The sequence below is a fragment of the Sphingomonas sp. genome (assembly GCF_019635515.1).
Classification (GTDB): Bacteria; Pseudomonadota; Alphaproteobacteria; order Sphingomonadales; family Sphingomonadaceae; genus Sphingomonas.
Window position 1 is genome coordinate 1,125,473 of record NZ_JAHBZI010000001.1, and the last position, 907,529, is coordinate 2,033,001.

Annotated in this window: 879 protein-coding genes, 17 tRNA genes, 2 pseudogenes and 1 riboswitch (2 of these 899 running past the window's edge); of the genes and pseudogenes, 464 read left to right on the top strand and 434 right to left on the bottom strand. The window is 65.3% G+C overall.

The features are described from left to right. The 3 genes in view from KF730_RS05735 to KF730_RS05745 are tightly spaced (at most 3 nt apart) and all read left to right on the top strand, a layout consistent with a single transcriptional unit that may run on beyond the window. Positions 1-748 carry the 3' portion of a tryptophan halogenase family protein gene (locus KF730_RS05735; RefSeq protein ID WP_294092835.1) on the top strand. Its footprint begins 755 nt before the window's first position, so only the last 748 of its 1,503 coding nucleotides appear in the window; its start codon lies off the left edge, out of view; the stop codon is at positions 746-748. Then, positions 745-2,436, top strand: a complete 1,692-nt coding sequence (locus KF730_RS05740) for a glycoside hydrolase family 43 protein (RefSeq protein ID WP_294092838.1) — start codon at positions 745-747, stop codon at positions 2,434-2,436. Before KF730_RS05735 ends, KF730_RS05740 begins: the two co-directional genes overlap by 4 nt. A 3-nt stretch (positions 2,437-2,439) precedes the next feature. Beyond that, positions 2,440-4,254, top strand: coding sequence for a glycoside hydrolase family 9 protein (locus tag KF730_RS05745; RefSeq protein ID WP_294092841.1), 1,815 nt, complete (start codon positions 2,440-2,442; stop codon positions 4,252-4,254). Between the two features lie 157 nt (positions 4,255-4,411). Here KF730_RS05745 and KF730_RS05750 read toward each other — a convergent pair whose 3' ends face one another. Further along, complete coding sequence (locus KF730_RS05750) at positions 4,412-6,808, bottom strand: glycoside hydrolase family 3 N-terminal domain-containing protein (RefSeq protein ID WP_294092844.1); 2,397 nt, start codon at positions 6,806-6,808, stop codon at positions 4,412-4,414. A gap of 145 nt (positions 6,809-6,953) precedes the next feature. On the opposite strand from KF730_RS05750, the gene KF730_RS05755 reads away from it, so the two are divergent. The 3 genes from KF730_RS05755 to KF730_RS05765 all read left to right on the top strand — a co-directional run bounded on the left by KF730_RS05755 (position 6,954) and on the right by KF730_RS05765 (position 11,476). After that, on the top strand, positions 6,954-8,054 hold the full coding sequence (locus KF730_RS05755; RefSeq protein ID WP_294092847.1) for a LacI family DNA-binding transcriptional regulator: 1,101 nt from the start codon (positions 6,954-6,956) through the stop codon (positions 8,052-8,054). 83 nt (positions 8,055-8,137) lie between these two features. Beyond that, positions 8,138-9,553, top strand: a complete 1,416-nt coding sequence (locus KF730_RS05760; protein WP_294092849.1) for a sugar porter family MFS transporter — start codon at positions 8,138-8,140, stop codon at positions 9,551-9,553. Positions 9,554-9,700: 147 nt separating this feature from the next. Beyond that, positions 9,701-11,476, top strand: coding sequence for an IlvD/Edd family dehydratase (locus KF730_RS05765; RefSeq protein ID WP_294092850.1), 1,776 nt, complete (start codon positions 9,701-9,703; stop codon positions 11,474-11,476). A 2-nt stretch (positions 11,477-11,478) separates the two neighbouring features. On the opposite strand, the gene KF730_RS05770 is transcribed toward KF730_RS05765, so the two are convergent. The 6 genes from KF730_RS05770 to KF730_RS05795 all read right to left on the bottom strand — a co-directional run bounded on the left by KF730_RS05770 (position 11,479) and on the right by KF730_RS05795 (position 16,755). After that, positions 11,479-12,309 carry a hypothetical protein gene (locus tag KF730_RS05770; RefSeq protein ID WP_294092853.1) on the bottom strand — a complete coding sequence of 277 codons (831 nt, stop codon included), beginning with the start codon at positions 12,307-12,309 and terminating at the stop codon, positions 11,479-11,481. Between the two features lie 287 nt (positions 12,310-12,596). Next, complete coding sequence (locus tag KF730_RS05775; protein ID WP_294092855.1) at positions 12,597-13,046, bottom strand: MarR family transcriptional regulator; 450 nt, start codon at positions 13,044-13,046, stop codon at positions 12,597-12,599. 122 nt (positions 13,047-13,168) lie between these two features. Then, positions 13,169-14,056 (bottom strand): SMP-30/gluconolactonase/LRE family protein, encoded by an 888-nt coding sequence (locus KF730_RS05780; protein WP_294092856.1) that lies wholly within the window; start codon positions 14,054-14,056, stop codon positions 13,169-13,171. Then, positions 14,056-14,841: an SDR family oxidoreductase gene (locus KF730_RS05785; protein WP_294092858.1), complete on the bottom strand. Its 786-nt coding sequence runs from the start codon at positions 14,839-14,841 to the stop codon at positions 14,056-14,058. Before KF730_RS05785 ends, KF730_RS05780 begins: the two co-directional genes overlap by 1 nt. A 39-nt stretch (positions 14,842-14,880) precedes the next feature. Beyond that, positions 14,881-16,002, bottom strand: coding sequence for a fumarylacetoacetate hydrolase family protein (locus tag KF730_RS05790; protein WP_294092860.1), 1,122 nt, complete (start codon positions 16,000-16,002; stop codon positions 14,881-14,883). 84 nt (positions 16,003-16,086) lie between these two features. Further along, positions 16,087-16,755 carry a thymidylate kinase gene (locus KF730_RS05795; protein ID WP_294092861.1) on the bottom strand — a complete coding sequence of 223 codons (669 nt, stop codon included), beginning with the start codon at positions 16,753-16,755 and terminating at the stop codon, positions 16,087-16,089. A 160-nt stretch (positions 16,756-16,915) separates the two neighbouring features. On the opposite strand from KF730_RS05795, the gene KF730_RS05800 reads away from it, so the two are divergent. Next, a complete protein-coding gene (locus KF730_RS05800; RefSeq protein ID WP_294092863.1) occupies positions 16,916-17,251 on the top strand; it encodes a hypothetical protein in 336 nt (111 codons plus the stop codon). On the opposite strand, the gene KF730_RS05805 is transcribed toward KF730_RS05800, so the two are convergent. Both KF730_RS05805 and KF730_RS05810 read right to left on the bottom strand, forming a co-directional pair. Then, positions 17,248-17,862 carry a response regulator gene (locus KF730_RS05805; protein ID WP_294092865.1) on the bottom strand — a complete coding sequence of 205 codons (615 nt, stop codon included), beginning with the start codon at positions 17,860-17,862 and terminating at the stop codon, positions 17,248-17,250. The two genes, KF730_RS05800 and KF730_RS05805, sit on opposite strands and share 4 nt — an antisense overlap. Beyond that, positions 17,859-20,240, bottom strand: a complete 2,382-nt coding sequence (locus KF730_RS05810; RefSeq protein ID WP_294092866.1) for a PAS domain S-box protein — start codon at positions 20,238-20,240, stop codon at positions 17,859-17,861. The genes KF730_RS05805 and KF730_RS05810 overlap by 4 nt, the downstream gene beginning before the upstream one ends. Positions 20,241-20,413: 173 nt before the next feature. Here KF730_RS05810 and KF730_RS05815 point away from each other — a divergent pair, with 173 nt between their 5' ends. The 6 genes from KF730_RS05815 to KF730_RS05840 all read left to right on the top strand — a co-directional run bounded on the left by KF730_RS05815 (position 20,414) and on the right by KF730_RS05840 (position 25,183). Beyond that, entirely contained in the window at positions 20,414-21,832 is a 1,419-nt protein-coding gene (locus tag KF730_RS05815) for an amidohydrolase (RefSeq protein ID WP_294095766.1), read from the top strand. After that, a complete protein-coding gene (locus KF730_RS05820) occupies positions 21,832-23,136 on the top strand; it encodes an amidohydrolase family protein (protein ID WP_294095769.1) in 1,305 nt (434 codons plus the stop codon). The genes KF730_RS05815 and KF730_RS05820 overlap by 1 nt, the downstream gene beginning before the upstream one ends. Before the next feature lie 47 nt (positions 23,137-23,183). Then, positions 23,184-23,576, top strand: coding sequence for a hypothetical protein (locus KF730_RS05825; protein ID WP_294092868.1), 393 nt, complete (start codon positions 23,184-23,186; stop codon positions 23,574-23,576). Between the two features lie 238 nt (positions 23,577-23,814). Next, the gene (locus tag KF730_RS05830; protein ID WP_294092870.1) at positions 23,815-24,312 is read left to right on the top strand and encodes a hypothetical protein; all 498 of its coding nucleotides are present in this window, start codon (positions 23,815-23,817) and stop codon (positions 24,310-24,312) included. Then, a complete protein-coding gene (locus KF730_RS05835) occupies positions 24,309-24,773 on the top strand; it encodes a hypothetical protein (RefSeq protein WP_294092874.1) in 465 nt (154 codons plus the stop codon). Before KF730_RS05830 ends, KF730_RS05835 begins: the two co-directional genes overlap by 4 nt. Next, on the top strand, positions 24,764-25,183 hold the full coding sequence (locus KF730_RS05840) for a hypothetical protein (RefSeq protein WP_294092876.1): 420 nt from the start codon (positions 24,764-24,766) through the stop codon (positions 25,181-25,183). The genes KF730_RS05835 and KF730_RS05840 overlap by 10 nt, the downstream gene beginning before the upstream one ends. A gap of 7 nt (positions 25,184-25,190) precedes the next feature. Here the strand turns inward: KF730_RS05840 and KF730_RS05845 are convergent, their stop codons facing one another. The 6 genes from KF730_RS05845 to gspG form a co-directional block, all read right to left on the bottom strand. Then, the gene (locus tag KF730_RS05845; protein ID WP_294092878.1) at positions 25,191-25,385 is read right to left on the bottom strand and encodes a hypothetical protein; all 195 of its coding nucleotides are present in this window, start codon (positions 25,383-25,385) and stop codon (positions 25,191-25,193) included. Between the two features lie 145 nt (positions 25,386-25,530). Beyond that, entirely contained in the window at positions 25,531-27,567 is a 2,037-nt protein-coding gene (gene gspD / locus KF730_RS05850) for a type II secretion system secretin GspD (protein WP_294092879.1), read from the bottom strand. Positions 27,568-27,577: 10 nt separating this feature from the next. After that, positions 27,578-28,381 (bottom strand): type II secretion system protein N, encoded by an 804-nt coding sequence (locus KF730_RS05855; RefSeq protein ID WP_294092881.1) that lies wholly within the window; start codon positions 28,379-28,381, stop codon positions 27,578-27,580. Further along, entirely contained in the window at positions 28,378-28,830 is a 453-nt protein-coding gene (gene gspI / locus KF730_RS05860; RefSeq protein WP_294092883.1) for a type II secretion system minor pseudopilin GspI, read from the bottom strand. Before gspI ends, KF730_RS05855 begins: the two co-directional genes overlap by 4 nt. Continuing rightward, a complete protein-coding gene (locus KF730_RS05865) occupies positions 28,827-29,366 on the bottom strand; it encodes a GspH/FimT family pseudopilin (RefSeq protein ID WP_294092885.1) in 540 nt (179 codons plus the stop codon). Before KF730_RS05865 ends, gspI begins: the two co-directional genes overlap by 4 nt. Before the next feature lie 3 nt (positions 29,367-29,369). After that, complete coding sequence (gspG, locus tag KF730_RS05870; RefSeq protein ID WP_294092887.1) at positions 29,370-29,828, bottom strand: type II secretion system major pseudopilin GspG; 459 nt, start codon at positions 29,826-29,828, stop codon at positions 29,370-29,372. A gap of 21 nt (positions 29,829-29,849) precedes the next feature. Between gspG and gspL the strand changes: the two genes are divergently transcribed. The 4 genes from gspL (at position 29,850) to KF730_RS05890 (ending at position 34,309) form a co-directional block, all read left to right on the top strand. Beyond that, complete coding sequence (gspL, locus tag KF730_RS05875) at positions 29,850-30,980, top strand: type II secretion system protein GspL (RefSeq protein WP_294092889.1); 1,131 nt, start codon at positions 29,850-29,852, stop codon at positions 30,978-30,980. Continuing rightward, complete coding sequence (locus tag KF730_RS05880; RefSeq protein WP_294092890.1) at positions 30,977-31,474, top strand: type II secretion system protein M; 498 nt, start codon at positions 30,977-30,979, stop codon at positions 31,472-31,474. Before gspL ends, KF730_RS05880 begins: the two co-directional genes overlap by 4 nt. Further along, positions 31,471-32,958: a type II secretion system ATPase GspE gene (gspE, locus tag KF730_RS05885; RefSeq protein ID WP_294092892.1), complete on the top strand. Its 1,488-nt coding sequence runs from the start codon at positions 31,471-31,473 to the stop codon at positions 32,956-32,958. The genes KF730_RS05880 and gspE overlap by 4 nt, the downstream gene beginning before the upstream one ends. Positions 32,959-33,091: 133 nt before the next feature. Next, entirely contained in the window at positions 33,092-34,309 is a 1,218-nt protein-coding gene (locus tag KF730_RS05890; RefSeq protein ID WP_294092894.1) for a type II secretion system F family protein, read from the top strand. 4 nt (positions 34,310-34,313) lie between these two features. Here KF730_RS05890 and KF730_RS05895 read toward each other — a convergent pair whose 3' ends face one another. Further along, positions 34,314-35,006 carry a hypothetical protein gene (locus tag KF730_RS05895; RefSeq protein WP_294092896.1) on the bottom strand — a complete coding sequence of 231 codons (693 nt, stop codon included), beginning with the start codon at positions 35,004-35,006 and terminating at the stop codon, positions 34,314-34,316. On the opposite strand from KF730_RS05895, the gene KF730_RS05900 reads away from it, so the two are divergent. From KF730_RS05900 to KF730_RS05910, 3 genes are read left to right on the top strand one after another with little or no spacing between them, the layout of a single operon-like run. After that, positions 35,000-36,043, top strand: coding sequence for a penicillin-binding protein activator (locus KF730_RS05900; RefSeq protein WP_294092898.1), 1,044 nt, complete (start codon positions 35,000-35,002; stop codon positions 36,041-36,043). The two genes, KF730_RS05895 and KF730_RS05900, sit on opposite strands and share 7 nt — an antisense overlap. Then, on the top strand, positions 36,040-36,582 hold the full coding sequence (locus KF730_RS05905; RefSeq protein WP_294092900.1) for a type II secretion system protein GspJ: 543 nt from the start codon (positions 36,040-36,042) through the stop codon (positions 36,580-36,582). Before KF730_RS05900 ends, KF730_RS05905 begins: the two co-directional genes overlap by 4 nt. Then, a complete protein-coding gene (locus KF730_RS05910) occupies positions 36,579-37,445 on the top strand; it encodes a type II secretion system protein GspK (protein ID WP_294092902.1) in 867 nt (288 codons plus the stop codon). Before KF730_RS05905 ends, KF730_RS05910 begins: the two co-directional genes overlap by 4 nt. Here the strand turns inward: KF730_RS05910 and KF730_RS05915 are convergent. Together KF730_RS05915 and KF730_RS05920 are read right to left on the bottom strand one after the other, a co-directional pair. Then, positions 37,442-38,764, bottom strand: a complete 1,323-nt coding sequence (locus KF730_RS05915) for a HAMP domain-containing sensor histidine kinase (protein ID WP_294092904.1) — start codon at positions 38,762-38,764, stop codon at positions 37,442-37,444. The genes KF730_RS05910 and KF730_RS05915 overlap by 4 nt on opposite strands. After that, on the bottom strand, positions 38,754-40,136 hold the full coding sequence (locus KF730_RS05920) for a sigma-54 dependent transcriptional regulator (RefSeq protein WP_294092905.1): 1,383 nt from the start codon (positions 40,134-40,136) through the stop codon (positions 38,754-38,756). Before KF730_RS05920 ends, KF730_RS05915 begins: the two co-directional genes overlap by 11 nt. A gap of 169 nt (positions 40,137-40,305) precedes the next feature. Between KF730_RS05920 and KF730_RS05925 the strand changes: the two genes are divergently transcribed. From KF730_RS05925 to KF730_RS05960, 8 genes are all read left to right on the top strand, one after another. After that, complete coding sequence (locus KF730_RS05925; protein ID WP_294092906.1) at positions 40,306-40,515, top strand: hypothetical protein; 210 nt, start codon at positions 40,306-40,308, stop codon at positions 40,513-40,515. Between the two features lie 117 nt (positions 40,516-40,632). After that, positions 40,633-41,883: an efflux RND transporter periplasmic adaptor subunit gene (locus KF730_RS05930; protein ID WP_294092908.1), complete on the top strand. Its 1,251-nt coding sequence runs from the start codon at positions 40,633-40,635 to the stop codon at positions 41,881-41,883. Positions 41,884-41,903: 20 nt separating this feature from the next. After that, entirely contained in the window at positions 41,904-42,584 is a 681-nt protein-coding gene (locus tag KF730_RS05935) for an ABC transporter ATP-binding protein (protein ID WP_294095773.1), read from the top strand. 27 nt (positions 42,585-42,611) lie between these two features. Then, the gene (locus KF730_RS05940) at positions 42,612-43,313 is read left to right on the top strand and encodes a head GIN domain-containing protein (RefSeq protein WP_294092909.1); all 702 of its coding nucleotides are present in this window, start codon (positions 42,612-42,614) and stop codon (positions 43,311-43,313) included. A gap of 49 nt (positions 43,314-43,362) precedes the next feature. Next, complete coding sequence (locus tag KF730_RS05945) at positions 43,363-45,825, top strand: ABC transporter permease (RefSeq protein WP_294092910.1); 2,463 nt, start codon at positions 43,363-43,365, stop codon at positions 45,823-45,825. 10 nt (positions 45,826-45,835) lie between these two features. Further along, a complete protein-coding gene (locus KF730_RS05950; RefSeq protein WP_294092912.1) occupies positions 45,836-48,334 on the top strand; it encodes an ABC transporter permease in 2,499 nt (832 codons plus the stop codon). Between the two features lie 12 nt (positions 48,335-48,346). Further along, complete coding sequence (locus tag KF730_RS05955; protein ID WP_294092914.1) at positions 48,347-50,854, top strand: ABC transporter permease; 2,508 nt, start codon at positions 48,347-48,349, stop codon at positions 50,852-50,854. A gap of 240 nt (positions 50,855-51,094) precedes the next feature. Next, a complete protein-coding gene (locus KF730_RS05960; RefSeq protein ID WP_294092916.1) occupies positions 51,095-52,030 on the top strand; it encodes a hypothetical protein in 936 nt (311 codons plus the stop codon). Positions 52,031-52,052: 22 nt separating this feature from the next. Here KF730_RS05960 and KF730_RS05965 read toward each other — a convergent pair. The 3 genes from KF730_RS05965 to KF730_RS05975 all read right to left on the bottom strand — a co-directional run bounded on the left by KF730_RS05965 (position 52,053) and on the right by KF730_RS05975 (position 54,502). Then, positions 52,053-52,129, bottom strand: a tRNA-Pro gene (locus tag KF730_RS05965). 89 nt (positions 52,130-52,218) lie between these two features. Continuing rightward, positions 52,219-53,514, bottom strand: a complete 1,296-nt coding sequence (locus KF730_RS05970) for an FAD-dependent oxidoreductase (protein ID WP_294092924.1) — start codon at positions 53,512-53,514, stop codon at positions 52,219-52,221. A 10-nt stretch (positions 53,515-53,524) separates the two neighbouring features. Further along, positions 53,525-54,502, bottom strand: a complete 978-nt coding sequence (locus KF730_RS05975; RefSeq protein WP_294092926.1) for a beta-propeller fold lactonase family protein — start codon at positions 54,500-54,502, stop codon at positions 53,525-53,527. A 93-nt stretch (positions 54,503-54,595) separates the two neighbouring features. On the opposite strand from KF730_RS05975, the gene pnuC reads away from it, so the two are divergent. Continuing rightward, positions 54,596-55,168: a nicotinamide riboside transporter PnuC gene (gene pnuC / locus KF730_RS05980; RefSeq protein WP_294092928.1), complete on the top strand. Its 573-nt coding sequence runs from the start codon at positions 54,596-54,598 to the stop codon at positions 55,166-55,168. A 253-nt stretch (positions 55,169-55,421) separates the two neighbouring features. Next, positions 55,422-55,943, top strand: a complete 522-nt coding sequence (locus KF730_RS05985; RefSeq protein ID WP_294092930.1) for an AAA family ATPase — start codon at positions 55,422-55,424, stop codon at positions 55,941-55,943. Here the strand turns inward: KF730_RS05985 and KF730_RS05990 are convergent. Beyond that, entirely contained in the window at positions 55,928-56,635 is a 708-nt protein-coding gene (locus tag KF730_RS05990) for a DUF72 domain-containing protein (RefSeq protein WP_294092932.1), read from the bottom strand. The two genes, KF730_RS05985 and KF730_RS05990, sit on opposite strands and share 16 nt — an antisense overlap. Positions 56,636-56,724: 89 nt before the next feature. Continuing rightward, the gene (locus KF730_RS05995) at positions 56,725-57,519 is read right to left on the bottom strand and encodes a CsgG/HfaB family protein (protein ID WP_294092935.1); all 795 of its coding nucleotides are present in this window, start codon (positions 57,517-57,519) and stop codon (positions 56,725-56,727) included. Positions 57,520-57,757: 238 nt separating this feature from the next. Between KF730_RS05995 and lepA the strand changes: the two genes are divergently transcribed. From lepA to KF730_RS06010, 3 genes are all read left to right on the top strand, one after another. Continuing rightward, positions 57,758-59,551, top strand: a complete 1,794-nt coding sequence (gene lepA, locus KF730_RS06000; protein ID WP_294092937.1) for a translation elongation factor 4 — start codon at positions 57,758-57,760, stop codon at positions 59,549-59,551. A 119-nt stretch (positions 59,552-59,670) separates the two neighbouring features. Further along, positions 59,671-60,207 carry a biliverdin-producing heme oxygenase gene (locus tag KF730_RS06005; protein WP_294092938.1) on the top strand — a complete coding sequence of 179 codons (537 nt, stop codon included), beginning with the start codon at positions 59,671-59,673 and terminating at the stop codon, positions 60,205-60,207. After that, positions 60,208-62,790 carry an HWE histidine kinase domain-containing protein gene (locus KF730_RS06010; protein ID WP_294092940.1) on the top strand — a complete coding sequence of 861 codons (2,583 nt, stop codon included), beginning with the start codon at positions 60,208-60,210 and terminating at the stop codon, positions 62,788-62,790. It begins immediately after the preceding gene. On the opposite strand, the gene KF730_RS06015 is transcribed toward KF730_RS06010, so the two are convergent. Next, positions 62,787-64,214, bottom strand: coding sequence for a hypothetical protein (locus tag KF730_RS06015; protein ID WP_294092942.1), 1,428 nt, complete (start codon positions 64,212-64,214; stop codon positions 62,787-62,789). The genes KF730_RS06010 and KF730_RS06015 overlap by 4 nt on opposite strands. 272 nt (positions 64,215-64,486) lie before the next feature. Between KF730_RS06015 and KF730_RS06020 the strand changes: the two genes are divergently transcribed. Genes KF730_RS06020 through KF730_RS06045 form a run of 6 tightly spaced genes read left to right on the top strand, consistent with a single transcriptional unit; the run spans position 64,487 to position 69,741 of the window. Then, positions 64,487-65,161, top strand: coding sequence for a VWA domain-containing protein (locus tag KF730_RS06020; protein ID WP_294092943.1), 675 nt, complete (start codon positions 64,487-64,489; stop codon positions 65,159-65,161). Between the two features lie 4 nt (positions 65,162-65,165). Continuing rightward, positions 65,166-65,924, top strand: a complete 759-nt coding sequence (locus tag KF730_RS06025; RefSeq protein WP_294092945.1) for a PP2C family serine/threonine-protein phosphatase — start codon at positions 65,166-65,168, stop codon at positions 65,922-65,924. Further along, the gene (locus KF730_RS06030) at positions 65,921-67,696 is read left to right on the top strand and encodes a hypothetical protein (RefSeq protein WP_294092947.1); all 1,776 of its coding nucleotides are present in this window, start codon (positions 65,921-65,923) and stop codon (positions 67,694-67,696) included. Before KF730_RS06025 ends, KF730_RS06030 begins: the two co-directional genes overlap by 4 nt. Further along, positions 67,693-68,457 (top strand): molybdate ABC transporter substrate-binding protein, encoded by a 765-nt coding sequence (gene modA / locus KF730_RS06035; protein ID WP_294092948.1) that lies wholly within the window; start codon positions 67,693-67,695, stop codon positions 68,455-68,457. Before KF730_RS06030 ends, modA begins: the two co-directional genes overlap by 4 nt. Next, positions 68,454-69,146, top strand: coding sequence for a molybdate ABC transporter permease subunit (gene modB, locus KF730_RS06040; protein ID WP_294092950.1), 693 nt, complete (start codon positions 68,454-68,456; stop codon positions 69,144-69,146). The genes modA and modB overlap by 4 nt, the downstream gene beginning before the upstream one ends. Next, positions 69,136-69,741 carry an ATP-binding cassette domain-containing protein gene (locus KF730_RS06045; protein ID WP_294092952.1) on the top strand — a complete coding sequence of 202 codons (606 nt, stop codon included), beginning with the start codon at positions 69,136-69,138 and terminating at the stop codon, positions 69,739-69,741. Before modB ends, KF730_RS06045 begins: the two co-directional genes overlap by 11 nt. On the opposite strand, the gene KF730_RS06050 is transcribed toward KF730_RS06045, so the two are convergent. Further along, positions 69,738-70,595 carry a 2-dehydropantoate 2-reductase gene (locus KF730_RS06050; RefSeq protein ID WP_294092954.1) on the bottom strand — a complete coding sequence of 286 codons (858 nt, stop codon included), beginning with the start codon at positions 70,593-70,595 and terminating at the stop codon, positions 69,738-69,740. The genes KF730_RS06045 and KF730_RS06050 overlap by 4 nt on opposite strands. Further along, positions 70,595-71,101: a DUF1993 domain-containing protein gene (locus KF730_RS06055; protein ID WP_294092956.1), complete on the bottom strand. Its 507-nt coding sequence runs from the start codon at positions 71,099-71,101 to the stop codon at positions 70,595-70,597. Before KF730_RS06055 ends, KF730_RS06050 begins: the two co-directional genes overlap by 1 nt. Positions 71,102-71,175: 74 nt before the next feature. Here KF730_RS06055 and KF730_RS06060 point away from each other — a divergent pair, with 74 nt between their 5' ends. Beyond that, the gene (locus KF730_RS06060; RefSeq protein ID WP_294092957.1) at positions 71,176-71,439 is read left to right on the top strand and encodes a hypothetical protein; all 264 of its coding nucleotides are present in this window, start codon (positions 71,176-71,178) and stop codon (positions 71,437-71,439) included. A 1-nt stretch (position 71,440) separates the two neighbouring features. Here the strand turns inward: KF730_RS06060 and KF730_RS06065 are convergent, their stop codons facing one another. From KF730_RS06065 to rpoB, 3 genes are all read right to left on the bottom strand, one after another. Next, positions 71,441-72,565: a hypothetical protein gene (locus KF730_RS06065; RefSeq protein WP_294092958.1), complete on the bottom strand. Its 1,125-nt coding sequence runs from the start codon at positions 72,563-72,565 to the stop codon at positions 71,441-71,443. Between the two features lie 147 nt (positions 72,566-72,712). Next, complete coding sequence (rpoC, locus tag KF730_RS06070; protein ID WP_294092959.1) at positions 72,713-77,002, bottom strand: DNA-directed RNA polymerase subunit beta'; 4,290 nt, start codon at positions 77,000-77,002, stop codon at positions 72,713-72,715. 77 nt (positions 77,003-77,079) lie between these two features. After that, the gene (rpoB, locus tag KF730_RS06075) at positions 77,080-81,234 is read right to left on the bottom strand and encodes a DNA-directed RNA polymerase subunit beta (RefSeq protein ID WP_294092961.1); all 4,155 of its coding nucleotides are present in this window, start codon (positions 81,232-81,234) and stop codon (positions 77,080-77,082) included. Between the two features lie 396 nt (positions 81,235-81,630). Between rpoB and KF730_RS06080 the strand changes: the two genes are divergently transcribed. From KF730_RS06080 to KF730_RS06100, 5 genes are all read left to right on the top strand, one after another. Continuing rightward, complete coding sequence (locus KF730_RS06080; RefSeq protein WP_294092963.1) at positions 81,631-82,932, top strand: hypothetical protein; 1,302 nt, start codon at positions 81,631-81,633, stop codon at positions 82,930-82,932. A 163-nt stretch (positions 82,933-83,095) separates the two neighbouring features. Continuing rightward, a complete protein-coding gene (locus KF730_RS06085; protein ID WP_294092965.1) occupies positions 83,096-85,033 on the top strand; it encodes a CocE/NonD family hydrolase in 1,938 nt (645 codons plus the stop codon). Positions 85,034-85,132: 99 nt separating this feature from the next. Further along, complete coding sequence (locus tag KF730_RS06090; protein WP_294092967.1) at positions 85,133-85,993, top strand: hypothetical protein; 861 nt, start codon at positions 85,133-85,135, stop codon at positions 85,991-85,993. Between the two features lie 66 nt (positions 85,994-86,059). Then, a complete protein-coding gene (locus tag KF730_RS06095; RefSeq protein ID WP_294092968.1) occupies positions 86,060-87,451 on the top strand; it encodes a pitrilysin family protein in 1,392 nt (463 codons plus the stop codon). Beyond that, positions 87,451-88,860: a pitrilysin family protein gene (locus tag KF730_RS06100; RefSeq protein WP_294092971.1), complete on the top strand. Its 1,410-nt coding sequence runs from the start codon at positions 87,451-87,453 to the stop codon at positions 88,858-88,860. Before KF730_RS06095 ends, KF730_RS06100 begins: the two co-directional genes overlap by 1 nt. A 74-nt stretch (positions 88,861-88,934) precedes the next feature. On the opposite strand, the gene KF730_RS06105 is transcribed toward KF730_RS06100, so the two are convergent. Then, positions 88,935-90,953 (bottom strand): acyltransferase family protein, encoded by a 2,019-nt coding sequence (locus tag KF730_RS06105; protein WP_294092973.1) that lies wholly within the window; start codon positions 90,951-90,953, stop codon positions 88,935-88,937. Positions 90,954-91,110: 157 nt separating this feature from the next. Between KF730_RS06105 and KF730_RS06110 the strand changes: the two genes are divergently transcribed. Then, positions 91,111-92,214 (top strand): hypothetical protein, encoded by a 1,104-nt coding sequence (locus KF730_RS06110; protein ID WP_294092975.1) that lies wholly within the window; start codon positions 91,111-91,113, stop codon positions 92,212-92,214. A gap of 65 nt (positions 92,215-92,279) precedes the next feature. Here the strand turns inward: KF730_RS06110 and rplL are convergent, their stop codons facing one another. The 12 genes from rplL to KF730_RS06170 all read right to left on the bottom strand — a co-directional run bounded on the left by rplL (position 92,280) and on the right by KF730_RS06170 (position 101,464). Next, positions 92,280-92,660 carry a 50S ribosomal protein L7/L12 gene (gene rplL / locus KF730_RS06115; RefSeq protein ID WP_294092977.1) on the bottom strand — a complete coding sequence of 127 codons (381 nt, stop codon included), beginning with the start codon at positions 92,658-92,660 and terminating at the stop codon, positions 92,280-92,282. A gap of 51 nt (positions 92,661-92,711) precedes the next feature. After that, the gene (gene rplJ, locus KF730_RS06120; protein WP_294092979.1) at positions 92,712-93,227 is read right to left on the bottom strand and encodes a 50S ribosomal protein L10; all 516 of its coding nucleotides are present in this window, start codon (positions 93,225-93,227) and stop codon (positions 92,712-92,714) included. 256 nt (positions 93,228-93,483) lie between these two features. Then, on the bottom strand, positions 93,484-95,556 hold the full coding sequence (locus KF730_RS06125; RefSeq protein WP_294092981.1) for a TonB-dependent receptor plug domain-containing protein: 2,073 nt from the start codon (positions 95,554-95,556) through the stop codon (positions 93,484-93,486). 153 nt (positions 95,557-95,709) lie between these two features. Beyond that, positions 95,710-97,491 carry a hypothetical protein gene (locus KF730_RS06130; protein ID WP_294092983.1) on the bottom strand — a complete coding sequence of 594 codons (1,782 nt, stop codon included), beginning with the start codon at positions 97,489-97,491 and terminating at the stop codon, positions 95,710-95,712. 98 nt (positions 97,492-97,589) lie between these two features. Then, a complete protein-coding gene (locus KF730_RS06135; RefSeq protein ID WP_294092985.1) occupies positions 97,590-97,967 on the bottom strand; it encodes a DUF1801 domain-containing protein in 378 nt (125 codons plus the stop codon). After that, positions 97,964-98,167, bottom strand: a complete 204-nt coding sequence (locus KF730_RS06140) for a hypothetical protein (RefSeq protein WP_294092987.1) — start codon at positions 98,165-98,167, stop codon at positions 97,964-97,966. Before KF730_RS06140 ends, KF730_RS06135 begins: the two co-directional genes overlap by 4 nt. Continuing rightward, positions 98,164-98,589 (bottom strand): SRPBCC domain-containing protein, encoded by a 426-nt coding sequence (locus KF730_RS06145; protein WP_294092990.1) that lies wholly within the window; start codon positions 98,587-98,589, stop codon positions 98,164-98,166. The genes KF730_RS06140 and KF730_RS06145 overlap by 4 nt, the downstream gene beginning before the upstream one ends. Next, the gene (locus tag KF730_RS06150) at positions 98,586-98,906 is read right to left on the bottom strand and encodes a metalloregulator ArsR/SmtB family transcription factor (RefSeq protein ID WP_294092992.1); all 321 of its coding nucleotides are present in this window, start codon (positions 98,904-98,906) and stop codon (positions 98,586-98,588) included. The genes KF730_RS06145 and KF730_RS06150 overlap by 4 nt, the downstream gene beginning before the upstream one ends. Before the next feature lie 101 nt (positions 98,907-99,007). Then, positions 99,008-99,700, bottom strand: coding sequence for a 50S ribosomal protein L1 (rplA, locus tag KF730_RS06155; protein WP_294092994.1), 693 nt, complete (start codon positions 99,698-99,700; stop codon positions 99,008-99,010). A gap of 4 nt (positions 99,701-99,704) precedes the next feature. Next, positions 99,705-100,136: a 50S ribosomal protein L11 gene (gene rplK, locus KF730_RS06160; protein WP_294092996.1), complete on the bottom strand. Its 432-nt coding sequence runs from the start codon at positions 100,134-100,136 to the stop codon at positions 99,705-99,707. A 171-nt stretch (positions 100,137-100,307) separates the two neighbouring features. After that, positions 100,308-100,976, bottom strand: coding sequence for an anti-sigma factor (locus KF730_RS06165; protein WP_294092998.1), 669 nt, complete (start codon positions 100,974-100,976; stop codon positions 100,308-100,310). Next, positions 100,973-101,464: an RNA polymerase sigma factor gene (locus KF730_RS06170; RefSeq protein ID WP_294092999.1), complete on the bottom strand. Its 492-nt coding sequence runs from the start codon at positions 101,462-101,464 to the stop codon at positions 100,973-100,975. Before KF730_RS06170 ends, KF730_RS06165 begins: the two co-directional genes overlap by 4 nt. Positions 101,465-101,538: 74 nt before the next feature. Here KF730_RS06170 and KF730_RS06175 point away from each other — a divergent pair, with 74 nt between their 5' ends. Both KF730_RS06175 and KF730_RS06180 read left to right on the top strand, forming a co-directional pair. Further along, a complete protein-coding gene (locus tag KF730_RS06175; protein ID WP_294093001.1) occupies positions 101,539-102,762 on the top strand; it encodes a S8 family serine peptidase in 1,224 nt (407 codons plus the stop codon). A 73-nt stretch (positions 102,763-102,835) separates the two neighbouring features. After that, entirely contained in the window at positions 102,836-103,831 is a 996-nt protein-coding gene (locus KF730_RS06180; RefSeq protein ID WP_294093002.1) for an OmpA family protein, read from the top strand. A gap of 70 nt (positions 103,832-103,901) precedes the next feature. Here KF730_RS06180 and nusG read toward each other — a convergent pair whose 3' ends face one another. The 5 genes from nusG to KF730_RS06205 all read right to left on the bottom strand — a co-directional run bounded on the left by nusG (position 103,902) and on the right by KF730_RS06205 (position 107,049). Further along, positions 103,902-104,438: a transcription termination/antitermination protein NusG gene (gene nusG / locus KF730_RS06185; protein WP_294093004.1), complete on the bottom strand. Its 537-nt coding sequence runs from the start codon at positions 104,436-104,438 to the stop codon at positions 103,902-103,904. A gap of 17 nt (positions 104,439-104,455) precedes the next feature. Further along, entirely contained in the window at positions 104,456-104,653 is a 198-nt protein-coding gene (gene secE, locus KF730_RS06190; RefSeq protein WP_294093005.1) for a preprotein translocase subunit SecE, read from the bottom strand. A gap of 227 nt (positions 104,654-104,880) precedes the next feature. Beyond that, entirely contained in the window at positions 104,881-105,123 is a 243-nt protein-coding gene (locus KF730_RS06195) for a hypothetical protein (RefSeq protein WP_294093006.1), read from the bottom strand. Positions 105,124-105,225: 102 nt separating this feature from the next. Continuing rightward, positions 105,226-105,798, bottom strand: coding sequence for a YqaA family protein (locus KF730_RS06200; RefSeq protein WP_294093009.1), 573 nt, complete (start codon positions 105,796-105,798; stop codon positions 105,226-105,228). A gap of 222 nt (positions 105,799-106,020) precedes the next feature. Next, the gene (locus KF730_RS06205; protein WP_294093010.1) at positions 106,021-107,049 is read right to left on the bottom strand and encodes an alpha/beta fold hydrolase; all 1,029 of its coding nucleotides are present in this window, start codon (positions 107,047-107,049) and stop codon (positions 106,021-106,023) included. 341 nt (positions 107,050-107,390) lie between these two features. Here KF730_RS06205 and KF730_RS06210 point away from each other — a divergent pair, with 341 nt between their 5' ends. The 7 genes from KF730_RS06210 (at position 107,391) to KF730_RS06240 (ending at position 112,481) form a co-directional block, all read left to right on the top strand. Beyond that, positions 107,391-107,873 carry a nuclear transport factor 2 family protein gene (locus KF730_RS06210; protein ID WP_294093013.1) on the top strand — a complete coding sequence of 161 codons (483 nt, stop codon included), beginning with the start codon at positions 107,391-107,393 and terminating at the stop codon, positions 107,871-107,873. A 35-nt stretch (positions 107,874-107,908) separates the two neighbouring features. Then, complete coding sequence (locus KF730_RS06215) at positions 107,909-109,789, top strand: NAD(P)/FAD-dependent oxidoreductase (RefSeq protein WP_294093015.1); 1,881 nt, start codon at positions 107,909-107,911, stop codon at positions 109,787-109,789. A gap of 60 nt (positions 109,790-109,849) precedes the next feature. Then, entirely contained in the window at positions 109,850-110,275 is a 426-nt protein-coding gene (locus KF730_RS06220; protein ID WP_294093016.1) for a lipocalin-like domain-containing protein, read from the top strand. Positions 110,276-110,301: 26 nt separating this feature from the next. Next, positions 110,302-110,688 (top strand): carboxymuconolactone decarboxylase family protein, encoded by a 387-nt coding sequence (locus tag KF730_RS06225; RefSeq protein ID WP_365973522.1) that lies wholly within the window; start codon positions 110,302-110,304, stop codon positions 110,686-110,688. A 126-nt stretch (positions 110,689-110,814) separates the two neighbouring features. After that, on the top strand, positions 110,815-111,738 hold the full coding sequence (locus tag KF730_RS06230; RefSeq protein ID WP_294093020.1) for a LysR family transcriptional regulator: 924 nt from the start codon (positions 110,815-110,817) through the stop codon (positions 111,736-111,738). A 57-nt stretch (positions 111,739-111,795) separates the two neighbouring features. Then, complete coding sequence (locus tag KF730_RS06235; RefSeq protein ID WP_294093021.1) at positions 111,796-112,146, top strand: carboxymuconolactone decarboxylase family protein; 351 nt, start codon at positions 111,796-111,798, stop codon at positions 112,144-112,146. Beyond that, positions 112,143-112,481, top strand: coding sequence for a carboxymuconolactone decarboxylase family protein (locus KF730_RS06240; RefSeq protein ID WP_294093023.1), 339 nt, complete (start codon positions 112,143-112,145; stop codon positions 112,479-112,481). The genes KF730_RS06235 and KF730_RS06240 overlap by 4 nt, the downstream gene beginning before the upstream one ends. A 27-nt stretch (positions 112,482-112,508) precedes the next feature. Here KF730_RS06240 and KF730_RS06245 read toward each other — a convergent pair whose 3' ends face one another. Continuing rightward, a complete protein-coding gene (locus KF730_RS06245) occupies positions 112,509-112,985 on the bottom strand; it encodes a nuclear transport factor 2 family protein (RefSeq protein WP_294093025.1) in 477 nt (158 codons plus the stop codon). A gap of 49 nt (positions 112,986-113,034) precedes the next feature. Further along, positions 113,035-113,802, bottom strand: coding sequence for an SDR family oxidoreductase (locus KF730_RS06250; protein ID WP_294093027.1), 768 nt, complete (start codon positions 113,800-113,802; stop codon positions 113,035-113,037). Positions 113,803-114,495: 693 nt separating this feature from the next. Here KF730_RS06250 and KF730_RS06255 point away from each other — a divergent pair. From KF730_RS06255 to KF730_RS06300, 10 genes are all read left to right on the top strand, one after another. Continuing rightward, entirely contained in the window at positions 114,496-116,169 is a 1,674-nt protein-coding gene (locus KF730_RS06255) for an NAD(P)/FAD-dependent oxidoreductase (RefSeq protein WP_294093029.1), read from the top strand. Between the two features lie 5 nt (positions 116,170-116,174). Beyond that, positions 116,175-117,092, top strand: coding sequence for an amidohydrolase family protein (locus KF730_RS06260; protein ID WP_294095779.1), 918 nt, complete (start codon positions 116,175-116,177; stop codon positions 117,090-117,092). 48 nt (positions 117,093-117,140) lie between these two features. Beyond that, positions 117,141-118,511, top strand: a complete 1,371-nt coding sequence (locus KF730_RS06265; protein WP_294093030.1) for an MFS transporter — start codon at positions 117,141-117,143, stop codon at positions 118,509-118,511. A 386-nt stretch (positions 118,512-118,897) separates the two neighbouring features. Beyond that, positions 118,898-120,403, top strand: a complete 1,506-nt coding sequence (locus KF730_RS06270; protein WP_294093033.1) for an MFS transporter — start codon at positions 118,898-118,900, stop codon at positions 120,401-120,403. A gap of 202 nt (positions 120,404-120,605) precedes the next feature. After that, the gene (locus KF730_RS06275; protein WP_294093035.1) at positions 120,606-123,590 is read left to right on the top strand and encodes a TonB-dependent receptor; all 2,985 of its coding nucleotides are present in this window, start codon (positions 120,606-120,608) and stop codon (positions 123,588-123,590) included. A 280-nt stretch (positions 123,591-123,870) separates the two neighbouring features. Further along, positions 123,871-124,776: an alpha/beta hydrolase gene (locus KF730_RS06280; protein ID WP_365973524.1), complete on the top strand. Its 906-nt coding sequence runs from the start codon at positions 123,871-123,873 to the stop codon at positions 124,774-124,776. A gap of 16 nt (positions 124,777-124,792) precedes the next feature. Beyond that, the gene (locus KF730_RS06285; protein WP_294093039.1) at positions 124,793-125,671 is read left to right on the top strand and encodes a hypothetical protein; all 879 of its coding nucleotides are present in this window, start codon (positions 124,793-124,795) and stop codon (positions 125,669-125,671) included. Between the two features lie 56 nt (positions 125,672-125,727). After that, positions 125,728-126,618 (top strand): NAD(P)-dependent oxidoreductase, encoded by an 891-nt coding sequence (locus tag KF730_RS06290; RefSeq protein ID WP_294093042.1) that lies wholly within the window; start codon positions 125,728-125,730, stop codon positions 126,616-126,618. A gap of 24 nt (positions 126,619-126,642) precedes the next feature. After that, positions 126,643-127,449: an N-acyl homoserine lactonase family protein gene (locus KF730_RS06295; protein ID WP_294093045.1), complete on the top strand. Its 807-nt coding sequence runs from the start codon at positions 126,643-126,645 to the stop codon at positions 127,447-127,449. A gap of 17 nt (positions 127,450-127,466) precedes the next feature. Next, on the top strand, positions 127,467-128,198 hold the full coding sequence (locus tag KF730_RS06300; RefSeq protein ID WP_294093048.1) for a glucose 1-dehydrogenase: 732 nt from the start codon (positions 127,467-127,469) through the stop codon (positions 128,196-128,198). A 12-nt stretch (positions 128,199-128,210) separates the two neighbouring features. On the opposite strand, the gene KF730_RS06305 is transcribed toward KF730_RS06300, so the two are convergent. The 9 genes from KF730_RS06305 to KF730_RS06345 form a co-directional block, all read right to left on the bottom strand. Continuing rightward, complete coding sequence (locus KF730_RS06305) at positions 128,211-129,644, bottom strand: NAD-dependent succinate-semialdehyde dehydrogenase (protein ID WP_294093050.1); 1,434 nt, start codon at positions 129,642-129,644, stop codon at positions 128,211-128,213. After that, the gene (locus KF730_RS06310) at positions 129,641-130,432 is read right to left on the bottom strand and encodes an aldolase/citrate lyase family protein (RefSeq protein WP_294093052.1); all 792 of its coding nucleotides are present in this window, start codon (positions 130,430-130,432) and stop codon (positions 129,641-129,643) included. Before KF730_RS06310 ends, KF730_RS06305 begins: the two co-directional genes overlap by 4 nt. 23 nt (positions 130,433-130,455) lie before the next feature. Beyond that, positions 130,456-131,436: a DUF6282 family protein gene (locus tag KF730_RS06315; protein WP_294093054.1), complete on the bottom strand. Its 981-nt coding sequence runs from the start codon at positions 131,434-131,436 to the stop codon at positions 130,456-130,458. Between the two features lie 344 nt (positions 131,437-131,780). Beyond that, a complete protein-coding gene (locus KF730_RS06320; RefSeq protein WP_294093058.1) occupies positions 131,781-133,151 on the bottom strand; it encodes an MFS transporter in 1,371 nt (456 codons plus the stop codon). 85 nt (positions 133,152-133,236) lie between these two features. Continuing rightward, entirely contained in the window at positions 133,237-134,151 is a 915-nt protein-coding gene (locus KF730_RS06325; RefSeq protein ID WP_294093061.1) for a polysaccharide deacetylase family protein, read from the bottom strand. Further along, positions 134,148-135,023, bottom strand: a complete 876-nt coding sequence (locus KF730_RS06330) for a polysaccharide deacetylase family protein (protein WP_294093063.1) — start codon at positions 135,021-135,023, stop codon at positions 134,148-134,150. Before KF730_RS06330 ends, KF730_RS06325 begins: the two co-directional genes overlap by 4 nt. Further along, complete coding sequence (locus KF730_RS06335) at positions 135,016-135,708, bottom strand: isochorismatase family protein (protein WP_294093065.1); 693 nt, start codon at positions 135,706-135,708, stop codon at positions 135,016-135,018. The genes KF730_RS06330 and KF730_RS06335 overlap by 8 nt, the downstream gene beginning before the upstream one ends. Then, the gene (locus KF730_RS06340; RefSeq protein ID WP_294093068.1) at positions 135,708-136,655 is read right to left on the bottom strand and encodes a hydroxymethylglutaryl-CoA lyase; all 948 of its coding nucleotides are present in this window, start codon (positions 136,653-136,655) and stop codon (positions 135,708-135,710) included. The genes KF730_RS06335 and KF730_RS06340 overlap by 1 nt, the downstream gene beginning before the upstream one ends. Positions 136,656-136,747: 92 nt before the next feature. Then, complete coding sequence (locus KF730_RS06345; RefSeq protein ID WP_294093070.1) at positions 136,748-137,521, bottom strand: GntR family transcriptional regulator; 774 nt, start codon at positions 137,519-137,521, stop codon at positions 136,748-136,750. 196 nt (positions 137,522-137,717) lie between these two features. Between KF730_RS06345 and KF730_RS06350 the strand changes: the two genes are divergently transcribed. The 5 genes from KF730_RS06350 (at position 137,718) to KF730_RS06370 (ending at position 144,740) form a co-directional block, all read left to right on the top strand. Further along, complete coding sequence (locus KF730_RS06350) at positions 137,718-139,061, top strand: MFS transporter (protein WP_294093073.1); 1,344 nt, start codon at positions 137,718-137,720, stop codon at positions 139,059-139,061. A gap of 239 nt (positions 139,062-139,300) precedes the next feature. Continuing rightward, a complete protein-coding gene (locus KF730_RS06355) occupies positions 139,301-141,523 on the top strand; it encodes a TonB-dependent receptor (protein WP_294093075.1) in 2,223 nt (740 codons plus the stop codon). Continuing rightward, positions 141,523-142,617 carry a DUF4437 domain-containing protein gene (locus tag KF730_RS06360; RefSeq protein ID WP_294093077.1) on the top strand — a complete coding sequence of 365 codons (1,095 nt, stop codon included), beginning with the start codon at positions 141,523-141,525 and terminating at the stop codon, positions 142,615-142,617. The genes KF730_RS06355 and KF730_RS06360 overlap by 1 nt, the downstream gene beginning before the upstream one ends. A 48-nt stretch (positions 142,618-142,665) precedes the next feature. Beyond that, the gene (locus KF730_RS06365) at positions 142,666-143,598 is read left to right on the top strand and encodes a DUF4437 domain-containing protein (RefSeq protein ID WP_294093079.1); all 933 of its coding nucleotides are present in this window, start codon (positions 142,666-142,668) and stop codon (positions 143,596-143,598) included. Positions 143,599-143,612: 14 nt separating this feature from the next. Beyond that, entirely contained in the window at positions 143,613-144,740 is a 1,128-nt protein-coding gene (locus KF730_RS06370) for a DUF4437 domain-containing protein (RefSeq protein WP_294093081.1), read from the top strand. Positions 144,741-144,826: 86 nt separating this feature from the next. On the opposite strand, the gene leuD is transcribed toward KF730_RS06370, so the two are convergent. The 6 genes from leuD to KF730_RS06400 all read right to left on the bottom strand — a co-directional run bounded on the left by leuD (position 144,827) and on the right by KF730_RS06400 (position 152,761). Further along, positions 144,827-145,417: a 3-isopropylmalate dehydratase small subunit gene (leuD, locus tag KF730_RS06375; protein WP_294093083.1), complete on the bottom strand. Its 591-nt coding sequence runs from the start codon at positions 145,415-145,417 to the stop codon at positions 144,827-144,829. Further along, a complete protein-coding gene (locus KF730_RS06380; protein WP_294093085.1) occupies positions 145,414-146,826 on the bottom strand; it encodes a 3-isopropylmalate dehydratase large subunit in 1,413 nt (470 codons plus the stop codon). The genes leuD and KF730_RS06380 overlap by 4 nt, the downstream gene beginning before the upstream one ends. After that, positions 146,823-148,007, bottom strand: coding sequence for a CoA transferase (locus KF730_RS06385; RefSeq protein WP_294093086.1), 1,185 nt, complete (start codon positions 148,005-148,007; stop codon positions 146,823-146,825). The genes KF730_RS06380 and KF730_RS06385 overlap by 4 nt, the downstream gene beginning before the upstream one ends. A 322-nt stretch (positions 148,008-148,329) precedes the next feature. Beyond that, positions 148,330-148,406 (bottom strand) — tRNA-Trp (locus KF730_RS06390). Between the two features lie 117 nt (positions 148,407-148,523). Beyond that, entirely contained in the window at positions 148,524-150,884 is a 2,361-nt protein-coding gene (locus KF730_RS06395) for a GGDEF and EAL domain-containing protein (RefSeq protein ID WP_294093088.1), read from the bottom strand. A gap of 107 nt (positions 150,885-150,991) precedes the next feature. Further along, complete coding sequence (locus KF730_RS06400; RefSeq protein WP_294093089.1) at positions 150,992-152,761, bottom strand: fatty acyl-AMP ligase; 1,770 nt, start codon at positions 152,759-152,761, stop codon at positions 150,992-150,994. Positions 152,762-152,880: 119 nt separating this feature from the next. Here KF730_RS06400 and KF730_RS06405 point away from each other — a divergent pair, with 119 nt between their 5' ends. From KF730_RS06405 to KF730_RS17785, 5 genes and pseudogenes are all read left to right on the top strand, one after another. Beyond that, positions 152,881-153,417 carry a RecX family transcriptional regulator gene (locus KF730_RS06405; RefSeq protein WP_294093091.1) on the top strand — a complete coding sequence of 179 codons (537 nt, stop codon included), beginning with the start codon at positions 152,881-152,883 and terminating at the stop codon, positions 153,415-153,417. 111 nt (positions 153,418-153,528) lie between these two features. Further along, on the top strand, positions 153,529-154,074 hold the full coding sequence (locus KF730_RS06410; protein ID WP_294093093.1) for a cold shock protein: 546 nt from the start codon (positions 153,529-153,531) through the stop codon (positions 154,072-154,074). A gap of 5 nt (positions 154,075-154,079) precedes the next feature. Further along, positions 154,080-154,580, top strand: a complete 501-nt coding sequence (locus KF730_RS06415) for a DUF192 domain-containing protein (RefSeq protein ID WP_294093095.1) — start codon at positions 154,080-154,082, stop codon at positions 154,578-154,580. Positions 154,581-154,772: 192 nt separating this feature from the next. Further along, the gene (locus KF730_RS06420) at positions 154,773-155,165 is read left to right on the top strand and encodes an NADH:ubiquinone oxidoreductase subunit NDUFA12 (RefSeq protein WP_294093098.1); all 393 of its coding nucleotides are present in this window, start codon (positions 154,773-154,775) and stop codon (positions 155,163-155,165) included. Between the two features lie 182 nt (positions 155,166-155,347). After that, positions 155,348-155,581, top strand: a pseudogene (locus KF730_RS17785) (DUF2155 domain-containing protein); the annotation flags it as partial. Positions 155,582-155,616: 35 nt separating this feature from the next. Here the strand turns inward: KF730_RS17785 and aat are convergent. Further along, on the bottom strand, positions 155,617-156,366 hold the full coding sequence (gene aat / locus KF730_RS06430) for a leucyl/phenylalanyl-tRNA--protein transferase (protein ID WP_294093102.1): 750 nt from the start codon (positions 156,364-156,366) through the stop codon (positions 155,617-155,619). Between the two features lie 88 nt (positions 156,367-156,454). Continuing rightward, a complete protein-coding gene (locus tag KF730_RS06435; protein ID WP_294093109.1) occupies positions 156,455-156,838 on the bottom strand; it encodes a hypothetical protein in 384 nt (127 codons plus the stop codon). Between the two features lie 361 nt (positions 156,839-157,199). Here KF730_RS06435 and KF730_RS06440 point away from each other — a divergent pair, with 361 nt between their 5' ends. Continuing rightward, positions 157,200-157,721 (top strand): hypothetical protein, encoded by a 522-nt coding sequence (locus tag KF730_RS06440; protein ID WP_294093114.1) that lies wholly within the window; start codon positions 157,200-157,202, stop codon positions 157,719-157,721. Here KF730_RS06440 and KF730_RS06445 read toward each other — a convergent pair. Further along, positions 157,718-158,236: a DNA-deoxyinosine glycosylase gene (locus KF730_RS06445; protein ID WP_294093116.1), complete on the bottom strand. Its 519-nt coding sequence runs from the start codon at positions 158,234-158,236 to the stop codon at positions 157,718-157,720. The two genes, KF730_RS06440 and KF730_RS06445, sit on opposite strands and share 4 nt — an antisense overlap. Here KF730_RS06445 and KF730_RS06450 point away from each other — a divergent pair. Then, a complete protein-coding gene (locus KF730_RS06450; RefSeq protein ID WP_294093119.1) occupies positions 158,235-158,564 on the top strand; it encodes a DUF962 domain-containing protein in 330 nt (109 codons plus the stop codon). The two genes, KF730_RS06445 and KF730_RS06450, sit on opposite strands and share 2 nt — an antisense overlap. On the opposite strand, the gene KF730_RS06455 is transcribed toward KF730_RS06450, so the two are convergent. Then, positions 158,554-158,997, bottom strand: coding sequence for a hypothetical protein (locus KF730_RS06455; RefSeq protein ID WP_294093121.1), 444 nt, complete (start codon positions 158,995-158,997; stop codon positions 158,554-158,556). The genes KF730_RS06450 and KF730_RS06455 overlap by 11 nt on opposite strands. Positions 158,998-159,133: 136 nt before the next feature. Here KF730_RS06455 and KF730_RS06460 point away from each other — a divergent pair, with 136 nt between their 5' ends. The 22 genes from KF730_RS06460 to KF730_RS06565 all read left to right on the top strand — a co-directional run bounded on the left by KF730_RS06460 (position 159,134) and on the right by KF730_RS06565 (position 185,059). Further along, positions 159,134-160,126, top strand: coding sequence for a cysteine synthase A (locus KF730_RS06460; protein WP_294093123.1), 993 nt, complete (start codon positions 159,134-159,136; stop codon positions 160,124-160,126). Continuing rightward, the gene (locus KF730_RS06465) at positions 160,108-160,506 is read left to right on the top strand and encodes a hypothetical protein (RefSeq protein ID WP_294093124.1); all 399 of its coding nucleotides are present in this window, start codon (positions 160,108-160,110) and stop codon (positions 160,504-160,506) included. Before KF730_RS06460 ends, KF730_RS06465 begins: the two co-directional genes overlap by 19 nt. Before the next feature lie 444 nt (positions 160,507-160,950). Next, complete coding sequence (locus tag KF730_RS06470) at positions 160,951-161,436, top strand: division/cell wall cluster transcriptional repressor MraZ (protein ID WP_294093125.1); 486 nt, start codon at positions 160,951-160,953, stop codon at positions 161,434-161,436. Then, entirely contained in the window at positions 161,433-162,386 is a 954-nt protein-coding gene (gene rsmH, locus KF730_RS06475; protein ID WP_294093127.1) for a 16S rRNA (cytosine(1402)-N(4))-methyltransferase RsmH, read from the top strand. Before KF730_RS06470 ends, rsmH begins: the two co-directional genes overlap by 4 nt. Next, positions 162,386-162,940, top strand: a complete 555-nt coding sequence (locus KF730_RS06480; RefSeq protein ID WP_294093129.1) for a hypothetical protein — start codon at positions 162,386-162,388, stop codon at positions 162,938-162,940. Before rsmH ends, KF730_RS06480 begins: the two co-directional genes overlap by 1 nt. Continuing rightward, complete coding sequence (locus tag KF730_RS06485) at positions 162,937-164,643, top strand: penicillin-binding protein 2 (RefSeq protein WP_294093131.1); 1,707 nt, start codon at positions 162,937-162,939, stop codon at positions 164,641-164,643. The genes KF730_RS06480 and KF730_RS06485 overlap by 4 nt, the downstream gene beginning before the upstream one ends. After that, positions 164,640-166,055, top strand: coding sequence for a UDP-N-acetylmuramoyl-L-alanyl-D-glutamate--2,6-diaminopimelate ligase (locus tag KF730_RS06490; protein ID WP_294093133.1), 1,416 nt, complete (start codon positions 164,640-164,642; stop codon positions 166,053-166,055). Before KF730_RS06485 ends, KF730_RS06490 begins: the two co-directional genes overlap by 4 nt. Continuing rightward, on the top strand, positions 166,052-167,428 hold the full coding sequence (gene murF / locus KF730_RS06495; RefSeq protein WP_294093135.1) for a UDP-N-acetylmuramoyl-tripeptide--D-alanyl-D-alanine ligase: 1,377 nt from the start codon (positions 166,052-166,054) through the stop codon (positions 167,426-167,428). The genes KF730_RS06490 and murF overlap by 4 nt, the downstream gene beginning before the upstream one ends. Next, complete coding sequence (gene mraY / locus KF730_RS06500; RefSeq protein ID WP_294093137.1) at positions 167,428-168,498, top strand: phospho-N-acetylmuramoyl-pentapeptide-transferase; 1,071 nt, start codon at positions 167,428-167,430, stop codon at positions 168,496-168,498. Before murF ends, mraY begins: the two co-directional genes overlap by 1 nt. Continuing rightward, the gene (gene murD, locus KF730_RS06505; protein WP_294093139.1) at positions 168,495-169,775 is read left to right on the top strand and encodes a UDP-N-acetylmuramoyl-L-alanine--D-glutamate ligase; all 1,281 of its coding nucleotides are present in this window, start codon (positions 168,495-168,497) and stop codon (positions 169,773-169,775) included. The genes mraY and murD overlap by 4 nt, the downstream gene beginning before the upstream one ends. A gap of 80 nt (positions 169,776-169,855) precedes the next feature. Continuing rightward, positions 169,856-170,992: a putative lipid II flippase FtsW gene (ftsW, locus tag KF730_RS06510; protein WP_294095782.1), complete on the top strand. Its 1,137-nt coding sequence runs from the start codon at positions 169,856-169,858 to the stop codon at positions 170,990-170,992. Continuing rightward, positions 170,989-172,146 carry an undecaprenyldiphospho-muramoylpentapeptide beta-N-acetylglucosaminyltransferase gene (murG, locus tag KF730_RS06515; protein WP_294093141.1) on the top strand — a complete coding sequence of 386 codons (1,158 nt, stop codon included), beginning with the start codon at positions 170,989-170,991 and terminating at the stop codon, positions 172,144-172,146. Before ftsW ends, murG begins: the two co-directional genes overlap by 4 nt. Then, positions 172,143-173,549, top strand: coding sequence for a UDP-N-acetylmuramate--L-alanine ligase (murC, locus tag KF730_RS06520; RefSeq protein WP_294093143.1), 1,407 nt, complete (start codon positions 172,143-172,145; stop codon positions 173,547-173,549). The genes murG and murC overlap by 4 nt, the downstream gene beginning before the upstream one ends. Then, a complete protein-coding gene (gene murB / locus KF730_RS06525; protein WP_294093145.1) occupies positions 173,546-174,442 on the top strand; it encodes a UDP-N-acetylmuramate dehydrogenase in 897 nt (298 codons plus the stop codon). Before murC ends, murB begins: the two co-directional genes overlap by 4 nt. Beyond that, entirely contained in the window at positions 174,439-175,359 is a 921-nt protein-coding gene (locus KF730_RS06530; RefSeq protein ID WP_294093146.1) for a D-alanine--D-alanine ligase, read from the top strand. The genes murB and KF730_RS06530 overlap by 4 nt, the downstream gene beginning before the upstream one ends. Continuing rightward, positions 175,356-176,252, top strand: a complete 897-nt coding sequence (locus KF730_RS06535) for an FtsQ-type POTRA domain-containing protein (RefSeq protein ID WP_294093148.1) — start codon at positions 175,356-175,358, stop codon at positions 176,250-176,252. The genes KF730_RS06530 and KF730_RS06535 overlap by 4 nt, the downstream gene beginning before the upstream one ends. A 20-nt stretch (positions 176,253-176,272) precedes the next feature. Then, positions 176,273-177,529: a cell division protein FtsA gene (gene ftsA, locus KF730_RS06540; protein WP_294093150.1), complete on the top strand. Its 1,257-nt coding sequence runs from the start codon at positions 176,273-176,275 to the stop codon at positions 177,527-177,529. Between the two features lie 114 nt (positions 177,530-177,643). Then, positions 177,644-179,206, top strand: a complete 1,563-nt coding sequence (gene ftsZ / locus KF730_RS06545; RefSeq protein ID WP_294093152.1) for a cell division protein FtsZ — start codon at positions 177,644-177,646, stop codon at positions 179,204-179,206. 87 nt (positions 179,207-179,293) lie between these two features. Further along, positions 179,294-181,063 carry an SPOR domain-containing protein gene (locus tag KF730_RS06550; protein ID WP_294093154.1) on the top strand — a complete coding sequence of 590 codons (1,770 nt, stop codon included), beginning with the start codon at positions 179,294-179,296 and terminating at the stop codon, positions 181,061-181,063. Between the two features lie 43 nt (positions 181,064-181,106). Further along, positions 181,107-182,270: a deoxyguanosinetriphosphate triphosphohydrolase gene (locus KF730_RS06555; protein WP_294093156.1), complete on the top strand. Its 1,164-nt coding sequence runs from the start codon at positions 181,107-181,109 to the stop codon at positions 182,268-182,270. 98 nt (positions 182,271-182,368) lie between these two features. Next, on the top strand, positions 182,369-183,904 hold the full coding sequence (locus tag KF730_RS06560) for a DUF1800 domain-containing protein (protein ID WP_294093158.1): 1,536 nt from the start codon (positions 182,369-182,371) through the stop codon (positions 183,902-183,904). 3 nt (positions 183,905-183,907) lie between these two features. Further along, complete coding sequence (locus KF730_RS06565; protein WP_294093160.1) at positions 183,908-185,059, top strand: DUF1501 domain-containing protein; 1,152 nt, start codon at positions 183,908-183,910, stop codon at positions 185,057-185,059. 194 nt (positions 185,060-185,253) lie between these two features. On the opposite strand, the gene KF730_RS06570 is transcribed toward KF730_RS06565, so the two are convergent. Further along, entirely contained in the window at positions 185,254-185,973 is a 720-nt protein-coding gene (locus KF730_RS06570; protein WP_294093162.1) for a hypothetical protein, read from the bottom strand. 199 nt (positions 185,974-186,172) lie between these two features. Here KF730_RS06570 and argS point away from each other — a divergent pair, with 199 nt between their 5' ends. The 8 genes from argS (at position 186,173) to tatC (ending at position 192,577) form a co-directional block, all read left to right on the top strand. Beyond that, the gene (gene argS / locus KF730_RS06575; protein ID WP_294093164.1) at positions 186,173-187,900 is read left to right on the top strand and encodes an arginine--tRNA ligase; all 1,728 of its coding nucleotides are present in this window, start codon (positions 186,173-186,175) and stop codon (positions 187,898-187,900) included. After that, positions 187,900-188,598, top strand: a complete 699-nt coding sequence (locus tag KF730_RS06580; protein WP_365973149.1) for an SPOR domain-containing protein — start codon at positions 187,900-187,902, stop codon at positions 188,596-188,598. Before argS ends, KF730_RS06580 begins: the two co-directional genes overlap by 1 nt. A 94-nt stretch (positions 188,599-188,692) precedes the next feature. After that, entirely contained in the window at positions 188,693-189,700 is a 1,008-nt protein-coding gene (nagZ, locus tag KF730_RS06585; protein WP_294093166.1) for a beta-N-acetylhexosaminidase, read from the top strand. A 23-nt stretch (positions 189,701-189,723) separates the two neighbouring features. After that, complete coding sequence (locus tag KF730_RS06590) at positions 189,724-190,473, top strand: ScpA family protein (protein WP_294093168.1); 750 nt, start codon at positions 189,724-189,726, stop codon at positions 190,471-190,473. Continuing rightward, positions 190,470-191,075 carry an SMC-Scp complex subunit ScpB gene (gene scpB, locus KF730_RS06595; RefSeq protein ID WP_294093170.1) on the top strand — a complete coding sequence of 202 codons (606 nt, stop codon included), beginning with the start codon at positions 190,470-190,472 and terminating at the stop codon, positions 191,073-191,075. The genes KF730_RS06590 and scpB overlap by 4 nt, the downstream gene beginning before the upstream one ends. A gap of 27 nt (positions 191,076-191,102) precedes the next feature. Then, the gene (locus KF730_RS06600) at positions 191,103-191,333 is read left to right on the top strand and encodes a twin-arginine translocase TatA/TatE family subunit (protein WP_294093172.1); all 231 of its coding nucleotides are present in this window, start codon (positions 191,103-191,105) and stop codon (positions 191,331-191,333) included. Between the two features lie 48 nt (positions 191,334-191,381). Beyond that, positions 191,382-191,798: a Sec-independent protein translocase protein TatB gene (tatB, locus tag KF730_RS06605; protein ID WP_294093173.1), complete on the top strand. Its 417-nt coding sequence runs from the start codon at positions 191,382-191,384 to the stop codon at positions 191,796-191,798. Further along, entirely contained in the window at positions 191,795-192,577 is a 783-nt protein-coding gene (tatC, locus tag KF730_RS06610) for a twin-arginine translocase subunit TatC (RefSeq protein ID WP_294093175.1), read from the top strand. The genes tatB and tatC overlap by 4 nt, the downstream gene beginning before the upstream one ends. A 37-nt stretch (positions 192,578-192,614) precedes the next feature. Here the strand turns inward: tatC and KF730_RS06615 are convergent, their stop codons facing one another. The 3 genes from KF730_RS06615 to KF730_RS06625 form a co-directional block, all read right to left on the bottom strand. Further along, on the bottom strand, positions 192,615-192,755 hold the full coding sequence (locus tag KF730_RS06615) for an entericidin EcnA/B family protein (protein WP_294093177.1): 141 nt from the start codon (positions 192,753-192,755) through the stop codon (positions 192,615-192,617). Between the two features lie 272 nt (positions 192,756-193,027). Beyond that, entirely contained in the window at positions 193,028-194,608 is a 1,581-nt protein-coding gene (locus KF730_RS06620) for a sensor histidine kinase (RefSeq protein ID WP_294093179.1), read from the bottom strand. 8 nt (positions 194,609-194,616) lie between these two features. Then, positions 194,617-194,763: a NepR family anti-sigma factor gene (locus tag KF730_RS06625; RefSeq protein ID WP_294093182.1), complete on the bottom strand. Its 147-nt coding sequence runs from the start codon at positions 194,761-194,763 to the stop codon at positions 194,617-194,619. 266 nt (positions 194,764-195,029) lie between these two features. On the opposite strand from KF730_RS06625, the gene KF730_RS06630 reads away from it, so the two are divergent. The 3 genes from KF730_RS06630 (at position 195,030) to KF730_RS06640 (ending at position 196,778) form a co-directional block, all read left to right on the top strand. Further along, positions 195,030-195,827: a response regulator gene (locus KF730_RS06630; RefSeq protein ID WP_294093184.1), complete on the top strand. Its 798-nt coding sequence runs from the start codon at positions 195,030-195,032 to the stop codon at positions 195,825-195,827. Positions 195,828-195,901: 74 nt separating this feature from the next. Beyond that, a complete protein-coding gene (locus KF730_RS06635; RefSeq protein ID WP_294093188.1) occupies positions 195,902-196,042 on the top strand; it encodes a hypothetical protein in 141 nt (46 codons plus the stop codon). A gap of 88 nt (positions 196,043-196,130) precedes the next feature. Then, a complete protein-coding gene (locus KF730_RS06640; protein WP_294093190.1) occupies positions 196,131-196,778 on the top strand; it encodes a sigma-70 family RNA polymerase sigma factor in 648 nt (215 codons plus the stop codon). A gap of 14 nt (positions 196,779-196,792) precedes the next feature. Here the strand turns inward: KF730_RS06640 and KF730_RS06645 are convergent, their stop codons facing one another. Beyond that, positions 196,793-196,981, bottom strand: coding sequence for a hypothetical protein (locus KF730_RS06645; protein WP_294093192.1), 189 nt, complete (start codon positions 196,979-196,981; stop codon positions 196,793-196,795). Between the two features lie 79 nt (positions 196,982-197,060). On the opposite strand from KF730_RS06645, the gene KF730_RS06650 reads away from it, so the two are divergent. From KF730_RS06650 to KF730_RS06680, 7 genes are all read left to right on the top strand, one after another. Further along, complete coding sequence (locus tag KF730_RS06650) at positions 197,061-199,739, top strand: bifunctional [glutamine synthetase] adenylyltransferase/[glutamine synthetase]-adenylyl-L-tyrosine phosphorylase (RefSeq protein WP_294093194.1); 2,679 nt, start codon at positions 197,061-197,063, stop codon at positions 199,737-199,739. Next, complete coding sequence (locus KF730_RS06655) at positions 199,712-200,224, top strand: peroxiredoxin (RefSeq protein WP_294093196.1); 513 nt, start codon at positions 199,712-199,714, stop codon at positions 200,222-200,224. The genes KF730_RS06650 and KF730_RS06655 overlap by 28 nt, the downstream gene beginning before the upstream one ends. After that, positions 200,221-201,012, top strand: a complete 792-nt coding sequence (locus tag KF730_RS06660) for a ferritin-like domain-containing protein (protein WP_294093198.1) — start codon at positions 200,221-200,223, stop codon at positions 201,010-201,012. Before KF730_RS06655 ends, KF730_RS06660 begins: the two co-directional genes overlap by 4 nt. Before the next feature lie 120 nt (positions 201,013-201,132). Beyond that, positions 201,133-202,311: a M23 family metallopeptidase gene (locus tag KF730_RS06665; RefSeq protein WP_294093200.1), complete on the top strand. Its 1,179-nt coding sequence runs from the start codon at positions 201,133-201,135 to the stop codon at positions 202,309-202,311. Positions 202,312-202,413: 102 nt separating this feature from the next. Beyond that, a complete protein-coding gene (gene erpA, locus KF730_RS06670) occupies positions 202,414-202,755 on the top strand; it encodes an iron-sulfur cluster insertion protein ErpA (RefSeq protein WP_294093202.1) in 342 nt (113 codons plus the stop codon). 8 nt (positions 202,756-202,763) lie between these two features. Continuing rightward, positions 202,764-203,534: an exodeoxyribonuclease III gene (gene xth, locus KF730_RS06675; RefSeq protein ID WP_294093204.1), complete on the top strand. Its 771-nt coding sequence runs from the start codon at positions 202,764-202,766 to the stop codon at positions 203,532-203,534. A gap of 224 nt (positions 203,535-203,758) precedes the next feature. Beyond that, on the top strand, positions 203,759-203,974 hold the full coding sequence (locus tag KF730_RS06680) for a hypothetical protein (protein ID WP_294093206.1): 216 nt from the start codon (positions 203,759-203,761) through the stop codon (positions 203,972-203,974). Between the two features lie 120 nt (positions 203,975-204,094). Here the strand turns inward: KF730_RS06680 and KF730_RS06685 are convergent, their stop codons facing one another. Next, complete coding sequence (locus tag KF730_RS06685) at positions 204,095-205,246, bottom strand: N-acetyltransferase (protein ID WP_294093207.1); 1,152 nt, start codon at positions 205,244-205,246, stop codon at positions 204,095-204,097. Positions 205,247-205,366: 120 nt separating this feature from the next. Between KF730_RS06685 and KF730_RS06690 the strand changes: the two genes are divergently transcribed. Next, a complete protein-coding gene (locus tag KF730_RS06690; RefSeq protein WP_294093208.1) occupies positions 205,367-206,464 on the top strand; it encodes a fatty acid desaturase in 1,098 nt (365 codons plus the stop codon). A 113-nt stretch (positions 206,465-206,577) separates the two neighbouring features. On the opposite strand, the gene lptG is transcribed toward KF730_RS06690, so the two are convergent. Further along, positions 206,578-207,678 carry an LPS export ABC transporter permease LptG gene (lptG, locus tag KF730_RS06695; RefSeq protein ID WP_294093210.1) on the bottom strand — a complete coding sequence of 367 codons (1,101 nt, stop codon included), beginning with the start codon at positions 207,676-207,678 and terminating at the stop codon, positions 206,578-206,580. Further along, positions 207,675-208,871 carry an LPS export ABC transporter permease LptF gene (gene lptF, locus KF730_RS06700; protein ID WP_294093212.1) on the bottom strand — a complete coding sequence of 399 codons (1,197 nt, stop codon included), beginning with the start codon at positions 208,869-208,871 and terminating at the stop codon, positions 207,675-207,677. The genes lptG and lptF overlap by 4 nt, the downstream gene beginning before the upstream one ends. Positions 208,872-209,020: 149 nt before the next feature. On the opposite strand from lptF, the gene obgE reads away from it, so the two are divergent. Next, positions 209,021-210,070, top strand: a complete 1,050-nt coding sequence (obgE, locus tag KF730_RS06705; RefSeq protein ID WP_294093213.1) for a GTPase ObgE — start codon at positions 209,021-209,023, stop codon at positions 210,068-210,070. A gap of 99 nt (positions 210,071-210,169) precedes the next feature. Further along, positions 210,170-210,598: a hypothetical protein gene (locus tag KF730_RS06710; RefSeq protein ID WP_294093215.1), complete on the top strand. Its 429-nt coding sequence runs from the start codon at positions 210,170-210,172 to the stop codon at positions 210,596-210,598. A gap of 29 nt (positions 210,599-210,627) precedes the next feature. Here KF730_RS06710 and KF730_RS06715 read toward each other — a convergent pair whose 3' ends face one another. Further along, positions 210,628-211,377, bottom strand: coding sequence for a hypothetical protein (locus KF730_RS06715; protein ID WP_294093217.1), 750 nt, complete (start codon positions 211,375-211,377; stop codon positions 210,628-210,630). Between the two features lie 77 nt (positions 211,378-211,454). Between KF730_RS06715 and proB the strand changes: the two genes are divergently transcribed. Together proB and KF730_RS06725 are read left to right on the top strand one after the other, a co-directional pair. Further along, complete coding sequence (proB, locus tag KF730_RS06720; protein WP_294093219.1) at positions 211,455-212,573, top strand: glutamate 5-kinase; 1,119 nt, start codon at positions 211,455-211,457, stop codon at positions 212,571-212,573. Next, complete coding sequence (locus tag KF730_RS06725; RefSeq protein ID WP_294093220.1) at positions 212,570-213,475, top strand: NAD(P)H-binding protein; 906 nt, start codon at positions 212,570-212,572, stop codon at positions 213,473-213,475. The genes proB and KF730_RS06725 overlap by 4 nt, the downstream gene beginning before the upstream one ends. On the opposite strand, the gene KF730_RS06730 is transcribed toward KF730_RS06725, so the two are convergent. After that, positions 213,472-213,918, bottom strand: coding sequence for a hypothetical protein (locus tag KF730_RS06730; protein WP_294093222.1), 447 nt, complete (start codon positions 213,916-213,918; stop codon positions 213,472-213,474). The genes KF730_RS06725 and KF730_RS06730 overlap by 4 nt on opposite strands. A gap of 282 nt (positions 213,919-214,200) precedes the next feature. Between KF730_RS06730 and KF730_RS06735 the strand changes: the two genes are divergently transcribed. Genes KF730_RS06735 through KF730_RS06745 form a run of 3 tightly spaced genes read left to right on the top strand, consistent with a single transcriptional unit; the run spans position 214,201 to position 217,671 of the window. Continuing rightward, positions 214,201-214,443 carry an acyl carrier protein gene (locus KF730_RS06735; RefSeq protein ID WP_294093224.1) on the top strand — a complete coding sequence of 81 codons (243 nt, stop codon included), beginning with the start codon at positions 214,201-214,203 and terminating at the stop codon, positions 214,441-214,443. A 5-nt stretch (positions 214,444-214,448) separates the two neighbouring features. After that, positions 214,449-215,702 (top strand): aminotransferase class I/II-fold pyridoxal phosphate-dependent enzyme, encoded by a 1,254-nt coding sequence (locus KF730_RS06740; RefSeq protein WP_294093226.1) that lies wholly within the window; start codon positions 214,449-214,451, stop codon positions 215,700-215,702. A gap of 22 nt (positions 215,703-215,724) precedes the next feature. Further along, complete coding sequence (locus tag KF730_RS06745; RefSeq protein ID WP_294093228.1) at positions 215,725-217,671, top strand: ATP-binding protein; 1,947 nt, start codon at positions 215,725-215,727, stop codon at positions 217,669-217,671. A gap of 3 nt (positions 217,672-217,674) precedes the next feature. Here KF730_RS06745 and KF730_RS06750 read toward each other — a convergent pair whose 3' ends face one another. Then, positions 217,675-218,259 (bottom strand): TetR family transcriptional regulator, encoded by a 585-nt coding sequence (locus KF730_RS06750; RefSeq protein ID WP_294093230.1) that lies wholly within the window; start codon positions 218,257-218,259, stop codon positions 217,675-217,677. A 57-nt stretch (positions 218,260-218,316) separates the two neighbouring features. Here KF730_RS06750 and KF730_RS06755 point away from each other — a divergent pair, with 57 nt between their 5' ends. Beyond that, on the top strand, positions 218,317-219,150 hold the full coding sequence (locus tag KF730_RS06755; RefSeq protein ID WP_294093232.1) for a metal-dependent hydrolase: 834 nt from the start codon (positions 218,317-218,319) through the stop codon (positions 219,148-219,150). Between the two features lie 113 nt (positions 219,151-219,263). Here the strand turns inward: KF730_RS06755 and KF730_RS06760 are convergent, their stop codons facing one another. The 4 genes from KF730_RS06760 to rplU all read right to left on the bottom strand — a co-directional run bounded on the left by KF730_RS06760 (position 219,264) and on the right by rplU (position 221,906). Then, positions 219,264-220,313, bottom strand: a complete 1,050-nt coding sequence (locus KF730_RS06760) for a transcriptional regulator (protein ID WP_294093233.1) — start codon at positions 220,311-220,313, stop codon at positions 219,264-219,266. Between the two features lie 192 nt (positions 220,314-220,505). Continuing rightward, entirely contained in the window at positions 220,506-221,066 is a 561-nt protein-coding gene (locus KF730_RS06765; RefSeq protein ID WP_294093234.1) for a GNAT family N-acetyltransferase, read from the bottom strand. 175 nt (positions 221,067-221,241) lie between these two features. After that, a complete protein-coding gene (rpmA, locus tag KF730_RS06770; RefSeq protein WP_294093236.1) occupies positions 221,242-221,511 on the bottom strand; it encodes a 50S ribosomal protein L27 in 270 nt (89 codons plus the stop codon). Between the two features lie 17 nt (positions 221,512-221,528). Then, positions 221,529-221,906: a 50S ribosomal protein L21 gene (rplU, locus tag KF730_RS06775; RefSeq protein ID WP_294093238.1), complete on the bottom strand. Its 378-nt coding sequence runs from the start codon at positions 221,904-221,906 to the stop codon at positions 221,529-221,531. Between the two features lie 298 nt (positions 221,907-222,204). Here rplU and KF730_RS06780 point away from each other — a divergent pair, with 298 nt between their 5' ends. After that, positions 222,205-224,979 carry a TonB-dependent receptor gene (locus KF730_RS06780; RefSeq protein WP_294093240.1) on the top strand — a complete coding sequence of 925 codons (2,775 nt, stop codon included), beginning with the start codon at positions 222,205-222,207 and terminating at the stop codon, positions 224,977-224,979. 68 nt (positions 224,980-225,047) lie between these two features. Here KF730_RS06780 and hspQ read toward each other — a convergent pair whose 3' ends face one another. Continuing rightward, positions 225,048-225,428, bottom strand: coding sequence for a heat shock protein HspQ (gene hspQ / locus KF730_RS06785; protein ID WP_294093242.1), 381 nt, complete (start codon positions 225,426-225,428; stop codon positions 225,048-225,050). 123 nt (positions 225,429-225,551) lie between these two features. On the opposite strand from hspQ, the gene KF730_RS06790 reads away from it, so the two are divergent. Next, positions 225,552-225,641, top strand: a tRNA-Ser gene (locus tag KF730_RS06790). Between the two features lie 536 nt (positions 225,642-226,177). Further along, the gene (locus KF730_RS06795) at positions 226,178-226,744 is read left to right on the top strand and encodes a GNAT family protein (protein WP_294093243.1); all 567 of its coding nucleotides are present in this window, start codon (positions 226,178-226,180) and stop codon (positions 226,742-226,744) included. Between the two features lie 152 nt (positions 226,745-226,896). Here the strand turns inward: KF730_RS06795 and KF730_RS06800 are convergent, their stop codons facing one another. Continuing rightward, positions 226,897-227,394, bottom strand: a complete 498-nt coding sequence (locus KF730_RS06800; protein WP_294093245.1) for a PIN domain-containing protein — start codon at positions 227,392-227,394, stop codon at positions 226,897-226,899. After that, positions 227,394-227,645, bottom strand: a complete 252-nt coding sequence (locus KF730_RS06805; protein WP_294093247.1) for a type II toxin-antitoxin system Phd/YefM family antitoxin — start codon at positions 227,643-227,645, stop codon at positions 227,394-227,396. Before KF730_RS06805 ends, KF730_RS06800 begins: the two co-directional genes overlap by 1 nt. Before the next feature lie 209 nt (positions 227,646-227,854). On the opposite strand from KF730_RS06805, the gene KF730_RS06810 reads away from it, so the two are divergent. Both KF730_RS06810 and KF730_RS06815 read left to right on the top strand, forming a co-directional pair. After that, positions 227,855-229,237: a cation:proton antiporter gene (locus KF730_RS06810; protein ID WP_294093249.1), complete on the top strand. Its 1,383-nt coding sequence runs from the start codon at positions 227,855-227,857 to the stop codon at positions 229,235-229,237. Between the two features lie 65 nt (positions 229,238-229,302). Then, positions 229,303-230,511: an alginate export family protein gene (locus tag KF730_RS06815; RefSeq protein ID WP_294093251.1), complete on the top strand. Its 1,209-nt coding sequence runs from the start codon at positions 229,303-229,305 to the stop codon at positions 230,509-230,511. 1 nt (position 230,512) lies between these two features. Here the strand turns inward: KF730_RS06815 and KF730_RS06820 are convergent, their stop codons facing one another. The 3 genes from KF730_RS06820 to KF730_RS06830 are packed head-to-tail and all read right to left on the bottom strand — an operon-like array spanning position 230,513 to position 233,880. Then, complete coding sequence (locus KF730_RS06820) at positions 230,513-232,045, bottom strand: tryptophan halogenase family protein (protein WP_294093253.1); 1,533 nt, start codon at positions 232,043-232,045, stop codon at positions 230,513-230,515. Positions 232,046-232,073: 28 nt separating this feature from the next. After that, complete coding sequence (locus tag KF730_RS06825) at positions 232,074-232,382, bottom strand: hypothetical protein (protein ID WP_294093255.1); 309 nt, start codon at positions 232,380-232,382, stop codon at positions 232,074-232,076. Between the two features lie 16 nt (positions 232,383-232,398). Beyond that, positions 232,399-233,880 carry a L,D-transpeptidase family protein gene (locus KF730_RS06830; protein ID WP_294093258.1) on the bottom strand — a complete coding sequence of 494 codons (1,482 nt, stop codon included), beginning with the start codon at positions 233,878-233,880 and terminating at the stop codon, positions 232,399-232,401. A 197-nt stretch (positions 233,881-234,077) separates the two neighbouring features. Here KF730_RS06830 and KF730_RS06835 point away from each other — a divergent pair, with 197 nt between their 5' ends. Beyond that, positions 234,078-235,430 carry an MFS transporter gene (locus tag KF730_RS06835; RefSeq protein WP_294093260.1) on the top strand — a complete coding sequence of 451 codons (1,353 nt, stop codon included), beginning with the start codon at positions 234,078-234,080 and terminating at the stop codon, positions 235,428-235,430. Between the two features lie 201 nt (positions 235,431-235,631). Beyond that, positions 235,632-236,669 carry an oxidoreductase gene (locus KF730_RS06840; RefSeq protein ID WP_294093261.1) on the top strand — a complete coding sequence of 346 codons (1,038 nt, stop codon included), beginning with the start codon at positions 235,632-235,634 and terminating at the stop codon, positions 236,667-236,669. A 59-nt stretch (positions 236,670-236,728) separates the two neighbouring features. Here the strand turns inward: KF730_RS06840 and KF730_RS06845 are convergent, their stop codons facing one another. The 3 genes from KF730_RS06845 to KF730_RS06855 all read right to left on the bottom strand — a co-directional run bounded on the left by KF730_RS06845 (position 236,729) and on the right by KF730_RS06855 (position 240,068). Further along, positions 236,729-238,774 carry an NAD(+) synthase gene (locus KF730_RS06845; protein ID WP_294093262.1) on the bottom strand — a complete coding sequence of 682 codons (2,046 nt, stop codon included), beginning with the start codon at positions 238,772-238,774 and terminating at the stop codon, positions 236,729-236,731. Continuing rightward, on the bottom strand, positions 238,771-239,274 hold the full coding sequence (locus KF730_RS06850) for a CinA family protein (RefSeq protein ID WP_294093264.1): 504 nt from the start codon (positions 239,272-239,274) through the stop codon (positions 238,771-238,773). Before KF730_RS06850 ends, KF730_RS06845 begins: the two co-directional genes overlap by 4 nt. 89 nt (positions 239,275-239,363) lie before the next feature. Further along, positions 239,364-240,068 (bottom strand): murein L,D-transpeptidase catalytic domain-containing protein, encoded by a 705-nt coding sequence (locus KF730_RS06855; RefSeq protein ID WP_294093266.1) that lies wholly within the window; start codon positions 240,066-240,068, stop codon positions 239,364-239,366. A 266-nt stretch (positions 240,069-240,334) separates the two neighbouring features. On the opposite strand from KF730_RS06855, the gene KF730_RS06860 reads away from it, so the two are divergent. Then, positions 240,335-241,036, top strand: coding sequence for a L,D-transpeptidase family protein (locus KF730_RS06860; RefSeq protein ID WP_294093268.1), 702 nt, complete (start codon positions 240,335-240,337; stop codon positions 241,034-241,036). Between the two features lie 65 nt (positions 241,037-241,101). Here the strand turns inward: KF730_RS06860 and KF730_RS06865 are convergent, their stop codons facing one another. Beyond that, on the bottom strand, positions 241,102-242,259 hold the full coding sequence (locus tag KF730_RS06865) for an aminotransferase (protein WP_294093270.1): 1,158 nt from the start codon (positions 242,257-242,259) through the stop codon (positions 241,102-241,104). A gap of 83 nt (positions 242,260-242,342) precedes the next feature. Here KF730_RS06865 and KF730_RS06870 point away from each other — a divergent pair, with 83 nt between their 5' ends. Both KF730_RS06870 and KF730_RS06875 read left to right on the top strand, forming a co-directional pair. Further along, positions 242,343-242,573 carry a hypothetical protein gene (locus tag KF730_RS06870; protein WP_294093272.1) on the top strand — a complete coding sequence of 77 codons (231 nt, stop codon included), beginning with the start codon at positions 242,343-242,345 and terminating at the stop codon, positions 242,571-242,573. Between the two features lie 9 nt (positions 242,574-242,582). Then, a complete protein-coding gene (locus KF730_RS06875) occupies positions 242,583-244,019 on the top strand; it encodes a S41 family peptidase (RefSeq protein ID WP_294093274.1) in 1,437 nt (478 codons plus the stop codon). A gap of 78 nt (positions 244,020-244,097) precedes the next feature. On the opposite strand, the gene KF730_RS06880 is transcribed toward KF730_RS06875, so the two are convergent. Next, a tRNA-Arg gene (locus tag KF730_RS06880) sits at positions 244,098-244,174 on the bottom strand. A gap of 75 nt (positions 244,175-244,249) precedes the next feature. On the opposite strand from KF730_RS06880, the gene KF730_RS06885 reads away from it, so the two are divergent. Then, complete coding sequence (locus KF730_RS06885; protein WP_294093276.1) at positions 244,250-244,981, top strand: queuosine precursor transporter; 732 nt, start codon at positions 244,250-244,252, stop codon at positions 244,979-244,981. Next, a complete protein-coding gene (locus KF730_RS06890) occupies positions 244,981-245,319 on the top strand; it encodes a hypothetical protein (RefSeq protein ID WP_294093278.1) in 339 nt (112 codons plus the stop codon). Before KF730_RS06885 ends, KF730_RS06890 begins: the two co-directional genes overlap by 1 nt. Positions 245,320-245,348: 29 nt before the next feature. Here the strand turns inward: KF730_RS06890 and KF730_RS06895 are convergent. From KF730_RS06895 to KF730_RS06955, 13 genes are all read right to left on the bottom strand, one after another. After that, positions 245,349-245,423: transfer RNA gene (locus KF730_RS06895), tRNA-Cys, on the bottom strand. Between the two features lie 13 nt (positions 245,424-245,436). Next, positions 245,437-245,513: transfer RNA gene (locus KF730_RS06900), tRNA-His, on the bottom strand. 39 nt (positions 245,514-245,552) lie between these two features. Then, positions 245,553-245,630 (bottom strand) — tRNA-Pro (locus KF730_RS06905). Between the two features lie 119 nt (positions 245,631-245,749). Further along, positions 245,750-246,256 (bottom strand): hypothetical protein, encoded by a 507-nt coding sequence (locus tag KF730_RS06910; protein ID WP_294093279.1) that lies wholly within the window; start codon positions 246,254-246,256, stop codon positions 245,750-245,752. A 30-nt stretch (positions 246,257-246,286) separates the two neighbouring features. After that, positions 246,287-246,952 carry a phosphoribosylformylglycinamidine synthase subunit PurQ gene (purQ, locus tag KF730_RS06915; RefSeq protein WP_294093281.1) on the bottom strand — a complete coding sequence of 222 codons (666 nt, stop codon included), beginning with the start codon at positions 246,950-246,952 and terminating at the stop codon, positions 246,287-246,289. Then, entirely contained in the window at positions 246,949-247,179 is a 231-nt protein-coding gene (gene purS, locus KF730_RS06920) for a phosphoribosylformylglycinamidine synthase subunit PurS (protein WP_294093283.1), read from the bottom strand. Before purS ends, purQ begins: the two co-directional genes overlap by 4 nt. A gap of 139 nt (positions 247,180-247,318) precedes the next feature. Then, positions 247,319-248,677 (bottom strand): surface lipoprotein assembly modifier, encoded by a 1,359-nt coding sequence (locus KF730_RS06925; RefSeq protein WP_294093285.1) that lies wholly within the window; start codon positions 248,675-248,677, stop codon positions 247,319-247,321. A gap of 1 nt (position 248,678) precedes the next feature. After that, positions 248,679-249,905, bottom strand: coding sequence for a transferrin-binding protein-like solute binding protein (locus KF730_RS06930; protein WP_294093287.1), 1,227 nt, complete (start codon positions 249,903-249,905; stop codon positions 248,679-248,681). A gap of 227 nt (positions 249,906-250,132) precedes the next feature. Further along, positions 250,133-250,957, bottom strand: a complete 825-nt coding sequence (map, locus tag KF730_RS06935; RefSeq protein ID WP_294093289.1) for a type I methionyl aminopeptidase — start codon at positions 250,955-250,957, stop codon at positions 250,133-250,135. Positions 250,958-251,293: 336 nt separating this feature from the next. Beyond that, entirely contained in the window at positions 251,294-252,073 is a 780-nt protein-coding gene (gene purC, locus KF730_RS06940; protein ID WP_294093291.1) for a phosphoribosylaminoimidazolesuccinocarboxamide synthase, read from the bottom strand. Positions 252,074-252,181: 108 nt separating this feature from the next. Further along, positions 252,182-253,051, bottom strand: a complete 870-nt coding sequence (locus KF730_RS06945) for a DUF4349 domain-containing protein (RefSeq protein ID WP_294093293.1) — start codon at positions 253,049-253,051, stop codon at positions 252,182-252,184. A gap of 109 nt (positions 253,052-253,160) precedes the next feature. Continuing rightward, a complete protein-coding gene (locus KF730_RS06950; protein WP_294093295.1) occupies positions 253,161-254,063 on the bottom strand; it encodes a hypothetical protein in 903 nt (300 codons plus the stop codon). Positions 254,064-254,157: 94 nt separating this feature from the next. After that, the gene (locus KF730_RS06955; protein WP_294093297.1) at positions 254,158-254,307 is read right to left on the bottom strand and encodes a hypothetical protein; all 150 of its coding nucleotides are present in this window, start codon (positions 254,305-254,307) and stop codon (positions 254,158-254,160) included. Between the two features lie 104 nt (positions 254,308-254,411). Here KF730_RS06955 and gcvA point away from each other — a divergent pair, with 104 nt between their 5' ends. The 4 genes from gcvA to KF730_RS06975 all read left to right on the top strand — a co-directional run bounded on the left by gcvA (position 254,412) and on the right by KF730_RS06975 (position 260,240). Continuing rightward, positions 254,412-255,314: a transcriptional regulator GcvA gene (gene gcvA / locus KF730_RS06960; RefSeq protein WP_294093299.1), complete on the top strand. Its 903-nt coding sequence runs from the start codon at positions 254,412-254,414 to the stop codon at positions 255,312-255,314. Positions 255,315-255,381: 67 nt separating this feature from the next. Beyond that, positions 255,382-255,912 (top strand): hypothetical protein, encoded by a 531-nt coding sequence (locus KF730_RS06965; protein ID WP_294093301.1) that lies wholly within the window; start codon positions 255,382-255,384, stop codon positions 255,910-255,912. 293 nt (positions 255,913-256,205) lie between these two features. Further along, entirely contained in the window at positions 256,206-258,446 is a 2,241-nt protein-coding gene (gene parC / locus KF730_RS06970) for a DNA topoisomerase IV subunit A (RefSeq protein ID WP_294093303.1), read from the top strand. Positions 258,447-258,605: 159 nt separating this feature from the next. Next, positions 258,606-260,240 (top strand): EAL domain-containing protein, encoded by a 1,635-nt coding sequence (locus tag KF730_RS06975; RefSeq protein ID WP_294095789.1) that lies wholly within the window; start codon positions 258,606-258,608, stop codon positions 260,238-260,240. Here KF730_RS06975 and KF730_RS06980 read toward each other — a convergent pair. From KF730_RS06980 to KF730_RS06995, 4 genes are read right to left on the bottom strand one after another with little or no spacing between them, the layout of a single operon-like run. After that, positions 260,195-261,367, bottom strand: coding sequence for a CCA tRNA nucleotidyltransferase (locus tag KF730_RS06980; protein ID WP_294093304.1), 1,173 nt, complete (start codon positions 261,365-261,367; stop codon positions 260,195-260,197). The genes KF730_RS06975 and KF730_RS06980 overlap by 46 nt on opposite strands. Next, positions 261,355-261,945 carry a CoA pyrophosphatase gene (locus tag KF730_RS06985; protein ID WP_294093306.1) on the bottom strand — a complete coding sequence of 197 codons (591 nt, stop codon included), beginning with the start codon at positions 261,943-261,945 and terminating at the stop codon, positions 261,355-261,357. Before KF730_RS06985 ends, KF730_RS06980 begins: the two co-directional genes overlap by 13 nt. Then, positions 261,942-262,523 (bottom strand): DUF1285 domain-containing protein, encoded by a 582-nt coding sequence (locus KF730_RS06990; protein WP_294093308.1) that lies wholly within the window; start codon positions 262,521-262,523, stop codon positions 261,942-261,944. Before KF730_RS06990 ends, KF730_RS06985 begins: the two co-directional genes overlap by 4 nt. Before the next feature lie 19 nt (positions 262,524-262,542). After that, positions 262,543-263,064 carry an N-acetyltransferase gene (locus KF730_RS06995; RefSeq protein ID WP_294093310.1) on the bottom strand — a complete coding sequence of 174 codons (522 nt, stop codon included), beginning with the start codon at positions 263,062-263,064 and terminating at the stop codon, positions 262,543-262,545. A gap of 132 nt (positions 263,065-263,196) precedes the next feature. Between KF730_RS06995 and KF730_RS07000 the strand changes: the two genes are divergently transcribed. Then, on the top strand, positions 263,197-263,565 hold the full coding sequence (locus tag KF730_RS07000) for a dihydroneopterin aldolase (RefSeq protein ID WP_294093312.1): 369 nt from the start codon (positions 263,197-263,199) through the stop codon (positions 263,563-263,565). Positions 263,566-263,611: 46 nt separating this feature from the next. On the opposite strand, the gene KF730_RS07005 is transcribed toward KF730_RS07000, so the two are convergent. Then, positions 263,612-264,448: a hypothetical protein gene (locus KF730_RS07005; RefSeq protein ID WP_294093314.1), complete on the bottom strand. Its 837-nt coding sequence runs from the start codon at positions 264,446-264,448 to the stop codon at positions 263,612-263,614. 219 nt (positions 264,449-264,667) lie between these two features. Between KF730_RS07005 and KF730_RS07010 the strand changes: the two genes are divergently transcribed. From KF730_RS07010 to KF730_RS07025, 4 genes are all read left to right on the top strand, one after another. Continuing rightward, complete coding sequence (locus tag KF730_RS07010; protein WP_294093317.1) at positions 264,668-265,339, top strand: energy transducer TonB; 672 nt, start codon at positions 264,668-264,670, stop codon at positions 265,337-265,339. Positions 265,340-265,408: 69 nt separating this feature from the next. Continuing rightward, positions 265,409-266,170: a MotA/TolQ/ExbB proton channel family protein gene (locus KF730_RS07015; protein ID WP_294093319.1), complete on the top strand. Its 762-nt coding sequence runs from the start codon at positions 265,409-265,411 to the stop codon at positions 266,168-266,170. 91 nt (positions 266,171-266,261) lie between these two features. Next, positions 266,262-266,753: a biopolymer transporter ExbD gene (locus KF730_RS07020; protein ID WP_294093321.1), complete on the top strand. Its 492-nt coding sequence runs from the start codon at positions 266,262-266,264 to the stop codon at positions 266,751-266,753. Between the two features lie 24 nt (positions 266,754-266,777). Further along, complete coding sequence (locus KF730_RS07025) at positions 266,778-267,206, top strand: biopolymer transporter ExbD (RefSeq protein ID WP_294093323.1); 429 nt, start codon at positions 266,778-266,780, stop codon at positions 267,204-267,206. A 286-nt stretch (positions 267,207-267,492) separates the two neighbouring features. On the opposite strand, the gene dcd is transcribed toward KF730_RS07025, so the two are convergent. From dcd to KF730_RS07050, 5 genes are read right to left on the bottom strand one after another with little or no spacing between them, the layout of a single operon-like run. Next, complete coding sequence (gene dcd / locus KF730_RS07030) at positions 267,493-268,047, bottom strand: dCTP deaminase (RefSeq protein ID WP_294093325.1); 555 nt, start codon at positions 268,045-268,047, stop codon at positions 267,493-267,495. A 20-nt stretch (positions 268,048-268,067) separates the two neighbouring features. Further along, the gene (locus KF730_RS07035) at positions 268,068-270,017 is read right to left on the bottom strand and encodes a sialate O-acetylesterase (RefSeq protein WP_294093327.1); all 1,950 of its coding nucleotides are present in this window, start codon (positions 270,015-270,017) and stop codon (positions 268,068-268,070) included. A gap of 54 nt (positions 270,018-270,071) precedes the next feature. After that, positions 270,072-270,512: a cytidine deaminase gene (locus tag KF730_RS07040; protein ID WP_294093329.1), complete on the bottom strand. Its 441-nt coding sequence runs from the start codon at positions 270,510-270,512 to the stop codon at positions 270,072-270,074. Then, positions 270,509-271,201, bottom strand: coding sequence for a GH25 family lysozyme (locus KF730_RS07045; RefSeq protein ID WP_294093330.1), 693 nt, complete (start codon positions 271,199-271,201; stop codon positions 270,509-270,511). Before KF730_RS07045 ends, KF730_RS07040 begins: the two co-directional genes overlap by 4 nt. Before the next feature lies 1 nt (position 271,202). Then, the gene (locus KF730_RS07050; RefSeq protein WP_294093332.1) at positions 271,203-271,685 is read right to left on the bottom strand and encodes a UPF0262 family protein; all 483 of its coding nucleotides are present in this window, start codon (positions 271,683-271,685) and stop codon (positions 271,203-271,205) included. Positions 271,686-271,766: 81 nt separating this feature from the next. On the opposite strand from KF730_RS07050, the gene KF730_RS07055 reads away from it, so the two are divergent. Beyond that, on the top strand, positions 271,767-273,260 hold the full coding sequence (locus KF730_RS07055; protein ID WP_294093333.1) for a replicative DNA helicase: 1,494 nt from the start codon (positions 271,767-271,769) through the stop codon (positions 273,258-273,260). A gap of 210 nt (positions 273,261-273,470) precedes the next feature. On the opposite strand, the gene KF730_RS07060 is transcribed toward KF730_RS07055, so the two are convergent. The 7 genes from KF730_RS07060 to KF730_RS07090 form a co-directional block, all read right to left on the bottom strand. After that, positions 273,471-274,244, bottom strand: a complete 774-nt coding sequence (locus tag KF730_RS07060; RefSeq protein WP_294093335.1) for a phosphoadenylyl-sulfate reductase — start codon at positions 274,242-274,244, stop codon at positions 273,471-273,473. Then, positions 274,237-274,692 (bottom strand): DUF934 domain-containing protein, encoded by a 456-nt coding sequence (locus KF730_RS07065; RefSeq protein ID WP_294093337.1) that lies wholly within the window; start codon positions 274,690-274,692, stop codon positions 274,237-274,239. The genes KF730_RS07060 and KF730_RS07065 overlap by 8 nt, the downstream gene beginning before the upstream one ends. Continuing rightward, on the bottom strand, positions 274,685-276,319 hold the full coding sequence (locus KF730_RS07070; protein ID WP_294093339.1) for a nitrite/sulfite reductase: 1,635 nt from the start codon (positions 276,317-276,319) through the stop codon (positions 274,685-274,687). Before KF730_RS07070 ends, KF730_RS07065 begins: the two co-directional genes overlap by 8 nt. Then, the gene (locus tag KF730_RS07075) at positions 276,320-276,616 is read right to left on the bottom strand and encodes a DUF2849 domain-containing protein (protein ID WP_294093341.1); all 297 of its coding nucleotides are present in this window, start codon (positions 276,614-276,616) and stop codon (positions 276,320-276,322) included. Beyond that, positions 276,613-277,398 (bottom strand): uroporphyrinogen-III C-methyltransferase, encoded by a 786-nt coding sequence (gene cobA / locus KF730_RS07080; protein WP_294093343.1) that lies wholly within the window; start codon positions 277,396-277,398, stop codon positions 276,613-276,615. The genes KF730_RS07075 and cobA overlap by 4 nt, the downstream gene beginning before the upstream one ends. Before the next feature lie 182 nt (positions 277,399-277,580). Beyond that, positions 277,581-278,858 (bottom strand): cellulase family glycosylhydrolase, encoded by a 1,278-nt coding sequence (locus KF730_RS07085; RefSeq protein WP_294093345.1) that lies wholly within the window; start codon positions 278,856-278,858, stop codon positions 277,581-277,583. Between the two features lie 276 nt (positions 278,859-279,134). After that, on the bottom strand, positions 279,135-279,485 hold the full coding sequence (locus KF730_RS07090) for a hypothetical protein (protein WP_294093347.1): 351 nt from the start codon (positions 279,483-279,485) through the stop codon (positions 279,135-279,137). Between the two features lie 74 nt (positions 279,486-279,559). On the opposite strand from KF730_RS07090, the gene KF730_RS07095 reads away from it, so the two are divergent. From KF730_RS07095 to KF730_RS07105, 3 genes are read left to right on the top strand one after another with little or no spacing between them, the layout of a single operon-like run. Beyond that, the gene (locus tag KF730_RS07095) at positions 279,560-281,131 is read left to right on the top strand and encodes a recombinase family protein (protein WP_294093349.1); all 1,572 of its coding nucleotides are present in this window, start codon (positions 279,560-279,562) and stop codon (positions 281,129-281,131) included. Further along, a complete protein-coding gene (locus tag KF730_RS07100; protein WP_294093351.1) occupies positions 281,128-282,027 on the top strand; it encodes a plasmid partitioning protein RepB C-terminal domain-containing protein in 900 nt (299 codons plus the stop codon). Before KF730_RS07095 ends, KF730_RS07100 begins: the two co-directional genes overlap by 4 nt. Then, positions 282,024-282,917, top strand: coding sequence for a plasmid partitioning protein RepB C-terminal domain-containing protein (locus KF730_RS07105; protein ID WP_294093352.1), 894 nt, complete (start codon positions 282,024-282,026; stop codon positions 282,915-282,917). Before KF730_RS07100 ends, KF730_RS07105 begins: the two co-directional genes overlap by 4 nt. 55 nt (positions 282,918-282,972) lie before the next feature. Here the strand turns inward: KF730_RS07105 and KF730_RS07110 are convergent, their stop codons facing one another. From KF730_RS07110 to KF730_RS07125, 4 genes are all read right to left on the bottom strand, one after another. Next, a complete protein-coding gene (locus KF730_RS07110; RefSeq protein WP_294093354.1) occupies positions 282,973-286,122 on the bottom strand; it encodes a hypothetical protein in 3,150 nt (1,049 codons plus the stop codon). Beyond that, entirely contained in the window at positions 286,119-286,508 is a 390-nt protein-coding gene (locus KF730_RS07115) for a hypothetical protein (RefSeq protein WP_294093355.1), read from the bottom strand. The genes KF730_RS07110 and KF730_RS07115 overlap by 4 nt, the downstream gene beginning before the upstream one ends. Continuing rightward, positions 286,505-286,927 (bottom strand): hypothetical protein, encoded by a 423-nt coding sequence (locus tag KF730_RS07120; RefSeq protein WP_294093357.1) that lies wholly within the window; start codon positions 286,925-286,927, stop codon positions 286,505-286,507. Before KF730_RS07120 ends, KF730_RS07115 begins: the two co-directional genes overlap by 4 nt. A 235-nt stretch (positions 286,928-287,162) precedes the next feature. Further along, a complete protein-coding gene (locus KF730_RS07125) occupies positions 287,163-287,834 on the bottom strand; it encodes a hypothetical protein (RefSeq protein WP_294093359.1) in 672 nt (223 codons plus the stop codon). Between the two features lie 95 nt (positions 287,835-287,929). On the opposite strand from KF730_RS07125, the gene cas1 reads away from it, so the two are divergent. After that, complete coding sequence (gene cas1, locus KF730_RS07130) at positions 287,930-289,003, top strand: CRISPR-associated endonuclease Cas1 (protein ID WP_294093361.1); 1,074 nt, start codon at positions 287,930-287,932, stop codon at positions 289,001-289,003. Positions 289,004-289,007: 4 nt separating this feature from the next. Here the strand turns inward: cas1 and KF730_RS07135 are convergent, their stop codons facing one another. Next, entirely contained in the window at positions 289,008-289,268 is a 261-nt protein-coding gene (locus tag KF730_RS07135; RefSeq protein WP_294093362.1) for a helix-turn-helix transcriptional regulator, read from the bottom strand. 102 nt (positions 289,269-289,370) lie between these two features. Here KF730_RS07135 and KF730_RS07140 point away from each other — a divergent pair, with 102 nt between their 5' ends. The 4 genes from KF730_RS07140 (at position 289,371) to nhaA (ending at position 292,210) form a co-directional block, all read left to right on the top strand. Next, the gene (locus KF730_RS07140; protein ID WP_294093363.1) at positions 289,371-289,907 is read left to right on the top strand and encodes a DUF2939 domain-containing protein; all 537 of its coding nucleotides are present in this window, start codon (positions 289,371-289,373) and stop codon (positions 289,905-289,907) included. 117 nt (positions 289,908-290,024) lie between these two features. After that, positions 290,025-290,597, top strand: a complete 573-nt coding sequence (locus tag KF730_RS07145; RefSeq protein ID WP_294093366.1) for an RNA polymerase sigma factor — start codon at positions 290,025-290,027, stop codon at positions 290,595-290,597. Then, entirely contained in the window at positions 290,590-290,949 is a 360-nt protein-coding gene (locus KF730_RS07150; protein ID WP_294093367.1) for a DUF6768 family protein, read from the top strand. Before KF730_RS07145 ends, KF730_RS07150 begins: the two co-directional genes overlap by 8 nt. Before the next feature lie 118 nt (positions 290,950-291,067). Continuing rightward, a complete protein-coding gene (nhaA, locus tag KF730_RS07155) occupies positions 291,068-292,210 on the top strand; it encodes a Na+/H+ antiporter NhaA (protein WP_294095791.1) in 1,143 nt (380 codons plus the stop codon). Between the two features lie 91 nt (positions 292,211-292,301). Here the strand turns inward: nhaA and KF730_RS07160 are convergent, their stop codons facing one another. From KF730_RS07160 to KF730_RS07185, 6 genes are all read right to left on the bottom strand, one after another. Continuing rightward, on the bottom strand, positions 292,302-292,547 hold the full coding sequence (locus KF730_RS07160; RefSeq protein WP_294093368.1) for a zf-TFIIB domain-containing protein: 246 nt from the start codon (positions 292,545-292,547) through the stop codon (positions 292,302-292,304). A gap of 5 nt (positions 292,548-292,552) precedes the next feature. Next, on the bottom strand, positions 292,553-293,266 hold the full coding sequence (locus KF730_RS07165; RefSeq protein WP_294093369.1) for a Bax inhibitor-1/YccA family protein: 714 nt from the start codon (positions 293,264-293,266) through the stop codon (positions 292,553-292,555). A 10-nt stretch (positions 293,267-293,276) separates the two neighbouring features. Beyond that, positions 293,277-293,492: a YdcH family protein gene (locus tag KF730_RS07170; RefSeq protein ID WP_294093370.1), complete on the bottom strand. Its 216-nt coding sequence runs from the start codon at positions 293,490-293,492 to the stop codon at positions 293,277-293,279. Between the two features lie 217 nt (positions 293,493-293,709). After that, on the bottom strand, positions 293,710-294,765 hold the full coding sequence (locus KF730_RS07175) for a hypothetical protein (RefSeq protein ID WP_294093372.1): 1,056 nt from the start codon (positions 294,763-294,765) through the stop codon (positions 293,710-293,712). Positions 294,766-295,045: 280 nt separating this feature from the next. After that, complete coding sequence (astD, locus tag KF730_RS07180) at positions 295,046-296,461, bottom strand: succinylglutamate-semialdehyde dehydrogenase (protein ID WP_294095793.1); 1,416 nt, start codon at positions 296,459-296,461, stop codon at positions 295,046-295,048. Between the two features lie 60 nt (positions 296,462-296,521). Beyond that, complete coding sequence (locus KF730_RS07185) at positions 296,522-297,928, bottom strand: protein adenylyltransferase SelO family protein (RefSeq protein WP_294093374.1); 1,407 nt, start codon at positions 297,926-297,928, stop codon at positions 296,522-296,524. Positions 297,929-297,946: 18 nt separating this feature from the next. Between KF730_RS07185 and KF730_RS07190 the strand changes: the two genes are divergently transcribed. From KF730_RS07190 to KF730_RS07210, 5 genes are all read left to right on the top strand, one after another. Further along, positions 297,947-298,816: an alpha/beta hydrolase gene (locus KF730_RS07190; RefSeq protein WP_294093376.1), complete on the top strand. Its 870-nt coding sequence runs from the start codon at positions 297,947-297,949 to the stop codon at positions 298,814-298,816. A 143-nt stretch (positions 298,817-298,959) separates the two neighbouring features. Next, on the top strand, positions 298,960-300,093 hold the full coding sequence (locus KF730_RS07195) for a glycosyltransferase (protein ID WP_294093378.1): 1,134 nt from the start codon (positions 298,960-298,962) through the stop codon (positions 300,091-300,093). A gap of 64 nt (positions 300,094-300,157) precedes the next feature. Continuing rightward, entirely contained in the window at positions 300,158-301,561 is a 1,404-nt protein-coding gene (locus KF730_RS07200) for a nitronate monooxygenase (RefSeq protein WP_294095796.1), read from the top strand. A gap of 3 nt (positions 301,562-301,564) precedes the next feature. Then, the gene (locus KF730_RS07205; protein ID WP_294093380.1) at positions 301,565-301,858 is read left to right on the top strand and encodes a hypothetical protein; all 294 of its coding nucleotides are present in this window, start codon (positions 301,565-301,567) and stop codon (positions 301,856-301,858) included. Between the two features lie 69 nt (positions 301,859-301,927). Beyond that, positions 301,928-302,614, top strand: a complete 687-nt coding sequence (locus KF730_RS07210; RefSeq protein WP_294093382.1) for a glutamine amidotransferase — start codon at positions 301,928-301,930, stop codon at positions 302,612-302,614. On the opposite strand, the gene KF730_RS07215 is transcribed toward KF730_RS07210, so the two are convergent. Further along, the gene (locus tag KF730_RS07215) at positions 302,611-303,609 is read right to left on the bottom strand and encodes a D-glycerate dehydrogenase (protein WP_294093384.1); all 999 of its coding nucleotides are present in this window, start codon (positions 303,607-303,609) and stop codon (positions 302,611-302,613) included. The two genes, KF730_RS07210 and KF730_RS07215, sit on opposite strands and share 4 nt — an antisense overlap. A 72-nt stretch (positions 303,610-303,681) precedes the next feature. On the opposite strand from KF730_RS07215, the gene KF730_RS07220 reads away from it, so the two are divergent. After that, positions 303,682-304,179 carry an SH3 domain-containing protein gene (locus tag KF730_RS07220; protein ID WP_294093386.1) on the top strand — a complete coding sequence of 166 codons (498 nt, stop codon included), beginning with the start codon at positions 303,682-303,684 and terminating at the stop codon, positions 304,177-304,179. Between the two features lie 189 nt (positions 304,180-304,368). Here KF730_RS07220 and KF730_RS07225 read toward each other — a convergent pair whose 3' ends face one another. Further along, complete coding sequence (locus KF730_RS07225) at positions 304,369-305,031, bottom strand: LuxR C-terminal-related transcriptional regulator (RefSeq protein WP_294093387.1); 663 nt, start codon at positions 305,029-305,031, stop codon at positions 304,369-304,371. A 150-nt stretch (positions 305,032-305,181) separates the two neighbouring features. Beyond that, positions 305,182-306,369, bottom strand: a complete 1,188-nt coding sequence (locus KF730_RS07230) for an acetyl-CoA C-acyltransferase (protein ID WP_294093389.1) — start codon at positions 306,367-306,369, stop codon at positions 305,182-305,184. A gap of 86 nt (positions 306,370-306,455) precedes the next feature. Here KF730_RS07230 and KF730_RS07235 point away from each other — a divergent pair, with 86 nt between their 5' ends. From KF730_RS07235 to KF730_RS07270, 8 genes are all read left to right on the top strand, one after another. Beyond that, positions 306,456-306,716: a hypothetical protein gene (locus KF730_RS07235; protein ID WP_294093391.1), complete on the top strand. Its 261-nt coding sequence runs from the start codon at positions 306,456-306,458 to the stop codon at positions 306,714-306,716. Continuing rightward, complete coding sequence (locus KF730_RS07240) at positions 306,709-307,500, top strand: A24 family peptidase (RefSeq protein WP_294093393.1); 792 nt, start codon at positions 306,709-306,711, stop codon at positions 307,498-307,500. The genes KF730_RS07235 and KF730_RS07240 overlap by 8 nt, the downstream gene beginning before the upstream one ends. A gap of 10 nt (positions 307,501-307,510) precedes the next feature. Then, positions 307,511-308,917, top strand: a complete 1,407-nt coding sequence (locus KF730_RS07245; protein WP_294093395.1) for a coniferyl aldehyde dehydrogenase — start codon at positions 307,511-307,513, stop codon at positions 308,915-308,917. 419 nt (positions 308,918-309,336) lie between these two features. Continuing rightward, positions 309,337-309,786: a MarR family transcriptional regulator gene (locus KF730_RS07250; protein ID WP_294093397.1), complete on the top strand. Its 450-nt coding sequence runs from the start codon at positions 309,337-309,339 to the stop codon at positions 309,784-309,786. A gap of 76 nt (positions 309,787-309,862) precedes the next feature. Next, a complete protein-coding gene (locus KF730_RS07255) occupies positions 309,863-311,914 on the top strand; it encodes a malate synthase G (RefSeq protein WP_294093399.1) in 2,052 nt (683 codons plus the stop codon). Positions 311,915-311,966: 52 nt separating this feature from the next. Next, positions 311,967-314,114: a BamA/TamA family outer membrane protein gene (locus KF730_RS07260; RefSeq protein WP_294093401.1), complete on the top strand. Its 2,148-nt coding sequence runs from the start codon at positions 311,967-311,969 to the stop codon at positions 314,112-314,114. Next, positions 314,114-318,319 (top strand): translocation/assembly module TamB domain-containing protein, encoded by a 4,206-nt coding sequence (locus tag KF730_RS07265; RefSeq protein WP_294093403.1) that lies wholly within the window; start codon positions 314,114-314,116, stop codon positions 318,317-318,319. The genes KF730_RS07260 and KF730_RS07265 overlap by 1 nt, the downstream gene beginning before the upstream one ends. 55 nt (positions 318,320-318,374) lie before the next feature. Continuing rightward, the gene (locus tag KF730_RS07270; protein ID WP_294093405.1) at positions 318,375-319,841 is read left to right on the top strand and encodes an NAD(P)/FAD-dependent oxidoreductase; all 1,467 of its coding nucleotides are present in this window, start codon (positions 318,375-318,377) and stop codon (positions 319,839-319,841) included. Here KF730_RS07270 and KF730_RS07275 read toward each other — a convergent pair. The 8 genes from KF730_RS07275 to KF730_RS07310 are packed head-to-tail and all read right to left on the bottom strand — an operon-like array spanning position 319,838 to position 326,852. Continuing rightward, on the bottom strand, positions 319,838-321,043 hold the full coding sequence (locus tag KF730_RS07275; protein WP_294093407.1) for an NAD(P)/FAD-dependent oxidoreductase: 1,206 nt from the start codon (positions 321,041-321,043) through the stop codon (positions 319,838-319,840). The two genes, KF730_RS07270 and KF730_RS07275, sit on opposite strands and share 4 nt — an antisense overlap. 16 nt (positions 321,044-321,059) lie before the next feature. Continuing rightward, the gene (locus KF730_RS07280; RefSeq protein ID WP_294093409.1) at positions 321,060-321,512 is read right to left on the bottom strand and encodes a MaoC family dehydratase; all 453 of its coding nucleotides are present in this window, start codon (positions 321,510-321,512) and stop codon (positions 321,060-321,062) included. 2 nt (positions 321,513-321,514) lie between these two features. Next, positions 321,515-321,976, bottom strand: a complete 462-nt coding sequence (locus tag KF730_RS07285; RefSeq protein ID WP_294093411.1) for a GNAT family N-acetyltransferase — start codon at positions 321,974-321,976, stop codon at positions 321,515-321,517. After that, positions 321,973-323,829, bottom strand: coding sequence for a biotin carboxylase N-terminal domain-containing protein (locus KF730_RS07290; RefSeq protein WP_294093413.1), 1,857 nt, complete (start codon positions 323,827-323,829; stop codon positions 321,973-321,975). Before KF730_RS07290 ends, KF730_RS07285 begins: the two co-directional genes overlap by 4 nt. Then, a complete protein-coding gene (locus KF730_RS07295) occupies positions 323,826-324,137 on the bottom strand; it encodes a DUF3088 family protein (protein ID WP_294093415.1) in 312 nt (103 codons plus the stop codon). The genes KF730_RS07290 and KF730_RS07295 overlap by 4 nt, the downstream gene beginning before the upstream one ends. Then, entirely contained in the window at positions 324,134-324,622 is a 489-nt protein-coding gene (locus KF730_RS07300; RefSeq protein ID WP_294093417.1) for a nuclear transport factor 2 family protein, read from the bottom strand. The genes KF730_RS07295 and KF730_RS07300 overlap by 4 nt, the downstream gene beginning before the upstream one ends. Positions 324,623-324,642: 20 nt before the next feature. Further along, positions 324,643-325,251 carry a lysophospholipid acyltransferase family protein gene (locus KF730_RS07305; RefSeq protein ID WP_294093419.1) on the bottom strand — a complete coding sequence of 203 codons (609 nt, stop codon included), beginning with the start codon at positions 325,249-325,251 and terminating at the stop codon, positions 324,643-324,645. Beyond that, the gene (locus KF730_RS07310; protein WP_294093421.1) at positions 325,251-326,852 is read right to left on the bottom strand and encodes a carboxyl transferase domain-containing protein; all 1,602 of its coding nucleotides are present in this window, start codon (positions 326,850-326,852) and stop codon (positions 325,251-325,253) included. Before KF730_RS07310 ends, KF730_RS07305 begins: the two co-directional genes overlap by 1 nt. A 126-nt stretch (positions 326,853-326,978) precedes the next feature. Between KF730_RS07310 and KF730_RS07315 the strand changes: the two genes are divergently transcribed. Beyond that, the gene (locus tag KF730_RS07315; protein WP_294093423.1) at positions 326,979-329,057 is read left to right on the top strand and encodes a M13 family metallopeptidase; all 2,079 of its coding nucleotides are present in this window, start codon (positions 326,979-326,981) and stop codon (positions 329,055-329,057) included. A gap of 144 nt (positions 329,058-329,201) precedes the next feature. On the opposite strand, the gene KF730_RS07320 is transcribed toward KF730_RS07315, so the two are convergent. From KF730_RS07320 to KF730_RS07345, 6 genes are all read right to left on the bottom strand, one after another. After that, the gene (locus KF730_RS07320; protein ID WP_294093425.1) at positions 329,202-330,350 is read right to left on the bottom strand and encodes an isovaleryl-CoA dehydrogenase; all 1,149 of its coding nucleotides are present in this window, start codon (positions 330,348-330,350) and stop codon (positions 329,202-329,204) included. Positions 330,351-330,397: 47 nt separating this feature from the next. After that, on the bottom strand, positions 330,398-330,748 hold the full coding sequence (locus KF730_RS07325; RefSeq protein ID WP_294093427.1) for a Rieske (2Fe-2S) protein: 351 nt from the start codon (positions 330,746-330,748) through the stop codon (positions 330,398-330,400). Further along, positions 330,745-332,022, bottom strand: a complete 1,278-nt coding sequence (hmgA, locus tag KF730_RS07330) for a homogentisate 1,2-dioxygenase (protein WP_294093428.1) — start codon at positions 332,020-332,022, stop codon at positions 330,745-330,747. The genes KF730_RS07325 and hmgA overlap by 4 nt, the downstream gene beginning before the upstream one ends. A 217-nt stretch (positions 332,023-332,239) precedes the next feature. Further along, a complete protein-coding gene (hppD, locus tag KF730_RS07335; protein ID WP_294093431.1) occupies positions 332,240-333,277 on the bottom strand; it encodes a 4-hydroxyphenylpyruvate dioxygenase in 1,038 nt (345 codons plus the stop codon). Between the two features lie 58 nt (positions 333,278-333,335). Beyond that, positions 333,336-334,682 (bottom strand): FAD/NAD(P)-binding protein, encoded by a 1,347-nt coding sequence (locus tag KF730_RS07340; protein ID WP_294093433.1) that lies wholly within the window; start codon positions 334,680-334,682, stop codon positions 333,336-333,338. 4 nt (positions 334,683-334,686) lie between these two features. Next, entirely contained in the window at positions 334,687-334,953 is a 267-nt protein-coding gene (locus KF730_RS07345) for a DUF6356 family protein (RefSeq protein WP_294093434.1), read from the bottom strand. Positions 334,954-335,055: 102 nt separating this feature from the next. On the opposite strand from KF730_RS07345, the gene KF730_RS07350 reads away from it, so the two are divergent. The 6 genes from KF730_RS07350 (at position 335,056) to KF730_RS07375 (ending at position 341,253) form a co-directional block, all read left to right on the top strand. Next, positions 335,056-336,714 carry an MFS transporter gene (locus KF730_RS07350; RefSeq protein WP_294093436.1) on the top strand — a complete coding sequence of 553 codons (1,659 nt, stop codon included), beginning with the start codon at positions 335,056-335,058 and terminating at the stop codon, positions 336,712-336,714. Then, a complete protein-coding gene (locus KF730_RS07355; RefSeq protein ID WP_294093438.1) occupies positions 336,715-337,182 on the top strand; it encodes a YbaK/EbsC family protein in 468 nt (155 codons plus the stop codon). It begins immediately after the preceding gene. A gap of 237 nt (positions 337,183-337,419) precedes the next feature. Further along, complete coding sequence (locus KF730_RS07360) at positions 337,420-338,442, top strand: S8 family peptidase (protein WP_294093440.1); 1,023 nt, start codon at positions 337,420-337,422, stop codon at positions 338,440-338,442. Between the two features lie 61 nt (positions 338,443-338,503). Beyond that, positions 338,504-338,578 (top strand) — tRNA-Glu (locus tag KF730_RS07365). Positions 338,579-338,676: 98 nt separating this feature from the next. Next, positions 338,677-340,683 carry a DUF6538 domain-containing protein gene (locus KF730_RS07370; RefSeq protein ID WP_294093442.1) on the top strand — a complete coding sequence of 669 codons (2,007 nt, stop codon included), beginning with the start codon at positions 338,677-338,679 and terminating at the stop codon, positions 340,681-340,683. 12 nt (positions 340,684-340,695) lie between these two features. Next, a complete protein-coding gene (locus tag KF730_RS07375; protein ID WP_294093444.1) occupies positions 340,696-341,253 on the top strand; it encodes a hypothetical protein in 558 nt (185 codons plus the stop codon). Between the two features lie 323 nt (positions 341,254-341,576). Here KF730_RS07375 and KF730_RS07380 read toward each other — a convergent pair whose 3' ends face one another. Genes KF730_RS07380 through KF730_RS07390 form a run of 3 tightly spaced genes read right to left on the bottom strand, consistent with a single transcriptional unit; the run spans position 341,577 to position 345,014 of the window. After that, positions 341,577-343,445, bottom strand: a complete 1,869-nt coding sequence (locus KF730_RS07380; protein ID WP_294093446.1) for an AAA family ATPase — start codon at positions 343,443-343,445, stop codon at positions 341,577-341,579. Next, positions 343,442-343,939, bottom strand: a complete 498-nt coding sequence (locus KF730_RS07385) for an ABC-three component system middle component 2 (RefSeq protein ID WP_294093448.1) — start codon at positions 343,937-343,939, stop codon at positions 343,442-343,444. Before KF730_RS07385 ends, KF730_RS07380 begins: the two co-directional genes overlap by 4 nt. Beyond that, positions 343,932-345,014 carry an ABC-three component system protein gene (locus KF730_RS07390; protein WP_294093450.1) on the bottom strand — a complete coding sequence of 361 codons (1,083 nt, stop codon included), beginning with the start codon at positions 345,012-345,014 and terminating at the stop codon, positions 343,932-343,934. Before KF730_RS07390 ends, KF730_RS07385 begins: the two co-directional genes overlap by 8 nt. Positions 345,015-345,272: 258 nt before the next feature. Between KF730_RS07390 and KF730_RS07395 the strand changes: the two genes are divergently transcribed. Continuing rightward, a protein-coding gene (locus KF730_RS07395) for an IS5 family transposase (protein ID WP_294093451.1) occupies positions 345,273-346,030 on the top strand; the annotation gives its coding sequence in 2 pieces (ribosomal slippage) (positions 345,273-345,597 and positions 345,597-346,030; 759 coding nt in all). Positions 346,031-346,157: 127 nt separating this feature from the next. Here the strand turns inward: KF730_RS07395 and KF730_RS07400 are convergent. The 14 genes from KF730_RS07400 to KF730_RS07465 all read right to left on the bottom strand — a co-directional run bounded on the left by KF730_RS07400 (position 346,158) and on the right by KF730_RS07465 (position 362,559). Continuing rightward, entirely contained in the window at positions 346,158-346,655 is a 498-nt protein-coding gene (locus KF730_RS07400) for a hypothetical protein (RefSeq protein ID WP_294093452.1), read from the bottom strand. A gap of 97 nt (positions 346,656-346,752) precedes the next feature. After that, positions 346,753-347,406: a hypothetical protein gene (locus KF730_RS07405; protein WP_294093454.1), complete on the bottom strand. Its 654-nt coding sequence runs from the start codon at positions 347,404-347,406 to the stop codon at positions 346,753-346,755. Then, positions 347,406-347,930: a hypothetical protein gene (locus KF730_RS07410; RefSeq protein ID WP_294093456.1), complete on the bottom strand. Its 525-nt coding sequence runs from the start codon at positions 347,928-347,930 to the stop codon at positions 347,406-347,408. Before KF730_RS07410 ends, KF730_RS07405 begins: the two co-directional genes overlap by 1 nt. 154 nt (positions 347,931-348,084) lie before the next feature. After that, positions 348,085-350,382 (bottom strand): MobA/MobL family protein, encoded by a 2,298-nt coding sequence (locus KF730_RS07415; protein WP_294093458.1) that lies wholly within the window; start codon positions 350,380-350,382, stop codon positions 348,085-348,087. A 545-nt stretch (positions 350,383-350,927) separates the two neighbouring features. Then, positions 350,928-351,596, bottom strand: a complete 669-nt coding sequence (locus tag KF730_RS07420) for a response regulator transcription factor (protein WP_294093460.1) — start codon at positions 351,594-351,596, stop codon at positions 350,928-350,930. Beyond that, positions 351,593-354,238 carry a sensor histidine kinase KdpD gene (locus KF730_RS07425; protein WP_294093463.1) on the bottom strand — a complete coding sequence of 882 codons (2,646 nt, stop codon included), beginning with the start codon at positions 354,236-354,238 and terminating at the stop codon, positions 351,593-351,595. The genes KF730_RS07420 and KF730_RS07425 overlap by 4 nt, the downstream gene beginning before the upstream one ends. Positions 354,239-354,280: 42 nt before the next feature. Next, a complete protein-coding gene (locus KF730_RS07430) occupies positions 354,281-354,835 on the bottom strand; it encodes a potassium-transporting ATPase subunit C (RefSeq protein ID WP_294093465.1) in 555 nt (184 codons plus the stop codon). A gap of 12 nt (positions 354,836-354,847) precedes the next feature. After that, positions 354,848-356,509, bottom strand: a complete 1,662-nt coding sequence (gene kdpA, locus KF730_RS07435) for a potassium-transporting ATPase subunit KdpA (protein WP_294093467.1) — start codon at positions 356,507-356,509, stop codon at positions 354,848-354,850. Between the two features lie 111 nt (positions 356,510-356,620). After that, a complete protein-coding gene (gene kdpB / locus KF730_RS07440; RefSeq protein WP_294095798.1) occupies positions 356,621-358,642 on the bottom strand; it encodes a potassium-transporting ATPase subunit KdpB in 2,022 nt (673 codons plus the stop codon). An 11-nt stretch (positions 358,643-358,653) separates the two neighbouring features. Next, a complete protein-coding gene (gene kdpF / locus KF730_RS07445) occupies positions 358,654-358,743 on the bottom strand; it encodes a K(+)-transporting ATPase subunit F (protein WP_294093469.1) in 90 nt (29 codons plus the stop codon). Positions 358,744-358,757: 14 nt separating this feature from the next. Further along, positions 358,758-359,606 carry a TorF family putative porin gene (locus KF730_RS07450; protein ID WP_294093471.1) on the bottom strand — a complete coding sequence of 283 codons (849 nt, stop codon included), beginning with the start codon at positions 359,604-359,606 and terminating at the stop codon, positions 358,758-358,760. Positions 359,607-359,738: 132 nt separating this feature from the next. Next, positions 359,739-360,101, bottom strand: coding sequence for a DUF6768 family protein (locus tag KF730_RS07455; protein WP_294093473.1), 363 nt, complete (start codon positions 360,099-360,101; stop codon positions 359,739-359,741). Next, positions 360,094-360,666, bottom strand: coding sequence for an RNA polymerase sigma factor (locus KF730_RS07460; protein WP_294093475.1), 573 nt, complete (start codon positions 360,664-360,666; stop codon positions 360,094-360,096). The genes KF730_RS07455 and KF730_RS07460 overlap by 8 nt, the downstream gene beginning before the upstream one ends. Positions 360,667-360,753: 87 nt before the next feature. Further along, complete coding sequence (locus tag KF730_RS07465) at positions 360,754-362,559, bottom strand: SLC13 family permease (protein WP_294093476.1); 1,806 nt, start codon at positions 362,557-362,559, stop codon at positions 360,754-360,756. A gap of 213 nt (positions 362,560-362,772) precedes the next feature. On the opposite strand from KF730_RS07465, the gene trkA reads away from it, so the two are divergent. Beyond that, on the top strand, positions 362,773-364,149 hold the full coding sequence (gene trkA / locus KF730_RS07470) for a Trk system potassium transporter TrkA (protein ID WP_294093478.1): 1,377 nt from the start codon (positions 362,773-362,775) through the stop codon (positions 364,147-364,149). Further along, on the top strand, positions 364,146-365,645 hold the full coding sequence (locus KF730_RS07475) for a TrkH family potassium uptake protein (RefSeq protein WP_294093479.1): 1,500 nt from the start codon (positions 364,146-364,148) through the stop codon (positions 365,643-365,645). Before trkA ends, KF730_RS07475 begins: the two co-directional genes overlap by 4 nt. Before the next feature lie 5 nt (positions 365,646-365,650). On the opposite strand, the gene KF730_RS07480 is transcribed toward KF730_RS07475, so the two are convergent. The 11 genes from KF730_RS07480 to KF730_RS07530 all read right to left on the bottom strand — a co-directional run bounded on the left by KF730_RS07480 (position 365,651) and on the right by KF730_RS07530 (position 376,814). Next, positions 365,651-366,061 (bottom strand): Na+/H+ antiporter subunit G, encoded by a 411-nt coding sequence (locus KF730_RS07480; RefSeq protein WP_294093481.1) that lies wholly within the window; start codon positions 366,059-366,061, stop codon positions 365,651-365,653. Continuing rightward, a complete protein-coding gene (locus KF730_RS07485) occupies positions 366,058-366,327 on the bottom strand; it encodes a K+/H+ antiporter subunit F (RefSeq protein WP_294093482.1) in 270 nt (89 codons plus the stop codon). The genes KF730_RS07480 and KF730_RS07485 overlap by 4 nt, the downstream gene beginning before the upstream one ends. Further along, positions 366,324-366,815 (bottom strand): Na+/H+ antiporter subunit E, encoded by a 492-nt coding sequence (locus KF730_RS07490; protein WP_294093484.1) that lies wholly within the window; start codon positions 366,813-366,815, stop codon positions 366,324-366,326. The genes KF730_RS07485 and KF730_RS07490 overlap by 4 nt, the downstream gene beginning before the upstream one ends. Further along, positions 366,812-368,326, bottom strand: coding sequence for a monovalent cation/H+ antiporter subunit D (locus KF730_RS07495; protein WP_294093486.1), 1,515 nt, complete (start codon positions 368,324-368,326; stop codon positions 366,812-366,814). The genes KF730_RS07490 and KF730_RS07495 overlap by 4 nt, the downstream gene beginning before the upstream one ends. Beyond that, on the bottom strand, positions 368,323-368,664 hold the full coding sequence (locus KF730_RS07500; protein WP_365973528.1) for a Na+/H+ antiporter subunit C: 342 nt from the start codon (positions 368,662-368,664) through the stop codon (positions 368,323-368,325). Before KF730_RS07500 ends, KF730_RS07495 begins: the two co-directional genes overlap by 4 nt. 2 nt (positions 368,665-368,666) lie before the next feature. After that, a complete protein-coding gene (locus tag KF730_RS07505) occupies positions 368,667-371,471 on the bottom strand; it encodes a monovalent cation/H+ antiporter subunit A (protein WP_294093490.1) in 2,805 nt (934 codons plus the stop codon). Positions 371,472-371,855: 384 nt separating this feature from the next. Then, positions 371,856-372,602: a hypothetical protein gene (locus KF730_RS07510; protein ID WP_294093492.1), complete on the bottom strand. Its 747-nt coding sequence runs from the start codon at positions 372,600-372,602 to the stop codon at positions 371,856-371,858. A 33-nt stretch (positions 372,603-372,635) separates the two neighbouring features. After that, a complete protein-coding gene (recJ, locus tag KF730_RS07515; protein ID WP_294093494.1) occupies positions 372,636-374,399 on the bottom strand; it encodes a single-stranded-DNA-specific exonuclease RecJ in 1,764 nt (587 codons plus the stop codon). A 40-nt stretch (positions 374,400-374,439) separates the two neighbouring features. Next, complete coding sequence (locus KF730_RS07520) at positions 374,440-375,156, bottom strand: 2OG-Fe(II) oxygenase (protein WP_294093496.1); 717 nt, start codon at positions 375,154-375,156, stop codon at positions 374,440-374,442. Positions 375,157-375,255: 99 nt separating this feature from the next. After that, positions 375,256-376,173, bottom strand: coding sequence for an RcnB family protein (locus KF730_RS07525; protein WP_294093498.1), 918 nt, complete (start codon positions 376,171-376,173; stop codon positions 375,256-375,258). Between the two features lie 146 nt (positions 376,174-376,319). Continuing rightward, complete coding sequence (locus KF730_RS07530; RefSeq protein ID WP_294095801.1) at positions 376,320-376,814, bottom strand: (2Fe-2S)-binding protein; 495 nt, start codon at positions 376,812-376,814, stop codon at positions 376,320-376,322. A 230-nt stretch (positions 376,815-377,044) separates the two neighbouring features. Between KF730_RS07530 and KF730_RS07535 the strand changes: the two genes are divergently transcribed. Then, positions 377,045-377,845 carry a class III extradiol ring-cleavage dioxygenase gene (locus tag KF730_RS07535; RefSeq protein ID WP_294093500.1) on the top strand — a complete coding sequence of 267 codons (801 nt, stop codon included), beginning with the start codon at positions 377,045-377,047 and terminating at the stop codon, positions 377,843-377,845. A gap of 66 nt (positions 377,846-377,911) precedes the next feature. Beyond that, the gene (locus KF730_RS07540) at positions 377,912-378,223 is read left to right on the top strand and encodes a GIY-YIG nuclease family protein (protein ID WP_294093502.1); all 312 of its coding nucleotides are present in this window, start codon (positions 377,912-377,914) and stop codon (positions 378,221-378,223) included. Positions 378,224-378,287: 64 nt separating this feature from the next. Here KF730_RS07540 and KF730_RS07545 read toward each other — a convergent pair whose 3' ends face one another. Together KF730_RS07545 and KF730_RS07550 are read right to left on the bottom strand one after the other, a co-directional pair. Beyond that, the gene (locus tag KF730_RS07545) at positions 378,288-379,046 is read right to left on the bottom strand and encodes a class II aldolase/adducin family protein (protein ID WP_294093504.1); all 759 of its coding nucleotides are present in this window, start codon (positions 379,044-379,046) and stop codon (positions 378,288-378,290) included. 120 nt (positions 379,047-379,166) lie between these two features. Continuing rightward, a complete protein-coding gene (locus KF730_RS07550) occupies positions 379,167-380,561 on the bottom strand; it encodes a short-chain fatty acyl-CoA regulator family protein (protein WP_294093505.1) in 1,395 nt (464 codons plus the stop codon). 101 nt (positions 380,562-380,662) lie between these two features. On the opposite strand from KF730_RS07550, the gene KF730_RS07555 reads away from it, so the two are divergent. The 8 genes from KF730_RS07555 to KF730_RS07590 all read left to right on the top strand — a co-directional run bounded on the left by KF730_RS07555 (position 380,663) and on the right by KF730_RS07590 (position 389,379). Beyond that, positions 380,663-382,189, top strand: a complete 1,527-nt coding sequence (locus KF730_RS07555) for an acyl-CoA carboxylase subunit beta (RefSeq protein WP_294093507.1) — start codon at positions 380,663-380,665, stop codon at positions 382,187-382,189. Continuing rightward, positions 382,186-382,434, top strand: a complete 249-nt coding sequence (locus KF730_RS07560) for a hypothetical protein (protein WP_294093509.1) — start codon at positions 382,186-382,188, stop codon at positions 382,432-382,434. Before KF730_RS07555 ends, KF730_RS07560 begins: the two co-directional genes overlap by 4 nt. After that, positions 382,431-382,850: a methylmalonyl-CoA epimerase gene (mce, locus tag KF730_RS07565; protein ID WP_294093511.1), complete on the top strand. Its 420-nt coding sequence runs from the start codon at positions 382,431-382,433 to the stop codon at positions 382,848-382,850. Before KF730_RS07560 ends, mce begins: the two co-directional genes overlap by 4 nt. Before the next feature lie 87 nt (positions 382,851-382,937). Then, entirely contained in the window at positions 382,938-383,714 is a 777-nt protein-coding gene (locus KF730_RS07570) for an enoyl-CoA hydratase-related protein (protein ID WP_294093514.1), read from the top strand. Positions 383,715-383,814: 100 nt separating this feature from the next. Beyond that, positions 383,815-385,956, top strand: coding sequence for a methylmalonyl-CoA mutase (scpA, locus tag KF730_RS07575; RefSeq protein ID WP_294093516.1), 2,142 nt, complete (start codon positions 383,815-383,817; stop codon positions 385,954-385,956). Between the two features lie 71 nt (positions 385,957-386,027). Beyond that, on the top strand, positions 386,028-387,035 hold the full coding sequence (gene bioB / locus KF730_RS07580) for a biotin synthase BioB (protein ID WP_294095805.1): 1,008 nt from the start codon (positions 386,028-386,030) through the stop codon (positions 387,033-387,035). Further along, positions 387,035-387,394 (top strand): lysozyme inhibitor LprI family protein, encoded by a 360-nt coding sequence (locus KF730_RS07585; protein ID WP_294093517.1) that lies wholly within the window; start codon positions 387,035-387,037, stop codon positions 387,392-387,394. The genes bioB and KF730_RS07585 overlap by 1 nt, the downstream gene beginning before the upstream one ends. A 2-nt stretch (positions 387,395-387,396) precedes the next feature. Continuing rightward, positions 387,397-389,379 carry an acetyl/propionyl/methylcrotonyl-CoA carboxylase subunit alpha gene (locus KF730_RS07590; RefSeq protein ID WP_294093519.1) on the top strand — a complete coding sequence of 661 codons (1,983 nt, stop codon included), beginning with the start codon at positions 387,397-387,399 and terminating at the stop codon, positions 389,377-389,379. Positions 389,380-389,387: 8 nt separating this feature from the next. On the opposite strand, the gene KF730_RS07595 is transcribed toward KF730_RS07590, so the two are convergent. The 5 genes from KF730_RS07595 to KF730_RS07615 all read right to left on the bottom strand — a co-directional run bounded on the left by KF730_RS07595 (position 389,388) and on the right by KF730_RS07615 (position 393,046). Next, positions 389,388-389,726, bottom strand: coding sequence for a hypothetical protein (locus KF730_RS07595; RefSeq protein WP_294093521.1), 339 nt, complete (start codon positions 389,724-389,726; stop codon positions 389,388-389,390). A gap of 87 nt (positions 389,727-389,813) precedes the next feature. Next, positions 389,814-389,888, bottom strand: a tRNA-Glu gene (locus KF730_RS07600). A 53-nt stretch (positions 389,889-389,941) separates the two neighbouring features. After that, positions 389,942-392,116 (bottom strand): TonB-dependent receptor, encoded by a 2,175-nt coding sequence (locus tag KF730_RS07605; protein ID WP_294093523.1) that lies wholly within the window; start codon positions 392,114-392,116, stop codon positions 389,942-389,944. Between the two features lie 84 nt (positions 392,117-392,200). Next, positions 392,201-392,563 carry a hypothetical protein gene (locus KF730_RS07610; protein ID WP_294093524.1) on the bottom strand — a complete coding sequence of 121 codons (363 nt, stop codon included), beginning with the start codon at positions 392,561-392,563 and terminating at the stop codon, positions 392,201-392,203. 138 nt (positions 392,564-392,701) lie between these two features. After that, the gene (locus KF730_RS07615) at positions 392,702-393,046 is read right to left on the bottom strand and encodes a DUF952 domain-containing protein (RefSeq protein ID WP_294093525.1); all 345 of its coding nucleotides are present in this window, start codon (positions 393,044-393,046) and stop codon (positions 392,702-392,704) included. A 158-nt stretch (positions 393,047-393,204) separates the two neighbouring features. Here KF730_RS07615 and KF730_RS07620 point away from each other — a divergent pair, with 158 nt between their 5' ends. Continuing rightward, entirely contained in the window at positions 393,205-394,005 is an 801-nt protein-coding gene (locus tag KF730_RS07620) for a dienelactone hydrolase family protein (protein ID WP_294093527.1), read from the top strand. Here the strand turns inward: KF730_RS07620 and KF730_RS07625 are convergent, their stop codons facing one another. Beyond that, the gene (locus KF730_RS07625) at positions 394,006-395,133 is read right to left on the bottom strand and encodes a helix-turn-helix transcriptional regulator (protein WP_294093529.1); all 1,128 of its coding nucleotides are present in this window, start codon (positions 395,131-395,133) and stop codon (positions 394,006-394,008) included. A 211-nt stretch (positions 395,134-395,344) separates the two neighbouring features. Between KF730_RS07625 and KF730_RS07630 the strand changes: the two genes are divergently transcribed. After that, positions 395,345-396,967, top strand: coding sequence for a hypothetical protein (locus KF730_RS07630; protein WP_294093531.1), 1,623 nt, complete (start codon positions 395,345-395,347; stop codon positions 396,965-396,967). Between the two features lie 149 nt (positions 396,968-397,116). Here KF730_RS07630 and gyrA read toward each other — a convergent pair whose 3' ends face one another. After that, positions 397,117-399,855 carry a DNA gyrase subunit A gene (gene gyrA, locus KF730_RS07635; protein WP_294093533.1) on the bottom strand — a complete coding sequence of 913 codons (2,739 nt, stop codon included), beginning with the start codon at positions 399,853-399,855 and terminating at the stop codon, positions 397,117-397,119. 242 nt (positions 399,856-400,097) lie between these two features. On the opposite strand from gyrA, the gene KF730_RS07640 reads away from it, so the two are divergent. Next, complete coding sequence (locus tag KF730_RS07640) at positions 400,098-401,381, top strand: hypothetical protein (RefSeq protein ID WP_294093534.1); 1,284 nt, start codon at positions 400,098-400,100, stop codon at positions 401,379-401,381. A gap of 54 nt (positions 401,382-401,435) precedes the next feature. On the opposite strand, the gene KF730_RS07645 is transcribed toward KF730_RS07640, so the two are convergent. After that, positions 401,436-401,897, bottom strand: coding sequence for an Lrp/AsnC family transcriptional regulator (locus KF730_RS07645; protein ID WP_294093536.1), 462 nt, complete (start codon positions 401,895-401,897; stop codon positions 401,436-401,438). Between the two features lie 179 nt (positions 401,898-402,076). On the opposite strand from KF730_RS07645, the gene KF730_RS07650 reads away from it, so the two are divergent. Further along, positions 402,077-404,326 (top strand): histidine kinase dimerization/phospho-acceptor domain-containing protein, encoded by a 2,250-nt coding sequence (locus KF730_RS07650; protein WP_294093538.1) that lies wholly within the window; start codon positions 402,077-402,079, stop codon positions 404,324-404,326. A 100-nt stretch (positions 404,327-404,426) separates the two neighbouring features. After that, positions 404,427-405,338, top strand: coding sequence for a polysaccharide deacetylase family protein (locus tag KF730_RS07655; RefSeq protein ID WP_294093539.1), 912 nt, complete (start codon positions 404,427-404,429; stop codon positions 405,336-405,338). Positions 405,339-405,341: 3 nt separating this feature from the next. Here the strand turns inward: KF730_RS07655 and KF730_RS07660 are convergent. Beyond that, positions 405,342-405,418 (bottom strand) — tRNA-Ile (locus KF730_RS07660). 182 nt (positions 405,419-405,600) lie between these two features. Here KF730_RS07660 and KF730_RS07665 point away from each other — a divergent pair. Both KF730_RS07665 and KF730_RS07670 read left to right on the top strand, forming a co-directional pair. Next, positions 405,601-405,677: transfer RNA gene (locus KF730_RS07665), tRNA-Pro, on the top strand. A 101-nt stretch (positions 405,678-405,778) separates the two neighbouring features. Beyond that, entirely contained in the window at positions 405,779-406,237 is a 459-nt protein-coding gene (locus KF730_RS07670) for a hypothetical protein (RefSeq protein ID WP_294093540.1), read from the top strand. Here the strand turns inward: KF730_RS07670 and KF730_RS07675 are convergent. The 4 genes from KF730_RS07675 to KF730_RS07690 form a co-directional block, all read right to left on the bottom strand. Beyond that, positions 406,234-407,571 carry a dicarboxylate/amino acid:cation symporter gene (locus tag KF730_RS07675; RefSeq protein ID WP_294093542.1) on the bottom strand — a complete coding sequence of 446 codons (1,338 nt, stop codon included), beginning with the start codon at positions 407,569-407,571 and terminating at the stop codon, positions 406,234-406,236. The genes KF730_RS07670 and KF730_RS07675 overlap by 4 nt on opposite strands. A 123-nt stretch (positions 407,572-407,694) precedes the next feature. After that, positions 407,695-407,931 carry a hypothetical protein gene (locus KF730_RS07680; protein WP_294093544.1) on the bottom strand — a complete coding sequence of 79 codons (237 nt, stop codon included), beginning with the start codon at positions 407,929-407,931 and terminating at the stop codon, positions 407,695-407,697. Positions 407,932-408,101: 170 nt separating this feature from the next. Continuing rightward, positions 408,102-409,484, bottom strand: a complete 1,383-nt coding sequence (locus KF730_RS07685) for a M20/M25/M40 family metallo-hydrolase (protein ID WP_294093546.1) — start codon at positions 409,482-409,484, stop codon at positions 408,102-408,104. A gap of 65 nt (positions 409,485-409,549) precedes the next feature. Continuing rightward, positions 409,550-410,032 carry a hypothetical protein gene (locus tag KF730_RS07690; protein ID WP_294093548.1) on the bottom strand — a complete coding sequence of 161 codons (483 nt, stop codon included), beginning with the start codon at positions 410,030-410,032 and terminating at the stop codon, positions 409,550-409,552. A gap of 129 nt (positions 410,033-410,161) precedes the next feature. On the opposite strand from KF730_RS07690, the gene ettA reads away from it, so the two are divergent. Together ettA and KF730_RS07700 are read left to right on the top strand one after the other, a co-directional pair. Next, the gene (gene ettA, locus KF730_RS07695; RefSeq protein WP_294093550.1) at positions 410,162-411,841 is read left to right on the top strand and encodes an energy-dependent translational throttle protein EttA; all 1,680 of its coding nucleotides are present in this window, start codon (positions 410,162-410,164) and stop codon (positions 411,839-411,841) included. 25 nt (positions 411,842-411,866) lie between these two features. After that, positions 411,867-412,310, top strand: a complete 444-nt coding sequence (locus tag KF730_RS07700; RefSeq protein ID WP_294093552.1) for a ribose-phosphate pyrophosphokinase — start codon at positions 411,867-411,869, stop codon at positions 412,308-412,310. On the opposite strand, the gene KF730_RS07705 is transcribed toward KF730_RS07700, so the two are convergent. Beyond that, entirely contained in the window at positions 412,307-412,663 is a 357-nt protein-coding gene (locus tag KF730_RS07705; protein ID WP_294093554.1) for a hypothetical protein, read from the bottom strand. The two genes, KF730_RS07700 and KF730_RS07705, sit on opposite strands and share 4 nt — an antisense overlap. Before the next feature lie 130 nt (positions 412,664-412,793). Between KF730_RS07705 and KF730_RS07710 the strand changes: the two genes are divergently transcribed. From KF730_RS07710 to KF730_RS07725, 4 genes are all read left to right on the top strand, one after another. Then, positions 412,794-413,246: a nucleoside deaminase gene (locus KF730_RS07710; RefSeq protein WP_294093556.1), complete on the top strand. Its 453-nt coding sequence runs from the start codon at positions 412,794-412,796 to the stop codon at positions 413,244-413,246. 12 nt (positions 413,247-413,258) lie between these two features. Then, complete coding sequence (locus tag KF730_RS07715; protein ID WP_294093558.1) at positions 413,259-413,762, top strand: hypothetical protein; 504 nt, start codon at positions 413,259-413,261, stop codon at positions 413,760-413,762. A 70-nt stretch (positions 413,763-413,832) separates the two neighbouring features. Further along, entirely contained in the window at positions 413,833-414,483 is a 651-nt protein-coding gene (locus tag KF730_RS07720; RefSeq protein ID WP_294093560.1) for a hypothetical protein, read from the top strand. Beyond that, complete coding sequence (locus KF730_RS07725; protein ID WP_294093562.1) at positions 414,480-415,403, top strand: hypothetical protein; 924 nt, start codon at positions 414,480-414,482, stop codon at positions 415,401-415,403. The genes KF730_RS07720 and KF730_RS07725 overlap by 4 nt, the downstream gene beginning before the upstream one ends. Positions 415,404-415,406: 3 nt before the next feature. On the opposite strand, the gene KF730_RS07730 is transcribed toward KF730_RS07725, so the two are convergent. The 4 genes from KF730_RS07730 to KF730_RS07745 form a co-directional block, all read right to left on the bottom strand. After that, positions 415,407-415,799, bottom strand: coding sequence for a DoxX family protein (locus KF730_RS07730; RefSeq protein WP_294093564.1), 393 nt, complete (start codon positions 415,797-415,799; stop codon positions 415,407-415,409). A gap of 90 nt (positions 415,800-415,889) precedes the next feature. Further along, on the bottom strand, positions 415,890-416,168 hold the full coding sequence (locus tag KF730_RS07735) for an acylphosphatase (RefSeq protein WP_294093566.1): 279 nt from the start codon (positions 416,166-416,168) through the stop codon (positions 415,890-415,892). A gap of 83 nt (positions 416,169-416,251) precedes the next feature. Beyond that, on the bottom strand, positions 416,252-416,728 hold the full coding sequence (gene greB / locus KF730_RS07740; protein ID WP_294093567.1) for a transcription elongation factor GreB: 477 nt from the start codon (positions 416,726-416,728) through the stop codon (positions 416,252-416,254). Between the two features lie 72 nt (positions 416,729-416,800). Then, a complete protein-coding gene (locus KF730_RS07745; RefSeq protein WP_294095807.1) occupies positions 416,801-418,807 on the bottom strand; it encodes a lytic transglycosylase domain-containing protein in 2,007 nt (668 codons plus the stop codon). Positions 418,808-418,879: 72 nt separating this feature from the next. On the opposite strand from KF730_RS07745, the gene dapA reads away from it, so the two are divergent. The 7 genes from dapA (at position 418,880) to KF730_RS07780 (ending at position 426,492) form a co-directional block, all read left to right on the top strand. Beyond that, the gene (gene dapA, locus KF730_RS07750) at positions 418,880-419,761 is read left to right on the top strand and encodes a 4-hydroxy-tetrahydrodipicolinate synthase (protein WP_294093569.1); all 882 of its coding nucleotides are present in this window, start codon (positions 418,880-418,882) and stop codon (positions 419,759-419,761) included. 133 nt (positions 419,762-419,894) lie between these two features. Then, positions 419,895-420,212, top strand: a complete 318-nt coding sequence (locus tag KF730_RS07755; RefSeq protein WP_294093571.1) for a GIY-YIG nuclease family protein — start codon at positions 419,895-419,897, stop codon at positions 420,210-420,212. Positions 420,213-420,300: 88 nt separating this feature from the next. Beyond that, entirely contained in the window at positions 420,301-420,783 is a 483-nt protein-coding gene (gene smpB, locus KF730_RS07760; RefSeq protein WP_294093573.1) for an SsrA-binding protein SmpB, read from the top strand. Next, positions 420,776-421,366 carry a DUF2062 domain-containing protein gene (locus tag KF730_RS07765; protein WP_294093575.1) on the top strand — a complete coding sequence of 197 codons (591 nt, stop codon included), beginning with the start codon at positions 420,776-420,778 and terminating at the stop codon, positions 421,364-421,366. Before smpB ends, KF730_RS07765 begins: the two co-directional genes overlap by 8 nt. Positions 421,367-421,567: 201 nt before the next feature. Further along, the gene (locus KF730_RS07770) at positions 421,568-423,640 is read left to right on the top strand and encodes a M13 family metallopeptidase (RefSeq protein WP_294093576.1); all 2,073 of its coding nucleotides are present in this window, start codon (positions 421,568-421,570) and stop codon (positions 423,638-423,640) included. 76 nt (positions 423,641-423,716) lie between these two features. Further along, complete coding sequence (locus KF730_RS07775; protein ID WP_294093578.1) at positions 423,717-426,107, top strand: response regulator; 2,391 nt, start codon at positions 423,717-423,719, stop codon at positions 426,105-426,107. 40 nt (positions 426,108-426,147) lie between these two features. Continuing rightward, positions 426,148-426,492, top strand: a complete 345-nt coding sequence (locus KF730_RS07780) for a response regulator (protein ID WP_294093580.1) — start codon at positions 426,148-426,150, stop codon at positions 426,490-426,492. A 4-nt stretch (positions 426,493-426,496) separates the two neighbouring features. Here KF730_RS07780 and KF730_RS07785 read toward each other — a convergent pair whose 3' ends face one another. Further along, positions 426,497-427,210, bottom strand: coding sequence for a hypothetical protein (locus KF730_RS07785; RefSeq protein WP_294093582.1), 714 nt, complete (start codon positions 427,208-427,210; stop codon positions 426,497-426,499). A gap of 6 nt (positions 427,211-427,216) precedes the next feature. Continuing rightward, positions 427,217-427,927, bottom strand: a complete 711-nt coding sequence (locus tag KF730_RS07790) for an MOSC N-terminal beta barrel domain-containing protein (RefSeq protein ID WP_294093583.1) — start codon at positions 427,925-427,927, stop codon at positions 427,217-427,219. Positions 427,928-428,061: 134 nt separating this feature from the next. Between KF730_RS07790 and recA the strand changes: the two genes are divergently transcribed. Further along, on the top strand, positions 428,062-429,165 hold the full coding sequence (recA, locus tag KF730_RS07795) for a recombinase RecA (RefSeq protein WP_294093585.1): 1,104 nt from the start codon (positions 428,062-428,064) through the stop codon (positions 429,163-429,165). Between the two features lie 251 nt (positions 429,166-429,416). On the opposite strand, the gene KF730_RS07800 is transcribed toward recA, so the two are convergent. After that, positions 429,417-430,301, bottom strand: a complete 885-nt coding sequence (locus tag KF730_RS07800) for an alpha/beta hydrolase-fold protein (RefSeq protein ID WP_294093587.1) — start codon at positions 430,299-430,301, stop codon at positions 429,417-429,419. Between the two features lie 103 nt (positions 430,302-430,404). Here KF730_RS07800 and KF730_RS07805 point away from each other — a divergent pair, with 103 nt between their 5' ends. Next, a complete protein-coding gene (locus tag KF730_RS07805) occupies positions 430,405-431,028 on the top strand; it encodes a glutathione S-transferase (protein WP_294093589.1) in 624 nt (207 codons plus the stop codon). A gap of 140 nt (positions 431,029-431,168) precedes the next feature. On the opposite strand, the gene KF730_RS07810 is transcribed toward KF730_RS07805, so the two are convergent. Continuing rightward, on the bottom strand, positions 431,169-432,494 hold the full coding sequence (locus KF730_RS07810) for a dicarboxylate/amino acid:cation symporter (protein ID WP_294093591.1): 1,326 nt from the start codon (positions 432,492-432,494) through the stop codon (positions 431,169-431,171). Positions 432,495-432,559: 65 nt separating this feature from the next. Next, on the bottom strand, positions 432,560-434,185 hold the full coding sequence (locus KF730_RS07815) for a hypothetical protein (protein ID WP_294093592.1): 1,626 nt from the start codon (positions 434,183-434,185) through the stop codon (positions 432,560-432,562). 101 nt (positions 434,186-434,286) lie between these two features. Here KF730_RS07815 and KF730_RS07820 point away from each other — a divergent pair, with 101 nt between their 5' ends. From KF730_RS07820 to KF730_RS07840, 5 genes are all read left to right on the top strand, one after another. Further along, a complete protein-coding gene (locus tag KF730_RS07820) occupies positions 434,287-435,555 on the top strand; it encodes a Xaa-Pro peptidase family protein (protein ID WP_294093595.1) in 1,269 nt (422 codons plus the stop codon). A 39-nt stretch (positions 435,556-435,594) separates the two neighbouring features. Continuing rightward, on the top strand, positions 435,595-436,332 hold the full coding sequence (locus tag KF730_RS07825; protein ID WP_294093597.1) for a hypothetical protein: 738 nt from the start codon (positions 435,595-435,597) through the stop codon (positions 436,330-436,332). Positions 436,333-436,364: 32 nt separating this feature from the next. Continuing rightward, on the top strand, positions 436,365-436,913 hold the full coding sequence (locus tag KF730_RS07830) for a site-2 protease family protein (protein ID WP_294093599.1): 549 nt from the start codon (positions 436,365-436,367) through the stop codon (positions 436,911-436,913). Positions 436,914-436,982: 69 nt separating this feature from the next. Continuing rightward, positions 436,983-439,625 (top strand): alanine--tRNA ligase, encoded by a 2,643-nt coding sequence (gene alaS / locus KF730_RS07835; protein WP_294093601.1) that lies wholly within the window; start codon positions 436,983-436,985, stop codon positions 439,623-439,625. Then, positions 439,622-439,930, top strand: coding sequence for a hypothetical protein (locus tag KF730_RS07840; protein ID WP_294093603.1), 309 nt, complete (start codon positions 439,622-439,624; stop codon positions 439,928-439,930). Before alaS ends, KF730_RS07840 begins: the two co-directional genes overlap by 4 nt. A 4-nt stretch (positions 439,931-439,934) precedes the next feature. Here the strand turns inward: KF730_RS07840 and KF730_RS07845 are convergent, their stop codons facing one another. Together KF730_RS07845 and KF730_RS07850 are read right to left on the bottom strand one after the other, a co-directional pair. Then, positions 439,935-440,435, bottom strand: coding sequence for a hypothetical protein (locus KF730_RS07845; RefSeq protein ID WP_294093607.1), 501 nt, complete (start codon positions 440,433-440,435; stop codon positions 439,935-439,937). 63 nt (positions 440,436-440,498) lie between these two features. Continuing rightward, positions 440,499-442,280, bottom strand: a complete 1,782-nt coding sequence (locus KF730_RS07850; RefSeq protein WP_294093609.1) for a cation:proton antiporter — start codon at positions 442,278-442,280, stop codon at positions 440,499-440,501. A gap of 43 nt (positions 442,281-442,323) precedes the next feature. Here KF730_RS07850 and KF730_RS07855 point away from each other — a divergent pair, with 43 nt between their 5' ends. Beyond that, positions 442,324-443,526, top strand: a complete 1,203-nt coding sequence (locus KF730_RS07855) for an FAD-dependent oxidoreductase (RefSeq protein ID WP_294093611.1) — start codon at positions 442,324-442,326, stop codon at positions 443,524-443,526. Between the two features lie 273 nt (positions 443,527-443,799). Here KF730_RS07855 and KF730_RS07860 read toward each other — a convergent pair whose 3' ends face one another. From KF730_RS07860 to KF730_RS07870, 3 genes are all read right to left on the bottom strand, one after another. Next, complete coding sequence (locus KF730_RS07860; protein WP_294093613.1) at positions 443,800-445,503, bottom strand: M20/M25/M40 family metallo-hydrolase; 1,704 nt, start codon at positions 445,501-445,503, stop codon at positions 443,800-443,802. A gap of 219 nt (positions 445,504-445,722) precedes the next feature. After that, a complete protein-coding gene (locus KF730_RS07865; RefSeq protein WP_294093615.1) occupies positions 445,723-446,943 on the bottom strand; it encodes an NADP-dependent isocitrate dehydrogenase in 1,221 nt (406 codons plus the stop codon). A gap of 79 nt (positions 446,944-447,022) precedes the next feature. Further along, on the bottom strand, positions 447,023-447,637 hold the full coding sequence (locus KF730_RS07870) for a methyltransferase (RefSeq protein WP_294093617.1): 615 nt from the start codon (positions 447,635-447,637) through the stop codon (positions 447,023-447,025). Between the two features lie 210 nt (positions 447,638-447,847). Between KF730_RS07870 and KF730_RS07875 the strand changes: the two genes are divergently transcribed. The 4 genes from KF730_RS07875 (at position 447,848) to tsf (ending at position 451,747) form a co-directional block, all read left to right on the top strand. Beyond that, positions 447,848-448,576 carry a phosphatidylserine decarboxylase gene (locus tag KF730_RS07875; RefSeq protein WP_294093619.1) on the top strand — a complete coding sequence of 243 codons (729 nt, stop codon included), beginning with the start codon at positions 447,848-447,850 and terminating at the stop codon, positions 448,574-448,576. A gap of 20 nt (positions 448,577-448,596) precedes the next feature. After that, a complete protein-coding gene (locus tag KF730_RS07880; protein WP_294093621.1) occupies positions 448,597-449,385 on the top strand; it encodes a phosphatidylcholine/phosphatidylserine synthase in 789 nt (262 codons plus the stop codon). 425 nt (positions 449,386-449,810) lie between these two features. Continuing rightward, entirely contained in the window at positions 449,811-450,725 is a 915-nt protein-coding gene (rpsB, locus tag KF730_RS07885; protein ID WP_294093623.1) for a 30S ribosomal protein S2, read from the top strand. An 86-nt stretch (positions 450,726-450,811) separates the two neighbouring features. After that, positions 450,812-451,747, top strand: coding sequence for a translation elongation factor Ts (tsf, locus tag KF730_RS07890; RefSeq protein WP_294093624.1), 936 nt, complete (start codon positions 450,812-450,814; stop codon positions 451,745-451,747). Between the two features lie 81 nt (positions 451,748-451,828). On the opposite strand, the gene KF730_RS07895 is transcribed toward tsf, so the two are convergent. Then, a complete protein-coding gene (locus KF730_RS07895) occupies positions 451,829-452,626 on the bottom strand; it encodes a DUF4198 domain-containing protein (RefSeq protein ID WP_294093626.1) in 798 nt (265 codons plus the stop codon). A 200-nt stretch (positions 452,627-452,826) separates the two neighbouring features. Here KF730_RS07895 and pyrH point away from each other — a divergent pair, with 200 nt between their 5' ends. From pyrH to KF730_RS07960, 13 genes are all read left to right on the top strand, one after another. Beyond that, positions 452,827-453,546, top strand: a complete 720-nt coding sequence (pyrH, locus tag KF730_RS07900) for a UMP kinase (protein WP_294093628.1) — start codon at positions 452,827-452,829, stop codon at positions 453,544-453,546. A gap of 22 nt (positions 453,547-453,568) precedes the next feature. After that, positions 453,569-454,126: a ribosome recycling factor gene (gene frr / locus KF730_RS07905; RefSeq protein ID WP_294093629.1), complete on the top strand. Its 558-nt coding sequence runs from the start codon at positions 453,569-453,571 to the stop codon at positions 454,124-454,126. 133 nt (positions 454,127-454,259) lie between these two features. Further along, on the top strand, positions 454,260-454,988 hold the full coding sequence (locus KF730_RS07910) for an isoprenyl transferase (protein WP_294093630.1): 729 nt from the start codon (positions 454,260-454,262) through the stop codon (positions 454,986-454,988). Next, positions 454,985-455,752 carry a phosphatidate cytidylyltransferase gene (locus KF730_RS07915; RefSeq protein ID WP_294093632.1) on the top strand — a complete coding sequence of 256 codons (768 nt, stop codon included), beginning with the start codon at positions 454,985-454,987 and terminating at the stop codon, positions 455,750-455,752. The genes KF730_RS07910 and KF730_RS07915 overlap by 4 nt, the downstream gene beginning before the upstream one ends. Continuing rightward, positions 455,752-456,909: a 1-deoxy-D-xylulose-5-phosphate reductoisomerase gene (locus tag KF730_RS07920; RefSeq protein WP_294093635.1), complete on the top strand. Its 1,158-nt coding sequence runs from the start codon at positions 455,752-455,754 to the stop codon at positions 456,907-456,909. The genes KF730_RS07915 and KF730_RS07920 overlap by 1 nt, the downstream gene beginning before the upstream one ends. Further along, positions 456,906-458,039, top strand: coding sequence for a M50 family metallopeptidase (locus KF730_RS07925; protein ID WP_294093636.1), 1,134 nt, complete (start codon positions 456,906-456,908; stop codon positions 458,037-458,039). The genes KF730_RS07920 and KF730_RS07925 overlap by 4 nt, the downstream gene beginning before the upstream one ends. A 94-nt stretch (positions 458,040-458,133) precedes the next feature. Further along, positions 458,134-460,887 (top strand): outer membrane protein assembly factor BamA, encoded by a 2,754-nt coding sequence (gene bamA, locus KF730_RS07930; RefSeq protein ID WP_294093638.1) that lies wholly within the window; start codon positions 458,134-458,136, stop codon positions 460,885-460,887. Further along, on the top strand, positions 460,887-461,666 hold the full coding sequence (locus KF730_RS07935) for an OmpH family outer membrane protein (protein ID WP_294093640.1): 780 nt from the start codon (positions 460,887-460,889) through the stop codon (positions 461,664-461,666). The genes bamA and KF730_RS07935 overlap by 1 nt, the downstream gene beginning before the upstream one ends. Then, positions 461,663-462,142 carry a 3-hydroxyacyl-ACP dehydratase FabZ gene (gene fabZ, locus KF730_RS07940; RefSeq protein WP_294093642.1) on the top strand — a complete coding sequence of 160 codons (480 nt, stop codon included), beginning with the start codon at positions 461,663-461,665 and terminating at the stop codon, positions 462,140-462,142. Before KF730_RS07935 ends, fabZ begins: the two co-directional genes overlap by 4 nt. A gap of 96 nt (positions 462,143-462,238) precedes the next feature. Further along, positions 462,239-462,469, top strand: a complete 231-nt coding sequence (gene rpmE / locus KF730_RS07945) for a 50S ribosomal protein L31 (RefSeq protein WP_294093643.1) — start codon at positions 462,239-462,241, stop codon at positions 462,467-462,469. Between the two features lie 130 nt (positions 462,470-462,599). Next, a complete protein-coding gene (locus KF730_RS07950) occupies positions 462,600-462,932 on the top strand; it encodes a PilZ domain-containing protein (RefSeq protein ID WP_294093644.1) in 333 nt (110 codons plus the stop codon). Positions 462,933-463,051: 119 nt separating this feature from the next. Then, complete coding sequence (locus tag KF730_RS07955) at positions 463,052-463,567, top strand: hypothetical protein (protein ID WP_294093645.1); 516 nt, start codon at positions 463,052-463,054, stop codon at positions 463,565-463,567. A gap of 269 nt (positions 463,568-463,836) precedes the next feature. Further along, positions 463,837-465,240: an FAD-linked oxidase C-terminal domain-containing protein gene (locus tag KF730_RS07960; protein WP_294093646.1), complete on the top strand. Its 1,404-nt coding sequence runs from the start codon at positions 463,837-463,839 to the stop codon at positions 465,238-465,240. 6 nt (positions 465,241-465,246) lie between these two features. Here KF730_RS07960 and KF730_RS07965 read toward each other — a convergent pair. Beyond that, positions 465,247-465,336 (bottom strand) — tRNA-Ser (locus KF730_RS07965). 105 nt (positions 465,337-465,441) lie between these two features. Here KF730_RS07965 and KF730_RS07970 point away from each other — a divergent pair. From KF730_RS07970 to mazG, 11 genes are all read left to right on the top strand, one after another. Further along, entirely contained in the window at positions 465,442-466,488 is a 1,047-nt protein-coding gene (locus KF730_RS07970) for a lytic murein transglycosylase (RefSeq protein ID WP_294093649.1), read from the top strand. A gap of 37 nt (positions 466,489-466,525) precedes the next feature. Then, entirely contained in the window at positions 466,526-467,599 is a 1,074-nt protein-coding gene (locus tag KF730_RS07975; RefSeq protein ID WP_294093651.1) for an SPOR domain-containing protein, read from the top strand. Positions 467,600-467,613: 14 nt separating this feature from the next. Next, positions 467,614-468,780: a D-alanyl-D-alanine carboxypeptidase family protein gene (locus KF730_RS07980; protein ID WP_294093653.1), complete on the top strand. Its 1,167-nt coding sequence runs from the start codon at positions 467,614-467,616 to the stop codon at positions 468,778-468,780. Positions 468,781-468,784: 4 nt separating this feature from the next. Then, the gene (locus KF730_RS07985) at positions 468,785-469,759 is read left to right on the top strand and encodes an AAA family ATPase (RefSeq protein ID WP_294093655.1); all 975 of its coding nucleotides are present in this window, start codon (positions 468,785-468,787) and stop codon (positions 469,757-469,759) included. A 76-nt stretch (positions 469,760-469,835) separates the two neighbouring features. Further along, the gene (locus KF730_RS07990; RefSeq protein ID WP_294093657.1) at positions 469,836-470,183 is read left to right on the top strand and encodes a cystatin domain-containing protein; all 348 of its coding nucleotides are present in this window, start codon (positions 469,836-469,838) and stop codon (positions 470,181-470,183) included. A 69-nt stretch (positions 470,184-470,252) separates the two neighbouring features. Next, positions 470,253-470,570, top strand: coding sequence for a hypothetical protein (locus tag KF730_RS07995; protein ID WP_294093659.1), 318 nt, complete (start codon positions 470,253-470,255; stop codon positions 470,568-470,570). Positions 470,571-470,608: 38 nt separating this feature from the next. After that, the gene (gene metG, locus KF730_RS08000; protein ID WP_294093661.1) at positions 470,609-472,111 is read left to right on the top strand and encodes a methionine--tRNA ligase; all 1,503 of its coding nucleotides are present in this window, start codon (positions 470,609-470,611) and stop codon (positions 472,109-472,111) included. Next, on the top strand, positions 472,108-472,887 hold the full coding sequence (locus KF730_RS08005) for a TatD family hydrolase (RefSeq protein ID WP_294093663.1): 780 nt from the start codon (positions 472,108-472,110) through the stop codon (positions 472,885-472,887). Before metG ends, KF730_RS08005 begins: the two co-directional genes overlap by 4 nt. Next, on the top strand, positions 472,884-473,645 hold the full coding sequence (locus tag KF730_RS08010; RefSeq protein ID WP_294093665.1) for an MBL fold metallo-hydrolase: 762 nt from the start codon (positions 472,884-472,886) through the stop codon (positions 473,643-473,645). Before KF730_RS08005 ends, KF730_RS08010 begins: the two co-directional genes overlap by 4 nt. Further along, positions 473,642-474,346 carry a TIGR02281 family clan AA aspartic protease gene (locus tag KF730_RS08015; protein ID WP_294093667.1) on the top strand — a complete coding sequence of 235 codons (705 nt, stop codon included), beginning with the start codon at positions 473,642-473,644 and terminating at the stop codon, positions 474,344-474,346. The genes KF730_RS08010 and KF730_RS08015 overlap by 4 nt, the downstream gene beginning before the upstream one ends. Before the next feature lie 57 nt (positions 474,347-474,403). Next, a complete protein-coding gene (gene mazG, locus KF730_RS08020; protein WP_294093668.1) occupies positions 474,404-475,174 on the top strand; it encodes a nucleoside triphosphate pyrophosphohydrolase in 771 nt (256 codons plus the stop codon). Between the two features lie 4 nt (positions 475,175-475,178). Here the strand turns inward: mazG and KF730_RS08025 are convergent, their stop codons facing one another. The 9 genes from KF730_RS08025 to dusB form a co-directional block, all read right to left on the bottom strand. Next, entirely contained in the window at positions 475,179-475,697 is a 519-nt protein-coding gene (locus tag KF730_RS08025; RefSeq protein ID WP_294093670.1) for a DUF1254 domain-containing protein, read from the bottom strand. Continuing rightward, the gene (locus KF730_RS08030) at positions 475,694-476,272 is read right to left on the bottom strand and encodes a DUF1214 domain-containing protein (RefSeq protein ID WP_294093672.1); all 579 of its coding nucleotides are present in this window, start codon (positions 476,270-476,272) and stop codon (positions 475,694-475,696) included. The genes KF730_RS08025 and KF730_RS08030 overlap by 4 nt, the downstream gene beginning before the upstream one ends. After that, the gene (gene hflX, locus KF730_RS08035; RefSeq protein ID WP_294093674.1) at positions 476,269-477,558 is read right to left on the bottom strand and encodes a GTPase HflX; all 1,290 of its coding nucleotides are present in this window, start codon (positions 477,556-477,558) and stop codon (positions 476,269-476,271) included. Before hflX ends, KF730_RS08030 begins: the two co-directional genes overlap by 4 nt. A gap of 6 nt (positions 477,559-477,564) precedes the next feature. Further along, positions 477,565-478,056, bottom strand: a complete 492-nt coding sequence (hfq, locus tag KF730_RS08040; RefSeq protein ID WP_294093676.1) for an RNA chaperone Hfq — start codon at positions 478,054-478,056, stop codon at positions 477,565-477,567. Between the two features lie 134 nt (positions 478,057-478,190). After that, a complete protein-coding gene (locus KF730_RS08045; RefSeq protein WP_294093678.1) occupies positions 478,191-479,570 on the bottom strand; it encodes a sigma-54 dependent transcriptional regulator in 1,380 nt (459 codons plus the stop codon). Then, positions 479,567-481,819 (bottom strand): ATP-binding protein, encoded by a 2,253-nt coding sequence (locus KF730_RS08050; RefSeq protein WP_294093680.1) that lies wholly within the window; start codon positions 481,817-481,819, stop codon positions 479,567-479,569. Before KF730_RS08050 ends, KF730_RS08045 begins: the two co-directional genes overlap by 4 nt. Before the next feature lie 59 nt (positions 481,820-481,878). Then, entirely contained in the window at positions 481,879-483,324 is a 1,446-nt protein-coding gene (gene ntrC, locus KF730_RS08055) for a nitrogen regulation protein NR(I) (RefSeq protein ID WP_294093683.1), read from the bottom strand. Further along, positions 483,321-484,415, bottom strand: a complete 1,095-nt coding sequence (locus KF730_RS08060; RefSeq protein WP_294093685.1) for an ATP-binding protein — start codon at positions 484,413-484,415, stop codon at positions 483,321-483,323. Before KF730_RS08060 ends, ntrC begins: the two co-directional genes overlap by 4 nt. Next, positions 484,391-485,389 (bottom strand): tRNA dihydrouridine synthase DusB, encoded by a 999-nt coding sequence (gene dusB, locus KF730_RS08065; protein WP_294093687.1) that lies wholly within the window; start codon positions 485,387-485,389, stop codon positions 484,391-484,393. The genes KF730_RS08060 and dusB overlap by 25 nt, the downstream gene beginning before the upstream one ends. 83 nt (positions 485,390-485,472) lie before the next feature. Between dusB and KF730_RS08070 the strand changes: the two genes are divergently transcribed. Together KF730_RS08070 and KF730_RS08075 are read left to right on the top strand one after the other, a co-directional pair. After that, the gene (locus KF730_RS08070; RefSeq protein ID WP_294093688.1) at positions 485,473-486,600 is read left to right on the top strand and encodes a bifunctional 2-C-methyl-D-erythritol 4-phosphate cytidylyltransferase/2-C-methyl-D-erythritol 2,4-cyclodiphosphate synthase; all 1,128 of its coding nucleotides are present in this window, start codon (positions 485,473-485,475) and stop codon (positions 486,598-486,600) included. Between the two features lie 40 nt (positions 486,601-486,640). After that, positions 486,641-487,171, top strand: a complete 531-nt coding sequence (locus tag KF730_RS08075) for a CinA family protein (RefSeq protein ID WP_294093690.1) — start codon at positions 486,641-486,643, stop codon at positions 487,169-487,171. Here the strand turns inward: KF730_RS08075 and KF730_RS08080 are convergent. Continuing rightward, a complete protein-coding gene (locus tag KF730_RS08080) occupies positions 487,102-487,593 on the bottom strand; it encodes a type II toxin-antitoxin system RatA family toxin (RefSeq protein ID WP_294093691.1) in 492 nt (163 codons plus the stop codon). The genes KF730_RS08075 and KF730_RS08080 overlap by 70 nt on opposite strands. Further along, positions 487,594-488,520 (bottom strand): lipoyl synthase, encoded by a 927-nt coding sequence (gene lipA / locus KF730_RS08085; protein ID WP_294093693.1) that lies wholly within the window; start codon positions 488,518-488,520, stop codon positions 487,594-487,596. It lies immediately after the preceding gene. Between the two features lie 58 nt (positions 488,521-488,578). Here lipA and KF730_RS08090 point away from each other — a divergent pair, with 58 nt between their 5' ends. After that, positions 488,579-489,208, top strand: coding sequence for a carbonic anhydrase (locus KF730_RS08090; RefSeq protein ID WP_294093695.1), 630 nt, complete (start codon positions 488,579-488,581; stop codon positions 489,206-489,208). A 127-nt stretch (positions 489,209-489,335) separates the two neighbouring features. Then, positions 489,336-489,653: a hypothetical protein gene (locus tag KF730_RS08095; protein WP_294093697.1), complete on the top strand. Its 318-nt coding sequence runs from the start codon at positions 489,336-489,338 to the stop codon at positions 489,651-489,653. A gap of 18 nt (positions 489,654-489,671) precedes the next feature. Here the strand turns inward: KF730_RS08095 and KF730_RS08100 are convergent, their stop codons facing one another. Then, positions 489,672-490,445, bottom strand: a complete 774-nt coding sequence (locus KF730_RS08100) for a polyphosphate kinase (RefSeq protein ID WP_294093699.1) — start codon at positions 490,443-490,445, stop codon at positions 489,672-489,674. 147 nt (positions 490,446-490,592) lie between these two features. Continuing rightward, positions 490,593-492,389 carry an aspartate--tRNA ligase gene (gene aspS / locus KF730_RS08105; protein ID WP_294093701.1) on the bottom strand — a complete coding sequence of 599 codons (1,797 nt, stop codon included), beginning with the start codon at positions 492,387-492,389 and terminating at the stop codon, positions 490,593-490,595. Between the two features lie 176 nt (positions 492,390-492,565). On the opposite strand from aspS, the gene rnd reads away from it, so the two are divergent. Both rnd and KF730_RS08115 read left to right on the top strand, forming a co-directional pair. Continuing rightward, a complete protein-coding gene (rnd, locus tag KF730_RS08110; RefSeq protein WP_294093703.1) occupies positions 492,566-493,741 on the top strand; it encodes a ribonuclease D in 1,176 nt (391 codons plus the stop codon). Next, positions 493,738-494,034 carry an I78 family peptidase inhibitor gene (locus tag KF730_RS08115; RefSeq protein ID WP_294093705.1) on the top strand — a complete coding sequence of 99 codons (297 nt, stop codon included), beginning with the start codon at positions 493,738-493,740 and terminating at the stop codon, positions 494,032-494,034. Before rnd ends, KF730_RS08115 begins: the two co-directional genes overlap by 4 nt. Here the strand turns inward: KF730_RS08115 and KF730_RS08120 are convergent. The 4 genes from KF730_RS08120 to KF730_RS08135 are packed head-to-tail and all read right to left on the bottom strand — an operon-like array spanning position 494,031 to position 499,513. Next, positions 494,031-495,482 carry a Ppx/GppA family phosphatase gene (locus KF730_RS08120; RefSeq protein ID WP_294093707.1) on the bottom strand — a complete coding sequence of 484 codons (1,452 nt, stop codon included), beginning with the start codon at positions 495,480-495,482 and terminating at the stop codon, positions 494,031-494,033. The genes KF730_RS08115 and KF730_RS08120 overlap by 4 nt on opposite strands. Further along, positions 495,479-497,647: an RNA degradosome polyphosphate kinase gene (locus KF730_RS08125; protein ID WP_294093709.1), complete on the bottom strand. Its 2,169-nt coding sequence runs from the start codon at positions 497,645-497,647 to the stop codon at positions 495,479-495,481. Before KF730_RS08125 ends, KF730_RS08120 begins: the two co-directional genes overlap by 4 nt. 4 nt (positions 497,648-497,651) lie before the next feature. Continuing rightward, positions 497,652-498,257, bottom strand: a complete 606-nt coding sequence (locus KF730_RS08130) for a chromosomal replication initiator DnaA (RefSeq protein ID WP_294093713.1) — start codon at positions 498,255-498,257, stop codon at positions 497,652-497,654. After that, positions 498,254-499,513, bottom strand: a complete 1,260-nt coding sequence (locus KF730_RS08135; RefSeq protein WP_294093715.1) for a heavy-metal-associated domain-containing protein — start codon at positions 499,511-499,513, stop codon at positions 498,254-498,256. The genes KF730_RS08130 and KF730_RS08135 overlap by 4 nt, the downstream gene beginning before the upstream one ends. Before the next feature lie 64 nt (positions 499,514-499,577). Between KF730_RS08135 and purM the strand changes: the two genes are divergently transcribed. From purM to KF730_RS08180, 9 genes are all read left to right on the top strand, one after another. Then, positions 499,578-500,672 carry a phosphoribosylformylglycinamidine cyclo-ligase gene (purM, locus tag KF730_RS08140; protein WP_294093717.1) on the top strand — a complete coding sequence of 365 codons (1,095 nt, stop codon included), beginning with the start codon at positions 499,578-499,580 and terminating at the stop codon, positions 500,670-500,672. Next, positions 500,665-501,243 carry a phosphoribosylglycinamide formyltransferase gene (gene purN / locus KF730_RS08145; RefSeq protein ID WP_294093719.1) on the top strand — a complete coding sequence of 193 codons (579 nt, stop codon included), beginning with the start codon at positions 500,665-500,667 and terminating at the stop codon, positions 501,241-501,243. Before purM ends, purN begins: the two co-directional genes overlap by 8 nt. After that, the gene (locus tag KF730_RS08150; protein ID WP_294093721.1) at positions 501,219-501,581 is read left to right on the top strand and encodes an MmcQ/YjbR family DNA-binding protein; all 363 of its coding nucleotides are present in this window, start codon (positions 501,219-501,221) and stop codon (positions 501,579-501,581) included. Before purN ends, KF730_RS08150 begins: the two co-directional genes overlap by 25 nt. A gap of 145 nt (positions 501,582-501,726) precedes the next feature. After that, a complete protein-coding gene (locus KF730_RS08155) occupies positions 501,727-501,909 on the top strand; it encodes a hypothetical protein (RefSeq protein ID WP_294093723.1) in 183 nt (60 codons plus the stop codon). Positions 501,910-501,952: 43 nt separating this feature from the next. Then, positions 501,953-502,651, top strand: coding sequence for an endonuclease/exonuclease/phosphatase family protein (locus KF730_RS08160; RefSeq protein WP_294093726.1), 699 nt, complete (start codon positions 501,953-501,955; stop codon positions 502,649-502,651). Beyond that, complete coding sequence (locus tag KF730_RS08165) at positions 502,651-504,939, top strand: patatin-like protein (RefSeq protein WP_294093728.1); 2,289 nt, start codon at positions 502,651-502,653, stop codon at positions 504,937-504,939. The genes KF730_RS08160 and KF730_RS08165 overlap by 1 nt, the downstream gene beginning before the upstream one ends. A gap of 55 nt (positions 504,940-504,994) precedes the next feature. Next, positions 504,995-505,303: a lipopolysaccharide assembly protein LapA domain-containing protein gene (locus tag KF730_RS08170; protein ID WP_294093730.1), complete on the top strand. Its 309-nt coding sequence runs from the start codon at positions 504,995-504,997 to the stop codon at positions 505,301-505,303. Continuing rightward, complete coding sequence (pyrF, locus tag KF730_RS08175) at positions 505,300-505,971, top strand: orotidine-5'-phosphate decarboxylase (protein ID WP_294093732.1); 672 nt, start codon at positions 505,300-505,302, stop codon at positions 505,969-505,971. The genes KF730_RS08170 and pyrF overlap by 4 nt, the downstream gene beginning before the upstream one ends. Before the next feature lie 2 nt (positions 505,972-505,973). Further along, on the top strand, positions 505,974-506,480 hold the full coding sequence (locus KF730_RS08180; protein WP_294093734.1) for a GNAT family N-acetyltransferase: 507 nt from the start codon (positions 505,974-505,976) through the stop codon (positions 506,478-506,480). Between the two features lie 3 nt (positions 506,481-506,483). Here KF730_RS08180 and KF730_RS08185 read toward each other — a convergent pair whose 3' ends face one another. From KF730_RS08185 to KF730_RS08195, 3 genes are read right to left on the bottom strand one after another with little or no spacing between them, the layout of a single operon-like run. After that, complete coding sequence (locus tag KF730_RS08185) at positions 506,484-506,945, bottom strand: surface-adhesin E family protein (protein WP_294093736.1); 462 nt, start codon at positions 506,943-506,945, stop codon at positions 506,484-506,486. A gap of 44 nt (positions 506,946-506,989) precedes the next feature. Next, positions 506,990-507,490 carry an AAA family ATPase gene (locus KF730_RS08190; protein ID WP_294093738.1) on the bottom strand — a complete coding sequence of 167 codons (501 nt, stop codon included), beginning with the start codon at positions 507,488-507,490 and terminating at the stop codon, positions 506,990-506,992. A 12-nt stretch (positions 507,491-507,502) separates the two neighbouring features. Next, positions 507,503-507,946 (bottom strand): hypothetical protein, encoded by a 444-nt coding sequence (locus KF730_RS08195; protein ID WP_294093740.1) that lies wholly within the window; start codon positions 507,944-507,946, stop codon positions 507,503-507,505. Positions 507,947-508,010: 64 nt separating this feature from the next. Between KF730_RS08195 and KF730_RS08200 the strand changes: the two genes are divergently transcribed. From KF730_RS08200 to KF730_RS08230, 7 genes are all read left to right on the top strand, one after another. Beyond that, entirely contained in the window at positions 508,011-508,649 is a 639-nt protein-coding gene (locus tag KF730_RS08200) for a phosphoribosylanthranilate isomerase (protein WP_294093742.1), read from the top strand. Continuing rightward, positions 508,646-509,878, top strand: coding sequence for a tryptophan synthase subunit beta (trpB, locus tag KF730_RS08205; protein ID WP_294093744.1), 1,233 nt, complete (start codon positions 508,646-508,648; stop codon positions 509,876-509,878). The genes KF730_RS08200 and trpB overlap by 4 nt, the downstream gene beginning before the upstream one ends. 222 nt (positions 509,879-510,100) lie before the next feature. Further along, positions 510,101-510,415, top strand: coding sequence for a hypothetical protein (locus tag KF730_RS08210; protein ID WP_294093746.1), 315 nt, complete (start codon positions 510,101-510,103; stop codon positions 510,413-510,415). Then, positions 510,408-511,193, top strand: a complete 786-nt coding sequence (trpA, locus tag KF730_RS08215; RefSeq protein WP_294093748.1) for a tryptophan synthase subunit alpha — start codon at positions 510,408-510,410, stop codon at positions 511,191-511,193. The genes KF730_RS08210 and trpA overlap by 8 nt, the downstream gene beginning before the upstream one ends. Further along, positions 511,190-512,047, top strand: a complete 858-nt coding sequence (gene accD, locus KF730_RS08220) for an acetyl-CoA carboxylase, carboxyltransferase subunit beta (RefSeq protein WP_294093750.1) — start codon at positions 511,190-511,192, stop codon at positions 512,045-512,047. The genes trpA and accD overlap by 4 nt, the downstream gene beginning before the upstream one ends. A gap of 45 nt (positions 512,048-512,092) precedes the next feature. Then, positions 512,093-512,479, top strand: a complete 387-nt coding sequence (locus KF730_RS08225) for a DUF559 domain-containing protein (protein WP_294093752.1) — start codon at positions 512,093-512,095, stop codon at positions 512,477-512,479. After that, positions 512,480-513,799 (top strand): bifunctional folylpolyglutamate synthase/dihydrofolate synthase, encoded by a 1,320-nt coding sequence (locus tag KF730_RS08230; protein WP_294093754.1) that lies wholly within the window; start codon positions 512,480-512,482, stop codon positions 513,797-513,799. A gap of 28 nt (positions 513,800-513,827) precedes the next feature. Here the strand turns inward: KF730_RS08230 and KF730_RS08235 are convergent, their stop codons facing one another. Continuing rightward, complete coding sequence (locus KF730_RS08235) at positions 513,828-515,057, bottom strand: alpha/beta hydrolase (RefSeq protein ID WP_294093755.1); 1,230 nt, start codon at positions 515,055-515,057, stop codon at positions 513,828-513,830. A 163-nt stretch (positions 515,058-515,220) separates the two neighbouring features. Between KF730_RS08235 and KF730_RS08240 the strand changes: the two genes are divergently transcribed. Then, entirely contained in the window at positions 515,221-515,649 is a 429-nt protein-coding gene (locus KF730_RS08240; RefSeq protein WP_294093757.1) for a DUF6628 family protein, read from the top strand. On the opposite strand, the gene KF730_RS08245 is transcribed toward KF730_RS08240, so the two are convergent. From KF730_RS08245 to KF730_RS08255, 3 genes are read right to left on the bottom strand one after another with little or no spacing between them, the layout of a single operon-like run. Beyond that, positions 515,646-516,143 carry a DUF2939 domain-containing protein gene (locus KF730_RS08245; protein ID WP_294093759.1) on the bottom strand — a complete coding sequence of 166 codons (498 nt, stop codon included), beginning with the start codon at positions 516,141-516,143 and terminating at the stop codon, positions 515,646-515,648. The genes KF730_RS08240 and KF730_RS08245 overlap by 4 nt on opposite strands. Then, positions 516,140-516,892: a tetratricopeptide repeat protein gene (locus KF730_RS08250; protein WP_294093761.1), complete on the bottom strand. Its 753-nt coding sequence runs from the start codon at positions 516,890-516,892 to the stop codon at positions 516,140-516,142. Before KF730_RS08250 ends, KF730_RS08245 begins: the two co-directional genes overlap by 4 nt. Then, complete coding sequence (locus tag KF730_RS08255; protein ID WP_294093763.1) at positions 516,892-518,544, bottom strand: MFS transporter; 1,653 nt, start codon at positions 518,542-518,544, stop codon at positions 516,892-516,894. Before KF730_RS08255 ends, KF730_RS08250 begins: the two co-directional genes overlap by 1 nt. A 57-nt stretch (positions 518,545-518,601) precedes the next feature. On the opposite strand from KF730_RS08255, the gene KF730_RS08260 reads away from it, so the two are divergent. Beyond that, on the top strand, positions 518,602-519,717 hold the full coding sequence (locus tag KF730_RS08260) for an aromatic ring-hydroxylating dioxygenase subunit alpha (RefSeq protein WP_294093764.1): 1,116 nt from the start codon (positions 518,602-518,604) through the stop codon (positions 519,715-519,717). An 80-nt stretch (positions 519,718-519,797) separates the two neighbouring features. On the opposite strand, the gene KF730_RS08265 is transcribed toward KF730_RS08260, so the two are convergent. Beyond that, the gene (locus KF730_RS08265) at positions 519,798-520,235 is read right to left on the bottom strand and encodes a response regulator (protein WP_294093766.1); all 438 of its coding nucleotides are present in this window, start codon (positions 520,233-520,235) and stop codon (positions 519,798-519,800) included. A 100-nt stretch (positions 520,236-520,335) separates the two neighbouring features. Between KF730_RS08265 and KF730_RS08270 the strand changes: the two genes are divergently transcribed. Beyond that, a complete protein-coding gene (locus KF730_RS08270; protein WP_294093768.1) occupies positions 520,336-521,619 on the top strand; it encodes a pseudouridine synthase in 1,284 nt (427 codons plus the stop codon). After that, a complete protein-coding gene (gene rsmD, locus KF730_RS08275) occupies positions 521,616-522,155 on the top strand; it encodes a 16S rRNA (guanine(966)-N(2))-methyltransferase RsmD (RefSeq protein ID WP_294093770.1) in 540 nt (179 codons plus the stop codon). The genes KF730_RS08270 and rsmD overlap by 4 nt, the downstream gene beginning before the upstream one ends. Here rsmD and KF730_RS08280 read toward each other — a convergent pair. The 3 genes from KF730_RS08280 to KF730_RS08290 are packed head-to-tail and all read right to left on the bottom strand — an operon-like array spanning position 522,133 to position 524,074. After that, positions 522,133-523,392: an MFS transporter gene (locus tag KF730_RS08280; protein ID WP_294093772.1), complete on the bottom strand. Its 1,260-nt coding sequence runs from the start codon at positions 523,390-523,392 to the stop codon at positions 522,133-522,135. The two genes, rsmD and KF730_RS08280, sit on opposite strands and share 23 nt — an antisense overlap. Continuing rightward, positions 523,389-523,580: a hypothetical protein gene (locus KF730_RS08285; protein ID WP_294093774.1), complete on the bottom strand. Its 192-nt coding sequence runs from the start codon at positions 523,578-523,580 to the stop codon at positions 523,389-523,391. The genes KF730_RS08280 and KF730_RS08285 overlap by 4 nt, the downstream gene beginning before the upstream one ends. 41 nt (positions 523,581-523,621) lie before the next feature. Further along, complete coding sequence (locus KF730_RS08290; protein WP_294093776.1) at positions 523,622-524,074, bottom strand: hypothetical protein; 453 nt, start codon at positions 524,072-524,074, stop codon at positions 523,622-523,624. 115 nt (positions 524,075-524,189) lie between these two features. Here KF730_RS08290 and KF730_RS08295 point away from each other — a divergent pair, with 115 nt between their 5' ends. From KF730_RS08295 to KF730_RS08310, 4 genes are all read left to right on the top strand, one after another. Beyond that, positions 524,190-526,511 carry a UvrD-helicase domain-containing protein gene (locus KF730_RS08295; protein ID WP_294093779.1) on the top strand — a complete coding sequence of 774 codons (2,322 nt, stop codon included), beginning with the start codon at positions 524,190-524,192 and terminating at the stop codon, positions 526,509-526,511. A 25-nt stretch (positions 526,512-526,536) separates the two neighbouring features. After that, entirely contained in the window at positions 526,537-527,094 is a 558-nt protein-coding gene (locus tag KF730_RS08300) for a hypothetical protein (RefSeq protein WP_294093781.1), read from the top strand. Positions 527,095-527,524: 430 nt separating this feature from the next. Continuing rightward, the gene (locus KF730_RS08305) at positions 527,525-528,064 is read left to right on the top strand and encodes a glycine zipper 2TM domain-containing protein (RefSeq protein ID WP_294093783.1); all 540 of its coding nucleotides are present in this window, start codon (positions 527,525-527,527) and stop codon (positions 528,062-528,064) included. A gap of 90 nt (positions 528,065-528,154) precedes the next feature. Next, positions 528,155-528,469, top strand: a complete 315-nt coding sequence (locus KF730_RS08310; RefSeq protein WP_294093785.1) for a hypothetical protein — start codon at positions 528,155-528,157, stop codon at positions 528,467-528,469. Positions 528,470-528,471: 2 nt separating this feature from the next. Here KF730_RS08310 and KF730_RS08315 read toward each other — a convergent pair whose 3' ends face one another. Next, positions 528,472-528,816 carry a WYL domain-containing protein gene (locus tag KF730_RS08315; RefSeq protein WP_294093787.1) on the bottom strand — a complete coding sequence of 115 codons (345 nt, stop codon included), beginning with the start codon at positions 528,814-528,816 and terminating at the stop codon, positions 528,472-528,474. A gap of 279 nt (positions 528,817-529,095) precedes the next feature. Here KF730_RS08315 and KF730_RS08320 point away from each other — a divergent pair, with 279 nt between their 5' ends. Continuing rightward, positions 529,096-529,962 carry an alpha/beta hydrolase gene (locus tag KF730_RS08320; RefSeq protein ID WP_294093788.1) on the top strand — a complete coding sequence of 289 codons (867 nt, stop codon included), beginning with the start codon at positions 529,096-529,098 and terminating at the stop codon, positions 529,960-529,962. Here KF730_RS08320 and KF730_RS08325 read toward each other — a convergent pair. Next, a pseudogene (locus KF730_RS08325) lies at positions 529,959-530,141 on the bottom strand (DUF885 family protein); the annotation flags it as partial. The gene KF730_RS08320 and the pseudogene KF730_RS08325 overlap by 4 nt on opposite strands. A gap of 257 nt (positions 530,142-530,398) precedes the next feature. Here KF730_RS08325 and KF730_RS08330 point away from each other — a divergent pair. The 4 genes from KF730_RS08330 to KF730_RS08345 all read left to right on the top strand — a co-directional run bounded on the left by KF730_RS08330 (position 530,399) and on the right by KF730_RS08345 (position 534,580). Further along, positions 530,399-531,721: an MFS transporter gene (locus KF730_RS08330; protein ID WP_294093790.1), complete on the top strand. Its 1,323-nt coding sequence runs from the start codon at positions 530,399-530,401 to the stop codon at positions 531,719-531,721. Beyond that, positions 531,718-532,638, top strand: coding sequence for a cysteine synthase A (gene cysK / locus KF730_RS08335; RefSeq protein WP_294093792.1), 921 nt, complete (start codon positions 531,718-531,720; stop codon positions 532,636-532,638). Before KF730_RS08330 ends, cysK begins: the two co-directional genes overlap by 4 nt. 77 nt (positions 532,639-532,715) lie before the next feature. Next, the gene (locus KF730_RS08340; protein ID WP_294093795.1) at positions 532,716-533,045 is read left to right on the top strand and encodes a hypothetical protein; all 330 of its coding nucleotides are present in this window, start codon (positions 532,716-532,718) and stop codon (positions 533,043-533,045) included. A 167-nt stretch (positions 533,046-533,212) separates the two neighbouring features. Further along, a complete protein-coding gene (locus tag KF730_RS08345; RefSeq protein ID WP_294093797.1) occupies positions 533,213-534,580 on the top strand; it encodes a cell wall hydrolase in 1,368 nt (455 codons plus the stop codon). A gap of 41 nt (positions 534,581-534,621) precedes the next feature. On the opposite strand, the gene KF730_RS08350 is transcribed toward KF730_RS08345, so the two are convergent. The 6 genes from KF730_RS08350 to KF730_RS08375 are packed head-to-tail and all read right to left on the bottom strand — an operon-like array spanning position 534,622 to position 538,712. Further along, the gene (locus tag KF730_RS08350) at positions 534,622-536,424 is read right to left on the bottom strand and encodes an acyl-CoA dehydrogenase C-terminal domain-containing protein (protein WP_294093799.1); all 1,803 of its coding nucleotides are present in this window, start codon (positions 536,422-536,424) and stop codon (positions 534,622-534,624) included. Positions 536,425-536,435: 11 nt separating this feature from the next. Beyond that, positions 536,436-536,852, bottom strand: coding sequence for a MerR family DNA-binding transcriptional regulator (locus KF730_RS08355; protein WP_294093801.1), 417 nt, complete (start codon positions 536,850-536,852; stop codon positions 536,436-536,438). A gap of 31 nt (positions 536,853-536,883) precedes the next feature. Beyond that, complete coding sequence (locus tag KF730_RS08360; RefSeq protein WP_294093803.1) at positions 536,884-537,375, bottom strand: hypothetical protein; 492 nt, start codon at positions 537,373-537,375, stop codon at positions 536,884-536,886. Next, entirely contained in the window at positions 537,372-537,731 is a 360-nt protein-coding gene (gene hisI / locus KF730_RS08365) for a phosphoribosyl-AMP cyclohydrolase (RefSeq protein WP_294093805.1), read from the bottom strand. Before hisI ends, KF730_RS08360 begins: the two co-directional genes overlap by 4 nt. A gap of 51 nt (positions 537,732-537,782) precedes the next feature. Further along, positions 537,783-538,415 carry a hypothetical protein gene (locus KF730_RS08370; protein ID WP_294093807.1) on the bottom strand — a complete coding sequence of 211 codons (633 nt, stop codon included), beginning with the start codon at positions 538,413-538,415 and terminating at the stop codon, positions 537,783-537,785. 48 nt (positions 538,416-538,463) lie between these two features. Then, positions 538,464-538,712, bottom strand: a complete 249-nt coding sequence (locus tag KF730_RS08375; protein WP_294093809.1) for a Rho termination factor N-terminal domain-containing protein — start codon at positions 538,710-538,712, stop codon at positions 538,464-538,466. Between the two features lie 127 nt (positions 538,713-538,839). On the opposite strand from KF730_RS08375, the gene purF reads away from it, so the two are divergent. Beyond that, on the top strand, positions 538,840-540,300 hold the full coding sequence (gene purF, locus KF730_RS08380) for an amidophosphoribosyltransferase (protein ID WP_294093810.1): 1,461 nt from the start codon (positions 538,840-538,842) through the stop codon (positions 540,298-540,300). A 19-nt stretch (positions 540,301-540,319) separates the two neighbouring features. Beyond that, positions 540,320-541,027 carry an SDR family NAD(P)-dependent oxidoreductase gene (locus tag KF730_RS08385; protein WP_294093812.1) on the top strand — a complete coding sequence of 236 codons (708 nt, stop codon included), beginning with the start codon at positions 540,320-540,322 and terminating at the stop codon, positions 541,025-541,027. Between the two features lie 84 nt (positions 541,028-541,111). Here KF730_RS08385 and KF730_RS08390 read toward each other — a convergent pair whose 3' ends face one another. Genes KF730_RS08390 through KF730_RS08405 form a run of 4 tightly spaced genes read right to left on the bottom strand, consistent with a single transcriptional unit; the run spans position 541,112 to position 546,450 of the window. Then, positions 541,112-542,281, bottom strand: coding sequence for a serine hydrolase domain-containing protein (locus KF730_RS08390; protein ID WP_294093815.1), 1,170 nt, complete (start codon positions 542,279-542,281; stop codon positions 541,112-541,114). After that, a complete protein-coding gene (locus tag KF730_RS08395) occupies positions 542,281-543,477 on the bottom strand; it encodes a cyclopropane-fatty-acyl-phospholipid synthase family protein (RefSeq protein WP_294093817.1) in 1,197 nt (398 codons plus the stop codon). Before KF730_RS08395 ends, KF730_RS08390 begins: the two co-directional genes overlap by 1 nt. A 4-nt stretch (positions 543,478-543,481) precedes the next feature. Further along, a complete protein-coding gene (locus KF730_RS08400) occupies positions 543,482-544,510 on the bottom strand; it encodes a 2-oxoacid:ferredoxin oxidoreductase subunit beta (RefSeq protein WP_294093818.1) in 1,029 nt (342 codons plus the stop codon). Next, on the bottom strand, positions 544,507-546,450 hold the full coding sequence (locus KF730_RS08405) for a 2-oxoacid:acceptor oxidoreductase subunit alpha (RefSeq protein WP_294093820.1): 1,944 nt from the start codon (positions 546,448-546,450) through the stop codon (positions 544,507-544,509). The genes KF730_RS08400 and KF730_RS08405 overlap by 4 nt, the downstream gene beginning before the upstream one ends. 137 nt (positions 546,451-546,587) lie before the next feature. Between KF730_RS08405 and KF730_RS08410 the strand changes: the two genes are divergently transcribed. From KF730_RS08410 to KF730_RS08425, 4 genes are all read left to right on the top strand, one after another. Next, on the top strand, positions 546,588-547,067 hold the full coding sequence (locus KF730_RS08410) for an RNA pyrophosphohydrolase (RefSeq protein WP_294093821.1): 480 nt from the start codon (positions 546,588-546,590) through the stop codon (positions 547,065-547,067). Positions 547,068-547,110: 43 nt separating this feature from the next. Then, on the top strand, positions 547,111-548,019 hold the full coding sequence (locus KF730_RS08415) for a DUF481 domain-containing protein (RefSeq protein ID WP_294093822.1): 909 nt from the start codon (positions 547,111-547,113) through the stop codon (positions 548,017-548,019). Between the two features lie 82 nt (positions 548,020-548,101). Further along, positions 548,102-549,310 (top strand): hydrolase, encoded by a 1,209-nt coding sequence (locus tag KF730_RS08420; RefSeq protein WP_294093824.1) that lies wholly within the window; start codon positions 548,102-548,104, stop codon positions 549,308-549,310. Then, a complete protein-coding gene (locus tag KF730_RS08425; protein WP_294093825.1) occupies positions 549,307-550,320 on the top strand; it encodes an arginine N-succinyltransferase in 1,014 nt (337 codons plus the stop codon). The genes KF730_RS08420 and KF730_RS08425 overlap by 4 nt, the downstream gene beginning before the upstream one ends. Before the next feature lie 120 nt (positions 550,321-550,440). Here KF730_RS08425 and KF730_RS08430 read toward each other — a convergent pair whose 3' ends face one another. Next, positions 550,441-550,758: an SMR family transporter gene (locus KF730_RS08430; protein ID WP_294093827.1), complete on the bottom strand. Its 318-nt coding sequence runs from the start codon at positions 550,756-550,758 to the stop codon at positions 550,441-550,443. A 122-nt stretch (positions 550,759-550,880) separates the two neighbouring features. Here KF730_RS08430 and KF730_RS08435 point away from each other — a divergent pair, with 122 nt between their 5' ends. From KF730_RS08435 to KF730_RS08450, 4 genes are all read left to right on the top strand, one after another. After that, a complete protein-coding gene (locus KF730_RS08435; RefSeq protein ID WP_294093829.1) occupies positions 550,881-552,128 on the top strand; it encodes an N-succinylarginine dihydrolase in 1,248 nt (415 codons plus the stop codon). 65 nt (positions 552,129-552,193) lie between these two features. Beyond that, positions 552,194-552,406 (top strand): hypothetical protein, encoded by a 213-nt coding sequence (locus KF730_RS08440; RefSeq protein WP_294093832.1) that lies wholly within the window; start codon positions 552,194-552,196, stop codon positions 552,404-552,406. A gap of 72 nt (positions 552,407-552,478) precedes the next feature. After that, positions 552,479-553,783 (top strand): ATP-binding protein, encoded by a 1,305-nt coding sequence (locus KF730_RS08445; protein ID WP_294093834.1) that lies wholly within the window; start codon positions 552,479-552,481, stop codon positions 553,781-553,783. A 186-nt stretch (positions 553,784-553,969) separates the two neighbouring features. After that, complete coding sequence (locus KF730_RS08450; protein ID WP_294093836.1) at positions 553,970-554,344, top strand: hypothetical protein; 375 nt, start codon at positions 553,970-553,972, stop codon at positions 554,342-554,344. A 102-nt stretch (positions 554,345-554,446) separates the two neighbouring features. Here KF730_RS08450 and KF730_RS08455 read toward each other — a convergent pair whose 3' ends face one another. Continuing rightward, positions 554,447-555,025 carry a TetR/AcrR family transcriptional regulator gene (locus tag KF730_RS08455; protein ID WP_294093838.1) on the bottom strand — a complete coding sequence of 193 codons (579 nt, stop codon included), beginning with the start codon at positions 555,023-555,025 and terminating at the stop codon, positions 554,447-554,449. A gap of 110 nt (positions 555,026-555,135) precedes the next feature. Between KF730_RS08455 and KF730_RS08460 the strand changes: the two genes are divergently transcribed. Continuing rightward, a complete protein-coding gene (locus tag KF730_RS08460) occupies positions 555,136-555,501 on the top strand; it encodes a nuclear transport factor 2 family protein (protein ID WP_294093839.1) in 366 nt (121 codons plus the stop codon). Positions 555,502-555,598: 97 nt separating this feature from the next. After that, the gene (locus tag KF730_RS08465; RefSeq protein ID WP_294093841.1) at positions 555,599-555,883 is read left to right on the top strand and encodes an antibiotic biosynthesis monooxygenase; all 285 of its coding nucleotides are present in this window, start codon (positions 555,599-555,601) and stop codon (positions 555,881-555,883) included. A gap of 102 nt (positions 555,884-555,985) precedes the next feature. Here KF730_RS08465 and KF730_RS08470 read toward each other — a convergent pair. Continuing rightward, a tRNA-Arg gene (locus KF730_RS08470) sits at positions 555,986-556,062 on the bottom strand. Positions 556,063-556,146: 84 nt separating this feature from the next. Between KF730_RS08470 and KF730_RS08475 the strand changes: the two genes are divergently transcribed. Beyond that, the gene (locus KF730_RS08475; RefSeq protein ID WP_294093843.1) at positions 556,147-556,638 is read left to right on the top strand and encodes a hypothetical protein; all 492 of its coding nucleotides are present in this window, start codon (positions 556,147-556,149) and stop codon (positions 556,636-556,638) included. On the opposite strand, the gene KF730_RS08480 is transcribed toward KF730_RS08475, so the two are convergent. The 10 genes from KF730_RS08480 to KF730_RS08525 all read right to left on the bottom strand — a co-directional run bounded on the left by KF730_RS08480 (position 556,635) and on the right by KF730_RS08525 (position 570,173). Further along, the gene (locus KF730_RS08480) at positions 556,635-558,914 is read right to left on the bottom strand and encodes a fused MFS/spermidine synthase (protein WP_294093845.1); all 2,280 of its coding nucleotides are present in this window, start codon (positions 558,912-558,914) and stop codon (positions 556,635-556,637) included. The two genes, KF730_RS08475 and KF730_RS08480, sit on opposite strands and share 4 nt — an antisense overlap. Positions 558,915-558,973: 59 nt before the next feature. Further along, entirely contained in the window at positions 558,974-559,495 is a 522-nt protein-coding gene (locus KF730_RS08485) for a GNAT family N-acetyltransferase (RefSeq protein WP_294093847.1), read from the bottom strand. Then, complete coding sequence (locus KF730_RS08490) at positions 559,492-560,025, bottom strand: GNAT family N-acetyltransferase (protein ID WP_294093850.1); 534 nt, start codon at positions 560,023-560,025, stop codon at positions 559,492-559,494. Before KF730_RS08490 ends, KF730_RS08485 begins: the two co-directional genes overlap by 4 nt. Before the next feature lie 12 nt (positions 560,026-560,037). Beyond that, complete coding sequence (gene hemB, locus KF730_RS08495; RefSeq protein WP_294093852.1) at positions 560,038-561,024, bottom strand: porphobilinogen synthase; 987 nt, start codon at positions 561,022-561,024, stop codon at positions 560,038-560,040. 53 nt (positions 561,025-561,077) lie between these two features. Then, complete coding sequence (locus KF730_RS08500) at positions 561,078-562,124, bottom strand: choice-of-anchor A family protein (protein ID WP_294093853.1); 1,047 nt, start codon at positions 562,122-562,124, stop codon at positions 561,078-561,080. A 110-nt stretch (positions 562,125-562,234) separates the two neighbouring features. Further along, positions 562,235-565,060, bottom strand: a complete 2,826-nt coding sequence (locus KF730_RS08505; RefSeq protein WP_294093855.1) for a valine--tRNA ligase — start codon at positions 565,058-565,060, stop codon at positions 562,235-562,237. Between the two features lie 124 nt (positions 565,061-565,184). Continuing rightward, positions 565,185-567,221 carry a S9 family peptidase gene (locus tag KF730_RS08510; protein WP_294093857.1) on the bottom strand — a complete coding sequence of 679 codons (2,037 nt, stop codon included), beginning with the start codon at positions 567,219-567,221 and terminating at the stop codon, positions 565,185-565,187. A gap of 156 nt (positions 567,222-567,377) precedes the next feature. Next, positions 567,378-567,857: a DUF2497 domain-containing protein gene (locus tag KF730_RS08515; protein WP_294093859.1), complete on the bottom strand. Its 480-nt coding sequence runs from the start codon at positions 567,855-567,857 to the stop codon at positions 567,378-567,380. A gap of 52 nt (positions 567,858-567,909) precedes the next feature. Then, on the bottom strand, positions 567,910-569,475 hold the full coding sequence (locus KF730_RS08520; RefSeq protein ID WP_294093861.1) for a TolC family outer membrane protein: 1,566 nt from the start codon (positions 569,473-569,475) through the stop codon (positions 567,910-567,912). A 17-nt stretch (positions 569,476-569,492) separates the two neighbouring features. Then, positions 569,493-570,173 carry a protein-L-isoaspartate O-methyltransferase gene (locus KF730_RS08525; protein WP_294095808.1) on the bottom strand — a complete coding sequence of 227 codons (681 nt, stop codon included), beginning with the start codon at positions 570,171-570,173 and terminating at the stop codon, positions 569,493-569,495. A 168-nt stretch (positions 570,174-570,341) separates the two neighbouring features. On the opposite strand from KF730_RS08525, the gene KF730_RS08530 reads away from it, so the two are divergent. Next, positions 570,342-570,415: transfer RNA gene (locus KF730_RS08530), tRNA-Cys, on the top strand. A gap of 69 nt (positions 570,416-570,484) precedes the next feature. Here KF730_RS08530 and KF730_RS08535 read toward each other — a convergent pair. Further along, entirely contained in the window at positions 570,485-570,916 is a 432-nt protein-coding gene (locus KF730_RS08535) for a DUF456 domain-containing protein (protein ID WP_294093862.1), read from the bottom strand. A gap of 229 nt (positions 570,917-571,145) precedes the next feature. On the opposite strand from KF730_RS08535, the gene KF730_RS08540 reads away from it, so the two are divergent. The 7 genes from KF730_RS08540 to KF730_RS08570 all read left to right on the top strand — a co-directional run bounded on the left by KF730_RS08540 (position 571,146) and on the right by KF730_RS08570 (position 576,607). Further along, positions 571,146-571,367 carry a hypothetical protein gene (locus KF730_RS08540; RefSeq protein WP_294093863.1) on the top strand — a complete coding sequence of 74 codons (222 nt, stop codon included), beginning with the start codon at positions 571,146-571,148 and terminating at the stop codon, positions 571,365-571,367. 40 nt (positions 571,368-571,407) lie between these two features. Beyond that, complete coding sequence (cysS, locus tag KF730_RS08545) at positions 571,408-572,856, top strand: cysteine--tRNA ligase (RefSeq protein ID WP_294093865.1); 1,449 nt, start codon at positions 571,408-571,410, stop codon at positions 572,854-572,856. A 206-nt stretch (positions 572,857-573,062) separates the two neighbouring features. Continuing rightward, positions 573,063-573,794, top strand: a complete 732-nt coding sequence (locus tag KF730_RS08550) for a hypothetical protein (RefSeq protein ID WP_294093867.1) — start codon at positions 573,063-573,065, stop codon at positions 573,792-573,794. Between the two features lie 120 nt (positions 573,795-573,914). Next, a complete protein-coding gene (locus tag KF730_RS08555) occupies positions 573,915-574,850 on the top strand; it encodes an NAD(P)-dependent oxidoreductase (protein WP_294093869.1) in 936 nt (311 codons plus the stop codon). A 9-nt stretch (positions 574,851-574,859) separates the two neighbouring features. Next, positions 574,860-575,426 (top strand): hypothetical protein, encoded by a 567-nt coding sequence (locus KF730_RS08560; RefSeq protein WP_294093870.1) that lies wholly within the window; start codon positions 574,860-574,862, stop codon positions 575,424-575,426. Then, positions 575,417-576,019, top strand: a complete 603-nt coding sequence (locus tag KF730_RS08565) for a hypothetical protein (protein ID WP_294093871.1) — start codon at positions 575,417-575,419, stop codon at positions 576,017-576,019. Before KF730_RS08560 ends, KF730_RS08565 begins: the two co-directional genes overlap by 10 nt. Before the next feature lie 24 nt (positions 576,020-576,043). After that, positions 576,044-576,607: a hypothetical protein gene (locus tag KF730_RS08570; protein WP_294093872.1), complete on the top strand. Its 564-nt coding sequence runs from the start codon at positions 576,044-576,046 to the stop codon at positions 576,605-576,607. Positions 576,608-576,656: 49 nt separating this feature from the next. Here KF730_RS08570 and rnk read toward each other — a convergent pair whose 3' ends face one another. Continuing rightward, positions 576,657-577,073, bottom strand: coding sequence for a nucleoside diphosphate kinase regulator (rnk, locus tag KF730_RS08575; protein ID WP_294093874.1), 417 nt, complete (start codon positions 577,071-577,073; stop codon positions 576,657-576,659). A gap of 487 nt (positions 577,074-577,560) precedes the next feature. Here rnk and KF730_RS08580 point away from each other — a divergent pair, with 487 nt between their 5' ends. Next, positions 577,561-578,931, top strand: coding sequence for a class II 3-deoxy-7-phosphoheptulonate synthase (locus KF730_RS08580; RefSeq protein WP_294095810.1), 1,371 nt, complete (start codon positions 577,561-577,563; stop codon positions 578,929-578,931). Positions 578,932-579,013: 82 nt separating this feature from the next. Here the strand turns inward: KF730_RS08580 and KF730_RS08585 are convergent, their stop codons facing one another. From KF730_RS08585 to KF730_RS08600, 4 genes are read right to left on the bottom strand one after another with little or no spacing between them, the layout of a single operon-like run. Further along, a complete protein-coding gene (locus KF730_RS08585) occupies positions 579,014-579,478 on the bottom strand; it encodes a hypothetical protein (protein ID WP_294093876.1) in 465 nt (154 codons plus the stop codon). After that, positions 579,475-580,227: a hypothetical protein gene (locus KF730_RS08590; RefSeq protein ID WP_294093878.1), complete on the bottom strand. Its 753-nt coding sequence runs from the start codon at positions 580,225-580,227 to the stop codon at positions 579,475-579,477. Before KF730_RS08590 ends, KF730_RS08585 begins: the two co-directional genes overlap by 4 nt. Before the next feature lie 8 nt (positions 580,228-580,235). Next, a complete protein-coding gene (locus KF730_RS08595) occupies positions 580,236-580,766 on the bottom strand; it encodes a hypothetical protein (RefSeq protein WP_294093880.1) in 531 nt (176 codons plus the stop codon). A gap of 9 nt (positions 580,767-580,775) precedes the next feature. Next, complete coding sequence (locus KF730_RS08600; protein WP_294093881.1) at positions 580,776-581,630, bottom strand: hypothetical protein; 855 nt, start codon at positions 581,628-581,630, stop codon at positions 580,776-580,778. Between the two features lie 569 nt (positions 581,631-582,199). Here KF730_RS08600 and KF730_RS08605 point away from each other — a divergent pair. The 3 genes from KF730_RS08605 to KF730_RS08615 are packed head-to-tail and all read left to right on the top strand — an operon-like array spanning position 582,200 to position 584,917. After that, positions 582,200-582,721 carry a hypothetical protein gene (locus KF730_RS08605; protein ID WP_294093882.1) on the top strand — a complete coding sequence of 174 codons (522 nt, stop codon included), beginning with the start codon at positions 582,200-582,202 and terminating at the stop codon, positions 582,719-582,721. Between the two features lie 46 nt (positions 582,722-582,767). Then, a complete protein-coding gene (locus KF730_RS08610) occupies positions 582,768-584,390 on the top strand; it encodes an NAD(P)/FAD-dependent oxidoreductase (RefSeq protein ID WP_294093884.1) in 1,623 nt (540 codons plus the stop codon). Then, complete coding sequence (locus KF730_RS08615) at positions 584,378-584,917, top strand: pseudouridine synthase (protein WP_294093886.1); 540 nt, start codon at positions 584,378-584,380, stop codon at positions 584,915-584,917. The genes KF730_RS08610 and KF730_RS08615 overlap by 13 nt, the downstream gene beginning before the upstream one ends. On the opposite strand, the gene KF730_RS08620 is transcribed toward KF730_RS08615, so the two are convergent. Both KF730_RS08620 and KF730_RS08625 read right to left on the bottom strand, forming a co-directional pair. Continuing rightward, positions 584,908-585,339, bottom strand: a complete 432-nt coding sequence (locus KF730_RS08620; protein WP_294093888.1) for a DUF488 domain-containing protein — start codon at positions 585,337-585,339, stop codon at positions 584,908-584,910. The genes KF730_RS08615 and KF730_RS08620 overlap by 10 nt on opposite strands. Beyond that, positions 585,314-585,937 carry a lysoplasmalogenase family protein gene (locus tag KF730_RS08625; RefSeq protein WP_294093889.1) on the bottom strand — a complete coding sequence of 208 codons (624 nt, stop codon included), beginning with the start codon at positions 585,935-585,937 and terminating at the stop codon, positions 585,314-585,316. Before KF730_RS08625 ends, KF730_RS08620 begins: the two co-directional genes overlap by 26 nt. A gap of 66 nt (positions 585,938-586,003) precedes the next feature. Here KF730_RS08625 and trmFO point away from each other — a divergent pair, with 66 nt between their 5' ends. Further along, positions 586,004-587,329, top strand: a complete 1,326-nt coding sequence (gene trmFO / locus KF730_RS08630; RefSeq protein ID WP_294093891.1) for a methylenetetrahydrofolate--tRNA-(uracil(54)-C(5))-methyltransferase (FADH(2)-oxidizing) TrmFO — start codon at positions 586,004-586,006, stop codon at positions 587,327-587,329. Positions 587,330-587,479: 150 nt separating this feature from the next. Next, positions 587,480-587,686 carry a hypothetical protein gene (locus tag KF730_RS08635; protein ID WP_294093893.1) on the top strand — a complete coding sequence of 69 codons (207 nt, stop codon included), beginning with the start codon at positions 587,480-587,482 and terminating at the stop codon, positions 587,684-587,686. Between the two features lie 15 nt (positions 587,687-587,701). Here the strand turns inward: KF730_RS08635 and KF730_RS08640 are convergent, their stop codons facing one another. Genes KF730_RS08640 through KF730_RS08650 form a run of 3 tightly spaced genes read right to left on the bottom strand, consistent with a single transcriptional unit; the run spans position 587,702 to position 589,775 of the window. Beyond that, positions 587,702-588,760, bottom strand: coding sequence for a hypothetical protein (locus KF730_RS08640; protein WP_294093895.1), 1,059 nt, complete (start codon positions 588,758-588,760; stop codon positions 587,702-587,704). Then, positions 588,732-589,439, bottom strand: a complete 708-nt coding sequence (locus KF730_RS08645) for a hypothetical protein (RefSeq protein WP_294093897.1) — start codon at positions 589,437-589,439, stop codon at positions 588,732-588,734. Before KF730_RS08645 ends, KF730_RS08640 begins: the two co-directional genes overlap by 29 nt. An 18-nt stretch (positions 589,440-589,457) precedes the next feature. Next, positions 589,458-589,775: a hypothetical protein gene (locus tag KF730_RS08650; RefSeq protein WP_294093898.1), complete on the bottom strand. Its 318-nt coding sequence runs from the start codon at positions 589,773-589,775 to the stop codon at positions 589,458-589,460. A 112-nt stretch (positions 589,776-589,887) separates the two neighbouring features. Here KF730_RS08650 and KF730_RS08655 point away from each other — a divergent pair, with 112 nt between their 5' ends. After that, positions 589,888-592,605, top strand: a complete 2,718-nt coding sequence (locus KF730_RS08655; RefSeq protein WP_294093899.1) for a winged helix-turn-helix domain-containing protein — start codon at positions 589,888-589,890, stop codon at positions 592,603-592,605. A gap of 217 nt (positions 592,606-592,822) precedes the next feature. Here KF730_RS08655 and KF730_RS08660 read toward each other — a convergent pair whose 3' ends face one another. Both KF730_RS08660 and KF730_RS08665 read right to left on the bottom strand, forming a co-directional pair. Further along, complete coding sequence (locus tag KF730_RS08660; protein ID WP_294093901.1) at positions 592,823-593,311, bottom strand: EF-hand domain-containing protein; 489 nt, start codon at positions 593,309-593,311, stop codon at positions 592,823-592,825. Between the two features lie 47 nt (positions 593,312-593,358). Then, positions 593,359-594,039, bottom strand: a complete 681-nt coding sequence (locus tag KF730_RS08665) for a squalene/phytoene synthase family protein (protein WP_294093903.1) — start codon at positions 594,037-594,039, stop codon at positions 593,359-593,361. 78 nt (positions 594,040-594,117) lie between these two features. On the opposite strand from KF730_RS08665, the gene KF730_RS08670 reads away from it, so the two are divergent. Genes KF730_RS08670 through KF730_RS08680 form a run of 3 tightly spaced genes read left to right on the top strand, consistent with a single transcriptional unit; the run spans position 594,118 to position 597,229 of the window. Further along, positions 594,118-595,959: a TadE/TadG family type IV pilus assembly protein gene (locus KF730_RS08670; protein ID WP_294093905.1), complete on the top strand. Its 1,842-nt coding sequence runs from the start codon at positions 594,118-594,120 to the stop codon at positions 595,957-595,959. Then, a complete protein-coding gene (locus tag KF730_RS08675) occupies positions 595,956-596,543 on the top strand; it encodes a TadE/TadG family type IV pilus assembly protein (RefSeq protein WP_294093907.1) in 588 nt (195 codons plus the stop codon). The genes KF730_RS08670 and KF730_RS08675 overlap by 4 nt, the downstream gene beginning before the upstream one ends. After that, positions 596,540-597,229, top strand: coding sequence for a TadE family protein (locus tag KF730_RS08680; protein WP_294093909.1), 690 nt, complete (start codon positions 596,540-596,542; stop codon positions 597,227-597,229). The genes KF730_RS08675 and KF730_RS08680 overlap by 4 nt, the downstream gene beginning before the upstream one ends. Before the next feature lie 39 nt (positions 597,230-597,268). On the opposite strand, the gene KF730_RS08685 is transcribed toward KF730_RS08680, so the two are convergent. The 5 genes from KF730_RS08685 to eno form a co-directional block, all read right to left on the bottom strand. Then, positions 597,269-597,454 (bottom strand): hypothetical protein, encoded by a 186-nt coding sequence (locus KF730_RS08685; RefSeq protein WP_294093911.1) that lies wholly within the window; start codon positions 597,452-597,454, stop codon positions 597,269-597,271. A gap of 62 nt (positions 597,455-597,516) precedes the next feature. Then, positions 597,517-598,917, bottom strand: a complete 1,401-nt coding sequence (locus KF730_RS08690; protein ID WP_294093913.1) for a pyruvate dehydrogenase complex E1 component subunit beta — start codon at positions 598,915-598,917, stop codon at positions 597,517-597,519. Between the two features lies 1 nt (position 598,918). Further along, positions 598,919-599,968: a pyruvate dehydrogenase (acetyl-transferring) E1 component subunit alpha gene (gene pdhA / locus KF730_RS08695; protein ID WP_294093915.1), complete on the bottom strand. Its 1,050-nt coding sequence runs from the start codon at positions 599,966-599,968 to the stop codon at positions 598,919-598,921. 112 nt (positions 599,969-600,080) lie between these two features. Beyond that, the gene (locus KF730_RS08700) at positions 600,081-600,401 is read right to left on the bottom strand and encodes a septum formation initiator family protein (RefSeq protein ID WP_294093917.1); all 321 of its coding nucleotides are present in this window, start codon (positions 600,399-600,401) and stop codon (positions 600,081-600,083) included. Between the two features lie 253 nt (positions 600,402-600,654). Next, positions 600,655-601,929 (bottom strand): phosphopyruvate hydratase, encoded by a 1,275-nt coding sequence (gene eno, locus KF730_RS08705; protein ID WP_294093918.1) that lies wholly within the window; start codon positions 601,927-601,929, stop codon positions 600,655-600,657. 130 nt (positions 601,930-602,059) lie between these two features. Here eno and KF730_RS08710 point away from each other — a divergent pair, with 130 nt between their 5' ends. The 5 genes from KF730_RS08710 (at position 602,060) to KF730_RS08730 (ending at position 604,261) form a co-directional block, all read left to right on the top strand. Beyond that, positions 602,060-602,542, top strand: a complete 483-nt coding sequence (locus KF730_RS08710) for a hypothetical protein (RefSeq protein WP_294093920.1) — start codon at positions 602,060-602,062, stop codon at positions 602,540-602,542. 15 nt (positions 602,543-602,557) lie between these two features. After that, entirely contained in the window at positions 602,558-602,914 is a 357-nt protein-coding gene (locus KF730_RS08715) for a phage holin family protein (protein ID WP_294093922.1), read from the top strand. Beyond that, positions 602,911-603,258 carry a DUF3618 domain-containing protein gene (locus tag KF730_RS08720; protein ID WP_294093924.1) on the top strand — a complete coding sequence of 116 codons (348 nt, stop codon included), beginning with the start codon at positions 602,911-602,913 and terminating at the stop codon, positions 603,256-603,258. The genes KF730_RS08715 and KF730_RS08720 overlap by 4 nt, the downstream gene beginning before the upstream one ends. Then, complete coding sequence (locus KF730_RS08725) at positions 603,255-603,563, top strand: hypothetical protein (protein ID WP_294093925.1); 309 nt, start codon at positions 603,255-603,257, stop codon at positions 603,561-603,563. Before KF730_RS08720 ends, KF730_RS08725 begins: the two co-directional genes overlap by 4 nt. Positions 603,564-604,036: 473 nt before the next feature. Beyond that, positions 604,037-604,261, top strand: a complete 225-nt coding sequence (locus KF730_RS08730; protein ID WP_294093927.1) for a DUF4170 domain-containing protein — start codon at positions 604,037-604,039, stop codon at positions 604,259-604,261. On the opposite strand, the gene KF730_RS08735 is transcribed toward KF730_RS08730, so the two are convergent. The 6 genes from KF730_RS08735 to carA all read right to left on the bottom strand — a co-directional run bounded on the left by KF730_RS08735 (position 604,258) and on the right by carA (position 610,865). Beyond that, the gene (locus tag KF730_RS08735; RefSeq protein ID WP_294093929.1) at positions 604,258-604,887 is read right to left on the bottom strand and encodes a rhomboid family intramembrane serine protease; all 630 of its coding nucleotides are present in this window, start codon (positions 604,885-604,887) and stop codon (positions 604,258-604,260) included. The two genes, KF730_RS08730 and KF730_RS08735, sit on opposite strands and share 4 nt — an antisense overlap. A 4-nt stretch (positions 604,888-604,891) precedes the next feature. Beyond that, positions 604,892-605,368 (bottom strand): transcription elongation factor GreA, encoded by a 477-nt coding sequence (gene greA / locus KF730_RS08740; RefSeq protein WP_294093932.1) that lies wholly within the window; start codon positions 605,366-605,368, stop codon positions 604,892-604,894. Positions 605,369-605,446: 78 nt separating this feature from the next. Then, the gene (gene carB, locus KF730_RS08745) at positions 605,447-608,779 is read right to left on the bottom strand and encodes a carbamoyl-phosphate synthase large subunit (RefSeq protein WP_294093933.1); all 3,333 of its coding nucleotides are present in this window, start codon (positions 608,777-608,779) and stop codon (positions 605,447-605,449) included. Then, positions 608,779-609,159, bottom strand: a complete 381-nt coding sequence (locus tag KF730_RS08750) for a hypothetical protein (protein WP_294093934.1) — start codon at positions 609,157-609,159, stop codon at positions 608,779-608,781. Before KF730_RS08750 ends, carB begins: the two co-directional genes overlap by 1 nt. An 88-nt stretch (positions 609,160-609,247) precedes the next feature. Continuing rightward, complete coding sequence (locus KF730_RS08755) at positions 609,248-609,664, bottom strand: hypothetical protein (protein WP_294093935.1); 417 nt, start codon at positions 609,662-609,664, stop codon at positions 609,248-609,250. Between the two features lies 1 nt (position 609,665). Next, positions 609,666-610,865, bottom strand: coding sequence for a glutamine-hydrolyzing carbamoyl-phosphate synthase small subunit (gene carA / locus KF730_RS08760; protein WP_294095813.1), 1,200 nt, complete (start codon positions 610,863-610,865; stop codon positions 609,666-609,668). Positions 610,866-610,991: 126 nt separating this feature from the next. Between carA and KF730_RS08765 the strand changes: the two genes are divergently transcribed. From KF730_RS08765 to KF730_RS08810, 10 genes are all read left to right on the top strand, one after another. Continuing rightward, complete coding sequence (locus KF730_RS08765) at positions 610,992-611,444, top strand: GatB/YqeY domain-containing protein (protein WP_294093936.1); 453 nt, start codon at positions 610,992-610,994, stop codon at positions 611,442-611,444. Next, positions 611,444-611,926 (top strand): endonuclease domain-containing protein, encoded by a 483-nt coding sequence (locus KF730_RS08770; RefSeq protein ID WP_294093938.1) that lies wholly within the window; start codon positions 611,444-611,446, stop codon positions 611,924-611,926. The genes KF730_RS08765 and KF730_RS08770 overlap by 1 nt, the downstream gene beginning before the upstream one ends. A gap of 1 nt (position 611,927) precedes the next feature. After that, on the top strand, positions 611,928-613,808 hold the full coding sequence (dnaG, locus tag KF730_RS08775) for a DNA primase (RefSeq protein ID WP_294093940.1): 1,881 nt from the start codon (positions 611,928-611,930) through the stop codon (positions 613,806-613,808). Positions 613,809-613,851: 43 nt separating this feature from the next. Next, complete coding sequence (gene rpoD, locus KF730_RS08780; protein ID WP_294093942.1) at positions 613,852-615,876, top strand: RNA polymerase sigma factor RpoD; 2,025 nt, start codon at positions 613,852-613,854, stop codon at positions 615,874-615,876. 342 nt (positions 615,877-616,218) lie between these two features. Further along, positions 616,219-616,833 carry a hypothetical protein gene (locus tag KF730_RS08785; protein ID WP_294093944.1) on the top strand — a complete coding sequence of 205 codons (615 nt, stop codon included), beginning with the start codon at positions 616,219-616,221 and terminating at the stop codon, positions 616,831-616,833. A 67-nt stretch (positions 616,834-616,900) separates the two neighbouring features. Beyond that, the gene (locus KF730_RS08790) at positions 616,901-618,193 is read left to right on the top strand and encodes a hypothetical protein (RefSeq protein ID WP_294093946.1); all 1,293 of its coding nucleotides are present in this window, start codon (positions 616,901-616,903) and stop codon (positions 618,191-618,193) included. Positions 618,194-618,240: 47 nt separating this feature from the next. Then, positions 618,241-619,089 (top strand): MoxR family ATPase, encoded by an 849-nt coding sequence (locus KF730_RS08795; protein WP_294093948.1) that lies wholly within the window; start codon positions 618,241-618,243, stop codon positions 619,087-619,089. A 143-nt stretch (positions 619,090-619,232) separates the two neighbouring features. Next, on the top strand, positions 619,233-619,835 hold the full coding sequence (locus KF730_RS08800) for a hypothetical protein (protein ID WP_294093950.1): 603 nt from the start codon (positions 619,233-619,235) through the stop codon (positions 619,833-619,835). Then, positions 619,832-620,671, top strand: a complete 840-nt coding sequence (locus KF730_RS08805) for a DUF817 domain-containing protein (RefSeq protein ID WP_294093952.1) — start codon at positions 619,832-619,834, stop codon at positions 620,669-620,671. Before KF730_RS08800 ends, KF730_RS08805 begins: the two co-directional genes overlap by 4 nt. Positions 620,672-620,677: 6 nt before the next feature. After that, positions 620,678-621,856, top strand: a complete 1,179-nt coding sequence (locus KF730_RS08810; protein ID WP_294093955.1) for a VWA domain-containing protein — start codon at positions 620,678-620,680, stop codon at positions 621,854-621,856. Between the two features lie 84 nt (positions 621,857-621,940). Here the strand turns inward: KF730_RS08810 and KF730_RS08815 are convergent, their stop codons facing one another. The 3 genes from KF730_RS08815 to KF730_RS08825 form a co-directional block, all read right to left on the bottom strand. Next, complete coding sequence (locus KF730_RS08815; protein ID WP_294093957.1) at positions 621,941-622,783, bottom strand: hypothetical protein; 843 nt, start codon at positions 622,781-622,783, stop codon at positions 621,941-621,943. Between the two features lie 54 nt (positions 622,784-622,837). Beyond that, on the bottom strand, positions 622,838-623,737 hold the full coding sequence (locus tag KF730_RS08820; RefSeq protein WP_294093959.1) for a hypothetical protein: 900 nt from the start codon (positions 623,735-623,737) through the stop codon (positions 622,838-622,840). Positions 623,738-623,819: 82 nt separating this feature from the next. Beyond that, entirely contained in the window at positions 623,820-624,113 is a 294-nt protein-coding gene (locus tag KF730_RS08825) for an Hpt domain-containing protein (RefSeq protein WP_294093961.1), read from the bottom strand. 73 nt (positions 624,114-624,186) lie between these two features. On the opposite strand from KF730_RS08825, the gene KF730_RS08830 reads away from it, so the two are divergent. Further along, positions 624,187-626,490: a hypothetical protein gene (locus KF730_RS08830; RefSeq protein ID WP_294093963.1), complete on the top strand. Its 2,304-nt coding sequence runs from the start codon at positions 624,187-624,189 to the stop codon at positions 626,488-626,490. A gap of 148 nt (positions 626,491-626,638) precedes the next feature. Here the strand turns inward: KF730_RS08830 and KF730_RS08835 are convergent, their stop codons facing one another. The 35 genes from KF730_RS08835 to tkt all read right to left on the bottom strand — a co-directional run bounded on the left by KF730_RS08835 (position 626,639) and on the right by tkt (position 659,376). Next, on the bottom strand, positions 626,639-626,899 hold the full coding sequence (locus KF730_RS08835; RefSeq protein ID WP_294093965.1) for a DUF1467 family protein: 261 nt from the start codon (positions 626,897-626,899) through the stop codon (positions 626,639-626,641). 4 nt (positions 626,900-626,903) lie between these two features. Further along, positions 626,904-628,541, bottom strand: a complete 1,638-nt coding sequence (locus KF730_RS08840) for a ribonuclease J (protein ID WP_294093967.1) — start codon at positions 628,539-628,541, stop codon at positions 626,904-626,906. A gap of 132 nt (positions 628,542-628,673) precedes the next feature. Next, the gene (locus KF730_RS08845) at positions 628,674-629,453 is read right to left on the bottom strand and encodes a type III pantothenate kinase (RefSeq protein WP_294093968.1); all 780 of its coding nucleotides are present in this window, start codon (positions 629,451-629,453) and stop codon (positions 628,674-628,676) included. A gap of 14 nt (positions 629,454-629,467) precedes the next feature. Then, positions 629,468-630,157 (bottom strand): biotin--[acetyl-CoA-carboxylase] ligase, encoded by a 690-nt coding sequence (locus KF730_RS08850; protein ID WP_294095817.1) that lies wholly within the window; start codon positions 630,155-630,157, stop codon positions 629,468-629,470. An 8-nt stretch (positions 630,158-630,165) separates the two neighbouring features. Next, on the bottom strand, positions 630,166-631,611 hold the full coding sequence (nuoN, locus tag KF730_RS08855) for an NADH-quinone oxidoreductase subunit NuoN (protein WP_294093970.1): 1,446 nt from the start codon (positions 631,609-631,611) through the stop codon (positions 630,166-630,168). Beyond that, positions 631,611-633,197 (bottom strand): NADH-quinone oxidoreductase subunit M, encoded by a 1,587-nt coding sequence (locus tag KF730_RS08860; RefSeq protein WP_294093972.1) that lies wholly within the window; start codon positions 633,195-633,197, stop codon positions 631,611-631,613. The genes nuoN and KF730_RS08860 overlap by 1 nt, the downstream gene beginning before the upstream one ends. Beyond that, positions 633,194-635,269: an NADH-quinone oxidoreductase subunit L gene (nuoL, locus tag KF730_RS08865; protein ID WP_294093974.1), complete on the bottom strand. Its 2,076-nt coding sequence runs from the start codon at positions 635,267-635,269 to the stop codon at positions 633,194-633,196. The genes KF730_RS08860 and nuoL overlap by 4 nt, the downstream gene beginning before the upstream one ends. A gap of 109 nt (positions 635,270-635,378) precedes the next feature. Continuing rightward, entirely contained in the window at positions 635,379-635,684 is a 306-nt protein-coding gene (gene nuoK, locus KF730_RS08870; RefSeq protein ID WP_184083463.1) for an NADH-quinone oxidoreductase subunit NuoK, read from the bottom strand. After that, on the bottom strand, positions 635,681-636,292 hold the full coding sequence (locus KF730_RS08875; RefSeq protein ID WP_294093977.1) for an NADH-quinone oxidoreductase subunit J: 612 nt from the start codon (positions 636,290-636,292) through the stop codon (positions 635,681-635,683). Before KF730_RS08875 ends, nuoK begins: the two co-directional genes overlap by 4 nt. Before the next feature lie 33 nt (positions 636,293-636,325). Continuing rightward, positions 636,326-636,811, bottom strand: a complete 486-nt coding sequence (gene nuoI / locus KF730_RS08880; RefSeq protein ID WP_294093978.1) for an NADH-quinone oxidoreductase subunit NuoI — start codon at positions 636,809-636,811, stop codon at positions 636,326-636,328. Then, complete coding sequence (nuoH, locus tag KF730_RS08885) at positions 636,808-637,860, bottom strand: NADH-quinone oxidoreductase subunit NuoH (RefSeq protein WP_294093979.1); 1,053 nt, start codon at positions 637,858-637,860, stop codon at positions 636,808-636,810. Before nuoH ends, nuoI begins: the two co-directional genes overlap by 4 nt. Then, positions 637,857-638,123 (bottom strand): hypothetical protein, encoded by a 267-nt coding sequence (locus tag KF730_RS08890; RefSeq protein WP_294093980.1) that lies wholly within the window; start codon positions 638,121-638,123, stop codon positions 637,857-637,859. Before KF730_RS08890 ends, nuoH begins: the two co-directional genes overlap by 4 nt. Then, complete coding sequence (nuoG, locus tag KF730_RS08895; protein WP_294093981.1) at positions 638,120-640,120, bottom strand: NADH-quinone oxidoreductase subunit NuoG; 2,001 nt, start codon at positions 640,118-640,120, stop codon at positions 638,120-638,122. The genes KF730_RS08890 and nuoG overlap by 4 nt, the downstream gene beginning before the upstream one ends. Further along, entirely contained in the window at positions 640,120-640,791 is a 672-nt protein-coding gene (locus KF730_RS08900; RefSeq protein WP_294093982.1) for a hypothetical protein, read from the bottom strand. Before KF730_RS08900 ends, nuoG begins: the two co-directional genes overlap by 1 nt. Then, positions 640,788-642,092, bottom strand: coding sequence for an NADH-quinone oxidoreductase subunit NuoF (nuoF, locus tag KF730_RS08905; protein ID WP_294093983.1), 1,305 nt, complete (start codon positions 642,090-642,092; stop codon positions 640,788-640,790). The genes KF730_RS08900 and nuoF overlap by 4 nt, the downstream gene beginning before the upstream one ends. Continuing rightward, on the bottom strand, positions 642,092-642,259 hold the full coding sequence (locus KF730_RS08910) for a hypothetical protein (RefSeq protein WP_294093984.1): 168 nt from the start codon (positions 642,257-642,259) through the stop codon (positions 642,092-642,094). The genes nuoF and KF730_RS08910 overlap by 1 nt, the downstream gene beginning before the upstream one ends. Further along, positions 642,259-642,927: an NAD(P)H-dependent oxidoreductase subunit E gene (locus tag KF730_RS08915; RefSeq protein WP_294093985.1), complete on the bottom strand. Its 669-nt coding sequence runs from the start codon at positions 642,925-642,927 to the stop codon at positions 642,259-642,261. The genes KF730_RS08910 and KF730_RS08915 overlap by 1 nt, the downstream gene beginning before the upstream one ends. Further along, the gene (locus KF730_RS08920) at positions 642,920-643,150 is read right to left on the bottom strand and encodes a hypothetical protein (protein ID WP_294093986.1); all 231 of its coding nucleotides are present in this window, start codon (positions 643,148-643,150) and stop codon (positions 642,920-642,922) included. Before KF730_RS08920 ends, KF730_RS08915 begins: the two co-directional genes overlap by 8 nt. Further along, complete coding sequence (locus KF730_RS08925; protein ID WP_294093987.1) at positions 643,147-644,382, bottom strand: NADH-quinone oxidoreductase subunit D; 1,236 nt, start codon at positions 644,380-644,382, stop codon at positions 643,147-643,149. Before KF730_RS08925 ends, KF730_RS08920 begins: the two co-directional genes overlap by 4 nt. Continuing rightward, the gene (locus KF730_RS08930; protein WP_294093988.1) at positions 644,382-645,221 is read right to left on the bottom strand and encodes an NADH-quinone oxidoreductase subunit C; all 840 of its coding nucleotides are present in this window, start codon (positions 645,219-645,221) and stop codon (positions 644,382-644,384) included. Before KF730_RS08930 ends, KF730_RS08925 begins: the two co-directional genes overlap by 1 nt. After that, entirely contained in the window at positions 645,218-645,748 is a 531-nt protein-coding gene (locus tag KF730_RS08935) for an NADH-quinone oxidoreductase subunit B (RefSeq protein WP_294095820.1), read from the bottom strand. The genes KF730_RS08930 and KF730_RS08935 overlap by 4 nt, the downstream gene beginning before the upstream one ends. Positions 645,749-645,780: 32 nt before the next feature. Beyond that, positions 645,781-646,155 (bottom strand): NADH-quinone oxidoreductase subunit A, encoded by a 375-nt coding sequence (locus KF730_RS08940; protein WP_294093990.1) that lies wholly within the window; start codon positions 646,153-646,155, stop codon positions 645,781-645,783. Between the two features lie 128 nt (positions 646,156-646,283). Next, positions 646,284-646,754, bottom strand: coding sequence for a hypothetical protein (locus tag KF730_RS08945; RefSeq protein ID WP_294093992.1), 471 nt, complete (start codon positions 646,752-646,754; stop codon positions 646,284-646,286). 59 nt (positions 646,755-646,813) lie between these two features. Then, on the bottom strand, positions 646,814-647,635 hold the full coding sequence (locus KF730_RS08950) for an inositol monophosphatase family protein (RefSeq protein ID WP_294093994.1): 822 nt from the start codon (positions 647,633-647,635) through the stop codon (positions 646,814-646,816). 8 nt (positions 647,636-647,643) lie between these two features. Then, positions 647,644-648,609, bottom strand: coding sequence for a hypothetical protein (locus tag KF730_RS08955; protein ID WP_294093996.1), 966 nt, complete (start codon positions 648,607-648,609; stop codon positions 647,644-647,646). Beyond that, positions 648,609-649,172 (bottom strand): elongation factor P, encoded by a 564-nt coding sequence (gene efp / locus KF730_RS08960; RefSeq protein ID WP_294093998.1) that lies wholly within the window; start codon positions 649,170-649,172, stop codon positions 648,609-648,611. Before efp ends, KF730_RS08955 begins: the two co-directional genes overlap by 1 nt. A 116-nt stretch (positions 649,173-649,288) precedes the next feature. Then, positions 649,289-649,894, bottom strand: coding sequence for a M23 family metallopeptidase (locus KF730_RS08965; RefSeq protein WP_294095823.1), 606 nt, complete (start codon positions 649,892-649,894; stop codon positions 649,289-649,291). A 13-nt stretch (positions 649,895-649,907) separates the two neighbouring features. Next, positions 649,908-650,819, bottom strand: a complete 912-nt coding sequence (locus KF730_RS08970) for a L,D-transpeptidase (protein ID WP_294095825.1) — start codon at positions 650,817-650,819, stop codon at positions 649,908-649,910. Positions 650,820-651,069: 250 nt separating this feature from the next. Next, positions 651,070-651,756: a thiamine phosphate synthase gene (gene thiE, locus KF730_RS08975; protein WP_294094000.1), complete on the bottom strand. Its 687-nt coding sequence runs from the start codon at positions 651,754-651,756 to the stop codon at positions 651,070-651,072. Between the two features lie 66 nt (positions 651,757-651,822). Next, complete coding sequence (locus KF730_RS08980; protein ID WP_294094002.1) at positions 651,823-652,221, bottom strand: putative quinol monooxygenase; 399 nt, start codon at positions 652,219-652,221, stop codon at positions 651,823-651,825. Beyond that, positions 652,218-653,123 carry a fructose bisphosphate aldolase gene (locus KF730_RS08985; protein WP_294094005.1) on the bottom strand — a complete coding sequence of 302 codons (906 nt, stop codon included), beginning with the start codon at positions 653,121-653,123 and terminating at the stop codon, positions 652,218-652,220. Before KF730_RS08985 ends, KF730_RS08980 begins: the two co-directional genes overlap by 4 nt. A gap of 128 nt (positions 653,124-653,251) precedes the next feature. Next, positions 653,252-654,394, bottom strand: coding sequence for an SPFH domain-containing protein (locus tag KF730_RS08990; RefSeq protein WP_294094006.1), 1,143 nt, complete (start codon positions 654,392-654,394; stop codon positions 653,252-653,254). Positions 654,395-655,119: 725 nt separating this feature from the next. Then, positions 655,120-656,319, bottom strand: coding sequence for a phosphoglycerate kinase (locus KF730_RS08995; RefSeq protein ID WP_294094008.1), 1,200 nt, complete (start codon positions 656,317-656,319; stop codon positions 655,120-655,122). Between the two features lie 92 nt (positions 656,320-656,411). Continuing rightward, complete coding sequence (gene gap / locus KF730_RS09000) at positions 656,412-657,416, bottom strand: type I glyceraldehyde-3-phosphate dehydrogenase (RefSeq protein ID WP_294094010.1); 1,005 nt, start codon at positions 657,414-657,416, stop codon at positions 656,412-656,414. A 4-nt stretch (positions 657,417-657,420) separates the two neighbouring features. Then, the gene (gene tkt / locus KF730_RS09005; RefSeq protein WP_294094012.1) at positions 657,421-659,376 is read right to left on the bottom strand and encodes a transketolase; all 1,956 of its coding nucleotides are present in this window, start codon (positions 659,374-659,376) and stop codon (positions 657,421-657,423) included. A gap of 123 nt (positions 659,377-659,499) precedes the next feature. On the opposite strand from tkt, the gene KF730_RS09010 reads away from it, so the two are divergent. From KF730_RS09010 to KF730_RS09025, 4 genes are all read left to right on the top strand, one after another. Next, positions 659,500-659,682 (top strand): hypothetical protein, encoded by a 183-nt coding sequence (locus tag KF730_RS09010; RefSeq protein WP_294094014.1) that lies wholly within the window; start codon positions 659,500-659,502, stop codon positions 659,680-659,682. Continuing rightward, positions 659,682-659,981 (top strand): cell division protein ZapA, encoded by a 300-nt coding sequence (locus tag KF730_RS09015; RefSeq protein WP_294094016.1) that lies wholly within the window; start codon positions 659,682-659,684, stop codon positions 659,979-659,981. The genes KF730_RS09010 and KF730_RS09015 overlap by 1 nt, the downstream gene beginning before the upstream one ends. 274 nt (positions 659,982-660,255) lie before the next feature. Beyond that, a complete protein-coding gene (locus tag KF730_RS09020) occupies positions 660,256-660,822 on the top strand; it encodes a 5-formyltetrahydrofolate cyclo-ligase (protein WP_294094017.1) in 567 nt (188 codons plus the stop codon). Further along, the gene (locus KF730_RS09025) at positions 660,807-661,028 is read left to right on the top strand and encodes a DUF2842 domain-containing protein (protein ID WP_294094029.1); all 222 of its coding nucleotides are present in this window, start codon (positions 660,807-660,809) and stop codon (positions 661,026-661,028) included. The genes KF730_RS09020 and KF730_RS09025 overlap by 16 nt, the downstream gene beginning before the upstream one ends. Before the next feature lie 282 nt (positions 661,029-661,310). On the opposite strand, the gene KF730_RS09030 is transcribed toward KF730_RS09025, so the two are convergent. Both KF730_RS09030 and KF730_RS09035 read right to left on the bottom strand, forming a co-directional pair. Beyond that, positions 661,311-661,387, bottom strand: a tRNA-Asp gene (locus KF730_RS09030). Between the two features lie 46 nt (positions 661,388-661,433). Then, positions 661,434-662,543 carry an AI-2E family transporter gene (locus tag KF730_RS09035; protein ID WP_294095829.1) on the bottom strand — a complete coding sequence of 370 codons (1,110 nt, stop codon included), beginning with the start codon at positions 662,541-662,543 and terminating at the stop codon, positions 661,434-661,436. 204 nt (positions 662,544-662,747) lie between these two features. Here KF730_RS09035 and KF730_RS09040 point away from each other — a divergent pair, with 204 nt between their 5' ends. Both KF730_RS09040 and KF730_RS09045 read left to right on the top strand, forming a co-directional pair. Then, positions 662,748-664,208: a glycerol kinase gene (locus tag KF730_RS09040; protein WP_294094032.1), complete on the top strand. Its 1,461-nt coding sequence runs from the start codon at positions 662,748-662,750 to the stop codon at positions 664,206-664,208. Beyond that, positions 664,208-664,576 carry a DUF2809 domain-containing protein gene (locus KF730_RS09045; RefSeq protein WP_294094048.1) on the top strand — a complete coding sequence of 123 codons (369 nt, stop codon included), beginning with the start codon at positions 664,208-664,210 and terminating at the stop codon, positions 664,574-664,576. Before KF730_RS09040 ends, KF730_RS09045 begins: the two co-directional genes overlap by 1 nt. Here KF730_RS09045 and KF730_RS09050 read toward each other — a convergent pair. Further along, positions 664,566-666,329 carry a class I adenylate-forming enzyme family protein gene (locus KF730_RS09050; RefSeq protein WP_294094051.1) on the bottom strand — a complete coding sequence of 588 codons (1,764 nt, stop codon included), beginning with the start codon at positions 666,327-666,329 and terminating at the stop codon, positions 664,566-664,568. The two genes, KF730_RS09045 and KF730_RS09050, sit on opposite strands and share 11 nt — an antisense overlap. A gap of 147 nt (positions 666,330-666,476) precedes the next feature. Between KF730_RS09050 and KF730_RS09055 the strand changes: the two genes are divergently transcribed. The 5 genes from KF730_RS09055 (at position 666,477) to KF730_RS09075 (ending at position 673,197) form a co-directional block, all read left to right on the top strand. Further along, positions 666,477-667,694, top strand: coding sequence for a serine hydrolase domain-containing protein (locus KF730_RS09055; RefSeq protein WP_294094054.1), 1,218 nt, complete (start codon positions 666,477-666,479; stop codon positions 667,692-667,694). A gap of 88 nt (positions 667,695-667,782) precedes the next feature. After that, positions 667,783-669,819, top strand: coding sequence for a 3-hydroxyacyl-CoA dehydrogenase NAD-binding domain-containing protein (locus KF730_RS09060; protein ID WP_294094056.1), 2,037 nt, complete (start codon positions 667,783-667,785; stop codon positions 669,817-669,819). 145 nt (positions 669,820-669,964) lie between these two features. After that, positions 669,965-671,122, top strand: coding sequence for an acyl-CoA dehydrogenase family protein (locus tag KF730_RS09065; protein ID WP_294094060.1), 1,158 nt, complete (start codon positions 669,965-669,967; stop codon positions 671,120-671,122). Positions 671,123-671,209: 87 nt separating this feature from the next. After that, positions 671,210-672,316, top strand: coding sequence for an acyl-CoA dehydrogenase family protein (locus KF730_RS09070; protein WP_294094064.1), 1,107 nt, complete (start codon positions 671,210-671,212; stop codon positions 672,314-672,316). After that, the gene (locus KF730_RS09075) at positions 672,316-673,197 is read left to right on the top strand and encodes an acyl-CoA thioesterase II (RefSeq protein WP_294094066.1); all 882 of its coding nucleotides are present in this window, start codon (positions 672,316-672,318) and stop codon (positions 673,195-673,197) included. The genes KF730_RS09070 and KF730_RS09075 overlap by 1 nt, the downstream gene beginning before the upstream one ends. Here KF730_RS09075 and KF730_RS09080 read toward each other — a convergent pair. The 5 genes from KF730_RS09080 to KF730_RS09100 form a co-directional block, all read right to left on the bottom strand. Beyond that, the gene (locus KF730_RS09080) at positions 673,194-673,895 is read right to left on the bottom strand and encodes a TonB-dependent receptor (RefSeq protein ID WP_294094068.1); all 702 of its coding nucleotides are present in this window, start codon (positions 673,893-673,895) and stop codon (positions 673,194-673,196) included. The two genes, KF730_RS09075 and KF730_RS09080, sit on opposite strands and share 4 nt — an antisense overlap. A 17-nt stretch (positions 673,896-673,912) precedes the next feature. After that, positions 673,913-674,704, bottom strand: coding sequence for an SDR family oxidoreductase (locus KF730_RS09085; protein WP_294094071.1), 792 nt, complete (start codon positions 674,702-674,704; stop codon positions 673,913-673,915). A gap of 95 nt (positions 674,705-674,799) precedes the next feature. Next, on the bottom strand, positions 674,800-675,813 hold the full coding sequence (locus tag KF730_RS09090; protein WP_294094073.1) for a phosphotransferase family protein: 1,014 nt from the start codon (positions 675,811-675,813) through the stop codon (positions 674,800-674,802). After that, complete coding sequence (locus KF730_RS09095; protein WP_294094076.1) at positions 675,810-676,895, bottom strand: Zn-dependent alcohol dehydrogenase; 1,086 nt, start codon at positions 676,893-676,895, stop codon at positions 675,810-675,812. The genes KF730_RS09090 and KF730_RS09095 overlap by 4 nt, the downstream gene beginning before the upstream one ends. A gap of 139 nt (positions 676,896-677,034) precedes the next feature. Continuing rightward, positions 677,035-678,294, bottom strand: a complete 1,260-nt coding sequence (locus KF730_RS09100; RefSeq protein WP_294094078.1) for an acyl-CoA dehydrogenase family protein — start codon at positions 678,292-678,294, stop codon at positions 677,035-677,037. A 142-nt stretch (positions 678,295-678,436) separates the two neighbouring features. Here KF730_RS09100 and KF730_RS09105 point away from each other — a divergent pair, with 142 nt between their 5' ends. Then, positions 678,437-679,672 carry a TetR/AcrR family transcriptional regulator gene (locus KF730_RS09105; RefSeq protein ID WP_294094081.1) on the top strand — a complete coding sequence of 412 codons (1,236 nt, stop codon included), beginning with the start codon at positions 678,437-678,439 and terminating at the stop codon, positions 679,670-679,672. On the opposite strand, the gene KF730_RS09110 is transcribed toward KF730_RS09105, so the two are convergent. From KF730_RS09110 to KF730_RS09125, 4 genes are all read right to left on the bottom strand, one after another. Continuing rightward, complete coding sequence (locus tag KF730_RS09110) at positions 679,669-680,037, bottom strand: hypothetical protein (RefSeq protein WP_294094083.1); 369 nt, start codon at positions 680,035-680,037, stop codon at positions 679,669-679,671. The two genes, KF730_RS09105 and KF730_RS09110, sit on opposite strands and share 4 nt — an antisense overlap. A 115-nt stretch (positions 680,038-680,152) precedes the next feature. Then, entirely contained in the window at positions 680,153-682,885 is a 2,733-nt protein-coding gene (locus tag KF730_RS09115; protein WP_294094086.1) for a TonB-dependent receptor, read from the bottom strand. Between the two features lie 199 nt (positions 682,886-683,084). After that, entirely contained in the window at positions 683,085-684,152 is a 1,068-nt protein-coding gene (locus KF730_RS09120; RefSeq protein ID WP_294094088.1) for an acyl-CoA dehydrogenase family protein, read from the bottom strand. Between the two features lie 21 nt (positions 684,153-684,173). After that, positions 684,174-685,394 (bottom strand): acyl-CoA dehydrogenase family protein, encoded by a 1,221-nt coding sequence (locus KF730_RS09125; RefSeq protein ID WP_294094092.1) that lies wholly within the window; start codon positions 685,392-685,394, stop codon positions 684,174-684,176. A gap of 86 nt (positions 685,395-685,480) precedes the next feature. On the opposite strand from KF730_RS09125, the gene KF730_RS09130 reads away from it, so the two are divergent. Beyond that, positions 685,481-686,698, top strand: coding sequence for an MFS transporter (locus tag KF730_RS09130; protein ID WP_294094094.1), 1,218 nt, complete (start codon positions 685,481-685,483; stop codon positions 686,696-686,698). Positions 686,699-686,738: 40 nt separating this feature from the next. After that, positions 686,739-687,443, top strand: coding sequence for a glutathione binding-like protein (locus KF730_RS09135; RefSeq protein WP_294094096.1), 705 nt, complete (start codon positions 686,739-686,741; stop codon positions 687,441-687,443). A 103-nt stretch (positions 687,444-687,546) separates the two neighbouring features. Here KF730_RS09135 and KF730_RS09140 read toward each other — a convergent pair whose 3' ends face one another. Next, a complete protein-coding gene (locus tag KF730_RS09140) occupies positions 687,547-688,335 on the bottom strand; it encodes an SDR family oxidoreductase (protein ID WP_294094100.1) in 789 nt (262 codons plus the stop codon). A gap of 74 nt (positions 688,336-688,409) precedes the next feature. Here KF730_RS09140 and KF730_RS09145 point away from each other — a divergent pair, with 74 nt between their 5' ends. The 5 genes from KF730_RS09145 (at position 688,410) to KF730_RS09165 (ending at position 693,529) form a co-directional block, all read left to right on the top strand. Further along, on the top strand, positions 688,410-689,900 hold the full coding sequence (locus KF730_RS09145) for a class I adenylate-forming enzyme family protein (RefSeq protein ID WP_294095831.1): 1,491 nt from the start codon (positions 688,410-688,412) through the stop codon (positions 689,898-689,900). Next, positions 689,897-690,670: a thioesterase family protein gene (locus KF730_RS09150; RefSeq protein WP_294094102.1), complete on the top strand. Its 774-nt coding sequence runs from the start codon at positions 689,897-689,899 to the stop codon at positions 690,668-690,670. Before KF730_RS09145 ends, KF730_RS09150 begins: the two co-directional genes overlap by 4 nt. Positions 690,671-690,782: 112 nt before the next feature. Beyond that, positions 690,783-691,355, top strand: coding sequence for a ca2+ sensor protein (locus KF730_RS09155; protein ID WP_294094106.1), 573 nt, complete (start codon positions 690,783-690,785; stop codon positions 691,353-691,355). A gap of 84 nt (positions 691,356-691,439) precedes the next feature. Then, a complete protein-coding gene (locus KF730_RS09160) occupies positions 691,440-692,159 on the top strand; it encodes a response regulator (protein ID WP_294094109.1) in 720 nt (239 codons plus the stop codon). Continuing rightward, entirely contained in the window at positions 692,156-693,529 is a 1,374-nt protein-coding gene (locus KF730_RS09165) for a HAMP domain-containing sensor histidine kinase (protein WP_294094110.1), read from the top strand. The genes KF730_RS09160 and KF730_RS09165 overlap by 4 nt, the downstream gene beginning before the upstream one ends. Positions 693,530-693,640: 111 nt before the next feature. Here the strand turns inward: KF730_RS09165 and ndk are convergent, their stop codons facing one another. Together ndk and KF730_RS09175 are read right to left on the bottom strand one after the other, a co-directional pair. Beyond that, positions 693,641-694,063 (bottom strand): nucleoside-diphosphate kinase, encoded by a 423-nt coding sequence (gene ndk / locus KF730_RS09170; protein WP_066794654.1) that lies wholly within the window; start codon positions 694,061-694,063, stop codon positions 693,641-693,643. 212 nt (positions 694,064-694,275) lie between these two features. Further along, positions 694,276-694,716, bottom strand: coding sequence for a DNA polymerase III subunit chi (locus KF730_RS09175; RefSeq protein ID WP_294094115.1), 441 nt, complete (start codon positions 694,714-694,716; stop codon positions 694,276-694,278). A 281-nt stretch (positions 694,717-694,997) separates the two neighbouring features. On the opposite strand from KF730_RS09175, the gene lptD reads away from it, so the two are divergent. The 4 genes from lptD (at position 694,998) to rsmA (ending at position 700,414) form a co-directional block, all read left to right on the top strand. After that, positions 694,998-697,142 (top strand): LPS assembly protein LptD, encoded by a 2,145-nt coding sequence (lptD, locus tag KF730_RS09180; protein ID WP_294095836.1) that lies wholly within the window; start codon positions 694,998-695,000, stop codon positions 697,140-697,142. 80 nt (positions 697,143-697,222) lie between these two features. Continuing rightward, positions 697,223-698,581 carry a peptidylprolyl isomerase gene (locus KF730_RS09185; protein ID WP_294094116.1) on the top strand — a complete coding sequence of 453 codons (1,359 nt, stop codon included), beginning with the start codon at positions 697,223-697,225 and terminating at the stop codon, positions 698,579-698,581. Then, the gene (pdxA, locus tag KF730_RS09190; protein WP_294094117.1) at positions 698,559-699,593 is read left to right on the top strand and encodes a 4-hydroxythreonine-4-phosphate dehydrogenase PdxA; all 1,035 of its coding nucleotides are present in this window, start codon (positions 698,559-698,561) and stop codon (positions 699,591-699,593) included. The genes KF730_RS09185 and pdxA overlap by 23 nt, the downstream gene beginning before the upstream one ends. Further along, entirely contained in the window at positions 699,590-700,414 is an 825-nt protein-coding gene (rsmA, locus tag KF730_RS09195; RefSeq protein WP_294094118.1) for a 16S rRNA (adenine(1518)-N(6)/adenine(1519)-N(6))-dimethyltransferase RsmA, read from the top strand. The genes pdxA and rsmA overlap by 4 nt, the downstream gene beginning before the upstream one ends. A 185-nt stretch (positions 700,415-700,599) precedes the next feature. On the opposite strand, the gene KF730_RS09200 is transcribed toward rsmA, so the two are convergent. From KF730_RS09200 to guaB, 6 genes are all read right to left on the bottom strand, one after another. After that, a complete protein-coding gene (locus KF730_RS09200; RefSeq protein ID WP_294095838.1) occupies positions 700,600-701,103 on the bottom strand; it encodes a hypothetical protein in 504 nt (167 codons plus the stop codon). 32 nt (positions 701,104-701,135) lie between these two features. Then, complete coding sequence (locus KF730_RS09205) at positions 701,136-702,320, bottom strand: RsmB/NOP family class I SAM-dependent RNA methyltransferase (RefSeq protein ID WP_294094119.1); 1,185 nt, start codon at positions 702,318-702,320, stop codon at positions 701,136-701,138. 64 nt (positions 702,321-702,384) lie between these two features. Then, positions 702,385-702,789 carry a DUF1801 domain-containing protein gene (locus KF730_RS09210; protein ID WP_294094120.1) on the bottom strand — a complete coding sequence of 135 codons (405 nt, stop codon included), beginning with the start codon at positions 702,787-702,789 and terminating at the stop codon, positions 702,385-702,387. 11 nt (positions 702,790-702,800) lie between these two features. Next, complete coding sequence (locus KF730_RS09215; RefSeq protein WP_294094121.1) at positions 702,801-703,184, bottom strand: VOC family protein; 384 nt, start codon at positions 703,182-703,184, stop codon at positions 702,801-702,803. Then, entirely contained in the window at positions 703,181-704,191 is a 1,011-nt protein-coding gene (locus KF730_RS09220; RefSeq protein WP_294094122.1) for an NADP-dependent oxidoreductase, read from the bottom strand. Before KF730_RS09220 ends, KF730_RS09215 begins: the two co-directional genes overlap by 4 nt. Before the next feature lie 37 nt (positions 704,192-704,228). Continuing rightward, positions 704,229-705,686 carry an IMP dehydrogenase gene (gene guaB, locus KF730_RS09225; protein ID WP_294094124.1) on the bottom strand — a complete coding sequence of 486 codons (1,458 nt, stop codon included), beginning with the start codon at positions 705,684-705,686 and terminating at the stop codon, positions 704,229-704,231. A gap of 182 nt (positions 705,687-705,868) precedes the next feature. On the opposite strand from guaB, the gene KF730_RS09230 reads away from it, so the two are divergent. Beyond that, on the top strand, positions 705,869-707,101 hold the full coding sequence (locus tag KF730_RS09230) for a cysteine dioxygenase family protein (RefSeq protein ID WP_294094126.1): 1,233 nt from the start codon (positions 705,869-705,871) through the stop codon (positions 707,099-707,101). Between the two features lie 53 nt (positions 707,102-707,154). Here the strand turns inward: KF730_RS09230 and KF730_RS09235 are convergent, their stop codons facing one another. After that, positions 707,155-707,970: a CoA ester lyase gene (locus tag KF730_RS09235; RefSeq protein WP_294094128.1), complete on the bottom strand. Its 816-nt coding sequence runs from the start codon at positions 707,968-707,970 to the stop codon at positions 707,155-707,157. Positions 707,971-708,019: 49 nt separating this feature from the next. Here KF730_RS09235 and KF730_RS09240 point away from each other — a divergent pair, with 49 nt between their 5' ends. Genes KF730_RS09240 through KF730_RS09250 form a run of 3 tightly spaced genes read left to right on the top strand, consistent with a single transcriptional unit; the run spans position 708,020 to position 711,323 of the window. After that, on the top strand, positions 708,020-709,015 hold the full coding sequence (locus KF730_RS09240; RefSeq protein WP_294094130.1) for an SPFH domain-containing protein: 996 nt from the start codon (positions 708,020-708,022) through the stop codon (positions 709,013-709,015). A gap of 3 nt (positions 709,016-709,018) precedes the next feature. Further along, complete coding sequence (locus KF730_RS09245; RefSeq protein WP_294094133.1) at positions 709,019-709,486, top strand: NfeD family protein; 468 nt, start codon at positions 709,019-709,021, stop codon at positions 709,484-709,486. 19 nt (positions 709,487-709,505) lie between these two features. After that, a complete protein-coding gene (locus KF730_RS09250) occupies positions 709,506-711,323 on the top strand; it encodes a DUF885 domain-containing protein (RefSeq protein ID WP_294094135.1) in 1,818 nt (605 codons plus the stop codon). Between the two features lie 120 nt (positions 711,324-711,443). Here the strand turns inward: KF730_RS09250 and KF730_RS09255 are convergent, their stop codons facing one another. The 3 genes from KF730_RS09255 to KF730_RS09265 form a co-directional block, all read right to left on the bottom strand. After that, positions 711,444-711,737, bottom strand: coding sequence for an antitoxin Xre/MbcA/ParS toxin-binding domain-containing protein (locus KF730_RS09255; protein WP_294094137.1), 294 nt, complete (start codon positions 711,735-711,737; stop codon positions 711,444-711,446). Positions 711,738-711,866: 129 nt separating this feature from the next. Next, positions 711,867-712,220, bottom strand: coding sequence for a hypothetical protein (locus KF730_RS09260; protein WP_294094139.1), 354 nt, complete (start codon positions 712,218-712,220; stop codon positions 711,867-711,869). Between the two features lie 152 nt (positions 712,221-712,372). After that, entirely contained in the window at positions 712,373-713,995 is a 1,623-nt protein-coding gene (locus tag KF730_RS09265) for a phosphoenolpyruvate carboxykinase (protein WP_294094142.1), read from the bottom strand. Between the two features lie 174 nt (positions 713,996-714,169). Here KF730_RS09265 and KF730_RS09270 point away from each other — a divergent pair, with 174 nt between their 5' ends. The 6 genes from KF730_RS09270 to KF730_RS09295 are packed head-to-tail and all read left to right on the top strand — an operon-like array spanning position 714,170 to position 718,457. Beyond that, positions 714,170-714,877: a response regulator transcription factor gene (locus tag KF730_RS09270; RefSeq protein ID WP_294094144.1), complete on the top strand. Its 708-nt coding sequence runs from the start codon at positions 714,170-714,172 to the stop codon at positions 714,875-714,877. Further along, complete coding sequence (locus KF730_RS09275) at positions 714,846-716,426, top strand: stimulus-sensing domain-containing protein (protein ID WP_294094146.1); 1,581 nt, start codon at positions 714,846-714,848, stop codon at positions 716,424-716,426. The genes KF730_RS09270 and KF730_RS09275 overlap by 32 nt, the downstream gene beginning before the upstream one ends. Further along, on the top strand, positions 716,426-716,848 hold the full coding sequence (locus KF730_RS09280; protein WP_294094149.1) for an aldolase: 423 nt from the start codon (positions 716,426-716,428) through the stop codon (positions 716,846-716,848). Before KF730_RS09275 ends, KF730_RS09280 begins: the two co-directional genes overlap by 1 nt. Then, a complete protein-coding gene (gene rapZ / locus KF730_RS09285) occupies positions 716,845-717,765 on the top strand; it encodes an RNase adapter RapZ (protein WP_294095842.1) in 921 nt (306 codons plus the stop codon). Before KF730_RS09280 ends, rapZ begins: the two co-directional genes overlap by 4 nt. A 15-nt stretch (positions 717,766-717,780) precedes the next feature. Next, positions 717,781-718,188, top strand: coding sequence for a PTS sugar transporter subunit IIA (locus KF730_RS09290; RefSeq protein WP_294094152.1), 408 nt, complete (start codon positions 717,781-717,783; stop codon positions 718,186-718,188). Next, positions 718,185-718,457 (top strand): HPr family phosphocarrier protein, encoded by a 273-nt coding sequence (locus KF730_RS09295; protein WP_294094155.1) that lies wholly within the window; start codon positions 718,185-718,187, stop codon positions 718,455-718,457. The genes KF730_RS09290 and KF730_RS09295 overlap by 4 nt, the downstream gene beginning before the upstream one ends. A 34-nt stretch (positions 718,458-718,491) precedes the next feature. On the opposite strand, the gene KF730_RS09300 is transcribed toward KF730_RS09295, so the two are convergent. Continuing rightward, positions 718,492-719,253, bottom strand: a complete 762-nt coding sequence (locus KF730_RS09300) for a hypothetical protein (protein ID WP_294094156.1) — start codon at positions 719,251-719,253, stop codon at positions 718,492-718,494. A 69-nt stretch (positions 719,254-719,322) separates the two neighbouring features. Between KF730_RS09300 and KF730_RS09305 the strand changes: the two genes are divergently transcribed. Further along, positions 719,323-720,126 (top strand): RNA methyltransferase, encoded by an 804-nt coding sequence (locus KF730_RS09305; protein WP_294094157.1) that lies wholly within the window; start codon positions 719,323-719,325, stop codon positions 720,124-720,126. A gap of 256 nt (positions 720,127-720,382) precedes the next feature. Then, positions 720,383-721,099 carry an META domain-containing protein gene (locus KF730_RS09310; RefSeq protein ID WP_294094159.1) on the top strand — a complete coding sequence of 239 codons (717 nt, stop codon included), beginning with the start codon at positions 720,383-720,385 and terminating at the stop codon, positions 721,097-721,099. Between the two features lie 18 nt (positions 721,100-721,117). On the opposite strand, the gene KF730_RS09315 is transcribed toward KF730_RS09310, so the two are convergent. From KF730_RS09315 to recR, 5 genes are all read right to left on the bottom strand, one after another. After that, a complete protein-coding gene (locus KF730_RS09315) occupies positions 721,118-721,819 on the bottom strand; it encodes a tetratricopeptide repeat protein (protein ID WP_294094160.1) in 702 nt (233 codons plus the stop codon). Positions 721,820-721,898: 79 nt separating this feature from the next. Further along, positions 721,899-722,648 (bottom strand): AAA family ATPase, encoded by a 750-nt coding sequence (locus KF730_RS09320; protein ID WP_294094162.1) that lies wholly within the window; start codon positions 722,646-722,648, stop codon positions 721,899-721,901. A 3-nt stretch (positions 722,649-722,651) separates the two neighbouring features. Then, on the bottom strand, positions 722,652-723,935 hold the full coding sequence (locus KF730_RS09325) for a DNA recombination protein RmuC (protein WP_294094164.1): 1,284 nt from the start codon (positions 723,933-723,935) through the stop codon (positions 722,652-722,654). Between the two features lie 139 nt (positions 723,936-724,074). Further along, entirely contained in the window at positions 724,075-724,602 is a 528-nt protein-coding gene (def, locus tag KF730_RS09330) for a peptide deformylase (protein WP_294094167.1), read from the bottom strand. A gap of 31 nt (positions 724,603-724,633) precedes the next feature. Beyond that, positions 724,634-725,230, bottom strand: coding sequence for a recombination mediator RecR (gene recR, locus KF730_RS09335; protein ID WP_294094170.1), 597 nt, complete (start codon positions 725,228-725,230; stop codon positions 724,634-724,636). A 53-nt stretch (positions 725,231-725,283) separates the two neighbouring features. Between recR and fmt the strand changes: the two genes are divergently transcribed. Both fmt and truA read left to right on the top strand, forming a co-directional pair. After that, the gene (fmt, locus tag KF730_RS09340; RefSeq protein WP_294094173.1) at positions 725,284-726,183 is read left to right on the top strand and encodes a methionyl-tRNA formyltransferase; all 900 of its coding nucleotides are present in this window, start codon (positions 725,284-725,286) and stop codon (positions 726,181-726,183) included. Then, a complete protein-coding gene (gene truA, locus KF730_RS09345) occupies positions 726,180-726,926 on the top strand; it encodes a tRNA pseudouridine(38-40) synthase TruA (protein WP_294094177.1) in 747 nt (248 codons plus the stop codon). The genes fmt and truA overlap by 4 nt, the downstream gene beginning before the upstream one ends. Here truA and KF730_RS09350 read toward each other — a convergent pair. From KF730_RS09350 to KF730_RS09390, 9 genes are all read right to left on the bottom strand, one after another. After that, positions 726,916-728,112, bottom strand: coding sequence for a class I SAM-dependent RNA methyltransferase (locus tag KF730_RS09350; RefSeq protein WP_294094180.1), 1,197 nt, complete (start codon positions 728,110-728,112; stop codon positions 726,916-726,918). The genes truA and KF730_RS09350 overlap by 11 nt on opposite strands. After that, entirely contained in the window at positions 728,103-729,491 is a 1,389-nt protein-coding gene (locus KF730_RS09355) for an NAD(P)H-hydrate dehydratase (protein WP_294094182.1), read from the bottom strand. The genes KF730_RS09350 and KF730_RS09355 overlap by 10 nt, the downstream gene beginning before the upstream one ends. After that, complete coding sequence (locus KF730_RS09360) at positions 729,488-729,829, bottom strand: hypothetical protein (protein WP_294094185.1); 342 nt, start codon at positions 729,827-729,829, stop codon at positions 729,488-729,490. Before KF730_RS09360 ends, KF730_RS09355 begins: the two co-directional genes overlap by 4 nt. A gap of 49 nt (positions 729,830-729,878) precedes the next feature. Then, positions 729,879-731,600 carry a dihydroxy-acid dehydratase gene (gene ilvD, locus KF730_RS09365; protein WP_294094186.1) on the bottom strand — a complete coding sequence of 574 codons (1,722 nt, stop codon included), beginning with the start codon at positions 731,598-731,600 and terminating at the stop codon, positions 729,879-729,881. An 11-nt stretch (positions 731,601-731,611) separates the two neighbouring features. Continuing rightward, on the bottom strand, positions 731,612-732,337 hold the full coding sequence (locus KF730_RS09370; protein WP_294094187.1) for an N-formylglutamate amidohydrolase: 726 nt from the start codon (positions 732,335-732,337) through the stop codon (positions 731,612-731,614). Then, a complete protein-coding gene (locus tag KF730_RS09375; protein WP_294094189.1) occupies positions 732,334-733,071 on the bottom strand; it encodes an enoyl-CoA hydratase/isomerase family protein in 738 nt (245 codons plus the stop codon). Before KF730_RS09375 ends, KF730_RS09370 begins: the two co-directional genes overlap by 4 nt. 152 nt (positions 733,072-733,223) lie before the next feature. Beyond that, positions 733,224-734,039: a 4-(cytidine 5'-diphospho)-2-C-methyl-D-erythritol kinase gene (locus KF730_RS09380; RefSeq protein ID WP_294094191.1), complete on the bottom strand. Its 816-nt coding sequence runs from the start codon at positions 734,037-734,039 to the stop codon at positions 733,224-733,226. Then, positions 734,036-735,604 (bottom strand): tetratricopeptide repeat protein, encoded by a 1,569-nt coding sequence (locus KF730_RS09385; protein WP_294094193.1) that lies wholly within the window; start codon positions 735,602-735,604, stop codon positions 734,036-734,038. Before KF730_RS09385 ends, KF730_RS09380 begins: the two co-directional genes overlap by 4 nt. A 19-nt stretch (positions 735,605-735,623) precedes the next feature. Next, complete coding sequence (locus tag KF730_RS09390; RefSeq protein WP_294094195.1) at positions 735,624-737,279, bottom strand: electron transfer flavoprotein-ubiquinone oxidoreductase; 1,656 nt, start codon at positions 737,277-737,279, stop codon at positions 735,624-735,626. 128 nt (positions 737,280-737,407) lie between these two features. Here KF730_RS09390 and KF730_RS09395 point away from each other — a divergent pair, with 128 nt between their 5' ends. The 3 genes from KF730_RS09395 to moaB are packed head-to-tail and all read left to right on the top strand — an operon-like array spanning position 737,408 to position 740,431. Beyond that, positions 737,408-738,112, top strand: a complete 705-nt coding sequence (locus KF730_RS09395; RefSeq protein WP_294094198.1) for a uracil-DNA glycosylase family protein — start codon at positions 737,408-737,410, stop codon at positions 738,110-738,112. A 2-nt stretch (positions 738,113-738,114) separates the two neighbouring features. Then, entirely contained in the window at positions 738,115-739,914 is a 1,800-nt protein-coding gene (locus KF730_RS09400) for a lytic transglycosylase domain-containing protein (protein WP_294094200.1), read from the top strand. After that, on the top strand, positions 739,904-740,431 hold the full coding sequence (gene moaB, locus KF730_RS09405) for a molybdenum cofactor biosynthesis protein B (protein ID WP_294094202.1): 528 nt from the start codon (positions 739,904-739,906) through the stop codon (positions 740,429-740,431). The genes KF730_RS09400 and moaB overlap by 11 nt, the downstream gene beginning before the upstream one ends. A 158-nt stretch (positions 740,432-740,589) precedes the next feature. Here the strand turns inward: moaB and KF730_RS09410 are convergent, their stop codons facing one another. Beyond that, positions 740,590-741,093 (bottom strand): YbjN domain-containing protein, encoded by a 504-nt coding sequence (locus KF730_RS09410; protein ID WP_294094204.1) that lies wholly within the window; start codon positions 741,091-741,093, stop codon positions 740,590-740,592. 50 nt (positions 741,094-741,143) lie between these two features. After that, entirely contained in the window at positions 741,144-741,491 is a 348-nt protein-coding gene (locus tag KF730_RS09415) for a VOC family protein (protein WP_294094206.1), read from the bottom strand. Positions 741,492-741,547: 56 nt separating this feature from the next. On the opposite strand from KF730_RS09415, the gene KF730_RS09420 reads away from it, so the two are divergent. After that, a complete protein-coding gene (locus KF730_RS09420; RefSeq protein ID WP_294094209.1) occupies positions 741,548-742,618 on the top strand; it encodes a PA0069 family radical SAM protein in 1,071 nt (356 codons plus the stop codon). On the opposite strand, the gene KF730_RS09425 is transcribed toward KF730_RS09420, so the two are convergent. From KF730_RS09425 to rutB, 7 genes are all read right to left on the bottom strand, one after another. Further along, positions 742,615-743,322: a hypothetical protein gene (locus KF730_RS09425; RefSeq protein ID WP_294094210.1), complete on the bottom strand. Its 708-nt coding sequence runs from the start codon at positions 743,320-743,322 to the stop codon at positions 742,615-742,617. The genes KF730_RS09420 and KF730_RS09425 overlap by 4 nt on opposite strands. Before the next feature lie 53 nt (positions 743,323-743,375). After that, entirely contained in the window at positions 743,376-745,475 is a 2,100-nt protein-coding gene (locus KF730_RS17790) for a GDSL-type esterase/lipase family protein (protein ID WP_365973327.1), read from the bottom strand. A 69-nt stretch (positions 745,476-745,544) separates the two neighbouring features. After that, positions 745,545-747,542 (bottom strand): AAA family ATPase, encoded by a 1,998-nt coding sequence (locus KF730_RS09440; RefSeq protein WP_294094211.1) that lies wholly within the window; start codon positions 747,540-747,542, stop codon positions 745,545-745,547. A 219-nt stretch (positions 747,543-747,761) separates the two neighbouring features. Beyond that, positions 747,762-748,826, bottom strand: coding sequence for a pyrimidine utilization protein A (gene rutA, locus KF730_RS09445; protein ID WP_294094214.1), 1,065 nt, complete (start codon positions 748,824-748,826; stop codon positions 747,762-747,764). Positions 748,827-748,830: 4 nt separating this feature from the next. Continuing rightward, positions 748,831-749,607: a pyrimidine utilization protein D gene (rutD, locus tag KF730_RS09450; RefSeq protein WP_294094216.1), complete on the bottom strand. Its 777-nt coding sequence runs from the start codon at positions 749,605-749,607 to the stop codon at positions 748,831-748,833. 99 nt (positions 749,608-749,706) lie between these two features. After that, on the bottom strand, positions 749,707-750,090 hold the full coding sequence (gene rutC, locus KF730_RS09455) for a pyrimidine utilization protein C (protein WP_294094218.1): 384 nt from the start codon (positions 750,088-750,090) through the stop codon (positions 749,707-749,709). A 4-nt stretch (positions 750,091-750,094) separates the two neighbouring features. Beyond that, positions 750,095-750,826: a pyrimidine utilization protein B gene (gene rutB, locus KF730_RS09460; protein WP_294094220.1), complete on the bottom strand. Its 732-nt coding sequence runs from the start codon at positions 750,824-750,826 to the stop codon at positions 750,095-750,097. 117 nt (positions 750,827-750,943) lie between these two features. On the opposite strand from rutB, the gene KF730_RS09465 reads away from it, so the two are divergent. Further along, the gene (locus tag KF730_RS09465; protein WP_294094222.1) at positions 750,944-752,143 is read left to right on the top strand and encodes a diguanylate cyclase; all 1,200 of its coding nucleotides are present in this window, start codon (positions 750,944-750,946) and stop codon (positions 752,141-752,143) included. A 62-nt stretch (positions 752,144-752,205) separates the two neighbouring features. Then, complete coding sequence (locus tag KF730_RS09470) at positions 752,206-754,809, top strand: M1 family metallopeptidase (RefSeq protein WP_294094225.1); 2,604 nt, start codon at positions 752,206-752,208, stop codon at positions 754,807-754,809. Positions 754,810-754,813: 4 nt separating this feature from the next. Here KF730_RS09470 and KF730_RS09475 read toward each other — a convergent pair whose 3' ends face one another. Together KF730_RS09475 and dnaE are read right to left on the bottom strand one after the other, a co-directional pair. Then, positions 754,814-756,406, bottom strand: a complete 1,593-nt coding sequence (locus tag KF730_RS09475; RefSeq protein ID WP_294094227.1) for a long-chain fatty acid--CoA ligase — start codon at positions 756,404-756,406, stop codon at positions 754,814-754,816. Positions 756,407-756,914: 508 nt separating this feature from the next. Then, a complete protein-coding gene (gene dnaE, locus KF730_RS09480; RefSeq protein ID WP_294094246.1) occupies positions 756,915-760,457 on the bottom strand; it encodes a DNA polymerase III subunit alpha in 3,543 nt (1,180 codons plus the stop codon). Positions 760,458-760,766: 309 nt separating this feature from the next. On the opposite strand from dnaE, the gene KF730_RS09485 reads away from it, so the two are divergent. Both KF730_RS09485 and KF730_RS09490 read left to right on the top strand, forming a co-directional pair. After that, on the top strand, positions 760,767-761,243 hold the full coding sequence (locus KF730_RS09485) for a hypothetical protein (RefSeq protein ID WP_294094248.1): 477 nt from the start codon (positions 760,767-760,769) through the stop codon (positions 761,241-761,243). 1 nt (position 761,244) lies between these two features. After that, positions 761,245-761,667, top strand: a complete 423-nt coding sequence (locus KF730_RS09490) for a hypothetical protein (RefSeq protein ID WP_294094251.1) — start codon at positions 761,245-761,247, stop codon at positions 761,665-761,667. A 220-nt stretch (positions 761,668-761,887) separates the two neighbouring features. Here the strand turns inward: KF730_RS09490 and KF730_RS09495 are convergent, their stop codons facing one another. The 5 genes from KF730_RS09495 to KF730_RS09515 form a co-directional block, all read right to left on the bottom strand. Then, on the bottom strand, positions 761,888-762,364 hold the full coding sequence (locus KF730_RS09495) for a glutathione peroxidase (RefSeq protein WP_294094253.1): 477 nt from the start codon (positions 762,362-762,364) through the stop codon (positions 761,888-761,890). Between the two features lie 87 nt (positions 762,365-762,451). Beyond that, positions 762,452-763,348: a signal peptidase I gene (lepB, locus tag KF730_RS09500; protein ID WP_294094256.1), complete on the bottom strand. Its 897-nt coding sequence runs from the start codon at positions 763,346-763,348 to the stop codon at positions 762,452-762,454. Continuing rightward, positions 763,345-764,049 carry an ABC transporter ATP-binding protein gene (locus tag KF730_RS09505; RefSeq protein WP_294094258.1) on the bottom strand — a complete coding sequence of 235 codons (705 nt, stop codon included), beginning with the start codon at positions 764,047-764,049 and terminating at the stop codon, positions 763,345-763,347. Before KF730_RS09505 ends, lepB begins: the two co-directional genes overlap by 4 nt. Beyond that, positions 764,042-765,292: a lipoprotein-releasing ABC transporter permease subunit gene (locus tag KF730_RS09510; protein WP_294094261.1), complete on the bottom strand. Its 1,251-nt coding sequence runs from the start codon at positions 765,290-765,292 to the stop codon at positions 764,042-764,044. Before KF730_RS09510 ends, KF730_RS09505 begins: the two co-directional genes overlap by 8 nt. A 549-nt stretch (positions 765,293-765,841) precedes the next feature. After that, complete coding sequence (locus tag KF730_RS09515) at positions 765,842-768,304, bottom strand: TonB-dependent receptor (RefSeq protein ID WP_294094264.1); 2,463 nt, start codon at positions 768,302-768,304, stop codon at positions 765,842-765,844. Positions 768,305-768,554: 250 nt separating this feature from the next. Between KF730_RS09515 and KF730_RS09520 the strand changes: the two genes are divergently transcribed. After that, a complete protein-coding gene (locus tag KF730_RS09520; protein ID WP_294094266.1) occupies positions 768,555-769,022 on the top strand; it encodes an Hsp20 family protein in 468 nt (155 codons plus the stop codon). A gap of 165 nt (positions 769,023-769,187) precedes the next feature. Then, positions 769,188-769,385 carry a hypothetical protein gene (locus KF730_RS09525; RefSeq protein ID WP_294094268.1) on the top strand — a complete coding sequence of 66 codons (198 nt, stop codon included), beginning with the start codon at positions 769,188-769,190 and terminating at the stop codon, positions 769,383-769,385. 133 nt (positions 769,386-769,518) lie between these two features. On the opposite strand, the gene KF730_RS09530 is transcribed toward KF730_RS09525, so the two are convergent. Both KF730_RS09530 and secG read right to left on the bottom strand, forming a co-directional pair. Further along, a complete protein-coding gene (locus KF730_RS09530; protein WP_294094270.1) occupies positions 769,519-771,153 on the bottom strand; it encodes a CTP synthase in 1,635 nt (544 codons plus the stop codon). Between the two features lie 106 nt (positions 771,154-771,259). Next, entirely contained in the window at positions 771,260-771,658 is a 399-nt protein-coding gene (gene secG / locus KF730_RS09535) for a preprotein translocase subunit SecG (RefSeq protein ID WP_294094272.1), read from the bottom strand. Positions 771,659-771,877: 219 nt separating this feature from the next. Here secG and KF730_RS09540 point away from each other — a divergent pair, with 219 nt between their 5' ends. The 9 genes from KF730_RS09540 to KF730_RS09580 all read left to right on the top strand — a co-directional run bounded on the left by KF730_RS09540 (position 771,878) and on the right by KF730_RS09580 (position 780,197). Continuing rightward, a complete protein-coding gene (locus KF730_RS09540) occupies positions 771,878-772,231 on the top strand; it encodes a MarR family transcriptional regulator (protein ID WP_294095850.1) in 354 nt (117 codons plus the stop codon). A 52-nt stretch (positions 772,232-772,283) separates the two neighbouring features. Next, positions 772,284-772,544 (top strand): SH3 domain-containing protein, encoded by a 261-nt coding sequence (locus KF730_RS09545; protein ID WP_294094276.1) that lies wholly within the window; start codon positions 772,284-772,286, stop codon positions 772,542-772,544. Next, positions 772,541-773,467 (top strand): N-acetyl-gamma-glutamyl-phosphate reductase, encoded by a 927-nt coding sequence (gene argC, locus KF730_RS09550; protein WP_294094278.1) that lies wholly within the window; start codon positions 772,541-772,543, stop codon positions 773,465-773,467. The genes KF730_RS09545 and argC overlap by 4 nt, the downstream gene beginning before the upstream one ends. 114 nt (positions 773,468-773,581) lie before the next feature. Further along, positions 773,582-775,039 carry a glucose-6-phosphate dehydrogenase gene (zwf, locus tag KF730_RS09555; protein ID WP_294094280.1) on the top strand — a complete coding sequence of 486 codons (1,458 nt, stop codon included), beginning with the start codon at positions 773,582-773,584 and terminating at the stop codon, positions 775,037-775,039. 58 nt (positions 775,040-775,097) lie between these two features. Then, complete coding sequence (gene pgl / locus KF730_RS09560) at positions 775,098-775,805, top strand: 6-phosphogluconolactonase (protein ID WP_294094282.1); 708 nt, start codon at positions 775,098-775,100, stop codon at positions 775,803-775,805. Positions 775,806-775,948: 143 nt separating this feature from the next. Beyond that, on the top strand, positions 775,949-777,772 hold the full coding sequence (gene edd / locus KF730_RS09565) for a phosphogluconate dehydratase (RefSeq protein WP_294094285.1): 1,824 nt from the start codon (positions 775,949-775,951) through the stop codon (positions 777,770-777,772). 107 nt (positions 777,773-777,879) lie between these two features. Beyond that, positions 777,880-778,848, top strand: a complete 969-nt coding sequence (locus tag KF730_RS09570) for a glucokinase (RefSeq protein ID WP_294094287.1) — start codon at positions 777,880-777,882, stop codon at positions 778,846-778,848. Between the two features lie 14 nt (positions 778,849-778,862). Continuing rightward, entirely contained in the window at positions 778,863-779,453 is a 591-nt protein-coding gene (gene eda, locus KF730_RS09575; RefSeq protein WP_294095853.1) for a bifunctional 4-hydroxy-2-oxoglutarate aldolase/2-dehydro-3-deoxy-phosphogluconate aldolase, read from the top strand. Between the two features lie 276 nt (positions 779,454-779,729). Beyond that, positions 779,730-780,197: a group III truncated hemoglobin gene (locus tag KF730_RS09580; protein ID WP_294094290.1), complete on the top strand. Its 468-nt coding sequence runs from the start codon at positions 779,730-779,732 to the stop codon at positions 780,195-780,197. A 3-nt stretch (positions 780,198-780,200) separates the two neighbouring features. Here the strand turns inward: KF730_RS09580 and mltG are convergent, their stop codons facing one another. The 7 genes from mltG to fabD all read right to left on the bottom strand — a co-directional run bounded on the left by mltG (position 780,201) and on the right by fabD (position 785,926). Then, positions 780,201-781,133, bottom strand: coding sequence for an endolytic transglycosylase MltG (mltG, locus tag KF730_RS09585; protein WP_294095855.1), 933 nt, complete (start codon positions 781,131-781,133; stop codon positions 780,201-780,203). A gap of 67 nt (positions 781,134-781,200) precedes the next feature. Continuing rightward, positions 781,201-782,460 (bottom strand): beta-ketoacyl-ACP synthase II, encoded by a 1,260-nt coding sequence (gene fabF / locus KF730_RS09590; protein ID WP_294094292.1) that lies wholly within the window; start codon positions 782,458-782,460, stop codon positions 781,201-781,203. 170 nt (positions 782,461-782,630) lie between these two features. After that, positions 782,631-782,879: an acyl carrier protein gene (locus KF730_RS09595; protein WP_294094294.1), complete on the bottom strand. Its 249-nt coding sequence runs from the start codon at positions 782,877-782,879 to the stop codon at positions 782,631-782,633. A 112-nt stretch (positions 782,880-782,991) separates the two neighbouring features. Beyond that, positions 782,992-783,525, bottom strand: coding sequence for a hypothetical protein (locus tag KF730_RS09600; RefSeq protein WP_294094296.1), 534 nt, complete (start codon positions 783,523-783,525; stop codon positions 782,992-782,994). Positions 783,526-783,628: 103 nt separating this feature from the next. Beyond that, complete coding sequence (locus KF730_RS09605; protein WP_294094298.1) at positions 783,629-784,126, bottom strand: hypothetical protein; 498 nt, start codon at positions 784,124-784,126, stop codon at positions 783,629-783,631. A gap of 2 nt (positions 784,127-784,128) precedes the next feature. Next, positions 784,129-784,869 carry a 3-oxoacyl-[acyl-carrier-protein] reductase gene (gene fabG, locus KF730_RS09610; RefSeq protein WP_294094300.1) on the bottom strand — a complete coding sequence of 247 codons (741 nt, stop codon included), beginning with the start codon at positions 784,867-784,869 and terminating at the stop codon, positions 784,129-784,131. 121 nt (positions 784,870-784,990) lie between these two features. Further along, a complete protein-coding gene (gene fabD / locus KF730_RS09615; protein ID WP_294094301.1) occupies positions 784,991-785,926 on the bottom strand; it encodes an ACP S-malonyltransferase in 936 nt (311 codons plus the stop codon). A 213-nt stretch (positions 785,927-786,139) separates the two neighbouring features. Between fabD and KF730_RS09620 the strand changes: the two genes are divergently transcribed. The 9 genes from KF730_RS09620 to KF730_RS09660 all read left to right on the top strand — a co-directional run bounded on the left by KF730_RS09620 (position 786,140) and on the right by KF730_RS09660 (position 791,477). After that, the gene (locus KF730_RS09620; RefSeq protein ID WP_294094303.1) at positions 786,140-786,472 is read left to right on the top strand and encodes an RcnB family protein; all 333 of its coding nucleotides are present in this window, start codon (positions 786,140-786,142) and stop codon (positions 786,470-786,472) included. 122 nt (positions 786,473-786,594) lie between these two features. Then, positions 786,595-787,533 carry a hypothetical protein gene (locus KF730_RS09625; protein WP_294094305.1) on the top strand — a complete coding sequence of 313 codons (939 nt, stop codon included), beginning with the start codon at positions 786,595-786,597 and terminating at the stop codon, positions 787,531-787,533. A 281-nt stretch (positions 787,534-787,814) separates the two neighbouring features. Then, the gene (rpsF, locus tag KF730_RS09630; RefSeq protein WP_294094307.1) at positions 787,815-788,189 is read left to right on the top strand and encodes a 30S ribosomal protein S6; all 375 of its coding nucleotides are present in this window, start codon (positions 787,815-787,817) and stop codon (positions 788,187-788,189) included. Positions 788,190-788,201: 12 nt separating this feature from the next. After that, complete coding sequence (gene rpsR / locus KF730_RS09635) at positions 788,202-788,426, top strand: 30S ribosomal protein S18 (RefSeq protein ID WP_010543816.1); 225 nt, start codon at positions 788,202-788,204, stop codon at positions 788,424-788,426. An 11-nt stretch (positions 788,427-788,437) separates the two neighbouring features. Further along, positions 788,438-789,055, top strand: a complete 618-nt coding sequence (gene rplI, locus KF730_RS09640; RefSeq protein WP_294094308.1) for a 50S ribosomal protein L9 — start codon at positions 788,438-788,440, stop codon at positions 789,053-789,055. A gap of 113 nt (positions 789,056-789,168) precedes the next feature. Next, positions 789,169-789,633, top strand: coding sequence for a hypothetical protein (locus KF730_RS09645; protein ID WP_294094309.1), 465 nt, complete (start codon positions 789,169-789,171; stop codon positions 789,631-789,633). Between the two features lies 1 nt (position 789,634). Beyond that, complete coding sequence (locus KF730_RS09650; RefSeq protein WP_294094311.1) at positions 789,635-790,105, top strand: hypothetical protein; 471 nt, start codon at positions 789,635-789,637, stop codon at positions 790,103-790,105. A gap of 207 nt (positions 790,106-790,312) precedes the next feature. Then, entirely contained in the window at positions 790,313-790,903 is a 591-nt protein-coding gene (locus tag KF730_RS09655; RefSeq protein WP_294094314.1) for a CAP domain-containing protein, read from the top strand. 169 nt (positions 790,904-791,072) lie between these two features. Further along, complete coding sequence (locus KF730_RS09660) at positions 791,073-791,477, top strand: biopolymer transporter ExbD (protein ID WP_294094316.1); 405 nt, start codon at positions 791,073-791,075, stop codon at positions 791,475-791,477. Here the strand turns inward: KF730_RS09660 and mutL are convergent, their stop codons facing one another. Next, complete coding sequence (gene mutL / locus KF730_RS09665) at positions 791,478-793,307, bottom strand: DNA mismatch repair endonuclease MutL (RefSeq protein ID WP_294094318.1); 1,830 nt, start codon at positions 793,305-793,307, stop codon at positions 791,478-791,480. It lies immediately after the preceding gene. A 150-nt stretch (positions 793,308-793,457) separates the two neighbouring features. Between mutL and KF730_RS09670 the strand changes: the two genes are divergently transcribed. The 5 genes from KF730_RS09670 (at position 793,458) to rodA (ending at position 799,082) form a co-directional block, all read left to right on the top strand. Next, the gene (locus KF730_RS09670; RefSeq protein WP_294094320.1) at positions 793,458-794,498 is read left to right on the top strand and encodes a rod shape-determining protein; all 1,041 of its coding nucleotides are present in this window, start codon (positions 793,458-793,460) and stop codon (positions 794,496-794,498) included. Positions 794,499-794,585: 87 nt separating this feature from the next. Beyond that, positions 794,586-795,419, top strand: a complete 834-nt coding sequence (mreC, locus tag KF730_RS09675) for a rod shape-determining protein MreC (RefSeq protein WP_365973344.1) — start codon at positions 794,586-794,588, stop codon at positions 795,417-795,419. After that, positions 795,416-795,931: a rod shape-determining protein MreD gene (mreD, locus tag KF730_RS09680; RefSeq protein WP_294094325.1), complete on the top strand. Its 516-nt coding sequence runs from the start codon at positions 795,416-795,418 to the stop codon at positions 795,929-795,931. The genes mreC and mreD overlap by 4 nt, the downstream gene beginning before the upstream one ends. Further along, complete coding sequence (mrdA, locus tag KF730_RS09685; protein WP_294094328.1) at positions 795,931-797,967, top strand: penicillin-binding protein 2; 2,037 nt, start codon at positions 795,931-795,933, stop codon at positions 797,965-797,967. Before mreD ends, mrdA begins: the two co-directional genes overlap by 1 nt. Beyond that, complete coding sequence (rodA, locus tag KF730_RS09690) at positions 797,964-799,082, top strand: rod shape-determining protein RodA (RefSeq protein ID WP_294094330.1); 1,119 nt, start codon at positions 797,964-797,966, stop codon at positions 799,080-799,082. The genes mrdA and rodA overlap by 4 nt, the downstream gene beginning before the upstream one ends. Before the next feature lie 4 nt (positions 799,083-799,086). On the opposite strand, the gene KF730_RS09695 is transcribed toward rodA, so the two are convergent. Beyond that, positions 799,087-800,079, bottom strand: coding sequence for an aldo/keto reductase (locus KF730_RS09695; protein WP_294094332.1), 993 nt, complete (start codon positions 800,077-800,079; stop codon positions 799,087-799,089). Between the two features lie 206 nt (positions 800,080-800,285). Here KF730_RS09695 and KF730_RS09700 point away from each other — a divergent pair, with 206 nt between their 5' ends. The 6 genes from KF730_RS09700 to KF730_RS09725 all read left to right on the top strand — a co-directional run bounded on the left by KF730_RS09700 (position 800,286) and on the right by KF730_RS09725 (position 806,918). Next, on the top strand, positions 800,286-800,987 hold the full coding sequence (locus KF730_RS09700) for a cytochrome b/b6 domain-containing protein (RefSeq protein WP_294094336.1): 702 nt from the start codon (positions 800,286-800,288) through the stop codon (positions 800,985-800,987). Between the two features lie 481 nt (positions 800,988-801,468). Beyond that, the gene (locus KF730_RS09705; RefSeq protein WP_294094338.1) at positions 801,469-802,575 is read left to right on the top strand and encodes a Fic family protein; all 1,107 of its coding nucleotides are present in this window, start codon (positions 801,469-801,471) and stop codon (positions 802,573-802,575) included. A 247-nt stretch (positions 802,576-802,822) separates the two neighbouring features. Next, positions 802,823-803,989 (top strand): site-specific integrase, encoded by a 1,167-nt coding sequence (locus tag KF730_RS09710; protein ID WP_294094340.1) that lies wholly within the window; start codon positions 802,823-802,825, stop codon positions 803,987-803,989. A 119-nt stretch (positions 803,990-804,108) separates the two neighbouring features. Next, a complete protein-coding gene (locus KF730_RS09715; RefSeq protein ID WP_294094342.1) occupies positions 804,109-804,765 on the top strand; it encodes a hypothetical protein in 657 nt (218 codons plus the stop codon). Between the two features lie 50 nt (positions 804,766-804,815). Next, complete coding sequence (locus tag KF730_RS09720; protein WP_294094345.1) at positions 804,816-805,010, top strand: AlpA family phage regulatory protein; 195 nt, start codon at positions 804,816-804,818, stop codon at positions 805,008-805,010. Between the two features lie 213 nt (positions 805,011-805,223). Further along, positions 805,224-806,918 carry an AAA family ATPase gene (locus KF730_RS09725; protein WP_294094347.1) on the top strand — a complete coding sequence of 565 codons (1,695 nt, stop codon included), beginning with the start codon at positions 805,224-805,226 and terminating at the stop codon, positions 806,916-806,918. A 44-nt stretch (positions 806,919-806,962) separates the two neighbouring features. On the opposite strand, the gene KF730_RS09730 is transcribed toward KF730_RS09725, so the two are convergent. The 3 genes from KF730_RS09730 to KF730_RS09740 all read right to left on the bottom strand — a co-directional run bounded on the left by KF730_RS09730 (position 806,963) and on the right by KF730_RS09740 (position 808,378). Then, complete coding sequence (locus tag KF730_RS09730) at positions 806,963-807,253, bottom strand: hypothetical protein (protein WP_294094349.1); 291 nt, start codon at positions 807,251-807,253, stop codon at positions 806,963-806,965. A 50-nt stretch (positions 807,254-807,303) separates the two neighbouring features. Further along, positions 807,304-807,537 (bottom strand): hypothetical protein, encoded by a 234-nt coding sequence (locus KF730_RS09735; RefSeq protein WP_294094352.1) that lies wholly within the window; start codon positions 807,535-807,537, stop codon positions 807,304-807,306. Positions 807,538-807,730: 193 nt separating this feature from the next. Then, a complete protein-coding gene (locus tag KF730_RS09740; protein ID WP_294094353.1) occupies positions 807,731-808,378 on the bottom strand; it encodes a hypothetical protein in 648 nt (215 codons plus the stop codon). A 415-nt stretch (positions 808,379-808,793) separates the two neighbouring features. On the opposite strand from KF730_RS09740, the gene KF730_RS09745 reads away from it, so the two are divergent. Beyond that, positions 808,794-809,126, top strand: a complete 333-nt coding sequence (locus tag KF730_RS09745) for a hypothetical protein (protein WP_294094355.1) — start codon at positions 808,794-808,796, stop codon at positions 809,124-809,126. A 371-nt stretch (positions 809,127-809,497) separates the two neighbouring features. On the opposite strand, the gene KF730_RS09750 is transcribed toward KF730_RS09745, so the two are convergent. The 4 genes from KF730_RS09750 to KF730_RS09765 all read right to left on the bottom strand — a co-directional run bounded on the left by KF730_RS09750 (position 809,498) and on the right by KF730_RS09765 (position 811,777). Further along, a complete protein-coding gene (locus tag KF730_RS09750) occupies positions 809,498-810,217 on the bottom strand; it encodes a hypothetical protein (protein WP_294094357.1) in 720 nt (239 codons plus the stop codon). Then, positions 810,214-810,954 (bottom strand): hypothetical protein, encoded by a 741-nt coding sequence (locus tag KF730_RS09755; RefSeq protein ID WP_294094360.1) that lies wholly within the window; start codon positions 810,952-810,954, stop codon positions 810,214-810,216. Before KF730_RS09755 ends, KF730_RS09750 begins: the two co-directional genes overlap by 4 nt. Then, positions 810,947-811,285, bottom strand: a complete 339-nt coding sequence (locus KF730_RS09760) for a hypothetical protein (protein WP_294094364.1) — start codon at positions 811,283-811,285, stop codon at positions 810,947-810,949. Before KF730_RS09760 ends, KF730_RS09755 begins: the two co-directional genes overlap by 8 nt. A 416-nt stretch (positions 811,286-811,701) precedes the next feature. Next, positions 811,702-811,777, bottom strand: a tRNA-Lys gene (locus tag KF730_RS09765). A 392-nt stretch (positions 811,778-812,169) separates the two neighbouring features. Here KF730_RS09765 and KF730_RS09770 point away from each other — a divergent pair. The 4 genes from KF730_RS09770 to KF730_RS09785 all read left to right on the top strand — a co-directional run bounded on the left by KF730_RS09770 (position 812,170) and on the right by KF730_RS09785 (position 815,218). Beyond that, complete coding sequence (locus KF730_RS09770; protein WP_294094367.1) at positions 812,170-813,627, top strand: altronate dehydratase family protein; 1,458 nt, start codon at positions 812,170-812,172, stop codon at positions 813,625-813,627. A gap of 103 nt (positions 813,628-813,730) precedes the next feature. Further along, entirely contained in the window at positions 813,731-814,378 is a 648-nt protein-coding gene (locus KF730_RS09775) for a hypothetical protein (RefSeq protein WP_294094369.1), read from the top strand. Positions 814,379-814,457: 79 nt separating this feature from the next. Next, complete coding sequence (locus tag KF730_RS09780; protein ID WP_294094371.1) at positions 814,458-814,688, top strand: hypothetical protein; 231 nt, start codon at positions 814,458-814,460, stop codon at positions 814,686-814,688. Positions 814,689-814,693: 5 nt separating this feature from the next. Further along, the gene (locus KF730_RS09785) at positions 814,694-815,218 is read left to right on the top strand and encodes a gamma carbonic anhydrase family protein (RefSeq protein ID WP_294094373.1); all 525 of its coding nucleotides are present in this window, start codon (positions 814,694-814,696) and stop codon (positions 815,216-815,218) included. A 103-nt stretch (positions 815,219-815,321) separates the two neighbouring features. On the opposite strand, the gene KF730_RS09790 is transcribed toward KF730_RS09785, so the two are convergent. Beyond that, on the bottom strand, positions 815,322-815,462 hold the full coding sequence (locus tag KF730_RS09790) for a hypothetical protein (RefSeq protein ID WP_294094377.1): 141 nt from the start codon (positions 815,460-815,462) through the stop codon (positions 815,322-815,324). 213 nt (positions 815,463-815,675) lie between these two features. On the opposite strand from KF730_RS09790, the gene KF730_RS09795 reads away from it, so the two are divergent. Beyond that, complete coding sequence (locus tag KF730_RS09795) at positions 815,676-816,617, top strand: nitronate monooxygenase family protein (RefSeq protein WP_294094378.1); 942 nt, start codon at positions 815,676-815,678, stop codon at positions 816,615-816,617. Positions 816,618-816,722: 105 nt separating this feature from the next. On the opposite strand, the gene KF730_RS09800 is transcribed toward KF730_RS09795, so the two are convergent. Both KF730_RS09800 and KF730_RS09805 read right to left on the bottom strand, forming a co-directional pair. Further along, a complete protein-coding gene (locus tag KF730_RS09800; protein WP_294094379.1) occupies positions 816,723-817,181 on the bottom strand; it encodes a DUF1465 family protein in 459 nt (152 codons plus the stop codon). Positions 817,182-817,302: 121 nt separating this feature from the next. Then, complete coding sequence (locus KF730_RS09805; RefSeq protein ID WP_294094380.1) at positions 817,303-817,500, bottom strand: DUF465 domain-containing protein; 198 nt, start codon at positions 817,498-817,500, stop codon at positions 817,303-817,305. 144 nt (positions 817,501-817,644) lie between these two features. Between KF730_RS09805 and KF730_RS09810 the strand changes: the two genes are divergently transcribed. Then, a complete protein-coding gene (locus KF730_RS09810; protein ID WP_294095858.1) occupies positions 817,645-817,797 on the top strand; it encodes a YdcH family protein in 153 nt (50 codons plus the stop codon). An 89-nt stretch (positions 817,798-817,886) separates the two neighbouring features. On the opposite strand, the gene KF730_RS09815 is transcribed toward KF730_RS09810, so the two are convergent. From KF730_RS09815 to KF730_RS09830, 4 genes are all read right to left on the bottom strand, one after another. Then, entirely contained in the window at positions 817,887-818,261 is a 375-nt protein-coding gene (locus tag KF730_RS09815) for a PilZ domain-containing protein (RefSeq protein ID WP_294094382.1), read from the bottom strand. Between the two features lie 117 nt (positions 818,262-818,378). After that, positions 818,379-818,744 (bottom strand): RNA polymerase-binding protein DksA, encoded by a 366-nt coding sequence (dksA, locus tag KF730_RS09820; RefSeq protein WP_294095861.1) that lies wholly within the window; start codon positions 818,742-818,744, stop codon positions 818,379-818,381. Between the two features lie 807 nt (positions 818,745-819,551). After that, positions 819,552-820,214, bottom strand: coding sequence for a hypothetical protein (locus tag KF730_RS09825; protein WP_294094384.1), 663 nt, complete (start codon positions 820,212-820,214; stop codon positions 819,552-819,554). A 336-nt stretch (positions 820,215-820,550) separates the two neighbouring features. Continuing rightward, positions 820,551-821,003 carry a host attachment family protein gene (locus tag KF730_RS09830; protein WP_294094386.1) on the bottom strand — a complete coding sequence of 151 codons (453 nt, stop codon included), beginning with the start codon at positions 821,001-821,003 and terminating at the stop codon, positions 820,551-820,553. 88 nt (positions 821,004-821,091) lie between these two features. Between KF730_RS09830 and serS the strand changes: the two genes are divergently transcribed. The 5 genes from serS to rimO all read left to right on the top strand — a co-directional run bounded on the left by serS (position 821,092) and on the right by rimO (position 826,357). Then, the gene (serS, locus tag KF730_RS09835) at positions 821,092-822,369 is read left to right on the top strand and encodes a serine--tRNA ligase (protein ID WP_294094388.1); all 1,278 of its coding nucleotides are present in this window, start codon (positions 821,092-821,094) and stop codon (positions 822,367-822,369) included. Positions 822,370-822,415: 46 nt separating this feature from the next. Beyond that, positions 822,416-823,483 carry a peptidoglycan DD-metalloendopeptidase family protein gene (locus tag KF730_RS09840; RefSeq protein WP_294094390.1) on the top strand — a complete coding sequence of 356 codons (1,068 nt, stop codon included), beginning with the start codon at positions 822,416-822,418 and terminating at the stop codon, positions 823,481-823,483. Beyond that, entirely contained in the window at positions 823,483-824,493 is a 1,011-nt protein-coding gene (locus KF730_RS09845) for a potassium channel family protein (protein ID WP_294094393.1), read from the top strand. The genes KF730_RS09840 and KF730_RS09845 overlap by 1 nt, the downstream gene beginning before the upstream one ends. A gap of 143 nt (positions 824,494-824,636) precedes the next feature. Further along, positions 824,637-824,987, top strand: a complete 351-nt coding sequence (locus KF730_RS09850; protein ID WP_294094396.1) for a DMT family protein — start codon at positions 824,637-824,639, stop codon at positions 824,985-824,987. A 41-nt stretch (positions 824,988-825,028) separates the two neighbouring features. Beyond that, the gene (rimO, locus tag KF730_RS09855; protein ID WP_294094399.1) at positions 825,029-826,357 is read left to right on the top strand and encodes a 30S ribosomal protein S12 methylthiotransferase RimO; all 1,329 of its coding nucleotides are present in this window, start codon (positions 825,029-825,031) and stop codon (positions 826,355-826,357) included. Here rimO and KF730_RS09860 read toward each other — a convergent pair. After that, positions 826,354-827,448 (bottom strand): hypothetical protein, encoded by a 1,095-nt coding sequence (locus tag KF730_RS09860; protein ID WP_294094401.1) that lies wholly within the window; start codon positions 827,446-827,448, stop codon positions 826,354-826,356. The two genes, rimO and KF730_RS09860, sit on opposite strands and share 4 nt — an antisense overlap. Beyond that, a complete protein-coding gene (locus KF730_RS09865; RefSeq protein ID WP_294094403.1) occupies positions 827,445-827,873 on the bottom strand; it encodes a hypothetical protein in 429 nt (142 codons plus the stop codon). Before KF730_RS09865 ends, KF730_RS09860 begins: the two co-directional genes overlap by 4 nt. A gap of 73 nt (positions 827,874-827,946) precedes the next feature. Between KF730_RS09865 and KF730_RS09870 the strand changes: the two genes are divergently transcribed. Continuing rightward, positions 827,947-829,359, top strand: a complete 1,413-nt coding sequence (locus KF730_RS09870; protein ID WP_294094405.1) for a serine hydrolase domain-containing protein — start codon at positions 827,947-827,949, stop codon at positions 829,357-829,359. 7 nt (positions 829,360-829,366) lie between these two features. Here KF730_RS09870 and KF730_RS09875 read toward each other — a convergent pair whose 3' ends face one another. Further along, positions 829,367-830,149, bottom strand: coding sequence for a hypothetical protein (locus tag KF730_RS09875; RefSeq protein WP_294094408.1), 783 nt, complete (start codon positions 830,147-830,149; stop codon positions 829,367-829,369). A gap of 65 nt (positions 830,150-830,214) precedes the next feature. Between KF730_RS09875 and KF730_RS09880 the strand changes: the two genes are divergently transcribed. Further along, positions 830,215-831,156 (top strand): hypothetical protein, encoded by a 942-nt coding sequence (locus KF730_RS09880; protein ID WP_294094412.1) that lies wholly within the window; start codon positions 830,215-830,217, stop codon positions 831,154-831,156. Here the strand turns inward: KF730_RS09880 and KF730_RS09885 are convergent. Next, positions 831,134-833,575: a membrane-bound PQQ-dependent dehydrogenase, glucose/quinate/shikimate family gene (locus tag KF730_RS09885; protein ID WP_294094414.1), complete on the bottom strand. Its 2,442-nt coding sequence runs from the start codon at positions 833,573-833,575 to the stop codon at positions 831,134-831,136. The two genes, KF730_RS09880 and KF730_RS09885, sit on opposite strands and share 23 nt — an antisense overlap. Before the next feature lie 145 nt (positions 833,576-833,720). Here KF730_RS09885 and KF730_RS09890 point away from each other — a divergent pair, with 145 nt between their 5' ends. After that, entirely contained in the window at positions 833,721-835,115 is a 1,395-nt protein-coding gene (locus tag KF730_RS09890) for a leucyl aminopeptidase family protein (protein WP_294094416.1), read from the top strand. 136 nt (positions 835,116-835,251) lie between these two features. Here KF730_RS09890 and KF730_RS09895 read toward each other — a convergent pair whose 3' ends face one another. Beyond that, positions 835,252-835,644: a GFA family protein gene (locus tag KF730_RS09895; RefSeq protein WP_294094418.1), complete on the bottom strand. Its 393-nt coding sequence runs from the start codon at positions 835,642-835,644 to the stop codon at positions 835,252-835,254. A 47-nt stretch (positions 835,645-835,691) separates the two neighbouring features. Here KF730_RS09895 and KF730_RS09900 point away from each other — a divergent pair, with 47 nt between their 5' ends. Next, a complete protein-coding gene (locus KF730_RS09900; protein WP_294094420.1) occupies positions 835,692-837,050 on the top strand; it encodes an MFS transporter in 1,359 nt (452 codons plus the stop codon). On the opposite strand, the gene tpiA is transcribed toward KF730_RS09900, so the two are convergent. Next, positions 837,022-837,765: a triose-phosphate isomerase gene (gene tpiA, locus KF730_RS09905; RefSeq protein WP_294094422.1), complete on the bottom strand. Its 744-nt coding sequence runs from the start codon at positions 837,763-837,765 to the stop codon at positions 837,022-837,024. The genes KF730_RS09900 and tpiA overlap by 29 nt on opposite strands. Positions 837,766-837,894: 129 nt before the next feature. On the opposite strand from tpiA, the gene KF730_RS09910 reads away from it, so the two are divergent. Then, positions 837,895-839,817 (top strand): peptidylprolyl isomerase, encoded by a 1,923-nt coding sequence (locus KF730_RS09910; RefSeq protein WP_294094425.1) that lies wholly within the window; start codon positions 837,895-837,897, stop codon positions 839,815-839,817. A gap of 142 nt (positions 839,818-839,959) precedes the next feature. Further along, positions 839,960-841,447 (top strand): chorismate-binding protein, encoded by a 1,488-nt coding sequence (locus tag KF730_RS09915; RefSeq protein WP_294095866.1) that lies wholly within the window; start codon positions 839,960-839,962, stop codon positions 841,445-841,447. A gap of 29 nt (positions 841,448-841,476) precedes the next feature. On the opposite strand, the gene KF730_RS09920 is transcribed toward KF730_RS09915, so the two are convergent. Continuing rightward, entirely contained in the window at positions 841,477-841,887 is a 411-nt protein-coding gene (locus KF730_RS09920; protein ID WP_294094427.1) for a hypothetical protein, read from the bottom strand. Between the two features lie 103 nt (positions 841,888-841,990). Between KF730_RS09920 and KF730_RS09925 the strand changes: the two genes are divergently transcribed. Together KF730_RS09925 and KF730_RS09930 are read left to right on the top strand one after the other, a co-directional pair. Continuing rightward, positions 841,991-842,767, top strand: coding sequence for a phosphodiester glycosidase family protein (locus KF730_RS09925; RefSeq protein WP_294094429.1), 777 nt, complete (start codon positions 841,991-841,993; stop codon positions 842,765-842,767). 9 nt (positions 842,768-842,776) lie between these two features. After that, positions 842,777-843,361 carry an aminodeoxychorismate/anthranilate synthase component II gene (locus KF730_RS09930; protein WP_294094431.1) on the top strand — a complete coding sequence of 195 codons (585 nt, stop codon included), beginning with the start codon at positions 842,777-842,779 and terminating at the stop codon, positions 843,359-843,361. Here the strand turns inward: KF730_RS09930 and KF730_RS09935 are convergent. Continuing rightward, positions 843,358-845,073 (bottom strand): hypothetical protein, encoded by a 1,716-nt coding sequence (locus KF730_RS09935; protein WP_294094434.1) that lies wholly within the window; start codon positions 845,071-845,073, stop codon positions 843,358-843,360. The two genes, KF730_RS09930 and KF730_RS09935, sit on opposite strands and share 4 nt — an antisense overlap. A 174-nt stretch (positions 845,074-845,247) precedes the next feature. Between KF730_RS09935 and KF730_RS09940 the strand changes: the two genes are divergently transcribed. From KF730_RS09940 to moaC, 5 genes are all read left to right on the top strand, one after another. Further along, positions 845,248-845,649: a hypothetical protein gene (locus KF730_RS09940; RefSeq protein ID WP_294094436.1), complete on the top strand. Its 402-nt coding sequence runs from the start codon at positions 845,248-845,250 to the stop codon at positions 845,647-845,649. Between the two features lie 166 nt (positions 845,650-845,815). Further along, a complete protein-coding gene (locus KF730_RS09945) occupies positions 845,816-846,214 on the top strand; it encodes a hypothetical protein (protein WP_294094438.1) in 399 nt (132 codons plus the stop codon). 45 nt (positions 846,215-846,259) lie between these two features. Next, positions 846,260-847,252, top strand: coding sequence for an anthranilate phosphoribosyltransferase (gene trpD / locus KF730_RS09950; protein WP_294094440.1), 993 nt, complete (start codon positions 846,260-846,262; stop codon positions 847,250-847,252). Further along, positions 847,253-848,023 carry an indole-3-glycerol phosphate synthase TrpC gene (gene trpC / locus KF730_RS09955; RefSeq protein ID WP_294094443.1) on the top strand — a complete coding sequence of 257 codons (771 nt, stop codon included), beginning with the start codon at positions 847,253-847,255 and terminating at the stop codon, positions 848,021-848,023. A gap of 50 nt (positions 848,024-848,073) precedes the next feature. After that, positions 848,074-848,589, top strand: a complete 516-nt coding sequence (gene moaC / locus KF730_RS09960; protein WP_294094446.1) for a cyclic pyranopterin monophosphate synthase MoaC — start codon at positions 848,074-848,076, stop codon at positions 848,587-848,589. A 25-nt stretch (positions 848,590-848,614) separates the two neighbouring features. Here moaC and KF730_RS09965 read toward each other — a convergent pair whose 3' ends face one another. Then, the gene (locus KF730_RS09965; RefSeq protein WP_294094450.1) at positions 848,615-849,163 is read right to left on the bottom strand and encodes a DNA-3-methyladenine glycosylase I; all 549 of its coding nucleotides are present in this window, start codon (positions 849,161-849,163) and stop codon (positions 848,615-848,617) included. A 50-nt stretch (positions 849,164-849,213) separates the two neighbouring features. On the opposite strand from KF730_RS09965, the gene KF730_RS09970 reads away from it, so the two are divergent. The 9 genes from KF730_RS09970 to lexA all read left to right on the top strand — a co-directional run bounded on the left by KF730_RS09970 (position 849,214) and on the right by lexA (position 859,966). Continuing rightward, the gene (locus KF730_RS09970; protein ID WP_294094453.1) at positions 849,214-849,882 is read left to right on the top strand and encodes a glutathione S-transferase family protein; all 669 of its coding nucleotides are present in this window, start codon (positions 849,214-849,216) and stop codon (positions 849,880-849,882) included. 71 nt (positions 849,883-849,953) lie between these two features. Next, entirely contained in the window at positions 849,954-850,892 is a 939-nt protein-coding gene (locus KF730_RS09975; protein ID WP_294094456.1) for a PilZ domain-containing protein, read from the top strand. Between the two features lie 65 nt (positions 850,893-850,957). Then, positions 850,958-851,761 carry a ceramidase domain-containing protein gene (locus tag KF730_RS09980; protein WP_294094459.1) on the top strand — a complete coding sequence of 268 codons (804 nt, stop codon included), beginning with the start codon at positions 850,958-850,960 and terminating at the stop codon, positions 851,759-851,761. 92 nt (positions 851,762-851,853) lie between these two features. Further along, positions 851,854-852,948: a GSCFA domain-containing protein gene (locus tag KF730_RS09985; protein WP_294094462.1), complete on the top strand. Its 1,095-nt coding sequence runs from the start codon at positions 851,854-851,856 to the stop codon at positions 852,946-852,948. Then, positions 852,945-854,471: a hypothetical protein gene (locus KF730_RS09990; RefSeq protein ID WP_294094465.1), complete on the top strand. Its 1,527-nt coding sequence runs from the start codon at positions 852,945-852,947 to the stop codon at positions 854,469-854,471. The genes KF730_RS09985 and KF730_RS09990 overlap by 4 nt, the downstream gene beginning before the upstream one ends. 91 nt (positions 854,472-854,562) lie before the next feature. Beyond that, positions 854,563-854,776: riboswitch (cobalamin riboswitch) on the top strand. 109 nt (positions 854,777-854,885) lie between these two features. Continuing rightward, positions 854,886-857,195 carry a 5-methyltetrahydropteroyltriglutamate--homocysteine S-methyltransferase gene (gene metE / locus KF730_RS09995; protein ID WP_294094468.1) on the top strand — a complete coding sequence of 770 codons (2,310 nt, stop codon included), beginning with the start codon at positions 854,886-854,888 and terminating at the stop codon, positions 857,193-857,195. 5 nt (positions 857,196-857,200) lie between these two features. After that, positions 857,201-857,977, top strand: a complete 777-nt coding sequence (locus tag KF730_RS10000; RefSeq protein ID WP_294094471.1) for a hotdog domain-containing protein — start codon at positions 857,201-857,203, stop codon at positions 857,975-857,977. Positions 857,978-858,037: 60 nt separating this feature from the next. Continuing rightward, on the top strand, positions 858,038-859,225 hold the full coding sequence (gene glp / locus KF730_RS10005; RefSeq protein ID WP_294094475.1) for a gephyrin-like molybdotransferase Glp: 1,188 nt from the start codon (positions 858,038-858,040) through the stop codon (positions 859,223-859,225). Between the two features lie 57 nt (positions 859,226-859,282). Continuing rightward, the gene (lexA, locus tag KF730_RS10010; protein ID WP_294094477.1) at positions 859,283-859,966 is read left to right on the top strand and encodes a transcriptional repressor LexA; all 684 of its coding nucleotides are present in this window, start codon (positions 859,283-859,285) and stop codon (positions 859,964-859,966) included. A 28-nt stretch (positions 859,967-859,994) separates the two neighbouring features. Here the strand turns inward: lexA and KF730_RS10015 are convergent, their stop codons facing one another. The 3 genes from KF730_RS10015 to KF730_RS10025 are packed head-to-tail and all read right to left on the bottom strand — an operon-like array spanning position 859,995 to position 863,667. Then, positions 859,995-860,633 carry an EF-hand domain-containing protein gene (locus KF730_RS10015; protein ID WP_294094480.1) on the bottom strand — a complete coding sequence of 213 codons (639 nt, stop codon included), beginning with the start codon at positions 860,631-860,633 and terminating at the stop codon, positions 859,995-859,997. Positions 860,634-860,693: 60 nt separating this feature from the next. Next, a complete protein-coding gene (bla, locus tag KF730_RS10020; RefSeq protein ID WP_294094482.1) occupies positions 860,694-861,536 on the bottom strand; it encodes a subclass B3 metallo-beta-lactamase in 843 nt (280 codons plus the stop codon). Continuing rightward, positions 861,469-863,667 carry a ComEC/Rec2 family competence protein gene (locus KF730_RS10025; protein WP_294094485.1) on the bottom strand — a complete coding sequence of 733 codons (2,199 nt, stop codon included), beginning with the start codon at positions 863,665-863,667 and terminating at the stop codon, positions 861,469-861,471. Before KF730_RS10025 ends, bla begins: the two co-directional genes overlap by 68 nt. A gap of 61 nt (positions 863,668-863,728) precedes the next feature. Between KF730_RS10025 and gltX the strand changes: the two genes are divergently transcribed. The 5 genes from gltX to KF730_RS10050 are packed head-to-tail and all read left to right on the top strand — an operon-like array spanning position 863,729 to position 867,945. Next, positions 863,729-865,135 (top strand): glutamate--tRNA ligase, encoded by a 1,407-nt coding sequence (gene gltX / locus KF730_RS10030; protein WP_294094487.1) that lies wholly within the window; start codon positions 863,729-863,731, stop codon positions 865,133-865,135. A 35-nt stretch (positions 865,136-865,170) separates the two neighbouring features. Beyond that, a complete protein-coding gene (locus tag KF730_RS10035) occupies positions 865,171-866,454 on the top strand; it encodes a citrate synthase (protein ID WP_294094491.1) in 1,284 nt (427 codons plus the stop codon). Positions 866,455-866,495: 41 nt separating this feature from the next. Then, positions 866,496-866,999 (top strand): hypothetical protein, encoded by a 504-nt coding sequence (locus tag KF730_RS10040; protein ID WP_294094493.1) that lies wholly within the window; start codon positions 866,496-866,498, stop codon positions 866,997-866,999. Positions 867,000-867,029: 30 nt separating this feature from the next. Beyond that, a complete protein-coding gene (locus KF730_RS10045; protein ID WP_294094496.1) occupies positions 867,030-867,272 on the top strand; it encodes a hypothetical protein in 243 nt (80 codons plus the stop codon). Next, positions 867,259-867,945 carry a rhomboid family intramembrane serine protease gene (locus KF730_RS10050; RefSeq protein WP_294094499.1) on the top strand — a complete coding sequence of 229 codons (687 nt, stop codon included), beginning with the start codon at positions 867,259-867,261 and terminating at the stop codon, positions 867,943-867,945. The genes KF730_RS10045 and KF730_RS10050 overlap by 14 nt, the downstream gene beginning before the upstream one ends. Here the strand turns inward: KF730_RS10050 and KF730_RS10055 are convergent. Next, the gene (locus KF730_RS10055; RefSeq protein WP_294094501.1) at positions 867,929-869,434 is read right to left on the bottom strand and encodes a serine hydrolase domain-containing protein; all 1,506 of its coding nucleotides are present in this window, start codon (positions 869,432-869,434) and stop codon (positions 867,929-867,931) included. The genes KF730_RS10050 and KF730_RS10055 overlap by 17 nt on opposite strands. Positions 869,435-869,555: 121 nt before the next feature. Here KF730_RS10055 and KF730_RS10060 point away from each other — a divergent pair, with 121 nt between their 5' ends. Further along, entirely contained in the window at positions 869,556-869,843 is a 288-nt protein-coding gene (locus KF730_RS10060) for a hypothetical protein (RefSeq protein ID WP_294094502.1), read from the top strand. Positions 869,844-870,106: 263 nt separating this feature from the next. Continuing rightward, entirely contained in the window at positions 870,107-870,757 is a 651-nt protein-coding gene (locus KF730_RS10065) for a hypothetical protein (RefSeq protein ID WP_294094504.1), read from the top strand. 255 nt (positions 870,758-871,012) lie between these two features. Here the strand turns inward: KF730_RS10065 and KF730_RS10070 are convergent, their stop codons facing one another. From KF730_RS10070 to KF730_RS10090, 5 genes are all read right to left on the bottom strand, one after another. Beyond that, positions 871,013-872,407, bottom strand: coding sequence for an ATP-binding protein (locus KF730_RS10070; RefSeq protein WP_294094506.1), 1,395 nt, complete (start codon positions 872,405-872,407; stop codon positions 871,013-871,015). Next, complete coding sequence (locus KF730_RS10075) at positions 872,404-873,507, bottom strand: DUF2336 domain-containing protein (RefSeq protein ID WP_294094509.1); 1,104 nt, start codon at positions 873,505-873,507, stop codon at positions 872,404-872,406. Before KF730_RS10075 ends, KF730_RS10070 begins: the two co-directional genes overlap by 4 nt. Positions 873,508-873,618: 111 nt before the next feature. After that, positions 873,619-873,861, bottom strand: a complete 243-nt coding sequence (locus KF730_RS10080) for a hypothetical protein (RefSeq protein ID WP_294094513.1) — start codon at positions 873,859-873,861, stop codon at positions 873,619-873,621. A gap of 67 nt (positions 873,862-873,928) precedes the next feature. Next, positions 873,929-875,107, bottom strand: a complete 1,179-nt coding sequence (locus KF730_RS10085; protein ID WP_294094514.1) for a hypothetical protein — start codon at positions 875,105-875,107, stop codon at positions 873,929-873,931. A 1-nt stretch (position 875,108) separates the two neighbouring features. Continuing rightward, on the bottom strand, positions 875,109-876,305 hold the full coding sequence (locus tag KF730_RS10090) for a DUF1343 domain-containing protein (protein WP_294094516.1): 1,197 nt from the start codon (positions 876,303-876,305) through the stop codon (positions 875,109-875,111). Between the two features lie 66 nt (positions 876,306-876,371). Between KF730_RS10090 and KF730_RS10095 the strand changes: the two genes are divergently transcribed. Continuing rightward, on the top strand, positions 876,372-876,857 hold the full coding sequence (locus tag KF730_RS10095) for a DUF4126 family protein (protein WP_294094517.1): 486 nt from the start codon (positions 876,372-876,374) through the stop codon (positions 876,855-876,857). 9 nt (positions 876,858-876,866) lie between these two features. Here KF730_RS10095 and KF730_RS10100 read toward each other — a convergent pair whose 3' ends face one another. Both KF730_RS10100 and KF730_RS10105 read right to left on the bottom strand, forming a co-directional pair. After that, positions 876,867-877,397 carry a DOMON-like domain-containing protein gene (locus tag KF730_RS10100; RefSeq protein ID WP_294094519.1) on the bottom strand — a complete coding sequence of 177 codons (531 nt, stop codon included), beginning with the start codon at positions 877,395-877,397 and terminating at the stop codon, positions 876,867-876,869. Between the two features lie 166 nt (positions 877,398-877,563). Beyond that, complete coding sequence (locus tag KF730_RS10105; RefSeq protein ID WP_294094520.1) at positions 877,564-878,124, bottom strand: nuclear transport factor 2 family protein; 561 nt, start codon at positions 878,122-878,124, stop codon at positions 877,564-877,566. Positions 878,125-878,389: 265 nt separating this feature from the next. On the opposite strand from KF730_RS10105, the gene tyrS reads away from it, so the two are divergent. From tyrS to KF730_RS10120, 3 genes are all read left to right on the top strand, one after another. After that, positions 878,390-879,607, top strand: coding sequence for a tyrosine--tRNA ligase (gene tyrS, locus KF730_RS10110; RefSeq protein WP_294094522.1), 1,218 nt, complete (start codon positions 878,390-878,392; stop codon positions 879,605-879,607). Then, positions 879,604-880,884, top strand: a complete 1,281-nt coding sequence (locus KF730_RS10115) for a hypothetical protein (protein WP_294094524.1) — start codon at positions 879,604-879,606, stop codon at positions 880,882-880,884. The genes tyrS and KF730_RS10115 overlap by 4 nt, the downstream gene beginning before the upstream one ends. Positions 880,885-881,005: 121 nt before the next feature. Beyond that, positions 881,006-881,317, top strand: a complete 312-nt coding sequence (locus KF730_RS10120) for a PilZ domain-containing protein (RefSeq protein ID WP_294094528.1) — start codon at positions 881,006-881,008, stop codon at positions 881,315-881,317. Position 881,318: 1 nt separating this feature from the next. Here the strand turns inward: KF730_RS10120 and recG are convergent, their stop codons facing one another. Beyond that, positions 881,319-883,370, bottom strand: a complete 2,052-nt coding sequence (gene recG, locus KF730_RS10125; protein ID WP_294094530.1) for an ATP-dependent DNA helicase RecG — start codon at positions 883,368-883,370, stop codon at positions 881,319-881,321. A 68-nt stretch (positions 883,371-883,438) separates the two neighbouring features. On the opposite strand from recG, the gene KF730_RS10130 reads away from it, so the two are divergent. The 3 genes from KF730_RS10130 (at position 883,439) to KF730_RS10140 (ending at position 887,756) form a co-directional block, all read left to right on the top strand. Then, entirely contained in the window at positions 883,439-883,705 is a 267-nt protein-coding gene (locus KF730_RS10130) for a succinate dehydrogenase assembly factor 2 (protein WP_294094532.1), read from the top strand. Then, positions 883,705-887,163 (top strand): transcription-repair coupling factor, encoded by a 3,459-nt coding sequence (gene mfd / locus KF730_RS10135; protein ID WP_294094535.1) that lies wholly within the window; start codon positions 883,705-883,707, stop codon positions 887,161-887,163. Before KF730_RS10130 ends, mfd begins: the two co-directional genes overlap by 1 nt. Positions 887,164-887,240: 77 nt before the next feature. Next, entirely contained in the window at positions 887,241-887,756 is a 516-nt protein-coding gene (locus KF730_RS10140) for a GAF domain-containing protein (RefSeq protein ID WP_294094537.1), read from the top strand. Here KF730_RS10140 and KF730_RS10145 read toward each other — a convergent pair. Continuing rightward, on the bottom strand, positions 887,753-887,971 hold the full coding sequence (locus KF730_RS10145; protein WP_294094540.1) for a helix-turn-helix domain-containing protein: 219 nt from the start codon (positions 887,969-887,971) through the stop codon (positions 887,753-887,755). The two genes, KF730_RS10140 and KF730_RS10145, sit on opposite strands and share 4 nt — an antisense overlap. Next, complete coding sequence (locus tag KF730_RS10150; protein WP_294094543.1) at positions 887,968-888,414, bottom strand: hypothetical protein; 447 nt, start codon at positions 888,412-888,414, stop codon at positions 887,968-887,970. The genes KF730_RS10145 and KF730_RS10150 overlap by 4 nt, the downstream gene beginning before the upstream one ends. Before the next feature lie 100 nt (positions 888,415-888,514). Here KF730_RS10150 and KF730_RS10155 point away from each other — a divergent pair, with 100 nt between their 5' ends. After that, a complete protein-coding gene (locus KF730_RS10155; protein ID WP_294094547.1) occupies positions 888,515-889,051 on the top strand; it encodes a CPBP family intramembrane glutamic endopeptidase in 537 nt (178 codons plus the stop codon). Here KF730_RS10155 and KF730_RS10160 read toward each other — a convergent pair. Beyond that, the gene (locus tag KF730_RS10160; protein ID WP_294094549.1) at positions 889,048-889,449 is read right to left on the bottom strand and encodes a hypothetical protein; all 402 of its coding nucleotides are present in this window, start codon (positions 889,447-889,449) and stop codon (positions 889,048-889,050) included. The two genes, KF730_RS10155 and KF730_RS10160, sit on opposite strands and share 4 nt — an antisense overlap. Then, positions 889,446-891,440 carry a bifunctional diguanylate cyclase/phosphodiesterase gene (locus tag KF730_RS10165; RefSeq protein WP_294094554.1) on the bottom strand — a complete coding sequence of 665 codons (1,995 nt, stop codon included), beginning with the start codon at positions 891,438-891,440 and terminating at the stop codon, positions 889,446-889,448. The genes KF730_RS10160 and KF730_RS10165 overlap by 4 nt, the downstream gene beginning before the upstream one ends. Before the next feature lie 82 nt (positions 891,441-891,522). Between KF730_RS10165 and moaA the strand changes: the two genes are divergently transcribed. The 11 genes from moaA (at position 891,523) to KF730_RS10220 (ending at position 906,779) form a co-directional block, all read left to right on the top strand. Then, positions 891,523-892,521, top strand: coding sequence for a GTP 3',8-cyclase MoaA (moaA, locus tag KF730_RS10170; protein WP_294094557.1), 999 nt, complete (start codon positions 891,523-891,525; stop codon positions 892,519-892,521). Beyond that, positions 892,521-893,285, top strand: coding sequence for an NAD kinase (locus KF730_RS10175; RefSeq protein ID WP_294094560.1), 765 nt, complete (start codon positions 892,521-892,523; stop codon positions 893,283-893,285). The genes moaA and KF730_RS10175 overlap by 1 nt, the downstream gene beginning before the upstream one ends. A 106-nt stretch (positions 893,286-893,391) precedes the next feature. Next, a tRNA-Asn gene (locus tag KF730_RS10180) sits at positions 893,392-893,466 on the top strand. A gap of 806 nt (positions 893,467-894,272) precedes the next feature. Then, positions 894,273-895,472 carry a hypothetical protein gene (locus KF730_RS10185; RefSeq protein WP_294094563.1) on the top strand — a complete coding sequence of 400 codons (1,200 nt, stop codon included), beginning with the start codon at positions 894,273-894,275 and terminating at the stop codon, positions 895,470-895,472. Then, the gene (locus KF730_RS10190; RefSeq protein WP_294094565.1) at positions 895,472-898,069 is read left to right on the top strand and encodes a tetratricopeptide repeat protein; all 2,598 of its coding nucleotides are present in this window, start codon (positions 895,472-895,474) and stop codon (positions 898,067-898,069) included. The genes KF730_RS10185 and KF730_RS10190 overlap by 1 nt, the downstream gene beginning before the upstream one ends. A 12-nt stretch (positions 898,070-898,081) precedes the next feature. Beyond that, entirely contained in the window at positions 898,082-900,883 is a 2,802-nt protein-coding gene (locus KF730_RS10195; RefSeq protein ID WP_294094567.1) for a TrlF family AAA-like ATPase, read from the top strand. Then, positions 900,873-902,684, top strand: coding sequence for a hypothetical protein (locus KF730_RS10200; RefSeq protein WP_294094570.1), 1,812 nt, complete (start codon positions 900,873-900,875; stop codon positions 902,682-902,684). The genes KF730_RS10195 and KF730_RS10200 overlap by 11 nt, the downstream gene beginning before the upstream one ends. A 65-nt stretch (positions 902,685-902,749) precedes the next feature. After that, a complete protein-coding gene (locus KF730_RS10205) occupies positions 902,750-903,595 on the top strand; it encodes a hypothetical protein (protein ID WP_294094573.1) in 846 nt (281 codons plus the stop codon). A gap of 27 nt (positions 903,596-903,622) precedes the next feature. Continuing rightward, positions 903,623-904,723 carry a hypothetical protein gene (locus KF730_RS10210; RefSeq protein ID WP_294094574.1) on the top strand — a complete coding sequence of 367 codons (1,101 nt, stop codon included), beginning with the start codon at positions 903,623-903,625 and terminating at the stop codon, positions 904,721-904,723. Then, a complete protein-coding gene (locus KF730_RS10215) occupies positions 904,720-905,286 on the top strand; it encodes a gamma-glutamylcyclotransferase family protein (RefSeq protein ID WP_294094576.1) in 567 nt (188 codons plus the stop codon). The genes KF730_RS10210 and KF730_RS10215 overlap by 4 nt, the downstream gene beginning before the upstream one ends. Next, positions 905,283-906,779 carry a hypothetical protein gene (locus KF730_RS10220; RefSeq protein ID WP_294094578.1) on the top strand — a complete coding sequence of 499 codons (1,497 nt, stop codon included), beginning with the start codon at positions 905,283-905,285 and terminating at the stop codon, positions 906,777-906,779. Before KF730_RS10215 ends, KF730_RS10220 begins: the two co-directional genes overlap by 4 nt. Before the next feature lie 468 nt (positions 906,780-907,247). Here KF730_RS10220 and KF730_RS10225 read toward each other — a convergent pair whose 3' ends face one another. Further along, on the bottom strand, positions 907,248-907,529 hold the final stretch of the coding sequence (locus KF730_RS10225; RefSeq protein WP_294094580.1) for a recombinase family protein. 1,278 nt of this gene lie beyond the right edge of the window; only the last 282 of its 1,560 coding nucleotides appear in the window; the start codon falls outside the window, past its right edge — the gene reads right to left on this strand; its stop codon occupies positions 907,248-907,250.

Genomic DNA, 907,529 nt, shown 5'->3' on the forward strand with positions numbered 1-907,529 from the left:
AAGCATCGACGAATGGACGCCCTATACCCAATCGACCGCGCACAGCGCCGGCTGGCAATGGCGCATCCCGCTCCAGCACCGCATCGGCAACGGCCACGTCTTCTGCTCCGAATTCATGAGCGATGACGAGGCGACCAGCATCCTGCTCGCCAATCTCGACGGCAAGCCGCTCGCCGATCCGCGCACCGTCCCGTTCATGACCGGCCACCGCAATAAATTATGGGTCAAGAACTGCGTCGCGCTCGGCCTGTCGGGCGGGTTCATCGAGCCGCTCGAATCCACCGCGATCTGGCTGGTCCAGTCTGGCCTGTCGCGCTTCCTGACGATGTTCCCGGATCGCAATTTCAATCAGGCCGACATCGATCGCTACAACCGGATCATGACCACTGATTATGAGGAAATCCGCGACTTCCTCGTCCTTCACTACAACGCCACCGAGCGCGACGATTCGCCATTCTGGGACTATTGCCGCAATATGGAGATTCCGGAGCGTTTGGCGGAAAAGATGCGGGTGTTCCGCACGCATGGCCGCTGTTTTCGCGAGAATGAGGAATTGTTCAATGATACCAGTTGGTTCGCGGTCATGCACGGCCAGCTGATGACCTCGCAATCCTATGATCCCGTCGCCGACATCATGAGCCTGGAGGAGACCCGCTCGCGCCTCGACCACATCCGCGAAGCGATCGCCAATTCGGCCGATTACATGCCCAAGCACAAGGACTTTGTCCGCGAGCATTGCGCGGCATGAAGGCGCTCCTCGCCTCGCTGGCGCTTTTGCTCGCCACGCCCGCCACGGCGCAGCCGGTCGCGCGCTTCGACTGGTTCCATTATCAGGGTGCCGACGCGATCGACGCGCTGCCGCTCGCGCCGAACGAATACCGCAACCCGATCCTGCGCGGCTTCTATCCCGATCCCTCGGTCACGCGTGTCGGGGACGATTTCTACCTCGTCACCTCCACCTTCAGCTATTTCCCCGGCATCCCGGTCTTCCATTCGAAGAACCTCGTGGACTGGACCCAGATCGGCAACGCCATCGACCGGACGGACATGCTCGATTTCAAGCAGCTCGGCCTGTCGCGCGGCGTGTTCGCGCCGACCATCCAAGCCAAGGATGGTGTCTTCTACATCCTCAACACCTGCGTCGATTGCGGCGACAATTTCGTGATCACCGCCAAGAACCCCGCCGGCCCCTGGTCCGATCCGATATGGCTGCCCGCGCTCAATGGCGGGATCGATCCGTCGCTGTTCTTCGACGAGGATGGCCGCACCTGGATTCTCAACAACGGCCCGCCCGAGGGCACGCCCGAATATCAGGGTCACCGCGCGATCTGGATCCAGGAGTTCGATCTCAAGACGCTCAAGTCGTTCGGCCCGCGCACCGTGCTGGTCAATGGCGGTGTCGATTTCTCGAAGAAGCCGATCTGGATCGAAGGCCCGCATATCTTCCGCAAGGACGGCTGGTATTATCTCAGCTGCGCCGAGGGCGGCACCGCCGAGGGGCATAGCCAGGTCATCCTGCGCTCGAAAAACGTCACCGGCCCGTTCCTGCCCAATCCGAACAATCCGGTGCTGACCCAGCGCGACCTGCCGATGGACCGCGATCACCGCATCACCTCCGCCGGCCACGCCCAGCTCGTCACCACGCCCGACGGCAAATGGTGGGCGACCTTCCTGGCGGTGCGTCCTTACGCCGGCGATTTCTACACCACCGGCCGCGAGACATTCCTGCTGCCGGTCGAATGGGAGAACGGCTGGCCGGTCATCACCCGCCCGGGCCAGGCGATCCCGCTCACCCATGCGCGTCCGGCGCTGCCGGCCGCCGCGGAGCCACCCGTGCCGCTGAACGGCGCCTTCACCTATACCGAGCGCTTCGGCGGCAAGCCGCTCGGCCCCGAATGGATGATGCTACGCAATCCGCGCGCGCCCTGGTACGAGGTCGACAAATACGGCCTGAACCTCACCGCGCGGCCGGTCGGTCTCGGCGACAATGGCAACCCGTCATTCCTTGTCCGCCGCCAGCAGCACACCAGCGCCAGCGCCACCACCGCGCTGCGTTTCACCCCGCAAAAAGACGGCGACCGCGCTGGTCTCGCGATATTCCAGAACGACGATTATTGGATGTCCGTCGGTTTGAAGCGGGCTGGTGGGCAGTTGCTTCTCACCGTCGATCGCCGCGACGGTCCGAACGATCCGAAGCTTGGCAAGACGGTCTTTCAGGTCGTCAATCCGCGCATCGGCGAGAATGCGCTGGAACTGAGGATCGCGGTCGAAAAGAACGTCTATCATTTCAGCTACAGCGTCGATCACGGTGCCGCCAACTATACCCCGAGGGTCTGGCGTCCGCTCGGCGCGATCGAGACCGACAGCCTTACCACCAGGACCGCTGGCGGGTTCGTCGGCTCGGTCTTCGGCCTCTTCGCTGCCACCGGAGAATAGACGATGCGCCTGCTACTCCTCGCAGCCCCCTTGCTTGCCGGCGCGATGATTCCGCCGCCGCTGCCTATCCATCTCAACCGGCTCGGCTTCGAGCCCGGCGATGCCAAGATCGCGATCGTCCATGGCTGGGACGTGCCGTATGACTGGAAGCTGGTCGATGCTGCGGGCAAGACGCTGCTGAGCGGCAAGGCTGTGTTGTACGGCAAGGATGAAGCCTCCGGCGCGTCCAACCTCCAGCGCGTCGATTTCAGCGCCTATCGCGGTGAGGGCGAGGGCTATCGGCTGATCGTCGCGGGCGCGCCCAGCGAGCCGTTCGCGATCCGCCGCAATCTCTACGCTCCGCTCGCCAGGGACGCGCTCGCCTTCTTCTATCATCAGCGCGCCGGCGTGCCGATCGAAGCGCGCTTCGTCGGCCAGAAATGGGCGCGCCCCGCCGGGCATGCGCGCGAACTCGCCAAATGCTTCACCGGAAAGGATGAGCGTGGCACCGAATGGCCCGCCTGCGGCTACGCGCGGGATGTGCGCGGCGGCTGGTACGACGCCGGCGACCACGGCAAATATGTCGTCAATGGCGGCATCTCGCTGTGGACGCTGCTCAACGCCTATGAGCGCCGCCCGAACGCCTTTCCGGACAAGTCGTTGAAGATTCCCGAAGCGGGCAATGGCGCCAGCGATCTGCTCGACGAAGCGCGCTACGAGATGGAATGGATGCTGCGGATGCAATTGCCCGAGGGGCAGCATGTCCGTGTCCCCGTCGGCCCGTTCAAGCCGCTCGCGCCCGGCCAGAATCCCTGGACCGCCGCGCCCGCGGATTTCGTCGAAATCGATGCCGGCGGCATGGCGCTCCAGAAGGTCGCAGACCGCAACTGGACCAAGCTGCCGATGCCGCCGCAGGACGACCCCGAGGAACGCCTGCTATACCCGCCCACCACTGCCGCGACGCTCAACCTCGCCGCCGTCGCCGCCCAATGCGCGCGGTTATGGAAGAATGTGGACGATGCTTTTGCTGCGCGCTGCCTGGGTGCAGCAAAAAGCGCCTGGGGTGCAGCAAAGCGCAATCCGGAGGTGCTGGCGACCAACAGCTTCACCGGCAGCGGCGGCTATGGCGACCGCGATGTCTCAGACGAATTCTACTGGGCTGCGGCGGAGCTTCTCGTCACCACCGGTGCGGATGAATTTGCGCAAGTGGTGCAGCATTCTCGGCATTTCCACGAGGATGTACGAGAGCCGTCATGGCCCGGCACTGCCGCGCTCGGCACGATGCTGCTGGCGACCCGCCCAGCCTCGCTTCCCGCAGCCGAGGTCAAGCGCCTCCAGTCCGCGGTTATCGCCGCCGCCGATCGCTTCCTCAACGACGCTGGCGGCAACGGTTATGCGATTCCCTACATCGCCAGGGACTATCCCTGGGGTTCCAATTCCAGCCTGCTCAACCGCGCGATGATCCTCGCCACCGCGCATGATCTGAGCGGCGACGCCAAATATCGTGCCGGCGTGATCGCGGCGCTCGATTACGTCCTGGGCCGCAACCCGATGAACGTGTCCTATGTCAGCGGCTACGGCGCCCGCTCGATGCAGAACCCGCACCACCGCTTCTGGGCGCATTCGCTCGACAAGAAACTGCCCGGGCCTCCCCCCGGTGTGCTCTCCGGCGGCCCCAACTCGACCAACATGTCGGACGATATCGCGAAGGCGATGAAGGGCCGATGCGCGCCGCAGATGTGCTGGGCAGACGACATCCACGCCTTCGCGCTGAACGAGGTGGCGATCAACTGGAACGCGCCGCTGTTCTGGGTCGCGGCTTGGGCCGATAGCGACTGAGCGGTACGAGCCAGCCTACTCTAGCCCGTCACCCCGGACTTGTTCCGGGGGCCACCGTGCCGAATGCGATGGTCTCTATGATCCAGCGCCGCGAAAGCCGCTTAGTGGACCCCGGAACAAGTCCGGGGTGACGGGGAGGGGATAGCTCCCAATCGTCTCACTTCACCGTAAGCGTCACGCTCTTCAGCTTCACCGAATCCGGCCCGGACGAGATCGTGAACGTCCCCGGCTCCACCACCCGCTTCATATCGACATTCCACAGCGACAGGTCGCGCGGGGTCAGCTCGAACTGGACGGTCTTCTTCTCGCCCGGCGCCAGCGTCACCCGCTCGAAGCGCTTCAGTTCCTTCACCGGCCGGGTCACGCTGGCCAGATCGTCACGCACATAGAGCTGAACCACTTCGTCGCCCGCGCGCGTGCCGGTGTTGGTCACCTCGACACTCACCTTGACGTTGTTCAGCCGCCCGATCACCGGCGTCGCCAGCACGGGCGCGCCGATGTCGAAAGTCGTGTAGGAAAGCCCGTAGCCGAACGGATAGAGCGGGCTGGTCTCGGCGAAGAGATAGCCGCGCCGCGCGCTCGGCTTGTGGTTGTAGAACATCGGCAACTGGCCAACATCGCGGGCGATCGTCACCGGCAGCTTGCCGCCAGGATTGGCGCGGCCGAACACCACGTCCGCCACCGCGTTCCCGGTCTCCTGTCCGAGATACCAGCCCTCGATCAGTGCCGGCGCGTTCTCCGCCAGATATTTCACCGCCAGCGGCCGGCCGTTGAGGAGCAGCACCACCACCGGCTTGCCGAGCGCGAGCAGCTCCTTGGCGAGCTGATTCTGCGGCCCGATCAGCTCGAGCGAATTGCGGTCGCCCAGATGGTTGTCGGCCCATGCCTCGCGGCTCAATTGCTCGTTGTCGCCCAGCACCAGGAAGATCACATCGGCGTTCTTCGCCACGTCCACCGCCTCGGCGCGCAGCTTGTCGTTGGTGGCGTCATCGACCAGCTCGACCGCGTCCTCGGCCCAGACGCGGCTCTTGGTCAGCTTCACCCCCTCGGCGAAATCGACCTCGAACTTGCCCTTGCCCTCGGCCTTCAGCCCTTCGAGCACGCTGACCACATGGCGGGGAATGTCCGAATAGCCGCCGATTGGCGTGTCGTTGGCATGCGTGCCGATCACCGCCATCCGCTTGATCTTGCTTGCGTCGAGCGGGAGCAGCCCGCCGTCATTCTTGAGCAGCACCATCGCCTCGCGCGCGGCTTCGCGGGCGAGCGCGATCGCGTCGGGCGTCTCGGTCTTCTTCGCCGCCGCCTTGGCATCGACATAGGGATTTTCGAACAGCCCCGCGTTGAACTTGAGCTTGAGGATGCGGCGCACCGATTCATCGATCTGCGCCTCGCTCACCCGGCCTTCGCGGACGAGCTTGGGCAGCAGCGCATAGGCCTCGCCGTCCGGGGTCTCGAAATCGACCGTCGCGTCGAGCGCGCGCACGGCCGCGTCCTCGAGATTGTCGAACATCTTGTGGCGGGTCATCAGCTCGCGGATCGCGAAATAGTCGCTGAGCAGCACGCCCTTGAAGCCCCATTCCTGGCGCAGCACGTCGTGCAGCAGCCAGCGATTGGCGTGGCTGGGGATGCCGTCGATCTCGTTGTACGAGGGCATCACCGACATCACCGGCAATTCGGTCACCGCGCGTTCGAACGGCGGGAAGAAATTCTCGCGCAGGGTCCGCTCGGAGACGGTCGCCGGGCCGATGTTGGTGCCGCTCTCGGGCGCGCCGTGGCCGGTCATGTGCTTGAGCGTGACATAGACCTTGTCGGGCGCCAGCGGCAGCGTCGTGCCCTGGAAACCGCGGATCGCGGCCAGGCCCATCTCGCCGACCAGATACGGATCCTCGCCATAGGTCTCCTCGATCCGGCCCCAGCGCGGATCGCGGGCGATATCGACCACCGGCGCCAGCGCCAGATTGGCGCCGCGCGCGCGCATCTCGCGCGCTGCGACCGAGAAGATCTTCTCCTGCAGCTTGGGGTTCCAGGTAGAGGCGAGGGCGATCGCCTGCGGGAAGCTCGTCGCCCCCGGCGCGACATAGCCGTGCAGCGCTTCCTCATGCATGATCAGCGGAATGCCGAGCCGCGTCTTCTCCACCGCCCATTTCTGCGCGGCGTTGATGTAGCGCGCGGTATCTTCCGGCCCGCGATTGACCGTGCCCGCCGCGGCGCCCGCGGCCGGCCCCTGGGTGATCGCGCGGCGGTCATAGGGGCGCGAGATCTGGCCGAGGCCGTTGGGGAAGTTCACGCTCGCCTTGGCCGCGTCGAATTCGCCCTCGGGGGTCTGGATCTTGTCCTTGGCCAGCCAGACCGCGACCATCTGCTGAACCTTTTCCTCCAGCGTCATCCGCTTGAGCAGATCCTCGACACGCGCATCGATCGGCTGCGAGGCATCCTTGTACAGCGGCTTCTCGGCCTTGCTCTGCGCGAAAGCGGGCGCCGCCGCGATGGGCGTGAGCGCGGTCGCGGCCAAAGCGGCGAGGGCGGTCACGGACAAGCGGTTGAAAAGACGCATTTCTCTCTCCTGATGCGCAGCGCTGCGGCGCTGTCTTGCAATATTGGTAGCGCTATCAACTATAGATGCGGACTCGTTACGGTCAACTGTGGACGGAGATTGTTACGGGATTGCATCCGTAACATCGCGGGCCTATCCCTCCGCCATGAGCAGACCCAGCCGCAGAAGCAGAGGCACGGTAACCGTGCAGGACGTCGCCCGGGCAGCAGGCGTATCGGCGATGACGGTCTCCCGCGTCGTGAACGGCGGCGCCAATGTCCGCGAGACCACCCGCGTCGCAGTGCTCGAAGCGATCTCGAAGCTCAATTATTCGCCCAACAGCGCCGCGCGCAGCCTGGCCGCCGGTGAGGCGACCCAGATCGGGTTGCTCTATTCGAACCCGTCGGCCGCCTATCTTTCGCAATTCCTGATCGGTGCGCTCGCCGCCGCGCGCAAGGCCGGCTGCCACCTGGTCCTCGAATCCTGCGAAGGCGAACGTGCCGACGAACAGGCCGAAGCGACGCGCCAGTTCGTCGCCACCTCGGTCGAGGGCGTGATCCTGCCGCCGCCGCTGTCGGAGGCCGCGCCGGTTCGCGCCGAACTCGAAGCTGCCGGTATCCCCTGGGTGTCGGTGGCGATGGGACTCCCGCCCGCGCGCAGCCTCAACGTCCGCATCGACGATTTCGCCGCCGCCGCCGCGATGACCCGGCATCTCATCGATCTCGGCCACACCCGGATCGGCTTCATCCGTGGCAACCCCAACCAGACCTCGTCGGCCGAGCGCTATCGCGGCTTCGTCTCGGCGCTCGAAGACGCCGGGCTCGACGTTAAGGCGATGCCGGTCGAGCAGGGCTATTTCACCTTCCGCTCGGGCATCGTCGCTACCGAGCGGCTGCTTGACCGCGCCGATCCGCCGAGCGCGATCTTCGCCTCGAACGACGATATGGCCGCGGCTGCGGTAGGGGTCGCGCATCGGCGCGGGCTGCATGTGCCGCAGGATCTCAGCATCGTTGGCTTTGACGATACTTCGCTCGCCACCACCATCTGGCCCGAACTCACCACCGTGTCGCAGCCGATCGCGGCGATGGCCGAGTCCGCGCTCAATCTGTTGCTCGCCCGTCTGCGCGAACGGCGCGGCGCCGATAGCGGCAAGCTGGAAGAGCAGGTGCTCGATCACGAACTGATCGTCCGCGAATCTTCCGGCCCGCCGCGCGCCGTGGGAGGGTCGGCCAGGCCCGCCGCGAGCAAGGCGGCCAAGCGACGCTGACAACGCTTGCTTTTCCTCCGCGTCCGGGCCACCGTTACCGCTAACACGCCGCAAGAATCGCGGCGGCAAGGAGGGGAAGTTTGATGAATCAATCGGCGGAGAGGACCAATCTGGGCCTCGTCTTCGCCATCGTCGCGGTGGCGACGATCGGCGGCTTGCTGTTCGGCTATGACAGCGGCGCGGTGAACGGCACCCAGCCGGGCCTCACCGCCGCGTTCGGCCTCGACGATGCCAGTCTCGGCTTCACCGTCGGCTCGCTGCTGATCGGCTGCGTAATCGGCGCCTCGCTCGCTGGCGTCCTCGCCGACGCGATCGGCCGCCGCGCGGTGATGCGCCTCGCCGCCTTGCTGTTCCTCGGCGGCGCGCTGGTTCAGGGTTTCGCGCACGATCACACCCTCTTCGTCATCGCCCGCATCATCGGCGGCATGGCGGTCGGCGCGGCATCGGTGCTGTCTCCGGCGTACATCTCCGAAGTCGCTCCCGCCAATATCCGCGGGCGAATGACGACGGTGCAGCAGGTGATGATCATCACCGGCCTCACCGCCGCGTTCCTCGCCAATTACTATGTCACTTCGATCGCTGGGGTTTCGACCAACAAGATCTGGGCCGATATCGAGGCATGGCGCTGGATGTACCTGCTGCAGGCGGTACCGGCGGCGGTGTTCCTGATCGCGCTGTTCTTCATTCCGGAAAGCCCGCGCTACCTGGTGTCGAAGGGCCGCAACGAGGAAGCCAACGCCGTCCTTACCAACCTGTTCGGAGCTGGCGCTGCCGCCGCCAAGGTCGCCGAGATCCAGGCGACCTTCGCCAACGATCACCGTCCGCGCCTCAGCGATGTGCTGACTCCCAAGGGCGGCGCCGGCTTCCTCGGCGTCCGCAAGATCGTCTGGGTCGGCATCATGCTGGCGGTGTTCCAGCAGCTCGTCGGCATCAATGTTATTTTCTATTATGGCGCCACGCTGTGGCAGGCTGCCGGCTTCAGCGAGCAGGATTCGCTGATGATCAACATCGTATCGGGCGCGGTCTCGATCGCCGCCTGCTTCGTGACGATCGCGGTGATCGATAGGATCGGCCGCAAACCGCTGCTGCTGATCGGTTCGGTCGGCATGGCCGCGTCGCTCTTCGCGATGGTCTATGCCTTCAGCCAGGGTGGCATCGTCGACGGCAAGCTCATGCTTCCGGACGACGCTGGCAAGATCGCGGTATGGGCCGCCAACATCTATGTGATCTTCTTCAACGTCAGCTGGGGCCCGGTGATGTGGGTGATGCTCGGCGAGATGTTCCCGAACCAGATCCGCGGCTCCTCGCTGGCGGTCGCTGGCTTCTTCCAATGGGCCGCCAACTACGCGATCGCCCAGGCCTTCCCGATCATGCTCGCCAAGATCGGCTTGGCGTACAGCTACAGCTTCTACGCGGTGTGCGCGGTGATCAGCTTCTTCCTGGTCGCCAAGTTCGTTCACGAGACCAAGGGCAAGGAACTGGAGGCGATGGAGGGGTGACAATTCGATCCTCCCCGGCACGGGGAGGGGGACCGCCCGCGCAGCGGGTGGTGGAGGGGGTTCTCCCAATCGAGTCGCTTGTGGCTGGCCCCCCTCCACCAGCCTGCGGCTGGTCACCCTCCCCGTGCCGGGGAGGATTGAGGTTCAATGACCCGCACGCCCGCACGCCCGTTTCGCTCGCGCGAATGGTTCGCCGCTCCCGGCCGCAGCGACATGGCGGCGCTCTATCTCGAGCGCTTCATGAATTACGGCATCACCCCGGACGAGCTGCAATCGGGCAAGCCGATCATCGGCATCGCGCAGTCGGGCAGCGACATCGCGCCGTGCAACCGTATCCACCTCGAAACCGTCAAGCGCGCCCGCGAGGGCATCCTCGCGGCAGGCGGCGTACCGATGGAATTCCCGCTCCATCCGATCTTCGAGAATTGCAGGCGTCCGACCGCCGCGCTCGACCGCAACCTCGCCTATCTCGGCCTGGTCGAGATCCTCAACGGCTATCCGATCGACGCGGTGATCCTCACCACCGGCTGCGATAAGACCACGCCTTCGTCGCTGATGGCGGCGTCCACCGTCGATATCCCGGCCATCGTCCTGTCGGGCGGACCGATGCTCGACGGCTGGCACGAAGGCGAGCTGGTCGGCTCGGGCACCGTGATCTGGCGGTCGCGCCGCAAGATGGCGGCGGGCGAGATCGACGAAGCCGAATTCCTCCGCCGCGCCACCGATAGCGCGCCCTCGGCCGGCCATTGCAACACGATGGGCACCGCCTCGACGATGAACAGCTTGGCCGAGGGCCTCGGCATGTCGCTGCCCGGCTGCGCGATGATCCCCGCGCCGTACCGCGAGCGCGGCCAGATGGCCTATGAGACCGGCAAGCGCATCGTCGACATGGCCTATGAGGATCTCCGCCCCTCGAAGATCCTGACCCGCCAGTCCTTCCTAAACGCGATCAACCTGCTGACCGCGATCGGCGGCTCGACCAACGCCCAGCCGCACCTCATCGCCATGGCCGCGCATGCCGGCATCGAGATCACCCCCGCCGACTGGATGCAGGGCTATGACCTGCCGCTGGTGGTCAACATGCAGCCCGCCGGCAAATATCTCTCCGAGCGCTTCCACCGCGCGGGCGGCATCCCCGCCGTCCTTACCGAGATGATCGCCGCCGGCCATATCGACGGCAGCGTGATGACCTGCACTGGCAAGACCCTTGCCGAGAACGTCGCCGGCCGCACCGCTACCGACCGCGAGGTCATCTATCCGTACGACGCGCCTTTGATGGAAAAGGCCGGCTTCCTCGTCCTCTCGGGCAACCTGTTCGATCAGGCGATCATGAAGACCAGCGTGATCTCCCCCGATTTCCGCGCCCGCTATCTCTCTCGTCCCGGCCAGGAAAATGTCTTCGAAGGCCGCGCCATCGTCTTCGACGGCTCCGATGATTACCACCACCGCATCAACGATCCCGCGCTGGCGATCGACGCCAATTGCATCCTCGTCATCCGCGGTTCGGGTCCGCTCGGCTGGCCCGGCTCGGCCGAAGTCGTCAACATGCAGCCGCCCGATCACCTGATCCAGGCAGGCATCCTGTCGCTCCCAACGCTCGGTGACGGCCGCCAGTCGGGCACGTCGGACAGCCCCTCGATCCTCAATGCCTCGCCCGAAAGCGCGGCGGGCGGTGGATTGGCCTGGTTGCGCACCGGTGACATCATTCGCATCGATCTCAACGCGGGCACCTGCAACGCGCTGGTCGAGCCCGACGAGATTCAGCGCCGCAGGGGCGAACCCGCCCCGCCGATCCCCGACAGCCAGACGCCGTGGGAAGAGCTGTTCCGCGAAAAGACCAACCAGCTCGGTGAGGGCGGGGTGCTGGAATTCGCGCTCAAATACCGCAAGACCAGCGAGAAAGTCGCCCGCCACAATCACTGAGCTCAATGCATCGGGCGCACCTCGCCGACATATTCCCAGTCCGGATTGTCGCGCAGCCCGACATAGAGTTCCTCGGGCGTGACCGTATTCTGTTCGGCGTCGAAATAGCGCCGGCATTTTACGGCGTCGCAGGCGCTGTTGAGGCTGAACGCGACGAATTCCGAGCAGAACATCGCCGCGCGCTCTTTGTTGGCGAGGGCGTTACGGTCCTTCGCGGTCGGATCCTTGCGGGTGATGCGGTTGATCATGCCGTTGATGCCGTCGCCGCCCAGCGCGCCGCCCCATAGCGCGCCACCCAGCGAATAATCGACCTTGCCGACCGTGGCGAGCGCCGTCTCCACCGCATGCTGGGCGATATCGGCACGCTTCGGCCGGATCACATACCAGGCGTAGCGCCGGTTGTGCGCGCCGCCGATCTCGGTCAGTTCGACGCCGTTGGAGATCGATTCCGCCATGTCGCCCTCGACGGTCTTGCCATCGGCCGGCGTCACTCTGCGCTTGCCGGTGAAGATCGCCGCATGACCCAGTAGATAGGCAAAGGCGTAACGGTGGCGGTGCCCGCCGAACACCGCCTGGCCGGCCATGATCCCATAGCTTTTGAGATCGTCCCATTCGCGCCATGCGCCCTGCTTCACCATCACGTCGCCGGGGCGCAGCATCGATGGTGCCAGCGTCTTGCCGACCCGCGAGATGTCATAGTTCATCTCGCCGGTGACGAGGTGCTTGATGTCGTAGCCGCGCGAAATCGTGAAGCGCCATCCCGCCGTCGCCGCGGTGGCGCCGATCTTGATCGCGCCAACCGCACTTTCCTTCAAACCGCTCCAAAAGCCCATAATGCCCTCCCGAAATCCGATGATCGATGGACGCGACACGGAGGAGCACGCATGCGCGCTGCCGGGCGATGCTTTCACGAACGCCTACGGGAATGGAAAGCCAGCCATGGCCGAGATCGTGCCCCGGGCCCGATTCGTCCCCATGCGGAGGCTAACAAAGGCGAATCGGACACAGCAATAGATGCGCACGGACGCAAGTATCTGAGATTTAAGGGTGCATCCACATCGGTTGATTCCGTGGTGGCCGCGGTCGGGCGGGGCAGGGCGGCGCGCTTCCTCGCGCCGGCCTAGCCTTCGGCGTCGCGGCGCATGTCGATCAACGCCGCCAGCGCTTCGCGGGCATGCTGCACCTTGTCGGCGCCGATCCGCGCGGTCAGTTCCGCGTCGATCGCTTCGCGCGCCGCGGCCTGCGTTTCGGCTGCGGCGCGGCCCCGCTCGGTGAGCGTCACGGTCAGCCGGCGGCGGTCCTCGGGATCGACCTCGCGTACCAGATAGCCGCGCAGCACCAGCGCATCGACCAATTGCCCCGCCGCCTGCTTGGTCACCCGCAGCTCGCGGACGATCTGCGAAAGCGGCGTCTCGCCCCAGGCAAGCGCGCCGATCACGTACAGCCCGTTGCCGGGGATGTCGTCATAACCACCCTCCGCCAGCGCCTTGCGCATCGCCACGCCATAGGTGGTGCGGGCGTGGCGCAGCAGCGCGGGCAGGGCGACTTCGTCAAGGCGGGTATCGGTCATGCGGGTAAATTAGCGTTACGAAATTGACTGTCAAGTAAGTTGACTATTGATGGGCATGAACCAGCGGCCGCTTCCATCGGCGTCTAGCTAAACGGAGAAGGGGATTGAAACCGCGTCCGTGCCTAGAGGCCTTCGCGCACCAGCACGCCCGCTTGGCCGGGAACGCTTACCTCGAAGCGGAACAGATCGCCCGCGCCCGGCATCGCGGCACGTTCCTCCGCCGACAGATGCTTCGCCGCCGTGGTCGCATACACCGTCTTCAGCTCAGGCCCGCCAAACGCGATCTTGGTGATCGCGTCGACGGGGAAGTGGACGGTTTCGAGCAGCTCGCCGCCTGGCGAATAGCGCCGCACCGCCGAGCCCTTGTAGAGTCCCACCCACACACAGCCTTCGCTGTCCACGGTCGGGCCGTCGGGATAACCCTCGCGGTTCGGAATGCGCGCGAACTCGCGGCGGTTGGTCAGGTTGCCTTCGGCGTCGAGATCGCAGGCGAAGATCACGCCGCCCAGCGTATTGATATGGTAGAGCGTGCACCCGTCAGGACTTACCGCCGGGCCGTTGGTGATCGATACCAGAGGACTGGAGGCGACGCAGCTCCCATCCGCCGCCAGCCGGTAGATCGCGCCGCTATCCGCCACCTCGGCATCGTCCATCGTCCCGAACCATAGCCGCCCGGACGGATCCACGGTCGCATCGTTCAAGCGATTGCCCGGCAATTGCGGCTCGGGATCGATCATCGGCGTGAAGCTGCCATCCGCAGGATCGAACCGCGCCAGCCCGGTCTTCAGGCCCGCGACAAACCCGCCGCCCGCGATCGGCGCGACGAACCCGACCTGATCGGGCGCATCCCAGCTGCGCTTCGCGCCGCTGGCGGGATCGTAGCGATGGACCTTGCGCCCCTTGATATCGACGAACCACAACGCCGCGTCGCGCTCGACCCAGACCGGCCCTTCGAGCAATGGCGCCCCGAGCTGCCAGACGCTGACCGGCTCGCCAAGCGCGACGGTCATCAGCGCCAGCCCGCGTCCACGAAGAACTCATGACCGGTGATCAGCCGCGCATCGTCGCTGGCCAGGAACAGCGCCATCGCCGCGATATCGTCCGGCACCAGCCGCCCCTTCAGGCATTGCGCCTTGACGATCTCGGCCTCACCCTCGGGCGTGTACCATTGGAGCTGGCGTGGGGTGCGGACATTGCCCGGCACGATGCACACCGAACGGATGCCATCCGGCCCCAGCTCGCGCGCGAAGCTGCGCGTCAGCCCTTCGATTGCCGCCTTGCTCGTCTGATAGAGCGTCAACCCCTCGAGGGCGAGATGCCAACTGATCGAGCCGAGATTGACGATCACGCCCGCGCCCCTGGCCTTCATCCCCGGGATCACCGCCTGCGCCACGAAGAACAGATGCTTGAGGTTGGTATTGATCCTATTGTCCCAATATTCCTCGGTCACCTGCTCGATGGTGTGGCGATCGTCGTTCGCGGCGTTGTTGATCAGCACGTCGAATGCGCCATTTTCGTCGATCAGCTTCGCGATCTGCGCCTGCACCGTCTTGATGTCGGTCAGGTCACAATGCTTGAAGGTCACAGCCCCGCCGCTCAGGTTGGAGACCAGCGCCTCCGAATCCTCCCGGGCGATGTCGAAGAAGGTGACGTCGGCGCCTTGGCGCACAAATCCCTCGACCATCCCGGCGCCGATCCCGGAACCGCCTCCGGTGATCAGCACGCGCTTGCCCTTCAGGCTCGGATAGATCGCCCTCTGGTCGCGGGTCTTGGTCGTGGGGTCGGCTTCAGACATGGAAAGGAGTTACCTTGGAAAAAGGGAGCACCGGCGCGGTCACAGCAGGCCGCGCCCGGAAAGGTTGCGCATCAGATCGCGGATGCCGAACTCCCAGGGGGGAGCGGCCTTGGAGGTCGTTACACGGTTGGTCAGGCTGCCGAGCTTCGGCGTGGAGATGGTGACGCGGTCACCCTCCTTATGCGTGAAGCCGCGGCCGGGATGGTCGCGGTCCTGGATCGGCGCGAACAGCGTGCCGCAGAACAGCGCGAAACCGTCGGGATATTGATGCTCGCTCATCGTCTGGCGCACGAGATCGGCGGGATCGCGGCTGATCTCGCTCATCTTGTTGGTGCCTTCGAGGCGATAATTGTCCGTGCCCTCGATCACCAGGTCGATGGTCGCGGCGCGGACATCGTCGAGCGTGAAATGCTCGTCGAACAGCCGGATGAACGGCCCCAGCGCGGTCGATGCGTTATTGTCCTTGGCCTTGCCGAGCAGCAGCGCCGAGCGGCCCTCGATATCGCGCAGATTGACGTCGTTGCCGAGCGTCGCGCCGACGATCTCGCCGGCCCGCGTCACGATCAGCACCACTTCGGGTTCGGGATTGTTCCAGTCGCTGTTGGTGCGAACGCCGACATCGGCGCCCCAGCCGACCGCGGACAGCACCGGACCCTTGGTGAACACTTCGGCATCCGGACCGATCGCCACTTCCAGATATTGCGACCACATGCCGGCATCGATCAGCGCCGCCTTGAGCGTCGCCGCCTCTTCGCTGCCGGGCACGACCGAGCGGATCGAGCCGACCTTGGCCTCCAGTTCGCCGCGAATTTCGTTGGCCCGCGCGGAATCGCCACGCGCGCGCTCCTCGATCACGCGCTCGATCGCCGAGACCGCGAAAGTGACTCCGCACGCCTTGATACACTGGAGATCGACCGGCGCGAGCAGCCTCGGGCCGTCCTCGCCACCGATCGCCTCCACGCCGCAGATGCGCTCACCGGCGATCGTCGCCGCGTCGCCGCGCTCGAGCAGGTCGGCAACCGTTGGGGCGGAGCGCGAGACATCGAACAGATCGCCGCCGCGCAGCACGACGGGGCTGGGCCCGGCATCCGTCTGGATGCGGCCTATCAGAATTGCCTGCGAATGATCCGCAGGCAGAATATCCGCCGGAGACGCCTTCAACTTCCTCTGCCCACCCGTTCTTTGATAGCGCTACCATGTGCTTTGGCACCGCGCTTCTGTCAAGCGTCGTGAGGGCTCGCAGACTTAGCGAATTGCGCCGATATGCGCGATGATTTCGCCGACGATCGCGTCGCGGGGGCGCATCGCGCCGTCCTCGCTGGCGCGGATGATCTGCCAGGGGCCTAGCAGATCGGCGGCGACGATCGCTTCGTAATTGCCGCGCACGCGCTGCTGGAGCGCGACATCGGCCTCATATTCGTCATAGCTTTTGGCGGTGTAGCTGCGCTCGGCCTTTTGCAGGATCATCGCCTTGGCGAGATCCCATGGCGTATCGAGATAGATAGACAGCGCCGGCCGGGGCAGGGCGAACTGTCCGGTCTCTAGCGCCAGGATCCATTCCATCAGCGCCCGCGATTCTTCGGGCGGCACGCGCGCGCCCTGATAGGCCATGTTCGACGCGACATAGCGGTCGAAGATCACCACGTCGTTCGCCGCCACCGCGTCCAGGATCGCGCCGCGCCATTCGAACCGGTCGAGCGCGTAAAGCGTCGCGGCGGCGTGCGGCGTCACCGGCACGCTCATGTCCCCGGCCATGTAGCGGCCGATCGTCACTCCCGCGACGGTCTCGCCATAGCGGGGAAAGCCGATCACCTCCGCCCTGCGCCCCGCCGCGTTGAGCGCTTCGCGCAAGCCGTTGGCAGCGGTGTTCTTGCCGACGCCGTCGGCGCCTTCGATCGCGACGATTATCCCCATGCCGCGAGCCTTAGCAGACCCGCTTCACAAGTCACGGGAGTCCCTCGCCGAGACGTCTGTTCCGGAGAACCCCGTAGAGGCATTTCCGCCCGGTTCGGTCTATTTATTGCGCATACCCGCAGAAATCGGATGCCTCGTGGTCTCGGAAACACTCCTTCTGGTGCTGATTCTTCGGGAGGCCGGCCTGCGAAGCACGCTGGTCGCGCGCGTGTCGATGGCGGGTGCCGATGTGTTGACCGCTGACGATTTCAACGATCCGCGCCTCGCGCGTCACAAGAAGCGGCCGCTCGTGTTGATCGCCGACGAGGCGGCGATCGACGCGCATGCCGGGGGGTATGAGGGATTGTTGGCCGATCCGCGCTGGCGTCGCGTGGTGGTGGTGTCGCCCGGTATGTGCCCGGAGAGCGACGATCCGCGCCTGATCCGCATCGAGCGCGCGCACGCCGCCAGGAAGATCGCACACCTGCTTCCCGAATGGCAGGCGCCGCAAGCCTAGGCGTGCGGCACCATGCCTGCGGCAAAGGCAATGCGGAGTGCTTCCGAAAGGCTGCGCACCTCCAGCTTCTCCATCAAATTCGCGCGATAGATCTCCACGGTGCGCGGGCTGATATCGAGCTCATAGGCGATGATCTTGTTCGATCGCCCTTCGATCAGCCCCTTTAGCGTGTCGGTTTCGCGCGGTGAGAGCAGGCCGATCTTGGCCTTGGCGTTCTGCACCCGCGCTTCCGCCTCGCCGCCTTGTTCAAGCTGCGCGAAGGCATGGGCGATCACGTCCATCAACGTGCGCGCGTCATAGGGCTTTTCGATGAAATCGAGCGCGCCGGCCTTCATCGCCTGCACCGCCAGGCCGACATTGCCCTGGCCGGTCAGGATGATCGGCACGAACCTGACGTTACGGTTCAGCGTGCCGAGCACGTCCAGCCCGCTCGATCCGGGCATGTGGAAATCGAGCAGCACCACGCCTGGGTCGAGCTCGCCGACCTCTTCGAGAAAGGCGTCGCCGGATCGATAGCCGCGCACGATCAGATCGGGTTGCACGGAAAGAAGGCTATGCAGCGAGGCCCGGACGGCGTCGTCGTCATCGACGATATAGATGGTCTTGGTCATGCCTCCATCTCCTCCGCTGCCGCGACCGTGAACCGGAATGACGCGCCGCCTTCCGCACGATTCCCCGCTGTCAATTCGCCGCCATGGGCTTCGATGATACGCTTGCTTATCGAAAGTCCAATACCCATTCCGCCTCTTTCCCCCTTGGTCGTCGTAAATCGAGAAAAGAGCTGCTCGAGAACAGAGTCCGGAAGACCCGGCCCAGTGTCCGCGATTTCTATCTCTATCATGTTTTCAACGAATTTTCGAGATCGTAGAGTTATCTGGCGGGAAGCTGTTTGTGCATTACGCAGCGCATCTACAGAATTGCGCAAAAGATTGACGAGTACTTGCTGGATCTGGATTCTGTCCGCCAGCATGCACTCCGCTGCGGGATCGAAATCATAATCGACGCGGATGTGGAACTGGCCGGTGCCCACCAACACCAGCTCGACGGCGTCGCGTACCGTCTGCTCCACCGATTCCGGGCGGATTTCGACTTCCCCGCGTGCCATGAACGCGCGCAGCCGGCGGATGATCTCGCCCGCGCGCAGCGTCTGGTCATTGGCCATGCCGATCAATTCGCCGATCCGGTCGATGTCTTCGCCGCGTTCGATCAGCATGTCGGCGGCGGCGAGGAAATTGGCGGCGGCGCTCAGCGGCTGGTTGAGTTCATGGGCGAGGTCGGCGGCCAGTTCGCTCATCGCGCTCAGGCGAGAGACATGGGCCAGTTCCGAGCTCAGCCCGCTCAGCCGCTCCTCGTCCGCGAGCCGCTCGGTCATGTCGCGCGCGAACATCGTCAGCAGCAATTTGCCATCGACTCGCGCCAGTCCGACGCGCAGTTCCAGGGGAAAGCGCCGACCATCCTTGGCTTCGCCCATGGCGGGGATCGTCTCGCCGGCGAGACCGCGTTCATTCTCGATATATTCGGCTAGCCTGGCGGTATTCTGCTCGAACTGGTCCCTGGGCGAGAGGAGGCGGTAATCCTGCCCGATCATCTCCTCCGGCGGGTAGCCCCATAGCGCCTCGGCGGCCGCGCTGAACTGGAGGATCACGCCTTCTTCGTCGATCACCACCATCGCATCGGGCACGGTGTCGAGGATCGAGCGCAATTGCGCCTCGCGCCCGCGCAGCGCTGCCTCGCGCTCCTCCTGTTCGGTGACGTTGATCAGCACGCCCACCGTGCGCTGCAAATCGCCAGCGTCATTGTAGAAAGCGCGCGACGATCCCTCGACAACGCGGACCTGGCCGTTGGGCCGGCGGAAGCGATAGCGATAGCTGAAGCGCTCGTCCTGCCGGCTCACGCATCGCTCGACATGCTGCATCGTCGCGGCAAGGTCGGCGGGCTCGATCAGCCCGGCCCAGGCGTCGAAGTCGGGCATCGATCCCGGCTCCAGTCCCATCCGCGCCTCGGTTCCCTCGGACCAGGCGAACTTGCCGGTCGCGACATCCCATTCGAACACGCCCAGTTCGGCGGCTGCGGTCGCGGTCGAGAGCCGCGTCTCGCTCGCGCGTAGCGCCTCGATCGATTCGAGCAGCGCCGCCTGATCGAGCGCGACGCGGTGCACGGCCCAATAGGCGATCAGGCCGACCAGCGCGATATTGGCGATCAGCACCACCAGCTTGACGCCCAGCGGCGACAGCACGCCTCCGGCCTCGAACGCCAGTCCCAGCAGCGACGGCGCCAGCGGCAACAGCAAGGCCGCCGGAATCACCGTCTGCATCAGCCGCGATTCCGGCCGGCTCGATCCCAGCAGCTTCACCCAGCCAAAGCCGCTCTGCCAGAGCGTGAACGATGCGACCAGCGACAATGCCATCACCGCGGTCGGCACCGACACGCGGTATAGCTGCGAAAGCGGATCGTCGGGTGACGAGAACAGCACCAGGATCGCCGACGCCGATGCCAGCCCGATCACGCCGCTGGAGATCAGGCTCGCGGCATCGTCTCGTCGCGAGCGGCTGCTCACCGAGAAATAGGCGGCGCCCGCCAGCAGCAGGAAAATGGTGATGGGCGTCGCGCCCGGCCGGCCGGGATGCGGGAAGCCATATTCCCCGATCGCATCGCCGAACAGCAACGTGTCGATGCCGAAATCGGCATGCAGGATGTTTTGCGTCAGCGCGAGCAGCGCCACGACGATCGGCACGGCCCATAATATCCGCGCGCGTCTGGTATTCCCGCCGATCGCCGCGACAAAGCCCAGCGAGAGGGCGAAATAGCCGAGCGACGTGATCGGCCAGATCGGCAGGCTCTCGATCCCGAACCCGCGCAGCGTTGGTGACCGGAAAACCCAACCCGAAAAAGCGATCAGGCTGCACACGCATGCCAGCGCGGCGAAACCCACCGCCGCCTTCCGGTTCACCGGCCACTCAGGCGCATTCGTCCCGACCAACAGTTTCACCTACTCCATCGGGTTCAAGCTAATACTCAGAATGAGAAAGTCTACATATACGACCGATGCGGGTGAAATGGCTTGTGCCGATACGCTCGCATCTTGCCAAAGCGCTTCGCGGGGCCGATCAATCCGTTGCGGCGCCGGTACGAGCGCCGATGCCAGGGAAGGAGCCCCGCGTGATTCGAACGACCTTTCTGTTAGGAGCCGCGCTCGGGCTCTCCGCCTGCGCCACCACCGGCGGCAAGGCGCAGACCGCATCTTCCGATCCGGCGCCCGCCGCCGGTCCTGGCAAGGGGAAGGGCTATAGCCACGATCCATATCCGTCCACCTATCACGCCTATCCCGGCGCCCCGACTCTGGTCACGCATGTCACCATTTTCGACGGCGAGGGCGGCCGGATCGATGACGGCGCGGTATTGTTTCGCGACGGCAAGATCGTCGCGCTCGGGCAGAACCTTGCCGCGGAAGCCGGCGTCACCGTGATCGACGGCACCGGCAAATATCTCACCCCCGGCGTGATCGACATCCACAGCCATCTCGGCGACTATCCTTCACCCGGCGTGCAGGCCAATTCGGACGGCAACGAAGCCACCGGCCCGGTCACCGCCGAAGTCTGGGCCGAGCATAGCGTCTGGCCCCAGGATCCCGGCTTTGGCCGTGCGCTTGCTAATGGCGGTGTCACCACGCTCCAGATCCTGCCCGGCTCGGCGAACCTGTTCGGCGGGCGCTCCGTGGTGGTGAAGAACGTCTACGCCCGCACCATGCAGGGGATGAAGTTCCCCGGCGCGCCCTATGGCCTCAAGATGGCCTGCGGCGAGAATCCCAAGCGCGTCTATGGCAGCAAGGGCCGCATGCCCTCCACCCGGATGGGCAATATCGCCGTCGATCGCCAGACCTGGGCGCGGGCGCAGGAATATAAGCGCCGCTGGGACAAATATGAGGAGAAGGGCGGCGAGCCTCCGTCGCGCGACCTCGCCATGGACACGCTGCGCGGCGTGCTCGACGGCGAGATTCGCGTTCAGAATCATTGCTACCGCGCCGACGAAATGGCCATCGTCATGGATATGGCCAAGGAGTTCGGCTACAAGGTCACGGCCTTCCACCACGCGGTCGAGGCCTACAAGATCGCCGATCTGCTCAAGGCCAACAACACCTGTGCCGCGGTCTGGGCCGATTGGTACGGCTTCAAGATGGAAGCCTATGACGCGGTCCCCGAAAACCTCGCCATCCTCGAAAAGGAGGGCGCCTGCGCGATGATCCATTCGGACGACGAGAACGGCATCCAGCGTCTCAACCAGGAAGTGGCCAAGGCCCGCGCCTCGGGGATCAAGGCCGGCTTCACCGTCTCCGAGGAAGCCGCATGGAAGTGGCTGGCGATCAACCCGGCCAAGGCGCTCGGCATCGACGACAAGACCGGCAGCCTCAAGGCGGGCAAGATGGCGGACGTGGTGCTGTGGAACGGCAATCCGTTCAGCGTCTACACCCGCCCGCAAATGGTCTGGGTCGACGGCGCCTTGCTCTACGACGCCAACGATCCGAAACGCAGGCCCGTATCCGATTTCGAGCTCGGCCAACCCGGCGAAGGAGACACGAAGTGATCCGGCATCTCCTCCTCGCCAGCGCAGCGCTCGCGTTCGCGGCACCCGCGGCCGCGCAGACCGTGGCGATCACCAACGCCAAGCTCGTCATTGGTGATGGCTCGCAGCCCGTGGACGGCGGCACCGTCGTCATCCGCGACGGACGGGTGATCGCGGCTGGACCCGGCGTCGCGGTGCCTGCGGGCATGCGCGTGGTCGATGCCGGCGGCAAATGGGTCTCGCCCGGCATCTTCGCCGGTTTCACCCGCATGGGCATCGTCGAAGTCGATGCGGTCAACACCACCAACGATGCGTCGGCGGGCAGTTCACCCTTCCACGCCGCGCTCGACGTAGCCCCCGCGGTCAATCCGCGCAGTTCGCCGATCGCGATCAACCGCGCCGAGGGCGTCACCCGCGCCGTCGTCGCGCCGGAGACCAGCACCGGCTCGATCTTCGCGGGGCAGGGGGCGATCATCGATCTCGGCACCGGCGGCAACGGCGTCTCGCGCCCGCGCGCCTTCCAGTATATGGAATATGGCGAGGATGGCGGCCAGGCTGCGGGCGGCAGCCGCCCGGCGGCGATCGCGACGTTCCGCAACGCCCTGTTCGAGGTCGCCGCCTATCAGCGTGCGCCCGCCAGCTTCCTCGATCGCGGCAAGGACGCGCTGCTCACCCGCGCCGATGCCGAGGCGCTGGTGCCGGTCCTGCGCGGTACCGTCCCGCTCCTCGTCCATGTCGAGCGCGCGTCGGACATCCTCGTCGTGCTCGGGCTCAAGCGCGAATTCCCGACGCTCAGGCTGGTGCTGGTCGGCGCGGCCGAAGGCTGGATGGTCGCGAGCGATATCGCCGCCGCCGGCGTGCCGGTGATGGCCAACGCGCTCAGCGACTTGCCCGCATCCTTCGAGAAGCTCGCCGCCACCCAGTCGAACATCGGCCGGATGAAGGCGGCCGGCGTGCTCGTCGGCATCGGCACGCTGGGGCAGGATGAGGCGCGTCAGGCGCGCTGGGTCAAGCAATATGCCGGCAATCTCGTCGCGCTCGGCCGTATCCCCGGCGCGGCCGGCCTGGATTGGGGCGCGGCCTTCGCGACGATCAGCTCGAAGCCCGCCGAGGTGATGGGGATGGGGGCCGATTATGGCTCGCTCCGTGCCGGCCGCCGCGGCGATGTGGTGATCTGGGATGGCGATCCGCTTGAGATCGGCAGCAGCGCGCTCAACGTCTTCATCGATGGCGTGGAGCAGCCGCTCGCCAGCCGCCAGTCGCGCCTCAAGGAGCGCTATTGGGAGCCGAAGGAAGGCGCGTTGCCCAAGGCGTATCAGCACTAAGGAACCAATCGTTCCGCAACCGCATTGAGCCGGTAGAGGAGAGACGCATGCGTGCATTGATGATCGCCCCCGCATTGGCGCTGCTGCTTGCCGGCTGCGGCGGCCGTGCCCCCGAAGCCGAACGGAATGTCACCACCGTCAACAGCGATGAACCGGCCAATGCTGGCGAGGTCGAGGCCAATGCGGTCGGCAACCAGCTCGAGTCCGAAAATGCGCTCGCCACGGTGCTCGGCATGAACGATCGCCAGCGCAACGTCGTCTTCGTCCGCGCGCTGATGGACGCCGGCATCGATTGCGACGGCGTCGCCAGTTCGGATCGCCTCGACGATGTCGATGGCAAGCCGATGTGGCGTGCCAATTGCCGTCCCCCCGGCGGCAGCCACATGATCACCATCACGCCAGACGGCACCGCCCAGATCGTCAGCCGGTCCGATCGCTGACCACTTTCGTTCGGCGCTTATCCCGATCGAACATGTGCGGTTCCCCGGCGAAGGCCGAAGCCCAGTTGGTGGACGGATATTGACGGGCGCAGCGCTTCGTTACGGCGACCTCTCCACCTGGGCCCCGGCCTTCGCCGGGGAATCACAGGGAGACACATGCTCGAATGGGATAAGTACGGAACAGGTCCGGGATGACAGATGGGTTTTCGCCGAAACAATCAACGCGTAAGCCCGGCACATGCAGCCCGGCCCGCCCGATCGCGAACCGCTCGCCACGCGCTTCACCGCCGCGCTTCGCGGCCCCGCGCAAGCTTGGGAAGCCGCCGCCGCGATCGCGGTGCTTATCGCCCTCGCGCCGCTCCTCACCATCGCCGGTGCCAAGCTTCTCATCCGCCACGAACGCAGCGCGATCGTCCGCCTGAACGATGATCTCGCCCCGCGCCTCGCCGTCGAGCAGGCCGCCCAAACCGCCCGCACCGAAATCGCCGCGGTGGTAAACCGCCCGCCGATGGGCGCCACTCTCGAAACGCTGGCCCGCGCGCTTCCCGCCGACACCATGCTGGCCCGCGCCGAGCGCACCGCGCAGGGCGGGCTCGATCTCGAAGTCACGACCGTCGATCCCGACAAGCTCCGCGCCGCGATCCGCCGCGCACCCGAACTCGCCGGCCTGCGCGACAGCGGCCAGCGCCAGGGCGACGGGCTGATGCTCGTCTCGCTGCATCAGGACGCGCAGTGAAGCCGCCGCCGCTCGCCATCGGGACCGGTGCCGGGTTGCTCGTCGCCCTTCTGCTCGCGCCCGCCACCGGCGACGTGCTCGGCAAGCTCGCCACCGTCCGCGCCGAGCATGCCCGCCTCGCCGCGCTCGCCGCCAGCCCCGCCGCCACCCAGCCGGTGCTGGCCCCCGGCCTCGAAATCCACGCGCCAGACATCGCCGCCGCGCGCGGCGCGATGATGAACCGCGTCCAGACGCTCGCCAAAGCCGGCGGCGTCCTCGTCGAGGAGACCAGCGCCGCCACCGCCGCGCCCGGCCTCGCCGCGCTGCGCATCCGTGTCTCGGGCGCGGAAAAGGCCGTGGTCGCGCTCGCCGATGCGCTCGAACGCGCCGGGCCGCTGACGCGCCTGCGCCGCTGGCGTCTCGACCCCGTTCCCGGTGGCGGCGTGCGTCTCACCGCCGATATGGTCGCGGCATGGCGATGACCGCGCGCTCGGCCAGCATCGCGCTTGCGCTAGCCGGTGCGGCGGCGGTCGCGACTCCGCTCGCGCTGCTGCTGCCGGGCAGGGCCGTGAAGCCGCCCGCACCGGCGCCCGCTCCGCTTCCGATCGCGGCCGCCGCCCCAGCGCCGCTGGCCGCTGTCTATGCGCGTAACCTGTTCGGTGCCGTCGCCCAGACCGGTAACGACGCTCCCGCCGACGCGCCCGCGCTGATCGGCATCGTCGGCCGCCTCGGCGAAGATGCGGTCGCTCTGGTCAGGACCGCCGACGGTACCACCCGCGCGCTCAAGATCGGCGACAGCGTCGATGGCTGGAACCTCGCCAGCCTCGCCATCGACGCGGCTTTCTTCACCCGTGGCAGCGAGCGGGTAAGGGTGCCGCTGCCTGCGGGTTAGGGTCCGATCACGAAAAATTCGGCAGAGCGCCCGAAAAGCACCAAATCGCTGCGGCGATGTGCAAAGCGCCGACCAGCGCGATCACACCATATTTCTTTCGCGCTACGCTCCAGCCAGATAATGCGCCGTAAAGCGGGAACTGCAACAGCGCCGTACAGATCGCGAAGGCGCCGATCGAACCTTCAAGGGGCGTCAGCAGCATGGGCCCGGGAAATAGCATCCGCGCGGCGGCGTAATTGCCATGTCCCGCGCCGCCGGAAACAATCGCGGCGATAAGGGCCGGCAACGCGGTTAGCGCACCAAAGGCACCTCCGGCGAGTGCCCCTCGACGGTTATGCGTAAGCGTCTCAATAAATCCCGTCGATCTCGACCGTCAGCCGCGGTGTCGGCGGGGCCAGCAACAGGCTCTTGCGCTTGTTGTTGGCGATCTCGTCCGCGCGCAGCCGGGCATATCTGTCCTTCGCCGCCGCCGCCGCGTCCTTGCCGTCGCGGAGGATCGTCGGCTTGAGGAAGATGAACAGCGTCCGCTTCTGCCGGCTCTCGCGGCGGCTCTTGAACAATTCGCCGACGATCGGGATGTCGCCAAGGATCGGCACCTGGCGGCGCACGTCCATATAGTCGTCGCTGATCAGCCCGCCGAGCACGATCGTCTCGCCATTGTCGGCCAGCACCGTGGTGTTGATCGCGCGGCGGTTGGTGATCAGGTCGGCGGCCCCGCTCACATTGGCGGTGGCGATCGACGACGCCTCCTGATTGACCTGCAGCCGGATCGTGTCGCCGGCATTGACGCGCGGCAGGATGCGCAGCGTGATGCCGACATCCTTGCGCTCGATGGTAGTGTAGGGCGTCGCGGTGCCGGTGTTGGTCAGGATCGATCCGGTGACGAACGGCACGTTCTGTCCGACGACGATCTCGCCGACGACATTGTCGAGCGTGGTGATCTGCGGCGTCGAAAGCAGGTTGGCCTTGCTCGATACGCCCAGCGCCTGGACCAGGATCGAGAAATCGTCGCCGATCGCGACATTGCCGGTAAAGCCTTCGCCAAGGATCGCCGCCGCCGGCACGCCCAGCGCGCCGAGGATCGTGCCGAGCGAGGGCACGCCGGTCTGGGTAGTGAACGATGTGCCCGCGCCCTCGACCTGGTTCAGCACCGCGCCGCTGGTGCCGAGCTGCACCGCCAGCGCCTCGGCATCGTCGCCGGTGATCTCGGCGATCGCCGCCTCGATCAGCACCTGCGGGCGGCGCACGTCGAGATCGGTGATGAGCTGCTCGATCGACTGGATCGCCTGCGGCTTGCCGCGCACCACCACGGCGTTGAGCTCGGGAGCGGCCTGCACGGTCAGCTCCGGCGTCGTGAAGCCCTGCGGCATCTCGCTGCTGCCAGACATCGTCGCCATCGCCGGATTGGCGTTGCCGGCCGTGGTGCCGGTCGCGCCGCTGGTCAGCCCGGATAGCGCCTGCGAAGCGCTGGTGCGGCCAGGCGAACCGGCGGTGCCGGTCGAGGACAGGCTGCGCGCGATCGGATTATCGGCGCTTTCGCCCTGACCCAGAATGCCGCGCAATATGTTGGTCACCGATTCGGCATCGGCGTAGTTCAATCGGAACATCCGCGTGATCGGCGTCGCCCCGCCCGGCGCATCGAGCGACAGCGCCATCTTGCGCGCCTCGTTCACCGCGGCGGGTGTACCGCGCACGATGATCGTGTTGCTCCGTGCGTCCGCCGCCACCTTGGCGCCGCCATCGCCAAGCACGCCGCGCAGCGATTCCGCCACCGCCGCCGCGTCGCCATTCCTGAGCGCGATCGTCGCGAAGGTCGCACCGCTGCCGCCGTCGAGCTGGCGGGCGATGCCCTCGACCCGCCTGACATTGTCGGCATAGTCGGTGATCACCACCGCGTTGGGGCTGCTGAGCGGCTCGACGCTGCCGAAGGTCGCGACCAGCGGCCGCACCACCCGCGCGACATCGGCGGCGGGCACGTTCTGCAGCCGCACCATCCGCGTCACCAGCGCCTGTCCGCCCACGCCGCGCCCGGGGACGCCGCCGTCGCGCACGGCATTGGCCGCCGGCACGATCCGCCACGCCCGGCCCGAGCGCACCGATGCGAAGCCATTGGCGCGCAGCACCGACTGGAACAGCTCCCACACGCCGGCGGGCGACAGCGGCGTCGCGGAAGTGACCGTCACCACCCCCTTCACCGCCGGATCGAGGATCAGCGTCCGTCCGGTGATCCGCGAGATCTGGTCGGCGACGTCCGAAATCTCGACGCCGCGCATATTGACGACGACATCGGCGGGTGCGGCGTCCTGCGCGGTCTGGGCCATCGCCATGCTGTCGAGCAGGGTTAAGGCGAGCGCGAGAGCGGCGAGGGCGGTGCGAATCTTCACGAAGGGCCTTTTAGCGCAGCGGAACGGTAAGCGTGAGCGGCTTGCCGTTGCGGAGGATCTGGATCTGGGCGGAGCCGCTCGCCTGCGCCGCGGCGAAGGCACCCTGGGCGGCGCTCGGATCGCTGAGCGCGGTGCCGTTGACCGACTGGATGACGTCGCCCGATTGCATCCCTGGCGGGCCATTGGCGCCGACGCGGTAGCCGCCGCTGACCGGCGTCGCGTCGAGGCGCTGGAGCACATCGACCGGGTTCGGCGCGGCCGCGACCGGCGGCGCGATGCCTTGCGCGGGGGCGACACCCGGCACCAGCGGCGGTTGCGCCGGTCCCTTGGCGGCGGCAGCGGAGCGCTGCTCGGGCGAGAGCGTCGGATCGGGGAAGGCGAGGAACTCGCTGCGCCCGCCGTTCGACAGGATCACCCGGTCGCGCAGGATCGCGGTGACGGTCCCTCCGCCGGCCTTCTCTCCGACGCGGAAGGCGGTCGCGGGCGCGCCGCTCACCGAGATATACGCGACCGACAATTCCGCCGGCCGGGCCGCGAATACGCCTTTCAGTTCCAGCGGCAGCGCCGTCGCCATCCCGGCATCGCTCGCCACGGCCTTGCCGAAGGGGGCTAGCGCCAGGGCAGGGGCGATGTCGGGCGTGACAGCGGGCCCGCTGGCGCCGGAGGGCACGGTCACCGCGCCGGTTCCGGCATGCCCGGCGATTCGCCAGGTCAGTCCGGCCAGCGCCACCGCGACCGAGACCACGACCAGTCCGGTCACCAGGTCGAGCCCGGTGCGTGCCTGCCGCGGCGTAAGTGTGAAGCCCCCGATCATCGTTTCCGTCCGTCCACGAAGCCGTCGAGCGATGCAAGCGCCGCGTTATCCCGCAACGCGGTGACCGCGATGCGAACGCGAGTGATTTCGGGGTCGCTGGTGTTCTGGCGGTCCACCGCGATGCGCCATGGCTCGCCCAGCATCTCCTGCCTGTCCGCGCCCGGAATGCCCGCCTCGAGCTCCGCCAGCCGGTTCTCCGCCACCCACATCGCCGCCGCCCGCCGCTCCAGCCCGCGCGTCGAATCGATATGCGATTCCACCGCGCGCATCAGCCCGACGGTGGCGATCGCCAACACCGCCAGCGCGACCAGCGCCTCGATCAGCGAGAAGCCGCTATCGCCTCGCCCGGCGATGGTGCTCCTGCGAAAGCACGAGCCCGGGGCTGCCAGCGTGTCGCCAGTAACCCTGGGCTCCCGCTTTCGCAGGAGAACGAGACGAAAAATCCTCATGCCGCCGGTGCTGGTGCCGGTGCCGGTGCCGGTGCCGGTGCCGGCAGCGCATGCGCGGTCAGCCCGTCAAAGGTCACCACCCAGCGCTGGTTGCCGCTCTCCACCGTCGCCGCCATCGGCTGGCTGGCGCCATCGATGCCGAGCACCACCGGCGGCCGCACGCTCAGCGTCACGACGATCCCGGAGGGCAGCTGATGAAAACCCAGCGCATCGTCGGTGCGCGGGACCAGCTTCCCGTCCGCGGCGAAGGTCGCGAAGCCATAGCCATGTTCTTCGGTGGTGAAGGCGATCAGCCGGTCGCCGAGCATCGCGTCGTCGGATGCGGCCTGCAGCCGCGTCGCCAGCCGCCGCGCTTCGGTCTCGACGCTCGGGGCACGGGTGACACTGCCGATGCCGAGCGTCACCGCGCCCGCGGCGATGCCGATAATGACGAGGACGATCAGCACCTCGATCAGCGTGAAACCACCTTCGGCCGAAGCGCCAAAGATGTCCTCGCGCCGACAGGGTCTCCGCGACCGAGGGGTGCCCCCGCGCATCGTTCAGCCCTTGCCGTCGATGTCCGCGTCGATTCCTTCGCCGCCGATCTTGGCATCCTTGCCCAGCGAGCGGATCGTGAAGCTGTTGCCGTCGGACACATATTCATACGGCTTGCCCCAGCCGTCGGTGGCCGGTGCGGAGAGGTAGCCGCCCGGCGCGAAGGTGGCCGGAAGCGGCGGCGTCGTCGTCTTCTCGACCAAAGCCTTCAGCCCCTGTTCGGTGGTCGGGTAGCTGCCATTGTCGAGGCGATACAGCTTGAGCGCGCCGGCGATCGTCGAGATGTTGGTCCTGGTCGCGGTGGCCTTGGCCTCGTCGGGCCGGCCCATCACGTTGACCGCGACCAGCCCCGCCAGGATCGCGACGATGATCAGCACGATCATCACTTCCAGAAGGGTGAAGCCCGCTTCCCCGTTCGGAACATTGCGGCGGCGGCGCGCCACGCGGTCATTGATTTGTTTCAAAACTATGCGCATCCCCGCCTCATGCGTCCTGCCCATGAAACCTCTGTGACTGCCGGATCGAGCGCGATGGGTGCGCCGGACCTCGAAGCGCCGCGCGCCGCGGGTGTATGGACGCTGGCGGGCGACCGCCTGATCATAGTCGACGCCAGCGGCCCTGCAACCATTCTCGTCCCGACCGAGCAGGTGCGGTTGTTCGAAGTCGATCTGCCTTTGCCGAGCCGGGCGAAGCGCATGGCCGCGCTGCCGTTCGCGATCGAGGACCGGATCGCCGAGCCGGTGGAGAGCGTCCATATCGCACTGGGTGCGGAGGTCGGGCCGAAGCGCTACATGGTCGGGGTGGCCGGCCACGATGCGATGGCGCGGTGGGTCGCGATCGCCGATTCGGCGGGTCTCGGCCATGCCGCCATCGTTCCCGACGCGCTGACGCTGCCGGCGGTCGTCGAGGAATGGTGGGTCGATATCCGCGGCGACCGGGCGCTGGTGCGGGGCGACGATGGCGCCTTCGCCTGTCCCGTCGCCATGCTGCCCGCCGCCTGGCAGGCGGCCGGCAAGCCGGACTTCGTCCATTCGGGGGATACGCCGCCCGTCGGCATGGCCAGCGCCGCGAAAGGAGATCTGGCCCCGGAAGGAGTCGCCGAGCGGCTCGCCAGGCCGGTCCTCGATCTCCGCCAGGGCCTCTATGCGCGCCGTTACGCGGCTTATTCGAGCATCTGGCGCCGTCTCGGCTGGATCGTCGCCTTGGGCGCCGCCGCGCATATCGTCATCGCCACGGCCGATACGCTGATGCTGCGCTCGATCGCCAACCGCCGCGCCGCCGATACCCGCGCGCTGGTCGCGACCGCCGCGCCGGGAATCACCATTGGCGAGGATCTGGTCGGCGATGTCACCAACCTGCTGCCCACCGCCACCAGCGGCCGCCCCGACAGCTTCATCCCGCTGGTAACGCGCGTGTCGGGCGCCCTGGCGCCGCTGGCGGGCTCGCTCACCATGCGCGCGATGACCTTCCAGGCGAATACGCTGACCATGGATGTCGAAAGCGGCGATCCCGGTCTCGCCGCGCGGATCGACGCCGCGCTCAAGGCCGCCCGCGTCACCGCCACCGTCACCGCCGCCAGCGACGGCAGTGTCCGCGTCACGGCGAGCGGCGCATGAAAGTGATCCTCGCCCGCATGCCCGCGCTGGACGCGGCCCTGATCCGCTTCGATACGTGGTGGAGCGGTCTGTCGCGCCGCGAACGCATCCTCGTCGGTTCGCTCGGCACCCTGCTCGCGGTGCTGGTCCTGACCTACGGCGTGATCAAACCCCTCCAGTCCGCCCGCGCCGATGCCCTCGCCGATATCCGAACCTATGAGACGCTCAACGCCCGTACCCTTGCCGCCGGCACGTTGAGCCGCGCCCCCACGCCGCGCCGCCAGGGCGCGCCGCTCGAGATCGCCAGCACCTCCGCCGCCGCGCTCGGACTCGCCGCCACCCCCGAAGCGACCTCGGGCGGCGTCCGCGTCACCGTGGCCGACGCCAATTACGATAATCTGATGGCCTGGCTCGCCGATCTCGTCGCGACCAGCGATCTGCGCGCCACCCGCGTCGCGATCCAGCGCGGCAAGGCGCCGGGCCGCGTCTCGGCGGTGGTGGATCTGGCGCCATGAACGAGACGCTGGCTCTCATCCCCGATACGCCTCCGGTTTTGCCATATAGCTTCGCGCGCCGAAACGGCGTGCTGCTCCGCGTCGGCGCCCATGGTCTCGAATGCGTCCACCGCGAAGCCGCCGCGCTCGATGCCTTGCTCGAAGTCCAGCGGATCGCTCCCGCGGCGGCGTTCGTCGCCGTCGCCGATCCCGCCTTCGATGCGGCGCTCGGCGCGGCCTACGGCGGCGCCGGCACGGCGGCCGACATCGACATCGGCGACATCGATCTCGCCGCGTTGGCAGACAGCGCCGCCGCGGTCGATGACTTGCTCGACACGCGCGACGACGCCCCCGTCATCCGCCTGATCAACGCGCTTTTGCTGGAGGCGGTGAAAGAGGGCGCGTCCGACGTTCATATCGAGACGCAGGAAAAGCGCCTCGTCGTGCGCTTCCGCATCGATGGCGTGCTGCGTGACCGCATCGAGCCGCCGCGCGCTTTGGCGCCGTTGCTGGTCAGCCGCATCAAGGTGATGGCCAAGCTCGACATCGCCGAGCGCCGCGTGCCACAGGATGGCCGCGTCACGCTGCGCATCGGCGGCCATGACGTCGATGCCCGCGTCTCGACGATTCCGACCCAGCATGGCGAGCGGGTGGTGATGCGCCTGCTCGAAAAAGGCTCGCTCCGCCTCGATCTCGAAGCGCTCGGCATGAGCGCCCGCGACCGCGACGTGTTCAACAAATTGCTCGAGCGCCCGCACGGGATGCTGCTGGTGACCGGCCCGACCGGATCGGGCAAGACGACCACGCTATATGCGGCGCTCAACACGCTGAATGACCGTAAACGCAATATCATGACGGTCGAAGATCCCATCGAATATGAACTTGCCGGGATCGGCCAGACCCAGGTCAATCCGCGTACCGACCTGACCTTCGCGCGTGGCCTGCGCGCGATCCTGCGCCAGGATCCGGACGTGATCATGGTCGGCGAGATCCGCGATCAGGAGACCGCGCAGGTCGCGGTCCGCTCGTCGATGACCGGCCATTTCGTGCTCTCGACCCTGCACACCAACAGCGCCGTCGGCTCGGTAACCCGGCTGATCGACATGGGCGTCGAGCGCTATCTGCTCGCGCCGATGGTGGTCGGCCTCGCCGCCCAGCGTCTCGTCCGCAAGCTGTGTCCCAATTGCCGCCGCGAGGATGCCGCGACCGATGCCGATGCGCTGCTGCTCGGCGGCGCGATCCGGGCCGGCGAAAAGGTCTGGCGCGCCGAGGGCTGCGGCGAATGCCACCAGGACGGCTATCGCGGCCGCGCCGGGCTCTATGAGGTTGTCGCGGTCGACGAGAAGTTCCAGAAACTGGTCCATGACGGCGCCAGCGAGGCCGAGCTTGAAAAGCGCGCGCGCAAGAGCAGCCCCAGCCTGCTCGATGACGGCATCGACAAGATCCGCGCTGGTCTCACCACGGTCGAGGAAGTCGCGCGCGTCGTGCGGGACGAGGCACTATGATCCTCCCCGGCACGGGGAGGGGGACCGCCGCGAAGCGGTGGTGGAGGGGGAGCGCCACGAAGCGCACCGCCTGCTGCACGCCCCCTCCACCAGTCTGCGGCTGGTCCCCCTCCCCGTGCCGGGGAGGATCATAATGCCAGCCTTTGCATACAGGGCAGCCGATCGCGCCGGTGTCGCCCGCAAGGGCGTGATCGAAGCCGCTACGCCGGCCGCCGCCCGCGCAATGCTGCGCGAGCAGGCGCTGCTGCCGCTGTCGGTGGAAGTCGCGGGCGAGCGCCGTAAGGGTCTATCGCTTCCCGATTTCCGCCGCGGCGCGCTCTCGCCCAAGGCACTCGCCACGATCACCCGCCAGATCGCCACGCTGGTCGGCTCGGATATCGCGATCGAGGAATCGCTTCGCCTCGTCGCCTCGCAGTCCGAGCAGCCAAAGGTCAGCGCATTGCTGCTCGAAGTGCGCGCGAGCATCCTTGATGGCCGCAGCTTCGCCGCCGCGCTGGCCGCCCGGCCCAAGGTGTTCCCGGAATTCTATCGCGCCTCGGTCGCCGCCGGCGAAGCGTCGGGCAGGCTGCCCGATGTCCTCAACCATCTCGCCGAATTCGTCGAGAACCGGCAGGCGAACGGCCAGAAGCTCCAGCTCGCTCTGCTCTATCCGGCGCTGCTCGCAATCGTTTCGTTCGGAATGATGGCGATGCTGATGGTCTATGTCGTCCCTGACATCGTCCGTGTCTTCATCTCGCGCGGCGCCGATCTGCCGCTGCTCACCCGGATGCTGATCGCGATCAGCTGGTTCGTCCAGAAATTCGGGCTCTATGCGTTGCTCCTGCTGGCTGTTCTCGCATTGTGGTTCGCGCGTTGGGCACGGGTGCCTGCCAACCGGTTGCGGATGGACCGTTTCTTCTCCGAACGCCGCCCGTTCCGCCGCTTCAGCCGCCAGCTCAGCGCCGCCCGCTTCGCCGGCAGCCTCGCCACGCTCGTCGGCAGCGCCGTGCCCCTGGTCGAGGCGCTGCATGCCGCCGCTGCGGTCACCCCCAATCGCTGGGTCCGCGAGAAGGCGCTCGGGGTCGCCGCCCGCGTCCGCGAAGGCATCAGCCTGCGCGCGGCGATGCAGGAGGCGGGGGTGTTCCCGACGATGCTCGTTGCCATCGTCGCCTCGGGCGAATCGTCGGGCAAGCTCGCCCCGGCGCTCAGCCGCGCCTCGACCGAGCTCGAGCGCGAGCTCGATGCCCTGGTTTCCGCCTTGGTCGCGCTCGCCGAGCCGCTGGTGCTGCTGGTGATGGGCGGGCTGGTGCTGATGATGGTGCTGGCGATCCTGCTGCCGATCATCAACCTCAACAATCTGGTGACGCTCTAAAGTGTCACATCTGCGCCTTGACGCGCAGCCCGGCGGGCAGGCCGATGAACGGCAGCAGCGCCGCGCCGTCGGGTGTCAGTCCGATATCCAGCGTGCCGTCCTCGGCCAGCGTCGCATCGAGCAGCACCTTGCGCCGCTGGCTCATCGGCGCCAGCCGGATCCGCGTCGTCGTGCCGATATGCTCGGCGGTCAGGATCAGCTCCGGCACCGCACTCGCCACGCCGCCACTGCTGGCGCGGCAAGTGCCGGGATCGGTGGTCAGCGTCCCGTCCATCATCCGGTTGCCGCCATTGATCGCGATGCGCTTCATCTCGATCTGCATCGGCATATCGCAGGTGAAGGGCAGATTGGGCTGGAGCGCCTGAAGCAGGCTGGAATGCGCGGCGCCGCTGACATTGTCGAGCACGGTTCGTCCGCCGGGATGCATCAGCATCCGTCCGCCGAGATCGGTGTCCGGTCCGGTCGCCTTGAAATCGGCGGCGAAGGCGAGACTGGTCAGCGAGCGCAGCGGCGCCATCTGCCATTCGAGCTTGGATCCGCCCGCCACGCCGACTTCGCCATGCCAAACCGTGCCGGCCACGCCGGTTCGCCACGGCTGGTTCTTGACGATGATGCTCGCCGGGATCGTCGCCAGCATCGCCAGCGCGTAAGCCGCTATGCCGAGCACCACGAAGAGGATAATACGGCGCCGTGCCACATACTCCGCTGAACTCGCTGGATCGCCGGGAATTGCTGCGCTGGCTGCAATCGGGGCTGGCTGCATCGGTTGCGCTTCCTTCGTTCGCGTTCGCCGCAGAGAGGAAGGACAAGCGTCCGATCGCCCTGCTGGTGCCGCTCAGCGGACCGCGAGCGCGGCTTGGCTCTAGCATGCGCCAGGCCGCGTTGCTCGCGGAAAACGGTCAGTTCGTGCAGAGCTTCGATACCGGCGGCACCGCTGCCGGCGCGGCTGCGGCGGCGGCGAAGGCGCTCAAGATCAAGCCGGCTTTGATCCTCGGGCCGCTTACCGCCGAGGAAGTGCCCGCTGTCTCCTCGACGATCGCTGGCCGTGTGCCGGTCATCGCCTTCAGCAACGATTCGGTGCTGCGCGCGCCCGGCACCTGGATTTTCGGGATCACAGCCGGGCAGGTGACTTCCGCGATCCTGCGCTACGCCCGTACCCGCGGTGTCAAATCGGTCGCGGTGATCGATGACGGCACGCCGTGGAGCGCCGCCGCCACGCTCGCTGCCGGGCGGATGGAGGGCGAGCTTGGCCTCACCGTGTCGCTGCTCAAGGTCGATCAACCCCTGCCCGAAGCTGCGCCCGATGCCGTGCTGTTCCCCGGCAATGGCGAGGCGATGCTCGCCGCCGCGCGGCGATTCAAGGACAGCGGCGTGCAGATGCTGGGCACGCTACAGGGCCTCGATCATCGCCCACAGGCGCTGGAGGCGCTCGACGGCGCCTGGATCGCCAGCCCGGACCCGGTCGCCTTTGGAACCTTCGCCGCCGAGTTCGAGGCGCGCAATGGCGGCGGGGCGGGTACGATCACCGCCCTTGCCTATGACGCCGCCGGCATCGCCAACGCGCTGCGCAAGGCCGGGACACTGGGCGGCGAGGGACTGCTCGACAGCAAGGGCTTCAACTGCGTCACCGGCCCGGTCCGCTTCCGCACCGACGGTTCGGTGGCGCGCGATTTCGCGATCCTGGTGGCGCGCGCGCAAGGTTACGAGCCGGTGGCGGTGAGCTCGGGATCGTGAACGATCGCCAAGGGGAAGCGGGCTTCACGCTTCTCGAACTGATGATCTCGCTGGGCCTGTTCGCGCTGATCGCGGTCGCCGGTCTCGCGCTCGTCGATGGCATCATCAAGGTCCAGGACCGGACCGAAGGCCGCTCGGACCGTCTCGCCGATCTCCAGCGCGCGATGTTCGTCGTCTCCAGCGACCTCGACCAGATCGCGCGCGGCACCATCGATGGCGGCGCGGCCAACCTCTCGTTCAGCCGTGCGGCCCCCGCGGTCGGCGGGGCGGCGGTGCCGGTGCGCTACTCGATCGCCAATGGCAATCTCGTCCGCCAGATCGGGCCGATGCCGCAGGAACTGCTGCGCGGGATCGCCAGCCTGCGCTGGCGCTTTTGGAATGGCGCCTGGGTCAACAAGTGGCCCATCGACGACAAGAACCGCGAACGCTGGCCGAGGGCCGTCGAGGTCGAGATGCAGGTCGCCGGCCCTGGCGGCGTGCCCGGCACGCTGCGCCGCGTCGTCACCTTGCCCGACCGTGCCAGGGAGGACGCCAAGTGACGTGGCGCGCGGGCGAGGAGGGGATGATCCTCGTCAATGTGCTGATGTTCGTCGCGATCGCCAGCGGGCTGGTGCTGCTGATGATCAACCGTGAGGAACTGGCGCTCAATCAGGGGCTTCGCGCTCGCGAGGCGGCGCGGGCGCTGGCGGTGGTGCGTGGTGGCGAGCTTTCGGCGCTGGTCGCGCTGCGCCGCGATGCCGAGACCGCCGCCGATGCCGATCATGCCGCGGAGCCATGGGGCAAGCTGTCCGAGCGTGCCGCGCCGATCGACGGCGGCAGCTTCACGCTGGCGATTGCCGATGCCGAGGGGCGCTTCAACGTCAATTCGCTGCGGTCGGGCGAAGCGGCGGCGGTGGTGCTGTTCCAGCGCATCGCCGAACAGGTCGGCCTGCCCCCCGAACAGGCGCTCGCCGCCGCCGAATATATTCGCCGCGAGGGGCCGATCACCGATCTGCGCCCGCTGCGGCTGGCCGGGATCGATCCCAAGGTCGCCGACCGGCTCGAGCGGCTGGTGACAGCCCTGCCGGGCACCACCGCGCTCAACCTCAACGCCGCCGATCCGGAGATGCTGGGTATCCTGTTCAACGATCCGGTGGTCGCCGCCCGCCTGGCCGAAGTGCGTGGCCGGCAGGGCTTCCTGACGCTCAAGGATTTGTCCGATCAGCACGTGACGATGCCGTGGGGAACCTCGTTCCGCTCGAACACCTTCTGGGTGCGGACCCGCGCGACGATTGGCGGCACCAGCCAGCAGGGCGCGACCCTGATCCAGCGTCGCCGCGACGCGGACGGAAAGCTCAAAGTGGTGCCGGTCGAGCGCTGGCGCGGCGCGGCGGTGCCGCCCGGGGCGCCGCCATTGCCCTAGAGCACGATCCGGAACAGTGCCCCGCCGCCGGGCGCGTCGGTCACGTTGATCGCCCCGCCATGCGCAACGACGATCTGGCGGGCGAGATTGAGACCCACGCCGGTACCGGTGGCGCGGGTGGTGAAGAAGGGAAGGAACACATCCTGGCGCAGCTGTTCGGGCACGCCCGGTCCATTGTCCTCGACTTCGATCGCGATGCCCTCGGGTGTGGTCAGCAATCGCAGGGCAAGGCGAGGACCATCGATCGCGGCCATCGCCTGCGCGGCATTGTGCATCAGGTTGATCAGCACCTGCGCGAGCAGATCGGGATCGGCATCAAGCGCCAGCCCGGCAGGCCGCACCTCCAGCGCGAGCGGGATCTGAGGGGCTTCCGCGGCGAAGATGCGAGCAAGTTCATCAGCCCAGGGCCCAGCCGCGAAGCGCTGACGCTTGATCTCGGGCGTGCGCGCCACTTCGCGGTACGCTTCGATGAAATTGCCCAGCCCCTGCGCGCGCCGCGCCAGCGTCGTTACCGCCGCCCGGGCGTCGCCGATGCGCGGATCGGCGACGAGATCGGGATCGGCGAGAAGATCGGCGGCGGTCGCCGCCAGCGAGGTGACCGGGGTCAGCGAATTGAGGATTTCGTGCGTCAGCACGCGGACCAGATCGGTTTGCGCCGCCATCTCCGCGGCGTCGAGCGTGCCCTGGATCGGCTGGAGCCCCAATGCGCGGGTACGCTGGCCGAGCCGGTCGAGCGTCGCGGTGCTGACGAGTACGCGCTGCGAACGTCCACCGAGATTGAGCAGCAACAATTCCTCGCCTGGCGCGCTATCCGCCAGCCGCCGCGCGAACGTCGCGCCATAATGCGCGAAATCGCCGGGGCGGGTGCCCTGTTCGCCCTTGAACAGGCGACGGGCAGCCTTGTTCGCGAAAGCGACCTGATCGTCGGCGCTCACCGTCAGCACAGCGACCGGGATGTCGTCGACGAGTGCGTCGAGATAGCGAAGCTCGCCGGCGGCACGGTCCTGATCGGCGCGGAACCGGCCCAGCACCTCGTTGAGCGATTCGGCGAGATCGCCGAACCCGGCGCCGCCATGTCCGTCGAAGCGCACCGCCGTATCGCCGAACTTCACTGCCTCCAGGAAACGAGCGAGGGTGCGGTTGGTGCGGGTGACGTGCCGCCACAGCCCGGCGAACATGCCAGCGGCAAAAGCGAGCGCGACCAGCCGCGCCGCGCCCAACCCCGGCGTGGCGAATGACTCAAAGCACGCCAGCATCGCCACGCCCAGCAATGCGATCCAGGCGAGCAGCCCGATCGTGAAGCGCTGGTCAAAGCCCATGCTTCTCCATTCGGCGATAAAGCGCCGCGCGCGACAGCCCCAGCTCGTTCGCGGCCAGCGAGATATTATAGCCGTGCTTCTTGAGCGCCTCTTCGACAAGACGCCGCTCGACGCGCTCGAGGTTGAGGTCGTCGTCGGGGCGGGGCGCCACGACTGCGGAAGGCGCTATCCGCTGCGCACCTGAAACCAGCGCGAAGTCTTCCGGCTGGAGTGCTCCATCGCGTGCGAGGATCACCGCACGCTCCAGCGCGTGGCGCAGCGCGCGGACATTGCCGGCCCAATCATGACGGAGCAGCGCGGTGCGCGCGGCGACGCTCAGCTCGGGCAGTTCGCGGCCATAGCGGCGCGAATAATGGCCAAGATAATGGTCGATCAGCTCAGGCAGGTCTTCGGGGCGCTCGCGCAGGGGCGGCAAGTCGATCTCAACGGTGTTGAGGCGAAACAACAGATCCTGGCGGAAGTGGTTTTCGTCGCGGAGCTTCTCGTGCGGGAGGTTGGTGGCGGCGATCACCCGGATATTGATCGGTATCGGCTTGTTCGCGCCGACCGGAGTGACCTGCCGTTGCTCCAGCGCGGTCAGCAATTTGGGTTGCAAGCGCAGGGGAAGATTGCCGATTTCGTCGAGAAACAGCGTTCCGCCATCGGCTGCCTGCAGCCGCCCGACGCGATCGCTGCGGGCATCGGTGAAAGCGCCCTTCACATGACCGAACAACTCGCTGTCGATCAGATCCTCGGACACGGCGCCGAGATCGACGGTGAGCATCACTTCATTTGCGCGCAGCGATTTGCGGTGCAGCTCGCGCGCGACCAGCTCCTTGCCCGTACCGTTCTCGCCGAGGACGAGCACGTTCGCGTCGGTAGGCCCGGCCCGCGAGATCAGCGAATGCACGCGCGCCATCGCCGGCGACTGGCCGAGCAGGGGCGATCCGTCAGCGGCAGCCGCGCTGGGTGCGGGGGCGATCATCGCCCGGCGCGAACGACGCAGCGAGGCGGCGGTGCGAACCGTGGCGAGCAGCCGGTCGTTCGACCATGGCTTGGAGACGAAATCCGTCGCGCCGCGCTTCATCGCCGCGACCGCGATTTGAACGCCGGCGTGCGCGGTGATCATCACCACCACCATCTCGGGATCGATCGCGAGGAGCTTGTCGAGCCACGCCAGACCTTCCGATGCATCGGTGGCGCCGCGGGCGAAATTGGCGTCGAGCAGGACGACATCGGGCTGCCGCGCCGAGATCGCCGGCAATGCTTCCTCGGGCGTGTTGGCAATGGCGACGTCCTTGAACAGGCGGCGCAGCAACAGCCGCGACGCCATCAGAATGTCGTCGTCGTCATCGATGATGACGCAAAAATCGAACTCGGGCCCGCTACCCATATCCCCATCCCGTACAGCGACTGTGCGAAACCGGACAATCAATTTGCGTGCCAATGTGAAGGGTAGCTGAATTATTCCTGCGTAGCGCTGGCGGAGAGCCGAGAGGCAATTGGCACGGCTCCTGCTTTTGTCTCGGCAGGTGTCTCGGCAGGGAGATTCGCTGGTGCCTATGCCAAAGAACAAAATGCCTGTGTTGGTGCCGCTCGCCGTGGCGTTTGCCTTGGCGGCGGCCGCGCCGCGGCCGCAGTTCGATATGGCGTTCGTCAGGGGGCAGGGCGGCCACGCGGTGATCAGCCTGGGCTTCGCATCGATAAAACTGGCGTTCGATTCCGGACACAAGTGTTCGAATTCGAACGGTTGTGAAGCTGTGATGTCGTGATCGGTCTGGTGGGGGCACTGCCGCGCCATGCTTGGCACGGCGGTTGCTAGGTCAATGAACATGGGTGTCGTTCGGATGCAGAAAAATATGGGGGACCGTCCGGTTACCGGGAGCGGAATGGATCAGGTCGTCGAAACGCGGAAGCTCTCGATGCGGACCAAGGCGATCCTCGGCGGCGTGGCGGTGCTGATCGCGGCATTGGCCTTCTGGTGGTTCGCGCCATCGGGATCGAGCCAGACGGTCGAGACCGACCACGTCACGGTATCCAATGTGACGAGAGGCACGTTCGACGATTTCATTCCGCTGCGTGCGCGTGTCACGCCGTTGCTGACCGTCTATATCGACGCGGTCGAAGGCGGGCGCGTCGAGAAGATGCTGGTCGAGGACGGCGCCAATGTCGCCGCCGGCCAGCCGATAGCCGTGCTGTCGAACGCCGAACTCCAGCTCTCGACGCTGGCGCGCCAGACCGAGGTCGAGCAGCAGATCAACAATATGCGCAGCCAGGAGCTGGCGCTGGCGCAGACCCGCTTGGCCAATGAGCGCGCGGTGCTCGAAGCGGGACTGGCGGTCGATAAGGCCCGCCGCCAGTACGAGCGCGAGCGGCCACTGGCCGAGAAGGGCTTCGTACCCGCCAAGCAGTTCGCCGATACCCGCGATCAATACGACTATGAGCGCAAGCGCTACGAGGTGCTCAAGCGCAGCCAGGCGACGGATGCGCGGCTCCAGGGCAGCCAGCTTTCGCAGACCCAGGCTGCGGCCAAGTCGATGCAATCCGGCCTGGGTATCGCCCGCGCCAATCTCGACGCGCTGCAGCTGCGTGCGCCGGTCGCGGGACAGCTTTCGGGCTTTTCGGTGCAGGTCGGCCAGTCGCTCCAGCGCGGCGAGCGCGTGGGCCAGATCGACAGCCCCGGCCGCAACAAGCTGATCGCCGGGGTCGACGAATTCTATCTCGGCCGCGTCCAGCTCCAGCAAAAGGCCAGCCTCGATTTCGGCGGCAAGCGCTATGAGGCGAAGGTCACCAAAATCTATCCGCAGGTCCAGAACGGCCAGTTTCAGGTCGATCTCCAGTTCGTCGGCGAGGAGCCCAAGAACATCCAGCGCGGCCAGACGATGCAGGCGCGCCTGACGCTGGGCGACCCGACCCCGGCACTGCTGATTCCCAATGGTGCCTTCTACAACGAGACCGGCGGCAACTGGATCTTCGTGGTCACCCCGGACGGCCGCAGCGCGGTCAAGCGCAGCGTTCGCCTGGGCCGCCGCAATGCCGAGTTCGTCGAAGTGCTCGAAGGGCTGGAGCCCGGCGAGAAGGTGCTCACCTCACCCTATACCGGATTTACCGACAAAGACCGTCTGGATTTGACCAAATGACCGAAAAGAAAGGGAATTCCATGCTGACCATGCGCGAGCTTTCCAAGGTCTACCGCACCGACACGGTGCAGACGACCGCGCTGGACGCGATCGACCTCGACATCGCCGATGGCGAGTTCGTCGCGATCATGGGGCCTTCGGGCTGCGGCAAATCGACGCTGCTGAACATGATCGGTATGCTCGATAGCCCGTCGAGCGGCTCCTATGTGTTCAACGGCCAGGAAGTCGCCGGGCTGAGCGAGAGCAAGCTCGCCGACGTTCGTAAGGAGAATATCGGCTTCATCTTCCAGAGCTTCAATCTGGTCGACGAGCTGAGCGTCCGCGACAATGTCGAGCTCGCCTTGCTCTATCACAATGTCCCGGCCGCCGAGCGCAAGCGCCGCACCGATGAGGTGATGGACAAGGTCGGCATCGCCCACCGCGCCAAGCATCGCCCCAGCCAGCTCTCGGGCGGTCAGCAGCAGCGCGTCGCCGTCGCCCGCGCGCTCGTCGCCAGCCCCAAGCTGATCCTCGCCGACGAACCGACCGGCAACCTCGACACGCATCATGGCGAGGAAGTGATGAAGATGCTCCAGCAGCTCAACGCCGAGGGCTCGACCATCGTGATGGTCACCCACTCGCCGGCGCACGCCGATTATGCCGGCCGGATCGTCAACATGCTCGACGGCCGCATCCTGCAGGAACGCCGCCGCGCCGCTTGATCTGACGTTATTGGGAGGAACCACGCCATGAGGCCGCTCTTTCTGCTTGCCGCGATGCCGATGCTTGTCGCGCCCGCTTCCGCGCAGTCCGATTCATCGCGGCGCGATCACGGCGTTACCGTCCAGATCGACGGCCAGCCGATCAAGCAAGGGTCCGGGCGACATGTCCGGCAATCCCGGCCGGCGGGCGCCTTTCATACGATCGAATTGAAGGGGGCCGCCAATCTGGAGGTCGTGACGGGAGATCCGTCGATCGAAATCGAAGCCGACGACAATCTTCTCGATAATATCACTACGCGGATCGAAGGCGGCACCCTGATCGTGGCGACCACGGGATCCTACAGCACGAAGCGCGCACCGGTGGTGCGCGTGTCGCTCGACGAATTGCGTGCGATCGAAGCGAGCGGAAGCGGCGATGTCCAGATCCATGCGCTGCGCGGTGGCGATCTCAGCCTGACCGGCATGGGATCGGGCGATTTCCGCGCGGACGGCACCGTTGCTTCGCTGCGGCTCAAGCTCCAGGGATCGGGCAATGCGGAATTTTCCCGCCTGAAAGCGGAAAATGCCGTCGTTACCGTAAACGGCTCGGGCTACGCGAGAATCCACGCCGAGCATTCGCTCGACGCGAGCGCCAACGGTTCCGGCGACATCGTCTATGACGGCCCCGCCGAAAAGATACGCCTGTCCGTCAACGGCTCAGCCCAGATCAGAAAATTCGATACGCCCTGATACCCGGAGCATCCTTGCGTTCCACGCCATGTCGAAAGGGGATCGTATGTTGCGTCACTATCTCAAAGTCAGCTTTCGCGTCTTCGCACGCAACAAGCTGTTCACGGCGGTGAACGTAGCCGGTCTGTCGATCGGGCTGGCGGGCTGCATCCTGATCCTTCTGTTCGTTCGCCACCAGCTTTCCTACGACAAGTGGCTGCCGGGCGCCGAGCGCATCTACGCGGTGCAATCCACCATGGCCGGCGTCGGCGAGGCGCCGCTGCGTTCGGCCCGCAGTCCGCGCGTCACGTCGCAGATGCTTGCGCGTCAGATTCCGCAGCTCGAGGAAACCCTGGCGCTGACTCCCGAGCGGTCGGTGGTCAATGTGAACGGCCAGCCCCGCTTCGTCGACCTCACCTTCGCCGATTCTAATTTCTTCCGCGTTTTCGACCTGCCGTTCGCGCGCGGTGATGCCAAGAGCGCGCTCGCCAGACCGGGCAATCTCGTGCTCACCGAAACGGAGGCGCACAAGCTGTTCGGTTCGGCCGATCCCATGGGAAAGACGGTGACATTGTCGTATCGCGGCGATCCGTACGACTTGGTCGTGAGCGGCGTGATCCGCGATTTGCCGGACAACAGCCATCTCAAGGTCGGCCTCGTCACGCCCTATGCCAACTCGCTTTTCGGAGTGAGCGAAGGAGAGGCGGAAAGCTGGTCCCAGTTCGAAAGCTTCGTCTATGTGAAGCTGCGGCCGGGCCAGTCGGTGCAACCGATTGCGACGGCGATGCCCGACATCGTCCGCCGCAACATTCCGAACGATGCGGAGGCGCATCCCGCCGAGCTTCGGCTGGCGGCCGTGCCCGACATCCATCTCGATCACTCCCACGAAGGAAGCATGAAGCCCGGCGGCGATCGAGTCGCGATCCTGGCCTTCTCGCTCATCGCGCTGCTGATCCTCACCATTGCCTGCATCAATTTCGCCAACCTGGCCACGGCGCAGGCGAGTATGCGGGCGCGCGAGGTTGCGCTGCGCAAGGTTCTCGGCGCGCATCGCGGACAACTCATCGTCCAGTTCCTGGGCGAGGCGATGCTCCTGACGACGATCAGCGCGGTGCTGGCGCTGGCGGTCGTCGAGATGATTCTGCCCACCTTCTCGTGGCTGGTCGGTGCGGACCTGCGGCTGGACTATTTCGGCAGCGACGGGCTTGCGGTTCCGCTCTGCCTGCTCGTCGGCACGGTGGGCCTGATCTGCGGCTTCTATCCGGCATTCGTCCTTTCCCGTTGCTATCCGGGCGCGATGCTGCGGTCCTACCATGCGGGTACCGAAGGATCGGTTCGCCTGCGCAACCTTCTCGTCGTCAGCCAGTTCGCGATCTCGATCGGCCTTATCATCTGTACTGCGGTCATCTACGCCCAGACCCGCTACGCGCAACGCGCCGACCCCGGCTATCGCGCCGAAGGGCTGCTGGTGGTGGAAAATATCGAGCGTGCCGATGTCGATACCCGGCGAAGCTTTCACGAGCAGGTCCAAAAGTTGCCCGGGATCCTGTCCGTCACGCGCGCGAATGTCGCGCCGGCCGACGACGAGGAGAATAGTGGGCGCTTCCAGCTTCCCGGGCGGCCGCAGCCGGTCTCGCTGAACTACAACAGCGTCGACTGGGATTTCCAGAATACGCTGAAGCTGCCGCTGATCGCCGGCCGCTTCCTCGACGAACGGCACCCCGGCGACGATGCGTCCGTCGGTTACAGTCCCTATGCCGCGGATGCCGAGGCGCTGCTTCAGCATGGCACCAACGTGGTCCTGAGCGCCAGCGCGGCGCGGCGGCTCGGCTTCGGCTCGGCGCAGCAGGCGATCGGCCGGCAAATCCGTTCGCCGTTCCTGTTCCGCCCGGAACTCGTGCCCTCCACCATCGTTGGTGTCGTCGGCGATGCGCATTATCGCTCGGTTCGCGATCAGGTTCGCCCCACGGTCTACCATCTCAACGCGCGGCGCTACACCTATCTGATCGCGCGCTACGATCCCGACGAATCCCCCGCGGCCGTGCGCGCGCGAGTCGAGACCTTGTGGCGCCGATATTATCCGGAAGTTCCCTTCGTGGCCGACTTTGCGAGCGCCAGGGTGGCCCGGCTCTATTCCGGGGAGGCGATGCGCGGGCAGGTTTTCGCCAGCGCGGCTCTGCTCGCCCTGATCGTCGCTTGTCTCGGACTATTCGGCCTGACGACCTTCGCGGTCGCACGGCGACGGAAGGAAATCGGCCTGCGCAAGCTTTTCGGCGCGAGCTACGGTCAGATCACCCGCCTGCTGATCTGGCAATTGTGCCAGCCGGTGCTGCTTGCCAATCTGATTGCCTGGTCGGCCGCATGGTGGGTGATGCGCGACTGGCTCAACGGCTTCGACACGCGGATCGCTCTGACGCCGGTGCCGTTCCTGGTCGCGGGGCTGCTCGCGGTGGCCATCGCGGTCGCCACGGTCGCCAGCCAGTCGCTGCGGGTCGCCCGCACCAATCCCATCCACGCACTGCGCTACGAATAGGATCACGCCGATGTTGCGGAACTATCTGATTGTCGGCCTCCGGGCGCTGGCCAAAAACCGCGTCTACGCCTTCATCAACATCTTCGGGCTCGCGCTGGGGATCGCCGCGTGCCTGCTGATCCTCAGCTATGTGCGCTACGAGTTCAGCTACGATGCGTGGCGGACCGATGCCGATCGCACCTATCAGTTCCAGACCAACTTCTTGGGCAATGCCGCGGGCCAGCCTTCGATGCTGTCGCAGACCACCGCCTATGTCGCGGTGGCGGCGCTCAAGAAGGACTTCCCGCAGATCGAGAAGGTCGTTTACGCCAGTAACCAGAACCTGATCTATCTGAAGGACGGCCAGCCGATCAACGCGACGCGCGGCATGATCACGGATGGCGCGCTGTTCGACGTGGTGCAGGTGCCGTTCTTGCTGGGCGACCGCGTCCATGCGCTCGACGATCCGGCATCGGTGGTGCTGAGTCAGGAGGAAGCGACCAAGCTCTACGGCGCGGCGAATCCAATCGGCAAGACGCTGACCGTGGTGAGTGGCGACAGCAATGTCGACTACCGCGTCACCGGCGTGTTCCAGGACATTCCCAGGAACAGCACGCTACGCCCGACGATGGTGATCCGCATCGACGCCCCGGTCTATTTCCGCAATACGCCCGGCGCCTATAATTCGTGGCGCTGGCAGAACGGGCAGGTCTACGCGAAGCTCAAGCCCGGCGCCGATGTCGCTGCGATCAATGCGCAGATGCCGCAATGGGAAAAGCGCAACATTCCGGACGATCTGGGCAGCGGGCCCAAGTCCAATCCCGGTGATGACGAAGACTTTGTCCTCACCAACATTCAGGACATTCATATCGGCAAGAGCCGGGGCCCGGCGGTCACGACCGAGCGCGGCACGGTGCTGACCTTTGCGGTGGTCGCGCTTTTGATCCTCGCCATGGCCTGCATGAACTTCACCAATCTCGCCACCGCGCGCGCTTCGCAGCGCGCCCGCGAAGTGGCGCTGCGCAAGGTGCTTGGGGCGACGCGCAAGCAATTGATCGCGCAGTTCATCGGGGAATCGGTGCTGGTGGCGGCGATCGCCACGCTGATCGCGCTGGCGATCACCGAAGTGACGCTGCCGCTGCTCAACGCCTTCCTCGACGCCGAGATCGCGGTTCACTATCTGGGCAGCGACGGCATCCTGCTGCCGGTGATCGTGCTGGCGCTGGCGGTTGGTCTGGCTGGCGGACTCTACCCGGCCTTCTACCTGTCACGCTTCGAGCCGGCGCGGATTCTCAAGGCCAACAAGTCAGCCGCCGATGCCGAGGGCACCGGCCGCCTGCGCAGCCTGCTCGTGATCACCCAGTTTGCGGTGTCGATCGGGCTGATCATCTGCACTGCCATCGTCTACGGCCAGACCGCCTATTCGCGGAATGTTGCCGCAGGCTATCAGCGCGACGGGCTGCTCCAGATCAACGGCGTTGCCCGCCCGCAGGTCGAGACCGTATCCAAATCCCTGCTCGAGGAAATCCGCAAGGTTCCCGGCGTGGTCGATGCCGCGCGCACCAATATCGGTATCGCCACCGGCAACAACTCCTCGACCATGGTGCATCTGCCGGGTCAACAGACCGGGCCGGAACTGGGTATCTACGCGATCGACGATCGCCTGATCGCCACGCTCGACATGAAGCTGATCGCCGGGCGCAATTTCTCACAGGCGATCGCCACCGACGATTCGACCACGCCGAGCGTGCCCGATCTCGAGATCGAGAAAGCGCTGCTGGCGCGCGGGGTCAATGCGATCCTGTCCGAAAGCGCGACCGAGCGGCTCGGTTTCACATCGCCGCAAGCGGCGATCGGCAAGCATGTTCAGGTCGGCATCGTCAGCCCCGAATTGGGCGAGGCGACGGTAACGATCGTCGGGGTCGTCGCCGATGTGCGCTATCGCACCGCGCGAGATCCGGTGCAGCCGATCATCTATTTCTATCAGACCGGTGGCTTCGGCAGCCTGCTGGTCCGCGTCTCGGGCGATCGCGCCGCGATTTCCGAGCGGATCGGCGCGGTTTGGAAGCGGCTCGTGCCGGATATTCCCTATACCGCCCGCTACGTCACCGACATCGTCAACGACCTCTACAAGGCCGACGAGAAGCGCGCGCAGTTGTTCGGGATATTCGCGATCCTCGCGGTGGTGATCGGCTGTCTCGGGCTGTTCGGGCTCGCCGCCTTCACCGCCGAACAGCGGACCAAGGAGATCGGCATCCGCAAGGTGCTCGGCGCGCGGACGCTGGATATCGCCCGGCTGCTGGTGTGGCAGTTCAGCCGGCCGGTGCTGATCGCCAATCTGATCGCCTGGCCAATCGCCTGGTGGGTGATGCGTGGCTGGCTGAATCAGTTCGATGTGCGCATGTCGCTGACGCCGGTCCCGTTCGTCGAGGCGGGGGCCGTGGCGCTGCTGATCGCGGTGCTGACGATCGGCGCGCATGCGATGCGGGTCGCGCGCACCAAGCCTATTCACGCCCTTCGCTACGAATAGGAGGCGGTCCCCATGTGGCGCAACTATCTGACGGTCGGACTGCGGTCGCTGGCGAAGAATCGCGTCTATGCGTTCATCAACATTTTCGGGCTGTCGCTCGGCATCGCCGCGTGCCTTCTGATCCTGCTCTACGTCCAATATGAGCGCAGCTACGACGCGTGGATGGCGGATGCCGATCGTGTGTATCAGCTGCAGGTCACCTATCAGAGCAAGACGACCTCGGACCATTTCGAGAATCAGGGCGCGCAATACGTCACCAAGCCCGCACTGCTGAAGGACTTCCCGCAGATCGAGAGTGCGACTTATTTCGGCGGCGGCACGCGGATCACGGTGCTGCGGGAGGGTCGCGCTTATACGCCCGACAATGCGGCGCTGACCGACAGCAGCTTCTTCGAAACGGTGCCGCTGCCGCTGGTTGCCGGCGATGCCAAGGCGCTGGCGCAGCCGGGCACCGCGGTGCTCAGCGAACGCCAGGCGAAGAGCCTGTTCGGCAGCACCGATATCGTCGGCCAGACACTGACCGTGCTGACGATGGGGGTGAAGGCCGATTACCGGATCACCGGGGTGATGAAGGACACGCCCAAGAATTCGCACATGGACATCGACCTGCTGGTCCGCGCCGATTTCCCCAGCCTCTATGCTCAGGGCCATCTCGAACAGTTCCTCACCGCCTGGGGTTGGACCGGCGGCTGGGTCTATGTGAAGCTGAAGCCGGGCGTGGACGTGGCGACGATCAATTCGCAATTCGCGGCCTGGGAAAAGCGCAATATCCCCAACGAAACCGATAACGGCCGCACGACCAATGCGGGCGACGAGCGGGATTTTCGCCTGGTCAATGTCCGCGACGTGCATCTGGGCAAGGCGCAGGGATCGGCGATGACGGCGGGCAATGACGCCACATCGATCGCGACCTTCGCCATCGTCGCGCTGCTGATCCTCGGCATGGCGTGCGTGAACTTCACCAATCTGGCGACGGCGCGTGCCAGCCAGCGGGCGCGCGAAGTGGCGCTGCGCAAGGTGCTGGGCGCGACGCGCAAGCAGCTGATCGTGCAGTTCCTGGGCGAATCGCTGTTGCTGGCGGCGATATCGACCTTGGTGGCGCTGGCTTTGACCGAAATCGCCCTGCCATGGTTCAGCCAGTTCCTCGATGCCGATCTCGATCTGGATTATTTCGGAGCGCATGGCGTGATCCTGCCGGTGCTGGCGCTGGTCGTGCTGGTGGGGGCAGCGGGGGGCGTCTATCCGGCGCTCTACCTCTCCCGCTTTGAGCCGGCCCGCGTGCTGAAAGCCAATAAATCGGCTGCGGATGCGGAAGGCAGCGGCCGGCTGCGCAGCGGGCTGGTGGTGATCCAGTTCGCGGTTTCGATCGGGCTGATGGCATGCACCGCGATCGTCTATGGCCAGACGATCTACGCGCGCACGCTCGATCCCGGCTATCAGCGTGACGGCCTGATCCAGGTAAGCGGTGTCGGCTCGGCATCCTTTTACGGCCGCGAAGACGCACTGCTGCGCCAGCTGCTACAGGTGCCAGGCGTCGAGAGCGTCGGCCGCACCGGCATCGGCGTCAATACCGGCAACAACTCTTCCACGACGGTTACCGTGTCCGGGCGCAGCGAGCCGACCGATATCGGCTATTATGCCGTGGATCCCGGCTATTTCCCGACCATGGGTATCCGCACCGTTGCGGGCCGCGTGTTCGACCGCAACCGCCCCGGCGACGATACGACGACGCCGCAGCCGGAAAATGCCGCCGCGGAGGCGGCGCTGGCACAGCGCGGCGCCAATGTCGTGATCAACGAAGCAGGCGTGAAGCGGCTGGGCTTCGCCAGCGCGCAGGACGCGATCGGCAAGACGATGCGCTTTGGCATCGACGAGAAATATGGGGGCGCAATGACGCTTACCGTCATCGGCGTGGTCGCGGATTCGCGGTTCCGCACTGTCAATACGCCGATCGAGCCGATCATCTTCGCCTGGAACGGCAATGGCGTGTATTGGCTGATGGCGCGGTTCAAGGGCGATGGCGCGGCGGTTCGCTCCGGCATCGAGAATGTGTGGCGCAGCTTCGCACCCGATGTCGCGTTCGACGGGCAGTTCAGCGACGCGATCATGGAGCGGAGCTATCGCCGGATGGATGCGCGGGCCCAGATGTTCGGCCTGTTCGCGATCCTTGCGGTCGTGGTCGGTTGCCTCGGGTTGTTCGGCCTTGCGGCATTTACCGCCGAGCGGCGGACCAAGGAGATTGGCATCCGCAAGGTGCTCGGCGCCCGCACGCGCGACATCGTGCGGTTGCTGATCTGGCAGTTCGCGCGGCCGGTGGTGATCGCCAATGTCATCGCCTGGCCGGTCGCGTGGTGGGTGATGCGCGACTGGCTCAACCAATATGATGCGCGGATGACGCTGACGCCGATACCGTTCGCGCTTGCCGGGCTACTGGCGCTGGTGATCGCCGTCGTCACTATCGGCGCCCACGCCTTCCGCGTGGCGCGCACCAATCCGGTATATGCCTTGCGCTACGAGTAGGCGCGTCGCGTGCGGGCATAGCCGGGCGGGCGGGGAGGCGACTCCCCGTCCGCTTTTCCGTGATTCCAGCATGATTATTCAAAATGGGTAGGGTTCGGCTTGGCTGCATGGAATCGTAAATGCAGACTGGCTGACAATGCCGGTTGTAATAAAAATTCTTGAATCGCAAGCCGATACGAAATTTTCTTGCCGAACCGCTGATCGTCGGGGGTATGTTCCCGCGGTGTGGGCGATCGCCTAATGGGCCAGAGCTCGTCCCGCCCGCCGATCCGTATCCTCACCCGGCTTCTCGCCGAGATGCAGACGACGATCGCGGCCGCAGGCATCCGGGCGTTCGACGGCAATCTCGACCGCTTCACGATCTATACGCTGATTGTCCGCCAAGGCGCGCTGCGCCAGCTCGACGCGGGCGTAGAGGCCATAGGAAGCGACGAAGGCGGCGCAATCTCCGTCTCCTCGCTGTCGGATTCACTGTCCAAGCCGTTCGAAACCGTACGCCGCCACGTCAATGCGATGATCGCCGCTGGCGTCTGCGCGCGCAGCCCCAAGGGTGTCTACGCCTCACCTGAAGCGTTGCGTGGTCCGGTGCTCGCGAACGTGATGCAGACCGCCCATGACGGCTTTGTTCGGCTGGTCGAGGATCTCGCTGCATTCGGCTTCGAGATGCCCTTGCCGCGCCGCGAACCCGCCTATCATCCCAGTGTTGGCGTGCGCGCTGCCGCAGACATGATGCTGACGGTGCTGGACGCCAATATGGGCCTGCACCGCGAATGGGTGAATCTGGTGCTGTTCTCCACCGTGCTCTGCGCCAATGCCCGGCGCTACACGCACGATCCGGAACTCGCGCGACGCTATGCCGACCAGAACGATGTGGTGCCCGAGCGGCTGCGCGAGCCAATCCGCCCGGCGGTGATCGCGCGGACTCTGGGCCTCGCGCCGGCCACGGTGCAGCGCCGGCTGCAACCGCTGATCCAGGATGGGCGCCTGATCCGCGCGCAGCGCGGCCTGCTGGTTTCCGAGGCCTGGCTCAATACGCCGCTTGCGGTCGCGACCAGCACGGCCAGCTATCACAATGTCCGCCGGATTCTAGGCTGGGTCGCGGCGGCGGGCTTCCCGTTCGACGATCCGGCAAGCGTCTACCTGCACGCGCGCCCCGCGCCGGCGGCGTTCGAATAGACTTTTCGCGAATTTGAAGAAATGGTCGGGAAGAGAGGATTCGAACCTCCGGCCCCTGCCTCCCGAAGACAGTGCTCTACCAGGCTGAGCTACTCCCCGACGGAGTATCGGCAGCGCCTTCAGGGCGTCTGGCCGATGCTGGAGGCGGCCCTATAGCCAGCCCAAATGCGTCGCGCAAGCCGCTGCGATCACGGAATCCGCGCGCCGAGCATCGCATCGACATGCACGAACTTTTCGCGAGGGCTACCGGCACGCGCGGCGGCGATCTCGGCGGTGTCGATCTGCTGCCAGTCGCGGAAGGTCACCACCTCCACGCCGCGCGATGCCAGCAAGGTGTCGAGGCCGGGGCGCCCGGCCTTGCCGCTACCCGCGCCGATATCCTCGGCAATCTTCTCGGCGATGGCGAAGCCGTCAGGGCGGTTGGTACCGATCGTGCCGGTGGGACCGCGCCGCGCCCAGCCGACCGCGTAGAGCCCGGGCATGATGCGGCCCTCTTCATTGGCAAAACGTCCGGCCTTGTCATCGTAGGGGATGCCGGGGATGGGCGGCGTGCGATAGCCGATACAGCTCACCACCAGGCTGGCGGGGATCGCATAGGTCTCGCCGGTGCCGTGTGCCGAACCATCGGGCCCGAGCGCGGTGCGCTCGACGACGACGCGCTCGACCTTGCCGTCCCCTTCGATTCTGACCGGCATGGCGAAGAAGTCGAAGACGATGCGGATCGGCTTGTCACCGGGGTTGGCGGCGAAATTGCGGAGATGCGTGACCGATTTACGCTGGCCGGGGTCGAGTGTGGCGTCGTCGTCGACCGAGGGCAGGTCTGCGGCGTCCACCACCGGCGTCGCCCGTTCAAGTTCGCCCAACTCGCCCAGTTCCTTGGGGGTCATCGCGATCTGGTGCGGTCCGCGGCGGCCGAGAATGGTGATCGCGGGCACCGTCGCTCCGCGCAACGCGTCGAGCGCGTGGTTGACGATGTCCGAGCCCTGGAATTCCGCCTCGGTCTTGGCGAGCACGCGCGCCACATCGAGCGCGACGTTGCCGTTGCCGATGACGACCGCTCCGCCGGTCAGCGCCGGGGCGAGCGCGGCGTGATCGGGATGGCCGTTATACCAGCCGACGAACGCGGCCGAGCCGGTGACGCCGGGCAGGTCCGCGCCGGGGATTTCCAGCGGGCGATCGTTGGGGGCGCCGGTCGCCAGCACCACCGCGTCGTACAGGCCGAGCAGTTCCTCGATCGAGGCGTCCTTGCCGAGCGTGACATTGCCGACGAAGCGGACATTGTCGGTGAGCGCGGTCGTCTCATAGCGGCGCGAAACGCCCTTGATCGACTGGTGATCGGGCGCGACGCCGGTGCGGATCAGCCCGAAGGGGACGGGGAGGCGATCGATGATGTCGATCCGCACCTCGTCGCCGAACTGCTTCTGGCATGCCTCGGCGGTGTAATAGCCCGCCGGCCCCGAGCCGATGATCGCGATATGGCGCATGCTAGTCCCTTCAGCGTGCGAGAGCGGGCGCGAGCGCCAGCCCGTCGCCATTCTTGCCCGCGTCGAGCCGGCGCAGCACCGTGCCCGAAGCGACATCGATCTCGGCGACCTTGTCGTGGCCGGTCTCGGCCGCATAAAGCCGCTTGCCGTCCGCCGAGAAGAGCAGGGTAACCTGTCCCGCCTCGCCGGTGCCCGAGACGCTGATCGTACGGCTCAGCTTGCGCGTCGCGACATCGATGAAACTGATCGTGCCCGAGCCGACATTGGAGGTGGCCACCGTCTTGCCATCGGGGCTGGTCGCGACGCGGATCGCGACCGGATCGATCGCGATCTCGGTGAGCTTGGCGCCGGTGGCGGTGTCATAGGCCTGGAGCCGGGGCGCGGACAGATCGCCGACCCACAATTCCTCGCCGTCGCGCGCGAGCGCGATCCCCTCGGGCTTGCCGCCCACCGCAATGTCACGCAGCCGCGTGCCGGTGTGGAGATCGAGCACGCCGACGGTGCCCGACAGGATATTGGCGACGAAGGCGGTGCGCTGATCGGGAGCGATGGCGATCATGTGCGATCCCATCGCCTCGGTCGGGATCGCGCGGATGCCGCCGTCGGGGGCGATCACCACCACGGTCTTGCTGGCCTCGGCGGTGGCGACCAGCCGTCCGTCGCTGAGCCAGACCAATCCGTGCGGGCGCATGTTGGGGGCGAGTTCGATCGTCTTCAGCTTGGTGCGGGTGGCGAGATCGAACACGTCGATCGTGGAACCTCCATAGGCGACCGCCGCCGCCTGCTTGCCATCGGGCGAGACGGCGATCTCGTGCGGCATTTGGCCCGTGGGCAGCCGGGCGATCTCCGCTCCGCTCTTGAGGTCGATCAGGCTGAGCGTGTTTTCGCCCTTGTTGCCCACCAGCAGCGTGCCCGCCGGCGGATCGGCCAGCGCAGGGGAGGAGCATGCAGCGGCAAGCGCCGCGGCGAGAGTCAGAATTGCGCGCATGGGCCTCTCCTCGCTGAATATGCGGATGGTAGCGTGCACGTTTTGCCGCGCAAGGCTTTGACGAGGGCTGGGGCGCGCGTTAGCGATTGGGGAGTGAGCCCGATCGAAGTGACCGCCGCTGTTCTTGGGCTCGTGAACGTCATCCTCGTCGTGCGCCGGAGCCTTTGGAACTATCCGTTCGCGCTGGCGATGGTGTCGCTCTATTGCTGGGTGTTCTTCGGCGAGAAGCTCTACAGCGATGCGCTGCTCCAGATATTCTTCTTCGTGGTCAATCTCTATGGCTGGGTGAATTGGGCGCGCTCCAAGTCCGCGACCGGGCAGGTCCGGGTCGAGGTGCTGAGCGATCGCGCGCGGCTGGGCTGGGTTGCCGCCTGCGCCGTGCTGATCATCGGCTGGGGGGCGGCGATGCACCACTACACCGACGCGCAATTCCCCTATTGGGACGGCGCGATCGCGATGCTGAGCGTGGTCGCGCAATATCTCCAGTCGCGGCGCTATCTGGAAAGCTGGGTATTGTGGATCCTGGTCGATCTGCTCGCGGTGCCGCTGTTCGCGGTCAAGGGGCTGATGCCGACCACGATCCTCTACACGATCTTCCTTTCGCTTTGCGTCTGGGGCCTCAGCGACTGGGCTAGGGCCCGTACTCGATACCGGCAACGGCCGTGATCGTCCGGAGAGGCGCACTGGCAAGAAAGGTCGCGCGGTCGCGTGGCGGCGCCACGCGCAAGCGGCCTGACGCCGCCAGTGCGCCTCTCCGGACGACCGCGAAGCGGCGGGCACCCTTTGGCGCACGGCGGCGTCTCTCCTCGGTCACGATGGAAAACCATCGCTCCCTCCTCGATCCTTGCTGTGCGCCAAAATGCGCTCCGTCACGGCCATTGCCGGTATCGAGTACGGACCCTAAGGCGCGCAAGACCGCATGATTCCCCGCACCATCTGTCTCCATGGTCCCGAGAGCACGGGAAAGTCCACGCTCGCGCCGCGCCTCGCCGCGCACTTCGGTGGGCAGGTGCTCGACGAATATGGTCGCGACTACGCTGAATGCCGGGGCATTGATTTCACGATGGACGACCTGCTGCGTATCGCGAAGACGCACGATGCATGGACGCAGGTGATGATCGGGCAGGGCGCCGATCCGCTGATCCTCGATACCGATCCGCTGATGACCGCGGTGTGGGCCGATATGCTGTTCGGCATGCGCGACCCGTGGTTCGACGCGTGGACGGGCGCCGCCGATCTTTATCTGCTGTTCGACATCGACCTGCCCTGGATCGAGGACGGCACGCGCATGTTCGGTACGCCCGAGCTGCGGCAGAAATTCTTCGACCTGTCCAAGGCGGAGCTGGAGCGGCGCGGAGTGCCATGGGTGTTGATTAGCGGGGCGGGCGAGTCGCGGTTCGACAACGCGGTTGCGGCGATCGAGACCTATCGCAAAGCCTGAAGCGCCATCGCGTCGCGGGTTGCGGCACCGCTGGCGGTGTTGTCGAAGATTACCCAGCTTTCGGGGTGGGATTTCGCCTTCTGCGCCCAATTCGCGCGCGCCGCTTCGTCGTAGCTCGACCAGTAGATACGCGGCGAACCGTGGAGCCGGAAATAAGCGAGCCCGCTCCATCCACCCGGGCGCGCTGCGGCCGGGACGGGCGCGGGGTCGGCCGCGACGCGGGCGATCTGATACCCAGCGAGCAATGCATCGGCCTCCGCCGCGAACCAGCTTGGATGACGCGGTTCGCAGGCGATCGGGCGACCGAGACGCTTCCGCAATTGTGATAGAAATGTCGCGGCAATCGCGCCATCGAACACAAGCTTGGGCGGAAGCTGCATCAGGATCGGGCCGCGCTTGCCGCCGAGACCGGCGATCTCGTCAGCGAAACGGGCGAGCAAATCCTCGCAGCCGATCAGCTTCGCCTCATGCGTGATTGCCCTGGGCAGCTTGATCGAAAAGCGGAAGTCATCGGGCACGCTTTCGGCCCAACGTGCGTAGGTCGCCGGCCGGTGCGGGCGATAGAAGCTCGAATTGATCTCGGTGCAATCGAAGCGCGCGGCGTAGCGTTCGAGATTGCTGGCGCCTGGCGGAAAGGTGTCGCGCACCTCGCGGGGAAGCGCCCAGGCAGCGGTGCCGATGCGGATGGTCATATGGACGCAATCCCCGCACGAGCGCCCTGGTTCCGCCAAAAGAAAAGCGGCGGTCGCCGAAGCAACCGCCGCCTTCAGAGCAGCAGGTCTTAATAGTCGCCGGGAGGCAGGCCGCCCAGCTGCTGGACCATCTTGATGTACGCGTCGAGGTAAGCGAGCACGATCACCTGGCCGATCTCGGTGTTCTGATAGCCGCCGCCACCGGCACCGGCGAGGCCACCCCACCAGCCCGCGCCGCCGCCTGCGCCGAAGCCGACATCGGTCTTGCGCGAATAGCCCTCGCTGACGATCTCCTCGCTGCTGCGCGTATCGACCATCGACAAGGTGACATTGGCTTCCTTCTTCTTGATGCTGATCGCGCCGCCGATCGCCGCGCCGACGCGCCCGCCGAGCATGCCGCCAACGAAGCCGCCGATGCCGCCGCCGCCCGAATTGCTGTTCGAGCTGACGATGTCGGGCTCAAGCAGATAATCTGCCGCGCGGACCTGGCCAGCGCCCATATTCGAGTTCGAGCGCAGCTCGCCATTATCGGCCATCGCCCGCTCCATCGCGCGGCTCTGCATGGCGCGGCCGCGATTGACGAGCGTGAAGCAGCCTGACTGCTGGACGAAGACCTTGAGGATCGCTTCGGGGCTGCCCAGGTTGAGCTCGCGCCACCACTGGTTTTCCGGCGGGACCATGCCGATCGTGCCGAGCGGCTTGACGCATTTCGGGATATCGCGGGTGGCGCGCTCCTGCGCCTTGCGGCCCGACGAGGCGCCCTTGGTGTCCCCCTTCTTGTCCTTCTTCCCCGACGACATCGAGGTTTGCGCCTGCGCGACATCGGCAACTCCGAGCGAAAGCCCGGCTGTCGCCAGCGCGGTGGCGAGAATCAGTTTGCGCATTTCATACTCCCCATCTGTTCAGCGTCACGCACGGCGGGTCTGGCGCGCCGTGTATCGCCCTCACATTACAACGTGATCTGGACCCCATCCGCCATGATCGAGACGAAGGCTAGCAATGCCCGGGATGCATAACAACGGGAACATGCAGGTTTTGTCGCTGTTTGGTCGCAAGCCTTTGCGCGTGCGCCCGGCGTGACCCTTCGCTTTTGCCGCATCCCCTGCTAAGCGCGCGGCCGATATGGCCACCGACCTTTCCCGAATCCGCAACTTTTCGATCATCGCGCACATCGATCATGGCAAGTCGACGCTTGCCGACCGGCTGATCCAGACTACCGGCGGCCTCCAGGCCCGTGAAATGAGCGCGCAGCTTCTCGACAATATGGACATCGAGAAGGAGCGCGGCATCACCATCAAGGCGCAGACCGTGCGCCTCGACTGGAAGGGGCATGTCCTCAATCTGATGGACACGCCGGGGCATGTCGACTTCGCCTATGAAGTCTCGCGCTCGCTGGCGGCGTGCGAAGGCGCGCTGCTCGTCGTCGATGCGGCGCAGGGCGTCGAGGCGCAGACGCTGGCCAATGTCTATCAGTCGATCGAGCATGACCACGAGATCATCCCGGTCATCAACAAGATCGACTTGCCCAGCGCCGAGCCCGAAAAGGTCAAGGCCGAGATCGAGGAGATCATCGGCCTCGACGCGTCGAACGCCGTGCTGGCCAGCGCCAAATCGGGGATCGGTATCGAGGAGATCCTCGACGCGATCGTCGATCGGATTCCGGCACCCAAGGGCGACCCGGACGCGCCCTTGAAGGCGATGCTGGTCGACAGCTGGTACGATCCGTATCTCGGCGTAGTCATCCTCGTCCGCGTCATCGACGGGGTGATCCGCAAGGGCCAGCAGGTCAAGTTCATGGCCGCGGGCACGACCCACCTGGTCGACCGGGTCGGCGCTTTCCGGCCCAAGATCGAGCAACTGCCCGATCTCGGCCCGGGCGAGATCGGTTTCATCACCGCGCAGATCAAGGAGGTCGCCCAGGCCCGCGTCGGCGACACGCTGACCGACGCCAAGCGTCCCGCCGCCGAAGCGCTGCCGGGGTTCAAGGAAGTCCAGCCGGTGGTGTTCTGCGGCCTGTTCCCGGTCGATGCGGCGGACTTCGAGAAACTGCGCGAGAGCATCTCCAAGCTGCGGCTGAACGACGCCAGCTTCTCGTTCGAAATGGAAACTTCGGCAGCCCTTGGCTTCGGTTTCCGCTGCGGCTTCCTCGGCCTTCTACATCTCGAGATCATCCAGGAGCGCCTGACCCGCGAGTACGACCTCGACCTGATCACGACAGCGCCCAGCGTGGTCTATCAGATCGAACTGACGCATGGCGGCGGGCATATCGAACTGCACAACCCGGCCGACATGCCCGATCCGAGCAAGATCGAGACGATCAGCGAGCCGTGGATCCAGGCGGTGATCTATGTGCCCGACGAATATCTCGGCTCGATCCTCAAGCTCTGCCAGGATCGCCGCGGCATCCAGAAGAACCTGACCTATGTCGGCGGACGCGCCCAGGTGACGTATGAATTGCCGCTCAACGAAGTGGTGTTCGACTTTTACGACCGGCTGAAATCGCTGTCGAAGGGCTATGCCAGCTTCGATTACGAACAGATCGGCCATCGCGAGGGCGATCTCGTCAAGATGGGCATCCTCGTCAATGAGGAGCCGGTGGACGCGCTGAGCATGATCGTCCACCGCGCCACCGCCGAGGTGCGCGGACGCGGCATGGTCGAGCGGCTGAAGGAGTTGATCCCGCGCCACCTGTTCAAGATTCCGATCCAGGCGGCGATCGGGGGCAAGGTGATCGCGCGCGAGACGATCAGCGCGATGCGCAAGGACGTGACCGCGAAATGCTATGGCGGCGACGCCACCCGCAAGAAGAAGCTGCTGGAGAAGCAGCGCAAGGGCAAGGCGAAGATGCGCGAGTACGGGAGCGTGAGCATCCCGCAAGAGGCATTCATCGCGGCGCTGCGGATGGGCGAGGAGTAACCATTTGCGGTAAAGCGCATGATGCAAATCAAGCCGCAGCGTATTGGCATTGCAGCCAATATTTTTCCGGCTAAGCATCCTCGCGTGGATCGTCGAGCGCCCAGTTCCGGAGCAGCCGCTTGAGCGCACGCGCTGCGCTTCGTGCGGCGACACGTCCGGAGCATGACCGCGTCGATGTGGCATTCTCCCAATATGATCTGACCAGCCGCGATGGCTATCGCCGCTTCCTGCTGCGCCAGGCTTCGGCGCACCTGCCGGTGGAGCGGGCGCTGGACGCGGTGGGGGTGGAGGCCAGTGTGACCGATTGGCCCGGGCGCCGCCGCAGCGATGCCATCCGCGCCGATCTTGCCGATCTCGGCTGCGATGCGGTGCCGGAGATGCCGTTCGCCGGCTTCGCCACCCTCGCCGAGGCGCTAGGCGGGGCCTATGTGCTCGAAGGCTCGCGGCTGGGCGGGCAGGTGTTGCGCCGCCAGGTAAGCGACGGACTTCCCACGCGATTCCTTGCGCAGGGATCGTCCTTGGCGTGGCGCGCGTTACTGACCGTTCTGGAGACGAAACTAAGGTCGCTGGAGGAGATCGGCGAGGCTGTGACAGGTGCCCGCGCGGTCTTCGCGTGTTTCGAGGCGGCGGCAGGCTGCGAAGTGGAGAAGAACTGAGTGGCCACGGTTACCGAGCCTGTCGACCTGACCAATTGCGATCGCGAACCGATTCATCTGCTGGGAGCGATCCAGCCGATCGGTTTCCTACTGACGGTATCGGAGCAGTGGGTGGTGGAACGCGCTTCCGCCAATCTCTCCAGCTTTCTGGGGGTGACGCCCGAGGAGGCGATCGGCCAGCCGCTGGGCGCGCTGATTGGCGCGCAGGCGGTGCATCATTTCCGCAACCGCATCGCGATGCTGCGCGGCGACGACGCGGTCGAGCGTATCTTCGGCTGTGCGCTGCGCGAGGACCTGATGGCGTTTGATATCGCGCTCCATGTCTCGGATGGGCAGATCGTGATCGAGGCGGAACCGGCATCGGACGAGCATGGCGACGCGACCAATACCGTCCGCTCGATGATCGCGCGGCTCGACATGACCGAGCGCCTCGACAGCTTCCTCAACGAAGGCGCGCGGATGATCCGCGGGCTCACCGGGTTCGATAGGGTGATGGTTTATCGTTTCGATCAGGACGGATCGGGCGAAGTCGCCGCGGAAGCGTGCCGCTCGGGGATCGGCAAGTTCAAGGGGCTGCACTACCCGGCGACCGATATCCCGGCGCAGGCGCGGGTGCTCTACAAGCGTAATCTGCTGCGGGTGATCGCCGATCTGGAGGCGGAGCCGGTGCCGATCGTCTCGGCGGAGCATCGCCGGGGCGAGACGCTCGATCTGTCGCTGTCGATCCTGCGCTCTGTATCGCGTATCCATATCGAATATCTCAAGAATATGGGCGTCGGCGCGTCGATGTCGATCTCGATCGTTGTCGATGACGAGCTATGGGGCCTGTTCGCCTGCCACCATTATGGTCCGCTCAACCCCAGCTTCGAGCGGCGATCGGTATGCGAGCTGTTCGCGCAGATGTTCGCGATGCGGCTGGAGAGCCGGCTGCGCAAGGAGCTGATGGATTTCGAGCGGCGCGCGCGCGACATTTCGGACCAGCTGCTCGGCGCAGTCGCGTCCGACGAGACCTTGCTCAACGATCCCGACTGGCTGGGCGACATTCTGATCACCGCGATCCCCGCCGATGGCGTCGGCGTGTGGATCAACGGTAGCCTGGCGCTGTCGGGCCGGACGCCGCCGGCGAATGGCTTCCGCGAGATCATCGCGCGGCTGCACGAGACTGACACTGGACAGGTCTTCGCGACCGACCAGATCTCGAAGGTCGTGCCCTCCGCCGAGCGTTACGCCTCGACCGCGGCGGGGATGCTGGCGATCCCGCTGTCGCGGACCGCGCGCGATTACGTGGTGCTGTTCCGCTCCGAGGTGATCCATTCGGTGCGCTGGGGCGGGGATCCGCACAAGCCGGTGGAGTATGGCCCTAACGGTCCGCGCCTGACCCCACGCGAGAGCTTCGCCGAATGGAAGGAACTGGTCGAGGGAAAGGCCAAGCCGTTCACCCAATCCGAGTTGCGCGTCGCCGAGACGCTGCGCGCGACGCTGATCGAGGTGGTGCTGCGGCTGGCCGAGGAAGCTACGGTCCAGCGTCAGCAGGCGCATGCGCGCCAGGAATTGCTGATCGCCGAACTCAACCACCGCGTCCGCAACATCCTTGGAGTAATCCGTGGGCTGATCCGCCAGTCCAAGCCGCATGACGGCAGCCTGGAAGGGTTCGTGAAGCTGGTCGATGGCCGCATCCACGCGCTGGCCCGCGCCCATAACCAGATCACCGACGATCATTGGGGCCCGGCGCCGATCCAGACGCTGATCGACGCCGAGGCGGCCGCATTTCTCGCCGATGGTGGCGGTGACCGCATCCATACCAGCGGCGATTTCGTGCTGCTCAATCCGCAGGCCTATTCGACCATGGCGCTGGTGATCCACGAGCTGGTCACCAATTCGGCCAAATATGGCGGCCTTTCCGCCAGCGGCGGTTCGGTGATGATCGACTGGTCGCGCAATGCCGCCGGCGATCTGATCGTCGAATGGCGCGAGCAGGGTGGGCCCAAGGTCAGCACGCCAACGCGCAAGGGCTTCGGCACCACGATCATCGGCCGTTCCGTCCCCTATGATCTGGGTGGCTCGGCCGAGATCATTTTTCCGCCCGAGGGCGTCCACGCGCGTTTCCGGATCCCGGCGCGCCACGTCAGCGAAGCGACGCAGGACCGCACCCCGGTGATCAAATATCCGCGCCCGGCGATCGGCCATCCGACCACGGCGCCCGATCAGGTGCTTGCCGGGCATCGGGCGTTGCTGGTCGAAGACAGCCTGATCATCGCGCTCGACGCCGAGGATGTGCTGTCACGGCTCGGCGCGGACGACATCGCCACGGCGGCGACACTCGATGGCGGGCTCGATGCGGTCGAGAGCTTTCGTCCCAGCGTGGCGATGCTCGACATCAATCTCGGCGACCGCACCAGCTACGCCATTGCCGATCGGCTGGATGAGCTGGGCATCCCGTTCCTGTTCGCATCGGGCTATGGCGAGCAGGCGCAATTACCCGAAAAACATGCCGGCCGCACGATCGTTCAGAAGCCATATACGCTGGAGAATGTCGCGCGGGCGCTGGACGGACTGCTGCGTGACACCGCCCCCGGCGACTAAAGCTGTCGGAGCAGCGCCGCACCTTCGGCGGGCGGCAAAGCCAGCAATGTTTCCCACAGGGCTATGGTGGCCGCACATTGTGCATCGAGGCTGCCCCTGCCGGCCAGCGCTTGGTTGAACACAGGGAGCGCGAGCGAGGCACGGGCGGCTGCCGCCTGCTGGAGCGCCGGTGACATGCTTGCCGGCTTGAGCTCGACCCGGGTCGGATCAAGCAGTACCTTTGCGGCTAGCTGCTGCGTGCGCGACGGGATTTCAGGCGGAAGCAAGCTCCGGTCATAGTCGCCGCCACTGAGGAAGCCGACGCAGGCCGCGCCGCTGTGTTCGCGCAGCGCCTGAGCGCCATCGAGATTGATCCGGAAATATTCGATCAGCGATGGGTCGGGCGCAGTGCGCAATGCCAGACGATAATAGCCATCGACCACGCCCGAAACCGCGATCACAAATGTGCGGGGATCGTCGCCGCGATCATAGGCTTCGTTCCATGTCTTGTGGAGCAACTGGCTGAGTTGCGGATTGCGATCTTCGATGTCGGCGATGCTGAGCCGGTCGCCGAACAGCATTTCCAGCGCCCGATCGATATCGACGCGCTGGTTGGTGAGAGAGCCGGAGGGCGCCTCCAAGCCCGGCGTTGAACTTTTGGGAAGTTGCTGGGCCATCTCCCGCGTCCGGCTTGCGGCGACATAGATCGAGACCGCCGCGGCGATGGTCAGCACGAAGCCGAGCCCGCCTGCGATCCACAGCGGCCGTCGCAGGCGTGCTTCCCAGCGGCGCACTGTTTCCTCCTCGAACAGCCCTTCAAGTTCGGGATAGCGGCGGCGAATCAGGCGCAGGACGTAGCGGACATCGTCCGGGCGGGCTTTCTTGCCGGTGGAGATTTCGCCGGACAGCGCCTGCCACGCCGGATTGAGGGCATGGCCGGGCTGGCGGACCATATCCGCGAAAAGCTGCGACGAATTGGCTGGCGCGGGTCTGGCCATCTCGCGGCGCAGTTCGGCCATCCGCGCGTCGATGGGAGCGAGCCGCGCCCGGTCTTCTTCGGAAAAGAGCGGCAGAACCTCGACGCCGGGATACCAGTAAGTATCGGTGATGTCGGCTCGCTGGCGGACCAGATCGATATATTCGGCGGCGAGCGGATTGCCGGCCTCGGGCGCCATCACGTTGCGGCGATAGCGCTCGGGATCGAAGACCTTTTGGGGGTCGGGGAGGAACAGGATGCGCCGGGGATCGCCGAGCTGGGGCGTGACGTCCAGCAGGCTGCCGTCGGGTCGACGCCACACCGCATGATGCTCGGCCTCGAACCAGCGGCCCGGCCAGCGCCAGATCGCCCAGCCATAGGCCGCTTCGCCGCCGTGCATTTCCGCCTGTCGCACCGAATTGTCGAAGCAATAGGCGACGCGGCCGTGCGGCTGCGGATCGACTGGCACGTAGACTGGAGTGTGCGAAGAAATGGTGGCGCAGAAAGCGAGCGTCGCGGCGTCGATCTCTTCAGGTGGGCCGAGGACCACCGGTGGCGGGTTTTGCTGAGTCGGGCCTTCCATGATTGTGGTGGTGATAGAGGGCCTTGGGGGCTGGGGATAGCGCGTCCATGAATGGGGCGAGCCGCGTGCCCGCTTGCCTTGCCCTTGCCGGCAAAACTGCGTCATATCGGGGAACGGGGCGCGTTCGATTCCGGGTGTGGGTGGAAGGGTAGCCTGACGTGAATTTGATTCCAGACGTGGCGCTCGCCGAGAATACCAGCCAGCGGCTGCCCTGCGTGGTCGTCCTCGATGGCTCGACCTCGATGCAGGGAAACGCGATTCAGGCGCTGAACGACGGCCTCAAACTGCTCGAGAGCGATCTCAAGGCCGACGATGTCGCGCGCCAGCGGGTTCGAATTCTCGTGCTGCGCATCGGCGCACCGCACGATGTCGAGGTCGTCACCGACTGGGTGGATGCCATCGAATTCGAAGCGCCCGAGATCGACGCCAACGGTACCACGCCGCTCGGCGCAGGCGTGCGCCGGGCGCTCGACGAGATCGAAGCCGAAAAGGCGCGGTACCGCGACCATGGCATTCCCTATAATCGCCCCTGGCTGTTCGTGCTCACCGATGGCGAGCCGACCGATCCCGGTTGGGAAGGCGCCGCCGACGAATGCCGTGCGGCGGAAGAGAATGGGCGGGTTTCGGTATTCTGCGTCGGCGTCGGTGAGGCCAATATCGCCAAGCTCGCCCGCTTCAGTCCGCGCCAGCCGCTGGCGCTCAAGGGGCTGGCGTTCCGTGAGTTCTTCCTGTGGCTGAGTCGCAGCGCCCGCGCCGGATCGCAATCGGCGCCGAGTGAGAATATCCAGATGGCCGCGCCCAGCGACTGGGCCGTGATCCCCGGCGGGAGCTGATCGCGTGGCGGCTCCGGCATGGCGGATCGCCGGGGCTTCGGTCACGGGCGCGGTGCACGCGTTTAGCGGTGATGCTTGCCAGGATCGCCACCGCACGCAGGTGACGCCGGGTGGGGCGTTGATCGCCATAGTGTCCGATGGCGCCGGTTCGGCGGTGCATGGCGGCGAAGGCGCGGCGATCCTGTGCGAGCGGGTAACCGCCGCGCTCGCCCGCACGCTGGGACGGGGCAAGCCGAAGGCGTCGCGGGCATTGCTGCGGCGGGGGGTGCGGGCGGTATGCGCCGGGGTTGAGGCGGCGCGGGCGCAGATCTCGGGCGATCTTTCCGATTATCACGCGACTCTGGTCGGCGCGGTGGTGCTGCCAGGCACAGGGGGGCTGTTCTTCCATATCGGCGACGGTGCGGCGCTGGCGGTCGAATTGGAAAGCGGCCGCTGGACGCTTTCGGCTCCGCGTAACGGCGAATATTCCTGCGAGACCTATTTCTTCACCGAGTCCGATTGGCGCAGGCGGCTGCGCTTCAAGCTGATCGAGCCGGGATTCGACACGATATTCGTGATGACAGACGGCGTCACCGATATCGGGCTCAAGAACAGGGGCTCGGGGCCCGAACCGTTCATGCCCTTCTTCGAGCCGATCGGCCGCTTTCTCGCGCAGGCCGGGCGCGCCGAGGGTGAACGGGCGTTGATTGGCACGCTCGACACGCCGGCAGTGCGCGAGCGCTCGAACGACGACAAGACGCTCGTCTGGGCGCAGGCGGTATGAACGAAGCCTATCTCGGGCGCGGCGAGAGCCGGAGGATGTTGCGGCTCGGCAAGCTGCTCGGCGAAGGAGCGTCGGGCAGGGTCTATGCGGCCGGGCAGGGCATGGCGGCTAAGCTCTATCATGACCCAGAAGAAGCGCGGCGCTACGAAGCCAAGATCGAGGCGATGCTCGCCCGCCCGCCCGAGCTGCCGCCGGGGACGCGCAGTGGCTTGACCTATCCGCAGATCGCCTGGCCGGTCGCCAAGCTCCATGATCGCGCCGGCAATTTCATCGGCTTCCTGATGCCCGAGATCGATTTCGGGCGATCGACGAGTCTGGTGAACCTGCTCCAGAAGAACAGCCGTAAGCTGGAGGGGATCAGCGACTATTATGGCTATCGCGTGCTGGTCGCGCGCAATCTGGCGTCGGTGTTCGCCGAACTGCATCGCGCCGGCCACCACATGATCGACATGAAGCCGGCGAATTTGCGTTTCTATCCCGCTGTAAGCTGGATGGCGGTGGTCGATGCCGATGGCTTCAGCATCGCGGGCGTAAATGGCCGCCTGGGCGCGTTCCAACTCAGCGACGAGTATATCGCGCCCGAGAGCTGGAAGCGGAAACCTGCGGAGCTTGGGCTGGAGCAGGATCTGTTCGCGCTGGCGGCGATCATCTTTCAGCTGCTGAACAACGGCGTGCATCCGTTTGCGGGCACGGTGACAGGCAGCGCCGCCACCGATCTCCAGGCGCGGATCGTCGAAGGGCTCTACCCCTATGCCATTGCCCCACGCGCAGGTCTCCGCCCGAGCACCGCGAGCATCCATCGTATGTTTCGCCGCGGTACCCGCGAGATGTTCGATGCGGCCTTCCTGACCACGCGGCGCCCGAGCGCGGGCGAGTGGCGCGACCATCTCGATACGCTGGTGGCACAGCTTACTCCCTGCGCCGCGCATCCGGACGAACATGTGCACTTCGGAGCGGGTTGCGGTTTTTGCGGACATCAGGCCCGGATCGATGCGGTGCGGATAACGCCGCGGCGCGCTGTGCGGGCACGGCCGGCGCCACCGCCGCGCTATGTGCCGCCGGTGCAATATGCGGTTCCGCGGTCTTTCGCGATGCCGTTGCCGCGCAAGCGCCGGTCTTCGGTGGGGTTCGTCGTGCGCAGCTCGTTGCTGGCGGCGGCGGTCGCGGGGCTTGTGGTGGCGTCGGACTGGCTATGGCGGGAGAATCTGGTGCGCCAGGCCAGCGCCGCGACGTTAGCGGCTCCGGCGCCCGGCTTCACCGAACCGCTAGTGCCGATGGCCGAGTGGAGAGACTATCTAACCCTGCCGGCCGGCGAAGCGGCACAGATCGATATGCGAGCCGGGCCGGGCGAACAATATGCGGTGCTGGGCACGATCGGCGCCGCTGATATTCTGACCGGAATCGGCACGGCGGTAGCGAATGATGGGCAGCAATGGCGGCAAGTGACGCGCAACGACGGCACATCGGGCTTCGTGCCCGCCGACATGCTGATCGCCAAGGAGGATGTAATCGCCCAGCTCGAATGCCCGGCAGGCAAGACCTGTGACGATGGGACCATACCTGTCAGCGACTATATGATCGGTATGCGGTACCGCGAATTGTTCGGGCGCGGCGATGCCGGGCGGCGATCGATATTGGAGCGGGGCCAACGCGCATGGGAGGCTGAGCGCGCCGCCTGCAATGCGATGGCGCGGCCGGCACCGTGCCGGATAGCGGCCAATGCGCGGCGACTAGGGGCGCTCGACAATTTGGCGATTGGAGGCCAGCCATGATCGCGCGGCGCGGATTTCTGGCCGGGATTGGCGCGACCGCGTTTGCCGCACGGGCGAGCGCCGCGCCGGCTGCGCCTTTGGTGCTGGCCGCAGCGAGCCTGCAAGAGTCATTAAACGCCGCGGCCGATGCCTGGGCCGCCAAGGGGCATGCCCGGCCGGTCTGCTCGTTCGCGGCGTCGTCGGCGCTGGCGCGGCAGATCGCGGTAGGCGCGGCGGCAGACCTTTTCATCTCGGCGGACGAGCCGTGGATGGACGATGTCGAAAGGCGAGGGCGGATCGTGCCCGGCAGCCGCGCGGCTTTCCTGGGCAACCGGCTGGTGATCGTCGAGACCAAGGGGCTGCGGGGCCGCTACGCCTTCCCGCCCAATGCCGACCTTGCCGAGATGCTTTCGCAAGGCCGTATCGCCGTCGCCGATCCGGATTCGGTGCCGGCGGGGCGTTATGCCAAGGCAGCGATCGAGAAAGCGGGGGCGTGGAAGTCGGTCGAGTCCCGGCTGGTACGCGGCGAAAGCGTGCGCGCGGCGCTGGCGCTGGTCGAGCGCGGCGCGGCGCATCACGGGATCGTCTATGCGACGGACGCCCGTGCATCGAGCAAGGTACAGGTGATCGGAACGATCCCCGCCAATGCCCACCCGCCGATCCGCTATCCGATCGCGCGGCTCAAGGCTTCGACCAGCCCCGATGCCGAGCCGTTGCGGCGGTTTCTCCTCAGCCGTGAGGGCAAGGCGATTTTTCAGCGTTTCGGGTTCATCGCGCTTTGACCCTTACGCCCGAGGAATGGGGAATCGTCGCGCTCTCGCTCAAGGTGGGCGGGGTGGCGGTGCTGGCGTGCCTGCCGGTGGCATTCGCGCTGGCTTACCTGCTTGCGCGGGTGCGGTTCCCGGGGAAGACACTGATCGACGGACTGGTCCATTTACCGCTGGTGGTGCCGCCGGTGGTGACCGGGTGGCTGCTGCTGCTGGCGTTCGCTCCGGAAGGGCCGGTGGGGAGTTGGCTGGAGAGCTGGTTCGGGGTGAGCGTGCTGTTTCGCTGGACCGGCGCGGCGATCGCGGCTGCGGTGATGGCCTTGCCGCTGATGGTCCGCGCGATGCGGCTGTCGATCGAGGCGGTCGACCAGCGGCTCGAACAGGCGGGCCGCACCTTGGGTGCGGGCAAATGGCGGGTGTTTCGCACGATCACTTTGCCGCTGAGCCTGCCGGGCGTGATCGCTGGCGCGGTGCTCGGCTTCGCGCGCGGGTTGGGCGAGTTCGGCGCGACGATCACCTTCGTATCGAATGTGCCCGGTGAGACCGAGACACTGCCGCTCGCCATCTACGCCGCGCTCCAGACTCCGGACGGGGAAGCGATGGTGTTGCGGCTCGCGGCGATCTCCGTGCTGCTTTCGCTTGCCGCGCTGATCGCCTCCGAGTTGATCGCCCGGCGCGTGGGCAGGGGGCTGCATGTCCTTTGACATCGACATCACCAAGCGGATCGGCGATGCCGAGATCGCTTGCCGGATCGAGCCGGGTGAGGGGCTGACCGTGTTGTTCGGCCCATCGGGTGCGGGCAAGACGAGCGTGCTCAACATGGTCGCCGGGCTGATCGTGCCCGAGAGCGGACACGTCCGTGTTGGCGCCCGGACCTTGTTCGACGCTGCTTCCGGCATCGACATGGCGGTGCCGGATCGCCGCGCTGGCTATGTATTTCAGGAAGCGCGGCTTTTCCCGCACCTGCGCGTCCGCGCCAATTTGTTGTACGGACGAAGTGGGGAAGCTTTCGAGTATGACGAAACCGTAGCGCTGCTCGGCATCGGGCATTTGCTCGACCGTTGGCCGCGCACGCTTTCGGGCGGCGAGGCGCGGCGCGTGGCGATCGGGCGAGCATTGCTCTCCGATCCCGCCTTCCTGTTGCTTGACGAGCCGCTCTCCTCGCTCGACCGTGCGCGTCGCGAGGAGATCATGGCGTTGCTCGAGCGGCTGCGCGATGCGTTGCGTCTACCGATCCTGATGGTAACCCACGACCGCGACGAAGCGGCGCGGCTGGGATCGCGGATCGTCGAAATCTAGGCGGAGGCCGCCAAAACCGCGGCCAGCGCCCTGTTGAGCGGGGTCGCTACGCCGTGCTTCTCGCCAAGGCGGACGATCACAAGGTTCCGCGCATCGACTTCGGTGCGCCGGCCGGCCATGCGATCGGCCTGAATCGAATTGACCGATTGCGGATGCGCCAGCGTCGTCCATTTCACCACCTGATCGGCGAGCTTGTCGGGTAGGTCCGCGCCCTCCAGCCGGCCCACGGTGATGCATTCGCGGACCAGCCCGCGCATGACTTCGGCGATGCCTTCGTCATTGGCGACTTCGGCGGGGCGCAGGGTCAGCGCGCTGACGATCCCCGAACAGTTGATCGCCAGCTTGCGCCATGCGGCGGTAACGAAGTCGGGGGTGGTCTGGGCATCGATCACCGTGCCGGCGAACAACGCCGCGAACGCCACCCCATTGGCATCGTCGGGCACATGGATAGTGCCGTTGCGGCGCTGAACGAGGCGGCCCTGCGCGGTGCGTTCGGCGGGGAGATCAATGATCACCGGAACGGTGAGGTCCCGCGACACCTGCGGGAAGCGCTCGCGCTGCTCGACGCCGTTCTGGATTACCGCCAGCCGCGCCTCCGGCCCCATCAGCCCGGGCAGCCAAGCGGCGGCGGATTCGCAATCATAGGTTTTGGTGGTGCACAAAACCCAATCGACCGGCGTCGCGGCGGCGGGATCGGTCAGCACCAGAGGCGTAGCGCGGATCACGCCTTCCTCACGCATCACTTCCAGATCGGTCAACGGGGATCGGGCGCAGACGGTCACATCATGGGTTTGCGCCAGCCACGCCGCCAGCGTCCCGCCGATCGCCCCGGCGCCGATCACCGCGATCCGCATCAGATGCCGCCCAGGTAATCCCGCTTGCCGACCGGCACGCCCCGCATGCGCAACAGCGCATAAGCGGTGGTGATATGAAAATAGAAATTGGGCAGCGCGAAGTCGCGAACATAGCCGCGGCCGGTGAAGCGCAGTTCGTTGTTCGGCAGCTTGACCACGATCTCGGCATTCTCGCGCCCGTCGATTTTTTCGCGCGGCACCGATTTGATGAAATCGACTGTCGCCGCGATCCGCGCCTGAAGTTCGTCGAAGCTCGCTTCGGTATCGGGCATTACGGGAGCTTCGATTCTGGCCAGCCGCGCGATCGCCAGTTTGGCGCCGTCACTGACGCGCTGGATCTGGCTGGTCAGCGGCGCCATATCCTCGAAGATGCGGGCATCCAGCAACGCCTCGCGCGGCACGTCATTTTCGTCCGCCCAGTTTCGGCCCTTCTCCAGGAAAGCGGCCATTGCCGCGAAGCCCCGCAGGAAGGCAGGAACGGTGATGTCATAGAGTTCGGTAGCCATGCGGCGGAGATAGGTTCGCCACCGTCACAAGTCGAGCCTTCCGCAAATGCTCCCGCCGCGCCATGATGCCGGCCATGGATTTCGACGCTTTGCTCCAGCATTATTTCGACACCGACGATCCCGAAGCGATCGAGGCCACACGCTTCGATGACGGCAAGCACAAGCTGGAGATCGATTTCCGCACCGAGCGCGATCCCGGCCGCAAGTTCGCGCTGTGGACGCTGATGGACGCTTTGGGTTTCGCCCCGCCGCCGGCGGAAGCGTTCGAGAAGGATGCGGCGCTGCGGCGGGCGGCTGAGGATTATCTGAGTGCGATATGGAAGCTGGAACGAGGCTGATCTAGTCGCCCGAGGATGATGCCTTTACTTCGGGCAGCGTCGCAAGAAATGCACCGAACGCGGCATTGCCGCCGCCGCCCGGGAAATAGGCGCGGGCGAAGGCGTCGAGCATGCCGGCGTAGACCTGCATCGATCGTTCGGGCGACATCAATGTGCCGCCGAACCGCGAGAGCGTATCGGGCATTTCATATGGCGCGTCGGAAAAGCTCATATGACTGCCGCCACGCACCGCTATCCCCCAGTTCGAGGTGCCGCCGCCCTTACGCAGGAAGTCCCACGGCGCCTTGCCGAGATCGGGCGAGACGTGTGGGCGATCGGGCTTCGCGGAGCGGCTGCCGGTAAGCATGGTCGGTCTGAGGGGGCCGTCGGTGAACGCGGTGGTCGGCTCGACTGCACCCTCGAAATCGGCGCAGGCCGAGACGCGGCGATCCTGTGAGCAGACCTGAACGGCGATGGTGCCGCCCAGCGAATGGCCCGAAGCGAGGATCCGGCCGGCATCAATGCGCAGTCCCCTGGGCAGTTTGCCCCCGCTTGCAAGAAGGCGGTCAATCGTGACGGAGACGTCCTTTGCCCAGGCAGTGACTGCTGGCGACCAGGTCGTGGGGTCTTCATTGTCGAGGGCATGATCCTCACTGGCGAGCAGGAAGCGCCCGTCCGGAAGGCGCGAGACGCCGACATAGGGATGATCGATCACGGCGACGACATAGCCGTGTCCGGCGAGGCCGCTGGCCAGCCGCGCGTAGTTGAACGCGGCTACGCCGGAGCCGGGGGATAGCGTGATCAGGGGAAAGCGTCCGCGCCTGGGCGTGGCCGACGAGAGAGCTGGGCCGTCGCGTGCACCCCATTCGCGCAGGGTTGCGGCTGGCGTGTCGTAATAGCCATCGGCGATCATCCGCGCCAGCAGCACGGCATCAGGGGCGTACTTGCGGGCAATGGCCTTTCCACCGCGAGCGGGTGCCGCGGGATAATAGACATCGACCATCCATTCGCGCTTGAATTCGGGATGGACCGCGTCCTGCCGGGTCGCATCGACCATGTGCAACGAAACCACTCCGACCGGTTCGGCGAGCGCGGGTAGCGCGATCCAGCACAGGATTATCGTCAGAAATCGCGTGATGACCGGCATCAGCCCCTCTTTCGCTGCGTCGAGCGTATCATAGGCCGTACCTGAACCAATGTGAGCGAAATGCCGCCAACGGCCAAGAAAAAGCCGCCGCCCGGCATTCCGGACGGCGGCTCTTCTGTTTCAGCGCCGAGGCATTGAACTAGCGGATCACTCCGCTTCGTTCAGATACTCGCCGGCATCGGCATCGGTGCCGTGGCCGCTCGGGACCACCGCCGCCAGCGCGTCGTCGCCGGTGCCGCCAGCGTCGCGGGCCGAACGGGCCAGTTCGGCTTCATGCTCCTGCGCCGCCGATTCCGGCGTGATCAGCGCAGCCTGCATCGCGCGCTGCGCGACCCGAAGCGCCGCGTCGCGCGAGTTGGCGGTGACGCGCAGACGGTTCATGCCCGCGCCGGTGCCGGCGGGGATAAGACGGCCGACGATCACGTTCTCCTTGAGACCGATCAGCGTATCCTGCTTGCCCTGAACCGCCGCCTCGGTGAGGACGCGGGTGGTCTCCTGGAACGAGGCCGCCGAGATGAAGCTGCGGGTCTGCAGCGACGCCTTGGTGATGCCGAGCAGGATCGGCTTGCCCTGTGCGGGAGCCTGCTTCTTGTCCAGCTTCTCGTTGACCTCGTCCATCTCCTTGCGGTCGAGCTGCTCGCCGACGAGGAGAGTGGTGTCGCCGGACTCAGTGATCTCGACCTTCTGCAGCATCTGGCGAACAATCACCTCGATGTGCTTGTCGTTGATCTTCACGCCCTGGAGTCGATAGACTTCCTGGATTTCCGAGACGAGATATTCCGCGAGCGGCTCGATGCCGAGCACCTCGAGAATGTCGTGCGGATCGGGCGAACCGCCGATCAGGTTGTCGCCACGCTTGACGTAGTCGCCTTCCTGAACGTCAATCACCTTCGACTTCGGGATCAGATACTCCACGACCTCGCCGCCGTCCTCGGGCTGGATGCCGATCTTGCGCTTGGCCTTGTAGTCCTTGCCGAAGATGACGCGGCCCGAGACCTTCGCGATGATCGCGTTTTCCTTGGGCTTGCGCGCTTCAAACAGCTCGGCGACGCGCGGCAGACCGCCGGTGATGTCGCGGGTCTTGGCGGACTCGCGAGCGACACGGGCGAGAACGTCACCGGCCTGGACCTGCGCGCCGTCTTCGACCGAGAGCACCGCGCCCGGCGAGAGCATGTAGCGGCCAGCCTCCTCGGCGCTTTCGCCGGTGAGGGTCAGGCGCGGACGGAGATCCTCCTTCTTGGCCGAGACGCCACGGTTTTCGGTGACGACGCGCTGGGTGATACCCGTCGCTTCGTCGGCCTGTTCCGTCATCGTCTTGCCTTCGATGAGGTCGACATACTTCACGGTGCCGGGGTTCTCGGTGATCACCGGCATGGTGAACGGATCCCATTCGGCCATGCGATCGCCCTGCGAGACGACGTGGCCATCGTCGAACAGCACGTACGAGCCATACGGAATGCGGTGCACCGCCAGCTCGCGGCCGTCCATATCGACGATCGCCAGCTCGGCCGAACGCGAGGTCACCACGCGGCGGCCACGCTGATCGACGATCATGCGGACATCGCGGAATTCGACGGTGCCGTCCGACGTCGCCTCGAGGTTCGAGGTTTCGTTGAGCTGCGCCGCGCCGCCGATGTGGAAGGTACGCATGGTCAGCTGCGTGCCCGGTTCGCCGATCGACTGCGCCGCGATGACGCCGACGGCCTCGCCGATGTTCACCGGGGTACCGCGGGCGAGATCGCGCCCATAGCACTTGCCGCACACGCCGATCTTAGCTTCGCAGACGAGCGGACTGCGAATCTTCATGCCCTGAGTGCCCAGCGCCTCAATCTGCGTGATCATCGCCTCGTCGAGCAGGGTGCCCGTCGGGATGACGACCTTGCCGTCCTTGTCGAGCACGTCCTCGGCCGTGGTGCGGCCCAGGATACGCTCGCCGAGCGAGGCGATGGTCGAACCGCCCTGCACGATCGCCTTCATCTCCAGCGCGCGCTCGGTACCGCAATCATCTTCCATGATGACGCAGTCCTGCGACACGTCGACGAGGCGGCGGGTCAGGTAGCCCGAGTTCGCCGTCTTGAGCGCCGTATCGGCCAGGCCCTTGCGGGCGCCGTGGGTCGAGTTGAAATATTCGAGGACGGTAAGACCTTCCTTGAAGTTCGAGATGATCGGCGTCTCGATGATCTCGCCCGAAGGCTTGGCCATCAGGCCGCGCATGCCGGCGAGCTGCTTGATCTGCGCCTGCGAACCGCGGGCACCCGAGTGGGCCATCATGTAGATCGCGTTGATCGGCTTCTCGCGGCCGGCATTAGCGCCGTCCTCGTAGCGGCGAACCGCCTTGATCTCGTCCATCATCGCGGAGGCAACGCGGTCACCGCAGCCCGACCAGGCGTCGATCACCTTGTTGTACTTCTCCTGATGCGTGATCAGGCCGTCCTGATACTGCTGCTCGAAGTCCTTCACCAGGGCGCGGGTCTCGTCGACCAGTGCTTCCTTGGCGTCCGGAATGATCATGTCGTCCTTGCCGAACGAGATACCGGCGCGGAACGCGTGGCGGAAGCCCAGCGCCATGATCGCGTCGGCGAACAGCACGGTCTCCTTCTGGCCGGTATGGCGATAGACCTCGTCGATCACATCGCCCACATCCTTCTTGGTGAGGAGGCGGTTGACGGTCTCGAACGGAACGCGGTGCGACTTGGGCAGGGTTTCGCCCAGCAGCATGCGGCCCGGGGTCGTCTCGTAGCGCTTGAGGTAGGTCTTGCCATCCTCATCGGTCTGCGGGACGCGCGAGGTGATCTTGGTGTGCAGCGTCACGGCACCGGCGTCGAGCGCCTGATGCACTTCGGCCATGTCGCCCAGGATCATGCCTTCGCCCGGCTCGCCGGTCTTTTCCATCGACAGATAATAGAGACCCAGCACCATGTCCTGCGAAGGCACGATGATCGGCTTGCCGTTGGCGGGCGAGAGGATGTTGTTGGTCGACATCATCAGCACGCGCGCTTCGAGCTGGGCCTCCAGGCTCAGCGGAACGTGGACGGCCATCTGGTCACCATCGAAGTCGGCGTTGAACGCCGAGCAGACCAGCGGATGAAGCTGGATTGCCTTGCCTTCGATCAGCACCGGCTCGAACGCCTGAATGCCGAGGCGGTGGAGCGTCGGCGCGCGGTTCAGCAGGACCGGGTGCTCGCGAATGACTTCGTCGAGGATGTCCCAGACCTCCTTGCGTTCCTTTTCGACCCACTTCTTCGCCTGCTTGAGGGTCATCGACAGACCCTTGGCGTCGAGGCGCGCGTAGATGAAGGGCTTGAACAGTTCGAGCGCCATCTTCTTCGGCAGGCCGCACTGGTGCAGCTTGAGTTCCGGCCCGGTCACGATGACCGAACGGCCCGAATAGTCGACGCGCTTGCCGAGCAGGTTCTGGCGGAAGCGGCCCTGCTTGCCCTTGAGCATGTCGGATAGCGACTTGAGCGGACGCTTGTTGGCGCCGGTGATCGTGCGGCCGCGGCGACCGTTGTCGAACAGCGCGTCAACAGCTTCCTGCAGCATGCGCTTTTCGTTGCGGACGATGATGTCCGGCGCGCGCAGTTCCATCAGCCGCTTCAGGCGGTTGTTGCGGTTGATGACGCGGCGATAGAGATCGTTGAGATCCGAGGTCGCGAAACGGCCGCCGTCCAGCGGCACCAGCGGGCGCAGTTCGGGCGGAATGACCGGCACGACGTCCAGGATCATCCATTCCGGGCGGTTGCCGGATTCGAGGAAGCTCTCGACGACCTTCAGCCGCTTGATGATCTTCTTGGGCTTGAGCTCCGACTTGGTGGTCGCGAGTTCTTCCAGAAGGTCACGCTTCTCGCCTTCGAGGTCGAGATCCATGAGCATGATCTTGACCGCCTCAGCGCCGATGCCGGCCGAGAAGGCATCTTCGCCATATTGGTCCTGCGCGTCGAGCAGTTCGTCCTCGGTGAGGAGCTGGAACTTCTCGAGCGGTGTCAGGCCCGGCTCGGTGACGATGTAGCTCTCGAAATACAGCACACGCTCAAGCTGCTTGAGCTGCATGTCGAGCAGCAGGCCGATGCGGCTCGGCAGCGACTTGAGGAACCAGATGTGCGCGACCGGGGCGGCGAGCTCGATATGGCCCATGCGCTCACGGCGGACCTTCGAGACGGTAACCTCGACGCCGCACTTTTCGCAGACGATGCCCTTGTACTTCATGCGCTTGTACTTGCCGCACAGGCACTCGTAATCCTTGATCGGACCGAAGATGCGCGCGCAGAACAGGCCGTCACGCTCGGGCTTGAACGTGCGATAGTTGATGGTTTCCGGCTTCTTGATCTCGCCGAACGACCACGAACGGATGCGATCCGGCGAGGCGATACCGATCTGGATCTGGTCGAAGGTCTCCGGTTTGGCCACCGGGTTCGCGAAGTTGGTCAGTTCGTTCATTTCTTTTTCCTCTTGGGAGGACAAATCTCTGGGGAAAGGGGAACAAGCAAGCGCCTAGATCGGCGTCCGCCCGAACCTTATTCCGCCGCGATCGCGATGCCGTCCGAATCCTCGCCGGGTTCGTCGTTCTTCAGTTCGACGTTGAGACCCAGCGAGCGCATTTCCTTGACGAGCACGTTGAAGCTCTCCGGGATGCCGGCCTCGAAGGTGTCGTCGCCCTTGACGATCGCCTCATAGACCTTGGTGCGGCCGACCACGTCGTCCGACTTCACCGTCAGCATCTCCTGCAGGGTGTAGGCGGCGCCATAGGCCTGAAGCGCCCAGACCTCCATTTCGCCGAAGCGCTGGCCACCGAACTGCGCCTTGCCGCCCAGCGGCTGCTGGGTGACGAGGCTGTAGGGGCCGATCGAACGCGCGTGGATCTTGTCGTCGACCAGGTGATGGAGCTTCAGCATGTAGATGATGCCCACGGTCACCTTGCGATCGAACTGATCGCCGGTGCGGCCATCGAACAGGTCCGACTGGCCCGACGTGTCGAGACCCGCCAGCGACAGCATGTCGGAAACGTCGGCCTCACGCGCGCCGTCGAACACCGGGGTGGCCATCGGCACACCGGGCTTCAGGTTCTGCGCGAGCTCGACGATCTGATCGGCGTTCCGCGCCTCGATCTCGGCGACGTAATGATCGCCATAGACTTCCTTGAGGCGCGACTTGACCGCATCCGGCATCTCGCCGCCCTTCGCATCGGGGTTGGCGAGGCGCCAATCCTCGAGCGCGGTGCCGATCTGCTGGCCGAGCTGACGCGCGGCCCAGCCGAGATGGGTCTCGAAGATCTGCCCGACGTTCATGCGCGACGGCACGCCCAGCGGATTGAGCACGAGATCGACCGGCGTCCCGTCGGCGAGGAATGGCATGTCCTCGGCCGGCAGGATGCGTGAGATGACACCCTTGTTGCCGTGACGGCCGGCCATCTTGTCGCCGGGCTGCAGCTTGCGCTTCACCGCGACGAAGACCTTGACCATCTTGAGCACGCCTGGCGGCAGCTCGTCACCACGCTCCAGCTTCTCGCGGCGGTCGTGGAACTTCTCGGTGATGCGCTTCACGGCCTCGTCATACTGGCCCTTCACCGCTTCGAGGTTCGACTGCATCGCATCGTCAGCGACCGCGAACTTCCACCACTCGTGACGATCGACGCTGTCGAGCAGGTCCGCATCGATCACGGCGCCCTTCTTCAGGCCCTTGGGCGTGGCGGTCGCGGTCTGGCCGATCAGCATCTCCTTCAGACGCGACCAGGTGGCGCGGTTGAGGATGTTGCGCTCGTCGTCCGAGTCCTTCTTGAGGCGCTCGATCTCTTCGCGCTCGATCGCCATCGCGCGCTCGTCCTTGTCGATGCCGTGGCGGTTGAAGACGCGAACGTCGACAACGGTGCCCGACACGCCGGGGGGCAGGCGAAGCGAAGTGTCGCGAACGTCCGAAGCCTTTTCACCGAAGATGGCGCGGAGGAGCTTTTCTTCCGGCGTCATCGGGCTTTCGCCCTTCGGTGTGATCTTGCCGGCGAGAATGTCGCCCGGCTCGACCTCGGCGCCGATATAGACGATGCCGGCCTCGTCGAGGTTGCGGAGCGCTTCCTCGCCGACGTTGGGGATATCGCGGGTGATGTCCTCGGGCCCGAGCTTGGTGTCACGGGCCATGACCTCGAACTCGTCGATATGGATCGACGTGAAGACGTCGTCCTTGACGATGCGCTCGGAGATCAGGATCGAGTCTTCGTAGTTGTAGCCGTTCCAGGGCATAAACGCGACGAGCGCGTTGCGGCCCAGCGCCAGCTCGCCGAACTCCGTCGAGGGACCATCGGCCAGTACGTCGCCGGCATTCACGAATTCGCCGACCTTCACCAGCGGACGCTGGTTGATGCAGGTCGACTGGTTCGAGCGCTGGAACTTCATCAGCGTATAGATATCGACGCCCGATTCACCGGCCGCGACCTCACCGGTCGCGCGGATGACGATGCGTGCGGCATCGACCTGATCGACCACGCCCGAGCGGCGCGCCGAGATGGCGGCCCCGGAATCGCGGGCGACGGTTTCTTCCATGCCGGTGCCGACGAACGGCGCTTCGGCACGGACCAGCGGCACGGCCTGGCGCTGCATGTTCGAACCCATCAGCGCGCGGTTGGCGTCGTCGTTTTCCAGGAACGGAATAAGCGATGCCGCGACCGAGACGAGCTGCTTCGGCGACACGTCCATCAGGGTGATGTTGTCGGGGATCGCCATCAGGAATTCGCCCGCCTGACGCGACGAGACCAGATCCTCGACAAAGCGGCCGTCGGCATCGAGCTCAGCGTTGGCCTGCGCGATGGTGTGCTTGGCCTCTTCCATCGCCGACAGATAGACGACTTCGTCGGTGACCTTATGGTCGATAACGCGGCGGTACGGCGTCTCGATGAAGCCGTACTTGTTGACGCGGCTGAACGAGGCAAGGCTGTTGATCAGGCCGATGTTCGGGCCTTCCGGCGTCTCGATCGGGCAGATGCGGCCATAATGGGTCGGGTGAACGTCGCGGACTTCGAAGCCGGCGCGCTCACGCGTGAGACCGCCCGGTCCGAGCGCCGACACGCGGCGCTTGTGGGTGACTTCCGAGAGCGGATTGGTCTGGTCCATGAACTGCGAAAGCTGCGACGAGCCGAAGAACTCGCGGACGGCCGCAACCGCCGGCTTGGCGTTGATCAGGTCGTTCGGCATCACCGTCGAGACGTCGACCGACGACATGCGCTCCTTCACGGCGCGCTCCATGCGGAGCAGGCCGACGCGGTACTGGTTCTCGAGCAGCTCGCCGACCGAACGGACGCGGCGGTTGCCGAGATTATCGATGTCGTCGACTTCGCCCTTGCCGTCCTTGAGATCGACGAGGGTCTTGACCACGGCGAGGATATCCTCGGTGCGCAGCGTCGTGACGGTGTCCTCAACGTCGAGGTCGAGGCGCATGTTGAGCTTGACGCGGCCAACAGCCGACAGATCGTAGCGCTCCGGGTCGAAGAACAGGCCGCCGAACAGCGCTTCCGCGGTCTCAAGCGTCGGCGGTTCGCCAGGGCGCATGACGCGGTAGATGTCGGACAGAGCCTGCTCGCGCTCCTCGGCCTTGTCGACGGCGAGGGTATTGCGGATCCAAGGACCGGTCGAGATGTGATCGATGTCGAGCAGCTCAAGCCGCTCGATGCCGGCGGCGTCGAGCTTTTCGAGGTTCTCGGCCGACACTTCGTCACCGGCCTCGATATAAATCTCGCCGGTCGACTCGTTGATCAGGTCATAGGCGCTGTAGCGGCCGAAGATTTCCTCGGTCGGGATCAGCAGCGTCTCGAGACCGTCCTTCTGCGCCTTGTTGGCGGCGCGGGGGCTGATCTTGGTGCCGGCGGCGAAGATCACTTCACCCGACTTGGCGTCGACGATGTCGAACATCGGCTTGGCGCCGCGCCAGTTCTCGGCGGCGAACGGAATCTGCCAGCCGTTCGGGCCGCGGACATAGGTCACGCGGTTGTAGAAATAATTGAGGATGTCCTCGCCGTTCAGGCCCAGCGCATAGAGGAGCGTGGTCACCGGCAGCTTGCGCTTGCGGTCGATACGGACGTTGACGATGTCCTTGGCGTCGAACTCGAAATCGAGCCACGAGCCGCGATACGGGATCACGCGCGCCGCGAAGAGATATTTGCCCGAAGCGTGGGTCTTGCCGCGATCGTGATCGAACAGCACGCCCGGCGAACGGTGCATCTGGCTGACGATGACGCGCTCGGTGCCGTTGATGAAGAAGGTACCGTTGCCCGTCATCAGGGGCATGTCGCCCATGTAAACGTCCTGCTCCTTGATATCGAGGACCGAGCGGGCTTCCGTATCGGGATCCACCTCGAACACGATCAGGCGCAGGGTAACGCGCATCGGGGCCGCGTAGGTGATGCCGCGCTGACGGCATTCCTCGACGTCGAACTTGGGATCTTCGAGCTCATAGGTGACGAAGTCGAGCTCGGCGGTGCCGGCGAAGTCACGGATCGGGAACACCGAGCGCAGCGTCTTTTCCAGGCCCGAGACATAGCCGATCGAGGGATCGCTCCGCAGGAACTGTTCGTAGGATTCGCGCTGAACCTCGATCAGGTTCGGCATCTGCACCACTTCGTGGATGTTGCCGAACACCTTGCGGATGCGGCGCTTCATCGTGCCGCTTTCGATCGCCTTGGTAGCCATGTGTGTTTGTGCCTCGTCAGCCGTAGTGTTGCCCATGCCGGAGCGGGGCGTAATTTCGGTGCCCCTTCATCGGGGCCGGGACGTGCGAAAGGACGCGAAAAAGCCGCGCGACTTCCTGTTCGGAATTCGGCAGCTCCAGCGTCCTTATAGATCCCCAGCACCAATACGATCGACCCGCTGCGCGACGGCAAGTCATTTCCCGGTGCTGTGGTGTGGGTGCGCATATAGGGGCGCTGTAGGAAAGTGTCAAACCGGGCGGGGAACTATTTGACGGTTGGATCGTGGTTCCCGGACGGCGCTGAACCGCGGATTAATGCGGGCTTTTCGTCGCTTTGCGCCAACGGTTCGGCGCAGATGGCGGTGCCGAAACCGGGTTCCACTCATTGAACCTGCGATATGACGAAGAAGCTCACAATCCGCCCCCGCGCCGCACTGTTTATCGGTGCCGCGTTCCTTGCAACCCCTGCTTTCGCGCAAGATGCGCCGGCTGCACAGACGGTGACGCCGCCGCCTATCATGGTGACCCCGGCGCCGGCACCCCAAGCCCCCGCCCAGCGTGTGATCGTGATCCAGCCGGCCTCGCCGGTGGTGCAGGCCGTGCCGGAGACTCCGGCGACTGCGCCAGCCGCAGCGCCGGCGCGCACGACCACTACCGCAACGACGACGCATACCACCCGCGCAGCTGCCACACAGACTCGGGCTCCGGCTGCGGCCGCGCAGGCTCCGGCCGCCGCACCGGCAACGGCTCCGGCGTCTGAAACGCCAGCCGCGCCGGTTGCCGCCGCGCCTGAGGCGACGACTCCGCCGCCGCTGATCGAGACTCAACCCGAAGCCGCTACCGCGCCGGAGGTCGTCACTACCACCGAGACCAGCCGTAGCGGCGTCGCCTGGCCGTGGCTGCTCGGCGGTATCGCGCTGGTGATCGCCGGCATCGCCGCCGCGCTGCTGATGCGCCGCCGCGATCCCGAATATGTCGAGCAGGTTCATAGCGAACCGGCGGTGGTGCCGGTCGCGGCTCCCGCGGAGCACTATGCTGCACCGGCGCCCGAAGCGCGCATTGCCGAGCCTGAGCCGGCCTTTGCCGGCCTGCCGCCGGCGATCCCGCTGGCCGAACCCGAGGTGCGCGAGGCACAGGCCGCTGCGGTGGCGACCGCCGAGGACGTCTCGGTCAGCGAGCCGGCCAGGGATGACCTTGCCGGTGTCATCGACGGCGCCGCCCCGGTCTCGCGCCGGCCATGGATCGAACTCGGCATGCGCCCGGTTCGCGCCGGCACCAACCAGGAAGACGCAGTCGTCGATTTCGAGCTGACCGTCGGCAATTCCGGCGACACCGCCGCCAAGGATGTTCGCATCTCGACCTTCATGCTCGCCGATGCAGGCAGCGAGAGCGAGATGGAGGCGTTGCTCACCGGGCATCGCGACGACAGCGCCGTACCGCCGGTGACGATCGAGCCGGGCGAGGGCACGCGGATCGACGCCCACCTTGCCGCTTCGAAGGAAGAGCTTGGCCGCACCTTCAACCCGGTGATCGTTGCCGAAGCGCGCTACACGCTTCCCGATGGCAGCCAGGGCCGCACCTCGGCCGCGTTCAAGGTCGGCGCCGCATCGGAAACCGGCGTGCGTCCGCTCTCGGCGAGCCGCCCGTTCGTGACCGAGACGGTCGAGGCCGAATTGTTCGGCGTTCCCGAGCACGCCTGATCCTCGCACAAGGGGGCGACGGGCCCGCTCTTTCCAATCAGGAAGGGCGGGCTTGTCCTATACTGCGCGGACAAAGCGCAGCAAAACAGCGCGGCTACGCGGGCTTTCCAGAAGCCCGGTTTTGGGCCTATCCAATGCCATCCCTCGCTGGAGACTGCACTCAATGCACAAGATGCTCGTCGCGCTTCTCGCCGGTTCCGCTTTCGCCGCCACCGCCGCTCATGCGCAGGATCAGGCGCCGCTCTATCCGACCCCGTTCAACGACATTCCCGCCAAGTTCACGATTCCCGAGCAGGAAACCGATTATATCCGCCGCGAAGTGATGGTGCCGATGCGCGACGGGGTGAAATTGTTCACCGTCATCATGATCCCCAAAGGCGCCAAGAACGCGCCGATCCTGTTTACCCGCACGCCCTACAATGCCGCCAACCGCGCGCGGCGGATGGAGGGTCCGCGTATCCGCGACATGTTGCCCGAGGGCGACGAGGTGTTCGTCGACGCGGGCTATATCCGCGTCTTCCAGGACGTTCGCGGCAAATATGGTTCCGAGGGCGACTACGTCATCACCCGCCCGCCGGTCGGCCCGCTCAACCCGACCAAGACCGATCACACCACCGATGCCTGGGATACGATCGACTGGCTGGTCAAGAATGTGCCCGAGAGCAACGGCAAGGTCGGCATGCGCGGATCGTCCTATGAGGGCTTCACCGCGGTGATGGCGCTGCTTGATCCGCATCCGGCATTGAAGGTCGTCTCGGCCGAGAGCCCGATGATCGACGGCTGGATGGGCGACGACTGGTTCCATTACGGGGCCTTCCGTCTCGCCAACATCGCCTGGATCGCCGGGCAGACGGGATACAAATCGGGAGGCAAGGTGCCGTCGCTCGGGGCGTATGACGATTACGACACCTTCCGCCGCGTCGGCTCGGCCGGCGACTGGGCGAAGAAATACGGTTACGATCAGCTGCCGGTGTGGAACCGGATGGCCGGGCATCCGGCCTATGACGAATTCTGGCAGGGTCAGGCGCTCGACAAGCTTCTGGTCAAGAACCCTTCCAAGGTGCCGACGATGTGGGAGCAGGGCATCTTCGATCAGGAAGACATGTATGGCGCGGTCCATACCTGGGAAGCGCTGCAGAAGACCCCCGAGGCCGGCAACAACTACCTGTTGATGGGGCCGTGGCGGCATTCGGGCTTCAACTATGATGGGCGCGAGTTGGGCCAGCTCAAGTTCGAGGGCGACACCGCGCTCCAGGCACGCCGCGACGTGCTGCTGCCCTTCTTCAATTCATACCTCAAGGACGGCGCCCCGGCGTTCAAGCCGCCGGCGGCGACCTTCTACAATACCGGCGAGAATCGCTGGGACCGCCTGAGCACCTGGCCGCTCGCCTGCGACGATGGCTGCGGCACCAAGCTGACGCCGATCTACCTCAAGCCCGCGCAGGCCCTAGGTTTCGACAAGCCCGGCGCGGGCTCGGACAGCTATGTCTCCGATCCCGCCAAGCCGGTGCCGCACCTGCCGCGCCCGATCAGCTTCAAGGACGGCCGCTGGACGACCTATCTGATCACCGATCAGCGCTTTGCCGATGGCCGCCCCGACGTGATGACCTACATGACCGATGTGCTGAAGGAACCGGTGCGCGTTTCGGGAGCGCCGCTCGCGGATATCTTCGCCAAGACGACCGGCACCGATGGCGATTTCGTCGTCAAGGTGATCGACGTCTATCCGGATGAGATACCGGGCAAGGAAGCGATGGGCGGGTTCCAGCTACCGATCAGCCTCGACATCTTCCGTGGCCGTTACCGCAATTCCTTCTCGAACCCGACACCGATCCCGGCGAACAAGGTGCAGGAATACAAGTTCCGCATGCCGAGCGTGAACCATGTGTTCAAGCCCGGCCACCGGATCATGGTGCAGATCCAGTCGAGCCTGTTCCCGGTCTATGACCGCAACCCGCAGAAATATGTGCCCAACATCTTCTTCGCGAAGCCCGAGGATTATCAGAAGGCGACGGTGACCCTGATGTATGGCGGCGCGCAGTCGAGTTCGGTGCTGCTGCCGGTCGTGCCGCTCGATCAGGACGCGGCCAAGGTGAAGTAACCGATACGGACGGATCGGCGGGCGCGGGGGCGTCCGCCGGTTGTCGCAGCCGATTGCAAGTGCTTAGCTGCGGCCCTGCGTGCAGGGGGGGATCGCACCATGCTCAGGGTTATCGGATGCGTGGCGGCAATCGGTGTGATTTCCGGCACTGGCCTTGCCGCAGACAAGGAGCCGGAGACGCTTCCATTCACGGGGCAATGGGTTGTGAATTACGACCAGGATGCCTGCCACCTGCTCGCGCAGTTCGGCCAAGGGGATGATCAGGTCATCCTGCGTTTCACGCGCTATCAGCCGGGAGCGGATACGTTCAATCTCGCGCTGATGGCGAAACGGTTGCGATCCGACGCACCGACCGCCGCAGTGAAGCTGGACTTCGGCTTGTCGGGGCAGCCTTCACGGTACAGCGGGATGCGGGGCAATGTCGGTGAAAGGCCGGCGGTGTTCATCCGCTCTGTCCGGCTCGACGGATGGCAGGGCGAGGGCAAGGCTCCGGTGATCTCGCCAGAGCAGGAGGAAAGGATAAATGGCCTCACCATCGCCGTTGGTACCAAGCAGCCATTTCGGCTGACTTTCAAATCGCTTGGTAAGCCAATGATCGCGATGCGGGCCTGCCTGACCAATCTGGAGAAGGGCTGGGGTTATGATCCGGATGCGCTGGCGCACTTAAGCCGCTGGTCGTCACCGTTAACGTCGCCCCAAAGCTGGTTTTCCGACAACGATTATCCAAAGAAGGCGCTGGAGAGTTATCATAATGGCTTTGTTCAGTTCCGGCTCGATGTCGACGTCGAAGGCAAGGTCGCTGGTTGCTACATTCTGGACCGCACAAACCCGGACGAATTCGCGGATAGTGTTTGCCGACTCTTGACGCGGCGCGCGAAACTACTGCCCGCGCTCGATGCTGAGCGCCGGCTGGCGCGATCCTATTTCATCAGCAGTATCTGGTTCAAAGTCGCGGAGTGATTTGGCTTCACGCGACATGGGCGTGATGATACGTCAACCTAGGCATAGAATCCCCCGGAGAACATCATGAAGCCATGGAGCCTAGCGCTCGCGCTTGCCGCCACCGCGCTGTCCACGCCCGCTTTTGCGCAGGCGGCCAAGCCGGCGGCCGCCAAGTTGAATGTCGATCACCGCTATTTCACGCTGCCCAACGGCTTGCGCGTCGTCCTCGCCAAGGACAATATCGCGCCGACGGTCACGGTCGCGGTCTATTATGGCATCGGCTTCCGCGTCGAGCCCAAGGAGCGCACCGGCTTCGCGCATCTGTTCGAGCATCTGATGTTTCAGGGATCGAAGCATGCGCCCAAGGGCGTGTTCGACAAGACGATCACCAATTCGGGCGGGATCAACAACGGCTCGACCCGCTTCGATTTCACCAATTATTACGAGATCGTCCCCTCGGGCGCGCTCGAGCGGATGCTGTGGCTCGAGGCCGATCGCATGGCCAATCCGGTGATCGACGATGTCGTGCTCAAGAACCAGCAGGGTGTGGTCGGCAACGAGGTCAAGGTCAACGTCCTCAACCAGCCGTACAGCACCTGGCCGTGGATCGACCTGCCGATGCTGGCCAACACCAATTGGTATAACAGCCACAATTTCTACGGCGATCTCAAGGAGATCGAAGCGGCGACGGTGCCCGACGCCAAGACCTTCTCCGAGCAATTCTACCGCCCGTCGAACGCGGTGCTGCTGATCGCCGGCGATATCGATTACGACGCCACCAAGGCGATGATCGAGAAGTATTTCGGACCGATCGCCAAGAAGCCCGCGGTGGTCCAGCCCGACATTTCCGAGCCGCGCCAGACCGCGGAGAAGTTCAAGAGCCGCATCGATGCGCTCGCGCCCAAGCCGGGCTATGCGGCCGGCTATCACGTGCCGGCGCGCGGCACGCCCGAATGGTATGCGATGGGCCTGATCGACCAGATGCTGCTGCAGGGCGATGACAGCCGGCTCTTCACCAAGCTCGTCCAGGAAACCGGCATCACCGGCGAAGTCAGCGGGGGGATCAACGGCGATCTCGGCGACATGTTCGACTATAAGGGGCCGATGCTGTGGAGCTTCAGCTTCACCCATGACCCGACGCACACAACCGCCCAGATCACCAAGGCGGTCGATGAAGTGATCGAGAAGCTGCGCACCACCCGCGTCTCGCAGGAGGAGCTCAACCGCGCACGCACCAAGATGCGATCGGACCTGTACGGCACGATCGACGGGGGCGGGCGGATCGGCCTGGTCAACCTGCTCGCCGCCTATGCGTTGTTCGATAATGATCCCGGCGCGGTCAACCGCATCGAGGACGGATTCGCTAAGGTCACCCCGGAGCTGATCCAGAAGACCGCGCAGGAATATCTGCGCCCCACCAATCGCTCGGTCTATGTGATCGAACCCGGCGCCGCGGCGTCGAAGGGAGGCAAATGATGAAGCGCGCGCTTCTGCTCACCGCGGCGCTGTTCGCCGTCACGCCGGCGCTCGCGCAGGACAATTTCCCGCCGGCGCCGCCGATCTCCGACCCCAAGCCGTTCAAGCTGCCGGCGACCGAGACTTATACGCTGCCAAACGGCATGATGGTCACGCTGGTGCCCTATGGCATCGCTCCCAAGGTTGTCGTCTCGCTGCGCATCCGCGCCGGCAACGCCACCGAGGGCGACGATACCTGGCTTGGCGACCTGACCGGCGCGATGATGAAGGAAGGGGCGGGCGGCAAGTCCGCCGGCCAGCTCGCGACCGCCGCCGCCAGCATGGGCGGCGATCTCAATGTTGGTGTCGGCCAGCAGACCACCCAGATCACGATGAACGTGCTGTCCGAATATGCGCCCGATGCGATCGCGCTGATCGGCGATGTCGCGATCCGGCCCGATCTGCCCGCCGCTGAACTGGGCCGGGTCAAGGCCAATCTCGGACGCCAGCTCTCGCAGGCGCTCGCCCAGCCGGGCACGCTTGCGGACATCGCGCTGGCCCGCACCATCTACGGCCCCGATCATGTCTATGGCCGGATCGTGCCGAGCCAGGCCCAGCTGGCCGGTTACACGATCGATCAGGTCAAGGCGTTCCATGCGGGCCAGTTCGGCGCCAGACGCGCGCATATCTATATCGCCGGCAAGTTCGATCCCGTCACGGTCAAGGCGGCGCTGGATAAAGCCTTTGCCGGCTGGGCGGCCGGTCCCGAGCCGCTCAAGATCGCCGCACCGCATCAGACCGGCCCGAAGGTAGTGCTGGTCGATCGGCCCGATGCGCCGCAAACGACGCTGCGCCTGTCGTTCGACGCGCAGCTGGCCGGCAGCGAGCTCGACATCCCGCAGCGTGTCACCAACTCGCTGCTCGGCGGTGCCTTCTCGTCGCGCATCACCACCAATATCCGCGAGGACAAGGGCTATACCTATTCGCCGAGATCGGGCGTTTCGCTGACTCCGGACGACGCGCTGTGGACCTTCCAGGCCGATGTCACCACCGCCCAGACCGGTGCGGCGCTGACCGAGGTGTTCAAGGAAATCCGGCGGATGCAGAACGAGCCGGTGCCCGAAGTCGAATCCAAGGGCATCCGCACCTATATGGCCGGGCTGTTCTCGATCCAGAACTCGACCTCGGGCGCGGTAGTCGGCACGCTGGCGACGCGCGATCTGCTCGGCCTGCCTGCCGACTGGACCGACCGTTATGTGCCGGCGGTGCTGGCGGTCGAGCCGGACCAGATGATGGCGTTCGCCAAGTCGGGTTATCCGCTCGATAAGATGACGCTGGTGGTGGTGGGCGACCTCAAGACGGTTGTACCGCAATTGAAGGCGCTGCCGGAGCTCGCGAACCTGCCGACGACGACGGTGACGGTTCCCTAAATTCCGTTACCCCCGCGCAAGTGGGGACCCAGGGTAACGAGCGAAACGGGTCCCCGCGTGCGCGGGGATGACGACTATTTCTTCGGCGCCACGCTGAGCAGGGTTTGTTTGAGCTGCGGATAGAGCCGGTCATTGCCGAGGCCGGAGATATGATCGCCGTCGAAGAACAAAGGCCGTCCCCCGGGCAGTGCTTCGCAGCGGTCGTCCGGGCACAACGCCGGTAGCGGATCCCATAACGTGAGCCCCGGCACCTGCGCCGCCAGACCGCTCATCGCCCGCATCACCTTGCGGCGCTGTTCGAGCATGTCGATGCGCGTGACGCTGAGGCCGTGACAGATCGGGTTGGTGCGGTTGAACCAGTCGGCGCAGCGGAAGGTCGGGCTGGGGAATAACGGCTTGGGCGCCTCCAGCACCAGCCTGATCCCGCCGGCGCCGAGCTGGCTCAGCAATTGCCGCGCTTCCTCGATCGCGGCTTCGGTCACGACATCGCCGACCGCTCCGACCGCGTCGCGGTCGCCCTCGAACTGGTTGGTGCGCCGGGTCAGGCGCAGGCCGGGCAGGAACACGATATCGCCGGGCTTCGCCTTGCTGCGGATATCGGCGAGCACGCCGTCATAGAAAGCCGCACAGCGCGGGCGCGAGGCGTGGCTTTCGATCAGCTTGAGATAGGGGCAACCCGGCTTGAAATAGAGCCGCACGGGTACGCCGAGATCGGCGGCAAGCTGGCGGAGCGCCGGGGTGTAGGCGACGCCGTGTGAGTCCGCCGGCACGAACAGGGTGAAGCCGGCGGCTGGCGTGGTGCAGCCGCTCGGTGTCCACACATCGGTCTGGCCGCCGCCGACCTTCTCGCGCGTGGCGGTCACCGTGCAGTGGCGCAGCGCGGGATCGAGCGGCCGGTCTGGATCGGCGTACCAGGCATGGCGGTCGCCGGTCACGCTGAGGGTGATGCGGTCGTGCGCCGCGAACAGAGCATGTCCGCCCAGCGCCGCGACGACCACCGCCGCCGACACGCTCGCGACCACGTGGCCGCGTGGCGCCGCCTTGATCCGCCGGGCGTTGCGCAGCGGTTTCTCGACGAGGAAATAGGACAGCACCGCCAGCACGACGGCGATGGCCAGCGCCGTGAGCTGGAGGTTCAGCGTGTGCAGGCCGCTGGTCCAGCGGAACAGTACGAACACCGGCCAGTGCCACAGATAAAGCGAGTAGGAGAGCAGCCCGACTGCGACCATCGGCCGGCTGCCGAGCGCGCGCGAGGCGCGGCCGGCGCAGATCGTGGCGATCAGCCCGGCGGTACCCAGCACCGGCAACAGCGCGAACGGGAAGGGGAAAAGCGGCCCCTCCGAGATCGCCAGGCCGGCGGCGATCAGCAGCGCCGATACCGGTCCCAACCACTTCTGCCGCTGTGCCCAGCCCAGCCAGCGAGTGCGTGTCAGGCACAACAGCATGCCGACGCCCAGCTCCCAGAAGCGCGAGAAGATCAGGTAGAAGGCGAATTTGGGCGCAGTGAATGCAAGTATCGCGCAGATCAGTAGCGAGATCGCGGTGAGGGTCGCCACCCAACGCACCGCCTTCGCGCCCGAATGCAGCTTCTGGTGCCAGTAGAGCAGCAGCGGGAAGAGCAGATAGAATTGCTCCTCGACTCCCAGCGACCAGGTGTGGGTGAACGGGTTGTACGCCGCCTGCGGCCCGAAGTAGGTCTCCGTGTCGGTCGCCAGTACGACGTTGCTGAGGCCGAAAAAGGCGAAGCGTCCGACCTGGGCCAGCGAATTGCTCAGCCATGCCTGCGGAATAAAGAGCTGTGCCGCGAGGATCGCGGCGAGCAGCATCGCCACCAGCGCCGGCATGATCCGCATCAGCCGCCGCGCATAGAACCATTTGGCGAGCTGGCCGAGGCTGTCGAATTGCCGCCCGAGCAGCGAGGCGGTGACGACGAAACCGGAGATCACGAAGAAGATATCGACCCCGGTGAATCCGCCCGGCAGCAGTTTGGGCCAGAGGTGGAAGAGGATCACCGAGACCACCGCCACCGCGCGCAGTCCGTCGATCGCGGGGATATAGCCGATCCGTTCGGAGGGGTGCGCGCCGTCTGCCATCGCCATGCTCTAGGGTAGCGGTCCCGGCCCGACAATCCGCCCCACAGGCGCGGCGAGCCGAACGGAGAAGCCGGAAATGTGCAGTTTCAATTCATTTTCGCCGCGCTAGGCCGGTCGGGTGCATGCGGGGGAATATCTGCCGGGTCTGATCGCCTCCATGGCGGCGCTGCCGGCGCTCGCCCAGCAAACGGCGCCGACGCCGGCCCCTACGCCGCGCGTGCAGATCCCGCCGCCGACGATCACGACCATTCCCGGTGTGATCCCCGAACGATTCAGCATCGCCCCACCCAGCGCGACGCCGACTCCGACGCCTGCGCCGTCTCCCACGCCTGCGCCGTCTCCCACGCCGACACCCGCTCCGGCCACCGTCGCGACATCGGCACCGCGCACGGCTGCGCCGGCGCAGACCCGCCCCACGCCCGCGCCGGAAATCGCACAACCGCAGCCGGCGCCGATGGCTTCCCCCACCGCCGCGCCGATCGCACCGCAGCCGGCACCGGTGCAACCGCCAGCCGCTGCTTCGCCAATGCCCGTGCAGATAACCCCGCCCGCGCCCACGCCGGCATCACCGCCATGGCTATGGGCGTTGCTTGGCGCGGGCGGGACCGCCGCGATCGGATTGGCGGGCTGGCTGTTCCTGCGGCGCAGACGCCCGGCGGAAGAGAAATTCGTCGCCGCACCCGAGCCGATCGCTGCCGCCCCGCCGCCGCCCGTTCGCGGTCCGAGCCCCGCTCCGCTCGCGCCGCCGCCAGCGCCGGTCGCGTCCGATCCGTTCGAGATCGCGCTTCAGCCGATGCGGATCGAGATCGACGAGCGCGAGGTGGTGATCGAGTTCGAGATGACGATCGCCAACAAAACAATGACCAGCGCCGATGCGGTGCGGCTGGCGCTGGTCGCGCTCAGCGCCAGCCCGCAGCAGGATGCCCAGCTCGCCGCGTTTCAGGGCGGTTCGCAGCTGATGCCATCGGGGGAGCCCTTCGATCTCGCGGCGGGCGGGGGCGCGCGGATGCCGATCCAGCTCGTCATGCCGCGTGAGGTGGTCCATGTCGTCGATGTCGGCGGCCGCCCGATGTTCGTGCCGATCGTCGCGATCGATGTGCGCTGGCGCGGCGGGCTGAGCATCAAGCGGTTCGCCGCCAGCTTCATGATCGGCGGGGCGGGGCAGGGCGGCAAGCTTGCCCCGATCTGGCTGGACCGGGGCCAGCCGCGCGGGCCCTTCGCGGCCAGCCGTTACGTGCCCGCGGCCGCAGTGGCTGCCTGACAAAGAAAAAAGGGCGGCCCCGAAGGACCGCCCTTTCCCTGTTTCTGTCGCCGAAGCGAAGAAGCTTACTTGAGTTCGACGGTCGCGCCGGCTTCCTCGAGCTGCTTCTTGATCTTCTCGGCTTCGTCCTTGTTGACGCCTTCCTTGACGGCCTTGGGAGCCGACTCGACCAGGGTCTTGGCTTCGGTCAGGCCCAGGCCGGTGATGGCGCGGACTTCCTTGATGACGTTGATCTTCTTGCCACCGTCGCCGGTGAGGATCACGTCGAATTCGTCCTTGGCTTCTTCGGCCGGAGCCGCGCCGCCGGCGCCGCCAGCAGCCGGAGCAGCGGCAACAGCCGCGGCAGCCGAAACGCCCCACTTCTCTTCGAGAAGCTTCGAAAGCTCAGCGGCCTCGAGGACGGTGAGAGCCGAAAGGTCGTCAACGATCTTGTTCAGGTCAGCCATGATAAACTCCATTTAATTCAATTTGTTGAAAACGAAATCTCGAAACAAAACTTACGCGGCTTCCTTCTCGGCATGGGCCGAGAGGACGCGGGCGATCTGCGCGGCCGGAGCCTGCGTGATCGTGGCGAGCTTGGTCGCCGGGGCAACCAGCAGGCCAACGAGCTTGGCACGCAGCTCGTCGAGCGAGGGCAGCGAGGCCAGAGCCTTCACGCCGTTCGCGTCGAGCGCCTGGGCACCCATCGCACCGCCGACGATCTCGAACTTGTCGGTCGTCTTGGCGAAATCGATCGCAACCTTGGCAGCGGCGACCGGATCGATCGACGACGCAAGGCCGACCGGACCAACCAGTAGCTCGCCGAGCGAGCCATAGTCGGTGCCGTCCAGGGCGATCTTGGCAAGCTTGTTCTTCGAGACCTTGTAGGTCGCGCCGGCTTCACGCATCTTGTTGCGCAGGACGGTCGACTGGGCGACGGTCATGCCGAGATTGCGGGTGACAACCACCACGCCGACCTCGTTGAAGGTTGCGTTCAGTTCGGCGACGGCTTCGGCCTTTTGAGCACGATCCATGCCATTCTCCTCATATGAGCCTCCCTTGCGGGAAACCCGGTTCACATCTGTCCGAGGGAGCATGATCGTCGCGGCCGGGAATGGACCCGGGCATGACCCGAACGCGCTGACACGGCAGCGGGATCGGTGAAAAATCTGTCCCCGTCTTGGCTGGAAATTAAGACCGGCAAATCCCGGTCACCAACTGTCTCGGACGGTTTCCTCCCGAAGGAGGAGGCGCGCACATAGCCGATTTCGCAGCCAAGTCAACGCCGCCTCAGAGCCGGCCCTTCACCGACAGCGTGAAGATCGGGCCGATCGTGGTGTTCTGGCTCTCGTTGAATGCCACCGGGCTGCGGTCGCGATAACCGGTATAGACGGTCCGGTCGAATTTGTGGCGCCCGCCGAGCACATTGCCTGCGGTCGCGCGGACCGTCAGCCCGAGCAGGTTCTTGTGCTCGAGATAGACGCTGGCGAACACCGGTCCTTCCCAACCGCGCCCGACCTCGGTGAGGAAATAGGTCTTGCTGACATGGTTGAGGCTGGCGGCGGCGCCCCAGGCGATCGGACTGTTCGGGATATCGTGGCGAAGCGCGACACTGCCGAAATAGTCGTTCTCGCCGCTGATCGGGCGGTTCACGCCGGTCAGCGGATCGCGGACGCTGGTCTTGATGACGGCGACACGGGCATCGAGCTTGGCGCCTTTCCAGCCGATCGGGTCGAACTGGATGGTGCTGGTCGATTCAATCCCGAAGCGGGTCGCGCGCGGCAGATTGCCGATCGCCTCGCCATTGGTGCCGACCGGGATGATGTCGACAATGTCGTCGATGCGATGGGCGTAGAGCTTGAGCCGGGTCTTGCCCCATGCACCGAGCGCGCGGCCGATTTCGCCCTCGATCTGCCAGCTTTGCGGCGGCACCAGATCGGGGTTGCCGGAATTGGTGCGCTCCTGCGTCAGATTGGGTTGGGCGAGGAAGTCGTAGAAGCTGATCTGCCCCACGCTGCGGCTGATCTTGAGGCTGGTGTCCCAGCCCGCCGCGGGGCGCCAGGCGAGCGAGGCGCTGCCCTTGGGGCGGAAGAAATTGCGCGCCGGCAGATTGCCGTCGATCCGCTCCAGCTTCGAGATCTCGGCGCCACCCGCCAATTGCAGATCGAGCGAAGAGGAGAGGGGACGGCTAAGGCTGGCGATCGCCTCGTAGCGATGCTCGACGACCGCGCCGCTGCCTTCGGGATAGGGCACTTCGGCAAAGGCGCCGGCGGGCGACAGCAGATAGAGCCGCCCGATCTGCGAGAGCCGGTTGACCGCCTGCTCGACCGAGACCTGCCAATTGTTCGATCCGCCCTTCCAGCCATATTCGCCGCGCAGCACCGTTTCGCCGATCCGCGCGTCGCGGAAGAACAGCGTTCCGTCATCGGCTGCGCCGCTGGCATAGGCGGTGCGCTGGGTGCTGTAGGTCGGCTCATGTTCGTAATGCCTGACGCCGATCAGCTTGAGCCGTCCTGGCCCCAGCGAGAACTCATAGTCGCCATTGAGGTCGAACATATAGCCTTGCTGCGTCTGGGTCGTCCCGCGGATGCGGTCGTCGCCGTTCGGGCGGGTGCGGTATTCCTTGTTCCCGAACGCATACCAATAGGGTCCATAGCGCACCGAGAGGTTGGCGACCGAATCGTCGGGCCCGTCGATCTTGAAGCGCGCGGTCAGCCACGGCTGGTCGAAATCCGAATAGAGGTTGAAGTCGCGACGCTCGATCAGCGCGCCCGCGGCATCGGTGATCGTCACATAGGGCCCGCCATGCGCGCCGCGATTGCCCTGGTTCTCGATCGAGAGGGTGTAGTCCACCGGCCCGGTCTTGCCGTTGTAGCTGATCGATCCGCGGAAGAGATTGGGGTGCGCATAGAGTGGGCGAAATTCGGGCCGCCATTCGAACTGGCCGCTCGACGCGCCGCCTTGCCGCAGCACGACGTTGGCGACTTGGCCCGAAAGCCCCGAAATCCCTACTTGCGCCGCATCGACCAGCTCGATCCGCTCGACCTGCGCCGCAGGGGTACGCTGCAGCCGTCCAGCGGCGCCGCCCGATTTGTCGGCGACGCGCTGGCCGTCGATCAGGATGTTCTCCGATGCCTGGCCCAGTCCGCGATCGCCACTGGCGGTGCGGATCGTGAAGCCGGGCAACTGGGTCAGCATGTCATAGCCGGTCTTGGGCGCGAAGCGGGCGAAGTCGGCGGGGACGAACACGCGCCGGGTGGCATCGGGCGTTGCTTCGGGTGGAGGAGGAGTTGTCGGCGCCTCCTGCGCGGCCAGCGGCGCCGCAACGCAAGCAAGCACACATCCCGCAACCACTACCCGCATGATCCCTCCCTGGCCGACTGTGTTAAGGTTTTATATCGGCAAGGCACTCGTGACGCGCGCGGTATGAACGTCAGATTAAGCGGCGGCGCTGAAAATACGCCGGCCGCAGATTGCATATACATGCGCTATACAGGCCCGTGAGCGCGCGGCGCCTCAGCCGGACAGGGTCGCCAGCAGCGCCCGCGCCTCGGCGGCTTCGGGCGATTCATAGGCACCATGGGCCACGGGGATCAGCATCCGCCGCGCCGCCTCGGTCGCGCCGCGCTTCGCCAAAGCTTCGCCCAGCAACAGGCGCGGGCCCGGTGCTGCCGGAACCGCGTCGGCTGCCTTCATCAGCCCCTCGATCGCGACATCGGGCGGCGTCTCGCCGGCATCGGCGAAGCTGCGATAATAGAGGATCAACGGCAGCGGGCTTTCGGGATTGTTGCGATTGGCGCGGGCGATCGTCGCGCGGGCGTTCTTGAGCCGCGCGGCGCGGTTCGATGCGACCAGCGCCAGCCCGACTTGCCCGGCGCCCTTCCACGCCAGCGCGTCGCCGCTCTTCGGATCGATCGCCAGCGCGCGGTCGGCCGCCGCCACGCATTCCAGAGCATGGCCGCTGCGGCATTCGGCCTCGGCGAGGAGGATCTGCGCGTCGCGATTGTTCTTGTAGCGCCGGGCATCGCCCCGTAGCCGCTCCAGCCAGTCATCGCGTTCGCGCAACGCGGCAATGCGCAGCGCCGCAAGGTCTGCCTTGCCGGCGGGCGGCACCGTTACCCGCGGGCCCAGTTCCAGTTGTCCTTTGACGAATGCCGCCTGGCCCTCGGTCAGCCGCCGCACGATCGGCGTCTCGGCCAGCGCCGCCGGGAAGGTGACCCTCACATAGGGCACCTTCCTGTTATCATAGGCCGCCAGTTCTTTCTGAAGCTGGCCGAGATCGCCGAACGCCTCCGCTGCTTCCGCCATCGGATAGCCCGACGCGATCTTGGCGAGATAGGCGCGCAATTGCTGGCGCCGGGTGTCGTTGAAGAACAGCATGTGGGTCAGCACCCAGGCATGATAGGGCGTCCAGCGCTCGCCGGCCTTCTTGTCGACGAGATAGGCGCCGGTCAGCACCTTGGGCGCGGGGTAGCTCAGGTGATTGTCGAGCACCCGCATATAGTCGCGCGGCGGGCGGCCGAACTCGATCTCGCCATCATCCTTCATCGCGACAGTGCCGAACAATTCACCGAAGCCATCGACATACCAGCGCGGATAGGCGTGGGGAAAATAGGTCAGCAGATAATGTTGGGCATACGCGGCGTAGATACGGTTCTCGGCGGGGATCGTCACCGAAAGCTCGTTGATCTTGATCGAAATGTCTCCGGGCCCGGTGAACTGGACCGCCTGCCCGGTATAGGGGATCGGATCGAAGGCGCCGACGCCCTGGCCCTGCGGCGCCATTCCCGGCGGGATCACCGGATCGGGCACGAGTTGCGTCGACCGCAGGAAGCCGTTGAGATCGCTGCCGCGCTGCAGTTCGATGTTCTGGTCGTAGCGCGAGCTCGCCAGCACCGCGCCGTCCTCGCGCGGATCGTAGTAGCGGGCGTTGCGGAATGCCTGCGCATAGGGCCCGGGTGACGAGCGGGTATTTTTGAGGCGCATCGCCGCGAACTCGACATCGTCGCCAACCAGCGTGACACGCAGCTTGATCGTGGCGTCGGCCTGTTCGGTGCGGTTGAGCAACGCCGAGAGCAGATAATGCAGCCGTTCGAGATTGCCCGCGATCCGTACCAGCTCGCTTTCCTTGCCGTCGCTCAGCACGACGACATGATCGGTCTCGGCCACGCGCCAGTTGCTCGGCGCCTCGCGGGTGCCGGTGACAGTGATGCTGTCATCGCGCGCGGGTGCCTGGGCGAGGGCGGGAAGGGGGGCGAGCGCAAGGCACGCGGGCACGATCGTCGCCAGAGTGCGCATATTTATCCCCTCCCTCTCTTTTGGTAGCGCTATCAGAACATCACTTCGCGGGAAGTGCAAGAGGGAGCGCAGCGGGCACTTTTCAATGGCGGTCCAGGCTACTTCTTCCCCTTTCGGTTTGCCGCTACGGCCTCCTGAAACAGCGCCTTCAGCGCGGCCTCGTCGATCGCCTCACCTTCACGGAAATCGATCGCGCGGCGGACATTGCCGCCGAGGCTCGCATTGAACAGGCCGTTGGGATCGGCCAGCGCCGCGCCCTTGGCGAAGGTCATCTTGACCACCGCCTTATAGGTTTCGCCGGTGAACAGCATGCCATCGGCATACCAGGTCGGCACGCCGCGCCATTTCCACTCCTCGGTCACGTCGGGGATCGCTTCATGGATCAGCGCGCGCAGCCGGGCGAGCGTCTCCCCGCGCCAGTCGCCGAGATCGGCGATGCGCTGATCGATCAGCTGCGACGGCGTCGAATCGCTCATGCCCTGGCCTTTTTGCGCGCATAGGGCAGCACGAACAGATAGAGGCCGCTGAACAGCAGCAGGAACAAGGGCAGCAACGGCGCATAGGTGATCCAGGCGGGCGGGGGCCCGACCATCGCCATCGCCACGAAATTGGCGATCACCGTCGCGGTGAAGATGATGCCGAGCCAGCGATGGCACTGTCGAACGATTCTGCTCATATCCCCTCCCGATCCGCCAGCGCGGCTTCGAGCTTGTCGAAATTCTGCGCCCAGCCGAATTTGGCGCCGCCCGACGCGCGCGGCTGATCGGGGCGGAAGCCGGCCTGTTCCATCCGCAACAATGTGCCGCGGGGCGTCGGGGTCAGCGTGAAGGTGACGATGCTGCGCAGGTCGAATTGCGGGTCCGGATTGGGATAATCCCAGCGATAGGCGAGTATGCGTTCGGATTCGACCTCCAGCACCTCGCAATCGAGCATCCCGCCCCATTCGCCGCTCAGGTTGAACTTGTGCCCGACTACCGCCGCGAAATCATTCTTCATCAGCCATTCGGCGATCAGATGCGGCTGGGTCAGCGCGCGCCACAGTTTCGCGGGCGGATGCGCGAACTCGCGCTCGACGATCACGGTCAGCGTTTCGGTCATTGGTCCATCCGGTTCAGCAGATCCTCGAGACCGTCGAACTTGCGATCCCAGAATTCGCTCATGTGGCTCGCCCAATCGGTGAGCGGGGCGAGCGCGCCTGGCAGGGCTCTGTAGTGCGTCTGACGCCCGGCGTGACGATCCTGAACCAGCCCCGCCAGCTTGAGCGCGCCGAGATGCTTGGAAACCGCTGGCTGCGACACTCCGGCCCGCGCGGTCAGCGCGCCGACGGTCTGCTCACCATGCATGCACAGCCCCTCGAAGATCGCGCGGCGCGTAGGGTCGGCAAGAGCCTTAAAGAGGAGGTCGGGCGACGTCATGCGCAATTCATAACCATAGAGTTATTAATTGATCAAGCGCCCAAAGCAAAAGGGCCGAAGCTTGCGCCCCGGCCCTTTCATCGGTTCGATTGGTGCGACGCTCAGGCGCCGGCAACCGTGGCCGTGTCGACCTTGACGCCCGGGCCCATCGACGAGCTCATCGCGACCTTGCGGACATATTTGCCCTTGGCGCCGGCGGGCTTCGCCTTGACCACAGCATCGACCAGCGCATCGAAATTCTCGCGCAGGTCGGCCGCCGAGAACGACGCCTTGCCGATGCCCGAGTGGATGATGCCGGCCTTTTCGACGCGGTATTCGATCTGGCCGCCCTTGGCAGCCTTGACCGCGCCGGCGACGTCCATGGTGACGGTGCCGAGCTTGGGGTTCGGCATCATGCCCTTCGGACCCAGGATCTTGCCGAGACGGCCGACCAGGCCCATCATGTCCGGGGTGGCGATGCAGCGATCGAAATCGATCTTGCCGCCCTGGATGGCTTCCATCAGGTCTTCGGCGCCGACGACATCGGCGCCAGCGGCGGTCGCCTCGTCAGCCTTGGCACCCTTGGCGAACACGCCGACGCGCACGGTCTTGCCGGTGCCCTTGGGCAGCGTGACGACACCGCGGACCATCTGGTCAGCGTGACGTGGATCGACGCCCAGGTTAAGCGCGACTTCTACGGTTTCGTCGAACTTCGAAGTGGCGTTCGCCTTCACGATCGCGATCGCTTCGTCCACGGCGTGGAGCTTGTTGGCATCGACCGACCAGGTCTTCTGCTTCTTGGTGAGCTTCGCCATGGTCTTAACCCTCCACCACGGTGAGGCCCATCGCGCGGGCGGAGCCTTCGATAATCTTGGTTGCGGCTTCGATGTCGTTAGCGTTGAGGTCCTTCATCTTGACCTGCGCGATCTCGGCCAGCTTCGAACGGGTGATCTTGCCCGCCGAGACCTTGCCCGGCTCCTTCGAGCCCGACTTGAGGTTCGCGGCCTTCTTGATGAGGAACGACGCTGGCGGCGTCTTGGTCTCGAACGAGAAGCTCTTGTCCGCATAGACGGTGATCACGGTCGGGATCGGAACGGTCTTTTCGAGATCCGCAGTCGCGGCGTTGAACGCCTTGCAGAACTCCATGATGTTCACGCCGCGCTGACCCAGTGCCGGGCCGATCGGGGGGGACGGGTTCGCGGTGCCGGCCGGCACCTGCAGCTTGATATAGCCGGTAATCTTTTTTGCCATGTCACTCTCTTTCTGCCGGCGCGCGGAGCATCGCCCCAAGCGCCGGGATCAAGTTTAGCGGTCCAGACGGATGCCTTTTTAGGGGCACCCTCCCGCAGGGTTTCCATCGCCATGCTTTGGAAGCGGCGGCCCCTAGCGCAAAGCAGGGCCAAACGCAAATGGCGAGCGCCGCTAGTCGCGCCATCCCCGCGCTTGCGCCGCGCGCTCGGCGGCGGGGTCTAGCGGATCTCCCGCCATCATGCCCTGCGCGGCGGCGAACAGGTCCGCATCCGCCGAGCCGGCCTGGCGATATTCGCCGGTTCCGCCGGGCGCGTGTGCGCTGGTCTGCCGGAGCGCCCAGCCTTGCTTCTCGCGGCAGGCTATGCCGCTCATTTCGGGGGCCTGGAAGAACCGGCAATAGCTGCCCTGGCGGTCGCGGAAACTGACGAGCATCCGCGTCGCGCCTTGTCCGCCGGCGAGCTGCGTGTCGAGCGAGCGGGCGAGCGGGGCCGACGCCATTTGCGGGCTTCCGCCGGTCGGCGCGGATTGCCGGAACAGGCCGATGGCCACAACCGCGACCAAGCACGCGGCAAGCGCTATCGCGGCGCGCCAGAAGCTGCCAGACCGCGCCCTGGGGCGCATCTCCACGACGTTCGAACCGAGCAACGCGGTTAGGCGATCGGGAAGTGGGGCCTCGGCGATCGGGGCGAAGCCGTCCCGTAGGCGCTCGCGGAGCGCGCGATGCGCCTCAACCGCAGCCGCCAACGCCGGCGCCTCGGCCATGCGCTTCTCGAACCGCCGGGCTGAGATCGCGTCCATCTCACCATCGGTATAGGCCATTGCGAGTTCGTCGTCGGTCATGCCGCTTCCCCCAGCCGGGCGGCCAGCGCCTGGCGTCCGCGTACCAGCCGCGAGGTGAGGGTGCCCATCGGTATCTCGAGGATCTCGGCGGCTTCCTTGTAGGCGAGCCCCTCGATCAGGACCAAGGCCACCGCCTCGCGCTGCTCGCCGGGAAGCTCGGCCATCGCCGCCTCGACTTCGCCGAATTCCACATGCGCCTCGATCGTGTCCGCGCCGCCATTGGCGACATGCGCACCGGCCTCTTCAGGCGCGAAGGTCTCCGCGGCCCGGGTCCGGGCTCGCGCCGTGTCTATCCAGGCATTGCGCATGATGCGGTACATCCAGCTATCCATCCTTGTTCCGGGCTGCCATTGCTGGCGCGCCTTCAGCGCCTTTTCGACCGTGACCTGGGCGAGATCGTCCGCATCGGCAGCGTGATGCGTCAGCGCCCGCGCGAAACGGCGCAAGCGGGGCAACACGGCCAGCAACTCGTCTTCGAAAGCACCCAAGCCAGAATTTCCTCTTGCCGGATGAAACGGATGTGGTTGGCCGTTTCATCCCTATGCTGCCATATTATTCTCCGATGCGAACCCTGGCTCTACTGTTTGCGCTCGCGCTGGCCGGCCTTGCCGCGCCCGCCCAGGCGCAATTGGTGCCCGGCGTGCCGGTGGGCGATGCGCTCCGGCCGGTGGCGCCGGTTCTCGATCGGGTCGCCGAGCTTCCGCGGCAGGCGGTCAGCCAGCTCGAAACGGCGCGTCTCGACCGGATCGCGAAGCTTGTGCGCGATCACCCGCAAGCGATCGGACTCGATCCCAACGGCTTTCCGGCGCGCGCGCACGAAGTAGTGGTCAGCGATCCGAGCGATGCGATGGTGAAGGCGGCGGCGGGCAGGGGCTTTCGGCTGATCGAGCGCGATACGGCGCTGGACGTAGGCTTCGCGCGCTTCGAGACGCCGCGGGGAATGCCGCTCAAGCGTGCGATCCGGGCGCTGCGCGAGATGGGCGCGCGCGAGGTGGATGCCGATCAGTTGCATTTTCAGAGCGGTGCGGCGGCAAGCACCGGAACGATTCATGCGCTGCCGTTCCAGCAGGGCGGCGGGCCTTTCATCGGAATGATCGATGGCGGAGTAGGCGGCGGGGGCATGATCCAGCGCGGCTTTGCCAGCGGCGGCGCGCGCGCCAGCGACCATGGCACGGCGATCGCCTCGCTGATCCTGGGGCGCGGTCCGGTGCGCGGAGCGGCGCCGGGCGCGAGGCTGATCGTGGCGGATGTCTATGGCAGTGACCCGGCAGGCGGCAGCGCGACAGCGATCGCCAAGGCGCTGGGCTGGCTGGTCGAGCAGGGCGCGCCGGTGGCGGCGATCAGTCTGGTCGGGCCGCAAAACGCCTTGCTTGCGCGCGTGATCGCCGCCGCGCAGGCGCGGGGCATGATCGTCGTGGCGGCGGTGGGCAATGACGGGCCCGCAGCACCCTATGCCTATCCCGCTTCCTATCCCGGCGTGATCGCGGTGACCGGGGTCGATGCGAGGAACCGCCTGCTCATCGAAGCGGGGCGCTCCACGCATCTCGATTACGCGGCGCCCGGCGCGGACATGCTCGCGATCAACGCCGCTGGGGCACCCGCGAGCGTGCGGGGCACGTCTTTCGCCGTGCCGCTGGTTGCCGCGCGGATCGCGCTCGCTTATCCGCGCCTCGCCCCCGCCGTCCGCCCCGCTGCGCTGCGAGTGGTGGACGGGCAGGCACAGCCGCTCGGCAAGCGCTATGGCCGTGGTGTCGTCTGCGGCACGTGCAGGACCCCGCCGCGCTGATTTTTTCCGGTGTTCGGGATTAAACCGCGCGCCGCACCCGTTCTCCCCATGCAAGCTTCACGGGAGAATGATCATGAACAGGTTTCTATTCAGTGCCGCCGCGGCCGCGTTGACGATTGCCGCGCCCGCATCCGCGCAGATCCTGGGCGGTGGCGGAGTCGGTGGGCTCGGCGGCGGCGGGCTGGGCGGTTCCGTCAGCGGCACGCTTGGCACCACGATCGAGCGCGGGCGCACCACGGTCGATAGCACGACACGCGTTCGCGGATCGGCGCGGGTCGATCGCGAGCTGCGTGATCGGCGGAGGACGCGTGGCGTCACCGGCATCGTCGCGGGCGACGCTGCGATCGAGAACACCACCCGTCTCGGCGAGCGCCGTATCTATACCAATCAGTCGGCATCGGCCTTCGATCGTCTTTCGCTCGAGCAGCGCATGCTGCGCACGCGTGGTGTTGCCGCGGCAACGCGTCGTGGATTGAAGCGCGTCTCGCCGACGGCATCGGGCGTGGAGGTGTTCGTGCCGCAGGTCGCGGTTGCCGGGCCGGCGCTGCCGCGCCCGCTGATCGACGCCTATCCGGTCTACAGCGACCGTTATTATTACGGACCGAACGCGGTATTCGTCGATTACGGCTATGTCGGCGCCTATATGGACCGTCAGTACCAGGATCTCGAAGCGAGCCTGCATGGCACCGGAGCCACGGTTTCGCGGCGCGGTGACGATCTCGTCGTCCTGTTGCCGGCCGATGTGACCTTCGCGTTCGACAAGTCCGATATCCAATCGCGCTTCTATGGAGTGCTCGCGGCATTCGCGCAGACGATGCGCAACTATCCGGGCACCGATGTGGAAGTCATCGGGCATACCGATTCGGTCGGCTCCGACGCCTATAATCTCAAGCTTTCCGAACGCCGCGGGCGCAGTGTCGCCGATTTCCTCGTCGCGCATCAGGCCGAGCCCGCGCGCCTCGTCGTGCAAGGGATGGGCGAGGCGTATCCCATCGCCTCCAACACCAGCGTCGAGGGACGGGCTGCGAACCGCAGAGTCGAGCTGGTCGTCCATCCGCGCGCGGGATGATCCGCCATCATCCTGGCAAAAGGGCCGGAGCTTTCGCTCCGGCCCTCGTGTTTTGCAGTCTCAAGCGCGCCTATTTCACCCGCTCGACATCCTCGAAGCCCAGTTCCAGCGGCGTCGCGCGGCCGAAGATCGAGATCGAGACCTTGACGCGGCTCTTGTCGAAATCGAGCTCCTCGACCACGCCCGAGAAGGTCGCGAAATTGCCGCTGGTGACCTTGACGGTGTCGCCAATGTCGTAGTCGACGCTGACGCGCGCCTTGGGGGCGGCAGCGGCCTCCTCCTTGGTGTTGAGGATGCGCGCGGCCTCGGCCTCGCTGATCGCCTGGGGCTTGCCCATGCTGCCGAGGAAGCCGGTCACCTTGGGCGTGTTCTTCACCAAGTGATAGACGTCGTCGTTCATGTCGAGCTTGGCCAGCACATAGCCGGGGAAGAATTTGCGCTCGGACTGGATCTTCTTGCCGCGGCGCACTTCGGTGACGGTCTCGGTCGGCACTTCCACCGATTCGACGAAACGGTCGAGCCCCATGCGGGTGGCGTCGGCCATGATCTGGTCGCGGACCTTGCCCTCGAAGCCCGAATAAGCGTGGATGATGTACCAGCGCGACATGTGAATTCCCTTGCGGCTTACTGGGCGAGGCTGAGCAGGAAGCGGACGATCACGTCGAAGATCGAATCGATCGCCATGAAGAATAGGCCGAGCAGGGTGGTCATGATGATCACCATCACGCCGGTCATGATCGTCTCGCGGCGGGTGGGCCACACGACCTTCTTGGTCTCGGTCTGGACCTGCTTGACGAATTCGATGGGACTGGTTCGCGCCACTGTTCGGTCTCACTTCACAAAATCGGGTCCGCCGCGAGGCATGGGTCCGCCGCCGCTTCCTCTCTGGAGGAACCGGCGCATACCCATCACGCTATCGGATTGGGGCGGATATCTAGCGATGCTTCGTCGACGGCGCAACCCGTGACTGGAAGCGAAGCGGGCAAATAAAAAGGCGCCCCGGCCGAAGCAGGGACGCCCAGTCATTGGCTAAACTTGCCGAACGCCGACTACGGGCTGTCGGGCTTGTCGTCGAAGATGTTGATCGCGCCGGTCACTTCGAGCACGGCGACAACGCCGAGGATACCGAGGACAATGAACAGCGGCGAGGCAACGATGTCGTTGCTCTTCTTCGCGGCCGTGGTGGCGCGAGCCTTGCTCAGGCTGAGCGACGAAGCCGCACCGGCCTGGGCCGCAGTGGCCGAGAAGACCAGCGCAGTCGCAGCGGCAGCCGCTGCAAATTTCTTGAACACGATAAACCTCCCTATCGATAAGTGGCGACCGACCGAAACCGGCTGCTCACAGCGAGTGTTAACAGGATTCGCCCGTTGGCTCAACCCGGTACGGAAATAAAGTTAAATCAAAGCTACGGCGGCAAAACCTCCGACAAGCAAAATAAGAAACGCCCATGCGAACAAGTTGAGGCGTTCCTCGATGAATTTCTGCACGGGCGCGCCGAAACGCTTCAGCAGCGCCGCAATGATGAAGAAGCGGGCGCCCCGCGTGATCGTCGCGAGAATCACGAACCAGGCGAACGGAAAATGCGACAGCCCGCTGGCGATGGTCACCAGCTTGAACGGGATCGGGGTGAGGCCCTTCACGAGGATCAGCGCGGTTCCATATTTATTATAGGCGGCGGTGAAGTCCGCGAACGCGTTATGGCGGAAGAATTCGAGGATCTGTTGCGCCACCTCGGTGAGAAAATAGCCGATCGCATAGCCGAACATGCCGCCGATCACCGACGCCGCGGTGCAGATCGCCGCGATCCGATATGCCTGATCGCGGCGCGCGAGGATCATCGGCACCATCATCACGTCGGGCGGGACGGGAAAGAAGCTGCTCTCCGCGAACGACACCGCCGCCAGCGCGCGATTGGCGTGGCGATGGTGCGCCATGCGCAACACCCAGTCATACATTGCGCGGAACATATGGCGGGGGTCCGTATCCTCGGGAGATGACAGGCCATCGTGTATGACATTCGAACCTCCTTCTGGGAAGAAGCGAAGACATCGCGGGCCGGTTGCTGAGCTCAAGGCTCGTCGGGGCACTGCCTTCTGTCCGCGCGGATGTCGAGCGCTGAAATGCTGAACAGGCAAAATTTCGTCACGTTCGGCGCCACGCTGCCTGTGCTACGGAATCGGGTTGCCCCGTCAGCGCGAACCCTTCGCGCGCGCCCTTCCGTCGAGGTGATTCCTGCGGAGGAACTCGCTGAGCAGATCGGCGACCGCCGCATTGTTCATATCTGCAAAGGGAATGTGCGTGTTTCCCCGGAGTCCTCGCTCCGGCAGGTGCAGGATCTCCGCCTTGCCGCCATGTGCGTTGACAATGTCCACCCATTGCCGCGCTAGCGCATAAGCGCTTTTCCAGAACGGCGATTGATCGATATTGTCGCCCCACACGAGCTGGATCGGAATTCGGGTCAACTTGCGGAATTCCTCTGCGGAGACATAGACGGGCCCGAATCTTCCAGGTGCGATCTGCGGCCCTTCGCCTTCGGGAAAGACGAAGCCAGGTGTTTCATACGCGACGATCGCAGCGACATTAGGACTGCGTAGCGCCGTCAGCATCGCGCGCAGGCCGCCCGCTGAATTGGTGACGAGCACCGCATTGCCGACCCGCTTTAGCGCCGCCGCGGCAGCCTCGGCTTCGAGCTGAGCATTGGCGACGGTGTCAAACTCGTCATAGCGGGCGCGGGCTGCCTGGTTCCATGCCTCGGCGTCCGTCGTGGGGAATTGCACACCTGGAAACCAGGTTTGGAAGCTTGGCCCCAGGCGCCAGCCGACAAAGCTCTGCGCATCGCGTCCGGGCAGCGGCGTATAGGTATAGCTTTCGCAGCCATAATTGGCGCGCCCGACTCGCGGGCCATCCCAGATATAGATTGGAAAGCCGCGGCGCAGGAATATGCTCTGAAAGCCCTCGCCGCCATCCCATCGCCGTTGCCACACCGCAGCCGTGGAACTGTGCCACAGGAAAAGCGCCGTGGCGCGCGGGCCCGCCGGAATCTGATATTCCACATGGCCGTGATCGCACGAGGTGGAATCTGGGCCTTTTCCGAGCATGTTGCCACCGGCCTCGAACGCACCCTGCCGAATGATCGACAGCGGAGGATCGGCCCGGCTCTCCTGCGCGTGGGCGCTCCCGGGCAGCGAAACCGAAGAAATCAGGGCCAGAAGCGCCATCAGCGAGACGCTGCCCAATCCAGGCCACACGCGTTTTAGGCTACCCATATGCCCTCTAGCTTTATCGAGTTTACATTCTATATCGAGGCTGCAGTCGTGATGTTTTACTTATCAAGTATCCATAATTATATTGTAATATTGATAATAAAATTGCCATAAAATATGGAAATATTTATTGAAAATAATGCGCATATTTAATTATAAGATATTGCGGCAATCTGGCAAAAATTAGTAGTATACGGTGCGCGAATTTTAGATTGCTGATACACGAATTGACAATTCTATTGCCGGATTCCTAATTGCTCTCGATCCGTGGAAACGGAACGACGAGAGGAGCCAGTGTGTCCCCTGCCGAGAAGCGCGACGTGATCGCCGACCTGCATCACAAGCTCGTGGCATATTGGCATGATGTCGATTTCAACTGGGGCCGCAACGCCGCGGAATATTACACCGAGGACGCGATCTTCGAGATCAGGAACGGCAGCAATCCCTACCACGGCCGGGCTGAAATCAGGGCGTTCTATACGTATCGTCATGACCGTGGCCCGCGTGTCGTGGTCCACGCGATCAGCAATTTCCTGTGCGACTTTGAAGACGATGCGCGCGTGCGATCGTCGTGGATCTGCATGATCTACGCCCATGACGGCGAACCGCCCCAGGTCAGCGCGCCACCGATCGCGATATCGCGGGTGGATGATATCCTGGTTCTTCAGGACGACGATTGGCTGATAGAGCGCCGCACGTGGAACCCGCTGTTCCGCGGGGGTGTGAAAAGCACGCACGCGTCCGCCGAGGACATCGCCAAGCGGCTCGGTACTGCCTGATGTCGCTTCAGCTTTCGAAGGCCGTCGCTAGCAAATTGTCCCCCGATTTCATCCGGCGCGCGGTTGAGGACTGCAACCTGAATGCGCTGCGGCTCGCGCTGTTTCAAGTGACGGATGATCCGACCTTCGCGGCGTTCGGAGTCGATCAGGCGCCGATGAACGGTGGCGCCTCTTTAGCGACAGTCGTTCGCGCGAGCGATCGCCAAACGCTCATCGATCTTGCCGTCGAGTATCTCGGCCAGCCACTCGTGACGCCGACGGCGCCCCGGCCCGAAGCGGTCAGGCCGCTCATCGAGCAGTTTGTCGGCAGACCGGTGAACGACGACGAGTTCGCGCTCAGTTCGGAGCAGCTCGCCTTCGGCAGCGCCATCGAAGATTTCGCGCGCCGCGCCCCAGCCGTCCGCGCGGCGATGCCCGACGACTTTCATGTCCTGGTCGTCGGCGCGGGCTTCGGAGGCATAGCGAGCGCGATCTATCTGAAGCAGCTCGGTATTCCGTTCACCATCGTCGATCGTCAGCAACGGATTGGGGGAACCTGGCAAGCCAATCAATATCCGGATGTCCGCGTGGATATCCCCAACCGCTTCTACCAATACACGTTCGAGCAGACCTATCCCTGGACTCACCGCTTCGCGCCGGGAGCGGAGGTGCGCGACTATATCGAGCACGTGGCGAGCAAGTTCGGCGTTGCCGATCGCCTGCGCACCGGCGTCGAGGTCCGTCGTGCCGCGTGGGATGAGATGGCCAACCGTTGGGACGTTGAATTCATCGAGAACGGCACGCCTCGCACGATGCGGGTGAATGCCATCATCAGTGCGGCGGGCCTGTTCAACAAGCCGCTGATCCCCGACATTCCGGGACGGGACGATTTCCGGGGCCCGGCATTCCACACGACCGCCTGGCCCGCCGATCTGGACGTGGCCGGCAAGCGCGTCGCCGTGATCGGCACGGGCTCTACCGGATGCCAGCTTGTACCCAGGATCGCCGAGACCGCCGGAAAGGTGGTGGTATTCCAGCGCTCCCCGAACTGGGTCCAGCCGGCGGTCGGATATCACGACCAGGTTCCGCAAGGCGAGCAATGGCTGCTCGAGACCGTCCCATATTACGCGAACTGGGTATGCTTCGGCTTCCATTGGCATTCGACTCAGGATCTGCCCGGCTTGCAGGAACTGGATCAGGAATGGGTCGCGCGGGGCGGCATCAATGAACGCAACGCGAAGCTGCGGGAATATCTGGTGGACACCATCCGGGAGCGGCTGGGCGGGGACGAGGCGTTGCTCGCCAAGTGCATCCCGGATCACGCACCCTGGACCCGCCGTATGGTCAAGGATAACGGCTGGTACGAAGCGTTGCTGCGACCCAATGTCGAGCTGGTGGCGTCTCGGGTGGCGCGGGTCGATCCAGACGCGGTCGTCGCGGACGACGGCACGCGACATCCGGCCGATATTCTGGTTCTGTCGACGGGCTTCGTTACCGAGGACTATCTCTGGCCGGTCGACTATGTCGGTCGCGGCGGGACCGCGATCTCCGCGGCGTGGGAGAAAGACGGCGCCCGGGCCTATCTGGGTCTCACCATGCCCGGTTTCCCCAATCTGTTCATGCTGTACGGGCCCAACAGCCAGCCCCGTTCGGGTTCGATGCCCAAATGGCTTGAAATCTGGGGCAGATACGCCGCGGATGGCATCGCAACGATGCTGGAGCGGGACGCCAGAAGCGTCGAGGTGCGGCGAGAGACGTTCGATGACTATAATCGGGATATCGACGCGGCGACCAAGACGTTGATCTGGACCAGCGCGGGCAAAAGTTCCTATTATGTGAACCGGTTCGGTCGGACGAGCGTCAATATGCCATGGCGCGCGGAGCGATATTATCGCCATGTCGGATCGTTCGCTCCCAACGACTATATTTTCGGCTGAAGCATGTCTGCATGCGCGCCTCCCCAACGATGGTCAGCCAGCTCGGGGGCCCCGCTGTGCGTGGCCGACATCCTGGGTTGTTGGAGGCTGGTCTGTGCGTTCGAGGATCGTGCGGGGGTGATACGGCCCAACCCGCTCTACGGCGAGAATCCGAACGGCTTTCTGCATTATCTGGCCGGTGGCCGCGTGGCGGTAACGATTCCGCTTGGTGAGCGGCGCCTCATGTCGAGTGGAGATCGCCGTAGCGCGACTTTGCACGAACTCGCCGAATCAGCGCGCACCTTCGATGCCTATGCCGGCCGGTTCACGCTTACTGGCCCGGATCGCATCGTCCATCACGTGGAGGTTTCGACCTATCAGAATCACGTCGGCACCGACCTGGTGCGCAACATAGAATGCCGGGGCGAAATGCTCAGGCTGAGGGTGCCGCCCGTCGATGAAGGCGGTGTCGCGATTGCGCGCTGGCTCGATTGGGAGCGCGTTTAGTCCAACAATCACATGGGATGAACATCATGAAGGGTGAAAAATTCGATCGCGGCTTGGCCTTGCGCAAGCAGGTTCTTGGAGCGGATTTCGTCGAAAGGTCCATGGCGGGCGCCGACGATTTCTCGATGCCGATGCAGGAGTTGTCGACCGAATATTGCTGGGGACATGTCTGGACGCGAGAGGGGCTCACCCTTCAACAACGCAGCCTGCTGAACCTCGGGATGATCAGCGCGCTGAACCGCCCGCACGAACTGAAGCTTCACGTCAAGGCGGCGCTCAACAACGGGCTGACGCGCGCCGAGATCCGTGAGGCATTGCTGCAGGTGGCGATCTATTGCGGCGTGCCGGCTGGAATCGATTCCACGCGCATCGCCCGGGAAGCCTTTGCCGAGCTGGATGCGGCCAAGGGGTAAGGTTCCGCCGCAGCGTTTGTACCCCGGCGGGGCCGCCGGGGTACAAACGCTGCCGTTGATGTGCGATGCTTCTGCGCAGCGATAATAACGATTTGGGTACGTAGCGTGGAACTCGTTCAACTCCGCATGGTCAAGCTCATTCTGGAGACCGGAAGCCTCTATCAGACCGCACTGCGTCTGAATTGTGCGCAGTCGGTCGTCAGCCGGCAACTCGCCTCGCTGGAATATGAATGCGGCGGACGGCTGTTCCATCGCAATGCGCGCGGGGTTCGGCTTACGGAGCTTGGCGAGCAACTGATGCCGCATGTCGAGACCATTATCGAGGCTGCGCAGGAGATGATCGGCAGCGGAAAGCGGCAGGTCATCGAGCCCGACGAGGAGGTCAAGATCGCGGTTGGGCCGCAGATTGCGAGCTATCTGTCGGGTCCGCTCGTGAGCGAGATGAAGCGGATCCACCCGAATATCCGCCTGACCATCGGGGATGCGGTCAGCGACAATATACGCACCGACCTAAAGGAAGGGCGGACGGACCTCGCCATCTTCATGCGCAGCGGCCGGGCGCTGGGCCATGACGACCGCGAGATCGGTTCGGGGGACACCTATCTGGTAGGCTTGCCGACCAGCGAGGCGACGGCGCGCGACACGATACCCTTTTCCAGCCTCGCCGGACTGCCGCTGCTCCTGCCGTCGCAACATACCGAATGGCGGCGCTCGCTCGACGCGACCGCGGCGCGCAAGCGCGTCAATCTAACTGTCGTGGCCGAGGCGAATACGCCGGGCAGCAGGGCGGCGATGGTGCAGGACGGTGTCGGCTATCTGATCCTTCCGATGCTGGCCGGAAATGCCGCCGCCCGGCTCGGCTGGATCGCGGGCGACGTGCATGCAGAGCGCTTGCGGGCCTCGAGGATCGTAGAACCGGCTATCCCGATCAAGCTGGTTGTGAGCATCGGCAGCAACCGCCGCCGCGCGGTGGATCTGGTCGCGGACGTGGTCGACCGGATGCTGCGGGAACTTATCAAGGATCCGGCGGTGGCCGATCAGGGGCAGTAAACCCCCGTCGAGATCGAGCGGGTCGCCGGAACGCGAATGTGAACGAAGGAGCGGGACTTGCAGAGACCGGTTGATCCGAACGACGAGGCGTTGCGCGCGGTAACGCCCGCTTTTTGCGACTATACCCAGCAATTGCTGTTCGAGGAGATTTGGGAACGGCCGGGGTTGTCGAAGCGCGATCGCAGCCTGATCACGATCGCCGCGCTCGTCGCCATGTACCGGCCGGACGAACTGGGCGCACAGCTTGAGCGGGGACTGGATAATGGTCTGCGCCGTGAGGAAATCGCGGAGGCGATGACGCACCTCGCCTTCTATGCAGCCTGGCCCTCCGCCAATTCAGCTGTCTCGAAGCTGATGGAGGTGCTCGATGCGCGTGACCGTGCGAGCAGAGAGGGCTGGCCGGCATGAAGCGTCCCTATGGGGGAAAGGGCGCGGAGCTCGCCAGGGTGGCGCCCGACTTCAACGCATATACCCAATCGATACTCTATGAAGATTTGTGGGAGCGTGGGGGGCTTTCCAGGCGCGACCGTTCGATGATCACGATCGCGGCGTTGATCGCCATGCACCGGCCTGATCAGATGATCGGACACATGCAGACCGGGCTGGAGAACGGCGTGACGCGGGAGGAGCTGGGCGAGATGATCGCGCATCTCGCTTTTTACACCTCATGGCCCAACGCCGGGGTCGCGGCGCGCAAGCTGCTCCGCCTCACGGAACAACTCGATGCCGGCGGCGGCGATTGAAGCATGCCGCCGCCGGTGTTCTGACGGTCAGGGCAAGGCGGGTCCATCGTTCAGCGCCGCCGGCGCATTGAGCTGCGAACCTCCCCGGAAGAGGTTCTCGACGTAGCGGCGCGCGCACAGCCAGCGGTCCTCGCCAGCGTCCCAGCGGTAATTCTCGGTCACCCGACTGATGCGCGTCGGAGGCTCGGAAGGGTGGGGGGGCGTGCCGTCGGCCGCGTACAGCAACATGTACCAGGTCGCGACGGCATGATGTTCGTCCTCGAAATCCGCGCGGAAGTTTAGCACGCCATGCACGGCGGTCCGATCCCCGCGGTCCTCGCGCCAACTGTAGAAGCGCTGAATCGCCTCGCGCCCCACCAGCTTCAGCGGCTCCGCCTCATAAACGGCATCCTCGGCATAGAATTGTGCCGCTTTCCGCCCCCAGTCCGTATCGACGTCGTGCCAGAAATCGGCGATTCCCCGCTCAAGCTCGGCGATCGCAAGCAGTTGCGCTACACGGTCCATGGTCCTGGATTCCCTGGTTCAAGTTTAGGATTTGAGACGATCCGTCCGCTCAGCGGAGCCCACCGAGATATGCGTTCCACAATGCGCCCGTGGCCCAGCCGCAATCGACCACGATGTCAGTCCCGGTGATCCCGGAAGCGCGAGACGAGGCCAGAAACTCGGTTGTCTCGGCGACCTCGCGCGGCTCGACGCAACGGCGTAGCGCCATCTGTTCGTCGAGGTTCGCGGGATAGCGATCGCCTTTGGCCTTCAATCCCCGTATCCGCGGGACCAGCACGATGCCCGGCGAGACGCTGTTGACCCGTACGCCACGGCCGCCCCACTCACCGGCAAAGCACTTTGTCATGTTGACGATCGCGGCCTTGCCGGGTCCGTAAATATTGTTGGGGGTCGAGGCATGGGCGGTAGCCGAGGCCATGTTGACGATCGCTCCGCGGCCGCGCGCGGCCATGCGCATCCCGAAGCTTCGGTTGGCGTGATAGGTGCCTCGCAGGTTCACCGCATGGATGGTGTCGAACAGCTCCGTCGGCGTCAGTTCGACTGGCACGTTGGGCTGGAAGATGCCGGACGATACGACCAGCGCCGCCGGCCCGCCGATGTCGCGATCGATTCTTTCCGCCAGCGCATCGATCGCGGCAATATCCGTCACGTCGAGAGCAAATGCCTGTCCATCCAGCCGTTCGGCGATTTCGTTGGCGGCGGCCTCGTCCTTGTCAGCGACGAGGATTGACCAGCCGTGCGCCTTCATCACTTCGCAACAGGCCGCACCGATCCCATTGGCGCCGCCGATCACCAGGACAGTATCGTTTTCGCGCATGCGCACTCCATGGGGCCGCCGGGACACAGCCGGTGGAGCCGGCCGGCGCAGACCATGAGGGGCCGCGTGGCAGCTTGATAGCACAAGGCGATCAGGGCGATGTTGCTAAATCACGAACAGGTGCTTGCGCAGGAAGCAATTTACACATCTGTACTTTACTGAAACGCGGTATCTTCGATACAATCCTGATATTTTAGAAATAAGTGCAAGACCGTTAATTATACTTTCGACGTTATTTTGGAATAACGTTTGGCGACGTTGGCTGCGGTTCGCCGAATATTGCTTGTATCGACCCAACTATATTTACGACCTGCGAATTCCAGATTACCGCCGAGCTCTGTATTCCGGGTTTTGTATTTTGAGTTGGATGATGCGTTCATGATCATTTTTCATCTGCCCGTGGTCCCCGGCGCATGGATGGGACGGCTGGTTCCCCGGCTCGCGGTGTCGCCCGGCCGCTGTCTGGGACAGGAAGCGGCGCGGCGGGCGGGTTCGGTCATTTCCGCCACTCTGCTTCCACGATTCGCGCGATGCTCGGGCGCGCTGCGTGCTGCCACGCGTCGATGCGGGCCGCACCCGGCGGTGCCGGGCTGGGTTTCATGAACCGCGCGGATATCCCCGGGGGCGGAGATTGAATTGCACAAGGGGCGTAACGACCGGGTGGCCCCGGGCCAATCATGACGGAGAGAAAAAGTGGCGGATTTCGAGGTCGATAGCGTGGGCGGGGAAGAGGCGGGCGACTATGATGTCGTGATCGTCGGTGCCGGCTTTGCTGGTGTCTACGCGCTGTACAGGCTGCGCGCGCTCGGCTTGCGGGTGCGCGTATTCGAGGCGGGAAGCGATGTCGGCGGGACCTGGTTCTGGAACCGCTATCCAGGGGCGCGCTGCGATGTCGACAGCGTCGAATACTCCTATTCCTTCTCGGAAGAGCTTCAGCAGGAATGGGACTGGCCGGAGCGCTACTCCGCGCAAGCCGACATTCTGCGCTACATTCAGCACGTCGCCGATCGTTTCGACCTGCGGCGTGACATCCAGACGAACACGCGGGTGCTGTCGGCGATTCTCGACGAGGAAGCGGGGCTCTGGGCAGTCGGGACGAGCGACGGCAATTGGTGCACCGCCCGCTTCTGCATCATGGCGACCGGCAATCTGTCGCTGCCGCGCCTGCCGGAATTCGCGGGGCTGCAGGACTTTGAAGGGCGATGGTACCATACCGGGCTGTGGCCGGAAGAAGCGGTCGACTTCACGGGCTTGCGCGTCGGCGTGATCGGCACGGGATCTTCGGGTATCCAGATCATTCCGCTGATCGCGCGACAGGCGCGCGAGCTTTTCGTGTTCCAGCGAACGGCGAACTTCTCCGTCCCCGCGCGGAACCGGCCGCTGGCTTCCGAGGAACTCGAGACGCACAAGGGCCGCTATGGCTATTGGCGTGCGCAGGCACAGGACACGCCGTTCGGTATCGCGGGACATGCGGCGCCGACGAAGAACGCGCTCGACGATACCGAGGAGGCGCGCAACGCGCTCTATGAGGCGAAGTGGAACAGGGGCGGGAGCGTCAGCTTCCTCTACTCGTACAAGGATTTGCTGACCGACAAGGCCGCGAACGACACGGCCGCCGATTTTGTCCGCAGGAAGATTCGCGAGACTGTCCAGGATCCCGCGACCGCCGAATTGCTGACTCCACGTGATTATCCGATCGGCGCGCGCCGCCTGTGTCTCGATACCGGGTATTACGAAACCTATAACCGGGCGAATGTGAAGCTCGTGGACGTGAAGTCGGACCCCATCGAGACGCTGACGCCGAATGGTTTACGTACCAGGGACGCGGAATACCCGCTCGACGCGATCGTCTTCGCCACTGGCTTCGACGCGATCACCGGCGCGCTTATGGACATCGACATTCGGGGACGCGAGGCGCTTCCCCTCAAGGAGAAATGGGCCAACGGACCTCGTACCTATCTAGGCCTCATGACGTCCGGTTTTCCGAATTTCTTCATCGTGACCGGGCCCGGAAGCCCTTCGGTCAAGGCGAACATGGTCTGTGCGATCGAGCAGCATGTGAACTGGATCGTAGACTGTATCGAGATGCTGGACGGCGAGCGGCTTGGGTTGATCGAACCTGAGCTCGGCGCGGAGGACGATTGGGTGGAGCATGTCAACGAAACCGCGGACGCCACGCTCTATCCGCTGGCGGAGTCCTGGTACACGGGCTCGAACGTGCCCGGGAAGGCGCGGGTCTTCATGCCTTATGTCGGCGGCTTCAGCCAGTACAAGGCGATCTGCGACGATGTCACGCGCGATGGTTATCGAGGCTTTGTGGTGTGTGGTGCCGAGCCTGTTGTCCCGGCCCAGGCGCTGACCCGGTGATCCCGATGCAGGCCAACGCCGCCGGGGAGGCCATGTCGGTCGCGGACGAGCAGCTTTTCGACGCACATGCGCATGTCTATACGGACGATACGGCGCGATATCCGATCAACACGCGCAATTCCTTTCATTCGGAGGAAGAGCTGCAGCGGCGCCTGTCCCGCAACCCGATCACACCCGAGCGCCTGCTCGCGGCATGGGACGAACAAGGTATCACTGCCGGAGCGGGGGTTCAGTATAGCAGCATCTACAAGACCGATAACAGCTTCCTGCTCGATTCCTCCGATCGCTTTCCGGACAGGTTGTCGGCGGTCGTGATCCTCGACGCGACGGATCCGGCAACCCCGGAAGCGCTCAAACGCTGCATTCTGGAGCGCAACATCGTCGGGCTGCGTCTGACGGGCGGGGCAGGGCCGGGGGGCGATTATCCCTGGCTCTGTTCCGAAGCCGCGCTCGACACCTGGCAGGTGGCGGCGGAGCATCGGCTTCCCGTCGCGTTGATGTACACGCCGCAGGGTCCGGCACCTGCGGCGATCGAGCGCATCGCCGCGCTCGCCCGGCGTTTTCCGGATGTGATCCTCGCGCTCGACCATTTGGGCTGGCCTGGCCGCGATCAGCGGGGCGAAGGGCCATCGGAGGCGTTGCTCCCCGTTTTCGGCGCACCCAATATCTTCTTCAAGGCAACGTCGATCAACTACCGCCTCTTTGAAGCGCAAGGGGTGGATTCGGCGCGGTTCATCCGGCGGTTCGTCGATCTGGTGGGCGCGGATCGGATGATGTGGGGCTCGGATTTCGGCAATACATTGCAGCCCTATTCCGAGATGACGCAAGCGGCGCGAGCATCTGCCGCGTTGCTGTCTCCTTCCGAGCGGCGGCAGTTTCTACACGACACCGCATCTCGTCTCTACGCGCGCACCGGTCGCTAGGCGAAGGCCGGCACGAAACACAAAAGGCCGAAAGGCCGGGAGGACAGGATGAGCGAAGGTTCGAAGAGTGAGTGGCAGAGCCTGCCCGAAGCCGTCACGGAGCGGCTCGACTCCACTACGAGCTGGAAGGTGCGCTACTGGATTCCCATCGCGCTTGGCCTGATGATGATGGGCGATAGCTGGGATCTGACGGTCGCGGGTTTCGTCATGCCCTCCTTGCGGGCGGAATGGGGCATGTCCGCGGGACAGGTGGGAATGATCTTCTCGGCTGGTTTCGCAGGCCAGATGATCGGCGCGATTCTGTTCGGGCCGCTGGCGGAGCGCTTCGGCCGGATGCCGGTATTCAATATCGCGATCGTCGTGATGAGCTTGCTGTCGATCGCGTGCGGGCTGGTACATGATCCGTTGTTGTTCGCCACCCTGCGCTTCTTGCAGGGGGTGGGCTTCGGCGGCGCGGCGCCTGTTATTGCTTCCTACATCAACGAAATGGCGCCAACCGCCTCACGCGGGCGCTATTTCTCGACGTTTCAGTTTCTGATGATCTCGGGATTCTCGCTCTGCGCGATCGCCAGCGCGCTTGTCATCCCGACATTGGGCTGGCGCATGATGTTCTTCATCGGGGCGTTCCCAGTGTTGCTGACGCCGTTCGTCCTCTGGACATTGCCCGAATCGCCGCGTTGGCTCGCCAGGATGGGCCGGCTGGAGGAAACCAACCGGGCGCTCGTCAAGCTGGGCGCGCCGCCGATCGAGGCGGGCACGGTCGATCTGCGTCCCACCGCGCAGCCCCCTCGGGCGCCGCTGCGGGCGCTGTTCGCCCCCGGCATCCGCATGCTCACCTTGTGCACCTGCGTGTTGTGGTTCTGCACCGCGCTGGTGTCGAAGTCGTTCGCGACCTGGACGCCGACGCTTTACGTTGACGTATTCGGCCTCACCGTGCCGCAATCGCTCAACATCGCGGCATGGATAGGAGTGGTCTACGGGTGCACACCGATCGTGTTCGCTTTCATCCTGGATCGGGTCGGACGGCGGCCGACGGGGATCGCTATCGCATCGGCCACATTGATCACCACGCTCTTGCTGAGCTTCCTGGGCAACAATGGCGCGATGCTCTCGATCTTCCTGATCGGGATGTGCTGGGTGACGTCGGGATCGAGTTTCACCCTGCTGTGGCCGTACACCGCCGAGGTGTTCCCGACGCATGTTCGTTCCACGGCGCTTGGCATGGCGAGCGCGGTCGCTCGGGCGGCGTCGTCGCTCACCCCGCTGGCGGTGGCGGGGATGCTGTCGTTCACCGGATCCGTGAGCGGCGTGTTCCTCGCGCTGGCGCTTTCGACGCTCGTCGTCCTGCTTCTGTGGCTCTTCACTACGAAGGAAATGGCCCGGCGCAGCCTGGACCAGCTCGATACGGCCACGGCTTGATCTTCTCCAGGCAAGCCCGCCGGTGGGCAGCACGGGTCGGGTGCGCGATGGCTCGGCCGACCCGATCCGAAATTGCTAAATTGCAAAACATAGAATTTGCCCGGCGCATGAAACTCTGGCGGAGTGCGCTTGCAATTTGGCAGGTATGTAAGTCAAAATTCTTGAAACTATGTGATATAAATTAAAAATGCATAGTTATTTCCGAAAATCGTACTACTTTTCTAGTAAACAATATTAATTACTCAAAAATTATTTTTTCTATCGAGCAAATTTAAATTAATATTGTTCATATAGTTTTAGTAACTGTATTACGAAATTTATGAATGTTCTTTGAGTGAATCCGAGTTGGTTTATCGCTCGCGCCGCAATACTCCAGCCGGTCACGATTGCCCGATCGCGCATGTGCCGCCACGCACTGGTACCGGTGCTTCGCCCGCGTTTTCATTTGCCGCGTCCGCATGATTAGACCCGCGCGAAAGACAAGCGGGAGAGAGAGCATGAGTTCGAAAGGCGGCGCGGGCCCACATCATGGCGCTCCGCTGGAAACACCCAGCAACGACTCCGCGAACGAAGCGGCAATCACCCGGACCTTCGACGATCTTCGGACATTCCGCCATAACTGGTGGGCGCCGATTCTGCTCGGCGTCATCACGCTGTTCAATTCATGGGACAGCATCGCGATGGCCTATGTGATGCCGACGCTCTCCATCGAATGGAAGCTGAATCCCTTTGTGATGGGGGTGCTGATCTCGGCCTGCTACGCGGGCCAGTTCCTTGGCGCCGTCACGCTGGGCAGTATCGCCGAGAGGGTCGGCCGGCTGCCGGTTTTCATATGCGCCGCAGTATCGATGACCGTCCTTGCGCTCGCCTGTTCCCAGGCGCAGGACTATATGACGCTGCTCACATTGCGGTTGATTCAGGGGATCATGATCGGCGGCGCGCTGCCGGTCGCGGTGAGCTATATCAACGAGATCGCCCCGACCAAGACGCGGGGCAGGTATTTCGGGCTTTTCCAGACGCTCGCGCTCTCGGGATATGGCGTGGCGTCCATCTCCAGCCCATTCGTCATCGGTCATCTCGGATGGCGCTGGATGCTCGGCCTCGGTGCGTTGCCCCTGGTCTTGGTCCCGCTGGTCTGGCTGACCTTGCCGGAATCGCCGCGCTGGCTGGTCCGGCGGGGAAAGATGGACGCGGCCAACAAGGCGCTCCGCAAGCTCGGTGCGGAGCCGGTCGACTTTGTCGAGGAGGCGCCCGGCAGCGGCGCGCAAAAGCGCCGCGCCGCGAACCTGTTCACCTTGTTCTCGGGGCAATACCGCACCAAGACCGTCACGATCACCCTGTTGTGGTTCCTGACGATGGCGACAAGCTTCGGAATGACGACCTGGGTGCCTTCCATTTACGTCAAGGTCTTCCACATCCCGGTCAAACAGGCGCTGACCTTCACGGCGATCACAAGCGTATTCCACTGGATCGCACTGGTCCTAGCCGGTGTTCTGATCGACCGGTTCGGCCGCCGGCCGATGGCAATGGGCGGGCTGTTGTTGGCCGCAACGCCATTGCTGATCATGGCCGTCTTCAACCCGTCACAGCCCTTCCACGTGTTCCCGTTGTTCTTCATCGCGCAGGTGTCGATGTTTTACGGCACGTTCGCATTATGGCCTTACACGGCGGAGAGTTACCCAACCAATGTCCGCGCGCTTGCGCTCGGCTATGGCAGCTCGATCGGGCGCTCGGCATCCATGCTGATGCCGCTCTTCGTAGGGTTCATTCTGAATGAGGGCGCGCCCATCGGCATCGTGCTCACCGCGTTCGGATTCAGCGCGCTGGGATCGCTGCTGGTTTGGAGAACCCGCACACAGGAAACCGCGGGCAAGCCCTTGCAACTGACCTGAGCAGCAGCCGGGCGTGGGGAACCATGCCCGGCGGATCGCGCCACCCGGCGAAGGCTGCGCGAGGCAACCTTCGCGTAACAGCAACAACGAATTCGCAAAATCCCGGCTACGGGAGCGAACCCCGGGCTGTTACCAAATAGGAGCAAATGAGGACCGGTCCAAAAGATTGGAGGGTCGCACCCTAACTGGGAGGAGGGGATCAATGAACAAGTTCAACCTGTATCTGGCACGGGGCGGCTCGACGATCGCATTCGCCCTGGCCGCGCTCGCCAGTCCGGCCGCGGCACAGACCGCCCCCACGTCGCCGGCCGCCGAAGCGCAGGATGCGGAACCGGATACCGCCGGCACCGGTCAAGGTGAGATCATCGTGACTGGATCGCGTCTTGGACGCAACAGCTTCAATTCGCCGACCCCGGTGAACCAGATCACCAGTGAACGCATGGAGAATCTTGCGCTGCCGTCCGTTTCGGAGGCGCTCAACCAGATTCCGTCGTTCCGGGCGTCGACAACGCCGACCTCAAACCTGTTTCGTGTCAGCGGCGCGATCGGCGCGAACTCGGTTGATCTTCGCGGTCTGGGCGGCACGCGCACCCTGACGCTGCTCGATGGCCGCCGTTTCGTGCCGAGCACCGATAACGGCGCGGTGGATCTCAACGGCATTCCGTCGGCGCTGGTCCAGCGCAGCGAGGTGGTCACGGGCGGCGCCTCGGCGGCCTATGGCGCGGACGCCGTTGCCGGCGTCGTCAACCTGATCCTCGACGTCAAGATGACCGGGGTCAAAATGAACTTCAGCGCCGGCATCAGCGAGCATGGCGACAACAAGAATTTTTCCGCGTCGGTGGCTGTCGGCAGGCCGTTTGCTGACGGTCGCGGGCACTTCATCATCGGTGCGGAATACCAGCGGAACTACGGTATCGGCGGGTGCCAAGAGCGCGCTTTCTGCCAGCGCGCGGTCAACTACATTCCCAATCCCGGCTATATTGGCGGTGTCAGCACCAACGGCCTACCTGCAACGCTCGTCCTCCCGGACATTTATTTCGTGATGAACCAGAGCGGCGTTCTGGCCAGTGTGGTGCAGACCGTGGGCGGTGTCAGGACGACGCTCGGCCAGCAGGTCAACAACACCGGGGCCACCGCGCTTCCGACGGCGCTTCGCAATCTCCAGTTCAATACGGACGGCACGGCGCTCGTTCCGTTTCAGTTCGGAAATCTGCTCAGCGGCACTTTCATGCAGGGCGGCGATCCGAGTGTGCGCCCCAATTACGGTTTCAACGGCGCCCCTCTGGTCGCTCCGACGTGGCATGCCTCGGGGCTGGCGCATGTCGATTACGAGCTGACCGATGACCTGACGGTATCGGGCGAACTCCTGTTCAGCAGGGTCCATGGCGGCCCCGTTCAGGCCTCCGGCCTGGTCCAGACCCCGGTGGGCGGCTCGGCTGGCATCTCCATCAACAATCCGTTCATCACCCCCGCGGTTCGCGCCCAGATTCTCGCGGTCAACCCGAATATCACCGCGATCAACGTGTTCGCCGTTAAGGAAGAAGCGGGCAAGCAGCTGACTGCGGTGAGCCGCAACGACGTTTTCCGTGCGGTGATGGCAGTGAAGGGCAGCTTGGCCGCCGACTGGAACTGGGACGCCTCCTATATCCACGGCGAAACCCATAGCCGCGTCGATGTGCGTAATGTGCGTCTCAAGGCTGTCGACGGGCAGGCGGCTGCCGCCATCACGCCACCTGCCGGGTACACCGGAACGATCTACCGGACTCCGGCGGGCGCGCCCGTCATTTGCTCCTCATCGGTCGCAAACCCGAGTGATGGCTGCATTCCGATCAACTTCCTCGGCATGAACAGCTTCACTTCCGATGTGTTGTCGAAATACTTCCTCACCGAATTCCAGACGCGGACGATCAAGCAGGACGCCATCGCGGTCAACGTTCGCGGTTCGCTGTTCGACCTTGGCGCGGGCCCGGCGCAGGTCGCCGTGGGTGCCGAGTGGCGGCGCGATACCGCTATCGGCACCACCGACGCGCTGACCGCGGCGAATGCGTTCGTCACGCCGCAGGTCAACGCGCTTCCGCTGGTCGATCGCAAGGTCGTCGAGGGGTATGTCGAGATGAGCTTGCCGCTTCTTGCCGACAAGCCGCTGGCCAAATCGCTTACCATCGACGGGGCGGCGCGTCTCACCCATTACAACACAGCCGGCAATGCGACGACGTGGAAGCTGGGCGGCGTATATGAACCCAGCGACGCGATCATGTTTCGCGTAACGCGGTCGCACGATATTCGCGCACCAACGGCCGCGGAATCCAATCCGAACACAGTGACGTTGCTGTCGCCTCTCGCCGATCCGTTCGGCGGCGGTTCGCATCCGGTCAACATCGTATCGGGCGGCAATCCCAACCTAGCGCTCGAGACGGCCGATACGATGACCGCGGGTGTCGTGCTGCGCCCCGGTTTCATACCGCGGCTCCGCATCTCGGCGGATTATTACAGGATCGACGTGGACGGGGCGATCGATGCGCTGACGGCTCCAAACATTCTCACGGCCTGTTTCGCCCAGAACCTGGCGTGCAACCTGATCCAGTTCAGCGGCGCGGCGAAGGCGAGTCCGGTGACGACGGTGTTCACCAATTTCCAGAACCTGAACCGGCTTGAGGCGCGGGGGCTTGAGATCGTCAGCGACTATCGCGTGCCGGACGTGTTCGGCGGCAATCTCGATTTCCAGTTCAACGCCAATTACGTCTTCCGCCTGGTTTCGATCAGCGCGACCGGCGTGGAGACCAAGTTCGATGGCGTGACCGGCAACGCCGGTGCGCTTGGCAACGTGCTGGGCGTGCCGAGGTACAAGCTGGACGGCGTGATCACCTATTCCAGACCGAGTTGGTCGCTCACCGCCAATGCGCGCTTTATCCCGGAGGCGATCCTCGATCCGACCAAGGTCGGGCCGGAACAGGCCGGGTACAATGTCAACGCGGCGAATAGCGTTAATGTCAACACGGTGGATTCACGCTTCTATCTGAACCTCTCGGCGACGGTTCGGCCAGGCATCGAAGGCGTCGAGTTCTACGGCAGCGTCAGCAACGTGTTCGACAAGTATCCGCCGGGGCAGCTTCGGCTGTTCGGAAACCCGCTTCACTATGATGTGGTGGGACGCGCTTACCGCCTGGGCGTTCGCGCGAAGTTCTAAGGCCGTCTCGATGGTCGCTGCCTGTGCAATCCCGGAATGCGGAAGCGTTTCGGGTTTGCACGGCTCCCGGAGCGCATGGGGTGCTCCCGCGAGATCGCCGAAAGGAAACAAGAGGTGAAGCGTTGCGAGGATCGCCCCCTATGACGCGGCCCGCGTGCCCGAATCTGTCTCGGGGGTATTGAGAGTGCGGCCCGCTGTACCACTCGATCCTGTTCTGAAGGCGCTGCTCTCGGCGGCGGCCAGGGCCGGGCTCCCGGCCATCGCCGATTGCACGCCCGCCATGCTCCGCGAGCAGGCGGCAGCCCGCCGCGCCACAAGCGCACCCACGCCCGGGCCGGAAATAGAATCGGTTGAAGACCTTTCTATCCAGGGACCGCGAGGCGCGATCGGGGCACGGTTATATACGCCGCGAGACCGGCCGGCCGGCATCATCGTGTATCTCCACGGCGGCGGTTGGGTGATCGGCGATCTCAATAGCGCCGATGCGGTGGCGCGGGTGCTGGCGGACGCATCGGGCTGGGCGGTTCTGAACGTCGATTACCGGCTGGCGCCGGAGCATTCCTTTCCCGCGCCGCTCGACGATGCCTGGGCGGCGCTGGGCTGGGCGGCGGAGCGTTTCGCGTTGCCCGTGATGGTTGCCGGCGACAGCGCCGGGGCCAATCTCGCCACCGCATGTGCGTTGCGCGCGTGCGAGGCGGGAGCACCTGAGCTTTGCGGCCAGATTCTCTTCTATCCCGTGACCGATCACGATTTCGACACCGCCTCTTATCGGCGAAGCGAGACGGAGGGCTATTCGCTGACCAGGCGCGACATGCGCTGGTTCTGGGACCATTACGCTACACCGGAGCAGCGCCTGCATCCGCAGGCATCGCCGCTGCGCGCGCGCGATCTGGCGGGCATGCCCCCGACCTTTCTCGTCATTGCGGGATATGACCCGCTGCATGATGAGGGCCTTGCCTATGCCGAGCGGCTGCGGGGCGCCGGTGTGCCGGTTGAACTGCGCCGGTACGAATCGATGAGCCACGGTTTCGCTTCGATGATCGGTGTGATCCCGCAGGCGGAGCAGGTCCTGCGCGAGGCCGGTGCCTGGACCGCGGCTTCGTCCGGCGCCAGCGACGCGATCCATCGGCCGGCATTGTCGCCGGCGGGTGCAACAGGTGAGGAATGCCATGTACGATCCGAGTGATCCCCGCTCAGCGCTGATGTCGGCATCCAAGCGCACGGCACCGCCCGCGCTTCCCGCCGCAGCTGCGGAATATGGCCTCTTCTACAGCGTCCCCCCGACCGAGGAGGATGCGAACGGGAAGACCTGGTTCGCACGCGGGCAGAACTTCATCGTCGCCTATAGCGAGCTCGAACCGGGAGCCATGTTCGACCGCGCGGATCAGATCGACGAGTTCATGCTGCTGTTGCCCTATCCTGAAACGCCGGTCATCGCGACGGCCGGTGTTCAGGAAGAACGCAGCGACGGCTATGCGCTGTTCATCATGCCGCCCGGGACCAGCCGGCTGGTCTTTCCCCTAGGCGGCCGGATCGTCCGCCTTTTCTCGGCGCGCTCCGACGACCTCGCGGCGAAGTGCGCCAATGCGGCATCCTATGCCGAGCCTCATCCGAACATCCCGCCGTTCTCGCCTTGGCCCGATCCGGTCGGCGGGTTCAGAATTCGTAGCTATTCGCTCGATGTGCCGAAGCAGGAAGGGCGTGCCGGTAAGATCTGGCGCTGTACGACGATGATGGTCAACATGCCCGGCATGCGTTTCGGCGCGCGCGATCTCACGCGGCTTTCGCCGCATTCGCATGACGATTTCGAGCAGGGCTCGCTGGCGCTGTCGGGGACGTGGACCCATCACATGCGCTGGCCCTGGACCATCGATTATCACGACTGGCGAGAGGACGAGCATGCCGTGGTCGGATCCCCGTCGCTCACGGTGATCCCCCCGCCGGTGCTTCACACATCGGCATATGGCGAAGGCGAGAGCCAGCTCGTCGATATCTTCTCCCCACCGCGCCTCGATTTCTCGGGCAAGCCCGGCTGGGTGCTCAATGCCGACGAATATCCGATGCCGCCCTCCCAGGATTGAGCGGGCGAGCGAACTATCGACGAGCGGTGCGCTCGTGACCAGGAAAGTGAATGTAAATGTCGCGACGGGAGACGATCGGCTTCATCGGGCTTGGCAGCATGGGAAGCGCCATGGCTCCCCGGCTGTCCGCGGCCGGGCATCGCGTGCTCGGCTTCGATCGCGCGGACGGCGCGGGAGCTTCCCTGATCGAGGCCGGTGGCCGCATGGCGGGATCGGTCGAGGAGATCGGCCGGGAGTGCGGAATCGTCTTTCTGAGCCTCCCCACGCCGCAGATCATGCGCGAGGTGGTGCTGGGAGCGGCAGGTCTCGTCCACGGCGGCCCCCGGATGATCGTCGATCTATCGACATCGGGACCTCGCGCGTCCGCCGAAGTGGCCGAACAGCTGGAACGAGCGGGCATCGCGTTCGTCGATGCGCCGGTCAGCGGCGGGCGGGCAGGGGCGCTTGCCGGCCGCCTGTCGCTGATGGCGGCCTGCAAAGAGATTGATTGGCGCGAGGTGGAGCCCCTTCTGCTGACGTTCGGAAGGGTATTCCATGTCGGCGAGGCGGCGGGGCAGGGGCAGATGATGAAGCTCGTCAACAACATGCTGTCCGCCGCCGCGCTCGTCGTGACGTCGGAAGGCGTCGCGCTTGGCGTCAAGGCCGGGCTCGACCCGAAGGCGATGATCGAGGTGCTCAACGCATCGAGCGGTGCGAACAGCGCCACCGCGGACAAGTTTCCTCGCGCCGTGCTGCCGCGCACGTTCGATTTCGGCTTCGCGACCGGCTTGGCGCTCAAGGATGTGCGCATGTGCCTGGAAGAGGCGCAGGCAAACGACGTGCCGATGCTGGTGGGCGGGGTGGTGCGCGACATGCTGACGATCACCCAATCGCGGCACGGACCGCAATCGGATTTCACCCGGCTGGCCCAGATCGTCGAGCAATGGGCGGGGACCGAGATCGCGTAGAGTCTGGCCGTTGGGAGCGTGCGCATGAGCGACGAGTATGAGATCCACGCGGTCCGCTACGGTCATTTCGACCGCAATGCCGCGGCCAACTTCATCGGCGGCGACGAGCATGACGGGCCTATGCCGCTCGACTATTTCGTCTGGGCGATCGTCGGATCGGAGCGGACTTATCTGCTCGATACCGGCTTCGATGCGGCGACGGGGCGCAAGCGCAACCGCGCGCTGTTGCGTCCGGTGGACCAGGGGCTGCGCGCGATCGGCATCGATCCGCAGTCTGTCACAGACGTGATCATCTCGCACATGCATTTCGATCATGCCGGCAATTCGGACATGTTCCGCCACGCCAGATATCACGTGCAGGACAGTGAAATGGCCTTCTGCACCGGCCGGTGCATGTGCCACCCCTTCCTGCGGCATGCCTTCGATGTGGACGACGTGACGGCCATGGTTCGGCGCGTGTTCGAGGGGCGCGTGGCTTTCCACGACGGCGACAGCGAGATCGCGCCCGGCCTGTCGGTACACCGGGTGGGTGGGCACACCGGAGGGCTGCAGGTGACGCGCGTGAAAACCCGGCGGGGCTGGGTGGTGCTTGGATCGGACGCAGCGCATTTCTACGCCAATTTCGAGCAGTCGCGGCCGTTTCCCATCGTCCAGAACGTTGTCGAGATGCTCGAGGGATATGACCGGATGCGCGCGCTCGCGAGCTCGGCGGCACATATCATCCCGGGTCATGATCCGCTGGTGCTTCGCTGCTACCCGGCGTCGCGGCCGGGCCTGGACGGCATCGTCCGGCTGGACGCCGATCCGCTCACCGAAGAGGCAACGATATGAAACTGTTGGAAGGCCGGGTGGCGCTGATCACCGGCGCAGCGCGCGGTATCGGCCGGGCGATCGCGCAGGACCTGGCCGATGCCGGCGCCGTCTCGATTCTCACCGATATCCAGGCGCAGGAATGCGCCGATGCCGCCGCCGCGATCATGCGCACGGGCGCGCGGGCGCATGCGTTTGGCCTCGATGTTTCCGATCACGACGCCTGCCATGCGTTGGCGGAAAGGGTGCGGACGGAGGTGGGCGCGGTTTCGATCCTCGTCAACAGCGCGGGCATCCTGCTGCAGGGCAGGATCGACGCCGAAGGTGCGCTTGCCACGTGGCGCCGCACGCTCGCGATCAATATCGACGGACCCTTCAACCTTTGCCACGCCTTCCATGCCCAGCTCAAGGAGACGCGCGGCACGGTGATAAACCTCGCATCCATCCGGTCCTTCGTCGCCCCCGCTAACGCCGCCGCCTATGCCACGTCGAAGGGGGCGGTGATGCAATTGACCAAGGCGCTGGCGGTGGAGTGGGCGGAGGAGGGTATCCGTGTGAACGCGATCGCTCCGGGCTTTGTCGAGACGACCCTGCTGGCGGCGGGCGAGAAGACGCCGGAGCGGGAGGCCGCCATCCTGGCGCGCACGCCGATGAAAAGGCAGGGACGGCCCGAGGACATCGGCGGGCTGACGGTCTATCTCGCTTCCGATTCCGCCCGCTTCGTCACCGGTGCCGTCATTCCCGTGGACGGCGGCTATCTCGCAGGCTGATCGCCGCGCCGGTCATACCGACAGGCAGACATATTTCAGCTCCTGATAATCTTCGAGCCCGTACCGCGATCCCTCGCGTCCGAGGCCTGAAGACTTCACGCCGCCGAACGGGGCAACTTCAGTCGAGATGACGCCGGTATTGACGCCGATGATGCCCGCCTCGATCGCCTCGGCGGTGCGCCACACCCGGCTCAGATCGCGCGCGTAGAAATAGGCGGCTAGGCCGAACTCGCTGGCATTGGCGAGTTCGATCGCTTCCGCGTCGCGCTCGAAGCGCATGATGGGCGCGAGTGGGCCAAAGGTCTCTTCGCGTTGGACCAGCATCTCGGCGGTAACGTCGCGCAGCACGGTCGGCGCGAAGAAGCGCGGCCCCCTGGCGTGGCGGCCGCCGCCGGTGACGATGCGCGCGCCGCGCGCCACCGCATCGGCGACATGGCGCTCGACCTTCTCGACCGCGCCGGTGTTGATCAGCGGTCCGATCGATACGCCCTCCTCGTTGCCGGCGCCGACCGTCAGCCGCGAAACCTCCGCCGCCAGCTGATCGACGAAGCGATCATAAACCGCCGACTGGACGTAGATGCGGTTTGCGCACACGCAGGTCTGGCCCGCATTGCGGAACTTGGACTGGATCGCGCCTGCCACCGCGGCGTCCACATCGGCGTCGTCGAACACGATGAACGGGGCATTCCCGCCCAGTTCGAGGCTCATTTTCTTCACCGTGGGCGCCGCGCCTTCCATCAGGCGGATGCCCACCGCGGTCGATCCGGTGAAGCTGATTTTGCGCACGACCGGGCTGGCGAGCAGCGCCGCGCCGATTTCCTGAGCGTCGCCGGTAACGATGTTGAGCACGCCCGCCGGCAAGCCCGCCATCTCGGCCAGTGCGCCGATCGCAAGCGCGCTGAACGGCGTGAGTTCGGAAGGTTTGACGACGACGCAGCAGCCTGCGGCGAGGGCGGGCGCCACCTTGCGCGCGATCATGGCGCTGGGAAAATTCCACGGCGTGATCGCCGCGACGACGCCCACCGGCTGCTTGAGGACGAGCAGGCGCTTGTCCGCCATGTGGCCGGGGATGACGTCGCCATAAGCGCGTTTGGCCTCCTCACCGAACCATTCGAAAAAGGATGCGGCGTAGGCGATTTCCCCCCGTGCTTCGGCGAGCGGCTTGCCTTGCTCCTCGGTCAGCAGGCGAGCGAGCGGTTCGGAATGCCGCGCCATGAGATCGGCGATACGCCGCAGGATTCCGGCGCGCTCGCGCGCGGGACGTGCCGTCCATGCCGGCATCGCCTGGGCAGCCGCGGTGATGGCGCGTTCGGTTTCGGCCGCGCCTAGCGACGGCACACGGCCGATCATCTTGCAGGTGGCTGGATTGTCGACCTCGATCCAGCGGTCGCCGACATGCCAGGTGCCATCGATAAAGCATGCTTCGCGCTGCAGGTCCGCACTCATTCGCTGGGCTTCATCAGTGTGTTGAACGCGTGCAGCGCGTTGCGGGCAGCCTGGCGGAGCAGGCCGATATCCGATGCCACCATCATGGCGGTTATCCCCAGCCCCCGAAGCCACCGCGCCTCGTCGCTCTGCATCGACTGCACGACCGCGGAAACCGGCTTGCCGGCCCGGTTGGCTGCCGCGACGATCCGCTCGACCGCGTCCTCGATGCTTGGCACCGGCCCCACGGTGTTCCGTAGGGACAGGGCCAGATCCGCCCGGCCCAGGAAGATCGCGTCCAGCCCGTCGACGGCCGCGATCTCGTCGATTTCATCCAGTGCGCGCCGGTCCTCGATCATGCAGATGACGGTCGCGGCCGCATCGGAGAGGCGGTAATTGTCAGCTCCGCGGGTGCCATATTCGCCGCCACGGCTTGCGCCGGAGCCGCGCGTGCCGCCCAGGTAGCGAGCCCAGGAAACCACTTCCCGCGCCTTTTGGGCGGTATCTACGTGCGGCACCATGATCCCCGCCGCGCCATCGTCGAGTACGGAAAGGATGCTGTTCGCATCGGGCCGGGCGATGCGAACGATGCCGGCGGTGCCATAGGCCCGCGCCGCCAGCAGCGCGGAGTCCAGCGTGCCGCGCGTCCAGGGAGCGTGTTCCTCGTCCAGAACGACGAAATCGAACCCTTCAAGCCCCAGTATCTCGGTATTCTGCGTTGCCGGCACCTTCATGAAGGTGCCGATCATCGGCTCGCGCGCCAACAGGCGCTCTCGAAAGGCGCGGCTGCCCGGTCCGGTGCTGCTCATGGTGGTTTCCTTGTCTGGACACGTCACGGCCTCAGCCCCAGCAGCCGCGCGGGATTCTTGCGGAACATCAGGTCGAGATCACCCTCGCCGAATCCGGCTTCGCGAAGGACCCGAACCGAAAGCGCCAGTGCATCGGGGTGACTCGGCAGGCCGACGAGCCCGCTGTCGGATGCGACAAAGCAATGTGCCGGGCCAATCGTCCGGATCGTCGCGATGAACTCATCCTTTCGCTTGCCGAGCAACTGGCTGGCGACGAACTCGACATAACCGCCGAGCGCCACGGCCTCCTGCAGTTCGCCGAGCGTCGGGTCGGTGAATTTCGGGCCCATGTTCGGATGGGTGATGATGATCGGGCCCAGGCCGCGCTTCCTCGCCTCCGTCATGATCGCGAGCATTTCGAAAGGCGTGACGTGCCCGGTGGCGAGCGTCAGACCCTTTTCCTTGATGACGTCCAGCACTTGGAAGACTTCGGGCAGCAGCTTGCCGTCCTTGGAGACGGCGACCGACGGATAGCTGGCCTTTTCATAGCCGACCTCATGCTCGGACTCGTGCGTCGGCAACCACACGATCTTGGCGTGGCTTCCCGCCACCGCGGCGAAATAGCGCACCGCCTCTGGATTAATTCCGCCGACCTCGGAATTGAGCGCCAGCCCGCCGAACACCTCCAGATCGGGTACGCCCGCATATTTGCGCACCAGAGCGGCCGTGCTGGCGGATTCGGTGAAATGATTCTTGAGCACCATGCCGCGCATTCCGCGCGCCGCCATCATCCGCGCGATCTCGAAAGCATCCCATTGGCGCGGATAGGCGTCGGGGCCGAAATGCGCATGAAGATCGATGGCGCCCCGCAGGATCGGATCGTCGATTTGCCTGTCCTGCGATGGAGCCAGTGCGGGATATCGCGAATTGAAGAGGTCCCATGGCGTGACAGGCACAGTTTGCGCGATGGCGACGCCTGTGGCTGAAGCGATGACGATCGCAGCAATGCGTATTGCCCAAGTCATTCTCTATCCCCTCGCGAATGCTGGTTCGGGGATGCATTGATGTCGCGGGGCTTACAATGAGCCGATTGGCAACCTTAACTTGCTGCAATGAGCAGCATGGTGCGTCGATTTCGTATCGGGGACGGCTGCATCAGCCGCGATCTGCGAAAATACGCATCGCGGCGAAAGATGGCAGGCCATCGTGGATGAAATTCGAACTTCCTTACGGGAAGAAGCGGATGACATCGCCGAACGGTTGCTCGGCTTGAGGCTGGTAGGAGCGCTGGCTCCTCGCAGTCAAAATGAATGAGCGATGCCCGCCCCTCGACGCGGTATTGCACGGGCTCTGGAGCGAGAAACGGTCGTCAACGCACTATCGCTCGATCTGGTGATCGTGTGGCAACGTCGTGCCTGTCCGCGATCACATTGCCGGCATCTCCGGGCAGCCGGAGGATCCATGCCAGCGACAGGAGCGAGGTGATCGCGAGCAAAACGAAGGCCGGGCGGATGGCATCGGCGCCCAACACGGTGCCGCCGTGCCACCATAAAAGCGCCTGCACCGCCGCCGCCGACAGGGCGATGCCGCAAGCGAGCGCGAGCTGCTGGACAAGGCTGGACAAGGTGCTGGCGGCGCCGATGTCGCGTTCGGCAAGATCGGCATAGACCAAGGTCGATATCGCCGTGATCTGCAGGGATCGCAGCAGGCCCTGCACGAACAACAGGGCGAACAGCAACGCATAGGGCGTGGCGGGGGTAAACAGTGCCGAGGCCGAGAGTGTCGCGGCGATGGCCAGCGCGTTAGCGGTCAGCATCCGGCGAAATCCCCAGCGGCGCAGCATCCAGCCCAGCGGCCAGCGTGCGCAGACCGATCCCAGCGCCGATCCGAAGATCAGGCTTCCCGCCGCAAGCGGCGAAAGGCCCAAGCCGAGCTGGAACAGCAATGCGAGCAGAAACGGCGCGGCACTCGTCAGCATCCGCTGAAAGATGCCGCCGATCGTGGCGATCGCCACGGTCGGGATGCGCAGCACTGCCGGATCGAGGATGGGTCGCGGATGGCGGCTGGCGTGGCGAAGATAGAAAAGGCCGCTCGCCAGCCCGATCAATGGGATCGCGACGATCGCGACCGGCGATGCCCCCCGCATCGGCAAAGTGAGCCCATAGCTGATCGCCACCAACGCCGTAGACAATAGCGCGAGGCCCAGCCAGTCGAGCGGCTTCTTGCGGTCTGCGGGCATGGCGGGGAGGAAGCGGATCACCAGCACGAGCCCGATCAGCGCGATGGGCAGGTTGACAAGGAACAGCCATCGCCACGAAACCAGAGTCACGATCGCGCCGCCCAAGGGCGGGCCCACTAGCGGCCCGACCATTACCGGCGTGGTCAGCACCGCCATGGCGCGGACGAAATCCTGCCTGGGGGTGGCGCTGAGCACGATGATCCGGCCCACCGGCAACAGCAGCGCGCCGGCGCCGCCTTGGACGACGCGAGCGAGGATCAGGCCGGGGAGATCGGCCGCCAGCCCGCACATCAGCGAACTCGCCCCGAACATGGCGATGGCGAGCAGGAACATCACCCGCGCCCCGAAGCGCTCCGCCGCCCAGTTGCAAAGGGGCAGAAAACCCGCCGCCCCGATCAGATAGGCGCTGATCACCATGTCGAGCGCCAGCGGCTGTACCCGGAATGCCCGGGCCATAGCGGGCAAAGCCACCGTCACCGCATTGGTATCGAACGCCTGCATGAAGCCCGCGCCGCCGACGATCAACGGCTGGACCAGCGCGATCCCCCGGCGGTTCGTGGCGGCGACCGCCGGATTGGGTGCCGCGCTAATCGAGCGCGTCCGCGATCTCGCCGAGGCTGTGGAAGGCCGCGCCGGGCTGCGCCGCCAGCCAGGCCAGCAGGGCTTCGAGCGCGCCGATCCGATAGGGCAGGCCCATCACATAGGGCGTGAGGTTGAGCGGCAGCATCCGGCCGCCGAACCGATCCGCTTCGCCGGCGAGCAGGCGATAGGCATCCTGCATCTGCTCGACATAGCTCTCGGCCGATTGCTGCTGGACGGTGATGATCTGGCGGTCGGAGAGTTCGTGGTTGACGGGCACGTTGACGATCGGCCCCGCTGTGGTGTCGAAGCGATAGGGCAGTTCGTCGTTCACCCAGTCCGCCATATAGGCCAGCCCGGCCTCGGCCAGCAGCCGGGGCGTGTTGAACGATTGCGACCGCGCGATCGACATCCAGCCGCGCGGACGTGCGCCCGAAACCTTTTCCAGCGCGTCGAGCGAGGCGGCGATCAACGCGCGCTCCTCGTCCTCGGGCAGGCCCGAGGCGATGGTGCCATTCATGTCGGTCGAATGTGCGACGATCTCGTGCCCGCCGGAAAGGATATCGGCGATCACCTGCGGATAGCGTTCGCCAATCGCGCCATTGGTCGCGACCGACAATCGCGCCCCCACCTTCGCGAAGGCATCGAGCATCCGGTAGAGTCCCACCCGCGTGCCATATTCGCGCGAGGTGTAATGCCGGTAGTCGGGATAGGGCGTGACCATGTGCCCCGGCGCGCGGAACGGCTTGTCTTCGGGCAGGATCGGAAACCATTCGAGGTTCACGACTACCACCACCGCGACAGCCTTTCCCGAGGGCCAGGCGATCGGCGGGCGTTCGAACAGGTTCGAATAGGGGTAGGACTCATGGTCCATACCCCGCTTGCGCAGGGGATATTGCAGATAGCCCGGATCGAGGGTCATGCCGCCACCTGTGCGCGATAATGATCGGCGATATCGCCGCTGCGGGTGATCCAGGCGCGGCCATCGGCGGCAATGTGCTTCAGCACTTCCTCGAATGGGCCGATGCGGTGCTGCTGCCCGATCAGATAGGCGTGTAGCGGGATACACATCACCGTGCCGCCCTCATCCGCCAGCCGCTGGTACTGGCGGATCAGCGTGTCGGCGTATTCGCGTGGACTCATGTTGTAGACGAAGAAGCCGTAATGGTCGTTGACCTCGAGGCTGTAGGGCATCGAGATCAGCCGCCCGGACTTCACATGCACTTCGCCCGGCTGGTCGTCATGATAGAGATCACAGGTGTAGCTAAGGCCATATTCGGCGATCAGATCGAACGTACGCGACGTGTGGGTGAGGGCGGGGGCCAGCCAGCCCTTGATCTTCTGGCCCGTCGCCTCGCGCACCGTGCGGATCGAATCCTCGATCAGCGCGCGTTCCTGCGCCTCGTCCATACCATAGCTGTAGCGGGTGTTGTAGATGCCGTGGCTGAAAAACTCCCAGCCGCGCTGGCTGGCGTCCTCCACAACTTCGGGCAGATGCTGGCACATCGCCACCGACAGGCTGACCGACCCCGGAAAGCCGTGGCGGCTCATCGCCTCCGCCAGCCGCCAATGGCCGACGCGATTGCCATAATCGCGATGGCCATAGCCGACCACATCCGGATGCGGCCTGGGCCAGCTCTTGCGGTGCGGATTGGCGGGCGGATCGAGCTCGTAGAATTCGATATTGGGTGAGACCCAGACCGCGACCTGCTTGCCGTCGGGCCATGCGAGCTTCGGACGGCCACGATACGGGCGGAAATCGTAGAGACCGGGATCTTTCTCGCCCTCACGCATCGGCCTGTGCCTCCAGCCAGTCGATCACGGTCTGCACCGGCTCGACATCGGCATATTTGAGCTGAAGATCGGTCAGATTGGCGAAATGATAGCTTTCGTGCTTGTCCGCGCAGGTCTCGATCGGGACGATCGTGCGGTAGCCGCGGCTGAGGCTGTCGACCGCAGCGGCGCGGACGCAGCCCGAAGTCGATCCGCCGGTGATCACCACAGTATCGACCTTGTGCCACACCAGCAGGCTTTGCAAAGGCGTCTCGAAAAAGGGCGACGGCATCCGCTTGGTGTAGGTCGCGTCGCCCGGAGCGATGTCGCAGCGTTCGTCGAAAGCGTGGCGGTCGCTGTCATATTTGATGTTCTGAAGGCTGTCGGGCGTGTTCGTGCGCGTGCCCCAAACCCCGGCGTCGCTGGCATCCCCGGCATAGGCGACATGGGTCCAGATGACCGGCATGCCCTTGGCGCGGGCCAAAGCGGAGATCGTGTTCACAAGCTCGATCTGGCGCGGATCGGTTTCGTACGCAGTCTTGTACCGGTCGATCCGCGTATAGGCGTTCTGGAAATCGACATTGACGATTGCCAGCTTGCTGCCGAAGCCGAATTTGGCGCGGGCCGGATTGGCCATCACTTCCTCGAAGATCTGGCGCGCGGTCTTGCCGTCGGATACCATCCGCGTTCCGATAATCTCGGCCATCACACATACTCCAGATTCTTGGCGTGAACGAAGCCGAGTGGAAGCTTCGCATCCGGCAGGAAGCCGTACAGTTCCTCACCGGGCAGGGCCGCGGCCACGATCTTGCGGACCGACAGCAGGCGCTCGATATCGATGCCGGTGCGCAGGCCCATCGCCTCGAGCATGAACACCAGATCCTCGGTGACGATATTGCCGCTGGCGCCCGGCGCGAACGGACAGCCGCCGAGCCCGCCCAGCGAGGCGTCGAGCGTGGTCAGTCCGCATTCGAGCGCGGCGAGCGCGTTCGCTAGGCCCAGACCACGCGTATTGTGAAGATGGATTCCGGTCAGCGCCTCGTCGCCCACGACGTCGCGGACCAGCGCGATGATCCGCCGCACCGTCGCCGGATTGGCATAGCCCGTGGTGTCCGAAAGCCCGACCTCGTCGCACCCGGCGTCCATCAGCAACGCCGCCAGCCGCGCGATCTGGGCATCTGGGATCGTGCCCTCCAGGGTGCAGCCGAATACGGTTGACAGGCTTCCCTCGAAATGCGGGCGCTCGGCCGGGGGCAGCGCCTGGATCAGCCTGGCGATCGTCACCGCCTCATCGATAACTTGGTCGTGGGTGCGGCGCAGATTGGCGAGGCTATGCGTTTCGGAAACCGAAAGCGGCAGGGTCAGCTTGTGGGCACCGGCGCGGATCGCGGCTTCAGCGCCCTTAGCGTTGGGTACCAGCACCGCGACGGTGAGGCCCGGGATGGTGCGGGCATGAGCAACCAGTTCGGTGGTGTCGGCAAGCTGCGGCAGGAGCTTTGCGGGAACAAAGCTGCCGACCTCGATCTCGCGAACGCCCGCCGCCGCCTCGGCATCGATCCAGGCTTTTTTGGCTTCGAGCGGCATGACGGTGCCGATGCTCTGTAAGCCATCGCGCGGGCCTACCTCGCTCACCAATATATCGACATCGCCCATCTTCGGCGCCCTATATTTGTCCTACGTCTATAACAAATACTCAAAGCCGGAGGAATGGCAAGCGTTGGGGTCGAATTTGTGTGAGAGATCTTTCAAATCTCGGCGTGGAGCGTGCTCGACTGGAGGTCGAATCGCATCTGGTAGCGGTCGGCGCGATAATAGGCCTGGGTCAGCAGCATCGGCTCGCCATCCTTGTCGCGAAAGGCGCGGGTGATGCGCAGCAGCGGCGCCATCGCGTCGATCTTGAGCGCCGCGGCCATCGCCGGATCGGCTGAAACCGCGGCGATGGTTTGCGCCGCGCCACCGAACTCGCGACCGGTTTGTTGGACGAGGTTCAGGATCGGCGTCGCCTTCAGGCTCTTTTCGGTGATCATGAAGCCAAGCGGCTCGGGAACATGAGCGATGGTGAAGCCCAAAGGCTCGCCGTCGAGCCAGCGCAGGCGGACCGCGCGAACCACGCGCGTGCCGGGCGCGACACCCAACTGCGACGCGATCGGATCATGCACTTCCTCACGCGTCACCTCGAGCACGGTGACCTTGGTCTTGCGGCCGAAGGTCACCAGCGAATCGACCGCCTTGCCGATATCAGCCTCGATCGGGCGCACGGGCAGATTGTAGATGACGCGCGTGCCCACGCGGCGCTTGCGCTCGACGAAATGCTGCAACGCCAGCTCGTCCAGCGCGCGGCGCGCCGTGATGCGGGAAACCCCGAAACTGTCCGATAAATCCTGTTCGGTAGGGACGAGCGAGCCATGCGGGCGCGTGCCCGAAACTATTTCGTCGCGCAGCTGCACGAAAATCTGGTGATAGAGCGGGACGGCTGTCTTTCGATCGACGCTGGATACATCCCTGTTGCCGCCGATCATTCAATTTCCTTCCGCCCGAAACCGTTGGGTCGCGATACATGCTTGGCCGGGCAATGTCCGATCCCGCGGCCGTCCTTATAATTTGACAATGGCTCCTGTGGGAAGCCGCCAACTAGGCAAGACAGAAATTTGCTATAAAGATATAACTCTATAACAAATTGCTTGCCGCCCTTTCATCCCCGCGTAATATCCATACGTGGCAGCAAGGGAAGCGAAGATGGCGGCGGGCGGCACGACAGGCGAATTTCACGCGGCGGCCTCATCCGGCATGGCCGGCTGGACCCGGCTCCAGATCATGGTGGTTGCGCTCTGTACCTTGATCAACATGCTTGATGGCATGGATGTGCTGATCATCTCCTATGTGGCGCCGGCGATGGCGAAGGATTGGGGCGTCAGCTTCGAGATGCTGGGCGTAGTGTTCAGTGCCGGCCTGGTCGGCATGATGTTGGGTTCGATCGTGCTAGCGCCGCTGGCGGACGGAACCGGCCGGCGGCCGGTCGTGCTTGGCGCGCTGGTGGTGATCACGATCGGTGCGTTCGGTACCGGGCTCGTCCGCGAGCTCCCAGCCTTGGTGGTCTTCCGCCTGCTGACCGGGCTCGGTATCGGAACCTTGCTGGCTAGCGTCGCCGCGCTCGCGAGCGAATATGCGCCGCCGGGAAAGCGCAGCATCGCGATCGGCTGGTTCCAGGCGGGCTATCCGATCGGCGCGGTACTCACCGGCTTCGCCTCGATCTGGGCGATTCCTCAGTTCGGGTGGCAATCGACTTTGCTGGGCACCGCAGTGGTGAGCGCCGCGGTGCTGCCCTTCGCCTTCTTCCTGCTGCCGGAATCGCAGGACTTCCTCCAGAATCGCCAGCCCGCCGGTGCGCTGGCGAAGATCAACGCGTTGCGCGTCCAGCTGAATATGCCGCAACTCGATAGCTTGCCGCCGCCGCGCAGCCGCGGGGCGCTGCCGAAGCTTGGCCATCTGTTTTCCGGAGGACTTTGGAAATCGACGCTGACGCTCTGGCTCTCGATCTTCCTCGGCTATCTGGTGCTGTATTTCGTAACCAGCTGGATCCCGCGCCTCGCGACCGAGGCGGGGCTGAGCGCCGCCAATTCGCTGTGGGCGGGGTCGGTCTTCAATCTCGGTGGCATTGTCGGCACCACCAGCATCGGCTGGCTGGCGACGCGGCGCGACATCGGCTGGCTGATCCGCTGCTACATGCTGGTTGGCGCAGTGCTGCTGGTGGTGTTCAGCCAGTCCATGCCGCTCGCACTGGTGCTTGCGGTCGCGGTCGGCATGGGACTGGCGGTGCAGGGCGGCTTCAGCGGCTTCTATTCGCTGGCGGCGCAGATCTATCTGACCGAAGTGCGCAGTTCGGGTATCGGCTGGGCGATCGGTATCGGCCGGGGCGGATCGGTGATCGGGCCGCTGCTTGGCGGTTTCCTGCTCGGCCAGCAATTGCCGCTTTGGATCGTTTTCCTGTGCTTTGCGATCCCGCTCGCTTTGTCGGGCACGCTCGCCGCGCTGATCCGGGGGCGGTCGGACCTCGCCTGATGCGCCAGGACAGCGCGAAGATTGCGGCCGGCGTTGCGCAAAAGACACTTTCAGCCACTAATTCATCATAAATCTATAACAATTCGCTTGCCGACCCGCGCAACTCGTGATTTGATATGAATGCATAACAAATGAGGCCAGGTTCGCTCCCCGCGAGTCGATGTTTGGATCTCTAGGTGAAAGTCGCAGAGGCACAAACGAACCGGCCGATCGTGCCGCACAAAAACAGGGGGTTGATCATGACGCAACTGACCAAGCCAACGTCACGCGCGCTGCTTATCGCGGCGCTTCTGGGATCCGCCGCGCTGGCCGAGCCCGCCTGGTCTCAGGAGGCGTCGGATAACCAGGCGGCGAAAACGGCCACGGCCGAGGAATCGCAGGACGACGCTTCCGAAGGCGAGATCGTCGTCACTGCCGAGCGTTATGGTGGCACGGTTCGCACCACCCCGATTTCGGTGACCGCACTGAGCGAGGGGATGCTGGAGGAACGCCAAGTCCGCGACGTTCGCGATATCGCCAACCAGGTTCCAGGTATCACGCTGGCGCAGGCGACGGCTGGTTCGTCCCAGATGAAGATCGTGGTTCGCGGTGCGGGCACCGAGACCGGTGGCATTCGCGCGAACGGCACCGTCGGCGTCTATATCGACAATGTCATCCAGCCCCGGCCCAACGGTGCGTTCTTCGATTTCTTCGATATCGACCGCGTCGAGTTCCTGCGCGGACCGCAGGGTACGCTCTACGGCCGCAACACATCGGGTGGCGCGATCAAGCTGGTGACCAAGCGGCCCTCTTATGAATGGACCGGCGCGGCGCAGGTCGCGGTCGGCAATTATGAGGCGGTCGAGGGTAAGGGCTATGTCAGCGGGCCGATCATCGATGGCGTGCTCGCCTTTTCGGCCAGCGGCATCTACCGCAAGCGCGATGGCTTTGTGTATGGCATCCAGCATGGCGAGCGGATCGGCGATCTCGATCGGTCGGCGCAGCGCATCAAGTTCCTGCTCGAACCAGCGGCGGGGCTGACCTTCGAGCTTTCGGGTTATGCGATGCAGGACCGTTCGGACACCACCGTGCCCATCCCGCTAATCGCGCCGCTGGGAGTCACCGATCCCTATGCGGTTCCGGGTCGCGATCTGTCGGTCAACGAAGTCTACGCCAATCTGTATCAGCGCGTGTACCAGCGCGGCGCCAGCCTCAACGCGACCTATCAGGTCACCAACAACCTCGAGATCGGTTCGATCACCGGCTATGGCCGGCTGAACCAGGACAGCCTGGGCAATGACGGCTTCCTCACGCCCTCGCGTATCGCCGCCAATGGCGGCCGTCTGGTCGTCGCCAACCCCAATCGGGTGAAGTTCGACAGCGAGTGGTGGACCCAGGAAGTCAACCTCATCTACACCAGCGACCGTTTCAAGGCAGTCGCAGGCGTCTATTATTTCACGGAAACCGGGACGCAGCAGGGTGCTGCAGGCACCGCGCAGACTGACGACGCATCCAACAAAGTTGAGGCGCCGGCGATCTTTGCGCAGGCGACCTACACGATCGGCGGTGGTGTCAGCATCCTGGGCGGCCTGCGCTATACCAGTGAAACGACGGATTATTACGCGCTGACCATCGGTTCCGCAGCGGGGTCGCAGGTGGGGCACTCCACTTTCTCCTCACTCACGCCAAAGCTGGGTGTGAACTGGGAGATCAGCAGCAATCTGTTCACTTATGTCTCTTGGACCAAGGGCACGCGCAGCGGCGGTTTCAACTCGCGCGATCCGATCACCGCGGCGCTGACGCCGACGCCGTTCGGCGCGGAGTTCGTCGACAGCTATGAGCTCGGCGCCAAGATGAACTTCCCGAGCATAGGCTTCCGGCTCAACGCGACGGGCTATATGGCCGACTATAGCGATCTGCAGTTGAGCACGATCGTCCCGAACACCTCGTTCATCGTGACGCTGAACGCCGGTGCGGCGCGGGTATGGGGTCTCGAGCTTGAACCAAGCTGGCAGGCGACCACCGAACTCGAACTCTATGGCAATATGGCGTTCAACGACGGTAAATACACCAAGAGCTTCAACTGCACGAACCAATTTGGCGTCTGGGTCGATTGCACCAACAATGAGATCAAGGGCCTGCCCAAGGCCAAGATCAGCCTCGGTTTCCGTTATGCGCCGACGCTAGGCGATGGTTGGGGCAAGGTGACGATCGCCGGCAATTGGGATCACACCTCAAAGGTGTACAACAATATCTCCAACCAGCCCGCATTGGTGCAGACGGCGCCGCTCGATCTGTTCAACGGCTCGATCGGGTGGCGCAGCGAGGATCGCGTCTGGAGCGTCTCGCTCGAGGGACGCAATCTTGCCGACAAGCGCTACGTCTTGGCCGGCCTGCTGAGCGCGAACGCGACGCGGCCCGCAGTGACCGGCTATGTCGGTGAACCGCGCCAGGTGATGTTGCGCGTCGGGGTCTCCTTCTGATGCGAGTGGCAGGATCGTCGCACGGCGCGGGGTCACTTCGTGCGGCGGCCTTCCCGGCCTGTCTGGCATTGATGGGCATGCCCGCCGCCGCGCAGACGCAGACCGTGGGGCCGCCTTCCACCGACCAGGCGCCGCCCTTTGCGGTGCCTAAGGACGGATATGCGGTCGAGGGGCGGCCCGGGCCTCCGGGTTCCGGCTTCGTCCTTCATTACGATACCACCAAGGTGGGTTGGCAGCCGTTCGTGGCTCCGGGCTTTCCAGAAGGGTTGCGGCGGCGGCTGCTCAGCAAGTCGCCCAGCATGGGCGCGGTGGCGCAGATCACCTATGTGCCCGCCGGGTGGCGCCAGCCCGCAGGCTATGACGAAGTCGATAACGAGATCATGGTGCTCGATGGCGATCTGAGCATCGGCGACGAGAAGCTCGGCAAATATTCCTACAGCTATGTGCCCGCGGGCGTGTTGCGCGGGCCAGTCACGTCGCGCCAGGGCGCGGTGCTGATGCAATGGTTCAAGGGGGCGCCGCGGTTCGTGGCCTCGGCCAAAAGCAAGCGCGGCGCGCGCGAGAACAACCGGGTGCGCGACTGGAACAACTATGCGTCGGCCTGGTATATCGACAAGCCGTTTCCCGATTACCGGGTCGGCGGCAATTTCCCCGGCGCGCTTCACAAATTGTTGCGTCGCGATCCCGATACCGGCGAGATGACCTGGCTCAGCTTCGCGGCTAGCATTCCGGCCCCGTCCAGCGGCAAGCCGGGCAATTTCGGCGGGGGCTATGAAGTGCATCCCAGCTTCGAGGAGTATTATTTCCTCGAAAAGACCGATGACACCGTGATCGGCGAGTGCTTGGAACAGGGCGAAACCCCGGTCACCTATGGCAACGGCACCTATTGGTGGCGGCCGGGCGGCGTCGCGCATGGCGGGTCGCATGGCACGCCGCCCAATGCGCCGGGCTATTCGATCTCGATGGTGCGGACGGGCACCTCGCTCTGGGCCACCTACGTCACCGATTGCACCTACAAAACCGGCCTCGAGTATACCGGCAAGGGCTGGAAAAAGTACGATTACGATGTGCCGCGATACCGGGTGAAGCCATAGGCCCGATCGACCCACCATCTGACCAAGTTCAACTCTGGGGAGCTAACAATGCCGATAAGCAAGAGACTGCGAACGGGCCTCTCACTGTGCGGCGCGCTGCTGTTCGGAACGGAGGCGCTGGCCCAGGACATCCGCATCCCGCAGTCGCGGGACCGCTCGACCGAGTTTGTCGGCTTCGTCGCGCCCCGCAACCTGCACCTGCGTCCGCTGGTATTCGCCGGCCTCCCGCCGGTCGAGTATAAGCAGCTGAGCTTCGATGAGAAGACCGGTGCGCGGACGATGCTCGTCACCTTGCCGGCAGGCTGGACGCAGCCCTCGGGCTATCACAGCGCCGATCTTGAGATGTTCGTCGTTGAGGGCGGGATTAGTATCGGGGATAAGCCGATGGGCCGCTATGCCTATGCCTATTATCCGGCCGGCACCGCCCACAGCTTCGGCTCCAAGGGGGGCGCGACCGTCCTGTTCTTCTGGAGCGGCGCACCAGATTATGTGGCGAGCGCGACCTCTCGCGCGGGCGCCAAGCCGGGTGCGGTCGATGGCGCCGCCTATAACGACGTGCCGACGACCACCCCCGCCGTGCTGCCGAAGTTCCGCGACGAGCCGGTGATGAAGAACTCGCCGGTGCGGGTGAAGCTGCTCCGCGCCGATCCGGCCACCGGGGAGGCGACCTGGATCTCGACCGCGCCGGGCGGCTATCCGGTGATGAGCGGGGAGGGGCAATTGCCGCTCTGGGCGACCAGCAAGGGCTGGGAAGAGGGCTTCATGCTTGCCGGCGATTTGACGATCGCCGAATGCCTGCCCCAGGGGCAAGTGGCGGGCACCTATGCCCCCAACGGCTATTTCTTCCGCCCCGCCGGCATCGCCCATGGCGGCCTCAGCCATTTTTCCGACAGCTATTCGGTGTGGCTGTACCGCAGTGGTCCGGGAACCTGGAAGAGCTACGCCAACACCTGCGCCGAACCCGCCGGCGATGCCAAGTGAGGAGGGGAACCATCATGACGCGTAAATCGCACCTGACCCTGGCCCTGCCGGCCGGCTTGACCCTGCTCGCAGGCCCCGCGCTTGCCCAATCCTATGGCCCGCCCACGGTCAGCCAAGCGCCGCCTTTCCTCGTGCCCGCCAAGGGCTATGAGGTGGAAGGCCGCCCGGGACTGATGCACAACATCCCCAATATCGAGTTCGTGACGTGGGAGCCGTTCGCCGCCCCCGGCTTCACCACGGGCCTTTATCGCCGGCTGCTGAGCCAGTCGCCAAGCATGGAAGCGGTGGCGCAGATCACCTATGTGCCCGCAGGCTGGGCGCTGCCGGCGGGCTATGACGAAGTCGATAACGAGATCGTCGTGCTCGACGGTGACCTGGCCATTGGCGACGAGAAGCTCAGCAAATATTCCTACAGCTATATCCCGGCGGGCGTGTTTCGCGGGCCGGTGGCTTCGCGTCAGGGCGCGGTGCTGCTGCAATGGTTCAAGGGGACGCCGCGCTTCGTCGCCGCGAGCAAGGGAAAGAAGGGCGCGCGCGCTTACGCCCGGGTTCGCGACTGGAACCGCTATAACGAGGCCTGGTATATCGACGAGCCGTTCCCCGCGTACCGCACCGGCGGAAACTTCCCCGGATATCTGCATAACCTGATGCGCAAGGATCCGGATACGGGCGAGATGACCTGGATGACCTTCGTCTCCAGCATTCCCGCGCCGCCCAGTTCCAATCCCGGCAATTTCGGCGGCGGTGCCGAAGTACATCCCAGCTTCGAGGAATATTATATCCCCGAGGGCACCCGCGTCGCCACCATTGACGAACGGGGACCGACCCGCGCGGTCTATGGCGGCGAGTGCGTCGAGCAGGGCATATCCAGCTACAAAAGGGGCACGCGCGGTTATTTCTGGCGCGCCGCCGGCGTCGGCCACGGCACCGTTGCCCAGTCGCCTCCCGGCGAACGCGACGGCGACGGCAATCTGAAAAAGGGCAATGGCGAAGCGAACTGGGGCTGGACCCTGGTGCGCACCGGAACGCGGCTCTGGGCAACCTATGTCACCGATTGCAGCTACAAGACCGGGATCGAATATCTCAACGGCGAGTGGCGGAAATACGATTACAACGTGCCGCGCTACGAACCTCACGAATAAGTCCGCCGGGCGGAATTTCCTGCAAGCCTTCCGGGCCGCTTCGACGGCCCTTTTTTGCCTAAGCTGGATCGACCCGGTCGGCTCGATCAGAAATAGACCCAGGGGCGCCGGGCGCGGTCCTGTTCGCGAAAACGGGCGATCTCGTCCGCGCGGGTCAGCGTCAGGTCGATCGCGTCGAGCCCGCCGATCAGCATCGCCTTGGCCTCGGCGTCGATCGCGAAGGGCATCTCGCGTCCCGATGTGGTCGTCAGTATCTGGCGGGGCAGGTCGATCGTGATCGGGCCGTCCGCCTCGATTCCGTTCGCGTCGATCTCGACCGGGACGATGCCGTTGCGGACGCAATTGCCGCGAAAGATCGGGTTGAACGATACGGCGACGATCGCCCGAAACCCATATTCGGCCAGCGCCCAGGCGGCGTGTTCGCGGCTCGATCCGCAGCCGACATTGGCGCCCGCGAGCAGAATCCGGGCCTTTGCATAATGCGGATCGTTGAGCACGAACCCCGGATCGGGGTCGCGCGACCCCATCGCGGTGTAGCGCCATCCGGCGAACAGGCCGTCGGCCAGGCCGGTCTTGCCGACCGATTTCATCTCGCGCGACGGAATGATCGCATCGGTATCGATATTGTCGCGGATCAGCGGTGCTGCGATCGCGGTCAGGGTCGTGAACGGTGTCATGCGCCGGCCATCCCGCGCGGATCGGCGATATGGCCGGCGATGGCTGAGGCAGCGACGGTTTCGGGCGAGGCCAGGTGGGTGCGCGTGCCCGGCCCCTGGCGGCTCTCGAAATTGCGGTTGGTCGAGCTGATCACCCGTTCTTGCGGCCCGAAGCTCTCACCGCCAGCGAAGAAGCACATCGAACAGCCGGACTCGCGCCATTCGAACCCCGCGTCGCGGAAGACGCGGTCGAGCCCTTCCGCTTCGGCGGCGGCCTTCACGGCAGTCGACCCGGGAACGCAGATCGCACGGACGCCATCGGCGACCCGCTGCCCTTGCAGGATGGCGGCCGCCCTGCGCAGGTCGGACAGACGGCTGTTGGTGCACGATCCGATAAAGGCGGCGTCGATCGCCAGTCCCTCGATCGCCTGGCCGGGCGTGAGCCCCATATAGCCGAGCGCGCGGTCATAGGCTTCGCGCGCGTCGCGCGCCGCGACTGCGGCATGATCGGGCACCGGCCTGCCGAGCGGCACCGCCTGTTGCGGGCTGGTGCCCCAGCTGACCATCGGCGCGACGTCGGCGGCGTGGATGGCGAGTTCGGCATCGAACACCGCGCCTTCGTCGGTGGTGAGCCCGCGCCAGTCGGCGACCGCGCGATCCCATTCCACCCCGGCCGGGGCATAGGTGCGGCCCTGCAGATAGTCGAACACAATTTGGTCGGCGGCGATGAACGCGCTGAAGGCGGAGAATTCGGTGGCCATGTTGCACAGGGTCAGCCGCGCCTCCACGTCGAGCGCGCGCACTGCTTCCCCGGCATATTCGACGACATGCCCCTTTGCGCCGACCGAGCCGAAACGCTCGAGCAGGTGCAGCGCCAGATCCTTGGCGGTAACGCCCAGGCCCAGCCTGCCATTGACGGTGATGCGCATCGTCTTCGGCTTGCGGACGCGGATCGTGTTTGTAGCCAGCGCGTGCTCCGCCTCGCTGGATCCGATTCCCCAGGCCAGCGCGCCGAGCGCGCCCTGGCTGCAGGTATGGCTGTCGGGACAAACGAGGGTCAGGCCCGGCAGGACGATCGCCAGTTCGGGCGAGATGACATGAACGATACCCTGGCGCGGATCGCCGAGATCGAACAAAGTCAGCCCGGCGGCGCGCGCGGCGGCGCGGGTCGCGGCGATGAACTGGGTACCCGTGGGCATCAGGGTGGCGTCGGTGCGGCCGGGTCTCGTATCGACGACATGGTCCATCGTCGCGAAAACCTGCGCCGGCGCGACGACTTTGCGGCCCGCCTCGGCCAGGCTGTTCAGGGCGACTCCGCCGGTGCGTTCGTGCAGCAGCACCCGATCGACCAGCAGCAGGCCGGTGCCATCGCCCAGGTCCGCCACCAGATGATCGGACCAGATCTTCTCGAATGCGGTGCGAGGGGTCATTCGGCGAGGGCAGCCCGGGTCAGTTCGGCGATATCCGCTTCCGCGAGCCCGATCTCGCGCAGGATGTCCGCGCCGTCCTGATCGATGGCGGGGATATCGTGACGCAGCGCGGGCCGCTTGTCGTCGAAGGCGATCGGCAGGGCTGGCAGGCGGGTCTGCTCACCGCCGGGAATGGTGACATCGACCAGCCCGGCGCCGGCTACCAGGTGCGGATCATCGAACAGCTCGTCGGGCCGCACGATCGCCGCGAAAGGCAGGCCGATCGTTTCGAGCCTTGCGATAAGCTCGGCCCGGGTCAGCGTCCTGAACAGTTCGCGGACCCGGGGCAATAGCGTATCGCGCGCCAGCACCCGCTGATTATTGGTCGCATGGGCCGGGTCGGCCGCCAGCGTCTCGAGCCCGAACGCCTGGCAAAAGGCCTGCCATTGGCCGTCGCTGACCACCCCGACGAACAATTGCTCATCGGTATTGGCGGTTTCGAACACGTCATAGATCGCCCAGGCAGAAACCCGCACCGGCATCGGCGCGGCGGCTTCGCCGGTCACTGCCTTCTGCGCCATGTGCTGGCCGACCAGGAATGCCGTCGTCTCGAACAGCGAGCATTTCACTTCGCCGCCCTGGCCCGTGCGGTGGCGCCGTTCGAGCGCGGCGAGAATCCCGATCACGCCGAACATCCCGCCGGTGATATCGATTACCGATGAGCCGGCGCGCAAGGGGCGTCCCGGCGGCCCGGTCATATAAGCGAGGCCGCCCATCATCTGCGTGACTTCGTCCAGCGCGGTCCGGTTTTCATAGGGGCCCGCCAGGAAGCCCTTGGCCGAGCAATAGATCAGCCGCTCGTTGCGCGCGCGCAGCGCCTCATAGCCCAAGCCCAGCCGATCGAGCGTGCCGGGCCGGAAATTCTCGATTACGATATCGGCGCGCTCCGCCAGCCGCCGCGCCGCATCCAGGCCCTTCGCGCTCTTCAGGTCCAGGCAGATGCTGCGCTTGTTGCGGTTGAACATCGGGAAATAGCCTGCGCCCGATCCCAGCAGCCGCCGCGTTTGGTCGCCACCGACCGGCTCGACCTTGATCACGTCCGCGCCCAGATCGGCGAGGATCACGCCGACTGCGGGACCCATCACCATATGCGAGAATTCAACAATCCTGATGCCGGCAAGCGGCAGCGTCTGTTCGCCCATATATCCTCGAATCCGCCTCTTTCCCCGACGTTAGACTCGCATTTGATATAAATATATAACAAAAAGATGCCAATATGGTTTCTAGCTTCGACCCGCAACGGTCGGAAGCTTGGGGCGGAAAATGGGGAACAAGCGGCTGCGCCTTGAGGCGGTAACGGGTTCGATCAGGACGGGGCTCTGGCCGCCAATAGCGATTTGCGGGAGGTGACGCGGTGTAAGGTGGCTTCACCGGATCGAGCATCGTGCATGACGAAACGCGTCCATCGCGCCGACGCGCTTCGGCGGCGCCGATTGCACGAAAGATCTGACTGTGAACGCAAAATGGCAGGGGAGCTCGGATTCGAACCGAGGGCCTTCGGTTTTGGAGACCGACGCTCTAACCAGCTGAGCTACACCCCTGTGCGGTCCGCGCCTTTAGCGGACGGTGGGGCGGGGGGCAAGGGCTAGTCTTGCGGCATCTATGTCGTCTCGCCAGGCTCTGTGCTTGATCGATATCGAGGCGGCCGCCCGATCGCCCTAGGCGGCGACGCTGCCGCCCATCGGACGCATCGCCAGCGCCCGCGCTTCGTGGACGGGCAAGGGCCGGCCGAAATAATAGCCCTGGACCTTGGTGCAGCCCAGCGCCTGGACCATATGGTGCTCTTCCTCGGTCTCGACGCCCTCGGCGGTGGTCGCCATGCCGAGGCTGTCGGCCAGCGCCACGACGGCGCGGATGATCGCGATCGCTTCCTTGGTGCCCTGCGACGCGCCCTGGACGAAACTGCGGTCGATCTTGATCGAGCTGAAACGCGTGCGAGCGAGATAGCCGAGCGAGGAATAGCCGGTGCCGAAATCGTCGAGGCTCAGCCGGATGCCGAGATCGAGGATCTTCTCCAGCACCTGGATCGCCATCGTGCCCTCATGCATGAAAACGCCCTCGGTGACTTCCAGCTCGAGCCGTTCGGGCGGCAGGCCCGACTGCGCCAGCGCCTGCGCGACGATGCCGACGAAGGCCGGGTTGTGGAGCTGCTCGGGGCTGACATTGACCGCGACGCGGACCGGCAGATCCCAGCGCGCGGCTTCATCGCAGGCGGTCCGCAACACCCATTCGCCGATGGGCGCGATCAGGCGCGCCTCCTCGGCCAAAGGCACGAACTTGGCGGGTGAGACATTGCCGAATTCGGGATGCGTCCAGCGCAGCAGCGCCTCGAACCCGGTCAGCTGACCCGAGTCCGCATTGACGACCGGCTGGTAGTTGAGGTGCATCTCGCCATTCTCGACCGCCTGGCGCAGCGCGATTTCGAGAACGCGGCGCTCCTCGGCGGCCATGTGGAGCTGGGGCTCATAGGCATGGAAGACGCCGCCGCCGGCATCTTTCGAACGATAGAGCGCGAGATCGGCCGAGCGGATCAGCATCTCGGCGGTGCGACCGTCGCGCGGGCCGGTGGCGAGGCCGATCGAGCAGCCGATATAGAGCGTGTGCTGATCGACTTCATACGGGTCGGAGAGGGTATCGACGATCGCCTGCGCCAGCCGTTCGGTGCGCGCGGTATCGGTCGAATCGCGGACGACCACGGCAAACTCGTCGCCGCCGAGGCGCCCGATCATCTCGTTCTCGGTCATCAATTTCTTGAGCCGCTCGGAGACCCGGCCGAGCAGACGGTCGCCCATCGGATGGCCAAGCGTATCGTTGACCGCCTTGAAACGATCGAGATCGATCATCATGAAGGCGCAGCGCGAGCTCCATTTCTCGGCATCGGCCATCGCCGCCGCGAGCGTCTCGTTGATCAGCAGGCGATTGGGCAGGCCGGTCAGCGTATCGTAGCGCGCCATACGGTTGATCTTGTCGGCGGACTTGCGCGCCTCGGTGACGTCCGAGCCGACGCCGCGAAAGCCGCAAAAGCCGCCGCCATCATCATAGCGGGGCGAGGCGGACATTTCCCACCAGCGCTCCTCGCCTTGTACCTGCACCGGCAAGAGGAGGCCGTGGAATGATTCACGTGCCTTCAATTTGCCGGCGAGCTCGCGCAGGCCGGCGGCGAAATTGCCGGCTTCCCAGGTCGGCCCCGCCAGCACCTGGAGGAACGGCGTGCCGTTGATCGTCTTGGGATCGGCGCCCAGCGACACCGCGAAGCGCGGGTTGGCGCGGATGACGCGGCGCTGCGCATCGATTTCCCACAGCCAGTCGGCGTCGGTATCTTCGGTGGTTTCGCGCAGCAACAGGCTGAGCGTCTGATCGCGTTCGGATATGCCGATCTCGCCGGCGCGGATGACGACCAGCGCCTTGCCGCGTCCGAAGGTGGCCATGATCAGCAGCACGGTGAACAAGGCGGCGGCGGCGGCGAGCACCGGCGACGCGATGAAGGCGAGCGCGGTTACGATCGACGCGCCGACGATCGAGACGAAGGCGATCGTCGCCAGCGGCAGGGCAGCCATCGCCACCGCCGACGCGGTCATCAGCAGCGACAGGATGATCCATAGGCCGAGCGCGGCGCTGGCATCGACCGAATGCCCGAAGGCGAGCGGCGGGATCGACCAGACCGCGCCCAGTGCGATCCCGTCCAGTACCGTGTCGCGGACGTCGCGTAGCGTCGCGGTGACGGCGGTGCGATGGCGCTTGCTGAGGCGGCGGAACGCGACCGCGACGCCGACGGCGGCGGCCAGCGCGCTCCAACTGGCAAGCTGCCATAGCGGCACCAGCGGGGCGAGGATCAGCGTGATCAGCGCGGCGCCGATCAGATTGGCGGCGAGCATGAACAGGGCGAGTTGACTGCCGGCGTGCATCTGCGCGGCCCGGATCGGCCCCCAATCGGTGGTATCGGCCGGGTCGTAAAGGCCAAGCAGCGCACGCGCATCGATGCGCGGCCTGGCGAATTGGGAAGTCGTCTGGCGTGTCACGCTACGGAATGTACCGGAGCGGAGGTTAGCGAGTGGTTAGGTTCAGGTGGTGGGTGTGAGATTTTTGTGGGGGCTTCAGTCCGTCCCCCCTTGGTGGAGGATTTTCCTCAAGCCGCCAGCGGGTAGGGCTTGATCTCGCCGTTGAGGTACTGGTTGCGCGCCTTGGCGCGCGAGAGCTTGCCCGAGCTGGTACGAGGCAAGGTGCGCGGGGGAACCAGTTCGATCACGCAGTTCATGCCGGTGACGGTGCGGACGCGCTCGCGGATCTCGTCGCGGAGGCGAACGCGTTCCTCTTCGTCCGAGGTGCGGCACTGGACGAGCACTGCCGGTGTCTCTTCGCCGCCGGGGGTGGTGATCGCGAAGGCCGCGACGTCGCCCTGCTTGAACGCCGGCAGCTGCTCCACGGCCCATTCGATATCCTGGGGCCAGTGGTTCTTGCCGTTGATGATGATCATGTCCTTCGCCCGGCCGACGATGTAGATATAGCCGTCCGAGAGATAGCCCATGTCGCCGGTATCGAGCCAGCCATCGACCAGGCACGCATCGGTCGCTTCCTGATCGCGGAAATAGCCGACCATCACGCTGGGGCCACGGCACCAGACCTTGCCGATCGCCTTGTCGGGAAGCGGCGTGCCGTCTTCCTCGCGGACCTGTATCTCCATGTCGCGTGCGGCCTTGCCGCAATTGACGATGGCGCGGTAGCGCTGCGGCCGGTCGGCGCGCGAGACGCCGCCGGAGAGCTGGGTTTCCTCGACGAGCTCGACCTGGATGCCTTCGCCCGGGGGCATGATCGACACCGCCAGCGTTGCTTCGGCGAGGCCGTAGCTGGGCACGAACGAGCTGGCCTTGAATCCGGCATCGGCGAAGGCATCGACAAACGCCTGCATCACGTCCGGGCGGATCATGTCGGCGCCATTGCCGGCGACGCGCCAGCGGCTGAGATCGAAACGATCGCTCGCCTTGGTCTGGCTCGACATGCGGCGCGCGCAGATATCGTAGCCGAACGTCGGTGAATAGCTCATCGAGGTGCCGGGATTGCGGCTGATCAGATCGAGCCACGCCAGCGGACGGCGAGCGAAATCCTCGGTCTTGAGATAGTCGCACGAGACCTGGTTTGCGATCAGGCCGAGCAGGCAGCCGACCAGCCCCATGTCATGATACCAGGGTAGCCACGAGACGACACGGTCACCCTCTTGCAGATGCATGCCGTGCGAGTGCGACGACAAATTGTGGAGCAGGGCGTTGTGGGTGATCGCCACGCCGTGCGGGAAGCGAGTCGAACCGCTCGAATATTGCAGATAGGCGATGTCGAACGTGTCGGCCTTGGGCAACTCGGCCTCGGGCGCCTCGCGAGCCGTGAACGCGTCCCACGCGATCCCTTCGACACCGCAAAGACGCGAAGCCTCGGCGCACATCGCGCCGATCTCGGGCGGATAGATCAGCATCAGCGGATCGCTGCTCTTCAGCTGCACCGACAGCTGATCGATATAGCTTTGCGCGCCGCCAAAGCTGGTCGGCAGCGGCAGCGGCACTGGCCAGGCGCCGGCATAGACCGCGCCGAAGAACAGGGACGCGAAGTCCGGGCCGGTCTCGGCGATCAGCGCGATGCGATCCTGCGGCTTGACGCCGGCGGCGATCAACCGGTGCGCCTGGGCCAGCGCGTCAATGCGCAGCTCGGAGAAGGGGTAAGGGCGCACGAGCGTGCCGCGCGCATCGTGGAAATTGAGCCCACGCACGCCTTGTGCGGCATAGTCCAGCGCTTCGCCCAGTGTGGGGAAGTCGGCCAGAATACGCGGCAGTGTGTCGTCAGTCGGCGTCGGGACCGGCTTTGCCTGGTCCGCGCTGGTCTCGTGCGATCCCGAAACTTGCAAATTCATTCTTTTGTCCGTGCCCCTGTCTAAAGGCTTGTCGTGCCCCCACGACGCAAAAACTCGTTTCAGCCTCTGCAATGCACTATCGTTCAAAATCCGTTGCCACTGTGGCACAATCATGGCGCATGCGCCGCAGCAAACGTCCTCTCGAGCCCCTCAAGGCTTCCGATCTCGAATGGTTCGCCCTTCGCTATGTCGAGCGCTACGCCACCACGCGGGGCAAGCTAAGCGACTATCTTCGCAGAAAGATCCGTGAACGCGGATGGGGCGGCGAGGCGCAGCCCGATCCGGAAGCGCTCGCTCAGCGCATGGCCGATCTCGGCTATGTCAACGATCGCGCCTATGCCGAGAGCAAGGCGGGGGCGATGGGGCGGCGCGGCATGGGTGCCCGGCGCGTGAACCAGGCGCTGCATTTCGACGGGATCCGGAGTGAGGACGCCGAGGCGGTGGCGCCGATCATTCAGGAGAATACCGCCGCCAGCGCGATCGCCTTCGCCCGGCGCAAGCGGATCGGGCCCTATGCCCGCGAGGCGGCGGACCGGCCTTCGCGGGAAAAGCAACTGGCGGCGATGATTCGTGCCGGGCACGCCCCCGATCTCGCGCGCAAGCTGGTGCGCATGATGCCGGGCGACGACCCCGAAGCATTGCTCCAATCCGATTAGGATCGAATCGCACAAAGACATTCCATTTATGGAAAATCTCATGTTAAAGTTGTTCGTTGGGGGACAATGAAAATGGGTGCTGACCCGCAGCTTGTGTCGAGAGACATCGCCGTGGAGACGCCGGTAAATGATGCGTTCGATGCCGACCAGGCGTCAGAGGGGCTAGTTTATTCGGGCGTCGTCAAATGGTTCGATGTCACCAGGGGCTTTGGTTTTGTCGTCGCGGACGATGACAGCGTCGGCGATATCCTGATCCATTTCACCGTGCTGCAGGAGCATGGCCGCCGCAGCCTGCCCGAAGGCGCGCGGGTGGAATGCACTGCCGTGCAGCGCAACCGGGGCTTGCAGGCGAAGGAGATCAAGTCGATCGATCTGAGCCATGCGGTCGAGGCGCCCAGGCGCCCGGCCGATCGCGCCGACCGGCTCGAAATGATCGCCGCGGCGGGTCCGTTTGAGCCGGTCGAGGTGAAATGGTTCAATCGGCTGAAGGGCTATGGATTCCTGGTGCGCGCAAGCGACTCGGCGGATATATTCGTCCATATGGAGACGTTGCGGCGCGCCGAGATCGAAGAGATCGAGCCGGGCCAGCCCCTGCGGGCGCGCATCGTCGATGGCGATAAGGGACCGCTCGCGGTAGCGGTCGAAAGGACCGGCTGAACATCATGGTTTCGAAGCGTGGAATTACGGCAGCGCTTGCCGCGCTGATCTTGCTCGGCAATGCGGCGTGCAAGAATGACGCGGGCGCCAGTACCAGCGCCGAGCAGGCCGCGCCCAAGGTTCAGGTGACGATCCAGTCGAGCGGCGGCGCTCGGGTATTCAATGTCGATGTCGCGCGCAGTCCAGCGGAGCAGGAGCGCGGGCTGATGTTTCGCACCAACATCCCGGCCGATGGCGGCATGATCTTCACACCCTACCCGGCCGAGGGCGGCGGCCCGCGTGAGGCGAGCTTCTGGATGAAGAACACGCCGAGCCCGCTCGACATCATCTTCATTCGCCCCGACGGCACGATCGCGCATATCGCGGAGAACACCGTGCCCTATTCGGAGGAGCCGGTGAAATCGGGCGAGCCGGTCAACGCGGTGCTGGAGATCAACGGCGGCAAGGCGGCCGAACTGGGGATCGCGCCGGGCGATAAGGTCAGCTGGCCGGGGCAGGGGCGGTAGGGCTGTCGGTCTTGCAATGCGGGATTTCGCCTGCTTGGCTCGGAGCCCGGCGTCGTCTTGACGGCCGCGACGCCGTTCTTTGACATCGCTGGCTGGGACACCCATGGTCAGTGCGAACATTGGGAACATTCGCGAGCGCAACGGCAAGCCAATTTGATTGCCTCCGTTTGTGCCCCGCGCTAATCGCCCGGCATGGGTATCTTCAAGAATATCTTCACCTGGTGGGAAGGCGCCACGTTCGGCACCTGGGTTGGCCTGCGCGGCAAGGAGCGGGTGGGCGAGGACGCGTTCGGCAATGTCTATTGGCAAGGCGGCAGTGACATGCACGGAATGCCGCGCCGCTGGGTGATGTATGCCGGCTCCAACGACGCCAGCCGGGTGCCGCCGGAATGGTTCAGCTGGCTGCACCATCAGATCGACGAAGCCCCCGATGCCGCGCTGCCCGCGCCGCGCGCCTGGGAAAAGCCCCCCGAGCCCAATCTGACCGGTACGGAGCTGGCCTATCGTCCGCCCGGCGCGCTGGAAAAGGGCGCGCGCCGTGCCGCCGCGACCGGCGATTACGAGGCATGGACCCCCGGCGCATGAAGTTGCGCGGCCCGCACGCCGCGGCCCTGCTGGCGCTGGCGCTCGGGGCTTGTACCGGCGGCGGCGGAGGCAACAATGCCGCGGCCGACGAGGTCGTGACGACCGGCAATGCCAGCGCGGAGGGCCCCGAAGTGATCGCGGTGCGCCCCGATGGCAGCACCGAAGACGCTTCCGCGACACCGATGGCCGAGCGCGAGGCGGTGCTCGGCATCCTCAACAAGCGCAACGGCGTGACCCGCGAGTTCAAGCTCAAGCCGGGTCAGGCGGCGCGGATCGATAATGTGATCGTCCATCTGCGCGCCTGCGAGAAGACAGCACCGTGGGAGAATGAGCAGCTTACCGGCGCGTTCGTCCAGGTCGATATCGAACAGCTCGACAAGAAATGGCTGCGCGTCTTCTCGGGCTGGCTGTTCAAGGAGCGCCCGGCGCTCAACGTCGTCCAGCACGCAATCTACGATGTCTGGCCCAAGAGCTGTGCGATGACCTTCAAGGATAGCGGGCCGGATACCGTCGCGGCGCCTTCCGGCGCTGGCGCGGCGTCGCGATCGAGCGCGAAAAAATCGCCGGCCACGGATGGCGCCCCTTCGGCAAGCCCGGCCGAGCCGGCGCCTAGCGCGCCGTCCAGCAACGCGACATAGTCGTCGCGCAGTATCTCGACCGCGCCTAGCGTGGCGAGGTGATCGGTCTGGAACTGGCAATCGAGCAAGGTGAAGCCGCCGGCCTTCAACCGGGCGACGAGGTGCGCGAAGGCGACCTTGGATGCGTCACGGACCCGCGTGACCATCGACTCGCCGAAAAAGGCGCGGCCAAGCGCGAGGCCGTATAGTCCGCCCGCCAGCCGGTTGCCGTCCCAGCATTCGATCGAATGGGCGAAACCGCGGCGGTGCAACTCGACGAAGACGCGCTCGATCGGGCCGTTGATCCAGGTGTCCGGACGATCCCGCGCGGACTCCGCGCAAAGCTGCATGATTCGCTGGAATTCGGTGTCGACGGTTACCCGGAACCGGTTCGACAGGATCGTCTTTCTGAGTGAGCGTGAAAGATGGAAATGGTCGAGCGGCAGCACCCCGCGCAATTTGGGCTCGACCCAATAGACGCTCGCCGCAAGCCGGTGATCGGCCATCGGAAACACACCCATCGCATAGGCGCGGAGCACGAGATCGGGATCGAGCTCCAGATGCGGGGGTAGGGGGTGGCTCATCGTTTCATCCGTGAAACGCAGGCTGGCATGAAAAGGGGCCGGCGAGAATGCCCGCCGGCCCCGAAAATTATCCGGATGGCTGAACCGATCAGGCGTGGCAGGTGCGCGTGCCCTGGTTCGGCGTGACGACCGTCGCGCTCTTCGAGGTGCCGGTGATCTTGTAGCCGCCGTCCGCGACATAGGGCTCGCCGGCGTTCGCGGCCTTGAGCGTGGTCGCGGCGCCGCCCTTGACGGTACGCAGCAGGGCCATCTTGTCGCCCTGGAAGAAATCGACATAGACGAGGCTGTTGTCGCCGCAGCGCATCGCCACCGATGCCGCGATCGCGGGCGGAAGCTCGACCTTGGGTGCGTTTTTCAGCGCTTCCGCCTGGGGATCCGGAGCGATGGCGCTGACTTCCTCGGGCTTGTTTTCATTACAGGCCGCAAGCGACAGGAGCGCGGCGGCGGCGGCGAAAATTGGGCTTTTGTTCATAGCGAAACCGGTTTCTCCGACAGGACAGGAATCGTCAAGCGATTCGGGATATAAAGTCACATTCTTTTTGTGCGACGCGGTATAGCTTTGCTAATGTTTCGTCAGCGTGAATCGCCTGCGTCTATTCGTGGAATTCGCGCATTTCCGGGATGCGTCCAAAGGCGATTGTTGTGCCGGCGTGGTCGATTCTGCCGCCGTGCAGCGGGCCGATCATGCGCTGGGCGGCCGGTTTCAGCGAGGCGGCGGACGGCCGTCGAGGGGAGGATGATGAAGCCGCCTTGGACGCGGGAACCTCTGACCCGGACACCGCTTGACCGCCAGCGGGGTGGCGCCCACGTTTCGGTGAAATGAGGGAAAACCAATGCGCGCGATATCGATTGCCATGGTGCCGATGCTGTTGCTTGGAGGTTGCGGCGGATCGGATGAGGCGGCCAGGCAGGGCGAGAATGTAACGCTCGATCCGGCGGTGCTGCTGCCCAAGCCGACTGCGACCAGCCTGGCGGGCGTCGATTTCGGCAAGCGCGTCGAGGCGTTCGGGACCGAGCCCTATTGGTTGCTCGGCATCGAGCCCGGCAAGATCGAGTTCGAGGATTATGGCGCCAGGGACGGCGCCAAGATCATATGGTCTGTCCAAGCGCCGAAGATCGCCGGTACCGTCGCGGTGATCGAAACGCGGACCGCCAAGGGCGAGGCGGTGACGATTACGCTTTCGGGCGAGAGTTGCCTTGAGGTTGGCGGGGAGAAGCAGACGCTGCCGCTCAGGGCGGTAGTGAAGATCGGCGCAAGGACGCTGACGGGATGCGCGGGGCAAAAGCTCGACGGGGCGAGGGCCGAAGAGGCCGACAATGCCGTGTCGGCGACCGCGGACAATGCCGGTATCTAGAGGAAGGCCCTGAGCGCCTGCCATGCGGGCAGCTTGGCTGCGAGTCCGACCGTATGGAGCGGGCTGCTCGAGGGCAGGGCGACGATCTCGTAGCGTGCCGCCGTGGCGCTGAGCTGCTTCATGCCGTGTTTGAGTGCGGTCCCGCCATTGAAGGCGATCGCGCGGAGATCGGGAAGCGTGATGGCCAAGGCGGCAATGTCATGGCCTTTCACATCGCGGATCGCGGCGTCGGTGCTGCCGGGGCGGGTGGCGCTGGCGACAACGTCCCACAAACCGATATGCGTTTTGAGCAGTGCCGCCAGCCGGGTTTCATAGGGAAGGGCGGCGAGGTCGCAGCCGGCGGCGGCCGAGATCAGCTGCCAGAACTGGTTTTGCGGATGCGCGTAATAGCGTCGTTCGGCCAGCGAGCGCTCGCCGGGAAGCGAGCCGAGCACGAGCAGGCGGACACGGGCATCGACGATAGGTGGAAAGCTGTGCTTGCGCGATTCCATGCTGCTGCGATAGCCTTGGCGCATGGCCCGCACCATCACCACCTATCGCGAATTCTGGCCCTTTTATCTGCGCGAGCATTCGAAGCCGCAGACCCGGGCGCTGCATTATATCGGCACCGTGCTCAGTCTGTGGTTCCTGCTGATCGCGGCGGGTACCGGCGGCTGGTGGTGGCTGCTGGTGCCGCTTGCGGGATATGGCTTCGCCTGGGCGGCGCATTTCGGCGTCGAGAAGAACCGTCCGGCGACCTTCACCTATCCGCTCTGGTCACTGCTTTCAGACTACAGGATGTTCTTCCTCTGGCTGTTCGACCGGCTGGGCCCGCACCTGAAGCGGGCCGGGGTTACTCGATAACGACCTTTATCCGATCGAGCTTGGCGCGCACCTTCTCCAGCGCCGCCCTGGTCTCGCGCTCGATCGTGCCGTCCATCGCCCGCTTGACGGCGGGGTCGCTCATGATGCCTTCGACATATTTGTCGGCGCGCGCCGAGATGGCCTTGGACATGGCGCGGACCTCGGGATCGTCGATCTTCCTGCCATCGGCGCATTTCAGCACGCCATCGTTGATCGAGATATTGTGGCCGTCCCAATCGGCGGCGTAGCCGCACTTCGCGGCGATCAGGGCCTTGTCGGCCTTGGTGACGATTGGATCCTGGCGTTCGCCTGCCGCCCTGATCGCGGCGCCAAGGCCGTCTTCATGATGGAACGGGGCGGTGGCCGGCGCTGTCGCAAGCATGGTCGCGCCGAGCGCTGCGAGCGCCGCTGCGGCATAGGTGAAAGTGGGCATGTCCTCTCCTCGAACTAATTGACTACAAATGTAGTCGTGAGTCGCGGGCGGGTCAAGACGCTGCCGGATTCCGGGTTGGCGGGCGACAAGCATCGCTTGCTTGCCGAGCGTGGCACTGCGCCCCTATCTAGTCGCCATGCACACGACACCCGATACGCTGGCGCTGATTGGCAATACTCCGCTGGTTCGGCTGAAAGGGCCAAGCGAAGCGACCGGCTGCGAGATCTACGGCAAATGCGAGTTCGCCAATCCCGGTGCTTCGGTAAAGGATCGTGCCGCGCTCTACATCGTCGAGGATGCCGAGGCGCGCGGTGCGATCGAACCGGGCGGGACGATCGTTGAAGGGACCGCGGGCAATACCGGAATCGGATTGGCGCTGGTCGCCAACGCCAAAGGCTACAAGACGATCATCGTCATGCCCGAGACGCAATCGCGCGAGAAGATGGACACGCTGCGGGCATTGGGTGCGGAACTCGTGCTGGTGCCGGCCGCGCCTTACTCCAATCCCGGCCATTTCGTGCACACCTCGCGGCGGATCGCCGAGGAGACGCCCAATGCGGTGTGGGCCAACCAGTTCGATAACATCGCCAATCGCCGCGCCCATATCCAGGGTACGGCCGAGGAGATCTGGGAGCAGATGGAGGCTCGCATCGATGGCTTCACCTGTTCGGCCGGCACCGGCGGCACGATCGCGGGCGTCGGACTGGGGCTCAAGGCCAAGGACGAGAAAGTCTGTATCGCGCTGACCGACCCGCATGGTGCCGCGCTTTACGAATATTATGCCTGTGGCGAGCTGCGCGCCGAAGGATCGTCGGTTGCCGAGGGGATCGGGCAGGGGCGGATCACCGCCAATCTCGAGGGCGCGCCGATCGATATGCAATTCCGGGTCTCGGATGCCGAGGGAATGGAGTGGGTCAGCCGGCTGTTGAGTGAAGAAGGGCTGTGCCTTGGGCTATCCTCGGGAATCAACGTTGCCGGCGCGGTTCGGCTGGCGCGGCAATTGGGCTCGGGAAAACGCATCGTCACTATCTTGTGCGACACCGGATTCCGTTATCTTTCAACGCTCTATAATGGCGAGTGGCTGAAGGCCAAGGGGCTTCCCGTCCCGGAATGGCTCGCGGCGAGCTGAGGCTTATCCTCGACAAGCTGCCGTTAACGCGTTACTTTTATGCCACAGGTATGAAGTCGGGATCGCATCAGGACTCTGCCCAGGCGATGCAGCGTGTTCGGGTCGGAATGACCGGATTGCTGATCGTGCTGGTATTGATCGGGCTGGCCAGCGCGATCTTTTCTTCGGCAAACCGGGATGTGCCGGTGGCCGCCATTGGCGCGCCCAACGCATCCGTCGTCGCCAACATGATCGACGGCAGCCAGAACAGCACCACCGAAAAGGGCAAGGACGAGCCGCTCGCCGAAATGGGCGTGACCCCGAGCACGGGCGCGACCGAAGCCGTCGATGCCGCCAAGATCGCGCGCCAGCAACAGGCTGCGCGGCAGGGACAGCATTAACCAGATCCATCCATTTTAGCGGCGACTCGCAGGGTTTCTGCGGTTTTCCGAATGCTTGCCGCGATGCATGGATGCACGTGTGCTGTTATGATGCCGGCACGATAAATCGGGGATTTGCCGCCACTTGCGCCGGATTTGTGGGCGGAAGCGGGATTTTGCCCCGCTATTCGGCAATTGCACCTGGCACAGGCTATTCAGACGAGAAGCGAGGAAAACTAACCAAGAACAAATGCTGACTCTATTGAAAACATCACGTTTTTTTGGCAAAAAGTGGGGGATTTTCCCGTGAAATCCCCGTTTCACCCATTGTGTCCCCGAGCAGCTGTGGTAAACCACAATGCTTAAGAGGGGGCACACCCTTTCGCCGTCGGGGATCGCGCCGGAAGACAGCTGAAAAAGCTGATTCCGGAGACGGAAGAGTTGTGCCCGCACTGGGGTGGTGGCGTGGCGACAAGGGAGCTCTTCGAGGGATTTGCGCTTCAGGCGGTCGATCAGAAGGGTCGCGTCGCCATTCCCGCAGACCTGCGCGCAGCCGCTGAGCGCAATTCCGATATTCGCCAGATCGTTGTCGGCGCCCATCCGTTCGACCCTTGCCTTTCGGCGCACGACCTCAGCTGGTCCAAGGAAAAATACGATCGCATCGACATGCGTCCGCAGGTCGATGGCGCGCTTGGCGAGCAGGCTGACGTCCGCGCCAAGCGCAAGGCGTTCGGTCTGGTCGAAAAGGCGCCGTTCGATGACAGTGGCCGCTTCGTCATTCCTCCCTTCTTCCGCGCCAAGGCCGGCATCGACAAATGGGCGCTGTTTTATGGCAGCGGCGAAACGTTCGACATCTGGTCGCCCGAGCGACTGATGAACGCGAAGGACGTCGATCCCGCTCTGCGCGAGATCTGCGAATATCTCTGCCAGACGAAGGGGGTGAAGCTGTGAGCTCCGCCTCTCAATCCCATATTCCGGTGCTGCTCGACGAGGTCGTCGACGCGCTCGCCATTGTGCCCGGCGAGCTGCATGTCGACGCGACCTTCGGTGCGGGCGGCTATACCAACCTGATCCTCGAGCGGGGTGCCGAGGTGGCCGCTTTCGATCGTGACCCCCGAGCGATCGAGAGCGGCCAAAAAATTGTGTCCGCCGCGGGTGGGCGCCTGACGCTGATCGAGGCGCCGTTCAGCCAGATGGAGGGCGAACTTGTCGAGCGTGACATGGTGCCGGTCGACGGCGTGACGATGGATATCGGCGTCTCGTCGATGCAGCTCGACCAGGCCGAGCGCGGCTTCTCGTTCCAGCAGGACGGCCCGCTCGACATGCGGATGTCGGCCGAGGGTATGACCGCCGCCGAGTGGCTGAACGAGGCCGATGAGGGCGAAATCGCCGATGTGCTCTACAATTTCGGGGACGAGCCCCGCTCGCGCCGGGTGGCTCGCGCCATCGTCTCCGCGAGACCCCTTACGCGGACTTCCGAGCTCGCAAACGTGGTTAGGAAGGCGTTAGGACATAAGGCGCACGACAAGAAGGACCCGGCGACGAGGACCTTTCAGGCGGTGCGCATTTTTATCAACCGTGAGCTGGACGAACTGGCCGAAGGGCTGGCGGCGGCGGAGCGCGTGTTGAAGCCGGGCGGGCGGCTGGCGGTGGTGACGTTCCACAGCCTTGAAGACCGTCTGGTCAAGCGCTTCCTCCGGGAGCGCAGCGGCAGTGAGCCGGCCGGCTCGCGCCATCTTCCGGCAAAGGCCGCCAAGGCCGAGCCCAGTTTTGAAACTCCCGCCAAGGCGATCCGCCCGGGCGAGGAGGAAGTCGCGCGTAATCCCCGCGCCCGTTCGGCGACTCTCCGCGTGGCGCGGCGGACGTCGGCTGCGGCGTGGGCGAGTGAAGGAGTAAACTGATGGCGGTTCAGGGGTTCAAGGGGCTGGGCTGGTTCCTCTGCGGCGTGATCGTTGCGCCCGCCTGCTACATGGTGAACTCGCACGGCGCCGCCGAGCGCGGCAAGCTCGACGCGATGAAGGCGGCGATCGTCCAGGCGCAGAAGGACATTCGCGGGCTAGAGACCGAATTCGACACCCGCGCCAACCTCGCCCAGCTCCAGCGCTGGAACGGCGACGTGCTGGCGATGGCCGCGCCGGCGCCGCAGCAATATCTGGCGAGCGAGGAAGCGCTTGCCGATCTCGACCGTCCCGCCGAAGTGCAGATGGCGTCGCTGGTGGTCCCGGCTGGCACGCGTGTTGAACCGGCGCCCGCAGTGGTGATGACGGCGGCAGCCGAGCCGGTGCATAGCCCGGGCAATGACAAGAGCGCGGCGCAGCAGGACAAGGAGTTGCGCAGCCTGATGAAAAAGGCCGACAGGAGCGCGGTGGCGATGGTCGACAGGAGCATCCTGAGTGCGTCGACGATGAACGACCTTCAGCAGCTGGCGGCGCGCGAGAAGAAGTCGCTGCGTTGATCGTCGTCGTCGCCCCGCCCGCGCGTGCACGCGGCTCGGGCGGCGCCCGGCAGGCGCTTGTCGCCGTGGCTCAGGTGCGGCTGATGATCCTGTCGCTGCTGTTCGGCTTCGGATCTCTGCTGGTGATCGGCAAGCTGGCATTGCTGGCGTTGTGGGCGGAGCCCGCGACCGCGCGCGATCTGGCGGCGACGCTGGTACCGCCGCGTGGCGACATCGTCGATCGCAACGGTGCGCCTCTGGCGCGCTCGATCGACGCCTGGGCGATCGCCGTGCATCCCAATCAGGTGATCGGCGACAAGGGCGCGCTGGCGCAGAAACTCGCCGAGATGTTCCCGGAAAAGACGGCCGGCTCCTATTACGCACTGCTCAATTCGGGCGGCAACTTCGCCTGGCTCAAGCGCCGCGCGCTTCCCGAAGAGGTCAACGCGGTCAACGCGTTGGGCGAGCCGGCGATCGAATTCCAGCGCGAGCCCGAGCGGCTCTATCCGCAATCCGAAATGGCCGCGCATGTCCTCGGCTATCTCGACGATCAGGGACGCGGCATCTCCGGCATGGAGAAGGTGCTCGAGGCGCAGCTGACGGACCCGACGCGGCGCGGCAAGCCGGCGGTGCTTTCGGTCGATGCCCGCGTCCAGGCTGCGCTTGAGAACGAGCTCGGCAACGCGATGACGGTGTTCCAGGCGCGCGGCGCCGCGGGCGTGATCCTCGATGTTTCCACCGGCGAAGTGATGGCTATGGTCTCGCTGCCAAGCTTCAATCCCAACAAGCTCCAGGGTCCGCCGCCGCGCAACAACGTCACGCAGAGCGTCTATGAGCTCGGCTCGACCTTCAAGCCGATCGCGGTGGCCGCGGCGATCGAGTCCGGCGTCATCACTTCGATGTCGCGCCGCTTCGACGCCACCCAGCCAATCCAGGTCGGGCGCTTCAAGATTCGCGACGATCCCGGCGACGAGCAGTTCCGCTGGCTCAACATCCCCGAGACCCTGATCTATTCGTCCAACATCGCCACGGCGCGCATCGCCGACGAGATCGGCGCCGAGCGGCTGCAGAATATCTTCAGGCAACTGGGCTTTGGCGACCGGCCGGCGATCGAGCTGATGGACAAGGCGCGGCCGCTCTGGCCGAGCTTCTGGGCGCGGACCACGGTGATGACCACGGCCTATGGGCATGGCATCGCGGTGACCCCGCTGCATCTCGCCAACGCCTACGCGACCATGGTGAATGGCGGCATCGCCCGCCCCGCGACCTTGTTCAAGGTCGAGCCGGGCAAGGCGGTGGCTGGCACGCGGGTGCTGAGCGAGGACACCAGCTACCGGATGCGCCAGCTGCTGCGGCTGATCGTGCTGAAGGGCACCGGGCGCAATGGCGAGGCCAAGGGCTATCGGATCGGCGGCAAGACCGGCACCGCCGAGGCGGCCTCGGGTGGTGGTTACGACAAGAGCAGGAATGTTTCGACGTTCGCGGTGGCTTTCCCCATCGATGCGCCGCGCTATGTGATGGTCGCCATGCTCGATTCTCCCAAGGCCAATGCCCAGACGCCGCGCACTACCGCTGCATGGACCGCCGCGCCGGTCGTCGCCCGCGTCGTCAGCCGCACCGGAACGATCCTCGGCGTCGCTCCTGATGAAAGGCGCGACATCGATGAGAGCGAACTGCTCCCGCTGATCTGGAGCGGGCCCCAGCCCAAGAAGGGTGCCGAATGAAACTGGGGGCGCTGACGGGGAACAGCGAAACCGCCATCGTCACGGGTTTCGCGATTGATCATCGCAAGGTCGCGCCGGGAACGGTCTTCGGTGCGTTTCAGGGCATGCAGGTCAATGGCGAAGACTTTATTCCCGCCGCGATCAAGGCCGGGGCGGTGGCGATCGTGGCGCGGCCCGAAGTGATCGTCGACGGCGCGCTGCATATTGCTTCGGACAATCCGCGCGAGATGTTCGCGGCGCTCGCCGCCAAATTCTTCGCGCCGTTCCCCGAGACCGCGGTCGCGGTGACCGGTACCAACGGCAAGACCTCGACCGTCGAGATGACCCGTCAGCTGTGGCGAATGGCGGGCAATCATGCCGCCTCGATCGGTACGTTGGGAGTCACGACCTCGGACGAGAGCATCACGACCGGACTGACTACACCCGACATTGTGACCTTCCTCTCCAATGTCGCCGGACTGGCGCGGGAAGGCGTGACGCACGTCGCGTTCGAGGCTTCGTCGCATGGCCTGTCGCAATATCGCACCGAAGGTCTGCCGGTGAAAGCCGCCGCCTTTACCAATCTCAGCCGCGACCACCTCGACTACCATGGCGACATGGCCGCCTATTTCCACGCCAAGCTGCGGCTGTTCGCCGATGTGCTGGCGGTAGACGGCACGGCGGTGGTTTGGGCGGACGATCCCAATTCCCCGCGCGTCGAGGAACTGGCGCGGGCGCGGGGCAATAAGCTGATCACCGTCGGCGAACATGGCGAGACGTTGCGGCTGGTCGGGCGCGACCCGAGCCTGCTCGGCCAGAAGCTGACCATCGAAGCCGATGGATCGACCTATGAAGTGATGCTGCCGTTGATCGGCGCATATCAGGCCGCGAACGCGCTGACCGCGGCGGGGCTGGTGATCGCGACGGGCGGCGATACGGCCACGACCATCGCCAATCTCGCCCGACTCCAGCCGGTGCGCGGGCGGCTCGAACGCGCGGTAATCACCCAGAGCGGCGCGCCGGTTTATGTCGATTACGCCCACACCCCCGATGCGCTGGAGGCGGCGATTGCCGCGCTCAAGCCGCATACGTCGGGCCGGTTGATCCTGATGTTCGGTGCCGGCGGCGACCGCGATACCGGCAAGCGCGAGCCGATGGGGCAGGCGGCCGCCGCAGGCGCCGATGTGGTGATCGTCAGCGATGACAATCCGCGTTCCGAAGACCCAGCCGCGATCCGTGCCGAAATATTGAAGGGCGCGCCGGATGCGATCGAGATCGGCGGGCGCCGCGAGGCGATTGCCGCGGCGATTGCGATGGCCGAGACGGGCGACATCGTCCTGCTCGCCGGCAAGGGGCATGAGCAGGGCCAGATCGTCGGTGACCGCGTGTTGCCGTTCGACGATGTCAGCGTGGCGCGGGAGTGCGCGGCATGAGGCTCTGGACCTCAGACGAGATCGCTACCGCCACCGGCGGCACAGCGAGCGAGGATTTTGAAGTTTCGGGGGTCACGTTCGACTCTCGCGAGGTCGGCCCTGGCGACCTGTTCCTGGCTCTGAAGGGGGAGACCAGCGATGGTCACCGCTATCTGGACCAGGCATTCGGCCAAGGGGCTGCGGGTGCGGTGGTTCACTCCCATCAACCATCGCACCCGCACGTATTGGTGGCGGACACCAGCGCCGCGCTCGATGCGCTGGGCAAGTCCGCCCGGGCGCGGATGGGTGGCAAGGTGATCGGGGTTACCGGATCGGCGGGGAAGACCGGCACCAAGGAGGCGCTGTTCGCCGCGCTCGACCGGATCGAGCCGGGTTACGCGCACCGCTCGGTCAAGAGCTACAACAACCATGTCGGCGTGCCGCTGAGCCTGGCGCGGATGCCCCGCACGGCGCTATTCGGCGTGTTCGAGATGGGGATGAACCATGCCGGCGAGCTGGCGGCGCTGACCCAATTGGTCCGCCCCCATGTCGCGGTCGTCACCACGATCGCTCCGGCGCATATGGGCTTCTTCAAGGACGAAAGCGCCATCGCCGACGCCAAGGGCGAGATTTTCGCGGGCCTTGAGCCGGATGGAACGGCGATCATTCCCTATGACAACCCGCACCGAGATCGGCTGATCGCCGCCGCCAGGCCCCATGCCGCGCAGATTGTCACCTTCGGGACCAGCAAGGACGCCGATGTCCATGTGCTGGAATCGATGCGCGCGCGGGCAGGAGGCACGTTCATCACCGCCAAGGTCCGCGATCGCGAGCTGAGCTTCACGCTGTCGCAGCCGGGCGAGCATTGGGTTTCCAACGCCATGGCGATCCTCGCCGCGGTGCAGGCGGTGGATGGCGATCTCGAGCTGGCCGGTCTCGCGCTGGCGGAGTTGGGCGGGCTCACCGGCCGCGGCGCGCGCATCCATATCGCTGCCGGCGTCGGCGAAGCGCTGCTGATCGACGAGAGCTACAACGCCAATCCCGCCTCGATGCGCGCGACGCTGCAGGTGCTGGCGCACGAGCCGGGCCGCAAGATCGCGGTGCTCGGCGAAATGCGCGAACTGGGCGAGCATTCTGAGGCGTTCCATGCCGAATTATCGGGCCCGATCGAAGCGGCTGCGGTGGATTATGCGATCCTGGTGGGCGAGGCGATGGCCCCGCTCGCCGAAGCGCTTGAGGGTCGTATGGATTTCGTCCATGTGGCCGACGCGGCGACAGCCCGCGAACGGCTGGAAGCGGTGCTCGCCCCGGGAGACGCGGTTCTCGTCAAGGGTTCGAACGGCGTGCGGCTGTCGGGGATCGTCGCGGCGCTGACGGAAAGGGCACCTGCCTGATGCTGTATATCATTGCAGAATGGCTGGGCTTTCCGGGCATCTTCAATCTCTTCCGCTATCTCTCGTTCCGCTCCGGCGGAGCGGTGGCGACGGCGCTGCTGATCGGGCTGATCATTGGCCCGAAGTTCATCGGCTGGCTGCGCGTCCGCCAGGGCAAGGGCCAGCCGATCCGCGACGACGGCCCGCAGAGCCACCTCGCCAAGCGCGGCACGCCGACGATGGGCGGCCTGATGATCCTGACCAGTCTGATGCTGTCGGTCCTCCTGTGGATGGACCTCAAGAACCCCTATGTCTGGGCCTGCATGTTCGTGACCTTCGGGTTCGGGATGATTGGCTTCCTCGACGATTACGACAAGGTGCGGAAGGCCAGCACCGCCGGGGTTTCGGGTAAGATGCGGCTGCTCGGGGAGTTCGTCATTGCCGGCATCGCCAGCTGGATCATCGTGTCGCAGAGCAACACCGAGCTCTATGTTCCGTTCTTCAGCTGGATCCACCCGGATATCGGTTATTTCTACATCCCCTTCGCCGCTTTCGTGATCGTGGCCTTCGGCAATGCCGTGAACCTGACCGATGGGCTCGACGGGCTGGCGACGATGCCGGTGGTGATCGCCAGCATGGCGTTCATGCTGATCGTCTATCTGGCCGGCAACAAAATCTACGCGACCTATCTCGGCATCCCGCATGTGCCGGGCGCCGGCGACCTCGCGATCTTCTGCGGGGCGATGATCGGCGGAGGCCTCGCCTTTCTGTGGTTCAATGCGCCGCCGGCGGCGGTGTTCATGGGCGATACCGGTAGTCTTGCACTAGGCGGCGCGCTCGGCGCGATCGCCGTAACCGCACACCACGAACTGGTCCTCGGCATCATCGGCGGGCTGTTCGTGATGGAAGCGCTCAGCGTCATCATCCAGGTGTTCTTCTTCAAGCGCACCGGCAAGCGCGTCTTCAAGATGGCGCCGATCCACCATCATTTCGAGCAGCTCGGCTGGTCCGAGCCCACCGTCGTGATCCGCTTCTGGATCATCGCGTTCGTGCTGGCGCTGGCGGGGCTCGCGACGCTGAAGCTTCGGTGATCTCCACCCGGGCCTGGAGCGGCAAACGCTATGCAGTGCTCGGGCTCGCCCGTTCGGGCTTGGCGACCGTCAATGCGCTGGTCGCGGGGGGAGCGAGCGTGGTCGCCTGGGATTCGAACGAAGTGGCGCGAGCACAGGTCAGGGGCGCCGAACTTGCCGATTCGCTGACGATGGACCTGACCGGGTTCGACGGTGTGGTCGTGTCGCCGGGCGTGCCGCTCAACAGCCATCCGATCCGCGCGCATGCCGCCACCGCACACGTGCCGATCATCGGCGATATCGAGCTGTTTGCCGAAGCGCGCGCCGATCTGCCGGCGCACAAGGTGGTGGGCATCACCGGAACCAACGGTAAATCGACCACTACCGCGCTGATCCATCATATCTGCAACACTGCGGGGTTGCCGACGCTGATGGGCGGCAATATCGGCCTGCCGATCCTCGGCCGTGATCCGTTGGCAGCCGGTGGCGTTTATGTGCTGGAGCTTTCGAGCTACCAGATCGATCTCACCGCCACGCTCGATTGCGACGTCGCGGTGCTGCTCAACATCACGCCGGATCATCTCGATCGCTATGATGGTTTCCAAGCCTATGCCGATTCCAAGGCTCGGCTGTTCGCGATGCAATCGTCCGAGCATGACGCAGTGATCGGCATCGGCGACGCGCCCAGCGCCGCGATTGCGCGGAGCCTGTCGAAGCGTGGCGCGCACCTCACCAAGGTCGCGCCGGGCCTGTGTATGGACCAGTCGCGCTGGCCCGCGCTTCAGGGCCCGCACAACGCCCAGAACGCGCTTGCCGCCATTTCCGCTTGCGAAGCACTTGGGATCGACAAGGCCAGCATCGACAAGGGGCTGGAGACATTCCCCGGCCTGCCGCACCGCATGGAGCGGGTCGCGACCGTGAATGGCGTGCTGTTCGTCAATGACAGCAAGGCGACCAACGCCGACTCCACCGCGCCCGCGCTGTCGGCCTATCCGCGCATCCACTGGATCCTTGGTGGCAAGGCCAAGACCAATGATCTCGACGCCTGCCGTCCGGGATTTCCCCATGTTGTCCGCGCCTATACGATCGGCGAGGCGGGGAGCATGTTCGTGAAGCTGCTCGCCCCCGAAATGTCCGTCGAGGAAAGCGGTACGCTGGAAGCGGCGGTGAAGGCTGCGGCGGCGAATGCCCAGCCGGGCGAGGTGGTGTTACTGTCGCCGGCCTGCGCCTCGTTCGACCAGTTCAAGGATTATGAGGCGCGCGGCGCTGCGTTTCGCGACGCGGTGGCGGCGCTGTGAGCGAGGACGAAGAAGGCAAGGCGCTGGTGCGCAGCCGCGTCAGCAAGCAGCTCGGCCGCGCCAGCCAGAGCCGGGCCGGCATGTGGTTCTGGGAAGTCGATCGCGTGCTGATGCTGCTCGCCTTCCTGCTGATCGCGATCGGGCTGGTCGCCGTCGCCGCCGCATCGCCCGCAACCGCGCGGCGCTATTCGGATGCGACGCACATCATGCCGGCGATGTATTATTTCTGGCGGCAGCTGATGTGGGTCTGCGTGTCGGTGCCGGTGCTGATCGTCGTATCGATGCTGCCGATCACGCTGGCGCGGCGGCTGTCGCTGCTGGGAGCGGGGATCTGCATCCTGATGCTGGTGGCGGTGCCCTTCGTCGGCGCCGAAGTGAACGGCGCGCGGCGCTGGATCAATCTCGGCTTCTCCGATCTCCAGCCCTCCGAGTTCCTCAAACCGCTGTTCATCGTCTCGACCGCCTGGATCCTGTCGTTCCGCGCCAAGGACCCGCAATTGCCGGTGATGGTGATCACCGGCGGCGTGGTCGCGCTGATCGCGGTGCTGCTGATGATGCAGCCCGATTTCGGACAGACCATCGTATTCGCCAGCGTCTGGCTGATCCTGCTGATGATCGCCGGTATCTCGCCGATGACGATGGGGGTGCTGGGGGGGACCGCGATCGGCGGCGTGGTCATGGCCTATCTGTTCTATGGCAACGCCCGCAACCGCATCGACAACTTCCTGTTCCCCACCAAGGAAGCGGCGTTGGCCGACCGCTATCAGGTCGAGATGGCGCACAATACGCTGACCGCTGGCGGACTGACCGGCACGGGGCCGGGCAGTGGCACGGTCAAGTTCCGGCTGCCCGAGGCGCACACCGATTATATCTTCTCGGTGATCGGCGAGGAATTCGGGCTGATCGCCTGCGCGGTGATCGCGATCCTCTATCTCGCCATCGTCATTCGCGTGTTCATGAAGCTGCTCGACGAGGAGGACGCCTTCCGCCTGCTCGCCGCAGCCGGCCTCGCCGCGCAATTCGGGGTGCAGGCGCTGATCAACATGGCGGTCAATACCGGTATCGCGCCCAGCAAGGGCATGACCTTGCCCTTCATTTCCTATGGCGGATCGTCGATGGTGGCGCTGTCGATCGGCTTCGGCTTGCTGCTCGCCTTCACGCGGCGAAACCCCTATCTGAAGCGGTCCCCCTATACGGGCCGCTGGAGCAAATCATGACTCAACCCCGCAGCTATGTCCTCGCCGCCGGCGGCACGGGCGGGCATATGGTGCCCGCCGCCGCATTGGCGGCCGAGCTGATCGGGCGCGGGCATCATGTCGCCTTGATCAGCGACGATCGCGGCGTGCGTTTCCCGGGACTGTTCGAGGATATCGAGACGCATGTTCTCCCCGCTGGCCGGATGGGCGGCGGGCCGCTCGGCTATCTCAAGGCGGGCGTCAAGATCATGGCCGGGCGTTCGATGGCGAGGCGGCTGTATAAGGATTTGCGGCCCTCGGCGGTGATCGGGTTCGGCGGTTATCCGGCGCTGCCCTCGATCCTGGCGGCGTTCCGCAATGGCATCCCGACTGTGATCCATGAGCAGAATGCGGTGCTGGGGCGGGTCAACCGCTTCGTTGCGGGCAAGGTCGATGCGATCGCCACCTCGTATGAAGACGTTCAGCGGATGAAGCCGGGATGGGCGGCCAAGACGCATCTGGTCGGCAATCCGGTGCGCGAGGCGATCCTCGATCTGCGCAACCGCCCTTATCCGATGCTCGACGAGGATGGCATTTTCCGGGTGCTGGTCACCGGCGGCAGTCAGGGGGCGTCGATCCTGTCGCAGGTCGTGCCCGATGGCCTCGCGCTGCTGCCGGTGCATTTCCGCCGTCGCCTGCAGGTCACCCATCAGGCCCGGGTCGAGGATATCGAGCTGGTCCGCGCCAAATACCGCGCCCACGATATTCCAGCCGACATCGCCACCTATCTGCCCGACATGCCCGAGCATCTCGCCTGGGCGCATATCGTCATCGCGCGGGCGGGGGCCTCGACCATCGCCGAGCTGACCGCCGCGGGACGCCCGGCGATCCTCGTGCCGCTGCCGACATCGACCGACGATCACCAGACCTTCAATACCCGTGAGATCACTGCGGCGGGCGGCGCGAGGATGATCCCGCAACGCAGCTTCACCGCCACCGAACTGGCCAAGCAGATCCAGAAGCTCGGCCTTGATACGCAGGGGCTGGAGAACGCTGCCGCCCGCGCCCGCAGCTGCGGACGCCCGCATGCGGCACGGGACCTTGCCGATCTGGTCGAATCGATTCATGCGCCTACTGCACCCATCGGGGTGCGCCGGGCGGCGAAACAGGGACAGACGAGGGCAGCGTACGCATGAAGGGTGTCGCAACCGACATTGGCACGATCCATTTCGTCGGGATCGGCGGCATCGGCATGTCGGGCATTGCCGAGGTGATGCACAATCTCGGCTATTCGGTGCAGGGATCGGACGTGGCCGAGGGCTATGTCGTGCAAGGTCTGCGCGATCGCGGCATCAAGGTTACGATCGGCCACAACGCCGAAAACCTCGGCGATGCGGCGGTGGTCGTGACCTCCACCGCCATCGTGCGTACCAATCCCGAAGTCGAAGCAGCCTATGAGCGCCGCATCCCCGTGGTCCGCCGCGCCGAGATGCTGGCCGAGCTGATGCGGCTCAAGTCCACCGTCGCGGTGGCCGGCACGCATGGCAAGACGACGACGACTTCGATGGTCGCGGCGTTGCTCGATGCCGGCGGCGTCGATCCGACCGTCATCAATGGCGGGATCATCAACCAGTACGGCTCGAACGCGCGCCTCGGCGCCTCCGAATGGATGGTGATCGAGGCCGATGAGAGCGACGGCAGCTTCCTGCGCCTCGACGGCACGATCGCGGTGGTCACTAATATCGATCCCGAGCATCTCGATCATTACGGCTCGTTCGAGAACGCCAAGGACGCCTATGTCGAGTTCGTTGAGAATGTGCCTTTCTACGGCGCCGCGCTTCTCTGCCTCGATCATCCTGAAGTGCAGGCGATCATCCCGCGCGTTCGCGACCGCCGGATCGTGACCTATGGTTTCGCGGCCTCGGCGGATGTGCGCGGCGTCAACGTCACGCCGCATGCGGGGGGCAACCGTTTCGAGGCGATCATCCGCCAGCGCGACGGTAGCGTCCGCTCGATCGAGAATATCGAGCTGCCGATGCCCGGCCGCCACAATGTCCAGAACGCGCTCGCCGCGATCGGCGTGGCGCTGGAACTCGGCATTCCCGATGTGACGATCCAGAAGGGCTTTGGCCGCTTCGGCGGGGTCAAGCGCCGTTTCACCAAGGTCGGAGAAACGCAGGGCGTCACGATCATCGACGATTACGGCCACCATCCGGTCGAGATCCGCGCTGTGCTGGCAGCGGCGCGAGAGAGCGCCGAGGGCCGCGTGATCGCCGTGATGCAACCGCATCGCTTCACCCGTCTCGGCAATCTGATGGAGGACTTCGCCCAGGCGTTCAACGACGCCGACATGGTCTATGTGACCCCCGTCTATGCTGCGGGCGAGTTGCCGCTGGAAGGCGTCTCGTCGGAAGTGCTGGTCGAAGGCATCAAGCGGCGCGGGCATCGTGCCGCGCAAAATATCGACAGCGCCGACGCGCTGGCCAAGGCGCTCGCCGAGGTGATCGTACCGGGCGACATGGTGGTATGCCTGGGTGCGGGTGACATCACCAAATGGGCGGCGGGCCTCGCGGAAGGCATCGAGGACGCGCGCGGATGAGCGTTTGCTACGCCATGCCGCCGGTGCGTGGAAAGCTGACGCACGGCGCGGCTTTGGCGCCGCTGGTATGGTTCAAGAGCGGCGGCGCGGCGGAATGGCTGTTCGAGCCGGCCGATGCGAAAGACCTCGCCGACTTTCTATACGCGCTCGATCCGTCGGTCCCGGTGATGGGGCTGGGGCTCGGTTCGAACATGATCGTTCGCGACGGCGGCGTGCTCGGGGTGGTGGTGCGGCTCGGCAAGGCGTTCGCGCAGGTCGAGGCCGATGGGCTGACGCTCAAATGCGGCGGTGGCGCCTCGGGTATCCTCGTATCTTCGAAGGCGCGCGATGCGGGCATTGCGGGCGTCGAGTTCCTTCGTTCGATCCCCGGCACGGTCGGTGGCTTCGTGCGGATGAATGGCGGCGCCTATGGCCGCGAGACCAAGGACATCCTTGTCGAGTGTGAGGTCGTGCTGCGCTCGGGCGATATCCGCACGCTGGCGCTGGCGGATCTCGGCTACACCTACCGCCACAGCGAATTGCCGCGCGGCGCGATCGTCGTCAGCGCGACCTTTCGCGGCATGCCCGGCGAGCCGGCGGCCATCCAGACCGAGATGGACCGCATCGCCACCGCGCGCGAGGAATCGCAGCCGCTGCGCTCCAGGACCGGTGGCTCGACCTTCAAGAATCCTGACGGCCACAAGGCATGGGCGTTGATCGACGAAGCCGGCTGCCGCGGTTTGCGGCGGGGTGATGCGCAGGTCAGCGAAAAACACTGCAATTTCCTGCTCAATCTCGGCAATGCATCAAGCGCCGATATCGAGGCGCTGGGCGAGGATGTCCGCGCGCGGGTGAAAGAGCAATCAGGAGTCGAGCTGGAATGGGAAATCCAGCGCGTGGGGGTGAGTAGGTGAGCAAGTTGCACGTTGCGGTGTTGATGGGCGGCTGGTCGGCCGAGCGCGAAGTTTCGCTGATGTCGGGCGCTGGCATCGCCGAGGCGCTGGAGAGCCTCGGCCACAAGGTTACCCGCATCGATATGGACCGTGACGTTGCCGCCAAGCTCGCCGCCGCCAAGCCCGATGTCGTGTTCAACGCGCTCCATGGCACCCCCGGCGAGGACGGCACCGTGCAGGGCATGCTCGATCTGATGGGGCTGAAATACACCCATTCGGGCCTCGTCACTTCCGTTATCGCCATCAACAAGCAACTGACAAAGCAGGCGCTGGTGCCGCACGGCATCCCGATGCCCGGCGGACGGATGGTGCGGACCGCCGATCTCTACGAGGCGGACCCGCTCCCGCGCCCCTATGTGCTCAAGCCCGTCAACGAGGGCTCGTCGGTCGGCGTCGCCATCGTCACGACTGAGGGCAATTACGGCAACCCGATCGCCGCCGGCGCCAAAGGCCCGTGGCAGGAGTTCGACGAGCTGCTCGCCGAGCCTTTCATTCGCGGCCGCGAGCTGACCACCGCCGTGCTGGGCGATCAGGCGTTGGGCGTCACCGAGCTCAAGCCCAAGAGCGGCTTCTACGATTACGACAGCAAATATACCGATGGCCTGACCGAGCACGTTTTCCCGGCGCAAATCCCCGATGAGATCACCGAAGCCTGCAAGCGCATCGCGCTGGGCGCGCATCGGCATCTTGGTTGCAAGGGCGCGTCGCGCTCGGATTTCCGCTGGGACGATAATCAGGGTGTCGAGGGGCTGTTCCTGCTTGAGGTCAACACCCAGCCGGGCATGACTCCGCTCAGCCTCGTGCCCGAGCAGGCCAAATATCTCGGCATCTCCTATCCGGAGCTGGTGCAGCGCATCGTCGATGAGGCGCTGGCGTGAGCCGGGCGCCGGCCAAGCGGACGGCGACGCGGCGCGGGGCCAAGCCCCAGCGCAAGGGCGCGCGCAGGCAGAAGAAGCCCGGCCTGCTCGAATCCGCGGTCGCCGCCCTGCCAGTCAGCCAGGCGACTCTGACGAGGATCGCGACGTGGAGCATCGTCGGACTCGCCGGCATCGGCGTGATCGGGGTGGCGAGCTTTTTCGGCATTCCCGGCGCGGTCGGCACCGCCGTTTCCGAGACGGTGGGCGAGGCTGGGTTCCGCGTCGACGAGATCCAGATCGACGGCCTCAAGCGCATGAACAAGATGGATGTCTATGCGCAGGCGCTCGATCAGGATTCGCGCGCGATGCCGCTGGTCGATCTGGCGCTGGTTCGCGAAAGGCTGCTCAAATATCCATGGATCGAGGATGCCCGCGTCTCGCGGCGCCTGCCGAACACGCTGCGCATCTTCATCGTCGAGCGTGAGCCGGCGGCGATTTGGCAGAACCACGGCCAACTGATGCTGATCGACGCGCACGGGGTCGCGCTGGAGCCGGTCAAGCAGGAAGCGATGCCCGATCTGCCGCTGATCATCGGCGACGGCGCCAATTCGCAGGAGCCGGCGCGCCGTGCGTTGCTCGACAACGCGCCGGCGCTGAAGCCTCTGGTCCGCGCGGCGAGCTGGATCGGCAATCGCCGCTGGGACGTGATCTTCGATACCGGCGAGCGGCTGCAACTGCCCGAGGGCGAGAAGGAAGCGGCGGAGACGCTCAAGAAATTTGCCGAGCTGGACGGAACGCAAAGGCTGCTGGGGCGCGGCCATCTGGGTTTCGACATGCGCGATCCGGACAAGCTTGTCGTCCGCCGGCAAGGTACGGTAAATGCACCACAACCGGCGGCGACATCGGTAGAGTAATTCAGGGGAGTAAACGGGGCATGGCGAAGGTTGCACCGGAGGGGCTGATCACCGCGCTCGACGTGGGATCGTCGAAGGTATCGGCACTGATCGCGCAGAAGACCGATGACGGGCAGCTCGTCGTGCTCGGCACGGGTCAGCGTGAGAGCCGCGGCGTCAAGCGCGGCTATGTGGCGGATATGGCCGCGACCGAACTCGCCATCCGTGAAGCCGTCGAGCAGGCCGAGCGTATTGCCGGCCAGAATATCGAGGACGTGTGGGTTAGCTTCTCGGCGGGCGGTCTTCTCTCCGATATCGTCAAGCTCGAAGCTGATCTCGGTGGGCACCGGATCGAGCAGAGCGACATCGACGAACTGCTCAAGGCCGGGCGCGACGCCATCGATCCGCAGGGCAAGATGGTCCTCCATGCGCAGCCGACGCGGTACACGGTGGACGGCCTGTCGGGTGTCAAGCGGCCGCTTGGGCTCCATGCCGACCGTCTCGGCGTCGATATCCATGTCGTTGCCACCGATGGCGCGCCGGTGCGCAATCTCGATCATTGCGTTCGCTCGGCGCATCTCGAAGTCCGCTCGATCATCGCCGCGCCGGTGGCGACGGGTCTTGCCTGCCTCACCGAAGAGGAGCGCGAACTGGGCGTGGCGCTGGTCGAGATCGGCGCGGGCGTGACCAATGTCAGCGTGTTCGCAGGCGGTGTGCTTGCCGGGCTGGCGTCGATCCCGATGGGTTCGGCCGACATCACCGACGATATCGCATCGGCGTTCGGCACCGCGCGGCAATGGGCGGAGCGCACCAAATGCTTCCATGGCTCGGCGAACCTCAGCCCTCGCGACAATCACGAGATGATCGATGTGGTGCCGGCGACGGCGGAGGCGGGCGACGGCCCGCGCATCACCAAGGCGCAGCTCAACGCGATCATCCGCCAGCGGCTTGAGCGGCTGATGCTCGAAATCCAGAAGGAACTGCGCAAGCTCGCCTTCAACGATCCCGTGGGCCGTCAGATCGTGCTGACCGGTGGCGGCGCCGATCTGAAGGGCATCGCTGACTATGCCCAGCAATCGCTGGGCTCGGCGGTCCGCGTCGGCCGTTCCAAGGGTCTGGTCGCGCTTCCCGAAGCCCATGCCGGCCCGGCATTCGCGACGCTGGCGGGCCTGGCGCGCTTCGCCGCGGCGGACCCCATTGACCTGCGCAGCCTCGAGCCCGCGCACCAGATGGTGACCAGAGCTAGCCCCGGCGCGCTGATCCAGCGCCTTATGGCGGCGTTCCGTGCGAATTATTAGAGGAAAGCTGTCGATAACTCCGTCTTTCCTCTAGAGTCGCCTCTTGGGTTCGTGCAGAACGGAACCCACTAGATTTTGCGTCGGCCTGATCCGGCGCGAGGGGAGACCAAGGCGATGAGTATCGATTTCCTTCCGCCCGAGGTGGATGACCTGACCCCGAAGATCACCGTGATCGGTGTCGGTGGCGCGGGCGGCAATGCCATCGCGAACATGATCCGGGCGCAGGTGCAGGGCGTCGACTTCCTTGTCGCGAACACCGACGCGCAGGCGCTGAAGCAATCTTCGGCGGGCTCGCGCATCCAGCTCGGCGCCAAGATCACGCAGGGCCTCGGCGCAGGCTCGCGTCCCGAGATCGGCCGCGCGGCCGCCGAAGAGACGATCGATCAGGTCCAGAAGGCGCTTGAGGGCGCGCACATGGTGTTTCTCGCAGCCGGCATGGGCGGCGGCACCGGTACCGGCGCGGCGCCTGTCATCGCCAAGGCGGCGCGCGACATGGGCATCCTGACGGTCGGCGTCGTGACCAAGCCCTTCGCCTTCGAAGGCAAGCGCCGCGCGCAGAGCGCCGAAGCCGGCATCGAAGAGCTGCAGAAATATGTCGATACGCTGATCGTCATCCCCAATCAGAACCTGTTCCTGATCGCCAATGCCAACACCACCTTCAAGGAAGCGTTCGAGCTGGCCGACGAGGTGCTCCAGCAGGGTGTGCGCGGGATCACCGATCTGATGGTGATGCCTGGCCTGATCAACCTCGACTTCGCCGATATCCGCGCCGTGATGCAGGAAATGGGCAAGGCGATGATGGGTACCGGCGAAGCCGATGGCGACGACCGCGCGCTGATCGCCGCGCAGAAGGCGATCGCCAATCCGCTGCTCGACGGCGTCTCGATGAACGGCGCCAAGGGCGTGATCGTCTCGATAACCGGCGGCGAAGACATGCGCCTGCTGGAAGTCGATGAAGCGGCGAACCATATCCGCGAGCTGGTCGATCCCGATGCCAACATCATCTGGGGTTCGGCCTTCAATCCAGAGCTGGAAGGCAAGATCCGCGTTTCGGTCGTCGCCACCGGTATCGATGCCGAGGCGCAGCCCGCCGCCGCGCCGCGCGCCGCCGAACAGCCGCGCGTTTTCTCCTTTTCGACCCCGCGCCGTACCGCCGCGGAGCCGGTTGCTGCGACCGCGCCGGCGCCTGAAGCCGCGCCCGAACCCGAAGCGCCGCAACCCGGTTTCTCCGACAGCCTCGAGCTTGGCGCGGAAGCCGCGCTGACGCCGGAGCCCGCCGTCGAAGCGCCGCGCGTGCCGGAAGCCTATGAGCCCGAGCCGACCGCAGAGGCGCAGCCGGAACCCGCCGGCTGGGTCGATGACGGCGCCGATGAAGACGAACTGGTGCTCGGTTCCAAGGAAGCCCCCGAAGAGGCGCTTGAGCTCGATACGCCGGCGGCCGAACAGCCGGCTGCCGATTTGGGCGGTGGCACGCCGCCGCGCCGCCGCTGGCTGACCGGTGGCGGCAGCAGCGACGATGACGAGCCTGCGGCCGAGGCGAAGCCCGCCAAGAAGCCCGGCGGCACCTTGTTCGAGCGCATGGCTTCGGCCTCGCGCGGCGGGTCCAAGTCGAGCGATGACGACGATAAGGATCCGCTCGATATCCCGCGCTTCCTGCGCAGCCAGAACAACCAGTAAGGCGTTCGTCGCCGCCGTGGCTCGTTTCGGCGAGCGCGGCGGCGCATGTCATTGGCGGTTCAGCGGATGGCGCGCAGTTTATTGGCAATGATCCGGATCCGATTCCTTCGCTCGACTGCGCTGATCCTCGCGCTGAGCGCCGCCGCGCCCGCTTTCGCCCAGGAAGTCGTCGCCGTTCCCAACCCCGATGCCGACCGGCTGGCCGGCGAAGTTCGCCGTCTCGCCAGCGATCCGCGCGACACGCTGGCGCTGCTCGATGCCGGCGATCTCAGCGCGCGGCTGGGCGACACGTCGGCGGCCCTGGCGTTCTTCCAGCGCGCCGAGGCGATCGACCCGACCAATCCGCGCATCCTTTCCGGCAGGGCCTCAACCCTCGTGCGCCTTGAGCGCCCCGGCGAGGCGCTGCGGCTGTTCCAGCAAGCCGAGGCGCGGGGGCTTCGGGTCAGCCAGTTCGCGAGCGACCGCGGCTGGGTCTATGACCTGCTCGGCGCCCCCGATCTCGCCCAGCGCGACTACCGGACTGCGCTTGCCACCTTCCGCGACGATGAGACTGTCCGCCGCTATGCGCTGTCGCTCGGGATTACCGGCGATGTCGATCAGGCGATGAAGGAACTCGACCCGCTGCTCCGCCGCAGTGACCGCGCATCGTGGCGTGCGCGCGCCTTCATCCTCGCCATGAACGGCGATCTTGCCGGTGCCGACCGCATCGCCAGCACCATGATGCCGGGAAACATGGGCGCGGCGCTTTCGCCCTTCTTCCGCCGCCTGGCCGGGTTGTCGCCGGCCGACCGCGCCTTTGCCGTGCATTTCGGGGAATTGTCGCCCACCCAGGCGCGGCTAGCCGATGCGCGGATGGCGCCAGACGTGCCCCAATGGTCACCGCAGCCCAAGCCGGTGGTCGTGGCCGCCGCGCCGCCACAGCCGGTTGCGCAGGCGCAGCCTGGGCGCAAGGACCGCGACCGTCGTTCCCGGCGCGAGCGCGAGCGTGACGAGCGTGACGCGGTCGCCGCTGCCGCACGCCGCCCGGCCGAGCCGGTAGCGGTTGCCGTCAAGGAACCGGACCTTCCGCCGCCGCCACAATATGTCGAGCGGCGGGAGATCGTGCAGGCCACCCCCGCACCGACCCCCACGCCCGCGCCGGTCCAGCTCGCCAGCAATCGCACTATGCCACTACCCGAGCGTTTCTCGGTCGATCGTCCCGCGCCGCGCCCAATGATGGCTGAACCGCAGCCGGAAACGCTGCGTGCCAAGCCCGCGCCGGAGCGCCGCATCGGCCGTGAAGACGCGACGCTCGCATCGATCGTCAATGGCATCACGATTCCCGCCGAGGAGCTCGATGCGGTCTCCAGGCCGCCAGAGCCCCAACCGGAGCCTGTACGGATCGCGGAAGTCGCGCCCAAGCCGGTGGCACCCAAGCCCGCGCCCGTGGCGAAGCCCGAACCCGCCAAGCCGGATCCGGCACCAGCGAAGGCCAAGCCCGACGCGAAAACTCCGGCGAAGCCCGACCCCAAGGCTAAGAAACCCGATCCTGCGGCCGCCGCCAAGAAACCCGATCCGAAGAAACCCGACCCGGCCAAGACCGAGCCGTCGCGCACTTGGGTGCAGGTCGCCGGCGGCGCCAACGAGACGACCTTGTCCAAGGCATGGCAGGCGGTGGCCGCCAAGGCTCCGGCGGCAATGAAAGGAAAGACGCCGTGGACCGCACCGCTGCGCGCGACCAATCGCGTGCTGGCCGGACCGTTCAAAAGCAGCGCCGAGGCGCAGGCCTTCGTCAACACGCTCGGCAAGGCCGGCGTCTCGGCGTTCGTCTTCACCAGTGAAGCGGGCCAGAAGATCACGCGGCTGACGCTCAAATAAGGGGAGGCGACAAGGCGGTTCCAAGGCGATAGGGACGCGAACCGTGAGATCGATCGCTCCCTGGGCCTGCACACCTGCCGATAGTCGCGGCCGCCTGTATGCCGAACAGGGCGGGATTCGCGGCCCGCGCGACGCGTTTCAGCGCGACCGCGACCGGATCATCCATTCGATCGCCTTCCGCCGCCTGCGCTCCAAGACGCAGGTGTTCATGGCGCCCGATGGCGATCACTTCCGGGTGCGGCTGACTCACAGCCTGGAAGTCGCGCAGATCGGACGGACGGTGGCGCGGGCGCTTGGACTCAATGAGGACCTGACCGAAGCGCTGTGCCTCGCCCACGATATCGGTCATCCGCCATTCGGCCATGCCGGGGAGCGGGCGCTGGAGGAGGCCTTGGCCGGGCAGGGCGGTTTCGATCATAACGGTCATACCCTGCGCACGCTGACCGTGCTCGAACGGCCTTATCCGGGATGGGATGGTCTCAATCTCACGTGGGACATGCTCGAAGGCTTGGCCAAGCACAATGGCCCTATCCACGAGCCGCAATGGGCGCTGGCCGAGGCGGACCGGCAATTCCCCCTCGACCTGACCAGCTGGCCCTCGCTTGAGGCGCAGGTCGCGGCGATCGCCGACGATATCGCCTATGACAATCACGATATCGATGATGGGTTGCGCGCGGGTCTGCTAACGCTCGACCAACTCATGGAAGTGCCGATGGTCGCCGAAGGCTGGCGCACGGTTGAGAGCAGCTATCCCGGCACCGACCGCAAGCGCCTGATCGGCGAAATGGTGCGTTCGCAAATCGGGACGATGGCCAACGACCTGATCGCGGCGACGCGTGTGCGGGTGGCGGATAGCGGTGTGCAATCGATCGGCGATGTCAGGGCGGCGGGACGCTGCCTTGCGCATTTCTCGGACGTGATGCGCGAGGCCGAGCGCGGGCTCAAGGCGTTCATGTACGCCAATCTCTATCACCATCCCGATCAGATCGCGGCGGCGGATGCCGCGCATCAGATCGTTGCGGGCTTGTTCGCCGCCTATGCCGCCGATCCCGGATTGATGCCCGCGGAATGGCGCGAGGCGCTGCCCGCCGATGCGCCGTGGCGCAGCCGCCATATCGCCGATTTCATCGCCGGCATGACCGATCGCTACGCGATCAAGCGTTATCGCGAGGTGATTGGACCGATCGACCTGCCCGAAGGGTTCTAGCGCGGCGAGGCGAGCCCGGCGTGCGCCCGGTCGTGTGACTGGTACATTTTTGCGACAAAGCGGGTCTATTCTTCGCATGGCCGCAGAAGGATATTTCGATGGCAGATGCCAGCATCGCGCTGAACCGCTTCGGTTTGGGAGGCCGCCCCGGCGACGACCCCGGCGCCAATCCCAGGCAATGGCTCGCCGCGCAATTGCAGCGCTACGAGCCGCGTCCGCAGCAGATCGCAGTGCTGCCACCGACTTCGCAAATCGCTGCCGAACTCGCTGATTATTTTGAAGAGCTTCGCCAGGCGCGCCCGCAGAATCCGGGGCGGAGGCAGCGCGGGCCTGCTCGCGCCAAGCCGGCGATGCCCGACTCCATGCAATCCGTGCCCGGCCAGGAAATGTCCGAAAAGCCGATGGCCGGGGAGGCGATGAAGGAGAGGGAGCGGGCCAACGATCCCGCCGCGCAGGTGCGTCGTTTCGCGCGGCGCCAGGCGCGCGAGCATTATGCCGTCGCGGTAGGCGCGCGCGCAACCGTTGCACTGACCAGCCCAGCGCCCTTCGCCGAACGGCTGGTGCATTTCTGGGCCAATCATTTCGCGGTCTCGGCGGACAAGCTGCAGGTGATCGGCCTGGCCGGGGCGTTCGAGTTCGAAGCGATCCGCCCGCACGTCATGGGCAAGTTCGGTGACATGCTCCACGCCGTCGAGCGCCATCCCGGGATGCTGCTCTACCTCGATCAGGCGCAGTCGATCGGCCCGAACAGCATGACGGGGCAAATCGCCCAGCGCCGCCGAGCCGGAGGCAACAACCTGCCCGGCCTTAACGAGAATCTCGCGCGCGAAATCCTTGAACTGCACACGCTTGGCGTCCGCACCGGTTACGGCCAGTCCGACGTCACCGAATTCGCGCGGGCGATGACTGGCTGGACCGTCGCGGGGCTAGGCAGAGGCCGCGGTGCGCGTTTTGCCGGCACCGATGGCGAACCCGGCCGCTTCGTCTTCGCCGAGCGGCTGCACGAGCCGGGCATGCGCACCATCCTCGGCAAGCGTTGGACGCAACAGGGAGAGGGCCAGGCTGCGGCGGTGCTCGATATGCTGGCAACGCATCCCGCGACGGCGCGGCATATCGCCACCAAGCTGGCGCGGCACTTTGCCGGTGACGAGCCGCCGCCAGCTTTGGTTGCCCAGCTTGAAAGCGCTTTCCTCAAATCGGGCGGCGATCTGCCGACGCTTTATCGCGTGCTGATCGACGCCCCCGAATGCTGGGCGCCGCAACCGGTCAAGTTCAAGTCGCCCTGGGAGTGGTCGATCTCGGCAATGCGCGCGCTTGGCGCCGAGCAATTGCAGGCCAACGCCGCGAACGGGTTGCTCACCCAGCTCGGTCAGCCGGTGTGGCGGCCGGGTTCGCCGGCGGGGTGGGACGATGTCGCCGCCGCCTGGGCCGGGCCGGACGCGGTGATGCGCCGGGTCGAGGCCGCGGAACGGATGGCGCAGCGCACCCGTGACACCATCGACGCCCGCCGGCGCGCCACGCAGCTTTTCCCCGGCGCGCTCAGCGACACCACCGCGCAGGCGATAGCCCGCGCCGAAAGTCCGGGGCAGGGCGTGGCGCTGATGCTCGTCGCCCCCGAATTCATGCGGAGATAAGCCATGCTGAACCGACGCAATTTCGTGGCGCTGGGCGCTGGCGCGATCTTCACCTCCACGCTCGGCGCGAAGATGACCTTCGCCAGTGCGGCCACAACCAAGCGTTTCGTCTTCATCATCCAGCGCGGCGCCGCCGACGGGCTCGGCACGATCGCTCCCGTCGGCGATCCGGGGTTTGTCAGCCAGCGCGGCGCTCTGGCGGAGGATTTCGCATCTGCCGCCAAGCTCGATTCCATGTTCGCGTTGCATCCGGGGATGACGACGGTCGCCGGCCTGTATCAGGCGAAGCAGGCGCTGTTCGTCCATGCCGTCGCCTCGCCCTATCGCGACCGCTCGCATTTCGATGGGCAGAATGTGCTCGAGACCGGTGGCACCTCGGCCTATGCGCTCAAGGATGGCTGGCTTAACCGGCTGCTCTCGCTGCTGCCCCGGGAAGACAAGGCGATCGCGCTGGCGGCGACGGTGCCGATGGCACTGCGCGGGCCGGTCGAGGTGGCGAGCTATGCGCCCTCGGCGTTGCCCGACGCGACCGACGATCTGCTGCACCGGGTCGCATCGATGTACGCCGGCGACCCGCAGCTCCACGGGCTATGGGAACAGGCAACGGCGACGCGGATGCTGACCAGCGACATGGCCGCCGACAATGGCCGCAACGCCGCCGCGACCGGCGATCTCGCCGCCAAGCTGCTGAGCGCCGAGGGCGGCGCGCGCGTCGCGATGATCGAGACCGGCGGCTGGGATACGCATGCGCAGCAGCGCGCGCGGCTGGGTGTCCAGCTGCGCGGGCTCGACGGGATGATCGCCGCGCTCAAGGCCGGGCTCGGGCCTTTGTGGAACGATACGATGGTGCTCGTCGCCACCGAGTTCGGGCGGACGGTGAAGGTAAACGGCACCGGCGGCACCGATCACGGCACGGGTTCCGCGGCGATGTTGCTTGGCGGCGCGGTCAATGGCGGCCGGGTGCTGGCCGATTGGCCGGGCCTGGGCGATGCGGCGCTCTACGAGGGCCGCGACCTCAAGCCAACCATGGCGCTCGACACGCTGATCGCCAGCGCGGTCGGATCGCATTTCGACCTGACGGGTGCGCAGGCCGCGGCGAAGCTGTTCCCGAACATGCAGGCGTCGCGACCGATCCAGGATCTGGTGCGGGCCTGATCGCAACGTCAAAGTTTACACCAGCTTTACACTATCGCGCCGGTTCAGCGGCGCGAATGGTCCCAATGTTCGCACTGACCATGGGGTTTCCCGGGCCGATGGTTTCAAAGAGCAGCCGGGAATCCCGACCGGCTTAGCCAAGCAGGCGAAATCCTACATTGCAATGGGGGGCGCGCACGTCGGCTTTTGGATGGTCAGCCGTCCTCCGCTGACGCGGCTTCGATCCAATTGGAGAACTCGACTGCCAGATGCCAGCGATGTTCCGCAATCATATATGCGGGCACGCTGCCGGGAAACTCGACCGTCAGCAAAGCTCGAAACCCGTCACCTTCCTCGCGAAACTGATGGCGAACGCCACCGATAGCAAGGCCGTCTCGCAAGCGCGCAACCCCAGCGATCTGCACTGGGTAGCTTGGGTCGGCGGTTGTCAGAAGCGTGGAAATGTCATCGACATCGAAGGTGAATTCGCCCGGTAACGGCGAACCGCCTGTCGTTTCGACAACAATCTGACGCCCCTGTTGATCGGGGGTGATGATGTAGTGATCGGGACAGGCATCGAGCATCGCCCGTTCGCCATCGACGGTGTTCAAATCCATAAACCATTTGGCGAAATGTGCGGCCGAACCACGCGCGACTTCGATCTCGCACACACTGAACCGCCGCGATTTCCCGGACACCGCGACGCTGACCCGCGCGATCTTTTCCGACAGCCACAGCTTTCGGCCAAGCAGCTTGCGCAAGCCGCTATGGCCCAGCGCCAGCTTTCGTTCGAGCAACTCCTTGCGTTGAATGTCGCGGGGTGCGCTCGACCGTGCCAGGCCCAGCCGTTTGCGGACAGCCGCCATGCGTCGATCTTCCCATGCCAGCACAGCGTCACGCTCATGCACGACGCCATCGATAATAGTCCACAGCATGACGGCACCCCTTACTGACAAGAGTGTAAGCAGATTTTTGCGCCGATCGCAACGCTGCGGGATTGGCTGATTTTGGTCGAAGCTGACAAGGGGTTTGCGAGGCGAAAGCCATACCTAGTGCGCTGCCCCATCCGCCACTTTGCACGTGCAGCATGGTTGGTCTAAAGGCCGCGCTTCCTTGCAACATCGGAAGCACCCCGTGACCCTCTACGCCCGTTTCGCTGCCCATATCGATGCCGCGCTCGATGCCCTTGTGGCTTCGGGCGATCTGCCGGCGGGCGTGGAGCGACGCAATGTCACGGTCGAGCCGCCGCGCGACGCGACGCATGGCGATCTGGCGACCAATGCCGCGATGGTCCTCGCCAAGCCTGCCGGCACGAACCCGCGCGCGCTGGCCGAGAAGCTGGCTGCCGAGCTGGAGAAGCTGGGTGAGGTTCAGGCGGTGAGCGTCGCCGGACCGGGCTTCATCAATATGACGCTGACCGACGCGACGTGGCGCGACGAGCTTCAGGCGATCCTCGATGCCGGCAGCGATTATGGCCGCTCGGCGATCGGCGAGGGCACGACCGTCAACGTCGAATATGTCTCGGCCAATCCCACGGGCCCGATGCATATGGGCCATTGCCGCGGCGCGGTGGTCGGCGATGCGCTCGCCAGCCTGCTCGAATATGCCGGGCACAAGGTGGTGCGCGAGTACTACGTCAACGATGCCGGCGGCCAGGTCGATACGCTCGCCCGCTCGGCGCATCTGCGCTACCGCGAGGCGCTGGGCGAGGATATCGGCGAGATCCCCGAGGGTCTCTATCCCGGCGATTATCTCAAGCCCGTCGGCGACGCGCTGGCGCACCGTCATGGCGACAAGTTCGTCGGCGCGCCCGAGAGCGAATGGCTGGTCGAGTTCCGCAAGGCCGCGGTTGCCGACATGCTGGTGATGATCAAGGCCGACCTCGCCCTGCTCGGCATCCATCACGACCTGTTCTCGTCCGAGGCGGAGCTTCAGGCGGCGGGCAAGCCGGCCGATGCCGAGGCGTGGCTGCGCGCGCGCGATCTCGTTTACGACGGCGTCCTCGAAGCCCCCAAGGGCGAGACGCCCGAGGATTGGGAGCCGGTTGAGCTGCCGCTGTTCCGCGCCACCCAGTTTGGCGACGATCAGGATCGCCCGATCAAGAAGTCCGATGGCAGCTGGACCTATTTCGGCGCCGACCTCGCCTATCATTTCCAAAAGGCGCAATCGGCCGATCAGCTGATCGACATCTGGGGCGCGGATCATGCCGGCACGGTCAAGCGGATCGTCGCGGCAGTGGCGGCGCTGACCGGCGGCGAGACCAAGTTCGACGTCAAGCTCGTCCAGATGGTGCGGCTGCTCCGCGCCGGCGAGCCGGTCAAGATGTCGAAGCGCGCCGGCAATTTCGTGACGCTCGCCGATGTCGTCCAGGAAGTCGGCAAGGATGTCGTCCGCTTCACGATGCTGACCCGCAAAGCCGATGCCCAGATGGACTTCGATTTCGCCAAGGTGGTCGAGGCGTCGAAGGATAATCCGGTCTTCTACGTTAACTATGCCCATGCCCGCATCGCGTCGCTGCATCGCAAGGCCGCGGAGGCCGGCATCGACTGTCCCGATGCGGAACTGTCCCTGCTTGATACGGAAGAGCTCGGCGTCGTGAAGCTCGCCGCGCAGTTCCCGCGGATCGTCGAGAGCGCGGCGCTGGCTCGCGAGCCGCATAGAATCGCATTTTATCTCTATGACTTGGCGGCAGCGTTCCACGCTTTGTGGAATCAGGGCAACGATAATCCGGAGCGTCGTTTCCTTTTGCCGGATCAGGTAAGGTTAACGTGCGCGCGCCTTTATCTGGCGCGGGGGATCGGGCAAATTGTGCGTAATGGGCTCGGCATCATGGGAGTCGAGGCCGTCCAGGAGATGAAGTGATGAGCATGCAACCCGGTTATGGCGACGATGATCGCCTGCCGTGGCTTGAAACCGTCGAGGAGGATTACCGCGAGGGTCCTTCGTTCGGCAGGATTTTGCTGCTCATCGTTTTGCTTCTGATGGTCATCGGCGCCGGTGTCGGCGGCTATTACTGGTATCAGAAGCAGCAGGGGCTGACCGGCAACGGTCAACTGATCAACGCCCAGGAAGGCGATTACAAGGTCAAGCCCGACGAGCCCGGCGGCCGGATGGTCGAAGGCGAGGGGGATACCGTCTTCTCGACCAGCCAGGGCAATGCCAGCAACGCGTCGATCAATGCCGGCGCGATGCCTGAAGCCCCGGTGCAGGGTGAAAAGACCGCGCAGACCGGCAGCGCCGATGGCGGCAGCAAGACCGCCAAGATCAACGTGCCGACGCCCGGGGCTCCAGTGGCTCCGGCAGCCGCGCCCGCCAACAATGGCTCGGGCGCGCTAATCCAGCTCGGCGCCTTCCCCGATCAGGGCGGCGCGGATGCGGCATGGAGCCGTTTGTCGAAGCGTTTCGCCTATCTGGCGCCGCTCGGCAAATCGGTGGAGAAGGGCGAGAAGGACGGCAAGCCCGTTTATCGCCTGCGCGTCAACGCCGGCTCGAACGGTCAGGCCAAGGAAATCTGCGGCAAGCTCCAGAGCGCTGGCGAGAAGTGCTACGTGGCGAACTAGCTAAATCCTCTCCCGAAGGGAGAGGGGGACCAGCGAAGCTGGTGGAGAGGTAGACCCCCTCCCCCTCCGGGGGAGGATTTGTTAGGGGACACCCATGAAGCCCGTAATCTTTGGCGTTTCCGGCCTGAGCCTCACCGATGACGAACGCGCCTTCTTCAAGGAGGCGAACCCGCTCGGCTATATCCTGTTCAAGCGCAATTGCGGCGATCGCGCGCAGATGCGGGCGCTGACCGACAGCATCCGCGAGTTGACCGGGCGCGCCGATGTGCCGATCCTGATCGATCAGGAAGGTGGCAGGGTCGCGCGGATGCAGCCACCCGAATGGCAGGCATTCCCCGAGGGCGCCGCGTTCAACGCGCTCTATGAGAAAGCGCCGATCTCGGCGATCGAGGCGGCCCGCGCCAATTATCACGCGCTGGCGCTGATGCTCCACGAGGTCGGCGTCAATGTCGATTGCGCACCGTTGCTCGATGTCGTCACTCCGCAAGTGACACAGGCGATCGGTGACCGCGCCTTTGGTGGCGAGCCGATGCAGGTCGCGGCGCTTGGCCGCGCCGCGGTGGAGGGCCTGTGTCGGGGTGGGGTGGTCGGCGTGGTCAAGCATATGCCGGGGCACGGCCGCGCCATGGTCGATAGTCATCTGGAGCTGCCGCGTGTCAAGGCGGATGGCGCCGCGCTGGAGGTCGATATCGAGCCCTTCCGCAGCAACAAGGACGCACCGATGGGCATGACCTGTCACGTCGTGTTCGAGGCATGGGATGCGGAGCGACCCGCGACGCTGTCGCCCACCGTGATCTCCGAAATCATCCGCGGTAGCATCGGCTTCGACGGCCTGTTGATGACCGACGATATCGACATGAAGGCGCTGTCGGGCACGGCGGGAGAGAAAGCCACCCGGGCGCTGGCCGCGGGTTGCGACGTGGTGCTCGATTGCTGGGCGCGGATGGACGAAATGGTCGAGATCGCCGGGCTGATCGGAGAGGCGACACCCGAATGCGTCACCCGTCTGGATCGGGCGCTGGCGACCGTTGCGGGCGGCCCCGACCGGCGAGAAATGGCGGAACTGACAGCAATCCGGGACGAACTGCTGGCGCTTGCCTGAACGCTCTGCTTAACTTGCCCGGTATGGAAGCCGAAGCCTCCGAAATCCTCACCATCGATATCGACGGCTGGGAAGGGCCGCTCGATCTATTGCTGGCGCTCGCCCGCAACCAGAAGGTCGATCTGCGCGCGATCTCGATCCTCGAACTGGTCGATCAATACATCGCCTTCGTGAACCAAGCGCGCGAGCTGCGGCTGGAGCTCGCCGCCGATTATCTGGTGATGGCGGCGTGGCTGGCCTATCTCAAATCGGCGCTGCTGCTGCCGCGCAATCCCGAGGAGAGCCCGAGCCCCGAGGAGCTGGCGCTCCGCCTGCAACTCCGCCTCGAACGCCTCAACGCCATGCGTGAGGCCGGCGCCCGGCTGGTGGCGCGCGACCGGTTGGGCCGCGACATCTTCCGTCGCGGCGCCCCGGAAGGGCTGCGCGTGCTGCGAAAAGCCAATTGGGAAGCCGAAATCTACGATCTGATTGCGGCCTATGGTCGGATCAGCGCCCGCACCCGTCCGGTGATGCACGTCGTCGCGGTGCGCGATGTGATGACGCTGGAGGAAGCGATTGAGCGCGTCTCCAGCCTGATCGGCACGCGGATCGAATGGACGACGATCGAGAGTTTCCTGCCGGAAGGAGCGAGCGGTCCCTATCGCAAATCGGCGCTGGCTTCGTCCTTCGTCGCGGCGCTCGAACTGGCCAAGCAGGGCAGGGTCGAGCTTCAGCAGAAATCGGCCTTCGCGCCGCTCTATCTCAAGGCCCCTAATTTGAAGACTGGCGCATGAACCCGCAGGACGAACTCACTCGCGCTGTCGAGGCGGTGTTGTTCGCGTCGGAGAACCCGATGACGATCGACGAGATAAAGGCGCATGTTGGCGCGGACGCCGATGTGCGCGGCGCGCTCGCCGATCTCGAAACTGTCTATGCGGACCGCGGAATCGAGATCGTCCGCCGCGGCGACCGCTGGCACTTCCAGACCGCCGCCGATCTCGCGCATCTGCTGCGCCGCGACCGCGAGGAATCGCGCAAGCTCAGCCGCGCCGGCATCGAGACGCTGGCGATCATCGCCTATCACGAGCAGGTCACCCGTGCCGAGATCGAGGCGATCCGCGGCGTGCAGATCAGCAAGGGCACAATCGACGTGTTGATGGAGGCGGGCTGGGTGCGTCCGGCCGGCCGCCGCGAGGTGCCCGGGCGTCCGCTGACCTATGCGACGACTGCCGGTTTCCTCACCCATTTCGGCCTCGCCAGCCGCCGCGACCTGCCGGGAATGGATGATCTTAAGGCGGCCGGCCTGCTCGATCCCGTCGATCTCGCCTTCGAAGGTTTGGAAGATTCGGGGGGTAGCGACGACGCCGAGGTGGAAACCCCGGCGCAGGACGACTAGATAGAGGCGGAATCAAGGAGAGTTTCGATGGGTGGTTTTAGCCTGGTGCACTGGATCGTGCTCGGCGTGGTGGCGATCCTGCTGCTCGGCGGCGGTCGTTTCTCGAACATGATGGGCGACGTCGCCAAGGGCATCAAGCAGTTCAAGAAAGGGATGGCCGAGGACGACGACGACAAGCCGGCGACCCGCATCGAGGCCAAGAAGGCCGCGGACCCAGCCTACGACGTCGAAGCCGAGCGCACCCGCGAGGAGCGTTGAGCCACTCTTTCCGCGCGGCTCGCGCCGCGCAGTGTCCGGCGATGACCGATGCTTGATTTCAATGCGCCTGAGTTTCTCGTCGTCGCGATCGTCGCGCTGATCGTGATCGGCCCCAAGGATTTGCCCAAGGCGATGCGCTTTCTGGGCAAATGGGTCGGCCGCGCCCGCGGCGTCGCGCGTCAGTTCCGCTCGGGTTTCGATTCGATGGTCCGCGAAGCCGAGCTGGCCGAGATGGAGAAGCAATGGGCCGCCGAGAATGAGCGGATCATGCGTGAGCATCCGGTGCCGTCGCTGCCCGCCCCCCAGCCCGATCATTTCGCTGCGGAGGATGCGCCGCCGGTGACGGTCGAGCAGCCCGAATTGTTCGAAGTCACGCCCGAGATCGAGCCCGCGGCCAAGCTCAGGCGCGTCCGCAAGCCAAAGGCCCAGACGCTGGCAAACCCGGGCGAGGACGCGGCCGAATGAACGATATCGATGATACCCAGGCGCCCTTGCTCGATCACCTGATCGAGTTGCGTCGGCGGTTGCTGTATTGCGTCGCGGCGCTGGTGGTGACCTTTTGCATCGGTTTCTATTTCTCGCAGCCGATCTTCTCGTTCCTTGTTCGCCCGCTCGCCGCAGCCGGACAGACCAAGGTGATCTACACCGAGATTTTCGAAGCGTTTTTCGTCCAGGTGAAGGTCGCGTTCTTCTTCGCGATGATGGTGTCGTTCCCGGTGGTCGCGAACCAGCTCTGGCAGTTCGTTGCGCCGGGCCTGTATCGCAAGGAAAAGAAGGCACTGCTGCCCTTCCTGCTGGCCACGCCGGCGTTGTTCCTAGCCGGCGCCACGCTCGCCTATACCGTCGCGATCCCCACCGCCTTGCACTTCCTGCTCAGCTATCAGGGCCAGGTCGGCGGGGGTGTCGAGCAGATGGCCTTGCCGGCGATCGGCAAATATCTCGATTTCATCATGCAGTTCCTGTTCGCGTTCGGGATCACCTTCCTGCTGCCGGTGCTGCTGATGCTGCTCGAACGCGCGGGGATCGTCAGCTACGAACAATTGAAGGGCGCCTGGCGCTATGCGGTGGTCGCGGCGTTCGCGGTGGCCGCGGTGCTGACCCCGCCCGATGTCGTCTCGCAGCTGTTGCTGGCGGTGCCGTTGATCGCGCTTTATTTCATTGCGCTGATCGGCATCAAGTTCACCCGTAACCGGCGTGAACGCGAGGCCGAGGTGGAATCGGACGCGGAAGCCGATCCCGCATAATCCTCCTCCGCGCCGCGGAGGAGGGTCGGAAAATAGTCTATCGGGGTTTGCTGTCTTCGGCGGCGTTGGCAACGGTATCGCCCGCCGAGGCTACGTCGCGGCCGACACCGGCGACGGTGTTGCAGGCCGAAATCAGGATAGTGCCCGCCAGTGCGGCACAGGTCAGGATCTTACGCATTGAAACTCTCCATCTGCCCTTGAGAGGCGGAAAGGGAATGCGCGAGGGCCCCGGAACGTTCCCCATACGAAAAAGGGTCCCAAGGGACCCGGAGAATTTCCCAGTATCTGGAAAGTGTTAGGCCCGGAAGCGTCACCGGGGGGGGAGGGTTGACGCTTCCGGGCCCATGTCTTGGATAGCGAGAGCGGGGGGGCAAAAGGTCACTATCCGAAGTAGAAAACTATTCATGCGATCCGGGGTTCCATCGGAATCGAAATTTTTTGAATTTTTTCTCAGCCCTGGATTCCGGGCTTTCCGGTGATCGCGATCGAGGCTTCATAGGCGCCGAGCAGCGGGTCGTGATGCAGCTTGGTGCGCAGCTGGCGGGCGAGGCCGCCGAGCACGCGGCCATAGCGATTTTCGAGCAGCGCCTCGAGCTCGGCACCCTCGACCAGCGCGGGCGATACCACGCGCAAGGTCGCACGGTCTTCCTCGGGCCCGGCCTTTACCGATATCCGCACCTGCGCGCCGGTCATGCAGCTCATCGCCAGCTCGATGATCTCGGTGAGCAGGAAAGCCACCGCCGTCGCCACATCCTGATTGACCAGAACGGGTTCGGTTTCGAGCGTGATACCGAGGCCGGCGGCATGTTCGGGTGCGGTGGCGCGGATATTGGCGGCCAACTCGCCGATCACCGATCGCAGCTCAAGCCCGCGATTTTCCTCCATCTCGGCATAATGGTTGCGGTGGACCACCGCGAGCGCATCGACGCGGCGCTGGATCGATGCATAGGCTTCGGCCGCTTCCGCGCTCCTGGCGCCGCGGGCGTGAAAATTGATCAGGCTGGCGATCACCTGGAGGTTGTTCTTCACCCGATGGTGGACTTCGCGGGTCAGCTTGGTCTGGCGTACCAGTCCGTCGGCCAGCTCGGCCTCATGCTCCTGCACCGTGCGGCTGATATCGCGAAAGGTCTCGCCGAGCTCGCGGATTTCCTGCGCCGGCATCGCGCTGACCCGGCCGATATCGATCATTTCACCGGGCTGATACGCGCCGACGCTGGCGCGCAGACGGCGCAGGGGACGGATCAGCAGGCTGTTGACGACAAGCCAGCCGATCGCCGCGGCGGCGATCCACATGATGACCATGATCACGGTGCCGATGATCAGTGGCGATGTGATCGGCGTGCCGGGCACCGACATATCGATGCCGAGGCCGTCGACGTCGAGTTCGCTATGCGCCGTCTCGCGCCGGTCGTGCGGTCCGGCACCGGGCAGCATGCGCAGATTGAGCCGGTCGTTGCCGGCGGTCAGCTCCAGCGCATATTCGGGGACGAAGCCGTTGGGCCGCGCGATCGTGTTGAGTATGTCGGCCGGATAGAACGCCACTGCGCTCGCGCCTTCATGCCCGCCAATGCGCAAAGACAGGCCGTTGTCGACAATCTTGGCCCGCAGTTGCGAAGGGTTGAGCACCGCCGCGCCCGCCACCGTGAATCGTTCGCCGCACAGGATCCTGCCCGCGCCATTGATGATCGCGAACCGCGCCGATCCCTGCGAGCCGAAGGTGCCCGCCAGCCGCGTGCATGCCGGCGCGTCCTGCGGATTGGCCTCGAGCGCCGCCAGCGCCTGGGTCAATTGGCTGACATGATTTGTGAGCACGGTGCGCAGCGTGCCCGAGCTTTCCTCGGTCATCGCCGCTAGCCGTTCGCGCCGCTCGCTATTGGCGGTCTGCGTGGTCTGGATGGTGATGAACAGTGCGATCAGCGCGAGCGGGAGGAGGGCGAAAACCAGGATCAGGAACAGTTTCGCGCCTGTTTGCATACGGGCCAGCGCCGCGACAGGAGCCCTGCTGCGTTTCTCGGTTTCCGGCGCGTCCATCGGGTCGGCTAGTCGAGCTTTTTCAAAAGCGCGAGCAGATCGTCGGGCACGGCTTCGCCCACGGTCTCGTCATAGGCCTGGCGCAAGGCGTCGCCCACGCTGCGGCTGGGCTTGCCGGCGTCTTCTCCACCCTTTGCGCGGGAAGGCTTGGTCATCTCTTTCTTCGCGGAAACCACCAATTCCCCCTCGAGGACGCCGGAACGTTCCGGGTCCGGTATAAAACGAAGAGGCCCAGCGCAAGCTTGAGCCGCCACTTAGTTGCACCAACCGGTTCAGCCTCATGAAACCAAACAGCGCGCCGATTGTTCCACATGCGATGCAATATCCGGGAAGGGGCTTCCTTCGGGTGCATAAATGTTTGCAATGGGACGTGACGGACGCGAAACAAGCGCCCGGACCCGAATTGGAGAATGATCCGCTTATGTCGCTTGGACAGCAACTCGCGCCGCACCTTCCACTCCTGCGGCGTTATGCCCGTGCCCTCACCGGCAGCCAGGCCGAAGGCGATAAATATGTGCGCGCCGCGCTTGAAGCGATCGTCGCCGCGCCGGATCAGTTTCCGCGCGAGGTCGATCCCCGGCTCGGGCTCTATCGGACTTTTCAGGCAATCTGGCAGTCGACTCACCTCGAGGAAGACGATGTGATCGAGGATACGCCCAACGAGAGCGAGGCGATCGCACGCAAGCGTCTCGCCCGTCTCACGCCGCTTTCCCGTCAGGCGCTGCTGCTGACCACCGTTGAGGGGTTCAGCGTCGAGGATGCCGGCTATCTTATCGAAGAGGATCCGCAGAACGTGTCCAATCTGGTCGCCGAAGCCGTTGCCGAGATCGAGCGCCAGACACGTACCCGCGTGATGATCATCGAAGACGAGCCGCTGATCGCGATGGACCTCGAACAGATCGTCCGCGATCTCGGCCATGACGTGACCGGCGTTGCCGTTACGCGCGACGAAGCAGTGGCGCTGGCGATGGAGGACCGTCCCGGTCTCGTCCTCGCTGACATTCAGCTCGCCGACGACAGTTCGGGTATCGATGCGGTCAAGGACATCCTCGCCGAATTCAGCGTGCCGGTGATCTTCATCACCGCGTTCCCCGAGCGCCTGCTCACCGGTGAGCGGCCGGAGCCGACTTTCCTGATCACCAAGCCGTTCCAGCGCGAAACGGTGAAGACGACGATCAGCCAGGCGCTGTTCTTCGATCAGGCGACGGTGCCGGTCTAGGCACCGCTGGACGCAAAAAAGTTCGAAGTTCCATCTGGTACGGACCCAAAACATTTCTGGAGGGTTTAGCGATCATGACTGAGAACGAAGAACCGATCCACGTCTCCACCGAAGACGCCCGCTCCGGAGAAACGCCGCACGTCACCCGCTATGTGCTGGGTTTCGGGTTGTTGCTGGTGCTCGTCGCTTTTGCGTTGATCCTTTACGCTTGGTGAGCGCCGGCGGATTATCCGCTGGCAATCGCCTGCCGTACCCCTATCTCCAATATCCAGCGGCGGCGGCGCTGCAATCGAGTGGGACTCCATGAGCGAGACTGAACAGCCTGATGAGCACGAAGACGGCGTGGAAGCGCCGGTCGAGCACGTCTCGCTATCCGATCCCGAATTCAAGGTGCAACTTGGCGCCGTGATCCCGCATCTGCGCGCCTTCGGCCGCTCGCTTTCGGGCAATCGCGATCTCGCCGACGATCTGGTGCAGGAAACGCTGCTCAAGGCCTGGGCGGCGCGCAAACGCTTCCAGGCGGGCACCAATATGCGCGCCTGGACCTTCATCATCCTGCGCAATCTGTACCTGAGCCAGATGCGCCGCGCCCGCTTCAAGGGCGAATGGGACGATCTGGTCGCCGATCGCATCCTCGCCGCCCCGGCAAGCCAGGATCGCCATGTCGAGCTTTCGGACATGCAGCGCGCGCTGCTGCATCTGCCACAACCGCAGCGTGAGGCGTTGATCCTCGTCGGTGCGGGCGGCTTTGCCTATGAAGAAGCCGCCGAAATCTGTCAGGTCGCCGTCGGCACGATCAAGAGCCGCGTGGCTCGCGGTCGCGTCGCGCTTGAAGCATTGCTGTCCGAGGGACAATTGCCCTCGCGCCGCGAAATGCTGCCTAATCCGGACGGCAAAAGCGCGCTCGATACGATCATGGGGCAGGTGGACGATCTCAGCCGCAACGGCTGAGGCAAACGCGGCGCCTAGTGCGTCGGGTAATCATCCATCCGATTGAGCTGGCGAAGAATCGCCGCCATGTCGTCGGGCAGGCCACCCTCATCGGCATAAGCGCCACGTAGCGCATGCCCGATCGCATCGCTGGCGCGCGGCGCTTCGACCCGGTAAGCGGTGTGTCGCGCCTCGGGGGCGGTTGTGGATGACGAACTGGTCACGGCACAAAAAACGAACGGATTTCACATTTGTTTCTTGACATGATCGAAAACTCGATACGGAAGCGATAGAATCGTGACCGTGACTTTTTCTGCGTCGTCCTTGTCGGAAGCGGTCATCCGGGCGCGCAATCACTCGCCATTTCTTTCGCTGCTGCTGGATCGCGAACCCCAGCTCGTCGAGGGCTTGTCGCAAGCGCTTGAGAACCCGCTGGCGGCGGCACGTTCTCTTCCCGAAGATCTGGCCGTAGGTGCCCGGCTTCGCATCGAGCGGCGGCGGCTGGCGCTGCTCGTCGCGCTGGGCGACCTGTCCGGTCACTATGATCTGACGCGGGTGACGCGGACCCTCAGCGATTTCGCCGACGATGCGCTCGATCGCGCGATCCGCGCCGCTATCCGCGAACGAACACCCGATGCGGAGCCGCTGGGCTTCGCCGCGATTGCCTTGGGTAAGCAGGGCAGCCGCGAGCTCAACTACTCGTCCGACATCGATCCGATCCTGATTTACGATCCCGCGACCTTGCCTCGCAAACCGCGTGAGGAAGTCGAAGAGGCCGCGGTCCGTATCGGCCGCCGCGTCGTCGAACTGCTGCAGACGCGCGACGGCGACGGCTATGTGATGCGCGTCGATCTGCGGCTCCGCCCATCGCCCGAGGCCACTCCGATCGCGTTGCCTGTCGAAGCGGCGATATCCTACTATGAATCGCAGGCGCTGCCGTGGGAGCGCGCCGCCTTCATTCGCGCCCGTGCCTGCGCCGGCGATCTGGCGCTGGGCGGCTATTTCCTCGACGCGATCCGGCCGTTCGTGTGGCGGCGCGCGGTCGATTACGGCACGATCCGCGAGATCCGCGACATCAGCCGCCGCATCCGCGATCATTATGCCCAGGCACAGGCGTTCGGGCCCGGCTACGATCTCAAGCGGGGCAGGGGCGGCATCCGAGAGAGCGAGTTCTTCGCGCAGATCCACCAGCTCATCCATGGCGGTCGCGATCCCGCGCTACGGGTTCCTGCCACCCGCGACGCGCTGGCGGCGCTGGCGGCGGCGGGGCGTATCGATGCCGAGGACGCGGCGGAACTGACCGAAGCGTACACGGTATTCCGTACGGTCGAGCATCGCCTCCAGATGGTTGACGATCTCCAGACGCACCGCCTTCCCGACAGTGCCGAAGCGCTCGCCAATGTCGCCGCGCTGCACGGGTTGCCGAGTATCGATGCCCTGCTCGATTTGCTGCGCCCGCATTCCGAGCGCGTCGGCCGAATCTACGATTCGCTCAGCGACGATGCCGAGCCCCGGCTTCCGGCGAGCAACGAAAGCCTGCAAGCGCAACTCGCCGAGGCCGGATTCGAGCATCCGGCGGGTGCGGCGCGGATCGTCGAGGGCTGGCGCGGCGGCAATTATCCTGCGCTGCGCACCGCGCAGGCACGAGAGGCGCTCGAAAGCCTGCTCCCCGGCCTGATCGCCGCCTTTGCCCAGGCACCTGACAGCACTCACGCGATCACCCGGTTCGACGCGATGCTGTCGCGCTTGCCCAGCGCGATCAATTTCTTCCGCCTGCTCGAAGCCCAGCCTGCGCTCGCCCGTCTGCTGAGCGCCGTCCTGTGCCATGCGCCGACGCTGGCCGAGCAGCTCGGCCGCCGTGCCGAACTGCTCGATGGCCTGATCGACGCCACCGCGCTCGATCCGATGCCAGAAGTGGCGGTACTGATCGCAGAAATGGCCGCGCGTGAGGCAGGAGCGGACTATCAATGGCAGCTCGATCACGTCCGCAAGCTGGTCGGCGAGAAACGCTTCGCGCTTGGCGCGCAGATCGTTGCCGGCGCCAGCGATCCGCTCCAAGTCTCCGCAGGTTATGCCCGCGTTGCCGAAGCAGCGACCGAGGTGCTGGCGCGCGCCACCATCGAGGAGTTCGTTCGCGCGCATGGCCGCGTCCCCGATAGCGAGCTTGTCATCCTCGCGCTCGGGCGCATGGGCGGACAGGCGCTCACCCACGCGTCCGATCTGGATCTTATTTATCTGTTCACCGGTGACTATGCCGCGGAATCGGACGGGCCCAGGCCGCTCGGCGCGGTGATGTATTACAACCGGCTCGCCCAGCGCGTCTCGGCGGCGCTCAGCGTACCCACCGCCGCCGGCCCGCTCTACGAGATCGATACCCGCCTGCGCCCTTCCGGCGCTCAGGGGCCTCTCTCGGTCTCGCTCGACGCCTTCGACCGTTACCAGCGCGAGGATGCCTGGACCTGGGAGCATATGGCGCTCACCCGCCTGCGCCCAATCTTCGGCTCCCCCCAGGCGCGCGCCGCGGTGATGGAGACCGTCAGCGCCGTCCTCGAAGGCGCGCGGCCCGAGCGCGATATTGCCGCCGAGGCAGCCAAGATGCGCGATGACATGGCCGCGCATAAGCCGCCGCAGGGTCCGCTTGACGCCAAGCTTTCCGAAGGCGGGCTCGTCGATCTCGAATTTGCCGTGCACACGCTTCAGCTTGTCCACCGTAAGGCCTTCGCGCCCCAGCTCGGCCAAGCCATCGATGAATTGACGGCCACCGGGCTGATGCCGCCAGCGATGCGCCCAGCACATGATTTCCTGTCGCGCCTGCTCGTGACCATGCGTCTCGTCGCGCCCGATGCGCAGGTGCCCGGGTTGCCTACGCAGGCGCTGATCGCGCGCGCCGTTGGTCTCGCCTCATGGGAAGAGGTGGTTGCGGAGCTGGACCGGACCCGGCAGGAGGTGCGCGCATGCTGGAGCGCCGTGCGCGGCGCCTGACGGAGACTGACATGGCGATCGAAGAGGGCGACAAGCTTCCCAATATCGAGCTGGACACGCCGAATGGCGGCACCGTCTCGCTTCCGGATCAGGCCGGGCGCCCGTTCGTCCTCTATTTCTATCCGAAGGACGACACTTCGGGCTGCACCCGCGAGGCGCAGGATTTCTCGGCGATGATGCCCGAGTTCGAAGCGCTGGGCGCCGCGGTGCTTGGCGTTTCCAAGGACAATGCGATCAAGCACCAGAAATTCATCGCCAAATATGATCTCAGCGTGCCGCTCGCGACCGATACCGAGGGCAAGGCGATGGAAGTATTCGACGTCTGGGTCGAGAAGCAGCTCTACGGCAAGCGCTATATGGGGATCGACCGCTCGACTTTTCTGTTCGGCCCCGACGGTAAGCTGTTCCGCGTCTGGCGCCGCGTCCGCGTGCCCGGCCACGCCGTCGATGTGCTGGAATCGGTGAAGGAAATGCTCGCGCGGTGACCAGCGTCGCCGCGGGTTGCCGCTCCGTTCTCGAAACCGCCGATCCGCGCGCCAAGGTGATGACCGCCCGCCGGGTCGCGCGCGATTGGCGGCTGGGCAGGCTCTCGCACGTCTTCGACACGGCGATGCCCGATCGTCCCGCGCGCCCTGCCGAACCCGAGCTGCTGCCGCCCAACCGGATGCCCAAGCGCGGCAAGGGCAGCGAACATGGCCGCACCGCGCTGATCCATGCGCTTGCGCATATCGAATTCTCCGCGATCGATCTCGCTTTCGACATGGCGGGCCGCTTCGGCGGGTGCTTCCCGCGCGAATTCACCGATGACTGGCTGGGGGTGGGGGCAGACGAAGCGCTGCATTTCGCGCTGCTCGACCGCCGCCTGAAACAGCTCGGCAGCCGTTACGGTGCATTGCCCGCGCACGATGGCTTGTGGGACGCCGCCGCCGAGACCGCGCATGATCCGCTCGCCCGTTTGGCGGTCGTGCCGATGGTATTGGAGGCCCGCGGTCTCGACGTGACGCCCGCCACGGTCGAACGGTTCGAACGTGCCGGTGATACCGCTACCTCCGCGATTTTATCGCGCATTTTCAATGACGAGATTCGCCATGTCCGGGCGGGCACCAAATGGTTCGAATCGACATGTTCGGCGGCGGATCTTGCTCCCGAAGCCGCGTGGCAGGCGCTGGTCGTTAAGCATTTTCGGGGGCTGATTAAGCCTCCGTTCAACGACTCGGCGCGCGACTCAGCCGGTTTGTCCCGCGATTACTACCAGCCTCTTGCCGCGCATTGAAAGAATCCGTCACACAATGGCCGTCCAGGAGCGGAGGGGCTGCTGCTGTGACATCGTGATTTGAGAAGCGAGCGCTGGAAACCAAATCCGGCGGGGGCTTTTATTGTTTGCCGGGGACACATGGCTAACGCGTCGAACACCAAAACGGTCAGGCTGGGCCAGCGGTTCCGCAGCTTTTTTACGACCCGCGATTTTATTTTCCATGATGGCCGCGATCTCCGCCGCTTCAGCGTTGCCGGCCGCACCCAGGCCCTTCTCGCCGGCGTTGCCGCTGTCACCATCCTCTTCTCGGCCTATGGCGTGTCGCAGGCGACCGTTGGTGCGATCGCGATCAGCGGCGTCACCGGCACGCCCTCGTCGCCCGAGGCGCAGGTCGCCCAGATGCGCGAACAGTTCGAGCAGATGCAGGAAGACGTCGCCGCCGCCAAGGAAGCCGCCAAGGTCCAGGCCGCGCGCGTCGAGCACAATCAGGCGCTGATCGCCGCCACCATGTCGGGCAAGGTCGATCGCGCGGCTATCGAGCGTCCGATCCCCGCTGCCGCACCGAAGACCAGCGCGATCGCCGAGGAAGTCCTCGCCCCGCTCAAGCAGGTCGAAGCCCGCCAGGTCGCCCTTGCCGGCAAGGCCCGTGCGGCCGGTGAAGCGCGCTACCAGCAGACCGCCGCGCATCTCCGCACGCTCGGCCTGACGCCGGAGCGCTATTCGAACGTAGCGATGGGCGGGCCCTACGAGCCGGTCGATGCCAGTGACGTCACCTCGGATTCCGACGCGGCTGCCGCCGACGCCCAGTTCCGGGCTCTGTTCCAGACCTGGAAGAAGCTCGACATGCTCGAGCAGACGGTGATTTCGATCCCGTCGATGCAGCCGGTCGAGCGTGTCGTCTTCACGTCCAGCTTCGGCGTCCGTTCGGATCCGTTCCGTGGCACCGCGGCGATGCACGCCGGCGTCGATATTCCCGGTGCGATCGGTACGCCGATCTATGCCACCGCCGATGGCGTGATCAGCCATGCCGGCCGCCAGGGCGGCTATGGCAACATGGTCGCGATCAATCACGGCCGCGGCATCGAGACGCGCTACGGCCACATGTCGAAGATTCTCGTCGAAGATAACACCCGCGTTCGCCGCGGCCAGATCATCGGCTTGATGGGCTCGACCGGCCGATCGACGGGCAGCCACCTCCATTATGAAGTCCGCGTCGACGGCAAGGCGGTCAACCCGATCCCCTTCCTGCAGACCGGCGAATATCTGGTCCAGATTCAGGACCGCGCGCAGGGCGCGATGGGCGGACCCGCGAAGTAATAGGCCCTCAACAGGGGTTTGGAGAGGAGAGGGGCGGCCCGTGCAGGCCGCCCCCTTTCTTTTGGGGTGGATTGCGCTCGGTGGCCGCCCTATCTCCGCTTCATGACCACGCTCACCCAGCCTGATGTCGCGCTGACCGCCGCCGCCGCCGCCCGCGTTGCGGCGATCGCGGCCAAGCAGGCCAGGCCCGCGATCCTGCGCCTGTCGGTCGAAGGGGGCGGGTGCTCGGGCTTTCAGTACAGGTTCGGTATGGCCGATGCGCCCGAGGCCGATGATCTGGTCGTCGAGACCGACGGCGTGCGGCTGGTGGTCGATTCGATCAGTCTCGATCTCGTCCGCGGCAGCCAGGTCGATTTCGTCGACAATCTCGGCGGCGCGCACTTCGCCGTATCCAATCCACAGGCCGCTTCGGGCTGCGGCTGTGGCACCAGCTTCTCGATCTGAGCGCCTGCATGAAAATCGTCAGCTATAATGTGAATGGCATCAAGGCGCGCATGGAGCGCCTGCTCGAATATCTCGCCGAACAGCAGCCGGACGTGGTCTGCCTGCAGGAGTTGAAGGGCGCCGACGAGACGCTCCCCACCGGCGATATCGAAAAGGCCGGCTATGGCGCGGTCTGGCACGGGCAGAAGGGCTTCAACGGCGTCGCGATTCTTGCCCGGGGCCAACAGCCGGTCGAGCGTCAGCGCGGCCTCGCTGGCGATCCGGAGGATGCGCACAGCCGCTATATCGAGGCGGAGATCGGCGATGTCATCGTCGCCTCGATCTATCTCCCCAACGGCAATCCCCAGCCTGGGCCGAAGTTCGACTACAAGCTCAAATGGATGGAGCGCTTGGCGGACCGTGCGCAGGCCTTGCTCGCCGAGGAGCGCGCGGTCATTCTCGCCGGCGACTACAACGTCATCCCGCATGACGATGACACCTTCTCGGTCCCGGCGATGGCCAGTGACGCGCTGATGCAGCCCGAGAGCCGCCAGCGTTACCGCGCTCTGCTGGCGCAGGGCTGGACCGATGCGCTGCGCACGCGGTTCCCCGGCGGCGGGGTGTGGACCTTCTGGGACTATCAGGCCGGGGCCTGGCAGCGCGACGCCGGCTTCCGCATCGATCATCTGCTGCTCAGCCCGATCGCCGCCGACCGCTTCAGCGGCGCGGGCGTCGACAAGGAATATCGCGGCCGTGAGCGCGCCAGCGATCATGCGCCGACCTGGGTCACGCTCCGCTGATCTGACCATTTCCGGACAGTCGCGCTGTTCGCTCCCGAACACTGTTTTTGCGTGATCGGCCAACTCTTGGCGTGTATTGCTGTACTATGGCACCTGCGCGAGAGTGCGATTCGGCTAAGTATCTGAAAAATAGGCATTCGATGATTTGGCACGCTTGCTGCATCGATATCGGCACAGGTAGCACGAAGGAGCGCCTGTCATGTCCAATGTTAGGGAGTTCAGATATGACTCGTTTCATCGCAATCGCTGCCGTCGCCACACTCATCGCCGCGCCGGCCTACGCCACGGATCCCGGCAAGAAGGGTGACAACAAGGATTCGATGACCAGGCGCGTCTGCGTCGTGAAGACCACGACCGGTTCGCTGCTCGAAAAGAAGGAGTGCCGCACGCGGGCCGAATGGATCGCGCTGACCGGCAATGATCCACTCATGAAGCAATAAGATATCCGGACGGCTCGCGGCAAATCCTCGCGCCGCGTGACGCCCCGATGGTCCGGCCGCTCCGCCGGGCCGCGCCGGCTCGCTTCCCCCGAAGCGGGCCGGCTTCTTGTTCGCGGCCGGCTAGAGCGTTTTGGCGTAGATAAGATATTCGCGGTTGATCTTGCTCTCGATGGCATCGGCGATCGCGTTCATGCCCTGATTGTCCTCAAGCACCCAGCCGATCTCGCCGCGGGTCACTCCGAAATTGGCGACAGAGTCACGGCGAATGAACTCGATCATCATGAAGGCAAGCTGGCTGGCGAGGCGCGATGCCTGAAGCCGCTTGACGACACCCATCAGCGGCACGCGCGCGGTCCGCGCCTTGGGCTTGCGCAGCCACCACAGCAGCTTCGCCCAGCCGAACGGCAGCAAATGGCCCTTGAGCGGCTTCAGCGCTTCGTTGAGATCAGGCAGGGCGACCATGAACGCCACCGGCTCACCGTCATATTCGGCGATGCGGATGAGCTGCTCGAACACCAGCGGCTTCAGCTTCTTGCCGACATCGTCGATCTCGGGCTGGGTCAGCGGCACGAAGCCCCAATTGTCCGACCAGGCATCGTTGAGGATTGCGAGGATCAGCTTGGCCTCTTCCTCGAAGCGCGATTTGTCGACGCAGCGGATGCGGATGCGTTCGTTTTTCTCGCCGGCCGCGACGATGCGGTTGATCAGCGGCGGAAAGCCTTTCGATACGTCTAGGTCATAGGTCAGCAGCTTCTTGACCTCGCCATAGCCCATGCCCTCGATCCAGCCGCGATATTGCGGCTGGTGATGCGCCATCAGCACGGTCGGCGGATGATCATATCCCTTGGTCAGCAGCCCCGGCTCTTCCCATACCGACAGGCTCATCGGCCCGACCGCCTTGTTCATGCCCTTCTTGCGGAGCCAGTCCTCGGCGGTGTTGATGAGCGCCTTGGCGGCGTTCTGATCCTCGGCTTCGAACATTCCCCAAAAGCCGACGCCGGGCCCGAAGCCCTGCTCCGGCGCCATTTCCAGCGCGAGCAGATCGAGATGCGCCGAGATCCGCCCCACGACCTTGCGATCGCGCTCGGCGATGAACAGCTGCACTTCGGCGTGGCTGAACCAGCCGTTTTTCTTGGGATTTATCTTGGCATATTCCTCGTCCCGGAGCGGCGCCACCCAGTTGGGATCATTGCCGTTCAGTCGGTAGGCGAGCTCGATGAATGCCTTGGTGTCCGCCTTGGTGACGACCGGGCGGATGGACAGAGATGACATGGGAAGCGCCCCTTTCTTGGGGCGTGAAGTCCTGCGGGATTGCGGCGCTGTCAAGGCCGCAACCTTCCGGGCCTGTTATCGCCCACATTGAGCCACTATCTGATTGCAATGGGCCAGACCATGAACACCAGTGTTGTTTTCGATGCGCGCGAAGCGGAGGCCGTTGCCGCGACGCCGCGCGCCGCGCGTGAGCGGATCGCCGACGACAAGGCGATGCTTCGCGCCGCCGCCGAGATGGCGCGCGACTATGCCGCGCATAAGCCGTGGATCTATTGGAGCGATCTGCTCGCTTCGGTGGTGGTGGGCTATGCCGCTTTGTTCATCGCGGTGACCGCACGGGGCTGGGCGCTCGGCCTCGCCGCCGGTCTGGTTTCGGCGCTGGCGATCTATCGCGCCGTCAGCTTCATCCACGAAATCTCGCATATGAAGACCGGCGCAGTCCCGGGCTTCCGCCTGGGCTGGAACCTGCTCGTCGGCATTCCGCTGATCATCCCGTCGTTCATGTACGAGGACGTCCACGTCCATCACCATGCCCGCATGAAATATGGCACGATCGAGGATCCCGAATATCTGCCGCTGGCGCTTATGAAGCCGTGGTCGCTGCCGTTGTTCGTGGTGCTTGCGGCGCTTGCGCCGATCGGCTTGCTGCTGCGCTATGGCGTGCTGGCACCGCTCTCGATGGTGTTCCCGCCGCTGCGCAAGGCCGTGATCGAGCGCTATTCGGGGCTGGTCATCAATCCGGCCTATCGCCGCCGCATGCCCACCGGCCGTTTCCGCAGCGAATGGCTGGCGATGGAAGCGGGCGCCTGCATCTGGTCGATCGCGCTGATCGCGCTGGTCGCCACCGGCATCATCCCGCTCAAGGCCTTTGTGATCGCCCTCGCGATCGTCTCGGTCGCAACCGTCATCAACCAGGTCCGCACGCTGGTGGCGCATCTCTGGGAGAATGAGGGTGAGGCGATGACCGTCACCGCCCAATATCTCGACAGCGTCAATGTGCCGCCGCCCGCGCTGCTGCCGGCGCTGTGGGCCCCGGTCGGCCTGCGCTACCACGCGCTCCATCACTTGTTGCCTAGCGTGCCCTATCACAATCTCGGCGCCGCCCACCGCCGCATCACCGCCACGCTGGAGGCCGGTTCGCCCTATCACAAGGCGAGCTATGCGGGATTGCCGGGGCTGGTCGGCCAGCTGGCGCGCTCGACGATGATGAAGCGCTGAGTTCCAATATTGTCTCATCCCGGACCTGTTCCGGGAGCCACTACGCCTGCGATGCCGTAAAGCCTCAAGCCTGATGCCTGTCGTCGGGTGGACCACGGAACAAGTCCGGGGAGCTATTCCTCAGTCTTGAGCAACACCGCCTCGCCGATCATCAGGAACAGCAGAAACGGCGCCCAGGCGGCGAGGAAAGGCGGATAGGCGCCGAGATTGCCCATCGCCAGCGCGAAATTGTCGGCGACGAAATACAGGAAGCCCAGCGCCATGCCGATCACCGCGCGTACAAACAGCTTGCCGCTCCGCGCAATCCCGAACGCCGCGACCGCGCCGAGCAATGGCATCAGGATCGACGACAAGGGTCCCGCCAGCTTATGCCACAGCGAGCCACGCAGCGCCTTGGTCTGCCTGCCGGCGAACTCCAGATCGGTGATCGCTTCATAGAGGCCGGAGAACGACAGGCCATCGGCATTGACCGATGCCAGCGTGAACTGATCGGGCCGGACCCCGTCGGCGATCCGCAGCGGCGCCAGCGGCATCAGCGTGCCCGCGGCGACATCAAAGCGCTGCACCCCCTCGACGTGCCAGCCGGTGCCGTCGCGTCTGCCGGTCTTCGCGGTCAGGATCGATCGCAGCGACTGTCCCTCCCGCTCATATTCGGTGATGCCGAACAGTTGCGCGGCGTCGCCACGACCCTTGATCTGCTGGACGACGATCAGGTCGTCGCCATCCTTGACCCACACGTTCGACCGGTCGCCGCGATCGACCGGCAGCGGGCCATATTCCACCTTCTTCCACTGCGCGAGCGTCGCCGATGCGCGGGCGACGATACGGTCGTTGAAGGTGAATGAGATCGCCGCGACGACCAGCCCGGTGAGCATCAGCGGCGCCAGCACCTGGTGCGCCGACAGCCCCGATGCCTTCATAGCGATGACTTCGCTGTTCTGGTTGAGCTGCGACAGGGTGATGATAGAGCCGAGCAGGACCGAATAGGGCAGGAAGGTCGCGATGATCTGCGGCGCGCGCAGCCCGACATAGCGCCAGATCTCGGCATCGCCGTTGCCGGCATAGGCCAGCACGCGCCCCGATTCGGTGAGCAGATCGAGCGATTGCAGCACTAGCACCAGCGCCGCCAATATGGCGAAGGTGCGCACCAGGAACATCTTGGCCATGTACAGCGACATGGTCCGCGACGGGAAGAAGTTCATCAGGTTGGTCATGCCGCCGCCTTCTTCCTGCGGCCGGGCAAATAACGCGTTACAGCCTTCACCAGCTTGTCGAACCACTTCTCGACCGCCGCCAGCGGCTGCGCGCCGGGCACATAGGCGGTTTGATAATAGAGCCAGAAGGTGAGCGCCGCGAACAGCGCCCAGGGCGTCCACAGCGCGATCACCGGATCGATCCGCCCCAGCGCGCCCACCGCCTGCGCATATTCGTTGATCTTGTGATAGGTCACGATCAGCACGATCGACAGGAACACGCCGAGCGCCGAGGTCGATCGCTTCGCGGGCACGCCCAGCGCCACCGCCAGCAGTGGCAGCAGGAACATCGATGCGACTTCTGCGATGCGGAAGTGCCAGGCGGCGCGGCTGGTATCTCGCAATTTCTCCTGCGCACCGCGGTCGCTGCCGATCCGCGCCAGCTCGGGCAGGGTCTGCTCGAGGCTGCGGTCGCCGCGCTTGCGGAATTGCTCATATTTGGGAAGCGGGATCGGCAAGTTATGGGTGGTGAAGGTCAGCACGCGCGGCACCGGTGACGATTTGTCGGTGTGCACCAGCGTGCCGTTGGTCAGACGGAAGATGATCGTGTCGGGATCGTCCGAGCGCATGAACTGGCCATGCTCGGCGGTCACCGCGAGCGGGCTGCCGTCCTTGGTGACCATCTGCACGAAGATGCCCGAGAGATCGCGGCCCTCATTCTTGCTCGATTCGATGCGTAGCGTCATCTTCGTGCCGAAGGTGGTGAACTCGCCCACCTTGATCGACGCGCCCAGCGCGCCGCTGCGCAATTCGAAACGCAGCTGCTCGTAATTGTAACGCGCCCAGGGCTGGATGAAGCCGACGATCGAGAAATTGAGCGCCGCCAGCGCGATCGCATACATGAAGGGCACTTTGAGCATGCGCGTATAGCTCATTCCCACTCCGCGGAGCACGTCGAGCTCAGACGAGGTGCCCAGCCGGCGAAAGGCGAGCAGGCAGCCGAGCATCAGCCCGATCGGGATGCCGAGACCCAGATATTCCGGAAGCAGGTTCGCCAGCATCCGCCAGACGACGCTCACCGGCCCGCCCTCGGTCGCGACGAACTCGAACAGTCGCAGCATGCGATCGAGTACCAGCAGCATTGCCGAGATCAGCAGCGTCGAGATCAACGGAACCGCGATCAGCCGCGCCATGTAGCGATCGATCGAATTCATGGGCGTGCGACGGTTGCCTTCATTGTCACGGGCTCGTGGAATGCCCGCTTTCGTGAACCCAAAGCCTATACGCCCGGTTCCGCCGTGCGCCAGCAAGAAAGTTGCGCGGTGGGTGGCGCCGTTCTCCCATCGGGACTAAGTGCGGCCCCATGCATTTCCTCGATCAGGCCAAGATCTTCGTCCGCTCCGGCGCCGGTGGCCCCGGTGCCGTCAGTTTCCGGCGCGAGAAGTTCATCGAATATGGCGGCCCCGATGGTGGCAATGGCGGCAAGGGCGGCGATATCGTCTTCGAAGCGGTCGCCGGCCTCAACACGCTGATTGATTTCCGCTACACCCAGCATTTCCGCGCGCCGCGTGGCCATGGCGGCGCAGGTTCAAACCGCACCGGTGCCGGTGGCGACGATCTCGTCATCAAGGTTCCGATCGGGACTCAGGTCCTTGCCGACGACGATGAGCGCACGCTGCTGCTCGATCTCGTCGAAGAAGGGCAGACCGCCGTGTTCCTGCGCGGCGGAGACGGCGGACGCGGCAACGCCAGCTACAAGACCAGTACCAACCGCGCCCCGCGCCAGCACGGCACCGGCTGGCCTAGCGAGGAAGCCTGGGTGTGGCTGCGTCTCAAGCTGCTCGCCGACGCCGGGCTGGTCGGGCTACCCAATGCCGGCAAATCGACCTTCATCAATCAGGTGACCAACGCCCAGGCCAAGGTCGGCGCCTATGCCTTCACCACCACGCGACCCCAACTGGGGGTAGTGCGCCACAAGAATAACGAGTTCGTCGTCGCGGACATCCCCGGTCTGATCGAAGGCGCCGCCGAAGGGGCGGGGATCGGCGACCGATTCCTCGGTCATATCGAGCGCTGCCGCGTGCTGCTGCACCTCGTCGATGCCAACGATCCCGATGTCGCGGAAAGCTATCGCATCGTCCGCGACGAGCTCGAAGCCTATGGCGCCGGCCTCACCGACAAGCAGGTCATCGTCGCCCTCAACAAGATCGACACGCTCGACGACGAACTGATCGCGGCGCTCTCGGCCGAGCTGGAGGAGGCCAGCGGCGCCGAAGTGATCCCGCTCTCGGGCGCGGCCGGCACCGGTGTCGATTGGGTGCTCGACAAGCTCCTCGAAGCGATCGGCCCCGATTACGGCAAGGTCTCCGAAGACGATGAAGGCGAAGACACGATCGAGTGGTCGCCGGTTTGAGTGCAGTCCGCCACGGCTTCGGCGGAAACATGCTTGAGCGTTCGTTAACTATATTGGCGCATCTTTCCTTTCGAACATCGGAAGGGGTTTGCAATGCGCATGCGTTTCTTTCTAGCCGGCACGGTTCCGGCGCTGTTGATGTCGGGAGCGGCCCTCGCTCACGAGGCGGACGGGCACAAAGCCGAATTTGCCGTCTACCAGGTTTCGATGCAGCTGCACGACGGCAGCCAGCTTGTCGCTTCGCCCACGCTCGATGTGAAGGTCGGCGAGATGGCGACCGTCTCGTTCCAGGACGAGAAGGGCCAGCGCTATTCGGTGCGCCTGATGCCGATGCGGATCGCAAGCGGCAAGGTGTTCGTCGCCTCGTCGATCGATATCGCGGCGGGGTCGGGGGCCTATCTGGCGTCGCCCGTGCAGATGGCGCAGCTGGGCGAGGCCGCGGCGATCGAGCTCGACAAGGATAGCCCGGCGTCCAGGCCGTTCCGCCTCGATTTCACCCTCACCGCCGCAGTCGCCTCCGCTCCGTGAGGCGGAGCGGCGGGCCCGGGCCGGGCGAACTACCGGTCCTGAAGCTTCGCGCGGAGAAAGAAGTGGATCGTCATCCGCGTCCAGAAGATCAGGATTATCGCGCTGACCAGCAGGTTGGCCGCCGCCCACCAGTTTATCCCGAAACCTGGCTTGCCGATCCCGAATGAGAACCTGCTCGCGCGATAGGCGCAAATAGCGACGGTGGCTGCCCAGATTCCGGCAATGCTGCAGGTGGTGGTGGCCAGTTTCATCGCCCATACCGTGCTCTTGCGCACCTGCGACCGCAAAACCATCTGCAGCGGGCCCCGGTCGCCATCGGTTTGCCGGAGACCAATCAGCGAAGTGTCCGGGACGCCCACGCTTTTGAGCGACGCTGCCTCATAGAACAGGAACCGGTTCCGCTCGGTGCTGATCGATTGCGACTGGTTGACGCTGAAACCGAAGACGAAGAGCGCGCTCGCCACCAGATAGGCGATGAGCACCGAGGCCGAATTGGTATAGATCATATAGGCGAGGTCGAGGCGCTGGCCGTTTGCGAGCGTGAGCAAGGTCGTCCCGGAAACGAGGATCGCCGCCCAGAAAGTCAGAGTCACTTTCCATTCGGTGTCGGCAAGCGCCGAGACGCGTGACAAATGGTTTTGTGCCGCGGCCTTGAGCGCTTCGGTATTGTCCCTGCCGAATGCTGGAACTTCGACCTTGTCGCGCGTATTGGGCGGCGTGCGGCTCTGCGCAGCGAGCGCATTGCCTTTCCGTAGCATCTCTTCCGCGGCCTTGCGCAACGCAGCTTCACCCCTTGTCCCAAAACATGCAGAACCATTGCAGCCAGCGGCCAAGCACGGCAAGGGCAGTAGAACTTGTGAACCAAATAGCGCTCCTCTTTCCGCCCGCTTCCTGCCCGCGCCTGATCGTCAAGATCGGATCGGCGCTGCTCGTCGATCCCGATGGCAGCGTGCGGCGGGCGTGGCTTGAGGGCATTGCCGCCGACATTGCCGAACGCATTCGCGCCGGTCAGCAGGTCGCGGTCGTCTCCTCGGGCGCCATCGCCCTTGGCGCCCGTCGCCTCGATCTCGCCAAAGGGGGCCGCGCCAGCCTTGAGGACGCGCAGGCGGCTGCCGCGACCGGCCAGATCGAATTGAGCCGCGTCTGGGCCGATGTCCTTGGCGCGCAGGGGCTAACCGCGGCGCAGATGCTCGTCACGCTCGACGACCTCGAAGACCGCCGCCGCTATCTCAACGCGTCGGCGACGCTGGACCGCCTGCTCAGCCTCGGCGTCGTCCCGATCCTCAACGAGAATGACTCGGTCGCCACCGAGGAAATCCGCTTCGGCGACAATGATCGTCTCGCCGCGCGCGTCGCCCAGGCGGCGGGGGCGGGGGGCGTCGTCCTGCTCTCCGACGTCGACGGCCTTTATGACCGCAATCCCAGCGATCCCGCCGCGCGGCACATCCCCCGCGTCGAGCGGATCGACAGCGCCATCGAAGGCATGGCGGACAGCGGCTCCGCCTCAGGAATGGGCTCGGGCGGCATGGTCTCCAAGATCGCCGCCGCGCGCATCGCCAACGCCGCCGGCGCGCACCTCGCCATCGCCTCGGGCCGGATCGATCGCCCGCTATCGGCGGAGGCCCGCCACACGCTGTTCGCCGCCGAGAAATCGGCGCCCGCGCGCAAGGCGTGGCTGGCCGGCGGGCTGACCGCCAAGGGCCATATCCATGTCGATGCCGGCGCGGCCCGCGCGCTCGCCAAGGGCAACAGCCTGCTCGCCGCCGGCGCCACCCGCATCGAGGGCAGTTTCGCGCGCGGCGATCTGATCGTCATCCTCGGCCCGGACGGCGCGCAGCTTGCCCGCGGCCTCTCCGAATATCCCAGCGAAGATGCCGCCCGCATCACCGGAAAGCGTAGCGAGGAGCATGCCGAAATCCTCGGCTACGCCCCCCGTGCCGCGCTGGTCCACCGCAGCCATATGGCGTTGCTGTGAGCGTCCTCGCCATCACCGGCGCGACCGGATTTGTCGGCAAGCGCACCGTCGATCTCGCACTCGCCACCGGCCACACCGTCCGCGCGCTTACGCGCCGGGCGCAGCCGGCCCGTGAAGGCTTGGTCTGGGTACAAGGCAGCCTCGAAAACGCCGACAGCCTTGCGCGTCTCGCCAGCGGCGCCGATGCCGTCCTCCACATCGCCGGGGTGGTGAACGCGCCCAATCATATCGGCTTCATCCGCGGCAATGTCGAAGGCACCGAGCGCATGATCGAGGCTGCCGCGTCGATGGGCGTGCGGCGTTTCGTCATGGTCTCGTCGCTATCCGCGCGCGAGCCGCAATTGTCCAACTATGGCCGCTCGAAGGAACGCGCCGAGAGCCTCGTCCGCAAGTCGGCGCTCGACTGGACCATCGTCCGCCCGCCGGCGGTCTACGGTCCCGGCGACCTGGAGATGCTCGACCTGTTCAGGCTGGCCAAGCGCGGCCTCGCCTTGCTCCCGCCCGGCGGTCACATGTCGGCGATTCACGCCGACGATCTCGCGCGGTTGCTGATCGCATTGGCGGAAACCGACCCCGGACGCCTGATCCTCGAGCCCGATGATGGCAGGGAGGGTGGATGGAGCCATGAAGGTTTCTCCCGCGCCATCGGCGATGCGCTCGGCAAGAAGGTCCGCGCCTTCGCCTTGCCGCGCGCGATCATGTCCACAGCCGCCACCCTTGACGGCCTGTTCCGCCGCTCGGGCGCCAAGCTCACCCATGATCGCGTCTCGTACATGTGCCATCCCGATTGGGTGGTTGATCCGTCGAGACGTCCGTCGGCTGATCTATGGCTGCCGCGGATCGGGACACGCGAGGGTCTTAAGGCGACGGCGGACTGGTATCGAAGCCAGGGGCTGCTTTAGGGCTTTCTGGGCTCCGGCCCGCTCAACAGGATTTCCACGCGCCGGTTCTGCGGTTCCGAGACCTGCATCGTCGTGGCGACGCGCTGAACGCGGTTGCCATAGGATTTGCTATACCGGGGTTTCACGAACACGCCGCGGCTCGCCAGATAACCACGCACAGCCTTCAGCCGCTCGGCCGCCACGGCCTCATCCTCGGCCGTGTCGGTATGCCCGGCCAAATGCACGGTAGACGGGCCGCATTCGCCGGCATGCTCTATCATTAGATCGAGCACCTCCACCGCCTGTTTCCTCAGCCATGGCAAGCCGGGGTCGAAAAACACGATATAGGGACCGGCGAGGCAATCGCCGTGCAGTGACGCAGTCTGGACCTTCCGGGCGCTTGCGGGCGATGAGGGCGCAAGCAACAGCGTCGCCAGGATCGTGATGGTGCGTATCCTCGACATGAAGGCATCCTTTCATCCCGCCAGTCGCCCGCCAAGTACCAGCTGCAACCCTTGCAATGTAGGATTTCGCCTGCTTGGCTCGCGCGGTCGGCGCTGCCGTCCGCTCTTTGAAAATGGAAAGCTGCTGTAGGAGAATCGCGTCGTCAGTGCGACCATTGGGACCCTTCGCGGTGCCAGAACCGCGCATTGGCTTAACCTTTCGCGCGCCGAACCGCCCCGCCGACACCCCGTTTCCGCCGCAATCGCTTGGCACTGCCCCCCTGAGATACTAAGGGATCGCCCATGACCGACCGCACGCAAATCCTGGACACGATCACCCCGCTGATCGAGCGCTTCAACAAGAAGGGCGTCGCGATCAGCGACAGCACCACCTTCGCCGGCGATCTCGAATGGGACAGCCTGACCGTGATGGATTTCGTCGCCGAGATCGAGGACGCGTTCGACATCATCATCACGATGAACATGCAGGCGGAGATCGAGAATGTCGGCCAGCTCGTCGATGCCGTCGCCAAGTTGAAGGGCTGACACCGATGACAGAGGGGGCGAATACCGCAGATGCGTCCACGCCGGTCGCGGCGAATGGCCGCGATCTGATGTCGAAATTCGACGGCCTGATCGCCGAGCGCCAGGCGCTGATCGATACCGGCGTCACCGATCCGTTCGCGATCGTGATGGAAAAGGTGAAGTCGCCGACCGAGGCGGTGATCAAGGGCAGGGATACGATCCTGCTCGGCACCTATAATTATATGGGCATGACGTTCGATCCGGACGTGATCCAGGCTGGCCATGACGCGCTCGACCGGTTCGGCTCGGGCACCAATGGCAGCCGCATGCTGAACGGCACCTTCCAGGATCACATGGAAGTCGAGCAGGCGCTGCGGGATTTCTACGGCGTTTCCGGCGCGATCGTCTTCTCGACCGGGTATATGGCCAATCTCGGCATGATCTCGACGCTGGCGGGGAAGGGCGACTACGTCATCCTCGACGCCGATAGCCACGCCTCGATCTATGACGGCTGTAAGCAGGGCTATGCCGAGATCGTCCGCTTTCGCCACAACGATATCGAGGATCTCGACAAGCGCCTCGGCCGCCTGCCTAAGGATGCCGGCAAGCTGGTCGTGCTCGAAGGCGTCTATTCGATGCTCGGTGATATCGCCCCGCTCAAGGAAATGGTCGCGGTCGCCAAGAAGCACGGCGCGATGGTCCTCTCCGACGAAGCCCATTCGATGGGCTTTTACGGCCCGAATGGCCGCGGCGTGTATGAGGAGCAGGGCTGCGAAGGCGATGTCGATTTCATCGTCGGCACTTTCTCCAAGTCGGTCGGTACCGTCGGCGGCTTCTGTGTCTCGAACCATCCCAAGTTCGAAGCGATCCGGCTGGCCTGTCGCGCCTATATTTTCACCGCGTCGCTGCCGCCTTCGGTGGTCGCGACAGCGGCGGCATCGATCCGCAAGCTGCAATACGCCCACAACAAGCGCGCGCACCTCTGGGAGAATGCCCGCACGCTGCATGGCGGCTTGAAAGCGTTGGGCTTCGAGCTCGGCACCGAGAAGCCGGACTCGGCGATCATCGCCGTGATCCTGAAGGATCAGGAACAGGCGGTGATGATGTGGCAGGCGCTGCTCGACAGCGGCCTCTACGTCAACATGGCGCGCCCGCCCGCAACTCCGGCCGGTACCTTCCTGCTGCGCTGCTCGCTGTGCGCGGAGCACACTTCCGAGCAAATCGAGAAGGTGCTCGGCATGTTCAAGGCGGCGGGCCAGGCGGTTGGCGTAATCGCCTGAGAACGGTAGAGTCGCCCCTGCAATGAGCGAGGGCATCACTCCGCTGGAGCGCGCGGTTCGGGACACGAACTGGCGGTTTCGCCTGCTCGGCGTGCTGGCGGTGCTCGGCATCGCGGTGCTCGCGGCGTTGATCTTCTTCCAGCAGCGCACCGACGGCGCCCGCGACCGTGCCATAGCGCTTCAGCAGCACACCTTCGAAGTCATCATGCGCGCCAACCAGCTATCGGGCGCGATCTCCTCGGCGGAAGCGGCGCTCGGCCGCTATGTGGTCAGCGCCGATCAGACGCTGGGCCGCCAATATACCGATCAGTGGAGCCGCGCCGGCGAGCAGCTGGCGCGTCTGCGCCAGCTTACCGCCGACAATCCGGTGCAGCAGCAACAGCTCACCGATCTGCGCAAGGCGTTCGAGCAACGCGGCAAGGAGCTCAACGACACTGCGCTCTACTCCACCTACAAGCGCCACCGGGACGCCTGGGGCAGCTACTATAATGTTCGTACCAGCGAAGCCCGTACCCGCGTCGAGACCATCCTGGCGACGATCGTCGACAGCGAGCGCGTTCTGCTCCAACGGCGCACCCGCGACGCGGTGCAGCTGATCGAGAATTCGAGCATCGCCGCGCGCATCCTCACCGGTTTCGGCGTGCTGATCATCCTCGGCGCGGTGCTGCTCGGCTGGATGGCGATCGAGGCGCAGGGCGAGCGCGCGGTTGCTGATGCGGAGGCTTCCAGCGAGCGCGCGCGTGCGGAGGAGCTACAGCGGGCAGTGGCGGAGGCGACCGCGCAGCTCCGCGCCGAAGTGCATGAGCGCATCGTCGCCGAAGAGCAGCTTCGTCAGGCGCACAAGATGGAAGCGGTTGGCCAGCTTACTGGCGGAATCGCACATGATTTCAATAATATGCTGGCAGTTGTGCTGGGCGGGTTGGAACTCGCCAAGCGCCAGATGCATATCGGCGGTCCCGACGCCCAGAAGCATATCGAGAATGCGATGGAGGGTGCCAACCGCGCCGCCGCGCTGACCCGGCGCCTGCTCGCCTTCTCGCGCTCCGAGCCGCTGCTTCCCGAGGCGGTAGAGGCGGGCAAGCTGATCCAGGGCATGAGCGACCTGCTCGATCGCACGCTGGGCGACACCATCGCGGTCGAAACCCGGCCGGGCGAGGGGGACTGGCGGATCTGGGTCGATCGCCACCAGCTTGAGAACGCGCTGCTCAACCTCGCGGTCAACGCCCGGGACGCGATGGACGGACGCGGTATATTGACGATCTGGTCGGGCACGCGCGTGCTGCTCGAAGGCGAGGTCGGCGAATGCACGTCCGGCGAATATGTCACCATCGCGGTGGCGGACACCGGCAGCGGCATGACCAGCGAAGTGCTCGAACGCGTCTTCGAGCCATTCTTCACGACCAAGCCGGTCGGCAAGGGCACCGGGCTTGGACTCAGCCAGATCTTCGGCTTCGTCCGCCAGTCGGGCGGCGAGATCGGCATCGATACCGCGCCGGGGCAGGGCACTACGGTGACGCTCTATCTGCCGCGCCACCTTGGCGAGGCGGCGGCCGAGGCACTTGACCCGTCGCCGGAAGCCGAGGCCCAGCCGGTGCGGCAATTGTCGATCCTGGTGGTGGAGGACGATCCTCGCGTGCTGGCCGCGACGACGGGCGCGCTGGAAGAACTGGGACACCGCGTCACCGGCTGCGAAGATCCGCTACAGGCGCGGTATCTGCTCGACCGCATGGAGACGCTCGACGCCATCGTCTCCGACGTGCTGATGCCCGGCCAGACCGGTCCCGAGATGATTGCGGCGATGCGCGACCGGATTGATGGCGTCGCGGTGCTGTTCGTCACTGGCTTTGCCGGCGAGGTCGATGCAGAGATTTTTCGCGGGCGGCCGGTGCTTCGCAAGCCCTTCACCATGGCCGCACTGGCGCGGGCGGTGGACGAAGCGGTCGATCAGGAACGGCGGGTAAGGGCCTGAAATCTAGGGGTGGAGATGCGCCCGCATCATCGCGTCGGCGGCTAGGGCGCGTGCCTTGTCACGAGGAAGTCCCAGGGCCGCCGCCATCGGCGCGCCGAGCAACGCGTCCCCCAGCGCCATCAGCACCAGATACAGCGTCTCTTCCTGCAACGACATGCCTTCATGCGCGTGATCGCGGGCGATCATGTCGACCAGCTTCTGGACCGATCCGAGGATCGGTTCGAGCACGTCGTGGTTGCCGGTGAGGATCATCCAGCTCGCCAGCGCGCCAGCACCTTCCTTGTCAAAGGCGTCAAAGGTGAGATCGACGACTTCGCGGGGATCGTGATCGGTCTCGCGCGCGCGGATCACGGCTATGCCGATCTTCGCGATCACGCCCTCGGCAATATTGGCCGCCAGCGCTTTCTGTAGCCCCGCCGCCGAGCCGAAATGGTGGAGGAGGTTGGCATGGGTGCGTCCAATCCGCGCCGCGACCGCCTTGAGCGTCACTGCTTGCGGGCCCGATTCGAGGAGGAGAGCACGCGCCGCCTCCAGGGCGGCATCGCGCGATTCTTCCGGACTGAGACGTTTGCGTGGCGTTATTGACATGAATGTAAGTAAACTTTATGCCCCTAGGGAACCCGGCTTAGTGGAGGAATTCCGCACATGAAAGCAAAGACTCCCGCCGATCTCACGATCACGCCGCGCGATCGCCGTTTCGGGCGCGGCGCCGGGCAGGCGCGCTGGTGGATGGGTGGCGATCCGGTCGCCACCGCGTTCCACAACGCGCTTTCGATCACGTTCCCCAAGGGCGAAGCCTTCTTCATCGAGAGCGTGAAGGCATTCCGCGACGGCGCATCGCCGCGGCTGGCCGAAGAGATCAAGGCGTTCACGCAGCAGGAAGTGATGCACAGCCGCGAACATGTCGCCTTCAACAAGCGTGTCGTCGATGCCGGTTACGATCTCGCGCCGCTGGAGCGGGTGGTTGACGACATGCTGGTGCTGATCAAGCAGCGTTCGGCGATCGTGAACCTGGCGGCGACGATGGCGCTGGAACATTATACCGCGATCCTCGCTTCGCTGATGCTCAAGAACCCGGGCTATTTCGCCGGCGTCGATGCCGAGCAGGCCGAGATGTGGCGCTGGCACGCGATCGAGGAGCTCGAGCATAAGGGCGTCGCCTATGACACCTGGCTGCACGCGACCCGGGACTGGAGCAAATGGCGGCGCTGGAAGCTGAAGTCGCTGATGATGATGCTGGTCACGCTCAATTTCTGGCGCAAGCGCGTCGATGGCGCGGTCGAACTGCTGCGGCAGGACGGGCTGGAGAAGGGCGCGCGGCGCCGGGTTTGGTGGTATCTGCTGGTCAGCCCCGGGCTGTTGCGGCGGATATTCCCGGCCTGGATCGCCTATTTCCTGCCGGGCTTCCATCCATGGAACCATGACGACCGCCATCTGATCGGCAAGGCGGAAACCGCTTACGCGATGGCGCCGGCGTGACTTGATACGAGGGGCGCGTAACTTGGCGCTCGCGAAGGTGCTTGGGACTCGACGGTGTCAAGGAGCGGCCGAAACCAGCCGGCGCATCGACCAAGCGGACGATTTCCTACATTTCAAGCGTCGCGCGCCGCCATCAGCATCGCGCCGATGACGCAGCCGCCGAACAAGGCGCCTTCGAGGCAACCGGTGACGGTCTGGCTGATCAGTCCGAAGCCGTGCTCGCCGAACCAGTCGCCGACAGGATCGAGGCGCAGGCGCGATTCCGGGAAGCTGCGGGCGAGCGAATCGAGACTGCCGGCCATCAAGCGGCCGCCGGTTAGCGGGATGACAATGCCGCCGGCCGCGCCGGCGGCAGCGGCGATGGCGACGCGGCGGCGCAGCGATGCGCGATGGCGATGCGCGAGCCAGCCGCCAAGACCGACCATGCCGCCGAGCATCGCACCCTCAAGCCCACCGGCGAAATCGCCGGGCGTGTGGCCAAGCAGCAGGTTGAACGCGTCGAGCCCGAGCAATTTGACGATGGCGCCGACCGCCATGCCCCCGGCCGCGCCGCCGAGGACGCTCCACTGCCAGGGCTTACCCGAGAAATAGCCGGCAGCGGCGATGCCGAACGCCACCCCCGCGCCGCCCATCAAGGCGACGAGGGTGGTCAGGCAGATCATCACCAGCAGCACCGAGACCGCGCCGACCCCGGATTGCGAGGCGGCCGCGAAACCGTAAATCAGCCCGCCGATCGCGCCGGCCGTGCCCGCGCCGACGGTTCCGGCGGCGCCGAACAGGACGAACCGGCTCCGGGGCGACGGCGCTTTGCCGGTGGTGACAGGTGTGCGCGGCACGGGGGATTCATCGCCGGATGCGACCGGAGCGATGAAGCGATAGCCGTGCTTGGGGATCGTCTCGATGAAGCGGGGATTGCCGGCATCGTCGCCGAGCTGGCGGCGCAGCGTCTTGATGCACTGGGTGAGGGCTTCGTCGGTAACGGGCACGCCGCGCCAGACCTGGTCGTGGAAGCGATCCTTGGTGACGAGCTTGCCAGCCTCGCGGACGAGGAGGGTGAGGGCGTCGAGATAGCGGGCGTTGAGCTCGACGGCGGCGCCATCGCGGGAGAGCTGGCGATCGGCGGGATCGAGCAGGAAATGGTCGAAGCGGTAGCTGCCGGTCATGCGGGAGGTGTTCGGCGGAATGTGGGGCGATGGCAAGAGATACGCTGCTTAACTACCGTCATCCCGGCGAACGCCGGGACCCAGGGGTATTCTGCCGTTACGGCTACCACTCTGGGTCCCGGCGTTCGCCGGGATGACGAAGAATGTGAGGAGCGAGCCCTGGAGATCGGCCCGCTCCCTCACCCCCGCGCATCACGCCGCCATTCGGTGATCCGGGTCTACGCCGCCGCAAGTGTCTCCCTCCGTGAGGTCGAGCACATAGCCGGTCGAGGGCACTTCCACGCCGCGCCCGCGCGAGTAGAGGTGGGTGATGCGGCCGGTCGGGCGGAAGCCCAGCTTGCGCAGCACGCGGCCCGAGGCCGGATTGTCGATATAATGGCCGGCGGTGACGCGGCGCAGGCCGACAGCCTTGGCGGTGCGCAGCACGGCGGCGCCCGCCTCGGTGGCGTAGCCGCGGCCCCAGGCGCTCGGCGTCAGCCAATAGCCGAGCTCGTGCGGCTCTTCCTTGTGCGCGCCGATGCCCATGCCGCCGATCAGACGGATCCGGCCCTCGACATGCTCGAAGATCAGGAATTTGATGTCGGCGACGCTATCGAAGCTTTGGACGAAGGTTTCCGCAGCTTCGATGGGGTAGGGCCAGGGCGCGCGGGCGAGGTTGCGCACCACTTCCTCATGCCCGATCGCCGCCGCCAGCAGCGGCGCATCCTCGGCCCAGGCGGGCCGCAACGTCAGTCTCTCCGTCCGCACGAACATGACCATTCTCCTTTGGTCTTGCGGTGCCCCTGCCGCGTCCCTGTGACACGAAGGTTGCACCAGCATTTCGTGGGAGAAATAAAAAAGGGAGCCGGGGTGACCCGTCTCCCTTTTGTGCTGGTCCGTATGCCGGACCCGGGTCACCCTGGTGGGCAACCCGGCTGGTTACCCGATGTTATTCGGCTGCTTCCGCAATCATGTCTACCGAACAGAATTTGCGGCCGAGCTTGCCCTGCTTGAACGACACGCGGCCGTCGGTAAGCGCGAACAGGGTATGGTCCTTGCCCATGCCGACGTTCGTGCCCGGATAGATCTTGGTGCCGCGCTGACGCACGATGATGTTGCCGGCGACGACTGCTTCGCTGCCGAACTTCTTGACGCCGAGGCGACGGCCTGCCGAATCGCGACCGTTGCGCGAAGAGCCGCCTGCTTTCTTATGTGCCATGTCTAACGCTCCTCGACTTACGCTTCAGCGGCCGGGGTCTCGCCCTCGGCTGCAGCGGCCTTCTTCGCCTTCGGCGCGGCCTTCTTCTTCTCTTCCTGGGCACCGATGGCGGTGATCTTCAGGATCGTGTGCTGCTGGCGATGGCCGTTCTTGCGGCGATAGTTATGCCGACGGCGCTTCTTGAAGACGATGACCTTGTCCGCCTTCGCCTGCGCGACGATTTCCGCCGAGACCGTCAGGCCCTCGACCGACTTCAGCTCGCTGCCCTCACCGGCGAGCAGGATGTCGCCCAGCGTAAGGGTCGAACCTGCTTCACCGTCGAGCTTCTCGACGACGATCTTGTCTCCAGCGGCAACGCGATACTGCTTGCCGCCCGTGCGCACGATAGCGAACATGGGTCTCTTCTCTAACAAATACGTGTGCCCGCCAGGGAGACCCCGGCAGGAGGAAGGGCGCAGCTAAGGGAAGAGGTGCTCCATGTCAACCTCGCACCGGTGCGAAACGGCGCGGCTGGGCGGCGACGCTTGAACCGCGAAATCACCGGCTGACACCAAGCTACGTTTAGTTACTTATGTTGCGCGCCTGACACAGTGGCCGAACTTTCCTTGCGTGCCTTGAATGTTTCTCTTTCGTTGCAGTCTGCTGTCTCCATAGTGCGAAATCATAAGGTTAATGCCGAACAGGGAGGCAAGAATGCGCCGATCGATCATCACCACATTGTCCGTCACGGCCTCGATTTTCGCATTTGCCGCTACGGCAAGCGCGCAAACCGCCGCGACGCCCCCGGCGCAGGACGCCGAAGCGACTCAGGATGAGGTTGTCGATCCCGGCAGCACCATCATCGTCACCGGCACGCGCGCGAACAACCGGACCGTCGCCGACAGCGCGGTGCCGATCGATGTGATCTCCTCCGACGCTCTGACCAGCTCGGGTCTCGGCGAGACCAACAAGATCCTCAACAACCTCGTGCCGTCGTTCAACTTCCCGCAGCCTTCGATCACCGACGGCACCGACGTGATCCGTCCGGCCTCGCTGCGCGGCCTCGCGCCAGATCAGACGCTGGTGCTGGTCAACGGCAAGCGCCGCCACGTATCGGCGCTGCTCAACATCAACGGGTCGGTCGGCCGTGGCTCGGCCGCGGTCGATCTCAACACGATCCCGGCGCTGGCGATCGAGCGCATCGAAGTGCTGCGCGACGGTGCCTCGTCGCAATATGGCTCGGACGCGATCGCCGGCGTGATCAACGTCCAGCTGAAGAAGGCCAACCATGGCGGCCGCGCCTCGGTCAGCTACGGCAAGTATGTGACCACGCTGGCGGGCGTACCGAACGTCACCGGGCTGACCGGCAACGCCGCCGCGTTCGATCCCGCCGACGGCCGTATCCTTTCGGGGGTCCGCAGCGGCGAGCGCAAGGCCAATGACGGCGACCTGTGGACGCTCGGCTTCAATATCGGCCTGCCTCTGGGGCAAGAGGGCTATTTCAACGTCACCGCCGAATATCGCGACCGCGACAACACCAATCGCGCCGGTTACGATCTGCGGCCCAATTATAACCGCCCGACCGCGGCTTTCGATGCGCGCGAGCTGACCTTCAACCGGCTCAACTTCCAATATGGCGATCCCAAGACCGAGGACACCAATGTCTTCGTCAACATGGGCTTGCCGCTGGGCATGTTCGAGCTCTACGCGTTCGGCTCCTATTCGAAGCGCGACGGCCTCAGTGCCGCGAACTGGCGTCAATCCTCGTCGGCGAACAACCGCGACTGGTCGGTAATCACGCCGGCGACGACGCCGACTGCGGCCAATTTCGTGCCGCTGCGTGCCGACGGCTTCCTGCCGTTCATCCATTCCGATCTGACCGATTATTCGGTCGCGGTGGGCGTGAAGGGCGATCTGGGCGATTGGTCCACCGATCTGTCGCTGGTCTATGGCAACAACAAGTTCGATTACCGCACCGAGAACAGTCTCAATACCTCCTACGGTCCGGCATCGCAGCGTGACTTCGATTCGGGCGGGCTGCAGTTCGGCCAGCTGACCGCGAACCTCGACGTCAGCCGCGAGTTCGACCTGGGGCTGTCCAAGCCGCTGACCTTCGCGGTGGGTGCCGAATATCGGAACGAGGATTTCAATATTCGTCCGGGCGAGACCCAATCCTATGCGATCGGGCCGTATTTCAGAGCTTCGCAGACGACCACGGCAGGCAATTGCGCCACGGCGGGCGGCGTCTACAATGCCGGCACCAGCGTCTGCTCGTTCCCGGGCCGCGCGGCTTTGGTCGGCGCACAGGGCTTCCCGGGCTTCCCGGCCACCGCCGCGACCGATGTCAGCCGTCACAGCTATGCCGGCTACCTCGAGCTCGACACCGATTTGTTCGACGGCTTCACGGTGACCGCCGCGGGCCGCTACGAGCATTTCTCGGACTTCGGCTCGACGGTGAACGGCAAGCTTGCGGCGCGCTATGAATTCTCGCCGGGCTTCGCGATCCGCGGATCGGTTTCGAACGGCTTCCGCGCGCCGTCGCTCCACCAGCAATATTTCACCACCACCTCGACCAACTTCATCTCGGGCGTGCCGGTGGAAATCAGCACCCAGCCGGTCTCCAGCCCGGTGGCGCGGGCGCTCGGCTCCAAGCCGCTCAAGCCCGAAAAGTCGGTCAACTTCAGCGCAGGCGCGACGCTGAGCCCGTTCCGCGGGTTCAACGTCACCGCCGATTATTACAACATCAAGATCAAGGATCGCATCGTCCTCACCGAGAATCTGGGCGCAGCGGGCAGTGGCTCCGCTTCGGTCAACGCGGCGGTGAAGGCGATCCTCGACGCGAACGGCTTCCAGTCGGTCGGCGCGGCGCGCTTCTTCATCAACGGCCTCGACACCACCACCCAGGGCGTCGACGTGGTCGCGACCTATCGCACCGGCATCACGCCGATCGGCAATTGGTCGCTGTCGGCGGCGTATAACTACAACAAGGCGAAGATCGACAAGCGCATCAACGGCCTGGCCGGCGTCTCCTCGATCCCCGGCCTGATCCTGTTCGGCCGCGTCGAGGGGCTTCGCTTCACCGACGGCCAGCCGCGCGACAAGGTCGTACTCAGCGCCGATGGCAATATCGGCGATTTCGGGATCACCGCGCGCACGACCCGCTACGGCAAGGTTGTCGCACCAGGCGCCGCCGCACCGCTGGCCCCGAACGCGGCCAGCCTGACCGCCTATGGCCCGGACGATCTGTTCCTGTCGCCGAAATGGGTCACCGACCTCGAAGTGCGCTGGACCTTCAAGGAGCACGCGACCTTCGCGATCGGTGCGAACAATCTGTTCGACATCTATCCGGATGCACGCCCCACGGGTAACCGCCCGACCGCGATCGGCGGCCAGTATCCGGTCGATGCCTATTACCAGCCGTACAGCAGCTTCTCGCCGTTCGGCTTCAATGGCCGCTTCCTCTACGGGCGCTTCACCGCGCAGTTCTGAGGCCGGCGGCAACGCAAAAGGAAAGGGGGCCTTCGCGGCCCCCTTTTTTTATCGGGCGAAGACGCAGCCTAGTGCCGGTGCTCGCGGCGCAGGCTGTAGCGGCCCGCGTCATAGCCATCGAACAGCCCCTCGATCGCGGGATGTTCGATCGGATCATCGCTGTCGTCGGCCACCAGATTCTGCTGGCTGACATAGGCGATGTAGCTCGACTCCGAATTCTCGGCGAGCAGATGGTAGAAGGGCTGGTCCTTGCGCGGGCGCACATCCTCGGGGATCGCGGCGTACCATTCCTCGCTGTTGGCGAAGACGGGATCGACATCGAAGATCACGCCGCGGAACTCGAACAGCCGATGCTTGACGACATCGCCGATCGCGAAGCGCGCGGTCGAAACCGGCGGCATCGGGACAGACGCTTCATAGGGAGCGGAGGGCTGGATGGAACGCGGCATGCCTTTAATTTAATGTTTCCGCCGCGCCGCACAAGGACTGCGCTTGCGAGGCGCAAATCATTGCGCTAGGGCGCCCGCTCCATCGACCGGTGTGGCCTGCCAGGCGGCATCTTATGACCTCGCGGAGAGGTGGCAGAGTGGTCGAATGTACCGCACTCGAAATGCGGCGTGCCTTTACGGGTACCGTGGGTTCGAATCCCACCCTCTCCGCCATGGTCCTTTGGGTTGGGGCTTGATGCCTCACCTGGTTCCCCGCTGACCCACGCTAGTTTTCTTGGCGTTCCGGCCTGCCGGCCTGCGCGCGTGGGTTCGAATTCCGCTCGCGCCGCCGATCGCCCTTCATGGCGCGATATTGCCGCCGATAACGCCCACCCATCCACCGATCGGCCTGCAAAACCGCCGATTCTACGCGATAGCCCGATAAATCTAGAAGGCCCGCGTTTAGGCGCCTTTTCTATCCCATTGCGGTTATTGGAATGTACTCCAACATTGGGTACTTATCCCATTCGAGCATGTGTCCACTGTGGTTCCCCGGCGAAGGCCGGGGGCCAGGTGGAGAGGTCGGCGTAACGAAGCGCTGCGCCCGTCAATATCTGTCCGCCAACTGGGCCCCGGCCTTCGCCGGGGAACCGCGCATGTTCGAGCGGGATAAGCACCCAATATTGCCACAAAGCGGTCATTGCGGGCGTGTCGGGGAAGCGACCATGACCGCATACTATTTCTGAAGTCCGATATTGGGAAATGAGCCGTTGAAAACGATCCAAACCGACCGTCTGACCATCAGGAATTTTCGCATGGGGGATGCGGAGGCCTTGTTCGCATACCTGCGAAAGCCATCTGCGAGTTGCTTCTTTTCGCTCAAGCTCGCCGACCTGAAGGCGGCTGAAGCCGAGGTTCTAAAACGCTCTGGCGAAGATGAATATATCGCGGTTTGCCTCAAAGAAACCGGTCAGCTCATAGGCGACCTTTTCGTCCATTCCGATCGCGCTTGGCCAGATGGCCAGGACAATCCTCAGCAGCCCGACACGGTTTCTGTGGGTTGGAATTTCAATCCTCTCTTCAGTGGCCGAGGCTATGCGTTCGAAGCGGCTCACGCCTTGTGCGCTGATTTATTCACGCATCAAGGGATAAGACGCATCTACGCTTATGTGGAGGACCACAACAGCTCGTCTCGGCGGCTCTGCGAAAAGCTTGGTATGAGACAAGAGGGCTTGTTCCTGGAATATGTGACGTTCCAGAACGACAGCGCCGGGAATCCTGTTTACGAGAACACCATGCAATACGCGATCCTGCTGCGTGAGTGGGCCCAACGTTGATCGCCGGAGATGTCGGCTTCAGCATGATCGCAAGCAACAGCCGCCGTTCCGTTCTCCACCCCATCGTAACCGTTCGCTTTTCCTCGATTTAGAGGGGCATGGCGTAAATGTGGTTCTCCGTTTCATCGGCTTGGGGCGGGACGGCCCGTCTCTCAGCTCCGAATGAACAGGCTCTTCAGCCACACCGGACCGGTGCGCGAAGCCTGGCCCCAATCCATGTCTTCGTCGTCGGCGTCGGGGGTATAGCCCCAGGGGTTGAAGGTCTTGACGCGGCCGGCCTTGAACGCCGCGGTGTTGCGCGTGACCAGCGTCAGGCCGTGCTCGAGCGCAGTTGCCGCCAGCAGGCCGTCGCGCGAATCCGGATAAGGGAGCTGGGCGCGGCGGCGGACCACGGCGGCGTCCACGGCCAATATTCGGCCTTCGAACGCCTGCATCACCTGATTGGCGATCCAGCCCTGCAGCGCGATGCCAGCGGGTTTGTCACGCGCCGCGAGGCGGGCAGCGCTGGTTTCGAGTTCCAGCAGGCTGAGCGCGGAGAGGAACTGGCTCTGGCGCGGCACGCCCGCGGCCCAGCCAGTGAGCCCGGCATCGGTGCGTCCGGCGCGGGCCTTGCGCAATTCGAGAACGACACCGGCATCGAGCAGGTACATCAGCGATGCTCCGGCACGCGATCCCAGGCGGCGCCGGAGCGGGCGGCATCGAGCTCCATATCGCCGGCATCGGGCATCGCCAGCAGATCGACCATGCTTTCGCTATGACCGGACAACTGGCGAAAGGCGTCGATGCTCAGCAGCACATGCGTCGGCCGGCCGCGATCGGTCACGAACACCGGTTCGGAGCGCGCGAATCGCTTGGCACTGCTCACATCCTGATTGAATTCGCGGCTGCTGACGATCTTCATTTTGTGCCTATGTACCTAGATTGTCCGCGTTGTCATGTAGACATGTACCTACAATGTTGCAGGCTGGCAACGAAAACAGCCGGGTTCGCGAAAATCCGGGGGCCACCAACTATTTGATGTTGTGCCCGGCTCGCGAACCACGCTCCCTGACACTGCGCACAAGGCGAGATCGCCGGGCGCCGTACGGATTCCGCGTGGGGAGAGGCCTGATGGTATCGGGGTTGGCGAGTGAGGCGTGGCGGGCGCTGGGGGATATACTATCGCCGCACGGACCGGCGGTAAACGCGGTCAAGAGCTATTCGCCGGGCGATTACAGCGTGCATTTCTTCCTGCAACTGGCGGTAATCATCCTGACCTGCCGTGTTGTCGGGTGGTTGGGGCAGAAGCTGCTCGGCCAGCCCCAGGTGGTGGGCGAGATGATCGCCGGCGTGGTACTCGGGCCATCGCTGCTCGGGTTGTTCTTCCCCGATCTCCAGCTGGCGATCTTTCCCAAGGAAACGCGCAACGTGCTGTATGTCGGTGCGCAGCTTGGCGTGGGACTCTACATGTTCATGGTCGGGCTGACGCTCAGGCTCGATCACTTCCAGTCCAAGGCCAAAAGTGCCGCGGCGGTGTCGGCGGCCGGGATCACGGCGCCGTTCCTGCTCGCCGCGCTGATCACGCCCTTCCTGCTGACCGTGCCGGGGCTGTTCACGCCGGGGATCAGCCAGAGCAACGCGACCCTGTTCATGGGCGCGTGCATCGCGCTGACCGCGTTTCCGATGCTGGCGCGGATCATCAACGAGCGCGGGCTCGCCAATTCCTCGCTCGGCACGCTGTCGCTGACCGCGGGCGCGTTCGATGACGCCGCTTCATGGTGCGTGCTGGCGATCGTGCTGGCGACTTTCGGTGCAGGGCCGGGCGTGGCGGTCATCGCGATCGGCGGTGCGGTGCTCTATGCCGGTTTCATGATCCTGGTCGGGCGCAAATGGCTCGCGCCGCTTGGCCGCATGGTCGAAGAGAAGGGCGAGATGAGCACGCAGATGCTCGCCGTGACGATGATGCTGTTCTGCGCCTCGGCCTTCGTCATGGACGCGATCGGCATCCACGCCATCTTCGGCGGCTTCCTGATGGGCGCATGCATGCCGCGCGGGCTGTTCGTCGAGGAACTGAAGAAAAAGGTCGAGCCGCTCGCGGTGGTGCTGCTGCTGCCGATGTTCTTCACCTATTCGGGGCTCAACACCCGGATGGACATGGTCAATTCGGTGTCGCTGCTGGCGATTGCGCTGGGTGTGCTTGCCGCCTCGGTGCTCGCCAAGTTCGGCGCCTGCTGGGCGGCGGCGCGGCTTTCGGGTGAGGACAATCGCACCGCGCTGGGCATTGGCGCGCTGATGAATTCGCGCGGGCTGATGGAGCTGATCATCATCAATATCGGCCTGCAAAAGGGCATTATCGGCCCGACGCTGTTCTCGATGCTGGTGCTGATGGCGATCGTCACCACGGTGATGGCGACCCCGGTGTTCGAGATCGTCTATGGCAAGAAAGCGCGCGAGACCGGCGAACTGGGCGCCGTGCCGGATTCGGATGGCCGCGTGGTTGCGCAGCCGGCCTGAGGGCTTCCTCCTAGCGCCCCGTCCGCGCATCGGGCGGGGCGCATCTTTCTTCCAGGGAGTATGAAATGCGATATGCGCCGGCATTGCTGGCGGGGCTGGCAGCTATCGGCACCGCGCAGGCTCAGGACGTCACCGTGAAGCCCAGTGCCGATGTGCGGCTGCGCTACGAACATGCCGATCAGGGTGGACTGGCCCGCGAGGCCGATGCGCTGACGCTGCGCGTGCGCCCCGGCGTGACGCTCACCAGTGGCGAATGGTCGGTGCTGGTCGAAGGGGAGGGCACGCTCCCGCTGGTCGAGAAGTATAATGACGGGACCAACGGCAAGGTGGCGTACCCGCTGGTCTTGGACCCTGAGAATGTGGAGCTGAACCGCGCCCAGATCCGCTATGCGAGCAAGGACGGTCTCGCCTTCACGGCAGGGCGTCAGCGGATCGAGCTGGCCGACCAGCGCTTCGTCGGCTCGGCAGGATGGCGGCAGAACGAGCAGACCTATGACGCGGTGCGCGTGCAGATCGGCAAGCCGATGGGGCTCAGCGCGGACATCACCTATGCCTGGAACGACCTGACCGTGAATGGCCGCAACGGCACCGGCGCGCGGCAGCGGGCGGTGCGCGGCGACAATATCTTTGCGCTGTTGGGGTACGGGACCAAGGCTGGCACGCTGACCGGTTTCGCCTATCTGGTCGATCAGGATGAAGCGGCGGTGCAGGGGTTTCGGATGTCGAGCCAGACCTGGGGCGTGCGCTTCGCGGGTGCGCAGCCGATCGGCAAGGGCGTGAAGCTCGGCTATGTTGCCAGCTGGGCGCGGCAGAGCGACTATCACCGCAATCCGAACCGGTTTTCCGCCAACTATTGGCTGGGCGAGCTGAGTGTGGCTGCCAAGGGCTTTACCGGTACTGCGGGCTATGAGGTGCTTGGCGCGGATAAGGGCGTGGCGCTGACCAGCGTGCAGACGCCGCTGGCTTCCTATTTCCGGTTCAATGGCTGGGTGGGGAAGTTTGGGACGACGCCGCCGAACGGCCTGCATGATCTGTACGGGGGCGCGACCTATGGCTGGAAGAAGGTGCTGGGGGTGGATGCGGTGACGCTATCCGCCACCTATCACCGCTTCGACAGCGACCGGCTGGGCCAGCATTATGGCGACGAGATAGACCTGTTGGCGAGCGTCAAGCGGGGCCGGGCGACGGTTTCGGCGCGCTATGCGCATTACAAGGCGGGTACGTTCGCGACGGATACCGACAAGGCCTGGCTGCAGCTGGATTGGTCGCTGTGAGCTAAGCTGCGGCGTTGATCTGGGCGATCAGCGCCCTGTGCGCGGGCAGGTCCTGCGTCGCGCGTTCGCCGAAATTGCGGATGCGCTGGAACAGCTTCTCGGCGCCGGCGACATTGGGGAAGTCCTCGCGCCCGGCCGAGAGATCGGTGCGGAATTCCATGCCATAGAGGATATACTGATAGTTGAAGAAGGCGAAGCTCTCGACGTCGAGCGTGAAATCGTAGCGGCTCGGCGGGCGATAACGCCATTCCTCGAGCAACTCGCGCAGCCGTTCGGGGATCGAGGCCGGATCGGCATTCTCGCGCCAGAACGGCTCGCTGCGCTGGCTGAGGCAATAATGCAGCTTGAGGAAATTGACGATGTTGTCGTAGCGCGCGGCGATCAGCTGGTTAAAGCGGCGGGCGGGGGCGTCGATCGGTCCGTTATGCGGGAACAGCTCGGCGATCATGCCGATCGCCGCCTCAATCAGCAGCACGCCGGTGGATTCGAGCGGCTCGACGAAGCCGCCCGAAAGGCCCACCGCGACGCAGTTCCTGACCCATTGCTTCTCGCGATAGCCAGCCTCGAAGGGGATGTGCCGGGTCTGATAGTCCGTCGCGCTCGGGCCGACATAGCTTCGCAATATCTCCTCGGCGCGATCGGCGGAGATATGGTCATCCGAATAGACGCAGCCGATGCCGCGCGCGCCAGCGAGGCCGATATCCCAGGTCCAGCCGGCCTCGTGGGCGGTGGCGATGGTGAAGCTCTCCAGCGGTGCGTCGGGCTGCGCATAAGGTAGCTTGCAGGTGATCGCGGCGTTGGCGAAGAGATGGTCGCGCACCGATTTGAACGGCGACCGTAGCGCGCGGCCGATCAGCTCGGCGCGGAAACCGGTGCAATCGATGTAGAGATCGGCGTTGAGGGCGCCATGTTCGACGGACACCACCTCGGCGATCGCCCCGCCGTCGTCGAGGCCGACATGGCTGACCGTGCCCTGAAGGTGGCGCACGCCCAGCTCGCGGGCGCGCTCGGCGAGGACCTGGGCGAGGCTCGCCGCGTCGAAATGATAGGCGTAGTTGAGCGGGCCGTCGAAATCGCCTTCGTGCGGGCGCTTGGGGGCGCGGCGCGCGTCGGCGACGCGGTTCTGGATCGTCACCGCCTCGGCGAACGGGGGCCGGCTCTTCTCGTCCTGAAGCAGCCAATAGGAGACGAGATTGGCGCCATCGGCGTGGAAGGGTGCTTCGAACGGATGGAAGAAGTGGCTGTGCTCGCCAGATCTGGGCGTGCGCACCCAATCGGTGAAGCGGATGCCCTGCTTGAAGGTCGCGGAGGTCTCGCGGATGAAGCGGCTCTCGTCGATGCCGAGGAACTTGAGCGTTTCGCGGATGGTCGGAAAGGTGCCTTCGCCGACGCCGACAGTGCCAATCTCGGGGGATTCGAGCAGGGTGATCTCGAGCCGCCCGTGATCGGACAGCTCGAGGAAGCGGGCGAGATAGGCGGCGGCGAGCCAGCCGGCCGTGCCGCCGCCGACGATCAGGATGCTGCGTTTGCGCATTGCTCCGACCGTCCGCGGCGCGCTGGCCTTATTTGACCGGCTGCGCGGTGTTGCCGGCGTCGTCGCGGTTGACCTTGGCGGTCATGCCGCTCGCGTCGGCGTCGTCCAGCGTCTGCTCATCGGCAGTGAGCGTGGCGCTCGGCGGGGTGGTGACGCTCGCGGTGTTGTCGATGTGGGTCGCCGGCGGAGCCTCGTCCACCACGTTCGTCACGTCGGCCGGTTCTTCGACCATGTTGGTGACGTTGGTCTCGGCGACCGGCGCGTCGTCGGCCTTGTTGTGGCAGGCGGCGAGGGCGACGCCAGCGGCGGCGAGCAGGGCGATGGTCTTGATCTTCATGGTCTTTATCCTCTTGTCAGCGTGCGGACACCGCGGCGGCGGTAATCGCGGAACGTTTCTCAACCTTTGCCGCGAGCGTCTTGTCCCAGCCATAGGGATCCGCGCGGAAGTTCATCGTGCCGTTCGAATTGGCGAATGCGGTCCAGTACAGCAGATAGACCGCGACCTGATCCTGCGGCTGTAGCTGGACGCGGAGCGTCTTGCCCGTGCTGAGCTCGGCATTGATCGCATCGGGCTGCCACTGCGGATCGTTGCGGAGCAGCAGCTGCGCGAGCGGCCCGGGTTTCTCAAGCCGCACGCAGCCATGGCTGTCCTGCCGCACGAACCGGGCGAAACCGGCCTGGGCCGGCGTGTCGTGGAGATACACGGCATAGGGGTTGTCGAAATCGAACTTGTAGCGGCCGAGCGCGCTGCGCGGGCCGGGCTGCTGCTGCAGGCGGCGGTTCGCGCCGGTGCCGATGATCTTGTAGCCCTGCGCCTTGAGCGCGGCCTCGCCCTTTGGCCACAGCTCCTTCTGGGCGATGCCGGCAGGCACGTTCCACGGCGGATTGAGCACGATCGAATGGATGCGCGACTGCAGCATCGGGGTCTCGTTGCCGGGGCGGCCGGTCACCGCCTTCATCGAGGCGATCGGGGCGTCGCCCTCGAACACGGTCAGCACCGCGGCGGCGATGTTGACCTGTATGCGCTTGGCGGGAAGCTCCGCAGGCAGCCAGCGCCAGCGCTCCATATTGGCCATGATCTGGCGGACACGGTCGCCGGCGGGGACATTCAATGCGGCGAGGGTGCCGCTGGAGACGACACCGGTGGGGTTGAGGCCATAGCGCCGCTGTGCGCGGATCACGGCTTCCTTGAGGGCGGCGTCGAACTTGTCGCCGCCGGCGGAAAGCTGCGAGTCTTCAACGGCGAGGCGCGTGCGCAGCGCCGCGACGCGGGCGCCGCTTGCGCCCATGGCGAGGTCGGGGCCGACAACCTGCTTGGCCCAGCCGCCCGCGGCTTCGATCTTGCGATAATTGGCCAGGCCGGCCTGCAGCGCGTCATAGCCGGAATAAGGTGGCGGCAGCGCGCGCAGCCACTTGTCGAGGCGGTCGCGGTTCACCGCGTCGGCAAAGCCGGGCAGGGGATCATAGGCGGCCGGGCGCAGGCCCCAATCCTGCTGGAAATCCTCAGTGGCGAGCCGGCCGGAATGGACCGCCCGGGCATAATCGAGCGCGGCCCGGACCAGCGCGTCGTTATCGGTGGGCGCGGGCGGGCGAGTGCCATCGTGGCGCAGGCCCTGCGCGAAGCCAGCATCGGCGAGCAACGGCGCGAGCTGCGCGGCCTGGGCTGCGGTCAGCACCGGCAGGGGGGCGGGCGCGGGCACCGCCTGCACCATCGGCGCGGTCTGCGGCGCGGGCGTCACCTGTTGCGCGAATACGGGGGCGCCGATGACGATTGCCGCCACCGCCAGAAGGCCGCCCTTGCGCCAGGCGTGGCTCGTTTTCGCGTCGCTGCTCACTCGTCTTTACTCCCGCTCGCCCGTTTCCCGCGGGCATGCAAACTGACTCGTGTCATTCAATAGGCAAAGCGCGACCGGAGCGCGAGAGACTATTGCAGCTTTTCGTGTCGATGCTTGACATTGGCAACGTTGTCGGCCCAACCTTGGTCCATCAAGCCGTCGCGCGCGACGCGAACGGCGAAATCGCAGGGGAAATGATGGTGGCATCCGCACGTTCGACACAGACGATGGCGGCGTTCGCCGCGGTCACGACCTTATTCTTCGCATGGGGGTTCATCACCTCGCTGGTCGATCCTCTGGTCGCCGCGGTCAAGGGCATCTTCACGCTCACCGACCTGCAGGCGCAGGCCAGCGCGTTCGCGTTCTTCTTCGCCTATTTCGTGGTGTCGTTCCCGGCGGCCGCGCTGGTTTCCAGGATCAGGGCGGTTCCGGCGATCATCACCGCGCTGGTGATGATGATCGCGGGCTGCCTGATCATGCTCGCCGCGGCCAATGCCGCCAATTACTGGCTGGTGCTGGCCGGGCTGTTCGTGCTGGCGAGCGGGATCACCATCCTGCAGGTCGCGGCCAATCCGCTGGCGGCGGCGCTGGGCGACCCGAAACTCAGCCATTTCCGCCTGGTGCTCAGCCAGACCTTCAACTCGGTCGGCACCTTCCTCGGCCCGCTGCTCGGCGCGCACCTGTTCCTGGCGGGTGTCGAAGTGAAGGAAGGCACGGTCGTCACCGAGGCCGTGCGCGAACAGGCGCTGGCTGGGATCGACCAGGCCTATTTCTGGATCTGCGGGTTGATCGCGGCGCTGGCGCTGTTCTTCTGGTTCAGCCGCCGCGTGGTCAACAGTGCCGCGCCGGTCGCGCCCGAAGGCTCGCAACAGGGTTTCGCCGGGCTCGTCTCCTCGGCCTTCTCTTCGAAATGGACGATGCTCGGTGGGCTCGCGATCTTCCTCTATGTCGGCGCCGAAGTCGCGATCGGCACGCAGATGGCGCTGTTCCTCAACGGTGACAGCGTGTGGGGGCATTCCGACGCGCCGTTCGGCGTGCCGCTGCTCGGCACATTGATGGGCAGCGACGGCGTGCCGGGTGTCTCGCTTCAGGAGGCGGGCAAGGCGGTCGCGTTCTATTGGGGCGGGGCGATGATCGGCCGCTTCATCGGTTCCGGCCTGCTGACCATCGTCCGCGCCGACCGGCTGCTGGCGCTGTTCACCGCCGTCGCGGCGGCGATGTGCCTTTATGTGTTCGCGATTGGCGGGGTTACCGGTGGCTTCGTCGCGCTGGCGATCGGTCTGTTCAATTCGATCATGTTCCCGGTGATCTTCACGCTGACGCTCGAGCGCTCGACCGCCAGCGCCGAGGCGACTTCGGGCATGCTTTGCACCGCCATCGTCGGCGGCGCCGTGATGCCGCTGCTGGTCGGCGCGGTGTCGGACGGGCATGGCTATGCCTTCGCGATGATCGTGCCGGCGCTGTGTTACGTGGTGCTGTGCATCTTCGCGGTGGCGGCGGGACGCACGCCGGCGATCCACGCCGAGGGCGAGATCGCTTCGATCCACTGATAAAAGGGGGAGGACCTTGCCGCCGGCTGTCACCGCCGGCGGCAAGGGACTAACTGGTGCGCGTGTTACGCAACCCGGGCCTGTCGCCCGCGCCCAACGGCTGGCCCAAATCCAGTAACGGCAGCGCCCGCGAAAACTTGCGTGCCCGTGCAAGGCAAAGCACGGTAGCCCTGTCGCACCGCCGTATCCGGGAAGCCAGCAATGCCGACTCCGCGCACATTCTCGCCGATCCGCACGGGCTTGATCGGCTATGGCCTGGGCGGCCTCGCATTCCACGCGCCGCTGATCGACGCGGTGCCCGAGCTGGAACTGGCGGCGGTCGCCACTTCACGGACGGATCAGGTGCACGCGCGTTACCCCAGGGTTGCCGTCACCACCGCCGAGACGCTGATCGCCGATCCGGGAATTGCGCTGGTCGCGATCTCTACGCCCAATGACAGCCATCATCCCCTCGCCAGGGCGGCATTGCTGGCCGGCAAGCATGTCGTGATCGACAAGCCGTTCACCAACACCGTTGCCGAGGCCGAGGAACTTGATGCGCTGGCGAAGGAGCGCGGGCTGGTTCTCAGCGTGTTTCACAATCGCCGCTGGGACGGGGATTTCCTGACGGTCCAGAAGCTGCTGGCGAGCGGTGTGCTGGGCGAGGTGGTGAACGCGGAGCTGCGCTGGGACCGCTTCCGTCCCGAAGTCACCGCCGCCTGGCGCGACATACCCGAGGCGGGATCGGGCATTCTTGCCGACCTTGGGCCGCATCTGATCGATCAGGCGCTGCTACTGTTCGGCGTGCCCGAAGCGCTGGGCGCCGATATCGCTGTCCAGCGCATGGACGCGCGTACCGACGACTATTTCGAGATCATTTTCTCTTACGGCAGCCGCCGGGTGACGCTCTCGGCCGGGCGCTTGTTCGCCAGGGCGCGGCCGCGCTTTTCGTTACATGGCACCGAAGCCAGCTTCGTCAAATATGGCCTCGATCCGCAGGAGCCGATGATGAAGGCGGGCGGCAAGCCGGGCGAGCATGTCGAGGATCCCGCGCTCTATGGCGTGATCACGCGCGGGGATGGATCGGAAGAGACGGTGCCGACGCCGAAGGGGGACTATCGCGCTTTCTATTCAGGCGTGGCGCAGGCGATCACGGGCGGCGGCGAGCCGCCGGTCACCGCCGCCGATGCGATCCTCGGGCTGCGTATCATGGATCTCGCCCGGCAGAGTTCGCGCGAGGGGCGGCGGATCGATTTATAGCGGTTCCCGGTGGAGGACCAGGGCGCCGGAATTCGGGCTCGCGAAGGGGAATGCCGGCGTCAGGGCAGGTTGGCCTTGAGCTCGTCGAGCCAGGGCTTGGCGACGCCGTCCGATGGGGCGCGCCAGTCGCCGCGCGGGCTTACCGCTCCGCCCGGCGAGACCTTGGGGCCGTTGGGCAGCGCCGAACGCTTGAACTGGCTGGTCTGGAAGAAGCGGAACAGGAAGGTCTCAAGCCATTTGGCGATAGTCGCCAGATCATAGGCGTGGCGGCCATCCTCGGGGAAGCCGAGCGGCCATTGGCCCGCCTGGGCATCCTGCCACGCGTGCCACGCCAGGAACGCGATCTTGGACGGGCGCAGGCCGTGGCGGATCGTGTAATGCAGGAAGAAATCGTGCAGCTCATAGGGGCCGATGCGGTCCTGCGTGCTCTGCATCTTGCCATCGGCATCGGCGGGGACGAGCTCGGGCGAAATCTCGGTATCGAGGATCGCGCGGATCGTATCGGCGGCTTGACCGGTGAACTGGCCGGTCGCGAGCGTCCAGCGGATCAGATACTGGATCAGCGTCTTGGGCACGCCGGCGTTGACGCCGTAATGGCTCATATGATCGCCGACGCCATAGGTGCACCAGCCAAGCGCGAGTTCGGAAAGATCGCCGGTGCCGAGGACGAAGCCCTCGTGCTGGTTGGCGAGGCGGAACAGATAATCGGTGCGCAGACCCGCCTGAACGTTCTCGAAGGTGACGTCGTAGACCTTTTCTCCGCGTGCGAAGGGGTGGCCCATGTCGGCGAGCATCTGGCGGGCGGCGGGGGTGATGTCGATTTCCGCGCCGGTGACGCCGAGCGCGTCCATCAGCTTCCAGGCGTTGGATCTGGTGGCATCGCCGGTGGCGAAGCCGGGCATGGTGTAGCCGAGAATGTCGGTGCGCGGGCGGCCGAGCCGGTCCATCGCCCGGGCGGCGACGATCAGCGCATGGGTGGAATCGAGCCCACCCGAGACGCCGATGACGATATGCTTCGTGCCGGTCGAGACGATGCGCTTGCGCAGCCCCTCGACCTGGATGTTGAAGGCCTCATAGCAATCCGCCTCAAGCTTCTCCGGCGTATTGGGCACGAACGGGAAGCGGCGCAGTGCGCGGATCAGCCCGCGGTCGGCGAAATCGGGCTGGTGGTCGAAGCGTATCCGGCGGAAGCGCGTCTCGGGATGGCCGTTGGCGGCGGCGCAATCGTTGAACGTGCCCATCCGCGCGCGTTCCAGACGAAGCCGTTCGAGATCGAGATCGGCATATTCGATCTCCGTGACGAGGTCGAAGCGGTCGCTGGCCGCCAGCAATTCGCCCAGCTCATAGATCAGTCCTTCGCCGTCCCAGGCCAGATCGGTCGTACTCTCGCCCGGACCCGATGCCGAATAGACATAGGCGGCGACGGCACGCGCCGATTGCGCCGCGCACAGCATCCGCCGCTCGCGGCTCTTGCCGATGACGATATTGGAGGCGGAAAGGTTGCACAGCACCAGCGCCCCGGCGAGCGCGCCCTGGGTGGAGGGGGGCAGGGGCGCCCAATAATCCTCGCAAATCTCGATATGGAAGACGAAGTCGTCGAGGTCGCCAGCGGCGAAGATCAGGTCTGCGCCGAAGGGGGCGGTCTGCCCGGCGACAGTGATCTCAAGCCCGGCCAGCCCGGCGCCGCTCGCGAACCAGCGCTTCTCATAATATTCGCGGTAATTGGGCAAATAGGTCTTGGGCACCACGCCGAGGATGCGGCCGCGAGCGATGGCGAGCGCGCAATTATAGATACGGCCGTTGCGGCGCAGCGCGGCGCCGACCAGCAGCACCGGTTTGAGATCCGTGCTCGCCGCGACGATCGCCGCGACGCCCGCTTCGGTGGCGTCGAGGATCGCGCCCTGCAGATGCAGGTCATCGATGGCGTAAGAAGTGACGTTGAGCTCGGGGAAGACCAGCAGGTCGGCGCCTTCGGCATCGCCTTGCCTTACCAGGGCGATGGTCGCTTCGGCATTGGCGGCGGGATCGCCCGCGGTCGCGATCGGCGTGCAAACGCCGGCGCGGATCATTCCCTGGCGGTGGAGCGAATAAAAGGGATGGGTCACAGCGCCTCGTCCAGCATTTCCAGCGCCTCGCGCATGCATTCGATGCGCACCGGACCGCGCCCGATATCGCCGAAATGTCTCTCGCGGTGCCGGGTCGCACCCCGTTCGCTGGCACAGGCGAAATGGACCAACCCCGGCTCATCCTCCGGCGCCCCCTGCCCGGCAAAGCCCGTCACCGATACCGCGACTTGCGCCATGCTCTTGCGCAGCGCACCCTCGGCCATCGCCCGCGCCACCGCCTCGCTGACCGGCCCGGCGCTTTCGATCAGTTGTGGATCGATTCCCAGCATCGCCGCCTTGGCCTCGTTGGAATAGACGACAAACCCGCGCTCGAACGCGTGCGCCGCGCCCTCGACATCGGTGAGCAGCGAGGCGAGCAGCCCGCCGGTGCAGCTTTCGGCGGTGGCGAGACGCAACTTGCGGCGGCAGGCGCGCTCAAGCACGATGCGCGCCGCCGCATCGACGGAATCGGGCAGTACGGGCGATAGCGTTTCGCTCATGCAACACCCTCTAGGCCCTCAGGGGCGGCGGTGCCAGCCCGCGGGGAGAGGAAGCGCCAACGCGTTGATTGCGCGGGAGTTGCCCTGCGTCAGACCTTTGCCGAATAGATCATCCGGCCCGGCCCGAGGCGCTCGAAAACCTTGGCCAGCTCGTTCTCGCCGACCGCGAAGCAGCCCTGGCTGCGGCCGAGCTTGCCGTGCTTGGTGATCATCTCGGCGTTGGCGTACCAGGCCGAGTGGACGACGATGGCGCGGTCGAGCGCGTTGTTGTTGGTCGGATCGAGGCCGAGCAGACGCTGGGAATCGCCATGCTTGCCGACATAATAGTCGCTGGTCAGGAACGCGCCCTCGCAGGTCGCTTCGCTGTTCACTTCGTTGGAGAAGCGGTGCAGCAGGCCGGTATGCTGGGGATCGGAGCCGATGCCGTGCGAAACCAGGAAGGTCTCGACCTCGCCGCGGCCGAGATGGACCAGATACATGCGCGGTTGATAGGAGGGCTTCGAGAAATCGACGACGGCGAGCCGGTCGTGCGACGGGATCCGCATCGAATGCCTGTCGAGCGCGGCCAGCGCCTGCTTGAACAGTTCGGGGCGCATGCCGAGCGGCGTGCGCGGCGCGGCCTTGGCCACGACCGGCGCCTGCGGAATCGGCGGCACATAGGCCGGCACCGGCAATGCCGGCGCCATCGCCGTTTCAACGCGTGAGACACAGGCCGACGCCGCTGCGCCACTGGCCATCACAAAGGCCGACCTCAACATCGCGCGGCGCGTCTGCGCCGTATCCAGATTGTGCATCGTGATAATAATGCCCGCTATCAAGTCCCCGGAGCGCTTATAACATATTGTTCCGTGGCCTTTTGCTGAACATCTGTCCCAACCCCGACGATTCGCCGCAGCGTTTGCCCGGTTCGTCTTTTCGTCGCCAAAAATCCCCGAACGGGACCGAAACAGTCGAGCTTTCATCGTTCGTGATTCGGCGATGGCACTAAAATGGGTTAATTTCGTTAATGAATCGAAATCCGGGGCATCCGTTCTGGACGAGGATTCGGAGAAATACCCCGATGCGAACCGGCCTGTTTGCCGCCTTCCTGCTTGCCACTTCAGCGCTGCTCCCGGCCGCGCCGGCTGCTGCCCAGTCGAGCGCGTCGGATACGATGCTGCCGGCCAGCGACGCGCTGCGCCCTGGCGAATTCGTCTGGTATCCGCACTATCAGCGCGCGAGCACCGCGGGCCCGGTTTCGATCGTCATCAGCATCCCGCAGCAGCGCGCGTTCGTCTATCAGGACGGCCAGCTGATCGCGGTATCGACCGTATCGACCGGCTCGGCGGGGCGCGACACGCCGACCGGCGAGTTCACGATCCTCCAGAAGAAAACCTTCCACCGCTCCAATCTCTATTCGAATGCGCCGATGCCCTACATGCAGCGGCTGACCTGGGACGGCATCGCGCTCCACGCCGGGCATTTGCCGGGCTATCCGGCGTCGCACGGTTGCATCCGCCTGCCCAAGGAATTCGCGCGCCAGCTTTACGACATCACCGAGATGGGCGGGCAGGTGTCGGTGGTCGACGAGTATATCGACGACACCCCCGGCAATCGCTTCGCCGAGCCGGCGCCGTTGCTCACTGCCGATGCCAGCAAGCTCGGCGGGTCCTCGTTCGACATGGTGACGATGAGTGGCGATCCGCCCAGGTCGCGCCCGGCCTCCTGGGTGACCGGTGCGGCGCGCGAGATCGTCCAGCCGATCCCGCCGGGCTCGCGCTGAGGCTGCCACAGAGCGACATCGAGGCGAAATTATAGACGCCCGCCCAGCCTGAGCGGAAGGGATATCTATCGGCCGCGAAGCGCGGGAATTGCCGCGGCGATGCGTTCGATCGCCGCGTCGAGCGTCGCTTCCTGTTTGACAAAGCAGAAGCGGACCACGCTGGTCACCGGTTCCTCGGGATAGAAGGCCGAGACCGGGATCGAGGCGACGCCCGCTTCGATCAGCCGTTCGCAAAATTCCACATCGCCGAGTGCGATCCCCGAAGCGGCGAGATCGACCGACAGGAAATAGGTCGCGGTACTCGGCAAGGTCACCAACCCGGCGGCTTCGAGCCCGGCCTTCAGCCGATCGCGCCCGGCCTGAAAGCGGTGCCGCGCGTCCTGCACCCAGCCGTCCTGCGTCTCCAGCCCCTCGGCGACCGCCCATTGCAGGTTTGGCGGGGTGGTGAAGGTCAGGAACTGGTGCGTCTTGGCGAGAACCCGGGCGAGGGCAGGGGCGGCGCACATCCAGCCGACCTTGAAGCCGGTCAGCGCGAAGATCTTGCCGGCGCTGCCGATCTTCACCGTCCGCTCACGCATGCCGGGCAAGCCGATCAGCGGCAGGTGGCGCGCGCCGTCGAAGGTGACATGCTCCCAAACCTCGTCGCAGATCGCCAGCAGATCATGGGCGACGCAGAAATCGGCGATCGCCGCCAGTTCCGCCGCGCTCGACATCGTCGCGGTCGGGTTGAGCGGGTTGTTGAGGATCAGCACCTTGGTGCGCGCCGTCACCGCTGCTTGCAGCGCCGCCGGATCGATCCTCCATTCGGGCGGCTGGAGACGCACGAACACCGGTACGCCGCCGGCCTGGCGGATCAGCGGCGCATAGGCGTCATAGAGCGGCGGGAAGCAGATCACTTCGTCCCCCGGCGCGACGCATGCGAAGATCGCCGCCGCCAGCGCCTCGGTCGCGCCCGAGGTGACGATCACTTCCTCGGCCGCTAGGTTCAGCCCCTGATGCCGCGCATAGTGATCGGCGACGGCCTGGCGCAGTTCGGGCAGCCCCGGCATTGGCGGATATTGGTTCGATTTGTCGAGCAGCGCTCGCGCCGCCGCCTGCAGCACCGGCTCGGGACCGCGCCCATCGGCAAAGCCCTGGCCCAGATTGATCGCGCCGGTCTCCCGTGCGCGGGCCGACATCGCTTCAAAAATAGTAGTGCCCATCGTGGCGTAGAGCGGGTTCATGACGATATTGTGCCAGCTTGCATGGCAATGCGAAACCGCAGCATTAGCTGGTCGTTGAAGAGTTCCGCGCTAGAAGGATGTCCATGAGCAAGAAGCCTCCCGTTCCCGAAGCCGCCCAGTCGCCCTTCCCGCTGGAGGAAGTGCCGCACGAACATGACGAGGGCAGCGAAGCGCTCAAGGCCGTGAAGGAAATGGCCGATGCCAAACAGCGCTGGTCGCCCAGCGCGCGCCAGATCGGCATGGGCGCGGCGATCGGCATCGGCTCCGCCGCGATCGTCGCCGGCCTGCTTTACTGGCGCGGAGGCAAACGCTAACATATTGAAATGGGAAGCCTTCGCCGCTCCGGAACGGTTGCCGCCTCGCTAGCTCTGCTTTCCGCCTGCAGCAGCGGCGGTTCGGGCACGGTGGCATCGGGCGGCGGTGGCGGATCCTCGGCGGTGCCGACGCCGACGCCGACCAGCGTGGCGGTATGTTCGGTGCGCGACCGTCAGGATTGGGCGGCGGCGCAACTGCGCGAATGGTATCTGTTTCCAGAGACGCTGCCGGCTTCCCTCGATCCTTCGCCCTATGTGACGGTCGATGCTTATATCGACGCCCTGACCGCCACCGCGCGCGCGCAGCGGCGCGACCGCTATTTCACCTATCTGACATCGATCGCCGCCGAAGACGCTTATTACGCCTCGGGATCGAGCGCCGGCTTCGGTTTCCGTGTCTCGATCGACGGCACCGGGCGGCTATTCGTCACCGAGACCTTCGAGGGCACTTCGGCGCTCGCCGCCAGTGTCGATCGCGGCGCCGAGATCACCGCAATCGGCACGACCAGCACCGATCTGCGCACCGTCGCCTCGATCTATGCGAGTGGCGGCAGCGGCGCGGTGTCCGATGCGCTGGGCCCATCGACCGCGGGCACCACGCGTGTGCTCCGCGTCGTTGACGCAACCGGCACGCGCACCGTCACGCTGACCAAGACCGATTATTCGCTGACGCCGGTCTCCAGCCGCTACGGCGCCAAGATCATCGACGATGGTGGGCGGCGGGTCGGCTATATCAACCTGCGCACCTTCATCTCGACCGCCGATCCGGCGCTGCGCAGCGCCTTCGCCAATTTCCGCGCGCAGGGGATCACCGAGTTCGTCATCGATTTCCGCTATAATGGCGGCGGACTGGTCTCGATCGCGGATCTGATGGGCAATCTGCTCGGCCGCAACCGCGCCACGTCGGATGTCTTCTCCTACACGACCTTCCGCGCCTCCAAGGCCGCGAACAACGAAGTCACTTATTTCAATCCGCAGTCGCAATCGGTCGCGCCGGTGAAGATCGCGTTCATCGGCACCAGCGGCACGGCTTCGGCCAGCGAACTCGTGATCAACGCGTTCGTGCCATATCTCCATGCCAATGTCGCGCTGATCGGCACCAACACCTATGGCAAGCCGGTCGGGCAGATCGCGATCGACCGCGCCCAGTGCGACGACCGGCTGCGCGTCATCGCCTTCGCGCTGGAGAATTCGGCGCACCAGGGCACCTATTTCGACGGGCTGGCCAATACCGTGGAGGCGAATTGCCGCGCGGCCGACGATGTGACGCGGCCGCTCGGCGATCCGCTCGAGGCTTCGACCAGGACCGCGCTCGATTATCTGGCGGGCCGCAGCTGCACCGCGATCGCAGGCGGCGGACAGACCGCCCTGTCCGTCAACCGCCGCGAGTTGCTGATGCCTGAGCGGCCGACCACCGCGCAGCGCGAGACGCCGGGACTGTTCTAATCGCCGGATGCCCGAGGGAAGAGCGCCCGCGAGGCCGAACGGCAGTTGTGCCTGGGTGGGGGCATTACAATAAGGAAATGGCGCGCCCGGTTGGATTCGAACCAACGACCACAGGCTTAGAAGGCATGTGCTCTATCCAGCTGAGCTACGGGCGCGCGCCGGGCTTCGTTAGCGCGGATTGCATGGGGTGGAAACCGCGATAAACTCCCCGAAAGCGTACGGGGGAAGCCATGCCGACAAAGGTCAGCGCGGGCGGGGTGGCCGCGGGCCAGTTCCGTTATTTCGATTTCGTCATGGCCGCGTTCGTCGCGATCATCCTGCTTTCCAACGTGATCGGCGCGGGCAAGGTCGCGCAAGTCTGGCTGCCCGGATTGAACATCTGGTGGCCGTTCGGCGCCGGCATCCTGTTCTTCCCGATCTCTTATGTGATCGGCGACGTGCTGACCGAGGTCTATGGCTATGCCCGCGCCCGGCGGGTGATCTGGGCGGGCACCTTCGCGGTGCTGTTCATGGCTTTCATGTCCTGGGTGGTGGTGGCGCTGCCGCCGGCGCCGAGCTGGACGAACCAGGCCGCGTACGAGACGATCTTCGGACAGGTGCCGCGCATCGTGCTCGCCTCGGTCTGCGCCTTCTGGGCGGGCGAGTTCGTCAATTCCTATGTCCTCGCGCGGATGAAGATCTGGACGCAGGGCAGGGCGCTGTGGGCGCGGACGATCGGCTCGACGATCGCGGGGGAGGGGGTCGACAGCCTGATCTTCTATCCGCTCGCCTTCTGGGGCGCCGAAGGCTGGACCAACGATCTCGTGCTCAAGGTGCTGGTCACGCAATGGGCGCTGAAGGTGTCGTGGGAAGTGATCCTGACGCCGGTCACCTATCTTGTCGTCGGCTTCCTCAAGCGCCGCGAAGGTGTCGATGTGTTCGACGAGGGGACGGACTTCACGCCGTTCACGGCCAGGGTCTGATGAGCCCGCTCCAGACGGTGAAGCTGTGGCTGGCCCAGCATGTCACCCTCGCCAAGGACGCGCTGCATATTTATGTCGCGCTGATGGTCCTGTTCGGCGTGGCGCTGGCGTTCAAATGGCCGCTGCGCAGCTGGAAGCCCTGGGCGGCCGTGCTCGCCGTGGCGCTGATCGGTGAGGCATGGGATCTCCGCGACAGCATGGTCTATCATACGCCCATTCGCCTCGGCGCGAATTTCCACGACATCTGGAACACGATGTTCTGGCCGACCGCAATCCTGTTGCTGGCGCGGTTTACGCCGCTGTTGGGCCAGCAGGCGCCTCCTTCAACACGCCGGTAACCTCTGAAACCATATAGGTTCGCAGTATATGGAGTCCGAGGCCGGAATCGAACCGGCTCCTCGCGGGTTTGCAATCCGCTGTGTTCCCACTTCACCACTCGGACGTGGCTTTGCCGCTGGTGTGGCCGGGGGGAGTTGCACCCGCCTAGCATCGGAATCACAAACCGACCGCGCACTGCATTGCGCTCGGCCACCACACGAAAACGGCGAAAAAGCTTGATTTTCTGGAAGTCTGGTCAGGGTGACAGGATTTGAACCTGCAACCTCCCGGTCCCAAGCCGGGCGCTCTAACGCGCTTGAGCTACACCCTGAGAGACGGGCGCAGCGATGCGTCCGTCAATGTCGACAGGTGCTGGGTCGCGGTCGCGAAAAGAGGGCCTGATTAGCCATGATGCGGGGCCTATGCCAGCGATTCGCGAAAGATGCAAGCCTATTTGGATAAAAATCGCTTGCCGCTTCTGTCTTCGGGCATCCATCCATCGAAATAATCCGTTTCGAGAAGATCCGGACGTTCTTCGATCAGTACCAGCTCCGGGTTGGGCGAAAACGGCGGTTTATCGTCATGGCGCAGGCAGAGAAATGCCTGGCCGTCATAGCCGAACGTCGCGGCGCGGCAATTGGCCGCCGACCGGATTACCGTCGCGCAACCCGGCGAGAAGGGATCGACCGACAGGTAAACAACTTGCCGGAGCGCTGCGGCGTCATTGAGCGGCACCAGGTACGGCTCAGCAATATCGCTGGACCAGTCTTGCCACGGCCCGCTCCCGGGATTGCGGCAGTCCATCGCGGAGTGAGAATTGTCGCCGCCACTGCGGAGACATTCAATCACGATCTCCGTAACCAGCGAAATGCAAGCCTGCACCAGCGCGTCCTCACGGTCGGTGAGATCGAAAACTGGAAAGATGCCATAGGTTCTCACCCGGCCAGCATCGGGCAAATGCCGTCGCGTCGCTAGTCGAGTAGAGCGTTAGGCAACCGCTGCGAGCAATCCCTCGAACAACCTCCGCCCATCGGTCCCGCCATGCGCCGCTTCGATGCGGCGTTCGGGGTGGGGCATCATGCCCAACACATTGCCCTGCTTGTTGAGCAGCCCGGCGATGCCGCGTGCCGAGCCGTTGACTTCGGCGGCGTAGCGGAAGGCGACGCGGCCTTCGCCTTCGATCTCGTCGAGCGTCAAGGCATCGGCGAAGTAATTGCCGTCATGGTGCGCGACCGAGATCGTGACGGCTTCGCCGGCTTGATAGGCCGAGGTGAAGATCGATTGCGCATTGTCGACGGTGAGCGGCACGTCGCGGCAGACGAAGTTGAGCCCGGCATTGCGCATCAATGCGCCCGGCAGCAGCCCGGTTTCGGTGAGAATCTGGAAGCCGTTGCAGATGCCGAGCACCGGCACGCCGCGTCCGGCCGCCTCGACAACCGCCTTCACCACCGGAGAGCGCGCCGCGATCGCGCCGCAGCGCAGATAATCGCCATAGGAAAAGCCGCCGGGCAGGGCGATCAGGCCGAGGCCTGAAGGCAGCTCGCTCTCGCCATGCCACACCATTTCGGGCTTGTTGCCGGTCACGCTTTCCAGCGCGACCGCGATGTCGCGATCGCAATTCGAGCCGGGGAAGACGATGACCGCGGTCTTCACTGCTTCTCGACCCGGTAATTCTCGATAACGGTGTTGGTGAGCAGCTTGCGGCACATCTCGTCGATGGCGGCGTCGCTGGTCGAATCCGCGACATCGAGCTCGAAAATCTTGCCGGCGCGGACGTCATTGACGCCTTCGAAGCCGAGCCCGCCGAGCGCGTGTTCGATGGCTTTCCCCTGGGGGTCGAGCACGCCGTTTTTCAGCGTAACGATGATGCGCAGCTTCATGCTCGCGGCCTATGGCGTGCGCGGCCGAGTCTCGCAATGCTCCTTTTCCGTCATCCTCGCGAAAGCGGGGACCAAGGGTTACTCAGCGGAGCTTTTTTCGGCTCTGGATCCCCGCTTCCGCGGGGGATGACGACGGAAGTTAGAAATAGCGCGCCACGGCGAAGCGGAAGCGCAGGCGGTCGTTGGCGAAGAAGGGCAGGGTCGATTCGGTGCGCGCATAGGATGCGCTGATCTGCGGGGAGAAGCCCCATAGCCGGATCGAGCGCGTGCCGAGCGTGGCGCGGGCGGTGAAGCGCCAGTCCTTGCGCGGATCGGGCGAGAAGATCACCATCGGCGCGTCGAACACCGCGCGGCTGGCGGTGCCGCTGATGCCGAAGGTGATGCCGTGCGGCAACTCGCCGCCGAAACCGGCGATGACGCCCGCTTCCTTGCTCGAATAGGGCTTGGCGACCAGCGAGTCGCGCCGCGCGAACACGCCGCCCGAGGCCACCAGGCTGCGGCTCACCGCGCGCTCATAGGTGACATAGGCGCCGGTCTGCCAGCCATCGTAGTTGCCGTCGAACAGGGCGTCGGTCTTGCGGCTGTCGATCTGGACGCCGATCTGGCTGGCACGGGTGAGGCGTGCCTGGAACCCTGTCTTGATGCCGATCTGGCGGGTGACGAGACGGCCGCCATACCAGCGCTGCGCGCCGACGGCCTGCGCCGAGATGCTCATCGCCGGGGTCAGGCGATATTCCAGACCCGCCGCGCTCTGCGCCTGGATATCGTCATAGGCGGTGCCCGCATAGTTGCTGCCGCTACTATCGACGTCGAGCAGCACCGCGACCTTCTCCGCGACCGGGAGGCGGACGCCGCCCGAGATCGAGGCGGTCTGGCCGGTGCCCGAGCGGGCCTTGGCATTGGGATCGAGCGTCACCGGCAGCTGGCCGCCACCCCATTGCAGGGTGATCTGATCGGCGGAAGTGGCGTTGTTGATGTTGGTATCCGGGGCGATCGCGAAGTCGATATCGAGGCGCCAGGCCCGCTTCGAGCGGATCACGTCACGCACCGAACGGATCGTGCGCGCCACTTCCTCGGGCAGGTCGTCGGTCTGCTGGGCGATGCGGAACTGCTTGTCGGCGCTTTGAAACTTGCCGAGCGCCAACATCTCGCGGCCAAGCTCGAGCCGGACCCGGGTCTGTGACGGGTCGCTCGCCAGCATGTCCTTGTAGATTTCAGCGGCGGCCTTGTGATCGCCGCGCCCTGCCGCCAGCTGCGCGCTGAGGAAGCTCGCTTCGAAGCGGTAGGCGGGCAGGGTGGTCAGCACCCGCAGCATCGGCTGCGCCTCATCGAAGCGCTTCGCCGCGATCAGCGCCTGAACCTCGCCGAACATAGCGTCGGGTGTCAGGCGTACCTTGCACGTCTCCGCGACGCATCGGTCGATGATCGGTTGCCCGTTCTGGGCCAGCGCGGCGGCCGGCGCGAGCAGCGCCAGCAGCAACGCCACCAGGAATTTCATGTTACGGCTTCTTGCCGGTATAGGCGCCGAGGATGTCGATCCGCTGATCGGGCGTGCCGCCGACGATGCGGAAGCCGCCACCGATCTCATCGGCATTGGGACCGAAGAAGCTGCCGTCCAGGCTCGAACCCGCGATGTTGAGCGAATTGCCGGCGGTGCAGGTCGTGGCGAAGCAGGCCTGGCTGAACGAGCCGGTGAAGCCGCCGCGATTGACCATGTCGATCGTCGCGCTGCCGGTGGCGCTGAAGGCGGTGCCGGCCGCCAGCGGATAGAGCGCGCTGGTGTAGGCGTCGAGCGTCGGCGCGAACAGCGTGCCGGTGAAGCTCGAGTTCACGGTCTTGCTGCCGAAATTGATCGTCGTGGTCTGCATGCCCTGCATCCACTGGATGTAGGTCGAGCCGGTGGCGTCGAGCGTCGTCGTCGGATCGACATTGACGACCATCGACGCGATCATCTCACCGCTGAACGTGCCGGTGCCGCTGGTCGGCACCGCGCCATTGGCGCTACGCTCACCGAACACGAAGGCGCCGCGATCGAGACTGTAGGTTTCGCGCAGGAAGCTGCCGCTCGCCGGGGTCTGTAGCGCACCGCTGACATTGTTGCGGACGAAGCCGGCATAGGTGACGTATTTCGTCGTCGTGCCCGGCTTCTGATAGAACAGGGTCTGGCGGGTCGAGTTCGAGGCATCGTCCATCACGGGATATTCGGACTGGGCCGAGCCTGGGTAGTAGGGGCTGGTCGGAGCCAATTCGTTGCCCGTCGATGTGCCCGCCTCCAGATACTGGATCTGGCGCGATGCGGCGAATTCGGGCACGCCCGCCTGCGGATGCAGCGGCCCGCCAAACGCGGTGCGGTGCTGCGGATCCTGGTAGCGGAAGGCGGTGACGTTGACGAGACCATTGGGCCGGTTGATCGTCAGCTCGAAGATCGCGTCGCGCGGATTGTAGGTGACGCTGATGCCGCTGTCGCGCGCGGTGTTGGCGTCGCCGGCATAGAGCTGCCCGCCCTGGCCGATCTTGTTCGAATCCGTGTAATATTCGTAGTGCTGGACCGTGCCGATGCTCTCATAGGTTTTTGTCTCGGTGGGGCTGACGAAGCTGTGCGTCGGGGTCGGCGTGCCGCTGGGCACCACCGCACTGCCGCCCACCGTCTGCGGCCGGGTGTCGCCGCCGCACGCGGCGAGCGTGACCGCGCCTGAAAGCGCCAGCATGGTACGGAACGAACGCATCGAAATTCCCCCTGAGAGTTCTGACGCAGGGGTAAGCGGGTGTGGTTAAGAAGGCGTTTATGGGTGTCCGGAAAAGAGACCTGACGCGGCGCTAACCACCGGTCCACACGCACAGCCAAATTCGTCATCCCGGCGAAAGGCAGGGACCCAGGGTAACTATGCGATGCGCTGCGTAACCCTAGGTCCCGATCGAGTCCGGGATGACGATAGAAGAACGAACACGCCTCTCAGGCGTAAGGCGGCCGGTCCAGACCCTTGGGGCTCCTGGTGAAAATCTCGCAACCGCTTTCGGTGATCCCGATCGAATGCTCGAACTGCGCCGAAAGCGAACGGTCACGCGTCACCGCGGTCCATTCGTCGTCGAGGATCTTCACGCCCGGCTTGCCGATATTGATCATCGGCTCGATCGTGAAGATCATCCCCGGGCGCAATTCCGGGCCGGTGCCGGGCCGGCCATAGTGAAACACGTCGGGCTGATCGTGATATACCAGTCCCACGCCGTGCCCGACGAAATCCTGGACGACGCCGTAGCGGTGCTTCTCGGCATGGCGCTGGATGGCGTGGCCGATATCGCCGAGATGATTGCCGGGCTTCGCCTGCTCAATGCCGAGCATCATGCATTCATAGGTGACATCGACCAGCCGCCTGGCCTTGATCGGCACCTCGCCGACGAGGAACATCCGGCTGGTGTCGCCGTGCCAGCCATCGACCACCGCGGTCAGGTCGATATTGAGAATATCGCCTTCCGCCAGCACCTTGCTGCCCGGAATGCCGTGACAGACGACATGATTCACCGAGATGCAGGTGGCGTGCTGATAGCCCTTGTACCCGATATTGATCGGGATCGCGTTCGCCGCGACGATGGCATCACGGACAAAATCGTCGAGCTCACCGGTGGTCACCCCGGCCTTGACCCGCGGCACCAGCGCATCGAGCGTCTCGGCGGCGACCCGGCCGGCGCGGCGCATCCCCTCGAACCCGTTCGCGCCGTACAGCTTGATGGCGTTGGTGCGGACGCGGGGAGTGTCGGCGGTGACGTCGATGTAATTCATGGGGGTGGAAATAGGGGCTTTGGTGGAGTTTTTCCAGCAACCAAGCCTGTCACCCCGGACTTGTTGCGGGGCCAACGTGCGACTGGCGGGGAGCAAGAGGTTCTGGCCGTGGTGCCCGTGGAGCCTTGGACCCCGGAACAAGTCGGTGCTTATCCCGCTCGAGCATGTGCGGTTCCCCGGCGAAGGCCGGGGCCCAGTTGGAGGACAGATATTGACGGGGGCAGCGCTTCGTTACGGCGACCTCTCCACCTGGCCCCGGCCTTCGCCGGGGAACCACAGGAGACACATGCTCGAATAGGATAAGTACCGAACAAGTCCGGGGTGACAGGGCTGGGCCTACTTCCCCCGCTTCTTGCGATGCGTCTCCAGATCGAGAACCGCCGAATCGGCACCTTCCGGCAACAATCCAAGACGGCGCGCAACTTCCTGATAAGCCTCGACTTCGCCGCCAAGGTCGCGGCGGAAGCGGTCCTTGTCGAGCTTCTCGTTGGTGGCCATGTCCCACAGGCGGCAGCCATCGGGGCTGATCTCATCGGCGAGGATGATGCGGGGATAGTCGTTGTCCCAGATCCGTCCGAATTCGAGCTTGAAGTCGACCAGCCGGATACCGATGCCCGCGAACAGGCCCGCTAGGAAATCGTTCACCCGGATCGCCATGTCGGCCATGTCGTGCAGTTCTTCCTGCGCCGCCCAGCCGAATGCGAGGATGTGCTCGTCGGTGATCATCGGATCGCCAAGGGCATCGTCCTTGTAATAATATTCGATGATCGTGCGGGGCAGGGGCGTGCCCTCCTCGATGCCGAGGCGCTTGGCCAGCGAGCCCGCGACGACATTGCGAACCACCACTTCGATCGGAACGATCTCAACCTGACGAATGAGTTGTTCGCGCATATTGAGACGGCGTATGAAGTGCGTGGGCACGCCGATATTGCCGAGCAGCGTGAAGACATGCTCGGAAATCCGGTTGTTGAGCACGCCCTTGCCGCTGATCGTGCCCTTTTTCTGGGCGTTGAACGCAGTCGCGTCGTCCTTGAAATACTGGATCAACGTGCCTGGCTCGGGCCCCTCATAGAGGATCTTGGCCTTGCCTTCGTAGATCTGGCGGCGGCGTGCCATGGCGTACCCCTGAAAAGCATGGCCCCGGCGGCGCGGGTGACCGCGTTACGCCGGGGCCCTTGGATTGGCCGGGCCTATATCGAAAGGCCCGGTCAGGTGCAATCAGGCTTACGCCGGAGCGGTGTCCCGCTTGCGGCGGAGCCAGCGGACCAGCATCACCACCGGGAACATCAGCAGCGCCCAGGGCAGCAGATAGATCGCCAGCGTGAAGAAGGCGCGCAGCCCGATCAGGAAGGTCGCGGCCGATGCCTGGGTGGCGTCGCCCAGCTGCGCGCCGACGCTTTCGGCGTTGGCCGAGGGCGTGATCGCCATGTAGCGGATGTCGAATTCGGACATGGCGACGCGGCCCTGCTGCTCCTTCAGCCACGCGCGGGCCTGATCGAGCTCCTCCTGCGCGGCAGTGACGCTGCGCTCGGCCTCGACCAGCTCGCCGACGCTGCCCTTGCGCTTGCGCAACACCTCGGTGAGCCGGGCGACAAGCAATTCGCGCTGCCTGATCCGCGCCTGGGTATCGACGATCGACTTCGAGACGTCCTCGCCCTCGACCTTGGTGTCGGTCGATCGCCCACCGGCATCCTCGATGACGTTGGCGAGCTGGTTCGAAAAGGCGCGGGCCTCGCTGCTGACGACCCGCAGCTTGAGCGTGCCCGCGCCGGTCTGGTCGGTGCCGGTGCCGCGCTCGAGCGACAGGATCTGACAGCGCGCCGGACCCATATCCTCGCACAGGCTGCGGTGCCGGTCTTGCGCGCTTGCCAGCCTGTCCTCCGGCACGAGGAAGCCGAGCGACCAGGCATAAGCGAGTTGCGGCACGCTGACGGCGACGGTAGCGGGCCTGTCGGCTCCGCCGGCATCGGGGGCCGGCGCCGATGCGCTGGCTTCCGTGGCGGTCTCCCCGGCTTTGCCGGTCCGAGTGGTGTTTTCCGCCGAGCAGGCGGCAAGGCCCAGGGCGACACTGGTAAGGGCAATTAAGGCACGCATGGCATTATCCTCCGTAGTCCCGGAGATAATCCATCACAAAGCTATGACGTAATCAAGCCACAATCTTGCCCCATTTGGGGCGAGATTGTGGCGTGGACGATTTCAGCCCCTAGTCATCATGGCCCCGATCGAACCATCGCTGCATCAGCGTGCGCTTGTCGTGCGCCGGCGGCGGGGGCGCGGAATGATAATCGCCATTGCTGTCATGATAGGCGCTCGCAGGCTCGGCATCGGGGCCGACGGCGCGGCCATGGATGATCCAGCGCAGCACCAGCACCACCAGCAGCATCAGCAGCAGCCACGGGCCGACACCGGCGAGAATCACCACCAGTTGCGCGAGCGTATTCTGCAGCGTCTGCCCGGCATTGCGGAAATTGGCGTCGGACGAGCCGAGGCCGGTCAGGGCGTTGCTCGATTCATAAGTGAGCAGCAGCGGCGCGGTCGCCAGCGTCTGGCCCTGGCTCGCTTCGCTCTCGGCGATCTCGGCCAACGCCGCGTTGATCCGCGCCACCCGTGCGACGCCCTCCGGCGTGCGAATGCTTTCGGCATTGCTCAGGCGCTCGCGCAGGCGATTGACGACGGCGGTGCTGCGCGCCTGCGTCGTCGCGTCGGAGCCGGTGATCTCGGTATCGACCAGCACGCCATCCGATCCGGTGACGTTGTTGGTGACGGCATCGCCATATTTGCGCGCGATCGCGGGATCGATACGGATCGTCAGCACCGCCTTGGTGTGATTGCGGTCGTCGACGCGGTAGCGCATCGACAGGATGCGGCAGCGCGCCGGCCCGAGCCGTTCGCAGCCATCGGCGTTCGACTGGAGCACGCCCTTCAGCCGGTTGCCCGGCAGGCGATAGGCGTAGCGATAATCGAAGCCGGTGCCCGTCGAGGCGAACGCCTCGGCATCCGCCGCGGTCGCGAATTCCGACTTGTCCTTGGCCGCGGCGCCCTTCGGCGCCGCATTGTCGCAACCCGCGAGCAGCGCCAGCGCTGCCAAAGCCCATACGACTCGCATCGAGTCCTCCCTGTTGGTCAACAGGCAAGTAACGCGTTTTACGTGGGCGCCCAACTGGGCGGTTAGGGCGCCCCGTTCCCGTTTCGGGAAGCGATTAGTTCCGCACGCGCTCCCAAGGCGCGTCATATTCTATCGCGGCCAAGCGCTCGAACGCAAAGGCGACCTTGTCGATCATATAGCTGATCGCATCGCTCAGCTTGTGATGACTCTGCGCCCAGGCGGCGCTCTCGAAATCCCGGTTCATCGCGGTTCTCCTCTTGAAAGCGATGATCACCAGATGATCCTTTTGCGGGCCTGGCGCCAACAAATCGTTGGACGCAACTAACAAGTTCAGCTTATGTATTGCGGATGCGTCGCCTGCCTCCGCTCTCCGCTGTCCGCGTCTTCGAAGCCGCCGCGCGCCACGGCAATTTCACCCGTGCCGCCGAGGAACTGGGCATGACCCAGGCGGCAGTGAGCTATCAGGTGAAGCTGTTGGAGGAGCGGCTCGGCGCGCCCCTGTTCCGCCGAGAAGGGCGGGGAGTTGCGCTCACCGATGCCGGCGTCCGTGCCGGCCCGCAGGTCAGCCGCGCTTTCGACGCGATCGATCAGGCCTTCGCCCAGGTCCGCGCCGAGGAAGAGGGGCTTCTGGTCATCTCGACCTCGAACACCTTCGCCAATGCCTGGCTGGCGTGGCGGCTGGGCAGCTTCCAGATGGCGCATCCGGATATGGCGGTGCGGCTCGACACCAGCGATGCGATTGCCGATCTCGATGCCGGGGATGTCGATTGCGCGATCCGCGCCGGGCGCGGCGGCTGGCCGGGACTGGCGGCGGACAAGCTGCTCGACGTGGATTTCACGCCGATGGTGAGCCCCGCCTTCCTCAAGAGCCATGGCGCGATGCGGCCCGCCGATCTGCTGCATCTGCCGCTGATCAGCCCGCATGATCCTTGGTGGAGCGCCTGGCTTCGCGAAGCCGGGGTCGATGTGCCCGCCGGCCCGCCGCGTCCGGGCGTCCGCCTCGACAGCCAGGCGCATGAGGGCCATGCGGCGATGGCCGGGCAGGGCGTGGCGATGCTGACGCCGTTCTTCTGGCGCAACGATCTGGTGGAGGGGAAGCTGGCGATGCCCTTCGATCAGGTATCGACACGCGGCTATGCCTATTGGTTCGTTGTGCCAGAAAGCCGCCGTAACGTACCAAAGATCAAGCGCTTTCGCGAATGGCTGCTCGAAGAGATGGTCCGCGAGCGGCCGGTGCCGGTGTTGGGATGATTGTACGACTTTGCACTTGATCCCGGCGGCGCCGCAGACCAGTGTGGGCCAAATTCTGGAGAAATCGATGCTTCGTCTTGCCCTTGCCGCCACCGCCGCCCTCACCGTCTTGCTGGCGCCTGCGCATGCCGCTGATATCAAGCAGATCGATTGCGTCGAGAAGACTGTCGACAAGCCGACCGTGAAGCTGCTCGACGATGACGTGAACAAGAACTTCACCGATCTCGACAACCAAGCCTATTCACAGGGGACGATCGCCGGATTCCGCGCGGCGGCGGCAACCTGTCGCGCCAAATATGGTTGGAGCGACAATGCCAGCGAAGCGGCGGTTCTCTACGCATTGTACGCACTGTCGAACGCGAACGTCCGCGGCAAGGCAAAGGCCGCCAAGCTCGATTACGCCAAGCTTGCGGCGCGCTTCGACAAGCTGAGCGAAAGCGAGCGCGCCAACGCGATGGAAGACGCGACGCTCAACAAGCTGGCGAACGGGGCGCTCGACGCGAACGAGATGGATGCGAGCAACGCCAAGGTCGCGGGCGCGGTGTTCGGCTTCCTGGCGGTCCGGGCCAAGGCGATGGTCGATTTCGCCGCCAACTGACTGCCGGAAGTCAGTACGCGCCGCGCTCAGGACCTGTACCCAATACCGGCGATGCGCGTGACGGAGCGCATTTTGGCGTTGGGCGAAGTCCGGGTCAGGTCGATCATCGTCTGCGCCTCCATTCGCGAATCGAGGCAAGCCCTGTGGCGCAGCGACCCCCGCTTGCCGCAATCCCCATTCCGTTGTCCAAGATGATGGTGGGAGATGACGGCAGGCTGGTGGCCTCCTATCCCCATAAATTCCCTTGCTCCGGATTGGCTTGAGGCCCGTCTCGCTGCTATCGCGGCCATCCAATGACGCTCGATACCGATCTTACCGACCCCGCAGGCCCCACCGACGTTCCTTTCGATAGCGCCCTGTCGGAGCGCTATCTCGTCTATGCGATGTCGACGATCACGGCGCGCTCGCTGCCCGATGTTCGCGACGGGCTGAAGCCGGTCCACCGCCGGCTGCTCTGGGCGATGCGGCTGCTCCGGCTCGATCCGGCGAGCGGCTACAAGAAGTGCGCCCGCGTCGTCGGCGACGTCATCGGCAAATATCATCCGCATGGCGACCAGTCGGTCTATGACGCGATGGTCCGCCTCGCCCAGACCTTCGCACTGCGCTACCCGCTCGTCGACGGTCAGGGCAATTTCGGCAATATCGACGGCGATAACGCCGCCGCCTATCGCTATACCGAGGCGCGGCTGACCCAGGTCGCGATCGACCTGATGGACGGGCTCGACGAGAACGCCACCGATTTCCGCGCGACGTATAACGGGGAAGACGAGGAGCCCGAGCTGTTTCCGGGCCTGTTCCCCAACCTGCTGGCGAACGGCGCCGCCGGCATCGCGGTCGGCATGGCGACCAGTATCCCGCCGCACAATGCCGCCGAACTGCTCAACGCTGCCGTCGCCCTGATCGACAATCCGCAGGCCAATGTTCTCGACTATGTCAGCGGCCCCGATTTCCCGACCGGGGGCGTGGTGGTCGACAGCCCGGCCGCGATCGCCGAGGCGTACAACACTGGCCGTGGCAGCTTCCGCGTGCGGGCGAAGATCGAGAAGGTCATCGAGAAGGGAGGGGGCTGGCACCTCGTCGTCTCCGAGATTCCCTACGGCGTGCAGAAAGGCAAGTTGATCGAGGGCATCGCCGAGCTGATCAACGACAAGAAACTGCCGATCCTCGGCGATGTCCGCGACGAATCCGCCGACGATATCCGCGTTGTCCTCGAACCGCGCAGCCGCACGGTCAGCGCCGAGGACCTGATCCACAGCCTCTATCGCCTGTCGGACCTCGAAGTCCGCGTGCCGCTCAACTTGAACGTGCTCGACGCGCAACACACGCCCCGCGTGATGAGCCTGCACGAAGCGCTCAGCCAGTGGCTGGCGCACCAGTTCATCGTCCTCCAGCGCAAGTCGCAGCACCGGCTCGACAAGATCGCCGACCGCTTGGAGCTGGTGGCGGGCTACATCATCGCCTTCCTCAATCTTGACCGCGTCATCGAGATCATCCGCACCGAGGACGAGCCCAAGCAGGTGATGATGGCCGAGTTCGCGCTGACCGACCGCCAGGCCGAGGCGATCCTCAACATGCGCCTGCGCAGCCTGCGCAAGCTAGAGGAAATGGAACTCAAGCAGGAGCGCGACAAGCTCGAAAAGGAGCAGGCCGAGCTGGAGCTGCTGCTCTCGTCCGACGCCCGCCAGCGCACCCGGATGAAACGCGATCTCGGCAAGATGCTGGTCCGCTACGGTCTCGATACCCCGCTGGGCGCGCGCCGCACCACCGTCGAGGAAGCCGCCCCGGCGCGCGAAATCCCGCTGGAAGCGATGATCGAGCGCGAGCCGATCACCGTCATCCTCTCGCAGCGCGGCTGGATCCGGGCGATGAAGGGGCATGTCGAGACCGGCAGCGGCGAAGCGCTCAAATTCAAGGAAGGCGACGGCCCCTATCTGGCCTTCCACGCCCACACCACCGACAAGCTGCTCCTCGCCGCCGACAATGGCCGATTCTACACGCTCGCCGCGGACAAGCTTCCCGGCGGCCGCGGTTTTGGCGAGCCGGTGCGGCTGATGATCGACCTGGAGGGGGAGCGCCAGATCGTCACCCTGCGCCGTGCCACCGCTTCACCGCGCCTGCTGGTCGCCGCCAGCGACGGGCGTGGCTTCGTGGTCAAGGCCGAGGATGTCATGGCCGAAACCCGCAAGGGCAAGCAGGTGGTGACACCACGCGCCGGCGCGCATCTCAAGGTGGTGCGCGGCATCGGCGAGGACGATGATATGGTCGCGGCGATCGGCGACAATCGAAAGATGCTGGTCTTCCCGCTCGCCGAAGTCGCCGAGCTTGCGCGCGGGCAGGGCGTCCAGCTCCAGCGCTTCCGCGACGGTGGTCTTTCGGACGTTACCACCTTCAGGATGGCCGATGGCCTCAGCTGGGCGATGGGCGGCGAAACCGGCCGGACCCGCACCGAAACCGACCTTGCCCAATGGCGCGCGGCGCGGGGCGCCGCCGGGCGGATGCCGCCCACCGGTTTCCCGCGCGACAACCGCTTCTGATTGTTACGATAAACCCCGGATAGTTCAGGCGGATTTAACCATTTCGGCTTAGCCCGAACCCTGATGGCGTTCCGTAGAGCCAAGCCCGTAGCCGTACCCGTCGCCGAGCATGCTCCCCCGGCGCCGGATCCGCGTGCCCTCGGCCCGACCGCGACGGGCATGGTGCTGGACCTGCTGCCGATCCCCGCCGCCATCGTCGCCCTCTCTGGTGACGCCTTCCATTTCGAAGCGGTCAACAAGCCGTTCCGCATGGCCGGGCTCGGCCATGTCGCCGCCGAATCGCCGGTGATCCGCCTGCTCGGCGAGCGCATCCGCCGCTTCGTCGAATCACCCGACACGCATCAGGAGTTCGCCTGGCAGTTTGGCAGCGAGGTCGACAGCCGCCATTTCCGGGTGATGCTGGCCCGCCGCACCTTCAATCGCGACACCGGCAAATGCATGCTCACCCTGGTCGATCAGACCTCGGAGCTGCGCACCGAGCAGAGTCTGCGCCGCGAAATGGCGACCGACAGCCTGACCGGCCTGCCCAACCGCACCGGCTTCTCCGACGAGCTCGAAGACACGATCAATCACGACAATCGCAGCGCCCATGCGGTGATGGTCATCGATCTTGCGCGCTTCGGCCGCGTCAATGCCTGCATGGGCGGCCTGGCCGGCGACGAACTGCTGATTTCGGTCGCCCGCCGCATCAAGGGCGCACTGCGCGGCCGCGACATCCTTGCCCGCCTGGGCGGCGACGAGTTCGGCGTGCTGCTGACCCTCGATGACGGCCCCGACGATGCGCTCCACGTCGCCAAGCGCATCGAGGCCGCGCTGACCAATCCCTTCCGCCTTTCCGATTTCGAGATCCGCGTCGAATGTTCGGTCGGCATCGCCATGGGCTCGGACAATGACGGCGATCCCGAGGATCTGATCCGCAACGCCCAGTTCGCGGTCAAGCGGTCGAAGAAGACCGGCCGCCCCGAGGTCTATCAGACCCATGCCTTCGATATCGCCCGTGAGCAGTTCAGCATCGAGACCGAACTGCGCCGCGCGATCGAGAACGGCCAGATGTCGCTATATTATCAGCCGATCTGCGACCTCAATTCGGGCAAGGTCTCGTCGTTCGAGGCGCTGGCGCGCTGGACCAACGAAGACGGCGTCTGCCTGTCACCCAATGATTTCATTCCGGTCGCCGAGGAATCGGGGCTGATCGTTCCCCTCGGCCGCTGGGCGATGGACGAAGCCGCGAGGACAATCGCGGCATGGGATCGCGGTGCCGGTGGCGATTGCGGGGTCAAGGTCGCGGTCAACCTCTCGGCGATCCAGCTGCACCGTGACAATATCCCCGACATGGTCAGGAGCGCGCTCGACGCGCACAGGGTCAACGGCAACCGCCTCACCCTGGAGTTGACCGAAAGCGCCATCGTCACCGATCCGGATCGCGTCGCGCGCGTCATGAACGCGCTCAAGGATCTCGGCGCGACGCTGGCGATGGACGATTTCGGCACCGGCTATTCGAACCTGGCGTTCCTGCAAAGGCTGCCGATCGACATCCTCAAGATCGACCGCAGCTTCGTCTCCGGCATGCTCGCCGATCGTGACAAGATCGCGATTGTCCGCGCCATTTTGTCGCTGGCGCAGGCGCTGGGAATGCGAACCACCGCCGAAGGTATCGAAACCAACGAGCTGGCCCAGACGCTGGCGGCGCTCGGCTGCACCTATGGCCAGGGCTTCCTCTACTCGCGCGCGCTGGCCCGCGATGACGCCTATGAATTGTTGATCGAGCGCAACACGAGTTCGTCAGCGATCTGATCGACCCGCGCCGAATCGGGGAAATCCTCGGCAATCCACTGATCTTCGATCTGGCGCATCAACCTGGCGACCTGCGGCCCCGCCTTGATCCCCCGCCTGATGATCGCGCCGCCAGTGAGCGGAAAGCACGGGGCTTCCCAGGTGGCTGCGACCATCGCTTCCCTGATCGGCCGCTCTGAGAGAAGCAGGCGGTCAACCGCGCCCTCCTGGCCGGCGCGATAGACCAGCGCCTTGGCGTTCTCGACGGGCCGCGCCACGGCCGCTTGCAGGCGACGGCGCTGGAGATTGGACAATTTGAAACGCGCGCCGACGGTTTCGACATCCTCGGGTGGTATCAGCGCCGCGAGGCGCCGGATCGGGTCGGGCGCGATGCCTGCCTCCGCCTCGCGCTTGGCAAGATAGGCCAGCCGCTCGGCGGAGCGGACGAAGAGGATGGGCACGAACATGCGGCGCCGGATCATCAGCTCGACGACCCGCACCGCGTCCCTGGCGACGAGCAGCTTGAGCAGCTCGTCGCGAATCCGCTCGCGACTGAGCGCCATCAGGTCGTTGGCGCGGTCCGAGCATGCCCGTAGCGCCTCGCCATCGGGTTCGTCGCCGAATCGGGCGAGGAAACGGAAGAAGCGGAGGATTCGCAAGTGATCCTCGGCGATTCGCTGATAGGGGTCGCCGATGAAGCGGACCTTGCGCGCCTCGAGATCGGCGAGCCCGCCGAAATAGTCGAAGATCTCGCGGGTATTCGGGTCCGCGTAGAGCGCGTTCATCGTGAAATCGCGCCGCGCCGCATCCTCGCGCCAATTGTCTGTGAAGGCGACGGTGGCGTGGCGCCCGTCGGTCGAGACATCGCGGCGCAAGGTCGTCACCTCGACCGGCCCGCTCTCGATCACCGCCGTCACCGTGCCGTGCGCGATCCCGGTCGGCACCGCGGTGATCCCGGCTTCCTTCAGATATTCGACCACCGTCTCGGGCGCGAGCGAGGTCGCCAGATCGATATCCGAGACCGGAATTCCCAACAGCGTATCGCGCACGCAGCCACCGACGAACCGAACGTCGCCGAGCACACGGACCAGACCGGCGAGCCCCGCGCGATGCTGCCACTCGGCATCGGGGAGGATCATGTCCGCCATTGCAGCCGCCGTGACAGATTGACGATCATCGCCGCCGTGGCGCCCCAGATACGCCGCTCACCCCACATAATCTCATAGTAGCGCCGCTGCGCGCCCTGAAACTCGACGCTGTTCCGCCGGTGATTGGCCGAATCGAGCAGGAAGGACAGGGGCACTTCGAACACATTGGCGACCTCCGCCTCCGCCGGCACCAGTGCCAGATCGGCCGGTACCACGCCGACCACCGGCGTGACGTCATAGCCGGTCACGGTACGGTAGCGCTCGGCGGTGCCGATCACTTCGACCATGGCGCGGGGCAGGGCGATCTCCTCCTCGGCCTCGCGCAGCGCCGCGCTGACCGGGCCGTCATCCTCGGGGTCGATCCGCCCGCCGGGAAACGCAACCTGGCCGGCGTGGCGGCGCAGCGTGTCGGTGCGCTGGGTCAGGATCACGCCGGGATCGGCGCGGTCTGTCACCGCGACCAGCACGGCCGCCGGCTGCCCGGCAATTTCAGGGTCGAAATCGAAATGGTCGCCCGGCAGCAGGATCGCCGCATGCGGCGAATCGAGCGCGGCGCGCAGCCGTTCGGCGAGCGTCACGTGCCGGACTCCGATTCGGCCGGCTCCAGTGGAAAGAAGGCACCGTCGCTCCACACCCCGGCCGGATCGCTGCCATTGGCCAGAGCGATCTGCGCCAGTTCATAATAGACCGGGCGCGCCACCAACGCCTCCAGCCCGCCACGGACATGGAGATAGGGGCGGGGCCCCTCCGCGGTATCCTCGAATCGCAGGGCGCGCTCGGGGCCGGCGGTGACGAGATCGCCGGTGTTGAGGCGGAAGGCGAGCTTCATCGCCTCGCCCGTGCCCTCGGTCTTCATTTCCACCGCCTGGAACGGTGCGTCCTCGACTTCGATGTCGAGCTTCTCGACCGGGGTCACCAGCACGAAGCGGCCATCGGGTTCGCGGCGGAGAATCGTCGAGAACAGCCGCACCATCGGCATCCGCCCGATCGGCGAACCCTGGTGGAACCACGTCCCGTCGCGCGCGATCCGCATGTCGCTGTCGCCACAATGGGTCGGATTCCAGCTCTCCACCGGCGGCAAGCGATTCTCGTCGACCAGCCGCGCGATCTCGGCGAGCGAGAGGCTGGCGAAATCGGGAGGCGGTGCGGAGGGCATGCTGCCCCTTAGACCGAGCTCAGGCCGCCTGTCGAACCCGCGGTGCCAGCATTCCAGCGCAATCCGGCACGGAATCGCCACGCGCGAGCAATCGCCGCGGCTCGAACGGGCCGGGCAGGCGCCAGCCGCCGGTTCTCTCGGCGGTGAAACCGAAGAAGCGCGCATAATATTCGGGATCGCCAACCAGCATCAGCGCGTCACAGCCCGGCGCTTGGCATCCCGGCACCGCCGCCAGCATCCGCTCCATCAGCGCGCGGCCAATGCCTTCCTGCTGCCATTCGGGCTCGACCGCGACCGGGCCGACCATGGTCAGCGGCAGGCTGCGGCCATCGTCGCAGACCAGCGACACCGGCCAGCACTGGATCGTTCCCATCAGCGCGCCATCGTCGCGGACGGCGGCGAAGCTCAGCTCGGGAATCGCGGTGGCGCCTTCGCGCAGCCTGTACGCGGTGCGCGCGCGTCGATCGGTCCCGAAAGCGCGGTCGAGCAGGGACTCGATAGCCTGGGAGTCGATTCTGTCGAGCGGCACCAATGCGATCACTTCATGCGGTTCCTTCTGATAGGGAGGGGCGCGGCCTTTAGACCCCTCCTGCGCTGACGCAAGGATGAATGTGGCGCGCGGAGACGCATCTGCTATGGGCGCGCGCAACCGCTTCCCCCTGAAAGGCCCGTCTTGTCCGACCTACTCCAGCTCCAGGTGCACGATCTCGAAGTCGATGTGCTGACCGGAATCTACTCGGAAGAGACGCATCTGCCGCAGCCGCTGCGTATCTCGATGAACGTCGATATCGACATGCCCGAGCGCTTCGAGGCGGATACCCCGCTCAGCGCATCGAAAAGCTATATCGACCTCAAACAGGCCGCGACCGCCCTGCCCGAGGGCGTGCACTTCAAGCTGATCGAGGCCGTCGCCGATTATATCTGTGAGACGCTGTTCGTGTCCGACAGGCGCGTCCGCCGCGTCGAGATCAAGATCGTCAAGCTCGCTATCGCCGAGCGCGGCGAATCGATCGGCATCACGCTGGTGCGCCATCGGCGCTAGTTGTTGGCGGCGCCGGCCCGCGCCGCATCGGCGTGAGCCAATCAAACTAGGCGCAGGGCCCCAGCGCGCGGAGCACCATCGCATAATCCTCCGCCGCGATCCGCGAGCTTTCGGGATCGTCCGATTCGAGCGCTTCCGGGCTCAGCCGGCGCGGCAATCCGCAGGCGAGGCGATACCAGAGCAGCGTGTTGACCGCCGGCGGCCCTGCCGAATCGTCCACAATGTCCCCTAATGAGACACTCCAGCGCGGGTTGACGCCGGGGCGGCGGATCACCTGCAGCGACACCGGAGCGTTGCTCTCGGTGGTCAGGAATATCTGCGTTTCGCCTTCGCCGGGCAGCGATCCGGGGACATGGAAAGCGTTGCCCACGCCGGTGATCGCGGGCGGGGCGCCGGCAGCGACGGCCTCGCGGGTGATGCCGCGCACGAGCGCGTCGGTTTCGGGCAAGTAATTGCGCTGGCTGTCTATTCCGGTGAGCTGGATCTGGTCAGCGCGCCCCGGCACCGGGCGGGCGAACAGCAGCACGCGCTGCTTCTTGAGCTTGGGCGCCTTGCCACGGGAATCGAGCGGGATATCGGCGACATAGGCCACGCGGGTCGGCATCGCACCGTTGCCGCGAATCAGCGCCAGCACGTCAGCGACGATATAGAAGCGGCCACGGCCCGGCGCGACGTCGCGAGCCTGGTCGGGATCGAGTTTGGTGACCTCGCGGATGCGCGCGTCGAGGATCAGCGGCGCGCGCACGACCTGTCCCGCGACCACCGCGTAGCTTGGCGCGGAAACCACCGCCGGCCCTTGATTCTGCCGGGTTTGTGCTGGAGCGGGCGCGGCGGCGGAAAATGCCAGCGCGCAATAAATGGCAACATTCTGGATACGGATCATTCGCACAGCGTTACCGGATTGTGCCCCGGGTATATACAAATAATTCCGGGATGCCCGATGGCATGTGCCGAATGTCTGACAAAGGGTTTGCGTCCCTCCGGCCACCGCGATAGAGGTCGCGCTCTGCCGAGAGAACGCAACAGTGCGGCAGGCGGAACTGCGCGCGGGGTCCCCCGCGACAGGGTCGCAGTCAGGAATATATAGGAGTGACGTTCCCGAATGGCTTACGCTGACCGGAATACAGGTGGCAGCCGCATCGTCGCGATCGTTTTGGTCGCGCTGATCGTCGCCGGCATGGGATATGCTTTCGTCACCGGCCTCGCATATCAGTACGTCAAGAAGGCGACCGAGAAGCTCGACGTCTTCGACGTGAACGACCCGCCGCCGCCGGAGGAAGTTCCGCCTCCGCCGCCGCCGCCGGATTCGCCGGTTCCGCCGCCGCCTACCTTGGTGGTGACGCCTCCCGCGATCGTGGCCGTGCCGCAGCCCTCGCCGCCGATGATGACGACGCCGGTGCCGCAGCCGCCGCCGCCGATCGCACCGCCGGCTCCGCCGGCTCCGCCCGCGCCTCCCGCGCCGCCGCCGCCGCCGCGCGTCGCGAAGAAGATGACGCCGAAGGGGTCCCCGCAAAGCTGGGTGACCGACGACGACTATCCGGCCGCGGCGCTTCGTGCCGAGCAGGCGGGAACCGTTGGCTTCCGGCTCGACGTCGACGCGACCGGCAAGGTCACGGAGTGCACCGTGACTTCGTCGAGCGGTTCATCTCTGCTGGATAATACGGCGTGCTCGCTGCTCAAGCGCCGCGCCAAGTTCAACCCGGCCGAAGATGCGAACGGCAACAAGATCGGTGCGCCGTTCAACAGCCGCTTCACCTGGAAGATCCCGAAATAATTTGAGAGGCCGGCGCGCCGGGGGCGCGCCGGATGTTTGAAAGCGCTATTTTTAGAGGAAAGACCGAAAATGCTCACGACCATTCTCGCAGCTGCGGCGCCCGCTGCCGCCAAGGAAAATCCCTACGGCCTCATCCCCGCGCTGCGTGAAGGCGGTCTGATTTCGCAGACCGTGTTCGGCATCCTGGTGATCATGCTGTTCTTCTCGCTCTACATCCTGTTCACCAAGCTGTTCGAGCAGCAGAAGATCATTTCGCAGCATCGCCGCATGCGCTCGACCTTCTGGAACCAGAACAGCCTGCGCGAAGGCGCCGCCAAGCTCGAGAAGAACTCGGCTTACCGCCAGATCGTCGACGACGGTCTCGCCGCGCAGGAGCAGCACGCGAAGCTGACCGATCCGGTCGAAGCGCATGACTGGCTGCACAATTCGCTGCGCCGCTCGGAAGACCTGATCCTGTCGCAGCTCAAGAAGGGCCTGTCGTTCCTCGCGACCGTCGGTTCGACCGCGCCGTTCGTCGGTCTGTTCGGTACGGTTATCGGCATCATCCGCGCACTGGTCCGCATCGGTTCGTCGGGTCAGGCATCGATCGACGCCGTCGCCGGCCCGGTCGGTGAAGCGCTGATCATGACCGCCGTCGGCCTCGCGGTCGCCGTTCCGGCCGTGCTCGCCTTCAACTGGCTCCAGGCTCGCAACAAGAAGATCGCTGAAGACATGAGCGCCTTCTCGAACGACATCCTGGGTTATCTCGCTTCGAACGGCGCCGTGCGCCCGGCCGCCGCGAAGGGCGCGCCGGTCAAGGCTCCCGCCGCTGCGACCACGGCTGCTCGCTAAGGGTTGATGGGGCCGCGCTCCGGGGCGGCCCCAATTCTTCGCCACGGCGAAGGCATCCCGGCAACGAATGCGTAGAATAGGATAGCGCGCAATGTCGATGAGTGTAGGCGATTCCGACGAAGACGGCCCGATGTCGGACATCAACACCACCCCGCTGGTGGACATCATGCTCGTGCTGCTGATCATCTTCCTGATCACGGTTCCGGTCGTGATTCAGACGGTGCAGATCACCCTTCCGAAGGTGCAGTTCGAGCCGACGATCACCAAGCCTGAGAATGTGGCGCTTTCGGTCACTGCCGAGAACGGCGTGTGCAAGGTTTATTGGGGCATGACCCCGGTGAACAGCACCGAGCTGCTCGATCGCGCGGTCAAGAAGCTGAAGTCCGAAGTCGAAAAGGCCGGCGGCGAGGCCGCGTTCAAGGCCGATCCGACCCTTGAGCTTCCGGAAGTCCATATCCGCGGCGACGTGGATACTCCGTACCGCTGCATCGGCGGCGCGATCTTCACCATGCAGATGGCCGGTTTCGCAAAGGTCGGATTCATCTCCGAGCCGGAAGCCGGTTCGGCTGTCACTCGCCTGTGACAGGCATCTAAGGAGTTATTTCTCATGTCAATGAGCACAGGCGGGGGCGATGGCGATGGCCCGATGATGGAGATCAACACGACGCCGCTTATCGACGTCATGTTGGTGCTTCTCATCATGATCATCATGACCATTCCGATCCAGAGCCACGCGGTGAAGGTCGATCTGCCGCAGAATACCGGCGCGATTACGCCACCGGTCGATGCGCAGAAGAACAAGATCTACATCCAGCCGGATGGGGTCGTGCAGTGGAACAGCGTCCCCGTGGATGACGTGACGCTGCGCCAGTATCTGGATGCGTCGCTGCAGATCAGCCCGGAGCCCGAGCTGCACTTCCAGCCCGATCCGCAGGCGCGCTACGAAGTCGTCGATCGTGTTCTCGCGATCGTCAAGCGGGCGAACGTGAACAAGCTCGGCTTCGTCGGCAACGATCAGTATCGCAGCGATTTCTGATCCGCCCCGGCGCTTCGGCGCTGGCGAGCGAACGATTTGGGGCGGCCCTTCGGGGCCGCCCTTTTTCGTTGGTGGTCAGGCTTGAGGTCTGCTTGCAATGTAGGATTTCGTCTGCTTGGCTCGATCCCGGCAGGGCCTCAGCGGCGTGCCGGCTGCTCTTTGAAATCGAGGGCCGGGGACCCCCATGGTCAGTGCGACCATTGGGACCATTCGCACCCCGGGGCAGGGCGCGTCGGGGTAGCGTTCAGTCAGCTATCGCCAGAAACTATGGATTCTCTAACGAGGCCTAGAGCCGAGGCAGGGTCACGCCGCGCTGGCCCATATATTTGCCGGCGCGGTCGGCATAGCTGGTCTCGCAGGGCTGCTCGCCCTGGAGGAACAGGAACTGGCACGCGCCTTCATTGGCATAGATCTTGGCGGGCAGCGGCGTCGTGTTCGAAAATTCGAGCGTGACATGGCCCTCCCATTCGGGCTCGAGCGGGGTCACGTTGACGATGATTCCGCAGCGCGCATAGGTCGATTTGCCGAGGCAGATCACCAGCACGTCGCGCGGCACCCGGAAATATTCCACCGTCCGCGCCAGCGCGAAGCTGTTCGGCGGGATGATGCAGCAATCGGTCTGCCGATCGACGAAGCTGGTTGAGGCGAAGTCCTTGGGGTCGACCACCGCGCTGTCGATATTGGTGAAAATCTTGAATTCGTCCGCCACCCGTGCGTCATAGCCATAGGAGGACAGCCCATAGCTGATGCAGCCCTCGCGGCGCTGCGCCTCCACGAACGGCTCGATCATGCCCTTGGTGAGCGCCTGCTCGCGAATCCAGCGGTCGGAAAGAATGGCCATGACCTGTCTTCGCCAGCGGACTATTGAATGGCAAGCTCGAAAGGCGTGACCGGCAGCTTCGAAGCGTCGGTCAGGTTGCAGACCGGGCTGTCGCCCCAGCAATACCGCACCCGCGTGGCGATACGCCCGCCGGGATCGAGGCGCACGGTCTCGCCGGCCAGTTGCGCCGGAACGGAGCGACAGGTGCCCGGCCCGGCCCCGCACAACTCGAACCCGGTGAGCGCGCCGCCGTCCGATGCCGCCAGCGCCGTCTTGGTCGCGACGAACATGACGGTGATGCCATCGCCCTCGCGCACCGCGACGGCGGGCACCGCGCCCGAAGGCGACATCACCGCGCCATACGCCAGAACGCGGGCGGCGCGGGCCAGGCGGTGGCCGACATCCTGCTTGTTGGTCGGGTGGATGTCCTTCACATCGCCGAGATCGACGGTGACCACGATCTCCGCGCGGATGTCCTCGATCGCGGCGCGGCGCTGCTGGTCGCGGATCGCGGCGGTGCCGCTCTCGATCGGCGCGGTGTTACGCGGACCCCAGCCGGCAAGCTGGACGATCAGGAACGGCAACGTGTCGTTATCGAACTGCCCGCGCCATCCGGCCATCATCCCGGCCAGCTTGTCGGCGTAGCCCTGCGGCTGTCCGGTGTCGGCCTCGCCCTGATACCAGGCGACACCGCGCAATCCATACGGCCCGACCGGCGCGATCATGCCATTATAGATGCCGGCCAGTCCGGTGATCCCGTCCCACGGCGCACGCGGCGGCTCGCCGGCGCTGGAAGGCATGGCGACCAGATATTGCCAGTCCCTGGCAGCGGGCAGCGGCACGACGCTGCCATCGGCCAGCCTGATGCCGCGCTGCTCGGGCGTGCCGGTCAGCCCGCCATTGCCCCAACTGTCATAGATCGCAACGACCAGCCGGTTGCGCCCGGCCTTCAACGTCCCCGGCGCCAGCTTGTACTGCCGCGGCACGCCCCATGCGGTGTTGGTCCCGACGCCAATGCCGTTGACCCAGGTCATGTCGAGATCGTCGGGCGGTCCGAGCAGCAGCGCGGTCCCCTGCTGCGCCTGTGCGGCGGTCAGCGTGATTTCGGTGCGGTAGAAGACCACGCCGTTGAACGCGCGCAGCTTTCCGACGCCCCAGGTTTCCCAATAGTCGAAGGCGGGCAAGGTCTTCCAATCGCCCTTTGCGCCCGCAGCCCAGGGCTCCGGCGCGCCGCCTGCCTTGCCGGCCCACCATGGCGACCAATTGGCGGCGAAGGTCGCGGCGGCCTTGGCTGGATCGGCGCGATACGCGGCGAGCAGCGCGAGGCGGTCATGCGCGGTCGGATCGGCGGCGAGCGAGGCTTCGCTGCGCCACGCATCGATCGCGGTGCCGCCCCAAGAGGCGTTGATCAGTCCGACCGGTACCTTTTCCGAGATTCGCAGATCGCGGCCCATGAAATAGCAGGCGGCGGAAAAGTCGGCGACGCTCTCGGGGTCGGCGCGCTTCCAGCTGACCGGCGCACTGAACTGTCGTTCGGGGCTGGCGCTGACATTCTTGCCAACGGTCAGCAGCCGCATCCGGTCGTCGCTGCCCGCGGCGGCCTCGGCGGCGCCATTCACCGCGCCGCGCACCTGGAATTCCATGTTAGACTGACCGGAGCACAGCCAGACATCGCCGACGAGCACGTCGCTGATGGTGGCGGTGCCGCCGGGCCCGGTGACGCTCAGCGTGTAGGGGCCGCCCGCGGGCATCGCCGCCAGCTCGGCACGCCAATGCCCGTCGATATCGGCGATCGCCTTCGCGGTGTTGCCCGCCATCGCCACGGTGACGACCGTGCCCTGCGCCGCATCGCCCCAGATCGCGATCGGTCGATCGCGCTGGAGGACGGCGTGATCCTGGAACATCGCATGAAGGCTGGGAGGCGCGCCCTGTGCCAGCGCGGCGGCGGGCATCAAGGCGGCGATGAGAATCGCGCGAATCATCCGGTGCATCGGCCCCTCCTGGTTAGCGGTACCAAGCATGAGCCGCCGGGATGAGGCAAGCGCTCAGGCCAGGCCGAGGTCCTTCGGGCCGAAGGCGTGGGGAAGCAACTCCGAGAGCTTGTACGTTGCCATCGCATCGCCGGTCGCGCCGCCGCAATGCACCGGCACGTCGCGCTGGCTCATCTGCGCGGCTTCGTTGATCACCTGTCGGCAGCGCCCGCAGGGAGAGACCGGCGCGGTATCGGCATGGTCCATCCGCCCGCCAATCACGCCGATCGCGACGACATCGCGCAGACGCCCCATCGAACTGACCGTCCCCAAGGCCACCGTCTCGGCGCAGAGCGTCAGGCCGTAGCTAGCATTCTCGAAATTGGCGCCGGTGACGATACTACCGTCGGTCAGCAGCACCGCGGCGCCGACCGCGAAGCGCGAATAGGGCGCATGCGCGTTCTTCGAAGCCTCACGGGCGCGGGCGACGAGCATTTGCGGGTCATAATCGGTCATCGCGCCATCACGCTCCAGTTCACAGGCCCGCTGATCCCCTCGATACGGCGGAAGCTCGACGCCTGCCATACCGTCCAGGGGCGGGAGAGATAATAGGGTGGGAAGAACGCCTGCCGGCTCCACAACAGGCGCGGGAACGCCTCACTGATCCGGTAGCGCGCTTCGAAATTCTTGCTGACGCGCAGCACCGCATGTTCGCCGAGATGGGTTTCGATGGCGGTGATGAAACGGCCTATCTCGCCGATCACCACATCGCGCTCCGGCCGGGCGTTGCAATCGGGCTGGAAATCGAGATCGACCGCCGCTGGCAGCTGATCGTCGGAGCGCGGCACGATGCTGACGAAGTTGCCCGCCTGATCGGCGGCGAGCTGGCAGAGAGAGAAGATATGCAGCGCGCCGCGGCGGATTCCGGCCTCAAAGGTGCCGCGCCAGTTTTCGGGAAAGCGCAGATCGGTCTCGTTCGCGCCGGTGGTGGCACGGAGATACGCGAACTGCGCGCCCGATTTCTTGACCGTCCACCATTCGATCGGTCCCTGCGCCTCGCTGACATCGACGCCCTGGACGGGGAAATCGGCGGGGCGCGGGCGCCAGTTGATCGCGAACAACCAGGCGCATAGCGCGCACACCGCCAGCGCAAGGGCGATGCCTGCGATCACGCGAAAGCGGCGGGCAAGGACACGGATGTGCATCTCAGCCCTTGATGTGCAGCACGCAGATCAGCGTGAACAGGCGGCGGGCGGTGTCGAAATCGACGTGGATCTTGCCTTCCAGCCGTTCCCTGAGCAATTCGGCCGCATCGTTGTGGATGCCGCGCCGGGCCATGTCGATCGTCTCGATCTGCGCCGGGCTGGCGTTGCGAATCGCCTGATAATAGCTGTCGCAGATCGCGAAATAGTCGCGGATCGGGCGGCGGAAGCGGGCGAGACCGAGCACCAGAGTCTCGAGTGGTGCGCCGTCCTCACGGCGTATTTCCAGCGCCAGCCGCCCTTCCTCGACGCGCAGATGCAGACGGTAGGGGCCGGCATAGCCATCGGCATGCTCGCGCTGGGGGGCGAACTGGTTCTCCTCGAGCAGGTCGAAGATCGCGATCCGCCGCTCCTGCTCGATATCGGCCGAGCGCCAAAGAATCGTGCGCTCGTCGAGAGTCACGTCTATGATGCGCGGATCGGCCATTCCCGGTCCCTATCGGGTAATGCCCGTAATCCACAAGCGTTCGCCGTTGATGGCACAGGCTTTACGAGCAACAGAAGAATCATGGCCCAGCCGATCCCGTTTCCGACTCCCGACGCGCCCGAGGGACTGCAACTGCCGCAGAATATCGAGGCGGAGGCCGCGCTGCTCGGCGCGATGATGATCGACAACCGCGTGGCGGAGGACGTTCTCCAGAAGCTGCGGCCCGAGCATTTCTTCGAGCCGCTGCACGGGCGCATCTACGACATGATCGCGATGCTGGTCGGCGATAACCGGCTGGCGACACCGGTGACGCTGCGCCCGTTGTTCGCGAACGATCCGGCGATGAAGGAGCTGGGCGGCCCGGCCTACCTCGCCCAGTTGACCGGCAATCCCGCCAGCCTGATCGGCGCGCGGGCGTTCGCGGACCAGGTCTATGACCTCGCGGTGCTGCGCGCGCTGGTGACGGTGGGCCGCGATCTGGTCGATTCGGCGCTCGACACCAGCGAGGACATCAATCCCGCCAAGCAGATCGAGCAGGCCGAGCTCAAGCTCTACGAGGTCGCCGAGACCGGTGGTGAGGATAGCGGCGCCAAGAGCTTCATGCGCGCCGCGACCATGGCGGTGCGCAACACCGAGCGGGCGATGAATTCGGGCGGGAGCGTCTCGGGCGTCACTTCGGGCCTGACCGATTTCAACGCGATGACCGGCGGTCTCAACCGATCGGACCTGCTAATCCTCGCCGGTCGTCCGGGCATGGGCAAGACCTCGCTCGCCACCAACATGGCCTTCAACGCCGCCAAGCGCTGGATGGACGATATGGAAGCCGGCATTCCCGAGGAGAAGTCGATCGGCGCGCCGGTCGCGTTCTTCAGCCTCGAAATGTCGGCCGACCAGCTGGCGCTGCGTATCCTGTCCGAACAATCTGAAGTCTCGTCGGAGAAGCTGCGCACCGGCAATATCTCGGCGCCGGAATTCCAGAAATTCGCGCGGGCATCGGGCGATATCGAGCGGCTGCCCCTGTTCATCGACGATACGCCGGGCCTGACCATCGCCGCGCTGCGGACTCGTGCGCGGCGGCTCAAGCGCCAGCACAAGATCGGCATGGTGGTGGTCGATTACCTCCAGCTGCTGACCGGCAGTTCAAAGAGCCAGGGCGATGGCCGCGTTCAGGAAATCTCCGAGATTTCACGCGGCCTCAAGACGCTGGCCAAGGAACTCAACGTGCCGGTGCTGGCGCTGTCGCAGCTCAGCCGCGCGGTGGAGAGCCGCGAAGACAAGCGCCCGCAGCTTTCGGACCTGCGCGAGTCGGGCTCGATCGAGCAGGACGCGGACATCGTGCTGTTCGTCTATCGCGACGAATATTATCACGATTTCAAGGCGCCCAAGGCGATCGACGGAAACAGTTCCGCCGACGAGATCGCCAAATATCAGGCCTGGCAGGATCATCAGTTGCAAGTCGCAAACAAGGCCAGCGTGATCATCGCCAAGCAGCGTCACGGCGCGACCGGCACGGTCGATCTGCGATTCGACCGCCAGTTCACCAAGTTCAGCGATCTCGCGCCGAGCGGCTATTGAGCGGCCAGCTTCACGCTTTTCACGGTCGTTCGGTAATAGCGTTGCGTGGGTAGGAAATTATAGTGCGCGCGACGGGAAGAGGATCGACGGCGTCAAAGAGCGAGCCGCAAGCGGCGTCACCTCACCAAGCAAGCGAAATCCTACATTGCAAGCATGAGATTCAGCCGGTCGTATAGCTTGCAAGGATTTGAAGGCGGCGCAATCGACTGTTCAGAATACCGGCAGGTTCGGGTCGCCGTCGCTGACCGGAGTGTGGATGCCGCACTCGGTCTTGTCCCACCCGCTCCAGCGGCCCGAGCGCGGGTCTTCGCCTGGCTTGACGATAGAGGTGCACGGCGCGCAGCCGATCGACAGATAGCCCTGCGCGACCAAGGGATGCGGCGGCAGATCATGCTCGGCGAAATAGGCGGCGATATCCTCGCGGGTCCAATCGGCGAGCGGATTGAGCTTCACGCGATCGCCATCGATCTCGAAGCGGGGCAGGGCGCTGCGGGTGCTGGCCTGATGCGCCTTGCGGCCAGTGATGCTGGCGTCGAAGCCGGCCATCGCCTTTTCGAGCGGAAGCACCTTGCGGATCTCGCAGCAGCCGTCTGGGTCGTAGGACCAGCGCAGCGCGGTGCCGTCGCGGGTTTCGAGTTGCTCCGGGTCGGGGTGGACGATCTGGAGGTTGAGGCCGAGACGCTCAGTCAGCAGATCGCGATAGGCGAGCGTTTCGGGAAAATGCTTGCCGGTATCGAGGAAGAGCACGGGCACGCCGCGGTCGACCGAGGCGACGAGATGGAGCAGCGCCGCGGATTCGGCGCCGAAGGACGAGACCAAGGCGATCCCGCCGAGCAGATGCTCGCCCAGCACGGTGCGCAGCAGATCCTGGGTGCCGGTGCCGCGAAACATGTTGTTGAGGCGGATCGCGTCGTGCTGGGTGAAGCGCGGCGTGACGTCGATGCGGTCGACCTCTCTGGCGATCTTCCGCGCCGCGTCAGCCATGGCGCAGCTTCCACACCGGCACCTGCGCGTCGGCGGCGGGCTGGTAGAAATATTCGTAGCGGGCGAAGGCGCGGTCGAGCGCTTCGGGATCGATCGCCGCATCGGGCGCGAAGCTGTCAAACCCGCAGCGGCGCATGAACAGCATCTGATCTACCAGCACGTCGCCCGCCGCGCGGATCTCGCCGGTATAGCCGGCCTCGCGAAGAATCTTCGCGGAGGAATAGCCCCGGCCATCGCGGAAGCGGGGGAAATCGATCTCGACGAGTTGCACGCGGGACAAATGCGGGATCAGGTGGCGCGCGTCTTCGCCGGCCTCGATGCGGACGGCGCTGGCCTGGTCCTGATCGAGGAAGGCGTCGAGGCTGACGGCGGGCTCTTCGTGCGCGGCGTCGTCGCGGAAGCGGAGCAGCCCGTCGGTGTTCGCCGACAACGACAGGGACTTATCCATAGATCGCCTCCTTGAACGGCTCGACGCCGATGCGGCGATAGGTGTCGAGGAAGCGTTCGCCGGTCTGCCGCTCGCGCAGGTACACGTCAGTGGCCTTCTCGACCGCGTCGACGATGCCGTCCTCGTTGAAGCCGGGGCCGGTGATCTTGCCGAGGCTGGCATCCTCCGCGCCCGACCCGCCGAGCAACAGCTGGTAATTCTCGGTGCCTTTGCGGTCGACGCCGAGGATGCCGATATGGCCGGCATGATGGTGGCCGCAGGCATTGATGCAGCCGCTGATCTTGAGCTTCAGTTCACCGATGTCGCGCTGACGGGCGGGATCGGCGAAGCGGGTCGCGATCTTCTGCGCGACGGGAATCGAGCGGGCATTGGCGAGGCTGCAATAATCGAGGCCCGGGCAGGCGATGATGTCGCCGATCAGGTCGAGATTGGCGGGGGCGAGGCCGGCGGCGTCGAGCGCCTGCCAGACGGCGTGGAGATCCGCCTTGCGGACGTGCGGCAGGACGATGTTCTGGGCGTGGGTGACGCGCAGTTCATCGAAGCTGTAGCGCTCGGCGAGATCTGCCATCAGGTCGATCTGGTCCGCCGTGGCGTCGCCGGGGATGCCGCCGGTCGGCTTGAGGCTGATGTTGACGATGGCGTAGCCGGGCGCCTTGTGGGCGCGGACGTTCTGGTCGAGCCACAGCGCGAAATCGGGGTCGCTGCGATCGATTTCTTCCGATGCGTTCGCCTCATAGGCGGGATCGGTGAAATACGCGGCGATGCGGTCGAACTCGGCCATCGGCACGTCGGACTGGTTGGGCAGGATCTCCTGCCACTCGGCCTCGACCTGGCGGGTGAACTCCTCCTGGCCAAGCTCATGGACGAGGATCTTGATGCGCTGCTTGTGGATATTGTCGCGGCGTGCCCAGCGGTTCCAGACGCGCAGCGCCGCCTCGCAATAGCTGAACAGGTTTTCGGCGGGCAGGAACTCGCGGATCAGCGGCGCGACGAAGGGCGTGCGGCCCATGCCGCCACCGATATAGACCTGGAAGCCGAGCGCGCCGGCGTCGTTCCTCAAGAGCTTGAGGCCGATATCGTGGAGGCGGATCGCGGCGCGGTCCTCCTCGGCGGCGGTGACCGCGATCTTGAACTTGCGCGGCAGATAGCTGAATTCGGGGTGGAAGGTGGTCGCCTGGCGGATCAACTCGGCCCAGGGGCGCGGATCGGCGATCTCGTCGGCGGCAGCGCCGGCATATTGATCCGACGAGACGTTGCGGATGCTTTCGCCGCTGGTCTGGATGGCGTGCATCTCGACGGTGGCGAGGTCCGCCAGGATGTCAGGCGCTTCCTCGAGCTTGATCCAGTTATACTGGATGTTCTGCCGCGTGGTGAAATGGCCATAGCCGCGGTCGTACTTGCGGGCGATTGCCCCAAGCATCCGCATCTGGCGGCTGTCGAGCGTGCCATAGGGGATGGCGACGCGCAGCATATAGGCGTGGAGCTGGAGATAGAGGCCGTTCTTGAGCCGGAGCGGCTTGAACTGGTCGTCGTTCATCGCGCCGGAGAGGCGCCGGGCGACCTGGTCGCGGAACTCGTCGACACGGGCATCGACGATCGCCTGATCATATTTGTCGTAGCGGTACATTCAAATCACCCAATTGCCGGCGTCGGGATCGGCGGGCTTCAGCGTGAGATCGGGGCGCACGGTGGGCCCGAGGGCGCGGATGCGGTCCTTGATATGGGCGGGGCGGGGCCCTTCGGGCGTCATCGTGCCTTCGATGACGACCCCGCCATTGACGCGGCGCGCGCCGGTCTCCTCGGTCAGAATCGCTTCGCCGCGATCGCCGACATCGCCGGCATCCTCGACGTGCAGCGACCAGTCGCGGCCCGTCCACCAGATCACCGCGCCGGTGCGCAGATCGTTGCCGGTGAGGATCTTCACGCCAGCGCCTCGGCGGCTCTGGCCCAGGCGGCGAGCTTGTCCTCGGCGTCGGCGAGCAGGGTCACTTCGCCGACGACGATGATCGCCGGGCTTTTGACCTTCTCGCGCTTCACCATCTCACCGAGATCGGCGAGCAGGGTGCGCATCGCGCGGCTGCCCTCCAACGTGCCGCGCTCCAGCACGGCGACGGGCATGTCGGGAGCCACGCCATCGGCCATCAGCTTGTCGGCGATGTCCGGGCAGGTGGCGACGCCCATATAGATGACGAGGGTGCGGCCCTTGCCGGCGAGGCCCGACCAGTCCTGGTCCTTGAGCCCCTTGCACTGGCCGGCGACGAAGCTGACCGCGCTCGACCAGTCGCGATGGGTGAGCGGCATGTTGAATTCCGCCGCCGCGCCGAGCGCCGCCGAGATGCCGGGGATGACCTCGACCGGAAGCCCGGCTTCGCGCACCGCTTCGACCTCTTCGCCGCCACGCCCGAAGATGAAGGGATCGCCGCCCTTTAGCCGCACGACGATCGCGCCGGTCTTCACATGCGCGACGATCAGCGCGTTGATCGCGTCCTGCGGCAAGGTGTGGCGGTCGCGCTGCTTGGCGACCGAGATGCGGTGCGCCTGCGGCGCCATATCGAGGACGCGCGGATCGACGAGGCCGTCATGGACGAGCACATCGGCCTGGGCGAGCGCTTCGACGGCGCGGACGGTGAGCAGGCCGGGATCGCCCGGGCCGGCGCCGACAAGGATGACGCGGCCGCGTGCCGCTGGATCGAGAAGACTAGCCATGCGAGCGGAGATGCGCCCGGGGCGCGCGGGCTACAATCCAAGGTTGCTTGGGGGGGGAGTAGCGGAGCTTTCCGCGATCACCCCTATGCTCGCAGAACGGTTCTCCTGCGAAAGCAGGAGCCTAGAGTTCCAACGATGGCGCTCGTGGCCCTGGACCCCTGCTTTTGCAAGGGAACGGCAAGTCAGGATGCTGCCAGCAGCTTGGCATGGGCCTTGATGACGGCCACAGTGGTCGCGTCGCTGTCGAACACGCCGTACCAGCCCTGCGGCTCGTGCGGGGGGTCGCCGAGCCAGGCGGTGTCGCCGGGGCGGAAGCGGTGGTCGCCATGCAAGGCGCGGCCTTCGCCGTTCCAGGCCCAGAAGTTCGAGCCGGCGATGATCGGGTTGGCCTCCACGGCTTCGTAGATCTGGCGGTAGTAGCGGTCCTTATAGGCGGTCGAGGACGCTGGATCGTAGCCGCCGCCGTCGCGGGGATAGCCGAATTCCTCGATCACCAGCGGTTTGCCGAGTTCGGTGGCGAGGCCGATATGCTGGGCAATATATTCCGCGACCTTCTTGGTGGCCGCGTCGTGGGTGCCGGGGATGTCCTGTGCGCTGACCCAGCTCCAGTTGAGCGGCCAGATATGAGCGGTGACGTAATCGATCTCGGGGAAGACGTGCGCTGCCTTGTAGACTGCGGCGCGCTCGATCGAGCCCTTGAGGCCTTCGCTGCCGGTGGAGACGAGCTGGTTGGGCGCAATCGACTTGATCAGCTTCGCGGTCGACTGGATCCAGGCGTAATAGGCCGGCAGCAGCGGCTCGGCGATCCTGTCGCTGCCGCCGGGGCGGGGCTCGTTGGCGAGCTGCCAGGCCATGACCGTGGGGATGCCGGCATAGCGCCTGACGATCGAGGCGACATAGTCGTGGTAGAGCTTCACCGCCTCCGCATTTGCGTAGAACTGCGCGGTCATGTCCGGGAATTCGGGCCAGGGGTGCGCGGGATCGTTCATGTCGATGAACTTCCCGCCGTTCACATAGGTGAGGTAGGTCATCATGCCGCCCGACCATTCCCAGAAATTGGTGAGGTACAGCACCGCGCGCATGCCGCGCGCTTCGAGTTGGGCGAGGAGATGGTCGAGACCGTCGAGCAGATCGGGGTTCCAGGAGGCGCCGGCGGTGCGGAAGGCGGGGCTGACGGCGTTCTTGAGCGGCGAGGTTTCGGCGGAGGCGAGGATGCGGAGGTTGGTGACGCCAAGGGCGGCAAGCGCGTCGAGCTCGCGGGCGAGGCGCGCGCGGTTGCCGAAATCCGCGCGGGCGCCGAGCCAGGGGCCGTACCACAAATTGGCGCCGGCGAAGCGATAGGGCTTGCCGCCGAGGGTGAGGGTCGTGCCCTCGCGGCGGACGAAGGGAGGGGGTACGGCGGCGGCCGGGAGGGCGGCGAGCGCCGCGCCGATGCCGAGAATCGTCCTGCGAGTGACCATTATTTCCCCTCCACTGTTTCGAAGAGGGTAGCGCTAACAACTAGCTTCGTCACCCCGGCCGAAGTGCCGGGGCCTACTTATCCGCGAGCGAGCCGCAAGAGGTTCTCGCGGCTCTCCCAGTTTTGCGAGTGGGCCCCGGCACAAGGCCGGGGGGTATAATGATAGCTGCAATTTGACGGCTTTCAGACCCCGCTAGGAGAGAGGAGGCGCAGCTTCGCGTGGTGGGGAGGCTAGCATTTTGAGCCGACCTCCCATGTCGTCACGACGACGATAATCTCAGATAACTTGATCGAGGGCTGATAGGGTTTCCGTCAGAGATCGTCGTAAAGACATTAGGCTAGCACCGAGCGACATTTCAGGACGCTCGGCCATGAGCATCAATGCCTTAAGCACTGCATTGGATTCTTTCGCCAGCATCACGAGGTGGACGCCGCTTGGAGCATTTGTCCCGCCAAGCCAGTTTTTGGCTGTGCGCTGACTAACGCCCGTCCATTGGGTGATGATTTTGGGTCCGTTGCGGGCTGATCCAAACTCAACCTTCAGCGCAGATGCGATCACTTGCGCGAATTCCGTCTCCGTTAGACTGGCGCGGCCAATTGGAAATGAACTTCCCTTCTTAGGTAACATTTTGCCTCTCCATTGCTGTTAGGGAGGCGAAAGCAGCCGATAGAAAATCGGTCGATCAATACCAAGGCGTATCAATGGTCATAAAGTGGGGGACGGCAAAAGACGATAAGTCTGGAGAAAAGCCGCTTAAGCGCGCAGCCGAATATGTCCGCATGTCCACGGACCATCAGAAATATTCGACTGATAATCAGACAGCGGAAATCCGAGCCTATGCCGAGAGGCGCGGGTTTGAGATTGTCCGCACCTATGCCGACGAGGGGAAAAGTGGCCTGAGCATCGATGGGCGCGATTCCTTCCAGCGGCTTTTAACGGACATCCAGAACGGCGATGCCGACTTTGAAGCGGTCCTCGTCTATGACGTGAGCCGCTGGGGACGTTTTCAAGACCCCAACGAATCCGCGCATTACGCATGGCTTTGCAAAAGCGCAGGTATCGCCCTTCATTTCTGCGCCGAGCAGGTCGAGAATGACGGATCGATGGGATCGTCCATCGTAACCACCGTCAAACAGGTGATGGCGGGCGAATATAGCCGTGAGCTGTCGGTTAAGGTGTTCAAGGGGCAATGCCGCCTCATCACCCTTGGCTATCGGCAAGGCGGCACTCCCGGCTACGGATTGCGCCGGATGCTTGTCGATGAGCACGGCACGCAGAAAGGTTTGCTTGATCGCGGCGAGCATAAGAGCATCGCAACGGATCGCGTCGTGCTGGTTGAAGGGCCAGACGAAGAGGTTGCCATCGTCCGCGAAATCTATCGTCAGTTCGTCGAGGACCAGCGCTCCGAACGACAGATCGCCGACTGGCTGAACGCACAAGGAATCATGTCCGACCTTGAACGTCCGTGGTCGCGCGGCACGGTCCACCAGATTCTCATCAACGAAAAATATGCCGGTCACAATGTCTGGGGGCGCACGTCCTTCAAGCTGAAAACCAAGCATGTCCGCAACGATCCATCAGAATGGATCAGACACGATTCTGCGTTTCCCGCCATCGTGCCACAGGCGCTTTTCGATGCGGCACGGCTCATCATCGATCAGCGGTCGCAGCGCCTTTCCGATGACGAGATGCTGGCTTTGCTTGGCGAAATTTTCGCGAAGAACGGTTCACTCTCAGGCCTTATCATCGACGAGTGCGAGGACGGCCCATCGAGCAGTGCCTACCAATCGCGCTTTGGCAGTTTGCTCCGGGCCTACTCCTTGGTCGGATACGTTCCCGACCATGATTACCGCTATCTCGAAATCAATCGCGCGCTGCGGCGGATGCACCCGTCCATCGTTAAAGACGTGATCGAAGGCGTGCATGCGGCGGGCGGCACCGCGATTCAGAATCTCGAAAACGACACGCTGCTTATCAACGAAGAGATCACCGCATCGATCGTGATTGCGCGGTGCAAACTTACGCGGGGCGGAAGCCACCGCTGGAAAATTCGGCTCGATGAAAGTCTTCGCCCCGACATCACCATCTGCGTCAGAATGGACGAGGATAATATGAACGCACACGACTATTATATTTTGCCGCGCATGACGCTCGCGGAAGGCGTCCTGCGGCTCGCCGACCACAACGGATTGTCGCTCGACGCTTTCCGCTTTGAATCGCTGGAAGGCTTCTTCACGCTCACTGAGCGCGCCCCATTCCGTAAGGCGGCATGACGGTGGCGCGTCCCGCACAGCGCGTCGAGATGATCCCGATTGACCGGATCACTATCGTCAATCCGCGCCTTCGCAGCAAAAAGGTATTCAAGGGCATCGTCGAGAATATCGCCGAGATCGGCCTCAAGCGCCCAATCACCGTGACATCGCGGCAGGGGGCGGACGGCCCGCTCTATGATCTTGTTTGTGGTCAAGGACGACTCGAAGCCTTTCGCGAGCTGGGGCAGACCGAGGTGCCAGCCCTGATTGTGTCGGCTGACACGGAAGACTGCATGGTCGCGAGCCTCGTTGAGAATTGCGCGCGCCGTCAGCATCAGGCCGTTGACCTGCTGCAAGATATCGTCGGGATGCGTGAACGCGGCTATTCGGACAATGAGATTGCCGAGAAGACCGGACTCTCCGCGAACTACGTCTGGAGCGTCGGGAAATTACTCGCGCGAGGCGAGCGCCGGCTGGTTGCCGCCGTAGAAGCTGGATATCTTCCGATCTCCGTTGCCCTCGAAATATGTGAGGCCGACGATCAGGGTGTGCAGGCGGCACTCCACAAAGCCTATGAGGAAAAGCTTCTGCGCGGTCGCGCTCTCATTGCGGCGCGCCGGTTAGTCGAAGTGCGCAAACGCTCCGGCAAGGCCGCGAAGCTTAATCGGCTTGTTGAGAAAGGATCGGCGGCCACGCCAGAGGATTTGGTGAAAGCTTTTCAAGAGGACACCGAACGCAAGCGCATGATGATACGCAGGACCGAGGCGACCCGAAACCGCCTTGTGTTCATCGTGGAAGCATTGAGCCAGCTCTCGAATGACGAGAGCTTTGTCGCGCTTCTCGAAGACGAAGGCTTGGCATCTATGCCGAACCGGCTCGCTGAGCGCATTCAGAATGTCAGGATCAATCTGCAATGACTGGAAGCTCACGAAACCGGAAGATCAAGCTCGCCTTCGAGACAACAAGCCTGCGCATTCCGCTTGCCGATATCGAGATGCTGCGTGCGATGACGCTCGCAATCAAGAAGTCTGTCAAATATGCGCAGATCGAGGCGTCCATCCGAGAAGTCGGAATCATCGAGCCGCCAGTCGTTGTTAGGGTGAAAGGCGAAGAAGATCGCTATCGCTTGCTGGATGGACATATCCGCGTCGAAATTCTGAAAGAGCGCGGCGACAAGGATGTGGTGTGTCTTGTCGCCACCGATGACGAGGCGATCACCTACAACAAGCGCATCAGCCGCATGGCTATCGTTCAGGAGCACAAGATGATCCTGAAAGCGCTTGAGAAGGGCGTATCGGAGGAGCGGCTAGCACGTGCGCTCAACGTCAATATCACCACAATCCGCGACAAGCGCCGGTTGCTCGATGGCATTTGCGATGAAGTGGCAAAGTTGTTGCAGGATCGGATGGTCCCGATCAACACGTTTAGCGAACTGAAAAAGCTGCGGCCTATGCGACAGCTCGAAGCCGCCGAAACCATGATCGCCATGAACAAGTTTTCATGGCCTTATGCGAAATCGCTTGTGGCAGCGACACCGCAAGGCCAACTCGTAAGCGACAAGAAGAAGGCGGTGCGTGGTCTTAGCGAGGAGCAGATCGACCATATGGAGCGCGAGGCGACAAACATCGACCGCGAGTTTCGCATGATCGAGCAGAGCTATGGGACCGATCATCTCGATCTTGTTTTGGCGACGGGATATCTGTGCCGCCTGATCGAGAATGTGCGCGTCGTGCATCATCTTGCTCGCTTCCATCCGGAGTTGTTGGCAGAGTTCCAGCGCATCGTGCAGTTGCGAAATGCGGCTTGAGCATCTGAAACCCTTCAACAACCGCACGTGCCAGACACTATCCAGCCCATTCTCACTATGGCTTGTCGTCATGAACATGGCTCGAAAGATATTCGCTGGACGCTTCCCTAATCCCCGCCTTGCGGAGCATGCGGCCAAGATTTGAGGGATCAATGCCCAACCGCCTCGCGGTCACATTTCTTCCGTCGCGTTCAATGTCTTCGCGCAACGCCTGAATCTCGGCCTGTCGCTGAAAGCTGACCCGTTCCGCGAGCGTTTGCGCGACCGGAAGGCGGGCCAAGATCGACTGCGAGAAAGCTTGATCCGATCGCGATGCCTTGCCGGAAATGAAGCGCTGCAATCTGGTGGCGTTGGTCGCGAGCGCTGTGACAGTCTTTGCCGTCCCGATCGTATCGATAAGCGCTGTCACATTCGCAACCAACTCTCCGCGATCGATGCCACTGATGCCGTAGGTCGGCGCGGCGCTCGGCTCCAATCCGATATAAGCTTGCCGCTCCAGGTCATGCGCCTCCTTCCCGATATGGCGGGTGGCGGTCATGCGAATATGACGGCGCCGGGTAGTGCCGCGATCACCATAGTTGCCGTTCAGAAACTTGGCTTCGGGATGGATATGATATTGCGCGAGTGCATCGGCATAGGTTGCGAGCCGGTCCTTTGACACTGGCTTGCCGGTTTCGCGATCGAATACGAGTTCCGCCGCCCGCGAGCGATCCTTCGTGTAAGGCGAAACAGGACGACAATCCTTGATCTTGCGACGTGACGGTTTCGCGTCCGCCGCGATCATCCCTTCTCCGGTGTCGATTGCGTTCGCGATCATCGCGAGCAGGAAATTGAACGGCTTCACCCGATCGCGCGGTTTAAGGGGCTGGTTGTATCCCTTGAACCATCGCAGCAGCTCGGGCGTGGTGGCGGCATATTGCGACATGGCAGGCCCGACCATCGCGTCATGAAAATGAAGGTCGATTTCATCGGGATCGCCGCTGACCGCCGCGCTGACGATCTTCCACCACAAATCATGCTGCCAATGTTCCACCCCATCGGTCAGCACCGAAGAATGCGGGAGCGGGATGTTCGGTGCCGGTGTGCTGGCATCATAGGGGGCGAGCAAATGGCCCAATCCGTGCGCCGATATCTTGCGCATGATCGGCGTGCCGTCCTCCGCCAGATTGAAAAGGGCATAGCGCTTCGCCGATATCGCCCAGCAATAGAGCGGTGCAGGTCCGCTCTTGTCGAGCGCGGTATTCACCTTCTCGATTTGCAGGATCGAACCATCGAAATCATAGGGGTTCAATTCGGCGAACCAATCCACAACCGATTGCACCCGCGCGGCGAATTCGTCTGGATCGAGCGGTTCAGGCCGCGCAATTGCCATGCTGTCGGTGTCGCAGAACGCCCAATCGAGGCCTTGCTTCGTCACCAGCTGTTCGGTGATTGCGAGCATCAACCGCGCAGCGCCGCAGATCAGGGTGGCGAGAAGCGGATGAAAGAACGGTCCCGGCCTCTCATTCTTGTCGATGCGGAAGGTGAACCGATCGCATGTCGATGCGTGAACAGTCGTCATCCGGGCGTCGGGCAAGTCCTCGACATTGACCTCTACGAAGATGCCGTAGCTGGTCGAGTTCGCCGCGATCTTGAGCGCGTTCTGTTCGGTATCGAGCCTGTCATATTCCGCGCCGGTCGCGGCATCGCGCCTGATCTTCGTATCATTCCGCAGCTCGATCACGCGCTTGAAGAAATCGGCTTGGTTGGGATCGACGCGATAGGCCGCGTTCCCCTGAATGTTGATCGCGCTCAAGTCGGTTTGCGCCGAACCCGCCGAAAACGTGACGGCTTCGATCACCTTCGGAGCCTTGCCCGACAACAACTTGGAGGAAATGCACTCGGCGAGGGTCAACCATAACGGCACATCGCCCGTCAGTAAGTTGGTGCCGGTGGTCGGGGTCGCCTTCGGAGTATAGGATGCGCGAACCGGAAAAATGTCGGCATCGGGCAGGACGCGAACGATCGTCGTGAGGCGAGGCCAGAATTCAGGCGATTGAAGCGCGGCGATATCGATCCCGTCCAGCAGCGCCCGGGTTTCGTCGGTGGAATCGCGCCACGCCATGCCTTCCCCCCGCACGAAGGGCCAAAGGTTCATGAGCGTGCAAACGGTCGGATACATCGACAGAAAATCGCAATGGATCACCTGGCGTAATTCCCGCCGGATGCGGACTTCCGCCCGACCGCCGAAATAGCTGCCCATGATGTTCGCCAGCATCTGCGGCGGAAAGTCGGGCTGAATTTTCTGCCATGACCGAATGCCCATGCCGCGCAGATAGGCTTTGCCGATACTGGCTTCGCTCAGGATTTTGTCGGGTCTCGCGCCTTCCAGCTCCAGCCGATCGAACCGTACGATCAGGTCTGCATAGCATTGCCATGTCGCTTCCACGTCGCGCACGGCATAGCACACCATTTCGGGCGTGACGGGACCGGCGAAATCGACGGCTGCAAGCTTCTTGTCCTTCGTGCCGAGATGATCGCACAGGCTCGCAAGCGAAAATGAGCGCGACAGAAGCGCTTTCGCCAACGTCTTCACGTCGAGAAAATGCCCGGAATTGAAGGGTGTCTTGCGACCATGCTTGCGGTCGGTGTTGCCATCGAGCTGTTTCGACGGGGCGGCGAATTTGATGAAGGCGGCACTCTGCGAAAGGTGCTTTACGCGCACGTTAGGATGGAAGCGATCTTCGGACAGGGTGAACGAGAACCCACCGCGCATGTCGCCTCGCGCCGGTTCGTGCCGAAGCGCGATACGCGAAATGTCGAACGGCAGATTGAAGCCGACTATCGTTCCGCGCGACCGATAGCCGAACGTGTAGAGGATATCGACTGCAAACTCGTCGCGGGTCAGCAACTCCAGGCCATGCTGATCCGCATAGTCGGCGAGCGTCCGCAACTCGGCGGCATTCACGCCATCCGGTGCGTAGAAAATCCCCTCGCGATATCGTTCGCCATTGTGGCGGATCTGAAAGGTGCCGAACCGGAGCGATTGCGCCGCATCGCTGGTGGTTTCGGTATCGAAGATGACGACCCAAGGCGAAGCCGCTCTCTTCGATGCCTTGCGCCTCGGCTTCCCGGTCAGCGTTTCGTAGGTGTGGATGGTTGGTGCCGCATAGGCGCGAATCGCGACCACCAAATGGTCCGTGATCGATGGTGCTGGACTATTCATGCCGCACCTTCCTTCAAAACAGGCAGGCTGCGTTCGATCAGACGGATGCCATAGTCATAGAGGTATTCGATCATCTCGCGCAGCATGTCGGCAATGCCGATCAGCAGCCGTCCAGCCGCGTACAGGAAGGCGTCAGCCTCCGGGTGCATGGATCGCACGAAACTCTGTTCGAATGTCATCTTGCGATGGTCGTTCGCGCAAATCTGACTGGTGAATGCGCGGTCCTGCTTCTGCCCGGCAGGGTGATGCAGTTCGAAGGTGCGCACATCGGTTTCGCCGCATATGCCGCAGACGGGATCGCTCACCCCCAGCTTGTCCAACCGATCCTGCAACGCGGCTTCTCGCTTCATCTCCACGACTCGCTTGCGCATGATAATCTCCGTCATTTTTGGACAAGGCGATAAATCTCGACATAACTTCCCTCCACGCTCGCCAATTCGTGAAGGATGTTCCGGTCAGTTTCGAGAGGATGGGACTTGCCCTTGGCGTCGATGATCGACGTGCCGATGAACGGGCGGATCAGATCGTATTTGTTCGATCGCGTGTATTTCTTGACGGCGTTCATATAGGTGCCGTTGATCGACGCCTGATCGCGGTCACGCAGAACCAAGAGCTTTTTCTGGCCTTCCGAATAGGTTTCCATCTGCGGTTTGCGCGTATCGGTGATCCGCCATCCGCGCCCTGCGCGTTCGGCATAGGCATTCTCGCGAAGAAAGCGCCGCGCCCGTTCGGTCGAGACACCAGCTTGTTTCGCGGCCTGCGTCAGATTGCCTGTTCGGTGCAATTCCTTGAGGGCAAGTTCCAACCGCGCGTCGGACTTGGGCGACCGGCGCGATCTGACCGGGGTTTCATGATGCCGCGCATGTCCGCGCGCCTGCGAAACGCTCAGGCCACGCGCAACGCCCCTCGCTTTCCGGCGAGCATATTCGACCTTGAAATCGCGTACCCGCGCCATTCTTTCCGACTCCGCCGACGACATGCCGGGCGGAAATGACGGTGACGCAACGCGCCCCGCGAAAGTATTGAGTCATCTGGCAAGTTCAGTTCTTGCCAGTATCTTCCAGTTCCTGCCGATATTGCTTGATGTGATCCCGGAGCGTTCGCGGGCTGGGCGCGCGCAAATGATACTGCTCGACGGGAAACCGGCGTTCGAATTCGCGCTTGAAATCAGGATGCAGGATTTCTGCGGAGAGCGTTCGATTGCTTTCTTTCTCATAGAGGAATTGCAGCACCTCTGCGGCATAGCGATAGGTATGGCGACGGCCACCACCCCGCTTTGCCGGTGCCGTCACCGCAATCGCAATTTCTGGATCGGGTGCGGGCAAAGGCGGATTTACTGGCGCGCCATCGGTATCCGGTTCGCGAACTCGAATGACCTTCACACCTTCATAGCGCCAGCCGGAAATCTCGATATCGTCGCTATTCTCAATTCCGCGCGGATGATCGAATTCGAACATATATAACGGGAGCGGGACCGGGCCTTTGCTGATTTCCGGTTCGACGCATTTGCCAAAAGCCTGAAATTCCCCGTCCCGCAATCCGGCCCATAGCTCCGCAACCATTAGAAATTGCTCAGCTTCAAATGCTTGCCGTGTCGTAGTCTCGCGAAATTTGCGCACCGCGTAAGGATCGCCAAATTCAAACCAAGCAGAGCTGAATCTGACGCCCGCGCGCCATTTCTCAATTGCACCGGATGAGTCATTTTGGGCCATTGGTACAATGATATAGCGCCATCATTAACTTTGAATTTCATGTCTAAATTGCTGATTAATTGATATATTCCGGCATTGAATTGAAAGGGCTTTCAATGCTGCAAACCGCAATTCTCGCCGACAGCGAACGCGGAGATGAATGGGCCGAGCGATCGGAATTCTGGCTGCAATGCGCCAATGCGGCAAAGCCCAATAGGAAGCTGCGGCAGCGCAATCCCTCACCACTGATTTTGAACGGTCACGGCGTTTCGCTGCGAATTGAAAATGGCGCATTGTTGATCCGGGACGGCTTTACCCATAATCCGCAAGGGCAAATCCAATACCGATTTTTCCCGCGCGACCTCGATTTGCCGACCCGCATCCTATTGCTCGACGGCAGCGGTACGCTGTCGTTCGATGTGCTGTCCTGGCTGTCGGAACAAGGCGTTGCACTTGCCCGCATCAAGGCGAGCGGCGAGATCGCAACGGTGGCAAGCGGCACCGGCTATTTCGCCGATCGCGAAAAGGTGATGTGGCAACAGGCCACTCGTGCAAACGAAACCGAGCGGCTGGCATTTGCAGCCGACCTGATCCGCCGAAAGGTCATTTCCAGCGTGCCGACGCTGGAGGTTCATATCCCTCCGTCCAAATCCCGCGATATGGCTTTGGAGAAGGCGAATACCGGCATCGATCGCCTGAGCCGAGAGACATTCGCCGATATCAATGCGATCTTCGCGATCGAGGGTGAATGCGCATCGGCCTATTTTCGATCGTGGCACGGCTTGCCGGTTCGCTGGAAAGGCGTCCAGCGCCGACCCGTTCCGCAAGAGTGGAACGCCTATAACTGGCGCAGTTCGCGGGCGACCGGGGTTAAGCCGGAAAACCGCAACGCCTCGCATCCGGTCAACGCGATGCTGAACTATGCCTATGCCGTGAAGCTGGCGCAGTTGCAGATTCAGTCCATCGCGGACGGTTATGACCCGACCTTGGGGATCATGCACAACAGCAATCGAGGCAGTTCGGCTTGGGTTCTCGACATGATCGAACTGGAGCGTGCCGCCGTTGATGCCGCCATTCTACAATTTGTGCGGGATCAGACCTTCGCCGCAGCCGATTTTGTCGTCAGAAAGGACGGGGTTTGCAGATTGTCGCCGCAGCTAGCTCGAATGGTTGCCGGTTTGATCGCCTAGCAAGCTAGCCGTTCAGAGGCTTTCGCCCGCGCTTCAGACCCTTCGGCACATTGCCGTCACCGGCTGCGAATAGATCGCCAACTGGCACAGCCAACGTGGCCGCGAGCCGATCAAGGATATCAACGGTCGGATTTTCTTCGCCGCGTTCCATCCCGCCAAGATAGGATCGATCCACGCCTGAATCGAAGGCGAGCCGTTCCTGCGAAATATCCCGCTCAACACGCAGACGGCGAAGGTTCAGACCTACAAGTTCGCGTCCGCGCATGGCAGGACAGCAATCTTTTTGAAGGCCAATAAACCACTGTCTATATCCCTCTAATTAAGGAATGGGCGGTATCTTCGGAACCTTCTAACGTGAGGTTCGCGAATGCGCCTGTCTGTCAAACTCGTAATTGGAGCCTCCGCTATTGGTGGGGCGGCCTTGGGTGCTTGGGATTACGCTTCACCGCTTTGGACAGTACAGGGATTGCAGTCCGCGATACTGGCCCGAGATGCGACGGCGTTAAACGGTTATGTCGATTTCGAGGCTTTGCGCACCAACCTCAAGGCACAATTCGCCGCCCGTCTAGTCGCAAACAATCTCGGAGCGCCGACCTCCACTCCAGAGTACGCAGCAACCCGGCTTCAATCCGTGAACGCGATGGTTGACGGCATGATTAGCCCGCAGGCAATTCAAGTGGCAATGGAGCGAGCGGCGCAATTGCCACCCGACGCGGGGGTCAGAAAATCTTTTGATTTCAGCTCGATCCATCGCGATGGCTTCAATCAGTTCCATGTGTCGCTCGACCCAGCCGTTACGATCGCAATACGATTCGAGCGGCGCGGCTTTGGTTGGCAGGTAATCGACGTCAAACTGCCATACGATTTGAACGCAGCATTTGGACGCGGTCAGCAACCGGAGTGATCGAAAATCTGGAGCAGTGCTAGAGACGGTCGAGGTTGTCCGTTGGCTGGCAATCCGCCGATCTTTTTTGCGCAATTTCGTTGAACCGTTTGGGAAGTTCGCGCCACCTTCATTGCGATGACGCAGAAACCCGCCTTGTCTGATGAAGCGTCCCGCGCACTTGACGCCTATCTCGTTGTCGCCGCGCAATCCGGCGACGGCGCGGCATTGAGCCAGTTAGTACGGCGGTGGCATCGGCCGTTGGTGGCCCATGCCTGGCGACTGACGGGACGCCTCGATGCAGCGGAGGAAGTCGCGCAAACCGCATGGATTGAAATCATGCGCGGGCTTCCAAAGCTTCGCGACGAACGCGCTTTCCCGGCTTGGGCCTATCGGATCGTGACCCGGCATTCGGCTAAGCGCGTCGGTCAGTTTGTTGCTGAACGTGCCGCAATTGATTCGCTGTCAGTGGAAGCGGACGTTGCAGATAACGAAGCCAGCCCACAGGAGGTTGATGCCAGCCGCCTTCATCGCGCGATTGCGACCCTATCGCCCACGCACCGCGCGGCGGTCGCGCTTCACTACTTCGAAGGGTTGAGCGTCGCCGAAGTTGCCGTCGCGCTCGATACGCCAACCGGCACGATCAAAACCCGCCTTATGCACGCCCGCAATCAACTGCGGTCCCAATTCAAAGGAGACGACGATGCGTAATTCCGACGACAATATCGACGCGGCCATTGCCGCCGAGGAGCGCGAATTGCTGCGCCAGATCGGGCAGGAGCCGAATTATTTTCGGCAGCTTGCGACGGTTTTCAGCGGCGAGGCCGCTTGGGTAAACGTGATTATGATGGTCGCACAAACGGCGCTGTTCATCGGCGGCCTTTACGCCGGTTGGCAGTTTTACGACGCGACGGACACGATAGCCGCCCTTCACTGGGGCCTCCCAAGTGCCGTGATGCTGGTCACTTCGTTGATGATTAAGCTGGCGCTGTGGCCGGTCGTCCAGACCAACCGCGTGCTGTTAGCTTTGAAGCGGCTCGAAGTGCTGGCTTCCACGCGGTGATAAATTAAGGCTCACGAATGTTGACGAAGCGCCGAGGCGGCCCGGTATAGACGGCTGTAGGATTTCGGAGACATTCGTGAGCATTTTTAGAGTGATTAGACGTGGGCCGGTGTCGGCCATTCGTCACTTTCTGCATAATGAAGCGGCTGGCGGCATTCTGCTCATGGGCGCGGCGGCGCTAGCGATGATCGTTGCGAACAGCCCCCTCAGCGAATCCTACTTTCACACGCTTCATGCGAAGGTTGGTCCCCTGTCGCTGGCCCATTGGATCAACGATGGGTTGATGGCGCTGTTTTTCCTGCTGGTCGGGCTGGAGATAAAACGCGAGTTTGTTGACGGCCATCTCGCTACTTGGTCCGATCGGCTGCTGCCCTCGATCGCGGCGATAGGCGGCATGGCGCTTCCCGCGATCGTCTATCTCGGCATCGCCGGTTCGACGCCGGGCTTGGCGCGGGGTTGGGCCATTCCTGCGGCGACCGACATTGCGTTCGCTATCGGCGTAATGGCATTGCTCGGAAAGCGCGTGCCGACTTCGCTAAAACTGTTCCTGACTACGGTTGCGATCGTTGACGACATGGGCGCTGTAGCCATCATTGCGCTGGCATACACGAGTCAAATCAGCGGCCTTGCATTGCTCGCGGCTGCGGTCGTCATGGGAGCAATGTTTATCCTGAATCGCGTTGGTGTGCGGATGCTGTGGCCCTATCTCGCCTTGGCATTTTTGCTTTGGCTCGCTGTGCTGCTTTCAGGAGTTCATGCGACGATCGCAGGCGTGTTGGCCGCGACCATGGTTCCTATTCAGCGGTCGCGTGGCGCGCCTGATGATGAATTGTCGCCCCTCCACCGGTTGGAACATGGCCTTCACCCTTGGGTCGCCTTCGGCATCATCCCCATCTTCGGCTTCGCGAATGCGGGGGTGTCGTTCGCCGGTATTGGTATTGAACATATTCTAGCGCCGCTTCCGCTAGGTGTCGCCGCAGGCTTGTTCGTCGGCAAACAGTTGGGTGTATTCGGCGCGGTATGGGCATGTGATCGCTATCATATTGCCCCCAAGCCGGGCGGTGCCACGTGGCTTCAAATCTACGGCACGGCACTGTTATGCGGGATCGGCTTCACAATGAGCCTGTTCATTGGCGGACTGGCGTTTGCCGATCCGCTGTTAGTGGACGAGGTGAAGATCGGTGTATTGGGTGGCTCTATCCTGTCGGCGTTGGCAGGCTTCATTGTTCTAAGATTTGCGGCCAATAGCGTGCGCAGATGAGCAAAACGATCGGCTGAGGCGAGGTCAAAACGGCGTCAACACCCGGCTATCACTATACCCCCCGGCACAAGGCCGGGGTGACTATCAGGGGTCAGTCGAACAATTCCTCGAAGAACGACTTGCGCTTCTTGTACGGATGATGGCCGCGATTGTCGTAGTGCGGGCGTTGCTCGCGATAGGGCTCGGGCGCAGGGGTGGCGCTGCGCTCGATGATCTTGTCGAGCTCGCCGCGATCGAGCCACACGCCCCGGCAGGTGGGGCAGTGGTCGATCTCGATGCCCGAGCGCTCGACGGGCACCAGAGTGGCGCCATCGACGGGGCAGGCGAAGCTGCTCATTGCGCTTACTCCCGCTCACCCATCAGCCCCAGCAGCAGCTGGAACATGTTGATGAGGTTCAGATAGAGCGACAGCGCCCCCATGATCGCCAGCTTGTCCGCCGCCTCGCTGCGGCCATAGGCGATATATTCGCTCTTCAGGCGCTGGGTGTCATAGGCGGTGAGTCCCGCGAAAACGAGCACGCCGATGACCGACACCACCATCTGCAGCACCGACGAGCCGATGAACAGATTGACCAGACTTGCGCCGATCACCGCGATCAGCCCGACGAACAGGAAGGTGCCGAAGCCGCTGAGATCGCGATTGGTGGTGTAGCCGATCAGGCTGAGTCCCGCGAACATCGCCGAAGCGGTGAAGAACGCCATGGCGATGCTGGTGTTGGTGAAGACCAGGAAGATGCTGGCCATCGACACGCCCATGACGGCGGCGAAGGCGAAGAAGGCGGTGCGCGCGCCGGCGGTGCTCATCCGATCGATGCGGAAGGTGAAGAAGAACACGAAGGCGAGCGGCGCCAGCATCGCCACCCACTTCAGCGGGGTGCCGAAGATCAGCGCGACGAGCGCCGGCGTGGCCGCGACGCCCATCGCGACGAGGCCGGTCAGCGCCAGGCCGATGCCCATGTTGCGGTAGATGCCCAGCATGTGGCTCCGCAGGCCTTCGTCGAAGCGCGCCTGTGCGCCAGATGCCGCCATGCGATTGAATTGCGAGAGGTTTTCCATGTGGGGCTCCTTAAGCGGTGCGGGCGCGAGCGATCACGCCGCGCGCAACGCGGCGCATATGGCTCGCGTCGGGGAAATGGCGGAACAGCCGGTCCTTGATCGCCAGCCGTTCCTTTTTCAGCCGGGCGAGCCGGATGCTGTCGGGAACGCGGCGCGCGAGCTCGCGGCGGATTTCACGGTTGAGGATGCGGTGCGCCGCGATCAGGCGCTGGATAAGATCGGTCATTACTCGGCTCCATCGATATTGCATCGATCGAGCGGCCCGGTGGAGCTTTGGTGGGAAAGGAGGGGGCCTTTTGCCATGTCCAAACCTGCACCGAGCACGCTCGATGCGGTCCGACATCACGAGGGCTTGGAAGCACTCGCCAGAGGGGCCCGGTCCCGCACTATCCAGAGTAGGGGTGGAGGCCCGCGGTTTCAACCCCTGGATGGGCGCGTGCGGCTCAATCGGCCCGGCTGACCGGTCCCAACGTGCGGTCGGCGGCGGCGCGCGCCTCACGCTCCGCGGAAGCGCGCAGCGGCGCGGATATCTCGCGCTCGAACCGTTCGGTCCGCCGCTTGCGCACGCGCAAATGAACCACCGTCGCGGCGATCATTGCGAACGGGAAGCTGAGCAGGACCGGTACCGCCGCCGCGGCCCCCATTCCCTCCTGAACGGAAAGCGCCGCGAAGATGCCGCCAAGCAGCAGGCCGACATTTCCGATCGAGAGCGTCAGCCCCGCCCAACCCAGGAAACCCAAACCGAACATTTTCTTGATCGCCGCCCGGTTGCTCGTCGTCTCGTCCAGCGTGAAATTCCAGACGCGTAGATAGGGTCCGGTTCGCCGGCCCTTGCGGATCGCATGCATGGCGCCGATCACGTGGCCGCCGCGTGCCGAGATGCTCCAGTCGTCCAACCGCAGCACCTGCTCGTGCCCGGTACCGTCTATCAGGTGAATCGTTTCGTGGAGCGTGGTGTAGCTGTATCCCGCAGTCGAACTGACGACATGGCTATGGCCATATTGATTGGTCGCGATCGTTTGCGAACCGGGAACGTGATGCGTGGAGCGCGAAGCCGCTGCCTGCACGACCACGCCACCCTGCTGATAGAAAGTGAAGCTGCGCCCGCCGAAGCGGAGCAGACCGCTCTGGCTGTCAAGCCTCCATGGACGCAACGCGCGCAGGATCAGGAACATCCCGGCTGCAAATACAAGGAGATAGGGGACTAGCATGATCAGGTTTAAGTAGCGCGTATTCGCATCAAGCTCGTCGGCGATCTGCCACTGGATCTTCTGGCCGGATTCCCAGGCTTGGTAATCGGCGGACGAAAGATAGCGGCGCGAGACCTCGCGTTGGAAATCCGGATCCCGCGCCTTCTCTTCAAGCCGCCTTGAGGCTGTGCCGACATCTAAGCCTTCCGTCCGAGCGTCGTTGATCGCCTGGACACGGCACTTTTCATAATCGCGGAAGCGTTTCGGTTCGGGCCCCGATCCCAAGCGCAGATTCGTCTCATTGCTCAAGGACCGAAGGGCCGCGGCGAGTATCGCGCAGGCGGCGCCCTGGCTGGGCCGGTTGGCGCCGTAGTCGCGAACCACTTTGTCGACGGCGGGCAATCGCGATACCAGCGGACTCTCGCGCTTCGCCGACGCCGCCGGTACGAGCGCCACTGCGAGATAAAGAAACGCGGCAAATCGAAAACAAGCGCCAGTCACCGGTGACCCCCCCGATACCTTCACACGTTCCCGAACGGATCGTGGCTCATTACGGGGGCGTCAAGAACGAAAGCGTTTCGGATTTCTTTCAGGCGTCGCGCAGGCCCAGACCGATCGCGGCGCGGGCGCTGTCGGATTCGGACGAGACCACCGGATAGGCGCAATAATCGGCGGCGTAGTAGGCGCTGGGGCGATGATTGCCCGACCAGCCGATGCCGCCGAACGGCGCCGAGGAGGAAGCGCCGTTGGTCGGGCGGTTCCAGTTGACGATGCCGGCGCGGATATTGGCCCAGAACTGGTCGTAGAGCTTGGGGTCCTGGCTTACCAGCGACGCCGAGAGGCCGTAGCGCGTGTCGTTGGCCTCGGCGATCGCCGCTTCGAACGTATCGACGCGGAAAACCTGGAGGATCGGGCCGAACAGCTCGACATCGACCTTCTCGTTGGCGCCGGTCATATCGATCAGGCCGGGGGTGATGAACGGGCGCCCCTCGATCGGGCGCTCCATGTGGCGCAGCGGGCGGCCGCCCATGGTGGAGAGCGCGAGGAAACTCTCGGTCAGCATGTCGGCGGCATCGTTATCGATGACCGGGCCCATGAACGGGGCGGGATCGGCATGCGGTTCGCCGATGATCAGGCGACCGATCAGCTTGTTGATCTCGGCGATCAGCGGATCGTAGAGCTTCTGATCGACGATCAGGCGGCGCGCGGCGGTGCAGCGCTGGCCCGCGGTGGTGAAGGCCGACTGGACCGTCAGCACCGCGGCCGAATAGAGATCGGGGGTGTTCCACACCACGATCGGATTGTTGCCGCCCATTTCCAGCGCGAGGATCTTTTCGGGCCGCGACGCGAACTGGCGGTTGAGGGCGATGCCGGTGTTGGCCGAGCCGGTGAACAGCAGCCCGTCGATATCGGGATGTGCGGCAAGCGCCTTGCCTTCGTCGGGGCCGCCGATCAGCAGGCGGATGCAGCCCTCGGGAATGCCGGCGGCGTGGAAGCAATCGACCAGCATCGCGCCGGAGGCGGGGGTCTTTTCCGACGGCTTGAACACCACCGCGTTGCCCGCGAGCAGGGCCGGGACGATATGGCCGTTGGGCAGATGCACCGGGAAATTATAGGGGCCGAGCACCGCCAGCACGCCGTGCGGCTTGTGGCGCAGCGCCAGGCGGGTGTTCATCGGCGCGTCGATGCGGCGCTGGCCGGTGCGTTCGGAGAAAGCGGTGATCGAGATATCGACCTTGGCGATCACCGTCTCGATTTCGCTGCGGGCTTCCCATAGCGGCTTGCCGGTTTCGCGGGCGAGCAGATCGGTGAAGGTATCGGCCTTTTGCCGGACGACATTGGCGAACCGGCGCAGCGCCTCGATGCGATAGGCGAGCGGGCGCGCCGCCCATTCCGCCCAGGAGCGGCGTGCGTGCGCGACTTCGGTGTCTGCGTCTCCGGACTTCTGGCGCCAGAGAATGGCGCCCGTCGCGGGCTCGGTCGAGATGATTTCCTGTCCGGCCATTCTGTTCTTGGTATCGTCGCCCCGATAGAAAGTTGCGTGCTCTTGCACGAATTTTCGCGGCTATGCCAGAGCCTCCCCTCGTCCCTCATTCCAACGATGCCGCGCATCGCCGGACCCTTGGAGGGCCTCGCCCATTCGGCGAATAGCGGCGATCTTCGCGTTGAGGGGGGACCAATCGTCTTGCTCGGCGATGCGTGACCAGATCGCCTCGACTTCCTCGATCAGCATCGAGCAGGGCTCGGAATCTTCCCAATAGGGATGGTCGCGAGGCTTTCGCGGTTCGTAGCCCGCCAGCAATCCGCGGAGTTCTGCGAAAGGTTCGCCATAGGATTGGGGGAGCTGGCCGCCGAACGCGTCGAAATAAAAGCGGTCGAGCGGCGCCTTGCTGGCGGTGAGGGCGCGTTCGGTCGCCTGGACCAGCGCGCGGTCCTGCTCCGGGTTGCGCGGCTTGAGGCCGAGCCGCCACAGGACGGCGGCGGTGACTTCGCGCGTATAGGCTGCGGGAAAGCGGTCCATTGCCGCCACCAGCGGTGCCTCGTCGCAGATCAGGCGCAGCGAACTGGCGAGTTGCATCACGTCCCAGAAGATCGCCTCGGGCTGGCGGCCGAAGGCGTAAAGCCCGGCATGGTCGAAATAGGCGGCGGTGAAGCCGGGGTCCCAAGTCGGGGCGAAGCGCCACGGGCCGTAATCGAAGCTTTCGCCGCTGACGTTGATATTGTCGCTGTTGAGCACGCCGTGGACAAAGCCCGCAGCCATGAACTGGCCGGCGAGGCGCGCGGTGCGCTCGGCGACGAGAGCAAGCAGGCGTTGCGGTGCGTCATCTTTCGCTTCCTCGCCGTAATAATGGCGCAGAACATAGCCGGTGAGGCGCTTGAGGTTCTCGGTGTCCTGGAAATAGGCCAGCCGCTGGAAGATGCCGATGCGGATATGACCATGGTTGAGGCGGACCATCACCGCCGAGCGGGTGGGCGAGGGCTCGTCGCCGCGATGCAGTTGCTCGCCGGTCTCGATCAGCGAGAAGGTGCGTGAGGTTTCGACGCCCAATGCTTCGAGCATTTCGGTGGCGAGGATTTCGCGGACGCCTCCCTTGAGCGTCAGGCGGCCGTCGCCGAAGCGGCTATAGGGCGTTTGCCCCGACCCCTTGGTGCCGAGGTCCATCAGGCGGCCGTTTTCGTCCAGCATCTGGGCGAACAGGAAGCCGCGGCCATCGCCGATCTCGGGATTGTACACGCGGAACTGATGGCCGTGATAGCGCAGGGCCAGCGGGCGTGGCTGGGCGCCGGGCAGGGGTTCGAAGCGGGCGAAGTGCCGGATCCACGCGGCGTCGTCCAAGTCCTCAAGCCCGATTTCCGCTGCGGCGCGATCGTTGCGGAAGCGCAGGATCGTCTCGGGAAACGGCGCGGCCGAGACCGGATCGGCGAATTCGTCGCCTAGTTCGTCGATGGCATGTTGCGGAGTGAAGAGCATGCCGCGATATGGGGAGCGATGGGTGAACGGCGCAACTATGAAGACGGCTATTGGTGGTCGCGGGACGAGCTGAAGCTCCATTATCGCGATTATGCCGGCCCCGCGGACAAGCCGCCGGTGCTGTGCTTCCCCGGGCTGACGCGCAACGCGCGCGATTACGAGCAACTCGCCGCGCGGCTGGCGGGCGAATGGCGGGTGATCCTGGTCGAGTTTCGCGGGCGCGGCGAAAGCGCCTATGCCAAGGATCCGATGAGCTATGTGCCGCTGGCCTATCTTCAGGACGTCGAGGCGCTGCTCGCCGAGCTCAAGATCGACAGGTTCGTCGCGATCGGAACGTCTCTGGGCGGGATCGTGACAATGCTGCTGGCGGGCACCAATCCGCAGCGGCTGGCGGGCGCGGTGCTCAACGATGTCGGTCCCGAGATCGGCGAGGCCGGGCTGGCGCGGATCCGCACCTATGTCGGCAAGGGCGTGTGGCACCCGACCTGGATGCATGCGGCGCGCGCGGTCGCGGAGGGCAATGCCGATGTCTATCCCGATTTCGGGATCGAGGACTGGCTGCGGATGGCCAAGCGGCTGTACCGGGTGAACAGCCAGGGGCGGATCGTGCTCGATTACGACATGAAGATCGCCGAGCCGTTCCGCATTCCCGGCAACGAGGCCGCGCCCGATATGTGGCCGACGATCGACGCGCTGCAGGGCAAGCCGCTGCTGGTGGTGCGCGGCGAGCGATCGGATATCCTGAGCAAGGATGTGGCGGCGAAGATGGTCAAGCGGGTCAAGGGCGCCGAACTGGTGACGCTCCCCGGCATCGGCCATGCGCCGACGCTGGATGAGCCGGAAGCGGTGGCGGGAATCGAGCGACTCTTGGCGAAGGTTGTTCCTTAAATTGTCGCCCCGGACTTGTTCTGGGGTCAAACTATCCGCAGGCTATGGGCGGGAGGCTCTGGCTGCAGCGCCCGCCGCACCCTGGACCCCGGAACAAGTCCGGGGTGACAGTGAAGTGGGTGCTCGCTAAGCCCTCCCCCAGCATGTCGATCCACATCCTCCACCTCCATTCCACCTTCAACCTTGGCGGCAAGGAAGCGCGCGCGGTTCGGCTGATGAACGCGTTCGGCGACAAGGCGCGGCATACCATCGTCTCGGCAATGCCTGATCAGCTCGCCGCGCGCGCCATGATCGACAAGGGCATCAAATATGAGATCGCGCTCGATCCGCCGCCGCTTTCGGGGCGGCCCTCGGTCAGGCGCTACGAGGCGATCGCCCGCTATATGCGCCGCTTCGATCTGGTGCTGACCTATAATTGGGGCGCGATCGACGGGGTGATGGCGGCGCGGGTGTTCGGCAAGGATCTGCCGCCGCTCGTGCATCATGAGGACGGGTTCAACGCCGATGAGGCGGTGCGGCTCAATCCGGTGCGCAACATGTACCGCCGGATCGCCTTGCCCGCCGCCAATGCGCTGGTGGTGCCGTCGGAAAAGCTCCAGCAGGTCGCGCTCACCCAGTGGCGTCAGCCGCCGGAGCGGCTGCGGCGGATCGCGAATGGCGTGCGGACGGGGCTCTACTCCGGAAAACCCGATCCGAAGCTGATACCCGAACTGCGGAAGAAGAAGCCCGGGCAGGTCGTCATCGGCACCGTGGCGGGCCTGCGGCCGGTAAAGGATCTGCCGATGCTGGTGCGCGCCTGTGCCGGGCTCAACAGCCGCTTCAAGCTGGTGATCGTCGGCGAGGGGCCGGAGCGCCAAGCGATCGTCGATGCCGCCGAGGGGATGGGGATCGAGGATGACGTGATCCTCACCGGTTTTCTGCCCGAGCCGCACAAATATATGGGGCTGTTCGATATCTTCGCGCTCTCGTCGCAGAGCGAGCAGGCGCCGATCTCGGTGATCGAGGCGATGGCGGCCGGGCTGCCGGTGGTGGCGCCCGATGTCGGTGATATCTCGGCGATGGTGTGCGAGTACAACCGCAAATATATCGCGCCCGAGCGTACCGAGGTGCTGTTGCGCGACCGCATCGACATTTTCGCCCAGCATAGCGATTTGCGCCAATATGTCGGCGCCGCGAACCGCGAGCGGGCTCGCGCGTTATATGACGAAAGCGAAATGGTCTTCGCCTATGCGCGGCTCTATGCCGAGGCTATGGGCCGTCCGGGCGTTCTCGGGTAACAAATGTTACTCGCTTGTTGCCGTTGATCGGGCTAGGTCGCCCGTGAATTTTAGTGGAGGCGATGTGTTCAAGGGTCTTAGTCCTATTCTCTACAACGGCCGCGAGGTTTGGCCGCTCGTCGAGGGTGGGAAGGGCGTTGCCGCTACCAATCATGCCAGCGCGGGCGCCTGGGCGGCTGCCGGCGGCATCGGTACGGTCAGCGCGGTGAATGCCGACAGCTATGACGCCGAAGGCAAGATCATTCCCCAGATCTACAAGGCCCTGACCCGCCGCGAGCGCCATGAAGAGCTGATCGAATATGCGATCGAAGGGGCGGTCACCCAGGTCAAGCGCGCTTATGACATCGCCAGCGGCAAGGGCGCGATCAACATCAACGTGCTGTGGGAAATGGGCGGCGCCCAGCGCATCCTGCAGGGCGTGCTCGAGCGGACCAAGGGGCTGGTCGCGGGCGTGACCTGCGGCGCGGGGATGCCCTACAAGCTCAGCGAGATCGCGGCGCACCACAACGTCACCTATCTGCCGATCGTCAGCTCGGGCCGTGCCTTCCGGGCGCTGTGGAAGCGGGCTTATTCCAAGGCTTCGGAATGGCTTTCGGCGGTGGTCTATGAGGATCCGTGGCTGGCGGGCGGGCACAATGGCTTGTCCAACGCCGAAGACCCGCTGAAGCCGCAGGACCCGTATCCGCGCGTCAAGGAACTGCGCGACGTGATGCGCGAGGGCGGGATTTCGGACGATGTGCCGATCGTGATGGCCGGCGGCGTCTGGTATCTGCGCGACTGGAACAACTGGATCGACAATCCCGAGCTTGGCAAAATCGCTTTCCAGTTCGGCACCCGGCCGCTGCTGACGCAGGAAAGCCCCATCCCGCAGGGGTGGAAAGACGAGCTGATGAAGATCGAGCCCGGCGACGTGCTCCTCCATCGCTTCTCGCCGACCGGCTTCTATTCGTCGGCGGTCAAGAACCCGTTCCTGCGTGCGCTCGAGGCGCGCTCGGAGCGCCAGATTGCCTATTCGACCGAAAGCGTCGGCGATCACACCTTCCAGCTCGATGTGGGCGTGAAGGGCAAGAACTTCTGGGTGACGCGCAACGATCTGCTGCGCGCGCGCGAGTGGTTCGGCCTCGGTTATACCAGCGCGCTCAAGACGCCGGACAACACGCTGGTCTTTGTCGGCGAAGAGGAAAAGGCTGTGATCCGCAAGGATCAGGCCGATTGCATGGGCTGCCTCAGCCAGTGCGCCTTCTCGAGCTGGGCGGACAGCGAGACCAACTCGACCGGACGCCTGGCCGATCCGCGCAGCTTCTGCATCCAGAAGACGCTGCAGGACATCGCGCATGGCGGGCCGACCGACCAGAACCTGATGTTCGCGGGGCACGGCGCGTATAATTTCAAGAAGGACCCGTTCTATTCGAACGGGTTCGTGCCGACGGTGAAGCAACTGGTCGATCGGATTTTGACGGGGGACTGAGGCATGGGGGTCTCCGATCTGTACGGAGCCTTCGCGCTATTTTCGGTACTCGCATCTGTCCTGAGCATCAGACTGCTTCAGCGTAACCCCGCTTGGGCCTATGTAGCGTCGCTGGTGCTGACGTGCATCCTGACACATGCCTTTTTGAGCTATCACTTCGAAGAGCTTGGCCGGGATCCGCTCTACGTTCCCGCATATTTCTTTGCGGCAGTGATCACTGCGTTAGGTCTAGTCTTGCTGCACATGGTGCTTCGGATCGCGTTGGACCTGATAACCGCCAGTCGCGAGAGCGGCTGAAGGTCGCGTTTCGGCGCGCCAAGAATGGTTAACTGGCCGGAAACCGGCGATCCGTTATTCTGAGCCGCAATGAAGAAGGGCCTGATCGTTCGGCACGTTCCCTATGAAGGGATTGCGGGGTTTCGCGAGCCGATCGAGGCCGCGGGCTATGATCTCGACCGCTTCGACGTCACCGATCCCGGATTTTGGCAGCTCGATCTCAACGCGCCCGACCTCGTCATCCTGATGGGCGGCCCGATGGGCGTGTACGAGCTTGGCGCGCACCCGTGGATTTGCTGCGAGGTCGACCGGCTGGCGCGGCGGATCGAACGGGGCTTGCCGACGCTCGGCGTATGCCTGGGCGCGCAGATGATCGCGGCGGCGATGGGCGCGGAGGTTTATCCCGGACCGGTCAAGGAAGTGGGGTTTCACCCGGTGACGGTGCACAGCGACTCGCCGGTGCGCCATGTCGCCGATGTGCCGGTGCTGCACTGGCATGGCGACACCTTCGCGCTGCCTGACAATGTCGAATTGCTCGCCTCCAGCGACGCCTATCCGCATCAGGCGTTCCGCCGCGGCCCGGAACTGCTGGCGCTGCAATTCCATGCCGAGATGGGTGAGGATTCGCGCTTTGAGTCGTGGCTTGAAAGTGGTGCCGACTATGCGGTGCAGGCTGGCACCTCGGTCGAGCGGCTGCGCGCCGAACACGCCGCGCTTGGCCCTGCCGCCGCCGCCGCGGGCCGGGCGATGATCGGGGAGTGGCTTGGCGGGCTTTAGAGCCAGCCGTCGAGCACCTGATCGGGGGGACGGTCGCCGCGCGCCCAGACGCCGATATTGACGATAACCTTCTGCCCCATCGCCTCGCGGCCTTCGAAGGTCGCCGAGCCGAGATGCGGCAGGAGGATGACGTTATCGAGATCCATCAGCCGCGGATCGACGGCGGGTTCGCCGACATAGACGTCGAGGCCCGCCCCGGCGATCCGGCCGCCCTTCAGCGCTTGCACCAGGGCTTCGGGATCGACGATCTCGCCGCGCGCGGTGTTGATCAGCCAGCTCGTCGGACCAAGCAGATCGAGGCGGCGGGCATCGATCAGGCCGTGGGTCGAGTCGCTGTGCGGGGTGTGGATCGTCAGGATGTCGACCGCTTCGAGCATGGTATCGAGATCGGGATGGAAGGTCGCGCCCAGCTGCGCTTCGAGCACTTCGGCGACGCGGTGGCGGCCGTGATAATGGATCTGGAGGCCGAAGGCGCGGGCGCGCTGGGCGACCGCCTGGCCGATGCGGCCCATGCCGAGGATGCCGAGCTTCTTGCCACCGATGCGGTGGCCACGCATGCCGGTGGGCGACCAGCCCGCCCATTCGCCGGCGCGGACCATCTTGTCGCCCTCCACCAGCCGGCGCGGGGCGGCGAGGATCAGCGCCATCGCCATATCGGCGGTGTCTTCGGTCAGCACGCCCGGCGTGTTGGTGACCACGATCCCGCGCTCGCGGGCGGCCTTGAGATCGATATGGCCATAACCGGCGCCGTAATTTGCGATAAGGCGCAGGCGATCGGGGGCGCCCGCGATCAGCTCTGCATCGATCCGGTCGGTAACGGTGGGCACGAAGGCGTCGCAATCGGCCATCGCCGCCGCCAGTTGTTCGCGGTTCAGCGCGGCGTCATCGGCGCTGAGCCTTATGTCGAACAGCTCGGCCATGCGGGCCTCGACGCTTTCCGGCAACGAGCGGGTGACGAACACCCGGGGGCGGGCGGGGCGGGACGCTTGTGCCATAAAGAGCGATTGGCCCGCTGGCCGGGCGCAGTCAACGGGTTGAAGGAGCGCGGGCGCTCGGGATAAGGATCGATGATGGTGAATCGGCGCATGCGGATCGTGGGTTGGGTGGTGCTGGCGCTGGTCGCGCTCGGCATGGCGATCCCGGTGGCGATGGCGCAGCAGAAGCCGCCCTATTTCGCATCGATCGACGCGGACAAGGCGCGGATGCGAACCGGGCCGGGCCGCAACTATCCGTCGAGCTGGCTCTATCAGCGCCGCGATCTGCCGATCAAGGTGATCGATATCTATGGCGAGTGGCGCAAGATCGAGGATCCGGACGGCACCCAGGGCTGGATGCTGGTCAACCTGCTGAGTCCGACGCGTACCGCGATGGTGACCGGCACGGTGACCGAGATGCGCGCCGCCCCCAATTTCAATGCGCGGATCAACTGGCGCGCGGCACCGGGCGTGGTCGGGCGGATCAGTAAATGCTCGGCTGGCTGGTGCTGGTTCGATGTGCGCGGGCGCGGCGGCTATGTCGAGCAGTCGCATATCTGGGGCATGGAGCCCGGCGAAGCGCTGAACTGAGCGGTGCAGGGCGACACGGGGTTCGGGCAAAGCCACGCGCACGCGCGGCGCGAATGTTCCCTAAAGTTCGCACTGACCCATGGCGATTTCGAACCGACGATTTCAAGGAGCCGCCGGCTGGGTTACCGGGGACATGGCAGTCTCCCGGTCAAACAGGCGAAATCCTGTATCGAAGGCACATCGAAGCCGTCAGTAACCGCCCGGCGCGAGGCGTTGCGACAGCCACCAGATATTGCCCGAGGGATCGCGAACCCCGCCCTGATTCTCGCCATAGGGACGAAAGCCAACCGCCGTGACCTGTTCGCCTCCCGCCGCGATCGCACGGTCCATCGCGGCCTCGGCGTCCGCGACATAGAGGTAGATCGTGCCCCGCGACGGCGGATATTCCTCGCTCGCTTCGCTGACCATGATCGTGGTGTCGCCGAAGCGGACATGCGCGTTGCGGACCACGCCATCGGGCGAGGCGTGGATATCGATGGTTTCGCCGCCCAGCCCATCGGCGAGGAAGTCGAGATAGGCGCGGGCGTTCGCGGCGAAGATATAAGGGAAGAGTCGCGTGAAGCCGGGCGGGACGAGCGGCCCGCTGGCGGAGGAGGGTTCGGTCATTTCGGTTTCCCTGGCTGCGGGACGGAGCGGCATGCCTGGCCAGCCAACAAGATCCTGCCGCCGCGCTATCCCGAGCTTGAGCAGGATATTGGCGAGGTGGAACTTGACGCCGTCGATACTGATCCGCTGCCGTTCGGCGATCTGGCGGTTGGTCAAGCCATGACGCGCCGCGTGGGCGACACGCCATTCGGCCGGGGTCAGGATGTCCGGATAGGCGGGCCTTCCGCGCTGGCGCCTTGCGGTCATAGCTCGACTTTATGGGGGAAGCCCGCGAATTTCACTCCCCCGGCCAGCCTGTTGCCGGTTCGCCGATCGACGATTCCCGACCGGCGGGCCGAACGCGAAATCGACGAGGCTCGGCGATGCGGATTCTTCGCCCAGCGTTGGAGCTGGCCGTCAGTCCAGCAGTTCCACGGCCACCGCCGTCGCTTCTCCGCCGCCGATGCAGAGCGAGGCGAGGCCGCGCTTCTGGCCGGTGGTCTCCAGCGCCGAGAGGAGCGTCGCCATGACGCGGGCGCCGCTGGCGCCGATCGGGTGGCCGAGCGCGGTGGCGCCGCCGTGGATGTTGATCTTGTCATGCGGGATGCCGAGATCGTGCATCGCGATCATCGCCACGCAGGCAAATGCCTCGTTGACTTCGAACAGGTCGACATCGCCGACCGACCAGCCCGCCTTTTCCAGTGCCTTGCGCATCGCGAACACCGGGGCGGTGGTGAACAGTGACGGGGCGTGGGCATGGCCGGCATGGCTGACGATGCGCGCGATGGGAGTGAGGCCGAGCTTCTCGGCGACTGACATGCGCGTCATCACCATCGCCGCGGCGCCGTCCGAGATCGAGGAGGCGTTGGCGGCGGTGATCGTGCCGTCCTTGGAGAAGGCGGGCTTGAGGGTCGGGATTTTCGAGGCGTCGCCCTTGGCCGGCTGCTCGTCGAGGGTGACGGTGGTGACGCCCTTGCGGCCCTTGACCTCGACCGGTGTGATCTCGCGATCGAAGGCACCGGTCTTCTGCGCCTTTTGCGCCCGCTCCAGCGAGGCGATAGCGTAATTGTCCTGCGCCTCGCGGGTGAACTGATAGTGCTGCGCCGTCTCTTCGGCGAAGCTGCCCATCAGGCGGCCGGGCTCATAAGCGTCTTCGAGACCATCGAGATACATGTGATCCTTGAGCACATCATGGCCGATGCGCGCGCCGCCGCGGTGACGCATCGACAGATAGGGCGCGTTGGTCATGCTCTCCATGCCGCCCGCGACGAGCACGTCGATCGAGCCTGCCGCCAGCGCTTCGGCGGCCATGATTGCGGCTTGCATGCCAGAGCCGCACATCTTGTTGAGGGTGGTCGCTTCGATGTGCTGCGGCAGGCCCGCCTTGAGCGCCGCCTGACGCGCGGGGGCCTGGCCGAGGCCGGCGGGGAGGACGCAGCCCATATAGATGCGCTCGATGGCATCGCCCTTGAGGCCTGCGCGTTCGACCGCCGCACCGACTGCGGCCGCGCCGAGATCGGTGGCGCTGGCGTCGGTCAGGCTGCCCTGAAAGCTGCCCATCGGGGTGCGGGCGTAGGAAGCGATGACGATATCGTCGGCGGACATAATTGATCCTCTGATTGGTTGGGCGCGATCTAGTCGCTCCCATGGCGGTTTGCAAAAGCGCCGCACAGCCCGCAGGAAGTTCCGGCATGACTTTCGTCGATATCTGCAAATGGTTCGCCTCGATCAGCGGGGTGGTGGCGTGCCTGATGGTGTCGCTCGACAATGGCCGGCGGGTGACGGGATGGGGCTTCGCGCTGTTCGTTGCCTCCAGCGTGGCGTGGATCACCGGGGCGCTGATCTCGGGCGATGCGCCGCTCTGGTCGCAGAATCTGGTGCTCTTCTGCATCAATTGTTTCGGGGTGTACCGCTATCTGATCCGCAAGCGGGCGCCGCGCGCGCATGACTGAGGCTTGGATCTGGCCGGCCGGGCTGGGGCTGCTCGGGCTGGTGCTGGGGAGCTTCATCGCGACATTGGTGATCCGCTGGCCGGAGGGGCGGAGCGTATCCAAGGGGCGTTCCGAATGTGATTCGTGCGGGAAGAAGCTGGTGCCGGTGGAGCTGGTGCCGGTGCTGAGCTATATGCTGCAGCGCGGGCGGTGCCGGGGATGCGGGGGGCTGGTCGCACCGTCGCATCTAGTGATCGAGCTGCTTGGGTGCGCGGTGGGCGTGATGGCCGGTTGGGCGGCACCGGGGATTGCGGGCGCGTTCGGCGCGGTGCTGGGGTGGATGCTGCTCGCGCTGGCCGCGCTGGATTATGCCGCATTCTGGTTGCCCAATGCGCTGACGCTTGCGCTGGCGCTGGGCGGACTGGCCCAGGGATTGCTGACTCGGGCTCCGCCGCCGCTGGACGAGCGGCTGATCGGCGGCGTGGCCGGCTTTGCGGTGCTGTGGCTGGTGGCGATGGCGTATCGCGCGGTGCGTGGACGGCATGGCCTAGGCGGTGGCGACCCCAAGATGCTGGGTGCGCTGGGGCTGTGGTTCGGCTGGATGACGCTACCATTTTTGGTGCTGTTCGCATGTTTCTATGGCTTGATAGGCGTGGCCGCGATCGGGCTGGCGCGGCGCGGCGTGAGCGGAGCTACCAAGTTGCCGTTTGGCGTGTTGCTGGCGCTTGGTGCATGGACGTGCTGGATGATGAACCAGGTGCCGGCGCAGATCGTCACGGTCAGCGTCCCATTGCCGCCGGAGTGAGAGGGAAACGATGCAGGACATTCTCGACCGTCAGCGGACCGCCTTCATGGCCGAGCTTCCGGTATCGCTGGAGGCGCGGCGCGACCGGCTGAAGCGTGCGATCGCGATGGTATCGGAAAATGCGGAGCGCTTCTGCGACGCGCTTTCCGAGGATTTCGGGCATCGCAGCCGGGATCAGTCGATGGTCACCGATATCGCCGCCTCGGTGGCACCGCTCAAGCATGCGCTCAAGCATGTCAAACGGTGGATGAAGCCCGAGAAGAAGCCGGTGCTGTTTCCGCTGGGCCTGCTCGGCGGGCGCGGATGGATCGAGACGCAGCCAAAGGGCGTGGTCGGGATCATCGCGCCGTGGAATTTCCCGGTGCAGTTGGTGATGAGCCCGCTGGCCGGCGTGCTCGCGGCGGGCAACCGGGCGATGGTCAAGACCAGCGAGTTCACGCCGAGCGTGGCGGCATTGTTCGAGGAAGTGGCGGGCAAGTATTTCGCGGAGGACGAGCTGGCGTTCGTCAGTGGCGGGCCGGAGGTCGGCAAGGCGTTTGCCGAATTGCCGTTCGACCATCTGTTGTTCACCGGGGCGACGGGGATCGGGCGGCACATCCTGCACGCGGCGGCGGATAATCTGACGCCGGTGACGCTGGAGCTGGGCGGCAAATCGCCGGTGGTGCTGGGGCGCTCTGCGGATATCGCGCGGGCGACCGAGCGGGTGGCGCTCGGCAAGATGATGAACGCCGGGCAGATCTGCCTGGCGCCCGATTACATGCTGGTGCCCGAGGACAAGGAGGCGGAAGTGGTCGCGGGGCTGACCGCGGCGGCGTCCGCCATGTATCCGACGCTGTTCAGCAACCCCGATTACACCGCGATCATCAACGACCGGCACTTCCAGCGGCTGACCACCTGGATCGACGATGCCCGGGCGCGGGGGGCCGAGGTGATCACGGTCAATCCCGCGAACGAGGATTTCAGCGCGACCAATTCCCGGAAAATGCCGCTGCACATCGTCCGCAATCCTACCGACGACATGACGGTGATGCAGGAGGAGATATTCGGTCCGATCCTGCCGGTGCGCACCTACAAGACGCTTGACGGCGCGATCGAGGAAGTGAACCGGCGGGACCGGCCGCTGGGGCTCTATTATTTCGGCGGCGATGGCGAGGAGCGGCGGCGGGTGCTCGACCGCACTATCTCCGGCGGCGTGACGATTGACGACGTGATCTTTCATATCAGCCAGGAGGAGCTGCCGTTCGGGGGCGTGGGCCCGTCAGGGATGGGGGCCTATCATGGCGAGGTGGGCTACCGGACGTTTTCGCACGCCAAGAGTGTTTACAAGCAGCCGAAGATCGATGTCGCCGGGCTGGCGGGGTTGAAGCCGCCTTATGGGAAGAAAACGCGGGCGGCGGTGGCGCGGCAGATGAAGTGAATTGCTTTGCTTGACCACCATCGTCACCCTGAACTTGTTTCAGGGTCCAACCCTCCGCGGGCGATGGTCGTGCTTGTGGCGCGTTGGATGCTGAAACGAGTTCAGCATGACGGGTGAAGGTGAGGTAGGACTCGTCGTGGCAAAGCCACGCCGTCGGTCGGCGCTTGGAGCGTCGCCGGCCGTGCGCGGCTTAAGCCGCGAAATAGCTTTCGCTATTTCGTTGACCGCCGCGCAAAAAAAAAGGCCGCCCCGAAGGACGGCCATGGAAAGTTTTAGGAGAGGATGCCTGAAAGGCCCGAACTTTGTGCAGTGCAGCGGGATTTTGTGCAAGTGCGTAATGATAGCGGTATCGTTGCAGAAATTGCAACTGGCCAGCGTTGTCAGTTGCAACAATTGTCTGTGCCCCGCACGGTGATGTCATGTCTAACCTGATCCTCGACGATTTCCTGCCTTATCGATTGTCGATCGCGTCCAATGCCGTGTCGGACGCGGTGGCGGGAGCCTATCGCGCCATGTTCGGGCTGCGCATTCCCGAATGGCGGCTGGTCGCGGTGCTGGCCGAGGGCGGGAATATGAGCCAGCAGGCTTTGTGCGGGCGGACGCGGATGGACAAGGTGACGGTCAGCCGCGCCGCGATCGCGCTGGCCGAGCGCGGGCTGATCGCGCGGGCGAGCAATCCCGAGGACCAGCGCTCGCATCTGCTGACGCTGACCGGCGAAGGCTGGGCGCTGTATGAGCAGATCGCGCCGCAAGCACTGGAATTCGAGCGGCGGATCTTCGCCGGGTTCAGCGATGCCGAGAAGGCCCAGCTGGAGACGATGCTCCACCGGATCGAGGCCGCGGTCGAAGCATTTGACGAGCGGGGTTGATCCCGACGGCGCGCTTGGCCTAATCGCATCCGCGCCCTCCCCAGGCGATACCGAACTGCCTGTGAGGAGTGTTCCCATGACTATCGACCGTTCCGGACTTGCTGTCGCCGAACCGCTCGCGCGTTTCGTTGAGGACCAGGTATTACCGGGGCTCGGGATCGATGCGACGGGCTATTGGGCGGGCGTGGCGGCGATCTTCGAGCGGTTTGCGCCGGAGAACCGGGTGCTGCTGGCGCGGCGGGACGAACTCCAGGCATTGATCGATGCGCGCTATCAGGCGGGCGAGGCGGTGGACGAGGCGTTCCTGCGCGAGATTGGGTATCTGGTGCCCGAGCCGGCGCCGTTCGAGATCGGGACGGCGAACGTCGATGCCGAGATCGCGACGATGGCGGGGCCGCAATTGGTGGTGCCGGTGCTCAATGCCCGCTTCGTGCTCAATGCCGCCAATGCGCGCTGGGGGAGCCTGTATGACGCGCTCTATGGGACCGATGCCCTGCCGGGGGCGGCCAAGCCGGGCGGCTATGATGCGGAGCGCGGGCGCCAGGTGATCGCCTATGCCAAGGCGTTTCTGGATCGCGCGGTGCCGCTGGCCGAGGGCAGCTGGGCCGATCTGGCGGGCGAGCCGGTGCTGGCCGATCCGTCGCAGCAGATCTCGCCATGGCTGTATCGGCATAACGGTTTGCACATCCACGTGGTGATCGACCGCGATCATCCGATCGGGCGCGTTGACCCCGCGGGGATCGCCGATGTCGTGCTCGAAGCGGCGCTGACGAGTATCGTCGATCTGGAGGATTCGGTCGCGGCGGTCGATGCCGAGGACAAGGTCGCGGCCTATGCCAATTGGCTGGGGCTGATGAAAGGCGATCTGGAGGAGAGCTTCGAGAAGGGTGGCAAGACCCTGACGCGGCGGCTCAACCCGGACCGCAATGGGCTGCCTGGCCGGTCTTTGCTGTTCGTGCGCAATGTCGGTCATCTGATGACGACGCCGGCGGTGCTGCTCGCGGACGGAAACGAGGCGCCCGAGGGGATTCTCGACGCGATCCTGACCAGCACGATCGCGCTGTATGACCTCAAGGGGCTGGGCAAGTATCGCAACAGCCGTGCGGGCAGCGTCTATATCGTCAAGCCGAAGATGCACGGGCCCGAAGAAGCCGCCTTCACCGACCGGCTGTTCGACGCGGTCGAGGATCTGCTCGGCATGGCGCCCCACACGATCAAGGTGGGCGTGATGGACGAGGAAAGGCGGACATCCGCCAATCTCGCCGCGTGCATCTTCGCGGTGAAGGACCGCATCGCCTTCATCAACACCGGCTTCCTCGATCGCACGGGAGACGAGATCCACACCGCGATGCATGCGGGTCCGTTCATTCCCAAAGGCGAGATCAAGGGCGCGGCGTGGATCAAAGCCTATGAGGACCGCAACGTCCGCATCGGGCTGGCCGCAGGGCTTTCGGGCAAGGCGCAGATCGGCAAGGGGATGTGGGCGGCGCCGGACCGGATGGCCGATATGCTCGAGCAGAAGATCGGGCATCCGATGAGCGGCGCCAACACCGCCTGGGTGCCTTCGCCGACCGCCGCGACCCTGCACGCGCTGCATTATCATCAGGTCGATGTGTTCGCTCGCCAGCGCGAGATCGCCGGCGAGGCGATCCCCGGGCTGACGCCGCTGCTGACCGTGCCGATCGCGGCGGGGCGCAACTGGAGCGCGGAGGAGATCGCGCGTGAGCTCGATAATAATGCGCAGGGCATTCTGGGCTATGTGGTGCGCTGGATCGATCAGGGCGTCGGCTGTTCCAAGGTGCCCGATATCCACGACGTCGGGCTGATGGAGGACCGCGCGACGCTGCGCATCTCGTCGCAGCATCTGGCGAACTGGCTGCTCCACAAGGTGGCGAGCGTGGCCGAAGTCGATGCGGCGCTGACGCGGATGGCGGCCAAGGTGGACGCGCAGAATGCCGGCGATCCGCTGTACCGGCCGATGGCGGATAACCCCGGAGGGCTCGCCTTCACGGCGGCGCGGGCGCTGATTTTCGAGGGACTTGCCCAGCCTAATGGCTATACCGAGCCCCTGTTGCACCGTTTTCGCGCCGAAGCGAAGGCGCTTGCCGGGAGCCAAAGCGGAACTTGATCGTTACGCTTGCGTGAGAGTCGGAACGGTGCCGCCTCCGGAGGAACGACGGTTGCGTAAAGGGGTAAAGGCGGTTTGGCTCGCCGCATTGGCGGGGACGGCGTTCGTGCCGGGCGTGGCATGGGCGCAGATCGCGGATCCCAAGCCGGGCCAAGGCGCGCCTGCCGATAAGCCCAAGGCGCCACCGCCGCAGGCCGACGCGGCGGTAGTGCCGATAGTCCCCGACAAGGAATTCGACGCCGCGATCCCCGCGCTGAGCGACGATATCAACGCGCCGCTGGAATCGATCGAAGGCTTTGCGCCCGTCCAAACGCAAGGCCAGCAGGCCGCCGAGGTCAAGGCGGACGTAAGGGAGAGCTTCGAGGATGCCTCGGCCGAGGATCCCGAATTCCAGCAGCCGTTGCCGGCGCTGGCCGACTTCAAGGTCGAGCCGGCGGCCGAGATCAAGGCCGCGGACACCAAGGCGGTGACGATTCGCTACAAGACGGTGCTGGAGGGGATGAACGAGATCGGTCTCGACGATCGTTTCAAGGCCCTGTCGGCGCTGGAACAGGGCGACGGCAAGGCGGCCAATGCGGCGATGGTCGCGGCGCGGGCGCGTGAGGACGAGAAGCTGGCGGTGCGGCTGATGCAGTCGCTCGGCTATTATGACGGCACCGCGATCTCGACCGTCGAGCAGGTGCCCAAGAATTCAGGCAATGTCGTCGCCACCGTGACTGCCAGCCCCGGCACGATCTACCGGTTGGCGACGGTCAAGGTCGTGGCCGATCCGACCGTGCCGGCGGGACTGATCGAGCGCGAGCTCAACCTCAATCCCGGCGATCCGATCGAGGCCGACCGCGTGCAGGGCGCCGAGGCGAACGTCAGCCTGCGCCTGCCGCAGCAGGGCTATCCCTTCGTCAAGGTCGGTCAGCGTGACATATTGCTCGATGAGGACGTGTATACCGGCGATTACACGCTGCCGGTAACGCTCGGCCCGCGCGCGGTGTTCGGCGATGTCGTGACGCAAGGGCGGCACCAGGCGCTGAGCGCGGAGCACATCAACCTCCTCCGCCGCTACAAGCCCGGTGCGCTGTATGATGTGCGCGCCACCGACGATCTGCGCGACGCGCTGATCGCGACCAGCCTGTTCTCGACCGTCTCGGTCGAGCCGGTGCGGACCGGCGAGCCGGGCCCGGACGGCACCGAGGTGGTCAATGTCCTTGTCCGGCAAGCCGCGGGGCCGCCGCGCACCCTTGCCGGCGAGGCGGGCTATTCGACCGGGCAGGGTATCCGCCTTCAGGGCAGCTGGACGCATCGCAACCTGTTCCCGCCCGAAGGCGCGCTGATCGCCAGTGGCGTGATCGGCACGCAGGAGCAGGGCGCTTCGGTGACCTTCCGCCGCTCGAATGCCGGGCAGCGCGACCGCACCTTCCAGATCCAGGCATCGGCCAACCATAGCGACTACCAGGCATATGAATCGTACACCGGCACGCTATCGGTGCGCTGGTCGCGCGAATCGACGCCGATCTGGCAGAAGCGCTGGACCTATTTCTATGGCGCGGAAGTCGTCGGTTCGAACGAGGACCGCTATAATTTCAACCGCGGCGCACGCGACCGGGGCACCTATCTGATCGCGGCCTTGCCCGGGTTTGTCGGCTATGACCGCTCGGACAATCTGCTCAATCCGACGCGCGGCTATCGGATCAAGGCCAATGTCAGCCCCGAAACCTCGGTGCGCGGCGCGGCGCGGCCCTATGCGCGGCTGATGCTGGAAGGGACTTACTACCAGCCGGTTTCGAGCAGCATCGTCGTGGCGGCGAGGGCGCGGGTCGGTTCGATCCCGGGCATCGCCCGCGACGACCTGCCGCCGTCGCGGCGCTATTATGCCGGCGGCGGCGGTTCGGTGCGCGGGTTCGGCTATCAGGAGCTTGGGCCGCGCTCCCCCGACGGCAAGCCGGTCGGCGGGCGCAGCTTCAACGAGTTCGCGATCGAGGCGCGCTACCGTTTCGGCGATTACGGTATCGTGCCGTTCATCGATGCCGGCCAGGTCTATGAAGGCATCTACCCGACCGCGCAGAAGATGCGCTTCGGCGCGGGCATCGGCGGGCGGCTATATACCAATTTCGGTCCGCTCCGCGTCGATGTCGCAACGCCGATCAACCGCCAGAAGGGCGAGTCCAAGATCGCCTTGTACATCTCGATCGGCCAGGCGTTCTGATGGCCGAGGACGCGCCTGAAGTCATTGTCGTCCGCAAGCCCTTGTGGCGGCGGATCGTGATGTGGGTGGCGGCGGGTCTCGCCGCGCTGGCGCTGTTGTTGGTCGCGGCGGTGTTGCTGATCAACACCCAGCCGGGGCGCGATTTCGTGGTGCGCCAGATCAACCAGCTGACGCTGGCTTCAGGGCTGAACTTCCGGGTGCAGCGGATCGAAGGATCGCTGTATGGAGCGATGGTGCTGCGCGGCGTGGAAGTGCGCGATCCGCAGGGTGTGTTTGCGAGTGCGCAGGAGATGCGGGTCGATTGGCGGCCATTCTCGTATCTGCGCAACCATATCGATGTGCGCAGCCTGACCAGTCCGGAGATCAAGCTGGCGCGGCTGCCGGCGCTCAAGCCATCGGGCGATCCCAATGCGCCACTGCTGCCCGATCTGGATATCGATATCGCCAAGCTCGATGTGGCGCGGATCGATATCGCGCCGGCGGTTGCCGGGCAGCGCTATGTCGCGCGGCTGGCCGGGAGCGCGCATCTCGCCGACGGGCGGGCCCAGATCGTTGCCGATGGTGGCACGGTGGCGGTGCCGGGTCTCGCCGGCGGCGATACCGTCAAGCTGCGACTGGACGCGGTGCCCGACAGGAATCGCTTCGATCTTGGGCTGACGGTCGACGGCCCGGCCAACGGATTGATCGCGGGGCTGGCCGGACTCGACGCACCGCTGGCGCTGAGCGTCGATGGCAAGGGCGATTGGGCGAGTTGGCAGGGCAAGGCCTTGGGCACGCTGGGCGGGCAGCAGCTTGCCGATCTGGCGATCACCGCGAAGGACGGGCGCTTTCAGGTGCGCGGGCAGACCAATCCGGGTCTGTACATGAAGGGACCGGTCGAGCGGCTGGCGGCGCCCCAGCTCGATGTGGACATGGATTTCAAATGGGCGAACCGCGCCGCCGACGGGATCGTCAAGCTGCGCTCGCAAGCGCTGGCGGTGGAGGCGAAGGGGATCGTCGATCTCGGGCAGAACCGCTTCGGCAATCTCGATATCGATGCGATGCTGCTGACGCCGGGGGCGATCGCGCCCAATCTGCGCGGGCGATCGGTGCGGGTCGGCCTCGCGCTCGACGGACCGTTCAACGCGCCGGTGGTCGATTACAAGATCTCGGCCGCCTTGCTGGCGTTCGGTGAGACCGGGGTCGAGCGGCTCTATGCCGAGGGCCGGGCACGCGTCGACGCGGACCGCGTCCTGGTCCCGGTGCGCGCCAGGGCGGCGCGGGTGACCGGGCTCAATGCCGCGGCGGGCGGATTGGTGACCAATCTCACCCTTAATGGCGATCTGGCGATCTCGGGCAGCCAGATCCTCTCGGACAATCTCAAGCTAAAGTCCGACCGCATCGACGCGACCGCGATCATCGCCGCTGACATGAGCACCGGGCGCTATACCGGCGCGCTCAAGGGCCGGGTGAACGACTATCAGATCGACGGCGTCGGCGTGGTCAATCTGCGCACCGATGCCGAATTGTTCGCGGCGCCCGGCGGCGGCTGGGGCATTCGCGGGCAGATCGCCGGCGAGACGCGGCGCATCTTCAGCGATGGCGCGCGTGAGTTTCTGGGCGGTAACGCCGTGGCATCGGCGCGGCTGTCACTCGATCCAAAGGGCGTGGTGACGATCACCGACGTCAAGATGCGCGCGCCCGAATTCCGGATCACGCGCGGATCGGGGCGATACGATCCGGCGGGACCGATCCTGCTCGATATGGACGCCATGTCGAACGCCTATGGCCCGATGACGGCGCGGGTGACCGGTACGCTCAACGCGCCCGAGATATTGCTGCGCGCGGCGAAGCCGGGACTGGGCGTGGGGCTTGTCGATCTCGTCGCGCGGGTACGCGGGCGCGGCGATGCCTATGCGGTGAGCGCTACCGGTGGCACCGATTATGGGCCGTTCAGCGCCGATGTGCTGGTGCGTACCGGCCGGCAACTGGCGATCGATATCCAGAAAGCGCGATTCGCGGGGATGGATATCGCCGGGCAGCTCACCCAGACCGCTGCGGGTCCCTTTGCCGGGCAGCTGAGTTTCAACGGGTCGGGCGTGACCGGAACCGCCAATCTCTCCGCGCAAGGCAAGTTCCAGCGCGCCGATGTCGATGCCAAGGCACTCAGCGCGGTCATCCCCGGTGATGCCAAGCTTAGCATCGGCCGCGCGATCGTCACCGCCAGCGTGGTGCTGGCCGATACCACCGAGATCGTCGCCGACGCCCAGGTCGCGAATCTGCGCTACGGCGAGACGGCGACGATCAAGACCGGCCGGGTGAAGATCGACTATCGGGGCGGCAACGGCACCGCGCAGGCGTTCGCGGCTGGATCGTCGGGCGTGCCGTTCCGGATCGGCGCCAACGCCCGCATGTCACCCGATCAATGGCTCGTGGCGCTGCAGGGGCAGGCGAGCAAGGTCAATTTCAAGACCGTCGAGCCTGCGCGGATCGATATTCGCGGCGGCACCTATACCCTCGCCCCCGCCAGGATCGACTTCGACAAGGGCAGCGCGCGGCTGGCGGGCAGCTATGGCAATGGCTTGGTGCTGCGCGCGCGGCTCGACAGCCTCGATCTCGCGCTGCTCAACCTGCTGGTGCCGGGCATCGGGATCGACGGCGCGGCGAGCGGCAGCCTCGATTTCGCGCAGCCGACGCCAAGCGCCTTTCCCAGCGCGGACATGCGGATCGAACTCCAGAACTTCACCCGCACCGGGCTCGCCAGCGTCTCGACGCCGGTGGACATCAGCCTGGTCGGCAAGCTTCTGCCCGAAGGCGGCGACCTGCGGGCGCTCGTCAAGCGCGGCGGGGCGACGATCGGGCGGCTGGTGGCGACGCTCAATCCGCTTGGACCCGAGGCGGGATCGTGGACGACCCGGCTGCTCGCCGCGCCACTGGGGGGTGGCATCCGCTACAATGGCCCGGCGGCAGTGCCCTTCTCGCTGGTCGGCTTGACCGATCAGCATCTCGACGGGCCGATCGGGATCGCCGCCGACTTTTCCGGCCGGGTGCACGAGCCGATGCTCAACGGCGTCGTCCGCGCCAATGCACTGACCTATGAGAATGAGACCTTCGGCACCAAGCTGACCAATATGAAGATCGACGGGCGCTTCTCGAACGACGAGTTCCTGCTCAATTCGCTGACCGCGACGGCGGGCGAGGGGACGGTGAGCGCCAGCGGCAAGGTCGGGCTGTCGCAGGCGGCGGATTATCCGATCACGCTGACCGCCGATCTCAACAATGCACGGCTGGCCCGCAGCGACTCGCTGGGGGCGACGGCGACCGGCAAGATCACCCTGACCAAGGCCCCCGGCGTCGCCAAGATCGAGGGACGTCTGGACATCCCGCAGGCGAATTACGAGATCATCCGTCAAGGCGCGGCCGAGGTCGCCGAACTGACCGGCATCCGCCGCAAGAGCCAGATCGCGCAATTCGGTCCGGGGCCGGCGCCGAAACCACCGGGCTTTACCGGCGTGTTCGATCTCGCGCTGCGGATCCGGGCCGACAACCAGCTCAACGTATCGGGCATGGGTCTCGAATCCGAGTGGCGGGCGAATATCGTGATAGGCGGAACCTCGGCCGATCCCGACGTGCGCGGAACGATGGAGATCGTGCGCGGCACCTACAGCTTCGCCAGTCGCCGCTTCGACATCAGCCGCGGCACGATCCGCTTCGCCGGCGGCAAATACTCCAATCCGACGATCGATATCTCGGCGAGCACCACCGCCGAGGGCGTGACCGCGATCCTCAACGTCAGCGGCACCGCGCAGCAGCCGCGCATCACCTTCACCTCGACGCCGAGCCTGCCGCAGGAGGAAGTGCTGTCGCGGCTGTTCTTCGGGACCAACGTCACCAATCTCTCGGCGACCGAGGCGATCCAGCTCGCTGCCGCGCTGAATTCGCTGCGCGGATCGGGCGGCGGGCTCAATCCGCTGGGCAAGCTGAAGTCAGCCACCGGCATCGACCGGCTGCGCATCCTCGGTGCCGACGATGCCAGCGGACGCGGCACCGCGCTGGCGGCGGGCAAGTACATCACCAACAATATCTATATCGAGATCATCACCGACGCGCGTGGGTTCACCGCGACCCAACTGGAGATATCGCTGAGCCGGGCGCTGTCGATCCTGTCGCAGACCGGGTCGTTCGGCGGATCGAGCGTGGCGGTGCGTTATTCGAAGGATTATTAGGGGACTGGCCTCGCTACTTACCCTTGTGTAAGCAAGGGGGCGAGCGGGAGGGGCTATGACCGAGCATTTCGACGTGGTGGTGGTGGGCGCGGGCATTTCCGGCGTGGGTGCGGCCTATCATCTGCAGGCCAATTCCCCCGATCGCAGCTATGTCGTGCTCGAAGGCCGCGAACGGCTGGGCGGCACCTGGGATCTGTTCCGCTATCCCGGCATCCGCTCGGACAGCGACATGTACACGCTCGGTTTCTCGTTCAAGCCGTGGACCCGGGCAAAGGCGATCGCCGATGGCCCGTCGATCCTATCCTATCTCGACGAGACGGTGCGCGAATACGGCATCGACAAGCATATCCGCTATGGTCACCGGCTGACCTCGGCCGAATGGTCGACCGCCGATGCGCTATGGACAGTGACCGCCAATCGCGGCGGCGAGGAAGTGCGCTTCACCTGCGCTTTCCTGTTCATGTGCACCGGCTATTATAATTACGCGCAGGGTTTCACTCCCGAGTTTGCCGGCACGGCGGACTTCAAGGGGCGGATCGTCCATCCGCAATTCTGGACGAGCGATATCGATTATGCCGGCAAGCGAGTCGTCGTGATCGGCAGCGGTGCGACGGCGGTGACCCTGGTACCCGAAATGGCGAAGCAGGCGGCGCACGTGACGATGCTGCAGCGATCGCCGACCTATATCGTCTCGATGCCATCCGAGGATCGGCTGGCGAACTGGATGCGGCGGGTGCTGCCCGGCAAGATCGCCTATGGCTTCACCCGCTGGAAGAAGGTGCTGTTGCAGCAGCTCTTCTTCCGCATCGCCCGCAACAGGCCGGAAAAGGCCAAGGAGCGGATCATCGGCATGGTCCGCGACGAGCTGGGTCCCGACTATGACGTCGCCACCCATTTCACCCCCAAATATAATCCGTGGGACCAGCGCGTATGCCTGGTGCCGGATTCCGACCTGTTCGCGGCGCTGAAGGCGGGCAATGCCGAGATCGTCACCGACACCATCGAGCGCTTTGTGCCCGAGGGGATCAAGTTGACCTCCGGCAAGCTGCTGGAGGCCGATCTTGTGGTGACCGCCACCGGCCTGCAAATTCAGCTGATGAGCGGGGTGCCGTTTGCGGTGGATGGCAAGCCGGTCGTCTGGGCCGATCACACCATGTACAAGGGCATGATGCTCTCCGACGTGCCGAACATGGCGCTCTCGTTCGGCTACACCAATGCCAGCTGGACGCTGAAATCGGATCTGACCGCGGGCTATGTCACGCGGCTGCTCAACGCGATGAAGAAGCGCGGGATGCGCCAGGTGACGCCGCGCATGGAAGGCACGGTCGAGCCGACGCCGTTTCTGGATTTCACTTCCGGCTATGTCCAGCGTGCGATCGACCAGCTGCCGCGTCAGGGCACGCGCAAGCCATGGCGGCTCAACCAGAATTACACCCGCGACATCATGGCGCTGAAATATGGCGGGATCGATCAGGAGATGGAGTTCTCCAATCCCGAACCGGCGAGGTCGAAGGCGGCCTAGAGCAGCGCCTGCGCCGCTGCGACGCCGGTCTTGCGGGCGCCATGTGCGGTGGAGAATTCGGTTTCGGAGCAAGCCTCGCCGGCGAAGCGGATGCGTTCGTCGATCGGTATCGTCAGCGTCTTTCGCGCGCCGGTATGGCCCGGAAGCGCATGACTGTAACCGCCGAGAATGTGATCGGTGCGACCCCAGCAGGAACCGGCGAGAAGGCGGAGTTTGCCGCGCCACGCGCTGCCCATCAGCGTGGTGAGTTCGTCGATCGCGAAGGCGGCTGCGCCGTCCAGCCCGCGCCGCTCCATCTCGGCCGCGCCTTCGCCGCCATACATGACTTCGATCACGGGGCGGCCGAAGGGACGAAGCGTGTAGCTGCCGGTCTTGGCCGCGCGCGGATTGCCGAGCAGATGGGCATTGGCGGGGATTTCGTCCGCATCGTCCAACGCGAGGAAGAGCTTGTCGGCGAGCCCTAATGGAAGCTGGCTGGCGGCGTGGAGAATCGCGTCATGGCCGGGGAGGGTGATGGCACCGCTGGACAGGACATTGGTGGAGATGGTGACGATAGCGGCCTCGGCGGCGATCGTGCCGCGCGGGGTGTCGAGGCGAAGACGAGTGCCTGAGCGGTCGATGGCGGTAACCGGAGTGGAGAACGCCACCGGTAGTCGCGCGGCATGTGCTGCGATCATGGCGCCATAACCTTGCTCGACACGCCAGTCTGTGTCGGTCGCGGCGTCCATATAGGCGAGGTAGTCGGCGACCGATACGGAGGGCCAGCCAGCGCTGTTGATGAAGCCGCTCAGCGCTTCGAGATAGGGATTCCATTCGCCGCCGGGGATCAGCGCGTCGGCGGCGCAATCGGTTTCGACGGTGCGGAGGCGTTGGTCGAAATCCTCGAACGCCTGGCGTGCCGCCTGCTGATCGGCGCGCGAGAAACCGAGTTCGCGCCATTGCTCGCGCCAGCGCGGCAGAGTGCGATCGACGGTGAAGCCGCTTGCCTCGGCGATCGCGACCCACGGATTATGCTGCGCGGAATGGAGCCATCCGGCGCCGAGATCGAGCGGCAGGCCGCCGACCGACACGGTATGCGCGCGCCCGCCGAGGCGGTCGCTGCCTTCGATCAACAACACCGATCTGCCGGCATCGGCAAGCGTCCGCGCGGCGGAGATTCCCGCCGCGCCGCCACCAATGACCGCGATTTCCACGTCGTGCATCGCCGCCCAACGCCCGTCAGGCCGCGCGGCTCCGCAGCAACGCCGAGCGCAGGCATTCGCAGACGAGTTCGCCGCGCTGATTGTGCATCTGGTGCCGCCAGGTGACGATGCCCTGGCCGGGGCGCGACTTGCTGGGTCGGAGTTCGGTGACTTCGGAAGAAGCGCGCAGCGTGTCGCCGATGAAGACCGGCTTGGGCATGACCAGCTTGTCGTAGCCGAGATTGGCGACCAGCGTGCCGGCAGTGGTGTCGCCGACGGTGATGCCGACCATCAGGCTGAACGTGAAGGTGCCGTTGACCAGGATCCGGCCGAACTCGCTGGCCTTGGCCGCTTCCGCGTCGATGTGGAGCGGCTGGGTGTTGTGGGTGAGGGTGGAGAATAGCAGGTTGTCGGTCTCGGTGACCGTGCGGCGCAATTCGTGCTCGACACGGTCGCCGATCTGCCACTCGTCGTAAAAGCGTCCGGCCATCGTCAGTCCCTCAAATGAAGCTTCATGCCGACATGGCTCTGCACGAAACCGAGCCGGGCGTAAAAGCGGTGCGCTGCGGTGCGCGTCGCGGTGGAGGTGAGCTGGACCATCTTGCAGTCGCGCGCGCGGCATTGCTCGACGGCCCAGAGGATCATCTGCTCGCCGAGGCGCTGGCCGCGCAGATCGGCGGCGATGCGGACCGCTTCGATCAGCCCGCGCCAGCTGCCGCGAAAGGAGAGGCCGGGGATGAAACTCAATTGCAGCGTGCCGACCAGCCGGTCGTCCAGTTCGGCGGCGATGAGATGCTGGTTGGGGTCCGCATCGATCGCTTCGAACGCGGCGATGTAGCGCGGGTCGAGCGGCTCGCTCGGGTCCTCGCGGTGGCGCGCCGTCTCGTCGTCCCAGATGAGATGGAGGATCGCGGGGAGGTCGTCGCGCGTGGCTTCGCGCATCGCCAGCTTCATTCGGCCTTCTCGATCTTCACCAGCAGCGTGCCTTCTGTCACCTGCGCGCCTGCTTCGACAGTGAGTTCGGCGACCACGCCGTCGAACGGCGCGGTCATGCCATGTTCCATCTTCATCGCCTCCAATGTGACGAGGCGCTGGCCCTTTGCGACCGCATCGCCCGCCGCGACATCGACCGCAGTGACGCGGCCCGGCATCGGCGCGAGAAGGCTGCCGTCGCCGAGCGCGCCGGCACCACTGCCGCGCGGCGCATGCAGGCGGTAGCTGCGGCCTTCACCGAGGATGAAGCCGACGACTTCGTCCTGCGGCTCGCCTTCATCGGGAGCGAGATCGGTGACCGTGTAGACATGGCCGGAATCGTCGATGATCCGCGCTTCGCTGCGGGGCGCGGCGTTGGCGCGGATGCCGCCGACAAGGTCCCAGACGCCGGTGGCTGGGCGCGAGGTGAGCGCGGCGGCGGCCATGCGGAGATGCTCGTCGTCGGGCGGCGGGACTTCGGTGAGTTCTTCGCCGCGGCGGCCGATCAGGCCGGTATCGACATTGCCCGAGCGGAAATCCGGGTCCTCGCACAGGCGCGCGAGGAAGCCGGCATTGGTGCGGACCGGCCAGACCTCGACATCGGTGGTGGCTTCCCACAATTCCTCGATCGCGCCCTCGCGGGTTTCGTCATGCACGACGATCTTGGCGATCATCGGATCGTAGAAGGGCGAGACCGCGCCGCCTTCCTCCACCCCGGTTTCGATGCGGGCATATTCGGGCAAGCGAAGATGCTCGAGCGGGCCGGTCGAGGGCAGGAAGCCGGTGGCCGGGTTCTCGGCATAGAGCCGCGCCTCCATCGCCCAGCCGTTGATGCCGAGTTCCTCCTGCTTGAGCGGGATCGATTCCCCCGACGCGACGCGCAATTGCCATTCGACGAGATCGACGCCGGTGATCTCTTCGGTCACGGGGTGCTCGACCTGCAAACGCGTGTTCATTTCCATGAACCAGATGCGGTCGGCGCGCAGGCCTTCGCTGGCATCGGCGATGAACTCGATCGTGCCGGCGCCGACATAATCGACAGCCTTTGCTGCACGCACCGCCGCAGCACAGATCGCTTCGCGGGTCGCAGCGTCCATGCCGGGCGCGGGCGCTTCCTCGATCACCTTCTGGTGGCGGCGCTGGAGCGAGCAGTCGCGCTCGAAGAGGTGGACGACGTTGCCATGGGTGTCGCCGAACACCTGTACTTCGATGTGACGGGGCGAGAGGATGTACTTCTCGATCAGGACGCGATCGTCGCCGAAGGAGCTGGCCGCTTCTCGCTGGCACGATTGCAGCATTTCCTGGAATTGCTGCGCAGCATCGACCTTGCGCATGCCCTTGCCGCCACCGCCTGCGACGGCCTTGATCAGCACCGGATAGCCCATGGCGTCGGCTTCGGATTGCAGGCGTTCCGGCGATTGATCCTCGCCGAGATAACCGGGGGTGACCGGCACGCCGGCGGCGATCATCCGCTCCTTTGCTGCATCCTTAAGTCCCATCGCGCGGATGCTCTCGGGCTTGGGGCCGACCCAGATCAGCCCGGCATCGGCGACTGCCTGGGCGAAGTCGGCATTCTCGGACAGGAAGCCGTAGCCCGGGTGAATTGCTGCGGCACCGGAGGATTTCGCTGCGGCGATGATCCGCTCGCCCACCAGATAGGATTCGCGCGCCGCCGACGGGCCGATATGCACCGCTTCATCCGCCGAGCGGGCGTGCAGCGCGTTGACGTCTGCGTCCGAATAGACCGCGACGGTGCGGATACCCATTGCTCGCGCGGTGCGGATGATGCGGCACGCTATTTCGCCGCGATTGGCGATGAGGAGGGACTGGATCATGGATGACGTTCCGGAAAGCCGTGGCGGGTGTGGAGCGCGGCGAGCAGCGTTTCGATTTCGTTGACGAACCCGCCCTCGGCCAGAACGAGGCAGGGGAGGTTCTGGTTCGCTTCGCCGAGAAGCTCGACGATCTCGGCGCGGGGGCGGGGATAGGGCTGGCGGATCACTTCCAGCCGCGCTGCGCTGGCAGGGAAGGCGGCGAGCAGACCCTCGACGGTGATGCAGTCCTTGCAATAGAAGCTGCGGCCCGGAAGCCCCTCGTCCGAGAATTCGCTTTCGAGCAAATAGAGGCGATCCCGCCCGTTCACTGCGCCGGGCACCCCGTAGTGCGGGTGGAGAAGGTGAGGTTGAGGATCTTCCAGGCCCCGTCCTCGCGGACCAGATCGAAATGGTCGATCCCGCAATTGCTGACCTTGCCGGCGACGCGGACGACATAGGGCGCCCAGACCATGGCGATGTTGCCATCGACTTCGATCGCGGGGTTGGTAATGCGCTCCTGAAAGATATTGTCGGGCCGCACGCGTTCGGCGAATTCGGCCCAGCTGAGATAACGTGGGTTCTGCGTGTCGCCGAGCGCAGACAGCCTGCCGGTGGCTTGCACCTGCCGCAGCATTTCTGCAGCATCGCCGCGTTCGACCGCCCCGAAGAACGCGTTTATCGGGGCCAGCACCGCGGCGGCGTCGCCGTCCTGATAGGGGAGCGGATTGGCCGGCGGCAGCTTGTCGCTCGACTTCGCCTGCGCCAGCGCGGGAAGGGGGGCGAGTAACGCGGCGGCGAGAAACAGGAGGCGCATGATATTTCCCTGACTGGAGGTCATTTGCGGTTCGTTCCGATGATGGTGGAGAGGTCGTGCGCGGTCCGCTCAGGATGGCGCGCCACCTTGTCGCTGTAGAAGTCGACGATCCTGGCCATATCGGCCTCGTAGTCGCCGCTTGGCATGAAGACGGGGCCGAGACCGCCGATCTTCCTGGCATAATCGACATAGCCGAGGACCAGCGGCACGCCGGCGCCCATGGCGATGTGATAGAAGCCGGTGCGCCACTGGGTGACGGCGCCACGGGTGCCTTCGGCCGCGATGACCAGCATGAATTCACCGCGTCTGGCGAATTCGGCGATGGTCGCCTCGACATAGTTGCGCGATTTCGAGCGATCGATGGCGACCCCGCCCATGTCTCGCATGAAGCGTCCCATCGGCCAGCGGAACAGGCTCGCCTTGCCCATGAAATGCGCGCCGATGCCGAGCGCGTTGGTGAGGCCGAGAAAGTTGATGAAGTCCCAGTTCGAGGTGTGCGGCGCGGCGACGATCACGCAGCGGCGATCGGAGGGCGGCATCCCAACCGCCTTCCAGCCGCGCGTTTGATAGAACCACAGCAGCAGGCGGCGAACGATCCGCGAGAGCGGGGTGGGCGCGGGATCCGCCATCACATCCGGAACACGCCGAACGCCGGGCGTTCGGGGATCGGGGCGTTAAGGGTCGCCGCGAATGCCAGGCCGAGCACGTCGCGGGTCTGGGCGGGATCGATGATGCCGTCGTCCCATAGCCGCGCGGTGGCGTGCCAAGGGTTGCCTTCATCCTCGTAAGCAGCGCGGATCGGAGCCTTGAAGGCTTCGGCCTCCTCGTCGCTCCATTTGTCGGCGTCGCGGTGGACGGTGGCGAGCACCGAGGCGGCCTGTTCGCCGCCCATTACGCTAATGCGGCTGTTCGGCCAGCTGAACAGGAAGCGCGGCGAATAGGCGCGGCCGCACATGCCGTAATTACCGGCGCCGAAGCTGCCGCCGATCAGTACGGTGATCTTGGGCACGGTGGCGGTGGCGACGGCGGTGACGAGCTTGGCGCCGTGCTTGGCGATGCCCTCCGCCTCATATTTGCCGCCAACCATGAAGCCCGAGATGTTCTGGAGGAACAGCAACGGGATGCGGCGCTGGCAGCATAGCTCGATGAAGTGCGCGCCCTTCACCGCGCTCTCGCTGAACAGCACCCCGTTATTGGCGATGATGCCGACGGGGATGCCCCAGATATGGGCGAAGCCACAGACCAGGCTGGTGCCGTACAGCGCCTTGAACTCCTGAAACTCGCTGCCATCGACCAGGCGGGCGATGATCTCGTGCACGTCATAGGGCGCGCGAACGTCCTGGGGCACGATGCCGTAGAGATCGCTGGCGTCATATCTGGGCGGGCGCGGCTCCAGCAGCTTGATCGTGGCTTCGGCGTCGGCGGGGAGATGGCTGACGATGTCGCGGACGATGGTCAGCGCGTGCTCGTCATTCTCGGCGAGGTGATCGACGACGCCGGATTTGCGCGCATGGAGATCGCCGCCGCCCAGATCCTCGGCGCTGATCACTTCGCCCGTCGCGGCCTTCACCAGCGGCGGGCCGGCGAGGAAGATCGTGCCCTGATTGCGGACGATGACGCTCTCGTCGCTCATCGCCGGAACGTAGGCGCCGCCGGCGGTGCAACTGCCCATCACGCAGGCGATCTGGGGGATGCCCTTGGCCGACATATTGGCCTGATTGAAGAAGATGCGGCCGAAATGCTCGCGGTCGGGGAAGACTTCCGCCTGATGCGGCAGATTGGCGCCGCCGCTATCGACCAGATAGATGCACGGCAGACGATTGGCGTCGGCGATCTCCTGGGCGCGGAGATGCTTCTTGACCGTCATCGGATAATAGGTGCCACCCTTTACCGTCGCGTCGTTGCAGACGATCATCACGGTGCGGCCCGAGACGCGGCCGATGCCGGCGATCATGCCCGCGCCGGGGACTTCGCCGTCATAGAGGTCGTTGGCGGCGAGCTGGCCGATTTCGAGGAAGGGGCTGCCGGGGTCCAGCAAACGCTCGACGCGCTCGCGCGGAAGCAGTTTGTTGCGGGAAACGTGCCGTTCGCGACTTTTTTCGGAGCCGCCAAGTGCCGCGGCGGCGACATCGGCGCGGAGCCGTTCGGCCAAAGCGCGATTGTGCGCAGCATTGGCGCGGAACACTTCGCTATCGGCGGAGACCTTGGTGTCGAGCACCGGGGCGCTCATAATAGGGCATCCTTCCTGTCCTAGTTTTGATCCACCTACACCCGAGCATACACAATTGGAAGGTGCTGGCGCGTGCCATTTTCTGGGTGTAGCACAGGCGTATCACAGCGATACGGAGTTTCCCCCTTGAAGACTCATTCGATCCTGCTCGCGGCGTTGTTCGCGACCACCGCACTTGCGACCAGCGCGTGCACCACCTCGGGCCCGGGCACCACCGCCGCGGCCGGCACCGGCATCGGCGTCGATCTCGACGGCATCGACAAGGCCGTGAAGCCAGGTGACGATTTCGACAATTATGCCAATGGCGGCTGGCGAGCCAGGACCGAGATTCCGGCGGACCGCGTCCAGATCGGCACCGGGCTGATGGTGTTCAACAAGGCCGAGGCGAACAACCTCGCGATCATCGAGGCCGCGATCAAAGCGAACGCTGCCGTGGGCACGGACACGCGCCGCATCGCCGATTGGTACACGGGCTATACCGATCTCGCCGGCATCGAGGCGCGCGGGCTCGCGCCGCTGAGCGACGACATGAACAAGATCAACGCGATCACCGACAACAAGTCGCTGTCGACCGCGCTCGGCGCTAATATCCGCGTCGATGTCGATCCGCTCAACGCCACCAATTACAATACCGAGAACCTGTTCGGCCTGTTCGTCAGCCAGGCGTTCGACAAGCCCGACACCAATGTGCCCTATGTTCTGCAGGGCGGACTGGGGCTGCCCGATCGCGATTACTACCTCTCGGCCGATCCACGGATGGCGGGGCTGCGCACCAAATATCAGGCGTACATCACGCAGCTTTTCACGCTCGCCAGGATGACCGATCCGGCGGCGCGGGCGAAGCGGGTGTTCGATCTGGAGATGAAGATCGCCCAGGCGCACACCGACAACCTAACCAGCCAGGATGCCAGCAAGGCGAACAATCCCTGGACCAAGGCGGACTTCGCCAAAAAGGCGCCGGGGATCGACTGGGATGCGTTCTGGAACGCGGCCGGGCTGGGCTCGCAGAATGATTTCATCGTCTGGCACCCCGCGACCACGGTGAAGCTTGCGCAGCTCGTCGCCAAGGAGCCGGTGGATTCGTGGAAGGACTGGCTGGCGTTTCACAGCATCAACCAGGTGACCGCGGTGCTTCCCGCCGCGTTCGATTCCGCGCGCTTCGATTTCTTCTCGAAGGAACTCAACGGCCAGAAGCAGCAGCGCCCGCGTGACAAGCGCGCGATCGCCAGCGTCAACACCTGGCTGGGCGACGCGGTCGGCCAGCTCTATGTGAAGGACTATTTCCCGGCGACGTCGAAGACCGACATCCAGAACATGGTCAGCAACATCAAGGCGGCGTTCGACAAGCGCGTCGCCGGGCTGACCTGGATGAAGGACACGACGCGGGCCGAGGCGCGCAAGAAAATCGAGACGATGCAGGTCGGCGTCGGCTATCCCGATACATGGCGCGATTATTCGTCGCTCGAGGTGAAGGCGGACGATCCTGTCGGCAATCTGCGCCGTGCCAAGCTGGCCGAAACGCGGCACCAACTCGCCAAGCTCGGCAAGGCGCCGGACAAGAAGGAATGGTGGATGACGCCGCAGACCGTGAACGCGGTCAATCTGCCGCTGCAGAACGCGCTCAACTTCCCGGCCGCGATCCTTCAGGCGCCTTACTACGATCCGACCGCGGATGCCGCGTCGAACTATGGCGGTGTCGGCGCGATCATCGGCCACGAGATCAGCCACAGCTTCGACGATCTTGGCGCGACCTTCGACAGCCAGGGGCGCCTGCGCAACTGGTGGACGCCGGAAGATCTGGCGCACTTCAAGCAGGCGGGTGCGGCGCTGGCGGCGCAGTATGACGCCTATGAAGCGCTGCCGGGCCTGCACCTGAACGGCAAGCTGGAGCTCAGCGAGAATATCGCCGACGTTGCGGGGCTCGCCGCCGCTTATGACGCCTACCGCGCGTCGCTGGGCGGCAAGGAGGCTCCTGTGATCGGCGGGCTGACCGGCGATCAGCGCTTCTTCCTCGCCTTCGCGCAGAGCTGGCGCGACAAGAGCCTGGACCAGCTGCTGCGCGCGCGCGTCGCGACCGACGGGCACGCTCCGGCGCGCTGGCGCGTGATGACGGTGCGCAACATCGATGCATGGTATCCGGCGTATAATGTCCAGCCGGGCGAGAAGCTGTATCTCGCGCCCGACAAGCGCGTGAAGATCTGGTGATCTGAAAAAAAGGGCGAGCCTCGCGGCTCGCCCCATTTTCTCGTCACCCTGAACTTGTTTCAAGGTCCAACTCTCCACTGGAGAGGGTGATCATTGTTGCGCGTTGGATGCTGAAACAAGTTCAGCATGACGGCCTTTGGGATCCTACCCCCCGACCAGCTCCCGTCCGATCAGCATCCGGCGGATCTCGTTGGTGCCCGCGCCGATATCGAGCAGCTTGGCGTCGCGGGCGAAGCGCTCGACCGGCCAGTCCTTGGTATAGCCGGCGCCGCCCAGCGCCTGGATCGCCTCCAGCGACACGCGCACGGCATTCTCCGATGCCAGCAGGATCGCGCCGGCCGCATCGAAGCGGGTGGTGTTGCCCGCGTCGCAATTCTTGGCGACGGTGTAGACATAGGCGCGTGCCGAATTGAGCGCGACATACATGTCCGCGACCTTGGCCTGCATCAGCTGGAAGGTGCCGATCGGCTTGCCGAACTGCTTGCGCTCGCGAATGTACGGGATGACCACGTCGAGACAGGCCTGCATGATACCGAGCTGGATGCCGGCGAGGACGGTGCGCTCGTAATCGAGGCCCGACATCAGCACGCCGACGCCGCCGTTGAGCGGGCCCATAACGTTTTCCTCGGGCACTTCGCAGTCGTTGAACACCAGCTCGGCGGTGGGCGAGCCGCGCATGCCCATCTTGTCGATCTTCTGGCCGATCGAGAAACCCGGCATGTCCTTCTCGATGATGAAGGTGGTGATGCCGCGCGAGCCTTCGCCGGTCTTGGCGTAGACGACGAGCGTATCGGCGTAGGTGGCGTTGGTGATCCAGAATTTGGTGCCGTTGAGGATGAAGCGATCGCCCTTCTGCTCGGCGCGCAGCTTCATGCCGACGACGTCGGAGCCGGCGCCGGCCTCGGACATTGCGAGGCTGCCGACATGCTCGCCGGAGACAAGCCTGGGGAGATACTTGGCCTTCTGCTCCGGCGACGCCCAGCGCTTGATCTGGTTGACGCAGAGGTTCGAATGCGCGCCATAGGACAGGCCGATCGAGGCCGAGGCGCGGCTGACTTCCTCACAAGCGATGACATGCTCGAGATAGCCGAGGCCAAGCCCGCCATATTCCTCGTCGACGGTGATGCCGTGCAGGCCGAGCTCGCCCATTGCGGGCCATAGTTCGCGCGGGAACCAGTCCTCCTCGTCGATCTTCGCCGCCAGCGGCTCGATCTGCTCCTTGGCGAAGCGCTGCGTGGTGTCGCGGATCATCTCGGCGGTTTCGCCAATGCCGAAATCGAGGGTGCCGTCCATCAATGCTCTCCTATTTCCGGCAGTATAGCTGACCTATCTTGGCGAGTTCAAGCGGTGACGATCACGCCGTCCTGCACTGCAACCGGCCAGCAAACCAATCGCGCCCCGCTGCACGGGCCGCCGATACAGACTCCGTCCTCGATCCGGTACAGCGCGCCGTGCCAACTGCACTGGATCAGAGTGCCGTCTGGGGTGAGGTACTGGTCGAGCTGCTGGGCGAGGGGGATCGCCATATGCGCGCAGCGATCGAGATAGCCATGGACGGTGTCGCCTTTGCGAACGACGAAGCCATGGAAGCGGCCGGCCTTCATTTCCAGGACGAAGTTGCGGGCCTTGCCGTCAGGGATGAGCTCGAGCGGGCCGAGCTTTACGCCGGCCGGGGTCTCGCTCAGGCTCAAGGCAGCTTGGCCTTGGGGAAGCCGACCCAGGCGGCGTCGTAATCGGGCTGCGACGTCTCAAGCGCGAACTGGGTGGGCTTATAGGGCCAGCAAGTCTCGACCATGAAGGCCATGGCGCCTGTAATCTTGTGCGGCTTGAGATCGGCGTTTGAAGCGCCTTCCCAACTGGCGACGTCAGGGCCGTGGCCGGCCATCAGATTGTGCAGCGAAAGCCCGCCGGGCGCGAAGCCTTCGGCCTTGGCGTCGTACGCGCCGGTGATCAGCCCCATCGCTTCGGACATGACGTTGCGGTGGAACCAGGGCGGACGGAAGGTGTCCTCGCCGACCATCCAGCGCGGCGGGAAGATCACGAAGTCGGCATTGGCGCGGCCGGGAACGTCGCTGGGCGAAGTCAGGACGGTGAAGATCGACGGATCGGGATGATCGAAGCTGACCGTGTTGATCGTGTTGAAGCGCGACAGATCGTAGCGCCACGGCGCGAGATTGCCGTGCCAGGCGACGACATCGAGCGGGCTGTGATCGAGCGTCGTCGTCCATAATGAGCCGAGATATTTCTGGACCAGCTCGAAGGGCTCGTCGCGATCCTCGAACCAGGCTGCGGGGGTCTCGAAATCGCGCGGATTGGCTAGGCCGTTGGCGCCGATCGGACCTAGATCGGGAAGGCGGAACAGCGCGCCATGGTTCTCGGCGACGTAACCCCGGGCTTCGCCATCGGGGAAGATCGCACGAAACTTCACGCCGCGCGGGATCAGCGCGACCTGGCCGGGGGCGATGTCGATCTTGCCGAGCTCGGTAAGCAACTGGAGGCGGCCGGCCTGAGGAATGAACAGCAATTCGCCATCGGCATCGACGAAGGCGCGGGACTTCATATCTTCGTTGGCAGCATAGACATGCACCGCGACGCCCTCGAGATCTGCGGGATCGCAATTGGCGAGCATCGTCGTCATGCCGTCGATCAGATCGGTGCCGGGGGCGGGCGCCGCGATCGGATCCCAGCGCAGGCGATTGGGGGGCAGGGGGCTTTGCACTGTGCCGGGCGCGAAACGCTTGGCGTCTTCGTAACGAACAAACGGCGGATGCTCGGCGCTGGGGCGCAGCCGATAAAGCCAGGAGCGCCTGTTTTCATGGCGCGGCGCGGTGAAGGCGGTGCCGCTGAGTTGCTCGGCGTAAAGGCCGAACGCCGGGCGCTGGGGCGAGTTGCGGCCGATCGGCAGGGCGCCCGGGACGGCTTCGGTGGAGACGTGATTGCCAAAGCCGGGGAAGTAATCGGTCATCGGCGGTGCTCCTGAGGCAGTTGGATGAGGAGGCGCTCGTGTCCCCCTCATCCTCCCTGCGGTTTGGGCCGGGTTGTCCCGGCTCTCCTCTCCAACTCTACCTTGCCAACCCGTCGGTCCCGGCAAAGCCGTGCCCTATGGGCTGGCTTGCCGTGCCGTCCGGTCGACGGCGGCGCCTTCGCGCCGCATCGCGGACCAAGCTGCGCTTGCTCCTAGATCATGCGTCGACTTTAATCACACCGCGACGGATCTGGTCCAGCTCGATGCTCTCGAACAATGCCTGGAAATTGCCGTTGCCAAAACCTTCATTGCCCTTGCGCTGGATGATCTCGAAGAAGATCGGGCCGAACATGTTTTCGGTGAATATCTGGAGCAGGATGCCCTCGTCGCCGACATTGCCGTCGATCAGGATGCGGTTCTTGCGCAGGCGTTCGATGTCCTCTCCATGGCCGGGCACGCGCTTGTCGACCAGCTCGTAATAGGTCTCGATCGTGTCCTGCAGCTTGACGCCGCGGGCGCGGAGCTTCTCGACGGTGTCGTAGATATCTGGCGTGGTCAGCGCGAGGTGCTGGATGCCTTCGCCCTGATATTCGCGGATGAACTCCTCGATCTGGCTCTTGTCGTCTTGGCTCTCGTTGAGCGGGATGCGGATCGCCTTGTCCGGGGCGATCATCGCCTGGCTGAACAGGCCGGTCGCCTGCCCCTTGATATCGAAATATTTCTGCTCCTCGAAGCCGAAGAGCGTCTTGTAGAATTCTGACCACACCCGCATCTGGCCGCGGCGTACATTGTGGGTGAGGTGATCGAGCAGATCGAGACCGACATTGTTGGCGGCTTCGGCGTCCTGCCAGCCCGGGATCTCGGCCCAGTCGGCATAGAGATCCGCGTCGTCCGCGACGAAATAGAGATACGAACCGCCTATGCCCTGGATGACGGTGTCGTCTTCCTCGGTCGTCTGGGCGCCATGGGCGAGCGCCCATTCCATCGCCTTGGCGGGATCGGCGACGCGGAAGGCCATCGCGCTGGCCGAGGGACCGTGCGCGGCGCGGAACTCGGCGACGCGGCCGCCCTGATCGCGGTTGAGCATCAGGTTGATGCGGCCCTGCTTGTAGCGGGTGATGTTCTTGGTCGGGTGCCGGTGCGACGCGACGAAGCCCATCTGCTCGAACTGGGCCGCCATCGCTTGGGGGTCGGGCGAGGTGAATTCGACGAATTCGAAGCCGTTGAGGCCGAGAGGGTTAGCGGGGTCGTTCATGGCACGCTCCATTTCAACGCCGGGCGCTACCCTTTGGGTCAATTAGTGTCAATTGATACTAAAGCCCTTCGCCCCCAACCCAATGCGCATTGGAGAGACGCCGCGCGACACTCCAGGTCTGGTTGCGGATGTCGGGCACCGCGACGATCTCCCAGAATGCGCCGCGTGTCATCGGGCCGAGTGCATAGAGATTGCCGTTCGGGCTGCCATCCGCCGCGATGGTCTGACCCTGATTGTCGACATCGATGCCGAGATGCGCCGCGTCGGGGCGGATACGTCCGCTTGCGGCGAGCTTCTGGAGCAAAGGCTCCTCGGTGCGTGCGAGGTCGCCGAGCGGGCCGGTGCAATTGACGATGCGCTGGGCGAGGAGCGTCTCGGTCGCGTCCGCACCGCGGCGGCGGAAGGCGACATGGATACCATCTGCCTGCTCGTCGAAGCCAAGGGTCTTGCCCGCGATCACCTCGAGCTGCCCGCGCTCGATCACGGCCATCAGCCGCGCATAGACTTCGGGCGCCAGGCGGTGCCGGTGCACGTCCCACCAGGGGCGCAAATGCCGCAGGAAGCGGCCGCGCTCGGCTTCGGTAGCGTTGCCCCACATCGCTTGCGTGAACGGCCGGAGCTCATCGACCGCATTGCGCCAGCCCACGCTCTCGCCGCGCTCGCGCACGCCATGAAGGAGCTGCGAGGCGGTGGTGGCGGGGCGCTCGGCGATCTTGTCCCAGGCGCTGCCGGGCGCGTGGTCGCGCGGCAAGAGGCCGCGGCGGGAGAGGGCGACGATGCGGCCCTTGAACCCGCGCGCATCGAGCAGGAGGACGACATCGACCATCGTCAGGCCGGTGCCGATGATCAGCACGGTATCGGTATCGGCAAGGTTCTCGGGAACGCTCGCGTCCCACGGATCCCCCTTGTAGCGCTCGAATGAAAGTTTTTCCGGATCGAGGCCGGGCGGATCGTGGGGCGGCAGATTGCCGACGGCGAGCACGGCGGCATCGGCCTCCACGGTGCGACCCCGCATCCGCACCTTCACATCATTGGCGAATTCGAGATCCTCGACTTCGCCGCGCACCAGCGTCAGGCGTCCGCTCGGATCGCGCAGCGCCGCTTCGAGAAGTTCGCGCAGATATTCGCCATAAGTGACGCGGGGAATGAAGGTGGTGGGCGCATCGGCGACTCCGCGCGCTTCCAGCCAGCGGACGAAATGCGAGGGGTCGTCCGGAAACGCGCTCATATTGGCGGCGCGGACGTTGAGAACGTGACTGGGGTGTGCCGCGCCATAGGCGAGACCGGTGCCGGCGACCGGGGCGCGTTCGATCAGGGTGGCGCGGGGGCCATCGTGGCGGAGCAGGTTGATCGCCTGCAGCGTCCCCGAAAAGCCCGCGCCGATGATGGCGACGTGCTCGATCACGCGCTCAAATCTCGTATTCGATCTGCCACTCGGGCTGTTGGAACGCCGGGCGTTCCGCGGAGAAATTCGGCTGGCGCGCCTTCATCTGTCCGTACAGCTTCTTGACCGTGTCGCTTGCCGTGCGGGCGAACAATGACGGAAAAATCGCGTGGACTACGCAGGCCACGCCCCCCACGATCATCTTGAAACCGAATCGGGCGGCGGTGGCGGCATGCTCGCCATAGGTCTCGCCGACGCTGCGGGGATGGGAGAGGAAATAGCGTTCGATCATAGCTGAGCTTTAGGCCTGCCAAGCCTAGATTGAAAGCTATTGCGCTTTCGCGTCACGGGTTTGTGTGCTTCGTTAGCGCTAACAACAAAGGGGCGAGAGGATATGGCCGAAGAGGCGGAACTGCCGCAGCACCACCGTGCGACGCGCAACGAGAAGATGGTGATCGCGGCTTCGTCGCTGGGCACCGTTTTCGAATGGTATGATTTCTATCTCTACGGCCTGCTGGCGACGACCATCACCGCGCAGTTCTTTGCGGGGGTGAACGAGACGACCGGCTTCATTTTCGCGCTGGGCGCGTTCGCGGCAGGCTTCGCGGTGCGCCCGTTCGGCGCGCTCGTGTTCGGGCGGATCGGCGATCTCGTCGGGCGCAAGAACACCTTCCTCGTCACCATGGGCATCATGGGCTTTTCGACATTCGCGGTCGGCCTGTTGCCCAATTATGCGGCGATCGGTGTCGCGGCGCCCGCCTTGCTGGTGGGCTTGCGCGTGCTGCAGGGGCTGGCGCTGGGCGGACAATATGGCGGCGCGGCGACTTTCGTTGCCGAGCATGCGCCGAACAACAAGCGCGGGCTCTACACCAGCTGGATTCAGACCACCGCGACGCTGGGGCTGTTCGCGTCGCTGCTGGTGGTGATCGGCACGCGTTCCGCGATGGGCGAGGAGGCATTCGCTTCGTGGGGCTGGCGTGTGCCGTTTCTTGCCTCGGCGATTCTGCTCGTCATCTCGCTGTGGATCCGCCTCCAGCTCAACGAGAGCCCGGTCTATCAGAAGATGAAGGAGACGGGCGCGACCTCGAAGGCGCCGCTGACCGAAGCGTTCCTGCGCTGGGGCAACCTCAGGATGGTGCTGATCGTGCTGTTCGGCGCCGTCGTCGGCCAGGCAGTGGTGTGGTACACCGGGCAGTTCTACGCGCTGTTTTTCCTCGAGAAGACGCTCAAGGTGGATGGCGCGACCACCAATATCCTGATCGCGATCGCATTGGCGCTAGGCACGCCGTTCTTCGTGTTCTTCGGCTGGCTCTCCGATAAGATCGGGCGCAAGCCGATCATTCTGACCGGTTGCGCGCTGGCGGCGCTTTCTTACTTCACTCTGTTCGGGATGCTCACCGAAGCCGCTAACCCGCGGCTCGCGCATGCGCTGCGCAACGCCCCGGTGCAGGTGTTCGCTGATCGGGCGGAATGCTCGTTCCAGTTCGATCCGGTCGGCAAGAACAAGTTCGATGCGACGAGCTGCGACATCGCCAAGGCGTTCCTCGCCAAGCAGGGCGTTGGATATAAGAGCGTCGATGCGGCTACGGGTGGCGCCGCCACGATCCATATCGGCGATGTCCTGCTCCCAGCGCCCAATCCGCGCCAGGGCACGAGCAATGCCAAGGCGATCGCCGATTATCAGACCGCGGTGAAGGAAGCGCTGCTCGCCGCCGGTTACCCGGCCAAGGCCGATCCGGCGGAGATCAACAAGCCGATGGTGATCGGCATCCTGTTCGTGCTCGTGCTGCTGGTGACGATGGTCTACGGCCCGATCGCGGCGCTGCTGGTCGAATATTTCCCAAGCCGCATCCGCTACACCTCGATGTCGCTGCCCTATCATCTCGGCAATGGCTGGTTCGGAGGCTTCCTGCCTGCGACCGCCTTCGCGATGGTCGCGGCTACCGGGGATATCTATTACGGGCTCTGGTACCCCGTCGTGGCCGCCGCGGTAACTTTCGTGATCGGGTTGCTGTTGCTGCCCGAGACGCGCAAGCGGCGGATCGAGGACTAGGTGGGCGTCGAATCGGTCCGCAAGTGGCTCGGGGAGCATGCGCCGGAACTGCGCCTGATCGAGGGGACTGCGAGCACCGCCACCGTCGCGGATGCAGCTGCGGCGCTCGGCGTCGAGGCGGCGCGGATCGCCAAGACATTGGCGCTGCGCGTCGGCGACACCGTGCTGCTTGTCGTCTCGCGGGGCGATGCCCGGCTCGACAACCAGAAGTGCAAGGCGGAGTTTGGCGGGCGGGCCAAGATGCTCGATGCCGGGGAGGCCGAAGCATTGACCGGCCATCCGGTTGGCGGCGTCTGCCCGTTCGGTCTCGCCACCGATCTGCCGGTCTATTGCGACGTGTCGATCCGCGACTTCATCACCGTCTTTCCCGCCGCCGGATCGCGCACCGCCTCGGTCGAGGTCGCGCCCGCGCGGCTGGCGGAACTGGTGTCGCGGCGCTGGGTGGATGTGTGCCGCCTGCCCGAATGATTGGCAGGGCGGCGTTCGCGTAACCTTTTTGCGCGAGCAGGCAAAAGGGGAGCGCCGCGGCAGGTGCAATCGGCATTGCTGTGCGCCGGCGCTCTACATCCCGCTTCAGGGAGGGCGTTTCCAATTCGCTTGGCCCGGCCCGCCGCTGACTGATCCGCGCGGAACGTTCATAGCGCTGGGCTGGCCGTTCGCGATTTAGCTTCTGTTCGGAATCGGACATTCGGGCAAGCCGGGGCGATGAGATATTTCCCGAACCATCCGCTGCTCGCCCTCATTGCCGCGATGGTCCTTGTCGCTTGCGATAGCGCCGGCGGCGGCGCGGGCGCCGCGCAGTCGCCTTCTCCCACGCCGACTCCGGTCGCGGCGCCCACGCCAACCCCGACACCCGCACCTGGCCCGACGCCGACCCCCACCGCATTTGACACCGCCGAATATCGCGCCAGCGGCGGCGCGGTGTCGATGAACGCGCTTGCCGCCTATACGCGCGGCTTCAGCGGCGCCGGGATCAAGGTCGCCGTGATCGACACCGGCCTCGATATCGACAATCCCGATTTCACCGGCCGGATCGATCCCGCATCGGCCGATCTCACCAGCGGCGCCCGGCTGGCCGACGCCAATGGCCACGGCACCGGAGTCACCGCATTGCTCGCCGCGCGGCGCGATGGAGTCGGGACGCACGGTGTGGCGTTCGACGCGACGATCATCGCCTTCCGCGCCGAGCCGCCGTGCGCAACCTCGTGCTTCATGTCGCTCGCGGCGGTGGAGGAAGGGATCGACCGCGCCCGCATCGCCGGCGCGCGCGTGATTAACCTGTCGATGATCGCGGACACGCCGCCCAGCATCGCGATGCGCGCGGCGATCGATCGCGCAACCGCAGCGGGCGTCATCGTCACGATCTGCGCCGGCAACGAATCGCGTCCGCAGCCCCAGGCATGGGGAGCGGGGCTGGCCGACGAGGCGGCGATCGCCCGCGGGCTGGTGATCCTGGTCGGCGCGGTCGATGGCGCGGACCAGATCTACGGCTTCAGCAATCGCGCCGGACCCAGCGCCGATCACTTCCTGACAGCGGCGTCGCCCTCCTGCTCGGGAGCGACGCCGCTGGTATCTGGCGCCATCGCCTTGCTGGCCCAGGCCAACCCGACGATGACCAGCGCACAGCTGGTCGCGGCGCTCTATGCCTCGGCACGCGACGCCGGCGCACCGGGGCAGGACGCGGTCTATGGGCGCGGTATCGTCGATCTGACGGCGGCGTTTCGCTGACACGCTTGTTTGACGCTTGACCCGCCGCCCGGCTTTCCCTAACCGGCCCTTCCACCCGGACGGCCCCTTCGTCTAGCGGTTAGGACGCGGCCCTTTCACGGCTGAAGCACGGGTTCGATTCCCGTAGGGGTCACCAATCTCCCGCTAAGGTGCGGAGATCGGCGGAAATCCAGCAAAATCAACGCTTCGTTAGGCGCCCACTGCTACAAAAGGGTGCTACATATGGGGCGTCGGATGTCACATTCGGTCAAGCGGGCGAAATCGAAGATCGAGCAATTCCGTATGACTGTGCCCGTCGATCTTCGGGCTGCCGTCGGCAAGCGCGAGTGGACCCGGTCGCTTCATACGACCGATCGTGACACCGCTGACGCCGCGCGCGGCAGGCTCATCAATCACTACAAGTCGGAAATCCTGCGCCTCCGTGGGCAACTCGCGCGCCAGAGCCTCGACCAGGCGGCGGGTCTGGTGGACACGGCTCTCGAGCGTCTGGGCAACATCCGTGGCTCGATGGATGCCGCGATCGCCCAGCAATTGACGTTGCTGGCGTCCCACGTCTGCGATTCTTGGGCTCCGCCGGAAGTCGATCGCTGTCAGCAATATGGCGACATGATTGCGTATGAGCCACTGGTCGAGGTCGAGCCGGTGCCGTCGATCGACACCGATGCCGAGCGCGACGTGTTCAGGCTGCGCGCCGAGATTTTCGAGGGACGCGGGATCGCCGATGGCATCGTCTATCGCGAACTGGCCACTATCCTGCTGCGACGGCGCGTGTTTCGCCCGATCGCCTTCGCGGTGAGTTATCTACGCTCGATCGAGCCCCGGCTCGATCTCAATGACGACGAGACCTACGACGCGATCGCCGAGCGCTATCTCGCCCGCCTGGTCGAACATCCGTTCGAATCATGGCCAGCGAACATCGACAAGGTCGTCGCCCCGACCATCGGGCCAGCCACGGCCCCGCTGTCCCACGCGCAACTCCCCGCCGCGTCGTCTCCAAGGGGACCGAACAACGATCACGCCATGACAGGCCTGTGGTCCATGCGCCTGAGCGAGGCGCTGCGCTACTGGATCGAGCAGCGGCGCCCCGGCGCGTCCGCCATCACCGAAGCCACCCGCTCGGTGTCGCGCTTCGTCGCGCTGTTCGGCGATCTGGTGATAGCCGACATCACCCGGCCGCAGGTCATCGAATTCCGCAATCTCGTCACCGACATGCCGCCCCAGGTCGAGCTCGCCAAGCTGGAACGGTCGGGCCGCACGTTGCGCATGGTGATCGACGAGGCGCGCGAGAAGCGCCGGCTGTGGGAGGAAGGTGGTCGCCAGACCCCCGAGCCGGAACGGCTGGCATCGGGCACGGTGAAGAAGGATGTCGGCGCGATGAGCCAGATCCTCGGCAAGGTCCAGACCGACGCCTTCGTCGGTATCAACGTAGCCGAGAAGATCGAGATCGCCGGTTATTCCAAGACGCGCGCCGGTCAGAAGAAGCCGCACCTGCCCCTGCCGCCCGGGATGATCCAGACGCTGTTCGATTCGCCGCTGTTCACGGGGTGCGCCGGGATCGGTGACGTCGCCCGAACGAAGCCCGGTATCCATCTCTACCAGGACGAGCTGTATTGGCTCTTCCTGTTCGGCGCGATGAGCGGGCCGCGCTTGCGTGAGATCGGGCAACTCCGGCTCGACGATGTCCATCACTGCGACATGCGCCGCACCTTCGGCGATGAGTATGAAGGGTCGTGCACGTTCGTGCACATCACCGGCACCGGCATCGATCAAGAGGTGAAGAACGATGGCTCCGATCGCTACGTGGTGCTGCACGATCGGCTGATCGACCTGGGCTTCAACGATCTCGTCGCCCATCGACGCGCGCTCGGCAAAGAGACGCTGTTCGATCTGCCCGGCACCTCCGGCGCATCGCCCACGAAGCTGCTCAGCAACCGGCTCAATAGGTATTTCGATCGCACGGTTACCGACGACGATCGCTACGTCTTCCACTCGATGCGCCACGAGTTCACCGATCGCGCCGAACTCAGCGACATACCGGCACGCGTCGCCAAGCGGATCAAGGGGCACGCGCTCACCGAAGTCGCGGATCGCTATGGCCTGGTTTCGATCTTCGCCCAGTGGCATAATCTCAAGAAGCTCAACGTCAGCTTCATCGATTGGGACCGATTGATCGCGGCGCGGGACGACGCCCCCGCGGCGGACCGGTTCGCTGTCCGCCGGCTTCGTTCAGCCAAGACCTGATCGGGCGCGACGATGGCGCGCCCGCGCAATGCCAATCCTCAGGACACCCGGGATCGCGTCCTGGCCGCCGCCCGAACGGTCACGCTGCGGGACGGTATCATGGCCGTGACGGTTCACTCCGTTGCCGAGGAGGCGGGCGTCGCCAAATCCACCGTCGGCCCCGTTGCGCGACTGTTCGAACATCTGATCGATTACGTTTTCGCGGCGCTCGTCGCAGAACATGCGGGATCCTGCACTCGATCCGGCGCTGATCGCTGGCTGGCATACAGCATCAGCGCCGAATTGCTCGCAAGCGAGCCGGACCTTGTCGTCTTGGCTATGACCGCCTGCACGCTTGGCACTCCAGTTGCTCCCTCTGGCGAGGCGGCAGATCACGCTCGCTATTTTCAGCAGATGCATCTCGCGGCGCGGAAGGCCATTGCGACCGACGTCATGGCCAGCCAGCAGGCCATCACGTCGGCCGCGGCGCTGTATTATGCAGTCCATGTTGTCGCCGACTACTTCACGGTCGCGACATCGTTATGGGTTGAACAGCTTCTCGATGAAGAATGTGGACGACGTGCATGTTGATGCGGTCCAGCTGCGAGCCGACGCGCGATGATCGATCAGAATCTGATCCGGTTCGGGATCGGATTCTGATCGGCGAGTTTCGACAGGTCCATCCTTCGGCGGGCTGGTCACAAAAGACCTTGGCCGACCGGTTCGGGGTTTAGCGCCCAGACCATCAAGCGGTTGGAGACGGGCGTCGGGTCGGCCAGCGCGACCTCGCGATCACCTACGCCGACCGGCAGGCCGCGCGTTGCAGAAGAAGGCTCAGGCTGACGGCGACGGCGACGCTGATCGCGACCTCTAGGTTCAGGCTCGGACGTCGACGTCGCGCCCCACGGCGGGACTCAGAGCAGGTTCGGCTCGGGCTGTGGGCGCGGGAAGAATCCGTAGCGGCCCGAGCTGTCCTGCTTCGAGAACAGCTGGATGGTCAGCTGCGAGCGCAGCGCCGGGTCGGGATCCTCGTTCTCGAACACGATGATCTGCGATAGGTCGGCGCGGCCTGCAAGATCGGCGTAGAACGCCTGCTTCACCGCGACCTTCTGGTCGGGCGCGAGCTCGTCGTCGTGGTCGGCCTCGCGGAACGTCACCAGCGGCGAATCCAGGACGATGAACCCGGCGGAATCCCGGCCCAGCGTCCTTATGGCTTGCTGCAGTCCGATCGTGAACGCGGCGTGGGTGATCGCCCGAAGTCCCTTGCCCTGGTCGCCGCGGCGCCTGCTGCCGAGCACCATGTCCTGCCGCGTCTCGTCGAAGTAGACTGGCTTCTCGTGGGGGAAGCGCCACGCGTCGAGAAGCTCCTCGACCGCGACGCTGATCGCCTGGACGCTGGCGGCGGGCAGACCCGGCCGCTCGTCGTTCGACCGGCCCGCACTGCCGAGCGCGGCGTGTGCCTCCGCCCGGCGCGCGGTCATGGCGGCGATGCGGTCGACCAGCGTCAACGCCCGCTTGACGTCGGCGCGGACGGAATAGAGCTCGTCGACCTGCCGCCGAGCGGCCGAGAGCGCGGGCGCGAGCGTTTCGCGCACGAGCGCGTCGGCGGTGTCGAACCGGAGCCGGGCGTTGGACGCGCCCGCGCCCAGCGCATCACGCTCGCCGTCGAGGTCGGAGACGGCCGTCGCCAATTCCGACTGCAACTGTCGGATCTTGGCGATCTCGCTGTCGCAGGCTTCGCGCAGGCGGTCGACGTCGCCGTCCTGGGCGACGCCGTCATGGCGATGGTCACCGGCGGGCGCGCCGCACAGCGGACAGGTACCTTGCGGCAACGCGACGAAGTAGGCGCCCGCCTCGGCGATCGACTCGAGCCGCTGCAGGTCGGACGTGTAGCTCTGGTCCAGGAGGGCGAAGCGCTCCTTGAGACCCGAGATCTCTGCCTGCCGGCCCTGGATACGCTCGGCTGTCCGCCACGCGTCGCGCCGCGCCTGTTCCTGTTCCTCGAACTGCGCGCGCTCGGCCGACATGGCCCGCTCGCTGGCGGCGATCGACGCGTCCAGCCGGTCGAGCTGCTCGACGAGTTCATCGGCAGACGACTCGGTCAGTTCCTTCAGGTCGGATTCGTAGTCGGCGATCAGCTCGTCGAGCACGGCGATTTGCCCCTCGATCTCGGCCTTCGCGATCGCGGGCTTCTTCGTGGCGACGAGCGCGCTGTCATCGACGCCGGTTAGCAGTAGCTTGAAGAGGCTGACCTGCGCGGTCTTCTGTGTGGACTCGCCGGAGAGGATCGGCGAGCTCTTCTTGATGATCGTCTCCTCGTCGACGATCAGCAGCGCCGCCAGGTTGCGGAAGCTGAGGTTCTGCAGCTCATTGTTGACGTTCTTGCGCAGGCGCTTCTGGTCGAGGCCCACCAATCGCAGCAGGAAGGTGCTGATGTTGTCCGGGTCGGTCGAGCTGTGGCGCCCGGCCAACGTCACCGCAGCGTCGTCGTCGCTTGAGAGGTCACGTAGCTGGAAATCACCGCCATCGAGCGCGCGGGTCAGTTCGTAGCGCGTGCCCGACTTGGATTCGATGACGAGGTGGGCGCGGTCGTAGCCGACGCTCTCGGGAATCTGGCGTGGCGGCGTCTGGCCGCCCAGCATGAAGTCGATAGCCTCGACGAGGTAGGACTTGCCGGTGTCGGACGGCCCCGAGACGACGTTCAGGCCGGCCTCGAACGTCATCTCGGCGTCCGTCTTGCCGGGGCCGGTGACGCGCAGGCTACGCAGTTCGAAACCGCTCACAGCAACAGCTCCGGTGGCTGCTGGACCGCCTGGAATTCGCGGGTCCACCGTTCGAACCGGGCGTCAAAGTAGCTCTTCAGTTCGTCGTCGTCGAGCGCGCCGAACGTGTCGATCGCCCAGGTCGCGCGCAGCCGCAGTTCACAGCTGTAGGCGGAGTGGAGGCATTCGAGGAAAGGCCCCGCCGCCTCCGATGCCGAGTAGAATATGCCGTCGGCCCGCGCGTGCCGGTCGATGAGGCTGCGGCTGATGTAGAGCAGCAGGCCGCGCTCGATAACACCCCGGCGGACCAGGAGCTCGCCGTTTCGGAGCGGCGTGTTCGGGTGGAGGCTGATCGGCCCGTCGGCGTCGCTGGAATGGACGACGAGGTAGTCGAAATACAGCAGCCGTTGCAGGTCGAACTCGTCCGGGCATGCCTCGGCGAGGATCGCGACCGAGCGCAGACCGGTCTCGAGCGGGCTGTTGAGCGGCGAATTCTGCGCGGGCGCGTCACTCATCGCCCGGCACCCAGGTCAACCGGTCGTCGTTCGCCAGCTGGTGGACGACGCCCTTGCGATCGCTCGGCTCGACGCGGCCGAGGAGCGCCGAACTCGTGAGGCTGAGGCTGGTCGCCTGCGCCGTCGTCGCGTTGACGCGCGTCAATCCACAGTCGTGGTCGGCCTCGGCTGTGTCGATCACGCCGTCGAATATCTGGTCCTGCAGGTTCTCGAACGCACCGTCGGGCAGCGTGTCGCGCGAAAAGCTGCGCAGCGCCTCGGCGCAATAGAAGCTCTCGCGCGCCCGCCGGAGGTGCCTTTGGTGCGCGGGGATGAGCGAGTCCGGCGAGGGATATGCGGCCTGCTGGTTGTCGCCATATGCGTCGAGCAGCTGCAAGACGTAGCGCGTCTCACCCACGGCGATCTCCGGCGGCGGCGTCGGCGAGGCGGGGCGCGGTGGCAGCCCGAGCCCGAAGCGCACGGCGAAGTATGGGGTCTTCTGGTGCTGTTCGATCAGCTTGAGGGTCGGGACGTGCCCGACGCGGCTGAAGTCGAACGACTGCACGTGGGCGAGCAGCGCGCCCTCCAGCGGGACCGACTTGATGCTGGTGATCTTCGTGGTGCACTTCGTCGACCAGTTGTCGATCAGACCCTGGCGCAGCTTGTCGGGCCGCTTGAGCAGGTTGAGGAGCTTGGTGCCGATCCCTTGGGGTGCCACGAACCTGTAGGCGCGGGGCACGCCGTATTCGCCGATGTGCGTGTAGTAGCACAGCTTGCCGAGCTCGATCCAGATGTCGCTCGGCGCGAGCGGGTGGTCGTAGTGCTTGCACTGGTAATTGTCCCAGTCGCTGTCCGGGTCGGCCGGATCGACCGTCGCGATGACGTCGCATCCCATGTCGCCGGCTCCGCCGGCCCGCTCGACCAGCTTGTAGTCGGGCAGGCTCGAAGCCCATTCATCGACCACGGCTTCCCATTGGCTCGACGAGAACAGCTTGATGCGCTCGATAGGCGGGATCGAGGGGCCCGAGCGGATCTCGAGCGGGTCCGCACCGCCGATCTCTGCGGACGTGGTAATGGCGCGGACCAGCGGCTTCATATTTCGAACAAATCCCCCCAACCCCGGTCATTGCTTTTTTTGCGCGCATCAAGCGCTTCTTTGATCGTATCAGATACTGACAACGCAAGAGTTTAGTGAGAAAAAGTACCAGTCGAGCCGTCAGCCTTCGTGCACTTGGGCTGAGGGCTTCAGAAATCGCAGTCGTAGGGCAATGCTTTTTCCCCGGCGGGTGCCTAGGGTCAGGACCCATTGATGTGAGCGTTGCGATCTGATTCAGGGTCTGTGAGGAGACCGTGGATGAGCGAGCTGTACTGGCTGACGGATGAGCAGATGGCGCGTCTGCAGCCGTACTTTCCCAAGAGCCATGGCAAGCCACGGGTCGATGACCGGCGGGTTCTGAGCGGGATCGTCTTCGTCAATCGCAACGGGCTGCGCTGGTGTGATGCACCGAAGGACTATGGGCCGCACAAAACGCTCTACAATCGCTGGAAGCGGTGGGGCGAGCGAGGTGTCTTCCTGCGCATGATGGAGGGTCTGGCGTCGGCGGAGGCAGAGCCCAAGACCGTCATGATCGACGCGACCTACTTGAAGGCACACCGCACGGCATCGAGCCTGCGGGTTAAAAAGGGGGCCTTGGGCGGCTGATCGGCCGCACCAAGGGCGGCATGAACACCAAGCTGCACGCCGTCAGCGATGCGAACGGACGGCCCTTGAGCTTCTTCATGACCGCCGGGCAGGTCAGCGACTACACCGGCGCGGCAGCGCTGCTGGACGACCTTCCAAAGGCGCAATGGCTGCTCGGCGACCGCGGCTATGATGCGGATTGGTTCAGGGACGCCCTGGAAGCCAAGGGCATCCAGCCCTGCATCCCAGGTCGGCGATCCCGCAACGAGCCCGTCAGGTACGACAAGCGCCGCTACCGACGGCGCAGCCGTATCGAGATCATGTTCGGCCGCCTGAAGGACTGGCGCCGCGTCGCTACTCGCTACGACCAATGCCCTACCGTCTTCTTCTCCGCCATCGCCCTCGCTGCCACCGTCATCTTCTGGCTATGAACAATGAGTCCTGACCCTACACAAGCGGCAGCTTTCGCGATCGTTGGTCGAACGACCGAACTTGCGGCACTGAGCAGTCGCTGCAACAGACCCGGCGAACGCCAACTGGCGTTCACCGGCACCTGCCTCAAGCGTTCTGAAGCACCTCGAACAGATCGATCTGCCCGCTGGTCTGGACGTCGTCGCGCACCAGTCTGTTGAGCCGTTGAGCCGCGAACGCCATGCCTTCGGTGGTCAGCTTGGTGGGTTTGTTCGGCATATGAACGATCTCGTTCGGCAGGATGCGGAAGTGCCCGCGCGCGGCGGCTTGCGGCAGGATCATCGCGTGGCGCTTGCCGCGTATCTGGGCTAGCTGGCAGCGGGTGTAAACGAAACAGTTGTTATCGCGCGGTGCGGCGATGATGATGTCGTTGAGCGTGGCGATATCGCCATCGATCGCGAAATCGAGGTGAATGAGATCGGTCTGGCTATCATGCGCGAGCCTGGCGATCCTTGCCACGCCCGCTGGCGTCAGCACCTGCCCGGCAGTGATCGCGAGGCCGGGTTTGAGCACCTGATCGCCCAGCAACATCCGGGTGATCGCGTGGACGTGACGGCGCATGGTCGCGGTGGCGGTATCGGTCATCTGTTCGGTTCCTTTTTCCTCCCCGGTCCCGGGGACATCTCACCTCCTTCCGAGGTCATCGGCGGGCGACCGGCGCATCCGGCCGCCCGTCTCCTTCCTATCGGAACGTCTTCACATGCTCGGTCCACAGCGCCTCGACGAGCGCCTGGCCACGATCGTGCGTCAGGTCCTCGTCGAACGCGCCATGGGCGAGCGGCAGCCCAGTGAGCCGACGTGGCACCACCAGCGCGTGGCAGTGGAGCGGGTTGGCCGAGTTCACCCGCCCGGGGCTGTGCAGGACGAGCATGGTCGCGAGCTGCCGGTCGACCGCGAAATACTGACGCACGAACGCGCGGCAGCGCTCCCAACCCTGGTGCAACCGTCCGGCATCACCCAAGGGGAACGTCATGTAAGCGAGCAGCGCCTTCTGTTGCGGGATCGAACAAGCGTCCATTTCGCGCAACAGTGCGGCCGGATCGGCGAGGCGATCATCAGCGAGCGGCGGCAGCACGACCTCGACCCGTTCGGCGGTAATCGGCCAGTCGTTCGATTCGTTCAGGTCGGGCGCGATCGGCAGGCACTTCCTGGCGCCGAACGCCTCCGCCGTATTGATGCGATCGGCGTAGCTGGTGCGCAGCACGCCGTAGACGATGCCGTTCGCGCTCGGTCCCTGCGGGTTGAGGTAAAGCCAGGTCTGCGGATTGTCGGGATCGGTCTTGATCGGCTTCGGCGCGACCGTCTTCGCCGGGCGGCGGGACTTGGCGGCGGCCATTAGCGGGCACTCCGGCGACGCAGGAGGCGCACGATCTCGGCGGCGGCGCGGCACAGCCCATCACCACGCTCGAACCACGTCACGAACGGCGGCACCGTGTGCAGGTGCAGGCCATCGGCGGTCAGTTCGAGATACGCGCTGTTGGAGGCGGGAACGAGCCAGAGCGCGCCGTCGTGATGGCGGTAGAAGGACATGTCGGTTAGGACGATGGTATCGCCTGCGGCGTTCAGCGCGATCTCCACACGAACCGGATCGAGCGTTTCGGGATGCAGGCCGGTGCGAACCAACATCACGTCGCGGCCGGTTTCGTGTGCGACGTGACCAGCGACATCGCGGAACATCGGCGCGCTGACCGGCGTCGCTCCCGCGACGAGGTTGATACGGGCGAACTCGCATGAGGCGGCGGGCATGCCGTTAGTGAACGGCGTGGCATCGGCGGCGGACAGATCGAGCGCCGCGAACGGCAGGGCGAGGACGCGCGTCGAGGGATCGGCAAATACGCCGACGGGTGGGGCTGAGGACATTCTCTTGGACTTTCGGTGGAGGGTCACCGCCGTCGTCGGCGGATCAGGCTGCCCGACTTTTCATCACGCCCGGCAGCTTCGCTGCGGCGTCCATTCCATCACATCCTTAGGTTCCGGATAGAGCCATTGGGCGATCCATCCGGCGAGCGGCGCATCACCGCTCGGGGCTGTCGCGGTCCGGTCCAATCCGGTTGACGTCCTCATCAGCCCGTGGACCCTTGGAGGCCGCCTTGTCTTGACCCCCATGCGGCGACCCGACGATCCGCGCCGCTTGGGCACGGATGCCGCTTACCGGAGCCGGTGATATGTCAGCCCCCGTTGCCGGACCGCGCACGGAGGTATCCAACGACGGTTCGACCAAGTTCGACCCCGCGCTTTCGATGACAGCCGTCATCTGGCGGCGCAGGCGCTCGCGGTGCAGCCGTTCCTGCACCTCCAGATCGGCGATGAACAATCGGAACAGCCGGTCGATCGCCTTCGGCACGGCCGCACCGATCGAGACTTGATGGTCGTCGATCACCAGCGCCTCGTCGTTCTCCTCATTCTCCTTGAGCCATTCGAAGAGGCGTCCGCGCGTCACGGTGCGATATTCCGCGTTCACGGATACCGCGTCGCCGAAGCGAGGTTCATAGCTGAGCGTCGGCAACGCGTTGCGGTCATAGTCTTCCGCTTTCCGCAGCGCCGCCCCGGCGGCGGAATGGTGACCGGCGACGATCGCGGCTTCCGCGTCCCGGTCGCGCGATCCGGGCATAACCGCATCGATTTCGTCGAGCCACGCGCGCGCATCCGCGACAATCGCTTCCTCTTGCCGCCGCTTGGCGTGTGGCTGATCGTCGCCGCGCTGGTGCGCGATGACGGCCTCGGCCCGAGATCGCAGCAGGCCGCTGGCTATCTCCATCACCCGCGCCTGCGCTTCACGAAGCAGCGCCGCCGCTTCGTGGTCTTTCCATTCCCGCACCGCACGCTGCGCCGCGGTGGCCTTCGCCGCATTGATCCGCGTGGCGGCGCGCGCACCCAGACCCTTTTCACCCGCCGTCAGATCGCTGCCGACCTGGCGTAGCTTGTCACCGAACATGATGAGCGCGTTACGGATGCCGGCCGGGGTGACGATACCGCGCTTCTCGGCGGCTATCGTCCGGTTGCCCAGGTGGCGCAACGGCGTGAGATCGATTCCGTTCTCACGATAGGTGCCGCCGACATAACGCGGTGTATCCGGACGGCCGGCGATCACGTCGTTGGCGATGTTGGCATAGGCGGCGCGCAAAGCCTTGTAATAGGCGCTGGCCACGGTCAGGCCGTTCGGGCCACCCGCTTCCCCTCGCGCGATCGCGATCTTGTTCTGTCGATACGGATAGGCCCATTTACCGTTGCGCTTCTTCACGCGGTATTCGAAATCCCAACAGCTGTGGTCATCGAGCCATCGGCTGGGCCGGTCATACGCATCGATATGCACGTGCATGTTATCGGGGGTGTTGTGCGGATCGGGCCGATGGATCGCTGCCACATACATCCATCCGTCCGCGTCGAGCCGGCCGCACAGCCGCCGCATGATCTCGTGATAGGATCGCGGATCGAGGTTGCGCGGCAGTTCAACGACAAAGCGGGTCTGGACGCGGCCTGAGCGACCCTGTTTGAACGCCGGCAAGGCCGGCGAGCGCTTGCCGAAGATGGCGTCGGTTTCGGTCAGGCGATCGTAGGCCTGCTCGAGATTGACGTCGCATAGCGCGACATCCTTCTCCACGACCGGCTTCTTGCGCCGCGCCGCCGACAGCACCTGTTTCGTCTCGACGGCATCCAGCCGCCGCGATGCGTCCTTGATCCACGACGGCGCGTTCGGCTCGGCCGCCGCCGTCCGCCAGGCTTCCGCGTGCTTGGTCGATACGGTCAGCGTGCCGCTGCGCGCTTGACGTTCGCACCGCTCGGCGGCCTCGAACAGGCTCCGTTGCCGCTGGCGGGTCACACCGATATTCGACAACACCGCCAGCACATTCTGGGCGCGGTGCTCCTCCTCGAAATCGAGGAGGTCCATCACCGGCATGGGATCGTCCGGATCGCGGCCGCCCGCTTGTCGCGTGATGTAATCGAAATGGTTCGCGTAGCTGAGCGCGCCGTCGAGGACATAATCGTGATGTCCGGCGGCAACCTCGCCCACCGCCGGGTAGCGACGGTGGGTCTTCCCCTTGCTCGATCTCGGCACGACCGTGCGCGTGATATGGGTGATGTCGAGATGCGGAACCCGCGCGACATCCGACTGCCGCCGCTCGGCGCTAATCGGGCTGGCGCGGCTGAAATCGATCCGATCGACCGCGCCGCCGGTCCGCGTCCCACCGGACGACGGCGTCCGCCATTCGGGCACCTGCACGGCGGATCCGCGCTTGATCGCCGGTTCAGGTTCCCGCACGTGCAGGCGGCGCAGGATGGGGCCGAACAGTTCGCGCTCTTCCTTCGCCATCTTCGCCAGCAACGCGGCGAGCTGGTGCGCGAACGCGGGATAGGATGGCTGATCGGACGTCGGCATGACGGGAACGTGATTCCCGCGCCAGGGCAAAACAACCCCCATCCAGCGATGAGGCCTGGTGTGTTCAAGCCAGGCTAGTATGACCTTCCCGCCTTCCGGAGCGCCCCGGCGTGCAGGACCCTCGCCATCGGCCGATCGCCCGCAAAAAGGTGGTGCCACCTTTTTGCGCTGTTGCGCCCCTGGAATCGCAACATCAGGCTAGCGATTCACTCTGGGTCGCAGACCGGTTTTCATGCTCATCCGGCGCGGAAGGAGCGAGGGCCGAACCGGGTCGTCATTCTACGTTTGCAGTCGCGCCGCCGCTGAAAAATACTTTAGATATAGCTTGAAGATGCGCGAGTAGGTCGCGAGCATGGTAACCAGCGGACTGGCTCGTGGAAAGTCCTGACGTTGCCTGGCCGGGCGGCCGGCGGAGTGCTAGCCGCCAGCCAACCCGCATCGAAACAGCCTAGCTCCATCGTGCGAAATCGGCGGAGTCATCAACCGAAACGATAACCCACGCCGGGTTCGTTTCGGAGCCGCGTGGGCGCGGATGGATTGGCCTCGATCTTCAGGCGTAGCGCGCGCACCGCCACCCTGAGATATTCGATATCGTCGATGTGGGCGGGGCCCCACAGCTCTCGCAGCAATGTCGCATGGGTGACGACACGGCCCGGATATCGGGCCAGCAGGGCGAGCAGTGCGAATTCCTTTGGGGTCAGGTGCACCTCTTTCCCGTCGATCGTCACGCGGTGGGCCTGCTCGTCGATCGTCAGGCCGTCGATCGCGGGCGCGTGACCACCGCCTGGCCGATGCCGGCGCAGCGCGGAGCGGACGCGGGCGAGAAGTTCATCGGTGTCAAACGGCTTGGTGACGTAATCGTCCGCGCCGAGATCTAGCGCGGCGACTTTCTCCGCAGTGGCGTCGCGCGCGGTGACCACGATGACCGCAGCGCCGCCGGTCACCAGCGGCTGCACGAGCTCTAGGCCGTCGCGATCGGGCAAGCCCAGATCGAGCAGGACGACGGCGGGCGTCCGCGCCCTCGCCAAGGAGAGGCCTTCGCTAGCGTTGCCAGCCTCCAGCACCTCATGCCCGTCGCGATCGAGCGCGCGGCGGACGAGCAGCCTGATCGCATCTTCGTCGTCGATCACCAGCACCGCATTGCTCATCGGGCCTGTCCCTCGCGCACTAGCAGTCCCTCCGGAAAGAAGAGTTCGAACCGCGCGCCACCGCGATCCGCCCGATTGGTCGCACGGGTTTCGACGCCCAGCGCCTTGCCGAACCCCCGCACGATCGCGAGGCCAAGGCCGGTGCCGCCCGTGCGGTCGCTGCCGGCGATCCGCGTAAACGTCTCGAACACCGCGTCCTCGCGCCCCGGCGGCAGGCCCGGCCCCTCGTCAAGCACCGCCAGCGTGATGCCGTCCGAACTACGACGCCCCTCCAGACGGACTTCGCTGCCGCCGCCATGCTTCACGGCATTGTCGATCAGGTTGATGAGCATGTGGTTGAGCAGCGCCGCATCGGTGCGGACCAGCGGCAGATCAGGTGGCACGTCGAGCACCGTGTTGCCGGTCCGCGCCGCCCGGACGTCGTGCACGGCGGCGGCGACCGCATCGGTCAGGTCGGTCGCTTCCAGCTTCGGCGTCAGCGCGCCGGCCTCGACGCGCACGATCTCGATCAGGTCGTCGAAGAACCGGGCCAGCCGCTGCGCCTCGGCACGCACCGGCCCGATCAGCTCGGGTGCCGCACCGTCGGCTGCCAGCGCGTCGATCCCGGCCGATACTGCCGTGAGCGGCGTGCGCAAATCGTGCGCCAGCGACGACAGCAAGGTCGAGCGCAGCGCGTCGCGATCGCGCAAACCGGCGACCTCGCGCATGTCGGCCTCCAACTTCAGCCGCTCATGGGCCAGCGCGGCCTGATCGACCAGGCTCATGAATAGCACCGCGCGGTGCGGCGGGACCGGGTCACCGGCATCGGCGCGCGATACCCCGAGCACCGCCAGAGTACCGAGCGCCGTCTTCAGCGGGTGGAACCGCCATTCGGACGCTGTCAGCGTCCCCGTGCCACGCCCGGCCGGCTCGCCCCGTTCCGCTGCCCAGGCCACCGCCGCGATATCGAGCGTGGTGAAGGCGCCGTTCGGCGGGACGCTGGCGATCATCTGCGGATTCGCCGGGTCGGCGGTGAACAGCACGGCCTGCACGTCCAGCAATGCCGCGACCTCGCCGCATACGCTCTGCGCGGTTTCGCGCTCTTCGGACAGGCCGCCCAGCGTCTTGGCGAAGCTGGCGATGGCGGCATTCTCCCGCGCGCTCTTCGCCCCCAGCTCGGCTTGCGCCCGCACCCGCGCGGCGAGTTGCGCGATCACCACCGCCACCCCGATCAACGCGAAGAAGGTGATGACGTTCTGCGGGGCGTAGATGGTGAGCGTGTAGACCGGCGGGATGAAGAAGAAATTATAGGCCAGCCCCGACATGACACCGGCGAACAGCCCTTTACGCAGCCCGAACAGCGACGCCGCCGCCATCGTCGGCAGCAGGAACAGCATGTCAACGCTGCGATAGCCGATCCATGGCTGGACCAGCAGGCCCAGCGCCGTCACCGCCGCCACCGCAAGCAGGCTGAGCGCATAGTCGCGCATCCGCTCGGGCGGGCGGTAGCGGGCGCCGCGCGGCGCGGATGGCATCCGGGCCAGCGGCAAGACGTGGATCGCGACGCCGTCGCTCGCGCGGACGATGCGATCCACCACCGAGCCGTGGCGGCGTTCGAACCACCAGCTGCGCTGCGACTTGCCGATGACGAGCTGCGTTACCCGGTGCTCGGCAAGTTGGTCGAGCAGGCCCTCCATCACTTTCGTCGCGGGAATGGCGATGATCGTCGCGCCCAGCGTGGCAGCCAGGCCGAGAGTGGCGGCGAGCCGCTCGCGCTCGGCATCGGTAAAGCGCTGCTCACGCGGTGTCTCGACGTGCAGCGCGATCCACGGGCTGCGGAATCCGTCGGCCAGCCGCTTCGCGGCGCGCACCAAGGTGTCCGCACCGGGCTGTTCGCTGACTGCCACCATCACCCGCTCGCCGGCGGCATAGTTGCCCGCCATGGCATGGGCGCGCAGATGATCGAGCATCTGCGTGTCGATCGCCTGCGCGGCGCGGCGCAACGCCAGTTCGCGCAGCGCCGACAGGTTCGATTTCGAGAAGAAATTGGCGAGTGCGCGGGTTGCTTCGTCGGGGACGTAGACCTTGCCTTCGCGCAGCCGCTCGATCAGCTCGTCGGGCGGGATGTCGACTACTTCTAGTTCGGCACCGTCCAGCACCTTGTCGGGCAAGGTCTCGCGCACTCGCACGTTGGTGAACGACGCGACGATATCGTTGACGCTCTCCAGATGCTGAACGTTGAGCGTGGTGTAGACGTCGATCCCCGCCGCCAGCAGTTCCTCGACATCCTGCCAGCGTTTTGGATGGCGGCTGCCGGCGGCGTTGGTGTGGGCGAATTCGTCGACCAGCGCGAGCGCCGGCCGGCGTGCGAGCAGACCATCGAGATCCATCTCGGCGAGCGTGCGGCCTTCATAGGCGATGGCGCGGCGCGGCACGATCTCGAAGCCAGTCGTCATCGCCTCGGTCTCGGCGCGGCCATGAGTTTCCACCACGCCGACCGCCACATCGACGCCAGCATCGCGCCGCTGCGCCGCCTCGCGCAGCATCTCATAAGTCTTGCCCACCCCAGGCGCGGCACCGAGGAACACCTTGAGCTTGCCGCGTCCTTCGCCGGCAGCGAGCCGCAGCAGGGCGTCGGGTGAAGGGCGGGCGGATGCAGTCATCGCCCGCCCCTTTGCCGTGGATCGACCGGACCGGGCAAGGCGTCAGCGTTGCCGGTCGAGCGCGAGGTTCAGGTCCAGCACGTTGACGATGCGACCGGCGGTAAAGGGACCACCGGGTCGCTCTGCGCGCTGCTCGACCAGCGCGCGCACCGCGGCGGGGGCCAAGCCGCGCGCCGCCGCAACCCGATCGACCTGATAGAGCGCGCCTGCCAGCGAGATGTGCGGATCGAGCCCGGCCCCGGACGCGGCGGCGAGATCGGCCGGCAGCGGACGCGCGGCGGTCGCGCCGTAGCGGGCCACCGTCTCGGCGGCGCGTTCGGTCAGGTCGGGTGAGGTGGGAGATTTATTGCTGCCGCCCGCACCCCGACCATTGTAGTCGACCGCCGAGGGGCGCGGCCAGAAATAGCGCGGGCTGGTGAAGCTCTGCGCGATCTGGCGACTGCCGACGACGCGGCCCTGTGCGTCGGTCAGCAACTGGCCGTTGGCGGTGGCCGGCGTCACCGCCTGGGCGATGCCGAGCACGACCAAGGTGTAACCGACCACACAGACCAGCAGCGTCGCGGCGAAGATGCGCAGGGATGAAAGAACGATGGGCATGGACATATCCTGTCAGGGCAGCATCGCGTGTTCGGCGACGGGGCCGAGCGCGGCGGCGGGGAAGAAGGTGAGCGCGCCGAAGATCACGACGACGATGGCGAGCATCACGCCGAAGGTCGCATCCTCGACACCCAGCGTACCGGCCGACTCCGCCGCGCGACGCTTCGCCATGAACGATCCGACGATCGCCAGCGGCAGGATGATGGGGATGAACCGCATCAGCAGCATTACCAGCCCGGTTGCGATGTTCCACGGCGTCGTATTGTCGCCCAGCCCTTCGAAACCGGAGCCGTTGTTGGCGGCGGCGGAGCTGAATTCGTAGAGGATTTCGCTGAAGCCGTGCGGCCCGGCATTGTTCAGCGTGTCGGCGCCCCACGATGTCGCGGCGAACAGCGCGGTGCCGCCCAGGATGAACAGCGCGTGCGCGGCGAGCGCCATGATCGCCAGCTTCACCTCGCGCCCCTCGACCCGGTGGCCGAGATATTCGGGAGTGCGCCCCACCATCATCCCCGCCACGAACACCGCGACCAGGATGTAGAGGAACATGTTGACCATGCCGACGCCGACGCCGCCATAGGTTTCCGACAGCCACATGCCGATCATCGGCATCAGCCCGGTCAACGGATTGAGGCTGTCGTGCATCGCGCCGACCGATCCGTTGCTGGTCGCAGTCGTCAGCACCGCCCACAGCGGGCCGGTCGTGGCGCCGAAGCGCAGTTCCTTGCCCTCCAGATTGCCGACATCCTGTGCGATCGGAAGGTTGGCGAAGGCTGCGGTCGGCGCGCTTTCCAAGGTGACGGCACCCGCGACCTTGACGGTCAGGAAGGCGAGCATGACCAGGAACACGACGCGGGCGTGTTTCGGCCGGCCGACAATGCGGCCGAACATCCAGACGCAGGCCATCGGGATAAGGATGAGCGCGATCATTTCGACCGCGTTGGTCCAGAAGGTCGGGTTCTCGAACGGATGGGTCGAATTGGGGCCGAAAAAGCCGCCGCCGTTGGTGCCGAGTTGCTTGATCGCGACGAACGCCGCGACGGGTCCGCGCGCGATGGTCTGCGCGGTGCCCTCCAGCGTCGTGGCGCTCACCGATCCGCCCAGCGTCATCGGGACGCCGCCGAACGCCAGCAGCAGCGCGACGACCAGTGCCAGCGGCAGCAGGACCAGGAACGCGGCGCGCTGCACGTCGGACAGGAAATTGCCCATCGTCGCCCTGCCAGCGAGGCCGCGTGCCAGCGCCGTCAGAGCGGCGATACCGGTCGCGGCGGAGACGAACTGCATCCACATCAGCGCGCCGAGCTGCGAAAAATAGCTCATCGACGCTTCGCCGGAATAATGTTGCAGGTTCGTGTTGGTGACGAACGAGGCGGCGGTGTTGAAGACCAGGCTGGGGTCCAGCGCCACCATGGCGTCCGGGTTGAGCGGCAGCGCCTGTTGCAGCGACAGGATCGCCACGACCGCGACGAACATCAACGCGTTGAAGCCGAGGAGCGTCAGCGCATAGGCTTTCCAGCCCTGTTCCGTGGTTGCGGCAGGTCCGGCGATCCGGGCGAACAGGCCGTGCGGGTGCCCCGGTGCGGCCGGGTCCATCGCCCAGCGCATGTAGCGGCCGAGCGGGACCGACAGCAAAGCCGTGCCGCCGACGATCAGCGAGATGAGAAGGATGGCGTCCATCGATGCGGTCCTTCGGTCAGGCGCGGTCCGCCAGCCGGACGAGACCGGCGAGCAGGGCGAAGGTGAGAAGCCCGAGGGCGAGATAAGCGAAGGTCATGACGATGCTCCCGCTCAGACCAGGCCGAGCGCGTTGACGAGGATGTCGATCAGCTTGATGCCGACGAACGGCGCGATCAGCCCGCCGACGCCGTAAAGGCCGAGATTGCGGACCAGTAGCTGCGCCGCCCCGATCGGCTTGTAGGGCACGCCGCGCAGCGCCAGCGGCACCAGCAGCGGGATGATGATCGCGTTGAAGATGATCGCCGACAGGATCGCGCTTTCCTGGCTGGCCAGCGCCATCAGGTTGAGGACGCCCAGCGCGGGATAGAAGGCGGCGAACAGCGCGGGGATGATCGCGAAATATTTCGCCACGTCGTTGGCGATCGAGAAGGTCGTCAGGCTGCCGCGCGTCATCAGCAGCTGCTTGCCGAGGCCGACGACCTCGATCAGCTTGGTCGGGTCGCTGTCGAGGTCGACCATGTTGCCGGCCTCGCGCGCCGCCTGGGTGCCGGTGTTCATCGCGATGCCGACGTCGGCCTGCGCGAGTGCGGGCGCGTCGTTGGTGCCGTCGCCGCACATCGCGACCAGCCGCCCCTCGGCCTGTTCGGAACGGATCCGGGCCAGCTTGTCCTCGGGCGTCGCCTCGGCGAGGAAATCGTCCAGCCCCGCCTCGGCAGCGATCGCGGCGGCGGTCAGCGGGTTGTCGCCGGTGATCATCACCGTGCGGATGCCCATCCGGCGCAGTTCGGCGAAGCGTTCGCGGATGCCGGCTTTCAGGATATCCTTCAGGTGGATGACGCCCAGCAGCCGGCCGTCCTGCGCCACCGCCAGCGGGGTGCCGCCGGCGCGGGCGATCTCCTCGGCGAAGCGGCGCAGTTCGGTCGCGTCGCTGTCCGGGTTCGCGCGCAGGATCGCATCGATCGCGCCCTTCTGGATCAGCCGGTCGCCGGTCTTCACGCCGGACAAGCGGGTCTGCGCGCTGAACGCGATGATCTCCGCGTCCGCCGGTAGCGCGTTCAGCTTAAGCGCGAACTTCTCTTCGGCCAGCGTGACGATCGAACGGCCTTCGGGTGTCTCGTCGGCCAGGCTGGCGAGATGCGCCGCCTCGGCCAGCGCCATCGGCACGACACCGGCCAGCGCGCGGAATTCGACCGCGTGGCGATCGCCCACCGTGACCGTGCCGGTCTTGTCGAGCAGCAGCACGTCGATATCGCCCGCCGCCTCGACCGCGCGGCCCGACTTGGCGAGCACGTTGAAACGCACCATCCGGTCCATGCCCGCGATGCCGATCGCCGACAGCAAAGCCGCGATCGTCGTTGGGATGAGCGCGATCAGCAGCGCCGCGAGCAGCGCTACCGGCACCCCGCCGCCGGCATAGGCAGCGAACGCGGGGATGGTGCCGACCGCGATCAGGAAGATGATGGTTAGGCCGACGAGCAGCACGCTCAGCGCGATCTCGTTCGGCGTCTTCTGCCGCTCCGCCCCCTCGACCAGAGCGATCATGCGGTCGAGGAAGCCCTGGCCGGGTTCGACCGTGACGCGCACCTTAATCTGATCGGATATGACCCGCGTTCCCGCCGTCACCGCCGAACGGTCGCCGCCCGCCTCGCGGATCACGGGCGCGCTCTCGCCGGTAATCGCGGCTTCGTTGACGCTCGCCACTCCGGCGATCACCTCGCCGTCGGACGGGATCAGGTCGCCGGTTTCGACCAGCACCATGTCGCCCTTCGCCAGCCGGGATGCGGGGACCAGTTCCCACGCATCGGCGACACCGATCAGCTTCTTGGCCCGCAGCTCCGCCTTGGTGCCGCGTAGCGACGCGGCCTGCGCCTTGCCCCGGCCTTCGGCTAGCGCCTCGGCGAAATTGCCGAACAGCACGGTCAGCCACATCCAGAAGACGAGTTGCACCTGAAACGCTGCGCTGCCCGGTGCGAGACCGAGCAGCGCCAGCACCGTCAGTAGCACCGCGACGATGGCGGTGGTGAACATAACCGGCTTGCGGACCAGGGTGCGCGGATCCAGCTTCACGAATGCGTCACGCACCGCCGGACCGATCAACGCGGGATCGAACATCCCTCGGGATGATTTCGCGATATCCGTCATGGTCAGAACCGTTCCGGCCGTGCCAGCGCGAAGCCGAGATAGAAGAGCAGGCCGGTGGCGACGATCGCGCCGAGCCAGAGTTCGAGCGTCATGCGACGGTCCCCTGTCAGAAGCTGGCGGTCAGCGAGGCGATCAGCGTCGATCCTGCGATCGAGCCGCTGCCGTCTTGCCCGCGCGAGAAGATAGGCTGGAGATGGGCCGATTCGCGTCGCCCGATGTCGGTGCCGACCCACGCGACACCGAGCGTCAGCCCGGATACTGGCGTCACGTCAGCGCCCAGCGACCAATCCCAATACCGCCCGGTCGGTGCGACGCTGGTTGCGTTCGGGCCAAGCCCGCGATTCCCGCGTGAATGGCCGATATGCGCCTTCAGCGTGACGGGCGTCCCGGTGAGCGTCAGCGCGCCATCGCCCGAAAGATACAGATTGTCGCCCTTCGCGCCGGGCCGGATCGGTGTCCCCGCCGCGGCGGCCGCGCCGGTATCGAACACGCGGCCCAGCGCGCGCTGCTTTGGCGCATAGGCGACCGCGCCCGTCAGCGTGACGGGACCGGTCGTGACCGTCAGCTTCAAGAACGCTTCGCCGAAATCAGTCGTCTTCGCGCCGCCCGGATACATGAACCAGGTCAGCCCGGCGTCAATTGTCCCGCCCGCGAACGACCGCTTCACGCCACCGATCAGGTCCAGTTCCATATTGGGTCCGCCGAACGTGCCCCATCCGGCCAGGCTCGAACCCCAGACGCCAGCATATACCCCGCTGTCATGCGCCACCGTGATCCCGGCCTGCACCGCGGCACCGCCATCGCTCTGCGACACGCCGCGGAAGCGATAGTCGCTGGTGAGCGTGGCGGATCCGCTGACGCTCAGCGAAGCCGAGGGGGCATCCGCGGATTGTCCCAGCGCGGGGGTGGCCATCATCGCCAGCACGATCGCGCCGGCAAAACTCGTCTTCAACATCGGAGTCTCCCCACCGGCCGGACTGGCGGTGGCGGATCGTCAGATGCGATGGAGCTGCGTTAAGGTGCCATGTGGATCATCGGTCGGCGGCATAAGGAGAGCGTAAAGACGCCCGATCCGCACCGTTGCCGGTCAGTTGCGCCGCAACTCGATCTCCAGCCGTTTGATCGCCCGCAGCACGCGGTTCGCATGGATCGCCGGCCAGAGCGACAGCTTGATCGCCAGCGACATCTGCAGCAGCACGGCCGATGGGAAACCCCAACGCAGGGCGTTCAGTGGCGCATTCGCTTGGAAGAAGCGCCATCCGCAATACACACCCGCAACGAACAATCCGGTCTGGGCGACCATCAGCACCACGTTCACCCAACCGGTGCCCCCGCGGAAGATGCTGCGCGCCTGGGTCAGATATCCCGGCTCCTCCCCAATAGCCCGCAACAACGCAGCCTCCTCCGCGACGATCGCGGCATCGATCGTGTCGTCATCCAGATCACGCATCCTGTCCTCCTTCGAATTTGGCGCGCAGTGCCCGGCGCGCATGGAATATGCGCGTCTTCACCGTGTTGGCCGGGATACCGAGCGCTACTGCGGTTTCGGCGATGCTAAGTTCCTCGAAATAATGAAGCGCCACGGCGGCGCGGTGGATGGCGGGCAATGCGGCGACTGCGGCGCGCAGGCTGGCGTGGTCCGCCGCCTGTTCGCCATCACAGGGCGCGGGGTCGGCCAGTTCGTCATCCAGCGGCGCCAATCGCTGCCGGGAGACCTTGTCCCGCGCGATTCTCCGCCCGGCATGGCGCGTCACGATCCGATAGGTCCATGCCGGAAACGCGCGCTCGTCCTGTAACTGCGCCAGACCCCGCGCAATATCGATCCAGGCCGACTGGGCGATATCGTGCGCAGCGTCGCGGTCGCCGGTCAGCCGCCAGGCATGGGCGACAATGCGGCGGTGCCAGCGCTCGGCCAGTTGGGCCAACGCCGCGCGATCGCCCGCCTGCGCCGCGATAACGCAATATTCGTCGAGCGAACGGCGCCATCGGGCGGACGAGGTCGGTTCAACGCGCATCGTACAGACAAGGTGCGCTGCCGAGCGCGAAAGGTTCAATGGCCGCTGAAGAAATGCTCCAGGCTCAGATCAGCACGCCGCACGGTGTCACGCGATCAGCATGTTGATCGCGACACAGGTGGCTAACCCGACGACTAGGTTCATCGGGATCCCGATCTTCAGGAAGTCCGCGAAGCGATAGTCGGCCGCGGCATAGACCATCGTATTGGTCTGATAGCCGATCGGCGTCGCGAAACTGGCGGAGGCGGCAAACATCACGGTCACGATCAGCGCCCTCGGGTCATGGCCGGTCGCCTGGGCCAGGCCGATCGCGATCGGGGTCATGATAACCGCGACGGCATTGTTGGTCACCGTCTCAGTCAGCGTCGACGTCAGCAGATACAGAACGATCGTCAACATCAGGGGCGACAGGCCGTTCAGCCACGGCGCGACCACGTCCACGACCAGCTTCACGGTGCCGATCGCTTCCAGCCCGCTGCCGATGCCGAGCATCGCGAAGATCAGGACCAGCACGCTGCCGTCGAGCGATGCCCAGGCTTCCTCCGGGTCCAGGCACCGGGAGATAAGGACGATGCCAACCCCGATCAGTGCCAGCGACAGCACCGGGGCGGTCCCCGCCGCGGCCAGGGCGACCACAGCAGCCAGCGTCGCGATCGCGATCGGCGCACGGCGGCGGCGGAACGGGCGGACGTGGCTGGTATCCTCGGCGATCAGATTGGTGTTCTCGTCCAGCGCCGCGACGGCGCTCGCGTCGGCCGCGACCAGCAGGCTGTCGGCGGCGCGCAGGCGGACGCTGCCCAGGTCCGGTCCCGGCAAGTGGCGCGCGCGACCGATCCCCAGAACGCGCGCGCGCAGGTTCGACAGGAACGGGATCGCGCGCAGCTTCCCGCCGATCGTTGGGTGGGTGGGCGCGATGGTGACGCCGACCAGGCGCACACCGTCCGCCCGCTCGTCCTCCGCCAACCGGATCGGCTGGCCGACATTCTGCAGTCCGACCACGACCGAATGACTGCGCGCGAGGCTGTCGATCTCCTCCGCTGATGCGGCGACCACCAGCCGGTCGCCGCTCTCCAGCGCGGCATCCGCCGGCAGATCGCGCAGCAGCGCGCTGCCCCGCCTGACCGCGACCAACCGCACCGCATCGCGCTTCAGGAACGACAGCTCGCCGATCGTCGTCGCCTTCTCCAGCAACCGCTCGGTTAACGCCAGTTCGGTCAGATACTCCAGCCGGTGCCGATCGGCGATGTCGTTGTCCGGCCGCGCCGGCAGCAACAGCGGTCCCAGCACCAGCATCGTCGCGACGCCCGCCGCCATCGCCACCAGCCCGACGCCGGTGATGTCGAAGATGCCGAACCCCGGCTGGCCGTTGGCCCGCGCGACCCCGTCGACCAGCAGATTGGTCGACGTGCCGATCAGGGTCAGCGTGCCGCCCAGGATCGACAGATAGGATAAAGGGATCAGCAACCGCGTGGCCGGAATGCCGACCGCCTTGGCTAAGCGACGGACCAGCGGAATGAGAACGATGACGACCGGCGTGTTGTTGATGAACGCCGGCGCGATGCCGGCGCCGGTCAGCATCTCCATGGTCGTCCGCCGGGGCGCCTTTTCGGCGCGGCGGACGATGGCGCTCGCCAGTGCCTCGATCGCGCCTGTACGCACCAACGCCCCGGACAGGACGAAGAACGCCGCGATTGTGATCGGCGCGGAATTGCTGAACGCTTGCGTGACGAGATCGGGCGTCAGCCAGCCGAACGCGATCATCGCGACCGCGCCGACGATGGCCACCGTGACCGGAGGCAACCGCTCGCTGGCGAAGGCCACGAACAGGGCGACGATGAAGACCAGACCCAGCAGCGGACGGTGATTGCTTACGAAAGCGGTGACAATATCCATGGGACCGGCGGGACTTTCTGTCGGGTGACCATCTTGCGGTGATCTCTAATCGTGGACGACGGGCCATGAACCGAGTTCGCGGTCAACCCGCAGGTCCATTCTTTGATCCGATCGTCGCACAACCAGCCCGAGATCCCGGCCGACAGCCCTGTAATCCTGACAGCCGCTCATCTAATGACCGCCCGCGGGGTTGTCGGAACTGGAGATGCGTGCATGCGAGTAGTGATCTGTGGGGCCGGTCAGGTCGGCACCACCATTGCGCGCCATCTCGCGTCCGAAGGTATCAACGTCACGGTCATCGACATTGACGCGGATCAGATCCGCCGGGTCGACGAAAGCTACGATGTTCGCGGCGTGCTGGGGCATGGTTCCCATCCCAGCGCGCTGGACAAGGCCGGCGCGCGGGGCGCCGACATGCTGATCGCCGTGACCCGCTCCGACGAGGTCAATATGGTGGCCTGCCAGGTCGCCTATTCGCTGTTCAAGGTGAAGCGCCGCGTCGCCCGGTTGCGGCACACCGGTTATCTCGCGCAGGACAAGACCGGCCTGTATGCGGCCGAGCACCTGCCGATCGACGTCATCATCTCGCCCGAGATCGAGATCGCCGAGGGCATCGCGCACCGCCTTCGCACCCCAGGTGCTTTCGACATGGTGCCGATGGCGGACGGCAAGGTCGAACTGCTCGGCATTCACGCCGATCGCGCGGACTGTGCGCTGATCGGGCGCCGCTTCGGCGAGTTAGCCGAAGTATCCGGAATGACGGTCGCGGCTGTGGTGCGGAGCGAACGCTGCTTCGTGCCGGATGCCGATGACCGTCTGGAACTGGGCGACGACCTCTATGTGATCGCGCTGACGGATCGGGTCGAGGCCGTGATGGCGGCGTTCGGCCACCGCGAGCGGATCGCGCGCCGGGTCATCATCATTGGTGCAGGCAACATCGGGCTCCACTTGGCACGCGGCCTGAGCCAGTCATCGCCCCGCATCGACATCAAGGTGATCGAGCAGGACACGGCGCGCGCGGAACATGCCGCCCGCGAACTCGGCACTGCCGCCGTGGTGCTCCGCGGGGACGTCCTGGATCGCGACGTCCAGGAACAGGCACAGGTTGCGACCGCCGACACAATCGTCGCGGTGACCAACGACGATGAAACCAATGTCTTCGCGTCGGTCCTCGCGAAACGGGCCGGATGTCGCCGCGCCATCACGTTGGTGAACAAGCGTTCCTACGAAGGGCTTATTCCGACGCTCGGCATCGACGCCGTCGTTAGTCCCAGCGCCGTGACCATCTCGACCGTGCTTCGGCATGTCCGCCACGGCGCCATCATGGCGCTTTACACGCTGCGCGAAGATTTTGGCGAAGTGATCGAGGCTCAGATCGGTCCGGACTCGAAGCTGCTGCGTCGACCCATTGATGCGCTTGGTCTGCCACAGGGGATGCGGATCGGCGCGGTTGTTCGCGATGGCGAGGCGATGATCGCGACCGGTAGCACGGAGCTTCAGACGGGGGACCGTGTGGTGGCGCTGGTCACCTACAACGCCCTGCGGCTCGCGGAATCGCTGTTGGGCGGCGGCAAGCGGACGGCGGCATGAGCAGCGCGCTCGCCGGCCCGGTTACGAACGCGCCGAGAACCGGACAGCTGCGGCCGGTAGCCTATCTGGTCGGCCAGGTCCTGCTCGCGACTGCGGCGATGATGGTGTTCCCGCTGATCGTCGATGTGGTGCAGCACAACCCGGACTGGCAGGCGTTCGCCGTGGCAACGGGTTTGTCCAGCGCCGTCGGCGGGCTGCTGTCCTGGTGGGGACGCGGCACGGTGGCGAGCGGCCTTACCTTGCGACAGGCTTTCCTGCTGACGCCGGTGAGCTGGTTCAGCGTCTGCGCGGTCAGCGCGCTGCCGTTCTACTTCGCGCGCTATGGTATCGTCGCCGGAAGTGCCGCCGATGCCTTTTTCGAGGCGGCCTCCGGTATCACGACGACGGGCGCCACCGTGCTGTCGGGGCTGGAGCAGGCACCGCCGGGAATGCTGCTGTGGCGCGCGCTGCTGCAATGGATGGGCGGCATCGGGATCATCGCGACTGCGATCGCAATCCTTCCGGCGCTTGGCATCGGCGGGATGCAGCTGTTCCGCACCGAATCGTCCGATCGTTCGGAAAAGGTGATGCCACGCGTTCGCCAGATCGCCTGGGCGATCACCGCGGTCTATGTCGGGCTGACCGGCTTGGCGGCGATCGTCTACTGGCTGGCGGGGATGACCCCGTTCGATGCGGTGGCGCATGGATTGAGTTCGGTCGCGACCGGCGGGTTCTCGACATCGGACAGGTCGTTCGGCGCCTGGGAGGCCAATGGCATCCAGTGGTTTGCCACGCTGTTCATGCTGTCTGGCAGCATTCCCTTCGTCCTGTATGTTCGCCTTATTGCCGGTGATCGCAGTGCGATCTGGGATCGGCAGGTGCGAACGCTGCTGCTCTGTCTGACCGTGATCATCGGTTTGTTGGGCAGCTATCTCGCTGTCACCGGCCAGTATCCGCTGGAACCTGCCTTCCGTCACGCCGCGTTCAACGTCGTTTCGGTAGTGACGACCACAGGGTTCGCCACAACCGACTACACGCTGTGGGGCAATGTCGTGATCGGACTGTTCTTCGGTCTGACCTTCATAGGCGGGTGCACCGGTTCCACCTCGGGCGGGATCAAGATCTTTCGTTTCGAGGTGATGGCGGTGATGCTGCGCACCCATTTTCTGCGGCTGATCTATCCGCGCGGTGTGTTTCCGCGATCCTATGGTGCCCGGCAACTCGACGATGAGGTCGTCAATTCGGTCGTCGCCTTCTTCGCCGTCTTCTTTCTCTGCTACGCCGCGCTCACGATCTCGCTGATGGCGTTGAACCTCGATTTCATCACGAGCGCCAGCGGCGCGGCGACAGCCCTCGCGAATGTCGGCCCTGGGCTTGGGGATATCATCGGTCCAGCCGGCAACTTCGCCAGCCTTCCGGCCGCGGCCAAGTGGCTGCTCGGCGTAGCGATGCTCCTCGGCCGGCTCGAACTGTTCACGGTGCTGGTGCTGTTCATTCCACGGTTCTGGCGCGGGTAATCGCCTCAGGTCTCGGCAACACCCGTTTCGCTGTCGGTGTCGCCGGCGAAGGTCGCCCAGTCGGTGTCGGCGCCCGGCCGGGGCGGATCGCCGGCCGGACCGAACCGCTCGCCATCGATATGGCGGCGGGCGCGATGCAAATGCGCCTTAGCGATCATGTTCGCGGCGATCGGCGCGGTCAAGAACAGGAACAGCGTGATCAACAGTTCGTGCGCGGACCATGTCCCCTGCACGAGCGTGAAGAACAGCATCGACGCGATCAACAGCGCGCCGAGCCCCAATGTGGTCGCTTTGGTCGGCCCGTGCAGCCGCTCCATGATCGACGGCAGGCGCACCAGCCCCCAGCTGCCGATCAGCGCGAACGCACCGCCGAGCACGACCAGCGCGGCGATCAACAGTTCGACCACCGCGATCATTCGACGATGTCCCCGCGCAGCACGAACTTGCAATAAGCGGTGGTGCCGACGAAGCCGACCATCGCCAGCAGCAGCGCCGCCTCGAAATAGGTCTGCGTCGCATAGCGGATGCCGATCAGCACGATCAGCCCGATCGCGTTGATGACCATCGTGTCGAGCGCCACCACCCGGTCGCTGATTGTCGGTCCGCGCAGCAGACGCCAGAGATTGAGCACCAGCGCGAGGCCGACGCAGGCGAAAGCGATGGTGAGTGCGGCGGCGATCATGCGAAAATCCGTGCCAGCCGCGCCTCGTAACGCTGCTTGATCCGCGCGACCTCGGCGGCCGGATCGGCGACGTCGAGTGCGTGGACGAGCAGGTGCCGCCCGCCGGCCGAGGTATCAGCACTCACCGTGCCGGGCGTCAGGCTGATCGTGCCGGCCAGCATTGTCAGCGCCTCAGGACTGGTGAGCTCAACCGGCACCACCAACCAGGCCGGACGCAGCGCGGCATTGCGGCGGAACAGGATCAGCCAGGCGATCTGGAAGTTCGCCACGACGATATCGTAGAGCACGATCGCCAGATACGCCGCCATCGCGCGTCCGAACCGCAGCCGTGGCCGGTTGGGCCAGAAGGCGGCGGTGAAGATGGGCAACACGATGCCGAACCCAGCCCCTAACAGGATGCTGCCCACCGTCACGCTGTTCGAGATCAGCAGCCAGACTACGCCCAACAGGATGCTGAGGGCGGGATGCGGGAGCAGCCGGCGGATCATCGGTCGCCTCCCAGCACGGCGGCGACGTAGCGATCGGGTGCGAAGATCTGCGCGGCTGCCGCCTCGGTCTGGCGGGTGCCCCAACCGGCCGCGAGGGTCAGCGCGGCAAGCACAACGATCGTTGCCGCTGGCGCGATCAGGCCGCCATGATCGCGCTCGAGCGGATGGAACGGCGCATCGGTCGGTGCGGGCTTCCAGAACACCAGGCTGCCTGTCCGCGCAAAGCCGACAACGCCGATAAACGTGGTGATCAGGATCACCGTCCAGATGACCCCACGCGCGGCCTCCCCGGTGGTCTGGAGGATGAACAGCTTGCCGACGAAACCCGACAGCGGCGGAAGGCCCACCGCTGCGATCGCCGTCAGCATAAACAGCGCGGCGACGGCCTCCTGCCCCATGAAGCGCGGGCTGGGCACCGCCAGGTCGGCATATTCGCCGCGCCGGCGCCGCAGCACGTCGGCGACCAGGAACAATGCGGCACCCGCGAAAATCGCGTGAACCATGTAGAACAGCGCCGCAGCCATCGCCTCGCGCTGCCACGCGCCGACCGCCAGCAGCAGCGTGCCGGTCGAGCCGACCACCGCGAATGCCGCCTGTTCGCGGATCGATTTCGCCGCCAGCACGCCGACGAAGCCGATCGCCGCGGTAAGGATCGCGGCCGGGGTCAGCCACGGCGCGGGCACCCATGCTGCCGCGCCGGCTTCGGCCCCGAACACCAGCGGCACGACCCGGATCAGCGCGTAGACGCCGACCTTGGTCATGATCGCGAACAGGGCCGCCACCGCCGGCGCGGTCGCGATATAGGTCCGCGGCAGCCACAAATGCAGCGGCACGACCGCCGCCTTGAGCAGGAATACCGTCACCAGCATCAGCCCGGCGGCGCGCAACAGCCCCCCGTCCGCCGCCGGCACCTGCGCCGCCCGGACGGCCATGTCCGCCATGTTGAGCGTTCCGGTCAGGGTGTAGAGCATCGCCAGCGCGATCAGGAACAGCGACGACCCCACGATGTTGACGACGACATAGGCGACGCCGGCCTTCAGCCGCGCCGGCCCCTGGCCGTGCAGCATCAACCCGTAGGAGGCGATCAGCAGCACCTCGAAGAATACGAACAGGTTGAACAGATCGCCGGTCAGGAAGGCGCCGTTCAGCCCCATCAGCTGGAAATGGAACAGCGGATGGAAATGCCAGCCCTTGCGGTCGAGCTTCGTCAGCAGCGCGTGCGCCAGCACGATGCAGGCGAGCAACGCTGCGCAGACGAGCATGATCGCGGCCAGCCGGTCGCCGACCAGCACGATGCCGAACGGTGCGATCCAGCCGCCCATCGCATAGCTGCGGATCGCATCGTCCTGCGCCTGCACCAGAAGCGCGACAGCAGCGGCCAGCATCGCGGCGGCACCGGCAACCGAGATCGCCATCGATAGCCGGTGCCGCCGCCGGTAGAACAGCAGCGTCAGCGGCGCGACGATCGCCGGGATCAGGACCGGCAACACCAGCAAGCCGGGGCCCGTCATGCCGTGTCCTCCGGGTCGGCATCGCCGTCGACGTGGTCGGACCCGCTTTCGAGAAAGCTGCGCAGCGACAGGATCACGGTCAATGCGGTCATGCCGAAGGTGATAACGATCGCGGTCAGCACCAGCGCCTGCGGCAACGGATCGGTATGCTGGGCGACGTCCTTGCCCCAGATCGGCGGCTGGTCGACCACCAGCCCGCCGGCGGCGAACAGGAAGACGTTGACTGCGTAGGACAGCAGGGTCAGCCCCAGCACCACCTGGAACGTGCGCGCGCGCAGCGTCAGATAGATGCCGCCGACGACCAGCACCCCGATCGCGCTCGCGACCAGCAATTCCATGGTCATGCCGCGTCCTCCCCGGTTTCGACGGCGCGCGCGGCGCGCTGGGCGACATGACTGAGCTGTGCGAGCGTCAGCAACACCGCGCCGACCACCACCAACGCCACGCCCAGGTCGAACAGGATCGCGGTCGCCAGCTCGACTTCGCCCACCAGCGGCACATGGACATAGCCGAACGCGCTGGTCAGGAACGGCCGCTCGAACACGAACGCGCCCGCACCCGTCGCCACCGCGATCAACACGCCCCAGCCGATCATCTGGTGCTCGCCGAAGCGGCGGCGCGCATCGGTCCAGTCGTAACCAGAGGCAAGGAACTGGAGCAGGATGGCGATGGCGAACAGCAATGCCGCAATGAACCCGCCACCCGGCTGGTTATGACCGCGCAGGAAGATGTAGCTGCCGACCAGCAGCGTCAGCGGCAACAGGATGCGCGTCGCCATCACGAACATGACGGGATGCTGTTCAGGCGAATGCGGCGTATCCTCGCGCCACGCCCGCAACCGCCGCCCCGCCGCACCGCGCGCCGCGGTCTCCAGCAACGCGTAGATGACTAGGCCTGCGACGCCCAGCACGATGATCTCGCCCAAAGTGTCGAAGGCGCGGAAATCGACCAGCGTCACGTTGACGACGTTGGTGCCGCCGCCGCCGGAATAGCTGTTCGCCCAGTGAAACGCGCTGATCGGATTGGGCGGGCTGCGCCGCAGGAACGCCCAGGCCGCACTGCCGGCCAGCACCCCGCCGATGCCCGCGACCAAGCCGTCGCGCACGCGGTGTGACGTGGTGGACAGGCGCGGCGGGCGTTTGGGCATCATGTTCAGCGCCAGCAGCAGCAACAGGATCGTCACCACCTCGACCGCGATCTGGGTGAGCGCAAGGTCGGGGGCGGAGAAATGGACGAAGCCAAGCGCGATGACCAGCCCGACGACGCTGACCAGGATCAGCGCGACGAAGCGGCGGCGATGGCTGGCGACCACCGCCCCCGTCGCAACCACCAGCAGGGCCCACGCGACAAGGGCGACCGGCGTCGCCGGCAGCGACGGCCGCGTGCCTGGTCCGACCGGTGCGGTGACGATCGCTTCCACGCCCAGCACGATGATGACCGCGAAGGTCACGAACAGCGCACGCTGCAGCGACGGGGTGTGCAGCGCGGTCGTTATGCGCCGCGCGGCGGCGACCGCGCCTGCTACGCTCACGTCGAACAGCCGCTTCGCATCGGGCAGGGTGGCGCGGGCATGGGCCGCCGCCAGCGGTGCCAGCCGCCGCAACAGTATCGCACCGGCGATCACCGCGATCAGGCTCGCGCCCAACGCCGGGTTGATCCCGTGCCAAAGCGCCAGATGCGTCTCGGGCGCGGGCCCGGCGATCACCGCGCTTGCCACCGCCATCACCGCCGGCCCGGCGAGCGGCATCGGTAACAGTCCGATCGCCACCACCAGCGCCACCAGCATCACCGGCGGCAAAGTCATCGCCGCGCCGGGCTCATGCGCCGGCTTGGGCGTCTCACCGCGTGCCCGTCCGAAATAGATCAGCACCGCATAACGCAGCGAATAGGCGACCGACAGCGTCGCCCCCACCACCGCCAGCAACGGCACGAGCCAGTCCTGTCCCGCCCAGCTTGTATGCAACGCCTGCTCGAGCATCATCTCCTTCGAGATGAACCCGTTAAGCGGCGGCAATCCCGCCATCGCTGCGGCGGCCAAGGTGCCCAGCACCGCGCTGACCGGCATCAGCCGCGCCAGCCTGCCCAGCCGGGTGATGTCGCGCGTGCCCGTTTCGTGGCCGATCGTGCCCGCGTTCATGAACAGCGCGGCCTTGAACGTGGCGTGGTTCAGGATGTGGAAGACTGCCGCCACCACCGCGACCGCGGTCGAGAAGCCCAGCAACATGACCATCAGCCCCAGCTGGCTGATCGTCGAATAGGCCAGGATGGCCTTCAGGTCGGTGCGGAAAAGCGCGACGGCCGCGCCGAACACCATCGTAACCAGCCCGGTGGTGGTGACAGCGTAGAAAAACGCGTCGGTCCCCGCCAGCACCGGCCACAGCCGGGCGATCAGGAGTACGCCCGCCTTCACCATCGTCGCCGAATGAAGATAGGCGCTGACCGGCGTCGGCGCCGCCATCGCGTGCGGCAACCAGAAATGGAAAGGGAACTGCGCCGATTTGGTGAAGCAGCCGATCAGGATCAGCGCCAGCATCGGCAGATAGAGCGGCGACGCCCGCACGATATCGCCGCGGGTCAGGATCGTCGCGAGGTCGTAGGATCCCGCCGCCTGTCCCAGCAGTACGAGCCCGGCGATCAGCGCTAGCCCGCCGCCGCCGGTCACCGCCAGCGCCATCCGCGCGCCCTGTCGCGCATCGGCCCGGTCGCGCCAGAAACCGATCAGCAGGAACGACGACAGGCTGGTCAGCTCCCAGAACACCAACGTCATCAGCACGTTGCCCGACAGGACGATCCCGACCATCGCCCCCTGGAACAGCATCAGGAACGCCAGGAACCGCCCGGTCGGCTCGGCCTTGCCGAGATAGCCGTGCGCATAGATGACGACGAGCAGCCCGATCCCCAGGATCAGCCCGGCGAAGAACAGCCCCAGCGGGTCGGCCATGATCGTCAGGTTCAGCCCCAGCGCCGGCACCCAGTCGATCGCGATGCGCTGCGACGGCTGGAACGCCTGCGCCACGACGATCGCCAGCCCCGCGCCGCTTGCCCCGCCCGCGACGAGGGTGTGGACGCCCCGCGACCGGGCAGACGCCGCCGCAATGGCAAGCGCCGCCACGAACGGCAGGAAGACGAGCAGGATGAGCAGCAAACCGGTCCAAGCGCCTCTGCAGGAGCGATCGGCTCGGACGATACGCCGAATCGATCGTCGAGAGAATGGAATGCGCCAGCGGGCTGCCGCATGACATGCCTAGTCAGCCGGTCCGGCGATGTCACCCCTACGCCTTTTCGTAGCCAATTTTCGTCCTATCGGCCACGTTGCGATGTTCTGTCGATTGACTGGCTCGGGTATCGAATATAGGCTGACTGCCAAGACGATGTGATGCTACAAAACTGCTACGTTCGACTAGACCAGCGCTAGATAAGGTGTTGATTTTGCTAGACGGATTTTCAGAAAGACCCCTCCCGTAGGGGTCACCATCCCGGGTCTTGCCGGGGATCGCACATTAGGCCGGTCACTGTCTGGCGGGTTTTCTCAGCCTTTCAGGAGCGGGTAGTGGCCCGGGTCGAGCTCGCCGTTTAAGCGATACCGCAGATAGCGCCCAAATAAGGTCCAGGCGCGGTGCGCCGTTTCGCGATTTGTCGTGGCGTCAACTTCCACTCTGTCGCCGTGACGGGAGCTCTTCGAAACCTCGGACAAGGATCTCACGAACTTTTCGTCCACATGCAGTGCGGCGCGCAATTTCTCCCATTGCGCCGTTCGGCTTGCTGCTGGCGCGATAAGCCGAGCAATACTGTCTGCAACTCTTCCACAGGCGATCGGGGAGTAATGCGCTCTTCCGAGAGTCATCAAGACATCCGACATTGCGAGTCCGCACTTGAGGTCGATCAGGCTGATGTCCGAAAGCGCTTCCAGATCACCGTCCGAAAAATCGTGGGTATCGGCCAGGGAGCGATCACCGAACGCGAATTGCTTCGTTTCGCCGTCAGGGAAAATGACCCTGTCGAGATTTACCGTGTAGGGAATGGCTCGGATAAAACCGGCAGCCTCCACAAAGGTCCGGGCAACGTCCCACGCCGGAAAATACAGGTCCGTGGCCAGTTGCTCGCTGACCTCAATGTCTGCCGTAACATGCACTCGCACCCGGCCGACGAAAACGGTCACAGCAAACTCCGCAGTGGGACCGCCTTCGATCTCCTGTCGTTTGATCCGGGGCCGATAATCTAGTGTGAGAGGGACAACGTCAGGCTCAATTTTTCCTTCATAGATCAGAGTATGCATCTGAATCTCCGCTATCCCCGTCGATGCTAGCGCTCAATCCGCCCAGGCCGCATCCTCGATATGCAATTCCGCCGCCGGCTTGGCGCCCCAATCGTCGATCTTGGCACGGCCCGCGAGCCACAGCTTGCGGTGGCGGGGGGCGGAGAGGAGGGCCTGGCCCAACTCGGTTTCGGCTTGGCGGAAGGCTACCGCCTTTAGGCTGCGGCCATCCTCGCCGGCGACGATGACGCGAACGTGGCCGCCGGTGCCGACGACATCGGCCTTGATCACCGAAACCGGCCCGGCGACGACGCGGGGACCTGGCCAGCCCATGCCATATGGCCCACCCTCATCCATGGCGGTGACCAGTTCCGGGCACACGCCGCCGGGGGCGAGGACGGCGTCGACCAGCAGCGCGCGCTCGCCCATCGCTTGCGTGACTCGTTCGGAGAGGCGTTCCTCGAGGAAATCGGCGAATGCTTCGAGATTGTCTTCGGCGATGGTGACCCCGCAGGCCATGGCGTGGCCGCCGCCGGCCAGCAGCAGACCGGCATCGCGCGCGGCCATCACCGCAGCGCCGAGGTCGACGCCGGGGATCGAGCGGCCCGAACCCTTGCCGATTCCATTCTCGTCGAGCGCGATGACGATCGCCGGGCGGCCCAGCTTCTCCTTGATCCGTCCGGCGACGATGCCGATCACCCCGGCGTGCCAGCCGCGCGCGGCGATCACGGCGACGGCGCGGTTGCCTTTCGCCTGGCTCAGTTCCTCGGCCTGACGCTGGACATCGCCCTCTATCGCGCGGCGTTCTTCGTTGAGGAGGTTGAGTTCCTCGGCGATGGCGCGGGCTTCGTCTGGGTCTCGCGTGGTGAGCAGGCGCACGCCGAGGTCCGAGCGTCCAACCCGGCCGCCGGCGTTGATGCGCGGGCCAAGCGCGAAGCCGAGATCGGTGCAGGTCGGAGCGCGGGTGAGACGCGAGGCGGAGATCAGCGCGTTGAGACCGATGTTACGGCGTCCGGCCATGACCTTGAGACCCTGGGCCACGAAGGCGCGGTTGAGGCCCTTGAGCGAAGCGACATCGGCGACGGTGCCCAAGGCGACGATATCGAGAAGATCGAGCAGCTTCGGCTCGGGCCGATCCTTGAAAAAGCCGCGATTGCGCAGCGTGCGGACCAGCGCGGCGCCGAGCAGCCACGCCATGCCGACCGCGGCGAGGTGGCCGTGCGCCGCGCCTTCGGTCTCGTCGAGCCGGTTGGGATTGACCAGCGAATGCGCCACCGGCAGCTCGGGCGAGCATTTGTGGTGATCGACGACGATCACCTCGGCCTCGGCCGCGCGCGCCATTTCCAGCGCCTCGAACGCCTGCGCGCCGCAATCGACGGTGACGATCAGGCTGGCGCCCTCCTGCTTGAGCCGCACCAGCGCCTCCCCCGAGGGACCATAGCCTTCCATCAGCCGGTCGGGGATGTAGGGCCGCGCTTCCAGCCCGAGATCGCGGAGCAGCAGCACCAGCAGCGCCGCCGAGGTCGCGCCATCGACGTCATAGTCGCCGAAGATCGCGACCTGCTCCTTCGCCTCGGCCGCGTCGGCGAGGCGTTCGGCGGCACGGTCCATGTCGTTGAAGATCGAGGGATCGGGCATGAAGGCGCGGATGCTGGGGTTGCGATGCTGCTCCAGTTCCTCGCGCGCCACGCCGCGGGTCAACAGCAGCTGGGTCACCAGATCGTCGGGCACCAGCCCTTCGCGCGAGTCGCTGGCGAGGCCGCGCCAGCGCCACGGCTGACCGAGGATCGAACGGTGGATATTGAGCACGGCGGACATTGGAACAATCAATGAACGGCAGAGAGCGGTCTGTCGAGCCTCAGCGCCGCTCACCGCTGCTGGTGTAGGTGGGCACGTGACCGCGGATCCAGGCGTTCTCGCGAAACCATTTGGTGATGATGTATTTCTGGCCTTCGACCACGCGCATGCCCTCGTGGATGGTGTTGTAATTGGGGCTGCCGTCGGGAAGCATGTTGTTCCAGATCAGCATCATCCGCTTCCTGGGCTTGAAGCGGACGCCTGCGCGCGGGAACCAGGTCGCGCCTCCTTCCTCGACATCGTTCAGATAGATCATCGCGGTCCAGGTGCGCTGGCCGCCGAACTCGAGCATCTTTTCCCAATAGGGCGCGCTCTCGTGGAAATAGTCGCAATGGGCGCGGAACTGCTGGCCGGGAGCATAGCGCTGGCCCTGCATCGTCTCGGCATTGGCCGGCGGGATGCCGAGCAGCATCGCGATGCGGTCGTCGATCGGCCAGACGGCGTCGGACCAGCGATCGAGATCGGTCGAGCTGCTGGTGCGGAACTCGGGATCGTCATGGGTCGCGAGCAGCGTCGAGGGGCGGGCGGCCGCGTCGATCAGGCCGATCAGCTGCGCGCACTCCTGATCGCTGAGGAAGTCGGGATAGGTGTACATCTGCGCGGCATCGGTCTTGGCGCGGGCGACGTGCGGATCCGCTTCCAGCCGGGCGGAGACGTCGCGCCCGATCCGGGCCCGGGCGGGCGAGGGCGATCCCTGGGTCTTTGCAGCGATTTTCACGATGGCCAGATCGCCTTTGGGAGGGGCGGGGTCAAGATGCCAAGAGGCCCGGACGTCTCCATCCGGGCCTCAGGATTTCTGGCGAGATTGCGGGCTCTCTTACCAGAAGATGTCGTAGACCGTGTCCACCACCTCGCCGGTGTAGATATCGACGAGGAGCGCATCGTTGTAATAGCGCACCCAGCGATACGGCCCGTAGACCTCCGGCAGGCGATAGTAGAACGGATCGTTGATCCAGTATTGCGAGCTGAACAGGATCGAGCTCAGCGTGTAGCCGATCGAGAAGCGGCGATAGCCATATCCCCAGCCCGACGGCGCATAATAGCGCGGCAGGCGATAGGCGCTGCGATTAGAGCTGCGATAGCCGCGCCAATCGTAGCGGTTGTTGCTCCGCCAGCCATTGTTCCAGCGGTCACGATTGTCATAGCGGTTGTTGTTCCAGCCGCCATTGTTGCGATCGTTCCAGCCACGGTTGTTGTTGCCGCTCCAGCCGCGGTTATCGCCGCGATTGCCACGCCATTGCGGCTGCGGCTGCGGCTGCGGGCGCTGCTGGGCCTGCTGGCCGTTGTTCCACTGGCCGCCGCGATTGCCGCGGTTCCACTGGCCGCGATCGCCGCGGTTCTGCCACTGTTGCGCCGATTGGCTCGGCTGGGCGGGCTGGGCCGGCTGCTGCGCCTGGGGCTGCTGACGCCAGCTGCCGCGCTGGCCATCGCCGCCACCACGGTTCCAGCTGCGCTGACCGCTATCGCCACCGCGATTGCCGCGGTCGCCACCGCCCCAGCTGCGCTGCTGCTGCGGCTGCTGCGGCTGAGCCTGGGCGGGCTGGGCCTGGGGCTGTGCGCGCCAGCTGCCAGCGCCGCGATCGCCACGGCCTTCGCGGAAAGCGCCGCCACCGGCGTTTTCGTTGTTCTGAACGCGTTCGCGATTGCCGCCCCAGCGTCCACGGTCCTGCGCGAGCGCAGCGGGCGGGACCAGCGCGGTTGCGGCGATGATCGCCGCGAGCAAGGTCTTCTTCATCTCTCATCCTCCGCTCGGCCGGCAAGGGCGCCGTTTCCCCGAGTTGAACCCCATTTACGCGAGCGTCACTGTCGCGATTCTGAATTCGCCCGACAGCCAATTGAAAGGAATCTTAACCGCGTCACGGCTGCGGTCCGGCTGTCGTCTCAGGGAGGGGACGCCCCTTCCAGTGTGTCCAACGCGGCATCGCCCCGTGCGATCCGTCCGGCCTGCTCGATCGCGTCGATCAGGCGGGGATAGATACCGCAGCGGCAGATATTGGGGATCGCTTCCTTGATGTCCGCTTCCGAAGGATTGCGGTTGGCGCGCAGCAGAACCGATGCCGCCATCACCACGCCGGGAATGCAATAGCCGCATTGCGGGACATTGGCGGCGATCAGCGCCTGCTGGACCGGATGGCCGCGATCCTTGGACAATCCCTCGATCGTGGTGACGAAGGTTCCCTCAAGGCCGCCGATGGTCTCCTGGCAGGCGAGGCGGGCAGTGCCATCGACATCGACGGTGCACGCCCCGCAATCGCCGGTGCCGCAGCCATATTTGGTGCCGGTCAGGTTGGAAGCGTCGCGCAGCGCCCATAGCAGGGGCGTGCGCGGGTCCATTTTATATTCGACCGGCTGATTGTTGACGGTGAAGCGAGTCATGCGGGGCAAGGTGTAGCGGGAAACGAGTCGTTTCTGGAAGCGGCATTGTCGAGTCGAACCACAACGCCGATTTCAGGTGCGGCTGCCAACTTCACGCTTTTCACGGTGAATCGGGTTCGAAGTTGCGCGGCCTTGAAATAAAGTTTCAATCGCGGCTTCGGAACAATGCACGGTTCAAAGAGCAATTCAGCAACCCCTAGCATTTCCGGGTCTTTGTAGGACAGCAATCAGTGACGCTTCCCTCACTCTTCATTCCGCACGGCGGCGGGCCCTGCTTCTTCATGGATCCGGCCGGTGGTCCTCCCGATCCGATGTGGCGGCCGATGCAGGCCTATCTGGCCGGGCTGATCGAATCGCTGCCCGAGCGGCCCAAGGCGATCCTGATGGTCTCCGGGCACTGGGAGGAGGATACCGTCACCGTGCATGCAGGCGACGGGCATCCGCTCCTGTACGATTATGGCGGTTTCCCCGAGCATACCTATCGCCTGCGCTGGGATGCGCCGGGTTCGCCTGAAGTGGCGGCACGGGCGAGGGCATTGCTGGAGGGCGCGGGTTTTCCGGTCGGTGAGGAGCGAGCACGCGGCTGGGATCACGGCGTGTTCATTCCGATGATGGTGGCGGTGCCGGGAGCGGATATTCCGCTGGTCCAGCTGTCGCTGCGCAAGGATCTCGATCCCGCCGATCATGTCGCGATGGGCCGGGCGCTTGCACCGCTGCGCGACGAAGGCGTGCTGATTGTCGGCAGCGGCATGAGCTTCCACAATATGCGCGCGTTCGGCGACCACGCGACCGGGCCGGCGGATGTGTGGGACGCAGCGCTGGTCGATGCGGTGACCGATCTCGATCCGGCGCGGCGGGCGGAGCGGGTGGCGGCATGGGAGAGGCTGCCCGAGGCACGGTTCGCGCATCCGCGTGAGGAGCATCTGCTGCCGCTGATGGTCGCTTTGGGCGCGGGCGGCGAGGGGCCGGCGGTGGCGGATTATCGCGACCATGTCATGGGATGGGCGGTCAGCGGGTTCCGGTTTGGCTAGCTGTCCCAGACCCTTGTCACCCCGGCCTTGTGCCGGGGTCCAACGGGCGGCAGACGATGACGCTCGATGTTCGAACGGAATCCCTGCGTCTACATCCTCGCAAATCGCTATCACGGCGCATTGTATGTCGGCGTGACCTCCGATCTGCTGGCACGGATCGTCCAGCATCGTGAAGGCACGTTCGAAGGGCATACCAAGCGCTATGGCATCATTCGACTGGTATATTACGAAGTCGGCGGGACGATGGAGTCGGTTATCGCCCGCGAGAAATCGCTCAAGCGTTGGCGGCGGGACTGGAAGTGCAACCTGATCGAGCGTCAGAATCCATTGTGGAATGATCTGGCGGTTGGGCTTGGGCTGGAGCCTCTACCGGCATGACCTGCGGCGCGTTGGACCCCGGCACAAGGCCGGGGTGACAAGTTAAGGGTAGGGGCAGAGGTCTCTACTCCCGCCAGCTCTGATCCTTGCGATCGACTAGCCGCACCATCGCCGCGAAATCCGCCGCGCCCGGGCCGCCGGGGACCTGCGCCATATGCAGATCGCGCTGGTGCACCGCGACCACTTCGTCCGCCACGCGCAGCGGCTTGCCCGCCGCCATCGTCGCCAGCTGGATCTCGCAGGCGCGCTGGAGCGACCAGTGCTTGATGAAGGCTTCGGGCACGGTCTTGCCCATCACCAATATGCCGTGGTTGCGGAGCAGCATCATCCGCTTGTCGCCGAGGTTGGAGAGCAGGCGCTCGCCTTCCTCGTCGCGGACCGTCACGCCCTCGAAATCGTGATAGGCGATCTGGCCGGGGAAGTTGCAGGCGTAGAAATTGACCGGCTGGAGCCCGCCCTCGAGGCTGGCCACCGCCATGCCCGCGGTGGTGTGCGTGTGGGCGATGCAGTGCGCGTCGGGCAGATGGCGGTGGAACAATGCGTGCTGGACGAAGCCGGCGCGGTTGACCGGATAGGGGCTGTCGTCGAGCTTGTTGCCGTCGATATCGATCTTGACGAGGTTCGAGGCCTTCACCTCGCTGAAATGCAGCCCGAACGGATTGATCAGGAACGCGCCTTCCTCGTCCGGCACCTTCAGGGTGATGTGGTTATAGATCATCTCCGACCAGCCCATGTGATCGAAGACGCGGTAGCAGGCGGCGAGCTGCTGGCGGGCTTCCCACTCGGCTTCGGTCATCTGCGAATTCTTGAGCGCGGTGGCCATGGCGGTCTCTCCTGAATTTCGTGGATTGGGTATGCCACACGCCGTTCTCCTGCGAAAGCGGGAGTCCAGGGTTATTGAGCGTATCGTGTGCGATCCTGGCCTCCTGCTTTCGCAGGAGAACTAGGAGAGTTGATAGGGAACGACCGACCTGCGATCCGGATCGATCACGATTGCCGAGCCCGCAGGCGGAAACGCGCGCTGGTCGCAATCGGTGCGGGGGCAGATGCGGCAGGAGGCGCCGATGGGGGTGGCTATGCCGCCCAGGCGCAGATCGTCGGCATAGACGAAGTCCGCCGCATGTGCCTCTTCGCAGCCCAGCGCGACCGCGTAACGGCGCGGGGGGCGGGCGTAGCTGCCCGAGGGTTTCACCAGCCCCTTGGCCATCGAGACGTAGCGGGTGCCGTCAGGCATTTCCGCGAGCTGGACGAGGATGCGGTCGGGGATCGCGACGGCTTCGTGGACAATCCATAGCGGGCAGGCGCCACCGAGAGCGGCGAACTGCAGGCGGGTCGCCGAATGCCGCTTGGTGATGTTGCCGGCCATGTCGACGCGGCAGAAGAAGAAGGGGAGGCCGGCCTCGCCGGGACGCTGGAGAGTGGAGAGGCGGTGGCACGCCTGTTCGAAACTGACCGCGAAGCGCTGGCGCAGGCGATCGATATCGTGGCGGAAATCGCGGGCGGCGGCGCGGAAGGCCCCATAGGGCATCAGCAGCGCCCCGGCGGCATAATTGGCGAGGCCGACGCTGAGCAATTCACGCGCGGCGGGGGAGGCCATGCCGGCCCGCTCGACGACCACCCGCATCTCGTTGGCGAATTCGTAGCGGACCAGCCGGTGGGCGAGGAGGAAGGCGCGGCTTTCGGGCGGCAGGCCGGTGTTCAGCGACAGCGTCCGGCTGCTCTCGTCAAAGCGGCTGAGCTCGCTGCCGTCACCGTCTTCACTGACGACGCGGACCTGATGCCAGCCGCGCAGGCGATCCTCCAGCCCGCGCGCGCCGGGATCGATCGCATCGGCCAGCACCTCCGCCGAGCGGTCGATCGCGTCGATATAATTGCCCTCGGCCTGAAACCAGTCGCGGACCTCCTCCCAGGGCAGCGGCGCGGCATCGCCCGAGCCACTGTCGAAGCGGTCGTCGAGGACGCGGAGCTGCTCCTGGCTGCGGCGCCAGGCGTCGTGGAGCGCGACCATGCGGCGGGCGAGAAGCGGCTGTTGCTCGATGCCGCGGCGGACATCGGCTTCGGGCATGCGATCGGCGGGAACGCCGGTGTCGGTGGCGGCGTCGATGGTGCGAAGCAGCGCGCCGGTCTCGCCGGTTTCGCCGAACGCTTCGAGCGGGAATTCGCGGGCAAGGGCGAGGAGGACGATATCGGTGATCGGGCGGTCGTTATTCTCGATCTGCGAGAGGTAGCTGACCGAGATGCCGAGGCGCTGCGCCATCGCCGCCTGCGGTATCGCGGCGCGGCGGCGGAGGTCGCGGAGGCGGAATCCTTCGAACAGGCGACGGCGGGGTTGGGCCATGCGCGCAGTATATATGCAAAGTGTTACCACGCAACTTCGCAACATTGCATTTGCATGGCGATGCGCGCCCTGTGCAGAAGGCGCCACTTCAGGAGACCTGCATGTCGTCAACGATTGCCGAACTCGAACGCCGCCGCGCCGGCGCCCGCCTCGGCGGTGGCCAGAAGCGCATCGATGCGCAGCACGCCAAGGGCAAGCTGACCGCGCGCGAGCGGATCGAAGTGCTGCTCGATCCCGGATCGTTCGAAGAGCTCGATATGTATGTCGAGCATAATTGCGTCGATTTCGGCATGCCTGATCAGGTGGTGCCCGGGGACGGCGTCGTCACCGGTAGCGGCACGATCAACGGGCGGCTGGTCTATGTGTTCAGCCAGGACTTCACCGTGTTCGGCGGATCGCTTTCGGAGCGGCATGCCGAGAAGATCTGCAAGGTCATGGACAATGCCATGAAGGTCGGCGCGCCGGTGATCGGGATGAACGATTCCGGCGGCGCGCGGATTCAGGAGGGCGTGGCGTCGCTCGCCGGTTACGCCGAAGTGTTCCAGCGCAACGTGCTGGCGAGTGGCGTGGTGCCGCAGATCTCCTTGATCATGGGGCCGTGCGCGGGCGGCGCGGTCTATTCGCCGGCGATGACCGACTTTATCTTCATGGTGAAGGATTCGTCCTACATGTTCGTCACCGGCCCGGATGTGGTGAAGACCGTGACCAACGAGATCGTCACGCAGGAGGAACTGGGTGGAGCGGTGACGCACACCACCAGGTCCGGCGTGGCCGATGTGGCGTTCGACAATGATATCGGGGCGCTGCTCGCGGCGCGCGACTTCGTCGACTTCCTGCCGGCGTCGAACCGCGAGGAGGTGCCGGAGCGGCCGTGCGGCGATCCGTGGGACCGCATCGAGGACAGCCTCGACACGCTGATCCCGCCCAATGCCAACCAGCCTTATGACATGCACGAGCTGATCCGGAAGACGCTCGACGAGGGCGAGTTCTTCGAGCTGCAGCCGAGCCATGCCGGCAACATCCTGATCGGTTTCGGGCGGATCGAGGGGCGGACGGTGGGCGTGGTGGCGAACCAGCCGATGGTGCTGGCCGGGTGCCTCGACATCAATTCATCGAAGAAGGCGGCGCGGTTCGTGCGCTTCTGCGACGCGTTCGAGATTCCGATCGTGACATTCGTCGATGTGCCGGGCTTCCTGCCCGGCGTCGGGCAGGAGCATTCGGGGATCATCAAGCACGGCGCCAAGCTGCTGTTCGCCTATGCCGAGGCGACCGTGCCCAAGATCACCGTGATCACCCGCAAGGCCTATGGCGGGGCGTATGACGTGATGGCCTCCAAGCATCTGCGAGGCGATCTGAACTATGCCTGGCCGACCGCCGAGATCGCGGTGATGGGCGCGAAGGGCGCGGTCGAGATCATCTTCCGTGGCAAGACGCCGGAGGAGATCGCCGAGCGCACCGCCGAATATGAGGCACGCTTCGCCAACCCGTTCGTGGCGGCGAGCAAGGGGTTCATCGACGAAGTGATCATGCCGCATTCGACGCGGCGGCGGATCGCGCTCGGGCTGCGGAAACTGCGCAACAAGCAGTTGGAGAACCCGTGGAAGAAGCATGATAATATTCCGCTATGACCTACGTATTCCCCGCCGTGATGTTGGGATTTGTCACTCTAATCCTGTACGAAATTGTCCGGGCGCGTCGCACAGGCGTTATTGATCTCCGTTATTTCGGGGATGTTCGCAGGTCCGAGAAGCCAGAGCTTTTCTGGTTCACTTTCGCTGTCAACGTGGGAATGCTGGTTGTCGGTGTCACCGGCCTGATCATGTGGTGTGTTCAGGCTATAACAGGAGTTCCGGTAGCGGTGTTGATAGGATGAAACTCGGCCGTCTCAATCATGTCGGTGTGGCGACGCCTTCGATCGAAGCGTCGATCGCGCTGTATCGCGATACTATGGGCGCGGAAGTGATCCGCGAGCCTTTCGATCTGCCCGCGCAAGGCGTGAAGGTGTGCTTCGTCGATACGCCGAACAGCCAGATCGAGTTGATCGAGCCGCTGGGCGAGGCTTCGCCGATCCATGGCTTTCTCGCCAAGAACCCCGCCGGGGGACAGCACCACCTTTGCTACGAAGTGCCCGATATCCATGCGGCCAAGGTGTGGTTCGAGGGCAAGGGCGCCAAGGTGCTGGGCGAACCGCGTATCGGTGCGCATGGCACGCCGATTTTTTTTGTGCATCCCAAGGACATGGGTGGGGTGCTGACCGAGATCATGGAGACGCCGCGTGAGGGACATTAAGTTCGTGCTCCTGCGCAAGCAGGAGCCTAGAGCCACCGGCGACACCGCGCGTTATCCTGTGCTCCTGCGTGCGCAGGAGCACACGAGATGAGTTACGAAGCTATCCTCTATTCACTCGATGGCGATGTCGCGGTGCTCCGGCTCAACCGGCCGGACGAGCTCAACGCGCTGACGCTCGGCATGCTCGACGAACTGCGCGCGGCGCTGCTGCGCGCGGTGGACGAGGGTGCGCGGGCGGTGCTGCTGACCGGTGAGGGCCGGGCGTTCTGCTCGGGCGCGTCGTTGCGCGCGATGGAGCCGGGCGGCGGCGATCCCGGCGATCGGTTGCGCAACCATTACAACCCCGTGCAGCAGGCGATGGCCGATCTGCCGATCCCGATCGTCAGCGCGGTCAACGGCCCGGCGGCGGGTGCGGGCGCGGCGCTGGCGCTGGGCGCGGATATCGTCATCGCGGGGAGCCATTCGTATCTGCTGCTCGCCTTCGCCAATATCGGGCTGGTCCCCGATGCCGGCGCGACCTGGCTGATCGCCAAGGCGGCGGGGCGTGCCAAGGTGCTGGAGATGGCACTGCTCGGCGAGCGCCTTTCGGCGCATGACGCCATGGCGGCGGGGCTGGTGACGCATGTCGCCGATGAGAGCGCGGTGTTCGAGGTGGCGATGGACTATGCGCGACGGCTGGCGGCGATGCCGACCGTGGCGCTGGGCCTGATCCGCAAGCAGGTGAAGGCCGCGCTGGCGGGGACACTGGAGGAGACGCTGGCGTTGGAGGCGGAGCATCAGAGCCTCGCCGCACGTTCCCAGGACTTTCAGGAGGGCGTTGCCGCGTTCCTCCAGAAGCGCAAGCCGGAGTTTCGAGGGAAGTGATCGCTGTCGTGTATCGCGCTCCTGCGAAAGCAGGAGGTCGGGGTAACGGGGGGCAGTGCGTGCGGTCCTGGGCTCCTGCCTTCGCAGGAGCACTGGTTGCATGACCGAAAAGCCGACGCTCGACCAATGGTCCGCCGCCGCCGCGAAAGAGGTGAAGGGCAAGGACCTGACTTGGCACACGCCCGAAGGTATCGAGGTCAAGCCGCTCTATACCAAGGAAGATGTCACGGGCATCGATCCCGGCCTGCCGGGCTTCGCGCCGTTCACGCGCGGCGTTCGCGCATCGATGTACGCCGGACGGCCGTGGACGATCCGCCAATATGCCGGCTTCTCGACTGCCGAGGAGTCCAATGCCTTTTACCGCCGCAATCTCGCCGCGGGTCAGAAGGGGTTGAGCGTCGCGTTCGATCTCGCCACCCACCGTGGCTATGACAGCGACCATCCGCGCGTGACCGGCGATGTCGGCAAGGCGGGCGTGGCGATCGACAGCGTCGAGGACATGAAGATCCTGTTCGACGGGATTCCGCTCGATCAGATGAGCGTCAGCATGACGATGAACGGCGCGGTGATCCCGATCCTGGCCTTCTTCATCGTCGCCGGCGAGGAGCAGGGGGTCGATCGCAGCCTGCTCGACGGGACCATCCAGAACGATATCCTCAAGGAGTTCATGGTCCGCAACACCTATATCTACCCGCCCGAGCCGAGCATGCGGATCATCTCGGATATCTTCGGCTATACGAGCCGCGAGATGCCGAAGTTCAACAGCATCTCGATCAGCGGCTATCACATGCAGGAAGCCGGGGCGACGCAGGTCCAGGAACTGGCCTTCACCATCGCTGACGGCATGGAATATGTGAAATATGGCGTTAACTCAGGGCTGGACATCGACAAGTTCGCAGGCCGTCTGAGCTTCTTCTTCGCGATCGGCATGAACTTCTTCATGGAGATCGCCAAGCTGCGCGCGGCGCGGGTGCTGTGGCACCGGGTGATGACGCAACTCGGCGCCAAGGACGAGCGCTCCAAGATGCTGCGGACGCATTGCCAGACCAGCGGCGTCTCGCTGACCGAGCAGGATCCTTACAATAACGTCATGCGCACCACGATCGAGGCGATGGCGGCGATGCTGGGGGGCACCCAGTCGCTGCACACCAACGCGCTCGACGAAGCGATCGCGCTCCCCACCGACTTCTCGGCGCGGATCGCCCGCAACACCCAGATCGTCATCCAGGAAGAGACCGGGATGACCAAGGTCGTCGATCCGCTGGGCGGCAGCTATTATGTCGAGGCGCTGACGCAGGAACTGGTCGACAAGGCCTGGGAGATCATCGCGCGGGTCGAGGCCGAGGGCGGCATGGCCAAGGCGGTCGCGGCCGGCTGGCCCAAGCAGATGATCGAGGAGGCGGCTGCTGCCAGTGCCGCGCGGATCGACCGCGGCGAGCAGGTGATCGTCGGGGTCAACAAATACCGCAAGGCCGATGAGGACCCGATCGAGACGCTCGACATCGATAACCACGCGGTGCGCGACGCGCAGATCGCGCGGATCAAGCGGGTGAAGGCCGCACGCGACGAGGCGGCGTGCCAGGCGGCGCTGGAGGCGCTGCGGACTGGTGCGGAGGGCGATGCCAACCTGCTCGAACTGGCGGTGGAGGCGGCGCGGGCGCGGGCCACGCTGGGCGAGATCAGCAGCGCGATGGAGGCGGGTTTCGGCCGCTATGCGACGCAGCCCGAGCCGGTGAAGGGCATCTACGGCGGAGCGTATGAATTCGACCAGCGCTGGGAACGGCTCAAGGAGGGCGTCGCCGCTACCGAGCGGCGTCTGGGCCGCAAGCCGCGGATGCTCGTCGCCAAGATGGGGCAGGACGGGCATGACAGAGGGGCGAACCTCGTTTCCTCGGCGTTCGGTGATCTCGGTTTCGAAGTGGTGCCAGGGCCGCTGTTTCAGACGCCTTCCGAAAGCGCCAGGCTGGCGATCGACGAGAATGTCGATGTGGTCGGCGCCTCCAGCCTCGCGGCGGGTCACAAGACGCTGATCCCCGAACTGATCAGGGAGCTCCAGGCCGCGGGCCGCGCCGATATCAAGGTGATCGCCGGCGGCGTGATCCCTGCGCGCGACTATGATTTCCTGCGCGAAGCCGGGGTGCAGGCGATCTTCGGCCCGGGCACCAACCTGGTGAAGGCGGCCGAGGAAGTGCTGCGGCTGCTGGGGCATAATATGCCGCCGGTCGAGGAGGCTGCGGAGTGAGTCTGCTGACGCGTTCTTCTGCGAAAGCAGGAGCCCAGAGCCCAGAGCTCGGCGCCCGTGACTCTGGACCCCTGCTTTCGCAGGGGAACGGTGTTCGGAATGATTGGACCCGCGAGGAAATCGCCGCGCTGTTCGACCTGCCGTTCACCGAGCTGGTGTTCCGCGCGGCGGAGGTGCACCGCGCCAACCATGCGCCGAATGAAGTCCAGCTCTCTACGCTGTTGAGCATCAAGACCGGCGGCTGCCCCGAGGATTGCGGCTATTGCAACCAGTCGGTGCATGCCGAGACCGGGCTGAAGGCGACCAGGCTGATGGACGTGCGCGCGGTGCTCCAGGCGGCGGCGCAGGCCAAGGACAATGGCTCGTCGCGCTTCTGCATGGGTGCGGCGTGGCGCAATCCCAAGGACCGAGACATTCCGGCGCTGGCCGAGATGATCAAGGGCGTGCGCCAGATGGGCATGGAAACCTGCATGACGCTGGGCATGCTGACGCCCGATCAGGCGCGGAAGCTGGGTGAGGCGGGGCTCGATTACTATAACCACAATATCGATACCTCGCCGGAGAATTACGCGAACGTCATCTCGACGCGCAGCTTCGAGGAGCGGCTCGATACGCTGGAGAATGTCCGCGGGGCGGGGATCAACGTCTGCTGCGGCGGGATCGTCGGAATGGGCGAGACGCGTGCCGACCGGGTCGGCTTCATCCATGCGCTGGCGACCCTGCCGGTGCATCCCGAGAGTGTGCCGGTCAACGCGCTGGTGCCGGTGAAAGGCACGGTGTTGGGCGACATGCTCGCCGATACCCCGCTGGCGAAGATCGACGATGTGGAGTTCGTCCGCACGATCGCGGTGGCGCGGATCACGATGCCGGCGAGCATGGTGCGCCTCAGCGCCGGGCGCGAGAGCATGAGCGATGCGACGCAGGCCTTGTGTTTCCTTGCGGGAGCGAATTCGATCTTCACGGGGGACAAGCTGCTGACGACGGGGAATGCCGGCGACGACAAGGATGCTGCGCTGTTTGCGCGGCTGGGCGTGGTGCCGATGCGGGCGGAGCAGCGCGTGGTGGAGGCGGCGGAGTGATGCTGCTGGCGGTCTTAGCCGCATTGCCTCCAGATTGCCGTGCTCCAACAAGCGAAGCCGTACGTATCGAATGCGCTCAGATGGAACTGACTGCGGCCGAACAGGCAATGAGTTACGCCTTGGCGCGGGTTCTAGATAACGCTCGCCTTGGTGATGGTGGGCCTCGCGCAGTAAAATTGTCTCCTTCTCGTGAAGCGCGGGTTAAGACCGCTCAGGAGGCATGGTTGCACTATCGTGACACCCAGTGCGCAGCCGCGTGGGCTCCTGCGGGTTTGGAAGTGGTCAATCGAATCTGGTGCCATACGCGCCTGACGAAAGAACGCACCGCTGAGCTCAACATCAACTTCATTGTGGATTAGAGATGTTCAAGAAAATCCTGGTCGCCAATCGCGGCGAGATCGCCTGCCGCGTGATGCGCACCGCCAAGAAGATGGGGATCGCCACCGTCGCGGTCTATTCGGACGCCGATGCGCGGGCGCCGCATGTGCTGATGGCGGACGAAGCCGTGCGGCTGGGGCCGGCACCGGCGGCGGAGAGCTATCTCAAGGCCGATCTGATCCTGCTCGCCGCCAAGGAGACCGGGGCCGACTGCATCCATCCCGGCTATGGCTTCCTCTCCGAACGCGAGAGCTTCGCCAGCGCCTGCGCCGAGGCGGGGATCGCCTTTGTCGGGCCGCCGCCGGGTGCCATCGCGGCGATGGGCGACAAGATCGAGTCCAAGAAGCTGGCCAAGGCGGCGGGCGTCAACGTCGTTCCCGGCTTCCTCGGCGAGATCGCCGATACCGAAGCGGCGGTGAAGATCGCGTCCGACATCGGCTATCCGGTGATGATGAAGGCCTCGGCCGGCGGCGGCGGCAAGGGGATGCGGCTGGCCTATAGCGAGCAGGACGTTCGCGAAGGCTTCGAGGCGACCAAGCGCGAGGGGCTGGCCTCGTTCGGCGACGACCGCGTCTTCATCGAGAAGTTCATCGAGAGCCCGCGCCATATCGAGATCCAGGTGATCGGCGACCAGCACGGTAATGTGCTGTACCTCAACGAGCGCGAATGCTCGATCCAGCGCCGCCACCAGAAGGTGGTCGAGGAAGCGCCGTCGCCGTTCGTGACGCCCAAGATGCGCAAGGCAATGGGCGAGCAGGCCGTCGCGCTGGCGCAGGCGGTTGGCTATTACAGCGCGGGCACGGTCGAGCTGATCGTGTCGGGCGCCGACAAGACTGGCGAGAGCTTCTACTTCCTCGAGATGAACACCCGGCTTCAGGTCGAGCATCCGGTGACCGAGGAGATCACCGGACTCGATCTGGTCGAGCTGATGATCCGCGTCGCGGCGGGCGAGAAATTGCCGCTGACGCAGGACGAGGTGAAGATCGACGGCTGGTCGGTCGAGAACCGCGTCTATGCCGAGGACCCCTATCGTGGCTTCCTGCCCTCCACCGGGCGGCTGGTGCGCTACGCGCCGCCATATGAGGAGGAAGGCGTCCGGGTCGATGACGGCGTGGTCGAGGGCAGCGAGATCTCGATGTTCTACGATCCGATGATCGCCAAGCTGATCACCCATGGCGCGACGCGCGAAGAGGCGATCGACAAGCAGATCGAGGCGCTCGACGCGTTCCGGATCGAGGGGATCGGCCACAATGTGGATTTCCTGTCGGCGCTGATGCAGCATCCGCGCTTCCGCTCGGGCGCGATCACCACCGGGTTCATCGCCGAGGAATATCCCGAGGGCTTCCACGGCGCGCCGGCATCGGACGCGCTCAAGCGCAAGCTGGCGGCGGTGGCTGCACTGGTCGATCTGGAGCGTTCGGAGCGCGCCGCCTGCATTTCCGGGCAATTGGCGGACAATATCGAAGTGACGGGCGAGCGCGTCGTGCTGATCGATGGCGAGCAGATCCATGTCACCGACGAGGCCGGCGAACTGATCGTCGATGGCGAGACGATGGATCTCGACAGCGACTGGCAGCTTGGCGATCCGCTGTTCGTGGCGGAGATCGATGACGAACCGCTCAGCGTCGCGATCGAGCGCAAGGGCGCGAAATGGAAGCTCACCGCGCACGGTGCCTCGCACCTGGTCGAAGTGCTGCCGCCGCACGTCGCGCAATATCGCCATCACATGATCGAGAAAATCCCGCCCGACATGAGCCGCTTCCTGCTCGCGCCGATGCCTGGGCTGCTGACGCGGCTGCACGTCGCGCCGGGCGACAAGGTCGAGGCCGGTCAGCCGCTCGCGGTGGTCGAGGCGATGAAGATGGAGAACATCCTCCGAGCCGAAAAGGCGGGCGTGGTGAAGGCGGCGAATTTCGTGGCGGGCGACAGCCTGGCGGTGGACGCGGCGATCCTCGAGTTCGAATAGGTTTCAGCTCACTGCGCGTTGAGCAGTCCGGCCTTCGCTTCGATCCGGTCGGCAGCGGCGGCGCCTTCGGCGTCTCCCTCCGTGCGCGCCTCCGCGGCTTCGTCGAGCGCGGCGGTGCTACGATTGCGCAGCGCATCGCGCTCGGCGCCCCGTGCGCCGTTGGCGTCCGCTGCGAGTTCGGCGCTCAACTGGTCGAGATGCTCGGCGCGGTCCACCGCGTCGCCGTCGATCTGCTCTTCGGTAGCGATGGCATTGCCGATCACCTGCTGATCTCCAGACTGGGGCGAGCATGCCGCGATGACGAGGATCGGCGCGAGAGCGAACGGGAGCGCGGAGCGGCTGGGCATGCAGAAGCTTGTGAACGTGCAAGCTTATCAATGCGTTACCGGCAGGCTAGGGACAAAACCCCAAGCGGCTGGCGCGCCTTGTCAGCTTGGTGACCCCTACGAGAATCGAACTCGTGTTTTCGCCGTGAGAGGGCGACGTCCTGACCGCTAGACGAAGGGGCCGTCAGCTGCGGAAGGCGGGCATCTAGGGGTGCCCGCCCGGCGCGTCAAGCGGGTTACAGCCTGAGCGTCACCTCCGCCGTTACCGATCGCTGCGGAAAGGGGTGGAACAGGAAGTATTTGTCGTTGGTCAGGTTATCGACGCCGATCGCGAGATCGAACCTCGGGCTGACATGGAACACCGCCCGGGCATCGACGACGAAATATTTGTAGAAGCCCTGCCAGGTGTTTCCGATCACGTCCGAGTTATCGAGACTGCCGTAGTTGCGGCTGGCATAGCGCGCGGCGGCCGTAAGCGAGACGGCGTCGTCGGGGCGCCACGTGATCGCGGCGCTCGCCTTCCAGCGCGGGACGCTCGGCAGCATCCTGCCGACGGCGGCTGGGAAGGCGGTATCCTTGCGCGTTTGAGCATCGGCCCAGGTCGCGCTGGCGAGCAGATCGACGCGGGGAAGCAGATCGCGCCGGTCGAATGCGACCTCGACGCCGCGTGCGCGGGTACGATCGACATTCTGGACATAGTTGTAGAGCGTCGTCGAACCCGCCACCAGCGGCGCCGATTGCGAGATCAGCGCATCCTCGATGCTTTCGTTGAACAGCGAGACGCGCATCCCGCGATGCTCGATCGCCAGCTCCTGCGAGAAGGCACGTTCCGGGCGAAGGCTCGGATCGGGGACGGTGAGCACCGTTCCGGTAGTCACCGCCTGATAGAGCTCGCCGACGGTGGGGAAGCGATACGCCTTGCTCGCCGATAGCCGCACCGACCAATCGGCGGATGGCGTCCATTCGATCGAAGCCTTGGGCGAGAAGCCCTCGGCATGGCGTTCGGGCTGGGTGACCGCCAGCGCGGGTGCGGCGGAGAAGTTGTGGCCGTCGAACGCGCGCCACCATTCGTAACGCCCGCCAGCGGTGATGCCGAGGGTTGGGGCGAGGGGCAGGGTAGCTTCGGCCCAGACGGCGAAGGTTTCGGTCTTGCCGCGCGAGGTGAGGTTGAGCGCGCCTTGCGGTCCGCCGCGCCATTCGCTGGTGGCGTAGCGGTTCGAATTGACCGCGAACCGGTCCCAATGCACGCCGGCGCTCAGGCCGTTCCAGTTCGCCCTGGCATCGAGCATCTTCCAGCCTGTGCCCTCCAGCCGGACGATCTGGCCGGCGCCGCTGGTGCCCGAGGCGGGCGTGCGCTGCACATCGCGGGCGAAGTCGTAGAGCGTGCCGGTGACCTGCCAATCGACAGCACCCGAACCTCTGGCTGAAAGCGCATGCGACCAGTGCCGCGCCCGCTTGGTGTAGATGCCGCTCGAAAAGGCGTTGGCGGGTACGGCATAGACCGCGCCGCCGATATTCAGCGTGCCCGAGTAGAGCGGCGTGCCGGCGGCGGCGCGCAGATAGGTCTCGGCGCCGGCCTCGGTATCGTCGAGGAACAGGCCGGCGGTATAGCTCAGCCGCGTGCCGCCGAGATCGAGCGCGGTCTTGAGCTTGAGCATGTCCTGCTTCTGCGCCTCGAACCCACCCGCGCCGAGCACGCGGACGGCGCCGCCGGTGCGGTTGCGCGTGTCGTAGCCGCCGGTTGCGGGCGTGCCGCCGATTGTCGCCGCCGATCGCGTGGCGGTGATGTAGCTGAGCGGCTGGCTCTTGCTGGCGGTGTGGACCGCGCTGGCGAATACGGAGAGCGGTCCAAAGCGGTCGCCGATGGTCGCGCCGAACTGCCAGGTCGGGAGCAGCCGGTCGGTGCCGTATTGCTGGAAATCCTGGAGGTGGACGAGCGCCGAGGCGGTGCCTTCCAACTTCTCGGGCATCCGCGTCGTGATGTTGACCACCGCGCCGATCGAATTGCCCGGATAGGCGGCGGAGAAGGGGCCGTAGAGGATGTCGATCCGCGCGATTTCCTGCGGGCTCACCAGCCCCCAGCGCGGGCTCGCCAGCGTATTGTTGTTGCCGATCAGCGCCGAGAGCAGCGCGCCATCGGCATAGATCAGGCTGCGCGCGCTGGAGCCGAGGCCCGAGGTGCGCGTTGCGAGCGGGCTCTGGGTGTCGCCGATATGGCGCTTCCGCACCACCAGGCTTGGCAGGTATTTGAGCGCATCCTCGACATTGGCGGCGTTGACCATGGTGTCGATCCGGGCGGCGTCGATACTGGCGCGGCTTTGCGGGTTTTTTTCGACCTTCTGGCCGGTTACGACGATCGGGCGGCGGTCCTGTTCGTCCGCATCCTCGGCATGTGCGGGAAGGGAAGCCACGGCCAATGCGACAAACGAAACGCGGGCGAGGCCGCGTGCAGAGAAAATAGACATGATAGCTCCAGCTGAAACGAAGGGTTCGGTTCAGGCGTGGAGCGGCGGTCCGGTGGCGAAGGGGGGCGGGGCGACGAGCCCGCGACCGGGGAAGGCGATCAGGGCCGGGCGGAATACGATTGGCGCTTCGACCGGCGCGACGATCTCGGGAAGCGGATCGCCGGCGGTCATCGGCTGCGCGGCGGCGGCGAAGGAACAGGGCTGGTCCGGCGCGGACTTATGCTTGGCTGGGCGATCCTTCAGCGCGGCATCGAGCAGCGCCTGCCCCTCGGCCTGCGCGCCCGGGCTGACGGCATTGCACCAGCCGATCGAGATACCGCCCGCATGCGCTTCGGGCATCCAGCCGGCGGGAAGCTTTAGCAGCAGCGCGCAAGCGAGCAGCAGCAGCGCCACGCGCCGCCATCCTGCTCGCCGGGTTGCCGCTCCGATCATCGCGCCGCCCTTCGCGCAAATGGCGGTGGCGAACAAGCGGACAATTTGTCCCAGGCAAATCGACGCCTGATTAATGGCCGCGGCGCGGGGAGGAGCCCTCTAGCCCGTAACGGGCAGGCGCAAACTGCCGTCGGGCTCGTAATGGACCTCGCTATAAGCGGTGACCTCGTCGAGCGTGAGGTCGCCATAGAGATGCGGGAATAACGCGCCACCGCGCGATTCCTCCCACTTCACCGTATCGCCGAGCGCTTCGAGGTCGACCGCAGCGAGCCATAGGCCGTCCTGTCCGGAGAAATGCCTGTCGAGCGTTTCCTGGAGCTGGGACGCGGTGGAGAGATGAATAAAACCATCCTTCCGATCGACCGGCGCGCCCTTGAAGCTGCCTTGCTCGAGCGCGGTCATCTGATCGGCGGTGAGAACCTTATAGGCGGTGGTTTCACGCATCTTGTCTCTCCATCTGCCACCAAATCCCGTCACGCCGGACTTGTTCCGGGTCTGGCCGCGCGTCAACTGCGTGCAGCCGGACAATATCGCCGATGGCAGATCGGCGTTAGCCTGCCGATCGGCAATTCGGTATGCCGAAGGAAAAGGGGGGAATGCATATGCGAGATCTTTCGATCGATGACCCGCTGGAGGATTTCACGCCGCGTGACTTTCACCTGCTCGGGAAATCGCGGCGAACCTATGTTTCGGGTAGCGGCCCGGCGGTGATCGTGATGGCCGAAATCCCCTGCATAAGCCCGCATGTCGCCCGCTTCGCGCGGTGGGTCCGGGATGCGGGATTCACGGTCTACCTGCCGCACCTGTTCGGCAGGGACGGCGCGGCGCCTACCAAGGCGGGTGCGCTGTGGACGCTGGGGGGCGCCTGTATCAGTGCGGAATTCAGGGCATTCGCCGCCAACGCCTCAAGCCCGGCGACCCAATGGCTTCGCGCGCTGGCCGCCGAAGCCCATTCCGAATGCGGCGGGCCGGGCGTGGGCGCGATCGGCATGTGCTTCACCGGCAATTTCGCCTTGTCGATGATGCTGGAGAAATCGGTGATCGCTCCGGTCATGGCGCAACCCTCGCTGCCGCTCAATAACGCCGCCGGAATGGCAATCGCGGAGGACGAGATCGCCGCGATCCGGACACGGATGGAAGCGGAGGATCTGACCGTGCTGGCGTACCGGTTCGAGGGCGACAGGCTGTGCCGGGCCGCGCGCTTTGCCGCCTTTCAGGATGCCCTGGGCGATCGCTTTCAACCACGCGTCCTTCCCGACACCGCCGCCAACCCCGACGCGCCGCTCAAGAATCCGCACAGCGTGCTGACGATTCATTTGATCGATGAGGCGGGGCAGCCGACCCTCGATGCGCGCGACGAGATATTGCGTTTCCTGGAGATGCGCTTGCACGCCGCCGGGTGATCAGACGCTGCGGGTCAGCAGATGTGCAAGTTCGGCTTTGCTGCGGCATCCCGTTTTGGCGAGAATCTGGCGGAGATGGCTCCGCACCGTCCCGACGCCCAGACAAAGCCGGGTAGCCATGTCCCCATCCTGAAGCCCCTCCATCGAAAGCGCCGCCACGCGGGATTCGGAAAGGGTCAATCCGAACAGGTCTCGCCACAGCACGGGGCGCGGATCGATTTTGGCGCAGGGGTCATGAATCGTGACCAGCACGCATGCGCCCGATCGAAACACCTGCCGGAACGAATTGGGCGCGGGGACGAGATCGAGAACGAATGCCGCTCGCCCTGAAATGCGCGAAACCTTGAGCAGCGCCGGAGCGTCTTCCGCAATGGCCGGCCGAACGAGACGCCGGAGCATCGCGTCGAATTGCTGGCGTTCGGTCAATCTGGCGGGTCCGAACAATCCGCTACGGATAGTCAGGCCATCTTCAGACGCGACGATGGCCAGCGCGGCGGCGCTGGCCCAAACCACTCTGCCTTGCCGATCGAGCAACAGCGTGGCCCTGCCCGATGCGTCGATGCTCGCTTCCAGCGCCGAGATGCGGGCATCCGTCTCCCCAAACAGCGCAGTGACGCGAAACGCCCGCGCGATGTGGGGGGCGATCCTGTCAAAGCTGGTGCGTTCGCGCGGATCGCGAACCCTGTCCGATGGCATGTGGAAGGACCAGCCGCCAATCAGGCCGTCCCCGACCTCCGTGGTTCGCGATATGCGGCGATTGACGCCGGCGACGTCTTCCATCCAGCGCAGGAAACCGCTTCGATCTATTTCCTGCGGCGAAAGGATTTCATGGGTCTCGGTCGTCCAGTCGGTTTTGCCGGTCAGGTGAAGCGTGGGATCGTACCGCCACATCTCATTGTGATAGCGCTGGATATCCGCGTCGCTGAAATTCCAGTGACCGTCGAAAAGATAGGGATTGTCTGCGAAGGGCCGGGCCCCCGCGCGCGGCAACACGTACCAGAAGGAGCCCGCCGATCCGAGATGTTCGGCAATGCGCGGCATCAGATAGCCGATCGCGCCCGCATCCCCGACATGATCATATATCTCCGCGATCAAGGCGAGATCGCGGGTGTGATCCAGATGGCGCATTTCAGGTCGCCTCGAGGCGATTCATCGCGATCGAACGATCGGATGCGGTGCGGATATCTGCCAGTACGATCACATCCCCCCTCCTTGCATCATCATGCAGATAATCCCGCGCCCGGCAATATCGCAGCCAGCGCGTCGCTACGCTTATGCAATATTGGAGAGGTTCGCGCGAAAATGTCCCGGTAAATCCCGTCCGACACGGGAGGATCGCATGGGTATCGGGAGAAACGGCAAGGCGCGCGGCCTCATCATCGGCGCGTTTGGACTGCTCACCACCGCGTGCAGCGGAGGCGGGAGCGCGAGCGGCGGCACGACCGTCACGCCAACGCCGACCCCCGTCGCGACCGCGACGCTTACAGCCGGCGCGACTCGAGCGGTGATCGGGGAAGCGGTATCGCTGACCTGGAGCTCCGCCAACGCCGCCAGTTGCGCCGCGTCCGGCGACTGGAGCGCGACCATCGGCACAAGCGGCTCGTCGAATGTCAGCTTCGCGACCGCCGGGACCAAGACGCTGACGCTCACCTGCGGCGGCGCCACCGCATCCGCCACCGTCACGGTGGTCGCCGTGACGAGCTACACGGTCCCGACCAATGTCGCCTCGATCACCTATCCGGCCAGCTATACCACGCCGACCGCGCGCGCCGCCGACCTCGACAACCCGCTTTGCGGCACGGGGCTGAGCGCGGTCACCTATCCGCAAAGCTGGATCGGCCGATATCCGCTTCCGGCGGTTTCGGGCGCGCCGATGGCATCGGCGATCCAGCGCGGCATCGGAATGAAGGATGTATGGCAGGCGAACAACGCGTCCTATGTCACCGGCTGTACCGCCACGGCCCGCAGCGAGCTCACCAACACCTTTCAGCGTATCAAGGCGCTGGGCGGCGATTATGTCACGCTCGACCCCTGGACCTTCATCGGCGTGAATTCCGGCGGTGACTGGTACATCCGCAATCCGGGCGAACTGTCGACGACTTCGTCGACAATGAACGACACCAACCTGACCTGGGCCGTCGCAGAGGCGCATCGGCTCGGCCTGAAGGTCCACTGGATCAGCCAGGTCCAGGGCATGTACACGGGCGGGGTGACCTCGGTTCCCGACGCCACGCGGGCGAACGTGACGAAATTCTTCGACGCCTATGTCCCCTATATGGTCGAACGCGCCCAGTTCCTCCAGGGCATCGGCGTCGATGTGATCGCGGTCAGTTGCCAGTGCTTCACCGTTCTGGAGGACAATGCGTTCGCCGATATCTACGAAGCGAAAATGGCGGCGCTGCTGCCGCAGGTTCGGGCCAGATTCTCAGGCGTCATCCGCCTGTTCAACCACCCGTCGATCATGACCAACGCCACGATCCGCAACAATATCGATACGGTATCGATGAGCCTGTTCCTGAACGTGACGGCGGCGGAAGTCGCCGGGCTGACCACGGCGCAGCTCCGTGGGAAGTTCCAGAACACCCTGTCCGGCATCGATACGATCTATCACGGCCTGTCCAAGCCGGTCACGTTCGAGATCGGTGCGCCCTCGCGAACCGACTATTACACGACCGGCTATCTGGAGGAGACCTTCTGCACCTCGGGCTTCAACACGATCACCGGATCGGGCGACAGCTGCATCCAGAGATCGCTGACGACCGATCTGTCGCTTCAGGCGATGTATTATGAAGCCTATCTGGAGGCGGTGAAGGCGCAGACCCTGTTCAACACCTATGCGGTGGAAAGCGAAGCATATTGGCTGGTGGACGGCATCCAGCCTTCGAATACCTTCGCCAATCTCGCATTCTCCGTCCGCAGCAAGCCGGCGGAAGGCATCCTCAAGACATGGTTCGCGAGATAGGGGTCGTCCGGAGTATTCGGCAGCGCCAGCAAATCATGCCGACGCACCGGCAACGCTGGTTCGAGAGCTGGAAAGTGATCTCCACCTTCCTGCCTTGAACCAAGAATACCCCCGGCGCCAAGGCCGGGGGATAATTTGAACAGGATGGATTACTCCGGCGTGCCCTCGGCCAGATCCTCGCCGGTGTCGCCATCGGGGGTCGGCTCGCCGCCAATAGCGCCGTCGCCCAGTTCGGCTTCCGCCTCGTCCTCGCTCTCCTCGATCCGCGCGGCGGAGACGACATGCTCGTCCTGTGCGACGTCGAACAGCTTCACGCCCGCCGAGCCGCGGCCGATCACGCGGGTATCGCCGACCGACATGCGGATCAGCTTGGCCTGATCGGTGACCAGCATCAGCTGCTCGCCATTATGCGCCGGGAAGCTGGCGACCACTGGGCCGTTGCGCTTGAGGTTGTCGATATTGGTGATGCCCTGACCGCCGCGGTTGGTCTTGCGATACTCATAGGCGGACGAGCGCTTGCCATAGCCATTGGCGCAGACGGTGAGGATGAACTCCTCGGCCGCGACGAATTCGGCCATGCGCTCGGGGCTGAGCGTGATCTCGCGGTCGCCATCCTTCCAGGGCGCGGCCTTGAGATACGCGTCGCGCTCTTCGGTGCTGGCGTCGAACGCGCGCAGCACCGAGAGCGAGATGACCTCGTCATCCTCGCCGAGCCGGGCGCCGCGCACGCCGGTCGAATCGCGGCTCTGGAACTCGCGGACATCGGTCGCGGCGAAGCGGATCGCCTTGCCCTGGCGGGTGGCGAGCAGCACATCGTCATCCTCGGTAAGCAGCGACACGCCGATCAGGCGATCGTCCGATCCCTCTTCGAACTTCATCGCGATCTTGCCGTTGGTGCGGATGTTGGCGAACGCGTCCATCGAATTGCGGCGCACCGAACCCTTGGCGGTGGCGAACATGACGTGGAGCGCGCCCCATTCATTCTCGTCCTCGGGCAGCGGCAGCACGGTCGAGATCGTCTCGCCGCTGGCCAGCGGCAGCAGGTTGATCATCGGCCGGCCCTTGGTGGCGGGGCCACCCTCGGGCAGGCGCCAGACCTTCATCCGGTAGACCTTGCCATGGTTCGAGAAGAACAGCACCGGCGTGTGCGTCGAGGTGACGAACAAATTGGTGATGATGTCCTCGTCCTTGGTCGCCATGCCGGCGCGGCCCTTGCCGCCGCGGCGCTGGGCCCGGAACGTGTCGAGCGGGGTGCGCTTGATATAGCCTTCGAGGGTCACGGTGACGACCATGTCCTCGCGCTCGATCAGGTCTTCGTCCTCGATCCCGTCGGCGGCGGCGGCGATCTCGGTGCGGCGCGGCGTCGCATACTGGTCGCGGACCGCAGTCAGTTCCTCGACGATGACTTCGTAGAGGCGGGCGCGGTTGCCGAGGATTTCGAGCAGTTCGGCGATGGTTTCGGCGAGCCTGGCGAGCTCGTCGCCGATCTCGTCGCGGCCGAGGCCGGTGAGGCGGTGCAGGCGCAGGTCGAGGATCGCGCGGACCTGGATATCGGTCAGGCGATAGGTGTCGCCGGTAACCTCGACTTCGACGGCCTCGACCAGCTTGATATACTGGGCGATCTCGGCGATCGGCCATTCGCGCACCAGCAGGCGCTCGCGGGCGATCACCGGGCTCGGCGAGCCGCGGATGATCTTGACCACCTCGTCGAGATTGGTGACCGCGATCACCAGGCCGAGCAAGATGTGGGCGCGGTCACGCGCCTTGGCGAGCTCGAACTTCGAGCGGCGGGTGATGACCTCTTCGCGGAACCTGACGAACGCTTCGATGATGTCGCGCAGGTTCAGCGTTTCGGGGCGGCCGCCGCGGATGGCGAGGATATTGGCCGGGAAGGAGGACTGCGCCGGCGTGTTGCGCCACAGCTGGTTGAGCACGACTTCGGGAGTCGCGTCGCGCTTGAGATCGATGACGATGCGGACGCCTTCGCGCGACGATTCGTCGCGAATGTCGCTGATGCCCTCGACGCGCTTCTCCTTGGCGGCCTCGGCGATCTTCTCGACCAGCGCGTTCTTGCCCTGCTGATAGGGGATTTCGGTGAGGACGATCGAGCGGCGCTCGCCGCGCTGCTCGACGGTGTGCCGCGAGCGCACGAGGATCGAACCGCGGCCGGTCTGGTACGCCGAGCGGCAGCCGGAGCGGCCGAGGATGATCCCTCCGGTCGGGAAATCCGGACCCGGCACGATCTCCATCAGTTCCTCGACCGAGATCGCGCCATTCTCGATATAGGCGAGGCAGGCGTTGATCACTTCGCCGAGATTGTGCGGCGGGATGTTGGTCGCCATGCCGACCGCGATGCCGCCGGCGCCGTTGACCAGCAGGTTCGGATAGCGCGCGGGCAGCACCGAAGGCTCACTCTCCGAGCCGTCATAATTGTCGACGAAATCGACGGTGTCCTTGTCGATATCGTCGAGCAGCGACATCGCCACCTTGGCGAGGCGCGCTTCGGTGTAGCGCATCGCCGCGGGCGGATCGGGATCCATCGAGCCGAAATTGCCCTGGCCGTCGATCAGCGGCACCCGCATCGCCCAATCCTGGGCCATGCGCGCCATCGCGTCGTAGATCGAGCTGTCGCCGTGCGGATGGTATTTACCCATCACGTCACCGACCAGGCGGGCGGACTTGCGATAGGCCTTGCCCGGCAGATAGCCGCCTTCCTGCGCGGCATAGAGGATGCGGCGGTGGACAGGCTTCAGGCCATCGCGAACGTCGGGCAGGGCGCGCGAGACGATCACGCTCATCGCGTAATCGAGATAGGAGGTCTTCATCTCCTCGACGAGCGAGATGGGGGTAATGTCCGAAGGGTCGGCGAGGATGGTCTCGTCGGTCAAATCTCAGGTTTCCGATTGGCAAGGGTAAGTGTCGCGACTGCCCTAGCCGCCCAGTGCCGCGCTGCCAAGCCTCGCGTACGCACATGTACGCGCGCGCGTACGCGAGGGAATTGAACCGCATCATTCAAACCGCGTTCAGCCCCTGTACGGCAACGGGACCGGAGATGCGCTTGTATGGCACGATGCGGCCATTTAGAGGGCTATCAAACCCCTATGCGTTTTCCCCTTGAGGAGAGTTTCGAATGACCTTCGTTTCCAAGCTTGCGATGGCCGCGGTGCTGACGCTGGGCACCACCGCGCTCGGTGTGTCGCCCGCGCTCGCCCAGAAGTCGAAGAAGGACGACAAGGCGCAGGCCGCGGGCGCGCCGCAGCTCAAGGTGAGCAACGAATTCCGCAAGCCCGCCGCCGCCGCCGAGACCGCGGTGAAGGCCAAGGACTGGGCGACCGCCGACACCAACCTGGCCGCGGCCGAAGCCGTCGCCAAGAATGACGACGAGAAATATTTTGCCGCGTTCCTGCGACTCCAGCTCGAACTGGGCCGCAACAATGAGGACGGCCAGCTCAAGGCGATGAGCGCGCTGATCCCCAATCCGCGCACCCCGCCCGAGGCCGCCAAGGTCTATGGCGCCGCGTTCAACTATACGCTGGGCAGCCGGGCCGCGGCCGCCAAAAAGCATGACGAAGCGATCTCGTACATGCTCAAGGCGCGCGAATATGGCTCGACCGAGACAGACGTGCCGATCGTGCTCGCCAACGCCTATGCCGCGACCAACAAGCCGGCCGAAGCCGTTGCCGAGGTCGATCGCGCCATCCAGCTGAGCAAGTCGCAGGGCCGCAAGCCGCCCGAGGCCTGGTATCAGTTCGCGATTCCCCGCGTGAACGCGCTGGGCGACCGCGCCGCCGTCGTCACCTGGTTGTCGCGCTATATCGGCGAATACCCGACCATGAAGAACTGGCATTGGGCGATCGACGTGTTCCGCGCCAGCGCGCCTGCCGGCGCCAACGCGCGCAGCGAGAAGATCGACGCGTTCCGCCTGAAGCGCGCCACCAACGCGCTGCCGAATCGCGGCGATTATGCCGATTACGCGTTCGCGGCGCAGCAGGGCGGTCTGCCCTGGGAAGCCGTGTCGGTGATCGACGAGGGCCGCAAGAACAAGAAGATCCCGGACGGCGACGCCGATGTCGCCAAGACCTACACCGCCGCGACGACGCAGGTGAAGTCGAGCGGCTCGCTCGAGGCGATGGTAAAGGCGTCGGCCGCCGACAAGAACGGCAAGGGCCTCGCCCAGACCGGCGACGCGTTCCTCGCTTCGGGCAACCAGGCGCGCGCGATCGAGATCTACGATCAGGCGCTGGCCAAGGGCGGCGTGAACAACGACGAGGTCAACCTGCACCGCGGCATCGCCTATCAGCAGCTCGGCCAGAAGGATCAGGCGCGGGCGGCGTTCGGCGCGGTCAATGCCGGCCCGCTGGCCAATCTCGCGACGCTGTACATCACTTCGCTGGATCTGCCGCCGCTCAGCTGAGCCGGGGCATCGTCGAAACGGAAGGGGCGGTCCGCACGGGCCGCCCTTTTCGTATCAGGGAACCGGAACGCCCGGCAGCGCCTTCGACGTGCGGATCGTCAGCGACGTCTTCACATGCTCGACATTGGGCGCGGTGGTCAGCTTGGTGGTCAGGATGCGCTGGAAGCTCTGCAGGTCCGGCGCGACGATCTTGAGGATGAAGTCGATCTCCCCGTTCAGCATATGGCATTCGCGCACTTCGGGGATTTCCGCGACGAGCTGCTGGAATGCCTGGAGGTCGCTCTCGGCCTGGCTCTTGAGGCTGACCATCGCGAACACGGTGAGATTATACCCCAGGGCGACCGGATCGAGCGCGGCGTGATAGCCGGTGATCGCGCCCGACTGCTCGAGCGCGCGAACGCGGCGCAGGCAGGGCGGGGCGGTCAGTCCGACTCGCTCGGCCAGCTCGACATTGGTCATCCGGCCATTATCCTGGAGCAGGGCGAGAATTCGGACGTCGATATCGTCGAAACGCATTTCATTGCCTCTGACTGGTGATTCGTGTCTGATTACTGCGCTTACGCATAATATAATTACGCGGCAACGCAATTGTCCCACATTGGATCGTGCCGAAATCACCTGTTTCTGCCCGGCGTCCAAGCAGTTAAGGAATCGTTACGGCGCGCGTTCTGGCGCCTGTAACCGGTGGGCACCCATTGCGCTTCGACGATACTCTGGAGACTGTGCTGGCCGCCGATCTGGGCTCTCCCCAGGCTGCTCAATCCGCATGGCGTCAGGTGGTCGATCTGATCGGCCGCAGGCGTGCGCCAGCCGATACCCGCGCGATGGGCGTGCTGCGCTCGATTCGGGCGCGGGTCCCGGTCGCGGCACGCGCCGCCAGCGCCCGCGCGCTCGAATTCGCCGATCCGCCGGCGCCGCTGGTCCGGCTCTTCGCCGTGGATGAACTCAGCGTCGCGCTGCCGGTGCTTCGCAGTGCCCGGATGAATTCGGCGGACTGGATCCAGTTGCTGCCCGATCTCGCTCCCGCCGGCCGCGCGGTGCTTCGCAATCGCCGCGATCTGGGGCCGATCGTCAAACGGGCGCTCGAAGCCTTTGGCCCGATCGATTTCGTACTGCCCGATGAGAGCGTGAAGGAAGTCGCTGAAGTCATGCCGGTGGCGCCGCAGGAGGAAGTCGTGACCGAGCCTGTCGCCCTGGTTGAGCCGGTGACCGAAACCTCCGCCGAACCGATCGCGCTGCCGGAGCCTGTCGCCGAAGCGCCGCAGGCCGAACCCGTCGAGGCGCCCGCGTTCTTCGCGGCCGAACCGATGGCGGAAGCGGAACTGCCCGGGTCCGTACCGGAACCGGTAGCGATCGAGGCCGCGCCCGAGCCTGGTCTCCAGCCCGAACCGGTCATGGCTTCGTCGCCGCTTGCCCATTGGAGCGCGGTTTATTCGGCGATGCCCGCTGAAGCCGCTCCGCTTATTCCCGCCATTTCGGACGAAGTCGCGGAGTCGCCCGCCATCGAACCCGCCGAAACGGTTGTTTCTGCCGCCGCAAATGCGCCAAATGTCGAGGAGATAGAGGATTTCTCGTTCGTCGCCCTCGCCGGCACCGCCGCGGCATTGCCGATTTCCACAGGCTTTTTAGCTGACCAGAGCGAAGTTGCTTCGGCTCCGGTCCAAAGCGGGACAGTCGAGCCAGCGGCACCCGCCGAACCGATTGCGCCGGACGCGCCCGAGTTACAGGTTCCGCCCATGGAGCAGGGGGATCTGTCTGTGGACGAGCCGTTGGGCGACGCACTCGATATGTTGAGCGACGCCGCACCGGGCGAGGCTGTAGCGGATGGCGGCACGTTCGAGATCGCCGATGTCGTCGCCCGGATCGACGCATTCTGGCGCAATCGCGAAGAGCATGGCCCGGATCCGGTTCCGCTTGCCGATAATTTCCGTTTCGAAACCGATTCGAAGGGTGTTTTCCGCTGGGTCGAGGGCGTCAGCCGCGCCGCGATCGTCGGGCTGTCGCTCGATGCCCAGTCCGGAGCGGGCCTGCCCGAAGCATCGCGTGTCGATGGCATCGCCGCCGGGGCATTTCGCCGCCGCGCCGGGTTTTCGAACGCGCGCCTGTCGATCGAAGGCGAATCGGATGCCGCTGGCGACTGGCAGATTTCGGGAATCCCGGTGTTCGATCCCGCCAATGGCCGCTTCACCGGCTATCGCGGCACCGCGCGCCGCCCGCGCGCCGATGAGCGCGCCGAACCGATGCGCGCGGCCGCGCCGTCGATCCCCGCCGATTCGCTGCGCCAGCTCGTCCACGAACTGCGCACCCCGACCAACGCCATCGCCGGCTTTGCCGAGATGATCGAGAGCCAGATGCTGGGGCCGGTCAGCGATCCCTATCGCGGCCGCGCCGGAGAGATCCGCGCCCAGGCGCGCGAATTGCTGGGAGCGATCGACGACCTCGATCTTGCCGCCCGTATCGACAGCGCCGCGCTGGCGCTGGTTCCGGGCCGTGTCGCGCTGCGTCCGGTGCTGGCCGGCATCGCCGACGATCTCGCGCCGCTCGCCGCGCTGCGCGGCTCGATCCTGGCGCTGCCGATCGACGATCTCGCGGTCACCGGCGATCGCCGCGCGGTTGAGCGCCTGCTCGCGCGCCTGCTCGCCACGCTGGTTTCCGCCAGTGGCCCCGGCGAGCGCATCGGCGTCAATATGGCGCAGGCAAGCGACGCCATGATAGCGATCACCATCGATCGCCCGCGCGCGCTGACGGATTATCCCGGCGATTCGGTGCTCGGCATCGATGACGAGCGTGAGGATGCGACGCTGCTCGGCACCGGCTTCGCGCTTCGTCTCGCGCGCAATCTCGCCCGCGAGCTGGGCGGCGCGCTGGTGATCGAGTCCGAGAACTTGACTTTGCGCCTCCCGGCCTCCGAAAACGCATCTGTGGGTCAAGCGCACTTAAACTAAGGTGGAAGAACGATCTTCCCGAGCGGCCGGGGGCTATCGCGTCCCCGCGCCCGAGCCGCATTCGCGCATCGAATGGCCGGCTGATTTTGGCACGCGCTTCGTGATCTTCGTCGATACCGAGGAAGAGTTCGACTGGAGCAAGCCTTTCGACCGGGCGTCGCGCGGCACCAGCCACATGCGGGCGATACCGGGAGCACATGCATATTTCGCCGCGCACCATGTTCCGCTCAACTATCTCGTCGATCATCCGATCGCGACTTCGCCCGAGGCGATCGCGGTGCTGGGCAGGATCATCGAGGACGGGCGCTCGACGATCGGCACCCAATTGCACCCTTGGGTCAATCCGCCGTTCGAAGAAGAGGTGAATGGTTTCAACAGTTTCACCGGAAATCTTCCGCTGGCCTTGCAGGAGGCCAAGCTTGCCGCGCTGACCGAAGCGATCACTACCGCTTTCGGCAAGCGTCCGATCGCTTATCGTGCCGGACGCTACGGCATCGGCTCGCACACGCTCGAGCTGCTCGCGACGCTGGGCTACCGCGTCGATACGTCGATGCGCTCCGGCTATGACTATTCACGCGAGGGCGGGCCCGATTTCTCGGCCGTTCCCAACCACGCCTTTCGCGCCGGCACGATGCTCGAACTGCCGCTGACCACGGTGTTCACCGGCTGGGGCCGGCGTGGCGGGGCGGGGCTGCACCGGGCGATGGGCATGCTGCCCAGGGGGCACGGCATCGCCGCGCGTTCCGGAATGCTCTCGCGGGTCGCGCTCACACCGGAGGATATGCCGCTCCACGAAGCCAAGGAGGCGGTGCGCATCGCGGTGGGCGAGGGGCTGCGGCTGCTCAACTTCGCTTTCCATTCGCCCTCGGTCGAGCCGGGGCATACGCCCTATGTACGCGATGCGGCGGATCTGAAGGCGTTCTTCGGCTGGTGGGGCGAGATCTTCGCGCTGCTGGCGTCGCTGGGGGTGCGGCCGGCATCGCTCGATCAGGTGATCGCCGCCGCCGAATGAAGCTGGTGGGCCCGGCAGGACTCGAACCCGCAACCAAGCCGTTATGAGCGGCCGGCTCTAACCAATTGAGCTACAGGCCCCACCCGCGGCGCGCACGAAAATAGCGGAGCCATTTTGCGAAACGCGCAAGGTCGGCCAGCGCAGCAGGGCTGCGGCTGACGGCGCGGCTTTGCCGCGACGGCCTGCGAAAGGCAAGCTGTTCGGCTTGTTGTGGCAAACATGCTTGTGCAACGCGCCTATTCCGCCTAACCGCGCCCAGCGTCGGGGAGTGGCGCAGTCCGGTAGCGCGCCTGCTTTGGGAGCAGGATGTCGCAGGTTCGAATCCTGTCTCCCCGACCATTTCATCCCGCCATAGCACAAAGCCCGGACGCTGTCGGAACGCCGCAAACCCTCGCGGGTTGATGCGCGGGAGATTCGGCATGCGCTATCCTCGACGGGTCATGACTGCTGTTTGCGTCGCGGCGCTGGCGGTCGCGTCGCTCGGCGGAATTGGCCTGTCGCAATATTCGCAGGGCGGAGCCTTTTCCTTCTACAAGCAGAAGCCGGCTTACTGGCCGGAGATCACCTCTTCGCAGCCGGCGGCGCTCGGCGCGACCTATCCGATCGACATGCGCTCCGAGCAGCCCGCGCGGGAGCCGAATCGGATCGACGCGATCTTCGCCAACGATACGCCGTCCGCGCCCGAGATATCCGGGACGGCCCGAAGTCCCGAACCCGAAGTGATCGACGAGGCGCCGAAAGCGATGGAAACCGCCGCGGTGGTGCAAGTCGCGCGTAGTTCGTGGAGCGAGCCACAGGCGGGCGCGCCGCCAGCGGCGCCTCTTGCGGAGGCCAGGAGCGAAGCGCCGGAGGCCGTTTCGGCGGTTGACGCGCCTGCCGCCGCGACGCCGGACACCTAATCCGGATCGGCCTCCGCCGCGGGCCGCGTTGGCATCTCCGGCAATCGCCCGTCCAGCGCCGCCGCCAGCCTTTCGCGATCGACCGCGCCTTCCCAGCGCCCGACGACGACGGTCGCCACCGCGTTGCCGATGAAGTTGGTGAGGCTGCGGCATTCGCTCATGAAGCGATCGACGCCGAGGATCAGCGCCATCCCCGCCACCGGCACGCTCGGCACCACCGCCAGCGTCGCGGCGAGGGTGATGAAGCCCGATCCCGTGACCCCGGCCGCCCCCTTCGAGCTCAGCATCGCTACGCCGAGCAGGGCGATCTGCTGGCCCAGCGACAGCTCGACGCCGGTCGCCTGGGCGATGAACAGCGCCGCCAGCGTCATGTAGATATTGGTACCGTCGAGATTGAACGAATAGCCGAGCGGCACGACCAGCCCGACCACCTGCCTGTCGATACCGGCGTGCTCCATCCTGTCGATCAGGGCGGGGAGGGCGGCTTCGGACGAGGAAGTGCCGAGTACCAGCAGCAATTCGGCCTTGAGGTAGCGAAGCAGCTTGAAGATCGAAAAGCCTGCCAGCGTGGCGGTGCCGCCCAGCACGACGAGGACGAAGATCAAGGCGGTGACGTAGAAGCTCCCCACCAGCCAGGCGAGGCTGGCGAGCGCTCCCACGCCATATTTGCCGACAGTGAACGCCATCGCCCCGAACGCGCCCACCGGCGCAGCGGCCATGACGATGCGGACGAGGCGGAACACCACCGCGCCGATGCGCTCGAGCATCTCGGTCACCGGCCGCGCCGGTTCGCCGACCAGCGCCAACGACACACCGAACAGGATCGCGACCAGCAAGACCTGCAGGATCGAGCCACTCGTGAAGGCCGAGAACAGGGTGGCCGGGATCATCGCGCGGATGAAGCCGATCACCGTCGTCTCATGCGCCTTCTCCTCATAGCCATGGACCTTGCTGGCATCGAGCGTCGCCGCATCGACATGCATGCCGGCGCCGGGCTGGATGAAATGGGCGACGAGCAGGCCGACGATCAGCGCCAGCGTCGAGAAGAACAGGAAATACCCCAGCGCCTTGATCGCGACGCGGCCGGTCGAACGCAGTTCGCGCGATCCGGCGATACCGGTCACCACGGTGAGGAAGATCACCGGCGCGATCACCATCTTGACCAGATCGACGAATGCCAGACCGATCCACTCGCACCACGCACCCCATGCCGGCGCCAATGCGCCGAGCATCACGCCGGCGGCAATGCCGACGAGCACCCAGAAATAGAGATGCTTCCAAAAGGGTAGCGGCGCCGGCGGCACGGCTGCATATTCGGTTGCGACTGCGCCCATCGTCTCTCTCCCCCGGGTTCCACCATAGCAAGCGCAGAGGAAGCCCCAATGCAAAAAGGGCGCCCCCTTGCGGGAGCGCCCTTTCGCGAATCTGGCAGAAGCGCGGACGCCCTGCGCTAGACCTTACTTGGTCGCATTCTCGTGCGCCGCGTCGGCCTTGTTCTCTTCGACAGCGGCCTTGTTCTCGAGAACCGCTTCGGCAGTGCCGTTGGTGGTGTTGTCGGCAGCTGCTTCATAGGCGGTTGCGTTCGCTTCATGCGACTCGGCAACGTTCTCGGCAGTGCTGTTGGTGACGGCCTTGTCGCAGGCGGCCAGCGAAACCAGGCCAGCGGCGGCGGCAACGATCAGGATCTTCTTCATACGGGTCGCTCCAATGGAACATAAACGTTTCGCATACGGTCCGATTGACCGACGCGAACGCCTCCAATAGCGCGCTTTCCGCCCGCGTCAATCTTATTTGCGACGAAATGAGGGCATTTCGACATTTTTTTGCCGTAATTGGGACATGATTGCCCCTGGAGAGGCTGAAATCACTCGCGGCCGGTCTTTTCCACAGGTCCGATTTCCTCCGCCGCATTTGCCACAATTGCCAGAGTCGCGGTCCAGGCGGCGACGTTCTGGCGGAGCTGGACGGGATCGACCTTGTCGAGCGTATCGTCGGGCGTGTGGTGATAATCGAAATAGCGCAGGCCCGATTGGGCCAGCGCCACGGTCGCCACCTTGCCCCGCAGGATCGGCTCGACATCGGTGCCGCCACCGGCGAGATCGCGGCCGCGAGAGATGCCGAGTGGTCCGAGCGCGACCGCGAGCTTGTCGCTCAGGCTCGCCGCGCTCTCGGGCAGGTTGACGGTGAACTTCCAGATGCGGTCCGCGCCGAAATCGGATTCGCTGGCGAAGACGTGGCGCTCGCCGCCATGCGCCTTGGCATAGGCTTCGCCGCCGAAGCCGCCGACTTCCTCGGCACCGAACCAGACGACGCGGATCGTGCGGCGCGGCTGGCCCGCATCCATGATCCGCTTGGCGGCGGCGGTGGTGATTGCGACGCCGGTGGCGTCGTCGATCGCGCCGGTGCCGAGATCCCAGCTATCGAGATGCCCGCCGACCAGCACGATGCCGGCATCCGGATCGCTGCCCGGGACTTCGCCGATGACGTTGCCCGATTCGGCCTCGCCCTTGAACTCGGGGGTGATCAACAGCTTCATCCGCACCGGTCCGCGCTTGAGCAGCCGTTCGAGTTGTTCCGAATCGGGAACCGCCAGCGCCGCCGCGGCGATCGGCTTCACGTCCTTGGGCCAGTTGGTCACGCCGGTGTGCGGGTTGCGGTGATAATCGGTGCCGATCGAGCGGATCAGGATCGCCACCGCGCCCTTCGCCGCCGCCGTGCTCGGGCCCGAACGCCGCGCCGCGCCGAACGCGCCATATTGCGAGCCGTCCTGCGTCGCGGTCATCGAATGGCTGACGAATGCGATCTTGCCCTTGAGGCTTCCCGCCGGCGCCATCTGCAGATCGGCGATGGTCGGGAAATAGACGATCTCGCCTTCGACGCCCTTGGGCCCGGTCGTGCCCGAATTGCCGAGCGCCGTGATCGTCAGCTTCTGGGCCGATGCGCCCAGCACCTCGGCCTTTTCCTCGCCGCGCACCCAGAGCGGCATCTTGAAGGTCTCGATGCGGACGTTCTGGAAGCCGAGCGCCTTCAGCTTCCTCGCGCCCCATTCGCGTGCCCGGGCCTCAGCCTCGGTCGCCGCCAGCCTCTGGCCGACTTCGGTGGTCAGCCCCTCGGTGATGTCCCAGGCGATATCGTCCCTGAGCGCGGCGTCGCGCAGCGCCGCCGGATCGAGCGGCGCGGTCTGCGCCAGTGCGGGGAGGGGAAGGGCGAGAGCCGCGGCGGCCGCGAGCAGGATGCGCTTGTTCATGGGTGCAGGTGCTAGCCATCCCCGTAACGTTTGCCAATCGCCGGGTGGTTTCCGGCGCGTTTCCGCTAGCGATTCCTGCGATTGACGCTGATCCCCGGCAGTTGTTCGGTCGCGCCGCCCTTACGGTTTATCGCCACGAAGACTTTGGTAGCGCCAACGGTGGTTTCGTAGAAAAGTTCGTCCTCGCCACCATAGCTTTCCGTCAAGCCCGGCTTGCGCGGGGTGACCTTCAGGCAGGCGGCGGTGTCCGCATGCAGCTTGGCGACCATCGCCTTGGCGTCGGCGGTGGGAATCAGCGACGATGCCATGCAGCCATAGCTGTCCGAAATGCCGGCGATTCGCGAGATCGAGCAAAGTCCTTTGGGAATCAGTCGCAGCGTGCCTTCGTAGCTGCTGCCATAACTCTTGCCTTCCATCGCCTTGAAGCTCGGCGTGCCGGCAGCGGCGGCAATCACCTTCTTCAGCGATGCGCAGAATGCCGCGTCGGCGGCCATTGCCTGGGTGCCGGTCAGCGCGGTCAGCGCGGCGGCGGCAATCCCGATTCTCACCAGCGTCTCTCCCTGTTCGTCATTTCGGCAATGACACAATTTCTCGCCGCGAATTGCAAGCTCGGGCGCGCATCGCTACATGCCCGGCCAAATTCCAGCACACGAATAGCGACGAAACGGAGTCCCCCGATGTCCGCCCAATACGCCTTTGTCATGAAGGACATGACCAAGACCTTCCCCGGCGCGCCCAAGCCGGTGCTCAGCAATATCAACCTGCAATTCTATCAGGGCGCCAAGATCGGCATCGTCGGCCCCAACGGCGCCGGCAAGTCGACGCTGATGAAGATCATGGCGGGCGTCGACAAGGATTTCACCGGTGAGGCATGGCCGGGCGAGTATATCACCGTCGGCTATCTGGAGCAGGAGCCCCAGCTCGACCCCAGCAAGACCGTGCTGGAAAACGTCAAGGAAGGCGCGCGCGAGACCGCCGACCTGGTCGAGCGCTTCAACGCGATCTCGGCCGAGATGGGCGATCCCAAGGACGACACCGATTTCGACGCGCTGATGGAGGAGATGGGCGATCTCCAGGCCAAGATCGACGCGGTCGATGGCTGGACGCTCGACAACCAACTCGAAGTCGCGATGGAGGCTCTTCGCTGCCCGCCGGGGGACTGGCCGGTCGCGAACCTCTCAGGCGGTGAGAAGCGCCGCATCGCGCTGACCCGGCTGCTGATCCAGAAGCCCTCGATCCTGCTGCTCGACGAACCGACCAACCATCTCGATGCCGAGAGCGTCGAGTGGCTGGAAAACCACCTCAAGGAATATGCCGGCGCGGTGCTGATGATCACCCACGACCGCTATTTCCTCGACAATGTCGTCGGCTGGATCCTCGAGATCGATCGCGGCAAATATTTCCCGTACGAGGGCAATTATTCGACCTATCTGGAAAAGAAGTCGAAGCGCCTCGAGCAGGAGGAGCGCGAGGAATCGGGCCGGCAAAAGGCGATCAAGGACGAGCTGGAGTGGATCCGGCAGGGCGCCAAGGGCCGCCAGACCAAGTCCAAGGCGCGTATCGCCAAGTTCGAGCAGCTCGTCGAAGCCCAGCAGAACCGCACCCCCGGCAAGGCCCAGATCGTCATCCAGGTGCCCGAGCGCCTGGGCGGCAAGGTCATCGAGGTCGAGAACATCTCCAAGGCCTATGGCGACAAGCTGCTGTTCGAGAATCTCTCCTTCACGCTGCCTGCCGGCGGCATTGTCGGCGTCATCGGTCCGAACGGCGCCGGCAAGTCGACGCTGTTCAAGCTGATCACCGGCCAGGAGCAGCCCGATAGCGGCACGATCGAAATGGGCTCGACCGTCCGTCTCGGCTATGTCGACCAGAGCCGCGATCACCTCAACGACAAGAACAATGTCTGGGAGGAAATCTCGGACGGGCTCGATTACATGAAGGTCAACGGCCACGATCAGTCGACCCGCGCCTATGTCGGCGCGTTCAACTTCAAGGGCCAGGATCAGCAGAAGAATGTCGGCAAGCTCTCCGGTGGTGAGCGCAACCGCGTCAACATCGCCAAGATGCTGAAGCGTGGCGGCAACGTCCTGCTGCTCGACGAACCGACCAACGATCTCGACGTCGAGACGCTGGGCGCGCTTGAGGAAGCCATCGAGAATTTCGCGGGCTGCGCCGTGGTGATCAGCCACGATCGCTTCTTCCTCGATCGCCTCGCCACCCACATCCTCGCCTTCGAGGGCAACAGCCATGTCGAATGGTTCGAGGGCAATTTCGAAGCCTATGAGGAAGACAAGAAGCGCCGCCTCGGCGACGCCGCCGATCGTCCTACGGCGCTTTCGTACAAGAAGCTGACGCGGTGATCTCCGGCCGGGCGCTGGCTTGCTGATGGCACGCAAGACGCCCGGTTTCGGCGACACGCTTGGTGAATGGCTGGTCGCCGAGGGGCTGGTGCCCGATGAACGCGGCACGGGCGGCATTTCCGACGTGGCGCGGGTGCGCGCGATCCTGATCGCGGCGGCCCGCGAGCGCCGCGCGGTCAGCTATTCCGAGCTGCTGGGCGCGCTGGGCCACCGCTTCACCCGCCCGAAGATGCGCGCGGTGTGCAAGACGCTCGACGCGATCGATATTGCCGCGGCGGCGGCTGGTGAGCCCGAACTGGCGGTGCTGGTCGTCCGCGAGACCGACCGGCTGCCGGGACAGGGCTGGTGGACCGGCGCTGCCGAACGCCATGGCCATAAAGGCGAATGGACCGGCCCCGATGCCGCGCGGCTGGTGGCACGGCTGCAGGCGCAGGCGTTCGATTATTGGCAGGCGAAGCGGCGCGGTTAGCCGATCTGCTTCATCTCGGTCACGCAGCCGCCATCGACCTTGAAGCGCGAGACGAAGTCCTCGCCCTGGCTGCTATGCGCCTCGACTTCGACCACACCCGGCGCGGCGAGGCGGATCCGCTTGATGTCGAGATGCGCGTTCGAAGCGTAGACATTGATCAGTTCGGACAGGTCGAGATTCTCCCCCGCGCCCATCACGAAGTCCGCATCCTCGGTGATGGTGCGATTATAGGCTGTCTGATCATGCGCGTTGAGCGCGTCGACGAAGCTGCGGACCGCCTGGATCGGATCGGCGTCCGCGCCGCCCGGCGTGCAGAAATCGGCGGTTGCGAGCAGCGCCAGCGTGAAAATCATCTCGGTCTCCCGCGTCGATGGACTCAGGCGATGTTTCCACCCGGCGGCGGCTTTGACAAGCCGGGCGTCGCGCGCGTGCCCTCTTTCCGCATGTCTTGCCCCTCTTCGCCGGGAGGGCGATACCGCTCGCATGACCTCGACCATGACGCACGATCCCGCATTGCTCACCCGCGCTTATGAGCTCGCGCGCAAATCCCATGACGAGGGCGGTTGCCCGATCGGATCGGTGTTGGCGCGCGGCGCCGCGATATTGGGGGAGGGGCACAACCAGCGCGTGCAGAAAGGCGATCCGATCGCGCATGGCGAAATGGACGCATTGCGCAACGCCGGCCGCCAGGCGAACTATGCCGGCACCACGCTCTACACCACGCTCAGCCCCTGCATGATGTGTGCGGGCACGATCGTGCAATTCAAGATTCCCCGCGTCGTGATCGCCGAGAACCGCAATTTCGGTGGCAATGAAGCGTTTCTGCGCGCGCACGGTGTCGCGGTCGAGATCGTCGACGATGCCCGCTGCGTGGAACTGATGAGTCGCTTCATTGTCGAGCGCCCGGCGCTGTGGAATGAGGATATCGCCGAATAGGGGAGGGGATCGATGTTCCGCTGGATGCTCGCGCTCGCCGCCGTGACTGCCCCGCCGGTCGCGCATGCGCAGGATTATCCCGGCTGGCCCCAGAAGGATTTCGGAACCTGGCACGTCTATCGCAGCATCACCGGCTGCTGGATCGTCAACGATAACCTTCCCAATGATTTCAGCGGGCGATTGTCGCTCTCCACGAGCGCCGAAAAATCCGACCTCTATATCGATCTCGAAGCCTTTGATTGGGCGTGGCAAGGCGAGGGCAGCCCGACGCTCGCGGTGCGGTTCGGCGCCGTCAGCCTGAGCGACGAGGTGCTGGATATCGAGAGCGAGGGCACCGATTATTCGGTGCTGTTCGATGCGCCGGCGGATTCCTATCTCGGCGCGCTCAGGCAAGCGCCGAATCTCCACCTCGAGATCGCCGCCGGGCGCGCCATCGATGTGCCGCTGACGTCCTCGCACGAGGCATTCGCCTATTTCGAGCAATGTACGCTGAAGCTGCGGTCCGAGAAGAAGTGACGCCGTATAGGGCGTGTTAATAACATAAAACACCCTTGGCCGAACCGACCGGCTGCGTTACACCTGCCGCATGCTGACGCTCGCGCTCCTGCTCGCCACCGCCGCTGATCCCGCTATCGACGGCACTCGTCTTCGACCCGGCTCGGTCTGCTACACGATCTTGCGCGGCGACCAGCCGATCGCGGTGACGCTGCAGACGGTCAGGGCGATAGAGGCCGAGGGCGAGCCGGGCTGGGATATCGTCGTCCATCAGAAGGGCGCGAGGTTCGACATGCGCGATCACTTCGTGGTGCGTGCCGCCGATCTCACGCCGATCGCCTTCGATAATCTGACGTCGGGCGCCGAGCATGCCCGCGTCGCTTATTCGCCAGGCAAGCTGGTCGTCACGCGTCCCGACAAGCCGGTTGCGGAAATCGCCGTCACCGGCCGCATTTGGGAAGGTAACCTCTGGGGTCTCACGTTCGCGGCGTTACCGCTGGCGGAAGGCGCGCATTTCGAGCTGCCTTTCTACCAATATGATCAGGGTCTCGGGCGTTTCGCGATCGACGTGGTCGGTAGCGAAAAGCTGGGCGATGAAGATGCCTGGGTGGTCGAGGCGACTTCGGACGGTCAGCGCAAGGTCCGCTATCTCATCGGCAAGGCCAGTCATGCCGAACTCGGCTATTCCGGCAGCGGCTTCTCCCAGAAGGTCGGCGGCGATTGCAGCGGGATCGCCAAATGATCCGCGCCCTCGCCGCTGCCGCGGTGCTCGCCATCGCTGCCCCCGCCGTCGCGCAGGAAGCGCCGGCCTTTACCTCGCTGACCCAGCAGTTCGACGATTTCGCTACCGAGACCGCGGCGATGCCGATGCCCGAGCGGGTGAAGCGGTTCCGCGAGCGCTTCAACGCGCTGCTCCCCGGTTTCTATGCGCCGCGCAATGGCGCGACCGAAGAGCAGTACAATATCAAGGTCGGGAGGAACCTCGCGACTTATCCCGCGCAGCGCGACAAGTTCCTCGCCGCCGCGCGCGATTTCTCCGCGGCCTATGTGCACGGCAACGCGCATTTCCGCCGCTATTTCCCCGATTACGCGCCGGTCATGCCGATCTATCTGGTCCATTCGCTCGGCGAGATGGACGGGGGCACCCGCGACATCGACGGCAAGACGGTCGCGGTGTTCGGCGCGGATGTGATCGCCAAAATCCATGACAGCACCACGATCGGTCCGTTTCTCGATCACGAGCTCTTCCATTTCCACCACGCCCGCTATTTTTCGGATTGCGAAGCGATGTGGTGCGCATTGTGGCAGGAGGGCCTCGCCACTTATGTCGCCGGCCGGATGAACTCGACCGAGGACGACAAGACCTTGATGCTGACGATCCCGCGGCCGATCCGGCCCGAGGTCGAGCCGAAGCTGGCCGAGGCGATGTGCTACGCCCGCCCCCGCCTCGATTCCGTGGATCCGGAAGTCTATGCCAGCTTCTTCTACGGCAACGGCAAGAGCCCGTACCCGCCGCGCTTCGGCTATTATCTCGGCTATCTGATCGCCAGGAAGATCGGCGACGGCAGGCCGCTCGATGAACTGGCGAAAATGCCCGGGGATCAGGTCAAGCCGCTGATCGAGAAGGCGCTGGCGGACTATCACTGCCCGCCAGCGGCCTGATCCTCAGCCCTTGGCGCGGGCCGCGTCGGCGCTCCATACGCCGCCACCGGCCGCGGCGAGGTAGAGGAAGATAAAGCAATAGAGCATCGCCGGCTCGCCGCCATTGAGCGCCGGGTAGAAGCCCTGCGGCGCGTGCACCATGAAATAGGCGACCGCCATCATGCCCGAAAGGATGAAGGCCACCGGCCGTGTGAACAGCCCGATCACGATCAGCGCACCGCCGACCAGTTCGAGCGTGCCCGCCGCCATCATCATCGGATTGAGCGGTCCGCTCATCCCCGGCGGGGGCGGGGGAAAGGCGAAGAATTTCATCGTGCCGTGCTGGAGGAAGCCCAGCCCGGTAACGATACGCAATACGCTCAGCAGCTTCGACGACCAGCTATCGGGAATAGGCATGGGAAAGCTCCTCCTGTTTCGGAAGCGGAGCCTTTCATGCCGTCAGGGCGCGGTCAATCCGTGCCGCGGGAAACGCAGGGTTGCCGGGCGTCAGGCGGTGAAGCGCTTGGTGAAGCCCTTGCCCGGCTTTTCGCCATGCGCTTCCAGCACCTCGACATGATCGACCCGCGCCTGCTCCGGCCCTTGCTTGCAGGCTTCGGCGAAGCGCGTGACGGCGTCGTCCTCGCCCGAGGCGATCATCTCGACGCTGCCGTCGCTGCGGTTGCGCACCCAGCCGGTGACGCCCTCGGTCTTCGCGGTGCGCACGATCCAGTCGCGAAAACCGACCGCCTGAACCCGCCCCGTCACGAAAATACGCTTAATCGCCATTCGCTTCCCTATGCCCTTGCTCGCGCCGACTGTAGCGGAAGCGCGATGTCAGGGAATCGCCAGATCGCGCGGCTCGCCGCGTCTCAGGGGTAAGTGAGCGCAATCACTTCATATTCGCGCTCGCCGGCGGGCAGCATCACCTTGCGCAGATCGCCCACCGCCGCGCCGCGCAGCGCCCGCGCGAATGGCGAATTCCAGCCGACCAGCCCGTTGCCGGCATCGGCCTCGTCGTCGCCGACCAGCGTCAGCGTCCGCTGATTGTCATCCTCGTCGGCGATCGTCACCGTCGCCCCGAAGAACACGCGCGCGCGATCCTCCTGGCGGGTGGGATCGACCACCTTGGCCGCCTTCATCCGTTTCGACAGCCACCCCAGCCGCCGATCGATCTCGCGCAGCCGCTTGCGGCCATAGATGTAATCGCCATTCTCCGAGCGGTCGCCATTCCCCGCCGCCCAGGAAATCACATCGACCAGCTTGGGCCGCTCATCGGAAAGCAGCGCGTCATACTCGGCCTTGAGCGCGGCATATCCGGTGGGGGTGATATAGTTCGGGCGGTCCATTGGCTGGCAATATCTCGATGAACTACGCGCATCCATCTCTTTCCCCGGCCTTCGCCGGGGAAAGCAAGGGCCTCAGCCCGGCCGGTTCTTGCCCAGATACCAGCTCAGATTGGCGGGGCCCCGCGAGCGCGAGCGCTCGGGGTTGAGCAGGTCATAGACCACCGCGTTCTCCAGCACGCGCTGGACGTAGTTCTTCGTCTCGAAGATCGGGATCCGCTCGACCCAGGTCACGACATCGACGCCGCCCGAGCGCGGATCGCCATTGGCGGCGAGCCATTTGTTCACATTGCCCGGCCCGGCATTGTACGCCGCCACCGCCAGCGGGTAGCTGCCATAGAGATTGAGCATCCGCTGGAAATAGCTGGAACCAAGCTGGATGTTGTAATCGGTATCGACCGTCAGAGAGTCGCGGTTGTAGGCGAGGCCGAGCTTGCCCGATTGCTCGCGCGCGGTGCCCGGCATCAGCTGCATCAGTCCTCGCGCGCCGGCATGGCTCACCGCGGCGCGGTCGAACTGGCTCTCCTGTCGTGCGATCGCATGGATGATCGTCCAATAGTCCGATTGCGCCTCGGGCACCCGCACCGAGGGATAGCCGGCGGCGGTATAATCGGAGAGGCCGTTCTGGAGCGCGCTGCGGCCGACCATCACGCCGAGATCGGGGCGGCCGATCGTTCGCGAAAGCTCGGCGGCGAGGATATGGTCGCTGTCGGTGGTCGCGTCCTGCGCGATCTGGCGGACGAACAGGCTCTGGTCTTGGCGGTTGCCCATCGTCCCCAGCAACTGCGCGGCGCGGACCACTTCGCGGCGGAAGAACGCCTCGCGCACCGCCGGATCGGCGATCTTGGCATTGAAATCGGGCGGGCGCCTGAGCGGGTTGCCCAGCCGTTCGGCGGCGAGCTGGCCGTAATAGAGATCGGGGAAGCCCGCCGCGCGCTGGAAATAGGCTTGGGCGGTGGCCTGCTCGCCCGCCGCTTCGGCGGCGCGGCCGGCCCAGTACAATCCCTTGGACTGGGTGGTCGGCGATTTGGAGCCGCGCGCATAGCGCTCGAACATGCCGATCGCGTCGCGGGCACGGCCGGCCTTCTCCAGCGCCACCGTGCCGGCGAGCCAGGTCAGGCTCGTATAGTCGTCGCGCTCGCCAAGGGAGCGGGTGCTGATATCGGTACCGGCCGGATAGGCGTCATCGACCTGGCTGGCGATGCGGTATGCGGTGTCGTTCTGCCCGTCCGCCGCCGCGCCGCGCGCCGCCAGCAACAGGATTTCGTACCAGGCCTCGGGATCGCCCGGGAAACTGTCCAGCTTGCGCGGCTGCGCCAGATAGGAGCGCATCGCCATGCCCTGGCCGCTGTCGCGCAGCCAGCGCGCGCGATCGGCGATATAGCCGGGATCGCCGCGCCCCTGCTCCATCACCGCAGCGCCGCGCTCGGCGGCGTCGGCGGCCTTGGTGCGATAGGCGATGCGCGCTTCGAACAATGCCCGCTTCGCCGGCGAGACATAGGCCAGCTGCCGTGTCGCCGCCGTCGTCGATCCCTTCCAGATCAGCATATCGGCGCGGGCGTCGTGATCGGCGGGGGTCAGCGCCGAGAGGAACGCCCCCATCAGCTTGGCCTCGTCGGCCGGCCGCAGCGAACCGCCGCGCCATGCCCGCCGCGCCTGTTCCTGCGCCTCGGGCAGGCGCCCGGTAGCCGCGAGCGCCTCGGCATAGCGCAGCCGGCCGGCGGCGGTCAGCGGCGTGAACCGCTCGAAGAAGCGCGTGACCAGCCCCGGTGCCCAGGTGCCGCTGTCGAGAATCGTCTCCGCCGCCGCGCGCCGGCTCGTCTCGCCGGGCCAGCCGGGATGCGCGAGCAGGAAGTTGGCGTAATCGGAGAAGGGATAATTGTCGGACTGCTGGAGCCGCTTCCACTCGACCAGCGACTGGCTGAGCTCGTCCGACTGGATATAGGCCGGGGCGAGCCGCGGCACGCCGCTTTCGAGCGCCTGCGCATACCAGGCGGCCTGGGATTGGGTCAGTTGCGAGGCGGCGGCGACGCCCGAAACCCCCGCAAGCAGCAACGCACTCTTGAACACAGATGCCAGCATGCTGGACATGATACGCATGTCGCTCCTATCTGCCAGCCCTGATTTGCCCCCATTAAGGAAGATTCTGGGACCATGTTCTCCGGCTCGATCCCTGCGCTGGTTACGCCGTTCCGCAACGGTGCCTTCGCCGAACAGGATTTCCGCGACCTCGTCGAGTGGCAGATCGAGCAGGGCTCGGCCGCGCTCGTGCCGGTCGGCACCACCGGCGAAGCGGCGACGCTGACCAAGGACGAGCATTTCGAAGTCGTCCGCGTCTGCGCCGATCAGGCGAGGGGCAGGGTCAAGATCCTCGCCGGCGCCGGCTCGAACGACACGGCAGTGGCGATCGGCAACGTCAAGGCGGCGCAGGATTCGGGCGCCGATGCCGCACTGATGGTCCCGCCCTATTACAACCGCCCCAGCCAGGACGGCATTTTCCGCCATTTTGAAGCGGTGGCGAACGCGACGACGCTGCCGATCGTGCTCTACAACGTCCCCGGCCGCACCGTCACCGACATCCAGCCCGCCACCGTCGTGCGGATCGTCAACGCATTCCCGGGCCGCTTCGTCGGCATCAAGGACGCCACCGGCCAGCTCCAGCGCGTCACCGAGCATCGCCTCGGCGTGCCGACGGATTTCGCGCAGATGTCGGGCAATGACGAAACCGCGCTCGCGTTCAACGCGATGGGCGGGGTGGGGTGCATCTCGGTCACCGCCAATGTCGCGCCGCGCCTGTGCGCCGATTTCCAGGCGGCATGGGCGGCGGGCGATCAGGCCAGGGCGCTGGCGCTTCACGACAGGCTGTTCGCGCTGCATCTGGCGATGTTCACCGACGCATCGCCCGGCCCGGTCAAATACGCGATGGGCAAGGTCCGCCCCGGCTTCCCCACCGAACTCCGCCTGCCGATGACCGAGCCCAACGAAGCCAGCCGCAAGGCGGTCGATGCGGCACTGGCGGGCGCGGGGCTGGTCTAAAAGATCGTCACCCCGGCCGAAGTGCCGGGGCCTACCGATCCGCGAGAGAGCTCTTTGAGCCTCAGCGCCTCTCCCAGCCGCACAGTAGGTCCCGGCACTTCGGCCGGGGTGACGATTGTGATAAGCCTGTGGCATGCGCGAAGAGCTGCAACCTTGCGTCTACATCCTCGCCAGCGCCCGTAACGGCACCTTCTACACCGGCGTGACCGCACGCCTCCTCCAGCGGGTATACGAACACCGCAACGGCATCACGAAGGGCTTCGCATGGGAGCATCGCGCGCTGGCTCTGGTTTGGTACGAGAGCCACAACGACATGGAATCCACCATCCTTCGCGAGAAGGCGATCAAGCGCTGGAAGCGCGAGTACAAGCTGAACCTGATCGAGCGCGACAACCCGGAGTGGCTGGATCTGGCAGTCGGTTTGGGGTTCGATCCACTACCGCGTGACTAACACTGGGTCCCGGCGTTCGCCGGGATGACGATATTGATCGAAGCCTGCTAGCCTTTCCCTTCGCGCCTCCCTACATGCCGCTCCTCCTATGGCCCGTCCTCGCCCCGCCACCTTCGACAAGGTCAAGACCGTCGCCGAGAACCGGCGCGCGCGGTACGACTATTTCATCGACACCGTCTACGAAGCCGGGCTTGCGCTGACCGGCACCGAAGTGAAGTCGCTGCGCGGCGGGGAAGGGTCGATCAAGGAATCCTATGCCGAGGTCGTCGATGGCGCGGTGTGGCTGGTCAACGCCAACATCCCCGAATTTTCGCACGGCAACCGCTTCAACCACGAGCCCAAGCGCCCGCGTAAATTGCTCCTTCATGAGCGCGAGATAAACAAGCTCCATGGCGCGGTGGCACGCCAGGGCATGACGCTCGTGCCGCTGTCCATCTATTTCAATGGACGCGGCCGCGCGAAGGTCGAACTCGCGCTGGCCAAGGGCAAGAAGACACATGACAAGCGTGACTCCGCCAAGGAGCAGGATTGGAAGCGCGAACAGGCCCGGGTCCTCCGCGATCGTGGCTAGGCGAGGCCGGAAGGCGGGGCTCGGCGCGCGTTTTCACGCCTGGACGCAGCGCAACCTGCCGACCCGCGAGAGCTTCGAGGATAATCGCTGGCTCAAGCCGATCGCCCACCGGGTGCTGCATTCCTCGCTTTGGCGAATGACGCGCCGCTCGGTTCCGCGCGGCGTCGCGCTCGGCATGTTCACCGGCATCCTGATCCCGATGGGCCAGATCCCGGCCTCGGCGATCCTCGCGCTGCCGCTGCGCGCCAACGTCCCGGCGGCGGCGCTCACCACCTTTTTCACCAATCCCTTCACCACCCCGTTCCTGCTGATCCTCTATTACAAGGTCGGTGCCTGGACCCTGCAGCTCACCGGCGCGGTCACCGCCTCGACCGTGCCCGAGGTGAACAGCGCGGTGGTCAATTCCGGCTGGCTCGACTGGCTGCACTGGCTGGCCGCGGATATTGGCTGGCCGACCGCGATCGGCATGGCCGAATGCGCGGTGATGGGCGGCGTGCTCGGCTATCTCGTCACGGCGTTGCTGTGGCGGCTGTGGATCGCCAGCAAATGGCGCCGGCGAAGCCGCGAGCGGGCCACAGCCTAAGTCTCCCTCTCCCTCTCATCGGGAGAAAGAAGGGGGCCGCTGCGAAGCGGTGGGAAGGGTGAGGACAGGGTATCCAACTATCCTCACCCTCCCGCCGATTTCATCGGCTCCATCCCTCTCCCAAAGGGGAGAGGGACAGCAATTGACCGGCCATATTAAGGGGGTAAGACGGCGCATCCGAATTCCTAGGGGAATCTACTGATGCGTCTCTCGCTCCTTGCCACCACCTTCCTCGCCGCGCCGGTTCTGCTCGGCGGCTGTACGCACACCGCGGCGCCCGTCACCGAGGCCGCGCCCGTTGCCGAAGCGGCTCCCGCACCCGAGCCGGCTCGCCCCAAGCCGACCTTTGGCGATTTCGGCTTCGACGAGACCGGCATGGATCGCGCGATTGCCCCCGGCGACGATTTCTACGGTTATGCCAACGGCACCTGGGCGAAGAACACGCCGATCCCCGCCGACAAGTCGAACTATGGCGCGTTCAATCTGCTCGCCGATCTCTCGCAGGAGCGCACCCAGGGCATTCTCAAGGAAGCGCAGAACGATCCCAACTCGAAGATCGGCACCACCTACGCGACCTATCTCGATACCGCGACGATCGACGCCAAGGGTCTCGCGCCGATCAAGCCGTGGCTGGACCAGATCAAGTCGGTGAAGAACAAGGCCGGCCTCGCCGCGCTCTATGCCCAGGCCGACCGCAACGGCGTGGGCGTGCCGTTCGGCGCCGGCGTCGGCCAGGACGACAAGGAGCCCGAATCCTATGCGCTGTTCCTCAACCAGCGCGGCCTCGGCATGCCCGATCGCGACTATTACCTGTCGAAGGATCCCAAGCTCGCCGAGACCAAGGCCGCCTATCTCAAGCATTTGACCAACGTCCTGACGCTGGCCGGCGAGCCCAATTCCGCGGCCCGCGCCGCCGCGATCGTCGCGTTCGAGACAAAGATCGCCGAAGTCCACTGGACCCGCGTCGAGAGCCGTGACTCGAACAAGACCTATAACAAGATGACGGTCGCCGCCCTTCAGAAGTCCGCGCCGGGCTTCGACTTCAAGGGCTATTTCGCCGGCATCGGCGCGCCGGTCGATTCGGTCGTCGTCGCGCAGCCCAGCGCCGTCACCGGCATCGCCAGGCTGATCGCCGCGACGCCGGTATCTGTGCTCACCGATCAGTTGCTGGTCCGCAGCCTCGACAGCTTCGCGGACGTGCTGCCCAGCGCCTTCGACCAGGAGCATTTCGCGTTCTTCGGCACCGTGTTGTCGGGCCAGCCCGAACAGGAAGCCCGCTGGAAGCGCGGCGTCGATTTCACCACCGGCGTCCTCGCCGACGAGGTCAGCAAGCTCTACGTCGCCAGATATTTCCCGCCCGAGACCAAGGCCGCGGCGGATCGTCTGGTCAAGAACGTCATCGCCGCGATGGACGCCCGCATCGAGCAGCTCGACTGGATGGCGCCCGAAACCAAGGTGAAGGCGCATGCCAAAATGGCCGCCTTCGTCCCCAAGATCGGCTATCCGGATCGCTGGAAGGACTATTCGTCGCTGTCGATCGTCGCGGGCGACGCCTTCGGCAACAATCTCCGCGCCAACCAATGGGCGCATGAGGAGAATGTCGGTCATCTCGGCAAGCCGCTGCAGCGCTGGGAATGGGGCATGACCCCGATGACCGTGAACGCCTATGCCAATCCGGGCATGGTCGAGATCGTGTTCCCAGCCGCGATCCTCCAGCCGCCCTTCTTCGATCCCAATGCCGACGACGCGGTCAATTATGGCGGGATCGGCGCGGTGATCGGCCACGAGATCAGCCATCATTTCGACGATCAGGGCGCCAATTACGATATGCACGGCCGCCTCACCGAATGGTGGACTCCGGCCGATACCAAGGCGTTCAAGGCCCGTACCGACGCGCTCGTCGCCCAGTACGACCAATATGAGCCGCTGCCGGGCATGCATGTGAAAGGCGCGTTGACGCTTGGCGAGAACGTCGCCGATCTCGCCGGCCTCACCGTCGCCTATGACGCCTATCACAAGGCGCTGGGCGGCAAGGACGCGCCAGTGATCGACGGCACGACCGGCGATCAGCGCTTCTATCTCGGCTGGGCCCAGGTCTGGCGGCGCAACTATCGCGAGGCCAACCTCCGCCAGCGCCTGCTGACCGATCCGCACAGCCCGAGCATCCAGCGCACCTGGGTCGTCCGCAACCTCGATCCCTGGTACAATGCCTATAATCCGGCGCCGGACGCCAAGATGGTCCTGCCGCCCGAGAAGCGCGTCCGGATCTGGTGACTTCATACTCCCTCTCTCCTTCGGGGGAGAGGGAGATTTGCTTGACCGCCGCCCTTGCCCGGCACACACGAGCCGCATGGCGTCCTTGCCCCTCGTCCCCGCGAAAAACTCCCGCGCGTTGTTGCCGCTCGCGGCCGCCATCGGCGCCGGCTTCCTCGCCGCCGCCATAATATTGCTGACCCTCAACGATCGTGCGGTCGCGGTCGGATTCGTCGGCGCCGGCATCCTTGCCGCCGGCGGCCTCGTCGCCGCGCGCAGGCTGTTCGCGCCCGACACCACTGCGGAAGGGCCGACCGACTGGGCCGTCGCGCATGCCCTCGCCGCCGCCTCGGACGACGCGCTTGCCGTTACCGACCGCGCCGGGCGCCTGGTCTGCGCCAACAGCCGCTACGAAGCGCTGTTCGCCGGCTGGCCGACCCCGCCGAGCCTGCCGGTCAGCGATGTATCGGTCACCGCGCTTGGCACCGCCGCCCGCGCGGCGTGGCGCGATGGCGAGGGCAGGGCCGAGAACGTCCAGGTGTTCGGTTCCCCCGTTTCGGTGCGGGTCGCCCGCGTCGGCGAGGAATCGCTGGTGTGGCGTTTCGTCGGAGTCCAGGCGCTCGATCTCGCCGCGCAGATGGAATCGCTGATCGATGGCGGCACCGGTGACCGTCTGGGCAGCGCCGGGATCATGACCGTGATGGTCACGCCGGAAGGGCGCATCCGCTCGGCCAACCGCGTTTTCCGCCTCCGCGCTCTCGGCAATGCCGACACTCCGGCAGAGGGCCGCGACTTCGCGCGTTTCCTGATCACCGACAGCATGGGGCTGGTCCGTTTCGAACGCGAAGGGCTGAACGGCACCCCCTTGCGCGTCCTTCAGATCCCGTTCCTCGATGGCGACGACGCGCCGATGCTGGTGACCTTGCTCGATGAGGAGCATGGCGCCGCCGCGGCCCCCGCGATCGGTGGCAGCGCCACCGCCCATGTCCGCTCGCTGATCGCCCTGCTGCCTTCCGGGCTGGCGCTGATCGATCGCGACGGGCGCTTCGTCAACATGAACGACGCCTTCGTGAAGGCGACCCGCGTCAACGCCGCCGCGCCGCCGCTTTATCCCGGCGACCTCGTCGTCCGCGAGGACAAGGCCGCGCTCGCCGATGCCGTCCGCCGCTTCGCCGGCGGCGCCGCGCAATCCGCCGAGATGACGATCCGCCTCCAGGACGCGCCCGAGGAGCCGGTCGCGATCACCATCGCCGGTGCGCGCGGGCTGGGCGACGCTGCGGTGCTGATCAGTCTCAAGGATTCGGGCGAGGAGGGCAAGCTCAAGCGCCAGGTCGCGCAGGCGACCAAGATGCAGGCGGTCGGCCAGCTCGCCGGTGGCGTCGCCCATGATTTCAACAATATCCTCACCGCGATCATCGGCCATTGCGACCTGATGCTGATGCGCCATTCGCCCGGCGACGGCGACTATGACGATATCCAGCAGATCCGCGCCAATTCGAACCGCGCCGCCAGCCTGACCCGCCAGCTTCTTGCCTTCTCCCGTCAGCAGACACTGCGCCCGCAGGTTCTCCAACTCCCCGACGTCATCTCGGAGGTGTCGAACCTGCTCAAGCGCCTGCTCGGCGAAACGGTCGTGCTGGACGTCAAGCATGGCCGCAATTTGGGGCCGGTCCGTGCCGATCCCGGTCAGCTCGAACAGGTCGTGGTCAATCTCGCGGTCAACGCCCGCGACGCGATGCTGTCGGCCAATCCCAGCGGCGGCACGCTGACGATCGAGACGATGGCGGTCCCCGCCGCACAGGTCCGCCAGATGGACGACGATGTCCTGCCGGTGGGCGATTACACCGCGCTGCGTATCGCCGACACCGGCACCGGCATTCCGCACGATATCCTGCCCAAGATCTGGGAGCCGTTCTTCACCACCAAGGAAGTCGGCAAGGGCACCGGTCTCGGCCTTTCCACCGTCTATGGCATCATCAAGCAGTCGGGCGGCTTCATCTTCGCGGAAAACCAGCCGAACAGCGGCGCCGAGTTCACCATCTATCTGCCGGTCCACGCCGCCGCCGAAGCCACCGTCGCGCCCAAGCTGCCGGCCGCCAGGGCCAAGCCCGCCGACACCTGGGGCACCGGCACGATCCTGGTCGTCGAGGACGAAGACATGGTCCGCGCCGTCGCCGAGCGGGCATTGGCGCGGCAGGGCTATACCGTCCTCACCGCCGAGAATGGCGAAGCCGCGCTAGAGTTGCTCGATACGATCGAGAAACCCGACCTGCTTGTCAGCGACGTGGTGATGCCGTTGATGGACGGGCCGACCATGGCCCGCCACATCCGCGCCAAATGGCCCGATCTGCCGATCCTGTTCATGTCGGGCTATGCCGAGGAACAGCTGCGCAGGTCGATCGACCTCGACAATGTCGCCTTCCTGCCGAAACCCTTTTCGGTTCAGCAACTTGCTGAGGCCACCCGCGACGTTCTCGTAGCGAAATAAGCGCTTGGCGTAACGAATCTTATCTGCAATTGGGCGAAACATGCCCGGCAAGAATATCCTCATCGTCGAGGACGAACCTCTGATCGCGATGATGCTCGAGGACTTCCTCGACGCTCTCGACCATCGGGTCGCAGGCACCGCCGACACCGTCGCCGCCGCGCTCGATCTTGTTGGCGAATGCGACGCGGCGATCCTCGATGTGAATCTGCGCGGCGGCGAGACCAGCTGGCCGATCGCCGACAAGCTCGCCGAAGCCGGCATCCCCTTCGTCATCGCCACCGGCGGAGGCGGGGACAGCATCGCCGAAGCGCATCGCCACCGCCCGGTGCTCTCCAAGCCGTTCACGATGGACGCGGTCGAGAAGGTGCTCAACGCGCTCGGCTAGCGCGCTATTGCCACTGCGCCAGCAGGTCCTTCAGCGTCTGATTCTGCGGGTCCAGCTTCACCGCGGCTTCCAGCGTCGCTCGTCCGCCCGCCTTGTTGCCGGTCAGCGTCTGGGCGATCGCCTTGCCGCCCATCATGCTCGCTCGCGCCTTGGGGCTGATATCGGTGTCGCCGCTCAGATAGGTATCGGCGAAGGAGATGATCGGCGCGTAATTTTTCTGCTGCATCAGCGTCGCGACGTATTCGCTCGACAGATCATGATCGCCGGGTGCGATCAATAGCCCCTTGGTATAGGCGGCCAGCGCCTTGTCGAAATTCTGGCTCTCGTAATTCAGCCAGCCGACCGCATAGGCGAGCGCATTAAGATCGAGCAGCTTGAAGGTGAATTTGGTGCCCGCCGGATATCCGGGAACTGTTTTGCCCGCTCCAGTCAGCTCGGTGAAGCGCAGATATTGGAGATAGTCGAACACCGCTACTTCCGCGCCGCACCGCGCCGGCTGCGGCATCGTTGCGGGGATGGCAGCAAAATACGCCTCGAGCTTGGGCAGGTATTTCCGCGCACCGGCGATATCCCGCGCCTTCATCAGTTCAAAGGCAGCCTTGAGATCCGGTTCGAAGGCAGCGGTGCGCGCCTCGAGCGTGGTACAGGCATCGGCGGCATGGGCAGCGGGCGCCGCCAGCAGCATGGCTGCAACCAAAGTGAATAGGCGCATCTTCAATCCCCCCTAATCGATCAAGCGTACCACATCCCCGATCCGCACAAATCCCTTCTTCGCCGGCGCGGCATAGGTGCCGTAATTATTGCCGAACTGCTGGGCGACCGTCCGCAGCACCTTGGGCTCGCGCACTGCCGTATCCGGATGGATCGTCACCATCGCGCAGCGCTGGATTCCCTCGGTTATCAGTAGCTCCGCACCATCCTCGCCGAACGCGATCCGCTTGCCCGCCCATTCCATCTGCGAATGATCGCTCTCGATGACGATATTCGCGCGGAACCGTCGCATATCCAGCGCCGAACCATGCGCGGTCTCGACCCAGTGATGCGCGGCGGTGGTCACCACCGATACCGGCATCGAATCGAAGCAACCGATCGCCAGCTGGATCAGCCCGATCGGCGCACCCGCCGCCGCCGCCAGCCGCTCCAGCAATTCGGGATCGTCGACAGTGCCGTGCCAGCCATCGGGCGCGGTGACTTCGACCTTCGCCGTCTTCGGCGCCTGCGGATCGGCAAAGCGCGCCGCATGCAGCACCATTTCCGACACGTCCCGCCCGGTCAGCCATGGAAAGCGCGAGCCGCTGTCGCGGAAGAAGAACGCATATTGCCGGTCGCCCTCCACGCCCTGCCAATCGATCTCGGCAGTCTCCAGCGGCTCGCCGGCCATCGACTTGACCGGAAAGCGGTTGAGCGCAGCGACCGTGCCAATGATTTCCCCCATGGCCGCTGGCTAGCGTGGGGGATGGGGAGGGGCAATTGCACGCTCGCGAAATTATTTTTTGTTCCGCTCTTGTTCTATGAGAACAAACACGATACGAAGCCGTCAACAGCAACGATTACGGTAGACATCTTCAAGTGGCGAGGGCATCGAAAATGGCAGCATCCCTGAAGGTCATCGACAATAATATGGCTCCCAGCACCGAAAAGCAGAAGGCGCTTGAAGCCGCCCTCGCTCAGATCGATCGCGCGTTCGGCAAGGGCAGCGCGATGCGTCTCGGCTCGAAGGAGGCGATGCAGGTCGAGGCTATCTCGACCGGGTCGCTCGGCCTCGACATCGCCCTTGGCGTCGGCGGCCTGCCGCGCGGCCGCGTCATCGAGATTTACGGCCCCGAAAGCTCGGGCAAGACCACGCTGGCGCTGCACACCATTGCCGAAGCGCAGAAGACCGGCGGCGTCGCCGCCTTCGTCGATGCCGAGCATGCGCTCGATCCGGTCTATGCCAAGAAGCTTGGCGTCAACATCGATGAGCTGATCGTCTCGCAGCCTGATACCGGCGAGCAGGCGCTTGAAATCGTCGATACGCTGGTTCGCTCCAACGCCATCGACGTGCTGGTGGTCGATTCGGTCGCCGCGCTGGTGCCGCGCGCTGAAATCGAAGGCGAGATGGGCGACAGCCATGTCGGTCTTCAGGCCCGCCTGATGTCGCAGAGCCTGCGCAAGCTCACCGGCTCGATCGCCCGCTCGCGCTGCATGGTGATCTTCATCAATCAGCTGCGCATGAAGATCGGCGTGATGTACGGCAATCCCGAGACCACGACCGGCGGCAATGCGCTCAAATTCTACGCTTCGGTCCGTCTCGACATCCGCCGCACCGGCCAGATCAAGGATCGCGACGATATCATCGGCAACACCACCCGCGTGAAGGTCGTCAAGAACAAGGTTGCGCCGCCGTTCAAGCAGGTCGAGTTCGACATCATGTATGGCGAAGGCGTCTCGAAGATCGGCGAGATCCTCGATCTTGGCGTCAAGGCCGGGCTGGTCGAGAAATCGGGCGCATGGTTCAGCTATGATAGCGTCCGCATCGGCCAGGGCCGCGAGAACTCCAAGACCTTCCTCAAGGAAAATCCGGAGATCTGCGCCCGCCTCGAAAAGGCCATCCGCACGCGCACCGAAAAGGTCGCCGAGGAGATGATGACCGGCCCCGAACCCGATGCCGAGGGCAGCGAGGACGATCTCTGAGGTTCAATGAACAAGGCCGCGACGGTGCTTGCCCGCACCGGACCAGCGGTCACGGGGTGGCCGGTTTGGCTGGAGGTGAAATGCCCTTGGGCGTTTCTCGATCGTGCGAGGCATGATCGACCCGGCGGAAACGGCCAATTTCCCATCGGAGACCCGGCGCATTGCCCTGCGTCGGGTCTTTCCGTTTGTGTCGCGGCTGCGCAGCTTTGTGTCACGAAACGCGGGAAAAGTGTGAAGCCAAGCGCGGATCGTCACGGTTTCGGCGGGCCGGCGGCCAGATGCTGATGGTAGAGCCGCAATCCGCGAAACAGCGCGCCGGGCACGGTGGTGACATGGGTGTCGTCGGGAAAGCGCGCGAATTGCCATGCCGGCGCCAGCTGCGGAGCCATGCTCTCGAGACGTTCCATCTGCGCGAGGTAGGCCGGCATGTCCGCCGCCATCGATACGAACACGAACGGCGCCTTGGCGTCGCTGCTGCCCTTGGCGCGGCTAGCGATCCGGCCCATGATCTCGTTGTCCGCCCAGGGCAGAGTCGGGCTGATCGCGATATAGCCGTCGAACGCCGGCAGCCGCCGGTGCCAGGCATCGAGCGCGAACAGCCCGGCTAGTGAATGCCCGATCAGTACGGCGCGCCCGTCAGTCCTGAAGTCCATATTGATCCGCGGCACGATCCCGCCGGCCAGAAGCGCGGCAAAGCGATCCGCCTGGCCCGATGCGCCCTCGGCGTCGCTGGCCGCGCGCACAGGTGTGAAGTCGCGCCGCCGCGCCGCCGGATTGACGCTGTCGATTCCCACCACGATCATTCCCGGCGCGCCCTCGAAGACGCTGAGGAACCGCGCCGCCGCCACCGCGCCGGGGAACAGCCCGCGGCCATCCAGCACATAGGCGACGGGATAGCGGGTGGCGCCGGACCGCTCGTATCCCGGCGGCACGCTTATCCACACCGCGCGGCGTTCGCCCTGACCGGGTATCTCGATCGTGAGCGCGCTTTCCGTGCCGATCAGATGGTCCTGGGCGTGGGCGGCTCCGGGAATGCAGGCAAGGCAGGCTAGGGGAAGCAGCGGCCGGTGCCAGCCCTTGATCATGTCATGCTCCTGTCCTGCCGATGGTGCCGCGACGCGCGCAACTTCGCGCACTCGGGCAGGCTTGGCAACGGTGGCGGGATCGGCGAAACCACATGGGGATCGCGTCTCGTCACCCGGCGCGACGACGTCCGCCTCGCCGCATCAAGGAACGCGCATGATCCTCGTCCATCATCTCGAAAACAGCCGTTCGCAGCGCATCCTGTGGCTGCTCGAGGAACTCGGCCTCCCCTATGAAGTGAAGCGCTATGAGCGGAACAAGCAGACGATGCTCGCTCCGCCCGAGCTCAAAAAGGTCCATCCGCTCGGCAAGTCACCGGTCATCGAACATGATGGCCGCGTCATCGCCGAGACCGGCGCGATCATCGAATATATCGTCGAGCTCGCCGATGGCCGCCTCGGCGCCCCCGCGCACCGCGAGGATGCCCTGCGCTACCGCCACTTCCTCCATTATGCCGAGGGTTCGCTGATGCCGCCCTTGCTCCTCAAGCTGGTGCTCGCTCGCGTGCCCCTGTTCGGCAAGACCGCGCAGCGGAAGATCAAGCCGATGATCGACGTCCATCTCGACTATGTCGAGAGCGAACTCGCCAGGCGGCCCTGGTTCGCCGGGCAGGAGATGACCGCGGCCGACATCATGATGAGCTTCCCGCTCGAAGCGGCGGTCGCCCGCGCCGGCGCCACCGAAGGCCGCCCGCACATCGCCGCCTGGCTGGAGGAGATCCATGCCCGGCCCGCCTATCGCAAGGCGCTCGAAGTCGGCGGGCCCTATGCCTATGCGTGAGGTGCGCTAGACCAGCGCGAACCCTGTCGCGATGGTGAGCAGCCCGGCACCATGTCGCGATCGTCCCGCGGCGGCGCGCGCGGCGCCGCCGAAAGCCCGACCGCGATAAGGGCCGTCGGGGCTCCTGTCGCGGCCTCGCCTCAACCCTTCGGTCCGTCCTGGAAACTGGTGGCGTCGGCGGTCACCGGCGGCTGCATCCCCGCAACCGTTGCTTCCGCGGCTTCCGGCGGATCGAGCTGCCCCTCCCAGCGCGCCACAACCACGCTGGCGACGGCGTTGCCGATCACGTTGGTGGCGGTGCGGCCCATGTCGAGGAAGTGATCGACGGCGAGGATCAGCAGGATGCCCGCCTCGGGAATGTTGAAATGGGCGAGCGTGCCGGTGATCACCACCAGGCTGGCCCGCGGCACGCCGGCAATGCCCTTGCTGGTGATCATCAGGATCAGCAGCATCTGGATCATCGTCGGCCAGTCGAGATGGATGCCATAGGCCTGCGCGATGAAGATCGACGCGAAGGTCATGTACATCATCGAGCCGTCGAGATTGAACGAATAGCCCAAGGGGAGCACGAAGCTGGCGATCTTGGGCGGCACGCCGAAGCGGTCGAGCGCGTCGAGCGTGCGCGGATAGGCCGCTTCGGAGGATGCGGTCGAGAAACCGAGCAGGATCGGATCGCGCAGATAGCGGATCAGCGTGCCGGTGCGGCGGCCGATGAACAGGAAGCAGGCGCCGAGCAGCACCGTCCACAGCACCGCGAGGCCGATATAGAAGCTGCCCATGAAGAAGGCGAGGTCGCCGATCACGCCCAGCCCCTTGGTCGCCAGCGTCCGCGCCACCGCGCAGAACACCGCCACCGGGGCGAACAGCATCACATAGCCGGTCACTGTCAGCATCACCGCCACCAGCGATTCGAGCCCGCGCACCAGCGGCGCACCCTTCTCGCCGACCGCCGCCAGGCCGACGCCGAAGAACAGCGAGAAGATGACGAGCTGGAGGATGTCGTTTGTCGCCATCGCGTCGATCGCGCTGGTCGGGACGATGTGGATGAAGAATTTGGCGACATCGAAGCTCGAACGGTCGACGCCGCTGCCCGCCGCCGCGTCCGGCAGCGGCAGGTTGAGGCCGGTGCCGGGGTGCAGGACGTTGACGAGGATCAGGCCCAGCGTCAGCGAGACGAGGCTGGCGCAGACGAACCACAGGAACGCCTTCAATCCCACGCGCCCGATCGCGCTGCCGCCGCCCATATGGGCGATGCCGACGACGAGGGTGGAGACCACCAGCGGCGCGATGATCATCTTGATCAGATGCAGGAACATCTGGGTGGGAATGTCGAGATAGCCGGCGATCGCCGCCAGCCGCGCGGTCCCGGCTTCGCCCATCGGCGCGTAGTAGGTGTTGAGCCCCCAGCCGAGCAGTCCGCCGAGCAGCAGCCCGGCAATGATCCACCATGTCAGTCGCTTACCCACGCATCCCCCTTGGGCTCCCGGCCCTGATTTGATTGCCGCCTAGGAAGGGGATTGCGCGCGCCGGGTCAAGCGCCGTTTGGCAGTCGCCCGCCGCGCCAGCCGCTGTGCGCCGTCGCCAGATCGCGCGCGGCGGCGACCTTCGCGCCCAGCTTGCCCTGCGCCTGCCCGCGGATCGCCAGCGCGACCGGGTCGAGCGGGCGGCGCTTGAGCGAGGCGTCCGCCGCCGCCAGCGCGCCCGCCGCATCGCCCTTGGCCAGCAAGGCCGCCGCCACGTCGCGCCGCACCGGGTACCACCAGATCGGCGGATCGGAGGCGTCGGAAAAGGGCTTGGCCTCCTCGACCGCCGCCGCCGCCGCGAAGAGTTCGGCCGCCTTGGCATGCTTGCCCTGCAGCATCGCGATGCGCCCTTCGAGCACGCCGCGGGCAATCGCCGACAGGCTCGCATAGCGGCCGTTCTTGTCGCCCTCCATCTTTTTGGGGATCGCCAGCCCCTCGCGGCGAATCGCCGCCACGTCGCCCTTGCGGGCAAAGGCTTCACCGCGCGCATAATGCCACAGCGCCCGCGCCAGTGAGCGGTCCCTGGCCGGCTCGGCGATCGCCAGCATCTCCCCGGCGGGAGCGAAGCGCGCCACCGCCATATAGGCCTCGCCGAGCACGATCTGGGTGAATGGCGGCAGCTCCTTCGCCCGCTCCGCCATCGCGATCATCGGCCGCGCCAGCTTGAGCCCAACCTCGGCATCGCCAGCCATCAGCGCGCCGCCCAGCCCGAAATGCACATTATGTCCGTGATAGAGCAGCTTCCACTCGGCATCCTCGCCGCTGAGCTTCTCGATCCTGGTGTCCGTCACCAGCCCGATCTCGGCGGCACGGAAGTTCACGGTCGCGGCGTCGCCATAGCGCCCGATCCAATAGTAAGTGTGCGAGGGCATGTGGACGAGATGGCTCGCTGCGGGCGCGACCACGCCCAGCCGGTCGGCGAATTTCTCGGCGCGCGCCGGGAAGCCCGATCCCTCGGTGGCGTGGATATAGAAATGGATCGCCGGCGCGTAATCGGGATTGCGGCCCAGCACCGTCTCCAGCAGCTCCACCGGGCGCTTGAGGCTGGTCTCGTTCCAGTCATCCGCCGCGATCATCGCCGCGTCGGCCGCCAGCGTCGCCAGCGCATCGTCGCCGGGCGCCAGCCGCGCCATCTTGTCCATCGCATCGGCGAAGTCGCGATTGCCCGTCGCGCCGACATAGCGCAGCTTGAGCGCGCCGATCAGGTTGCGCTCGCGCACCGGCGCGTTGGCGGCAAGCTTCTCGGCGTCTTCCACCATCGCCGCCAGCGTCTTGGCCTCGTCGGGCTTGATCCCGTAATTGATCGTCGGGCCCGAAGACCATGCCTCGCCCCAGGCGCACATCGCGCATTCGGGATCGAGCCGCCGCGCTTCCTGGAAAGCGCGGATCGCCGCCTTGTGGGCGAATGCGTGCGCCAGCTGCATGCCATTGTCGAAGAACGCCTGCGCTTCGGCGCTTCTGGTGGTGATCCTGAACCCGCCCGGGCCAAAGCCCTTGAGCAGTTCGGTCGCGCCTTCCGCCGCCGAGAAATCGCCGCCGCACCAGCGCCCTGCCGGCGCCACCGCCGAATAGGGTACCGGCGCCGCCGTGCTTCCCATCAACAATGCCATCGGAGCCAGCATCAACCGTCGCATCGCGCATCCCCCCAATTCCCTGACACACAAGGGAAGGGATTGCGGGGCATTGGTCAAGCGCCCTATCAGCGGGCGGCAATTATCTCAGGGGAGGAAAGACGATGAATTCCGAACGTGGCGCTTTCCCCATTCCCCGCCGCCGCATGCTCCAGGCCGCCGCGCTTGCGCCTTTGGTGATGACCCCCGGCCTCGCCCGCGCCTTCGACGAGCCCGACCTCCAGGACATGACCGGGAACGCGCAGCCGATCGGTCCCGAGGAGCGCAAGGCGCGCATCGCCCGCGCCCAGAGGCTGATGCAGGCCAACGGCATCGGCGCGGTGCTGATCGAGCCGGGATCGTCGCTGATCTATTTCACCGGCGTCCGCTGGGGCCGCAGCGAGCGGCTGACCTGCGTGGTGATTCCGGTCGAGGGCGAGCCGTGCATCGTCACGCCGTTCTTCGAGGAGCCGTCGGTCCGCGAGAGCCTCGCCGTGCCCGCCGAGGTCCGCGTCTGGCAGGAGGATGAGGACCCGTTGAAGGTCGTCGCCGGCTTCCTCAAGGACCGCAAGCTCGGCAACCGCCCGGTCGGGATCGAGGAGACCAACCGCTATTTCATCGTCGACGGCCTGCAAAAGGCGCTGCCCACGGCCAGGATCGTCTCGGCCAACCCGGTCGTCCGCGGCTGCCGGATGATCAAGACCGCGCCCGAACTGGCGCTGATGCAGCTCGCCAGCGATGTCACCGTCGCCGCCTATCGCTGGACCCATTCGCGGATCGAGGCGGGGATGACTCCGCGCGACATCGCCGCCCTGATGAGTGCCGCGACCGCCAGGCTCGGCGGAACCAACGCCTGGAACCTGATCCTGCTCGGCGAGGCCGCGGCCTATCCGCATGGATCGGGCAAACCGCAAAAGGTCGTCCCCGGCGAAGTCGTGCTGATGGATTGCGGGTGCAGCGTGCAGGGCTACCAGTCCGATATCTCGCGCAGCTTCGTGTTCGGTGAGGCGAATGCGCAGCAGCGCAAGGTGTGGAACCAGGTCGCGCGCGGCCAGCAGGTCGCGATCGAGGCCGCGCAGCTCGGCCGCTCCGCCGGCAGCGTCGATGATGCGGTCCGCCGCTATTATGTCAGCGAAGGCTATGGCCCTGATTACAAGCTGCCCGGCCTGTCGCACCGCACCGGCCACGGCATCGGTATGGATGGCCATGAGCCGGTGAACCTGGTGCGCGGCGAAAAGACTCCGCTCGCGCCCGGCATGTGCTTTTCGAACGAGCCCGGCATCTACATCCCCGGCAGCTTCGGCATCCGCCTCGAGGATTGCTTCCACATGACCGAAAGCGGCCCGAAATGGTTCAGCACGCCGCCCAAATCGATCGACAAGCCCTTCGATTGAACGGCTTGAGATCGGTAGCGTGGATGCTACGCTGCCGGAATGATCACATCTTTGCTCTCGCTCGCTCTGTACGCCGCCGGCGCGCAGGATCCTGAAGTCCGCATCGAGGCTTATCCGGCCAGGGGCTATATTATGCGGATCGCCGATCATGCCGCGGATCTCGATCTCGTCGCATCGCTGACCCGTCTGGCGGAGGCGAAGTGCGGCGCCAAGCTGAAGCCGCGCTTCGGCAAGTTCAATTACGATAACATCATTGGCGAAGGCGGCGCGCGGATGTTCAAGAACCACACCCAGCGCTTCGAATGCTACGATCCCGCCAACGACCCTTACAAGCCGGCCCCCGCCGACTGGAAGCCGAGCGAGCGGGACAACGCCGATCTCAACGCCTTCGCGCAGCGCTTCATGACCGCGATCGACAAGGGCGATGCGGCAACCGGCATGCCGATGATGGAGGCGAATCTCGAGATCACCAACAAGGAGTGGATGGATACCACCCAGCGCCTGCGCGAGCATGCCGGCGGGCCCGGTAAGTGGACGCTGAATGTCGTCGGCTGGGCGAACAATCCCGAGGGCACTTCGCACCCGGGCACCTATGCCTTCGTCACGATCGACGGCAGCTATCCCAGGCTCAACGCCTATTGCGGCTATCTGCTGATCTATCGGGACGGGCTTGGCCGTTATTGGGTTTCGCAGCGCAGCATAAAGGTCGTGCCCCAGGCGTGGGTCGATAACGGTTCGTTGCCGGCGGACCAGGTGAAGGATTTGTGCAAATCCTGAGTATCCGCTCGGCCGGTGATCGGGGCGATTGAATGCGAGCGCTGGCCGGCATCGTCTTCTTTCTGACCGCCGTCGCGGAATCGTTCGCGTTGGGCGCCTATTGGCCCGGCGACACCGGAATGGTCCTCGGGCTGATGGCGATGCTGGCGCTCAGTTTCGTGGCGGTGCTGGTCCATGAACTAGGCCATGCGGGCGCGGTATGGGCGCTCGGCGGTCGCGTGCGGCGCATCGTCGCGCTGCCGCTCTCGCTGCAATTGCGTCCGCGCAAATGGAGCATGATTTGGCAGCCCAGGGGCGGCGACCTTGGCGGTTATGTCACGTTCGAGCTCAATACGATCGATCGCCATCGCAAGCATGCGCTGATCGCCTTCGCCGGGCCCGCCGCCAATTTCGCCCTGAGCGCGGCGCTCGGCCTCGCGGCGAGCCGCTTGCACCCCGTCTCGCTCATCTGTGCCCTGACGACCGCGCTGGCCATCATGTCCGCCGGCATGGGGCTGGCGAACCTCATTCCCTTCAAGGGCAGCGACGGCGAGGCATTGATCCGCGCCGCGCGTCTCGGCCGCGAGCGGCGTGCCGGTTAGGACGATTGCCGGAGTATTGCGCCACCGTTTCGCTTGAGCGGCGCGGCATCACCCCCTAAGTCGCTGGGCATGACGTCCACGAACGATATCCGCCGCAGCTTCCTCGACTATTTCGAGAACGCCGGGCATGCCCGCGTGCCTTCCGCGCCGCTGGTCCCGCACAACGATCCGACCCTGATGTTCGTCAATGCCGGCATGGTGCCGTTCAAGAACGTCTTCACCGGTCTGGAGACGCGGCCCTATTCGACCGCGGTTTCGGCGCAGAAGTGCGTCCGCGCCGGCGGCAAGCACAACGATCTCGACAATGTCGGCTACACCGCCCGGCACCACACCTTCTTCGAGATGCTCGGCAATTTCTCGTTCGGCGATTATTTCAAGGAACAGGCGATCACCCATGCCTGGACCCTGCTGACCAAAGAATGGGGCATCCCGGCGGACAAGCTGACCGCCACCGTCTACCATACCGACGATCAGGCGTTCGATCTGTGGAAGAAGATCGCCGGCCTGCCCGAGAGCCGGATCATCCGCATCCCTACCAAGGACAATTTCTGGGCGATGGGCCCGGACGGCCCGTGCGGTCCCTGCTCGGAAATCTTCTACGATCATGGTGATCATATCTGGGGTGGCCCTCCCGGCAGCCCCGAAGAGGATGGCGATCGCTTCGTCGAGATCTGGAACCTCGTCTTCATGCAGCATTTGCAGGAAGCCGACGTCATCGTCAGCGATTTGCCGCGGCCGAGCATCGACACCGGCATGGGCCTCGAGCGCGTCGCCGCGGTGCTTCAGGGCGTGCACGACAATTACGACACCGACACCTTCAAGGCGCTGATCGGGGAGAGCGGCGCGCTGACCGGTTCGTCCACCACCGGCGACAATCAGGCCAGTCACCGCGTCATCGCCGATCACCTCCGCGCCTCGGGCTTCCTGATCGCCGATGGTGTGCTGCCCTCGGCCGAGGGGCGCGGCTATGTCCTGCGCCGCATCATGCGCCGCGCCATGCGCCACGCCCAGCTGCTCGGCGCGAAGGATCCGCTGATGCACCGGATGGTGCCGTCGCTGGTCGCCGAGATGGGCGCCGCCTATCCTGAGCTGGTCCGCGCCCAGCCGCTGATCGAAGCGACGCTGCTACAGGAGGAAACCCGCTTCCGCCAGACGCTCGCCAACGGCCTCAAGCTGCTCGACGAGGCCACTGCCACCATGGCTGAGGGCGCTGCACTCCCCGGCGAGACCGCGTTCAAGCTCTACGACACCTATGGCTTTCCCTACGATCTCACCGAGGACGCGCTGCGCGGCCAGGGCATGACCGTCGATCGCGAAGGCTTTGACGCGGCGATGGCCCAGCAAAAGGCGGCCGCCCGCGCCGCCTGGAAGGGTTCCGGCGCCAAGGCTTCGGACGATGTCTGGTTCGACATCGCCGAGGAACTGGGCGGCACCGAATTCACCGGCTATTCGGGCACCGAGGGTGAGGCGCAGGTCGTCGCGCTGGTCAAGGATGGCGCGCGCGTCGATAGGGCCGGGGCGGGGGAGGTGACGATCCTCACCAACCAGACGCCTTTCTATGGCGAATCCGGCGGCCAGATGGGCGATGCCGGCACCATTTCGAACGACAGGCTCTCGGCCACGGTCGACGATACCAGCAAGCCGCTCGGCCGCCTCCATGCGCATCACGCCAGGATCGACAGCGGCGAGCTGGCGGTTGGCGATACCGTGCATCTCACGGTCGATGCCGAGCGCCGCGACCAGATCCGCGCCAACCATTCAGCCACGCACCTCGTCCACGCCGCTTTGCGCAACCGCCTCGGTGGCCATGTCACGCAAAAGGGCAGCCTGGTCGCGCCCGATCGCTTCCGCTTCGATTTCTCGCATCCCTCGGCGCTGACGCCGCGGGAGATCGCCGATGTCGAGGCAGATGTGAACGCCCAGATCCGTCACAACGAAGCCGTCGGCACGCGCCTGATGACTCCCGAGGACGCGATCGCCGCCGGCGCGATGGCGCTGTTCGGCGAGAAATATGGCGATGAGGTCCGCGTCCTGTCGATGGGTCGCGGTGCCGACCGGCATTATTCGGTCGAGCTGTGCGGTGGCACCCATGTCAACGCCACCGGCGATATCGGTCTGTTCAAGATCGTCTCGGAAAGTGCCGTCTCCTCGGGCATCCGCCGCATCGAGGCGTTGACCGGCGAGGCCGCGCGCCTGTGGCTCAATGCCCGTGACGAACGCCTCAAGGAAGCTGCCGCCGCGCTCAAGACCTCGCCCGACGATGTGCCGAATCGCGTCGCTGCCTTGGTCGAGGAGCGCCGCAAGCTTGAGCGCGAGCTCGCCGACGCGAGGAAGGCGCTGGCGATGGGCGGCGGCGGTGCCGCTGCCCCGTCCGGCCCCGAACAGGTCGGCGGCGTCAACTTCATCGGCCAGGTCATCGACGGACTCGATCCCAAGGAACTGCGCGGCGCGGTCGATGAGGCCAAGGGCCGCATCGGTTCGGGCGTCGTCGCCCTGGTCGCGGTCAACGACGGACGCGCCTCGGTCGCGGTCGGAGTCACCGATGGCGTGCCGCACAATGCCGTCGATCTGGTCAAGGCCGCGGTCGCCGCGCTCGGCGGGCAGGGCGGCGGCGGCCGTCCCGACATGGCCCAGGGCGGCGGCCCCGATGGCGGCAAGGGCGCCGAAGCCCTCGCCGCGGTCAGGACGGCGCTGGAGAGCGTGGCGGCATGATCGCGCTGGCGCTCGCGGTGCTGATCCAGCACGAGCCGTTGCCGCGATATGCCGATGCGAAGCGCTGCGCCGCGCTGACGATCGCGCATCGCCGCACATTCGCGGACGACGATCCCGCCGCCTTTGACGTGTCGCTGTTCTGGTCACTCGTCGTCGGCGAGCGTGCCAAGAAAGATCGCGTTCCCCACGCCCGGTTCGAGCGCGAGCTCGCCGACGCGACGGAATCTGCGGCCAGACAACTCGCTGCCCGCGACGCCACGGCGCAGGCGGCGCTGGCCGCCTGCGTCGCGCGGGTGCCGCGCTAAAGGCTTACTGGCCGACCTTCCAGCCGTCGGCCGGGTTCACCCATCTGGTCTTCTGGGTCAGCTCCGGACGCGCGACGCCGTCCAGCGTCACCGTCACCGTGCCGTCCGCCGCTTCGGTGCCGCAGCCCATCTTGCCGTCCATCGCGGCGATCGCGCCGGAGACCTGGCCACGCACCGCGCCTGCCATTGCCTCGTTCGCGGCCTGGCCATCCATCTGGATCACGGCCGCTTCGAAATCGCTCCGGCGCACCGGGCCGCACAGCGCGCCGCCCATCACGTGGCCCGGCGAGGTCACGACCATCGTGATCAGCGGCGTCGGCGCGATCATCAGCGTCGTCACCGTTTCGAACGATCCGTCGGTGTTGATCTTGTACGTCGTCAGCCCCATGCAGGTCTTGTTCGCCTCATTGGGCGAGGTGCACTGGACCTTGCCCGCGCGCGCCTCGGCGAGCGGATCGGCGGTCTGGCCGGCTCCGGCGGCGATAATCAGAAGGGCTGCGAGCATCGTGAACTCCTAGAGAATGGCTGCCGCGATCATGCGCCGCGCCGCGGGGAGCGACAAGGGCAATCAGCTCGCCACGGCGTCTTTGCGCACGCGCCGGATGCGCGGCTCGCGATCCATCCCCACCGCTTCCTTGATTTCCTTGCGCATCTTGTCGCGTTCCTCGTGGATCGAAGCGATCACCGGCCCCACGCCGATGCCGAGATCGACCAGCAGCGCCTCGGACAATTGCAGCGAGCTTTCCAGCGTCTCGGGCACCGCGTCGGTCGCCCCGGCCTTGTAGAGCTCGGCGGCGTGGCTCGCGTCGCGGGCGCGGGTGATGATCGGCAGCTTGGGCACCCAGCCGCGCACCCGCCGCGTCAGCCGCACGGTCAGCACCGGATCGTCCATCGTCAGGATCAGCGCGGTGGCGTGGCCGAGGTTGAGCCGGTCGACCAGCTCGGCCCGGGTCACGTCGCCGAACATCACCGTATAGCCCTCCTTGCGGGCCGCCTTGACGTTGTCGACATCGGCGTCGACGCCCAGATAGGGCAGATTGTGGCGCTTGAGCATATCGGCGACGGTGCGCCCGACGCGCCCGAAGCCGATCACCACCGCGCCCGGCCCGGCCTCATCGACCATCACCTCGGCGGGATCGTCCTCGCTCGCCTGGCGCCGCTCGATCAGCCGGGCGATCTGGCGCCCGCCATAGGCCAGCACCGGCGTCGCGGTCAGCCCGATCGCGGTCACCGTCGTCCAGAAGGCGGCGTCCTGCGGCGCGATCAGCCCGGCGGTGGTTGCCACGCCGAGCACGATCAGCGTCGTCTCCGAAGGGCTCGACATCAGCACGCCGGTCTCCGCCGCGGTGCTGACGCGCGATCCGGTGAGCTTGAGCAGCCCCATCGTCACGCCGGCCTTGACCGCCAGCACCATGACGACCGCGCCGAGCAGGGTCGCCCAATTCTCGAACACGAACGCCAGGTCGAGCTGCATGCCGACGGTGATCAGGAACACACCCAGCGCCAGTCCCTTGAACGGCGCGGTGATCGCCTCGACCTCGGTATGATATTCGGTTTCGGCGATCAGCAGCCCCGCGATCAGCGCGCCGACGATCGGCGACAGCCCCGCCGCCGTGGTCGCCAGGCTCGCCGCGATCACCACCAGCAGGCTGGCCGCGAGGAACAGCTCGGGGCTCTTGGTCCGCGCCGCCTGGCCGAACATCCGCGGCAGCAGGAAGCGCCCGCCGATGAACAGGATCGCTACCGTCACCGCTCCGCGCCCGAGCACGCCGATCAGGTTCATCCACCCGGCATCGCCCGCGGCCGGCGCCATCGCGCCGAGCATGAAGATGATCGGCACCAGCGCCAGATCCTCGAACAGCAGCATCGCGAACGCCGCCTTGCCGACCGGGCTCGTCGTCCCCGCGATCGGGATCACCAGCGCGGTCGAGGACAAAGCCAGCGCCAGCCCCATCCCGATGGCGCCGTTGGCGCTCATGCCGGTCAGGTACAGCGCCGCGCCCAGGATCGCCGCCGCGCCGCCCAGTTCGGCCGCGCCGACCCCGAAGACGAGGTTGCGCATCCCCCATAATCGCTTGAACGACAGCTCCAATCCGATCGAGAACAGCAGCAGGATGATGCCGAACTCGGCGAACGGTTCGATCGAATGCGCGTCGGTGATCGTCAGATAGTAGAGCCAGGGATATTGCGGCACGAGCGTGCCGAGCCCGGCGGGACCCACCAATATGCCGACCAGGATGAACCCGATGACCGGGCTGATCCTGAACCGCGCGAAGGCCGGGATCACCAGCCCGGCGGCGCCGAGAATGACTAGCGTATCGCTGAATCCACTGTTCTGAAGGCTGATCATGGCCCATCATAAGCAGGCGGAACCGCGCTTGTCAGGAGGCGATATGGCCAAAACCGAAATTAGCGCGGAAGTCTGTATCGTCGGCGGCGGTCCGGCGGGCATGGTCGCCGGCCTGCTGTTCGCCCGCGCCGGGGTCAAAACCCTGGTGCTGGAGAAGCACAAGGACTTTCTCCGCGATTTCCGCGGCGACACCGTCCACCCCTCCACGCTCAATCTGTTCGACGAGCTGGGGCTGATCGACGCGCTGCTCCAGCGCCCGCACGACAAGGTCGAGGATGTCGAGGCGGTGCTGGGCGGCAGGGCGTACCGGATCGCCGATTTCACGCATCTGCCGGGCCGTGGCAAATTCATCGCGATGATGCCGCAATGGGAGTTTCTCGATTTCGTCGCGGAGCAGGCCAGGCGCTACCCCGCCTTCAGCTTGCGGATGGAGACGGAAGGCGTCGAGGCGATCGAGCGTGGCGGACGCGTGACCGGCGTCCGCACCGCCACCGGCGGGGAGATCGCCGCGAAACTGGTGATCGCCGCCGATGGCCGTGGTTCGAAGCTGCGCGCCGGCCTGCCGCTCCACGATCTCGGCGCGCCGATCGACGTGCTGTGGTTTCGTGTCCCCAAGCCGCGCACCGCCGCCAACGAGACCCAGGGCTATATCTCGGGCGGGGAGATGATCGTCGCCATCGATCGCGGCGATTATTTCCAGTGCGCCCGCGTCATCGAAAAGGGCAGCGCGCCGGCGGTCCTCGCGCGCGGGCTCGACGCGTTTCGCGCCGAGGTCGAGAAGGTCGTGCTCCCGGCGCGGGGGCTGATGCACCAGCTCGCCAGTCTCGATGACGTCAAATTGCTTACCGTCACCCTCGATCGCCTCACGCAATGGTCGCGTCCCGGCCTGCTCGCGATCGGCGACGCCGCGCACGCCATGTCGCCGGTTGGCGGGGTGGGGATCAATCTCGCCGTGCAGGATGCGGTTGCCGCCGCCAATATCCTCGCCGCGCCGATGGCGCTCGGGCGCGATCCCGATCCGCTGCTCGCCAAGGTCCAGGCTCGCCGCGAGTTCCCGGTGCGCGTGATCCAGGCGATCCAGCGCACCGTCCACCGCACCGTGATCCGCGCCGCGCTTCGCGGCAGCGTCCAGAAGGCGCCGTGGATCGTCCGCCTGATCGGCCGCACGCCGCTGCTCCAGCGCATCCCGGCGCGGGTGCTCGGGCTGGGCGTCCGCCGCGAGCATATCCGCTCGCCCAAGGCTTAGGGCGCCCCGAACCCCCACATTGTCACCCCGGACTTGTTTGGTGCTTATCCCGCTCGAACATGTGCGGTTCCCCGGCGAAGGCCGGGGCCCAGTTGGCGGACAGATATTGGCGGGCGCAGCGCTTCGTTACGCCGACCTCGCCACCTGGGCCCCGGCCTTCGCCGGGGAACCACAGGAGACACATGCTCGAATGGGATAAGTACCGACCCGTTCCGGGGCCCACCAAGCGGCACGGTGGATCCCGGAACAAGTCCGGGATGACGCCAGTGGTGATCAATGATCGCTCGTATACACCGCCACGCTCGGCGCCACCGCGTCGAAGCGCACCCACAGCGCGATCGCCAGCCCGAGCACCACCAGCGCCCCCGCTGTTCGCATCGCCCGTGACCGCGCAATCTCCGGCATCAGCGGCAACAGCATCACCGTGCTCAGCCCCAGCGGCACGATCATCACGAACGGCATCCCCGGGCCCACCGCCTGGAACAGCGCATGCCCCAGTGTCAGCATATAGCCCATACCGATCGCAGCCGCGCCCGTCGCCACCCAGCGGCCCGCACCATCCGCCCGCCAGCGCATCGCCGCCGCGCCAACACCCCCGAGCAGCAGCGGAATCTGCAACGGAAACGCCGCGGTCGGCGCCATCGCCTGCGCCACCGCCGCCAGCAACAGGAAGGGCGTGACAGCCCCGGCCAGCACTTGGCTCGCCGGCCGCCGGCCGAGCAGCAGTCCCGCGACCAACGCGGCCGCCGCCACGCACAGCAACGCCGCCTGCGCCTCCAGCCGTGGGATCGCCGCGAGCCGGTCGTAATAATTTGTGGGCCCGTTCGCGATCGAGGCGAAATTGCTGATATAGAGCAGCAGTCCCGCGATCACGAGCAAGGCCAGCCAGATCCCCGCGCCGCGTCCGAACCCGCGCAGCGTCGTCACCCCCAGTCCGGCATAGGCATAGGCGCCCGCCGCGACGATCAGGATCAGCCAGCCGACCCAGGCCGAGTAGGCGAGGAACACCATCCCGAAGAGATCGTAGAATACCCGGTCCGGCGTCTTGCCCGGCAGTTCCGGCGCCGCCAGCAGTGCGCGGGTCAGGTCGAGCGTCTGGCGGCCCATGTCCTGCAACGATCCCTGATCGAGCGCGTCGGGCGTCGCCAGCGGCGAGTGATACAGCCCCGGCCGGCCGATGAACGCGAAGTTGAACCCCGGCACGCCGAGCTTCTGGGCGACGGTATAGTCGGTCGAATTGGGCAGCTTCTTGTAGACGAACGCGCTGAGCGAGGTCGCCACGGGATGCCGCACGGCGCCGCCGAACAGGTCGATCATCGCGCCGTTCTGGTCGCCGGTCTCGAACATCGAGGCCCGCCCGCCGCCGCCGCGCGTCTCGAGATTGACGATCACGCCGACCCGGTCCTTGGCCGGGTTTGTCGCGAAGAATTGCTCGGCGCCTTCGAGCCCCAGTTCCTCACCGTCGGTGAGCAGCACCATCAGGTCGCGCTCTGGCTTCTGTCCGCCCGCAAGGAAGGCACGCACCGTTTCCAGGATCGCCGCCACGCCGGCGGTATCGTCGGCGGCGCCGGGCGATCCCCACACCGAATCGTGATGCGCCATCAGCAGCACCGCCGGCTTGGTCGAATCCAGCCCGGGCAGCGTCGCCAGCAGATTGACCGCCTGCGCATCCGCCGGGCTGCCCCGCCATTTGTCGAGCCGCTCCTTGGCCTTGGCGCTGATCGGCGCGGTCGTGGTGGTGACCGTCATCCCCAGCGATCGCAGCCGCTTGATCAGGTAGTCGCGCACCCGCGCATTCTCCGGCGTGCCGGTCGGATGCGGCGCCTTGGCGATCTCGCGGACATCGGCCATCGCCCGTCCGGCGGAGAAGTCGGTCGCCGGCGCGTCGGCCGGGGCGGGGGAGGGCGTCGTCGTCGCGAACACCGCCAGCAGGATCGCGCCCACGCCCGCGACAGCCAAATGCATCCAGCTCTTCATGAAGCCCTCTCCCCTTTGGCCATGAGCCTAACGGGCAGGGTGACCTGCTTGCAATGCAGGATTTCAACTGCTTGGACGCAGCCGTCCGGCAGCGCCGGCCGCTCTTTGAAATCTCCTGTCCGAAAACGGCCATGGTCAGTGCGAACGTCAGGTAACATTCGCGCCGCACAAACAAAAAGGGCGGCCCCGGGGCCGCCCTTTCCGTCATTGGTTTGCGGCTTAGCCCCAGGTCGCCATCTCGGCTTCGAGGTTGACGCGGATCTGTTCGAAGAACTGCTCCGTCGTCATCCAGGCCTGTTCCGGGCCGATCAGCAGCGCCAGATCCTTGGTCATGTGGCCCGCCTCGACGGTCTCGATGCAGACGCGCTCGAGCGTTTCGGCGAACTTGGTCACGTCCGGTGTGCCATCGAATTTGCCGCGGAACGACAGACCCTGCGTCCAGGCGAAGATCGAAGCGATCGGGTTGGTCGAGGTCGACTTGCCCTGCTGGTGCATGCGGTAATGGCGCGTCACGGTGCCGTGCGCCGCTTCCGCTTCGATGGTCTTGCCGTCGGGGGTCATCAGCACCGAAGTCATGAGGCCCAGCGAACCGAAGCCTTGTGCGACGGTGTCCGACTGGACGTCGCCGTCGTAATTCTTGCAGGCCCAGACGAACTTGCCGCTCCACTTGAGCGCCGATGCGACCATGTCGTCGATCAGGCGATGCTCGTAAACGATGCCGGCCGCCTTGAACTTGTCGGCGAATTCCTGGTCGAACACTTCCTGGAACAGATCCTTGAACCGGCCGTCATAGGCCTTGAGGATGGTGTTCTTGGTCGAAAGATACAGCGGCCAGCCGCGGTCGAGCGCATAGTTCATGCTCGCCTTGGCGAAATCGCGGATCGAATCGTCGAGATTGTACATGCCCATCGCGACGCCCGAGCTCTGGAAGTCGAACACTTCCTTTTCGATCTTCTCGCCATTCTCGCCGTCCCAGATCATGCGCAGCTTGCCGGGGCCGGGGACGCGGAAATCGGTCGCGCGATATTGATCGCCGAACGCGTGACGGCCGACGACGATCGGGTCGGTCCAGCCCGGGACGAGCCTCGGCACGTTCTTGATGACGATCGGCTCGCGGAAGATGGTGCCGCCCAGGATGTTGCGGATCGTGCCGTTCGGCGACTTCCACATCTGCTTCAGGCCGAATTCCTCGACGCGGGCCTCGTCCGGGGTGATCGTCGCGCACTTCACGCCTACGCCATATTGCTGAATCGCCTTGGCGCAGTCGATCGTGATCTGGTCGTCGGTCTCGTCGCGCTTCTCGACCGAGAGGTCGTAATATTTGAGGTCGATATCGAGATAGGGAAGGATCAGCCGCTCGCGGATCCACTGCCAGATGATCCGCGTCATTTCGTCGCCGTCGATCTCGACGACGGGGGTTACGACCTTGATCTTCGCCATTGCTCGCTAGTTCCTCATGAATGGGGGTTGGCGAGCGTCTAGGAGTATGAAGCCCGGGGATCAACCATCCCCGGCCCGATCAGTCCCTCCAGGCCCACCAAAGCTGTGCCGGGGGGATGTTCACCCATTCCATGGCGTGATCGATCCGCGGGAAATAGGGCGCGAAGAAGTTCCGCACCTTGGGATTATATTGATAGACCAGGAAGGCGCCGCCGGGGCGGATCACTTCGCTGGTCGCCTTGGCGATAGCGTCGCCCACGCCGGCGGGCAGGGTCGAGAAGGGCAGGCCCGAGGCGATATAGTCGGCATGGTCGAAGCCGTGATCCTTGACGATCTGCTTCACGTCCGCCGCCGAGCCCAGCACCGCCGAAAAGCGCGAATCGATGATCGTGGCGTTGAGATAGGCGATGAAATCCGGATTGGTGTCGATCACGACGAGCTTGGCGTCGGACGCCAGCCGCTCGAGAATCGGCCGGGTGAAGGTGCCGACGCCGGGCCCATATTCGACGAACAGCTTGCACTGCTCGAAATCGACCTTGCTCAGCATGTGACGGACGAGCCGCTGCGACGAGGAGGCGATCGCGCCGACCATCACCGGATGCTTGAAGAACCCCTTGAGGAACATCATCGCCGGAGAAGGCAGGCCGGCGGCGCGGCGGCGGCTACGGCGCTCGGCTGCGGTCGATGCGGGCATGGTATAGATCTTCTCGCGATAATTTCGGGGGCGGCGATGCGCCCTGCGCAAAAACGAACGAACATTCAAGGCTTGAGGTTCATTTCATGCGGTTTACGCGGCGGAAAGCCCTTCGCGTTCGCGGCGGAAGCCAGCGGGCGAACAACGTACAGGGCTGGATAAGCATATCCCCGTCTAGGAAAGCCCGGGCTGCCGGGCTAGAGGCGAGGCATGGCATCCCTCGACAAGCCGCCGCTCGGCACCACGACCGTCAAATGGCGTTTCCCGGAAATCCATCCGGAAGGCCGCAAATATGTGGCGATCGCCGCCGCTATCGCCTTCGCGTTCCTGTTCATCTGGGATTTCATCGTCTGGCCGCTGGTGTTCCTCACCCTCGGTGTCGCGGCGTTCTTCCGCGATCCGGTGCGCGTGACGCCGCAGGGCGAGGGGCTGATCGTCTCGCCCGCCGACGGGCTGATCACGATGATCGAACGCGTCGAACTGCCGCCCGAACTGCGCGGCCCGCAGGCGCTGGGCGACAAGCCGATGATCCGGGTCTCGGTGTTCATGAGCGTGTTCGACGTCCATGTGAACCGCACGCCCGTCACCGGCACGATCAAGCATGTCATCTATATCAGCGGTAAGTTCATGAACGCCGATTTCGACAAGGCCAGCGAAGAGAATGAGCGCCAGCATTTCGTGGTCGAGGACAAGAACGGGGTCCGCTTCGGCTTCACCCAGATCGCCGGGCTGGTCGCGCGCCGCATCGTCGCCTTCGTCAAGGCGGGTGACATGGTCGTGGCCGGGCAGCGTATCGGCCTGATCCGCTTCGGCAGCCGCGTCGATGTGTTCCTGCCCGAAGGCTATGGCTGCGCCGTCGCGCTCGGCCAGCGCGCCATCGCCGGCGAGACGATCCTCGCCAGGCGCGGCATATCCGATATGGCCGGCGTCTCGCAGTGAGGCCGGCGCGGGTCCGGCGTGTGCGCCCGCCCCGGGTCCGGCGCGGGATACCGCTTCGCGCCATCGCTCCCAATGTCGTCACGGCGCTCGCATTGTGTTCGGGGCTGACCGCGATCCGCTTCGCGATGGACGCGAAGTGGGAACAGGCGGTGCTGATGGTGCTGATCGCCGGGTTGCTTGACGGGATCGATGGCAAGGTCGCCCGCCTTGTGCGCGGCGAGAGCCGCTTCGGCGCTGAACTGGACAGTCTGTCGGACGCGATCGCGTTCGGCGTCGCACCGGCGCTGATCCTCTATCTCTGGTCACTCCACCATCTCGGCAATTTCGGCTGGATGGTCGCGCTGGTCCATGCACTGTTCTGCGTGCTGCGCCTCGCGCGTTTCAATGCCGGGATCGACAATGAAGATCAGCCGCACAAATCGGCGGGCTTCCTGACCGGCGTTCCCGCACCGGCTGGTGCGATCCTGGCGCTCGCGCCGCTCTATCTTTGGCTATCGACCGCCGAGCCACATCTCGACCAGCCTTATATCGTCGCGCCGTGGAGCCTGATGGTCGCGCTGCTGATGATCTCGAGCCTGGCGACCTATGCGCCCGCGATCCGCCTCAAGCAGCGTATCCGCTTCGAAGTGCTGGTGATCCTCGCGGCTGCGGTGGCGGCGCTGGTCGCCGCGCCATGGCCTACGCTGGCGGGCATCGCGTTGCTCTATCTGGCGACGATCCCGTTCAGCATTCGCAGCTATCGGCGGATCAGGCTGCAGCGCGCAGCGGCATCCGCAGCGGCATCCGCGCCGGAACCCGGCAGGCAGTAACGCGCGAGACGCGCATCGGCAGTTCGGGAACCGCGACCGGGGCAATCAGGCTGCGATAGCGATGAAGCTGGGGACGGACGCTCGCATACAGCGTCCAGACCGCCGCGGCGAAGGCCGTAGCAAATAGCAGCATGGTGAAAATTGCGCTCATCGACCCGGTTCCCCTTCTTGCTTGCCCAAGTGGCGGGATTCCAGTGGTTCAGAATTGCTCCGACCCGTTCAGGTTCCCTGTCCGCCTTCTGAACCCTTTATGTTCCGTTGATGTTCTCATGTCAAGCGATGTTCTCGCATCGTTCTCACTTGCATCGGCAGGCATTCCCGGCTAACGGCGCGCCCTCAACCCCACATGGGAAGCAACATAACCCGGTGCCGGAGCCTCTCCGGTCACTCGCTTCCCAGAGGATCAACCGGAAGGATATATCCCTATGGCGGCTCCTGTCGTCTCCATGCAGCAATTGCTCGAATCGGGCGCGCATTTCGGCCACCAGACGCATCGCTGGAACCCGAAGATGAAGCCCTACATCTTTGGCGACCGCAACGGCGTCCATATCATTGATCTGTCGCAGACCGTTCCGCTCTTCGCGCGCGCCCTCGAGTTCGTGAACTCGACCGTGGCCGCCGGGGGCAAGGTTCTCTTCGTCGGCACCAAGCGCCAAGCGCAGGAGCCGATCGCCGAGGCCGCGCGCCGTTCGGGCCAGCACTTCGTCAACCATCGCTGGCTGGGCGGCATGCTCACCAACTGGAAGACCATCTCGGGCTCGATCAAGCGCCTCAAGACGCTCGAAGAGCAGCTTTCGGGCGAGACCCACGGCCTCACCAAGAAGGAAGTGCTCAACCTGACCCGCGAGCGCGACAAGCTCGAGCTTTCGCTCGGCGGCATCCGCGACATGGGCGGTGTTCCCGACATCATGTTCGTGATCGACGCGAACAAGGAAGAGCTGGCGATCAAGGAAGCCAACACGCTCGGCATTCCCGTCGTCGCGATCCTCGATTCGAACGTCTCGCCCGATGGCATCGCGTTCCCGGTTCCGGCGAATGACGACGCCAGCCGCGCGATCCGCCTCTACTGCGAAGCCGTGGCGATCGCCGCGACCCGCGGCGGTCAGGACGCGATGGCCCGCAGCGGCCGCGATCTCGGCGCGCAGGAAGTCGCGCCCGTCGAGGAAGCCATCCAGGCGCCCGTCGCCGCGCCGGCCGCTGAGGAGGCTCCCGCCGCCGACGCTCCGGTCGTGACCGCGGAAGAGTTCGAAGCGCCTGCCGCTGCCGCCGAGCCGGAAGCGCCCGCGGCTTCGACCGAGCCGGAAACGGCTGTCGAAGGCGAGCGTCAGATCGACGCGTAAGCGTCGTCACGCACCTGTAATCGGGGCGGGGCAGGGCGTTACGCACTGCTCCGCCCGACCAGTTTTGAAAATCTGAGGAATTAGACATGGCAGAGATCACCGCAGCAGCCGTCAAGGAACTGCGCGAGCGCTCGGGCGCCGGCATGATGGATTGCAAGAAGGCGCTCACCGAAACCAATGGCGACATCGAAGCGGCCAGCGATTGGCTGCGCTCGAAGGGCCTCGCCGCCGCCGCCAAGAAGTCGAGCCGCACCGCTGCTGAAGGCCTGGTCGGCGTCGCCGTCGCTGGCACCAAGGGTGTTGCCGTCGAGGTCAACTCGCAGACCGATTTCGTCGCCAAGAACGAGATCTTCCAGAATTTCGTTCGCGAAGTCACTGCCATCGCGCTCGAAAAGGGCGACGATGTCGAGGCGCTCAAGGCTACTTCGATGGCAGCCGGCGGCACCGTCGACGAAGTCCTTGTCGCCAACATCGCGACCATCGGCGAGAACCAGGTTCTCCGCCGCGCCAAGGCCGTTGCGGTCAGCAACGGCGCGGTGATCCCGTATGTCCACAACGCCGCGGCCCCGGGTCTCGGCAAGATCGGCGTGCTCGTCGCGCTCGAATCGGACGCGGGCGTCGATGTGCTCGAGCCGCTCGGCAAGCAGATCGCGATGCACATCGCGGCCGCGTTCCCGCTGGCGCTGACCGTTGACGATCTCGACGCCGAAGTCGTCGAGCGCGAGGCTGCGATCCTGCGCGAGAAGAACGCCGAGAAGATCGTCGGCAAGAGCGCCGAAGTGGCCGAGAAGATCCTCAACGGCCCGATCGAGAAGTTCAAGAAAGAGAACGCGCTGATGACCCAGGCGTTCGTCATGGACGGCAAGACTCCGGTCGCTGACGTGATCGCCAAGGCCGGCAAGGATGCCGGCGCGACGATCACCCTCAAGGACTATGTCCGCTTCCAGCTCGGTGAAGGCATCGAGAAGGAAGAGAGCGACTTCGCCGCCGAAGTGGCCGCGACGGCCGGCCTGACCAAGTAAACGAATGTGCCGGGGCTCGCCCCGGGATATTGTCGAACACGCGAGCGGCGGGAGGAAACTCCCGCCGTTCCGCGTTTGGGATCAGGCCGCGTCGAACGCCAGCGTGTAGGTATAGCTGCGATACGGCGTCTCGGCGCCAGCGGGTGCCTTGGCGCGGTGACGGACCAGGATCAGGTACGTACCGGCATCTTGCGGCGTGAGCGTGAAGCCGCCCGTGGGGTCGCTCCTTGTTTCGCCCGCGACCTTCTTGCCGTCATAGACGCCGGCGGCGCGGAATAAGGTGATCTCGGTGTTCGCCAGCGGTTTGCCATCGAACAGCAATAGGAAGCGCGCGCTTTCGCCAGCGGTGATCGAATTGGGATGGGTGATGGCCTGAATCTCGAGCGCGCCACCCAGCGGCTTGAGCGCGGCGTCATTCGCGGCGCCGCGCGTCACATAGGCATCGGCCAGCGTCATGCTCTGGACCTTGACCAGTGAAGCGCCTTCGGGCGCCTTGGCGCCGTCTTCGCCCTGGATGATCCATTTGCCGCCGTCATTGTACATCGTCCCCATCCGTCCGGCGCGCTGGCCGGTGCTGATCCGATAGGTGCCGTCCATCTTGGTGTCGGCCTCGAAAATCGCGAGATCGCGCAGATAGGTGACGGGGCCGACGTCGCCGCGGGTGCCGTCGGGGCGGATGAGGTGAAAGGGCGCGTCGCGCATTGCGACCTCGGGAACGAACGCGTCTTCCGCAAAGCTTGCCGAGACCGTCACATGGTCGCCCTTGCCAAGGTCGAACATGGTCGGCAGCACATAGGGCATGTGCGCGCTGGCGACGCCGGCGATGACGAGCGACGCACTTGCGGCAAAGGCGGCGGCGCGCTTCAGGATTGATTGCATGTGAATACCCCGAGATTTGTCCAGTGGAGCTTTATAGAGCTATTGCGACTTACTCGCAACTAATGCCTGTCGGGCCGGGCTGACTTCCGCGCGCTGTCAGGCTCTTGCGTAGCGGCCGCAAAGCTGGTCTTGGCTTGTTCCTGCGGGCGGGCTCCTCTAGGGTCCGCGCCGCTCGCTTATTCCCGGTAGCCAAGGCCAAAATGACCGCTCCCCGTTTCAAACGAATCCTGCTCAAGCTTTCGGGCGAGGTGCTGATGGGCGAAGGCGGCCTGTCGATCGACCCCGACGTGATCGCTCGCGTCGCCGACGAGATCGCGGCGGTTCGCGCCGATGGCTATGAGCTGTGCGTGGTGGTCGGCGGCGGCAATATATTCCGCGGCATATCGGGTGCGGCGCGCGGCATGGATCGCGCGACCGGCGATTATATGGGCATGCTCGCCACGGTGATGAACGCGCTGGCGGTGCAGAACGCGCTGGAGAAGATCGGCGTCGAGACCCGTGTGCAATCCGCGATCCCGATGGCCAGCGTTTGCGAGCCCTTCATCCGCCGCCGCGCCGAGCGCCATCTCGAGAAGGGCCGAATCGTGATCTTCGCCGCCGGCGTCGGCAGCCCGTTCTTCACCACCGATTCCGGCGCCGCGCTCCGCGCCGCCGAGATGAAGTGCGACGCCCTGTTCAAGGGCACCTCAGTGGATGGCGTCTACGATGCCGATCCCAAGAAGGTGGCTACGGCGAAGCGTTACGAAACGGTGAGTTACGATACGGTTCTGTCGGATAATCTGAAGGTCATGGATGCGTCGGCCGTGGCGCTGTGCCGCGACAACAATATCCCGATCGTCGTCTTCAACATCCGCGAGCGCGGCAATCTGGCCCGCGTGCTCAAGGGCGAAGCCACCGCGACGATAGTTCAGGCCGCCTGAAGGCAGCCGCATAGGAGAGAATATGCCCGCTTACGAAAAGGCCGATATCGAGCGCCGTATGGCTGGCGCGGTCGAATCGCTGAAGCATGATCTGCAGGGCCTGCGCACGGGCCGTGCCTCGGTGACCCTGCTCGATCCGGTCAATGTCGAGGTCTATGGCGCACACATGCCGCTCAACCAGGTCGCGACGGTCTCGGCGCCGGAGCCGCGGATGCTGTCGGTGCAGGTCTGGGACAAGTCGAATGTCGGTCCGGTCGAAAAGGCGATCCGCTCGGCGGGTCTTGGCCTCAACCCGATCACCGATGGCCAGACGCTGCGCCTGCCGATTCCCGATCTGACCGAGGAGCGCCGCAAGGAACTCGCCAAGCTCGCCAGCCAATATGCTGAAAAGGCGCGCATCGCGGTCCGCAATGTGCGCCGCGACGGCAATGACAGTCTTAAGACCGACGAGAAGAAGGGCGTGTTCGCCGAGGATGAGCGCAAGCGCCACGAGAATGAGGTGCAGAAGCTCACCGACGCGACGATCGCCGATATCGACGCGGTGACCGCCGCCAAGGAAAAGGAAATCATGGGCAAGTGAGCCCCGGCGGTTCGCCCCTATCCTATTGTCGTCGTCCCGGCGAAAGCCGGGACCCAGAACCAAGAGCGGTGTCGCTTGTTACCCTGGGTCCCGGCTTTCGCCGGGATGACGCGTTTGGATTGAGCGCCTGAGCATGGCGGCCAAGCCCGCTCCAGCAGCGCCCGTCGCGCCGCCTCGCCACGTCGCCATCATTATGGATGGTAATGGCCGCTGGGCGAAGAAGCGGTTTCTGCCGCGCATTGCCGGGCACAAGCAGGGCGTTGAGGCCGTTCGCCGCATTGCCCGCGCCGCCCGAACGCTCGGTATCGAGGTGCTGACGCTCTACGCCTTCTCGTCGGAGAATTGGCGCCGCCCGGAAGAGGAGGTCCGTGATCTGATGGGCCTGCTTCGCCATTTCCTGGCGAGCGAGCTCGACGAACTGGTCTCCGAAGGCGTGAAGCTTCGCGTGATCGGCGACTGGCGCAAGCTCTCGCCCGATCTGGTCGGCATGATCGAGGGCGCCATCGCGCGTACCGCGAGCAATCCGGGGCCGACGCTGGCGATCGCGCTCAACTACGGTGCGCAGGCCGAGCTTGCCACGGCCGCCCGCCAGCTCGCCGAGCAGGCCAGGGCCGGGACGCTGGACCCCGCGAGCATCGATGAAGCCGCGCTGGAGAATGCGCTCGACACCGGCGATCTCCCGCCGCTTGACCTGTTGATCCGCACCTCGGGCGAGCAGCGGCTGTCCAACTTCCTGCTGTGGCAGGCGGCCTATGCCGAATTCCTGTTCGTCGACACGCTGTGGCCCGATTTCGACGAGGAAGCGCTCCGCGATGCGCTCGACGTGTTCGGCAAACGTCAGCGCCGGTTCGGCGGCCTGTGAGCAAGGGCTCCGATCTCGGCACGCGCTTCGGCGTGGCGATGCTGCTGATCGCCGGGGCGGGCTTCGCGCTCTATTGGGGCGGCACGGTATTCTGGCTGGTGCTGGTCGTGGCGGCGCTGCTGATGATGAGCGAATGGTGCGAGCTTGCCGGCGCGGAGCTCAAGCAGATCCGCACATCGCAATACGCCCTCTCGGTGCCGCTGGCGGCGATGTGCCCGTTCGCGCTGGCACCGGCCGGGCTCGAACTGGGCCTGATCGGCGCGGCGTTTTTCTTCCTCGGCGCCGTCACCAGGAATTTCAGGCTGGCGCTCGGGATCCTCTATATCGGGTTGCCGGTCCTCGCCCTGATCGTGTTGCGCGATCAACCGCAAGGGTTGCTGGTCACGTTCTGGGCGATGGGGCTGGTCTGGGCTGCTGACAGCGCCGCCTATTTCGCCGGCCGTGCGATCGGCGGACCCAAGCTGGCGCCCGCGATCAGCCCCAAAAAGACCTGGTCGGGGTTCATTGGCGGCTTGCTCGGTGCGACGGTCGGCGCGTTCGGGCTTGCCTGGCTGTTCGGTCTCCCGATCCAGCTGGCCTATGTCACGCCCTTGCTCGCGATCCTCTCGGTGCTGGGCGATCTCTATGAGAGCAATCTCAAGCGCCAGGCGGGTGTGAAGGATTCGGGCAAAGTGCTGCCGGGTCATGGCGGCCTGCTCGACCGGCTCGACGGACTGGTGTTCGTGGCGCCGCCCGCCGCGCTGCTGGTGCTGGCGCTCACCTGATGAAGCGCGTGACGATATTGGGCGCGACCGGCTCGGTCGGTACGTCGACGCTCGACCTGATCGAGCGTGCGCCCGAGCAGTTCGAAGTCGTCGCGCTCACCGCCAATTGCGACGTGGCCAGGCTCGCCGCAGCCGCGATCCGGACCAGGGCGAAGCTCGCCGTCGTTGCCGATCCGGATTGCCTGCCGCCACTCCGGGAGGCGTTGTCCGGCTCGGACGTCGAGGCAAGGGCAGGGCCCGACGCCGTCTGCGAAGCCGCCCGCATGAACGCCGATTGGACCATGGCCGCGATCGTCGGCGCCGCCGGTCTGAAGCCAGTGATGGCGGCGCTGGAAGCGGGCGGGACCGTTGCGCTCGCCAACAAGGAGGCGCTGGTCTCGGCGGGCGACGTCATGACCGCCGCCGCCCGCGCTGCGGGGACGACGCTGCTTCCGGTCGATTCGGAACACAATGCGGTGTTCCAATGCCTCGACCGCACCGCACCCGAGCGCGTCCGCCGTATCGTCCTCACCGCTAGCGGCGGTCCGTTCCGCACCACTTCGCTGGAAGCGATGCGCACGATCACACCGGCCCAGGCGGTCGCGCACCCCAATTGGTCGATGGGCGCCAAGATCTCAGTCGATTCGGCGACGCTGATGAACAAGGGGCTCGAGCTGATCGAGGCGTTTCATCTGTTCCCGGTCAGTGCCGGCCAGCTCGACGTGCTCGTGCACCCGCAGTCGGTCGTCCATTCGATGGTCGAATATGTCGATGGCTCGACGCTCGCTCAGCTCGGTCCGCCCGATATGCGCGTGCCGATCGCCTATGCGCTGGCCTGGCCGGAACGGATGGAGACGCCGTGCGAGCGGCTCGACCTCGCGGCGATCGGTAGGCTCGACTTCGAGGCGCCTGATTATGTCCGTTTTCCCGCGCTGAAGCTTGCCCGCGAAGCGCTGGCCGCCGGCGGCGCCCGCCCGGCCATCCTCAACGCGGCCAACGAGGTCGCGGTCGCGGCCTTCCTTGCCGGTGCCGTCAAGTTTCTTGAAATTGCCGCAATCGTTTCCGATACGCTTGCCCGCTACGATCCCGCAGCCCCGGAAAGCCTCGATGCCGTGCTGGCGATCGACGCGGAGGCGAGGGCGCGGGCGGCCGAGCGTGTAAAGGACTGCGTCGTTTGATCGAAAATCCCGGCATCCTTCTCACGATCCTGGCATTCGCGCTCGTGATCGGGCCACTCGTTTTCCTGCACGAGATGGGACATTACCTCGCGGGGCGCTGGTTCGGCGTGAAGGCCGACGAGTTCGCGATCGGATTCGGCCGTGAGGTCGCCGGTTTCACCGACAGGCGCGGCACCCGCTGGAAGTTCGGCTGGCTGCCGCTGGGTGGCTATGTCCGCTTCGCGGGCGACATGAATCCCGCCAGCCAGCCTTCGCCCGAATGGCTGTCGCTACCGGCGCACGAGCGCGCGCAGACCTTCCAGTCCAAGCCGCTGTGGCAGCGGGCGATCATCGTCGCCGCCGGGCCCATAGCCAATTTCGTCATCGCGATCCTGATCCTTGCCGCGTTCGCCTTTGCCTATGGCGACAATCGCACCCCCAGCACCGTCGGTATCGTGCTGGAGGGAAGCGCCGCCGCGCAGGCAGGGTTGCAGCAAGGCGATCGCATCGTTTCGTTGGGCGGGCGCTCGGTCGAGACCTATCGCGATCTCGCCAAATACACCCAGCTTCGCCCCGATGAGGCGGTTCATATCCAGTATGAACGGGCGGGTGTGTTGCGCGAGGCCGATACCGTCATTGGCGTGCGCACGGAAAAGGATCGCTTCGGAAACATCTTCAAGATCGGCCAGCTTGGCGTCGGCCCGTCCGATCCGGTGCTGACGCCGGTAGGACTGCTCGAAGCACCGCTCGTCGGACTGCGGACGACGCGCGATATCGTCCAGATGACGATTGACGGCCTCGGTCAGATCATCACCGGCCGCCGTTCGATCACCGAGCTTGGCGGTCCGCTCAAGATCGCGCAGGTCTCGGGTGAGCGTCTCGCAATGGGACCCGGCGAGTTTGTGTTCCTGATCGCGCTGGTTTCCATTAATCTCGGATTCATCAACCTGTTGCCAGTCCCGGTGCTGGATGGCGGTCACCTGCTGTTCTACGCAGTCGAGGCCGTCCGGCGGAAACCGGCCGAGCCGCAGGTAATGGAATGGGCGTTTCGCGGCGGCCTCATCGCAATTCTCGCGCTGATGCTGTTCGTCACGCTCAACGATCTGGGAGCTTTTGGCGTCTGGAAAAATCTGGCCGGGTTGATCGGCTGATGCGGTTAGGGCAGGGCGGTACGATGCCCGGTTGCCGACCGGTTAATTTGAATTCCGACTGGGGTGGGATGTGACTGCGACAAAGGTGACTAAAATGGGCGCACGTGCCACGGCGACGCTCCTCGCGGGGACCATCCTTTCCGGAATGGGCCTGAGCGGGGCGGCAATCGCGCAAACTGCCCCGGCGGCCGCACAGGAGGTCGCCGCGCCTCCCGTTCAGGAGACCCGCACGGTCAAGACCCTGCGAGTCGAAGGCTCGCAGCGTATCGAGCCCGATACGGTGCTGTCGTATACCCGGCTTCGCGTCGGTACCGAATATACCAACGAAGTCGTCGATCAGGCGATCAAGGACCTGCTAGCCTCCGAACTGCTCGCAGACGTGCAGATCGAAGGGGTCGATACCGGCAATCTGGTGATCCGCATCCGCGAGAATCCGGTGATCAACCGCGTGATCTTTGAAGGCAACAAGCGCCTGAAGCAGGAAAAGATCGACAAGGAGGTCAAGCTCCGCCCGCGCCAGATCTTCACCCGCACCGCCGTCCGCGCCGACGTCGCGCGCATTATCGAGCTCTATCGCCGCCAGGGCCGCTTCGCCGCCAATGTCGAGCCGAAGATGGTCAGCCTCGACCAGAATCGCGTTGATGTGGTGTTCGAGATCAACGAGGGGCCGAAATCTAAGGTTCGCCAGATCAACATCATCGGCAATGAGGTGTTCTCCGACGGCAAGCTGCGCGGCGAGATGGCGACCAAGCAATCACGCATCACGTCGTTATTCAGTTCGAACACGTCGTACGATCAGGACCGCCTGGCCTATGACCAGCAGAAGCTGCGCCAGTTCTACCTGACCGAAGGCTATGCCGACTTCCGTGTGATCTCGGCGGTCGCCGAGCTCACCCCGGACAAGAAAGACTTCATCATCACCTATGTGGTGGAGGAAGGCCCGCGCTATAAGTTCGGTCCGGTGACGGTCGATAGCGCGATCCGCGATTTCGATGACAAGAAACTTGCCGCCGCCGTGCCGATCAAGGAAGGCCAGTGGTATAACGCCAAGGCCGTTGAGGATACGGTCGAGCAGCTCAGCGAGACCGCGGGCATCTTCGGTTACGCCTTTGCCGATGTCCGTCCGGATTTCCAGCGCGACCGCGAGAACCTGACGATGACGATGAACTTCCGCATCGCGGAAGCCAATCGCACCTATATCGAGCGCATCGACATCACCGGCAACCGCCAGACCCAAGACAAGGTGATCCGCCGCGAATTCCGTGTGGCCGAGGGCGACGCCTTCAACACCTTCCTCGTCAAGCGCTCGCAGGACCGCATCAACTCGCTGGGCTATTTCCAGGACAAGTTCGAGATTGAACGCAAGGAGGGCTCCGCGCCCGACCGCATCGTTCTCGCTGCGAACGTCGAAGAGAAGGCCAATGGCGAACTGACGCTGTCGGCCGGTTTTTCGAGCCTTGAGCAGTTCATACTTCAGGCATCGATCCGCCAGCGCAATTTCCGCGGCAAGGGCCAGACGATCTCGGCGTCGGTCGATTACTCGACCTATTCGAAGTCGGTTGAACTGGGCTTTACCGAGCCATATCTGTTCGACACCAACGTTGCGCTGGGCGGTTCCGTTTTCCGTCGCGATTACAACGCGTTCAACTATATCGGCTCAGATCGTCGCACGACTTATGGCCAGGTCTCGACCGGCTTCCAGCTCGTCGCCGGTGTGCCGCTTACCGAATACTGGACGCTGTCGGGCCGCTACTCGCTGATGCAGGATGATGTGACGCTGGATCGCTCCAGTTTCTACACCGACATGAACGGCAACGGCTCTTTTGACGCGAACGAATGCGATCCGGTCAAAGCCGGCCGCTATTATTGTGAGGCCGTTGGCAAGCGCATCACCTCGCTGGTTGGCCTGTCGCTGATCTACGACAGCCTTAACAGCCGTTTGCGCCCGACCCGCGGTCAGCGCCTTACCCTCGGCACCGATTTCGCCGGCCTTGGCGGCGACGTGAAATATGCCCGTGCGCGCATCGATGCGGACAAATATTGGAGCGTCGGCGGTGGCTTCATTTTCTCGGTTTCGGCTGAAGGCGGCTACATCCACAGCTTCGAGAAGGCGAAGTCGCCGGGCAGCGACCCGGTTCGCATCACCGATCGCTTCTACCTCGGCGAGCCCCAGTTCCGCGGCTTTGACATTCGCGGTGTCGGCCCGCGCGTCCAGCGCATCGCTTATACCGGCGATCCGACGACCGGCACGCAGCTGCTGGTCACGGACCGAGAGCAGATCATCGACGACGCGATCGGCGGTAAGGCCTATTATCTCACCAAGGCCGAACTCGAGATTCCGCTGGGCGCCGGCGCCGCGGAAATGGGCCTGCGTCCGTCGATCTTCGTAATGGCGGGCAGCCTGTTCAGCATCACGCGGCCGGCCAAGACGATCGAGTTCACTCAGGCGCGCGATACTTCAGGCACGCTGCTGTATAATACCGATGGTTCGCCGACGCTGTTGCCCAAGGACAACCTCATAAACGACGCGAACGGAAACGCGCTTTATGTCGTGAGTGGTAGCGACACGACCAATGCCGGTGCGTTGACCACCTGCACGGTGGGCTTCTCGGCCACCTCCGGGGGGCCGTGTATTGGCACCTCGATCAATACCCGGTATAATGTTCCCACCGCGCCGTTCTTCGAGCGCTATGTGGGCGACAGCGCCCGGCCACGTCTTTCGATCGGCTTCGGCGTCAACTGGAATTCGCCGTTCGGACCCCTGCGCATCGACATCGCGAAAGCGCTGCTGAGGGCCAAGGGCGATGACACCAAGCTCGTAACTTTCAATGTAGGGACTCAGTTCTGATGATTACCAAGAAGCGCATTATCGCGAGCCTGCTCGCCGCGCCGGCGGCGTTCGCGTTCGCGGCGCCCGCCATGGCGCAGACCGCCAATGGCATCGCCTTTGCCAATCCGACCTCGGTCGTCGGCAGTTCCAAGGCTTTCGCTGCGGCCAATCAGCAAATCTCGACGACGTACAAGACGTCGTTCGACCAGATGCAGCAGCGTCGTACCGCGCTCGACAATGAGCTCAAGCCGCTCGTCGCCCAGCTCGATACCAACAAGGACGGTCAGGTCTCGGACGAAGAGATCAAGGCTGCCCAGACCGCGAAGAACCCGGTGATCGACAAGATCAATGCGGCGCAGACCAACGCCCAGAATGACATCGGCAAGCTGAGCAACCCCGCCGCCCGCGCCGAGCTGTTCGCGATCGAATCGATCCTGCGCCAGTACGAAGCCGCGCAGCTCCGCGTCGTGACCGCCAAGAAGATCGCCGTCGTGCTTTCGCCGGAAGTCTTCATGTACGCGCCCGATTCAGCGGATATCAGCGAAGCGATCACCGCCGAGATCGACAAGACCACCCCGACCGTCAGCATCGCGCCGCCGGCCGATTGGCAGCCGAGCCGCGAGACCTTGCAGATCCAGCAGCAGCTCGTCCAGATCGCGCAGATCCGCGCCTATCAGGCGGCGGCGCAGCAGCAGCAGGCGGGAGCCCCGCCGGCAGCGCCTGCGGCCGGCAAGCCCGCTGCTGGCAAGCCCGCCGCTGGCAAACCTGCTCCCGCGAAGCCCGCCGAACCCCGGTGAGCGAAGTCGGATCCGGGGGCGCCAATATCGGCCCGCTCGATATCGGGCGGGTGATGGCAGCGCTTCCGCATCGCTATCCGATGCTGCTGGTCGATCGGGTCGAAGAACTCGTGATCGATCAGCGCATCGTCGCGATCAAGGCCGTCAGCATGAACGAGGAGTTCTTCCAGGGACATTTCCCCGGAAGGCCGATCATGCCCGGCGTCCTGCAGGTCGAAGCGCTGGCGCAGGCCGCGGGCGTGCTCGCGGTGGAAAGTCTTGGCCTCGCCGGTTCGGGCAAGCTGGTCTATTTCATGTCGATCGGCGGCGTGAAGTTCCGCAAGCCGGTCGAGCCTGGTTGCCTGCTCAAGCTCGAAGTCGAATTCGTCCAGAAACGCAGTCGCGTCTGCAAGTTCGCCGGCAAGGCGACCCTAGATGGCGAAATCGCGACCGAGTGCGAGTTCACCGCGATGATTGCGGACCCACCCAAGTCCTGAGCCTTTTTGCGGGCGGTTGCGTCGAGCGTGCGCCTCTGCTAGGCGCGCGCCTCCCGCCGCTGGTCGGTAACCAGTGGCTATCCCAAGGAATTCCACGTGAAGAACGACACGCATCCCGATTATCACATGATCAAGGTCCAGATGACCGACGGCACCGTCTTCGAGACGCGTTCGACCTGGGGTAAGGAAGGCGATCTGATGACGCTCGACATCGATCCGCTCGCGCATCCGGCCTGGACCGGCGGCCGCGGTCAGCTTCTTGATCAGGGCGGTCAGGTCGCGCGCTTCAACAAGCGCTTTGGTGGTCTCAGCCTCGGCAAGAAGTAATCGGGCGCCCGCAGAACGGGCCTTCGTTTCCACGAAAACGCCGTCCGGGAAACCGGGCGGTGTTTTCGTATCTGCTTCTTCCTTGGTGTCGTTAACGCGGCATTAGCCACGGCCGCGTTAGTTTTCCGGTATGGCAACCCAAAAGACCGCTCCCTTTGCCGCCGAGTATGAGCCCGCCGAGAACCTCGGCCGCCGCCGCAGTCCGCGCGCGCCGGTCTCGCTCGACGCGCGCATCGGCCGTGGCGGTCTTGACCGGACACTGTGCAAGGTCACTGACATCTCGCTGCACGGTGCGGGTATCCAGACCTATTCGGAGCTGCGCCTTGGCAACATGATCTGGTTGTCGCTGCCCAAGATCGGGCATGTCGCTGCGAAGGTCGTCTGGGTCGGGGATTTCGAAGCCGGCGTGGAATTCCAGGAGCCGCTGACAACCGAAGCGTTCGAGATACTTACGTCACAATGAAGCTATTTCGCGGCAGTCCGAACGGGGCCGCGTTGCTTTAAGTCTAAACCTCGGTCATCCCTTAACCACTTCACGGTTGGGGGACGGTGATGTTCAGGGGTTTGCTTTTCTGCGGCATCGTGAGCTGCGTTTCTGCGTCGGTTACGGCGGGCGAGCGCGATGCCGCTGTGCTGACGCCCAGCGTGCTGGCGGTTCCAGCACTGCCGGTTTCGATGCAATTCCCGGGTTTCGATGGCGCGTTGACGATTAGCGGCGACTTCGCGGTGCGGGTCCGCGACATGCCCGTTCCCACGGCGGCGATCGGTGCGCTGCAGAGCCGCCCCGCTTTCTATTTCGATATCACGCCCGCTGACACTGTCGAACCGGTTACCCTGATCTCGCGCTACGCTCTAACCAAACTGGACGCGCCGAAATCATGGCGCGTGACCGATCGTTTCGAACAAGCCACCGCCACCGCCAGCGGCTTCTACGCGGTGCGCGACGTGCTGATGGATCATCGCAAGCCGCGTCTGTTTCGTCCGTCGGCGTTCAGCACGATGCTGGTGCTGCGCATCGACGGCAAGGAGGAGAGTCCGGCGTTCAGTGTCGGCGGTGGTGGTGTGGCCTCTGCGCTTTGGCGGGTGATGCCGCAATAGGGGATTTACGGCGCATTGCGTCAGTCGGAAATCCTGTTTTGTCGAGTGGAGATGGGTCGAAATCGCGTTTGGCGCAGGCGCGGCGGGGAGTGATCGCCAACCCGCTCGGCCGTGGTGCCCTTCATAGTTTCCGAACCTGCCCTGGCGCGCCATCCCACGAGCCGGCACACGCGACAGCCGAACGGCATAGCAGGTCACCTTTCTGACAGGCTTTGAACCCTAGAGAAACCGAAGGGGATGCGATAATCGCCCGGTTCAGGAGAAGTTGAATGTCCGTAATCCAGTTCGCGCAGCCGCGAAAGGCGCTGTCGTCCGAGTTCCTGGACGCGATCGGCGTGATCTTTGGCGACCGGCTCAAGCTGGGTGAGGCGGTGCGCAGCCAGCATGGGCAGAGCGAGTCGCATTACGGCGAGATCCTGCCCGACGCGGTGGTCTATGCCCATTCGACCGAGGAAGTCGTGGCGCTGGTCAAGGCGTGCAATGTCCACGAGGTGCCGATCGTTGCCTTCGGTGCCGGCACTTCGCTGGAGGGCAACACGCTCGCGGTGCGCGGCGGCATCAGCCTCGATCTCAGTGAGATGAACCAGATCCTCGAGGTCAATGCCGAGGATCTCGACTGCACCGTCCAGGCTGGCGTTCGCCGCGAGGAACTGAACGCGTGGATTCGCGACCAGGGGCTGTTCTTCCCGATCGACCCCGGCGCCAACGCCACGATCGGTGGCATGGCCTCGACTCGCGCATCGGGCACCAACGCGGTGCGCTATGGCACGATGCGCGAGGCGATCCTGTCGCTACGCGTGGTCACGCCCGATGGCCGCGAAATCCGCACCGCGCGGCGCGCGCGCAAATCGGCCGCTGGCTATGATCTCACCCGATTGTTGATCGGCGCAGAAGGCACGCTTGGCATCATCACCGAAGTCACGCTGCGGCTGCACGGTATTCCCGAGATGATCTCGTCGGCGGTCTGCTCGTTCGAGACGGTCGGCGGCGCGGTCGATACCGTCGTCCAGTCGATCCAGCTCGGCATCCCGCTTGCCCGGGTCGAGATCCTCGACGATGTGCAGATCAAGGCGGTCAACCGCTGGTCGAAGCTCGACTATCCCGAGCTGACCACCTTGTTCTTCGAATTCCATGGTTCGCCGGCGCATGTCGAGGAGCAGATCGCGATGGTTCGCGAGATTAGCGGCATGAATGGAGGCGGCGCGTTCAAATGGTCGAATCTGCCCGAGGAGCGATCGAAGCTGTGGAAGGCGCGGCATGAAGCCTATTACGCCGCCGTCAACCTGCGCGCGGGGGCGCTGGGCTGGGCGACGGATGTGTGCGTGCCGATCAGCCGCCTTGCCGAGTGCATCCTCGAGACCAAGCAGGATCTGCTGAGCTGCAGCGTGCCGGGAACGATCGTCGGCCATGTCGGCGACGGTAATTTCCATGTGATCTTCTCGATCGACCCGAATTCGCCCGAGGAAATGATCGAGGTTGAGGCGTTCAACAAGAAGCTGGTGGCGCGGGCGCTGGCGATGGACGGCACCTGCACCGGCGAGCATGGCATCGGGCTTGGCAAGCAGGATGCGCTGATCGACGAGCTTGGCGACGCCGTCGGGCTGATGCGCCAGATCAAGATGGCGCTCGACCCCAAGGACCTGTTCAATCCCGGCAAGATCTTTCAGCTGTGATGAGCGTGGCGGAGAGGGTGGGATTCGAACCCACGGTGAGCTTGCACCCACGGCGGTTTTCAAGACCGCTGCCTTAAACCACTCGGCCACCTCTCCGCGCGAACGCCAGCTAACCGTTCATGCGGCCATGTGCCAGAAAATGTTGGTGAACGGGGACAAATGGGATTCACGGGCGCACGCGGCTGTGGCACTGTCGCCAGCATGAGGGGTTGGCGTAACGTATCGAGTTGGAGTTTGGCGCTGGCGGCAGCGGTGGTGCTGGCATCGCCCGCGGCGGGTCCGGCGGTGGCGCAGGACGAGCAGGGCTTTCAGGCATATCTCCAGCAATTGGGGCGTCAGGCGCGGGCCGAGGGCGTTAGCCAGCGCACGATCGACGCGGTGCTGCCCGGGCTCACCTATAACGCCCGCGTCGTCGAGCTCGATCGCCAGCAGCCCGAAAGCCGGCCCAACGCGCCGATCCCCAATTTCCAGCCCTACAAGCTCCAGCATGTCGATGCCGCGCGCATCTCGCAGGGACGGGCGGCCTATCAGCGTCAGCGCTGGCGGCTCGAGAAGATCGAGCGCGAGACCGGCGTACCCGAATCGATCATGGTCGCGATCTGGGGGCATGAGACAAATTACGGGAAGGTGATGGGCGGCTTCGACCTCCCCCGCGCGCTGGCCAGCCTCGCCTATGAAGGGCGGCGGCGCGAGCTGTTCTCCAGCGAGTTCGTCGCCACGCTGAAGATGATCGACCGCGGTGTGCCGCGCGAGAAGCTGGTCGGCAGCTGGGCCGGGGCGTTCGGCGGGCCGCAATTCCTGCCGTCGGTCTATCTGCGCCTGGCTCGTGACGGTGACGGCGACGGTGTGGCCGATATCTGGACCAGCGAGGCGGATACGCTCGCGTCGATCGGAAATTATTTCACCAACGCCGGCTGGCGCGCCGGCCAGCCCTGGGGCTTCGCGGTGAGCGTGCCCGCTGGCTTGAACCGCGACGCGATCAAGGCGCGGACCAACAGCCCGCGCTGTCCGCGCGTCCATGACCGCCACAGCCAGTGGAAGACGATGGCCGAATGGCGCGCGCTGGGCGTGGTGCCGATCAGCCGCGCATGGCCCGCCGACGGGATTCAGGCGAGCCTGCTCGAGCCCGATGGGCCGGGGAAGACCGCCTATCTGCTGACCGGCAATTACCGGGTGATCCTCGACTACAACTGCTCGAACTTCTACGCCCTGTCGGTCGGGCTGCTCGCGGACGAGGTGGAGCGCTAAACGCGCTTTTTACGCTTTCCGGCTAATCCTGCCGCTGATGATCTGGAAGACTAGCCTGGTTGCTGCTCTCAGCCTGACCCTTGCCGCGTGCGGCGGGGGCCGGGGCTATGCCGATTACGGCCCCGAAACCGCCGGCGGACAAGGTTCCGTCGCGGCGCAGAGCTGGGGAGGGGCGGGCGGTGAACGCGAGCGCTATCGTCAGCCCGAGTCCGTTTCCGCTCCGGCGCAGCGAGGCGAGGCGGTCGAGGCGCAATATCGCAATGATGGCCAGCCGGGCGCTTCCTACGCCGTGCCGGGCGCGAATCCTGTGCCGCAGCGCCAAGCCTATGCGCCGCCGCAGCAGCAGAACTATCGTGCGACGGAACCGGCGCCGCAGGATTATGCCGACCCCGCTGCGGGGATGGAGGGGCCGAGTGGTTCCTCGCGCTCGGGTAGCCAGCGTTACGACGAGGTCGGCTTTGCCGGAATCCGTCCCGTCGCCGGCGGCGGCGCGGCCGATGGCGCGGTGGTGGGGATTCACCGCTCGCTTCCGGTCAACAGCTTCGTCGAAGTGACCGCGCTCGATACCGGCAAGACGATCCTGGTGCTGATCACCGGTTCGCTGGGCGCGGGCGCCGATCATCCCATCGACCTGTCGGCCGGCGCGGCGCGCCAGCTTGGCTATGACCATCCGCAGACGATCGCGGTGCGCGTTCGCGCCGTCACGCCAACCGCCGCTGATCAGGCCGCTCTCAATCAGGGCCGGCCCGCGACTCAGCGCCCCGACACGCCGCCAGTACTGCTCAATGCGCTGCGCAAACATGTGCCCGCGGGCGGATATCGTCTCGCCGTCCAGCCGGTCGATCCGGGTTACACCGCGCCGCGCACCGCCACCACCGGCCGCGCGCCCGTCCGTTCTCCGGCGCGCGGCGGTTTAGTCGTTCAGGTCGCCGCACTTTCGAACGCGGCGAATGCGCAATCGCTTGCCCAAAGCCTTGGAGGGTTCGTAAAGCCGGGTGGCGGACTCTATCGCGTCCAGCTTGGGCCCTTCGCAACGCGCGCAGAGGCCGAAGCGGCGCGGCAGCGGGCCGCTGGCGCGGGATATGGAGATGCTCGCGTCATCGCCAATTAGCTGGACGGAGCCCCATGAAGAAGCTGATCGCCGCCTCGATTCTCGCACTGGCCGTAGCGGCCGTACCGACGAACGCGGCGAACCCGCCCTTCGATACCCCCGCGCCGATCGCCTATATGGAGGATATGTCCTCCGGCGCGGTGCTCTACGCCAAGGATGCCGACCGCCGCATCCCGCCCGCTTCGATGGCGAAGATGATGACAGTCTATGTCGCCTTCGACCTGATCAAGCAGGGCAAGCTCAAGCTCGACCAGCAGATCGAGGTGATGCCCGAGACGTGGAAGAAATGGCATTCGCAGGGCTCGACCATGTTCCTGGCGGTGGGCGAGAAGCCGACCGTTTCCGACCTGCTCAAGGGCATCGTCACGCTTTCGGGCAACGATGCCTGCGTCGTGCTGGCCGAGGGGATCGCCGGCACCGAGGAAGCGTTCGTCAATTTGATGAACCAGCAGGGCAAGAAGCTGGGTCTGACCAACAGCCAGTTCGGCACCTCGAACGGCTGGCCCGACGAGGGCCGCACCTATGTGACCGCGCGCGATCTCGCGCATCTCGCCAAGGCGACGATCCAGGATCATCCGCAGCTTTACAAGGACTTCTATTCGCTTCCCAGCTTCACCTGGGGCAAGACGCTGGGCGCTGGTGCCGATATCAGCCAGGCCAATCGCGACCCGCTGCTCGGCAAGGTCGCGGGTGCCGATGGTCTCAAGACCGGCCACACCGAAGAGGCCGGCTATGGCTTTACCGGCTCGGCCGAGCAGGGCGGGCGCCGCCTGGTGATGGTTGTCGCCGGCCTCGACACCTATTCCGGCCGCGCCGCGGAATCGGTCAAGTTCATGAACTGGGGCTTCCGCGCCTGGTCACCACGCCCGATCGTCGGCAAGGGCAAACCGGTTGGCGATGTCGCGGTGCAGGGCGGCGGTTCGAGCAGCGTATCGGTGATCGCGCCGCGCGACCTTGCCGCCACCGTGCCCGCAGGCACCTCGCCCGAGATGCAGGGGCGGATCGTCTATCAGGGACCGGTAAAGGCGCCGATCAAGGCGGGCGACCATATCGCCGATCTCGTCATCGATTCGCCGGGGATGCCGCAGCAGACCTTGCCGCTGGTGGCGGCGAATGATGTTGGCGAGGCCGGGTTCTTCCGGCGGGCTTGGCTTGGGTTGTGGAGCCTGTTCGGCCTCTAAGCCGATGCAGATCGGCAACGATTCCGCCCGCGAGGCGCTGGCCGCGGCGATGGCGAGCGGGGCGCTGCATCATGCCTGGCTGATCGCTGGGCCGCAGGGGGTGGGGAAGGGGCGCTTCGCCCGGCAAGCGGCGCTGCGGATGCTCGCTGAGGCCGCCGAGCCCGAATCGCTGCCACCGGGCTGGGACGTGCCCGAATCGACGCGCACCGCGCATTACGCCTCTTCCGGCGCGCATCCCGATTATCGCGAACTGGCGCGGCTGCCCAAGGATCCGGACAAGCCCGACGAGGCGCTGGCGCGCTCGATCACCATCGCGCAGGTTCGTGGTTTGCAGGCGATGTTCGCCAACAAGCCGTCGCTATCCTCAAGGCGCGTGGTCGTGATCGACGCGATAGACGATCTAGAGCGCGCCGGAGCCAATGCCTTGCTCAAGAGTCTGGAGGAGCCGCCACAGGGGACGATCTTCCTGCTGGTCAGCCATTCGCCGGGGCGGTTGCTGCCGACGATCCGCTCGCGCTGCCGCTTGCTGCGCTTCGAAGCGCTGGCGCCGAGCCAGGTGGAGGCGATCGTGCGCGAGCATCTGTCCGAAGCCACGCAGGCCGAGATCGATGCGCTGGTTCGCGCCGGCGAAGGATCGCCGGGGCGGGCATTGAGCTTCGCGGGACTCGATCTGGCTGCGCTTGAGGCCGAAATGGATGCGCTGGCCGACAGCGGAGACGCCAATAATGTCATTCGCTCGCGCCTGTCGAAGCTACTCGGAGCCAAGGCGGCGCAGCCGCGCTACGAAGCGTTTCTCGATCGCGCCCCGACCTTTATCGCCGAACGCGCGCGCGTCCGTTCGGGCGAGGCGCTGCGCACCGCGCTCGATACCTATGCCGCCGCGCGCGAGCTTACCGCCAGCGCGCTCGGACTGTCGCTCGATGCCAGCGCGACGGTATTCGAAATGTCCGGACTGATTGCGAGAATCGGCGCGCGCTGAAATTTGTTCAGCTTGCGTATCGACAACGCGGCCTAGGCCCTTCAAACGGTCCGCACCATCAAGGAGTAGAAACGATATGCGTCTTGTTCTCCCCAGCCTCGCCGCCACGATGATGTTCGCCGTCAGCGCGCAGGCCCAAGACGCTCCTGCTCCTGCTCCCCACCACGCCCCCATCGTCGGCGGTTTCAGCGCGATCGAAGTCACGCCGGAAGTGACCAAGGCTGCCGAGTTCGCGCTGGGCGAACTGAAGATCCCGGCCGATCAGCTTGATCATGTCGAGCAGGCCAAGCAGCAGGTCGTCGCCGGCATGAACTATAATTTCGTGCTCGTGCTGAAGGACGGCCGCAAGTTTCGCGTCCAGGTGTGGGCAAAGCTGGATCGCAGCCATGCGCTGACCAGCAGCGAAGAACTCCACGCGCATTGATCGCCGCGCCATCTTAACCATCAATTCAATGCCGATGGTCTAATGCGCTCTCACACAGGGGAGAAGACCGTGACCATCGGCATCACCGGCGCCAACAGCGTAGCGAATATCCAGCCCGTGACCGGCCCAAAGCCCAAGTCCGCCGCCGATTTCGCGGCGATCCTCGACGCTTTCCAGAACGAAGCCGCCAAGACGCCCGCCGAGCGCGCCCGCGAGATCGTTCTCAAGAAGCACGACATGAGCGAGGACGACTACAAGGCGCTGCCCCAGGCCAAGCGCGACGTGATCGACCGCGAAATCGCCGACATGGTCCGCAAGATGACCGAGGAGAAGACCGGCGTCCCGATCGGCGAGCGCACGTTCGACATCTCCCGCCTGCTCGGCTGAGGCTTTCACAGGGGAGCAATCCCCTCTAAAGGCCGCGCATGGCCGAGCCTTATTACATCTCCACCGCGATCCATTATCCCAACGGTCGTCCGCATATCGGCCATGCCTATGAGATGATCGCCGCCGACGCGATCGCGCGCTTCCAGCGCCAGCAGGGCCGCGACGTCTTCTTCCAGACCGGTACCGACGAGCATGGCCTCAAGATGGTCAAGACCGCGCGCGACCGGGGCATGACGGCGCGAGAACTGGCCGACGAGATGTCGGGTTATTTCAGTGAGATAGCGGAGGTCCTCGATATTTCGTGCGATCGTTTCATCCGCACCTCCGAGCCCGGGCATTACAAGGCCAGCCAGGCGATCTGGCAGGCAATGGCCGACGCCGGCGACCTCTATATGGATCGTTACGAGGGCTGGTATTCGGTTCGCGACGAGGCGTTTTACGAAGAGAAGGAACTAACCGGGGAAGGCGATGACCGCCTGTCGCCGCAAGGCACGCCGGTCGAATGGACGGTCGAGGAGACGTGGTTCTTCCGCCTCTCCAAATATCAGCAGCCCCTGCTCGATTTCTACGCCGCCAATCCCGACTTCATCCGCCCGGAAACGCGCCGCAACGAGATTTTGCGCTTCGTCGAGGGCGGGCTGGTCGATCTTTCGGTCAGCCGCACCAGCTTCGATTGGGGCGTGCCGGTGCCGGGTTCGCCGGGGCATGTGATGTATGTGTGGGTCGATGCGCTGACCAATTACATCACCGGTGCGGGCTATCCGGACGATCCGGAGCGCTTCGCCAAATACTGGCCGGCGGATTTGCATCTGATCGGCAAGGACATCGTCCGCTTCCACGCGGTCTATTGGCCAGCCTTCCTGATGTCGGCCAAGCTGCCGCTGCCGAAGCAGGTGTTCGGACACGGTTTCCTGCTCAATCGCGGGGAAAAGATGTCGAAATCGACGGGCAACGTCATCGACCCCATGGAATTGGCCGCGCTCTACGGCAAGGATGCGCTACGCTATTTCCTGTTGCGCGACGTCAGCTTCGGCAATGACGGGACGTTCAGCGACGAAGCGATCATGACGCGGGCCAATGCCGATCTGTCGAACAGCTTCGGCAATCTGGCGCAGCGCGTGCTCTCGTTCGTCGCCAAGAATTGCGACGGCAAGATCGAGCCCGGCGAGAACCAGTTGGCCGATCAGGCATTGCTCGATGAGGTCGCGACCGCCTGCCAGCAGTTCGACGACGATTTCCACGATCTCGCGCTCAGCCAAGGGCTCGAATCCTGGATGCGCGGGGTCTTCGCGTGCAACCAATATGTCGATGCGCAGGCGCCATGGGCATTGCGTAAGACCGATCCAGCGCGGATGCATGGCGTGCTGGCGACCTTGCTCAAGGCGATCCGCCTGCTGGCGACCACGATTCAGCCGGTGATCCCATCATCGGCCGCCAACCTGTTGGCGCAACTCGGGCTCGAAGGCGATGAGGACTTTCGTATCGCGCCGCCGACCCCCATCTTCCCCCGGCTGGAGCTGAAGGAAGACACAGAGGCATGAAGCTCGCCGACAGCCATTGCCACCTGATCTACAAGGGTCTGGGCGAACAGCAGCCCGAGGTGCTGGCGCGGGCGCGCGAGGCGGGCGTGCTGGCGATGCTCAACATCTCGACGCGCGAGCGCGAATGGGACGAGGTGATCGCGGTTGCCGAGCGCGAGGCGGACGTCTGGGCTTCGGTCGGCATCCATCCGCACGAAGCCGACGAGCATCCCGATGTCGATGCCGCCAAGCTGATCGAAAAGGCGCGGCACCCGCGTGTCGTCGGCATCGGCGAAAGCGGGCTCGATTATTACTACGACCATTCGGATCGCGACCGCCAGCGCGCCAGCTTCCGCGCGCATATCGCAGCGAGCCGCGAGACCGGGCTGCCGATCATCGTCCACACCCGTGATGCCGAGGAGGATACCGCCGAGATCCTGCGCGACGAGATGGGGAAGGGGGCGTTCCCCGGCGTGATCCACTGCTTCACGGCGAGCGGGGCGTTCGCCGATATCGCCCTCGATCTCGGTTTCTACATCTCGATTTCGGGTATCGTGACGTTCAAGAGCGCCAGGGATTTGCAGGAAACCGCGGCGCGGCTGCCGGTCGAGCGGCTGCTGATCGAGACCGATGCGCCGTTCCTCGCCCCGGTGCCGCACCGGGGCAAGACCGGCGAGCCGGCGTTCGTGGCGGATACCTGCCGGTTCCTGGCCGGGTTGCGCGGCGTCGATGCCGACGAACTGGCGGATGCGACCCGCGCCAATTTCCATGCATTGTTCGCCAAGACGGTCGCGTGAAGCTCCGCATCCTCGGTTCGGGAACGTCGTCCGGTGTTCCTAGGATCGGCAATGACTGGGGCGCTTGCGATCCGAACGAGCCGAAGAACCGCCGGACGCGGGCTTCGGTGCTGGTTTCGACCGAGACTACGCGTATCCTGATCGACACCAGTCCGGACATGCGCGAGCAGTTGCTTGCCGCGGACATAAGCAATGTCGATGCGGTGATCTGGACGCACGATCACGCCGATCATTGCCACGGCATCGACGACCTTCGCCAGATCATGCATGCCCGGGATGGTGAGCCCGTACGCGGCCTCGCGCGGCCGTTCACGCGCGAGCAGCTCGAGATTCGCTTCGCCTATGCGTTCTTCGGGCGGAAGCTGTACCGGCCGACCGTGGCGATCGAGACATTGCCGGATAGTATTCAGATCGGCGACATTCGCGTAACCGTCACCGATCAACCGCACGGCGGCATCACTTCCGCCGGACTTCGCTTCGATAGTAACGGTAAATCAATAGGTTATGCCACAGACTTTCATGAAATGACGAACGATATGCGTGCGCTCTATTCGGGGCTCGACCTATGGGTGGTCGATGCGCTGCGCCGGGCGCCGCACCCGACGCATCCCAATCTGGATTCGGTGCTGGGCTGGGCAGGGGAACTGGCCCCGCGCCGTACGGTCCTGGTTCATATGGACCATAGCATGGACTATGCCGGGCTAACGGCTACGCTGCCCAAGGGCGTCGAGCCGGGATATGACGGAATGGACCTGTGAACGACGATTTGCTGAGCGGGATCCTGCTGGTGGGCGTGCTGGTGCTGGCGGCGCGGGCGATGCTGACGCGGCGAGCGTCGTTCGCGACAATGCTGGGCAGCCTCTTCTCCTGGGCCGCGATCGGCCTCGTTTTGTTCCTCGGTTTCAATCACCGCGATGAGATCGACGCGTTCTTCGCGCGGATGGGCGGATATGAAGAGCAGCGTGCCGAAGGCGGTGCCGTCCGCATCCGCATGGCGCGCGACGGGCATTTCTGGGCCAATGTGAAGCTTAATGGCTATGAGCGGCGGATGCTGATCGACAGCGGTGCGACGATCACGGCGCTCTCAGCCAAGACCGCGGCGGCGGCCGGCGTCGATCCCAGGAGCGGCAAGATGCCGGTTACCATCGAGACCGCCAACGGCGCCGTCGAGGCGGCATCGGCGAAGATCGACAAGATTGAGATCGGACCGCTCAAGGCCGAGGATCTGCATGTCGTCGTCGCCGAGGCGTTTGGCGACATGGACGTGCTGGGCATGAATTTCCTGTCGCGGCTCAAATCATGGCGGGTGCAGGGTAATGAACTGATCCTCGAACCCGACGGCGCGAACGCCGTCGAGGCCGCCGCCGTACAGGCCGAGCCGCCGGCACGGACCAGCCGCGGCGGGGAGAAGAGCCACCCGGGCATCACCGCGCGGAAGACCCCCGTCGAACAGGAATAGATTTTACATAATGTATATTATCGTTCTTACGGATCGCGTGGAGAAGGCCCCCCTCTCGTGAATTCCCCGCCGGAAACGCGCCCTTCCGATATTGAGCGGCTGGTTCGCATCATGCAGCGACTGCGCGATCCCGAAACCGGCTGTGAATGGGACACCGTCCAGACCTTCGCGACGATCGCGCCCTACACGATCGAGGAAGCCTATGAAGTCGCCGATGCGATCGAGCGCAGCGACATGGTCGATCTCAAGGACGAACTCGGCGACCTGCTTCTCCAGGTAATCTTCCACAGCCGCATGGCCGAGGAATCCGGCCATTTCGATCTGGCGGATGTGGTCGCGGCGATCAGCGACAAGATGGAGCGGCGGCATCCCCACATATTCCTCGGCGCTGTGGACGGCGGCCATCACCTGTGGGAACAAATCAAGGCCGACGAGCGGGGGACAAAAGGGTATCAGGGCGCGCTGGATGGGGTAGCGATCGGCCTCCCCGCCCTGCTTCGCGCCGAAAAGCTACAGAAGCGTGCGGCACGGACCGGCTTCGACTGGCCCGATCCGAGCGGCGCGCGGGCAAAGATCGACGAGGAACTTGCCGAAGTCGAGGCTGCGGCCAGTCAGGCCGAGCGCGAGGAAGAAATTGGCGATCTGCTGTTCGCGGCGGTCAATTGGGCGCGGAAGCTGGGCGTCGATCCCGAAGCGGCGCTGCGCGGGGCGAACGCCAAGTTCGAAAAGCGCTTCAAGGCGATGGAGGCTGAGGCCGGCGACGCCTTTGCCGGGCTCGATCTCGATGCCAAGGAGGCATTGTGGGCGGCTGCCAAGACTCGGGAATAACCCGTTAGACCGCGCAGTTGGTCTCGCGCCGGGCCGCGTCGATTTCGGCGAAGCGGGCTTTTTCGTCGATCAGGATCCGCACCAGAGCGATGCCGCGCGGTCCCAAGACATGTACCGGCATATATCCGGCGGGTGCCGTCTGCCCCGGGGCGACGATGGCAACGCGGAACGGCGTGGCGGATTCCGTCGCGTTGCGGACGAACACTGCGTCGGTCTGGGCATCGAATATCGACAGCGACCAATAGGGTGCGGTGGTCACCGGGACCGCGTCGATCCGCAGCGGGCCTTTGCTCAGGTCGAACGGGCAACTCGAATAGGCGAGATCAGGGCTCGGCCGGACGATGGCGCGCGAGCGGTCGTCGGCCAGCGGTGCGTGGGTGAAGTGATTGGGGCCGCCGACCTTCTCGATCCGGCTGACGGCCAGGACCATCAATATGCGCGGGGTGGCGATCAGCGCGGCCTGCCAGGCGACAAGCGCGGCGACGATGCCGATCAGCAGCGGCAGGCCCCAGCGGCGAATCATGCGCAGCTCTCGCGCACGATCCGGGGCAGTTCGTCGCGGGTGAAATCGCGCTTCCCGGCCTCTGCGGGCAGATAGGCGCGCAGGGTCAGCTCGAATTTCGCTACGCCTCCGGTCGGGAGCCAGTGCCCCGGCTGCGGATCGGGCGCGGCGACGATCTGCCAATGGGTCTGCGCGGCGGCGGGCAACCCGGTGCTGTTGATCGCGTAGATGCGCGGCGCATTGGCCACCAGATAGCCGTCATGGCCATAGAGCGTGATGCTCCACCAGCGCGCGGGCAAGGCGCCGCCGGCGATGCGGTAGCGGCATTTGCCGTCGAGCGGCGCTCCGGCATCGTCCACAGCGGCGTTGTAGTAACGCGCCTCGCGTGCCGGTAGCGCCAGCAGGCCGCGCAATGCGATCACCGCGCGGGTCCTCGCGCCGGCTTCAGCCGATCCATAGTCGCTGCCGGTAGTCCAGGGACCGACTGCGCTGGTGGCCGCAGCGCCCGAGCGCACCGTCAGCGCCGCGCCGCCGATGCCGATCGCCGCCCCGGCAAGCAGGCATAGAAGGCTGCGGGCGACGAAGCCGAGTCTCATCCCCGCATACCGAAGCGTTCATAGTCGCGTGGCGCCATCCGCACTTCATATACAGCGCGGTCGCCCTCGATCACCTGCGACAGGACATCACCATGCTGGTGCAGCCATGCCGCCCCCGCCCCGTCGCCGGCATCGAGCGTGACGGTGTAGCGGCGGTGACCCTCGGTCAGCCGGGCGGCGACGGTTTCGACGAGGAGCGCCACCCCTTCCCCGGTCAAGGCCGAGAGCGCGACGACGTCCTCGCGCCGGGTCGCCTCGGCCAGCGCCTGCTCGCGGCGCTCATCGTCGAGCAGGTCGAGCTTGTTCCAGGCCTCGAAGCGCGGGGTTTCCAGCGACACGCCGATCTCGCCCAGCACCTTCTCGACATCGGCGCGCTGGGCCTCGCTATCCGGGTGGGCGATGTCGCGGACGTGGATCAGCAAATCTGCCGAGATCACTTCCTCGAGCGTTGCCTTGAACGCCGCGACCAGTTGCGTCGGCAATTCGGAGACGAAACCGACCGTGTCGGAGAGGATCGCCTTGTCGATGCCGGGCAATGAGATTTGCCGCAGCGTCGGGTCAAGGGTGGCGAAGAGCAGGTTCTCCGCCATAACGTCAGCACCGGTCAAACGGTTGAAAAGCGTGGATTTCCCGGCATTGGTGTAACCGACCAGGGCAATCACCGGCCACGGCGCGCGCTGGCGGCGGTCGCGATGCAGCCCGCGGGTTCGGCTGACCTGGTCGAGTTCCTTCTTGAGCCGGGCCATGCGATCGCGGATCAGGCGGCGATCGGCCTCGATCTGGGTTTCGCCCGGGCCGCCGAGAAAGCCGAAGCCGCCGCGCTGGCGCTCGAGATGGGTCCATGACCGCACCAGACGGCCGGCCTGATAGTCGAGATGGGCGAGTTCGACCTGCAGCCGCCCCTCGGCGGTGCGGGCGCGTTCGCCGAAGATTTCGAGGATCAGCCCGGTGCGGTCGATCACCTTGCAGCCGAGCCCAGTCTCCAGGTTGCGCTGCTGCACGGGCGTGAGCGAGGCGTCAAACACCGCGACTTCGATTTCGAGATCGCGGACGCTCTCGGCCAGCGCCTCGACCTGCCCCGAGCCGATCAGCGTGCCCGGCTTGGGCTGGCGCAGCTTGAAGCTAATTTTTTCGATCACCTCCAGGCCGATCGCCAGCGCCAGACCTGCGGTCTCCTCAAGGCGTGCGTCGGCATCGCGCGAAGAGCCGCCGGTGTCCGGATAGACAACGGCCGCCTTCGCGCCGCGCGCAAATTCGCTGGCGTCTCTGTCGAATCCGGTAGTCATTCGGGCTTAATCGTCGTCGGTCCCGTTCGTTTCCTCCGCCAGGTTCAGCGGATGCGCCGGCTGGATGGTGGAAACCGCGTGTTTGTAGACGAGCTGAGCCATGCCTTCGCGCTGGAGCAGCATGCAGAACAGGTCGAAGGCCGAGATCTGCCCCTGCAGCATCACGCCATTGACCAGGAACATGGTCACGCTTTCCTGCTGCTTGCGGACGGCATTGAGGAAAATTTCCTGTAAAACAGGGTTCTTGGACTGATGTTCTCCAAGTTGATCCAAGAATTGCGTCAGGTCCATCGGCCCGGCGGGCATGATCGTCGAGATCGCATGTTTGTAGATCAATTGCGACTGGCCATCGCGGCGCAGCAGTACCGAAAAATTATCGAACCAGGTGACGATCCCCTGGAGCTTGACGCCCTTTACGAGGAACATGGTGACCGGGGTTTTCGACCGGCGGAGCGAATTGAGGAACAGGTCCTGCAGCGAAGTCTGCTTGTCGGCCATTTTCCGCATTCCCTTGTATTCTTGGCGGGATTTTTCCCGCTATCGCGCCGTTTCCCGGCGTCGGAGCGCAGGTCGTTCCGGCCTGCTCGCCAAGCAATCTAGGGATTCGCGCCGCCAAGTCCAGCGGCGTGCCTTTACTCCTCCCGGCTCTCGCTGATGCCGAGCAGCTTCAGCTTGCGGTGCAGCGCCGAGCGCTCCATGCCGATGAAGCTGGCGGTGCGCGAGATATTGCCGGAGAAGCGGCGAATCTGGACCCTGAGGTATTCGCGCTCAAAGCTCTCGCGCGCTTCCTTGAGCGGTGCTCCCATGATCGCGCTCGATCCGATGCCGCCGCCGCTGTCGCCCGGTTTGCCGAGCACTTCCGCGGGCAGCAGGTCGAGCTCGATCCGCCCGATGCGGTCGCCGGGCGCGAGGATGACGGTGCGTTCGACGATGTTGCGCAGCTGCCGCACATTGCCGGGCCATTCGTAGCTCTGCAGCGCGACCATGGCGTCGTCCGCGACTTCGGGCGTCGGCACGCGGCGGCCGCTGGCATAATGGGCGATGAAATGCTCGATCAGTACCGGAATGTCCTCGCGCCGCTCGGTCAGCGGCGGGATAGAGACGGGGACGACGTTGAGCCGGTAATAGAGATCCTCGCGGAAGCGGCCCTCGGCGATCTCGTTCTGGAGATCGCGCGCGGTGGCCGAGACGACGCGGACATCGACCTTGACCACGCGCGTGCCGCCGACCCGGCTGAAGCTCTGATCGGTGAGGACGCGGAGGATGCGGCCCTGTGTCGCCAGCGGCATGTCGGCGATCTCGTCGAGGAACAGGGTGCCGCCATGCGCCTGTTCGAGCAGACCGGGACGGATCAGATCCCCGCCCTCTTCCACGCCGAACAGCTCTTCCTCGACGCGCTCGGGATGCATGCGCGCGCAACTGACGATGACGAAAGGCCCCGCCGCGCGCTGGCTCCAGCCATGGAGCAGCCGCGCCGCGACTTCCTTGCCGACGCCGGGACCACCGCTGATTAGCACCCGGCTGCCGGTGGAAGCGACGCGCTTCAAGGTCGCGCGCACGCCGTTGATCGAGCCGGATGTGCCGGTCAGATCCTCCTCGCGGCCGACAGAGGCGCGCAGCGTCGCCACTTCCTGACGCAGCCGTTCGGTCTCGGTGGCGCGTTCGACCATCAGCAGCAATCGCTCGGCTTCGAACGGCTTTTCGATGAAGTCGGCGGCGCCGCGCCGGATCGCGGCCACCGCGGTATCGAGATTGCCGTGACCGGAGATCACCAGCACCGGGATCGAGGCATCGCGGCGCTTGATCTCGTCGAGCAGTTCGAGCCCGTCGAGCTTCGAGCCCTGCAGCCAGACATCGAGCAGCACCAGGCTCGGCCGGCGATCGGCGATCGCCTCCAGCGCCGCGTCGCTGTCACCGGCGCCGCGGGTGGCATAGCCTTCGTCTTCGAGGACGCCGGCTACCAGCTCCCGGATGTCGCGCTCATCGTCGACGACGAGAATATCGAGGCTCATGATTTGGATTTTCCAGTACGCGTTAGAACTGCGGGGCGCGGATCGGCGCTGTCATCGTCGGGCGTGTCGGCCATGTTCGCCAGCAGATCGGTGTCGAAGCAGATGGTGACGCAGGTGCCGCCGCCGGGCCGGTCCGAGAAGGCGATGGTGCCGAAATGCTCCTCGACGATCTTCTTGACGATGGCGAGGCCGAGGCCGGTGCCGCCGGAACGTGTCGTCATATACGGCTCGACGATGCGGTTGCGCTCGACCGGCAGGCCCACGCCATTGTCGGCAAGCGTCAGGAGCACGCGGTGATCGCTGCCATGCTCGATGGTCATGTGGACATGGCCCTGGGGCAGCGCCTCCCCTTCCCCGCGTCCCTCGATCGCCTCGACGGCGTTCTTGACGACATTGGTCAGCGCCTGGCCGATCTGGCGGCGGTCGCAGATGATCGTCGGCGCGGGGTCAGGGGCGTCGAGCTCGAAGTGGATCGTCGGGTGGGCGACTTCGTGGAGGAACATCGCCTGGCGGGCGATATCGAGCAGCGACTCTTGCCGGAACAGCGGTTTGGGCATCCGCGCGAAGGACGAGAACTCATCGACCATCCGCCGCAGATCGCCGACCTGGCGGACGATCGTGCCGGTCAGCTTGGCGAAGGTGCCGTCATCGCTCTCGATCTTCTTGCCGTAACGGCGCTGGAGGCGCTCGGCGGCGAGCTGGATCGGGGTGAGCGGGTTCTTGATCTCGTGGGCGATGCGGCGGGCGACGTCGGACCAGGCGGCGCGGCGCTGGTCGTTCAATTGCTGGGTGATGTCGTCGAAGGTGAGCACCTGCCCGGCTTCGTCGCGGGTGATCTTGACCGCGAGGGTCAGCGCCTCGCCGCCGGTGGTGATCTGCACCACGGCCTCGCGCTCGTCGCCGTCGAGCATCGCGTCGAGCTCGGGGGCGATCCGCTTGAGCTTGCGACCGACCGGATCCTCGTCGCCCTGACGCAGCAACGCGCGCGCGGGCGCGTTGATCAGCCGCACCCTGCGGTCCGCCGCGATCGAGATGACTCCCGCCGATACGCCGGACATCACGGCCTCGATCAGCGCGCGGCGGCTCTCGAGCTGGGCATTTGCGGTCACGAGTTCGGTGCGCTGGTCTTCCAGCCGACCGGTCATGCTGTTGAACGCGCGCGCCAGCGTGGCGATCTCGTCCTGCGCCTTGGGTTCGGGCACGCGCACTGCGAGATCGCCCCCCGCGACGCCCCGCGCCGCGCCGACAAGTTCGCTGATCGGCCGCACCAACCGGTCGGCCACGGTGATCGCCACCCAAACCGCCGCGCCGACGATCAGCAGCGACAATAATAGCAACGCGCCGTTGAACTGGAGCTGGAGCGAGCGTGAGCGCTGGACGAGTGCGCGATAGTCGGCAAGCACCGCCTGCGCGCGCCGCGTTTGCTGGCTCATCTCGCCCACGTTTGAGAGGCGCCCGGCATAGACGTAGAGATTGTCCGCTCCCGGCAGCTGCGCGATCGAGCGGATGCGGTCGCCCGAGGCGATCGTCGAGGACTGGTGCTCGGCTTTGATCTTGGCGAGCAGGCCCGGATCGATCTCCTTGGCGAGATCGCGCTCATAGGGATTGACCAGCGCGACGGTGTCGATGGAGCCATTGGGCTGGACCGTGAAGATCACCGCCTCGCTGAGGCTGCGGTAATAGACCTGTCGTGCGAAAAACTCACGGAACGCCAGACTGTCGATCGGCGCGTCACGCAACCCGGCGGCGAGATCGCCCGACATCGCGGTCGTATGATTGCCGACGTCGGCGAGAAGCTGCTGATAGGAGGATTGCGCGAGCGAGCTGGCATTTTCGAGCATCCCGCGCGCCCGGTCGGAGAACCAGAATTCGACGCCATACTGAAAGAGCAGCGACGAGACGACGGTAACGAGCAGCACCGGTACTGCGGCCAGCACGGAGAAGATCGCGACCAGCCGGACGTGAAGGCCGCTCCCTCCGCCCATACCCGCCCGCGCCGAGCGGCTGCGCGCGATCCGGCGCCCGATCAGCACGAGCAGCGCGCCGCCGGGTAGCAGGTTCGCGATCAGCAGCAGCGCGACGATCGGCGGGGTGAGCAGGCGCGGGCCGCTCTCGCCTGTGATGGTGAAATAGGTGACTGCGGCGAAGGTGATCGCTAACGCGATGACCCCGAGCTCGACGACCGGCGTCACGCCAAAGCGCCGCTTGCGCGGCGCGGTTTCGGCTATCGGCTCGGAAACGGCATCCATCGTTGCCGGGTTACAACAAGAATGTGGCCGAAAGAACACACAATTTTGGGCAACTGTCGCTAATCGGCACCATTCGGGCGATTTCCAGTCGCGTCGATCCCCAACGTGTCGAGCCGCTTGCGCAGCGTGTTGCGGTTGATCCCCAGCGCGCGTGCTGCGCGGAGCTGGTTGTGCTGGTGGCGCGCCAGCATCGCTTCGATCAGCGGGCGTTCGACCTCACCGATGATGCGATCGTAAAGCGTGCCGTCATCGAGGGCGCGCGGCTCGTCAATGGCGATCCGCTCCAGCCGGGCGCGGACGGCGGCTTCGATGCCCGCGTCGCCGGGTATCGCCTGGCCCTGGCTCGCCTCGCCCAGCGCGCGGCGGATGCCGTCCGCGTCGATCCATTCGTCGCGGCTGAGCGCGGCGATGCGGCGCATGAGGTTTTCGAGTTCGCGAACATTGCCGGGCCAGTCATAGCCTTCGAGCACCGCCACCGCCGCGGCATCAAGCTGTTTGCGGGGCAGACCCTCCTCGGCAGCGCGATCGAGGAAGTGACGGGCGAGCAGCGGCACGTCCTGACGGCGTTCGCGCAAGCTCGGCAGCGCCACCGGCACGACATTGAGGCGGTAGAACAAATCCTCGCGGAACTGCCCGGTCTGGACCAGCGCGCCCAGATCCTTGTTGGTCGCGGCGACGATGCGGACATCGGCCTTGATCGTGCGCGCGCCGCCGACGGTGGTGAACTCGCCCGATTGCAGTACGCGCAGCAGCCGCGTCTGGGCATCCATCGGCATGTCGCCGATCTCGTCGAGGAAGAGGGTGCCGCCCGCCGCCTGCTCGAACTTGCCGGCGACGCGGGTGGCCGCGCCGGTGAAGGCGCCGCGCTCATGGCCGAACAGTTCGGCTTCGATCAGCTCGCGTGGGATCGCGGCCATGTTGAGCGCCACGAACGGTGCCCGGCGGCGCGGCCCGAGATCATGGATCGCCTTGGCCACCAGCTCCTTGCCGGTACCGCTCTCGCCCATCACCAGCACGGTCAGGTCGTTCGAGACCACGCGGGCGATGACCCGGTATACCTCCTGCATCGCCGGCGAGCGGCCGATCAGCGAGCCGCCGGCACCGACATCCTCGGGCGTATCGATCGGACCGCGCCGGCCTTTGGCGATCGCGCCGCGCACCGCATTCGACAGCACATCGAGATCGAACGGCTTGGGGAGATAATCGAATGCGCCGACTTCGGTGGCGCGCACAGCGGTCGCCAGCGTGTTCTGCGCGGAGAAGACGATCACCGGCAGGGCGGGATGCTCGGCCATCAGCGAAGCGACGAGATCGAGGCCGTTGCCATCGGGCAGCACGACATCGGTGACCAGCACATCGGGCAGCCCGGCCGCCAGGATGCGGTGGAGATCGCCGATGCTCGCGGCGGTGGTGACGGCATGACCCTCGCGCTTCAGCGCCGCGGCGACGACGGTGCGGATCGCGGCGTCGTCATCGACGACAAGGACGGTGCCGGGCGCGGTCAAGCGGCCCTCGGCATCAGGATGCGGAACACCGTCACTGGCTCGCGTTCCCGGTCGAATTCGCGGGCATATTGGATGATCCCTCCCTGATCGCGCACCAGTTTCTCCACGAGCGGCAGCCCCAGCCCCTTCCCTTCCGGCTTGCCCGATACGAACGGCTCGAAGAGATGCTCGGCAATGTCTTCCGGAGCGCCGGGGCCGTTATCGATGACGAGGATCTCGATCGGCAGCGGCTGGCGCGGGCGGCCGGGGCCGGCACTGACCGACATGCCGTGGCGATAGGCGGTCGCCAGCGTGATGCGCGGCTGGGCGAGCCCGGCCAGTGCCTCGGCGGCGTTCTTGAGCAGGTTGACCAGCACCTGCTGGAATGCGTGCGGATCGACCATCACCGCCGGGAGCGATGGATCGAACAGTTCCTCGATCACCATGCCGCGCGCGAACCCCGCCAGCGCCACCTTCCGTGCATGATCGAGCAGCGGATAGACGTTGGTCGGCTCGAGCTTCAGAGGGCGGGTGTCGGTGAAATCCTCCATCCGGTCGATCAATGCGACGATGCGGTCGACTTCGGTGGTGATCAGCCCGGTTAGTTCGCTATCCTCGCCGCTGCTGGCCAGCAATTGCGCGGCACCGCGGATGCCCGACAGCGGATTCTTGATCTCGTGCGCCAGCATCGCCGCCGCGCCGACTGCCGCGCGTGATCCGGCGGTGCGATCGGTGACGCGGCGTGCCTGTGGGGCATGGTGCAGCGTCAGGATGCGCCAGCCGGGGCGATCCGCGATCTCGCTTTCGACGAGATCGACGCGGATGCGGGAGCCCCGCACCGCTTCTATCTCGATATCGAAAGCGGAGAACCCATGGCCGTCGCGGCGATCGGCATAGTCCGGCGGCGGCAGGAACACGGTATCATAAGGCTGCCCGGCCATCGCGCTTTCGCTATGATTGAGCATCAATTCGCACGCGGGATTGGCATGCGCTATGCGGCCGTCGGGATCGATCACCAGCACCGCGACTGGCAATGCGCCGAACAGCTCGGCGAAACCCGGGCTTTTATCTTGCAGCGGATCGGCCCTCAGGCCGCTTCGCGCGAGCGCCATGGTGCGTAGAATTCGTCGAGCATCTCCAGCACCCGTTTGGGATCCGAGATCTTGTTGACGTTGTTGCGGAACTCGGCCGAACCATGGATGCCCTTGGTGTACCAGCCGATATGCTTGCGCATCATGTTGACGCCGACCTCGTCACCATAATGTGCGAGGGTGTCGAGATAATGCTCCAGGATCACGCGATATTGTTCTTCGAGTGAGGGGTCGGGGCACTCCTCCTTGCCGCCGAGCGCGTCCATCACCTGGCGCAGGAACCACGGCTTGCCATAGGCGCCGCGCCCGATCATCACGCCGTCCGCGCCCGACTGGCGCAGCGCCTCGCGCGCATCCTCGATGGTGTTGATGTCGCCGTTGGCGATGACCGGCAGCGAGACCGCGTCCTTGACCTTGCGGATGAAGGCCCAGTCGGCCGAGCCCTTGTACATCTGATTGCGCGTGCGGCCGTGGACGGTGATCATCTTGGCGCCGATATCCTCGGCGATGCGGGCAAGCTCGGGCGCGTTGAGGCTGTCATGGCACCAGCCCATCCGCATCTTGACGGTGACGGGGACGCTCACGGCTTTCACACACGCCTCGATCAGCGCCGCCGCCAGCTTGAGGTCGCGCATCAGCGCCGAGCCTGCATCGCCGCTGGTGACCTTGCGGACCGGGCAGCCCATATTGATGTCGACGATCGCCGCGCCGCGATCCTCGCTCAGCTTGGCGGCTTCGGCCATTTCATGCGGGGTGCAGCCGACAAGCTGCATCGAAACCGGATCCTCGATCGGATCCCAGGCGAATTTCTGGAGCGACTGGCGTGTCTCGCGGATCGCCGCCTGGCTGGCGACCATCTCGGTGACGTTGAGGCCCGAGCCGTATTTACGGACGACGCGGCGGAACGGCAGGTCGGTGACGCCCGTCATCGGCGCGAGCAGCACCGGCTGATCGATCCGCACGGGACCGATCTGGATGGGAACGAGTGAGCGCATGATCTGCCTGAAAAATAGGCACGAGCGCCTATCCGCACAAGCGGTGATTGGCAAGCCCGGTGTCCCGCGCTAGCGCGGCGGGCATGAAGACCGCCGCCATCATCGTCGCCGCCGGGAGCGGAACGCGTGCCGGTGGCGGCATCCCCAAGCAATTTGCGATGCTGGCGGGCAAGCCGATGCTGGCGCACAGCTTTGCGGCTTTCTCCAGCCATCCGGCGATCGATGAAGTGCTGATTGTGATCGGTGCGGGTCAGGAAGCGATGCTCGCGGACGCGCTGGGCGATGTGCGCTTCATCATCGGCGGAGTGACGCGGCGGGAATCGGTAGCCAATGGGCTCGCCGCGATCGAAGCCGAGCGGGTGCTGATCCACGACGCCGCCCGCCCCTTTCTGTCGCACGTGGTGATCGACCGGCTGCTGGCCGCGCTCGATACGCATAAGGGCGCAATTCCGGGGTTGCCGGTGGCGGACACGCTGGTCTCGACCGCCGGCGATGCGGTGTCGCGCGAGGGGCTGACGCGGGTGCAAACGCCACAGGCATTCCTTGTCGAAACCATCCGCGCGGCGCATGCCGCGTGGCCCGAGGATCGCGAGGCGACCGACGACGCGCAGATGGTCCGCGCGCTGGGGCATGGTGTCGCGATTGTCGAAGGAGACGCTGCGCTGGAGAAGGTCACCCACCCCGCCGACTTTGCCGCAGCCGAAATGCGGCACTCCGCCAGCTTGCGCGTCCGCACCGCGCAGGGCTTCGACGTCCACCGCTTTGCCGAGGGCGAAGAATTGTGGCTGGGCGGCGTGCTGATCCCGCACACGCATGGGCTTTCCGGACATAGCGATGCCGATGTCGCACTCCACGCGATCACCGATGCGCTGCTCGGTACGATCGGCGCAGGCGATATCGGCACGCATTTCCCGCCGAGCGATCCGCAGTGGCGCGGCGTGCGTTCGGCCAGGTTTCTGGAACACGCCGCCGGGCTGGTCGCGGCGGAGGGCGGCGTGATCGACTTCGTCGATCTTACGGTGATCTGCGAGGCTCCCAAGGTCGGCCCGCACCGCGACGCAATCCGGGCGAGTATCGCCGCGATCCTCAAGCTGCCGGTAGCGCGGGTGAGCCTGAAAGCCACCACCACCGAGCGGCTCGGCTTTACCGGGCGCGGCGAAGGCATGGCGGCACAGGCGATCGCCACCGTTCGCCTGCCCGACACGAACTGACTCGCCTAAGACACATTAGAGTGGCAGAGGCGCCAGCCTTATGGACACGATTCTCCCGGCCAAGCTGATCGACATGGCGCGCAAGGTGCTGGAGGCCAATCGCGCGCTGGGCCGCCGCATCGCCGTTGCCGAAAGCTGCACCGGTGGGCTGGTCAGCGCCGCGCTCACTGAAATCGCGGGTTCGTCGGATGTGTTCGATGCCGGCTTCGTCACCTATTCGAACGAGGCCAAGCAGGAAGTGCTCAAGGTCAGCAGCGACGTGCTGGAGACGTTCGGGTCGGTCTCGATCGCGGTGGCGTGGAGCATGGCGCAGGGCGCGCTGCGCCGTTCGAATGCCGATGTCGCTGTGGCGATCACCGGCATCGCCGGCCCCGATGGCGGCAGCGAGAAGAAGCCGGTGGGTACCGTGGTGTTCGCGCAAGCCGTGCGCGGCGCCGATCCGCAGCACATCGTGGCGGACTCGCGCCAGCTGGAAAACAATGGCCGCGGCGGCGTTCGTCTTCAGGCGGCGTTGTGCGCGCTCGAACTGCTGATGCCGGGCGCGGCCGAGGAAGTGGAAGAGTCGGCGTAAAGCCTGGCGGCGCGCTCTTCGAAGGCTCCGATCATCTTGCGCAGCGCGCGATCAAACACCTGACCCGCCAGCATCTCGAACATTCGGCTCTTGAACGCGAAATCGACGCAGAAATCGACGAGTGTGCCGCCGTTCCCGTCCGGCCGGAACTTCCAGTCGTTGTTGAGGTGCTTGAGCGGCCCTTCGAGATAGTCCACGTGAATATGGCCGGGGCGCTGTTTTTCGACTTTCGAGGTGAAGGTCTCACGCAGCCCTTTGAAGCCGACGATGACGTCGGCGACCATCTCGGTCTCGCTGTTCGAGCGGACGCGGACGGCGGTGACCCAGGGCAGGAACTCGGCATAGCGCTCGACATCGGCGACCAGATCGAACATCTGCTCGGGAGTATAAGGTAACGCGCGGGTTTCCTGGTGTTTGGGCAACTACGCCGTGACCTTCGTCAGCTTCGCCTCGCGATTGGCGCGCATCTTCTCGAAATCGTCCCCGGCATGGTAGCTGGAGCGGGTCAGCGGCGAGGATGCGACGAGCAGGAAGCCCTTGGCACGGGCGATCGCGCCGTAGGAATTGAACGCTGCGGGCGTCACGAACTCCTGGACCTTGGCGTGGCGCGGGGTCGGCTGGAGATATTGGCCCATTGTCAGGAAATCGATGTCGGCCGAGCGCATATCGTCCATCACCTGATGGATTTCGAGCCGCTCCTCGCCTAGCCCGAGCATCACGCCCGATTTGGTGAAGATCGAAGGATCGAGCTTCTTGACCGTCTCAAGCAGGCGCAGCGATGCGTAATAGCGCGCGCCGGGGCGGATGGTCGGGTAGAGCCTCGGCACCGTTTCGAGGTTATGGTTGTAGACATCGGGCCGTGCGGCGACGATCATCTCGACCGCCTGCTCATGCTTGTTGCGAAAGTCCGGGGTCAGGATCTCGATCGTCGTGGTCGGGTTCGACTTGCGGATCGCCTCGATCACCTTGACGAACTGTTTCGCGCCGCCATCCGGCAGGTCGTCGCGATCGACCGAGGTGATGACGATGTGGCTGAGGCCCATCTGCGCCGCGGCATCGGCGACATTCTGGGGCTCCATCGGATCGACGGCGCGCGGCATGCCGGTCTTGACGTTGCAGAAGGCGCAGGCGCGGGTGCAGGTGTCGCCGAGGATCATCACCGTCGCATGCTTCTTCGACCAGCATTCGCCGATATTCGGGCAGGCGGCTTCCTCGCAGACCGTGGTCAGGCTCTTCGATCGCATCAGCGCGCGCGTCGCGGCGAAGCCTTCCGAGGTGGGCGCCTTGACGCGAATCCAGTCGGGCTTGCGGACGCGTTCCGGGCGAGGCAGCGGCGAAATCTCGTTCATGCGCGCCAGATAGCCCTGCATGGTTGCTGACACAACCACAGGGTCGTAAGGCACCGCCATGACCGACTTCACCGACCTGCTCGACGGCTACCAGCGCTTCCGCACCAGTGAATATCGGCGGCACCGCGAGCGATGGGAAGACTTGCGCGAGGGCCAGAGTCCGCGGGTGATGGTGATTGCCTGCTCCGACAGCCGGGTCGATCCCGCGCAGATATTCGATACCGTGCCGGGCGAAATCTTCGTCGTGCGCAATGTCGCGAACCTGGTCCCCCCGTTCGAGGACGATACGAGTCGCCACGGCGTTTCCGCGGCGCTCGAGTTCGCGGTGACGCAGCTTGAGGTGCCGGAGATCGTGATCGTGGGGCATGGCGCGTGCGGGGGCGTATCGGCCTCCATGTCGCAATGCTTCAAGGATGCGCCCAATGGCCAGGGCGGCTTCATCGCGCATTGGGTCGATATGCTTGATGAGGCGCGCGATCGGATTGTCGCTGAGTACGGCAACGGGCCCGATGCGGTCCGCGCGCTCGAACTGGAGACCGTGCGCGTATCGCTGGTCAACCTGCTCACCTTTCCTTTCGTCGCCGAACGGGTCGCGGCGGGCAAGCTCAAGCTCCACGGCGCCTATTTCGCGATCGCGGAGGGCGTGCTGCACGTGATGGACGATTCGGGTGTGTTCGCGCCGGCATAGAAACGCGGTTTGGAAACCGGGGTTTTCCCGCGACTAACCCGGACAGGGTATATCGGGCCGGGATATCGCGGAATAGACATGCGATCCCTTAAATGGAGATCGCCAAATGCTTCTTTCCTTGGCCGCAATGTTGCTGTCACCGGCCGCCGACAAACCGTTCACCGCAGATCAATGGGCCGAATGTGCACAGATCGCGCTGTTCCGGTCCGAATCCGCCAGCGGCGATGCCCAAGACGATCTGATCGGCGAAGCCTCGAATTATTTCGACAAAGCGGGTGCGCTGCTCTTCCCCGGCAAGGAGTTGGGCGATGAAGAATATGAGGCGCTGTCGCAAAAGGGCCAAGCACGCTTGGCGGAGCAGGTCGCATTGAGCAAGCAGATGGGGGCGGTGAAATATGCCAATCTCGCGCTGACGGTTTGCCGGCTGGAGATACAGCGCTCGTAAACGCTGCGCCGTGTCAGTTCAGGTACCGAGCGCCGCCCGCGCCACCCGTTCGACGTCGGGATCGAGCCTGGGCGGTTCCATCGACACCTTCGCCTCCAGCGCGTCCGCAATCGCGGTGAGCGCGGCAATCCGCGCGGCCTTCTTGTCGTTGCCGTCGATCACGAGCCATGGCGCTTCGGGCGGATTGGTCCGCGCGAACATCTCGTCCATCGCCACCAGGTAATCGGCACGACGGGCGCGGTTGCGATAGTCGTCGAGCCCGGTTTTCCAGCGCTTCCATTTGTCTTCGAGCCGGGCGCGGAAGCGTTTGTCCTGCTCTTTCTGGGTGGTGTGGACGAAGAGCTTTACCAGGGTCGTGCCCCTGGCGATCTGCTCGGCTTCGAAGGCGTTGATCTCGTCATAGCCGCGCCGCCATTCCTCGACGGTGGCGAAGCCCTCGACCCGCTCGACCAGCACGCGGCCGTACCAGCTACGGTCGAAGATCGCGATTTCCCGGGGCGTGGGCAGACGCTTGCGAAAGCGCCAGAGAAAATCGTGGCGCAGCTCGATCTTGCTGGGCGCGGCGATCGGCCAGACGTGGAAGAAACGGGGATCCCAGCCGGCGGTGAGCCGCTCGATGATCCCACCCTTCCCCGCCGCATCCCAGCCCTCGAACATCACGATGGCGCGGTGGCCGTGGATGATGTGGGCGTAGTGGATGTGGGCGAGGCGCTTCTGGAGCTTTTTCAGCTGCTTGCGGTAGCTGCCGGAGAGCTTGGCGCCGGATTCGTAATCGCGGAGATCGATTGTCATCGCGGTACCGTAGCGCTTTCCCTCTCCCGTTGGGAGAGGAAGGGAAGCGCAACGCGCGGAAGGGTGAGGGCGGTTGTCCTGCCCTCACCCTTCCCACCGCTTCGCGGCGGGGCCCTTCCCTCTCCCGATGGGAGAGGGAATTTGGGATTAGCCCGCCTTGGGCCCGTCGGTCGCGAGCTTGATGTGCAGTTCCTTGAGCTGCTTTGGCGACACCGCGGACGGTGCCTGCATCATCAGATCCTCCGCCTTCTGGTTCATCGGGAAGACGATGACCTCGCGGATGTTCGGCTCGTCGGCGAGCAGCATGACGATGCGGTCGACACCCGGGGCCGAGCCGCCATGCGGGGGCGCGCCGAACTTGAAGGCGTTGATCATGCCCGCGAAATTGGTGTCGACATCCTCCTGCGTGTAGCCGGCGATCTCGAACGCCTTGTACATGATCTCCGGGCGATGGTTGCGGATCGCGCCCGAGGACAGCTCCACGCCGTTGCAGACGATGTCGTACTGGTACGCCAGGATGTCGAGCGGATCCTTGGTCTCCAGCGCCTCCAGCTCACCTTGCGGCATCGAGAAGGGGTTGTGGCTGAAATCGACCTTCTTGGCATCCTCGTCATACTCGAACATCGGGAAATCGACGATCCAGCAAAATTCGAAGCGGGACTTGTCGATCAACTCCAGCTGCTCGGCGGCGCGGGTGCGGGCCAGGCCGGCGAGCTTGGCGGCCTGGGCTTCCTTGCCAGCGGCGAAGAAGATGCCATCATTGGGACCGAGGCCCATCGCGTCGGCGATCGCCTTCATGCCCTCCTGGCCGTGATTGTTGGCGATCGGCCCCCCGAACACGCCGTCCTTCTGCGTCGCGTAGCCGAGGCCGGGGAAACCTTCGCTCTGCGCCCAGCTGTTCATGTCGTCAAAGAACTTGCGGCTCTTCTCATGGGTGTTCGGCGCGGGCAGCGCGCGGACGACATTGCCTTCCTCGACCATCGAGGCGAAGCGGCTGAAACCGGAGCCCTTGAAGAACTCGGAAACGTCGGTGATCAGGATCGGGTTGCGCAGATCGGGCTTGTCGTTGCCGTACTTCAGCATCGATTCCTTGTAGGGGATACGCGCGAAGGGCAGCGGCGAGACCGAGCGGCCCTTCCCTTCCCAATCGGCGAATTCCTCGAACACGCCGTGCAGCACCGGCTCGATCGCCGCGAAAACATCATCTTGCGTGACATAGCTCATTTCGAAATCGAGCTGATAGAACTCGCCCGGGCTACGGTCGGCGCGGGCGTCTTCGTCGCGGAAGCAGGGCGCGATCTGGAAATAGCGGTCGAAGCCGGCGACCATCAGCAGCTGCTTGAACATCTGCGGCGCCTGCGGGAGCGCGTAGAACTTGCCGGGATGGACGCGCGACGGGACGAGATAGTCGCGGGCGCCTTCGGGGCTGCTCGCGGTCAGGATCGGGGTCTGGAACTCGGTGAAGCCCTGATCGATCATCCGGCGGCGCAGCGAGGCGATGACGTTTGAGCGCAGGACGATGTTCTTGTGGAGCCGCTCGCGGCGCAGGTCGAGGAAGCGGTTCCGCAGGCGAATGTCTTCGGGATATTCGGCATCGCCGAACACGGGGAGCGGCAATTCTTGGGCCGCCGACTGGACGGTGACCTGATCGGCGATCACTTCGATCTCGCCGGTCGGGAGGTTCGGGTTGGCCGCTTCGGGGCCGCGCGCGACGACTTCGCCGGTGACGGTGATCACCGATTCGACGCGCAGGCTGTCGAGCAGGCGCAGCGTCTCGGTATCGGCCTTGGCGACGATCTGGGTGATCCCGTAATGGTCGCGCAGATCGACGAACAGCACGCCGCCATGATCGCGCTTGCGATGGACCCAGCCGGAGACGCGGACGGTCTGGCCGACGTCGGCGGCGCGAAGGGCTGCGCAACTGTGGGTACGATAGGCGTGCATTCTCGATCTTCCGTAGTTCGTCACCCCCGCGAAAGCGGGGCCCCAGGGTTACGGGCGATATCGCCTGGGGCTCTGGGACGCCGCTTTCGCGGGGATGACGGTTTTTTATGCCGTTGGCGCGCGCATCCCTGCCGCACACCCTTTTGTCAACCCGAAGGACGGTCTATGGGGCCGCGATGCATATTCATGGTTTGATTGAAGACAGCGCGGCCCTCGCCAATCTCTGCGCCCGTTTCGCCCAAAAGCCCTATATCTGCGTGGACACCGAGTTCATGCGCGAAAACAGCTATTGGCCCGAGCTGTGCCTGATCCAGATCGCCGATGACGAGGAAGCCGCGGCGATCGATCCGATGGGCGGGATCGATATGCAGCCTTTGCTCGATCTGCTCGTCAACAATGAGGATGTCCTCAAGGTCTTCCATGCCGGTGGGCAGGATATCGAGATCGTCTACAACCTCACCGGCAAGACCCCGCACCCGCTGTTCGACAGCCAGATCGCCGCGATGGCGCTGGGGCAAGGCGAGCAGATCGGCTATTCGAACCTGGTCGATACCTATCTCGGCATCACCGTCGACAAGGGCGCGCGCTTCACCGATTGGGCACGGCGCCCGCTCGACAAGCGCCAGATCGATTATGCGATCTGCGACGTCACCTATCTCTCCGAAATCTTCCCCAAGATGCTGGAGCGGCTGAAGAAGACCGGTCGCGGCGCATGGCTTGATCAGGAGATGGAGCGGCTCGCCGATCCGGAGAATTACCGCAACGATCCCGATCAGTCTTGGCAGCGCGTCCGCATTTCCAGCCGCAAGCCCGAAGTACTCGGCCGGCTGAAAGCGCTGGCGCGGTGGCGCGAGCTGGAGGCGCAGGGCAAGGATCTGCCGCGCGGACGCATCGTCAAGGATGAGACGCTCGCCGATCTTGCCGGCAATCCACCGCGCAAGCAGAGCGATCTCGGCAAGGTGCGCGGGCTTTCGGCCGCCTGGGCGGGCAACGATATCGGCGGGCGGATGATGGACGCGCTTGCCGCCGCCGAGCCAATGAGCACCGAGGAGATGCCCTCCCGCGATGATCGCAAGCCGGCGCTGGGCAAGGACGGAGCGCTGGTCGCCGACCTCCTCAAGCTGCTGCTCAAGATCCGCGCCAAGGAAATCAACGTCGCGGCACGTTTGCTCGCGCGCTCCGAGGATCTGGAAGCGCTCGCCGCCGGGCAGCGCGACGAACTGCCGATCCTGCAGGGCTGGCGATATGAACAATTCGGCCGCGACGCGGTTCAACTCGTCGAAGGTCAGCTCGGGTTCACCGTCCGCAACGGTAAGCTCAAAATGACCCGTACCGAGGAACCCGCCGCATGATCCGTCTCGCGCTCCCGCTAATCGCCTTGGCTGTCGCTGGCTGCAAGAGCGACGCCCGCCCCGAGACGCCTCCCCCCGCGGTGCCAGGCGTGGAGTGCAATTCCAACGGGCTGGAGAGCCTGATCGGCCGCACCAGGAGCGCGGAAACCACCACCGAGGCCAAGCGCCTCTCCGGCGCCAATATCGTCCGCTATCTGACCCCGGGCATGATGGTGACGATGGAATTCCGCGCCGACCGGCTGAATCTCCACCTCGGCACCGACGGCAAGATCGGCTCGGCGCGCTGCGGCTAGGCCGCCACCGATTCCAGCCCCATCGCCGTGGCCAGCGCCTTGTGCCGCTTCTCGACGGCTTCGCTGTAGAGCGCCTTGTCATGGCCCTTCAGGCACAATTTGAGCGCGCCCTCCTCGATTTCGAGCCGCGAGCGCCTGATCGGGCCGGCAACGCCGCCGCTCAGCCGCTGGCCGAGGCGGATCGTCAGGCCCCATAGCCGGGCGCGGTGCAGCGCCTCCGGCCCCGCCAGCAGCCCCAGCGGATCGGGCGCTGCCATCGCCCCACCCAGCGCGGTGTAGAGCGTCTGGGCGAGGATAGCACGGCCGGCGGCGTCGATGCCGACCCAATGGCCATGCAAGGCGATTTCGACCCCGCGTTCGGCGCGGAACTCGGGATTGGCGTGCCAGCCTACATCGGCGAGCAGGCAGGCGGCATGGCGCAGCCGCGCCATTTCTTCGGACTCGTTCGCGAACAGCGGCGCGATCCACGCGTCGAGCAGGTCGCCATGCTCGGCGAAGCGGCCGAGGCGCGCGCCTTCCTCGCGGGCGGCGGCGATGAGCGGGTCTTCGCGGCGCTGCTCGGGAGCGAGGCGCGCGAACAGCAGCCCTTCGCGCAGGCCGAACGCCGAGACGATCGTCTTGGTGCTGCCGAGCGCGGCAAGCACTTCGATCAGCAAGGCGGTGGCGTCGTCGAGCGTCGGCAGACGGGCGCTGGAGATGTCGGGGATCTGCTTGAGCTCGGCCTTGGAGAGATTGGCCAGCGTGCGGCTCAGCTCCATCACCCGTTCGAGCGACAAGGCATATTGGTGCGCCACCGGCAGCGGATAGCCCGAGAGGTGGATATCGAGGCGGGCAAGCGAACGCCATGAGCCGCCGACCAGATAAAAGGGCATTTCTTTCCCGCGCCCTGCCCAGCCGGATTCTTCGAGCATTCTGGAAACGGTCCTGGCCAGCGCATTTTCGTCCCGGGCGCGGATCGCGCCGATGCGCAGCACGCCGAGCGGGAAGGAAATCCGGTCGGTAACGGTGCCGGCGACGACGCGGACCAGCTCCAGGCTGCCGCCGCCGAGATCGCCGACAATGCCGTCGGCCTCGGGAATACCTGACAGCACGCCCATGCCGGCGGCCATCGCCTCTTGCTCGCCCGACAGCAACTCGACGCGCAGCCCCAGCGCCTCCGCGGCGTGGATCAACTCATCGCCGTTCGATGCTTCGCGCACCGCGGCGGTGGCGACCGTGCGCAGCTCGTGGACGCGCATCTCGCGCGCCAGCCGGGCGAAGCGGGCCAGCGCCCCGCGCGCCATCGCGAGGCTATCGGCGGCGATCGCGCCGGTTTCGGCGAGTTCCTTGCCGAGGCCGGCCATCACCTTCTCGTTGAACAGGGTCGCCGGCAACCGCGCCGTGCCGTCATAGACGACGAACCGAACCGAGTTCGAACCGATATCAATGATCGCGGTGCGTTTCCTCACGCCGACTTCTTCTTGCGGCGCTTGAGCGAGAGCTTGGGCACGGGCTTGCGCGTCTTGAGCGCGGCGCCGCGGCCCGACAGCGACGGATTGGTCATGAAATAGCGGTGGAGGTTGAACGGTTCGTCACCGGCATCTTCGCGCCGATAGGTGCCGTCGCTCTGCAGCAGCCAGCTTTGCTCGTTGTCGAGCAGATTGGCCATCATCACCTGATCGAGCACCTGATCGTGGACGGTGCGGTTGAGGATCGGCAGCAGGAATTCGACGCGGCGGTCGAAATTGCGCTGCATCCAGTCGGCCGAGGAGACGAAGACCTTGGCGCCGATCGAAGGCAGGCCCCTGCCCGCGCCGAACGCGAAGATGCGGCTATGCTCCAGGAAACGCCCGACGATCGATTTGACGCGGATATTCTCCGACATGCCGGGCACGCCGGGGCGCAGGCAGCAGACGCCGCGGACGATCAGGTCGATCTCGACCCCGGCATTGCTGGCCTCGTAGAGCTTCTCGATCACCGCGATATCGACGAGCGAGTTCATCTTCGCCCAGACCGCTCCGGGGCGGCCCTTGGCGACGTGCTGGATCTCGTCGTCGATCAGTTGGATCAACTGGTCGCGCAGATCGCGCGGCGAGATCGTCACCAGCTCAAGCCCCTCGGGCTCGACATAGCCGGTGACGTAATTGAAGATCTTGGCGGCATCGCGCCCGATGCGCGGATCGGCGGTGAAGAAGCTGAGATCGGTATAGATGCGCGCCGTCACCGGATGATAATTGCCGGTGCCGAAATGGCAGTAGGTGCGGAACGCCCCGGCCTCGCGGCGCACTACCATCGAGACCTTGGCATGGGTCTTCCAGTCGATGAAGCCATAGACGACTTGTACGCCGGCCCGCTCCAGCGCGGTCGCCCAATAGAGGTTCTGCTCCTCGTCGAAGCGCGCCTTTAGCTCGACCACGGCGGTGACCGACTTGCCGGCTTCGGCGGCGGCGATCAGCGCATTGATCACCGCCGATTGCTTGCCGGCGCGGTACAGCGTCTGCTTGATCGCGACGACATCCGGATCCGCCGCCGCCTGGTTGAGATAGGCGATGACGACGTCGAAGCTTTCATACGGGTGATGGACGATGATGTCCTTGGCCCGGATCGCCGCGAAGCAGTCGCCGCCATATTCGCGGATCCGCTCGGGGAAACGCGGCGTGTAGGGCGAGAATTTGAGATCGGGCCGCCCTTCCTCGACCAGCATCGCCAGATCGCCGATGCCAAGGAAACCGCCGGTCTCGGTGAGGAGCGCTTCGCTGCCGCCCAGCTCTTCGAGCAGCACCGCCTCCAGCTCGGGGGCGATCGATTCCTCCATTTCGAGGCGGATCACCCTGCCCTTGCGGCGGCGCTTGATCGCGGTGCGGAAGGTCAGGACGAGATCCTCGGCCTCCTCCTCGATCTCGATATCGCTGTCGCGCAGCACCCGGAAGGTGGCCGAGCGCAGCACGTCGTATCCGGGGAACAGCAGATGCGAGAAGCGCTTGAGCACCGTCTCCACCGCGACATAGCGCGCCGGTTCGCCGGGGAGGCGCACGAAGCGCGGCATCGTCGTCGGCAGCAACACCAGTTCGCGGATCGGTTCCTTGTCCGAACGGCGAACGAGATCGAAGATCACGCTCGATCCCTGATTGGGGATGAACGGAAACGGATGCGCCGGATCGAGCGCCTGCGGGGTCAGGATCGGAAAAATCTGTTCCCGGAAATGGCCCATCAGCCATTCCTCGGTCTCGGCGCCGATCTCGTCGGGTTCGAGCACCGATATCCCGGCCAAGACAAGGTCGGCGCGGATTTCGTTCCACACCGCCTGCTGGCTGTCGGCGAGGTCGCCGGCCTCCTCGATGATCGCGGCGAGCTGCTGCGCCGGGGTCAGCCCGTCGGCCGAGCGCACCTCGACCTTCTGGAGCATCTGCCCCATCAACCCAGCGACCCGGACCATGAAGAATTCGTCGAAATTCGATCCCGATATCGACAGGAATCGCAGCCGTTCGAGCAGGGGGTGCGCGGGATTGGTGGCTTCCTCCATCACCCGGCGATTGAAGGTGAGCCAGCTCAGTTCGCGATTAAAATAACGATTTCCGGTGCTTGCCGGAACCAGTGCCTCTTCCACGACGCGCTTTCTCGAAACTTTCGCCATGGACCTAGGGTTCGTCCGTTACAGTTAAGAGACAGGCCTCCGCCAGTGTGGCGCGCACAACCGGGATCGACAAGCGCTGTACGCCCGCGCTTTCCAGCGTATCGGCAACGCGCAGGATGGCGATATGGCTGCGCTCGATCCGCGCCGCGATCCACGCGATCACATCCGGCTTGGCGTGGAGCAGATGGCGGGCGAAGGAGCGCTCGATCAATTGCGGCATCAGCTGATCGTCGGGCGGGCCGATCTCCAGCAGCGGCGATGCGGCGAGGCGCGAGCGCAGATCGGGGAGCTTGACCGCCCATTCGGGCGGCGCGGCTTCGGCGACGATCAGCAGCGGCCGGCGATCGGCCTGGGCCCGGTTCCAGGCGTGGAAGACATCGGCTTCCTTCATCCGGTCGGCATCGTCGAGCATATCGCCGCCGCTTTTCGCCGCGAAGATTCGCGCGAGCAGGCTGCGCCCTGATTTGCGCGGGCCAACGAGCAGTGCCGCCATCACCGGCCAGGTCGCCCAGCGTTCGAGCTGATTGACTGCGCGGACGTTGGATTCGCCGATCAGGAATTCCGTCTCGCTCGCTTCGGGCAGCCCTAGCGGCAGGCGTAGCTGGCTCATTCGCCCTTCGGGACTGCCGTGGCGCTGGGTTGCGGCGTCGGCGCGGCCTGTGGACGGCGGATGCGCAGCACGCCCACGCCTTCCTGCACTTGCCATCCACGCGCTTCGAGCGCCGCACGCAGGCTGCCGATCGGCCCGTCATAGGTGACGCGCATCACCGAAATGCCGCCGAGCGCGAGGCTGGTGGTGCTCGACGCGCGCACGCCGGGAATGGCGCGCATCGCCGTTTCGGAGGCGTTGAGCGCGTTGACGGTGGGGGTATCGACCTGAACCGTGAAGCTCGATCCGCTCTCGACCGTCGGGGTCGGGGTGGAGACCGCGGCGGTCTCGGCGTCACTCGGCTTTTCTTCCTCGGCCTTGGGCTCGGGCGGGCGGGTCGCCAGCAGGCGATCGGTGGCCAGCTCGCCGGTGGCAAGCGCGCTCTGGAAGGCCTTGTCGATCCGCGCGACGCCGGCATCGAGCAGCGCATCTAGCGAATCGCCATTGTCGACGCGCAGCGCGAAGCTGGCGATCGGTCGGCGATCTGGGCCATGATTGGCTGCGAACACGCCGACGATCGGCCCGCCGGGATATTCGCGGCGCAATTGCACCTCGGCGACCAGCACGTCGGTCGCGCCATATTGATCGAGCACGCTGCGCCACCAGTTGCGTCCGCGCCTGAGCGTCTGGCCGGCATTGATCAGCAGCGCATCGGGCCCGGTGCCGCGCGCGCGGACATAATCGACGGTGCTGCCACCGCTGCGGAAACGGTTCCACGCCCGCGCCCAGGCGGTGTCGCGCTCATAGACAATGCTCGCCCCGCCCGAGAATTCGAGCGGCACGAGCAGCATCGGCGCGGAGCGGCTCAGGGCGGTCGATACGCCGAGGATCGCGCCGGCCTTTTGCCGGTCGAACAGCACCCCCAGTGAGGCGATGTACCGGTTCGGTCCAATCTGTTCGCGTTCGACCACCACCGCGGTGACGATCGAATCGAGCGCCGAGTCGGAAAGGCTTGAGCTCTTGCCGGTCAGTTTCTGCGCCAGCATTTCCCAGCCCTTGCGCTGGGCCAGCCGCCAGCCGCCGAGGCGCGCGGCATCGGCGTTGCCGGCCTTCACGTCCACCGAAACGCCCGAAATCTCGAAGCTGCCCGAGGGATCGATGGGCACGGCGCTCCCGCCGGCATCCCCACCCTTCCCTTGCGCCAGTACGCCGCCCATGCCGGCGAGGGCCAGCGCGGTTGCGGCAGCGATGCTCAGGGAAATGCGCGAAACGGCCATGATTGCCGCCCTTTTGGCGAAGCGGGCGTGGAAATCCAAGCGCGTTGTGTCTAAGCGCTCCGCCATGAGCGAACCCGAAGGCTATACCTACGCCCAGGCGGGCGTCTCCATCGCGGCCGGCAATGCCCTTGTCCGGGCGATTGGACCGCTTGCCAAATCCACTCGCCGCCCCGGCGCGGACGCCGATCTTGGCGGGTTCGGCGGACTGTTCGATCTCAAGGCGGCAGGGTTCAGCGATCCGTTGCTGGTGGCGGCCAATGACGGTGTCGGCACCAAGCTCAAGCTCGCCATCGATCATAATGCGCATGACGGCGTCGGCATCGATCTGGTGGCGATGTGCGTCAACGATCTGATCGTGCAGGGTGCAGAGCCGCTATTCTTCCTCGATTATTATGCCAGCGGAAAGCTCGATCCAGCGGTCGCCGAGCGGGTGATCGCGAGCATCGCCGAAGGGTGCCGTCAGGCCGGGTGCGCGCTGATTGGCGGCGAGACCGCCGAGATGCCGGGCATGTATGCGGCAGGCGATTACGACCTTGCCGGGTTCTGCGTCGGCGCTGTGGAGCGGACGCAGTTGCTCGACGGCACCGCGATTCGGCCGGGCGACGTGCTGCTCGGGCTGGCCTCGACCGGTGTTCATTCCAACGGTTTTTCGCTGGTCCGCCGCCTTGCCGCCGACAAGGGCTGGAAGATGGGCCGCCCGGCGGTGTTCGATCAGGAGCGCATCCTGATCGACACGCTGATGGCGCCCACCCGCATCTATGTGAAGAGCCTGTTGCCGCTGCTGCGCAAATCCATGATTCGCGGGCTGGCGCATATCACCGGCGGCGGGTTGCTGGAGAATGTACCGCGCGTGCTGCCCGAGGGCTGCCATGCCCGGATCGATGCCGATGCCTGGCCTCTACCCCGGCTGATGGCGTTCCTGCAGGCGCAGGGGAATATCGAGTCCGAGGAGATGGCGCGGACCTTCAATTGCGGGATCGGGATGGTCGCGGTGGTGGCGCCGGATCAGGCGGAGGCAGTGAAGGCCGAGCTGGACGCGGCGGGCGAGACGGTGTTCACCATCGGCCTGGTCGAGACCGGTGAACGCGGCTGCACGGTGTTTGGCAAGACGGGGACATGGAGTGCCCGCGCCGATTGGTCCGCCACCCATAATGGCTAGGCGCAAGCTCGGAATCCTGATCTCGGGACGCGGCTCGAACATGGCGGCATTGATCGAAGCGTCGCGCGCCGAAGACTGCCCCTATGAAGTCGCTCTCGTCGCCAGCGACAAGCCAGAGGCCCCCGGCCTGGCATGGGCGCGTGAACAGGGCATCGCGACCTTCGCGCATTCGCCCAAGGGCATTCCCAAGCCCGAATATGAAGCCGCGATCGACGCGGCGCTGCGCGAAGCGGGGGTCGAGGCGATCGCGCTGGCCGGCTATATGCGGCTCCTCTCCGACGATTTCGTCACCCGCTGGCGCGACCGGATCGTCAATATCCATCCCTCGCTGCTGCCCAAATACAAGGGTCTCGACACCCATGCCCGCGCGCTGGCGATGGGCGATCAGAAGGCGGGCTGCACCGTCCATATCGTCACCGAGGAACTCGATGGCGGCTCGATACTCGGCCAGGCCGAAGTCCGTATCGAGGCGCGCGACACCGCCGAGACGCTTGCCGCGCGCGTGCTCGGCGAGGAACATCGCCTCTATCCGAAGGTAGTAGCAAAATGGCTGACCACCTTGCCGCGCTAGCCAAGGTCCGCGGGATCGCACTCGCCCTTCCGGAAGCCGAGGAGCGGCCCAGCCACGGCCAGGCGACCTTCTTCGCCGCGGGCAAGCAATTCGCCCAGTTCCGTCACGATCACCATGGCGACGGCCGCACCATCGTCGCGGTCAAGACCGCCGAGGAAGAGGATCTGGCGCTGATCGAAGCCGCACCGGAGAGGTATTCGCGCGTCGCCTATTTCGGGCGCGGCTGGGTCGGCCTCAACCTCGCCGGCGAGCCGGACTGGGAGCATGTTGGCGATCGCATCGCGCGCAGCTGGGAACTCGCCGCTCCGCGCCGTCTGCTCGAAGCGGGCGGGCGCTAACCGGGTAAACCCCGCATTTCCGTGCATTTCCAAGAGATTTCTAAGGATATTTTGCGCTCCTGCCGGGTTTGAGCCCCCAGCAAGTTGCGAGCGGTTCCGAGAGTCGGCCCGCCCCGCGAAGCCGTTGTGCAACAGGGATCAGATCATGGCGCAAACCTCTCATACCGAACCCGAGTCCGAGCCCGGAATCGCCACGGCGGAAGGCGGAATCGTGATGCTCGACGGCCCGAACGGCGTCGCGGTGAGCATGACCGCCGAGGCGGCGGAGCAGACCGGCCGATCGCTGATCGCCGCCGCCGAACACGCATTCACCCAGAAAACCAGCTAATTCCCTTGCCCGCGCGCACCCTGGCCCGCGATAAGGGGCCGCGATGACTATCAAGGTCGCCAGCTACAATATGCGCAAGTCGATCGGCACCGATCGGCGCCGGCGGCCCGAGCGGACGCTCGCGGTGCTTGCCGAGATCGATGCCGATCTGATTGCGCTGCAGGAGGCGGATCGCCGCTTCGGCGCGCGGGCGGCGGTGCTCACCGATAATCTGCTCGGCGATCATGGCGCGTGGAAGGCGATCCCGTTCGGCATCCGCCAGCGTTCTTCTGGCTGGCACGGCAACTCGTTGCTGGTCCGCGCCGATGCGCAGGTGCTCGATTGCGAGGCGATCCACTTGCCGGCGCTCGAGCCGCGCGGCGCGGTGATGGCCGATGTCCGCGTGCGCGGTCAGGTGATCCGCGTCGTCGGTATGCACCTGGATCTGTCGGGGCTGTGGCGCCGGCGCCAGGCGCACGCGATCATCGCGCATCTGGCGGCGAGCATGCATCAATACCCGACGGTGCTGATGGGCGACCTCAACGAATGGAGCTCGGGCAGCGGTTGCCTGCGCGATTTCGCCAGTCATTTCGATTTCGCCGAGACCGGCAAGAGCTTCCACGCCCGCAAGCCGGTGGCGCGGCTCGACCGGATCATGGCGTCGCGCGATCTGAAATTCGCCGAGGCCGGAGTGCATGACAGTGCCGCGTCGCGCACCGCCTCCGATCATCTGCCGGTCTGGGCGACGGTGCAGCCCGCCTGATGTCGGAAGTACGCGACAAGGAGCTTCGCCTCGCGCTGGTCTGCTATGGCGGCATCAGCCTTGCCGTCTACATGCACGGCATCACCAAGGAAGTGTGGCGCCTCGCCCGCGCGTCCGCGGCGGCGCGTGACGGCAATGGCCCGGACAGCATCTATCGCGAGCTGCTCGCCGAGATCAAGGAAAGCGCCGGAATCAACCTGCGCGTCATCGTCGATATCGTCTCGGGCGCCAGCGCTGGCGGGATCAATTCGGTGTTCCTGGCGCAGGCGATCGCCACCGGCCAGTCGCTCGATCCGCTCACCGATCTGTGGATGGAGCATGCCGATGTCGAGGCGTTGCTCGAACCGCGCCAGGGGCCGTCGAACCGCTTCGCCAAGATCTGGGCGACGCCGATCGCGTGGATGATCGCCAATCGCAGCAAGACCGTCGATGAGACTGTCGAGGAAGCGGCGCGCGACGAGGTTCGCCTCAAGCTCGAACGCTTTGTCCGTTCGCGCTGGTTCGAGCCGCCCTTCGGTGGCAAGCGGCTGCTCGGCACGCTGATCGACGCGCTCGATGCGATGGCCAATGGCCCGCACGACAAGCCCTTGCTCCCGCCCGGCCAGCCGCTCGACCTGTTCGTCACCGTCACCGATTTCCGCGGCCATCCCGAAGCGCTGCGCCTCAATTCGCCGCCCGAAGTGATCGAGACCGAGCATCGACTGGTCGTGCCGTTCACCCATCACGGCAATCCGGGCGAGGCGTTCGCCGACAAGATCGGCCTCGCCTTCGCCGCCCGCGCCACCTCCAGCTTCCCCGGCGCCTTCCCGCCCTTCACCGTCGCGGAGATGGACGAGCTGCTCGCCGAACGCGGCGTCGAATGGGCGGGCCGCGATGCCTTCCTCGAGTGCGTCCTGCCCCAGCAATGGGCGAACAATCGCGCCGAAAAGGCGGTGCTGATCGACGGCTCGGTGCTCGCCAACGCCCCGTTCAAGCCGGCAATGGAGGCGCTGCGCGAACGCCCTGCCCGCCGCCAGATCGACCGCCGCTTCGTGTTCATCGACCCCTTCCCGCAGGCGCGCTTCGATTTCTATGGCGCGCAGACCGACAAGCCGGGCTTCTTCCAGACGATCATCGGCGCGCTTTCCGAACTGCCGCGCGAGCAGCCGATTCGCGACAATCTGGAGGCCATCGCCGAGCGTTCGGACAAGATCGAACGGATGCTGGCGATCGTCGCCGAGATCCGCGCCGAAGTCGAAACCCAAGTCGAGGCGCTGTTCGGCTATACGCTGTGGCTCGACTACCCGACGCCGAAGCGGCTCGCGGCATGGCGGCGCCGCGCCCAGATCACCGCCGCGGCCAAGGCCGGCTATGGCCATACCGCCTATGGCCTGCTCAAGGTCGATGGCGCGATCGATCGCATCTCGCGGCTGATCTACGCGATCGGCGACCGCCACGAACCGGAACGGTTGCGCGAGCTGCGCGAGGCGGTGGCGCATGCGGTGCAGTCGCGCGGCGCCGACCGGTTCGGCGCGACGCTCTCCAACGGCGCCAGCCCGCAGACGCTCGAATTCCTGCGCGCCCATGATCTCGGTTTCCGCATCCGCCGGCTCCGGTTGCTCGCTCGCCGCCTCACCGACATCGATCTGCCCAGCAACCATGCCGAGCTTCAGCCGATGCGCGAGGCGATCTACGATTCGCTTGCCGCCTATCTCGATCTCAAGCGCGCCGACACCTTCGCGGACCTGCGCGACATGGCTCGCGGGCTGACCGACGATGCCGGGCCGATCCTCGATCTGATCGGCGAGCGGATGCGGCTGAAGGCGCTCGATATGGATACCGATGCGCGGCTGTCCGAAGGGTTCAGCGCGCTCTCCCGGGAGCTTCGCCGCCCGATGCTGCTCGCGCATCTCGGCTTCCCCTTCTTCGACATCGCCACCGTGCCCTTGCTTCAGGGCGAAGGCGTCGATGAGTTCGACCCGATCCGCGTCGATCGCATCGCCCCCGACGACGCCTGCGCGATCCGAAGCGGCGGTGCCCCGGCAACGCTCAAGGGTATCCAGTTCAATGCGTTCGGCGCTTTTTTCAGCCGGGCCTATCGCGAGAACGACTATCTCTGGGGCCGCCTCCACGGCGCCGACCGGATGATCGATATCGTCGTCTCCACCCTGCTCGCCGAATCGCGCCCGAATGAAGCGCGCATCGCCGCGATCAAGCGCGCCGCCTTCCTTGCGATCCTCGACGAGGAGCAGCCGCGCCTCAAGGCGATCCCCAAATTGTTCGAAGAGCTGCGCGCGGAGATCGGCTGAGCATTGGCAATGTGCGCGACCCCGCCTACACTCGCACGCTACAAAGGGGTCTCGAATGCGGTTTCTGAAGGTGTTGTTCTGGTTGTTGCTGGGCGGGCTCGTCGCGGGCTTTGTCATCTATAATGGCGATGAGCGGGTCAGCATCCATCTGTGGAGCGGCCTGATCGCCGATTTCAGCCTGCCGCTGCTGCTGGTCCTGACCTTCCTCGCCGGTTTGCTTCCCGCGGTGCTCGCTTATCACGCGCTGCGCTGGCGGATGCGCCAGCGGCTCGCGGGGCTTGAGCGCGCGCTCGCCGACCTGCGCACCGTCAATGCGCCGGTGGTGGTCGAGGAGCCGGTGGCGATCACCGAGCAACCGGCATGAGCCCGATCTACGTCGCGATCGACACCCCCGATCTCGACCGCGCCAAGACGATCGCCGGCAGGGTCCACCACCATGTCGGCGGGATCAAGCTCGGGCTTGAGTTCTTCATGGCCAATGGCCGCGCCGGCGTGCACGAAATGGCCGAGATCGGCCTGCCGATCTTCCTCGACCTCAAATTCCATGACATCCCCAATACCGTCGGCAAGGCGGTGCAGGCGCTGCGCCCGCTCGAACCGGCGATCATCACCGTTCATGCCGCTGGCGGCCGGGCGATGCTCGAGGATGCCAAGGCGGCAGCGCCGGCGGGCACCAAGGTCGTCGCGGTGACGATGCTGACCAGCCTCGATGCCGACGATCTCCACTCGATCGGCCTGTCGCCCGATCCGCACGAGCAGGTGATGCGCCTGACGGAACTCGCCCGATCGGCGGGTGTCGATGGCATCGTCTGCTCGGGCAACGAAGTCGCCGCCGCCAGGAAGCTGTGGCACGATGGATTCTTCGTCGTTCCCGGTGTCCGGCCGGCGAATGGCCACATCGGCGACCAGAAGCGCGTCGTCACGCCGCGCGGCGCGCTCGACGCCGGTGCCTCGATCCTGGTCATCGGCCGTCCGATCACCCAGGCAACGGACCCTGACATGGCCGCGCGCGAAATCGAGGCGACGCTCTAGCCATGCCCGATATTCGCGTCGCAACGATCGAGGACCTTCCGGGCCTCCACCCGATGGTCGAGCGCGCCTATCGCGGCGAACCGGCGCGGGGGGGCTGGACGCACGAGGCCGACCTGATCACGGAGGGTGCGCGCACCGATCTCGAAACGCTGGGCGCCATCATCGAGGATCCCGAGCAGCGCCTGCTGATCGCCGAGCAGGACGATGCCGTGATCGGCTGCGTGCAGGTGAGCAATAGGGGCAAGGGGCTGGCCTATATCGGGCTGCTGGCGGTCGATCCCGCGTTGCAGGCGGGCGGCCTCGGCAGGAAGCTGCTGGAAGCCGCCGAACGCGTCGCGCGCAATGTGTTCGATGCCCGCCGCGTCGAGATGACGGTGATCGACCGGCGCGAGGAGCTGATCGCCTGGTATCGCCGCCGCGGCTATCTGCCCTCGGGCGAGACGCGCGATTTCCCGATCGCGCTTGATCCGCCCCTGTTCATGAGCGTCCTCGTCAAGCCGCTGCTGTGAACCCTATTTGGCTTCGGCCAGCATCGCCCGGACTTCGGCGATGGGAATGCCGCCGGAGCCGCCGGAGTTGAACCTGCGCTCGGAGATCTGCTTTCGGCCGCATGCGAAATCGGCGACATGCGCGTAGTTGCTGCCCGGGGCGATCGGCTCCCAGGTCAGGGTATCGTCGGTATCCTTGGCGATGATCTTGCCGGTACCGTCATAGGCGGTGCCGGGGCCCACCTGCTGCTTGGCCGTCTGGCAATCGATGACGTTCATCGTCTCGACTGCGTCATATTGCTCCAGTCCCGCCTCGAGGACCAGCAACACACGGACGCGCTGGCCGTCAGTGACCTTCTTGTTGGTATCGATATCGATCAGGAACGCCGCATTGTTCTCGGGCGTCGTGCTGGCAAGGCGCCAATCCTCGGCGAGTGCGGGCGTGGCGATGGCGGTCAATGCCGCGGCGGCGAGAAGCGTTTTCATAGCTGCGCAAGCTAACAGGCTCGAAACGCGCGGCAAGCCTTAGTTCATGCCGCCGCGAGAAACGTTGCGACCTCGCGGGGCGTGCCGAGCCAGACCTTCTCGCCCTCGAACCGATCGAGTTTGGCGAGCGTTCCCGGCAATACGCGCAGCCGGAAGCTGAGCGTGTACCACAGGAATCCGGGGCTGAACCGCTCGGGACAGCCTTCGGCCATGTCCGGCCGCACCTTGTCGTGCAGCGTCAGCGTGCGGCGCAGGATCCGCCAGGCGCAGCGAAAGGGAGAGAGATCGAGCAGCACCACCTTGTCGGCGCGGGCCAGCCGCCGCTCCAGCGTGCTCGAATAATTGCCCTCGATGATCCAGCGCGTGCCGGCCAACGCCGCATCGAGCCGCGCCAGCCACGCCGGCTTGTCGTCCTCGCGCCATCCAGGGCTCCAATAGAGCTGATCGAGATGGACGAGCGGCATGCCCGTGCGCTCGGCCAGCGCCCGGGCGAGCGTCGATTTGCCGCTGCCCGGCGATCCGATGATCAATATGCGCTCGGCCATGGGTGGCGGGCGTCAGCCGCTGGTGAGGAATGCGTTCGCCGCGGCGATCGGTGCCTTGCCGGTCGTAACCTTGCCGGGGAACTTCACCTGACCACGGCAGACATAGTCCTCGACCGCCTCGAAGAGCGTTCCCGCGGTCGTCGCTTCCCACGCCAGCGGATCGGGATCGGGTTCACTCGCCACGCCGTTCCGGTCAAAGGTCACGGTATTGCTCACCTGATGCGTCTTGTTGCCGCAATTGATTGACCAATAGCCGGTCAGCGCGGTGATTTCGGGCATGTCGACGGTCACGAAGACCCGCGCCTTGATGATCGCGTCGGCGCGCGGATTAGCGGGCTTCGACGCGATGTCGACGGTCAGCACGCGCTTCTGCTCGACATTGATATCGATCACTTGCCAGCTGGTCGAAGCCTGCGGACCGAGTGCCAGGATGGCGGCAAGCATAATATCGAGCATCAATTTCCCCTTTTCGACGACGCCGCCAATGGCAAAGCGCCTCCTTGCTCCCTAGAGTAACGAAATGCCCGTGCTTGCCAAGATATGCGGTATTTCCAGCCCCAAAGCGCTCGATGCTGCCATTTCCGGGGGGGCGAGCCATGTCGGTTTTGTATTCTTTCCGCCCTCGCCCCGCGCGGTTCCGTTCGATGCGGCGCGGGGGCTGGCGGCGCGGGTGCCGGGACAGGTCGGCAAAGTCGGGGTGTTCGTCGATCCCTGCGACGCGCTGCTCGAGCAGGCGGTGGAGAGTGGCGCGCTCGATGCGATCCAGCTCCATTCGGTGCCGCCGGGCCGCGCCGCCGCGATCCGCCAGCATGTCGGCCGCGAGGTCTGGGTGGCGGTGGCGGTGAAGACCCGCGCCGATCTCGACGCGGCCGCCACGTACCGCGACGCCGCCGATCGCATCCTCTACGACGCCAAGACGCCCGCGGGCGCGGCGCTGCCCGGCGGCATGGGCCTCCGCTTCGACTGGAAACTGCTCGAAGGCTTTGCGCACCCGCTTCCCTGGGCGCTTTCGGGCGGGCTCGACGCGGCCAATGTCGCCGAAGCGGCGGGGATCACCGGCGCGCGGATGGTCGATGTCTCCTCCGGCGTCGAGTCCGCGCCCGGCATCAAGGATGTGGACAAGATCGCCGCGTTCCTTCAGGCGGTCCGCCAGCTATGAACGCACCCAATTCCTTTCGCGCCCAGCCAGACGAGCGCGGGCATTTCGGCCAGTTCGGCGGACGGTTCGTCGCCGAGACGCTGATGCCGCTGATCCTCGATCTGGAGCGCGAATATCGCGCGGCGAAGGCGGATCCCGCTTTCCAGGCCGAGTTCGACGATCTGCTGGAGCATTTCGTCGGCCGGCCCAGCCCGCTTTACTACGCCGAGCGCCTGACCGCGCATTACCGCGCCGGCGCTGCCCCGGGCAAAGGCGCGAAGATCTATTTCAAGCGCGAGGAACTCAATCACACCGGCGCGCACAAGATCAACAATTGCATCGGCCAGATCCTGCTCGCCAGGCGGATGAGCAAGACCCGGATCATCGCCGAGACCGGCGCCGGCCAGCACGGCGTCGCCACCGCGACGGTCGCTGCAAGGTTCGGTCTTCCGTGCACGATCTTCATGGGCGCCAAGGATGTCGAGCGGCAAAAGCCCAACGTCTTCCGCATGAAGCTGCTCGGCGCCGAGGTTCAGCCGGTCACCAGCGGCGCGGAGACGCTCAAGGACGCGATGAACGAGGCGATGCGCGATTGGGTCGCCAACGTCCACGACACCTTCTACATCATCGGCACCGCCGCCGGCCCGCACCCCTATCCCGAGCTGGTCCGCGATTTCCAGAGCGTGATCGGCACCGAGGCCCGCGCCCAGATCCTCGACCGCGAAGGCCGCCTGCCCGATCTGCTGATCGCCGCGGTAGGCGGCGGATCGAACGCGATCGGGCTGTTCCACCCCTTTCTCGACGATGCGGATGTGGCGATGCTCGGCATCGAGGCGGCGGGCCATGGCGTCGATACCGACAAGCATGCCGCGAGCCTCAACGGCGGCAAGCCCGGCATCCTCCACGGCAACCGCACCTATCTGCTCCAGGACGAGGACGGCCAGATCACCGAGGCGCATTCGATCTCGGCCGGGCTCGACTATCCCGGCATCGGCCCCGAACATAGCTGGCTGCACGAGAGCGGCCGGGTGGATTACGAGCCGATCACCGATGCCCAGGCGCTGGAGGCGTTCCAGCTCTGCTGCGCGCTGGAGGGGATCATCCCGGCGCTGGAGAGTTCGCACGCGCTGGCAGCTTTGGAGACCAAGGCACGGGAAATGGGCGAGGACCAGATCATCGTCGTCAATGTCTCGGGGCGTGGCGACAAGGACATCTTCACCGTGGCGGATGCTTTGGGATTCGAGTTGTGAACCAATTCCATACCCTGTCACCCCGGACTTGTTCCGGGGTCCAAGGTGCCGCGAGCGAAGCGGCTGGAGCCTCTTGTTTGCCGCCTGCCGCGCGTTGGACCCCGGAACAAGTCCGGGGTGACAAATGAGTAGGTTGAAGTCCGCCTTCCCCGCCGACCTTGCCGCGCTCGTCACCCTCGTCACCCTCGTCACCGCGGGTGGAAAAGCCAAGGGGTTCGAGCTGTGAGCAGTTTTCGCGAACAGATGCTGAAGGCGCTCAGAAGGAACCGGACGCAGCTAATCGTCTTTGGGATAATTTTCGGGCTGGGCCTCCGGCATTTTCTAGGCGCGCTCTGGGAAACCTGGAGCCTGAACTCCGCTTGGGCGACGTGGCTCGAAAAGGGGCTTTCGGATATTCCGGCGACAATGCTGATGTTGATTGTGTGTTTTTCGATTGGAATGGCCTGGGAAGCACGTGACCAACTTGAGAAGGAGGATGTCGAGGCCCGGCGGCCGGACGGGTACCGCCCCGGCAATTGGTCTGAACGCAATGACTAATCGCCTCGCCCCCGCCTTCCCCGCCGATCGCGCCGCGCTCGTCACCTTCGTTACCGCAGGGGACGGTGACACCGCCGCCATCCTCGACGCACTCGTCGCCGGCGGCGCGGATGTGATCGAGCTCGGCATGCCGTTCACCGATCCGATGGCCGATGGCCCGGCGATCCAGGCCGCGAACCTGCGCAGTCTCGCCAAGGGCACGCGTACCGCCGATGTCCTCGCCATCGCCGCCGCCTTCCGCCAGCGCCACCCGGCCACCCCGCTCGTGCTGATGGGCTATGCCAACACCATGACGCCCCCGGGCTTCGCCGCGAAAGCGGCGGCGGCAGGCGTCGATGGGATGATCTGCGTCGATATTCCCGCCGAGGAAGCCGACACACTCGCCGAATTCACCGAGGCCGGCATCGACGTGATCCGCCTCGCCACCCCGACCACCGATGCCGCGCGGCTCCCGGCGGTGCTCGCAGGCGCCAGCGGCTTTCTCTATTATGTCTCGGTCGCCGGTATCACCGGGCTCCAACAGGCCGCGCAATCTTCGATCGCCGACGCGGTACAGCGCCTCAAGGCCGCCACCCCCCTCCCCGTCGCCGTCGGCTTCGGCGTCCGCACCCCCGAGCAAGCCGCGGCCATCGCCCGCGTTGCCGACGGCGTCGTCGTCGGCTCGGCGATCGTCGAGCTGGTCGGCCAGTACGGAAGCGATGCGCCGGAACGGGTCCGCGCCTATATCCATTCACTATCGACGGCGATTCACGCCGCATCCAAGGAAGCAGTCGCATGAGCTGGATCAGCCGCGTCCGTAACGCGCTCTCGTTCACCACCCGGGGCGCGGATTCGTCCGATACGCTCTGGCACAAGTGCAAGGGCTGCGGGACGATGGTGTTCCTGAAGGAGCTTCAGGGCAATCAATATGTCTGCACGCATTGCGATCACCATGATCGCATCGGCCCGGCGCTACGCTTCGAATATCTGTTCGACGCCGGCAGCTATACCGTGCTCCCCAGCCCCAAGGTCGCCGAGGACCCGCTCAAGTTCCGCGACCAGAAGCCCTACCCGGCGCGCCTGAAGGCGGCGCGTGCCGCCACCGGCGAGCCCGACGCTTTCCTGAACGCCAGCGGCACGATACTCGGCCACAAGGCGGTGATCGGTGTGCAGGATTTCGCCTTCATGGGCGGATCGATGGGCCAGGCGGTCGGCGAGGCGTTCATCGCCGGAGTCGAGGCCGCGATCGAGGCGCGGGCGCCATACATCGTCTTCACTGCCTCGGGCGGCGCGCGGATGCAGGAAGGCATCCTCTCGCTGATGCAGATGCCGCGCACCACCGTCGCGATCGAGATGCTTCACGATGCCGGCCTGCCCTATATCGTCGTGCTGACCGATCCCACGTCGGGCGGGGTCATGGCCGCCTATGCTATGCTCGGCGATGTTCATATAGCCGAACCGCGCGCCACCCTCGCCTTCACCGGCCGCCGCGTCATCGAGAATACGATCCGTGAAAAGCTGCCCGACGATTTCCAGACTTCGGAGTATTATCTCGAGCATGGGCTGATCGACATGGTCACGCACCGCAAGGAACTCCGCGAAACGCTGGGGCAGCTGATCGGGCTGCTGTGCGAAAGCAAGCAGGCGGCGTAAGCTAAAAGCCCTCTCCCCCTCGGGGAGAGGGTTGGGAGAGGGGCAGTGCCACGAACCGAGGAGCGGCTGCTGGCGCACGCCAAAGCCATGCGAAGCGAAATGCCGCAGCGGGAGCGCGAGTTGTGGACGGCTTTGCGCGCCAGGCGGCTTGAAGGTGCGAAATTTACCCGGCAGGTCGTGATCGGTCCATTCATCGCCTATTTTGTTTGCCGTTCCCGCAAGCCGGTGATCGAGGTCGATGGCGATACGCATATCGATGCTGGTCGCGATCAGCGGCGAACCGGTTATCTCGAAGGCGAGAGCTATCGCGTCATTCGCTTCGCAAACCACGATGTGATGACCAATATCGAGGGCGTGCTAGCCATTGTGAGCGCATCGCTTGCGGCTTCCCCTCTCCCAACCCTCTCCCCGGAGGGGAGAGGGTTTTCCTAGATGCCAGACCACGCCAGCTCCGCCGATCCCGCCGTCCAGCGCCAGCTCGATCGGCTGACCATGCTCTCGCCCGGCGCCGATATCCTCGGCCTTGGGCGCATCACCGAGTTGCTCGCGCGCGTCGGCGATCCGCATCTGCGCCTGCCGCCGGTGTTCCATGTCGCCGGCACCAACGGCAAGGGCTCGACCTGCGCGTTCCTGCGCGCCGCGATCGAGGCGGCGGGGCTGAAGGCGCATGTCTATTCCAGCCCGCACCTCGTCCGCTTCAACGAGCGCATCCGCATCGCCGGGGCGCTGATCGAAGACGCGGTGCTGGCGCCGCTGCTCGATGAAGTGCTGAGCGCGGGCGGCGATATCGGCGCTAGCTTCTTCGAAGTCACCACCGCCGCCGCCTTCCTCGCCTTCGCCCGTACGCCCGCCGATGCCTGTATCATCGAGGTCGGACTTGGCGGGCGGCTCGATGCCACCAATGTGATCGCGCACCCCGCCATTACCGGCATCGCCCAGCTCGGTATCGATCATCAGGTGTTCCTCGGCGACACTGCGGAGGTCATCGCCGCCGAAAAGGCCGGCATCGCCAAGCCCGACGTGCCGCTGGTGACGATGGCCTATCCCGAGGAGATCGCGCTGACCGTGGCGGCAATCGCCGCGACGCGCGGCGCGCCGGTGCTGGCTGAGGGCGAGGCGTGGCGCTGGCAGGTCCAGGGCGACCGCCTCCACTATAGCGACGCGAACGGCGCGGTGGAGACGCCTCTCCCCGCCCTCGCCGGCCCGCACCAGCCCGCCAATCTCGCGCTGGCGATCGCCATGCTCCGTCACCAGCGGGCGCTGACGGTTCCGGAAGCCGCCCTCGCCCGCGCCGCACGGGCGGCGCGCTGGCCCGCGCGTATGCAGCGCCTGTCGCCGGGGCCGTTGCTCGACATGTTGCCCGCCGGCAGCGAGCTCTGGCTCGACGGCGGCCACAATCCCGCCGCCGCCGCCGCGGTCAGCGCCACGCTCGCCCAGGTCGCGGAGGGCCGCCCCGTCCATCTGATCCTCGGCATGCTCGCCAACAAGGATGCGGCGGGCCTGCTCGCGCCGTTCGCAGGGCTGGCGCGGAGCCTGTATGCCGTGCCCGTGCCGGGGCATGAGCACCATGCGCCCGCCAGACTGGCTGAGGTCGCGCGGGAATGCGGCATCGCGCATGTCGCGCCCGCCGGGGACGTGCCGTCGGCGCTGCGCTCGATTGCCGCCGGGGGCGGTACGCCGGTGGTGCTGATTCTGGGTTCGCTTTACCTTGCGGGCACGATACTCGACGCGAACGGCGAACTGCCCGACTGACGCCGTCTCCGGCCGGGGGAAAGGCCGGTCATTCGCGCTTCGCTTCCGGCGCGAGGATCGCCCGGGCATTGGCGCTGTCGCGGACCAGCCTGCCGAACAGCCGCGCGCTTTCGGTGGAAGCGGTGTCGGCGTCGTGCACCACCGCCGAGAATTGCAGGAAGCTGTGGGTCAGCGAGGCATAGTTGGCGTAGCGGACCGGTACGCCGTCCGTCCGCAGCCGCTCGGCGAACCTGCGGCCGGAATCGCGCAAGATGTCGAAGCCGGCGGTGGCGACGATTGCCGGCGGCAACCCGGCCAGACTTGGGGCATTGGCCGGGTTCATGAACGCATCGGCTTCCCGGATGCGGTCGCGGCCATAGTCCTTGAACACGCGCGGCAGGATGAACTCGATGAACGCGCTGTCCAGCGCATAGCCCTTGCCGAACAAGGTATAAGACGGATCCTCCTGGGGCAGCCCAGCGCCGGGATAGAATAGCAGCATCGCGGCGGGAACGGGCTTGCCGGCCTTGATCTGCCGTTGGGCGATGTTGATGGCGACATGGCCCCCCGCGCTGTCGCCGCCAACCCCGACCCGTGCCGGATCCCCGCCGAACGACGCCGCATTGGCGCGTGCCCACAGATAGGCATCCTCGCCGTCATCGCTGGCGGCGGGATAGGGGTGTTCGGGCGCAAGACGGTAATCGACGGTGACGACGATCGCCCGCGCCTCGTTGGCGAGGAGGCGCGATACCCGGTCATGCGAAGCGATGCTGGCGAAGATCCAGCCGCCGCCATGATGATAGACCAGCACGGGCAATGGCCCCTCGCCCTCGACCTTCGGCCGATAGATGCGGACAGGAATGGGCCCGCCGCGCCCGTTGACGGTCCGGTCCTCGACCTGCGCCATTTCCGGCGTGACCTTCGTGAAGAGCCGCCATTCGCGATCGACACCATGCCGGATGAATGCCCGGCCCCATGGCGTCGCGAAGATCAGCGGCGCCGAGCGCATCACCCACGGCGCGGCCGGGCGGCGTTGCTCCACCATATATTGCAGCTTGGGATCGAGGGTCTGGCCGTCGACGGTTTCCCTGGGACCCTTGAGGTGCGTCGCGAACCAGCTTTCCGGCTGCGAATAAAAGGCGAGTTGCTCGCGCTCCTCCTTGGTCGGTACGAAAGGTTCGACCGGTCGCACGCTCGCCGCGAACCACATTTGCAGCGCGACGAATGCCAACACCAGCAAAACGACGACGCCGCCCAGCGTCCACACCGCAATCTTCATACGCGACCTCCCCTTCTCCGCGCTGATACCCTGCGCGGAGACGAACCCGCGATGCCGCCTTCCGCGAGCCTGTCGATCGCGCCGGAAAGTCTGTTAAGCTTATTGCGATTGACTATCAATAGCGAACTCGCGACACTTTCCTTCTGGATTCGCAGGAGTCGTCATGTCCGTCAGTGCCACGCTTTCCACCGCCCTTCCCGCCCTCCAGCCCGAGGATGCGGGCGCGCGCCTGTTCCTGTTCGGCGTGCGGCAGATGGGGATGCACGGTCTGCACGATGCCTGCGCGGCGCACGCGTTCGTCACCGCCTTCGGCAAGGATTTCCAGCGCCCGCTGATCCTGCTGCGCGCACTGATGCAGGAAATGTCGGCGATCTCGGCGGGACCGATCCAGATCGCGCCATGGTGCTGCCCACGCATGACCGCGGCGGAGGCGGCGTTGCTCGAAGTCATCGGCCGCGTCCGCACCCATCCGCAATCGGCGGCGATGCTGCTCGCCGATATGCTCGGGATCCGCGATGCCACCGGCGTGCTCGTCACCGCCCACGCGCTCGCCAATGCCTTTGCCGATCTGGCGCTGCCGCTCGGCGACTAACCCAGTGTTTCCGGCGGCAGTTCGATATCGCTCAGCATCCAGGTCGCGCCCTTCAGCTTGAAGATCAGCGCGCCGGGTTTGCCGTCGCGGCGCACCAGGCGAAACTGGCCGGGGCCGTCCCGACGCATCATCATGTCGTCGGCCTTGAGCTTGACGGTGCCCGGCCGCGCCTCTCCCGCCAGCGGCGCGGCGGCGAAGATCAGGCGCATCCCTTCGGGCGTCAGGGCGATATCCACCAGCCGGTCGGCCAGCCCGCCCGCCACCAGCGCGCCGAGCACGCCCTCGTCACGCACGCCGCTGTCCATCCGGGCGCGCAGCCGGCGCTTCATGCTGTCGCGAAGCGCGGTGTAATCGACGTGCCGCGACAGCGTATCGATGTCACGCGCCTCGGCGGCCTCCTTCATCGATTGCAGGGTCCACCACGGCGACCCCCAATACCAGCCGCCCGCGAGCAGGGCCGCGATCAGCAGCAGCGCGATCAGGATCCTTTTCATGCTTGCCCCCTCAACCGGGCGAGCGTTTCGCTGGCCCAGCGATACATGTCCGCATCCGCCGCACGCTGCGTCCGGTCGAGGCGCTTCATCCGGCTCTCGACCTCCTCCAGCACCGCCGTCGCCCGCCGGTCCCAGCCTTCGGCGAGCAGCAACGCGGCGTAGCGGCAGCGCGCCTCCTCGCCGGTGATGCGGGTGACGATATCCTCATAGATCGCCAGCGCCTCGGCGTTGCGCCCGAGATGTTCGAGCGCCTTGGCGCGGAGCAGGGCGCGGCTATCCTTCTCGCTCTGCCCCGCCGGTTCCGGAATCGCGTCGAGCAGCGCCAGCGTCTCGGCGCCCTGCCCGGTCTCGTAGAGCGACGCGGCGAGCTTGCCCTGCGTGCGCAGATCGGGTTCGCCCGCGGTCATGCGGATGCTCTCGCGGTAGAGCGGGATCGCTTCGTCGTGCCGCCCGAGCGCCGCCAGCGCCTCGGCGACATGCAGCCGGTTGGCGGCGGTATCGGCCAGATCGAGCGCGTCTCTCGCGGCGCGCAATTCGCGCTCCGGGTCCATCAGCGCGACGACATTGCTCTTCGCCGCGCGGACATGGCGGTTCCCGCCGAGCCCCGGCAATATCTCGACGAAGAAATAGGCCAGCGGTCCGGCCACCGGCAGGAAAATCAGGGCCGACAGCCAGATCGGATTGCGGCCGTTGCGCATCAAATGAACGATGCACAAGACGCTCAGGCCGATGACCGCCAGATACGGCATCAGACCGCGGCTTCCTCCACCGGCAGCGTCGGCTCGGTCGCCTCGCGCGGCCCCCGCGCCCATTCGATCGCGACCAGCACCACCGCGATCATGCCGAGGCCGGCGGTGATCAGGAAGACATTGGCATAGCCATATCGCTCGATCGCCTCGCCGATCGATGCGCGGCCGAGCGCGCCGACCAGGAAGGTCATCGATGACAGCAGCGCATATTGCACCGCGCTATACTCGCGCGAAACGATCGACGAGATATAGGCGATGAACGCCGTGCCGGCGAGACCGCCGGCGATATTCTCACCGGTGATGCCGATCAGCAGCCGCATCATCCGCGGCTCGACGCCGACATGATCGAGCATGAACAGATGCATGAAGCCATCGATGCCCGCGCCGCCCGCCGCGAGATCGGCGAACAGCAGGTTCGATGCCGCGGCGACGATCCCGCCGAGCAGCAAGGTCGGCATCCGCCCGATCGTCGCCAGCAGCACGCCGCCGATCACCACGCCGAGCGTCGTCATCAGCACCCCGACGATCTTCGAGGCGATCGCCACCTCGTCGTTCGTGTAATGAAGGAAATCGAGGTAGAAGGGGAAGGCGAACGGCGCCCAGATCGAGTCCGCGATCCGGTAGAGCAGGATCAGCGCCAGCACCAGGATCGCCCCCCAGCGCAGCCGCGAGACGATCTCGGCCAGCGGCAGGATCAAAGCGCGATAGCTGTGGTTCGCCGCCATCTGCGCGCCCGATACCTTGTGCGCTTCGGACACGTGCTGCGGCAGCCGGTTGGTCCAGGCCGAGACGATGGCGGGGATGATGACCGTCGCGACGATGATCCACGGGCCGATATATTTGGTGAAATCGGTCGCGCTCATCCTGGTGACGCCGGGCACCGCCGGCTGCAATGCCGAGGCCATGAAGTCGCCGAGCATGTAGATCGCCCAGGCCCAGCACACCGCGACGATCGCCAGCGCGATGGTCCGTTCCTTCTGGTTCGGCACGCGATGTCCCGCCAGCGGCGAATCCGCCGCGCTCTCGTCGCGCGCTACCTCCGGCGTGAACAGCGTCATCGCCACTGCACCGAGCATCGCGAAGCCGAAGCCGACATAGACGATCGGCCAGCTCAGCCGCGCCGCCAGCACCAATGCCAGCGCCCCGCCGGTCAGCGCCGCGAAGCGGTTGCCGAGCTGGTAGATCGCCGAAAGCAGATCGACCGTCGCGGTCTCGTCGGCGATCTCGATGCGCCACGCGTCGATCACCACGTCCTGCGTCGCGGAGAGGAAAGCGGCGATCACCGCGAGGATCGCGAACGTGCCGATCGCGGTCAGCGGATCGGTTGCGGCCAGCCCCCAGAGCAGGATCGCCAGCGCGCCCTGACACAATACCAGCCACGAGCGCCGCCGCCCGAGCTTGCCGAGCACCGGCAATCGCGCGCGATCGACGAGCGGCGACCACAGGAATTTGAAGGCATAAGCCAGCCCGACCCAGGACAGCACGCCGATCGTCGCGAGGCTGATCTTGAGCTCGCCCAGCCACGCATTGAGCGTGCCGATCAGCAGCACGAAGGGCAGCCCCGAGGCGAAGCCGAGCACCAGCATCGCGCCGGTCTTGCGGTTGGTCATCGCCGCCTTGAGCAGGCCCCAGCCCTTTGGTTTGTCGGTCAACGCTTGCCCCCTGCGGTTTTCGCGCCGAAACTAGCGCAAAAGCGGGAGAGGACAAGGATGAACGCGCCGACCCAGGGCCAGCTCGCGCTCGCCGCCGCGCTCGCGGCCGGCGGCACCAAAAGCGATGGCGCGATCACCCATGTCGATGCAGCGGCATACACGTGTCCGCAGCGCTTCGAGGCCGAGCGTGACCGCATCTTTCGCCGCGTGCCGCTCGTCATCGCCCCTTCGGCGCTGCTGCCGGAGAATAACATGGCCGTGCCGCATGACGGCTTCGGCAAGCCGCTGCTGATCGCCCGCGACGGGCAAGGCCAGGCGCATGTCTTCCTCAACGTCTGCCGCCACCGCGGCACCCGGCTGGTCGAGGGTTGCGACCTCGTCAAGGCCCCGCGCCTCGTCTGCCCCTATCATGCCTGGACCTATGCGCTCGACGGCCGGCTGACCGGCCTGCCCCGCCCCGACAGCTTTCCCGGTCTCGACAAGGGCGAGCACAACCTCAGGCGCCTGCCGACCCGCGAAGCTGGCGGGCTGATCTGGTTTTCCTTCGATGAGGAGGCCGATTTCAGCGAAGCCGAAACGCTGGCCCGCGATTTCGAGGCCTTTGATCTCGCCGGCCAGTATCATTTCCGCCGCCGCACCCATGCCGTGCGGGCGAACTGGAAGCTGATCATGGATGCCTTTCTGGAAGGCTATCACATCCAGCGCCTCCACGCCGGCACCATCGCCCCCTTCTTTCAGGACGGCGTTTCCACCGCCGACACGATCGGCCCGCACCAGCGCTCGGCAGTCGGTCGCGAGGGCGTGCTGGACTCGAACGACTGGGCGACGCTGCGCGCGGCGATCACCTACACCTATCAGATGTTCCCCGGCGCGGTGCTGATCGTCAGCCCTGATTATATCAACCTGATGGTGCTGATGCCGCAGGCCGAGGATCGTGTGCTGGTCGAGGATTTCATGCTGATCCCCGAAGCCCCCGCCACCGAAAAGGCGTTGGCGCATTGGGAGCGCAGCTGGGATCTGCTCGACAAGGGCGTGTTCGCCGCGGAGGATTTCCGTGCCTGCGAGCTCGGCCAGCAGGGCCTGTCGTCAGGGTCGATCGAGCGCCTGACCCTTGGCACCCTCGAACGCGGTATCCGCCACTTCCACGATGCGGTGGAAAATGCGCTGAAATAATGGTGCTCCCGCGAAAGCGGGAGCCTGGGATTACTCAGCGTTGACCTTTGTTGCCCTGGGCTCCTGCTTTCGCGGGAGCGCTAGGCGACCTTCGCGAACAAGCTGAACCCGCCCGGCAATTTACGCGGTACCTTGCGGCCCTCGATCACCGCCTCGACGGCATTGATCGCCGCGAGCAGATCGCGCTGGGGATAGGGCTTGGACAGGCACCCCGCCGCGAATTCCTTCGCCTCGCCCGGGCAATTGCCGGTGACGAACATCACGGTGATCCCGCGGCCATGCGCCGCCCGCGCCACATCGATGCCGCTGCCGTCGGACAGGCTGACATCGACGAGCAGCAGGTCGAGATCCTCCTCGTTGTCCAGCAGCCGCATCGCGTCGGTCACCGAATCCACGGTGCCGACGATCTCAAAGCCTTCGCCATTGAGGAAATGTTCGTTGTCGAACGCCACCAGCGGCTCGTCCTCGACGATAAGGATTCGCGCGACCCGTCGCGTCTTCTTGCCACCGAACAACATTCGTTACGCTCTCACCCGAACTGTCCGTTCCATAACGCGCAAAACGTTTTCCGGGCGCAATAATTTTTGCGACTGCGGACACAATCGCTATATCGCCCGCGTGCCCCCATCAAAAACCAATGAGCCCGCCCGGGAAGGGCCCAATGCCGGTCAGCGCATCGCCAAGTTGCTGGCCCGTGCCGGAATCGCGTCGCGCCGAGAAGTCGAGCGGATGATCGCCGATGGCCGCGTCGCCGTGAACGGCAAGACGCTCGACACGCCGGCCACCGTGCTGACCTCGCTCGACGGCGTCACCGTCGATGGCAATCCGGTCGCCGCGCCCGAGGCCGCGCGCCTGTTCCGCTATCACAAGTCCGCCGGGCTGCTCACCGCCGAGCGCGATTTCACCGGGCGGATGACGATCTACGATCGCATGCCCGCCGGACTGCCACGGGTAATGCCGGTCGGCCGCCTCGATCTCAACACCGAGGGGCTGTTGCTGCTCACCAATGACGGCGAGCTCAAGCGCCAGCTCGAGCTGCCTTCGGTTGGCGTCGAGCGCACCTATCGCGCCCGTGCCTATGGCCAGATCAGCCAGGAGCAGCTTGAGGATCTGATGCTCGGCATCGAGATCGAGGGCGTCCGCTATGGCCCGATCAACGCCAATATCGAGCGGCGCACCGGCGCCAATGTGTGGATCGAGATGACGCTCACGGAAGGCAAGAACCGTGAAGTGCGCCGCGTGCTCGAATATCTCGGGCTCGAGGTCAGCCGCCTGATCCGCACCCGCTACGGCCCGTTCTGGCTCGGCGACCTGCCGGTCGGCGATGTCGACGAGATCCGCCAGAACGACCTCGCCACCTTCCGCACGGTGGTGTCGAAGCCCGGCGGCGGCAAGGCGGCGTCGAACCTGCAATTCGCGGTGCGCCAGCGCGTGCCTGAAGCGAAGCCGAAACCCGAACCGGTGCCGGCCGGCCGCGAGCCCGATGGCCGGCGCACGCGGGCCAAGGCGCCTGCTCGTCCGCGCGTATCGGCCAGCCCGCGCGCCGAGCCGGTCGAACCGCGCTTCACCCCGCGTGGTGCCCCGCCGCGTAGCGAGCGACCGTTGCGCGAAGATGGCCCGGCGCGCCGTGGCCCGGCACGCGGCGCTGCTGGCGAAGCGCGGTTCACGCCGCGCGTGACCCCCGATCGCGCCGCCGAGCGTCCCGCTCGCAGCGAACGCCCTGCTCGCGACGAGAAGATCGCCAAGCCGGCCCGTGCCGCGCGAGCCCGTGCCCACCGCGATACGCTGGAGCCCCGTGCACCCCGTCCCGGCGGCGACCGCCCGGCCAAGGGTCCGTCCGGCGGACGCGGCAAGCCTTCGCGCCCTGGCAAACCCGCGCGGCCACCGCGCACCCGTAAATGAGGATCATCGCCGGCCAGTGGCGCGGCCGTCCGCTGCTCGCCCCCAAGGGGGACACCACCCGTCCCACCGCCGACCGTACCCGCGAGGCGCTGTTCTCGATGCTTGCCAGCCGCGTCGGCAGTTTCGAGGATCTGGCGGTCGCCGATCTCTTCGCCGGCTCTGGCGCGCTGGGGCTGGAGGCGCTTTCGCGCGGCGCCGCCTCGTGCCTGTTCGTCGAGCAGGACAAGGCCGCGATCGACGCGCTCAGGGCCAATATCGCCAGGCTCGGCGCCAAGGGAGCCGATGTCCGCGCCGCTTCGGTGATGACGCTGGGGCCGGCGGTCAAGCCGCTCGACCTGATCCTGATGGACCCCCCTTACACCACCGGCGCCGGCAGCGTCGCGCTCGACAAGCTCGCCCGCCTTGGCTGGACCAGCCCCGCCACCTGGGTGAGCATCGAAACCGCCAGGGACGAGGAACCCGAAATCGCCGGCTTCACCGCCGACGCGTCACGCGTCCACGGCAAGGCGCGGATCACGCTGTTGCGCGCGGCCTGACCATCGCCAGCCCGATCAGGCTGAGCAGGCCGGCGCCTGCCAGATAATATCCCACAAGCGTGAGCCCGCCCCGCTCGACCAGGGTTTGCGCGATGAACGGCGTCAGCCCGCCGCCGATGATCCCGCCCAGGTTGAAGGTCACCGAGACGCCGGTGTAGCGGACCCGCGCCGGGAACAGGCTCGGCAGGAAGCCGCCCAGTGGTCCGTAGACGAAGCCCATCACGAACAGCGCCAGCGCCAGCCAGTAGAACGCGATGAGCCCGGAACTGGAGGTCAATAACCCGATCACCGTGCCGGCACCCATCGTCCATACGCACCCGATCATCAGCACGCGGCCGGCATTGCGCTTGTCCGCCCAGATGCTCGAAACCACGATCCCCACCGCCATGAACAGGATCGCGCCCAGCTCCATCGTCAGGAATGTCTCGCGGTCATAGCCCAGCGTCTTGGTCGCATAGCCGATCACGAACACCGTCGAGACATAGAACAGCGCGAAGCACGCCACCGTCGCGATCGTCCCCGCCAGCGTCGGACCAAGGTGATCGCGGAACAGCTCGCCCACCGGCACCTTGGGCGGCGGCGCCTGCTCCTGCGCTTCGACGAACGCCGGCGTCTCGGTCAGCGTCAGCCGCACCCATAGCCCCAGGATTACCAGCAACGCGCTGGCGAGGAACGGCAGCCGCCAGCCCCATGCCGCGAACTGCGCGTCGCTCAGCAGCGCCCCGAGGATCAGGAAAAAGCCATTGGCGCAGATGAAGCCCACCGGCGCGCCCATCGGCGGAAAGGCGCCATAGCGATTGGCCCAGCCCGGCGGCGCGTTCTCCACCGCGAGCAGACTCGCCCCGCCCCATTCGCCGCCCAGTCCCAGCCCCTGCCCGAAGCGGAGCAAACACAGCAAGGCGGGCGCGACCCAGCCGATCATCGCATAGGTCGGCAGGAAGGCGATCAGCACCGTCGAGATGCCCATCAGCATCAGCGAAGCGACCAAAGTCGATTTGCGCCCCATCCGGTCGCCGAAATGCCCGAACAGCAATCCGCCCAGCGGTCGCGCGAAGAAGGCGACGCTGAACGATGCGTAGGAGGCGAGCTGCGCCAGCCCCGGATCGGTTGCCGGAAAGAACAGCGCCGGGAACACCAAAGCCGCCGCGGTCGCGTAGATATAGAAGTCATAGAACTCGACCGATGTGCCGACGAGGCTCGCGAACAGGATTCGGCGGTGCGATGCTGGTGCGGTCATTCGGCCTCGTCCATGCAAGTGGTGCGCTTGATCTCGGTCACCTTGCCGCTGGCATCCTTGACCTCCGCGCGACCGGGCACGCATGCCGGTTGCTCCTTGGGTGTGGAGGTGCGCCATGCGACGAACGCCGCGATCATGGCGATCGCCAGCACGATCGCGATTCTGACTTTTCGGTTCCGCCAGTTCATGCGCGCGAGCCTATCGCGCACGCACGCGCCCGGCAACGCCGTCAGAAATGGAATTGCACATAGGCGCGCGGGCCGGGCGGCACGCCGCCGCGCTTCCTGCGCTTCATCCATGCGATGCCGAACTCGACCTCCTCGCCCGCCTCGAAGCTGAGCTTCGGGCCGATCGTGTTGCGCGCCCCGCGCGTCTGGCCGCGCACCGCGTCGAACCGCGCCATCTGGGTATAGCCGCCGAACCCGATCCAGGCCGGGCCGATGATCCGCTTCTGTACCGAGAAGCGGTATCCGTTGCGCCCGTCCGCGCCGCCCTGTCCGCTCTCGCCACGCATCACCGTCTGGGCACGCAGCCACAGTCCACCGGCGCGCTCGTCGAGCGTCACCTTGGTCTCGGTGAGAGGAATCGAATAATTGAGCCGCGGCTCCTTCGCGCCCTGCGCGCAAACCGGCATCGCCGCAAACAGCGGCAGCAGCCCACCGATCACGCGAATCGCCCGCATCGCATCCCCCCTTTCGGGACACAGACCGCACCCGCCGCCTACCTTCAATTAAGTATAAGTCCGCGTCTGCCTTCCGCGCTTGCCCGGAACCGCCGCGTTCCCTAACTGTTCGCGCATGACCGTGCCTGCCGAACTCCAGCCCGAAGCCCCCTATCTGCAGGGCCTCAACGCCCCCCAGCGCGATGCGGTGCTCACCACCGAAGGCCCCGTCCTCGTCCTCGCCGGCGCCGGCACCGGCAAGACCGCGGCGCTCACCGCCCGTCTCGCCCACCTCCTCTGGACCCGGAAAGCCTATCCCTCCGAGCTGCTCGCGGTGACCTTCACCAACAAGGCCGCGCGCGAGATGAAGGAACGCGTCGGCCGCCATGTCGGCCAGGCGGTCGAGGGGATGCCGTGGCTCGGCACCTTCCACGCCATCGGCGCCAAGATGCTGCGCCGCCATGCCGAGCTGGTCGGGCTGCAATCGAACTTCACCATCCTCGACACCGACGATCAGCTGCGGCTCCTGAAACAGCTCATCACCGCCAACGATCTCGACGAGAAGCGCTGGCCCGCCCGCCAGCTCGCCGGGCTGATCGATCAATGGAAGAGCAAGGGGCTCACGCCCGCCGAGATCGGCGCCGGCGAGTCCGAGCAATACGCGAACGGCAAGGGCCAGTCGCTCTACGCCCAGTATCAGGAGCGCCTGCGCACGCTCAACGCCTGCGATTTCGGCGATCTGCTGCTCCACATGCTGGTGATCCTCAAGACGCACCGCGACGTGCTGGAGATGTACCAGCAGCGCTTCCGCTACATCCTGGTCGACGAATATCAGGACACCAACGCCGTCCAGTATCTCTGGCTGCGCCTGCTCGCCCAGCAGCGCCGCAACCTCTGCTGCGTCGGCGATGACGACCAGTCGATCTATTCGTGGCGCGGCGCGCTGGTCGAGAACATCCTCAAGTTCGAAAAGGACTTCCCCGGCGCCAAGGTCATCAAGCTCGAACAGAATTACCGCTCGACTCCGCACATCCTTGCCGCCGCCAGTGGTGTGATCGCCAATAATGGCGGCCGCCTCGGCAAGACCTTGTGGACCGAGAAGCCGGAGGGCGAGAAGGTCAAGGTCCTCGGCATCTGGGACGGCCCCGAGGAAGCCCGCCGCGTCGGCGAGGAGATCGAAGGGCTGCAGCGCGGCGGCGCCAGCCTCGACGACATGGCCATCCTGGTGCGTGCCGGCCACCAGACCCGCGAGTTCGAGGACCGCTTTGTCTCGATCGGCCTGCCGCACAAGATCATCGGCGGCCTGCCCTTCTACAACCGGCTCGAAATCCGCGACGCACTCGCCTATCTGCGCATCGTCGCACAGCCCGCCGACGATCTCGCCTTCGAACGCATCGCCAACACGCCCAAGCGCGGCCTCGGCGACAAGGCGCTGGCCAAGGTCCATCAATACGCCCGTGCCGAGGGTATTCCGCTCACCGTCGCCGCCGCGCGCATCCTCGACAGCGACGAGCTGACGCCCCAGGCCCGCCGCTCGCTCGGCAATCTCGTCGCTAATTTCGCCCGCTGGCGCGCGATGGGCGACACCCTCCCCCATCCCGAGCTCGCCCGCATCATCCTCGACGAGAGCGGCTACACCGCGATGTGGCAGGCCGATAAGACCGCCGAGGCCGCCGGCCGCCTCGAGAACCTCAATGAACTCGTCCGCGCGATGGAGGAATATGAAAGCCTCACCGCGTTCCTCGAACATGTCTCGCTGGTCATGGACAATGAGAACAACGCTGACGAACCCAAGGTCACGATCATGACCATCCACGCCGCCAAGGGGCTGGAGTTCGACACCGTGTTCCTCGCCGGCTGGGAGGAAGGCATCTTCCCCTCGCAGCGCGCGCTCGACGAAGGCGGTCTCGCATCCCTGGAGGAGGAACGCCGCCTCGCCTATGTCGCCATCACCCGCGCCCGCCGCGCTGCGACCATCCTCCACGCCGCCAACCGCCGCATCTACGGCCAATGGACCTCGTCGCTCCCCAGCCGCTTCATCGCCGAACTGCCCAAGGAGCATATCGCCGAGGAGACCACGATGAGCGGCGGTGCATCGCTCTGGCAGGCGAACTGGAGCGACCGCGCCGACCCCTTCGCCGATGTCGGCCGAGGCACCGGCCGCGGACCGGGCTGGCAACGCGCCGCGGGTGTGGGCGGCGGCTTCGATCCCAAGAACCCCGGCGGCAGCTTCCAGAGCCGCACCTTCACCCGCGACGCCCCCCGCGTCCTCGAAAGCCGCGCAAGCTCGGTCAGCGTCGGCGCCAAGCCACGCGGGGACCTGTCGCTGGGGATGCGCGTGTTCCACCAGAAGTTCGGTTACGGCGAAATCGCCGAGATCGAAGGGAACAAGCTCGAGATCGATTTCGAGCAGGCCGGGCGGAAGCGGGTGATGGACAGCTTTGTAACTATTGATTAGATTTCCAGTGGAGGGGAATCGAGATATGCAGTCCGAGGAGTCAACTTTCCCGTATTTCCTGCATATCTTCATTCGAAGGATTGCCACCTTGTGGCTTCTTGCATTGTTCGTTTTGCCATTTTTGATTTTCCTTTTTCTAAAAGCAACGGTGCCCACGCCGTCTATTGATGCCACCTTCGACGCGAAATGGGGCACCACCTGGTTCAGCTATACATCGTGGGTTTGGTTCGCGACTGCCTCCTCGGCATTGTTCTTCGGCGCTCTTGGATCGAGCGTGAGTTTTGTATCGAGAGCCGATCCGGGCGACGTTTCTCGCCGCAGCATTTTCGCGGCGCAGGTGCTTGGCGGCGTGTTCGCCGGAATGCTGACGCTGATGTTCGTTGGCGGGCTGGTCCAGGGAAGCCTTTTTCCGACCTTTCGAGCCGCGCGCTGGTACGAATTGTTCTTTGATGTTCCGTCTTGGGCGAAGTTGATGGTGTGGACCTTCATCGCCGGATTTTCGGAGCGGTTCGTCCCCGATCTCCTCACCCGGCTGATCCAGCAATCGAGCAACCCGACGAAGGAGCCCGGCTCTTCCGAATAGACGTCCCGGAGCAAGAAACGCGCTATCCGCGCCTGCTCGGAACCGCTCATTCTGGGCTTGCCAAAGGGTTACAATGTAGGATTTCGCCTGCTTGGCTCCCCCCGTCCCTGGACCGCTCTTTGAACCGTAGCATATGCCCCATGCAGCGGTGCGCACGCGCGTCGCTCGGCTTTCTCGCGCGAAAATGCGCCCACCGCCGCCTCCTCGGAACCCCCATGATCAGTGCGACCATTGGGACCATTCGCGAATGTTGAGCCCTCGCAAAAACACTAAACTTCCTCAACCTTCGCGCCGCGCTCCTCCCGCCGTTCGCCGTGTGGCTGTCCCCATTCGCCTCCTCGCGCCACCTCATTCACGCCCGCGTCATCTTTGTTGCGGGAACGTTTCCACCTGCCCGCTCGTATTCCCCGGGCAGACAGAGGAGATACCCATGAAGACCTTCACATGCCTGGCCGCGATCGCCGCGGCGACGCTCGCCGTCGCCACGCCTGCTGCCGCCCAGCGCGGACCAGCCTATGGCTCGGCGCAGGACGAGGAAGCCCGGCTTGATGCCGCGCAGCAGCGCTTCGATCGCGAGACCCAGATCTATCGCGACGCGGTCCAGCGCTATCGCATGTCGCGGCCGCGCGGCGGCGATTGGCGCGGCCCGGGCGGTCCGGGCGTCGGCTATGTCGATCCGCGCGACGATGAATTCTACGATCCGGTCCGCGATTATCGCGCGCCGCCGCCGGGCTATCGCGATCGCGTGCTGACCCGTGAGGATCGCATCTATCGCGGTCAGAACGGCCAATATTACTGCAAGCGCAACGATGGCACTACTGGCCTGATCGTCGGCGCCGCGGCAGGCGGTCTGTTCGGTAACGTCATCGCTGGCGGTCGTTCGAGCACGCTCGGCACGATCCTCGGCGCCGTTGCCGGCGGCGCGATCGGCAGCTCGGTCGATCGCAACCAGGAAGTGCGCTGCCGCTAACCCGGTTCGGTGGCGGCAAGTGCCCAAGGGCGCTTGCCGCCACCCTCCCCCTCCGCCATTCTCTGCGGAACCATGAAGGGGAGAGCCGCGATGGCCAAGATCATCCTGACCTACAAGCTGAAGCCCGGCGTCAGCGCCGATGAGTTCGAGACCTGGGTGCGGACCACCGATTACCCGGCGATGCGCGGGCTAAGCCGCGTCGCCAGCTTCGCCAATCACCGCGTCACCGGGCTGCTGCTCGGCGAGGGCGAACCTGGCATGGATTATATCGAAGTGTTCGACGTGCCCGATATCAACGGGTTCATGACGCAGGACATGCCGGGGGGCGTGGTTCAGGGCATCATGGGCGAGTTCATGAGCAAGGTCGACGATCCGAAGTTCATCCTCGCCGACGAAGTGGTCTAGATCTAGGCCGCCGCAGCCTCGGGTTCGATCGCCATCACCGCAGTGGCGTATTTGTCGAGGCTGGGGTCGAACAGCTCGCTCGGGGTGAAGTCGCGCTGCGTGATCGCCAGTTCGGACATGCCGTCGATCTTGAAAGTGCCGATCTTGGGTTCGCGGGCCAGCATATTCTCGCGCGAAATCACCAGCGCGTCGACGTAGAGCCCGCCGCCGCGCAGATAGGCGATGTGTGGCGCCAGGATCATGCGCTTGCGATTATAGGTCGCGGAAACGCAGCGCATGCGGACGATCGCTTCGAGGATCGTCGCAGTGGGGCCGCTCGGGCCTTCGCTTTCCGGCGCGTTGCTCATATCCGCATTATGGAGATTATGCTGCGTTGCAGCAAGGGGTGGCGTGTTGTTTCGCAGCGCCACCCCATAACTTTTCGGCTTAGCGCCAGAAGAGCAGCAACAGGATGATGATCGGGATCGGAATCCCCAACAGCCACAACAGGATGCCCTTGCCCATCGTTTATCTCCTCCGGGTGGTTTCGGTGGCGTAAGAACAAAGCGCGCTCGGGTCGGTTCCGTGCGGAACGCAAGCCATCGCCACCCGTTCACCGGCCGTCCCCTTTCAGCGGAGAAGAGCAGATGGCGAAAGTGAAAACGCGCGACGGTACAGAGCTTTACGTCAAGGACTGGGGAAAAGGCCGGCCCGTCGTGCTGATCCATGGCTGGCCGCTTTCGGCCGATAGCTGGGACCCGATCGCGATGCGGCTCGCGGACAATGGCTACCGCGCCATCGCCTATGATCGTCGCGGCTTCGGCCGCTCGGACCAGCCATTCGCAGGCTATGATTACGATACGCTCGCCGACGATCTCGCCGATGTGATGCAGGAAACCGGCGCGACATCGGATGCCACGCTGATCGGCTTCTCGATGGGCGGCGGCGAAGTCGCCCGCTACATGTTGCGCCACGACGGCAAGGGCATCATTTCCGCGGCGCTGCTCAGTTCGGTCGTACCCTATATGCTCCAGACCGAAGACAATCCCGATGGTGTCCCGCAAAAGCAACTCGAAGCGATCGCCAAATCGGTGGAGGAAGACCGCGCCGCGTTCTTCGCGACTTTCTTCAAGCAATTCTACGGCGTCGGCCTGATTTCGCATCCGGTCAGCTCGGAAGCGATCCAGGCGTCGTGGAATGTGGCGATGACCGCGAGCCTCAAGGCGACTTTGGCCTGTGCGCAATCGTTCGGCTTTACTGATTTCCGGCCCGATCTAGCGGCGTTCAACGTGCCGACGCTCGTGCTTCACGGCACCAGCGATACGATCGTGCCACCGGCCATCGGCAGGAACGCGGCCCAGGGCATCCGCCAGTCGCAATATGTCGAATATGACGGCGAACCGCATGGCCTGTTCCTGACCGCGACCGATCGTCTCGCCAGCGATCTGCTGACCTTCCTCAGCGGCAGCCCAACCACCGCGACGCGCGAGCTCGAAGGCGGAACGCTCGCCTAAAAGGCCGTCACCGGCGACGCCTCGCCCATCATCGCCTGCCGCAGCAGCGGGATGGGCGGGCCGCCCCGGCTCAGCGCCTGATCGTGGAACGCTTTCCACGCCGCCCGCCCGCCCCGCGTCGCCGTCCAGTCGTTGCGCAGCCGTGTGATCATCAGCTTGCCCAGCGTGTACATCAGATACCGGCGTGACCAATGCGCCGCCGCTGGTTCCGCCACCCGAGGAGCATGCAGCGAGCGCCAAGGCGGCGGCCGCGAACACCATGTTATGCTTACCCATGCGGCGATGCTGGCAGCTTACGCAGGCTGAGGCGATCCGAAACCGGGACGCCCGGCGTGCGCGATATGGCCGTTCGTAGCAAAGGTCGCGAAGCCCAGCTTCGTATCACTTTCGGAATCGCTCGTTGCGGATGCGGTGCCGATCGGCCTAGAGCGCCCGTATGGCTTCGCATCCTCTCGCCATCGCCAATTTCCGTTTTTACTGGTTGTCGCGGCTTTCGACGACACTCGCGCAGATGGCGATGGTCATCGTCATCGGCTGGCAGGTCTACGATATCGCCCGCCAGACGATGACCGTGAAGGAGGCGGCGTTCCAGCTCGGACTGATCGGCGTCGCGCAGTTCCTCCCCTTGCTGGCGCTGTCGCTATTCGCGGGGTGGGTGGCGGACCGGATCGACCGCCGCTGGATCGCGCGCGGCGCCGTCGCGCTGGAGGCGTTCTGCGCGCTCAGCCTGTGCTGGCTGACCTATACCCATACCGTCACCCTTCCGGCCCTGTTCGGCATCGCCGCCTTGCTGGGGGTCGCCCGCGCCTTTGCCGGGCCAGCTCTCGGGGCACTTGCGCCCAATCTGGTGCCCAAGGCGATCCTTCCCACCGCGATCGCCCTGAGCGCGCTCTCCTGGCAAATCGGCACGGTGATCGGCCCGGCGATGGGCGGCTACCTCTATGCCGGTGCCGACTGGCTGCCATATGCGGTGTCGGGCGGGCTGTTCCTGCTCTCGCTGCTGATGCTGAGCCTCATCGGCCCCGTCCCTCTGCCCGTGGCGCAGGCCAAGGGCAGTCCCTGGGCGCAGATGATCGACGGACTGCATTATGTCCGCCGCAACCGGCTGGTGCTCGGCGCGATCTCGCTCGATCTGTTCGCGGTGCTGCTTGGCGGAGCGACGGCGATGCTGCCGGTCTATGCCCGCGATATCCTGCAGGTCGGCTCGGAAGGACTTGGCCATCTTCGCGCCGCCCCGGCAATCGGCGCGGTGGCGGTGGGCGCTTTCTTCGCGTGGCGGCCGCTCAAGACCAATGTCGGAGTCAAGATGCTCGCCGCGGTCGCGGCCTTCGGGATCGCCACCATGCTCTTCGGGCTCAGCGCGCCTTTGCTACTCCCCGTTTTCGGCCCGTCCGCCATCGGCCATGACTTCGCTCCCGCCGTCCTGCTCGCGCTGGTCGCCCTGTTCGTGCTCGGCGCGGCGGACATGGTCTCGGTCTATGTCCGCCAGTCGCTGATCCAGCTTTACACGCCGGATGAGATGCGCGGCCGTGTCGGCGCGGTCTCGACCCTCTTCATTTCGGGCTCGAACGAGCTGGGTGAGGCCGAATCCGGGTTCCTCGCCGCAGCCATCGGTCCGGTCGCCGCAGTAGTGGGCGGCGGTATCGGCGCGATCCTTGTCACAATCCTATGGGCGCGCCTATTTCCGGAATTGCGGCGTGCCCGCACTTTCGACCCACCGGCCAATCTTGAGATACCTCCCAAGGAGATGACGATATGAAGGCCCAATCGATCCTCGATACCATCGGCAACACCGCGCATGTCCGCGTCGCCCGGCTGTTCCCCGATGCCGAGGTGTGGATCAAGTCCGAGCGCTCGAACCCCGGTGGCTCGATCAAGGACCGCATCGCGCTGGCGATGGTCGAGGCGGCCGAAGCCTCGGGCGATCTCAAGCCCGGCGGCACGATCGTCGAGCCGACCAGCGGCAACACCGGCGTCGGCCTGGCGATGGTCGCGGCGGTCAAGGGCTACAAGATCATATTGGTGATGCCCGAAAGCATGTCGGTCGAACGCCGCCGGCTGATGCTGGCCTATAGCGCGACCTTCGATCTCACCCCGCGCGAGAAGGGAATGAAGGGCTCGATCGAGCGGGCGATGGAGATCGTCGAGACGACTCCGGGCGCGTGGATGCCGCAACAGTTCGAGAACCCCGCCAATGTCGATGTCCACGCCCGAACCACCGCGCAGGAGATACTCGCGGACTTCGCCGACGGCCCGCCCGACGTGATCATCACCGGTGTCGGCACCGGCGGCCACATCACCGGCGTCGCCGAGACGCTCAAGAAGAGCTGGCCGAACCTCAAGGTCTACGCCGTCGAGCCCGAGCTTTCCCCGGTGATCTCGGGCGGGCAGCCCGGTCCGCACCCGATCCAGGGCATCGGCGCCGGTTTCGTGCCGCGCAACCTCCACACCGATGCGATCGACGGCGTGATCAAGGTCGATGCCGGCGACGCCAAGGAGATGGCGCGCCGATCGGCCCGCGAGGAAGGCATGCTGGTCGGTATCTCCTCGGGCGCGACTCTCGCGGCGATTCGCCAGAAGCTGGCCGAGCTTCCGGCGGGCAGCCGGGTGCTGGGGTTCAATTATGATACAGGTGAGCGCTATTTGAGCGTTCCGGAGTTCCTTCCGGAGAGCTGAATCCGACTCGACATTAATGCAGAGTTCACCTTAGGTTAGCCGAGTCGGGGATAGACGCGGTTCCGGGGGGAATTCACGTGCGTAACGCAATGATCTGCGTCAGCTGCATGCTGGCGGTATTTCTGGCGTGGCCTTTCGTCTTTGGAGGCGATGCCAAGGTCATGCCTTCAGCAGTCGAGGCTCGCAACGCGGTAAAGGCCGCGGTCGCGGCAGTGCCCGCCGTCCACGTGATTCCGGAAGCCGTCGCGGCGCCTGCTCCGGCGGCCGCGATCAAGCCCGAGAGCTGCTACAAGCGGTTCCAGCGCGAAGTGAAGCTGTGCAGGGAAGGCGCGAACAGCGCCGCCTGCAAGCTCGGCGCGGCGGACCATTGGGATATGTGCGAAGCCACGGGCTTCTGGCCGAACTGAGCCAACCGGGCTTCGAAGTGCAAAGGCGATAATCGGCTCGCGCCATCTCGTCCGCGCGCCATTCCACCGCCGTTACGGTTCCATATCGACCAGTTGTGCGTTAAGGGGCGCGACCCCCGCGCATGGAGCCGCTTCTGTATTCGTCCGACACCGCGTCCCCCCGGCGCGTGCACCTTGTTCTTCAGGTCATCCTCGGCCTGATCGCGGCCGTCGCGATCGCGGCACCGCTGGCGCTCGTGCTGACCACGCCGCGCGTCGTGGTCCACAAGCGCCCGCATGTCGTGATCTCGAAGCGCGTGGTACCCAGGACCGAGCTTCCCGCTGTCGAGCCGGTGCGGATCCAGGAAGTCGCCCCCGACGATGCGCGCTCGATCAACGACAGCATCCCGTTCTCTACCCTGCCCAATCCCGCCGCGCGCCCGTTCCGGATCACCGGCGCCACCGAGAGCCAGATCCGCGCGATCGACTGTCTCGCCGCGGCGGTGTTCTACGAAGCGGGTGACGACACGGTCGGCCAGCGCGCGGTGGCGCAGGTAATCGTCAACCGGATGCGCCACCCGGCTTTCCCCAAGACGATCTGCGGTGTGGTCTTTCAGGGACAGGAGCGCTCGACCGGCTGCCAGTTCACCTTCACGTGCGACGGCGCGATGGTCCGCTGGGGTCCCCGCCCCGCCGCATGGCAGCGCGCTCGCGATGTCGCACGGCTGGCGCTGAACGGTTCGGTCTACGCGCCGGTCGGCCACGCGACGCATTATCATACCGATTGGGTGGTGCCGTATTGGAGCGCCAGCCTCGAAAAGATCACCGAGGTGCACACCCATCTGTTCTTCCGCTGGGCGGGCTGGTGGGGCACGCCGCCGGCGTTTCGTGGCGGCTATGCCGGCGCCGAGCCCAATATCGCCAAGATGGCGCGTCTCTCGACCGCGCATTTCGGCGACCCCGACGCACCGCTGACGCCCATGGCCGACTTGTCCACCGGCGCGATCATCGATCCGGCGACGATCCCCGAAAGCGCGGTTCCACCGCCGATGACGGTTGAGAGCGGTGGTACCGCCGAGGGCAATAATTTCATGCTCACACTTCCGAAGGGTATGAGCGCGGACGCTTTCGCCGCGCTGGCGATCCGCACCTGCGGCGAGCGCCATTATTGCAAGTTCATGGCCTGGGTGGATGCCAGACAGACACCGGCCAGGCTGCCGCTTTCGAGCGCGCAGGTCTCGACCATGTCGTTCAGCTATCTGCGCGATCAGAGCCAGGGCTTCGCCAAGGCCCTGTGGAACTGCGAGCAGTTCAAGCGGCCGAGCCCGGTGCAATGCATGCGCGCGCAGCCACCGGCACTGACGCCTGCGGTGGCGCCGGCCGTGGAAGCGAAGCTGCCGACGCCGCTTACGGGTGTCCGGCGGAAGGGCGAGATCGCGGCGCCCGAGGATGCCGATGCCGCGCCGTCGCCCGCATCCGCGCCGCGCAAGCAGGTCACGCTGACCTTGCCGGGGGCAAAGGCAACACCGGCACCGACACCTGCCGCCAAACAATAGTTCCCCCAGCCCGCGCCGGGGAAATTCAAGGGCAGGCGCGATTAGGCCGCCCGGAACATCTCCGGGTCGAGCGCCATCACCGTGTCGCTGCCGGCTTCGATCTTGCGGCGGAGAGCGCCCGCTTCGGGGAAGAATCGTTCGGCATAGAAGCGCGCGGTTATCAGCTTGGCTTCGTAGAACTTCGCGTTCTCCGCGCCTTCGGCCAGTTTTGCCGAAGCAGCGGCGGCCATGCGCAGCCACATCAGGCCGAGCGCGACCGTGCCGGTCAACTGCATATATGGATAGGCGCCCGCGCCGACATGGTTGGGGTTCTTGAAGCCGTTGGTCGCGAGCCACATCGTCGCGCCCTGAAGGTGGCCGAGCGCCTTTTCGAGATCTTCGGCGAAGTCCTTGAGCTTGTCGTCGCCCTTTGCCGCCGCGACTTCCTCACCGACAACCTTGAACAGCGCCTGCACCGCGCGGCCGCCATTCTGGGCGAGCTTGCGGCCGACCAGGTCCATCGCCTGGACGCCATTGGTGCCCTCATAGATCATCGAGATGCGCGCATCGCGGACATATTGCTCCATGCCCCATTCGGCGATGTAGCCATGGCCGCCATAGACCTGCTGGCTGTCGGTCGCGACGCGGTAGCCGATATCGGTGCCGACACCCTTGATCACCGGAGTGAGCAGGCCGACGAGATCGCCGGCAAGCTGGCGCTCCTCCTCGGTCGCTGCGGCATGTTCGAGATCGACCTGCAGCGCCCCCCACAGGCACAGCGCGCGCAGGCCCTCGGTCAGCGCCTTGCCCTCCATCAGCATACGGCGAACATCGGGATGGACGAACAAGGTGTCGGCCTTTTCGTTCGGCTCCGCCGGCCCGGTGAGCGCGCGGCCCTGGCGGCGGTCTCCGGCATATTGCACGGCGTTCTGCAGTGCGACCTCGCCGATACCGAGACCCTGCAGACCCACGCCGAGGCGCGCGGCGTTCATCATGATGAACATCGCCGCGAGGCCTTTCATCTCCTCGCCGACCAGCCAGCCAGTGGCACCGTCATAATTCATCACGCAGGTCGAGTTCGAATGGATGCCCATCTTGTGTTCGATCGAGCCGCAGCTCACGGCGTTGCGCTCGCCCAGCGAGCCATCGTCATTGACGAGGATCTTGGGCACCACGAACAGCGAAATGCCCTTGCTGCTCTCCGGCGCCCCCGGCGTCTTGGCCAGCACCAGGTGGATGATGTTGCTGGTCAGGTCATGCTCGCCCGACGAGATGAAAATCTTGGTTCCGGTGATCTTGTAGCTGCCATCGGCCTGCGGCTCGGCCTTGGTCTTGATCAGCCCCAGATCGGTGCCGCAATGCGGTTCGGTCAGGTTCATCGTGCCGCCCCACTCGCCCGAGACCATCTTGGGGACGTATTTGTCCTGCTGCTCGGGCGAGCCCTTGACCAGCAGCGAGGCGATCGCGCCGTGCGTGAGGCCGGGATACATGGCGAAGGCCATGTTCGCGGAGATCATATATTCCTGGAACGCGGTCGAGATGACGTGCGGCATCCCCTGCCCGCCGAACTGCTCGGGCGCGCTGAGCGTGCCCCAGCCGCTCTCGACGAACTGGGCATAGGCTTCCTTGTAACCGTCCGGCGTGGTGACGCTGCCGTCCTCGTGTCGCGTGCAGCCCTGCTGATCGCCCGAGTGGTTGATCGGGAACAGCACCTCGGCGACGAACTTGCCGCCCTGTTCCAGCACCGCGTCGACCATGTCCGGCGTCGCGTTCTGGAAACCCGGCAGATCGGCATAGCGATCAAGGCCGATCACCGCATCGAGGATGAAGCGCGTCTCGCGCACCGGCGGCGTGTACTGGGGCATTTCAGATCCTCTTAGTTGCCGCTTTTGAGCAGGCTTACGAATTGCTGGAGTTCGGCGATGTGCTCGTCGATGTCGCGCTTCTGCTCCTCGAGCAGGCGGATGCGATCCTCGCAGCGGGCGAGCGTGACGGCCTTTTGGGTGCTGCGCCCGTCGCCGACATCGTAGAGATCAATCATCTCGCGGATCTCCGCCAGGCTGAAGCCGACGCGCTTGCCGCGCAGGATCCAGGCGAGCCGGGCGCGGTCGCGGTGCGAATAGATGCGCTGGGTGCCGCGCCGTTCGGGGCCGATCAGCCCCTCATCCTCATAAAAGCGCAGCGCGCGGGGAGTGACGGTGAACTCCGCGCACAGGTCGGAGATCGAGAAGGATTCGCGGTCCGGGCGCGGTTCGATCGGCGCGAGGGCCTGGAGGAAGGCGGCATCGAGCATGCATGTTCATTACCTTCCCCTTACGTGAACGTCAATCGCCGCAAAGCCGCTTGCCATTGGCGTCGCGCATCGCCGCGGCTTCGGCGGGAGATTCACTCAGCCGCGAAACCTCCAGGCCGGCATAGGAAGCCCGCCGCGTGCAGAGTTTTTCGCAACCTGCGGGCAGCGCGCCCGGCAATTTGATATTGTCCCCATCGAACTTGGCATCGAAGCCGCAGGTTCCCGCCTCGCCCAGTTCGATATGGAGCGTCTCTCCCACCCGGCTCGCGGTGCCGGTGCCGCTGCAGGTGATGCCATCGCCATAATCGACGAACGCGCCGATCTTGTAGCCGATGCTGGTCGGCACGATGCAGACGCGGTCGGTGTCCTGCGCGTAGAGCCCGGCGATCTCGCTATCGGCGGGATCGCGGACCAGACCGCGCTCGATCGCGGCCTTCTCCAGATCCTGTGGCGGCTGGTCCTTGGCGGGCTGTTGCCCACCTGAGCATCCAACGAGGAGGAGGAAGAGCGCCAGCGCCCTCATGCGTCGCGTACCAGTTTGCCGCCCTCGACGATGCGATAGAAGCAGCTCCGCTCGCCAGTGTGGCAAGCGGGCCCCATCGGCTCGCACTTCAGCCAGATTGCGTCCTGGTCGCAATCCACGCGTACTTCCTGGACCTTGAGGACGTGGCCCGAGGTCTCGCCCTTCTTCCACAGCCGGTTGCGGCTACGCGACCAGAAGGTGGCTTCGCGGGTGGCGAGGGTGGCGGCCAGCGCCTCCGCATTCATGTGCGCGACCATCAGCAGTTGGCCGGACAGATCGGTGGCGACCGCAGTGATCAGGCCGGTAGCGTCGTATTTTGGGTTGAGCGTCAGGCTCGTTTCGCGTTCATCGCTCATGGCATGACGATTAGCGCCTGCCCGCTCACACGTCACCTGCGCAGGCGATCGTCACAGGTCCAGCCGACACAGATAATATTTTCCCGACAGGTGCCGGCAGCCTTCACCGGCTTCAAAGAAACGATTTCCGGTTATTCTCAAACCGGGCCGTGGATCGCCGGCCGGGACCGGCTCACCGTCATAAAACTCGATGTTGCCGAACAAGCTGTGGATTTCTCCGCGTCCGGCAAATTGTATATTCAGAGGTGAACCAGAGAATACAAAATAGCCGACACCATCCTCGACGGTATCTGCGCGGGATCGTTCATTTCGAACCTTGGCGATAATCGCTTCATATTGTTGATGGTGGATCGTCAGGCGCACGAGAGCGCCTGAAAAGCTGCCCAGCGATATGACCGACCCCATCGACAAGAATGCTGCCACGCACAGCGCAGGCACCCAGGCAATCAGGAATATGCGGTTCGGCCAGCGCATTTCCTCGGAAGCTAGGCGGATACCGTGTCTCAGCCAGCGGACTCCTCCAACAAGGAGCGCGAGCAGGATTGCGGGAACGCCAAGCAGGATGAGCGGCGCGGCGAACGGCGCTCCCAGGAAAGGCCATATTCCGCCGATGAGCCCAAGCATGAAGAATGCGACGACAATCAGCGCGAAGAAGCGCAGCGTTCGTTTGAGATAGCCGCCCATGCGCGCATTCAACACGCATCATGCCTCGGCGGCAACTATGCGGACGGATCAATGCTCCCGAATCGCGTCGACCAGTTCGTCCTTGTCCATGTCCGAGCGGCCTTCGATGCCGATCTCCCTGGCTTCGTCGTAGAGCTCGTCCTTAGTGCGGTCGTCGAGCTTCGTGCCCTTGTGATCCAGCGTGCCGGCGGCCTGGGCGTTGGCGATTCTCGCGGCCTTCTCCTTGGAGGCGCCATCGCGCCGCAAATCCTCGTACAGCTTGTCGTTCTTGACCGTGGGGCCGTGGTCCTTGGCCATGGTTCGTCTCCTTATCCGCTGAAAAACCAGCGAAAAGCGTCGCGGTTCATTTCTTTGTGACGAATGGGCGACAAAGCGCGCCGAAGCGCCTATGAGGCCGCAACGCCACCGAGCCCGTTGAGGGATGATGCTTACCACGCACCCGTTCGATGACGACAAGCTGCACGAGGAGTGCGGCGTATTCGGTGTATCCGGCATGGAGGGCGCCGCGGCGCTTGTCGCGCTGGGTCTGCATGCGCTGCAGCACCGCGGCCAGGAGGCGGCGGGCATCACCAGCTTTGATGGCCATCAGTTCCATACGCACCGCGCGATGGGCCATGTCGCAGGCAATTTCGATCGCGACGACGTGATTCGCGCGCTCGGCGGCAACACCGCCTGCGGGCATGTCCGCTACGCCACCACCGGCGGCTCGGCGATCCGCAACGTCCAGCCGCTCTATGCCGAGCTGGCCAGCGGTGGCTTTGCGGTGGCGCATAACGGCAATATCTCGAACGCGATGCGGCTGCGGCGCGATCTCGTCCGGCGCGGGGCGATCTTCCAGTCGACCAGCGATACCGAGGTGATCATCCACCTCGTCGCCACTTCGCAATACCGCACGCTGATGGACCGCTTCATCGATGCGCTGAAGCAGGTCGAAGGCGCCTATTCGCTGATCGTGATGACGCCGGAGGGGATGATCGCCTGCCGCGATCCGCTCGGTATCCGGCCGCTGGTGATGGGTAGGCTCGACGAAGCGGTGATCTTCGCCTCGGAGACCGTGGCGCTCGATGTTGTCGGGGCGCAATATGTCCGCGACGTCGAGCCAGGCGAGCTGGTGATCGTGCAGAATGGCGAGGTCTCGTCGCACAAGCCGTTCGCGCCGGTTTCGCCGCGCCCGTGCATCTTCGAATATGTCTATTTCTCGCGCCCCGATTCGATGAGCGAGGACCGCTCGGTCTATTCGGTGCGCAAGGCGATCGGCGCGCAACTGGCGATCGAGGCGCCTGTGGACGCCGATCTCGTCGTCCCTGTCCCCGATTCGGGCGTGCCGGCGGCAATCGGCTACGCCCAGCAGAGCGGCATCCCGTTCGAGCTGGGCATCATCCGCTCGCACTATGTCGGCCGCACCTTCATCCAGCCGGGTGACAAGGTCCGCCACCTCGGCGTGAAGCTCAAGCACAACGCCAATCGCGAGCTGATCCGCGGCAAGCGCATCGTACTGATCGACGATTCGATCGTGCGCGGCACGACCAGCCTCAAGATCGTGCAGATGATGCGCGAGGCCGGCGCGGCCGAGGTGCACATGCGGATCGCCTCCCCCCCGACGCGCCACAGCTGCTTCTATGGCGTCGATACGCCTGAGCGGACCAAGTTGCTCGCCGCGAAACTCAACGTCGGTGGGATGACCGAGCATATCCAGGCCGATAGCCTGGCGTTCGTCAGCATCGACGGCCTCTACAAGGCGCTGGGCGAGGCGCACCGTGCCGACATTCATCCCAAATATTGCGACGCGTGCTTCACCGGCGATTATCCGACGACGCTGACCGATCAGGACGAACTCGCGCCACCGGTTGACCAGTTCGCGCTTCTGGAAGAACGGGTCGGCTGAGCCTTACCCGGAGATTCGCGTGACCAAGCCCCTCGCCAACAGAATCGCGCTCGTGACCGGCGCCAGCCGGGGAATCGGCGCGGCAACGGCACTGGCTTTGGGCAAGGCCGGCGCGCATGTGATCCTGACCGCGCGCACCGCCGGCGGGCTCGAAGAAGTCGAGGAAGCGATCGATTCAGCCGGCGGCACCGCGACGATCGCGCCGATGGACCTGACCGAAAACGAGAGCATTGCGCGGCTGGCCGGGGCGATTTCGGAGCGCTGGGACGCGCTCGACATGCTGGTGCTCAACGCCGCGACCCTGGGCTCGCTGAGCGCGACGGGCGCGATCGACTTCAAGGAATTCGCCAAGGTCCTGACGCTCAACGTCACGGCACAGGCCGCGCTATTGGCCGCCTTCGATCCGATGCTGCGCAAGGCCGCGTCGGGACGCGTGATCGGGCTCACCTCCAGCGTCGGCCGCATCCCCCGCGCCTATTGGGGCAGCTATGGCGCCTCGAAGGCGGCGTTCGAGAATTTGCTGCTCAGCTATGGCGAGGAAGTCCGCCATATCACCGGCATCCGCACCGCATTGGTCGATCCGGGCGCGACCCGCACCAAAATGCGCGCGCGGGCCTATCCGGGGGAAAATCCCGAGACCGTGAAGGCGCCCGAAGTGGTCGCCGAGCGGATCGCGGCGCTGATGACCGCCGGGTTCGAGACCGGACATTTCGAGCGGGTGGAATGAATTGCGCTCCTGCGAAAGCAGGAGCGCAGGATCACAGGCGTTGCGCTTCGTAACTCTAGGCTCCTGCTTTCGCAGGAGCACAGGTTAGTTCGCCGCTGCCGCGAACAGCTTGTCCAGGAACGCCGTCCGCGCTTTGCCATAAGCGGCGTCGGTCGCCTTGGGCGCGGCCGCCGAAACCGCGATCACGACCTTGCTCTTTGGATCGATCCGGATCGTCTGTCCGAAAATCCCCTGCGCGCCGAAGCGGCCCTGGGGATAGGTCCACCATTGATAGCCATAGCCATATCCCGGCGTGCCGATATCGGCATGTGCGCGGGTCGATTCGGCAAACCAGTTGGCGGGGACGATGCCCTTGCCGCCCTCCAGCGCGATCTGCCCCATCCGGGCATAGTCGCGCAGCGAGACCGACAGGCAGCAGCCGCTGACTTCATGCCCGCTGGGATCGACCATCCAGAAGGCGTCCTGTTCCATCCCCTTCGACCAGATCTTCTCGCTGAGATAGGTCGCCAGCGGCTTGCCTGTGGCACGCATGACCAGGACGCCGATCAGATTGGTCTCGCCGGTCTTGTAGACCCACTTCTTCCCGGGCTCGAACTCGCGCGGGAGCTTCTTCATATAATAGACCGTGGGGTCCTCGCCGGCGGGCACAGGTTCGATGAACATCCGCGCCACGTCGGATTTGATGTCGGTATAATCCTCGTTCCACTTCACACCGGATGTCATTGTCAGCAGCTGGGCGATGCTGACGCCGTCATAGCCGCTGCCAGCCAGCTCGGGGATGTATTTGGTCACGGGCTCGTCGACCGACTTGATGAAACCGTCCCTGATCGCCGCGCCGACGAGGGTGGAGGTGAACGACTTGGCTACCGAAAAGCTCGTCCAGCGTCCTTCGGGGCCATAGCCGCGGGCGTAGCGCTCGAGCACGATCTTGCCGTTCTTGAGGACAATCAGCCCGGAGACATTCTGCTCTTCCAGAAACGCCTCGATCTCCGCCTCCGGGATCTCCAGGTGCGTGCCCTTGAGCAACGGGCGAGCCTTCCTGCCCGCCTTTGCAATATTGCCCGGAAAGATCTTCTCCATGTGCGGGAAATTGGCGTCGCGCTGCGCCTGGCTCCAGAACAGCACCTCGGCGCCGACCTTGCGCAACCCCGCGGTATCCTGCGGATTGGCCTTCACATCGGGCGAGACCACCGCCTGCGCAAAGGCGGGTCCGCTCGCCAGCAGCGCCAGCGGCAACATCCAGGTCTTGAGCATCATCCCTCCTTGATGAGCGTGACCTGGACAACGTCGATCCCGCCGCCTCTGAAGCCACCCTCGCAATACATCAGGTAATAGCGCCACAAATCAATGAAACGTCCATCAAATTGTTTCGGAAGCGTACCGGCCTTTACGGCGGCGTCAAAATTCTCGCGCCAGATCCTGCAGGTCTCGGCGTAACTTGCGCCGAAATTGACCTGATCGCGCCACGCAAGCCCGTTCCGCGCGGCTAGCTTGCGAAAGGCGCTCTCGGAAATCAGCAGCCCGCCGGGAAAGATATAGGTCTGGATGAAGTCGACGTTCGACGCATAGCCTTCGAACAGCGCATCATCGAAGGTGATGATCTGCAGCGCCGCGCGGCCGCCGGGCTTGAGCGCCTTGGCGATAGCCGACAGATAGTCTGGCCAATAGTGCCGCCCGACCGCCTCGGCCATCTCGATGCTGACCACCGCGTCATAGCTGCCGGCGATGTCGCGATAGTCGGTGAGGCTGAACCGCCCGTGCGGATTGCGCGCCTTGACATAGGCGAGCTGCGAAGGGGAGATAGTGATGCCATGGATCTCGCGGCCACCGGCCAGCGCGGTTTCCGCGAACGAGCCCCAGCCGCAGCCGATCTCGAGGATTGTGTCGCCGGGCCTGGTCGCGGTGCGATCGAGGATCGCGGCGAGCTTGGCGGCTTGCGCATCGGCGAGCGACTGCCCCCGCGGCACGAAGATCGCGCTCGAATAGGTCATTCCCGGATCGAGCCATTGCGCGTAGAAATCATTGCCGAGGTCGTAATGGGCATGAATATTCTTGCGCGCGCCGCTGCGGCTATTGCGATGGAGCCAGTGCCACGCCCGCTTGGCGAGCCGCCATGGCCCGCTGGCCCGCGCCGGACGCGCCAGCGCGACCCGGTTGCGGCTGAACAGCGCGAAGACCTGCACCGGATCGGGGCTGGCCCATTCGCCCTTAGCCCACGCGTCATACCATCCGCTTGAGCCGCTTAAGCCCAAGCGCATCAGAGCGCGCCAGCTACGTAGTTTGACAATCGCATCGGGGCCCGGCGCGCGGCAGCCGAGCAGGCGCCGCGACCCGTCTGGGCGGGTCACATCGATGCTGCCGGCCTCGATCCCCGCGTCGATGCGGTCGAGCGTCCGCTCGAAGAAGCCCGCTCGGCTTCCCTGCCCCACTTCGCCCGCCCCCGCGTCCATCGTGTCAGATCGTGTGGGGTTGCTTGTCCACCATCCAGGTCTGGCCCTTCGCGACCAGCTTCTGGAGATCAGGAACCTTGCCTTCGGCCGCGGCCTTGTTCTGGGCGACTACCGCGCTTTCAAAGGTCGGGGCGGGATCGTCGTAGAGCACGCCCAGCGCCATCGGGAACGGTCCGAACGGCATCTCGACAAGCATGTGCGCGAGAGCGCGGTTCCTGACGTTGTGGATCATCACGCCCGACGTGTCGCCATCGACGATATCGACGACCTTGAGCGTCAGCGTGCCGGTATCGAGTGCCAGCCCCTTGGTGCCGCCGGCGAACAGCAACGGCTGCCCGTCCTCGCACCACATCTGATTGGCCTGCGCGTTGGGCTTGGCGGTGAAGGGCTCGAACACCTCGTCATTATAGACGATGCAGTTCTGGAAGATCTCGACGAACGCCGCACCCCGGTGCGCGTGCGCGGCCTTGAGCACCATTGGCAAATTCTTGTGGACGTCGATCCCGCGCGCAACGAACCGCGCGCCGCTGCCGAGCGCGAAGGCGCAGGGTTTGGCGGGGTGATCGACAGAACCGAACGGCGTGGAGGGAGAACGCGTCCCCTCGCGGCTGGTCGGCGAATATTGCCCCTTGGTGAGGCCGTAGATCTCGTTGTTGAACAGCAGCACCTGACAGTTCAGGTTCCGCCGCAACAAATGCATGGTGTGGTTGCCGCCGATCGACAGCGCGTCGCCGTCGCCGGTGATGATCCACACGTCGAGATCGGGATTGGCGAGCTTGACCCCCGTCGCCACCGCCGGCGCGCGGCCGTGGATGGTATGGAAGCCATAGGTTTCCATATAATAGGGGAAGCGCGACGAGCAGCCGATGCCGCTGACGAACACGGTGTTTTCGGGCGTCGCGCCAATCTCGGGCATGGTGCGCTGAACCGCCTTCAGGATCGCATAGTCGCCGCAGCCGGGGCACCAGCGGACTTCCTGATCGGTTTCCCAGTCCTTGGGGGTGCTGGGGCGGATGGTGGTGATCTCGTTCATGGATTCACAGCCTCCGGGCTGGGCAACTGGCTGTTATCGGGGCCGAGTTCTTCGGGCTTGTCGTTCGACAGATGGCGCGTGATCGCAGATTCGATCTCGGCAATGGTGAAGGGCTGCCCGCTCACCTTGTTAAGCGGCACCGCGTTGACCAGGAACTGGTCGCGCAACACGGTCTTCAGCTGCCCGGTGTTCATTTCGGGCACGAGGATATGCTCGTAACTCCTGAGCAAATCGCCCAGATTCTTCGGCAGCGGCCAGATATGGCGGATATGGATGTGGCTGACATCGACACCCTTCGCCCGGGCGCGGCGAACGGCGCTGGTGATCGGGCCATAGGTCGAGCCCCAGCCGACGACGACGAGCTTGCCGCCCGCCTGCCCCGCTTCGACGACCTGATCGGGCACGTCGATGCCGAGCACCTTGTCGCGGCGGATATCGGTCATCGCCTGGTGGTTCTTGGGCGAATAATCGAGATTGCCGGTATCGACCGCCTTCTCGATCCCGCCGATGCGGTGGAGCAGACCCGGCGTACCCGGCTTGACCCAGGGGCGCTTGAGCTTCTCGTTGCGGGCGTAGGGCAAGAATTTCTCGCCCTCTGGCGGGAGTTCGGTGTGATGCGTCACCGGAAACGGCGTGTAGCTGCTCATGTCGGGCACCCTCCACGGCTCGGCGGCATTCTGCAGATAGCCGTCGGTCAGCAGCATCACCGGCGTCATGTACTGGGTGGCGATCCGCACCGCTTCGATGGCGCAATCGAAGCAATCGGCCGCCGAACGCGTCGCGATCACCGGCACCGGCGCGTCGCCGTTGCGGCCATAGACCGCCTGATAGAGATCCGATTGTTCGGTCTTGGTGGGAAGGCCGGTCGAAGGGCCGCCGCGCTGGGCGTTGACGATCACCAGCGGCAGCTCGGTCATGATCGCGAGCCCGATCGCCTCACCTTTTAGCGCGATGCCCGGGCCCGAGGAGCAGGTGACGCCGAGCGAGCCGGCATAGGATGCACCCAGCGCCGACGCGACCGCGGCGATCTCGTCCTCGGCCTGGAAGGTGGTGACGCCGAACTCCTTGAGGCGCGACAGCGCGTGGAGGATCGCCGAGGCCGGCGTGATCGGATAGCCGCCATAGACCATCGGCAGCGACGCCAGTTGCGCGCCCGCGACGAGACCCAGTGCGATCGAGTCGGCGCCGGTAACGGTGCGGTACAGGCCCGGCTCGGCGGGCGCGGCGGCGACGCTGCGCTGCGAAATGCCCATCGCGCCCAGCTCGGCGGTCTCGCCATAGGCATGGCCGGCGTTCAAAGCGGCGATATTGGCTTCGGCGAGATTGGGCGCCTTGGCGAACTTGGTCTTGAGCCATTCGATCAGCGGCGCGCGGTCGCGATCGAACATCCATAGCGCCAGCCCTAGCGTCCACATGTTCTTGCAGCGCAGCGCTTCCTTGTTGCCGAGCCCGAACGGCTTCACCGCCTCGACCGTCAGCGCCGAGATATCGAGCTTGAGCAACTGCCACTTGCCAAGCGAATCGTCTTCGAGCGGGTTCGACGCGTATTTGGCCTTGTCGAGGTTGCGCTGTCCGAACTCGCCCATATCGGCGATGATCAGGCCGCCAGGCTTCAATGCCTCGACATTGGTCTTGAGCGCGGCCGGATTCATCGCGACGAGCACATCGGGCTGGTCGCCTGCTGTCTCGATCGAGGTCGAGCCGAAATTGATCTGGAAGGCCGAGACGCCGAACAACGTGCCCTGCGGTGCGCGGATCTCGGCGGGGAAATCGGGGAAGGTGGCGAGATCGTTGCCGGCGAGCGCGGTCGAGAGCGTGAACTGGCCGCCGGTGAGCTGCATGCCGTCACCCGAGTCGCCCGCGAAACGAACAACGATAGCCTCGGAAGGCGGATGGGCCGACGCCTCTTCGGGCGTAAGCTGATGCGCGGCGGTAGCCATGGCCGGTTGGTATCCTGCGTTTTCTATATCGTTGCCTGCGCTCTACGCCCCACATGCGCCAACCCCAAAGTAGAAAAATGCGAGCCAGTTGCAACGCTTGCTTTGGCGCAGGCGGGACAGCGGCTAAGGGGCGTGCCATGACCGACATCGCCACCCTCCCCTATCGCCCCTGTGCCGGCGTGATGCTGATCAATGCCGAGAACCAGGTGTTCGTCGGCCAGCGGCTCGATTCGGTGATGGAGGCGTGGCAGATGCCGCAAGGCGGGATCGATCCGGGCGAAGAAGCGCTCGAGGCCGCCTATCGTGAGTTGTGGGAGGAAACCGGGGTTAGGCGCGAGCTGGTCGAGCTGGTCGCGGCAGCACCCGATGAGCTGCTTTATGATCTGCCCGAGGAGCTTGTCCTCAGGCTGTGGAAGGGTAAATGGCGCGGACAGCGGCAGCGCTGGTTCCTGTTCCGCTTTCTCGGCACGGACGGCGACGTGAACATCGAAACCGCCGAGCCCGAATTCCGCGCCTGGCGCTGGTCCGATCCGCAGGATCTCCCTGCGATGATCGTGCCGTTCAAGCGGGATCTCTACGAACGATTGCTAACCGTCTTTGCCGATCATCTCGGCTGAACCGCCCTTTTCGCGCCCCATTTGCCTGAGTATGAGGCTCGCCATGCGCGCCCCGCTCCTCGCCCTGCCGCTGCTTCTGGCTCCCCAGGCTCTCTGGGCGAACGCCGAGGATCCCGACACGGTCCCGCCGCCGATCCGGGCGATGCTCGATGCCGCGATGCAATCGGGCAATGAGGGCGATGTCGCGACCATCGTCAAATACGCCCGCGCCGCCTCGCCCGAAAGTGCCGAGACGGTGACGAAGATCGCCTCCAAGTGGAGCGAGGACCGCCACGAGACCGCGCAGCGCAAGCTCCGCGAGGCTGATTTCTTCGATCTGGTGAAGGCCCGTGCCGAACTGGGCGGTTATGTCTCGTCGGGCAATACCGAGAATGTCGGGCTCACCGCTTCGATCGAGATCAAGCGGGAGGGGATAGATTGGCGGCACAAACTACGCTTTGCCGCCGATTATCAGGAGAGCCTGGGGCAGGTGACGCGCGAACGCTATCTCGCCGCCTATGAGCCGAACTGGAAGCTGGGCGAGCGGCTCTATCTCTATGGGTCCGGATTGTTCGAGAGCGACCGCTTCTCGGGTTTCACCCAGCGTTTCTCGGTCTCGGCCGGCGCCGGCTATAGCGCGATCAAACGCCCGGGGATGAAGCTCGATCTGGAACTGGGGCCGGCCTATCGCTCGACCCGTTTGATCACCGATACGACCGAGAGCAACCTCGCGGCGCGCGGCAGCCTCGATTTCGACTGGAAGCTCACTCGCGGGATCACCGTGCGGCAGAACGCCTCGGCTTATCTGCAGGACGCCAACTCCACCGTGTCGAGCAAATCGGCATTGCTGGCGCGGTTGATCGGGCCGCTCTCGGCCCAGCTCAGCTATGCGCTGCAATATGAGAGCATGCCGCCGGCGGGCCGCAAGACCACCGATACCACCAGCCGCGCCGCACTGGTTCTGGATTTCTAGGCGTCCGCGGTTTCTGACAAGTTATAGGGCTGAGCACCGCGTGGGGGTGGGAACGCCCCGATTTCCGCGCTACGCCGCGCCCATGAACGAGCTTTCGCCAATCGAGCGCGCCGCGGTCGCCTTTGCCCAGGCCTCGCCGATGCTGGCGCGGACCGAGGCATGGGCGGCGATCAATAGCGGCACCCGCAACCTTCCCGGCCTTGCCACGATCGCCGATCTGCTTGCCGATGCGTTCTCGGTGCTGCCCGGCCACTTGGCGCTGATCGAACCCGATCCGGTCGAAACCGTGCTGGCGGACGGCCAGACCAGGGCGATCGAGCATGGCCGGCATCTCCATCTCGCGGTTCGCCCCGATGCGCCGGTGCAGCTGCTTTTCACCGGGCACATGGACACGGTCTTTCCCGCCGATCATCCGTTCCAGAGCGGTCGCTGGCTCGACAATGGCCACCTCAACGCTCCCGGCGCGGCGGACATGAAGGGTGGTCTCGCGCTGTTGCTCGCGGCGCTGGAGGCGGTTGAGGCCAGCCCCGTGGCCGCGCACCTCGGCTATGAAGTGCTGATCAACTCGGACGAAGAAACCGGCTCGCTCTCCTCCGCCGCGCTGATCGAGGGAGCGGCACGCGGCAAGCTCGCGGCGCTGACGTATGAGCCCGCTTTGCCCGATGGCACGCTGGCGGGCGCACGCGGCGGAACCGGCAATTTCTCGCTCGTCGTCCACGGCAAATCCGCCCATGCCGGCCGCAACCCCGAAGAAGGCCGCAACGCCCTCGTCGCGGCGGCGGACCTGGCGCTCAGGCTGGCGGCGGTGCGCGAACCGATGCTGGCGGTCAACCCGGCGCGGATCGATGGCGGCGGGCCCAACAATGTCGTTCCCGATCTCGCGATTCTGCGCGTCAATTTCCGTCCGCGCGACGCCGATGCCATCGCCCGCGCCCAGGCCGCGCTCGATGCCGCGGCGCAGGAGGTGGCCACCAGCCATGACGTCCATATCCACGTCCATGGCAGCTTCAATCGCCCGCCCAAGCCCCTAGACGCCGGCGCCGAGAAGCTGTTCGGGCTGGTCAAGCGGGCCGGCGCCGATCTCGGCATCCCCGTCTCGTGGAAGGCCACCGGCGGCGTCTGCGACGGCAACAACATCGCCGCGTGCGGCGTGCCCGTGGTCGACACGATGGGTGTGCGTGGTGGCCTTATCCATTCCCCGGAGGAATATCTGATCCCCGAGAGCCTGCCAGAGCGCGCCGCGCTCTCCACCGTCACCATCCTGCGCCTCGCCGAGAAGGGCCTGTCATGAGCTTCGTGATCCGCGCCGCCCGCGATGGCGATCTTCAGGCCCTGTATGAGATGGCGAAGCTAACCGGCGGGGGTTTCACCAATCTCCAGCCGGAAAAGTCCGTGCTTCGCCGCAAGCTCGCGCAAAGCGCCGAGTCGTTCGCGCGGGAAGACGATACACCCACTGACGAACTGTTCCTGCTGGTCCTCGAAAACACCGAAACCGGCGATGTTCGCGGCACCTGCCAGATCTTCACCGCCGTCGGCCAGCACTGGCCCTTCTACAGCTATCGCATCGGTATCGATTCGAAGCACAGCCAGGAGCTCAACCGCACCTTCCAGTCGGAATTGCTCAACCTCACCAACGATCTGGTCGGCTGCTCCGAAGTCGGCGGACTGTTTCTCCATCCCGGCGAGCGCGCCGGGGGCCTCGGCATGCTGCTCGCGCGCAGCCGCTATCTGTTCATCAGGCAGCACCGCGCACGCTTCGCCGATCGCGTGCTGGCCGAATTGCGCGGTGTGATCGACGAGGCCGGCGGCTCTCCTTTCTGGGATGGCGTCGCCGGGCGCTTCTTCGGAATGAGCTTCCAGGAGGCCGACAGCTTCAACGCCGTCCATGGCACCCAATTCATCGCCGATATGATGCCCAAGCATCCGATCTACACCGCGATGCTTCAGGAAAGCGCGCGCTCGGTGATCGGCATGCCTCACCCATCGGGCCGCGCCGCGATGCGGATGCTCGAGAATGAGGGCTTCGCGTTCGAGAACTACATCGACATCTTCGATGGCGGCCCGACGATGACCGCCCGCACCGACCAAGTGAAGGCGATCCGCGACTCCGTGGCGTCGAAGATCGTCGCGATCGAGGGGCATGGCGAGCCGGTGCTGGCCTCCGCCGGGCGGCTGGGCGATTTCCGTGCGGCCTATGGCCGGGTCGCGGCGAAGGATGGCGGGGTGGCGGTCGATGCGGATTGCGCCAAGCTGCTCGGCGTCGGTGAAGGCGATGAGCTGCTCCACGTCGCGCGGCTCTAGCTAGCCTTTCCCCGGCGAAGGCCGGGGCCCAGTGGGAGAGGTCATCGTAACGCAGCGCGGCGCCAGCCAATTACTCTTTCCCAACTGGGCCCCGGCCTTCGCCGGTGAAAGCTGAAGAAGCTACGGCGTAGCCGCCTTCATCAGCGCCAGCCCGCCGACGATCATCACCGCGGCAAGGATGCGCAGCGCCCCCGCCGCCTCGCCGAGCACGGTCACGCCGACGATGAACGCCCCGACCGCGCCGATTCCGGTCCAGATCATATAGGCGGTGCCGAGCGGCAGCGTCTTCATCGACACCGAAAGCAGTCCGAAGCTCGCGAACATCGCCACGAAGGTCATCGCGGTCGGCCATAGCCGAGTGAAGCCGTGCGACTGCTTCATGAAATAGGCCCAGACGATTTCGAGCAGTCCGGCGACGAACAACATGATCCAGGCCATAGCTCGGCCCTCCTTTGCAAAAGGGCCGGGCCGTCCCGGACTTGATACCCATTTTCGGTTTGGGGGAGGACGTGGCCTCGGCTTTCAGCTAGCCAGTGGCATCCTCCTTTTCAAGCGGCACCATGCAGACCGAAATCAACTTCGACGGCATTATCGGCCCCAGCCATAACTATGCCGGCCTCAGCCACGGCAACCTTGCGGCGACCAGAAACCGCGGCCTCGTATCGCGGCCGCGCGCCGCCGCGCTGGAAGGCGTGGCCAAGATGCGCGCCAATATCGCGCTGGGACTGATCCAGGGCGTCCTGCTGCCCCATGCCCGTCCCGATCGTCATTGGCTGGCAAGCCTCGGCACCAATTATGCCGATGCGGCACCCCATCTGCAGGCACAGGCGCTGTCCGCATCGCCGATGTGGGCTGCCAACGCCGCGACGGTCTCCCCGGCGCCCGATACCGAAGACGGCCGCTGCCACCTCACCGTCGCCAACCTCGTCACCATGCCGCATCGCAGTCACGAATGGCCCGAAACGCTGGCGCAATTGCGGCTGGCCTTCGCCAATCCCGCCTTCGCGGTCCACGGCCCGGTCCCCGCCCCGTTCGGCGACGAAGGCGCGGCCAATCATATGCGGCTGGCCGCGTCGCACGATGCGCCGGGCGTAGAGGTCTTCGTCTATGGCGAGGCGGGCGGCCCCTTCCCCGCTCGCCAGCACCGCGAGGCCAGTGCCGCGATCGCCCGCGTGCACGGCGTGAAGCAGGCGCTGTTCGTCCGCCAGTCCGACGAGGCCATCGCCGCCGGCGCCTTCCACAACGATGTCGTCGCCGTCGCCAATGGCCGGGTGCTGTTCGCGCACGAACAGGCCTTCGCGGACAAGGAAAACTTCTTCACCGATCTCCGCGCGGCACTGCCCGGGGTCGAGATCGTCGAAGTGCCCGCCGCTCAGGTCAGCCTCGAAGACGCGATCCGCTCCTATCTGTTCAATGCGCAATTGGTCACCCTGCCCTCCGGTGAGATGGCGCTCATCCTTCCGGCTGAAGCCCGCGATACGCCAAGCGTGTGGAACTGGCTTCAGGCGCATGTCGCCGGCAATGGTCCGATCCGGCGGCTGGCGGTGGTCGATGTCCGCCAGTCGATGGCCAATGGCGGCGGTCCGGCGTGCCTGCGGCTGCGCGTGGTCGCCGATGCCGTCACCATCGATCCACGCTTCCTCGTCGACGATACCAGGCTCGACGCGATCGCGGCGGTCATCGAAACCTATTGGCCCGAAACGATCGCGCAGGAGCAGATCGGCGATCCCGCGCTCATCGCGCGGATCGAAACCGCCCGCGAAAAGCTCCTCGAAATGCTCAGAATCGTCGAATTAATTGACAGGTAACCACATCGCTTAACCCGAAATCACGCAAATCCGCGATTGGCCCGGCACTTGCGTAACCTTTCGGCATGTTCGCACGCATCGGCCGCCTTTTTCAGATCAAGACCAAGTTCGAGGCCTATCTGATCATCTATGGCCTGGCGACCGGCGCAACGGAGCGCGGCGTCCATTATATGAAGCTCTATCCCGGCACGATGGGCTGGGTGTTCTTCGCGCTGTGCCCGATCGCCGTGTTCATGGCGGGCGGCAAGATACTGGATACATTCGATGTCGTCGATTGATCGGCGATTGTGCGGCGCCACGGGGGGCGCTAACCGGGTCGGGGCCGGCCCGTTGGGCGGGGGAGTTTGAATTTGCGCCTGTTTCCCGGAATTTTCACCACTCTCGCCGCGCAGGCGCTGCTCGTCTCGGTAGTCCCGGGCGGGGCGCTGGTGCTGTTCCTGCATCAGACCAGCGCGTTTCAGGTCGAAGCGCGCGACCGCGACCGGCTGGAGGGCTTCGCGCTGGCCGCGGCGCAGGCCGCGCGCGCGGGGCAGCCGCTCGACCGGCTGGTCAACGAACTCGATCCCACCCGGCTCGGCGGCCGTGTCTCGCTCGTCAATGCCCAGGGCCAGCTGATCGCCGGCCCTGGCAGCGCTCCGGTCATGGAGCGTCCGGTGCAGGTCGATGGCCAGACCATCGCCACCGCCCGGCTGGTCAAGCGCGCCGAGCTGACCGAGGCGGACAGACACTATCTCGCCATCCAATATGGCGGGATCGGCGTGATCGTGCTGGGGCTGTTCACCGCGATGCTGCTCGCCGCCTATGTCTTTGCCCGCCGCTGGACCAAGCCGCAGCTCGAGCTCTACCGGCTGAGCCGCGAAGTCGTGCATGGCGATCACGAGATCGATTTCGAGGAGGACGGCCCGCCCGAGACCGTGGCGACGATGCGCAATCTTCATCGCATCGCCAGCCAGTTCAACCGGCTGGAGACCGCGCGCCGCACCTGGCTGGTGTCGATCTCCGACGAATTGAAGCGCCCTGCCGAGAATATGGGCGAGCATTTCATCGAGCTGTGCAAGGTCGAGCCAGCGATACGGCCCGAATTGCTGGCGGGGATCGAGGAAGACACCCACCGGCTGATCCATATGGCCGAGGACCTCAGCGCCATCGCGCTGGCCGATCTCGGCCGCCTGCCGGTCAATTTCGCCCAGGTCGATCCGCGTGCGTTGATCCACAATGCGATCTGGACGCACAAGAAGCGCGCCGAGGGCCAGAAGGTCCGCCTCGAGACCAGCACGCTTCCCGAATACACCATCCTGGTGAAGTGGGACGGCGCCCGCATCGAGCAGTTGTTCGGCGCGTTGATCGACAATTCGCTGCGCTACACGCCGCAGAATGGCCGCATCGTCCTCGGCCTCGAAAGCTCGCGCGACGCATGGCGGCTGATCATTGACGACAATGCGCCGGGGATCGACGTGATGCTCGCCCAGCGGCTGTTCGAGCCCTTTTATCGCAGCTCGGATCGGCCCGAGGATTCGGCCGCGGAATCGGGCCTCGGCCTCGCCACCGCCCGCGCGATCGTCGAGGCGCATCACGGCCGTATCGAAGCCAGCCGCTCGCCGATCGGCGGTCTGCGGGTGACGGTGATCCTGCCTGCCACGCCGCCGACGGCCTGAGGTCATCCCAGCTAAAGCTGGGGTCTCAAGCCGCATAATACCCCAGCTTCCGTCGGGATGACGGCTATAGCTACCGGTATCATCATGACCGCGCTAAGTTCGGTTCAAACAAGAGTCGAAGTAGGCGGGATGCGGTCTGCCGCTGAAGCGTTGATCGGAACTCGGCTATCGGCCTTGGGAGGCCCTATGACCAAAGTGACGCTTACCCTGTCTGCATGTTACCTGGCCTTTGTCGGCCTCGCGCTGACGTTCTTTCCGCTACAGTTCGGAAGAGGCGCGGTGCCGGCGGATGCTGCACCCGAGTTGCTTGCGCTGCTGCGGCTTCTCGGCGGGCCGTTCCTTGGTATTGCCGCGCTAAACTGGCTGTCGCGAAATGCCGGGGCCTCCATGCTCCGCGTCGTCATGATCGCGAACATCGTCGGCTTCGGCGCCGTCGCCGCGAATGACATTTGGGGTGTCGTCAGCGGTGAAGCCCGGGACATCGCCAAGCTATTTCTGATTATCCATTTACTGTTCACATCGGCCTTCGTGACGGCGGCGGCTCGCGGAAGCAAACTCTGAAATCTCGGCTGATGATGCTCCCACCCGGTTCATCGGCGTCAGGTTGGACGCCGGAGAGCGAGGAATTGGCCTAGCCAGGTGCTAATTGGCCGAAGAGCGGCTTTATCGGCGGTCCAGCATTCTCGTCACAGCCTCGCGGACAAGAGCGGGGACGTTTTCGTCATCGTCCAGATAAGCGCCTTCCAACAATCCGTCTGAAAGCGCGACGAGAAGGGAGGCGGTGACACGCGGAGCTGGATCGCCATCCTCCGCGAGGAGGCTTTCGAGGCTGTTGTGATACCACATGCGGCGCGCTTTGATCGCCTGCCGCACAGCGCTGGCTGGGTCGGGATATTCGGCCGCAGCGTTGAGAAACGGACATCCCCGCCACCCTCCAGCGGTCACAGCCTCGCTGATACGCCCCATGATAGCGGACACCATTTTCCGGGGCGGTTGCTTCGGAAGCGCGGCCACTGCCGAGCGGCCGAGCCGGTCGATTTCTTCCAGATAGGCGACAACAAGGTCGTTCTTGGAGGGGAAATGCTTATAGAAAGTCGCCTTGGCGACGCCGGCTTCGGCGATGATGCGGTCGATGCCGACGGCATGGATGCCCAGTTCGTAAAAGAGCCGTGTCGCGGTGTCGAGCAAACGGCGACGCGCAAACCCCGCTTCACCCTGGCCCGTCGATTTTCTCTCATTCATCGCTTGACTCTAGCAGACAGGTCTGTCTAGTCAACTGATATACAGACCGTTCTGTACAACTACTTCAGGCGCGCCATCGATGAGCGCCCCTTCGTACGAGGAGGTAAAAAGTGACCAGTGATAGCCAAGGCACCCGCGAAATCGTGGAACGCTTCCATAATGCATTCGAGAAGCATCGCCCCAACGACCTCGATGCTCTTATCGGTGAGGGCTGCGTTCTCGAAAATACGACGCCGGCCCCGGATGGGGCGCGCTACGAAGGGCGTGAAGCTTGTCTCGCCTTCTGGAAGGCAGTGGCGTCGTCCGCGAACCTTGTCTTCCAGGCTGAGGAGATCTCGGCGATGGGTGAACGCGGCATCATCCGCTGGCAACTCCGCTGGAGCGAGCGCGAAGAGGATCGCGTTCGGGGCATCAATATCATGCGGGTCCGCGACGGAAAGATCGTCGAAGGACTGGGCTATGTGAAGGGCGGCTGACCCGCCGTTCGCGAACCGGCGACCCTTTGGGTTCGCTACCCGGACCATGCACAGCAGCGTGCTGCCGGAACAGGCACCAGCCAGAAGGAGCAGACCGATGATTATCATAGCCGGCTACACGCGCACCGATGCTGAGAAGCGAGGCGGCGCCGTAGAAGCCTTCAGGGACATGGTCGAACGCGCGAGGGCGTATGACGGCTGCCTCGATTTTTCCATAAGCGCGGACGCGGTCGATCCGGAACGCGTCAATCTCTTCGAATGCTGGCGCGATCAGGCAACGCTGGATGCGTGGCGCAAGGTTGCAAAGGGGCCGCGCGGGAGACAACCCAAGCAGGTCGCCGTAAGTCTTTATCGCACCGAGAAGGCCGAAAAGCCCTTCTGAGGACAAACGCCGCAGGCTCGCCCGATCACGCGGCTGGCCGCAGTCACTTCAACTTCAAGACAATAAAGCCCCGCCAAATCGCTGACTTGGCGGGGCTTTATATGGCGCGCCCGGAACGATTCGAACGTCCGACCCTCAGATTCGTAGTCTGATGCTCTATCCAGCTGAGCTACGGGCGCGCATTGGAGCGGCGTCATTAGAAGCGGAAATCGCATAGCGCAACCCCGTTGCGCCACCTTTTGCATGGGCATAGACGGTCAGGCATGCGCAGCCTTGTCCTGATCGCCGCCGTCGCCCTTGCGGGCTGCACCCAGAGCGCCACGCGCTACCCCTCGTTGCTGCCCCGCGCCGCCGAATCGCAGAGCCTCGACGAGCCGGTGCGGCCGGTGCCCGTCGCCACGCCCGACGCGGCGCTCGACAAGAAGATCGCCGAGCTGACCGCGCAGCTGGACGGGGTCGCGACCGCCTTCAACGCCGGCGCGCAGGATGCCGAGGCCAAGATCGCCGTCGCGCGGGGGCTTCCGGAAGGTTCGGAGCGCTGGCTCGACGCCCAGGCGGCGCTTTCGACGCTCGACACGCTGCGCGCGCCGGTGCTGACCGTGCTTTCCGATCTCGAAGAACTCGCGATCGAGCGCGGTACCGCGGGACTGCCGCCCTACCCCGCGCTCGATGCGGCCGTGGCACGCGCCGAAGCGCTGTCGACCACGCAGCAGGACCGTTCGGGCGCGCTCGAAGCGGCGCTGGCCGGCGCCTAGTCGTTCTGCAGCGACGGGTGCAGGACGCGCATGACCGGCAGCACCGAAGCGTAATCGTCGGTCCAGGGCGTGAAGCCGGGATAGGGTTTCATCTTCCGCCAGCCGCCACCGCGCCGGATCAGCCGATCCAGCGTCGCCCGGTCGCGGCTCAGCGCGATCCATTCCGAGGCGCTCCCCGCGTCCATATCCTGTTGCTCCACCGCCGTCTTGCCGTCCCGAGTCGACTGGGCGACGAATTCCTGATCGGGCACGTATGACAATTGCGCGCTGTGCCATCCGCCGTCTCGCGCCGCCGCGGCGACGATCGGCGCCAGCGCCATGAAGCGGTTGGAGATATGGACCAGCAGCAGTCCATTGGCGCTGAGCGCGCGGCCATAGGTCGCGAGCGCTTCGCGCGTCAGCAGATGCATCGGCACCGCGTCGGACGAGAAGGCGTCGAGCGCGAGCAGATCAAGGCCACCGGCTGGTGCCTGTGCCAGCCGCAACCGGGCGTCGCCGATGATGATCGGCACGTCGGGCAGGCATTGCGGCACGAAGGTGAATTTGCCCGAATCGCGGGCGATCGAGACCATCGCCGGGTCGATCTCATAGAAGCGCCAGCTCTGGCCCGGCTGGGCGTAGCAGGCGAGCGTGCCGCTGCCGAGACCGACCACGCCGATGCGGGCGTTGGGACCGTACAGCTCGGGCGCGGCGAGGATCGCCTGTCCAACACCTGATCCCGCGACATAATAGGTGGTCGGCTGCCGCGAGCGGTCGCCCTTGAGCTGGATACCGTGGACCGTGGTGCCGTGCGCCAGCGTGCGCTCGTCGCGATAGTCGCTGACGGTATAGACGCCGAAATAGCTGCGGGTGCGGGCATCGGCGAGCGACATCTGGATCGAACGATAGCCGCCGAACAGGAACAGCGCGCCGGCAAGCGCGACCATGTACGCCGCGCGCCGGCCGGTCGCGATCAGACCGACAACCGCCACGGCCATGAACGCCAATTGCTCGTGCATCTCGCCGAGCATGTCGCCGGGATTGGTGATGCCGATCCACACGATCAGCACGACCACCAAGGCCGAGGCGAGGAACTTGATCCGCGTTTCCTGCGCGGTGCCGGCCCATAGCCGCCCGATCGCGGGGAGCAGGAACGCTTGCGGCACCAGCGCGCCGGCGGCGAGGATCAGCAGCGGATATTCATAGGTCCAGTCGAAGATGATCGGCGCGAGCAGGCCCGAGAACACGCCGCCCAGCGCCCCGCCCACCGACATCGCCAGATAGAAGCCGGTCAGCCGGTCCGGCGCCGGACGCAGCTGATACATCCGGGCGTGGCAGGCGACCGATACCACGAACAGCAGCAGCAACCCGATCAGCGCGTTCAGATAGGCCAGCTTCTGATGCCCGGCGATCATCGTCGCGCCGAACAGCAGGATCGTCACCGGCGCGAATTTGGCGAGCAGATCGGGGATCGTGCGATCGTCCGAGAAGGCGACCGAGAAGCTGAGCAGATACAGCCCCAGCGGCAGCACCCACAGCATCGGCACCGCGACGATGTCGGTGGTGAGGAAGGTGGTGGTCGCCAGCATCAGGCCCGACGGGACGAAGGCGAGCATGATCCAGTGGAGCACGCGCCCGCGCGTCGGCGCCTCGCTCTCGTGCGGGACGTGCGGTGTACCCTTGGCATTCCGCGGCAGCATCGTCGCGCAACCGGCGATCAGCAGGAAGACGAGGACGTATCCCCCCGTCCACAGCCAGCTCTGCCCGTTGAGCGCGAGACCGGGTTCGACGAGCAACGGATAGGCGATCAGCCCGCCAAAGCTGCCGATATTGGACGCGGCGTACAGCGCGTAGGGATCGCGCCCGCCGGTCGCGACACTGTACCAGCGCTGGAGCAACGGCGCCTGTGCCGAGATCGCGAAGAACAGCGGGCCGATCGAGGCGCCGAGCAGCCATGGCACCCAGATCGCGGGCTCGGCATCGGCGGGCAGGTCCATGCGCATCATGCCGATCGGCAGCCACAGCGCCGCGACTGCCAGCACACCAAGATGGATCCATGCCTGCATCCGCGGCGGCACCCGCCCGAGCCAGTGCGCATAGGCGTATCCGCCCAGCAGCAGCGCCTGATAGACCAGCATCGCCGAATTCCACACGGCGGGCGCGCCGCCCAGCTTGGGCAGCGCCATCCGCGCGACCATCGGCTGGACGAGGAAGAGCAGGAACGATCCGGTCAGGATCGCGATGACGAACAGCCAGTGAAGCCGGTTCCGCGGAGCGGCTTCGAGTTCGTCGGTCATGCGCAAATTCTCCCCCGCCGGTCAGGCTTAAGCGGCGCTGGCTTGCCCGGCGATTAACGTCAAGGGCGCGCGATGCGATAGGTGATGTGCTGGCGCAGCCGGTCGATCGCCTTGGGGTGATCGAAATCGTCCTGGGGAGCGCGCACCATGCCGAGCCGCTCCATCAATCCCCAGCTGCGGACATTGCCGGGCGTGGTGATCGCGGCGACGGAGTCGATGCCATTCTTCCATGCCCAGTCGAGGCTCGCCTGCGCCGCCTCCCGGGCATAGCCCCTTCCCCAATGCTCGTGCGCGAGCCGCCAGCCGATCTCGACCTCACCTTCGATCGGCGTTTCCTCGGCTCCCGGCTTGAGCCCGCAAAAGCCGAGGAACGCGCCATCCTCGCGGCGCTCGATCGCCCAGAAGGTATAGCCATTGGCATCGAGCACGCGCTGCATCCGCTCGATCATCGCGTCGGTCTCGTCGCGCCATAGCAACGGCCCGAGCGTCGCCATCACGCGCTCGTCCTGCCCCATCGCGTGAAACGGCGCGCGGTCGCGCTCTTCCCAGCCGCGCAGGATCAGGCGCTCGGTCAGGATCATGGCCGGTCGATCGCCCATACGACCATCGCCCCGAACGGATCTCCTTCGGCATAATCGGGGTGGCGGAAATCCAGATCGGCGCGCCGTCGCATGCCCAGCCGCTCCATCAGGCCCCAACTGCGCCTATTGCCGATCACCGTCCATGCGGCGATGCGGGCGCGGCCCGTGTTCGCCCAGCCCCACGCCAGGCTGGCCTCGGCGGCCTCGCGGGCGATCCCCCGCCCCCAGAATCTCTCGCCGATCCGCCAGCCGATTTCGAGTTCTTCCGGCACCGGCGTATTCGGATGCCCGCCGATCCTGACGCCGCAGACCCCTGTCATCTCGCCGGTATCGCGCAATTCGACCAGCCACATGCAATGGCCGAAGCGCGCCTGCTGATCGATCATCTTGTCGATGATCGCATCGTGCTTCTCGCGCGTCACCGGCCCGCCGAAATGTTCCATCATCGCCGGGGTATTGGCGAGTTCGTGGAACGGGGCCTTGTCTTCCTCACGCCACGGCCGGAGGCGCAGCCGCTCGGTTTCAATCATCGGCGGTCTCGATCATGCGCCCAGCAGCTTGGCCGCCAGCGGCGCGTGATAGCTGAGCACGCCCGAGCAGCCCGCGCGCTTGAACGCCATCAGCGTCTCCAGCACCAGCGCCTCGCGCTCGCCCGCGCCGGCGGCTGCCGCGGCCTCGATCATCGCATATTCGCCGCTCACCTGATAGGCGAAGACCGGCACCTGGAACTCGCTCTTCACGCGCAGGATGATGTCGAGATAGGGCAGCCCCGGCTTGACCATCACGCTGTCCGCCCCCTCGGCAAGATCGAGCGCGACTTCGCGTAGCGCTTCCTCGGCATTGGCCGGGTCCATCTGATAGGTCTTCTTGTCGCCCTTGAGCAGCCCGCGCGAGCCGACCGCGTCGCGGAACGGGCCGTAAAAGGCGGAAGCATATTTGGCGGCATAGGCCATGATCTGGACGTTGACGTGCCCGGCATCCTCGAGCGCCGCCCGGATCAGCCCGACGCGGCCGTCCATCATGTCGCTGGGCGCGACGATATCCGCACCGGCCTCGGCCTGGACCAGCGCCTGCCGCGTCAGCACTTCGGCGGTCGCGTCGTTCAACACATAGCCGCTCGCATCGACCAGCCCGTCGTGCCCGTGCGCGGTATAGGGATCGAGAGCGACGTCGGTGAGCACACCCAGATCGGGCACCGCATCCTTGATCGCCTTGATCGCCCGGCACATCAGATTGTCGGGATTGAGCGCCTCGCGCCCGTCATCGGTGCGGAGTTCGCGGGGCGTGTTCGGAAACAATGCCACGCACGGAATGCCGAGCGCCGCGGCTTCCCTGGCCCGCTCGGCAATGCCCTTCAAGCCCCAGCGCGACACGCCCGGAAGCGATGCGATCGGATCCTCGCCCTCTTCCGGGTTCACGAACAGCGGCCAGATCAGGTCGGCGGGGGTCAGCACGGTCTCGGCATGCATCCGCCGGCTCCAGGCCGAAGCGCGGGTGCGGCGGAGGCGGAGGGCGGGATATTGGCTCATGCGCGCTGCTCTGCGCGCTCGGCCATCCGGTTGCAAGCGCCCCGCCGGTTCGGTCAGGCCGCGGCTTCCTTGCGGCGGCGGCGCCGCATCGCCCAGAGCAGGCCACCAGCGGCCAGCGCGAACAGGCCCAGCGTCTCTTCGGGCACCGGCGTCGGGGTTTCTCCGCCGGGCGTCGTCGTCGGCGGAGCATAGGTGCCGGAATAGGTGCCAAGATGGAATTCACCATTCTGGGTCAGGCTGCCGAACACCGCCGAGCCCTGGATATAGTTTCCGGTTGTCGCGCTGGCGCCCGGCGCGAGCACCGATCCGCCCCAGGCGGTCGTCGCGTTGAGCGTCTTCGCATCGGGGAAATTCCAGATGACATGCTCGCCAAGCCCGTTGGTCCCGCCGAGAAAATTGTCGTTGAGCAGGATATCGGTGCCACTGACGTTGACGACCGCGGTGTCGGCGCCATTCAGGTTGAACTGGATCTCGCCGATCTTGTTGAGGTCCGCCGCGCTGATGTTGAACACGGCCACGCCGTTTGCCCCGGGCTGGGCATTGAAGGTGCCGCGGTTGCCGCTGATCGTCATCGCGCTGTTTGATTCGAGCTGGCCAAGGTTGCTCGACAGGCCGGTCAGGCTCGTCGTCAGCAGGCTGCGCTGCTGATCGAGCCGCACGCCGAACGCCGGATCGCTCGCGGTCAGGCCGGATGTGACGGTGTTTTGATTGACGTTGGTGTTGGCGATCGTGCCGCCGACGCGAACCGTCTGCGGCGCGCCGTTGAGGTTGAAGCCGCTATTGACGTTGCCGCCGATGACCGCGCCCGAGCCGTTGTTGAGATTCTTGGTATTGCCGTTGACGTCGCCGACCACGGTGAGGCCGGGGGTGCCGTAAGCCGAGTTGGCAACGGGCCGGATCTGATAGTTGGACGACGTGCCGGTGAGGTTGCCGCCGACAAAGGTACGCCCCTCCACCTCGGACGAGGATTGGAGATCGCCCAGCACGATCAGGTTCCATTCGCGCATCGCGTCGAGGCCGGCAATGGCCTGGGCGGAAGCGGGCGTCGCGACGAAAGCCGCGGCGAGCGCGCAGGTGGCAAACAGGAAGTTCTTGGGCATCGGACCTTCTCGGCGTTGGGGATCGCTCCCTAACTACCGGCGTTGCCGCCGCCCGAGAATCGAAACAGTTGGTTAACCGGTGCCTCAGATCGAGACGGCCCCTATCCCGCTTACCCGAGCCGGGCCAATGCCGCCGAAAGTCGCTCCGCCTCCGCCGCCTTCTCGGCGTGATCAGCCCTGGCTTTTTCCACCGCCTCGGGCTTGGCGCGCTCGACGAAGCTCGGGTTGCTCAGGCGACCGGCGAGCCCGTCGCGCTCCTTCTCCGCCGCGGCGATCGCCTTGGTCAGACGGCCGCGCTCGGCTTCGAGGTCGACCACATCGCCGAGCGGTACGACAAAGGTCGCTTCATCGACAACGATCTGGAGCGAACCGCCCTCGCCCGCATCGCCCTCGGCCTGGTCGACGCGGGCGAGGCGCGCCAGCGCTGCTTGCTGTTGCCCCAGTCGCGTGCGTGTCACTTCCGATGCGTCGCGGACATGGATCGGCAATCGCGCGCCCGGCGGCACGTTCAACTCGGTCCGCGCCGCGCGGATTTCGCTCACCAGCCGGATCAGCCAGTCGATTTCCTTCGCCGCTTCCGGATCGAGCGACCGCGCATCGGCCATCGGCCATTGCGCCACGATCAGCTCATGCTCGCGCGCACCCATCTTCGACCATAGCTCTTCGGTGATGAACGGCATGAACGGGTGGAGCATCACGAGAATCTGGTCGAGCACCCAGCCCGCCGCCGCGCGGGTCTCGTCGGCGCCCTCCGCGCCCTCGCCCTGCAGCACCGGCTTGATCAGTTCGAGATACCAGTCGCAGAAGCGGCTCCAGGTGAACTGGTAGATCGTGTTCGCCGCCTCGTCGAAGCGCAGATCGGCCAGCGCCAGATCGAGCGCCTGCACGCACGCCACCGTCTCGGCGATGATCCAGCGATTGACCGCGAGGCTCGCCGCGGGCGGCTCCAGCGTCGCCGACGCGCCGATCCCGTTCGACTGGCAGAAGCGCGCCGCGTTCCACAGCTTGGTCGCGAAATTGCGATAGCCCTCGATCCGCCGCTCATCCATCTTGATGTCGCGGCCCTGGCTCTCCATCGCCGCCATGAAGAAGCGCAGCGCATCGGCGCCATAGCTGTCGATCAGCCCCAGCGGATTGACGACATTGCCCTTGGACTTGGACATTTTCTGGCCATCGGCGGCGCGCACCAAACCGTGGAGATACAGGGTCTTGAACGGCACTTCCTTCAGGAAATGCAAACCCTGCATCATCATCCGCGCATCCCAGAAGAACAGGATGTCGAAGCCGGAAATGAGGATGTCGTTCGGGTAGCGGTTCTGCCACTCGCCCGCCTCCGGCCAGCCCATCGTCGCGAAGGGCCACAGCGCGGAGGAGAACCAGGTGTCGAGGACGTCGCTGTCCTGGGTAAGAACTGCAGCGACCTTGCCGCCCGTCTCCAACCCTCCAACCAAGGATTGCTCTGTCGCGACGAAATAGTCTGAACCATAATAATCGCGCGCAGCGGCAAGCGCTTCTGCTTCCGTCTCCGCGACGAACACAACCTGATCTGCTTGCTCGGCTCCACCGACGATACGCGAGCCAATGTCTTGGTAGCTTTGCTCGGCGTTTCTCTCGAAAAATTCCTTCGAGAAGCCAAACCACGCCGGAATCCGGTGCCCCCACCACAGCTGCCGCGAGACGCACCATGGCTGGATGTTCTCCATCCAGTTGAAATACGTCTTCTCCCACGATTTCGGCACGATCTTGGTCGCGCCCGAGCGCACCGCCTCGATCGCCGGCTTGGCCAGGGTCGCCGCATCGACATACCATTGGTCGGTCAGCCACGGCTCGATCACCACACCCGAACGGTCGCCATAGGGCGTCGCGATCACGCGCGGTTCGGCGTCATGCTCCACGCCGTCCTTGTCGATATGCGGGATCAGGAAACCCTCGGCCTTGAGCCGCTCGACCACCGCCTTGCGCGCCGCGAAGCGCTCCATGCCGATCAGCTCGGCCGGGATCAGCCCGTCGCTGGTCTGGGCGATATTCGCCTTGGCATCGAGCATGTTGAGCATCTCGCCGGCCTTGAACCCCGCGCGCTTGCCGACCTCAAAGTCGTTGAAGTCATGCCCCGGCGTGATCTTGACCGCACCCGAACCCAGCTCGGGATCGGCATGCTCGTCGGCGATGATCGGGATCAGCCGCCCGGTGATCGGCAGCCTGACCTGCTTGCCGACCAGTGCCGTGTAGCGCGCATCGTCCGGGTGCACGGCCACCGCCATATCGGCGAGCATCGTCTCGGGCCGCGTCGTCGCGACTTCGATATCGCCGCTGCCATCGGCCAGCGGATAGCGCAGCCGCCAGAAGCCGCCCTTCGTGTCGGTCGTCTCGACCTCGAGATCGGAAATCGCGGTGCCCAAACCCGGATCCCAGTTCACCAGCCTCTTGTCGCGATAGAGCAAGCCCTGATTGTAGAGCTCGACGAACACCTTGAGCACGGCCTTCGAAAAGCCCTCGTCCATGGTGAAGCGCTCGTTCGCCCAGTCCATCGAGCAGCCGAGCCGGCGAAGCTGCTGGGTGATCTCGCCCCCGCTCTCTTCCTTCCACTCCCACACCTTCGCCACGAATTCCTCGCGGCTGAAGTCGGTGCGCTTCTGCTGGAGCGCATTGAGCTGGCGCTCGACCACCATCTGCGTGGCGATGCCGGCGTGATCGGTGCCGACCACCCAGCGCGCATCCTTGCCCTTCAGCCGCGCGTGGCGGACGAGGATGTCTTGCAGCGTGTTATCGAGCGCATGGCCGATATGGAGGCTGCCAGTAACGTTGGGCGGCGGATTGACGAGCGTCCACGGATCGGCACCCGGTCGCTCGGGCGCGAACAGGCCCTTTTCTTCCCAATGCTGGTACCAGCGGGTTTCGATTTCGGCGGGGTCGAAGGTTTTGGGGAGCTCGGACATACGCGGCTCTTAGCCAGCGCAATTCCGCGCGTCACCCCCACCTGTTCTCCTGCGAAAGCAGGAGTCCAGGATTACAGGGCGCACCGCTCTGGGCTCTGGGCTCCTGCTTTCGCAGGAGAACTGCTTACTTCGAAGCCTTACCCGTCCACTGCCCCAGCCATGGCAGCACCGTGCCGTACCATTGCATCGAGTTCTTCGGCTTGAGCACCCAATGGTTCTCGTCCGGGAACACCAGCAGCTTCGAGGGGATTTCGCGCCGCTGCAACGCGGTGAACGATGCGATCCCCTGCGTATAGGGAATGCGGAAGTCCTTCTCGCTGGTGATCACCAGCATCGGCGTCTTCCACTTGTCGACATGATTGACCGGGTTCCATTTCTCGAACGCGGCCGGGTCCTCATAATAGGCCTTGCCGCCATGCTCCCACTCGTCGAACCACAATTCCTCGGTCTCATAGGCCATGGCGCGGGCATCGAAGACGCCGTCATGCTGGACGAGGCATTTGAACTTGTCGGTCCACTGGCCGGCGATCCAGTTCATCATATAGCCGCCATAGGAAGCACCGAGCGCGCAGGCATTATTGCCGTCCAACCAGGTGAATTTCTGCTCGGCGGCGGCGAGGCCCTTTTGCAGGTCCTCGAGCGGCCAGCCGCCCCAATTGTTGCGGATGTCGTCGCTGAACTTCTGGCCGTAGCCGGTCGAGCCGTGGAAATCGACCGATACCACTGCATAACCCGCGCCCGCGAATACCGCCGGGTTCCAGCGATACGACCAGCTATTGTTGCTCGATCCCTGCGGGCCGCCATGGACGATGAAGGCCAGCGGTGCCTTCTGGCCCTCGGGCAGGTTCGCCGGGCGCACCGCATAGCCCCAGACGGTGTCGTTGTTAGCACCGGTGAAGCTGAAGCGCTCGACCTTGGGCAGGTCGATGCCGGCGAGTTTCGACGCGTTGACGTTGGTCAGCCGCGTCTGCGCCTTGCCCTTCAACTGATAGAAATCGTCGGGCCCGAGCAGGCTGTTCATGCTGAACACCGCGCCGTCCCTGGTCGGCACCACCGCCGATACCACGCCCTGCTGGGTCAGCCGCGTCACCTTGCCGCTCTTGGGATCGACCGTGAAGATCGGTTCTTCCTGCGTATCCTGCGCGGTCACGTAGATCTTCTTGCCGTCCGGGCTCCAGGCGATGCTCGCCACCGAACGGTCCCATGCCTCGGTCAGCGCCTTGGTGGTGCCGTTGGTCAGGTCGCGCAGCATCAGCACCTGGCGATCGGCCTCATAGCCGGCGCGCGCCATCGCGAAATAGGCCAGCCATTTGCCGTCGGGCGAGACGGTCGGAAGATTGTCCATCCCGTCATTGTCGGCGGTCAGGTTGACCGGCGCCGAGGAGCCGTCAGCCGGAGCCGAGAAGATATCGAGGTTGGTCGAGGTCGCTTCGATCCGCCCGGCTTCGCGCAGCGCGAAATAGACGGTCTTGCTGTCCGCGCTCCACGCCAGCTCCTCGCCGCCGCCAAACGGCTTGGACGGCGTGTCGCCGACCAGTTGCGGGGCGATCGCGACCGACTTGGTCGGATCGGCGATCGGCACCACGAACAGTTGCGAACGGTCGCCGTTCGACCATGTATCCCAATGGCGAATGAAGAGCTGGTCATAGGTCCGGCCGGAACCAGCATTGGCGTCCTTCTTGATCATCGCCGGCTCGATTCCCGGCGCGCCGGGCTTGCGGTCGGCCCAGAACAGCAGCTTCTGGCCATCGGGCGAGAGCTTGAAGCCGCTGAAGCCGCCCGCAGGCGCCGCCACCTCCGCCTGGTCGCCGCCGGTGATCGCGATCGAGCGGACGCTGTCCTCGCCACCCTTGTCCGACTGGAAGTAGACGCGGCCATTGACGCCGAACTGCGGGCCGGTTTCGTTGACGTCGGCTTCCGCCACCAGCTTCTCGGGGACCGCCCCTTTGGTGACCAGATCGAGCTTCCACAGATCGTAGCGACCCTTGTTCGCGGGCAGATCGGTCTCGCGCTGCTGCCAGACCAGCCATTTGCCGTCGGGCGACACCACCGGCGCGCCCACGCGCGACAGCGTCGCGACGTCCTGGATGGTGAGGTCACGGGCCGTGGCGGGGACGGCGGCGAAAGCGAGCGCAACGCCCGCGAGCAGGATGTGCTTCATGGCACGGGTTTAGAGCAGATGGTTGCGATGGATACAATCGCAACTCGTCGCCAACCGTCACCGGTTCTCCTGCGAAAGCAGGAGCCCAGGATCACAAACGAACTGCTCCTTGGCTCTGGACCCCTGCTTTCGCAGGGGGACCGGCAGGCCGGAGGCCTAATCCCGCCCGGTGATCCGCGAAATTTCTTTGGCGACCATCGATTCGACGACCTGCGGCAGATTGGCGTCGAGCCATTCGCTGAGCATCGGCTTGAGCAACTCGCGTACCAGCCCTTCGAGCGTGTCCGAACCGGCCACCTCGGGCTTCACCACCATCCGCGACAGCGCTTCCAGCGGCCCGCGGGTCGCCTCGGCGGTGCGTTCGGAAAGGATCGGATCGGCCGGCCGCATCGGCTCGGGCGGCGTGGGGGCACCCATCGGCATCGGCTTTTCCTGCTTGATTGCAGGGAGTTCGTCGGCAACCGGCTCGCTGAGCTCCAGCACCTCGTCGACATCGGCGCGCGGTGTCACGGCCTGGCCGGTGCGGCCGCCGCGACGGGTGCGTGTCGATACCGCCGCATCGCCCTCTTCGGCGATGATGCGTTTGATCGAGGAGAGGATCTCCTCCATCGACGGCTCGGTACTGATATCACCCATCCGGCGCCTACTCCCCTAACGCCCCCTGCACCTTATAGAAGCGCCCGCTCAATCAGGGATTTGTACGGGTGCTGTCAACCGGGCGCTGCAAGAGCGGATCGAGCGGAGCACTCACATCGGGCGTTTGCCGCGGCGAACCGCGGGTGCTGGTGCCCACCGCTTCCGGATCCTTGTCGTCGCCCCAATCCCAGCTCTTGCCGCGCACGCGCTTGTAGTTCGCGACCGGATCGTAGAGCGGACCGCCTTCGAGCCCCAGATCCTCCGCCTCGGCGCGGCCCATCACCGCCAGCAGCGTGAAGCCGGCGACATAGGCGTCGCGCTCGGCGGTAACATACTGAACCTGCGAGTTGAGCAGTTCCTGCTCGGCGTTGAGGATGTCGAGGATCGTCCGGGTGCCGACGCTGTTCTCGGCGCGGACGCCCTCCAGCGACAGCCGGTTGGCCTCGACCGCGACACGCGACGATTCGATCACGCGCAGCGATGACTGGTAATTGGCGTAGGCCGAACGCGCCTGCGCGATCACGCCGCGCTCGGCGAAGGTTACGCCCTCGATCGCCGCGGCCCGCCGTGCCTGTGCCTGACGGACCAGCGCCGCCGGACGGCCGCCCTGGAACAGCGGAAGCTTGAGGTTCGCGCCCAGCGTGGTCGAGAAGCCATCGCGATTGATCGCCGCCGCGCTCGGCACCGAGCCGAGATAATTATAATAGTCGCCACCCACGCCAACGCTGACCTGCGGCAAGCGGCTCGCCTTGGCGACGTCGATGTCGAAGCGCGTCGCGTCGCGCTGCTTCTGCGCGGCTTCGAGATTGGGATTGTTGGCGAGCGCGGTGTCCTCGGCCACCACGACATCGTCGGGTAGATTGGGCAGCGCCGGCGGCTGGGCAAGCACGCCGGGGGGCGTGCCGACGACGCGGATATAATTCTCGCGGCTGCCGATCAGGCGCGCTTCGGCCTGACGCAACTGGCTCTGCGCCAGCGCCAGCCGCGCTTCGGACTGCGCCACGTCGGTACGGGTCAGGTCGCCCACTTCGAAGCGGTCGCGCGTCGCCTGCAGGTTGACGCTCAGCGCCCGCACGTTCGCCTGATTGAGGCGGACGATCGATTCGTCGCGCAGCACATCGACATAGACCGTCACCGCCTGGGTGAAGATGTCCGCCTCGGCCCCGCGTAGATTGGCGCGGCCGGCCTCGATACGGGTTTCCGCCGCGCGCACCGAATTACGCACCGAACCACCACTGAATACCGGCACCGACAGATCGACGCCGAGCGTGCCGCGCCGCGACGGCGAGGTGCCCGGGCCAGTATCGTAAACGCTTTGGCTGAACGAGCTCGTCGCGCCGACGCCCGGCAGGCCCTGCGCACGCGCGATCGGCACATTCTCGTCATTGGCGCGCAGCGTCGCGCGTTCGCCCTGCAGGTCGGGATTGGTATTATAGGTGGCGACCAGCGCGTCGCGCAGCGTCGTCGTCGGCTGCGGCGGCACTTCGGCGGGAGCCGGCGTGGCGGTGGTCACCGTCACGGTTTTCGTCGTGCCTGCACGCGTCGTCGTGGTCTGCGCGGCGGCAGGCACGGCAATCGCGGTCAGGCTCACGCCCAGGAGCAGAGTGGAAAATCGCATCTTCTTGTCTTCTTACGTCAGAATTGAAAGGTCCGTAGGCGGGCGAAACCAGGCAGTAATGCACATTCCAGATCGATAAAGTCCATCATGCCGAAGCCGCCATCGGTGCGGCGGCCAGAGGCCAGCCGGGTGATGCCGCGATCGGCGATTCCCGAGACGATCCGGCCCCCGGGCTTGATCTGCTGCAGCAGCTTTTCGGTGAGCTGCTCGACGGCGCCGTCGATCACGATCAGATCATACGGACCACCCTTGGCCCAGCCGGCGTTCAGCGGCCCTTGGACCAGATCGACATTGGCGATGCCGGCCAGCGCGCCGCGCGCGGTGGCGACCAGCGTGTCGTCCTCCTCCAGCGCGACCACCGAACCGGCGATCCGCGCCAGCAGCGCCGCGGCATAGCCGCCCGCCGCGCCGATCAGCAGCACATGGTCGCTCGGCAGGATCGCGGCCTCGGTCAGCAGCCGTCCGGTCGCCAGCGGGCTGTTGTGCTTGCGGCCATTGCCGAGCGGCAGCAGCGTGTCGCGATAGGCGATGCCGCGATGCTCGGGCGGCAGGAACGCTTCGCGCGGCACCTGCGCCATCGCCTCGACGACGCGCGCGTCGTTGACGGCGTTGGTCCGCAGTTGGCTCGCCACCATCGCATGGCGCATCGCCTCGCGGTCAGCTTCGACGGGCGCGGGTTCAGCCGAGAGGGTCATCATCACTCCGCTTCTGTCGCACAACCGTATTAGTCGCGCAATACACTTCTTGGTTTCGGCGCTTGTATCGCGTGCCGTCCTTCTCGCCAAGCGAAGTAAGAAGCAATTTTTGCAGTGCAATGTTGACAGGCGGCAACGGCCCTGCGCATTCCCCGCCGCCTGCCTGGGAATGGCCCGATGGCGGAGTGGTGACGCAGAGGACTGCAAATCCTTGCACCCGGGTTCGATTCCCGGTCGGGCCTCCATCCGGAACGGACACGAAAAAGCGCCCGCGGACCTGAGGTTCGCGGGCGCTTTCGATTCGGTAGCCGGGCTTAGCGGCGATAGCCGCGGCTGTTGTCGCAGCCGCGATCGAGTTCGCGGCCGATCAGCGCGCCGGCGCCCGCGCCGACGATCGTGCCGGTGCCGCTGCGCTTGTCGTAATAGCCGCTGCCACGCCCGACTTCGCCGCCGATCAGCGCGCCGAGCACGCCGCCGATGATCGCGCCGGTCGTGCCGCTGCCGCAGCGCTGCACGCCCCGGCGATGGCCGCGATAACCGCGATTGTCATAATAGCCACGGTCGTAATTGTCATACCCGCGGCGGTCGTAATTGTCATACCCGCTGCGGTCGTCGCGATAGCCGCGGCCATAATCACCGCGATTGTCGTAGCGCGAATAGCCATAATCCTGCGCGGCGGCGGGGGTGGCCGAAACGCCCGCGAGGGCGACGGTGGCTGTCAGTGCGGCTGCGAAAAGCGTCTTCATCGTCATTCTCCTCCGGGGCGTGCGTGAGATGTTGCCCGTTGATGTCTGTTTAGGGTTTCGCGGGTGCAACGATGCTGAACGGCGCTGTTAGCTGACGTTCACGTAACGCTGTGGCTTTCGCGCCACTCATCGCCGGCGAAACACGCCTCGCCGGAACCGTTTCGACCCGCCTGCGGAACAAACCACGACTCCGCGCCGTTGATTCCGCGATTGGTGAGGGAGACGACGAATGTACGATTTCGGCATCCGCCAGGCTCATTCCGGCTATCGAGTCGCGTATCGTCCACATGAGACGAACCACTGCCCGGGCTGCGGCAACACGCAATGGATGATCGGCCGCATGACCGCCGAATGCGCGTTCTGCGCGACGGCGCTGCCGCTGATCGCGGGTGCCAGCACCGGCATCAGCGCGCTGCGCCGCCCGCCTTACGCGGTGCCGCTCGCCGCCTGAGCATCTTGCCCCGCGCGCCTGCTCCGGTATGGCGGCGGGCATGACTGCCGATCTGACGCTCTACAATTCGCTGACCCGCAGCCTCGAGCGCTTCGAGCCGCTCGATCCGGCAAAGGGCGTGCGCGTCTATTCGTGCGGCCCGACGGTCTATAATTACGCCCATCTCGGCAATCTGCGCGCCTACGTCTTCACCGACACGCTCAGCCGCACGCTGACATGGAAGGCCAAGGAGAATGGGTGGGGCGCCCTGACGCACGTCATCAACATCACCGATGTCGGCCATCTCACTTCGGACGCCGATGCCGGCGACGACAAGATGGAAGCCGCCGCCCGCGCCCAGGCCAAGAGCATCTGGGATATCGCCGCGCATTACACTGCGGCGTTCAAACAGAATATTCATGACCTCAACATCCGCGAGCCCAGCCGCTGGTCGGTTGCCACCGATCATATCGAGGAGATGATCGATTTCGCGAAGCGGATCGCGCCCGATCATTGCTACGAGCTCGATACCGGCCTCTATTTCGACACCTCGACGGTCGCCCATTACGGCCAGCTCGCCGGCGCGCAGGACGATGCCGCCGAAGGCCGCATCGATCCCGTCGAGGGCAAGCGCCACCCGCAGGATTTCGCGATCTGGCGTAAGTCGCCGCCGGGCGAGCAGCGCCAGATGGAGTGGGATTCGCCCTGGGGAATGGGCGCGCCGGGCTGGCATCTCGAATGCTCGGTGATGAGCCTCAAATATCTCGGCGCCCCGTTCGATATCCACACCGGCGGCATCGATCACCGCGAGATCCATCATCCCAACGAGATCGCTCAGAATCAGGCGTTTTGCGGCTGCGACGATAGCGGCGCGCATTTCTGGATGCACAATAATTTCCTGGTCGATCGCCAGGGCAAGATGTCGAAGTCCAGGGGCGGCTTCACCACCCTCCGGTCGCTGATCGACGCCGGAGTGCATCCGCTCGCCTATCGCCTGCTGTGCATTCAGGCGCATTACCGCAGCGAACTGGAGTTCAGCGCTGAGAGCCTCGCCGCGGCGCTGACCCGTCTCAAGCGCCTGGTGATAACGGTCCGCGCGCTCGAAGCGCGGGTCGAAGGCCCCGAAGCCCATGTTGAGGAGCATGCCTGGCTCGATCAGCTCGACGCGGCGGCGGCGGACGATCTCAACACGCCAAAGGCGCTGGTGGTCCTCGACGAAATGCTCGCCGACAAGAGGCTGACGCCGTCCGAGCGGCTCAGCCTGCTGATCCATTTCGACGGGATCCTGGGGCTGAACCTCTATAATCTCACCCGCGAGAATCTCCGCCTTCGCCCCGCCAATGCGACGCTCACCGCCGGCGACATCGAAGCGCGCCTCGCCGAGCGCAAGCAGGCCCGCGCCGCCAGGGACTTCGCCCGCTCCGACGCGATCCGCGACGAACTGGCAGCCGCCGGCGTCGAAGTGATGGACGGCGACCCCTTGGGCTGGGACTGGAAGCCGGCGCTCTGAAGGATTCTTCCCGGCGCGGGGAGGTGCTGGCGCGCAGCGCTCGCGGAGGAGCGTGCCGCCAGCGCAGCGCTTGAGGCGCGCGCCTCCACCAGCCCGCAACCGGTCCCCCCTCGCCATCCGGCAAGAATCGAATGTCGGAGATATTCCAGACATTCGCGCATTGAACACTCCTGTCGCCGGCCCCGCCGCAACACGGAGAGCAACCCATGAAGACCCTCCCCCTCACAACCCTCGCCGCAGCCCTCGCCCTCGCCGCCTGCAACGGCGCGCCCGAGACCACCGACAACGCCGCGGTCAACGTGTCCGACGCCACCGCGATCGACAACATCGCCGAAGATGAAGCGCCGGTGATCGAGAATGCCGACGAGGCCGGCGCCATCACCGTCCCGGCGCTGCCCAAGGCGGTCGCCAGCACCCCCGCCGCCGAGGCGGCCCCGCTCAACGACGCCGTGCGGATCGAGGACGAAATCCGCGCGGGCCGCGGCATCCAGCGCCTCCGCCACGGCTCGGGCTGGGCGTGGATGCGCGATGGCAAGATCCTCCGCACCGCCGATCGCGATGGCAAGAACGTCGCTTATTTCCGCCCGGGTACCGACAAGCCGTTCCTCGTCCAGCGCGGCGGCCGCGCCTTCGCCTATGATGGTGACCGTCCCGTCCGCGAGTTCGACCGCGACGGCCGCGATCGTGCGCCCGATGCCGAGCGGGCCCGCGAGGCCAACGAAGCCGCACGCGAAGCCCGCGACCAGCGTAACCGCGCCGGCCGCGCCCGCGACAATGCCGAAAATCCCGAGAATCGCTGGGGTGGCAGGCGCCCGGACCGCGAACGCCCCGAAGCGACGCCTTCGCCGACTCCCGCGCCTACCGCCTCAGCCACGCCGCGCGGCCCGCGTCACCCCGAATGGGAAGGCAAAGGGCGCCCCCGTCCCGATCCGCAATAAGCCGCAACCGTCACCCCGGCGAAAGCCGGGGCCCAAGGTCGCTCAGCCAGGTTCCACATAGTTCTGGATCCCGGCCTCCGCCGGGATGACGGATGAATTTCGGCGCGCTACGCTGGCGAAATGAAAGCCGTCCTCCCCGCCCTCGCTCGCCCCCTCGTCGAGCCTCAGCTACCGGCCGGGCTTGAGGTCGATTGGTTCTCGTCTCCAGAGGAAGCCGAAGCGATGGCGGCGGACGCCGATATCGGCTGGCTCGATCACAATGTCCCCGCCCAATGGGCCCGCAATGTCGCCGCGGCCGGCAAGCTCAAATGGCTTTCGACCATTTATGCCGGGCTCGACGCGCTCGACACCCAGACGCTCAAGGCCCGCGGCACGCGCGTCACCAATGGTTCGGGCGTCAACGCCCACACCGTCGCCGAATATGCGGTGATGGGCGCGTTGGTCGCCGCCAAGCGCTTCGATCAGGTCGTCCGCGCCGCCGACCGGCACGAATGGCCGCAGGATGCGCCGGGCAAGCTCGAACTGTTCGAAACCGAAGCGCTGATCATCGGCTATGGCACCATCGGCAAGCTGATCGGCGAACGCCTCGCGGGGTTCGGCGTAACCGTCACCGGCGTCACCCGCTCGGGCGCGCCGGGCACCATCGGCCCCGACGCGTGGCGTGAGAAGCTCGGCGGCTATGACTGGATCTTCCTCGCCGCCCCTTCGACCAGCGAAAGCCAGGCGATGATCGGCGAGGCCGAGCTTCAGGCGATGAAGTCCTCGGCCTGGATCGTCAATGTCGGCCGCGGCGAGCTGATCGATCAGGAAGCGCTGATGCATGCCTGCGCCAAACGCCGCATCGCCGGTGCCTTCCTCGACACCGTCACGCCGGAACCGCTGCCGCCCGAGCATCCGCTGTGGACGACGCCCAACATCATCCATTCGATGCATCTCTCGGGCCGTAGCCAGACCCGCATGTTCCTGCGCGGCGCGGCCTTGTTCGTCGAAAACCTACATGCCTTCCTCGAAGGCCGCCCGCTCAAGAACGAAGTCGATCTCGCCGCCGGATATTAGGGAGTCGCCATGCGCCTGTTGCCCGCCAGCTTGTTGTGCCTGATCGCGCTCCCCGCGAGCGCCCAGCGCGTCGATACCCGCGTGATCGACATCCGGCAGATGGCCGATGGCCGCGAAACCTGCCGCTTCAATGCCGTGCCCGATCTGCACATGACCGAGCCGCGTCGCGGCACCAGCGACGGCTTCGCCGAATGGGCGCACAAGGCGCGCGACGGCGATGCCTGGCTCCATGCCCGCTTCTCGCCCGAAGAACGCGACGGCAACATCCAGATGATCGAGGTTCCGCTCACCCCCGCCATCGCCGGTGCGGCCAAAGCCAAAATCTCGCTCGATGGCGATCGCAGCCCGGTCGCGTTCGAACTCAAGCGCACCTGGCCCGGCTCGGATCGCTGGACGCTCGTCCCCAGCGACGGCGTCGCGCTCGCCCGGGCAATGCGATATACCGACGTGCTCAGCGTCCGCCTGCTCGACGGCAAGGGCAAACGGCTCGGCAGCTACGAATTCTGGATCGGCGACCTGCAGGACATCGCCGAATATCCGCGGATCATCGCATGGGAGTGCAAACCATGGAAATGATGCGATCGGCATTTACCGCCGCGCTGCTGATCGCCACGCCGGCAACCGCGCAGCGCCTGGACACCCGCCGCGTCGATGTGCGCGATAGTGCGGATGCGACGACGTGCACCTACAAGGCCTATCCCGCGCTTGGCCTTGTCGACGGCAGCAAGGCCGGAAAGGGCAAGGTCGCGATGTGGAGCGCGGCGCCGGACGATTTCAACGGCCCGAAGACCGATCTGCCCGATGCGCGCGACCGCTTGGAATTCATATTCGGCCCGTCTGACGACTGGCGCAAGCCGGCGACGATCGGCATCGGCGCCACCCTCTATCCCGATGCGCAGGTCGCGCGCGACGAGGTCGGCGGCGCGACGCTGCGTTTTGACGGCATGCCGGTCACCACCAGCTTCAATGCCAGCGGCGACAAGATGATCTTCGCCGCCACCCGCGATCTCGATGGCCTTGGCGCGTTGCTGCTCGACACGCGCGAAATGTCGATCGACGTGGAGAACAAGGCCGGGCACATCGTCCGCAGCTATTATTGGGATGTCCATCGCCTCCGCGACGGCGCGGAAACGGTGTCGGTCACCAAATGGAGCTGCACCACGCCCTGACGTGTCAGCAAGAAGGGAAAAGCCATGTTTCTCAGCCTCGCCCTCGCCCTGCAGACCGTGCCCGCGCAGGAGATCGACCGGACGCGGATCGACATCACCGAGTTCAGCGGGACCACCAGCTGTCATTTCAAGGCGGTGCCCGGGCTCACCCTGCGCACCGGCACCGGCTATTGGTCGGGCCGATGGGAGGTTCCGGCCGACGCCGCCACTTCGGATCAGGCCAGCCTGTTCCTGCTCTATTCGGCGATCCTCGATGCCAATCGCGACAAGGTCTCGCGCCTCACCGCCGGGCAGGCCAGTATTCGCCGCGATCAGCTCGGCGGCAAGGCCGCAGGCAGCGCACGGCTCGTCCTCGACGATGGCGGCCCCGAACTCGCGCCGCTGCCGCTCGGCGAGAAGGACGGCGCCTATACGATCAGCCTGCGCCCGGCCTTGCCGCGCTTCGACACATCCAGCCGGGCGCTGCTGACCCTGCTCGATGCCGCCGGAACGCCGATTATCACCTATATCTGGAACGTCGCCCCGGTCCGCCGCATCCACCCGCTGCTCAATGCGGTGGAGTGGCGCTGCAAGGATCTGACGCTCTAGCTGCCGCCCTGCCCCCGCTTGTCCATCGGCGGTGGAGAAACGGACGCGTTCACCGCACCGCCGGCGCCACGCTGACGATGCGGAGCAGCCGTTCATGTCCGTCGCGGTCCGGCCAGAGGATCGCGCTCCCGGCCGCCATCCCGATCAGCCCGATCCCCACCGGCGTGAGGATCGAGACCTTGCCCGCATCGATATCGGCCTCGTGCGGATAGACCAGCTCGACCGTCCGCCGCGTACCGCTGGCCTCATCGACAAACTCCACCCGGCTGTTCATCGTCACCACGCCGGCCGGCAGCGTCTCGGCGGGATGCACCTCCGCCCGGTCGAGTTCGGCGAGCAGCATCGCCGCGCGCTCGGGCTTCTTCGCCTGGATCGTCAGCGCCAGCGCATAGAGCGCGTCGCATTCCGCATCGACGAGATGGATCGCGGGGCGTTCTTCGCCCCGCACGTTCTTTGTGCTTTCCACGGGTGTTGCTTTCGAGAATTTCGGTTGTGACGGATGCGCCCCGGAACTCCGCGGCCTCGCCGTCAGGAGCCCGGGCTAGCCGCGTGCGGCGAGCTGGCCGGAATGCGCGCGAAAGCGCTGAAAGGCGGTGGGAAGCATCACCCTTCCTAGATGGTCTCGCGCCCCGCCCAAGTCAAATCCGCCGTCACCCAATTCGGGACATCGCGAAACTTTCCTCTTGCGCACATTTACCCAATCAAGGTAAGCGCGCCGCATCATGACGACGCTAGCAGGCACGAAGATCCGCCGGTTCCGCGAGGAACGCTCCCTCTCCCGCGCCGCGTTCGGCGCGTGGTACGACACCCCCGGCTCGACCGTTCAGGGCTGGGAGGAGGATGGCAAGCGCGCCAGCGCCCAGGTCGTCAACCAGATCGCGGCCAACGGCATCGCCCATCATGCCGACTGGTATGTCAGCGCGCCCTCGCCCGCCGGCAGCGCCACCAGGTGGATGCCCGACAGCTGGAAGCTCCCCGAGTTCGAGGCCCGCCAGCTCCCCACCTATCCCGATCCGCAGGCCCTCGACGCCGCCACCGCCCAGCTCACCAGCTATCCGCCCCTCGTCTTCGCCGGCGAGGCGCGCGAGCTCACCTCCGAGCTCGCCCGCGTCAGCCGCGGCGAAGCCTTCCTCCTCCAGGGCGGCGACTGCGCCGAAAGCTTCGCCGAATTCCACCCCAACAACATCCGCGACACCTTCCGCGTGCTGCTGCAGATGGCGGTGGTCCTCACCTTCGCCTCGAAGCTGCCCACCGTGAAGGTCGGCCGCATGGCCGGCCAGTTCGCCAAGCCGCGCAGCGCCGATACCGAGACGATCGACGGCGTCGAGCTCCCCAGCTATCGCGGCGACAATGTCAACGACATCGCCTTCACCCCAGAAGCGCGCATCCCCGATCCCCAGCGCATGCTTCAGGGCTACAGCCAGTCCGCCGCCACGCTGAACCTGCTCCGCGCCTTCGCCGGCGGCGGCTATGCCAATCTCCACCAGGTCCATAAATGGACGCTCGACTTCATGGGCCGCAGCCCCTGGGCGGATAAATTCGCCAACGTCGCCGACCGCATCGGCGAGGCGCTCGACTTCATGGCCGCCTGCGGCATCGATGCCGACAGCGTTCCCCAGCTCAAGGCCACCCAGTTCTTCACCAGCCACGAAGCACTGCTGCTTCCCTATGAGCAGGCGATGACCCGCCAGGACAGCCTGACCGGCGACTGGTACGACACCAGCGCGCATATGCTGTGGATCGGCGACCGCACCCGCTTCGACGGCTCGGCGCATGTCGAGTTCCTGCGCGGCATCGGCAATCCGATCGGCCTGAAATGCGGCCCCACGCTCGAGCCCGACGCGCTGCTGCGCCTGCTCGACACGCTGAACCCCGCGCGCACCGCCGGCCGCATCACCCTCATCACCCGCTATGGGCATGACAAGATCGAAGCCGGCCTCCCCGCCCTGGTCCGCGCCGTCAAGCGCGAGGGCCATCCGGTGGTGTGGAGCTGCGATCCGATGCACGGCAACGTCGTCAAGGCCGCCAACGGCTACAAGACCCGCCCCTTCGAACGCATCCTCGCCGAAGTCCGCGGCTTCTTCGCCGTCCACCGCGCCGAGGGAACGTACGCGGGCGGCATCCACGCCGAAATGACCGGCCAGAACGTCACCGAATGCACCGGCGGCGCCGTGGACGTGACCGAGCTCGACCTCGCCGACCGCTACCACACCCACTGCGACCCGCGGCTGAACGCGGGGCAGTCGCTGGAGCTGGCGTTTTTGCTGGCGGAGATGGTGAATGAGGAGGCGAAGGCGGCAGCCGTTAGCAAAGCTAACGGCTGACTCGCCGCACGCGCGACCGGCGGGGCGGCGGCGAATGCCGTCGAACCCGTCCGATGTCAGCGCGGGCTTTCCGCGTGCTGTTCTATGATCCGCAACTCTTGTAGCTCGTCTCACTTTCGACCTGATCGCCGCCGCCGATAATCGATACGCCATTGGTGTCTTCGCGAACCGAGCAGAAGCCATCGACACTGCAGGCGCGATCAAACTCCTTCCGCGCTTCTGCGGTGTATCCAATCAGGTTGAAAGTTAGCGGGTAAAAGGACTGATCGCCCACCACGATGCTGACATGCGTGGCGCGCGCGGACGGCCGAAGTCTGTTATCGCGAAGCTGCGGCCAGATCGCGTTCGATCGATCCTCGGCACCGAGATCAAATCTGGAAATGCCCTCGCCCCGATATCCGTTCCAGTTGATGGTCACTTCGAGCCGACGCTCCTGCGTCCCGGGATTATACCATTCCTGGCACACGGAAAGCGATGGTTCGGCCACGGTCTGAGCCGAAAGCATTCCGCTTAGGTCGATAAGACCCAACAGTGCGAAGCCAATCATGAGAGGACACTCCTTTCCGGTTTGAGACAGAATTGCCACGATCGGCCACCTGCATTGCCGCTGGACACGATAAGGCGCGCGGTCACGATGAAGCTCCCATAGAGTTCGCGAGCATTGCAGTTTTGAATTGTCGGCAGGCAGGGCAAGTTACGTTGCATCAACCACGCGGACCGGCTTGAAAAAGTCAACCGATCGCCGACCGCCGGGACGACGTTACTGCCGACGGTAGTGATGTCAGGTGCACCGCCCGAAAAAGTGAAGCGGTCGTGATTCTTGGACTCGCCCCCCGCAAGCCATCCCCCCAGCGGATCGGAGCAATTGGCCACCTCAGGCTGGAAGATTACCATCGCTACCGGAATGCGCTCGGCGATCTCGACAGACCGGCTTGGCGGCTCGGGTATCGGCGGCGCTGTCGGACGTCTCGCACTTGGCAATGGGGCCAGCCGATTGACGACGATGCTGCGACGTCGACCGGTAGGTTGGGAGGCTCGCGGCGCCTTCGCCAGCTTGCCTGTCAGGAAAAGCGCCTCTTCTCGCTTTGGATCATGCGTGCGAGAAGATACTGGCACCGCGATCTTCAGACAATCTCTTACGTACGCGACGCTCGAATTAGCAACGAGCGTATTCAAAAGCTTGGTTTGGTTTGCCTTATTCGAACCTGCCTCACGATACGCATATTGCATGTCGTTGCACCGCTGTCCGGATATGACCAACAGGGCTTCGATGAGGGATATTGCATAAAAAACCATATCAGCCCTTACTGGCAGCGTATTAGCGTTTCATATTCATTTTGAGCAACGCTATGCATTTCCATAGACCTTCCGTCTTTGCTGACGGAAAATGTAACATCGCTATCTGGCGCTCTCGCAAAAACGGTGCCGCCTATAGTGTCGCCGATAACATATAGTATTTGGCTCCGAGCCTGACCTTTGCCCATATGCGTAACGGTTAGAATACGGCGATGCAGATCAATTTGGTAACGACGGTATATATCCTTATTACATCCGAAATCAGCGCCACCCCAGTTACCGTCAAGTAAAACCTTGGCCTCACGACTGTCCGTGATACCAAAATGTCGCTCCAGCGCGCCCCAGGCATAGGCCGTACCTACAACTCCCACGCTCAGCATCACCGCGATCAACGACATCCATAGCGATCGGCTTTTCCATTCTGTGCAGCGCCACACGCTCTTCACACACCATGGCAGCAACCACATCAGCCCCATTAGAAACACTATCGTCACCGCGATCGGCAACGGTATCTGCACCAATATTTCTAGCGGTGGCATTCTGCGCGCCTAGGGCCGAACAGAAACCGAGAACAAAAGTCCCCGATATCCACGATTGCCAAACTTCGCATCCACGGCAAAATTGACGTGATAATTATTGTAGGATCGACTCATTGCCCGGGCGGCAATGCCGATCCCGAAGACGGAGTTTATCCGCTTTCCATCATTTCGCTGATACGTCGCGCCAATCTTCGAGCGCCAATTCCGCCCAACCGCCTGGTCAATCCCTACATATACTTGTCCGCTCAGCTCGTTGCTGGACGTCGCGCCCGCCAATCGCGAATAGCGGTCGGGATCGCGATTGGCATATTGCACGCGTAGCGACCAATCTAATTGCGTGAGATTGACCGTGGTCCTCGGCCTTGTGGATGTCTTTGCCCATGTTTCGGTCCGCAGTCCGATGGAGTCGGCTGCAACGAACGCCCCCGCTACCACCGTCTGGCGGATACCGAGATTGGAACGCTCTCGCGCCAGATAGATCGACGGGATGATCGTGAAACTATCTTTTTCGGAAGGGCGAAACTCAACTCCAAAGCCGCCGCTGACTGAATTTGCTTGGTACACCGGCTCGGTGATCTTGGCATATCCACCATGCAAGAAAACCCGCGCCGTTTTGGTGAGGCAGGCGTTGAATATGTAATTTGCGCCCCAGGAATCCTGCTCAAGCGTCGAAAAATCATTGCGCCCCAGAAACGCGACAACCTCATGCACCGTCTTTGTTTCGGGCAAGCATTTGAGAGCTGTCACGGTCGATGTTTCAGCCGCGACTATGGTCTCGCCATTAGCGACCAATGCTTGCGAATTTTGTGCAAATGCGTTTTGCGAAAAACCCAGCAGAATAATTGCGGCGCCAAACAGTTTCATATGGCTCCCCCCGGGCCAGTTTCATGAAAATTTGCGCCAGCGTCGTCTGCAGTCAACTGTTTTTGCGTCGATAATGGCGGCTATTTAGCCGATGCGCTGAAATGTTAAACACAATTGATAAGTGTATCATTAAATTGAATTCTACAACGTAGTCACAAGATCGCACGACTTATCTGACCGGCTATTCCGCGTGTGCGAGTTATAGCGATGGCTTGCTTCCCCTGTCCTACACACCCCACTCCATGCCATGTTCCCCATCCGTTCACAACACACGGACTCCGGAACATGGCCATCGACACCGACCTCCTCCTCCTCCGCTTCACCCCCCACATCCCCCGCCGCGTCCAGGCGAGCGGCTGGACCCCAGACCCCAGATCGCCGTCATCGCCGAGCTCGCCCGCACCGGCGTCGTCAGCCATGCCGCGCCCTCGGTCGGGATGACGCCGCGTGCGGCCTATACGCTGCGCGCCACCGTCCGCCGCCGCACTTCCAACCGGGCCGATGCGCCGATGACGCCCGCGTAAAAATACCGCTGTCCTACAAACCCCAGCCTATGCCATGTTCCCGTTATGATCCACATAGCCATCCCTACTCCCGCGCCAGAAGACGACCCCGAAGACCCCCTCCTCTTCGCCCCCGTCCCCACGCCCTCCCGCGCCACCGGCTGGACCTCCGACAAGCAGATCTGCTTCATCGAATCCCTCCGCCGCACCGGCGTGATCGCCAGGGCGGCGCGGTCAGTGGGGATGAGCGTCAGCGCCGCCTATCAGCTCCGCAAGCGCGCCGGGCCCGATAGCGGTTTCGCCCGGGCATGGGATGCGGCGCTCGACGAAGCGCAGATGATGGCGATCGACGCGATCCGGGAGCAGGGCTTCGGCCCGCGCCGCGAGGCGGTCTGGTTTCGCGGGCGGCAGGTCGGCTGGCGGACGCGCTCCAACGATCGCCTGTTGTTCGCGGCGCTGCGCGGCATGGACGGCATGCACGCCCGCTTTACGCGGGCCGGGCATAGCCTTGCCGACTTCGCCTGCGAAGACGATGCCCCGCGCAACGATATTGCGCCATCGCGCAACAACGGAACCGAACCACCGTGAAAAGCGTGAAGTTGGCGCAGGGCCGCCGCCCCGCTAAAGCGCCGCGATGCTCCGCGTTACCGAACTCAGCCTGCCGCTCCACCACCCGGACGAGGCGATCCCCGCCGCGCTCTGCAAGCGCCTCCGGATCACGCCGCGTGAGCTGATCAAGCATGTCGTCGCCAGGCGGGCGGCGGATGCGCGGGACAAGGCCAATATCCGCCTCGTCTATTCGATCGATCTGAATGTGAAGAATGAGGACGCGGTCCTCGCCCGGTTCAGGAACGATCGCAACGTTGGGAGGACGCCGAACACCCATTACAAGATCGTGCCGCAGAGCCTGCCAAGCGGCGCCAAGCGGCCGGTGGTGATCGGGGCCGGCCCGTGCGGGCTGCTCGCCGGGCTGATCCTGGCGCAGATGGGGCTGCGGCCGATCATCCTCGATCGCGGCAAGATGGTCCGCGAGCGGACGCAGGATACCTGGGGGCTGTGGCGCCGCAGCGTCCTAAACCCGGAGAGCAACGTCCAGTTCGGCGAGGGCGGCGCAGGCACCTTCTCCGATGGCAAGCTCTACAGCCGGATCAAGGACCCGCGGAACCTCGACCGCAAGGTGCTGACCGAGTTCGTCAAGGCGGGCGCGCCGCCGGAGATATTGACCGAGGCGCATCCGCATATCGGCACCTTCCGGCTGGTGACGATGGTGATGAGTCTGCGCGAGCAGATCGAGGGGCTGGGCGGCGAGTATCGCTTCCAGCACCGCGTGACCGGGCTGGATATAGAGAGTGGAACGGTCCGCGGCCTGCACATCCATGACGGCTCCTATATCGAGGCCGATCATGTCGTCATGGCGATCGGCCACAGCGCCCGCGATACGTTCGCGATGCTGGTCGAGGCGGGGGTGTTCGCCGAGCCCAAGCCCTTCTCGATCGGGGTGCGGATCGAGCATCCGCAGTCGTGGATCGACAAGGCGCGGTTCGGGGCGGATGCGGGCAACCCGATCCTGGGTGCGGCCGAGTATCACATCTCGCACCACTGCGCGAACGGGCGCACGGTCTACAGCTTCTGCATGTGCCCCGGTGGCACGGTGGTGGCGGCGACATCGGAGGAAGGCCGCGTCGCCACCAACGGCATGAGCCAATATTCGCGGGCCGAGCGCAACGCCAATTCGGGTTTCGTGGTGGCGATCGACCCGACACGCGACTATCCCGGCGGTCCGCTGGCGGGCATCGCCTTCCAGCGTCACTGGGAGGAACTGGCGTACAAGGCAGGTGGCTCCAACTATCGCGCCCCGGCACAGACGGTCGGCGACTTCTTGGCGGGCCGCCCGTCGGAGAAGCTGGGCTCGGTGATCCCCTCCTACCGCCCAGGCGTCACCCCCACCGATCTGTCGCAATGCCTCCCCGCCTTCGCGATAGAGTCGATGCGGGAGGCGATCCCCGCGTTCGGCAAGCAGATCCCGGGCTACGACCACCCGGACGTTGTGATGACCGGCGTCGAGACCCGCACCTCCTCCCCCGTCCGCTTCACGCGCGGCGCCGATTTCCAGAGCCTCAATGTGAAGGGCCTGTTCCCCGCCGGCGAAGGCGCCGGTTATGCGGGGGGCATCCTCTCGGCGGCGGTCGATGGCATCAAGGTGGCGGAGGCGGTGGCGGCGAGCATGGGCGTGGAAGTCGCGGCATGTCCCGCCTGATCCTGCTCAACAAGCCCTATGACGTGCTCTGCCAGTTCACCGACGAGCTGGGCCGTCCCAACCTGTCGCACTTTGTCGATGTCCGGGACGTCTACCCCGCCGGCCGCCTCGACCGCGACAGCGAAGGGCTGCTGCTGCTCACCGACGACGGCCGCCTCCAGGCGCGGATCGCCGATCCCAGGTACAAGCTGCCCAAGTCCTATCTCGTCCAGGTCGAGGGCGATGCGGTGGAAGCGCAGCTCGATCAGCTCCGACAGGGCGTACGGCTCAAGGACGGTATGACTCTCCCCGCCGAGGCCGAGCGCATTGACGATCCGGAGCTCTGGCCGCGCGACCCGCCGATCCGGGTTCGCAAGTACATCCCTGATTGCTGGATCAGGCTCACCATTCGCGAGGGCCGCAACCGTCAGGTGCGGCGGATGACCGCGGCGGTGGGCCTGCCCACCCTCCGGCTGGTCCGCTGGCGCATCGGTGAGTGGACGCTGGATGGACTGACGCCGGGCAAGTGGCGCGCGGTTCAGGGATAGAGATGGACCACTTCCATCCCCTCGCCCTCCGCCTCGAGGAGCAGGGTGCGGTGGCAATGCTCGGGGTTGCGCTCGAAGCATAGCAAGGCGCTGGGCTTTTCAGCCGCCAATGCTCGCATCCGCACGGCTTCAGCCTGGGCTTCGGGCAGACCTAGCTGGGTTTCGTAGACCGCCTCAAGCGTCGCGACGTCACCCTTCTTGGCGGCGTCACGGCCGGGCTTGGGCGTGCCAAGGTTCTTGAGGTGGACATATTCGATGCCCGCCTCGCCGATGCTGGCGGCAAGGATGTTCTTGGAGAAGCCCGGACGGCGCGAAAGAGGCAGCGCGCGGACGTCGATGAGCCGCTCGACGCCCACGCTCTTCAGCGCGGCGATGAACTCGGCCATTGTCGTGGCTTCATAGCCGATCGTGTAGATCTTCACGCGCAAGCTCCGATACCACGCCCCAGGCGATCAACGCCTGACCCGCGAAATAGGTCGGCCAGATCAGCAAGCCGGGCAACGGCGATGCGGCCAGCGGTCCTAGCCGCGCGAAGATCAGCAGGTCCGACAAGACGAACAGCAAGGCGCCCAGCCCGACCGTGGCGAAGGGGAAGCGGCTGGTCAGCGCGGTTCCGGCCATCGCGCCAAGACCGAGGCTGTAGATCGCCACGCCGATATCGCCGCTCAGGAGATAGGCGGAAAGCGATACGCTGACGGTGATGAAGGCGGGGACGGCAACTCCGCTGCTGTTGCTGCGCCAGTAGAAGCCAGCGGCGAGGATGTGGCCGATCAGGAACGCCACCGCGCCGACAGTAAGACCGACCGCGTTGAGCAGCATGTCGCCCAAGGCTCCGAAAGCCAGCACCAGCCCGATCCACGGCCTGCCGCGGACAAACGCCCAGAGCGCGAGCAGCCCGACGCCGGATCCCTTCCAGGCAATGGCGATCGGCTCGTCCAGATCGAGCCAGTGATCGGCGTAATAGCTTCCACCCGCGATCAGGGCAGCGAGGAAGAGCAGGTCGATGGCGCGGAGTTTCATGCGCGCAGACCATAACGCCCCCGCAACCTTTGTCATCCCGCCGCTGCCCCGCTATCGGCTCCGGCGATGACATATGACGTCCATATTATTGGCGGCGGCCTGGCCGGTTCCGAAGCCGCGTGGCAGCTTGCGCAGGCCGGATTCAGGGTCCGCCTTTCCGAGATGCGTGGTGGCGGCAGCATGACGCCGGCGCACCAGAGCGACCGGCTGGCGGAGCTGGTCTGCTCGAACAGCTTCCGCTCCGACGATGCCGAGCGCAATGCGGTCGGGTTACTCCATGCCGAGATGCGCGCGCTGGGGTCGCTGATCTTCGCCGAGGCTGACAAGCATCAGGTGCCAGCCGGCTCGGCGCTGGCGGTGGACCGCGACGGCTTCGCCGATGGCGTGACCGCGGCGCTGACAGCGCATCCGAACATCGAGATCGTCCGCGAGCGGGTCGATGCGCTGCCGAGCGAAGGACTGGCCATCGTCGCCACCGGACCGCTGACCGCGCCGGGGTTGGCCGAGGATATCGGCAGCGCCACGGGCAAGGATCAGCTCGCCTTCTTCGACGCGATTGCCCCCATCGTCCATTTCGAAAGCATCGACTTCGACATGGCCTGGTACCAGTCGCGCTGGAACAAGGTCGGGCCCGGCGGCACCGGCAAGGATTATATCAACTGCCCGCTCGACAAGGAACAGTACCTGACCTTCATCCAGGGGCTGCTCGACGGCGAGAAGGCCGAGTTTCGCGAGTGGGAGAATGTCCCCTATTTCGAAGGTTGCATGCCGATCGAAGTGATGGCCGAGCGCGGAATCGATACGCCGCGCTTCGGGCCGATGAAGGGCGTCGGGCTCGACGATCCGCGCACCGGGCGCTGGCCCTATGCCTGCGTCCAGCTGCGGCAGGACAATGCCGATGGCACCTTGTGGAACATGGTCGGGTTCCAGACCAAGCTGAAATATGCCGCACAAGTCGCTCTGTTCCGGACGATTCCTGGGCTAGAAAAGGCCGAATTCGCGCGGCTGGGCGGGTTGCACCGCAACACCTTCATCAAGTCGCCCGAGCTGCTCGACCCGACCCTGAGGCTGAAATCGCGGCCCAATATCCGCTTCGCCGGGCAGATCACCGGCTGCGAGGGCTATGTTGAGAGTTCGTCGATCGGGATGCTGGCGGGACGCTTCGCCGCGGCGGAACTGGGCGGCGAGGCGATCGCGCCGCCGCCGCGCGAGACCGCTTTGGGGGCGCTGCTGGCGCACATCACCGGCGAAGCCGAGGTCGAGACCTATCAGCCGATGAACGTCAATTTCGGGCTGTTCCCACCGATCCCGGGCAAGAGCAAGAAGGCCGACCGCAAGCTGCTGTACACGGCGCGGGCGCGGGAGGCGTTCGCGGAGTGGCTGGCGGCGTGATCGGCGCCGAATGTTGAGGAAGTTTAGCCTTTCGCGGATCGCAAACATCCGCGCTCTCTGGCGTGAGCCGTTCAAAAGTTGCAGTGACGCGACGCTGACGCGACAGGTGCGCGACGCCGACGCGACAGCTGGGCGACGCCGGGAGGACAGGTGCGTTCCTGCACGATCACCAAGGATGAGGTGGCTGGAAAGACCCTGCAATCCTTCAAGCCCGGAGAACAAGTTCGCCGTGCTGGCAAAATGCTCCTGCGTGGCAAGGTCGAGCGGCTGCTATGGGATGACGAAAGCGCTCGGGCCGCGGTTTTGGCAAGCCTGCCCCTCCCCTCCCGCTTCGTGAAGCCGGTGATCGACACGTAGCCACCACCACAGGCGCTAGCGTCGCGCGAGGTCGCCCCATTCCTGCCGGATCGCGCGGGGAACCTGCGTGATCGGGCAATGCGTGTAACGGTTGCCATACTCGTTGGTGAAGCTCGTGCGTCCGTTGACCGTGATCATGGAATCCACGCGAGTAGCTCTGTCATTCTCATCAAATGAAGTGGCACGTATCCTGTAGCGGTTGCCGCCAAGGGCATCGAAGGCCTGCACCTGCTGCCCGCCGTCAAAAGACGCAAAGCGTCGTTCGTCCAGATACGCGAGTTGATCGCCGCCGCCCGTGATGGCCTGCGCGCAGGACACGCCAATCGCATAATAGCCCTTTTCGATGGGCGGAAAGGAGGCGGCGCTGCCTTGTGCTGGCGCGTTAGCGCCTGCGGCGGCACGACCTTCCGCCGTCAGCTCGCAAATCGCCCCGTTCCGCGATGTGCCGCCGTCGATATACTCGCGCCCGTTCCAACGCAGGAAAGGTTCGCAGCCGCTCGCGTGGATACTGCCGTCGGGCCTTTGCTCGCCGGTCATGCCGTCGAAGATTTCGATGTCGGGCCAAGCGAGGCCAGGTCGAGGGTGGAATGAATAGACCGCAAAGCGCTTCTGAAAGTCCGTGACCACGGTCCAGCCATTCGTGCGCCTGGTCAGCAGGATGACCATGCGTTGGTTCATGCCCATGCACTGATCGTCATCGGCATTGATGATCGCGTCGGGTTGGCCGTCGCGATTAATGTCGCGTGCCTCGGTGATATCAGCAAAAACATCGTCACAGCCGTCTTCGCCATAGCGCCATCGACCATCGCCATGCGGGTTGGAGAAGCCTGCCGCGCGCATGATCGCTGCGCGATCTGTGCTCGAAAGGCTGGGAGGCGCGATGGGTGTCGCAGTTGATTGCTGCTCGGCATTTCGGTTTGCCGATGGTCCGCCTTGTGTATTGTCTACCCCATTGGGCATGGCGGTTGTTTCCGAACCGCATGCCGTTAGGGACGTGGCGGCAAGGATAACGGCTATGTGGCGGCCAATACCGCCCTTGGTCATGTCAATTTGCACGCGCCTGCTCTTTGCCATTGCGAAGGAGCGTCTGCGCGGTGCTTTCCACCTCAAGGCGCACCTTCCTATAGAGAATGAGCCAGCGGAATATTTCCCAGCCCACAACGCCGATGCCGATCAAAAACACCAACGGCATGATGCCCCCGGTGATACGGCCAGAGACAGCGTTTGCGATAAGTGCGAGGACGACGACAACAGAGCCGGCAGCAATGGCGTATGGCTTGATCCGTTGGCTCAGTATCCAGTTCACACGCGCGGGAAACACCTGCTGGTTGCCGGTCGTATGATTGATCAAGGCCATCGGATGACCCCGTCCTGTTCTTTTGGGTCCAGCGCAGACCACGGATACCCGATGTCCTTCGCGGATGCCGAAGTTCACATCGGGAAACTCGACGTCGAACTCGTCGCCATCATCCTTCCGTGCGAACAGGCGCTGATGGTGGGTCGAGGATGACGACACCGAGGTGGTGGTCGTCGGCGCTGATATGAAACCTGATCCCTGATGCAGATATCCGCCGCCGCCATGCGTCGTGGTTTCAGCCGACAGGTGGGTGGATGTGCGGCCTTGCTGGCCGACCACGGTTCCGGTCATCGTGAATATATCGAGTTCGTCAAAGCTTCTGATTTTTCCAACTGTCGTCATATCAAACCCACCCTCTGCATACCCAACGGCGTCTCCGGAGAGGATGTCCGCCATAAAATCGAACAACCCCCATCACTGGGGGCAAAACACGCCCTCACGGTGATTGGAAAAGCACCCGGTTGATTCGTTGAGCCGGAAGTCCATCGAACCGACGTTGGGGTGAGTCATCTCGAACGAGAGGATGCGACCTTCGGAATCGCGCACGGCGGTGTAGGCCCACTCGCGATCCCCGCGATTGCCGAGATAGCGCACGTGCTCATTAGAAACGAACTGGAGCCGCCAATCCGGATGCTCACGGTTGACGTAGGTTTTCTGCTCACCGCCGCCGCAGGCGCTCACTGCGATCAGCATCCCCGGTAGTGCGACCTTTGCAACTATGCCTTTGGCCATGATGGCTCCCTCCGACCTCAGTTGGTTGATGAGCGGGCTTTGGAATGGTCGACCTTGAAAGTCTTGATGGTGTTCTCAAGAATTTCTAAAGCCGTAACGGAGGGGGAACGAGATGCACGGCAGCACTTCATCTCGGCGGCGCAGACGCCTTTGGAAATTCGCGGGAGCGGAATTCGACGAGGCGAGCTGGGCGCTGCGTGTCGATGGTCAGTCGGTTGCGCTTGAGGGCAAGCCCCTTGAAGTGCTGCACGAACTTCTGCTGCGTGCGGGCGAGGTCGTCACCAAGGAAGAAATCCTTGATGCTGTCTGGCCGGGCGTTTCGGTGGTGGAAGGGTCGCTGCCGACCGCCATTTCCAAACTGCGCAAGGCATTGGGGGAGCGGCAAGACAACATCATCGAAACTGTGCCGCGCGTCGGCTATCGCCTGACGTGCTCCGTTACCGTCGAAAGCGTGGAGTCGCCGCTCGCGCCGCGCTTCACTTTTGCGCCGAAGGACGCGGTTCCAGGACGCAAGCAATGGAAGCTCGAAGGTGCACTAGGTGACAGCGGGGCCCTAGATGTCTGGCTCGCGCGCCATGACAAAACGGGTGAACAGCGCGTGTTCAAGTTTGCCGACGCGCCAGATCGCCTGCGCGCGCTGAAGCGCGAAGCGGCGCTCTCTCGCGTGGTGTTCGCGGGCCTTGGGAAGGCTGCGCCATTGCCAGCACTTCTGGAGTGGAACTTCGACACTTCGCCCTATTTCCTTGAATACGTCTATGGCGGGCATGACCTGATCGCGTGGGCCGACGTGGCGGGCGGCCTGTCTTCCATCCCGATGGCAAAGCGGCTGGCCGTGGCGGCGGATATCAGCCGCGCCGTTGCCGAAGTTCACGGCCTTGGCGTGCTGCACAAGGATTTGAAGCCAGCCAATATCCTGATTGACGACGGCGAGCATGGCGCAATGGTCAGGCTGGCTGATTTCGGCAGCGGGCGTTTACTCGACGATACCGCGCTAGACAGCTTCCGGATCACCGATCCGGGGTCGCTCAATGCCGATCTCGGCAAAGACGAGCCGCGCTCTGGCACGCTCGCCTATCGCGCGCCCGAACTTCATGGCGACACCCTGCCGACAGCCAAGAGCGATATCTATGCGCTCGGCTTGATCCTCTATCAGTTGGTGGTGGGCGACTTCACGGCGGCGCTCGGTCCGGGATGGGAAGACAACATTTCCGATCCAATCCTGCGCGACGATATCCGCCAAGCTGCGGAGGTTGCGCCTGAGCGCAGGTTGGAAAGCGCTGCCGATTTGGCGCACCGCCTCGAACATCTTGACGAGCGACGACAGATTGCGTCGCAGGAGGCGCAACGTGCGGCCTTCCTCGCGGAACAAATGCAACAGGAGGAGCGCAGGCGAATGCGCCGCCCGTGGATACGGGCGGCGGTTGCCAGTCTGGCGTTGGGTTTGATCGTCTCCACGATTTTTGCGGCCTATGCGTGGTCGCAACGCAATCAAGCCATCGCCGCACGGGAGTTGGCTGACACCGGCTACACCTTCATTGCTGAAGATGTGCTCGCTAGCCCCGATCCCGCACGCTCAAGCGCCGAAGAAACCGTAATCGACGCCATCAAGCGCGCCAGTCGCAACATCGATCCGCGATTCACCGGTTCCCCTGCTGTCGCTGCGCGCCTGCATCTGGCCGTTGCACGGGCCTTTCACGGACGATCAGATTTTGACACGGCGCGCGCTGAATATGCGCGCGCTGCTCAATTGTTTGCGCAGGCGGGCGAGACGGACAGCGACGATGCGGTGCTGGGGCGTCTCAACCGCATTCAGATGGAGTCGACATCGGGCCAGCCCGACCGTCTCGAAGAGGCGGGACGGCTGTTGGAACAGGAACGCCAGCGCCTTGCCGCGCGCGGTAACAGCGGCAGGGTTGGCTTTGCGTTGGCGCAGGCCGAAGGCGCCTATGGCTATATGGCGGACATCGACCTTGCCGAGCGCGCATTCCGTCGCGCTGTCACCATCGGCCAAGCTGCGGGATCGGGCGTGCAACCTGCCCAGCTTCTCAAGGCGAAATCATCGCTCGCCCTGACCCTGATGCGCCTTGGCCGACCGCAGGACGCCGAACCCATCGCCCGCGCAATCATCACCGAGTCCGAAAAGGTGCGCGGCGCGGACCATCCCGACACGCTCGTCACGCGGCAGCATTGGCTCAACGCTCTATCCATGCTGGGACGACATGAAGAGGCGCTGCGCGGCAGTACGCCGTTGCTAGCTGCGATGCAGGCCCGCTTTGGCGAAAACCACCGCTTCACGCTGGCGCTGCACTCGACCCGGTTTGAGAGTTATGCGGCGCTGGGACGCAATGATGAGGCCGCGCGTGAAGCTGAGCGTGTTTGGCGGGGCGCATCCGCACAAGCAGGCGCGCAATCCCACCAGGCCCTCGTTGGTCAGATAGATTATGCTTCTGCCTTGTGCCGGACAGCGCAGCGCGGTCGCGGCGTAGCCGTTGCACAAGATGCCCTTTCATCGGTGCGGCGAGCCTTTGGCTCAGATTATCCGCTGACGCATACGATCCGCTATTACGCAGCGGAATGTCTGATAGCCAACCGTCAGTTCGCGCAGGCGGGCGCGCTGCTCGAAGGTCTCGACAGGCAGAAGGTGGGGGAGTTGATCGGACAGGCTGAGTTCGGTGCAATGGTCGATCTCGCACTTGCTGAAATCGCCCTTGCGCGTGGTGATCACACGACAGCACAGCGATCGTTCGATGCTGCTCATGGCGTCTTGCGCACCACACAGGATCAGGCCGTCAAGAATAGAGTGGAAGCGCTGCAGCGTGCGCTTGCTTAATTCGCCAGAAAGCAGGGTCTTCGTCCCGTATCCTCTGGATCGCGACGGGTGAGAATACGAAACGATGACAAGACGCGGGCAAGGGGGTGCTTGAGGCTCGGCGCACCTTTTCCCATGCCCGCTTGGCCGGAGTCACGACCAGAGAGCGCCAGCGGCGCGTCGTGATTCCGGCAACGCCAAGCCTGTTGCATCTGCCATTCGAACTCGATGGCTGAACCTAGTCCTCAGGCTCATCCACCGCCGCACCCGCGGCCGCCGCGGCGGGCTTCGGACAGGCGCATTTCGGCCTGGCCTTGCGTGGCTTTGGCGCGGTGGTCAGGAACTCGGCGCGGCTCAGCGCGCCCGACTTGTCCTTGTCGGCACCGGCGAATTTGGTGGTGGTCTTGATCGCCCACTCGTCGAAGCTGAGCTTGCCATCGCCATTGGTGTCGAGCTTGGCGAACGCCTTTTTGCGCGGCGCGAGATATTCGTCGCGGCTGATCGCATCGTTCCTGTCCTTGTCATAGCGGTCGAAGCGCTTCTGCTCGCGGGTCCTGGCCGATGCACTGGGCGCTTCCTGAGGAAGGCCCTCCTCTTCCACCGGTTCGGCGACGGCCGTTGGAGCGCGAGGCACCAGGGGCTGCTGCGCCGCACTCCCGCGAAACAGGAACATCGCCGCCACCCCCAGCAGCAATGCCGCGCCCGCCCCCACGAAATACCGCCACATAGGCCCGTCCCCCGCCGTCTTGACGTCAGGCTAGACCCGATCGGCCATCACCGTCCAGTCAGCCGGTGCCAGAGCAGCCTGCCGACGCGGCGCGGCGATCCGATCGGGGTGGGCGCATCGGCGGGCAATGCCAGATCGAGCCGCGCCAGATGCGCCATCGCGCCCAGCGCCCGCCCCGCCCGGCTCCAGCGGCGGCGCGCGGCGCGATCCAGCAATGGCTGCGCCTGCCGCCGCGCCTCGCCAGCCTCCTCGGCCTCCTTGAGGTTGCGGGCGAGATCGGCGAGCGCCCAGCCCTGCCCGGCTTCGATCAGCGGGTCGTTTGCCGCGCCCAGCGCTTTGCCGGCGGCGGCGAACAGCGTGCCCCGTCCTTCGCCGAAGCGCCGCAGCGCGTCCGCGTCGAGCCGGTCCTCCTCGACCAGTACTTCCCAGCCATGGACGATAGGCACCAGCGAGAGACCGGTGACGCCATGCGGCAACATCTGCCCGGCGAGCGCCCGCAATACCGGCTCGGCCGGCGGCTGCGCCGTATCGAGCCGCTCAAGCGCTTCGCGCCACCAGGCGAGCCGCATCTGCCCCAGCGCCGGCTCGCTGGTCGTCCGCAGCAATTGCGCCAAGGCGTCGTCGAGCGCGAGCAGCGCCGCCAGCGCGGGCGCTCCGGCACCGGCATAGCTGAGGATCAGGCCGCGTTCGGGGTTGTTCGGCGTCATACCGTTCGGGGCCCGTAACATCCGGTTAAGCCTGCGGATTGACCGGAAATTAACGCAACGTCCCCCATAGCCGTGCCCGATCGGGGAAGAGGGTTTCGGATGTCTGCATCGGCGCATCGCAAAAAACAGGGCGCGCGCGGGTTTCTCAACCGGTTGGCGCGTGACCAGCGCGGCAATACGCTGGCGATGATCGCGGTGGCGCTGATTCCGCTGATGGGCATTGTCGGTTCGGCGGTGGACACCGCGCGTCTCTACGTGGTCAAGGTGCGTTTGCAACAGGCCTGCGACGCCGGTGTGCTCGCCGGGCGCAAATTCATGGCCACCAGCGGATCGACCACGCTCGACGCCAACGCGACCACCCAGGCGCGGAACTTCTTCAACAATAATTTCAAGGCGGGCCTGTTCGCCTCCTCGACCGTCAGCTTCACGCCGAGCAAGACAGCGGACAATCAGGTCGCCGGCGCGGCGAACGTGACGGTGCCGATGACGCTGACGTCGATGATGGGCTTTGGCGCCAGCACCGTGTCGGTCACGTGCGAGGCGCGTTACGACGTGGCCGATGTCGATATCATGTTCGTGCTCGATACCACGGGCTCGATGGCCTATGCCGCCACCGATACGAACATGAGCGGCCAGTCCGTATCGTCATACACCCGTAGCGACGGCACTACCGGCTATTACACCGCCGAGAAGAGCAATGCCCGCATCAAGGCGCTGCGCACCGCGGTGCTCAATTTCTACGATACGCTGGCGGCGTCGGCCGATTCGACGACCAAGATCCGTTACGGCTTCGTTCCCTACACCTCGACGGTGAATGTCGGGAAGATCATCCCGAGCAGCTACATCCTCAACGGCACCTATAATTATTCGACGCGCGTCCCCATCGACAAGACGTCCGGATCGGCGACGGATGCGTCCACCACCTGGACGAATCAGGCGAATTGCAACGCCAAGGCCGGGCGCACGCCGGAAAGCGGCTACAACAGCTGGGGCCAGTATACCGTCAAGACGGTCAAGAGCTGGACCTCATCCAACAACGGCACCTGCGTCGTCACCAGCCAGACCTATCAGCTATATTACCGCTTCGGCAGCCTGCCGGTCGACGTCTCGCAGTTCGTGCTGGGCGGCTGGGTGAACGATCCGAGCACGCCGGGCGGTTCGACCAGCAAGTGGCAGGGCTGCATCGAGGAGCGAGACACCACGGCCTCTTCGTCCTTCAGCCAGAGCTCGCTGCCCTATGATCTCGACCCGGACCTCGCCGCCACCGACGACGCGACCAAATGGCGCCCGATGTGGCAGGACCTGATCTATGAGAGGAACAACCGGACCGGACCGATCGATGTTATCAGCACGACCGCTGAAACCAGCAACGCCTATGAGAGCATCGCCGGCAAGTCGAACCTGGGTTATGTGAGTTGCGGCAAGGAGGCACGGCGGCTGGGCGTCATGACCCGCAATGATATTTCGAACTTCCTCAACGATCCCGATTTCCGTCCGATGGGCGGCACCTATCACGACACCGGCATGATCTGGGGCACCCGCTTCCTGTCGCCGACCGGCCCCTTCGCGGCGGATACCGCCGCCTGGCCAGGGCGCAAGACCCCGATCCGCCACCTCGTGTTCATGACCGACGGCGAAATGGCGCCGAACCTCGATATCTATGGCATGTACGGCTATGAACGCTACGACAAGCGCGTGACGGGCAACAGCCCTTCGACCCAGACCGACCGGCACAATGCGCGCTTCCTGGCGGAGTGCGAAGCGGCCAAGAACCGCAACATCACCGTGTGGGTCATCGCGTTCGGGCAGGGACTGACCTCCGAACTGCAGCAATGCGCGTCGAGCTCGGGCAACGCCTTTACCGCCGCGAGCGACACCGCGCTGAACAACGCGTTCCAGACGATCGCCTCGCGCGTCGCCATGCTGCGGATTTCGAAGTGACGCTCCGGGCGCGTTTCACGCGGCTGTTGCGCGATCGGCGCGGCGTGGCCGTCACCGAGTTCGCGATCCTCGCGCCGGTGCTGATGGTGACGCTGATGGGACTGATGGACCTGTCATTCCAGGCCTATACCCGCGCGGTGCTGGAGGGAGCGATCCAGAAGGCCGGCCGCGATTCGGGCATCGAGGGCGCAACCGCCACCGAGATCGACGCCAAGGTGACGGCGGCGGTAAAGCAGGTCGCCAACCGCGCTTCGGTGACGTTCGATCGCAGGAGCTATTCGACGTTCGGCAACATCAAGGCCGAGCGCTTCACCGATACCAACGGCAACGGCATCCGCGACCCCAACGAATGCTATGACGATGTCAACGGCAACGGCATGTGGGATGCGGATCCCGGCAAGACCGGACAGGGCGGCGCCAACGACGTGACGCTCTACACCGTCACCGCCACCTATCCGCGGATGTTCCCGCTGGGCGCGCTGCTCGGCTGGTCCTCGACCGAGACGATCTCGGCCAAGACCCTGCTCAAGAACCAGCCCTACGCTACGCAGGCAATCCCGACCGTGGTGACGCGATGCTCATGATGAAACGCTTCCTGCGCCGCCTGCGGGATGACAGGTCGGGCACGGCGCTGCTCGAATTCGCGCTCGGCCTGCCGCTGTTCCTGACCGCGGGGCTATGGGGCGTTGAGCTGACCAACCTCGCCATCACCAACCAGCGGCTGAGCCAGCTGGCGCTGGAACTGGCGGACAACGCCTCGCGCGTCGGCCTCTATAGCGGCCAGGCGACGGTGCAATTGCGCGAGGCGGATATCAATGACGTGCTGCAGGCGACGCGGCTCCACGGACAAAGCATCAATCTGACCGAAAACGGGCGGGTGATCCTGTCGAGCCTGGAAAATGTCGGCGGGACCCAGCGCATCCATTGGCAGCGCTGCATGGGCAGGAAGAGCGGGGCCGGATATGATTCCAGCTACGGCACGACCACAACCACCGCCGGCACGACCACCAACAGCTCGGATGCCGGCACGCTTGCCGCCAGCGGCATGGGCGATGCCGGGGCGATGGTGAATGCACCCAACGGATCGGGCGTGATGTTCGTGGAGGTGAATTATCTGTACACGCCACTGGTCGGCAATGGCTGGTTCGCCTCGCCGCAGCGGCTCCACTACATCGCCTCGTTCATCGTCCGCGACAATCGCGATTTCGCGCAGATCTATAACCCGACGCCAGCGGCGACGCGATCGACCTGCAATTTGTACAACGCGTGATGTGAGAGAGGCGGCCCGTTTCCGGACCGCCCCCGCCGCTCACTTGCCGGGCGTCTCGATCTTGACGTCGGCGTCGATCTTCTTGGTCTCGCCGCTCATCAGGCTGGTCCCGAACAGCACGTAGAGGATCGCGAGGATCGCCACGATCCCGACGATCACCGCAATCGCGGTGCCCGCACCGCCACCGCCGCCGGCATCGACGACCGTAACCTTTTCATCCGACATCCAAGTCACTCCCTGTTGCCAAGCACGCCTAACCTGCGAGCGCCGCAAGGAGTTCCGTTGCGCTAGCGGTACGTCACCTTCTTGACCGTCGCGACGACCTTGGCCGCATCGATCAGCGCCAGCTTTTCGAGATTGGCGGCATAGGGCAGCGGCACATCCTCGTCCGTCACGCGCAGCACCGGGGCGTCGAGATCATCGAAGCCCTGCTCCATCACCACCGCGGCGATCTCGCTGGCGATCGAGCAGGTCGGCCAGCCTTCCTCGACCACGACGACGCGGTTGGTCTTCTTGAGGCTCTCCAGCACGGTCGCGGTATCCAGCGGGCGCAGCGTGCGCAGGTCGATGACTTCGCAGTCGATACCCTCGCCCGCCAGCGTCTCGGCGGCTTCGAGGCTGACGCCGACGCCGATCGAATAGCTGACCAGGGTCACGTCCTTGCCGGCGCGGACGATGCGGGCCTTGCCGATCGGCAGGACATGATCGTCGAGCTTGGGCACGTCGAAGCTGCGGCCGTAGAGCAGCTCGTTCTCTAGGAAGACGACCGGGTCTTCGCTGCGGATCGCGGCCTTGAGCAGCCCCTTGGCGTCGGCCGCGTCATAGGGCGCGATGACGATCAGGCCGGGGACGCTGGCGTACCAGGGGCCGTAATTCTGCGAATGCTGCGCGCCGACGCGCGACGCCGCACCGTTCGGGCCGCGGAACACGATCGGGCAGCGCATCTGGCCGCCCGACATGTAATTGGTCTTCGCGGCCGAATTGATGATGTGATCGATCGCCTGCATCGCGAAGTTGAAGGTCATGAACTCGACGATCGGACGCAGCCCGCCCATCGCCGCACCGGTGCCGATGCCGGCAAAGCCATATTCGGTGATCGGCGTGTCGATGACGCGTTTGGCGCCGAACTCGTCGAGCAGCCCCTGGGTGACCTTGTACGCGCCCTGATATTCGGCGACTTCCTCACCCATCACGAAGATGCGGTCGTCGGCGCGCATTTCCTCGGCCATCGCGTCGCGAAGCGCCTCGCGGACGGTCGTCTTGACCATCTCGGTGCCTTCCGGGATCGCCGGATCGGAAACCGTCGCCGCCTTGCTGCTGGCGAGCTGCTGGGTGCCGCTCTCAGCCTTTTTCGGGCCGCCATCCTCGCCGGCGGCGGGCTCGGCCTCCCTGGGTGCCTCGGCCTTCGGAGCCTCGGCAGCGGGCGCCGGGGTCGAAGCGTCTTCGCCCTCGCCGGCGATCGTCGCGATCACGGTGCCGACCTTCACATTATCGGTGCCCTCGGCGACGAGGATCTTGGTGATCGTGCCCTCGTCGATCGATTCGAATTCCATCGTCGCCTTGTCGGTCTCGATCTCGGCGAGGATGTCGCCCGACTTGACCGTGTCGCCTTCCTTGACGAGCCACTTGGCGAGCGTGCCCTCTTCCATCGTGGGCGACAGCGCCGGCATCTTCAGTTCGATCGCCATCTCAGTACGACTCCACCAGCACGTCGGTATACAATTCGGCCGGATCGGGCTCCGGCGTCGATTCCGCGAAATCCGCGCTTTCGTTGACGATCTTGCGGATCTCCTGCTCAAGCGGCTTGAGATCGTCCTCCTTGACGCCGAGCGCCTCGAGCTCGCGCTTGACCGCCTCGATCGGGTCCGACTTGTCGCGGACCGACTGGACCTCTTCGCGGCTGCGATATTTGGCGGGGTCCGACATCGAGTGGCCGCGATAGCGATAGGTCTTCATCTCGAGGATGATCGGGCCCTTGCCGGCGCGGACCCAGGCCAGCGCCTCCTCGGCAGCGCCACGGCAGGCCAGCACGTCCATGCCGTCGACCTGGATGCCGGGGATGCGGAAACTCTCGCCGCGCTTGTAGAGCTGATCCTCGGACGAGGAGCGATTGACGCTGGTGCCCATCGCATATTGATTGTTCTCGATCACATAGATGATCGGGAGCTTCCACAGCTCGGCCATGTTGAAGCTCTCATAGACCTGGCCCTGGTTCGACGCGCCGTCGCCGAAATAGGCCATCGCGACGCCGCCATCCTCGCGATATTTGTGCGCGAAGGCGAGGCCGGTGCCGAGCGAGACCTGGGCGCCGACGATGCCGTGGCCGCCATAGAACTTCTTCTCGGTCGAGAACATGTGCATCGAGCCGCCCTTGCCGCGCGAAATGCCCGCGCCGCGCCCGGTCAGCTCGGCCATGATCACCTTGGGATCGATGCCATAGGCCAGCATGTGACCATGATCGCGATAGCCGGTGATCACCGAATCCTTGTCGCCATCGAGGCCCGACTGGAGACCGACCGCGACCGCTTCCTGGCCGATATAGAGGTGGCAGAAGCCGCCGATGAAACCGAGGCCGTAAAGCTGGCCGGCCTTCTCCTCGAAGCGGCGGATCAGCAGCATCTGCTTGTAGAAGTCGAGCAGCTCCTCCTTGGAAGCCTTGTACCGCTGCGGCTCGCTAGGGCGCTCGCGATTGCTCTTGGCGGGTTCGGTCGTTGCTTTCTTCGCCGGCGTTTTTGCCACGATCAGGAAATCCTATCCCGGGGAGGTGATGCCCGGGCCTATAAGCTCGTTACAGGTCCGGACGCAACGTCAACGCGCGCGGCGCTGCGCCGTTCAAATCATCGCGCGCGGCTTATTTCTTGAGCGGGATAATCACTTCGTCGGGGCGAACGACGTTGAGCTGCTTGCGCGCAAGCTCGTCGACGAGATCGGGATCGGCGCCGCGCTTCGCATCGAGCAGATCGACGCGGTTCTTGAGCTCGGCGCGCTTCTTGTCGAGCGCGGCATATTTGAGCTGCTCCTGCTGGAGCTCGGTCTTGAACTCCTTGGCGGCGACGACGCCGGTCGGGCCGAGCACGGCGTTATAGCCGAAAAAGCCCATCGCGATCAGCGCGGCGGCGGGAAGCCCGGCGCGGCGGAGCAAGGTCTGAATCGGAGAAGCGGTACGCGACATATAGTGATTCTTGCTTAACCTTGTTCGTTAGGCAAGGCCGTAGTGTGCCTGAATGCGTGGTGAAGGGCGATTTTCGCTCACTGCATCCAGCCGTCATCCCGGCGAAAGCCGGGATCCAGGGCCGTAGGTACATCCAGAGCAATGCAGGCGAACGCATGATTTTAGTCCGGCAGTCGCAGCGAGGCCAGGTAACGGGACACACGCTGGATCCCGGCTTTCGCCGGGATGACGATTACGTGGTGAAGGGACGCGATTACTTCAGAACCGACCGCCCCGCATAGACCGCCGCGTCCCCCAGCTCTTCCTCGATGCGGATGAGCTGGTTGTACTTGGCGAGCCGGTCCGAGCGGGCCAGCGAGCCGGTCTTGATCTGCCCGCAGTTCGTCGCGACGGCGAGATCGGCGATGGTCGCATCCTCGGTCTCGCCCGAGCGGTGCGACATCACCGCGGTGTAGGACGAGCGCTGCGCCAGCGAGACCGCCTCCAGCGTCTCGGTCAGCGTGCCGATCTGGTTGACCTTGACCAGCAGCGAATTGGCGAAGCCGCCGTCGATGCCGCGCTGGAGACGCCTGGGGTTGGTGACGAACAGATCGTCGCCGACGAGCTGGACCTTGTCGCCGAGCTTGTCGGTCAGCGCCTTCCACCCATCCCAATCGTCCTCCGCCATGCCGTCCTCGATCGAGAAGATCGGATATTTGCCGCACAGGCCGGCGAGGAACTCGACATTCTCGGCGCTGGAGAAGGTCTTGCCCTCCCCCACCATCCTGTACGCGCCGTCACGATAATATTCGGTCGCGGCGCAATCGAGCGCGAGCATGACGTCGTCGCCGGGCTTGTAGCCGGCAGCCTCGATGCTGCGCATGATGAAGTCGAGCGCGTCGGTGGTCGAGCTGAGATTGGGCGCGAAGCCGCCCTCATCGCCGACGCCGGTGGCGAGGCCCTTTTCGTGGAGCTTCTTCTTGAGCGTGTGGAAAATCTCCGAACCGCAGCGCACCGCCTCGACGATATTGTCGGCGCCGACCGGCACGATCATGAATTCCTGGAAGTCGATCGGATTGTCGGCATGCTCGCCGCCATTGATGATGTTCATCATCGGCACCGGCAGGACGTGGGCGTTGACGCCGCCGACATAGCGATAGAGCGGCAGGCCGCGGGCATCGGCGGCGGCCTTGGCGGCGGCGAGGCTGACGCCGAGAATGGCGTTGGCGCCGAGGCGGCCCTTATTCTCGGTGCCGTCGAGCTCGATCATCGCCCGATCGAGATCCTTCTGGTCCTCGGCATCGAGCCCGAGCACTTCCTCGGCGATCTCCGAATTGACGGCGTTGACCGCTGCTTCGACGCCCTTGCCGAGCCAGCGCGACGGATCGCCGTCACGCTTCTCGACCGCCTCATGCGCGCCGGTCGACGCGCCCGAGGGCACCGCGGCGCGGCCGAAGCTGCCATCTTCGAGCATCACGTCCACCTCGACCGTGGGGTTGCCGCGGCTGTCGAGAATCTGGCGGGCGTGGATGTCGATGATTGCGGTCACGTAACGGGCTCCCTACGTATGGCATGAAGGATTGCGCGGGCCTCTAACCGCTCGCGCCCCTATTGGCTAGTTTATGGAACCAGCAAACGAGGCCGTGGTTGTTTCGGGCAAGACATGGAGGATTTTCAGCATGGTTGACCAAACGAAGAGTGGCCCGACGGTGAACGAGACGCTGACCGAGGAGCCGGCAGCGGCCGGCACGGCTTCGGCGAAGCCTAATCCGGCGGAGCAGATCCGCGATGCCGCCGGCAAGCTCGGCAGCGAAGCCGCCGACCGCGCCCGTGCCTTTGCCGGCGAAGGCAAGGAACGCGCGACCGGCGCGCTGGATGAGGTCGCCAAGATGTTCGAAGGCGCGGCGAGCGACGTCGACGCCCGGCTGGGCGAGCAATATGGCCAATATGCCCGATCGGCGGCGCAGGGCATCTCGAATTTCTCGGAGAGCCTGCGCGGCAAGGAAGTCGACGATCTCGTCGCCGATGCCACCGCCTTCGTGAAGAAGAGCCCGGTGATCGCCGTCGGCGCCGCCGCCGCGATCGGCTTCGTCATCGCCCGCCTGATCAAATCGGGCATCGACGCCACCGCCGATGCCGGCGACCCCGCCCCCAAGGCGTAAGGGGCCCGACCGGGGGTGAGCGAGCCGCATCCTGACGAGGAAGGCGCGAAGGACCAGGCGCTGGGCGATCTGCTCGGCCGGCTGGTCGAGGACGGCAAGGGCTATGCCCAGGCCGAACTCGGCTATTACCGGACGCTGGCCCGCGCCAAGCTGCGCGACGCGCGGGCGGCCTTGTGGATGGGCGCGGTCTCGCTCGGGCTGCTCTCGGCGGCGATGGTCGCGCTCACCGTCGGGCTGGTCATGACCCTGGCGCAATATGTCGGGCCCGGCTGGGCGACGCTGCTCGTGGTCGTCGCGATCAGCGCGATCGCCGGGGTGATGGCCCGCCTCGCCTGGGTGCAGGTCAAGCGTATCGTCGGGGAAAAGCCATGAGCGCGAACCCGCACGACGTCATCGCCGCGCAGGAACAGGTCGATGCCGCCCGCAACCGCCTGTTCGGGACGCTGGCGCAAGTGCAGGATCGACTCAAGCCCTCGCATCTCGCGCAGGACGCCATCGAAAGCGCCGCCCACGGCGTCGGCAGCATCGCCCGCAAGGGCGCCGAGGCGGTCCGCAGCCGCCCGCTCGCCACCGCGGGCTTCGCCGGCATGATCGGGCTGATCATGGCGCGCGGCTGGATCGGCGATATTGTTCGCGGGCGTCATGAAACTCCCGACGCGAACAGGAGTTCGAAGGAAAAGGCCAGACGGCCCGCGAAGAAAGGATCCGCCAAATGACCACCGCCACCCGCAAGCCCGCAGACGACAGCGTCAACCCGATCGCTCTGGTCGCCGGCGGCGTCGCCCTCGGCGTGGTGATCGGGATGCTGCTGCCGCGCATCGACAAGGAGCGCGAGCTGCTCGATCCGATGGGCCAGAAGCTCGCCGACCGCGCCACCGCGGCGATCGGCGCCGCGAAAGAAACCGGGCGCAGCGAGATCGAAGCGCTGCTGCCTGACCGCGACACCGCCAAGGACAAGATCGGCGCCCTGTTCGGCAATGTCATCGACGCCGCCAGGGGCGCCGCCGCCGAGAAGGCGTAAATCGGCATACGGTCCCCGGCGAAGGCCGGGGTCCGGTTGGTACGGTCGCCGTAACGATGCGTGCGCTCTGCAACTTTAGCATTGCACCTGGGCCCCGGCCTTCGCCGGGGAACCGAACCATATAATATGCCTGATTAGGGGTTGAGCGTTAAGCCGCGACCGTGAGGGTTGGTATCAGCCCACGGCAACGGCCGTGACGGAGCGTATTTTGCCGCACAGGTAGGAACTAGGAGGAAGCGATGGGCATCCATCGTGACCGACGACGTGACGCCGCTGTGCGGCAAAATACGCCCGCCGCGAAGCGGTCGTTCAGCAGGTTCCGTTGGACAGCGTCACGCTGCTTGCGCGTAGCACCGCTACGCGACTGCGCAACCTTCATTGCCAGCGGAGCCTGCTGAACGATCACGGCCATTGCCGTGGGCTGATACCAACCCTAAAGGCCTGCGCCGAACGCTCTTCCCCAGGAGGCTCATTTGAGCAAATTGCATCTCGTCTTCGGCGGTCGCGTGACCGATCCCCAGACGCTCGATTTCAAGGATCCCGCCAGCCTCGACGTGGTCGGCATCTTCCCCGACTATGCCGCCGCCGAAAAGGCGTGGCGCGGCGCGGCGCAGCGTACCGTCGACGATGCCGAAATGCGCTATGTGGTGGTGCATCTGCACCGGCTGCTCGATCCCGAGACCGGCCAGTCCAGCTAGGCTTTGCGCCAGCGCAGGGCGAGCAGCGGGCGGGCGAGCAGCATACCGACAATCAGCCCGCCGATCGGATCGACGATCGTCACCGAGACCTCGAAGCTCTGCGCGGCGACCGCGAACAGCGCCTGCACGACCAGCCAGAAAAAGGCGAGCACGCCGATCTGCGCCCAGCGGCTGAGGTTCTGCGGCACCGGCAGGCCGCGCGGCACCCCGTACAGCGTCATATAGGCACCGATCATCGCGAACAGCGACGGCGCGCAGCCGCTGCTGGGCATGGGCGAGGAGAAGGTCAGCGCCAGCCGCGCCAGCGCACCGCCATAGGCGCCGGCGACGAACAAGATGCCGAGGCCGGCCGGCCCGATCGATTTCTCGACGAAGCGCCCCGTGATCAGCAGCAGCACGCCATTGAACACCGCCGAGACCACGTCATAGGGCAGGAACGCCGAGGCGAGCGGCGACAGCCAAGAGCGCAGCGGGTCGGTCTGCCAGGCGCCGGCGGCGAATTCCGCGGGGATGAAGCCGAAGGCCAGCGCCGCCCGCGGCAGCCCAAAGGCCAGCGCCGAGAAGATCGCCGCGAACGCCAGCAGGGCGATCAGCGCATCGGTGAATCTTCCGCGCGGAAGGTCCATCGCGTCAGATGAACTCGATCTTCGAGACCAGATAATAGCGGTCGCCGGCCGGAACCGAGACTTCGACCTCTTCATCGGCCTTGCGCCCGATCAGCGCGCGGCCGATCGGCGAATTATACGAGATGCGGCCCTTGCTGGCATCCGCCTCGGTCTCGCCGACGATCTGGTAGCGCAGCGGCTTGTCGTCCTCGTCGAGGAGCGTGACGGTGGCGCCGAACACGACCTTGTCGCCCGAAAGCTCGCTCGGCTCGATGATCTGGGCACGGCTGAGCTTGCCCTCGATATCGGCGATCGTCGCCTCGTTCTGGCCCTGCTGCTCCTTGGCGGCATGATATTCGGCGTTTTCGGAAAGGTCGCCATGCGCGCGCGCTTCCTCGATCGCGTCGACAATCAGCGGCCGCTCGGTCTTGAGACGTTTCAGCTCCGCCTGGAGCTTCTCATAGCCCTCTTTGAGCATCGGCATCTTGTCGACCGTCGCCATCACCTACGTCCTTCAATATCCCAGACCCAAGCGTCCCACGTTCGGAACGCCCGCGCACTTCCATCGATTGGGGGAAGATCAATTGTGCGGCTGCGAATAATAGGACTGGAGGGGCCGGACTGCAAGGCTTTGCCCCAAAAGCGCCTGAATTGCCCGCGCCGCGGCGACGCTGGCCTGCGCCGTGGTGAAATAGGGAATCTTCAGTCCCAGCGCCGAGCGGCGGATATCCGAGCTGTCCTTGAGACTCTGCCAGCCTTCGGTGGTGTTGAAGATGATCGCCACGTCCCCATCGACGATGCGGTCGACGATGTGCGGGCGGCCCTGCGCCACCTTGTTGACGTCGCGGACCGCAAGGCCATGCTCGCGCAGATATTCGGCGGTGCCGGCGGTGGCGATGATGGTGAAGCCCATCTCCGCCATCAGCTTGACGCCGGGCAGGATCACCGGCTTGTCGGTATCCTTGACGCTGACGAACAGGCAGCCGCTTTCGGGCAGCACGGTGCCGGCGCCGAGCTGGGCCTTGGCGAAGGCCATCGCGAAATTGCTGTCGATCCCCATGACTTCGCCAGTGCTCTTCATTTCCGGTGAGAGCACCGGATCGACGCCGGGGAATTTGTTAAACGGGAAGACGGCCTCCTTCACCGCGATATAATCGATGTTGCGGTCTATCTTGGGCAGATTGGCGAGCTTCTCGCCCGCCATCACCCGCGCCGCGATCTTGGCGACCGGCGCCCCGATCGCCTTGGCGACGAACGGCACGGTGCGGCTGGCGCGCGGATTGACCTCTATGAGGTAGACCAGCCCGTCCTTGACCGCGAACTGGATGTTCATCAGGCCGACGACGTTGAGGGCACGGGCCAGCGCCTCGGTCTGCTTCTCGATCTCGGCGATGATATCGGCGGGCAGGCTGTAGGGCGGGATCGAGCAGGCGCTGTCGCCCGAATGGACCCCCGCTTCCTCGATATGCTGGAGCACACCGGCGACGACGACATCGGTGCCGTCGCAGATCGCATCGACATCGACCTCGACCGCGTCGCGCAGATATTGATCGATCAGCACCGGCGAATCGCCCGAGACCTGCACCGCGGTCTGGATGTAATCGTCGAGCTGCTGGAGCGTATCGACGATCTCCATCGCGCGGCCGCCGAGCACATAGCTGGGGCGCATCAGCACCGGGAAGCCGATCCGCTCGGCCGCCGCCACCGCCTCGTCGCGGCTGCGGGCGAGGCCGTTGAGCGGCTGACGCAGGCCAAGCTTGGCAACGAGATCGGCGAAGCGCTCGCGGTCCTCGGCGAGATCGATCGCGTCAGGCGAGGTGCCGAGGATCGGAATGCCGGCATCGGCCAGCGCCTGGGCGAGGTTGAGCGGGGTCTGGCCGCCGAACTGGACGATCACCCCGGCCAGTTCGCCCTTCGACTTCTCGATTTCCAGGATTTCGAGGACGTCCTCGGCGGTCAACGGCTCGAAATAGAGGCGGTCCGACGTGTCATAGTCGGTGCTCACCGTCTCCGGGTTGCAATTGACCATGATCGTCTCATAGCCGGCATCGCCCAGCGCGAAGCAGGCATGGCAGCAGCAATAATCGAACTCGATCCCCTGCCCGATCCGGTTCGGCCCGCCGCCGAGGATGACGACCTTCTTGCGGTCGCTGGGGGCGGATTCATTCTCGGGCTCGCCGAAGCTCGGGGCTTCGTAGGTCGAGTACATGTACGGCGTCCTGGCATCGAACTCCGCGGCGCAGGTGTCGATGCGCTTGAAGACGGGACGGACGCCGAGCTTGTGGCGCAGCGCGCGGACATCGGCCTCGGTAACGCCACCGGTCATCGCGCGGGCGACCTCGCCGATCAGGCCATGGCTGCGCGCCATCTGCTCGGACCCCGCGCGCATGTTGACCGACTTGAGCGCGAGGAACGCCAACCTTTTGTCGCTGAAGCCCATGGCTTTCAGGCGGCGCATGCCCGCGGCATCTTGCGGCAGGCCGTTGCGGCAGACTTCCTCCTCGGCGGAAACGATCTCGGCGATCCGTTCGAGGAACCAGGGATCATAGGCGGTCAGCGCGTGGATCTCGGCGACGGTGAAGCCTTCGCGCAGCGCCTGCGCGGCGATCAGCAGGCGATCGGGCGAGCGGACGGCCAGCTCGGCCTCGATCTGGTCGCGGGGAGCGCCGGCGAGTCGATCGACATTGTTGAAGCCGCTCAACCCGGTCTCCAGCCCGCGCAGCGCCTTCTGCATCGATTCATGGATGTTGCGGCCGATCGCCATGACTTCGCCGACCGACTTCATCGCCGTGCCGAGCGTCGCTTCCGCACCCTTGAACTTTTCGAAGGCGAAGCGCGGGATCTTGGTGACGACATAATCGATCGTCGGCTCAAAGCTCGCGGGCGTCGCGCCGGTGATGTCGTTGTCGATCTCGTCGAGCGTGTAGCCGACCGCCAGCTTGGCGGCGACCTTGGCGATCGGGAAGCCGGTCGCCTTCGAGGCCAGCGCCGAGGAGCGCGAGACGCGCGGATTCATCTCGATGACGACGAGGCGGCCATCCCTGGGATTGACCGCGAACTGGACGTTCGACCCGCCTGTTTCCACACCGATCTCGCGCAGCGTCGCGATCGATGCGTTGCGCATGATCTGATATTCCTTGTCGGTCAGCGTCAGCGCCGGGGCGACGGTGATGCTGTCACCGGTATGCGTGCCCATCGCATCGACATTCTCGATCGAGCAGATGATGATGGCGTTGTCCGCTTTGTCGCGGACCACCTCCATCTCATATTCCTTCCAGCCGAGCAGCGATTCCTCGATCAGCACTTCGGTGGTCGGCGACAGGTCCAGCCCGTTGCGGACGATGGTCAGGAACTCCTCGCGATTATAGGCGATGCCGCCGCCCGAACCGCCCATGGTGAAGCTGGGGCGGATGATCGCCGGCAGGCCGACCTTTTCGAGACCTTCGAGCGCTTCGGCTTCGCTATGGGCGATGGCCGAACGTGCGGATTCGAGACCGATTCGCGTCATCGCATCCTTGAACTTGAGCCGGTCCTCCGCCTTGTCGATCGCCTCCGCATCGGCGCCAATCATGATGCAGCCGAACTTCTCTAGCGTGCCGTCATTGGCGAGCGCCAGCGCGGTGTTGAGCGCAGTCTGCCCGCCCATCGTCGGCAGGACGGCGTCGGGGCGCTCCTTCTCGATGATCTTGGCGACCACGGCGGGAGTGATCGGCTCGACATAGGTGGCGTCGGCCAGCTCGGGATCGGTCATGATCGTCGCCGGGTTCGAATTGACCAGGACGATGCGATACCCCTCTTCCTTGAGCGCCTTGATCGCCTGCGTGCCCGAATAATCGAACTCGCACGCCTGGCCGATGACGATCGGCCCCGCGCCGATGACGAGGATCGAGGAGATGTCGGTACGTTTGGGCATTAGCTACTCTTGCGCTCGATAGTGACCAAGGGCGGCTGCACGAACGTCCCAAGGCAGTTAAAGCTCTGGTCGGAGAGGCCAGCCAGCCGTACTTCCAACCGCACAATGTCGTCGGCGTCATGCGCGACGCCGTTTGTCTCCAGCTTCCACGATTGCAAACCGCATTTCTTGGCAACGAAGACGGCATATCCAGACGCATTTTCGAACTGTGGAGCCGGATCGGGCGGTTGCTGCGTCTGATGCAAACCTACCGGCTTAACGTACTGCAGAACGATCAAATCCGCCTTTTTGTGATAGGAGGCATAAAGCCGGCCGCCCACTGCGGCGATCGAGACGACAGCCGCCCCGGCTGCGAAGGGCCTGAGCCACGCCCGACTCAAGCCATCATCCCCGCAAACCGCTCGAAAAGATACAGGCTGTCCTGCGGTCCCGGGCTGGCCGTCCGATCCGCAAGAAGCCCGCGGAAGCTCAACGCCGCCTCGGCTCGCGGATCGCCTTGGGGGCCAGCACTTCGGCATCGTCGGGCAGGCTGCGGACGCTGCGGACGTTCTTCATCGACGCGACCATCACCCGCACCGTCACCGTGCCCAGCTGCCCGTCGCGCGCCTTGTGGAACAGCATCAACTCGTCGGAACGGAAGCCGCCCGGCGGGAAGGTGTACATGCTCGCCGCTGCCGCGCCGTCGGTCGGACTGATACGGATATGCTCGATCTTGAGCTTGTCGGCCTCCGCGTCGACCTTCGCCACCTCGGTCTCGTCGCCTTGGGCGATGATGCCGAGCAGCACCAGCGGGGAACGATCGGATTGGCGCTCGACGAAGATCACCTGGCCGCTTTGCATCGGCATGATGATCGCGGGCGGTGCGGGGGGAAGATCCAACGGCATCTCAGCTCTCCTTGCGCATATTGCTTACGAACTTCTCGAACAGATACAGACTATCCTGCGGTCCCGGGCTAGCCTCAGGGTGATATTGCACCGCGAAGGCGGGCCGGTCGATCAGTTCGAAACCGGCGTTACTGCCGTCGAACAGCGACACATGCGTCTCGCGGGCATTGGCGGGGAGCGTTTCGCCGAGCACCGCGAAACCATGGTTCATGCTGGTGATCTCGACGGCGCCATCGCTGAGCCGCTTGACCGGATGGTTGGCGCCGCGATGGCCCTGGAACATCTTGCTGGTCTCAGCCCCCACCGCCAGCGCAATCAGCTGGTGGCCGAGGCAGATGCCGAACACCGGCTTGCCGCTCTCCAGCATCTGGCGGATCACCGGCACGGCATATTCGGCGGTCGCGGCGGGATCGCCGGGGCCGTTGGAGAGGAAGAAGCCGTCAGGTGCGAAGCTCATCGCCTGCTCATAGGTCGCGGTGGCTGGGAGGACGGTGACCCTCGCGCCGGCCTGCACCAGATTGCGGAAGATGTTCTTCTTCGAACCGTAATCGATGGCGACGACGTGAGGTCGATTGTCGGCTACGCCGACGGGCGGGCGGCCATCCTCCCGCCCTTTCCCGCCATAGCCGAAGCCCAGCCGCCACACCCCGCCTTCCCAGCCGAAATGGGTCTCGGTGGTGACGGTGATCGCCAGGTCCATGCCCTCCAGTCCGGGCCATTCGCGGGCCATCTGGAGGAGCATCGGAATATCGAACTCGCCGCTCGGGCTGTGCGCAATGACGCCGTTCGGCGCGCCGCCGGCACGGATGCGGCGGGTCAGCGCGCGGGTGTCGATGCCCGACAGGCCGATGCGGGCGTGCTGCTTCATCCAGCTATCGAGGTGCTGGTTGCTGCGGAAATTGCTGGGTTCGGTCACATCCTCGCGGACGATCATGCCGAGCGCGTGGGGCTGGTCGGCTTCCACATCGTCAGCATTCGCGCCGACATTGCCGATATGCGGAAAGGTGAAGTTGATGATCTGGCCCGCGAAGCTCGGGTCGGTCATGATCTCCTGATAGCCGGTCATCGCGGTATGGAAGCACACCTCGCCGACCGCCTGCCCCTCTGCGCCGAAGCCGCGGCCCCACACCACGTCTCCGCTGGCCAGGACCAATACGCCGGTCGCTCCTGCAGGCACGGGATAGGGATTGGCGTCGGCCATTTCGAAGTGGCGCTCCATAAATGTGGCGGCGATGTCGCTAAGGGGTGGCGGCTAGACCCCCTGCCCGGTGGCGTCAACCGCCTCGCGGGTCTATCAGCGGCTAATTCCGATTCATCGAGAGAGAAAATGATCCGAGACGATATCAAGGCGGCGCAAATCGAAGCGATGAAGGCCGGCGACAAGGCCGCGCGCGGCGCGATCAGCCTGATCCAGGCGGCGGTGAAGAACCGCGACATCGAAGAACGCACCAAGGCGCAGCCGATGGAGGATGACGCGCTGGTCGTCGAGGTGCTGCAGAAGATGGTCAAGCAGCGCCGCGAATCGATCGAGATGTACACGAAGGGCGGCCGCCAGGAGCTGGCCGATGCCGAGGCTGCCGAAGTGGCGGTGATCGAGCGGTTCCTGCCGAAGCAGCTGAACGCCGAGGAAACCGCGGCGGCGATCGAGGCGATCAAGGCCGATCTCGGCGCGAGCGGCATGAAGGACATGGGCCGCGTCATGGCCGAGCTGAAGGCGCGCCATGCGACCGAGCTGGATATGAGCAAGGCGAGCGCCGCGGTGAAGGCGGCGCTGAGCTGATGAACGACGAGGCGCCTGACTCTGCGCTCCCCCTCCCTTCCAAGGGAGGGGGCCGGGGGGTGGGTGCTTCGTTATCACAGAGCAAGCAGCGGATGCGGGCATTCGCCAAGGAACTGCGCCACAATCCGACGCCGATGGAGGAGAGGCTGTGGCAGCGCCTGCGCGCGTCACAGCTTGAGGGGCTCAAGTTCCGATTCCAGCACACGATCGAGCCGTGCATCGTCGACTTCTGTTGTGCGCGAATTGGTCTGGTGGTTGAGGTCGATGGCGACACACACAACGCCGACAAGGATCGGGACCGCGATATCGGGCTTGGCCAACTGGGTTATACGGTGGTGCGTTTTACCAATCATGAGGTCGTGACCAACATTGACGGCGTACTTGAGACGATAGTGGCTCGGGCGCGTGATCCTGGCGTGCGTCAATGGAATCGAGGGGTCACCCACCCCCCGACCCCCTCCCTTGGAAGGGAGGGGGAGTAAAGTGTCCCTCACCCCCGCCTTTCTCGACGAGCTTCGCGCGCGCACGCATCTGTCCGGCCTGATCGCTAAAACGGTGAAGCTGCAAAAGGCCGGGCGGGAATATCGCGCCTGCTGTCCTTTCCATAACGAGAAGACACCGAGCTTCTACGTCAACGACGACAAGGGCTTCTACCACTGCTTCGGCTGCTCGGCGCATGGCGATGCGATCCGCTGGATGACCGATCAGCGGGGGCTGCCGTTCATCGATGCGGTCAAGGAACTGGCGCAGGCGGCGGGCATGGAGATGCCCGAGCAGGATCGTCGTTCGGCCGAGCGCGCCCAGCAGGCCAAGGGGCTGCACGAGGCGATGGACGAAGCCGCGCGGTGGTTCGCTGAGCGGTTGCAGGGGATCGAGGGTGCCGAGGCGCGGGCGGCGCTCAAGAAGCGTGGCGTCAGCGAGGAAGTGGCGCGGGCGTTCGGCATGGGGTTCGCCCCGGATTCGCGGGGCAAGCTCAAGGACGCGCTCAAGGCGTTTGGCGATCCGATGCTGGTCGAGGCCGGATTGCTGATCGCGGTCGACAACAAGGAGCCGTACGACCGGTTCAGGGGCCGGCTGATGATCCCGATCCGTGACGTGCGCGGGCGGACGATCGCGTTCGGCGGGCGCATCATCGGCGAAGGCGAACCGAAATATCTCAACTCGCCCGAGACCCCGCTCTTCGACAAGGGGCGGACGCTCTACAATCTCGACCGGGCGCAGGCCGCGGCGCGTAAATCCGGGCGGATCATCGCCGTCGAAGGCTATATGGACGTGATCGCGCTGGCCCAGGCGGGGTTTGGCGAGGCGGTGGCGCCACTCGGCACGGCGCTGACCGAGCATCAGCTCGAGCGGCTGTGGCGGATGGTCGAGACCCCCCTGCTCTGCTTCGATGGTGACAATGCCGGGCAGAAGGCGGCACTTCGCGCCGCGCACCGGGCGATGCCGATGCTCCAGCCGGGGCGCAGCCTCGCCTTCGTCACCCTGCCCGAGGGGATGGACCCCGACGATCTCGTCCGCACGCAAGGCCCGGCGGCGTTCGAGGCGCTGCTCGCCAAGGCGCAACCGCTGGTCGACCGGTTATGGCAGAGCGAGATCGCCGCCGAGCCGCTCGATACGCCCGAACAGCGCGCCGGGCTGAAACGCCGGCTGGGCGAACTGGCCAATACCATCGCCGAACCCAATGTCCGTGCCGAATATCTCGCCGAGTTCCGCGAGCGCACCGATGCGCATTTCGGACGCGGCCCGCGCAGTTTCCAGCCCAGCGCCCAGCGCGGCCCTTCCTTCGCGCGGGGCAAGCGCGACAAGCGCGGCAACTGGATACCCCCGGAAGCTCCACCCTCCGCGACAGTACGCGGGGTGCAGGCGGGTGGACTCGATCCGATCCTCGCCCGCGCCGTGCTGTCCGGCCTGATCCGTCACCCCGCCGAGATCGCGCGGCACATGGAAGTGCTGGGCTCGCTGCGGAACGCCAGCGGCGCGCTCGGCAAGCTGTTCGAAGCGGTGATCGACGTCGCGCTGGAGGATCGGCAGCTTGATCAGGGCAAAGTCCTCACCATATTGGCGAAATCCGGTTTCGACTCAGTGGCGAGTGACCTGTTGCGCGCCGACACGCTGCCCTTCTCTTTCACACGGCCCAAAACCGTGGACGAAGCGAAGGCGCGCGAGGATCTGAACGAGGCCATCGCCGTGATGGTGGCGCAGCCCGCGGTAGACGCGGCGCTCGCCGAAGCCACGGCGGCGTTGATTGAAGACACTACGGACGAAGCTTTTGCGCGGCAGCAGGCGCTTTCGCGGCAACGTCAGGAACTGGAAGCCCGGCTTGCCAATCTGATGCTTGCGGACGACGAGAATTTGGACGAATAGGGCGGCCTAGTAAAATAGCCGCCATCTGATTTCGAGGATTTTGATGGCCAAGGCGAATATCGACGTCACTGACAGCGGCGAAGCCGGTGACGCGCCCCTGATCGACCTGAACGAAGGTACGCTCAAGAAGCTCGTCGCGCGCGCCAAGATGCGCGGCTACATCACCGTCGACCAGCTCAACGAGATGCTCCCGCAGGATCAGATGACCTCGGAGCAGATCGAGGACGTGATGTCCGCGCTCAACGACATGGGCATCAATGTCGTCGAGAATGAGGATGCCGGCGAAGACGGCGAAGGCGAAGAGGACAAGGCCGACGAGGCCGATGACACGCCGGAGAGCGACGATTCGGGCTTCGAGCCGGTCAAGAAGAAGGAAACCGTCGATCGGACCGACGATCCGGTGCGCATGTACCTGCGCGAGATGGGCGCGGTCGAGCTGCTCAGCCGCGAGGGCGAGATCGCCATCGCCAAGCGCATCGAGGCCGGCCGCGACACGATGATCCTCGGTCTGTGCGAAAGCCCGATCACCTTCAACGCCATCATCGGCTGGTCGAACGCGCTCAACGAAGGCACGATGCAGCTGCGCGAGATCCTCGACCTCGACGCCATGCTCTCCAAGGGGCCCTCGGCCGAGCAGGTCGAGAATGCCGAGGAGGACGATTCGGGCGAAATCTCCGAAAAGACCGCCGGCACCTCCTTCAAGGAGGAAGAGGAAGTCGAGGAGGTCCAGGAGGAAGAGGACGAGGATTCGATGACCGAGCGCCGCGCCCCGCGGATCTCGGACGACGAAGAGGAAGACAACACCCTCAGCCTCGCCCAGATGGAGGAGACGCTCAAGCCGCAGGCACTTGAGAAGTTCGCCAACATCACGTCGATCTACAAGAAATTCTCGAAGATGCAGGAGCAGCGCCTGACCGCGATGGCGGCGGGCGGCGAGCTCGCGGCCGGCGAGGAACGCAAATATCAGAAGCTGCGCGAGGACCTGACCGCCGAGGTCGAAAGCGTCCAGTTCCACAACGCCAAGATCGAATATCTGGTCGACCAGCTCTACAGCTTCAACCGGCGCCTGACCGCGCTGGGCGGGCAGATGCTGCGCCTCGCCGAGCGCCACAAGGTGCCGCGCAAGGATTTTCTCGACCGCTATGTCGATCACGAGATGGATGAGAGCTTCCTCGCCACCGTTCAGAAGCTCGACAAGAAATGGGCCGCCTTCGCCGAGAATGAGGGCGGCGCGGTCGATCGCATCCGCATCGAGATCAGCGAGATCAGTCAGGCGACCGGCATGGCGCTCGGCGAGTTCCGCCGTATCGTCAATATGGTCCAGAAAGGCGAGCGTGAGGCGCGGATCGCCAAGAAGGAGATGGTCGAGGCCAATCTCCGCCTCGTCATCTCGATCGCCAAGAAATACACCAATCGCGGCCTGCAGTTCCTGGACCTGATCCAGGAAGGCAATATCGGTCTGATGAAGGCGGTCGATAAGTTCGAATATCGCCGCGGCTACAAATTCTCGACCTACGCCACCTGGTGGATCCGCCAGGCGATCACCCGCTCGATCGCCGACCAGGCGCGCACGATCCGCATCCCGGTCCATATGATCGAGACGATCAACAAGCTGGTGCGCACCAGCCGCCAGTTCCTGCACGAGCAGGGCCGCGAGCCGACACCCGAGGAAATGGCCGAGCGCCTCTCCATGCCGCTCGAGAAGGTCCGCAAGGTGATGAAGATCGCCAAGGAGCCGATCTCGCTTGAAACACCGATCGGCGACGAGGAGGATTCGCACCTCGGCGACTTCATCGAGGACAAGAACGCCGTGATCCCGGTCGATGCCGCGATCCAGGCGAACCTCAAGGAGACGGTCACCCGCGTGCTGGCGTCACTGACCCCGCGCGAGGAACGCGTGCTGCGGATGCGCTTCGGCATCGGCATGAACACCGATCACACGCTGGAGGAAGTCGGCCAGCAGTTCTCGGTCACCCGCGAACGCATCCGCCAGATCGAGGCCAAGGCGCTGCGCAAGCTCAAGCACCCGAGCCGCAGCCGCAAGATGCGGTCTTTCCTCGACCAGTGAGTTGCCAAGGCCCCGCTTCGGCGGGGCCTTTTCTTATCGGGTGAGCCGCGCTTTTGCCCTCTCCATGGGAAGCCGCCCTTCCCTTGGCCATGCGACCTCTGCGGGGACCGCGCAACCTATTGCGCGTCGCGGCATCGCTTCTCGCGCACTCGCATCGAATCCCAACACGGCACACAGTGTTGCGGCAGGGTAAACACCCGCGAAACCACGTCTTTACGCGCTTCGGTATATCCCTGTGGGGCATCACCGCTGCGTCGGCCTCCTGCCGGCCCTGGTTGTTTTTGGGGGCGTATGCCGTTGGATTCCATGACTGTTGCGCGATTGGCCGGCGGCTGGAGCACCATGGGGGCGCTTTCCGCTTCCGATGGCAGCGCCAACCATCCCTATCTGCGCCGGCTCCAGGCCAATGTGGAGCCCGTCCGCGATCTCGCCGATGCCGCGCACTATATGTGCATCCTCCATGGCCGCCATCCGGGCGTGATCGATCATGCGATCGCGCATACCCGGCTCGACGTCGAGCGTAGCTGGCTTGAGGCGGCCAGCGCCGCCTTCGCCACCGAGCGCGCGTTCCTCGTACGGATCGTCGCCGCTGCCGGCCCGCTGCCGAGCACGCCGGGTCATGCCGAATCCGAGGCTACCGCCGCCGCCCAGCGCCACGCGCTGGAAATGCTCGCCCAATCCGATCGCGCGGGCTGTGCGACCGGCGCGGCGCTGGCGCTGGCGCTCGACTGGGTCGAGATCCGCAAGGTGCTCGATGCCGCCGCTGACCGGCTGAGCGTCACACCGCCCCCCACCACGCTGCCGATGCTCGAAGAGACGGTGACGGTCGTCGATGCACTGGTCCGCGAAAGCACGATCGAGCGGGCGATGCTGTTCGGTGCGCAGCAGCTGTTCGCGCAGCATCGCGGCCTGTGGGACCTGCTCGAGGCGCGCGCCTCGGCGCGCGGGAACAATTGACGCCAAGCGATTGACAAGCCGGCGCTCGTGACGATGCTCACCCTTTCGGAACGAAGGGGGACGATCGATGCGGGCGCTGCTCTTTTCCACGGTCCTGTCGATGATCGCGGCGCTGCCCGCCATGGCGCAGAACGAAAAGATTCGCTGCCGCGCGTCGACGACGCCGCAGGCGGGCAAAACGATGAGCGCCAGCTGGATGACCGAAATCACCGATGGCAGGGCCGAAGGTGATCCGCAGCGCGGCTTTTCGATTTCCTATGATGCGCTGAATTTTCAGGCGACCGCGCCGTTGGTGGCGAAGAGCGCACGGATGTCGAGCAGCTGGTCGGAAGGGCGTCCCACTACGGCTAGTTCGGCATCGGCGTCATCGGGCGGCGCATCGCTGTCTCTCGAACTCGGTGCGCCGGAAGGTGCGCGGATCACGCCGAGGATGACGCTGCGGTTCTGGCAGGGCAACGCCGTGCTTGCCGAGATCACCAAGACGGCGACGATCCGCGATCTCAGCAGCCGCGACAATCTGGCACCGGTCTCGCTTCGTATCAGTGTGCCCGATGCGGTCGCCACGGCGAGCGGCGCGGTGATGGTGGAGGTGCTTGCCAGCACCGATATGCGGCGGATCGCCACGGCGAATTTCGAGCTGAGCGGTTTCACCGCCACGCCGTGGCACCGGTCGCAGCGCGACATGGGTGTCAGGATCAACGCCGACACGCGCACGATCGCCTCGGTACCGTCCAGTTGCGAACGCGAATCGCTTGGCGCAAGGACGGCGTCGGGCACCACGCTCCGCACCGACAGCCCGATCGTCTGCAAGCAGACCGGCTATCTCGGCGGCGACAATTTCTCCAATACCGTGCGGTGGACGCCCAATCCGGGACGCGCGGCGACACGCACCCAGACCATCATTGCCGAGGCAGACGCGACAAGCCGGTCGGGCGACATGCTGTATCACGCCCAGCGCGGGCGGACGATCGATGGCTCGGGTCTGCGCGACTGGCTTAAAATGGCCTTTTACAGCGACAATCCCGAAGTCGATCCGAAGATTCGCTTCCTGATCGGCCGCCGCGAGGTGGCGACCGTCATCGCCGATCTGGGCCGCATCGAAACCACGGCGGAGCGCAAGGCGCGCGAGGGCTATACGGCGGGCATCGGATTCGTGCTCCGGGCGACGATCCCGGCGGCGGTGCTGAGCGCCAATCAGCCGTTCAGCGTCCAGGTTCGCAAGAAAAGCGGCGGTCAGCTCGCCTTCGCCGATTTCGCGGCGGTGGTCGATCCCGGCGAATGGGCACGCGCGAACGAGCCGGAGTCGCCCTATCTGGAGGATGGCCGCACGCCGAAGGCGCGGGTCACCCAATGCTCGTGACCCGCGCCATCTTGTACAATGGCGGCCGCTTCCCCTAACGAGGCGGCATGCGTTTCGAAGGCACCCAGAGCTATGTCGCGACCGATGACCTCAAGGTCGCGGTCAATGCAGCGGTCACGCTGCGCCGTCCCCTCCTCGTCAAGGGCGAGCCCGGCACCGGCAAGACCGTGCTCGCCTATGAGATCGCCAAGGCGGTCGGCGCGCCGCTGATCGAGTGGAACGTCAAATCGACGACCAAGGCGCAGCAGGGTCTCTACGAATATGACGCGGTGGCCCGCCTGCGCGACGGCCAGCTCGGCGATGAGCGCGTCCACGACATCGCCAACTATATCCGCAAGGGTAAGTTATGGGAGGCGTTCACCGCGCCGCAGCTGCCGGTGCTGCTGATCGACGAGATCGACAAGGCCGATATCGAATTCCCCAACGACCTACTCCAGGAACTCGATCGCATGGAATTCCATGTCTACGAGACCAGGGAGACGGTGAAGGCGGCCGAGCGCCCGATCGTGGTGATCACTTCGAACAACGAGAAGGAACTGCCCGACGCGTTCCTGCGCCGCTGCTTTTTCCACTATATCAAGTTCCCCGACCGCGAGACGATGCAGGCGATCGTCGATGTCCATTTCCCCGGCATCCAGAAGATGCTGGTAAGCAAGGCGATGGATATCTTCTACGACATCCGCGAAGTGCCGGGGCTCAAGAAGAAGCCCTCGACCAGCGAGTTGCTCGACTGGCTCAAGCTGCTGCTGCACGAGGAGATGCCGCTCGACGTGCTGCAAAACCGCGATCCGACCAAGGCGATCCCGCCGCTGCATGGCGCCTTGCTCAAGAACGAGCAGGATGTGATGCTGTTCGAACGGCTGGCGTTCATGGCGCGGCGGCAACAGGGCAAATGACGACGCATGCGGCAGGGTCCGCGTGGCGATTCAAGGCGAGGCGCCGCGCGCGCACCTGCTGGTGCCGCGATTGCCAACACCGGGGGCGAGCAACGGCATGACCGATCCCGCCCTTCCCCACACCGCTCCGATCGGCTGACGGCATGGCGGGGGGACGCAAGCCGTGGATCATCGCGATCTCCGCTGCGGGCGCGCTGGGAATTTGCGGCGCGGTGGCGCTGCTTCCGGGCGATTTTCAGTCACGGTTGAGCCTGGCGACGCGGCTCACCGCGCGCTGGTCGGCATGCTGGTTCCTGCTGGCCTTCACCGCACGCCCCCTGTTCCAGATGCTGGGTCAAAGCTGGGCGCCGGTGCTGCGCCAGCGGCGCTACATCGGGCTCAGTTTCGCCTTCGCGCATAGCGTCCACGGCGTAGCCCTGACCTGGCTGATCCTGAGCGGCGGCGCGAGCCGCGGGCCTTTGGTGTGGATCGGCGGCGGGATCGCCTATGCGCTGATGTGGGCAATGGCCGCGACCTCGAACGACGCGGCGATGCGCGCGCTGGGCAGGAATTGGCGACGACTGCATCTGACCGGGATGTGGTGGCTGTGGATCGTCTTCACCAACAGCTATTTCGGACGCATATTCCGGCCCGAAGCACACATATTGGGCGCGGTGATGACCGCCCTGTTCGTCTCCGCCGCGTTGATCCGGATTCCCGTGGTGCGGCGCGCGCTGACGGTACGGAGAAAGCCTGGAGCGGCGTGATCCGCGGTGCGACCCGCTTCGCGCAAGTTCGCGCCAGGCTCGAGGACTTCGCGCCGCGGCCGGGCTGGCATTCGTGGCTCTACGAGTTTCTGCTGTTCGGCTTCAAACAAGGCTGGGCCTGCCTGTTCGGCGCGCTGATGCTCGGGCTGCTGATGGCCACCCATCTATTCTACCCGGCCAACGCTCCCCTCGCCCGCTATGACCTGCTCGTCATCGGCGCGGTGGCGATCCAGGCGGGAATGCTGGCGTTCCGTCTCGAAAGCTGGGGCGAGGCCAGGATCATCCTCGCCTTTCATCTCGTCGGCACCGCGATGGAACTGTTCAAGACCGCGCAGGGATCGTGGCTCTATCCCGAGCCGAGCCTGCTCAGGATCGGCGGCGTGCCGCTGTTCACCGGCTTCATGTATGGCGCGGTCGGCAGCTATATCGCGCGGGTATGGCGGATCTTCGCGTTCCGCTTCCCCGGCTATCCGCCGCGCTGGGCGACCTGGGCGCTGGCCGCCGCGATCTACGTCAATTTCTTCGCGCATCATTGGTTGCCCGATATCCGCCTGGTGCTGTTCGCTGCGACGGCCGCCTTGTTCTGGCGGACGCGCGTGTGCTTCACCGTGTGGCGCGCTGAGCGCTGGATGCCATTGCTGCTCGGCTGGCTGCTGGTCGCCTTGTTCATCTGGTTCGCCGAAAATCTCGGGACCTTCTCGCGTGCCTGGATCTATCCGAACCAGGCCGAAGGCTGGAAGATGGTCTCCCTCGCCAAACTCAGCGCCTGGTATCTGCTGATGATCATCTCGTTCGTGCTGGTCGAGCTTGTGCACGGCCGCCGCGAAGTGGAATAGGCACATATGTTCTTCTCCTTCCTCGACGAGTTGCGCGCCGCCGGCATCCCCGCCAGCCTGAAGGAGCATCTGATCCTGCTGGAAGCGCTCGATCGCGACGTGATCGATCGCACGCCCGAGGCTTTCTACTATCTCGCCCGCGCCACCTTCGTGAAGGACGAGGGGCTGCTCGACCGCTTCGACCAGGTCTTCGCTAAGGTCTTCAAGGGTATCACCACCAATTATGGTGTCGCTCCGGCGGAGGTACCCGAGGACTGGCTGCGCGCGGTCGCCGAGAAGTTCCTGACCCCCGAGGAGATGGAGGCGATCAAGTCACTCGGTTCGTGGGACGAGATCATGGAGACTCTCAAGAAGCGGCTGGAGGAGCAGCAGGGCCGGCACCAGGGCGGCAACAAATGGGTCGGAACCGGCGGCACCTCCCCCTATGGCAATAGCGGCTACAATCCCGAGGGCGTGCGGATCGGCGGCGAGAGCAGGCACAAGCGCGCACTGAAGGTGTGGGACCAGCGCGAATTCAAGAATCTCGACAGCACCAAGGAGCTGGGCACCCGCAACATCAAGGTGGCGCTGCGCCGCCTCCGCCGCTTCGCCCGCGAAGGCGCGCAGGACGAGCTCGATATCGACGGCACAATCGAGGGCACCGCCAAACAAGGCTGGCTCGACATCCGCATGCGCGCCGAGCGGCACAATGCGGTGAAATTGCTGCTGTTCCTCGATGTCGGCGGATCGATGGATCCGTTCGTGAAGCTTTGCGAGGAGCTGTTCTCGGCCGCCACCTCAGAGTTCAAGAACCTCGAATTCTTCTACTTCCACAATTGTCCCTATGAGGGGGTGTGGAAGGATAATCGCCGACGCTTCACCGAACGCACGCCGATGTGGGATATCCTCCACAAATACGGCCATGATTATAAGCTGATCTTCGTCGGAGACGCGTCGATGAGCGCCTACGAGATCACCCATCCCGGCGGCTCGGTCGAGCATTTCAACGAGGAAGCCGGCGCGGTGTGGATGCAGCGGCTGACCAATACCTATCCCGCCGCGGTGTGGCTCAACGTGCTGCCCGAGGCGCAATGGGGCTATACCCAGTCGGTCAGGATCATCCGCGAGCTGATGACCGACCGCATGTATCCGTTGACGCTGTCCGGGCTCGACGACGCGATGCGCGAGCTTAGTCGGAAGCGTTAGCCGCAGCCTCGAAATCTCCGGCGACCTGCTTGACGAGGATCGCGGTGGCCGCGCCGCGGTTCGATCGCGGGGGCTCGGTATGCGTCACTGCTCCGCGGCGGCGCGGCGCGAGATCGCGTTCTTCTTCTGGCTCGCGGTGGCGGTGCCCTCGCCGGCATAGAGCTCCTTGATGAAACTGCTGTCCAGCCGGGTGAGCGATGGCGGCGGCGTCCCGCCATCCCTGTCGAACAGCGACAGGATCGTGTCGGCCATGCCCGGTTCACGTGGCGGGCGCGCACCGGCGAGCGTGCGCATCGCGGCATAGTCGGCGATCTGGACAAGCGATTTGCCGACCGCTGCCTCGTCATCGATGACCACGATCGAGGACAGGGTTACCTGCTGCGTCGGCAGTATGATCCGCGATGCGGTATGGATTTCCAGCGTCGGCGGATCGTCGCCCTCCCCCTGCATCAAGGATTCGCCGACGTCGTTGCGAACCTCAACGGTGTTCCACGCATGCACCGGTCCCTCGCGCTTGGCGCGGCGCAGCTCGCCCGGGCGCAGATAGGCGAACATCTTCGGAAAGCGCTTGCGCAGCGCCTTGGTGAAGACATCGGCGTCGGCCGCTACGATGATGACGATGTTGGGGTTGCAGCGCTCCGGCGCGACCTTGGCTCCGGCTTCGCTGGCGATATCGCGGATTCGGCCCGCGACGGTGGCGTTGCTTTCAAGTGAAAGCCCGATCACCATCGGGCAGACCGGCTCGGCAAAGCGCGCGAGCTGACCGTCGACAGTCGAGACGATCTGGCGGAGCTGGCGCAGCGCCTGTTGCCGGGGCGTACCCTTCTTGCCGGTGACGACGATGGGGCGATCCTCGACCACCTGCGCGCGCGCCGGCATCGCGGCGAGCACCGAAAACGTCGCCGCCAGCATCAGGGCATTGCGCACATCAGACCTCCGGCGTTCGAAATGGCGCCAGCTTAGCGCCAGCCAAGCGGCGCGCTAGTCCTTCGCGCCCGAGCGCTCGAGCGAATTGTCTCGGATCAGCTTGCTGATCGCGTTGCGCTGCGAGACGCTGCGACCGGTCGGGCGCACCTTGTAGACGCCTTCGAGATAGGACCGGTCGATCAAGGTGAGGCCCGGGGGTGCGATCGCGCCGGGATCGAACAGGGTCAGGATGGTGTCGGCGGCGACGCTGCCGTTCACGGGCGGGCGCGCACCGGCGAGCGTGCGCATCGCGATATACTCCGCGATCTGGTTGATCGACTTGTCGATCAGCGCGTCATCATCGAGCACGATGACCGACTGGACCACCGCCTGCTGCACCGACGCGTTGATCATCGACACGCTCTTGACCAGCATCGTCGGCGCATCGCCAAGGCCGCCGTCGATCGTTCCGGTACGCGCGGTCTGGCCGTCCTCGTTCTGCACCTGGATGGTGTTCCACACATGCACCGGGCCATCGCGCAGCGCCCGGCGCAGCTCCTGGGTGGGCAGGCCGGCGAACATGCCGGGCAATTGTTTGCGCAGTTGCTTGACCAGCTTATCGGCATCGGCGGCGATGATCACGACCAGATTGGGTTCGCATTTGCCGTTACGGGGCACTTCAGCGCCGGCTTCCGCCGCGACCGCCTGGATGCGCTTGACGATCATCGCGCCATATTCATCGGGAAGGCCGATCACGATCGGGCAGATCGGATCGTGGAAGCGGGCGAGCTGACCGTCGAAAGTGGTGACGACGCTGGTGACGAACTGGCGCGCGGCTTTGGCGGGGATTTCGCGCTGGCCGGTCACGGTGATGCCCTGATCGTCATGCGCGGGAGGCGTGGTCTGGGCGTAGGCGATATTGCCGACGCTCGCCATCAGGCCCAGGACGATGCCAAGGAAAATCTTACGCGCCACGATCGGTATCTCCGGCAGGATTAAGTGTGCCATTTACCTAGCACACTGCGACATTGCCACAAGATGAACGCGAGCTAAACGTCTATAGTCGTTCGACGGCGCGATGGAGCTTGCGAAGGACCGCGCCGTCATGCGCCTGGCTGGTCGCGGCTTCCGATGCCAGCGCCATCAGGCGAACCGCGCCGAAGCTGGCCGCGAGGCCCTTGAGCCGCAGCGCGGCGGCGCTCCACGCGCCCGGACCGTCGGCTGCCTTCATCCCCTCCAGGCAGCGTCGAACGCCATCAAGAAACGCCTCGCGCAGTTCGGCGATCAGCTGGGGCTCGTCGCCCACCGCCGCCGCCAAGGTCGCATCGATTGCACCGGGATCATACGCCATGGGCCGAAGCTATCAGCGCGGTCCTTAACGGTCCGTTTCCTTACGCTGTTGGAACAGCGCAATAATGTGGTAAATGCGCCACATGATTGGGGCAAATCCAGCCGAGCCATTGCTCGCCGCAGACGGGGCCGATGAGCCGTTCGTGCTTTCGGAGGCGATTGTGCCTGTCGAAACCGAAGCGGCGGCCACAGACGTGGCGGAAGATTTCGCGCCGCACCGTAGCTGGAGCTGGGTGCTCCCCGCCCTCGCCATCCTCGCCGCGCTGGGATCGTTCGCCGGGCTGGGATGGATGGTGCTGCCGAGCGTGCAGGCGGGCATGGCTCCCGTGGCGCTGGTGCAGCTGATCGCGGCGCTATGCGTACCGCCGCTGCTCATCGGATTGCTCTATATGTTGGCGATGCGCACCAGCCGCGCCGAGGCGCGCCGCTTTGGCGCCACCGCGCGCAGCATGCGCCAGGAGGCGGCCGCGCTCGACCGGACGATCGCGGCGCTTTCGCACAAGATCGCCGCCAACCGTGCCGCGCTGGCGGAGCAGACCGATATATTGATCGCCATGGGGGACCGCGCCGCCGAGCAGATCGCGGAGGTCGCGGGAACCGTTGCGCATCAATCGTCCGCGATCGATGGCAGCAGCCGGACGCTGACGCTGGCGGCGGGAGAGACCGAGCGGCGGATCGCGGTGGTGCTGGCATCGCTGCCCAAGGCGCATGAGGAAATGCGCGGGCTTACGGAACGGGTCGATGCTGCGGGTCTGCTCGCCAGCGAACGCGCCGCCGCGCTGGACACGCAGCTATCGGCGCTGTCCGAGCGCGGGCGCGAAGCCGATCAGATCGCCGGCGGCGCCGCCGACCGGCTCGCCGCGCACATCGCGCGGATGGAAGCGACCAGCGAGACCGCCAGCGCCCGGCTCGAAGCGGTCACCGGGCAGATGTCCGCCGAAGTCGATGGCGTGCTCGATCGCGCCGCCGCCGCCGTCGATGAAGCCCGCAAGGGCATCGCCGCGCAGGGCGAGGCGATCCTGGCGATGCTGGAGGCCAATCAGGCCGCGCTCGACCGCGCCAGCAAGGACACAACCGAGGCGCTCAGCGAGCGCATGGCGACGATCGAGGACGCGATCGGCCGGGTCGGCGCCAGGCTTGGCGAGGAACAGGGCCGCGGCGACGCGCTGTTCGCGGGGCTTTCGAGCGGCGTCGATCGTCTCGACCGCGAGTTGCAGGTGCTGCACGCCGCCGGCATGGACCGCACGCAAGGACTGGCCGCGTCGGTCAGCGCGCTGCACGGCTCGGTCGATGCGATGACCGAGGCGATGAATATCGGCGACGCCACCGCGCACCGCGTGATCGTCACCGCCGAGGAATTGCTCACCGCGCTCGACGCTTCGGCGCGCGAGATCGACGAGACCCTGCCCGAGGCGCTGACCCGCCTCGATGCGCGGATCCTGGCGAGCCGGCAGGTCGTCGCCGGTGCCAAGCCCGAATTGCTGGCTTTGGTCACCGCCGCCGAGAGCACCCATGACGCGATCGAGGCGATCGCCGATGTCGTCAGCCAGCAGCGCGATACGCTGGCCAAGACCCAGGCATCGCTGCTCGAGACTCTGGAGACCGGCGGCGACCGCGCCCAGGCGCTGGAACAGATCGTCGACGAGACGATCACCACCACCAAACGCTTTGCCGAGGATGCCGCGCCGCAACTGGTCGATGCCTTGCTGCGCGTTCGCGAAACCGCGACCGCCGCCGCCGATCATGCCCGTGAAGCGATTGCCGGAATCGTCCCGGGCGCCACTGCGGCGCTGGAGGAAGCCAGCACCGCGGCACTGCGCCGCGCTATGGACGAGACCGTGCGCCGTCAGCTGACCGAACTTGGGGCGACCACCGAAGCCGCCGTCAACGCCGCGACCCGCGCGTCCGAGCGTCTGACCCAGCAGATGCTCCAGCTCGCCGAAAGCACCGGCCAGATCGAGGCCCGGATCGAAGCCGGCCGCGCCGCGCGCGAGGAAGCCGATGGTGACAATTTCGCCCGCCGCGTCTCGCTGCTGATCGAGGCGCTCAATTCCAATTCGATCGACATCACCAAGGCGTTCGCCGCCGACGTCACCGACAGCGCGTGGTCGGCATATCTGAAGGGCGACCGCGGGGTCTTCACCCGCCGCGCCGTCCGCGTTCTCGACAGCGGCGACGCACGCGAGATCCACAAGCTCTATGACGAGGACGAGGATTTCCGCGACAACGTCAACCGCTACATCCACGATTTCGAAGCGATGCTCCGCCAGATCCTGGCGCTGCGCGACGGTTCGCCGTTGGGTGTGACGTTGCTGTCGTCGGATATGGGCAAGCTGTACGTGGCCTTGGCGCAGGCGATCGAGCGACTGCGGAGTTAGTTAGCTTCACGCTACTCCCGTCACCCCGGACTTGTTCCGGGGTCTACCAAGCCGAACCGTTGGAGCTAGAGCTTCTTGCTCCGCGCTTGTCTCCCGGTGGACCCCGGAACAAGTCCGGGGTGACCATCGGGGTTGATCGCCGTCTAGGTCAATGCGCCCAGTCGAGCATGTCCGCCGTCACCCAACCGAACATGTAGTTCAGCCAGAAAATCGCGAACAGCACGGTCGCTACGATGGTGGTGCGCAGCATCACGCGCTTGGCGTTGAACTCGTGCGGGGCGCTCTGCGCCTGCCCCGGCACCAGATCGACTCCGGCTTCCTCGCTGGTCTTCACGCCGAAGGGCAGCACCAAGAACACCGAAAAGGCCCAGAACAGCATGTAGATCGCCAGCGCGGATTGCCACTTCATCGGATCATGCCTCGACGATCAGCACATCGACCACCGGCTTCTTGCCGGTATATTTGACCGCGACGCGGCGCACCGACAGGCGCAGCGCTTCGCGGAGCTTCTCCAGATCGCGGCTGCTTTCCTTGCGCACGGTCTGCGCGGCGGCATCGCAGGCGTCTGCGATGAAATTGTCGCGGTCTTCCTCGACCGGTACGCCCTGAAGACGTATCTGCGGCTCACCGAGCAGCTTGCCGCTGCGGAGCGCCACCGCCACGGAAATCTGGCCGTAGAGGGCGACCCGGCGCCGCTCGTTGATCGTGGTGCCATCGGCGGGAAGGATGACGTCACCGTCGAGGACGAGGCGGCCGACCTGCGCATGGCCGACCTGCCTAGGCTTGCCCGGCGCCAACTTCCAGATATCGCCATTCACCTGCGTGATCGCCTGGGGCACCCCTTCGGACAGCGCGAAGCGCGCCTGTTCGTGCATGTGGCGGACTTCGCCATGCACCGGCAGCACGATCTCGGGCCGGATCCATTTGTACATCTCGGCCAGCTCGGGGCGGCCGGGATGGCCGGATACGTGCACAAAGGCCTGACGGTCGGTGATGATCTCCACGCCCTTGCCCGCCAGCGTGTTCATGATCCGGCCAATGGCGATCTCGTTGCCGGGGATCTGGCGCGAGGAGAAGACGACGGTGTCGCCCTTATGGACCTTGAGGACATGCGTGTCCTCAGCAATACGGTTGAGCGCCGCGCGGGGCTCGCCCTGCCCGCCCGTGGCGATGATCATCACCTGGTTGGCCGGCAGCGACATCGCGGTCTCGAAATCGACCGTGTCAGGGAAATCGCGCAGATAGCCGGTCGCCTTGGCGACGCGGATGATACGGTCGAGCGAGCGGCCGGCGACGCACAATTGCCGCCCGCAATCCTGCGCGACTTCGCCCAGCGTCTGCAGGCGCGCCGCGTTCGAGGCGAAGGTGGTGACCAGCACGCGGCCCTTGATGCCGGCGACGACCTCGTCGAGCCCCTTGCGGACATCGCCTTCCGAGCCTGAAGCCTCGGGATTGAAGACGTTGGTGGAATCGCAGACCAGCGCCAGCACGCCCTTGTCGCCGATCGCGGTCAGCTCGGCGGCGGTCGAGGCACCGCCGAGCGACGGGGTCTCGTCGAGCTTCCAGTCGCCGGTGTGGAAGATATTGCCGTACGGGGTCTCGATCAGCACCGCATTGCCCTCGGGGATCGAGTGGGCCAGCGGCGTATAGGTGATGCGGAAGGGGCCGATCTGGAACGGGCCCTCTTCCTTGACGACGTTCAGCTCGATCCGGTCGGCATTGCCTTCCTCTTCGAGCTTGCCGTGGATCAGCCCGGCGGTGAATGGCGTCGCATAGAGCGGCACGCCGAGTTCGCCCGCCAGATAGGGCAGCGCGCCGATATGATCTTCATGGCCGTGGGTCAGGACGATCCCAATCAGCTCGTCGAGACGCTCCTCGATGAACTGGAGATCGGGCAGGATCACATCGACACCAGGATATTGCGCGTCGCCAAAGGTGATGCCGCAATCGACCATCAGCCATTTGCCGTCGCAACCATAGAGATTGACGTTCATACCGATCTCGCCCGACCCGCCGAGCGCGACGAAGAGCAGTTCCTTGCCGGGTGTCATTCAACCATCCATTGTCACCCCGGACTTGTTCCGGGGTCCACTCAGCCGCACCGGCTGACCTTCATTGTCTGAACGTTTCCTTTGCCCCCCGGTGGACCCCGGCACAAGGCCGGGGTGACAGGAAGGTTGGGATCAGGCCCGGCTCCGTTCCCACAGCATCGACAATCCCTGAATGGTCAGATCAGGTTCGATCGCGTCGAACACCGCGGTATGTTTCTCGAAGAGCACGGCGAGGCCCCCGGTGGCAATGACCTTGAGCGGGCGCCCGACCTCGGCCTTCATCCGCGCGACCAGCCCCTCGATCATCGCGATATAGCCCCAATAGATGCCGATATGCATCTGATCGACGGTGTTGCGCCCGATCACCGAGAGATTGCCCTTGGGCGCCTCGATGGCGATGCGCGGCAGCTTGGCGGCGGCGGTGACGAGAGCATCGAGCGACAGGTTGATGCCGGGGGCGATGATCCCGCCCTTATAGGCTCCCGTATAATCGACCACGTCGAACGTGGCGGCGGTGCCGAAATCGATGACGATCAGATCGCCCGGATGGCGGTCATGCGCGGCGATGGCGTTGAGCGCGCGGTCGGCGCCGAGATTCTGCGGCTCCTCGACATCAAGCTGGAAGCCCCAGCCATGCTCGCCCTGCCCGGCAATGATCGCATCGGTCTTGAAATATTTGCTGCTGAGCACCTGGAGGTTATGGAGCGCGCGCGGAACGACGGTGCCGATGATGACGCCGGTGACGCTGGCCATTTCATAGCCTTCGAGGCCGAGCAGTTGGCTGAGCCACACCGCATATTCGTCTGCGGTGCGGCGCGGATCGGTGGCGATGCGCCAGCGCGCGCGAATCTCGCCGGACTCCACCAGCGCGAAGACGATATTGGTGTTGCCGGCGTCGATCGCGAGCAGCATTGCTGGAAGCCCTTTCAGAGCAGAAACACGTCGCCCGCGTGAATGGCACGATGCGACCCATCGGCCAAGCGCAGGCTGAGCGCGCCGTCGCTGGTCAGACCGTCGAACAGGCCGTCTACGCTGGTGCCGTCGGCAAGGCGGGCGGTGAGCGCGGTGCCGATGGGGTGCGCCCGTGCGAGCCAGCGTTCGCGGATGGGCGCGATGCCGTCCCGCCAGCGCGACAGCCAGCGGGCAAAGATTTCGGCGAGCGTTTCGGCGAAGACCTCTGGATCTGGCGCCGGCGCGTGCGCGGCGATGCCGGTGGCGGGGCGATCGGTGTCGGTGGGATGGTGCGCGAGGTTTACGCCGAAGCCGAGGATCACCGCATCATCGACGCGCTCGAGCAGGATGCCGCTGAGCTTGGCGCCATTCACCAACAGGTCGTTCGGCCATTTCAGCATTGGCTGCACGCCGAACAGCGCCACCGTTTCCTCCAGCGCTACCGCCGCGACCAGCGCCAGCGTGGCGGGCGACGGCTCGCCATGGCGGACGCGTACCAGCGTGGAGATATAGAGGTTACCCTCTGGCGAGGCCCACGCCCTGCCCTGCCGGCCCTTGCCCTGGGTCTGCCGCTCGGCGCGCAGCCACAGACCTTCGCTGGCGCCGGAGCGGGCGAGCGCGGCCATATCGGCATTGGTCGAGCCCGTCTCCGCGACGGTACGAATCGTCGCGGTCAGAACAAAGCCTTGGCGGCCGATGCCGTGAATACCTCAAGATAGCCGAGCAGCGGCCAGCCGAGCGGCGAGACCACCGCGGCGGCCAGCACCAGTAATACGCCTTCGACCGGATCGGTCTTGCCCGCAAAGGCGTCAGCCGGCTCGTCGAAATACATCACCTTGACGATCTTGAGATAATAGAAGGCGCCGATCGTCGAAGCCGCGGCTGCCACCGCCGCGAACACGTACAGGCCCGCATGCACCGCAGCCAGGAACACCTGCAGCTTCGAGAAGAAGCCGAGCAGCGGCGGAACGCCGGCTAGGCTGAACATGAAGATCGCCATCGCCAGGGCAAGGCGCGGGCGCGTACGTGACATGCCGGCCAGGCTGGAGATCGTCTCGATCGGCTGACCATCGGGGCCGCGCATCTGCAGCACGACCAAGAAGCTGCCGAGCGTCATGACGACGTAGATCGCCATGTAGTACAGCACGCTCATCACGCCCGCCTCGTTACCGGCGGCGAGACCGACCAGCGCGAAACCGACATTGGCGATCGACGAGTATGCAAGCAGGCGCTTTATGTTGGTCTGCGTGATTGCAGCGACCGAACCGAAAATGATCGAGGCCAGCGCCGCGAAGATCACGATCTGGCGCCAATCGGCAATCGCCGGGCCCATAGCTTCGATCGCGACGCGGGTGGCCAGCGCCATCGCCGCGACCTTGGGAGCCGAGGCGAAGAACGCAGTGACCGGGGTCGGTGCGCCTTCGTAAACGTCCGGGGTCCACATGTGGAACGGCACGGCGCTGATCTTGAAAGCAAGACCAGCGAAGACAAAGACGAGGCCGAAGAGCAGCCCGGTCGAACGGCCTTGCGCATAGGCATCGGCGATCCCGGCGAACAGCGTTGTTCCCGAGAAGCCATAAACCAAGCTGATGCCGTAGAGCAGGATGCCCGAGGCGAGCGCACCGAGGACGAAATACTTCAGGCCCGCCTCGGCCGAGCGCGTGTCGCGGCGCATGAAGCTGGCGAGCACGTACGAGGCGAGGCTCATCAGTTCGAGGCCGACATAGAGGCTCATCAGGTCGCCCGCCGAGACCATCATGCCCATGCCAGCCGCCGAAAGCAGGATCAGCACAGGATATTCGGGACGGAGATCGTCGCCGGATGTGGTCTGGAAGAAGCGTGGTGCGATCAGGATCGAGACCGCGGCAGCAGCGAAGATCAGCGCCTTGGCGAAGGCCGCGAACATATCGGGGCGGTAAAGGCCACCGAACGCCTCACCGCCTGCCGATGCGGGGCCTGCCAGCGCGACGCCGGCACCGATCAACACCGCAATGCTCGCCCAGCTCACCAGCTTCGTCGAGTTCTGCCCGCCCCAGGCGGCGACCAGCATCAGCGCGATCGCGCCGAGGCTGAGCACCAGCTCGGGAAGCACCATCATCAATTGCGTTGCGTAGCTCATCAGTGCGCCCCCCCGTGCGCAGGGGCAGGCGTGGCGTGTTCTCCGGCGGGGGCAGCGTGGTGCTCGCCAGCGGGTGCCGGCTTGCCGGCGGTGGGACGCGAGTCACCCAAGGGGGCAGCGCGGCTCATCCGCTCGACGAGGCGTTCGACATCGGGACGCATCGGCTTGAGGAAGCTCTCCGGATAGACGCCCATCCACAGCACCGCCGCGGCGATCGGCGCCAGCAGGCCGATCTCGCGCAGGCTGAGATCGGGCATGGCGCGGACATCGTCCTTGGTCAGGTCGCCGAACACGACGCGGCGATAGAGGTACAGCATGTACGCGGCGCCCAGGATGATGCCGGTGGTGCCGATCAGCGCGGTCCAGGTCGAAACCTTGTAGACGCCCATCAGACCCAGGAATTCGCCGACGAAGTTGCTGGTGCCGGGCAGGCCGACCGAGGCCATGGTGAACAGCATGAACAGCAGCGCATAGCGCGGCATGTTGATCGCCAGGCCGCCATAGCGGTCGATCTCGCGGGTGTGCAGGCGATCATAGATCACGCCGACGCACAGGAAGAGTGCGCCCGAGACGAGGCCATGGCCGAGCATGACCATCATCGCGCCCTCGATGCCCTGATTGTTGAAGGCGAACAGCCCCATCGTCACGATCGCCATGTGCGCGACCGAGGAATAGGCGATCAGCTTCTTCATGTCCGACTGCACCAAAGCGACCAGCGAGGTATAGACCACCGCGACGCACGACAGCACGAACACCAGGTTCATGAATTGGGCCGAGGCTTCGGGGAACATCGGCAGGCTGAAGCGAAGGAAGCCATAGCCGCCCAGCTTGAGCAGCACGCCGGCCAGGATCACCGAACCGGCGGTGGGCGCCTGCACGTGCGCGTCGGGAAGCCAGGTGTGGACCGGCCACATCGGCATCTTGACCGCGAACGAGGCGAAGAAGGCCAGCCATAACCAGGTCTGCCAAGCGACAGGGAAGTCATGCGCCATCAGCGCGGGGATCGAGGCCGTGCCGCTGTTGAGGATCATCGCGATCATCGCGATCAGCATCAGCAGCGAGCCGAGCAGCGTGTAGAGGAAGAATTTGTACGACGCGTAGATGCGGTTGGCGCCGCCCCAGATGCCGATGATCAGGAACATCGGGATCAGGCCGCCTTCGAAGAAGACGTAGAACAGCAGCAGATCCTGCGCCGCGAAGGTGCCGATCATCAGGATCAGCGTGGCGAGCATCGCCGCCATATATTCGGGCACGCGCTTCTCGATCGCCACCCAGCTGGCCCCGATGCAGATCGGCATCAGGAAGACCGAGAGCATGATCAGCATCAGCGCGAAGCCGTCGATGCCCAATGCCCAGGCGAAATCGACGCCGCCGACGCCGAACAGGCGGACATGCTCGACAAACTGCCACTGCGCGGCGCCCGCGCTCTGGTCGAAGCTCGTCCACAGCCAAATGCCGAGCGCGAGATCGATCAAGGTCGCGATCAGCGCGGTCCAACGCGCACCGTTGGCGCTCAGGAACAGGCAGGCGACGGCGGCGACCGCGGGGATCGCCAGCATGACGGAGAGGATCGGGAAACCGGTCATCGCGCGATCACCCAGGTGAGGGCCGCGGTCAGCCCGATCAGCATGATGAACGCATAGGTGTAGAGATATCCCGATTGCAGCCTGGCCGTGCCCTTGCCGCCGAACTGGATCAGCCTGGCGATGCCATTGGGCCCGAAGCGATCGATGGTACCCTCGTCGCCCGCCTTCCACAGCAGCCGGCCGATCGCGAATGCGGGGCGGACGAACAGGAAGTTATAGAGCTCGTCGAAATACCATTTGTTGAGCAGGAACCTGTAGAGGACGTTGAACTGCTCGGCGAACCTGGCCGGGAATTCGGGCGCCTTCACATAGGCCAGCCAGCCGATCAGCAGCCCGCTGAGCATCGCCACCGTAGCCGACAGCTTCACCCACACCGGCACCTCGTGCATCGAGTGCATCAGATGCTCGTTGAAGGCGATCGCGCCCTTCCAGAAATGCTCGCCCGATTCCGGCTCGATGAAGATGCCGTGGAAGACGAAGCCGGCGAAGACCGCGCCGAGCGTCAGCAGCACCAGCGGCACCAGCATCGGCCACGGACTTTCATGCGGATGATAGCCGCCGGTGCCGGTCTTCGGCGCGTGATCATGGGCATGCGGGGCATGCCCGGCATCCTCTTCCGAGGGATGATCGTCGTGATGCCCCCCATGATCGTGGGCGTCGTGCAGCGCGTGCTGGATATGCTCGGACTGCACCCAGCGCGGCTGGCCGTAGAAGGTCAGGAACACCAAGCGCCACGAATAGAAGCTGGTCAGCAGCGCCACGAACACGCCGACCCAGAAGGCGCTGGTCGTGCCCGAAGCATAGGCCGCTTCGATGATCGCGTCCTTCGAATGGAAGCCGGCGAAACCGAACGCGACCGGATTGCCGAATAGCGCGGGAATGCCAACGCCGGTGATCGCCAGCGTGCCGAGCAGCATCGTCCAGAAGGTCACCGGGATGTGTTTCCGCAGGCCGCCATAATAGCGCATGTCCTGCTCATGGTGCATCGCGTGGATCACCGAGCCGGCGCCGAGGAACAGCAGCGCCTTGAAGAACGCATGCGTGAAGAGGTGGAACATCGCCGCGCCATAGGCGCCGACGCCCGCCGCGAAGAACATGTAGCCGAGCTGCGAGCAGGTCGAATAGGCGATGACGCGCTTGATGTCGGTCTGGGTCGTGCCGACCGTGGCGGCGAACAGGCAGGTCGCGGCGCCGACAAAGGTCACAACACCCATCGCCACCGCGCTCTGATCGAACAGGGGCGACATGCGACAGACCATGAACACGCCGGCGGTGACCATCGTCGCGGCGTGGATCAGCGCCGACACCGGGGTCGGGCCCTCCATCGCGTCGGGCAACCAGGTGTGGAGGCCGAGCTGCGCGGACTTGCCGCAGGCGCCGACGAACAGCAGCAGACAAAGCACCGTCACCGTATCGGCGCGGAACCACAGGAAGCCGATCGTCGAGCCGTGCAGGTTCGGGGCCTGCGCCAGGATCGTCGGGATATCGACGGTGCCGAACACCAGATAGATGCCGAAAATGCCGAGCATGAAGCCGAGATCGCCAACACGGTTGACCACGAACGCCTTGATCGCGGCGGCATTGGCGCTGGGCTTGCGGAACCAGAAGCCGATCAGCAGGTAGGAAGCGAGGCCGACGCCTTCCCAGCCGAAGAACATCTGGACGAGGTTGTTGGCGGTCACCAGCATCAGCATCGCGAAGGTGAACAGCGACAAATAGGCGAAGAAGCGCGGCTGATCCGGGTCTTCTGCCATGTACGACCAGCTATAGAGATGGACGAGCGCCGACACGCTGGTCACCACCACCAGCATGACCGCGGTCAACGCATCGACGCGCAGCGCCCAATCGACGCTGAGCGTGCCGCTGGTCATCCAGTGCAGCACCGGAACAATGGCGGGCTCGGCCGCCCCGCTCATATAGCTGAGGAAGATCGGCCAGCTGAGGCCACAGGCGACGAACAGCGAGCCCGTCGTCACGATCTTCGGGAAAGCGGCGCCGAACGACTTGTTCGACAGGCCGCCGATAATCGCCGCCAGCAGCGGCAGGAATACGATGAAGAGAATAGAGTTCATGCCCACACCCCTATCGTCACCCCGGCGAAAGCCGGGGCCCAGGGTAACGGGGTGCAGCGCTCTTGACTCTGGGTCCCGGCTTTCGCCGGGATGACGGAAAGAAGCACGTTCATCCCTTCATCCGATTGACGTCGTCGACCGAGATCGTGCCGCGGCCGCGGAAATAGATGACGAGAATGGCGAGCCCGATCGCGGCCTCACCAGCGGCGACGGTCAGCACGAACATCGCGAAGACCTGGCCGACGAGATCGCCCAGCGCCGCCGAGAAGGCGACGAGGTTGAGGTTCACCGCCAGCAGGATCAGTTCGATCGCCATCAGGATGACGATCAAATTCTTGCGGTTCATGAAGATGCCGAGCACGCCGAGCGTGAACAGGATCGCGCTGACGACAAGATAGTGGGTGACGCCGATCACAGCTCGACCCCCTGCCCGACCGGCTGGTTCACGTTGCGGGTTGCGTCCTTGGCGCGGCGGTTGATCTGGCGGTTGATGTTCTGCGGACGGACGTCGCTGCGCTGGCGATACGTCAGCACGATCGCGCCGATCATCGCCACCAGCAGCACCAGCCCCGCGCCTTCGAACACGAACAGATAGCGGGTGTAGAGCAGCTGGCCGATCGCTTCGATATTGGGCACGTCCTCATCGACCGGAGCGATGCGGCGCCCGAGCGACAGCGCGCCCGCGCTCCAGGCCCACACGGCGACTCCGATCTCCACCGCGAGCGCGACCGCCAGCGCCAGCCCAATCGCGGCATAGCGCATCACGCCCGCGCGCAGCTCGGCGAAATCGATGTTGAGCATCATCACGACGAACAGGAACAGCACCGCGACCGCGCCGACATAGACGATGACCAGCAGCATCGCGATGAACTCGGCCCCGGCGAGCACCATCAGTCCCGCCGCGTTGAAAAAGGCGAGGATCAGCCAGAGCACCGAATGCACCGGATTGCGCGACAGGATCGTGAACACCGCAGAGGTGATCACGACGGCTGCGAACAGGTAGAAGGCGAGGATTTGGATCACGGAATCGTGCAGCCCCTGAAAGTTGCGGTGCGCTTAACGGTACGGTGCATCGGCGGCAAGGTTCGCGGCGATCGCGCGCTCCCAGCGGTCACCGTTCGCGAGCAGCTTGTCCTTGTCGTAGATCAGCTCCTCACGCGTCTCGGTCGAGAATTCGAAGTTCGGCCCTTCGACGATGGCATCGACGGGGCACGCCTCCTGGCACAGCCCGCAATAGATGCACTTGGTCATGTCGATGTCGTAGCGGGTGGTGCGGCGGCTGCCGTCGTCGCGCGGCTCGGCCTCGATGGTGATCGCCAGCGCCGGGCACACCGCCTCGCACAGCTTGCAGGCGATGCAGCGTTCTTCGCCATTGGCATAGCGGCGCAGCGCATGCTCGCCGCGGAAGCGGGGCGAGATCGGGTTCTTCTCATAGGGATAGTTGATCGTCGCCTTGGGCTTGAAGAAATAGCGCAAGGTCAGCCAATGGGCCTTGATGAACTCCCACAGCGTGAAGGATCGGACGAGTTGGGCGACGCTCATACGGGAAGTCCTACGCGCTGGATCATCAGCCAGCCGGAAACGAGAAATACGAAGATCAGCGACAACGGCAGGAAGATCTTCCAGCCCAGCCGCATCAGCTGGTCGTAGCGGTAGCGCGGCACGGTCGCCTTCACCCAGCTGAACAGGAAGAAGAAGAACAGGATCTTGGCGAACAGCCAGATAATGCCGGGCACCATGTAGAAGATCGGCAGGTCGAGCGGCGGCAGGTAACCGCCCCAGAACAAGGTCGCGTTGAGCGTGCACATCAACAGCACGTTGGCGTACTCGCCGAGCCAGTAGAGCGCGAAGCTCATCGACGAATATTCGGTCTGGTAGCCGGCGACGAGTTCGCTTTCGGCCTCGGTCAGGTCGAACGGTGCGCGCTGGGTTTCGGCGAGCGAGGAGATGAAGAACACCACCGCCATCGGGAACAGCAGCGGATTGAAGCCGAAGCCGTTGATCAGCCCGAGCACATGGCCCTTCTGCCCCTCAACGATGCCGCCAAGGTTGAACGTCCCCGCCCACAGCACCACGGCGATCAGGACGAAGCCTATCGAGACTTCATACGACACCATCTGCGCCGCGGCGCGGATCGCCGAGTAGAAAGGGTATTTCGAGTTGGACGACCAGCCCGCCAGGATGATGCCGTAGACGCCCAGCGACGATGCCGCGAGCACGTAGAGCAGCCCGACATTGATGTTCGACAGCATCACGCCCGCCTGGAACGGCACCACCGCCCACACGATCAGCGCCACCGTGAAGGTGATGATCGGCGCGAGCAGGAACAGCACCTTGTTGGCGCTCGACGGAATAATGGTTTCCTGGAGGAAGACCTTGAGGCCGTCCGCGAACGATTGCAGCAGCCCGAGCGGGCCGACGACGTTCGGACCACGACGCAGCGCCATCGCCGCCCAGATCTTGCGATCGGCATAGATGATCATCGCGACGGACAGCATCAGCGGCAGCGCGATCAGCAGGATGCCGGCGATGGTGGCGACGAACCACGCCCATTCGAAGGGCAGGCCGAGCCATTGGAAGAAGGCGGTCATTCCGAAATTTCCTTCGCCGGCTGCCAGCGATCCAAGCGCCAAAGGAGCGCCGCACCGAACAGCGGCCACACCGCAGTCCCGATAGCGCCGACGAAAGTCGTGGCCAGTTCCCACAGGCTGAGCTGATTGGCGCTCATCATCCCACCACGCTCGTCGAACTGCATGGCGAGGCGTGCGACCAGGCTGCCCACAACCACGATGACCGCAATCCAGAACAGCAGCTTTGAGGCGCTGCGCATGGTCTTCAGATAGAGGTCATTCATTCCGCGGCCTCCGCGAATTCCTCGCCGTGGATCAGCTCGGCCGAGCAGCGCTGCATCGTTGGGCTGGCGCGGCAGATGGCGTTGGTGAGGTAGAAATCCTTGATCGGATAACCGACCGGGCCCTTGGCCTTGGCGGCAAGCTTGGGCGGCGCCCAGTTGTAACGGACCAGACCCTCCTGCCCCAGTTCGGGCACTTCGGCGGCCATCGCGGTGCGGAGCTGCTCGAAGCTGTCGAACGGCAACGTCGCGCCCAGCGCATCCGAGAGAGCGCGCAGGATCGTCCAGTCCTCACGCGCGTCGCCCGGTGCGAACACCGCGCGGTCGGCGCGCTGGACGCGGCCTTCGAGGTTCACATAGGTGCCCGGCTTCTCGGCATAGGTAGCGCCCGGCAGGATCACGTCGGCGTGGTGCGCGCCCTTGTCGCCATGGTGGCCGATATAGGCCTTGAAGCTACCCGCGAACGCCGAGAAATCGACTTCGTCGGCGCCGAGGAAGAAGGTAAGCTTCGGGTCGGCCGCAACGATGTCGGCGATTCCACCCTTCTGCGCCCAGCCGAGCATCAGCCCGCCCATCCGCGCCGCGGCGGTGTGGACGACGTTGAAGCCGTTCCAGCCGTCACGCATGAAGCTGCCCGCCACCGCAAGCGCCGGGCCATGCCCGTCCTTGAGCGCGCCGGGGCCGAGGATCAGCACCGGTGCCTTGGCAGCCTCGATCACTTCCGAGACTTCCGACGGCATCTTGCCGAGCAGCCCCAGATCGTCGCCGAGCCACTGGACCTTGTAGGTCAGATCGGTCTCGGGCCCTATCGCGAAGACCTTTGCGCCCTTCTTGATCGCCTTGCGGATGCGCGTGTTGATCAGCGGCGCTTCCCAGCGGAGATTGGTGCCGACCAGCAGGATCGCATCGGCATTCTCGATCTCGCCGATCGTGGTGTTGAACGCGACCGAGCCGAGATTGGTCACGTCATAGGCCATGCCGGTCTGGCGACCTTCGAGCAGCGTCGAGCCGAGCGCATTGACCAGCTTCTTGGCGGCGAACATCGTTTCGCAATCGAGCAGGTCGCCGGCGATCGCCGCGACGTTGCTGCCGGCCTTCCTGGCGGCCTTGGCGATGGCGTTGAACGCCTCGTCCCAGCTCGCTTCGATCAGCTTGCCCTTGACCCGCACGAACGGCTTGTCGAGGCGGCGACGGACCAGCGCATCGACATGGTAGCGCGTCTTGTCGTGCGCCCATTCCTCGTTGACGTCTTCGTTGATCCGCGGAAGCACGCGCATCACCTGGCGGCCGCGGCTGTCGAGGCGGATGTTGGTGCCGACCGCGTCCATCACGTCGATCGATAGCGTCCGCTTCAATTCCCACGGGCGATATTCGAACGCCACCGGCTTGTGAGTCAGCGCGCCGACCGGACACAGGTCCACCGCATTGCCGGAAAGCTCGCTTTTGAAAGCCTTTTCCAGGTACGTCGTGATCTGCATGTTCTCGCCGCGATAGATCGCGCCGATATCCTCGACGCCCGCGACTTCCTCGCCGAAGCGCACGCAGCGGGTGCACTGGATGCAGCGGGTCATGATCGTCTTGATGATCGGACCCATATATTTCTCGGTCACCGCCCGCTTGTTCTCGGTGTAGCGGCTATGGCCCTTGCCATAGGCGACCGACTGGTCCTGCAAGTCGCATTCGCCGCCCTGATCGCAGATCGGGCAATCGAGCGGGTGGTTGATCAGCAGGAACTCCATCACGCCTTCGCGCGCGGCCTTGACCATCGCCGAGTCGGTGCGGATTTCCTGATTGTCGGCGGCGGGCAGCGCGCAGCTCGCCTGCGGCTTGGGCGGCCCGGGCTTCACTTCGACCAGGCACATCCGGCAATTGCCGGCGATGCTGAGCCGTTCATGATAGCAGAAGCGCGGAATCTCCTTGCCCGCGGCCTCGCATGCCTGAAGCACGGTGGCGCCGGCGGGCACCTCGACTTCGATTCCATCTACGGTCAGCTTTGGCATCAGTTCGAACTCGCTGACGAGGCAGACGCCTCGCGGTAATAGGCTTCGGCCATGAACCCGATCAGGGTTCCCTTGTCGATCGAGACCCGGCGCCCCGCGCCGCATTCGTCCAGATACGGCTTGATCGCGCCGAACGCCGTCGCCTCGGCGGCGGTGCCTGCATTGGCCTTGAACAGGGTCATGCTGGCCGCCGGGTCCCGGCGGATCACGCAATTCGCGAACTGGAAAAGGTCGCTATTGTCACCTGTCATGGTCAGCGCCGTCGGCCCGAACGCGGCTGGCTTGCGCGCGAAATCCCTGAGGACCATCGCCTTGAACAACTGCCCGCGAAACGAGATCGGGTTTGTCGTCAGCTGCAAGCTTTGCCCGACGCTGCGGCCGACCGAGGCGCTGCCGAAAAAGCACTCCTTGTCCATCAGTGGCGGCAGGGTCTGCATGTCCTTGTCGAAGTTGGGCGGACCCGCCAGTGCCTTCGACACCTGCATATAATGGCGCTTGACGATGCAGAGCGCGAACTTGTCATACACTGCACGCGCGGCATCGCCGGTCGCGCTGCCCTCGGGCACGTCGATCGACGTGGTGCTCGAACGCATGCTGCCCGTTTCCTGGGCATGCGCCGTGCCGGCGATCAGCGCCGCCGCGAGCGTGAAGGAGGCCAGCAAACGGCTCACTCAGCAGCTTCCATCATCGGGGCCTCACCGCCGCCGTTGCGTTCGTTGATCCGCCGCTCCATCTCGGGGCGGAAGTGGCGGATCAGGCCCTGGATCGGCCAGGCTGCCGCATCGCCCAGCGCGCAGATGGTGTGGCCCTCGACCTGCTTGGTGACCTGATAGAGCGTGTCAATCTCGCTGATATCGGCGTCGCCGGTGCGCATCCGCTCCATCACGCGCCACATCCAGCCGGTGCCTTCGCGGCACGGGGTGCACTGGCCACAGCTCTCATGCTTGTAGAAGTATGACAGCCGCGAAATCGCGCGAACGATGTCGGTGGACTTGTCCATGACGATCACCGCAGCCGTGCCGAGGCCCGAGCCGAGCGCCTTCAATCCGTCGAAATCCATCGGACAGTCCATGATCTGCGCCGCGGGGACGAGCGGGACCGACGAGCCGCCGGGGATCACCGCCAGCAGATTGTCCCAGCCGCCGCGGATGCCGCCGCAATGCTCTTCGATAAGCTGGCGGAACGGGATGCTCATCGCTTCCTCGACCACCACCGGCTTGTTCACATGGCCGCTGATCTGGAAGAGCTTGGTGCCCTTGTTGCCCTCATTGCCGAAGCTCGCGAACCACTCGGGCGAGCGCCGCAGGATCGTCGGCACCACCGCAATCGATTCGACATTGTTGACCGTGGTCGGGCAGCCATAGAGGCCCGCACCCGCCGGGAATGGCGGCTTGAGGCGCGGCTGGCCCTTCTTGCCCTCCAGGCTCTCAAGCATCGCGGTCTCTTCGCCGCAGATATACGCCCCGGCGCCGCGATGGACGAAGACGTCGAAATCATAGCCCGACTTCGCCGCGTTCTTGCCGAGCAGCCCGGCGTCATACGCCTCTTTCACCGCTGCGAAGAGCGTCTCGGCCTCGCGGATATATTCGCCGCGAATGTAGATGTACGCGGCGCGTGCGCGCATCGCATAGCCGGCGATCAGCGCGCCTTCGATCAGCTTGTGCGGATCGTGGCGGATGATCTCGCGGTCCTTGCACGAACCCGGCTCGGATTCGTCGGCGTTGATCACCAGGAAGTTGGGCCGGTCGGCGCGCGGCTCCTTGGGCATGAAGCTCCACTTCATGCCGGTCGGGAACCCCGCCCCGCCGCGCCCGCGCAGGCCCGACGCCTTGATCTTGTCGATGATCGCGTCCTGGCCGATGGCCATCAGATTCTTGGTCGCATCCCAGTCGCCGCGCTTCTGCGCGGCCTTAAGGTTCCACGGCTGGAAGCCATAGACGTTGGTGAAGATGCGGTCCTTATCGGCCAGCATTATCGCGCGCCCTTGTCCTTCATGAACATCACATAGACCAGCACGGCGATGCCGATGATGATCAGCGGCCCGAGCAACGCGAAGGTCGCGCGCAGCAGCCAGCCGAGCACGACGATGCCGCCGATGATCGCAAGGATCGTGACGATCAGATTCTTGTTGTCACCCATCACCATTCTCCCCGGTAATCGTGATTTTCGGAGACCATCGCGGTCAGGTTGGTCGTGCCGCCATAGGCCTCGACGGTGTGGCGGCCCGGTTCCTGGCTGCCGGTCTTGGGTTGCTCGCCTCTGGCCAGCGCATCGAGGATCGCGACCGTGCGGTCGAAATCGAGATCCTCGTAATTGTCGTCGTTGATCTGGACCATCGGTGCCGAAGCGCAATTGCCGAGGCATTCGACTTCGGTGAGCGTGAATAGCCCATCCGCGGTCGTCGCGCCCTTGTGCAGCCCGCGCGACTTGCACGCCGCCATCACATCGTCAGACCCGCGCAGCATGCACGGCGTCGTCCCGCACACCTGGACGTGATAGCGCCCGACCGGCGCCAAGTTGAACATGGTGTAGAAGGTCGCGACCTCGAACACGCGGATGTACGGCACGCCGATCTCGCGCGCGACGAACTCGATCACCGGGATCGGCAGCCAGCCCTGCGTATTGGTCTCCGCCCCCACCTGGCGCTGCGCCAGATCGAGGAACGGGATCGAGCAGGACAGCCGGCGGTTCTCCGGATAGCGGCTCGCGATCTCGTTGGCCTTGCGGACATTCTCGTCCGACCATTTGAAACCGCCCCAGCGCGCGCGGGTCTCGGCTTCGTCGGGGATCTGGGGTGCGTCAGCCATGACGGCGCATCTCGATTAGTTCGTTGATTAGCATGCGGCCAAAAAAGACCAGCATGCCAAGATTGGCAGTAATGACCAGCCAGCGGAGGGTGCCAAGTTCAAGGCCATGGTCTGCGAACCGCTCGGCCAGCAGATACAACGTCATCAGAACACCGAGACCGCCCAGCACGGCGCGTCGCCGATGGTAGGTCATGTCATCGATCTTGCGCGCGTCCCAGATCACCGGTCACACTCCCCGAACACGATATCCATCGCACCCAGAATAGCCGTCGTATCGGCCAGCATGTGCCCGCGCGACATGAAGTCCATCGCCTGCAGATGCGAGAACGCGGTCGGGCGAACCTTGCAGCGGTACGGCTTGTTGGTGCCGTCGCTGACCAGATAGACGCCGAACTCGCCCTTGGGGCTCTCGGTGGCGACATACACCTCGCCCGCCGGCACGTGATAGCCTTCGGTGAACAGCTTGAAGTGATGGATCAGCGCTTCCATCGACTGCTTCATCTCGCCGCGCCTGGGCGGAGCGACCTTGCGGTCAAGCGTCAGCACCGGACCTTCGGGCATTTCGGCGAGGCACTGTTTCATGATCCGGGCCGACTGGCGGACCTCCTCGACGCGGACCATGAACCGGTCATAGCAATCGCCGCGCGTCCCCACCGGAATATCGAACTCCATGCGGTCGTAGACGTCATAGGGCTGCGACTTGCGCAGATCCCAGGGGATGCCGGCGGCGCGGATCATCGGGCCCGAAAAGCCCCAGCGGATCGCATCGTCGCGGCTGACCACGGCGATATCGACATTGCGCTGCTTGAAGATGCGGTTCTCGGCGACGAGGCTGATCGCATCCTCGAACAGCCGCGGCAGACGGGTATCGAGCCAGTCGCCGATATCGGCGAGCAGCTTGAGCGGCACATCCTGACGGACGCCACCAACGCGGAAATAGTTGGAATGCATCCGCGCGCCCGAGGCCCGCTCGAAGAAGTTGAGGCAATCCTCGCGGATCTCGAACATCCACAGGTTCGGCGTCATCGCGCCGACGTCCATCACGTGGCTGCCCAAGTTGAGCATGTGATTGCAGATGCGAGTCAGTTCGGCGAAGAACACGCGCAGATACTGGCCCCGCAGTGGCACTTCGAGGTCGAGCAACTTCTCGACCGCGAGCACATAGCTGTGCTCCATGCCCAGCGGCGAGCAATAATCGAAGCGATCGAAATAGGGCAGCGCCTGGGTATAGGTCTTGTACTCGATCAATTTCTCGGTGCCGCGATGGAGCAGGCCGATATGCGGATCGACGCGCTCGACGATCTCGCCGTCTAGCTCCATCACCAGCCGCAGCACGCCGTGCGCGGCGGGATGCTGCGGACCGAAATTGATGGTGTAGTTCTGGATCTCGGTATCGCCCGGCTCCGGCTTGCCGCCGTCGGTGCGATGCTCGATCTCGTCGAGATACTCAGCCATTATGCTTCACCCCCGGAATCTTTGGCCGGCGCCTTCTTGACGCGCGGCTTGCGGGGTTTGGGGCCGTCGTCCGGGCCGGGTTTGCCGGCGCCGGTCTTGGCCGTCGAATCGCTGGTCTTGGGCTTGGTCACCTTGGCCTTGGCTGGCTTGGCAGCCGGAACGGACTTGGCGATCTCGTCGGCCTTGAGCGGGGTCGGCGCGCCCTTGGCCTCGGGCTGCGGCGCTGGCGGCGGAGCGGCGGGGGCCGCCTTCTCGTCGCCCGGCAGCACATAGGCCGCGCCTTCCCACGGGCTCAGGAAGTCGAAGCTGCGGAAGTCCTGGGCCAGCTTGACCGGCTCATAGACGACGCGCTTGGCCTCTTCCGAATAGCGCAGCTCGACATAGCCGGTCTGCGGGAAGTCCTTGCGCAGCGGATGGCCGACGAAACCATAGTCGGTCAGGATGCGGCGAAGGTCGGTATTTCCTTCGAACAGCACGCCATACATGTCGTAGACTTCGCGCTCGAGCCAGCCGGCAACCGGCCAGATCGCCGTCACCGACGGCACCGGCTGCACCTCGTCGGTGCTGACATGGACGCGGATGCGGTGGTTCTTCGTCAGCGAGAGCAGGCAATAGACGACCTCGAAACGCTCGGCGCGCTCGGGATAGTCGGCGCCGGCGATCTCCATCAGCTGCTGATATTCGAACTCGACGCGCAGCCGGTCGATGACCTCGATCAGGCGAGCACGCGAGACATTGAACGCGACCTCGACGCCCGGCCGGCGCGAAACGCCGTCGCCGAGCAGCGGCGCCCAGACCGCATCGTCGCGGTCGATCATGCGGGGGGCTGCCGTCTTCACCGTTCCAGCGTCCCGCTGCGGCGGATCTTCCGCTGGAGCTGCATGATCCCGTAGAGCAACGCCTCGGCCGTCGGCGGGCAGCCCGGCACATAGATATCCACGGGCACGATGCGGTCGCAGCCGCGCACCACCGAGTAGCTATAGTGATAATAGCCGCCGCCATTGGCGCACGAGCCCATCGAGATCACATATTTCGGTTCGGACATCTGGTCGTAGACGCGGCGCAGCGCCGGCGCCATCTTGTTGCACAGCGTGCCGGCGACGATCATCACGTCCGACTGGCGCGGGGAAGCGCGCGGCGCCGCGCCGAAGCGCTCCATGTCGTAGCGCGGCATGTTCACATGGATCATCTCGACCGCGCAGCAGGCGAGCCCGAAGGTCATCCACCACAGCGAGCCGGTGCGCGCCCATTGGAACAGTTCCTCGGTCGACGTGACGAGGAAACCCTTGTCGCCGATCTCGGCATTGATGTCGTTGAGAAAGCCGACGTCGGGAAGCGTCCCGGCATCCGGAAAGTCCGGACCCAGCCGCGCCGCGAGGGACTCTGCCGGTGTGAGTTCTACTCCCACTCGAGCGCTCCCTTCTTCCACGCATAGACCAGGCCAAGCGCCAGCTCGCCGATGAAGATCATCATCGATATCCACGCGGTCCAGCCGAGGTCGAACACCGAAACCGCCCAGGGATAGAGGAACGCGGCCTCGAGATCGAAGATGATGAACAGGATCGCGACAAGGTAGAAGCGCACATCGAACTGGCTGCGCGAATCCTCGAATGCGGGGAAGCCGCACTCATATTCGGTGAGCTTCGCCTCGCTCGGCTTGTGCGCGCCCGTCAGGCGCCCGACCAGCATCGGCAGGAACACGAACGCGCTGGAGAGCGCGATCGCGACGCCGAGGAACAGGAGGATCGGCAGATATTCGGATAGCTGAACCAAAGTGCCTTCTCGCGCATGCGGAATTGTGTGGGCGGCTTTAGGACGGACCAACTGGTGCGGCAAGGGCGGAAACCCTTGAGAATCACTCGCAATAAAGGCAGATATTCAACCGCGCCGCGCCTTCATTCTCAGGACGCGCGCGTCCGCTCCACGCAGCGGCGGAGCGCCGCCAGCGCACCATGGAAATCCGTCACCGGAAAGTCCGCGATCTGCACCGAATCCAGAGTAGCCTGGAAGCGCCAGCTATCGGGAAGCAGATCGACTTGCGTCGCGCGCTCGAACGGCATCCAATAGCCGTTCACACTGCGCTTGCCGATTCCGCGATGGACGCCCGCCCAACCTTCGGGCCCCTTGAACCAGAGCCAATAGCCCTTTCCGTCCTCGATCGCCCAATCCTTCGGACCCGCGAGTACCAGCGCACCATAGTTCTTGCCGCCCGGATCGGGGGAGACCAGCGCCAGCCGCACTTCGCCCGCGGTGGCGGCGATACAGTTGCCCTTCGACCCGGAAATCGACCATGGGCCAACCTTCTCGGTCTGCGCGGACGCGGTACCGGCGAATGCCGCCAAAGCTATGATCGACGCGAGGAGTTTCTGCATGGCCGCCCCCTGTTCTCTTGCGGAGGATAGAGGCGGCGGCCCGGCAAAATCAAGACAGGCTAAGCGTTGCGCAGCGAACCCGCGACCAGCTTGTGCAGCTTCGAATGCAGCACGTCGTTCGCCGCCAGGAACTGGTTGCGCCGCATCGCCATGTCCTGTCCGCGGAAATCGGTGACGAAGCCGCCCGCTTCCTTGATCAGCAGCATCCCCGCCGCGACGTCCCAGGGCTGAAGGTCGCTTTCCCAGAACCCGTCGAAGCGGCCCGCAGCGACCCAGGCCATGTCGAGCGCCGCCGAGCCGAGCCGGCGGATGCCCGCCACTTCCGGGGCGACCGCGCCGAAGATGCGGCTCCACTGCGCGAAATTGCCATGGCCCAGGAATGGGATACCGGTAGCGATCACGGCATCGGCCAGCTCGCGCCGCGCCGAGACACGCAACCGCTCGCTCTGCACCCAGGCGCCGCGGCCTTTTTCGGCCCAGAAGCTCTCATCGGTGAGCGGCTGATAGACATAACCATGGGTGATCTCGGGCTTGCCCTGCGCGCCAAGTGGATCCTCGACCGCGACCGAGATGCAGAAATGCGGGATTCCGTGGAGGAAGTTGGTGGTGCCGTCGAGTGGATCGACGATCCAGCGCGGCTTGCTGGGGTCGCCGGCGATCTCGCCGCGCTCCTCGACCAGGAAGCCCCAGTCCGGCCGCGCCTTGCTCAGCTCCTCGATCAGCGTGTCCTCGGCGCGCTTGTCGGCCATCGACACGAAGTCGGCCGGCCCCTTGCGGCTGACCTGGAGATTCTGCACCTCATTGAAGTCGCGGCGCAGGCGCGGACCGGCCTTGCGGCAGGCCTTTTCGATGACGGTGATGATGCCGGAATGGGAAACCACGATTACCTCTATTGCGTTGCGGCGGCGGACATTTCGCGAATCGCGGCGAGTATTCGCAGCTCTCCTTGTGTCAGCCGGTCGGTTATCTTCAATATTTCGGCGGGTGCCATCGCGCCGCTGGGAATCGCTTCCAGAATATCGGCGACCTCGTCCCCACCAGCGGAAATCCGTTTCATCGCCGTATCGAGTATCACGATCATGCGGGTCAATGCCGGATCGCCGCCCAGTTTGGCGGCGTTGCGGATACCCGCGCTATCGGTCTGCCAGGCGGAGCGCATGCCCCTCGCCGCCGAACGTGCATCAGTCCCATATCCGCGCAGCAACGTCGCCAGAACCCCGCGCATCGCCGCCGGATCGCTGCCGGCGACTACCCGCATCGAGCGCGAGATCGCCAAGCGTATATCGATCATCCGCTTGTGCGTTTGCATCGGCATGCTGGCCTGCATTGCCTCGAGCAGGATAATCTGGCCGTCAAAGACACTGGCTGCGGTCAGTCGCGCTTCGGCAAGCTTCGCGTGGGCGCCCGGCAAATCTCCGCCGACGATCAATTGCATCGCGGCATCGCTTTGCTCGATATAATCCACCATACCATCCACGGCGTTGGCGGAGCGGCGCAGGAGATCGGCGCTGTCGATATTCAGCATATGCTCGGCCAGCTCGGGCATCGGCCCGATTTCGCCCAACGCCGTGCGCGTCGCGATCGCGGCCGTCTTTATCTCAGCCAGGCATTGGGTGAAGTGGGCAAGCATCGGCGCCGGATCGCCCCGGCTTTCCGCCGGGGCGCCGAGATAGGACGCCATCGCGGCGATCGCCGGTTTGCAGCGCTCATAGCCGTCACTCATCGGCTGCTGGGCGGCACTCACCTGCTGCGCCCACAGTCCCATCTGCTGAAACGGATTGGGAGTGGACGCAGATTGCGCGAGCGCTGTCGCCGGCAACCATGCCAGCAACAGGGCAAGCAGTGCTGTGCGCATCAGTCCGCGCGCTTGACGTAAGTCTGCTCGTACACATCGACGACGATGCGGGTACCGGCGGCGATATGCGGTGGCACCATCACGCGGACGCCATTCTCCAGCACGGCCGGCTTGTACGACGACGAAGCCGTCTGGCCCTTTACCACCGCATCGGCCTCGACGATCGTCGCTTCGATCGTGTCGGGCAGCTGCACGCTGATCGGCTCTTCGTCATAGAGCTCCATCACCACGTCCATGCCGTCCTGCAGGAACGCGGCGGCGTCGCCGAGCAGGTCGCGCGGCAGCGTCGTCTGCTCGTAGCTTTCCTTGTCCATGAAGGTGAGCTGCTCGCCATCGGCGAACAGGAACTGGAAATCCTTGGTGTCGAGGCGGACGCGCTCGACCGTCTCCGCCGAGCGGAAGCGGACATTGTTCTTGCGGCCGTCGCGCAGGTTCTTCATCTCGACCTGCATGTACGCGCCGCCCTTGCCGGGCTGGGTGTGCTGGATCTTGACCGCGCGCCAGATGCCGCCTTCATATTCGATGATGTTGCCGGGACGGATGTCCACGCCGCTGATCTTCATGGGATCGAGACCTGTATTCTTGAGAAAGAGCGAGCGGGCACCCATCAAAATATTACTTTGGTGGAACCCGGAGCGCGGCCTTTAGCGGCGAGTGCCCGCGCGGGCAACTCCCCCTGTCAGCCGGGTCCGAACGCCAATAGCGGGTACGGGTTGACGTTGCGCCCCTTCCACCAGCCTTCGCCGGGCTGCATCGTCTTGATCTCGAAATGGAGGTGCGTCGCCCCGCCGGCGGCGCTGCCGGTATTGCCGACGGTCGCGATCTGCTGGCCCTGCGCCACCTTCTGACCCTCGACCACGCCATAGCTATCGAGGTGCGCGTAATAATAGATCAGCCTGCCGTCATTGGAGCGCACATAGATCGTGTGCCCGCCATTCACGCTCTCGAAGACCTTCTCGACCGTGCCGGACGCGGCGGCGAGCACCGGCGTGCCGCGCGGCGCCATGATATCGATCGCATGATGCTCGCGCGCGCCGCCGCCACGGCTCTGGCCCCAGGTGTCGGTTAGCTGCCGCGATTTGACGCCCGCGACCGGGACGATCAGCGAAGCGGGATCGATCTGGTTCTGTGTCTGGCCAAGGAGCGGGTCGGAAACCACTGTCGGCATCGCCGCGATCTGCCGCTGGACATCTGCGGGCGAATTGACGGTGATCCGCACCAGCGAAGCGAATGCGGCGAGCAGCAACAGCATGATCGCGACGGCCCCCCACCCCATCCGTTTCAGCCAGATCACCAGCTTACTCCTGGAAGATAGCCGGCGTCCCCGGCTTTATCATCAGCGACAGCCGCGCCGCATCCCAATTTGTCAGCCGGATGCAGCCATGGCTCTCGGTGCGGCCGATCGTCTGCGGCTCCGGGGTGCCGTGAATGCCGTAATGCTCCTTCGACAGATCGAGCCAGATCACCCCGACCGGACCGTTCGGGCCCGGCGGCAGCATCGCCGCCTTGTCGCCCGGCTTGGCATCCCAGAACAGGTCGGGGTTGAAGTGAAACTTGGGATTATAGTCGGCGCCATTGATCTTCCACGTGCCGATCGGCAGCGGATCGTGCTTGCTGCCCATCGTCGCGCTGAACTGGGCGACGAGCCGCTCGCCGGAATAGACCTTGAGCACGCTTTCGGACTTGTCGACCACGATCCGGTCGCCGCTGGGCTGATTGGCATCGACATTGAGATCGGTGAGCGTCTGCTTCCAGTCTTCGCGCAGATCGGCCGGATAGTCGCGCGAGGCGGGCAGCGCATTGGGGAAGATGAAGGTCGAACCGACGCCGATCGGCGCACCGCCCGGATTGAGCTCGACCAGCACTTCCGGCGTGGTGTGAAACATCTCGGCGAGCTTTTCGAGCGGGCGGGTATAGGCGAGCGCGCTCAGCTTGGCCTGCGCGGCCGGATCCTTCGGCAGCGGATTGACATAGGGACCGCGCAGCGCCGCCGCGTCGAGCGTCAGCTTCTTGACCGGGCGCAGCGCGCGATAGGGATAGAGCGCCTCCAGCGTCGGGCGATCGAGCTTGCCGCTGGTCGCCATTCCCCGTGAGGTCTGGAAGCCTCTGAGCGCCGCGGTCAGCGACTGGCCCTCGCGCCCGTCGAGAATGCCGGGCGAAAAACCGAGATGATCGAGGATCACTTGCGCATGGAGGACGGTATAGTCGATCGGCGGGCGTGCCTTGGTGGCTGCTTGCCCCCAAGCTGCGGGCGTGAGCGAAAAGCATGTGAGGCAGGCGGCAATGGCTAGCTTTTTCCGCACCGATTCAATCTCCTGACGAACAATGGTTCGATAGGAGAACGATTATGGAAGGGGCTGGTTGCTTCGTTACCCGTCATCCCGGCGAACGCCGGGACCCAGAGCAATGGAACGCATCGCTGAGTAACCCTGAATCCCGGATCAAGTCCGGGAAGACGAGTTAGAGGTTGAGAATCGCACCGAACGCCCTGATCGCCGCTACCTCGTCGCCACCCCACACCGCGCCCGACACCGCAAGAAAGTCCGCCCCCGCAGCAACCAGCGGCGCGGCGTTCTGCGGCGTGATCCCGCCGATCGCCACGCACGGAATTTCGAACACCGTCGACCACCAGCTGAGGATCACCGGCTCGGGCCGATGGTGCGTCTCCTTGGTCGCGGTCGGATAGAAAGCGCCGAATGCGACATAATCCGCCCCGCCCTCGCCCGCTTCCATCGCGAGATGGCGGCTGTCGTGGCAGGTCACACCGATCTGCGCGGCCGGCCCCAGCAATGCCCGCGCATCGCGCGGGTCGCCATCGCCCTGCCCGAGATGCACGCCGTCGGCGCCCAGCCTTTTGGCCAGCCCGACATCGTCATTGACGATGAACGCGACATCGGCGTCACCGCAGATGCGCTGAAGCGGCTCGGCAAGCCCTGCGGCTTCATGCTGGTCGACGCCCTTCACGCGGAACTGAAACGCCGCGACGGGCCCCGCATCGAATGCGCGCTTCAGCCGATCGGCGAACCCGCCGGTCACATCCAGCGGCGAGATCAGATAGAGCTGGCACGGCGGCCGCCGGTCATCGCGCCGGAACTGATCGGCGAAATTTGGATCGAGCGGTGGCAGGCCGTCTTCGTGTTCGGTCATGCTGCGCTCTTCGCGCCCATAGGTACGCGGGTCAAGCGCACTAAATCCTCTCCCTCCGGGAGAGGATCAGTCCCGCTTCACGAAGCTGGCGCCGGGCAGCGGCCGCGTCTCGGCGCTGATCTCGAAACCGGCGATCAGCGGCCGCCCCTTGCGGATCGCCTCCTTTACCGACGGCAAAGCGAGCGAGGCGGCATGGCTTTCCTTCTTGTCCCAGATCTCCGTGATCCAGATCGCGTCCGGATCTTCATGATCCTCGGCGACCAGATAGGCCAGGCAGCCCGGCATCGCACTGGTGCCGCCGCTCAGGATCGCGACCAGCGCGTCGCGATTTCCCGGCGTCGCCTTCATCTTGCCGATCATGCCGAACGGCGGGTCGATCTCTTCCATGGCCGTCCCCTTGGCAAAGGCCGGGCCGCCCAGCAAGGCGAGGGCAAGCCCCGCGAGCACCGGGCGGCGGCCGGTCATGCTGGCACCGCCGACTTTTCGGTGGAGGCCGCATAGATTTCGTCGATCGCCTCGCCCAGCGACGCGTCGAACTCCGCATCGCTCATGCCGTGGCGCAGGTCTTCGAGCAGCGCGCGGCTGAAGCTCGCGATCATGCCGCGGTTCTTGGCCAGCTCGGCACAGGCCTCAGGCCGCTTATAGCCGCCCGACAGCGCCACGACCCGCAGCACGCGCGGATGATCGACCAGCGCATCGTACAGCCCGGCCTTGGCGGGGATCGACAGCTTGAGCATCACCTTGGCATCGCCCGGCATCGCATCGAGCGCCTTGAGCGTCTCTTCGAGCAGGATCTGGTCGCACTCGGCGCGCTCGGCGCTCTTGATGTTGATCTCGGGCTCCAGCATCGGCACCAGCCCGGCCGCCAGCACCTGCTGCCCCACCTCGAACTGCTGCGCGACGATCGCGGCGATGCCCTCGCGGTTGGCGAGGTTGATCACCGAGCGCTCCTTGGTGCCGAACATGCCCAGTGCCTTGGCGCGCGCCAGCAGCGCGTCGAGCCCCGGCATCGGCTTCATCATCTGGACGCCATTGGCCTCGTCTTCGAGGCCCTTGTCGATCTTGAGGAACGGCACCACGCCCTTGTCGATCAGCGCCTGCGGGGTCGGCTTGCCGCCGACCTGCCCGTCCATCGTCCGCTCGAACAGGATCGCACCGATCACCTTGTCGCCGGTGAAGCTGGGCGAGCTGATGATCCGGCTGCGCATATCGTGGATCAGGGCGAACATCTCCTCGTCGCCGTTCCAGGCGCCCTCCTCGATGCCATAGCCCTTCAATGCCTTGGGTGTGGAGCCGCCCGACTGATCGAGCGCGGCGATGAAGCCTTTGCCGGAAGCGATCTTGGCGGTCATGTCGGCGATGTTCATGCAAGCCCCTCTTGGATAGTATTGGGGCGCTCTATCCAGTGGCTTGCTATCGCGAAACCCCTGACAACGCTGGCTGTTCCGCGCCACGAAAAAGGGGAGAGCCGGTTTCCCGACCCTCCCCTTCCCGGCTAGTCTCGCGGCTTGAGGCTCACGAGCTGATCGAGCACCGCGTTCAGGCCCGCGGACCCCGCATGCACGTCGATCCGCCCGATCTTCTCGGTCACCCGCTCGAGGCTTTCGAGCTCCTTCAGGCGAAGCAATGTCGGGTTATCCTCCATCAGCTTCGCCGTGTTGAGCAGCGACCGCGTCGCCGCGGTCTCCTCGCGCCGGCGGATGAGGTTGGCCTGCGCCACCTTTTCCGCCTCGACGACCTTGTTGATCAGCTCGCGCATGTCACCCGGAAGGATGACATCCTTGACGCCGAGTTCGGTCACCCGAACGCCGATATCGCCAAGCTCGCGCCGGACATGATCGACGATCTGCGTATCGACCGACACGCGATCGTTCAGCACCTCGTCGAGCGTCCGGCCGCCCACGGCCTCGCGGACCGCGAACTGGACGAGCTTGTAGACATGCGCCGCGTAATCCGGCGTCGAGAGCGCCGCCTTCTCGACATCCGTCACCTGGACGAACGCCGTGAGGGTGACGCGTAGCGACACGCGATCCCGGGTCAGGATTTCCTGCGCGCTGACTTCGAGCGGCACCGGACGGGTATCCAGCGTCTTCGAAGTCACCTTGCGGCCAACCTGCCAGTAACCGTACCGGCCCGGGCCGAGCGTCTCGACGAGCTCGCCATCGGCGAACACCAGGCCCGCCTCGGCTTCGCCGACCGCGACGATCGCGATCGGCGCCGGCGCGGCCGAACCGATCATCGCCGCCTTCTCGAACGCGACAAGCTGTCGCTTGTCGAGCCGCGCGAGACTGGTGGCGTCGAAGGTCTCGACCTCCACCCAGTCCATCACGCACCATACATGCACCGACTCGCCCGGCCGGACGATGTACGCCGCCCGGCCATCGATCCGGACCACCGCGACTTCGCCTTCCTGCGGCCGCACCGGGACGAAATTGCCCTGCGCGAGCTCCGGATGGCGCTTCTCGATGATCTCGGCCCAGGCCGAGGCGAACACGCCCGTCGCGACATAGGTCTCGACACGCTTCCGGTTCAGCCAGTCCCAAAGCCGGTAGCGGCCCGGGGACAGGATATCGATGACGCGGCCATCCTTGATGAGGAGGCCGCGCTGGCTCTCAGCGATCACAACAGTCTTCATCATCGCCGGTCCTCCTCTCTTTGCTCACACGCGCACGGGCCTGTCCCGCCGCGGGGACGGGCGCGTTAGTCCGGCAAAGTAACGATTGCAACAATTATTTTGTTGCAGTGCAATATATAACGATATCTTTAAGTCTTGATGAAACCGAATTCAGTTACGCACGACAAGAAACGCCGAAAATCGACGCTGCCGGATATCAATTCTGGAATAGGTTGGCCGGCGGCGCATTCAGCCGATGTCCGTGCGGGCTGGCGATTGAGGCAATGCTTGGGGACGTCTGACGAAAGGCGCGAACCAGCGGGCAAGCCCGCTGCCGGTACCAACGCCGCGCGCCCCTGCGCGCTGCCGATATCCTCGCCGACGCTGGGCCGGTCACCGGTTGCCTTTGGATTGGAGCCGCAGCCCCTGCCCTCCGGCGTGAATGCCCCGCCGGCCTTCCCGATTGGAAGTGCCTTGCAAAGGGCACTGGCTTTACAGGCCAGTCTGGAGCGGGGGTCGAACCCGCGACACGTAGATTACAAGTCTACTGCTCTCCCACTGAGCTATCCAATGGTGACGGAGTCGAACCGTCGGACTTGGACCTTAACCAAGTGGCTACCACGCCAGGTCCGCTGCGCCATGGAACACGGATCCGGCACGCCGGCCGCGCCCGGGAGGCTTTAGGAACCTCACCGAAATGGCAAAACGGACGGCGCGATTAGGCGCGTGGAAACAGTTTGTCCAGCAGGTTAATGCTGCAGTGCAGCAACACCAGGCAATTCCTTGCCTTCCATCCATTCGAGGAACGCGCCCCCGGCGGTGGAGATGAAGGTCATGTCGTCGGCCACGCCTGCCTGGTTGAGCGCGGCGACGGTGTCTCCGCCCCCCGCGACCGAAACCAGCGAGCCTTCCTTGGTCAGCGCCGCGACGGTATGCGCCAGACTCATCGTGGCGGTATCGAACGGCGGCGTCTCGAACGCGCCCAGCGGACCGTTCCACACCAAAGTGCGGCAATTCTTGAGGACATCGCCTAAAGCCTCGGTCGCGGCAGGGCCGACATCTAGGATCATCTCGTCCTCGGCGACCTCATGGACGTTGCAGGTCCGCAGGCTCGGGGGGTTGGCGGCGAATTCCTTCGCGACCACCACGTCATAGGGCAGGTGGACGATGCAATTGGCCTTGTCCGCCGCGTCGAGGATCTCCTCGGCGGTGCCGGTCAGGTCATGCTCGCACAGCGACTTGCCGACATTGACGCCGCGCGCGGCGAGGAAGGTGTTGGCCATGCCGCCACCGATGATCAGGTGATCGACCTTGGCGACCAAATGCTTGAGCACGTCGAGCTTGGTCGAGACCTTGGCCCCGCCGACCACCGCCGCGACCGGATGCTCGGGATTGCCCAGCGCCTTGTCGAGCGCGTCGAGCTCTGCCTCCATCTGGCGGCCGGCAAAGGCGGGCAGCCTGTGCGCCAGCCCCTCGGTCGAGGCATGGGCGCGGTGTGCGGCGGAAAAGGCGTCGTTGACATAGAGATCGCCAAGCGCGGCGAAGCGCTCGACCGTCTCAGGCGCATTCTTCTCCTCACCCGGATCGAAGCGGGTATTTTCGAGGATGCCGATCTCGCCGTCCGTCATCTTGGCGATGGTCTCGGCGGCATATTCATCGTCGATGAAGCGCACCGGCCGGCCAATCACCGCCTCGAACGGCTTGGTGACCAGCGCCAGGCTCATCTCCGGATTGCGCTCCCCCTTGGGCCGCCCGAAATGGGCGAGGACGATCACCTTCGCGCCTCGGTCGGAAAGTTCGGCGACGGTCTGCACCGCGGCGCGCAGACGGGTATCATCGGTCACCACGCCATCGGCCATCGGCACGTTGACGTCCTCGCGCACCAGCACGCGCTTGCCGGCGATGTCACTCATATCGTCGAGGGTTTTGAAACTGCGCGCCACTGTCATTCTCCTACCCGTCACCCCGGCGAAAGCCGGGGCCAGGGTCACAAACGATACCGCCTTTGGCTCCGGGTCCCGGCTTTCGCCGGGGTGACGAACTAGAGGCGAGCCATCGCCGTCGCGGTATCGACCATGCGGTTCGAGAAGCCCCATTCATTGTCGTACCAGCTGACGACGCGGACCAGCTTGCCCTCCATCACCGTCGTCTCAAGGCTATCGACCGTCGAACTGTACGGGGTGTGGACAATGTCGATCGATACCAGCGGCTCGTCCGAATAATGCAAGACGCCCTTGAGCGGGCCGCTCTCCGACGCCGCCTTGAGAATCGAATTGATCTCTTCCTTGGTGGTGTCGCGCTTCGGTGTGAAGGTCAGGTCGATCAGTGAGCCATCGGGAACCGGCACGCGCACCGACGAACCGTCAAGCTTGCCCTTCAATTCGGGCATCACTTCACCAACCGCGCGGGCCGCTCCGGTGGTGGTCGGGATCATGCTCATCGCCGCGGCGCGGGCGCGGCGGAGATCGTCATGGATCTGGTCGAGAATCTTCTGGTCGTTGGTATAGGCATGGACCGTGGTCATGAAGCCGCGCTCGATGCCGACGCTGTCGTTGAGCACCTTGGCGACCGGCGCCAGGCAGTTGGTGGTGCACGAAGCGTTCGAGACGATCGTATGGCCGGCCTCCAGCTTGTCGTGGTTGACGCCATAGACGACGGTCAGGTCGACATTCTTGCCCGGCGCCGAGATCAGCACCTTCTTGGCGCCGGCATCGATATGCTTCTGGGCCGATGCGCGATCGGTGAAGAAGCCGGTGCACTCCAGCACCAGATCGACCTGGTTCTTGGCGTGCGGCAGATTGGCGGGATCGCGCTCCTTGGTGACGTGGATGCGCTTGCCGTCGACGATCAGGTCGTCGCCATCGGCCGAGACCGTGCCCGGATACTTGCCATGCACCGAATCGCGCGAGAAAAGCCAGGCGTTCGACTTCGCGTCGGCAAGGTCGTTGATCGTGACCAGTTCGAGGCCGCTGTCGGGGCGCTCCAGGATGGCGCGCGCCACCAGCCGGCCGATGCGTCCGAACCCGTTGATCGCAACCTTCGTCATGCTCTCAGTCCTTCAGTTTTTCGAGGATTTGCGGCACGATCGCCGCGGCCGTGAGGCCAAAATGCCTGTAGAGATCGGGCGCCGGGCCCGATGCGCCGTAGCGGTCAAGGCCGAAGCGCAGCCCGTCGATCCCGGTGTAGCGCTCCCAGCCGGTGGTGACGCCGGCCTCGATCGACACGAGCAGCGCGTCGCGGGGCAGGAGATCGGCACGATATTCGCGGGATTGCGCGTCGAAACGCGACCAGCACGGCATGGAGACGACATCGGCACCGACACCCTGCGCTTCAAGGGCCTCGCGGGCGGCAACGGCGATTTCGACCTCCGAACCAGTGGCGAGGATCACGACCTTGCGCGGCGCTTCGGCGGCCTGAAGGCGATAGCCGCCCTTGCCCGCACCGCCGCTGCTGAGCTGCGGCAAATTCTGCCGCGACAGCGCCAGCAGCGAAGGCCCTTCGGCCCGCGCAACCGCCTCGCCCCAGGCTTCCGCGGTCTCGACCGCGTCGCACGGGCGCCACACTTCCAGGTTCGGGATCAGCCGCAGCGACATGACGTGCTCGACCGGCTGGTGCGTCGGCCCATCCTCGCCGAGCCCGATCGAATCGTGCGTCATCACGAACAGGACCCGTGCCCGCTGCAGCGCCGAAAGCCGGATCGCCGGGCGCGCATAGTCGCTGAAAACCAGGAAGGTGCCGCCATAGGGGATCACCCCGCCATGCAGCGCCAGCCCGTTCATCGCCGCCGCCATGCCGAACTCGCGGATGCCGTAGCGCATGTAGCGGCCCGAATAATCGTCGGCGGTGAAGTCGTGCAGCCCCTTGGTCAGCGTGTTGTTCGAAGGCGTCAGATCGGCCGAGCCGCCGATCGTCTCGGGCAACGCCGCGTTGATCGCGTCGAGCGCCAACTGGCTGGCCGAACGCGTCGCGATCTTCTTGGGCTCGGCGAGCAACGAAGCGATATGCGCATCGAGCGAGAAATCGGCAGGCAGATCGCCCGCCATTCGGCGCGAAAATTCCGCGCCATTCGAATCACCTGCCAGCCGCTGCTTCCACGCCGCATGAGGTTCGGCCCCACGCGCACCGGCCTTCAGCCAGGTCTCGCGGATATCGGCGGGCACCTCGAACGGCGGATATTTCCAGCCCAGTGTCTCGCGCGCAGCCGCGACTTCGGCAGCACCCAGCGGCGAACCATGCGTCTTGCTGGTGCCCTGGAAATTGGGCGCGCCCTTGCCGATGATCGTCTTGCAGCGGACCAGCGAAGGCCGGTCGTCGGCCAGCGCCGCATCGAGCGCCGCCTTGATGCTCTCCGGATCGTGCCCGTCGCATTCGACGACATGCCATCCGGTCGCGGTGTAGCGTGCCGGGATATCCTCGTTCGACGACAGCGACACCGGCCCGTCGATGGTGATCTTGTTGTCGTCCCACAGCACGATCAGCCGCCCGAGCCGCAAATGCCCGGCAAGCCCGATCGCCTCGTGGTTGATCCCTTCCATCAGGCAGCCGTCGCCGGCGATCACCCAGGTGTTGTGATCGACCAGCGCATCGCCGAAGCCCGCATTCAAATGCCGCTCGGCGATCGCCATGCCTACCGCCATCGCCAGCCCCTGCCCGAGCGGACCGGTGGTGCACTCGACGCCCGGCAGTTCGAAATTCTCGGGGTGACCGGCGCACGGCGAACCGACCTGGCGGAAGGTCTTGATATCCTCCAGCGTTGGGCGGGCGTAGCCGGTCAAATGCAGCAGCGAATAGATCAGCATCGATCCATGCCCGGCGGACAGCACGAAGCGGTCGCGGTCCGGCCACTTCGGATCGGCAGGATCGTATTTCAGATAATCCTGAAACAGCACGGTGGCGACGTCGGCCATGCCCATCGGCATGCCTGGATGCCCGGAATTCGCGGCCTCGACAGCATCCATGCTCAGCGCGCGGATCGCGTTGGCGCAATCGGTGAAGGATGCGGTCACAAGAGACTCCTCGGGCGTGATGCGGATGCCTTTGGGGCGGCTGCGCCCGCGCGTCAACCGGCTGGTCGTAAGCGCTTGCGAACAGGGGTTGTCGCTTGCCCGAGCTATGCTTAATCCATGTCCATGGCCGCCGACCCAGCAGACCGCATCGAGAATGCACTTGCCCGGATCGAGGCTGCCGCAGCCGCAAAATCCTATTCGCTCGATCGCATCGAGCAGCGCCACGCCAGGCTGCGCGCGCGGATCGAGGACGCGGTCGCCTCGCTCGATACACTGATCGCCGCCGAAGCTGCGGACGCCGATTAATGGCGGACGTTTCGCTCAGCATCGCCGGCCGCAGCTATTCGGTCGCCGCGCGCGATGGCGAGGAAAGCCATCTCCGCCACCTCGAGACCATCCTGCAGAAGCACGCGGCGACCGCGCTTCGCGCATCTGGCGGGCTCAATGCCGAGCGAACGCTGGTCTATCTGGCGCTGATCCTCGCCGATCTGATCGATGAGGGCGAGCGCAATCCGCCCGCCGGGGTCTCGCCGGTGCTGCTCGATCGCGTCGCCGACCGGCTCGAAGCGGTCGCGGCCCTGCTCGAAGGCAATGGCGAAGGGTGAAATTGCCGGCGTGTTGCCGCGAGACGCCTGTCGCACCCCCGTCACCGACCAAGTTCGCGCCGGCTGACCCTTGAGCAACCCCGCCCAAAGCTCTACATAAGGGGCGGCGGGCTCTGCCCGGTACGAGCTTTAGCGATTATCCCTGAGGCGATTCATCATCCAAGGGGGCTGTCCCTGTGCAGATCCTGGTCTGCGGCACATGGTCCCCACCTGACGTTTACGGCGTCAGAGGATATTCAAGCAAACGGCCATGGCGGACCCGCCACCTGATTCCATGAGCCCGAAGAACATCAGCCTGGACAAGCCCGCCCTGAGAGCCCGGCTCCGCGCCGTGCGCGACGCTTTCGTGGCGGACGGCGATGCCGCGATTCTCGCGCCCGACGCGTTTGTCGAACGGCTTAGCCCGGGCATGACCGTCGCCAGTTATTTTCCGATCGGCAGCGAAGCCGATCCCGCCCAGCTCGCCGCCGCCGCGATCGAGCGCGGATGCCGCATCGCCCTGCCCTTCGTGATCGATCGCGCCGCGCCGATTCGCTTCTTGATCTGGGAAGACGGCGCGCCGCTGATCGATGGCCCCTATGGCCTCCGCCAGCCCGATCCGGCCAGCGAGGAGGCCGCGCCTGACGTGATCCTTACCCCGCTGCTCGGCTTCGACGCCCGGTTCAACCGGCTCGGCCAGGGCGCCGCGCATTACGATCGCGCTTTCGCCCGGTACGAATCCGCGTGGCGCGTCGGCATCGCCTGGTCGGTGCAGGAGCTTCCGGCCATCCCCGCCGATATCTGGGACGTGCCTTTGCACGCCATCATCACCGAGAAAGGCATGTCGTGGCACAACGCGTAGAACCAAGCTGGCGCAAGCCCGCCGGTGCGCTCGCCATCATCGCCTGGATTCTGGTATGGATCGTGCTGATCGCCACCGGCTCGCACTGGATCGGCCAGCTGTGGATTCTCGCGCAGCTGCCGATCTATCTGGTCGCGGGGATCATCTGGATCCTGCCGCTCCGCCCGCTGCTGATCTGGATGGAAACCGGGCGCTGGCGGGCCTGATGCCTCAACCATCCGTCTTCCGGGGGTCCTGAGCCGGGATCCCGCTTCTTCTACGGGCCAAGGCGGCGCGTCCTCGCAAGGCCGGGCAACGGAACGATTGCAATGTAGGATTTCGCCTGCTTGGCTCACGCGGTCGGCAATACCGGCTCGCTATTTGAAATCGTCGTCGGAAAATACCCATGGTCAGTGCGACCATTGGGACCATTCGCGCTCAGGCGAGGCGGAAGTCAGGGTTGGTGCTGATCCGGATCGAACGCCTGTCGCCCTTGCAAATAAAGGGGATGGCGCGAGTGACGGGGCTCGAACCCGCGACCTCCGGCGTGACAGGCCGGCGCTCTAACCAACTGAGCTACACCCGCAGTATCCGTGCGAGGAGGCGGGCACTAGCCGCGCCGTTTTGGGGTGTCAACCGGATTGATCGCGACTTTGCCGGCGTTGCGTTTTTAGCTCGCCGCCATCGCGCACCAGCGTGCCATGCTCGAACAGGAAGCCGGCGATATCGGGCTTTCCGGCCGCGGCCAGCACGGTCTGGATGATGATCAGCAGCGGCACCGCCAGCAACGCGCCCGGCGTGCCCCACACCCAGCCCCAGAAGCTCAGCGAGATCAGGATCAGCAGCGGACTGATCGTCAGCCGGTGCCCGACGATCAGCGGCGTCACGACATTGGCTTCGATCAGATGCGATCCGATCATGATCCCCGCCGGCACCAGCGCCCAGAACAGGTCCGGAAAGGTCATCAGCCCGCCCATCGCCAGCAGCAGCGCCGCCAGCACCGGCCCGAAATAGGGGATATAGTTGAGCAGCGTGACGATGCCGCCCCACATCAGCGGCGTCGGCATCCCCATCATCCATAGCGCGCCAGCGACGATCAGCCCGAGCGTCAGATTGATCAGCGTGATCGTCCCCAGATAGGCCGAAGTATCGTCGACCACATCCTGGATAACGCGCGCCGTCGCCATCGCCCCGCCGAAGCTCGACCGTGACGTGATGGCGTTGCGGCGCAGCCGGGTCCAGCCAGAGAGGAAGAAGTAGATGACGAGGATCGCGAAGAACATCTCGATCAGCGCCGACGGCGCCGAGGTCGCGAACAGATCGAGCAGCGAGCGCGGCGGCGTGGTCGCCATCACCTCGGGCTGCTGGCGCATCGGCTCGTTGGCGAAGTTGATCAGCGTCTTGTTCACGAACTGGTCGAGATTCGCGTAGAAATCGATCAATGGCTTCAAATTATTCTGGATCTGCGGGATCTTGTTGGGAAGATCGCGCACCCATTGCCAGGCGGGCACGATGATCGACGCCAGCGCCACGTTCGCCGCTACGAGGAAGATCAGCACGCAGGTGAACGCCGCGATAGGCGCGGGCACGCGGTGCCGTTCCAGCCACTCGAGCAACGGCACCAATGCGATGGCGATGACGATCGCCATGGTCAGCGGCAGGAAGAATACCGACCCCGCCTGCAGCGCGAAGGGCAATGCCAGCAGCAGTCCGATGCCGGCGATCAGCGCCAGCGAGGCCATCAGCCGGTCGAGCTTCTGCCCGTCGCCGGGATTCTGGTCGGCTTCATCAAGGATCGGCACCGTCGGCGTCATCGCCGGCACGCCCTGCTCCTGAGAAGGTCCACCGCCGCCAATGGTCTTGCTCTTGTCCGCCACAAAGCCTCCCTAGCCCTGTATGACACTAGCGGCATTTGCAGCGCATGTAATCCCGGCTAGCCTGTGTTTATGGGCGAAATCCTGCTGGTCATCGACGAAGGTACCACCTCCACCCGCGCGATGCTGTTCGCGCCCGATGGCAAATGCCTCGGATCCCACGCCGCCGAGCTGACCCAGCATTATCCCGGACCCGGGCTGGTCGAGCACGACGCCAACGAAATCTGGCGCCGCAGCCTCGAATGCGCCTCGGCGATGGTCACCAAGGCCGGCGGCGCGGATGCCATCGCCGCGATCGGCATCACCAACCAGCGCGAGACCATCGTTTTCTGGGACAAGACCAACGGCGAGCCGCTGGCTCCCGCCATCGTCTGGCAGGACCGTCGCAGCGCGCCGCTCTGCCGCAAGCTCAAGGAAGCGGGCGAGGAACCCGGCGTCCAGGCCCGCACCGGGCTGCTGCTCGATCCCTATTTCTCCGGCACCAAGATCGCCTGGGCGATGGAGCATTGGCCACAGCTGAAGGGCGCCGGTGATCGCCTCGCCATCGGCACGATCGAAAGCTGGCTGGTGTGGAAACTCACCGGCGGCCTCCACATCACCGACGCCACCAATGCCTCGCGCACCCTGATGATGGGCCTGGGCAGCGGCGGCTGGAGCGACGGCCTCATCGACATGTTCGGCTGCCCGCGCGATGCGCTCCCCGAGATCGTCGATTGCGCCGGACAGTACGGCACTACGCCAGTGTTCGGCGGATCTATCCCGATCTGCGGCATGGCTGGCGACCAGCAGGCCGCAACCATCGGCCAGGCCTGTTTCACCAAAGGCGATACCAAGGCGACCTTCGGCACCGGCGCCTTCGTCCTCACCAATGCCGGCACCACCCCGCCCGCCTCGAAGAACCGATTGCTCGCCACCGTGCTGTGGCAACTCGGCGGCCGCCGCACCTATGCGATCGAAGGATCGGTATTCGTCGCCGGCAGCCTGGTCCAGTGGCTCCGCGATTCGGTGAATTTGATCGAGACCGCGCCGGAGACCGAAGCCATCGCCCGTTCGGTTCCCGATAATGGCGGCGTCTATCTTGTTCCGGCCCTGAGTGGACTCGGCGCGCCCTGGTGGGAGCCCGATGCCCGCGCGGCCATATCCGGCCTCAGCTTCTCCAGCACCCGCGCCCATATCGTCCGCGCCGCGCTGGAGGCGATGGCGCACCAGAGCCACGACCTCAAGACCGCCTTCGCTGCCGACGGCGCCGATTGGTCACGGCTGCGGGTGGACGGTGGCATGGTCACCAACGACTGGATCGCGCAGGACCTCGCCGACATGCTGGACCTGCCCGTCGACCGCCCCGACTTCGCCGAGACCACAGCGCTGGGCGCGGCCATGCTGGCGGGCGTCGGCTGCGGCCTGTTCGCGAACCTGGAGGACGCCGCGAAGATGCGCGGCCCGGAGGCGACGTTCGAGGCCAGGATCGATGCCGAGGCGCGCGGGAGGCGGCTGGCCGGCTGGAAAGCGGCGGTCGAGCGCGTCGTCCGCTGATGCGCCTCCATCGCGGCTATGCGCTGCTCGCGCTGGCGTTGTTCCTGGTCGAGGTCCTGATTGCCCTGTTCGTTCGCGATAACTTCGTCCGCCCTTATCTGGGCGACACCATCGCCGTGATCCTCGTCTACGCGGGACTGCGCACCGCCTTTCGCATCGGCCGCATACCCGCCGCCGCAACGGCCTTCCTGGTCGCGGTCGCTATCGAGTTCGGTCAGTATTTCCGCATCCTCGATTGGATCGGCCTAGCCGACAACCGGATCGCACGCATCGTCCTCGGCACTGGCTTCGCGGTGGAGGACTTCTTCGCCTACGCGGCGGGCGCCCTGATCGTCCTCGCCGTCGAGGCAGTACGGTCTAAGCCGTAGCCTCCGCCGCGAACATCCCACGCAGATCGGTCTTCAATATCTTGCCATTGGCGTTGCGCGGCAGCGTGTCCTGCGAGAAGCGGACATAGACCGGCACTTTGAACCCGGCGAGCCGCTCGCGGACCCATGCCTGCAGCTCCTCCTCGGTCGCCGAAGTGCCCGGCGCGAGATGCACCACCGCCGCCGGCACCTCGCCGAGCTGGCGATGCGGCACGCCCACCAGTGCGGCGTCGGTCACCGCCGGATGCGCGTAAAGCACGTCCTCCACCTCGGACGAATAGATATTCTCGCCGCCGCGGATGATCATGTCCTTGGCCCGGTCGACAATATAGAGGAACCCCTCCTCGTCGAGCCGCGCCAGATCCCCCGTCCGCACCCAGCCATCGACGAAGGTCGCCGCGGTCGCCTCGGGCTTGTTCCAATAGCCCCTCACGATCATTGGACCACGCGCCCAGAGTTCGCCGACCTCGCCGACCGGCAGCTCTCGCGTCGCATCGGCGTCCATGATCTTGAGGTCAGCCGCCGCTACCGGAGGCCCGGCGCTGGTCGGGCGGTTGAGATAGTCTTCGGCCGAATGCTGGCTGACCGTCGCGGTGGTCTCGGTCATTCCCCAGCCATTGCCGGGCAGCGCCCCGAACTCCTCATAAATGCGCTTGACCAGCTCGGGCGCGGAAGGCGCACCGCCATAGGAGATGCTCTCCAGGCTGGAGAGGTCGTACTTCTTGCGCTCGGGATGCTCGATCAGTTGCCACGCGATCGTCGGCACGCCGCCCGTGGCGTTCACGCCCTCACGCTGGATCAGGTCCATTGCCATCACCGGATCCCATTTGCGCATGAAGATCATCGTCGATCCCGTCGCGACGACCGTCATCATCGCCGCGCTGCACGCAGTGACGTGGAACAATGGGATGACCAGCAGCATCACCTTCTGCTCGGGCGCGGCGGGCGGCGTCTCGCCCCGGCGCAGCATCGCGCGGCCGGCGGTGTAGCCGCTCGACATGATGTTCGTGCAGAAATTGCGGTGCGTGCCCAGCGCGCCCTTGGGATTGCCGGTGGTGCCGCTGGTGTAGAAGATCGTCGCGTCGTCATCGGGCGCGACATCGGCTTCGGGGAAGCCGATGTCCTCCAGATCGCCCCATTCCTTGCGAAGGCCAACCAGCACTTCGAGCCGGCTGGCATTGCCCTCCAGCTCGCCCTTGGCGCGGCTGACCACCACGCGCTCGAGCGCCGGCAACTTGTCGTAGCAATCCTTGAGCCGCTCGTGCCGTTCGCCATCGACGAACAGCACCTTGGCGCCCGAATCGTTGAGCGCATATTCGAGCTCGCCGCCCGTCCACCACGCATTGAGCGGCACCATGATCGCCCCAATGCTGACCGCGGCGAAGAAGATCGCCGGCCATTCGGGCAGGTTACGCATCGCCAGCGCGACGCGGTCGCCCTTCTTGACCCCCATCGCCACCAGCTTGTGGGCGATATGCGAGGTGGCGCGGTAATTCGCTTCGTACGAAACGCGCTCGTCTTCGTAGATGGTGAAGTCACGCGGCCCGTAAGCGCGCACCATTTGCGCCAGAATCCGTAGCGTCGGCGGCGCATGCTTCCACACCCGCGTCGGCACGCCGCGAATATCGACCGTGTCCATCTCGAACTTCGCGCCCGGCGCGGTTAGCAGCGCCTCGGCTTCCTTGAGCGACATTGCGGGCCAGTTCGGGTCCAGCGGCACGATCGGTTCGGAGGCCACGCCTATTCTCTCCATTAGTCAATTCTGAATGTTGGGTTTGGACCGGAAAGCCCCACCGGATGCCACGTTAGTGTTGATTCATGCCGCGCTCAAGGCAATAGGAGTCGGGAGCCGCCAAAGCGAAGCGGCGAGCGGGATTCGAACGAGAGGTATGGCGTTTCAATGACAAGCTATGCGGCCGAGGCGCTGGGTTTCGATACGTCGAGACTGGCCCGGATCGAGCCTTATCTCCAGAAGCGTTACATCGACTCCGGCGTGCTTCCGCACTGCCAGTTGCTGATCGCTCGCGACGGCCAGATCGCCCATTTCTCGCATCAGGGCAGTGCGCGTGACGGCGGCAAGCCGATCGACGAAACGTCGCTGTTCCGCATCGCGTCGATGACCAAGCCGATCACCTCGGTCGCGTTCATGATGCTCGTCGAACAGGGCAAGGTTGCACTCGATACGCCGGTCCACCGGATATTGCCCGAGTTCAAGAATCTGACGGTGATGACCGGTGGCAAGCTTGGCGCGTTCGAGACGCGTCCAACCAGTCAGCCGATGCGGATGGTCGATCTGCTCCGCCACACCAGCGGTCTGACCTATGGCTTCCAGGAACGTACCGCGATCGACGCCGCCTACCGGGAGCTCAGGCTGGAGCGCTGGCATGGCGGCCTGACGCTCGACGAATTCGTCGCCGAGCTCGGCAAGCTCCCGCTCGAATTCTCGCCCGGTGACGAATGGAATTATTCGGTCTCCACCGATGTGCTCGGTGCCGTCATCCAGCGCCTCTCCGGCCAGAGCCTCGATGCGTTCTTCCGCGAGCAGATTTTCGCGCCGCTGGGGATGGACGATACCTTCTTCTCGGTCCCTGCCGAAAAGCTCGATCGCCTGACCGATTGCTACACCCTGACGCCGAAGGGCGAGCGGATCATGTACGATACCGGCGAGGATTCGGCCTGGGCCAACCCGCCCACCCAGATTTCGGGCGGCGGCGGATTGATCTCGACCAGCCTCGATTATCACCGCTTCTGCCGGATGTGCCTCAACGGCGGTACGCTGGATGGCGCGCGCATCGTCGGCCGCAAAACGCTCGACCTGATGACACGCAACCATCTGCCGAACGATTCGGACCTGTCGACCATGTCTCAGTCGCTGTTCAGCGAGACGACCAACGCCGGGACCGGCTTCGGCCTCGGCTTCGCGGTCACCAAGGATGTCGCCAAGACACTACTCCCTGGTAGTGAAGGCGAATATTATTGGGGCGGCATGTTCTCGACCGCCTTCTTCATTGATCCGGTCGAGCGGCTGCACATGGTCTTCATGACTCAGGTGAGCCCCTCCTCGGCCTTCACCGTCCGCCGCGAACTTAAGACGCTGATCTATTCGGCTTTGACATAATAATTGGCGCTCCTGCGGACGCGGGAGCCCAGGGCCGCAAGCGCGTCGCCCTGTAACCCTGGCCTCCTGCTTTCGCAGGAGAACATGAATGGAGACGATAATGACCTCGCCGATCACCACCAGCCGCCAGGGCGATGTCCTGATCCTCACCTCGGACAATCCGCCGGTGAACGCGCTTGGCGCCGCAGTCCGCCAGGGACTCGCCGCCGGGATCGAAGAGGCCAGAAACGACGCCAGCATCAAGGCGGTGGTCATCACCTGCGCCGGCAAGACCTTCTTCGCGGGCGCCGACATCACCGAATTCGGCAAGCCGATGCAGGAGCCGTCGCTGCCGGTGCTGGTCGATCAGATCGAAGCGCTCGACAAGCCTGTGATCGCCGCCGTCCACGGCACCGCGCTCGGCGGCGGCTGCGAAGTCGCTTTGGCCTCGCACTACCGGATCGCGGTGCCCTCGGCCAAGTTCGGCCTGCCCGAAGTCAAGCTCGGCATCCTCCCCGGTGCCGGCGGCACCCAGCGCATGCCGCGCGTCGCCGGCGTCGAGTTCGCGCTCGAATTGGCAGCCAAGGGTGATCCCGTCTCCGCCAAGCAGGCGCAGGATGCCGGACTGGTCGATCGGCTCGCAGGCGAGGACAGCCTGCTCGCCGATGCGGTGGCGTTCGCCAACGAAGTGGTCGGCAAGCCGGTCCCGCGTTCGAGCGAGAAGCCGGTCACGGTCGATCCCGCCGTGTTCGACGTCTTCCGCAAGACCAACGCCAAGCGCTTCCGCGGCTATGAAGCCCCTGAGACGATCATCGCCCTGATCGAGCAGACCGCCGGCAAGCCCTATGCCGAGGGCGTCCAGGCCGAGCGGATGGGCTTCATGAAGCTGATCATGGGCACGCAATCCGCGGCGCTCCGCCACATCTTCTTCGCCGAGCGCAAGGCGTCGAAAATCGACGGCGTCGCCGAAGACATCAAGCTGCGCGACATCAAGCGCGTCGGCGTGATCGGCGCCGGCACGATGGGCGGCGGCATCTCGATGAACTTCCTGAGCGCCGGCATCCCCGTCACCATCGTCGAGATGCAGCAGGAAGCGCTCGATCGCGGCACCGGTACGATCCGCAAGAATTACGAGGCAACCGCCGCCAAGGGCCGGATGAAGCCCGAACAGGTCGAACAGGCAATGGGGCTGCTTAACCCGACCCTCGATTTCGACGCACTCGCTGATTGCGACCTGATCATCGAGGCCGTGTACGAGGAGATGTCGGTCAAGAAGGACATCTTCGGCAAGCTCGACAAGATCGCCAAACAGGGCGCCATCCTCGCCTCCAACACCTCCTATCTCGACATCAACGAGATCGCGGCGTCGACCAGCCGCCCGCAGGATGTGCTCGGCCTGCACTTCTTCTCGCCCGCCAATGTGATGAAGCTGCTGGAGGTGGTACGTGGCGACAAGACCGCCGATGACGTGCTCGCCACCGCCATGGCGATCGCCAAGAAGATCAAGAAAGTCGCTGTCGTCGCAGGCGTCTGCTACGGGTTCATCGGCAATCGCATGCTGATCCCGCGCCAGATGGAAGCGATGAAGATGCTGCACGAGGGCGCCACCCCCGAGCAGGTCGACAAGGTCCATGTCGCGTTCGGCATGCCGATGGGTCCGTTCCAGATGAGCGATCTCGCCGGCGTCGATATCGGCTGGCACCGTGATCCGACGCGCATCGAGAATATCCGCGACGCGCTCGCCGCCGAGGGCCGCTGGGGCCAGAAGAAGAGCGCGGGCTTCTACGATTATGACGATAAGCGGCAGCCGTCGAACAGCCCGCGCGTCGCCGAGATCATCGAGGAGTTCCGCAAGAAGACCGGTACGCCGCAGCATGAGATCACCGACGAGGAGATCGTCGAGCGCACGCTCTACACGATGGTCAACGAAGGCGCGCTGATCCTGGCGGAAGGCAAGGCCCAGCGGGCGTCCGACATCGATGTGGTGTGGATCTACGGCTATGGCTGGCCGGTCTATCGCGGTGGCCCGATGTTCTGGGCGGACACGGTCGGGCTGAAGAAGATCGTCGAGGGGCTGGAGAAGCACGGCTTCAAAGTCGCGCCGTTGCTCCGCGAAAAGGCCGAAAAGGGCGAGCGGTTCAATTAACGACGTAACCTCCCCTCGCCCCGGCCGTCATCCCGGACTTGTTCCGGGATCCACCAGGCGGCTGGGCGCGGGTCAGGAGGCGTGAGGACCGCGCGTGCGGCACGGTGGACCCCGGAACAAGTCCGGGGTGACGGAGAGTGAAACGATGACCGACGATCTGGAAACCTTCCGCGCCGAAACCCGCGCATGGCTCGAAGCCAATTGCCCCGCAGAGATGCGCAAGCCCATGCGCGGCGAGAAGGACGCCACCTGGGGCGGCCGCAACCCGACCTATGCGCACCCCGACCAGAAACTCTGGATGGACCGGATGGGCGCGCGCGGCTGGACCGTGCCCGACTGGCCGAAGGAATATGGCGGCGGCGGGCTCAGCCCGGCCGAGACCAAGATCCTCCGTGAGGAGCTCAAGCGCATCAACGCCCGCAATCCGCTCAACAGCTTCGGCATTTCGATGCTCGGTCCGGCCTTGCTCAAATACGGCACCGAGGAACAGAAACTCGAGCATTTGCCCAAGATCGCGCGCGGCGAAATCCGCTGGTGCCAGGGCTATTCGGAGCCGAACGCCGGCTCAGATCTCGCCGGTCTCGCCACCTCTGCGGACGACGCGGGCGATCACTATATCGTCAACGGCCAGAAGGTCTGGACCAGCTATGCCGATCAGGCCGACTGGATCTTCTGTCTCGTCCGCACCGACAAGACCAGCAAGCAGGGCGGGATCAGCTTCGTGCTGTTCGACATGGCCAGCGAGGGCGTTTCGACCAAGCCAATCCTGCTGATCTCGGGCTACAGCCCGTTCTGCGAGACGTTCTTCGACAATGTGAAAGTGCCCAAGGCCAATCGCGTTCATGACGAGAACAAGGGCTGGGACGTCGCCAAATATCTGCTCGGCCATGAACGCGAGATGATCTCCGGCATGGGCCTCGGCGCGGCAGGCGGCGATCCGCTGATCGAAGCCGCACGCAAGGGTGTGGACCCGATCCTGCGCGCGCAGATCGCTCTGTTCGATGTACGATCAAGGGCGTTCTCCGCAATGTCCGAGCGCTTTATCGACGAGCTCAAGGCTGGAAGAGCCCACCCTGCCCAGCCTTCCATGATGAAATATTACGGCACCGAGCTGAACAAGACCCGCCACGAGCTGATGATGGCGGCGGGCGGCAGCGACGCGCTGGAATGGGAAAGCGATGCTTCGTCTCACGGCGCCGCGCCCCGCGCATGGCTGCGGACCAAGGCCAATTCGATCGAGGGCGGGACGAGCGAGATCCAGCTCAACATCATCGCGAAAAGAATCCTGGATTTGCCTTCCTAGTTCTCCTGCGGAAGCAGGAGCCCAGGGTTACGGGCGGGACGCATGGGGCACTGGGCTCCTGCTTCCGCAGGAGCACAAGGACTAGAAATGCCCCTCTACCTCACCGACGAACAGGCGATGCTCCGCGACACCGCGCGCGATTTCGTCGCCGAGCATGCGCCCGTCAGCCATATGCGCGCGCTCCGCGACGCCAATGATGCGACCGGGTTCAGCCGCGATCTGTGGAAGCAGTTCGCCGAAATGGGCCTGACCGGCATCCTCATCCCCGAAGCCGATAACGGACTGGGCCTCGGCCATGTCGAAGCCGGCGTCGTGCTGGAGGAGATCGGCCGCAACCTCTCGCCCTCCCCCTTTCTCAGCACCGCCGTCGCCGCGGTCGAGGCGCTCAAGGGCACCGCCCACGCCGCACGCTGGTTCCCCGGCATCCTCGCCGGCGAGACCGTCGCCGCGCTGGCGATCGACGAGCATGCCAAGCATGACGGACGCGTCGAGATGCGGGCCGAGCGATCGGGCAACGGCTTCAAACTGAACGGCGCCAAGCGCTTCGTCGCGCACGGCCATGTCGCTAACCTCCTCATCGTCGCGGCCAGGACCGGCGAGGGCACTACGCTGTTCGCCGTGCCGAACGGCGCCAAAGGCTTCAGCGCCGCGCCAGAGCGCCTTGCGGACGCCAGCCTTGCCGCGCACCTTCGGTTCGACGGCGTCGAAGTCGATGCCGATGCGGTGATCGGCGACGTCGATGCCGGCGACGCTCCCCTCTCCCGCCTGCTCGCGGCGGGCCGCACCGGGGCTTCCGCCGAACTGCTCGGGGTCGGCGGCGGCGCGGCGGACATGACGGTCAATTACCTCAAGGAGCGCAAGCAGTTCGGCGTGCTGATCGGCAGCTTCCAGGCGCTCCAGCACCGCGCCGCGCATCTCTACAGCGAGATGGAAGTCGCCCGCGCCGCGGTGCTCAAGGCCGCGCAATTGCTCGATAGCGGCCAGGATGCCGGCGAGGCCGTGTCGGTGGCCAAGGCGATGACCGGCCTCGCCACCACGCTGGCGGTGCAGGAAGGCGTGCAGATGCACGGCGGAATCGGCATGACCGATGAATATGATATCGGCTTCTACATGAAGCGCGCCCGCGTCCTTGCCGAGATGTTCGGCGACTCGAATTTTCACGCCAATGCGCTGGCCGAAGCGGCGGGGTATTGATGGCCGACGAAAAGAGCCCCGAAGAGCTTACCGCCGCGCTGACGACCTTGCTCGATGTCGAGGAGATCGACACCAATCTCTATCGCGGCCCGCGCCAGCCCGGCGGGGTCGGCCGCGTGTTCGGGGGGCAGGTGGTGGCGCAGGCGCTCCAGGCGGCGCAGCGCTCGATCGGCGAGGCCAAGGCGGCACACTCCCTCCACGCCTATTTCATGCGCCCGGGCGATGAGAATTATCCGATCATCTACCGGGTGGTGCGCGATTTCGAAGGGCGCAGCTTCGCCAACGCCCGCGTCATCGCCATGCAGAAGGGCCAGCCGATCCTCAATATGACGGCAAGCTTCCAGTTGCCGGCCGAAGGCCTGCACCATCAGGCGCGGATGCCAGACGTGCCGCCGCCCGAAGCGCTGCGTTCGGAGCGCGAGCTGCGCAACGAGATCCAGGATCAGGTGCCCGAGAAGTTCCGCCGCTTCTTCCTGCGCGCGCGCCCGATCGAAATTCGCCCTGTCGCGCCGCGCAACTGGTTCAGGCCGGAGAAGATCGAGCCGGCGGTCCAGCATAGCTGGTTCCGCGTCGTCGGCTCTCTGCCGGACGATCCAGCGCTGCACCGCGCAATGCTGACCTACGCCAGCGACATGGCGCTGCTCGGCACCTGCATGCTGCCGCACGGTGTCTCTTGGATGACCGGCAAGATCCAGACCGCCAGCCTCGATCACGCCCTATGGCTGCACGAGCCGTTCCGCTTCGACGAATGGCTGCTCTATTCGACCGACAGCCCATGGAGTGGCCATTCGCGCGGCTTCAATCGCGGGCGGATCTATTCCCAGGATGGACGGCTGGTCGCCAGCGTAGCCCAGGAGGGGCTGATCCGGGTTCGGGACTAATTGCCCTTCGGCCGCACCACATAGGCCGACGGCAGATAAAGGAATACCTCGGTCAGGCTTGCCCGAGCCCACTCAACCGGACGGTCCAGCCCCTTCACTTCCACCCCATACCCGGCGCCGAACTTGGCAGCGGTGGCGGTGGCGTCGGCAGCGATCAAATCCACGATCTGCGGCCGATACTGATCTGGATTGACGACTGACAGCGTGAGATCGCCCTGTGCCTTTATTTCGGCGCGGCCAACGGTTGCCACCGACTGGATGAAGCGCGTGATCCGTTCCAGCGCAGCCTTGGCGTCCATGCCCGGCGCCAGCCGCGTCTTGACCAGGAACGTCGTCCGGTCGGTATCGGGCCGCCCGTCGCTCGACAGCGGCAGATTGCGATAATTGGCCAGTGTCAGGGGCTCGACAATATATTCGCCCGTCGCCAGCTCGACACCGAACTTGCCACCCGCCTCGATCGCGCCGCGGATCATCGCATAGATTTCGTCGCGGCGCTTCTGGGTCTCGCGCGTGTCGCCTACGACGCGCACCTCCTGCACCGCGAAGTCGGCGGTGCGGCGCATCGTGATGATCGGCATTGCCGCGTCGAAATCATCGGCTTCGCGCCGCGACCCCGTGACGACGATCTCCTGCGAAAAGGCCGGAGCAGCGCTGGCAAACATGCCAAGCGCCAACATCATCTTGAGCAATGCGCGCATGCAACCTCTCGCAAAAATCAGAAAGACGTCTTTCCAAACAGCTGACGGGTCACAGGATGGCTGGTCGAAAGCCCGCCGTCCACTACCCAGGACTGGCCATTGACGTAGCTCGATTCGTCCGAAGCGAGGAACAGCGCCACGCGGGCGATCTCCTCCGGCACACCGGCCCGGCGCAACGGGTTGAGCTGGCCGAGCTTGTCCTCCTTGCCGGCATCGCGCGCGTAATCGAATGCGCGCTGGGTCATGCCGGTTTCGATCAGGCCGGGGCAGATCGCGTTCACCCGCACCCCGGAGGTGGCGAGCTGCTGCGCGGCGGTCTGGACCAGGTTGATCACCCCCGCCTTGCTAGCCGAATAAGCCGGCCCGCCCGCACCCGAACGCAGGCCGGCGACGCTGGCGGTGCAAATGATGGCTCCACCGCCACGCTCGACGATCTTGGGGCCGGCATGCTTGATCGCCAGCGCCGGGCCGATCAGGTTTACGCGGAGCACTTCGGTCCAGAGCTCGACCGAGCTGTCGAAGATGCCCTCCGCACCGCCCGAGATGCCGGCATTGGCGTAGAAGATGTCGAGGCCGCCGAACGTGTCGCAGGCGGTGGCGACCAGCGCTTCGACGTCCGGCTCGGAGCCGGCGTCCATCTGGACGGCGATCATGCCATCGATCCCGGCGACGGTTTCATGGACGACATCGCTCAAATCCGCCGCGACGACCTTGGCGCCTTCCGCCGCGAACAACCGCGCCGTCGCCCGCCCGATCCCCGAACCCGCACCGGTGACGATTGCGGTTTTGCCGTTGAGACGCATCTTCATCCCTTCCCCTGCTCCTGCGAGAGCAGGAGCCTAGAGTCACAAGCTAGCCATTTGCGGCCCCAGGCTCCTGCTTTCGCAGGAGCACAAACAGGGCATCACGCCCCCGCTTGGCGCGCAAAATCCCATGCCGCCGCCGCCAAGACCGGCAATTTCTCCACCGTCTTCGCCGCGTTCGCCGACGAGGCGTTGCCGTCGATGATCCGCTTCTTGATCCCCTGAACGATCCCGGTCAGCCGGAACAGATTATAGGCGAAATACCAATTGAGATCGGGGACGCCATCGCGGCCGGTGGCTGCGCAATAGCGCTCGACGACCTGGGTGATGGCCGGGATGCCACTGTCGCCGGTCAGGCCCTTCACGCCCGAACGGCCCTCAGGCTCGGTAACCCAGCTCATCAGATAATAGGAGAAGTCCGCCAGCGGATCACCGAGTGTCGACAATTCCCAATCGAGCACCGCCAGCACCTTGGGCTGGGCGGCATCGAAGATCATGTTGTCGATACGGAAGTCGCCATGGACGACGCTCGTCCGCGTCTGCGCCGGCACGGTGCGCGGCAGCCATTCGATCAGCTTTTCGACCTCGGGCATGTCGTCAGTCTGGCTGGCGCGATATTGCTTCGACCAGCGCGCGACCTGGCGCTCGAAATAATTGCCAGGCTTGCCATAATCGCCGAGCCCCACCGCCTCGTAATCGACCGAATGCAATGCGGCGAGCGTATCGGTGATCGCATTGTAATGCGCGGTCCGCTCCGCCGGAGTCATGCCTGGCAGACCACCGTCCCACAGCGTGCGGCCCTCCACCATCTCCATGATGTAGAAGGGCGCGCCGATGACCTCGCTATCCTCGCACAGTCCATAGGGCCGCGCGACCGGGAAGCCGGTGGGATGCAGCGCGGCGATCAGCTGATGCTCGCGCTCGACTGCGTGCGCCGAGGGCAGGATCGGCCCGAACGGCTTGCGGCGCAGCACATAGGATCCGCTCGCCGCATCGATGCGGTAGGTTGGATTGCTTTGCCCGCCCGCGAATTTCTCGACCGTAAACGGCCCGGCGAAACCCAAGACATTGGCGCCCAGCCAGTCGCCAAGCTTCGCCTCGTCGAGATCGCTCATGGGAAGACGATCACCGAACGCGCGGTGTCTCCCTTGCGCAGCTTCTCCAGCGCGTCGTTGACGTCCTCCAGCCCAATCCGCTCCGCCACCATCGTGTCGAGGTCGAGCAACCCGTCGAGATACATCTTCACCAGACGGGGCATGTCGATCGGGAAGCGGGTGCTGCCCAGCGACGAACCTTGCAGCTTCTTGCCGGTCAGGAAGCTGGGCCCTGGAATATTCACCGTGTTGCCCGGCGCGATCATACCGAGGATCGTCGCGGTGCCGCCGCGACGGAGGATATTCCACGCCAGCTCAGCCGTGTTCGGACGACCCACCGCCTCGATCGCATAGTGCGCGCCGCCATCGGTCAGCTTGAGCACCTGCTTGGCGAGATCGGCATCACCCGCATCGAGCACATCGGTCGCACCCATCTTCAGCGCCAGTTCGCGCTTTTCGGGCACCGGATCGATCGCGATAATCATCCCTGCGCCTGCGATCTTGGCGGCGTTGATCGCCGAAAGGCCAATCCCCCCTGCGCCGATGACTGCGACGCTCTCGCCGGGCTGGACCTTGCTGTCGTGGAAGATCGCCCCCGCCCCGGTGATTACCGCACAGCCGAGCAAGGCCGCGCGGTCGAGCGGCATCGCCCTGTCGATCGCGACGCAGGCATTCTCGTGGATCAGCATCTGCTCGGCAAAGGCCGAGAGATTGATGAACTGGTTGACCGGCGTGCCGTCGGGCAGGCTGAGGCGCGGTTGGGCATCCTTGCCGCGCTTGGTCGAAGGATCGACGCACAGCGAAGGCCGCCCGCTGACGCAGAACTCGCAGGTGCCGCAGAACACGGTGAAAAAGGTGATGACATGGTCGCCGGGCTTCACATGCTGGACATCGCTACCGACCGCTTCGACCACGCCCGCCGCCTCGTGCCCCAGCACGGTCGGCATCGGATGCGGCCACGCGCCGTCGGCGAAGTGCAGGTCCGAGCGGCATACGCCGGCGGCCGCTGTACGCACCAGCACCTCTCGCGGGCTGGGCGCGGAAAGCCGCACTTCGGTAATTTCGAGCGGCTTGCCGGGTTCTCGCAGTAATGCGGCGTTCACCGTGATCCTCCCCGGCACGGGGAGGGGGACCAGCGAAGCTGGTGGAGGGGGCATGCCGCAAGCGCTGATCTGCGTGGAGAGCAACCTCCGTCAGCCTGCGACTGCCACCGCCCCGTACCGGGGAGGATCAAGAAGCCGCTCACCGTCCGGTCTCCGCCTTCCACTCCGCCCATTTCCCGAATTCATTCCGCGCAATCGCCCGGTTATGCACCTCATCCGGCCCGTCGGCGAAGCGCAGCGTTCGCACCGCCGCCCAATCGTGCGCGAGATGGAAATCGCCCGAGACACCGCCGCCGCCATGCGCCTGGATCGCATCGTCGATGATCTGCAGCGCCATGGTCGGCGCCTGGACCTTGATCATCGCGATCTCGAGCTGGGCGGCCTTGTTGCCGGCCTTGTCCATCATGTCCGCGGCCTTGAGGCACAGCAGGCGGGTCATCTCGATGTCGATGCGCGCCTTGGCGATACGCTGTTCCCAGATCGAATGATCGGCGATGCGCTTGCCGAAGGCGACGCGGCTGAGCAGGCGCTTGGCCATCGCCTCGATCGCCTCTTCCGCAACGCCAATGGTGCGCATGCAATGGTGGATGCGGCCCGGCCCCAGACGGCCCTGCGCGATCTCGAAGCCGCGGCCTTCGCCGAGCAGCATATTGTCCACCGGCACGCGGACGTTTTCGAGCAGCACCTCGCCATGTCCGTGCGGCGCGTGATCATACCCATATACCGAAAGCATCCGCTCGATCTTCACGCCCGGCGCGTCCATCGGCATCAGGATCATGCTTTGCTGGGCATGTTTGGCGCCGCCGGTATCGGTCTTGCCCATCACTACCGCGACGCTGCACCGAGGATCGCCAACGCCCGACGACCACCATTTCCGCCCGTTGATCACATAATGATCGCCATCGCGGACCATGCTCGTCTGGATATTGGTCGCGTCCGACGAAGCCACTGCCGGCTCGGTCATCAGGAAGGCCGAGCGGATCTCGCCCTCCATCAGCGGCTTGAGCCATTTGTCCTTCTGCGCGCGGGTGCCATAGCGGTGGAACACCTCCATGTTGCCGGTGTCGGGCGCCGAGCAGTTGAACACTTCCGACGCCCAGCCGATGCGGCCCATTTCCTCGGCACACAGCGCATATTCGAGATTGCTGAGCTGGGTACCCTGGAATTTGAAGCTGTCGTCGACATGAGCCTGCCCCGAATGCGGCGGCATGAAGAAATTCCACAGCCCCTGCGCCTTCGCCTCGGCCTTGACCTCCTCCAGCACGCGGTTGACCTTCCAGCGCTCGCCGGACCTGGCCTCGGCCTGATAGTCGGTGTCGCGCGGGCGGATGCGACTGTCGATGAACGCCTTCACGCGATCGCGGAAATAGGTTTCGCGCTCGGTCAGCGTGAAGTCCATGGGGCGTCCTCTCTCGGTTTCGGTTCGAAACCGGTCTAGACCGTACCCGATATTCGGTAAAGGGCGCTGGCCGGACAAAATTAGGCACATCGCGCATTCAAAAAGCGCTTTGGCGCGCGCGCAAAATGTCTAAGCTAAGCGCATGAACGCGCCAGAGAAGATTGAAGGCACCAAACGCTTCCAGGCCAAGCGCGACGCGATCCTCGCCGCCGCCGCCGATGCGATCAACGAACAGAGCGCGAAGGGCATGACCTTCGCCGATGTCGCGCGCCGCGTCGGGCTCAACACCACCTCTGTCACCTATTATTTCAAGCGCAAGGAAGACCTCGCCGCCGCCGCGTTCGAGCAGACCCTCGACCGGCTCGACGCGATGCTCGACGAGGCCGCGGCCTATCCCGATCCGGAATCGCGCGTCCGCCGCTATCTGACCGTTAATATGGAACGGCTGGCACGCATTCGCCGCGAGGAGGAGCGCGACTTCGCTATCCTTTCGGACCTTCGCGCGATGGAGGATCCGGTCAAGCGCGAGTTGCTTGAGCGCTGGCGCGGCATCTTCCGCAAGACCCGCAGCCTGTGGGGCACACCCGCCAGCCGCGCCGAAACAGACCTGTTCGGCGCCCGCGCGCATGTGTTGCTCGAAAACACCTTCTGGCTGCCGGCATGGCTGACCCGGTACGAAGTCGATGAATATCCACGCGTCGAGGCCCGGCTGATGGACGTGTTCCGCCACGGCATCGCCGCGCCGGGCGAAGCCTGGTCGCCGGAGATATTCGATCTCGAGCATGACGAGCCCGAGCCGGGACGAGAGGCATTCCTGCTCGCCGCCACCCGGCTGATCAACGAGCTCGGCTATCGCGGCGCCTCGGTGCAGAAGATCGCCAGCGAGCTGAACGTCACCAAGGGCAGCTTCTATCACCATCTCGACGCCAAGGATGAGCTGGTCATCGCCTGCTACAAGCGCAGCTTCGATATCATCGCCGATGCTCAACGCTTCGCGGAGAGCCATGAGGGCAGCCACTGGCAGCGGCTGGAAAGCACGATCGCGACGCTGCTCGACGTGCAATTCTCCGAACGCGGGCCGCTATTGCGCACCACAGCGCTATCCGGTCTGCCCCCGCGTGTGCGCACGACGATGATCGACCGCTCGAACCGTATCGCCCGCCGCTTCGCCGGCATGCTCTCGGACGGGATCGCCGAAGGATCGATCCGCGCGATCGATCCGCTAGTGGCGTCGCAGGCGCTGATGGCGCTGCAGAACGCGGCGTTCGACATGCGCAAATGGGCGAGCACCATGCCACGCGAACAGGCGATCGCCTTCTACGCCTCGACGTTGGCGTTCGGGCTGTTCGACGACGACGTACTGCGCACCGGAACCTAGTTGCGCGGCGCCCTGCCCGCCGTGAAGTTGCGAGCGCCTGCCTCCAGCGTCACCGGTCCGCGCGGATTGCGCGGAAGAACCGCCCGGATTCGCGCGTACAGCCGCGTCGTGTCGGTATGGCGCTTGGTCGTCACGCAGACGGTGACTTCGCCTTCACGACCCCAACGCTGTTCCGAACTCCGCGCCACCCCGCGATCGTGCGCCAATATCCTTCGCACCCGCGCATAGGTGCCTCGGTCGATGCCCATCGCATAGCTGCCGAAGCTGATCTTCACGTCGCACTTGCCGGGCGCGGGCTCGGGTTGCGCCGATGCGATACCCGCGGTCAGCACCAAAGCGAGGCTGGCGGCGATCAGATGTTTCACGGTCGGTCTCCTTTGCGCCGACCCTTCATCGTTTACGCCTGAATGGCCCCTGAAACGGAAACGGGCCCGCGGTTTCCCGCGAGCCCATCCCCTGTTGAGCGTTGTGAGCCCGGATTCAGAACTTGGTACGCAGCGTCACGCCATAGGTGCGCGGCTCCGCGAGATAGGCCGAGAAGATCTGGCGGCCGCCCGGATAGGTGGGATCGGTATACGGCGCACTAACCGCACCCTCCTGGAACGGCGAGTTGAATGCCACCTGTGCGTAATCCTGAGCGAAGATGTTCTGACCCCAGAACTCGATGCCCCAACGCTGGTCACGGCCGCGAAGACCGATACGGGCGTTGAACACCGCGAAAGCGGTCTGCTCCTTCTGCGGGAAGAGGTCCGAGCCGGTGTTGTAATCGTCGGTCACGCGGCCATCGATGTAGAACAGGCCGCTCATGCCCGAGTTGCCGATGTCCGGCGTCCAGGCGAACGACGCGGTGGCAGTGATCTCCGGCGCGTTCGAGAGGTTGTCGCCAGGCAGCATACGCAGCGCCTGATCGAGCGGCGTGCCGCGCGAATTGCCGACCAGCTGATCACGATACTTGGTCTGCGCATAGGTCAGGCCCATGCCGAAGCGGATATCGCGCGTCGGAACGAGCGAGGCTTCGATCTCAAGCCCCTTCGAAACCACACCATAGGTCACGTTGCCGGGAGCGCATGCCCCGGTCGTCGATGCGGCGGCATTGTAGTTCGACGCGGCGCTGAACTTGCTCTGATCGCGGTCTCCCCCGGCCAGATCGGTTTTGCAGCCGTTGATGTTCTGCACGAGGAAGACCGTGCCGTTGAAGGTGTTCAGCTGGAAGTTGCTGAACTCCTGACGGAACAGCGCAAGGCTGACGCTGAACGGCCCGGTGCCGTATTTGAGGCCAAGTTCATAGGATTTCACGGTTTCCGGATCGAACTGGAGGTTGCCGACCAGCGCCTGCGCGCCGGCCTGACCGCCGAACGGAGCGATCGGAGCCTTGAGCGCTGAACGATCGAGATTGAACCCGCCCGCCTTATAGCCGCTCGAATAGCTGACATAGCCCATCAGGTCCGGGTTGAACTTGTATGAAAGCACCGCGGTGCCCGTCCAGCGATCCTCCTTGCGAGTCGAATTGATGGTCACGCCATTCAGTTCGGACGTGGAGTTGCCCTGGCACGACAGACCGATCAGCGCATCGACCACGGCGGTGAGCGCGGCCGTCGAGCGGAACGGCAGCAGCGCCGCCTGCTGCGCCGGGCACGCGGTATTGTCGTTGCCGAAAGTAGCCGCAAAGCGCTTGCGTTCGTTAGTGTAGCGCAGGCCGAGGGTCAGATCGAGGCCCGGGGCCATGTGCAGGATGTTGTGCGTGAAGAACGCGTAGTTGCGGCTGTTCTGGCTGTAACGATCGAGCGTCGAGCCCTTGTCGTTGATACCGTCCAGCCGGTCGAACGCGGTATAGATTATCGAAGAAGCTGCGCCGAACACGGCCGGGCGCGCGGCAAGGCAGCCCGCCGAAGTGGGTGAATAGAGCCCGGAAAGCGCGCCGCCCGAGATGACGCGGCAAGTCGCGAAGCGGCCATATTGATTACCGAAGCGAAGATTGTCGGTAACCGCCATGTCTTCATCGGCGTAATAAGCGCCGACCAGCCAGTCGAGGCGATCCTCGAACGCTGTACCCTGCAGGCGCAGTTCCTGGCTGAACGTCTTGAAGGCGCGCGCCGAGCCGCCATTGTCGGCACGATACAGGATATCAACATAGCTATAGTCGGTGTCGGAAGCCTGATCGCTCTTGTAATCGCGATAGCCCGTGATCGAGGTCAGCTTGGCGCCGCCGAAATCATAGTCGATCTGCGCCGACAAGCCCCAATCCGTGGTCGAGCCGCCATAGCTCCGGTTCGGCGTCACATACAGGTTGCGGCTATAGGGATTGGAGAACGCCGCCATCGGCTGACCCAACGACTGGAGCACGCGCACGATATTGTTCTGCGCGGGATCGTTGAGGCCGCCGATATCGCGATTGATCGACGAATCGACATAGACCGCGCCACAGCAATCCTCGTTGCGCTTGGTGTAATCGGCGATCAGGCGAACCGTGAGGTCGCTCGACGGCTCATATTGCAGCTGTCCGCGGACGAAGAAACGGTCGCGATCGTTGACGTCGCGATTATTGGTCACGTCACGATAGAAGCCGTCGCGCTTCACATAGGTCGCATCGATGCGGCCGGCGAGGGAATCGCTGAGCGGCGCGTTGACGTGCCCGGCCACGCGGATGTGATTGTAATTGCCATAGGTCGCCTCGGCGCCAGCGCTGAACGTGGGCGACGGTGCCTTGCTGACGATGCTGATGATACCCGCCGAGGCGTTACGACCGAACAGCGTGCCCTGCGGACCGCGCAGCACTTCGATCCGGTCGATATCGCCCAGTTCGTTGAGGCCCATGCCCGAGCGCGAGCGATAGACGCCGTCGATGAACACCGCGACCGAGCTTTCGAGGCCCGGATTGTCGCCGACGGTGCCGATGCCGCGGATACGGGCTGAACCATTGGCTTCCGAACCGGTCGACGAGACCATCAGCGATGGTGCGACCTGATTGAGCTGGCGGATATCCGAAGCGCCGGTGAGTTCGAGGGTCTCCGCGCTGACCGCCGAAACCGCGAGCGGCACATCGGCCAGCGCCTGGGCACGTCCCTGCGCCGTCACGATGATCTGGTTGGGATCGTTCTCGTCCTGCGCCGTCGAATCGGTGCTCGCCGGCGCGTCCTGCGCATAGGCGGGTGCCGCAACTCCCAGAATCAGCGCCGGAACCGCACAGGCAGTCAAAAGGCGTAACCGCATCATCATTCCTCTCCCAACCATTGGCCAGAGCACTTCGGCTCCATACCGCAAACTCGAATACAACCGCTTCCCCAGCGCCCGTCAAGCATAACTAGAGTTGCAAAGCGGAACTGTGTCTGAACTGTTGCGCAAATGTCATAGGCGCGCGGGCAGCTGTCCCGCACTGGTGCCGATCATCCAAATCCGTAGTTTTACTAGGGGTTCAATAGCCGTTGAGGCGGGCGAAACGGTCGCGGTGCCAAGCGGCGTTGCCCCACATCTGCTCGAGCACGCGGGCGCGCTTGAGATAGAAGCCGGCGTCGTGCTCGTCGGTCATGCCGATGCCACCATGAAGCTGGATCATCTCGCGGCTGACTAGATGCAGCGTCTCGTTGGCGACCGCTTTGGCGAGACTGGCTTCCTGGCTGATATTCGCGCGCCCCGAATCCGCTGCCTCCAGTCCCGCCTCGACCGCCGAGCGCATCAGTTCGAGCTCGGTGAACATCTTGGCCATGCGATGCTGGAGCGCCTGGAAGCTCGCCAGCACCTGGCCGAACTGGACGCGGGTCTTGAGATAGTCGTTGGTCTGCGCGAACGCGGCTTCGGCCATGCCGAGCATTTCCGCGGCCGTCCCGATCGCGGCGCGATCGGTCACCTGCGTGAGCAGATCTTCGCCGCCCTCCAGCCTGTCGGCCGGCGCATTGTCGAACACCACCTGCGCATGGCTGCGCGAATCCGCGAGCTTGCGGGGCGCGCGAGTTACCCCGGCATCGCCTTCGACCAGATAGAGTCCGTCGGTGGCGGCGACGATAAACAGCTGCGCGCTGTCCCCTTCCGCGACGAACTGCTTGGTGCCGCTGAGCTTTCCGCCCGTGACGGCGGCGGCGATGGCGCCGCCGAACCGCGGACCTTCATCGATCGCGAGGGTGGCCACGACTTCGCCGCTGGCGATGCGCGGCAGCCACGCCGCCTTCTGCGCATCCGATCCGCCGATTAGGATCGCGGCGGTAGCGGTCGCCGTCGCCGCGAGCGGCGTCGCCGCCAGGTTGCGGCCGAGCTGCTCCAGCACCAGCCCGAGCGACAGATAGCCCATGCCGACGCCACCTTGCTCCTCCGGCACGAGAATGCCGGCCCAGCCCATCCCGGCCTGGGCCGTCCAGGCTTCGGGATCGTAGAAGCTTGCCGGCGCGCCATTGCGCATCTTGCGAAAGGCGGTGACGGGCGATTCATTGTCCGCCCATTCGTGCGCCATGTCGCGCAGCATCGTCTGTTCTTCGGTGAGTACGGCCATGTCAGTCTTCCCCGCGCACGCTTATTGGTGATCGAGCATCCCGAGGATGCGCTTGGCGATCACGTTGTTCTGGATTTCGGTCGAGCCGCCATAGATCGACACCGCCTTGCCGAAGAGCCAATGGCGGACATCCTTGAGCGCGTCCTCCTCGAACCCCTCGCCTTCCCAGCCGAGCCCGGCCATCCCGCGGATCTCGATCAGCAGTTCGCTGCGCTCCTGCATGATGCGCGCGCCGACATTCTTCATGATCGACGTCGCCGCCGAAGGCCCCTGGTTCGATTTGGCCTCCAGCGATGCCCGGCGCAGCGTCAGCATGAAACTGCGCAAATCCATCTCATGCCGCGCGATGCGGGTGCGGAGGTCGGCGTCGGCGATCCGCCCCTCGCTATCGACCCCGACATATTTCTTCGCGATCTGCGCCAGCGGCGTGCCGGCGAACATCCGCCCCGCCGCCGAACCGCCGCCCGACAGGCTGTTGCGCTCATGCTGGAGCAGCCGCTTGCCGATCGTCCAACCCTCACCTTCGCGGCCGACGCGGTTCGATTTCGGCACCTTCACATCGGTGAAGAAAGTCTCGCAGAACGGCGAAGAGCCGCTGATCAGCTGGATCGGCTTCACCTCGACGCCCGGCGTGTCCATGTCGCAGAGCAGGAAGGTGATGCCCTCATGCTTCTTCGATTTGTCGGTGCGCACCAGCATGAAGCATTTGTCGGCCCATTGCCCGCCGCTGGTCCAGGTCTTCTGGCCGTTGACGATATAATGGTCGCCATGATCCTCCGCGAAGCATTGCAGCGAAGCGAGGTCCGATCCCGCGCCCGGCTCCGAATAGCCCTGGCACCAGCGCACTTCGCCCCTGGCGATAGCCGGGATATGCTCCCGCTTCTGCTCTTCCGATCCATATTCGAGCAGGGTCGGCCCGAACATCATCACACCCATGCCGCCGATCGGGTTCCACGCCCCCGCCCGCGTCATTTCCTCCTGGAGCACGCGCGCTTCGGCCCGGCTGAGCCCCCCGCCGCCATATTCCTTCGGCCAGGTCGGCACGCCCCAACCCTTCTCGCCCATCGCTTCGCGCCACGCGCGCTGCTCTGCGTCTTCTTCGGTAGGCCCCTCGACCGCCGACATCGCATTGTCGCGGCCTTTCAAGCTCGGGGGAAAATTCGCCGCCAGCCAATCGCGTGCTTGCGTGCGGAAGTCGTCCAGCGCATTCAGCGGCGCATCGATTTCGGGTGCGGTAGCCATCTCTCTCCCCGGATTCTGTGATCCTGCGTAACCTTTCGAATTTGCGGTATGGCGCGAGACGCGTCAAGCCACTGGGGACTCCAAGCATGCAATTCCATCATCGGGCGGTTCCGATCGCGCTTTCCGCCGTGCTGCTCGACGCGATCGGTTTCGGCATCGTCATGCCGGTTCTGCCCCGGCTGATTGTCGAGTTGGCGCATGTCGGCCTCTCCGACGCCGCTCGGATCGGTGGCTATATGCTGGTCGCCTATGCCGTCACCCAGTTCTTCGCCGGACCGGTGCTCGGTACGCTCGGCGACAGCATCGGCCGCCGCCGTGTGATGCTGTTCTCGATGCTCGCCTTCTCGATCGATTATGGCTTGATGGCGGTGGCACCGACGATCGGCTGGCTGTTCGTTGGCCGCCTGATCGCCGGGATCACCGGCGCTTCGTTCGGCCCCGCCAACGCCATCCTCGCCGACGTCACACCGCCCGAAAGGCGCGGCGCCACCTTCGGGCTGATGGGCGCGGCGTTCGGCGTCGGCTTCATCATCGGCCCGGCGATCGGCGGGCTGCTCGCCGATTTCGGCCCGCGCGCGCCGTTCATCGCCGCCGCCGTGCTCGCGGGGCTCAACGCCATATGGATCCTTGTCGCGCTGCCCGAGACGCTGGCCGACGAGAACCGCCGCCCGTTCGCCTGGGGCAATGCCCATGTCTTCGCGGCGTTCAAGCCGATCTTTCACGCTGGCAACGCCAAATGGTTGTTGCTCGCCGCCTTCCTCTGGCAGTTCGCGCACATGGTCTATCCATCGACCTGGGCGTTCTTCGGCGAGATCGCCATGGGCTGGAACGAGAAGGAAATCGGCCTGTCGCTCGCCGCGTCCGGCGTGGCGATGGCATTGGTCCAGACGTTGGCGACCGGCCGCATCATCAAGCGCTTCGGCGAGGCCAAAGCGGTGGTGTTCGGCATGCTGGCCGGCGCACTGGTGTTCGTCGGCTATATCTTCGTGCGCAACGTACCGATGATCGGCGTGCTGATCGCGTTCGGCGCGTTCCAGGCGCTGGCCTGGCCCTCGATCAACGCCCTGCTCTCGCGGATGACCGATCCCTCGCACCAGGGCGCGTTGCAAGGCGGGCTCGCCAGCCTCAACAGTCTCGCATTGATCCTGGCGCCGCTATTGCTCACCCAGGCGCTGGCTTTCGGGTCGGAGCGCGGCTTCACCGGTGGCAACTTCCTGGCCGCCGCGATCCTCGCTTTCTCGGCGTTGCTGATCGTACTGTTCAAGGTGGTACCGAAGGTAAGCACGCCCGAACCAGTTGCGTAACGAAACCAGCTTCCTATCTCCGCTGCAAAGGAGATTCCCGATGATCGAACTCTATTACTGGCCCACGCCGAACGGCCACAAGATCACGCTATTCCTCGAGGAAGCCGGCCTCGATTACAAGATTCACCCGGTCAACATCGGCGCCGGCGAGCAGTTCAATCCCGACTTCCTCAAGTTCAGCCCGAACAATCGCATGCCCGCGATCATCGACACCGCTCCGGCCGATGGCGGCGAGCCCATCAGCGTGTTCGAAAGCGGCGCGATCCTGATCTATCTCGCCAACAAGGCCGGCAAATTCTTCGGCAAGGATCAGCGCGAGAAGGTGGACGTGCTGCAATGGCTGATGTGGCAGATGGGCGGACTTGGTCCGATGGCCGGACAGAACGGCCATTTCAATGTCTACGCGCCTGAGAAGGTGCCCTACGCGATCGACCGCTATGTCAATGAGACCAATCGCCTCTACGGCGTGCTTGATCGCCAGTTGGCGGGCCGCGAGTTCGTTGCCGGCGGTGATTATTCGATCGCGGACATGGCGATCTATCCGTGGATCGTCCCGCACGAGGCGCACAAGCAGGACCTGAACGACTTCCCTAACGTCAAGCGCTGGTTCGAGGCGATCGCCGCGCGCCCCGCCACGATCCGCGCCTATGAAAAAGGCGGCGAAGTCCGCTCCTACGCTGCGCCGATGAGCGACGAACAGCGCAAGGTGCTGTTCGGCCAGACCGCGAGCAGCACGAAGGCATAGCCTCTTCTCCGTCACCCCGGCCTTGAGCCGGGGCCCCGCTGCCTTAGCCCTCAGAAGAAGAAGCGGGATCCCGGCTCAAGGCCGGGATGACGGTGTCTATGGGTCACCCTCGCCCCGGCCGTCGCGACAGGCCAACATCGAGATGCGCCCCCGCATCCACCCGCTGCGTCTCGCCGGTAATCGCGCGCGATGCCGGATCGAGCAGGCCCACTACCGGCCCGGCGATATCCTCGGCCATTGCCGCCAGCGCCATCGGCACGCTCCCCGCGATATGCGCGTCGAGCGCCGTCTTGCCCTCCGCGCCCATGCGCTTCTCGAACCAGCCGGTGCCGACATAACCGGGCGCGACCGCATTCACCCGGATCGCCGGGGCCAGCACCCGCGCCATGCTCTGCGTCAGCGTGATCAGCGCGCCCTTCGACGCGGCATACGCGACCGAGCTGCCATTGCCGTGCAGGCCCGCCACCGAGGCGATATTGACCACCGCGCTCATCGGCCCCTCGCGCATCGCTGGAGCGCAGGCGCGGATCATCTGAAAGGCGCCGACGGTGTTGAGCCGGTAGATATCGAGAAAGTCCTCGCCCGAAAGCGCGTCCAGATCCTCGTGATTGGCGAACTTGGTCTTGCCGGCATTGTTGACGAGGAAATCCACGCGCCCGAACGCGTCGATCGCCGCCGCCGCCAGGGCGCGGCACTGTGCATCGTCGCCGACATCGCCCTGCACCGCGATGCCGCCCGTCTCGCTGGCCAGCGCCTCGGCCGCATCGCGGCTGGTCGCATAGTTGATCACCGGGCGAACGCCCCGCGCCGCCAACAGCCTCGCCGTCGCCGCGCCGATCCCCGTAGCGCCGCCGGTTACGATGGCAACGCCGCCCGTCATCCTGTCCTGCATCGAGTCCCCATCCATTTTTCGAAGATTGCGTATGGCATTTGCCCGGCGCCTCGCCTAGCCAGTGCGCGATGACGATGCGCGCGGAAGAGATGCTGGCGAGCGATTTCGCGACGCTTTCCGATTTGATCCGCATTCATGGCGAGGAAAAGCCGGCCAAGGTCGCCATCGTCATGGGCGATAACAGCATCGGCTTCGCCGCGCTCGACAAGGCGATGGACCGCGTCGCGGCAGCACTCCAGCGTGACGGCATCGCCCGCGGGCAAGCCGTGGCGATCCTCGCGGCCAGTTCGATCGAATATGCGGTGGTATTCCTTGGCGCGCTCCGTGCCGGCTGCGTTGCCGCGCCGCTGCAGCCCTCCGCCACGCCCGCGCAGATCGCAGCGATGGTCACGGATTGCGGCGCACCGATCCTGTTCCACGACGCGGCGCACGATCCCGACATCGGCGTGCGCAAGGTGGCGCTGGAATCGCTCGACGATTGGCTCGCTCCCGAAGGCACCGTGCCGGAGCCTGTCGCGGTTGGCCCGGACGATCCGTTCAACATCATCTATTCCTCGGGCACGACCGGCACGCCCAAGGGCATCGTCCAGCCGCATGCGATGCGCTGGGCCCATATCTCTCGCGCCGCTGCCGGGTTCGGCGATGCCGTCACAATGGTCGTCACGCCATTATATTCGAACACCACCTTGGTCAGCTTCATCCCCACGCTCGCCTGGGGCGGAACCGTCGTGCTGATGGCGAAGTTCGACGCCGCCGAATTCCTCAAGCTGGCGGAGAAACACCGCGCAACGCACGTCATGCTGGTGCCCGTGCAATATCAAAGGATCATGGCGCTTCCCGATTTCGACGCGCACGATCTCTCCAGCTTCCGCTTCAAGACCTGCACCAGCGCGCCCTTCTCCTCCCCGCTCAAGGCAGATGTGGTCGCGCGCTGGCCGGGTTATCTCGTCGAATATTACGGCATGACCGAAGGCGGCGGCACCACTGCCCTGGTCTGCAACGCCCATCCCGACAAGCTGCACACCGTCGGAGTACCGGTCGAGGCTCATGATATCCGCCTGATCGACGATGCTGGGCGCGAGGTGCCGCAGGGTGAAATGGGCGAAGTCGTTGGCCGCTCGCCCGCAATGATGAGCGGCTATCATGGGCGCACGCAAGCCAGTTCAGAGGCGGAATGGTTCGATGCGGATGGCAACCGCTTCATCCGCCACGGCGATATCGGCCGCTTCGATGAGGACGGCTTCCTGACCCTGCTCGACCGCAAGAAGGACATGATCATCTCCGGCGGGTTCAATCTATATCCTTCGGACCTGGAGGCGATCCTAACCCGGCATTCCGACGTGCGCGATTGCAGCGTCATCGGCGTGCCTTCCGAAGCATGGGGCGAAACCCCGGTCGGCTTCTATGTGGGCGGCGGCGACCCGCAGGAAATCCTCGCCTGGTTCAATGCCGAGGTCGGCAAGACGCAGCGCCTCTCCGCGCTCGAACGCATCGACGAACTGCCGCGCAATGCGATCGGCAAGGTTCTCAAGCGCGAACTTCGCGACAGCTATCTCGCCCAATGACTCCGATCGCCGACATCCTCGCCGCCCGCACCGCACTCGACAGCGGCTTCGCCTGCGACATCCCGCCAGACTGGCTGCAGGGCCGCACCGCGTTCGGCGGGCTATCCGCGGCGCTCGCGCTGCAGGCGGCAATCGAACTGGAACCCGATCTTCCGCCGCTCCGCTCGGCGCAGATCGCATTCATCGGCCCGCTCGACGGCACGGTCACCGTCACCGCCGCCAGGCTCCGCCGTGGACGCAACGCCGCGTTTATCCAGGCCGATGTCGCCAGCGAAGCCGGCCTCGGCCTGCGCGCCACCTTCGTGTTCATGGCCGCCCTGCCCTCGCAACTCGCGCACGACGAAGCGCCGCGCGCGCCGGTCGCGGCGCCCGCTACCGACGCCAAGACCTTCATCGGCCCGGAAACCTCGTTCATCGGCAATTTCGAGTTCATCGACAGCAAGGAGGGTCTGGGTCCGGCCGAGTGGCTGCGCTGGGCGCGGCTGCGCGCCCGCGACGGTTTGGACCCGTTCGTCGAACTTCTCGCTATCGGCGACGCGCTGCCGCCCGCCGCGCTCAAATTGTTCGAGGACAAGCGCGTCCCGCTCAGTTCGCTCAACTGGCAGATCAATTTCCTGTCGCCTGTGCCCGCCACCGACAATGGCTGGTGGCTGCTCACCGCCCGGTCGGACACCGCCCGAGCCGGCAATGCGAGCCAGCGCATGACCCTGTGGAATGCCGCTGGCGAGCCAATCGCGGATGCGATGCAAGCCGTCGCCATTTTTGGCTGAACTGCGACAAACTGCGACACTTTCCTGAACGCGTGACAAACCCATGCGACAGCCGGCCTTCAGAAAAGCCATCGTCGCGGGGCCGAACCCGCGCTTTCAGGAGTTTCGCCCGATGAAGAAGACCGTGATCGCTGCGCTGCTCGGCACGGCCCTGCTGACCGGCGGCGCAATGGCCGCTGCGCAGGACCAGACCCAACCGCAGGATGCGCCCAAGCGCCACCGCATGATGCATGACCCGCTGACCATGGCGGACATCAACAAGGACGGCATCGTCACACGCGATGAGGTCGCCGCCTCGGTCGCCGCGCGCTTCGCCAGGCTCGATACCAACAAGGACGGCAAGATCACCCCCGAGGAACGTCACGCTGCCCGCGCGGCGATGCGGGCCAGGATGGGAAGAGACGAGATGGACAAGGGTGTACGCGGCCCCGGCATGCGCCACCATGGACCTGATACAGATGGTGACGGCGCCGTGTCGCTCGACGAACAGCGCGCCCGGGCGCTGAAGCGCTTCGATTTCATCGACCGCAATGGCGACGGCAAGGTCGATCAGGCCGAGCGCCAGCTCGTCCGTGAGATGATCCGCGAAATGACACCGCGCGGCCGTCATGGCGGCCACGGTCTTCGGAGCGGTGGCCCGGATATGCCGCCTCGCCCTCACGCCCCGGCTGGCAACGGCAGCTAAGGCGGTAAGCGTTGTGCCGGGCGGGTTTCCCCCTCCTCCCCGTCCGGCACTTCTCATCCTCATGAGAGTTGTTACGGAACAGATATGTCGGAAATGCCGCACCTCCTGCTCGTCGACGACGAGCGTTCGATCCGCGAGCCGCTTGCGCAGTATCTGACCAAGCAGGGTTTTCGCGTCACCCAGGCCGGCGATGCCGAGGGCGCGCGCGCGCGCATGGCCGCCTATGCTATCGATCTGGTGGTGCTCGATATCATGATGCCGGGCGAGGACGGCCTCAGCCTCTGCCGCCACATCCGCGAAACCGGCGACACCCCGGTGATCCTGCTAACCGCGCGGAGCGAGGAGACCGATCGCATCGTCGGGCTCGAAATGGGCGCCGACGATTATGTCGTGAAGCCCTTCTCCCCGCGCGAGCTTTCGGCACGCATCAAGGTGATCCTGCGCCGCGCCTCGGCCGGTGGCACCCGCCAGAACGCCCCCGACAGCGGCAGCTTCGCCTTTGCCGGCTGGGTGCTCAAGACCGGCGAGCGCGCGCTGGTCGATCGCGATGGCGTCTCGGTGCCGCTTTCGACCGGCGAATATAATTTGCTCCACGCGCTGGTGACCCGCCCCCGCGCGGTGCTGACCCGCGATCAGCTGCTCGATCTCACGCAGGGCCGCGAGGCCGCAGCCTTCGACCGGGCGATCGACAACCAGGTCAGCCGCCTGCGCAAGAAGATCGAGGCCGATCCGAAGAATCCCGCGCTGATCAAGACGGTTTGGGGTGGCGGCTACACGCTCGCCGCCGAGGTCACCCGTCTTTGAGGCGCTTCTTTCCCAAATCGCTGACCGGCCAGATCGCACTGCTCGTCGGGATCGCGCTGTTCTTGGCGCAGGCGATCAATTTCGGGCTGCTCCTCAACGAGCGCCGCGGCGCCCGCTTCGCGCAGGTGATCGCGCCCGCCGTCACCCGGCTCGCCGACGCGGCGGAGCGGATCAACAATCCGGCCTCGCGCGGTGCCGATGAAGACGCCGGCAATCGTCCCGGGCACCGCCTGCCTCAGCGTGTCGAGCGCTATGCAAGCAACCCGCTCACGCCGCCGCTCGACCGCCGTCCCGATCTGGAAAATGATATCCGCAACGGCTTGATCGACGCCGGCGTGCAGCCCGGCGAGGTGATCGCCGTCACCCGTCCGTTCCGAAGCGACCAGTTGCTCACGCGCAAGATGAGCCCGGGACGAGCCGAGCGGTTGCGGCGGCTCGGCGCCGAGCTGAATGTCGCGGTCGAGCTGCCCGGCAAGGGCTGGCTGATGCTGCGCTCGGGCTGGCCGCGCAGCGAGCGCGCGCTGATCTGGCAATTGCTCGCGCAAACGCTGATCCTCTATGTCGTGGTGCTGCTGCCCGTACTGTGGGCGGGGCGTCGCATTGCCCGCCCGCTGCGCAATCTGGCGCAGGCGACCCAGCGCTTCCGCCCCGGCGAACAGCCCGATCCGGTCGAAGAGCGCGGTCCGGGCGACGTCCGCGCCGTGATCTCGGCCTATAACGCGCTCAGCCTGCGCGTGAACGCGATGCTCGACGAGAAGGACCGGATGCTCGGCGCGATAGGCCACGATCTCCGCACGCCGCTGGCGGCGTTGCGCGTCCGCATCGAGTCGGTCGAGGACGATGAAGACCGCAACCGGATGGCCGACACCATCGACGAAATGAGCCGCACGCTCGATGACATCCTGTCGCTCGCCCGCCTCGGGCGACCGAGCGAGCCGATGACAGAGGTCGATGTCTCGGCACTGGTCGATGCCGTGGTCGAGGATTTCCGCGATCTCGACAAGGATGTGACCTTCGAGGAGGCGCCGCGCCTCACGATGCGACTGCGGCCTTCCCTGATGCGGAGGGCGGTGCGCAACCTGATCGAGAATGCGGTGAAATATGGCGGCGCCGCCGAAGTGATGCTTCGCAACGAAGGTACCCATGTCGCGATACACGTCTGCGACCGCGGGCCCGGCATCCCCCCGGAAAAGCTCGACAAGGTCTTCGACCCGTTCACCCGCCTCGAGGAATCGCGCAACCGCGACACCGGGGGCGTCGGGCTTGGCCTTGCCCTTGCCCGCGCGATCGTGCGCGATGCCGGTGGCGAGATACTCCTCGCCAATCGCGACGGCGGCGGGCTGGCCGCAACGATCACATTGCCCAGATAAGCGAAGACCCGCCCTTCAGCCGTCATCCCGGCGAAAGCCGGGATCTCAGGCGATGAAGCGGGTCCGATGTCGCACGAGACCCCGGCTTTCGCCGGGGTGACGACTTGTGATTTAGCCGACGATCTCTTCCGGCTTGAAGAAATAGGCGATCTCGATCGCCGCATTCTCGTCCGAATCCGAACCGTGCACCGAATTGGCTTCGATCGACTCGGCCAGTTCCTTGCGGATCGTGCCGGGCTCGGCATTCGCCGGGTTGGTGGCACCCATGATGTCGCGGTTGCGCTGCATCGCGTTCTCACCCTCGAGCACCTGTACGACGACGGGCCCCGAGATCATGAATTCAACGAGCTCACCGAAGAAAGGACGCTCCTTGTGCACCGCGTAGAAGCCCTCGGCCTGTTCGCGAGTCATCTGGATGCGCTTGGAAGCCACGACGCGCAGGCCGCCATCCTCCAGCATCTTGGTGACCGCGCCGGTCAGGTTGCGGCGAGTGGCATCGGGCTTGATGATCGAAAAGGTCCGGGTCGCGGCCATGGCCGTGCGGCTCCTGTATTTTGAGTTGTGGAAAAGTCGCCGCCCTCTAGTCTTCGCGGTGACAGGATGCAAGCGGGGTCGGGCGTCCAGGCTAGGATAGGATCTGCCAGCCGATCCCGGACACCGGGCCGGCCCAGTTCAGGGCAATCGCCGACTGAGGGCGGCAAGCGCGGGCGCGGCAGAACCCGATCACCGCGATCGCCTCCGCTAGCTCAGGCGGCCTTCTCCCAGCGGCCGTTTTCGTCCTGCTTCCAATAGTTTCGCACGACACCCTCGCGATCCGCGAGCGCCTTCCACGCGATCCGCGCTTCGACGATGGCGTCCTCGTCGAAGAAATGAAATGCGCGGTCGAAGTCCAGCGCCTCATCGCGCCACATCCCATCGACCAGCGCCACGTTGCGCGCGCCGTTGGCGGCGTCGACCCCCGCGCCGATCAGCACCGGCTGCCGCGCATCCTCCGGCCCACCCGCCTGGGCATGCGGCAGGAAACTTTCGGAGCGATATGCCCACAGCGACTGATCGAGCTTGCCCCGCACCGCGGCGTCCTCGACCACGATCAGCAGCCGCCCGCCGCTCTCCAGCACCTTTTCGGCGATCCGGGGTAGCGCGCGCTCCAGCGGCGTGCGGGTAAGATGATAGAAATCGACCTGCATGGGTCTTGTTAGCGCGACCAGGCGTTTGGGCCAATGCGCGCGACGTTGCGATGGCGGAACCGCTGCGATAGGGCGGACAAGCCGCGTGCGCTGGGAGTAAGACAAAGGTGGGAATCGGAGTGACGCGCAAGGCTTTGCTGCTGTCGGCCGCGCTGGGGCTGTGCCTGGCCGCCGAGGCGCGCGCGCAGGAGGCCGCCGCCCCGCGCGAATCGACGCCCGATCAGAGCGTCCCCGCTCAGACGCCACCTACCGGACCCGATCTGCAGGACCGTCCGATCGAAGTGCCGCCGCCTTCCACGACGGCTCTGCCCGAATCCGGCGATCAGGTTCAGTTCAACGCCGATCAGCTCGATTACGATTACGAAGCCGATATCGTTACCGCCAACGGCGACGTGCGCATGTACCGCAACAGCGATCGCCTGCGTGCCGACAAGGTGACATGGAACCGCAACACCGGTCAGGTGGTGGCGGAGGGCAACATCGTCCTCGTCAACCCCGAAGGTGACGCGGCCTATGGCGACAAGATCGAGCTGACCGATTCGCTGAAAGACGGCATGGTCGAGAACATGCTCGTTGTGCTCGACGCGGGCGGCCGGATCGCCGCTGAGCGCGGCCAGCGCAGCGACGGCATCATTACCGTCGAAAACGCGGCATATACGCCGTGCGCTGTCACGGATTCGGCGAATTGCCCGAAAGAGCCTTCATGGAAGATCACCGCCAATCGAGTGGTATATGATCCCGCGCTGCGCCGCATCCGCTATACCGGCGCGCGCATCTCCGTGTTCGGCATCGCCAGCATCCCGCTGCCGGTCTTCTCGCACCCGATCGGCGGCCTCAGCGACAACGGCTTCCTGATGCCCGATATCCGCTACAGCCGGACCAATGGGCTGCAGTTCGCGCTACCCTATTTCTTCAGTCTCTCTCCCAATCGCGACCTGACCGTCACGCCCCGCGTCTATACCAGCGTACTGCCGATGATGCAGGCCGAGTATCGCGAGCTCAATTCGCATGGCGCCTTCAAGGTCAGTGCCTATGGCACTTATAGCCGCCGTTCGGACGATCTGACCGTGCCGCTTACGCCGGCGACGTCGAAGACCGATTTCCGCGGCTATCTCGACGCGGTCGGCCGCTTCCAGCTCGACCCGAACTGGACCGCGAGCGCGTCGTTCCGTCTGACCACCGACCGCACCTTCCTGCGCCGCTACGATATTTCGCGCGACGATCGCCTGCGCAACAATATCCGCGTCGAGCGCATCGATCCGGACAGCTATTTCGCGATCAACGCCTGGGTGGTGCAGACCCTGCGCGTCGGTGAGCGTCAGGGACTCCAGCCCTATGCCTTCCCTGAGATCGATTACCGCCGCCGGATGGACGATGGTCTGATCGGCGGCCGCTTCGAGTTCCAGGTCAACAGCCTCGCGATCGGCCGCTCGGACGGTCAGGATTCGCAGCGCGCCTTCGCCAGCGCGCGCTGGGATCTGCGCAAGCTCACCGCGTGGGGGCAGGAACTGACGCTGACCGCCTATGCCCGCGGCGATGTCTATAATTCCCGGGAGACGCTGCTGACCACGGTTCCGAGCTATCGCGGCACCGAGGGGTTCCAGTTCCGCGGGATCGGCGCGGTGGCGCTCGATATGAAATGGCCGCTCGTCGGCGAATTGTTTGGCGGTACGCAGCGCATCACCCCGCGCCTACAGATCGTTGCCGCTCCGCCGCTGGAGAATCTCAAGGTTCCCAATGAGGACGCCCGCGCGGTCGATCTGGAGGATTCCAACCTCTTCGCCCTCAACCGCTTTCCCGGTTACGACCGTTTCGAGGATTCGACGCGCTTCACCTGGGGTGTCGATTACGCACTGTATCTGCCCGGCTTCACGCTCGATGCGAATGTCGGCCAGAGCTACCGCATCTCGTCGGCGCCAACGCTGTTCCCGGACGGCACCGGCCTCACCGACCGCGTCTCCGATATCGTCGGCCGCACGGTGGTGCGCTTCCGCGACTTTGTCAGCTTCACGCACCGCTATCGCATCGATAAGGATACGTTCGCCTTTCGCCGTAACGAGATCGACGCCACGGTCGGCTCGCGCGATACCTATGTCCAGCTCGGCTATCTGCGTCTCAACCGCAATATCGGCCCGGCGTTGGAGGACCTGCAAGATCGCGAGGAAGCGCGTGTCGGCGCCCGCGTGAAGATCGCCAAATTCTGGTCGGTCTCAGGCTCGATCCTGATCGACCTTACCGACCGCAACGAAGACATCACTTCTCAGTCCGACGGCTTCGAGCCGGTTCGCCACCGGCTGGGCGTTACTTATGAGGACGATTGCCTTCGCCTTGGCCTGACCTGGAAGCGCGACTATGAGACGACCGGCGACGCCCGCCGCGGCAATAGCTACATCCTGAGTCTGGCATTCAAGAACCTGGGGCGCTAATAGCCTCCGTCAGCCTTGGTTCAGGCACAATTCGTCAGTAAGCGCGACGATCTCCGTTTGGGATGAGGGTACGGATTCACGTGAAAATCGGTGTTGCAAAGGCGATCCGCTCGGGCCGCAAATCGGTCTTGATGCTTGCGGTCGCGGGGCTTGCGTCGGCAGGTGTGGCGCAGACGGTTCCCCAACAGGATCTGAATGCGATCGCCAAGGGGCTCGACCTCCCGGAAAATCTGACGATCTTCGGCACGGCCAATCCCAGCACCCGGAAGGCCACCGCGGTTGTCAACGATTCTGTGATCACCGGCACCGATGTCGAGCAGCGCGTCAATCTGATCATCGGGCTCAACAAGCTGAACCTGAAACCGCAGGAGCGCGACGAGCTTCGCCTCACGGTGCTGCGTCAGTTGATCGACGAGACGCTGCAGATTCAGGAAGCCAAGGCCAACGACATCGTGATCGACAAGAAGGAGATCGATTCGACCTTTGCCCGGGTCGGCAAGAATTACGGCCGCGATCCCGATCAGTTCCGCGGCTGGCTTCGCCAGATGGGCACGTCGGAACGGTCGCTGCGCCGCCAGGTCGAGGGCGAACTCGCCTGGGCGCGCCTGCTGCGCCGCCGCGTCGACATCAACGTCAGCGATGCCGAGGTGAAGGAAATCCTCGCCCGGCTGGAAGCCTCGAAGGGTACCGAGGAGTATCACCTCTTCGAGATCTACCAGAACGCCACGCCAGACCGCGCGCAGGAAGTCGCAACCGGCATGCAGCGCATGATCCAGCAGATGCGCGAAGGCACGCCGTTCGACTATCTCGCCAAGACCTATTCCGAATCCTCGACCAAATCGCAGGGCGGCGATCTGAGCTGGGTGCGCCCCGGCATGCTGCCCGACGCGCTGGCTAATGCCGTGCAGACGATGCAACCGGGCCAGGTCGCCGGTCCGATCGAGCTGCCGACCGGCTTCTCGATCCTGTATCTGGCCGAGAAGCGCCAAGTGCTGATGGCCGATCCCAAGGATGCCAAGGTCAGCCTGCGCCAGATTACCGTTCACTTCGCCAAGGGCACGACGGAAGAGCGGGCGACCGCGATCGCCAGCGAGTTCGCGACCGCGACCCAGGCGATACAGGGCTGCGGCGACGTGGCACGCGTGGCGGCGGCGCAGAACGCCGAAGTCGCCGATCGGGACGGGCTGGTGATCAAGGACATGCCGCCGGGCATCCAGAACCTGCTGCTCCCGCTCCAGGTCGGGCAGGTCACCCGGCCGTTCGGCGCGATCGACGAGAGCGTGAGCGTCCTCGTGGTCTGCGGCCGCGACGATCCGCCCAGCGCGAACCTTCCTTCGGAAGACCAGCTCAAGGAAGGGCTCGAGGAGCAGCGGACCAACATCCGCGCCCAGCGCATGCTCCGCGATCTTCGCCGGGATGCGCTTGTCGAATATCGCTGATCCTGTCGGCGAGCGGACGATCCGTCCGCTCGCCGTTTCGATGGGGGATTCCGCCGGAGTCGGCCCCGAGATCACTGCCAAGGCATGGAAGGCGCGGGCGCTGCATTCGCTCGCGCCCTTTTTCGCGGTGGGTGATCCGCGTGCGGTGGCAAAGGTATGGGACGGGCCAGTGGCGTCGATCACCGATCCCGAGGAGGCCAACGCGGCTTTCGATCATGCCCTGCCAGTGCTCGCGGTGGGCGATGCCGGCGATGTCACGCCCGGGGTTCCAGATGACCGCTCGGCACGGATCGCGCTCCATTCGCTCGAACTCGCGGTCGGCCTGGCCAGCGCCGGTGCGGCGGGTGGCGTGGTGACCGGGCCGGTGTCCAAGGCGCAGCTTTATGGGATCGGCTTCACCCATCCCGGGCAGACCGAATTCGTCGCCGAGCGCTGCGGCGTCTCGGGCGAGAACGCGGTGATGATGCTGGCGGGACCGACGCTAAGGGTTGTGCCGCTCACCGTGCACATCGCCGTGGCCGATGTGCCTTCGTCGCTTTCGATCGAGATGATCGTCGCCAAAGGGCGGGTCACCGCCCGCGGCCTGCTGCGCAACTTCGGGATCGAGCGACCGCGCTTGGCCTTTGCCGGGCTCAATCCGCATGCCGGTGAAGGCGGTGCGATCGGGCGCGAGGAGATCGACATCATCGCCCCGGCGATCGAACTGCTCCGCGCCGAGGGGATCGATGCGGTCGGGCCGTTCGCTGCCGATACGATGTTCCATGCCCGCGCCCGCGCCGGCTACGATGTCGCGCTCTGCCCCTATCATGATCAGGCGCTGGTCCCGATCAAGACGCTCCATTTCGACGAGGGCGTGAACATCACGCTCGGCCTGCCGATCGTGCGCACCTCGCCCGATCACGGCACCGCGTTCGGCATCGCCGGCAAGGATCAGGCGCATCCCGGCGCTATGATCGCCGCCATCCGCATGGCCGCCAGCGCGGCCCAGCGCCGGGCCGAAGCTGGAGCGTGACCGCCCTTCCCCCGCTCCGCGACGTTATCCAAAGATATGGGCTAAGCGCCAGCAAGGCGCTGGGGCAGAATTTCCTGTTCGACCACCAGTTGCTCGCGCGCATCGCCAGGGTGCCGGGGGATCTGGCGAGCGCGGAAGTGTTCGAGGTCGGGCCAGGCCCTGGCGGATTGACGCGGGCGCTGCTCGAGGCAGGCGCCAGCGTGGTCGCAGTGGAGCGCGACCGGCGCTGCATTCCGGCGCTGGCCGAATTGGGCGAATTCTTCCCCGGCAAGCTGCGCGTGATCGAAGGCGACGCGCTGGAGATCGATGCTCCCGCCCTGTTCGGCGGCAAGCCCCATATCGTCGCAAACCTGCCCTATAATGTCGGGACAGCGCTGCTGGTCGGTTGGCTGTCGGCGACGTGGCAGCCATGGTGGGCGAGCCTGACGCTGATGTTCCAGAAGGAGGTCGCGGAGCGGATCGTGGCGAAGGCAGGCGAAGACGCTTATGGGCGGCTCGCGGTGCTGGCGCAGTGGCGTTCGCTCCCGAAGATCGCGATGAACGTGCACCGTTCGGCCTTCACCCCGCCCCCCAAGGTGATGTCGGCGGTGGTGCATATCGTGCCGGGCGAGGAGCCCGAAGGCGTGCGCTTCAAGACGCTGGAAGCGCTAACCGCGGCGGCATTCGGCCAGCGCCGCAAGATGCTGCGGCAGAGCCTGAAAGGCATGCCCGGTGCGATCGAGGCGATGGAGACGCTGGGGATCGATTCAGCGCGGCGCGCGGAGACGGTTTCGGTGGACGAATTCGTGGCACTGGCGCGGGTGATGAGCGCGAATGTTTAGGAAGTTTAGTGTTTTCGAGGGACTAAACATTCGCGAATGGTCCCAATCATCGCAGTGACCATGGTTGGGTCGGGATCGACATTTTCAAAAAGCGGACGGCAGTGCCGACCGCCCAGGCAAAGCAGGCGAAATCCTACATTGCAAGCATCATATCTCTTCCCCACCAAGGGGAGGATTTAACCGAATTACGGCTTGGCCGGGGTCTCCGGCTTGTCGGCCTGGGCGGTGGCGGTGACCGGCGGACCCTTGGCGATCGCGGCGGCGAGAATGGTGGCATCGTTGCAGCCGGCGGTGCAGATCGTCTTGATCTTGGCGAGATTGGCCTTGGCCCTTTCCATCGCGCCCTTGGCGACCATCGCCTCGCCCTGCCCGCGCAGCGCGGCGAGATCATTGGGTTCAAGCAGCAGCGCCTCGCGGTAGAGGCGGATCGCCTTGCCCGGCAAATTACGGCCACGGGCGATCTCGGCGAGCAGCACGAAGGCTTCGCGGTTGCGCGGATCGACCGCCAGCGCGCTTTCCAGCGCATCGTTGGCGGCCTCGATATTGCCGGCGGCCTGCGCGGCGCGGCCTTCCTGGACCAGCGCGATCGAGCGCGGATCGATCTGGGCATCGGGGCGCTGCGCCATCAACGAGGTCGAGACCGAAAGCACCATCAGGGCCGCAGCGGCAGAAATCGCGGTAACGCGCATGAACAACTCCGAGAAATTGGCCTTGGTGGCTATCATGGCCGCCGCATCTTCGCGACAAAAAAGCCGTCGGTCGAGTCCCGTAGCGGGGTGAGCCGAAGCCCGGCGCCACGTGGCGTGCCGGCGCCCGGTGCAAGCGGCTCGACGGTCCAGCCGGGATAGGCCTTGAGGAAGGCATCGGTCTGGCTGGCACCTTCCTCGTCGAGCACCGAGCAGACGATATAGACGAGATGGCCGCCGGGCCGGACGAGTCCGGCACCGATCCGCATCAGATAGCGCTGGGTCTCGCCGAGCTGGCGCAGGCGCTGCGGGGTCAGGCGCCAGCGCGCCTCGGGATTGCGCCGCCATGTGCCGGTGCCCGAACAAGGCGCATCGATCAGCACGATATCGGCGCGCCCGGCCTGATCGGCGAGCTGGCTTTCTTCCTGGCGCGGATTGAGCAGACGCGTCTCGGCGATGGTCACCCCCGCCCGGTCGGCGCGCGGGGCGAGGCGCTGGAGGCGGCCGCGATCGACATCGCAGGCGAGTATCGAGCCGTGATTGACCATCATCGCCGCGAGCGCCAGCGTCTTGCCACCGCCGCCGGCGCACAGATCGATGACATGCTGACCGCGCCGCACCCCGCTGGCGAGGCTGACGATCTGGCTGCCGGCGTCCTGCACCTCAATCTCGCCGTCGCGGAAGGAAGGCAATTGCTCGACCGGCGCGTCAGCGGGCAGGCGCAGACCGTCAGTGGTGAACGGGATCGGCTGGGCGCCATCGATGGCGGCGAGCACCGCATCGGTATCGGCCTTGAGGCTGTTGACGCGCACGTCGAGCGGCGCGCGCTGGAGCAATGCCTCCTGCTCCTCGATGCCGATATCCGAGGTCCGCAGCGCCTTGATCAGCCAATCATGGGCGAAGGCCGGCCTGGCGGGGAGATCCTGCGGACCGATGGTGGCGGGGCCATAGGGCGAACCGTCGAACCATTCGGCGATTTCGGGACGGGCCTTCGCAAGCGCCAGCAGCGCGGCGCGCCCGCTTTCGGGCGGCCTTCCGAGCATGCGGATGGCGTCATAGACCAGTTCGCGGATCGCGCGGCGGTCCTTCGACCCCGCATAGCGGCGCTCGGCGAACCAGCGAGCGATCAGGGTATCGGCGGCCGCGCCCTGATCGCGCGCGGCGGCGATGATCCTGTCGAGCAGCTCTATAGCGGCCTGGGTTCGTGCGGCGGGGGTCATCGCATCGCCTATACGCGGCGGCGAAGCGATTGGAACCGGAAAGCCGGTGCTGGCGTCGCTGCGGCTATGCGCCGGCTGGCGCGTCGATCCGCTCAAGCACACCCTTGCGCTTGACGATGTTCTTGTAATCCCACTGGATCAGGCGCGCCTTTTCCAACCAGCGCTGGAGGAGCGCGGTGTCGATCTGCTCGGCATCGGCGTAGTGCGCCTCGGCCGCCTTGAACTTGCCTTCGGACTTGAGGCCGGGCTCGTCGAAAGACTGGCCGCTCCAGAACAACAGCTGCACGCCCTGCTTGCGGACCCAATAGCCCGCTATCGGGTTGCCGGCGAGAAACCAGACCGGGCCGCCGTGCCAGACCTTGCTCTCCGCTTCGGGCAGAGCACGGGCGATCTCGGCGGCGAGGCGATCGCAGATCGCCTCCATGTCGGGCGCCTGCCCCTGATTATAGGCTGCGATATCCGGCGGCACGCGCGCTCCTCTCATCCGAACTGGACGAAGCTTATCACATTCCCGTCGGGATCGCGGACGTGGAAATCCTTGCCGCCCCACACCTGCTCGATCAACGCCTGGGGGATATCGACACCGTTACGCACATATTCGTCGAACAACGCCTCGACATCATCGACCTCGATCGTGGCGAGGATCAGCGACTCCTCGGTCGCGGCCAGCGCCGCGAAGTTCGGCGCGCCGACGAAGCGGAGGTGCAGGCAGGCGGCACCGCGTGAGACCGATCCATAGAATGGCGGGCTGCCATGGAGGAAATCGACCGCGAAGCCGAGCTTGTCGCGATAGAAGGCTGCGGCGGCGGTGACGTCGCGGACGAACAGAATTGGCGTCGCGAGCTTGAGCCGTACGCCGCTCATGACCGCACCATCTGCACCACGACCTTGCCCTTGGCGCGGCCGGATTCGAGATAGGCAAACGCCTGATCGGTTTCGGCAAAGGGAAAGACACGGTCGATCACCGGTTCGAGCCTGCCGGTTTCGATCAGGCCAGCGAGCTCGGCGAGTTCGGCGCCGCTCGGGTGCATGAAAAGAAAGCGATAGGTGACGCCGTGCCGGCGCGCCATGGCTCGCAGGCGATAACTCACCAGCCAGAACAACGCCGCCAGACCGATGCCGCGACCGAGATCCTTTCGTGCCGTCTGCGGCTCGGGCAAGGCTGCGACCGAGACGATCTTGCCGCCGCGACGGACAACGCCGAACGTCTTGTCGAGCGTATCGCCGCCGATCAGATCGAAGGCGCCGTCCATCTGGCCGATCTGCTCTTCGAAACGCTGTATGGTATAGTCGACTACGACATCGGCGCCGAGCCGCTCGACCAGCGCCTTGCCGCGCGGCGACGCGGTGGTCGTCACCTCGGCCCCCAGCCATTTGGCGATCTGGATCGCGAAGGTGCCGACGCCGCCGGCACCGCCGGGGATGAACACGCGGCTGCCCGGACCGATACCGAGCTCGTCGCGCAATGCCTGCAACGCCGTCAGCCCGGCGAGCGGGACCCCGGCCGCGTCGGTCAGGCTCAAACCATCGGGAACCCTCGCCAGATGATCGGCCGGCACCACGGCATAGTCGGCAAGCGCACCCATTCGCGCCTTGGGCATCCGTGCGAACACCCGGTCGCCGGCTGCGAAGCCGGTCGCCCCCGGGCCAAGCGCCTCGACCATACCGGCCAGCTCGTTGCCCATGACGACGGGCAGCGGATAACGCTGAACAGGCTTGAGCTTGCCCTCGCGGGTCTTGAAATCGACGGGGTTGAGGCCGGCGGCATGGACGCGCACCAGAACCTCACCGCGCCCAGGCACGGGTTGCGCGACTTCGCGGAGCGCGGCTCTATCGGGGCCGCCATAGCCGGTCATGACGAAGGCGCGCATATCGACAGCTCCTGCCTGTGGCCGCGCCCCACCCCCGCTAGCGCGTCGGGTAGTTCGGGGCTTCGCGGGTGATGGTCACGTCATGGACATGGCTTTCGCGCAGCCCGGCATTGGTGATGCGGACGAACCTGGCGCGCTCCTGCAGATCGGGGATCGTCGCCGAGCCGGTATAGCCCATCGCCGCCTTGATGCCGCCGACGAGCTGGTGAATCACATCGCGGGCCGGGCCCTTATAGGCGACCTGACCCTCGATCCCTTCGGGAACCAGCTTGAGCTGATCCTTGATGTCGCCCTGGAAATAGCGATCCGCGGAGCCACGCCCCATCGCGCCGACCGAGCCCATGCCGCGATAGGATTTGTAGCTGCGGCCCTGATAGAGGAAGGTTTCGCCGGGCGCTTCCTCGGTGCCCGCGAGCAGCGAGCCGACCATGCAGGTCGAGGCGCCGGCGGCGAGCGCCTTGGCGAGATCGCCCGAAGTGCGCAGGCCGCCATCGGCGATCACCGGCACGCCCGATTTGGCGGCTTCGGCGGCGGCCTCCATCACGGCCGTGAGCTGCGGCACGCCGACGCCCGCCACCACGCGGGTCGTGCAGATCGAGCCGGGACCGATGCCGACCTTCACCCCGTCCGCGCCCGCATCGATCAGCGCGCGCGTCGCCTCGGCGGTCGCGACGTTGCCGGCAACCACCTGGACCCGGTTCGACAGCTTCTTCACCCGCTCGACGGCGCGGGCGACATCCTTGTTGTGGCCATGGGCGGTATCGATCACGATCAGGTCGCACTCAGCATCGACCAGCGCTTCAGTGCGTTCGAAGCCCTTGTCGCCGACCGTGGTGGCGGCGGCGACGCAGAGGCGGCCGGCCTCATCCTTGGTCGCGTCGGGATAGGTGACCGCCTTCTCGATATCCTTGACCGTGATCAGGCCGACGCAGCGATAGCTGTCATCCACCACCAGCAATTTCTCGATGCGGCGGGCATGGAGCAGGCGCCGCGCTTCCTCCTTGCCGACCCCGGCGCTGACCGTCGCGAGATTGTCGCGGGTCATCAGCTCGGAGACCGGCTGGCCGGGGTTCTCGGCGAAGCGGACGTCGCGGTTGGTGAGGATGCCGACCAGCCTGCCGCCATCCTCGACCACCGGGATGCCGCTGATCCGGTGCCGCGCCATCAGCGCGCGGGCGTCGGCGAGCGTGCCGTCCGGCGTCATCGTGATCGGATTGACGACCATGCCGCTCTCGAAGCGCTTGACCGCACGGACCGCCTCGACCTGCTGGCCGACGTCGAGATTGCGGTGGAGCACGCCGATGCCACCCAGCTGCGCCATCACGATCGCCATGTCGGCCTCGGTGACGGTATCCATCGCCGAGGAAATGATCGGGATGTTGAGCGCGAGGCTCCGGGTCACGAAGGTGCGGGTATCCGCCATGCTCGGCAGGACTTCGGACTCGCCCGGCCGGAGCAGAACGTCGTCGAAGGTGAGGCCGAGTGGGATGTCCATGAGAGGCGCCAAGGTCCTTGAGTCGGAGGTTGGCGGCCCATGTAACCGCGTGGGACGCGGGGCGCTAGAGGGGCCGAGGCGACGGAGACGCATACCTCTGAGATACAGGGCATTTCGGTTGCTCTAGCGTTTGACGCGACCCGATCTGGCGGCGAACTCTCTGCCGATTGGGGAGAGGATAGATGAATCACGATTCATTGCGGGGGCCTTCACATCTAGTACTGGCGCCCGCTGCGAAAGGAGAGGAACGGGCGGTCTCTGCAGTCAGCCTGCTGGTCAAGGGGCAGGGCACGATCGGCTTCGCGATCGGACAACGCACGGGGTTCAGCGTTACGATCCAGAACCAGGGCTGGTGTACCCCCGGCTTTCGCTGGGACATCGGGTTCGACGGTGCGCGCCTGTCCGAATTTCGCGACGATGCCTGGCACGAGTTACCACTCAAGCAATGCGCCGGCCTCGATCCCGAGCCGCATTGCAGCTACTGGTTCAGCTTCGACTATGCCAATCGCATGCTGCGCTTCGGCAAGGGCGAGATGCGACTGGGCTGCGCGCTGGCGAGCCATTCGCTGGGCGAGAAGCCCAAGCACGGTGCCGATCCCTATGCATGGCTGCGCGAAGCGGGCGAAGTCGGCATCGGCGCGCCGATCCGCGGCAACATAGATATCTGGCGCGATCCGGTGGTTGATGAGGTGCCGCTGCGGGTGGTGCCGATGGACAGCATCACCATGGACCAGATGGCAGTCGGAGCACTGACGGTACCGGCCAATCTGACGCCGACCTGCCAGCTGCTCTACGGCAATGTCGCAGGGAGGAATTTCGAACTGGGTGCCGACGATTTCCCCGAATTTGCGCAAGCGATCAAGGAGAGCATCGCCGACAAGCATGGCTGGTGCCACAAGACGCTGGCGGACAAGGCCAACGAATTCGGCACGCCCGATCCGCACAAGACCTATCTGCGCATCACCATGGGGCACAATCAGGGAGAGTCACCGGGCATCCCGTTCGTCATGGAGATCTGGCCGGTCGGCAACTACTCACCGATCCACAACCATGGCGGCTCGGACGCGGTGATCAGGGTGCTGCACGGTGCGATCACCGTCGACATGTTCCCAATGCTGTCGCAGCATCACCAGACGCCATTCGCCACCGATACCTTCCACAAGGGGGAAGTCACCTGGATCTCGGCACGGCTCAATCAGATCCACAAGCTGCGAAATACCCAGACGGACGAGCCTTGCATCACGATTCAATGCTATATGTATGCCGAGAACAACGAGACCCACTGGCCCTATTTCGACTATCTCGACCAGACCGGGATCGCCAATTTCGATCCCAATTCAGATGCCGATTATCTGGAGTTCAAAGCGCTGATGCAGGCGGAATATGGCAAGCGGCATGGGCTTGGTCCGGGCTGAGAGTTGCCCCAGCCGTCATCGCCGCGAAAGGCGGGGCTGATAGACAGCGCTATCTAGCCGCTGGCAAAGCGCGCCAGCAGGGCCCTAGCCTGATCGACGTGCATCGCCTCGATCATGCGGTCGCGATATCGCTCGGCGCCACCGGTGGCAGCGGCGACAAGCGCTTCGGCCTCGGCAAGCTCCGCTTCCGTGGGGCCGAATGCTTTGGTGGTACCATCGATCTGGTTGGGATGGATCAGGCTCTTGCCGTCGAAGCCTAGTGCCCTGCCGGCCTTGGCTTCGGCTTCCAGCCCCGCCGCATCATCGAGCTTGTTGAACACTCCGTCGATCGCCCAGGCATCGCCGGCGCGGGCGGCGAGAACGACCGTCTGGAGCGCGACGCCCATCGCCTCGCGGCCGGAGGACGGCGGCAGACGGAGACTGGCAGCGAGATCGTTGGTGCCGGCGATCAACCCCGCGACGCCGGGGAGCGCCGCGATCCCGGCAGCGGCGAGGACACCAGACGGGGTTTCGATCATCGCCAGCAAAGGCTTGCCGAGGGTCTCGATCAGGCGGGCGACCTGCTCCGCGTCCTCGGCCTTGGGAAGAACGACATAGTCGGCCTGCGATTCCGCCACCGCAGCGACATCGGCGGCATGTTCGGGCGTATCGAAGCCGTTGAGGCGAATCGCGCCAAGGCTGGTGCCGAAGCCCTGCGCCACCGCCACGACCGCCGCATCGCGCGCAGCATCCTTGTCCGCCGCCTTCACCGCGTCCTCGAGATCGAGGATCACCATGTCGGCGCCCAGCCCGCGCGCCTTCTCGATCGCACGCGGGTTGGAAGCGGGCAGGAAAAGCGCGGTGCGCGGGGGCAAAGCTGCTGTGGTCATCGGCTGCTGTTATGCTAGCAAGAGATAAAGTTTGCGAGGGGAGTCGGACGTGGACGTGCTCAATATATTCCTGCTGGTCGCGGTTGCGGTGGTGCTGCTCTACCTCTTCTCCAGCGTGAAGATCGTGACGCAAGGCTATCAGTACACGATCGAATATTTCGGCCGCTTCACCGCGGTCGCCGCCCCGGGCCTGAACTTCTATCCCGCCTTTTTCTACCGTGTCGGCCGCAAGGTGAACATGATGGAGCAGGTGATCGACATTCCGGGGCAGGAGATCATCACCAAAGACAATGCGATGATCTCCACCGATGGCGTGGTGTTCTTCCAGGTCCTCGACGCCGCCAAGGCCGCCTATGAAGTGAGCGACCTCTATGTCGCGCTGCTCCAGCTCACGACGACCAATTTGCGCACGGTGATGGGTTCGATGGACCTTGACGAGACGCTGTCGAAGCGCGACGAGATCAACGCCCGGCTGCTCTCTGTGGTCGATCACGCGACGACACCGTGGGGCGTCAAGATCACCCGCGTCGAGATCAAGGATATCCGCCCGCCCGCCGACATCGTCAACGCGATGGGCCGCCAGATGAAGGCCGAACGCGAGAAGCGCGCCAACATCCTCGAGGCCGAAGGCACCCGCGCTTCCGAGATCCTACGCGCCGAGGGCCAGAAGCAGTCGAAGATCCTCGAAGCCGAAGGCCGCCGCGAAGCCGCCTTCCGCGACGCCGAAGCCCGCGAGCGCGCCGCTGAGGCCGAGGCGACCGCGACGCGTGTCGTCTCCGACGCGATCGAGGGCGGCAGCAGCCAGGCGATCAACTATTTCATCGCCCAGAAATATGTCGAGGCGGTCGGCAAGTTCGCGACCTCGCCCAACGCCAAGACGATCCTGTTCCCGGTCGAGGCGACCCAGCTGATGGGTACGCTGGGCGGAATCGGCGAGCTGGCCAAGGAAGCGCTGGGCGGCCCTGCGGGCGGCGGCGCCAGGCCCCCGGCTCCTCCCGCCCCGCCGCGCGGCAAGCCATCGCCCTTCACCCCTTCGGAGAGCTGAGCCATGGATCCGGCCCTATATTGGAGCGCGGTCAGCGGTTCGCCGGGTCTCGCCTGGCTGATCCTCGCGGCGGTGCTGGCCCTGACCGAATTGCTGGTGCCGGGCATATTCCTGGTCTTTGTCGCGGCCGGCGCCGCGGTGACCGGGATCGTCACCCTGTTGTTCCCGGATTTAGCGTTGCTGTTTCAGGTCGCGGTGTTCGCGGCCGGCTCGTCGGCGGCGGTCGCGCTCGGTCGGCAATGGTATCTGCGCAATCCCGGGCCGAGCCCCGATCCATTGCTCAACGATCGCGTCGCGCGACTGATGGGTCAGATCGTGACCGTTGCCGAACCGATCCAGGCAGGATGCGGCAAGGTTCGCGTCGGTGACGGCGAATGGCTGGCCAAGGGCCCCGATGTGCCCGCCGGCGCGCATGTCCGCATCATCGGAGCGGAAGGCAATGCATTGACCGTCGAGCCGGTCGTCGCCTGACAAGGTTCAAGGAGTTATCATGCGTTCCACCCGCCGCGACGTCCTGCTCGGCACCGGCGCCAGCCTCGCGCTGGGCGCCCTGCCCGCCTCCGCCCGCAGCCTCGCCCCGAGCGCGGATGCGCAGGCCGAGAAGCTTCTCTCGGGCATCGCCGAGACGCTGCTCAAGGATTATCCCGAAAGCGCAACCACCCTCGGCATCGACAAGGACAAGCGCGCCGGCCTCAAGCACCAGCTCACCGACCGCTCGCCGAAGGGGCAAGCGGCGATGGTCGCGCATCTGAAAAAGGCATTGGCGGATATCGCCAAGCTCGATCCGGGCGCGCTGAGCCCGATCATGCGCACCAACGTCGATGTCGTGCAGGCGGCCTATGGCAACGCGCTCCAGGGCTTCGCCTTCGGCTATGGCGATGTCGCGGTCGGGAGCTGGCGCAATGCACCCTATGTCGTGATCCAGAACGTCGGCGCGTTCCTCGATGTACCGCGCTTCCTGGACAGCGATCACCAGATCAGGAATGCGGAAGACGGCGAAGCCTATGTCGATCGCCTCGAAAGCTATGCCGAGCAACTGGATGGCGAGACCGAACGGCTGAAGATCGCCGCGGGCAAGGGCGTGATCGCGCCGGATTTCCTGCTCGACAAATGCCTCGCCCAGATCAGGCAGGCGCGCGGCGGCAATCCCGCCGGCTGGGGCATCGTCACCTCGGTCGCCAACCGCACCGTCGGCATGGGCGGCGATTTCGGGCAGGCGGCATATCTGCTCTCCAAGGACAGGATCGCGCCGGCGCTCGATCGCCAGATCGCCGAGCTGGAAAAGCACCGCAAGCGCGCGACGAGCGATGCCGGCGTATGGAAGTTCAGGGATGGTGACGCCTATTATGCCTGGGCGTTGAGCGCGGGCACGACGACGACGATGACGCCCGACGAAGTCCATCAGATGGGGCTCGATCAAGTCAAGGCGATCCAGAGCGAGATGGACGCGATCTTGCAGAAGCAGGGCTACACGACCGGCACCGTCGGCGCGCGGATGGAGGCGCTGGCCAAGGACAAGCGCTTCACCTTCGCCGAGGGCGATCCCGGCCGCGCCGAGATCATGAAGTTTCTGAACGAGCGCATCGCCGACATCCGCAACCGGATGCCGCAAGCGTTCCACACGCTGGTGCGCGGCAATGTCGAAGTGAAGCGCCTGCCGCCCGAGGAAGAGCCCGGCGCTCCCGGCGCCTATGGCGGCGCGGGCTCGATCGATGGGAGCATACCCGGCAAATTCTGGATCAATTTGCGCACCACCGCGCTGCACACCAGGTTCAGCCTGCCCGACCTCGCCTATCACGAGGCGATCCCAGGGCATGTGTGGCAGGGCGAATATGCCAACAAGCTCCCGCTGATCCGTTCGCTGCTGTCGTTCAACGCCTATTCGGAGGGCTGGGCGCTCTATGCCGAACAGCTTGCCGACGAGCTGGGCGTCTATGCCGACAATCCGGCGGAGAAGCTCGGCTATCTCCAGTCATTGGGCTTCCGCGCCTGCCGGCTGGTGGTCGATACCGGGCTCCACGCCAAGCGCTGGACCCGCGAACAGGCGATCCAATGGTTCATCGAGGCCAATGGCTCGTCGGATGAGGAAGTGCGCGGCGAGGTCGATCGCTATTGCTCCTGGCCGGGTCAGGCATGCGGCTACAAGGTCGGGCATAGCGAGATCAACCGGCTGCGCACCCGGGCCAAGGCGAAGCTGGGCGACAAGTTCGACTTCCGCGGCTTCAACGATGCGGTTGTGCTGGGCGGCAATGTGCCGATGACGGTGCTGGGGCATGTGATCGACCGATACGTCGAATCGAAGACCTAGTTCCGACTTCGTCACCCCGCCCTTGCGCCGGAGCCTGTCGTAGAGCGGGCGGAGTGGAAGGCGCGAGATTCGCTTGTGGAGAAGCGGGCCCCGGCACAAGGCCGGGAATGACGGAGCCGGTTACCCCGTCCGCTTCGCCAAGGCCGCCTCGACGGCCTCCAACCCCTCATCACTTTCCACCGCCAGATCGATCGGGCGGCCACCCAGTGCATCGTCATGCGTATTCAGGAACGCGATCATCGCGTCGCGATTCTTGAGCGTCAGGAACGCGACGGTCGCGGCCTTGCCCTGGCGCGCTGCTGCCTCGGGAGACAGGCGAACGGTGTCGAAACGCTTGCGGAAGCGCTTGAACTGCGGCTTGGCGTCCGCGGTTTCGGTCGGCTGGTCATCAGCCGTGGCAGGCGCATCGCTCATTGGGCATCCCGTACAGCGTAGGTGGGAGTCCAACGTCTCTCAGCCGCCCGCACCTACGAAGAAATTGCGAAACGATAGCATTGATGTAGGTGTCCGGCACCCGATGCGCCAGCAGTGATCGGGCCGGCGCTATTTCTTGCCGAACAGCCCGCCGACCATTCCACCCAGATCGTTGAGCGGATTGCCGTCGCCATCCTTGTCGAGCGAACTGAGAATGCCGCCCGCGCCCGACGGCAGCATCGACGCGAACTTGCCCAACGCACCTTCGCCGCCGATATGGCCGATGATCTCCTGGAGCTTTTCGGTGGGCAATCCGGTCGCCGCGGCGGCGCCCTCCGCCGTGTCGCCCTGCATCGGATGGAATTTGGCGAGCGCCTGCACCGCCGATTCGACATGCTCCTTGGATAGCCCGACCTTGGCCGCGAGATTGGCGATGTCCACATTCTGAGTGACTTGACCCAAGATACCGTCGAGCATGCTCATATTCGCCTCCCGCTAGGATTCGCCGCAATGGGATACCCTTAGCACAGCTTGCGCAAAGGCGCACGGTCCGGCGCGACGAAACCGGGACGCGCGGCACCAGGAAACGCGGCCATCGATCGGGTATGCATGGGCCCGATCGATGGCCGGGCAATTCAGACGGTGGCTCTAGACCTGGGCGCGGCCTGGCGGACGCCTTCGTCGACATGGTCGAGGAATTGCGCGAAATTCTCGACGAACTGGTCGACCAGCTTGCCCGCGGTCGCATCATATTCGGCCTTGTTTGACCAGGTCTCGCGCGGATCGAGGATATGGCTATCGACCCCGGGCGCGGTGACCGGCACCATGAAGCCGAAATTGGGGTCCGTGCGAAACTCGACATGGTTCAGGCTACCGTCGAGCGCGGCGTTGAGCAACGCGCGCGTCGCTTTGATCGGCATGCGCTTGCCGACGCCGTATTTGCCGCCCGACCAGCCGGTGTTTACCAGCCAGCAATTGACCCCGCCCCTGGCGATCCGCTCCTTGAGGAGGTTGCCATAGACCGAAGGGTGGCGCGGCATGAACGGTGCGCCGAAACAGGTCGAGAAGGTCGCCGAAGGCTCGGTGACGCCGATCTCGGTGCCGGCGACGCGCGCGGTATAGCCCGAGAGGAAGTGATACATCGCCTGATCCGGGGTGAGCTTGGCGATCGGCGGCAGCACGCCATAGGCATCGGCGGTCAGGAAGATGATGTTCTTCGGGACCGGGCCCATATTCTTTTCCGAGGCGTTCGGAATGAAATCGATCGGGTATGAGCCGCGGCTATTCTCGGCCAGCGTGTTGTCGTTAAAGTCGAGCTCGCGGGTCTCGGGATCCATGACGACATTTTCGAGCACCGTGCCGAAACGCTGCGTGGTCGCGAAGATCTCCGGCTCGGCCTCGGGCGAGAGGTTGATCATCTTGGCATAGCAGCCGCCTTCGAAATTGAAGACCGCCGTGTCCGACCAGCCATGCTCGTCGTCGCCGATCAGCGTGCGGCTGGCATCGGCGGAGAGCGTGGTCTTGCCGGTGCCGCTGAGGCCGAAGAACACCGCGGTGTCGCCGTTCGGGCCGATATTGGCCGAGCAGTGCATCGGCATGATGCTATCGACCGGCAGCAGATAGTTGAGCAGGCCGAACACGCTCTTCTTCATCTCGCCGGCATATTTGGTGCCGCCGATCAGGATCAGCTTCTCGGTGAAGTTGACCGCGATCACCGTCTCGCTGTGCGTGCCGTGACGCGTGGGATCGGCGCGGAAGCTGGGCAGATCGATGATCGTATATTCGGGAACGAAGCCGGGCAGTTCGCCGGCTTCCGGACGAACCAGCAGCGTGCGGATGAACAGGCTGTGCCAGGCAAGCTCGTTGATGACGCGGACCTGGACGCGATGCTCGGGCTGGGAGCCGCCGAACAGGTCCTGCACGAACAACGTGTCACGCGCCGCGACTTCGGCGAGGAAATCGGCCTTCAGGGCGGCGAAATGCGCGGGCGTCATGCCGACATTGGTGCTGCCCCACCAGATCGTGTCCTCGGTGGTGGTGTCGCGGACGATGAACTTGTCCTTGGCGCTGCGTCCGGTGTGCTTGCCGGTGGCGACGACGAGCGCGCCGTGCTTCGACAATTCGCCTTCGCCGCGGCGAATCGCATGCTCGACCAGCGGGCCGGTGCCCAGATTCCAGTGCAATTCAGCGCCCGTCGCGATGCCTTGCGCATCGAGCCCGTGGCGTGGCTCACGCTCGGTCAAAATATGCCTCCTCATGCGCCTCGTGCGGGCGCTATCTAGTTATGCTTGGCGCATAGGCGGCGGCTCGAACGGCGGTCAATGCGGGTAAACGTTGTCGGATTCGATGGTAATCGGTGTCATTTCCAATGCGGCATACAAACTATGGTTTACGGCATTGGTGATGCGCCGATGCAACGCTATGGTTGCGCAATGACAGCGACGATCGCGCTGGTCGATGACGACCGGAACATCCTCACTTCGGTATCCATTGCGCTGCAAACCGAAGGCTTTCTCACCCGCGTCTATTCGGACGGCGAAAGCGCGTTGAAGGCGCTGATCGAGAATCCGCCCGATCTGGCGGTGCTCGACATCAAGATGCCGAAGATGGACGGGCTGGAACTGCTGCGGCGGCTGCGCGAGAGGAGCGCGATTCCCGTGATCTTCCTGACCAGCAAGGATGACGAGCTCGACGAGGCGCTCGGGCTGGCGATGGGCGCGGACGATTATATCGCCAAGCCGTTCAGCCAGCGCCTGCTGATCGCCCGCATCCGCGCGATCCTGCGCCGCACCGAAGCCAGTCTGCCCAGCGCCGAGGGCGGCGAGGATACGCCGCAGGAAATACTGGAGCGCGGGCGGCTGGTGATGGACCCCGCCCGTCACCGTGTGAACTGGGCCGGCGACAACGTGACGCTGACCGTCACCGAGTTCCTGATCCTGGAGACGCTGGCGCAGCGCCCCGGCATCGTGAAGACCCGCAATCAGCTGATGGATGCCGCCTATCAGGACGACATCTATGTCGACGACCGTACCATCGACAGCCACATCAAGCGCGTCCGCCGCAAATTCCGTCAGGTCGATCCGGAATTCGATGCTATCGAGACGCTATATGGCGCCGGATACCGCTTCTCCGACGAGTGACGATCAGGCCCTCGGGCTGAAATGGTCGAACCGCGTCAGCCTGACGCCACGGATTCTGGCGGTCAATATTTTCGCGCTGGCGCTGCTCGGCGGGGGCTTTTCGTACCTCGATTCGTATCGCAGCCGGATGGTCGACAGCCGGGTCGAGCAGGCGAGCCGCGAGGCCAGGCTGATCGCGCAGGCGCTGGCTTCGACCAACAAGGACGAAAAGCGCCGCGACATATTGGTGCTGAGCTTGGCGCGCGACATGGGCACGCGGATCCGCCTGTTCACCGACGACGGCAAGATGCTGGCGGACAGCCGTGAGCTGGGGCTGCGCAACGTGACGCTGCGCGATCCGGACAAGGACCCGTGGGGACTGGAGGCTGCGCGCTGGCTTGATGCGGTGATCGATACCGTGGCCGGCGCGGCGCGAGCGCCGGCCTATCGCGAGCGTTCCAGCGATGCGGGGCTCGACTGGCCCGATGTACGGACCGCGCAAACGGCGCATGGCTCGGCGGCGACGGTGTGGCGCGCGCCCGACCGGACGCCGGTGATCACGGCGGCGGCGCCGATCACCGGAATGGGCGTGGTGATGACCACGGTCAACGCCCGCGACATCACCCAGACGGTACGCGCCGAGCGCTACCGGCTCGGGATCGTGCTGCTGATCGTCTCGGTCTCCTCGATCCTGCTCTCGCTATTCCTGGCGCGGACGATCGTCCGGCCGCTGCGGCTGCTCGCCCGAGCCGCGATCCGGGTGCGGCTCGGGCGCGCGCGCGAGGTGGTCGTCCCTCGCCTGCCCGACCGCAGCGACGAGATCGGGCTGCTCGCCCGCGCCCTTTCCGACATGACGCAGGCGCTGCGCGCGCGGATCGATGCCACCGAAAGCTTTGCCGCCGACGTGACCCACGAGCTCAAGAACCCCCTCGCCTCGCTGCGATCGGCGGTCGACAGCCTCGCCAGCGTCAAGAAGCGCGAACATCGCGATCAGTTGATGGAGATCGTCCAGGACGATGTGCACCGGCTCGACCGGCTGATCACCGATATCTCCGAAGCCTCGCGGCTCGACGCGCAACTGAGCCGCGCGACCTTCGAACCGGTCGATATCGGGGCACTGATCCAGGCGCTGCTCGACAGCCGCGAAGCGCGCGGGCTGCCGGCGGGTATCCGCATCGCCTTCGACCACCAGCCCGGGGCCGCGCTGACCGTACTCGGCGAAGGGGCGCGGCTTGAGCGCGTGTTCGAGAACCTCATCGAAAACGCGATCTCCTTCTCGCCCGAGGGTGGGCTGATCGCGATTTCCGCACGCGGCGAAGGCGCGATGCTGACCATCCGCATCGAGGATGAAGGCCCCGGCGTGCCCGAAGATGCGCGCGAGAACATCTTCCGCCGCTTCCATTCGGTGCGCCCCGAAAGCGAGGCATTCGGCCAGCATTCGGGCCTGGGCCTTGCCATCGCCCGCACCATCGTCGAAGCCCATCAGGGGAGCATCGCAGTGGAATCGCGGGAAGATCGGTTGAGCGGAGCGCGGTTCGTGGTGCGGCTGCCCAGGGGCGACCGCGGCTAATGGCGGCGCTTTCCACCGAGGCGATCGAGGCGAGTTGCGTGGCTGCGGATGGCCGTGGCGTGCTGATCGAGGGCCGCGACGGCGATGCGCGGACCGATCTGGCGCTGCGCATGATCGATCGGGGCGCGGTATTGGTTGCGGACACGCAGACCGTGTGCCTGCGACAGGACAGGCGATTGCTGGCGGGCGCACCGGCGGGCACTGCTGGAAGGATCGAAGTGCGCGGACTGGGCATTGTCGGGATGCCCCATGCGGAGCGCGTGCCGGTGGAGTTGCTGATCGTCCTGCTCGATGCCGCCCCACGCTTTCCCGACGACAAGCGCACGCGCAGCATTGCGGGCGTCGAGGTGCCGGTGCTGGCGCTAGCGGCGAGCGATCACGCCGCGCCGATCAAGGCCGAGCTATGGCTGCGAATCCGATGAGCCGGCGGCCCAAGCATATCCTGCTCGTCACCGGCATGTCCGGCGCCGGCAAGTCGACCGTGCTCCGCACGCTGGAGGATCTTGGCTGGGAGACCGTCGACAACCTGCCGCTCCTGCTCCTCAATCGCCTGCTCGATACCGCGCCGGCCGAAGGCACCGACAGCGACGATGATCGTCCGCTGGCGCTGGGCATTGGCAGCCAGACCCGCGGCTTCGACGCCGACAGCATCGTCCGCCGCATCAAACGGCTGCGCGAGGACCATGGACACGATGTCGGCACGCTGTTCCTCGAATGCGCGGGGTCCGAACTGGAGCGCCGTTATTCGGAAACACGCCGCCGCCATCCGCTGGCGCAGGATCGCCCGGCCAGCGACGGTATGCTGCGCGAGCGCGAACTGCTCGCCCCGCTCAGGCAATGGTCGAACCGGCTGATCGACACCACCAACATGTCGAGCAACGAACTGGCGCAGCAGATCCGCTCGACCTTCTCGGGCGAGGGCTTGGGCGAAACCGTGCTCAACGTCATGTCGTTCGGCTTCGCCCGCGGGCTCCCGCGCGATGCCGATCTGGTGCTCGACATGCGTTTTCTTCGGAATCCGCACTGGGACGAGGCCCTGCGCCCCGGAACCGGCAAGGACAAGAATGTTTCCGCCTATATCGCCGACGACCCGGCCTATGCCACGGCGATGGCGCAGATCGAATCGCTGCTGCTGCTGCTGCTCCCGCGCTATCAGGCCGAGGGCAAGGCATATGTGACGATCGCGTTCGGCTGCACCGGCGGTCGGCACCGCTCGGTCCACGTCGCCGAACGCGTCGCAGCGCGGTTGCGCGGGGAAGGATTTTCGCCCACGGTGACCCATCGCGACCTGCAGACCGCTCCGCAGGACTCGCTCGAGGGGGCGCCGGTAGTGGCATGAGAGGCCGGAGTTGAGATGATCGGTTTGGTACTCGTGACGCACGGGCGACTCGCGGAAGAGTTTGTCGTCGCGATGGAGCATGTCGTGGGCAAGCAGGAGCGGATCGAGCCGATCTGCATCGGGCCCGAGGACGATATGGAAAGCCGCCGCGCGGATATCGCGAAAGCGATCGGGAAGGTCGATGACGGCAAGGGCGTCATCGTGCTCAGCGACCTGTTCGGCGGCACGCCTTCGAACCTCGCCATTTCGCTGATGGAAGCTGGCAAGGTGGAAGTGATCGCCGGCATCAACCTGCCGATGCTGATCCGGCTGGGCAGCGCCCGCAAGGCGATGAAGGTCACCGACGCCGTCGCCGCCGCGCGCGATGCCGGGCGCAAATATATCACCGTGGCATCGGAAGTGCTCGGCGAGGCCGCCGCATGAGCCGCTGCCAGCGGACGGTCACGATCGAGAACAAGCGCGGGCTGCACGCGCGCGCCAGCATGGCGTTCGTGACCCTGGCGACGAGCCATCCGGTCGAGCTGACCGTCGAGAAGGACGGCAACGCCGCCTCCGGAACCTCGATCCTCGACCTGATGATGCTCGGCGCCGCGCGCGGCGACACGATCACGATCAGCGCCGAGGGCGATGGCGCCGAGGATGCCGTGCAGGCGCTGGTCCAGCTGGTCGAGGACCGGTTCGGCGAGGAATAGGCGGGTTACCGCCTTGGCTGCTATTCGCGGAAGCCTAGCCCGCCCTGGCCTTCGCCGCCCACGGATTCCAGGCTGACCACAGGGCAATGGCGGCCAGCGCCAGCGCGCCAAGCGATAGCGGGGCAACCGGCAGCGTTCCGATCCGCGCGAACCAGTCCGCCCATAGCGCCGAGGCGCCGACGCTCTCGAACGCGACGATCTCCAATGCCATGGTCGCGATGACCACCGCGAACGCCCGGCCTTCGCGACGGTGACCAAGCCACAGCAGCGCGGCGATGACGATGCTCAGCATTTCGCCCAGATGCAGCGCCGGCGGCGCCGGGATCGGCAAGCGGGCGAGGATTGGCGGCAGCACCAGCAACGTGGTGCCGAGCATATAGGCGGCGTGCCTCGCCACCCGCTTGCGGTTCAGCAGCGCCGCGCGGACCATGCCGACCAGCACGACAGTCGAGATGATGTCATGCAGCCCGAGCCGCGCACCGAATATGCCGTAGAAAGGATGGCCGCCGCTGAACTTGAGCGCCATCGAATGCAGCACCAGCGCCGCGCCGGCGGCGAACAGCGGCACCACGAACAGCACGGCGCGGCCGCTCGCGCGGTGCAGCGCGAAACGGCGATGGTGCGCGCTCCAGCTCTGCAGCGCGACGAGCAATATCCACGCCGATGCGGTGAGGCCATGGGCATGGAATGCCAGCGGAGCGCTGCCGATCACCCCGAAATAGTCGCGCCAGAACGCCATCGCGATCGCCGGGACGAGCAGAACAAGCACGAACCAGTGCGCGTGACGATATGGCATGAATCCGCTTCCCCCAAGCTGACCGCGTGACGATAGGCGGCCCGGCTTTTATCCGCTAGGGGCACGGCCATGCCCCGCGAGATCACCGCCTTTTCCAACCCGCTCATCAAGCGCGTCCGCAATTTGCGCGACAAGAAGCATCGCCGTGAGGAAGGGCTGTTCCTCGCCGAGGGCTTGCGCATCCTGACCGAGGCGCGCGAGGCCGGGCGGTTGCCGCAATATCTGTTCTACACCAGGGAAAGCGCCAACCACCCGCTGGTGCTGGCGCTGGTCGACGCGGTGGAAAACAAGACCGGCTGGGCGATCGAGACCAATGCCGACATTCTTTCCAAGCTCTCCGGCAAGGATAACCCGGGCGCGGTGGTCGGGGTGTTCGCCGAGTTCGAGGCGAAGCTGGACGATCTCGACCGCGCCAGCGCGCCGATCTGGCTGGTCGCCGAACGGCTGCGTGACCCCGGCAATCTCGGGACGATCCTGCGCACCGCCGACGCGATCGGCGCGGGTGGGCTGATCCTGGTCGACGAGTGCGTCGATCCCTTCTCGGTCGAAGCGGTGCGGGCGAGCATGGGCGCGCTGTTCACGGTGCCGGTGGCGCGCGCGCCCTGGGCCGAGTTCGCGACCTGGCTGCGCAAGGGACCGGGCCAGCTGGTCGGGCTCAGCCTCGACACCGATCTCGATTACCAGGCGGCGCGATACGAAGCGCCGACCTTCCTGCTGACCGGCAATGAAGCGCAGGGCATGCCCGATTTCATGGCCAAGGCATGTGACGTGACGGTCAAGATCCCGATGCTCGGCAAGGCTGACTCGCTCAACGCGGCGGTGGCGACGGCGGTGATGGCCTATGAGGTGCTCAACCAGCGCCGGCGCGCCTAGCTTCACGCTTTTCACGGTCGTTCGGCAATTTCGTTTCCTGCCGGCGCATGATTGTTGCGGGCGAAACGTGCGGGCGAATCGACGGTTTCAAAGAGCAGGCGCGACGCTGGCAGATGAAATCCTACATTACCACCATCGCATTCTCGTCGCGTATCCCTTCCCCGCCGCGGCCAAATCTCTGAACGGCAGCGAAACAAAGCGGCCACCGTGCGTTCAGCGGCGGTAGCCGATTGCGAGGCTTCAAGGAGATGACACGATGAAGACGCTGATTGCCGCCGCCCTGATGCTGGGTTCCGCCGCCACGCCCGCGCTGGCGCAGGAAGCCTATCGCGCCAGCGGCACCGAGCCATTCTGGTCGCTGACGATCGGCGCACAGACGATGACCTTCGAAGCGCCGGGCCAGCGCCCCGTGTCCGTGGCGACGCCGAAAGTGATCCACGGTTTCGCCGGCGAGATCTGGCAGACACGGCGGATCGGCGTGAACACCGTCCACAAGCAGTGCAGCGACGGGATGAGCGACCGCATCTATCGCGATACGGTGACCGTCACCGTCGATGGCCGCCGTTACGACGGCTGCGGCGGCGGCACCATGGCCCCCGCCCCTCGCCCCGGCCCCGGCCCCGGCCCCGGAATTTCGCTGATCGAAGGCAATTGGCGAATCGCGATGATCAACGGCCGCCGCCCGGTCTACGGCACCGCGCCCACCGTGGTTTTCAATGGCACCCGGATCAGCGGCAATGCCAGCTGCAACCGCTTCACCGGCGTTTTCGAGCTCGCCCGCGGCCGCCTGACCGCCGGGCCGCTCGCCAGCACCAAGATGGCATGCGCCAGTCCGCTGGCGAACCGGCAGGAGATGCAGGTGCTGCAGATCCTGGGCGAGCGGCTGACCGTGTCGAGCAACCATTCGGGCAAGATCGTGCTGTCCACGCGGCGCGGCACTTCGCTGTCGCTTGAGCGCAGCGGCCGGCGCTGATCGAGGCGAAGGGCAAGCCTAGCTGCGCTTGCCCTTCCGCTGACGGATATATTCGAGCTCCTCCTTGACCTTCTGATCGTCGGGGGCGGCTTTCAGCGCCTCGTTCATGTGCTTTTCGGCGTCATCGAAATTGCCGAGCTCGATATCGTTATAGCCGATCCCGAACCACGCGTGCCGCAACGAGAGATTGCGTGACGCCTCGTCCTTGTTGCGCTTCGCGGCTTCGATCGCCGCGTAATAAGCGGCGTTCGATTCCTTCCAGTGCTTGAGCGTCTGGTGGACATAGCCAAGCTCGGTCAGGAACTGGGCATTGGTCGGCATCATGATAGTGGCACGCGTGAGCGGCGCCACGGCCTCCTCGAGGCGGCCCAGCTCGACCAGCGCATAGCCCTTGGCCCAGAGCGCGTAGCACCAGCTGCCATTCAGCGCGACGACGTCCTTCCTGGCGGCGGCGCTGCCGGCCAGCCCCATCAGCATCTGGCTGGTGTCGCTCGCGCAGACGACGGTCCGCCCCGAGGCGGGATAATCACGCTCATACGAGGCGATAACCGGATCGACGATGGCGAGCGCGCCCTTGGCATCCGACGCCTTGAGCGCGGCGATGGCTTCGAGGACCTTGGCGTCTCGCGGATCCGCCTTGGTCTTGGCCGCCGCGGCGTCCTGCGCCTGCGCGGGAAACGCGGCCGCCGCGCCCAGCAGAAAAGCAATCGCGTACCGCATCATCATCTCCCCTTCGTGCCCATCGGGATGCTTAACCTAATCCGCGGCTTCCTCAATAGGTTCGACGGCGACAGCCCGATCAATCCTCGAGCATATCCGCGACAAGGCCGTGCGGATCGAGCGCGAACTGGCGAATCATCCGGAAATGATCGGTGTCCTCAAGCTCGGCAGGTTCGAGCCCATATTTCCCCATTCTCAGCAGCCGCGCGCCGGGCAACGCCATCAGGATCGGGGAATGCGTGACCACGATCGCCTGACTCCGCCCTTCGCGCTGCATGGTCCGCAGCACCTTCAGGAAATCGAACTGCCGGGTCGGCGAGAGCGCGGATTCGGGCTCGTCGAACAGGAAGATGCCGGGCCGGGTGCAGCGCTCCTCGAAGAAGCGCAGGAAACCCTCGCCGTGCGAATGCGACAGATAGTCGGCCGATGCCGACCCGGCTTCGTCGAGATAGCGCGCGACCGAGAAGAAGCTTTCGGCGCGGAAAAACCAGCCCTGGCCGATCCTCGGCAGCCAGCTCGCCTTGAGGAAGCGGCCAAAAGAGGCACCGCTTACCTCGCTGGCGCGCGAATTATCGACGGCGCGATAGCCCGGGCCGCCGCCGGACTCGTCGAACCCGGCCATTACGGCAATGCCTTCGAGCAAGGTGGATTTGCCGACGCCGTTTTCGCCGGCGATGATCGTGATCGGGTTGTCGAAATGCAGGTCGAATTCGCTGCGGAACAACGGCAGGCAGAACGGATAGACCGTGCGGTTCAGCGGCAACTCCGGATCGAGCCAGACGCGCTTCAGATAGGGCGGTGGCAGACTGGTGTGTCGCGGGCGGCGCATGACCTATTCCGCGGCTTCCTCAACCGCTTCGCTCGCGGACAATGCGGCCATCTTGGTGAGCGGCCGGATCGCGGTCTCGACCATCGGCAGCGGTTCGATCTCCTTGGCGCCGCTCGACACTTCCAGCGCCTCGAAGCGCTTGGCCTGGGTCATCACCTGGCTCTCTAGGCTGCCGACCATCGCATTATAGGCGCCGCTGGCTTGTTCGAGATTGCGGCCAACCCGGGCGATATGCGCGCCCATGGTGGCGAGGCGCGAATGCAGTTCCTTGCCGAGCCGGGCGATCTCGGCGGCTTCCTCGGCAAGGCGCTCCTGCCGCCAGACGCTGGCGACGGTGCGGGCGATGGCGACGAGGTTGGTCGGGGTGGCGAGCAGCACGCGGCGCTCGAACGCCCATTCCCACAGGCCGTCGTCCTGCTCCAATGCGGCGGTAAGGAAATGCTCGCCGGGGATGTACAGGATCACATAATCGGCCGCGTCGCCGAACTGCGCCCAGTAATTCTTCGAGCCGAGCTGCTCGGCGTGGCGGCGGATCGCGGCGGCATGTTGCTGGAGGTGCGCGGCGCGGCTGTTCTCATCATGCGCTTCGCTGGCATCGAGAAAGGCGTTCAATGAGCATTTGGCGTCGATCACCAGCTTGCGCCCGCCCGGCAGGCGCACGATCACGTCGGGGCGCAGGCGGCCGTCATCGGTGTTGACCGAGACTTCGGTCTGGAAATCGGCATGCTGCGAGAGGCCGGCCTGTTCGAGGACGTTCTTGAGACTCTGCTCGCCCCAGCGCCCGCGCGCCTTTGGGCTGGCGCGCAGCGCATTGACCAGCTTGGCGGTCTCGTCGCGGACCTGGGTGTGGCCGGCATGGAGCAATTGCACCGCCTCGCGCAGCGCCTGATAGCTGCCGACGCGCTCCTTCTCGACATTGGTCAGGCCCTCCTCATAGCGCTTGAGGGTCTCCTGCACCGGCGCGAGCAGCGCCTTCATCCGCGCCTCGTTGCTTTCGCCCGCCTGGGCGAAACGCTGATCGGCGCGGTCGAGGAAATTCTTCTGGGTCTCGCCGAGGATGCGGCCGGCGAGCTCGGCGAAACGCGATTCGAGACCGGTGGTCTCGGCCTTGAGCGTCGCCAGCTCGATCTGGGCGCGGGCGAGATCGGCGGCGGATGCCTTGAAATCGGCCTCGCGGGCGTCGCGCTCGCGGCGCATCTGCGCGGCGGGGCGTCCGCCGAGGAACAGCCCCACCGTGAAGGCGATGACGAGGCCGGCGACCGCGATGGCGAGAACGAGCAGATCCAATTCGGCCTCCTGGAACAGAAGGCGAACCTAGAAGTGCAAGTACGAGGAAGCAAGTGCTCCTGCGAAAGCAGGAGCCTAGGGGCGCAAACCGTTCGCTCCATTACCCTGGACTCCTGCTTTCGCAGGAGCACGGCAAAGCCTAAGCCGCGGCCTTACGCGCCTTGGTCAGCTTCTTCATGATCATGTCGCGCTTCAGCCGCGACAGGTGATCGATGAAAACGATGCCTTCGAGATGATCCATCTCATGCTGGATGCAGGTGGCGAGCAGGCCCTCGAACGTCTCGTCATGCGCCGCGCCCTTCTCGTCCAGCCATTTCACGCGGCAACGCGCGGGACGTTCGACATCGGCGAACTGCTCGGGGACCGACAGGCAGCCTTCGGTATAGACCGACTGCTCTTCGGCGGGATCGAGGATTTCGGGATTGATGAAGACGCGTGGCTCGCGGATCGGCTTGCCCTCTTCGTCCTCCTGCTCCTGCAAATCCATGACGACGACGCGCTTGGGCACGCCGACCTGGATCGCGGCAAGGCCGATGCCGGGGGCGTCGTACATCGTGTCGAACATATCGTCGATCAGTGCGCGGAGTTCGTCGTCGACCGTCTCCACGGGCGTGGAGATCAGGCGGAGACGCGGATCCGGAACTTCGACGATGGGTAGGATGGCCATGGGTGCGATTTAGGTGCGCGCCCAAAGAGCGTCAAGCAACCGGCCTTCTCGCTCTCAGCGCCTGGGCCAGCGTGCCCTCGTCGAGATAATCGAGCTCGCCGCCGACCGGCAGGCCGTGGGCGAGCTGGGTGATGCGGACGGGGTAGGTTTCCAGCCGCTCGGCGACGTAGTGCGCGGTGGTCTGGCCCTCGAGCGTGGCATTCATGGCAAGAACGACTTCGTCGACCCCGCCGGCGGAGATGCGCGCGACCAGGCTGTCGATGCGGAGATCCTCGGGACGGACGCCTTCGAGCGCGGACAGGCGCCCGCCAAGGACGTGGAACTTGCCGGGGAACAGCCGCGAGCGATCCAATGCCCAGAGATCGGCGACTTCCTCGACCACGCAGAGCGCGCGGGCGTCGCGGCGCGGATCGGCGCAGATCGCGCAGGGATTGGTGGTATCGACATTGCCGCAGATGCCGCAGGTGGCGAGCTTCTGGCTGACCGCGCCCAGGGCGGCGAGCAGCGGATCGAGCGCGGTCTCGCGCTTCTTGAGCAGATGCAGCACCGCGCGGCGGGCCGAACGCGGGCCGAGACCGGGCAGCCGCGACAGGGCTTGGGTGAGCGCTTCGATCTCGTGGGAGGCCATGCGGCATGACATAGGGGCTTGCGCCCGCCTCTGCCAAGCGCTTGGGAGAAACGATGCGGATCGTCTTCATGGGAACGCCCGAATTTGCCGTGCCGGTGCTGGAGGCGCTGGTCGCGGCCGGGCATGACGTCGTGGCGGCGTACAGCCAGCCGCCGCGGCGGGGCAACCGCGGCAAGATCGCGCCGTCGCCGGTACAGGCGCGGGCGGAGGCGCTAGGGATCGCGGTGCGGACGCCGGTGTCGCTTCGCAATGACGAGGCGCAGGCGGAATTTGCCGCGTGGGGCGCCGATGTCGCGGTGGTGGCCGCCTATGGCCTGATCCTGCCCGGGCCGGTGCTGGCGGCTCCGCGGCTCGGCTGCCTCAACGTCCATGGCTCGCTGCTGCCGCGCTGGCGCGGCGCGGCACCGATCCAGCGCGCGATCCTGGCCGGCGATGCGGAAACCGGCGTCGGCATCATGCAGATGGAGGCCGGGCTCGATACCGGGCCGGTGCTCGCCGAATGGCGGACCCCCATCGGCTCCCAGACGGCCGGGCAGTTGGGCGACGCCCTTTCCTCCGTCGGTGCGCAACTGATGGTGAAAGTCCTCGCCGATCCGGCAGCCTATCCCCCCGCACCGCAACCCGATGCCGGGATCACCTATGCGGCCAAGATCGACAAGGCCGAGACACAGCTCGATTTCCAGCGGCCGGCGATCGATGTCGAACGGCAGGTCCGTGCCTTCAACCCCGCGCCCGGCGCATTCTTCGAACTTGCGGGTGAGCGCTTCCGCGTTCTCGAAGCCGAAGTGATCGACGGGGAAGCATTTCCCGGAACCGTGATCGACGACCGGCTCGCGATCGCGTGCGGCGATCGGGCGATCCGCGTCACGCTCGTTCAGCGTGCGGGCCGTGGCGTCATGACGGCGCGAGACTTTCTCCGCGGCTTCCAAATCCCCACAGGCACCCGGCTTTGACGCGGTTCGCGCTGACGGTGGAATATGACGGCCGCCCCTTCATGGGCTGGCAGCGGCAGGATCATGGGCCGAGCGTGCAGCAGGCGATCGAGGAGGCCGCCTTCACGATCACCGGCGAGCGCGCCGCCTGTCATGCCGCCGGGCGCACCGACGCCGGCGTCCATGCACAGGCCATGCGCGCGCATATGGACGTGGAGCGGGCGATCACCCCGTTCCGGCTGATGGAAGCGCTCAACGCGCGCTTGCGGCCGAATCCGGTTGCGATCCTAGATTGCGTCGAGGTGGCGGACGATTGGCATGCCCGCTTCTCCTGTGTGGCGCGCCACTATGAATACCGGATCGTCGAGCGGCGGGCACCGCTGACCTGGGAGAAAGGGCTGGCGTGGCGGATTCCCGGCGATCTCGACGCCGCGGCGATGGCCGAGGGCGCGGCGCGGCTGGTCGGCCGGCACGACTTCACCACCTTCCGCTCGGCGCATTGCCAGGCGGACAGCCCCCTGCGGACGCTCGACCGCCTCGACGTGGTGCGGATCGGCGAGCGGATCAGCGTCTTCGCCTCGGCGCGCTCGTTCCTGCACCATCAGGTGCGTTCGATGGTCGGATGCCTGGCGCTGGTCGGTCAGGGCAAATGGTCGCCGGACGACATGACGGCGGCGCTGGAGGCGAAGGATCGCACGGCCCTCGGGCTCAACGCGCCCTCGGACGGCCTGTTCTTCCTGCGCGCGGACTATCCTACCGACTAAACTTCGCGGCCAGCTCGACATGCGTCGACCAGCGGAACTGGCCGACCGGCTGGACCCAGTCGAGCTTGTAGCCACCCTCGCACAGAATCTCGGCATCACGGGCGAACGTACCGGGATTACACGATACATAGGCGAGCGAAGGGGCCTTCGATCCGGCGATCTCCACCGCCTGTTCCTTGGCCCCGGCGCGGGGCGGATCGATGATCACGGCGTTGAAATTGCCCAGATCGGCGCTGGAGACCGGCCGGCGGAACAGGTCGCGGTGATCGGCGAAGACCGGTCGCCTGGCCAGCGCGGCCGCCGATTTGAGCATCATGATCGGGTCGCGCGCCGCTTCCGCGGCATAGACCCTCGCCCTGGGGAACGCGAAGGTGAAGGTGCCGAGCCCGGCGAACAGATCGGCGATGGTGCCGGCATCGGCGGCGATCTCGCAGACCGTGGCGACCAGAGCCGCCTCGCCCTCCGGCGTCGCCTGGAGGAAGTTGCCGGCGGGAAACGGCACCGGCACCCCGCCGAGCGTAACCGTCACCGGCTCGGGCTCCCAGCGCGCGGTGGCGCCAAAGCCCTCATCGATCGACAGGCGTGCCAGCTTGTGCCGGCCCGCAAAGGCGGTGAGCGCCTCCGCGGCGGCCAGTCCCTCGGCATCGAGCCCGTCGATCAGCACGTCGCGGCCCTGATCGGTCTGGACAAGATGGACGTTGATCCGTCGCGTGTTGGGAATCAGCGCCGCGAGCAGCCCGCGCAGCGGCGCCACCAGCGCGAACAGTTCAGGCGCGAGCACATGGCATTCCTGCAGATCGATGATCTGGTGACTGCCCTGCCCGGTGAAGCCGAGATGCACCTGGCGCCCGCGCCGCTCGGCATGGAGCGTCGCGCGGCGGCGCGTCCTGGGCGGCGACAGCAAGGGCGCGCGAATCTCGGTCTCGAGCTTGTGTGCCGCCAAGGCCCCGGCGATGCGATCGACGAGATACCCGCTCCAGCTCGCGTCATCGAGGTGCTGGAGCTGGCAGCCGCCGCATTCGGGGAAATGGCGACAGGGAGGTGTCTGGTGATGCGGCCCCGGGGTGATGACACCCCCGGCGCTTATCAGGTCGCCCGGCGCGGTGAAGGGGACATGGCGACCGTCGGCGGTGACGCCCTCACCCCGCCCGGCAACACGGACGATGGTATCATCGCTCACAGACATTCTGAGGTTGCCTCGCCAAGCCGTTCTATCAGCGTATCCGCGACAAAAGCGGGGCCGGCAAGCCATGCGGCGCGGGCATGGAGCCACACCGCCGCCTCCGCCGCTTGAGCGGTGCCCGCCGCCACCCGTGCGCCGAGCAGCCCTGCCAGCACATCGCCGGTGCCCGCGGTGGAGAGCCAGGGCGAGCTTCCCGCCAGCACCCGCACTTCGCCGCGCGGGCTGGCGATCACCGTATCCGCGCCCTTGTGGATCACGGTCGCGCGGCCCTCCGCCGCCAGCGCGAGAGTGCGGTCGATCTTGCTGCCTTCGCCCTCGTAAATCCGCTCGAACTCGCCCGCGTGCGGCGTCAGCCAGGCGGGCGCAGTGCGTCGCTGGAGCCATGCGGCGGCGGATTTGCCGAGCAGGCTAAGCGCATCGCCATCGAGCACCAGCGGGCGCTGCGAGGCCAAAGCCGCCTTGAGCAGTGCTTCCGCGCGGCGGTCGCGGCCAAGGCCGGGGCCGATCACCACCGCGCCGATGCGGTCGTCGGTCAGCAGATCGCCGAGATCGTCGCCGCCATGCATGGCACGATGGACCAGCGCATCGGGACCGCCCGGCGCTTCGGGTCCGGCGATCACGACATAGCCCGCGCCCCCGGCAAGCGCCGAGCGCCCCGCGAGCCGCGCCGCGCCGGGCATGGCGCCCTCGACGACCACGACCATGCCCCGGCTATATTTGTGATCCTGCGCGCCGGGCGCCCTGAGCACAGGCCGCGCGACGGTGCGCCAATGGCTTTGCACCGGCACGCCGATATCGGCGAGCAACACATGGCCACTGCATTCCAGCCCCCGCCCCAGCACATGCGCCGGCTTGAGCGCGCCCAGCGCCAGCGTCGCGTCCATCCGCCGCGCGCCGAGATCCTCGCCGCTATCGGTCTCGATGCCGGAGGGAAGGTCTATGGCGAGGCGGAATTCGGCGGCACTGACCAGCTCGGCGAACACCGCGGCGATGCCACGCTCGAGCGGCCGCGTCAGCCCGGTGCCGAACAGGCCGTCGATCAAAACCGGGCGCGGGCGCGCCTCGTACAGCGACGATACCGGACCGCCCCACGCCTCCAGCATCGCCTTCCCCGCGTCGGTCTGCGGGTGGCCGCAGGCGGCGATCGTGACGTCATGGCCCCGTTCCTTGAGGAGACGCGCCGCCGCATAGGCATCGCCACCATTGTTTCCGGGGCCGGCAAGGACGAGGATCGGCCGCCCCAGCGCGAAGCGGGCGGCTTCGCGGGCGACGGCCGCGCCCGCCCGCTCCATCACCTCCAATTGGGTGGCGAAGCGGAACGCCTCTTCCTCGGCGGCACGCATCTGCGCCGCGGTTACGATCGGGGCGCTGGCGGGACTCACTTCTTCGCTGCGGGCTGGCGGACGGTCGCGGGCAAGCGATAGCGCGCGCCACCGATCGCGACCTCGATCAGATCGGGGGCGAGCGCGGTGACCACGGTCTGCTCGGCACCGTCGGCGGCAACCACCCCGCGCCCGTCGCGCGTCACCAGCAGCCGGCGAAACCCGCCATCGGGGTGGCGCACGGTGAGGAACAGCCCGTCCTGCGACTGCACCATGTCGATCGCGCACGAATAGGCGAAGCCGTCATGACCCGGCGGCGCGCACTCGATCCGGCCATCGGCCTTTTTGACCGCTTCCTTGTGCGCTTCCTGTCTGGCCTCGGCGATCTTGTTCGGCACGAGGTCCGCCTGTTCACACGCCGTGAGAACAAACACCAGTAACAGACTGCTATATATCCGCGTAGACATGGGTTTCGGCGCTGGCTCCGGGGTGCGTTACCGCGCCCTTATAAGCCGGGCCGACGTTCTGCGCATAGCGCCACAATGCACCCGCCTGATAGTTGTTGACGCGCGGCCGCCATTGGGCGCGGCGTTCGGCCAAAACGCTCTCATCGACCAGCAGGTCGATCGTGCCGGTTTCGGCATCGATGCGGATGATGTCGCCATCCTCGACCAGCGCGATCGGGCCGCAATCGGCGGCTTCGGGACCGACATGGCCGATGCAGAAACCGCGCGTGGCGCCGGAAAAGCGGCCATCGGTGATCAGCGCGACGCTCTCGCCCATCCCCTGGCCATATAGCGCCGCCGTGGTGGACAGCATTTCGCGCATGCCCGGGCCGCCCTTCGGCCCCTCATAGCGAATGACGATGACTTCGCCTTCCCTGATCGTCCGCGCCTCGACCGCGGCGAAGCACGGTTCCTCGCGATCGAACACCCGTGCAGGACCTTCGAAAACGAGATTGTGCAGACCCGCCACCTTCACGATCGCGCCCTCCGGAGCCATGCTGCCGCGCAGCCCGACCACGCCGCCGGTGGGTGTTATCGGCGTCTTGGCGTCATAAATGACCTTCTGGTCGGGATTCCACGTCACCTGCTCGATATTCTCGGCGAGGGTCTTGCCGGTCACGGTCATGCACTCGCCGTGCAGATAGCCCTCCGCCAGCAGCGACTTCATCAGCATATAGACGCCACCGGCATCGTACATGTCGCGCGCGAGATATTGGCCGCCGGGCTGGAGATCGGCGCAATAGGGCGTGGTCTTGAAGATCTCGGCGACGTCGAACAGGTCGAATTCGATCCCCGCCTCGCTGGCCATCGCCGGCAGGTGCAGCCCGCCATTGGTCGAGCCGCCGGTCGCGGCGACGATGCGCGCGGCATTCTCGAACGCTTCGCGCGTGCAGATGTCGCGCGGGCGGATATTCGCCGCCAGCAGTTCCATCACCTGCGCGCCGGCAGCCACCGCGATCTGTTCACGCGTGGAATAAGGTGCTGGCACCATGTTGCTGTTTGGCAAGGATAAACCGATCGCCTCACCGACGCAGGCCATGGTGTTGGCGGTATATTGTCCCCCGCACGCGCCATGCCCCGGGCAGGCGACACGCTCGAGCGCGTGAACCTCTTCGATCGGGCAGTTGCCGGCGGCGTGGCGGCCGACGACCTCGAACACGTCTTTCACGCTGACATCACGGCCGTGGAAGCGGCCGGGCAGGATCGATCCGCCATAGACGAAGATGCTCGGCACGTTGAGCCGCAGCATCGCCATCATCATGCCGGGCAGCGACTTGTCGCACCCGGCGAAGCCGACCAGCGCGTCGTAGCAATGCCCGCGGACGCTGAGCTCGACCGAATCCGCGATCACTTCGCGGCTGGCCAGCGACGAATGCATGCCCTGATGGCCCATGGCGATGCCATCGGTGACGGTGATGGTGTTGAAGCGGCGCGGCATCCCCCCGCCCTGCTCGACGCCCTTGCGCGCGGCATCGGCCTGCGCGTCGAGCGTGGTGTTGCACGGGGCGCTGTCATTGCCGGCGCTGGCGATGCCGACAAACGGGCGGGCGATCTCCTCTTCGGTGAGGCCCATCGCGTAATAATAGCTGCGGTGCGGCGCGCGCTCCGGTCCTACCGAAACATGGCGGCTGGGAAGCTTGGACTTGTCGAATCGATTGGTCATGGCGCGCAAGCCTATGTCGCGACAGAGCCGTTTCGCGCAAGACTATTACGCAAACTATTTGTCAGGTCCGCCAAAGTTCGCGTCCATGCCGCCACCCCGGCGGCATCGCGGATGAGATCGTTGCGGACTTCGATGGCGATCGAGGGGATTCCCTGCCCCTCGGCATGGCGGTTGAGCGTCGCGTTGAGCAGGCGGCCGGAATAGGGCTCGTTATCGCCGGTGACGAACCCCGCGTCGCGAAAGAACTGCACCGCCGGGTGCGCCGCGCGGGTGTCGCGATTGTACAGCACGCCCACCTGCCAGGGGCGATCGCTGCCGCCATGCTCCAGACGCGGCGTGAAGCTGTGGATCGAAAGGATCAGGCCGGGGCGCTGGGCGCGGATGCGATCGCGCAGGATGCGGTGATAGGGCGCGTGGAAGCGGGCGATGCGCCCGGTGCGGTCGGCGCTGTCGTTGCCGGGGATAAGATGGCCGTCGCTGCGGTGCGGGATCAGGCCGATATGGTCGGTCTCGCGGTGGAGATCGATGACCAGGCGCGAGACGGTGGCGAGGATCGCGGGAGCATCGAGCGCGGCGGCCAGGCTGCGGGTGAGCGGGCCGGCGCCGATATCCACCGCGATGTGGAGATCGAGCAATTCGCGGGCGATGCCCAGGTCGATGCCGTCGGGCACGGCGTTGGAGGCATGGTCGCAGAGGAGGAGAACATCCTCCGTGCTGCCCTGGATGATCTCGGTCATGGGTAATCGGGCCTGCGCCGTTCGCGGAACGCCTTGTATCCCTCGGCGAATTCGGGGCCGGTAAACGCCGCGTCAAACTCCGCATCAAGAACCGGATCGGCCGGATCGTTCAGCGTCCGCTTGAGCAGCCGGATCGCCTGCGGGCCATTGGCCGCGATACGATCGGCAAACGCGCGCGCCAGCGGGGCGGGCTCTTCCCAACGCAATTCGACCAGCCCCATCGCCAGTGCGTCGGCGGCCTCAACGATCTCGCCGGTGAACAGCATCCGCGCGGCATTGCCCTTCCCCACCTGCGCGATCAGGCGGGCGACATCCTCGCGCGGATAGCCGATGCCGAGCTTGGCGGGGGTCGAGGCGAATTGGGCGCCGTCGCCGGCAACGCGCAGGTCGGCGGCGAGGACCAACGCGATCGCCGCGCCGAAGCAGCCGCCGTCGATCACCGCGATCACCGGCATCGGCAGCGCGGCGATGGCATCGATCCCCGCGCGCATCGCCTTGCGGAAGTTTGCGGCATCGTCGGTGACGGCGAAGGTGGCGAACTCGCCGATATCGGCGCCCGCCGAGAACACCACCGGCACTTCGGACTGGAGCAGCACGCAGCGGGCGTCGCTCGCGGCGATTTCGCGCGCGGCTTCGGCCAGCGCGTGCCAGCCGGCGATCGGCAGCGCGTTACGTGCCTGTGGCCGGGAAAGCGTGATGGTGGCGATGAAGCCGTCGCGGTCGACCTGAATCATGCGACGGCATTAGGGGCTTGGCGAACGAGAGCCAAGCGGCGGGGATGGCGCTTGCCGAGACAAGGGCCACCGACGGACGTCCCGCTCCTGGCGTCTGATCCGCTGGCGACGGTTCTACAGGCGGAATGAGAAGGATCGGTTGCGGGAGGTGGTTAATCGGCAAGATGCGTTTTCTGGACCCACCATCCAGGCCGGGCGAGCGCTCGCGCAGCGGCGGTGCAGTGTGCGTCTTCGTCGAAGAGCGCGAAGCAGGTGGCGCCGGAGCCGGACATGCGGGCGAGTGTCGTCCCGGGTTGCGCCGCGAGCAGATCGAGCACTTCGCCAATCACCGGCGCGATCGCGCGCGCCGGGCCTTCGAGATCATTGCGACCGTTCAGGAAATCGCCTCCGAGCGGACCGCGATCCATGCCGTCCCAGCGGCGGAAGACTTCGGCTGTCGAGACCGCGACGCCCAGGTTGACCAGCAGCACCGGCGTGCCCGGCATCCCCGTTACCGGCTCAAGCCGCTCGCCCCTGCCCCGCCCAATCGCGGTGCGGCCGAGCAGGCAGGCGGGAACGTCGGAGCCGAGGCTGTCGGCGATGTCGAACATCGCTTCGTTGGCGACGCCATGCAGGCGACCGAGCGCGCGCAGCGTGGCGGCCGCATCGGCCGAGCCGCCGCCAATGCCCGAGGCGATGGGCAGGCGCTTGTCGAGCGTGATCGCATGCGCCCCGCCACCGAAGCGCTCGGCGAAACGGGCGGCGGCGCGGGTAACGAGATTGCCTCCCTCGCCGGCCAGGCCCACCGCGAAGGGTCCGGTGACGGCGAAGCTCGCCGACTCCGCGGTGGAAACGGTCACCGCGTCGCCGAACCCGACAAAGGCGAACAGCGTCTCCAGTTCATGATAGCCGTCGCCACGCCGCGCGCGGACGTGCAGCGCCAGGTTGAGCTTGGCCGGTGCGGGTTCGACGATAGTGCCTTCGCTCACAGCCCTGCCGCGATCTTGCCTTCGATCCGCTTGGCCGCATCCGCATCGGCATAGATCGCCGCCGCGTTCCAGGCGTAGCGTGCCTCATATTTGCGCCCGACCCGCCAATAGGCATCGCCGAGATGCTCGTTGCTGAGCGCGCCGCCGGGATCGCCCACCACCGCCTTTTCGAGCAGGGGCAGCGCGCGGGCAACGTCGCCCCGGACATAATAGGCCCAGGCCAGCGAGGCCGAAATGCCGGGATCGTCGGGCTCAATCTTGCTGGCGCGCTCAAGCAGATCCTGCGCCTCGGCCAAATTCTCGCCGCGCGTTACCTGCGCATAGCCGAGATATTCGAGCGCCGAGGCCTGGTCCGGGCCAAGCTCGACGGCGCGCTTCAACGCCGGCAACGCCCGCGCCCACTGCCCGGCCCGATCGAACGCCGAGCCTTGCAGAAAATGCAGTTCCCAGCCGCCATCGCCGCCGGCACGGGCCAGCGCCACGCCATAGGCATCGGCAGCGGCGGCATATTGCGCGTTGGCGGCGAGCACGTCGCCATAGGTGCGGGAATCGGCGGCGGTCGCGTCACGATCCTCGGCCAGCGCCCTGGCGAGCGGCAGCGCTTCGGCGGATCGCCCGGCGGCCTGTAGCACAGTGATCGATCCGGCCCGCGCGGTGCGGTACCAGGGGCTGTCGGCGGGTACCTTGGCCAGTTCGGCAAGGGCAAGCGCGTCGGCACCATCCTGTGACAGCGCCTCGGCGAGACAGAGTCGCGCGCGATCGTCGTCCGGATCGAGCAGCAGGGCCGTCCGGGTCAACAGGATCGAGAGGACGGGAATTTCCTGCGCGGCGACGTCCCGCGCCATGCCGCGGAACAGCCGCGATGCGCCGAACACCGCGCCCGGCTTCGGCCCCTTGCCCAGCTGCTTGCGCAGCAGCGCGTAATCGGCGCGGTCGGCGGCGATCAGCGGCGCGGCGAGCCTGCGCTGGCCGGAAGCGGCGAACAATGCCGCCGCGTCTACCCGCAAATCGTCATTCTCGTCCGCGCCAGGCGCGAGCAGCGCCGATAACGACACCACCGCGTCACTGCTCCGCCCCGATGCGATCATCAGCAGCGGACGGTGATAGGCGACGTAGCGCATCGCGAACGGGTTATCCCGCGCCTTGTCGAGGAACGGCATCGGGTCTTCGTGGCGATCGACCGCGAGCCAGGCCTGCAGCACCGGGGCAAGGAAATTGAGCGGTCCCGTCGCGATCCGCGCGACCGCCGCGTCGGTGCCGGCGCGATCGCCCGATTTGAGCGCCATGCCGAACGCCAGCAACGCGGTGTCCGGCGGAGCGCTGCCGGCGCGGACCAGCACCGCCGCGGCGCGGCTGGCGAGCGTGTAGTCCCCGGCCGATAACGCCCGGCGATAGGCACGCATCGCGAGGATTTCGTCATCGGGATCGGCGGCAAGCGCGGCCGAATAGGCCGCGACCGCCGGCCCGGAGAGTCCGGCCGCATCGGCGATGCGCGCGCGGACATATTCCGCATTGGCCGCTGTCGATCCCTGCGCAAAGGCCGGCGCCGCGATCAGCAGCGGCAACGCCGCAATCAGGCCGATGCTACATGTTCGGATAATTGGGGCCGCCGCCGCCTTCGGGAACCACCCAATTGATGTTCTGGGTAGGGTCCTTGATATCGCAGGTCTTGCAGTGCACGCAATTCTGCGCGTTGATCTGGAACCGCAGATCATCGCCTTCCCCCACCACTTCATACACGCCTGCCGGACAATAACGCTGCGCCGGCTCGGCGTACACCGGAAGATTGTAACCGATGGGAATATCGGGATCTTTCAGCGTCAGATGGACCGGCTGATCCTCCTCATGATTAGTGTTCGAAATGAACACCGAGGAGAGGCGATCGAAGGTCAGCACACCATCGGGCTTGGGATAATCGATCTGCCGCGCCTCGTTGGCATGGACCAGGCTCTCATTGTCGGGATGATGCTTCATGGTGAACGGCCAGCGCAGCCCCGCCAGCTCCATCCACATGGCGATGCCCGAGGCTATCGTGCCCCAGGTATCGCCGAACTTCTTGACCAGCGGCACGACGTTGCGGACGCCGCGCAACTCCTTGTAGACCCAGCTCGCCGCATAGGCTTCGGGATAGGCAGCGAGCTCGTCCGAGCTGCGCCCCGCCTGCACCGCGGCGAACGCGGCTTCGGCGGCCATCATGCCGCTCTTCATCGAGGTGTGTGTGCCCTTGATCCGCGGCACGTTGAGGAAGCCGGCGCTGTCGCCGATCAGCGCCGCGCCGGGCATCACCAGCTTGGGCACCGACTGGAAGCCGCCATCGCTGATCGCGCGCGCGCCGTAGGAGACGCGCTTGGCGCCCTCCAGGATTTCCGCGATTGCCGGGTGTGTCTTCCAGCGCTGCATTTCCTGGAAGGGCGAGAGATAGGGATTGGTGTAGTTGAGCCAGACCACGAAGCCGAGCGCGACCTGCCCATCGGCCTGATGATAAAGGAAGCCGCCGCCATTGGCCTCGCCTTCCCTGAGCGGCCAGCCCTGGGTGTGGATGACCTTGCCGGGAACATGCTTCTTCGGGTCGATATCCCACAGTTCCTTGATGCCGATGCCATAGACCTGCGGCTGGGCATCGCGGCACAGGTCGAACTGGCGCTGGAGCTGCTTGGTCAGATGCCCGCGCACGCCCTCGCCGAAGAAAGTGTATTTGGCGTGGAGCTCTAGGCCGGGCTGGTAATCGGGCTTGTGGGTGCCATCGCGAGCGACGCCCATATCGCCGGTGGCGACGCCCTTCACCGAGCCGTCCTCGTTGTAGAGAATCTCGGCCGCCGCGAAGCCCGGGAAGATCTCGACGCCCAGTTCCTCGGCCTTGCCCGCCAGCCAGCGGCAGAGATTGCCGAGCGAGCCGGTGAAGGTGCCCTTGTTGTGCAGGAAGGGCGGCGTCATGAATTCGGGGAAGCTCGATTTGCCCTTCTCGCTCAGGATCCAGTGATGGTTCTCGGTCACCGGCGTGCGCGCCAGCGGGCAATCATCGTCACGCCAGATTGGCAGCAGCTCGTCGAGCGCCTTGGGATCGATCACCGCGCCGGACAGGATGTGCGCGCCGACCTCGCTGCCCTTTTCCAGGATGCACACTGAAAGCTCGGTGTCCGCTTCGGCCGCGAGCTGCTTGAGGCGAATCGCCGCCGACAACCCCGCGGGACCCGCGCCGACGATCACCACGTCATACGGCATCGACTCGCGTTCGCTCATCACCACTTCCCCTGCCAATCCTTGTCCGGGACACCGCCCGCGCCTGTCGTCGCGCGCTGGCAACGTCCTGTCCCCTGCGTCGATGGAGGCAGATTGACCGCGCCGTCAACAGGGTTTGAAAGGCGGGTATGGGGGCGGAACATCTGCACGATTGGCGGCAAGGGCTTGCGAGCGCACTGGAATGGTGGCGCGACGCGGGGGTGGAGACGCTGCAGGAGGACGAACCCCGCGACTGGCTCGCGCGTCCCGCCGCGGCGCCCGCGACGGTCGCGGCCCCGGCTGCCGTAACGGCGGCGCCCGAGATATTGCCCACCACGCTGGAGGATTTCGTCGCGTGGCGGATGGGCGCGAACGCCCCCGAAAGCGGATGGCATGCGCCGCTGATCGCGCCAAGCGGCCCGGCCAATGCGAAAATGGTGGTTTTCAGCGACATGCCGTGCGCCGAGGATCGCGAAACACTGATGAGCGATGCTACCGGGCGATTGTTCGACCGGATGCTCGCGGCGATCGGCCTTACGCGCGATTCGGTCTATCTCGGCTCGCTGGCGGTGGCGCGGCCACTGACCGGGCGGGTCCCGCCCGAGCAGGAGGCCCGGCTGGTCCAGCTCGCCCGCCATCACGTGACCCTGCTCAAGCCGGAGCGGCTGCTGCTGTTCGGTCAGGCCGCCGAGAAACTGATCGACGGGCAGGCGGATGGTTCGGCGGATGTTAACCTTTTCGGCTGCACTACCCGGGTAGTGGCGTCGTATCACCCCCGCTTCCTGTTGGAGCGGCCCGCCGCCAAAAGCGAAGCCTGGAAGCATTTGCTGCTGTTGACCCGGGGAAGCCAGTGACCATGCGTACCCTCCTATTCGCCGCCACCGCGCTGATCGCGACTCCCGTGCTCGCGCACGCCGACGATCGTCCTCTCCCGAGAGTGGATGCACCCAATCCGCCCGTCCCCAATCCACCCTTGCGCGATGGCGACGGCATTCCCGATCAGCTCGATGCCGCGCAGCGCTCCGGCTACCGGACCGTCTTCGCCGCGATCCGCCAGCAGAAGTGGCAGGACGCGCAGATCCAGCTCGATTCGATGAAGACCGGCCCGCTGCACGCGATCGCCAAGGCTGAGCTCTACACCGCCAAGGATTCGCCCAAGGTGGAGCTCGCACCGCTGATGGCCTTGCTCTCCGAAGCGCCGGAGCTTCCCCAGGCCGAGCAGTTGAGTCGCATGGCGCTCAAGCGCGGCGCGACAACGACGCCGGCCCTGCCCCAGGCGCAGCGGCTTGTCTGGTATGATGGGGCGCCGGTGCGCCAGCGCGCGCGCTCGATCAAGAGCGACACCGCCGCGACCGAAATCGCGCTCGCCATCCAGCCCTTTGTAAAGGCCGATGACGGCGTCCAGGCCGAAGCGCTGGTCGACCGGCTGGGCACCAATCTCACACCCGATGCCGCCACCGAATGGCAGCAGAAGGTCGCGTGGATCTATTATGTCTCGGGCGACGATTCCAACGCCCGCCGCGTCGCCGCGCGCGCGCAGCAGGGCTCGGGCGACTGGGTCGCGCAGGCCGATTGGGTCTCGGGACTGGCCGCTTGGCGCCAACAGGACTGCGAAGGCGCGGGCCAGTCTTTCGAGCGGGTCGCCACCCGCGCCGCCGACACCGAGCTGCGCTCCGCCGGGCTGTATTGGGGATCGCGCGCCGAAATGGCGTGCGGCCATCCCGAACGCGTGTCGACGAAGCTCAAGGCCGCCTCGCAATATGGCGAGACCTTTTACGGGTTGCTCGCCAAGCAGGCGCTGGCGATCGAGGACAAGCCGGTGCGCGGCGAGACGTTCATCGCCGAGGACTGGAAGACGCTCGAGCGCCGTCCGAACGTCCGCGTCGCCGCCGCGCTGGTCGAGATCGGCGAGAACCAGCTAGCCGATGAGGTCATCCGCTATCAGGCGAAGCTGAGCGCCAACGCGCCCGAGCATGCCGCGCTTACCCGCCTAGCCGGGCGCCTCAGCCTGCCCGCCACCCAGCTCTGGCTTTCGCACAACGGCCCCTCGGGCGCGACGGTGCAGGTCGCGGCGCGCTACCCCGCGCCGAACTGGTCACCCGATGGCGGCTGGCGCGTCGACAAGGCACTGGTCTTCGCCCATACGCTGCAGGAATCGCGTTTCAACGCCGAGATTCGCAGCGCCGCCGGCGCGATGGGTCTGATGCAGGTCAAGACCGGTGCCGCGATCGATGTCGGCCGGCGCAAGGGCATCACCTACGCAGCTTCCGATCTGACCAAACCCTCGGTCAACATGGAGATCGGCCAGTCCTATCTCGAGCAGTTGCGCGACCAGCCTTTCACCGGCGGCCTGCTGCCAAAGGTGATCGCGGCCTATAATGCCGGGCCGACGCCGGTGCAGCTGTGGAACACGATGAGCAAGGATGGCGGAGATCCGCTCCTGTATATCGAGAGCATCCCCTATTGGGAGACGCGCGGTTATGTGATGACGGTGCTGCGCAACTACTGGATGTATGAAAATCAGGAGCGGCGGAAATCGCCCAGCCGCGAGGCGCTGACGCAGGGGCTATGGCCCAAATTCCCGGGCATGCCGGGGGCGACCTCGGTGAAGATCGGCGGGCGGATGCTGTCGTCGCGGGGCGATCTTGGCAATTGACGCGGCGCAAGCGTTCCGCCCGGTGCGGATCGCGGTGCTGACGGTTTCCGACACCCGGACCTTGGCCGACGATCGCTCGGGCGACCGGCTGGTCGAGCGGTTGAGCACGGCCGGGCACGAACTCGCCGACCGGGCGATCGTGCGCGATGATGTCGAGGCGATTGTCGGCAAGCTCCACACCTGGATCGACGACCCCCAGGTCGATGTGATCCTCACCACCGGAGGCACCGGCGTCACCGGCCGTGACATCACCCCCGAGGCGCTGGCCCGCGTCTGGGACAAGGAAATCCCCGGTTTCGGCGAGCTGTTTCGCTGGCTGAGCTATCAATCGATCGGCACCTCGACGATCCAGTCACGCGCCACCGCCGGTGTCGCCCGCGGCACCTATATCTTCGCCCTGCCCGGCTCGACCGGCGCGGTCACCGACGCGTGGGACGGGATATTGGCAAGCCAGCTCGATATCCGCCACAAGCCCTGCAACTTCGTCGAGCTGATGCCACGATTGATGGAAACGTAGTGGCTCCCTGAGTAGGATTAGAACCTACAGTCGCTCCATCCCGCAATTATCACCCGGGACTTGTTCCGGGGTTAACTAAGCCGCTTGCGCTGACGTCAAAGCTTCTATCGCATCGCTTGCCGTCCGGGGTGACAAAGAAAAGCAACGCGCCCTCCCCCTCACTTCTTCTCCGCCAGTTCCTTGGTGAAGAAATCCCCCGCCTCGCCCAGCATCGAACTCCACCAGTCGAGCACATCGGCGAAATTGCGCGGGTTCATCCCACCGATCGTCGGCACGTCGTACGACATGACAAAACGGCCATCGTCCTTCACCGCCGCCTGGATGAAGCGGTGCGCCGCATTCCATCTATTGGCGAGCGCGGGCGTCGCCGAGGCGTCCTTCTCGAAAATCACTTCGAAGCGCAGCGAATCGCAATTCCTGCCCTTCTCGCAGCCGTAGAAATGGACATCGAAATGATAGGCCGACGCGCCCTCGCTCTCGATCAGCGGGTCGCCACTGGCGTCCTTGCCGAGCTTGGGCTTGAGATTGGCCTTCTCCATCGCCGCGACGACGCTGGCGGGGTTGCTGGCGCAGACCTGCCCCGCCCCGCACGCCGCGCGATCCTGCGCGAAAGCGGGCGCGGCAAGCAGCATCGCGGCAGCGGCAAGGCAGGTCAGACGCATGATATCCCCCGGTTTGCCGGGCAGCCTAACACGCGCGCGGTCGCTGGCAATCAATGCTGGCCGGGCTCGTTGACGAATACGCCAAGCTCGTTGCCGGCCGGGTCCCTGAAATGGAAACGGCGGCCGCCGGGAAAGGCGAAGATCGGCACGGTGACGCTGCCGCCCGCCGCGACCACGCTCTCCAGCGCGCCTTCCAGATCCTCGACCTCGACAAGCGCCAGCAATTGCGGGATGGCATGATCGTCACTGCCGTTGAGCCCGACCGCCACGTCAGTGCCCTCCATCGCGGCATAGTCCGGACCGTAGCTGGCAAAGCTCCAGCCGAACGCCTTGCCGTAAAAGTCCCGCGCGCCCGCGACATCCTTTACCGGCATCTCGATATAGTTGACCTTCGCCATCGCAATCTCTCCTTCATGTTCTTGCTATGTTCTAAACGTCGCCCTATCCTCGGGCAATGGCGAAGAATCGGGCCATTCGCGGCGCAACGCTGAACCGGGAAAGCACGCGGTTCAACCTGCCCTCGACGGAGGCGGACGGCGACTGGCTCGACGATCGCGACTTGGTGGACGGCGAGTTGCCGCCGCCGCGAACCACCGTCACGGTCGAGAAACCGCGCACGATCATCACCCGCAACCAATCGCCCGACATCGCATTCGATCGCTCGGTCAATCCCTATCGCGGCTGCGAACATGGCTGCATCTATTGCTTCGCGCGGCCGAGCCACGCCTATCACGATCTCTCGCCCGGGCTGGATTTCGAGACCAAGCTGTTCGCCAAGCCCGATGCCTCGGCCCTGCTGCGTGAGGAATTGTCGAAGCCCGGCTATTCCTGCCGCGCGATCGCGTTCGGCACCAACACCGATCCCTATCAGCCGATCGAGGGCAGATGGCGGATCACGCGCGGCTGCATCGAAGTGCTCGCCGAATGCGATCATCCGCTTACGATCACCACCAAGTCCGACCGGGTGATGCGTGACGTGGATCTGCTCACGCCGATGGCCGCCAAGGGGCTGGCGGCGGTGATGATCTCGGTCACCTCGCTCGATCCGAAGATCGCGATGACGCTGGAGCCGCGTGCGCCGCACCCGCTCAAGCGCCTCGCCGCGATCCGCAAGCTGAGCGATGCCGGCATCCCGACCTTCGTGTCGCTGTCACCGATCGTGCCGCAGGTCACCGATCATGAGATCGAGCATATCCTCGAAAAGGCAGCGGCGGCGGGTGCGCGCGCGGCATTCTTCCTGCCGGTGCGCCTGCCCCATGAGGTGGCGCCGCTGTTCCGTGCCTGGCTCGACACACACTTTCCCGATCGCGCCGGCAAGGTGATGGCGACGATCCAGTCGATCCGTGGCGGCAAGGATAACGACCCCGATTTCTTCACGCGGATGCGCGGGCAAGGCCCCTGGTCCGAGTTGCTCCGCGCCCGCTTCCTCCTCGCCTGCCGCCGCTACGGGCTCGACAAGGAGCGGTTCAACGTGCGGACCGATCTGTTCCGGCGCCCCGCCGGGCCGCAGGGCGAATTGTTCTAGTGCGGGCGGGCATTTCCGACCCGGGAGATCGGCATCGAGGCGACTGCCTGTGCCTGCTCGCGCGTCAGCACTTCCAGTCTGGGATCGGCCAGCCAGGCATCGCCTCGGCCCTGCAGGAGAAAGCCGTAGCTGACATGGTTGGCGTAGGCGGGCACTGGCCCGACGACGAGATGGACGGTGCGCCAGTCATGCGTGCCGTGCAGCGGCGCGTCGCGCGTATCCCCGCCCCGGCCACGGCGGTTTCGTTCATCGCCCGTCGCCAGCCAGAAGCGGACCATGCCGGCCTTGCGCGCCGATACCCGCGCCGAGAAATGGAGATAGCGGCCATGCATCCCCTCCGCCGAGACGATCCGGCGCAACTGGGCGAACCCTTGCGTGGCGCTCGATCGCGCGCCGATGCAGATCGGCTTGTCGGCATCGGCCGGTACGCGGAAGCGATAGTCGCCGATCGCATTGCCGGCGCGCTGCCAGATTGCCGGGCCCAGCAGCGGCTCGTCATCCTGACGCCAGCGCAACATGCCTTCGGCATCCGCTCCGATCACCCGCTGCTCACCGATGCCACGCGCGACCGGCACCGCATCGAGCGGATCGCCGTCACGCTCGTAGCAGCGCGGCGGAGCCTGAACGACGATGCCGTCATCGTCGTTCAGCACGGCCGAGACGATGATCTCATAGCCGTCATCCTCTTCCGATTCCTGCGCCATGGCGCCGACGGGCCCGAGGAGCGCGAGAGCGAAGAGCGCGGACCGCATGCCGATTACTGGCACATCTTGGCGAAATCGGGCAGCGGCGGCGCGGCGGGGACGTTCATGCCCCTGGCGGCCAGCGCTCCTTCCAGCCCCTGCGGCTGCGGCGGCAGCGCCGGGTTTGTTTCGGCGCGATAATAGGGATCGCGCGCCGCTTCCTCGAGGCTGATGAAGCGGAAGCCCTTTTTCCGATACATCTCCAGCAATTGCGGCATCAGCTTCGCATCGAGCGCGCCGAAATGCATCAGGATCACATAGGAAATGTCGCGCCCATAGAGCATTCGCGACATCGTCCGGTAGCGATCGGCATTGGCCGCCGCGCCCGCCAGCCACGCCTTCTCCATCTCGGCCAGCGCGGCATAGTCCTGCCTGGCGACACAGCGTGCATAGGGCTCCGTGTACGCCCAGTCGCTAAAGTCCATCGTCACCGTCGCGACCTTGTAGCCCTTGTCGGCGAGCAGCTTGCGGATGCGGGCGCGCCTCGCGGCATCACCGCCACCTTCGGCGAGGAAAGGATAACGGAACCAGTGCCAGTCCTGCCCCGCCATCTTGGCGGCGAGCAGCGCTTCGTTCCTGGCCAGTTCCTCGGCGAACTGCGCGTCGGTCATCTGGTCGAGATTGGCATGGCTCCAGCCATGATTGCCGAGCCGCAGCCCCGCCGAGCGCCACGCATCGAGCGCGGCTTCGCTGCCCGGAGCGCGCTCCAGCAGCACGCCGTTGACGAAGCCGGTCGCCGGCGCGTTGGCGGCTTTCAACGCGGCGATGAGCTTGTCACCGACCTCGGGCCAGTTCGTGCCGGGCGGAAGCTGGCCATGCGCGGGCATGTCGTCAAAGGTGAAGGCGATCACCGGCGGAGGCGGAGGCGTATGACTGCCCTTGTCCTTCGATTTGGGCGAGAGCAACGATAGTGGCACCGCGTCGGCCATCACCTGATAGCCCATGATCGACGGATGCAGCCCATCGCCTGAATCGAGATCAGCGCGCATCACCAAAGGGTTGGCCGGATCGCGGAGCACCGCGTCGAAGTCGATCACCGCGTCGAAATTGCCCGGCGCGCGTATCCACGCGTTGACCGCGGCGCGGTCGGCTTCGTTGGCGGCATCGGGGTGGTAATAGGGTGAAGCGCCATCGGGCAGGATCGTCGCCCCGATCGCCTTGATGCCGCGCGCGCGGGCACGCGTAACGATCTGCTGGAGCGTGCCGATCATCTCGCGGACGAGCGCCGCGTGCTGCTCGGGTGTGGCGGGCGCGTCGCGGGTCAGCGTGCCGAGATCGTTGATTCCTTCGAGCACGATCAGATGGGTGACGCCCGGCGGCGACAGCACGTCGCGCTCCAGCCGCGCCAGCGCGTTCGGCCCCAGTCCGTCGAGCCGCAGCCTGCCGCCGCCGATCCCGGCGTTGAGCACGGCCATGTTGCGCGTCGCCGGATCGGCGCGCATCCGCAGCATCAGCGCATCGGGCCAGCGCATATTCCAGTTGGGCTGCACGCCGCTGCCATCGGTGATCGAATCGCCGATGATCGCCACAGCGGTCGCGCCCGGCGCATCGACTTCGATCCCGCCGATCAGATACCAGCGCGTGCCGGTCTTCGCGCCCGGCAGTTCGTCTGCGGAAACCTGATCGCCGCGCGCGAAATAGCTGGTCGCGCGCGCGCCGGGATGGCTGGTCTGGCGGTCCGGCGCCCTGGGCAGATACAGGCTGATCGTCAGGTCCGCGCCCGCCTCCACCGGCATCGCCACCGGGTCCGACCAGTAATCCGCGCCCGCCGGAATGACGACGCGGGTTTCGCCGTTGAACGTCAGCCGCTTGAGGCTGGCGGCGTCGATCTTCGATGTGGCGTTGTTGGCCGAACGCGCGATGCTCGCCGCGTCGATCGCCAGCGGCGCATTGCCGAAGACATTGGAGAGCCGGACGCGCAACTGCTTGCCGCCCAATGAGATGCGGACCACCTGCCGCAGCGTCGCGTCGGTGAGATCGGCATCGGCGGCGATGTTGTCGCCGGTCGGCACCATCAGCGCCGTCGCCCAGCTCGCCACCCAATGCGGCTTGTCCTGCGCCAGCGCGGGCGCTGCGAGGAACATGGCGATCATCGCCAACAGCGCGCGTTTCATCCTCATCCCCGCTTTATCTTTGATAACGCTACCATAGTGATTGCCGCCGGGCTGGCAAGCGGCCGGGGTTCAGAACCCCAGCCGCCCTGCTCCGCCCGGCTTGGCCTCCGCTTCCCCGCGCAGCCGTTCGAGGATCGCCGCCATATCGCCGCCCGCAAAGCGGATCTGGCGCTTGACCACGGCGAAGTCGCCCGGCGTCAGATTGGCGATCTCCGCCAACTCCACCGGTGCCGCCATTCCGAAGAAGCGCTCGAACGCCGCCGCCGCGCGCCTCCCGCCCAGCGGACCCAGCTCCAGCTTGAACACGAAGCGGCGCAGCGCCGCCGGATCGAGCTTTTCGCCATGGTTGGTCGCCGCGACGAACGGCAGTGGATGGCGATCGAGCCAGGTCAGCAGTTCGTTGACCTGCGTCACTTCCCAGCTGGTGCGCGCGGTCGAGCGGTCGAAGAGGAGCGAATCCACTTCATCGAACAGCAGCACGCCACCGCTACGCTCGGCCTCGCGAAAGGCGTCGGCGATCGCCGCCTCGGTGCCGCCGATCCATTTCGAGAGCAGATCGGAAGCACGCTTGGTGATCAGCGGGCGATCGAGCACGCGCGCCAGATGATGCGCGAGTCCGGTCTTGCCCGTGCCCGGCGGCCCGGTAAGCAGCAGCGACACATCGGTGGGAGCGCCGGGTGCCGCGATCCGCGCGAACAACGCTGGAAGATCGCAATCGCTCTCGAAAAGGTCGAGATCGACCGGGCCATGCCCCGCCGCCACCGGCGTCTCACCGCGCAGCGCGGTCACCAGCGACTCCGCGACGCGTTTGAAGTCATCACCGTCCCCCGCGAGCATCCCGGTGCGCGCCGCGACGCGCAGCACGGAAGCGGCCTCGGGCGCGGCCTCGACCAGGGCATGCACCGCCGGCGATAGCGCCACACCCTCGTCGCGCGAGACCCGCTCGGCAAGTTGCCGCGCCCCGCGCTGCGAAGGCCGATCGAGCTTGAGGACAAAACTCATCCGCCGCAGGATCGCCGGATCGACATTGTCGAGCGCGTTGGTGGTCCAGATCACCGGCACCTTGTTGGTTTCGAGCAGGCGGTTGACCCACAGCTTCGATCCCTGCCGCCCCTTGATCCGGCCATCCGGCGACGGCGCGGCATCGCCGATCATATCCTCCATCTCGTCGAACAGCAGCACCGCGCCGCCATGGCTGCCGAGCATCCGCTGCGCCAGCTTGAGCGCGGTCACCCGCTCCCAGCGCGTCGGCTCGTCGCCATCGTCATCGGCCTCGCCAACGCCGTGAAGCACCGCGCCGGCGGCAGCCGTCAGCGTCCGCGCCAGCTCGGTCTTGCCGGTTCCGGGCGGGCCGTGGAGGACGATGTTGACGCCGACCGCGCCCTGTTCGAGCGCGCCGCGCAGCAGCCTGACGAGGAGCGCCGCGTCAGCCTGATGCGCGACGAAATCCTCGATCGTGAGGCTCGCTGTCTGGCGTGGGCCGACCAGCGCATCGAGCAGCTCATCGGCCTGGCATTCGGGCCGGTCGAGCAGCTTGTCGAGCGTCCAGCCGAGCTCGATCTCCACGCCGCCACCGCGCCGAGCGAAGGTCCGCACCAGCCCCAGCCGGATCGGCTGGCTGCGGCGCAGCGCATGCGGCTCAACGCCCGCGACATCGGCAAGCACCGCCGCGAGATCGGCTTCCCGCTCGACCAGCAGCCGCGCAACCGCGCGCACGCGCGGACAGCGCTCGAACGCCACCGCCGCGATCAGGACGCGCGTATCCGCCTCGTCAAAGCCCAGGGCCTTGGCGACTTGCGCGGCGACGCCGATCGCGCCCGCCGGTTTGTCCTCACGCGGCATCTCGCCGGCGAGTTCGGTGCGGAGCGCCTGCCAGCCAAGCCGCGCCTTCGCGTCGCGCTTGCCGAGCAGCCAGTCCGCATTGGGCCGCGCCCAACCCAGCACCGCCTTCGCCAGCGGTGCCGTGCCCGGCACTTCCCGTCCGATCCGGAGCAGCATCGCCCGGACCACATCATGTTCCTGCATCGTGATACCCATCCCGGCCCGGCGGACGGCGTGCGGACGCACGGCTCCCCCGACGGGCTGTCAGTCAGTTCTTGGGATTTTCGCGGGTGTGCCTCGGCACGCCCCGCGGCGCCTGGGTTAGGCGCTTATGGGAGAGTGCGGACGCTTCCCCGGGTGGTCCCGGCTAGAAAGTAAAAGTCCAACAATCCATTTCTCCAATTGCCGCCGGCCGGAGCCCGCAGTGCGCGGGCCCCTAGCCTAATCGTTGCGGGTTCGCAAGCTTCAGCCCTTCTGCCGGCTCTTCATCAGCGGCTGGACCTTGGTGCCGAAATCCTCGACGCCCTCCAGGAAATTGTCGAAGGTCAGCAGCACGCCGCCGGTGTTCGGCACCGCCGCCATCTCGTCGAGCATCGCCGCGACCTTGGCATAGCTGCCGACCAGCGTGCCCATGTTGATGTTCACCGCCCCTTCGGGCGCGGCGAGCTGACGGACATTGGTGGTGGCGTTGTTCTTGTCGGCCGCGCCCTGCGTCGCCAGCCAGGATATCGCATCAACATCGACGCCGTCATTGTACGACTTCCACTTGGCCTCGGCCTCTTCGTCGGTCTCGGCCATGATCAGCATGACGAGCACGAACATCGAAACGTCGCGCCCGGTCTTCTCCAGCGCCACCGCGAGGCGTTCGTTATTGAAGGCGAAGGCTTGGGGCGTGTTGACGCCCTTGCCGAGGCAGAAGGCGTAATCCGCCCATTTCGCCGAGAAAGCGAGGCCCTCGTCCGACGAGCCGGCGCAGATGATCTTCATGTCGCCTTGCGGCTGCGGGCGGACGCGGCAATCGTCCATCTGGTAATATTTGCCCTTGAAGTCGCTGACGCCCTCTTCCCAGCACTCGCGCAGGATGCGGGCATATTCGTCGAGCATCGTGTAGCGGTCGCGGAAATGGTCGTCGCCGGGCCACATCCCCATTTGCGAATATTCGGGGCGCTGCCACCCGGTGATCAGGTTTAGCCCGAAGCGGCCATGGCTGATGCTGTCGATCGTGTTGCACATGCGCGCCGCGAAGGCAGGCGGGATGACGAGCGTCGGGCAGGTCGCGTAGATCTTGATCTTCTCGGTGACCGCCGCGAGCCCGGCCATCAGCGTGAAGCTCTCCAGGCCATATTCCCAGAATTCGGTCTTGCCGCCGAAGCCGCGCAGCTTGATCATCGAGAGCAGGAAATCGAGCCCATGCTCCTCCGCCTTGAGCGCGATCGCCTTGTTCATGTCGAAGCTCGGCTTGTACTGCGGCGCGTTCTCGCTGATCAGCCAGCCATTGTTGTTGATGGGGACGAAGACGCCGACCTGCATGGTGTTAGCTCCCTAGAAATTCGAGGACATGGCGCTCGAAGGTTCGGGGATCGGTGACGTTACAGCCATGCCCTCCCCAATCCATCATCGCCAACTCCGCCCCCCTGATGCCCCCGGCCAGGCGCCGCGAGCAGTTCGATGGCACGAGCATGTCATCCTCGGCGGCGAGCGCAAGAGTCGGCGCGGATATTTCGTGCAGCCGCGCGTCGATATCGAAGGTGCGCAGCGCGGCGATGCGCTTCTCATACGCCTCGGCGCCGGCGAAATGGGCGAGATGCCCTTCGGTCTCGGCCGCGAGCTGATCGTGATGCTCGGAAATCCAGTTGGCGGGGAACAGGAAGATCGGCTGCGCCTCGACATAGGCGCGCGGGCCGCTGTTGCGGAGCAGCGCCAGCCGCGCATCGAAACAGCGCGCAAAGTGCGGATCGGGCCGCGACCAGCCATTGACCAGCACCAGCCGGTCGATCCGCTCGGGCGATTTGAGCGCCGCCGCCAGCCCTGCGACGGCACCCGCCGCGTGGCCGATGATCGTCGCCTTCTCCAGTCGGAGCCCGTCGATCAGCGCGAGGATATCGTCGCCCATCTGCTCGACGGTGACGGTATCGGGCAGCGCGCGATCGCTGCGCGCGGTGCCGCGATGATCATATAGAATAACGCGGTGGCTGGCGGCGAGCGCGCGGACATTGGGCAGCCAGTAGTTGCCCGAACCACCGAGGCCAGCCGACAGGATCAGCGGCCGGCCGGAGCCATGCTCTTCGTAGTAGAGGCCATGTATCAGCACAGTTCGTCATCCCGGCGAACGCCGGGACCCAGGATTGCTGGTCGAACCGTTTTTGGCTCTGGGTCCCGGCGTTCGCCGGGATGGCGACAAAAGGCGGAGTCAGCCAATGTGCGCCACACTGGCGATCTCGACCAGGCAATCGGGCTTCACCAGATCGCATTTGATGCAGTAGCGCGCCGGCTTGTTGCCCGGGAAATACTCGGCATAGACCGCGTTGAACGCGGCATAATCGGCGAGATCCTTCAGGAAGATATGGTTCATCGCCACATCGGCCAGCGTCGCGCCGCCAGCCTCCAGCGTGATCTTGATAACGTCGAGGACATGCCGGGTCTGCGCCGCCGCATCGCCGACATGGAGCACCACCCCGCCCTCGCCCAGCGCCAGCACCCCCGAGACATAGACGGTGTTGCCAGCCTTGGCGCCCGCCGAATAGGGCGCGATCGGGGTCGGGAATTGCGGCGGGTTGATCGGTTCGAAGGGCATCAAATCACTCCTTGGGCATCTGGCCGAACGAGCCGCAGAAATCCTGCGTATTGCTCACCCAGCCGAAGAATTTCTCGACATTATAGACCGTCGCATCCTGCATCGCCGGCGGCCCCAGATGATGTGTCGCATCCTCCAGCATCACCCCGAAATATTCGAGGTGGAAGCCGTCGCGCAGCGTCGATTCGACGCAGACATTGGTGGCGATCCCGACGAAGACGATCGTCTTGATCCCGCGCGAGCGCAGCACGCTGTCGAGCTGCGAATTGAAGAAGGCCGAATAGCGCGTCTTGCCGATGACGATGTCGCCGTCCTGCGGCTTCAGCCCCTCGACCAGATCATAATCCCAGCCGCCGCGCGCGAGCAGCTTGCCCGAAAGCTCGGGCCGCTTGCGCATCGTCTTGAGCGCGTTCGACTTGTGCCAGTTGGGCGAACCAGGCCCGCCCGCCTCGACATATTCCGGGTCCCAGCCATTCTGCAGATAGACGATCTGCACGCCCGCCTTGCGCCCGGTCTCCAGCACCTTGGCGATCTGACCGATCGTGCCCGCCGCGCCCGAAATGTCGAACCCGGCCTGATCGACATAGCCGCCGGGCGAGGCGTAGGCGTTCTGCATGTCGATCACGACGATCGCGGTCTCGCTCGGGACCACCCGTACCGGTTCGGGGCGGGCCGGCAGCGTTACCGTCCGCTCGCTGCGCTCCGCCGAGCCGATATTGATCGCCGCCTGATCCATGCGCCTCACCCTTGCCAGCCGCGAAGGTTGGACCACCCGGGTGCCCGCTGCAAGCACCTGTTTACTTCCTTGGATTAATACGGGGCAATCGGTGGGGGCGTACCGCAGAGGACGCTCTTGAGTCGCAAGCAATTATCCCTGAACGACCAGCAGGCCAGCCGCCAGCGCCATATCTATGGCTTCAGCGCGGTGATCGCGCTCGCGCTGATGCTCGTCGCCATCACCATCAACGCCATACATGCCGGACGCATGCGCAAGACCGCCGAAGGCTGGCAGATGCGCACGATGCAGGTGCTGCTGACCGCCGAGCAGGTCCGCTCCGCCGCCAATCTCGCGCTGCGCGGCGAGCGCGGCTATCTGATCACCAACGACAATGAGTTCCTCGAGCCTTACATCCAGGGCAGCCGCGAGGCGCCGAAGCTGACGGCAGAATTGCGCGCGCGCGCGCAGGACAATGCCGTCCACCGGCCGTTGCTCGCCGCGCTCGAAACGCGAATGGAGCGCTATCTGGGCGTGCTCGGGCGCACCGTGTCGCTGGTCCGCCAGGGCCGAAACGCCGATGCGGTCGCCATGGTCAAGAGCGGCGCTGGACGCCGCGAGATCGAGGCGGTGCTAGCGCTGATCGATCGGATCGAAGCCGAGGAGCGCCGCCTGCTCGCCGAACGCGAGGCGATCAACGCCGCCGCCGCCAAAGCCACACAAATCGCCGATTATGCGCTGGCGGGCGTCGCGTTCATCTTCCTGATGATCGTCGCCTGGGCCGGGGTGCGGGCTTCGCAGGCGCGGATGACGACGCTGGCTATGGAGGAGCAACTCCGCCGCGCCGCCACTACCGACGAGCTGACCGGACTGCTCAACCGCCGGGCTTTCCTTGCCGCGCTCGACACTGAGATCGCCCGCTCGGCGCGCAGCGGCGCGCCGCTGGCGCTGGCCCTGATCGATCTGGATCACTTCAAGAGCGTCAACGACCGTTTCGGCCATGCCGGCGGTGATGAGGTGCTGCGCCGCTTCGCCGAGCTGGCGCGCGAGACGATGCGCACCGGCGACGTACTCGGACGGCTCGGCGGCGAGGAATTCGCGGTGCTGATGCCCGATACCGATCAGGTCGAGTCGGGCATCGCCGGTGAGCGGCTGCGCGACGGAATCGCTCGGCGGCGGATCATACTGTCTAGCGGAGCGCTGTGTGGGGTGACAATCAGCGTTGGCGTCGCGCACTATCACCCCGGCGAGGAACGCGACCGGTTGATCCTCCGCGCCGACGAGGCGCTCTACGATGCCAAGGACAGCGGCAGGAACCGGACGCGGCTCGCGGCATAAGGTGTGCGATTGCCTTAAGGCAGTGGCGCTCCTAAGCAGCGGTGATCAGCTAAGGAATCACCATGCGCGCCCTGTTGCTTGCCGCCTTTCTCCTGCCCACGACTGCCCTTGCCCAGCCCGCCGAACCCGTGCCTACCGGCAAGCTGCCGGATACCGTCAAGCCGATCGCCTATCGCCTCGACATGACCGTGCTTCCCGATCAGGAGCGCTTCAGCGGCCATACCGAGATCGACGTGCAGTTGAAGCGCCCCTCGACCTCGATCTTCATGCACGGGCGCGATCTGCATGTGACCAAGGCGACGGTGAAGATCGGCGGCAAGGAAATCCCCATCACCTTCGCTCAGAAGAGCCCGACCGGCCTAGCGCAGGTGGACTTCGGCAAGACCGTACCAGCGGGCAAGATGACGCTCAAATTCGATTACGACGCCAAGTTCGGCGTCGGCGCGCCCTCGGGGCTCTACAAGGTCAATGTCGACAACATCTGGTATAGCTGGAGCCAGTTCGAATCGATCGACGCGCGCGCAGCGTTCCCCTCGTTCGACGAACCCGGCTACAAGACGCCGTTCACGGTTTCGATCACCACCAGGCCGGGCTTCGTAGCTGCCAGCAACGCACCCGAGATCGGCAAGGGCACGCCGGTAGGCGATCTCGTCAAGCACCGCTTTGCGCCGACGCTGCCGCTGCCGACCTATCTGGTCGCGCTGGTCACTGGTCCGTTCGTCACCGCCGAAACCATCGTTCCGCCAACACCGCAGCGCAAATGGCCGCTGCCACTGCGCGTGATCGGCACCAAGCCCAATGCCGGGCAGCTGAAGTACGCGCTCGATGAATCGGGCAAGATCGTCGCGCTGCTCGAAAACTATTTCAACCAGGCCTTCCCCTATCCCAAGCTCGATCAGATCGGCTCGCCGGTGATGCCGGGGGCGATGGAGAATGCCGGGGCCGATATCTATGGCGACGGCATCCTGTTCCTCGACGAAAGCGCGCCGAGCGAAAGCAAGCGCACCTTTGGCATGGTCGTCGCGCACGAGCTGTCGCACCAATGGTTCGGCGATCTCGTCACCCCTGCCTGGTGGGACGATATCTGGCTCAACGAGAGTTTCGCCAACTGGATGGGCTATCGCATCGGCAATGCATGGCGCCCGGGCCTCAAGATGGATCTCGATGCCATCGACGAAGCGTTCGACGCGATGGACCTGGACGCACTCGCCGCAGGCCGCCCGATCCACGAAAGGATCACGCGCGACGAGGATATCGACACCGCGTTCGACCAGATCACCTATGGCAAGGGCGGCCAGGTCGTCGGCATGATCGCCGCCTACCTCGGCGACGAGAAGTTCCGCGACGGCGTGCGGCTGCACATGAAGCGCCACACCTATGGCAACGCCACCACGGACGAATTCTTCGCCTCGCTCGCCGATGCCGCCAAGGATCCGCGCGTGCTGGCCTCGCTGCGCAGCTTCGTCGATCAGCAGGGCGTGCCGGTGGTGAGCCTGCACCGCGATGGCGGCACGCTGATCGCAAGCCAGGCGCGCTATGCCAATTTCGGCACCAACCTGCCGGCCGAGCAGTGGATCATTCCCTTCTGCGTCCGCCGTGGCGAGACCAAGAGTTGCACCCTGCTAGACAAGGCCAGCCAGCCCGCCGAGGCCAAGGGCGACGGCCCGATCATGCCCAATGCCGGCGGCTGGGGCTATTACCGCTTCGATATGGACGCCGCCGATTGGGATGCGCTCATCGCTGCCAGCGCGACGCTGCCCGATGGCGAGGCGCTGGCGCTCGACGACAGCCTGTGGGCGTCGTTCTACGCCGGCAAGAGCGGCGTCGAGCGGCCCATCGCGCTGGCCCGTGCAACCGCATCGCATCCTTCGATGAAAATCGTCTTCGACAACGCAACCGAGCTGCGCGGGCTGGAGAAGCGAGGGCTGATTAGCGCCGCCGCGCTGCCCGCCTATCGCAAGCTGATCACCGGGCTGTACGGCCGGTTGCTGGGCAAGATGGGCTTCGATCCCGCCGCCGGCGCCTATTCCGGCGAGGACGCCGATACGCGCGACCTGCGCCGGGATACTGTGCAACTCCTCGCCGTCTCGGGTCATGACGCAGCGCTTCGCGCCAGGCTGACCGGTGCGCTCGACGCCTATCTGGCCGGCGACGCCAAGGCGCTCGATCCCGCCTATCTGGCGATGGCGGCAACGATCGCGGTCAATGAACGTGGCGCGCCCTTCGCCAAGACGCTGATCGAGAAGGCCGCGAGTGGCGCTCCGGCGCTGCGCCAGGCGGCGGGAACCGCGATCGGCGCGTCGGGCAATCCCGGGGTCGCGCGCTGGTTCCTCAACGACTTCAACGACCCGCGCTATCCGCCGGCGGCGCGCTTGTTCACCGTCTCGGGCTTCCTCGCCTCGCCCTACACCCGCGACCTCGCCAGCGACTTCATGCTCACCCACTTCGACGAATTCGTGAAGGTGGGCGGCGGCGGCGGGATATTCTCCGGCCGCGCGGCGCAGATGTTCCGCGTGCTGTGCTCGCTCGATCAGGCCGACGCGGTGGCCAAGAAGCTCGCCGGCGGCGGGCTCAACGTCGATCGCTCGGTCGAAGCGATCCGCAACTGCGCCCGCTTCAAGGATGCCAAGGCCGGCGAGGTCAGCGCCGCGATCATGGCGATGTAACCGGTCAGGCAGCCGCCAGCTTGAAATCCTTGTACTGCTCACGGATCGCGGTCTTGAGCAGCTTGCCGGTCGCGGTGTGCGGCAGTTCATCGACGAAGTGGATCTCGTCGGGCAGCCACCATTTGGCGACATGGCTGGCAAGATGCGCCTGGATGTCCTCGGCGGTCACGCCGCTGCCAGGGCGGCGCACGACCAGCAGGATCGGGCGCTCGTCCCATTTGGGGTGATAGACGCCGATCGCCGCCGCTTCATGGACACCGGCGCAGCCGACCGCCGCGTTCTCCAGATCGACCGAGCTGATCCATTCGCCACCCGACTTGATCACGTCCTTGGCGCGGTCGGTGATCTGCATCACCCCGTCCGGGTGGATCACCGAAACGTCGCCGGTATCGAACCAGCCATCGGCGTCGACCGCGTCTTCTTCGGCCTTGAAATAGCGCTTGAGTACCCACGGCCCGCGCACCTGCAGCCGGCCCGAGCTCTTGCCGTCGCGCGGCTGCACGCGGCCCTCGTCATCGACGACGCGTAGCTCGATGCCGAACGGGGTGCTGCCCTGCTTGCTGATCAGGTCAAGCTTCTCGTCATGGTTCATCTCGTCCCAGTTGACCGGCGGCGTGCCCGCCGTGCCGATCGGCGAGGTCTCGGTCATGCCCCACAGATGCTTGACCTCGACGCCCATGCCCATGATCCGCTCGATCATCGCCCGCGGCGCGGCCGAGCCGCCGATGGTGACCTGCTGAAGGAAGCGCGGCGCCTCGCCGGTCTCGTCCATATGCTTGAACATCGCCAGCCACACGGTCGGCACGCCCGCCGAATGGGTGACCTGCTCCTTGTTCATCAGCTCGCAGATCGTCGCGGCGTCGTTGGTCGCCGAATAGACGAACTTGCACCCCGCCAGCGCCCCGGCGAACGGCAAGCCCCAGGCGGCGGCGTGGAACATCGGCACGATCGGCAACACCACCGAACGGCGCGACATGTTGAACACCCAGGGCGCGACCTCGGCCATGGCGTGGATCATCGTCGAGCGATGCTCGTACAGCACACCCTTGGGATTGCCGGTGGTGCCGCTGGTGTAGCAGATCATGCACGGCTCGCGCTCGGAACCCTCGTGCCAGCTATAGTTGCCGTCCTCCTGCGCGAGCAAAGCCTCGAAGCCATCGGGTCCGGTGCTGTCGAACACGACATAATGCTCGATGGTCTTCCAGTGCGGCTTCAACCGGTCGATGATCGGCTGGAACGCCTTGTCGTAGAACAGCACCCGGTCTTCGGCGTGGTTGGCGATGTAGATGAGTTGCTCGTCGAACAGGCGCGGATTGATGGTGTGGATCACCCCGCCCATCCCGATCGCGCCATACCAGGCGACGATGTGCGGGCTGTGGTTCATGCCGAGCGTGGCGATGCGGTCACCAGGCTTCATCCCCAACCGCTCCAGCGCCTGTGCCAGCTTCCTGGCATCGCGCGCCACTCCGGCCCAGGTCGTGCGGCTCTCGCTGCCATCGGCCCAGCGCGTGACCAGCTCGCGAGACCAGTGCTCGCGCGCGGCATGATCAAGCAAACGCGGCACCCGAAGCTCGAAATCCTGCATCCCACCCAGCATCAAAACTCTCCATACCGATTTTTCGAGAACGTAACCTTGGAGTTAGGGGCGTGTCGAGAGGGCGCGCGAAGCCGCGCGGTCAGCGGCGAATGTTGATGAAGTTTAGTGTTTTTCGGGCGATTCAACATTCGCCCTCTCGTGAAGCGCGCGGAAGGCGACAACTTCGCGCCACCGGCGCGACACTCGCGCGACACCGCGCGACACTGACGCGACGTCCACGCACCATTCACGCGACACCGACGCTACATGGAGGCGCCAACGAGGCGACGGAAATGCGGCGATGCCAAGGGGATGTGAATGCGGCTTTGGTTTCATCGCTCAGGATAGAACAGGCCAAATCCTACATTTGAAGCGATTTCTGCGGAAGCGTTGAACGCCTGATCCGTTGCGGGACTGAGCAGTCAGATTCCACGATACCGTATCAAGCAAAACCCGCTCCCTTGACGGAAGAGGGAGGGCTCGCCGCCGAAGGCGGTGGGAGGATGAGGGGGATCTCTCCCCAAACTGTTCAGGCCACCGCCGCCAGCTGCTCGCGGTCGGCGGTCTTGAGCGCCGCCCAGCTGATACCCTGAAGGTTCTCGATCTTCTGGGCGAGTTCGCCGTCGAGGCGGAAGTCGCGGCCGAGGATCAGTTCCGCCTCCCCTTCCGCGATCGGCGCGCGGACGAAGATCTGGCCGCGCCCGCCGCGCTGATCGCCGACGATGCCGGCGAGGATCGGCAGCACCCGGGCGTCGTCGACCCGGACCTCGAGCACCATCTGCGCATTGTTGGCGAGGCTCTCGAAGGGCTGGACGCGGCGGACGGTGACGCGCGGAGTATCCTCCCCCGGGCGCTTGTCGAGCTCGACGGTCAGGATCGCGCAGCCGCCGGCACGCGCGGCTTCCTCCATGTCCTTCGAAGCCAGCTCGTCGAAGCAGGTGGTCGGCATCTGGCCGCTGGTGTCGCTGATCGTCGCCATCAGATAGCGGTTGCCGCGTGCCGAGGTGCGCCAACGGGCGTCCTCGATCAGCGCCGCGACGGTGGCGCCGATCCGCGCGCCTTCGGGAATCGGGATTTCGCCGAGCGACATCAGTGGCCGCGCGCCATGCAGCCTGGCGAGATGCTCGTAGCGATCGAGCGGATGCGCTTCGAAATAATAGCCGAACGCGTCCTTCTCGGCGCTGGTCCTGTCGGCCATCGACCAGTGCGCGCTCTTGGGCAGCGCGATCGCCCCGCCGCCGGCTTCGCTCTCGCCGAACAGGCCACCCTGTCCGCTGGTCCGGCTTTCATGCGTGCGCTGGCAGACCGCGAGAATCGTCTCGGCCGCGGCGAACACTCCGGCACGATTGGCCTCGACGCTGTCGAATGCCCCCGCCCCGGCCAGCGTCTCGACCTGACGCTTGTTGAGGATGCGCGGATCGACCCGCCTGGCGAAATCGTCGAGCGACCTGAAGCGCCCCTTCGCCTCGCGCTCTTCGACGAGCTGCTCCATCGCCTTCTCGCCGACGCCCTTCAGCGCGCCCAGCGCGTAGCGGACGGCATAGCCCTCCTGCGTCTTCTCGACCGAGAAATCGGCCATGCTGGCGTTGATGTCAGGCGGCAGGCATTCGACCCCCAGCCGCCGCATATCGTCGGCGAAGATCGCCAGCTTGTCGGTCTGATGGATGTCATAGGCCATCGATGCGGCGAAGAATTCGTGCGGGTAATGCGCCTTGAGCCACGCGGTATGATAGGCGAGCAGCGCATAGGCGGCGGCGTGCGACTTGTTGAAGCCGTACCCCGCGAACTTGTCGATCAAGTCGAACAGCTCGTTGGCCTTGGCGGCCGGGATCTGGTTGTGCTCCGCGCAGCCCTTGACGAAGGTCTCGCGCTGGGCGTCCATCTCCGCCTTGATCTTCTTGCCCATCGCGCGGCGCAGCATGTCGGCGCCGCCCAGGCTGTAGCCGGCCAGCACCTGCGCCGCCTGCATCACCTGCTCCTGATAGACGAAGATCCCATAGGTCTCGTTCAGGATCGGCTCGAGCAGGGCGTGTGGATAGACGATCTCCTCGCGACCGCCCTTGCGGTGTCCGAAGCTGGGGATGTTGTCCATCGGACCCGGGCGATAGAGCGAGACGAGCGCGATGATGTCGCCGAAATTGGTCGGGCGAACCGCCGTCAGGGTGCGCCGCATCCCCTCCGATTCGAGCTGGAACACGCCGACCGTGTCGCCGCGCTGGAGCAGCTCATAGACTTCGGGATCGTCCCAGCCGAGCGTGTCGAGCTCGACCTCGATGCCGCGGTCGCTAAGCAACTCCACCGCGCGCTTGAGCACCGACAGCGTCTTGAGCCCGAGAAAGTCGAACTTCACCAGCCCGGCCGCCTCGACATATTTCATGTCGAACTGGGTGACCGGCATGTCCGAACGCGGATCGCGATACAGCGGCACCAGCTCGGCGAGCGGACGGTCGCCGATGACGACGCCGGCGGCGTGGGTCGATGAATGGCGCGGCAGGCCCTCCAGCCGCATCGACAGGTCGATCAGATGCCGCACATCGGCATGCTGCTTATACTCGCTGTGAAATTCGCTGACGCCGTTGAGGGTCCGCTCCAGCGTCCACGGGTCGGTCGGGTGGTTGGGGATCTGCTTGGCGAGGCGATCGACCTGGCCGTAGCTCATCTGGAGCACGCGCCCGACATCCTTGAGCACCGCGCGCGCCTTCATCGTCCCGAAGGTGATGATCTGCGCCACGGTGTCGCGACCATATTTCTGCTGGACGTAGCGGATCACCTCGCCGCGCCGGGTTTCGCAGAAGTCGATGTCGAAATCGGGCATCGACACGCGTTCGGGATTGAGGAAGCGTTCGAACAGCAGGCCCAATTTGAGCGGATCGAGATCGGTGATCGTCAGCACCCATGCCACCACCGAGCCCGCGCCCGAACCGCGGCCCGGCCCGACCGGGATGTCGCGCGATTTCGCCCATTGGATGAAATCGGCGACGATCAGGAAATAGCCGGGGAAGCCCATCTGGATGATGACGTCGAGCTCGAATTCGAGCCGGTCTCGATAGGGCTTGGTCCAGTCTTCCGTACCTCGTCCCACGTCGGCTTCGTTCCCCTGCGAAAGCAGGAGAACGGGCGCTGGCTTACCTTCAACCTCCGCGATCTTTTCCAGGCGCTTCTGCAAACCGTCGCGCGCCAGTTCGCGCAGCATCGCCGCCTCGCCTTCGCGGTCGCCGGCGAGGCTGGGCAGGATCGGCTTGCGCCGTGGCGCGGCATAGGCGCAGCGCTGCGCCACCACCATCGTGTTCGCCAGCGCCTCGGGCAGATCGGCGAACAGCGACTTCATCTCGTTTGCCGGCTTCATCCACGCGTCGGGCGAGGAGCGCGGGCGATCGTCGCTGGCGATGTACGACGAATTGGCGATGCACAGCATCGCGTCATGCGCCTCGTGGAACCCCTCGTCGGCGAAGCTGCTCGGGTTGGTCGCTACCAGCGGCAGATCGCGGGCATAGGCATATTCGAGCAGCTTGGGCTCGGCGCGGCCTTCGACCTCGTCGAGGCGGCGGGTGATCTCGATATAGAGCCGGCCGGGGAACAGGGTCTGGAGCGACCCGGCATAGGCTTCGGCGGCCGAATCCTGCTGCTCGGCATAGAGCCGCGCCAGCGCGCCCTCGGCGCCCGCAGTCAGGCACAGCAGTCCGTCGGTCCGCCCTTGCAGCGATTCGAAGGTGACATGCGCGTCCTCCTCGATCGGACGGTCGAGATGCGCCATCGAGACGAGGTTGCAGAGATTCTCATAGCCCGTCTGGTCCTGCGCATAGAGCGCCAGCCAGTCGATCGGCGCCGCGACGCCATCGGGCACATCGGGGCGCTTGACCGCGAGCAGCGTGCCGATGATCGGCTGGACGCCCGCCTTCATGCACGCTTCGGAAAAAGGCATCGCCGCATAAAGGCCGTTGCGATCGACCAGCGCCACCGCCGGAAAGCCCAGCTCGCGCGCGCGCTTGGCGATCGCCTTGGGCTCGATCGCACCCTCGAGCATGGTGAAACAGGAAAAAACCCGAAGCGGTACGAATCCCGAGTGCGGCATGCCGGCAAGCTAGGTCGTGCCACCCGCAAAGGCCAGCGTACCGGCCGCATTCATCCACAAGTTTCGGAAAAACCCTTGCGATTCCGCGCATTATTCAGGGCCAGCCCTTAGCGCAGAGTCTCGGAACGGATGCGCCCTGAATGGAATCCCGCCCCGATCCGCAGCACAACATGGTTAATTCGTTTCGTCGATAAAACGGAACGGTTCATCGAAGGGCCAGAATTCGGCGCTAATATGGCGTGAATAAGGCAGCCACGATGCGGAAGCATTTCAACGGGTTAGCCTTGGAGAAACCGAGTCGAGGCCAGTATGTGTAGTTTTTTTCTGGGCAGCGAGATTTGCGAGGTGAGCGCGGACGGCAGCATCGCCATCCCCGCCTTCCTGGGCGAAGCCATCGCCAGCGACACCGCCGAGATCCTGATCGCCAAGCATGAGGCGGATGCCTGCCTGATCGGCTATGGCCGCGATCATCTGATCCGCCTCGCCGAGCGCAACGAGCGCCGCCGGCTGGACGGCGAAGCGCGCGGCGAGGATGCCCGCGCCCATTATCACCGGATGCGGCGCAGCTTCGCGCTGACCGACCGGATGCCGCACGACGACAAGCGGCTCACCCTGTCCGCGGCGATGCGCCATCTCGGCAAGATCGGCCGCCACGCCTTGTTCGTCGGCACCGGCGACAGTTTCGAAATCTGGAATCCCGAGATCGCAGTTCAATGCGACGACGAACAATTCCGCGCCCTGGCAGCCTTTCGTCTCGAGGCTCTGGGCTCTGAGGGAGCGCACTGAGATGAGCATGTTCTGTACGATCGCCGGCCACACCGCCGGCACCATCCATCATCATAATCAGGGCCTGGATTTCGCGATCTGCCACCGCTGTGGCTGCGATATGATCCGCGCCGAAGACAGTGACTGGACCGAAGTGCCCAAGGGCTTCCGCGTTGTCTGGCGGGAGTTCGGGCGGGCGGGGGACGCCGCTTCGGTCGCGGCGCGGATGCAGCGCATGGCGCCGCCGCGCCGCAGGGATCCTCGCGGTGCCCGGCCCAAGCCACGCCGCGATCCGCGCGGCAAGCCGCTCAAGGGCGCCGCCAGCATGGTCAGCGCTCTCGCCGGGCTGCGGACGCTGATCGAAGGCGACGACAATGCCGACGGGCCGGCGATGGAGAAGAACGGCCAGTATGTGATCTGCCTGCCGCACGCCGGAAACCGGTAGCGGGCGACGGTTTAGGGGGCGGTGCTAGGGTGCGTCTTGCCACGCACACTGTCCCCAAGCGCGGTGGTGGGGCGCCCTCCTCCCGCCCCACCACTTGCGCGAAAATGATCCGCCACGGGCACTTCGTTCCCCTGCGAAAGCAGGGGTCCATGGCCGCAAGCGAGGATGTTCGTGGCTCTGGCCTCCCGCTTTCGCAGGAGAACGGACAACAAGCAGATCGCTACAGCAGCTTCTCGATATCCGCCTCGATCGCCTCGGGCTTTGTCGTCGGGGCGTAGCGCTCGACGGCCCTGCCCGCGCGATCGACCAGGAACTTGGTGAAGTTCCACTTGATCCCCTTGGATCCCAGCAGCCCCGGCGCTTCGGCCTTGAGATGCTCGAACAAGGGCGCCGCGTTCGGCCCGTTGACCTCGATCTTGGGAAAGACCGGGAAGGTCACGTCATAGGTGAGCGAGCAGAAGCTCGCGATTTCCGCCGCGTCGCCCGGCTCCTGCGCGCCGAACTGGTTGCACGGGAAGGCCAGCACCGCGAAGCCGCGATCCTTATACTTCCGGTACAGCGCCTCCAGCCCCTCATATTGCGGCGTGAACCCGCATTTGGAGGCGGTGTTGACGATCAGCAGCACCTGGCCCGCATAGGCCGAGAGATCGGCCTCACCGGTCTTGGTGTCGACGGGGATTTCGGTGATCCTGGTCATACGGTGCCTCCATCATATCTAGCCATCAGCATATCGAGAATTCGCCGCAGTGACGGACGGAAAGCGTCGGCGCTTCGGTCCAGACACTCATTTCGCGCGCACCGTCTGTGCTTGCACATCTTCGATGGCGCGAGGCCATTTGGCGGAGTTCCTGGACCAGTACATGAATTGCACAGTGCCGATCACGTCGCGCAATGGCACCATTCCCGCTCCAAAAGAATCCCGTGAGAAGCGACTGTCCGCTGCGTTGTCGCGATTGTCACCGAGCAGGAACAGATGTTCGGCCGGGATACGGACGGCCGGGAAGTTATCGCCGCTGCCAATGCCCGTGTCGAGTATCGTATGCGGCGCCGGCTCGCCGGGAAATTGCTCGGTCCGCCGCTGGCCCGCTCCCAACTGGACAATGGGCAGGTCGTTTATGCTTACCACGCCGTCCTTCAGCGCGACCGTGTCGCCTGGCAAGCCCGCGACCCGCGCAACCCGCGCGACCCCACTCAGATCATAGGCAATTACCGCTCCGCGCCCGGGTTTACGATCTCGCGTGCCGACCATGATCCGATCACCCTTGTCCAACAGCGGGGCCATGCTCTCGCTGGGCAAATAGTAAGGATGGAAATAGTCGGTCGGCGTGGGAGAGATCGCGCCGATTACGACCGCCGCCAGCAAAATCCCGATTATGATCGGCCAGCGCGAAAGGCCGGTCGGCGGCGTTCGCTCTCGGCTCCGGATAAGCGTCAGAACAACAGCCGTCAGCATCGCGGAAACAGAGACGGCCAAGGCAATCGCTATCCCAACGAACAGCGCGATATCAAACCGGGGCGCGAATGCCGTCCAAACAGTCAAGCCGGCGATCGCGGCAAATGCCACCCCAATCACCGCCAGCCCCGTCCGCTTCGCGCCGATGCGAAGCAAGCCGAGCCCCGGCACTATCAGATTGAGCAGCGCGAGACCGAGCCTCGCGACCCAGCCCCGCCTCTCGCTCACTCCAGCACGCCGTCGTGCAGCCGCACCACCCGGTCCATCCGCTCCGCCAGCCGCTCGTTATGCGTGGCGATCAACGCCGCCGAGCCTTCGCCACGGACGAGGTTGAGGAATTCGGCGAAGACCTTGTCGGCGGTCGCTTCGTCGAGATTGCCGGTGGGTTCGTCGGCAAGCACCAAGGCCGGCCGGTTGGCCAGCGCGCGGGCGACCGCGACGCGCTGCTGCTCGCCGCCGGACAACTGGCTCGGCCGGTGGGTGAAGCGCTGGCCGAGACCGAGCGTGGCGAGCAGGTGCTCGGCTCGGCGATCGGCATCGGCACGCGTGGCGCCATGGATCATCTGCGGCAGCACGACATTCTCGAGCGCGTTGAAATCGGGCAGCAAATGGTGGAACTGGTAGATGAAGCCGAGGCTGTTCCGCCGCACTTCGGTGCGCCCGACATTGTCGAGCAGCGCCGCTTCCTTGCCGGCGATCGTGATCGAGCCCTGGAAGCCGCCTTCGAGCAGCCCGACCGCCTGAAGCAATGTCGATTTGCCCGAGCCCGAGGGGCCGAGCAGCGCGACGATCTCGCCCGGGCGGACATCGAGATCGACGCCGCGCAGGACATGGATGGTGGTCTCGCCCTGGGTGAAGCTGCGCTTCAGCCCGCGGGTTTGCAGGACAGGCCCGGCGGCGGCCACGGCGCGTTCGTCAAGCTCACTCATAGCGCAGCACCTGCACCGGATCGGTGTTCGAAGCCTTCCACGCCGGATAGAGGGTGGCGAGGAAGCAGAACAGCAGCGCCATCACGCAGATGCCGATGGTTTCGACGGGGTCGGTCCGCGCCGGCAGCTCGGTCAGGAACCGCATCGTCGGATCCCAGATCTGCTGCCCGGTCACCAGGCCGATGAACTTGGTGACCTGTGCCCGGAACGTGATGATCAGGAAACCGAGCAGCCCGCCAGCGACCACGCCCACCGCGCCGATCGTCGTGCCGACGGTGACGAAGATCCGCATCAGGCCGCTGCGCGTCGCGCCCATCGTCCTGAGCACGGCGATATCGCGGGTCTTGGCGCGGACCAGCATGATCAGCGACGAGACGATATTGAACGCCGCCACCACCAGGATGATCGACAGAACCGTGAAAGACACGATCCTGTCCACCGCCAGCGCCTCGAACAGCTCGCGGTTCATCATCCGCCAGTCGCTGATCTGCCCCCGCTGCCCGACCTTGTCGGCCAGCGGCGCGAGGATCGTGCCGACCTTGTCGGGATTGTTGGTGTCGATCTCGACCATCGACACGCCGTCGCCGAGCAGCAGCAGGGTCTGGGCGTCGGGGATCGGCATGATCACGAAGATCTTGTCGAAATCATAGATGCCGACCTCGAAGATCGCCGCGACCTTATAGGGCACGACCCGCATATTGGTGCCGAACGGCGTCGCCACGCCCTGCGGATTGATGATCGAAATCTCGCTGCCGATCGTCGCGCCCAGCGATTCGGCGAGGCGGCTGCCGATCGCGATCGTCTCGCTGCCATTCTGGAGGCTGTTGAGCGAGCCCAGCACTTCCTTGCCCTTGAGCGCTGGATTGGTGCGGATGTCCTCCACCCGCATGCCGCGGATCTGCGCGAACTCGACGCGGCCATTATAGCTGGCGAAGAGCGGCTGCTCGATCAGCGGCGTCGCATCGGTCACCCCCGGCAGCGCCTTGGCCTCCGCCACGATCTGCTGCCAGTCGCGCAGCTGGCCGCCATAGCCCTGCACCACCGCATGGCCGTTGAGACCGGTGATCTTGTCGAACAGCTCGGCGCGGAAGCCGTTCATCACGCTCATCACCACGATCAGCGCGGCCACGCCGAGCATGACGGCGACGAGGCTGAAACCGGCAACCACCGCGATGAACGCCTCGCTGCGCCCGGGCAGCAGATAGCGTTTGGCGATCATCCGCTCATAGCGCGAAATCAGCATGGGTTTTCCGAAAGACGCTGGGTCATCGCCCGTGGCTCTAGGGCAGGTTCGCTCCCGCTGGCAATGCGGCACGGCGCGCCTTGGGCCAATTCCCATCGTGCATAGGGCTGTTGCGGAATCGACACAGGGTGATCCCAAAGTGTCGCAGGCCCCGCCAAAGCCGGTGACAAACCCGGGATCGGCCCCTAGCAACACGCTTGTCGAAACGCAGGCAGCAATGGCCGTGGTTCGGGGAGGGCTTAGTCCCGCTCGTTGGCAAGAACGGGCGCGTGGGCGAGGCCTGACAAAGGGGGCTGACGCGCAATCGTCACGCAGGCGGCCGGGCTGGAAACAGTCCGGCCGTTTCGCGTTTCAATCCTCCCCGGTACCGGGGAGCGCGTGACGGAGGGGCTCTCCACAAGCGAATCCTTTGCGGCACGCCCCTCACCATGCTGCGCATGGTCTCCCTCCCCGTGCCGGGGAGGATAAAAAAAGGAGGAGGAGCATGCGTGCGCGCCCCTCCTCCCCTCCCGCGCCGCCCGGCCATGGCACGGCGCAAGCTCGTGTCCGTCAAAACGCCTTGCTGATCGTCAGCCCATAGGTTCGCGGATCGCCCGGATTGCCCGCGATCAGGCCGGTATTGCCCGGCGTCGTCGCCAGCAGATCGAAATACTTCGCATCCAGCGCGTTGCGGACCCAGCCGAAGATGTTGAAATCACCGGTGCGGAAGCCGATCCGGGCATTGGCCAGGGTGTAGCCATCGATGTCGGTGTAGATCGACCGCGAGGCGTTCGACGAGAATTTCGAGCGCGTGCTGGCGTCGGCGCCGATATAGAATTCGCCATCGAGATCGAAGACCTTTGCGGGCAGGCTATATTCGCCGCCATACGAGAAGGCCCAGTTGGAGATGCCGGGCAGCCACTGCCCCGAGATATCGCAGACTACCGGGCTGAGCTGGCCGGGCACCCCCGGCGTGCCGCCGGCGCTGCCGACCGGCGCGGCGGTGCCGCCGGAAAGCTCGGGCGGGCACGGCGCGTTGACGAACTTGACGTATTCGTGATCGGTATAGGCACCGTTGACATAGAGGCTGAGGTTGCGCGTGGGCCGCAGCGAGAAATCGGCCTCGATGCCGCGCACCCGGACCTCGCCCGCATTCGCCAGATAGCCGCGCAGCGTCGAGGTGGAACCGTTGTTCACGACCGCCTGATAATCCTTGATGCTGGTCCAATAGCCGGTGAGGTTGAGCGTCGCCTTGCGGTCCCAGAACTGGGTCTTGGCGCCGATCTCGAAGTGATCGACCTTTTCGGGCGCGACCTGGGCCAGATTGGTCTGGACCACGCCGTTGACGACGGGAACGCCGTTGAGGTTGAGCCCGCCCGATTTGAAGGTGTGGGCATAGGTCGCGTAGAGCAGCACGTCGCGTGACGGCTTGTACGACGCGGTCAGATCATAGGAGACGTTCCAGGCGCGATAAGCCTCGCCCGTGAACGCCTGAGGCTGGATCGCCTCGCGCTGCGCCGCCTGCCGCGCGGTGCCGCCGCTATAGGGCACGAGCACCCCGGCTGAATCGCGGACGACGCTGACATAGCTGCCGACCTTGTCGTCATAATTGACGCGCACGCCCGGCGAGAGGGTGAACCTGTCGCCCAGCTTCCAGTTGAACTTGGCGAACAGCGCCCCGCTGAAATTCTTGAGGCGGATGTCGTTTTCGGCGGTCAGCCCGTCCAACACGCTCGGATCGTTGGACAGCGCATTGCTCGGGGAGAGCAGCCAGCGGCTCGCCGCCGGGCCCTGCCGCTGCGAACCGGTGGTGTGGATGTCCTGATAGAAGCCGAAGGCGCCGATCACATAATCGAAGCCATTGCCTTCACCGGCATAGCGGAATTCCTGGGTGAACTGGTCCTGCCGCGTCGGATTCTGCGAGAGCGTGGTGATCGGCAGGCCGGTGAAGTCGCGGTCATTCTTCGGCCCCCAGTCCCAGAAGCGCCACGCCGAGACCGAAGTCAGCGTGCCCGAGCCGAGATCGAGTTCGCCGCGCAGCGAGACGCCGCCCAGCACATTGCGCGCGCTAAGCTCGGCATCGACATCGGTGAGCCGGTCGAAGGGATCGGTGCTGGGCACGGCATAGTTGAAGGCCGCCGTCAGCGCCGGATATTGCCGGTTGGCGGCGCGCTGGGTCGGGCCGTAGCGCACATAGATCTGGGCGCAGCATTCGGGATTCTGACGGTTATAGTCACCCGAGAGCGTCAGCTTGAGATTGTCGGCGGCGTTCCACAGGATCGCGCCGCGCAGGCCGATATTGTCCTGGGCGTTGACATAATTGCCGGTCGCGACGTTGTAGATCGTGCCGCGGCGGCTGGTCGAGGAGATGCCCAGGCGCACCGCGACGCTGTCGCTGAGCGGGCCCGAGACCGACGCCTTGGCCTGCTTGAATTCGAGATTGCCGATGCTGAGTTCGGCCCGGCCCTCGAAATGGAAGCTCGGCGCCTTGCTGGTGATGTTGATCGCGCCGGCAACGGTGTTTTTGCCATAGAGCGTGCCCTGCGGCCCGCGCAGCGTCTCCACTTGCTGAACGTCGAGGAAGTCGAGCGTGGCGACCGCGACGCGGCTGAAATAGACCTGGTCGATATAGACGCCGACACCCTGATCGATGCCGTCATTGGTAAGCCCGAGGGGCGCACCGATGCCGCGGATGTTGACCGATGAATTGCGCGGATTGGACGAATAGAATTGCAGCGTCGGCTGCAATTGCTGGAGGCGCTGGACGTTGAAGCTGCCGGTGCTGTCGAGCTCCTTCACCCCCACCACCGAGATCGGGATCGGCACGTTCTGCACCTGCTCTTCGCGGCGCCGCGCGGTGACGACGATGTCCGACGCGACCGAGCTGCGCTGAACATCCTCGGGGGTGCGGTCCGCGTCACCGGGCGTCGGCGGAGGCGCCTGTTCCACCGGCTGGGCGGTGACGATCTGGGCGTGCGCGGCGATGGGCGAGATGCCGGCGAGCAGTGTCAAGGTGAGCTTGGCAAGGCGCATGAAGGTGTCCCTCTTTTGTGGCGCGCTTAATCTCCACTCAATTGATATGATTTAGCCACAAAGCGAATCTATCTAAAGCCGTAAACTGGCTTTGCCGGGCGCGTTTGCGCCTCGCTTCGCCGCTCTTGAAACCGCGAAACCCCCTACCCATTTTTCAGATATCGCGGCGCCGGATGGGCCGCGAACCGTGGCGCGGCGGCATGGCCGGGCGCCGCTTTTACATGTTCAACTCGCTCAATGGAGGCTTTGAATGCGTCAGTTCGATTTTACCCCCTTCCGCCGCTCGACGATCGGCTTCGACCGCCTCTTCGATCTTCTCGAAGCCAGTGCGCGCCAGTCGGCTAGCGAAAACTATCCCCCGTTCAATCTCGAGCGCATCGCCGAGGATCGCTACCGGATCACGCTGGCCGTCGCCGGCTTCAAGTCCGATGAGATCGACATCACCGCCCAGCAGAACCTGCTGCTCGTCGCCGGCAAAAAGGCCGGCGAGAACGAGAACCATCAGGGCGATTATCTCCACCTCGGCATCGCCACCCGCAGCTTCGAGCGGCGCTTCGAACTGGCCGATTTCGTCCGTGTCGAGCGCGCCGATCTGTCGGATGGCCTGCTGGTGATCGAGCTGGTCCGCGAGATCCCCGAGGCAATGAAACCCAAGAAGATCGCAGTGAACGGCGTCGGCGAGCCCGCGTCGATCACGCACCAGGCCGATGCGGCCTGACTTGAGACAAGGCTAGCGGCATCTTCCTCCCTTTGGGTGCCGCGGCGGGGGGCGTTCGGGCCGTGGTCCGGGCGCCCTTTGCGCTATGCATCTTTTTACGGAATGGGCCGGAACTCTTGATCTGCATCAACGTTACTGCCGCACGGAGCGGGTGGTTAAGGCTTGATGCACAAGAATTTCGAAGAAGCGGAAGGCGGGCTACCGCTGGACGAAGCGGAGAAGCTTCGGGTGAAGGCCGCGCAATGCCGGCGGCTGGCGGTCGGCATTGCCGACTATCAAACCGCGAACGCGCTCAAGGCGCTGGCCGACGAATATGAGCGCGACGCGGGCGCCACCACCGCGCGCCAGACATCCACCGTTTAAATCCTGGGCTAAAACATGCCCTGTGCAGGATTTCGCCTGCTTCGCTGACGCGATCGGCACCGCCATCCGCTTTTTGAAATCACTAGCCCGGAGACCCCATGGTCAGTGCGACCATTGGGACCATTCGCGCCGATCAGACCAGGCGCGACTGGCGCACCGCCGCTTCGATGAAGCTCGCGAACAGCGGATGCGGATCGAACGGCTTCGATTTCAGTTCCGGGTGGAACTGCACGCCGACGAACCACGGATGATCGGGCCGCTCGACGATTTCGGGCAATGAGCCGTCAGGCGACATGCCCGAAAAGACCAGCCCGCCCTGTTCCAGGATCGGCTTGTAATGCGTGTTGACCTCGTAACGGTGACGGTGCCGTTCGCTGATATCTTCCGAGCCATAGATAGACGCAACGACGCTGTTACCACCAAGCCTGGCCGGATAGGCGCCCAGCCGCATCGTTCCGCCCATATCGCCACCGGCCTCGCGCTTCTGCAGCCCCTCGGCGGTCATCCATTCGGTGATCATGCCGACCACCGGCTCTTCGGTGTCGCCGAACTCGGTGGTCGAGGCGTTGGCGATGCCCTCGGCGCGGACACCCTCGATGCACGCCATCTGCATGCCGAGGCAGATGCCGAAGAACGGCACCTTGCGCTGCCGCGCGAAGCGGACGCCGGCGATCTTGCCCTCGCTCCCGCGCTCGCCAAAGCCGCCGGGGACGAGGATGCCGTGCATCGGCTCCAGCGCCGCGGTGATCTCGTCCACATCGTCATGCTCGAACAACTCGGCGTCGAGCCAGCGGATATTGACCTTCACCCGGTTGGCGATGCCGCCATGGGTCAGCGCCTCGGTCAGTGACTTATACGCGTCCGGCACACCCATATATTTGCCGACCACGCCGATCGTGACCTCGCCCTCGGGGTTAAGGACGCGATCGACGATCTCCTCCCAGCGGCCGAGATCGGGCGCGCCTTCCGGCTCGATCCCGAACGCGCGTAGCACTTCGGTATCGAGCCCTTCGCGGTGATATTGCAGCGGCACGCCGTAGATCGTGTCCGCGTCGAGCGCGGGAATCACGGCCGACGCCGGCACGTTGCAGAACAGCGCGATCTTAGCGCGGTCGCTCGCCGGCAAGGCACGCTCGCTGCGGCAGACGATGACATCGGCATGGACGCCGAGCGATGCCAGTTCGCGCACGCTGTGCTGGGTCGGCTTGGTCTTCAGTTCGCCCGCCGCCGCGATGTAGGGCACGAGCGTCAGATGGACGCTGCAGGTCTGGCCGCGGCCGAGGTCGTTGCGGAGCTGGCGAATCGCTTCGATGAACGGCAGCGATTCGATGTCGCCGACCGTGCCGCCGACTTCGCACAGCACGAAATCGAGCCCATCGGTATCGTCCTGCGCGAACGCCTTGATCGCGTCGGTGACGTGCGGGATCACCTGGACGGTGGCGCCCAGATAATCGCCGCGCCGCTCGCGCTCGATGATCGTCTTGTAGATTCGGCCCGAGGTGACGTTGTCGCTCTGGCGCGAAGCAACGCCGGTAAAGCGCTCATAATGGCCGAGATCGAGATCGGTCTCCGCGCCATCGTCGGTCACATACACCTCGCCATGCTGGTGCGGTGACATCGTGCCGGGATCGACGTTCAGATAGGGATCGAACTTGCGGATGCGGCACTTGTAACCGCGCGCCTGCAGGAGCGCCGCGAGGCTCGCACCCATGAGACCTTTGCCGAGCGAGGAGACCACGCCGCCGGTGATGAAGATATACCGCGCCATGGGAGAAAACGCCTAACGTGTTTATGCGGGCGCCGACAAGCGTCCGACTCCGGACCGGCGCAGAAAAAGTTGATCCTCCCGCGCCCGGCGCGGGAGATCGAGCGGATCAGTTGGCGAGCGGAACCGACGAATTGCCCGCAGCCGCCGGAGCTGGCGACGTCGTGGCCGGTGCCGCGCTGTTGCCGCCCAGCGGCACGACCGGGACCGGCGCCGTGGCCGGCGAAGTGACCGGTGCCGTCGCGGCGGGCATCCGCTGCAGCGAGGTATCGATCGCGGTCGAGTGGCGATTCGCGGCATAGACGGCGAGGCCGATGCTCATCACGATGAAGAGCGTCGCCAGGATCGCGGTCGAGCGCGTCAGGAAGTCGGCGGCGCCGCGCGCAGACATCAGGCCCGAGGGGCTGCCACCCGAAGTGAACCCGCCGCCTTCCGACTTCTGCATGAGGATCACGGTGACCATAAGGGCCGCGACGATGGCGTGGAGGACGAGCAGGAAGGTGAACATTTGAAGCCGGACCTGTTGGAAGAAAGGCGGCACATAGGGGAGGCATCCCGCGCGATCAACCTTTGTGCTGTTGCCTGGAGCACGCGCCGCCGCCCGCTTCGCTGCCTAACACCGGCATAACATTTCGCGATCGCACTGAAACCGGAATGCGCCAAACGCGTTTAAGTCCCGACCTCGAGAGTGACGGGGCCGCAACAATAGAGTGAAGTCGTGAACGCTATGCCAGATAGCTCGCTGTATTCATGGAAGAATACGCTGATCGATTATGTGCGTTCGGGCGAGCCCGACCTCACCAATCGCCAGATGGCGTTGTTGATGCTGGTATATCTTGATGCGGGCCCCCATACGGTACGCGGCCTGGCGCGGGCGTTGAACGTGTCCAAGCCGGTCGTCACACGCGCCTTGAACAGACTGGGTTCCCTCGGCTATCTGCGCCGGCAACGCGACGATACGGACAAGAGAAACATATTCGTCGCCAAGACCGCTGAAGGGGCAGATTTTCTTGCAGAATTCGGGCATTTCCTCTCAGGCGACCACATCGCCGAGCCCGTCGCCCGCAGGGCTAACGCGTAAGCGCTTCGCGCTTACCGGAACGTCCGCCGCGATAGATCCGCGCGTCGATGCGGTGCGCCCCGATCTGGCGGATGTGCGCCTCGCCGATCGTGTCTTCGCTCCCCATTATGCCGCACCGATGCCGCGCGAGATCGCCGCAACGGTAACGCTGAGGGCCGGACCCGCCGCCGATTCGGAAGCACTGGCCGAATTGCATTCCGGCGACGTCTTCGAAGTCCTCGAACTCGCCGGCACCAATGCCTGGGGCGTGGCGCGGGCCAAAGGGCTTGTCGGCTATATCCATGCCAGCGCACTGGCGGCGCCGGCCAAGTGACCAGGGTTTTCATCGATGGCGCGGTCGGCACCACCGGCCTGGAGATTCGCGAACGGCTTGCCGGGCGGAGCGAGATCGAACTGATCCTGCTCGATGACAAGGCGCGCAAGAACGCCAGGAAGCGCAAGGAAGCGCTCAACGCGGCCGATTTCGTCATTCTCTGCCTGCCCGACGACGCGGCGCGCGAAGCGGTCGAGATGATCGGCAACACCACGACTCGCGTGATCGACGCGTCGAGCGCGCACCGCGTCGCCGATGGCTGGACCTATGGCTTCCCCGAGCTGGAGCCGGGCCATATGGCCGCGATCGCCGAAGCGCAGCGCGTCTCGAATCCCGGCTGCTATCCCACCGGCTTCCTCGCGCTGGTCCGTCCGCTGGTCCGCGCCGGGCTGATCCCGGTCGATTACCCGCTGAGCGTCAACGCCACCTCGGGCTATTCGGGCGGCGGAAAATCGATGATCGCCGAGTTCGAAGGGGGTGACGCGCCCACCGCGTTCCGCGCCTATGGCCTCACCCTTGCGCACAAGCATGTGCCGGAGATGCAGAAGCACGCCCGCATCGTGCACCCGCCGATCTTCCAGCCCGCGGTCGCCAATGTCTATCGCGGCATGGTCGTCGAGGTGCCGCTGCCCCTCCACGCCTTCACGCGCCGGCCTTCGCTCGAGGCAATCGAGAACGCGTTGCGGGATGCGTACAAGGATTCGCCGCTGGTCCGCGTGCTCGACGCCGACGCTTCCGCCGTGACCATCGAGGAGGACGCCGGCACCGACCGGCTGTCGCTGCGCGTGTTCGGCAATGCCGATGCCGGCCAGGCCCGGCTGATCGCGACGCTCGACAATCTCGGCAAGGGCGCGGCGGGCGCGGCGGTGCAGAACCTCAACATCATGGCCGGGTTCGATCCGGTGGCGGGGCTGGTCCTCTAGCCCGCGCCCATGCGCCGCGGCCTGATATCTCAGCTATCGGCGCGGAAACGGCTGCGCCCTTGATCTTTACCGCGCATTGGTGTCTCCCGCACCCGAAACGACGAGAGGCATTTCATGCGACAGCCCGTGGGCAAATTGTTGTTGTTCGGCGCGACCGGCGACCTTTCCCAGCGGATGCTGCTTCCCTCGCTTTATGGCCTGCACGCCGATGGCCTGCTGCCCGAAGGGCTCACCATCACCGGCACCGCGCGCTCGGACAAGGATGATGCCGGCTTCCGCGAATTCGCCCGCGCCGCACTCGATGAGTTCCTTTCCGCCGATCGCAAGAATGACAGCGCTGTCGCCGGTTTCCTCGCTCGCCTATACTATCAGCCGCTCGATGCATCGAACACCGTGGGCTTCGCGGCACTCAAGGACAAGGTCGGCGATATCTCGGGCGGGCTGGCGATTTTCCTGTCGACCGCGCCGTGGCTGTTCGGTCCGACGATCAAGGGTCTCGAAGCGGCGGGGCTGACCGGCGCCAACGTCCGCATCGGGCTGGAAAAGCCGCTCGGCTTCGATCTCCAGTCGAGCCGCGAGGTCAACGATATCGTGGCGGAGGCCTTCCCCGAGGACCGCACGTTCCGGATCGACCATTATCTCGGCAAGGAGACGGTCCAGAACATCCTCGCCTTGCGCTTCGGCAATTCACTGTTCGAGCCGGTGTGGAACGCGCAGGGCATCGATCACGTCCAGATCACCGTCTCCGAGACCGTGGGCCTGGAGGGCCGCGCCGAATATTATGACGGCGTCGGCGCGCTCCGCGACATGGTCCAGAACCATATGCTTCAGCTCGTCGCGCTGATCGCGATGGAGCCCCCTGCCCGCTTCGACGGCACCGCGATCCGCGACGAGAAAGTCAAGGTGCTGCGCTCGCTGCGCCCGATCAGGGACGCCGAAGTGACCAGCCTCACGGTTACCGGCCAATATGGCGACGGCGCTTCGAAGGGCGAGATCGTCAAGGGCTATGACGCCGAGCTGGGCAAGCAATCGGATACCGAGACCTTCGTCGCGATCAAGGCGCATGTCGACAATTGGCGCTGGCACGGCGTTCCCTTCTACCTGCGCACCGGCAAGCGACTGGCCGAGCGGCGCAGCGAGATCGTCATCCAGTTCAAGCCGGTGCCGCATTCGATCTTCGCCGAGCGTGGCGCGCAGCTCCAGTCGAACACGTTGGTGATCCGCCTCCAGCCCGAGGAATATGTGCGGCTGCTGGTCATGGCCAAGCAGCCGGGGCTGGACCGCGACGGCGTGCGCCTGCGCGAAGTGCCGCTCAATCTCAGCCTCGAGCATGAGTTCGCCGGCACGCGCCGCCGCATCGCCTATGAACGGCTGCTGCTCGACCTGGTCGAAGGCGACCCGACGCTGTTCGTCCGCCGTGACGAGGTCGAGGCGCAATGGGAGTGGATCGACGCGATCCGTCGTGGCTGGGATACGGCGGGCGTCAAGCCGAAGCCCTATGCCTCGGGCAGCTGGGGCCCTACCGCGAGCGTGGCGCTCACCGAGCGCGACGGCGTGACGTGGCACGAATAAGTGTTTTCTTCCCTGCTCCCGCGAAAGCGGGAGAGGGAGATGAACGAATGGAGCAGTGATGACGACCGAGATCGAATGGTGGGACTATGAAGACACTGGCGAATGGGCGGATGCCGTCGCCGGCGACATCGGCTTCATCATCGAAAGCGCGATCGACGCGCGCGGCGCCGCGGTCATTGCGCTCGCCGGCGGCAAGACGCCGCTGCCAATCTATGAGAAGCTCGCCCAGGCCAAGATCGACTGGAAGCGCGTGACCATCGTTCCCGGCGACGACCGCCTCGTCCCACTCGGCGATCCGCTGTCGAACGTCACCGCGATTGGCAAGATCTTCATTCCGAAGGGCGCGCGGGTGATCCCGCTGATCAGCTCGACCGTCAGCGACTACAAGGCCGCCGGACGCGCCGCGGACGCGATCCTGCAGGATCATCACTGGCCGCTCGATCTGTGCCTGCTCGGCATCGGCGCGGACGGACACGCCGCGTCGATCTTCCCCGGCCCGGACTATGACGAGGCGCTCAACGGCCCCAAGGAGCGCCGCGCGCTGGGCGTGATGCCCGATCCGCTGCCGCCCGAGGCGCCGGTCGCGCGCGTGACGCTGAGCCGCGCCGCCATCGTCTCGGCCCGCTCGCTGATCATCGCCATCCGCGGCGACGAGAAGAAGGAAGTGCTGGAAGCCGCCGTCGAGCAGGGCGCGTCGTCCTCCTATCCGGTCGGCCGCATCCTCGCCGATGTCGAGCTGCCCGTGGACGTGCACTGGGCGGCCTGATGACCCTTTTTCCCTTCTTCGGTTCCCCGGCGAAGGCCGGGGCCCAGTTGGGAAACAAGAAGTTGGTTGGCGCTATGCTTCGTTACAGCGACCTCTCCAACTGGGCCCCAGCCTTCGCCGGGGAACTCTAAGAGATTGATGCGATGACTAACCTCCACCCCGAAATCGCGGCCGTCACCGACCGGATCATCGAGCGGTCGCGCCCCAAGCGCGCCGCCTATCTCGACCTGATCCGGCGCGAGCGCGATTCCGGAGCGGACCGGCCCAAACTCGGCTGCGCCAACCTCGCCCATGCCTATGCCGGCACCGACGAGCAGCGCGACCTGCTGACGCCGGCCAACCGCATGAATATCGGCATCGTCACCAGCTACAACGACATGCTTTCGGCGCACGCCGTCTATTACCGCTATCCCGAGCAGATGAAGGTCTGGGCGATCGAGGCCGGCGCCACCGCGCAGGTCGCGGGCGGCGTGCCGGCGATGTGCGACGGCGTGACGCAGGGCTATTCGGGCATGGAGCTGTCGCTGTTCAGTCGCGACACGATCGCGCTCGGCACCGGCATCGCCCTCAGCCACCGCACCTTCGAAGGCGCGGCGTTGCTCGGTATCTGCGACAAGATCGTGCCCGGCCTGCTGATCGGCGCGCTGCGTTTCGGGCATCTGCCGATGGTGCTGATCCCGGGCGGGCCGATGCGGACCGGCATTCCCAACAAGGAAAAGGCCGCGGTCCGCGAAGCCTATGCCGAGGGCAAGGCGACCCGCGAGGAACTGCTCGCCTCGGAGATCGCCGCCTATCACTCGAAGGGCACCTGCACCTTTTACGGCACCGCGAATTCGAACCAGATGATGATGGAGGCGATGGGCCTGCACGTGCCGGGCGCGGCCTTCGCCAATCCGGGAACGAGGCTGCGCCAGGAACTGACCCGCGCCGCCGTCCACCGCCTCGCCGAGATCGGCTGGGCGGGCGAGGATTACCGGCCGATCGGCCATATCGTCGACGAGCGCGCCATCGTGAACGCGGCGATCGCGCTGCTCGCCACCGGCGGATCGACCAACCACCTGATCCACCTGCCCGCCATCGCCCGCTCGGCCGGCATCGCCATCGACTGGGAGGATTTCGATCGCCTCTCGCGCGTCATCCCGCTGCTCACCCGCGTCTATCCCAATGGTTCGGCGGACGTGAACGCCTTCGAGGATGCCGGCGGTCCACCGTTCGTGATCCGCGAGCTGCTGAAAGCAGGGTTGATGCATGACGACGTGCTGACCTTCGCCGCGGACGGCATGGCCGCCTATGGCCGCAAGCCGCGGATCGAGGACGACAAGCTCGTCTGGAACGATTCGCCGGCAATTAGCAGCGACGACAGCATCGTCCGCACCGCTGACGCGCCTTTCTCACCCGAAGGCGGCTTTCGCATCCTCACCGGCAATCTCGGCCGCGCCTGCATCAAGGTCAGCGCCGTCGAGCGCGACCGCTGGACCATCGAAGCGCCGTGCCGGGTCTTCTCGGATCAGCAATCGGTGCAGGACGCGTTCAAGACCGGCGAGCTCGACCGCGACGTGGTCGTCGTCGTCCGCTTCCAGGGACCCCGCGCCAACGGCATGCCCGAACTGCACAAGCTGACGCCTCCGCTCGGCGTGCTCCAGAATCGCGGCTTTCGCGTTGCCCTGGTCACCGACGGGAGAATGTCTGGCGCATCGGGCAAGGTGCCGGCGGCGATCCATCTCTCGCCCGAATCGCTCGGCGGCGGACCGATCGGCAAGTTGCGCGACGGCGACAGGGTGCGACTCTGCGCCGAAGAAGGCGTTCTGCAAGCGCTGGTCGATCCGGCCGAGTGGGAAAAGCGCGAGCAAAGCGAGGCTCCACCACCCGCCGAGGGCACGGGACGCGAGCTGTTCGCAATGCTGCGAAACCACTGCGACGAGGCCGAATTGGGCGCCTCGGCGATGCTCGCACAAGCGGGTTTGTAATCATCGGCTGAAAAAATCGGATAGCCTCGCTCTTTACATGCGCCGCTTCTACGGGAAGAAGGCTGGCAACGTTGACAGGCGACGCAAGGGGAGGACGGAAAACCGCAATGGAAGTCGTCGCGGTCGATATCGGGGGCACGCATGCGCGCTTCGCCATCGCGGAGGTGGCGGATGGTCGCGTGGTCGCGATGGACGAGCCGGTCACCCAGAAGGTCGCCGAGCATCCCAGCCTGCAACTGGCGTGGCAGGCGTTCGGCGAATCGGTAGACCGTCCGCTGCCCCGCGCCGCGGCGATCGCGGTCGCCTCGCCGATCAATGGCGATCTGATCAAGCTCACCAACAATCCCTGGATCATCCGCCCGGCGCTGATTCCCGAGCGGCTGAACGCGCCGACCTGGACCCTGGTCAACGATTTCGCCGCGATCGGCCATGCCGTCGCGCAGCTTGGCCCCGATTCCTTCCTGCATCTGTGCGGGCCCGATGAGGCCCTTCCCGAACGGGGCTCGATCACCGTCTGCGGCCCCGGCACCGGGCTTGGCGTCGCGCAGGTGTTCCGCCACCGCGCCGGCTACGACATCATCGCCACCGAGGGCGGCCACACCGATTTCGCGCCGCTCGACGCGATCGAGGACGCGCTGGTGAAGCGGTTGCGCCGGACCTATACGCGCGTCTCCACCGAGCGCGTCGTCGCCGGTCCCGGTATCGTCGCGATCCACGAGACGCTGGCCGAGATCGAGGGCAAGCCGGTCCACCGGCTCGACGACAAGGCGCTTTGGGCACTGGCGCTGGAGGGCAAGGACGAGCTCGCGGTCGCCGCGCTCGACCGGTTCTGCATGAGCCTCGGCGCGGTCGCGGGCGATCTCGCGCTGGCGCACGGCCCCAGCGGCGTGGTGATTGCCGGCGGTCTGGGCTTGCGTTTGAAGGACCATCTGCTGCAATCGGGCTTCGGCCAGCGGTTCGTCGCCAAGGGCCGGTTCCAGGGTCTGATGAGCGGCATTCCGGTGAAGCTCATCACGCATCCCCAGCCGGGCCTGTACGGTGCCGCTGCCGCATTCGCGCAGGAGCACGCCCTTTGAATATCGAAGCCATCATGGCGGAAGCGCCGGTGATCCCGGTGCTGGTGATTGACGACGCCGCCACCGCCCGCCCGCTTGCCGAGGCGCTGGTAAAGGGCGGCCTGCGCGTGCTGGAAGTGACGCTGCGCACCGAAGCGGCGATCGAGGCGATCGCCGAGATGAAGAAGGTCGAGGGCGCGATCGTCGGAGCCGGGACGGTGGTCAATACCGACCAGTTCGAGCAGGTGATGAAGGCCGATGTCGAGTTCATCGTCTCGCCGGGCCTGACCGACCGGCTCGGCGATGCGATCACCCGCAGTGGCGTGCCCTATCTGCCCGGCGTCGCCAATGCCGGCGACATCATGCGCGGGCTCGACCTGGGGCTCAGGCACTTCAAGTTCTTCCCGGCGGAGACCTCGGGCGGATTGAAAGCCCTCAAGGCGCTGGCCGCGCCCTTCTACCAGTGCAAATTCTGCCCCACCGGCGGGATCAGCGCCGCAACCGCACCCGAATGGCTGGCATTCGAGCCGATCCTGTGCGTCGGCGGCAGTTGGGTCACGCCCAAGGGCGCGAGCATGGCCGAGATCGAACGGCTCGCACGCGATGCGGCGGGACTGCCACGCTGAAATTCCAGCGCGAATGGTCCCAATGGTCGCACTGACCATGGGTTTTCGACGAGCATATCGAGCGGACGTGGAAGCCTGTCGGTCGCGACATGACGATGTCAAAGAGCAAGGCCGGCGACGGCCGGCCTCCAGCAGCACCAGCCAAGCAGGTGATATCCTACACCGCAAGACAAGATCGCACCGGCCGGCGCTGGCGCATCGATGCTGGGACCAAATGTCCCATTTCCGTGGTCAAGCAACCGCGCTAGCCATGGGCTTCGATCACAGGACATGGCAATGCAGAAGACCGGCACTCCCTCGCCCCATGCCAGCGCGATGCGCGAAGAGAAACGTCGCCTGGCCGCCGAGATGGGGATCGACGACCATTTCGTCTCGGAGCTGGTCGATCGCTTCTACGAGCGCATCCGGGCCGACGCGGTGCTCGGACCGATCTTCGCGGAGCGCATTGCCGATTGGGGGCCGCATCTCGATCAGATGAAGCGCTTCTGGCGCTCGATCCTGTTCAGCAGCGGCGAATATCTCGGCCGGCCGATGCCCGTGCATCTGGCCATTCCGGGTCTCGACAAGCCTTTATTCGGGCGGTGGCTGGACCTGTTCGCCGAAACGCTGGCCGAGATCGGCGGCGGAGATGCGGCGGAGCACGTCCACGAACGCGCCCGAATGATCGCCAACAGCTTCCTCAACGGCATCGCCATCCACCATCACGGAAAGCTGGGCTTGCAGCCGGGCGAGGGTTTCGCCTGACGCCTACATCTCGCCGCGCGATCGCCGCAGCGCATACCATTTCTGCACATTGGCGTTGTGCTGTTCGAGCGTGTCGGCGAACACATGGCCGCCGGTTCCGTCGGCGACGAAATACAGCGCCGAGGATTCCGCCGGATCGAGCACCGCGTCGATGCTCGCGCGCCCGGGATTGGCGATCGGCCCCGCCGGCAGGCCGGTCATCGTGTAAGTATTGTACTGGTTCACCGCGCGCAGTTCCGACTGGAGGATGCGGCGGCCGAGCGCCTTGCCCTTGGTGATCGGATAGATGATCGTCGGATCGGCCTGGAGCATCATGTTCTGCCGCAGGCGGTTCGAATAGACCGCGGCGACCGTGCGGCGCTCCTCGGCCTTGCCGGTTTCCTTCTCGACGATCGAGGCCAGGGTCAGCGCTTCGAGCGGCGTCTTGACCACGGCGCCCGGCTTGCGCGCTTCCCATGCCTTGGCAAGGTAATTGACCATCGCCTTCTGCATCCGGTCGAGGACGCTCTGGCGGGTGTCGCCGCGATTATAGGCATAGCTGTCTGGCAGGATCGTGCCTTCGATCGGCACCTCGATCTCGCCGGTCAGCTGCGGCGCCTTCATCAGCGTCTCGTAGACGATGATCGACGGCGTGCCCTCCGGGATCGTCACCATCCGCTGCAGGGTCCGCCCGCCCTGGAGCATCTTGAGAACATCGGCCTGGCTCAACCGCGCCGGAATCCGGTATTCACCCGCCTTGATCGCGTTACCGCCGCCGAAAATCTTGGCGAACAGCACGAACTGCCGCGCCGAACGGATCGCCCCGGCTTTTTCGAGTTCGGTCGCGGCGCGGGACAGGCTCGCGCCTTCGGGCACGACCACGCTGATATTGGTCTTGGCGGGCCCCACGCCGCCCCAGAGCTGGAGCGCATAGAAGCCAGCGCCGAGGACTAGCAGGAATGCGAGCAGCAGCCCGCATCCGCCCAGCCGGCGGCGCGGCTTGCGCCGTTCGGGAGCGCCGTCCTCAGACAGACTTCATCACCAGGCTGGCATTGGTGCCGCCGAAGCCGAACGAGTTGTTCAGCACCGCCTTGACCTTGCGTTCCCTGGCCTTGAACGGGACGAGATCGACGCCGGCGCAATTCTCGCTGGGATTGTCGAGGTTGAGCGTCGGCGGCACGATCTGATCGCGCAGCGCGAGGATGCAGAAGATGCTCTCGACCGCGCCGGCGCCGCCGAGCAGATGCCCGATCGCCGACTTGGTCGAGCTCATCGACAAATCGCCGATCGCGCTGCCGAACAGGCGCTTGACCGCGCCCAGCTCAAGCTCGTCGCCCAGCGGCGTCGAGGTGCCGTGAGCGTTGATATAATCGATATCCGAGACGTCGAGACCCGACTTTTTGATCGCCATCTGCATCGAGCGAAACGCGCCCGAACCTTCGGGATGCGGCGCGGTCACGTGATAGGCGTCGCCCGACAGGCCGTAGCCGACGACTTCGCAATAGATTTTCGCGCCGCGCGCCTTGGCATGCTCATATTCCTCGAGCACGACGACGCCGGCGCCCTCGCCCATGACGAAGCCGTCGCGATCCCGGTCCCATGGGCGGCTGGCGCGCCACGGCTCGTCGCGGAAGCCGGTCGACAGCGCGCGCGCCTGGCCGAAACCGGCGATGCCGATCGGACAGATGGTGCTTTCCGCGCCGCCAGCGAGCATGACATCGGCATCGTCCATCGCGATCATCCGCGCGGCATCGCCGATCGAATGCGCGCCGGTCGAGCAGGCGGTGACCACGGCGTGGTTCGGCCCCATCAGGCCGTATTTGATCGAGACCTGGCCCGAGATCAGGTTGATCAGGCGGCCATGGACGAAGTGCGGGCTGACACGCTTCGGCCCCTTTTCGGCCAGCACCAGCGATTCGCTCTCGATGCCGGGAAGCCCGCCGATGCCCGAGCCGATCGAGCAGCCGGCGCGGAAGCGCAGCTCTTCGCTCATCTCGGTGAGGCCGGCATCCTCGATCGCCTGCCCGGCGGCATCGATGCCATAGACGATGAAGGGATCGACCTGGCGCTGGATCTTGTGATCGACGCGCTTCGACGGATCGAAGCCATATTCGTGATCCGCACCCTTCACTTCACAGGCATAGTTGCTCTGGAAATCGGTCGCGTCGAAGCGCGTGATCGTGCCCGCGCCTGATTTGGCGGCGAGAATGTTTTTCCAGGCGGTCTCGACGTCCGCACCCAGCGGGGTGACGAGGCCAAGTCCGGTGACGACTACGCGGCGCATCGTTTTTCTCCGTCAAACTTCACTAACATCGCGCGCACAAGGGAATGAAAAGCGCATCTTCCCGGTGCAAAAACAAAACGGCTCCCCGCCCAACTCTTGACGAGCGCGGGACGGGAAGCCGCTGAAACGCATAAGGCGGCCCATTTGGGCAGCTGTCACCTGTCCGGCGATCAGCCTTCCTGGTGCTCGCTGATATAGGCGACGGCGTCGCCGACCTTGGTGATCTTCTCGGCGGCATCGTCCGGGATCTCGACCCCGAATTCTTCCTCGAAGGCCATCACCAGTTCGACGATGTCGAGGCTGTCGGCGCCGAGATCATCGATGAAGCTCGAATCCGCGGTCACTTCCTTGCCGTCAACGCCGAGATGGTCGACGACGAGCGCGGTCACGCGGGCGGTGATCTCTTCCTGATTGGCCATGGTCCCTGTTTTCCTTTGTAGCTGGGGCTCTAATTCGGTTGAACGCACGTAGATTGCTGCCGGTGCCGTTGCAAGGGGCCGCGCATCGTTTCCGTAACGGTCGCGAGCGGCGCTACGCCTGCGAAAAATCCCATGCCGCGAACTGGACGGTGCTGAGCATGAGGAAATATTTGTTGAGGAGCGCGGCATTCTCGCGCGTCTGCATCGCTTCGTCGGTCACCGAGGCGATGACGAGCTGCTGCATCTCCTCCTTGGTGAGCTGGCGATTGCGGGTCTCTTCGGGCAGCTCGCCGAACCGGGTTTCGAGCTCGGCGACATCGAAGCCCCTGTCGCTGACGAACTTCTCCGCGATCGGCATGCCGAGCTTGGCGAGCGCGTAATCGCGCGCGGCGGTGGCGGCGGCCTCGGACCATTTATTCTCGGTCGCGCAGGCGGTGGCGGCGGAGCGCAGCCCGCTATTGACGACGCTGTCGAACACCGGGCGCGGGGTGTTGTCGGTAAAGCTGCGCGTGATGTCGCCTTCGATCTGCTCCTTGAGCGCGGGCTGGACCTTGCCGATCACGCAATCGATCGTCGCCAGATCGGCGGCATTTGCCGGTGCCGAAAGCGCCATCACGGCAACAACGGCCAGTTGAGCAATACGCATGACTTGTCACTCCTGCCCCCGAGTATCGGGATTCAGAGCATCGTCATCCCGCCGTTCACATGCAAGGTCTGACGACGGGTTAAACTTATACGGTGCGCGAGGCTCAGCCCTCATCCGTCACGAACAGCAGCCACGACCAGGTACGGGCCAGCGCCATTGCCGCTCCGGCCCGGGCGGAATCGGCCATGTCGATTCCCTGCGCCGCCAACGCCGCGCGTATACCCTGCGCGGTCGCCGACTCGGGAGGTTCGAGCGGGGAGCGCTTTGCCGCGGGAAGCGCGCGGATCGCGGCCTCGACCTTGGCGGGGTCCACGCCGCGCGCGGTGGCGATCTTCGCCAGTTCATCCCGCGCGATGCTGTTCAGCGTAAAGGTGGTGGCCTCCCATCGCTGATCTCTATTCCACCCATGCCGAGCCGCGCATATGTCGACCGCGCGCCCGACCTCGGCACGCGCATCCGCCGGAATGGGGGGAGAATCGCCGTCCGCGGCCGGGCGCGACGATATTGCGAGCGCTACACGCGCTGAATCGCTGATCTCGCCCAGCGGACAATCGATCTGGGCTCCGCTTGCCAGCAGCGAAAGAAGAATGAACGGCGTCATGCTCATAGCATCGCCATTCCGCCGTTGACATGCAAGGTCTGTCCGGTGACGTAACCGGCTTCCTTGCTGGCGAGATACACCACCGCCGCGCCGATATCCTCGCCGCTGCCAAGGTCGCCGGCCGGGATGCGGGTGAGGAGCGCGGCCTTCTGCGCTTCGGGCAGCACGTCGGTCATCGCCGAGCGGATGAAGCCGGGGGCGACGCAATTGACGGTGATGTTGCGGCTGGCGAGTTCCTGCGCCAGCGCCTTGGACATGCCGACGAGACCAGCCTTGGACGCGGCATAATTGGCCTGGCCGGGATTCCCCGTGGCACCCACGACCGACGTGATCGAGATGATGCGGCCGAAGCGCGCCTTCATCATCGGCTTGGCGGCGGCGCGGATCAGGCGGAACGCCGCCTCCAGGTTGACGGTGATGACCTGCTGCCATTCCTCGTCCTTCATCCGCATCGCCAGATTGTCGCGGGTGACGCCGGCATTGTTGACGAGGATATCGAGCTTGCCGCCGAGCGCCTCGACGGCCTGGGGGACGAGCGCATCGACCGAGGCCGCGTCCGAGAGGTTGGCGACGACCGCGACGTGATCTCCGCCCAATTCGGCGCGGAAGGCTTCGAGCTTCTCGGCATTGCTGCCCGAAACCGCGAGCCGCGCGCCCTGAGCGGCGAGGGCCTTGGCGATCGACGAGCCGATACCACCGGAGGCGCCGGTGACGAGTGCGGTCATGCCTGTCAGGTCGAACATTTGCCGTTCCTTCTTCTTGCTCCGTCACCCTGAACTTGTCTCAGGGTCCAACCCTCCACGGGCGATGGCGCCGCTTGTGGCACCCTGGATGCCGAAACAAGTTCAGCATGACGGTCGGGGGTTAGAGAGCCTTCGCCAAAACCTCGATGTCTTCCATCGTCACGACGCTGGTCGCGGTCGCGTCGGGGGCGATCCGCTTGACCATGCCGCCGAGAACCTTGCCGCCCAGCTCGACGAAATCGGTAACGCCCGCGTCGAACATCGCCGAGACCGATTCGCGCCAGCGCACCATGCCCGTCACCTGCTCGATCAGCAGGGTGCGGATCGTCGCGGGATCGCTGACCGGGGCGGCGGTGACGTTGGCGTAAACGGGGACCAGCGGCGCCTGGATGGCGACATCGGCCAGCGCCTTTTCCATCGCGTCTGCGGCGGGCTGCATCATCGGGCAGTGGAACGGCGCCGAGACCGGCAGCAGCAGCGCGCGCTTGGCGCCGTGATCTTTGGCGATCCCGACGGCGCGCTCGATCGCGGCGCGGGCGCCGGAGATCACCACCTGGGTGGGATCATTATCGTTGGCGACGGTGCAGACTTCGCCCTCGGCCGCGGCGTCCGCAATGGCTTGCGCCTTGACCAGATCGGCGCCGAGCAGCGCCGCCATCGCCCCCTGCCCCACCGGCACGGCGGCCTGCATCGCGTCGCCGCGAATGCGCAGCAGCCGGGCGGTGGTCGAGAGATCGAGCGCACCGGCTGCGCAAAGGGCGGTATATTCGCCGAGCGAATGGCCGGCGACGAAATCGGCCTTGTCGGCAAGGCGGATGCCGCCTTCCTTCTCCAGCACGCGCAGCACCGCGATGGCGTTGGCCATGATCGCAGGCTGGGCGTTGGCGGTGAGGACCAGCTGATCCTCCGGCCCCTCGCGCATCAGCTTGAACAGCGACTGGCCGAGCGCTTCATCGACTTCCTGGAAAACCTCGCGCGCGGCGGCGCTGGCATCGGCAAGCGCCTTGCCCATGCCGACGGCCTGGCTGCCCTGCCCCGGGAAAATGAATGCGCGCATCGGCCTCTCCTTCTGAGCGCCGCGCGTTAGAACCGTTACGGCTGCTCACGCAACCCCAAGACTCCGGCCCAACCCGCGAGCCAAGATGAACGATGCTTTCATAAGCGCGACAAATGGCGACCATTTTGCGGGGTTCGCGGCACGGGCCTGCGACAACCGCCTCCTAGATATGGATCAACGCCAACGACGGCGTCGAAAGAGGAGTAAGCAGTCATGAAGAAGTTTCTGATGGCGGCGGTTGCCGCTTCGCTCGTCGCCACCCCGGCCCTCGCCGCCCCCCAGAATTGGGGCCAGCGTCACCAGCCGGTGAAGGTGGTCAAGAAGACCGTCTACAAGCCCGCCCCGGTCCAGTATCGCAGCTGGCAGCGCGGCCAGCGGTTCGACAGCCGCTATGCCCGCAACTATCGCCAGATCGACTACCGCCAGTATCGCGGCCTGAAGGCGCCGCCGCGTGGCTACCGCTATGTCCAGTCGGGCAACGACGCGGTTCTGGTCGGCGTGACCAGCGGGATCATCGCGGCGATCTTCGCCAACATCCTGCGCTAATCGCGGGGAAAGCGGGAAACGGCGGGGCTTGCGTCCCGTCGTTTTCTCGTCGCGCAAGAATCGCTCTTCGTTTCGGCCGCGTTAGTGATATGGTTAACGCGACCGACGAAGGATGCCCCCCGATGATCCGCGCGACGATCACTGCCCTGCTCACGATTCTCCTAGCGCCGACGCTGGCGCTTGCCGCGCCCGATGGCCGCGACGGCCTGCTCGACGCGGATTTCGAGGGCAAGGTCGCCTATTTCGGCAATTATACCGGCACGTCCTCCGTCATGGCCGAGCAGCCGCGCGGCGCGCGCGACGTGCCCTGCCCGTACCGCGACCAGCGCTGCCGCAAGGCGACGGTGGGCGGCGGCGTCAAGGTCGTGCTCGAATTCCAGGGCCCGCGCGTGATCGGCTTCTTCTACGCGGTCGACGGCTTTCGCGGGCCCGAAGGTCTCAAGATCGGCTCGCTGACCGGCCGCCGGGTGAGCGACGGCAGCTGCGAGCTGTTCCAGGCCGACGGCAGCCGCTGGACCGGCATCTGCGGCGCCAACGAGTTCACCGGCGACATCACCACCGCCGACGGCATCCCCAACGCCTTCAACATCCGCTTCAACACCGTCGCCATGCACATGCGCGACGTGCGCGAGATCAATCGCAACAAATGGGAAGCGCGCCGCCGCGAAGGCCGGATCGAGGCGCTGCGCGCGCGTCTCTATGGCGATCCGCGCGACACTTTCTTCGCCGCCGCGGAGCTCGAATCGTATAGCTGGTTCCCGAGCGGCGTTGCCGGCGAACGCTTCCCGGCGCCGGACTTTCCCAAGAAGTTCAAGCGCGGCAAGGTCTACGACCTGCGCTCGGACTATCCGCTGCCCAATGGCGGCAAGGGATGGGTGATGGTTCGCTTCGAAGGCGAGAAGTTCGTCTGCATCGCCTCCTCGCGCCGCCCGAATTGCGGCCAGATCGGCGAACCGATCCCGTTCGTGATCGAGGATGAGGATGATCCCGAAGGCTGGTTCACCGCTGACGGGCGCGTCATCACCGATCTGCGCGCGGCCGAGCCGGGAAAGAATCAGTAGCGATCCTCCCCGGCACGGGGAGGTGGCAGCCGAAGGCTGACGGAGGGGGCGTGCCGCAAGCGATGCGCTCGCGGAGAGCCCCCTCCACCACCAGCTTCGCTGGCGGTCCCCCTCCCCGTGCCGGGGAGGATCAGGGTTGCCATTCCCCACCCGACCCGTTAAAGGCGCCACCTTCGCGAGCGGAAAGCCCTGCGCTTCCCGCTCGTATGCATTTTGAACGACAGCCGGAGGGGCGTCCGCATGGTGCGGCGTCAGCGATCGGCCAACAGTGAGAAGAAAGCATGGCTCTTTACGAGCATGTGTTCCTTGCGCGCCAGGATCTGGCACAGGCGCAGGTGGACGCACTGGCGGAAGCCGCCACCAAGATCGTCACCGACAACAAGGGCAAGGTCGTCAAGACCGAGACCTGGGGTCTGCGCAGCCTCGCCTATCGCATCGCGAAGAACCGCAAGGCGCATTACGTGATGCTCGAGATCGACGCGCCGGCCGGCGTAGTCGCCGAGCTGGAGCGCCAGACGCAGATCAACGAAGACGTCATCCGCTACATGACCGTCAAGGTCGATGCGCTGGAAGAAGGTCCGACCGTGATGATGCGCAAGGGCGACCGTGAGCGCCGTGGCCGTCGCGACCGCGACGATGCCGGTTACGAAGGCTAAGGAGAAACCATCATGGCACGCCCGTTTTTCCGCCGCCGCAAGAGCTGCCCCTTCTCGGCGAAGGACGCTCCCCGGATCGATTACAAGGACGTCCGTCTGCTCCAGGGCTTCGTGTCCGAGCGCGGCAAGATCGTCCCGTCGCGCATCACCTCGGTGAGCGCCAAGAAGCAGCGCGAGCTGGCCCAGGCCATCAAGCGCGCCCGTCACCTGGGCCTGCTGCCCTACATCGTCAAGTAAGGAGCGGATCCATGGATGTCATTCTGCTGGAACGCGTCGAGAAGCTCGGCCACATCGGCGATGTGGTGAAGGTCAAGGACGGCTTCGCCCGTAACTACCTGCTTCCGAACAAGAAGGCGCTGCGCGCCAACGAAGCCAACCGCAAGGTCTTCGAGGCCAACCGCGCGCGCATCGAAGCCGACAACGCTTCGCGCCGTTCGGACGCCGAGAAGGAAGCCGGCAATTTCAACGACGTGTCGGTCACGCTGATCCGTCAGGCTTCGAACACCGGCCAGCTCTACGGTTCGGTCGCGGTTCGCGATCTGGTCGAAGCGCTCGTCGCCGACGGCCACAAGGTCGCCAAGTCGCAGGTCGTTCTCGACAAGCCGATCAAGGCGATCGGCGTGTACGACGTCCGCGTGCAGCTGCACCCGGAAGTGTCGGTCACCGTCAAGGTCAATGTCGCCCGCTCGCCGGAAGAGGCCGAGATGCAGGCTTCGGGCGTCGACGTGATGGCGGCGATGTTCGAGAAGGAAGAGACCGGCTTCGTCGAGGATTACGATCCCAACGCCGAGCCGGGCGCGACCGCCGAAGCGCGTGAGGAGGCTCCGGCCGCCGACGACGCCAGCGAAGAGACCGCGGAGGGCTGAGCCCGACGCGTTCTGCGCCAATAGACAAAGGGCCGTTCCGGAATGCCGGAGCGGCCCTTTTCTTTTGCGCAAACTTGCAGCTAGGATGCGGAAAAGCCGTGGAGATTGCGGGCATGTCTTTGTTGATGATGGCATTGGCGCTGGCCGGAACCGCGCCCGCGGAGGACCGGCATGTCGGCGCGTGGACGATCGGCCCCGCCACCAGCGATTCCTGTCAGGCCACCGCGCAGTTCGGCGACGATATCGCGGTCAGCATCGAGGAGGACAGCGGCGGCACCGGCCATTTCGTCATCGCCGATCATCGCTGGCTGCTCAGCGAAGGCGATGTGAAGCCGGGCATTTTCTCATGGCAGGACGAAACCTGGCGCCCGTCTGTCAACGCCGACTTCACCGTCCACAAGACTCCGAGCGGCGCGTATCTGCTGGTCGCCGAGACGGGATCTTGGATGACCGAGAACATGGTCGGCAAGAAGGGTTTCTGGCTGAAGATCCCCGGCGTCGATTTCGACGATAGTTTCGAGATCCCCGAGGCGAGCGATATCACCTCGGCGCTGGCGGCTTGCAATTCGGAGCTTTGAGATGCGCGCGATCCTGAGCCTTGCGGCGCTGTTCGCCGCCACATCCGCGCAGGCGCAGGATGTGCAGGAGCTGGGCGAGTGGATGCTCCAGGCCAAGCCGACGAGCTGCTCGCTGGGCACCAATTCGGGCGACACGGTGCTGGCCTTCGTCGTCAACAAGGCGGGTACCCCCGGCACCTTGCGGCTGACCAACGCGGCATGGACGCTGGAAGGTGGCAAGGAGTATCCGGCGCAGCTCTCCTTCTCATCCACCGCCGGGCAGGACAAGGTGACGCTGCGCGCCGCGCAATCGGCGAGCGGTCAGCGGGCGCTGATGGGATCGCTGACGGCAAGCGTCGCCGAACGCTTCAAGGCTTCCGACATGCTGAGCATGGAAATCGAGGGGATCGATGAATTCATCTCGGTCAACATCACCGATGGGCCGAGAATCTGGGCGGCGATGGAAGCGTGCATGGCGGAGCTGCCACGCTGAGCCCCCAGAAACTCAGGGGCAGGACACGCAGGCGCCGATGACGGCGGCGAGCGGGATCAGCGCGAAAATCACGGGAAGCATCTTCGACATCGTACCGAACCTTGTTTGTGCAGTTGCGGATAAAACGTGCGCCATGCGCCTCGGTTGCATGGATATTAATCTTTTGTTCGGGCTGTGTTCACGCGGCCGCGGTTCTAGGCTGATGCGATGCCGCTGATTCCCTTGCTGCTTGCAACCGCCCAGCCGGCGCTGGCGCATGATGTGCTCGCCGAGATCAACTTCGCGCGCGCCCAACCCCGCGCCTATGCCGATCGCCTGCGCGCCTATCGCAAGCTGTTCCGCGGCAGGATCGTCTATTATCCCGGCAACCCGACCGGCCTGCGCACCAGCGAGGGCGTCACGGCGGTCGATGAGGCGATCCGCTTTCTGGAAAGGCAGGCACCGCTCGCGCCGATCGAAGCCTCGCGGCTGCTCGCCCGCGCCGCCGGTGATCATGTCGACGAGCAGGGCCCGCGCGGCGGCACCGGGCATTTCTCGCAAGACGGCGCCAACCCGCGCGACCGGGTGATGCGGCGTGGCGGCGGCAATTATGTCGCCGAGGTCATCACCTATGGCCCGCCGAGCGCCGTGGAAGTGGTGCGTCAGCTGATCGTCGACGATGCCGTGCCGGGGCGCGGCCACCGCAAGACGCTGTTCGCCGCCGAGATGCGCTATGCCGGGATCGCCTGCGGACCGCACAAGGAATATCGGGTGATGTGCGTCGCCGATCTCGGGCGCACGCCGGACGGTAAACCCTGAGCGCGCCAAGGCTGATTCCCGGATATCCCCTTCCCTTTTCAAAAGGTTAAGCGAGGACCCGCATAACGCGATACCGGCGGCGCATCGCGCGCGGCGACGCCCGCAATCGGCTATTGATCGCCGGCATTGCGATGATATGTTGCATCATTACAATGTTAGGAGAGATGTCATGGCCAATGCCCGCGCTTCCGAACCCTCCTATTTCAACGCGATCAACGTGACGCCGTTCATCGATGTGATGCTGGTGCTGATCATCGTCATGATCATGAGCCTGCCGCTGGCGACGCATAAGGTGCCTGTCGATCTGCCGAGCGGGCCGTCGATGCCGGCGCCCGAGGAGCCGCATATGCTGGCGATCGACCGGGCCGGCGCGGTCACCATCGACGGCAGGGCGATCGACGATGCCGCGCTCCCCGCCACCCTCGCCGCGATCCGCGATCGGCCGGGCGCGGTGCTGCAGATGAACACCGATCCCGAGGCGAATTATGCCCGCTTCGATGCGGTGCTGGCGGTGATCAAGCGCGCCGGGATCACCCGGCTGGGGTTCGTCGGGCACAAGGCGATGATGGACTGATCACTTCCGCCCGAACAGCTTCTCGATATCGCCATGCGCCAATTTCACCCAGGTTGGCCGGCCATGGTTGCACTGGCCCGAATGCGGCGTGACCTCCATCTCGCGGAGCAGCGCGTTCATCTCGGTGACCGACAGCACCCGCCCCGCCCTGACCGAACCGTGACAGGCCATGGTCGAGGCGACGTGATCGAGGCGTTCCTTGAGCGACAGCGCCTCGTCGAAGCTGGCGAGTTCGTCGGCTAGATCGGTGACGAGGCCGGTGACGTCGCCGGTGCCGAGCGCCGCCGGGGTGGCGCGGACGAGCATGGCGCGCGGGCCGAAGCGTTCGAGTTCGAGACCGAAGGCGGCAAGCTCCTCGATCCGCGCTTCGAGGCGGTCGCAGGCGGGTTCGTCCAGTTCGACGACTTCGGCGAGGAGGAGCTGCTGGCTGGGGACGCCGCCGCCGGCCATGGCGCGGCGCATCCGTTCGAGGACGAGGCGCTCGTGCGCGGCATGCTGATCGACCAAGACGAGGCCGTCCTGCGCTTCGGCGACGATATAGGTCTTGGCGACCTGGCCGCGGGCGACGCCGAGGGGGAAGTCGATGGTTTCGGGGACGGGCGCGTGCGCGGGCTCGGCGCGGCCTTGCGGAGCGGGGGTGAGGAAGGTTGGACGGCGTTCGTGGACGGCCGCTCCTTGGCGCGTCCATAAATCGTCATCCCGGCGAAAGCCGGGACCCAGGGTTTCAGAGTGCGCCGCTTGTGACCCTGGGTCCCGGCTTTCGCCGGGATGACGGGGTTGTTCCGAGGTCCACATCCCCAACGCGGCTTCGCTGGGGCGCTGCACCGAGCGGTGACCGGCTTCATCGAGGGCGCGGCGGAGGCCGCTGACGATCATCCCCCGCGCCAGCGCCGGATCGCGGAAGCGGACCTCGGTCTTGGCGGGGTGGACGTTGACGTCGACCGCGTCGGCGGGGACTTCGAGGAACAGCGCCACCACCGGGTGGCGGTCGCGCGCCAGCATCTCGGCATAGGCGCCGCGCACCGCACCGGCGAGCAGGCGGTCCTTCACCGGCCGGCCGTTGACGAACAGATATTGGTGATCGGCAACACCGCGATTGAAGGTCGGCAGCCCGGCGACGCCGCCGAGCGCGATCCCCTCGCGTTCGAAATCGATGGCGACGCTGTTTTCCTGGAGCGCGCGGTCGGTCAGCGCGGCGACGCGCTCGGGACGGGTCTCCCCGCCCTGGACCTGCAGCACCTTGCGGCCGTCATGCTCCACCGAGAAGGCAATGTCGGGCCGCGCCATCGCCAGCCGCTTCACCACGTCCATGCACGCGGCATATTCCGAGCGCGACGAGCGCAGGAACTTGCGGCGGGCGGGGACGCGGGCGAACAGATCCTCGACGCGGACGCGCGTCCCCGGCGGCAGCGCGGCGGGGCCCTCGGCGACAACCTCGCCATTGTCCACCGTCCGCGCCCAGCCCTCGCCGCCGCGCACCCGGCTCTCCAGTGTCAGCCGCGCGACGCTGGCGATCGACGGCAACGCCTCACCGCGAAAGCCCAAGGTGGTCACCCGATCGATGGCCCCATCATCCCACCAGGCTTCGGGCAGTTTCGAGGTCGCGTGCCGCTCCAGCGCCAGCGCCATTTCCGCCGGGCCCATTCCGCAGCCATCGTCGATCACTTCGACCAGTTCGGTGCCGCCCGCGCCCAACCGGATCGCGACCCGCGTCGCCCCCGCATCGACCGCGTTTTCCACAAGTTCCTTCAACGCGCTGGCGGGTCTTTCGACCACTTCACCGGCGGCGATACGATTGACGAGATGCTCGGGTAGACGGCGTATTGACATGGGTGTCGCTCTAGCCCAAGCGACGGCATCCCGCGACCCAGAACCGCTTTGCGCCGAGGCCGGATTTTTTATCCGCCGACGGAGGAAACGGGATAGAATTTTTTCGAACCGCGATGCGGATGTTTCCGCGCGCGCAGGACGGGACGATACATGGTGTTTTCGCGCTTTTTCCGAATGATGTCCCACGACATGGCGATCGATCTGGGGACCGCGAACACGGTGGTCTATCTGCGCGGGCGCGGCGTCGTGCTCAACGAGCCTTCGGTCGTCGCGGTCGAGACCATCAACGGCGTCAAGCGCGTCAAGGCCGTCGGCGACGACGCCAAGCTGATGATGGGCAAGACCCCCGGCTCGATCGAGGCGATTCGTCCCTTACGCGACGGCGTAATCGCGGACATTGATGTCGCCGAGCAGATGATCAGCCACTTCATCCGCAAGGTCCATGGCCAGCGCCGCTTCATGCGCTGGCCGCAGATCGTGATCTGCGTGCCGTCTGGCTCGACCTCGGTCGAGCGCCGCGCGATCCGTGACGCCGCCTCGAATGCCGGCGCGAGCCAGGTGTTCCTGATCGAGGAGCCGATGGCGGCGGCAATCGGCGCCGACATGCCCGTTACCGAGCCGATCGGCTCGATGGTCGTCGATATCGGCGGGGGCACCACCGAAGTGGCGGTGCTGTCGCTGCGCGGACTGGCCTATTCGACCTCGGTCCGCGTCGGCGGCGACAAGATGGACGAAGCGATCGTCTCGTACGTGCGCCGCAACCATAATTTGCTGATCGGCGAAGCCACCGCCGAGCGAATCAAGCAGGAAGTCGGTGTCGCCAAGCCGCCGCTCGACGGCATCGGCCTCACCATCCACATCAAGGGCCGCGACCTCGTCAACGGCGTGCCCAAGGAAATCCAGATCAACCAGGGCCAGATCGCCGAGGCGCTGTCCGAGCCGGTCGGCACGATCGTCGAAGGGGTGCGCATCGCGCTCGAGAACACCGCGCCGGAACTGGCCGCCGACATCGTCGATCAGGGCATCGTCCTGACCGGCGGCGGCGCGCTGCTGAAGGGCATCGACGAAGTGCTGCGCGACGAGACCGGCCTGCCGGTGACCATTGCCGAGGATCCGCTGACCTGCGTGGCACTGGGGACCGGCCGCGCGCTGGAGGATCCCGTGTTCCGTGGCGTGCTGATCCAGGTCTAACGAGAGGACGAAGGGGGTATGGCGCCGCCACGCAACCGGCGCCCGGGGTTTTCGCGGCGGGCGCAATACGGCCTATTTCTGGGATATGTGGCTGCGGTCGGCGGTGCGGCGATCGGCGCGGCCCTGCTGCTGCTCTCGACGTTCAACCCCACCGCCTTCGCTGCCGTTCGCGGCTTCTTCGCCGAGATCACCACCCCGATCGCCTCGGCCTTCGCCTGGGTGCGCGGCGGCATCGCCGGCGCGCCCGAAGGCGTGTCGGGCTATGTGAACGCCCGCGCCGAGAATGAGCGGCTCAAGAAGCAGCTCGCCGACAATGAGACGCTGGTCGCCCGCGCCCGCACGCTCAATCAGGAAAACCGCCGCCTGCGCGAGATGCTGCAGCTGCGCGACGTCACCACCGATGCGGTGGTCATCGCCCGGCTGGTCGCGTCCTCGGCTTCCAGCACGCGGCGCTACGCCACGCTCAACGCCGGCAATTGGCAGCACGTGAAGCCCGGCATGCCGGTGCGTGAGGCTTCGGGGCTGATCGGCCAGATCATCGAGACCAGCCCGAACACGTCGCGCGTCCTGCTGATCGTCGATCCCGAGAGCATCGTGCCGGTGCGCCGCACCAGCGACGGGCTTCCGGCGATCGCGACCGGCCGTGGCGACGGGCTGATGGATATCCGCTCGGCCAGCATCGCGACGATGATCTTCCAGCCCGGCGACACCTTCGTCACCTCGGGCACCGGGGGCATCTTCTCGCCCAACATTCCCGTCGCCCGGGTGATCCGCGCCGGGCGCGACGTCGCCGTGGCCGAACCGTCCGCCAATCCCGACGCGCTCGATTTCGCATTGGTGCAGCAGAGCTTCCTGCCCGAACTGCCCCCCGCCCCCACGCCGACCCCGACGTCCAAGCCCAAGGGCAAGGCCAAGCCATGAACACACCGATCGAGTGGGTTCCGCTCGGGCGCGGCGAGAAGCGGCCCCGCGCGGTGTGGCTCGCGCCGCTGTCGGTAGTGCTCGGCTCGATGATGACGCTGCTGCCGTTCGTCGCGACCGTGCCGTTCATGCCGCCGTTCGGACTGATGATGCTGCTCGGCTGGCGGCTGGTGCGCACCGATTCGATGAAGGTGTGGGCGCCGGTGCCGCTCGGCTTCTTCGATGACATGATCAGCGGGCAGCCGCTCGGCAATGCGATGTTCCTCTGGACCGTGTGCGTGCTCGTGATCGAGATTTTCGACACGCGGCTGGTGTGGCGCGATTTCTGGCAGGACTGGCTGATCGCCAGCGGCGCGATGGCGTTCTGCCTGATCGCGGGCCGGCTGATCGCCGCCCCGCTCTATGCGCATGTCGATACCGCCCTGTTGTTCCAGATTGTTATTTCCGCCGCGCTTTTTCCGGTGATTGCCCGCTTCTGTACGTGGCTCGATCGGGATACAAAGCGTCGGTAATGGTCCGGATCACCGAAGCAACCCAGGCATATAGCTTCTCGCGGCGCGCGCTCGTGCTCGGCGGGTTGCAGGGCGGCGTCGCGCTCGTGCTGGCCGGGCGCATGGCCTATCTCTCGGTGTTCGAGAATGAGCGCTACCGGCTGATGGCCGAGAGCAACCGCATCAACCTGACGCTGACGCCGCCGCGGCGCGGCTGGATCGTCGATCGCAACGGCGTGCCGCTCGCCAACAACCGCACCGATTTCCGCGTCGACCTCATCCCCGATCGGATGGAGGACAAGCCCAAGACGATCGACGCGCTGCAAAAGCTGCTGGGCTTCTCGGAGGAGGATCGCGCGCGCATCGAGACCGACCTCAAGCGCGCGGCAGGCTTCCAGCCGGTGCAGGTGCTCCAGAATCTCGATTGGGAGCGCTATGCCACGGTCATCGTGCGGTTGCCGGAAATGGCCGGCGTACAGGCGACCCAGGGTTTCGCGCGCAATTATCCGCTAGGCGCCGGGGTCGGCCATCTTGTCGGCTATGTCGGCACCGCTTCGGCCGAGCAGTTCAAGAAGGACAAGGATCCGCTGCTCGTCACGCCCGGCTTCAAGCTCGGCAAGGACGGGATCGAAAAGACGCTCGAGGACCGCCTGCGCGGCACGCCGGGCGCCAAGCGCGTCGAGGTCACCGCGCATGGTCGTCTCGTCCGCGAGCTCGCGACGCGACCCGATTCCCCCGGCGAGTCGGTGCGGCTGACCATCGACGCCGGGCTGCAGGAATATGCCGCCCGCCGGCTCGGCACCAATTCGGGCTCGGCGGTGGTGCTCGATTGCCAGACCGGCGACATGCTGGCGATGGTATCGATGCCGGCTTACGATCCCAACAGCTTTTCCGACGGCATCAGCCAGACCGAATGGAAGATGCTTTCGGAGGACGATCACGTCCCCTTGATGAACAAGGTGCTGCAGGGGCTCTATCCGCCAGGCTCGACGGTCAAGCCGATGAACTCGCTGGCATTGCTCCAGAACGGCGTCGATCCGCAGGCGACGGTGCATTGCGGCGGCGCGCTGCAGGTCGGTAACGGCGTGTTCCACTGCCACAAGCGCGGCGGGCACGGCGCCGTGAATATGCGCCGCGCCGTCGCGCAGAGCTGCGACATCTATTTCTACGAGATGCTGCGCCGCTACGGCTATGACGCGATCGCGCCGGTCGCACGGTCGCTCGGCATGGGCCAGAAGTTCGACCTGCCCTTCACCACCCAGCGCACCGGCGTGGTGCCCGACAGCGCCTGGAAGCTGAAGCGCTACAAGCAAAACTGGACCGTGGCGGATTCGCTCAACGCGTCGATCGGCCAGGGCTATGTTCTCGCCAATCCGCTCCAGCTCGCGGTGATGGCGGCGCGGCTGGGCTCGGGACGGGAGATCGTGCCGCGGCTGGTCGCCGACGGACCCGCCAAGCTCGCCGCACCGCTACAGGTCGATCCCGAGCATATCGCCATCGTCCGCGACGCCATGTTCGCGGTGGTCAATGACGGCGGCACCGGCGGCGCGAGTCGGCTGAGCATTCCCGGCGTGACCATGGCCGCGAAGACCGGCACCGCGCAGGTGCGCCGCATCACCATGGCCGAACGCCGCGGCGGCGTGCTCAAAAATGCCGCGCTGCCGTTCAAGATGCGCGACCACGCCCTGTTCATCGCCTTCGCGCCGGCCGACAATCCCAAATATGCGATGGCGATCGTGCTCGAGCATAACGGCCACACCGTCCGCAATCTCGATACGCCCCTGATCGGCCGGGACATCATGACCTTCCTCTACGATCGGCCGCAGGCGATGAAGTCGCTGCACGAGGCCGAGCCGACCTGGGGCGGCACCTACAAGGAGCGCGGCATCGCCCAGGCCGAGGCGTTCAGGCGGGCGCAGCAGGCGCCGCCGCCGCCCGCTCCCGAAGACACCGAAGCCGCCGCGAGCAATGTCGCAGCGGAGGCCGCCGACGCGACGACCAGCAACACTATCGATGCGACCGCTGCCGAGCGGGGAAGCGCGGAAATCGAAGAATGAGCCTGGTCAGTTCGGATCTGGTCCCGACCCAGATCTCGCAGCTTCCGTGGAAGATCATCCTGCTGGTCATCGTCATCGGGATGTTCGGGCTGGTCGTGCTCTATTCGGCGGCGAGCGGAAACATCCGCCCCTGGGCGCTCAATCAGGGCACGCGCTTCTTCATCTTCCTGGCGATGGCGATCGTGATGTCGCGCATCCCGGACAATTTCTGGGCGCTCGGCGCCTTCCCGATGTACATCGCCATCCTCGTCATGCTCGTCGGCGTCGAGCTGCTCGGCGCGGTAGCGGGCGGCAGCCAGCGCTGGCTCGACCTCGGCGTCATCCGCCTGCAGCCGTCCGAACTGATGAAGCCGGTGATCGTGATGGCCTGTGCGCGCTTTTACGAGATTCTGCCGGCGGGGGACATCCGCAAGTTCGGGGCGATCTGGCCAGCGGCGGTGCTGATCGGGTTGCCGGCGGGCCTGGTCATGCTCCAGCCCGATCTCGGCACCGCGTTGATGATCACCGCCGGCGGCATAACCGTGATGTTCCTCGCGGGCGTGCCGCTGCGGCTGTTCATCGGCGGCGCGCTGGCCATGGCGGTGTCGATCCCGATCATCGTCAATTATGTGCTCCACGACTATCAGCGCAACCGCGTGCTGGTGTTCCTCAATCCCGAAAGCGATCCGCTCGGCACCGGCTATCATATCAGCCAGTCCAAGATCGCGATCGGATCGGGCGGCTGGTTCGGCAAGGGCTTCCTCCAGGGCACCCAGAGCCACCTCGATTACCTCCCCGAAGGCCATACCGATTTCGCGCTGGCGACGATGATGGAGGAATGGGGGATGATGGGCGGAGCCTTCCTGATCATCGCCTTCGGCCTGCTGATCCGCTGGGGGATCGGCGTCAGCGTGCGCGCCAACAGCCGTTTCTCACGGCTGACCGCAGCCGGCCTGTCGGCGACGATTTTCTATTATGTCGCGATCAACATGGCGATGGTGATGGGGCTGGCGCCGGTCGTCGGCGTGCCGCTGCCGCTGATCAGCTTCGGCGGCACCGCGACGATGACCTTCATGATCTGCCTCGGCATTCTGATGTCGATCGACCGCCAGAACCGCCGGGTGACGCGCTGGTAAGCGCCTAGAGTTTCACCATCCGCATCCCCCGCTCGGCATAGCGCGGGCCCGCGGTCGATCCGCGCGGCGCGGCGGCGTCGAGCTCGGCGAGGTCATTGGCGTCGAGCTTCACATCCGGCGCGCCCGCCGAATCCAGCATCGTCGCACGCCGCTTGACGCCGGGAATCGGAACCACATCGTCGCCCTGCGCGAGCAGCCACGCGAGCGCGATCCGCGCGTTCGAGACGCCGTGGCGCGCGGCGACCCTCGCCACCACATCGACGATGGCGAGGTTCTTGGGCAAATTCTCCGGCGAATAGCGCGGATCATTGTGCCGCCAGTCATCGGCGGGCAGATCGGCGGTGCTGCGGATGCCGCCGGCAAGGAAACCGCGGCCGAGCGGGCTATACGGCACGAAGCCGATGCCGAGTTCGCGGCAGACCGGCAGGATCTCGTCCTCCACATCGCGCTCCCAGATCGAATATTCGGTCTGCAGCGCCGCGATCGGATGCACCGCGGCGGCGCGGCGCAGGGTCTCCGGTCCGGCCTCGGAAAGCGCGATGTGGCGCACCTTCCCTTCCCGCACCAGCTCGGCCATCCCGCCCACCGTCTCCTCGATCGGCACCTTGGGATCGACGCGGTGCTGGTAGAACAGGTCGATCGTGTCGATGCCCAGCCGCCGGAGCGAGCCCTCGCACGCGCGCCGGGCATTGTCGGGACTACCGTCGAGCCCAATCGCATTGTTGCCGTCCCAGCGCATCGCGAACTTGGTGGCGATCACCAGACCGTCGCGCTTGCCGCGGATCGCCTCGCCGACCAGTTCCTCGTTGGTGAAAGGACCATACATTTCGGCGGTGTCGAAAAAAGTGACGCCGCAATCGATCGCGGCATGGATCGTCGCGATCGATTCGCCGCGATCGGCGGCGCCGTAGGAGATGTTGCCGCCGCTGATCATCGGCATGCAGCCGATGCCGATTGCCGAAACCTGCAAACCCTGGCCGAGCGTGCGATATTCCATGCCGATGCCTCCGGAGACTCGCTGCGCGATAGCCGGCAGCGGATGCGGAATCATGGCAGCGCCGAGACGAAATGTCTTTGCCGGAATATCGGGCCCGCCGCATTGAACCCGATGCCGCCCGATGCGAACCTCGGACCGCCGGTGCTTTTGCGGTTTGCAGGGCGCCGGACCGGCCTATGATGACGCGAGATTCAGAAAGGTTCTCGATGACCGTTGATGCAGCCGACCCGGCATGGGGATCCGCGGCGAACCGCCGCTACACGCGGGTCGCCATCCTGCTCCACTGGGCGATCGCCGCCCTGGTGCTCTACAATCTCCTGTCGGGCCTGCTGCGCGATGTGATGCCGCGCGGCTTCTTCACCTGGCATGTTTCGTCCGGCGTGACGATCCTGATCCTGACACTGATCCGCGTCGTCTGGCGGCTGACTCACAAGCCACCCGCGTTCCTGCCGATGCCGCGCTGGGAGGCGAAGCTGGCCCATGTCGTCCACTTCTCGCTCTATGCGGCGATGGTGCTGATCCCGCTCTCGGGCTGGGCACTGATCTCGGCGAGCCCGCCATTGGGTTCGCCTGGCGCCGACTATGCCAATGCCCAGCGCGCCGAGCGGGCCCGGGCCGCGGGCCGCCCGGCCCCCAAGCCGCGGACCACCCCGCGCATGCTATGGGAGGCCGTGCCGATCCCGCTGATCGGCCCGATCACGGAACTGGGCCGCACCCCCGAAGGCGTCGCCGAACAGGCCGAACTGCACGAGAAGATCGAGACCGCGCACGAAATCGGCGCCTGGCTGATGCTGGCGCTGCTGCTGCTCCACCTCGCCGGTGCCCTCAAGCACCAGTTCGCCGACCGCCTGCCCGAGCTGGCGCGGATGGGCCTGGGCCGCGCCCGCGCGGCGGACGGCGACGGCTGACGGGAGCGCGCTTGCTCCGCCGAAGCGGAGCCGATTCTAACCAGTCCAGGAAAATGGTGGACGCACTAGGGCTCGAACCTAGGACCCGCTGATTAAGAGTTTGATATTAGGCCTTTTTATTTGTACTCAAGTCGTTTCATATTGTCCATAGACAATTGATCGATCGACTCTTTGGTGTTCGCATTCCGCAGCAAACCGGTGCAGGTCCGAGCGTACAAGCGCAGGCGCCCGATACCCCTGTGGGACCCATGTTGGTCAGTCTTGCATGATCTGATGTTGGGAAACAGACGGTAGGAATGCGGCGGCGTCGGGCCAACTGAGCACGGCCAATTGATCGAGGCCATATTGCTCATGGTGTCGGTATACGCAGTTGGAGGTCCCTCGTCAGGAAATTTCCCGCCAAGGCGCCAAGATTGATTGAGGCAGGTTTTATAAATCAAAATATGCCATATAATGATCGATAGAAGGAGCTTCGTCGATCATGCATTGGAACTGGCAGCAGGAGGACTGGCCGCATTTCGCCTATAATGCGTCCGCGCTTCGGTCTGCGGAAGATGCCTTTCTCAAAGGTGGCGGCATCATCGTCGGCATCCTTCACCATGTGGACGTTGAGGCTCGCCAAGCCCTCGCGATTGAACTCATTTCCCAAGAAGCCGTCGATAGCTCTGCCATTGAGGGCGAGCTTTTGGACCGGGCGAGCGTGCAGTCTTCATTGGCGCGGCAGCTTGGTCTGTCCGCCGATCGTCGGAAGGCCAATGCCGCCGAGGCTGGCGCGGCTGAGCTCATGGCCGATCTCTATCGCAGCTATCAGGCACCGCTCAGCGACAAGCTGCTTTTCGATTGGCATGCGATGCTGATGAACGGGCGTCGCGACCTCGCAGATGTCGGCCGCTACCGCACGCATGCTGATCCGATGCAGATTGTATCCGGGCCTTTGCAAGCGCCGCGCGTCCATTTCGAAGCGCCGCCGTCCGATCGCGTCGCGGCGGAGATGGAGCGGTTCATCGAGTGGTTCAACGCTACCGCCTCCGATGCAGCGAGGCCCCTGCCGGCGATCACGCGAGCAGGTGTCGCACATCTATGGTTCGAGACCATCCACCCGTTTGAGGATGGCAATGGCCGTTTGGGACGTGCGATTGCGGAGAAGGCGCTCGCGCAAAGCCTGAAGGCTCCTACGCTCACCGCTCTGGCGGAGACGATCCATCGGCATCGCAAGGATTATTACGCCGCGCTCCATCGTGCGAGCCAAGACAACCGTATTGACGATTGGCTGGCCTGGTTCGCGGATATCGTGACTGCCGCTCAAGCACGAACCACGGCCCGCGTGCGCTTCCTGATCGAAAAGACACGCATGCTCGATCGCCTGCGAGATCAGCTCAACCCACGACAAGAGAAAGCGCTGCTGCGCATGTTTGCCGAAGGCGTGGATGGGTTCGCGGGTGGCCTCAGCGCCCAGAACTATCGGACGATCACCGACGCGGCACCCGCGACGGCAACGCGAGATCTCGCGGGATTGGTGGAGATGGGAGCGCTCGTTCGATCGGGTGAACTTCGCTATGCGCGTTATCACCTTGCACTGTCGAACTGACCCATCGGCCGGGAGGTGCATCTCCCATTATGCAATTACGTAACGGTCAAAATCTGGGGCCTGTGTAACCGCAGAAGGTCCGTAGCGTGTGGCAGCAAAATCGGTCTGAAGCACCCCCCGGTCACTATAAGCACTGATGCAGATCGTGTCAGGTTGAACTTTTCCGATCCACTATGTCCGCAGCCGATTATTTCTTTGAGAATGGCGGAAATGCGTGATTATTAGGTTGCCATCGAAAGGATGGCACATGCGAGTAGCACTTACCAACAAAGGGCTCGACGCACTCAAGTCGAAGACCGATCGGTACGAGGTGCAGGATACGGTCTGCCCGGGATTAAGCGTCCGCGTAACGCCGGAAGGCCGCAAGACCTTCAACGTCAAATATCGCTACGGATTGAAGCAAAAGCGGATGTCGCTCGGTGTGTATCCGCGCATTTCCCTCTCCGAAGCGCGCGATCGGGCGCGCGAGGCAATGCGTCACGTTGATGAAGGCTCCGATCCGGCCAAGCGTCGTCGGCAGCCGGAATTTCGGGTTGAGGCGGTCGTCAAAGAGTTCATCGAACGCTACGCCAAGCCACGCAATCGCAAGTGGATGGAGAGCGAACGCATTCTGTGGCGCGAACTGGTCGCCGTGTTCGGGCAGCGCGACATCCGTGAGATCAGGCGCGAGCATATCATCGAGATCATGGATGGTGCCGTCGATCGCGGCGCGCATTATCAGGCCAACCGAATCCTCGCCAATGTGCGCAAATTGTTCAATTGGTGCATCGAACGAGGCATCGTCGAGACCAGCCCAACCAACGGCCTTAAAGCGCCGACCAAGGAAGTTGCGCGCGACCGTCGACTTAGCGATGCCGAGATCGTCGCGCTCCTTAGGGCATGTCGCAACGACGTCTATCCGTTCCGCCAGTTCGTCCCGCTGCTTCTCGCAACTGGCCAACGCAGGGGCGAGTTGGCCAATATGCGATGGAGCGAAATCGACTTCACCCAAAAGACGTGGACCATTCCGGCTGAGCGTTCAAAGAACGGCAAGGCGCATTTCGTACCGCTGAGTGCCTATGCGCTCGAACTGCTCGCTGAGGTGCCGCGCTTCCTCGATTGCGACTATGTGTTCACAACGAAACGAACATCGCCAGTGAGCGGTTTTAGCAAGGCATTGCGCCGGCTTTGGTTGGCGACGGGCGCGGACGATTGGCGCTACCATGACCTGCGCCGAACCGCTGCCTCGGGAATGGCACAGGCGCGCGTGCAGCCCCATGTGATCGAGAAGGTGCTGAACCACATGAGTGGCAAGATTTCAGGCGTTGCCGCTGTCTACAACCGTTACGAGTATGCGGACGAGATGCGAGCTGCGCTTGAAGATTGGGGCGCATATTTGGAGCGCCTCAGCGACAAAGCTGCCGCGAGCTTGTGAGGTTCGGGGGCTGCTACGGTCTACGGCCGCTAAGCTTATCCGAGAAAGACAGACGCTGGAAAACTGAGGTTAGATGCTTCAGTCTCTCAACCAAAGGTGATCGGATTGGGGAGCGAGCCGTGAAAAAGGATTCGTCTCGTGCGATTGGACCGGGACGCTACGCTTCGACGCTCCAAGCACTCAATATGATTGGTCGAGGTATCTTCCAGGAGTCCTGGAACGAAGAAGACCACAAATGGCTCGAAACCGACCGTAGAGACGCTAACGACGTGGAAGCGTGGGATCGGGCTGCAAGCGCTGCTGAGCGGCTTAAATATCTCGTGGTCAATGGATTGCTGCGCACTTTCGGCGAAGATGACGAAGGCACCAGTCACGAGCTGGGACCCGATCGCACTACTACGCCGTGGTTCAAAATCGATGTGCAATCAGGGTCCTATCTCGTTTATCCCGATCAACGGGCGCCCCTTACGATCGACAGGTTCGATCTCGAAGAGCGCCTAGCGAAATTAACCGGGAAGCGACCCCGCAAGACCCAAACATTCGATTGGCTGCCAATTGCGCATGAGGCGTGGCGGTACGCTCTACATGAGCAGTTGCTTCCTCGTACCCGCTCCGACCTGATCGCGCATTTGCAGCAATGGTACTTCCTCCACCGTGACGCGGATAACGCGCCTGATGAGAAAGAACTGGGCAAGGTCGCAAGTGGAGTGATTGACGCGCTCGGCAATCGTCGGCTGGCAAGGGAAGATTGTGTCGGGATAAGTTCCACGGATTAGGTATCGAATGGCGCATAGCTCTCCGGCTCCTTGAAAGGAGCGAGAAATCTATGACGACCTATCTATACGACCGCGCTGATTTACGCCGTCGCGGCATTAAAATCTCCAATTCAACCCTTTTGCGGCTCGAAGCTGCGGGGAGTTTCCCGAAACGCGTCAGGATCGGCGCGCATAGCATTGCCTGGCTTGCGAGCGAGATTGACGCGCATATTGCGGCGCTCGCGGAAGCGCGCGAGGCCAACTGATGGACAAGAGGCGTCCAGCAGACTGGGAGTCGGTCGTTTTCATTCGTCCCGTGTGGGACGAGAAGAAGCAGCGAACGACGCTCCGGGTCTTCCATTACAAGATCGAAAATCTCAGCGCGCTGCCTGCGGTTGAGGCGGACATCAATCGCCAAATAGCAAAGCTATCGGGAGGTGGCGGCAATGGCTAACTCTCTAAGCAAACGAGGCAAGTCGATGCTGAAGGTTGCCGAGCAGGCAATCGAGGCAGGGATGAAGGTGCTCGCTATTGGCCCGCGTTCGAAGGTTCCAGATACGCGCTTCTGCCGACGGGGCTGGAAGGACGCGACCGACGATATAGCGAACGTGAAGAAATGGCTCAGCACGGACGATCGCATTAATCTTGCGGCTTCGACCTTTGGCAGCGGCATCTGCGTCGTTGATGTCGATGGTCCAAAGGGCGGGCGTGCTGTGCGCGAAATCGCTAAGCTGCCTCGCACTCGCAAATCCACGACGCCCAACGGGACGCATCGATATTATCGCTACGACGGGGACCTAGGCGGGTCGATCACGAAGTTTCGTCCGGAACTGGACCTACTGCTGAACACCTATGTGCTGTTGCCGGGTTCCAAGCATCCTGAGGGCGGCACGTATGAAACTGCGGATTTCGGTGCGCCAATCGCCCGATTGCCGGAGCCGATAGCGGACGCGATCCGAGCATATCGAAAGAAAACGGATCGTCCCAAGGAAAGCTCGAAGGGGCGATCCGGCTTTCGCTCCGGACAACGCAACAATCGGTTGACGAGCATCGCGGGTGCATTGCGGCGTCAGGGGTTGGAGGAAGGTCAAATCTCGACCGCTCTACTAGCGGTAAATCAGTCCCACTGCCGTCCGCCGTTGGCCGTGTCGGAAGTCGAACGCATCGCGCACAGTATAAGCAGCTATGCGCCCGAACACGAAGGGCTGTTCGATTTCATGTCAAACCTCACCCCGCGCGACGTACATTTCGTATGGGAGCCATATCTCGTCCAAGGAGCCGTAAACCTTCTCGAAGGCGATCCGAATGTCGGTAAAACCTATCTGCTTTGCGAGATAGCGGCGGCGTTATCGTCCGGTCGATCGCTACCGGGGCAGGATCGAGGCGAGCCTCGAAACGTGCTGTTCATGAGCGCCGAGGACGACCCCGAGACAACATTAGTCAGGCGACTCATGCGAATGAACGCTGACCTTCGCCGCATTTCGTTTATGAGGAAGTTCCTGCGGCTGGAAGAAGAGGTCTTCGAGCATATCGAGCGCCATATCGCAGAACATGAAGTCAGCGTCGTAATCATGGACCCGCTGCTAGCCTATATGCAGTCGGGCATCGACATGAACAAGGCGAACGAGACCCGCCCATTTATGGCGAGGCTGGCTGAACTCGCCAAGGCGCGGAATGTGACGATCATTGCGCTTCGGCACCTGAACAAGGCGGACAAGGACAAGGCAATCTTTCGCGGCTTGGGCTCGGTCGACATCACGGCGGCGGCGCGATCGGCGGTGATGATCGGGTTGCATCCCGAAGACGATCAAACGCGCGTGCTGGTCCATATCAAACACAACCTGTCAGAGCGTGGCGCAACGCTGCTCTATGAGCTGGACGGCGGCGATCGATCGAAAGGAAAGGTGCCAAAGCTGGTTTGGCGCGGTGAAAGCGACCTGACCGCTGAGGATCTTGCACACAAGAGCAACAAGGTCGGGCGTCCGAATGACGCGAGCCAAGAAGCGCAGGAGTTCTTGCGTCGGGCTTTGCGCACCGGCGAGCGGCGGATCAAAGACGTAGTAAGGGACGCAGAGAGGCGTTCGATCAGCGACCGTACGCTGCGCAAGGCGGCCCGCACTATCGGTGTTGTGAAGAAAGGGCAGACCTGGAAACTGGCCGAAACTCCCCTGTAGGATCATTTCGGCCAGTTTGGTTGGCGGATTGCAGCAAGCGGACCTCAGCTTGCTTCGTGATTTGCGGCGAGCGCCTTGCGCGCTTCGTCCAACGCCTTGGAGCCGGGTTTCCACGACCATGGCTGCCTCGCGACGTGATCCTTGCCCAAGGTCGGGTAGAGTTTGGTTTGCTTTGCGGCGAGGCGCAGCAGCATTCGGGCGTCACGCGGCGACATCTTCACTTCGCGAGCCAGTTGATCGAGCGTGACCATCTCCACGCTGGAGTTGGCTGAGCCTTTGGCGTCCGATGCAGGCTTGGCGGTAGCCTTTGCGGGTTCATTCGTCATGTCGGTCATCTCCTTAGTTTGGGACCGACATTTCCATTAAGGCGGGGCCGGAAGGCGTGTCAGGAGAAATCCCAGTCGCTTTCAAGATTTTCCATCGGGGGGATTTCGAAGAAGGTTTCGCCGTCGGCGAAGATATAGAGATCGTCGTCGCTCCCAATTTCAAACGTGAAGCGGTGATCATCGACGTCGATATGAATGGTTTCGTCGTCGCCGTAGCTCACTTCGATCTTAGCGCCGGGAAAGAGGCGAGAGGCATGGGCGAGCAAGTGGTCGTAGTCGGCGCGTTCGATCATGGCGGTCACTCGTATTGTTGACCGTCTTCTCATTAAGAACATGGCGGGTCGGTTGTCAGGAAAAACCCCGCGCGACCCGCTGATTTCTACACGGCTGCCGGTGCGCAGAATCGTGCGATTTTGGCAGGACCCGCTGATTTGAAATGAGCTGGCGCGATCCAGGTGTAGGCCGCTTTTCCGCGATCTCGGAGGGCTATCGCTTCTTACTGGGTCCCGCTCGGGTACCAGACCGCTCGGCGGCTGCGCTGAGCCGATCTAAATACATCGCCTTTGCCTCGTACTCGGCGCTGGAAACCCTCGCGGCTATCTCAATGCGATTGCGTCCGCGCGGGCGAGGAGTGTTCCCCGTACCGCTAAATCGACGGCATAGTTTCACCGCCTTCCGTCGAACGCGTGAAAGATCGGTCATGTTCTGTGTGGCATAGCTGAGCCGCTGCGCGGCACGCGATGCAAAACGTCCTTCCGCATAATACAGAACTTCGCACCGCCGGGCCGTGATCGGGCATATAAGGTAGAATCGCCATCCACCCCAAGAGGTAGGCAGGGCCTCGATGGCGACGTGTTGCATGCCGGGGCCGTCGATCAAGTTGCTGACGATACGCATGCCACCGCCGCGCTCAACGTCGCCCAGATCGACGCGCAAGCGTGCGCTGGGTGCGTTTAGCCCGCCGTTCGACCAGCGCACGGTGTCACATACGCATTCACCGGGCCGTGCGATGCCCAGTCGTCGCAACGCGCGAATGTCGAGCGCGAGCGCGTCCTCAACATTGCCAACGTTGATCGATCGTTCCGAGCCAGAGCCTAAGCCACCCATCATCACCTCCATGATCAGCGGCGACATCATACAATCGATCGTCCAGCGTCTCAGGCCCAGTCTCTAGGTCTGCGGACCTTACCTCAGCGTCCACGGACCTAACGGACCTACGGCTATGTGCCGCTCTAGCTGGCTATTCTGCGAAATCCTGCGCCTTGGGGCAGGTTGCTGTTGAGAAACCTCGCTCGATTTCTCATACAGGTGACGGAGCCGCCACGCACGGCTCTGGGGCGTAGTAACCCCGAATAGCCGGTTGGACTGCCCGATGTGGTCCACACATCCTTGACCCTTATGGTCGGGGAGCCTGCGACGTATGTCCAGGGCTTCCCAGCCTAAAGGTCGTAGGGACCGAGCTATCGGTTTACTAACTCCCCGATCACCAGGGCTTGGTGTGAAGTCGATAAGCGGGGGCGTACCGCGATCGACTTCTGGGGAGAATAGCATGACGCGGTTTGCGGTCATGGCGCTCGCGCTGCTTTGCGCTGGGTGTGAGGGTGAAGCTGAGCGCGCGGTGAGGGGTCAGCTTGTCGATCCGAACTCTGCGCAATTTTCCGAGGTTACGACCAAAAACGGAGTTACCTGCGGGCTTGTCAACTCAAAGAACCGGTTGGGCGGCTACACGGGTCGAAAGATGTTTATCTTTCAAGGTGGCCAAGTCTACTTCTGGAATGAAAGCCCGAGTATTGATCAGAACTCGCTGAGCGCTTGTTCCAGTGAAGCATTTTCGACCGCAATGCGCGATTTCGCAACGGATATGAAAGGGCAAAACCAGTAGTTTTCAATCGCCGCTACGGTTCGACCTGATCCGATAATCAAGACGTATCGCTCAGCCTAGCTTACGTGTCGAGCGCGCCTGCGGCGATCAATCCACCCTTTGGGAAGGGCTAAGTGCGGTTGGGCGCGTATTAGCTCGAAGCACCCACCCCTTCGTATCGGGATTCTGCAGGACAACGCCTTCGGCTTCCATCAACGCAAGTATGGTTCTGGGGATATGCCCTTCATGCCCCTGATGGCCGGAGTATATTCCCAACGCGCGTCCGATGTCCGAGTTTCGGATTCCTTCCTCCGGCGCACACTTCAGAAGGACGTAGATCGCCGACCGAAGCTTGGCCATTGCTTCTTGAGCCAGAAGATAAGGGTCGTCCATCATAGCTGTTCCTGTGGTCGAAATCGGTCAAACTCTGCTGGAAGCAGCGACAGTATCTTCCATGCGCTCAGGTCCGTCATATCCCAGGTAACGTCCAGTTGCTTCCGAACTGCCGCGAGTCTGCGCGCCACGCCGCCGGTGTCCTTGCCTGCAGCGCCTCGCTTGATGGCGCCGCTGGCGTCGTCAAAATAGAGCAGGCGACACGCTTCCTGAAAATTCGAGCTGAACATGTCTTGCTGACTGGTAAGCTGTTCGCGAAGCTCCCCCGGCGTGCCGAGTTTGCCGCAGATCAGATGGTCCGCGTTTTTGCCCAGCGCCGAGTAAAGCAGTGTCGGCATCCTCACCAAATGCCTCTGAGCCTTCTGATAATCGTTCGGTGAAGCTGGGTACCAGCGGTGAATCTCTCCGACCTTTCGGATGCCGTCCTTTTTCTGGAAGATGACATCTGCCATGACGAAGGTGAGCCATGCCCACAACCCTGCGTCCCCGGCATGCGCTTGCGGCTGCTGTTGATCCAAGCTCGAACAGATAGCGATTGCCATCTCCTTGGCGCTGTCAAACGTCCCGACCTGAAAGGGTTTCGTACCGGTCATGGGCTTGGCGTAAACAGGGTTGGTGCAGTCCAGCGCCTCGTCTTCCAGCTCGCCCAGCATTATTCTTCGGAACAAGTAGAGCCCTTCGACGGTCAGGGAATAGAGCGATGGATAGGTAGTGCTCACTTCTTCGCCTCCATTTGAGCAATGACCTGACCCGCCAGCTCATGCCGATACGAGAATGCGTCGAGGAGTTCTTCAATCCATTCCTGACGCTCTTCCTCTGTCTTGCCGAACGGTGGCTTGGAGCCCGGCATCATGGTGTCTACCCACAGCAGCCAGTCTGCCATCCAGCCATCTTCCGGCGTTGAGTCGCAGCGAAAGATTCGTCGCATTACTTCCGACACTACATGTGGCAGAATACCAGCGTTGAACACCGGATCGGTCTTTGCCCAGAGGCTGGCGTCCGGCACGCGGTCGTCAACGTAAAGCGTCGGATACTCCTCATCCCTAAGCTCCAGTCGCCACAGCCGCGGCGCGATTGGCGCCGGTTGGAACAGCAGGATGCCCTCCGGTTGCCCTCCTGATCGGTAGGTCCAGGGAGCCGTGCTCGCGAGTAGCAATCCGTCACTACCGTTCGCGCGGCTGACGATCCGGACCTGACAGCTCGGCGCTAGGAAGCTTCTCTGGCCGATGTTGGCCGTTGTTGTCGGTTTGCCAACCGTACCAAAATGCAGAACCTCGACGAGCTTGTTCTCTGTCAGTTTGACACGGATTTCAGCATCTGCGGGGAACGGCTTGAGTTCGTCAGTGCCGGAGAGTGCGAGCGCCGCGACGTGCTTGCCGTTCACATCGGCAATCTGCAGGTTGAAGCTCGATTGATTGAGCTGGCGACGACCGGTCAGGCGGATGGATCTACGCATTTCGGAACGGCCTTATATTCGTCACCAGTTCACGGCGATTGTCGAAGCCCGTGACTTCCAAGTGAAAGTCGGATTCGCACTCGCGGCAGACCAGAACGTTGTTCGTCATTTTGATCTCAGCACATCCCGACTTGCTGATCGGCAACTTTTCAGGGTCAAAATCAAAGCGCGTCCATTTCGGTCTGCGCGATCCGTCCGCATAGGCCATCTCAACACGAACATTGACCGGCCAGGAGCCATACTTTGGATTGGATCGTATCCTGAAGCCGTCGGCAAGATCATCTACAAGGAATATTCTTGTTTGCGTGGCCGGAGATTCCTCTGGTTTCACTGTTACGGGATTGCTCTTGGCCTTGTCGCTTCACAACGACGCCCGCGACACGGCCCGATTTCTGGAAAGACAAGTTCGACGGGAACGTTGCTCGTGACCGGCGCAATGTGCTTGCGCTGATGGACTTGGGTTGGCGGGTAGCAATCGTATGGGAATGCGCTTTGAGGAAGGACGCTGACGCGGTCGCTATCGAACTCAGCAGATGGTTGAAGGCGGAAGCAGGTCCTCAGCTGACTCACTACGGCTAAGCGATGAAAGGAAGTGCCGATGGAAGCCGAGCCCACGATGTCACTAAGCTGATGCCGAGGGTTTTATGCAACGGAGACTCTAACTCTGATGCCCTAAAAACTCTGATGCCCCAATGGGACCCCGCGCCGGATCACCGTCGCGCTTTTGCATCTAAGTAATTGAAAATATGGTGGACGCACTAGGGCTCGAACCTAGGACCCGCTGATTAAGAGTCAGCTGCTCTACCAACTGAGCTATGCGTCCATTCCGTCGGGCAGGAATGGCGCCCTTGGAGAAGCGCCGCCGCGATTGGAGGGGCGCGGTTAGCATCGCTCCGCGCTTTTGCAAACCCTAAAATCATGCCTTTCGAAAAAGCTTCGGAAAGCCTTGGGCAGCGCATGGCGCGGCTCCGGGGTAGACCATTGCCGACATCGCAGCGCGCGCCGACGAGGTTGATCCGCAGCAGCGTCCTGAACTGGCCGAATGTCGGGCTCCGCGGCCGCGTCGCGGAGGCACAAGCCTCTCGACAAAATCCTTGCGCGGCGAGGCCCGGATTGCCCATATGCCGCGACTGATCGAGGCGGAAATGCGCGTGGCGATGGCGCTCACCGGTGCGCGACTATCGGCGGAATCGGTTCCGACATTCTGGTGAAACCATGAGCATCGCCCTGTTCCAGATCGATCCGCGCGACAGCGTCGCCACTGCGCTGCGCGACATGGCCGCCGGCGAGACCGCGCTTGGCGTAACGCTCTCGGCTGATGTGCCAAAGGGTCACAAGGTCGCAGTCGGGGCGGTCGCGGCGGGCGATCCGGTACGCAAGTTCGGCTTTCCGATCGGCCGGGCGACCCAGGCAATCGCGCCCGGCGAGCATGTCCATGTCCACAATCTCCGGACCGCGCTCGAAGGCAGCGGCAGCTATCGCTACGTGCCCTCGCACGACGCACCCGCACCCTTCGATGGCCCAGGCTTCATGGGGTATCGCCGCGCCGATGGCCGGGTCGCCACGCGCAACGAGATCTGGGTGATCCCCACAGTCGGCTGCGTCGGCCGCACCGCGCAGAAGATCGCCGAGCGCGCCGCCAGGCTCCATCATGGCAAGATCGACGGCATCCACGCCTTCGCCCATCCGTTCGGCTGTTCGCAGCTTGGCGACGATCTCGACGGCACCCGCGCGATCCTCACGGCGCTCGCCAACCATCCCAATGCCGGCGGGGTGTTGATCGTCGGGCTCGGCTGCGAATCCAATCAGATGAGCACGATGCTGAAGGGCGTCGCCAATCCCAATATCCGCACCCTCGGCGCACAGATGGCGGGCGACGAGGTGGAGGAGGGCCTCGCGCTGATCGAGGAACTGATCACGGGCGCGCAGTCCGAGCGCACCCCCGCCCCGCTCTCCGAACTCGTGCTCGGCGTAAAATGCGGCGGCTCGGACGGGTTCTCGGGCCTTACCGCCAATCCGCTGGTCGGCCGGATGAGCGACGCGGTCACCGCGGCGGGCGGCACCGCGATCCTGACCGAAATCCCCGAGATCTTCGGCGCCGAGCAATTGCTGATGGAACGTGCCGACAATCAGGCGGTGTTCGGCGGCATCGTCGATCTGGTCAACGGCTTCAAACGCTATTTCACCGATCATGGCGAGCCGGTCTCGGAAAACCCTTCTCCCGGCAATATCGCCGGCGGCATCACCACGCTGGAGGAAAAGTCGCTGGGCGCAGTGCAGAAGGCCGGACATGCGACCGTCACCGATGTGCTTGGCTATGGCGGCAGCGTTGCGAAACCTGGCCTGACCCTGCTCGAAGCGCCCGGCAACGACGCCGTCTCCTCGACCGCGCTGGCCGCGGCGGGCGCGACCGCGATCCTGTTCACCACCGGCCGCGGCACCCCGCTCGGCTTTCCGGTGCCGACGATCAAGATCGCCTCGAACAGCGATCTCGCCACGCGCAAGCCCGGCTGGATCGACTTCGACGCGGGGCAGGTGCTGGAGGATGGCATGGACACGGCCGCCGCCGCCCTCCTCGCCCGCATCGCCGCAATCGCGTCCGGCGCGCCCACCGCCGCCGAGCGCAATGGCGAACGCGAGATCGCGATCTGGAAGCGCGGCGTCACGCTCTAGGTTCGTTACGGCCGCATCGCACGCTGGGCTTCCCGCCCGCTTGTGTTAACCATATTCCTGTTGGCGATTCGCGGACGGGGGCGAGACCGTGTTGATCCTCATCATGGGAAATGTTGCCGCGGCCAGAAGCGGCTCCTGGGCATTGGGCACCACCGCGTCCGATTGGGTGCAGGTGTTCCTCGTCCTGATCGGCGTCGGCACGCTCATCGCGCTCGTCTCGGCCTTCAAGCGCCGCTTTCCCGAGCCGGCCAACCGCAACGGCGAATTCGCCAGAACGCTGACGAGGGCGGTCAAACACCACAGCACCGAGCTCGAGCGCGAGTTCAAGACGGCGTTGCGTGTTCCCGGCATCGACACCGACAGCGGCAAATCGGGCCTCGGCGCAACCGAGGCGGCGGCGCATGTCCGCCATTTGCGGCGGCTGCTGCGCAGTTCCACCGCCTTTATCCGCCACGCCCGCACGTTGCCGCTCGGCGACTGGCCCAGCTATGCGCTGTCGCACGCGTTCGCCGAATGGGCGGGCGTCATCGATGGCACCGATGCCCTGCTCGACGACATGTACCGCGAAGTCACCGCCGCGGTGGCGACCGGCCGTTGGGGCGAGCTTCAGGCGCAATATGATCGCGAGCAATGGTTCGTGCTCCGCGATCTCGAACGGCTGCCCGCGCTCACCAGCGCCATCGACAAGGCCGCGAAGCCGTTCCTCGGAAAATCCGGAAAGCACGAGGAAAACGACGAAACGCACCATTGAGGCGGTTCGATTGTGCGATGCGGCATTGAAGCGTTAACCCCTTCCCGTTACACGAAGCGCGGGGACTACCGGGTGGGTAATGGCTGAATTCTTTATCTTCGTGTATGCGACGCTGGCGATGTTCGTGATCCAGGCGATGGGCAATAATGTCCGTGCCCAGCGGCCCAGTCCGCAGATGATGACGCTGGTCGGCTGGGGCTTGTTCTCGCTGTCATCGACGCTGGCGGTGCTGCTCGGGGCGGTCGCCCTGGCCTTGGCGCTAGGGCTGCAAATGCCGCTGCCCGACGCGTTCAACGCGCCGCTGTTCTAAAGCGTATGCCGCTCTACGAAATCGGCGGCCAAAGGCCAGAGATCGCCGGAGACGCCTGGGTCGCGCCGAGCGCGGACCTGATCGGCGACGTGCACCTTGGCGAACTGGCCAGCGTCTGGTTCGGCGCGGTGATCCGTGCCGACAATACCCCGATCCTGGTCGGCGCGCGGACCAATATCCAGGAAGGCGCGATGTGCCATTCCGATCCCGGCGCGCCGCTGACGATCGGGGCCGACGTGACCGTCGGCCATCACGCGATCCTGCACGGCTGCACGATCGGCAGCGGCACGCTGATCGGCATGGGCGCGACGATCCTCAACCATGCGGTGATCGGCGAGGATTGCCTGGTCGGCGCCGGCGCGCTGGTGACCGAAGGCAAGACCTTTCCGGCGGGCCATCTGATCGTCGGCAGCCCGGCCCGCGCGGTGCGGGCACTGACCGACGCGCAGAAGCAGCTGTTGCGGGGCAGCGCCGCGCTCTACGCCGCCAAGCAGCGCGAATATGCGAGCGACCTGAAACGGATCGATTGACTCCGCAGCCCAGCCGCGCCCTGCGGACAAGCGCGATCGCTGCGCACGCGGATTTCGCGCTGATCCAGATTAATCGCCGCAACTCGCTGACCTGCCATGCATTTCACATGGCATGCCGCTCTATTATTTCCAGCTTCGCACGACCGACGCGGCACCCCATCCGGCGCAGAGCCGCACCCTTCCCGATCTCGCCGCCGCGCTCGCCGAAGCGCAGCATAGCGCGCGGCATGATGCGGAATCGCATGCGCCACCTGCTCGGCACGCCGGGCGGCACGCTCGATATCGAGGATGAGGCGCACCAGCCGGTCGCGCGGATCATGCTGGCAGAGGTCGCGCGGCAGATTTCCTAGCGAGTCGGCCGCGATCGTGCCACGGGTACGATGTCGGCGAGCGCCATGCCGTAGCGTCCGTTTCGTCCGCCTAGACAGGCCCATTCGTTACGCTATCCAATTCCCTCATGGCTCTTCCTCCACTCTTCGATCGCCTCGCGCTGCCGGTCATCGGCTCGCCGCTGTTCATCATCTCGGTCCCCGATCTGGTGATCGCCCAGTGCAAGGCGGGGATCGTCGGCTCGTTCCCGGCGCTCAACGCGCGGCCGCAATCGCAGCTCGACGAATGGCTGCACCGCATCACCGAAGAACTGGCGGCGTGGGACCGCGACCATCCCGAGAGCCCGTCCGCGCCCTACGCGGTCAATCAGATCGTCCACAAATCGAACGTCCGGCTCGAAGAGGACGTCGCGACCTGCGCCAAGTGGAAGGTACCGATCGTCATCACCTCGCTCGGCGCGCGCGAGGATCTCAATACCGCGGTGCATGGCTGGGGCGGCATCACCCTTCACGACGTCATCGACGACCGCTTCGCGCACAAGGCTATCGAGAAGGGCGCCGATGGCCTGATCCTCGTCGCAACCGGCGCTGGCGGGCATGCCGGCAAGCTCAACCCCTTCCCGTTCGTCCAGGAAGTCCGCGAATGGTTTGACGGGCCGGTGATCCTCTCCGGCGCGATCTCGACGGGACGCTCGATCCTGGCGGCACAGGTGCTCGGCGCCGATCTCGCCTATATCGGCTCGCCGTTCATCGCCACCGACGAGGCGAACGCGGTTGCGGCGTACAAGCAGGGCATCGTCGAGGGCCGCGCCGCCGACATCGTTTATTCGAACCTGTTCACCGGGGTGCACGGCAATTACCTGCGCAGCTCGATCGTCAACGCCGGCATGGACCCCGACAATCTGCCCGAGAGCGACCCCAGCGCGATGAACTTCGGCGGGGCCAAGGCGTGGAAGGAAATCTGGGGCTCGGGCCAGGGCATCGGCGCGGTCCGCGCGGTTGAGCCCGCGGCGGTGCTGATCGATCGGCTGAAGGCGGAATATGCCGCTGCGAAAGCGGCGGTCCGCTAAGTCACTCTCCAAATGCGGGGACAAGGAAGCGAGGAGGGCCGCTCCAGCTGCCCCCAAAAGCGAGCAGGCCCTCCCCTATCCCTCCCGTCGCGCGGGGAGGGAAGCTCAGAACGCCGCGGCGAGCCGGTCCATCATGCTCCGCGCCGGGCTGACCGCGATCACCGGCAGATCGAGCGACTGGTCGAGCCGCGCGACGCGGCGATACAGCTCGATACTGGTCAGGATGATCGCGACCGCGTGCGGCGGCATCGCCTGCAGCAGCGTCTCGTCGGTCTCGGGCGCATCGCCCAGCCGGCGCGACGGCGACAAGGCGTCCCCCGGCGCCAGTTCGCCGGCATCGACCGCGCGCTGCGTCAGCAACCAGGCAATGACGTGCATCAGCCGCGTCGTCACCTTCAGCGATTCGCATGAAAACGCGACGCGGTTGAGCGCTTCGAGCGCGTCGCGTTCCTCGCGACCGATCTGATCGAAATAGCCGCGGGCCTCGTCCGCCAGCAGCATCGCCTCCACATAGAGTGAGTCGATCAGCTTGCGGTGGATCCGCGATGTTCCCTGCTGCCCCATGCGTCGAAAGCTGCCACAGCGTTTATGGTAACGAAATGCTTAATCTCGTTAGGCTTTCGTCCCGTTGCGGGAAGCCATGGGGTCAATCGCGGTTCTGGACCCGTCCGTCCGACCGACAGGATCAGGCGATGATATCGGGGATCAGCTGGTCTTCGAGCAGCTGGATTTCATCGCGCATCATCAGCTTGCGCTTCTTGAGCCGGGCGAGCTGGAGCTGATCCGACGAGCCGGCCTCGCGCAACGCCTCGATCGCCGTGTCGAGATCGCGATGCTCGGTCTTGAGCGTCGTCAGCCGCTTGCGGATCTCAGCTTCGTCCATTCCCTCCCCGTGCACGCCCGCGCCGCAACGCGCAACGCCCTATCCCGTCTTTTCCGCACCCTGTCGATTGCGCGCGGAAAGGGCGAGACAAGCGGTGCGAACGGTGATTTACTGGGCTCTCCGGCCACGATGAAGGAGACTGCCATGCAGAACACGCATCTATCGGCGCTATCGGCGAAACATAATGTGCTGGATCGGCGAATCGCTGCCGAAGCACAGAGGCCGCTGCCCGATCAGATTATCCTGGCGGATCTGAAGAAGCAGAAGCTTCGTATCAAGGAGGAGATGGCCCGCTAGCGCGGCCAGTCCCGGGGGTGTGGCGGGAGGCCGCACCCCGCACGGGCTCTCAAGCCCGCATCAAAAAAAGAAATCAGCGCCGCAACGGATCAGCGGAGCGGCAGAATCGGCTTAACATAGTGTGGCGTATGTCCGCCCTTGCCGACCGGCTTGCGGGCCAGCATCGGATCGATGTCGTTGTCGAACGCCACGCCGACTCGCCCGTCGGTCGCCCAGGCGATCTTGCCCGAGACCCAGCCGACACCGCGCACTTCGACCTGAACGATCGTGCCGCGCGCGATCGGCGCGGAATACTCGGCCATCATCCCGCCCGAGGACAGGTTGCGCACGCGGACATGCTCGTCCGCCTTGCCCGCGATTCGGAAATTCGCGCTCAGCATCAGGCTGTCGCGGGCGCCGGCGCGCTGGCCGGTGAAATCCTCGGCCGAAAGGGCCATCAGGGGATCATGGGAAAACTGTTCCATCGCTGCTCGGCTCGAACGTAAATTGCGGTTACGCGCGAATAGAGCAGGATTCCCTCACGAAACGGTTAATTTCGAAACGCTGGATACGTGATTTACACAGCGCGCGGCCGCGAAAACCTATTCCTCGCGGCTGACCTTTTCGTTCCGCTCATGGCGCTCCTGCGCCTCGACGGTCATCGTCGCGATCGGACGAGCCTCGAGCCGGCCGAGCGAGATCGGCTCGCCGGTGACTTCGCAATAGCCATATTCGCCCTCGTCGATGCGGCGCAGCGCGGCGTCGATCTTGGCGATCAGCTTGCGCTGACGGTCGCGAGTGCGCAGCTCGATCGACCAGTCGGTCTCGCTCGATGCGCGGTCAGTCAGATCGGCTTCGCGCAGCGAGTCGGCCTGGAGCTGGTTGAGCGTGCCGGCGGCCTCGCGATAGATCGCGTCCTTCCAGGCCAGCAGCTTCTCGCGGAAATAGTCTAGCTGGCGGGGCCCCATAAAGGGTTCATCGCCGCTCGGGCGGTAACCGCCGCCGTCGTTCGCAGCCGGCGGCAGGGGTTCGCCCGGTTCGCCATAGCCTTCGAAAACTGTAGCCATCCCCATACTCTCCACACCAGTCGCCCGGTGACCAAGCCGCCGGTGACTGCCCTTTGCCCGGCTGCCCTATACTTTCGCACGGAGCCGTTAACAAGCGCGCTATTGTAGCGATGTTGCGCGTATACCCCTTTAAATTGGGGGAAATTACCCGCGCCTGAACCGCGGAGGAATCCGGCGGAAATTAACCAGCGCCGTTTACAAGTTGTTAAGAAATAAAACGGCGCGATGTGCCGTACTAGAACATTAACCATCGCCCATCCGACCTGCCATCGATAAAAAAGCCAGGAAGACGGTAAACAACCGTTAGCGAGCTTGCACTTAATAGTTTGTTTTGCACTTTTGAGGCATTGACGGCGTGGAAAGCTGCTGACGATCCCGTGGGGAGCGGCCACACCAGCAACGGAAGAGTGGGACAACAATGTCGGTTCGCATGGCTCTTGCCAAACTCTGCGCCTGCGCTTGCGGGGGTGCCGTCATCGGCGGAAGTGGCGTCTACGTCACCGAGCGGGCGGCCAAGCCGCGCGTCGTTCAGCAGCAGACGGTCGCCAAGAAGCGGGTCGTTCGCCGTGTCGTGCGCCGCACCGCACCCGCGCAGCGCGTGGTTCGCCGCACCGTCACCACCACGACCAGCCAGGGCGCGGCCCAGGTGATCATGACGCCGCAGGGCGCACCGATCCCCCTGCCCCCGCCCCTGTACGGCCAGGGCAATCAATATCCGGTCGTCTCGTCGAGCGCGAGCGGCTCCAGCAGTTCGTCGGGCGTGATCGGCGGATCGGGCGGCGGCGGCTTCATCGGCGGCTTCTTCGCGGGCGGCTTCTTCGGCGGCGGCGGCAGTGGCAGCGGGAGTGGTTCCGGCAGCGGCTCGGGCAGCACCGGCGGCAACATCAATATCGAGATCTCCTCGACCAGCAGCACCGGCGGCAGTTCGAGCAGCACCAGCGGCGGATCGACATCCACCTCGAGCAGCACCAGTGGCGGGTCGACATCCACCTCGAGCGGCGTCTCGACCAGCACGGGCGGTGTCTCCACGAGCACCGGCGGTATCTCGACTTCAACCAGCACGGGCGGCGTTTCCACGAGCACCGGCGGCGTCTCGACCAGCAGCGGCTCGGTCTCATCGAGCGGCAACAACTCGAACGATAACAACAATTCCAACACGTCGAGCGGAAACAACTCCAACTCGAACACTTCGAGCGGGAACAACTCGAACACCTCGAGCGGCAACAATTCCAACACCTCGAGCGGAAACAATTCCAACACCTCGAGCGGGAACAACTCCAACACCTCGAGCGGCAACAATTCCAACACCTCGAGCGGGAACAACTCCAACACTTCGAGCGGGAACAATTCCAACACCTCGAGCGGAAACAACAACAACGCTTCGTCGAGCTACGGTTCGAGCAGCAAGGGTTCGTCGAGCCATGGTTCGAGCGGCTGGAGCAATTCCAGCGGCTGGAGCTCGAACGGCCACGGGTCGAGCAGCCATGGCGGTTCCAGTTGCGGCTACAAATGTGGCGGCAGCAGCGGCACCTCGTCGGGCGGCCCCGCGCCGGTCCCGGCTCCGCCGATGATCCTGCTGTTCGGCGGCGCGGCCGCGGCGCTGGTCGCCCGCAAGCGTCTCGCCAAAAAGGCCCCGGCAGACACCGCCGAGGCCTGAGTCTCTCTAGAGACAAACGAAAAGGCCGCCCCGAAACGGGCGGCCTTTTGCTATTCGGCCCTGGCCAGCGCTTCCTCGATCTGCGGCACGGTGTGCCCGGTCAGATCCTTGTCGAGTTCCAGCGTGATCCGGCTCTCGACTTCCTTGTGATAATGTTTGCGCAATTCGCCCAGCGTCTTGGGCGGCGCGATGATGATCAGCGATTCGAAATCATTGTTCAGCGCCCGCTTTCTGAGCAGTTCGGCGGTGTCGGCGGCGAAGCGGTCTTCCTCCAGTTGGTGGAAATCGACTTCCTCCATATTGCCGCCACCCCAGGCGCCACCGCCTCGCATGCTGCTGGCGCTGCCTGCCAGATCGGTCGCCTGATCATGATGCGCCGGATTCTGATCGACCAGCTTCTTCTCGACCTGCAGGTTCGGATAGGTGGCATCGCCTTCGTTGCGGAGGAACAGCATCTTGCGCCCGTCGGCGACCACCACGAACGCGTTGTGCGGTACCTGCATCGGAAATCTCCTCGTTTCGGTTGTCCATGGTCAACGCGAGGAAAGCGGCAGGGTTGCGCGGCTCACCCTGCCCAGCCATACGCCCGCCATGCACGATATCCGCTTCATCCGGGAGAATCCCGCGGCCTTCGACACCGCTCTGGCCAAGCGTGGCCTGTCGCCGCTGTCGTCCGGGTTGCTCGCGCTCGATGAAAAGCGCCGCGCGTTGCAAACCGAGGCGCAGGCCGCCCAGGCGCGCCGCAATGAGGCCTCGAAGGAAATCGGCGCAGCCAAGGCGCGCCGCGACGATCCCACCGATCTGATGGCCGAAGTCGCCGCGCTCAAGGAGCGGATGCCGGCGCTCGAAGCCGAGGAAAAGGAAGTCGGCGCGAAGCTGCACGAACGCCTCGCCGCCATCCCCAATCTGCCGCTCGCCGATGTGCCGCAGGGCGCCGACGAGGAAGACAATGCCCTGATCCACGAACGCGGTACGCCGCCCAGCTTCGCCTTCGAAGCCAGGGAGCATGACGCGATCGGTCCGGCGCTCGGCCTCGATTTCGAGACCGGCGCCACCCTCGCCGGTTCGCGCTTCACCTTCGTGCGGGGTTCGGCCGCCCGCCTCCACCGCGCGCTCGGCCAGTTCATGCTCGACACGTTGACCCGCGATCACGGCTATGAGGAAACCGTCGTGCCGCTGATGGTCCGCGACGAGATCATGTTCGGCACCGGCCAGTTGCCCAAATTCGCCGAGGACAGCTTCAGGACCACCGATGGCCGCTGGCTGATCCCGACTTCCGAAGTCAGCCTGACCAACACCGTCCGCGAACAGATCCTCGCCGAAAAGGCGCTGCCGCTGCGTTTCACCGCGCTCAGCCCCTGCTTCCGCTCCGAAGCCGGCTCGGCGGGCCGCGACACGCGCGGCTATATCCGCCAGCACCAGTTCGAAAAGGTCGAGATGGTCTCGATCACCACGCCCGAGGCGTCCGAAGCCGAGCATGAGCGGATGACCGCCTGTGCCGAGGATATCCTGACCAGGCTCGGCCTCGCCTTCCGCCGCATGAAGCTGTGTACCGGCGACATGGGTTTCTCGGCCGCGCGCACCTATGATCTCGAAGTATGGCTGCCCGGTCAGGCGCGCTACCGCGAGATCAGCTCCTGCTCGACCTGCACCGATTTCCAGGCCCGCCGCATGAATGCGCGCTACCGGCCCGAAGGCGAGAAGCAGACGCGCTTCGTCCACACCCTCAACGGCTCCGGCCTCGCGGTCGGCCGCACCGTCGTCGCGGTTATCGAGAATTATCAGCAGGAAGACGGCTCGGTCGCGGTGCCCGAAGCGCTCAAACCCTATCTCGGCGGTCTCAACCGATTTGAGTCGGTCTCCCGCTGACGTCGCGCGAAATCCGCTATATGATCGCCGGATGGACGGGGCAGCCTTGAAACGGATCGCGGCGGCGGCGCTGGGTGCGCTCGCGCTCGCCGGCTGCATTCCCCAGCCCGATGGCGGCTACCGCGAGCCGCGCTACGACGCGCCTCCGCCGCGGCCCGAGCCGTTCCAGGAGCGGTACGAGCGCCCGGGTCTCGATCAGAACGTTCCCGCTCTCCCCGCGCCGCGTCCGGCCTGGGAAATGCGCCCGGTCACGCCCGACGCCCGCACCATCGGAGCCAGCACCTATATCGTCCGCTCGGGCGACTCGCTGCGTTCGATCTCGGTGAAGACCGGCGCCGGATCGGAGGCGATCGCCCGCGCCAACAATCTCGCCCAGCCCTACACGATCTTCCCGGGGCAAAAGCTCGCCATCCCCGCCGGCCGCTATCACGCCGTCCGCGACGGCGAGACCGGCATCGCCATCGCCCGCGCTTATGGCGTCGATTGGTCGCGGATCATCGCCCAGAATTATCTCGAAGAGCCCTATGTGCTGCGCACCGGCCAGCGGCTGCTGATCCCCAATGCCGGCCCCGAGACGATCGAGGAGCGCGCCGCCCGCTTCCATATCGATATCGACGATATCCTGACCGGCGGCACCCCCGCCGCGCGCGAGGGCACCAGACCCGCCCAGCCCACCGCGTCCTCGGCGCGCGTGCTTCCGGCGACCCAACCCGTCGCCGTGCCTGAGCGGCTGGCGGGCACATTCCGCTGGCCGGTCACCGGCACCATCGTCAAGCGCTTCGGCCCCGGCGCCTCGGGCGAGCGCAACGACGGGATCAAGATCGCCGTGCCGCTCAATACGCCGGTGCTGGCGGCGGCGGACGGCGTCGTCGCCTATGTCGGTAGCGACATTCCGGCACTTGGCGGCCTCGTCATCCTCAGCCATGGCAGCGGCTTCACCACCGTCTATGGCCATGCCGGCCAATTGCTCGTCCAGCGCGGCCAATCGGTGAAGCGCGGCCAGACCATCGCGCTCTCGGGCAATTCGGGCTTCGCCGATCGCCCCGAACTGCATTTCGAGATGCGTCAGGGCCGCAGCGCGATCGATCCGGTGCCCAGGCTGCCTGCCAGATAATGGCGATCCTCCCCCCGGCGACCCTCAAGCGCAAATCGAGCCTGCCCGTCTGGGCCGAGATCGGCTGGCGCGTCGGCGTGGTGCTGGCGCTCCTCGCCATCGCCGTGCTGTTCCACTGGATCGAGCGCGACGGGCTGAGGGACACCGCCGACGGCCACGTCTCGTTTCTCGATATCCTCTATTTCACCTCGATCTCGGTGACGACCACCGGCTATGGCGATATCGTGCCGGTGAGCACCACGGCGCGGATGTTCGACGCGTTCATCGTCACCCCGATCCGTATCTTCGTGGTGCTGCTGTTCCTCGGCACCGCCTATAATTTCGTCCTCAAGCGAACCTGGGATAAATGGCGCATGGCTGCGATCCAGAAGAACCTGTCCGGTCACATCGTCGTCGCCGGCTATGGCAATACCGGCGCCGAGACCATCGACGAGCTGATCGCGCGCGGCACGCCCGCGGGGCAGCTTGTCGTGATCGACACGGACGAGGAGCGCCTGGCCCGCGCCAAGGCCTGCGGCTGCATCGTGCTCCAGGCCGATGCCACCCGCGACCAGGTCCTCACGGACGTAAAGATCAAGCACGCGGCCTCGCTGATCGTCACCGCCGGGCGTGACGACACGTCGATCCTGATCACCCTCACCGCGCGCCATTTGGCACCCGGCCTGCCGATCAGCGTCACCGTCCGCAACGAGGATAACGAAGTCCCCGCCCGCGCCGCCGGCGCCACCACCGTCGTCAACCCGGTCAGCTTCTCGGGGCTGCTCCTCGCCAGCTCGTGCAAGGGCCCGCATCTCTCCGACTATCTGATGGATCTCGCCTCGTATCACGGCCAGGTCGAGCTGACGGAACGCGGCGTTACGCCCGGCGAGATCGGCAAGCCGCTCTCCGCGATCAAGACCGGCCTGGGCGTCCGCATTTACCGCAACGGCAAGCCCCATGGCCACAAGGAACCCGAAGCCGCAAGGCTGGAGGCCGGAGACCTGATCGTCGAGATTGTCACTGCAAATTGATCCTCCCCGGCACGGGGAGGGGGACCATGCGCAGCATGGTGGAGGGGGCGTGCCGCAAGCGCCGCGCTTCGTGGAGAGCCCCCTCCGTCAGCGCTGCGCGCTGCCACCTCCCCGTGCCGGGGAGGATCGTTTAGGATCACTGCATGATCGAACGCCTCACCCCCATCGCCCTCCTCATCGCGTCGAACGTCTTCATGACCTTCGCCTGGTACGGCCATCTCAAATACAAGTCGGCGCCACTGCTGCTGGTAATCTTCGCCAGCTGGGGCATCGCGCTCTTCGAATATTTCCTCGCCGTCCCCGCCAATCGCTGGGGCAGCAATGTCTATTCGGCGGCGCAATTGAAGGCGATCCAGGAGGTCGTGACCCTCACCGTCTTCGCCGGCTTCTCGATCCTCTATCTGGGCCAGAAGATAACGCTCAACCACCTTATCGGCTTCGCGCTGATCGCGGCGGGCGCGTGGTTCGTATTCAAGGCGCCGATATCTACCTGAGCTAGCTTTTTGCGCCAAAAAGCCTATGTGCGCCCGCAATCATGGCAACCAAACTCCCCGAGGCCCCGCGCGTGGGCATGGTTTCGCTCGGCTGTCCGAAGAACCTCGTCGACAGCGAACGGATCCTGACCAAGCTGCGCAGCGACGGCTATGCTATCTCGCCCGACTATGCCGGGGCGGACGTCGTGCTGGTCAATACCTGCGGCTTTCTCGACAGCGCCAAGGAGGAGTCGCTGGAGGCGATCGGTGAGGCCATCGCCGAGAATGGCCGCGTCATCGTCACCGGCTGCTTCGGCAAGGAAGCCGATGTCATCCGCGCCAAATTCCCCAACGTCCTCGCCGTCACCGGCGCGCACCAATATGAGGAAGTCGTCGGCGCGGTCCACGAAGCGGCGCCGATGCCGGCCAATGCCTTCCTCAATCTCGTGCCGGAGAGCGGCCTCAAGCTGACGCCCCGGCACTACAGCTATCTGAAAATCTCCGAGGGCTGCAACCATCGCTGCGCCTTCTGCATCATCCCCTCGATCCGCGGCGACCTCGTGTCACGCCGCCCCGACGCGATCCTGCGCGAAGCCGAAAAGCTGGTCGAGAACGGCACCGGGGAATTGCTGGTCATCAGCCAGGACACCTCTGCCTATGGCGTCGACATCCGCAAGCAACCGCGGATGTGGAAGGGCCAGGAGGTCGTTCCCCACATGACCGATCTCGCCCGCGAACTCGGCAAGATCGCGCCATGGGTTCGGCTGCACTATGTCTACCCCTACCCACACGTCGATCAGGTCATTCCGCTGATGGCCGAGGGGCTTGTCCTCCCCTATCTCGACATCCCCTTCCAGCACGCCAGCCCTGCGGTCCTGCGCCGCATGAAGCGTCCGGCCAACGAAGCCAAGGTGCTCGAGCGCCTCAAGGCGTGGCGCGAAATCTGCCCGGATATCGCCATCCGCAGCTCGTTCGTCGTCGGCTTCCCCGGCGAGACCGAGGAGGATTTCCGGTATCTGCTCGACTGGCTCGACGAAGCCCAGCTCGATCGTGTCGGCGCCTTCCGCTTCGAGCCGGTCGAAGGCGCGCAGGCCAACAGCTTCGAGGGCCATGTCCCCGAGGAAGTGAAGGAAGAGCGCTACGCCCGGGTGATGGAGAAAACCGCCGCGATCTCGGCCGCCAAGCTCCAGTCCAGGATCGGCCGCACCCTCGAAGTGATCATCGACGCGGTCGACGGCGAAGGCGCGACGGGCCGCTCACAGGCGGACGCGCCCGAGATCGACGGCGAAGTCCATCTCCGCGACGCCGGCCACCTCAAACAGGGCGACATCCTGAACGTCGAGATCGAGGACGCCGACGAGCACGATCTGTTCGGGGTGCCGCTGGCCTAGTCTCCCGGCTCCCGCGGCACCGATGCCAGCGCGCCCTCCAGCGCCGCCATCGCATCGGACCACGGCCCGCCGTCATCCTCGAACACGCGCACGCCCATATGGTAGATCGCCTCGACCACCGCGCGAACCGAACGCGCGAGCGCCTCGAATTCGGGCGCCTTCTCCTCGCCGGTCTGGTGGTCGATCTCGCGGATGCGGATCCAGCAGCCTTCCTGGACCGCGCCCGGCACCCCCGGCTCCGGGCCTTCCGCCATGCGCAGCGTCACCGTCTGGAATTCGATCCGCGTCAGGCCCGGCTCGGCATGGCACATCACCTCGGCGCTCTGCTTGCCGGTCAACAGCAGCAGCGCCGCGCGGATCAGATCACCCTTGGCATCGGTCAGATAGCCGCCGCCGAAATAGCCACGCTCCTCGCCCACCGTGATCGTGCCGTTATACCAGCCATAGCCGTCGATCTCGTAATCGAAACGCACGTCCGCGCCATTGCCGAGCCCGGATTCCCACGCCTTGAATTGCGAAGGCGCCAGTTCCTTCTCAAGCAGGGCGGCGCGCGGCGTCATGTCGAACTTCCCGAGCTTCGGTGTCCAGCGCGGGGTCCATGCCGCCTCGATCCGCGCCACCGCCGCCTCGAACGCCGGCACCGCCTCGCGCACCGAATCGTCCCACAGGCTGAACCGCACCGTCTGGCTGTTCGGCCCATGGGTGAAGTGCGCTTCGCCGCGCAGCCAGCCGGGTTCGTCGCGGCGGAGGGTCAGCCGCATCGATCCGCCGGTCGATTGCATGGTCACTTCATCGGCGCGCCCTTCGGCGAAGTCGCGCAGGTGCGGCAGGAAGGCGGCGAAATCGGGCCGCTTGATCATCGGCGCATGGTGATCGACGAACACGCCCCAGCCCTTGCCGACACGTACCGCGATATCGAGCCACGGCCAGGACTGGTTGCGACCCACGCCCACCCATAATTCGAGCGAACCGAGCTTGATGTCCGCGCCCAGCCGCCGCCGACGCGAATAGGCGGTTTCCGGAAAGCGCGGCTGCCCCTCAGTATCGGCCGCCGCCCGTCTGTCCTTGCCCCACCAACCCATCCTGCTCACACCCCCACGATCGTCCCCGCCGCGACGGGATCGCCTTCGACCGGCACCCATGGCCGCCGCCGCACTTCGCCGGTTTGCCATGCGTCATCGAAAGCGGCCATCCACAGCGAATATTCGTCGGTCTCATATTCGTGCACCGAAACCCACAGCCGATCGTCCGCCGCGAGCCGCATCTCGACCAGCGACCAATCGGCGAGCGGCGGCCCATCGCGCCAGCCGAGCGCCGCCCGCCGCGCCTCGCACACCACATGCACCGCTGCCGCGAACAAAGTTTCGACCCGCGCATGCGCCGCTTCCAGCCGCGCCACCGCCTCGGGGGGCGGGGCATCGTCCCAGCCATCGCCGCCGGTCACCGCGAGGTCGTAGAAATCCCCCGGTAACGCGCCGCGGCCAACCCAGCTTCCTTTCTGCCACCGCCAATCCATGCTCACCCATCCCGGTTGCGGACGTGTCTTATGCGACTAAGATAGCCACATCTCTTATCTGTCGAGGGTTTTGATGATCGCTATCCGCCACGCGCTCGCCTGCGCCGCCATCTGCTTCGTCCCCGTCGCTGCCTGGGCCCAGGCGCTCACGCCCGAACAGACCGAAAAGGTCGACACCATCGTCGCCGACGCCCTCAAGACCTCGAAGGTCCCCTCGGCATCGATCGCGATCGTGCGCGAAGGCAAGATCGTCTACGCCAAGGCATATGGCGATCAGGGCCCGGACATGAAGGCCACCTCCGCCGATGCGAAGTACCAGATCGCCTCGATCTCCAAGCAGATCACCGCCGCCGGCATCCTGCTGCTCGAGGATGAGGGCAAGCTGAGCCTCGACGACAAGGTCTCGAAATGGGTGCCCGACGTCACCGATGCCGACAAGATCACCATCCGCCAGTTGCTCAGCCACACCTCGGGCCTCCAGGATTACTGGCCGCAGGATTATGATTTCGCGGCGATGGAGAAGGCCGTCACACCGCAGGGCATCGTCGATCGCTGGGCCAGAAAGCCGCTTGATTACGCGCCGGGCACCGCATGGCAATATTCGAACACCGGCTATGTCGTCGCCGGCATGATCATCGAAAAGGCCTCGGGCGAGCCGCTGCTCAAATATCTCGAGCGCAAGATCTTCAAGCCGCTCAAGATGCAGGTCGTCGATAATGACAAGGCGGTCGGCAAGGGCTTCCCGCAGGGCAATCACCGCTTCGCGCTCGGCCCCGTCCGCAAGGCCAAGCCCGCCGCCGATGGCTGGCTGTGGGCGATGGGCGAGCTGGCGATGTCGGCCAGCGACCTCGCCAAATGGGACATCGCCCGCATCGAGCGCAAGGTGCTGACCCCCGAGGATTGGGAAACGCAGGAGACTATCGTCAACCTCGCCGACGGCAGCTCGACGCGCTACGGCCTCGGCGTCTCGATCGGCGAGCGCGGCGGCGCCAAGGTCGTGACGCATGGCGGCGAAGCGGTCGGCTTCCTCTCGACCAACTATGTCATCCCGTCGAAGGGCTATGCGGTGGTGTCGCTGGTCAATGCCGATTTCGGCGGCGCCCATGATGCCATTGCCGACGGCATCACCGATCTGCTGATGCCCGAACCCAAAAAGGTGGTGGCGCCGACCCTCGACCAGATCCGCGACGATCTCGCCAGGAAGGTCTTCGCCCAGCTCCAGACCGGCCGTCTCGACCGCACCCTGCTGACCGAGGACGCCAATTACTATTTCACCGAAACCGCGACCGACGATTACCACGCCAGCCTGTCGCCGCTGGGCGAGCCGGAAAGCTTCTCGATGATCGGCCGGCCCCGGCTGCGCGGCGGTTTCGTCAACCGCAACTATCTGATCGCGTTCAAGGGCCAGAAGCTGATCGCCATCACCTATTCGGAGCCCGGCGCCGAAGGGAAGTTCGAGCAGTTCATCCTCCAGCCGCGCGACTGAGCGACTGCTACGTCGCTCCCGCGGTTTCCGGCTCGGCCGCCGCGGGAGGCACGGCATAGACACCCATCGCTCGCCGGATCAGGAAGACGATCGCCACCACCGGCACCGCGAAGCTGAAGATCCACGGCTCCAGCGGGCGCTGGAGCGCGGCGGCGCCAAACAGCAGCAAGCTGATCGGCATCACGCCGAACGCGCCCGTCGTCCAGTTGAGCGAAAAGGTCACGAACGAGATCAGCGAAGCCGGCGCCCATAGCCATTTGCGCCGGAGGCCCCGCGTCCTGAGGATCAACACGAACGCGGTCAGCGAGGTCGCCACGCAAGCCACCATCGCCGCCAGCCAGGCGAAATGGATCGCGCCCTTGTCCTTCAGCGTGAAGGCGTTGAACTGGCTTGGCTGGCTCGTCGCCGGCGCGGTATGCAGTCCGATCAGTTGAGGCTTGCCCGCGCCGGTGGACAACACCACCCGCACCATCGCCCAGCGCCCATCGGCGCCGATCTCATAGTCCAGCGCCTTGGCGGTAACGCCGTTCATCCACTGCACGTTGACATTCTGGAGCGAAGGCTCGCCGTTCGGCACCGGCGCCCGCATCTGCGCCATTGATGCGGGCGTGAGTTGCGGCCGCAACTCAGGCGCCGCCGCCGCCTTCAGCGTCGCGAGGTCATCAGCGCGTACCGCCCGCACCATCTGCGTGCTGAAAGCCTGTTCCTCCGGCGTCGCCAGCTTGTCGAACATCGATTGATTTGAACATGCCGACAGCAGCACTGCCAGCCCGATCAGCCATGCCCGCATCCTATGTCCCCCAAATCATCCTGTGCTGGCATGTTGGGCGCTCGACCGGTTAAGCTCAACAGCTCATGATCGAGGACCGCCGATTGATGTCGCAAATTCGCCACCGGCGGCTGGGGCTCGCCGCTCTCGCATGGATCGCGCTCGCCGGAGCCGGCGAGCCGCGGGCGGTGGTGACGCCGGTCGATCCCCTCACTGTGCAGGACGACGATTTCGCCCGCCACCGCGACCCCGCCGAATGGAAAGGGCTCAAGGTCAGCCGCATCGAATTCCGCGAGGAGCGCGCGGCGTGGCGGCTGTGGCGGATCGAGAGCGGGCGCAAGGGGCCGCTATGGTTCGTGCCCCACGATAGCGAGAATGGCGGATTCGAAGCCGCGCTCGTCGCGGTCCGCAAATATGGCGGCAGCGTCGTCGCGGTAGATGCCGGCGTGGTCCCCGCCGCCGACGGCACCCGGATGAATCGCGCGGTCGACTACGGACGCCCGATCGATCCCAACCGCAATTTCGACGATGCGCTTCCCTTCTACGCCCGCACGGTGCTGGCCGGGCGCGGCTGGCCGATCATCGCGCTCCACACCAATTCGCCGGGCTTCGCCTCGGATGAGTCGACCTGCAACCAGTCCGACCCCGTCGGCCGCGGCGTCATCTCGATCCGCTTCTGCGACGACACGCTGACCCCCAGCCCCTCGCGGGCACGCGCATGGCCGTGGGACGATGACGACAGCGTCGCCTTCGCCACCTATCGCACCGGCCAGCCGATGAGCAGCGCCTATTGCCGCGATCAGATGGTCGCGATGGATTTCAACGTCGTGCAGGAACGCGTCGTCACCAGCGACGGTTCGCTCTCCAATTATTCGGTGCTGCGCGGGATCGACTATCTGAACTTCGAAACCCAGGATCGCGGCCTATCGCCCGAAGGCCTGGCCGAGATGCGCGACCGGCTGATGTACATGATCGACCACGCCCTCGCCGCCTGCGCGCCGGGGGTCAAGGCAGCGCGTAGGCGATAAGCTCGTCGCTGATCGGCGTCTCCATGAAGTGGTGCCCGCCGGCCATGATGACGAGATACTGCTTGCCGCCGATCTCATAGGTCATCGGCGTCGCCTGACCGCCGCCGGGCAGCACGTCCTTCCACAGCGTCTTTCCCGTCCGCATGTCGATGGCGCGGATGAGATTGTCGGTCGCCGCGGCGATGAACATCACGCCGCCCGCGGTCACCACCGCGCCGCCATTGTTGGGCGTGCCGATGTTGATCGGCAGCATCGAGGGGATGCCGAACGGCCCGTTGGTCCGCGCCTCGCCGAACGGCCGGTCCCAGATCGTCTTGCCGCTCGCCATGTCGATGGCACGGATCCCGCCATAGGGCGGCTGCTTGCACAGCATCCCGGTCAGCGGCATCCGCCAGCCGGCATTGACGTTGATCGCATAGGGCGTGTTGGCCTGCGGATCGCCGGCGCCTTCCGCACCGCCGATATTGCCGCGGCTCTGGTCGCGCGGCGCCCAGCCGAGCTTGTCGGCCTTCTCACGCGGCACCAGCTTCAGATAGTTGGGCATGTCGTTGTAGTTGGCGAAGATCACGCCGCGCTGCGGATCGACGGCGATGCCGCCCCAATCGGTACCGCCATTATAGCCGGGATATTCGATGGTGTGCCGGTCCGCCTCGGGCGGCGTGAAGAAGCCGTTGTACCGCGCCCGGCGGAACTGGATGCGGCAGATCATCTGGTCGATCGGCGACATCCCCCACATGTCATGCTCGGTCAGATCGGGCTTGCGCAACGTGTGCCATAGCGACACCGGCTGGCTGGTCGCGCGCTGCTCGGGCTCGACGCCACCCGCCGGAGCCTTGATCGCGCCGACCGGCGTCAGCGGCTGGCCGGTACGGCGGTCGAGGACATAGATGTCGCCCTGCTTCGACGGCAACACCAGCGCCGGCACGCCCTTGTAATCGGCCAGGGTCGCCTGTGCGCCGAAATCATAGTCCCAGACATCCTTGCGCACCGCCTGGAAGCGCCATTTGGGCTTGCCGGTGGTCACGTCGAGCGCGACCAGCGAAGTGGCGAACATGTCCTCCTGCGGGCGGCGCAGGCTCGAATAATAATCCGCCGCGCTGTTGCCCATCGGCAGGTAGACCAGCCCGAGCTGCTCGTCGCCCGAGGCGATCGTCCACATGTTCGGCGTGCCCCGGGTCCATTCCTGGCCTTCGGGGGGGTAGCCGGTCAGGTCGGGGCGCATCATGTCCCAGGCCCAGCGCAGCTTGCCGGTGACGGCGTCGAACCCCTGGATCACCCCCGAGGGGGCCCAGCGGTCCTGCCCGTCGAGCACCTGGTGTCCGGTGACGATCACCCCGCGCACGATCGTCGGCGGCGAGGTGATCGAGACGAAGCCATCGGGCGTCTTGCCCATGCCGATCTTGATGTCGGTCTGGCCGTTGGTGCCGAACCCGGCGCAGGGCCGGCCGGTGCGGGCATCGACGGCGATGATCCGCGCATCGAGCGTGCCTTCGATGATCCGCGTCGCGCAGGGCTGCTCGGCGGGCGCGTTCGGCACCGCGTAATAGGTCACGCCCCGGCACGCGGCGGTATAGGGGATCGCGGTATCGGGCACCTTGGGATCGAAGCGCCACTTGGTCGCGCCGCTCGCCGGATCGAGCGCGATCAGGATATTCTTGGGCGTGCAGAGATACAGCGTATCGCCGATCTTGATCGGCGTCGTCTCGGCGCCATAGGTCTTGGCGACCTTGGGCGAGCTCGGCAGGTCGCCGGTATGGATCGCCCAGGCGCGCTTGAGCTTCCGCGCATTGTCCGGGTTGATCTGGGTCAGCGAGGAATAGCGCCGCGCGCTGGTCGTGCCGCCATAGGCCGGCCAGTCGGCCCCGGTCTGCTGGCCCGAGGGATCGATCATCCCCGCCGTGTTCGGCGCCGGCAGCGGCATCCGCACCGGATCCGGGCTCGCCGCCACCGCCGCGCCGAAATCGAGCACCGTGACGATCAGTGCCGCGAGCACCCCGCCGCCAGCCAGCTTCCAGCGGTCGCCGCGCACGCTCAGCGTCGCCATCGCCGCGATCACCGGCACCAGCAGCACCATCGGCGCGATCACCCGCGGCACCTGCGCCCAGGCGTTGGCCCCGACTTCCCACCACGCCCAGAGCAGGGTGAGCAGGACGAGCGCCAGATACACCCAGCCGCCCAGCATCCGCCCGCGGACCAGCGACACGCCCGACCACAGCATCGCAGCGCCGGCGACAAGATAATAGAGAGACCCGCCCAGCACCGCGAGCCACAGCCCGCCAACCGCGAGCACCAGCCCGATCAGCGCGACCAGCCCGCCGACGATGATCGCGGTCCAGCTTCCCCATCGCCGCTCCTCCCCCGGTTCGATCGGCTCCAGGAACGGAACACGCTCGACGGGTTCGTCGCGGAAATCGGTCATGGCAGCACTCCGCCGGATTTCTGGGGCCGGAACGAGCCGGCAATGCCGGGCTAACTGGTTACGATGGTGACCAGTTCCTTCATGACGAAAATTTCATGTCCGCTCCGGGCTAGCGGTCGCGCTTCCGCCGCCCTAGATCGTAGCGATGCCTGATCCCGCCACGCTCATCCAGCCCGACAAGGGCCAGACCGCCCGCTCCATCCATCTCATCGACCCCAAGGGTTTCGACGCCTGGCTCGCCGCCCAGCCGCCGCGCCACCGTACCGCGGCCATGGCGCAGAAGCTCGCGCCCAAGGGCTATTCGAGCGCGATCCTCCCTGGCGACGGTCCCGAGGACTGGTCGGTGGTCAGCGTGGTGGCGAACGTCGACAAGCTCAGCCCGTGGTGCCTCGCCAAGCTCGCCGAGACCTTGCCCGAGGGTATTTACCGCGTCGAAGGCCAGGATCCCGGCAAGGCCGCCTATGGCTGGCTCGTCGCCCAATATGTTTACGACCGCTACAAGAAGAAGCCCGAGAAGCCGCAGGGCGACCGCGTCCTGCTCTCCGGCGATCCGGTGAAGATGGAAGAAGCCGTCCGCATGGCGGCGGTCGCTTACAAATTACGCGACCGGATCAACACCGGCGCCAACGATATGGGCCCCGCCGATCTCGAAGCCGGTGCCGCCGAGCTCGCCAAGACCTATGGCGGCACGCTCACCGTCGTGAAGGGCGCCGAGGTCGAGAAGGGCTACGGCCTGCTCCACGCCGTCGGCAAGGCCGCCGGCAAGGGCCGCGAACCGCGCCTGATCGAGATCGAATGGGGCAATCCCGAGCATCCCCGCATCGCCATCATCGGCAAGGGCGTCTGCTTCGACAGCGGCGGGCTCGATATCAAGCCGGCCGCCGGCATGCGGCTGATGAAGAAGGACATGGGCGGCGCGGCGCACGCGCTGGCGCTGGCCGAGCTGATCATGCAGCATCGCCTGCCGGTCCGCCTGCACATGCTGGTCCCGGCGGTCGAGAATTCGATCAACGGCGAGGCCAGCCGCCCCGGCGACGTGATGATCTCGCGCAAGGGCATCACCGTCGAGCAGAGCAACACCGACGCCGAAGGCCGGCTGATCCTCGCGGACGCGCTGACCAAGGCCGAAGAGGGCAAGCCCGAGCTGGTCTTCGATTTCGCCACCCTCACCGGCGCCGCGCGCGTCGCGCTGGGCGCCGATCTCCAGGCGCTGTTCGCCAATGACGACACCCTCGCCGCCGAGCTGATGGCCGCCGCCGAGACCGAGTCCGATCCGATGTGGCGCCTGCCGCTCTACGATCCGTACAAGGAAATGCTGAAGTCCGACGTCGCCGACATGGTCAACGCCGCCGAAGCGCCGTTCGGCGGCGCGCTGACCGCCGCCCTGTTCCTCAAGGAATTCGTGCCCGAGGGCGCGCAATGGGCGCATTTCGACATTTTCTGCTGGAACGGCTCGCCCAAGCCGGGCCGCCCCAAGGGCGCCGAAGCGGTGAGCCTGCGCGCGACGTGGAAGGTGCTGAAGGACCGCTACGGGCGGTAATAAGATCCTCCCCGGCACGGAGAGGTGGCAGCCGAAGGCTGACGGAGGGGGCTATCCTCCGGCGAACCGCTTGGCGGCACGCCCCCTCCACCACCGCTTCGCGGCGGTTCCCCTCCCCGTGCCGGGGAGGATCATTTCAATCCCAATGCTCCATCTCCCCCTCGATCTTCACCCACGGCCACATCCGCCCCTCATACACCGAATATTCGGGCATCGGCTGGAAGTCCGGATCGGCGAACGCCCCGACCGGCACTGCCACCAGTCCCGGCATCGCATCGATCGTGTAGGCGACATTGCCCCCGCACACCGGGCAGAACAGGAACCGCCCCACCCCGCCCGATTCGCCGGTAACCGTCCATTCCCGCGTCTCGCCGCTGATCTCCACATCCGCTTCCGGCCAGCGCGCCTGCACCGCGAACGCGCTGCCGCTGCGCCGCTGGCAATTGAGGCAATGGCATACCGACACCCGCACCGGTTCGCCCGCACACGCCACCTTCACCGCACCGCACCGGCATTCCGCCACGCGCATCGCCATTCTCCCGGATCGTTTCGCCGCCAAACCTGTTACGACAGCCAATGGCCGCCGCCCATCCCCGCCTGACGCTTACCGCATGCATTCTCGCCTCCAGCCTCGCCTTCATCGACGGATCGGTGACCAACGTCGCCCTGCCCGCGATCGGCAAGGATTTGCGCGCCACCCCCGCCGAGCTGCAATGGACGATCAATGCCTATCTGCTGCCGCTCTCGGCGCTGCTCCTGATCGGCGGGGCCGCGGGCGATCATTTCGGGCGCAAGAAATTGCTGATCGGCGGCATCGTCCTGTTCACCGCCGCAAGCCTCGCCTGCGCGCTGGCCGGCGATCTCACCCTGTTGCTGATCGCCCGCGCGGTGCAAGGTGTCGGCGCGGCGATCCTGCTCCCCAACAGCCTCGCCACGCTCGGCCACGGTTTCACGGGTGAGGAGCGCGGCAAGGCGATTGGCACCTGGGCGGCGGCCGGCGCCATCGCCGGCGCGGTCGGCCCGCCGCTCGGCGGCTGGCTGGTCGATGCGATCGGCTGGCGCTCGATCTTCCTCGTCAATCTGCCGCTCGCCGCCATCGCGGTCGGCATCGCCGCATTCTATGTCGAGGAGAGCGCCGAGGGCGAGCTCCCGCTCGACATTCCCGGCGCCTTCGCCGCGACGCTGGCGCTGGGTGCGATCGCTTGGGGCCTGACCCTCTGGTCGAGCCACCACGCGCTCGGCAAGCCGGCGATCCTTGGCCTGGTCGCGGGGCTGGCCCTCACGGCTGCGTTCCTGTGGATCGAGCATCGCCTCGGCGACAAGGCGATGATGCCCATCGCGATGTTCGGCAGCCGCGCCTTTGCCGGCCTCACCCTGCTCACCTTCCTTCTCTACGGCGCGCTGGGCGGCGTGCTGCTGCTCCTCCCCTATGTCCTGATCCAGGCCGGCGGCTACACGGCGCTCGAAGCCGGGTTCGCCCTCCTCCCGATGCCGCTCGGCATGGGACTGGCCTCGCGCTTCACCGGCAAATTCACCGCGAAGGCAGGCGCGCGCCTGCCCCTCACCTTCGGCTCGCTGATCGTTGCCGCCGGCTTTGGCGGGCTGATGCTGGTCGAACAGGGCGCGCCCTATTGGACCAGCGTCTTTCCCGGCATGATCCTTATCGCCATCGGCATGGCGCTGGTCGCCGCCCCGCTCACCACCGCGGTGCTCGCCTCGGTCGATGATAGCCACTCCGGTACGGCATCGGGCTTCAACAGCGCCATCGCCCGCACCGGCGGCCTGATCGCCACCGCCATCGCCGGCGCGGTGATGGCGAGCGCCGGCGCCGGACTGATCACCGCCTTCCACCTCGGCGCGGTCGTCGGCGCCGCGCTGGCGGCCGCCTCCGGTGCGGCCGCCTGGCTCACCCTAGCGCAGCCGCGGCCTCGATAATCGGCACGAACTTGTCGGCGGTCAGGCTGGCGCCGCCGACCAGCGCGCCATCGACGTCGGCGCACCCCAGCAGCGCCGATGCGTTGGCGGCATTCACCGATCCGCCATACAGGATCCGCATGCTCTCGGCCTCGCCGCCGATCAACTCGCGCAGCTTGGCGCGGATCGCGCCGTGCATCGCCGCGACGTCGCCCTCGGTCGGGGTGCGTCCGGTGCCGATCGCCCATACCGGTTCATAGGCCAGCGCCAGCCACATGCCATGCGCCCCGGCGGGCAGCGATGCCGCCACCTGCGCCGTCACCACCGCCTCGGCCCGTCCCGAATCGCGCTCCTCCAGCGTCTCGCCGACGCACAGGATCACCATCAGCCCGGCGCGGTGCGCGGCCTCGGCCTTGGCCTTCACCTGCGCATCGGTTTCATGCTGGTCGGCGCGGCGTTCGGAATGGCCGACCAGCGTCAGCCCGGCGCCCGCCTCGATCAGCATTCCCGCCGAGATGCAGCCGGTATGCGCGCCCTTGTCGGCCTCATGCACGTCCTGCGCCCCGATCAGCATGTCGCCCGCGGCCTCCACCGCCGAGGCGATCAGCGTGAACGGCACGCACAGGGCGGCGTCCACATTATCGGGCATCGCGGCGCTGATCGCGCGTACTTCGCCGAGATCGGCCTTCAGCCCGTGCATCTTCCAGTTTCCGGCAACCAGCTTGCGGCGCATCACGCTCTCCCAAAATTCCTGTCGCGCACCCGATAACGGCCCAGGCGTGACGCGCAACCTTGATGGCCGGGCATAGCCGCCCTAAAGCACCTTAAACTCTTCTCCAGCGAACGGCCCCAAATGCTCAATTCCATGCGGAACATCACCAAGTCGCGCTTCGGCTTGGTCGTCGTGTTCGTTTTCCTCGCGATCATCGCGATCGCCTTCGCCGCCGGCGACATCACCGGTCTGCGCCCGAATGGCGGGGGCACCAGCGCCGCGCTGGCCAAGGTCGGCGGCACCAGCGTGACCGAGAGCGAAGTGCGCGAGCGGATCGACCGTTTCCTGCGCGGCGCCGCGCGCGAGGGCCAGAATATCACGATGGAGCAGTTCCTCGCCCAGGGCGGCCTGGAACTGACGCTGGACGAGATGATCAATTCCGCGGCGATGGTCGAGTTCGCCAACAAGTCGGGCATGCAGGTCAGCAAGAAGCTGATCGACGGTGACATCGCCAGCAACCCCGCTTTCATCGGCTTCGACGGCAAGTTCAGCCAGAAGACCTTCGAAGACCTGCTCCAGCAGAACCGCCTCTCGCCCGCGGTCTTCCGCGAGGGTCTGACCAAGGAGAAGTACGGCACCTGGCTGGTCAACCGGTCCGCGCTCGGCACGCCGACCATGCCCGATGGCGTCCTCGCCCCCTATGCCTCGCTGCTGCTCGAGCGCCGCGCCGGCATCGTCGGACTGGTCTCGACCGTGGCGATGGACCCCGGCGCCGATCCCGATGAGAAGACGCTGACCGCCTATTACGCCGCCAACCGCGCCCGCTATCTCGTGCCCGAGCAGCGCGTGATGCGCTACGCGGTGATCCGTCCCGAGGCGCTGAAGGCGCAGTCGGCGGCGACCGAAGCGGAGATCGCCGAGCAGTACAAGAAGGACGCAGCCAAATACGCCGCGACCGAGAAGCGCTCCGTCGAGATGGTCACCGCGCTCGATCAGGCGACCGCCACCACCATCGCCAATGCCGCCAAATCGGGCGCGCTCGATGCCGCCGCGCGCGCATCTGGTCTCGAAGCGCGCAAGTTCGACGCCGTCGAGAAGGCCGCGCTCGCCCGTGACGTCTCGACGCCCTTCGCCGAGGCCGCCTTCACCGCGCAGCAGGGCCAGCTGGTCGGTCCGGCCAAGGTCGGCGCCAGCTGGATCGTCTACCGCGTCAGCAAGGTCGAGAAGGTCGCGGCGCGCTCGCTCGATCAGGTCCGCGCCGCGATCGCCGAAGAGGTCACCAGCCGCAAGACCGCGCAGGCGCTCGCCGACACCCGTCAGGCGATCGAGGACGGCGTCGGCGACGGCAAGACCTTCGACGAAGCCGTCAAGGACGCCAAGCTCACCGCCGAGCGCACCCCGCAGCTCACCGCGCAGGGTATCGACGTGACCAAGCCCGAGGCCAAGCCCGATCCCAATCTCGCGCTGATCGTCCGCACCGGCTTCGCCCTCGCCGCGGTCGGTGACGAACCGCAGCTGGTGCAGATCTCGCCCGATGGCGCCGCCGCGCTGGTCGCGCTGGAAAAGGTGGTTCCCGCCGCGCCCAAGCCGCTCGCCGATATCCGCGCCCAGGTGAACAAGGATTATCTGGTCGATCAGGCGCTCAAAAAGGCGCGCGCCGCCGCTACGGGCATGATCGCCAAGCTCGAAAAGGGCATGCCGATGGCGCAGGCGCTGGCCGAAGCCGGCGTCAAGAAGGGTCCGCCGCCCAAGCCGTTCGATTTCAAGCGCTCGGAGACCCCCGGCAAGGAGAATTTCATCCAGATGGCGTTCGCCATGGCCCCCAAAAAGGCCAAGCTGGTCGAGGCGCCGGGCCGCGTCGGCTATTACGTCGTCTATCTGGACACGGTCGAGGAGCATGACGCGTCGAAGGATCCGGTGACGATGGGCCAGGCCAAGGCCGGCATCGTGCCCCAGATCGGCCCCGAATACGCCCGTCAGTTCATCCGCGCGATCCGCGGCGCGGTGAAGGTCACGCGTAACGAAGGCGCGATCAAGCGCCTGCGCGACGATCTCGCCCGCACCGGCGTGCGCTGATTTCCGGAGTGGCCGCGCGGATAACGCTTTGCGCTGACTCTCCCTGCTCCCCTGCGAAAGCGGGGGTCCAGGATCAAGCGATGCGGCGCTCGCCACCCTGGACTCCCGCTTTCGCGGGAGAAGATGAGGCGGCATGTCCGGCATGATCGAAGGGCGGGAAGCGGCCCGCGCGGCGCTTGCCGAGGGCCGCCCGGCGCTGCTGTGGCGCCGCCAGATCGCGGACACCGAAACCCCGGTCGCAGCCGCGCTCAAGCTGATCGAGCCCGGACGCGGCGATTTCCTGCTCGAATCGGTCGAGGGCGGATCGGTGCGCGGGCGCCACAGCCTGATCGGCCTCGCCCCCGACATGGTGTTCCGCGCCACCGGCAACGAAGCCGCGGTCAACGCCGAATGGCTGACCGACCGCGACGCCTTCCGCCCCTGCGCCCAGCCCGCGCTCGAAGCGCTGCGCGGTCTGGTCAAAGCCTGCCGGATGGACGTTCCGCCCGAACTGCCCCGCGCGCTCGCCTGTCTGGTCGGCTATTTCAGCTATGAGACCGTCGGGCTGGTCGAGCGGCTCGATCGCCCGCCCGAAAACCCGGTCGGCGTGCCCGACATGATGTTCGTGCGCCCGACCGTGATCCTGATCTTCGACCGGCTGGCCGACGCCCTGTTCCTCGTCGCTCCCGTCTGGCCGGGCGGCGATGTCGACGCCGCCGCCGAGCGGATCGACGCCGTGGCCGCCAGGCTCGCCACCGCGCCGCTCCCCGCGCCCGTCCGCGCCGCCCCCTTGGCCGTGGAGCTGACCCCGGTCCTTGGCCCCGGCCACTATGCCGGCATGGTCGCGGCGGCGAAGGACTATATTGCGGCTGGCGATATCTTTCAGGTCGTCCTCGCCCAGCGCTTCACCGCGCCGTTCACGCTCCCGCCGTTCGAGCTCTATCGCGCGCTGCGCCGGGTGAACCCCTCGCCCTTCCTCTACCATCTCGATCTGCCCGGCTTCGCGCTGACCGGATCGAGCCCCGAAATCCTCGTCCGCGCCCGCGATGGCGAAGTCACGATCCGGCCGATCGCCGGCACCCGCCCGCGAGGGCTGACCGCCGCCGAGGACGCCGCCAACCGCGACAGCCTGCTCGCCGACCCCAAGGAGCGCGCCGAACATCTGATGCTGCTCGATCTCGGCCGCAACGATGTCGGTCGCGCCGCCGAGGCCGGCAGCGTCCGCGTCACCGACAGCTATACCGTCGAATTCTACAGTCATGTCATGCACATCGTCTCGAACGTGGTCGGCAAGCTGAAGGCGGGCAGCGACGCCATCGACGCGCTGTTCGCCGGTTTCCCGGCGGGCACGGTCAGCGGCGCGCCCAAGGTCCGCGCCTGTGAGATCATCGCCGAGCTCGAGCCCGAAACCCGCGGCCCCTATGCCGGCGGCGTCGGCTATTTCTCGCCCGATGGCTCGATGGATTCGTGCATCGTCCTGCGCACCGCTCTGGTGAAGGACGGCGTCATGCACGTCCAGGCTGGCGCCGGAATCGTCGCGGATTCGAACCCCGATTACGAACAGCGCGAATGCGAAGCCAAGGCCGGTGCCCTGTTCGCCGCCGCCCGCGAAGCCGTGGCGCGGGCCGCAGAGGCCGGATTCGGGCAATAAAGTCCTCTCCCCCTCGGGGGAGAGGGAGTTTAGTTCCCGTTCCCAGGAATCCGCGCGGCCTTTGCCTTGCGATCGAGCCGGTCCTGATACCATTGCTGCAGCATCTGCCGGGTGCAGCCGGTCTGGCCGCCGGTGCCGACCGGCGAGCAGCTATTGGGCAGCCCGGCGCGGTTGACCTCTTCCACCGTCTCGACGCGATTGGTCCAGGCCTGCGACGCCGCATCCTCTTTCGGCTGATCGCGCAGCGCCTTGGGAATGCGATAGGGCGATTCCCCGGCATTGGCGCACACCACGATCTCGTCCGGGTCTTGGGGCTTGGGGCATTCCTCCTGCCCGTAGAGCAGGATCGAGCGCACCCGCTTGGGCGGGTCCTGCGGCTTGTCCTGCGCCATCACCGGGGTGGCGAGCATTGCGGTGGCGACGAGAAGCTTGGCGATCATCACGAAATTCCTTCGGTACACGGGTTCCAACGCCCCTCTCGGCAAACTCGTTGCGCGGGCATCATGGCCGCGGCAAGGCGTAGCGTGCCTTGTTTGCGGCGGCATGACCGCTAAGTCGGAAGTCGTGACGCCGTTCCTCCGCCTCTTCGCCCTGGCAGGCCTGCTCGCGCTTGCCGCATGCGGTCGCGGCGGCAACGTCGCCGAAGCGTGCCAGGATATCCTCTTCGAGGGCGCCCGGTTCACCGCCTGCCACGCCAGCCCACAGACCCATGATCTCGTCCTCGTCAATCGCGGCGCGGATGGCCAGCCGATGCGCGACTTCGCCGGCCTCGAAAAGCGCCTCGGCGAGCGCTACGCCAACCTCGCCTTCGCGATGAACGCCGGCATGTTCGACGCGAAAGGCGCGGCGATCGGCTATTATGTCGAGGATGGCGCCGAGCAGACCCCGCTCAACCGCAAGCCCGGCCCCGGCAATTTCCACCTTCTCCCCAACGGCGTCTTCTGGGGCGACACCGCCGGCTGGCACGCCGACACCACCGACAATTTCGCCGCGATGAAGCCCGATCATGTCCGCTTCGCCACCCAGAGCGGCCCGATGCTGCTGATCCGTGGGCGCCTCCACCCCCAGATCAGCGACAACGGCGCCTCGCTTCAGATTCGCAACGGCGTCGGCGTATCCGTTGACGGCACCGCCTGGTTCGCGATCAGCAACGAGTCGGTTTCGTTCGGCCGCTTCGCCCGCCTGTTCCGCGACAAGCTCGCCTGTCCCGACGCGCTCTATTTCGACGGCGCCGTCTCGCGCCTGTTCGATCCCGTCGCGGGCCGCAAGGATGGCGGCGCGCCGATCGGGCCGATTGTCGTCGCCGTCCAGAAACGCTAGCGCGCCGCCATGATCCTCGTTCTCGACAATTATGACAGCTTCACCTGGAACCTCGTCCATTATCTGATGGAACTCGGCGCCGAGGTGCAGGTCGTGCGCAACGACGCACTTACCGCGCACGAGGCGATCGCCACCAATGCGAGCGCGTTCCTGATCTCCCCCGGACCCTGCACGCCGAACGAGGCCGGGATCAGCCTCGATCTCGTCGCCGCCTGCGCCGAACTCCGCAAGCCGCTGCTCGGCGTCTGCCTCGGCCATCAGTCGATCGGCCAGTATTTCGGCGGCTCGGTCGTGCGCGGCGGGCTGATGCACGGCAAGACCTGTCCGGTCGAGCATGACGGCACCGGCCTGTTCGATGGCCTGCCCTCGCCCTTCACCGCCACCCGCTATCACTCGCTGATCGTCACCGACATTCCCGACGATTTGGTGGTCAACGCCACCGCCAGCGACGCATCGGTGATGGGCTTCCGCCACCGCGACCTGCCGATCCACGGCGTCCAGTTCCACCCCGAAAGCATCGCCACCGAACATGGCCATGCGATGCTGGCGAACTTCCTCCGGATCGCCGGGATCGAAGCGAAGGCGCTCGCCTAATAAGCGCGCTGCTTTTTTTGCCATTCCTCGCGATACGCCTTGCGACGCGCATCGAACCAATTGTCCGAACCCCTTTTGATGTTATCGACCGCTACATCGCCGGCATTGCGGATCGCATCGGAGAAAGCGCCGGGATAATAAGGCCGGGGCACGGGGTTCGCGAGTTCATAGTCGCGACGCGCCAAGGCCGCGGCTTCGTTACGCGCCACTTGCCGCTGGCCTTCTTCGACCTTTGCGACAAGATCGGCGGACAAGCCCATCTCGCGGGCCTTCCTCAGATCGTTCGCGGAAAAGCCGCCCGCGCAATGCTGGGCGTACACCGTGATCTCTTCGATCGTGTAGTTCATCGGCGCGAGATACTGGCACAATTTGCCCTCGCGGATCCTCTCGTTGCGAAAGGCGATATAATCGGCGCGTTCCTTCGCCTTGCGCTCGGCGACGCTGCGCTCGAACGCCGCCCGCTGCGCCGCGCTCCACGCATCCCAGGCGGCGTTGTAATTGGCCCGTGCCGTCGCCGGATCATTTGCCGGCGCGCCCAGCGTTTCGGCACCCGCCGAGGCCGGCACCACCCATTTGCCGGTGCGGACATCGATCGCGGCAAAGAACCCCGACGTGCCTTCGCGCGCGATTTCGCGGTAGCGCGGATCGCTACTCTTGCCCCGCGCCAGCGCCTGCTCCAGCGTGCCGTCATACAGGCTGTAGCTCCAGCCATTCGCATCCGGATACACTATCGCCCATTGCTCGCTCAGCCAGTCCCAATTGTCATCGGGCAGATCGGCATAGGGGGTGTTGGTGATCGGATTGCTGGTCGGCAGCACGCCGATCGCCCCTTCGGGCAGCGGCAGGAACTCGCCCGTCGCCGACAGCGGAAATCGTACCGCGCCATATTCGGTCTTGGCCGGATTGCGGTCGAGGCTCGGCCCCTTGGCCAGCATCTGCGCGCGCCCGGTCCGGCACGTGTCCTTGCGTCCCCAGGGCAGCTTGGTCTGCCAGAAGCTTATATTCTCGAACGTCCCGCTCATCGGCACGCCGGCGAGATTATAGATTCGTGCGGTATCTCCATAGTTCACGACGATCCGGTCACCGGTGCGCCGCACCGGCTGATCCTTGGGCACGCCGCGGAACATCGCCGGTGTGCTCGATCCGTGAAAATAGGCGACATCGCGCACGCCGTTCTGCACCACGCCATAGACCAGCACGCCCTGCGCCCCGTCTGGATTGCTCAGGATTTCGGTGCAGGGGCCGCGCGCGTCGGTCGGATGCACGCTGGCCGGCTGGAACGGCAGCGGCCGTTCCTTGCCGCCCTCATGGATCGCCCAGCCCTTGTCGAGCCGCTGCACGATCGCCGCGGTCGGCGAGATCGCATACATGTTGCGATAGCCCTCCGGCACGATCGTCTTGCCGGCGGCATTGCGCAGCCCGAGCAGCCACCATTTATGCCAGTAATCGGGGCGCGGTTTGCAATCCATGGTCTTGATCGTCACCGTCATCGGCTCGGCCCCGTTCGGCCCGGCGACATAGTTGACGCGTGACTTATAGGGATTGGTCCAGCCCTTGTCCGGCTTCCACACCGCGCATTTCGAAGCCTTGAACGCATCCAGGCTCGGCGGGAACTGGCTGTCACCCCGTTCGGAATCGAGTTGCGCCAAGGCAGGCGTGGCGAACAAGGCGGCACAAATCGCCAGGCCGGCCAGACGAAAAATCCCGCGCATCGACTTCTCCTTCGCCTGCAAACTATCGCGGACGTGCAACAAAGCAATCCGCGGCCGGCGCCGCCGCGCCATACAATTTGCGACACTTTATTGCAGGTGCCGTAATCCCCCTGCGATGTTCGGCAACGATACCGCCGCTTGTGCCCGATCACCGGGCAAACAGGAGTATCGAAAATGAACGCCAATCTGAAATATGCCGCCGCCGCGCTTGCCGGCATCGTCGCCACCCTCGGCGTCACCGGCGCGGTCAACGCCATGCACGACAAGGGCATCGGCCATTTCGCCAATGCCGACGCCGACAACAACGGCGAGATCACCGCCGCCGAATGGACTGCGGCCGGCAATGCCGAGTTCAAGAAGCTCGACACCAATGGCGACGGCAAGATCGTTATCGGCGAAATCCCCCGCGCCCCCGAAGGCGGTCCGCACGGCCCCCGCCCTGGCCCGCACGGCCCGGATGCCGGCCCCGGCGGCCCTGGCGGCCCCGGCGGCGATGCCGGTCCCGAAGCGCAGCCGGCACCGCCGCCTCCGCCCGCGCCGGTCGGCAACGCGGTGATCGGCAACACCGCCAACTGACCGTTACCCCGGCGAAGGCCGGGCCCCAACTGGGACCCTTGGTTGGAGAGCGTTGCGCGTAGGTGCAACCCCTCCAACCATTCCCCGTCCTCCGCCGGAAACTCGCACGGTATTTCTATCTGGTCTTCACCCCGTTAGCGTCTTGGGCGTGGATCGGGGAGTTGGCATGGTTGCATCTACAGGCACGACCACCACAACAACGCTGCTGCATTGTGATGCCGAGACATTTGACGGGAGCGCCATCACACGAAGCGCTCCCGTGACCGCCCCGGGCGGCGGCGACTTCCACATCGCGCTCACTTGCGTCAAACTGCCAACGGACGGCCTGATCGGCGTGACGGTGATGGGCCCGGCCAGCGATTCGTGCGTGATCATGCCGATCACACGCATCCTCACTCCGTCCATGCAGCTGCAATGGCGGCTGATCTGGCCGGTGAATTTCCAAAGCGAGGTTGTCGTCGATTATGTGATGGGTGCGGCGATGCCGCCGGCCGGCGCATATTTCGAAGTGACGCTCCTTACGCCTGAAGCGCCAGCCGACAATACAGGCTTCGCGGCGGCATAACAGGAAACGCTCGACTCACACGCCACCCGCCGGGATAGAGGCGCGGTGACTGTCTTTACCCTCCTCCCCGATCCCGCATCGCCGCTCGCCCGCGAAACCGCCGCGCAGGCGTTCGCCGACATGCTCGACGGCACCGCATCCGAAGCCGAGATCGAGGCGTTCCTGATCGCCCTTTCCGAGCGCGGCGAGACCAGCATCGAGATCGCCGAGGCCGCCCGGGCGATGCGCTCGCGGGTCATCCCGGTCACCGCCCCCGCCGGCGCGATCGACGTCTGCGGCACCGGCGGCGACGGCCACCACACCCTCAACGTCTCCACCGCCGTCAGCCTGGTGGTCGCCGCCGCCGGCGTCCCCGTCGCCAAGCATGGCAACCGCGCCGCCTCCAGCAAGGCCGGCGCCGCCGACACGCTCGAAGCGCTCGGCCTCGACCTCGACCGCGCCGCCGCCGCCGCCGAGGATACGCTCGGCGATCTCGGCATCGCGTTCCTGTTCGCGCAGCATCACCACCCGGCCCTCGCCCGCATCGGCCCGATCCGCCGCCGCATCGGCCGCCGCACGATCTTCAACCTGATGGGCCCACTCGCCAATCCGGCCCATGTCACCCGCCAGCTGATCGGTATCGCCCGCCCGGACTATGCCCCGATCTATGCCGAGGCGCTCGAGCAATTGGGTACCGAGGCCGCGGCGGTGATCTCCGGCGACGAAGGGCTCGACGAACTCTCCACCGAAGGCGCCAGCATCGCCGTCAATGTCGGCCGCGCGTCGCTCCCGGCCCGCATCGCCCCCGAAGACGCGGGCCTCCCCCGCCACCCGCTCACCGCGATCCGCGGCGGCGATCCCGAATATAACGCGGTGGCGCTGCGCCGCCTGCTCCAGGGCGAGCATTCCCCCTATCGCGACGCCGTCCTCCTCAACGCCGCCGCCGCGCTGATGGTCGCCGGCCACGCCGCCGATCTGCGCGAAGGCGTGGAGGAAGCCGCCGAAACCCTCGACAAGGGCCTTGCCAACGCCCTGCTCGACTGCTGGATCGCCTATTAGATGAGCACGATCCTCGACCGGATATTGGAAACCAAGCGCGCCGAAGTCGCCGCGCGCAAGGGGGCGTGGCAGCCGTCTGAAGGCGTCTCGCCAGTTCGCGGTTTCAAGCGTGCGCTGGAGAAGAAAATCGCCGCAGGCGGCTACGGCCTGATCGCCGAGATCAAGAAGGCCAGCCCGTCCAAGGGCCTGATCCGCGCCGATTTCGACCCCGCCGCGCACGCCCGCGCCTATGAAGCAGGCGGCGCCGCCTGCCTCTCCGTCCTCACCGACCGCGACTATTTCCAGGGCCACGAGGACTATCTGATCGCCGCCCGCCAGGCCTGTTCGCTACCGGTCTTGCGCAAGGATTTCATGGTCGATCCGTGGCAGGTCGCCGAATCCCGCATGATCGGCGCCGACGCGATCCTGATCATCGTCGCCGCGCTTTCGGACATGCAAATGGCCGAGATCGAAGCCGCCGCGATCGATCACAACATGGACGTCCTCGTCGAAGTCCATGACGAGCGGGAGCTCCAGCGCGCCTATCGCCTCAAGTCGCGCCTGATCGGGGTGAACAACCGCAATCTCAAGGACTTCGTCGTCGATTTTGACCGCACGCTCGAAGTGCTGAAGGACGCCCCTCCCGGCTGCACCTTCGTCGCCGAAAGCGGCATCACCGGCCATAACGATGTCCGCCACCTCGCCGACAATGGCATCAAATGCTTCCTCGTCGGCGAAGCGCTGATGCGCCAGCCCGATATCGAGGCCGCCACCCGCGCGCTGCTGGGCTAACTTCTTCTCCCCTCCCGCTTGCGGGAGGGGTCGGGGGAGGGCATGTCAAGATGGTGAGCCAAACGGACAACTCCTCCCCTAGCGCCTCCCGCAAGCGGGAGGGGAACTTGACCCATCTCAACGCCGCCGGCGAAGCCCATATGGTCGATGTCGCCGGCAAGCCCGTCACCGCCCGCGAAGCCGTCGCCACCGGCCGCATCACCATGTCCGCCGAAGCCGCGCGGGCGATCCGCGAAGGCAGCGTCAAGAAAGGCGACGTCCTCGCCACCGCCCGCATCGCCGGGATCATGGCCGCCAAGAAGACCGCCGAGCTGATCCCGCTCTGCCACCCGCTGCCGCTGACTCGCGTGGCGATCGACCTCGCCCCCGACGAAACCGGCGTCACCGTTACAGCCACCGCCGCCACCGAAGCCCAGACCGGCGTCGAGATGGAAGCCCTCACCGCCACCACCGTCGCGCTGCTCACCCTCTACGACATGGCCAAGGCCCTCGATAAGGCGATGGTGATCGGCGAGGTGCGCCTGCTTTCGAAAAGCGGCGGCAAATCGGGCGATTGGCAGGCTTAACTCCTCCTCCCATCGGGAGAGGAAATTACCGCCGAAAACACTCCGGCGCATGGTCGTTGACCATCCCCACCGCCTGCATGAACGCATAGACGATCACCGGCCCGACAAACTTGAACCCCTTCGCCTTAAGCGCCTTGGACATCGCCTCCGAAACCGGCGTCTGCGCGGGCACACGCACTCCGTCATTCACTTGAGGCGCGCCTCCGGCCAGCCCCCATAGCCAGTCCGAGAAATCCTCCCCCGCCTCGGCCATCGCGCAATAAATCCGCGCCGCACCAATCGTCGCCTCGATCTTGGCCCGCGCCCGGATGATGCCCTCGTCCGCCATCAGCCGCTCGACATCCGCCGGTCCGAACGCCGCCACCTTGACCGGATCGAACCCGGCGAATGCCCGCCGGAACCCCTCGCGCCGGTGCAGGATCGTCCGCCACGATAGCCCCGCCTGGAACCCCTCCAGCATCAGCATTTCCCACAGCGTCCGGGCATCGCGCACCGGCACGCCCCATTCGGCATCGTGGTAAGCCTGCATCAGCGAATCGTCGCCGGCCCATGCGCATCGCGTCATCTCGTTCATGAAATGTTCTTATCTGGACAAGCCCGCAGCCGCAAGCCAAACCAGCGCCCATGACGCTGCAACTCTTCGCCCACCCCTTCTCCTCCTATTGCTGGAAGGTGCTGATCCCGCTCTACGAGAACGATACGCCGTTCGAATATCGCCATATCGAGCATGAGGGTGTCTTCGCCGAGCTCGCAACGCTGTGGCCGATCGGCAAATTCCCGGTGCTGCGCGATGGCGGCAAGACCATCGTCGAGACCAGCGCGATCATCGAGCATCTCCAGATTCACCATCCCGGCCCGGTCCAGCTGATCCCCGGCGATCCCGATCAGGCCATCGAAGTCCGCATGCTCGATCGCATCTTCGACAATTATGTGATGAACGCGATGCAGCCCCTCGTGAACAACGCGATCCGCCCGGAGGAGAAGCGCGACGCCTTCGTTGCCGAGGGCGTCCACGCCATGCTCGACAAGAGCTACGCCTGGCTCGATGCCCGCATGGCCCAACGCGAACAGGATGGCCGCCAATGGGCCGCGGCGGATCGCTTCAGCCTCGCCGATTGCGCCGCCGCGCCGTCGCTCTTCTACGCCGACTGGGCCTATCCGATTCCGGAGCAGTTCGCGCATCTCAAGGCCTATCGCGCGCGCCTGCTCGCCCGGCCCAGCGTCGCCCGCGCCGTCGATGAGGCCCGTCCATACCGGTCGTATTTTCCCTTAGGCGCGCCGGACCGCGATTAACCCTCCCGCTTAACGCGGCCTTCAGCCCCCGCCCCCACACTCAAGTTGAGCCGGGTGGGGTATTTTTGGCTATGCGACAAGGACTTGCGTCCTCCACGATCTTCAGTCTGGCGGCCGATTTTCCGGCAGCGGAGCCGCTTGCCCTCGGCCATGCCGATCTCGACGCCGCGACCCTGACCGGCGAGCGGATCGCCCTCCCCTGTTCGCTGCGCAAGCTCAACGCCGCCGGCGCCACGCTCCATCACGATGCCGCGCTCACCGAGGGTGACGCGCTGTCGCTGACCCTCGCCAGCGGCCAGTCGATCCCGGGCACCATCGCCTGGACGACCGGCGAGACCGCCGGCTTCGTCTTCGATGCCCCCATCGATGTCGTCGGCACCGTCGCGCGCACCCTCGCCAGCCTTCCCGCCGAGCGCCGCCAGATGCCGCGCATCGAGCTCCACCAGACCGTCAGCGTCCATCACAAGGGCGCGATCGAGTTCACCCGCAGCCGCAATCTCTCGCAGGGCGGCGCATCGGTCGAGAGCCGCCGCCTGCTGCTGCCCGAAGATCCGGTCCAGATCAGCTTCGATGGACTGCGCCCGATCGACGGCACGATCAAATGGGCGAGCGATGGCCAGGCCGGCATCGAATTTGACGAGCCCTTGCCGTGGCAGATCCTGATGCCGTGGTTGCGCCAGGTCCAGCAGACCCCGGCACACCCGATCCGCTCGGGCGCCTTCCCCGTCCCCGGGCTGATCCCGGATGCCCATGCCATCCAGCTCGACGCCCCGGCGCGCGTCCGCGAAGGCGTGCGCTGGTGGAACGTCCGGCTCCGCGGTCTCACCTCGCAGCTCGTCGAGTTCGAAAGCCGCGCCCCGCTGACGCAGGGCACACCGCTCTGGATCGCGCTCCCGCATATTGGCGGCGCGCCGGCCTCGGTGCTCGAAACCGATCAGCACCGCTATCTCTGCGAATTCCGCCTGCCGCTGCGCCCCGGCGAACTGAGCCTGATCTCGAGCGGAGCCTGATCCCGCCCCCGGTTGCCGACGGCACGGGATGATGCGACTGTCCGTAAGGTGCCGGGAGGGCGGATATGACGCAGGGGATTTCGGCGCGATCGATGGCAATCGCGCTGGCACTGACCGCCTTGTCCGCGCTGGCCGTCCTCGCTCTGCTCACCGCGCTCGGCCCCGATTGGTCGGTCTATGCCCCGGCCACCTGCACCGCGACGCATTGCTTCTGCGAGATGCCGCGCACCGGCGATCTGGTGCTGCAGCCCGCCGATAGCTGGTCATCCTATGGCTATGTTCTCGCCGGCTTCCTGATGATCGTCATCGCCGGCGGCCGCGACCGGGTCTCGGCGATGCCGCCGCTCGCGGCGCGCACGCTGGGGCTGACCGCGATCGCCGTCGGGCTCGGCTCGGTGCTGATGCACGCGACGCTGACTCTGTGGGGCCAGTTCGTCGATGTCGCCGGCATGTATCTGGTCGGTTCGTTCCTGCTGGTCCGCGCGCTGGCGCGGTGGCGGAGTATCCCCGATGGCCGCGCCGTCGCGATCTACGCCGCGCTCTGCGCCATGCTGATCGCGGTGCTGATCCTGATGCCCGAAGTGCGCCGCTGGCTGTTCGCGGTGCTGCTGATCCTCGCCATTCTCGTCGAGCTGGTCTTCGCCCGCCCGCTCCGTCCCGGCGCGCGCATCGGATATTATCTCGGCGGCATCCTCGTCAACGCGACGGGCTTCGCGGTCTGGATCCTCGATCAGCAGGGCCTCGCCTGTTCGCCGCACAGCCTGCTCCAGGGCCATGCCGCATGGCACCTCCTCGGCGCGATCTCGCTGTGGCTGAGTTTCGGTTACTATCGCAGCGAGCGCCTGCCCCGGCCCGCCGCCGGCACCTGATCGCCGTACCCTGACTCCGGGGGCATGGTTAACAGCTTGTTAGAGGATCGCCCCTAGCGTCGAGCCGAGGTTCATGGCTGGAAGGTGCCCCGATGGCTGACATGCCGTCATTCCCCTATTTCTCGGTTCCCAGGGAAGCACGCTGGGGGAAGTCCGTCGCCGGCCGCGCCCCGCGCGAGATCGATCCGCACAGCGGCACCCGCCTGCGCATCGCCCCGACCGACAAGATCGCCTCCGCCGGCAGCTGCTTCGCGCAGCGCATCTCGGAATCGCTCCAGGCCAGCGGCTATAATTATTTCGTCACCGAGGAAGGCGCGCCGTTCCTCTCGCCCGAGCGCCGCCGCGACCTCAACTACCGCATCTATTCCGCCCGCTACGGCAATATCTACACCGCGCTCCAGCTGCTCCAGCTCTTCCACCGCGCCTTCGATCGCTTCGCCCCCGCCGAGCCGCTGTGGCAGCTTCCCGAGGGCGGCTGGGTCGATCCGTTCCGTCCCTCGGTCCAGCCCGGCGGGTTCCAGAGCGAACGGGAATGCCTGAACGACCGCGCGTCGCATCTCCGCGCCGTCCGCCGCATGTTCGAGGAAGCGGATGTCTTCGTCTTCACCCTCGGCCTCACCGAAGCCTGGCTCAGCAAGGAGGACGGCGCCGTCTTCCCCGCCTGCCCCGGCTCGCCGCTCGGCGGCGCCTTCGATCCCGCCGCCCATGTCTTCCACAATTTCAGCGTCGCCGAAGTCACCTCGCATCTCGACCAGTTCGTCGCCGAGTTCGCCGCGGTGAACCCCGCCGCCCCGATTCTCCTCACCGTGTCGCCGGTCCCGCTCCTCGCCACCTATGAGCAGCGCCATGTGCTCCAGGCGACCACCTATTCGAAATCGGTGCTCCGCGTCGCCGCCGAGGAGGCGGTCCGCAAGCACCCGCACGTCCATTATTTCGGCTCGTACGAGATCGTCACCGCCACCGGCGACAGCGCCGCCTATTTCCTCGAAGACCGCCGCGCCGTCTCCGACGCCGCCGTCGCCCATGTCCTCGAATGCTTCCATCGCCAGTTCACCGGCGCCGAAGCCCCGCCGTCCGCCACGAACCGCGATCCGCTCCCGCTCGCGCCCGCATCCACCCGACCGATGTGCGACGAAGAGCTGGTCCTCGCCGCCCTCGCCGCCCAGAATCCCGGCGCCCGCCAGTGACCATCGAGCCGCTCGGCGCGGTCTCCCCGATCCACATGATCGGGGAAAGCCACAGCCTCGTCTTCAACAATCTCCTGTTCCGCGCCGAGGAACGGACCTTCCTCTGCCGCACCCGCTTCCTCGCCACCCTCAAGGCCGCCGACTATCTCGCCGGCGGCAATCTCGACACCGGCTATGCCGAGGCGCTGATCGCCGAGGGCATCCTCGATGCCGAGCTGCGTCCCGCCTTCCTCCACGCCGAGCCGTCCGCCGCCTTTCTCGCCGGCGCGCCGATGCTGGCTCCGCCGATGGTGTTGTTCGCCGGCGATCTCGATCTCCACGGCCTGTTCCGCCAGCTCGGCAACGCCTATGATTTCGTCCTGCCCGACGATCCCCATTTCGGTATCGACGCGGCGAAGCAGAGCATGGCCCATGCAGATATCCACGCGCATATCGCCGCCTGCCTCGCCCCCTTCCTCGATGCCGTGCGGATGCTTCAGGGCGTCGGCTTCAGCCGGATGATGATCCACTGCCTGCCCCCGCGCACCCCGGACGCCCAGGCCGCGTCGAACTGGACCGGCGGCGCGATCATCGACGCCCCGATCCGCGCCAAGCTGACCCTGCTCGCCAACCGTCTCCTCGCCGATTTCTGCGCCGAGACCGCCATCCCCTTCATCGACACCTGGCCCGAGCTCACCGAAGCCGGCCTGCTCCGCCCCGAGTTCGAGCTCGACGGCTGCCACGTCAACCGCGCCTCGGCGCTGGTCTCGCTGGACAAGATCGCCGCCACCCTGCGCGATCGGACCGCCAACATCGCCAATCCCATCCGCTACGGCCATGCCGCCCGCCAGGCCGAGCGCCATGCGCCCTCGGAAGCCCATCCCGAATACCCGCTGCGCTGGGCCCAGACCGGCCTCGTCCACGACCAGCTCGGCGCGGATGCCCTCGCCCGGCTCTCCGCCGGCCTGACCTTCGATCGCACCGGCAATCCCCAGGCCCGCCCCGACTGGGTCGGCAGGCCGCGCGCCGGCCAGCCCGGTATCACCCTCGCCGAACCCGCCGGCACCTGGCTGACCCACGCCGCCCGGATCTTCAGCCAGGGCCAGGCCGCCGCCCTGCTCCACGCCGGCTCCAGGCGCGATCTGACCGTCGCCAGCGCCCGCCCCATCCGCTACGCCGCCAACGCCACCGCCACGCCCCTGCCCGCCCCACCCGGCACCCGCCGCGCGATCGTCATGCTGTCGGCCACCGACCGCCTGACCTTCACCACCTCCGAAGGCACGCCCGTCGCGCCTCCGCCCACCGGACACGGCACCCTGATCGTCTACGACCCCGAACGCCTCCACGTCGAAGTGAACGCCGGCACCGAAGACATCGACCTGATCGAACTGGCGATAACCCCGCGCCTGTCGGGCCAACCGTTCCGCGTGACATGGGCCGGCCATTGCGACTGGCCCGCCGATCCGTTCCTCTATTCGGTGGCGGACATGAAGGCCGCGCCGGAATTCCCGGAAGCCATCTTCCGCGAGCGCTCGCGGCGCTGAAAACCGGCTCGGAACGCCAAACCTCAGCGGCACCCGCACTCCTAATATAAAGAATTCTTTATATCCCGATTGACGCCGCGCTCGCGAAGGCGGATACCGGGCCCGTCAAGGTTCTCCGGCCGGGCTGATCCGCGCCGGAGCTAAGACGGGAAGCCGGTGCGCCTTCATGGGCAAAGCCGGCGCTGCCCCCGCAACTGTAAGCGGCGAGCGGCGATCCAATCATGTCACTGGGGTTCGCCCCGGGAAGACGGATCGACCGCGCTGACCCGCGAGCCAGGAGACCTGCCTTCGACGCCATAACGTCCACCGGCGGGGTGCCCGGTCTGGTCGCTTGCATGCTGCGCGGCCGGTTGCGGTCGCGTGCCTGTTTGTGCCTGGCCCGGCGCTTCGCCCCATTCTTCGGGGTTGAAGAACATGACTGTCACTGTTGCCACATTGGGTTTCCCGCGCATCGGTCCGCGCCGGGAGCTGAAATTCGCGCTCGAGAAATTCTGGAGCGGCAAGACCGGCGAGGCCGAATTGCTCGAAGCCGCGGCCGGGCTGCGCACCGCCACCTGGGCGCGCCAAAACGGGCTCGGAGTCGATTGGCTGCCGTCCAATGATTTCTCGCTCTACGACCATGTTCTTGACACCAGCGTGATGCTGGGAGCGGTCCCGGCACGGTATGCGGCGGCCGATGGCCAGGCCGATCTCGCCACCTATTTCGCGATGGCGCGCGGCACCACCGGCGGCGGCTGCGGCCATGCGCACGGCACGGGTTCGGGCAGCGTCACCGCTGGCGAGATGACCAAATGGTTCGACACGAACTATCATTACATCGTGCCGGAGATCGAGCCGGGCCAGAAGCTGGCGCTCGGCAAGAGCAAGATCGTCGATGAATATCGCGAGGCCAAGGCGCAGGGCTATGAAACGCGTCCGGTGCTGCTCGGCCCGGTCACCTGGTTGAGCCTGGCCAAGGGCCAGGGCGTCGATCCGTTCGACCTTCTCGACGAGGTGCTCGGACTGTACAATGTCATTCTCGGCCATCTCGCGCATGAAGGTGCCGAATGGGTGCAGATCGACGAGCCGATCCTCGTCACCGATCTGAGCGAGCAGCAGCGTCGCGCCTTCACCCGCGCCTATGCCCGGCTCGCGCGATCCGGCCCGAAGATGATGCTGACCACCTATTTCGGCGGCCTTGAGGACAATCTGGGCTTCGCCGCCGCGCTTCCGGTCGCCGGCCTGCATGTCGATCTCGTGCGGGCGCCGGAGCAGCTCGATGCGGTGCTGAAGGCGGTACCGAAAACGCTGCTGCTCTCGCTCGGCGTGATCGACGGCCGCAATATCTGGCGTGCCGATCTCGAGGCGCTGCTCGACTGGATCGAGCCGATCGCGGCGACGCGTGACCTGGTGCTGGCGCCATCCTGCTCGCTGCTCCATGTGCCCGTCGATCTCACCCTCGAACCCAGGCTCGACGACGAACTGAAGCAATGGCTGGCCTTCGCGGTGCAGAAGATCGCGGAGCTCGACCTGCTCAAGCGCGCGCTCAACGATGGCCGCGCCAGCGTGGCCGGGCAGCTCGCGGCCTCGGCTCAGGCCGCCGCGAATCGCCGCACCTCGACCCGCATTCACGATCCGCTGGTCCAGGCCCGTATCAGCGGCGTCACCGCCGCGATGCGCGAGCGCCAGGCCGGGCATGCCGAGCGCATCCGCGCCCAGGCGGAAGTGCTGGGCCTGCCGCTGTTTCCGACGACCACGATCGGATCGTTTCCCCAGACCGCTGAAGTCCGTCACGCCCGCGCCGAGCATAATCGCGGCAATCTCGACGATGCCGCCTATCAGCAGTTCCTGCGCGAAGAGACCGCGCGCGCGATCCGCTGGCAGGAGCAGGTCGGGCTCGACATGCTCGTCCATGGCGAGTTCGAGCGCAACGACATGGTGCAGTATTTCGGCGAGCAGCTCGCCGGCTTCGCCTTCACGGTCAATGGCTGGGTGCAGAGCTATGGCTCTCGCTGCGTCCGCCCGCCGGTTCTCTATGGCGATGTCTCGCGGCCCGAACCGATGACCGTTGAATGGTGGCGCTATGCGCAATCGCTGACGGACAAGCCGATGAAGGGCATGCTCACCGGTCCGGTGACGATCCTCAACTGGAGCTTCGTCCGCGACGATCAGCCGCGCGAAGCCTCCTGCCGCCAGATCGCGCTGGCGATCCGCGACGAGGTGACCGATCTCGAACGGGCCGGCTGCAAGGCGATCCAGATCGATGAAGCCGCCCTTCGCGAGGGTCTGCCCCTTCGCAAGCGCGACTGGCAGCATTATCTCGACTGGGCAGTGGATTGCTTCCGGCTCTCGGCGGCGGGCGTGGGCAACGCCACCCAGATCCACACCCATATGTGCTATTCGGAGTTCAACGAGATCCTGCCCGCGATCGGCGCGATGGATACCGACGTCATCTCGATCGAGACCGCGCGATCGCAGATGGAGCTGCTCGAAGGCTTCGCAGAGTATCGTTACCCCAGCGCGATCGGGCCGGGCGTCTACGACATCCATTCCGCCCGCGTGCCCGGCGAGGATGAGATGGTCGCGCTGATGCGGCTCGCCCAGCAGCATCTCGCCCCGGCGCAATTGTGGGTGAACCCGGACTGCGGGCTCAAGACCCGCCGCTGGGAGGAAGTGAAGCCCGCGGTCGAGGCGATGGTCGCCGCCGCCCGCGCGCTGCGCGCCGAAACGCTGGCCGAGGCGTAAGGGAGATGGCGGAGACGAAGGCCGCTGGCGAGCCGGTGCAGCTCATCGACATGGTGTTCCCCGGCGACTCCAACCACCACGGCACGCTGTTCGGGGGCGTGGCGCTCGCGCATATGGACAAGGTGGCGTTCCTCGCCGCCAGCCGCCATGGCCGGGCGCCCTTCGTCACCGCCGCTTCCGACAAGATCGATTTCGCCGCGCCCGCGAGGGCCGGCGACATGGTCGAGGTGACCGGCCGCGTCGTGCGGGTCGGCACCAGTTCGCTCGATGTCGAGGTCGAGCTGGTCGCCGAAGCGCCGGTTTCGGGCGAGCGGCGGCTGTGCACGCGCGGCCGCTTCACCCTGGCGGCGGTGAAAGGACCGGAGACGCGGTTGCCATTGCCGCCGCTCGTGGAAGCGGCAGCCGGGCCCGAAGGCTGGCTGCGGATGGCCGAGATGGTCTTCCCGTCACAGACCAATCATTACGGCACGCTCTATGGTGGCGATGCGCTCAAGATGATGGGCAAGGCCGCCTTTATCGCCTCCACCCGGCACGCGCGGGCGGTAATGGTGATGGCGGCCTCCGATCGCATCGATTTCGTCTCGCCGATCCGGCAGGGCGAGATGGTCGAGCTGGCCGCACGCGTGGCGATGACCGGGCGCAGTTCGGTGCGCGTGGATGTCGAGCTATGGGCGGAGAACCTCCTCGATGGGGAACGGCGTCACGCGGCGACGGCACGCTTCACCATGGTGAGCGTGGACGCGAATGGGCGGGCGCTGATGTTTGGCGGCGGGGACCGTTGAGCGGATGATGCATATTACCGCCCCTTCCCCCCGGCCCCGCGCTCCCCTACTCCTCACGCGATGCCCGCTCCCCTGCTCCCCGTCGCCGAGGCCCAGTCCCGCCTCCTCGCGCTCGCCACCCCGCTCGCCATCAAGCAAGTCCCCCTCGCCGACGCCGCCCATCGCTATGCCGCCGCCGGCATCGTAGCCCTGCGCACGCAGCCCGCCGCCGATCTCTCGGCGATGGACGGCTATGCGATCCGCTTCGCCGACCTGCCCGGCCCGTGGCAGGTCATCGGCGAAAGCGCCGCCGGCCGCGGCTTTGCCGGCGAAGTCGCCGCATCCCAGGCCGTCCGCATCTTCACCGGCGCGCCGCTGCCCGTCGGCACGGACACTGTCCTTGTCCAGGAAGAAGCCGCCCGCGACGGCCCGCGCCTGACGCTCGCCGGCGCGGGCCCGTCCACGCCCGGCCGCAATGTCCGCCGCAAGGGACTCGATTTCGCCGAGAGCGAGACGCTGATCCGCGCCGGCCAGCGCATCACGCCCGCCGCGCTCGCCCTCGCCGCTATCGCCGGTCACGCAACGCTCCCCGTTCGCGGCAAGGTCCGCGTCGCCATCGCCGCCACCGGCGACGAGCTTGTCGCGCCCGGCACGCCGCTCGCCGCGGACCAGATCCCCGAGACCAACCGGCTGATGCTCACGGCGCAACTCGCCGATCTGCCGGTCGAGATCATCGATCTCGGCATTCTGTCCGATGATCTGGATGCCCTCACCGCCGCCTTCCGCGCGGTCGATGCCGATCTCCTCGTCACCAGCGGCGGCGCCTCGGTCGGCGATCACGATCTCGTCCGCCCCGCGCTCGAAGCCGCCGGCGGCTCGATCGACTTCTGGCGGATCGCCCTGCGCCCCGGCAAGCCGATGCTGGCCGGCCGCCTCGGGCGTGCGTTCGTCCTCGGCCTGCCCGGCAATCCGGTCTCGGCCTTCATCACCACCATGCTGTTCGTCCGCCCGCTCGTCGCGCGCCTCGCGGGCGCCGCCGATCCGCTGCCGCGGACCCGCATCGTCCCGCTCGGCGAAGCGCTCGCCGCCAACGAGGCCCGCACCGATTATCTACGCGCCGAAATCCGCGATGGCCGCGCTTTCGCCTCGACGATCCAGGATTCGTCGATGCTGCGGACCCTCGCCCGCGCCGACTGCCTGATCCTCCGTCCGCCGCATGCCCCGGCCGCCAAAATCGGCGACTCGGCGGAAATCCTACAGATCGCTTGACAGCGCCGCGGAACATTGCATAAACGTTCCTCGTCTGTTCCAGACGGGAGAATTTGGATGCTCACGCGCAAGCAGCACGAGCTGATCTGCTTCATTGCCGACCGCCTCAACGACACCGGCGTGTCGCCCTCGTTCGAGGAGATGAAGGAGGCGCTCGATCTCAAATCCAAGTCGGGCGTGCACCGGCTGATCTCGGCATTGGAGGAGCGCGAATTCATCCGCCGCCTCCCCAACCGCGCCCGCGCGCTTGAAGTGTTGAAGGTGCCGGAGCGCGGTGCTGCGCCAAAGTCCGCGGCAGCTTCGCCAACCTCCGCATCAACGACTATTTCGTCCTCGGCGCCCTTGCCCGCGCCCGCCAACGACGTCATCGAAATCCCCCTCCACGGCCGCATCGCCGCCGGCACCCCGATCGAGGCGCTGGAGGGCGCGTCGATGCTCCCGGTGCCCGCCGCCCTGCTTGGCTCGGGGGAGCACTATGCCCTTGAAGTTGCCGGAGATTCCATGGTCGAGGCCGGCATTCTCGATGGCGATTACGCGCTTATCCGCCGCACCGAAACCGCGCGCGATGGTGAGATCGTCGTCGCCCTGATCGACGATGCTGAAGCGACGCTGAAGTATTTCCGCAAGGAGGGCGCGATGATCCGCCTCGACCCCGCCAACCGCGACTATAACCCCCAGCGCTACCGCCCCGATCAGGTGCGCGTGCAGGGAAAGCTCGCCGGGCTGCTGCGGCGTTATTGAGATTGCGGGCAGCGGGCGTCCGCTGCCCTTAGTCGATAAATTCGGTGAAGCTGACCCGGCGGTCGCCGTTGCTGTCGAGATCGTGGAAAGTCGCCCGGTCGGGCGGCGTTCCGATGAACGTCATCCGCAGCGGCGCGGCATATTCCCCGGCATCGAGCAAACCGTCACCGTCCTCGTCCAACGCATCGAACCCGCGCCGCAAGGACGCGATGGCGTGCGCCGCGAACTCCTTCCGCGTCACCAGCCCGTCGCCGTCACGGTCGAGTACCGCAAAAGCGGGCACCTCGCGGCAGATCGCGAAGGAACGCGGACCGTTGCCCAGCCAGCCGCGCTTGAGCGGCAGCGCTAGCGCGACCGGACAACGCGTTTCCCCGCCCGGGACCTCGGCCTGGGTCACCACGCCATCGCCATTGCGGTCCAGTTCGTCGAAACCCGCGCCATAATCGGGCCGCGCGGCGACCGGGCTCATCACTACCGCCAATGCGAGCAAGGCGATAACCGCCAGCGGCCCCGCTATACCGTGCCGCGCTCGGCCATGCCCCTCGACAAATCGCCGGATCGCGTCGCTCATCGTCACGCCATCGGCCCGGCAGCGCTCGGCGAAAGCCGTTTTCGCCGCGAACGGCAGCCGCACTTCGATCGTCTCGCTCTTCTTGGAACTGGTCATGCCCGCAATCAGCCACGCCTCGCGCCGCGCGCAAAGCAAAACCTTGTCCGGACAGGATTATCAGCGCTTCTGCGCCGCCAGCTCCTTCTCGAATCCGGCCTCCGCCGCCTTCGCCCGCCGCCGCAGCTCACCCGGATCGACAAAGGCGTTTTTATCCCCCGCCACCAGCCGTTTGCGCTTCGCTTCCATGTCGAAGCCGGTCGGGTGAAAGTTCAGGAACACATCCGCCTTGATCGCCTTCAACTTGGCGAAGGTCGCACGGAAATCGCTGACCGCCGCGTCATACCCCTTGCCCTTCACCAGCGGCTGATCGGCCACGGTGATGCTGCATGCGAAGATTATGTCGTGCCCACCCGCCCGCATCGTCCAGCTCGTGCAGCCCTTGGTGTGCCCCGGCGTCAGATGCGTGGTCAGCGTCGTCCCGCCCAGCGTGATCGCCTCGCCATCGCTGAGCAGCGCATCGACCCGCACCTTGGGGAACGGGCCGAGATCGGACCGATAATCGACGCTTCCCGCCTCCAGCGCCGGCATGTCTGCCGCGCTCGCCAGCAGCCGCGCGCCGGTCAGCCGCTTTAGCTCGGCCAGCCCGCCGCTATGATCCCAATGCGCGTGGTTGATCAGCAGGATCTTCACGTCGTCGAGCCTGAAGCCGAGCCTGGCGATGTTCGCCACGATCTGCGGAACGCTCTCCTCCATCGCGCCGTCGATCAGGATATGCCCCTCGGGCGTCGTGATCAGATAGGCCGCGATGCCGGCGGTGCCGACATAATGGACGTTCCCCGCGATCGTGAACGGCGTCACCGGCGCGTTCCATTCCCTGCGGACCTGAACCCAGTCAGTGTCCTGCGCGGCGACCGGCGCCGCCAGCCCCGCGAGCAGCGCCGCCGCGATTGCGCGTTTCATTATCGCTCTCCCTTTGTCCTGCAAATGGCGGCTGGACGGTCGGCGGGTCAATCCACGGATGCGACGAGCCGCGCCGCACGGTCGTCAGGCGCCCGCTGGCGAAAGCGATCGCCACACCGCCGGTCCGTGCCAGCCCCGGCCGATCAAGCTTCAGCCAGCGCGGCGCGCAGTCCGGCGGCAGCCGCCGTTCGCTGACGATCACGTCGGACCAGACGCAAAGCCGCATCATCTCGCGCCACGGCACCAGATAATTGCTCCGCGTCGCCGTCACGCGCCAGCGTCGCGCGCCCGCGCGGTGCTCGACCACGCACAGATCGGGGCTGCAACGGGCATCGGGCGCGTCATCGAGCGCGGCAAGTTCGTCGTCCTCCCCGCCATTCTCGCCGAGCATCGAGCGCGTGTAATCGCCCGCCCGATCGCGCAACAACGCCATCCGGCCATCCGCCATCCGGATCGCCAGATGCCGTCCGTCGCCGGTCACCAGCAGATCGGGGGCCGGCGTCAGCAGCGCCCAGACCGCTCCTGCAAGCAACGGCACGCCTCCGGCCCAGCGCGCCCGCGTCCGCCACAAGGCGATCCACAACCCGCCCGCGATCATCAGCGCAAACGCCCCGTCGGGCATCGCCGGCAACGACGCCACCGCGCCCGGCGCTGAGGACGCCGCATGCGCCAGCCATAACAGCAGTTCGAGCGACTTGGCGGTCAGCCACCATGCCGGCGCGCCTAGCCCGGCCAGATCGAGGAACAGCGCCAGCGCCTCGAGCGGCATCGTCACGAACGTCGTCAGCGGGATCGCGATGATATTAGCCAGCGCGCCGTAAATCCCCTGCTTGTGGAAATGGTACATGCCGATCGGCATCAGCGCGAGCTCGACGGCGACGCCAGTGAGCAACAACGAGCCCAGCGACCGCCCAAGCCGCTTCGCCCCGCCTTCCTCACGCCGCGAGAACCAGCCGCGCACCCTTGGACTTTCGTGCAGGGCGACGATCACCGTCACCGCCGCGAAACTCAGCTGAAAGCTCGGCCCGGCCAGTGCCTCCGGCCATAATAGCAGCACGATCAGCGCTCCCGCCGCGACCAGCCGCAGCGTCAGCGCCTCGCGCCCGACGCTCAGCGCCAACAGCACCAGCAGCGAGGCGACGCATGAGCGGACGGTCGGTACGTCCGCCCCGGTCAGCAGCGTATAGCCGATCGCCGCCACCGCCCCCGCGCCCGCCGCGATCAACGGCAGCCGCCAGCGCAGCGCCAGCGTCGGACTCAGCGACAGCAACCGCAGCACCAGCAGCATCGCCGCGGCCGTCACCGCAGTGACATGCAGCCCGCTCACCGACAGCAGATGCGCCAGTCCCGAACGCTGCATCGCTTCCGAATCCTCGTCGGTGATCGCGCCACGGTCGCCGGTCGCCAGCGCGCTGGCGATCCCACCCGCGCTTCCGGCGATGTTGCTCTGGATATGCGCCGAAAGCCGCGCCCGCAGGTCCGCCCCCACCGCCTCGCCCGGCTTCACCACCGTGACCGGCGCGAAACCCCTGCCCGTCGCTCCGAGCTGCGAAAACCACGCGACCCGCGCGAAATCATACGCGCCGGGCACCGAAGGCGGCGGTGGCGGCATCAACCGCGCCCGCAGCCGCAGCATAGCACCTCGCGACAACCCGCCAGGCACATCGCGCTCCGCGAGATTGATCCGCACCCGCGGCGGCAGATCCGCGCGCGCCAGAGCGAGCGTCACCCGCACCATCTCTCGCGCCGGCAGACGCTCGATCCGCTCGACGCGCCCCTCCAGCGACACCACCGCCGGCCGTGCCAGCACCGGCGCCGCGACACTGTCCGCCCGCCACCACACCAGCGCGCATCCGACGGCCGCGGCGAGCCCCGCCACCGCGACCACACGCGCCGTCCTGCCGTTGCCCGAAGCCGCGATCCCCGCCAGCGCGACCGCCCCGGCTCCGGCAATGAACCCTATCCACCGCCCCGCATCGGACAGCACGAACCACGCCGCCATACCGGCGCCCAGCATCACCGGCAGCCACAGCACCAGTTGCTCGCGCTCGGTCTCCAGCCAGCGCTCCAGCCCGTCGCACCACTGGCGCAGCCGCCGCCCCACCCCAATTTGTAGGGAGCCAAACCCCATGCTAGGGGCGCGATCACCGGCTGGAATGGCCATCGATTTACAAGTCTGGGAGCACGCGCGCGTGAGCGCAAACGAAGATACCGCCACGCCGGTCGTAACCCGCTTTGCCCCGTCGCCGACGGGCTTTCTCCACATCGGCGGCGCCCGCACCGCCTTGTTCAACCTGCTCTTCGCGCGCCATCACGGCGGCAAGTTCCTGCTGCGCATCGAAGATACCGATCGCGCCCGCTCGACCCAGCCAGCGATCGACGCGATCCTCGACGGGATGCGCTGGCTCGGTCTCGATTGGGACGGCGACGTCACCTATCAGTTCGCCCGCGCCGATCGCCACGCCGCGGTCGCGCACGAGATGGTCGAGAAGGGCGCGGCCTATCGCTGCTACCTCACCCAGGACGAACTCGCGGCGATGCGCGCGGAGGCCGAAGCTTCCAAGAAGCCGCTGCGAATCCGCTCGCCCTGGCGCGACAAGACCAATGACAGCGACGCGCCGTTCGTGGTCCGCCTCAAGGCGCCGACCGAAGGCGCGACGACCATCCATGATCTCGTCCAGGGCGAGGTCACGGTCCAGAACAGCGAGATCGACGACCTCGTCCTGCTCCGCTCAGACGGCACGCCGACCTATATGCTCGCGGTGGTGGTCGACGATCACGACATGGGCGTCACCCACGTCATCCGCGGCGACGATCATCTCAACAACGCTTTCCGTCAATTGCCGATATATCGCGCAATGGGCTGGCCCGAGCCGCGTTACGCGCACATTCCGCTGATCCACGGCAGCGACGGCGCCAAGCTCTCCAAGCGTCACGGCGCCCTCGGCGTCGATGCCTATCGCGACGAGATGGGACTGCTTCCCGAAGCGGTCTCCAACTATCTGCTCCGTCTCGGCTGGGGGCATGGCGATGACGAGATCATCAGCCGCGATCAGGCGATCGAATGGTTCGATCTCGGCGGGGTCGGAAAATCACCAAGCCGGTTCGACCAAAAGAAGCTGGAGAACCTCAACGGTCATTATATCCGCCAGACCGACGATGCCGCCCTTGCCGATCTGGTCGCCACCCGCCTGCCTTTCGAACTCAGCGAATCGCAGCGCGACCTTCTGCGCCGCAGCATGGGCGCACTGAAGCCGCGCGCGGCCAATCTCCTTGAGTTAGCCGATGGCGCCGGCTTTTTGTTTCGCACTCGCCCACTGGAAATGGACGCCGACGCATCGGCTCTGCTAGAGGGTGATGCGCGGGCGCGCCTGACCCGGTTGCACGCCGCGCTTGACGGCGTCGCGGACTGGGATACGGAAGCGCTCGAAGCGGCGGTACGCGCCGTTGCGGACGATGCGGGTCTCAAGCTCGGCGCTGCCGCGCAGCCATTGCGCGCGGCGCTCACCGGGCGAAAGACCTCGCCGGGCATCTTCGACGTTCTGGCGCTGCTGGGACGCGAGGAAAGCCTGGGCCGCATCGCCGACCAGATGAACTGAGCCGGCCCAAGCCGGAAAGAATAAGGACGACGAATATGAGCGACACCGCCAAGCTGCAGGTTCCGGGGAAGGAAGTCGAATACCCGATCCTCTCGGGCAGCACCGGTCCCGACGTCGTCGATATCCGCAAGCTCTACGCCAATACCGGCATGTTCACCTATGATCCGGGCTTTACCTCGACGGCGTCGTGCGAATCGGGCCTGACCTATATCGATGGTGACGAAGGCGTGCTGCTCCATCGCGGCTATCCGATCGGTCAGCTCGCCGAGCATTCGAGCTTCATGGAAGTCAGCTATCTGCTGCTCAACGGCGAGCTGCCGTCGAAGGACGAGCTCGGCAAGTTCACCCACACGATCAGCCGCCACACCATGCTGCACGAGCAGCTCGCGACCTTCTATCGCGGGTTCCGCCGCGATGCGCATCCGATGGCGATCATGTGCGGCGTGATCGGCGCGCTCAGCGCCTTCTATCACGATTCGACCGACATCACCGATCCGCGCCAGCGGATGATCGCATCGCATCGCCTGATCGCCAAGATGCCGACGATCGCGGCGATGGCGTATAAATACTCGGTCGGTCAGCCCTTCGTCTATCCGAAGAACGACCTCTCCTACACCGGCAACTTCCTGCGCATGACCTTCGGCGTCCCCGCCGAGGAATATGTCGTCAATCCGGTGGTGGAGAAGGCGCTCGACCGCATCTTCATCCTCCACGCCGATCACGAGCAGAACGCCTCGACCTCGACCGTGCGCCTCGCCGGCTCGTCGGGTGCCAATCCGTTCGCCTGCATCGCCGCCGGCATCGCCTGCCTGTGGGGCCCCGCGCATGGCGGCGCTAACGAGGCCGCGCTCAACATGCTGCACGAGATCGGCACGCCGGACCGGATTCCCGAGTTCATCGCCCGCGCCAAGGACAAGAATGATCCGTTCCGCCTGATGGGCTTCGGCCACCGCGTCTACAAGAATTACGACCCCCGCGCGACGGTGATGCAGAAGACCGTCCGCGAGGTGTTCAAGGCATTGAACGTCAGCGATCCGGTGTTCGAGGTCGCGCTCCAGCTCGAGGAAATGGCGCTCAAGGATCCGTATTTCGTCGAGAAGAAGCTGTTTCCGAACGTCGATTTCTATTCGGGCGTGATCCTCTCGGCGATCGGCTTCCCGACGACGATGTTCACCGCGCTGTTCGCCCTCGCCCGCACCGTCGGCTGGGTCGCGCAATGGAACGAGATGATCTCGGATCCCGATCAGAAGATCGGCCGCCCGCGCCAGCTTTACACCGGCCCCACCCAGCGCGATTATGTGAGCATCGACAAGCGCTGAGCGGAAACCAGGCGCTGCGTTGAAATGGGGGGAAGAACTGGATGTCGCTACGTGGTGCAATCACGGCGGTTACGCTGATCGGCCTCCCGCTTCCCGCGATCGCCCAGACCGCGGCGGACGCGCTGGAATGCAAGCTGCCCTATCGCGCGACGATGGAGAATGCGGCGAAGCTCAAGCTCGTCCGCGAGGGCAAGCCGACAAACATGGTGATCGCCACCATGACTATCCTCGAACTCGATCCGGGTACCACTCGCGTCTATGGCCTGGTCCCAACCAGGGTCAGCATCCTGATGTCGGAGCCGATCCCGGGCGGGGCCGACAAGCCGGTCAGCATCAACTTCCAATCCTATTTCGCGCGTACGCCGGCCAACGACAAGGCGCTCCTAGCCACTGTCAAATGGAAGCAACCCTGCGCCTGGGGCTCCGGGCTATGCTATCGTGAGACCGATCCGGCTGGTGCCGGTCGGCTGTCGATCCGCGCGGACAATCGCGAGCATTATCTTGTCGAATGCGAATTCAAGGTCCGCGAGCAGGACCTGAAATAGCCGACGCGATCATACGCTCAGGGAGAGACCATGCGCCAGAACATCCTGATCTTCTTGGGGCTCGCCGCGATGCTGCTGGGCGTGCTGTTCATGCTCCAGGGCCTTGGTGTCGTTCGCTGGCCGGCGAGCAGCACGATGATCGACCAGCGCGTCTGGCTGTGGCGCGGCCTCGCGCTGGCGGTTGGCGGCGCGATCGTGGTGGGCGGCGTCCGCCTCGTCCCCACCCGCGCCGAACGCAAAGCCGCCAGGCGCGAGGGCCGTGACCTCGACTGAGGAGTTGCGCCAGGAAGCGGAGGACGGCACCGGCGAGGTGATCATCCTCAGCTGGCGCGAACGATTGCTGGTCGAAGGACCCAATTACGCGCTGGCGGCCTTGCTAGCCGGCGCCTGGATTTTCGCGTTGGTCCATGATCGCGGGATGTCCGACTGGGGCGTCTCGCTGGAGGCGTTGCGTCAGGGCCGCTACGAGACGATCTTTGCCCATATGTTCGCGCATGGCGGCGCGATGCACCTGGTAATGAACATCAGCGCCCTGCTTCCGCTCGGCGCCACGGTGATCTGGGCTTCGGGCGACTGGCCCGGCAACTGGCTGCACTGGGCGATCCTCTTCCTGCTGAGCGGCCTTGCGGGCTGTCTCGCATTCCTCCTGATCCACGCCGACAATGGCGTACCGATGCTCGGCGCGTCCGGCGCGATCTTCGGTTTATGGGGCACCGTCGCGCGGCTGGGCCGCGAGCCGGGCGAGATCGTCTCCTTATGGTCGCGTCAAGTCTGGCACGTCACCCGCTCCGCGGTCACCATCAATCTGGTGATCTTCGTGCCATTGTTCCTGCTCAACTGGGCACTCGGCGGGAATGGCGGGCTTGCCTGGGAATCGCATCTCGGGGGCTATGCGTTCGGCCTGCTCGCCGCCCCCTGCTTCCTCCGCGCTAGGGCGCCGCGCTGAAACTCAACACCTGCAGCCGCAGCGCCGGCTCGGGCGAGCGCTGCACCCGCCCGGCGACCTTGCCCTTCTCGCAGGCCCACACGAACGTTCCCTCCATCGCCGAGATCGGCTTGATCGGCGCGTCCATCGCGCACTGCCCGACCCTGCCCTTGATCGCCGCGATATCCGCCGCCCGCCGCGCCGCGTCGCGATCGAGCACCATATTCACCGCCAGCGGCGCCTTCTCGGCATCGCCCGCCGTCCATGCCATCTTCGCGGCGGCATAGGCGGCGTTCAGCCCCTCGGACACCGGCAGCGCCCGCACCGGCGCGAGGCCCGCCTTGCGCAGCGCGATCAGGCTCTGCATCGCCGGCAGCGACGGCCCGGCATAGGTGCGATTGGCGAAGGCGAAGATGCCCACCCCGGCATCGGGCAACAGGATCACCGTCGAGCCATAGCCCGGATAGCCGCCGCCATGCGTCACCACGCGACCGAGATCGCAATCCTCGATCACCCGCCACGCCTTGGCATAAGCATTCGGCTGCCGGCACGGTGTCCCCAAAGCCGCCACGCGCTCGCTGGCGACAGCAAAATTCGCTCCCTCGACAATCTCGCGCACCGTCCCGCGCGACACCGGCCCCGCATCGGCATCGTCGCGCGCCGGCCACGCCGAAAGCAGGAACGATACCCAGCGCCAATAATCGTTGGCGCTGGTCTGCACCCCGCCCATCGCCCCAAAGGCGCCATCGGCCATGTCGGGCTCGCGCAGCCAGGCATCGTCCTGCCAGCGATAGCCGAGCGCCCGCGCCTCCTGCGGCCCGGCGAACACGTCGTAACCGGTCGATTTCATGCCCAGCGGCGCCATCAGGTTGCGCGCGATCCAGTCCTGATAGCGCATGCCGGTCACGTTCGAGACGATCCGCCCGAGCAGCGCGTAGCCGTAATTCGAATATTCCATGCGGATGCCCGGCGCCTGTGCGAACGGCATGCCGGCCTTGAGCATCGCCGTGAACTCGGCCTCGCGCAAAGGCTGCTGGCGGTCGCCCCAGGGATTGTCCTCGACGAAACCGGCGGTGTGATGGAGCAGATCGGCCACGCGGATGCGCGGGCTGTCGCTGGTCGGGTACTTCCAGCCTTTCAGCTCGGGCACATAGCGTTCCGCCGGCGCATCGAGCGAGAGCTTGCCCTGATCGCGCAGCTTCAGGATCGCCAGCGCCGTGAACGCCTTGGACATCGACGCGATGCGGAAACGGCTGTCGGCGGTCACCGGGCGCTCGCTGCCGGTTTCCATCACCCCCAGCCCGCGGACCAGCACCAGCTTGCCGTCCTTGACCACGCCGAACACCAGGCCGGGTACATGCGCGCTCTGCATATAGGCTTCGAAATAGCCGCTGATCTCCGTCGCCATCGTGTCGATGCTGGCGGCGGGAGGCGCCGCCGGCGCGGTCTGGGCAAATACGGGCATCGCCACGGTCGAGAGGGCGGCGGCAAGGACGAGGGCTTTGAGCAAGTCGGTTCTCCGGAAGCGCGAACCTGAACATCGCAGAACAACGCAGTTCAGCAAAGCGACCGAATCACCCGCCTAGTCTGCGATTCTTGCGGGGAAGGAATGCAAGCAAAGGAGAGATGAGATGAGCTTCAAGAAACTGATCGCAGCCGCGGCACTCGCAGTCGCCGGTATCGCCGGCTCGGCTGGCACCGCAAATGCCGCGCCGGTCGCCCCGGCGCATGCCGGCGCCAGCGCGCTGACCATGTCGCTCGCTGCCAGCCCGCAGCGTTGGGATCGTCATAACCGCTACGATCGCGGCCGCCATCATGGCTGGGATCGCCGCCACTATAACCGTCGCCATTACAATCGCCGTGTCTGCCGCACCGAGTGGCGCCACCATCGCCGCGTGACGGTCTGCTATCGCCGCTAACCCGGCCACAGCCAGGCGAAGGGGCGCCCGCATCGCTGCGGGCGCCCCTTTTCTCTTCGCAATCCAGCCGGGAACCCACCGTCCGGACAAGCGCGCTCTGGCCGGGGAATTGCATCCAATTCGGCCATAGCGACGCCAGCTATCGTTCTCAAAAGCCATGGTTCGTCTAAGGGTCACGGATCGCGTGACAGTCGCGCATCCATCTGGCCAAGGAATGGAAATTGGGGAAATCGTCTAGGAAAACCTGCTATCGTTGCGGCGAGTTGGCGGAGACCCGCGAGCATTTTCCGCCAAAGGCATTTTTCCCCAAGGGCGGAAACCTGCAACTCAAGACTGTCCCTTCATGCGTGATCCATAACAACGATAAATCAAAGGACGATCAGTACCTGCTCACGCATATCTGCATGCACGCGGCCACCGGCGAAAACCTTCCCAAGCAGATTTTCCGTCGCTCTATCCTGCCGGGCCTCAAACGCAGCCCCAGCTTTCGAGCGATGATGAACGATGGCGCCGAATGGCTCGATGCCGGGGCGCGGCGCTATCCGGTCGATATCGCCCGGTTCGACAATTTCTTTGACGGACTAGCCCATGCGATCTTCTTCGATCGATATGGCTTTCCCATGCCCGAGGACAGCCACCGGATCCGGCATATCTATACGAGCCTCGTCAGCGAGGATCCGGGCCATCAGCAGGAAGTTCTGTTCGCCAAGAGGATGACGACACATTTCTTTACCGAGCACGCGGCGATGATCAGCCGTTTCGAAGCGGCGAAGAGCGACGAGATCATCTATTCGAATGCGATCATCGATCCCGCGGGGCCCGATGCCTCGATCACCATCGCCCATAGTTTTTACGGTGTCTTCGACGTGGTCTCGTTTCTGACGCGCATTCCGCCGCCGCATTTGGTTTCCTGATCCATCTCGGCCCGGCGAGCGCGCGGGTCGTCGACAGCCGCTTCCACCGCATCCGCTATTCACTGGAGGAGCGTCATTTCGACAAGAATTTCGGAGCGTTTACGACGATCTGGGACCGCCTGTTCGGCACCGCCCATTTCCCGGCGAAGAACGAATGGCCGATGTCGGCCTCGCCGGGCCGGGATCGATCAACCGCGCAATCTCAGCGAATGGGTAAGCTGCCCTAGCGCTATGGCCGCCGGCTCACAGACGCTATCAGACCCGTAGCGGCAGGCTGAACACGAACCGCGCGCCCTGCCCGGGGGCGCTATCGACCGTCAGATCGCCGCCCATCGCCCGCGCCAGGCGGCGCGCGATATACAGCCCCAGCCCCGAACCACCCGGCTCGCCCGGATCGACCCGCCCGAACTTCTCGAAGATGCGCGCCTGATCCTCGACGGCAATGCCCTTGCCCTGATCGGCGACGATCACATGGGCGCGGGTTTCGTCCTTCTCCAGCCGGATCCACACCTGCCCGCCGTGCGGCGAATAGCGCACCGCGTTGCCGATCAGATTGACCAGCACCTGCAGCGCCCGGCGGAACTCGCCCGTCACCGGCAATATCTCGTAGGAAGCCGGCCGGTCGATCCGCACCTCGCTCTCGGCGGCGCGCACCGCCAGCAGCCCCGCCGCGCGGCGCGCGACATCGGCGAGATCGATATTGTCGTTCTCGATCCTGAAATCGTCGCGCTCGATCGCCTGCAGATCGACGAGATCGTCGACCAGCCCCATCAAATGCCGTCCGGCGCTGGCGATGTCGCCGGCATATTCGGCGTAATCGGGCTTCAATGGCCCCTCGGTCTGCGCGCTGATCGAATCGGCATTGGCGATGATCGCACTCAGCGGCCCGCGCAGCGCCCGGTCGAGCCGCTGGCTGAACGAATCCGGGAAACCGCCAAACGGCGCTGCGGGCGGCGGCAAGGGCGCATCGACCTTGGGCGCCGCCGGAAAACTGTCGAGCATATGCGCCGCGCCGACGAACCCGGCGAAGCGTCCGCCCGGATCGGCACGCGGCGTCGCGTCGAGCCGCACCATCCGCCCGGTCCCGCGAATTTCGGCTTTCTGCCCGTCGAACCGCGCCTGCGCCGCCACCGCGCTGAGGATCGGCAGATTGCCGCTCTCGTCCTGTTCGAGGCTGAACAGCCGCGTCAGCGGTTGCCCCAGCATCGCCGAGCTGTCGAAGCCGTACCGCGCGCCCGCCTCGATCGAGAGGAAGGTGATCCGCAGCGAGGCATCGGTTTCCCACAGCCAGTCGGCCGCCGAACGGAAGAAATCGCCGTCGCGCTCGGGCTCGCTCGCCACCGCCCGCCAGCCCGGACGCGGCCGCCAGCCGCTGACTTCCAGCCGCACGCCGCCATCCTGTGGCTCGGCACGCACCCACAATTCCAGATCGTCGTCACCGTCCGCTGCGATGACGTTGCGCGAGATCGCGATGCCCAGCCGCTGCGAAAGCCGCGCCAGCGTCGCGATCTGCGGCACCGCCAGCGGCGCGCCGATCGCACCGCCGGCACGCTGGTTCAGTTCGAACAGCCGCGATTCGGCGTCGAGCAGCTTGCCCTCGCCATCGAGCCTGCCGATCGCCAGCGGCATCGAGGAATCGATCGCGTTCATTCCGAAGGAGCGGAACGCGCGAGCGCGACGACCGCCGCGCGATAATCGGGATGGAGCCGGAGCGGCGCCAGCGCCTCGCGCGCCGCCACCGCGCTGACCTGCGTGATTGCGTCGAGCGTGTCGGCAAACGCCTCCAGATCGCGCCGTGGATCGGCTTCGCACATCGCATAGCCGATCTGGGCTACGGACTCGCGGCCGAGATCGAGCGCGCGCAAGGCGAGCCACAGCCGGTCGGCGGCGGGATCGAGGACGATCTCGCGCGCCAGCGCATAGCTCACGCCCAGCGCATGACCGAGCAGGGCGATGAACAGCACGATCCGCCGGTCGGCCAGCGATTCGACCAGCAGTCCGGGCAATTCCTGCGGCTGCGCGTCGATCGCTGCGGCAAAGCGCATCGCCGTCGCCTCCAGCCGGTCGCCTTCGTCATACGCCGCCAGGCTGCGCTGCGCCGATTCGCTCAGCGCCCGGTCGAGCGCGTCGCCGCCCTCGCCCACCCGCTCGCGCAGTGCCGCCGCAACCCACCACACCAGCCGGTGATGCAGTTCGGCGGGAAGATCGGTCCGGGTGAACTGTCCCGCATCGGGACTCCCGCGCCTGCGGCTCTCGGCGATCAGCACCGCCATCGCCCCCGCCGCGACGACGCGATCGGGATGCTGGACGAAGCGATTGATCAGGCTCGGCCGCTCGGGATCGTCGGGCGCGTGCATCGGCAGCGCCCCTCCCAGCAGCTCCTGCCGCACCCGCGCGACCAGTTCGGCCATCAGCTCGGGATCGCGCAGCAGTCCCGATTGCCAGAGCCGGGCTAAGATCGAGCTCGGGTCGTTGAGCGCAACCACCAAGGCCGATTCGCCGCGCCCGTGAAGCAGCCGCACGGCATGCTCGCGCACCTCGCCCTCCACGGTCTCGACCAAGCCGCGCAACAGCCCCGCAAGGCCGGACCGCGTCCGCTCGTCGAGCCGCGCATCCTCGGGCAGGAAGAAATCGTCGATCGCCACCGTCAGCCCGCGATAGGCGCGCACCTCCGCGGCCGCCGCACGCGCGAGCAGCTTGTCAGCGCCGGCAGCCTGGCTGTCGCGCGGTTCGACGGGATTATCCGACATCTCGGAAACTCTAGCGCTACTGTCCTTAAGAGACAGCTAAGCCTTTTCGGTGGGAATGTCATTTCCGAACGCTTGTTGCGGTAGCGATGTCCGCCCCAGTTGCAATCTTCACTAGGTCGTTCCTGCACCCTTATCGTAGAGGTACAGCGTCACCTGGGAGGGCTCTTGATTAGCCCACCTAATGGCCTCTGCGAGCGTGACATTCTCTCGCTCGTCATAGATAAGATCGTCGGTGGTTGGCGGGAGCTGATCCGCATCTTCGCTCGCATTATCGCGCGAGGTCGCTTCGATAATCGCGTTCACCTCGCGCCAGCGATATGGCCTCGTTCGCTTGTCGATGATATTGCAGATCATGCTACCAGCTTAACGGCGCGGCGCTTTGGCGCAACGACAGCCCAGCCCGCAATATTGGATATGCGGACTATGTCGCCTTCTCCCGCGTAGCCTCAATCGCCGCAGCGAGCGTCGCGAACGCATAAACCGCCACCCCCGCCAGCCCGTATTCGCTGAACCCGGCCAGCGCGAACGGCGTCAGCAGCAGAAGATGCGCCGACGGGCTCGCCCACCAGCGCCGGTGCCGCACTTGCACGCGCTCGATCAGCACCTGCGCGGCGACGCCGAAGCCGGCGAAAACCATCGGCGTCCAGCTGAACAATTGCGCATGCTCGACCCAGCCGCACAGCAGCGCCACTGCGCCAAATAGCCCCAGGATCGCCCATTCCAGCGCCCGCCCGCGCAATTCCTCGCCGCGCAACGCCGCCATCGCCGATCCCGTCGCCAGCGCCGCCGCCGCGGTCAGCGATCCGGCAACGCCAATGCCGACCCAGTCGAGCCCGATCGCCGTCAGCGACAATAGCGACAGCAGCCCCGCGACGATCATCACCGCCCAGCCGCCGACATTGCGGCCGACCAGTTCGGGCAGCACCGCGCGGGCAATCCGGGTGAACACCCAGCGGTCCGCCCAATCGACCCGCCGCTCGGTCAGCACCGCCAGCAGGCCGGTGTTGCGCGCAGCCAGCCCCTCGGCGCTGCGCTCAACGCTGTGGCCACCCTTCAGCCAGCCCGCGGTCAGCGGCACATGCTCGGCGCTCGATTGCGATGCGACGCGCAGCAGCGCCGACTGGAAATCATAATCCTCGGGCATCTGCGCGATCTGGCCGAGCTGCGCGACCGAAATCCGCGCGATCCCGGCCCAGCTGTCGCGCATGTCGAGCCGCTCGATCGCGGCGGGGGAATCGGCATCGTCGGTCACCAGCAGCGCCTCGCCGCCCTCTGCCGCCATGCGGTCCATCACCGGATCGGTGGTCACCAGCCCATCGGCCATAACCAGCACGCGCGAGCCATGCTCGAACTTCTCGGCGGCCTCCTCGGCGGAGCGCACCACTTCGACCATCGGATGCTTCCTGGCGGCGCGGTTGACCGCGGTGAGCAGCGGCGGGGTCATCTTGCCCACCGCGATCAGGATCTTCTCGGCCCCGGCGCCCACCAGCAGCCGAATTTGGTATTCGAGCAGCGTCATGCCCCCGAACGGCAGCGTCGCGACCAGCGTCCCCGGCCGGTCGCTCGCCTCCTCGACGGCAAAGATCAGCCCGGCCAGCATGTCAGTACCTCAGATACTTCGCGCGCGTTTCGATCCACGCCGCCTCGTCGGGCCGGGTGGCGGCGTCGAGGTCGCCGGGCGTGGCGCCGGCATCGTCGACCCACGCGCGCAGCCCCGGCCCGCCGTTGATCACGTCGATCGCCAGCTTGTCGAATTCATATTCATACGGGAAATCGCGCCACAGGTCGTAATCGCCATAGAGCGCGCGGATCGCCTTGAAGCCCAGCGCCTGCAGCCGCCACGGCTGGAACGCGGCATCGTCATAGGCCGCGCCCTCGGCATGGATGAACACCCCCGAGCACAGCTGGCCGACATGCTTGTGGAAGGTCGGCTGGAACCAGAAATCGCGCAGCGTGCAGCCCTTGAGCCACTCAGGCGCCAAGCGCCGCATCTCGGCGATCACCGCCTTGGCATCGATATCGGGCGCCCCGAACAGCTCCAGCGGCCGCGTCGTTCCGCGCCCTTCCGACAGATTCGTCCCCTCCAGCATCACCGTGCCGGCATAGGCCCGCGCCATGTTGACGTTGGCGGCATTGGGGCTGGGATTGATCCAGATGCGCTCCTGCGGCCAGCCATAGCCGGGGCCGCTCTCCGGCGCCCAGCCCTCCATCTCGACAACGCGATAATCGACGTCGAGCTTGAAATGGTCGATGAACCACGCGCCCATCTCGCCCAGCGTCATGCCATGCCGCATCGGCATCGGCCCGGCGCCGACAAAGCTCTCCCAGCCGGGCAGCAGCGTCAGCCCTTCGATCGGGCGCCCCGCCGGATTGGGCCGGTCGAGTACCCACACCGCCTTTTTATGCTCGGCCGCCGCCTCCAGCACATAGAGCAGGGTCGTCACGAAGGTGTAGATGCGGCAACCCACATCCTGCAGATCGATCAGGATCGTGTCGAACGTCCCCATCGATTGCCCGGTCGGCCGCCGAACCTCGCCATACAGGCTGAACACCGGCATCCCATAGGTAGGATCGGTATAGTCCGGCGACTCCATCATATTGTCCTGGAGGTCGCCGCGCACGCCATGCTGCGGCCCGAACATCGCCGAGACCTTGAGTCCCGCGCCAATCAGCGCATCGACCGAATGGGTGAGGTCCGCCGTCACCGATGCGGGATGCGCGAGCAGGGCCACCCGCTGCTCCTTGAGTTGACCGAGAAGCGCGGGGTCGGCGAGCAGACGATCGATACCGAATTTCATGCGGCGTGAGGTGCCGGGGTTCGGCGCGCGACGCAACCCCCACTCCACCTCATCCGTTACCCCGGCATGATCCGCTCGCTCCTGATGGGCCTGGTCGCCGGTGCCCGCTCGATGACCCCGCTCGCGGTTGTCGCCAATGCGGCCCGCTACGGCAGCCTTCCGCCCGGCGGTGACGCTCCCAAATTCCTCGCCAATCCATTGGTCTCGCTCGGCGCCACCGCGCTCGCCGCCTATGAGCTCGTCGGCGACAAGCGCCGCAGCGCCCCCGATCGGATCATCTGGCCGGCCATCCTCGCCCGCGCCGCCACCGCCGCCTTTGCGGGCGCCGCGCTCGTCCCCCGCCGCCAGCGCTACGCGGCCGCGGCGCTCGCGGGCGCCACCGCGGTGATCGCCTCCTACGCCACCTTCACCGCGCGGATGCAGGCGATGGAGAAGCACAGCCAGCTATCGACCGGCCTGGTCGAGGACGCCCTGACCGTGTCCGCCGCAATAACCGCCGCGCTGGCGCCAATGCCCGCCAGCCTGACGCACTTCACCGAACCGAGGCTATAGCGGCCCCGCCTAAAGCGTCAGCGCGAAACAGGCCGGATCGTGGAAGTCCGCCTTCCCCTCCGGATGCGCCAGTGCCCAGTAAGAGATCGTGCCGTTCGGCTCCTCGATCACCGCGGTAATGCCCATCCGCAGCGGCACTTTTGGGAAATCCGATAGTTCGACATCGACATCGAAAACATAGTCGAAGGTTTCGTCTGAGTTATCGTCCGCAGGATCGACCCGCTCGATATGCGGCTCGATGCTCAGCAATTTGTCTCGCCGGCCTCGCCGATAATTATCGAAGTCATAGGCAGCCCATCGGCATGACGGGGAAAAGTTGAATTCCACGTAGCTGTCGGAACCTGCGGGTTGGAGGAAGAGCTCGAGGCACGTCGTCTTCCACAAATCATCCGCCCGTCCGGGCGACTCCAGCTCCGGCAACTTCAACGGTCCACGAACGCGATATCGCAACAGCATCCTGTCCCCGTCGTCCGCGATGATCTCCGCCTCGACCGCGCTAACCGCCGACGCCGGCGAAGCGGGATGCGCGATCAGCTTCATATTTCTCTCCCCGGCGAAGGCCGGGCCCCAGTTGGAAAGGTCACGGTAACGAAGCGCAGCGCCAGCCAATCAGCCTCTCCTGACTGGACCACAGCCTTCACTGGGAAAGAGCTACGCGGCTGCACCGTCACTTGGCCTTCTTCCCTGTCCGCGTCCAATGCCCGGCCTATTTCACCGGCAGGAACGTCGGGTCCCAATGCTCGTCGGCCTTGCCGTCCTTGAACCGCCACATATCGAACCAGGTGGTCGTATAGGTCCTGGTCTCGTCGCGCGGATCCTTGACCTCGCGAACAAAGCTGACCGTGACATAATCCCCCTCCGCCTGCACCGCGACCACGCGGGTCTGCATGCGCGCCGGGATCGGCTTGGGCTGCACCTTCCGGACATCGACGAAGAAATGCACGACCGCGTCCAGCCCCGACGCTGCCATCGGGTTATGCTGGATATAGTCCTTGGTGAGATACAGCGGCGCGCGCTCCCAATGGCCCGCCTCCAGCAGTTCCTTGACGATCTTGAGCGCAACCTGCTTGTTGGCATGCAATTTGGGATCGGGGCTGGTGAACAGCGCTTCCGGGTCCGGATGCGCGACGACCGGGGCATTGAGCGCCTGGGCATGCGCCGCTGGGGCAGCGAAGACCAGGCTGGCGGCGGCAATCCAGATCGAGCGGTGCATCGCAACTCCTTCGCGCCGATCGAGCCCGGCAGCCCGCACGATATGCATCTCCATGCATCGGCCTTGCAATGTAGGATTTCGCCTGCTTGGCTAAGCCAGTCGGCACTGTTGACCGCTCTTTGAAATCGTCGGTCGGGAAACCCCATGGGCAGTGCGACCATTGGGACCATTCGCGAATGTTGAGCCCCTCCAAAAGGCTAAACTTCCTCAACATTCGCGCGCCGCGCAAACGGGCCCTACCAGCGTAAGGCAGGTATCGATTTCCGCTCCGCAACACGGGCATGACACGCGCCCGTGCCTTCGCTAAACGCCGCGCACCATGACCGAATACAAATCCGATCTGCTCCGCACCCTCACCGAACGTGGCTATGTCCATCAGGTGACCGACGCCGCCGCGCTCGATGCGCTCGCTTCGAAGCAGGTGGTGCCCGCTTATATCGGCTTCGATCCCACCGCACCGTCGCTCCATGTCGGCAGCCTCGTCCAGATCATGCTGCTCCGCCGGCTCCAGCAGACCGGCCACAAGCCGATCGTGCTGATGGGCGGCGGCACCGGCAAGGTCGGCGATCCGTCGTTCAAGGATGAAGCCCGCAAGCTGATGACCGAGGAGACGATCAAGGCCAATATCGCCTCGATCAAGACCGTGTTCGAACCCTTCCTGACCTTCGGCGATGGCCCCACCGACGCGGTGATGCTCGATAATGCCGAATGGCTCGATGCGCTCGAATATCTGCCGTTCCTGCGCGATTACGGCCAGCATTTCTCGGTCAACCGCATGCTGGCGTTCGACAGCGTCAAGCTTCGGCTCGATCGCGAGCAATCGCTGTCGTTCCTCGAATTCAACTACATGATCCTCCAGGCATACGACTTCCTGGAGCTGTCGCGCCGCTACGATTGCCGGCTCCAGCTCGGCGGCTCGGATCAATGGGGCAATATCGTCAACGGCATCGAGCTGTCGCGCCGCTGCGACGGCACCGAGGTGTTCGGCGTCACCACCCCGCTGATCACCACGGCCGATGGCGGCAAGATGGGCAAGACTATGTCGGGCGCGGTGTGGCTCAACGAGAGCCAGCTGTCGCATTACGATTACTGGCAGTTCTGGCGGAACACCGATGATCGCGACGTCGGCAAGTTCCTGCGCCTGTTCACCGATCTCCCGCTCGACGAGGTCGAGCGGCTCGAACGCCTCGAAGGTGCCGAGATCAACGAGGCCAAGAAAGTCCTCGCCAACGAAGCCACCGCGATGTGCCGCGGCAAGGCCGGCGCCGAGCATGCCGCGGAGACCGCGCGCAAGCTGTTCGAGGAAGGCTCGGCGGGCGGCGCGCTGCCAACGCTGGCCGTGCCGGTGGAGGGGATCGGCGTCATCCAGGCCCTTACCGAAATCGGCTTCGCCGCGTCGAACAAGGAAGTGAAGCGCAAGATCGAGGAAGGCGCGATCCGCGTGAACGATCAGAAGATCAGCGCCGCCGACTTTATCGTGAAACCGGGCGACAAGATCAGCTTCGGCGCCAAGAAGCACGGAGTGCTTACCGCATGATCCGCTACGCCCTCGCCGCGCTTGCCCCACTGGCCCTCGTCGCCGCGGCGCCCGCGCCCACCGAGCTGGACAAGATCGCCGAAGCCTTCGTCCACTTGACGCTGGAGGCCGGCGAACGCGAAGCCGGCTATGTCGACGCCTTCTACGGTCCTGAGGAATGGGCGAAGGCGGCCAAAGCCAATCCGCGCGACGTGGCAACGCTGGCCAAGGATGCCGATACGCTCCAGGCCAAGCTCGCCGCGCTCGATCCGAAGGCGCTGACTCCCGACGAGCGCCGCCGCCGCACCTTCCTGACCGGCCAGCTTCGCGCCGCGCAGACCCGGCTGGCGATGATGCAGGGCAAGAAGTTCAAGTTCGTCGATGAGGCCGAGGGCCTGTTCGGCGTGCGCCCCGATCTCAAGCCGCTCACTTATTATGACGGTCTGCTCGCCCGGATCGATACGATGCTGCCGGGCAAGGGCAGCCTTGGCGAACGTGTCGGCGCATATAAGGCGGCGGCTGTCGTCCCAAAGGACAAGCTCGATCCAGTGATCCGCGCCGCCATCGACGAATGCCGCACCCGCACGGTGCGCTACATCACAATGCCGGCGAACGAGAAGTTCGATCTGGAATTCGTCACCGGCAAATCCTGGTCGGGCTATAATTGGTACAAGGGCAACGCGCACAGCCTGATCCAGGTGAATACCGATCAGGGCGTGACCGTCGATCACGCGATCACCCTCGGCTGTCACGAGGGCTATCCCGGCCACCACGCGCTCAACGCCCGGCTTGAGGACAAGCTGACCAAGGGCAAGGGCTGGGTCGAGTTCAGCGTCTATCCGCTCTACAGCCCGCAAAGCTTCCTGGCCGAGGGTTCGGCCAATGCCGGCGTCAAGCTCGCCTTCCCCGGCACCGAGCAGGCCGATTTCGAGCGCAAGATCCTGTTCCCGCTCGCCGGGCTGGCGCGCGGCGGTGCTGCCGCCAACCCCGCGCTCGATGCCGCGCTGGAAGAACTCAAGCTCGCCGCTCTGACGATCGACCAGCAATATCTGGATGGCGAGATCACTCGCGATGCCGCCGCGGTTTTGCTCGCCAAATATGCGTTCACCACGCCGGCCGCCGCCGCGCTCGGGCTGCCCTTCGTCGAGCAATATCGCAGCTATGTGATCAACTATAGCCTGGGTGAGCGCATGGTCACCGCCGCGCTCAATCGCGGGGGTGCGGATGCGGCGATGCGCTGGCAGCGGATGGAAAGGCTGATCTCCGAACCAACCGTTCCCGCCGACCTGACCCAATAGGGGTATCAACTAACTCTCACGCAACCGAATATTAAGCATCTTCATTGCAAGGAGATTCACGCGGGTCTGCTCAATATGAGTAGCCAAACCTCGAAGTAGTGAGGCGTGTGTGAGCGTTGGAATGGGCAATCTGGCTTTTGCCGAAGTGCGCCGTGAAGGCCGTGACGACGTGCATTACCGCGCCCGCGCTTTCGGGCCTGACGCGAAGCAGCACACCTTCCTGATCGTCAATATCTCGCCACACGGGCTGATGGCTCGCTGCGATGCCGGCTTCCAGGTCGGCGATCGCGTCCGCATCCAGCTTCCCGTCGCGGGCGTGGCCATCGCGGAGATTCGCTGGTCGCTGGGCGGTCGCCTGGGCGCCCAGTTCGAAACCGCGATCGACCTTGCCAGCTATTACGAGCTCATCACCACGATGATGCGCGCAAAGTGACCTAGCCGGCGCGGAGCAGCCCGACCGCCGCATCGCGCTCGAACAGGTACAAGGCCAGCCGCGCCGCCTGCCCACGCTCGCTCTTCAGCGCGCGGTCCTGATCCTCCAGCAGCCGCGCATCGGCATTGGCCGCAACGATCAGCGTGTTGAGGCTCTCGGGCGTCGCCAGCCGGAAGGTCTGCTCGCCCGATTGCCGCGTGCCGAGCAACTCGCCGGCGCCACGCAACTCCAGATCGCGCTCGGCGATCACGAAACCGTCGGTGGTATCGCGCATCAGCCCCAGCCGCGCCCGTGAAGTCTCGCTCAGCCCGTTGCCGCGCAACAGGATGCAGTGCGATTGCCCGCCGCCCCGCCCGACGCGCCCGCGCAACTGATGAAGCTGCGCCAGCCCGAAGCGATCGGCGTGCTCGATCACGATCAGCGTCGCATTGGGCACATCGACGCCGACCTCGATCACCGTCGTCGCCACCAGCACGCCCAGCTCGCCGCTGGCGAAGCGCGCCATCACCGCGTCCTTCTCCGGCCCCTTCATCCGGCCATGGACCAGCCCGACCTTGTCGCCGAACCGTGCCGTCAGCTTCGCCGCGCGATCCTCGGCGGCGGCGAGATCGGTCTTCTCGCTCTCCTCGACCAGCGGGCACACCCAATAGGCCTGTTTGCCCGCCTCCAGATGTCGTCCCAGCCCCGCGATCACCGCATCGAGCTTATCCTCGGAGATCACCGTCGTCTGGATCGGCTCGCGCCCGGGCGGCATCTCGTCCAGCCTGCTGACGTCCATCTCGCCATGGCTCGCCAGCTGCAGCGTCCGCGGGATCGGAGTCGCGGTCATCACCAGCAGATGTGGCGGCACCTGCGCCTTGGCCTGCAACATCATCCGCTCGGCCACGCCAAAGCGATGCTGCTCGTCGACCACCACCAGTCCCAGGTCACGATATTGCACGCCCTGCTGGAAGATCGCGTGCGTGCCGATCAGGATATCGATCTCACCCGACGCCACTCCCATCAGCGTCGCCTCGCGCACCCTGCCCTTGTCGCGCCCGGTCAGCACCGCGATCCGCACGTCGAGCCCGGCCAGCAGCCGCGACAGATTGTCGAAATGCTGCCGCGCCAGGATTTCGGTCGGCGCCAGCAACGCGCCCTGCGCGCCCGCCTCCGCCGCGATCAGCAGCGCCATCAGCGCCACCAGCGTCTTGCCCGAACCGACATCGCCCTGCAGCAGCCGCAGCATCGGCTGGGTCTGGGCCATGTCACCCTCGATCTCGCGCATTGTCCGCGCCTGCGCGCCAGTCGGCGCATAAGGCAGCCTCAGCGCATCGCGCAGCCGCCCATCGCCCTGCAGCGCCCGCCCGCGCTTGGCCCGCGCCTCACCGCGCACCAGCAGCAACGCCAGCTGGTTGGCGAACACCTCGTCATATGCCAGCCGCTCGCGCGCCTTGGCGTCCGCCGGATCGGCATGAATCCGCACCAGCGCCTCGCGCCAATCCGGCCAGCCATTCCGTGTCTTCAGGCTGGGCTCGATCCACTCGGCCAGATCCGGTGCGCGCTCGATCGCCTGCTCGACGAAGCCGGCGAGGCGCTTTGAGGTGATGCCCTCGGACAGCGGATACACCGCCTCGCGCCCGCCCATCTCGGCCTCTTCCGAAACCTCCGGGTGCACGATCTGCAATTCCTGCCCATATTGATCGAGCCGCCCGCTCACCCAGCGCTTCTTGTTCAGCGGCAACAGCTTCTTCGCCCAGCCCGAATTGCCGCCGAAAAACACAAGCGACACGTGATTGCCATGCGCGTCCACGGCTTGCACCCGTGCCGGTGCCCGCGCGCTGCCGCCGAACCGATAGTTCGCCACGGTCAGCTCGATGACGATCGTCCGCCCGACGTCGGCCTGCATCAGCTCGTCGCGCGGCACGCGATCGATGAACCCGGTCGGCAGGTGAAACGCCACATCCACCACGCGCGCCAGCCCGAGCCGGTCCAGCGGCTTGGCCAGCCCCGCGCCCACGCCTTTCAGCGCCGTGACCTCGGCGAACAGTGGATTGAGTATCTCGGGCCGCATGACTATCTGCTGCCTACACCCAGCCGACGGACGCGAAAAGCGCCGCCGGCCAATCGTCGTTGAGGACCATGGACCGCGAGACCCATCTGAAGCGCCTGCGTTTCCGCGCCTGGCATCGCGGCATCAAAGAAGCCGATCTCCTGATTGGCGGCTTCTTCGATAAATACTCCGGAGGCTGGAGCGAAGCCGAGCGGCTGTTGTTCGAGGAACTGCTGGAGGAACAGGACGTCGATATCATGGCCTGGGCGATTGGAGCCGCGCCGGTTCCACCGCGTTATGCCGGCACGATCATGACCGCGCTCAGGACTCTCACCTACGTGCCCATCGCCGAATAATGGCCGATCTGAAGACGATACTTTCGGCGAGCAAGCCGCTCACCCTCGCGGGCGCGCCTCCCGGCTTCCTCCCCTGGATGCTGGCCGATTTGGCACGTGCGGGCGGCACAGCGGTGTTCATCGCCCCCGATGAGGCGGCGATGCGCGCAGTCGCCGGCACCGCGCCGTTCTTCGCGCCCGAGCTGGAGGTACTCAGCTACCCCGCCTGGGATTGCCTGCCCTATGACCGCGCCAGCCCGACGCTGCGCGTCATGTCCGAGCGCCTCGCGACGCTCCACGCCCTGCAGAGCAAAACCGACAAGCCGCGCCTGCTCGTCACCACCGTCAACGCCGCCACCCAGCGCACGCTGACACCGTTCCGCATCCGCCAGCTTGTCGCCCGCCTCGCCCCCGGCGAGCGCATCGGCCTGGATAAGCTTTCGGCGCTGCTCCAGGCGAACGGCTATGTCCGCCTCGACACCGTCAACGATCATGGTGAGTTCGCGGTGCGCGGCGGCCTGGTCGATCTGTTCCCGAGCGGTGCCGAACAGGCGCTGCGTCTCGACTTCTTCGGCGACGAGATCGAATCCGTCCGCACCTTCGACCCCAACGACCAGCGCACCACCGGCCGCGTCGATGGCTTCACGCTCCTGCCGGCCTCCGAAGCATTGCTCGACGAGGACAGCATCAAGCGCTTCCGCACCCGCTATCGCGAGCAATTCGGTGCCACCGCGACCAGCGATCCGCTTTACCAGGCGATCAGCGACGGCCGCCGCCTCGCCGGCATGGAGCATTGGCTGCCGCTGTTCGAGGAACGGCTCGAAACGCTGTTCGATCATCTTTCCGATGACGCCGTCATCGTCCGCGACACCGGCACGATCGGCGCCGCCACCCAGCGCTTCGAGGCGATCGCCGACTATCAGCAGAACCGCGTCCGCGCCGAAAGCACCGCCCCGGGCAGCTATCGCCCGCTTGATGCCGCCGCGCTCTATCTGACGGCCAAGGAGTGGGAGCAGGTCCAGGCCGAAGCTCCGACCCACACCAGCACTCCCTTCCACGAGCCGGAGAGCAAGACCGTCCTCGATTTCAACGTCGATGGGCCCCGCGATTTCGCTCCCGAGCGCGCGGCGGGCACCAATGTCTACGAAGCCGTGGTCGCGCATATCGCCAAGCTCAAAAAGGCTGGCCAGAAGCCGATCCTCGCCAGCTATTCCAACGGCGCCCGCGAGCGCCTGACCGGCCTGCTCAACGATCACGGCCTGACGGGCGCACACAACGCCGATACCTGGCAATCGGCGCTCGGCGTCGCGGACAAGGGCGTCGCCCTGATCGTCCTGCCGCTCGATCACGGCTTCACCGCCCCCGATGTCGCGGTCCTCACCGAACAGGACATGCTCGGCGATCGCCTCATTCGCCGCACCAAGCGCAAGAAGTCGGCCGACGCCTTCCTCAACGAGCTGGCGACGCTGACTCCCGGCGACCTCGTCGTCCATGTCGATCATGGTATCGGCCGCTATGAGGGGCTAACCCAAATCCCGGTGCAGAAGGCACCGCACGATTGCGTCCAGCTGACCTATGCCGGTGGCGACAAGCTGTTCGTGCCCGTCGAGAATCTCGAAGTCCTCAGCCGCTACGGTTCGTCCGAAGAAGGCGCGAGTCTCGACAAGCTCGGCGGCGAAGCCTGGCAGCGCCGCAAGTCGAAGATGAAGGAGCGCATCCGCGAGATCGCGGGTGAACTGATCGCCACCGCCGCCCGCCGCGCGGTACGTCCCGGCGAAGTCCTCGAGCCCGATCCCGGCGGCTATCCGGCGTTCGTCGATCGCTTCCCCTATGAGGAAACCGACGATCAGGACCGCGCCATCGGTGACGTCATCGCCGATCTCTCGGCAGGCCGGCCGATGGACCGTCTCATCGTCGGCGATGTCGGCTTCGGCAAGACCGAGGTCGCGTTGCGCGCCGCCTTCGTCGCGGCGATGGCCGGGCAACAGGTCGCGCTCGTCTGCCCGACCACGCTCCTCGCCCGCCAGCATCACCGCAATTTCGTCGAGCGTTTCCAAGGATTCCCGATCGAGATCGGCCGCCTCTCGCGCCTCGTTCCCGCCGCCGAGGCCAGGGAAACGCGCGAGAAGCTCGCCGAAGGCAAGATCGACATCGTCATCGGCACCCATGCGATCCTCTCCAAGACCGTCGATTTCAAGCGGCTGGGGCTGGTGATCGTCGATGAGGAGCAGCGCTTCGGCGTAACGCACAAGGAGCGGCTGAAGGCGCTGAAGGCCGACGTCCACGTCCTGACCCTCACCGCCACGCCGATCCCGCGCACGCTGCAAATGGCGATGTCGGGGCTGCGCGAGCTGTCGGTGATCCAGACACCTCCCGTCGATCGCCTAGCGGTGCGCACCTATGTCATGCCCTGGGATCCGGTCGTGCTCCGCGAAGCATTGTTGCGCGAGCATTATCGCGGCGGCCAGGCCTATTTCGTCACCCCGCGCATCTCAGATCTCCCCGATATCGAGGAATTCCTGCGTAACGAGGTGCCCGAGATCACCTATGTCGTCGCCCATGGCCAGATGGCGCCGACCGAGGTCGAGGAGCGCATGTCAGCCTTTTACGACCGCCGCTACGATCTGCTCGTCTCGACAACGATCATCGAATCCGGCCTCGACATCCCCAGCGCCAATACGATGATCATCAACCGCGCCGACAAATTCGGCCTCGCTCAGCTCTATCAGCTGCGAGGGCGTGTCGGCCGGGCCAAGACCCGCGCCTATGCCTATATGACCACGCCGCCCGAGCGGCAGCTCACCGAAACCGCCGAAAAGCGCCTCAAGGTGCTTTCCGATCTCGAATCGCTCGGCGCCGGTTTCCAGCTCGCGTCGCACGATCTCGACATCCGCGGCGCCGGCAATCTGCTCGGCGACGAGCAGTCCGGCCACATCAAGGAAGTCGGCTACGAACTCTACCAGGCGATGCTGGAGGAGGCGATCATGGACGCCAAGGCAGGTGGCCTCCGCGAAGAGCTCCGCCCCAAGGATCTCTCGCCACAGATCAATGTCGACGCCCCGATCCTCATCCCCGAGGAGTATGTCCCCGATCTCGATCTGCGCATGGGCCTCTATCGCCGCCTCAACGAGCTTGAGGATAATGACGCGATCGAGGGCTTCGCCGCCGAGCTGATCGATCGTTTCGGCAAGCTGCCGGACGCCACCGAGAATCTGCTGCGCCTGATCGAGACCAAGCTCAACGCCAAGCGCGCCTGCATCGCCAAGCTGGACACCGGGCCAAAGGGCGCGCTCGTCACCTTCCATGACGACAAGTTTCCCAATGTCGAGGGCCTGCTGGCCTATGTCGAGCGGCTCGACGGTACCGCGCGTTTGCGCCCGGACATGAAGCTGGTCGTCACCCGCGAATGGAACAACCCCCGCGCCCGGCTCAACGCGGCGCTGCAGATTTCGCGCGGGCTGGCCAAGGCGGCGGGCTAATTCCGGCCATAGCGGCCGAAAGTGCAATCTTCGGGTAACCCATTTGCTTTATTGGCTTTATCCGAAAGGGGCGGCCCGTGGCGGAACCGGCGATCTTTGCGCAGCGGCGCAAGCTGAACGAGGCGATGTCGGCGCTCGCCGATGCCCTGTCGGTCGATGACCTCGTCGCGATCCTCTGCACCGCCGGCCGCGCGATCGCCAGGAGCGAAGGCGTCACCGTCATCCGCCGCGAAGGCGATCTCGTCGCCTATATCGCCGAGGACGCGCTCCAGCCGCTCTGGACCGGCAAGCGCTTCGCGATCGAAGCGTGCATCTCGGGCCAGGCGATCCTCACCAACCAGCCAATCGTGATCCCCGATATCTTCGCCGATCCGCGCGTGCCCCACGCCGCCTATCGCCCGACTTTCGTGCGCAGCATGGCGATGTATCCGATCGGGCTAACCGCGCCGGTGATGGCGGTTGGCGCCTATTGGCGCGAAGCCGGACCGATCGATCCGGGTGCTGCGGCGCTGCTCGGCACGCTGGCGCGCATCGCCAGCCTGGCACTTGCACGCGTCGCCGCCGCTGGCGCGCCGGATGCCGCCGCGAGCTAAACCCCGCTATCGTCTTCGAAGAAGAGCCGGTCCACGGTCGTCCCCAGCGCCCGCGCCAGTCTGAGCGCAAGCAAGGCGGAAGGGATGAAGATGCGGTTCTCGACCGTCACCACCGTCTTGCGTGACACCCCGACCATCGCCGCGAGCTCGGCCTGCGTGATACCCAGCCGCGCGCGCTCCTCCTTCAATCGGTTGCCGAGCCCGGTGCTTCTCAATCGCCGGTCTCGCGCGCGAGCAGCACCTGACTGACCAGCACCGTCAGCACGCCGGCCGAAAGCCCGATATGGGCAAGGTCGATGGGGCGGAGTTGCGTCGTCATGGCGAGGATATAGCCAAGGAAATTGACCAGAGTCATCGCCCAGAAGCCGTTGCGATAGGCGATCGCGCGCTGGGCGCGGGCCAGTTCGTCATCGATGATCGCGCGCACCGGCTTCGGCGCCAGCGCACCGCCGCCCTTGGCGAACAGCAGCAGCAGTGCCGCCGACCAGCCAAGAAAGCCGATAGTGCGGACGATATCGACATTGCGCACCGTCTCGCCGGCCGGCGGACGCGCGATCGTGAAATAGGAAAGCTGCCAGATCACAAAGGCGATCGCGAACACCGTCATCTTGCGGATTGCGGCGCGCTGGATGCGCTCCGCCTTCTCGTCCGTGTCCATTGCTTGGCCCTCCCATTGTAACCCTGAGGTATCATAAACACTGGATAGCGATCTACAACAATGACACCCTAAGGTTACATTTTATTTCGGGGGAGCTTCTATGGACATCGCCATCATCTTCGTCACACCGCTGGTGTTGATCGGCCTGGCGTTGCTGCTCGTCAAACTGCGCCGGCTCAGCTGGCAAGGCGATGTCGGGCTTCAGCTTCCCGCGCCGTCCACCGCCTTCTTCTGGATCCTCGCATTCGGGGTGGTGGCGGTCGCCAGCGAACTCACCAGGCGCTGGCTCGGTGTCGAGAGCGCGGGCGGAAGCTGGCACGGCAAATACGATACCGCCAACCTGCTGATCCGCATCGCCGCGATCGGGCTGGTCTATCCGATCGCCGAGGAATTCTTCTTCCGCGGCGCGTTCCTCGGCATGCTCCGCCAGCGCTTCGGCGCGGTGGCCGCGGTGCTCGGCTCGGCCGCGCTCTTCGCGCTGATCCATATCCAATATGATTGGCGCGGGATGCTGCTGATCCTGGTCGATGCGCTATTCTTCGCGATCTGCCGGACGCGAACGGGCTCGGTATACCTCACCATGCTGCTCCATATCCTCGGCAACAGCTACGCGATTTGGGAGCGGCTCGCGGGCTAGCGTAGCGAGACCGGTTCGACGATCTCCTCTTCCAGCTCCTCCTCCAATTCCTCTACGGAGAACTTCTCGCGCTCCATATCGAAACCGCCGCTCAGCCAGTCGACGTTCCAGCCACCATCGACTGTCTTGCCTGCGCTGTCGATTCGTCCCGCGTAACGGACGGCGTGATTCCAGCGCCCGCTATATTGCTTGGTGAAATAGAGCGCCTGGCCAGTGCGCTGGCCAGAGATGGTCGCACGGCGGACGCTTCCGCCGCCTTCGTCATCAGGCTCGGTAATGACGCCGGTGAACGCTCCGCCCACTTCCTCGATCAGTGCGATGAAGCTGTTCTCCTGCGCATCGACGCGGCTGACATAGCGTCCGTACCACACGCCGGTCAGGTCGAGTGGATCGCTCACGCGGGTTTGGCGACCAGCTGCGCCAGCGCAGGCACATCGACCGGTCCGGAGCAGAGGAAACCCTGGAAATACTGGCAGCCTTCCTTGGCGAGCAGATCGAGCTGCGCCTGCGTCTCGACGCCCTCGGCAATCACCGACAGCCCCAGCGAGCGCGCCATGTCGATCACGCCGCGCACCACCACCCGGTCGCGGGCGCTGCCGGCAATGTCCTGGCTCAGTTTCTTGTCGATCTTGAGATAGTCGAGCGGCAGCGCCTTGAGGTAGGCCAGGCTCGAATAACCGGTGCCGAAATCGTCGATCGCGACCCGGCATTTGGCGCCGCGCAACTCGCCGAGCAGCCGCGACGCCTCGCCGAGATCGGCCATGATCCCACTTTCGGTGATCTCCACCGTGAGCCGCGCTCGCGGAAAGCCGCTCGCGTCGATCCGCCCGAGCAGCGAGTCGGCGAATCCGACGCGCGCGACATCGGCGGCGGTTACGTTGATCGACAGGCGCAACTTGCTAAGCGATGAAGGCCAGTTGGCGGCGGCGGAAAGCGCGCGGCGCTGGATATGATCGCTGAGCGTCACTTCCAGCCCGGCGCGCTCGGCGGCGGCGAACAGGGTCTCGGCTCCGACTTCGCCGAACTGCGGATGCTGCCACCGCGCCAGTGCCTCGACGCCGGTGATCTCGCCGGTCGCAATGGCGACTTGCGGCTGGAACAGCACGCCGATCTCGCCGCGCTCCAGCGCCTTATGGATACTGCCGACCAGTTCGTCGATCGGCGGCGCGCCGACTTCACGGGGAGCGCCATCGCCGAGCAACGTCTCGCTGGCACGGCGCAGCAGCGTCGCGGCATTGTCGTCGGCGTTGCTCTCGGCGCTGGCCAGCCGCGCGCCCAGCGGCGCGATCACTCCGCCCGCGACGAATGGCCGCGACAATGCCTCTTCGAGCCTGGCCACAGCCGCGCCCAGCTTCACGCCGTTGGCGTCGTCGCTGGCGACAAGGAATTCGGAGCCGCCGATCCGCGCGACGATCGCCCCCTTACCGAGCGCCTCGCGTGCCACTTCGGCGATCCGGCGCGACACCGCGCGCAGCAATTCATCGCCTGCCGCGCGGCCATAGGCGGTGTTGACGGTCTCGAAGCGCGTCAGCCCGATCAGGATCGCGCCAACCTTGCCTCCCTCACCCAGCCGCCGGTCGATCCAGCGCCGCGCGCTCGGCCCATCGCGCGCGCCGGTCAGCGCGTCGCGCACCGCCGCGCTGGCGTCCGGAGCGACGCCCAGCGCCTCGACCAGCGCATGCAGCCGCCCGGTCCGCGCGTCGAACTGGAGATGCTGCACCACCCGGCCGATTCCAGGCAGGTCATGCGCGAACGCCGTCGATGCCAGCGCCTCGCCCAGCCGGCGCAGCGCCGATCGCGCGAGCAGCCGGTCTGCCGCCTCCAGCTTGCGGTACAGCGCCCGCATCCCCGGCGCTTCGGGCAGCGCTAGCAACGCCGCCAGCGCCGGCGTCAATTGCAGCGATTTGAACTCGGGATCATAGCGCCAGCCCAGGGGCTCTGCCGCCGGCCCCGCCTGTCCGCTCCAGCCCGCCAGCCGCTCGACATGGCGCAGCGCAAAGCGGATCGCATGCGCCATCGCCGCCGAAGACATCGGGCTGGACAGGAAATGCGTCGCCCCCGCATCGTAGAAATGGCGCATATGCACCGCGTCGCTCTGAGAGACGAGGATCAGCATCGCCGCACCGTGCGCCGCGATTGGCCCGCCCAGTATCTTGGCCGCCTCCAGCCCGTCGGTCATGGCCCCCCGCGCGTCGATCACAGCAACCGCCGCGCCGCTGGCGATGAAGCGCCGCTCGAGCCCCTCGCTGCGCCGCGCCGCGACCACGCGCCAGCCGCCGCCGGCCGCCGCCGCCGCGACCTCGTCGCGCTGGCGGAAGGAAAGCACGAACACCGGCGCCTCGGATGAGGGCGTGTTGGCGATATCGAGAACGGTGAAATCGTCGGACATTCCGCCCTCGATAGCGTGGCTGACGCCCCATCGCGAATCCAAAGGCTTGTTTGCCCACAGCTTGTCGCTTAACCCGTGCACCATGGCCTGCGCCCCAGCCCTGACCGATCTGCACGGGCGCACGATCAGCTATCTGCGCATTTCCGTCACCGATCGATGCGATCTGCGCTGCCGCTATTGCATGTCCGAAAAGATGACCTTCCTGCCCCGCAACGCCCTGCTGCAGCTGGAGGAGATCGCCCTGATCGCCGAGCGCTTCATCGCCCGCGGCGTGCGCAAGATCCGCCTGACCGGGGGAGAGCCATTGGTCCGCCGTGACGCGATCGAGCTGGCCCGGCGGTTGGGCCGGCATGTTGGCAGCGGCCTGAACGAACTGACGCTGACCACCAACGGCACCCGCCTGGCCGAACATGCCGAAGCGCTGTTCGACGCCGGCATCCGCCGCGTCAATGTCAGTCTCGACAGCCGCGATCCCGACACCTTCCGCCACATCGCCCGGGGCGGCGACGTCGCCAGGGTGCTGACAGGCATCGCCGCCGCGCAGGCGGCAGGCATGCGCGTCAAGATCAACATGGTCGCGCTCAACGGGCTGAACGGCGCAGAGATCGCGCCAATGCTCGCATGGTGCGTAGCCGAGGGTCTCGATCTCACCCTGATCGAGACGATGCCGCTCGGCGCCATCGACGAGGATCGCGCCGACCGGTTCCTGCCGCTGACCGGCGTGCTCGCCGAACTGCAGGAGCAGTTCCCGCTCGTCCGTGACCGCCACAATAGCGGCGGTCCGGCGCAGTACTGGCGAGTCGCGGGCACCGGTACCCGGCTCGGCCTGATCTCGCCGCTCACCGCGAATTTCTGCAACACCTGCAACCGGGTCCGCCTTACCACCGAGGGCAAGCTGTTCATGTGTCTGGGCCAGGACGATCAGGTCGATCTCAAGGCCGCGATCCGCGCCGGCGGCCTCGCCGCGCTCGATGCGGCGATCGATCGGGCACTCGCGCTCAAGCCCGCCGCGCATGATTTCCGTATCGCCTCCGGTGCCGCGCCCGCGGTGTCCCGGCATATGAGCGTCACCGGCGGATGATGACCCGCGCGCTCGCCATTTCGCCTACCGCCCCCGCGCTCGCGGCCGCAGCCGAGCTGCGCGACGCCTATGAATGGGTGCCGCCGGAGGAAGCCGAATGCATCGTCGCGCTGGGCGGCGACGGCTTCATGCTCCAGACGCTTCACGCGATGCTGGGCACGCGCCGCATCGTGCCGGTGTTCGGCATGAACCTCGGCACTGTCGGCTTCCTGATGAACGATTGGCGGATCGAGGGTCTCGACGAACGCCTTCACCGTGCCAAGCCGTTCCGCGTCTCTCCGCTCAGCATGACCGCGACCACCACCGACGGCGAAACCGTGGTGCTCCCCGCGATCAATGAAGTCTCCCTGCTCCGCGAAACCCGCCAGACCGCCAAGCTGGAGATCACGATCAACGACCGCGTCGTCATGCCCGAACTGGTGGCGGACGGGATGCTGGTCGCGACCCCCGCCGGCTCGACCGCCTATAATCTTTCCGCCAACGGCCCGATCCTTCCGCTAGGTTCGGCGCTGCTCACCCTCACGCCGATCAGCCCCTTCCGCCCCCGCCGCTGGCGCGGCGCGATCCTGCCCGAGAAGACCCGCATCGGCATCAAGGTGCTGGAGGCCAACAAGCGCCCGGTCAGCGCCGTCGCCGATCAGCGCGAGGTTCGGGAAGTTTCGTCGGTGCAGGTCGAGATCGACCACACCCGCGACCTGACGCTGCTGTTCGACCCCGAGCACGCCCTCGACGACCGCATTACCATGGAGCAGTTCGTCGCCTGAGCGGCGGTACGCCGGGAACAATTCGTCGCCCGAGGGCCTTGATTTTCCCGGAATCGCGATGCATAGGGCCGCCTCCGCAGCGGCTTGGCCGCGCGGAAGATGGTGATCCCTGATAGCTCAGCGGTAGAGCTCTCGACTGTTAATCGAGCGGCCGTAGGTTCGAATCCTACTCAGGGAGCCAGCCCTTTCAAGCCTCAAAAACCCGTTGTTTCTCAATGGTTTGAGGTTGTGAAATACCAAATCGGTTAAAATCCCGAAAATTTGATATTTGGCAACTATCTGAGATAGCGGGATTTTTTTGTTCGTTTCCAGCTTGGGGTTTTTCTTTGGCCTCATGCATCTTGGCGCACGCATTGCAAGCCATTCGCCCCACCATCGTTGGTGTCTCGTTATAGCGCTTTGACCCCCTCGCCGGCTCATGACCCATTATCGATCGTGCTCGGCCACAAAAATTGTGGCCACTTTCCGGTCCGCTACGCGAACCGTCGAAGGACTGATCGCCCTCCCCCGTTGGCGATCGATCAATCGCTCTAGGTAACATGACTTCAGCGCATCAGAGCCGCCGCCTTCGCGCACGAATCTGACGATCGACAGGCTTCGGGCACGCCGGAGTCCATACTTACGTCACCTTGTGGGCCGTTAGGAGCATGTCGGCTTTCGGGTGATCGAAGGCTGAAAGTGGACCGTCGATCAGCCAACTTTAGACGTCGCGAAAGATTTAATGTGTTCATTCAGGCCGGCTGAAGCGCTGCCCGTGTGCATAGCTGGGAGCATATGGCGCGCCACAGCCACACGTCGCAGCCCTTCCGGCAAGCCTGAGTAGAGCCCGGGCGTACGACTGCCTAAAGATGTTTCTCAAGTTTCATATCGCTTCGCTCCGGTCGGGTCATCGAATCCACGCTACTAGCTGACGGGAACATATCTCAAACTCACCTCTTGTTTGATATGAAGATATTTGATATCAAATTTTCAGATGGAGATTTCGAGATGCGAATCATTGCAGGCCCTCCCGTCAAGGGCGACGATTTTATGTTTAGGAATCGCGAGCTTGTCCTCGCAAAGCGGTCCCTGCTGGACGGGACCAGCCTGCTCGTCAAAGGTTGGCGCCGAATCGGCAAAAGCTCGCTGCTGGTGGAAACGCACCGTCAGCTAAGTGGTGAACGCGGTGCCACACCGCTTTACCTCGACGTTCAGGAACTCACGACGATCAGCGAGTTCTTCACCGCATTTCTCAACGCACTGCCGCAAAACAAACTGCAGCGCCTGCGCGCGCTGTGGGATGGTGCGCGCCGCATGCCCGGCAAGCTGATGGATGCCATTCAGCGGCGCATCCGCTCCGCCAATGCCGGTGGCGGGGGTTTCGAAGCCGGTGTCGAATTCGAGAAGGACATCAAGGACTATTGGGAGCCGCTCAAGGCCAGCGTCGAAACGCTGGCGCGCGAGCATCTCGACGCTGGCGCGCGGATCATTCTCCTGATCGATGAATTGCCGTTCTTTCTGGAGAATATGTTCCGCAAAACCGGGAGCGTCGACGATATCCGTCTGGTCCTCGCGACGTTGCGCGCTTGGCGCAATGCCGGCTTGGCCATGGCGATCGCCGGCTCCGTCAGCATCGAGGCATTCCTGGAAGATTTGCAGATCGAGGGGCTCGTCATCAACGACCTAACCCGTGTCGACCTGCAGCCGCTTGGCCGTGATGAAGCGACCGCGCTCGTCGAGACCCTCGCCAAGGTTGCGGGGCTCGACGACTGGACTGACACGTCAACCACGGCACTGCTAGACGAGCTTCCCGATCATTTCCCGTTTTTCATCCAGACGGCGATGAATTTCCTGCGGGCCGAAGCGCGCTCCACGCCCGAGGTGATCGCCGAAATCTTCGAGAATCAGGTTCATCCGCAAATCTTCGCGTCTTTCTACCAGCAGTTCGACGAGCGTCTTGAGCGGCGCTTCGACGGCGATTTGCGCGGGACGGCCGAGGCGGTCTTGAATGAAATGGCAAGGCGCGCGAATGGCAAGATCACCAACGCCGAGATCAAGGCCCTGTGTGATGCGACAGGTCAGGATCCGCTGAAGGTGACGCGCCGCCTGGAACTGGCGGAGTTCATTCGCACCGATCTCAAGGCGTCCGGCTATCGCCTCGTCCAGAATCTTCTTCGCACCTGGCGACAGGCGCGAGGGGGCGCGTAATGGAAATCTCGCGCTTCAACCCACATGCCATGGCCGATGGCCAGGTTCGCCTTTTGTCGACGGGGCGAGACCGTCTGGTCAACGCCGTCGTCGAGGCGTTGACGGGTGGCGCGGGCATTCGCCAGCAAGTGTTGATCACGGCACCACGCGGATTTGGGAAATCCTTCTTCGCGCGTGCGGTCCAACTCGCCATTGCAGACGAGAGCAAACCCGCGCGCGTAACCATCCTTCCCGAGGAGCAGCGCAATGTCTCGACCCCGTCGAGCCTGTTGCGCGAGATCGTCCGCGCGCTGAGGGGCGCACCGGCCGACAGCGTCGCCGGGCGCTTTCTCGACGACCCGCCGGGCGCGTGGGAAGCCGCCCGCGGCGAACTCGATGAAGCCCTGGCGGAGTTGGACCCCAACATCGTACAGATCGTCGTTGTCGAGAATTTCGACGAGCTGGTCGCTGGAGTCTTCGACCAGCCCGAAGATCAATCAAAGCTACGCGCGCTCTTGTCCGAGAGCGAGCAGCTCGCGGTCTTGGCGACCGCGACGTCCGCGCGGTTCGATCAGGACTATGAGCAGCGACTGTTCCACGCCTTTGCCAAGTTCAGTCTCTCGCCCTGGTCAGAGGAGGATCATCTCCTCTATTTCGAGCGACGCGCGGTGCTCGAAGGTCGTGAGGTGGCCGAACTCGATCGCGGAAAGATCCGTGCCCTGGCGCAATTCACCGGCGGCGCCCCGCGCATGGCCGTCGCGCTGGCAAACCTCCTGCTGGAAAATGACCCGCTCAGCGCGGCCGCACTGCTCGACAAGCTCGTCGACGACCTGACGCCATATTATCAGGCGCTCATTGAGCAGATGCCGCCCCGGACCAAGACCCTGTTCGACGCCTTGATCCGCCTGTCGGAGCCTTGTTCGCAGAGCGATCTCGCCGAACGGGTGGGCACGACCCAGAATCGCATCGCACAACATTTTGCATGGCTGCGCGAGCGCCATCTCGTCTTGGGCCGCAAGCGGACGGGTGGCCGCGATTTCCTCTACCAGGTTTCGGATCGGCTCTTCGTCCAATATTATCGCAAGCGCTATCTTCTCCACGACAATTACAGTCCCCTCGCTGGCATGGCCGAACTGCTCGATGGTTTCTTCTCGGCCGAGGAGAACCGGCGACAGGCGCTCGCACTGTTCGAGGATGGTCGGGAGGACGAGGGCTGCGAGTTTATCCGTGCCTACCTTGCCGCCGGCGGCGGCGATCTCGGCGAATGGGCCAAAAAGACCAACAATCTCGAAGCGATACGTGGCCTCGCGGCCACCGTCGAAGGCCGTCACGGGCAAGCACTGACGCTGTTCAGCAAGGCCCTTGCGACGGCGCGCATCGATAGTGACGAGGTCGGGACAGCCCTGATCCTTGGCCAATATGGCGTGTCCGCATCGAAGGAGGGTAAGTTCGCAGCAGCCATCGACGCACACCGCGAAGCCCTTCAAATCTGGCAGCGTCGCGATCAGCCCACGACGACCGCCTGGGTCTTGAGCCAGCTTGCCCAGGACTTTCGCGGCGCCCTGCAGTTCGACGACGCGCTTCACTATTCCAAGCTGGCGATCGAAATCTGGTCGAGCCAGGGGGCCGAAGAGCGTGTCGCGTCGCTCTGGGGCGAGGTCGGCGAGAATCTGCGCAAGATGGGCCGGCCCGGTGATGCCATCGACGCCTACATCAGGGCACAGGAAATCTGGCAGGCGCTCAACAACGATATTGGCGAGGCCTGGGTGTTAGGCGGCATCGGCCTGGCGCGCCGCGAAAGTGGCCGTTTCAGCGAATCGATCCAGTCGCATCGACGCGCCATCGAAATTTTGAAGGCGCATCGCTCCAAGCGCTTCAGCGTCGCGCTCAATTATAGCTGGATCGCAAGCTCCTTCCGGCGCTTGCGCGAATATCGCAATGCGCTCGCGCACGATGAATCCGCGCTCGAGCTGTGGCGGGAGATCAACGACGAACGGCAGGAAATCAAAACCCTCGCATCGATATCGATCAACTTCCTTGGCCTGCGCGAGTTTGACCGAGCCTTTGAAATCGGCCTGAAAGCCTTCGAGCAAGCGCGCGGGGCGAACTATCAGAGCCAGATCATCTGGAGCGCCGGGCAGCTCGCCTACCTTCACGTCAATGCCGGCGACGTCGATTCGATCTGGCGCTACCTCGACGATCGCCCCGTTCGCGACATGCGGCGCCTTTGCGAAACGATCCTGACGCAATGCGGTTCGGCTCTAAGCCTGGTCGATCAGCTTGAGGGGCGCGAAGCGGCGTTCACGCGCGGTCGCCTCATCCTGGATGGTCTTAAAGAACGGGCTGGCATTTCGCCTTTCAACGAAAGCGCGACATTCCTGCTGAGCGGCCTGCTCGAAACCGCGACATCGGTCCCGTTGCTCCAGGATCTGACCGCAGAGTCCGCCGCGGAAAAGGGTGGCCTATCATCACCCCGGCGGCAGGCGATCGAGCTGGCGTCGGCCTATCTCCAGGCGGACAGGGACGAAAGCCTGATCGAGCGAGCCGATCCGGATGTCGGCGACGCCGTGCGCGCGATCATCGATGCCATAGAAACGCGCAAGGCACGCGCGAGCTGATTGGAGAGAGTGATGGACAAGGGTGCCCATTTCTATCGCTGCGACTTTCAGGTGCATACGCCGCGCGATCGTCGCTGGGCGGGCTTGACGCCGACCAGCGACGAGGACCGCCGCGCCTATGCCGATCGCCTGGTCGCCGCGTGTCGTGCGGAAGGGGTCGCGGCGATCGCAGTGACAGACCATCACGACATGACGTTCGTGCCCTTCATCCGTCGTGCGGCCGCCGAAGAGGTGGATGAGGCGGGCAATCTTCTTCCCGAAGTCAACCGTCTGGTCGTCTTTCCCGGTATGGAGCTGACCCTTGGGGTGCCGTGCCAGGCACTGCTCGTCTTCGACGCCGACTTCCCCGACGACATGCATGCTCTGGCGATGACCGCCCTGGCCATCACGCCGGCGAATCCTGGCGACAGCAAGAACGCCGAAGTCGTGCGGCTCGACAAGATCAACAGCCTTGTCGCTCTCAAGGAGAAGCTCGACGAGCACAGCTATCTCAAGGACCGCTACATTATTCTGCCCCACGTCGGGAACAGCGGCGATTTCTCGCTGCTGCGAAAGGGCATGGCAGGTAAGTATTCCGAGATGCCGTGCGTGGGCGGCTATATCGACGGCGCGATCGACAAGCTCGACGGTGGCAATCGCAACATCCTCGCAGGGCAGGACAAGCAATGGGGCAACAAGCGCATTGCTTGCATCCAGACGTCAGACACGCGCCGCGACGATCACAGCGAGCTTGGCAATCCCTCGACCTGGATCAAATGGGCGGAGCCGACGGCCGAGGGGCTTCGCCAGGCCTGCCTTGCGGAGGAATCGCGCATCGCGCATGCGCCGCCGCAGGTTCCGCAGACCTACATCGCCAACGTCAGCGTCAGCACATCGACATTCCTCGGGCCGGCGGACCTCGCGCTCAATCCGCAATACAGCGCGCTGATCGGTGGTCGCGGCACCGGCAAGTCAACCATGCTGGAGTACATTCGCTGGGCGCTGTGCGATCAGCCGCCGGCGGGCGACGAGGTTGATACGCCGAATTATCAGCTGCGGCGCTCCCGGCTGATCGATGCCACGCTGAAACAATTCTCGGCGACCGTCGATGTGCGCTATGTTCTCAACGGCGTTCCGCATCTGGTGCGCCGGGCGTCCTCGGATGGTTCGGTCCAGCTCAGCATCGGCGGCGGCGAGCTGCGGAGCTGCTCAGAGGAAGAGGTTCGTAGCCTCCTCCCCATCCAAGCCTACAGCCAGAAGCAGCTGAGCGATGTCAGCGTGCGGCTAGATGAACTCAATCGCTTCATCACCGCGCCTGTCCAGATCGCGCTCAATCGCCTCGAACGCAGCGCAATCGACCGGTCCAACCGCATCCGCCAGGCCTATGCGACCGTCCAACGGCATCGTGAATTGCTGCGGCTGCTTGAAAATCGTGCGCTTGAAGAGCGATCGATCGCGCAACAAGTCGAGGCGATCCGGGGAACGCTCGGTGGCCTGTCGAGCGAGGATCAGGCGCTGCTGGCCCAGGGTTCGCAATATACCGCCGCCGACCGCGCCATGGAGGCATGGTCCGCCGGCGCCGACACCTTGCGCGCCAAGGCCGCCGAGCTGTCCTCGTTGATCGCGGCGCAGCGCAACTCTGCCGCGACGGCCCCACAGGACCCGATCGCCCATCAAGAGCTGCTGGCTCAGGCCCATGCAAAATATATGCAGCTGCTGGACGAGGCTGGCGGCTTGGTCGAAACCATCGCTCGATCTGCCGGCTCGGTCGCAGACGCAGCATCCGAGCCGGACGGTCCATGGGTGGCTTGGGGCCGCGCGCGCGATAGCTTTCGGACCCGCTACACCGAGGCCACCGAGCGTTCGTCTGCGCATCGCGAGCGTCTCTCCGAAATGGCACGGCTCGAAGAGCAGCTCGGTCACCTGTCGCAGGAATTGGCGCGCGGGCACGAGCAACTGGCGACGCTGCAATCCGTCGAACAGACCTATCGCGACGAGCGTGCAGCCTGGATTGAAAGCCTCGCGGAGCGCGATGACCTCATCGACCGCGAATGCGCCCTGCTCACGGAACGCGCCAGTGCTGCAATCCGGGTTCGGATGAGACGCTTTGCCGATGGAAGCGGTTTTTTGGGCGTGCTGCGAGGCGCGTTGCAGGGGTCGCGCATTCAATCGGCGAGGCTGGAGCAGCTTACCGGGTCCATCACTGCCGCCAAGGATCCTCGCACCCATTGGCTCAACATTCTCGACGAACTTGAGCGTTTGTCCCTGTTCGACGCCGAACGCGACCTGGCCGCGGAACGACCGCAGACGCCGACATTGCTGGCGAGCGGGCTGAGCGCCGGGGATATCCAGAGGGTGGCCGACTCGCTCCAGCCCGACGAATGGCTGATGCTGTCGCTGACGCCGATCGCATCCGTTCCGATCTACGAATATCAGTCGGGAGAAGGCATCCACATCCCGTTCGAAAATGCTTCCGCGGGCCAGCAGGCTACCGCCCTGCTCAAGACGCTGCTCAATTCCCCTGGCCCGCCGCTCATCGTCGATCAGCCCGAGGAGGATCTCGACAACCCGGTGATGCTCGAAATCGTGAAGCAGCTCTGGTTGGCCAAGGGTATGCGCCAGATCATCTTCGCCAGCCATAACGCCAATCTGGTCGTCAATGGCGATGCCGAACTGGTTGCCTGGTTCGGCTACCGGAACGAAGGTGATCAATCACGCGGCACGATCATGGGTGTCGGCGCGATCGACGTCACCGAAGTTCGTGACGCGATCAAGGCGATCATGGAAGGCGGCGAGGCAGCATTCCGCTTGCGCCGAGAGAAATATGGCTTCTGAAGCGCTTCTCGACACCGCGGACAGCGAGTTCAGCGTGCGCTTGTCGGCGGCCGAAGTGGCCGAGCTGGAAGCGTGCATGGATCAAACCTTCGCCGCAGCGCCGCGACCGACGGACGATCGCAACACAGCGCGCTGGATGCTTTGCCTCGCCAGCGAGGACGCGATGAGGTTTCGCCTCGAGGCAGCGGCGAAGGCCTGGCATCGCCCTGGCGCACGGCAGGATCGCGCCGCCTTCGTCGTCGCGCTCGATCGCGCGAAATACGCTCTGCGACACGCGCTGGCGCATATCGATCAGGCAGGCCTGCCGGCCGTGGCATCCGCACCGATCCCGTCCTACGAGGAAGGCTATCTGAAGGCGATCGCACTGATGGAGGCAGCCGACGACTACGCGGATGCGTGCAGGTTGCTGCCTTCGGTCCATGCGTTCGACAGGCCTATGCTCACCGACCCCGCTCGGACCGTCGTCAAGCCGCATCTCGACGAGCGTGAAGGCCGCTATACCAGTCTGGAATTCCTGCTGGGTGCCGATCGGCCTCAATTCAGCCCCATCAACGCGATGGTCGAGATATTTGCAGGCCCGGAGTACGAAATCGCCGAGATCCAATCGGTCGCATCCTGGTCTCCCATGATCCATGGCATCGTGGGCCGCGTGAAGCGGAAAGGAGACCGGCTCCGCTATCAGGTCATCACCCGCGATGCCCGTGACCTCTTTGAAACGTTCCACAATGGGCTGGTTTTTGCGACAGAGGATTGGCCTTTTCCCTGGGGCTCAGTGGCCGACACCGCGCGATATGTCGCAGCGCTCCAAACGCTCGCCCTGTATCACCTGGTCTCGGTGCATTTCGGTGCGCAGCGCCACCGCCTCAAGGGCGTCGGCTGCGACCAGATCTGCCTCGCGATCGAACGCAAGGCGCTGAACGCCGAGTTGGCGCGGATTGCTAACCTCCCGTTGGACTTCGTCGAAGGGCTGAACCGGTCATTGGTCCTCGGAGAGGCTACCCATCATCCTGATCCAGCGCTGCAGCCCTTGATCGAGATCGGCGACGACATGCTGGCAGTGCCGTGGAGCCTGGTGCTTTCATCCAATTGGCCCCGGAATCTCCTCTCGCTGCATGCACGCATTGCGGCCAGCGGGTTTGACGCGGCCAGCTCAGCATTTGAACGCCGGATGGTGGACGCATCCGTGATCCGCATCCCGACGCGCTTTCCCCACAGGACGCATTTTTACATCAATGATGAGGAAATCGACCTCGTGCTGGTCGATCCCGCCTCGCATCAGATACTATTGTGTGAGCTGCGATGGATGCTGCAGCCCGGCGACGTGCGGGAAGTTCACAGGCGCTCAATCGCCCTGCGGGAGAAGGTCGCGCAGACATCGCGAAAAATAGCCTTTGCCCGGCAGAACAGCGGGATGCTGCTGAAGAAACTCGGCCTGGACGATGATGACTGGCGGATCGACGGCCTGGTGCTCGTCGAAGGATTTGGCGGCACCGCATCACCGGAGCCCAAGCAAGTTCCGATCGTGCCGAGCGATGTATTTTTCACCGGGCTGGCAAGCGGCCTGTCGCTTGAGAAGCTCCATGCGCTGTTCACCACCGAGCGTTGGCTGCCGCGCTCTGGCACAGACTATAACGCGATCGACGAGGTTCGCGAGATTTCCGGCGTCGCGATTTCCCGACCAGGGTTCATGATCGGCGCGACTGCCTACATGACGGAGTCGCTGCCGCGCTATTTCGCACAGGCCGATGATATCGAGGCGGCCGACCTGCGCGCGGAGCCCTGGATCGTGGGCGCCGAATGATCCTTCTCCCAACCGACCGCACGATCTCCATCGCGAATGGCTGGTGCGCCTATTGCAGCCGGCCATTGACCGCGCGGACGCGGACCCGCGACCATCTTCTCGCGCGGCGCTTCGTCCCGCAGGGCACGCTGCTCAATAGCTTCAATATCGGCCTATGGGCGTGCGGCAACTGCAACACCCGTAAGTCGCGGCTCGAGGACGATATCTCCGCGATCACAATGCAGCCGAACGTCGATGGCATCTATGCGCGTGACGATGATCGCCTACGGCGCACCGCCGAGCGAAAGGCGCGAGGTTCGATCAGTGCGGACACGGGGATTCATGTGGCTCACAGCCGTCCCAGGCTGAACGTAAATCTGCCGTTCGGGCCGGCTTCGGCCAATATCGAGTTCACCGGTGCCGCCCGCATCGACGATTCCCGCGCCGAGCAGCTCGCCTGGCTTCAGGTACAGGGTATATTCTATTTCCAGACCTTCAGGCGCGAACTCGGCCGCGGCCGCTTGCTTCAGCGGCAGAACTTCCACATGGCATGCATCGCCTCGCGAGCTGATTGGGGAAATCCGCGCATGCGGGCTTTCATGTCGGCGGCAACCGCAGAGCCGCAGTTCCACGCGACATTGGCCGACGGATATTTCAGGGCATGGCTGCGCGCGCGTGTGGACGGCCTGCTCGCCTGGGCGGTGGAATGGAACGAGTCCTATCGCTGTGTGGGGTTCTGGGGCGATCCCTCGGCTTGCCAGACTGCAATCGCAGCGCTTCCCGAGCTGGAGGTGGAATTTGTGGCTGGTGACACCACGAACGGCCTGGCCTTTCGGATCGAGACGGCCTTGCCCGACGATGAGGACGACCTGTTTGAGCCACCGCCGGAAATGGCATCAGCGAGCATTCCGGCAACCCCGCACTGGACCTGACTGAGGGAAAACGATCGGACTACAGCCATGCGCATCGAACGGACGGGAAAGATTAAGGCGCTCACGCCGCGGGTGGAGCGATTCATTGTCGAGGCGCTCGGCGGCAAGTCGCTTGACGAGATCCAGTCGCACGGCACCCGTCGGGCCGACTATCTCTGCCTGCGCGGGTTACTCGCCATCGAACTCAAATCGCTTGAGGATTCCGGCGAAGAGCGGATGGACAATCTGGTCGAGGAACTGCGCAAGCGGCCGGATTGGCCCATGTTCTTCGGCTCAGCACCAATGCAGGCGTTCATCGACAATACCGACGATCCCGAAAATGTCGGCCGCGCCGTGGCAGAGCGCGTCAGTCGCGGCGTGCTCGGTCCGCTTCGCAAGGCCAACAAGCAGCTCGAAGCCCATGCGATCAATTTTCCACGCCGAAGCCAGGTAAGAATGCTCGTCCTCGTCAACGAGGACCATGAAATCTATGATCCTCACACCGTGTCCTACATCCTGTGGCATGCGGTGCGGCGGCTTCAGGAGGATCAACCGCTTTACCCGCACGTCGATGCCATTCTCTATATCACCGAAAGACACGCGATGATGGCCGACGGTAAAGTCGTGTTCCCATGTGTCTCGGTCGAAAACCCGGTCATCGGTGATCAGGAATGGAAGGGCGATGTCGTCGATCTCATCAATGCGCGGTGGGGCAAATGGAATTTTGGCGATGCCCGGGCGATGGACGCGGACGCGGTCGACATTTCCAAGTTCGCTACAATCGACCATATCCCGGATACAGCACCCCGGCATGAACGCTGGCGGACCGACTATCGTCGCAATCCGTACCTGCGGAGGATGACCAAGGCAGAGCTGCGCGAACGGTTCGACGAGATCATGGTCATGACCTCCCTGTCATTCCTCAATGGTTCGCCGCAGCGGCTGCCACAGGAAGGAGTGACGCTGCTGATGGAGCAGATGACCCACATGATGGTGGAGATGGGCGAGCGGGCGATCCCCGTCACCGATTTCGACCACGACCCTGACCGCGTGGTTGCGGCTGCAGCGCGGCTGAATCTTGCCAAGCCCGTTATCGACTGGCTGATCGAGATGGAGCGCGATCACGTGAAACCCGGGGAAGCGGCATGAGCTTTCTCTATTTCGCTTATGGGTCGAACATGTTGCCCGCGCGGTTGCTGGCGCGATGCCCGAGTGCGCGGCCATTGGGGCTGGCGCACGCCGAGGGGCACGACCTGGCATTTTCGAAGATGAGCAAGGACGGATCGGGTAAGGCGACCCTAGTTCCGGCGACCGAACGGACGACCCCCGGCATCCTGTTCGAGATTGCGCTGACCGAACGAAGCGCGCTCGATCGCGCCGAAGGTGCAGGCCAAGGATATGCTCGGATCGACGATTTTACGATCCTGATCGATACTGCGGAACGCTCGACCAATCTGGTGACAACCTATCTGGCCACGGCGCATGTGGACGGTCTGCAGCCCTATGACTGGTATCTCGCCCTGGTCATCGCCGGTGCCGTCCATCACGGGTTTGGCGCATCTGACATCGAGCGGCTGCAGCAAGTTGCGCATGTCATCGATCCCGATCCGGACCGCCGGACCCGTCGTGAGGCGCTGAGTGCACTGAGCGCGTCGGGCATCGCCGACTATCGAGCTCTGTGGCCGGATAGATCCTCGAAGCCTGACCGATGACGACGTTGCAGATCGACCTGCCCGATTTTGCCGCGATGCCGGATGACGAAGTCGAGCGTCACCCGCTTGCCCGCACCAAGGATGGTCGATGGAGCACGCAGACCCGGCGGTTGCTGGAGCAACTGGGAACGGGCAAGCTCGATCTCAACGAGGCTTGGGCGCAGACCTGGACCGATTGGGAATGTCCTTGCTGTCGGCGCCGAAAGTCGGACATCGCCCGCCTGACCGACGCCGGCGTTTTGCTATGCCAGCTCGACTGGCATCATGACCATCTGGAAGATGCCGCCGGTGCCATCATGCGAGCTATGGCGACCGCCGGCATCGATGGTGACCTGCTGGTGACCCGCAAACGCGCGTGCTCCGCCGCACGTCCGCTCATCGCGCGGTTTGCGCCTGTCCTTCTCTGCAATGACTGCAACGCTGCCGACGCCGCCATGAAGGCGCGGCTCGGAAGCGTCGTTCCGCCGGCCTTCAGTTTCAGCCCGAAAGAAATTGCCCAGTTCATCAAACCCCGACCTAACTCCAGCCACGCGCTGGACGAAGCGAAAGGGGGCGCGGTCTGGCCGCAAGCTTTCGTGGAGTTCGAAGATCGAATGGCCTTCGCGAATCTGATGGGCGAACGCATTGCGGCTGGCCAGCACGATCAGGAAATCTACTCCTTCTCCGATCCGAGCCGCGACTTTGAGGATTCGCGATTGCTACTCAAACTCGCCTATGAGGCCGGTGGCGCCCGTAATCGGCCGAGCGGCCTTGGCGAAGCACTACTTGCCCGATCACGGTCGACCGCCGGACGCGCCATGACCGGTGCACGCAAATCCAGTGCGAAAATTCGCATACCGACCGCGGACGAGTTTTGCTCGGTCGATACTGCCAACAGTCTGTCGTTGCCGTGGCGCAATGCCGGTCCCGATTGGCGATGCCTGGGATGCGGACGATCGAAATTCGAAATTCTGCGCCTGTCCAACAAGGGAAAATGGCGGGCAGCGATCATGCTGCTCAACGACTATCGCGCCGAGGAAAACCCGGAGTCCCGGGACCGTCGAGATCGCGGACGCGATCTTCCAGTTGTGCTGGCTGAACATCGCCAGGTCGGTGTTTGTCACGACTGCCGCCAGATCGTCACGGATGCGATCAGCGCGCGGCCGGGCGTCGAACAAGACAGCTTACGGTTGTCAGATCTCATGGTTCTAACTCGTCAGGCGGTGCCTCATGCGTCGCATAGGGTTGATCGCGACTTTGTGTTCAGTCTGGTGGAGGCGAACGCAGGTTGGCTGATGGCCGTGAAAGACTATTGGGCGCACAGGGAGGAAGCTCACGCGATATCGTTCGAAAGTTATCGCTTGATGCGAAACACTGGTCTTAGCGAGGCGGCTGCCCGCAATGTCCTGATCCCGCGCCTGGTGGCGGCGGGGAGGCTTCCGAGTCAGGCATCGGCAGCTTGGTTCGACTGGCTGATTGCCGAAAGTGCGCGCTTGTCTAAAGCAAAGTCCTGACCTGCAGGTTTCAATCGAACGGCCGCCCACCGCAATGAACTTCTTCAACCTATCGCTTGGGAAAGTCAGGAATGCCCCGATCTCAACCACCCGCCTGCTGCATGAGCGGACGGCAGCTTTGAGGATCGACATAGTCCGTTCGGAATACTGAAATTAGGGCGCATTGCTGCCCATTCGGGAGCGAGGACCAACCCGGGCAAGCCGCCGCAAAGCAAATAAGAATCCACGCGGGCGACGGGTCACGAGTTATACACCAACGAGCCGGACAGCGCAGGAAGTCGTTCGTGCTAGGAATAATGTCCGCTTTAAAGTCCGGTTTAAATTCTCATAAGTCGGACGAGTTCAGACGTTTATGGGTAAAAAAACTGCAAAGCTGGCCGGTACAATGTCCGCTTGCAACCGCCCTGCGTAGTCAGCACGAGCCGCGCCACAGCTCTATGACGTGGAGCCCCAGGGCGGTTGCAGCAATTAAGCAGCGATCTTCATCGCGGCGGGCAACGAGCCGTTCGCAGTCATAGGACCCCGCTGGTCTGCTCCAGCCACTATCCTGCTCATCGCATTATATCGGGCAACGAGCAGTCGGACTTCTGGCTTCGCGCAACAGAGGACTTCGGAAAGCTGCATCATGAGAGATGTCCGCCCCTCTCCCATCTCCGCTAAATAGCGCGAAAAGATCTCAAACGGCGGGGTGAACTGCCCCGTCAACTTCTCGTGAGCCCAGGAACATCGCTGGAAAACAAGACTCAACAC

What these genes read in the sequence shown, in the direction of transcription:
- KF730_RS05740 (WP_294092838.1), top strand. Translation starts at nt 745, where the DNA reads ATGAAGGCGCTCCTCGCCTCGCTGGCGCTTTTGCTCGCCACGCCCGCC.
- KF730_RS05745 (WP_294092841.1), top strand. Translation starts at nt 2,440, where the DNA reads ATGCGCCTGCTACTCCTCGCAGCCCCCTTGCTTGCCGGCGCGATGATT.
- KF730_RS05750 (WP_294092844.1), bottom strand. Translation starts at nt 6,808, where the DNA reads ATGCGTCTTTTCAACCGCTTGTCCGTGACCGCCCTCGCCGCTTTGGCC.
- KF730_RS05755 (WP_294092847.1), top strand. Translation starts at nt 6,954, where the DNA reads ATGAGCAGACCCAGCCGCAGAAGCAGAGGCACGGTAACCGTGCAGGAC.
- KF730_RS05760 (WP_294092849.1), top strand. Translation starts at nt 8,138, where the DNA reads ATGAATCAATCGGCGGAGAGGACCAATCTGGGCCTCGTCTTCGCCATC.
- KF730_RS05765 (WP_294092850.1), top strand. Translation starts at nt 9,701, where the DNA reads ATGACCCGCACGCCCGCACGCCCGTTTCGCTCGCGCGAATGGTTCGCC.
- KF730_RS05770 (WP_294092853.1), bottom strand. Translation starts at nt 12,309, where the DNA reads ATGGGCTTTTGGAGCGGTTTGAAGGAAAGTGCGGTTGGCGCGATCAAG.
- KF730_RS05775 (WP_294092855.1), bottom strand. Translation starts at nt 13,046, where the DNA reads ATGACCGATACCCGCCTTGACGAAGTCGCCCTGCCCGCGCTGCTGCGC.
- KF730_RS05780 (WP_294092856.1), bottom strand. Translation starts at nt 14,056, where the DNA reads ATGACCGTCGCGCTTGGCGAGCCGGTCAGCGTCTGGCAGCTCGGGGCG.
- KF730_RS05785 (WP_294092858.1), bottom strand. Translation starts at nt 14,841, where the DNA reads ATGTCTGAAGCCGACCCCACGACCAAGACCCGCGACCAGAGGGCGATC.
- KF730_RS05795 (WP_294092861.1), bottom strand. Translation starts at nt 16,755, where the DNA reads ATGGGGATAATCGTCGCGATCGAAGGCGCCGACGGCGTCGGCAAGAAC.
- KF730_RS05805 (WP_294092865.1), bottom strand. Translation starts at nt 17,862, where the DNA reads ATGACCAAGACCATCTATATCGTCGATGACGACGACGCCGTCCGGGCC.
- KF730_RS05825 (WP_294092868.1), top strand. Translation starts at nt 23,184, where the DNA reads ATGCGTGCATTGATGATCGCCCCCGCATTGGCGCTGCTGCTTGCCGGC.
- KF730_RS05830 (WP_294092870.1), top strand. Translation starts at nt 23,815, where the DNA reads ATGCAGCCCGGCCCGCCCGATCGCGAACCGCTCGCCACGCGCTTCACC.
- KF730_RS05840 (WP_294092876.1), top strand. Translation starts at nt 24,764, where the DNA reads ATGGCGATGACCGCGCGCTCGGCCAGCATCGCGCTTGCGCTAGCCGGT.
- KF730_RS05845 (WP_294092878.1), bottom strand. Translation starts at nt 25,385, where the DNA reads ATGCTGCTGACGCCCCTTGAAGGTTCGATCGGCGCCTTCGCGATCTGT.
- KF730_RS05855 (WP_294092881.1), bottom strand. Translation starts at nt 28,381, where the DNA reads ATGATCGGGGGCTTCACACTTACGCCGCGGCAGGCACGCACCGGGCTC.
- gspI (WP_294092883.1), bottom strand. Translation starts at nt 28,830, where the DNA reads ATGAGGATTTTTCGTCTCGTTCTCCTGCGAAAGCGGGAGCCCAGGGTT.
- KF730_RS05865 (WP_294092885.1), bottom strand. Translation starts at nt 29,366, where the DNA reads ATGCGCGGGGGCACCCCTCGGTCGCGGAGACCCTGTCGGCGCGAGGAC.
- gspL (WP_294092889.1), top strand. Translation starts at nt 29,850, where the DNA reads ATGCGTCCTGCCCATGAAACCTCTGTGACTGCCGGATCGAGCGCGATG.
- KF730_RS05880 (WP_294092890.1), top strand. Translation starts at nt 30,977, where the DNA reads ATGAAAGTGATCCTCGCCCGCATGCCCGCGCTGGACGCGGCCCTGATC.
- gspE (WP_294092892.1), top strand. Translation starts at nt 31,471, where the DNA reads ATGAACGAGACGCTGGCTCTCATCCCCGATACGCCTCCGGTTTTGCCA.
- KF730_RS05890 (WP_294092894.1), top strand. Translation starts at nt 33,092, where the DNA reads ATGCCAGCCTTTGCATACAGGGCAGCCGATCGCGCCGGTGTCGCCCGC.
- KF730_RS05915 (WP_294092904.1), bottom strand. Translation starts at nt 38,764, where the DNA reads ATGGGCTTTGACCAGCGCTTCACGATCGGGCTGCTCGCCTGGATCGCA.
- KF730_RS05920 (WP_294092905.1), bottom strand. Translation starts at nt 40,136, where the DNA reads ATGGGTAGCGGGCCCGAGTTCGATTTTTGCGTCATCATCGATGACGAC.
- KF730_RS05925 (WP_294092906.1), top strand. Translation starts at nt 40,306, where the DNA reads ATGCCAAAGAACAAAATGCCTGTGTTGGTGCCGCTCGCCGTGGCGTTT.
- KF730_RS05930 (WP_294092908.1), top strand. Translation starts at nt 40,633, where the DNA reads ATGGATCAGGTCGTCGAAACGCGGAAGCTCTCGATGCGGACCAAGGCG.
- KF730_RS05935 (WP_294095773.1), top strand. Translation starts at nt 41,904, where the DNA reads ATGCTGACCATGCGCGAGCTTTCCAAGGTCTACCGCACCGACACGGTG.
- KF730_RS05940 (WP_294092909.1), top strand. Translation starts at nt 42,612, where the DNA reads ATGAGGCCGCTCTTTCTGCTTGCCGCGATGCCGATGCTTGTCGCGCCC.
- KF730_RS05950 (WP_294092912.1), top strand. Translation starts at nt 45,836, where the DNA reads ATGTTGCGGAACTATCTGATTGTCGGCCTCCGGGCGCTGGCCAAAAAC.
- KF730_RS05955 (WP_294092914.1), top strand. Translation starts at nt 48,347, where the DNA reads ATGTGGCGCAACTATCTGACGGTCGGACTGCGGTCGCTGGCGAAGAAT.
- KF730_RS05960 (WP_294092916.1), top strand. Translation starts at nt 51,095, where the DNA reads ATGGGCCAGAGCTCGTCCCGCCCGCCGATCCGTATCCTCACCCGGCTT.
- KF730_RS05970 (WP_294092924.1), bottom strand. Translation starts at nt 53,514, where the DNA reads ATGCGCCATATCGCGATCATCGGCTCGGGGCCGGCGGGCTATTACACC.
- KF730_RS05975 (WP_294092926.1), bottom strand. Translation starts at nt 54,502, where the DNA reads ATGCGCGCAATTCTGACTCTCGCCGCGGCGCTTGCCGCTGCATGCTCC.
- KF730_RS05985 (WP_294092930.1), top strand. Translation starts at nt 55,422, where the DNA reads ATGATTCCCCGCACCATCTGTCTCCATGGTCCCGAGAGCACGGGAAAG.
- KF730_RS05990 (WP_294092932.1), bottom strand. Translation starts at nt 56,635, where the DNA reads ATGACCATCCGCATCGGCACCGCTGCCTGGGCGCTTCCCCGCGAGGTG.
- KF730_RS05995 (WP_294092935.1), bottom strand. Translation starts at nt 57,519, where the DNA reads ATGCGCAAACTGATTCTCGCCACCGCGCTGGCGACAGCCGGGCTTTCG.
- lepA (WP_294092937.1), top strand. Translation starts at nt 57,758, where the DNA reads ATGGCCACCGACCTTTCCCGAATCCGCAACTTTTCGATCATCGCGCAC.
- KF730_RS06030 (WP_294092947.1), top strand. Translation starts at nt 65,921, where the DNA reads ATGAACGAAGCCTATCTCGGGCGCGGCGAGAGCCGGAGGATGTTGCGG.
- modA (WP_294092948.1), top strand. Translation starts at nt 67,693, where the DNA reads ATGATCGCGCGGCGCGGATTTCTGGCCGGGATTGGCGCGACCGCGTTT.
- KF730_RS06045 (WP_294092952.1), top strand. Translation starts at nt 69,136, where the DNA reads ATGTCCTTTGACATCGACATCACCAAGCGGATCGGCGATGCCGAGATC.
- KF730_RS06050 (WP_294092954.1), bottom strand. Translation starts at nt 70,595, where the DNA reads ATGCGGATCGCGGTGATCGGCGCCGGGGCGATCGGCGGGACGCTGGCG.
- KF730_RS06055 (WP_294092956.1), bottom strand. Translation starts at nt 71,101, where the DNA reads ATGGCTACCGAACTCTATGACATCACCGTTCCTGCCTTCCTGCGGGGC.
- KF730_RS06060 (WP_294092957.1), top strand. Translation starts at nt 71,176, where the DNA reads ATGGATTTCGACGCTTTGCTCCAGCATTATTTCGACACCGACGATCCC.
- KF730_RS06065 (WP_294092958.1), bottom strand. Translation starts at nt 72,565, where the DNA reads ATGCCGGTCATCACGCGATTTCTGACGATAATCCTGTGCTGGATCGCG.
- rpoC (WP_294092959.1), bottom strand. Translation starts at nt 77,002, where the DNA reads ATGAACGAACTGACCAACTTCGCGAACCCGGTGGCCAAACCGGAGACC.
- rpoB (WP_294092961.1), bottom strand. Translation starts at nt 81,234, where the DNA reads ATGGCTACCAAGGCGATCGAAAGCGGCACGATGAAGCGCCGCATCCGC.
- KF730_RS06080 (WP_294092963.1), top strand. Translation starts at nt 81,631, where the DNA reads ATGACGAAGAAGCTCACAATCCGCCCCCGCGCCGCACTGTTTATCGGT.
- KF730_RS06085 (WP_294092965.1), top strand. Translation starts at nt 83,096, where the DNA reads ATGCACAAGATGCTCGTCGCGCTTCTCGCCGGTTCCGCTTTCGCCGCC.
- KF730_RS06090 (WP_294092967.1), top strand. Translation starts at nt 85,133, where the DNA reads ATGCTCAGGGTTATCGGATGCGTGGCGGCAATCGGTGTGATTTCCGGC.
- KF730_RS06095 (WP_294092968.1), top strand. Translation starts at nt 86,060, where the DNA reads ATGAAGCCATGGAGCCTAGCGCTCGCGCTTGCCGCCACCGCGCTGTCC.
- KF730_RS06100 (WP_294092971.1), top strand. Translation starts at nt 87,451, where the DNA reads ATGAAGCGCGCGCTTCTGCTCACCGCGGCGCTGTTCGCCGTCACGCCG.
- KF730_RS06105 (WP_294092973.1), bottom strand. Translation starts at nt 90,953, where the DNA reads ATGGCAGACGGCGCGCACCCCTCCGAACGGATCGGCTATATCCCCGCG.
- KF730_RS06110 (WP_294092975.1), top strand. Translation starts at nt 91,111, where the DNA reads ATGGCGGCGCTGCCGGCGCTCGCCCAGCAAACGGCGCCGACGCCGGCC.
- rplL (WP_294092977.1), bottom strand. Translation starts at nt 92,660, where the DNA reads ATGGCTGACCTGAACAAGATCGTTGACGACCTTTCGGCTCTCACCGTC.
- rplJ (WP_294092979.1), bottom strand. Translation starts at nt 93,227, where the DNA reads ATGGATCGTGCTCAAAAGGCCGAAGCCGTCGCCGAACTGAACGCAACC.
- KF730_RS06125 (WP_294092981.1), bottom strand. Translation starts at nt 95,556, where the DNA reads ATGCGGGTAGTGGTTGCGGGATGTGTGCTTGCTTGCGTTGCGGCGCCG.
- KF730_RS06130 (WP_294092983.1), bottom strand. Translation starts at nt 97,491, where the DNA reads ATGCGCACTCTGGCGACGATCGTGCCCGCGTGCCTTGCGCTCGCCCCC.
- KF730_RS06135 (WP_294092985.1), bottom strand. Translation starts at nt 97,967, where the DNA reads ATGAGCGATTCGACGCCGTCGCAGCTGATCGATCAGCGCATCGCCGAT.
- KF730_RS06140 (WP_294092987.1), bottom strand. Translation starts at nt 98,167, where the DNA reads ATGAGCAGAATCGTTCGACAGTGCCATCGCTGGCTCGGCATCATCTTC.
- KF730_RS06145 (WP_294092990.1), bottom strand. Translation starts at nt 98,589, where the DNA reads ATGACCGAAACGCTGACCGTGATCGTCGAGCGCGAGTTCGCGCATCCG.
- KF730_RS06150 (WP_294092992.1), bottom strand. Translation starts at nt 98,906, where the DNA reads ATGACGTCGCCCGACCTCCTCTTTAAGGCTCTTGCCGACCCTACGCGC.
- rplA (WP_294092994.1), bottom strand. Translation starts at nt 99,700, where the DNA reads ATGGCGAAGCTCACCAAGAAGCAGAAGACCTGGTCGGTCGATGCCAAC.
- rplK (WP_294092996.1), bottom strand. Translation starts at nt 100,136, where the DNA reads ATGGCAAAAAAGATTACCGGCTATATCAAGCTGCAGGTGCCGGCCGGC.
- KF730_RS06165 (WP_294092998.1), bottom strand. Translation starts at nt 100,976, where the DNA reads ATGACCGACGACGAACTCGCAATGGCCTATACCGATGGTGAGATGGAC.
- KF730_RS06175 (WP_294093001.1), top strand. Translation starts at nt 101,539, where the DNA reads ATGCGAACCCTGGCTCTACTGTTTGCGCTCGCGCTGGCCGGCCTTGCC.
- KF730_RS06180 (WP_294093002.1), top strand. Translation starts at nt 102,836, where the DNA reads ATGAACAGGTTTCTATTCAGTGCCGCCGCGGCCGCGTTGACGATTGCC.
- nusG (WP_294093004.1), bottom strand. Translation starts at nt 104,438, where the DNA reads ATGTCGCGCTGGTACATCATCCACGCTTATTCGGGCTTCGAGGGCAAG.
- KF730_RS06200 (WP_294093009.1), bottom strand. Translation starts at nt 105,798, where the DNA reads ATGTTCCGCGCAATGTATGACTGGGTGTTGCGCATGGCGCACCATCGC.
- KF730_RS06205 (WP_294093010.1), bottom strand. Translation starts at nt 107,049, where the DNA reads ATGGCGCTTCTGGCCCTGATTTCTTCGGTTTCGCTGCCCGGGAGCGCC.
- KF730_RS06225 (WP_365973522.1), top strand. Translation starts at nt 110,302, where the DNA reads ATGAAGGGTGAAAAATTCGATCGCGGCTTGGCCTTGCGCAAGCAGGTT.
- KF730_RS06230 (WP_294093020.1), top strand. Translation starts at nt 110,815, where the DNA reads ATGGTCAAGCTCATTCTGGAGACCGGAAGCCTCTATCAGACCGCACTG.
- KF730_RS06240 (WP_294093023.1), top strand. Translation starts at nt 112,143, where the DNA reads ATGAAGCGTCCCTATGGGGGAAAGGGCGCGGAGCTCGCCAGGGTGGCG.
- KF730_RS06245 (WP_294093025.1), bottom strand. Translation starts at nt 112,985, where the DNA reads ATGGACCGTGTAGCGCAACTGCTTGCGATCGCCGAGCTTGAGCGGGGA.
- KF730_RS06250 (WP_294093027.1), bottom strand. Translation starts at nt 113,802, where the DNA reads ATGCGCGAAAACGATACTGTCCTGGTGATCGGCGGCGCCAATGGGATC.
- KF730_RS06260 (WP_294095779.1), top strand. Translation starts at nt 116,175, where the DNA reads ATGCAGGCCAACGCCGCCGGGGAGGCCATGTCGGTCGCGGACGAGCAG.
- KF730_RS06265 (WP_294093030.1), top strand. Translation starts at nt 117,141, where the DNA reads ATGAGCGAAGGTTCGAAGAGTGAGTGGCAGAGCCTGCCCGAAGCCGTC.
- KF730_RS06275 (WP_294093035.1), top strand. Translation starts at nt 120,606, where the DNA reads ATGAACAAGTTCAACCTGTATCTGGCACGGGGCGGCTCGACGATCGCA.
- KF730_RS06280 (WP_365973524.1), top strand. Translation starts at nt 123,871, where the DNA reads ATGCTCCGCGAGCAGGCGGCAGCCCGCCGCGCCACAAGCGCACCCACG.
- KF730_RS06285 (WP_294093039.1), top strand. Translation starts at nt 124,793, where the DNA reads ATGTCGGCATCCAAGCGCACGGCACCGCCCGCGCTTCCCGCCGCAGCT.
- KF730_RS06290 (WP_294093042.1), top strand. Translation starts at nt 125,728, where the DNA reads ATGTCGCGACGGGAGACGATCGGCTTCATCGGGCTTGGCAGCATGGGA.
- KF730_RS06295 (WP_294093045.1), top strand. Translation starts at nt 126,643, where the DNA reads ATGAGCGACGAGTATGAGATCCACGCGGTCCGCTACGGTCATTTCGAC.
- KF730_RS06305 (WP_294093050.1), bottom strand. Translation starts at nt 129,644, where the DNA reads ATGAGTGCGGACCTGCAGCGCGAAGCATGCTTTATCGATGGCACCTGG.
- KF730_RS06310 (WP_294093052.1), bottom strand. Translation starts at nt 130,432, where the DNA reads ATGAGCAGCACCGGACCGGGCAGCCGCGCCTTTCGAGAGCGCCTGTTG.
- KF730_RS06315 (WP_294093054.1), bottom strand. Translation starts at nt 131,436, where the DNA reads ATGACTTGGGCAATACGCATTGCTGCGATCGTCATCGCTTCAGCCACA.
- KF730_RS06320 (WP_294093058.1), bottom strand. Translation starts at nt 133,151, where the DNA reads ATGCAGGCGTTCGATACCAATGCGGTGACGGTGGCTTTGCCCGCTATG.
- KF730_RS06325 (WP_294093061.1), bottom strand. Translation starts at nt 134,151, where the DNA reads ATGACCCTCGATCCGGGCTATCTGCAATATCCCCTGCGCAAGCGGGGT.
- KF730_RS06330 (WP_294093063.1), bottom strand. Translation starts at nt 135,023, where the DNA reads ATGCGTGAGGGCGAGAAAGATCCCGGTCTCTACGATTTCCGCCCGTAT.
- KF730_RS06335 (WP_294093065.1), bottom strand. Translation starts at nt 135,708, where the DNA reads ATGGCCGAGATTATCGGAACGCGGATGGTATCCGACGGCAAGACCGCG.
- KF730_RS06340 (WP_294093068.1), bottom strand. Translation starts at nt 136,655, where the DNA reads ATGGGCGATGTCGATATATTGGTGAGCGAGGTAGGCCCGCGCGATGGC.
- KF730_RS06345 (WP_294093070.1), bottom strand. Translation starts at nt 137,521, where the DNA reads ATGATCGGCGGCAACAGGGATGTATCCAGCGTCGATCGAAAGACAGCC.
- KF730_RS06355 (WP_294093075.1), top strand. Translation starts at nt 139,301, where the DNA reads ATGACGCAACTGACCAAGCCAACGTCACGCGCGCTGCTTATCGCGGCG.
- KF730_RS06360 (WP_294093077.1), top strand. Translation starts at nt 141,523, where the DNA reads ATGCGAGTGGCAGGATCGTCGCACGGCGCGGGGTCACTTCGTGCGGCG.
- KF730_RS06365 (WP_294093079.1), top strand. Translation starts at nt 142,666, where the DNA reads ATGCCGATAAGCAAGAGACTGCGAACGGGCCTCTCACTGTGCGGCGCG.
- KF730_RS06370 (WP_294093081.1), top strand. Translation starts at nt 143,613, where the DNA reads ATGACGCGTAAATCGCACCTGACCCTGGCCCTGCCGGCCGGCTTGACC.
- leuD (WP_294093083.1), bottom strand. Translation starts at nt 145,417, where the DNA reads ATGACACCGTTCACGACCCTGACCGCGATCGCAGCACCGCTGATCCGC.
- KF730_RS06380 (WP_294093085.1), bottom strand. Translation starts at nt 146,826, where the DNA reads ATGACCCCTCGCACCGCATTCGAGAAGATCTGGTCCGATCATCTGGTG.
- KF730_RS06385 (WP_294093086.1), bottom strand. Translation starts at nt 148,007, where the DNA reads ATGGGCGAACAGACGCTGCCGCTTGCCGGCATCAGGATTGTTGAATTC.
- KF730_RS06400 (WP_294093089.1), bottom strand. Translation starts at nt 152,761, where the DNA reads ATGAATTTGCAAGTTTCGGGATCGCACGAGACCAGCGCGGACCAGGCA.
- KF730_RS06405 (WP_294093091.1), top strand. Translation starts at nt 152,881, where the DNA reads ATGCGCCGCAGCAAACGTCCTCTCGAGCCCCTCAAGGCTTCCGATCTC.
- KF730_RS06415 (WP_294093095.1), top strand. Translation starts at nt 154,080, where the DNA reads ATGGTTTCGAAGCGTGGAATTACGGCAGCGCTTGCCGCGCTGATCTTG.
- KF730_RS06420 (WP_294093098.1), top strand. Translation starts at nt 154,773, where the DNA reads ATGGGTATCTTCAAGAATATCTTCACCTGGTGGGAAGGCGCCACGTTC.
- aat (WP_294093102.1), bottom strand. Translation starts at nt 156,366, where the DNA reads ATGAGCCACCCCCTACCCCCGCATCTGGAGCTCGATCCCGATCTCGTG.
- KF730_RS06435 (WP_294093109.1), bottom strand. Translation starts at nt 156,838, where the DNA reads ATGAACAAAAGCCCAATTTTCGCCGCCGCCGCCGCGCTCCTGTCGCTT.
- KF730_RS06440 (WP_294093114.1), top strand. Translation starts at nt 157,200, where the DNA reads ATGCGCGCGATATCGATTGCCATGGTGCCGATGCTGTTGCTTGGAGGT.
- KF730_RS06450 (WP_294093119.1), top strand. Translation starts at nt 158,235, where the DNA reads ATGGCCCGCACCATCACCACCTATCGCGAATTCTGGCCCTTTTATCTG.
- KF730_RS06445 (WP_294093116.1), bottom strand. Translation starts at nt 158,236, where the DNA reads ATGCGCCAAGGCTATCGCAGCAGCATGGAATCGCGCAAGCACAGCTTT.
- KF730_RS06455 (WP_294093121.1), bottom strand. Translation starts at nt 158,997, where the DNA reads ATGCCCACTTTCACCTATGCCGCAGCGGCGCTCGCAGCGCTCGGCGCG.
- KF730_RS06460 (WP_294093123.1), top strand. Translation starts at nt 159,134, where the DNA reads ATGCACACGACACCCGATACGCTGGCGCTGATTGGCAATACTCCGCTG.
- KF730_RS06465 (WP_294093124.1), top strand. Translation starts at nt 160,108, where the DNA reads ATGGCTCGCGGCGAGCTGAGGCTTATCCTCGACAAGCTGCCGTTAACG.
- KF730_RS06480 (WP_294093129.1), top strand. Translation starts at nt 162,386, where the DNA reads ATGGCGGTTCAGGGGTTCAAGGGGCTGGGCTGGTTCCTCTGCGGCGTG.
- KF730_RS06490 (WP_294093133.1), top strand. Translation starts at nt 164,640, where the DNA reads ATGAAACTGGGGGCGCTGACGGGGAACAGCGAAACCGCCATCGTCACG.
- murF (WP_294093135.1), top strand. Translation starts at nt 166,052, where the DNA reads ATGAGGCTCTGGACCTCAGACGAGATCGCTACCGCCACCGGCGGCACA.
- mraY (WP_294093137.1), top strand. Translation starts at nt 167,428, where the DNA reads ATGCTGTATATCATTGCAGAATGGCTGGGCTTTCCGGGCATCTTCAAT.
- ftsW (WP_294095782.1), top strand. Translation starts at nt 169,856, where the DNA reads ATGTGGTTCTGGGAAGTCGATCGCGTGCTGATGCTGCTCGCCTTCCTG.
- murG (WP_294093141.1), top strand. Translation starts at nt 170,989, where the DNA reads ATGACTCAACCCCGCAGCTATGTCCTCGCCGCCGGCGGCACGGGCGGG.
- murC (WP_294093143.1), top strand. Translation starts at nt 172,143, where the DNA reads ATGAAGGGTGTCGCAACCGACATTGGCACGATCCATTTCGTCGGGATC.
- murB (WP_294093145.1), top strand. Translation starts at nt 173,546, where the DNA reads ATGAGCGTTTGCTACGCCATGCCGCCGGTGCGTGGAAAGCTGACGCAC.
- ftsA (WP_294093150.1), top strand. Translation starts at nt 176,273, where the DNA reads ATGGCGAAGGTTGCACCGGAGGGGCTGATCACCGCGCTCGACGTGGGA.
- ftsZ (WP_294093152.1), top strand. Translation starts at nt 177,644, where the DNA reads ATGAGTATCGATTTCCTTCCGCCCGAGGTGGATGACCTGACCCCGAAG.
- KF730_RS06550 (WP_294093154.1), top strand. Translation starts at nt 179,294, where the DNA reads ATGATCCGGATCCGATTCCTTCGCTCGACTGCGCTGATCCTCGCGCTG.
- KF730_RS06560 (WP_294093158.1), top strand. Translation starts at nt 182,369, where the DNA reads ATGGCAGATGCCAGCATCGCGCTGAACCGCTTCGGTTTGGGAGGCCGC.
- KF730_RS06565 (WP_294093160.1), top strand. Translation starts at nt 183,908, where the DNA reads ATGCTGAACCGACGCAATTTCGTGGCGCTGGGCGCTGGCGCGATCTTC.
- KF730_RS06570 (WP_294093162.1), bottom strand. Translation starts at nt 185,973, where the DNA reads ATGCTGTGGACTATTATCGATGGCGTCGTGCATGAGCGTGACGCTGTG.
- KF730_RS06580 (WP_365973149.1), top strand. Translation starts at nt 187,900, where the DNA reads ATGAGCATGCAACCCGGTTATGGCGACGATGATCGCCTGCCGTGGCTT.
- nagZ (WP_294093166.1), top strand. Translation starts at nt 188,693, where the DNA reads ATGAAGCCCGTAATCTTTGGCGTTTCCGGCCTGAGCCTCACCGATGAC.
- KF730_RS06590 (WP_294093168.1), top strand. Translation starts at nt 189,724, where the DNA reads ATGGAAGCCGAAGCCTCCGAAATCCTCACCATCGATATCGACGGCTGG.
- scpB (WP_294093170.1), top strand. Translation starts at nt 190,470, where the DNA reads ATGAACCCGCAGGACGAACTCACTCGCGCTGTCGAGGCGGTGTTGTTC.
- KF730_RS06600 (WP_294093172.1), top strand. Translation starts at nt 191,103, where the DNA reads ATGGGTGGTTTTAGCCTGGTGCACTGGATCGTGCTCGGCGTGGTGGCG.
- tatB (WP_294093173.1), top strand. Translation starts at nt 191,382, where the DNA reads ATGCTTGATTTCAATGCGCCTGAGTTTCTCGTCGTCGCGATCGTCGCG.
- tatC (WP_294093175.1), top strand. Translation starts at nt 191,795, where the DNA reads ATGAACGATATCGATGATACCCAGGCGCCCTTGCTCGATCACCTGATC.
- KF730_RS06615 (WP_294093177.1), bottom strand. Translation starts at nt 192,755, where the DNA reads ATGCGTAAGATCCTGACCTGTGCCGCACTGGCGGGCACTATCCTGATT.
- KF730_RS06620 (WP_294093179.1), bottom strand. Translation starts at nt 194,608, where the DNA reads ATGGACGCGCCGGAAACCGAGAAACGCAGCAGGGCTCCTGTCGCGGCG.
- KF730_RS06625 (WP_294093182.1), bottom strand. Translation starts at nt 194,763, where the DNA reads ATGACCAAGCCTTCCCGCGCAAAGGGTGGAGAAGACGCCGGCAAGCCC.
- KF730_RS06630 (WP_294093184.1), top strand. Translation starts at nt 195,030, where the DNA reads ATGTCGCTTGGACAGCAACTCGCGCCGCACCTTCCACTCCTGCGGCGT.
- KF730_RS06635 (WP_294093188.1), top strand. Translation starts at nt 195,902, where the DNA reads ATGACTGAGAACGAAGAACCGATCCACGTCTCCACCGAAGACGCCCGC.
- KF730_RS06640 (WP_294093190.1), top strand. Translation starts at nt 196,131, where the DNA reads ATGAGCGAGACTGAACAGCCTGATGAGCACGAAGACGGCGTGGAAGCG.
- KF730_RS06655 (WP_294093196.1), top strand. Translation starts at nt 199,712, where the DNA reads ATGCTGGAGCGCCGTGCGCGGCGCCTGACGGAGACTGACATGGCGATC.
- KF730_RS06665 (WP_294093200.1), top strand. Translation starts at nt 201,133, where the DNA reads ATGGCTAACGCGTCGAACACCAAAACGGTCAGGCTGGGCCAGCGGTTC.
- erpA (WP_294093202.1), top strand. Translation starts at nt 202,414, where the DNA reads ATGACCACGCTCACCCAGCCTGATGTCGCGCTGACCGCCGCCGCCGCC.
- xth (WP_294093204.1), top strand. Translation starts at nt 202,764, where the DNA reads ATGAAAATCGTCAGCTATAATGTGAATGGCATCAAGGCGCGCATGGAG.
- KF730_RS06680 (WP_294093206.1), top strand. Translation starts at nt 203,759, where the DNA reads ATGACTCGTTTCATCGCAATCGCTGCCGTCGCCACACTCATCGCCGCG.
- KF730_RS06685 (WP_294093207.1), bottom strand. Translation starts at nt 205,246, where the DNA reads ATGTCATCTCTGTCCATCCGCCCGGTCGTCACCAAGGCGGACACCAAG.
- KF730_RS06690 (WP_294093208.1), top strand. Translation starts at nt 205,367, where the DNA reads ATGAACACCAGTGTTGTTTTCGATGCGCGCGAAGCGGAGGCCGTTGCC.
- lptG (WP_294093210.1), bottom strand. Translation starts at nt 207,678, where the DNA reads ATGACCAACCTGATGAACTTCTTCCCGTCGCGGACCATGTCGCTGTAC.
- lptF (WP_294093212.1), bottom strand. Translation starts at nt 208,871, where the DNA reads ATGAATTCGATCGATCGCTACATGGCGCGGCTGATCGCGGTTCCGTTG.
- obgE (WP_294093213.1), top strand. Translation starts at nt 209,021, where the DNA reads ATGCATTTCCTCGATCAGGCCAAGATCTTCGTCCGCTCCGGCGCCGGT.
- KF730_RS06710 (WP_294093215.1), top strand. Translation starts at nt 210,170, where the DNA reads ATGCGTTTCTTTCTAGCCGGCACGGTTCCGGCGCTGTTGATGTCGGGA.
- KF730_RS06730 (WP_294093222.1), bottom strand. Translation starts at nt 213,918, where the DNA reads ATGTCGAGGATACGCACCATCACGATCCTGGCGACGCTGTTGCTTGCG.
- KF730_RS06735 (WP_294093224.1), top strand. Translation starts at nt 214,201, where the DNA reads ATGACCGACCGCACGCAAATCCTGGACACGATCACCCCGCTGATCGAG.
- KF730_RS06740 (WP_294093226.1), top strand. Translation starts at nt 214,449, where the DNA reads ATGACAGAGGGGGCGAATACCGCAGATGCGTCCACGCCGGTCGCGGCG.
- KF730_RS06745 (WP_294093228.1), top strand. Translation starts at nt 215,725, where the DNA reads ATGAGCGAGGGCATCACTCCGCTGGAGCGCGCGGTTCGGGACACGAAC.
- KF730_RS06750 (WP_294093230.1), bottom strand. Translation starts at nt 218,259, where the DNA reads ATGTCAATAACGCCACGCAAACGTCTCAGTCCGGAAGAATCGCGCGAT.
- KF730_RS06755 (WP_294093232.1), top strand. Translation starts at nt 218,317, where the DNA reads ATGAAAGCAAAGACTCCCGCCGATCTCACGATCACGCCGCGCGATCGC.
- KF730_RS06760 (WP_294093233.1), bottom strand. Translation starts at nt 220,313, where the DNA reads ATGACCGGCAGCTACCGCTTCGACCATTTCCTGCTCGATCCCGCCGAT.
- KF730_RS06765 (WP_294093234.1), bottom strand. Translation starts at nt 221,066, where the DNA reads ATGTTCGTGCGGACGGAGAGACTGACGTTGCGGCCCGCCTGGGCCGAG.
- rpmA (WP_294093236.1), bottom strand. Translation starts at nt 221,511, where the DNA reads ATGGCACATAAGAAAGCAGGCGGCTCTTCGCGCAACGGTCGCGATTCG.
- rplU (WP_294093238.1), bottom strand. Translation starts at nt 221,906, where the DNA reads ATGTTCGCTATCGTGCGCACGGGCGGCAAGCAGTATCGCGTTGCCGCT.
- KF730_RS06780 (WP_294093240.1), top strand. Translation starts at nt 222,205, where the DNA reads ATGCGCCGATCGATCATCACCACATTGTCCGTCACGGCCTCGATTTTC.
- hspQ (WP_294093242.1), bottom strand. Translation starts at nt 225,428, where the DNA reads ATGCCGCGTTCCATCCAGCCCTCCGCTCCCTATGAAGCGTCTGTCCCG.
- KF730_RS06800 (WP_294093245.1), bottom strand. Translation starts at nt 227,394, where the DNA reads ATGTACCTGCTCGATGCCGGTGTCGTTCTCGAATTGCGCAAGGCCCGC.
- KF730_RS06805 (WP_294093247.1), bottom strand. Translation starts at nt 227,645, where the DNA reads ATGAAGATCGTCAGCAGCCGCGAATTCAATCAGGATGTGAGCAGTGCC.
- KF730_RS06810 (WP_294093249.1), top strand. Translation starts at nt 227,855, where the DNA reads ATGGTATCGGGGTTGGCGAGTGAGGCGTGGCGGGCGCTGGGGGATATA.
- KF730_RS06815 (WP_294093251.1), top strand. Translation starts at nt 229,303, where the DNA reads ATGCGATATGCGCCGGCATTGCTGGCGGGGCTGGCAGCTATCGGCACC.
- KF730_RS06820 (WP_294093253.1), bottom strand. Translation starts at nt 232,045, where the DNA reads ATGCGCAAACGCAGCATCCTGATCGTCGGCGGCGGCACGGCCGGCTGG.
- KF730_RS06825 (WP_294093255.1), bottom strand. Translation starts at nt 232,382, where the DNA reads ATGAAGATCAAGACCATCGCCCTGCTCGCCGCCGCTGGCGTCGCCCTC.
- KF730_RS06835 (WP_294093260.1), top strand. Translation starts at nt 234,078, where the DNA reads ATGGTGGCATCCGCACGTTCGACACAGACGATGGCGGCGTTCGCCGCG.
- KF730_RS06840 (WP_294093261.1), top strand. Translation starts at nt 235,632, where the DNA reads ATGCCGACTCCGCGCACATTCTCGCCGATCCGCACGGGCTTGATCGGC.
- KF730_RS06850 (WP_294093264.1), bottom strand. Translation starts at nt 239,274, where the DNA reads ATGAGCGAAACGCTATCGCCCGTACTGCCCGATTCCGTCGATGCGGCG.
- KF730_RS06855 (WP_294093266.1), bottom strand. Translation starts at nt 240,068, where the DNA reads ATGCACAATCTGGATACGGCGCAGACGCGCCGCGCGATGTTGAGGTCG.
- KF730_RS06860 (WP_294093268.1), top strand. Translation starts at nt 240,335, where the DNA reads ATGCGAACCGGCCTGTTTGCCGCCTTCCTGCTTGCCACTTCAGCGCTG.
- KF730_RS06865 (WP_294093270.1), bottom strand. Translation starts at nt 242,259, where the DNA reads ATGAACCCGCTCTACGCCACGATGGGCACTACTATTTTTGAAGCGATG.
- KF730_RS06870 (WP_294093272.1), top strand. Translation starts at nt 242,343, where the DNA reads ATGAGCAAGAAGCCTCCCGTTCCCGAAGCCGCCCAGTCGCCCTTCCCG.
- KF730_RS06875 (WP_294093274.1), top strand. Translation starts at nt 242,583, where the DNA reads ATGGGAAGCCTTCGCCGCTCCGGAACGGTTGCCGCCTCGCTAGCTCTG.
- KF730_RS06885 (WP_294093276.1), top strand. Translation starts at nt 244,250, where the DNA reads ATGCCGACAAAGGTCAGCGCGGGCGGGGTGGCCGCGGGCCAGTTCCGT.
- KF730_RS06890 (WP_294093278.1), top strand. Translation starts at nt 244,981, where the DNA reads ATGAGCCCGCTCCAGACGGTGAAGCTGTGGCTGGCCCAGCATGTCACC.
- purS (WP_294093283.1), bottom strand. Translation starts at nt 247,179, where the DNA reads ATGAAGCTGCGCATCATCGTTACGCTGAAAAACGGCGTGCTCGACCCC.
- KF730_RS06925 (WP_294093285.1), bottom strand. Translation starts at nt 248,677, where the DNA reads ATGAAATTCCTGGTGGCGTTGCTGCTGGCGCTGCTCGCGCCGGCCGCC.
- KF730_RS06930 (WP_294093287.1), bottom strand. Translation starts at nt 249,905, where the DNA reads ATGCGTTCGTTCCGTACCATGCTGGCGCTTTCAGGCGCGGTCACGCTC.
- map (WP_294093289.1), bottom strand. Translation starts at nt 250,957, where the DNA reads ATGAATTACATCGACGTCACCGCCGACACTCCCCGCGTCCGCACCAAC.
- purC (WP_294093291.1), bottom strand. Translation starts at nt 252,073, where the DNA reads ATGGCACGCCGCCGCCAGATCTACGAAGGCAAGGCCAAGATCCTCTAT.
- KF730_RS06945 (WP_294093293.1), bottom strand. Translation starts at nt 253,051, where the DNA reads ATGCGTGCCTTAATTGCCCTTACCAGTGTCGCCCTGGGCCTTGCCGCC.
- KF730_RS06950 (WP_294093295.1), bottom strand. Translation starts at nt 254,063, where the DNA reads ATGCGAGTCGTATGGGCTTTGGCAGCGCTGGCGCTGCTCGCGGGTTGC.
- KF730_RS06955 (WP_294093297.1), bottom strand. Translation starts at nt 254,307, where the DNA reads ATGAACCGGGATTTCGAGAGCGCCGCCTGGGCGCAGAGTCATCACAAG.
- gcvA (WP_294093299.1), top strand. Translation starts at nt 254,412, where the DNA reads ATGCGTCGCCTGCCTCCGCTCTCCGCTGTCCGCGTCTTCGAAGCCGCC.
- KF730_RS06965 (WP_294093301.1), top strand. Translation starts at nt 255,382, where the DNA reads ATGCTTCGTCTTGCCCTTGCCGCCACCGCCGCCCTCACCGTCTTGCTG.
- parC (WP_294093303.1), top strand. Translation starts at nt 256,206, where the DNA reads ATGACGCTCGATACCGATCTTACCGACCCCGCAGGCCCCACCGACGTT.
- KF730_RS06975 (WP_294095789.1), top strand. Translation starts at nt 258,606, where the DNA reads ATGGTGCTGGACCTGCTGCCGATCCCCGCCGCCATCGTCGCCCTCTCT.
- KF730_RS06980 (WP_294093304.1), bottom strand. Translation starts at nt 261,367, where the DNA reads ATGGCGGACATGATCCTCCCCGATGCCGAGTGGCAGCATCGCGCGGGG.
- KF730_RS06990 (WP_294093308.1), bottom strand. Translation starts at nt 262,523, where the DNA reads ATGCCCTCCGCACCGCCTCCCGATTTCGCCAGCCTCTCGCTCGCCGAG.
- KF730_RS07005 (WP_294093314.1), bottom strand. Translation starts at nt 264,448, where the DNA reads ATGATCCGTATCCAGAATGTTGCCATTTATTGCGCGCTGGCATTTTCC.
- KF730_RS07010 (WP_294093317.1), top strand. Translation starts at nt 264,668, where the DNA reads ATGGCTTACGCTGACCGGAATACAGGTGGCAGCCGCATCGTCGCGATC.
- KF730_RS07015 (WP_294093319.1), top strand. Translation starts at nt 265,409, where the DNA reads ATGCTCACGACCATTCTCGCAGCTGCGGCGCCCGCTGCCGCCAAGGAA.
- KF730_RS07020 (WP_294093321.1), top strand. Translation starts at nt 266,262, where the DNA reads ATGTCGATGAGTGTAGGCGATTCCGACGAAGACGGCCCGATGTCGGAC.
- KF730_RS07025 (WP_294093323.1), top strand. Translation starts at nt 266,778, where the DNA reads ATGTCAATGAGCACAGGCGGGGGCGATGGCGATGGCCCGATGATGGAG.
- dcd (WP_294093325.1), bottom strand. Translation starts at nt 268,047, where the DNA reads ATGGCCATTCTTTCCGACCGCTGGATTCGCGAGCAGGCGCTCACCAAG.
- KF730_RS07035 (WP_294093327.1), bottom strand. Translation starts at nt 270,017, where the DNA reads ATGCACCGGATGATTCGCGCGATTCTCATCGCCGCCTTGATGCCCGCC.
- KF730_RS07040 (WP_294093329.1), bottom strand. Translation starts at nt 270,512, where the DNA reads ATGACCGATTATGACCCGCAAATGCTCGTCGCCCGCGCCCGTGAGGCT.
- KF730_RS07045 (WP_294093330.1), bottom strand. Translation starts at nt 271,201, where the DNA reads ATGCACATCCGTGTCCTTGCCCGCCGCTTTCGCGTGATCGCAGGCATC.
- KF730_RS07050 (WP_294093332.1), bottom strand. Translation starts at nt 271,685, where the DNA reads ATGGCCGATCCGCGCATCATAGACGTGACTCTCGACGAGCGCACGATT.
- KF730_RS07055 (WP_294093333.1), top strand. Translation starts at nt 271,767, where the DNA reads ATGGCCCAGCCGATCCCGTTTCCGACTCCCGACGCGCCCGAGGGACTG.
- KF730_RS07060 (WP_294093335.1), bottom strand. Translation starts at nt 274,244, where the DNA reads ATGGCTGACGCGGCGCGGAAGATCGCCAGAGAGGTCGACCGCATCGAC.
- KF730_RS07065 (WP_294093337.1), bottom strand. Translation starts at nt 274,692, where the DNA reads ATGGATAAGTCCCTGTCGTTGTCGGCGAACACCGACGGGCTGCTCCGC.
- KF730_RS07070 (WP_294093339.1), bottom strand. Translation starts at nt 276,319, where the DNA reads ATGTACCGCTACGACAAATATGATCAGGCGATCGTCGATGCCCGTGTC.
- cobA (WP_294093343.1), bottom strand. Translation starts at nt 277,398, where the DNA reads ATGGCTAGTCTTCTCGATCCAGCGGCACGCGGCCGCGTCATCCTTGTC.
- KF730_RS07085 (WP_294093345.1), bottom strand. Translation starts at nt 278,858, where the DNA reads ATGGTCACTCGCAGGACGATTCTCGGCATCGGCGCGGCGCTCGCCGCC.
- KF730_RS07090 (WP_294093347.1), bottom strand. Translation starts at nt 279,485, where the DNA reads ATGTTACCTAAGAAGGGAAGTTCATTTCCAATTGGCCGCGCCAGTCTA.
- KF730_RS07095 (WP_294093349.1), top strand. Translation starts at nt 279,560, where the DNA reads ATGGTCATAAAGTGGGGGACGGCAAAAGACGATAAGTCTGGAGAAAAG.
- KF730_RS07100 (WP_294093351.1), top strand. Translation starts at nt 281,128, where the DNA reads ATGACGGTGGCGCGTCCCGCACAGCGCGTCGAGATGATCCCGATTGAC.
- KF730_RS07105 (WP_294093352.1), top strand. Translation starts at nt 282,024, where the DNA reads ATGACTGGAAGCTCACGAAACCGGAAGATCAAGCTCGCCTTCGAGACA.
- KF730_RS07110 (WP_294093354.1), bottom strand. Translation starts at nt 286,122, where the DNA reads ATGAATAGTCCAGCACCATCGATCACGGACCATTTGGTGGTCGCGATT.
- KF730_RS07115 (WP_294093355.1), bottom strand. Translation starts at nt 286,508, where the DNA reads ATGACGGAGATTATCATGCGCAAGCGAGTCGTGGAGATGAAGCGAGAA.
- KF730_RS07125 (WP_294093359.1), bottom strand. Translation starts at nt 287,834, where the DNA reads ATGGCCCAAAATGACTCATCCGGTGCAATTGAGAAATGGCGCGCGGGC.
- cas1 (WP_294093361.1), top strand. Translation starts at nt 287,930, where the DNA reads ATGCTGCAAACCGCAATTCTCGCCGACAGCGAACGCGGAGATGAATGG.
- KF730_RS07135 (WP_294093362.1), bottom strand. Translation starts at nt 289,268, where the DNA reads ATGCGCGGACGCGAACTTGTAGGTCTGAACCTTCGCCGTCTGCGTGTT.
- KF730_RS07140 (WP_294093363.1), top strand. Translation starts at nt 289,371, where the DNA reads ATGCGCCTGTCTGTCAAACTCGTAATTGGAGCCTCCGCTATTGGTGGG.
- KF730_RS07145 (WP_294093366.1), top strand. Translation starts at nt 290,025, where the DNA reads ATGACGCAGAAACCCGCCTTGTCTGATGAAGCGTCCCGCGCACTTGAC.
- KF730_RS07150 (WP_294093367.1), top strand. Translation starts at nt 290,590, where the DNA reads ATGCGTAATTCCGACGACAATATCGACGCGGCCATTGCCGCCGAGGAG.
- KF730_RS07160 (WP_294093368.1), bottom strand. Translation starts at nt 292,547, where the DNA reads ATGAGCAGCTTCGCCTGCCCCGTCGATGGCGCCACTCTGGTGCCCGTC.
- KF730_RS07165 (WP_294093369.1), bottom strand. Translation starts at nt 293,266, where the DNA reads ATGGAAAACCTCTCGCAATTCAATCGCATGGCGGCATCTGGCGCACAG.
- KF730_RS07170 (WP_294093370.1), bottom strand. Translation starts at nt 293,492, where the DNA reads ATGACCGATCTTATCCAGCGCCTGATCGCGGCGCACCGCATCCTCAAC.
- astD (WP_294095793.1), bottom strand. Translation starts at nt 296,461, where the DNA reads ATGGCCGGACAGGAAATCATCTCGACCGAGCCCGCGACGGGCGCCATT.
- KF730_RS07185 (WP_294093374.1), bottom strand. Translation starts at nt 297,928, where the DNA reads ATGCTCTTCACTCCGCAACATGCCATCGACGAACTAGGCGACGAATTC.
- KF730_RS07190 (WP_294093376.1), top strand. Translation starts at nt 297,947, where the DNA reads ATGGGTGAACGGCGCAACTATGAAGACGGCTATTGGTGGTCGCGGGAC.
- KF730_RS07195 (WP_294093378.1), top strand. Translation starts at nt 298,960, where the DNA reads ATGTCGATCCACATCCTCCACCTCCATTCCACCTTCAACCTTGGCGGC.
- KF730_RS07205 (WP_294093380.1), top strand. Translation starts at nt 301,565, where the DNA reads ATGGGGGTCTCCGATCTGTACGGAGCCTTCGCGCTATTTTCGGTACTC.
- KF730_RS07210 (WP_294093382.1), top strand. Translation starts at nt 301,928, where the DNA reads ATGAAGAAGGGCCTGATCGTTCGGCACGTTCCCTATGAAGGGATTGCG.
- KF730_RS07215 (WP_294093384.1), bottom strand. Translation starts at nt 303,609, where the DNA reads ATGGCACAAGCGTCCCGCCCCGCCCGCCCCCGGGTGTTCGTCACCCGC.
- KF730_RS07220 (WP_294093386.1), top strand. Translation starts at nt 303,682, where the DNA reads ATGATGGTGAATCGGCGCATGCGGATCGTGGGTTGGGTGGTGCTGGCG.
- KF730_RS07225 (WP_294093387.1), bottom strand. Translation starts at nt 305,031, where the DNA reads ATGACCGCAAGGCGCCAGCGCGGAAGGCCCGCCTATCCGGACATCCTG.
- KF730_RS07230 (WP_294093389.1), bottom strand. Translation starts at nt 306,369, where the DNA reads ATGTCCGCCGACGATATCGTCATCGCTTCCTACGCCCGCACCCCGATG.
- KF730_RS07235 (WP_294093391.1), top strand. Translation starts at nt 306,456, where the DNA reads ATGACTTTCGTCGATATCTGCAAATGGTTCGCCTCGATCAGCGGGGTG.
- KF730_RS07240 (WP_294093393.1), top strand. Translation starts at nt 306,709, where the DNA reads ATGACTGAGGCTTGGATCTGGCCGGCCGGGCTGGGGCTGCTCGGGCTG.
- KF730_RS07245 (WP_294093395.1), top strand. Translation starts at nt 307,511, where the DNA reads ATGCAGGACATTCTCGACCGTCAGCGGACCGCCTTCATGGCCGAGCTT.
- KF730_RS07250 (WP_294093397.1), top strand. Translation starts at nt 309,337, where the DNA reads ATGTCTAACCTGATCCTCGACGATTTCCTGCCTTATCGATTGTCGATC.
- KF730_RS07255 (WP_294093399.1), top strand. Translation starts at nt 309,863, where the DNA reads ATGACTATCGACCGTTCCGGACTTGCTGTCGCCGAACCGCTCGCGCGT.
- KF730_RS07265 (WP_294093403.1), top strand. Translation starts at nt 314,114, where the DNA reads ATGGCCGAGGACGCGCCTGAAGTCATTGTCGTCCGCAAGCCCTTGTGG.
- KF730_RS07270 (WP_294093405.1), top strand. Translation starts at nt 318,375, where the DNA reads ATGACCGAGCATTTCGACGTGGTGGTGGTGGGCGCGGGCATTTCCGGC.
- KF730_RS07275 (WP_294093407.1), bottom strand. Translation starts at nt 321,043, where the DNA reads ATGCACGACGTGGAAATCGCGGTCATTGGTGGCGGCGCGGCGGGAATC.
- KF730_RS07280 (WP_294093409.1), bottom strand. Translation starts at nt 321,512, where the DNA reads ATGGCCGGACGCTTTTACGACGAGTGGCAGATCGGCGACCGTGTCGAG.
- KF730_RS07285 (WP_294093411.1), bottom strand. Translation starts at nt 321,976, where the DNA reads ATGAAGCTGGCGATGCGCGAAGCCACGCGCGACGACCTCCCCGCGATC.
- KF730_RS07290 (WP_294093413.1), bottom strand. Translation starts at nt 323,829, where the DNA reads ATGATCCAGTCCCTCCTCATCGCCAATCGCGGCGAAATAGCGTGCCGC.
- KF730_RS07300 (WP_294093417.1), bottom strand. Translation starts at nt 324,622, where the DNA reads ATGCGCCTCCTGTTTCTCGCCGCCGCGTTACTCGCCCCCCTTCCCGCG.
- KF730_RS07305 (WP_294093419.1), bottom strand. Translation starts at nt 325,251, where the DNA reads ATGGCGGATCCCGCGCCCACCCCGCTCTCGCGGATCGTTCGCCGCCTG.
- KF730_RS07310 (WP_294093421.1), bottom strand. Translation starts at nt 326,852, where the DNA reads ATGAGCGCCCCGGTGCTCGACACCAAGGTCTCCGCCGATAGCGAAGTG.
- KF730_RS07320 (WP_294093425.1), bottom strand. Translation starts at nt 330,350, where the DNA reads ATGGACGGCACCCTCGATTTCGGCATTGGCGAAACCGCCGAGATGATC.
- hmgA (WP_294093428.1), bottom strand. Translation starts at nt 332,022, where the DNA reads ATGACCGATTACTTCCCCGGCTTTGGCAATCACGTCTCCACCGAAGCC.
- hppD (WP_294093431.1), bottom strand. Translation starts at nt 333,277, where the DNA reads ATGAACGACCCCGCTAACCCTCTCGGCCTCAACGGCTTCGAATTCGTC.
- KF730_RS07345 (WP_294093434.1), bottom strand. Translation starts at nt 334,953, where the DNA reads ATGATCGAACGCTATTTCCTCTCCCATCCCCGCAGCGTCGGCGAGACC.
- KF730_RS07350 (WP_294093436.1), top strand. Translation starts at nt 335,056, where the DNA reads ATGGCCGAAGAGGCGGAACTGCCGCAGCACCACCGTGCGACGCGCAAC.
- KF730_RS07360 (WP_294093440.1), top strand. Translation starts at nt 337,420, where the DNA reads ATGAGATATTTCCCGAACCATCCGCTGCTCGCCCTCATTGCCGCGATG.
- KF730_RS07370 (WP_294093442.1), top strand. Translation starts at nt 338,677, where the DNA reads ATGTCACATTCGGTCAAGCGGGCGAAATCGAAGATCGAGCAATTCCGT.
- KF730_RS07375 (WP_294093444.1), top strand. Translation starts at nt 340,696, where the DNA reads ATGGCGCGCCCGCGCAATGCCAATCCTCAGGACACCCGGGATCGCGTC.
- KF730_RS07385 (WP_294093448.1), bottom strand. Translation starts at nt 343,939, where the DNA reads ATGAGTGACGCGCCCGCGCAGAATTCGCCGCTCAACAGCCCGCTCGAG.
- KF730_RS07390 (WP_294093450.1), bottom strand. Translation starts at nt 345,014, where the DNA reads ATGAAGCCGCTGGTCCGCGCCATTACCACGTCCGCAGAGATCGGCGGT.
- KF730_RS07400 (WP_294093452.1), bottom strand. Translation starts at nt 346,655, where the DNA reads ATGACCGATACCGCCACCGCGACCATGCGCCGTCACGTCCACGCGATC.
- KF730_RS07405 (WP_294093454.1), bottom strand. Translation starts at nt 347,406, where the DNA reads ATGGCCGCCGCCAAGTCCCGCCGCCCGGCGAAGACGGTCGCGCCGAAG.
- KF730_RS07410 (WP_294093456.1), bottom strand. Translation starts at nt 347,930, where the DNA reads ATGTCCTCAGCCCCACCCGTCGGCGTATTTGCCGATCCCTCGACGCGC.
- KF730_RS07415 (WP_294093458.1), bottom strand. Translation starts at nt 350,382, where the DNA reads ATGGCGAAGGAAGAGCGCGAACTGTTCGGCCCCATCCTGCGCCGCCTG.
- KF730_RS07420 (WP_294093460.1), bottom strand. Translation starts at nt 351,596, where the DNA reads ATGAGCAATGCGGTGCTGGTGATCGACGACGAAGATGCGATCAGGCTG.
- KF730_RS07425 (WP_294093463.1), bottom strand. Translation starts at nt 354,238, where the DNA reads ATGACTGCATCCGCCCGCCCTTCACCCGACGCCCTGCTGCGGCTCGCT.
- KF730_RS07430 (WP_294093465.1), bottom strand. Translation starts at nt 354,835, where the DNA reads ATGCCCATCGTTCTTTCATCCCTGCGCATCTTCGCCGCGACGCTGCTG.
- kdpA (WP_294093467.1), bottom strand. Translation starts at nt 356,509, where the DNA reads ATGGACGCCATCCTTCTCATCTCGCTGATCGTCGGCGGCACGGCTTTG.
- kdpF (WP_294093469.1), bottom strand. Translation starts at nt 358,743, where the DNA reads ATGACGCTCGAACTCTGGCTCGGCGCGATCGTCGCCACCGGCCTGCTC.
- KF730_RS07450 (WP_294093471.1), bottom strand. Translation starts at nt 359,606, where the DNA reads ATGTTGAAGACGAGTTTTGCCGGCGCGATCGTGCTGGCGATGATGGCC.
- KF730_RS07455 (WP_294093473.1), bottom strand. Translation starts at nt 360,101, where the DNA reads ATGCGTGATCTGGATGACGACACGATCGATGCCGCGATCGTCGCGGAG.
- KF730_RS07460 (WP_294093475.1), bottom strand. Translation starts at nt 360,666, where the DNA reads ATGCGCGTTGAACCGACCTCGTCCGCCCGATGGCGCCGTTCGCTCGAC.
- KF730_RS07465 (WP_294093476.1), bottom strand. Translation starts at nt 362,559, where the DNA reads ATGGATATTGTCACCGCTTTCGTAAGCAATCACCGTCCGCTGCTGGGT.
- trkA (WP_294093478.1), top strand. Translation starts at nt 362,773, where the DNA reads ATGCGAGTAGTGATCTGTGGGGCCGGTCAGGTCGGCACCACCATTGCG.
- KF730_RS07475 (WP_294093479.1), top strand. Translation starts at nt 364,146, where the DNA reads ATGAGCAGCGCGCTCGCCGGCCCGGTTACGAACGCGCCGAGAACCGGA.
- KF730_RS07480 (WP_294093481.1), bottom strand. Translation starts at nt 366,061, where the DNA reads ATGATCGCGGTGGTCGAACTGTTGATCGCCGCGCTGGTCGTGCTCGGC.
- KF730_RS07485 (WP_294093482.1), bottom strand. Translation starts at nt 366,327, where the DNA reads ATGATCGCCGCCGCACTCACCATCGCTTTCGCCTGCGTCGGCCTCGCG.
- KF730_RS07490 (WP_294093484.1), bottom strand. Translation starts at nt 366,815, where the DNA reads ATGATCCGCCGGCTGCTCCCGCATCCCGCCCTCAGCATCCTGTTGGGC.
- KF730_RS07495 (WP_294093486.1), bottom strand. Translation starts at nt 368,326, where the DNA reads ATGACGGGCCCCGGCTTGCTGGTGTTGCCGGTCCTGATCCCGGCGATC.
- KF730_RS07500 (WP_365973528.1), bottom strand. Translation starts at nt 368,664, where the DNA reads ATGGAATTGCTGGTCGCGAGCGCGATCGGGGTGCTGGTCGTCGGCGGC.
- KF730_RS07510 (WP_294093492.1), bottom strand. Translation starts at nt 372,602, where the DNA reads ATGCATACTCTGATCTATGAAGGAAAAATTGAGCCTGACGTTGTCCCT.
- recJ (WP_294093494.1), bottom strand. Translation starts at nt 374,399, where the DNA reads ATGTCCGCCGTGCTCAATATCCACCGTTCGATCCTCGGTCAGCCGTGG.
- KF730_RS07525 (WP_294093498.1), bottom strand. Translation starts at nt 376,173, where the DNA reads ATGAAGAAGACCTTGCTCGCGGCGATCATCGCCGCAACCGCGCTGGTC.
- KF730_RS07530 (WP_294095801.1), bottom strand. Translation starts at nt 376,814, where the DNA reads ATGACTCGCTTCACCGTCAACAATCAGCCGGTCGAATATAAAATGGAC.
- KF730_RS07540 (WP_294093502.1), top strand. Translation starts at nt 377,912, where the DNA reads ATGTTCGAACGGAATCCCTGCGTCTACATCCTCGCAAATCGCTATCAC.
- KF730_RS07545 (WP_294093504.1), bottom strand. Translation starts at nt 379,046, where the DNA reads ATGGCCACCGCGCTCAAGAATTCGCAGATGACCGAAGCCGAGTGGGAA.
- KF730_RS07550 (WP_294093505.1), bottom strand. Translation starts at nt 380,561, where the DNA reads ATGGCCCAACCCCGCCGTCGCCTGTTCGAAGGATTCCGCCTCCGCGAC.
- KF730_RS07555 (WP_294093507.1), top strand. Translation starts at nt 380,663, where the DNA reads ATGTCGTCAACGATTGCCGAACTCGAACGCCGCCGCGCCGGCGCCCGC.
- KF730_RS07560 (WP_294093509.1), top strand. Translation starts at nt 382,186, where the DNA reads ATGACCTACGTATTCCCCGCCGTGATGTTGGGATTTGTCACTCTAATC.
- mce (WP_294093511.1), top strand. Translation starts at nt 382,431, where the DNA reads ATGAAACTCGGCCGTCTCAATCATGTCGGTGTGGCGACGCCTTCGATC.
- KF730_RS07570 (WP_294093514.1), top strand. Translation starts at nt 382,938, where the DNA reads ATGAGTTACGAAGCTATCCTCTATTCACTCGATGGCGATGTCGCGGTG.
- scpA (WP_294093516.1), top strand. Translation starts at nt 383,815, where the DNA reads ATGACCGAAAAGCCGACGCTCGACCAATGGTCCGCCGCCGCCGCGAAA.
- KF730_RS07585 (WP_294093517.1), top strand. Translation starts at nt 387,035, where the DNA reads ATGCTGCTGGCGGTCTTAGCCGCATTGCCTCCAGATTGCCGTGCTCCA.
- KF730_RS07590 (WP_294093519.1), top strand. Translation starts at nt 387,397, where the DNA reads ATGTTCAAGAAAATCCTGGTCGCCAATCGCGGCGAGATCGCCTGCCGC.
- KF730_RS07595 (WP_294093521.1), bottom strand. Translation starts at nt 389,726, where the DNA reads ATGCCCAGCCGCTCCGCGCTCCCGTTCGCTCTCGCGCCGATCCTCGTC.
- KF730_RS07615 (WP_294093525.1), bottom strand. Translation starts at nt 393,046, where the DNA reads ATGCGTGAAACCACCGCCTATAAGGTTCTCACCGCCGATCAGATGACC.
- KF730_RS07620 (WP_294093527.1), top strand. Translation starts at nt 393,205, where the DNA reads ATGCGAGATCTTTCGATCGATGACCCGCTGGAGGATTTCACGCCGCGT.
- KF730_RS07625 (WP_294093529.1), bottom strand. Translation starts at nt 395,133, where the DNA reads ATGCGCCATCTGGATCACACCCGCGATCTCGCCTTGATCGCGGAGATA.
- KF730_RS07630 (WP_294093531.1), top strand. Translation starts at nt 395,345, where the DNA reads ATGGGTATCGGGAGAAACGGCAAGGCGCGCGGCCTCATCATCGGCGCG.
- KF730_RS07640 (WP_294093534.1), top strand. Translation starts at nt 400,098, where the DNA reads ATGACCTTCGTTTCCAAGCTTGCGATGGCCGCGGTGCTGACGCTGGGC.
- KF730_RS07645 (WP_294093536.1), bottom strand. Translation starts at nt 401,897, where the DNA reads ATGCGTTTCGACGATATCGACGTCCGAATTCTCGCCCTGCTCCAGGAT.
- KF730_RS07670 (WP_294093540.1), top strand. Translation starts at nt 405,779, where the DNA reads ATGACTGCTGTTTGCGTCGCGGCGCTGGCGGTCGCGTCGCTCGGCGGA.
- KF730_RS07675 (WP_294093542.1), bottom strand. Translation starts at nt 407,571, where the DNA reads ATGGGCGCAGTCGCAACCGAATATGCAGCCGTGCCGCCGGCGCCGCTA.
- KF730_RS07680 (WP_294093544.1), bottom strand. Translation starts at nt 407,931, where the DNA reads ATGAAGAAGATCCTGATCGTTGCCGCCGCCGCTGGCCTGGTTTCGCTG.
- KF730_RS07685 (WP_294093546.1), bottom strand. Translation starts at nt 409,484, where the DNA reads ATGAACAAGCGCATCCTGCTCGCGGCCGCCGCGGCTCTCGCCCTTCCC.
- ettA (WP_294093550.1), top strand. Translation starts at nt 410,162, where the DNA reads ATGTCCGCCCAATACGCCTTTGTCATGAAGGACATGACCAAGACCTTC.
- KF730_RS07700 (WP_294093552.1), top strand. Translation starts at nt 411,867, where the DNA reads ATGGCACGCAAGACGCCCGGTTTCGGCGACACGCTTGGTGAATGGCTG.
- KF730_RS07705 (WP_294093554.1), bottom strand. Translation starts at nt 412,663, where the DNA reads ATGATTTTCACGCTGGCGCTGCTCGCAACCGCCGATTTCTGCACGCCG.
- KF730_RS07710 (WP_294093556.1), top strand. Translation starts at nt 412,794, where the DNA reads ATGACCTCGACCATGACGCACGATCCCGCATTGCTCACCCGCGCTTAT.
- KF730_RS07715 (WP_294093558.1), top strand. Translation starts at nt 413,259, where the DNA reads ATGTTCCGCTGGATGCTCGCGCTCGCCGCCGTGACTGCCCCGCCGGTC.
- KF730_RS07720 (WP_294093560.1), top strand. Translation starts at nt 413,833, where the DNA reads ATGCTGACGCTCGCGCTCCTGCTCGCCACCGCCGCTGATCCCGCTATC.
- KF730_RS07725 (WP_294093562.1), top strand. Translation starts at nt 414,480, where the DNA reads ATGATCCGCGCCCTCGCCGCTGCCGCGGTGCTCGCCATCGCTGCCCCC.
- KF730_RS07730 (WP_294093564.1), bottom strand. Translation starts at nt 415,799, where the DNA reads ATGCCTATTCCCGATAGCTGGTCGTCGAAGCTGCTGAGCGTATTGCGT.
- KF730_RS07735 (WP_294093566.1), bottom strand. Translation starts at nt 416,168, where the DNA reads ATGGCGATTAAGCGTATTTTCGTGACGGGGCGGGTTCAGGCGGTCGGT.
- greB (WP_294093567.1), bottom strand. Translation starts at nt 416,728, where the DNA reads ATGGACCGCCCGAACTATATCACCCCCACCGGATATGCCGCGCTCAAG.
- KF730_RS07745 (WP_294095807.1), bottom strand. Translation starts at nt 418,807, where the DNA reads ATGCTGGCATCTGTGTTCAAGAGTGCGTTGCTGCTTGCGGGGGTTTCG.
- dapA (WP_294093569.1), top strand. Translation starts at nt 418,880, where the DNA reads ATGTTCTCCGGCTCGATCCCTGCGCTGGTTACGCCGTTCCGCAACGGT.
- KF730_RS07755 (WP_294093571.1), top strand. Translation starts at nt 419,895, where the DNA reads ATGCGCGAAGAGCTGCAACCTTGCGTCTACATCCTCGCCAGCGCCCGT.
- smpB (WP_294093573.1), top strand. Translation starts at nt 420,301, where the DNA reads ATGGCCCGTCCTCGCCCCGCCACCTTCGACAAGGTCAAGACCGTCGCC.
- KF730_RS07770 (WP_294093576.1), top strand. Translation starts at nt 421,568, where the DNA reads ATGCGTCTCTCGCTCCTTGCCACCACCTTCCTCGCCGCGCCGGTTCTG.
- KF730_RS07775 (WP_294093578.1), top strand. Translation starts at nt 423,717, where the DNA reads ATGGCGTCCTTGCCCCTCGTCCCCGCGAAAAACTCCCGCGCGTTGTTG.
- KF730_RS07780 (WP_294093580.1), top strand. Translation starts at nt 426,148, where the DNA reads ATGCCCGGCAAGAATATCCTCATCGTCGAGGACGAACCTCTGATCGCG.
- KF730_RS07790 (WP_294093583.1), bottom strand. Translation starts at nt 427,927, where the DNA reads ATGGGGGAAATCATTGGCACGGTCGCTGCGCTCAACCGCTTTCCGGTC.
- KF730_RS07805 (WP_294093589.1), top strand. Translation starts at nt 430,405, where the DNA reads ATGATCCTCGTCCATCATCTCGAAAACAGCCGTTCGCAGCGCATCCTG.
- KF730_RS07815 (WP_294093592.1), bottom strand. Translation starts at nt 434,185, where the DNA reads ATGCGACGGTTGATGCTGGCTCCGATGGCATTGTTGATGGGAAGCACG.
- KF730_RS07820 (WP_294093595.1), top strand. Translation starts at nt 434,287, where the DNA reads ATGAATTCCGAACGTGGCGCTTTCCCCATTCCCCGCCGCCGCATGCTC.
- KF730_RS07825 (WP_294093597.1), top strand. Translation starts at nt 435,595, where the DNA reads ATGATCACATCTTTGCTCTCGCTCGCTCTGTACGCCGCCGGCGCGCAG.
- KF730_RS07830 (WP_294093599.1), top strand. Translation starts at nt 436,365, where the DNA reads ATGCGAGCGCTGGCCGGCATCGTCTTCTTTCTGACCGCCGTCGCGGAA.
- alaS (WP_294093601.1), top strand. Translation starts at nt 436,983, where the DNA reads ATGACGTCCACGAACGATATCCGCCGCAGCTTCCTCGACTATTTCGAG.
- KF730_RS07840 (WP_294093603.1), top strand. Translation starts at nt 439,622, where the DNA reads ATGATCGCGCTGGCGCTCGCGGTGCTGATCCAGCACGAGCCGTTGCCG.
- KF730_RS07845 (WP_294093607.1), bottom strand. Translation starts at nt 440,435, where the DNA reads ATGCTCGCAGCCCTTCTGATTATCGCCGCCGGAGCCGGCCAGACCGCC.
- KF730_RS07850 (WP_294093609.1), bottom strand. Translation starts at nt 442,280, where the DNA reads ATGATCAGCCTTCAGAACAGTGGATTCAGCGATACGCTAGTCATTCTC.
- KF730_RS07855 (WP_294093611.1), top strand. Translation starts at nt 442,324, where the DNA reads ATGGCCAAAACCGAAATTAGCGCGGAAGTCTGTATCGTCGGCGGCGGT.
- KF730_RS07860 (WP_294093613.1), bottom strand. Translation starts at nt 445,503, where the DNA reads ATGAAGAGCTGGATGCATTTGGCTGTCGCGGGCGTGGGCGCGATCCTG.
- KF730_RS07865 (WP_294093615.1), bottom strand. Translation starts at nt 446,943, where the DNA reads ATGGCGAAGATCAAGGTCGTAACCCCCGTCGTCGAGATCGACGGCGAC.
- KF730_RS07870 (WP_294093617.1), bottom strand. Translation starts at nt 447,637, where the DNA reads ATGCCCGCATCGACCGCAGCCGAGCGCCGTAGCCGCCGCCGCGCCGCC.
- KF730_RS07875 (WP_294093619.1), top strand. Translation starts at nt 447,848, where the DNA reads ATGGCATCCCTCGACAAGCCGCCGCTCGGCACCACGACCGTCAAATGG.
- rpsB (WP_294093623.1), top strand. Translation starts at nt 449,811, where the DNA reads ATGGCGGCTCCTGTCGTCTCCATGCAGCAATTGCTCGAATCGGGCGCG.
- tsf (WP_294093624.1), top strand. Translation starts at nt 450,812, where the DNA reads ATGGCAGAGATCACCGCAGCAGCCGTCAAGGAACTGCGCGAGCGCTCG.
- KF730_RS07895 (WP_294093626.1), bottom strand. Translation starts at nt 452,626, where the DNA reads ATGCAATCAATCCTGAAGCGCGCCGCCGCCTTTGCCGCAAGTGCGTCG.
- pyrH (WP_294093628.1), top strand. Translation starts at nt 452,827, where the DNA reads ATGACCGCTCCCCGTTTCAAACGAATCCTGCTCAAGCTTTCGGGCGAG.
- frr (WP_294093629.1), top strand. Translation starts at nt 453,569, where the DNA reads ATGCCCGCTTACGAAAAGGCCGATATCGAGCGCCGTATGGCTGGCGCG.
- KF730_RS07910 (WP_294093630.1), top strand. Translation starts at nt 454,260, where the DNA reads ATGGCGGCCAAGCCCGCTCCAGCAGCGCCCGTCGCGCCGCCTCGCCAC.
- KF730_RS07920 (WP_294093635.1), top strand. Translation starts at nt 455,752, where the DNA reads ATGAAGCGCGTGACGATATTGGGCGCGACCGGCTCGGTCGGTACGTCG.
- bamA (WP_294093638.1), top strand. Translation starts at nt 458,134, where the DNA reads ATGGGCGCACGTGCCACGGCGACGCTCCTCGCGGGGACCATCCTTTCC.
- KF730_RS07935 (WP_294093640.1), top strand. Translation starts at nt 460,887, where the DNA reads ATGATTACCAAGAAGCGCATTATCGCGAGCCTGCTCGCCGCGCCGGCG.
- KF730_RS07950 (WP_294093644.1), top strand. Translation starts at nt 462,600, where the DNA reads ATGGCAACCCAAAAGACCGCTCCCTTTGCCGCCGAGTATGAGCCCGCC.
- KF730_RS07960 (WP_294093646.1), top strand. Translation starts at nt 463,837, where the DNA reads ATGTCCGTAATCCAGTTCGCGCAGCCGCGAAAGGCGCTGTCGTCCGAG.
- KF730_RS07970 (WP_294093649.1), top strand. Translation starts at nt 465,442, where the DNA reads ATGAGGGGTTGGCGTAACGTATCGAGTTGGAGTTTGGCGCTGGCGGCA.
- KF730_RS07975 (WP_294093651.1), top strand. Translation starts at nt 466,526, where the DNA reads ATGATCTGGAAGACTAGCCTGGTTGCTGCTCTCAGCCTGACCCTTGCC.
- KF730_RS07980 (WP_294093653.1), top strand. Translation starts at nt 467,614, where the DNA reads ATGAAGAAGCTGATCGCCGCCTCGATTCTCGCACTGGCCGTAGCGGCC.
- KF730_RS07985 (WP_294093655.1), top strand. Translation starts at nt 468,785, where the DNA reads ATGCAGATCGGCAACGATTCCGCCCGCGAGGCGCTGGCCGCGGCGATG.
- KF730_RS07990 (WP_294093657.1), top strand. Translation starts at nt 469,836, where the DNA reads ATGCGTCTTGTTCTCCCCAGCCTCGCCGCCACGATGATGTTCGCCGTC.
- metG (WP_294093661.1), top strand. Translation starts at nt 470,609, where the DNA reads ATGGCCGAGCCTTATTACATCTCCACCGCGATCCATTATCCCAACGGT.
- KF730_RS08005 (WP_294093663.1), top strand. Translation starts at nt 472,108, where the DNA reads ATGAAGCTCGCCGACAGCCATTGCCACCTGATCTACAAGGGTCTGGGC.
- KF730_RS08025 (WP_294093670.1), bottom strand. Translation starts at nt 475,697, where the DNA reads ATGATTCGCCGCTGGGGCCTGCCGCTGCTGATCGGCATCGTCGCCGCG.
- KF730_RS08030 (WP_294093672.1), bottom strand. Translation starts at nt 476,272, where the DNA reads ATGAGACTCGGCTTCGTCGCCCGCAGCCTTCTATGCCTGCTTGCCGGG.
- hflX (WP_294093674.1), bottom strand. Translation starts at nt 477,558, where the DNA reads ATGACTACCGGATTCGACAGAGACGCCAGCGAATTTGCGCGCGGCGCG.
- hfq (WP_294093676.1), bottom strand. Translation starts at nt 478,056, where the DNA reads ATGGCCGACAAGCAGACTTCGCTGCAGGACCTGTTCCTCAATTCGCTC.
- KF730_RS08045 (WP_294093678.1), bottom strand. Translation starts at nt 479,570, where the DNA reads ATGAGCCTCGATATTCTCGTCGTCGACGATGAGCGCGACATCCGGGAG.
- KF730_RS08050 (WP_294093680.1), bottom strand. Translation starts at nt 481,819, where the DNA reads ATGGATGCCGTTTCCGAGCCGATAGCCGAAACCGCGCCGCGCAAGCGG.
- KF730_RS08060 (WP_294093685.1), bottom strand. Translation starts at nt 484,415, where the DNA reads ATGGCGCTCGCGCGAAGCGGCCTGAGGGCCGATCCGCTGCAAGATAAA.
- dusB (WP_294093687.1), bottom strand. Translation starts at nt 485,389, where the DNA reads ATGCGCTCACTCGTTCCCATCCAGATCGGTCCCGTGCGGATCGATCAG.
- KF730_RS08070 (WP_294093688.1), top strand. Translation starts at nt 485,473, where the DNA reads ATGAAGACCGCCGCCATCATCGTCGCCGCCGGGAGCGGAACGCGTGCC.
- KF730_RS08075 (WP_294093690.1), top strand. Translation starts at nt 486,641, where the DNA reads ATGGACACGATTCTCCCGGCCAAGCTGATCGACATGGCGCGCAAGGTG.
- lipA (WP_294093693.1), bottom strand. Translation starts at nt 488,520, where the DNA reads ATGAACGAGATTTCGCCGCTGCCTCGCCCGGAACGCGTCCGCAAGCCC.
- KF730_RS08090 (WP_294093695.1), top strand. Translation starts at nt 488,579, where the DNA reads ATGACCGACTTCACCGACCTGCTCGACGGCTACCAGCGCTTCCGCACC.
- KF730_RS08095 (WP_294093697.1), top strand. Translation starts at nt 489,336, where the DNA reads ATGTTGCTGTCACCGGCCGCCGACAAACCGTTCACCGCAGATCAATGG.
- KF730_RS08100 (WP_294093699.1), bottom strand. Translation starts at nt 490,445, where the DNA reads ATGACAATCGATCTCCGCGATTACGAATCCGGCGCCAAGCTCTCCGGC.
- aspS (WP_294093701.1), bottom strand. Translation starts at nt 492,389, where the DNA reads ATGCACGCCTATCGTACCCACAGTTGCGCAGCCCTTCGCGCCGCCGAC.
- rnd (WP_294093703.1), top strand. Translation starts at nt 492,566, where the DNA reads ATGCATATTCATGGTTTGATTGAAGACAGCGCGGCCCTCGCCAATCTC.
- KF730_RS08115 (WP_294093705.1), top strand. Translation starts at nt 493,738, where the DNA reads ATGATCCGTCTCGCGCTCCCGCTAATCGCCTTGGCTGTCGCTGGCTGC.
- KF730_RS08125 (WP_294093709.1), bottom strand. Translation starts at nt 497,647, where the DNA reads ATGGCGAAAGTTTCGAGAAAGCGCGTCGTGGAAGAGGCACTGGTTCCG.
- KF730_RS08130 (WP_294093713.1), bottom strand. Translation starts at nt 498,257, where the DNA reads ATGAGCCAGCTACGCCTGCCGCTAGGGCTGCCCGAAGCGAGCGAGACG.
- KF730_RS08135 (WP_294093715.1), bottom strand. Translation starts at nt 499,513, where the DNA reads ATGGCCGTTTCGCGCATTTCCCTGAGCATCGCTGCCGCAACCGCGCTG.
- purM (WP_294093717.1), top strand. Translation starts at nt 499,578, where the DNA reads ATGAGCGAACCCGAAGGCTATACCTACGCCCAGGCGGGCGTCTCCATC.
- purN (WP_294093719.1), top strand. Translation starts at nt 500,665, where the DNA reads ATGGCTAGGCGCAAGCTCGGAATCCTGATCTCGGGACGCGGCTCGAAC.
- KF730_RS08150 (WP_294093721.1), top strand. Translation starts at nt 501,219, where the DNA reads ATGGCTGACCACCTTGCCGCGCTAGCCAAGGTCCGCGGGATCGCACTC.
- KF730_RS08155 (WP_294093723.1), top strand. Translation starts at nt 501,727, where the DNA reads ATGGCGCAAACCTCTCATACCGAACCCGAGTCCGAGCCCGGAATCGCC.
- KF730_RS08160 (WP_294093726.1), top strand. Translation starts at nt 501,953, where the DNA reads ATGACTATCAAGGTCGCCAGCTACAATATGCGCAAGTCGATCGGCACC.
- KF730_RS08165 (WP_294093728.1), top strand. Translation starts at nt 502,651, where the DNA reads ATGTCGGAAGTACGCGACAAGGAGCTTCGCCTCGCGCTGGTCTGCTAT.
- KF730_RS08170 (WP_294093730.1), top strand. Translation starts at nt 504,995, where the DNA reads ATGCGGTTTCTGAAGGTGTTGTTCTGGTTGTTGCTGGGCGGGCTCGTC.
- pyrF (WP_294093732.1), top strand. Translation starts at nt 505,300, where the DNA reads ATGAGCCCGATCTACGTCGCGATCGACACCCCCGATCTCGACCGCGCC.
- KF730_RS08180 (WP_294093734.1), top strand. Translation starts at nt 505,974, where the DNA reads ATGCCCGATATTCGCGTCGCAACGATCGAGGACCTTCCGGGCCTCCAC.
- KF730_RS08185 (WP_294093736.1), bottom strand. Translation starts at nt 506,945, where the DNA reads ATGAAAACGCTTCTCGCCGCCGCGGCATTGACCGCCATCGCCACGCCC.
- KF730_RS08190 (WP_294093738.1), bottom strand. Translation starts at nt 507,490, where the DNA reads ATGGCCGAGCGCATATTGATCATCGGATCGCCGGGCAGCGGCAAATCG.
- KF730_RS08195 (WP_294093740.1), bottom strand. Translation starts at nt 507,946, where the DNA reads ATGCTCGATATTATGCTTGCCGCCATCCTGGCACTCGGTCCGCAGGCT.
- KF730_RS08200 (WP_294093742.1), top strand. Translation starts at nt 508,011, where the DNA reads ATGCCCGTGCTTGCCAAGATATGCGGTATTTCCAGCCCCAAAGCGCTC.
- trpB (WP_294093744.1), top strand. Translation starts at nt 508,646, where the DNA reads ATGAACGCACCCAATTCCTTTCGCGCCCAGCCAGACGAGCGCGGGCAT.
- trpA (WP_294093748.1), top strand. Translation starts at nt 510,408, where the DNA reads ATGACTAATCGCCTCGCCCCCGCCTTCCCCGCCGATCGCGCCGCGCTC.
- accD (WP_294093750.1), top strand. Translation starts at nt 511,190, where the DNA reads ATGAGCTGGATCAGCCGCGTCCGTAACGCGCTCTCGTTCACCACCCGG.
- KF730_RS08230 (WP_294093754.1), top strand. Translation starts at nt 512,480, where the DNA reads ATGCCAGACCACGCCAGCTCCGCCGATCCCGCCGTCCAGCGCCAGCTC.
- KF730_RS08235 (WP_294093755.1), bottom strand. Translation starts at nt 515,057, where the DNA reads ATGAAGATTGCGGTGTGGACGCTGGGCGGCGTCGTCGTTTTGCTGGTG.
- KF730_RS08240 (WP_294093757.1), top strand. Translation starts at nt 515,221, where the DNA reads ATGTCCGTCAGTGCCACGCTTTCCACCGCCCTTCCCGCCCTCCAGCCC.
- KF730_RS08245 (WP_294093759.1), bottom strand. Translation starts at nt 516,143, where the DNA reads ATGAAAAGGATCCTGATCGCGCTGCTGCTGATCGCGGCCCTGCTCGCG.
- KF730_RS08250 (WP_294093761.1), bottom strand. Translation starts at nt 516,892, where the DNA reads ATGCCGTATCTGGCGGTCATCGGCCTGAGCGTCTTGTGCATCGTTCAT.
- KF730_RS08260 (WP_294093764.1), top strand. Translation starts at nt 518,602, where the DNA reads ATGAACGCGCCGACCCAGGGCCAGCTCGCGCTCGCCGCCGCGCTCGCG.
- KF730_RS08265 (WP_294093766.1), bottom strand. Translation starts at nt 520,235, where the DNA reads ATGTTGTTCGGTGGCAAGAAGACGCGACGGGTCGCGCGAATCCTTATC.
- rsmD (WP_294093770.1), top strand. Translation starts at nt 521,616, where the DNA reads ATGAGGATCATCGCCGGCCAGTGGCGCGGCCGTCCGCTGCTCGCCCCC.
- KF730_RS08280 (WP_294093772.1), bottom strand. Translation starts at nt 523,392, where the DNA reads ATGACCGCACCAGCATCGCACCGCCGAATCCTGTTCGCGAGCCTCGTC.
- KF730_RS08285 (WP_294093774.1), bottom strand. Translation starts at nt 523,580, where the DNA reads ATGAACTGGCGGAACCGAAAAGTCAGAATCGCGATCGTGCTGGCGATC.
- KF730_RS08290 (WP_294093776.1), bottom strand. Translation starts at nt 524,074, where the DNA reads ATGCGGGCGATTCGCGTGATCGGTGGGCTGCTGCCGCTGTTTGCGGCG.
- KF730_RS08295 (WP_294093779.1), top strand. Translation starts at nt 524,190, where the DNA reads ATGACCGTGCCTGCCGAACTCCAGCCCGAAGCCCCCTATCTGCAGGGC.
- KF730_RS08300 (WP_294093781.1), top strand. Translation starts at nt 526,537, where the DNA reads ATGCAGTCCGAGGAGTCAACTTTCCCGTATTTCCTGCATATCTTCATT.
- KF730_RS08305 (WP_294093783.1), top strand. Translation starts at nt 527,525, where the DNA reads ATGAAGACCTTCACATGCCTGGCCGCGATCGCCGCGGCGACGCTCGCC.
- KF730_RS08310 (WP_294093785.1), top strand. Translation starts at nt 528,155, where the DNA reads ATGGCCAAGATCATCCTGACCTACAAGCTGAAGCCCGGCGTCAGCGCC.
- KF730_RS08315 (WP_294093787.1), bottom strand. Translation starts at nt 528,816, where the DNA reads ATGAGCAACGCGCCGGAAAGCGAAGGCCCGAGCGGCCCCACTGCGACG.
- KF730_RS08320 (WP_294093788.1), top strand. Translation starts at nt 529,096, where the DNA reads ATGGCGAAAGTGAAAACGCGCGACGGTACAGAGCTTTACGTCAAGGAC.
- KF730_RS08330 (WP_294093790.1), top strand. Translation starts at nt 530,399, where the DNA reads ATGGCTTCGCATCCTCTCGCCATCGCCAATTTCCGTTTTTACTGGTTG.
- cysK (WP_294093792.1), top strand. Translation starts at nt 531,718, where the DNA reads ATGAAGGCCCAATCGATCCTCGATACCATCGGCAACACCGCGCATGTC.
- KF730_RS08350 (WP_294093799.1), bottom strand. Translation starts at nt 536,424, where the DNA reads ATGCCCCAGTACACGCCGCCGGTGCGCGAGACGCGCTTCATCCTCGAT.
- KF730_RS08355 (WP_294093801.1), bottom strand. Translation starts at nt 536,852, where the DNA reads ATGCTCGATGCCGCCTTCCTCCAGGCCCTCGCGCCGATCGAACCGCGC.
- KF730_RS08360 (WP_294093803.1), bottom strand. Translation starts at nt 537,375, where the DNA reads ATGAGGGCGCTGGCGCTCTTCCTCCTCCTCGTTGGATGCTCAGGTGGG.
- hisI (WP_294093805.1), bottom strand. Translation starts at nt 537,731, where the DNA reads ATGAGCGATGAACGCGAAACGAGCCTGACGCTCAACCCAAAATACGAC.
- KF730_RS08370 (WP_294093807.1), bottom strand. Translation starts at nt 538,415, where the DNA reads ATGGGCGGCTATCTCAAACGAACGCTGCGCTTCTTCGCGCTGATTGTC.
- KF730_RS08375 (WP_294093809.1), bottom strand. Translation starts at nt 538,712, where the DNA reads ATGGCCAAGGACCACGGCCCCACGGTCAAGAACGACAAGCTGTACGAG.
- purF (WP_294093810.1), top strand. Translation starts at nt 538,840, where the DNA reads ATGCTTACCACGCACCCGTTCGATGACGACAAGCTGCACGAGGAGTGC.
- KF730_RS08390 (WP_294093815.1), bottom strand. Translation starts at nt 542,281, where the DNA reads ATGCTCAAGACCTGGATGTTGCCGCTGGCGCTGCTGGCGAGCGGACCC.
- KF730_RS08395 (WP_294093817.1), bottom strand. Translation starts at nt 543,477, where the DNA reads ATGGACGCGGGGGCGGGCGAAGTGGGGCAGGGAAGCCGAGCGGGCTTC.
- KF730_RS08400 (WP_294093818.1), bottom strand. Translation starts at nt 544,510, where the DNA reads ATGAACGAGATCACCACCATCCGCCCCAGCACCCCCAAGGACTGGGAA.
- KF730_RS08405 (WP_294093820.1), bottom strand. Translation starts at nt 546,450, where the DNA reads ATGGCTACCGCCGCGCATCAGCTTACGCCCGAAGAGGCGTCGGCCCAT.
- KF730_RS08410 (WP_294093821.1), top strand. Translation starts at nt 546,588, where the DNA reads ATGACCGACATCGCCACCCTCCCCTATCGCCCCTGTGCCGGCGTGATG.
- KF730_RS08415 (WP_294093822.1), top strand. Translation starts at nt 547,111, where the DNA reads ATGCGCGCCCCGCTCCTCGCCCTGCCGCTGCTTCTGGCTCCCCAGGCT.
- KF730_RS08420 (WP_294093824.1), top strand. Translation starts at nt 548,102, where the DNA reads ATGAACGAGCTTTCGCCAATCGAGCGCGCCGCGGTCGCCTTTGCCCAG.
- KF730_RS08425 (WP_294093825.1), top strand. Translation starts at nt 549,307, where the DNA reads ATGAGCTTCGTGATCCGCGCCGCCCGCGATGGCGATCTTCAGGCCCTG.
- KF730_RS08430 (WP_294093827.1), bottom strand. Translation starts at nt 550,758, where the DNA reads ATGGCCTGGATCATGTTGTTCGTCGCCGGACTGCTCGAAATCGTCTGG.
- KF730_RS08435 (WP_294093829.1), top strand. Translation starts at nt 550,881, where the DNA reads ATGCAGACCGAAATCAACTTCGACGGCATTATCGGCCCCAGCCATAAC.
- KF730_RS08440 (WP_294093832.1), top strand. Translation starts at nt 552,194, where the DNA reads ATGTTCGCACGCATCGGCCGCCTTTTTCAGATCAAGACCAAGTTCGAG.
- KF730_RS08450 (WP_294093836.1), top strand. Translation starts at nt 553,970, where the DNA reads ATGACCAAAGTGACGCTTACCCTGTCTGCATGTTACCTGGCCTTTGTC.
- KF730_RS08455 (WP_294093838.1), bottom strand. Translation starts at nt 555,025, where the DNA reads ATGAATGAGAGAAAATCGACGGGCCAGGGTGAAGCGGGGTTTGCGCGT.
- KF730_RS08465 (WP_294093841.1), top strand. Translation starts at nt 555,599, where the DNA reads ATGATTATCATAGCCGGCTACACGCGCACCGATGCTGAGAAGCGAGGC.
- KF730_RS08475 (WP_294093843.1), top strand. Translation starts at nt 556,147, where the DNA reads ATGCGCAGCCTTGTCCTGATCGCCGCCGTCGCCCTTGCGGGCTGCACC.
- KF730_RS08480 (WP_294093845.1), bottom strand. Translation starts at nt 558,914, where the DNA reads ATGACCGACGAACTCGAAGCCGCTCCGCGGAACCGGCTTCACTGGCTG.
- KF730_RS08485 (WP_294093847.1), bottom strand. Translation starts at nt 559,495, where the DNA reads ATGATCCTGACCGAGCGCCTGATCCTGCGCGGCTGGGAAGAGCGCGAC.
- KF730_RS08490 (WP_294093850.1), bottom strand. Translation starts at nt 560,025, where the DNA reads ATGATTGAAACCGAGCGGCTGCGCCTCCGGCCGTGGCGTGAGGAAGAC.
- hemB (WP_294093852.1), bottom strand. Translation starts at nt 561,024, where the DNA reads ATGAGCCAATATCCCGCCCTCCGCCTCCGCCGCACCCGCGCTTCGGCC.
- KF730_RS08500 (WP_294093853.1), bottom strand. Translation starts at nt 562,124, where the DNA reads ATGCCCAAGAACTTCCTGTTTGCCACCTGCGCGCTCGCCGCGGCTTTC.
- KF730_RS08505 (WP_294093855.1), bottom strand. Translation starts at nt 565,060, where the DNA reads ATGTCCGAGCTCCCCAAAACCTTCGACCCCGCCGAAATCGAAACCCGC.
- KF730_RS08510 (WP_294093857.1), bottom strand. Translation starts at nt 567,221, where the DNA reads ATGAAGCACATCCTGCTCGCGGGCGTTGCGCTCGCTTTCGCCGCCGTC.
- KF730_RS08515 (WP_294093859.1), bottom strand. Translation starts at nt 567,857, where the DNA reads ATGGGTGATATCAGTACCGAGCCGTCGATGGAGGAGATCCTCTCCTCG.
- KF730_RS08520 (WP_294093861.1), bottom strand. Translation starts at nt 569,475, where the DNA reads ATGCGATTTTCCACTCTGCTCCTGGGCGTGAGCCTGACCGCGATTGCC.
- KF730_RS08525 (WP_294095808.1), bottom strand. Translation starts at nt 570,173, where the DNA reads ATGATGACCCTCTCGGCTGAACCCGCGCCCGTCGAAGCTGACCGCGAG.
- KF730_RS08535 (WP_294093862.1), bottom strand. Translation starts at nt 570,916, where the DNA reads ATGAAGACGCTTTTCGCAGCCGCACTGACAGCCACCGTCGCCCTCGCG.
- KF730_RS08540 (WP_294093863.1), top strand. Translation starts at nt 571,146, where the DNA reads ATGTACGATTTCGGCATCCGCCAGGCTCATTCCGGCTATCGAGTCGCG.
- cysS (WP_294093865.1), top strand. Translation starts at nt 571,408, where the DNA reads ATGACTGCCGATCTGACGCTCTACAATTCGCTGACCCGCAGCCTCGAG.
- KF730_RS08550 (WP_294093867.1), top strand. Translation starts at nt 573,063, where the DNA reads ATGAAGACCCTCCCCCTCACAACCCTCGCCGCAGCCCTCGCCCTCGCC.
- KF730_RS08555 (WP_294093869.1), top strand. Translation starts at nt 573,915, where the DNA reads ATGAAAGCCGTCCTCCCCGCCCTCGCTCGCCCCCTCGTCGAGCCTCAG.
- KF730_RS08560 (WP_294093870.1), top strand. Translation starts at nt 574,860, where the DNA reads ATGCGCCTGTTGCCCGCCAGCTTGTTGTGCCTGATCGCGCTCCCCGCG.
- KF730_RS08565 (WP_294093871.1), top strand. Translation starts at nt 575,417, where the DNA reads ATGGAAATGATGCGATCGGCATTTACCGCCGCGCTGCTGATCGCCACG.
- KF730_RS08570 (WP_294093872.1), top strand. Translation starts at nt 576,044, where the DNA reads ATGTTTCTCAGCCTCGCCCTCGCCCTGCAGACCGTGCCCGCGCAGGAG.
- KF730_RS08580 (WP_294095810.1), top strand. Translation starts at nt 577,561, where the DNA reads ATGCCCGACAGCTGGAAGCTCCCCGAGTTCGAGGCCCGCCAGCTCCCC.
- KF730_RS08585 (WP_294093876.1), bottom strand. Translation starts at nt 579,478, where the DNA reads ATGATTGGCTTCGCACTGTTGGGTCTTATCGACCTAAGCGGAATGCTT.
- KF730_RS08590 (WP_294093878.1), bottom strand. Translation starts at nt 580,227, where the DNA reads ATGGTTTTTTATGCAATATCCCTCATCGAAGCCCTGTTGGTCATATCC.
- KF730_RS08595 (WP_294093880.1), bottom strand. Translation starts at nt 580,766, where the DNA reads ATGCCACCGCTAGAAATATTGGTGCAGATACCGTTGCCGATCGCGGTG.
- KF730_RS08600 (WP_294093881.1), bottom strand. Translation starts at nt 581,630, where the DNA reads ATGAAACTGTTTGGCGCCGCAATTATTCTGCTGGGTTTTTCGCAAAAC.
- KF730_RS08605 (WP_294093882.1), top strand. Translation starts at nt 582,200, where the DNA reads ATGATCCACATAGCCATCCCTACTCCCGCGCCAGAAGACGACCCCGAA.
- KF730_RS08610 (WP_294093884.1), top strand. Translation starts at nt 582,768, where the DNA reads ATGCTCCGCGTTACCGAACTCAGCCTGCCGCTCCACCACCCGGACGAG.
- KF730_RS08615 (WP_294093886.1), top strand. Translation starts at nt 584,378, where the DNA reads ATGTCCCGCCTGATCCTGCTCAACAAGCCCTATGACGTGCTCTGCCAG.
- KF730_RS08625 (WP_294093889.1), bottom strand. Translation starts at nt 585,937, where the DNA reads ATGAAACTCCGCGCCATCGACCTGCTCTTCCTCGCTGCCCTGATCGCG.
- trmFO (WP_294093891.1), top strand. Translation starts at nt 586,004, where the DNA reads ATGACATATGACGTCCATATTATTGGCGGCGGCCTGGCCGGTTCCGAA.
- KF730_RS08640 (WP_294093895.1), bottom strand. Translation starts at nt 588,760, where the DNA reads ATGGCAAAGAGCAGGCGCGTGCAAATTGACATGACCAAGGGCGGTATT.
- KF730_RS08645 (WP_294093897.1), bottom strand. Translation starts at nt 589,439, where the DNA reads ATGGCGGACATCCTCTCCGGAGACGCCGTTGGGTATGCAGAGGGTGGG.
- KF730_RS08650 (WP_294093898.1), bottom strand. Translation starts at nt 589,775, where the DNA reads ATGGCCAAAGGCATAGTTGCAAAGGTCGCACTACCGGGGATGCTGATC.
- KF730_RS08655 (WP_294093899.1), top strand. Translation starts at nt 589,888, where the DNA reads ATGCACGGCAGCACTTCATCTCGGCGGCGCAGACGCCTTTGGAAATTC.
- KF730_RS08660 (WP_294093901.1), bottom strand. Translation starts at nt 593,311, where the DNA reads ATGTGGCGGTATTTCGTGGGGGCGGGCGCGGCATTGCTGCTGGGGGTG.
- KF730_RS08665 (WP_294093903.1), bottom strand. Translation starts at nt 594,039, where the DNA reads ATGTTACGGGCCCCGAACGGTATGACGCCGAACAACCCCGAACGCGGC.
- KF730_RS08670 (WP_294093905.1), top strand. Translation starts at nt 594,118, where the DNA reads ATGTCTGCATCGGCGCATCGCAAAAAACAGGGCGCGCGCGGGTTTCTC.
- KF730_RS08680 (WP_294093909.1), top strand. Translation starts at nt 596,540, where the DNA reads ATGATGAAACGCTTCCTGCGCCGCCTGCGGGATGACAGGTCGGGCACG.
- KF730_RS08685 (WP_294093911.1), bottom strand. Translation starts at nt 597,454, where the DNA reads ATGTCGGATGAAAAGGTTACGGTCGTCGATGCCGGCGGCGGTGGCGGT.
- KF730_RS08690 (WP_294093913.1), bottom strand. Translation starts at nt 598,917, where the DNA reads ATGGCGATCGAACTGAAGATGCCGGCGCTGTCGCCCACGATGGAAGAG.
- KF730_RS08700 (WP_294093917.1), bottom strand. Translation starts at nt 600,401, where the DNA reads ATGTCGCGTACCGCTTCTCCGATTCAGACCTTGCTCCGCCGCGCCGGG.
- KF730_RS08710 (WP_294093920.1), top strand. Translation starts at nt 602,060, where the DNA reads ATGGTTGACCAAACGAAGAGTGGCCCGACGGTGAACGAGACGCTGACC.
- KF730_RS08720 (WP_294093924.1), top strand. Translation starts at nt 602,911, where the DNA reads ATGAGCGCGAACCCGCACGACGTCATCGCCGCGCAGGAACAGGTCGAT.
- KF730_RS08725 (WP_294093925.1), top strand. Translation starts at nt 603,255, where the DNA reads ATGACCACCGCCACCCGCAAGCCCGCAGACGACAGCGTCAACCCGATC.
- KF730_RS08735 (WP_294093929.1), bottom strand. Translation starts at nt 604,887, where the DNA reads ATGGACCTTCCGCGCGGAAGATTCACCGATGCGCTGATCGCCCTGCTG.
- greA (WP_294093932.1), bottom strand. Translation starts at nt 605,368, where the DNA reads ATGGCGACGGTCGACAAGATGCCGATGCTCAAAGAGGGCTATGAGAAG.
- carB (WP_294093933.1), bottom strand. Translation starts at nt 608,779, where the DNA reads ATGCCCAAACGTACCGACATCTCCTCGATCCTCGTCATCGGCGCGGGG.
- KF730_RS08755 (WP_294093935.1), bottom strand. Translation starts at nt 609,664, where the DNA reads ATGCCGTTGGATCTTCCCCCCGCACCGCCCGCGATCATCATGCCGATG.
- carA (WP_294095813.1), bottom strand. Translation starts at nt 610,865, where the DNA reads ATGGCCGACGCCAATCCCTATCCCGTGCCTGCAGGAGCGACCGGCGTA.
- KF730_RS08765 (WP_294093936.1), top strand. Translation starts at nt 610,992, where the DNA reads ATGATCCGAGACGATATCAAGGCGGCGCAAATCGAAGCGATGAAGGCC.
- KF730_RS08770 (WP_294093938.1), top strand. Translation starts at nt 611,444, where the DNA reads ATGAACGACGAGGCGCCTGACTCTGCGCTCCCCCTCCCTTCCAAGGGA.
- rpoD (WP_294093942.1), top strand. Translation starts at nt 613,852, where the DNA reads ATGGCCAAGGCGAATATCGACGTCACTGACAGCGGCGAAGCCGGTGAC.
- KF730_RS08785 (WP_294093944.1), top strand. Translation starts at nt 616,219, where the DNA reads ATGGGGGCGCTTTCCGCTTCCGATGGCAGCGCCAACCATCCCTATCTG.
- KF730_RS08790 (WP_294093946.1), top strand. Translation starts at nt 616,901, where the DNA reads ATGCGGGCGCTGCTCTTTTCCACGGTCCTGTCGATGATCGCGGCGCTG.
- KF730_RS08795 (WP_294093948.1), top strand. Translation starts at nt 618,241, where the DNA reads ATGCGTTTCGAAGGCACCCAGAGCTATGTCGCGACCGATGACCTCAAG.
- KF730_RS08800 (WP_294093950.1), top strand. Translation starts at nt 619,233, where the DNA reads ATGGCGGGGGGACGCAAGCCGTGGATCATCGCGATCTCCGCTGCGGGC.
- KF730_RS08810 (WP_294093955.1), top strand. Translation starts at nt 620,678, where the DNA reads ATGTTCTTCTCCTTCCTCGACGAGTTGCGCGCCGCCGGCATCCCCGCC.
- KF730_RS08825 (WP_294093961.1), bottom strand. Translation starts at nt 624,113, where the DNA reads ATGGCGTATGATCCCGGTGCAATCGATGCGACCTTGGCGGCGGCGGTG.
- KF730_RS08830 (WP_294093963.1), top strand. Translation starts at nt 624,187, where the DNA reads ATGCGCCACATGATTGGGGCAAATCCAGCCGAGCCATTGCTCGCCGCA.
- KF730_RS08835 (WP_294093965.1), bottom strand. Translation starts at nt 626,899, where the DNA reads ATGAAGTGGCAATCCGCGCTGGCGATCTACATGCTGTTCTGGGCCTTT.
- KF730_RS08840 (WP_294093967.1), bottom strand. Translation starts at nt 628,541, where the DNA reads ATGACACCCGGCAAGGAACTGCTCTTCGTCGCGCTCGGCGGGTCGGGC.
- KF730_RS08845 (WP_294093968.1), bottom strand. Translation starts at nt 629,453, where the DNA reads ATGCTGCTCGCGATCGACGCCGGCAACACCAATATCGTCTTCGCGCTG.
- nuoN (WP_294093970.1), bottom strand. Translation starts at nt 631,611, where the DNA reads ATGAGCTACGCAACGCAATTGATGATGGTGCTTCCCGAGCTGGTGCTC.
- KF730_RS08860 (WP_294093972.1), bottom strand. Translation starts at nt 633,197, where the DNA reads ATGACCGGTTTCCCGATCCTCTCCGTCATGCTGGCGATCCCCGCGGTC.
- nuoL (WP_294093974.1), bottom strand. Translation starts at nt 635,269, where the DNA reads ATGAACTCTATTCTCTTCATCGTATTCCTGCCGCTGCTGGCGGCGATT.
- nuoI (WP_294093978.1), bottom strand. Translation starts at nt 636,811, where the DNA reads ATGAGCGTCGCCCAACTCGTCCGATCCTTCACGCTGTGGGAGTTCATC.
- nuoH (WP_294093979.1), bottom strand. Translation starts at nt 637,860, where the DNA reads ATGACCGCCTTCTTCCAATGGCTCGGCCTGCCCTTCGAATGGGCGTGG.
- KF730_RS08890 (WP_294093980.1), bottom strand. Translation starts at nt 638,123, where the DNA reads ATGAATGACCTCTATCTGAAGACCATGCGCAGCGCCTCAAAGCTGCTG.
- nuoG (WP_294093981.1), bottom strand. Translation starts at nt 640,120, where the DNA reads ATGCCAAAGCTGACCGTAGATGGAATCGAAGTCGAGGTGCCCGCCGGC.
- nuoF (WP_294093983.1), bottom strand. Translation starts at nt 642,092, where the DNA reads ATGCTGGCCGATAAGGACCGCATCTTCACCAACGTCTATGGCTTCCAG.
- KF730_RS08910 (WP_294093984.1), bottom strand. Translation starts at nt 642,259, where the DNA reads ATGGGTGACAACAAGAATCTGATCGTCACGATCCTTGCGATCATCGGC.
- KF730_RS08915 (WP_294093985.1), bottom strand. Translation starts at nt 642,927, where the DNA reads ATGGCTGACGCACCCCAGATCCCCGACGAAGCCGAGACCCGCGCGCGC.
- KF730_RS08925 (WP_294093987.1), bottom strand. Translation starts at nt 644,382, where the DNA reads ATGGCTGAGTATCTCGACGAGATCGAGCATCGCACCGACGGCGGCAAG.
- KF730_RS08945 (WP_294093992.1), bottom strand. Translation starts at nt 646,754, where the DNA reads ATGCAGAAACTCCTCGCGTCGATCATAGCTTTGGCGGCATTCGCCGGT.
- KF730_RS08955 (WP_294093996.1), bottom strand. Translation starts at nt 648,609, where the DNA reads ATGCGCACAGCACTGCTTGCCCTGTTGCTGGCATGGTTGCCGGCGACA.
- efp (WP_294093998.1), bottom strand. Translation starts at nt 649,172, where the DNA reads ATGAAGATCAGCGGCGTGGACATCCGTCCCGGCAACATCATCGAATAT.
- thiE (WP_294094000.1), bottom strand. Translation starts at nt 651,756, where the DNA reads ATGACCGAACACGAAGACGGCCTGCCACCGCTCGATCCAAATTTCGCC.
- KF730_RS08980 (WP_294094002.1), bottom strand. Translation starts at nt 652,221, where the DNA reads ATGACCGGCCGCCGCCCGGTGCTCGCGGGGCTTGCCCTCGCCTTGCTG.
- KF730_RS08985 (WP_294094005.1), bottom strand. Translation starts at nt 653,123, where the DNA reads ATGAACATCGCCGACATGACCGCCAAGATCGCTTCCGGCAAAGGCTTC.
- KF730_RS08990 (WP_294094006.1), bottom strand. Translation starts at nt 654,394, where the DNA reads ATGATGAAGACTGTTGTGATCGCTGAGAGCCAGCGCGGCCTCCTCATC.
- KF730_RS08995 (WP_294094008.1), bottom strand. Translation starts at nt 656,319, where the DNA reads ATGACAGTGGCGCGCAGTTTCAAAACCCTCGACGATATGAGTGACATC.
- gap (WP_294094010.1), bottom strand. Translation starts at nt 657,416, where the DNA reads ATGACGAAGGTTGCGATCAACGGGTTCGGACGCATCGGCCGGCTGGTG.
- KF730_RS09010 (WP_294094014.1), top strand. Translation starts at nt 659,500, where the DNA reads ATGGCCGCCGACCCAGCAGACCGCATCGAGAATGCACTTGCCCGGATC.
- KF730_RS09015 (WP_294094016.1), top strand. Translation starts at nt 659,682, where the DNA reads ATGGCGGACGTTTCGCTCAGCATCGCCGGCCGCAGCTATTCGGTCGCC.
- KF730_RS09020 (WP_294094017.1), top strand. Translation starts at nt 660,256, where the DNA reads ATGAGCCCGAAGAACATCAGCCTGGACAAGCCCGCCCTGAGAGCCCGG.
- KF730_RS09035 (WP_294095829.1), bottom strand. Translation starts at nt 662,543, where the DNA reads ATGGCCTCGCTGGCGCTGATCGCCGGCATCGGACTGCTGCTGGCATTG.
- KF730_RS09040 (WP_294094032.1), top strand. Translation starts at nt 662,748, where the DNA reads ATGGGCGAAATCCTGCTGGTCATCGACGAAGGTACCACCTCCACCCGC.
- KF730_RS09045 (WP_294094048.1), top strand. Translation starts at nt 664,208, where the DNA reads ATGCGCCTCCATCGCGGCTATGCGCTGCTCGCGCTGGCGTTGTTCCTG.
- KF730_RS09050 (WP_294094051.1), bottom strand. Translation starts at nt 666,329, where the DNA reads ATGGAGAGAATAGGCGTGGCCTCCGAACCGATCGTGCCGCTGGACCCG.
- KF730_RS09055 (WP_294094054.1), top strand. Translation starts at nt 666,477, where the DNA reads ATGACAAGCTATGCGGCCGAGGCGCTGGGTTTCGATACGTCGAGACTG.
- KF730_RS09060 (WP_294094056.1), top strand. Translation starts at nt 667,783, where the DNA reads ATGGAGACGATAATGACCTCGCCGATCACCACCAGCCGCCAGGGCGAT.
- KF730_RS09065 (WP_294094060.1), top strand. Translation starts at nt 669,965, where the DNA reads ATGACCGACGATCTGGAAACCTTCCGCGCCGAAACCCGCGCATGGCTC.
- KF730_RS09070 (WP_294094064.1), top strand. Translation starts at nt 671,210, where the DNA reads ATGCCCCTCTACCTCACCGACGAACAGGCGATGCTCCGCGACACCGCG.
- KF730_RS09075 (WP_294094066.1), top strand. Translation starts at nt 672,316, where the DNA reads ATGGCCGACGAAAAGAGCCCCGAAGAGCTTACCGCCGCGCTGACGACC.
- KF730_RS09080 (WP_294094068.1), bottom strand. Translation starts at nt 673,895, where the DNA reads ATGCGCGCATTGCTCAAGATGATGTTGGCGCTTGGCATGTTTGCCAGC.
- KF730_RS09085 (WP_294094071.1), bottom strand. Translation starts at nt 674,704, where the DNA reads ATGAAGATGCGTCTCAACGGCAAAACCGCAATCGTCACCGGTGCGGGT.
- KF730_RS09090 (WP_294094073.1), bottom strand. Translation starts at nt 675,813, where the DNA reads ATGAGCGATCTCGACGAGGCGAAGCTTGGCGACTGGCTGGGCGCCAAT.
- KF730_RS09100 (WP_294094078.1), bottom strand. Translation starts at nt 678,294, where the DNA reads ATGGACTTCACGCTGACCGAGCGCGAAACCTATTTCCGCGATCGCGTG.
- KF730_RS09105 (WP_294094081.1), top strand. Translation starts at nt 678,437, where the DNA reads ATGAACGCGCCAGAGAAGATTGAAGGCACCAAACGCTTCCAGGCCAAG.
- KF730_RS09115 (WP_294094086.1), bottom strand. Translation starts at nt 682,885, where the DNA reads ATGATGCGGTTACGCCTTTTGACTGCCTGTGCGGTTCCGGCGCTGATT.
- KF730_RS09120 (WP_294094088.1), bottom strand. Translation starts at nt 684,152, where the DNA reads ATGGCCGTACTCACCGAAGAACAGACGATGCTGCGCGACATGGCGCAC.
- KF730_RS09125 (WP_294094092.1), bottom strand. Translation starts at nt 685,394, where the DNA reads ATGGCTACCGCACCCGAAATCGATGCGCCGCTGAATGCGCTGGACGAC.
- KF730_RS09130 (WP_294094094.1), top strand. Translation starts at nt 685,481, where the DNA reads ATGCAATTCCATCATCGGGCGGTTCCGATCGCGCTTTCCGCCGTGCTG.
- KF730_RS09135 (WP_294094096.1), top strand. Translation starts at nt 686,739, where the DNA reads ATGATCGAACTCTATTACTGGCCCACGCCGAACGGCCACAAGATCACG.
- KF730_RS09140 (WP_294094100.1), bottom strand. Translation starts at nt 688,335, where the DNA reads ATGCAGGACAGGATGACGGGCGGCGTTGCCATCGTAACCGGCGGCGCT.
- KF730_RS09145 (WP_294095831.1), top strand. Translation starts at nt 688,410, where the DNA reads ATGCGCGCGGAAGAGATGCTGGCGAGCGATTTCGCGACGCTTTCCGAT.
- KF730_RS09150 (WP_294094102.1), top strand. Translation starts at nt 689,897, where the DNA reads ATGACTCCGATCGCCGACATCCTCGCCGCCCGCACCGCACTCGACAGC.
- KF730_RS09155 (WP_294094106.1), top strand. Translation starts at nt 690,783, where the DNA reads ATGAAGAAGACCGTGATCGCTGCGCTGCTCGGCACGGCCCTGCTGACC.
- KF730_RS09160 (WP_294094109.1), top strand. Translation starts at nt 691,440, where the DNA reads ATGTCGGAAATGCCGCACCTCCTGCTCGTCGACGACGAGCGTTCGATC.
- ndk (WP_066794654.1), bottom strand. Translation starts at nt 694,063, where the DNA reads ATGGCCGCGACCCGGACCTTTTCGATCATCAAGCCCGATGCCACTCGC.
- KF730_RS09175 (WP_294094115.1), bottom strand. Translation starts at nt 694,716, where the DNA reads ATGCAGGTCGATTTCTATCATCTTACCCGCACGCCGCTGGAGCGCGCG.
- pdxA (WP_294094117.1), top strand. Translation starts at nt 698,559, where the DNA reads ATGCGCTTGTCGAATATCGCTGATCCTGTCGGCGAGCGGACGATCCGT.
- KF730_RS09200 (WP_294095838.1), bottom strand. Translation starts at nt 701,103, where the DNA reads ATGCGCGTTACCGCGATTTCTGCCGCTGCGGCCCTGATGGTGCTTTCG.
- KF730_RS09205 (WP_294094119.1), bottom strand. Translation starts at nt 702,320, where the DNA reads ATGACCCCCGCCGCACGAACCCAGGCCGCTATAGAGCTGCTCGACAGG.
- KF730_RS09215 (WP_294094121.1), bottom strand. Translation starts at nt 703,184, where the DNA reads ATGAGCGGCGTACGGCTCAAGCTCGCGACGCCAATTCTGTTCGTCCGC.
- KF730_RS09220 (WP_294094122.1), bottom strand. Translation starts at nt 704,191, where the DNA reads ATGCGCGCCTTCGTCATGACCGGCTATGGCGGCCCCGATAGAGCCGCG.
- guaB (WP_294094124.1), bottom strand. Translation starts at nt 705,686, where the DNA reads ATGGACATCCCACTCGGCCTCACCTTCGACGACGTTCTGCTCCGGCCG.
- KF730_RS09230 (WP_294094126.1), top strand. Translation starts at nt 705,869, where the DNA reads ATGAATCACGATTCATTGCGGGGGCCTTCACATCTAGTACTGGCGCCC.
- KF730_RS09235 (WP_294094128.1), bottom strand. Translation starts at nt 707,970, where the DNA reads ATGACCACAGCAGCTTTGCCCCCGCGCACCGCGCTTTTCCTGCCCGCT.
- KF730_RS09245 (WP_294094133.1), top strand. Translation starts at nt 709,019, where the DNA reads ATGGATCCGGCCCTATATTGGAGCGCGGTCAGCGGTTCGCCGGGTCTC.
- KF730_RS09250 (WP_294094135.1), top strand. Translation starts at nt 709,506, where the DNA reads ATGCGTTCCACCCGCCGCGACGTCCTGCTCGGCACCGGCGCCAGCCTC.
- KF730_RS09255 (WP_294094137.1), bottom strand. Translation starts at nt 711,737, where the DNA reads ATGAGCGATGCGCCTGCCACGGCTGATGACCAGCCGACCGAAACCGCG.
- KF730_RS09260 (WP_294094139.1), bottom strand. Translation starts at nt 712,220, where the DNA reads ATGAGCATGCTCGACGGTATCTTGGGTCAAGTCACTCAGAATGTGGAC.
- KF730_RS09265 (WP_294094142.1), bottom strand. Translation starts at nt 713,995, where the DNA reads ATGAGGAGGCATATTTTGACCGAGCGTGAGCCACGCCACGGGCTCGAT.
- KF730_RS09270 (WP_294094144.1), top strand. Translation starts at nt 714,170, where the DNA reads ATGACAGCGACGATCGCGCTGGTCGATGACGACCGGAACATCCTCACT.
- KF730_RS09275 (WP_294094146.1), top strand. Translation starts at nt 714,846, where the DNA reads ATGGCGCCGGATACCGCTTCTCCGACGAGTGACGATCAGGCCCTCGGG.
- KF730_RS09280 (WP_294094149.1), top strand. Translation starts at nt 716,426, where the DNA reads ATGGCGGCGCTTTCCACCGAGGCGATCGAGGCGAGTTGCGTGGCTGCG.
- rapZ (WP_294095842.1), top strand. Translation starts at nt 716,845, where the DNA reads ATGAGCCGGCGGCCCAAGCATATCCTGCTCGTCACCGGCATGTCCGGC.
- KF730_RS09290 (WP_294094152.1), top strand. Translation starts at nt 717,781, where the DNA reads ATGATCGGTTTGGTACTCGTGACGCACGGGCGACTCGCGGAAGAGTTT.
- KF730_RS09295 (WP_294094155.1), top strand. Translation starts at nt 718,185, where the DNA reads ATGAGCCGCTGCCAGCGGACGGTCACGATCGAGAACAAGCGCGGGCTG.
- KF730_RS09300 (WP_294094156.1), bottom strand. Translation starts at nt 719,253, where the DNA reads ATGCCATATCGTCACGCGCACTGGTTCGTGCTTGTTCTGCTCGTCCCG.
- KF730_RS09305 (WP_294094157.1), top strand. Translation starts at nt 719,323, where the DNA reads ATGCCCCGCGAGATCACCGCCTTTTCCAACCCGCTCATCAAGCGCGTC.
- KF730_RS09310 (WP_294094159.1), top strand. Translation starts at nt 720,383, where the DNA reads ATGAAGACGCTGATTGCCGCCGCCCTGATGCTGGGTTCCGCCGCCACG.
- KF730_RS09315 (WP_294094160.1), bottom strand. Translation starts at nt 721,819, where the DNA reads ATGCGGTACGCGATTGCTTTTCTGCTGGGCGCGGCGGCCGCGTTTCCC.
- KF730_RS09320 (WP_294094162.1), bottom strand. Translation starts at nt 722,648, where the DNA reads ATGCGCCGCCCGCGACACACCAGTCTGCCACCGCCCTATCTGAAGCGC.
- def (WP_294094167.1), bottom strand. Translation starts at nt 724,602, where the DNA reads ATGGCCATCCTACCCATCGTCGAAGTTCCGGATCCGCGTCTCCGCCTG.
- recR (WP_294094170.1), bottom strand. Translation starts at nt 725,230, where the DNA reads ATGGCCTCCCACGAGATCGAAGCGCTCACCCAAGCCCTGTCGCGGCTG.
- fmt (WP_294094173.1), top strand. Translation starts at nt 725,284, where the DNA reads ATGCGGATCGTCTTCATGGGAACGCCCGAATTTGCCGTGCCGGTGCTG.
- KF730_RS09350 (WP_294094180.1), bottom strand. Translation starts at nt 728,112, where the DNA reads ATGTCTGTGAGCGATGATACCATCGTCCGTGTTGCCGGGCGGGGTGAG.
- ilvD (WP_294094186.1), bottom strand. Translation starts at nt 731,600, where the DNA reads ATGACCAATCGATTCGACAAGTCCAAGCTTCCCAGCCGCCATGTTTCG.
- KF730_RS09370 (WP_294094187.1), bottom strand. Translation starts at nt 732,337, where the DNA reads ATGACCGAGATCATCCAGGGCAGCACGGAGGATGTTCTCCTCCTCTGC.
- KF730_RS09375 (WP_294094189.1), bottom strand. Translation starts at nt 733,071, where the DNA reads ATGATTCAGGTCGACCGCGACGGCTTCATCGCCACCATCACGCTTTCC.
- KF730_RS09390 (WP_294094195.1), bottom strand. Translation starts at nt 737,279, where the DNA reads ATGAGCGAACGCGAGTCGATGCCGTATGACGTGGTGATCGTCGGCGCG.
- KF730_RS09395 (WP_294094198.1), top strand. Translation starts at nt 737,408, where the DNA reads ATGGGGGCGGAACATCTGCACGATTGGCGGCAAGGGCTTGCGAGCGCA.
- KF730_RS09400 (WP_294094200.1), top strand. Translation starts at nt 738,115, where the DNA reads ATGCGTACCCTCCTATTCGCCGCCACCGCGCTGATCGCGACTCCCGTG.
- KF730_RS09410 (WP_294094204.1), bottom strand. Translation starts at nt 741,093, where the DNA reads ATGCGTCTGACCTGCCTTGCCGCTGCCGCGATGCTGCTTGCCGCGCCC.
- KF730_RS09415 (WP_294094206.1), bottom strand. Translation starts at nt 741,491, where the DNA reads ATGGCGAAGGTCAACTATATCGAGATGCCGGTAAAGGATGTCGCGGGC.
- KF730_RS09420 (WP_294094209.1), top strand. Translation starts at nt 741,548, where the DNA reads ATGGCGAAGAATCGGGCCATTCGCGGCGCAACGCTGAACCGGGAAAGC.
- KF730_RS09425 (WP_294094210.1), bottom strand. Translation starts at nt 743,322, where the DNA reads ATGGCGCAGGAATCGGAAGAGGATGACGGCTATGAGATCATCGTCTCG.
- KF730_RS17790 (WP_365973327.1), bottom strand. Translation starts at nt 745,475, where the DNA reads ATGAAACGCGCGCTGTTGGCGATGATCGCCATGTTCCTCGCAGCGCCC.
- rutA (WP_294094214.1), bottom strand. Translation starts at nt 748,826, where the DNA reads ATGCAGGTCGGCGTCTTCGTCCCCATCAACAACAATGGCTGGCTGATC.
- rutC (WP_294094218.1), bottom strand. Translation starts at nt 750,090, where the DNA reads ATGCCCTTCGAACCGATCAACCCGCCGCAATTCCCGACCCCGATCGCG.
- rutB (WP_294094220.1), bottom strand. Translation starts at nt 750,826, where the DNA reads ATGGATCAGGCGGCGATCAATATCGGCTCGGCGGAGCGCAGCGAGCGG.
- KF730_RS09470 (WP_294094225.1), top strand. Translation starts at nt 752,206, where the DNA reads ATGCGCGCCCTGTTGCTTGCCGCCTTTCTCCTGCCCACGACTGCCCTT.
- KF730_RS09475 (WP_294094227.1), bottom strand. Translation starts at nt 756,406, where the DNA reads ATGCTGGGTGGGATGCAGGATTTCGAGCTTCGGGTGCCGCGTTTGCTT.
- dnaE (WP_294094246.1), bottom strand. Translation starts at nt 760,457, where the DNA reads ATGCCGCACTCGGGATTCGTACCGCTTCGGGTTTTTTCCTGTTTCACC.
- KF730_RS09485 (WP_294094248.1), top strand. Translation starts at nt 760,767, where the DNA reads ATGTGTAGTTTTTTTCTGGGCAGCGAGATTTGCGAGGTGAGCGCGGAC.
- KF730_RS09490 (WP_294094251.1), top strand. Translation starts at nt 761,245, where the DNA reads ATGAGCATGTTCTGTACGATCGCCGGCCACACCGCCGGCACCATCCAT.
- KF730_RS09495 (WP_294094253.1), bottom strand. Translation starts at nt 762,364, where the DNA reads ATGACCAGGATCACCGAAATCCCCGTCGACACCAAGACCGGTGAGGCC.
- KF730_RS09505 (WP_294094258.1), bottom strand. Translation starts at nt 764,049, where the DNA reads ATGAGTGAGCTTGACGAACGCGCCGTGGCCGCCGCCGGGCCTGTCCTG.
- KF730_RS09510 (WP_294094261.1), bottom strand. Translation starts at nt 765,292, where the DNA reads ATGCTGATTTCGCGCTATGAGCGGATGATCGCCAAACGCTATCTGCTG.
- KF730_RS09515 (WP_294094264.1), bottom strand. Translation starts at nt 768,304, where the DNA reads ATGCGCCTTGCCAAGCTCACCTTGACACTGCTCGCCGGCATCTCGCCC.
- KF730_RS09520 (WP_294094266.1), top strand. Translation starts at nt 768,555, where the DNA reads ATGCGTCAGTTCGATTTTACCCCCTTCCGCCGCTCGACGATCGGCTTC.
- KF730_RS09525 (WP_294094268.1), top strand. Translation starts at nt 769,188, where the DNA reads ATGCACAAGAATTTCGAAGAAGCGGAAGGCGGGCTACCGCTGGACGAA.
- KF730_RS09530 (WP_294094270.1), bottom strand. Translation starts at nt 771,153, where the DNA reads ATGGCGCGGTATATCTTCATCACCGGCGGCGTGGTCTCCTCGCTCGGC.
- secG (WP_294094272.1), bottom strand. Translation starts at nt 771,658, where the DNA reads ATGTTCACCTTCCTGCTCGTCCTCCACGCCATCGTCGCGGCCCTTATG.
- KF730_RS09540 (WP_294095850.1), top strand. Translation starts at nt 771,878, where the DNA reads ATGCCAGATAGCTCGCTGTATTCATGGAAGAATACGCTGATCGATTAT.
- zwf (WP_294094280.1), top strand. Translation starts at nt 773,582, where the DNA reads ATGCGACAGCCCGTGGGCAAATTGTTGTTGTTCGGCGCGACCGGCGAC.
- pgl (WP_294094282.1), top strand. Translation starts at nt 775,098, where the DNA reads ATGACGACCGAGATCGAATGGTGGGACTATGAAGACACTGGCGAATGG.
- edd (WP_294094285.1), top strand. Translation starts at nt 775,949, where the DNA reads ATGACTAACCTCCACCCCGAAATCGCGGCCGTCACCGACCGGATCATC.
- KF730_RS09570 (WP_294094287.1), top strand. Translation starts at nt 777,880, where the DNA reads ATGGAAGTCGTCGCGGTCGATATCGGGGGCACGCATGCGCGCTTCGCC.
- eda (WP_294095853.1), top strand. Translation starts at nt 778,863, where the DNA reads ATGGCGGAAGCGCCGGTGATCCCGGTGCTGGTGATTGACGACGCCGCC.
- KF730_RS09580 (WP_294094290.1), top strand. Translation starts at nt 779,730, where the DNA reads ATGCAGAAGACCGGCACTCCCTCGCCCCATGCCAGCGCGATGCGCGAA.
- fabF (WP_294094292.1), bottom strand. Translation starts at nt 782,460, where the DNA reads ATGCGCCGCGTAGTCGTCACCGGACTTGGCCTCGTCACCCCGCTGGGT.
- KF730_RS09595 (WP_294094294.1), bottom strand. Translation starts at nt 782,879, where the DNA reads ATGGCCAATCAGGAAGAGATCACCGCCCGCGTGACCGCGCTCGTCGTC.
- KF730_RS09600 (WP_294094296.1), bottom strand. Translation starts at nt 783,525, where the DNA reads ATGCGTATTGCTCAACTGGCCGTTGTTGCCGTGATGGCGCTTTCGGCA.
- KF730_RS09605 (WP_294094298.1), bottom strand. Translation starts at nt 784,126, where the DNA reads ATGACGCCGTTCATTCTTCTTTCGCTGCTGGCAAGCGGAGCCCAGATC.
- fabG (WP_294094300.1), bottom strand. Translation starts at nt 784,869, where the DNA reads ATGTTCGACCTGACAGGCATGACCGCACTCGTCACCGGCGCCTCCGGT.
- fabD (WP_294094301.1), bottom strand. Translation starts at nt 785,926, where the DNA reads ATGCGCGCATTCATTTTCCCGGGGCAGGGCAGCCAGGCCGTCGGCATG.
- KF730_RS09620 (WP_294094303.1), top strand. Translation starts at nt 786,140, where the DNA reads ATGAAGAAGTTTCTGATGGCGGCGGTTGCCGCTTCGCTCGTCGCCACC.
- KF730_RS09625 (WP_294094305.1), top strand. Translation starts at nt 786,595, where the DNA reads ATGATCCGCGCGACGATCACTGCCCTGCTCACGATTCTCCTAGCGCCG.
- rpsF (WP_294094307.1), top strand. Translation starts at nt 787,815, where the DNA reads ATGGCTCTTTACGAGCATGTGTTCCTTGCGCGCCAGGATCTGGCACAG.
- rpsR (WP_010543816.1), top strand. Translation starts at nt 788,202, where the DNA reads ATGGCACGCCCGTTTTTCCGCCGCCGCAAGAGCTGCCCCTTCTCGGCG.
- rplI (WP_294094308.1), top strand. Translation starts at nt 788,438, where the DNA reads ATGGATGTCATTCTGCTGGAACGCGTCGAGAAGCTCGGCCACATCGGC.
- KF730_RS09645 (WP_294094309.1), top strand. Translation starts at nt 789,169, where the DNA reads ATGTCTTTGTTGATGATGGCATTGGCGCTGGCCGGAACCGCGCCCGCG.
- KF730_RS09650 (WP_294094311.1), top strand. Translation starts at nt 789,635, where the DNA reads ATGCGCGCGATCCTGAGCCTTGCGGCGCTGTTCGCCGCCACATCCGCG.
- KF730_RS09655 (WP_294094314.1), top strand. Translation starts at nt 790,313, where the DNA reads ATGCCGCTGATTCCCTTGCTGCTTGCAACCGCCCAGCCGGCGCTGGCG.
- KF730_RS09660 (WP_294094316.1), top strand. Translation starts at nt 791,073, where the DNA reads ATGGCCAATGCCCGCGCTTCCGAACCCTCCTATTTCAACGCGATCAAC.
- mutL (WP_294094318.1), bottom strand. Translation starts at nt 793,307, where the DNA reads ATGTCAATACGCCGTCTACCCGAGCATCTCGTCAATCGTATCGCCGCC.
- KF730_RS09670 (WP_294094320.1), top strand. Translation starts at nt 793,458, where the DNA reads ATGGTGTTTTCGCGCTTTTTCCGAATGATGTCCCACGACATGGCGATC.
- mreD (WP_294094325.1), top strand. Translation starts at nt 795,416, where the DNA reads ATGAACACACCGATCGAGTGGGTTCCGCTCGGGCGCGGCGAGAAGCGG.
- mrdA (WP_294094328.1), top strand. Translation starts at nt 795,931, where the DNA reads ATGGTCCGGATCACCGAAGCAACCCAGGCATATAGCTTCTCGCGGCGC.
- rodA (WP_294094330.1), top strand. Translation starts at nt 797,964, where the DNA reads ATGAGCCTGGTCAGTTCGGATCTGGTCCCGACCCAGATCTCGCAGCTT.
- KF730_RS09695 (WP_294094332.1), bottom strand. Translation starts at nt 800,079, where the DNA reads ATGGAATATCGCACGCTCGGCCAGGGTTTGCAGGTTTCGGCAATCGGC.
- KF730_RS09700 (WP_294094336.1), top strand. Translation starts at nt 800,286, where the DNA reads ATGACCGTTGATGCAGCCGACCCGGCATGGGGATCCGCGGCGAACCGC.
- KF730_RS09705 (WP_294094338.1), top strand. Translation starts at nt 801,469, where the DNA reads ATGCATTGGAACTGGCAGCAGGAGGACTGGCCGCATTTCGCCTATAAT.
- KF730_RS09710 (WP_294094340.1), top strand. Translation starts at nt 802,823, where the DNA reads ATGCGAGTAGCACTTACCAACAAAGGGCTCGACGCACTCAAGTCGAAG.
- KF730_RS09720 (WP_294094345.1), top strand. Translation starts at nt 804,816, where the DNA reads ATGACGACCTATCTATACGACCGCGCTGATTTACGCCGTCGCGGCATT.
- KF730_RS09725 (WP_294094347.1), top strand. Translation starts at nt 805,224, where the DNA reads ATGCTGAAGGTTGCCGAGCAGGCAATCGAGGCAGGGATGAAGGTGCTC.
- KF730_RS09730 (WP_294094349.1), bottom strand. Translation starts at nt 807,253, where the DNA reads ATGACCGACATGACGAATGAACCCGCAAAGGCTACCGCCAAGCCTGCA.
- KF730_RS09735 (WP_294094352.1), bottom strand. Translation starts at nt 807,537, where the DNA reads ATGATCGAACGCGCCGACTACGACCACTTGCTCGCCCATGCCTCTCGC.
- KF730_RS09740 (WP_294094353.1), bottom strand. Translation starts at nt 808,378, where the DNA reads ATGTCGCCGCTGATCATGGAGGTGATGATGGGTGGCTTAGGCTCTGGC.
- KF730_RS09745 (WP_294094355.1), top strand. Translation starts at nt 808,794, where the DNA reads ATGACGCGGTTTGCGGTCATGGCGCTCGCGCTGCTTTGCGCTGGGTGT.
- KF730_RS09755 (WP_294094360.1), bottom strand. Translation starts at nt 810,954, where the DNA reads ATGCGTAGATCCATCCGCCTGACCGGTCGTCGCCAGCTCAATCAATCG.
- KF730_RS09770 (WP_294094367.1), top strand. Translation starts at nt 812,170, where the DNA reads ATGAGCATCGCCCTGTTCCAGATCGATCCGCGCGACAGCGTCGCCACT.
- KF730_RS09775 (WP_294094369.1), top strand. Translation starts at nt 813,731, where the DNA reads ATGGGAAATGTTGCCGCGGCCAGAAGCGGCTCCTGGGCATTGGGCACC.
- KF730_RS09780 (WP_294094371.1), top strand. Translation starts at nt 814,458, where the DNA reads ATGGCTGAATTCTTTATCTTCGTGTATGCGACGCTGGCGATGTTCGTG.
- KF730_RS09785 (WP_294094373.1), top strand. Translation starts at nt 814,694, where the DNA reads ATGCCGCTCTACGAAATCGGCGGCCAAAGGCCAGAGATCGCCGGAGAC.
- KF730_RS09790 (WP_294094377.1), bottom strand. Translation starts at nt 815,462, where the DNA reads ATGCGATTCCGCATCATGCCGCGCGCTATGCTGCGCTTCGGCGAGCGC.
- KF730_RS09795 (WP_294094378.1), top strand. Translation starts at nt 815,676, where the DNA reads ATGGCTCTTCCTCCACTCTTCGATCGCCTCGCGCTGCCGGTCATCGGC.
- KF730_RS09800 (WP_294094379.1), bottom strand. Translation starts at nt 817,181, where the DNA reads ATGGGGCAGCAGGGAACATCGCGGATCCACCGCAAGCTGATCGACTCA.
- KF730_RS09805 (WP_294094380.1), bottom strand. Translation starts at nt 817,500, where the DNA reads ATGGACGAAGCTGAGATCCGCAAGCGGCTGACGACGCTCAAGACCGAG.
- KF730_RS09810 (WP_294095858.1), top strand. Translation starts at nt 817,645, where the DNA reads ATGCAGAACACGCATCTATCGGCGCTATCGGCGAAACATAATGTGCTG.
- KF730_RS09815 (WP_294094382.1), bottom strand. Translation starts at nt 818,261, where the DNA reads ATGGAACAGTTTTCCCATGATCCCCTGATGGCCCTTTCGGCCGAGGAT.
- dksA (WP_294095861.1), bottom strand. Translation starts at nt 818,744, where the DNA reads ATGGGGCCCCGCCAGCTAGACTATTTCCGCGAGAAGCTGCTGGCCTGG.
- KF730_RS09830 (WP_294094386.1), bottom strand. Translation starts at nt 821,003, where the DNA reads ATGCAGGTACCGCACAACGCGTTCGTGGTGGTCGCCGACGGGCGCAAG.
- serS (WP_294094388.1), top strand. Translation starts at nt 821,092, where the DNA reads ATGCACGATATCCGCTTCATCCGGGAGAATCCCGCGGCCTTCGACACC.
- KF730_RS09845 (WP_294094393.1), top strand. Translation starts at nt 823,483, where the DNA reads ATGGCGATCCTCCCCCCGGCGACCCTCAAGCGCAAATCGAGCCTGCCC.
- KF730_RS09850 (WP_294094396.1), top strand. Translation starts at nt 824,637, where the DNA reads ATGATCGAACGCCTCACCCCCATCGCCCTCCTCATCGCGTCGAACGTC.
- rimO (WP_294094399.1), top strand. Translation starts at nt 825,029, where the DNA reads ATGGCAACCAAACTCCCCGAGGCCCCGCGCGTGGGCATGGTTTCGCTC.
- KF730_RS09865 (WP_294094403.1), bottom strand. Translation starts at nt 827,873, where the DNA reads ATGGATTGGCGGTGGCAGAAAGGAAGCTGGGTTGGCCGCGGCGCGTTA.
- KF730_RS09870 (WP_294094405.1), top strand. Translation starts at nt 827,947, where the DNA reads ATGATCGCTATCCGCCACGCGCTCGCCTGCGCCGCCATCTGCTTCGTC.
- KF730_RS09875 (WP_294094408.1), bottom strand. Translation starts at nt 830,149, where the DNA reads ATGCGGGCATGGCTGATCGGGCTGGCAGTGCTGCTGTCGGCATGTTCA.
- KF730_RS09880 (WP_294094412.1), top strand. Translation starts at nt 830,215, where the DNA reads ATGATCGAGGACCGCCGATTGATGTCGCAAATTCGCCACCGGCGGCTG.
- KF730_RS09885 (WP_294094414.1), bottom strand. Translation starts at nt 833,575, where the DNA reads ATGACCGATTTCCGCGACGAACCCGTCGAGCGTGTTCCGTTCCTGGAG.
- KF730_RS09890 (WP_294094416.1), top strand. Translation starts at nt 833,721, where the DNA reads ATGCCTGATCCCGCCACGCTCATCCAGCCCGACAAGGGCCAGACCGCC.
- KF730_RS09895 (WP_294094418.1), bottom strand. Translation starts at nt 835,644, where the DNA reads ATGCGCGTGGCGGAATGCCGGTGCGGTGCGGTGAAGGTGGCGTGTGCG.
- KF730_RS09900 (WP_294094420.1), top strand. Translation starts at nt 835,692, where the DNA reads ATGGCCGCCGCCCATCCCCGCCTGACGCTTACCGCATGCATTCTCGCC.
- KF730_RS09910 (WP_294094425.1), top strand. Translation starts at nt 837,895, where the DNA reads ATGCGGAACATCACCAAGTCGCGCTTCGGCTTGGTCGTCGTGTTCGTT.
- KF730_RS09915 (WP_294095866.1), top strand. Translation starts at nt 839,960, where the DNA reads ATGATCGAAGGGCGGGAAGCGGCCCGCGCGGCGCTTGCCGAGGGCCGC.
- KF730_RS09920 (WP_294094427.1), bottom strand. Translation starts at nt 841,887, where the DNA reads ATGATCGCCAAGCTTCTCGTCGCCACCGCAATGCTCGCCACCCCGGTG.
- KF730_RS09925 (WP_294094429.1), top strand. Translation starts at nt 841,991, where the DNA reads ATGACCGCTAAGTCGGAAGTCGTGACGCCGTTCCTCCGCCTCTTCGCC.
- KF730_RS09930 (WP_294094431.1), top strand. Translation starts at nt 842,777, where the DNA reads ATGATCCTCGTTCTCGACAATTATGACAGCTTCACCTGGAACCTCGTC.
- KF730_RS09935 (WP_294094434.1), bottom strand. Translation starts at nt 845,073, where the DNA reads ATGCGCGGGATTTTTCGTCTGGCCGGCCTGGCGATTTGTGCCGCCTTG.
- KF730_RS09940 (WP_294094436.1), top strand. Translation starts at nt 845,248, where the DNA reads ATGAACGCCAATCTGAAATATGCCGCCGCCGCGCTTGCCGGCATCGTC.
- KF730_RS09945 (WP_294094438.1), top strand. Translation starts at nt 845,816, where the DNA reads ATGGTTGCATCTACAGGCACGACCACCACAACAACGCTGCTGCATTGT.
- trpC (WP_294094443.1), top strand. Translation starts at nt 847,253, where the DNA reads ATGAGCACGATCCTCGACCGGATATTGGAAACCAAGCGCGCCGAAGTC.
- moaC (WP_294094446.1), top strand. Translation starts at nt 848,074, where the DNA reads ATGGTGAGCCAAACGGACAACTCCTCCCCTAGCGCCTCCCGCAAGCGG.
- KF730_RS09965 (WP_294094450.1), bottom strand. Translation starts at nt 849,163, where the DNA reads ATGAACGAGATGACGCGATGCGCATGGGCCGGCGACGATTCGCTGATG.
- KF730_RS09970 (WP_294094453.1), top strand. Translation starts at nt 849,214, where the DNA reads ATGACGCTGCAACTCTTCGCCCACCCCTTCTCCTCCTATTGCTGGAAG.
- KF730_RS09975 (WP_294094456.1), top strand. Translation starts at nt 849,954, where the DNA reads ATGCGACAAGGACTTGCGTCCTCCACGATCTTCAGTCTGGCGGCCGAT.
- KF730_RS09980 (WP_294094459.1), top strand. Translation starts at nt 850,958, where the DNA reads ATGACGCAGGGGATTTCGGCGCGATCGATGGCAATCGCGCTGGCACTG.
- KF730_RS09985 (WP_294094462.1), top strand. Translation starts at nt 851,854, where the DNA reads ATGGCTGACATGCCGTCATTCCCCTATTTCTCGGTTCCCAGGGAAGCA.
- metE (WP_294094468.1), top strand. Translation starts at nt 854,886, where the DNA reads ATGACTGTCACTGTTGCCACATTGGGTTTCCCGCGCATCGGTCCGCGC.
- KF730_RS10000 (WP_294094471.1), top strand. Translation starts at nt 857,201, where the DNA reads ATGGCGGAGACGAAGGCCGCTGGCGAGCCGGTGCAGCTCATCGACATG.
- glp (WP_294094475.1), top strand. Translation starts at nt 858,038, where the DNA reads ATGCCCGCTCCCCTGCTCCCCGTCGCCGAGGCCCAGTCCCGCCTCCTC.
- lexA (WP_294094477.1), top strand. Translation starts at nt 859,283, where the DNA reads ATGCTCACGCGCAAGCAGCACGAGCTGATCTGCTTCATTGCCGACCGC.
- KF730_RS10015 (WP_294094480.1), bottom strand. Translation starts at nt 860,633, where the DNA reads ATGACCAGTTCCAAGAAGAGCGAGACGATCGAAGTGCGGCTGCCGTTC.
- bla (WP_294094482.1), bottom strand. Translation starts at nt 861,536, where the DNA reads ATGAAACGCGCAATCGCGGCGGCGCTGCTCGCGGGGCTGGCGGCGCCG.
- KF730_RS10025 (WP_294094485.1), bottom strand. Translation starts at nt 863,667, where the DNA reads ATGGGGTTTGGCTCCCTACAAATTGGGGTGGGGCGGCGGCTGCGCCAG.
- KF730_RS10035 (WP_294094491.1), top strand. Translation starts at nt 865,171, where the DNA reads ATGAGCGACACCGCCAAGCTGCAGGTTCCGGGGAAGGAAGTCGAATAC.
- KF730_RS10040 (WP_294094493.1), top strand. Translation starts at nt 866,496, where the DNA reads ATGTCGCTACGTGGTGCAATCACGGCGGTTACGCTGATCGGCCTCCCG.
- KF730_RS10045 (WP_294094496.1), top strand. Translation starts at nt 867,030, where the DNA reads ATGCGCCAGAACATCCTGATCTTCTTGGGGCTCGCCGCGATGCTGCTG.
- KF730_RS10060 (WP_294094502.1), top strand. Translation starts at nt 869,556, where the DNA reads ATGAGCTTCAAGAAACTGATCGCAGCCGCGGCACTCGCAGTCGCCGGT.
- KF730_RS10070 (WP_294094506.1), bottom strand. Translation starts at nt 872,407, where the DNA reads ATGAACGCGATCGATTCCTCGATGCCGCTGGCGATCGGCAGGCTCGAT.
- KF730_RS10075 (WP_294094509.1), bottom strand. Translation starts at nt 873,507, where the DNA reads ATGTCGGATAATCCCGTCGAACCGCGCGACAGCCAGGCTGCCGGCGCT.
- KF730_RS10080 (WP_294094513.1), bottom strand. Translation starts at nt 873,861, where the DNA reads ATGATCTGCAATATCATCGACAAGCGAACGAGGCCATATCGCTGGCGC.
- KF730_RS10085 (WP_294094514.1), bottom strand. Translation starts at nt 875,107, where the DNA reads ATGCTGGCCGGGCTGATCTTTGCCGTCGAGGAGGCGAGCGACCGGCCG.
- KF730_RS10090 (WP_294094516.1), bottom strand. Translation starts at nt 876,305, where the DNA reads ATGAAATTCGGTATCGATCGTCTGCTCGCCGACCCCGCGCTTCTCGGT.
- KF730_RS10095 (WP_294094517.1), top strand. Translation starts at nt 876,372, where the DNA reads ATGATCCGCTCGCTCCTGATGGGCCTGGTCGCCGGTGCCCGCTCGATG.
- KF730_RS10100 (WP_294094519.1), bottom strand. Translation starts at nt 877,397, where the DNA reads ATGAAGCTGATCGCGCATCCCGCTTCGCCGGCGTCGGCGGTTAGCGCG.
- KF730_RS10105 (WP_294094520.1), bottom strand. Translation starts at nt 878,124, where the DNA reads ATGGAGATGCATATCGTGCGGGCTGCCGGGCTCGATCGGCGCGAAGGA.
- tyrS (WP_294094522.1), top strand. Translation starts at nt 878,390, where the DNA reads ATGACCGAATACAAATCCGATCTGCTCCGCACCCTCACCGAACGTGGC.
- KF730_RS10115 (WP_294094524.1), top strand. Translation starts at nt 879,604, where the DNA reads ATGATCCGCTACGCCCTCGCCGCGCTTGCCCCACTGGCCCTCGTCGCC.
- KF730_RS10120 (WP_294094528.1), top strand. Translation starts at nt 881,006, where the DNA reads ATGGGCAATCTGGCTTTTGCCGAAGTGCGCCGTGAAGGCCGTGACGAC.
- recG (WP_294094530.1), bottom strand. Translation starts at nt 883,370, where the DNA reads ATGCGGCCCGAGATACTCAATCCACTGTTCGCCGAGGTCACGGCGCTG.
- KF730_RS10130 (WP_294094532.1), top strand. Translation starts at nt 883,439, where the DNA reads ATGGACCGCGAGACCCATCTGAAGCGCCTGCGTTTCCGCGCCTGGCAT.
- mfd (WP_294094535.1), top strand. Translation starts at nt 883,705, where the DNA reads ATGGCCGATCTGAAGACGATACTTTCGGCGAGCAAGCCGCTCACCCTC.
- KF730_RS10150 (WP_294094543.1), bottom strand. Translation starts at nt 888,414, where the DNA reads ATGGACACGGACGAGAAGGCGGAGCGCATCCAGCGCGCCGCAATCCGC.
- KF730_RS10155 (WP_294094547.1), top strand. Translation starts at nt 888,515, where the DNA reads ATGGACATCGCCATCATCTTCGTCACACCGCTGGTGTTGATCGGCCTG.
- KF730_RS10165 (WP_294094554.1), bottom strand. Translation starts at nt 891,440, where the DNA reads ATGTCCGACGATTTCACCGTTCTCGATATCGCCAACACGCCCTCATCC.
- moaA (WP_294094557.1), top strand. Translation starts at nt 891,523, where the DNA reads ATGGCCTGCGCCCCAGCCCTGACCGATCTGCACGGGCGCACGATCAGC.
- KF730_RS10175 (WP_294094560.1), top strand. Translation starts at nt 892,521, where the DNA reads ATGACCCGCGCGCTCGCCATTTCGCCTACCGCCCCCGCGCTCGCGGCC.
- KF730_RS10185 (WP_294094563.1), top strand. Translation starts at nt 894,273, where the DNA reads ATGCGAATCATTGCAGGCCCTCCCGTCAAGGGCGACGATTTTATGTTT.
- KF730_RS10190 (WP_294094565.1), top strand. Translation starts at nt 895,472, where the DNA reads ATGGAAATCTCGCGCTTCAACCCACATGCCATGGCCGATGGCCAGGTT.
- KF730_RS10195 (WP_294094567.1), top strand. Translation starts at nt 898,082, where the DNA reads ATGGACAAGGGTGCCCATTTCTATCGCTGCGACTTTCAGGTGCATACG.
- KF730_RS10200 (WP_294094570.1), top strand. Translation starts at nt 900,873, where the DNA reads ATGGCTTCTGAAGCGCTTCTCGACACCGCGGACAGCGAGTTCAGCGTG.
- KF730_RS10210 (WP_294094574.1), top strand. Translation starts at nt 903,623, where the DNA reads ATGCGCATCGAACGGACGGGAAAGATTAAGGCGCTCACGCCGCGGGTG.
- KF730_RS10215 (WP_294094576.1), top strand. Translation starts at nt 904,720, where the DNA reads ATGAGCTTTCTCTATTTCGCTTATGGGTCGAACATGTTGCCCGCGCGG.
- KF730_RS10220 (WP_294094578.1), top strand. Translation starts at nt 905,283, where the DNA reads ATGACGACGTTGCAGATCGACCTGCCCGATTTTGCCGCGATGCCGGAT.